This is a genomic window from Amycolatopsis plumensis (assembly GCF_042652605.1).
GTDB lineage: Bacteria > Actinomycetota > Actinomycetes > Mycobacteriales > Pseudonocardiaceae > Amycolatopsis > Amycolatopsis plumensis.
Window position 1 is genome coordinate 1,597,126 of sequence record NZ_JBHSJY010000001.1, and the last position, 900,619, is coordinate 2,497,744.

A 900,619-nucleotide genomic window follows, 5' to 3' on the forward strand; every position below is an offset into this window, starting at 1 on the left:
GTTCGACGAGCTGGACCTCGACGTCGGCGGCGCGGGCGGCGAGAAGCTGATCCCGGAGGACGCCCACGTCCGGCTCGCCTCGCACCAGGCGTTGAACGGCATCCGGATCCTGCGGCGGGGGTACAACTTCGTCGACGGTTCCGACGGCGTCGGGCACTTGGAGGCCGGGCTGTTCTTCCTGGCGTTCAACCGCGACACCCGCAAGCAGTACGTGCCGATGCAGCAGGCGCTGTCGTCGAAGGACGCGATGATGGAGTACGTCCAGCACACCGGTTCCGCGCACTTCGCGATCCCGCCGGGCGTGACCCGCGAGTCCAGCTGGGCGGACGCGCTGTTCTCCTGATTTGCCTAAAGCCTTTAGGTTGACCTAGCCTGACTTTAGGCAACCGGGAGAAGGCTGATGGTTCGGGCGGGATTGACGACGGAACGCGTGGTGCGGGCCGGTGCGGAGCTGGCCGACGAGGCCGGCTTCGACCACCTGACCCCGTCGGAGCTGGCGCGGCGGCTCGGCGTCCAGGTCGCCAGCCTGTATTCGCACGTCAAGAACGCCCACGACCTGCGGACGAAGGTCGCGCTGCTGGCGCTGGACGAGCTCGCCGACCGGGCCGCCGCCGCACTGGCGGGCCGGGCCGGGCGGGACGCGCTCGTCGCCTTCGCCGACGTCTACCGCGACTACGCCCGCGAGCACCCCGGCCGGTACGCCGCCGCGCAGCTGCGGCTCGACCCGGAGACCGCCGCCGCGAGCGCCGGTCCCCGGCACGCCGAGATGATGCGCGCGATCCTGCGCGGCTACGACCTGACCGGGCCGGACGAGACCCACGCCGTGCGGCTGCTGGGCAGCGTCTTCCACGGGTTCGTCAGCCTCGAAACCCAGGGCGGGTTCGACCACAGCTCGCCCGCCGCGCCCGAGAGCTGGGTGCGCATCCTCGCCGCTCTCGATTCCCTTCTGCGTGATTGGCCACGGTCGTGATCGACATCCCCCTGACCGCGGAGCTCGTCCGCGGCGCCCTCGAACTCGAACGCACCGAGCGCGGCCTGGTGCCCCACCGGCTCCCGGCTCGCGCGCGGGCGCAGAACAGCGACCCGCGGCTCGCCATGGCCGAGGCGCAGCCCGCGGGCGTCCGGCTGCGGTTCCGGACCCGGGCCGACGTCGTCGAGCTGGAGACGCTGCGGACCAAGCAGGTATACGCCGGCGCTCCGCCGCGGCCGGACGGCGTGTACGACCTGCTGGTCGACGGTGCGCTGACCGCACAGGCGAGCGTGTCCGGTGGCAACACCCTGGACGTCGACATGGTGACCGGGGCGTCCTCGCTCACCGCGGGTTCTCCCGGGGTCGTCCGGTTCGCGGGGCTCGGCGGGCAGCTCAAGGACGTCCAGATCTGGTTGCCGCACAACGAGCTCACCGAGCTCGTCGCCCTGCGCGCCGACGCGCCGGTCGAGGCGGTGCCCGCCGGCCGGGTGTGGCTGCACCACGGCAGCTCGATCAGCCAGGGCTCGAACGCGGCGAGCCCCGCGACGACGTGGCCCGCGCTCGCCGCCACCGCGGCCGGCGTCGACCTGGTGAACCTCGGCTTCAGCGGCCAAGCACTGCTCGACCCGTTCACCGCGCGGGCGCTGCGGGACACGCACGCCGACCTGATCAGCGTCAAGCTGGGGATCAACGTGGTCAACGCGGACCTGATGCGCCTGCGCGCGTTCGGGCCCGCGGTGCACGGGTTCCTCGACACGATCCGCGACGGGCACCCGGACACCCCGCTCGTGGTCGTCTCGCCGCTCTATTGCCCGATCCACGAGCAGACACCGGGGCCGGGCGACTTCGACCACGAGGCGCTGGCCCGCGGCGAAGTGCGGTTCGTCGCGACCGGCCTGCCGGGTCCGGGCAAGCTGACGCTGGAGGTCATCCGGGACGAGCTGGCCCGGATCACTGCCCAGCGGCAAGCGTCGGACCCGCACTTGAGTTACCTCGACGGCCGGTCGCTCTACGGCCCGGAGGACTTCGCGGAGCTGCCGTTGCCGGACGACCTCCACCCGAGCCCGGCGGCCCACCGCCGGATCGGGGCGAGGTTCGCCTCGCTGGTGCTTGACTTCAAGGGAGCTTGAAGTTGGAGGCTGCGGGCATGTTCACCGAAGCAGAGCTCGCCTACCTCACCGACTACCCGCTGGGCCGCCTGGCCACGCAGCAGCCGAACAGTACTCTCCAGGTCAACCCGGTCGGCTTCCGCTACAACCCGGACGAGAAGACCATCGACATCACCGGGCACAACCTGCGCAACAGCAAGAAGTTCCGCAACATCGCGACGCACGACCGCGTGGCGTTCGTCGTCGACGACGTGCGGTCGACGAACCCGTGGCGGGTGCGGTGCCTGGAGATCCGCGGGCGGGCCGAGGCCCTGGTGGGGGTGAACCTGCCGGACAACCACTTCGACGACGCGGTGATCCGCATCCACCCGGAGCGGATCCTGGCCTTCGGTGTCGAGGATTGGGACCGGGAGCCGCTGGAGCTGGAGACGAACATCCGCAACGTCTGAAGGCACGAGGGTGTGGGCCCGCAGCCGTTGCAGCTGCGGGCCTTCCCGTGCTCAGGCTGCGAAGGGCAGTGGTTCGTGGAGGTTGTTGCGCCGGGGTTTTCGGCGGCGGTCGATGAACTCTGGTGGGAGGAATTCCGGTAGGCCGTCGGCGGCGATGCGGACTTCCCATCCCGAGCGGTGCAGCAACCGGTGGTGGTGAGCGCACATCAGCACCAGATTGCTCAGGTCGGTGGGGCCGCCGTCGGCCCAGTGGCGGATGTGGTGACCCTGACAGTGCCGGGGTGGCCGATGGCAGCCCGGGAACGCGCAACCCCGGTCCCGCAGGAACAACGCCCGCCGCAACCCAGCGGAAATCAGGCGGCGCAGGCGGCCGAGGTTCAGAGGTTCGCTCTTCGCGCCGAGGACTGCGGGGATGATCATGGCGTCGCAGGCGTGTACCCGGGCTTCGGCGGCCGAGAGGGTGCCGGTGTCGCCGAGGGTGGCTGTGCCGACGCCGGTCTTCAGGTCGTCGAGGGAGACCGCGACCATGACGTGGGCTCGTTCCCCGGCCTGCATCGGCAGCTCCGGAGAATTCAACGCGAGATCGATCGCGTCGGAGAAGGCATCCCCGTAGCGCTGGGGCAGTGTGCGCAAGTCCGGGCCCTCATCACCGGTCCGGCGCTCGGCCAGAGCATCCAGCAGAGCGCTGGCGCGGGTGCCGGTCTCGTCATCGAACCTGCCGCTCAATTCCCAGACCCCGGATCTCTTGCGCCGCAGGAACAGTTCTCGGGTCGGCGCGGCGGGTTCGGTGTCGGTGGGTTCGGAACCGTCGGGGTTGAGGTGGGCGAGGATCCGGGCGCCGAGGGCGGCCACCTGCTTGTGCCCGGCTTCCTCGGCAAAAGCCAGCAGGTTGGCCTCGGCGCTTTCCCGGTGCTCACAGGGAACATCAGCGAGCACACCCGTGATCACATCGATCATCGGGTTGCTCAACTGCCCAGCGCGGGCAGCGGCTCCGGTGGCGGGTGCCAAAGCGGGGATGGGACTGCCATCAAGGTTGCGGCCCGGGTTCAGCAAACGGGCGCGCTTCACCAACCGTTCAGCAGCAGCCTTGGGGATATCGGCCAGATGTTCCAGCAATCGAGAGACAGAGCGATACCCGAACACCTCCATCACCCCACGCTGCTCAATCTCCACCAGCAACGCCCCAAGCCCCGCCTCGGCCGACCGCATACACGCGACAAACTCGCCGATACGGTCGGCAAAAGCCATCGCCTCGGAGGAACAGAAAGTCGCGTCGCTGGTCATACCTCCAAGCTACCGAGATTCGAACACATGTCATCACTCGATCAGGTAAGTCCACATGCGACTGTCCGGACTGCGGAACAGCCCTAACGGCGGCCGCCCCGGAAGGTGTAGGCCGCCGCTCCGGCCACGGCCAGGACCCCGGCCGTCCAGGTGGCCGCGGGGGTCTCCGGGGGTTGCAGCAGCCACGCCACGATTCGGTTCGCCGTGGTGTCTTCGTGCGGGACGAACGGGCTGATCGCGCACCACAACAGCGGCAGCGTCCAGCCGAACTGGCCGCCGCCGACCGTGGCCGCGAGGCCCGCCAAGCCCAGGAGGCCCGCCGCGTCGCGGGCGATGATCGACCACGCCACCGTTGACGTACCCAGCTCCTGGACCGCCAGCACCGCTCCCCCGGCCGCGAGGCCGATCAACGCCAGGTGGGCGAACCGGCGGATCGGCCAAGGCAGCGCCGCCGCCCGGTCGAGGTCGGGGTCCTGGCCGCTGAGGCCGATCGCCGCCACCGCGACGCCCGCGGTCAGCGTCAGCATGACCGGCAGCGTCGACCACGAGTCACGCGCCAGAAACCACAGGCCGGCCGTCGCCACCAGCAAAGCCGTGAACGCCGCCGGGACCTGGCGCGACCGCGCGTAGAGGGCCGCCCACCTCATCGCATGGCTCCCGGGACCAGCGCCTCCATCGGGTCGCTCCGGCAGGTGGAGAGCACCTCGCGCAGCGCGACGATCCGGGCGAGCTGGACCTCCGGCGGCAAGGCGCGGAACTTCGCCCACGCCTGCTCGACCGGGCCGTCTTGGACGACGACCCACCGCGCTCCGAACTCGGGTAACGGCTTCAGCTCACCGGTGAAGTACGCCGCGCCGATCATCCGGGCGCCCCAGTCGGTCAGGCTGCCGCGGTTCGGCGGGTCGCACGAGGGCAGCCCGGCGCCGGCCAGCACCGCGAGCTTCAGGTCGTCGGCACCCGCCCTGAGCAGGACGTCGTTGCGCTGGAAGTCCAGGTAGACGACACCGGGATCGCGGGGAACGGGTTCGGTGAACGAGTTCGGCGCGATCTGCTCCTCGACCCGGGTCGGTGCGCCGGGCACCTTCGCCAGCATCGCCAGCGCCTCGCGGCCCGGCCCGGCCAGCGCGGCCAGCCTGTCGTCGTGCGCCCGGCTGACGCAGATCGGCCCGTCGCAGATCTTCCGGGCGGCGACGCTGTCGGGGGCCAGGAGCCCGCCGGCGGACGCCGGGAAGACCGACACGGCGATCGCGGCCCCGGCCACCACCGGGAGCAGACCGAGGAGCCGCGCCCGCGCGGACTTCGCCGCCAGCAACAGGAATCCGGTGACGGCGAGGCCGGCGAACCACACCGCCTGCCCCAGGTCCACCGAAGCCGCCGTCGTCACCAGCGCACCCCGCGGCTGCCCCAGCGCCGGTCCCAGCAACCCGAACCGGCTGTAGGGCCCCAGGTTCCCCGCGAGCGACGTCCAGGCCGTGATCGAACCGGCGAGTGCCACCACGGCCAGCGCGGGCGCGGTCAGCGGGTGCGGCAGCAGCCGCCCGATTCCCAGGCCGAGCCAGGTGCCCGCCACCACGGCGAGCAGGCCGACGAGCACCACCGGCAGGAAGGCCGCGGAGACGAACCCGCCGTGACCGAGCACCTCGGCGAAGCCGACGCCGAACACGACCAGGTACCCGAGCGCGCTCAACGCGCCGACGGCACCGGCCAGGTTCGCGGCCCGGTGCCAGCCCGGGCGGGACGTCGTGGCCAGCAGCTCGACCATGCCGGACCGGCTGTCGCGCATGCCCTGGATGGCTCCCGCGCCGGTCGTGATCGGCCACCCGAACACCAGCAGGAACCGCAGCCACAGCGCGGTGGTCGTGGTTTGCCCGGTCCACGGTGCCGGCGCCTTCCACCACGGGCCGGACAGCAGGAACAGGAACCCGAGCAAGACCGCGACCAGCGCCAGCCCGGCCCAGGGCGCAATCGAGCGCCGCAGTTCGGTGCGCAGGATCATCACCACGCCCCCTTGCCCTGCTCGTGGTTGAGCAGCGCCGAATACCCGCGCTCGATCGGGCTGTCACCCGTGTGGTCGGGGGTGCCCGCGGCCGCCAGTTCGTCCGGCGTCCCCTGGAACACCAGCTTGCCCTCGGCGAACAGGACGACGTCGGAGCACGCCGTCGCCACGTCTTCGACGAGGTGCGTCGAGATCAGCACGCACGAGTCCCGGCCCACCTCCTGCACGAGCTCGCGGAACCGCACCCGCTGCGCCGGGTCGAGCCCGGCGGTCGGCTCGTCGAGCAGCAGGATGTCCGGGTCGTTGACGATCGCCTGCGCGATCCCGACCCGCCGCACCATGCCGCCCGACAGGGTCTTCATCCGGTCGTCCGCGCGGTCGGCGAGCCCCACCCGCTCGATCGCGCGCTGCACCGCACCCGGGATGTCCTCTTTGGACATCTCCTTGAGCCAGGCGATGTACTCGACGAACTCACGGACGGTGAACCGCTTGTAGAACCCGAAGTTCTGCGGCAGGTAGCCGATCCGCCGGCGCAGGCCGCGCTGCCCGGTGTGCCCCCCGACCGGCGCACCGAGCAACGACAACCTGCCCTCCGCCGGCCGGAGCACCGTCGCCAGCGCCCGGATCAGCGTCGTCTTGCCCGCGCCGTTGGGCCCAAGCAGGCCGTGCACCCCCTTGCCGAGCGACAGATCGAGGCCGTCCACGGCCAGTTTCCGCCGTCCCACCCGCACCTTCAGCCCCTCGGCCCGGATCTCCCAGGCGTAGGCCGTTGGCGCGACCTCGGCGGCTCCGACAGCACGCATGTTCTTCCTCCCTAGGTGCGCGCGCCGAGCCGGGTGAACGCGCCCTTGTGCAGGACCACGACCACCGTCGTCAACGCGAAGATCCCCGCCCACACCGGCAGCGCGCCAGTGGTGAGCGCAAACGCCTGGCCCCGCTCGACGAGTGTGGGCAGCACGACGACCGCCACCCACACCGCGATCAGCGCGTACGCCGCCCGGCTGACCCCGACCAGGCCGCCGAGCGCGAGCGTGCCGGTGGTGAAGGCCAGGCTCGGCAGCAGCCAGAGCGCCGGCGCGGTGCCGGTCAGCCACCCGGCGACCGCCAGCACCGGCAGGACGACGGCGAGCACCGCCACCGTCCGCCGGACGATCAGGTAGAGGCCGGCCCGCGGCGTCGCGGTGACGACCTCGTAGGCCGGATCGAGCCCCCGCGCCCACGACGCGGCGACCCCGAGCACCGGCAGCACCGGAGCGAAGAGCTGAACGGCCGCCACGTCGAGCACCGCGTGCCAGACGCCGTCGAGGAGGACGGCGACCAGCGTGACGGCCACGATCATCGCCAGCCACGGCGCCATCGCGGGCGTGACCCAGGTGTCGAGCCACCGGGCCCGGCGCCTGCGCCGCCGCGGGGTGGCCGGCGGGTGGAACGGGCCCGCCGGCAGCAGGACCTCGACCGAAAGCCGGTTCCACACCACGTCCACCACCGGCTGCACCGGCGCCACCTCGGCGAGCCGCGCCCGGCACACCGGGCACGCCTCGAGATGGGCTTCGAGGCCCCACAGCTGATCACCCGGGAGGTCTTCGCCCGCCACATAGGCGGCGATGAGCCGCTCCGGCGCGTGGTTCATGACAGTGCCTCCCGCAGTGCGATCCGCGCCCGGCGCGCGCGGGTCTTGACCGTGCCCTCCGGCAACCCCAGCAGGACGGCCGTTTCCCGAACGGTCAGGCCGTCGAGCACCATCGCCTGCAGCACCGCCCGCAGCTCCGGGGCGAGGTCGCGCAGCGCGGTGCCGACCTCGTCGCCGATCGTCGCCGCCAGCAGTTCGTCTTCGGCCGCGGCCACCGGGGCGGCGTCGAGGGCCACCTCCGGGGGCAGGTGGGCGTGGTGCGCGCGGCGCCGGAACGCGTCGACCAGCCGGCGCGCGGCGATCGTCCACACCCACCCGACCGCGCTGCCGCCGGCCGCGGTCCCCGCGAAGGACGCCGCCGCCCGCCAGACGGCCAGGAACGTCTCCTGCATGACCTCGGCGACGATCTGCTCGTCGGCGCACCGGCGGCGCAGGCGCACGGCGAGCCAGGGCGCCGTGCGGCGGTAGAACTCCTCGAACGCCGCGCGGTCGCCCTTGGCCGTGCGCCGGACGAGGTGTTCCTCGTCGGCGTTCTCCAATGCGCTCACACCAGGCAAGACGCCGAACGAGCCGAACCGGTTCTCACCCGAATGTGTGCTACGTCACATCGGACGCGGGGGCCAGAACTTCCGCCAGCCGTCGGCTTCCAGGGTCGTCGGCTCCAGCCCGGCGTCACGGGCGGCCTGCTCGGCGGCCTGGATGTCCTTCGCGAACTGCTTCGCCAACGCCCTCAGCTCGCCCTCGGCGTCGACGCCCGCCCGGCGCGCGGTGGCCGCGATGCGGAACAGCTGGGCGGCCGCCCCCGTGCCCTCGGGGAACAGGTCGAGCGGGATGCCGGCGCGCCCGGAGCGCTGCCCCAGCTTGCCCGCCAGCGCGACGGCGGGCTGGCCGAGCGCGACGCCGTCCACAATGGAGCGACGTTGCTTCTCGCGCTGCTTCAGCTCTTCCCACTTGAGGTTCTGGTGCTCGACGGTGTGCACTTCGTCGGCGTCGGCGAAGACGTGCGGGTGCCGGCCGACCAGCTTCGCGACGAGCGCCGCGGCGACCTCGTCGATGCCGAACGGGTCGTCCGCGTCCTCGGCCGCGACCCGCGCGTGGAAGAGCACCTGCAGCAGGACGTCGCCGAGCTCTTCGCGCAGCGCCTCGCGATCGCCTTCCTCGATGGCGTCGAGCAGCTCGTAGGTCTCCTCGACCAGGTACTGCCGCAGCGAATCGTGCGTCTGCACCGCGTCCCACGGGCAGCCGCCCGGCGAGCGCAGCCGGTCCATCACCTCGGCGGCCTCGACCAGCGGCGGCACCGGCGTCTCGATGACTTCCGCGCCGGTCGCGATGAGCAGCGACGCGGCGGGCTCGTCCCGGGAGCCGGCGAGCAGCACGACGTCCTTCAGCGAAGGCGCCTCGGTGACGGCCGGGACGCCGAACGCGGCCGGATCGACGTCCGTGGCCGCGTAGACGGCGGGTGACTCACGCAGGATCTTGAGCGCCGCACCGGGCAGCGTCGTCCCGCGGACGACTACGACGACACCCGTGCTCACTGCTTGGCGCTGCCGGACCCACCCGGGGGCAGCACGAGGCCCTCGACGGAATCCTGGTTCGGCACGACGTTCATGCCCACGACGTCCCAGACGCCGTACCGCTTGTTGACCCGGACGCCGAGCTTGTCGAACAGCGGCTGCAGCTGCCGCATGCCGATCGCGGTCTTGGTGGCGGCGTCGAGCTCCGGCACCTCCTCGGTGGCGACGGGCCGGTCGTCCGTGCGCTGCCGGACCACCGCGACGAGCCAGGTGCCCTGCAGCTGCTCGCGCGGGTCGGGGACGGCCGTGACGGTCCCGGCCGGCGAGCCGAAGATCGGCGTGGAGGCGAGGGCACCGGCCTGCGCGGCGGGCACCGCCTCGCCGAGGCCGGTGAGCGGCGGGATGCTGTCGACGTTGTTGCCCGCCGCCTTCGCCTGCTGCCGCGCCTGGGCCTCGTACTGGACGTCGGCGCCGATGCGCTGGGCCGCGGCCGCGGGGTTGGCCGCGAACTGCCGGGCGAGGTCGAGGGCCGCCTTCTTCGCTTCGGGTCCCTGGAGCGTCGAGCCGGTGTTCGGGTCGGGCAAGGTGCCGATGGTCGTGAAGTCGAAAGTGACCGCCAGGTTCGGGATCGCCTTCTCGGCCAGCGCCTGGGCGAGGTAGGTGTCGGTCAGCGACTCCCGGTGGTCACGCGAGCGGGCGACGACCTGGCTGACGGCCTGGGCCTCGTTGCTCGCGTCGGCGGGGACCGGACCGTTGAGGGGGTCTTTGGCCAGCTGGGCGTCGATCTGCCCGTAGTTGGGCTTGATGCCCTGCTTTTCGGCGGCCTGGAGAAGCAGCTCGTGGAGGACGAGCTGGGTGACGGCGGCCCGGCCGACCTCTTCGAGCTTGTGCTCACCGGCGAGCTTCTGCGCGTACGGCTGCTCGCGGACGGCCTTGTTGATCAGATCCTGCACCTGGTCGATGGAGACGGCGTGGTCACCGATGACGGCGGCGGCACCGACCTGGCTGGGGCCCGAGCCGCACCCGGCGAGGAGAAAAGCACCGGCAACGACCGCGACCAGCGCGCGAGGGCGCCCCATGATCCGCATCACAGGCCATACCCTCTCACACCATCGCCCCCGAAACGCAACACCCATGGGGTCCCGGCGGCGGTAATGTCGACTTATGGACCATTGGCTGACCATCGAAGTGTTCGACGGGGAGCAATCGGCTTCGCTGTGGCGCCTGGAACGAGGGGACGCACTCACCGAAGCGGCGCTGACGAACGGCGCTGAGCAGTGGGTTTGGCACGAGCACCGGTGGGGCGTGGTGCTGGAGATCGAGTTTTCGACGGAGGAGCGGCGCGACGCGTTCAGGGGGCTGCCGGTCGTGACGGCGGCACTGGACGCGGTGCCGGACCCGGCGCGCGGGCTGCTGGTGTACCCGGGGCGGGGCGGGGGTGCGGGGTCGCGGATGCCGCGGCACCCCCGGCCGCTGCCGATGGCGGGTGCCGGGGCGGTTCCGGTGCCGGTGGAGTCGGTGCGGATGGGGTTGGCGGAGCCTTTGCCGCCGATGTTCAGCGAAGTCGGGTAAGGAGTTCGCGCCAGGTTGCGGTGGAGGCGGTGAGGATGCCGCCTTCACGGTCTTTGGTGTCCCGGATCAGGACGGGCCGGTCGAGGGCAACCTCGACACAGTCGCCTTGGCTGCTGTAGGTGCTCTTGCGCCACTCAGCGAGCATCTGCTCCTCCGATGAGGTCGGCGATCAATTGCCTTGAGTTTGCCTCATCGAGGGCCCGGGCTTCCAGGCCCCGCAGCACATTCCGGTAAGCCTTGATCTCCTGCGGTTCCTCCAGGTAGAGCGAGGTCATCTCGCTTTCGATACAGACGACCGGCTGGTACGAGCCCGACTCCATCATCTGGAAATGCCCGGCCGATGCGGCATGTCCGCCAAGCCTCGCGGGGACGATCCGGATGGTTGTGTTCTGTTGAGCGGATACCCGCAAGACCTGCCTCAGCTGGCCGGTCATCACTTCGGCAGAGCCGACCGGGAGGAGCAGCACGAATTCGTGCAGGAAGAACCGGAACCGCACGTGCGGTCGAGCGAGGATCGCCTGTCGTGACAGCCGGGCAAAAATGTGCTCATCGAGCTTGTCGGGATCCGGCTGGTTGCCCATCTCGATCGCCAAGTTGCGGGCGTAGTCGCCCGTTTGCAGCAATCCCGGCACCACGTTCGCCTGGAAAACCGCGATGGCATCGGCATGTTCCTCGAGACCGATCAGGGTGCCGATGTTTTCGGAGCGTTCGAGCAGGCCGGGCTTGCGCATCTCGTCGCCCAGGGCCATGAGCTCGTGGTATTCCGCACCTCTGACCCCCAGCACCGTCAAGAGCCGGGCCAGGTTCACCGGGTCCGGGCGGGCTCGGCCGCGGGTCACCGCCGAGACCCACTGTGCGCTCATCTCCAGGCGCCGGGACATTTCCCGGACGCCCCAGCCCTTCTCCGCCATGCGCTGGAGCAGCCGGTCGCCGAGCTGCCGGGCCCGGATGTTCGGCTCGCGATATTCCGCCATGGGCCGAACGTAGAGCCGCCAACACCGGAAACCGAGGCGCCACAACGGAAAGTCCCCCGAAATGGCGCCGGTGTCCACCCTGCCTTACACGGCCGCCGGCTTCTTCGTCAGCTGGAGCAGCAGTTTCGTGCACCAGTCCAACAGCTCTTCGTCCCGCAATGTCGGGGCGCCGATCCGCCCGCCGGCCGGACCTTCCGTCGGCTTCGGGACCGAGACCGTGTTCGTCACCGCCTTGTACACCGCCTTCGGGTACAGGCGCTTCAAGCGCACCATCTGCGAGTCCAGCAGCGGCAGCGGCGCGAAGCGGATCGTGTTGCCCTGGACCGCCACCTCCGTCACGCCCGCCTCACGGCAGGTGTGCCGGAAGCGAGCCACCGCCAGCAGCCGGTTGACCGGCGCCGGCGGCTGGCCGTAGCGGTCGATGAGCTCTTCGCGGACCGCGTCCAAGCCCTCCGTGTCCGGCGCCGCCGCGATCTTGCGGTACGCCTCCAGGCGCAACCTTTCCCCTGGTACGTAGTCGTGCGGGATGTGGGCGTCGATCGGGAGGTCGACGCGGACTTCCGCCAGCTCCTCCTCTTCGGAAGTCTCCGCGCCCGCGTGCCGCCGGAACGCGTCGACCGCTTCGCCGACCAGCCGCACATACAGGTCGAAGCCGACGCCCGCGATGTGCCCGGACTGCTCCGCCCCGAGGATGTTGCCCGCGCCGCGGATCTCGAGGTCCTTCATCGCGACCGCCATGCCCGCGCCGAGCTCGGTGTTCTGGGCGATCGTGGCCAGCCTGTCGTGCGCCGTCTCCGTCAGCGGCACCTCCGGCGGGTACAGGAAGTACGCGTACCCGCGCTCGCGGCCACGCCCGACCCGGCCGCGCAGCTGGTGCAGCTGAGCCAGCCCCAGCAGGTCGCCGCGCTCGACCAGCAGCGTGTTGGCGTTCGAGATGTCGAGCCCGGTCTCGACGATCGTGGTGCAGACGAGCACGTCGTACTCGTTTTCCCAGAAGCCCTGGATGATCTTTTCGAGCTTTTCCTCGTTCATCTGGCCGTGCGCGGTGACGACCCGCGCCTCCGGCACCAGCTCGCGGATCCGCCGCGCCGCCTTTTCGATCGACGACACGCGGTTGTGGACGTAGAACACCTGGCCGTCGCGCAGCAGCTCACGCCGGATCGCCGCGCCGACCTGCTTGTCGTCGTACGCGCCGACGTACGTGAGGATCGGGTGGCGGTCTTCCGGCGGGGTCAGGATCGTCGACATCTCGCGGATGCCCGCCAGCGACATCTCCAGGGTGCGCGGGATCGGTGTCGCCGACATGGTGAGCACGTCGACGTGCGTGCGCAGCGCCTTGATGTGCTCCTTGTGCTCGACGCCGAAGCGCTGCTCCTCGTCGACGATCACGAGGCCGAGGTCCTTGTAGCGGATGCCCGTCTGCAGGAGCCGGTGCGTGCCGATGACGATGTCGACCTCGCCCGCGGCGAGCTGCTCCAGGATCGCGTCCGACTCCGCCTTGTTCGTGAAGCGGGACAGGCCCTTGATCGTCACCGGGAACGACCGCATGCGCTCGGTGAAGGTGTTCAAGTGCTGCTGGGCGAGCAGCGTGGTCGGCACCAGGACCGCGACCTGCTTGCCGTCCTGGACCGCCTTGAACGCGGCGCGGACCGCGATCTCCGTCTTGCCGTAGCCGACGTCACCGCAGATGACGCGGTCCATCGGGACGCCGCGTTCCATGTCCGCCTTGACCTCGTCGATCGCGGCCAGCTGGTCGTTCGTCTCCGTGAACGGGAAGGCGTCTTCCAGCTCGTGCTGCCACGGCGTGTCCGGGCCGAACGCGTGCCCGGGCGCGGCCTGGCGCGCCGCGTACAGCTGCACCAGCTCCGCGGCGATCTCCTTGACCGCCTTCTTGGCCTTGGCCTTGGTGTTCTTCCAGTCGGAGCCGCCGAGCTTGTTGAGCGTGGGCAGCTCGCCGCCGACGTACCGGGAGACCTCGTCGAGCTGGTCGGTGGGCACGAACAGCCGGTCACCCGGGTGGCCGCGCTTGGACGAGGCGTACTCCAGCAGGAGGTACTCGCGGGTGGCGCCGGCGACCGTCCGCTGGACCATCTCGACGAACCGGCCGATGCCGTGCTGGTCGTGCACCACGTAGTCGCCGGCCTTGAGGGCCAGGGGGTCGACCGCGTTGCGCCGCCGGGACGGCATCTTCGTGTTGAGGTCCTTTGTGGACGTTCCGGCGCCCGCGCCGCGGCCGGTGAGGTCCGCTTCGCTGAGCACGACCAGGGCGCGCTCCGGCGAAACGAACCCGTCGGTGAGGCCGCCGCAGGTGACCGTGACCATGCCGGGGGCCGGGGCGTCCTTCAGCCCGTCACCGGCCTGGGTCGCCGGGACCTCGGCGCTCGTGAGCTGCTCCACCGCGCGGGCCGCGGTGCCGTGGCCGGCGACGACGAGCACCGCCGTGCCGCCCGACGCGGTGTGCGCGCGCAGGTCCGCCGTCGCGCGCTCGATCTCCCCGCGGTAGGCGGGCGCGGCCTCGACCGAAACGCGGTAGACGTCCGGGTCTTCGCTGGTCAGCTGGGTGATCGTCCACCAGGCGCGCTTGGTGTCCTGCGCGTGGGAGGCGATCTCGTCGAGCCCGCGGTAGGCCGAGGCGCCGAGGTCGATCGGGGCCTGGCCGCCCGCCGCGGCTGTCGTCCAGGAGGCTTCGAGGAACTCCTGGCCGGTGCGGACCAGGTCGGCGGCCCGGGCGCGGATCTTCTCCGGGTCGGTGAGCAGCACGTGGGTGCCCACCGGCATCGCGTCGGTGAGCAGCTCCAGCTCGCCCTCGCAGAGGACCGGGATGAGCGCCTCCATGCCCTCGACCGGGATGCCGTCGGCGAGCTTGGCGAGCATTTCGGCCAGGTGCGCGTCGGCTTCGTACGTCTTCGCCAGCTCCGCGGCCTTCTCCTTGACCGGCTGGGTGAGCAGCAGCTCACGGCACGGCGGCGCGGTGACCCTCGGGATGTCGCCGGGCAGCGACCGCTGGTCGGAGACGGCGAAGGCGCGGATCTCGCTGACCTCGTCGCCCCAGAACTCCACCCGGACGGGGTGCTGGGCGGTGGGCCCGAACAGGTCGAGGATGCCGCCGCGGACGGCGAACTCGCCGCGCTTCTCGACCATGTCGACGCGGGTGTACGCCAGCTCGACCAGCCGTTCCAGGAGCTCCTCGAACGGGGTCTCCTCGCCGACGACCAGGTCGATCGGCTTCAGCGAGCCGAGGCCGGGTGCCATCGGCTGGATCAGGCTGCGGACGGTGGCGACGACCACGCGCAGGTCGTCTTCGCCGGTCTTCAGCCGGTGCAGCACCTCGAGGCGGCGGCCGACGGTGTCCGCGCGCGGGGAGAGGCGTTCGTGCGGGAGGGTCTCCCAGCTCGGGAAGTCGGCCACCTTGCCGCGGCCGAGCAGCGCGCCGAGGGACGCGGTCAGCTCGTCGGCCTCGCGACCGGTGGCGGTGACGGCGAGGACGGGCTTGCCCGCGCCTTCATCGGCGGCGAGGGCGGCCGCGACGAGCTGCCGGGCGGCGATCGGGCCCTGGAGCTCGAGCAGCGGCGCGCCGGCGCGCTCGACCACGCCGCGCAGGGCCGGGTCGGGAAGGATGGCGGTGAGGAGTCCGGACAGTGGAGCGTCGGTCACGGTCCCAGCCTACGTGCCACCCCCGACAACTTCCCGATCACCGCTGGTCGTGAGTGAGAAACAGGGTTAGAACACTGTTTCTCACTCACGAGAGCCGCGGCAGGCTCAGCTCCGGAGGATTCCCACCACCTCGGCCAGGCGGGGCAGCTGCTCGTCGAACACCTTCGGGTCGGTGCTCGCGATCCGCATCAGGAAGTGCTCCACGCCTTCGTACTCCCGCAGCTGCGCGGCCACTTCCGCGGCGCTGCCGGTCACCTGCATCTGGATCCCCTGGACGAACGCCGCCGGGCGCCCGTAGTTGCGCTGGCAGTACTCCTCCAGCAGCGCACGCCCGCGCACCGGATCGTCCTCCACCAGGACTGTCGCGAACAACGCCGGGGTGACCGGGCGCGACGCCGTCGAGCGGATGCGAGCCAGGCCGGAGCCGTAGTCCGCGGGATCCGGCGGGTACGGCAGCCAGCCGTCGTACAGCCGGCCGACCCGCTCCAGCGCGCCCGGCGTGTCCGCCGCCAGCCACACCGGCGGGCCACCCACCCGAGCCGGCGCCGGGAACACCGGCAAGGAGTCGTGGTGCAGCACCGAGCCGTGGAACGACGAAGCGCCGCTCCAGGCCGCGCGCCAGAGCGCCACGATGTCGTCCAGGCGGGCCCGGCGGCGCTCCCACGGGACGCCCGCGAACGCGAACTCCGGCTCGCTGCGCCCGGCGAACCCGGCCCCGACGGCCACGGTGAGCCGTCCTTCGCTCAGCAGGTCCAGCGACAGCAGCTGGTTGGCCGTCAGAATCGGGTTCCGCAGGGCTGGGAGCAGCGCGGCCGTGCCCAGGGTCACTCGCGAAGTCCGGGCGGCGAAGGCGGCCAGGACGGCGAGCGCGTCGAGTGGAGCCTTCGCGAGGGTGTCGCCGACCCAGACCGAGTCGAGGCCGAGTTCTTCCGCGGCGACGGCGGTGGCGACCAGCTCGGGCGCGGTCCGCCCGGCGTCGAGGATGGGCTGGTAGGTCGGGATGACCAGGCCGTAGTTCGTCATGGCCGAAGCGTCGCCGGAACGGGGTATGCCTTCAATTCCCCACGGGGAATGGACCGGCCGAGCAGGATGGAGGGGTGGACTTCGGAACGGCGCTCAAGGACTGGCGCACCCGGCGGCGGATCAGCCAGCTCGACCTCGCGCTGCGCGCGGGCACGACGCAGCGGCACGTGAGCTTCATGGAAAGCGGGCGTTCGGTGCCCGGCCGCGGCATGGTCCTGCGCGTCGCCGAGTCGCTCGAACTGCCCCTGCGCGAGCGCAACGGCCTGCTGCACGCCGCAGGCTACGCGCCGACGTACCCCGAAACCCGGCTCGACGACCCGGCGATCCGGCCGGTGCTCGACGGGCTGCGGCGGCTGCTCGACGGCCACCGGCCCTACCCCGCGATCGTCGTCGACCGCTACGGCGTGCTGGTCGCCGCCAACGACGCGTTCCGGCTGCTCACCGAGGGGGTCGCGGCGGAGCTCCTGCGCGAGCCGGTGGACACGCTGCGGCTCGCGCTGCACCCGCGCGGGATGGCCCCGCGCGTGCGCAACCTCGACGACTGGGCGCGGCACATCCTCGAACGCCTCCGCAACGACCTCGCCCGCACGCCCGACGACCGGCTGGCCGCCCAGCTCGCCGAGCTGGAGGGGTACCTACCCCCGCCGCCGTCGCCCGGCCCGGAGCACCTCGGGTTCGCGGTGCCGGTCCGGCTGGCCACCTCGCTCGGCGAACTCCGGCTGATCACCGCGATCACGACGTTCGCGACGGCGGCGGACGTCACCGTGTCGGAGCTGAAGCTGGAGACGTTCCTGCCCGCGGACGCCGAGACCGCGGAACGCCTCGTGAGTGGTAAGGCGGGTTAGAACCCGCCTTACCACTCACGACGAGGTGACCAGCGGCGCGAACGGGCGGTACGGCCAGGCAGCGGCCCGCGATCACCGCCCCGCTCGGCGAGGAAGCCCATCAGCAGCAGCGTCGACAAAGTCGGCAGCATGATTCCCGGCAGCAGCGCGGTTTCCGCCGTGATGATCAGGGCGCAGACGAGGTAGACGACGAGCGGGGGCGCGTCAAGCAGGGGCCGCAGCAGGCTGTCCACGCCAGGCCCTCCCCACCGTCACCGGCAGTGCCGCGCGGTAGACGAACGCGGGCGGCAGGTTGCCCCAGACGACCTGGGTGCGCTCCACGACCGCGAACCGGCTTCGCAGCGACGCGGCGAAGCGGCGGGCGGGTGGCGTCCAGGCCGCGTGGGCGTACGCGAAGGTCGTGAAGCGGCCGTTCGGGGCGAGTCCGGCGGTGACCGCGTCGAGGATGCGCTGCTGCCGTGCCGCGGTCATGGCCGTCCACGGCAGACCGGAGACGACGACGTCGACGTCGGCCAGTGCGAGGTGTTCCGCCGAGCCGGTGACGACGTCGACCTGCGGAAAGCGCTCCCGCAGCGCAGAGGCGAAACGCGGGTTGATCTCGACGGCCGTGAAGCGCGCTTCGGGACGAAGCAGCCCCAGGACCGCTTCGGTGAACACGCCGGTGCCCGGCCCGAGCTCGGCGACGCGGGCCGCGCGTTCCAGGCCCAGGCCCGCCGTCATCTCTTCGGCCAGCCGCGGCGAGCTCGGTGCGATCGCGCCGGTCAGCACGGGGTGGCGGAGGAATTCCCTGGTGATCGACATGGCCCCGACGCTAGGAACGGCGGGGGTGGCCGCGAATCGGCCGGCGCGGCCGGTCTCGTCCTCCCGCGGGAGGACCCGGACCGCCCGCGGGGATGACGCCACGAGCGCGGCCCCCGCGTTACGTTCGGGGCGTGGAACGACTCGTGAAGTGGGTGCGCCGGCACCGGTGGACGGTGGACCTGCCGCTGTACGGCGTGTTCCTCTTCCTCGCGCCCAACTGGGTCGGCCCCGGCCCGTACGTCGTCCGCGCGATCCCGATGCTGTTCCTGCTCCCGCTGCTGCTGCGCCGCCGGTTCCCGCGCACGGTCGCGGTGCTGATCATCGCCGGGGCTGCGGTGGTGTACTTCAACGACATCTGGGCCTACGACCGCGGCCGCACCGAACTGGCCATGGCGGTCGTGCTGTTCACCCTGGTCAAGCTGGGCCAACGGCGGTTCGCGGCGGTCATCGCGGTGGCGATCTTCGTGCTCGGCTGGCAGTGGGGCTTCCTCTACGGCAGCGACACCGACAACCCGACCGCCACGATCGTCGGCATCTGGCCACTGCACATCGCCGCGTGGGCGCTCGGGGAGTTCTTCCGTACCAAGGAACAGCTCACCGCCGAGGAGGAGAAACTCGGCGACGCCCAGACCCGCGCGGCCGTCGCGGAAGAACGCACGCGGATCGCGCGGGAGCTGCACGACGTCCTGGCGCACAGCATGAGCGTGATCGTGCTCAACGCCGAGGGCGCGAAGCTCGCCCGCCACCGCGACCCGGCGGCCGTCGACCGCACGCTCGACACGATCGTCCACACCGGCCGGGACGCGCTGGCCGAGCTGCGGCGGCTGCTCGAAGTCCTGCACGCCGGCCAGGCGGCCCGCAGTCCTCAGCCGACGCTCGCCGAACTGCGCGGGCTCGTCGAACAGTCCGGCCGGGACGTCACGCTCGACGTCACCGGCGACCCGGGCGTGCTGCCCGCGAGCGCCGCGCTGCAGGCGTACCGGATCGTCCAGGAGGCACTGACCAACATGATCAAGCACGCCCCGGCCGACGCGACCGGCCGCGTCGCCGTCGCCTTCGAGCCGCCCGAGGTCCGCATCGAGGTGACGAACACGGGCGGCCACGCACCGCCGGCACCGGCACTGCCGTCCTCGGGGCGGGGGCTGGCCGGGATGCGCCAGCGCGTCGAGATGTACCACGGCGAGCTGGCGACGGGCCCGCTTCCCGACGGCGGGTACCGGGTGGCCGCGAGCCTGGTGGTGGGCTCGTGACGACCCGAGTCCTGCTCTGCGACGACCAGCAGCTCGTCCGCGTCGGCCTGCGGATGATCGTCGAGAGCCAGGACGACCTGGTCGTCGTCGGCGAGGCGGCCAACGGCGAGGAGGCCGTCACCCTGGCCCGGGAGCTGCGGCCCGACCTGGTGCTGATGGACGTCCGGATGCCGGTGCTCGACGGCGTCGCCGCGACCGCGCGGATCTGCGCCGAACGGCCGGAGGTCCGCGTCCTGATCATCACCACCTTCGACCTCGACGAGTACGCGTATGCCGCGTTGCGGGGCGGGGCCAGCGGGTTCCTGGTGAAGGACGCCCCCTCGGAGGAGATGCTCGTCGCGATCCGCGGCGTGCTCCGGGGCGACTCGATGGTCTCGCCGTCGGTCACCCGGCGGCTGCTCGACCGGTACCTCGCCGACGACCGCGACCCGGTGGACGCCGCGAAGCTCGGGACGCTGACCGAACGCGAGAAGGACGTGCTGGGCCTCATCGCGCGCGGGCTGTCGAACGGCGAGATCGCCGCGAAGCTGTACATCGGCGAGACGACGGTGAAGACGCACGTCGGGCGGATCCTCGGCAAGCTGCGGCTGCGCGACCGGGTGCACGCGGTGGTCTTCGCCTACGAGTCGGGGCTGGTGCGGCCGGGCTCCTGATCATTCCCTATTAAACCCTTTGATAGGGTAGTTTAGAGTTGTTTGCATGACGATATATAAGTCCGCCGCGGGAGCTGCCCTCCTCCGCAAGCGGTACCTCGAAGCGCTCGCGGCCTGGCCGCTCCCCCATGACGACGTGCGCGTCCCGACGCCCGAAGGCGAGACGTTCGTCCGGGTCTCGGGTCCGGCCGAAGGCCCGGCACTGGTGCTGCTGCACGGCTCCGGCAGCAACTCCGCCGAGTGGGCGGCCCGGATCCCGGCACTGGCCGAGCGGTTCCGCGTGCACGCCGTCGACATCATCGGGGAACCGGGGCTGAGCGCCGAGACGCGGCCGCCGCTCGACAGCGACCGGTACACGCGGTGGCTGGAGGCCGTGCTGGACCACTTCGGCGTCGCTCGAGCCACCTTCCTGACGTCGTCGTTCGGCGGGTGGGTCGCACTCGACTTCGCGATCCGGCGCCCCGGCCGGGTCGCCGCGCTGGCGTTGCGGTGCCCGGTCGGGCTCGGCCCGATGAAGAAGGGGTTCGCCGTCAAAGCCGTCCTGCTGGCGCTGCTCGGCGAGAAGGGACGGCGGAAGGCCGTGGCCGGGGCGGTCGGCGAACCCGAGTCGTCGCCGATCGTGGCGCACCAGCTGGTGGTGTCCGCGAACTACCGGTACCGCACCGGGCCGTTCCCCGTCTTCGGCGACGCGGCCCTGGCCGGGCTGAGCATGCCGGTGTACGCCGTCGCCGGGGCCGACGACGCCATGGTCGACTCCGCGACGACGAAGCGCCGTCTCGAAGCGGTGGGCGCCGTCGTGGACCTGGTTCCCGGTACCGGGCACTTCATCCCCGGCCAGGTGGACCTGGACTTCCTCACGCGCGCGTCGAACGGCGATTTCACCGGTTGATGGCAGGATGAGCCCTATGCGGCGTTCGCTGGTCCTCATCGGTGTGGTGTCCCTGCTGGTCCTGGGCTGTTCGGGAGCGGCGAGCGAGCCGGTGCAGAGCGTCCCGCCCGCGGCCACGCCGGCCGCCGCGAGCGGGAAGTTCGACGTCGAGGTCGTGACCGCCGGGCTCGAGCACGGCTGGGACGTCGGGTTCCTGCCCGACGGCGGCATGCTCGTCCCGCAGCGGCCCGGCAAGCTCGCCCTGGTCCGGAACGGGCGGGCGGCCGAGGTGCGCGCCGACTTCTCCGAGGTCATGGCCAAGGGCGAAGGCGGCCTGCTCGGCCTGGCCGTCAGCCCGGACTTCGCCACCAGCCGCGAGTTCATCACCTGCCAGGACCACCAGGAAGACGGCAAGGCCGTCGACATCCGGCTGGTCACCTGGAAGCTGGCCGGTGACGGCGCGAGCGCGTCGAAGGTCAAGGACCTGCTCACCGGGCTGCCGGTGAACCCGAGCGGACGGCACTCCGGCTGCCGTCCGACCTTCGCCCCGGACGGCGCGCTGCTCGTCGGCACCGGCGACACCGCGCGCGCGTCGATCGCGCAGGACCGCCACTCCCTCGGCGGCAAGGTGCTGCGGCTGGACGCGAAGACCGGGAACCCGTTGCCGGACAACCCGTTCGCCGGCTCGAGCGACCCGCGGGAACGGCTGATCTACACCTACGGCCACCGCAACGTCCAGGGCGTGGCGATCCGGCCGGGCAGCGGCCAGGTGATCACGGCCGAGCACGGGCCGACGTTCGACGACGAGGTCAATCTGCTGAAGCCGGGCGCGAACTACGGCTGGGACCCGTCGAAGGGCGGCACCGAGTCGGACTACGACGAAAGCGTGCCGATGACCGACCTCCAGCGCTTCCCGGACGCGGTCAGTCCACTGTGGACCTCCGGCCGGACCACCGAGGCGATCAGCGGCGACGCCTTCCTGACCGGCGCGCAGTGGGGCGCGAACGACGGCGCACTGGTCGTGGTCGCGCTCAAGGGCCAGAAACTGCTGCTCTTCCACCTCGACCCGGCGGGCAAGGTCCTCGACGTCACGCTGCCCCCGGAGTTCGACGACAAGTTCGGCCGCCTGCGCGCGGTCCGCAGCGGCCCGGACGGCGCCCTGTACGTGACCACCTCGGACGGGACCGACGACAAGCTGCTGAAGGTCACGCCCGCCTGATCATGGGAAAAGCACGGCCATCGGGTGCCGTGGACACTTACGCCGGGCTCGCGGATCGCGGAACATGGTGCGTACCAAAAGTTTCGCGACGCGTGTTGGACGCGGTCCGAAGAGAGCGTTCCCGCGGCAGCACCGCGCCGGTCCCCGGGCGCCATCGCCGACCTGGCGACCCGGGGACCGGCATCCACCCCGGCCGGGGTCAGGCGCTATTTGCCCAGATGGGCGCCGCCGTTGACGTGCACGACCTGGCCGGTGACGTGCCCGGCGGCGGGGCTCGCCAAGAACGTCACCACGGCGGCGACGTCGTCCGGCGTTCCCGGGCGCTTGTTCATCGTGTTGCCGATCAGCCACTCGCGGCGCCGGTCGCTCAGTTGCCCGTGGAACAACTCGGTCTCCCCGATCAGCCCCGGCGCGACGACGTTCGCGGTGATCCCGCGCGGCCCGAGCTCCCTCGCCACGCTCACGGTCCACGCCTCGACCGCGGCCTTCGCGGCGCCGTAGGACCCGGCGCCGGTGTGCGCGGCGATCGAGCCGATGGTGACGATCCGCGCGCCCTCGGCGAGGCGGTCGCGCAGGGCATGCGTCACCAGCGCGGAACTGACCACATTGGACCGCAGGTTCCGCTCGAACGCGGCCGCGAAGCCGGCCAGCCCCGATTCGCCTTCGCCGCCGTCGAGGAAGTCCGTGTTGCCCCCGGCGTTGTTGACGAGGACGTCGACGCGATCCGGCAACTCTTCGAGTGCGGCCTCGACGGCGGCCGGATCGGCGGCGTCGAACACGACGGGCCGCGCGCCGATGAGCGTCGCGGCTTCGGTGAGCACCTCCTCGCGGCGCCCGGTGATCGTGACGCGCTCGCCGGCCTGGGCGAAGGCGGCCGCCACGGCGTAGCCGATGCCCGTTCCGCCGCCCGTCACCACGATTTCCCTGTTGTTCGCCATGAACCCGACCCTAGTGCCTAGGATCGGGGCATGAGCAAGATCGACCCGGCCACGTCCGCGCTCGTGCTGATCGACCTGCAGGACCGGATCGTGGCGCTGCCCACCACCCCGTACCGCGGCGAAGAAGTCGTCGCGAACGCGCTGCGGCTGCGGGAGGCGTTCCACGAGGCCGGTGCGCCGGTGGTGATCGTCAAGGTGTCACGGCCGGACAACCCGCCGGGCAGCGAGCTGGCCTTCGACGCCGGCGACGACAAGATCGTCACCAAGTACACCATCGGCGGCTTCGCGGGCACGGACCTCGACGAGTTCCTGCGCGGCGCGGGCGTGCGCACGGTCGTCTTCGGCGGCATCGCCACGGAGTTCGGCGTCGAGTCCACCCTGCGCGCGGCTTCGGACCACGGCTACGACACGGTGGCGGTGTCCGACGCGATGACAGCGCTTTCCGACCTCTCGCACGAAAACGCCATCACGAAGATCTTCCCGCGCCTGGGCACGGTCGTGACGACCGACGAGGCAGTGGCGGCGCTGGCGTGATCGACAAGATCGCCTGGATCCACGTGGTGGACGGCCGCGTCCTGGCGGCCCGCTCGCGCGGCAAGGACAAGTTCTACCTGCCCGGCGGCAAACGCGAGCCGGGCGAGACCGACGCCGAGACGCTGGTCCGGGAGATCCGCGAAGAGCTCGGCGTCGAGATCGTGGCCGGATCGATCACCCCGGCCGGCACGTTCGAAGGCCAGGCGCACGGGCACGCGGAGGGCACGGTCGTCCGCACGACGGCCTACTCGGCGGAGTATCGCGGAACCCCGCGGGCCTGCGCGGAGATCGAGGAGATCGCCTGGCTCACCTACGCGGACCGGCCGCGGGTTTCCCTGGTGGCGCAGCTGGTTTTCGACCACCTGCACGAGGCCGGGCAGCTGCCGTGATCGACAAGATCGCCTGGCTCCACGTCGTGGACGGCCGCATCCTCAGCACGCGTTCGCGGGGCAAGCAGGTCTACTACCTTCCCGGCGGCAAGCGCGAGTCCGGTGAAACCGACCGCGACACCCTGATCCGCGAAATCCGCGAAGAGCTCGACGTGGCGATCACGCCGGATTCCATCGCCGCGGCCGGGACGTTCGAAGCGCAGGCGGACGGCCACGCCGTGGCACGCTGGTGCGCATGACCTGCTACACGGCCGAATTCCGCGGCACACTCGGAGCGAGCAGCGAAATCGAAGAGGTCGCGTGGCTCGGCTACGCCGACCGCGGCCGGGTTTCCGCGGTGGACCAGCTCATCTTCGACCACCTGCACGAGGCCGGGCAGCTGCGGTGACGAGCGCTCACCGGCGCTGGACGAGCGGCGCGTCCCGCGAGAACGCCCGGAACCCGGCGCGGTAGTACAACTCCCGCGCCGGGGCGGACTCGCCCATGCAGGCGACCGTCGCGTGGCGGGCGCCCGCCGCGGCGGCCAGGCGCAGGCCGTGCAGCACCATCGCCCGGGCCAGCCCCTGGCGCCGGTGGCCCGGGTGCGTGCCGACCGGCTCGAACTCGACCGTCGCGTTCAGCTCGTCGAGCCACATGATCGCCGAGCACGCCATCGTGCCGTCCGGGGCTTCCACCAGCACGTGCAGATCGGCGCGGTAGCCCGGCGCCCGCCGGACACCGAGGTACGACGAAGCCGTGTACGACGTCGGCGCCCACGCGTCCACGTGCGCCTGCACCACGGCTTCCGGAGTGACCTCCGCGGCCGTGCGAAAGGAAAACCCGGCCGGCAGCGACGGCTCCTCGACCTCGGTCAGCTCGCGCTCGTTGAGTTGAGACCACGCATCAGGCGCGTCGGGTTCGTAGCCGTGCGCGGCCCAGCGCCGCAAGGCGTGCGCGTCGTCCGCCGCCGGCAACACGGAACGCTCGACGCCGGGCGCTGTCGCGGCGTACCAGGCGATCACCTCGTCGACGAGCTCCGCGTGCCCCGGAGCCACCTGGTAGGCCAGGTACGCGGTGGTGATGTCCTTGACCGAGCCGTCGTTGCGCCGGACCCGGCGCGGCAGCTCGGCCCGCCCCCACGCGACGAGCTCGCCGCCGGAGAACCACAGCCGGTGCTCGCCCTCGCCGCCGGTGCGGCCCCAGTTCCAGGCCAGTTCGCCGTACGACGCGTCGCTGTTGACCAGCCGCGGGTCGGTGGCGGTGATCCGCTGCGCGAGGCCCTGCATGAGCTCCAGGTCTTCGACGGACAACGCCATGGCTAAGCCAGCCGCAGCTTCGGCTTGTGCTCCAGGTGCGACAACCCGTTCCACGCCAGGTTGACCAGGTGCGCCGCGACCTCGTCGCGCTTCGGCTTGCGCGCGTCCAGCCACCACTGGCCGGTCAGCGCCACCATGCCCACCAGGGCCTGCGCGTACAGCGCGGCCAGCTTCTCGTCGTAGCCGCGGGCCGCGAACTGCTGGGCCAGGATGTGCTCGACCTGGCTCGCGATGTCGTTCAGCACGGTGGAAAACGTCCCCGTGGAGCTCGCCACCGGGGAATCGCGGACCAGGATGCGGAAGCCGTCGTGGGAGTCCTCGACGTAGGACAGCAGCGCCGTCGCCGCCTGCTCCAGCATTGCCCGCGGGTGGCCGCCGTGGAGCGTCGAGACCATCCGGTCGAGCAGCAGCTGCGTTTCGCGGTCGACGACCACCGCGTAGATGCCTTCTTTGCCGCCGAAGTGCTCGTACACCACCGGTTTCGACACGTTGGCGCGGTGCGCGATCTCCTCGATCGACGTACCGTCGAAGCCCTTCTCGGCGAACAGCGCCCGCGCCACGTTCAGCAGCTGCTGCCGCCGCTCGGTGCCGGTCATCCGGACGCGGGTCACCGGGGCGGCCGGACGGGCCCCGGTGACCTGCTGCTCACGCTTCGAACGTCGTCTCCCCGCCATCCGGGCAGCCTAGTTGACTAGCCCTTTTCGGTGGCGATTCGGGCCAGCCGCTGCGGCGTCGGCCAGCGCACGTCGTGCACCCAGCCGAACTTCTCGAAGATCCAGATCAGCCGCGCGGAGATGTCGATCTGGCCGCGCTTGACGCCGTGGCGGGCCGACGTCGGGTCGGCGTGGTGCAGGTTGTGCCACGACTCGCCGAAGGAGAAGATCGCCAGCGGCCAGAAGTTCGCGGACTTGTCGCGGGCGGCGAACGGGCGCTCGCCGATCATGTGGCAGATCGAGTTGACCGACCAGGTCACGTGGTGCAGCACGCAGATGCGGACCAGCCCGGCCCAGAAGAACGCGGTCACCGCGCCCCAGAGCGACCACGAGATGAGCCCGCCGAGGATCGCCGGCAGCACCAGGCTGACCAGTGCCCACAGCCAGAACAGGTCGTCGACCTTCTTGATCGCCGGGTCCTTCACCAGGTCCGGCGCGAAGCGCTCGGCGTTGGTCTGGTCGCGCTCGAACAGCCAGCCCATGTGCGCGTGCCAGAAGCCCTTGGCGATGGCCCACGGCGAGGTGCCGAACGCCCACGGCGAGTGCGGGTCGCCGTCGCGGTCGGAGAACGCGTGGTGGCGGCGGTGGTCGGCGACCCAGGTGATCACCGGGCCCTGCAGGGCGATGCTGCCCGCGATGGCCATGAACACGCGCAGCCACTGCTTGGCCTTGAACGAACCGTGCGTGAAGTAGCGGTGGTACGACACCGTGATGCCGAGCCCGCTGATCGCGTAGAACACCACGAAGATGCCGACGTCGACCCAGCTCAGTCCCCAGCCCCACGCGAACGGCACCGCGACCAGGAGGGCCACGAGCGGGGCGATCACACCGAAGTAGACCGACAGCTGCACGCCGATGCCGCGCTTGCCGTCGATGACGGGTTTGGGCCCTTTGGGCGCCGGTGGCTCCCCGGTGGGCTGGGAACGGTCGAGCGTGGCCGTCATACGCTTCACTTCTTCCTACACGGGCACACTTCTACCAAGGGCGCCCTAACCTACGATGCCGTAAGTTACGGTACAGGAGGTTCGGGCGGCTGGGGAGAGCCCGAACTCACACCTGTCCCGGGGAGTGGGTACCCGGCCCGCGGGTGTCAAACGCATCCCCCGCGCGGACGACACCCGATCGTCGCTATCCTGACCAGGATCGATCCGCCGTAGTGTAATCGGCAGCACTTCAGATTTTGGTTCTGACAGTTCAGGTTCGAATCCTGGCGGCGGAGCAGCAGAAGGATCGGGACCCCACGACACCGGGAGGTTGGCGCTGACCGAGGAGGCGACCGACCCGGTGACGGCCAGGCGGCCCGCGCTGGCCGAGATGTCCGACGCCTGGATCGTCGGGCGCGCGCGCGAGCTGAACGCCGCGGTCCAGCGGCACGACTACACCCAGCAGCTCGAGATCGTCGCGATGATGGACGAGCTGCTCGACGAGACCCAGCGGCGCGGCGAGCCCCTGCTCGTGGCCCAGCTGCTGCGCTCGTCGGCGCTGGCCCGGCTGGCCACGAAGGGCCTGGCCGCGGAGGCCGAACCCCGGCTCGACGAGATGCTCGCGCACACCCGGCGCCACGGCATCGCCTTGCTGCGCGCCGACGCGCACGCGCTGCGCGGGCGCCGGCTCGTGATCGCCGCGCAGGAGGACGCCGCGCTCACCGAGATCGCCCGGGCGCTGGCCATCCTCGACGACTCGACCATCCCGGACCGGCAGGTCGGGCTGCGCAACTGGAACCGGCTGCTCTCCTCGACGCTGATCGACTGCTGGCTGGTGCTCAACCAGCTCGGCGTCTACGAGGCCGCCGAGGAGGTCATCGGCCGGGCGGCTTCGGCGATCCGCGAGAGCGCGAGCCCGCACGACATCGCCCTCCAGCTGATCAACCGCATCAAGATGCTGCTCGGCTGGGGCCTGCGGCTGGAGCGCATCGACGAGTACGACGAGAGCGCCGAGAAGTTCCGCACCGCGGCGTCGATGGGGGCGGCGGCCGAAGGCCCGTTCGCCGAGTCGCTGTTCCCGCGCAAGGCGGACGTCGCGGCGATCGACCAGGTCGGCGTCCTGGCCGCGGCGCCGGCGCTGAACCAGCCGGGCGCCGAGCACATCGACCGGCTGGAGAAGCTCTACGTCGAGCGCGCGTTCGGGCACGACCGGGAGATCGTCGCGATCGCGCTGGCCCGCTGCCTGGACAAGGAGGGCCGTCGCGAAGAGGCCCTTACGGTCCTGCGCGAGACCCGCCAGTCCATCTCGGACGACACCTCGCAGCCGTCGATGCGGCTGAACATCGCCCGCGAGCTGGCCCGGCTCGACACGAGCCCGGACTACGCCTCCGGGGCCAGCGAATCGCTGATCGACTACGCGCGGCGCCTGGAGTCGGAGATGTGGAGCCTGCGCGAGTCGCAGATCGCCACGCTCAACGCCCGCCGCGAGCACGAACGCCTCTCCGCCGAGCACGGCGCGATCACCCAGCAGGCCCTGCAGGACCCGCTCACCGGCCTCCCGAACCGGCGCGCGCTCGACGAGAAGCTGCGCCAGCTCGCCTCGTCGGCGGACGCGCAGCCGCTGGCGGTCGCGCTGGTCGACCTCGACGGCTTCAAGGGCGTCAACGACAAGCAGTCGCACGCCGAAGGCGACAACGTCCTGCGTGTCGTGGCCAGCACCCTTCGTGACGCCCTGCGCGGCGACGACCTGGTGGCGCGCTACGGCGGCGACGAGTTCATCGTGCTGCTCCCGGGCACCCCGGCCTCCGCGGCGAAGATGGCGCTCGGGCGCGCCGTGAAGTCCGTCTCCAACCTGCCGCACCACCTTTCGCACGGCGTGACGCTGTCGATCGGGCTCGTGTCGTTGCGGCCGCAGGAACGCGGCGAGCAGGTCCTCGCCCGCGCGGACGCGGCGATGTACCAGGCCAAACGCGGCGGCGGCAACCAGGTGGCCTCGGCGAACTCGATGGCCGCGGACCCGGCCGCGGCGTGGGCGAGCGAAGCCCCTCCCACCGACCCCGCGTGGGACGCCGACGACCACAGTTAGGATCGGTGCCCGACAGAAGCCAACTTTTGGTAACCGTTGGGAGCGCCGTTGACCGGCCCGCTGAGCACGTTGATCCTCGCCGCGGGTGAGGGCACCCGCATGCGTTCCTCGACGCCGAAGGTGCTGCACCCGATCGCCGGGCGGCCCCTCGTCGAGCACGCCGTCCGGGCCGCCGCCGGGCTGAACCCCGAACACCTCGTCGTGGTCGTCGGGCACGGCCGCGAGCTGGTCGGCGCGCACCTCGAGCAGGTCGGCGCCGCACTCGGCCGCCCGGTCGGCACCGCGGTCCAGGACCAGCAGAACGGCACCGGCCACGCCGTGTCCTGCGCGCTCTCGACGCTGCCCGCCGACCTCACCGGCACCGTGCTCGTCAGCTACGGCGACGTCCCGCTGCTCGACACCGCCACCCTGGGCGCGCTGCTCGAGGAGCACACGGAGGCGAAGAACGCGGTCACCGTGCTCGCCTCGGTGGTCGCCGACCCGGCGGGCTACGGCCGGATCGTGCGCGACAGCGCGGGCAAGGTCACCGGGATCGTCGAGCACAAGGACGCCACCCCGGCGCAGGCGGAGATCACCGAGATCAACTCGGGCGTCTACGCCTTCGACGCGGCGGTGCTGCGCGACGGCCTTTCGCGCCTCTCCACCGACAACGCCCAGGGCGAGCTCTACCTCACCGACGTCCTGGGCATCGCGAACGGCGACGGCCTCCACGTCGGCGCCCTGGTCATCGACGACCCGTGGCTGACCGAGGGCGTCAACGACCGCGTGCAGCTGTCGGCGCTCGGCGCCGAGCTCAACCGCCGAATCGTGCAGCGCTGGCAGCGCGAGGGCGTCACGATCACCGACCCGGCCACGACCTGGATCGACGCCGGCGTGACCCTCTCCCGTGACGTCGTCATCGAGCCCGGCGTGCAGCTGAAGGGCACGACCTCGGTCGGCGAGGGCAGCACGGTCGGGCCGGACAGCACGCTGACGAACGTCACGATCGGCGCCGGCGCGAGCGTCGTGCGGGTCCACGGCTCGGACTCGGAGCTCGGCGACGGCGTCAACGTCGGCCCGTTCACCTACCTGCGGCCGGGCACGAAGCTGGGCGTCAAGGCGAAGCTGGGCGCGTTCGTCGAGACGAAGGCCGCGGACATCGGCGCCGGCACCAAGGTGCCCCACCTGACCTACGTGGGGGACGCCACGATCGGTGAGCACAGCAACATCGGGTGCTCCAGCGTGTTCGTGAACTACGACGGCGTGCACAAGCACCGGACCGTTATCGGGTCGTATGTCCGGTTGGGCGCGGACAACACCTTCGTCGCCCCGGTGAACATCGGTGACGGCGCTTACAGTGGGGCAGGTGCCGTAATCCGCGAAGACGTCCCGCCGGGCACACTCGCGGTGTCGGCGCCGCCGCAGCGCAACATCGAAGGCTGGGCGATCCGGCGCCGGCCGGGAACACCCGCGGCGGAGGCGGCCCAGGCCGCCCTCGACGCCGAGTCAGCAGCAGGAACCGACGGGGAGTCGCCAGCATGAGTCCGAAGCAAGGCACGCCGAAGAAGAACTTGATGCTCTTCTCCGGTGGGGCCCACCGGGAACTCGCCGAAGAGGTCGCCCAGCACCTCAACGTGACGATCACCCCGCAGACGGCGCACACGTTCGCCAACGGCGAGCTGTTCGTCCGGTTCGAGGAGTCCGTGCGCGGCACCGACGCCTTCGTCATCCAGGCGCACACCACGCCCATCAACGAGTACGTGATGGAGCAGCTGATCATGGTGGACGCGCTCAAGCGGGCGAGCGCGAAGCGGATCACCGTGGTGATGCCGTTCTACCCGTACGCGCGCCAGGACAAGAAGCACAAGGGCCGCGAGCCGATCTCGGCCCGGCTGATCGCGGACCTGTTCAAGACCGCGGGCGCCGACCGGATCATGACCGTCGACCTGCACACCGCGCAGATCCAGGGCTTCTTCGACGGCCCGGTCGATCACCTGATGGCGCAGACCGTGCTGGCCGACCACATCAAGGCCACCTACGGCAACGCGGACATCACGGTCGTGTCCCCGGACTCCGGCCGCGTGCGGCTGGCCGAGAAGTGGGCCGCCCAGCTCGGTGACCGGCCGATCGCGTTCATCCACAAGACGCGCGACCCGGACAAGCCCAACCAGGCGGTCGCCAACCGCGTGGTCGGCAAGGTCGAGGGCAAGCTCTGCGTCCTGATCGACGACATGATCGACACGGGCGGCACGATCGTGAAGGCGACGGAGGCCCTGATCGACGAGGGCGCCGCCGACGTCGTCATCGCGACGACCCACGGCATCCTGTCCGATCCGGCCACCCAGCGGCTCTCGTCGTGCAAGGCGCGCGAGGTCATCGTCACGAACTCGCTGCCGATCCCGGAGGAGAAGCGGTTCCCGGGGCTGACGGTCCTGTCGATCGCCCCGATGCTGGCGGAGGCCATCCAGCAGGTCTTCGAAGACGGCTCGGTCACGTCCCTCTTCGACGGCAACGCCTGACCCCTCGTGAGTGAGAAACAGTGTTAGAACACTGTTTCTCACTCACGACCGGCCGCGGCAGGGTTCAGTAGGCGACGGTGAAGCGGGCGCGGCGGTGCTTCGGCTGCTCGATCTCGTCGACGTAGGCGATCGCGAAGTCGTCGCCGCCGATGTGGGACTTGCCGTTCTCGTCCGTCAGCAGGACGTCCCCGCCGATGCGGAACTCGCCCGTGCGCTCGCCCGGCGTCCACGCGCCGAACTCGGCGGCGGGGCTGACGTAGAACCAGTCGAGGCTCTCCGGCTGCTCGCGCAGCAGGCCGAGGACCTCGGCGTGGCTGCCCGCCTCCTCCTTGTACTCGGCCGGGAACTCCGGGGTGTCGAACAGCCGCGGGCCGCCCTCGGCCACGTACAGGCTCGCCGCGCCGCCGACGAACGACAGCCGGACGCCGTTCTCGCTCGCGATCCGGGCCAGGGCCGGGACCGCGTCGATCAGCTTCTTGCCGTCGATCTCCCGCGCCGGGGTGGCGACCACGAAGACGTCCGCGTCCTTCGCCAAGCCCGCCACGAACTCCTCGTCGTGCAGCGAACCCTGCCGCTCGTCGACACCCTCGGGCGCCGAGCCCGCGTGCCGCGCGACCCCGACGACCTCGTGCCCGCGCCGCAGCGCCTCCGCGCCGATCCTGCCCCCGGCGTACCCGGTTCCCCCGAAAATGACCAGCTTGGCCATGGCTGTTTCTCCGTTCGTCTCGGCTGTCCGCAACCGAGACTAGGAACGGAAGATCACCTACTTCAACGGAAGCAACACACCCGGGGGTAGGTGTCCAGGTCAGCCGCCCAGGCCGGCGAACTCCGCGGCGATCTTGCCCTTGACGGCGTCGACGTCCAGCCCCGCGCGCACCTCCGCCGTCGCGGTCGGCTTGGAGAGCACCTGGTAGCTGGCCGTGCGGTTGGGCAGCTTGAACTTCACGTCGCAGGACAGCGAGATCGTCTTGTACGGCTCCGCGTCCGCGGCCGCCGTGCACGTCTGCGCGCCGAGCGACTCGGCGCTGACTTCGACCGAGAGGGTGATGTGGACGACGCTCTTCTCACCCGACGCCGGCGTGCCGACGACGCTGTTGGAGACGTCGACCGTCGTCGTGCAGGAGCCGACGAAGTCCTTGCAGTCGAGCTTGTCGTTGGTGACGACCGCGCTCGCCTGCACCAAGCCCTCGAACGGCTGCCCCAGGCCGGCGACGGCGGCGTCGAGGTCGGTGTGGAACGTCTTGACCGCGTCCCCGGCGAGCGGGATGACCCCGAATTCGGCGCCGTACTTCGGGCCGTTCTGCGGGTCGAGCAGGGCCGGGGCGAAGCTGACGACGCGGTTCGGCTTGGCCGCCGTGACGCGCAGGACGCTCGGCGCGGCGCCGAGCTGGTAGACCTCGGTGCCGTCCGGCAGCTTGGCCTTGACCGGCTCGCCCACCCGGTCGAGCCCGGCCAGCGCCTTGCGCAGGCCTTCGGCGAGCGCCGGCGGCGCGAACCGGGCCGCCGGGTCGAAGGGCAGCTCGGACCCGAGCGAGCGCACCCAGCTCGTGCCGAACTGCGTGCCCTCGTCGATCGCGTGCGCCTTCCAGTAGTCGGCGTCGGCCTGCAGGTAGAACTGGCTCGCGGCGGCCGTCACCCGGACGAAACGGCCTTCCAGCGGCAGCGCGCCGAAGGCGTAGCCGCCGCGGGTGATCCGGAACTGCTGCTCGCTGCCCTGCACCGTGGACTTCAGCGCGACCGCGGGCGCCTGGCCCAGCGCCGTGAGGGCGGCGTCGACCGCCGCGCGCTGCTCGGCGCGCCGGTCCGCCGTCGCCTGGTCGGCCGCGGAGACCCCGGCGGTCCCGGCGACCGCCACCTGGCAGCCGGCCAGCACCCCGCCCAGCAGCAGCACCGCCGCCACCCTGCTCCACCGAGCCCGCATTTCGCCCCCTGCTCTCCCGCTACCGAGCACACCTCGGCCGGCGTTGTCCCGCCACCGGATTTGTGTCGTCACGTACCGGGGTTCCAGGAGGGTTCTAGCCTGGGCCGGGCACCCGCCGCAACCCACCGTGATGAGGTTGGTTTACACTCTTGAGGTTGTCTCGGCGAGGCGGGGCCCTTCTGGGGTGCCCGGCGTGATCGACGCGGCGGCTCGAGTAGCCCCCGTCGTCGTGCACGCCCGGAAACTCGCCGCCGAAACTTCCTTGAACAGAACATATCGGCTTCTCCCCGCCGCAGCATGCTGTCTTGATTTGAAGGAGTGCAACACCGTGTCCGAGGTACGTCTGTCCGTCGAGCCGCGCACCGAGTTCGGCAAGGGCGCCGCGCGCCGCACGCGTCGCGCCGGCAAGATCCCCGCCGTCCTCTACGGCCACGGGTCGGACCCGCGGCACTTCGCGCTGCCGGCGATCGAGTTCGCCCGCGTCGTGCGCGAGAACGGCTCGAACGCCGTCATCACCCTGGACCTGGAGGGCTCCAGCGAGCTGGCCCTGACCAAGACCATCGTGGTGCACCCGCTGAAGAACTACATCGAGCACGTCGACCTGCTGGTCGTCAAGCGCGGCGAGAAGGTCACCGTCGACGTCCCCGTCGTCGTGAGCGGCACCCCCGGCCCGGGCGGCCTGGTCAACCAGGACGTCGACACCCTGCAGGTCGAGGTCGAGGCGCTGCACATCCCGGAGCAGGTCGAGGTCTCGATCGAGGGCCTCGAGGTCGGCACCCAGATCCTGGCCGGCCAGGTCCAGCTGCCGCAGGGCGCGACCCTGGTCACCGACCCGGAGTCGCTGGTCGTGTCGGTCAACGAGCCGCAGCGTGAAGAGGCCGACGACGAGGCCGAAGCTGGCGAAGAGTCGGCCGAAGCCGCCGAATAACATCGCTGTATGACCGAAGATCTGCCCGGGGCCGGCGAGCTTGTTCTGCTCGCCGGCCTCGGCAATCCTGGACCCCAGTACGCCGGAAACCGGCACAACGTCGGGTTCATGGTGCTGGACGAGCTCGCCGCCCGCGTCGGCGGCAAGTTCAAAGCCCACAAGACCGGCGGCGAAGTCCTCGAAGGCCGGCTGGCCGGCCGCCGGGTGGTGCTGGTGAAGCCGCGCTCGTACATGAACCTCTCCGGCGGTCCGGTGGTCGGCGCGGCGAAGTTCTACAAGGTGCCGCCGTCCGGCGTGGTCGTGGTGCACGACGAGCTCGACGTCGACTTCGGTGCGCTGAAGCTCAAGTTCGGCGGCGGCGACAACGGCCACAACGGGCTCCGCTCGATCACGAAGTCGCTGGGCAGCCGCGACTACTACCGGGTGCGGTTCGGCATCGGCCGCCCGCCCGGCCGTCAGGACCCGGCGGACTTCGTGCTCAAGGACTTTTCGACGGTCGAGCGCAAGGAACTCCCGCTGGAGGTGGACCGGTGCGCGGACGCCACCGAGGCGTTGCTCGGGACCGGCCTCGCGGCCGCGCAGAACTCCTTCCACGCGGGCTGACATGGGTGGCAAGGTGAAGCCATGACCCCCGACGAAGTCCGGGCGATCGCTTTCGGCAAACCCCGGTTCGGCCGTCGCGGCTACAACGAGGACGAGGTCGACGCGTTCCTCGACCTCATCGCCGAGGCGCTGGCCGGGCGGAACATCCTGACCCCGGACGACATCCACTACGTCGAGTTCACGATCATGCCGGTCGGCATGCGCAGCTACGACCAGGCCCAGGTCGACCTGTTCCTCGACGAGGCCGAGGCGGCGCTGGTGGAGCTGCGCAACCCGCGGCCGGAGGTCGTCGAGGAGCCGCAGCGGCCGCAGGGGACCCGGAAGTGGTTCGGGCGCGGTTGACCACGCTGTGAACCCCGCCACACAGCGCTGAGTAGCGCGAACTCACCCGAAGGCGGCGCGCCGCCGCCCGTGGGGGTGAGGTTCGGGTTCGCCCCTTTCGGGGCGCCTGTTCACGGGTTAGGACGGTGTGCGGGAGTTTTCGCCCGCGCCCAACCCCGGAATCGGAGAGTTCCATGTCGTTCACCGCCGAAGACCTCGCCGAGGTCACCTTCGGTAACGCCCCGATCGGCCGCCGTGGTTACGCGAAGCACGAGGTCGACGCGTTCGTCCGGCGGATCGCCAAGACGCTCGCCGACGAGGACGACCTGACCGCCGCCGAAGTGCACCACGTGATGTTCGCGAAGCCGCTGATCGGCAAGCGCGGCTACGACGAGCGCGAAGTCGACGAGTTCCTCGACGCGGTGGAGGACCAGCTCGCCGCCCGCACCGGCCAGGCCCCGGACCTGCCGGGCGCCCGCACGGCACCGGAAGCCACCACCGAGCGAGCCGCCCCGCCGACGATCCGGGCGGTCCGCGTCCAGCAGCGCTGACCCCCACGCCTTGAATGACTCATTCATGACCTCGGAGGTCATGAATGAGTCATTCAAGACATCAGGCGTCCGCGTTCTTCTTGATCCGGTCCGCGAACTGCTGGGCCGTGGCCGCGCGCTTCACCTTGCCGGACGGCGTCTTCGGGAGGCTCCCCGCCGGGAGCACCACCACCGCGTACGGCCGCATGTCGACCGCGTCGCGGACCCGCGCCGAGACCTGCTTCATCAGGTTCTTCTCGGCCTCGGCGTCACCCGCCAGCTTCGACTCCACGACCACCGCGAACCGCTCGCGGCGGCTGCCCGCGTCCAGCCGGACCGCCACCGCGTTGCCCGCGCGCACGCCCTCGACCGACGTCGCCGCGCGCTCGATGTCCGTCGGGTACAGGTTGCGGCCGCCCATGATGATGACGTCCTTGCGGCGGCCGCAGATGACGATCTGGCCGTCGACCAGGTACCCGAGGTCGCCGGTGTTGAGCCACCCGTCCTCGTCCTGCGTCGCGAGCGGGCCGTCCATGGTCAGGTAGCCGGGTGTCACGGCCTCGCCGCGCAGCCGGATCTCGCCGACCTGACGCTCGCCCACCGGCGAACCCGACTCGTCGACGATCTCCGCTTCCAGCCCGTCGAGGGGACGGCCGAGCAGCGCGAACGACCGGACGCTGTCGGTGCCGCGCCGCGGGTCGCCCTCGGGGACCGGCACCGCGCGGTTCTCCGCCTCCAGCGCGTCCGCTTCGACGACGTCGAGGGTGAGGCCGGTGAACAGCGGCGCGAACGAGACGGCGAGGGTCGCTTCGGCCATGCCGTAGGCCGGGAAGACGCACTCGGCGGGCATCTTGAACCGCGCGCCGGCGTCCACGAAGGTCTGGACGGCGGTCTCGTCGATGGGCTCGGCACCGTTCAGCGCGATGCGCAGCGTCGACAGGTCGTACGCGTCGTCTTCGTCGACGCGGGCCATCCGGCGCCCGACGATGGCGTACGCGAAGTTCGGCGCCGCGGTGGTGGTGCCGTGGTACTTGGTGATGAGCTCCGGCCAGATCAACGGGCCCGAGAGGAACTCGACCGGCGTGATCTTGATCAGCTCGACGCCGAAGGTCATCGGCACGGTCAGGAAGCCGACCATCCCCATGTCGTGGAAGGTCGGCAGCCAGGAGACCATCACGTCGACGTCGAAGTCGAACTCCGCGCGGTCGACCATGGCCTTGACGTTGGAGTAGAGGTTGCCGTAGGTGATCCGTACGGCCTTCGGATCGGCGGTCGAGCCGCTGGTGAGCTGCAGGAGCGCGGTGTCGCCCTCGTCGGTGGTCACGACGTCGGCGAGCGGCTCGGCGCCGGCGAGCTCGGTGATGAGCTTGAACCCGATGCCCTTCTGCTCCAGGACCGGCGCGAGCTGGTCGAACGGCTCGCCGAGCAGCACGAGGTCGGAGCCGATCATCCCGAGCACCCGCACGGTGTCCTCGGCCCATTCGGCGAGATCGGTGCGCGGGGTCGGCTGGTGCAGCATGGTGACGCTGCCACCGGCCAGCCACACGGCCTGCACGGTCGGCGCGATCAGCACCGGCGCCGCGGCCAGCACGCCGACGGCGGTTCCCGGCCGGAACCCCGAGGCGACGAGCCCACCGGCGATCCGCCGGGCTTCTTCGTGCACCTCGCTCCAGGTCCGCCGGACCGGCTCCTTCGGCTCCCCGGTGACCATCCCCCGCTGCTGACCCCGCCCCGTCGCGGTGGCGACGAGCGTGTCCACGAACCTGCTCATGGTGCAGACATTACTGGGAGCTGTGTCACTCCAGCAGTTCGGACGTCTCCAGCCAGCGGCCTTCGACGTCCTCGATCTCGCCCTGGACGCCCTTCAGCTCGGCGTTGAGCTCCATCAGCTTCGCCGGGTCCGTCGCCGCCGCCAGCAGGGAGGCGTGGAGCTTCTCCTCCTTCGCGTGCAGCTGGTCGAGCTTGCGCTCCAGCCGGCCCAGCTCCTTCTGCGCCGCGCGCAGGTCCGCCGCCGACTTCTTCGCCTCGGCCTTGGCCGCCGTCGGAGCGGCCGCGGCCGCCGGTTCCTTGGCGAGAGCGCGGCGGTTCAGGTACTCCTCGATGCCGCCCGGCAGGTGGGTGATGCGGCCGTCGCCGAAGAGCGCGACGATCGTGTCGCACACCCGCTCCACCAGGTAGCGGTCGTGGGACACCACGACCATCGTGCCCGGCCAGCCGTCGAGGAGGTCCTCCAGCTGCTGCAGCGTGTCGATGTCCAGGTCGTTCGTCGGCTCGTCGAGGAGCAGGACGTTCGGCTCGGCCATCAGCAGCCGGCACAGCTGCAGGCGCCGCCGCTCGCCGCCGGAGAGGTCCCCGACCGGCGTCCACTGGCGGGCCGCCGGAAAGCCGAGCTTCTCGCCCAGCTGCGACGCCGTCATCTCCTGCTTGCCGAACACCACGCGCCCGGCTACCTGCTCGATCGCCTGCAGCACGCGCAGGTCGCCGGGCAGGTCGTCGAGCTCCTGGCGCAGGTGTGCGAGCGCGACCGTCTTGCCCTCGATCCGGCGGCCGGTCGACGCCTCGACGTCGCCGCCGAGCAGCTTCAGCAGCGACGTCTTGCCCGAGCCGTTCACGCCGACCAGCCCGATCCGGTCGCCCGGCCCGATCCGCCAGGTGACGTGGTCGAGCAGCGTCCGCTCGCCCACCCGGTACGTCGTGTCCTCCAGCTCCAGCACGGTCTTCCCGAGCCGCCGCTTCGCGAACGCCTGCAGCTCGACGGAATCCCGCGGCGGCGGCACGTCGGCGATCAGCGCTTCGGCCGCTTCGACCCGGTAGCGCGGCTTCGACGAGCGGGCCTGCGGGCCGCGGCGCAGCCACGCCAGCTCCTTGCGGGCCAGGTTCTGCCGCTTCTCCTCGGCCGTCGCGGCCAGTCGCGCGCGCTCGGCACGCGCGAAGATCCAGTCGGCGTAACCACCTTCGTACTGCTCGACGCGGCCGTTCGCGACCTCCCACGTCAGCGTCGCGACCGTGTCGAGGAACCACCGGTCGTGCGTGACGACCACGACGGCGACCTTCCGGGCCAGCAGGTGGTCGGCGAGCCACCGGACACCTTCGACGTCCAGGTGGTTGGTCGGCTCGTCGAGCACGATGAGGTCGAGCTCGCCGGTCAGCGCGGCAGCGAGGGAGACCCGGCGCCGCTCGCCACCGGACAGGTTCGCCGTCGGCGTGTCCAGACCGATCGCCGTGATGCCCAGTCCGTCCACAATGGAGCGGACACGGGCGTCGGCGGCCCACTCGTGCTCGGCGCCGTAACGTTCGAGCACGACGTCGCCGACCGTGCTGCCGTCCGGGAGTTCCGTGCGCTGGGTGACCACGGCCATCCGCAGGTCGCGAACGTGACTCACCCGCCCGGAGTCCGGTTCGGACAGTCCGGAAAGGACTTCCAGCAGCGTGGTCTTGCCGCCCCCGTTGAGGCCGACGACGCCGATGCGCTGCCCGGCCGCGATGCCGAGGGAGACGCCGTCCAGCAGCGGCTTCACCCCGTAGGACTTGCTCACCGCCTCCAGGTTGACCAGGTTGGCCATCCGCTCAGCCGATCCTTTCCACGATCTTGAACCGGGTCGCCACGACCAGCGTCGTGTCGTCCACGGTGAATTCCGGATCTTCCATGGCCGCGCACATTTCCGCGCTCTGCCAGTAGTCCGTGTGGTCGGCGCGCCATTCGGCGACGCTGGTGAAGCCTTCGCCTTCGTCGAGCGCGTGCTGGAGGTCCACTTCGGACAACGGGATGACCCGCACCTCGGTGGTCTCGAGGACCGCGACTCCTTCACCCGCCGAGTCGATCATCAGCTCGCGCTCGCCGACGACGGGCAGTTCTTCGCCGTACTTCTCGTATTCGGCGACCAGGCCGGTGGTCGAGGTCTTCTCCCCGCGCAGGATCGCCGCGACCAGCTTGTCGCGCAGCGGCCCGGGAAACGCGAATTCGGCGTGCTTCATGCGTGCACCCGCGGCGGGGTCGGCCGGTTCGCGTCGTCGCCGCCGACCACGCGGGCGCCGGGGACCGGGCCGTGGGCCACGCGGACCGTCCGGCACACGCCGGCGCCGGACAGCTCGGCCGCGACCTCCACCGCCGACTGCGCGTCTTCGCAGAGGAACGCGCACGTCGGCCCGGAGCCGGACACCGTGCCCGCGAGCGCGCCCGCGTTGACGCCCGCCCGGAGCGTGCGGCGCAGGTCGGGCCGCAGCGAGACCGCCGCCGCCTGCAGGTCGTTGCCCAGCAGGAGGGCCAGCTGACGCGGGTCGCCGGAGGCCAGCGCCTCGACCACCGGCGTGTGCGAGCCGATCCGGGGCGGGTTGCCCGCCGCACGCAGGCGGTCCAGCTCACCGAACACCTTCGGCGTCGACAGTCCTTCGGCGGCGAAGGCCAGCACCCAGTGGAACGTGTGCCGCGAAAGGACCGGGACCAGCTGCTCACCGCGGCCGGTGCCCAGCGCGGTGCCGCCGTAGATCGCGAACGGGACGTCGCTGCCCAGACCGGCGGCGATTTCGGCCAGCTCGTCGCGGGTGACGTCGAGGTTCCACAGGCTCGCCAGCCCGACCAGCGTCGCCGCCGCGTCGGCGCTGCCGCCCGCCATGCCGCCGGCGACCGGGATGCCCTTGCGCAGCACCACCCGGACCTTCGGCTCGCCGGAGCGCCCGACGTGCGCGGCCAGCGCTTCGACGGCCCGCCAGGCCAGGTTTTCGGGGCCGGTCGGGACCGAGCCCTCGCCCTCGCCGTAGACCTCGATGCCGGGCTCTTCGGTGACCGCGACGGTCACCTCGTCGGTCAGCGACAGCGCCTGGAACACGGTGACCAGCTCGTGGTAACCGTCTTCGCGCAGGTCGTCGACCGAAAGGTGCAGGTTGACCTTGGCCGGGACCCGGACGGTGACTGGGGGCGGAACTACGGCGAGCACCCGACCAGCCTACGTGCCCCCGGAAACGCCCCGATGCGACCTGCGCATCGGGGCGTTCGGGGACAGCGATCAGGCAGCCGCGACACCCTGCGGGCCGCGCGCGGTGTGCGTGACGTGCCCGCCGCGCTCGGCGACCCACGCCAGCGCCGCGTCGGCCCGCTCGCCGCGGACGCCGAGGCGGAACCGGCCCACCGGGGTGTCGCCGATCCGGGTCAGGCCGCCGCCGATGGTGGCGAACTCGACGTCGAAGCGGCCCGCGGCCTCCGGGAGCAGCGCGCCCACCGACGCGAAGCCGACCAGCACGACGTCGGCCGAGCGGTCGTAGCGCGCCACCTGGGCGCGGGTGGTCTCGATGGCCGGCAGCAGGGCCTGCGCGGTGCGGCTGGCCGGGTTCGAGATCAGGTCGAGCACCGTGCCGCGCTCGACGACCGTGCCGTCCTCCAGCACCGCGACGTCGTCGCAGACCCGGCGGACCACGCCCGCGTCCGGCGTCGTGACGACGACCGTGGTGCCCAGCTCGGAGCGCGCCCGGTCGAGGACGGCGAGCACCGCCCCGGCCTCCTCCGGGTCGACGCCGGCGGTCGGGTCGTCGGCGAGCAGCACGGCCGGGGCCGCCGCCAGTGCCTTCGCGACCGCCACGCGGCGGAGCTGACCGGCGGACAGCTCGCCGGGACGCTGCGCGGCGCGCTGGGTCAGGCCGACGAGGTCGAGCAGCGAGCCGACCCGGCTGCGGCGCTGCGGGCCGTCGACGCCGAGCTGCTCGAGCGGGGAAGCGATGTTGCCGGCGATGGTGCGCTCGGCGATCAGCTCCGGCTTCGTCGAAACGACGCCGAGCTGACGGCGGATTTCGCGGAGGCGGCGGCCGTCGAGGGTGCCGGTGTTGAGGCCGTCGAGGCGGACGACACCGCGGTCGGGGCGCTCCTGCAGCGCGATGCACCGGGCGAGGACGGACTTGCCGGACCCGGCGGGACCGACCACGCCGAACAGCGAGCCGGCCTGGACGTCGACGCTCACGTCCCGCAGGGCGACGACCGAATTTCCGTTGGTGGCAAAGGTTTTGGACAGGTTTTCGACGGTGATCACGAAGGCTCCAGAAAACGGGGCGCACCCGCGCGGGGACGCCCGGCCGCAAGCGAAGTCCGTCCGGTTAGGACGGTGCATGAAGAAGAGGTGGACCGGCTACGACAAGCTCAGTGGGAGCGTCGACATGCGGTCACGGAGCGGCGGCCTTCGTCGACAACGCGACGCCTGGTCAGGAGCAGGGGGCGGGCTACCCTCTTCATCGAAAACGGCCTCCATCGGTCCTGGCGGTAGCACCTGCCCTGCGGAGGGTGGTTGCTGCGACTTCGGCGAGCCAGGTCTCTCAGTCGCTCGGGATGGACGTACTGAGTAAAACCGATCCCGAGGAGCGAACGCAAGCCCGTTGGCCCAGATCACACGAGTGGCGGTGTCCGGATGACGGGATTACGGGCGGCAAGGGCGTATTTTCACGCTTCCACAGTGGATCGCTAACGCGCGGCGGCGATCCGGGCGAAGTCGTGCACGTCCAGCTGCTCGCCGCGGGTCCGGGGGTCGATCCCGGCGGCCGTCAGGAGCTCGCCGGCGCGCTCGGCCGAGCCCGCCCAGCCCGCGAGCGCGGCCCGGAGCGTCTTCCTGCGTTGTGAGAAGGCGGCGTCCACCAGGCCGAAGAGGACGTCCCGGTCTTCGGACGCCGTCGAGCCGGCACGTTCGAAGGCGACGAGCGCGGAATCGACGTTCGGCACCGGCCAGAACACCGAGCGTGGCACGGCGGCGACCTTGCGTGCGGGGCCGTACCAGGCGAGCTTGACGCTCGGCACGCCGTAGATCCGGCTGCCGGGGGCGGCGGCCATCCGGTCGGCGACCTCGGTCTGCACCATGACGAGCCCGGTCTTCAGCGAGGGCACCTCGGCCAGCAGGTGCAGCACGACGGGCACGGCGACGTTGTAGGGCAGGTTGGCGACCAGAGCGGTCGGCTCGCCCAGTTCGTCCCGGGTGACGCGCAGGGCGTCGGCCCCGACGACGGTGAGGTTTCCCGCGGCTTCCGGGCCCCGTTCGGCGACGGTCCGGGGCAGCCGTCCGGCGAGCTTGGGATCGATCTCGACGGCGACGACCCGCGCCCCGGTGGCGAGCAGCCCGAGCGTCAGCGACCCGAGCCCGGGCCCGACCTCGAGGACGACGTCGTCCGGGGTGATCCCGGCGAGCTCCACGATCCGGCGGACGGTGTTGGGATCGTGCACGAAGTTCTGCCCGAGCTTCTTGGTCGGCCGCACGTCGAGTTCGGCCGCCAGGGCGCGGATTTCGGCAGGTCCCAGCAGTTCAACCACCGGAGGAGCCTACTTGAACCCGGAACTCGCGTGATCAGCGGCGGATCTCGCGTGATCGAGCGGGCATCTCGCGTGATTGGAGGGGCATCACCGGTGATTGGGCGGGCATCGGGGTGATGCCCGCGGGAACACGCGTGATGCCCCTTCGGACACGCGTGATGCCGCTTGGCGCACGCGAAACGACCCCCGTCCGGGGTGGACGGGGGCCGGTTCGGAACCTGCTGTCAGGCCTTCTTGCCGCAGACCGGCCAGGCGCTGTAGCTGCCGCCGCGGCCGGCCTTGACCTTCTCCGCGACCGCGATCTGCTGCTCGCGCGTGGCCTGGTTCGGCAGCGCGGCGTACTCGTCGCCGCCGTAGGCGTCCCACGTGCGCTTGTCGAACTGGAGGCCGCCGTAGTAGCCGTTGCCGGTGTTGATGGCCCAGTTGCCGCCCGACTCGCACTGCGCGATGCGGTCCCACGCGGAGCCGTCGCCGATCTCCGGGTTCGGGGCCTGCTTGGTGCCGACGTGGACGATCTTCGGCTTCGGCTGGGTCAGGACCTTCTCGGAGATGCTCTCCCGGCCGACCTCTTTGCCGTTCTTCTGCGTGACCTTGTAGGTCACTTCCTTCTCACCGGGCGTGCCGGGGTCCTCGACCTGCGTCTTGCCCTTGGCCAGGTCCGGGTCGTCGACGCGCTGCTCGGGCGGGTCGATGCTCTCCTTCTGGACGACCGTCGAGACGCCGGTGCGGCTGATGTGCACCTCGGCGCCGTCGGTCAGCTTGACGTCCAGGCCGCCTTCGGCCTGGTCCTCCGGGCCCAGGGTGAGCTTGTACTCGCCCAGGAACTCCTTCGTCGTGACCGCGGTCGTCTTCACCTGCTTCGGCGCGTTGCCGCCGTCGTACAGGGTGATGTTCTTCAGGGTCTTGATCTCGACGGTGGCGCCCTCCAGGGGCAGCTCGCCGCTCTTCGGCATCGACATCCACGTGCCGGGCTTGTCGAGCTCGGTCATGCCGAGCTGGCCCAGCGCGTCGCCGAGGTGGGTCGCGCGGACCCAGGAGGTGTGCTCCACGCCGTCGACGACCATCTTCAGCTGGCGGCCGCGCTCGAGCTTGATGACGCCGCCGTCGCCGACCTCCGCCTGCGGGGACGGGGAGAGCGAGTCGTGCGCACCGACGGACAGGCCGGCGTCCTCGAGCACCTCGCCGACGGTGTCGCCGAAGGAGTGCACGGTCTGCTGGTGGCCGTCGACGTCGACGGTGATGCTCTTGTTCATCGCCAGCGCGGCCGCGCCGCCGCCGGCGACGCTGATCATGACGCTGAGCACGGCACCCTTGAGGAACCGGCGCTTCCAGACCTTGGTGGTCTGGCGGAGGCCTTCGTCCAGAGCCGCACGACGCGCTTCGGGGGAAGCGGTGCGGTCCTCCTCGAGGCCGTCCGGGATGACGATCGGCGGCAGGTACGTCGTCTCGGCGTTGATGAGCCGGATCAGTTCGTCGACGTCGACGTCGATCTCGGCCATCATCGCGTCGGCATCGGGGCCGAGCGCGGCGAGGATGTCCTGCTGTGTGATGTTCGGGTCGTCGGAGAAGTCGAGCTGGCCGTATGCCGTGTCCTCGAAATGACTGCGTTCGAGGACGGCGGAGCGCGCTCCAGCCTGTCTGCTACCTGTCACCGGGGATCGTTCCCTTTCACGAGACGACGGTCGGGGGCGCCGTCTCTACGACTGGGCGTGACGATCGGCAACTGCTGAGCGCAGGTCCGACCGGCACGATCACGGGACAGTAACGGGTCCGGGCGGGTTGCGCAAACACCCCCCGGAGTGTCGTGATCTGGGTCACTCCATCAGGTGGGCGAGCCGGAAACCCTGTTGTCGCAATGCGTTCAACCCGATGTGACGCTGGGGAGTCGGTAGACCCGCTCGGCGGTGGTCCGGACCGCTTCGGCGACTTCGTGGACAGCTTCGCCCCTGAGCGCCGCGAGGTGACGGACGGTGTAAGCGGCGCCGAACGGCTCGTTCGGCCGCCCACGGAACGGGTGGGGGGTCAGAAACGGCGCGTCGGTCTCGACGAGGTACTGCCCCGCCGGGCACAGCCGCGCCGCCTCGTGGAGCTCCTTCGCGTTCTTGAACGTCACCGTGCCCGCGAAGGAAAGGACAAAGCCCGCGTCGACGCACTTGCGGGCCATTTCCGCGTCCCCGGAAAAACAATGGAAAATTACGGCATTCGGCGCACCCTCTTCGGCCAGGATGCGCAGCACGTCGTCGTGGGCCTCGCGGTCGTGGATCATCAGCGGCTTGCCGAGCCGCTTGGCGAGGTCGATGTGCCAGCGGAACGCCTCCTGCTGGGCGTCGTGCGGCGAGTAGTCCCAGTAGTAGTCGAGACCGGTCTCGCCGACGGCGACCACGCGCTCGTGCGCCGCCAGGTGCTCCACCTCGGCCCGCTCGGCCTCGCCGAACTCCTTGGTCCGGGTCGGGTGGATCGCCACGGCGGCCCAGACCCGGCGGTCCCAGGTCGCCGCCTCGGTGGCCCAGCGAGCGGAGGCGAGATCGTCCGCGACCGTGACGACGCGGGCGACGCCGGCGCGCTCGGCGCGGTCGACCATGGCCGTGACATCGGCCGCGGTGACCGCGCCGCACGCGTCGAGATGGGTGTGCGCGTCCACCACCGACACCGGGAGCCTGTCCGGGACAGGCGGCAGCTCGCGCTTCTGATCACCCATGCGTTCTTCTTACTCCTTGATGATCGGCGCCCACTCCGGACCGGTCTCGCCGAGCGCCGGGTCGAGCTTGGTGAACAGCGGCGACGGCTTCTGCAGCGGCTTGCCGACCTCGATCGGCGTCGACGCCCACTTGGCCTGCTCGGCCGCGTAGTCGCCGGTGAGGATCGGGTTGACCCGGCCGTCGATGTCGAGGTCGTCGACCTCCTTGAGCTCCGGCTGGGCGGCCCAGACACCGGTGCCGCCGAGGGCCTCGTGCACCTTCTGCGCCGAGTGCGGCAGGAACGGCGTCAGCAGCGTGTTGGCGTCCGAGACGACCTGCAGCGCGGTGTGCAGCACGGTGTCGCGCCGAGTCGGGTCGTCCTTGAGCTTCCACGGCTCCTGGTCGGAGATGTACTTGTTCGCCGCGGTGACGACCTTCATCGCCTCGGCCGCCGCCAGCTTGAACCGGGACCGGGCCAGGTGCGCGCCCGCGGTGTCGAACGCCTTGCGCGACAACGCCTTCAGCTCTTCGTCGGCCGCCGTCGGCGCCTCCGGGCGCGGGATGGCGCCGACATTCTTGTGCGCCATCGAGATGGACCGGTTGACCAGGTTGCCCCACTCGTTGGCCAGCTCGAAGTTCGTCCGGCGGACGAACTCGTCCCAGGTGAAGTCGGTGTCCTGGGTCTCCGGGCCGGCGACCGAGATGAAGTACCGCAGCGTGTCCGGGCCGAAGTCGCGCAGGAAGTCCTCGACGTAGATCACGCGCCCGCGCGAGGTCGAGAACTTCGAGCCGCTCATCGTGAGGAACTCGCTGGAGACGATTTCGTCCGGCAGGTGCAGGCGGCCGTACTTGCCCGGCTCGCCCCCCTTGTCGCCCTCGCCGTTGTGCCCGAACAGCAGCGCCGGCCAGATCTGGGCGTGGAAGGTGATGTTGTCCTTGCCCATGAAGTAGTAGGAGCGCGCGTCGGCGTTGTTCCACCACTCCTGCCAGGCGTCCGGGTTGCCGGAGCGCCGCGCCCACTCGACACTGGCCGAGAAGTACCCGATCACCGCGTCGAACCAGACGTAGAACCGCTTCAGCGGCTGGTCGCGCCAGCCGTCGAGCGGGATCTTGACGCCCCAGTCGAGGTCACGGGTGATCGGCCGCGGCCGCATGTCGTCGATCAGGTTCTTGGTGAAGTTGAGGACGTTCGGGCGCCAGTCGGTCTTGGTGCCCAGCCAGTCGCCGAGGGTCTTGGTGAACGCCGGCAGGTCGAGGAAGTAGTGCTCGGTCTCGACGAACTTCGGCGTCTCGCCGTTGATCCGCGACTTGGGGTTGATCAGCTCCGCGGCGTCGAGCTGGTTGCCGCAGTTGTCGCACTGATCGCCGCGCGCGCCGTCGTACCCGCAGATCGGGCAGGTGCCCTCGACGTAGCGGTCGGGCAGCGTGCGGCCGGTGGACGGGCTGATCGCGCCACGGGTCGTCTTCGGCACGACGTAGCCGTTGCGGTGCAGCGCCAGGAAGATCTGCTGCGTCACCTCGGCGTGGTTGCCGGTCGTGGTCCGGGTGAACAGGTCGTAGGACAGGCCGAGGCCCTGCAGGTCGGCGCCGATCTGGCGGGTGTACTTGTCCGCCGTCTCCTGCGGGGTCGAGTCCTCCTTGTCCGCCTGGACGGTGATCGGGGTGCCGTGTTCGTCGGTGCCGGACACCATGAGCACCCGGTTGCCGGCCATTCGCTGGTAGCGGGAGAAGACGTCGGACGGGACGCCGAATCCGGACACGTGGCCGATGTGGCGGGGGCCGTTGGCGTAGGGCCAGGCCACCGCGGTCAACACAGGGGTGCTCATACCTTATTAGCCTACGGAGGGCGTCACGCACGTTTTCGAGAGGGAGGCCCCGGTTGTCGGCGACACGGCTGCTCGCGCTCGGGGTGGTGCGGATGTTCGGCCGCGCCCACGGCTACCAGGTGCGGCGCGAGCTGCTGACCTGGCCGGCCGACGAGTGGGCCAACGTCCAGCCGGGGTCGATCTACCACGCGCTCAAGAAGATGACCGCCGAGGACCTGCTGGAGCAGGTCGACGTCGAGCCGGGCGAGGGCGGCCCGGACCGCGCCGCGTACCGGCTGACCGGCTGACCGGCTGACCGGCTGACCGGCGAGGGTGAGCAGGAGTACCAGGTGCTGCTCTCGAAGGCGCTGTCCGATCCCCGGGCGAGCCACTCGGACCTGTCGGCCGCGATCTCGCTGATGACCACCTGCCCCGGGCCCGGGTGATCAACCTGCTGCGGCAGCCAGGGCACCCAGCACCCGGTCCCGGGCGAACAGCGGCCGACGGCGGCTCAGCACCCACCCGGCGAAGGCCGCCCAGGCCAGGCCGACCGCGATCAGCCCGGCGAAGGCGGCCAACCGGGACGAGAACGCGTTCCCGTCGGCGCGCTGTCGGACCGGCTGATCGTCATCGACGGCGGCAGGATCGTCGCCGAGGGGACGCCGGACGCGCTGAAGGCGCGGGTCAACGGCGCTCTGTTCACGGGCAGTGTCGTGGTGCTGGTGATGGCGGCGTTGTCCCTCTGGTGGGGCACCCGGACCTTCCAGAAAGACAGTGCCTGACCAAAAGGCCTGATCAACACGGGCGCGTGCCGCTGCGGGGCCGCCTCCGGCGACGTATGGTGTGCTCTCCACCGACGTGCCGGGGGCGGACCGTGACAGAGCCGGAGAGTGAGCTCGGCATCTCGCTGTCACACCGCGAGCGCGTGTCCGACTGGCAAGCCGTGCGCGGCGCGCAGACCCGGTTCGTGTCGGTGACGATCAGCGAGAACGTCAACTGGAGCAACCCGGCCGCGGAGCGCAACCTCGCCGGCGCCCAGGAAGCCGGGCTGCACGCCGGTGGCCGCCACTACGCCCGGCCCGGTGCGGTGCACGACCAGGCGGAATTCTTCGTGCGGACGGCGAGCCGGCTCGGGGCGTTCGCCACCGGGTCGCTCGCCCCGGCGCTGGAGGTCGCGGCGCCGAGCGTCGACGACCGGTTCGTCAAGGCGTGGATCAAGCACGTCCGGCACGCGGCGCGCATCGAGCGGGTGCTGGTCTACGCCGACTACGACTGCTGGCAGCACCGCCTGCACCCGGACCGCTGGGCCGACAGCGAGGTCGTGCTGTGGCTCGTCCGGCACAACGGCATCCCCGGGCGCGCGGGCTGGTTCCACTCGCGGCTCGGGGTGCACCAGCACGCGTACGCCCCGGACGTGCCCGGCATCGCGGCGCCGGTGGAGCAGAACGCCGTCGTGTACCCGTTCACATTGGGTGATTTGCTGCTCTGACGTGTGGTGGTATGTCGCCATGCGCGTGACGAGCAAGCCACTCCGGACGGACTTGACGCCGTCGCGCGCGTTTTCGGCGCTGGCCCACCACAACGCTGCGCGGGGCCTGCCGCCGCCGGCGATGCTTTCGGGTGACTGGTTTTCCGCACGGGCCGTGATCGCGCCGTCCCTGGCCGTGTCCCCGTCCGCGCTGCCTTCCTTCCCGCCGGAGGCCGACGCCGGGCCCGGCGTGATCGGCGGGGGCTGGTTCGGCTACCTGTCCTACGACTCGGCGGACCCGTCGGGCCGGACCGGCGCGCTGCCCGCGTCCGCGTGGGGCTGGGCGGACCACGTGCTGCGCTGGTCCGCTTCGGGGACGTGCCACCTCGAGTCCCTCGACGGCGGTGGTCCCACGGTGGCCGAGATGGAGTCCCTGCTGGCTTCGGCCCCACCGCCGTCGTCCTGGACGGCCGGGCCGCTGCGGCGCCCGCTGCCGTCGGAGCACCGGGACGCGGTGAAGGCGTGCGTGCACGCGATCGAGGCCGGGGAGCTGTTCCAGGCCAACGTCTGCACGCGGTTCACCGGCACGTTTTCGGGGTCCTCCGCGGCGTTGTTCGCCGCGGGAGTGTCCACATTGTCTCCCCGGCGGGCGGCCTACCTGGCGGGGCCGTGGGGGTCGGTGGTCTCGTTCTCGCCGGAGCTGTTCCTCTGCCGCGACGGGCGTTCGGTGCGCTCGACCCCGATCAAGGGGACGCTGCCCCGCCGCGGACCTTCGGACGACGGGAACGCCCGGTTGCTGCGGCAGTCCGCAAAGGATGTCGCGGAGAACGTGATGATCACCGACCTGGTGCGCAACGACCTCGGCCGGGTCTGCGAGGTGGGGTCGGTGACGGTGCCGTCGCTGCTGCAGGTCCGCCCGGCGCCCGGGGTCTGGCACCTGGACTCGACGGTGACCGGAGTGCTACGGCCGTCGGTGTCGGACGCGGACCTGCTGGCCGCGACGTTCCCGCCCGGCTCGGTGACGGGCGCGCCGAAGATCCGCGCGCTGGACCTGATCGCCTCGCTGGAGCCGTGCGGGCGGGGCGTCTACACGGGAACCATCGGGCTGGTGTCACCGGTGGCCGGGCTCGAGCTGAACGTGGCGATCCGGACGTTCGAGATCGCCTCGGGCACGGTTTCGCTGGGGGTCGGCGGCGGGATCACGGCGGATTCGGACCCGGAGGCGGAGTGGCAGGAGTGCCTCCACAAGGCGGCACCCCTGGAACGCCTACTTGCCGGGGTCGAGCAGTAGCTTGCCGACGGTCTTGCGGGAGCGCAGGGCCTCGTGCGCGCCGCGGGCGTCCGACAGCGCGTACTCGCCGCCCGGGATCGCCTTGAGCCGGCCGGCCAGGACCAGGTCGAACAGCTCGGTGAGCGCGGTGCCGAAGACGTTGCCCGGCAGCCGGAAGACGTGCGGCAGCCACATGCCGCTGATCGTGGTGCTGTGGCCGAGGAGATTGCGCACCTCGACCGGCTTCGGGTTCTCGCGGCCCGCCATGCCGTGGAAGGCCAGCCGCCCGAACGGCGCGAGCGCCGCGATGCTCTGGTCGGTGGTCGTCCCGCCGACCATGTCGAGCACGACGTCGACGCGGCGGCCGTTGTTCGCCTCGATCAGCGCGGCGGTCATGTCCCCGGCGCGGGAGTCGATGGCGACGTCCGCACCGAGCTCGAGGGCGAGCTCGCGCTTCTCGTCGCTGCTGGCGGTGGCGATGACCCGGCCGGCGCCCCACGCCTTGGCGAGCTGCACGGCGACCGTTCCCACCCCGCCGGCGGCGGCGTGCACGACGACCGATTCCCCCGGCTCGAGGTGGGCGTTCTTGCGGAGCAGGACCCACGCGGTGGTGCCCTGGACCAGCATGGACAGCGCGGTGAGGTCGTCGATGCCGTCCGGGACGGGGAAGGTCGTGGCCTGGGGCGCGACGGCCTTCTCGGCGTACCCGCCACCGCCGTTGAGCAGGGCGACGACCCGCTCGCCGTTCGCGCGGCCGACCACCTCACCACCGGGCACGAGCGGCAGCTTGCTCGGCGCCAGGTAGGAGTTCTCGGCCTGGTGGGTGTCGGCGTAATTGACGCCGATGCGCTCGACGTCGACGAGCACCTCGCCGGGGCCGGCCACCGGGTCGGGCAGCTCGACGGGGGTGAGCACCTCGGGGCCGCCGAACTCGGTCACCTGCACTGCGCGCATGTCGCGTTCCCTCTCCGTCGTGGTTGTGAGACATTCTGGCATATGTCTCAGGAGTTCGAGGTGGCCCGTGAGTGGTTCCTGTCCGGCCGCCGGCTGGACATGGGCGAACTGGCGCAGGAGCTGGCGATCAGCCGGGCGACGCTGCACCGCCGCATCGGCAGCCGCGACCGGCTCCTCGGCGAGATCCTGTGGTCGCTTTCGGAGGTCACGATCGCCCGGCTGTGGCCGTCGTGCGTCGGCCGCGGCGCGGCCGGGGTGGCCGACTTCGTGAGCGGATATGTCCGGTTCGCGAACGACTCACCGCCGTTCCGCGACTTCCTGCGCCGCGAGCCGGAGCGCGCGCTGCGGCTGCTGACGACGCGCGCAAGCGTTTGCCAGCAGCGGACCATGGAGAAGCTGGCCACCCTGCTGGAGGACGAGGTGGCGGCCGGGCGGCTGGTGCCGCCGGTGCCGGTGCCGGACCTGGCCTACCTGCTGGTGCGGATCGGCGAGTCGTTCGTGTACACGGACGTGATCACCGGGGACGCGCCCGACGCCGGGAAGGCGCACGCGGCGGTGACCGCGTTGCTCACCTGACCCGCGCCGCCAGCACGGCGTCGTAGAGCTCCTTTTTGGACACCCCGGCCGCCTCGGCGACCTCCGCCGCCGCCGACTTCAGGCGCTCCCCGGCCGCCACCCGGGCCGAGACCTCGTCCACCAGGTCCGCCACCGAGACCGCCTTCGGCGCGGCGCCGGACAGCACCACGGTGATCTCGCCGCGCACCCCCTCCGCGGCCCACGCGGCCAGCTCCTCGAGCGTTCCCCGCTTGACCTCTTCGTACGTCTTGGTCAGCTCGCGGCACACCGCGGCCTGCCGGTCGGGGCCCAGGACCGCCACCGCGTCGGACAGCAGGGACGCCAGCCGGTGCGGGGACTCGAAGAACACCGCCGTCCGGGGCTCGTCGCGCAACGCCGTCAGCCACTTCGTCCGCTCGCCCGGCTTGCGCGGGGCGAACCCCTCGAAGCAGAACCGGTCACAGGGCAAACCGGACAACGCGAGCGCCGTCGTCACCGCGGACGGGCCGGGCAGGCACGTCACCGGCAGATCGTCGGCCACGCACGCCGCGACCAGGCGGAAGCCCGGGTCGGACACGCTCGGCATGCCGGCGTCGGTCACCAGGACCACCGACTCGCCCGCGTGCAGCGCCTCCAGCAGCTTGGGCAGGCGCGCCGCCTCGACGTCTTCGTAGAAGCTCACCACCCGGCCGCGCGGCGTCACCTCCAGCGCGGAAGCCAGCGATCGCAGCCGCCGCGTGTCCTCGGCCGCGATGACGTCGGCTTCCGCCAGCGCCGACGCCAGGCGCGGGGAGGCGTCGCGGACGTCGCCAAGCGGGGTGGCGGCGAGGATCAGACGGCCAGGAGGAACCGGGGAGCTCACCACGCCAGCCTAGGCTGATCAGCGGATCCGGACGACGGATGCCCTGCCTCGCCCGTAGGATCGCCCCGTGACCGCCGTGCTGACCCGTCCCGACGACGAAAGCGTCCGGCCGGACCCGGTCGAGGCGCTCCGGCCGCCCACCGACCGCGAGCTGACCCTGCTCGGCCGGGGCATGCCTGCCGACCGGCTGCGCGGCTGGGTCGTCACCCTGGTGCTGACCCTGATCGGCGGCATCGTCCGCCTGCAGAACCTCGGGGAGCCCACCGACAAGGGCAGCCCGGTCTTCGACGAGAAGCACTACGTGCCCCAGGCGTGGCAGATGCTGCGCAACGGCGGCTACGAGGACAACTACGGCTACGAGCTGGTCGTCCACCCGCCGCTGGCGAAGCAGCTGATCGCGATCGGCGAATGGCTGTTCGGCTACAACGGGTGGGGCTGGCGGATCATGCCGGCGCTGGCCGGCACCCTGCTGGTGCTGCTGGTCATCCGGGTCGCCCGCCGCCTGACGCGCTCCACGCTGCTCGGCGGCATCGCCGGCATCCTGGTGATCAGCGACGGCGTCCTGCACCTGCAGTCGCGGATGGGCATGCTCGACATCTTCATCGCGCTGTTCGTCTTCGCGGCGTTCGCCTGCCTGCTCGTCGACCGCGACCAGGTGCGCGAGCGGCTCGCGACGGCGGTCCGCGAAGGCTGGGTCAACGAGTCCGTCTGGGGCCCCAAGCTCGGGTTCCGCTGGTGGCGGTTCGCGACCGGGCTGATGATCGGGCTCACCTTCGGCGTCAAGTGGTCGGCGCTGTACTACATCGTCGCGTTCGGGCTGCTCTGTGTCGGTTTCGACGTCGCCGCCCGGCGCGCGGCCGGCGTCGAACGGCCCTGGCTGGGCACGATCCGCCGGGACGTGCTGCCCGCGCTGTGGGCGATCCTGGTCATCCCGTTCCTGATGTACTTCGCCGCGTACTGGGCCTGGTTCGCCAGCGAAACGGCCACCGACCGGCACTACACCGAGATCAAGGACATCGCGCCGGGCTTCTGGTCGTGGGTGCCGCCGGCGCTGCGCTCGCTCGGCGACTACACGGCGAACGTCCTGCACTTCCACGAAACGCTGGTCACGCCCAAGGACAACCCGCACCCGTGGGAGTCGAAGCCGTGGACGTGGCCGATGGGCCTGCGCCCGATGCTCTACAGCTACAACGGCGAGGTCACCGGCTGCGGCGAGGCCCGCTGCATCAGCGCGACGATGCTGATCGGCACGCCGGCGATGTGGTGGCTGGCGATCCCGGTGCTCGGCTGGGCGGCGTGGCGCTCGATCTTCCGCGCGGACTGGCGCTACGCGGCCGTGCTGGTCGGGTACCTGGGCGGGTACGTCTTCTGGTTCACAAACATCGACCGCCAGATGTACTTCTTCTACGCGACCCCGCTGGCGGCGTTCCTGGTGCTCGGGTTGACGCTGTGCCTGGGCCAGATCCTGGGCAGCGCGCGGCGGGGCTTCGAGAGACGCGGGACCGGCCTGCTCGTGGTGTCGTTGTACGTCGGGCTGGTGGTGGCGAACTTCGCCTGGCTGTGGCCGATCCTGAACGGCATCGCGATCACGAACGGCCAGTGGGAAGCCGAGCGCTGGCTGCCGTCCTGGCGGTAGGTCAGCCCGCGAAGTAGGCGCCCGGCGTGACCCCGACGGCCCGCCGGAACGCCGCCACGAACGCGCTCGCCGAGCTGTACCCGACGCGGTACGCCACCGTCTCCAGCGGTGTCCCCTGCGCCAGCAACGGCAGCGCCGCACGCAGCCGCGCCTGCGTGCGCCAGGTCCCGAACGGCATCCGGCACTCGCGGACGAAGATCCGGGCCAGGGTGCGTTCCGCGGCGCCGACGTCCCGGCCGAACTCGGCGAGGGTACGGGAGTCCGCCGGGTTCGCCAGCACCGCCCGCTCGACGTCGCGGGCCCGCGGGTCCTCGGGTGACGGCACCACGATCGGCACCACGTCCAGGGGTTCCAGCAGGTCGAAGGCCACGGCTTCGGCGCGCAGCCGGGCGTCGGGCGCGACGCCGTCGCCGGTCAGGTACTCGAGCAGCTCTCGCAGCAGCGGCCGCACGACGACCATCCGCGGCTCCGGCCAGGAGACCGGCGAGCGCGCCGGATCGGCGTAGATGCCCCGCAGCGCGGCCCGCCCGAGCGCGCCCGTGCGGTGCCGGACGCCGGCGGGCATCCAGAGGGCCCGCGTCGGCGGGAGGACCCAGCCCGCGTCGCCCGCCTTGACCGCGACCACGCCACGGGCCGACCAGACGAGCTGGTGCGCCGGGTGCTCGTGCGTGGGAAACCAGGTGCCCGCGGGCAGGTCGAACGCACCGAGGAGCATGGCTTGGCCGGTTGGCGACATCGGTTGGCAGCGTATCGGCTACCGGTCACCCGCGCCTCGAAATAGCGTCGTGCACATGCCGATGAACCTGATCCACCGCAAGATCTGCAGCTCGGAGAAGTGGGCCGCGACGGTCGAAGAGCGCCTGACACCCTGGCTGGCCCGGCGTGATCTCGGCGACGACGTCCTCGAAATCGGCCCCGGGTTCGGCGCGACGACGAAGGTCCTGCTCAAGGCGGTCCCGAAGCTGACGGTCCTGGAGATCGACCCGGCTTCGACGGCGCTCCTGCGGGAGAAGTTCGGCACTCGCGCGGACGTGGTCGAGGGCAGCGGCGCGGAGATGCCGTTCGAGAGCGGCCGCTTCTCGGCGGTGGTGTGCTTCACGATGCTGCACCACGTCCCGACGACGGCGCTGCAGGACGCGATCTTCGCCGAAGCGGCGCGGGTGCTGCGGCCGGGCGGGAAGTTCTGCGGCAGCGACGGCCAGCTCAACCTCAGGTTCCGCCTGTTGCACATCGGCGACACGATGAACGTCATCGACCCGGCGACCTTCCCCGCGCGGCTCGAGAAGGCCGGATTCGAGCAGGTCGACGTGCAGGTGGAGCCGAAGCAGCTGGTGATCTTCTCGGCGACCAAGCTCGTGAGTGGTAAGGCGGGTTAGAACCCGCCTTACCACTCACGAGGGGTCAGCGGCGGGGGAGCTGGCCGCCCGGCTGGCGCGGCACCACCCGCGTCACCGGGCCGTCGGGCGACTTGCCCGCCCGCGACAGCCAGCCCTCGACCTCGCGGCGCACCGCATTCAACGTCGGACGGCGACGCGGCTCCGGGTCCAGCGAGGCCGCCAGCAGCCGCGCGTGGGCGCTGCGCTGAGGCAGCCGCGACACCGGCTCCGCCCGGGCCGCGGCCATCAGCGCCGCCATCGGGGTCTCCCGGGTGCCGCGCGGGGGCTGGCCGGACAGCGCGTAGCTGATCGTCGCGGCCAGCTGCCACGCGTCCGACGCCGGGGAGGCCGGGGAGCCCATCGCCTGCTCCGGGGCGACGAAGTCCGGCGTGCCGATCATCATCCCGGTGGCCGTCATCTTCGAGTCGCCCTGGCTGCGGGCGATGCCGAAGTCGATCAGGTGGGCCAGGCCGCTCGGGTCCAGGACGATGTTCGACGGCTTGATGTCGCGGTGCAGCACGCCCTTCTCGTGCGCCGCCGCCAGCGCGCCCGCCATCGTCGCCCACAGGCGGCCCGCGGCGACGTCGTCGAGCGGGCCCTGGCCGTCGACCAGCTCGGCCAGCGGGCGTCCCTCGAGGTACTCCATCACCAGCGCCAGGCCGTCCGGCTCCTCGGCCAGGTCGTACACCTTCACACAGTTCGGGTGGCTGACCACGGCGAGCGCGCGGGCCTCGCGCTGCATGCGCTCGGCGGTGTCGCGGTCCGGCGCGTGCGCGATCTTCAGCGCGACCGTGCGGTTCAGCTGGGTGTCGACGGCCTGCCAGACCGTGCCGAACCCGCCCGCGCCGAGCTGCTTGACGCGGCGGTAGCGGCTGCCCCCGGCGTTGCGGGAGCCGGGCGGCGGCGGGATCGGGCCCGGCGCCGCGGCCAGCATGCCTCCCGGCGGGGACGGCGGCTCGGGCGCCGACGCCAGCGCCGTCTTCGGGTACGGGCGGTTGACCGGGGGCGGCGGAGGCGGCGGCGGGGTCGGGCGCGGCTGGACCTGCGACGGCGGCGGCCCCTGCGGCTCCGGACGGCGCGGCGGCGGCTCGTCCGACCGGTCCGACCGGTTGATCACCGACCACGGCGGCGGGCCGACCATCGCGACCGGGATCAGGCCCAGCACGCTGAGCGGCAGGAACCCGAGCCAGAAGTGCAGCGCGGTGTTCGCCTCCATGCCGACGCTGAACACGAGCATCGCGGCGAACGGGATCCAGAAGAACCGCGACGGCCACTTCGGGCCGCGGCGGAAGGCCGTGCGGCCCTGCAGCATCACGAAGAACAGCGAGCCGGCCCCGAGCACCGCGAAGGCGATCAGGTAGACGATGAACGGCATGGTCTTGCCGTTCTGCGAGGACAGCACGTCGAAGACGGTCTGGCCGCCGCCCAGGTACTCCTTCTGGTTGTCCACCCAGCAGCCACCGGCGTTGTTCAGCGAGCTGAGCTCGGTGGCGGACAACCCGGTCGTCTTGTTGCCGTACGCCGCCTGGAAGACGCCCGAAACGCCGATGGCCAGCAGCCACGGCAGCACCAGGGCGCTGACCACGCCGATCGCCCCGAAGACACCCAGGGTCGTGGCGTCGTAGCGGTTGCCGGTGCCCTTCCGGATGATCGACACGGCGACCGCGCCTGCCGGGGGAATCAGCGCGACGAGCGCGCCGGCCGCACTCGTGGCCCAGACCCAGTCGCCGGGGCAGAAGCCCGGGCCGAACAAGGAATGGGCTAGCGAGAGCAACGCGCTCGCGAGTCCGTTCACCGCCGGGCTCCCCTCACTGTCCGTGTTCACTTCGTGGCCGTCACGCGGCGTTTTCCCGCGGTCCAGCTTAGGACGCTCCCGGGCTCCCCGAGGTTGCCGGGTCTTTCCACGGGACGAATCCGGCACGGCCGGCCCTCCCGCGCCATGATGGGGACGGCGGAACGTCCGACGCGAAGGAGCGGAGCATGGGCGCGTACTCCGAAGCCTACCGGCGCAGCCTGGCCGAGCGGGACGCGTTCTGGCTGGCGGCGGCTCAGTCGATCAGCTGGACCAGAGCGCCGGAGCGGGCGCTGGACGACACGAACCCGCCCTTCTACCGGTGGTTCCCGGATGCCGAGCTGAACACCTCGTACAACGCCCTGGACCGGCACGTCGAGGCGGGCCGCGGCGGCCAGGCGGCGCTGATCTGGGACTCTCCCGTGACCGGACGGCAACGCACTTACACGTACGAGGAGCTGCGCGACACGGTCGCGCGCTTCGCCGGGGCGCTCAGCTCGCTGGGGGTCACGAAGGGTGACCGGGTGATCGTCTACCTCCCGATGGTGCCGGAGGCCGCGATCGCCATGCTGGCCTGCGCGCGGATCGGGGCGGTGCACTCGGTGGTCTTCGGCGGGTTCGCGCCGAAGGAGCTGGCCGCGCGGATCGAGGACGCGAAACCGAAGGTCGTCCTGGCCGCGTCCTGCGGCATCGAGCCGACGCGGGTGGTCGAGTACCAGCCGATCATCGAAGCCGCCCTGGGCATGACCGAGCACCAGCCCGACCACATCGTCATGCTGCAGCGCGAGCAGGCGCCGGCCACGGCGGGCCGCCACTTCGACTGGCGCGAGCTGGCGGCGGGCGCCGACCCGGCCGACCCCGTGCCGGTCGCGGCCACCGATCCGCTGTACATCCTCTACACGTCCGGGACGACCGGGAAGCCGAAGGGCGTCGTGCGCGACACCGGCGGCCACGCCGTCGCACTCGCCTATTCGATGGACGCCGTCTACGACGTCCACGCCGGCGACGTCTGGTGGACCGCGTCCGACGTCGGCTGGGTCGTCGGGCACTCCTACATCGTGTACGCGCCGCTGCTCGTCGGCGCGACCACGGTCATGTACGAGGGCAAGCCCGTCGGCACGCCCGACGCGGGCGCGTTCTGGCGGGTCATCGCCGAGCACGGCGTCCAAGCGCTGTTCACCGCGCCGACCGCGCTGCGGGCCGTCAAGAAGGTCGATCCGGACGCCCGTGAGCTGGAGAAGTACGAGCTGAAGCAGTTCCGGACGCTGTTCCTGGCCGGCGAGCGGCTCGACCCGGAGACCTACCACTGGGCACACGAGAAGCTCGGCGTCCCGGTCGTCGACCACTGGTGGCAGACCGAGACCGGCTGGCCGATCGCGGCGAACCCGCGCGGCCTGGAGCCGATGGAGGTCAAGGCCGGGTCCGCGACCAAGCCGGTTCCCGGCTGGGACGTCCGCGTCCTCGACCAGGCCGGCGAGGAACTGCCGGCCGGCCGCGAAGGCGCCATCACCGTCAAGCTGCCCCTGCCGCCGGGCTCGCTGCCGACGCTGTGGGGCGACGACGAGCGGTACCGCGAGGCCTACCTTTCGCGCTACGAAGGCCACTACCTGACCGGTGACTCCGGCTACTTCGACGAGGACGGCTACCTGTTCGTCATGGGCCGCACCGACGACGTCATCAACGTCGCCGGCCACCGGCTGTCCACCGGGTCGATGGAGGCCGTGCTGGCCTCGCACCCGGCGGTCGCCGAGTGCGCCGTGATCGGCGTCGCCGACCAGCTCAAGGGCCAGCTGCCGCGCGGGTTCGTGGTGCTGAAGGCGGGCTCGGACGTCCCCGCGGACCAGCTGCGCGACGAACTGGTGGCGATGGTGCGCCGGGACATCGGCCCGGTCGCCGCGTTCCGTGACGTGTCCATTGTGGACGCACTGCCGAAGACGCGGTCGGGGAAGATCCTCCGCAAGACGATGCGCGCGATCGCCGACGGCCGCGACGAGGCGGTGCCCTCCACGATCGAGGACCCGAGCGTCCTGGAGACCATCCGGGCCGCCCTTCGTTAAGAACTGTTCCAAATACTCCGGTTGGTCTGTACCTTTGCAGGGAGTCCCCCGACCGGAGGTGCTTCGATGCGCTTGTCCAGAGCCGTCCTGACCGCGGCCGTCGTGAGTCTCACGGCCGTCGGCCTCCCCGCTTCCGCCACGGCCGCCCCGGCCGCCCCCGAACGCAGCGTGACCGACGTCGTCCCGGCGCCCGTCTCGGCGAAGGCCGACCCGCACGGCGGATTCCGCCTCACGCCGCTCACCGTCATCACCGCCGACCGCGGCGCCGGCCAGGTCGCGAACTACCTGCGTGGCCTGCTCCGCCCGGCCACCGGCTATCCGCTGCCGGTCGTGCCGCGCACCGCAGGGCTGCCCGCGATCGCGCTGAAGCTGGGCCACGACCCGCGGCTCGGCACCGAGGGTTACGAGCTGAAGGTCGCCCGCGACGGCGTCACGCTGAAGGCCAACACCGCGGACGGGCTCTTCGAAGGCGTGCAGTCGCTGCGGCAGCTGCTGCCGTCGGCGATCGACGCCCCGCGCGTGCAGCACCGGACGTGGACCGTCGCCGGCGGCACGATCCTCGACTACCCGCGCTTCGCCGAGCGCGGCGCGATGCTCGACGTCGCCCGGCACTTCTTCCAGCCGGACCAGGTGAAGCGGTACATCGACCAGATCGCCCAGTACAAGGTCAACACGCTGCACCTGCACCTGGCCGACGACCAGGGCTGGCGGATCGAGATCAAGAGCTGGCCGAAGCTGGCGACGGTCGGCGGCAAGACGGCCGTCGACGGCGACCCGGGCGGCTACTACACGCAGGCGCAGTACCGGGACATCGTCGCGTACGCGGCTTCGCGGCACATCACGGTCATCCCGGAGATCGACATGCCCGGCCACACGAACGCGGCGCAGTCGACGTACGCGGAGCTGAACTGCGACGGGAAGGCCGTCCCGCCGCGCACGGACACCGACGTCGGCTACAGCTCGCTGTGCATCTCCTCGCCGATCACCTACCGGTTCGTCGAGGACGTCGTGCGCGAGCTGGCGGCCCTCACACCCGGGGAGTACCTGCACATCGGCGGCGACGAGGCCCACTCGACGCCGCCCGCGGACTACCTCACCTTCGAGCACAAGGTGCAGCCGATCGTCGCCAAGTACGGCAAGAAGGTCACCGGCTGGCACGAGATCGCCAAGTCCGTCCCGCCGGTGTCGGCGGTCCCGCAGTACTGGGACTTCGGCGGCGCCAACCCGGACGTCGCGGCGGCCGCGGCGCGCGGCAACAAGATCCTCATGTCGCCGGCGAACCACGCCTACCTCGACATGAAGTACAACCCGCAGACCCCGCTCGGCCAGGACTGGGCCGCGCTGATCGAGGTTCGCGACGGCTACGACTGGGATCCGGCGTCCCTGGTCGACGGCGTCGGCGAGAACCAGGTCGCGGGGGTCGAAGCGCCGCTGTGGACCGAGACGATCCGCACCAGCGACGACATCGAGTACATGGCGTTCCCGCGGCTGCCGGGGATCGCGGAGATCGGCTGGTCCCCGCGGAGCACCCACAACTGGGACGCTTACCGGCTCCGGCTCGCGAAGCAGGCGCCGCGCTGGGTGGCGCAGGGCATCGACTTCTACCGCTCCCCGCAGGTCGACTGGAAGTGAGCACCGGCTCGTGAGTGAGAAACAGTGTTAGAACACTGTTTCTCACTCACGAGCTCAGCCCAGGGTCTTGCTGAGGAAGTAGGCGGTTTCGCGATCGGGACCCGGCCGGGCGTGCGGAAACCGGAGTAGACGAGGGTGCTCGACCTTCGGATCGGACGTCAAGCCGAGGTTGTGCACGTCTGTTCATACAGCGGTGGCCAGCCGGAGAAGTCGCGCGGCCAGCGAAGCCACGGCTAGGCCGTACTGCTTCAGGTAGGCGTCCACACAGGACTTCTCCGCGGTGAACATGAAGGACAGCCGCGGCTGGAGGTCGAAGCGCAGGTCGTCGACCGGGCACGGCGGCGGCGTGATCCGGTACCGCGCGGTCGCTTTCTCGCAGCTCACCCGTTCTCGCTGCCGGGTCGGGCTTCTTGCCGCACCCGGGTGCGTTGCCCCTCAAGCCCGCGCGACGGCGTCCAGCCGCGCGCGAATCACCCTCCTCGCCAAGATATAGAAATCGGGGGTGCCGTGGAGGACGGCGTCCGCGTTGGCCGCGCGGCCCAGCGCGTGGAGTTCGAACGCCAGCGCCTCGGCGTCCGCGCCGACGTGCCCGAGCGCGACCGCCTCGTCCACCGTTTCCCGGAGGAAGGCGGCGAACGCACCGCTCGCCGCCGCCACCGCGTCGTGGACCCGGCCCGGGCGCGCGTCGAACTCCGCGCCGACGTTGAAGAAGAAGCAGCCGCCCGGGAAGATCCGCTGCTGGAAGTAGTCCAGCCACTTCTCGCAGACCGCACGCAGCCGCGGCAGCCCCGGTTCCACCGCCCGCGCCGGGGTCACGACGTGCGCGCGGAAGATCTCCAACGCGGCGTCGATCGTGGCGAGCTGGAGCTCTTCCTTCGAGCCGAACAGCGCGAACACCCCGCTCTTGCTCAGCTCCAATTCGGTGGCCAGCCGGCCGAGGGACAGCCCCTCGAGGCCGTCGACCGACGCGACGTCGACGGCCCGGCGCAGCACCAGGCGCCGGGTCGCGTCGCCGCGGGCGATCCGGCCGTCACCCGACACGCCGTGCCCGCCACCGGTCCACTGTGGACTGGACGCCGCCGCGGTAGGACGCCGAGAGCGCGGGCGTGGCCAGCACGCGGTCGGCGAGGTCCAGCGCCGCCTCGACCTTGTCCTCCGGCAGCTGCCCGTAGTTGGCGAAGGAGACCAGGTACACCTCGGTGATCGTCGGCCCGTCGGCGCGCTCGGCGAGCTCGATCCCGCCGGACGTCGGCACCGTGCCGGGCCGCAGGACGCGCAGGTACCAGCCGCAGCGCCCGCTGTCGATCATCAGCGGCGTGACGTCCTTGCGCCCGGTCTTCATGGCCAGCTTGAAGCACGGCTGCCGCGGCTGGGAGACCTGGACCAGCGCGTCACCCCAGGCCCAGACGTCCCCGATCCGGACGTCGTCCTCGGTGGCGCCGGACAGCGAAACGTTCTCGCCGAAGCCGCCCGGCTCGGCGTCGAGGCCGTCGGCGGCCCAGGCCGGGTAGTGCTCGGCCGGGTAGACGTAGACCGCTTTGTCGACCCCGCCGTGCACGGTGAGGTCGGCTTGGCGGTCGCCGTCGAGGTTCAGCTCGGTCAGGTTCAGCTCGGGCGCCGTGACCCGCGCCTTCGTGATCGCGCTCAGCACCGGCCGGTTCCGCCGGTGACCCAGGACGCTCGGTTCCCCCACAAACACGCCGTCGACGTTCATGGGCCGAAGGTAGCACGACCGTTCGTTTACTTTCCCGGTTCGAGGTCGGTGCAGCCCCGACCGGTCGCCAGGTCGAACGGCACGGACGCCTGGTCGTGGACGATCACCCAGTCGTCGCCGGTCCTCCGGAAGACGAACGTGGCCCGGACCCACATGCCGTCCGTCACCACCCCGTTCTTTAACGTCCCGCTGACCCGGCCGAAGCCGTGCCCGACGGCCAGGCCGGCGCCCACCGTGATCGCCAGGTCGCGCAGCTCGTAGTCCACTTTTTCGAAGGCGGTGAACACCTTCACCCAGTTCTTCAGCTTCGCGTCGACCCCGGCGTGCTGCAGCGGCGGCTCGACGTCGAAGGACACGACGTCCGGTGCGTAGACCCGGCGCAGCGCGTCGAGATCCTTGGCGCGCAACGCTTCGATGACGTCATCGAGCCGTCGCCTGATCGCGGCTTCCGCGTCCCCGCCCCGCAGCGGGGCCAGTGCGGTGCTCCAGGCGACGACGTGGTCGAGGAGGGTGTCGAGCGCGGTCAGCTGGTGGTCACCCGGCGCGAAGACGGTGTGGTCCGCGAACTCCGTCGCCAGCGGCAGGGTGACCTGCGGGGCCACGTCGGCCAGCTGCAACGCCCCGCAGACCAGCCGCAGCTGTTCGGCCGACCGGGCGCCGCCGACACCGCCGTACGAGACGAACCCGGCCGCTTTGCCGTTCCACTCCACGGAGACGTGGTCCAGGGCGTTCTTGAGCACGCCGGGCACGGAGTGGTTGTACTCCGGCGTGACGAAGACGAACCCGTCGCACGACGCCACGACGGCGGCGAAGGCCCGAGTGCGGTCGTCCCGGTACTGCCCCGAGAACCCCGGCGGCTCTTCGAGGTGGGGCAGCGGGTGGTCCCGCAGGTCGAGCACGGCGAACTCCACGTCACTCCGGCGTGCGGCGCGCTCGTGCACCCAGCGGACGACCTGGTCCCCCAGGCGGCCCGGACGGGTGCTGCCCAGCACGATCCCGATCTTGATCATCGTTCTCCCCTGTTCGGTCGGTGGTCCGACCGGTACGACGACGCAGCCCGCGAAAACGTCAGGCCCTGACGTTCCGGCAGGCTGCGTCGTCGGAGGAGTCATGACCACGCCATCGGACCCGGTCGTCGCCGAACGGCGGCACCTGGTCAACCTCGCCTACCGGCTGCTCGGCTCGCTGACCGAAGCCGAGGACGCCGTCCAGGAGACCTACGCCCGCTGGTACGCGCTGACACCGGCGCAGCGGGCCGCGATCTCCTCGCCCGGCGCCTGGCTGACGACGGTGGCCGGCCGCGTCTGCCTGGACGTCCTCGGCTCGGCGCGGGTGCGGCGCGAGCGGTACGTGGGCGAGTGGCTGCCCGAGCCGCTGCCCGACCAGCCCGACCCGGCCGACCGGATCACCCTGGACGAGTCGGTGAGCATGGCTTTCCTCGTCGCGCTCGAGGCGATGACCCCCGCGCAGCGCGTGGCCCTCGTCCTGCACGACGTCTTCGGGTACGCCTTCGCCGAGGTCGCCGAAATCACCGGCCGGACGCCGGCCGCGTGCCGGGAGCTGGCCTCCGCGGCCCGCCGCCGGATCCGGGCCGCGCGGCCGGCCGCCCCGGTGGCCCGGCAGGCCGGGCTGGTGCGGGACTTCAAGGAGGCCTGGGCCGCCGGCGACATCGGCGCACTGATCGGACTCCTGGATCCGGCGGCGACCTTGACCGCGGACGGCGGCGGCCGGGTCCGCGCCGCGATCGTCCCGGTCGAAGGCGGCGAGCTCGTCGCCCGGTACCTCGCCGAACTCGCTGTCTCCGGTGAGCTGACCTTCGAGGAACGCGCGGTCAACGGTCTCCCGGGGCTGGTGCTCCGCCGCGGCGACGAGCTCGCCGCCGTGTACGCGTTCGCCTTCGCGGACGACCGGATCACGCACGTCTGGGCCGTCCGGAACCCCGACAAGCTCGGAACCTGGCTCGGGTGAACCCGGCGCGATCAGGCGCTCGGGGCGGTCTCCCAAACCGACACGTGCTTGGTGCTTTCGGCGGTGAACTCCGAGCGATCCCAGTCGGCCCAGCGGTGTTTCAGGCTCATCCCGGCGATGCGCGCCATGAGGTCCAGCTCGGCCGGCCAGGCGTACCGGAAGGGAATCCGGCGGAACCGCCCCTGTCCGTCCGGTGACACGGTGACGTGGTTCGACGTGAACCGCTGCGTGACCACGTCGTACCGGTCGAACCCGACGTAGCCGCCGCCGTCGGCTCCGGGTGCCACCGTGAACGGGACGGTGTCCTGCCCGGGCGGGAGGCGGCGCAGGTCCGGCACGCCCACCTCGACGAGGAACAACCCGCCCGGGCGCAGGTGCGCGGCCGCGTTGCGGAAGACGTCGACCTGCCCGTCCTGCGTGGTCACGTTGCCGATCGTGTTGAACACCAGGTACACCAGGGAAAACCGGCCGGCCACCCGGGTCGTCGCCATGTCGCCGATCACCACTTCGACCGCGTCGCCGCCCGGCTTGCCCGCGATCCGCGCCGCCATCGCCCGGCTCAGCTCGATGCCGTGCACCGGCACCCCGCGCGCGGCCAGCGGCGCGGCGATCCGCCCCGTCCCGACCGCGAACTCGAGCACCGGCCCGTCGGCCAGGTCTTCGAGGACGTCCACCGCGCGTGTCACGACCTCGGGGGCGTTCTCACCGCCCGGGTTGTCGTAGCCCGCGGCCACGCTCTCGGGGAACCAGCCGTCCGCCGGGTCGTCTTCCGCCTTCGCCGAACCGATCACGGTCGCCGACGCTACGCCCGCGGCCGCGCGCGCCACACTCGATTTTCGCCGCGCCGACCCGATGTAGACACCGTCTACACAAGTTTGATAGACAGTGTCCATCAGGTGAACCGCGGGTTACGGAGATCGGGATGAGCTACCACCGTTTCGTCGTCGTCGGCGACAGCTGCGCCGAAGGCCTCGACGACCCGTACCCCGATCAGCGCTGCTACCGCGGCTGGGCCGACTTCGTCGCCGCGCGCCTGGCGGAGGACGAGCCCGGCTTCCGGTACGCCAACCTCGCCGTCCGCGGGCGCCGGCTCGACCAGATCGTGCCCGAGCAGGTCCCGGCCGCGGCCCGCCTCGAACCCGACCTGGTCGCGCTCTTCGGCGGCGGCAACGACGTCATGAGCCGCGGCTGGGACGCGCGCACGGTCGCCCGCCGCGTCGACGCCGCCATCCGGGCCTGCACCGAAATCTCGCCCGTCGTCGTCACGTTCACGCTCAGCGACGTCTCCCGCCGGATGCCGCTGGGCAGCCGGATGCGGCCGCGGATCATCGCGCTGAACGAGGCCATCCGCGAAGCGGCCGTCAGCTACGGGGCCCGGCTGATCGACCTGTGGCCGGACCAGGCCGTCACCGATTCGCGCTACTTCGGCGCCGACCGGCTGCACCTGTCCGCCCACGGCCACCGCCGGCTCGCCGCCTACGTCCTCGCCCGGCTCGGCGTCGGCCACGACCCGGCCTGGCTCGCGCCGCTGCCCGGCACCGCCGCCCCCGGCAGCCGGCGCGCCGACCTGCAGTGGCTGCTCCGGGAGGTCCTGCCGGTCGCGGTGACGCGCACACGCAACCGGCTGATCGGACGCCAGCCCGGTGACGGCTTCTTCCCGAAGCGCCCGGACCTGCTCCCGATGACCTTGGACGAGGCGTGGGCACCCGGCAACGCCTGATCGCGACGGCGTCGGAGCTGCTCGCGGACGAAGGCGTCGGCGCGGTCACCCTGCGCGGGATCGCCAAGGCGGCCGGGGTTTCGCACGGCGCGCCCTTGCGGCACTTCTCGGGCCGCGCCGAGCTGCTGTCCGCCGTCGCGACCCGCGGGTACGAAGACCTGCTCGCCCGCCGGGAGACGCTGCCGGAAACCTCCCCGCGGGAGCGGCTCACCGCGGCCTGCCACAGCTACCTCGATTTCGCGCTGACCAACCCGGCGATGTTCGAGCTGATGTTCCGCCGCGATCTGGTCGACCCGGACGACCCGGCCCTCTCGGCCGCGGCGAGCGCGGTGTTCGACACCTTCGCCGTGCTGGTGGCGGCGGTGCCGACGCGGGTCGCGCGGTCCGGCGCCGACCTGCGGCTGGTCGCCGCGTCGCTGTGGGCCGCCCTGCACGGCCTCGCCCAGCTGTGGCTGTGGGGCGGCCTGGCCGGGGCGAGTTTCGCGCCGTCACCCGAAGCGGCGCTGGCCGTCACGCTCGACGCGTACCTCGACACGCCGACCCGATCCCCGAGCCCGAACACCTGATCGAATACCCTCTGGGCATGACCGAGTCAGACCCGCAGCTCGAGCGCATCCGCAAGCTGCTGGCCAAGGCCGAAGACCCGGCGGTCACCGAGGCGGAAGCCGAGGCGTACAACCAGAAGGCCGCCGAACTCGTCGCGCGGTACGGCATCGACCAGGCGATGCTCGCCGCGTCCGGTGCGGGCACCGACGAGATCGGCACCCTGAAGATCCCGATGGACGACCCGTACAGCCGCGACAAGGCGAGCCTGCTGACGTCGGTCGCGTACCCGCTGCGGTGCCGGACCCTGCTGCACCGCCTCGGCCAGAAGGTCGAGAGCGTCACGGTGTTCGGGTTCCGGTCCGACCTCGGCCGGGTGGAACTGCTGTTCACCAGCCTGCTGCTGCAGGCGAGCACGCAGCTGAACCGGGTCCGGCCGGGCGGGTTCTTCCCCGGCGAATCCCTGGCCGCGTACCGGCGCACCTGGCTGCACGGCTTCGCCCGCGCGGTCCACGAACGGCTTTCCCGCGCCGAGCAGGAAGCCGTCCGCACGGCGGTGCCGGGCGAGCGGTCGGCGGAACTGGTGGTCCGCGACCGCGCGCAGCTGGTCCAGCACGCGTTCGACACCGAGTACGGCGACCTGCGCGCCGCCTCGCCCCGGCGGTTGTCCGGCAGCGGCTACCTCGACGGCCACGACGCCGGCACCAAGGCCAACCTCGACCCGGCCACCCTGACGCGGCGCCGCAAAGCCCTGCGCTGAGCCACCCGGTGACCGTTGTTCGCCGGCGACGCTCACCCGTTCGGGCTCGGTTGGCTGTGGACAAGGTCCGCCGTGCGCGCTCGGACCGCCCGGAATTGTCGGTGCCTGCCGGTAGCGTGGAAGACGGGGGGCGCCCCCAAGGCGGGCCCCGTCGAATCGCGCCCGCCGCACGTGCGGCGGCAACCCCCGAGATGACCTCCGGGATCACCCCCATGGCGCCGCGCGGCATCACCTGCTAACTTTTGTTTGCATGTGGTCGACCGGCGACGAGCTCCTGCGGCAGCTGGGCGCCCTCGGCAACCCACACCGGCTGCGGATCATCGCGGCCCTGCACGCCGAACGCACCTACGTCAGCAAGCTGGCCCGCGACCTGCGGATCAGCCGCGCGCTGCTGCAGGTCCACCTGCGCAAGCTCGAAGCCGCGGGCCTGGTCACCGCCAGCTCCGAGGTCGGCGAAGACGGCAAGACGCTGCGGGTCTACCAGGTCACGCCGTTCTCCGCCGTGCTGACGCCGGAGGCGATCGCGGCCGCCGTGCCGACGCTCACCACACCGGAATCCGTCCAGGGGGACGGCGAGGAGGGACGGACATGAACTGGCACCAGTGGCAGGAAATCATCGGCGTGACCGGGGTTTTCGCCCTGTTCTCGATCGCGATCGTGCAGCTGGCCTCGACCTGGCGCGCCAAGGCGAAGCTGGCGCGCGAACACGAATACCGCTCGCTGGCCGAGAAAGCCGTCCGGACGCAGGAAGAGACCGAGCGGCAGCTGCGGGACGTCCAGGACCGGCTGCGGTCCATCGAACGCGTGCTCAAGGAGGTCGACTGAGCCGATTGACCTGAGGCCCTGGGCCGCCGAGCGGCAACTCGGCGACCCAGGAAGAAGAAGCACCCACTCGCCCGAGGGCGAGCTCTCATCGGATCACTCCTTCAAGGCAAGGACCTTAGTTCATGCTGCCTGCAGGCACCCCGGCTCACCGGCGGAGACCGGTGGTCGAAACCGTCACGCACTGGTCGCTGCGGCACCGCGCCGCCGCGATCCTCGGCTGGCTGGCGCTCGTCGCGCTGGCGTGGGCCGTCGGCACGTTCGTCCCCGGCACCGACGCGCGGTCGAGCCCCGCCGGCGACGCCGGCACCGGCCAAGCCGTCCTCGACCGCCAGCCCACCCGCGAACCCTTCTTCGAAAACGTCCTCGTCCAGCCCCGGTCCCCCGCGGCCGAGGCCGACCTCGTGACCGCGTTGACGACGTCGGGCGCGGCCGCGGACCTCCGCTCCGAGGTCTCCGCCGACGGCCGGTCGGAACTGGTCACCTTCCGGATCACCGGCAGGGGCACCGAAATCCGGGCCAACCTGGCGACGGCGACCGCGGTCGTGGACAGCGTCGCCGCCCGGCACGCGGACGTCCGGCTGGCCCAGGCCGGCGACCTCAGCGTGTCCGGCGCGGTCGACAAGAGCATCAAGGAGGACATCGGGCGGTCGGAGGCCCGCTCACTGCCGATCACCGTGCTGATCCTGCTCGTCGTGTTCGGCTCGCTGGTCGCGGCGGCGGTCCCGGTGCTGCTGGCGGGGACCACGGTGCTCGCGACGTTCGGCTTTCTGTCCGCTGTGGACAACTGGATCCCGGTCAACAGCGCGACTTCGGCGATCACCTTGCTGATCGGGATGGCCGTCGGCGTCGACTACTCGCTGTTCTTCCTGCGCCGGGTCCGGGAGGAACGCGAACACGGCGTCGACGAGTCGATCCGCGTCGCGGCGCGGACGTCGGGGCACGTGATCGTCGTGTCGGGGCTGACCGTCGTGCTGTGCGTGACCGGCCTGCTGTTCACCGGCCTCGACAACCTCCAGGGCCTGACCGTCGGCACGATCCTCGTCGTCGGCCTGGCCGTGCTGGCCGCGGTGACCGTCCTGCCCGCGACGCTTTCCCTGCTCGGTGCCCGCATCGACCGCGGCCGGATCCCGTGGCCGGGGCGTCGGAAGACGCGCTCCCGGTTCTGGGCCGCCGTGACCGACGTCGTCACCCGGCGGCCCGCCGTCTGGAGCGGGCTCGCCACCGCCCTGCTCGTGCTGCTCACCTTGCCCGCGCTGGGCATGCGGCTGCAGGACCCGGCGCCGACCGAGAGCCTGCCGCGCAGCATCCCGGTGATCGACGCGGCCGTGCGCGTCCAGGACGCGTTTCCCGGCGTCACGATGCCGGCGCACGTCGTCCTCTGGAACACCCGCGGCGGCCCGGTCGACACGCCCGCGCTGCGCCGGGCGATCGACGAACTGACCGCGGAAGTGCCGCGACCGGCCGTGGTCGTCCCGGTGGACCAGGCGCTCGTCGTCCGGGTCCCACTCGGCGGCACCGGCAACGACGAAGCGGCGAGCCGCACGCTCACGACGTTGCGGGAAACCCTGCTGCCGCAAACGGTCGGGCGGATCGACGGGATCGGCTACGCGGTCGCGGGCCGGACCGCCGAAGCGCACGACTTCACCACGCAGGTGCTCGACCGGGCACCGTACGTCTTCGGGTTCATCCTGCTGCTCGCGTTCGTGCTGCTGCTCGTGGTCTTCCGGTCGGTGGCGGTGCCGGTCGTGTCGATCGTGCTCAACCTGCTGTCGGCCGGCGCGGCCTACGGCGTGCTCACCCTCGTGTTCCAGGACGGCTTTCTCGCGCCACTGCTCGGTTTCACGCCCTACGGCGGGGTGCTCGGCTGGCTGCCGATGTTCCTCTTCGTGCTGCTGTTCGGGCTCAGCACCGACTACCACGTGTTCATCCTCAGCCGGATCCGCGAGCGGCGGCTCTCCGGCGCCCCGGCGCGGCAGGCGATCGTCGAGGGCACGGCGAGCAGTTCCGGGGTGGTGACGAGCGCCGCGCTGATCATGACCGGGGTGTTCAGCGTCTTCCTCAGCCTGGCCGCGATCGAGTACAAGATGCTCGGCCTCGGCATGGCGTTCGCGATCCTGCTCGACGCGACGATCGTCCGCGGTGTGCTCCTGCCCGCCGCGCTCACCTTGTTCGGCGACCGGCTGTGGCGCGGTCAAGCTGTAGAAAGCCTTAAAGATCCGTCCAGAACTCTTCACTTGTCCTGACGAATCTTCTTCGGCACCGTTGCTCTCATGAACGGTGGACGGGGCGCCTCGGTGCGCATAGCGGTCTTGGCCCTGCTGTGGGGCTCGGGCTTCCTCTGGATCAAGCTGGCGCTGACCGGGCTGAGCCCCGTCCACCTCACCCTCGTCCGCTGCGCCCTCGGGGCGCTGACGCTGCTGGCCATGGCGTTCGCGGCCCGGCAGCGGCTGCCGCGGGACGGCCGGACCTGGGCGCGCCTGATCGTCGCCGCGTTCTTCTGCAACGCCTTGCCCTTCGCGCTGTTCGGCATCGGGGAACGGACCGTCGACTCCGGCGTCGCCGGTGTCATGAACGCCACCACCCCGCTGTGGTCGCTCCTGATCGGCGTCGCGCTCGGGACGGAACGGCGGCTCAACCCCGCGCGGCTGCTCGGGCTGGGCCTCGGCTTCGCCGGCATCGTGGTGATCTTCGCGCCGTGGCACCAGTCGGGACTGCTGAGCACCGGCGCGCTGGCCCTGCTCGGCGCCGGCCTCAGCTACGCGGTCGCGTTCGCTTACATGGCCCGGAAACTGCCGCCGGACGGCGCTCCGCTCGCCCTCTCGGCCGCGCAGCTGATGACCGCCACCGCGCTGACCGCGCTCGCGCTGCCGGTCTCGTCCACGGCACCGCACCTGACGCTCACCGCCGTCGTCGCCGTGACGATCCTGGGCGTCTTCGGGACCGGGATCACCTTCTACCTCAACTACCGGCTCATCGCGGACGAAGGCCCGACCGCCGCGGCGACGGTCGGCTACCTGCTGCCCGTGGTGTCGGTCGCGCTCGGGGCGCTGTTCCTCGGCGAACCGCTGACCCCGCGGGTGGTCGGCGGCATGGCGGTCGTGCTGGTCGCCGTCGGCCTGACGCGGTGGCAGCCTCAGGTGCCGGCGAACTGCCCGGCCAGCTCGGCCGGCGGCCTGGCCACGCCGAAGTAGTCGCCGGTCGCCAGCTCCGCACCGGCCGCGCGCCACCACTTCGCCTGGTCCTCGGTGTGGACCCCGTCGACGACGAGCGTCGCGCCGACCTGCCGGACCAGCGGCACCAGGGCGCTGAGGAACGTCGAGTCCGACCACGCCTGCCACTCCACGAGCCGCTGGTCGACACGCACGATGTCGACCGGCAGGTCCTCGATCGCCCGCAGGTCGTCGGGCCCCAGCCCGAACTCGTCGAGCATGACGCGCACGCCGAGGTCGGCCAGCGCGGTGACGTTCTCGATGACGCCGGTCACCGGGAGCGCCCCGGCCGGAACGCCGAGCATCAGCTGCCCGGGCGGCAGGCCGGTGTCCCGCAGCAGCCGCGTCACGCGGGTGCCGAGCGCGTCGTCCGACACCTGGTGCCCGGTCAGCCCGGCGAGCATCGGGAGGCCGAAGCCCGCGCGCTGCCGCCACCATTCGCCCTGGCGGCCGGCCGCGCGCACCAGCCAGTCGCCGAGCGGCAGGATGAGCCCGGTCGACTCGGCGAGCTCCACGCAACACTCGTGCGAAAGGGCCGTGTCGTCCGGCCGGTCCCAGTGCAGGCGGGCTTCGACGCCGGCGGCTTCGCCGTCCGCCAGCCGCGCCATCGGCCGGTACCGCACGCCGATCTCGCCGTGTTCCCAGGCGCCGGCCATGCCGACGGCCACCGCCTGCGTCCGCCGGTCGTGGGCGTCGGCCTCGCGGTCGAACATCTTCCACTGGCCGCGCCGCCGCTCCTTGGCGCGCCGCAGCGTCTGGTCCGCCTGGCGCAGCAGCTCGAGCGGATCGATGCCCTTCGCCGGCCGGTGCACCACGCCGGCGCTGGCCGACAGCGCGAGCCCGTGGCCGTCGACGAAGAACGGCTCGGCGAGCTCGTCGTTGATCGCGCGCACGATGGTGTCGATGTCGGGCGTGGATTCCGTGTTCTCGACCAGGATGCCGAACTCGTCGCTGTGGAACCGCGCGATCATGGCGTTCTCGCGGGCCATCACCGCCTTGAGCCGCTGCGCGAAGTGCACCAGCAGCTGCTCGCCGACCCGGCGGCCGAGGCTGTTGCAGACCATCCCGAAGGCGTCGAGGTCGACGTGGAACAGGGTGACACCGTACGCCGGGTCCGCGCGCCGCAGCGCCGTCTCGAGGTGGGTGCCGAAGTACTGGCGGTTCGGCAGGCCGGTGAGAACGTCGTGCAGCGCCTGGCGGCTCAGCTCCCCCTGCAGCAGCATCAGCTCGGTGCCGTCCTCGATCACGACGACGAAGTGGGAGGGCCGGTCTTCGGCGTCGCGCAGCAGCGAGGCGGTGAGCGAGATGCGGACGACATCGCCGTCTCGGCGCAGCAGCCGCTCCGACTGCCGGATCCGCTCCTTGCCGCCGTCCAGCAGGCCCGTCATCGCGTCGCGGAGGACCTCGACGGACTCGGGGTGGACGACGTCGTACAGCACCGAGCCGGCCAGCTCGCCCGCCGGGTGCCCCAGCATCTCGGCCAGCGCGGCGTTCGCCCGCACGATCCGGCCGTCGAGCGCGACGACGGCGATGCCGCTCGCCGACGACGTCACCACCTCTTCGAAACGGGCTTCGCTCTGCCGGAGGTTCCACTGGGCGTCCCGCACCGCTTTGAGCAGCGACAGGTGCATGATCTCCTGCTGGTCGAGGACGCTGCGCTCGTGCGCGAGCAGGAAGCCGCACGACAGCGCGCCCAGCGCCGCCACGATCCGGTCGGCGGCGCCGTCCACCGCCTGGAGCTCGGGCAGCGCGGGCAGGCCCTTCCCGAGCACGTCGAGCGTGCACCGCAGCCCGGGCTCGCCGACGTAGCCGAGCGCGACCAGCCGCGCCCCGATCCGCTCGGCGGGCGCCGGGTCCGGGGACCCGCTGCGCAGGGCGTCGCAAAGCGTGCCCAGCAGGCCGAGGAGCTCGACGTCGAGCTCCTCCCGGCTCAGCGACACGACGGTCACGCCGCTGAGCAGGTACGCCCATTTCCGGGCGAGCCGGGTCCGCCCGCGGTCGGCGCCGGGTGCGGCGGGCTGGTCCGGCTGGGGTTCGATCATCGGCATGGGAGACGTCCGCATCAGTTCTCGCGGCCGATTCCGGCGGAAAGCGCGGAAACCGCGACGCAGAAGCCGTGCGCCCGTACGGTGCCCGGTAGGGAGATATCGACACCCGGTGGATACCATTCCGGTGATCGTGTCACGGAGAACACCTTCTCAGTCTGATCGGACCGGAAAGAGCTTAGCGATTCCCCGCGGTTCGGCTACTGGGCCATCCGCGTGAGCCCACACCACCCGATCGGGCACTGTCCGGTTCGACCGGGCAGGCTTACCGTGAGCCGTCTCCTTGCGAAATCCGCACAATAGCGTAACCACGACGGCGCAACGAGGAGTACGCATGAGCGTCCCGGTCGCCCCGGGCCGGTGGCCATTTCTCGGGCACACTCCGGCACTCCTGCGGCAACGCTTCGCATTCACCGACACATTGCCCGGACACGGCGAGATCGTCAAACTTTATCTCGGCCCGGCACCCGTCTACTTCGTCGCGAGTCCGCGATTGGCGCACGAAGTGCTGGTCAACGAGGGGCCGAAGTTCCGCAAGGGCGCGATGTTCGACAAGTTTCGGCCGTTCGTCGGAAATGGCTTGGTGCTTTCGAACGGTGACTTCCACCTGCGGCAGCGCCGGCTGATGCAACCGGCGTTCCACCGCGACCGCCTGGCCGCGTACGCGGAGATCATGCGGCGCGCGGCGGCGGACCTGAGCGGCTCGTGGCGGGCCGGCGAGGTGCGCCCGATCGACGACGACATGCAAAGCCTCGCGGTGACGATCGTCGGCGAAGCGCTGTTTTCCACCGAGCTGGGAAAAGCGGCGATCGCCGAGGCCCGCCGGTCGATTTACGTGATCATCCAGCAGGGGATGATTCGCGCGTTGTCGCCCAAGTTCGTCGAAAAGCTCCCGGTGCCCGGCAACCGGCGCTTCGACGAGGCGATCGCCCGGATGCAGGGAATCGTCATGGAGGTGATCCGCGACTGGCGGCGCGAGGGCACCGACCGCGGCGACCTGCTTTCGACGTTGCTGCTGGCCGGCATGACCGACGAGCAGGCGCGCGACGAGGTGCTCACCCTGCTCACCGCCGGCATCGAGACGACGGCGCTGGCGCTGGCCTGGACGTTCCACGAGCTCGGCAGGCACCCGGACGTCGAGGCCCGGGTGCACGCCGAACTCGACGAGGTGCTGGGCGGCGACCCGGTCACGGTGGACACCCTGCCCCGGCTGACCTACGTCCGGCAGGTCGTCGACGAGGTGCTGCGGCAGTACCCGCTGTGGATGCTGATGCGCCGCACCCTCACCGAAGTCGACCTCGGCGGCGTCCGCCTGCCCGAGGGGGCAGAGGTGATCGTCAGCCCGCACGCGCTCCACCACGACCCCACGTCGTTCGCCGACCCGGACCGCTTCGACCCGGACCGCTGGGCCCCGGAACGGGCGGCCGCGATCCCGAAGGGCGCGTTCGTGCCGTTCGGCGCGGGCACCCGCCAGTGCATCGGCAACCGCTTCGCCCAGAACGAAATCGTCATCACGCTGGCCACGGTGGCCGCGCGCTGGCGGCTGGTCCCGGTGCCGGGCAAGCCGGTCCGCGTCAAGTTCACCTCCGCCGCGTACCCGGAGAGCCTGCCGATGACGGTGGTGCCCCGCTAGGACGTGGGCGGCGGTGGCGGGAGCACCGCCAGGTGAACTGGCGCAACGTGGTCGAACGCTGCTTCAACCGGCTCAAGCAGCTCCGTGACCTGGCATCGTTCCCCGGCTCCGATGACTTACAGGACAGCTCCTGGCCGCCGGGCCAGATCGTTGACAGTTCCGGGACAGTTGACGGCGATCCGCGCCGGTCCGCCCGCCCGCGTAATACAAACGGACCCCAGGCACGAGACCACCGGGAGTGCGCATGCGGGTCGTGGCGGTCATGAACTACAAGGGCGGCGTGGGAAAGACGACGCTGACGGCGAACCTCGGCGCGGTGGCCGCGAGCCGCGGCCTGCGGGTCCTGCTGCTCGATCTCGATCCGCAGACCAACCTGACGTTCTCGTTCTTCTCCATCGACGACTGGCACGAGCGGCTGGCGGACAAACGCACGATCAGACAGTGGTACGGCGCCGAAATGCCCGGCCGGGACGTCCCGCTGCCCGAGCTCGTCGTGTCGCCGGAACGGGTGAACAAGGTTCTCGACGGCACGGGCGGGCGGCTCGACCTGATCTCCTCCCACCTCGGCCTGATCGACATCGACCTCGAACTCGCCGCCCTGCTCGGCGGGACGACCACCCTCGACGGGTCGAAACGGCGGTTCCTGGACCTGCACGGCTGCCTGCGGCAGGCGCTGCGGGACAGCTTCTTCGCCGGCTACGACCTGGTTCTCATCGACTGCGCCCCGAACTTCGGCCTGGTCACGAAGACGGCGATCGTCGCGAGCGAGCAGATCCTCGTCCCGGCCAAGGCGGACTACCTGTCCACCCTGGGCTTGGACTACCTGGGCGGCAACTGCGCCGGCCTGGTGCAGCAGTTCAACGACTTCGTCCACCACAAGGGCGGCGACCGGGAACACGAGCCGATCGACCCCGGTTTCCTCGGCGTGGTGTTCACCATGGTGCAGATCTACTCCCAGCAGGTGACAGCCGCCCAGCAGGGCTACATCCAGGAAGTGCTGGTGAACTCCCAGGTTCCGGTGCTCAAGAGCTACGTTCGCAACAGCCCGCGCCATTTCGGGGACGCGGGCGAGAACGGCGTACCGGCCATGCTGCGCGCGACCGGCCGCGACGAAGTCGTTCGGGAGTTCGACGAACTCGCCGACGAGGTCCTCGGCGCCCTTTCGCTGTCCGGTGATCGCCGGTGACCGACCTGAAGAAGTTCGCCGCGTTGCAGGCGCGGGTGTACGAGTTCCTTTCCCAGCAGGACGAGGCGACGCTGGAAGCGATCCTCGGCGGAACGGCCCAGCTGGCGGTGGCCGGCGCGGCCCCGCCTCCCCGGGCGCCGGAGGACCTGTCGGTCCTGACGGTGAAAGAACTGCACACGCTGGCCAGGAACCGCCGCTTGCGCGGGTACAGCAAGCTCACCCGCGCCAAGCTCATCGAGCTGCTCACCGGCCGCGGCTCCGACGTACCCGCGGCCGAGCCGGCACCAGCCGAACCACGGCGGGTCCCCAGTCCGCCGCCGGCCGTCGCCAGACCCGACGTCGACGCGGCCGCCATCGCCACCCACCTGCGCGAAACCGAAACCGAAGAGGAAGGCGCGGCTTACCTGGACGCACACAACCTCGACCGGGAGAGCCTGCTCGCCGTCGCCACCGAACTGCAGCTCACGCGGGTCGAGCGGCTCAGCCGGGCGGAACTGAAGCGGCGGGTGCTCAAGCAGGCCATCGGGGCCCGGCGCAAGTTCGCCGGGCTGCGGAAGTGGTGACCGGCGACGGCCGGTCGATGCACCTGATCGACGGCCGCCGCGTCACGGTGCCGGACCTGCTGGAGGCCGGCCTGCTCAAAGCCGGGGCGAAGCTGGAGTTCAAGCGCAAGCGCATCGGCGCGACCTTCGACGCGACGGTCACCGGCACGGGCCGGATCCGGCTCGAACCCGACGGCGAGGAGTTCCGGTCGCCCTCGCGCGCGGCGATGGTGGCCGCCGGGATGCGCGCGGTCGACGGCTGGCGAGCCTGGGTGGTGGTGGCCGAGAAGCGGCTGCTGGATTCGGTGCGCCAGGAGTTCCTCGACCGGGCGATCTCGGCCGCCGACCGGGAGGCCGGGGACCAACGCGTCCACGAGCGCTTGCGGCAGGCCCGCACCCGCGCCGACCAGGGCGATCCCGAGCGCATCACGGTCCGCGAGCTGCTGAAGCTCTGGGGCGTGACCGACCGCGGCGACCAGGTCGGCCGGATCGAAGCGGGCCTGGCCAACCACGGGCTGGTCACGTCGCCCGGCTTCCGCGCGGTCACGCTCGACACCGTCGTCTCCCTGACGACACCGCCGGACGAGCCCGAGGGGCCGGCGATACCCGACGTCCTCCCGGCCACCGAAGACGACGAGGGCGGCGGCGACCTGGACGTCCGCCTGACGGTCGGCAACCTGACCCCTCTCGAAGGAGTGACGTTCGTCGGACCCAACGGCTCGCTCCACGAGGCGATCACCGAGATGCTCCTCAACGACTTCTCCCAGCTCGCCGTGCTGAGCGGCCCGCGCAACGTCCGCGGCGCGGTGACGTGGCGGTCGATCGCCCAGGCGATGCACCGGAAATCCGGCGCGGGAGTCGCCGACGCGCTCGTCCGCGCCGAGGTCGTCGCCTACGACCGCGACCTCTTCGACGTCCTGCCGACCCTGCAGCAGCGGGAGTTCGTGCTGGTGACGGACGAAAGCAAAGCGGTGAAGGGCATCGTCACGACCGCGGACGTGGCGCGGCGCTACGGCGAGATGGCCACCCCGTTCTTCCAGCTGGGCGAGCTGGACCAGACACTCCGCTGGATCCTGCGCGGCGCCCTGGACCTCTCGACCGTTCAGCCCCTGTGCGGCCGGGACGTACAGAGCTTCGACCAGCTGACCTTCGGCGACTACCAGCGCATCCTGGAGAACAAGGACGTCTGGGACCGGCTCGGCTGGCCACTCGACCGGGCGCGGTTCATCTCCCGCCTGGCGAAGATCCGGCACATCCGCAACAGCGTGATGCACTTCCACCCGGACCCGCTCTCCGAGGACGCCGTCGAGAAGCTGCGGAACTTCAACATCCTCCTGCACCGCTACCGCGACCCGACCTAGGACGCACCCGCCTCGATCACCGCGAGGTCGCTCAGATGGATGCGGCACCGTGTTCGACGGCCGTCAGGCCGCGTAAAGCGCCCCGACCGCGGCCAGCACCGACGTCGAATACGCCGGGTCGTAGACGTGCTGTCCGACGTTCACCGCGCCGTTGCCGCGGCTGAACGTCCACCCGCCCGTGGCTTCGAAACCGGGATCGGCCACGTGACAACCGGTCAGCGAAACGTCGTCGAAGCGCGCCACGACCTCGTAGTCGGCCACGGCCTTCGCCTCGTACAGCCGCAACGTCAAGGTCGCCGATCCGCCGGTCAGCCGGGGGGTCAGGTCGATCGGGGCCGAGGTGTACCAGTCCGTGCCCTCGGTGGCGACATCGCGCTGCCAGACCTGCGTTCCGCCGACCTGGGCCTGCTTGACGTGGTACCCGGCCGGGCTGCTGCCGGCCCGGTCGTCGCTGTGCCACAGCACCATCCGGCACGAAGCCGAGCCTTCGTCCAGCCGGACGGTCGTGCTCGCCGCGGCGAAGTCGCCCGCCTTCGTGGCCGTGTCCGGGTGCACCGTGAAGACGAGGCCGCCGTTGCCGGTGTGCGCGAACGATTTGTCCGACTTCTGCGGGCGGCCCGGCGTGAGCGGCAGTGCGTACTGGATGACCCCGGCGATCTTGCCCGCGGCCGTGTACTGCATTCCGACGGCGGTCACCGCCCGCACGTAAGCGACGTCCGGAGCGACCGTGGTGGCCGACAGGGTCGATGCGTACACCATCAGGATCAGCTTGCGGTTCTTCGCGGCCAGCCGGGTGATGAGCGTGTCCAGCTGGGTGCTCAGGCTGCCGGTCCACAGCGTGTTGCGGTGCGGGTCGTCCCGGAACGGCACGATCACGCTGTCGATGGTTCCGCCGTAGGTGTCCACGAACGAAGTTGTGACGGCGTCCGAATAGACCACCGGGTAGAACTCCAGGCCCGGCTGCACCGCGCGGCCGGCGTCGCGGATCTGCTTGGTGTAGGCCGCCGTGAAGAACGGCAGGTTGTGGTTGAAGTCGTCGATGGCCCAAGCCTTGAGCACCGGATAGCGCAGGGACAGCGCACCGATGGCCCTTGCCCAGGCGGTGTAGTCCTTCTTGTGGGGCAGGTACTCCGCGCAGCTCGTCCCGCCGGGGCACTCGGTCGGCGGCACGAGGTAGGTCCACACGGTCAGCCCGGCCGTCTGCGCCTCGGGGAGGAACGCCTCGAGCTCGTGCCAGTCGGTCTCGTTCTGGACGAGGAAGGCGTAGGTGTTGGCGTTCATCGCCCGCAGCCGGTCGATCGTGGCGGCGGCGTCGACGTGGCCGTCGGTCCGCACGGGGTTCGCGTAGCTCGCGCGCACTCCCGGCGCGGGTGCCGCGTCCGCCGTCGCCGGGAGCAGCACCGCGCACAGGGCGGCGATCAGGGTGAAGAGACCCGTTCTCAACATGCGCCGGATGATCCGGTGGAGGCGTACAGAGGACGTACAAACCACGGCTCAGCCGAGCCGCCGCCGCAGGGTGGCGAGCGCGGCATCGAGCTCGGCCGACGACTCCTCGAGCACGAAGTCCGCGTCCAGCATCAGCAGGTTGAGCGCCAGTGCCCCGGGCGACTCGCCCGTCGCGTGCACCCGGCAGCGTTCCTCGTCCACCCATTCGACGGGCACGGCCGAGGGCACCCTGGCGACGATCTCCGCGGCCGGTGCGTCGACCAGGACGACGGCGCGGTGGCGGGCGAAGACGGCGTCGATGCCGTGGACCACGTCGGCCGCGGAAGGCGCCTCGCGCGGGACGAACCTCGCCCCTTCCGGCCGTTTCACCGTCATCCGGTCGAGCCGGAAGTGCCGCCAGCCGTCGCGGGCGGGGTCGAAGGCGACGAGGTACCACCGCCGCCCCACCTGGACGACGCGGTGCGGCTCCACCTCGCGGCGAGCCTCCTGGTAGTCGAACCGGACGCGGCGGTGGTCCCGGCAGGCACCGACGAGGAAGATCAGCAGGTCGGGGTCGACGCCGCCGGGTTTCGGCACGGCCTCCGTGTACCGGCGCATCGCCGCGGCCCGCCCCCGCAGCCGCCGCGGCAGCACCTGCTCGAGCTTCACCAGGGCGGTCCCGGCGGCTTCACCGAGCTCGGTGGCCGTCCGCAACGCGAGGAGGACGGCCACGGCCTCGTCGTCGTCGAGCTGCAGCGGCGGCAGGGACGTCCCGGCCCGCAGCCGGTACCCGCCGGCCACCCCGGGGATCGCTTCGACGGGATAGCCGAGCTCACGCAGCTTCCCGACGTCGTAGCGCACGGTCCGGGGGCTGACCCCGAGCCGCTCGGCCAGGTCCGCGCCGGTCCACGACGGGCGGGTCTGCATCAGGGCCAGCAGCGCCAGCAGGCGGGACGACGGATTCGGCACGAGCCCATCCTGCCCGCAATCACGGCAAGGATCTTGCCGCAATACGCGCCACCCTCGACGGCATGACCACACCCAAGACCGTCCTCGTCACCGGCGCCACCGGCACCGTCGGCCGCCACCTCGTCCGCGAGCTGCTCGCGGGCGGGCACCGGGTGCGGGCGCTGACCCGCTCGCCCGGAACGGCCAACCTGCCCGCGGAGGTGGAGCTGGTCGCCGGCGACCTGGCCGCGCCGCCGGAAGGCCTGTTCGACGGTGTCGACAGCGTGTTCGTCTTCCCGGCCGCGGACGTGGCCAGCTTCGTCAAGGCAGGCGACGCGCACCTGGTGCTGCTCTCCTCGCTCGCCGCCGCCCTCGAACACGAGCGTGACCACGGGTCGGCCAGCCAGGTGCACCACTCCGCGATCGAAGACGCCGTCCGCGACAGCGGCGCGAGCTGGACGATCCTGCGACCCGGCACCTTTGCCGTCAACCTGCTGTCCTGGGCCCAGCCGATCCGCCACACCGGCGGGGTCCGCGGGCCGTACCCGACGTCCGCGCAGGCCCCGATCCACGAGACCGACATCGCCGCCGTCGCCGCCGTGGCGCTGACCGAACCCGGCCACGAGGGCAAGGTGTACGCCCTGACCGGCCCGCAGGCGCTGACCCGCGTCGAGCAGCTCGACGCGATCGGCGCGGCCATCGGCCGTGAGCTGCGCTTCACCGAGACCACGCCCGACGAGTTCCGCGCCGAAATGCGCTCCTACGGCGTCGGCGACGACATCGTCGCGATGCTCCTGGACTACTGGTCGGACACGGTCGAAACGCCCGACGTGGTGCGCCCGGCGGTGCGGGAGGTGACCGGCCGGCCCGCCCGCACCCTCGCGCAATGGGCGCGTGACCACGCGGCGGACTTCGCGTGGTCACCGCATCCTCGGGTCCTGCGACGGATCGGCGTACATCGGCGGGCACCCGCACTCGACCGCCTCCGGGCGCAGTTCGTAGTGCCACGGTTCGTTGCGGTAGATCTGGCACAGCCCGTACCGGGCCCCGTGTTCGGCGAGCCACTTGCGGGCCGCGGGCGGCCCGATGTCGACGGCCTGGCCGCGCACGTGCGCGGACTTGTCCGCCGTCGTCACCCAGCGGGCCGCGGCCGCTTCCGAGCCGTGCTTCGCGATCCCCTGACGCCGCAGCTGTTCCTGGTAGGCCCACGAGCGCCAGCCCCCGTTGACGACGAACGCCACCCCGTCGGCCGCGGCGTCCGCCGCGGCCCGGCGCAGGGCGTCGAGCAGGTCGGGATCGAGGTTGGCCACGGCGGGGGACTCGTCGTCGAAAACCGGCAGGCCGTCCGGCACGGCGCCGTGTCCCCGGCCGAGGGGCGTGCGTTGACTGGAGGTCATGCCGCCCGAGTCAAGGCGGCGCGGTGTTGCCGTCGCGTACGCGCTTTCCGATATGCGGCCGATAGGCGCCCGCTCGTAGCATCGGCGGAGTGCGTGTCTTGATCGTCGAGGACGAGCCCTATCTGGCCGACGCCATCCGCGACGGCCTCCGGCTGGAGGCCATCGCCGCGGACACCGCCGGCGACGGCGACACCGCGCTGGAACTGCTGAGCGTCAACACCTACGACATCGCCGTCCTCGACCGCGACATCCCCGGCCCGTCCGGGGACGAGATCGCCCGGCACATCGTCGCCTCCGGCAGCGGGATGCCGATCCTCATGCTCACCGCCGCCGACCGGCTCGACGACAAGGCCACCGGCTTCGGGCTCGGCGCGGACGACTACCTCACGAAGCCGTTCGAACTCCGGGAACTCGTGCTCCGGCTCCGTGCCCTCGACCGGCGGCGCGCGCACAACCGGCCGCCGGTGCACGAAATCGCCGGCCTGCGCCTGGACCCGTTCCGCCGTGAGGTCTACCGCGACGGCCGGTACGTGGCCCTGACCCGGAAGCAGTTCGCCGTGCTCGAGGTCCTCGTCGCGGCGGGCGGCGGCGTGATCAGCGCCGAGGAGCTGCTGGAACGGGCTTGGGACGAGAACGCGGACCCGTTCACCAACGCCGTGCGCATCACGGTTTCGGTGCTGCGCAAGCGGCTCGGCGAACCCGGGATCATCGAGACCGTGCCCGGTGTCGGCTACCGGATCGACACCGGGGAACCCCGCCGTGGATAGGGAACCCGGGCTGAGCGCCCGGCTCAAGCTGACCCTCAGCTACGCCGGGTTCGTCATGCTCGCGGGCCTGCTGCTGATGGGCGCCGTGCTGGCGTTCTACCTGTACTTCCTGCCCGACGGCTGGATCATCACCGAGGGCAACTTCTGGATCAACCGCTCGCGCTTGGTGCGCGCATTCGTCCCGTTCATGGTCGTCGTGATCGTCTTCCTGCTGGTCTTCGGGCTGCTGGGCGGCTGGGTCCTGGCCGGCCGGATGCTCGCCCCGCGGACGCGCATCACCGACGCCACGCGCGTCGCCGCGACCGGCTCGCTCTCCCACCGCATCCGCCTGCCGGGCCGCACCGACGAGTTCCGCGAACTCGCCGACGCCTTCGACACCATGCTCGCGCGGCTCGAAGCGCACGTCACCGAGCAGCGGAGGTTCGCCGCCAACGCGTCGCACGAGCTGCGCACCCCGCTGGCGATCACGCAGAGCCTCCTCGACGTCGCCCGCAACGACCCCGAGCGCACCACCGGCGAACTCGACGAACGCCTCCGCGTCGTCAACGCGCGCGCGATCGAACTCACCGAGGCCCTGCTGCTGCTCAGCCGCGCCGAGCAACGGGCGTTCAGCCGTGACCGCGTCGACCTGTCCCTGGTCGCGGAGGAAGCCGCCGAAACGCTCCTGCTCCTCGCCGAGAAGCGGGGAGTCACCATCGAGACGTCCGGCGAGGCCGCGGTCGCCCTCGGCTCACCGGCGCTCCTGCTGCAGCTGACGACGAACCTGGTGCACAACGCGATCGTCCACAACCTGCCCGAGGGAGGCGCGGTCCGGGTGACGACCGGCGTCGAGCCCGGCGCCGTGGTGCTCACCGTCGAGAACACCGGCGAACAGCTCGCGCCGTCCTTGGTCGCCACCCTCGCCGAGCCGTTCCAGCGCGGCACCGAGCGACTCCGCAGCGACCAGGCCGGGGTCGGTCTCGGCCTGGCCATCGTCAAGAGCATCACCCACGCCCACGACGGGACGCTCACCCTCGCCCCGCGGCAGGCGGGCGGCCTCCGCGTGACCGTCCGCCTGCCCGGTCACGCGATGGGGAAGTCGAAGTACGTGTCCGGGTAGGGTTCGTCCTTCAAGCCGTAGTGCCACCATTCGCGCTCGTACGCGGCGAACCCGCAATCCTCCATGATGGACCGGAGGTAGCGGCGGTTCCCCGCTTCGAGAGGCGAAATCCCCCGTGCGTCGTGGTGCGAGATGGGATCCATCAGGTCGTGGCCACCGCCCATGGCCGCGAGTTCGCCGGTGACCAGGTGGTAGAGGGTGAGATCGACGGTGCTTCCCCGGGTGTGCCCGGACTTGGCCGCGACGTACCCCTTGGCGAACATCGTGGCCCGGTCCATGTTCGGGTAGTGCCACAGCTTCGTCCGACCGTCCTCGGGCTCGTCCACCCAGCGCAGGAAGCGGTCCACGGCGCGTTGCGGCCGGTAGCCGTCCCACAGCAGCAGGCCGAAGCCGAGGGACGCGGCCTTCTCCTGCGCCTCCGCCAGTGCGGCGCACAAGGTCTTCGTGCCGACGATGCGGTTGGCGAGGTACCCGTCCACGGGCTTGCCGGTGAAGTTGTCCCAGGTGGCGTACTTGGCGTCCCAGCGGATGCCGGGCACCAGCTCGTCCACGAAGGCGAAGTCGTCGTTCACCGGGCCGTCCCGGCCACGATCCGGTCGATCAGCTCCGAGAGCGGCACGCCGGCGGCCGCCATCATCCGCGGGTAGCGGCTGTACGACGTCAGGCCGGGCAGGGTGTTGACCTCGTTGAGGACCACCGTGCCGTCGCCGGTGAGGAACATGTCCACCCGGGCCAGTCCCCCGCAGCCCAGCGCGCGGTAGATGGCCTTCGCCGTCTCCTGGACGCGTGCGCGGGTTTCGGCCGGGATGTCGGCGGGCACGATGAACGTCGAGTTCTCGGAGCCGCTTTCGGGCGATTCTTCCTGGTGGATCCGGAAGAAGCCGTGCGAGAGGGCGACCCGGTCCACCTCACCGGCGAACAGGTCCGCTCCGCTGCCCAGGATCGCGCAGCCGACTTCGCTCCCGGCGACGGCCTCCTCGATCAGCACCTTCGAGTCGTACTGCGCCGCGGTCGCGATAGCCGCGGCCAGCTCTTCTTCCTTGGTGACTTTGCTGACGCCGAACGACGAACCCGAACGGGCCGGTTTTACGAAGACGGGATAATCGAGCCCGTCGACGTCCTCGCCCGGCCGGACGGTCCGGAACTTCGGCGTGGCGATCCCCGCGCTCGCGACAACGACGTAAGCGAGCGATTTGTCCATGCACAGGGCGGAACTCTGGACGTCACAGCCGGCGTAGGGCAGGCCGGAAAGTTCGAGCAGGCCCTGGATCGCGCCGTCCTCGCCGAGCTTGCCGTGCAGCACGGGCAGCACCAGATCGAGCCCGATGGTCTCGTACTTCCCCTCGTCCAGGACGAGCAGGCCGGGAACACTCCGGTCCGGCGACAGGACGACCGTCTTTCCGTTCTCCCACCCGGCTTCCGGGCCGTCGCAGAGTTTCCAGGCGCCGTCCCTGGTGATCCCGATCCAGAACGGTTCGTACTTCCCCATGTCGAGGTGGCGCGCGACCTCCCCCGCGGATTTCACGGAAACGGGGTGCTCTTCGGAACAGCCCCCGAAGATGATGCCGAGCTTGAGCCTAGCCATGCCGTGTCCCTCTTTCGAATTCCAGGCAGTTGGTGATGGAGTTTTCGACGGTGTCGCGCAGCGCGCGATCCGTGTAGTAGGCGGTGTGCGGACTGACGAGCACGTTCGGCAGTTTCTGCAGCCGCACCAGCAGTTCGCTTTCGACGGGCCGCCCCCGCCAGTCGGCGTAGAAGACGCCTTCTTCTCCTTCGAGGACATCGAGTGCGGCCCCGCCCAGCCGGCCGGTTTCCAGCGCCTCGACCAGGGCTCCGGTATCGAGAAGCGGCCCTCGCCCGGTGTTGACGACGAACGCACCGGGCTTCATCAGCTCGAGCCGCCCCCGGTCCAGGAGGTGATGCGTTCCGGCGTCGAGTGGCGTGTGGAGGGTGACGATGTCGCTCGACCGCAGCAGTTCTTCGAGCGGCAGGTAGTCGACGTCCGCGTGCGGCCGGCTGTCGTACGCCACCACCCGGGAACCGAACCCGCGCAGCCGCCGGACGACCGCGGCGCCGATCCGTCCGGTCCCGATCACCCCGACGGTCAGATCGCGCAGTTCTTTTCCCCGCACGTCGTTCAACCGGTAGTCGTGCTCGTCGGCCCGCCGGATGACGGACTGGGCGTCCCGCGACAGCATCAACATGAGCATGAGCGTGTAGTCGGCCACGCTGTCCGGGGAATAGGCGACGTTCCCCACGGAAATGCCGACGCTGCGCGCGTAGCCGACATCGACGTGGTCGTAGCCGACGCTCCTCGTGGAGAGGTAGCGGACGCCGATCCGGCTGAGCGCCAGAAGAGTCCGGTCGTCGACCGGAGTCTTGTGGCCGACGCTGACACATCGGCAGCCGGCGGCGAGCCCGACGTTGGCCTCGCACAGGGCGGCGTCCGTAAGGGTCGGCGTCACCCCGAAGCGCGGCGCCATCTCCCGGAACAGCAGGGCCTCATCGGGTGCACACCCATAGATCGTCATCCCGAGTGCCGGTTCGCTCATGCCGACCAGTCAAGGGAAGACGGCGTTGCCGGAACGTATGCGCTTTTGGATACACCGAAGATAAGTTACCGTCTGGTAAGGAACACCGAGGGGGGATCATGGCCTGCCGCCGCTGGGCCGACGAGCAGGGTGCCGTCCACATGGAGACCCTCGACAACCCGCCCGGGCGTGGAATCGTCAGACGCTACTTGATTCTTCGGTCGAGCTCCGGGGCGGCGAAAAACGCCGAGGCCGTCTTCAGGACCTCATTTGCCCGCCGCAACTCACGCACCTCGCGTTCCAGCTCGGCGATCCGTGCCGCATCATTGCCGCGGTTGACGTCCCGGAACAACTGCAACCCGGTCGGTGAGTGGGGGCAGGCCACCGCCACTGTGCGAGAAACCCAGTCGATGCGCGGGTATAGCGTCAGGCCACCGCACTGCAGGAGATCGCTCGCTGCCCGGGCGGACTCGAAGAGGAACTCCGGCATCGGCCGCGGCCTTCGCGCAGCTCAACGGCCTCCTCCCGAGTCAGTCCGGGCCGGGTTCCGCCGGCGACAAACCCGGCGCGGGCCGTGGGGGGCCTGACCAAATTCAACTACTACTGTGGACTACGCTGCGGCGCGCGAGTAGTCGGCTCGCTTATACGCTAGGGTCACACCATCGAAGACCGGCAGCATGCTCAGGTCAACCCGGTCGTCATCGCAGAGTGCGGCGTTCAGCGCGCGGAGTGAGTCTGTCTCCTGGTCACTGATGTCGGGGCGCGCCACCTTGCCTGACCAGAGCACGTTGTCCAGCACAAGCAATCCGCCCGGCCGGAGTAATTCAAGGCATCGCTCGAAGTAGTCGGAATAGCTTTCCTTGTTGCAGTCGATGAACGCGAAGTCCACCGTGCCGGCGGCACCGTCGGCAAGCAGTGCGTCCAAGGTCTCGAGGGCGGGACGGATCTCCACCTGGATACGGTCGGCGACCCCGGCCCGTTCCCAGAACGGGCGGCCGATCTCGGGCCACTGCGCGTTGACGTCGCACGTGATGACGCGCCCGTGCGCGGGGACGGCGCGGGCCATGGCCAGCGTGCCATACCCGGTGAACGTCCCGACCTCGACGACGGTGGTGGCCCCCGTCAGCCGGACGAGGAAGCCGAGCAACTGCGCCTCCTCCGGTGGAGTCAACATGCCGTGCTCGAACGAGAGCCGCACGGTGGCCGCCCGCAGCTCACGCGCGATGTCGTCTTCGCGAAGGGAAACATCCCGCACATACTTCTGGATTCGATGGTCCAGTACCAAATTGCGGAGCACCCGGTTCCTCCTGATCTCGGCGATGGCGTGTTGCGAGTTCAGCTCGCGATGCCCAGTTCCAGTTGAGCGAGTTCACGGGGGGCGATGGTGGCCAGATAGATGTGCACTCCGGCATGCGTATGCAGGGTCGACATATCCCGCCAGATCCGCTCGAGCCGTTCGCCCGCACGTACGGCGCTGGTCCCGGCGGTGGGATACAGAATGTCGGACACCGTGTTCCACGTCATCCGTACGACCTCGCGGCTGATGATCGACATCCGGAGCTCCACCTCACGGGTGACATTCCCCCGCTCGGCTGTCTCATGCCATTGCCTCAGCACGTCCGTCATCGCCGCCCGTGCCGCCGCGATACGTCCAGCCGCTTCGCCGTAACGGAGCTGAAAATCCGGGTCTTCGGAACGCGGTCCGAACGGCGGATACGTGACCGGACGTTCCCGCGTCAACTCGGCGTAGACATCCAGCGCCGCGGTGGCCATGCCCACGGACAGCGCGCCGAGCTGGAAGGTGAACGGGGCCACCACGCTGCCGCCGTACAAGGTGTTGCGATGCAGCCGAAGCCCCGGCGTTCCCCCGACGACGGAGATCATTCCCATATGCGTACCAAGCAGCGCGTAGTGCGCCGGGATATGCGCCTTCTCGACTTTGACGCTGTGCGAGCCACTGCCTTTCAGGCCAAGCTGGGAACCCCAGTCGTCCAGCCGCCGCCACTGGTCCCTCGGCACGATGAACATCAACTGCTCGGGCGGTTCTCCTTCCGCTCCCGCGACGAAGGTCTGGCCGACGAAATGAGTGGCGTAGGGCGAGCCGGAGGCATAGCGGAACACGCCGTCCACGATCCAGCCGCCGTCTTCGGCGGGCTCGGCGAACCCGGCCGGCGCGATGACTCCCGGGCAGATGAAGTCACCGCCCGCGAATAGCTCATCCTGCGCTTGTTCGCCATAAACAGCAGCAATCAGATGGGCGTGGGACGCCCCAAAGGTGTACATCCACGCCGTCGACGCGCACCCCCGCGCGAGCCTCTCAACCACCTGCATGTGAGTGTCGATACCGAATTCGTAACCGCCGTATCGCCGTGGCACCATCAGCCGGTAGAAGCCGGATTTGCGCAGCAGTTCATGCGTGTCGAGCGCATAGAACCCGCGGGCCTCCGTCTCCTGCTGCCGGTCGACGAGCGTCTTGGCGATCCGTTCGGCGCGGGCCAATACTTCGTGCTCGGTCAGGCCCGGCTCTGGCGGAAGCGGATAGTCCTTCGCCGAGGTATCCATGGCGGCAGTCATGTGCTGACCCTCCTTCCATCGAAACATGATCACGTCAGCCAAGCAGGGCGCGGCCTGCCGCGCCGACGTCGGGGAACGAGGCGAGGTCCGGCACCTGCCAGCCGTTCAGGTCATATTCGGCAAGACAGCGGTCGACGAACGCACGATAGCCGTCGAGCTTGCCGTCGCCGAGTTGCCCACGAAGTAGTTCGGTCCTGGTGTTTTCGTGGTTACCGGTATAGTTGCGTTCGTAGAGTTCGTGCCTGCCGCCGAATTCGGTGCCGACCGCGTCCCAGAGCAGTTTCATCACCTTTACCCGCTCGACGGCGTCGACCCCGTTCGATCCGCGCAGGTACTTGTCAAGGTACGGCCGGATGTCATCGTTGTGGAAGTCCTGCGCGCTGGAGTTGAGGTAGATCAGTCCGCTCGCGACATCTTGCAACACGATCTCCCTGATCCTCGCGTAGCCGATCTGGGAGAACCAGCGGTAAGCCATGGCGTAGTCCGGGTTGGGCAGGACAGCACCACCCCGCCACGGCACCGGGTTCCGCGCTGCGGCGTCGGACAGCCCCCAGAACAGATTGCGCCAAGCGAGCACTTCCCCCAGTCGCGTCTGGACCCCGCGGAACTCGGAGACCCCGGTGATGTCCAGCGCCTTGGCCAGCAGACCGGCGATGAACTCCAGTTTCACCGCGAGCCGCGTGCAACCGTGAAACATGGCGCGCTCGTTGAACCCGGAAAACCCGGTGAACATGCCGACCTTGGCAGTATCCCCGTAGATGAACACGTTTTCCCACGGGATCAGCACCTTGTCCAGCACCAGCACGCTGTCGTTCTCGTCCAGCCGCGAGGACAGCGGGTAGTCGAACGGGCTGCCGGTCAGCGCGGCCGAGGCGGCGTACGACTGGCGGCAGATCAGTTTCTGGCCGGGGGCGTTCATCGGCACGGTGGCGACAATGGCGAACTTGCGGTCTTTGATGGGCAACCCGGTGTGGGCGATGAAGTTGTAATGCGTGAGCGCGGAGTTCGTCGCGACGACCTTCGCCCCGCTCACCACCAGACCGCTGTCGGTCTCCCGCTCGACGTGCACGAACACATCGGCGACCTCGTCCGGCGGCCGGTGCCGGTCCACCGGCGGATGTACGAAGGCGTGGTTCCAGTACAGGACCTTCTCCTGCGACTCCCGGTACCAGCGCTTCGCATTGTCGGCGAACGGGTTGTAGAAGTCGGCGTTCGCGCCGAGCGTGCCGAGGAACGACGCCTTGTAGTCCGGGCCACGGCCCATCCAGCCGTAGCTCAGCCGTGACCACGCGGCGATGGCCTGTTGGTCAGCGATCAGATCGGCCGCGCTGTGCGGCGTGGTGAAAAACCGGTGCGTGTAGCCGCCGGGGCCGCCGGCGTCGGTTTCGGTGGTCAGCACGTCCCGATGCTCCGGGTCGTGCAGTGCGTCGTAGAGCCGGGCCGTCATGCGCGCCGGGTTGCGGAACGCGGGATGTTCGGTGACGTCCTTGACTCGGTCGCCATAGAGGTAGATCTCGCGGCCGTCGCGGAGACTTTCGAGATATTCGGCGCCGGTCAGCGGCCGGGTCTGTTCGGTCATCGCGTTCTCTTTGTCTCTCAGGCCGCGGTGCTCTGCGTGGCGTCGACAAGTGCCGCGGGACCGGCGACCGTGGAGAGTCGCGCCGCATGGAGGGACTCGCCGCCGTCCCTGCCGACCCGAGCCAAGTCGCCCGTGCGGTACATCCGCTCGTCCGACCCGGCGAACGTCCGCTCGACCTGAGCGGAGAACAGGTCCCGAATGGAATCGGCTGACATCGCATCTCCTGTGCCTGATTGGTTCTGACGTGCGGCCTCGGTTCCGGCCGGACATGGCGGCGCGGTCCTGGCCGACACCACGGCTGGGCCCGCTTTGCTCGCGGTGACGCCACGTGACGCCACCGACCGCCACTTTCGTGGGAATGTCTCCTCAATCTCGATCGAGGTCGAGGAGACACCCGCTCCTAACTGTTGACCGGGCTCGTCTGCCTCGACACGACCCGCCAGTCGCCGTCCTTCTTGACGAGCACCCACAGCGAGCGGGCCAGCTCTTCCGGTTCGATGCCGTCTTGGCCCTTCTTGACGACACCTCCCTCGGTGACCGCGATCGCTACCGAGTCGGTCAGCAGGCGGACCTCCTTCGGCTCGTCGGTCAGCCGGGTTCCCTGGAAACCACCGGCGAAGGCGTCAGCCAGGTACGCGCGGATCTCCTCACGGCTGCTCAGCTGGGCATCGCCCACGAGCATGCTGCCGTTGTCGACGAACAGGTCGGCGATGGCGTCGGCGTCGTTCGCGTCCCACCCCGCCCGTACACGCAGCTGCGCGGTCACCACGGCACCCTCGACCCCGTTGGGGTAGGGGCCGTAGTGCGACGCCCACTTCTTCGCACCCTCCACGAGGGCTTCGGCGTTGCTGCTCATTGGATCGTCCTCCAAGCGAGTCTTGTGTCAGGTGTTTGCTGATCGCGGCGGATTACCAGCGCAGGGTCGCGCCGCCCCCACGCGGGCTGTTCTGGTAGGCGGCGAGCTGCCACTGGCCGTCCCGCTTCACGACGACCCAGCTCGACAGCACCGCCAGTTCCGGCGCGATCTCGGTCTCCCCGGGCGCGAGAATTCCGCCGTGCGTCCGGAACACGGCGACGTCGTCGGTGACGAACCGAAAATCGACCGGTCGTCCCGTTACGCCCGTTCCCTTGAACGGACCGGAATAAGCGGCCGCCATGAAAGCCTGGATCTCTTCGCGGCCGCGCTTGTAGACATCGCCGGGAAGCAGCATCACACCCTCTTCGGTGAACACCTTCGCGACGTCGGTCGCGTCGTTGCGCGACCACGCCTCGACCAGCCGCAGCGGCACGCCAAGGGCTTCCTTCTGCTTCTCGCCGGTGAACTCGCCGTAGTAGGCGTCCAGGGCGTCGCTGGTCGCCTCGGCCTCATGAATCGCGGTCATTGAACGTCCTCTCGAAATCAGGACAGGCACTTCCGGTAATGGCCTGTCGATTATGGTTGCCGGTCACGGGCCCGGCCGTCTCCTCGCTTGCCGATCCGCGTCCGCCCGCAGCTCCGCCAGGAACGGCGCGACCACCTCGCGAACGATCTTGCAGTCGCGTACCAGCGATCCCGGCATGCCTGCCGCGCACCATTGGGCCCCTAACGCGGCGGCCATCTCGGCGGAATCCGTGTCGGGGAACTCCGTCGCCGTGGGATCCGGCATCGGCCAGTACATGAAGGACCACGCGATGAAGTGGCCTCCGTCGAGCACGACCGTCCGTTCCGCGGGAAGGATTCCAGCGAGCTCCAAGCTCAGCGTGCGCGGGTCGATCCGTTCGGTCGCGCTCACGTCCGTGTACGGCTCCTGTGCCCACCCCACTCCGGCCAGCATCGGCTCCGCCACGTCGCGCCAGTCGGTGCGCACCAGTTCGGCCGCGTCGATCGCGTCGAGCAGCGCGGTCGCGGCGTCTGTGGCGTCGGCCTCGATCTCCAGGCCGGCCTGCCCGATCAGGTCCGCGGCCACCGGGGACGCGAAACCGCCGCACACGCCGATGGACCACCGGGAGTCGCCGAACAGGCCGTTCGTCAGCAGCCCGCCGACCCGCGCCGCGAGGTCCTGCAGCACCTTGGCCGCACCCGACCGCCACGCACCGAGCCCGGCGAGCACCAGCGGCCTGCGCGCCGTGGCGAGCCGGTGCAGGACGGCGTCCACTTCCGCCGGCTGGCGTGCGGGCCGGGCGGCCACGTAGTCGACGCCGTGCCGGATCAGGCCGGCGACGGCGAGGAAATTGCCCGCACCGACGACGCCGGACGCCTGCCGTACGCCGTCCCGGGCGAGCTCCCTCACCAGAACGGACACCAGGTCTGTCATGCCCCGCGTCCCCTCGTCGATGAACGGCCCATGTGGCACCACGTTCGCAGCACCCACGGAACCGGTGCATCTCCCTGGCTGCTTCCGGCAGGGCGATCGGCACGAGAAGCGCACGGTCGGAGACGCCCTGGTGAGAACCGTGCTGTGACGCTTGACCACATGAATGGGCCACCGACCGGCGACGAGTCGTCGAGAGCATCCGACCTGGTCGCCGACCAGCGGTCCATCGCGGTGAGCGTTCCCGAACGCCTCGGCGACCGCGTCTTCTCGATTGCTGTCCGCGACAACAGCGATTCTCGCACGATTCTGCGCGGCCACGGCCGGGGCACTATCAAAGAAGACGTTTCTCACGGTTACTGGGCATGCTGTCAACAGCGAGTCATCGCAAAGCGTCGCGCTCGAGGTTCCAGCTGCCACGAATCGTGCGTCGCCAACAGGCCGTGCGTTTCGAACGATATGGAAGGTAGTCCATGAGCAGCTTTGACGTTTCGCGCATTCTTGCGAACGCCAGGACGGTGGCCGTGTGTCGTGGCGGACGTGATGCGCGAACGGCGGGAATGTGGTGGTCCTGATGGGTGTCGAGCGGGTCGCGATCGTCGGTGTCGGTCTGTGCTATCCGGACGCCGACTCGCCGGGTGAGCTGTGGGAGAACGTGCTGGCGGGGCGCCGGGCTTTCCGGCGGTTGCCGGACGAACGGATGAACAGCCAGGACTACTATTCACCCGATCCCGAAGCCCCGGACCGGTTCTACTCGCAGCAGGCGGCCGTGCTGCGCGACTTCGAGTTCGACCGGCTGCGGTACAAGGTCGCGGGAAGCACGTACCGCTCCACCGACCTGACCCACTGGCTGGCGCTCGAGGTGGCGTCGAGGGCGCTGGCCGACGCCGGACTGCCCGGCGGCGAAGGACTGCCGAGGGAGTCGACCGGTGTCGTGCTGGGCAACAGCCTTACCGGCGAGTTCTCCAGGGCCAACCTCATGCGGCTGCGCTGGCCCTACGTCCGGCGGACCGTGGCCGCCGCGCTGGTCGAGAAGGGCTGGGGTGAGGACGAGACGGCGACGTTCCTCGGCGAGCTGGAGCAGCGGTACAAGGCGCCGTTCCCCGGGATCGACGAGGACACGCTCGCCGGTGGGCTCGCCAACACGATCGCGGGCCGGATCTGCAACCACTTCGACTTCAAGGGCGGCGGGTTCACCGTCGACGGCGCGTGCTCGTCGTCGCTGCTGTCCGTCGCGACGGCGGCGAACGCGCTGGCCGACGGTGAGCTGGACGTGGCGCTCGCCGGTGGCGTCGACCTTTCGATCGACCCGTTCGAGGTGATCGGCTTCGCCAAGACCGGCGCGCTGGCCACCGGCGAGATGAAGGTCTACGACCGGGGCTCGAACGGCTTCTGGCCTGGCGAGGGTTCCGGGATGCTGGTGCTGATGCGGGAGAGCGACGCGCTCGCCAGGGGCGCGCGGATCTACGCCTCGATCACCGGCTGGGGAATCTCCTCGGACGGCAAGGGCGGCATCACCCGGCCGGAAGTCGGCGGCCACCGGCTCGCGCTGGCGCGGGCCTACGGCCGCGCGGGCTACGGCGTGGAAACGGTGTCCTATTTCGAAGGACACGGCACCGGGACCGCGGTCGGCGACGCCACCGAGATCGAGGCCCTCTCGTCGGCCCGCCGGGACGCAGACGCGAGCGCCGAACCGGCCGCGCTCAGCACCATCAAGGGAAACCTCGGGCACACCAAGGCAGCGGCGGGGGTCGCCGGGTTGATCAAGGCGGCGCTCGCCGTATACCACCAGGTGATCCCACCGGCCACCGGCCACGTCGACCCGCACCCGCAGCTGCTGGCGGAGTCGGCGGCGATGTACGTGCCGCGCGAGGCGGGGCTGTGGCCCGCCGAGCGGCCGGTCCGGGCCGGGGTCTCCGCGATGGGCTTCGGCGGGATCAACTCGCATATCGCCGTCGAGCAGGCCCCCGGCGTGCCGCGGCGCGTGGAACTGGACGACACCACGAGGAACCTGGTCACTGGAAGGCAGGACGCGGAGCTGCTCCTGCTCGACGCGGGCGACCTCGCCGAGCTGCGCGAGCGGATCGAAAAGGTGGCGGGATTCGTCGGCAAGCTGGCGATGGCCGAGCTGACCGACCTGGCCGGGGCGCTGGCGGGCACGCTGACCGGCGGGGCCGCGCGGGCCGCGGTCGTGGCGAGCACGCCGGACGAGGCCGAGCGCAAGCTGACCCGCTTGCTCAGCACGCTCGAAGGAGGGGCGACCAGTGTTTTCGCCGCCGGTGAGGGCGTCTTCGCCGCGGCCAGGACAAGTGCCCCGCGCATCGCGTACCTGTTCCCCGGGCAGGGCTCTGGCCGGGGTGCCGCCGGCGCGCTGCGGCGCCGGTTCCTTTCGGCCGACGACATCTTCCGGATCGCGAACCTGCCCGAGGGCGGCGACCAGGTGGCGACCGAGGTGGCCCAGCCCCGCATCGTCACCGGCTCGCTCGCGGCGTTGCGGGTGCTCGGCGAGCTCGGTATCGAGGCGGCCATCGCGGCCGGGCACAGCCTCGGCGAGCTGAGCGCGCTGCACTGGGGCGGGGCGATGGACGAGGCGCAGGTGCTCCGGCTCGCCGCGATCCGCGGCAAGGTGATGGCCGGCGCCAGCCACGGCGGCGGGGCGATGGCCGGGCTGGCCACCGACCCGAACGGCGTGGAGCGCTTCGCCGACGGCGAAGACGTGGTGATCGCCGGGTACAACGCGCCGAGGCAGACCGTGATCTCCGGCCCCGCCGAGGCGGTGGAAAGGGTGTGCGCGAAGGCGCGGGCCGCCGACGTGACCGCGACGAGGATCAACGTCTCGCACGCGTTCCACTCGCCCGCCGTCGAACCGGCCGCCGAGGCGCTGACCGAGCAACTGGCCGGGTTCGGGTTCGACCGGCTCAGCGGGGCGGTGGTGTCCACCGTGACCGGTGAGGTGCTGCACGGCGCCGAGGACCTCGGCGAGCTGCTGCGCGACCAGGTCGTGCTGCCGGTGCGGTTCCGCGAGGCCGCGGCGAAGGCGGCCGAGGGCTGCGATCTCGTGGTCGAGGTCGGTCCCGGCCGGGTACTCGCCGGGCTGCTCGAGTCGATCGCGCCGGGTACCCCGGTGCTGTCGGTGGACACCGACAGCGGCTCGTTGTCGTCGTTGCTTTCCGTCGCGGGCGCGGCGTTCAGCCTCGGCGCGCCCGTGCGGACCGAGGCCCTGTTCGAGGGCAGGGCTGTGCGGCCGATCTCGCTCGAAGGCGATATGACCTTCCTGGCCAGCCCATGTGAGTCGGCTCCGGCGATCGACGCCGAGCTGGTGTCCGCCGAACCCGCCGAGCGGCCAAGGCAGGAAGCGGCCGAACCGGCCGGTGGCGGTGGCAGCACGCTGGATCTGCTGCGCAAGCTGGCCGCGGAGCGCGTCGAGCTGCCGCTGGAGACCGTCACCGCGGACAGCCACCCGCTGGACGACCTGCACCTGAGTTCCATCACGGTCGGCCAGCTGGTCAACGAGGTGACCAGGACGCTCGGCCGCCCGCCGCTGGAGGGCATGCCCAACTTCGCCACCGCGTGCCTCGGTGAGCTGGCCGAGATGATCGACGAGCTGGCCGAGACCGAGCAGGCCAAGGACCAGACGTCCGGGGCCGGCGAGGTGCCGGGCGTCGAGCCGTGGGTGCGCTCGTTCGCCGTGGACTACGTCGAGCGGCCGCGGCCGGGCGCCGATCTCGGCTCGGCGGGGGGCGCGACGCACGAGTGGACCGTGTTCGCCCCGGACGGCCACCCGCTGGCCGAACCGCTGCGAGCCGCGCTGGCCAGCGCGGGGGTCGGCGACGGCGTGCTGCTGTGCCTGCCCGCCGACTGCGGTGCCGACCACCTCGGCCTGTTCCTCGACGCGGGCAGGGCGGCGCTGGCCGCACCGACCGGTACCCGGTTCGTCGTGGTGCAGCGCGGGCTCGGGGCCGCCGGGCTGGCCAGGACGCTGCGGCTGGAGGACCCTTCGACGCGCACCACGATCGTTGACCTCGACGACATCGTGCCCTCGGGCGACGCGCTCGCCGACGCGGTGTCCACCGTGGTCGCCGAGGTGGCGGCCACGACGGACTTCGCCGAGGTGCGGTACACCGCCGACGGCAGGCGGACCGTGCCGATGCTGGAGGCGAGTCAGGCGAGGACGGTCGAACCCGGCACGTCGCCGCTCGGCGAGGGCGACGTACTGCTGGTCACCGGAGGCGGCAAGGGCATCACGGCCGAGTGCGCGCTGGCGATCGCGAAGGATTCCGGGGCGAAACTGGCCCTGCTCGGCAGGGCCGACCCGGCCGAGGACACCGAGCTGGCGGCCAACCTGTCCAGAATGGACGCGGCGGGTGTGCGGTACCGCTACGTGCGGGCCGACGTGACGTCGGCCGGGCAGGTGGGCGAGGCGGTCGAGCAGGTGCAGGCCAGCCTCGGCCAGGTCACCGCGGTGCTGCACGGGGCGGGGCGGAACGAACCCGCGGCCCTGTTCTCCCTCACCGAGCAGGGATTCCGTTCGACGGTGGCGCCCAAGGTGGACGGCCTGAAAGCGGTACTGTCCGCTGTGGACGCCGACCGGATCAAGCTGCTGGTGACCTTCGGCAGCATCATCGGCAGGGCGGGCCTGCGCGGAGAGGCGCACTACGCCACCGCCAACGACTGGATGTCCGAGCTGACCTTGCGGTTCGGCCAGGAACACCCAGGGGCCCGTGTGCTGGCGATGGAGTGGTCGGTGTGGTCCGGCGCCGGGATGGGCGAGAAGCTGGGCGTGGTCGAGGCGTTGCAGCGCGACGGCATCACCCCGATCTCCACCGAGAACGGCATCGACGTGCTGCGCCAGGTGCTCGCCGACCCAGAGGCGCCGCCGGTGCTCGTCGTCGGTGGCCGCACGGGCGGGCTGGCCACGCTGCCCATCGAGCGGCCCGAGCTGCCGCTGACCAGGTTCGTGGACAGGGCCGTCGTGCACTACCCCGGGATCGAGCTGATCACCGAGGCCGATCTCGCCGACGGCAGCGATCCCTATCTCGGCGACCACCTGCTCGACGGCGACCTGCTCTTCCCCGCGGTACTGGGCATGGAGGCGATGACCCAGGTGGCCGCGGCGGTGAGCGGGCGGACGGGCTCGCCGCGGCTGGACGGCGTCGAGTTCCTCCGGCCGATCGTGGTGCCCCGCACGGGCTCGACCACGATCAGGGTGGCCGCACTGGTCCGCGACCAGGACACGGTCGACGTCGTGATCCGCAGCGGGGACACCGGGTTCGGCGCGGACCACTTCCGGGCCAGGCTGCGGTACTCCGGCCCCGAGCCGGAACGGGGCGAGGTCACCGGGGCGCACGAGCTGTCGGCGGTTCCGGTGGACCCGGTGACCGAGCTCTACGGCAGCGTGCTGTTCCAGGGCAAGCGGTTCCAGCGGCTGCTGGCCTACCGCAGGGCGAGCGCGCGGCAGGCGGTGGCCGAGATCTCCACCAGGTCCGAGGCCGCGTGGTTCGCGCCGTTCCTTCCGCAGGAACGGATCCTGGCCGACCCGGGTACGCGGGACGCGATGATGCACGCGATCCAGTGCTGCGTCCCGGACGCGACGCTGCTGCCGCAGGGCATCGAGCGGCTGTACCTCGCCGACCGCGAGCGGCAGCAAGCCCTGGAGTACGTGGTGCTGGACGCGGTGGAGCGGTCGCAGGACGGCGACACCTACGTCTACGACCTCGACGTACGGGCCCCGGACGGCGAGCTGGTGGAGCGCTGGGAGGGGCTGACCCTGCGGGCGGTCCGCAAGCGGGACGGCGCTGGACCGTGGGTTCCGGCCGTGCTCGGATCCTATGTGGAGCGTGCGCTGGAGCGGGTGCTCGGTGGCCACCGGGCGGTGGTGGTCGAGCCCGACCCCGCCGACGGCGACGTCGGGACGACCGCGCAGCGCAGAGCACAGACCGAGCTGGCCGCGAGCAGGGCGGCGGGCAGGCCGGTGCGCCTGCGCTACCGCCCGGACGGCAAGCCGGAGGCGGACGGGTTCGAGGTCTCGGCCTCGCACACCGCGGGCCTGACGTTCGTGGTGGCCGGTTCCGGCAAGCTCACCTGCGACGCCGAGGCCGCCACCGAGCGCGGCGAACAGGACTGGGCCGGCCTGCTCGGCGCCGAGCTGCTCGCGGTGAGCGACCTGCTCGCCGCCGAGTCGGGCGAGCCGGTGACGGTGTCGCGCACGAGGGTGTGGACCGCGCTGGAGTGCGTCCGCAAGACCGGTGAGCTGACCCAGTCGCTGGCCGTGCACCGGGTGCACCAGGACGGCTGGGCCGTGCTGTCCGCCGGTGGGGCGAAGATCGCGACCTGGGCGACGATGGTGCACGACCGGCCCGCCCCGGTGGTGTTCGCGGTACTCGCGGGAGAGGAAGCCCGAGCATGACGGACTACTACGAGATCCGGCACACCGTCGGGTTCGAGGAGACCAACCTGGTCGGCAACGTCTACTACGTGAACTACCTGCGCTGGCAGGGACGTTGCCGGGAGATGTTCCTCAAGGAGAAGGCACCGACCGTGCTGGCGGAGGTTCGCGACGACCTGAAGCTGTTCACGCTGAAGGTCGAGTGTGAGTTCTTCGCCGAGATCACCGCGTTCCACGAGCTGTCCATCCGGATGCGGCTCGAGGAGCTGACTCAGACCCAGATCCAGTTCAGCTTCGACTACGTGCACCTGCACGAGGACGGCGAGATCCTGGTCGCCCGCGGCAGGCAGCGGATCGCGTGCATGCGCGGCCCGAACACGAACACCGTCCCGGCCAGGGTTCCCGAGGAGCTGCGTGCCGCGCTCGCTCCGTACTCGGCGAACGCGGCCATGCTGACCGCGGGAGGATGACTTGGCCGACAACGGCTCCGCAGGTGGCCATCGGCCGATAGCCAGGTTGCCGCGCCCGCCGACGCAACGGTTGTCGAGGCAGGCCGCGCAGCGCGAGGCGATGGCGCAGTTCGCCACCGGGGTCACCGTGCTCACCGCGGGCGGCCGGGACGGCCACGGGATGACGGCGAACGCGTTCACGTCGCTGTCGCTGGAGCCGCCGCTCGTGCTGTGCTGCGTGGCCAAGGCGGCGCGGATGCACGAGGTGATCATGTCCGCGCGGTCGTTCGCGGTTTCCGTGCTCGCCGGGGACCAGCAGGAGGTGGCGCGGCACTTCGCCGACTCGCGCCGGCCGCGCGGCCCGGCCCAGTTCGACGCCATCGAGTGGGTGCGCGGCCCGCGTACCGGTACCCCGCTGGTCGCCGGTGCCCTTGCCTGGCTGGAATGCGAGCTGGTCAAGGTGTACGGCGGGGGGCGACCACTCGATCTTCGTCGGCGAGGTGCTCGAAGCCACTCGCGGCGTGGGTGATTCGGCGCTGCTCTTTCACGGCGGCCGGTTCGAGCACACCGGCACCTTGCCAGCCCACGACAAAAAGGCCATCTCGTGACTACCAACCAGGCCGCGGTGCCCGTCCCGATCGAGCCGAGAACCCCCGAACCGGATGGCCGGCTCGGCCGGGGCATCGTGTGGAGCGACCTCGTCGCCGAAATGGAACGCGAGTGGGCGCGGCGAGGCCGCGAGAACCACGACGTCCGCGAGGACCGGAGGGCCGCCTGACGAGTTCGGACCCGGCGGAGCGAAATTCGGCATACCACTTCCATTCTATCGACAATCCAGCGACACACTATGTTGGGCGCGTATATTCCGATCGGCGGAACCGGTAAACCGATAATGCCGAAGGTGGGGGCGTTTGTCTTGACACGGAAGACTTTGGGACAGCTGGCCAATTTCTCGCTGTTGCCGGCGGACGACAACGACCTGATTGCAGAATCGAACGATACGGCCACGGAATTCGCCGATTCCGAGCGGTTGCTGCACGAATTGTTCCACCGCGCCGCGTTGCGGCACTCCGAAGAGCCGGCGGTCATCCACCCGGGCGGGCAGCTGACCTACCGGCAGCTCGGCGACCGGGTGAACAGGCTCGCCGCCCGGCTGCTCGCGACGGGTATGCGGCCCGGTGACGCCGTCGCGATCGTCATGGACAAGGGGTGGGAGCAGGTCGTCGCCGCGCTCGCGGTGCCCGCGGCGGGCGGGTTCTTCGTTCCGGTGGATCCGCGGGTGCCGCGGGATCGGTTGCACCACCTGCTCGACCACGCGGGCGCCGCCGTCGTGGTGACCCAGCCCTGTCTGGTCGAAGGCGTGGACTGGCCGGACGGCGCCGTCGTGCTGGACGTCCCGGACACCGACCCGGGCACGCGGGAGCCGGTAAGCACGCCGGACCGGGGCCCGAACGACCTCGCCTACGTGATCTACACCTCCGGTTCGACCGGTGCCCCCAAGGGCGTGATGATCAACCACCGCGGTGCGGTGAACACCTGCCTGGACATCAACGAGCGGTTCGGGGTCACCGCCGGGGACCGCGTGCTCGCCTTGTCGGCGCTGACTGACCCACCGGACCGGGGTGACCGTGTGGAACTCCGTGCCCGCACTGATGGAACTCGCGGTCGCTGCGGCGCGGCCAGGCGCATTGGCGAGCCTTCGCCTCGTCATGCTGAGCGGGGACTGGATCCGCGTCGGGCTCCCGGCCGACATCGCACGCGCCTGCCCGGACGCCAAGGTCATCAGCCTCGGTGGTGCCACGGAGGCGTCGATCTGGTCGATCCTCCACGAGATCGGCGACGTCGACCCCGCGTGGACGAGCATTCCTTACGGGCGGCCGACGGCGAACCAGACCTTCCACATCCTCGACAAGGCGATGTCCCCCTGTCCGATCGGTGTGCCCGGTGATCTCCACATCGGCGGCGTCGGCGTGGCGATGGGCTACTGGAATGCCCCGGAGCTGACCGCGGCGAGCTTTGTCGACCACCCGGAGACCGGCGCTCGGATCTACCGCACCGGTGACCTCGGGCGGTACTTGCCGGACGGGACGATCGAGTTCCTCGGCCGGGACGACTTCCAGGTGAAGATCCAGGGTTTCCGGATCGAGCTCGGCGAGGTCGAGGCCGCGCTGCGGCAGTGCACGGGTGTGGCGGACGCGGTCGCGGCGGCCGAGGTCGGCGACGGTGGTGCGCGGCTGGTGGCCTTCGTCCGGGGCGCCGACGGGCTGGATCCCGAGCAGCTGCGTGCGGATGTGGGGCGGACGCTGCCCGCGTACATGGTCCCGTCGAGTGTCGCCGTCGTCGGCAGCTGGCCGCTGACGGGGAACGGGAAGGTGGACCGGGCCGCCCTGGTGCGCGGGCACCTCCCGGTCGCGGAGGGCGGTGGGGAGCCGCGGGACGCACTCGACGAGCTGCTGGCCGAGCTGTGGGCCGACACGCTCGACCGGGACGCGGTCGGCACCCGCGACAGCTTCTTCACGCTCGGTGGCCAGTCACTGCTCGCCGCCCGGCTCGTGCTGGCCATCAACGCGGTTCTCGACCTCGAGGTGCCGGTCCGGGCGCTGTTCGAGGCGCCCACGGTCGTCGCCTTCCGGGACTGGCTCGAGGTCAAGCCGGAGGTCGACGCAGACGCGCTGCTCGGCACCGCGGAGGCGTTGCTCGCCGACGGGTACGAGATGGACGACGACGAGAGCACGGCTCGATGACCGCCTCGCCCAGGAGGCGTCCCGCCGCCGTGCGCGCGGCCCTGCGCAAGGCCGCCGCCGGGACCGGCGCCTACCCCGACGAGCAGCGTCTCGTGCCGTCCGCCGGCCAGGAACGGCTGTGGTTCCTCGACCAGCTCTCCCCTGGCAGCCCGGCCTACAACGTCCCGCTCGCGTTCCGGCTGAGCGGCCCGCTCGACGTCGCCGCAATGGGCCAGGCCCTCGCCGCGGTCGTCACGCGGCACGACTCACTCCGCTCGAACATCGTCGCCGCGGATGGCACACCGGTGCTCACGATCACCCCGGACCACCGGGTCATCATCGCCGTCGACGACATCGGCAGCGACGCCGCCAGTGAGCAAGCCTGGCTCGGCCGGCACATCCGGGCGCCGTTCGACCTGGGCCGCGACCCGCTCGTGCGTGCCCGGCTCGCCAGGTTCGGCGCGGATCACCACCTGCTGCTGGTGGTGATCCACCACGCCGTGTGCGACGGATGGTCCCAGCACGTCCTGGTTCGCGAACTGTCCACTGCGTACGGTCAGCTTGTCCGAAATGGACAGACTAACCTGCCGCCGGCGCCGGCACAGTACCCGGACTTCGCCGCGCGGCAGCGGGAGCGGCTCGCCGAGCGGAGCGCGGCCGAGCTGGCTCACTGGCGCGAGCACCTCGCGGGTGCGCCGGAGTCGCTCGAGCTGCCGACCGACTTCCCGCGCCCGTCCGCCGCCACCCTGCGCGGAGACGACCTGCCGGTCACCGTGTCTCCGGAGACCTCGCGCAAGCTGCGTGCCCTCGCCCGGGCCGAGGGCGCGACGCTGTTCCCGGTGCTGCTCGCCGCGTTCCAGACGCTGCTCGCCCGCTACACCGGCAGCCGCGACGTGGTCGCGGGCACGCCCATGGCGGGCCGGGTCCGAGGTGGCACCGAGGAGGTGATCGGGTTCTTCGTCAACACGGTGCCCTTGCGGGTCGACGTCGGCGACGCGTCGGTACGGGAGCTGGTGACCCGCTGCCGGGAAGCGACGCTCACCGCCTACGAACACCAGGAACTGCCACTCGAACTGCTCGCCGGCCGCGTGCGCGGCACCGGGCACGACACCCTCGTCCGCGCGCTCGTCCAGCTCGACGACGCACCACGCGTGCTCGCGGCGGGTGGCGCGGAGTGGACGCCGGTGGCGGTCACCAACGGCGCCGCCCGCTTCGACCTCGACTTCATGGCGGTCGACGGCGGGGAGCTGACCGGGCGGCTGCGCTACGCCCGTGACCTGTTCACCCGGGCGACCGCGGAGCGCATGGCGGGTCACCTCGGTCTGGTGCTCGCGGCGTTCGCCGAGGACCCCGACCAGCAGGCGCTGGATATTCCACTGTGGACGGACGAGGAGCGGGCGCTGGTCCGCGCCGCCAACGACACCTCGGTGCCGGCACTCGGCGCGTGCCTGCACGAGCTGGTCTCCGCGCAGGTGGCGAGAACTCCGGACCTGATCGCCGTCGCCGACGAGCACACCGAGCTGACCTTCCGCGAGCTCGACCGGCGGGCCAACCGGCTCGCTCACCGGTTGCGCGAGCTCGGTGCCGGACCGGACATCCTGGTCGGGGTCTGCCTCCCGCGATCGACAGAGCTCGTCGTGGCCCTGCTCGCGGTCCTCAAGGCAGGTGCGGGCTACCTGCCGCTCGAACCCGATCTCCCGCCGGCACGGCTCGGACGCATGGTCGCCGATGCGCGCCCGGTCGCGATCGTGACCGAGGCCGAAGCGACCCGCGCACTGCGGAGCACCGACCTGCCCCCGGTCGTCCTCCTCGACCGCGATGACCTCACGAACTTCCCGGACCGAGCACCCGGCACCGGCGTGACACCGGATGCCACCGCATACGTGATCTACACCTCCGGCTCGACCGGGTCGCCGAAGGGAGTCGCGATCCCGCACCGGGCCGTGGTCAACCACCACCTCTGGCTCGCCGACGAGCTGGGCCTCGACCGCGCCGACGTCGTCCTGCAGAAGACACCGTTCGGGTTCGACGTCTCCGTCTGGGAGCTGTTCCTGCCGCTGATGACGGGAGCGCGCATGGTGCTGGCCCGTCCCGGAGGCCACCGCGACCCGCGCTACCTCGCCGAGCTGATCGACCACGCGGGCGTGACCGCGGCACACTTCGTGCCGTCGATGCTGCGGACCTTCGTCGACGCCACCGGAGTCCCCGCCGGCACGAGCCTGCGCGTGATCATCTGCAGCGGTGAGGCACTACCCGGTGACCTGCGCGACCGGGTGCTCGCCGAGTTCGACGGCTCCCTGCTCACCCTGTACGGCCCGACCGAGACCACGATCCACAGTACCGGCGCCTGGGCGTCCACAACGGACCAAGGCGCGGTCGCGTCGATCGGCCGTCCGATGTGGAACACCACGGCGCACGTGCTCGATCCCGACGGTAGGGAAGCGGGGTTCGGGCTGCCGGGCGAGCTGTACCACGGCGGGACCGCGGTCGGCCGGGGTTACCTGAACAAGCCGGGGTTGACCGCGGAGCGATTCGTGCCCGATCCCACCGTGTTCGGAGGCCGGCGCTACGCGACCGGCGACGTGGTCCGCTGGCGGCCGGACGGCACGCTCGAGTTCCTCGGCCGCACCGACCACCAGGTCAAGGTCAACGGGCAGCGGATCGAACCGGCCGAGATCGCGGCCGCCCTCGCCGCGCACCCGGCGGTGGGCGAGGTCGCGGTGCGCCCGGTCGCCGACCGGGCGGGCACCACCACACTCGCCGCGTACCTCACCGTCGCCGGTCCGACGCCCGGACCGGCGGAGCTGCGTGCCCACCTCCGAGAACACCTGCCGGCAGGCTGGGTGCCGCAGCACTTCGTCGTGCTGGACGCACTGCCGCGCACAGCCAACGGCAAGCTCGACCGGGACGCGCTCCCCGCACCCGAACCGGCACCGGCGAGCAGCACGCCCCTCCGGACCGATGGCGAGCGTGCGCTGGCCGGAATCTGGGCCGAGGTGCTCGGCAGGGCGGACATCGGCGCCGACGCCCGCTTCTTCGACCTCGGCGGCCACTCACTCCAGTTGATCCAGATGGTGGTGCGGCTCGAGCGCGCGACCGGGGTGCGGGTTCCGGTGCAGACCGCGTTCGAGGCGGCCACGCTCGCCGACCTCGCCCAGTACGTCGAGGCACAGGCCGGTGGCGAGAGCACGCCGCCGGTCCGCGTGTCGCGTCGAAGCGGCACCGACGCGCTGTCATACGGTCAGGAACGGCTGTGGTTCCTCGACCGGCTGGTGCCCGGCTCCCCGGCCTACAACGTGCAGCTGGTGCTCGCGCTGCCCGAACTGCTGGACGTGCCCGCGCTGCGGGCGGCACTCACCGAGGTCGTGCGCCGCCACGAGATCCTCCGCACCGTCTACGACGACACCGGCAGTGGCCCGGCCGGCCGGTTGCTGCCCGCCGAGCCGGTGCCACTTCCGGAGGTGGACCTGACGGCGCACGCGGACCAGGACGGCGCGGTCCGTGCCGCGGCCGACACCCAGGCGCGGCTCCCGTTCGATCTCGCCACCGGACCGTTGCTGCGGGCCGAGTTGCTGCTGCGGGCCGGTCGGCCGGTGCTGGTGCTGACGATGCACCACATCGTCACCGACGGCTGGTCGCTCGGGCTGCTCGTCGACGAGTTGGCCGCGCTGTACCACGGGCGCACGCTCGCCGAGCCCGCGCTCCAGTACGCCGACTACGCCGCGTGGCAGCGGGACTGGATGGCGGGCGAGCGGCTGGACCGCGAGCTCGACCACTGGCGGTCCGTGCTGGACGGGGCACCCGCGATCCTCGACCTGCCGGGCACCGGCGTCCGGCCACCCATGCCGACCTACCGCGGCGGCATCCGGCGGTTCACGCTCGACGCCGGCCTCACCTCGGCGGTGCGTGCGGTGGCCACGGCGCACGGCGCGACGCCGTTCATGGTGCTGCTGACCGGGTTCACGCTGCTGCTCGCCCGGTTCGGCGGCACGGACGACCTCGTGGTCGGCACGCCGGTGGCCGGGCGTGCGACCTCGGAACTGGAGGACGTGCCCGGCTTCTTCGTCAACACCGTCGCGCTGCGCGCCGATCTGTCCAGCGCCACGACCTTCGCGAACGCGCTGACGGTCGTGCTGGACGCGGCAGTCGCCGCCTACGAGCACCAGGACGTGCCGTTCGAGAAGGTCGTCGAGGCGGCGGCGCCGCACCGGGACCTCGCCCACCAGCCGTTCCACCAGGTCATGTTCGAGCTGCACGCGCCCCGCCCGGCCGGCGAGACGTGGGCCGAGGTGTTGCCGGTCGGCGTATCCAACAACACGGTCAAGAACGACCTGACCCTGGTCGCCACCGACTCGGGCGACCGGTTCGACTGCGGGCTTCGGTTCGCCACCGACGTGTTCTCCGGTGCGGAGGCGGACATCCTTGTCGAGGGATGGCGCACCATCCTGGCCGCCATGGTCGCCGACCCGTCCGCACCGCACGCCGACGTGTCGCTGCTGACCGCGGCGGGACAGGCCCTGCTCGACCGCGCGGGCGACACCGCCACACCGGTCCCCGACACCGGAGTGGCCGCGCAGGTCGCCGCGCGGGCGACGCTGCACCCGGACGCGGACGCGGTGGTGTGCGGGGACGAGGTCGTGACGTACCGGGATCTGGACCGCCGGGCCGCCCGGCTGGCCGGCCGGCTCACGGCATTGGGCGCCGGACCCGAACGGCTCGTCGCGGTGCGGCTGCCGCGCGGCGTCGACCTCGTCGTCGCCCTCCTCGCCGTCTGGCGCACCGGAGCGGGCTTCGTCGCATTGGATCCGGAGCTGCCGCCGCGGCGGGCCGCGGACGTGCTCGCCGACGCACGGCCCGACCTCGAGCTCACCGAACTGCCCCCACTCGAGGACGGGCCCGAGCCGCCGCCGCGGCTCGTCCACCCGGACGGCCGGGCGTACGTCGTCTACACCTCCGGTACGACCGGCACCCCGAAGGGCATCTCCGGCACCCACCGCGGAGTCGCCAACTACCTGGCCGATCTGAGCCGGGCCGGTCTCGTCACCGCTGCCGACACGGTGACGGCGTTGACCACCGTGTCCTTCGACGCGTCGCTGCGCGACCTGCTGCTCCCGCTCGCCGTCGGCGCACGCGTCGTCCTCGTGCCGGGCGGTGCGGCCGATCTCGACGCGGTTGCCGGCGCCATCGCCGAGACGACGGTCGTGCCCGCCGTCGTGCCGTCGCTGCTGCGCATGCTCACCACACGCGGGAGGCAGTGGCCGGATCTGCGGACCGTGCTGGTCTCCGGTGAGCCGCTGCACCCCGAGGACGTGGCCGCGGTGACGGCCGTCGCGCCGAATGCGGTCGTCTACAACATGTACGGGCCCAGCGAAACGACCATGACCACCACCCGCCACCGCGTACGGCCCGGCGCGACCGACCGGATCCCGGTGGGCACGGCGATCGGCAACACTCGTGTCGAGGTGCTCGACGAACGGTTGCGCCCGGTGGGGATCGGCATGCCGGGCCGCGTCTTCATCGGTGGCGCGGGCCTTGCACGCGGCTACCACCGGCAGCCGGGGCGCACCGCCGAGCGGTTCGTCCCGCACCCCACCAGGGCCGGGGAACGGATGTACGACACCGGTGACCGCGCCAGGTACCTGCCTGACGGGACTCTGCAGTACCTCGGGCGCACCGACCACCAGCTCAAGGTCAACGGGGTGCGCATCGACCCGAGCGAGATCGAGGCAGCGCTGTGCGCGCACCCCGCGATCGCCGAGGCCGCGGTGCACGCACCCGGCGGCAGGCTGGTGGCGTGCGTGGTGCCGGCGGGCACTTTGCCCACGCCCCAGCGCATCCGCGCCGATCTGGCCGACCGGCTGCCCACCACCCACCTCCCGGCCGGTTTCGTCCCGCTCGACCGGCTCCCGCGCACCACGACCGGGAAGATCCGCCGCGATGCGCTGCCCGGACCCGCGGCGGAGGCGGTGACCGACCAGCACCCGCGCGACGGTGTCGAGGAGCTGATAGCCCGCGTTTGGTGCGACGTCCTCGACGTCCCGGAAGTCGGGGTGCACCAGGACTTCTTCACCCTCGGCGGACATTCGCTGCTCGCCGCGCGGACCGTCGCCGGGCTACGGGAGTCGCTGGGCGTAGTGCTGCCGCTGCGTGCGTTGTTCGAGAGCCCGACTGTCGCGGAGCTCGCGACGCGGGTCCGTGACGCGGAAGCCGACCCGCTGCCCGAGCTCGTGCCGGCTTCGGGCGAGCCGGTGCTGACCGCCGCGCAGCGTCGGTTGTGGTCCCTGGAACGGAGTTCCGGGCGGTATGCGTTCTACAACGTGCCGATTGTCCGGCGGCTGCGCGGCGAGCTCGACCACGACGCGCTGGCGACGGCCCTCACCGGGCTCGTCGCACGGCACGACGCGCTGCGGACGGTCTTCCCCGCGCACGGCCCGCAGCTCCGGCCGCCCGCGCCGGTGCCGCTCGAGGTGGTCGACGTGGCTCCCGCCGACCTGGCCGGTGCGGTCGCGGCGCGGGCCGGGCAGCCGTTCGACCTGGCGGCCGGGCCATTGCTGCGTGCGACGCTGCTGCGGCAGGGCCCGCGGGACCACGTCCTGTGCGTGGTCATCCATCACCTCGTCGCCGACGGGTGGTCGGTCGGCCTGGTTCTCCGCGACCTCACCGCGCTGTACCAGTCCACTGTGGAGCTTCCGTCGGTCGCGCGGTACGCGGACTTCGCCGCGTGGCAGCGGGCATATCTCACCCACGAGTTCGTCGCGGCCGAATTCGACCACTGGCGTCGCGAACTCGCCGGGGCCGGCGCGCTGTTCGAGCTGCCACCGGACTACCCGCGGCTCACCGGGCCCGGCCGGCCGGCCCGTGGCAGGGTGACCCGCACCCTCACCGCTGGGCAGAGCGCCCGGGTCCATGAGCTGTGCCGCCGGCTGCGGGCGACACCGTTCATGGTGCTCATGGCGGCGTTCCAGGCGGCGCTCGGCACCCGGTTCGGCCGGGACGACTTCACGGTCGCGGTGCCCATGGCCAATCGCGACCGCCCGGAGCTCGACGCGATGGTGGGGTACGTCGCGAACATGGTGGTGCTGCGGGCCGATCTGACCGGCCGGCCGGACTTCGCCACGCTGGTCGGCCGCACGCGGGGCCGGGTGCTCGACGCCCATTCCCACCGCCACCTGCCGTTGGAACTCCTGCTCGACGAGTTGGCGCCCGACAAGGCCGCGAGCCACGCGCCGCTCGCGCAGGCGCTGTTCAACATGCAGGACTTCCCGCACCGCGCCGTCGAGGTCGCCGGACTGGAGATCGAGCACACCGGCCTGAACGAGGTCTGGGCCCGCTACCCGATCACGCTGTTCGCGCACGACCGGCCGGGAGGTGTGTTCCTCGACCTGATCTACGACCAGGAGCTGTTCGACCCGGGCCGGGCTGGGTCACTCCTGGACACGATGGTGACAGCGACCGAGGCGGATGGCGATGACCTTGCTGCGTAACGGCCCGTTCGTGCGTCTGTGGACGGGACAGACGATCTCCGAGTTCGGCTATCACCTCTCGCTGGTGGCGTTGCCACTGGTCGCGGTGATCCAGCTCGACGCGACGGCCACCTAGATGGGGCTGTTCGTCGGCGTCGGCATGGCACCCATGGCGTTCGCATGGCCGTTCTTCGGGGTGCTCGCCGACCGGGTCGACCGCCGCCGGATGCTGGTCGCGACCTACACCGGCCGCGCGGTGCTGCTCGGTTCGCTGCCGGTCGCGGCGCTACTCGGCCTGCTCTCCATGCCGTGGCTGATAGTCGTGTACTTCCTGGTCAGCACGCTGCACGTGGCGTTCAGTGTGGTGTCGCCCTCGCTGCTGCCCGCGCTGGTGAGCGGGCGCGAGCTGGTGGACGCCAACAGCAAGCTGGAACTCACCCGTTCCGCCGCGATGATCGTCGGTCCGTCGATCGCCGGGTTCCTGGCGGAGTTGCTCGGCGCCGCCAACACCGTCGCCATCGACGCGGTCTGCTACCTGGCGGCAGCCGGGTTGATCGTCACCCTCACCGTGCCGAAGCGGGCGGGGGCGGCGGAAACGACCGCGGCGCCCCCGGCGGCCTCGGTCTGGCGGGACATCCGCGAAGGCCTGTCGACCGTGTTCGGCGACCGGCTGCTGCGCCCGATGGCGATCTCGTCCGGGATCATGAACGCCTTCTTCTACATCCGCACCCCGCTCCTCGCCCTGTTCGTGCTGGAGGACCTCGGTTTCTCGGCCGGGAGCCTTGGGCTGATCCTGGCCGCGGCCGGGCCGGGCGCGCTGGTCGGCTCGTTCGTCGTGCGCAGGGTCAACGGCCGAGTCGGCCTCGGCACCACGGTGACCTGGGCGGCGTTCGTCGCGGGCGGGCCGGTGCTGATCGTCCCACTGGTGCCGGACAACAGCTGGTGGAGCCTGGGGTTGCTGATCCTGTCGACCTTCACGGTGAGCGCGGGGGTGCAGACCTACAGCATCAGCCTGGTCAGCGCGCGGCAGATCATGACACCCGACCACCTGCTGGGGCGGGTGAACGCGACGTTCCGCTGGGTCGCCTGGGCGGCCACCCCGGTCACCGCGGTGGTGAGCGGGCTGCTCGCGGAGCTCTTCGGGCTGCGCGGGGCGATCGCGGTCGCGGGCGCCGGACTCCTGCTCCCCGCCCTGTTCCTGGCGTTCTCACCAGTCCGCGGCACCCGGATCGTCCCAGGCCTGGCGGGACAGCCGTCATGACGCTCGCCCACGACGACATGATGCCGCCGGCGGAGTACCTGGGCGTCCACCGCACGGCCATCGAGGAGGCGGCCCGGCGGGTGCGGTCCCGCATCCGGCACACGCCGCTGCGCGCGCTGCCCTGCGGGACCTTGCTCAAGCTCGAGTCGATGCAGGTGTCGGGGTCGTTCAAGATGCGCGGTGCGTACAACGCTCTGCTGCGGCTGCCCGGTCACCCCGCGGGTGTGGTCGCCGCCAGCTCTGGCAACCACGCCAAGGCGGTGGCCACCGCCGGGCGGGCGCTGGGCATCGCGGTGACGGTCGTGGCACCGGAGAACGTGCTGCCCACGAAGCTCGCTGCCGTCCGCGACCTCGGCGCCGAGGTGATCACCCACGGCGTCACCTTCGGCAACCGCGACGGGCTGGCCCGCGCGATCGCCGCCGAACGCGGCTGGCCGTTCGTGCACTCCTCCGACGACTGGGACGTCATCCATGGTCAGGCCACAGTCGCCGAGGAGATCATGGCCGCGGTCCGGGATCTCGCGACCGTCGTGGTGCCGGTCGGCGGTGGCGGCCTGCTCGGCGGTACCGCTCTCGCGGTCAAATCCCGCGCCCCGCACGTCGCGGTCATCGGGGTGGAGCCGGAACGGGCCGCGGACGCCGCGGCCAGCCTGCGCACCGGCAGGCTGCACCGGCTCCACGGCGAGGCCGACACCATCGCCGACGGGGCCCGGGTGGCGAGCCTCGGCGAACGGCCTTTCGAGGTCGTCGTCGGCAGGGGGCTGGTCGACGACATCGTCACCGTCTCCGAGGACAGCATCCGCACCGCGTGGCACGCCATGGCAGACGTGCCGGCCGAACCGACCGCGGCGCTGCCGCTCGCCGCGCTGCTCGACAGAGCGGTTCCCGCCGGCACCGGCACGGTGCTGGTCATCAGTGGCGGCAACGTCAAACGCCCCGCATCGGAGACGTGAGATGGACCTTCGCCCGACCCCGGATCTCATCGAGGAGCAGTGCCACCGCGCACCGGACGCGACGGCGGTGACGTTCGAAGGCACCCACCTCACCTTCGCCGAGCTCGATGACCGGGCCGCGCGGTTCGCGGCCCGGCTGCGCGAGCTCGGCGTCGGCGCGGAGACGGTGGTCGGCGTGTGCCTGCCGCGCGGCATCGACCTGATCGTCACGCTCGTCGCGATCTGGCAGGCGGGTGGGGCGTACGTGCCGCTCGACCCGGACTACCCGCGGGAGCGGCTGCGGTACATGGTCGCCGACGCCGCCCCGGCGGTGCTGGTCACCGACACCACCGACCGGGTGGGAGCGCTGCTCGACGACAACGAGCACCGGCCCGAGCTGGTGTGCCTCGACCGTGACCGCGGCACGGTCCTGGCCGGGGCCCGGATCGACCGGCGCGTCCGTACCGCGCCGGACAACCTCGCTTACGTCATCTACACGTCGGGCTCGACCGGGCGGCCGAAGGGCACGATGCTCGACCACCGGTCGGTGGCCAACTACCTTGCGTGGACCAGGGATCTGCTGCCGGTCGGCGCCGGCGATGCCGTGCTGCTGCGCACCGCGATCAGCTTCGACCCGTCCGTGTGGGAGCTGTTCCTCCCGTTGACCACCGGCGCCCGGCTCGTCGTGCCGAAGCAGGACGGGCACCGCGAGCCCGACTACCTGTCCGCGTTGATCGCCAGGGAACGAGTCACGGTCGCGCAGTTCGTGCCGTCGCTGCTGCACCTGTTCCTCGACGAGGCCGACCCGGCCTCGTGCGCGAGCCTGCGCTGGCTGGTGGCGGGCGGCGAGGCGCTGCCCGCCACCCTGGCCGACCGGGTGGCGGCGGCGCTCGACGTCGAGTTCTACAACTTCTACGGGCCGACCGAGACCACGATCTCCTCGACGTTCGCCCGGTGCCGGGGCGGCGAGTCACCCGTGCCGATCGGGGTCGCTGTGCCCGGCAACACGCTGCACGTGCTCGACGAGCACCTGCGCCCGGTCCCGCCCGGCACACCGGGTGAGCTGCACATCGGGGGCGTCGCGGTGTGCCGGGGCTACTTCCGCAGACCTGGCCTGACCGCCGACCGGTTCGTGCCCGATCCGACCGCGCCCGGCGGACGCCTGTACCGGACCGGTGACCTGGTCCGCGAGCGTCCGGACGGGCAGCTCGACTACCTCGGGAGGCTGGACAACCAGATCAAGGTCAACGGAGTCCGGGTCGAGGCGGGCGAGATCGAGGCGGTGCTCACCGGCCACCCGGGGGTCGCGGCCGCCGTGGTCCACCAGCGCGACGGACGGCTCGTCGCCTACGTGGTGCCCCGGCCCGGCACGCCGGGGCCGGGCGCGCGGGAGCTGCGCGAGCACCTCGCGGACTCGCTGCCCGCCATGGTCGTGCCGCGGTACTACGTGACGTTGCCGCGTTTTCCGCTCAACCCCGCGGGAAAGGTCGACCGAGCCGCGCTCCCCGCGCCCGGCCCGGAGCGGGCCGAGGACCACGTCGCGCCATCGAACGACCTCGAACGGCGGCTCGCCGAGATCTGGTCGGCGGTACTGGGTGCCGACGGGGTCGGCGTGACCGACCACTTCCTCGACGTCGGCGGGCACTCGCTCGCGGGGATCCGGATCGTCACCAGGATCGCGCGGCAGCTGGGCGTCCGGCTCACGCTCGCCGACCTGTTGCGTGCCGGCACGATCGCGGGTCTCGCCGACCTGATCTCCACCCGGGGGCGGGACGCGGCGGACGAACCGCGGCCGCTGCCGCGTGACGGACGGCCGCTGCCGCTGTCGTTCGCGCAGGAGCAGCTGTGGTTCGTCGAGCAGGTGGGAGACCAGGCAGGCACCTACAACGTAGCGCTGGCCCTGCACCTGTCCGGGCCCCTCGATGTCGACGTGCTGCGCGAGGCGGTCACCGGGTTGCTCACCCGCCACGAGACGCTGCGAACGACCTTCCACGCCGAGAACGGTGTGCCGTACGTCCAGGTGCACCCGCCCGGGGCGGTGAGGATGGCGGTCGAGGATGTCGCACCGGACGAGGTGGCCGCCGCGCTGGCCGAGGAGACCGCGCGGCCGTTCGACATGGCGACGTATCCGCTGGTGCGGGCCCGGGTCCTGCGGGTCGGCGCGGACGAGCACGTTCTGGTCGTCGTGGTGCACCACATCGTCGCCGACGGGATGTCGTTGGACGTGCTCGCTCGCGACCTCGGCTCGATCTACGCGGGTGCGGAACTGCCCGTGCCCGCCATGCAGTACGCCGACTTCGCCGCCTGGCAACGAGAGCGGCTCACCGGCGCTCGCCTCGACGCCGGGCTCTCGTACTGGAAGTCCGCTTTGGATGGTGCGGAGCTCGTGCTCGACCTGCCGAGTGACCTGGTGCGCCCGGCGGTGCAGGACTTCCGCGGCGGCCGGGCCTCGTTCACCGTCGACGGCATCTTGTGTGCCCGGCTGCGCGAGCTCGCCAGGGCCGGGCAGGCCACGCTGTTCATGGTGCTGCTGGCCGGCTACCAGGCACTGCTCGCCCGGTACACCGGCCGGGACGACGTGCTGGTCGGTTCCCCCGTCTCCGGGCGGGACCACGTCGACTTCGAGCCGCTGGCCGGGCTGTTCGTCAACACGGTCGTGTTTCGCACCTCGGTGTCCGGCGACCCGAGTTTCCGGCAGCTGCTCGATCGGGTGGCCGCGACCGCGCTCGGCGCCTACGCGCACCAGGACGTGCCGTTCGAGCGTCTCGTCGAGGCGCTGGCACCGGACCGCGACCTCACCCGGCATCCCATCGTGCAGGCGCAGTTCGTCGTGGAGAGCGATCCAGCGGCCGGCTTCGCCGTGCCCGACCTTGCCGCGCGCTCGGTGCCGATCCCGGTGGTCGGGGTCAAGTGTGACTTGCGGCTCGCGGTGACCGAGCACGCCGGCGGCCTGGCCGGGACGCTCGAGTTCGACAGAGACGTCGTCGACCAGGCCTGGGCGGAGACGTTCGTGGCGCACTGGCTGCGGCTGCTCGACCTCGTCGCCGCCGAACCGGACCGCCCGGTAACGCGCGTGCCGCTCACCCCGGCACCGGTCCCGCGACGGGTCACCCCCGCGGTGGCCGACCCGTGGGAGCCGGTGGCCCGGCAGATCGCTGCCCGGCCGGACCGGGTCGCGGTGCGTGCCGCCGGAACCGACGTCACGTACGCCGAGCTCGGCGCCCGCGTCGACCGCCTCGCCACCCGGCTCGTGGCGGCCGGTGCGGGACCGGAGACGCTCGTCGCCGTCCACCTCGGCCGGGACGCGGAGCTGGTCGTCGCCCTGATGGCGGTGTGGCGGGCCGGAGCGGGGTTCGTGCCGCTCGACCCGGAGCACCCGCCTGCTCGGCTGGCCGGAATCCTCGACGACACCCGCCCCGGCGTGTTGCTGACGAAGAAACCTCTGCCGGGGTTTCGCGGGTCCGGTGGTCCAGGCGGGCGACATGCCGGTCGACCGGATCGCGGAGCTCCCCCGGGCCGAGCCGGACAGCCTGGCCTACGTCGTGCACACCTCCGGCTCGACCGGGGCGGCCAAGGGGATCGCGGGCACGCGCCGCGGCGTGGCGAACTATTTCGCGGATATGCGGCGGCGCGAGTACGCGGGCCCTGATGACACCGTGGCGGCGATGACGACCGTCTCGTTCGACGCGAGCCTGCGCGACCTCGTGTTCCCGCTGACGGTCGGCGCGCGGATCGCGCTGCTGACCCACGGGGCGGCCGATCTGGACACGGCCGTCGACGTGCTCGCAGCCGAACCGGTGAGCGTGGTCGCGTCCGTCGTCCCGTCGGTCCTGCGGGTGCTCACCGGCCACCTCGTCCGGCGCAGGGTCACGCTGCCGGCGCTGCGCACCGTCCTGGTCAGCGGCGAGCCGCTGCACGCGGGTGACGTACTCGACCTCACCGTAGTCGCGCCCTCGGCGCGCGTGGTCAACATGTACGGCCCCAGCGAGACGACGATGACGACCACCGCACACGAGGTCCGGGCGCCCGCGGTGCACCGCCACGTGCCCGTCGGCCGGCCGATCGACGGCACGTGGGTCGAGTTGCTCGACGACGAGATCATCCCGGTGGGCACGGGCCTGCCCGGCCACGTCTACGTCGGTGGCGCCGGCCTGGCCCGCGGCTACCACGGCAACCCGGCGCTGACCGCGGACCGGTTCGTGCCCCACCCGACGCTGCCGGGGCAACGCCTCTACCGCACCGGCGACCGGGCCAGGTACCTGCCCGACGGCAACCTGCAATACCTCGGGCGGTCCGACGACCAGCTCAAGGTCAACGGCGTCCGCTTCGACCCGGCTGACGTGGAGGCGGCGCTGCGGGCGCACCCAACCGTCGGCCGGGCGGCCGTCGCGGTGCACGGGGTGCTGGTGGCGTACGTGGTCGCGGACCCCGCCGTGGCGGCGGTCGCGGAACCGGTCGTGCTGCGCGCGTTCCTCGCCGAGTCGCTGCCGCACGCGCTCGTGCCGTCGGCATACGTGCCGCTGACCGAGCTGCCCACGACACCGACGGGGAAGCTCGACCGGCGCGCGCTGCCGGCCCCACCGGAGCCCGCGATGGCAGGCGGGCGGCCGCCGGAAACGGAGGCGGAACGGGTCCTAGCGGCCGTCTGGGCGCAGGTGCTCGACGTGCCGGCACCGGCGGCGGACGCCAACTACTTCGCGCTCGGCGGCGACTCGATCCGCGCCATCCAGATCGTCGCGCGGGCGGCGAGCGCCGGGCTGCACCTGACCCCGCGGCAGTTCTTCGCCCACCAGACGATCGCCGAACTCGCCGCGGTCGCCACACCGGTCGAGGCACCGGTCGCCACACCGCCGGAGTGGGCCGCCCGGCGTGCGGCGATCCTGCGTCGCGACCCGGCCGCGGCGGACGCGTACCCGCTGGCACCGACCCAGGAAGGCATCCTCTTCCACGTACTCGCGGAACCGGGCAGCGGTCTGTACGTCAGCCAGACGGTGTGGCCGCAGGAGGGTCTCGACCCGGACACGTGCACCGCGGCGTGGGCGGAGCTGGCGCGCCGCCACCCGGTGCTGCGCACCCGTTTCCTGCTCGACGACCGGCAAGAACCGTGGCAGGTGGTGGACCGGCACGCCACATCGGCCGCCGACGTCGTCCTCGGCACCGCCTGGCCGCCGGACACCCACGGCAAACGGCTCGAGGAGCTGTTGATGGCCGACCGCATCCGGGGCTTCGACCTGTTCGAGGCGCCGCTGGTCCGGCTGACCATGGTCGACCTCGCAGACGGGGACTGGGTGGTCGCGTTGACCAGCCATCACCTCCTGCTGGACGGCTGGAGCCTCGTCGCGCTGGTCGACGAGTACCTCACCGTGTACGACGCGCTCCGCGCCGGCGCACCGCCACCGCACGACCCGGCGCCGTCCTGGTCGGCGCACATCGCGTGGCTCCGTGCGCAGGACCACGAGCGGGCCCGCCCGTTCTGGCAGCGGTACCTGGCGGGCTTCCGCGAGCCGACCCCACTGCCGTCGCACGCGTCCGGCGGGTCGGGGCACGCGCAGTGCGAGCGCCTGCTCGACCTCGGTGACCGGCTGACCGGGTTCACGAGGACACACCGGGTCACCGCGAACACGGTGCTGCAGGCGGCGTGGGGCCTGGTGTTGTCCCGGTACGCGGGCACCCCGGACGTCGTCTTCGGCGTGACGCGCAGCGGCCGGTCAACGGAACCGGACAACACCCGCATGCTCGGGATGTTCATCAACACGCTGCCGGTGCGGATCACCATCCCGGCGGACGGGGACCTGGCGACGTGGCTGCAGGACAACCAGCGCCACCAGGCGGAGCTGCCGTCGGACCACACACCGCTGGTGCGGGTGCACGGCTGGAGCGAGGTGCCGGGCAATGTGCCGCTGTTCGAGACCATCCTGGTGTTCGAGAACTATCCGGTGCGCGAGTCGGCCCGCGAACGACTCGCGCCGGCGGGCGCCACCGCGGTGTCCGCGAAGACGTGGACGAACTACCCGTTCACCCTGGTGGTCACACCGGGCGACCGGATGCGCCTCGAAGCCGTGTTCGACCGAGGGCGGTACGACGACCGCTTCGTGGCGCACGTGCTCGCCAACTTCGAAGCCGTGCTGGACAACATCATCACCGACACCGAGGAGCCGCAGTGACGTACCGGGTGGTCATCAACGACGAGGAGGAGCAGTACTCGATCTGGCCGACGGACCGCGAAGGCCCGCCCGGCTGGACCGCGACCGGGTTCACCGGCACGAAGGAGGAGTGCCTGTCCCACATCGACGAGGTATGGACCGACATGCGCCCGGCAAGCCTACGTCGCGCCATGTCTGCTTCGGACGGACCGACCACGGGACAACGTGTCTCGAAGCACCCGGGCTAGCTGGACAGCCGGGTGTAGTCGCGGATTTACCCAATGCTCGGGGCGCAGGAGGATGCGGACCATGCGTTCGGTGGCGGCGGGGGCGGTTTCGATGTGGTCGGGGCCATCGGGGCCGAGGTAGCGGCTGGCGAGGCCCAGCGTTGCTCGACGGCGACGGAGTCCTCGATCGCGATGATCGAGCCCCCGCTGAGGCGTGCTGCGGCTCAACCAGCTCGGTGTGCTCTCGCACCCAATTGGACGCTGAATTTGCAGCAACGATGACCGCTATCGGGGCAAGCTCAGCCCCGCTGGTGGCGTCCGCACTGCGACGCAGGTGGCGTATTGGCTGGCGTTGATGTCGGTCGCACTACGTCGCCGAGACACTGCCTACCCAGCGTTTCTCCTGATCGACAGTCCTCGCACGTCGCTCGACATGAGTCCCAGCAATCATGAAGAGGTGCAAACGAGGTGCTGCGAGGCGGCCCGCCATCGCCGTCACACTCCCGTCTTGGAGCGTGTCTCATGTGTCCGCTTTGCGGAGTTTCTTGGAGCAGGTGAGGGCGGCGGCGAGGGTGAGGAATGCCAGGAAGTGGCCGGCTTTGCGTTCGTAGCGGATGGTGAGTCGTCGGTATCCGGTGAGCCAGGAGATCGTCCGCTCGATCACCCAGCGGTGGCGGCCGAGCTCGCTGGTCTCGATGCCCGTGCGGGCGATCCGGACCCGGATGGCGGTCGACCGGGCTCGGCCCGGTCAGCGATCCCCCCTTTTCGCACGCACCGATGCCGCATCAACGATGACGCGGGACCACCCACCGGTCAACACGTACACGATCGCGGTGAACACCGCACGAGCCGGCAACGGCGCCGTCCCTGCCGACGAGCCCGGAACTCCGGAACCAACGGCTCCACCAGCACCCACAACTCGTCCGGCACCAACCGCATCGACAACCGATCAACCACGACCCAAGATCATAAAATCCACGTGAGACAGGGGCTAAGGGGTCAGTTCAGAATGAGTCGGCGTGTCGGCGTTGCTGGGAGCGCGGGGCTTTCCAGAATCTTGGTATGCGTGAGGAGGTTCTGACCGACCAGCTGTGGGAGCGGCTGGAGCCGCTCCTTCCGGTACACCCACGGCGGTTCCGCTATCCCGGCCGCAAACGGGCTGACGACCGGGCCGCCCTCGAAGGCATCCTGTACGTCATCCGCACCGGCATCGGCTGGAACCGCCTGCCCACGGCGCTGTTCGGCGCCTCCGGGGCCACCTGCTGGCGACGGCTGACCGAATGGCAGGAGGCCGACATCTGGCAGCAGCTGCACGAACGCCTGCTCGCCGAGCTACGTGCCGCCGGACTGCTGGACCTGTCCGCCGCGCTGGTCGACTCCACCCACCTGCGTGCCCTCAAAGGGGGGACCACACCGGCCCCAGCCCGGTCGACCGGCGCAAGCTTGGCTCCAAGCACCACCTGATCACCGACGCCCACGGCACTCCACTCGCGGTCACGCTCACCGGCGGCCACCGCAACGACGTCACCCAGCTGATCCCGCGGATCGACGCCATCCCGTCGATCCGCGGTGTGGTCGGCAAGCCCCGGCGCCGTCCTCGGCGGCTCTACGCCGACCGCGGCTACGACCACGACAAGTACCGCCGCCCGGTCCGCGCCCGCGGCATCACCCCGCATATCGCCCGCCGCGGCACCGAACACGGCTCCGGCCTCGGCACCATCCGCTGGCCCGTGGAACGCACCTTCGCCTGGTTCAAAAACTTCCGCCGGCTACGCATCCGCACCGAACGACGCGCCGACGTCCATCAAGCCATCCTCAGCCTGGCCTGCTCGATCATCTGCCTCCGCAAACTCATTCTGAACTGACCCCTAAGACACGCTCTTGTCGTCGAATGAGCTCGTCACCGCTCTCCAATCGGCTCGACCGAATTACGCGACGCACTTCGCAGAAGCACCACGCCGTCGGGGCCGGTCACCAAGTTCTTCAGTTCAGCACGGAATTGGCTTACCCACTGCGCGATACTGCTTCGGTCAACGAGCCCGTCCTTGTACGCGATGTTACCGATGAGCTCGCCCGTCGTGTCAATGGTGAGTGTCCACAATACGCCGTCCGGAATATCCGACGTGCGTGATTGTGAGCCGATCCGCCGCCGAATCTCGCTGTACTCCAGGTCCCCCACTCGGGTGCCGTCGAGCGGAAAGGGAAAGGGAAAGACTTGGAAGATGATCGGAACCTCATTGTCCACCGCCATCGGCCGCATGAACTCGGGTGCTTCACCCGGGATCGCCGGAATGTCGTGGACGTAGGCCTCCAGACAGGTGTTTCGAGTGAGCTGCAGCACGTCCCGATACTTGGCGCATGCCGTGACATCCAAGCGGATCGGTACGAAATTGAAGAATAGACCGACCGCCTCGTCGAAACGGCCATATTCACGGCCAGGCGTCAATGTCGGGGTGGCGATGTCCGTCGCCCCGGACAGCCGGTTGACCGCGATCGTGAAAGCGGCGAGGAGCACCATAAAGGAGGACCCACGCACTTCCCTGGCCAGCGCGGACACGCCGGCCATCAGCTCAGCGTCCACTTCGAAACGGTACATGGCTGTTGTCTGCGGCAAGCCCATCGATCGCGGCCGGTCCGCAGGCATGGTCACGGTTTCCCCACCTCGCAGCTTATCCTGCCAGTAACGACGCGACGAATTCTCGGCGGGACCGCCCAATCTCGCAAGCTGCCACGTCGTGAAGTCGCGATACTGCTGCGGCTCTGCGAGCTCATGGCCCCCGTGTCCGGTCCGGGTCGCATATCGGGCCGCGAGATCGCGAAAGATAACCTGCACGGACCACCCGTCCGCGGCCGCATGGTGCACGACGAGCACGAGCAGGGCGTCGTGGTCGTCGAACCGGTTGAGGACCGCGCGAAGTTTTGGTACCGAGGATGCGTCGAAGTCGGCCGTCTCCTCCTCGACAAGCAAGGCGTCGATTCGGCGTCCCCGCTCTTCCGGCTCGATCCCTGGAAGATCCCGAACGGTCAGTTCCGCGGGAGTCGGCTGATGGACGACCTGACACCGCGCTTCCGGATCACGGATGATCACAGAGCGCAACGCATCGTGGCGCACGACGATGTCATCGAGCGCGCGCTGCAATGCCTGCACGTCGACCTGTCCATGGATGCGCCACCCGTGGACGATATGGTGACGAGGACCAAACGGCCCCTCGGCGTCGCCCTGGTCGAGGGCACAGAGGAACTCTTGATTCGCTGACAGCGGCCACCGCTCGCCGGCTCCAGTCGAAGTGTCCATGGTCGTCATGGTTTCTTACCTTCTGGCCAGGTGTTTCGGGCCGGTCGTAGGGTTCGCGGCACCCAGGTGTGCCGGGTATGACTTTCAGGCCTCTACCGCTGATGGCCCAGGAGACCTCGCCGACGTGTCCTTACACAGCGATCAGCTCGCACATCTCAGTCGACCTCAACGCCGGCGGTGCGGCGCTGCTGATCGCGTTGTTGGGTCAACCACGACCAGCGACTGAGTGTGCGAAAGCGGAAACGTGTCATCCCTCATGCTGCGTCCTCGACTGCACCGTGGCTTTGCATGACCGCCTCATAGAGCGCCTTGATGTTTCCGCTCCCGAAGGTTGTCGCGCCAAGGCGTTCGATCAGCTCGACGAAGAAAGTATTGCGCGGGGTGACCGGCTTGGCGAAGATCTGGAACAGCTGCCCGTCATGGTCCTCATCAGCCAGAATGCCACGTACACGCAGATCTTCTATGGAATGCCTTTCCAGGTCAATCCGTTCATCCAAACGGTCGTAGTACTGTCCGGGCGTTGAAAGGAACTGAACACCAGCCGCCTGGACCTGGTCGAACGCCCGCACGATGTCCGGCACCCGGAGCGCCACATGCTGGATCCCCGCACCGGCGTGGTCACGCAGGAAGGTGTCTATCTGGCCTGGCGACTTGGCCAAGTCCGGCTCGATCAGAGTGAAGGTGACGGCGCCGGAGGTACTTTGCACAACCTTGGAATTCATGGATTGTTTGCCAACGAATATCTTCTCCTCGTACACGACGCGGAAGTCGAGTACCTCTTCGTAGAACGCCACGGTGGGATCGAGCTGCCCGCCGGGCAGGCAGACAGCGAAGTGGTCGATAGCAGCAGCGCCGATGTCACGCGCGGAAGGCGAACCGGCCGGGGGAAGCGGTCCGCTCGCGGCGCGCTGCACGAAGGTATGGGCGACATCCGCGAAGGCCAAGATGCTCGCCGTCACTACCCCGTCATCTTCGGTTGGCCCGTGTAGCGGTACAGCGCCGCGACTTACCGCCTCGTGGAACGCAGTCCGAGCGTCGGCCACGCCGAGCCCGATGTCGGCGACTCCGTCTCCGTGTCGGGAGACGTAGATGGCGGCCTGATGGTCAGGGACACGCGGCTCGGTGATCAGCAACCGGATGTCATCGCGCCCAACTCCGACGGTGCGGCTTCGGCCGTCTTCGATCCGCTGGAACTCCGAGAAGGCATAGCCTCGGGTCCACAGGTCCGCCGCTGATGCGGAATCCTCGACGAAGAACCGAACGTGGTCGACCCTCATGCCCGTGTAGACAGAGTTCTGCTCGAGCGCCATCACGCCGCACCCTGCTTGCAGCCAGCACCACGTGGGCGGAGGTCGGTCCAGTTCGTCGCGACGTAACGCAGACAGGACGTGCGATCTGTCGCAGCGAGGGCCACCCGCCAGCCCGCGGGCGGCACCACGAACTCGGGCCAGAGGGAGTGTTGACCGGCTTCGTTGACCAGCACGATGAACTGGCCGTCCTCGCGGTCGAACGGATTCGACATATCCGGAATCCTTCCTGTTAGCTCGCCCTGGCGACCTGGTCGCCGTGCATCGCGGTGATGTGCTGGTCAATGAGCGCGACGGTGGGGATATCGAAGATCTCCACTACGCTGAGCTTCACGCCCAGCTCAGCCTCGATGCGCAACACGAGTCGCGCCGCCTGGAGCGATTGACCGCCCAGATCGAAGAAGCTGTCGTCGAGGCCGACTTGGTCGACATTCAAGGTCTTGCCGAAGATGGCGCACAGCGTTTCCTGACGTGGGCTGAGCGGCGCACGATGTTGCTTGGCCCGGTCGAACTCCGGCTCCGGCAGAGCATCTCGATCCACCTTCCCGTTGGCGGTTACCGGTATCGCGTCGATGGCGGTGAACGCGGCGGGCACCATGTAATCGGGCAGCGCCCTGGCCAGGTGGGTGCGCAGCCCGCCGAAGTCGACGCCGCCCGCACAGGGGACGAAGTAGGCGGCCAACCGCTGATCCTCGTCGCTCGAGGTGCCGACGACCACCGCGTCCGCCACGGCCGGATGCGTTCGAAGTGCGGCCTCGACCTCTCCCAGCTCGACCCGGAAGCCACGGATCTTGATCTGCTGGTCAGCCCGCCCGAGGAACTCGAGCGAGCCGCCGGCGGTCTGCCGGACCAGATCACCGGTACGAAACATCCGCTCGCCTGGAGCACCGAACGGGTCCGCGACGAACCGCTCCGCAGTGAGATCAGGGCGTTCGACATACCCCCGCGCCAGGCACCCGCCCGCAACGTACAGTTCGCCGACTCCGCCTTCGGCTACTCGGTTCAAGCTCTCATCGAGCACGTAAAGTCGCTTGTCATCGAGAGCCTGACCGAGCGGGACGAAAGCACCGACCTGCGCGTCCTGCGTCAACGGCAGCTGGGTGGCGAACAGAGTGGTCTCAGTCTGTCCGTACATCACTCTGACCCGGATATCCGGATTTGCGGAAAGGATCCGACGTACCGCCTCTGGCGAGACGACGTCACCACCGGTCATGACTTCACGCACGGATGAAAGACAGGTGGGATCCTCCTCGGCAACGAGCCTGAAGAGCCCCGATGTCAAGTGAACCGCGGTCGCGTCGCCCCGCCTGAGATCGTCGCGCAGCGCGTCGATGTCGAACTCGCCCGGGTGTGCCAGGACAATTTGTCCACCGCGCAACAACGGTGCCCACAATTCAAACGTTGACATTCCGAATGCATACGGCGCGATCATGAGAATCCGACTGAACACTGGATCGTTCCAGGTCTGGTCTTCGATGAGCCCGATCACACTGCGGTGAGAAACTCCGACACCTTTAGGCGCGCCACCCGATCCCGAAGTGAAGAGAACGTAGGCAAGCTGGTCCTCAGCCACCGAAACCACCGGTTCGGACTCTTGCGTTTGTTCAGCGTCACTGGCCGTGATCACCTCGCCGAAGCTGGACAGCGTGGCCGCGGGCGTCGAACCGTCGGTGATCACCATCCGCACCTTGAGCTGGTCGCTGATCGACCGCAGTCGCTCCGTCGGCATCGTTGTGGCCAGGGGCACATACGTGGCGCCCGCCTTGATCACCGCGAGTGTCGCAACGACCAGGTCGAACGACCGGCCGGAACAGACCGCTACGGGCTCCTCTGCTTCCACTCCACGCTCGATCAGGAGGTTGGCCAAGCGATTGGCCCGGCGGTTCAGTTCATCGAAGGTCAGAAACCCGTCGGCTGACCGCACGGCAACCGCTTCGGGCCGCCGGCGAACCTGATTCAAAAAGGTCTCTGGCAGTGTAGAGGCCATATCGAAGCTCCCATCGGCATATTTCCCGGCGCGGCAGGACTGCCGGTCTGCACAAGTCCATGCCGCTCCGGCCTGCCCTACTCTGTGAGTCTTCCAGCCGCCGACGAAGGCTGCGTCTTCGATATTGCGACCAAGCCAACACATCCAGCGTGGTTTGAAGGGTGAATCCCGTCGCTGTTGACCGTGGAGACGCAGCGTGCAACGGAGCAAGGTCGAGTTGTTCGCGGCGATCCGGCGGGACTCGAGGATCGAGGGCTTGCCGGTTCCGAAGCCGCGGAAGAAGCAGCCGCCGCGTCGGTCTCGGCTGGATCCGTTCAAGTCGGCGGTTGACGCGATGTTGCGTGCGGATCTGGACGCTCCTCGCAAGCAGCGGCACACCGCGAGGCGGATCTTCGATCGGCTGGTCGCTGAGCACGAGATGTATGCGACGGTGCCGGACTACGTGGGCCGGCGCCGCGCCGAGGTCCGGCGCCCGTGACCCCAGACTCAAGATCCAGAAGTGGGGCCAACACTCACACGCACAATCACCCAGCGCCTATCCGTCGGATCGCGCAAAGCGCGACAAGTCTCCCCGGAAATGATCGCGCCCTGTCCTCCACGAGTGAACTTCGATTATCACAACGCTGTTCGCGGCACCACGTGGGTCGGGCGGGGCAAGCCGTCCGGCCTGCCCCGCCCATGTCGGTAAGCACTACCCTCAGGTACGTGCCGACTCGCCCTCACCCTTGGGCGAGCCGACCCCTGGCGGTGGCTCTGGCTTGAATTTCTCCATCAACAACGCGGTGCAATGCCGGCGGTCACGTCACTTTGCACTGATCGGACGGCCAGAGTGACCGGCAGCGCCAGTCCGAATGCGCCGCCGAGACACCCTTGCGTTTCAGTCGAATCGTTGCCTGAAAACTCCGATTCTCCCGCCCCGCAAGGGCTGCCAGACACCGATGTCTGCTCACTCCTGGGAGTCGAGATCCACAATCAGCGTTCCTGGGCGAGTTTCTCGAGCCACGGCACGAGTTGTGCGGGAGTCGGTGTCGACGCCCACTCCTCCTCCCGAAGTCGGAGCGCAGCATCGCGCACTTTGGGGTCCTCGACGACGCGACGCAGCATCGAGCGGATCTCGGAGATTGACTGCTTCTGGTGGTCGAGTCGGCTCCCCGCACCCCGGTCGGCCAGGTAGTTCGCTGTGAGGGTCGAGTAGCCTTGTTTGGGCGACGTTCGATCCCACTCGACGCCGTCGGGGGTCGCGCGGCCGAAGAACCGCGTCGGCTCGTCGGTGTCGCACACTATCTGCGGTACAGCATGGGCGATACCAGCTATGACGGTCCCGAAGCTCCCGTGGTTGACCAGCGCGGAGCAGGTCGGCAGCAGTTGTGACAAGGGGACGTAGTCCATGGCGCGAACGTTGTCCGGCAGCGTCTCGACCTGGTCGGAGAGCTGGTCCTTGTTGAGGGTTGCGATCACCTCAACGTCCAGCCCGTCCACCGCCTCGAGCAGCGCCGGGATCCGGCCCGTGCTGTCGCCCTTGTCGACGGCCCGGGCGGAGACCCCGAGACTGATCGCCACTCGCGGTCGCGTCGGTTCGGCCCGCAACCAGTGCTGGGACACGTTCCCGCCGCTGTAGGGCAGGTACCGGACGGGAACGGTGGGAGTCCGGGTGGGTAGCCGCATGCCCGCGGGGATCGGATCGAGCGTCGCCTGCCCCATCAGCAGCTCGTCGTCGACCGTCACGCCGTGGTGCTCGGCCAGCGGTTGCATCGCCTCCGCCAGCATGCTCGGCAGTCCCCTGCTCACGAACCGCTCGTGAGCCCACGCTGTGTAGTCGGGAGAGATGAGGGTACGGACATGGGCCGCTCCGCTCGCCTTGGCTGCGACCGCGCCGCAGGGGAACCACGGCTCCCACAGCACGAGATCCGGGCGCCAGTCTTTCGCGAAAGCGACGATCTCGTCGATGTCCTCGCGCGGCCGCGGCGGTTGGTAGTTCCGGATGGCGAGGATCGCGTAGTGGTAGAAGACGTCCCACATGTCACGCTCGACGCGCTCGTGCACGGACAACGCCCGCACGTATCGCTCGGTCTCCTCTGGGTTCGGGAGCACGTCGGCGAAGTCCGGGTCGTCGCAATCGTGTACCGCCAGCGGTGTCGGCGGCCCACAGGGTACAGCGACGATGCCGGACTCCGTTACGCGCTGCGCGAAGTCCGTGGATATGATGCCGGTGGGGGAGGGGAATCCGGACGGCGCCACCACCCGCACGTCGTGACCCGCGCTCTGCAACGCCCACGCGTAGGGTACGAGCGGCCAGAAGTGAGCGGGCGCCGGAAAGCACGTGATCATGACACGCATGGCTTCTCCATTCACATGGTTGTGCGGGCAGGGGACTCGTCGAGCAGGAAGTCGCCGATCGGGCCCTTCAGCTTCTCGGCGTCGATGACGTGCGGTCCTTCGGCGACGACGCCGCGCTGTGCCGAGGGGACACAGGCGACGACGGCGTCGGCCGCCTCACCGAAGAAGTTCGGTCGGAGCTCGCTCATTGTCGGGTGGTCCTGCGACGCGCTGCCGTTGAGCACGAGCGTGGGCACGCCGATCCGTGAGAATCGCTCGGCCGGTGGCTGATTGGTGGTCCCCATGCAGGCGGCGTCGTAAGGGAGCGTATGAGCCAGACTGATCAGGTGTGACCACTTCGCATGCTTCCTTGCTCGCCGCACCGACTCCTCCGGCGAACCCCAAGTGCGCATCGAGAGCTCGAATGCCTCGCCCCGCCGGCCCTCGTCGAGCAAGGCCCGTACGCGCTGTATGTACCGACGGTGCTGAACCTCCGCGTCCGCACCCATGTCGTAGGGCAAGTCGTAGACGACCAGCCTGTTCATCGCGACACCGGCCGCCGCTGCCTCCAACGCCAGCGCCCCACCTGAGCACGCCCCGAAGACATGGGTCGACCCGCCGGCTTCGTCGATCACCGCGGCCAGGTCCTCGATCTCGCGGCGAACGGCGTAGGGTGCGACGTCCCCGCTGTCGCCCCGGCCGCGCCGCGCGTAGTTGTAGACGGTGAACCGCGACGCGAGTTCGAGACCGAGCGGAGCGTTCTCGGTGCCGTCGTCCATCGCTCCACACACGAGCACCACGGCGGGACCACTGCCGAAGCGCTCGTACGCGATCCGCGTCCCGTCCAGGGAGCGCACTGTACCGAAGGTGCTCATGACGGCTCCCCCTCGCCTTGGCGCAAGGCCTGGGTTTCGGTGCTGGAACCCTTGACTCCGACGAAGATGCCCCGCCCGTTGATGCCTTCGGCGGAGTACGTTGCGGGGCAGCCGGCTTCATCGAAGGCCTGCAGGTACTCATCCCGGGTGAAGAGCATGAGTTCGTGGACCTGGGTGACCTCCCGGATCCCTTCGGCGCGGGCGATGAGGTACCGGGACTCGAGCCGCGAGTGACGACCTTGACTCGAGGTGTGCGATACCCGAGCGATTGCACTCCCCTCGATATGCCCCGAGTCGGCGGCGAGGTACCCGTCGAGGAAATTTTCGGGGAACCACCAGGGCTCGACGACGAGCACGCCGCCGGGAACCAAGTGGTCGGCCATCGCCTGGATCGCCGCACGGAGTTCCTCGCGGCTCTCGACGTACCCAATGGCATGGAACAGGCAGGTGACGGCGTCGAACCGGCGCGGCAGCCGGAAGTTGCGCATGTCGCCGCGGTGCACCCGGGACGGGAAGCGGTCCCATGCGCGCCGCAACATCGGCTCCGAGAGCTCGACCCCCTCGACGTCGCCCACCAGCTCTGCGAACGTCTCCAGGTGGGCTCCTGTCCCGCAGGCCACGTCGAGCAACGATCCGGCGTGCGGATACCGCTCGCGCACGAGTGCGACGACCGCCTCGGCCTCACGCACCCAGTCCTTGCCACGGGCCTGGTAGACCGTCTCGTAGATGTCGACGAAATCGGCTCCGTACGTCATCGGCTCGTCCGCGAGTGCTCGGTGTCTTCAGCGCCGTCGATGCCCTGCTCGTCCACGAGGTCGCGAATAGTGCCGCGGTCGTCGGCCGACGCATCCGTATCCGTGGGCGAGGCGGTGCCGGCATCGTCGGCCCCATCCTTGCCGTCCCCGTGGGCTGGGACGTGGCGCAGCGAGATGCCCGCGACGACTGCGAGAACGAGCGCGACTACACCCCCGAAGGCGGCGGCCACGTTGAGCCCATCGGTGAACGCCTCGGCCGCCCTACGCGCCAGCTCCTCGCCGGCCGGCCCTGGAGTACCTTGGGCCACCGACATCGCGCCGGCGACGCTCTCCCGTGCGGTCGATGCGGCGTCGACGTCGACGCCCGGAACAGGGTCACTGAAGGCGCTGCGGTAAATGGCCGCGGCGATGCTGCCTGTCAAGGCAATGCCGAGGGAGACACCGAAGTCGCCACTGGTCTCTGAGACAGCAGCCGCCGAGCCCGCCTTCTCCGGCGGAGCCGAAGTCATGATGAGCCCGGCTCCCAATGCGCCCGCCGGACCGGACCCCAGCGACGCCACCATGAACCCGGACATGAGCAGGGCCACGCCGCTCTCCGGGCCGACCTGGGTCACCGCGACGAGCCCGAGCACCGAGATGATCATGCCCGCAACGATCACTTTGCCCGGCGGGATGCGGCGCGTGAACGCCGGGGCCAGCATGGACCCGACCATGCCCGCGAACGTGGGGGCGATCAGCCACAAGCCCGTCGAGAGCGGGGAGTAACCGGCCACCGATTGGAGGTACAGCGCGACGAGGAAGGCGTACCCGGACATGATCCCCATCAGCAACATGAGGGTCGCTGCCGAGGCGAAGACCCGGTTGCGGAACAGCGAGACGTCGAGGAGCGGCTCGGCGAGACGACTCTGCCGCCGCACGAATATCACGCCCGCGAGTACCCCAACGACGAGGGCAACGACGGCGACGCCCGTGAGGCCGTTCTTGGCGATCTCCTTCACGCCGTAGACGAACGGGAGGATCGCGACGAGCGAGAGTGCGACGCTGAGCAGGTCAATGCGGCCGCGGATCTCGCCGCCCCGCGCCTCGGGCAGCAGGAAAGGAGCGGCCACCACCAGGAGGACCATCACAGGTACTGGGAGGAGGAGCGTCGAGCCCCACCAGAAGTGCTCGAGCAGGACGCCGCCGACGACCGGGCCGAGCGCGATACCGCCCATGAAGCAGCTCATATAGGCGCCGATGGCCATGGCATGGCGCCGCTTGTCAGTGAACAGGCTGTTGAGGAGCGCCAGCGTCGAAGGCATGAGAGTCGCTCCGGCGATGCCGAGTACACCACGCGCCGCGATCAGCACCTCGATGCTCGGCGAGTACGCGGCCACCGCCGACAACACGGCGAACGCGCTCGCCCCAATCAGAAGCAGGCGCCGACGTCCGATGCGATCACCGAGATTCCCCATGGTGATCAGGAGTGCGGCGACCACGAAACCGTAGAGGTCCAGAGCCCACAACTGCTCCGTCGAGTTTGCACCAAGATCTACCGACAGAGCCGGCACCGCCACGTACAGAATGCTGAGATCCATGGCCATCATCAGCGTCGGCAGCGCCAGGATGACGAGCCCGAATACCGCTCGTTTCCCGTGCTCGCTTGGGGTTACTTCGGCCACGAGTACTCCTCCGATAGTGTCGGACGTTGGTCGATTCGCATCGCGCCACGCCGAAAGGCCGTTCCCTCAAATATTTATTAAAAAGAGTAACACGGTCCATCGGACGGCGAAACGGAGAATTCCACGAACCGAACCTGGACCTATCCCACCGGTTTCGTGAGATTCTCATAGTCGGCGAGTGCACGGCAGCCTGGTCCCGGGCAACGGTGATCTGCATACTCATTATCCACAGACGAAAAGGACCAGCCACCGGCTGGGGACGTCGGAGTACAGGAGGCCTCGGTGATCAGAATCTTCCAGCCGACAGTGGGCGAGGACGAACTTGCCGCGCTCGCAGAGGTCTTCGACTCGGCCTGGTTGGGCAAGGGTCCTCGGGCGGATGCTTTCGAGCAGGCGTTCGCCGGGCACCTCGATGTCGACGCCGAACAAGTGACCTCGATCAGTTCGTGCACGGCAGGCCTGTTCATCGCTGCGAAGCTCGCCGACCTCGGACCGGACTGTGAGGCAGTGCTGCCGACCGTCAGCTACGTCGCCGCGGGCAATGCGGTGGCCGCGACCGGTGCGCGTCCTGTCTTCTGCGATGTCGACGAGCGGACTCTGAACCCGACCGTGGACGACGTCGAGGCAGCACTGACCCCGCGGACCCGGGCAGTGGTCCTCCTGCATTACGGAGGCTACCCGGGCGATGTCGTCGAGATCGCCCGTCTGTGCCGGGAGCGCGGCATCCTGCTCATCGAGGATTCGGCCTGCTCGGTCGCGTCGCGCGCAGGCGAGCAGGCGTGTGGAACCGTGGGCGATATCGGGCTGTGGAGCTTCGACAGCATGAAGATTCTGGTCACCGGCGACGGTGGCATGCTGTGGGCCCGCGACCCCGAGATGGTCGAGCGCGCCAGGAAGCTGGCGTACCTGGGGCTGGAACAGTTCAGCGGGCTGTCGCAAGCACCCCTGGTCGACTCGCGCTGGTGGGAGTTCGAGGTCTCGTCGTTCTCCGGCCGCTCGGTCATGAATGACATGCAGGCGGCGATGGGGCTGGTGCAGCTCCCCAAGGTGGAGGCATTCGTCAAGCGCCGCAGGGCGGTCGCCGAATTCTACGACCGCGAACTCGTCGACTTGACCGGTGTTCACACTCCCCCGCCGCTCCCCGCCGACCACCGGTCGTCCTATTACCTGTATTGGGTCCAGATGGAGACCGAGGTGCGCGACCGGGTGGCGAAAACGCTCCTCGACCGCGGCATCTACACCACCTTCCGCTACCCGGCACTGCACCGTGTCCGGGCTTACGGATCGACGGCGAGCCTGCCCCGCGGCGAGCGCGCTGTCGACCGGACGCTCTGCCTGCCCCTGCACCAGGCGCTGACCGACGCTGACGTAGAACGCATTGCCGCGGAGTTCCGCAATGCGGTGTCGTCGGCCTCCGCGAACTCGCGATAAGACGCCCCGCGACCGATAGCAGAAATGGAGTTGACGATGACGGTCCACGTATGGGGCTATCTCGACGAGTACCAGCAGGAGCGCGAGGAGATACTCGAGTGTGTCGACACGGTCTTCAGCTCCGGAAAGCTCATCCTCGGCAAGAGCGTGCACATGTTCGAGCAGGAGTTCGCCGATTACCATAGCGTCGCGCACTGCGTAGGCGTCGACAACGGCACGAACGCCATCAAGCTTGCGCTGGAGGCGTTGGGCATCGGTCCGGGAGACGAAGTCATCACCGTGTCCAATACCGCGGCTCCCACCGTTGTCGCAATCGTGTCGACAGGTGCGACACCGGTCTTCGTCGACGTCCGCGAGGACGACTTCCTGATGGACACGACCCTCATCAGTGCTGCGATCACGGCTCGGACCAAGGCGATCGTCCCGGTCCATCTCTACGGACAGTGCGTCGACATGGCCGCCGTGAGCGCGATCGCCCGTGAGCACGGACTGGCCGTGGTCGAGGACTGCGCCCAGGCCCACGGCGCCCGCCAGCATGGACATCTTGCCGGTACTTGGGGGGATGCCTCCAGCTTCTCGTTCTATCCGACCAAGGTCCTCGGTGCGTACGGCGACGGCGGTGCGGTGCTGACGCCGAACGAGGAGACCGACCGTGCACTGCGCCGCTTGCGCTTCTACGGCATGGAGTCCGACTACCACACCGTCGCGACGCCGGCGCACAACAGTCGGCTCGACGAAGTGCACGCCGAGATCTTGCGGAAGAAGCTCACCCGGCTGGATCGCTACATCGACCAACGACGCGCGGTCGCAGCGCGCTACGGGCGCGATCTCGGCGATACCGCACTGACGCTGCCGTCGACCGTGAAGGGAAACGAGCACGTCTATTACGTCTACGTAGTGAGGCACCCGGCACGCGATTCGATCATCGCGGCGATGCAGGAGCATGGTGTTCAGCTGAACGTCAGCTACCGGTGGCCGGTTCACCTGATGACGGGGTTCGCCCATCTCGGGTACCGAGAGGGCTCGCTACCGGTAACGGAGAAACTCGCGGGCGAGATCTTTTCCCTGCCGATGTTTGCTTCGCTGCGGCGCGACGATCAGGACCACACCGTCGAAGCCCTTCGTGACGTGCTGGGAAGAATCTGAGACGGCTCGACGAAAGGGAGTAGACACGTGGAGATCCGAGAACTGGCTGTCGAGGGTGCGCTCGAGTTCACGCCCTCGGCGTACCCCGACGAGCGGGGGCTCTTCGTGGCACCGTTCCAGGGACCCGCACTCGCCCAGGCGCGGGGCCAGGGCACGTTTCCCGTGCGACAGGCCAACCAGAGCCGGTCCCGGCGCGGGGCGCTCCGCGGGGTCCACTACACCCGAACGCCGCCCGGAGTCGCGAAGTATGTGAGCTGCGCCCACGGCAGCGCCCTGGACATCGTCGTCGATCTGCGCGTGGGCTCACCGACCTACGGACGGTGGGAGTGCGTCGAGATGAACCAGGAATCGTTCCGGTCGGTGTACTTCCCTGTGGGGGTCGGACACGCCTTCATCGCCCTCGAGGACGATACGGTGATGTCCTACATGCTGAATGGCAGCTACGTCGCCGAGAACGAACTCGCGGTCTCGGCGCTGGACCCTCGATTGGCGCTACCGATCCCGGACGGGCTGGAGATGATCCTCTCGCCCCGGGACCGGGACGCCATCTCGCTCGAGGACGCCGCCCGGCAGGGACTGTTGCCCGAGTACGCCCGGTGCGTCCAGCTCGACGCCGAGCTGCGGCGAGAGGGCGGCAGCGAGTATCTCAAGTCCGCCTGAGCATCAGCGCCTCACAGCGCGACCGCAGTTGGTACCCGAGTTCAAGACCAAGGGCGCGGGGAGGAGGCGTGCACCGTGCGGACCACGCTGCGCGCCTCCTCCCCGGGCACTGCCGACGCGGGCTGGTCCCGCTGCTGGATATGCTGGAGTTTCGCAGCAACAACACCGTGCACCGGCCGGTGATCGAGGCGTTGGCGCTGATCCGCCGGTACGCGACAGCGGGGAACCTGACCTACTACCCGCTCGGGGAGACGGTGCCGGAGCACCGCGGCACATCTGGTGACTGGTCAAGCCTGATCTATCGCACCGACACCCGAGGACGGGAACGGGTGGTTCGGATGGTGTACGAGGTTGCCACGTTCCAAGCGGCGCGGGAGCTGTTGCGGTGCAAAGAGATCTGGGTGGTCGGCGCTGAGGCGTGGCGCAACCCTGAACAGGATCTGCCGGCCGACTGCGCCCAGCGCGGGCGTCCGGGCCGATCACCTTGTCCAAGCACGAGGCGGCACCGGAGCCGGTGAGTCTGCGCCGGCTGAAGGCCGAGGTCGGCCGGAGATGGGGCACCGTCGCGCTGATCGACGTGGTGAAAGAGACGGTGCTTGCGCACCGGTTGCCTGGACCAGGTCAGCGCCGTCGCCGTCGGCGGCGCGCTGCCGGTCGACGTGCTCGGCGAGCGGCTGATGCCGGCGCTCTAGACCTACGGCACCAACACCGGCATCCGCGCGGTCGCCGCCGGCGGCGGGCATGCCCACAGCGAGGGAACAGCTGCGCACGTCCGGCGCCGCTACGTGACCCGCGAGGCCGCCGCTCAGGTCGCCGTCGCGATCGCGAACGCCACCTTCGCGTCGCGGCGGGAGTCGCTGTGGGGGCCTGGGTCGACCACGGTCGCCTCCGCCCCGACCGACTTCAGCTCCTGGGATCAGAACATCTTCACCGAGTGGCACTCCCGCTACGGAGGCCGCGGCACCCTGATCTACTGGCACGTGGAACGCGGCTCGATGGTGGTGCACTCCCAGCGCTGCGGGCGTCGGCCTCGGAGGTGCACGCGATGGTCGAGGGCGCGGTCCGGCACGGCAACACCATGAGCGTGGAGAGCAACTACGTCGACTCCCACGGCCAGTCCGAGATCGTCTTCGGCATCACCCGGCCGTTGGGTTTGGCCTGCTGCGCCGGATCAAGGCGACTAACAAGATTCGCCTCAACCGACCGGTCGCCGGGCAGCCGGAGGCCTACCCGCGGCTGGGACCGGCACTGACCCGTCCAATCCGGTGGCACCTGATCGGTCAGCAGCCCGCATCGGGTTCGGCGTGCTCACCGCGGTCAGTACCGGGATGCTCATATGCTAGAGCCTACAAGTGAGTGAACCGAGCGCAGGCAGCGCTTGCGCTGGCTGCCGAGGCGATTGAACTTGTCGAGCAGCGCGGAGCGAGTCCGAGCAGATTGAGCGGAGGTGGGCGCATGTCGGCGACGAAGCTCCTGGTGCTGGGTATCGTGCACCTTTCCGGCGGCGCGCATGGCTACCAGGTGCGGTCCGAACTGCAGAGCTGGCATGCGGAAACCTGGGCCAAGATCAAGCCCGGCTCGATCTATCACGCGCTGAAGAAGGCGGCGGCCGATGGCCTCCTCACCGAACACGCCGAGCCGGGCAACTCCGGGCCCGAGCGCGTTCTGTACCGCGCGACAGCTCGGGGACGTGACGAGATCGTCGAACTGGTCCGCGACGGCCTGCGGCGCACCCACGACCCGGACATGCTCAACGCGGCCATCGCCATGTTGCCCATGCTGACCAGGTCAGATGCCATCGCGCACGTGAGCGAGCGCGTCGCACGACTGGAAGCGGAGCTCGTAGTGCAGGCCGAGGGGTGGGAGAACCCGAACCCCGGCATTCCCGAGCACGTCCGCGAGCAGGCCGAACTGTGGGCGGGACACGCACGCACCGAGCTGGAGTGGGCGAAGAGCCTGAGCAAACGACTGTCCGAGGGCGCCTACACCATGGCCGATGACCCGGGCTCGTGGCGAACGGTCCCCGATCCCCTCGAGATGCACTTCTAATCAAACTTGACTAGACGCTCCTCCTCGTGGCACTCTGACCAAGTAATCAAACTTGACTAGGCTCGACCAACCCGTTCGCCAACAGAAGGAGGCAGTGCGATGAGCACCACAGTGCACACCAACGCTCCGGCGATCACCCGCAAGCTTGGCCGCGCAACCAACGTCGGTTTGTGGGTGCTGCAGACAGGCCTGGCCCTCCAGTTCGCCGGGGGCGGCATCATGAAGGTCACCGGCACACCCGTCATGGTTGAAATGTTCACCGAGATCGGAGCGGGTCAGTGGCTGCGCTACGTGGTCGGCGCCCTGGAGATCGCCGGCGCGGTCGGGCTGCTGATCCCGCTGCTCTCGAGCCTCGCCGCTCTCGGGCTGGCCGCCGTGGTGGTCGGCGCGGCCATCACCAACGTGTTCCTTCTGGAGGAGAGCCCGTGGCTGCCACTGGCCCTCCTGGTCGGGGCTGCGGTGATCGCCTGGGCTCGCAGATCCCGTACCTCAAGCCTGGTCGACATGCTCCGACGTTGACGGACACGCATCGAGAAGTGGAGCGGAGCCATGAACGAGAGGACACTCCGCGTGACGTCCGCCGACGGCACATTCAGCAGAGTGGGCGCGTGTCGGCGACCAAGCTCCTGGTACTCGGTATCGTGCACATCTCCGGCGGCGCGCACGGCTACCAGGTGCGGTCCGAACTGCAGAGCTGGCGCGCGGAAACCTGGGCCAAGATCAAGCCCGGCTCGATCTATCACGCACTGAAGAAAGCGGCGGCCGATGGCCTCCTCACCGAACACGCCGAGCCGGGCAACTCCGGCCCGGAACGCGTTCTCTACCGCGCGACAGCTCGAGGACGTGACGAGATCGTCGAACTGGTCCGCGACGGCCTGCGGCGCACCCACGACCCGGACATGCTCAACGCGGCCATCGCCATGTTGCCCATGCTGACCAGGTCAGATGCCATCGCGCACGTTGGCGAGCGCGTCGCGCGCCTGGAAGCGGAGCTCGTCGTGCGGGCCGAGTGGCAGGAGCACCCCCATCGGGACATCCCCGAGCACATCCCCGAGCACGTCCGCGAGCAGGCCGAACTGTGGGCGGGACACGCACGCACCGAACTGGAGTGGGCGAAGAGCCTCAGCAAACGACTGTCCGAGGGCGCCTACACCATGGCCGACGATCCGGGTTCGTGGCAAACGGTCCCCGATCCCCTCAAGATGCACCTCTAATCAAACTTGACTAGACGCTCCTCCCTGTGCCACTCTGACCAAGTAATCAAACTTGACTAGGCTCAACTAATCCGTCCGCACCACCGAGAGAAGGACTCGAACCCATGGGAAAACTCGCGATCGAGACGAGAGGGTTGAAGAAGAGCTTCGGCGAGACCCACGCGGTCGCCGGTGTCGACCTGTCCGTGAGCGCCGGGAGCGTGTTTGGCGTGCTCGGTCCGAACGGGGCGGGCAAAACCACCACGATCCGCATGCTGGCCACGCTCCTGCAGCCCGACGCCGGAGAGGCGCAGGTGCTCGGCTACGACGTCGTGCGTGACGCCCAGGCGGTGCGAAGCAGGGTGGGCCTCACCGGGCAGTACGCGTCGGTCGACGAGGACCTCACCGGGGCGGAGAACCTGTTGCTGCTCGCCAGGCTGCTCGGCTACTCACGTCACCGAGGCAAGGAGCGGGCGGCCGACCTGCTCGACGCGTTCGGCCTTGCCGAGGCGGCCGACCGGCAGGTGAAGAAGTACTCCGGCGGGATGCGTCGGCGCATCGACATCGCGGCGAGCCTGGTCGTCCCCCCCGAACTGATCTTCCTCGACGAGCCCACGACCGGGCTCGACCCGCGCAGCAGGAACCAGGTCTGGGAGATCGTCAGGGGCATGGTCGCCCAGGGCACCACCGTGTTGCTGACCACGCAGTACCTCGACGAGGCCGACCAGCTGGCCGACCGGATAGCGGTGATCGACCACGGGAAGGTGATCGCCGAGGGCTCGAGCGGCCAGCTCAAAGCATCGGTCGGCGCCGGCTCGCTGCACGTACGGCTACGTGCGCCCGAGCAGCGGGCCGACGCCGAACGGGTCCTCGCCGCCGCGCTCGACGAGCCGGTCGAGCTCTCCGCTGACCCGGCCGCGCTGTCCGCAAGGATCTCCGACCCCGAACGGGTCGCCCGTTCCCTGGCCGAACTGTCCCGCAGCGGCATCGACGTCACCGAGTTCGCGCTCGGTCAGCCGAGCCTGGACGAGGTGTTCCTCACCCTGACCGGACGCGCCGCCGAAAAGACTCCCGAGGAGGAAGCCGCATGACCACCATGACCACCACGTCCGCCGAGCAGGCGTCGGCGCCAGTCACCGAGGACGCGCTGCGCCGTGTGCTATTGGTCGGTGAGCGCCCGTCCCGACCCGGCCCGGTGCGCACCTCATTGACTTTCGGCTGGCGCGCTCTGCTGAAGATCAAGCACCTCCCGGAGCAGCTCGTCGACGTGACCATGTTCCCGATCATGTTCACGCTGATGTTCACTTACCTGTTCGGCGGCGCGCTCGCCGGGTCGACAGGGGACTACCTGCAGTTCCTGGTGCCGGGCATCCTGGTGCAGGCGAACGTCATGATCACCATGAACACTGGCATCACGCTGAACACCGACATCCAGAAGGGGGTGTTCGACAGGTTCAGGTCACTTCCGGTGTGGCGGCCATCCCCGCTGGTCGGCGCTCTGCTCGGCGATCTGGTGCGCTACTCGATCGGGTCGGCGGTCGTCATCGGGCTCGGATTGGCCCTGGGGTTCCGGCCGGAGGGTGGCGCCGGCGGCGTGGTGCTCTCGGTCGCGCTGCTGCTGGTGTTCTCGTTCTGCCTGTCGTGGCTGTGGACGATGCTCGGCCTGATCCTGAGCACGCCGAACTCGGTGGCGGGGGTCAGCATGATGGTGATGTTCCCGCTGACGTTCGTGAGCAACATCTTCGTGGACCCGAAGACGATGCCCGGGTGGATGCAGGCGGTCATCGACGTCAACCCGATCACCCACCTGGTGAACGTGGTACGCGGCCTGATGCACGGCTCGGTCCCGGCCGGGGAGATCGGCTGGGTGCTCGTCTCGTCCGTGCTTCTCGTCGCGGTCTTCGGCCCGCTCACCATGGCCCGCTACCGCAACAAGAAGTAGCTGCCGCTACCGCAAGCACTTGGTCGAAATCAACTCCGGCAACCCGGCCCACTCGGCCAACGCCATCACCGGTACCAGGCCCGGACACGACAAGGAGAGACGATGAGCGAGCTGACCACCACGCAGCCCGCTGGCACACCGACCTGGATCGATCTGGGCATCCCGGATCTCGACCGCGCGATGACCTTCTACGGCGCGTTGTTCGGTTGGGAGTTCGATGTGGGACCGGCGGAGTTCGGCCACTACACCCAGTGCTTGCTACGGGGCAGACCCGTCGCGGCCATCAGGCCGAACCCCGATCCCGACGCCACGGACTTCTGGTGGAACGTCTACTTCGCGACGGATGACTGCGACGCCGCGGCCGCCCGAGCGCGGGACGCGGGCGGCGCGATCATCACCGGCCCGATGGACGTGCTGGACCAGGGCCGGACGGCGATCATCAAGGACACCACCGGTGCGCAGTGTGGACTGTGGCAGGCCGATGCCCACATCGGCTGCGAGATCGTCAACGAGCCGAACACCCTGCTCCGCAACGACCTGGTCACCGCGGAATCCGGGCCCGCGCGCGACTTCTACGTCGCGGTCTTCGGCTACACGTTGGATGCCAACCCGGACATGCCTGAGCTCGACTTCACGTTCCTGCGCAGACCGGATGGCCACGAAATCGGCGGCATCGCCGGTGACCCAAAGGCCACGAAGTCCCGTTGGGGCACCTTGTTCCAGGTGGACGACGCCGATGCGGCGGTGCGGCGAGCGGTCGACGCGGGTGGGACATCGGCCGAGCCCTACGACATGATCTACGGGCGGGTCGCGAACATCACGGACCCGTTCGGCACGGAGTTCGATGTCGGTGCGGCGATGACGAGCTGAGCCGGCGGTCAGCTACTTTCTTGAAGCATCAAATTTCGAGAGGAATCGCAATGAACATTGCACTGTGGATCGTGGCCGGACTGCTCGCGCTAGCCTTCCTGGGTGCGGGAGTCAGCAAGCTCGTCACACCGAAGAAGAAGCTGTACGAGAAGGGCATGACATACGTAGAGGACTTCTCCGACGCCCAGATCAAGACCATCGGCACGCTCGAAATCCTTGGCGCGATCGGCCTCATTGCGCCCGCGTTCATCTCGGGGGCTACCTGGCTCGTCCCAACCGCCGCGACAGGCCTGCTCCTGACGATGATCGGCGCGATCGTCGTGCACATCCGGCGCAAGGAACAGTTCGTTTCGCCGCTCGTGCTCGGGTTGCTCGCGGCGTTCGTTGCTGTCGGCCGGTTCTGGATTGAGACCCTCTAGGAGGTCGTCACGCGGCAGCTCCGATCCGGAGCTGCCGCGTCAACTCAGGAATCATCTTCGGGGTGGCGTCGTCACCACGCGACAGATGCCGGCCCTAAACGGAATGTGCGCTCACAGCGTCGCGAAGACGCGGCCGGGGCGTCTTCCGCATTGCCGTATGCCTCGACCCAAGGCAAGTCACGTCGCACTCGAGAAGACGCCGGATCCGTCCAGCCGCCGAAATAATAGCGGCGCGTCCTCGCGCATGCAGCGTCTGGACACTGGCAGTTCACGTAGGCGAGAACGGAGAAGGATATGACCGGGGCAGGCGTGACCGTCATTACCGCGTGGATCATCGAACATCAATTCACTCCGCCCGGTGGTGAAGCTCGCCCGTCCGGAACCTACGACGGTGAAGAATACCTCCATCCGATTCTGGAAATGGCCCGCGAGTTCGAGCGGGCCCACCCGGAGTACGCGGTGCGCGTCGAGGGTCACGATCCCTGGACGATGGCGGAAGAAGTCGCGCGCGCCGCCGAGCGCGGGGAGGCACCGGACATCGCCGAGTACTACGCCACCGCGACCCAACTCGCCTACGACACCTACACGCCAGAAGGTAAGCCGGTGTTCACGTCCGTCGAGAGGGCTCTCGGCGGCCGCAAGGAAGTGCTGGGGGAGCGTGTGCTGATCGACGACATCGAACCGCTCGCACGGAACTTCTACAAGTATCAGGGCGACCAGTTCTCCGTGCCCATGACGGCCACCACTCCCCTGCTGTACTCGAACATGACGATCCTACGCAAGGCCGGGATCGACACTCCCCCCAGGACCTGGGATGAGCTCGTTACGGCGTGCGAGGCGGTCGCGCGGCTCGACGAAGCTCCGGCCTACGGGGCGGCCTGGCCCAACAACGGCTGGATCTTCCAGCAGGCACTGGCGCAGCAGGGCGGTCTCATCGCAAACAACGGCAACGGCAGGGAAGCCAGAGCTACCGTGGTCGACCTGGCCTCCAAGGAAATGATCTCGTGGGTCGAGTGGATGCGGGACTTGCATGCGGCCGGTCACTACGTCTACTCAGAGGGGGCCTTTTGGAGCGCGTTCGAGACATTCGCCCGGCAGGATGCGGTGTTCGCGGTGAGCTCATCGAAGCAGTCCGAGGAGTTCGTCCGTTCCGGCGAGGAGAACGGCTTCGAGGTGACCGCGAGCCCGATGCCGTTCAACTCGTCGGTGCCCTACGTGGGGAGCCTGGTGTCGGGGTACTCCCTGTTCCTGCGGGACGGTCTCGACGAAGCCAAGCGGGACGGCGCGCTCGCGTTCATCCAGCACCTGATCAAGCCGTCGAGCATCATTCGATGGCACCGGGCGCACGGATTCCTCCCCATCACCAACGAGGCTTACGACACGCTGGAGGGCGAGGGCTGGTTCGCAGCCAATCCACATCATCGAGCGGCCAGTGACCAGCTCCGCACGTCGGCGCAGTGCGCCGCGACGTCCGGTGCGTTGGTGGGTGACTTCGCGGGCATCCAGCACGCCATGACCAGGGCGATGAAGGACGTTTTGTTGTCAGGCGCGGACCCCGGTCCGAGGTTCGAGCAGGCGACCGAGGAGGCACAGCGTCTCCTGGATGAGCACAACGCCGCCTGCCTGCGGCCGGTCCCCTCGACCCCGGCGCGGCTCGAGGTGTACTGACGTGGAGGACCTGTCATGACGACGATCGAGGATGTCAGTGGATCGCCACTTCGGGCCCCGCCATCACATCGTGCACGGCTGGCACGTCCGCTGATCGTCCGCGACCCGACCAGCGCATGCGCCGTCTCAGGTGGTGCCTGAAGGCGCGAGACCTGCGCATGTCTCCTCGGACGACCGAGCCGACGGATGGTCGGTGCGATCATGCCGTCCCGCGATTGGACGCGGACCTGGCGGACAAGCTGGCCCGTATCCGTACCAGCCTGTCCGCACGCCACATCATCGCTTCGTGCGAAGATTCGTTGCGCCGGCTGCGGACCGATTGGATCGACGTGTTCCACATGCACAACCCGGATCCCGACCGTCACGTGGGACGAGATCAGGCAGGCGATGGAACCCTTCCTCGGCATCGTCGCCGAAACAGTGATGTGGATCGGAAGGTCATTCCCGCCACACACAGGCTTATGGCGTGGGAGTCGTCGCGCGGTCGCCGCTGATGGCGGCACCCCGACGTACCGCCGGGGGTCAGACGCCGAAGAACCGCTGGAGTATCGGCGCAACCGCCTTGGGGTCGGCGACGTGGCCCTCCAGCTGGATGACATCGCGCTCGGCCCGCGGCACGGCCGCAACGAGCGCGTCGGCGGCGTCGTCGAAGAACCCGGACGCCGGCCCGGCCATCGCGCCGTCGATCGTCTTCGCGGTCAGGACCAGCACCGGCTGCTTGATCGTGACGAGCCGGTCCTTCGGCGGCCCACCGTCGTGCAGGCAGGCGGCGTCGTAGGCCAGGATCGGGCGTTGGCGATCAGTCCCCGCCACGCGGCGAGCTGGACGCCTGAGCGATCATCTCCTCCGGCGTGCCCGCCAGCCGCATGAACAGCTCGAACGCCGCTTCCCGGCGATCCTCGGCAAGCAGCGCGCCCAGTTCCCTGCAGGTGCTGTGCCGCTCCTGCGCGCCGGGATAAACGTCGTAGAGAACCTCGAACGCGCCGACCTTGGTCACGGGCAGTCCCGCGGCCGCGGCCTCCAGGGCGAGCGCGCCGCAGGAGGAGACCCCGTACAGGGCACGCCGACCCGCCCGCGTCCTCGATCAGCGCGGCAATGTCCTCGAACTCGCGCTCGATCGCGTACGGCGCGGTGTCGCCGCTCTCGCCTCGACCGCGGCGGTCGTAGCTGTAAACGGTGAAGCGGTGGACAGTTCCGCAGCAAGCGGCGCGTTCTCACTGCTGTCCACCGCTCCACCACCGCCGGCCGGAATGACCGCGGGTCCGGTTCCGGTGCGGTCGATGTCGGCACTTATCGTCGTCATCGGTGGCTCTCCGTACATCGTCAAAATTGCTCACCTCGACGGCCGGAGCACTAGGAGCACTAGGAGCTTGTCTCATGTGGTGAGTTTGCGGAGTTCCTTGTGGCAGGTGAGGGCTGCGCCGAGGATGAGGAAGGCGAGGAAGTGCTCTGCTTCGCGTTCGTAGCGCAGGGTGAGGCGGCGGTATCCGGTGAGCCAGGCCATGGTGCGTTCGATGACCCAGCGGCGCTTGCCGAGTTTCTTGCTGGTCTCGATGCCTTTGCGGGCAATGCGGACCTTGATGCCGCGGTCGCGGACCCAGCGCCGCAGTCCTGGTTGGTCGTAGGCCTTATCGGCGTGCAGTTTGGCGGGCTTGCGCCGGCGTGGGCCGTGCCTGGACTTGATCGCCGGGATTGCCATGACGAGGGGTTTGAGGGCATGGATGTCGTGGGTGTTGGCTGCTGAGATGGCTACGACTAGCGGTAGCCCGGCGCGGTCGGACAGGACGTGGATTTTCGAGCCGGGCTTGCCTCGATCGACGGGGCTCCGACCGGTCAGAGATCCCGTTTTTTGGCCCGCACGCAGGCACCGTCCACGATCGCGCGGCTCCAGTCGATGAGGCCTTGACTGCCGAGTTCATCCAGCACCGCATGATGCAGCCGGCGCCAGAGCCCATCTTCGGTCCACTGGCTGAAGCGGCGGTGCGCGGTCTGGAACGGCACCCTGAACGACGGAGGCAGATCCCGCCACGCACAGCCGCTGGTCAGCACGTACACGATCGCCGTGAACACCGCACGAGCCTCCACCGGAGCCGTCCCGCCTCCTTGCGGACGCGGCCGGAACCCCGGAATCAACGGCTCAACCAGCGCCCACAACTCGTCCGGCACCAAGCGCAGCGACAACCGATCAACCACGAGCAAGATCGTGTCTCAGGAAGCATCGATCACCACGTAAGACACGCTCTAAGTCGGCCGGGACCCGATGACGAAACCGGAACCAGCCTGCCGCCGTGCTCGGCACGAACCGGCATGCAGGCCCGCCCGGCCGAGCGCCTCGGTGTACTCCGGCTACTCCGTGGACACCCGGTGCGGCGACAGCACCACGACGACCACGCCACCTACCGAACCCCTCGACGTGCTCGAACTCGCCGGCCAGCCGTCGCAGCAGCGTGCCGGTGCCGCACCCACCTGGAGCAGGCTCCGTGCCGCGGGGATCCTCGCGCGGACCGCGCCGGCCACGGCTTTCGCCGTGACCACCTCGTTCCCGGCTGCCCGTTCGGCCAAGCCCGGAGTAGCTTGGCGCACGGTCAGCGACCCCGGTCGGCGGCGGCCAGCACCTTCGCCTCCGGCGACTCCGCCGCTTCCGGGGCGGGGATGCCGCGGATCAGGTCGGCCGCCTTCTCCGCGACGACGATCGCCGTTGCGTTGGGAATCCCGCGGCCGACCTCCGGCATGACGGACACATCGACCACTCGCAGCCCATCGACGCCCCGCACGCGCAGGTCGGCGTCGACCACCGAGCCCATCGCACAGGTACTCGTCGGGTGGAAGATCGACTGCGTGTACTTCCTGGCGTAGGACTTCAGGTCCGCGTCCGATTCCGATTCCGGGTAACGGAACGCGCCCTCGTTGTAGAGCCGCATAGCCGGCCGCCTACCGATGTCCATCGCCATGCGCAGCCCGATCAGGGTGCGCTCCAGGTCCGAAGGATCGGCGTAGTAGTCGTGCACGATCCTGGGCTTGGCCGTGGGATCGGCGGACGCCAGTGCCACCCGGCCGCGGCTGCGCGGTGTGGCGACCGCGGGGCCGAACGAGATCGCGTGCGCGGTCGGCGGCGCGAGACCGCTGTCGGCCAGCATGCCCGGCGCCGCGAAGAACTGCAGATCGGGCGCGGGCAGGTCGCTGTCGGTGCGCACGAAGCCGCCCGCCTCGGGCCCGTTGGACGCGAGCGGCCCGCGGCCCTCGCGCTGGTACAGCTCGACATTGGCGGGCTCGCCGGCGGCCAGCAGGCTGATCGGCTGGGAATGCGTGAGGATGAGCGGCACCAGCGCGTGGTCCTGCAGGTTCGCGCCGACCTCCTCGTTGTCGGCGACCACCGGGATGCCGAGTTTCCGCAGCGTGTCGGCGGGGCCGACACCGGACAGCATGAGCAGCTGCGGGGAGTTGTACACGCCGCCGGAGAGCAGCACCTCGCGTTCGGCCCGCAGGACGATCTCGTCCTCCAGCCGGTACCCGACGACGCCGGTCGCCCGGCCGTCCTCGATGAGCACCCGGTGCACCTGGAGGTTGGTCTCGACGGTGAGGTTGGGCCGGTCGATCACCGGGTGCAGGAACGCCGCCGCCGTGCTGCAGCGACGTCCGTTGCGCTGGGTGACCTGGTAGAAGCCGAAACCGTCCTGCTCCGGGCCGTTGAAGTCGTCGTTGGCCGCGAACCCGGCCTCCGTCGCCGCCGCGATGAACGCCGCCGTGCTGGGGTTCTTGGACCGGTTCTCCGACACCGACAGCGGCCCGCCCGCGCCGTGGTAGGCCGACGCGCCACGCTCGTTGTCCTCGGACCGCTTGAAGTACGGCAGCAGGTCCGCGTAGGCCCAGCCCGGCTGGTTCCACGAGTCGTAGTCGTACGGGTTGCCCCGCGCGTAGGCCATCGCGTTCATCGAGCTGGTCCCGCCGAGCACCCGGCCACGGGGCAGGAACACCCGCCTGCGGTTCAGCTGGGCCTCGTCGTGCGTGTCGTAGTCCCAGTCGACCTGGGTCCGGAACAGCTTGGCGAACGCGGCGGGCACCTGGATGTTCGGATGGCTGTCCGTCGGGCCCGCCTCGACCAGGCAGACCCGGATGTCCGGGTCCTCCGTCAGCCGCGCCGCCAGGACGCAGCCTGCCGATCCCGCACCGACGATGATGTAGTCGAACATATCGCTCCTTGGCTGATCAGAAGAACTGCGTGTTCGGGGCGAGGCCGCACAGCACCCGGCCGTAGATCTCGTAAAGGATGTGCGGCGTGTTCAGGGCGTGCTGGGTGAGCGCGTGCAGATCGCGCCAGGTGCGCTGGATGGGCACGCTGGAGAAGATCGCCGAGCCGCCGCTGCCGACGTAGAGCGCGTCGACCGCCTCCAGCGCGCGCTTGCAGGTGGCGCCCATGGCGATCCGGGCCAGGGCCCGGTCCTCGGTGGACCACTCGCTGTGGTCGGCGACCTTCGCGTCGACGAGGTCGGCGACCCGGTAGGCGTGGAAGGCGGCCTCGTCGATCGCGACCCTGGCCTCCGCCACCTGCAGGTGCGTCATCGTGGCTTCGCGCTGGTCGGTGTAGTCGGTGTAGGTGATCTTGCGGCCGGGCATCCGGTCGGTGAAGCAGTCCCACGCCGCACGGGCCATGCCGACCACGTTGCCGACCGAACACGCGGAGGCCAGCGCGGCGAGCGGGGCGCGGTACATGTCGATGTCCGCGTTGAGGACCGAGGCGGACTGGTTGGTCAGCAGCGCCATCAGCGGCAGCGTGCGCTCCGCGGGGACGAACACGTCTTCGGCGACCGTGGTGACGCTGCCGGAGCCGCGCAGGCCGGTGGTGTTCCAGTCGTCCACGATTCCCAGGTCCGCCATCGGGATCAGGGCGACGATCGGCTCCATCTCGCCGCTCGCGTTCGGGGTCACCGCGATCGCGACCTGCCAGTGGCTGTGCAGCGCGCCGCTGATGAACCCCCACTGTCCATTGACGACATAGCCGCCCGGCGCCTTCGCGGCCATGGCGGTGGGGCTGAGCGTCCCGCAGACCCGGACGTTCTCGGTGGTGTAGACCTCGTCCTGGACGGCGTCGGGGAACATGCCCACCATCCACCCGGGGATCCACCACACCGACGCGATCCAGCCGACGGCGCCGTCACCGCGGCCCAGCTCGGCCGCGACGTCGACCACGGTGCGGGTGTCGCACTCGTAGCCGCCGTAGCGGGCCGGGATCCGCATCTTGAAGACGCCCGCCGCGGCGAGGGCCTCGATCGTCTCCTCGTGCAGGCGCCGGTTCTCGTCGGTCCACTGGGCGTGATCGCGGAGCAGTGGAACGAGTTTCGTCGCCCGATCGACGAGTTCGTCGTGGGTGGGGGGCTGGAGCGTCACCATGGCCTCCTCGGTGGCCTCGGCCTGGACAGGATCGAAGGGCGCCTTGCGTCAAGACATCGTTTCCCGGGGCGTTCCGGGATGGCGTCTCCCGCATTGCGAACGGCCGTCACAGCTCGCTGCGCATCGCCCACAGGTCGGGGAACAGCTGGTGGAACAAGGTCGAACGCAGGTACGAGATTCCCGGCGATCCGCCGGTGCCGGCCTTGTCGCCGATGATCGCCGCGACGAACTGCACGTGCTGGTAGCGCCACTGCTGGAAGCACTGGTCGACCTCGATGAGCGCGTCGCAGATCTGCGCTATCACGCCGTCTTCGAGGTAGGCCTTCCGGAGGGCCTGCTGCACGTCCTCGGACGGAGCAGGTGGCCTAGACACGTCGCGGTCCAGCAGGGAGTCCGGCATGGGATACCCGCGGTCGGCGAGGAAATGGGCGAGCGAGTCGAAGACGGTCGGCCGACGTAGAAGCTGCTCGAGCTCGGCGTGCTCACCAGCACCGACCCGGTAGTACTCGAACATCTGCGGATCTCGCCTGCCGAGCACGGCTTCGATACGCCTGAACTGTGTGGACTGCGCCCCGCTCCCGCCGCCGAGTGCGTGCCGGAAGCCGTTGAACTGGCGCGGCGTCAACGTCGCCATCACGTCGGCGTTGGCGACCACGGTACGAACCAGCGCCGCGGTGCGCTGCAGCGTGCGCAGGGCGGCGCCGTCGGCGCCGTCGGCCAGCTGGTCCTGGAACCTGGCGAGTTCGTGGAGGATCAGTTTGAACCAAAGTTCGTGGACCTGGTGCGTCACGAGAAAGAGCAGCTCGTCGGGCTCGCCCGTCCGCGTACGCTGGATCGACAGTAGTTCGTCGAGTGCCAGGTAGGCGTGATACTCCGATGTCTCTTCCACGATTCAAGGTTAGACACGCCGGAACGATCCGCGACAGCACGGCGAACAACGAGAGCAATAGTGAAGCAATCCGGTCCACCGAGGCGTGGAACTCAGGCAAACCGCAAGAAGATCCGCCACGGGCCGTGTGGGACGCTGGCCGCGCTACCCGGGCCGGTCGATGTCTTGGTGATGTGCCTGACCCGCGACTGGCTCCCCGAACCGTTGAAGGAAGCCGAGTTGGTCAGGGGTGCGACACTGCCCGGCGGCTTGTACGAACTCGAACCGCTTCGTTCGGTCTACATCGGCGACGCGATCGGTCTGACGGCCGCCGAGTCTGCGCGCACCAGTCCGATCAGGAATGTCCACAAAGATCTTTCGCGCTCGGTCATCACTTCGATCTGCCGTTCGGATTGGGCGACCCGCGACATCCGCTCGGCGCGGCCGCCGAGCGGATGATGCGACGACCACCGTGTGCGGCTCGGGTCACGCGACGCATTCGGGAAGACGACTTTGCCAAACGCCCGAGCGCACACTCTAAGCACCGGATCGACAGGCTCCGTGCCCAGGGAGGCGCACAGCGTGATCAATATCCTCCAGCCGACGTTGGGTGCGGACGAACTTGCCGCAGTCGGCGACGTTTTCGCCTCTTCGTGGGTCGACCGGGAGCGGATGACCTCGGTCGGCTCCTGTTCGGAAGGAGTCTTCGTGTCGATGCAACTCGCCGGCGCCGGTCCGCAGACCGATGTGGTGCTGCCGACCGAGCAGGAGGACCTTGACGCCTTCGCCTGCGCCGGCTCCCCCGCGTGGCACATCGCCGGCCCGCTGAGCAAGCGCGCGCTGTACGTCGGCGTGCGGGAGCGCATCGACGGTCGGGAGCGGTGATGGCGAGCCCGCTGGAGCAGGAGGGATCGGAGGCCGACATCGCCGCGGACCTCGCCGTGTCGGCGGCCACGACGCGTGGATTCCACCTGTCCACCGTCGAGTTCGACGACTGGCTGGCAGAACGCTTTGTGGCCCACGATTTCGAGGTCTCGCGTGTCCCGTTCGACGAACTCGATCACTGGACGTTCGCCGACGACAGTGGCAATCTGACCCACCGCAGCGGCCGGTTCTTCACGGTCGAAGGGTTGCGGGTGCGGGCGACGGACGGAGCGGTGCCGGAGTGGCACCAGCCGATCATCAACCAGCCGGAGATCGGCATCCTTGGCATCGTCGCCAAGAGGTTCGGCGGCGTCCTGCACTTCCTCATGCAGGCGAAAATGGAACCGGGGAACGTCAACCTCGTGCAACTGTCGCCGACGGTGCAGGCCACGAAGAGCAATTACCGCAGGGCGCACGGCGGCAACGAGGTGGCCTACCTGCACCACTTCATCGGCCCGCGACGCGGCAAGGTGATCGTCGACGTGCTTCAGTCCGAGCACGGTTCGTGGTTCTACCGCAAGCGCAATCGCAACATGGTTGTCGAGGTAGCTGACCACGTCGAGGTCGGACACGACTTCTGCTGGCTGACTCTCGGCCAGATCAACGAACTTCTGGCTCGCGACTACGTCGTCAACATGGACTCGCGGACGGTGCTGTCCTGCCTGCCGGCGAGTTCGGTGCCCGCGTGGTCGCGTGACGCCACCCTGCCCGGCGCGCACCGAAGCACGCACGCGTTGCTGAGGTGGCTCACCGAACGGCAGGTCGACAGCGAACTCGACGCACAACGGGTGCGCCTGACCGACCTCCCCGAGTGGAACCGTACCGACTGGGAAATCACGCGAGGTGACGGCAGGTTCTTCAGTGTCGTGGGGGTGTCGGTTCGCGCGGGTAGCCGCGAGGTGTCGAGCTGGCACCAACCGCTGATCGAGCAGCACGGTTACGGGATCGTGGCTTTCGTCGTCACGGAGTTCCGCAGCGTCCTGCACGTTCTGGTCCGCGCGACGATGGAGGCAGGCTTCCTCGGCGCCATCGAGCTCGGCCCCACCGTGCAATGCGTTCCCGCCAACTACGCTCCGGGCAACGCACCGTTTCTGTTGGACTACGTCATGGCAGCCGGCCCCGAGCGGATTCGCTACGCCGCTTCCCATTCGGAAGAAGGTGGCCGGTTCCGGAACGCGGCGAGCCAGTACATGATAATCGAGGCGGACGAGACGCTCCCCAAGCTACTGCCTGCCGACTACACTTGGGTCGCCGCGGGCCAGCTCGCCGAACTGCTGAGGCACAGCCATTACGTCAACGTTCAGGCCCGTAGCCTGGTGGCCTTCTTGAAGACGCTACCGTAAAGTGGTCGTCCGCCGGACCATGGCCGGCCTGTGGGACAAGACCACTTGTCGGCATCATCCATACGATGACGCCGGCGCTCGGTGCCCAGCTGAGAACTCGCCCGCGGGCCGATCGCGCAGGTGGCGCGGGAGTTGGGGGTCAACGAGGGCACGCTGGGCAACTGGTGTGCCCGGGATCGTCGTGCGCGTGAGGGTGGCGGTGGTAGCGCAACACCATCGAGCGGGCATTCGGCCACGTGAACCAATGGCACGGGGCCGCCACGCGCTACGATCATGATCTGCCGCACCGCTTCCCAGAATTAAGAGACACGCCTACTATCGTGCTTGCGAGTAGGAGACCGCCGAGGTAGGTCTGGGCGTACTTGTCACCTGCCAGGTCCCGTGGTCGCGCCAGGACTGTAGGACGATGCCGATCCTGGCCCGCCACCGCTCGTCCGCGTGTGCAGGGTCGACGTCCAGGACCTCGACCTCGCCAGCCGAACGCAGACGGAAGCTCCAAGCCCGGCAGGTTCGCCAGCCGTTCCTTCTCCGAGGACCGCCGCGCCGGGGAGATCAACCGCGTGGCCATCAGCAGCGCGAACAAATCCAGCGCGTCGTCGATCGCGGGCCGCCTCCAGGTTCCGGATACCGCGGCCACCAGCGCCATCCGCCGTGGTTCCGGTGCCCGCTCCAGCGCCGCAGCCTTGCTGGCCATCCCATAGCGCGCCAGCGTGGACAGGCGGTTCACCGGCACCCGCGACACATCCACTCTCCCCAGCCCGAACCCGGAGATCTCGTTGACCCGATCCAGCGCCCGCGCCATCGCCGTCCCGGTCGAGCGCGTCCGCGGCCGGCGCAGCCGCTCCGACTCCGGATGAGTCGGCTCCACTCGAAACGTGCCGTACGACTCCGTCTGCTCATCGGTCAGAAACTCCACCGGCACTTGGCACGTGAGTCGTCGCGGCAGCATGACCGGCCCGCCCGGGCGGCAGCACTCGCCCAGACGTCACTCACGTCGCGAGCAGCCATGCCCGACCCGCCTTGATCGCACTTCTACGGACCTGACCGGTATACGCATCCAATCCTGGACGGTCCGGGGCAGCGCGGCTGCTCGCCGCGTTACGCCTTGTCGGCCGCCATCGCTTCCTGCAGACTTCGCGGCCGCATGTCGGTCCAGTTCTCGTCGACATAGGCGAGGCTCTCGGCTCGCGCCGCCGGACCGAACTTGACCTGCCAGCCGGCCGGAACGTCGACGAACGTCGGCCACAGTGAGTGCTGGCCCTCGTCATTGACCAGTACGAAGAACTCACCGTTGTCGTCATCGAAGGGGTTCACAGTCATGAATCAGCTCCCGAGTTGAGGTTGGTCGACAGCCCGTTGACAATGCGACTGATCTCAGCCGCATTGTCGGGCCAGTACATTTCTTGGTGCGTGCACTCCAGGACGATCCGCTTTACCGGATCGGCCACGATCTGCCCGACGGCCCTGGCGAAGCATGCCGCGATCGCCTCCACGGTCGACCTGTCGAAGAGGTCGGTCGCGTATTCCACCTGGAACAGCAGCTCATGAGTTCACCGCGCCCTCCGCTCGTCAACGAAGGCAAGAAGTGCGTCCACACCCGACTTGAGAGCCTCTGGATCCACGCAGAAGGCGATCCGCACAAGGTTGTCCGCATGGGAATCGGTGTCCATCGCCACCAGAGCGCCTCGATCATCAAGCTGCGGACGTAATCCGAACCCCGAGCCGGGAACAACGGCCACACTATGTTCCGCGAGCAACTGCGCGGAGAAGGCCTCTGCTCCCAGACCGGTGCTACTGATATCCACCATCGCGTACCACCCGCCGGCTGGCAGTTCGCGGATCAGGCCAGCGTCTCGAAGTGCGGGCAACACGGTGTCTCTGTTCTGCTGTACCAACTTGCGGTTCGCCGCTGCAACATCGGGCATCTGCAGCGCCGCGATTCCGCCGTACTGCACCGGTGTCGGCGGAGCGATGATGCCAGCCTCCTGCACCACCCTCATCCCGGCGGCTGCCTCGTCCGTCGCCGGCACGACGTAGCCGAGCCGGTAGCCCGTCATCGCCAGGCTCTTGGAGAAGGTGAAGACGCTGTGCACAATCCGCTTCTCCACGGGCAGTTGGCGTTCACTTGCCGCCAGGGACAGATGGTCGCCCTCGTACACGAAGTGCTCGTATGCCTCGTCGCTGATCACGTGCCATCCACGATCGCGCGCGAGTGTGAGCAGACCCTCTATCCGGTCCGCGTCCAGTACCGCGCCGGTGGGATTGGCCGGCGAGTTCACCAGAAGGATCCGGCTGTTGGGTCCCGACCTCTCGGCGATCGATTCGAGGTCCGGGAAGTACCTGTCGTCGAGTGAGTAGAACACCGGGCGCAGCCCCGCGAGCAGGCTCTGCTGCACATGGATCGGCCAGTGCAGATCAGGAAGCAGGATCTCGGTCCCCGGTTCGGCCAGCGACAGCAACAGCGCCTGCAGTCCTTGACAGGAGCCCGGCGTAACGAAGATTCGCGAGATCGGCGCGTCGACGCCGTTCTCCCGTTTCAGCTTCGCAGCCAACGCGCGCCGCAGTTCCGGAAGACCTTCGACATCGGTGTACGACGTCCGGCCGGCCCGCTGAGCTTCCGCGATCGCCTCGGCGACCTCGGGAGGGGAGGTGAAGTACGGCTCTCCGACGTGAAGTCTGGTCACCGGTGACCCGGTGGCCAGCGCGCGGGCGTCGGCGGCACGAAAGATCTGGTGCAGCGACGACGACGGAATCGCTGTGGCAATAGGCGGATGGCTCATCGTTTCGGTCCCCAACTCATGGTCAGTTGCGCGGTCACTGTCAGGTCGAGACACTGCTGCCAGGCGGATGAAGTCGTGCGATCACGCACCACGGGTAGCTGCACCGATGATCCAGCCGGCGAAGTCCGGGTCGAGTAGGCGGGCCACTCCGTCGTCTTCGCGAACCGGCCCATAGGGGTACCGGTGAGCAGGTCGGCGTTGACCCGCTCGGCGATGCTCACGACACCGCCCGTCGCCGCAGACCATCGATCGCTACGTCGGCGAAGACGTCCTCGAGCAGGTCACCGACTGCTGAGAAGACGTGGAAGTGCCCACCCGGGCGACGACGTACGGAGAATGACCCATTGGTGACTTCGCCCCACTCGACCAGCTCGGACTCGTTCACGAGTGGATCGCCGATGCCGTGGTAACAGATCACCGGACAGTCGAGCGAGGGTGGGTTCACCGGCGGTTCGTAGAGCTCGTTGGCCCTGATGTCCGAGCGCAGAATCGGCAGCAGCACCCCACGCAAGTCGGCGTCGGCGGCAATCTCCGGGTCGACTCCACCGTAGCCGCAAACGATCGACCACAGTTCGTCGTCGTCATGGAGATGCGTTTCCCCTCCACCGGCCAGCCGCGGCGGGGGCGACGCCGAGATAACGAGTTGCACCGGGCGTACTCCGCTGCGCTGCAGTGCGAGCACGGTCTCGTAGGCCACCAAAGCGCCGAAACTGTGCCCGAACAACAGCAGCGGGGCGTGGGGCTCGAGAGTCAGGAGTTCCGCGCTCACGGACGACGCCATCCGCCGGACATCCTCCACGGCGGGTTCGGCGAACCTGTCGCCACGACCCGGGTACTGGGCCACCACCAGTTCGGCCTGGGCGGGCAGCTCGTTCGCGAAGCCGGCATAGCTCGCGGCCGCACCACCGGCGTGCGGAAAGCAGACGAGTCGGATCGCCGGCCGCGGGATGACGTTCGACCACCGTAGCCAACCTCGGTCCCCGGTAGGAGTCATGACCTCCACCTAACGCTCAAGCAGACATGCTCAATCAGAGCCTTGCACCTCTGCGGGTGGCCAGGCTTAAATCTTTCGGCTCTCAGTCACCGGTGAAGGAACTACGCAAGACATCCCGGACTCGACGAATCGCCTAGTCACGCTGGCAATTGCTGTCCGCACAAAGGTCCGGCTGAAGGAGACGCAGGTGGGTGCTGGCGAGTTTCTCGATCTCACGGATCCGGCAACGTTTGTTCGGCACGAGCCTCGTGACTACTGGCAGGAGATTCGGTCGCAGCATCCCATCTACTGGCACGACTCCCCCGGCGACCTGCCGGGATTCTGGGTAGTCACCAGGTTCAGCGACATACAGACGGCGTACCGCAACGCCAAATTCCTGAGCTCGGCGCGCGGTACCGTGCTCGACGTACTACTGCACGGCAACGACTCCGCAAGCGGCAAGATGCTCGCCGTCACCGATCGCCCCCGCCACCAGCAGTTGCGGAACCTGATGCTGCGGGCGTTCTCCCCCAAGGTCCTCGGACCGGTGGTCGAGCGGGTCGAGCAACGCACCCGGAGTTTGGTCGCCAGCGTGGTTGATGTGGGCACGTTCGACTTCGCCGCCGAGGTCGCCGAGCACATCCCGATGACGACGATCTGCGATCTCCTGTCAATCCCCGACGGCGACCGTGCCGAGCTGCTCAAGTGGAACAAGCTGGCCCTGTCCGCGGACAGCGAGGAGGTTGACGACCTCGACTCGCTGATCGCCCGCAACGACATCGTTTCCTACTTCATGGATCTCGCCAAGCATCGCCGGGAGAACCCAGGCGACGACGTCATCACCATGATCGCGAGCACGCAGGTCGACGGCGAGCTGCTCAGCGACGAGGAGGTCGCGCTGAACTGCTACAGCCTCATCCTGGGCGGCGATGAATCGTCCCGGATGTCAGCGATCGGAGGGGTCAAAGCGCTGGCCGAGAACCCTGGGCAGTGGGCCGCGCTGCGGGCCGGCGCCGCCTCCCTCGACGACGCGGTCGAGGAGGTGCTGCGCTGGGTCACGCCCGCTATGCACTTTGCCCGGACCGCGCTCATCGACCTGGAGATCGCCGGTCAGAAGATCCGGGCCGGGGACATCGTCACTTTGTGGAACACCTCGGCTAACGACGATGAGACAGTGTTCCCCGATCCGCGAACCTTCGACCTGGCACGCAAGTCCAGCAAGCACCTCACCTTCGGCCACGGGCCCCACTTCTGCGTCGGTGCGTTTCTGGGCCGGGCGGAACTGCGGGCCCTGTTGTCCTCGCTCGCGGGGTCGGTGCGTTCAATCGAGCTAGCTGGCAATCCGTCGCGGATCTACTCGAACTTCCTGTTCGGCTACAGTAGTTTGCCCGTCAACTTTCGGTGAGCGGACCGTCTCAGCCGTCGGTGAGACGGCCCTCTCCACCACTAGCGCCAACTCCGAGATACTGCCGGCCTCGAAGAGTGAGCGTATCGGGATCTTGGTGCCGAGGTCCTGTCGGATCCGGGCGGCCAGCTTCGTCGCCAGCACAGAGTGCCCACCGATCTCGAAGAAGTTCTGATCTGGGGTGACCACCGGCAGGCCCAGGAGCTCGGCGACGATCGCGCACAGAACATCGGCGTACGGCATACCCTCCTGCCAGCTGAGCTGTTCGGCAGGGGGCTTGACGAGGCGCGGTCGCAACGCCTTCCGGTCGATCTTTCCGTTGTGCGTCGTCGGAAGGTGGTCGAGCAGGGTGATTGTCGACGGCACCATGTGATCCGGCAACGTACGGCGGACATGGTGGCGCAGCTCCGGCTCGGTCACTTCTTCCCCCGGCGACGTCGTCACGTACGCGACCACACGGGCGTCTGCCAGTTCTCCTTCCACCGCAGCGACGGCGAGTTTGACCGCGGCGTGACCGGCCAAGGCTGCCTCGACCTCAGCAAGCTCGACCCGGAAGCCACGAACCTTCACCTGTGCATCGGCGCGACCCGAGAAAAGGATCTCTCCATCAGTCCGACGCGAGCCGCGGTCGCCGGAGCGGTACATCCGACTGCCGGGTGCTCCCTGCGGATCGGCAACAAAACGGGTGGCAGTGATGCTCGGACGGTTGAGATAACCGCGGGCTAGCCCGGGCCCGGCCAGGTACAGTTCCCCTTCGGCGCCGTCGGCAACTTCTTGCATACGCTCGTCGAGCACTTGGACGGTCTCGCCGAGCCAGGGCGTCCCGATGGTGATCTCGCCGACAGCCGGATCGACCGGTCCGCTGAGGGTGGAGCCGACAGTCACCTCGGTCGGACCGTAACCGTTGAAGAGCCGTCGACCGGGTGCCCACTTGCGGACCAAGGCCGGCGTACATGTATCGCCCGTCGACATCACCGTGCCGCCTAGCAGAACGCCATCGGCGTCAGTGGCACTCAAGGCCACCGGCGGCAAGGTCGCGTGGGTGATCCGGTGCCTTAGCAGGGTGTCCCGCAACGGGTCTCCCGGCAGGACGTCGTCTGAGGACACCATGACCAGCGCGGCTCCGGACAGAAGTGCAAGGGTGATGTCCCAAAATGCGGCGTCGAAGCTGATCGACGCCCACTGCAGCACCCGGTCACCAGGGCCCGGGCCGATCCGGTGCGCGTGAGTTGCGAGCATATCGCCCGTACCTGCATGAGTCACCGCCACGCCCTTCGGCGTACCGGTGGAGCCTGACGTGTAGATCACGTACATCAAATGGGATGTGTACAACGGAGACAGCCGCTCAGCGTCAGTCAGGTCGCCGGTCGCCTCACCTCGGATGTCCGCCTGCAGTTCAGGGTCGTCTATCACGTAGTCGGCCACCTCGTCACTCAGGCAGCGAATCCGGCTCGACCGGATCACCAGGACGGGGCCCGCGTCGTCGATAACGTGCGCCAGCCGATCATCAGGGTAGTTCGGGTCCAGCGGAAGATACGCGCCGCCGGCCTTCAGCACGGCCAGCAGCACGATGATCAAATCTTCCGAACGCGGTATGGCCACCGCCACCAAGGAATCCGGCCCGACTCCCAGGGCCACCAAGCGCCTGGCCAGCTGGTTCGCGTGGGTGTTCAGCTCGGCGTAACTCAAACAAGTGTCACCGAAGATGACCGCGGGCTGGTCGGGGAAGCGGGCAACAGTCGACTCGAACAACTCCGGAACCGTGGACAAGGTTCAACTCCTTGGATCAGCCGACTCTTGGAAGGGACACCGCCCCTGCTACGGACCCTAGAAGCCCAGGCCGATGACGACCATCGAACTGACAGAGACAGGACAGCGCCGGGCCACGTCAAAACCCCACGGGACTCCTGTCGCGTCTCTGTCAGCACGATTGCCTGACGGCGGCGGATGCCAGATGGTGAAGACCGGTGGCCTGTCGCACCGCTGATCCTCAATTCGATATCTAGTCTGATCGGGAGCCGAGATGCTCGAAGGCTGCGTTTCCTGGCCCGACGAACTCGCCGAGCAGTATCGCCGCCAGGGTTACTGGCAAGAGCGATCGCTGGGCGAGCTCCTGGAGGCGGCCTGCGCCGAACATGCCACCAAGGTGGCCCTCGTGTACGGCGAGCAGCGGCTCACGTACGCGGACCTCGCAGCCCGCTCCGACCTCGTAGCCCGGCAGTTCGTAGCTCGTGGGATTGGCCCGCTCGATCGGGTCGTCGTGCAGTTGCCGAACGTGCCGGAGTTCGCGACCGTGGTTTTCGCGTTGTTCCGGCTGGGTGCCATTCCGGTGCTGGCTCTGCCGGGGCATCGCAAGCACGAGCTCGTTCACCTGGCCTCGCAGTCCGGCGCCGTCGCACTGATCGTGATGAGCGAGTTCCGAGGCTTCGACTACCGGCAACTCGCCCAAGAGGTGCAGCAAGACGTCCCAGAGGTCGAGCATGTGCTGATTGCGAACGAGCTCGCCGACAGCGCGCCGGAGACGCGGTATCCGCAGGTCGATCCGTCCGAGCCGGCTTTCTTCCTGCTCTCCGGCGGGACGACTGGCCGGCCGAAACTGATCCCCCGCACGCACAACGACTACGCGTACAACATGCTGGCTGCCGCGGACGCGCTCCGGGTCGACACTACGTCGACGTACCTAGCCGTGAACCCGGTCGCCCACAACGCCGCGCTCGGTTGCCCTGGGCTGTTCGGAACGCTGCTCGTCGGTGGCAAGGTCTTACTCGCCCCGAATTCTCGGCTGGCGGAGCTGATCGGGCTCATCCGTGCGGAGCAGGTCACGCTCACGACGTTGGTACCGGGAACCGTGCGGCTTTGGATCGACTACGCGCAGCGGACGCCTGTCGACCTTTCCGGCGTCCACTTGCAGATCGGCAGTTCGAAGCTGACACCAGTGCAGGCCGAGGAAGCGCGCGAGTTCCTGCACTGCGACCTGAGTCAGTGGTTCGGTGTCGGCGAAGGGCTCCTCACCTACACTCGGCTTGACGACCCGGATGAGGTGAGGTTCAACACCGAGGGCCGTCCAATGGCTCCCGACGACGAAATCCGGGTTGTAGACGACGCCGGCCACGACGTACCGGACAACGTCGAAGGTGAGCTGCTGACGCGAGGTCCGTACACCATACGCGGCTACTACCGTGCCGAACAGGAGAACACCGACTCCTTCACGTCGGATGGGTTCTTCCGGACCGGGGACCTGGTGCGACGTAGGCCGGACGGCAACATCGTCGTCGTCGGCCGGCTCAAGGACGTGATCAACCGGGCTGGCGACAAGGTTCCGGTCGAGGACCTGGAGGAACAGCTCATGGCGCATCCCGGCGTCCGGGACGCGGCGGTCGTGGGGGTCGAGGACGCAGTACTGGGTGAGCGCACTTACGCATTCGTTGTGCTGCGGGACCAGAGCATCGAGCTCCAAGCCCTGAAGGTATTCCTGCGAGACCGCGGTCTCGCGACCTACAAGATCCCGGACAAGCTCGTGTCCGTCTCCGAACTGCCCCGCACGCCGGTAGGTAAGGCAGACAAGGTCGCACTGCGCGCCATGGCCGCCTTCACCCCGCCCGGCGCCGGCAGACAGGCGGCATGAGACCCCCGCGCCGGGCTCCGAGTTCGGCTCCCCCCTCGCCGCGCGAGCATGGGCGTCGTCCTCGCCGGGGTCAAGGCCAAGCCCTCCGGGTGGCCTCCGGCCAGCCTTGACCCCTCCTGCGGGCCTGCGCCCACCCCGACAAGTGGGCTCAATACCCTTCCTAGCCCCGGAGGTGCCGGTGTACAACCCCGACGCCGGATTCCCCGGAGTAGTCGTCGAACTTGGCTACACCGACGTACCGGCCGCCGTAGCCTGGCTCACCCGGGTCTTCGGCTTCCGCGAGGTACTCCGCCAAACTGTCGACGGCACTGTCTGCCACGCCGACCTACACACCGGTGCTGGCGTCGTCATGCTCGCCAAGGTCGGCGAGCGGCTCACCATCCCGCCCACCGGTGTGCCGGCCGTTGCTCAGCTGATCGTCTGGGTCGATGACGTCGACAAGCACTACGCCCACTCGCGCGCCGAGGGCGCCCAGACCCTCCACGAACCCCGCGACAAACCCTGGGGCCTACGGCAGTACCTCGCCCTCGACCACGAGAACCACCTGTGGGAGTTCACCGAGCACGTCCGTAACGTCCCCGCCACCGAGTGGGGAGCGACGACCTTCGCGTAATCGACACCGCCTCGCCACAACGGCAGCCGAAGGGATCACCTCGGCCTCGGTCTTCGGTCCGACGAGAAGCCGACACACCGCTCAACGACGACGAGCCAGCCGCCGTCGACGAGGGGCAGACCGCCCTCGACAGCCTGTTGGAACGGCTGATCGACGTTCCCACACCATCGGGGAGCACGCCACGCGACATCGGTGTCCCGGCGTCCGCGACCTTGCTGCCGATATTGGGACGCAGTGAAGCGGGACATCCGGCTCCGGCGGAACGCCTGAGAAGAATTCATCCCGTTACCGGCGGGCGATTCCCGCGCGGGGGCATTTCCCGACCGAGCAGGCCGCGATGAAGTGCCTGTACCTTGTCACCCGCAGCCTGGATCCGACCGGAACCGGCCGCGCCCGATGGACGATGCGCTGGAAGCCTGTGATCAACGCGTTCGCCATCACCTTCGGTGACCGCTGGCCGGGAGCCGAGACCTACTGATCAATGCCCCTCACCTGGCATGCAGCCGGATCAACTGGTCCGGCCGCCGTCGACCGGGAAGAGCACACCGGTGACCCACCCCGACGTGTCGTCATCGAGGAGCAGGGTGACCCACCGGGCGACCTCATCGGGTTCGCCGAACCTCTCCAACGGGGTCGACGCCAGCAAGTCCGCACGGAGGGTCTGGGTCTGTGGACCGGTGAGCCCCAGGTCGTCGTACATCGGCGTGTCGACCGGGCCGGGCAGGATCGCGTTCACCCGGACCTGTGGCGCCAGCTCCCGTGCCCACGACCGGGTCAGGCTGTTCACAGCGGCCTTCGTCGCGCCGTAGAGGGATCGGTTCGGCATCGCCAGAAGACCACCGACCGACGACACGTTCACCACCGCGCCACGATGCTTACGCAGCTCCGGTAAGCAGGCCCGCAGCACGTTCACCGGTCCACGGAGGTGCACCGCGAACATGTCGTCCAGATCGGACGGCGAAGAAAACTCGATCGGCGCGAAGCGCGCCAGGCCGGCATTGTTGACGACTCCGCTCACCGGACCGCACCGATCCGTCAGAGTCCGTACCGCGTGCTCGACCTCGGCTGCCGAACCGACGTCGGCGGGCAGCACTACCACGTCACCGGGCTCGTCGCTGAGGTCATCGCGCAGAGCCAGCAGTGGTTCCTTGCGCCGACCGATCGCGCCTACCCGCGCGCCTGCCCGGCACAACCTTGCACACGTCGCACGGCCGATCCCCGAACCGGCGCCGGTCACGACTACAGTTCTGCCGGACAAGCTCATCCGCATACGCTCCTCACTTGCAGTTTCCACGACGCTTCGCCCACAGCCGGCCGCATGCTGACGGCACCAGACGCTACACGTGCCCCACGACACCGACCACACCTACGAAATGTCTTTGAAAGATGCTAAGACCGTGTCTCATGTGGATTTTATGATCTTGTTTCCATGATCTTGGGTTGTGGCGTCAACTTCACCATGCGGTCCTGGAGGAGCCGGGCAGTCGTGGGTTGATCGACTGGTCCCGCGTCATCGTTGATGCGGCATCGGTGCGTGCGAAAAGGGGAGATCGCTGACCGGGCCGCGCTCAAGCCCCTGGTGAAGGCGATCCCCGCGATCCGATCCCGCCGAGGCCCACGTCTCTCGCCGCCGCCCTCACCTGCTACCAGAAACTCCGCAAATCGACCACATGAGACACGTTCTTAGATCGGTCTTTCAGGATTCTGTTAAGCAGTCGAAACGTTGCCAAGACAAATGTTAGCGTGTGACATCGTACTAGTTGGAGGTTATGACAATGACGACCATCTGGGGCGACTTGGACCAAGAGTACTCGCCCAGCTCGTGCATTACCGACATCGAGTACTACCTACGCGAGTACGCCACACGCAGCGCAGGCGCCCGAGCCACATACCGGCATCATACCGTGCACTATGGGTATTCCGATGTCGAGCAGCTTGACCTCTTTCCGCATTACGACGGCAACACACTGCTGGTCTACGTGCACGGCGGCAACTGGCAGCAGCTCAGCAAGAACGAGTCCAGCTTCGCCGCGCCTGCCGCCTTGCACGCTGGCGCGGCCTTCGCTGCCCTGGGCTACGGTCTCGCACCGAACTACGACCTCGACGCGATTGTGGCAATGGTGCGCCGTGGCCTGCTGTGGCTGGTGGACAACGCGGACAGCTATGGCATCGCGCCGGGCCGGATCCACCTCAGCGGCAGCTCAGCGGGTGCGCACCTGGTCGCCATGGCCCTCACCGACGGCTGGCTGCCCGACGGGCGGACACCAGCCGAAGTGTTCGGCTCAGCCACACTGCTCAGCGGCATCTACGACCTCGACCCAGTCCGGCACAGTTACGTCAACGATGCACTGAGCCTCACGGAGGAATCGGCTCGCCGCAACAGCCCCGTCCAGCACGCCCCAGTCACGGCGCCACCGATCACCGTCGCCCGTGGCGGACTCGAGACACCGGAGTACGCCCGTCAGCACGACAACTACGTCGCTGCCCTACGTGCGAACGGAATCGCCGTCGAGGAAATGGTCCTCGCGCACCGAAACCATTTCGACCTGCCGTTCGACCTCGCCAACCCGGACACACCTGTCGGCAGCACCTTGGTTCGACTGCTGACCAGCAACAGCTAGCATTGCGAGCGGTCGGCAGGCAGCCGACAGTGCTCCTCGGCGTTCTTCGGGTGATGAGCGGTGATCCAACGAGAAGTCCGCACCAGAGGCTTTGCTTCAGGAGCTCATAGCCTCCAGGATGTATCCTCGGCCCCACGCGGTGCGGATCGACAGATCGATCGACTGAAGTCTTCGGCGGAGCCGCATAATATGCAGGTCGAGCGAGTTCCTTGTAAGGGTCGTTACCTGCGTTGCCAAATAGTTCGTGAGCTCGTTGCGGTACACCACCTCACCGAAGCGTTCGACGAGCAGGGCCATGAGGTGGGCCTGAGTGGTCGAGATCGTGATCGAGTGACTTCCGAAACTTAGAGTTCCCGCTGAGTCGATCCTCGGCGCCCGGCGGCTGTCGAACCGGTTCTGCAAGGCATTGACCCTCGCGTCCAGGTCAACCCGAGATATCGGTTGGCGAGCCCAATCTTCAATCGGATCGTTGCTGACCGGCGGTACCGCGCCTCCTTCTACGACGAGTAATCGAGGTCTCCCCTCAAGCTGATAGCGGTTCCGCAGGTCCGCCTGCGCTGGCCACCTGACGAAGACTACGTCGGAGTTCCGACTCCCCATCACTAGTCCTCCAGTCCCAATCACTGATCGCTTGTAGAAATATTCATCCCCGAGCTCTGCGGCGCCGACGTCGACTGGAGCGGCTGAAGGCCCCCGCGATCCACCAGTTCGTAGACCGTTCCGACCCCATGTCGAACCGGTCCGCTTCATGGCCCGCCAGTCCCGCATCGACAGTCGCCGGATCACCCGCGGTGCCAAGGCCCCGCTCGACAGCGTCGGACAGTACGGCGGCGACGGTCGCGGCCGGGGTCGCCACGACGACGACATCGGCGGGCTTCCGCCCCCGGGGTGAGCGGAACGCCCGCGCCGCGACTCACCGCGGCGGCGAGCGCGTCGGCGTCGGGTCGGCCAGCCGGACGCGCACACCGCTGCGGGTCAGCGCGAGTCCGATCGACGTGCCGATCGTGCCTGCGCCGAGCACGGTCACAGTACGGAGGTCCACGAGAACGACGGTACGGCCGCCTATCGGAGGTCGTCCTCTCTTCGAGTGCACACTCCCCCGTCTCATCTTGGGGTGAACTCGTGGTTCTGCAAGCACCTGGGTCGGTGCCGCCACAGCATCAACACCCGGTCCGCCTCGGTCACCGCGACGGCAACCGAGGGCGGCACCCTGACCAGATGGTGCTCGCACGTGACCCGGTGGGAAGCTCCATCTCGGACAGTGCGAGATCGACCCACGGGCTGCGGTAGATCGCCCGATCGTTGCGCACGGTCCACGTACGCGCGTTCATAACGTCGCTTCCAGTGCGATGCTCGTCTCGTAGTCGGGAAGCAGGCCCCGGTCCAGCGCCTCGGCGAGGGAAGGCGCCGCCTGATCGCGTTCGGACACGGTGGGCGGATTCTCGATCGGCAGGCCCAGTTCCGTGTCCAGCGGCGACACGGCGAGCTCCTCCTCGATGACGTAGTCGCGACGCGAGCGGCTGTGCCCGGTCGTGTGCATCATCACCGGCTCCTGGCAGGTCACGACGAGCACTCCCTGGAGTCCCGGAACGTGGCGGGGCTGAACACGTGGGCATACCCGACCAGCAGCTCCCTCGTCTCCGTGTCGGCAGGCACGCTCCTCGCCCCGTTCGTGGTAGGTGACCGGCGGCTCACGGCAGGGCCGCTGCCGCAACGCGGCCTGCTGCTCGCCGAGGCTCAGGTCAGGACGCGGCCGGCGAAGTTCACATCGGCCGGCGAGGGGGCCAAGAACCCGCGGCGCGGGGCGCCGAACGTCGTCGCCGTCATCGCTCCCCTGGTCAGGCCGCAACCCGCAGCTCGGGACGGGCCAGATCGCAGCTCGTACCGTGTGGGAAGGTGTCGGAGGCCAGCGTGATCGCGATGGGCGGATCGGTCGGTTGCAGTTCGCGCAACCGCAGGTACACCCTGGTGACGCCACCCGGCGACACGGCGACCGGCTGCCGAACCGTGCCGAGGTAGATGCTCTCCGCGCCCCCGCCGTGCGCGCCCTCGGCGACCGCGAGCACGGTCCACCGCCCTGGCGGCACGTCCGAGATGGTCAGCCTGGTCGAGCCGACACCGGCCTGCGCGGCGTACGCCACGGGCCCGCACTGCGGGATGCGCTCGGCGAACAGGCCGACCAGCACGTTGGCCGGTGCGGCCTCGGCGGGCAGGTCGACCGTGGCGGACATCGACGCCGCGCCCTGCACGGGCAGCCAGTTCGCGCCGGGCAGTGCCTCGGCCGGGGGCACCCGGTGGAAGTCGGGGCTCACGGCGAGCAGCAACTCGCGTACCTCCGGGCTGCGGTACTGGGTGGGGGTCATCCCGACCGCCTTGGTGAACCGGCTGGTGAACGTGCCGACGCTGTTGTAGCCGACGCTGCACACGACGTCGGCCACGGTGAGATCGGTGGTCAGCAGCAGCCGCTTGGCCTCGAACAACCGAACGGCGGTCAGGTAACGACCCGGCGTCACGCCCGTCAGCTCCGCGAACACCCTGGAGAGATGAAAGGGGCTGACGAACACCTCAGCCGCTATCTGGCTGAGGGTGATGGGGTCGAAGTAACGATCGCGCATCGCCGAAATTGCTTGCTGGACAGCAAGTTGCATAGGTCTCTCCTCCGGTCCTCAAGAACGATCCGCAACCGCTGGATCCACTCGACTCCCCAATGGACTCCAGCTTTTCCGGCGCAGTCCGGAACCCTGGAGACAAAAATGTCCTACCTGCTGTGGTCCCTGCTCACTCGCTTCCGAGTCACCGCACGTCCCTGACCGGGCGGCTCGGCCCCAGTTCGCGTCGTGGTCTGCCCCGGGCCACGACCTACCGGAGCGCCGCGCGAGGTGCGGCGACGTTCCGGCTCGTCATTGCTTCCGACGTCTGTGTCGACGAATCGCGCCGTCAACCTCGTCTGGAGCTAGCATGACCCCACCTGTTCTCACGCACGTCAAAGAGGCGTCAAGGACCAGACAAGTCAGCGGTACCCAGCCGGTGGCACGGGCAGTGCGCACGCGGTTGGCCGCTGGGGGGGGCAGCCGCATCACCTGATTGTCGTAACGACAAGTTCCCCACCAGGTGGTTCGGCTGAGACAGAACGGATAGCAACCATTGATCAGAGTGTGGTCGCCGAAGTGGCTTCCGGCGACGACATCCTCTGCCGGACTGCCGCACGCTCATCCTGACCAGCCTCGGCAGGCCAGGCACCATCCGAAGAGCACTGATGAACCGGGTCGACGGCTTCATTCCTCACACGCCCCGGCCTTGGTCCAACCGGTCGGACCCAGCCGCAACCGGCGAGGGTTGCTCCACTGGTCGAATTCGTTTATCTGGAGATCGATGGAGTAGACATTGCTGGACTGTTCGGAGTAGTGTTTGCCGCCATCTTGCATACTTTGGTGGTTCGGGAAAGTCAGTGCTGTGCTGGAAATTCTGGTTTCGTGTCGCCGAAATCACCAGTGCACAATCCATGAATCGCATATGCGTTGACCATAGGTGCGGCGGGCCGGATTCAAATCGGTATTCGTGGCCGGTGCACTGCCGCGGCCACGATCGATCTGCCAGTGTTCAGGAATCGACCGTCGCTTGGATTGACATCGAACTGGGTGGACGTCAGCCAGCGACGGAAGTCACCGATGGGAGCCACGTATGTTGGATTCCGACCTGGCGTTATGGGACCGATCTGACAACGCCTCGGCCGGGTTCGCCGGCCAGCCCAACGGTGGGCCGCACTTCACCCTGCTCGGCCCCTTGGAGGTCCGCAAGGACGGCGAGGACCACGCGCCGACGGCACCGAAGGTGCTCCAGGTGCTGGCGATGCTGCTCATGCGTCCCGGCAAGGTCGTGCAGGGTGACCTCATCATCAAGGAGCTGTGGGCGCGCGACCCGCCCCGCGGCGGCCGGACCACCATGCAGACACACGTCTGGCAACTGCGCAGGTACATCGAAGCCAACGGATTCGCCAGCGACGGCGACCAGATCATCGTGACCAGGGCACCCGGCTATCTGCTGCGCGTCGACCCTGGCCAGGTCGACGTCGCCGTGTTCCAGTGGTTGGCCAGGGAGGGCAGGGCGCTGTTCGACCGGCAGCACTACGCCGAAGCCGCCACCGTCCTGCGCAAGGCACTGGACCTGTGGGGCGGGCCGCCGCTGGCCAACGTGATATGCGGCCCTGTGCTCTCGGTGTATGCGACCGACCTGGAGGAACAGCGACGAAACACGCAGCGCCTGTGCATCCATGCCGAGATCGAGGCGGGCATGTACCACGACCTGATTGGCGAGTTGCGGTCGCTGATCGCCGCCAGCCCCCTTGACGAGGGCCTCAACGGCCAACTGATGCGGGTGCTCAACCTCAGCGGCAGGCGGATCGAGGCGCTGGAGCTCTACCGGCAGTTCCGGGCAAGGCTGAGCGGCGAGCTCGGCCTCGAGCCGTGTAACGAGCTCCAGGAGCTGCACCACGTCCTTCTCTCGGACCAGTCGCACCGCTGAAGGGGCCACGCGAACAGACCAGCTTTCGCACGCAAACCACAACACCTACCCCGCCCACCGGCGTAGAAGGGACGCACATCATGACCGGTCGAACCTACGGGCAATTCTGTGGCCTCGCCCGCGCCCTCGAGCTCGTCGGCGAGCGATGGTCGCTGCTCGTCGTGCGAGACCTGTTGCTCGGCCCGAAGCGATACTCGGACCTGCGGCAGACCCTGCCGAAGCTGCCACCGAGCGTGCTTTCCGGCAGGCTCAACGAACTGGAAAAGGCAGGCGTGCTCCGGCGGCGCGTGCTGCCGCAACTGGACGCGGCCGTGGTCTACGAACTCACCGAGTACGGCCGCGAGCTGGAACCGGTGCTGTTGCAGCTGGGGCTGTGGGGCGCGAGGGCACTGCTCGACCCCGCGCCGGACGACCTGTTCACCATGGACTCCGCGATCCTTTCGCTGTACACGATGTTCCGGCCGGAGCACGCGGCGGGCGTCAACGTCAGCTTCGAGATCCGCTATGGCGACCTGATCGTGCACGCCTTCGTGGACGACGGCGCGCTCAAGGTCGCCGAGGGCGCCGTTCCCGGGGCCGACCTCGTCATCGAGGCGGTCGGCTCGATGATGCCGCTGCTGAGCGGCAGGCTGAGCCCGCTCGCGGCGATCGAGGCCGGGATCCTGCGGGCGAGCGGCGACCTCACCCTGCTGGACCGGTTCGTCGACCTCTTCCACATCCCGGCGCCCCCGGCCCCGGTGGAGGGCCTCGCCGTCCGCTGACCCTGGCCGCCTTCACTGTTCGGTCACCATCGGCGCGGCCAGGAACTGCTCCGGGTGGCGAACGCGTCGACCAGCGTGCGGGCGTGCGGGGCGGAGTTGCTTGCACAGCGGGTTGACGGCGGCGACCACGGCCTTGCCCCTGCTCGCGCTCAGCCGCCCGTGTTCGAGTAACCACGCCCGGTCCGCCTCGACGCCCGCCAGCACGTGCAGATCGCAGACGCGGCCGAGCAGGGTGCGGGCGGGATCGCCGCAGCGGTCGATGGCCGCGACGAAGGCCTCCAGCACCACCCTTTCGATATGCGCGCGGCCGAGTCGATCCGGACTCACCCGCGTTCCCGATCATCCGCAGCGCAGACGCGATGCTGCTGGTCGCCCGCCCGCATGACGACGAGCTCGCCCACGTCGCGCTCAACCTGCAGGCCGCCCAGCAGTGGTCGCGCCGCCCGAGCTTCGTCCTGGTCGGCGACGGCTACCCGACCGCGGAGGTCTCCCAGGCGCTGCGCATCCCGGTGATGGGTCGCGTGCCGCGCGACGACAAGGGCGCCGCGGTGCTGTGCGGTCAGGGCACCGGCCGACGTGGCCCGACAAGTCCCCGCTGGGGCGGGCCGCCGCCAGGATCGCGCTCAACCTCTGTTCACACGGCCACCAGCCGGCCACCAACGGCGCTGGTCCGAACCTGGTTGCTGCCCAGCACATGCCTGGTGGCCCAGAAGGCGCGCAACGGCGGCACACTCGGACGCGCGAAGCTCGGCTACCTTAACCACATCGACCACTCCGACGGCCGCGTGATCCGCACGGGTCATCGTCGATCCCGAACGGGCGCGCCACCCGGCCACACCCAGCTAAGAAGGTGTCCGAGAACAAGATTTCGCCAATGCTGCGAGATCGCTACTGCTCTTCTGTGGACGCTCCCAACGCGACGGCATCAAGCGGCGGATGATCATTCAACGGACCCTCAACTCCAAGAGCGCGGAGGGCACAACCAAAAGGACCACCCGCGATGCGGGTGGTCCTGGCTCGCCGTCAGGCGTCGCGGTCCTACTGCGACGGCCTTCATTCAGGCACTTGTTTTGGTAAGACTCCTAGGGTGGAGCTGAGGGGAATCGAACCCCTGACCTTCTCGATGCGAACGAGACGCGCTACCAACTGCGCTACAGCCCCTTGGTTGTGCTCGTAGAGCTTAGCAGTGCCCTACGAGCACCCCACGCCGGGGGGTCACTCCCCGACGGCACGCCGATAAGGCCCGGTCCCGGGCTCCTCGAGCTCCTCGAACGCCGGGTCTTCGTCGTCGAGATCCACGACGACCGCGCTGCGGCGGACGCGGGACGTCGGCGACGGGCGGCGCTCGACCACCTCGCGGCGGACCGGCTCGACGACCTCCACGGCCTCCGAGGCTTCCACGTGGTCCTCATCCGCCACCGAAGGAGGCGTGGACGGACGCCGGGGCGCGCGGGTGCTGTTGAAGCGGGCGAGGCGGCGCTGCCGGATCTCCTCCTCGATGCGCACCTGGCGGCGCAGGTACACGAGGTACCCGACGAGCACGACGTCGATCACGCCGTGGCCCCACCAGGCGAGCGGGACGACGAAACCGGCGACGAAGCCGGTGATCACCGCGATCGCGAGCAGGATGACGACGATGCGCTGCCGGAAGCTGTACTTGGCCCGGGCCGCGATCTCGGCGGCTTCGGGGTCGAAGCCGCCGCGGCCGGGCCGGTAGCCCGGCCGGTCGCGCTCGGCCCGAGAGGCGCGCGAGCCACGGGCCGGCTGCGGGAGCGGCGCGGGTTCGGGCTCCGGTTCGTCGAGGTCGTCGTCGAGTTCGAGGTCGGCCTCCAGCTCGGCGAGGTCGTCCTCGACCGAGGGCCGGGCCTTCCCGGGATCGTCGGACATGGCGAATTCCTCCCGGTCTTCGTTGCGTCCACTGCGCACGACCCTGGCCGCGAGCGCCGAGTCGGCCGTTCTCGCGACCTGCTGCCGCCTACGCGCGACCATGGGCACGAGTACGACGAGCCATGCCGCGGCGAGCGCGACGATGATCACGGAGCTGGGCATCTCCCGTCACCTCCCCCGATCCTTCCACCACGAATCACGTTAGTCACAGGAGTAACAGATCGGGCGGAGGCTCGCCGGGTTCGATCACGGAAAAGCCTCACCGGATTAGGTGAAACTCACGGCATGTGGTAACGCGGCTACCGACCCGGGTGGGTAATCACGTTCAGGCGTAGTCGGCGCGGCCCGCCGCGACCAGCCGCGACACCAGCCCGGACCCGGTCTCCTCGCGCGTGACGGCGTAGCAGTAGTGGTCCCGCCACCCGCCCGCGACGTCGAGGTAGCGCTCGAACAAGCCCTCGCGCCGGTAGCCCGCCTTGGTGAGAACCCGCAGGCTGGCGGCGTTTTCCGGCCGCACGGTGGCCTCCAGCCGGTGCAGCCCGGCCGGGCCGAAGGCGTGGTCGGTGACGAGCGCGACGGCCGCCGTCGCCACCCCGCCGCGGACCACCTCGGACGACACCCAGTAGCCGATCCAGGCCGACCGCAGCGACGCCCGGATGACGTTACCCACAGTGATCTGTCCGGCGAGACGACCGTCCAGGGTGATCGTGAACGGGAGACACTGACCACGGCGAGCGAGCGAACGCAGCGCCGCCCACTGCGACGGCCACGACCAGAAGGCGTTGCGTTCCGGCCACGGTCCCACTCCGGTGGGTTCCCACATTTCGAGGTGCGCGCGGTCCCGGAGCCGGATCCGGCTCCACTCGCCGGCGTCGCGCAGCCGGACCGGCCGGATCGCGACCTCGCCCGCGGGCACCCGCAGCGGGCCGAGCCGGGCCGGCCAGCCCGGGTGCCGGCTCTCGACCGGGTAGGACACGCCCGACACGGAGTTCATCAGGCCCGTTGCGCCAGGAAGGTGACTTGGACCTGTTCGCCCGCGGCGACCTCGGTCGCCTCTTCCGGCACGTTGATCAGGCAGTTCGCCTCGGCCAGCGACGCGAGCAGGTGCGCCCCGGACTGGCCGAGCGGCTGGACCAGGTACTCGCCGTTGGCCTCGTCGCGCAGCAGCTGGCCGCGCAGGAACCCGCGCCTGCCCTCGGTCGAGGTGATCGGCGACAGCAGCCGGGCGCCGACGATCCGCCGGTGCGGGTTGCGGGTCCCGCGCGCCGCCCGGATCAGCGGCCGCACCAGGACCTCGAACACCACCAGCGCGCTCATCGGGTTGCCCGGGATGAGGAACGTCGGCACCGAGTCGGGGCCGAGCCTGCCGAACCCCTGCACCGAACCGGGGTGCATCGCCACCCGCGTCATGTCGATCCGGCCGAGGTCGGACAGCGCGGCGTGGACCTCGTCGCCGGTGGCGCCCCCGGCGCCGCCCGCGACCACGACGATCTCCGACATGAGCAGCCGTCCCTCGACGACCTCCCGCAGCCGCTTCGGCTCGCTCGGCACGATGCCGACCCGGCTGACCTCGGCACCCGCGTCCCGGGCGGCGGCGGCCAGCGCGTAGGAGTTGACGTCGTAGACCTGCCCGACCGACGGCGTCCGGTCGATGTCGACCAGCTCGTCGCCGACCGACACGATCGACACTCGCGGCCGCGGGTAGACCAGGACCTTCGCCCGCCCGACCGCGGCCAGCAGGCCCACCTGGGCCGAACCGATCGTGTCGCCGCGGCGCACCGCGACGTCCCCGATCTGGACGTCCTCGCCCGCCCGCCGCACGTACCCCGCCGACGGCACCGAGCGGTGCACCGTGACCTTCGCCTGGTGCCCGTCGGTGTAGGCGAGCGGCACGACGGCGTCGGCCAGCGTCGGCAGCGGCGCACCCGTGTCGACCCGCACGGCCTGGCCGGGCTGGAGCCGCCGCGGCTGGCGCGAGCCCGCCGCGATCTCCCCGACGACCGGCAGCTGCACCGGCTCCTGCCCGGCGGTGCGCACGTCGACGCTGCGCACCGCGTACCCGTCGATCGCGGCCTGGTCGAAGCCGGGCAGCGCGTGCTCGGCGACCACCTCCTCGGCGCAGAGCAGCCCTTGGGCCTCGGAGATCGCCACCCGTACCGGCTGCGGCCGGACGGCGGCGTCCAAGGTCATCGAGATCTGCGCGTCGACCGAGCGCAGCTCGGCCTCGTCCCCGGCCACTTCGGGCCGCGCCGCGTCGAGGGATTCCGTCATGGGCGCTCTGTCCCGATCCGTTCCGTCAGCCACGCCCGTAAAGATGGACCGTACTCGGGCGTTTCAAGCGCGAAATCGACCGCGGCGCGCAGGAAACCACCCGGATTCCCCAGGTCGTGGCGTCCACCGCGGTGGACGACGACGTGGACGGGGTGTCCTTCGGAGATCAGCAGCGCGACGGCGTCGGTCAGCTGCAGCTCGCCGCCGCTGCCCGGGGTGATCCGCTTGAGCGCGTCGAAGATCGCCCGATCGAGCAGGTACCGCCCGGCCGCGGCGTAAGTCGACGGCGCGTCCTCCGGCTTCGGCTTCTCGACCATCCCGTGCACGCGCTTGACGTCGTCGTCCTCGGTGTCGGTGACGTCGAAGACGCCGTACGGCGAGATCTCGGCCTTCGGGATGTCGAACGCGCAGAGCACGCTGCCGCCGAACTCGGCCCGGACCGCGCTCATCTTCTCGAGCACGCCGGTGGGCAGCACCAAGTCGTCGGGCAGCAGCACGGCAACCGCCTCGTCGTCCGGGCGCAGGTTCGGTTCGGCCTGCGCGACGGCGTGGCCGAGGCCGAGGGCCTGCTCCTGGATGGCGGTCTCGACGGCGAGCAGGTCGTGCCCGCGGCGGACCTTCTCCAGCAGCGCAGTCTTGCCCTTGCTCTCGAGGTTCTCCTCGAGCTCGGGCTGCTTTTCGAAGTACCGGACCACGGCGTCCTTGCCCGGCGAGGTCACGATGACCAGGCGTTCCGCGCCGGCGGCGGCGGCCTCGGCGGCGACCAGCTCGATGCCCGGCGTGTCCACCACCGGGAGGAGCTCCTTGGGCACGGCCTTCGTCGCCGGGAGGAACCGTGTCCCCAGGCCGGCGGCAGGCACGATGGCGGTTCTGAACGTCTGAGTGGTTGCTGCGCCCGTCATGGGCGCAGAGCCTAACGTGAGGTCATGCGCGCGCCGGACAATGAGCACCTGAGCAAGACGGAGTGGCGTGACCGGCTGACCCGCGCCCGGGCGGGGCAGGCAGCCGAATCCCACGCGCAGGAGGCGTCGGCGCTGGTCAGTGCGGTGTCGAAGGTCACAGCGAGCACCGTGTGCGCGTACCTGCCGTTCGGCACCGAACCGGGGACCACGGCCTTCGTCGACGCGCTGGTGGCCGGCGGTGCGCGGGTGCTGCTGCCCGTCATCCGGTCGCGGACCGATCCGCTCGACTGGGCCGAGTACACCGGCGAGGCCGATCTGGTGCCCAGCCGCTTCCGCGGCATCCGCGAGCCGGGCGGGAAACGCCTGGGTACCGACGCCGTCGGGGCGGCGGAGCTGGTGCTGGTGCCCGCGCTGGCCGTGGACCGCCGGGGCGTCCGGCTCGGCCGCGGGGCCGGCCACTACGACCGTTCGCTGGTCTTCGCCGCTGCCGGCGCCGCGCTGCTGGCCGTCGTGCGGGACGAAGAGCTGGTCGAACGGCTGCCCGGGGAGCCGCACGACGTGCGCATGACCGGGGCCTTGACGCCGGGTCGTGGCGTGGTCGAGCTGCCGGTGTGAGCAACCAGGAATTGCTTTCCGGGAAGGTTTTCCCGCACAATCGGGTTAGCACTCAGGTCGGATGAGTGCCAGTCAAAGGAGCCGTCAGTGCCTACGTACCAGTACGCCTGCAAAGAATGCGACCACCGGTTCGAAGCCGTGCAGTCGTTCTCGGACCCCAGCCTGACCGTCTGCCCGCAGTGCTCCGGGGCGCTGCGCAAGGTCTTCAGCTCGGTCGGCGTCGTCTTCAAGGGGAGCGGGTTCTACCGCACGGATTCGCGCGACTCGAGCAAGTCGAGCACCGCGGCCACCCCGGCGAAGACCGAGACCAAGACGGAGTCGAAGTCCGACACGAGCTCGGCATCCTCCTCTTCGACCACGACGAAAACGGCCGCCGCGGCGTCCTGACCCGGGAGTTGTCCACAACACCCCGGTTGTCCACAGATGCCGGACGTGGCCCTTCCGGCGGCCCGTCCGGCTTCCCTAACGTCGATCCCGTGCGGCACACCGCCGCACCCGATCCGGCCGAGGGGGCCCCGTGGACATCCTGCCGAAGCTTCGCTCGCTTCACCTGACCCGGCTGCAGAGCCGGCGGACGCGGCTCATCCGCCGCTGGCTCGCCGTCGGCCTGCTGGTGCTGGGCGGGGTACTGCTCGCTCTTCCCGGCTCCGCGCGAGGCGCACCGACCGTCCTCGCGGCCCACGATCTCCCGTCCGGCGCGACGCTGCGCGCTGCCGACGTCCGGCTGGCCGACCTTCCCGGTGAAGCACGTCCGCCGGGTGCGCTGAGCACCCTCGACGCCGTTGACGGGCGCCTGCTGGCGGCCGCCGTCCGGGCCGGTGAGCCGCTGACCGACGTCCGGCTGGCCACGGCCCCCGCTCCGGGCGATCCCGGCACGGCGACCGTGCCGGTCCGCCTGGCCGACGTGGCGGTCGCCGAGCTGCTTCGGCCCGGGCAACGCGTCGACGTCGTCGCGTCGCCGGAGCCGGCCGCACCCGCGTCCGTGCTGGCCGCCGGGGCGACGGTCGTGACGATCGGGCACCAGGAGCCATCCACGCCCAAGGGGCCGCTGGTGCTGCTCCGGCTCCCCGAGGCGTCCGCGACGAGGGTGGCGGCGATTTCACTGGAGCGTCCGGTAACGGTTACTCTCCGCTAGCCCACGCCTGCCGAGACGAGCGTGGGCGTCCCCGGTTCCGGTTTCGTGAGGAGAGCAAGGTGCTCAAAGGTTTCAAGGACTTCCTGATGCGCGGCAACGTCGTCGACCTCGCCGTGGCGGTGGTCATCGGCTCGGCGTTCACGGCGATCGTCACGGCCTTCACCAACGGCCTGATCAAGCCCCTGATCAGCACGATCGGCGGCACGAACGCCGCGAACGGCCTCGGATACCAGATCTTCGACAACAACCGGGCCACGTTCCTGGACTTCGGCAGCGTGATCAACGCGGCGATCAACTTCGTGCTCGTCGCGGCGGTGGTCTACTTCGTGATCGTGTTGCCGGTCAAGAAGGTGCAGGAGCGCCGCAAGCGCGGCCAGGAGCCGGGCCCCGCGGAGCCGACGGACGTGGAGCTGCTGACCGAGATCCGCGACCTGCTGCGCGCCCAGCAGTCCCACCAGCGCGGCACCGACCGCGACTGACACCGGTCAGCGGTCGTGGTGCGGTGGCCGGTTCTCCCGGTACCAGTCGTCCGGGAGACCGGTGCGCCGCTCGGGATCACGCTCATCGGAGGTCGTCTCGGGCAGGACGTCCCCGAAGATCTCATCAACCCGCCGGCGCAGCTGCTCGCTGCTGGTCCGGGGATCACGTTCCTGGCCCGCCATACCCCCAGTCTCCCACGACCCGTTCTTTGACAACTCCAGAGTGAACCCCCCAAGGCGAGGGCGCCCGGCCGGTCACGCGACGAGGCACCTCGAACCGCCACCACGCCCATCAGGCTCCAGCGCGTCCGGGCGGTCGCCCGAAGAGGCCCACGAACCGCCATCACGCCTGTCTGGCTCCAGCGCCTCCGGCGGTCGCCCCAAGAGGCCCTCGAACCGCCACCATGCCCATCCGGTTCCACCGCGTCCGGCCGGTCGCCCGAAGAGGCCCACGAACCGCCATCACTCCCGTCTGGCTCCAGCGCCTCCGGCGGTCGCCCCAAGAGACCCTCGAACCGCCACCATGCCCATCCGGTTCCACCGCGTCCGGCCGGTCGCCCGAAGAGGCCCACGAACCGCCATCACTCCCGTCTGGCTCCAGCGCTTCCGGCGGTCGCCCCAAGAGACCCTCGAACCGCCACCATGCCCATCCGGTTCCAGTGCGCCCGGCCGATCCCTTGTGCAGGTCGCAGGCCAGGAACGGCCTCACACCCCGAGCCGAAATCCCCAGCCGCAGTCGCCCGGAGTCGAGCACACCCCAGCTTGGGAGCGACACCATTCACCCTCGGGCCTGTCGAACGAAGATCAAACCTGTTCAAGCCCGGCAGTCCGTCAACCTCGCCGCCCAGGACCCGCCGACCGCGACCCGGCCAGGTTGACCACGAGCGCGCTGCCCGAAACCCCGGCGCAATCGCCCGCACTCCGCCCAACCCGAGCGGCACACCTAGACGAGTAATGCGTAACTCGGTTAGTGGTCGTAGGCGGTCAGGGATCGGGTGATGGGTTGGCCGGTGGCGCGGTTGTGCCAGATGGCGGCGGGTGAGGGCCAGGAGGCGCTGGGCGATGCGGACTCCGACGCCTTCGATGGTGCGTCCGCCGTGCTGTTCGAGGTTGAGCTGGCGTTTGAGGGTGTCGTTGACCGACTCGATGAGCTGGCGGATGGATTTGAGCAGCGGCTCACCGGGGTGGGGCTGTCGGTTGCGGTAGGACGGCCGGATCAGCCGGACCCCACGCTCGTCGAGGAAGCAGTCGAGCTCGCGGGAAACGTAGCCCTTATCGGCGATGATCAACAGCCCCGGACAGTCGGTGAGCAGGGGGTTCGTGGTCGCAGATGGCCATGAGCACCTGCCGCTCGTCGACCTTCGGATCGGCCAGCGCCCAGGCGATCGGCAGCCCGGCCGGGGTGCAGACCAGGTGCAGCCGCAGGCCCCAGAACCAGCGGGAGTGGGAGCGGCAGAAACCGTACTTGGCCCAGCCAACCAGCTCCGAACGCTTGACCGTCGGCCGGGACCGGCCGCACTCCACCGGGGTGGAGTCAACGATCCAGGTGGCGTCGGTCCACAAGTCCGTGTCCGCCGCCAATCAGCGCATGACCTGCTTGACCAGCGGCAGCGCGGCGCGTAGGCGGCGGTTGTAGCCGGATTGGCCGGGCAGGTACCGGAACGCACCAGGCATCCGGGCGGGCAGGAACCGCAGCCAGCGGGCCTCGGAGGTGAACCCCAGCAACGCCTGGGCGACGGCCAGGGTGACCAGTTCGGCGTCGGTCAGCTTCGGCGGTCTCCCCACCCGACGCCTGCCCGCGAGATGGTCGTCGATCTTGACGTAGAGTGCGGTGAGAGGGGTGTTCAGGTCTGTCGTCACAAACGGATCTTGGACACCCTTCGTCCATCTCCAGTCACCACCCGGACATACGCATTACTCGTCTAGAGGTGGCACCATCGCCGCGCCATCGAGGGTGCCCCCAACGTGCTGCCGGAAGCCCCGGCGGCAGGCACCCGCACGTCACCTAACCCAGGCACACCTCAGGCCGGGAGCGACCTCATCCGCCACCCCCGGCCGTCAACCGAAGATCAAACCTCTTCGAGCCCCGAAAGCTCATCGATCACATGCGGAACAAGCGAGGTCAGCGTCGCCATCCCATCGCGCACCGCGGACCGCGACCCGGCCAGGTTGACCACGAGCGTGCTCCCCGACACCCCGGCGAGCCCGCGCGAAATCCCGGCGTCGACCGCGCCGGCGGCCAGCCCGGACGCCCGGATGGCCTCACTGATGCCCGGAATGGGTCGGTCGAGCACACCGGCGGTGGCGTCCGGCGTCCGGTCACGCGGCAGCACACCGGTGCCGCCGACGGTGATCACCAGGTCGGCGCCGCCGATCACGGCGGTGTTGAGCGCGTTGCGGATACCCGCGGTCTCGGCCTCGACGACCACCACACCGTCGACGATGAAGCCCGCTTCTTCGAGCAGCTCCGTGACCAGCGGGCCAGTGGTGTCCTCGTGCTCGCCGTGCGCCACGCGATCGTCCACGATGACCACGAGGGCCCGGCCCAGCCGTTGTGCACTCCGTTCCATGGCGCCCACCGTAGCCGCTCCCGGCGCCCGGGCGCCGGGAGGTGCCGGGTGAGTCCTGACGATTCGGTGACGTGACGGCGCAGGCTCCTGCGCGCCCCGGCGAAGATCCCTAGCGTGGCCGGGGTGCGCGTACTGGTCACCGGCGGAGCCGGGTTCATCGGGTCCCACATCGCCGACCTCCTGGCCGAAGACGGCGACGAGGTCGTGGTGCTGGACAACCTCCTCCCCACGGCCCACGGCTCCCGGACCCCACCGCCGTACACCGGCAGGCACCGGTTCCTGCGCGGTGACGTCACGGACACCGAGATCGTCGCGGAGGTGCTGGACGGCGTCGACGCGGTCTGCCACCAGGCGGCGGTGGTCGGCCACGGCATCGACCCGTCGGACGCACCGTCGTACGCCTTGCACAACGACTACGGCACGGCGGTGCTGCTGGCCGGGATGCACGCGGCCGGCGTGCGGAAGCTGGTCCTGGCCTCGTCGATGGTCGTCTACGGCGAAGGCCGCTACGCGTGCCCGGACCACGGCGTGGTGCCACCGTCGCCGCGCCGCGGGTCCGATGTGGACGCCGGCCGGTTCGAGCCGCGCTGCCCGTCGTGCGAAGCGGAGCTGAGCTGGCAGCTGGTGCCCGAGGACGCGCCGCTGAATCCCCGCAGCACGTACGCGGCGACGAAGCTGGCCCAGGAACACCTGGCCGGCGCCTGGGCCCGCCAGACGGGCGGCACGGTCTGGGCCATGCGCTACCACAACGTCTACGGCCCGCGAATGCCCCAGAACACGCCGTACGCCGGAGTGGCGTCGCTCTTCCGTTCGGCGCTGGCCCGCGGCGAGGCCCCCCGGGTCCTGGAAGACGGCCGCCAGCAGCGCGACTTCGTCCACGTCCACGACGTGGCCAGGGCCAACGTCCTGGCCCTCCGCACCGAAGCCCCGGCGGCCGAAATCACGCCGCTGAACATCTGTTCCGGCACGCCGCACACGGTGGGCGACCTGGCGGAGGAGCTGGCACGAGCCTGCAACGGCCCGGCCCCGAAGGTGATCGGCGGCGCCCGCCCGGCCGACGTCCGCCACGTCGTCGCGGATCCGGCCCGCGCCCGCAAGCTCCTCGGCTTCACCGCGGAAATCGGCTTCGCGAAGGGAATCGCCGACTTCGCCACGGCAGAGTTGCGCGCCCCGGTCACCCGGTGAACGCCTGAGCGACGGTCAGGCTGTCTTCGTAGACGTGGTAGCGCGTGATCACGCCATCGTCGACGGTGAGGTGCAGCGCGCAGCGGGCCGCGTAGGCCCGGCCGGTCGCCTTCACCGTCTGGCGGATGTCACCGAGGACCACGGCGTCGCGGCCGTCGACCAGGATCCTCGGCGCCACGCCACCCCGCTCGCCGTGGAAGGCGTTGAGCTCCCGGAAGTGGTCGGCGACGTCGGCGCGCGTCGACCGCGGCCGGATCCACGGCACCGCGGGATGACCCGCCTCGGGCCAGTCGAGCTGCCAGTCGACGACGTCTGCGAACAGCGCGGCGATCCGGTCCGGGTCTCCTTCGGCCAGGCGGCCGAGGAAGTCGGTCACGACGGCCCGGGTGCTCGCCGCCGCTCCGGTGAACTGGTAGTCGCGGCCGATCCGGCCGTCCCGGTCCAGCAGGAGGACCACGGTGCCGCTCCACACCGGAGCGCCGCCGGCCGCGGGCACCATGTGGGTGGTGAAGGTGACCGCGTCGTGGTGGGTCACGCCGTCTTCCGCCGCGGCGAAGACGAACGCTCCGGTCGCGACGAACTGCTCGTGCGCGCCGGTGATCCGGGCCTCGACGGCATCGTGCCCCCGGTGTTCGGCGGTCCCGGTGTACTGCACGCCGTCTTCGGCCCACAACTCGGTGACGACTCGGCGGCGGGCGGCGGGGTCGGGCTCGTTCCACACCGCCACATAGCGGTCGATCAGGGGTGAAGTCATGGCCGGGACGCTAGAGCCGGTTCCCTGCCACCTCCTGTCAGTGGATCCCGGCAGACTGGCGAACATGCGCGCGAGCCGCCTGGTGTCCCTGCTCCTCCTGCTGCAGTCCCGGGGCCGGGTCACCGCCCGGGAACTGGCGGAAGCGCTGGAGGTGTCGATCCGGACGGTCTACCGGGACATCGACTCGCTCGGCGCCGCGGGCGTGCCGGTGTACGGAGAGCCCGGGCACGAGGGCGGATACCGCCTGCTCGGCGGCTACCAGACCAGGCTGACCGGGCTCACCGCGGAGGAGGCCGAGGCGCTCTTCCTGACCGGCCTCCCGGCTGCGGCCGCCCAGCTCGGCCTGACTTCCGCAGCGGCCACCGCCCAGCGCAAGCTGCTGGCCGCGTTGCCCGCCGAGTTGCGGGGCCGCGCGGGCCGCGTCGCCGACCGGTTCCACCTCGACCTCCCGCCGTGGTACGTCGGCGCCGAGCGGACGCCCCACCTGGCACCGATCGCGGACGCCACCTGGAACCAGCAGGTCCTGCGGATCCGCTACCTGCGCTGGGCGGAGCCGCACGAGATCACCCGGACCGTGCAGCCGCACGGGCTGGTGCTGAAGGCCGGCAACTGGTACCTCGTCGCTCGCGGCGAGGACCGGTTCCGCACCTACCGGATCTCCCGGATCCTCGAGGTGGAGGTCCTCTCCCGGTCGTTCGACCGCGCCGACGGGTTCGACCTGGCGAGCCACTGGGACGACTACCTCGACCACTTCGACCGCCGTCGGCACCGGGACACCGCGGTGCTCCGGCTGTCCCGCCGCGGCCTCGACCGGCTGCAGTCCCTGCTGGAGCCGGCCGTCGTCGCGGCCGGCAAGACCACGGCGGGGCCGGATCGGACGGGCTGGACCGAGATCGAGATCCCCATCGAGTCGGTCGACGCCGCCGTGCCCGAGCTCCTCAAGTTCGGCGGTGACGTCGAGGTCGTCGCCCCGGAAGCGCTCCGAACGGAGATCATCCGGGCTCTGCGCGCGATGAACCGCGCCTACGGCGTCGAGGTCCGGAACTGACCGAGGCGGGCCACCTCGGCCTCGCCAAGCGAAACGGCAGCCTAAGGCATCGCGAGCGGCAGGCGCACCTCGAACCGGCACCCCGGCCCGTGGTTGTGCACTCCGATTCGCCCCCGGTGCGCCTCCACCAGCCCCTTGGCGATGGCCAGGCCGAGCCCACCCCCGCTGGTCGTCCCCCCGCGCTCCGGTGTCCGCGCCTGCGTCCCGCGGAACGCGACGTCGAACACCCGGTTGATCTCGTCGTCCGGGATGCCACCGCAGGAGTCGTCGACGGCGAGCAGGGCCTCGTCGCCGTCGACGCCGATCTGCACCGCGACCGTCCCGTCGGGCGGGGTGTGCCGGATCGCGTTGGACACCAGGTTCCGCACGATCCGGGCCAGTTCCGGGTCGCTGCCGGTCACCACCGGCCAGGTCGACGCGTTGGCGAGAACCCGGACCCGCTTCCGGTGGGCCACCGGCGCCTGAGCGGCGACAGCGTCGCTCACCACGTCCCGCAGCGGCACCGCGGACATCGTGAGCTCCAGGGCGCCCGCGGTGATCCGCGAGAGCTCGAACAGGTCGCCGACCATCGCGGACAGCCGCCGGGTTTCGCCGCTGATCCGCTGGGCGTAGTCGGCGACCTCGTCGCGTTCGGACACCACGCCGTCGGCCAGCGCTTCGGCCATCGCCTGGATCCCGGCCAGCGGGCTGCGCAAGTCGTGGCTGATCCAGGCGACCAGTTCGCGCCGCGACGCCTCGGCGGCGCGTTCCCGCTCGCGCGCCTCTCGCTCCCACACGCTGCGGCGCGCGATGGCCCGGCCGAGGACGATCGCCGCGGGCACGGTGACCAGCGCGACGAGCAGGCAGACCAGCAGCATCGTGGTCAGGGCCGGGGTGAACATGAACCCGCTGATGCCCAGGACGCCGACCAGCGTGGCGAGCACCGGGATCAGCACCAGCACCGTGAGCGTGGTGGCCAGCGAACCCCGGCGCAGGACGTACAACGCCACACCGCCGAGCGCCGCGACCGGCAGCGAGAACAGCAGCGCGAACGGCAGGATGTGCCAGAGATGCGTCAGCATCTCCTCGAAGGACTCGCCCGAGCCGATCACGGCTGCTCCCGGTCGTAGCGGTAGCCGACGCCCCACACGGTCGCCACCCGGGTCGGCTTGGCCGGGTCACGCTCGATCTTCTCGCGCAACCGTCGCACGTGGACGGTCACTGTGGACTGGTCGCCGAAGTCCCAGCTCCACACCTTCTCGAGCAGGTCCGCGCGCGAGTAGGCCACGCCGGGGTGGGCGAGGAAGAACGCGAGCAGATCGAACTCCCGGGTGGTGAGCGGCAGTTCGCGGCCGCCGAGGGTCGCAGTGCGCGCCTTCATCTGCAGGCGCAGGTCGCCGTCCACGAGCTCGGCGGCGGCCGGCTCGGGGCGGGGCATCCGGGCGCGGCGCAGCACCGACGCGACCCGGAGGGCCAGTTCCTTGGGGCTGAACGGTTTGGTCACGTAGTCGTCGGCGCCGAGCTGGAGCCCCGCGATGCGGTTCTCCTCCTCGCCGAGGGCGGTGAGCATGACGATCGGCACCTGGCTCACCTGGCGCAGCCGCCGGCACACCTCCAGGCCGTTGATCCCCGGCATCATGACGTCGAGCACGACCAGGTCCGGTTCGTGCGCGGCGAACTTCGCCAGGCCCTCGGCGCCGTCGCCGGCCATGTCGACGGTGAACCCGCCCACCTCGAGGTAGCGGCGGACGACGTCGCGGACCGTCTCGTCGTCGTCGACCACGAGCACCCGCCCGGCCTGATCGTGCATCACGTCTCCCTCACCAGCCCGTCAGCAGCAGGTGGTTGACCGCCAGCGCCGTCGCCGCCTGCGCGGCGAGCCACCACCGGCGTCCGGGCCGCGGCAGCAACGCCGTCAGCGGCAGCAACCACACCCCGAACGGTAGCCAGATCCGTTCGGTCTCGGCTTTCGACAGGCCCGAGACGTCGGCGAAGAGGATGGCGGCCAGTGCGGCGAGGCCGAGCAGGAGGACCGGATCGGTGAACAGAGCCCGGTGCGGGGACGCGAGACCCCGTCGGACGGCCGCCACAACCGCGGGGCCAAGGGCGACGGCCACCGCCGCCAGGTCCGCCCAGACCCAGTACGAGTAGGGCCGGACCAGCGCGACGCCCTGGTAGTAGCGCTCGACGACCAGGTGGTAGCCGTCGAGCCACCAGAAGCCCGCCCAGGCGAAGACGCCGACGACGGCCAGCGCCGCGGCGATCGCCAGTGCCGCGGCCCGCCATTGCTTGCCGAGGACGGCGACGGCCACCGCGAGCACGCCGAGCAGCACCAGGCCATACGACAGGAAGATCCCGAAGCCGAGCAGGACGCCGGCCGCGAGCCCGGCCGGAACGGCGTACCGGCGGCCGCGGGCGAACCCCGTCGCCGACAGCGCGAGCAGCGCGAGCCCGGTGGCGGTCACCCCGGCGAAGAGGCCGTCCGCCGAAACACCGATCCACACCGCGCCCGGGGTGAGGACGGCGAACGGCAGCACCGTGCGGGCCGCGTCGGCCCGGCCGAGCAGGGCGACCGTGGCCGGCACGGCCACCGTGACCAGGCTGCCCACGAGGACCACGGCCGTGGCCGCCCACGCGCCGCCGTGCAGGCCGATCCGGTCCAGCCAGACGAAGACGAGCGTCGCGCCCGGTGGGTGACCGGACACGTGCGTCGTCCACGAATGCGGCTGGAAATCGAGGATGCGGGAGGAGAACTCGCGCAGCATCCGCGGGATGTCGGTGATCCCCGGGACCTCGTGCAGGTACTCCTGGGGAATGGTGAGGTGCCCGGCGAACCCGCGCGACCAGCCGTCGACCATGGCCAGCGAGAAGATCCAGGCGAGCGAGGCGAGGTAGCCGGCGGCGAGCGCGCGCCGCCACGGCAGGCGGGCGGCGAGCACCGGGCCGTGCAGCACCACCGCGACCGCGACGAGCACGGCGAACACCGAACCCGGGCCCACGTGCGGCAGCCAGTCGGCGAACAACGGCGGCGAAGACACGAAGATGATCACGCCGGAGTGCGGCCGGTTGTAATAGAGGCCGACCGCGGTGGCCGTGGCGACGAGCACCACCACCGCGGCGACCGCGACCAGGTCGGCGCGGCGGCCGCGGACCGGGGCTTCGGGTTCGCGGGCAGGCGGCTCGGCGAGCCGGGCTGCCGGGTTCGGCTCGCTCATCGTCGCCCACCTTAGGGTCGGGGCGAACGGTCCGCGCCCTCGCAGCGGGAGCCGTAACGACGCGGTAAGAACTCGCCCGATGTCATGATTCGGTAAGCGCCGCAAGGGTTCTCCCGCACTCCGAGCGGACTTACGGTCGGCGCCGTGACTGACTTGGAAGTGGATGTCGTCCTCCCCTGCCTCGACGAAGCGGCGGCGCTGCCCGGTGTGCTGGCCGGACTGCCACCGGGCTACCGCGCGATCGTGGTCGACAACGGCTCGGCCGACGGCTCGCCGGAAGTGGCGGCCTCGCTCGGCGCGAAGGTCGTCCACGAACCGCGCCGCGGCTACGGCGCGGCCGTGCACGCGGGACTGGAAGCCGCGACCGCGGACGTCGTGTGCTTCGCCGACGCCGACGGGTCCCTGGACCTCGCGGACCTGCCGCGGCTGGTGACCGCGGTCGAAGGCGGCGCGGACCTGGCCGTCGGGCGCCGGGTGCCGACCGGTCCCGGCGTCTGGCCCTGGCACGCGCGAGCGGGCAACGCCGTGCTGGCGCAGTTGCTGCGCAGCCGCGGGTTGCCGGTGCGGGACATCGCGCCGCTGCGTGCCGCGGACCGGCGGGCCCTGCTCGGCCTGGGCGTCGCCGATCGGGCCTTCGGCTATCCCCTGGAGCTGCTGATCAAAGCCCAGCGCGCCGGGTGGCGGGTCAGCGAGTTCGACGTCCGGTACGGCGAGCGCGCCAAGGGCACGAAGTCGAAGGTGTCCGGGTCGGTGCGGGGGACGCTGCGCGCGGTCCGCGACTTCGGGCGGGTGCTGGCCCGATGAGCCGTCCGTTCGTCCTGCTGGTCGTGGCCAAGGCGCCGGTCCCGGGCTTCGCGAAGACCCGGCTCTGCCCGCCCGCGACCCCGGCCCAGGCGGCCGAGATCGCCGCGGCCTCCCTGCTCGACACGCTCGAGGCCGTCTGCGCGGTCCCCGGTGCCTTGCCCGTCGTCGCGATGACCGGTGACCTCGGCGCCGCCGCCCGGCCCGTCGAAATCGGCATGGCGCTCCGCCACGTCACCACGATCCCGCAGCGTGGCGCCGATTTCGGCGCCCGGCTGGCGAACGCCCACGCGGACGCCGCCGAGGTGCACGCCGGCCTGCCGGTCCTCCAGATCGGCATGGACACCCCGCAGGTCACGCCGGAGTCCCTCGCCGCGGCGGTCGCCCCGGTCCTGCACGGCGGCCACGACGCCGTGCTCGGGCCGGCCGCGGACGGCGGCTGGTGGGCGCTGGGCCTCGCCGAGCCGCGGCACGCGCAGGCCCTCGCGGACGTCCCGATGTCCCGCGAAGACACCGGTATCCGCACGCTGCGGGCACTCGTCGCCTGCGGGCTGCGCCCGGCCGGGGTGGCCCGACTGTCCGATGTGGACACCATGGCGGACGCCCGCGCGGTGGCCGCGGCGTGCCCGGACGGCCGGTTCGCCCGCGCCGTGCTGGCTGTCGGCGGACAGGCGGTGGCGTGATGACCGCCCCGGTGAGCACCGGCCACGAGTTCGACCACGGCCTGCTCGGCCACCGGTGCTGGCTCGAACTGGCGAACGGCGAGCGGATCGAACTGGCGGTGGAACGCTGGGCGGAACCGTCCGAAGGCGACGACGTCCTGCTCGACGCGTGTTCCGGTCCCACCGTCGACCTCGGGTGCGGACCCGGCAGGCTCACCGCGGCGCTGGCCGAGCGCGGGGTCGTCGCGCTGGGCGTGGACAGCTCGCGCACGGCCGTCGGGCTGACGCGGCGGCGCGGTGGGAATGCGTTGCAGCGCAACCTCTTCGACCGTCTGCCCGGCGAAGGACGGTGGCGGCACGCCCTGCTCGCGGACGGCAACATCGGCATCGGCGGCGACCCCGTCGCGCTGCTGCGGCGCACGGCTGCGCTGATCGCCCCCGACGGCGACGTCCTCGTCGAGCTGGAGCCCCCGGGCCGGGGCCTGCGGCACGAGCGCGTCCGGCTTCGGCCCGGCCACGCCGACGTCGCTTGGTTCACCTGGGCCTGGGTCGGGGTCGACGCGATCGCCGAAGTCGCCGTGCGCGCCGGGTTGCGCGTCGACTGGACCGCCCGCCGCGGGCACCGCTGGTTCGCGCGATTGGAGCGATCGTGAAACTGCCGATCCCCGCGGAAGAGCAGTTCCGGGCCCCGGCGCACCACGAGCGCGTGACGTCGAGGATCGGCCTGGCGCTCGCCGTCACCTTCACGACGTGCTTCGTGACCGGGCTGATCAGCCACCTGATCCAGCACCCGCCCGGGTGGTTCGCCTGGCCCAGCCGGCCGGTCGGGCTCTACCGCGTCACGCAGGGGCTGCACGTGATCTCGGGTGTGGCGTCGATCCCGCTGCTGCTGGCGAAACTGTGGAGCGTCTACCCGAAGCTGTTCGGCCGGCCGCTCGTCCGCTCGCTCCCGCACGCCCTGGAGCGGCTGTCGATTCTGGTGCTGTCCGGCGCGGCGTTCTTCGAACTGACGACCGGGCTGCTCAACGTCGCGCAGAACTACCCGTGGGGCTTCTACTTCCCGCAGGTGCACTACGCGGTCGCGTGGCTGGCGATCGGCTCGATCCTGGTGCACGTCGCGGTGAAGCTGCCGATCATCCGCCGCGCCCTGAGCCGGACCACCGTCGAAGAGCCGCCTGCCGAGGGGCTGTCCCGGCGGGGATTCCTCGTCACCACCGGGCTGGTGACCGGGGTCGCGGTCGTGGCCACCGCGGGCGCCACCGTCCCGTTCCTGCGCGGCGTCTCCGCCCTTGCCTGGAAGACCGGCAAGGGCACCCAGAACCTGCCGGTGAACCGCACGGCGGCGGCCGCGCGTGTCACGTGGTCGCCGGATTGGCGGCTCTCGGTGGTGACCTCGCACGGCACCACGAAGTTCTCGCTCGACGAGCTGCGCGCGCTGCCGCAAACGACGGCGGAGCTGCCGATCGCGTGCGTGGAGGGCTGGAGCCAGTCGGCCACCTGGCGCGGGGTTTCCCTGCCCACGCTGCTGAAAGCCGTCGGCGCGGCGCCCGGCACGGCGGTCCGGGTGTCCTCTTCGGAGCGTGGCGGGCTGTACGGCGTCAGCGTGCTGCCCGGCGAACACACGGCCGACGAACTGACGTTGCTGGCCCTGGAGCTGAACGGCGAGGTCCTCGCCCCCGACCACGGCTTCCCCTGCCGGATCATCGCCCCGAACCGCCCCGGCGTGCTGCAGACGAAGTGGGTCACGAAGCTGGAGGCGCTGTGAAGACCGCCCGGGTGCTCCTCGCGTTGCCGGGCCTCGCGGCGCTGGCCTGGGGTGTGGTGCTGTTCGCCGAGTACGCGCTGCCGCTGCGTCCGGACGTCTTCGGCACCGTCGGCTGGATCGTCGGCGGCCCGGTCCTCAACGACGCGGTCGTCGCCCCGCTGACGGCGCTGCTCGGAATCGCCTTGTCCCGGCTCCTCCCGCGCCGCTGGCGAACCCCGGTCATGGCCGGGACGGTCATCACGGCCACCCTCGCGATCCTGGCGTTCCCCCTGCTCTGGCGCCCGTACGGAACCCCGCCGATGCCCGGCCTCCACGACACGAACCCAACCCCCGCCCTGGCCCTCACGCTGGCGGTGGTCTGGCTCGCCGTGGTACTGACCGCCCTCACCCGCCGTGTCGTCCCGAGTGATGCCCCGCCAATCACGCGAGATGCCTCCCCCATCACGAGTGATGCCCCTCCAGACACGCGAGACACCCGCCCCACCACGCCACCCGACCCTCCAGGCACGCAGCCCGACCTTCCAGGCACGCAAGCCGACCCTCCAGGTACACCGGCCGACCGCCCCACCCCCTGACCCGGGCATAAATGCGGCCACGCGCGACCGGCATCGAGTGCCTGGTCGCGCGTGGCCTTGTGGGTCCGGCCCCGGAATCGGGGGTCGAGCCGAAGTTGGTCTCGGCCGCGCCAGGCGGCCGAGCGACTGGAGGAAGGGATCAGTTGGGCTGGACGGGCTGGCCGCCGAAGGTCACCTCGACCGTGCGGCCGTCGGCGAGCGTGAACGTCGCCTTCTCGTCCGGGGCCCGGGTGCGGACCGCCGCGACCAGCGTGTCGGCCGAGTCGATCGGGCGGTCGTCGATCTTGGTGACGACGTCGCCCGCCTTCAGGCCGGCCTTCTCCGCCGGGCTGCCGGGCTTGATCGCGCCGAGCTCGGCGCCGCCCTGCGGGGCGTCCTTGACCTCCGCGCCGATGTAGGTCTGCACCGCCTGGCCGGTCTTGATGATCGTGTCCGCGGTGCGGCGGGCCTGGTCGATCGGGATGGCGAAGCCGATGCCGACGTTGCCGCCTTCGGACGCGCCTTGGCCGCCGGACCCCGACTGCGGGCTGTAGATCGCGGAGTTGATGCCGATGACCTGGCCGGACATGTTGGCCAGCGGACCGCCCGAGTTGCCCGGGTTGATCGCCGCGTCGGTCTGGACGGCGTCCATCACCGTGGTCTGGTCGCCGCTGCTGCCGCCCGCGCGCACCGGCCGGTGCAGCGAGCTGACGATGCCCGAGGTGACCGTGCCGGCCAGCTCGAACGGCGAGCCGATGGCGACCACCGACTGGCCGACCCGCAGGTCGTCGGACCGGCCGAGCTCCACCGGGGTCAGGTTGCTGACGCCGTTGACCTTGACGACCGCGATGTCGGTCGTCGGGTCGCGGCCGACGACCTTGGCGGCGGCCTTCTTGCCGTCCTGGAACACCGCCTGGATCTGGCCGCCGTTCGCGGCGACCTCGACGACGTGGTTGTTCGTCAGGATGTAGCCGTCGGTGCTGATCACGAAGCCGGAGCCTTCGCCGGCCCCCTGCTGGCCGCTGACCTGCAGTTCGACCACGCTAGGCGACAGCTTCTGCGCGACGGCCTCGACCGAGCCCGCGGGCGCGTTGCCCGTCTGCTGGGCCGGCTTCGGCGCGTCGAGCGCGTTGCTGGCCGGGCCGGACGACCCGCCGGTGAAGTATCCGACCGTCCCGCCCGCGACGCCGCCGACCAGCAGCGCGACCAGCGCGACGCCGGCGAGCAGCTTCCCGCCGGACCGCTTCGGCTGCGGCGAGGTGGCCACCGGGTAGCCGCCCGTGGCGGGCTGACCGTACGGGTTCGGCGGCGGGTAGACGCTCTGCTGCGTCTGGCCGGAGGGCATCTGCGCACCCTGGGCCGACCACGGGTTCGCGCTCTGCCCGCCGTACGCCGGATCGGCCCCGGTCACCGCGTGGTAGGACGGCTCGGAGTACTGCGGCGCACCGCCGGACTCGGGCTGGGCCTGCTCACCGTACGAGTGCCCCGCCCAACCGCCCTGGGCCGGCTGCTGGCCGGTCTCGGGGTGCCGCGGCGCCGCGGGGTCGTGCGCGTTGGGGTCGTTCTCGGTCATGTCCTCACCTTGCGCGATGGTCCTGAGAGGTTCCTGAGCCGAACCTGTGCATCGGAGATGAGTATGGCCGGGATCAGCCCGCCGCGCGGAGCCGTTCGGCGATCTGCTCCGGCGTCGCGTCGTTGATCCACACCGCCATGCCCGACTCGGACCCCGCCAGGTACTTCAGCTTGTCCTTCGCGCGCAACACCGAGAACAGCTCCAGGTGGAGCCAGCCGAGCTCGCGGTCGCGGCGCACCGGTGCCTGGTGCCACGCGGCGATGTACGGCAGCGGCCGGTCGTACAGCGCGTCGCAGCGGCGCAGCACGTCGAGGTAGACGTCGGCGAAGTCGTCGCGCTCGGCGTCGGTCAGCGCGGGGATGTCCGGGACCTGCCGGTGCGGCACCACGTGCACCTCGACCGGCCAGCGCGCCGCCGGCGGCACGTAGGCCGTCCAGTGCTCACCGGAGGCGACCACGCGCGCGCCGGACTTCTGCTCGGCGGCCAGCACGTCGCCGAGCACCGGGCGCCCGTGTTCGGCCTGGTAGGCGCGGGCGACGTCGATCATCCGCGCGGTCTTCGGCGTGACGAACGGGTAGCCGTAGATCTGCCCGTGCGGGTGCGACAGCGTGACGCCGATTTCCTCGCCGCGGTTCTCGAACGGGAAGACCTGTTCGACACCGGGCACCGCGGACAACGCGGTCGTGCGGTCGGCCCAGGCGTCCACCACGGCCCGCACCTGCTTCGCGCTCAGCTGCGCGAAGGAGCCGTCGTGGTTGCTGGTGAAGCAGACGACCTCGCAGCGGCCGCGGCCGGGCCGCACCGGCACCAGCCCGTAGCCATCCACAGTGGACGGCTCACCGATGACGTCTTCGGCGAAGGACGGGAACCGGTTCTCGAAGACGACGACGTCGTAGTCGCTTTCCGGGATTTCGCTCGGTTTCCCGGGCTTGCTCGGGCACAGCGGGCACAGGTCGGCCGGCGGCTTGTAGGTCCGCGTCTGCCGGTGCGCGGCCATCGCGACCCACTCCCCGGTCAGCGGGTCCAGCCGGATCTCCGACGCGGCCGAAACCGGCGGCAGGTCGCGGGTGTCCTCGGCGACGCGGTCGGGCGCGCCGGGCTGGTCGAAGTAGATGATCTCCCGGCCGTCGGCCAGGTGTCGTACGGTGCGCTTCACGCTTCTCGGGCCTCGTCCGTCTCCGCCGTCTCGGCGATCATGAGTTCTCCCGCCCGTTCGGCGAGAATTTCCTTGGCCTCGTCGGAAATGCCGTCATCGGTGACGACGACGTCGGCCTCGTCGAGGTCGGCGATCGTGGAGATCCCGACGGTGCCCCACTTCGTGTGGTCGGCGAGCACGACCAGCTTGCGCCCGGCTTCGACCAGCGCGCGGTCGGTCTCGCTCTCGGTGAGGTTCGGCGTGGTGAACCCGGGCCCGTCGGCCATCCCGTGCACGCCGAGGAAGACGGCGTCCAGGTGCAGCGACCGCAGGCTGTGCACGGCGACCGGGCCGACCAGCGCGTCCGACGGCGTCCGCACCCCGCCGGTGAGCACGACCGTGCGATCCGGCTGGGTCGACCCGCGGAGCACGTCGGCGACCTGGATCGAGTTGGTCACGATGGTGAGGCCGGGGATGGCGTCGAGCGCCCGGGCGAGGGTCCACGTGGTGGTGCCGGCGGAGATGCCGATCGCGGTGCCGGGCCGGACCAGCGTGGCGGCGAGCTCGGCGATGGCTTCCTTCTGCGCCCGCTGGCGCACGGACTTGGCCTCGAAGCCGGGTTCGTCGGTGCTCTTGCCGATGACCGAAGTGGCGCCGCCGTACACCTTCTCGACGAGCCCCCGCCCGGCCAGGACGTCGAGGTCGCGGCGCACCGTCATGTCGGACACGCCCAGCCTGGTGACGAGGTCGCTCACGCGGACCGCACCGGTCCGGCGTGCCTCTTCCAGGATCACCGCCTGTCGCTGACGCGCCAGCACCGTTCACTCCGTCCGTCGGACCCCAACCACACAAAATCCTACACGATTCAACACGGGATTCGCGGGAGCAGCGTGGGTGAACTTCGAAACGACAGGTCAGGGCAGGCGTGCGGCAGCCGACTTGAACAACACCACCACGGGCGGCGCGAACAGGCAACAGCAGTTCGGTGCCGGCCTCAGCCGGGCGCCCCCGGCAACCGGATCGTCATCAACGCGCCGCCCTCGGGCGCCCGCGAGGCGTACACCGCCCCGCCGTGCCGCTCGGCCGCGTGCTTCACGATCGCCAGCCCCAGGCCCGAGCCGGGCAGCGTCCGCGCCTCCGACGAGCGGTAGAAGCGGTCGAACACCTTGGGCAGGTCCTCTTCGGCGATGCCTGGCCCGGCGTCGGCGACCTCGACCACGGCGGTGCCGTCGCCGAGCGGGTACAGCCGCACCCAGACCGTCGCATCGGGCGGCGAGAACTTCACCGCGTTGTCGAGCAGGTTCAGCACCGCGCGCTCAAGCGAGCTGTTGTCGCCGGTGAGCACCCACGGCTGCAGCGAGACGTCGAAGTTGATCTCGCCCGCGCGCCGCCGTGCCCGGTCGAGCGCGCGCTCGACGACCTCCAGCAGCTCGACGCGCTCGAAGCGCTCGCGCGGCTCGTCCTGGCGCGCGAGTTCGACCAGGTCGCCGATGAGCTGCGTCAGCTCGTCGAGCTGGCCGCTGATGTCGGCGACGATGTCGACGCGGTCTTCGTCCCGCAGCGGCGGCGCGCCCGGCTTGCTGGCGGCGAGAAGCAGCTCGAGGTTGGTCCGCAGCGAAGTCAACGGCGTCCGCAGCTCGTGGCCGGCGTCCGCGACCAGCTGACGCTGACGTTCCTGCGAGTCCGCGACCGTGCCGAGCATGGTGTTGAACGTCTGGGTGAGCCGCGCGAGCTCGTCGTCGCCGCTGACCGGGATGGGCCGCAGGTCGCCGGTCTTGGCGACGCGTTCGGCGGCCGACGTCAGCCGGTCGACCGGGCGCAGGCCGGCGCGCGCGACCGCGGTGCCCGCCGCGGCGGCGACCAGGATGCCGGCGCCGCCGATCAGGAAGAGCACCAGCGCGAGCTCGTTCAGCGTGCGCTTGGTCGGGCTCATCGACTGGGCCAGCACGATGGCCTCGCCGTGCCCGGTCGGCAGGGCGACCACGCGGCTGTCGGAGCGGAAGTCCGTGCGCAGCGATTCCGGCGAATCGCCGTTCGCGACGGCCAGCTCGTCCTGCCCGAACGGCGGCGGCGAACTCGACAGCGGGTAGGTCATCACGGCGTGCTGGACGTCGGGCGCCGCGGTGAGCTGCCCGATCTGCAGGTCGGCGCTGGCCAGGAAGGCGCCGGGGACCTGGCGCAGCTGGGTCTGCACCTGCGGCGAGTCGGCCGCCGCCTGCGCGCGGGCCATCAGGCTGTCGTCGAGCTGCTGGTACAGGTTGCTGCGCACGACCATGTACGCGCCGATCGACACCAGCGCGACGGCGCCGGCCACACAGGCGGCGGCCAGCAGCGTCACCCGGCCGCGCAGGGAGAACCGGCGGGCTCCCCAGCGCGTGCCGCGGGGATCGCCCGGTTCGGTCACGGCGGGGTTTCCCTCAGGACGTACCCCACTCCCCGCACCGTGTGGATCAGCCTCGGCTCCCCCTCCGCCTCCGTCTTGCGGCGCAGATAGCCGACGTAGACCTCCAACGCGTTGCCCGACGTCGGGAAGTCGTAACCCCATACTTCCTCCAGGATCCGGCCACGCGTGAGGACGTGCTTCGGGTAGGAAAGGAACAGTTCCAGCAGGGCGAATTCGGTCCGGGTCAGGCTGATCTCGCGGCCGCCGCGGCGGACCTCCCGCGTGCCGGGGTCGAGCGTCAGGTCCGCGAAGGCCAGCGCCTCCGAGGCCTGGCCGTTCTGCCCCTCCGGGATGGCGCGGCGCAGCAGCGCCCGCAGCCGGGCGAGCAGCTCCTCGAGCGCGAAGGGCTTCGGCAGGTAGTCGTCGGCGCCGGCGTCCAGCCCGGACACCCGATCGGAGACGGTGTCGCGCGCGGTCAGCACGAGGATCGGCAGGTCGTCGCCGGTGCTGCGCAGGCGGCGGGCGACCTCCAGGCCGTCCAGCCGGGGCATCATGACGTCGAGCACCATCGCGTCCGGCCGGTCGGCGATGATCGCCTCCAGCGCTTGCGCACCGTCACTGGCCAGCTGGACCTGGTAGCCGTTGAACTCCAGGGACCGCCGGAGCGACTCACGGACGGCGCGGTCGTCGTCCACCACAAGGATGCGCATGGCGCTAGTTTTACGCAGCGTGCTGAGACCCGCCTAAGAACACACGCAGAACTCACAAAGGATTTGTCACTCGGGACCGCGCGCGACCGGCGCGTTCCAGTGCCGCCAGAGCGCAACCACCCGGACGGAGACGACGACGGCGGCCGCGACGACGGTCACCGGACCGGCGGGCAGTCGCACAGCGTGACCGACGGCGACGAGCGCCGAGCCGGCCAGCGCGGCCACGGCGTAGATCTCCTTCCGCAGGACGAGCGGAATTTCCCGGAGCAGCAGATCCCGCACGGCCCCGCCGCCGATGCCGGTCGTCATCCCGATCAGACACGCGGCGTAGACGGTGGCGCCGGCGTTGAGCGCGATGGTCGTCCCGGCGGTGGCGAAGACGCCCAGCCCGAGCGCGTCGGCGAGGAGAACGCCGCGCCGCAGCCGCGCGACCTGCGGGTGGAAGGCGAAGACGACCAGCGCGGTCCCGGCGCAGACGGCGAGGTAGGGCCAGTTCCGCAGCGTCGTGGGCGGGTGGATGCCGAGCAGGACGTCCCGGATGACGCCGCCGCCAAGGGCGGTGGTGAGCCCGAGGACGACAACGCCGAAGACATCGAGCCGCGCCCGCACCGCGGCGAGCGCCCCGGACGCAGCGAAGGCGACGAGCCCGACGAACTCCAGCGCCGTGAGCAGCATTTACTGATCGAGAAGTCCACCGCGGTAGGCCAGCAGAGCGGCCTGCACCCGGTTGGCCGCCCCGATCTTCGAGAGCACGGCGGAGACGTACCCCTTGACGGTGGCTTCGGAGAGGTGCAGCCGCCCGCCGATCTCGGCGTTGGACAGGCCTTGGCCGATCAGGGCGACGACCTCGCGTTCGCGTTCGGACAGGGAAGCGAGCAGCTTCCGGGCGGGCTGAGCAGCACGTTGTTCGTCCCGGTGCGACTGAACCATCCGCGCGGCCACGCCGGGATCCAGCACGGCCCCACCTCGCGCCAGGTCACGCACGGCCCGCAGCAGCGCGGCCGGGTCGATGTCCTTGAGCAGGAAGCCGTTCGCGCCGAGCCGGAGCGCGAGGCTGACGTATTCGTCGATGTCGAAGGTGGTCAGCATGGCCACGGTGGGCGGGTCCGGGAGCGCGAGGATGGCCCGGAGCGCGCGAATGCCGTCGTCAGGGGCTCGCATCTTGATGTCGAGCAGAGCCACGTCGGGGTGGTACCGCCGGGCGACCTCCACCGCGGATCTGCCGTCGCTCGCCTCGCCCACGATCTCGATGTCCTGGGCCCCGGACATCATCGCGCGCAGTCCCGAGCGCACCAGTTCCTCGTCGTCGGCGAACATGAGCTTGATCAACGAAGCCCTCCGCAACAGCCGGTGGGAGCGGCTCCCCGCGTCCCGTTAACGAAGGTTACCTACTGTTGTTCAGCAGTTCGAAACCAGACACGACCAGGTGAGGCACTGGTCCGTCCAGGTCAGGTTCAGTAGAGCCCGCGCTGGGGTGTATCCGCCATGTGGGAGGCGAGTGAGAACCACTCACTCGGGTGACGACGAGAGTCGGGCCGCAGGTTCACCGACGGCGTTTCCCGCGCTTCCGCTTGCTCCCGCGAGATCGCGCCAGACCGCCGAGCGGGTGCGCACTGCGGACGGCCTGGACCTGCTCGAAGACCTCGGCCAGTTCGGCGAGCCCGGCACGGTCCGGATGTCCCGACGCGAGAATCGCCTTCGCCAGCCCGCCGCGTTCTTCGCCGGGGACCTCGGCCAGCGTCGCAGCCGTCGCTTCCGGCCCGGCTGTCTCGAGCATGACGAGGAACTGCTCCGACACCCCGAGCAGGGCCTCGCGTTCATCGAGGTTTTCGAGGGCGAGCTCGCCGCGTTCGACCAGCAACCGGGTCGCGACCGGACCCAGGCCCGGGTCGGCACGCAGGTCCTGCAGCAGCGCGTCGCCGTCCGGAAGCGAGCCGGCGAGAACGTCGAGCATGACGGACGTTCGTGTGCGGAACGGGCACTGCCGGGCAGCGTCCAGCAACAGGGGCAGCCCGGCCTCCCGGCCGCCGTGTGCGGCCAGCCAGCCGGAGATCTCCGCCGCGGCCGTTTCTTCGCTGTAGTGCTCCGTGACCACGCCGAGCAGGGCCGCGGGGGCAGCGTCGGCGAGCTCGCCGACCAAGGGCGCCACCCGGCCCTCTCGCAGCAGCTTCGCCCGGACGGCCCGCGTCGCCAGTGGGGTGAGGCCCACGAGCTCGAGTGACGGGGCGTCGAGCGCGGTCTTCAGGCGGGCTTGGACGTCCGGCGGGAGCTCGGGGTTCTCCGGGACCAGGTCCAAGGTGTACATCGGATCGGCAGGCCCCTCGGTCAGCTCGACCGCACCGAATTCGGCCAGCTTGGCGAGCAGCCTGCGGAACTCGGCCGCGAACCCGTCTCGCCAGAGCGACTCCGTCAACGGCTGCAGTTCGGTGCCGGTGAGTTCCGCGCAGGCGAGCCACGTGCTTTCCATCAGCCTGACGACGGGGATCGGCTCGGGCATGCCGTAGATCGTGTTGAGCACGTCCGGCAGGACGATGTCGAGGAGTTCGTCGAGCAAGATGGCGTAGCCGGGCGCCCAGCCCGACGGTTTGACCAGCAACCCCGGCTCGGGGATCGCGTCGAACGCCGCGGTCCACAACGCGAGCGCGTCGTTCAGCAGCGGCGCCGCTTTCGCCACGCGCACGAGCTTGCCCTTCACCACCCGCACGACCCGCGTGCGCTTGGCGAGTTCGAAGAGGATGGCGAGGTGGGGCAGATCGGCGCTGGTGCGGACGGGCCGGCCGTCCTCCTCGAGCTCGTCGCCGGTGTCCAGCAGCACCACCAGCTCACGGGCGTCGGCGAGCTTGAGGGTCCCGGTGCCGGTCAACGTCCGGCCGTCACCCACCCAGCCGGCGAAGTTCCGCAGCTTGACCACGAGCGAGGAGAGTTCCGCCGCCTCGACGAGGTCCGACTCCGGCGGCAGCGAGACGGGCAGCTGGGGAAGCCCTCGCCCGGCGGGTTCGTCGGCTCCCCGGGCAACGAGCGCGGCCAGCAGTTCCGGATCACCACCGTGCCGCCCCGCGCGCGCCTCGGCGAAGAACGCGTTCAGTGCGTGGTGGTCCGGGGGATCGACCCCGTGCCGGATGGCGGTCATGACCCAGGACTTGGCCACGCCGAAGTTGCGTTCATCGGCCATCGCGGCGGGGAAGTCAGCCGCCGCTTTCGTGACGGCCCCCTCGAGATCCGCCGGCGGATCACCCGCGGGATCGGCCAGCCCTGTCTCGTGCAGGTAGCGAAGGAACAGCGACAGCGTCTCGGGCACGAGAACGGCGTCGTCGGCGGTCGCGGACAGCGTTCGCGGCACGTACTTCAGCAGGAAGTCCTGAACGAGCCCGGCGGTCCAGCAGGCGAGCCGCCCGTCGACGGACGTGTGCCGGAACTGCAGCGCCAGCGCCACGGCGTTCGGGTCGATCTCCCGCCCCTGCGCGGCCGCCCAGTCGGCCAGGCGCCGAATCAGCAGGTCCTGCCCCGCCTCGAAGCCCTCGTAGTCATCCTCGTCGTAGTACGTACGCACTGCGGGTCCCGTCGTCTCGGTTGCCCGACACAGTAGCGACGCCGGTACTACGTTGGGTGACGCACCATCGCGGTCCCCCGGGCAGCAGTCCCGCGCTCCGGGGACGGCACACAGCTCGCGGCGACCGTCGGGTAGCCTTACTGAGGTAAGCCCTCGTAGCTCAGGGGATAGAGCACCGCTCTCCTAAAGCGGGTGTCGCAGGTTCGAATCCTGCCGAGGGCACCGCAAGGATGGGAACGGGAGAGATGTCGGACATGACATCCTCCCTTTTCTTGCTTTTATGGTTGCGCCGTTCGAGCCGCCTGTCTCGGTCGAACGGCAAGATGGACGCTTCGTGAGCAGCCTGGCGTGCTGCCGGGACGGTCGGCCCGAGCAGGGTGACCGTGCACTTGATCTGGTTCGTGCTCTTGTTGTAGCGGAGTTCGAGCCGGAGGGCTTCGAACAGCCGCCGGGCGACGTCCTCCGGTAGCTCCTCCACCCGGACCTCCCCCACCGGCAGGGCGTCAAGCAGGTCGGGGTTGGCCGTCTGCTGGTTCTCCTCTTCGACTTCGGCGAGCTGAGCTTCGAGCTGGACTTTGCGTTTGTGAAGGCCGTCTCGTTCCTCGTTGACTTCGTCGACGAGGTCCTTGGTCGGCCTGTCGAACAGAGCCAAGCTACGGACGAGGTTCTTGATCATGCGCGTGGTGTCGTCGATCTCGCGTTGCAAGGCGTCGATGCGCTGCTGACGTTCCTGCTTCGCGGCGGCACCGAGTTCTCGGGCGGTGTCGCCCAGCAGGCTACGACGGTAGCTTCCGAAGATGTGGGCCGAAAGGAACTCGTTGAGCTTGGCCACGATCGCGTCTTCGCGAATCCAGAAGCTGCCCGCGGCCGGATGTCCCTCCGGGACATAACCCTTCTTCGGCGCGCACACGTAGTAGGCGTGCCCACGACGGGTCTTGCCGTTCATCCGCCGGCCACAGCCGCCGCAGAACAGGTAGGTGCGCAACAGGTAGCTGCGTTTGGTCTGGGGATGCTTGACGTTGGTGTTGCTGGTGCTGCGGGACCCGAACCGGTGTCGGCTGATTTCCTGGGCCTGCAGCCAATCCTCCAACGTGACGAGAGCCTCGTGAACCGGCTGTGCGGACCAGACCCACTCCTCGACAGGATTGAACTGGTTGCCTCGGGACTTGCGGCCACGCACGTTCCACACCATGTGCCCGGTGTACTTCGGATTGGTGAGGACGTCGCGCACGTTCGAGGAAGTCCAGTGGCCGACGGCGCGCTTCGGGTCGACCGGAACCGGCGGCGGGTAGGTGGCGAGGTCGCGGTTCAGCCGGTCGGCGATCGCCTGATAGCCGAGACGCTCGGTGATCCGCCAGTGGTACGCCTTCCGAACCGCGGGCGCCTGCGCCGAGTCGACTTCGAGGAACGTCTTCTTGGCGCCCTTGGCCCGCTTGGCGGGGACCGGGTGCGGGACGTGCCGGGCGCGGTAGCCGTAGCAGGGCTTACCGATGTTGTAGCCGGCCTCGGTGTGCACCGCGTAGCCGTCCCACGACTTCTCCAGCATGTCGACGACGTAGAACTCGGACAGGGTCTGCTTTACGCGCCGCGTGAGCAGCTGGGTGGCCCGCTTGGGTTTGCGTCCGTCCACCAACCCGAGCTGGAACGGTTCGTCGGAGGCCAGCAGGCGCACCCCGGCCTGTTCCAAGCGGTGCTCGATGGTGGTGCCGTAGTACATGTGCCGGGCGGTGCGCTCGATCGACTCGCAGATGACGTAGTCGAACCGCCGATCCGGCCGCTGAGCTTCGGCGAGCAGGTCCTGGATTCCGCCGTCACGCGGGACCGGGATTTCGAACTGCTCGTGGGCGCGGCCGCTCCCGCGGGCGTCGAGGTCCATGCGCCCGGACTCGACGTCGTAGAAGTGCGCGACGATCAAGCCATCGTCGGGCAAGGCGCGCTGCGAGTTCCCCAGCTGACGCGGCAAGGACAGGGTTGGGTCCTGCATGTCCTTCGTGGACACGCGTCCGAGCCATGCGAATCGAAGGAACGTCGGTCGCGCCGCGACACCGGCCGATGCGCCGCGCGCCGCTTCGCTGTAGGCGCTTCGCGCGCGTCCTACGCTGCGCTGTCCGGCCCACGCGCGGACCTGTTCCGGGCCTGCCACTGCGTCACCTCCCAGAGCACCCGTGCCTGCTCGGCAGCCAGCCGCTGAGCCGCATTTCCTTCTACAGTCTTAATTTCCACCACCAGTTCCGGTGGCTCGTCAGGAGCCAGCCGTCCGGTGACGTCGTCCCGGCGGCCGTTCACTGCCGACTTCGACGATCTCGGCCAGCTGTACCAGCTGAAGCAGCTGCGCGACAAGGTGAACCTTCAGGCGCGCGCGAGCTGATCTCCCAGCGGGTCCGGCGGACGCCGTCGACCCCGTGCGAGTGGCGCGGGCGGGACGTCGTCGTCCATCCCGACCGTGGCCGAAGGTCCGCCACGGGAATCAATCCGGCAGCGCGCAGGCTCGCACCGCTCTCGCCCGCCTGCGTGTAGGTGACGAGACGCAAGTAGCCCATGGCTCGCGCCGCGCGCCAAGCCGCGCCGTAGAGCTTCGAGTTCGCGTTCGGCTCGCCGACGGTGCAGCTCCGCGTCACCTCGATCGTGACACCGTCGTCGAGACGCCTCGCGACCGGACGACCGGCGGTCGCCACGCCGACCAGTTCACCGCCGCGCGCGACGCCGATCGCGAACTTCATCCCGCGGGGCGGACGGTGGTGCCGGTGGTGAGCGTCGATGAATTCGCATGCCTGCCGGAAGGTCAGGGGAACGATTGTCAGGCGCACCGCAGCTCCTCCCCTGCCCCGTGCTGAGCGCGCCGGAACACGCGCTCGTCGACCAAGGGCTCGTGGACCATCGGCGCCGAGATCACCCAGTGCTCGACGGGAGCCGGACTACCCGCGACGGTGCGGGCCCAGACCTGGCGCCCCGTGTACTTGACGTTGGTGACGATCCGTCGGACGGCTTTCGCAGTCCACCGCCCAGAGAGCACCGGGTACTGGCGAAGGTCGGCGTTCAGGCGTGCCGCGACGGCGGCGAACGTCAGGCCGTCGTCGGCTCGCCACACGAAGATCTGCTTCACGACCGCGGCGGTCTGCCAGTCGGGGACCAGGACCGCCCGCAGCTTGTTGCGTCCGCTGGGATCGGTGACGCGGATACGCAGCGCGCGGTAGCCGTAGGGCGGAGGCCCGATCTGGTAGCCGGCGCGGACGATTTCGATCATCGCCTCGCGGGCGCGGCGTGTTGTTTCGGCGTGGTGCAAGGCGAGCGGGTCCCGGCCCTCCTCGGAGATGCCAGATCGTTTTGTCCACAGGTTTGCCCACAGCCTGGACCACCGCTGTGGACGGGGCTCGGCCACCGGTCTGCCAGTGCGTTCGCCAACGGAGAGGCGAGTCGTCATGCGGCTCGCCTCCATCCCGGGTGGACGGCGCCGTTGACGTCGAGCCGAGTCGGCCGCGGAACGCCGCTTGCCGCCGCGGCGGCAAGCTCGACGTCGTGGGCAAGTCCGAAGACGAGCACCTCGTGGTGCGCCGGGAGTGCGGTCGGCGCACCGGCGGCACGGGCTCGGGCAGCAGCCCGACGGGCAGGGAGTGAGGCGCGGGTGACCAGCCGACTGCCGCGCAGTCCGGCGGTCAGGGCCACGCACCGCTCGACCGGCGCCAGCCCGGCAGCGGTCGCAGCGGAGATGAGCGGGGTGGCCAGGTCGGCCAACGTGCTGTCCGGGCGCCGGCGCGGTCTTGCAACGATGACGAAGTGGCCGCTGGAACGCAGCAGCGATTCGCCGTAGAACATCGTCGCGGCGACGTCAGCGAGCGCGGACTCGACCGGGTCGCGGTCTGGACTGTTCGCTGACCCCGGCTCCGTTCGCAGGGCGGTCAGCACGAGTCCGACTCGCCCGATCAAGCCAGCGGCCCGGGCGGTTGCGAGGACCTTTGGACGGGCATCGAGCACCGAGCCGTCGCGCCACGCGCCCGCGGTTTTGGCGGCGGTGACGTTGGCGCGGGCAAGGGACCACCACCGGGTGCGGCCGGTCAAGCCGAACGCGTCCCGGCCGGCGCTCAGCGCCGCGTCAATACTGTCCCCGCACCGCAATCAGGATCGAGAACGAGGTCGCCGGGTCGGCTGTAGACGGCGATCGCGTGCGCGGCGACGGCGGGAGGAATCCGCTCCTCGTCGATCTCGGTACCGGGCACACACCCGGCGTCGCGCAGCTGCTCGAGCGGGTTCCGCTGCCCGGTTGGCCAGACCGAAAGAGGCAGCCCGTCGACCGACGATCCAAGTGATTTCAGCTGGTCATTCATCGGAGGTCTTCTCCCCCCGTCACGGCGGCCTCGGAGACCTGCTTGCGCGCGAAGATCAAGAGGTCGTCGTGCACGCGGGCGTGCCGCGCAGGCGGCACAGCGAGCTGCGCGGCCGGTACCGCGGCAGCGAGCGCCCCGTTACGAACCGGCGCGCGCAGCAGGGCGATGCGATCGAGATAACGCAGGCCGGCGTCCTGCGCGGCGCGCACGAGCGAGCCTGCGGGGTCGATGAGCCGACCCTCCACACGATCACCATGCGTGATCACGGCGAGTATGCCGGTCGGGTTGAGCGCGTCGGCCCAATCAGCCGGTCGGAACCAGTCGCCGGGCCGCGGTCCGGACGCGGTGATGATGAGGTCGTAGCGGTCCGGTCCGACGCCGGTCGCGGTCGTGTCCGGTCCGGGCCGATCGCGCGCAGGCGACGCAACGACCCCGACGCCGGTCGGACCGCCCGAGCGGGGTCCGAGTCCGGACTCGGCCCCGGCCAACGCGTCGCCGTGGTGTTCCCCGATCGGGTCCTGTGGCGCGACGGCGGTCTGGGTTTGGACGCGACGGCCGAGTCGGACCACTGTCCAGCTGGCTTCGTGCAGCCCGCCGTACGGACCAGGCCGGGACCGGTGTCGATCGCCGATCGGCGAGGACGAGGTGGAGGGCTCGAGGTAGGGCGCGGGCGTGAGCAGGAGCACCCGCTGGCCCGGCTGCGTGTAGGCGGTGACGATCTTCACGACCGCAGTCAGCAACCAGCTCGCGAGCAGCCCGGTGCCTCCGAGGAGCTCGTCTTGCGCGCACGTCCAGACGGTGCTCGGCCGGGCCGTTCGCGAACGGCGCACGGTGCGAAGACGCCGCGCTCGCCGACGCTGCGGAAGCAGGATCGGGACGGTCGGCGGGTCGGCGGGAGCGTGCTGCGGCGAGCCATCCTCTGGACGTTCGTTGTCGTATGCCGGGGTCATCCTGGATCTCCTCCGACGGAAGGGTGCTGCGTGTTCTGACACCCCTTAAGAGCTTGTCTCATGTGGTGAGTTTGCGGAGTTTCTTGTAGCAGATGAGGCTGGCTCCGAGGAGGAGGAAGGCGAGGAAGTGTTCGGCTTTGCGTTCGTAGCGCAACGTGAGGCGGCGGTATCCGGTGAGCCAGGCCACGGTTCGTTCGATCACCCAGCGGTGCCGGCCGAGTTTGTCCTTGGCTTCGATGCCTTTGCGGGCGATGCGGACCTTGATGCCGCGGTCGCGGACCCAGCGGCGCAGGCCGGGCTGGTCGTAGGCCTTGTCGGCGTGGAGCTTGGCCGGCTTGCGCCGGCGCGGGCCACGGCGTGATTTGATCGCCGGGATCGCCATCACCAGCGGTTTGAGCGCGGCCGAGTCGTGCGTGTTCGCGGCGGAGACCGCGACGGCCAGCGGCAGTCCGGCGCGGTCGGACAGGGCGTGAATCTTCGAACCGGGCTTGCCGCGATCCACCGGGCTCGGACCGGTCAAAGATCCCCCCTTTTGGCCCGCACGCAGGCACCGTCCACGATCGCCCGGCTCCAGTCGATGAGGCCCTGGCTGCCGAGCTCGTCCAGCAGCGCGTGATGCAAGCGCCGCCACAGCCCGGCTTTCGTCCACTGACTGAAGCGGCGGTGCGCGGTCTGAAACGGCACCCCGAACGACGGCGGCAGATCCCGCCACGCACAACCGCTGGTCAGCACGTACACGATCGCCGTGAACACCGCACGAGCATCCACCGGCGCCGTGCCACCACCCTGCGGACGCGGCGCGAACACCGGAATCAACGGCTCCACCAACGCCCACAGCTCATCCGGCACCAACCGCAACGACAACCGATCAACCACAGCAAAGATCATCGCTCACCAGCGACCGATCACCACGTAAGACACGCTCTAAGTGCCGACTTCGGCCGGAGAACGGTCAGCACGGTGCCGAGCAGGTCGACGTCGAACCGCCGTTCCGTGCCGGCGAGGTGCGGTTGCCCCGCCCGCAGCGCGGCCTGCGCGACGGCCAATGCGTGGCCACGCACGTCTCGGTCAGGATCATCGAAGATCCACGCGATCATCGGATGGAGGAGGTGCGTGATTTCAGTGCGGTGCCGGATGACCGACGACCACGTGTGCCGCGCGAAGTCATGAAAGGTGTCAGCGTCCAAGCTGAGCACCGATTCGCCGACGTTGTGTCCGCACGAATCTTTCTCCGGCAAAGCGGCCAGCGTGGCAACAACTGAAACCGGGATATCAAGCCGACCGGTTCCATAGATTCGGTGCCATGCGGACTCGACTGCCGCGGCAACCTTAGAGCGTGTCTTACGTGGTGATCGGTCGCTGGTGAGCGATGATCTTTGCTGTGGTTGATCGGTTGTCGTTGCGGTTGGTGCCGGATGAGCTGTGGGCGTTGGTGGAGCCGTTGATTCCGGTGTTCGCGCCGCGTCCGCAGGGTGGTGGCACGGCGCCGGTGGATGCTCGTGCGGTGTTCACGGCGATCGTGTACGTGCTGACCAGCGGTTGTGCGTGGCGGGATCTGCCGCCGTCGTTCGGGGTGCCGTTTCAGACCGCGCACCGCCGCTTCAGTCAGTGGACGAAAGCCGGGCTGTGGCGGCGCTTGCATCACGCGCTGCTGGACGAGCTCGGCAGCCAGGGCCTCATCGACTGGAGCCGGGCGATCGTGGACGGTGCCTGCGTGCGGGCCAAAAGGGGGGATCTTTGACCGGTCCGAGCCCGGTGGATCGCGGCAAGCCCGGTTCGAAGATTCACGCCCTGTCCGACCGCGCCGGACTGCCGCTGGCCGTCGCGGTCTCCGCCGCGAACACGCACGACTCGGCCGCGCTCAAACCGCTGGTGATGGCGATCCCGGCGATCAAATCACGCCGTGGCCCGCGCCGGCGCAAGCCGGCCAAGCTCCACGCCGACAAGGCCTACGACCAGCCCGGCCTGCGCCGCTGGGTCCGCGACCGCGGCATCAAGGTCCGCATCGCCCGCAAAGGCATCGAAGCCAAGGACAAACTCGGCCGGCACCGCTGGGTGATCGAACGAACCGTGGCCTGGCTCACCGGATACCGCCGCCTCACGTTGCGCTACGAACGCAAAGCCGAACACTTCCTCGCCTTCCTCCTCCTCGGAGCCAGCCTCATCTGCTACAAGAAACTCCGCAAACTCACCACATGAGACAAGCTCTTATGCACAAATTGCCCAGCATCGACAGAAGTGGAAATTGCACGACGAGATGAAGACACAGGAGTTCCCTCCAGTTATCAGAGGCACGGCACGGCGTCACACCGCAGGTACGAGCCGTGCGCTAGACTGCAGGCTCGCGCACCCTTCTGGGGTGTGCGGTGTTGGAGCCCGGCGGGTGGTTGCCGCGCCTCTCCGGAGGTGTTCACCCGCCGGGCGCTACTAACAAATTCGGAATCGGATTTCAGCGGTCCCAGTTGTGCCGCTCGAGATGCGTCACGTCGGTCTTTGCCGCCGCGGCGATAGCGTCGGGCCAGCGAAGCCCTTTTGCTTCGTAATGCTGCACCGCGTCGGCCAAGGCTTCGGCCCGCGGCGTGAGCCGCCAGCCGAGCAACCGGAACAGCGTGACCGCCCGGGTTTCCCGTGCGCAGGTCGCGGTGACGGCGTCCACGCGCAGGTCTGCGGCCACGTGACCGAACAGCGTCGCCGGGTATCCGTCGAGGAACAGCGGTGTGCCGGGCGGCGACCAGCCGGGCAACGGCGTCATCTCGGGTGGGTGCTGACGCCCGACGTGGCGGGCCACGGCCAGCAAGGCCATGTCGCCGAGCGCCTGGTCGTCCTCGGCGTTGTCGATCTGGTGCGCCAGGCTGGCTGCGGCTCGGATGGCGTCACCCCACGTCCAGGACGCTTCGAACTCCTCCGAGAGCCGCGCCAGGCGAGCTGCCTTCTTGGTGAGCCGGAATCCGAACCGCCGGATAGCCGGCTGAGGCTCCGGTGAAGTCGTCGAGGTATTCGGGGGTAGCCCCGAGGCCTTGCAGGACGTGGCCGTGCAAGCCGAGCGGGTCGTGGTCGTCGAAGGTGGATGCGGTTGACGTGCCGGCGGGCGGATGGGTTCGCCGTTGCGCCCCGGTGTGGTTGGTGACGTAGCGAAGGCGGCCGTAGAGCTCGGCGCAGCCCAGGATTGAAGGAGTCATAGCGCGTCCCGGCCATTCACGCGACCGCGGGAACGCCGTGCGCAGCAGCCAGATCCTCGAGAGTCGCCACGGGTGAAGCTGCCGCGTGGCCAAGCCGGTCCAGGATCCGATCGGCAACGCGGAGCACGCACTCTGCCGAAGTGCGTGCCGTCTCGCGATCGGCCGCCCAACCGGCGACGTAGGGCACGGAGTACGCCAGAGTGTCCATGCCGCAGACCGCGGCGACGATGCACGCCACCGACTCGGCCTCGACCTCCAGCACATGCCGTGGCGTGGTGGCCAGACGGGTTTCGTGGTCGCACAGGATGTGCGCCAGCTCGTGCGTCAGCGTCTTCGCGGCCTGCGCGGGTTCGACGTCGTCGCGCACGGTCACGCGTCGCTCGGAGAAGACGGTTCGGCCGAAGGCGCCGCCGCAGTCTCCACGCTCGACCGTGAAGCCGCATGCGCCGATATGGGCGGCGACCCCGTCCCAGAGGCCGCGTGGCGCGTCGCCGCACAGCGCGATCGGTTCCGGCGGGGACGGCTGCGCGGCCCGCGGATCCCCCTGCAGCTGGGAGACGTCGACGACCGGCACGAGCATGAATCCCGACAACGCGGGCGTCTTGTCCGGATCCGTCTCGGCGCCTTCGGTCGGTTTGGTGTTCTCGTCTTCGGTCGTCCTGCGGAAGCACGGCTTCCAGATTTTGATCTTGTGCGTGCCCTTGCGCATGAAGCCGTAGCCTTCGCGCTTCCACTCCGAGAGCGGCCGAACGTCGGTGGCTTCGGGGCACTGCTGCAGGATCATGATCAGGTTGTTGAGGCTGTAGCGGCGTAGCCACGCCCGGGAGGTGATCAGCTGCTGCCAGCCGTCGGCGGTCATCAGCTTGTCCACGCCCTCCAGCAGCTGGTCGCGGGCGGCCGCGAGGCGTTCGGCGCGTTCTTCGGGCGAAACCGTGCGTCGGGCCTTCGTTGCGGCCCGGGACGGTCGACGGGGTGTGCGCATCATGACGGATCCCTTCGGATGGGTTTGGTGCGGCGTTGGTGGTTCGGTGGTGTGCCGGGGTTGCCGTCCCGGAACACCACGGCTATGGGTGTTCTCGCTGTCCGCGAGCTGTCAGCCTTCGGCGCGCTCCCACTCGAAATTGGCGCCGATCGCGTACCGGCCGTCCGCCTCCCGGACGACTTGCGTCGGCACGTATCCGTCCTGGATCGCGGCGAGCGGGTCAAGGAGCATGATCGTGTTGTCCTCCCAGTACGCCACCGTGGCGCCCGGGTACTGCCGCCCACAGGCGTTGAGCCAGGCGACGACGACGATCGCGACGTCGGGGCGGAAGCGTGGGGTCCCGGCCCGGCTCCAGCCGGACACGGGGTCCACCTGGGCAGGGAAGGCGGGATCGCTGCCGGTGGCGTTGATCTTGACCAAGGCTTCGCCCACCTCGGGCGCGAGCCGGTAAGCACCGGCGAGCAACGCTTGCTCGGCGGCGACGTCGGCGGCTGGTGTGGTCAGTTCCTATTCCCACGCACCGGCGCCGATCGAGTAGCGGCCATCGGCGCCCGGTTCGATGCGTTCCGCGCGATCGGCCGCGGTTTCGGTGATGGCGACTGCCTCGCCGTCGAATGCGGCGGCGATGGCACCGTGGCAGTCGGTCAGCCAGGCGACCACGGCTTCGGCCGCCGCGCGGCTGAAGCGTGGCCGAGCGAACCCGTTCGAACGCTTGTTCTCGATCATGGCCGGGAAGACGGCGCCGGAGTCGGCCACGGTCACGTAGACCTCGCCCGACTGGGCGCCGTCGCCTTCTGGTGCGGTGCTCATCGGGCACCTCCGTAGACGCTCAGGCGGCGGGAGGAATCGAGTGCAGACGTCGAGTTGGCTCGTAGGTGCCGACGACGTGGGTTCCTTCGTGCAGCACCGTCAAGGCGGCGTGCGGCATCGGTTCTCCGGCGTACGGGGTGTGCATGACCAGCCGTCCGGCGAGGTCGCCTTTGGCGTCGTCCGGCACGCGCCGGATGGTGAAGGTGAAGGCGCCGCGCGGGTCACCGACCGAAATGGACACCGTGACCGAGTCCTCGGATTCGTCGGTGTGCACGGCCGCGCTGTTGCACCAGGACAGCGGGATCCGCTCGGGATTGTGCGGGCCCTCGCCGTAGTCCGGGTCGGTGTCGGCCGTCGGCTCGAAGTCGGCACACGTGGTGTCGCCGGACGTCGATTCGTAGCCGTCCGGCGTCTCGGCCAGTTCCTCTCCGCACGCTCGGCACCGATGCGTCGGAGCCGAGTCCGTGTCGAACTGCAGGGTGATCGATTCGGCGATGTCGTCGGACAGCCCGATCGGGGTTCCGTCCACGGAGAGCACAGCAAACATTGCAGCCTCACAAGGAAGTAGAGGTGAGCGCACGGCTCACGAAGACGCGGGACCGCCCGCGCAACGGCGAAAGATCAGAAGATGGAGAAGCCGACGCGACCGGTAGCGCATGCCGGGCACGCGACGGTGCGGGATTCGTCGTCGATCTCGGCGGCGTCGTCGAAGTCCCAGGCGTCGGCGTCGCAGTCGTCGGGCCGGAAGTGCCACGATCCCGACTCCGCCGACCAGCGCATCCCGCACGATCCGCACCCGGCAAGACAGGTTGACGCGCCGAATCCTTCGATTTCGAACAGGGAGCACAGCAAGTCGTCGCTGTCCCCCGAGATGCCGGCGACGCCGACCAGGTCCATCGTGAAGTCGCCCGTCTCGCCGACCAGGTACCACCCGGCCGGGACGGTGTAGGCGCGTTCGGTGATCTCCCACCGGTCGGCGTACGTGTGCCCGTACCGGATCGCTCGGCTGTTGGCTTCCCGGGAAAAGCGGTAGTCGACGCCGACCAGCGCGAAGGGCCGGACGACGTGCACGGCCGTCACTGTGCGCCCCTCGGACAGGTAGGTCTGGCCCGCGTCTTCCTGCAGCACGTCGCGCGTTTCGACGTACCCGGCCGCCTGCAGCTCACCCAACACGCCGGACACGGACCGGTCGGCGACGTCGGGATACTTGGGCGCGTCCGGCCGGAAGTCCGCAACTTCGACACGCGCGTACGGCTCAACGGCGTACACGCACTCCGCGTAAGTAGCCAACTTCAGCGCATCGTGGAGCCGTCGGCCCCAAGGGTGGTCGGAGCTGCCCACCAGGGCCCGAATGGTCTCCGCCGCGTCGACGGTAAGGGAAAATTGGGACACGCACGCCTCAAGCATGGTCATCACTGAGCCTTCAGTCAGATGAGCGGTGTTGGTTAGCGAACCGGAGAGTGTGGGGTTGCCGTCCCGTTCTCTCCTACAATCCATTTTAGGACTGAGTCACAGGAAATCAAGACCCCAACGGGTTATTTCCCGACAGTTATGCGCTCCTCACTGGCTCGTGGGATCAGGCCAAGAGGTCAATAGATGGAGGCAAACACGCAGGTCAGCGCCGCTGAAACGTAGACGAGCGAATACGCGAACAACAAAGAGCAAGACAAATAGAGTGCGAGAGGCGAAGACGAGGGAAAGGAGATTTTTCGAATGAATTCGATTACACGTCAACGAAGCTGTCGGCAGCGCGCCCATACCGACTGTTCACATGCCTGCCGGCATCCGAGTCGGGCGTCACATCGGTAGGCACCATAAGCGTGCCGACCTGGCGCTTCATATGCTGGCGGGGGCTACCGCTCTAACAGGCATCGCGAGAAGACCGTCGCAAGGACCTTGCGGAGGTAGCTCCCTCCGCCGGTCAACTAGCTGCTGTACTGCCGGTGGCATCGTTCCACCGCGCGCTGCCTCGATGCTGGAGAAAATCGGCAAGATTGAGAGTCTCGGCGCTCACCTGCTGGTCGATCTCGGCGAGCGTCGTGGTCAGGAGCGCGACGGTCCGCGGAATAGCCGCGTACTGGCCCAACCGTGCCTGCATACGAATGATATCGCGGTAGACGCCTTCGTCGTACTGGTCGAACTTGCGAGCTCGTTCGAGCAGAACCAGCGCGGTCTTCGGGGAAATGTCGCCGTCGGCGCGGACAAGCGCGCCGAGCGCGTCCAAGACGTCTCGGCGGACGGATTCCCGGAAGGGTTCGATCCATTGGGCGAGCAGATCCTCGGCGAGGTCGCCGCGGTACAGCTCCACCGCGTCGCGGAGGCCGGCACTGCCCTGCTCGTCCGGTGGGCGCTGCGCCTGCAGAACGCGCTGCAGCTGCCAAATGTCGACGTCGAGGAGTTCGTCGCTGAGCCGGTAGCGACCATCCTCGTTGAGGACGAGGTTGCCCGTCTGGCCGTCGGTGGCGTCGGCGAGCGCGCGGCGCAACGTCGAGAGGGTGTTGTGGAATGAGTTGTACGGCCGCGGCGGGCGGCTGTCGGGCCAGACGGCCTCGTTGAGCACCTCGCGCCGGACTCCCTGGGGATGCAGCGCGAGGAAGACGAGGACTTCACGCTGCTTCGGTGTGAAAGCACCGCCCAGCTCGCGATCACCTGCTTCATCCCGTACGGCGAGTTGGACTCGGCCCAGCACACGCAGGAACAGCCGGGGCTGCTTGGTACCGACCGGCGGTTCCTCGCGGGCCGCCGGCTGGTTGTCCTCAGCGTGCTGCTCCTCCTGCTCGAGCGAGCTGCTCGCCTCGACCTCCGTCGATCGCTGCTCGGGAACCGGTTCCCGAGCCTGTTCGGCGGCGCTCTCTGCAGCTCGGAGCACTTCGAGTAGCGAGGTGGCGTCGGCGGCCGGAACGTTGAACAGGCGCGTACCGGTAAGGACGTCGTCGATCCCGGGACTGGTCGCGCTGACGGTGCCGTCCTGGCGGACGAGCAGAGTCGCCCCGGGACGCCACTGGCCGAGGAGCACGCCGGCCAGGCCGAGCGTCGAGCCGTTGTCGAGGACGGCTTGCAGGCGACGATCAGCGTGGGATGCCGGGCTGGCGAGTAGTACGAGCGAAGGTACAGCGGGCCGAGCTCCGGCCTCCTCGATCGCGTGGCGAGTACGAGTCAGCAGGGCCGCCTCCATCTCGTCGAGCGCAGCATCGAGCGTCGCGACGACGTGAACGCTGGTCGGCAGGTCCTCAACGGCGATGCCGTCGAAAGCCAGACGCAAGTCGTCAACGGGCACGATCACGCCGACACCGTTGCCGGGCTGCTGCTCGGCGAGCAGGTGCAGGAGCAACGCGCGAGCGGCCGCGGTCGCTCCTGAGCCTGCGAGGCCAAGCCCGCGGGTGCTGGCGAGGTTCAGGGCCAGTTCGCGACGTTCTCGAACGTTGATCTTCGAGGGCACCTGGTCCAGCTCGCCGCTGAGTTCCGACTCCTCCGGTGATGCCAGGTCGACGAGCTCGGCAACTTCAACAGGCTGCAGGTCGCCGTCGTCGTGCGCGGCGCAGAGGGCGCGGACCACGGGGGCGATCGGGCGCTGGAGGTCAGCACGGTCGCCGCTTCCGATCCGATAGCGCCGCCGACGCCACATCCTGGTCGACCCCACGGCCGCGGCGATCGCTCCGGCGAGGCCGAGGCTGACGAACACGCCCGTCACCAGGTCCACGGCAGGCTCGGGACGGTCTTCGCGGTGCTCCCCCGCCGCGGTTGGTTCCGGAGCGGGCTGGGTGGGCGCCGTGGTCGTGGGAGGTGGTGGCTGTCGGGGCGGCACTGGCGGGTGCTCCTGGTTGGGCGCCGGGATGTACGCGGTGATCTTCCAGGCGGGCCGCACCAGGTTGGGGTTCGTCAGGGCACGTCCGTCGGGCTGCTCCACGCCGCGGTTCAGCTGGAAGAGCTCGGGCCAATGGCTGCCGCCACCAGGACCGTAGAGGCGCTCGGCGATGCGCCACAGGCTGTCGTGGACCCCGTCGCGTGGGAGCCGGACTTCCTCGGTGACCTGGACCATGCCGGCCGGAACCGGCGCGGCGGGATCGATCACCGCGCTGGTCGCCTGTGGTGCCGGACCTGGAGGCAGCAATGCGACGGCGGCGACCGGCCGGAGGCCGACGCTGGGCGCCGCGGTGCCCGCAAGCGGCGCCGAGTACGAGCTTCGGCTGCCGAGCAGGGTCAACACGATGGTCCCGACGAGGACCGCGGCGACCCCGCGCAGTGGGCCGGAACGGCGACTCGGCCACATCATTCCGCGCACCGCGTCGACGGAGCAGCGAAGGACGTCCAGAACGAAGAAGAACCAGACGATCCAGCACAGCACCGCCAAGGTGTTCAGCAGGAAGCGGACGCTCATCGGATTGAGCAGGGTCGCCTGGATCTCGTCCCAGGTCGGCAGCTGGTCCGGCAGCGGCCAGCCCACGAAGTGCACCAGCGCCCAGGGCAAGCCTGCCACGAGACCGATCAGGACGCCGGACGCGAGCAGTACGCGGATACACCGGAGTGCCGCGGCGAACACCCGCGTCCGGCGCGAGAGGGGCGGTTGGGAAGTCACGGCACCGGCACGGGAGCCCGTGTGGACGCATCGGCGGCCGACATCCGCGTCCCGGCGACCGTCGGCGGCGCGCTCGGACTGATTTTCGGGGTAGGCGCGCTCGCGGTCTGCCGCTTGCGCCTGGCTCGGGTCGTCTTGCGGCCGTCGCGCCACTGGGCGAGGTCGGCAGCCGGGACGTCGGTGAACTTGGCCAGCTCGTCGACGCCGATGACGTCACTCGCTCCGACGAGGACGTCCCCGAGCTTCTGGTCGATCTCGCTGAGCTTCTCGGCCACTTCAGTCCGCTGCTGAACGAGCTCGCCGACCCGCCGCGCGGCTTCGGTCCTCTTCGCGCTGCGGGCCGCGTCAGCTTCCTCGACGCGGCGTTCGATCTCTTCGGTAGTCGCCATTTTCGAGTCCTCTCATGGAAGTACGCCGGAGATTCCGCGCTGTGGTTCAGCTTGTCCGGCTCCGGTTACGGTGATCGAGGCGATGCTGACGAGCCCGAGCAGCTGGGTGGGCTGGTCGATGGTGACGGTTACGGCGACCTTGTTTCCGGTAACCGACACGCTGCCGGTGTGCCCCGCGGCGGCGAGGTAACTCCGGGCCGCGGCGCCCGCCCGCTGCGGGACCAGGCGCAGCGAGCCGTCGGCGCGGTACGCAGCCAGATCGATCTCCTGAGCGCCGGCCCGCGCGGCCTCCTGCGCCTCGCCGATCGCGCGGACCTTGGCGGCCAGTGCCAGCCCGCCATCGAGTACGAGGCCGGCGAAGAGGAGGGCCGCGAGCGCGATGGTGACGACGAAGGCGGTAACCCGGCCTTCTTCATCGTCGCGCAGCCGACGTAGCACTGCGATCGACCTCATGTCGTACCTCCAGAGGTGCCGCGCCAGAGGTCGACCGGCGAGGAGAAGGTGGACTCGAACGTCCGGCTGCCGGGCACACCGAGCGAGGTCAGGTCGCCGAGTCCGACGCTGCACGTCACGGTTACGGTCACCGTGGCCCCAGGTTTGAGCCCCTGGGTTTCGGCGGACACTGACAGCGACTGGCATGCGACCCCGGCCGAGCGCAAGGCCGCGCTGGCGGTGGCCTGGGCGTTGGCGGTGGCTTGCGATGGACTGCGGGCCAGAGTGGCGGCGCGGGCGGCCTGGTGGGCGACGTCGTTGACCCGCAGCTTGGTATCGGCCAGCCGACCGCAGAAGACGACGAACAGCAAGAGCAGGATCAGCACCGGGGTCAGGAGGGTGAGCTCGGCCGCGGCGGATCCCCGGTCGTCCCGCCGTAGCGCAAGGAGGCTGCGGGCCGCGGTCATGGTGTCACCGCCTCGGCTCCGCTCGGCGGGGTGAATTTCTCCACTGGCCCAACGGCTTCTGCGTGGACCGCGAGGGTTGTGAACGGGATCAGACTGGTCACGGTTCCTGTGACCGTCACGGATACTTGGGCAGCTCCACGCTGGACGTTCACCGAGGTCTGCCGCAACGGTCCGTTGCCCAGTTGCGTGAGGACTCGTTGTCCCTCGGTGTCACCCGTGGCTGAGCTGCCGCCGGAGATTCGTGCCGCGGACAGTGCCTGGGACGCAGCGGCTTGAGCAATGTGGACGGCATGCATGTACAGCGCGAATTGAGCGATGAGCAGAATCAGCAGCAACAGCAGCGGGGTCGCGATGACGAGCTCGGCCGTGCCGGCTCCGCGCTCATCCGTGCGAAGTCGGCGCAGTACGTTTCGAGGCATCATGTTCACCTGCCTAGAGGGTGATGCCGTTGGCCTTCTCGGTCACCTTTGCGACGATGACTGCGATCACGGCAATCGCCAGGAGGATCAAGGCAGCGGTCACCACGACGGCTTCGGTTGAGTAGCCGCCTTCGTCATGGCGGAGCCGTTCAAGCTCGACACGGACGCGGGCGATCAGAATCTGAACTTCGTTCAACATCAGCTTCTCCTTGGAGGTACGACGGTCTGAAGTGGACTCACAAGCCAGCCAGCACGCTGGTAAGAGCGGGATATCCGATGAAGACGAGGAAACCGATGAACAGCATCACCACGGGCAGGCTCATCCGTTCGGTGGCTGCTTGGGCATCGCCTTCGGCGTCGGTGAGTTCGCGAGTACGCAATGCCGCCGCCTTGGCCGCGAGGCTCGCGCGGACCCGGGCGCCTTCGGTACCCGCGAGGCTGACCGACGCGGCGAGCTCGGAGAGCTGGTGCACATCGAGCTCGCCACCAAGCTGACCGAGGGTGGCCCACGGCGTGGTACGGGTCAGCTTGGCGGTGACCAGCGCGCGACGAAGCTGCTGGAACGCCCAGCCCTTACCGATGCCCACCGCATCCGACAGCGCGCCGTCGACACCGGCGCCGCCGGCCAGCAGGACCCGGATGAGATTCAGGTAGGCCGACAACGCGTGCCGGAAAGTGGAACGGCGCCGCTCGGCTTCCTTTCGAACGCGGATGTCCGGAAGCAGGAATCCGCCGAGCCCGAAGAGGAGACCGGCGACCGCGGGAACTTGCCAGGAGAGGCCGACGTCGGCCACGACGAGCAGCACCTGCATCACGGTCGGCAGCAGCAACCCGGCCAGCGCCAGCGCGGCCTTCTCGGCCAGGTAGTGCTCGATTCCTTTACCGGTGACCGCGAGGTCGTTGCGCGGCTTGCCGTGGGGCAGCCCCAGGGCGGCCAGCGGCTTGACGAATGGGCGCCCGACACGCAGCGCCCAGCCGTCGGACTCGGCGGTGAGAATCGGCGGCGGCGCTGGCGCCGCGTGAAGCCGGTCGACCAGGGCCCGCAGCGCCGGCCGCGGCGGGAACACGTAAACCACGAGCGCCCACAAGCCGACGCCGAGCCCGGATCCCCATAGCAACGCCTCGATCATGATGACGCCCCCTTCCCGGTGAGCAGGTCATCGACGTCGGCGTCGTGCGGGCGGATCGTGCTCAGCTCGGTCAGGAACCTCTCGGGTTCGCGCTGGCGCACGATCCGCCCGAGCCAGGTGAAGGCGACCGTGAACAGCACGCCGACGAGCAGCAGCATGATCTGTCCGAACGCGGAGTCGTAGGGGGCGAGGTAGCCGCGGTTGAGCAGCACCAGCCCGACCGCGAAGACGAGCGTGGTGATCACGACGACCCGCACGCTGGTCCGGGTGCGGGCGCGCCCGGCTTCGACCCGCATGCGCATCGACGCCTGTTCATGGGCTTCTGCGGCGAGTTCGCCGAGCAGGTCGGCCAGTTGCCGGGCTTGGTGCTCGGCGGCCAGCACGAGTGCGGAGATCACCAGGTCGGCGGTCGGGTCGCGGAGCTGGTCGGCGAGGTGGCGCAGGGAGGGTGCGAGGCGTTCGCCGCCTTCCAGTCGGACGGCCAGTTCGGTGATCTCCTCGCGGATTGCCTCCGGGCCGGCAGCGGAGGTGGCGAGGATGGCCTGTTCCAGCCCCGCCGCGGCGACGAGGGTGTCGCGCAGCATCTCCGTCCACCCGGCGATCGCCTCGATGCGTTCGAGCTGGCGCTGGTGGTCGACGTTCGAGCCAAGGATCCGCGGCAGTCCGACCACCGCGACCACGGCCAGGATGCCGCCGACCACCCAGCTGGTGACCACGCCAACCGCCAGGCCGGCGAGCACGGCCACAACGAGTAAGCCGACCTGCTTGCGGTCGTGCCGTGCGGCCAGCCAGGTGCTCAGCCGCGACGACGTCACCACACGCGCGGGCCGACCGCGCAGACCGGCGACGATGAGCAGGGCCCCGACGGCGACACCGCCTCCGAGCACGCCCAGCAAGACGATGGTCATGGCGTCCACCAGCCTTCGCGCTGCTCGAAGAGGTCCGGGTCGTAGCCCGCTTCGACGAGCAGGTCGACGGTGTCGGTGCGCAGCGGCGCGCCGGGCACCGCGCGCAGATCCGCGCCGGGCCGCCAGACCTCGTTGCTGATGATCTGGGCGCCGTCGGCGCCGACGACTTCGCGGATCGAGGAGATGACCCGCTTGCTGGGGTCGTCTCGGGGCTTCTCCAGGTGAACCACGAAGTGCAGCGCGGCGGCGACCAGGAGGTTGGTGGCCTCCATCGGCAGCCGCTCCGGGCCTTGCACCGCGTAGGCGGCGAGCTTGGTGAACGCGCCCTGGCTGCTGGAGGAGTGCAGGGTGCCCATGCTGCCGTCGTTGCCCATGGACATCGCGTTGGTCAGCGGGATGACCTCGGGGCCGCGGACTTCCCCGACGATGACCCGGTCCGGGCTCATCCGCAGGGACTGCCACACCAGGTCCGACAGCGAGATCTCGCCCTGGCCCTCGATGTTCGCCTCGCGGGCCTGCAGCGCGACAACGTCCGGGTGGACGTCGGCGTCCTCGCCGAGGCCGAGCTCGAAGACGTCCTCGATCGTCACCAAGCGCTCCCACGGCGGGATCGCCGAGGCCAGGCCGCGCAGCATGGTCGTCTTGCCGATCGCCGTGCCGCCGGTGACGAGGATGTTCCGCTTCGCCTTCACGAGGGCTTTCAGGAAGCTCTCGAGGGCGAGGTCGATCGTCCCGTTCTTGCGCAGGTCGGCCAGGGTGACCTTGGTGAATCGGTGCCGGCGGATCGACACCGACGGCCGCGCGGTCACCGCCATGACAGCTGAGACGCGCCCGCCGCCGGGCAGCTGGAAGTTCACGATCGGGCTGCCGCGGTCGAACCTTCGCTCCTCCACACCGGAACGGGTCGCCAGGTCCCGGATGAGCTCGATCAGCTCAATGTCGGAACCGACCACCGGAGGCAAACGCTTGCGACCGCCGTCAGCGCGCTTGACGAAGACGCGGTCGCCGTTGATGTTGATGTTCTCGATGTCAGTGTCGGCGAGCAGCGGTTCCAGACCGGCCAGGCCGAAGATCTCGTCGAGGACCTGGCGGATCACGCGCTGCTCGACCTCGGGGGCCACGAGCATCCCGCCGGCCGCGGAGTTGCGTAGCTCGGCCTGTGCGTGCGCTTCGGCCGCGTCGGTCAGGATGGCCTCGGCCAGACGACGGCGTGCCGGTGCATCCATCGGCGGCCGGCCAGCGGACTCGTCGGCCCGGACGCGGTGGCTGAGCTGGCTGGACAGCTCGTCGCGCAGGTGCTGCCGCAGCCGTTCCACCGCCGCGGTCTCACCAGCAGGCCGGTGCGGAAGGTCTGTCGGCCCAGGCACGTGCGGGCGGCCGTTGACCGGCACGGCCAGGTCGGGGCGCGTCATGGCATCGCCCCGTTCCGGATGTGCGGGCCAACCCGCTGCGGAGGTACGCCTGGGACCGACTCGCCGACAACCGACAACCGCAGGTGCGGTGGTCGATTTCCGTCGGCGGTGGTGGGCTGGCGCCCGTGCAGATTCAGCGCGAGCGCTGCCGCGGCCCGACCAAGCGCGCACTTGCCCGCCCCGCGCCGGCTCGTGCCCTGGCCACTGAACATCGCCGCGCCCTTGGGGTCGGCAGGCACCCGGCCCATCACCGGGATCTGCAGCGTCTGCGAGACCTCCGCAGTCGAGTAGCCGTCGCCCACCAGGACGAGGCACGGTCGGCGTGACCACTGCTGGGCGGCCTGCAGCTTGAGCGCGACGTGCGCGAGCTCGTCGTCGTGCGGGCGGGAGAGCAGCATCATCGCGTCGGCGCCGCGGACGATCGGCAGCGCGGGAGAACCGGGATCGACCCGGCCGCAGTCGGCGATGACCACGGTGTCCGGCTGGTCGGCCGCGCGACGCAGCGGCGACGAGACTCCGGAGGCCAGCACCGCGAGCGCTGCACGAGCTTGTTCGGCGCCGACCGGGCCGGGCACGACCCGCAGGCCGCCTGGCAGAGGCTGTGCGTGCTGGACGAGCAGGTTCCGGTCGGCACCTCCGCGGCCTCGGGCCGCTGCAGCCAAGCTGACCAGGCCCGGCGTGTCGGGCAGCCGGAAGCGGGCCATCAGGTCGCCGCCGGACGGGTCGGCTTCGACGACGATCGGACTCTGCTGGGCCGGCCAGCAGGCCCCGAGTGCGGTCGCCAGGGTGGTGGCACCGGGCGAGCCTTTGAGTGAGCAGACGGCGATCAGCATCAGCGTCCTCCCCCGGCAATCGCGACGAGGCTGAGCTGGCCCGCCGGGGCAGAAGCCAACGCGCGAGCGTCCGATTCGGCCAGCTGCAAGGAGACCACGGTGATCTGCTCGGTCTCCCGGGCGGCAACGGCGGTCACCACCGCGGTCCATGACGATGTCTGGCCGAGCGGCGTTCCGACGGCTGGGCTTTGCCCCGGCGTAGCGAGGACCGCCACCGTGGTTCCGGGCGACAGGTCGGGCGGAAACTGTCCCGGCTTGAGCCCCACCGCCGCGACACCCCTGCCGGGCGCAGGAACCTGAGGAACGCCGAGGACCGAGCGGGTCACCAGCGAGCCGGCGGGCAGGCTGAAAGCCACCGGCTGCCCGACCACAGTGGACGCTGCGGACGCGGGCAGCACGTCCATTCCGGGGTCCGCCGCCATGCTGACCTGCTTGAGATCCTGCACCTCGAGAAGCTGGCCCACGGCAACGGCACGGGCCAGTGCGATAACGCTTTCCCGGTCGCCGAGCTGCATCCCGGCGAACACGCCTCCGGCCGAGCAAACGGCGACCAGCAGGACACCGAGCAGCAGGTAGGGCACGCTCCGGCGCCGGCCTCCGCCAGTCAGGCGTCCGGGCGTCTTGCCATCACGGCTCGCCCACGAGTTCAGCGACGCGGGTTTCGCGTCCGGGCTGGTTGAACTTGCGGTAGTGGTCACCACCGACCTCCTCAAGGCATGACGCCATCGCGACGCGTCGACTCAGGTGTTCGACGTGCCTTTTCTCAACGGGGTTGTGTTGTGCGTGCCGGGCCCTCAGCCGGTCGCGATTCCCTGGCTCTCCGCCACTCGGAACGCCGCCGAGGCCGAGGTCGTCATGTTCGGGAACGTGCCGCCCGTGCCTGCGCCCGACCACGTCACGGTCCAGTTCACCGTGGCGGTCACCGGGAACGCGTCCGAGCGCTGGCCGGCCGAGGACGTCTTGTACGTGTAGCCGCAGTCCGGCGACGCGCTCTTCGCGTCGCCGCCTCCGGGAAACGGCGAACCGGGGCCGGTGCAGGTCACCGAGCCACCTTCGCCCATCGACCAGGTCACCGAGGTCGGCTTGGCGACCGCGGTCACCGAAACGCCCGGCACCGACGCGGTCGCCGAGACGTCGCCCCAGCTGCTCCGGTCCAGCCACAGCCAGGTCGGCAGGGTGACCAGCTGGTCGCCGGCCGGATTCGCCTCGATCTTCGGCGCGGGCAGACGCAGCTGGTTCCGCGCCTGCGCGGCGAGCTCAGCGGGCGATGGCAGCGGCGCCGGACCTGGTTCACCGTCCGCGATCCAGACGGGTGGCCGGTACAGGGCGTCTCGGAAGCCGGCCCCGGTGCACTTGTAGACGTACCAGGCACCGGACGGCGGCTGCGCGCCCGCGAGTCGCCGATAGGCAGCGGGCACCGCCGTGGCCGGTCCAGTCCTCGGCGGGACATGGAACGCTGCCGGCTGAGCGCTCCCGGGCGGTGGTCCTTGGTATCCGCTGCGCTCGTAGCCGCATTGGGCCAGGTTGCCGCCGCCGATAATCGTGTCTCCGCCGGGATCCGAAGGTCCGCCGCCGGAGTTGTGGTGTCCCGGGCTTCCGGGCTTGTTCGGCTGGTTGCCGTGGTCGCCACCTTGCTGGCCGCCCTTGCCCGCTCCGAGTTCGCAGCCGGGATTCGGGTACTGGCTGCAGTCGGTGTAGCCCCATCCGCTTGCCAACGCCGGTAAGGCGATGAGGACCAAGGCGGACGCCGCAAAACCTGCTATCGCGATTCCACGCCCTAGCACGACCCGACTCCCTCCACTGCGAAGCGGGTAACCTTCCATGATCCGTCTGCCTGCTTCTTGACCTCCGCGGTGATCGACCGCCGCCCTCCTGGGGAGTCGTTGAACGGCGAACCATCCTTCTTGTACTTCAACCAGTGGGTGTCATCCCCACAGTCTGAAACCATTACCGTGGTCGGATTGTCCGGAGGCTCTTCCTTGCTGACCTTGGGACTCGTCGTAGGCTCACCCTTCGACACCACGCCGTTGAGGTGGTCGGTGTAGAGGCTCCGGTTGATCACCCCGAGCGCATCGCCGGTCGCGTACCTCACCACTTCGGGTGACTGCCAATCCGACGTCTCGCTGGCTTTCACCATGGCACGCCACATTCCGGTGTAGGCATCGATCGCTTGCTGCCGTGCGGGGGTTGGTTTGGGAGTGGACGAACTCGTACTGGGCGGGATCGACGCGGACGCCGGCGGCGATGAAGAACCGTCGCTCGAACACGCGCTGACCGTGAGCGCGGCGACGCCCAGCAAGATCGCGTGGGTTGACACCTTCGTCCATGATGGACGAACCGCACCTGACGGAGTCGACATCATTCCGCTACCCCTGTTCATCCTGACCGGCATCACGGCCGCCTTCGCGGTCGTGATCGGCGGTGCGCTCGTGGTCCGTACTCCCCGGCGACAGGTCGCGGCCCAGCTCGTGATCGCGGCCGCGCTCGTCGGCGCTCTCGCCTGGCGCGCTTCCGGCGTTGCTCAGTTCGCTGTTTCGGCGAGCGTGGTGGCGTTCGGTGTGCCCCTCGCCTTCGCCGACGCGCACCACCGTCGCCTGCCGAATCCGCTTGTTCTCGGACTCGCCGCTTCGGTCCTTGCCGCCGTCATCACCACCGCTGTCGTCGACCACAACGCCGGTTCGCTGGCTCGCGCCCTCGCCGGTGCGGCCGTGACCGCCGCGTTCTTCCTCGCCGTGTACTTCATGGCACCGGGCCAGCTCGGCGGCGGGGACGTGAAGCTGGCCGTTCCTCTCGGCTCGGCGCTCGCCTGGTTCGGCTGGCAAACGCTCGCCCTCGGTAGCCTGCTGCCCTGGCTGACCGCCGCGCTCGCGGTGGCGATCATGCGTCTCGGTCGTCGCCGGGCCGCAATCCCCATGGGACCGTTCCTGATCGCCGGGGCCCTGGCAGCCATGCTCCTCGCCAACGGGTAGCCGGTTGATCGGCTCAAGCGAACACGTCATCGCAACTCCCCCTGTAGGTCTCGGTGACCGGCCGTCCTTCTCGCCAGACACGGCCGGCCACCGTCCCCTTTGATTCCTCTTCCGTTCCCAGGCGCCGGAGCCCGGGGTGCCTTCCGGTTTAGCGGGCTGACCTCGGCTGAGTGCAAGGTAAGTCGACGGGTGAGTCTGGACTCAGTCGACGGATCTTCACTCGTTCGGACGAAGGTGTCCTGTCCAAAGGACGGCAAGATCTCGACCGGGGCAAGCCGGGCGGCACTTCGTGATAGGTCTGCTGGTGTGGATGACTGGGACGTGCCGTACCGGCAGAGCGTGTACGAGGTGCTTGCCCTGCTGCGGGGTGACTGGACCGTCGCCGTCCTCGCGACCCTCGCGCTCGGCGAGCTGGAGTTCACCAAGCTGCGGAACGAGGTGAACGAGGCCGAGGAGCGCTCCGGCTGGACGGCGCACTCGAAGCCGCTGACGGCTCGCACGCTGACCGACACCCTCCGGCGGCTCGAGCAGGACGGGCTGGTCGAACGACGCGCGGAAGGCAGCGCCTTCTCCAATGTCTGGTACAAGCTGTCACCCGACGGCCGCGCGCTTCTGCGCGCGTTGCGTCCGCTGGCCACCTGGTCGCAGCAGCGGCACGACCAAGCTCGTACGGACAGCCCTGGTCATCGCTAGGCGGTCGACTTGACGACTCGAACCTGATTGCGCCCGGCGTCTTTGGCCGCGAACAGCGCGTTGTCGGCGGAGATCAAGACCTCCTCCAGCGACCCGCCGGCCGCGGGGAAGGCCGCTGCACCGATCGACACGCTGACGTGGAAGCCGGGGCCGGAGTCCGGCTCGATGACGGTGCGTTCGACGTGTTCCCGGATGCGGTCCGCGATGGCGTGAATCGCGTCCGGCGAGCTGCCCGGCAGCAGGACGACGAATTCCTCGCCACCGAATCGCCCGCAGAGATCGTCGCTGCGGACTTCGCTGCGGATGGCGTTGCCGACCAGAACGAGCGCCTTGTCCCCGGTTAGGTGGCCGTGAACGTTGTTCACGTCGCGGAAGTGGTCGATGTCGATCATCAGGACACCGACGTCGAAGCCGTGCTGGCGAGCTCGGTCGATCTCCTTCGCGGCGATCGCATGCCAAGTCGCTGCGTTGAGCAGTCCGGTCTTCGAATCGGTGGTCGAGGCGTGCTCGAACTGGCGGATCAGGACGCTCCGGTGCAGCGCGTAGAGCGGCAGGAACAACACGATCACGAGCCACGGGCGCAGCGTCAGCAGGACCGCCGTCAGCGCGCCCATGCACAGCGTCGCCAGCTCGAGGATGTTCTCGTTGAGCGCGCCGAGCAGCCGCTTGAACAAAAGGCTTCGCCTGGCGAGCGCAATCGCCACCCCGACGATCGTCGAGTTCGCGGCGAAGTAGACCGCGATCACTGAGGCCAAGCCGACCGCGGTCCAGACGCCGGCTTCCTGGCCGGGCGGCACGACGTGCAGCTGCCGCGCAGCCCACCCGGCGATCTGGCAGGAGAGGATGACGTTAGCCGTGCTGAAGATGACGCGGTGCGCGTGGATGCCGGCGACGCCTCGCCAGCTGCGCAGCCACAGGTGCAGGTACAGCAGCACGGCGACGAGGGCTGCCAAGGCGGTCGGGAGGGTCAGCGCGGCGGCCAGGGTCCACACGGACGAGAAGTTGACGTGCGGGGTGTCCGAGAACCGCCGTCGCCGCCGCTCGACCCGTCGGGTCATCTCCGCGGCCAGGATGCCGAGCCCGACGATCAACCCGCAGGACACGACATCTCGCCATGTCATCGGGGCCCTCGCGTCGAAGACGATGGCCGCTACCGCGATAGCGTCGATGACCAGCAGAAACACCGCGGCGGGCCACGGTAGCAACCAGATAGCCCATCGTGACCAACCGGAGCGCTCAGCGACCCCCTCGTTCGGCATACTGATCTCGCTTCCGTTCCCAGGGGAGGACCCGAGGTCCTCGAGCTCCGGCTGCCGCACCTCGGCACCTCCCGCCGCCGGACGCTCCGGGAGGGGGTCACTATGCGTAACAAGGACTTCTGAGCGCGCTGAATCCACCGGTGCGGGCTCGTCCTCGGCAGTTCTCGCCTGCCGAGGTCGAGCCGCCCACCAGACGAACCCCGCCGCGACTGCGGAGAGTGACGCCACCGCGCCCGACGCGGCGACGACGAAGACGGGATTGACCCGCTCGGCGACCACGCCGGCGCCGAGGATCGCGATGCCCTGCGAGCTGTAGAGGCAGGTGCTCAGCCGTCCCATCGTGGTGCCGCGGCGCGCGTCCGGCACCAGCTCGACGACGACCGCCTGCAGCCGGATCAAGTAGATGGTGGACAGCGCACCCGAGACCGCCCAGAGGCCTGCGGCCCACCAAGCGCCGGGTAGCGCGAGGCAAGCCATCAGGGGCAGGCCGGACGCCGCTGCCGGCACGACGACCAGCTTCGCCGTGAGCGCGGTATCGGGCCGGAGCCGGCTGGCCAGCCAGCCGCCGAGCACGCTGCCGACGGGATCGGCCGCCATCAGGACGCCGACCCCGATCGACGTCAGGCCCGCCGCGTTCGCGTACGGCGCCGCTAAGCCTTCAGGTACGACAAGAAATCCGATCATCGCGGCCAGCATGTAGATGGCGACCATGCGCGGGTCGGTGGCCACCGAAGCTGACCGCGGCGTCGTCTTGGTCTCGGCTCGGCTGACGGGACGAGTTCGGACCACCGCGGCGACCACAACGGCGCTGACCAGGAACGTCGCGGCGTTCACCAGCAGCGCGCCGCTGGTGCTCAAGCTCGTCACGAGCAGGCCGCCGAGCCCGAAGCCGGCCACCTGGGCCGTTTGTGTGCTGATCTGCCGGAGGCCGAGACCGGCCTGGTACAGCCCGTTCGGAAGCACGTCCGGCAGAAGCGCGAGCTGAGCTGCCTTGAACGGCGCCGCAGCCATGGTCAGGGAGCCGATCAACGCCCACAGGATCCAGAGCGGCATCCCCGGCACGGCCATCGCCGCCGCCAGCACGGCACGCACGACGTCGGTCACGACGATCACCGTCCGGCGCGGACAGCGGTCCGCCAGACCGGAGAGCAAGAAGCCGCCCAGGATCGCCGGCACGAAGGTCAGGGCGTAGGTGAGCGCCGTCAGCGCCGCGGAGTCCGTGCGCGCGTAGACCAGCAGCGCGAGCGCCACCCGCGCAACCTGATCACCGAAGACCGACAAGGCTTCGGCGAGCCACAGCGCGCGGAACTCACGACATCGCAGCGCCGCCGCAAAACCGCGGGATCCGGTTTCGGTCATCGGCCCTCCCCACCGCCGTCGAAACTCGCCCGGCAGGCCCCCTACCTGGAAGAACCACGGTATGCCCGCTCCGTGTCCATGTGGACACAAGAAGCGACAGATCACCCAATCGCAGCACGGCCGTGACGGTCCGCTACTGACTTGATCGACTTCCGCCGATCAGAGCAGGCGGCTGTTGAATCCCGCCGCGACCAGGCGATCGAACGCGGCCGCCACGGCCGGCGGCACCGGCTGCTCGATGGCGAAGCCGCGTTCGGGGTAGACCATCACGCGCTGTAGGTCGCCGATCATCATGTCGACGACCTCGGCGGCGTCGCCGATCGTCTTGACGTACTCATCCAACGTCAGCGGTGCCGACGTGCAGGTCACCGCGACTTCAGGCCACAGGCGCCGGCAGGTCGCGAACGCCCGCCGCTCCATGTACGGCATCGAGATGAGGAGCACGGAGTCCGGTGTCCGCCCGGCCCCGATGAGCAGGTCGCGGGAGAGCGTGATGTTGGCGCCGGTGTTCGCGGCCTCAGGCTCGACCAGAATGGCGGCGTCCGGCACGCCCAGCTCCAGGGCGCGCTCGCGGAAGTGGACGGCTTCGCCGCGCGGGAAGATGGCGGCGGTGTCCCGGCTGGTCGCACCGGTGAAGACGACGGTCTTGAACATGCCGCGGTGATACAGCTCGGCCGCGTACTCGGCGACGCCGATGTCGTTGCATCCCAGTGCGATGGCGACGTCGCATGCATAAATCTCGTGGTGGACCTGGTGGAAGTCCCACACGAGCTCGGCGTCGTACCACTCCACATCGGTAAGTTGCCGCGTCACGGCGCGTTCGTACTCCCTCGGGTCGCGTGCGCGGGCTTACGCCTGGCGTTCGTACGCGCGGCGAATGCCCGAAATGGCCTGTAGCTGATGCATCATCCCGTACTGCGTCGAGGTTGCGGCGGCGCCCTCCAGCAGCTTGAGCCCGCTATCGGCCGTGGCGGGGTCGGACAGCAGGAGGTGGCCATGCGCGGTGTCGAGGCGAACGCGCTGCATGGGTGCGTCGCCGGGCCGGTGGTCGAGCGCCACCTGGAAGGCGACGCCGGCTTGGCTCAGGTCGCCATCACCACGGTGCGCCAGGGCCAGCTTCTGAAACGCCACCGACCAGTCCTGCGGCTCTTCGAGAGCCTCGAACTGCCGGATGGCGGGCTTGATGAAGGTGATGGCGTCCGCGTTCCGGCCCGCCTTGCTGAGCGCGGTCCCGACCCAGAGCTGGGCGCGGGTGCGGTCGCGGGCGTCGAGGCGGGTGTCCGTGGCCAGCTGCCGATACTGTTCGGCGGCAGGCTCATGGTTGCCGCTCATCTCATCGAGGACAGCCAGCTGGAGTTCGAGCTGCGCGACCCGCCGGTCGGAGCCGAGCTCGCGGAACACCGCCATGGCGCGGCCATAGCTCTGCCGAGCGGACATCGGTCCGGTGAGGACGCCTTGGTCCTGGCGCAGATCACCGAGAAGCCGTAGCGACCGGCCGTAGAGGTAGAGCCCGCGGCCATCGCCGCTGGGGACCAGCCGGCCGGTCCAGCGATCCAGCAGGAGCTTCGCCAGGTCGAACTCCTGGCGGCCGAGGCAGACGGCGACTCGGTCCAGGTCGTCGGTCCAAGTTTCGTAGTCAGCGCTCGGACGCGACACCACGGCAGCGCCTTCGGCCAGCAGCTCTTCGAGGCCGCGCGACGTGACGCCGAGCGCCCGTGCGAGTTTCGGCCGTTTGTAAGGCAACGGCTCCGACTTACCGCGTTCCCACTGCCCGACGGTAGTCGTGTCGAGGCCCAGTTCGATGGCCAGCGTCTCCTGGGTGTAGCCAGCTGCCTTACGGGCGCGGATGAGCCCGTGGCGCCGCGTTCCCATGATTCACTCCCTCGATCACCGCCTGAGGTCATCAGATTACCGCAGGTCAGAAGCTTGAACGCAAGATCTCCTACAGATTCGCCCCGGATGTACGCCCTGGTGATTCAGCTGGACGACCCGCGAAGGTCGATTTCGGCACCCCGGTGGCTGGTCGACCGCCTCGCCTCCCCTCCGAGGCTACGGGCGACCTTCCACGGCACAACCGCCTGTGAGTCCTGGCCGCCGGGGTGCCACCCAAGACCGGCATCAACCGAACCCATGACCACGAACAAGGACCGAATCATGATCTCGACTCGCAAGCCTGCCGTACTCGCCGTCAGCGTCGGACTGCGCGACGCCCGCGAGCGCCGGAAGATCGGACTCCGCGAGTTGGCACGCATGCTGGGAATCAGCGCCCAGAAATTGTCGAATGTGGAGCTGGGAAAGTACGATCCCGAGCCCACGCTGGTCGCCAGCATCCTCGGTTGCCTCCGGGTCTCCCGGAACGAGTTCACCCAGATCATGGATATCGCCAGGCAAGTCGGAATTCCGAACTTCGTCGACCAGTCCGCATCACCACTGATCGATCTCTTGTGGGAATATGAGCAGCTGTCGAGCCGCATCGTGGAGTGGGCGCCGTTCTACATCCCCGACCTCCTGGTGCCCACGCCGCCACCAACCGCGCCCGACGAGAAAACCGGTGTGCAGTCGGAGCGTCACGACCAAGAGTTGTTCCACCGCCAGTGCCGTCGGCGGACAATGGAGCAGGGCGGGCGCCGGTACTTTTTTCTAATCGGCGACCAGGCTTTGCGCATGGCCTACAACGAACCTGACGGCGCTGAGCAAATCGGACTGCTCTGCAAAGCAGAACGCTGCAAAGATATCACCATCCGAGTCATTCCGTCCGGCCCCAGCTCCGTCGCGGCATTCACCCTCTTCGAGGACGGTCCTGGGCCCATCGCGGTGGCGCTTAGGCACAGCCACTGCACCACGTACGGCACGGACAAGTCGGTGTTGAGCAAGTACCACGACAACGCGAATGCGCTGCTAGAGCGCGCCTTTGCCCCCTCAGCGACGATCGAAGCGTGGCTCGATTCCCTTCAGGCTCGGGCGTCGTGATGGTCGACGCCGTCATCTACGTCGACCCGCTGACGATCCAGCCGGTCCTCAACGGTAAGTGGCACCGGATGGATCTCACCGCGGTGCCACAGCGCGGCGAAACCGTCACTATGCTCTGCGGCGAATCCGGCGAGGTGGAGTTCAAACTCTCGGGTGAACGTCGGGACGAACGCATCCATCAGCAGTGCGAGCCCTGTGACGATGTCCTCCGGCAGCGGAGGGGAATACCCTCACGCCGCGACCGGATCGGCCATCGCTGAAGGCTTTTCAGATCCGGGCAGCGTCCTCCGGCCAGACGACCGCGACATCCAGCCCTCGATCCCTTGCCGCTTCGACAACGTCCGCCGTGCCGCCGTGGCCACCGGAGGGCCCGCCATCCCAAACCGCAATCATCCTGTCCACGATGGACAGGACGTGTTCGCTGGCGGCCATGTATGCGTCGCGGTCCGACTCGGTGAACGGCAGCGTGTGAACGCTCGCGTTCGCGACAAGGCTGTCGAACTCAGCCGCGTTGTTCGGCTTGACCTTGCGCTCGCGATAGTCCGCCGCCGGCAGCACGACTTCGAGCGTCCCGCCCAGCTCCAGAACGACCCGGGCGAAGACCTGGTCGGCGCCGCGGGCCAAACAGGTGACACCCACGAGGCCGTCGCGCTGTTCCTTCAGAATCTCGCGGAGCTCGCCGGCCACGAGCTCCGCGGTGGCGTCGGTCAGGTTGGAGTGGCCGGTGATTCCGATGCGCACCACGGAGTGTCCTCTTCCTAGACGGCAAGCTTCGCCGCGACGACCTCGCGGACGTCGCGCACGGCAGGAACCGTAGCGAACGCCCCGGCTTCCCGATGGAAGTCCCGCAGCTTGACCCCGACCCGGCCCGACGTCCACGGCGCAGCATCAGGCAGGGCCATGCCGATCAGCTCGGCAGCGCGTTCCGGCTCGCGGGTGATCAGATGGGCGCGAGCAAGCCCGACGAGGTCGAAGACGCGGTTGCGAACCCGATCGGGATCGCGCAAGGCGATCGCGCGGCCGATGTAGTCCTGGGCGTGGGCCGCGTGCCGGGCATCGTGCCGCGACAGGTCGCGGTAGCGGGCACCGATGACACCCATCAGCTCGGCTTCGTCCAAGCTCCGGACCGAGGGGGTCGCTGCGTCGCCGTCCCGAAACCCCTCGCTGAAGTAGTCCTCGGCGAGCCGGACGGACCGCCGGAACGCGAGCGCGTCACCGAGCTGAGCGTGCGCCCAGGCCTCACGGGTGGCCAGGACAGCTCGCAGCCGTGGGCTGGCTGTCCGGCGCGTGGCGTACTGGGCGAGCTGGACGACCTCCAGGCCGTCGGCCGGCTGATCGAGATCGAAGCACTGTCGGGCCAGCGAGGCGAGTGCGACCGCGGCAAGGGCGCCATCGCCGGCGACGTGGGCCAGCTGAGCCGCCAGCTTGAAGTAGCGCTGCGCCGCACCGTGCGCGGCCTCGTCCCAGGCCATCGTTGCGACGATGTCGGCGAGCTCAGCGCTGACACGGAAAGCGCGCCGCGTCTCCGCCGTGCCGGACGGAGCTGCCTTCAGGCGGCGAAGGTGGGAGTCGAGCTGCGCCACGGCGACCGAGCGGGCGACGGAGCCGCTGATAGAACGTCCGCGGCGCAAGAACCGGACGAACTCCTCTACCGAGCTCAGTTCCACCGCCCTGAAGGCGCTGGCACCCTGGCGAGGCTTTGCCACTGCTGCGACCGGCCAGAGAAACGGCGTCAACTCCGTAGCCAGCGCAGAACCGACCAGCACCACGGCAGTCGCCAGCAAACTCCGACGGGACGTCGGCACCAAGTCCTGCTCAGTTGTTATGACAGCCCCCTCAACGACGGCGTCGGCCTGCCACGCGCTGAACGACGACGGTACGGCCGGGCCGGAAGAACGTGTGGGGGTGGCGAAGCCGAGCGCGGCGTCGTCCGCCGCGCCCAAGACGTGTCGGAGAGCGGCTCGGTAGGCCGCGCTCGGCCACCGGACGACGCCACGCTCAAGCTTCGCGACGTAGTGCGCATCGAAGGGATACCGAGTGCGGGTCGTCTCCCACAACCAACGAGTCACCCCGTCGGCGACATCGGCCCGGGACGCGCGTTCACCAGGCACGCTCGGCGAAGGCAGTCGTTCCCGCGCTGCCCGCAAAAGACGATTCGGCTCCGGCACGTACCCTCCCCGGTCACGCCGAGTGTAGCCAGGCCTGCGCATTGAGTCACCGTGTGAGGCTGATCTGCCCCGGTCTGCCCCGCGCCTCCCCGCGACGCCCCTGAGCTTGGCCTCCCTCCGAGTAGCGGAGCCGCCGAAGCTGAGTTCGTCCAGCGCTCCGAATCCGAGGAGAACTCGATGTCGATCACCATCAGCACGCACCGGACCGGGCGGTCCCTCGTCTCCGCAGACCTCTTCCAACGCCTGACCAGCCGCATCATCACAACGGAACGTTTCGAGCGCGACCTCGCCGAACGCATCCTGGACCAGGCGTTGGCGTTCCTCGCCGCCTGCGGCTCCAACGTCGGCGCGCCGCTCGCCCCGAGCGAGCTCGTCGACATCGGCTGGCACACCTTCATCCTCGACACCCACGAGTACGCCGCCTTCTGCGACCGCGTCGCCGGCAGGTTCCTCCACCACGTACCCACCGACGGCGAGAATAGCGGGGAGTCACCCGCGACCGTCTTCGCCCGGACGACCACGGCAATGCGGCGGCTCGGCCTCCGCCTCGACGACGCGCTGTGGCCACGTACCGCGCTCGGCAGCTGCACAGGCTGTCACAATGGCTGCCACGAGGACCCGCCGCCGCCCGCGGCCTAGTACTACAGGGCTAAAAGTGGGCGTGTCGTTGGGCTCCGTGGGCCGGTGATGCGAGATCCTGTGGCATGCCTGTGTGTCTCGCGGATGATCCGATGGTCGATGCTGATGCGGTGTCGATGACGGACCTGGAAGAGTGGTCGGCCGAGTTCGACGAAGTTCTTGGCCGGCTCTCGTCGTTGTTTGTGCACCCGTCCTCGCGTCGGCATGCGGAGCAGTACGTCCGCGGTTTGCTCTCGCCGATCGCGCGTAAGAACGGGTGGACCATCGCCGAGTACGCCGGGGAGAAAGAGCCCAAGGCGATGCAGCGGTTCTTGAATCTCGCGACCTGGGATGCCGAGGATCTTCGTGACGTGGTGTGCGACTACGCGATGGAGCATCTGTCCGACCCGCGTGCTGTTCTGGTCGCCGATCCGACCGGTTTCGCGAAGAAAGGACGCAAGTCGGCCGGTGTTCAACGGCAGTATTCGGGAACGCTGGGACGGATCGACAACTGTCAGATCGGCACGTTTCTGGCGTACGTGACCAGCGGCCGGGAGCGTGTGCTGCTGGACCGTGAGTTGTATATTCCGGAAAAGTCGTGGTTCGGCGACCGGCAGCGGTGCGCCGAAGCGGGGATTCCGGAGGATCTGGAGTTTGCCACCAGGCCGCAGCAGGTCGCGGTGATGATCGACCGGGCTCGTGATCGTGGCGTGCCGTTCGCGTGGTTCGCCGCGGACGAGGAGTTCGGCCAGAACCCCGGACTGCGCACCCATCTGGAAAAGGCGGGGATCGCGTATGTGATGGCGATCCCGAAGACGACCGAGTTCACCGATATCGCCGGAGCGACCGCGAGCATCAGCGAGCGAGCCGGTCGGCTGGCGCCGCACGCCTGGCAGCGTCGCGCCTGCGGGATCGGCACCAAGGGTTTCCGGGTCTATGACTGGGCGCTGCTCGAGTCCGACGTCGCGGATCATCAGTATCTGATCCGCTGCTCGATCGACGACGGCGAGCTCGCCTTCTATCACTGCTACAACCCGCGCCGGGAAGGTTTCGGCGAGCTCGTGCGGGTCGCCGGAGCACGGTGGCCGATCGAAGAATGCTTCGAAGCCACCAAAGGCGGTGTCGGCCTGGACGACTACCAGGTCCGGCTTTACCACGCCTGGTATCGGCACGTCACCCTCGCGATGCTCGCGCACGTCTTTCTCACAGTCTGCGCCCATCAGCACGCAAACAAAAAAGGGAAGGCGAATCCCCGTCCGGTGAGCAAGGAACCGCAAGATCAACGATAGTCGAGGCGCCCTCAACGCGGCGACAACATAGGAGAATGATCCCGCTCACCATCGCCGAGATCGCACGCCTGTTCAACGTCATCGGCCAAGCGGCGGAAGCCATCCAGCACACACTGCACTGGTCCCGCTTCCGCCGCCAGCACCAAGCCGAGGCCCGCCGTCACCACTTCCGGCGACGCCTCAAGACCCAAGCTTTAGCCCTGTAGTACTAGAAGGACGGGACGCGATGCCGCGCAGCACCTGGGAAGCCTTGCCCGCCGCGGTGCAAACCGCGATCGAACGCGAAACCGGCCACGTACACAACGCCGCACTTCCCGACGCAGGCCGCAACTCCGACTTCTCCGCCACCCTGCACACCGAGACCGGCACCATCTTCTGCAAGGGCATCGCCAACGCAGACGGCAAGCGCGGCCGCATGCACCGCCACGAAGTCGCGGTCAATCCAGTCCTGCCGCACGCGGTCGCTCCTCGCCTGCTGTGGCACACCGAAGCCGACGGCTGGCTTCTGCTCGGCTTCGAGCACTCTCCCGGCCACCACGTCGACCTCTCCCCAGGCTCCGCCGACCTGGAACCGGTGCGGGATGCCGTCACGGTGATGACAGCCGGCCTGAGCACGGTGCCCGTCGACGCACCGCCCCTGACCGAGCAGTGGGCCAGGCTGGCTGCCTGGCGACGTCTCGCCAAGGACATTCCCGACGATCTCGATCCGTGGGCCCTAGACCACATCGACGAGCTGACGAGCTGGGAGACCACCGCGGTCGAGCACGTCACGGGCAGCACGCTTGCCCACACCGACCTGCACGCCCTGAACCTGCTCACCAACGACGGAAGAGTCCGCATCGTCGACTGGGCCTGGTCGCGAAACGCCAATGCGGCAGTCGATCCGGCCTTCCTCGTCACCCGCCTCATCGAGGCCGGCCACGATCCCGCGGCTGCGGAGACCTGGGCGGAGCAGCTCCCGCTCTGGCAGCAAACCCCGGCCGAAACCAAGACGGCTTTCGCAGTCGCGATCTGGGGCATCTGGGAGTACCTCGAACGTCATCAGCCGCTGGCTCACCGCGCCGCTCTCACCGCGGCGGCCCGATCATGGGCTCGTCACCGCCTCGATCTATGATCTCATCCGTGGCGGGTGATGACAAGGCAGGCCGTTGCGGCGCATGGCGATCCGGGCACGGAACGACTTGGCGACCGGGCCGTCCGGTAGCGGAGCCGTCCACCGGTACGAGGGTGCACGGGCCGTCGCGGCCGCCACGAGCGTGCGGCCGAAGCCGAGGCGCCGATAGTCGGCCGCGACGTGGACGTAGTCGAGAGTGGCCCCTCGGCAGCTCACGCACGGGCTGGCGGTCACCGCACCGACTTCGGTGCCGTCGAGATGGAGTTCGATCCGGCCTGCCCGCGTTCCCGCAACCGGTGCGTGAGCGACCAGGACGAGCCCGTCGCCAGGGGCTGCGCCGGGCTCGTACTGAACCGTGACGTCGAGGTGCGCCCACTCGGCGAGGCGCCGGGCTCCGGGATCGCAGCCGTCCTGTGCTCGGCAGACCTCGCAGAGGGTGCCGTGCAGCCGGTAGCGGTGGCTGTAGGGCTTGAGCTTGTCGTAGAGGTCCAGGTCGAGCCGGTGGCCGCGCAGGCAGGCGACGAGGTTGCCGGTCGCCGGCCGGATCGGAATCAGCCTCCCGAACTCGCCACGCGTACCCGACCGGACGGCCCCGCCGGTGTGGTCGATCATCCGGCGACCTCGCTGCGCCCCCGGCCGACGGACGCCTTCACGGCGATGGTGACTGCACCGCCGCGGCCCGGGAGTCCCAGCGCGACTGTGCGCGGGCGAGCCGCAGCACCGCGGCCGCGGCTGGTCGCGACGACGTCACGGAAGTCCAGATGGCCGAAGCCGTCGTCGGCGAGACCGCGCCACCGGCGGTTCGACACGCGCAGCTCGAGGTCGGCGCCGGGCCACGGCCCCGCAGCGAGCAGGACCGCGCCCCGGTTACGGACCCGTCCGGCCAGCCGGCGCGCGAGCTGCGGCTGCATGCCGCGCGCGATCGTCGGGCCGAGCACGACCAGATCGAACCCGTCGATCAGGGCCGACAGCACCGCGGCGACCTCGGCCCCGGGATCGGGGATGAGAGCGAGCCGATCGAGCTCGACGCCCAACTCCACGGCTGCCACCACGCCGATGTCCGGCATGCCGGTGATCGCCGCCCAAGATCCCTCGCGGGTGGCTTCGACGAACAACGCGAGAACCAGCGCGGTCGAGCCCGAGACCGACACCGCACTGCCGCGCCGCAACCCACCTGGCACCAGCTCGGCCAGCGCCGGCGCCAAGGGCAGAGAGCCGGTTGATGCCGACCGTCCAGGCTCGGCTCGCCTAGCTGAGCGGCCGTGCGGACGCCAGGGATCGCCGCGAGCCCTGCGACTGCCTTCGGTACCACCACCACGCACCTCCAGCACCACGAACACGCACCGGAGACGCCCGCGTGGGAAGCCACGAGCAAACCCGAATTCATCGAACACTTGTTCGGATACTGCGGGGTAGCGCAGACGCTGTCAAGTCGACACGGTCGAGTCACCCCTCCACGATCGGGCCTGTGACACAGAGCAAGCGAGCCAGCCCAGAGAGCGCAGGGTGCGCGCCCGGGTCTCGACACGCTCAGCGGCAGCCGGCAGTGACCCGATAAGCGGCAATTCTGATTCGCAGGCCGCGCAGATGGACCAAGTCGATGACGAAAGCCGAGGCAGGCCGATAGCCCGCGGCCGCCCCCTCGGCCCGGCAAGGCCCGCCCAGATAAACGATCTCGTCTTCCGCGTCATACCGCGGCTCCAACCAGACCGCAGCCTCCCCAGCCCCGACGTCCCGTCGACGCGCCCGGGCCAGCCAGTAGATCGGCTGCTTCATCAGCTCGCCCAGCACCTTTTCGAAAGCCGGGAGGTCGCCCACGGCCATCGCCAGCCCGTGACCGCTCCACACCCGCGGCGCCCAGTAGCCGCCGACGGAGGCGTGCGTGAAGCTCGCAGTGTCGCCGGACGCGGTCATCGTCCAGTCGGCCACCGTGATGGTGATGGACATGAGGGCTCCTTGCGGTCGCGGCCCCAGGTTCGACACACCGTAGTGGATCACGCCCATCCGGTGACACCGCTGATGGCACGTGGATGGTGCGCCACCCGGCGAGTACCCGCCACCGACCGAGGTCGGCGGCGGGTGCAGGTCGTCAGCCTAAGCGTTGTTCACTCGGTATTTACCCAAGGATCACCAATAGACACTGCTCGTGCGAGGCTGGAGGCATGATCGATCAACTGCCCGAAAGGCCGGTACCGCGATCTGTGGCCGAACTGGCCACAGATCCCGCGTGGACAGTCACCCGCACCGGGACGAGCGGTCACTGGCTCACCGCGGAGCGGGTTGTCGAGCAGAACGGGCGCCGCCGACTTGTCGGGCTCACGCCGATCTCGCCGGACACTGTTGCCGTCATGCTGTGGTCTGACGGCGAGGTCGTCGAGCACGTGCGCGGCAGCGAAGCCGAAGCCTGCACGACCGCACACCGCTGGGTCGCGAAGCTTCTGGCCGAACAGCTGTGAGCAGGGGCTGGCCGTGCCGGGCACAACCTTGACCTCGGCTCAATCAGATCTTGTAGAAGTCCGTGTAGTGGTTGGGCGAGAACCACACCACGCCGGTGGTCAGGTCGACGATGATCCGGTAGGCGTCCCGGGCCGCGCCGCACGTGCGCGGGTAGACGTCGAACTCGCGGAAAGAGTGGCCGGCCGGCAGTTCGCCTTCGCGGTTGGAGTAGGTGCCGCCCGCGTAGTTGCACTTGCCGCCGGGCCAGTCGTACCAGCCTCGGGTGCCGGGGTAGCCCTTGCTCTGCCAGGTCGTGTTGGCCGAGCGGGCATCCGTGCAGCGGGTCTGTGTGCAGGAGCTGTAGACGGTGGCGTCGGCGACCGTGGTGTTGACACCGAGCGTGGCCGCCACCGCGGTGACGGTCACGGCCAGCCGCTGCGCAGTCCGGGAAAGCAGAGAAGCGGGCACGGAACCTCCTCGTCACGTACGGGCACCGGAATGGTCGCTGCCACACTTCGCCGGGAGGCGACCGGGAACGGGCCGATCCGGTGAACTTCCGGCGACGGGACGTTGCTACATGCCGAAAACTCCGTCTGCCACGAGGTTCTGCCCGTTCCAGAGCCAGCGCGGTATTCCGGTGCATCACACGGGAGCGGGACCGCACAGCGGTTGCCAACCCGACTTGCCCACGATCGCCGCCACGATCAGACCTGGCAAGCTGATGGCTGGCACGTTGCCGGGACGGATTTCGGTATCGCCTCAACAGAATCGCCACTCACGTTCCGCGAGCTAATCCTCGACGCCTGGAATGTAGGTAACCCGCCGGTCAAGCATGCGCACCGGAAAGTCCTTCGTCGCAGTTCTCTCGTGGCTATCCATGTACCAAACCGGGCGGAATCCCCACGCGATTGCCACATCGCGCTTGAGGACCACCGCCCACGGCTCGTAAGGGCCTCGGCCAGTCACTCCAGTGCTGAACAACGCTGCCAGGCCGGCGCCGGATGCCTCGGACGCGCACACCACGGGACCCACTGTGCCGATGGTTTTGAAATCCTGAGTATAGCTGCAAGTCAATATCTTGGCCAGCCAACCCTCTGGGCTTACCGGGACATTAAGGGGCGGCGAGTAGACCCCGCGCGGCCGTCCGGTGAAGTGCACCAGATACGGAGGGAGGTCAGGGTGTTGGCCTACCCCGAACTGCTGAACCACGGGCGCCCACTCCTCACGTCGTCCGCGACCGGCGAGCGCATCCCCACCTGCGACATAGATCGCGTCGGGCCGGTCCGAAGGTTTCCACACCCACCATTACGATCCGGCCGCGCTCGACCAGGCCGGCAGCTAGCGAGTTCCTCAGCGACGTAACACTTGCGAGGGCTCCATCGTCTGTCCACACATGAGCGGATTGGCTTCTCCTGCCTCCGAGCAGCTCACGCTCGGCCCGGGAGAGGGTTTTCGGTTCGCCGTGGGGTCGGCGGACGGACCGAGGTCGACGGCGTGGAAAAGTCCTTTCGGCGAAGACGCGTTCCGACGTCTACCTGGTGTCGCTGCCGACGGCGCACACCATGAAGGTCAGCTTCTACGAGTCCGGGCAGTGGCAACACTCCTATCTGTCGAACGTCGCCATGCAGTACGTCGACACCAACGCCGACCGGCACGTCGACCATTGGGATCAACCGCCACCGTTCGTCGAGGGCATGCGCCGCGGATACTGCGTGAGCGTGCCGCACACCGAGTTGCGCTGCACAGCCGACGACGGCGACGCGCAGGTGCGGTGGATCCCCGACCCCGGCGCGGGTTTCTGGGTGCACATCCACGTCTTCTTCCAGGCTCCAGAGCTCACGGCCGCGGTGGCGTGGAACGAGAGCCTGCTCGTCGGCGAGTTGCGGCTGCACGACGGTGGCAAGGCAATCGTGGTTGCGGGTCAAGCCCGATCCGGCGCACGCAATCCTGCTGGCCCAGTACCGGGACATGGTCCTGCAGAACCTCCGGGAGCAGGGTTTCGCCGATCGGTTCCCCACCCCTGTGGCGTTGATGTACGGGTGCGACGACGTCGGGACCCGAACCGTGACCGAGCTGGCCCTCACCCCGCCGCCGGTCGGCTTCACCCCGATCTGCTCGGCGCGGTACCACGCGCTGGACGGCGTCGGCATCCAGTTCCGGCAGGCTCGCGAACCCTAGACGAGCCGGATCACGATGCCGGTGAGTCCGCTGAGGACGCTCGCCGCTCCGGCCCGGACGGCCGCCGCCGCGCGAGACGGAGTGAAGGATGCCGGGTCGTAGCCCGTGGACATGCCCAGCCCCTCGCCGCGGAACGAGGCCCCGGGCCAGTTGGCAGCGGTGACGTTCGCCGTCGGCTCGGCCAGCTCGGCGCCCAGCACGAGGAACTGGCGGTCGAGGTGGTTGGCCGTGACCAGGGCCAGCGGGTCCACCAGGTCCTTGCCGGCGGTGATGATCAGGTCCGGCGCCAGTTTCACGGCCTCGCCGATGCTCTCGGTGTACCGGCCGGGATCGGCGGCGGTGACGGTCTTGAGGCTGACGCCCTCCTGTCCGGCCCAGTCGGTCACCGCGGCCGCGAGCGTCCGGGTCGGCCGGTCGACGCCCGCGGTCAGCAGCACCACCCGGTAGCCCGGCGACGGCCGGACGCCGTCCCAGGAGCCGGGGCTCGGTGTGATCGTCGCTTCCGGGGTCGGCGACGACGTGGTGAACCCGGGCGCGAGCGCCCCGACCGCGCTGGGGGCCGGATGCGGCGCGGACCAGTCGTCGGCGGAGCCGCACCCGACCGCCAGGACGGCGATCGCGGCCAGGGTGCCGGCGATACGAGTGCGCAAGCTGATCGTCCTTTCGGGAAACAAGCCGGTCCCTTCCTACCCGACGAACGGCGTCGCACGGCGTCCGTCGCCATCCGGTCGCCCGGTATTCGCCTGAGGTCCGCGAACCGTTCGCCTTCCGCCAGCAGTCTGCGGGACGACCGGAAAGAGGAATCCATGCGCCGCCGTCTCGTCCGAAGCTTCGTCGTTGCCGTGTTCGCGGGGGTGGCCGTGCTGCTGGGCGCGTTCCCCGCGCAGGCGCACGGCTTTTCGTCGACCGTCTACGCCGACCTCACCTCGCCCGGACGAGGTCACGTCCGGGCCGCGCTGGGCCTCGAGTACGACCTGCTCGTCGTCTCGGCCGCCGACGCCGAGCACGACGACCCGCTGTTCCGGCAGGGCACCGCGGCGTTCGAGAACCGGGACACGGCGGCGCAGGGAGCCGCGCTCAGCGCCCACGCCGCCTCGATCGGCAAGTACGTCACCGAACGCTTCCGTGTCACCGCCGACGGCCAAGGCTGCACCCCGCGGCAAGACGGCGGCTTCACGATCGAGCAACGCGACGGCGTGCCGTACGCGCGGATGGTGCTGGACTTCCAGTGCCCGGACGCCGAGGCGCACGAGGTGACCGGCACGCTGTTCCCCGACTCCGAGCAGTACGTCCGCGACACCAAGACGATCGTCACCTACGCCCTCGACCTGACCTCCGGCAGTGCCGCGCTCGACGCCCACCAGCCGTCGGTCTCCACGCACCAGACCTGGACGGCCCGGTTCGGGGAGTTCTTCCGGCTCGGCGCGGAACACCTGCTCACCGGGCTCGACCACATCCTGTTCCTGCTCGCGCTCATCGCGGGCTCGCGCCGGCTGCGCGAGATCGTGCTCGCCGCGACGACGTTCACCCTCGCCCACTCGGTGACCTTCGTCCTCGCCGCGCTCGGCCTCGTGCACGTCCCGGCCGAGATCATCGAACCGCTGATCGCGCTGTCGATCGCGGTCGTCGCCGCCTGGCCACTGTGGCGGCTCTGGCGCCGTCCGGAGGCCGGTGAGCTCGCCGGGAACAGCCACTTCAGCCTGGACCGCACCGGCTGGATCCGCCTCGGCGTGGTGTTCTGCTTCGGTCTCGCCCACGGCCTCGGGTTCGCGTCGGCGCTGGGCATCGACGCCGCGTGGTCGTGGACGCTGCTGTGGTCGCTGCTCGTGTTCAACCTCGGCATCGAAGTCGTGCAGCTGGCGGTCATCGCGCTGGTCTTCCCCCTGCTCGCCCTTCTCCGGCGCCGCTCTCCGGCCGCGCCGCGCTGGACGACCGGCGCGATCGCGGCCGCCGTGTCCGTCGTCGGGCTGACCTGGTTCGTGCAGCGGGTGGCCGGCGGGTGAGTTCTTCCGGCGTACGCCACCGGCCGTCCCGCCGTCGTTCACCTGGCCCACATGAGCGCCGTCAACGCTCTCACCGCCTCATTTCCGATTCCCTGACCGAAACGGACAAAACTTGATGAAGTTCCTGAGAACGATCGCGGCGGGCGCCCTGGGCGTCGCCGTGGCGTTCGGCACCGGCCCGGTCACCGCGGCCGCCGCCGACACACCCGTGACCCTGTCCGGCATCGTGCTCGGCGTCGGCGCCAACGAGTCCCAGCGCGTCCTGAGCTGGTACTCCTCGGCCAACGCCACCGAGGTCGTGCAGGTCGCGCCGACCGACCGCGTCAAGCACGGCCAGTTCCCGAAGAACGCCCAGACCTTCCCGGCCACCGTCACCGCGAACAGCGTCAACGGCGGCTTCAACGCCCACGCCACCCTCGACGGCCTCCGCCAGCACACCGCCTACTCCTACCGGGTCGGCTCCGGCGGCAGCTGGTCGCCGGTCTACACCTTCAAGACCCAGGACTTCCGCGGCGACTTCGACTTCCTGTTCTTCGGCGACCCGCAGATCGGCTCCTCGGGCAACGCCGCCAAGGACGGTGCCGGCTGGGCCGACACCCTCAACGTCGCCCTCGGCGCCAACCCGAACGCCGAACTGCTCGTCTCCGGCGGCGACCAGGTCGAATCCGCGAACACCGAGACGCAGTGGGACGCCTTCCTGGCGCCCGACAAGCTGCGCCAGTACCCGTGGGCCGCCACCATCGGCAACCACGACGTCGGAGGCAAGGCCTACGAGCAGCACTTCTGGACGCCGAACACCGACCGCTCGTCGGCGTTCTACAACGGTGACCCGAACGTCCGCTCGGGCGGCGACTACTGGTACATGTACAAGGGCGTGCTGTTCATCGACCTCAACAGCAACGCCTATGCCACCGGCGCCGACGAGGCCCACATCGGCTACGTCACCGACGTCGTCAAGAAGGAAGGCCGTAAGGCGAAGTACACCGTACTGGTCTACCACCACTCGATCTACTCGCCGGCCGACCACGCCAACGACGCCGACAACCAGAAGCGCCGCCAGGACTTCCCGACCGCGTTCTCGAACCTCGGCGTCGACCTGGTCCTGCAGGGCCACGACCACAGCTACTCCCGCAGTTACGTGATCAAGAACGGCAAGAAGGCCAACCCGGCCGAGCAGCCCGGCGCCACCCAGGTCTCCCAGGGCCCCGGCGGGGTCATCTACGTGACGGCGAACTCCGCGTCCGGCTCGAAGTACTACGACCTGACCGACCCGGACCCCACCAAGGACCCCAACTACGGTCCCGACCCGCTGAACCCGGACAACCACTGGGCCAACTCGGTCGAGAACCAGGAGCACGTCCGCACCTACGTCAAGGTCGGGGTGCGCGACGACAAGCTCGTCGTCCAGAACCTCCGCAGTGGCACCTGCGCCGCGCCGAACGCGGCGGTCGAGCTGGGCAAGGTCTCCTGGTGCGGGCCGGACAGCGGGGCCACGCCGGCGCAGCCGGTCGGCTCCACCGTGGACAAGGTGGTCATCCACTCCTACCGCGGCCACGGCGGCGGCGGGTCGCCCGAGCCGGGCAAGCCGTGCTGGCTCGAGCAGCCGGCCACCGGCCCCGGGCGCACCATCACCGCGCTGAACTGATCCGCCTGCGGTCCGCGGGGTGGGCTCACCCGCCCCGCGGACCCTTCCCGACTTGGACTCCCCATGCACCCGATCGCCCGCGCCGTCGTGAGCCTGCTGGCCGCGGCCGCCTTCGCCGGAATCACCGCCGGACCCGCCGCCGCCCAAGACGAGGCACCGTGGACGGTCGCGACGGCGGCCAACGACCTCGGCACCGACCGCGACAACTACAGCTACACCGCCGCAGCGGGTGAACGCATCGACGACGGCCTCGTGATCACCAACCACGGCACGATCCCGCTCGAGCTGGCCGTCTACGGCGCGGACGCCTTCACCACCGGCGCCGGGCAGCTCGACCTGCTCGCCAAAGGAAAGCCGCCGACCGGCGTCGGCGCGTGGGTCCACCCGAACCGCGACCGCGTCGCCGTCCAACCCGGACAGACGACCGAAGTCCCGTTCACCGTCGCCATCCCGGTCGGCGCCCCGTCCGGTGACCACGTGGGCGGCATCCTGACCTCGATGACCCAGGGCGACGTCGAACGCCGCGTGGGCATCCGGATCCGGGTGCGCGTCGGCGGCGACCTGCGACCGAGCCTGTCGGTCGACACCGCGGACCTGGGCTACTCGGGAACCGCGAACCCGTTCGGAGCGGGTGACGCCACCCTGACCTACACGATCCACAACACCGGCAACGCCGTCCTCGCGGCACGACAGTCCGCATCCGTCACCGGGCCGTTCGGGAGCTGGGCCGTTCCGGCCGGCGCCGTTCCCGACTCGCCTCAGCTGCTGCCCGGTGAAACCTGGAAGGTCTCCGTACCGGTCCACGGGGTCACGCCCGCGGTGTATCTGGCCGCGACGGTCACATTGGTGCCCCTGCTCACCGACGCGGCGGGCTCGACGTCTCCCCTGCCCGCGGCCGACACCACGGTCCATACCTGGGCCGTCCCGTGGACGCTGGTGGTGCTTCTCGTCGCGCTCGTTGCCGTCGTCGTCGGCCTCTTACGTCGCCGGCGAACCAAGCAACGGGAAGACGAGCACCTGCCCGAGAGGGACGAGGTCGCGGTCTGACCGGCCCCAGGAACTACACGTCGAAGTGCGGACCCATGATCACCGTCCGCTCTCGTGGAAATGCGAGCACTCCGCGGCGTCGGCCGATCTTCACCTGGTACGGAACGTAACGGGTGTTCAGGCCTGATCGAGCCGGGGGAAGGTGACCTCGTGCAGGATCAGCAGCACCGCCGCGGCGATCGGGATCGCGACGAGCGCGCCGATCACCCCGAGCAGGACGCCGCCGAGCAGGACCGCGACCACGGTGACCAGCGCGGGGACCTTGACGACCTTCCCGATGATCCGCGGGACCAGCAGGTAGTCCTCGAGCAGCCGGTAGACGAGGAAGAACCCGACGGTGGCCAACGCGACCGGCCAGGACACCGTCAGCGCCACCAGGGAGACGGTGATGCCGGCGATGGCCGTGCCGAGCACCGGGATCAGGTCGAGGAAGGCGACGAGGATCGCCAGCAGCAGCGCGTACGGTACCCCGAAGATCAGCAGCCAGCCGTACGTCACCGACCCGGCGATCAGGGAGATCAGCGCGTTGCCCAGCACGTAGCCGCCGACCTTGGCGAAGATCTCGTCGCCGATCAGGATCACCCGCGGCCGGCGCGAGTGGGGCACCAGCCGGTAGAAGCCCCGGCGGATGCGCGGCAGGTCCGCCAGGAAGTAGATCGTCAGCACGATCACGATCAGCAGGTCCCCCAGCGTCCCGAGCACGGCCTTGCCGGCCGACAACGCGGTGTCGAGCACCCCCGACCCGCCGCTGAGCAGCTGCTGCAGGTGCTGCTGCAGGCCGAAGCGGTCGTTGAGCTGCCCCAGCGGGGAACTGTGGTCCTGCAGCGTCTGCAGGTAGCGGGGCGCTTGGTGCGCGAACGCCGTCGCCTGCTCGACGACCACCGGGATCGCCAGGGCGAGGAACCCGCCGACGACGACCAGCAGGCCGAGCAGCACGGCCAGCACCGCGGCCCACCGCGGGAGGCGGTGGGTCACCAGCCACGACACCGCGGGTTCCAGGCCGATCGCCAGGAACAGCGCCAGCCCGATCAGCACGAGGGTGTCCTGCGCGGTCACGATCGCCTGGGCGAGCACGTAGGCCACGCCCACCCCGGCGGCCCCGAGCAGGCCGACGAAGAACGGCGACTTCCGGTCGAGGCGGCGGCCGGGTTCGCCCAGCGGCTGGGCCGGGGTGCTCAGCTGCGCGGCCTCCGCCTCCGCCTCGGCCACCGAGCCTTCGTCCTCGGTGTGGGGCTGGGCCACCAGGTCGTGGTGCCCCTCGTGCGCGGCATCCCCGCGGTCGTCGGGCTCGTCACCGGAAGACGCTGCCATGGTCGAGTCCCTCCGTACCGCCGGATGCCAACGGGCGCGAGTTCCCCCGTTCCGGTGGTTTGAAGCGGGACCGTCAAGACATCTTTCGCGACACTCAACTCCTGCTGTTGCTGAACAGGCCGGTCAGCATCTGAGTCTCACTGTCCGCGGTGCCGTCGCCCTGAGCTGGAGTCGAGGTCAGCGCGGCCCGGTCGACTTTGCCGTTGGTGGTGAGCGGGAACTGGTCCATCGCGGTGAATCGTTCCGGGACGAGATAGGGCGGCAGCTTCGTCGCGAGGTACTTGCGGAGCGTGTTCACCGGCGCTTGGGCCGGGGTGACGTAGGCGACGAGACGGCGGGTGTCGTGGCTGGTGCCGGTCGCGATGACGACGGCCCCCGTGATGTCTTGATGAGCGTGCAGGGCGGCTTCGATCTCGCCGAGTTCGACGCGGTAGCCGTTGATCTTGACCTGGAAGTCTTCCCGGCCGAGGAATTCGAGGTTGCCGTCCGGGTGGTAGCGGCCGAGGTCGCCGGTGCGGTAGAGCCGCTGCCCGGTCTCCGGGTGTGTGATGAAGGAGCTGGTGGTCTTGGCGGGGTCGCGCCAGTAGCCCATCGCGACGCCGGTGCCACCGATGTAGAGCTCGCCCGGTACCCAGTCGGGGCGTCGGCGCAGCGCGGGGTCGAGGACTTCGAAGCTCTGGTTGGCCAGGGGTGTGCCGTACGGGATGCTCGACCAGTCCGGGTCGACCGTGCCGATCGGGAAGTAGTTCGACCAGATGGACGCCTCGGTGGCGCCGCCCATCCCGATCAGCGTGATGTCCGGCGTCGACAGCCGACGCACCCGGTCGGGCAGGGTGACCGGGATCCAGTCGCCGCTCATCAGGACCAGCCGCAGCGAATCCGGTATGCGCAGCCCGCGGCCGGCGCTGTACTCGACGAGCATCTCCATCAGCGCCGGCACGCTGTTCCACACCGTGACCCTGTGTTCGGCGAGCACGTCGGTCCATTCCCACGGCGAGCGTTCCGTGCCCGGCGCGGGGATGACGATAGCGCCACCAGCGGCCAGCAGTCCGAAGACGTCGTACACGGACAGATCGAATCCCAGCGAGGACAAGGCGAAGACCCGGTCTGAAGGGCCGACGTCGAAGCGCTGGTTGATGTCGAGGATGGTGTTGACGGCGCCGCGGTGGCTGATCATCACGCCTTTGGGGAGGCCGGTGGAACCGGAGGTATAGATGATATAGGCGAGGTCGGACGGGCTTCTTTCCCACCGGATGGGTGGTTCGTCACCGGACAGGAAGCTCTCGTCGATGTCGAGGTGCGGGACGGGCAGGTTCTCGGTGACGCCGGGCTGGGTGACCGCCAGGGTGATCTCGGCGTGCGCCAGCAGGTGGTTCAGCCGCTCGGCGGGCAGGTCCGGCGACATCGGCACGTAGGTGGCCCCGGCGGCCAGGATGCCGGTGACCGCGAGGACCTGTTCCCAGCCCTTGTGCATGATCACCGCGACCATCCGGTGCGGACGGACCTGGTGCGCGAGCTGAGCGGCGCCGGCCCGGAGCTCGCGGTAGGTGAGCGTACGACGGGCATCGATGACCGCGACGGCGTCCGGCGTGCGCGACGCCTGCTGCCAGAACGGCCGATGGAGCAGTACGTCGGGGAACGCCTGAGCCGTGGCGTTGATCCTCTGCCGGACGCGGTCCTGTTCTGGCGGCAGGCATGCCCGTGCCGGTCCGGTCCAGGCGTCCTGGTGCTCGGCCAGCGTTCGTAAGAACGTCTCGTGAGCTGCGGTCATGCTGTCGACCATGCCGTCGGGGAACAGGGCGTCGGCGGTGTCCCAGATCAGCTCGAACTCGTCGACGTGATGGGTCAGCCAGGTGCCCAGGGAGAACGACACGGACGCTTTCACCTGGTCGTGGAGGTCGTGGGCGCAGTCGAGGAAGGACCGCCGCGGGTCCATGTCGACGAGGACCGGTCCGCCCGGCGAGGCGGTGAACGCGATCTGCTGGTGAGACGACCAGTCGGCCACGGTACGGGCGAACGCCGCGGCCAGCACCGCTTCGATCGGCAAGCCGTGCTCGTTTGCGCGGTCGGCCAAGGCCCGGTGAAGGGGTTCGGGCAGCTGCCGGCGACGTCGGCACATCGCCGGGTTCCGGACCGCGGCCGGATCGGTGACGAACGGCAGTTTGGCCGTCATGAGACGGTGGCTTCCTTGTCGGCCAGGGCGGCGCGGATGTCGCCCAGGGATCGCATGGTGGCCATCTCGGGGTTGCTGAACCGGACCCCGAACGCGTTCTCGATCTGCACCAGCAGCGTGACGTGCCGCATGCTGGTCCACCCCAGCACGGTCTCCCGGTCGGACTCGTCGGTGAAACTCTCCGCCGGTTCCCCGAAAACCTCGGCGAACACTTCTTCCAACGTCATGACTGGACCCCTCAGAATTGGTAGTACAGGAACGGTGACGGGCCACCGGCGAACACCAGCGCCGCCGCCAAGGCACCTCCGGTGATCAGCGCCCAGCGCAGGTTCGGCCGCCAGGTCAAGGCGATGCGGGAGGGCTTGTCGGGTGCCGCGGCCATGGTGGGGAGCCCGACGTCGTACCGGCCGAGGATCTGCTGGGTGTTGCGTGGGAAGAACAGCGCGATCGCCAGCAGGGCGATGACCCACAGCAGCGCCGGGGTGACGGTGATGGTCTGGAACAGGCGGCTGGTGCCGTAGAACTGCCCGGTCGGGGCGCCGGCCGGGCCGAGCCCGAACATCGCACGCAGGATGGTGAACGCGGTGCCGGTGTCCGGCGCCCGGAAGAAGGTCAGCGACGACACGAACGTGATCATCATGAGCAGCCAGCCCAGCACACCGGGCATGCGCTGCCCGGCTTCCCGCCAGAGCAGGTTGATCGCCATCGCCCCGCCTTGGATGGCGCCCCAGATCACGAATCCCCAGCCGGCGCCGTGCCACAGCCCGACCAGCAGGAAGGTGACGATCACGGGGAGGCAGAGCACCAGCAGGACGCGGATCGCGGTGGAGTGGCCCTTGCGCATGCTGCGCCGCATCAGGTTGGCGGCCAGCGGGGTGTAGATGAAGTCGGTGAACCAGCGGGTCATGGTCATGTGCCAGCGTCGCCAGAAGTCGATGATGCTGGTGGCTTTCAGCGGCGAGTTGAAGTTCAGCGGCAGCCGGATCCCGAGCATGTGACCGATCCCGAGCGCCATGTCGGTGTAGCCGGAGAAGTCGAAGTACAGCTGCAGGGTGTAGGCCAGCATCCCGACCCAGGCGTTGCCGACTCCGATGGTGTCGTGGCCGGAGCTGTAGGCGAACAGCGTCGTGGCGTAGGGGGCGACGCTGTCGGCGAGCACGGCCTTCTTGAACAGGCCCATCGCGAACATGGTCGCCCCGACCGCGAGCCGGGTGCTGCCGGTGCGCTGCCGCACCGGTTCGTCCAGCTGCTCCATGATTTCACCCGGTCGCACGATCGGACCCGCGGTCACGTACGGGAAGAAGGTGCCGAAGAGCGCGTACCGCAGGAAGTTCGGCCGCTTGGTCTGCCCGACGTAGGCGTCGATCAGGAAGCCGAGCTGGATGAACGTGTAGAACGACAAGCCGATCGGATAGGCCGTTGTCAGGGCCGATAGGTGGGTGCCGAACAGTGCGTTGATGTTGTCGGCCAGGAATCCGGTGTACTTGTAGGCGCCCAGCAGCAGGAGGTTGCCGACCACGCCGACCGTGAGCGCGGTGCGGCGCGCGCGGCTGCCGGGTGGGCGGGTGGTCATCCACCACGCCACCAGGAAGTTGAGGACGACCGAACCCACAAGCACGATCAGGTATCCCGGTCCCTGCAGGCCGTAGAACACCAGCGAGGCGAGCACGAGCCAGACCAGAGCCGGGCGCTGGTCAGGCAGGACGCGGGTGAGCAGGTAGTAGCCGCCGATCACGATGGGCAGGAAGGCGAGCAGGAACACGTAGGAGTTGAAGGTCAGGATCACGACTTCACCCCGGTCACCAGGTCGGGCAGGTCGGCGAACACGTCCTGCAGGCATTTCCAGGTCGGGTGGATGTGGTCGACGAAGTTGTCCAGCGTGCAGTTCGGGAAGCCCGCCGGGTCGTAGTGGTTGTAGGCGATCGCACCGTGCCGGGCCTGCAACTCGGTGGCCACATCCTCCAGGCCGTGCAGAGTCTTGGCGAACGGATAGCTCTGGATTCGCTGCCAGTAGTCGGGCCGGTACGGCGACTGCGCCACGATCACCTTCACGCCTTTACCGTGCAGCCAGTCGATCAGCTTGCCCATCAGCTCGACCTCGCCCCGGTCGATTCCGGGCTGGGTCGGGCCCACGGTCAAGATCTCCTTGTCGACAGCCTTGTCCACGAACTTGCGGGTGAACTTGGCCTTGCTGTCCTGGGACCAGTGCAGGGAACCGTCGGCGGCGATGACGTCCAGGTGCTGGGTCTCCGATTCCGAGGTCAGCGTCGGGGCGGCCTTGGCCGCGCCGAGCTGCTGCCAGCGGGTGAACACGTCGGGGAAGTAGTACTGCCCGGACCACTGCTGTACCGGTGCCCGGTCCAAGTAGGACGCCGGGCTGACGCCCAGCCGCCCGGCCATCTCGGAGTAGTCGGACTCCCAGCCCTTCCAGTCGTAAGTGGTGCGCTGCGAGATTCCCTGCACCGAGACGAACCTCAGGCTGAACAGCATCGTCTTCGGCAGCTTGCCGGCCTTGTCCAGGATGTTCGTGAGCGCCAGCATGTCTTCGACCTGGTCGTTGCTGACGTAGGCGTTGTAGACCCGGTGGCCGCCGGGGATGATCTCCGAACGCGCCTCCTGCCACCGGCTGCCCCCGAAGATCACCACATCCGGTGCGGCCGGCATCCGCTGGATCTGCTCCTTGCGCAGCTTGCGCAGGTCGACGTTGGCGTCGTAGTTGGCGAGGTTCTTCCCGTCGGCCAAACCCTGTGCCACCTGGGCGATGGCGTCGTCGTCGTACACGTACGGGTTCGTCCGGGCATTGACGATGCCGACCGCCGCGAACGCCGCCGCGGCCAGCACCGCCACGACCACCAGGTAGACGGCATGGGTCCGGGTGACCGGGGGCGGGTGTTCCTCCCGGCCGGGCGGCGGCTCGGTCGTCGTGACCGTTGTGGACATGTAGTTCTTCCCCCTCGTCAGGCCATGGCCCGGGACAGCTGCCAGGCGGCGTCGAGGAAGCGGTCGACGTCGCGGCGGCGGTGGAACAGATGGGTGGAGACCCGCATCGCGTAGTGCGGGGCCGGCGCGCCGATCACCGGAACAATCGTGTTGCGGATGGTGATGTGGTGCTCGTCGTGCAGCCGCGCCACGAACGCGTCCGCCTTGACCTTGTCCAGCACGTCCGCGGGGCGGACGAACGGGTTGAACGCGGTCATGGCGCACAGCAGCCGGGGGTCGGACTTCGCGCTGTACAGCGCACCGATTCCCCAGCGTTCCGCGATGCCGGCCTTGAGCCGGTTGGCCAGGCCGACGGAGTAGTCCTGGATCTTCTGCCGGCCCAGCCGGTCCCAGAGGGCGCAGGCGGCGGCGAAACCGGTCAGCTGAGCGAGGCTCGGGTTGCCCACGTCCTGCAACAGCGCGGCGATGTCGTAGGACGCCGTGCTCGTGCCGGTCCGGGGTGGCAGGCCGGCATCGGGATAGTCCTGGGTGGAGCCGATCGACGGCCAGAACTCGGGCAGCGGATTGGGGTTGAACGCGGGGAGCACCTTGTTCCGCAGGTACAGCACGCCGGTGCGAGCTGGGCCGCACTGCCACTTGCCGCCCGAGCCTGCCAGGAAGTCGACACCGAGTTCCCGGTATCGGTAGGCGAACATGCCGGGCACGTGGGCACCGTCGCAGACGCTGATCAGCCCATGCCGTTGCGCGAGTTCGGCGAGCATGCGGATGGGCAGCATCGTCCCGGTGCGGAACACCGGCGCGGAGAACAGCAGGACTTTCGTACGCGGCGTGATGGCCGCCTCGAACAGCGCGACGTAGTCCTCGGCGCGCTGGTTGTCGCCGACCGGCAGCGCGACCCGCTTGGTGACGACGCCGCGGCGGTTGTGCAGGATCGCCAGGGGCGTGTTGACCGCGGGATGCTCGTGGTTGGTCGTCAGCACCTCGTCACCCGCGTTGAGCGCGAGGCCGTTCAGTACCGTGCCTACGCCTTCGGTGGTGTTGCCGGAGATCCACAGCTCGTCAGGATCGGCGCCGAACCCGGGCGCGATCTGACCGCGGAGGTCCGGGAAGGTGCCGTGGTAGTTGCTCAGCGCCTGCCGCGCCACCAGCTCCAGCTCGTCGGTCTCCGCTTTCAGCACCTCGCGTGGCGGAGACCCGACCGTGCCGACATTCATGAACAACGGGTCACGATCCAAGACGAACAAATGACGAAATGACTCACCGTCATCCTTCGACTCCGGTGCAGCCTGCGCAATTCCTGGCAGGCCGAGTCCCATTAAAGCGCCGGCAGCTCCGGCGCCGACCAGCAGTCGGCGACGATCCAAGCTCATCGGTTTCCTCCACGCATGACGATCAACGTTTGATGAGCACGGCATGCCTGATAACCCTTGCCTCGCAAGTCTTCGAGCAAGGATCGCAACCGTGGTTACCCCAGTCCTCCCGGCCGGAACGATAGCCCGGCGTAATGCCTGCTCACAAGGCTTCGGTCACCGGGTCTTTCCCACGGCGTGGATGAGGTTCGCGTGTCCCGATAACGCCGTGCCGCCCAATGGACCACGCCCGTGTCGGCCAAATGGTGTGGTTATGTTTTGCACATCACTCGTTACATCGATCAATAATGTGATCGTTGATTTTGAGCATTTCCGCTGGCCATCATCAGTGCGACTGCAGTCCCCGCAGCCATTCGGACCAGGGATCGCCATTCCCTCATCGGCTCAGGACGCCCCGGGCAGCCGGACGAGGCGGTGGGCGTGGTCGAACAGGGCGTGTTCGGCCAGACGGGCGCCGGCCAGGGCGGCGAGGGCGGTAGCGGCGAGAAGCATGTACATCACGACGATCTGGTAGCGGATCGCGGTGAGCGGGTCGACGCCGGCCAGGATCAGCCCGGTCATGGCGCCGGGCAAGCTGATGAGCCCGACAACCTTCGTCGAGTCGATCGCGGGCAGCAGTGCGGTGCGCAGCGCGGAACGCTGGTGCGGCAGGAACGCCTCGCGGGCGGACAACCCGAGGCAAAGCCGGGCCTCGATGGCCGGACGCGCCTGCTGAACGTCCTCCCGCAGCCGCCGAAGGGTGACCCCGGCGGCTTGCATCGAGCCGGAGACGATCATGCCGCCGATCGGGACCACGACGCGGGCTTCGGTGGAGATCACGCCGAGGACCAGCAGCGCGCCGAGGGTGATGACGCTGCCGACGGCGACTCCGGCAGTGGCTGCCGTACGGGCGCGGGGCCAGGCCCGCCCCGCGGTGGCCGGCAACCTGCCCCGCAATGAGGATCATGATGCTGACCCAGGCGAACGCGCCGGGCAGGCCGGCGTGGGCGAAGATCACCAGCAGCAGCGCGCCGACCGCCACCAACTGAACCCCGGCGCGCACGGACGCGATGATCAGCTCGCGGGTCAGGTGCAGCCGCTGCCGGTAGGCGACCGCCGCGGCGAGGGCGACGAGGACCAAGGAGGCGGCGACGCCACTCCAGCCCAGTCCGGCCAGTCCGGTCATCGCCCGGCCTCCAGGTATTCGAGCTCGTCGGGGCGTCCGTGGGCAACCAGGCGGCCGTGGTCCAGGACGAGCACGGAATCGGCGATGCTGCGCACCACGGCAAGGTCGTGACTGACGAGTACCACCGTCCTGCCCGCGGCGAGATGCGCGCGGGCCGCGTCGACGATCACGCCGCTGCTCACCCCGTCGAGCGCGGAGGTCGGCTCGTCGAGCAGCAACACGCCGGGCTCGACAGCCAACGCCCGCGCCAGGCAAACCCGCTGCGCCTCGCCGCCGGAGAGCTCGCTCGTGCGGCGCTGCGCGAACTCGGCAGGCAAACCGACCTGTTCCAGCAACTCCCGGACGGCGTCGTCACCGAGCTCGGGACGGCCGACGCGCAGCTCCTCGGCCACGAGCTCGGTGAGGAGAACAGGCTGTTGGACGATCAGGCCGACCCGGCGCCGCAGCGCAAGCACGTCGAGCTCGGTGAGCGGGACGTCGTCGAGCAGGATCCGGCCACTGCTGACGTCGTCCAGGCGGTTGAGCAGACGCAGGAGGGTGGACTTGCCGGCCCCGCTGGGACCGACCACCGCCGTGCACCGGCCCGCGGGCAGGCGAGCGCTGATCGTGTCAAGCAGCCGAGCCTCGCCGCGGGTCACGCTGACCTGGTCGAGGAGAAAGCCGCCACTGCCGGTCATCCGGACGCCGGGAGCGGTGCGGGCGCGGCCGGGAGGGCGAGGGTGATGGTGGTGCCGCCGGCCGGGTGGTTGGTGGCGGCGACCCGGCCGCCGTTGCGGCGGGCCAGGGCGGCGACGATGGCCAGGCCCAGACCGGTGCCACCGCTGGTGCGGGCGTCGTCGGCGCGGGTGAACCGGTCGAAGGCGTGCGGCAGGAAGCCTGGGTCGAAGCCCGGACCGTGGTCGCGGACCTCGACGGTCAATGCGCCGGTGGAGGTGGGCCGGACCGTGATCGTGATCGGCGGGCGGCCGTGCTGGACGGCGTTGTCGATCAGGTTGGCGACCGCGCGCACGAGATCGTCGGCGTCTGCGCGAACAGCCAGTTCCGGCGCGCACTCCAGGATCACCTCGTGCTCACCGAGGGCGGTGCGGTAGCGGGTAAGCAGCGCTTCCAGCGCCGGGCGCACCTCGGCGACCTCGGAGTGCCGGGCGTCGGCGTGGTCGGCGCGAGCCAGCAGCAGAAGGTCCTGGGCCAGACGGGACAGACGCCCGGTTTCTTCCAGTGCCGAACCGAGCGCTGCGGTCAGCTCTCGTTCGGTGCGCGGCCGCCGCAACGCGAGTTCCAGTTCGGTGGTCAGCAGGCTCAGCGGGGTCCGCAGCTCGTGGCTGGCGTCGGCGACGAACTGCCGCTCGCGCTGCAGGGCCGCGTGCAGCCGGTCGAGCAGATCGTTGAAGGTGGATCCCAGGCGCGAGATCTCGTCCCGGGTGGCGGGGACGGGCAACCGCCGGTCCGCCGCTTCGGCGGTGATCGTGGCGGCGCGCGCCCGCATCCGCTCCACCGGGCGCAACGCGGCGGCGGCCAGCAAGTAGGCCCCGAGCGCGGCGGCCAGCAGCACCAGCGGGAACCCGATCAGCAGTTCCTGGCGCAGATCCGCGACTGCGGCGTCCCGGTCGGAGAGGGTCACCGCGACCACCGCGATCCGGCCGCCGTCTCCGGCGGGGGCGGCGCCGATGCGCACCGGCCCGTCCAGCGTCCCGGCCGCGGCGTGATCCACCAGCAACCGACCTCCCCGGGCCGAAGCCAGCTCGGCTGAGGTCAGCAGCGACCGATCCGGGACTTCCGGGGAGGCGGCGACGAGGTGGCCGGCCGGGTCGAGCACCTGCTCGCCGGTGTCCCGGCTGACCCCGGACAGCACCGGCGTCGCCGTCGCGGCGATCGGTTGCAGGTCGCGCAGCCGGTAGGTCAGCGCCTCGGTGATCGAGGCGTCCAATGAAGACCGGGTGTGGGCCACGGTCGCGAACCCGACGCCGAGCAGCACCAGCGCCATCAGCACGGTGAACGCCGCGGTGAGCCGGATCCGGGCCGGCCAGCGCCACGGGTTCACGGCCGCGTACCGGCTCGGCCGCCGTCGGCGCGCAGCCGGTAACCGGCCCCGCGCACGGTCTCCAGCGACACCACCCCGAACGCCCGTCGATCTTCTCCCGCAGCGCGCGGATGTGGACCTCCACCACGTTGGAATGGGACTCATAGGCGAAGTCCCAGCAGTGCTCAAGCAGCAGTTCGCGAGTCAGCACCGCACCCGGCCGGCGCAGGAACATCTCCAGCAGCGCGTACTCCTTGGCCGTCAGCACGATCTCGGTCTCGCCGCGCCAGCACCGGCGGCTCGCCGGATCGGCCCGCAGATCCCCGGCGGTCGGCACCGTGGGACGCGCGAGGGGGCCGCGGCGGGTCAGGGCGCGCAGCCGGGCGAACAGCTCGTCGAGGTGGAACGGCTTGGCCAGGTAGTCGTCCGCGCCGCTGTCCAAGCCCCGGATCCGGTCACCGACGGCGGCGCGGGCGGTGAGCATCAGCACCGGCACCCACACCGCCTCGGCCCGCAATCGACGGCAGACCACGAAGCCCGTCAGCCGGGGCAGCATCACGTCCAGCACCACCGCGTCGTAGTCCCGGCTCACCGCGGCGCCGAACCCTTCGGCGCCGTCGGTCGCGACGTCGACGGCGTAGCCCTCCTCGGCCAGGCCACGGCGCAGCAGGCCGGCCATCTTCGGCTCGTCCTCGACGACCAGCACTCGCATCCGTCCTTCACCTCCGATCCGGCACCCGTCACGGGCACGGTCGCACGACTGGCGGGTGAACACCGCGGCGTCTTCATCGCGGCTTCATCTCCACCCACTACCCATAACCGTGCAACCACGGTTACACGCTAGTTGAGCAGGAGAGAGTCGTGAACCACAAGACGAAGATCGGGATCGGGGTCGCCGCGGGCGTCCTCGTGCTGTCCGGCGGGGCGATCGGCATCGCCTCCGCCGTCGGAGGCGACGGCGACGAGGTCACCGGCACGCCCGCCGACCAGGCCCGCGCCGCCGCAGTGCAGGCCGTACCCGGCGGGAAGGCCGGCGCGGTCGAGGCCGAAACCGACGAGGGCGCCGCGGCTTACGGCGTCACCGTCACCAAATCCGACGGCAGCGCGGTCGAGGTCCACCTCGACCAGGCCTTCCACGTCCTGGGCACGCAGGCCCCCGGCCAGGACCGCGACACCGACGGCGATGACGGCTGACCCCGCCCGGCAGCCCACCGCACACCCGAGGAGAGCAAGGACATGCGATTCACCCCCGCACGCGCGGCCGTGCCGCTGACCACGCTGCTGCTGGTCGTGCTCGCCGCCTGCGGCAGTCCCACGGCCGCCACCACGGCAGCCGCCCCCGGCGGCGACGCCGACAGTGCTGCCGGCCACGGGCACCACCAGCCGATCCCCACCACCGAGGCGGACTGGAAACCCGTCACCGACGCCCTGGCCCGGACCGGGAAGTTCGGCGACGGCAACACCGTCTACCGGATTCCGCTGCCCCGCGGCGATCTGCACATCACCTCCAACGGCGTCGCGATCAAACCCGGCTTGTCCCTCGGTGGCTACGCGGCTTTCGCCAAGTACCACGACGGCGTCATGCTCATGGGTGATCTGGTCGTCACCGAGGCCGAGCTGCCCAAGGTCACCGATGCCCTGCAGGCGCACGGGATCGAGCAGACCGCACTGCACAAGCACCTGCTCCAGCAGGACCCGCCGGTCTGGTGGACCCACATCCACGCCATGAGCGGCAACCCCGCCGCGCTCGCACAAGGCATCAAAGCCGCGTTGGACGCGACCTCGATCCCGCCGGCCGCCACACCGCCGGGGCAACAGCCACCGATCGACCTGGACACCGCCGGCATCGACAAGGCGTTGGGCCGCAAGGGAACCGCCGATGGCGGGATCTACAAGTTCACCATCGCCCGCGCCGAAACCATCACCGACGACGGGCACGTCCTGCCGCCCACGTTCGGTGTCACCACCGGCATCAACTTCCAGCCCGTCGGCGGCGGCCGGGCCGCGATCAACGGCGACTTCGTGATGACCGCCCCCGAGGTGCAGAAAGTCATCCAAGCCTTGCGCAAGGGCGGCATCGACCTGGTCGAGGTGCACAACCACAGCTTCACCGAGCAGCCCCGGCTGTTCTACATGCACTTCTGGGCCGTTGACGACGGCGTCACCCTCGCCAAGGCACTCCGCCCGGCGCTGGACGCCACCAACCTGCACCCCGCCGGCTGACCACGGTGGACGGTCGATCCCGTGCTACCCGACAGGCTCTTGCTCGAGAAGTGCGGGACGGCCGTCCGCGCCGGCCGGCACGGGGTAGAAGCTGTGGTGCGTGGCCGGGTCCACCGCGACCACGTGCGCGCCGTCGGCCAGGTGATCTGACCCGGCCACGCTCAACCGCCGGTCGCGCAGGTCCAGCACGGTCACCGGGCCGCTCTCCGCCGCGACGTACAGCCGATGCGCGGCCTGGTCGTAGGCCAGCACGTCCGGGTCGTCGCCGACCCGGTCGGTCCCGGTCACCTGCCCGAAGTTCAAGTCCACGGTCAGCAGGGTCGCGTTGCCGTCGCACGCCACGAACGCCAACCGGTCGGCCGGAGACAAAGCGAGACCGTGGTCATGGTCGCACCCCGGCAACGGCACCCGCCGCTCCACGGCGAGGCTCGCCGGGTCGATCACGGCGAGGTCGTTGCGCCCCTGGACATCCACCAGCATTCGGTCGCTCACCGGGTCGTAGGCGACGTTCCCGACCTCGCCACCGAGCGTCACGGTGCCGCGAACGGCCCCGGTGGCGGCGTCGATCACCGTCTCGGACCCGCCGGACTCGTTGGTCGTCCAGATCGCGCCGCGTCGCGGCTCGTAGGCCAGACCATCCGGGTACTCACCCGTCGGTGCCCGGCTGACCACCGCTCCGGTGTCCTCGTCCAGCGCGACCAGCTGGTTCGCCCCGGTCGCGGTCGCGAACACCCGGTGCAGCGCGGGAACCACCAGCACGCCATGAGCCTGAGCTACGTCCGTGATCGTGCGCACCACGCGGTGCGCACGCACGTCGACCTCGATGACCTCACCGGCGCCGAGGTGGGCAACGAAGAGCAGGCCGCGCTCGGGGTCGAGGCTCGCGTAGTCGAACCGCGAGGCATTCCCCGGCAGCGTCACCTCGCCGACCGACCGCAACGGCAGCCTACCCGTTGATGGCCGGCCGGTATCGCCGCGCGTGGTCACCAGCAGCGCCACAACCAGCGCCACCATGGCTGCACCCGCCGCCGCCAACAGCCAGCGCGACCGCGTGGACAGGCTCATCGACCCCGCCTTCCTGCCAGCTCGAAGCAACCGAGGTTACAGTGCGCAGGTGGCGTACGGATGTGCTGCTCGGAGGTGCTGCTCGTGAGGGGCAGACCGTCCGAGCCCGGTGAGTGGGTGCTGCTGTCCTACCGGATACCCCGGGAACCGTCGACTCCGCGGATCGCCGTCTGGCGCAAGCTCAAGCGTCTCGGCGTCGCCCAGCTCGGCGACGGCCTGGTCGCCCTCCCGGCCGACGCCCGCACCCGCGAGCACCTGGACTGGATCGCCGACGAGATCCTCGACGCCGGCGGCTCCGCCATGGTCTGGCTCGCCCACCCGGCCGCCGTCGGACCGGAACGCGAGGTCGTCCAGGCGATGGCCGAAGCCCGCACCGCGGAGTACACCGCGGTGCTCACCGAAGCCGAACAGGCCACGACAGCAGCCGAACCGGAACGGCTTCGGATCATGCGCAAGCTGCGCGCCGAACTCCGCCGCATCCACCGCCGCGACTACTTCCCACCGCCGCAACGCGCCGCGGCCGAGCGCGCCGTCGCCGCGCTGCACCCCGACCACGTCACCGAGGAGACCGCATGAAGTGGGCCACCCGCGCCGACATCCACATCGACCGCGCCGCCTGCGCCTGGCTGATCCGCCGCACCCTCGACGCGGACGCCGAATTCGTGTTCGTCACCGACCCCGCCGACGTGCCCGCCGATGCCACCCCGTTCGACATGCGCGGCGTCGAACTCGGCCACCACGGCGGCGACTGCAGCTTCGAAACCATCCTCCGCCGCCACGACCTCACCGACCCCATCCTGTGGCGCATCGCCGAAATCATCCACGAAGCCGACATCGACGACGAACGCTACGACGCCCCCGAAGCCCCCGGCCTCGACGTCATCCTCCGCGGCCTCTCCATGATCGGCGACGACGAACACACCCTCACCGTCACCAAGCCGATCTTCGATGGGCTCTACGAGTACTACCACCGCGCCGGACTCCTCGGCCGCGAACCCGCCTGACCGCGCTGCATCGCAGTGAACACGGTGGCGGCCACCAGCACGTACCCCGCCGTCGCGATCGCCACCACGGGGATCGGGCCGAGTCCCGCGCTCAACCTTCCCGCCACCGCGCTGCCGGCCGGGAACCCGAGCAACGAGATCGCCGCCCGGGCGCCCATGACGCTGCCGCGAACCGCGTCCGGCGTGAGGCGCTGCACCAGGGTGCGTTCGACCGCGAAGTACGGTGCCCAGCACGCACCCGCCACGGCGACCAGCACGACTGCCGGGACGAGTGCGCCGGCGATGGTCAGCAACGCGAACGGCACCGTGCCGGCCAGCACGACAGCCGGGATGCGCCATTTCGGCCGCAGCCGGGTCACGAGCGGCATGCCGAGGACCACGCCGGCCAGGCCGCCGGCGCCTGCTGCGCCCATCAACAGCCCGTAGCCGATCGGACCGGTGTGCAGGACCTCCCTGCTCAGCACCGGGTACAGGACCTCGGTCATCCCGCCGAGGAAGAGGAACCCGCACGTCGCCACCGAAGTCCAGAGCACGACCGGCAGCCGCAGGATGGCTCCGAACCCGGGACGCGTGCCGTCTGCGGGTGCCGGCTCGATGGTCGGCAACGTGAAACACAGCGCGCTCATCACGAAGAAGCTCGCCGCGTCGACGACGAGCGCGAGCGGAGCCGTGGCCACCGCGACGAGCCCGCCGGCCATCGGCGGGCCGAGCACTGCGGCTGCTTCCCAGTTGGTGGCGAGCGCTGTGTTCGCAGCGTCCAGTTCGGACTCCGAGACCAGGCGGGGTACGACAGCGCTCTCGGCGACCTCCGTCAGGGTCGAACTCACGGCAGCACAGGCCGAAAGGGCACAAAGGACCGCGACGCTGAGTCCGCCTAGCGACCACAGCACCGGAACGAGTCCGATGAGGACACCGCGGACTGCGTTGTCCCACCCGAGCAACAATCGCGGCGGCACTTGGTCGAGCAGGCGCCCGGCGACGGGCCCGGCCACGACCCGGGGCAGCCCCTGGCACAGCACGACCAGGCCCAGTTCCGCGGGACCCGCGATGTCCAGCACCAGCCAGGAGATCGCGACCACGGTGACGACGTCACCAGTGCGCGAGATCAGCATGCCGAGCCAGAACCGACGGAACGACGGATTCCCTTTCACCACAGCGAAAGCACGCACGCCGAACTCCCCCACAGTTGCCGGACGCCTTCCGGACAAAGCTTAGCAATCCGAACCCGGTTGATTAAAGCGCCGATTTTCGAGAATCGTCAGAGCGTTTTAATATGGCCGTCGCAGCCGCCTGGGAACTCGCGACCGCTCCGGGGCGTTCCCGGCATAACGGACCACCCCGAGCCGACGAGAGGATCATGGACCCGTCCCGAGATACCGGCCCCGCCGGTCACGCCCGTCCGACGCACGCACGACCGAGGGCGGTGAACCGGCGATGACGGTGCTCAACATCCTGCTCGGCGTGGCCGTCGTGCTCGCCCTCACCGCCGCGACCGGCTACTTCGTCGCCCAGGAATTCGCCTACATGGCCGTCGATCGGTCCCGGCTCCAGGCCGGCGCGGCGGCCGGGGACGCCGGCGCGAAACGAGCCCTCGACATCACCCGCCGCACCTCCTTCATGCTGTCCGGCGCCCAGCTCGGCATCACCGTCACCGGCCTGCTCGTCGGCTACGTCGCCGAGCCGCTCATCGGCGGCGGCATCGGGGATCTCCTGTCCGGGATCGGCCTGGCCCCGGCCATCGGCCTAGCCGTCGGCACGGTGATCGCACTGGGGTTCTCCACGATCGTGCAGATGGTGTTCGGCGAGCTGTTCCCGAAGAACCTCGCCATCGCCCGGCCCGAACCGCTGGCCCGCCGCCTCGCCCTGTCGACGCGGATCTACCTGCGCGCGCTGGGCTGGCTGATCACGCTGTTCGACAAGGCGTCCAACGTCCTGCTGCGGTGGCTGCGGATCGAGCCGGTGCACGACGTCGAACACGCCGCCACCGCCCGCGACCTCGAGCACATCGTCGCCGAATCGCGCGAGACCGGGCACCTTCCCGGCGAGCTGTCGACGCTGCTGGACCGTGCCCTCGACCTGCACGACCGGAACGCCGAGCACGCCATGATCCCGCGTCCCCGGGTCGCCACCGTGGCCGGCGACCTGCCGCTGAACGACGTCATCGCCAGGATGGCGACCGGGCACAGCCGCTACCCCGTCGTCGGTCAGGACGTCGACGACGTCCTCGGTGTGATCGACCTGCGGGATGTCCTGCGGCTCGACGAGCAGCAGCGGCAGGAGAAGACCGCGGCCGACCTCGCCAAGCCCGCCGTGCTCGTGCCCGCTTCGCTGCCGCTGCCGGTGGTGCTGTCGCAGTTGCGCGAGGCTGATGAGCAGCTGGCGTGCGTTGTCGACGAATACGGTGGCCTCGCTGGGGTGGTCACCGTCGAGGACATCGGGGAAGAACTGATCGGCGAGATCGGCGACGAGCACGACCTGGTCGTGGCCGAGGAACCGCACCCGTCGGCCGACGGCAGCTGGACCGTGCCGGGCGAGCTGCACATCGACGAGGTGGAGCGCCTGCTGGAGCTGGACCTGCCGCGCGGGGACTACGAGACGATCGCCGGGCTGGTCATCACCGGGCTCGGCCGGCTGCCCGACCGCGGCGACGCACTCACGGTGTCCATACCGGACGGTGACCGGCTGGTGGTGACGGTGACCGAGGTCGAGCGGCACGTGCCCGCCACCGTCCGGATCGTCCGCGAGGTCACCGCATGAGCGTCACGTCCGCTCTCGTCATCTCCCTCGGCATCGTCGGGCTCAGCGCGTTCTTCGTCGCCATCGAGTTCGCCCTCGTCGCAGCCCGCCGCTACCGGCTCGAAGAAGCCGAAGCCACCAGCGCGGCAGCGCGAGCCGCGGTCAAGAGCACCCGCGAGCTCTCTCTGCTGCTCGCCGGGTCCCAGCTCGGGATCACGCTGTGCACCCTCGCGCTGGGCGCGATCGCGAAGCCCACCGTCCACAACCTGTTGACGCCGCTGCTGCACGGCTGGGGCTTGCCGCTGGGCACCGCGGACGTGCTCGCGTTCGTCCTGGCGCTGGCCGTGGTGACGTTCGTGCATCTCGTCGTCGGCGAGATGGCGCCGAAGTCGTGGGCGATCGCGCACCCGGAACGTTCGGCGACCCTGCTCGCCCTGCCCATGCGCGGCTTCCTGTGGCTGACCCGGCCCGCGCTGGTTGTGCTCAACAACATGGCGAACTGGTGCCTGCGCAAGGTCGGCGTCGAACCGGTCGACGAGATGGCCACCGGCCGCACCCCCGAAGACCTCCGCCAGCTGGTGGACCACTCCGCCGAGGCCGGCGCCCTCGACCCCGGCCGCCAGGGCCACCTCGCGACGGCGCTCGAACTCCACACGCAGACCTTGCGCGAGGTGGCCCGGCCGATCGCCGAGGTCGTCGGTGTTCCGGCGGACGCCGACGTCGAGCGGGTCCAGGCAACGGCGCGCGACAGCGGGCACCTGCGCCTGGTCGTGTGGGACGGCACCGACGCCGTCGGCGTGGTCCACGTGCGCGACACCCTCGCCCGGCCCGCGAGCACGCCGGTGACCGAGGTCATCCGCCCGGCGCTGTTCCTCACCGCCGAAACCCCGGTCTACAGCGCGCTGAGCGCGATGCGGGAGAAGCGCGGCCACTTCGCCCTGGTCCGGGACGACGGCCGGGTGACCGGGCTGGTGACCATGCAGGACCTTCTCGAACGGGTGCTGCCAGGCGCGGGCAGGCCCAGGTGACCCGTAGCCTCGTTTTCATGAGGGGTGTCGTGTGGGCCGTGCTCTGCGTTGTCGGCATCACGAGCGGGGTGACGCCGGTCGCCGGCTGGCTGGGGTTGCTCCTGCTGGCCGCGGCCGCGGGTGGGACGAGCCGTCCGCTCCGGCGGAGGCCGCAGGAGCGGGAGAATGAACAGCTGATCCGGGTCTGAGGTCTACCGGGTGACTTTCCGCGAGCGCGGCCGGTGCGCCTGGGCGTGGTCGCCGGCTTGTCCTTCCGCGATGCCGCGGTCGACGTGGTCGGCGTGGTGCAGTGCCTGCGCGAGCAGGCCGCGGACGTGGTCGTCCGCGGCCGAGTAGTAGACGAAGGTGCCCTCACGGCGGCCCTTGACCAACCCGGCCAGCCTCAGTTTGGCCAGGTGCTGGCTGACCGCCGTCGGTGCCGCGCCGGCCAGCTCCGCCAGGCACGCCACCGACGACTCGCCCTGCAGCAGAGCCCACAGCACCTTGATGCGCGTCGGGTCCGCGAGCAGCCGGAAGGATTCGGCGGCGAGGTGGACCTGCTCTTCGGTGGGCATGTCGAAGTCCGGCAGCGCGTCGTGCATCCCGCCAGCCTACCTGCTTACCCGACTGTCTACGTACCTGCATGTGTACGCATATATGCTGCTAACGTAGGTAGTGGGGAATGTCGAAGGAAGCTGGAGTCACGCCATGGCGGAGCAGGCCCACGACCACCGTGGACACGGACACGCGCACGGCCACGGTCACGGTCACGGTCACGGCCACGGCCATGACGAGCACAGCAGGCTGAGCACGCTGTGGCACCAGCTGCGCCACCTGGTCACGCCCCACAGCCACGACAGCGCCGACCGGGTCGACACCGCTCTCGAGACGAGCAAGCGCGGCATCAGGGCGCTGACCTGGTCGTTCGCCGCGTTGTTCGTCACCGCGGTGGTCCAGCTGGCTCTGGTGCTGGTCACCGGGTCGGTCGCGTTGCTGGGCGACACAATCCACAACTTCGCCGACGCGCTCACCGCGCTCCCGCTCGGGATCGCGTTCCTGCTCGGCCGCCGGGCCGCCACCCGCCGCTACACCTACGGCCTCGGCCGTGCCGAGGACCTCGCCGGAGTGGCGGTCGTGCTGCTCATCGCGGCTTCCGCGGCGCTCGCCGGGTACGAAGCCGTGCTGCGGCTGATCAACCCGCAGCCGATCCAGCACCTGTGGGTGGTCGCGGCGGCCGGCGTGGTCGGCTTCGCCGGCAACGAACTGGTCGCGCGCTACCGGATCACGGTGGGCCGCCAGATCGGCTCGGCCGCGCTCGTGGCGGACGGTCTGCACGCCCGGACCGACGGGTTCACCTCGCTCGCCGTCGTTCTCGGCGCCATCGGCGTCGGGCTCGGTTTCCCGGCCGCGGACCCGATCATCGGCCTGGTCATCACCGTCGCAATCCTGTTCGTCCTTCGCGACGCGGCCAAGGAGGTCTTCCGGCACCTCATGGACGCCGTCGACCCGGCCACCGTCGACCTGGCCGAGCAAACCGCCCGGGCAATCCCCGGGCGTCCGCGACGTGACCGATCTGCGGATGCGCTGGATCGGGCACGCACTGCGCGCGGAGCTCGCGGTCCAGGTGGAGGGGGACCTAACTGTGACGCAGGCCCACCAGCTCACCGACGAGGTCGAAGACCGGCTGCTGCACGCGGTGCCGCGGCTCACCACCGCAGCTATCCATACCGAACCCGCCGCCGACTGACGGGTGAGACGGTCCGCCGGGCCGAACCCGGCAACGCCCGTCCCAGAACGTTTCGAACGGCGACGGCGGACCGCTGTCCCATTTCCCTTGCCAGGACCTCGATTTCCCAGCGCTCACAGGCTACCTGGCCGTTAGTGCTCTTAGAGCCTGTCTTGGATCTTGGTTAGGTGGTCCTGGCCCGCTGTTTCTGGCGGGTCAGGCGCCTGGTCATGATAGTGATCATGGAGAGGTTGATGAAGGCTGCGGAGTGCTCGGGCAGGCGTTCGTAGTCGCGGACGTTGCGGCGGGCTTGGGTGATCCAGGAAAAGGTGCGTTCGACCACCCAGCGCCGGGGCAGGATGACGAAGGTTTTCTGACCGACGATTTTCTTGACGATGTCGAGTGTCATCCGCAGGGTTTTCCTGGCCCAGTCGACGAGGTCGGCGCTGGTGTAGCCGCCGTCGGCCCACACCCATCGCACGCCGCGGTGGGCGGCGTGCAGCGCGGGCAGCAGCAACCGGGCGGCAGTGCGGTCTTGCAGGTTGGCCGCGGTGACCAGCACGACCAGCAGCAATCCTTGGGTGTCGGTGGCGATGTGGCGTTTGCGGCCGTCGATCTTCTTCCCGCCGTCATAACCCCGGCCGGCGCGGGCGACGGTCTCGGCGGCCTTGACCGACTGGGAGTCGATCACCGCCGCGCTCGGGGCGGGATTGCGTCCCGCTTTCACCCGGATCCTCTCCCGCAGCCGGTCCCGGATCCGCTCGAACACCCCGGCCTTGGACCAGCGGGTGAAGAACCCATGCACCGTCTGCCACGGCGGGAAGTCCGGCGGCAACGCCCGCCATTTGATGCCGTTGTCGGTGACATAACGCAAGGCGTCGACGATCGCGCGGCGGGGATGTTTCTCCGGACGGCCACCTGCCGCGGTCTCGCACGCGGGCGTGGGCAGCAGCGACTCCAGCAGCGCCCACTCGGCATCGCTGGTGTCGGAGGGGTAGCGACGCGGACGACAGCCCGCTGACGTGGCCTTACCGGCGGCAGGGTACAAAGAAGACCGGGCCTCTGCTGGTCGTGATCATGATGTGGTGTCAAGATCATTAGCAGAGGCCCGACCCATACCCACAGACGGCATCAAAAACAGGCTCTTAGCACCGGCTGAACAAGCGATACCGACTTTCGTAGTATGACCAGCGAATCAGATGAACAGGCGCTCCACTGAGCCGTCGCCCGGAGCGCTCGGCGGTCAGGCGCGCGGGCGGGTCTTGCGACCGGTCACCTTGTTGTAGATGACCAGCACAATGACCGCACCGATGATCGATCCGATCCACCCGGCCGGCTGGAAGCCACGGATGCCCACGGTGAGCAGACCGAACAGAAGACCGCCCACGACCGAGCCGACGACACCCAGCACGATCGTCCGCAGCAGGCCGATGTCGTCCTTGCCCGGCACCAGGGCTCGCGCGATGAAACCGGCGATCAGGCCGAACAAAATCCAACCCAGGATGGTCCAGAGCATAGCTTCCCCTTGTGGTCGATCGTGCGGACAGGCTTACGATACGGAGAACCGTGCGCGGACGCTGAATGGCAGTGATCAGTGAACGGCAACTCGATGCTCTCCCTGCTCAGCCTCCGTCACCGAGGCATCGTTCACCGCTCGACGGCCGGCCCGTTCGCGGGGAGGCCACCTGGGCGCCGGAGGTCGGGTTCGAGGTAGATGACGCGGGCGATCGGCACCGCTGCCCGGACACGACGTTCGGCGGCGTCGATGGCGTCAGCGACGTCCGCGCCGGTGGCCGCCGCAGGTACCGCGATCTTGGCGGCGACGAGCAGCTCCTCGGGCCCCAGGTGCATGGTCCGCAGGTGGATGACGGAATCCACCCCGTCGCCGGGCAGCGCGGTTTCAATCGCGGTGCGGTGTTCGCGGCTCGCGCTTTCGCCGATGAGCAAGGACTTCATCTCCACGGCGAGGACAGCGGCGATCGCGACGAGCAGCAGGCCGATCATCGCGGTCCCGGCGGCGTCCCAGCGACCCTCACCGGTGATCAGCGTCATCGAGACACCGAGCAGCGCGAACACGAGACCGAGCAGCGCGCCCATATCCTCGAGCAGGATGACCGGCAGTTCCGGGGCTTTCGCGGTGCGGATGAACCACGCCCAGGACCGTTGCCCGCGGAGCCGGCTGGACTCGCGCATGGCGGTGCGCAGCGCGTAGCCCTCCATGGTCATGGCGACCAGCAGGACCGCGATCGGGACCCACTGCCAGGTCTCGATCGGATGAGGATCGGCCCACTTGTGCCACGCCTCGTAGAGAGCGAACAGGCCACCGAGGGTGAACAGCACGATCGAGACGATGAACCCATACACGTAACGCTCGCGTCCGTAGCCGAACGGATGCTCCGGGGTCGCTGCCCGCTTCGCGCGTTTGCCGCCCAGCAGCAGCAACGCCTGATTGCTGGTGTCGGCCAGCGAATGCACGGACTCCGCAAGCATCGATGACGACGCGGTCAGCAGAAATGCAATGAACTTGGTCACGGCAATGCCCAGATTGGCGAGCAGCGCGGTGATAACCGCCCGGGTGCTTCCTTCAGTAGCCACCGGTGAACCCTAATGACGCCACGGCAGCGCCGCGCCGGCACGCCGCTCAGGTGCCGGCCTCCTGGTCCGCGCCCACGAGCCCGGCGACACGGTGCGACCAGCGGTGTCCAGGCCGTGAGAACTTTGGGTATTTTGTCCGGAACCATGCGCCCCACAGCTGCGTTGCCATGGACGTGGACGACGATCTTGACCTGCCCGCCGCTCCGGCCCTGCGGGTGATGATCGGCACCTATACCCGGCTTCTTCGGTGATGTGCCGCAGCCAGCGGCTCACCGGCCTTTCCGTGTCCACACGTGGCCACGTTCGGTAGTCAAGCAGTTACAACTCATAGGAGAAGAACCTCGGATGGTGTTCAAGAAGATGCTGCAGAAGATCGGCGTCGGCGGCGTCTCGGTCGACGCGGTGCTGACCGACCCGCGATGCCGGCCTGGTGCTTCTCTGATCGGGGAGGTACGGCTGGCCGGCGGTGAGGCCGATGCCGAGATCGAGCACATCGCGCTGTCGCTGGCCACTCAGGTCCACAACGGCCGGGGCGGCCGGTCGCAGACGGAGTTCCACCGGGTCGTCGTCGCGGGCGCGACCCGGTTGACCGCGAAGGAACAGCGCACCATCCCCTTCACCATCCCGCTCCCCTGGGAGGCGCCGGTGACCGAGGTGTCCGGACAGCGTCTGCCCGGCATGGAACTGGGGCTGCGGACCGAGGTGTCGATCGCCAAAGCGGTCGACAAGGGCGACCTGGACCCGGTGATCGTCGAACCGCTGCCCTCGCAGGATGCCGTGCTGGAGGGCTTCGGACAGCTCGGCTTCACCTTCAAGTCCGCCACGGTACAGCAGGGGCAGGCCTACGGCGTGCGGCAGGAACTGCCGTTCTTCCAGCAGCTCGACTTCTACTCCCCGAGCCAGTTCGCCGGCCGGGTCCAGGTGGTCACCCTGACGCTGGTCACCACTCCCGCCGACGTGACGGTGCTGCTGGACGCCGACCGGCACATAAGCGCGTTCGGCGCCGGCGGCCAGGGACGGTTCCAGGCCGGGCACGAGGAATCGACGGAACAGGACTGGGCCGCCCGCATCCACGACTGGCTCGCCCAGGTCGTGGAGACCCGGCAGGCCCAGATGGTGCACTCCGGCTATGGCCACCCGGGCTATGGCCAGCCCGGTTATGGGGACCACGGGTACGGGCAGCGTGAACGGCGCGGGCCCGGTATGGGGGCCGTGGTGGCCGGGGTCGCCGGCGGTGTCGTGGGCGGCATGCTGCTGGGCGAGATGCTCGATGGCGACGACGAAGACGGCGGGGACGAAGGCTGACCAGCCGGAACCACCGGACGGGGTGAGACCGGAACCTGGTCTCACCCGTCTGTCGTGCGGCGGGACGGCGCGAACATCGACAGCGCCGACCCCCGCACCCGCATCGTGTTCTCCGACGACAAAGGGATCGCGAGGCCGGGCGGAACCGCCGGCGACGCGGCGACGGTCGATCTCTGCCATGGTGGAGACGACGAGGATGGATGGGGAGGACGGATGCATCGCGCGGCATGGATCGCTCTCGGTGTGGTGGTGCTCGTGCTCGCCGGGTGCGGAACCGACGCGGGAGGGCCGGCCGCAACCCCGACGACGGCCCCGAGGGCCAGCGCGCCGGTCTCGACGCCCGCCGGAAACCAGAGTCAAGACCCTGCTCGGTTCGCCGCGCAGGTCCGGGCACGTGCCGCGGAAGCGGGAGTGTCGCCGAGGCTGCTGATGGCGATCCTCTACAACGAGTCGTACAAGCCGCACGACCCCGAGCTGGAGCGTGAATGGCAGAAACTCAAGCCGGACGCTGCTTTCGGGGTCGCGAACATGCATCGGGCCACGTTCGATCAGACCAAGCGAAGACGTGGGTTCACCGCCCGCTCGTGGCAGGAACTCCCGGATGACCCGGACCTGGCGATCCAGGCTGCGGCCTGGTATCTCCACGACCTCGCCGCCCAGCTCCCGGCGAAGCGGTCGAGCGACCTCGGCACCGAGGAACTGCTCGCCCTCGGCTACAACGCCGGCCCGGGCAACATGAAAGCGTTCGCCCGCGGCACCCGACCCGGAACCCAGGCACAGTCCTATCTGGACACCCTGCGCGGCAACTGGGCCAAGGCTGACGCGGCGCTGGGCCACCCGTGACTGCTCGATGGCCTCCCGCCCACGAGCTACTCGGCCACCGTGACAGGCCAGCAGGCCGGGTGATTGTGGGGCCCAGCCGCGCTCCGGAGAGCCTGAACGACGTCCACCGAGTGATCTCCCAGGCTCGTTCCGCGACCGGGCCAGCCGGGATGTTCAGCAAGCGCGGGAAGTTGGCGGTGCCAGCTGGGACACTCGTCCTACGGATTGTCGGGGCGGAGGATTCACCGTGGACTCAAGTGGTCACCGCGAACCCGATCTTGATCAGGCTTGGTATGTCACATCGGCTAAGCCGGGCTCAGGTCCGCCGGTGGGCGATCTGTTTCGTTGGCAACAAGAAGAGGCAAAGATTCCTCCCTGTGGCTCGAATGATCTCGCCGTGTCGGTCCGGTGGTCCCGGGCTCCGGGTGGTGGGTTGCGGGGAGAGATCGTCGCGGAGAACGTCAGCGGACACGCGTGCCGGTTGGGTAGGAAGCCGACACTGCAGCCATGGGGGCTGGACGGCCAGCCGTTGGGGGTGGACCAGTGGACGACGCTGGAGTTGCGCATGCCGCCCTTCGTGATCTTGGCGCCGGGCCGGCGGGCGTCGGCGCCGATCAGCTGGTCGGGTTGGGGCGGCCGAGCCGCCTCTGGACGAATCACGGTGTCCTGGGAGGGTGGCTCGGCGACGGTCGACGCTGACGGACCGGCGCAGCCCGACCTACCGGAACGAGGGGAAACGGGCAGCCTTTCGTCGAGCTGGTTCACCCTGCTCAGCTAGGTGCTCTGTGATCGGCGCACAGGTCAGAGACTTGGGCTTCGGCCAATTCGGCGGGCCGTGCCGTGCGTCCACCGAGCATCCGACCCGTCAGACCCGACGAAAGTCGTGTTCCGGCTTACGCCCGTGGGTTTCCTCGCCTCGGGCGGTTAGCCTCGATCTGCGGGCAAGGGACGGCCTGTGGGATTTACCGGATGCAGGGCGACGGTCCGGCGCCGTGCTGATGGGTCACATCGGCACCGGACCGTCGATCAGCCGGCCGGGTGCGACTGCGGGTCGGCGAACCAGCGGCTCTTGAACTCCTTCAGCGCGGCGATGTCGAGCCGGTCGCACGTCAGCGTCGTACGAGCGTTGATCGCTTTGATCTTCTCCTTCTGCTGCGGCATGACACCGCCGATGACGCGCTGGCCGTCCGGTCCGGTGACGAACGCGCGCAGCTCGGTGAGTTCCTGCGGGGTGATCGTCGGCTGGTAGTGGACGAGGACGAAGCCGTCGCCGAGGACGTGCCCGAAGTCCGTGGCCGGGAACGCTTCGGTGGGTTCGTAGAAGTCCCTGTCGGGATGCCCGCCTTCGCCGCCGGGGTAGGTTTCGGTGCGCGGCCGGACCAAGCAGCTGCCGATCGCATCGGCCGGGGCCGCGGTCACCGCGACGACGCTCAGCACGACCGCGGCCACCAGGCCGGCGGCGATGAGGCCGCCGTGCGCGGCCTTGTGAGCGCGCGACCAGGTGATCACCCGGGCGGCGAGCTTGCCGAGGACAATCATGACCGCGATCGCCAGCAGCTGCCCGATCTCGACGCCGACGTTGAACGCGATCACCCGGCCGAACAGACCGTCCTCCGGCAAGCCGAGGTCCTGCAGCCGGGTCGACAGGCCAAGGCCGTGCACAAGCCCGAAGGCGAACACGCCGAGGCCGAACCAGCGCCACTGGGTGGGCCGGCCGAACCAGCCGACCACGCCGACGAACACGAGGCTCAGCGCGATGACGATGTCCACGACCGTGGCGTCGACGCGCCAGCCCGCGAGCGTTCCGGCGATCAGAGTCGTGCTGTGGCCGAGCACGAACACCGAAATCAACTTCGCCGCACGGCGGAGTTCACCCGCGAGCAGCACGATGCCGGCGATGAACAGCAGGTGGTCCCAGCCCAGCAGCATGTGCTCGATGCCGACCGGGATGAACTCGAGGGTGCTCTTGTCGGCGGCGGATCCGGAGATCCCGTGCGCCGACGCGGCCGGGGCGAACACGACCGCGAAGACGAGCACAACGATCCCGGCGGCCAGCCGGGTCACAACACGCGAGGCGAACACGGTCACTCTCCGCTCGGCGTCGAGGGACCGCGGCGGCGGGCCAGGATCACCCCGGCGAGCACGGCGACGACCACGACGGCGATGAGAATCCAAACCCAGGCGGGCAGGCCGCCTCCGGAGTCGCTTTGCGCCTGCGGCGTCGGGGTGGCGCTCGTGGGCGGTGCGGTGCTGCTGGGTGCGGCAGCCGAGGAGGACGTCGTCGGGGCCGCGGTCGTGCTGGGCGCGACGGCGGCGGTGAGAGTGAAGTTCACGGTGCCTGAGACCGGGTCCCCATCCTCGGAGGTGACCTTGTAGGCGATGACGTACTTCCCGGCAGGCCCGGCAGGGGTGACCGGCACCGTGACGACGGCGTCGGTGACGGTCGGCGCGCCGGTTTCCCATTTGGTGCCGTCGGCGCCGGTCACGGTGATCGTGTCCGGCTTCACCGCCTCCCCGAAGGTCAACTCGATCTTCGACGGCGCGGTCGCCAGCGAAGCGCCTTCGGCCGGGTTGCTGCTCTTCAGCCCGGCGTGGGCGGAAGCCGGTGCCGCTGTGGCCAGCAGCGCCGTGACGGCGACCAGCATGGCCGCGGCGACGTGCCTGAACTTCATCCGATGGTCCCTTCGGGGTGGAACTGTCCGTGCAGTGCAGTAGTCGTCGGAAACGTACCTCTAGTTCCCGACGTGTTGTTCTATACCGTCCACGGCTTCGGTCGCATCTTCGAGGCGGTTGTGTTCACCGAGGTCAACGTAGGTGCGCGGCGGTAGAGCACCCACGGCAGCAGCACGGCGGTTGACCGGCGTGAACGAAACTCTGGATATCGGCATGGGTGAGCTGGTCGCGGGTGACCGAGCCGATCTTCTCGTCGAACTCGCCCGCCCACGTGAAGTCACCAGATCCAGCTTCACGCCAGTACCGGTTCCCGCGGCACCTTGAAGTTCTGGATCAGCATCAGCCCGCCACGCGGCACCGCCGAGACCTTCGCCACCATCGCCGGGGCACCCGGTAGGACTGGCTGTTGGCCAGGATCCGGTCCTGGATCCCGAGCGCTATGAAGCTCTCCACCTCGGCGACCGACGTGCCGTTCGGCAGCCCCACCCGGCTCGGTGCCAGGGCAAAACGTCTTGCCCGGGACCGCAGGCGTCGGGAGTGGTCGGCTGGTGCCCGAACTTCGTCCCCGCCTGGTCGTCCCCGGCGAGTGCTACCACGAGTCGTTCCTTGCCGCCCTGCGCGAGTACGACGAAGGGCCTGTAGGGAGCCGGGTGTCGACCACGCTCTGCTGACTTGCGCGTCGGACAACGACGCTTCGCGGCGCGTGATCGAGCGCAACGGCGGCGCGCTCACGGACACCAGCCCCGCCGGACGGCTGCGCTACTGATGTCCGACCGGGTAGCTACCCGGCGCAGTCAATACTCGTAGACGTCCGGCGGCGCTGGTACTTCCCGGACGGAACGGATCCGCAGCGCCGGGGTGTACCCGTTCGCCTTGGTCGCGGTGTTCGGGACCACGGTGCCGGTGACCGTGAGCCATTGGTCGTCGCGCCAGGCGGGCAGCCGGTCACCGGCGAGTTGCGCGTGGACGGGGAACGTGTCGGCCGCGCAGCAGCCCATGACGATCCTGGTCAGGTAGGGCTTCCTGCTGGCGCTGTGGACGACGAACCCGGTCAGCTCGACGACCCGGCCGTCCAGCGTGCCGGCGCTGTCCCAGCCCGCCCGGGTGACCACCTCGTCGAGCTTCAGCCGGACCGGGTCCCCGGGCGGCAGTGGCGCGAACGGCACCTTGGCGGTGCCGTCGGCGACCGGTCCCGCGACCGTCCGGGGGCCGCTGCGGTTCACCGCGTCCGCCCCCAACGCAGGCGGCGCGACCAAGAAGATCGCCAAGACCGGCAGGAGCAGCAGCCACGTGCTGCGCGTGCGGTGGTCGTGGTCCGTGGTTGCGCCGCGGCCCCTGATGTCCGTGACGATCGCCACGGCCGCCAGCACCACTGCGACAGCACCCGCGCCGATCAGCCACGGTGCCATGCCCGGCTTCACGTAGCGGAGGTAGGTGCCGTCGAACGTGATCTTGAGCAGGGCGCCGCCGACCAGGAGCAGCAGGATGTTCTGCGCTTCACGCCGCACGCAACGACCTCTCCGCCGGCGTCACCGTGTCGCCGTGGGCCAGCGGTCGTGTTCGCGGTCGATGACGTACTCGTGCCGATGCTGCCACAGGCCGTCGTCGACCTGGATGGCGTCGGTCAGGTGTGCCGGGTCGGTGGTGTCGTCGTGGGTGTGCTCGAGGACGTCGTGGTCGGCTCGCGGCCAGGCTCGGACGGCGACGACGGCGCCGAGGAGCCCGAGCCCGGCGAGCACGATCCACGTCGTGCTGAAGCCCGCCTCGGTGGCGAGCCAGCCGGCGATCGGGTACGCCAGCAGCCAGCACGCGTGCGATAGGGAGAACTGGGCGGCGAACACCGCCGGCCGGTCCGCTGAGGCACTCGAGCGCCGCAGCACCCGGCCCACCGGCGTCAGGACAAGGCCGGTGCCGAGCCCGACGGTGGCCCACACCGCCAGCGCGGCGAACCAGCTACCGCCGTCCACTGTGGACAGTCCGATGGCTCCGGCGATCCCGGCCAGCAGCACGGCCGCCCCGGTGAGCGTCACCGTGCGTTCGCGGACCCGGTCGAGCACGCGCGGGAGCAGCAGAGCGACCAGCATCGTGCCGACGCCGTTGGCCGCGAGCAGCAGCGCGACGTCCGCCTGGCCACGGCCGAGCGCGTCACGGACGTAGTTCACGGTGTTGACCATGACCACCGAACCGACCGCGGCGACCACGAGATTGAGGCCCATGACCCCACGCAGCCGCGGCGTCGCCGCGTAGATCCGCGCCCCGGCCAGGGTGCGGTCCCACACCCCGCCGCGGTGGCTGCGGACCGCGTCCGGGATCCGGGTCGTCAGCACCAGCGCAGCCGAAGTGAGGAAGCCCACCGAGGTGCCGGTGAACAGCCAGTGGAAGCTGACGAGGGTGAGCACCGCGGCCGCGAGGACGGGGCTCAGCAGGCTCTCCATCGTCGAGGCGAGCTGCGAGGCCGACAGCGCGCGGGTGTAGTCCCGTTCGTCGGGCAGGATGTCGGGCAGTACCGCCTGGAAGGTCGGGGTGAACGCGGCGGACGCCGACTGGAGCACGACGATCAGGGCGTAGATCTGCCAGACCTGGTCCACGAACGGCAACGCCAGCACGACCAGTGCCCGCACGAGATCCAGGCAGACCAGCATCACTCGGCGCGGCACGCGGTCGGCGTAGGCACCGGCAAGGGGGGCCACCGTCACGTAGGTGACCATTTTGATCGCCAACGCGGTCCCCAGCACCGCACCGGCGTCGGCCCCGGCGAGGTCGTAGGCCAGCAGGCCGAGCGCGACCGTGGTCAGCCCGGTGCCGAACAGCGCCACGAGCTGGGCGGTGAACAGGTGCCGGTAGTCCCGATGACGGAACAAGGACAAGACCACGCGAAACTCCTGACTGACGACGAGTACCCCTCCATGATAGGTGCACATGTACGCACACGACGAGTCTGGTGAGCAATGGGCTCAGCTTCCGCCCGCTGACCAGCTCGAAACCGCCGCCACCGCTCTTCGGATGCTGGCGGAACCGGGCCGGCTGCGGATGCTCTGGCTGCTCAGCGGCGACGAGTACGACGTCGCGTCCCTGGCCGCCGCCGTCGGGATCGCGCGACCGGCCGTGTCACAGCACCTGGCCAAGCTCCGGCTGGCCGGGCTGGTCAGCCTGCGCCGCGACGGCCGTCACACCTTCTACCGGGCCCGCGGCGGCCACGTCCGCCGCCTGCTGGCCGAGGTCATGAACGCCGCGGACCACCACATCCACGGCATCCCGGACCACGATTGAGCCCGTGGCTCACCAGGCCTTGGCGCCGCGCAGGAACAGCATGTGCTCGATGACGCCCACCTCGTCGGTCTGGGAGGCGACGATGCTGCGGGCCAGCGACCGCACCGCGGGGACGCCGGCCCGGTCGAGTGCGTACTGCGCCATCGGGAGACCACCTTGGTGGTGCCGGCGCATCAGCTGGAGGAAGTAGACGTCCATCTCGCGCCCGGACAGCGAACGCAGCCGCGCGAGCTCCTGCTCGGTCGCCATCCCGGGCATGGTCGCGACGCCGTCGAAGCCGGCGGCACCACGGTGGTTGTGGCCGTCGTCCGGCATCCAGGTCATGTACCGGCCCGCCGGTTGCGACGGCCGGTCCCACGCGGCCAGCCAGCCCTGCATCCGGCCGATTTGCTCGGTCTGTCCCCGCTCCACGTCGAAGGCGAGCTGCCGGACCGCCCCATCGGTGGTGCGGTCGCGTGCCCAGCTGCCCATCGTGACGGCTTGCCGGTGATGCACCGTCATGTCCTGCGCGAACCCGACCTCGATGCCGCCCGGCTCGGCCACCGCGTCCGGCGCGGACACCGAGGACTGCAGCAGCACCCCGATGGCGGCGCCGAGCAGCAGCACGACGACGACCGCAGCCGCCTTGACCGCGGCGGGAACTCGCCGAAAATCCATCACCGTGCTCCGTCCGGAAGTCCGCGTTGCACTCCTCGTGTTCGCGGCCGTGGCGCGTGACCGTACCGGAAGCGTGACTGCGAGCGGGAAACACACCAGGTGAAGCGCTGGTTGGTGGACAATGCGTACGCGTCCGGACACTGGACAGCCGGACACGCTTTGTGGTTACGCTGGATTCCGTGAAGCGTCCTGCACGCCGCCTGCCGGCCACGGTCCGCGTCGTCCGCGGCGTGGTGCTCGGCGGGGCGACCGCCGCGCTCGGGGTGTCCGCGCACGTGCTGGGTGGCGGCGAGCTTCCCGACACTGAGCTCACGTTCCTGGTCGCCGGCTTGGTCAGCTGGGCCGGCACGGCCTACGCCGATCGCCGTCGCGGCGCCGTCACCACGATCGCCGCCCTGGCACTGGGCCAGCTTCTGCTCCACATCGTGCTTGTCCTGCCACGGGGCCTGCTCGCCCCGCACACCGCCGACGACCTCGTCGGCGGCAACGCCGGACTGATGATTGGCGGCCACATCGGCGCGGTCCTGATCGTCGGGCTGCTGCTCGCGCACGCCGACGCCGCGGTCCTGGCAGTCTGCAACGTCGTCATCACCACGCTCCGCCGGGTACTGCTGCCCTCGCCGGTGCGAGCGCCACTGTGGGTCGCCGTGCCGAGCCCTCGGGCCTCGGACACCGCGACCGAGGTGCTCCTGCGGCGCACCCGGGCTCGTCGCGGCCCGCCGCTCGCGGTCTGAGCTCCCCGCCCACCCGCTCGCCTCGACGACAGCGAAGAGGTTCCTTGTCATGCCCGAAAATCTCACCCTGCACGCGGCCGTGCGAAGAGCCAAGAAGCTTGCGCGCGGCGCCGAGGACTTCACACAGCGCGCGCTCGCGACGATCGGCGCCAAACAGCCGGAGACGCGGATCTCCGCCGACGCCCAGGCCTACTGGCGTCAACCCTCCGGAGACCGGTGGCAGGGCAACTCCCACTGGAAGGACGCAGCGGTCTTCGACGGCGGAGACCTGTGGTCGCGCATCGGCGCCGAGCACCTGGACCTGTTCGACGCCGGAGCCCGCATGGCCGGATTCACCCGGCCGTGGAAGCGGGTTCTCGAATGGGGCTGCGGCGGCGGCGCGAACGCCGTGCACTTCGCGCCGCGCGCGGACGAGTTCATCGGAGTCGACATCTCGCCGGAGACCCTTCGGGAGTGCGAAAAGCAGGTTCGCGCCGCCTGCGACACGCCGTTTCGCGCGATCGAGATCGACGTCGCCGAGCCCGAGGCCGCGATCCCTCAGGTCGAAGGCCGGTGCGACGTCTTCGTGTCCTTCTACGTCTTCGAGCTGATCCCCTCGCCGGAGTACGGCGAGCGGCTGCTGCGGATCGCGAGCGAAGTTCTTGCCCCGGGCGGCCTGGCGCTGATCCAGATCAAGTACGACGCCGGCCACTGGCGGACCAAGCCACGGCGCCGCGCCTACCGCTCCGGGCTCGCCGAAATGACCACCTACCCCATCGACGAGTTCTGGCAGCTCGCCGAACGGTGCGGCCTCACCCCACGGGCGATCCACCTCGTCCCGAAGAACGAACTCGACGAACGTTACGCCTACTTCTTCCTCAGCAAGCCCGAGTGACGACGTGCGCTCGCGCTTGCGGCCCACCTTGGTAACGAAAAGATAACGGCCGAGTCGCGTTTTGAACCGTTCGTGACGGCTGTCCGTTTCAGCCTACGTCGGGACCAGCGACCGGATGTCCGGACCTCCGGTCGCTCCCCGGGTCCCGCGCGTCCGGACCGGACGTGTCGCTGGTTGCTGCCCGGGCCGCGCTCTACCTTGCTGCGCCTGGGAAAACCTAACGAGGTGAACAACTCCATGCCCCGAAACCCCGCCACGGGCCGCCATCGCATCACCCGTCGCACCAAAATCGCCACCCTCGGCATCGGCCTGGCTCTGGCCGCCGGCGCCCTCGTCGTGGCCACCACCACGGGTGGCACCGACACCGCCGGTGCGTCCGAAGTGGACAAGTCGTTCTTCATCGACATCACCAAGGTGCCTCGAGGCACGAACGTCAACCAAGCGCTGCAACGCCAAGGCGCTCGCGGAACCTTCACGGTGGACTGCGGCCGCAACGAGAACCAGCACTTCAACCCCGACAACTTCATCGCCCAGCCCGGCATCCGCAACGGCGCCGAGCACCTGCACGACTACGTCGGCAACCTCTCCACCAACGCCGACTCGAACAACAAGAGCCTCGCCAAGGCTGGCACCACCTGCAAGAACGGGGACAAGTCGGCCTACTTCTGGCCGGTCGTCCGCATCGACACCGAGGAGGACGAGGAGAACCCGCCTGCCACGGACGTTTCGGCCGATCGCGAGCAGGCCAAGCAGGACAAGGCGGCCGCGCAGGTCGACTGCCCGGACGTCGCCAGCAAGCTCGCCGACGTCCCCGACCAGGCGGCCAACGAGGTCGAGCGCAACCTCGACCTGCTCGACAACCAGGTCAAGGAAGCGAACACCCGGATCGCCGGCGGCGACCTGAAATCCGACCAGGACATCCAGAACGCCGTCGTCGGCCCGCTCAAGGACAAGCGGAAAGCGACCCTCGACCGCATCGCCATCGCCATCGGCCGGACCGGCGCGAAGCCGGCGGACCTCGGCGGCCTGGCGGCCTGCGCCCTGAAGAAGAACGGCCAGGGCGGGATTGACAACGGCGGTCAGAACAGCGGCGGCAAGCCCGCGGAACTGCCCGGCGTGAACGACAAGAACGAGATCGGCGACAACGAAGGCGAAATCCAGCGCGTCGAACGCGCCGACCTGACCTTCACCAGCGGCGGCGCCCGCAAGGTCGTGGCCATGCCGCAGTTCCTCCGGATCCTCTACGGCGACGCCAAGCAGAGCACCAACGGACCGGCCAACGCCCGGCCGAGCTGGACCTGCAGCGGCTTCGAGGACCGGCTCACCGACAAGTACCCGATCTGCCCCGAAGGCAGCAAGGTGAAGCGCATCCACGCCTTCCCGAACTGCTGGGACGGCAAGAACATCGACAGCGCCAACCACCGCACGCACATCGTGTTCTCCGACCAGCAGGGCCGGTGCCCGCAGGGCTTCAAGAACGTGCCGCAGCTGCGGATCACGCTGACCTACAACATCCCCCGGGACGTCCAGGTCAACGGACAATACAAAGTGGACGCCTTCGCCCAGGAGAAACACAACCCGCGCTCGGACCACGACGACTTCGCCAACGTCATGGGCCAGCGCCTGATGAACCAGGTCGTGAACTGCATCAACTTCGGCAAACGCTGCTCGCAGTAGTGCTCGTGTGCAGGCCTGCGGCTCCGGTCGCAGGCTTGCACACGACTGCCAGGCATTGGCCGAAGCTAGAGTGTCCACATGGAATCTGGCGCCAAGCGCAGCCGTCGTCGACCAGTCGCTCGGCTGGATGCCGAAACCGCGTCCGCCGTCGCCTCGACACTGCACGCGCTCGCCGCACCGGGCCGTCTGCTGATCCTCGCTCAATTGCGGCACGGGCCACTGACGGTGACCGTCCTGGCCCAGGCGGTCGGAAAGAGCCAGCCGTTCGTCTCCCAGCAACTCGGGATCCTCCGGACTGCTGGGCTGGTCACCAGCACCAGGCTTGGCCGCACCGTGAGCTACCGCCTCGCCGGTGAGCACGTGACCGAGCTCCTCGACGACGTCGCTTACCACAGCGGGCGCGTCCAAGCAGGCGCCACGTCGACATAGCAGCGGCGTAACGCTCCCCGGTCGTCGTCCGACCACAGCGGGAGGGGTCACCGCGCCCGGTCCCGACGAAAGTCGGAGGCGATTCACGACGAAAGTCGGTCGCGGCCGCGAGCGGATTTGTCCTGTTCGAGGCCGAACAGGGCGGCATAGCCGATTGATCCCCCGGGCCATTCGGCCGAATCCCTACCGGGACAAACGGTGTCGAATTGGTCACCGACGTCAGTAGGTGTCCGGGGACTGTATAAACAGGACACCCATGGGGCCCACCGTTCGCTGCGTCTCCAGGAGTGATCCATGCGTCGTTCACCCCGAAGAGTCCTCGCCATAGCCGGTTTCGCGGCTCTGGCCTTGACTGCCCCCACCCTTCCCGCTTCCGCACTTCCCGCCACCACGGCCGCAGTCCATCCGACCGCACGTGTCTGCGCCCAGGCGGCAAAGCCCGGCATGGCAACGTGTTTCGCCGAACGCCAGACCGACACCATGCGGGCGCAGCTCGCGCCGAACGCGCTGCCGAGCGGCTTCGGGCCCACCGGGCTGCGGTCGGCCTACAACTTGACCGCGAGCGGCAGCGCCTCGGCGACGGTGGCCATCGTGGACGCCTACGACGACCCCAACGCCGAAAGCGATCTCGCCTCCTACCGTTCGACCTACGGCCTGCCCGCCTGCACCACCGCGAACGGCTGCTTCAAGAAAGTCAACCAGAACGGGCAGACCAGTCCGCTCCCGACCGCCGACAGCGGCTGGGCCGGCGAGATCTCCCTCGACGTCGACATGGTCTCGGCGATCTGTCCGAACTGCCACATCCTGCTCGTCGAGGCGAGCCAGCCGAGCATGGCAGCCCTCGGCACCGCGGTGAACACCGCCGTCTCACTGGGCGCCAAGTACGTCTCCAACAGCTACGGCGGCGGTGAGGACGGCAGCGAGCCGTCCTACGACTCCAGCTACTTCCACCACCCCGGCGTCGCCATCACCGCGAGCACCGGCGACAGCGGCTACGGCATCAGCTACCCAGCCTCCTCCCAGTACGTCACCGCCGTCGGCGGCACGTCCCTGACCCAGGGTGGCGGCACCCGCGGTTGGACGGAGACCGCCTGGAGCGGTGCCGGCAGTGGCTGCTCCACGAGCGTGGCCAAGCCGTCGTTCCAGAACGTGACCACGGGGTGCAGCAAGCGCGCCAACGCCGACGTCTCCGCGGTCGCCAACCCGCAGACCGGCGTCGCCGTCTACCAGACCTACGGCGGCAGCGGCTGGGCCGTTTACGGCGGGACCAGCGCGTCCGCCCCGATCATCGCCTCGGTCTACGCCCTCGCCGGCACGCCCGGCGCGTCCGACACCCCCGCCGCGTACCCCTACTCCCACACGGGGAACCTCTACGACGTCACCTCCGGCAGCAACGGCAGCTGCTCTGTGACCGTGCAGTGCAAGGCGGGCGCGGGCTGGGACGGGCCGACCGGGCTGGGCACCCCGAACGGCACCGCGGCCTTCACCAGTGGGGGCAGCGAACCGGGCCCCGTGACCGCGAACAACCCCGGCAGCCAGACCGGCACCGTCGGGACCGCGGTGAGCCTGCAGCTGTCGGCATCCGGCGGTAGCGGTGGCTACACCTGGACGACCACCAGCCTGCCCGCCGGGCTGTCGATCAGCACCTCGGGCTTGATCTCCGGCACGCCGACCACCGCGGGAACGTACTCGGTGACCGCGACGGCCAAGGACTCGTCCGGCGCTACCGGCAGCACCACCTTCAGCTGGACGATCAACCCGACCGGCGGCGGTGGCTGCTCGGGCCAGAAGCTGGGCAACCCCGGCTTCGAAAGCGGAACCAGCCCCTGGACCGCGACCAGCGGCGTGATCAGCACGTCTTCGGGGGGTGAAGCGCCGCACGCCGGCACCTACCTCGCTTACCTGGACGGCTACGGCAGCACGCACACCGACACGCTTTCGCAGTCGGTGACCATCCCCGCCGGATGTCACGCCACGCTGACCTACTACCTGCACATCGACAGCGCCGAAACCACGACCACGACGCAGTACGACAAGCTGACGGTCAAGGCAGGCTCGACGACCTTGGCGACGTACTCCAACCTCAACAAGGCGGCCGGCTACCAGCTGCGCACGGTCGACGTCTCGGCGTTCGCCGGACAGACCGTGACACTGACCTTCACCGGCACCGAAGACTCGTCCCTGCAGACCTCCTTCTGCCTCGACGACACTGCACTGACCCTGAGCTGATCACCGTCCGGACCGGCCATCCCGAGCCCGTTCGGGATGGCCGGTCTCGACACAACCTTCAGCGGTTTCCTACTCCAGTTGGTAACCGGACGACTTCGCAGCGTCTATCCTTCGGGCCTAGCCGGCCACTTCAAGGAGGCACGATGAGGAACTCCCGCGCCGCTACCACGGTCGCCGCCGCGCTGCTGCTCGCGTCGGTGGGCCTGACGACCGGCACGAGCGCCCAGGCGAACACCCCGGCGTCCGGTCAAGGCCCGGTCGAGTACCGCGTCCACGACGCGCTGGCCAGAGCTCAGACGCTGGACGCCGTCGGCCTCGACATCGTCAAGCGCCAGGGCGACGACCTGTTCGTCGTCGGCGACGAGACCACCGGCGCCGAACTGTCCCAGCTCGGCTTCCGCACCGAGGTGAGCAAGCGGTACCCCGCGGCCACCTGGGCGTCCCCGCGCCTGGCACCCGGCGCGGCACCGCAGGACGAGACCTACGACGGCGGCTACCACACGGTCAACGCGCACTACGCGAACCTGACCGCCGCCGCTACCGCGCACCCCGACCTCGCCACCGTCGTCGACTACGGGCAGTCGTGGCTGAAGCAGCAGGGCCGCGGCGGCTACGACCTGAAGGCCATCTGCATCACGAAGAAGGTCAGCGGTGACTGCGCCCTGAACCCGAACTCGACCAAACCGCGATTCCTCCTGCAGGCGCAGATCCACGCGCGGGAGATCGCCACGGGCGAGCTCGCCTACAAGTACGTCAACTACCTCGTCAGCGGCTACGGCACCGACAGCACGGTGACGAACCTGTTGAACACCACCGAAATCTGGGTCGTCCCGATCGTCAACCCGGACGGCGTCAACATCGTCCAGCGGGGTGGCAACAACCCGGTGCTGCACCGGAAGAACGCCGACTTCACCAGTGCGGACCTCTCGCGCTGCGGCGATTCGGCGGGCAGCCAGCCGGGCGTCGACAACAACCGGAACTTCGGCTACCACTGGCAGAGCAACACCAGCAAGTGCGATCAGACGACGTCGACGTCCAACGGCTCCGCCGATTCGGAGCCGGAGAACAAGGCGCTGGAACAGCTCTGGAGCCAGCTCTTCGGTGACCACCGCGCGGACGGGGCGTCCGACAAGCCCGACGCGTCCGCGCGTGGCACGGCGCTGATGCTGCACAGCTACGCGGGCATCATCATCCTGCCGTGGGAGTACTCGAACACCGTCCACACGCCCAGCGACACCCAGTTCCGCGCGATGGGCAAGGCGATGTCGGCGTTCTCCGGCTACCCGTACGGTCAGGCCGGCGACCTCCTGTACAACGCTGCCGGCGGCTCGGACGACTACGCCTACGGCAAACTTGGTATCGCGTCGTTCACCATCGAACTCGAAGGTCCCGGCGCGTGCGACGGGTTCACGCCGAGTTACTCGTGCGTGAACAGCACTTTCTGGCCGTACATGGTCAAGACGTTCAACTACCTCGCGAGCAAGGCTCCCTCGCCGTACAACTGACGAAGCTTCCCGCTTGTCCGGACGGGTGCGGGCGATGGATTGGGCAGCAGCGGCTGATCATGGTCGTCCAGTTCGTCGCCTTCCTCGGCACGCACGCCCACCCCGGCGATCTCGACCCCGAGTGACCAGGGGCTCGGAGCCCTGCTGACCACCTGGCCGCGCCGGCCGGGCTTCCGCTCAGCCGAGGGCCTGCAAAAGCTGCTCGACGAGGCGCCGTTCGAGTGCGGGGTCTGCGGCGACCGCGCGGCGGAACGAGCGGGCGGCCACAAAGGACATCAACGACCACGCGAAGGCTTCCGCGTCGAGGCCCGCGTCCAGCTCGCCCGCCTCCTGCGCGCGGTGCAGCATGCTCGTGAAGCCCCGGGCCAGCCGCTGCACAGCGGCTGCGGCGGCTTCCCGGACGCGCGGGTCCGCGTCGGACGCCGTGCCCTCGGAGAAAAGGACGCCCAGCGACCCGGGGGCGTGCAGCGCGTCGAGGTGCTCAGGCGCCAGCAGGGCACGCAGGACTTCCACGACCGGCTGACCGTCGAACGACTTGAGGAGTTCCTCGGCAATGTCGGAAGCGCGCTCGATCACCGCAGCGAACAAGCTGGCCTTCGAGCCGAAGTTCTGGAACACCACCGGCTCGCTGACGCCGACCCGGGCGGCGATCTCGGACGCCTTGGCGCGCTGGTAGCCGTATTCGGCGAACACCGCGGTGGCGGCCGTCAAGATCGTCTCGCGGCGCTGCTCGGCGGTCAGGCGGGTACGGCCGGTCACCTCCTCATCGTAGTGGCCTTGCCCCGGTCGCTTAGTCGCGGCTAAGTTGTCGACGTAACTTAGTCGTCACTAAGTAGCGAGGTGTGGCATGAACCTGGGACGGATGTTGATGCACGGCGGGCAGCGGGCGGACGGCGCGCTGATCACCCGGCCGCGGTTGTACGAGACAGCGAGCCGGATCGCCTTCATCGGGCGCGAACGCCGGTACCGCGAGCTGATCCGGCTCGCCGGGGTGCGACCGGGGGACCGGGTGCTGGACGTCGGCTGCGGCAGCGGCTACCTCACCGGACTTGCGGCCGAGGCCGGCGCGGACGCGCTCGGCGTCGACGCCTCGGAGCCGATGATCGGCTACTGCCGCGGGACGGTGGGCTCGGCGTCGTGCCGGTTCGAGGTCGGCACCGCGCAGGCCCTGCCGGCCGGCGACGGCGAGTTCGACGTCGTGCTGACGAGCCTGGTGCTGCACCACCTGCCGGACGCCGATCAGCCCGCCGCGCTCGCCGAGATGCGTCGCGTGCTGCGCGACGGCGGCCGGTTGCTGCTCGCGGACTTCCGGCCGCCGCGGTCCCGCCTGGTGCGGCACCTGGTCGGGATGGCGAGTGGCCCACGGATGCTCGACGACCCGCATGCACGGCTCGCCCGGCTGGCAGAGGATGCCGGGTTCACCGTGACCGACCAGGGGCACCTGGGGTTCGTCGCCTACGTCTCAGCCGTGAAATGAGGCAGTTCGACTACGCAGCTGTGCCGGATTACCGTTGACCGCGCGGGTCGGCGCGGACCCTCCCCCTCGCCGCGCCGGCCCGCCCCGCTCAGCTTCGGTTGCGGGCCCGGAAGGCTGCGGTCTTCACGCGGTTCTGGCACGCCGTCGAACAGAACCGGCGGCTGCCGTTGTGCGAGGTGTCGACGTAGACGCGGTCGCACCGCACTGCCGTGCAGACGCCGAGCCGGTCTCGGGCTGCGCTGCCGAGGACGACGGCCAAAGCCGCGGCGCACGCTCCGGCCCATTCGCCGGCGACGCCGCCGTGGGTTCCGGCGTAGTGCAAGTGCCACCAGTCCTGACCGGGATGGCGGACCAGCCGCGGCTGCGTGCCGTGGTGTTCCATCAGCCGGTTGGCCCGCTCAGCCGCGGTGTCGTAATCCGCCTCGGCGGCCGAGGCGAAGACCGGAGCCAGCTTTTCGGCGGCACGGACCATCGCCTCGGCGTCCGTACTGGTGAACAGCGGCAGATCTTCAGTGCTTTCGCCCGCAGCGCGCAAAGCCGCGGTCGCAGCCCTGCGAAGGTCGTCGCCGACGGGCACGGTGAGGGCGCGGCCGCGTTCTTCACCGGGAGTCAGCGCGTTGACCAGGAGGACGGCTACACGCACCGGGCCGCTGTAGTGACTGTCGAATTCCACTTGACCAGTTACACCTCACACTGCCAACGTGACCGTCATTGATGATAGAAGACGGTGACAAGGAGGCGGCGATGCCGGTATCGAGTGAACGCGCGCGGACGTGGATCAGCCGGTGGGACCGTCAGCAGGAGACGTACGTCCCGCACCGCGAGGAACGCTTCACCGTGCTGCTCGACGCCCTCGAAGCAGCGTGCGGCCGTCCGGATCCGCTGGTGCTCGACCTCGGCTGCGGCCCGGGTTCCCTGGCGGTGCGGGTGCTCGACCGCGTCCCGGCGGCGACGATCGTCGCGGTCGACGCCGATCCGCTGCTGCTGGGTCTGGCGCGGGCCGCCCACGGCGACCGACCCGGTCTGCGCTTCGTCGAGGCGGATCTCGGCCGGCCCGGATGGGGCGCCGACCTGGCGCTCGACGGGCCCGTCGACGCCGCGGTCAGCACGACGGCCTTGCACTGGCTGCCCGAACCCCAGCTGCGTGTCGCATACCGCGAGCTGGCTGGATTGCTGCGCCCGGGCGGAATCCTCCTCAACGGCGACGACGTCAACGTTGAAGACGCGGCACCCGGACTTGCGGAACTCGAGCGGCAGCTGCTGCGGCGGGCGGCAGGGCCGCGTGGGGAAAGCCTCGACGACTGGCGGGAGTGGTGGGACGGGGTCACCGAGGACCCCACACTCGCTGAATTCGTCGCCCGGCGTGGCGACGGAGGCCGCCACCGCGGGGCCGAATCGGCGCGGCTGTCCACCCACGAACGTGCCCTGCGGGCAGCGGGGTTTGCCGAAGTGGGCACGCTCTGGCAGCACGGCGGCAACCGTCTGGTCTGCGCGATCAGCGAGGCGCGGGTGGTTTGAGCCGTTCCGCCGACGGGAAGTTCAGGAGAAAGTGCCGTCGACGCACGGAGGACGTGGCATGTCGCACCACCCCGACATGGACGAACTGACCGCCAAAGGTGAGGACGACAGCTTCGAGGCGCTCGCGTCTCGGCTCATCGACGAGTACGGGCCCGATCGCCGTGACGACGTCCGGGCCGCGATCGCGGCAGAACGCCGGCGGTTCGACGACGCCGACATCCGCAGCTTCCTGCCGGTTCTGGTCGAGCGCTCGGTCCGAGACCGCATCGAAGGCGGCTGACCGGGACCGGGTGGGCCTGCGGTCTTAGGACCGCCGGCCCACCCGGAGTGGTCATGCGAGCAGCGCTTCCGGCTGTTGACGCAGCGCCTGGCCTGGTTCATCAGGCGCTCCCCCATGACGTTGGCGAAGTCGTAGCCCGAGCGGGAGTTGTGCTTTTGCTGCGTCAATTAGTCCACTTTGTACTGTCCGTTGGCTGCACGTCTCGCGGGATGTTGTAGCTCAGCGTGATTCGCAGCTGCGGAACGTTCCGAGCTTCGCGGCGCGGGCCCTGCTCGTCGGAAGACACGACGTCGCCCTGCATCCGGCAAATCCCACGGGACGCAAGCTGGGACACTACTTTCGCCGGGTCGGCCGACGCGGCACGTCCCGGCGGTCATGCACACACGGCGCCGCCCGCCAATCGGCGGCTGCGGTCGAGCCTACGCAGCCCGGTCGCGCAGGCCACGCCGAGCATGATCAGCCCGAGCCACGGGATTTCCGGCCAGCCCGCGGCCCGGGCCAGGTCGAACACGGTGCCGGCGCCCAGGTTTCCCAGCAGAATTCCCACGCCCACGATCGTGTTGTAGAACCCGTAATGCGTAGCGACCAGCTGCTCACCGGACAGCCGCACGATGGTGTCCATCTCGAACGGAAAGACCGCGACCGTGCCGAGAGCCAGCAGCGCGGCGGAGGCGACGAGCGCAACTCCGGAACCGATAGTCCCGGTTCTCGCCGCGAGCAGCGGCGCGACAAACGCCAGAGCCATCAAGGAAAGCCCGGCGGCCAAGCAGGTCCCCGGCGACCAGCGGTCTTTCAGCAACGTCGTGATCTTGAGCTGTCCGGCGAGCGCGAGCCCACCGGAGACAAGGAACAGCAGGGCGATCAGCACATCACCCGCGGCCTCGGACCCGGCGATCCGCCGTGCCTCCATGGGCAACGCCAGGTAGATCTGGAAAGACAGGACGTACGAGCCGGTCATCACCAACGCGAAGACCACGAACGTCCGGTTCGCGACGATGGTCCGCCACTCGCCCAGGACAGAACGGCGCCGCGAACTCAAGTTCCCCGGCGTCGTCGACGCGGGGAGAGCGCGGATCTGCACCGCCGTCAGCACGGCGAAGACCGCTGCGGCCACCAGGCAAGTGAGCCGGAAGTCGACCGCCGTCAGCGCCAGCCCGATGAGGGGACCGGCGAGGATGCCGCCTTGGTAGAACACGTTGAACACGGCGAACGCCTCCAGCCGCCGCTCGCCCGCGTCGGCTGCGATGTAGGCGCGTACCGCCGGGTTGAACAAGGCGCCCGCGAACCCGGTCGCGGCGGAGGCGACGACGAGGGCCGGCAGTGAGTCGACGACGCCGAGCAGAGCGAAGCCCCCAGTCCGCAGCAAGCAGCCCGCGATAATCAGCGGCTTGTACCCGAGCCGGTCGGCCAGGGTCCCGCCGACGAGGAACATCCCCTGCTGGGAGAAGTTGCGGACCCCCAGGACCAGCCCGACCGCCCAGCCGGCCAGTCCGAGCGGACCCGACAGGTAGCTCGCGAGGTAGGGCATCAGCATGTAGAAGCCGAGATTGATGGTGAACTGGTTGATCATCAGCAACCGGCTCGGCCGGCCGAACGACCGGAACTGCCGCACCACCTGCATCACCACGAAGCCCCCGCGGCCGCACCCACGGACAGCGCCGGGGCAGGATCGACCACCTGCCGGCAGCGCGTCCAGCGATCGACCACCCGCTCATCAGGACCGGCGATGACGTCCGGCTCGACGGCCGGTGGCGCGTCGAGCAGGCCGTGGCGCCGACAGTAGTCGTCGTTGTAGACCGTGTCGAAGTACCGCTGCGGCCCGTCGGGGAACACCGCGGCGATCCGCACGTCCGGATCGCAAGTACGGGCCACCCAGCCGGCCACGAGCGCTACCGCGCCGACGCTCCAGCCACCCGTCGCGTGGTGTGTCGCGGCCAGCCGGCGGCAAGTCCACACTGCTTCGTGCGGAGCGACCCAGTGCACTTCATCGAAGGCGTCGTAATCGACGTTGCGCGGGTGGATGCTCGAGCCGAGCCCGCGCATCAGGCGGGTGCGCGCCGGCTGCCCGAAGATCGTCGAGCCGACCGTGTCCACGCCGATCAGGCGCAATCGCGGGAAATACCGCTGCAGGGCACGGAAGGTTCCCGCGGAGTGTCCGCCCGTCCCGACAGAGCAGACGAGAACGTCGATCCGGCCGAGCTGAGCGGCCAGTTCGTCGGCCAACCCGGCGTAGGCAGCCACGTTGTCGGGGTTGTTGTACTGATCTGGACACCACGCCCCAGACTGCTCGTCCAGCAGGCGCTGAACGCGGTCCCGGCGAGCTTGCTGCCACCCACCACTCGGATGCGGCTTGGTGACCCGCTCGACACGCGTGCCGTAGGCGGTGAGAAGACGCTCCACGATCGGCTCGATGCCCGGGTCGGTGACGAGGGTCACCGGATGGCCGTGGACCCCGCCGGCGAGGGCCAGACCGAGTCCCAGCGTGCCACTGGTCGATTCGACGATCGGCGCGCCGTCGGCGAGCTCACCGCGGTCCTTCGCCGCGGCGACCATGTGAAGAGCGGGCCGGTCCTTCATCCCGCCGGGGTTGAAACCTTCTAGCTTCGCCCAGAAACCGTGAGCGGAGCCGGACAGCGGATCGTCGATCCACAGCACCGGCGTGTTGCCGACGGCCGGCGCGAGCGAATGGCCGCATGGGGCTGTCGTGATCAACCGTGCGGGTGCGGGCAGCGTGCGTTGCCGGGGAAATACCGTCATCGTCCTTCGATCTCTCGTGAAAGGGGCATGAGCAGGCCAGAGCGCTGCCGAGGACAGGCCTCAGCAGCGGCTGTCGGGTTCCGCTCAGGTGCGCCAGACACTGAGATCGAGGAGCAGCTGTCTTCCGGAGACGCCGGACGGGCACAATTCGCCCTTGACCGGTGGCACGGCCGCCCGCGACGCCGCAGCGTTGAAGGCGGGCGTCAGGAGATCGGCGGAGGCGAGCCCGGCCGGCTCGCTGCGGGGCGGGGCGGGGATGTGCGCGGCGACCGGATGCGCCGGGTGTTCGTGTTCGTCGTCATGATCCGGGCACGAGCTCTCGTCCGGCGCATCGTCCATCGGAAGGATCGTCGCGTGCCCAGCCGCAGCGAAGCTCCCCACGCCGGCTTCGGGGTGCAGCACGGCGGCGACCAGCAGTCCGAGAATGATCAGGACAACGGTCGGCGAACGCCAAGTAGTCGCACGGGTACGCACAGTGGTAAACTACAGAAGTTGACCTTCGAATGCGACGAGGCCCGCGGGCTGGGTCCTTCGAAAGAGTGGACAGGACTATCCGCCCCGAGAGCAGCTCACCCTCGTCCGCCGCCACGCCGAGCAGGTCATCGTCTTCACTGCGCCATCGGATCGAGACCTCGGTACCCGTGCAGTCATGGACGATCAGTTGCACCGACCGGGGCGTTGACCCGTCGCACCACCGCCACGAGATTCCGTGACGTCACCGCGCCGACTCGAAGCTGGTTCCGCAGATTTTCCGCAGAGATGGGACGTCGGTAGCGTCGCCAGTGTTCAGCGTCCGCCCGGCGCGCCCGCTGGACGAGTTTCTTGGTCGAGGTCGGCGGCCCGCGGGCTACCGGTCCGGCCTGCATGTCGCACTGTGGACCGGTCGGACCCGGTGCGTCCGGCTCCAGGCTGCCTCCCGCCGGGTCTGCGGGCGAAGGTCCGGACGGCCGCACCGACCCCGGACCGGAACTCGCGGCACTCAGCGCCCACAGAAGGCCGGGACCCGTTTCGGCCCACCCGATCAGCGGGAGCGGACCGACCGTGTCGAACGCCGCCTTACCCCACTGACCAGCGCACACCGGATCGGCGACGTTCAACAGCAGCGTCACCGCACTCGCCGCCAGCAGCAGGTGCCGCGCCAGTTGACCAGCCCGTCGAAGCTCAGGACGACCTGTACGGCAACCTGGGCGCGCCCTGGGACGTGGAGCGGCTGCGCGCCCGCTTCCGGACGTTCGGCATCCGCCGTGGCCCAACGGTGAAACACCGCCAGGCCACGCACGGCTGGGAAAGCCTCACGCCGACCGAGACCGAGATCGCCGGCCTCGTGGTGGAGGGGCTGTCGAACCCGCAGATCGCGGCGCGGTTGTTCCTGTCCCCGCGCACGGTCGCCGCCGGATGCCGGCCTCACCTCTGGGTCCGGCCGACAAGCCGGACCCTTCGCGGCCAACGGCACGTCGCGACGCTGGAGGCCGGTGCTGGCAGGCCTCGACGCGGAAGCCTTCGCGTGGTCGCTGATGTCCTTCGTGGCCTCCCGCTCGTTCCGCCGCGCGATCGCCGCCGATCCCGCCCTCGAACGCCGCCTGGTCGAGCAGCACTCGCAGACCCTCAGCTGAGCGGAAGCCCCGCCAGCGCGGCCGCGGCACCGAGCCCCGCGCACACGGCGAGGACGCGCAGCATCGGCCAGCGCAGCGCGAAGACCAGGACGAAGGCGACCACGGTGAGCGCGGCGGCGACGGGCCGGAACTCCGTCAGCTCGGGCAGCGTCAGCGTGAGCGGGCCGACGTGGTGGATCCGGCTGGCCGAGAACAGCGTGTGCACGGCGAAGTAGAGCGCCAGGTTCGCGATCACACCGACCACCGCCGCGGTGATCCCGGTGAGCGCGGCGGAAATGGTGTGGTTGTGGCGAAGCCGTTCGACGTAGGGCGCGCCGAGCAGGATGAACAGGAAGCAGGGCACGAAGGTGACCCAGGTGGTCAGCAACGCGCCGAGCACGCCGGCCACCCACGGGTCGAGACCGCCGGGATGGGCGTACGCGCCGAGGAAGGCGACGAACTGGACGACCATGATCAGCGGTCCCGGAGTGGATTCCGCCAGCGCGAGGCGCGCGCACCATGTCCCCGGCCGAGAGCCAGCCGTAGGTCTCGACCGCGCGCTGAGCGACGAACGCCAGAACGGCGTAAGCGCCGCCGAAGGTGACCACCGCGGTGCCCGAGAAGAACAGCCCTTGCGCGGTGAGCGTGCTCCCGGCGCCGGTGAAGACCGCGACGGCAACGATCGGAGTAGCCCAGGCCAGCAGCCCCACACCGAGCACGGTCAGGCTGCGCCGTACCGACGGCGCCTCGTGGTGCAGCGCGTCATCGGCGATCAACGGCGCCGGCTCGTCACTTGTGACGGTGTTCTCGGTGACCACGGGTGTGAACCGCCCCAGTACCCAGCCGACGACCGCCGCGGCGGCGATGACGACCGGGAACGGAACCGCGAACAGCGCCAAGGCCACGAAGGCGGCGACGGCGATGACGAACAGCGCACGGCGGTGCAACGCGCGTTTTGCCAACCCGGACGACGGCCTGGACGACGATCGCGACCACGGCGGGCGCGAGCCCCGCGAAGATCGCGGCCCCCGTGGTGGTGTCGCCGAACGCCACGTAGACCGCCGACAAGACCAGCAGCGCGAACATGCCCGGCAAGACGAACAGGGTTCCGGCGATCACGCCGCCGCGGCGGCCGTTGAGCAGCCAACCCACGTAGATCGCCAGCTGCTGCGCTTCAGGGCCGGGCAGCAGCATGCAGAAGTTCAGCGCGTGCAGGAACCGCTGCTGCCCGATCCAACGCTTCTCCTCGACCAGGACCCGCTGCATCACCGCGATCTGCCCTGCCGGGCCGCCGAAGGTCTGCAGCGAGATCAGGAACCACGCCCAGGTCGCGGTGCGCAACGGGACCAGGTCCCGGCTGGGGGCCTCGGGCATCGACGATTCCCTCCTGTGGATCACACTGGCGCGCGTAATGTAACCGTGGTTGCGGTGACCAACGGAAGGGGTTCCAGATGCTGAACTGGTCGACCATCGCCTTCGGCGCCGCCCTGTCGGCGGTCCTCGCCGCCGTGGTGGTGGCCCTCCTGATCCGGCCACGCCAGCCGACGGCGATCATCACCGCCGGGATCGCAGCCGGGCTCGGGCCGGCGGCATGGAACGTGATCTTGAACGCCGTGCACGCGCCGGGCTTCTTCACCGACGCGCCGATCGCCGTCTTCCCCGTCAGCTGGCAGGACACCGGCAGCGGCGTGTTCGCCCTCGCGGTCGCCGCCCTCCTGCTCGGCCTCGGTCCTCAGGCTGCTGCCCCAGGCCGGCGGGTCGCCGCGACCGCACTGCTGGCCGCCCTCGCCGCCCTGGTCGTCGACATCTACCTCTACTGACCGGAACGAGCTGACCGACGGACCAGCCAATGAGTCCTGTTGTCCTTAGCTGATACCCCGAGGGCCGTCTACACGACCGACCACGGCGTGGCGCAGCCCCGGCTTTCCCCGCTGGTATTCCCTTCGCTCGCGGCAGACAAGAGGTCGGCTAGCTCCGCAGACTGAGATCCAACTTTGGTCGCGGGCTACTTTAGGCGACTTCGTCGTCGATGAGCCCGTAGGGAGGTTGGTCCACTCGTCGGGAGTACCGAACAACGATGTCGGGATCGGTGGAACTCGGAGGCGCGTTGTCAACGACGATGATCTGAGCGCCTTGACCCGCGCCTGCGAGCCACATGTGCAGGTGCTGGTAGAAGTCCGTAACGGCGATGCTATCGGCGAATTCGGCGTCGCGGTCGCCGCCCTGGCCGAGGTTCTTTTGCGGACTGTCGATCATGAGGAAACCCGGGTGGGCGCTGCCGGTCTCCCAGGCGATCTGGAAGATTGCCAGTATCCAGGCTAGAGAGATCAGGGTGCGCCCCCGGAGGAAGCGTTGGTATAGCTCATACCGCGCATGTGGGGGACGAGGCGGCCGTCGATGAACGCCTGGTCGAGCTTGGGGTAGCGCCAAGAGGTGAGGATGGCGACATAGCGCTCGCTGATGCGGTGAATGACGTCGTTGCGGTCCGGTTGCATGGCGGCTTCGTTCATCTCGGCCCGCAAGGCCTCGACGTTGGTTTCGAGGCGAGTAACTGTAGCTCCGCGTCGGTCGAGGCTGTCGAGCATCCTGATCGCGGTCTTCGCCCGGTCCAGGCTGGCCGCGGCGGCCTGCTGCTGGCGCATCAGATCGTCGCGCTGGCTGAGGTAGGGGCTCACCGCGGCGTTGGTCGCAGCGTCCACCTCGTGCGCGAGGCCGGCCTCGTCGTCGTTAGCTTGGCGGGCCTCGACACGCAGACGTCCGAGTTCTGATTCGAGATCTTCGACGAATGTAGTGATTTCCGCCAAGCGTGCCTTGGTGGCCCGCAGTTCGGTGGAGACGTCGAACTTCGCCTCGGTTTCGGTGCCTGCAGTGTCCGGTGCGGCGTTGTTCGCAGACGAGCCGTTGGTGGACGCGGTGGTGCCGGTCGATTTTGTTGCCGGCAAGGTGACTTCAGAGCTGCAGAGCATGCAGTGCCCGTCGGCGACGTGCGGGGCGTCCCGGAGCACGGTCAGGCACGCGGGACAGACCTTCACCTGCAGTGGATCGAACAACATGCGCGCCTCGGCGAGCATTGTCAGCTTGGTGATGTCGGCGGCGTACTGAGCGCGGAGAGGAACGAGGCGGCGTAACTGGGTCTCACGGTCGCGCACGAGCGCCGCGGCCTGCCGTGCCTGCCGAGACGCATCGCGGTGCCTTGCGCGCAGGTCCGCGGCAAAGGTGGATGCAGCGCGGATCTCGGTGTCCAGAGTTTCGAGCGCGCGCGTGGCCTGTTCGACCTTCTGCTCGGCATCCCCGCGGACGAGTTCGATCTCGATGCGCGTGCCGAATTCCTGCTCGTCGAGGAACGCCTGAGTGGTGGTGTACTCGGCGCGAGCCTTGGCCAGTCGGTTCTCCAGCTCTCTGATTCGGCGGCCAAGTTCGACTGCCTTGTCGTCGTGGACGCCGAACACGACATCGACCACTTGGCCGAGCTTGAGACGCTTCATAGGAGAGCTCTCGAACAGCAGGTGCTTGTCGTCGAGTCGCTCGTTGGGCATGTAGCTGAGCCACAGCAGGTCGCGGATGCTGAGCGGATCGGTTCCGGACTCCGCCTGGGTGGGCGCCTCGCGCAGCTCCACGCCTTCGAGACCGCAGTAAGACAGGAGGAAACTCGAGAGGCTGTCCGCAGCACCGGCAGGTTTGATCATCTTCTTGTCGAGGGGTGGGATCTCGACATCCCCCAGCTGTCCTGTCCTGACGAACGCGGCAGTGGAGGGCTCACCGACAGCCCGCTCAATGACGTGAGGTTGTCCGTTGAGCTGGACTTCCAGCAGCGCCGACCTGACCTTGCGGAGGATCTCCGGGTGCTGTGGGTGATCTTTTCCGCCAAGGCAGTAGGCCACGAACTCCAGAACCGAGGATTTGCCCGTGCTGAACGCCCCGGCGATGACAGATAGCGATCGCAGTTTTGTTTCGGCGTCCCGGAAGTCGACCTCGTAGTCGCGGTCGATGCCCTTGAGTCGGAGACGCACGACCCGGATGCCACGGGGAACGACGATCGGCTCGGAGGAGCCACTCGCGGTGGGCGAGTTGGATTGAACAGCCTTGACAGGGTCATTCTCGGTGCTCATATACGGCGTCCATCGTGGGGCGGAGGAACAGGTGCGTCGTCGAGGGGCAAGTCGGAGGCTGTCGGGCTTTCCTCCAACAGGTGGATGGCGTCGAGGAGGTCGAGCGCTTCTGGACGCGCGGAATCGCGTGCTGTCGTGGTCCAGGTCTGTACCGCATCGCGCAGACGGAAGTCGCTATAGCGGCGCAGCTTGGTGAGCAGAATCTCTGCAGACAGCCGATATGACCGTGCGTAGACGGCGCTGAACCTGCCAGCGAGTTCGACGCCTTCGGCAGTCGCGGCGTACAGCACGCTCTTGTCCACCGCCGGCTCTACCAAGCCATAGGCGACGAGCAAGGCCAGGTCGTGCTGGAGGCGCTCCCGCCGGGTGGTGAAGCGGTGCGCCGGGCTGGCGTAGCTCAATGCCCGGCCGTCGAAGCCCGCCATCAGCAGCCGTTTCCGGTCCCGGTCTTCCTCATCGGTTAGCACCAGCATCGGGTTGGCGACGAGGAAGTCGTAGTAACCCAACCGCTCGATCGACGCTCCAGGAAGATTCAAGTCACGTAGCGACGCAAGTAGCAGCACCAGCTGCGCCAGCCGGAAGACGACGTCGTCCTCCGGCACCACGACCGGCGGCCGGGTGTTTGAGCTCGTAGGGGCGTCGGTCGGGCTCGTCACGAAGATTCCGCTGCGGCCGCGATGTCGGGAGCCTCGCCTGATTGCCCAGTCTCGGCAGGATTTACGTGGTCCTCCGCGACCTTCCGCCAATGACGGACCCAACCAGCCCGTCGGTCGTCGACGACTCGGTGCATCAAGCCGGACGTGTGGACCGCACCTGCAGGAAGCCCAGCTCCCAGGGCTTCGTGCTGGGCCCTGATCTCACCCATCACCGACTTCTGCAGGCCCGGCAGGCGCGAGCCCTCATTGATCTGGCACGCGTCGTTGAAGTGGTCCTCCCACGGGCCGTGCACCGCCGCGTCGGCGTGGGACAGTGCGGCAATCTCCGAGGGGACTCCCTTGTCCACGATCTCTCTCGCCATCAACTCGGCGATGAAGAACTGGTGCTTGGACGCGGAGACCTCCACATGGCCTGCCTCACGGAGCTGACGCACGAACAACGCTGAATCCAGCCGGTCGGAGTCCTCATCGGCCAAGTTCACGACCTGGGCGACCGTGCGCGCCGACCGAGCGGGCTCGTAGTAGTGCCTGCGCACAGCCTCCGCGTCAGGTGAGAGCAGAAGGCCTCGAAGCTCGTTCTCGTCCCATAACTCAATCAACACCCCGTTCTGTTTCTCCATCCGCTTCTTCCAGCCCGCCCACCACTTCGATGTAGGCGCGTCCATGCTGGACGGTACGCAGAGGACCCACTGGTGCAGTACGAACTTCTCGCTGGCAGCGTTCTTCACCGCCGAGTTGAAGGACTCCCGGATCTGCGCTTGATGGGTACTGCCCGCAACCTCGGGCATGAAGTACTTCGACTGCCAAATCGTGATGTGACCGCCAAGGTCGCCGATGAACACATCGATGCCCCAGTCACCGGGGTTGGCGGCAACCATCGCTGCCACGCCGGGCCGGACGGCGCGGACCAGCTGACCGATCATCTGCTCAAAGTCTTCACGAGCGCCGTGGGTGTTCGCGCGAACTTCGTGCGCACGGAAATTGATAGGTGAACTGCCAGCAGCCACTCCCGGACGCGAGCTCGTCGCCGCAGCCGTACCCTGGGACAACCTGATCACCCCCCCATCGCTCAAAACCCCCACTGACCTGCTGTGTTGCCCATCGCAACATCGACTTACGAACACGGCACGTTACCGCCGATCGTGCTGTGTCGCCGGACCGTAATCGTCCTGTTCCCCGATTGACCTGCCCGGCGGTTGTCACACAGCGTGACTGCCAACCTTCCCAAAGCGTGCAGCTTCGCGCAGAGCATGAAGGCAGGCGACGACCTGGCCCAAGACGAACAAGCAGCATGCCGGCCTCAGTCGGCGGTCGCCGTTGATGTAAATGTTCTCGATGTCGGCCAGCGGCGGTTGCAGGCCGGGCAGGCCGAAGACCTGGGCGGATCAGCCGCTGCCCAGCCTCGGGCGGCACCAGCATTCCGCCGGCGGCGGAGTTCCGCAGCTCGGCCTGCGCGTGCGCGTTGGTCAAGATGACCTCGATCAGCCAGCGGCGCGCCGGGCGACCCATCGTCGAACGGCCGGCGGTCTCGCCGACGCAGCTGGGGCCAGTAGTCCGGAGCTGGTCGCCGGAGGTCACCCGCGTTAACGGCAAAGCCAGCTCACGGATCCCCAGTTGCTCCTGCCGGCGCATTCTCGAGCCGCACCGTCGCCACGAGGGTCCGCGACGTCCCCGCTCCGACCCGAAGCTGCTTCCGCAGAGTGTCCGCAGAGATGGGGCGTCGGTAGCGCCTCCAGTGTTCCACGTCCGCCCGACGCGCTCGCTTCACGAGTTCCTCATCAAGGTCGGCGCCCCCACGGGCCGCCGCGCCGACCTGCTTGTCGTGCTGCAGACCTGTCGGGGCAGGCACCCCCTGTTCGAGGCCGCCATCCACCGATTCTGCGGACAAAGCCTTTGGCGACTGAACCGAGCTTGGATCTGGCCTCGCCGCACTCAACGCACGAAGGAGGCCTGGACCTGCTTCAGCCCACCCGATCAGGAGAAGCGGGCCGACCGAGTCGAACGCAGCCTTACCCCACTGACCGGCACAAACCGGGTCCGCGACGTTCAGCAGAAGCGTCACCACGCTCGCCGCCATCAGCAGCCTGCGCGCTGGCCGCAGCACCTCATCAGATGCTCCGAAGAGCGCCAGGTGCCGCGTTCCGACGAGCAGACCCAGCACGGTCAGGTCGACAGCAGGTGCCACCAGCGGCGCCACGAACACCGGCACCTGCAGCTTCAACGCCAGGTTCAGCACGTTCCCGAAGCCGAACAGGAAGGTCAGCCCGATGACCAGCCCCATCGTGATCGTGACGAACCGGGCGACGGCCTGCGAGCTGGCGCTCACCGTCGACTCTCGCCCGAGGCAGGAAGCTCGAAACTCGCCTCGATCGTCAACGTGCCGACGTAAAACCCCTGGTCAGGCCCGTTCCCATCCTTCGGCAATCCTGCCGGGGGCACAACAGCAACGACACAGGCTCTACTTTCAAGGTACACGTCTGCGTCCTACGCCCGTACGACAAACCGGACGGGCCTCAGCAGTAGCTCACGAGCCGCGTCGAGGTCCGCCAGCCGGGTTGCCAGCGTTGCCATCGCCAGGCGATGCGGCAGCGCCTCAGAGAACTTCAGTCCGGCCAGCGCCCGCTCATCCACCTCGGGCAAGCAGATGCGGTCGAGCGCCCCCTTCATGCCCGCTTTCCAGGATTCGCGGGTCAAATCGCCCCTCAGCCGCACGGAGACGTCGTCGAACCGTTGCTTTTCATCGACTAGCCCGGACAAGGTCGCGGCCAGAGTGGCGTTTCCCGGAAGCCCGCCCACGTCCACCACCGCACATCGGTTCCCTCGCGGGTGACGACGGTACCCGCCGGATGAACGCCTCCATAGCGGTCATCCCTCAGGTCGGCCAAGACCCGCCGAGCCCGTTGAGTCAGTTCCACACCAGGGTCTGAGCCGAGAAGGACATCGCGGGCGGCTTGTGCCAAGGCGAAGCCGACACCGCCGACACCCGGCGTCAACCACCGCGCTCGGCCGCCCCCGTCAGCTGCCTCGACGAAACACCTGCGGCGCTTCCAGTCGATCCAGGTCACCTTCCAGCTCCGACCACCCAACAGCAGCAGCCGAGGACTATCCACCTTTTCGGTCAACAGTGCAGGATCGGTGCGCCCGATTTCTCGGCGGCCCTCCAGGACGGTGAACTGGGGTGGCGCGGTGAACACTGCTGTCATGTCCATGAAGTGCCGGTGCCCGAACTTACGCTCAGCCTCCGGACCGATGAACATCACCTGCCCGTCGCGTTCGATGAACCCTTCGTCGGGCAAATGACGAAGAATCGGCTCATTTCGCCGATCGAACGGCACCAGACTGTTCCACGCCTGCCCCCATTCGTCCCCGATCGCATGCTCCTGCAGACAGAGGGCGAGGATCTGCTGAGCAGCGATGTGCCGGGGTTCGGGTGGCGCGATTACGGGCTCGACGTAGCCTCGCTCCCACAACAGCAGTAACGCGGCGGACCACAGCAGCGAATCCTCGCGAATCGCCAAGAAGAGACAGTTGCGGTGGGTACCCGCGCGACGACCGCTTCGACCCAGCCGCTGCAGGAACGACGCAACCGACGGCGGGGCATTGACCTGGATGACTCGGTCGAGGTCGCCTACGTCGATTCCGAGTTCGAGCGTCGACGTCGACACGATGACGCAGTCGCGCGCTTCGGCAAACGCCTGCTCAGCCTGCCGTCTTTCGTCGACCGACAACGAGGCGTGAGACAAGAAAGTGGCGACACCACGAGCACGCAGGGCTGCGCCGATCTCTTCGACGAGCTGCCGCGAGTCGCAGAACACGAGACGCTTTTCCCCGCGATGCAATGCCGCGATCACGGTCGCCGCATTGTCCACCGAGCCGACGTAATCCAGTTCGATGTCCCCCGCTGACTTCCCCGCAATCACGACCTCGACCCCAGGAGCAACGACTATACCCGGACGGCTCCCACGACCGGAACCTTGCAACCATTCGAGCAACTCCGGCGGGTTGCCGACCGTCGCGGACAATCCGATCCGTTGGATCGGCTTCCCGGTGACCCGGCTCAGTCGTTCAAGGACAGCCAGCAGATGCCAACCGCGGTCGTCTCCGGCGAAGGCGTGCACCTCATCCACCACGATGGCGCGCACGCCGGCAAGGAACTGCGCGTGTTCCACATTGGCACTCACCAACATCGCTTCCAGCGATTCCGGCGTGGTCAGCAGGACATCAGGCGGGGCACGCAGGATCCGCTTCCGCGCAGGTCCGGTCACGTCACCGTGCCAAAGCGCGACTCGCCGCCCCAGCCAGGCGGCATATCCCTCCAGCCGGGGCAGCAGGTTGTTCAGCAAAGCCTTCAACGGACACACATACAGCACTGACAAGCCTGTCCAGCACTGTTCCTCCATCGCCGTCAAGACGGGGAAGAACGCCGCTTCGGTCTTGCCGCCCGCGGTGGGCGCAAGCAGCAAAGCATCCTTCCCATCGACGACCGGCTCGATGGCTTCCTGCTGGAGCGGCCGCAACGTCCGCCAGCCCAATGTGTTGACGACGTGGTGCACGAGTGCCGGGTGCAGCCGCGTCACCGAGCTCGTCACGGCAGATCCAGATCAATCTCACCCGCGCTGGTCGCCGCACCGCGCTCGCCGGCGGTCAGCTCGGCGGCAGTCACGGTCAGTTCATAGTGCTCACGCGGGTCGAAATCCGGATGCTCGTCCACCCGGTCGAGTACCTCGGCCACCAGCTTCCGCAGGAAGATCCGCGGGGCTACTCCGACCTTTCCTCCGAGTTCCCCGGTCAGCGCGCGGGCGAGCAGGTCGACGTAACCGTCGTCGACCACCGCCCCCACCCGATCCGGATGCCGCGCTCCGCCGACGTACAGGTCACGGACCTTGCGACCCAGCTCGCCCAGCCGGCCGAGGTCGAACCCGGGCAGCCGCAGCTGCACCGCGCGAGGCGAGTCGAACCGCGCGTCGGTGGTGAAGTCGGTCGACAGCCGCTGTGCCAGGGGAGGCAGCCGCTGAACGCCTTGCTGCCCGTCGAAGAAGGCCGGGGTTCCCGTCATGATGAGGAAGAGCCCGGGAAACCGGCCGGCGTCGATCTCGTCGAGAAGCTGGCGCAGCGCGTTGAGCCCTTTCTCCCGGACGTCACCGCGGACCCGTTGCAGGGTTTCGGTCTCGTCCAGCACGAGCAGGAGCCCCGGATGTCCGCAGTCCCGGAGCACAGCGAGCAATCCCTGGAGGAAGCCCAATGCCGCGAAATGATCAAGGTCGCCCCGGACACCCGCAACCCGCCGGGCGGATGCCGCGACCGACTTCTGGCCCCCGAGCCAGGCGACGATCGCCTCTGCTGTGGCGTTGTCACCGGCCTCGACCGCCTGCCGGTAACCCCGGAGCGCAGCCGCGAACGCGGGTGTCGTCCGAGCCACGTCGGCCAGCCGTTGCTCCAGAAGAGCGTCCACCGCGGAAGCCAGGCCCGTCTGATCCTCGGCCTCGACCTCACCGGCCTCGAGAACCTGCTCCTCCAGGGTGTACAGCCACGAGTCGACGACTGCGCGCAACGCGCTCGGCTGATGAGTTGCGGTGGTCAACCGCTCGCTGAGACGCCGATAGACGGTCTCCAGACGATGCAACGGGGTTTCGGTCTCCGAGATCTGGATTTCCGAGACGGCTAGGCCACGGCGCTTTGCCTGCTCGGCCAGCCAGCGGGCGAAGAACGTCTTGCCGGCCCCGTATTCGCCGCGCACCGCGTGGAAAGCCGCTCCCCCGCGAGCGACCGTCGCCAGGTCTTCGCCCATCGCCGCGTCGAACCGCTCGAGCCCCACCGCCAGCAGGTCAAGGCCGTTCTGCGGAACGGTTCCGCGCCGCAGAGCGTCGATCACCTCACGCCGCCGGACCTCGCTGACCGTGCTCACGGCTCTCGCACCCCGAACTGCACCCGCATGACCTCCAGCTCCAGTTTCACCCGGCGGCCGCCGTCCACTAGGGACAGCACCGGGTAGCCGTCGACGTTGAGCAACCGCTGCAGCGTCGTCGCGAAGAACTCGGGCCGGCGGGCCGCCCGGCCGGCCACCGCGGCGACCGCGCCGACCGTGAGCACGCCGTCGGCCTTCACCAGGGCATCGATCACATCGGCGACGACCTGGCCGTCCGGAGCCTTCGGGACGAACCCCCGTTGCGCGGCGTACGTCTCCGTGGCGACAACTTGGCCGCCGAGAGACACGGCCGGAGATTCCACGGTGAACAAGGGAACGGCCTCTTCGACGGGCTTGGCCTTCCGCGCCCGGCCTGGCTTCGGCGCCGGTTCGGCCGGGACCGGCCGCGCGTTCCACCACGCCGGCTCGACTTCCTCCCTCGGCAGAACGTGCCAGCCGGCCGGAAGGTGGTCCAGCGCGGGCAGGAGCACCAGAACGGGAACCGTCATCTCGGCCAGGGACGCGCCACCGTGGTAGCCCGCCTTGCTCGCGGTGTAGTGAATGTCCTCTCGCCAAGGCAGTACCAGGTCACCGTTGCCGAGCATCACCCTCGGACCGGTCACCGCGATTTCACCCACATCCGGTTTTCCGGTCCGCCATCGTGCCGACTCCACACCGGCCGCCGCTGTCTTGCCGTGACCGGGCCGGGCGAGCACGTGACCGTGATCGGAGACCAGTACCACCGGACGTCCGTAGCCCCGGGCCGCGTCGAGCAGTTCCGGCAGGAACGTGACGGCATCGACCGACCAACCCCGCCCGATCGCCCTCTTGGCCGTGATCCAGGGCGTCATCGATGGTATTGAGCACGACACCGACCACGGTCTCGCTCTCGGACAACGCGGCCACCAGCGGATCGGCCAGCCGGTGACCGGCTTCGCCACCGAGATCGCCCTTGTGGAAGAGCGTGGCCTTCGAGGGGCGCCGCCTCTTCCAGAAAGCGGCGAACCCGGCCTTTTCCCCAGCCTGATCGGCAACCTTCAGGTCGCCGGTGAGCAAACCACCACGACTCGCCCCGGTCACCGAGGGCAACCCCGCGGCCGCTGCGACGCGCCGGCCAGCCGCCGGGGTCGCTTCGGTCCACACGCGGCCGGTCAGCTGCTCACCCAGCTCAATGGCGATCGCGGCGGTCATTCCATCGACCACGACGACGAGCGGGGCGGCCTTCGCCGCCACCGGTGCCACGACCTCGGCCAGCACCTGCTCGACCAGCAGGCAGCCACCGCTTTCGACCGCGGTCGCGTGCCTGGCCCAGGGCACCAGGCGCTGTGCGAATTCCTCGTCCAGTGCGTCCCGGCGAGCGCGGACCTCCTCACAGAGTGCTCGATACGCCTGTCCGACGACCGGATCGCCCGCCGGGTCACCGGCCGCCAGAGTCGTCAGGGCTCGATCAACCCAGGCCCACGCCGTCATCTGTCCGTCAAGACCCGCCGGCACCGAATCGACCACGGTGGTGGGCGAGCCGCTCCAGCGGGCCAGCCGGACTGCCATCTCCGCAGCACGGACCTGCCGTACTTCGAGCCGGGCGAGTGCGTGATCACGAAGAGCCGACAGTGCCTGCTCGATGTCCACCGATCCGTGACGCGACGAGCCGGGCAATGCGGTGGCGAGCGTCCTCAGCAATCCGCTGAAGGTGGACGGCAGGAACCTGTTGCCCTCCAGAGCGCCGGTGAGGTGCGCCTCGGCGGCGATCCGATCCGCCCGGCGCAGCACCTCGAGCACCCGATGCCGGGCAGCGTCGCCGCTTCGGCTCGCGGCCTCGCTCACCCATCGTTCCAGGGTCCCGGCAACCGCCTCGGTGAAGGCTCTGAGTTCAGCACCCCGGGTGCCGCCCAGCAGGCTGCCGAACGCGAACGCGGTGTCCATCGACGCGCCGGGAGCGGTGACGGCCGAGCCGACGACGCCGAGCGGCATGGTGTCGGCCGCGCGCCCGTCCGCAGCCAGCCGCATGACCACCACCGCCACTTCGCCGACGGTGTCGGCCAGCCACTGGGTCAGCCCGTCCCGTTCAGCCTCCGGAAGCGCCATGAACCGGCTGGGCCCGGCCGGATCACGCGACCATTCGAGCAACGCGCCGGCGTCCAGCGCGCCCTCGGCCAGCGTCCGGCCGCCGAGCCGGGCGCCGATGAGCGCCCGGATCGCGCCGTCCCGCGTGAGTACCGAACCGTTCCGCGGCCAGCCCTCGGTCGGCTCGGCTTCCAGGAGGGCGTCGACCAACCAGACGTCCCGGCGGATGCGGGCGTCGACGGCCGTGGCGCCGAAGCGCTGGGCGACGATCTTCGCCCGGTCGACGGTGCGGGTGGAGCGTCCGATCGCGTACGCCCGCACGTCCCAGCCGAGCTGGTCGTCGGGCACGCTCGTAGTGACCACCAGCAGGTCGTCGCCGTGGGCCCGTTCGTGCTCCTGCCAGACCTCCACCAGGCCAAGCACCGAGTGCTGGTCGGCGACGTGCACACGATGTCGTTGTCCTCCGACGAGGACGGGAAACTCGGCCGCGGTGTCGACATAGCGCCCGTATACCAGCAGCAACCTGAGCTCGCCAGCGTACGGCAGCCAGTCCTGCACCATGGCTTCGACGATCCGGCGGTCGACCGTCGGCGGCGTGCTCATCCGGTGGTGTCCTCTCCGGCGCCGTCGTCGCCCACCACCGTCCAGGTCACGTCGAACTCGACGGCGGGGTGTTCCTTGGCGTAGGCCCGGATCCCACCGTCCAGCTCGGCGACCAGCCGCGCCAGTTCCTGTTCGACAGCGCTCGCGCGGATCCTCGTCCGGCCGCCGGTCCGCTCGCGTCGCGCGACGGTAGCCGCTTCTTCGCCACCCGGCTCACCCGCCGGCTCCACAATGGGATCCCGGGGAGCCGGCGTCGGAACGGCCGCCAGCCGGGCAGCCTCGTTGACCAGTGCTACCGCCCGGCGGCCGAGACCTTCCAGAACCGGAACGAGATCACGGGTGAACTGGTCGGCCGCGGCCGCCGCGGCCAGGTCGTCGACCAGGCTTTCGGCCTGGTTGCCAACCGGGTCGCCGCGCCCGGTGAACTTCCGCACGGAGTCGAGCAACGTCCATTCGACTCGCTCCAGTGCGGCGAGCACCGCCGGGGCGGAGCTGATCGCGGCGGCGAGCACCTCGTCACTCGTGCCGTAGCCGGCCGCGGTGAGCTCCTGCACCAGCCCGGTGGAGTCGCGCATCGCGGTGAGCCTGGCCAGCAGATCCGCCGCATCGCGCCCGGACGTGACTCGCGGTGCGTCCGGCCGGCCGTCGATCCCCAACGCGGCGGCGTGCCGCTCCAGCGCACGCCGAACGCCGGCCCCGGCACCTTCCAGCCCGGCTGCCTTCTCCCGCACCTCGTCGGCCAGCCGATTCACGTTCCGGGTGAAGAGCGTCTCCGGGACGTGCAGGCCGAACAGGGTGGCCGCGCGCCGACGGGCCGTCGCGAAGTCGTCGGCGCTGGGGAGTTCCTGGGCACGCAAGGCGTGTCCGGGGCCGATCTTGTCCAGTTCCGGAGGCTCGCGCAGCGGCGAACCGTGCAGCACCCAGGCCCGGTCGGCCAGGAGGGCGTAGGTGGCAATGACCAGGTTGCCGACCGCTTTGTCCCATCCGGTGTAGCCGAGGTCTTCGATCCAGGACCGGATTTCCTCGATCCGGTAGTCGCCGGTCGCTCCGTGCTGCCTGGCCGCTTGTTCGATCCGGCGGCGCCACTCGGTGGAAACGTTCAGCGGACCGTCGGACACTTCGCCCAGTTCGAGAGGGTGCACGATCCGCTTGACGAGCGCGAGCTGGGCCCGGTCGACGACGACCCGGCGCTGCCCGTCCTCCATCGCCCGGGTGATCCAGCCCAGCACAGTACGCAGATCGCCGAGGGTGATGGCTTTGCGGTTACCGCTGGGATCGAAGTCCGGATGCTTCGGATAAAGCGAATCGAACAGCCCATCGGCCAGTGCCAGTGCGTTGTACTCGAATCCGGCGCCGCCCGCCAAGCGCGGTTTGTGCCCGGCCTGCAAGGACAGCACGTGCCCGTCGTCGCCGACCTCCTTGCCCACGGTCGACTCTTCGGCCTGCGCGATGCCGTAGAGCTGACGCAGCGCGGCGGACAGCTGCGACTCCAGGTTGTCCCGCTGCGCCTGCAGCTGGTGCCGGACCTTGACCCGGTTCTCCTCGGACATCGTGCCCGCGTAGTCGGCCAGCCGGTCCCGTTCGAGCAGGTACTGGATCTTGAGCAGCCGGCCGAGCTGCGCCGACTTCTGCGGCGAAAAGAAGTGCGGCAACCAGACCAGGGTCGGCGCGTTGACCCCGTCCCGGCGCAACCTGTTCACCCGGGCCGCATCGCTGAGCGGGGTCTGATCGGCTTCGTCGAACGGGTAGTCCAGGATGATCCGCACCCGCCCGGGCACGGTCGAGCCGGGTCTTCAGTTCCTTGCACTTCAGGTCGGTGAGATGCAGCGGGTTGCGCAGGGTCCGCACCCGGTTGGCGGTGTCGTCGTGCACGCGCCACGTATCGCCGTTGCCGGCCACGCGGCCCGGATGCGCTTTCAGCTCGACCAGGTAGAGGCCACCGGGAACGGCGATCAGCAGATCGCACTCGTTGATCCGGTCGGACGTCCCGGTGAACGTGAACGTCGCCCACGCGCGGTAAGGCTCGGCCCGCGGCATCAGCCGCTTGATGTGATCGAGACCGTCCTGCTCCCAGGGGAACGGCGACGGCCGCTCCTGGAACCACCGCTGCACAGCCGGTGGCGGGCCCGGCTTGGGCGCCGGCTGTCGACCGCTCGGCAACGGTTACCCCTCCTCGTCTGATCACTGCCCTCCGAGGAGCGATCGTAGTGGCCAAGCCGCACTGTGACTTGCCGTGACAGCCGGTCGACCTGAGTGGAGTACGTGCACCCCAGCACATCACGCATAGTCGTCACAGCTCGCTGTCACGTTACGTGATTACGCAACATTGGCTCGGCCGCTGACGACCGGTTCCGCTGTGACGCTGTACCGGGACCAGAACGGAGCCCCGCGCGGTACGTCCGTCGCGCAGTGAGCCGCCGGGCCGGCCCTAGTCGAGGCCGAGGGCGGCGCGCAGGCGACGGGGGTTCATGGCACCGGGCTCGTCGATGTCGGGGAAGGAGCCGAGCAGGCGGATCAGGTCTCCCCGGCGGGTGGGATCCGCGGCCGCCTGGCGTGGGGTGTGGCCGGACAGGGCGGGGATGGACTCGTCGAGCCACTTCTGCTCGTAGTCGCGGATGAACCGCTCCAGGACGGCCTCGACCTCGGGGCCGGCGAGAGGCGCCGGCGGCTTCCCGGAGGAGGCCGTCACCTCGTGCGCGGGTTGGCGGGACTCGCTCACCACCGCGAGCGTCGGGTCGAGCGTGCGCAGGATGGCGAGCACGCGGTCGACGCGCGCTTCGCTGTTGGCGCTCACGCTCAGGTCGTGGCCGTCGAGACGGAGAGTGGCCCGGATAGGTTCCATACCGTCACCAGTGAGGTGCTCGTGCCAGGTGTCGCCGTCGCGCTCATACGTCTCGTCCAGTTCGGCGGCCAGCGCCGCCGGGTCGTCGGTCCGGAGGGTCACCTCGCAGAGCACCAGTGGTTCACCCTCGGTGTTCTGCAGCACGGGTGGCGCGAACCGCCTGCTCAAGAAGGAAATCAGGACTTCCGGATCGGGTGCGGAATCCAGCAGCGCGATGAGTTCGTCGCGATCCTTCAGCGCGACCGGTTCGATCCCGCCGAAGATCTGCTCGGTTTCGCCCACCGGCACGACCCGGGCACAGATCAGCATGCCTGTCTTGAGCTGACGGCTGCCCGTCCGCTCGCTGACCTGGTGGATGTCGCCCGTGCGGACGTCCCGGAGTGTGCAGCCCTCGCCGGGGCGGACCTGCTCGACCTCGAACACCGACCGCTCGACGAGCAGCCACTGTCCGGCCAGCAGCCGCTCGTCCTCGGGCAGCAACCCGCCCCGGGTGGCCACGAACTCGGCGAACGCGCCGCCCTCGAACAGGACCGCGTCCGCGGTCAGCGGGTCTTCCAGGGCCTCGATGAGGGCGAAGGGGTGGTCGGAAAACTCCGCTCGCGCCTGCGCGGCCGCCATCATCCCGATCCGCCACGGCCCGTCGGCCAGGAACAGGCCCGCCTTCCGGTACAGCCACGCGGCACGCTCGTCGAGCGTCTGGGATTCGCGGTTGAGATGGCATTTCTTGTACTTACGGCCGGACCCGCACCAGCACGGGTCGTTGCGGCCGACGTCGGTACGAGGCTTGGTCTCGAACCGCGTGAGGAGCTCGGCCAGTGCGTCGTCCGGCGGCGTGCCGGCCCGGCGCAGCAAGGCGAGGCCTCGCGCGGCGTCGCCGCGATCGCCCGCGAACCGGGCCAGTGCGTACAGCGCCGGCTCCCACTGCGGATCCATCGACTCCGCGGCCTCGTAAGCCGCCTCAGCCGCGATCACGTCACCCAGCCGCTCATAAGCCTTACCACGCAGCCACCGCAGGGCCGCCCGGGCCGGCCGCGGCGCCATCGGCTCGAGCGACTCGGCGAACAGCCCCAGCGCCGCCGCGGCCTGCGAGTCGGGCGGGATCTCCGCGAGGAGAGCCTCGGCGACCGGTACCTCGGCCAGCAGCGGGAGAGCCGCGCCGAATCCGCCGGTCACGACGTCGTGGACATTTTCCGCCTCCCCGATTGCGGCGAGCGCCTCGTCCCCGCCTTCCTCGTACGCTCCCGAAGCTGCCGCGTGCAGCGCGGCGATCCGCTCGTACTGCGCGAGGATCGACTGCACGGCGAACGCCGCTTCGTCGTCCAGGCGATGCCGCCGGGCGATCGCCGCACGGTAACGGCCCGCCCGCCACCGCGGGAAATCGAAATCCGCCGAAGCCAGCCATTCACCGTCGTGCTGGAGCCCGCAGGCGGCCAGTGCCTCGCGCAACGGCGGCAGCGGCTCGGCGAACAATGCCGGGTCGTTCGCGCACGCCGTCCACAGTGCCTCGGCCAGCTCGACCGGCGCTCCACCGGTGATCGAGAGCCCGCGGGACAGGGCGGCCAGCCGGTCCGAAGGAACCTCCTCGCGGGGAGCCGCCTCCAGGTGCAGCCCGTCTTCGGTGACCCGCACCGCGACGACGTCCCCCTCGGACAGCTCTCGTTCGCGGAGGCAACCGGGCGGGAGCAGCAGGGCACCGCCCTCGCCGATCTCCTCCGGCAGGAGGCTTCGCTCGGCCAGCGCCTCGACGTCGAGTTCCGGGAACACCGGGATGACCGGCGAACCGTCCGTCAGCCGCCGGTACCCGGCGCGCCGGACCAGCCACTCGACGAGCGTCAGGTCGGGCTCCAATTCGAGGAAGCCGCGCTCGGCCTCGGGCGCGGTCAGCCGGTGGGTGAACACCCGGCCGCCCAGGAGCGCCGGCACGGACGCCCACCGGTCGTCGGCGAGCGTCGTCAGCAGCCCGTCGCCTTCGTCGAGCGCGTCGATGAGGCCATCCTCCGGATCGTCGTCCAGCGGCACACCACGCTCACGCAGGACCGAGACGATCTGTTCCTCGGAAAGGGGTCCACGTTCGGCGAGGACGGCGGCGATCACGTCGACGAGGCGCTCATCCGCGGAGGAGGAAGTATCAGCCACGACCCGACACGGTACGACAGCACGACAAGCCTGCGGCGGGCGGTAGCCTGCCCACATGCTCGGCTTGGACAAGCTCGACCTCGACGCGATCGCGACGGCGTTGCAGGACCAGACCGACTACGACCATTTCCACCTGGTCGACCCGCTGACCGGCGAGATCGAGTTCTGGACCCGAGACGGCGGCATCGACGGCAACCACCCGGTCGACCTCGACGACCTGGACCTGATCGTGATCCACCCACTGCCGTCCTACGTCTGGTACCAGGACATGGCCGACTTCGCGGACGGCATCAGCGACGACCAAGCCGGCCGCCGGCTGGCGAGGGCCATCCGCGGCAGAGGCGCATTCCGCCGCTTCAAGGACGAATTGCACGAGGAGTACCCGGAGCTTCTCCCGGCTTGGCACGAGTTCAGCGACCTCCGGGCGCGGCGTCGCGCGGTGGAATGGCTTGCCGGCAACACGCTCGTCGAGCGAGTCACCGCCGATCGATTCGCTGCCGAGCACCCCGACCCCGACCTGCCCTGATCAGTGCGATGCCGACCCGCCACGATGATCAGAGGCCGGCTCGGTCGAAGCGTTCCATGAGGCTGGGCTTGCGAATATGTGCCCGCCGCAGGGCGTCGAGCCGGGCGTCGAAGACGTCGTCGAGGTTCTCCCGCTCGGCCAGCGCCCGCAGATCGGTGAGCAGTGTGACGGCGGCGTCGTAGTCGGCCGGTTTGCGGGTGGCGATCAGCGCGTCGACACGCGACCACGCGCCGTCTCCCTCTTCGGCAAGCCTGTCGAGCCGTCGCTCGCGGGTCAAAGCGTGTGCCCGTTCACGGTCGGCCTCTTCTGCGGCGCGCTGGCGGGACACGCGACGCTCGCGCTCGGCTCGCCGACGCGCCGCGGCGTCGAGCAGATCAGCCACAGTCCGACGGGCTGGGCCGGGGACCGCCGGAGCGGCGTCACCGCGGTGACGCCGCCGCAACTCCATCCGGACCCGCACCCCCTCCCCCAGCATGACCCGGGCAAGGAACCGGTCCTTCTCGATGGTCGGCGGGTCGGCCACCCAAGCCGCCAGGTCATCGCGACCGTCGGCAGTCTCCGCCAGCGGCGGAGAAGCCTCAGCCGCGATCGCAAGGAGGTCGCCGTCGAGGCGGAGGAAGTCCGCAAACGCTCGTTGCGCGGCACTGAGCGTGCCCAACCCGGGCGGAACCGGTGGCTCCGGATCGGCGTCGGCCTCGCGGTCGAAAACGTCCTCGTCGCGCTCCCAGGTGCCGTAGGCAGCCAGCCAGGCGAGGTAGAGCGGCCGGAGGTCACCGGCGGCGAGTTCGGCGCGGACTCCGACGATCCCCGACAGCAGGCTCTCGGGGTCGTAATCGAAGTCGAACTCGCCGGCGTGGTCCTCGCTCGTGAAGTCGAGCACGATGTACTCGCCCGTCACCCAGGCGCTCGCCCCGTCACCGACGCAATACTCCTCGACGACATCCGGATCGAGCAGATCGCCCGGCAGGCGGAACATCACGTGGTGGGTGCCCCAATTGGCAACGTACAGGTGCGCGTCGTAGAAGCGCTCCATCAACTGGTGCGGGTCACCCTTGAAGTTGCCCCAGTGGTACTCGTTCACGAAGCTCGTCGCGGTGATCCTCGCCCGGGTGGACAGCGACCGGACCTCGGCTTGTTCGCGGTCGTCCAGTGGGCGGTCGATCGCCAGGAACTCGTAGTACTGGTACTCGCTCACGGCTCATCCCGTTCGTCGGCTTCGGTGAACGGCTTCGCCCGGAAACTCGAGTCGTCGCCCAGGTGGAAGAACAGATGTCCCTCGATCGTGTTGTCGTCGGCCAGGACCGCCCAGCCGCGGCCGCTGACCTGATCGCCCTCGTCGGCACCCTCCCAGGTGAACTCGACACCGGGCAGCCCGTCCCGTTCGACCGTGCGGCAGTCCAGCCACCCTTCGACGGCGATGAAGCCCAGCCGTCCCGTCCCGTTACGGGCGAACTCGATGAAACCTGGCTCAACCAGGTCGATCGCGTCGCGGCCCCAGCCGCTCATCCTGACGATGCGCCACCGGCCGAGCAGCCGCGCCGGGGTTTCCGGACTGTGCGTGCCATGAGGCGGCAGAGTAACGACCGCGGCTACCATCGCCGACGAGCCCCCGCGCCCCCGGGAGCCGATGGATTTCGACGACCTTGACTTCCTGAGCCGCAACGCCCCGGCGTGGCGCCTGCTCGCCGACAATGCGCCACTGGTGCCCGAGTGTCCTTGAGGAAGGGTTCGCCGACGGCTTGCCGTGATAGCCGGTCGACCTGGGTGAAGTATGTCCCCGCCCCAGCACATCACGCATGGTCGTCACAGGCTGCTGTCACGTACGCAATTGCGCACGGTGGGCTCTCCGCCGCCATGCCGGAGGTCATCGAGGAGACTGGCGAGGATTCGCTCCTCGTGCACCGGCGCATTGACCGAACGGTAACCGTGGGCCAAGGCGGCAGCCGCGGCTTCGAGACCCGCTGTGACCATGTGATCACTATGGATTCCGCACTCGCGCAGATAAGTCCGGAGATCAAAACGCCACGACAACGCTCGCGGGGCCACGGACAGTACTTGGTCGGCGATGACGAATCCCGAGGGGTCAAAGTCGGCCCTCGCATGGATGACGCAACCGGCTCCGCTGAGACCGGCGAGCAGGTCGAGTGCGGCACCGGACGCAATCCCGTCCGTGCAGACCAAGGGTGGGCAACTCGGGCCGAGAGCGTCCGCGGCGGCCTCGGCGACGGTCGGGTTCTCGCAAACGAAGACGTCGCCGGCCGGCGCTGTCCAGCTGCCGGTCAGGGACCGGAGGGTCAGCCAGATCGGCTCGCCTGGAGCCGCTGCACACAGCTGAGCAGCCGCGGCATCGCCGGTCAGGGGGAGGTTCAAGACCAAAACGCGGGACGACACACCGTCGCAGACCACCCTGGCGGCTGCCCATGCTGCACGCCAAGCCCGGCCCGCTCGCTGCGGGCGCGGAAGCTCATGGACGATGGCCAGAAGCCGCGCTACCGCTCGCCCCAGCAACCGATCGGAGTCGAGGGCATGAGCATCATTGCGAACATCCGCAGCCAGCTGCGCGAGCCGGATCTTCCCCTCGATGCCTCGAAGGTGGGTCACGACCTCCGAGACTTCCTCGGCCAACGCCGCCAAAGCTCCTTCACCAGGACGTGGTAGACCCGTGTCCGCCAGCCACTGCTCCACCACCGGCGGTACCACACCTGCCGCGGTCAGGCTTCCCGCTGCGCGCTCCATCTCGGCGGCGATGACATTCCGGGCTCGGTCGCGGCGAGCCCGGTCCGGCTCGATCGGGCCACGCAGCGACTCCACGAGGCCGCGCACCGTGAGCCGATGTTCGGCGAGCTTCGCCGCGAGGTCCTGGAGCCGGACGGGCCTGTTCGACAGTTCCCAGCGCGTTCCCAGCAGCAAGGCAATGTCCCGGCGTTGCTCGGTGGTCAGCTTCAGCGTGGTGAGGGGTCCGACCTCGGTGCGCTGTTCACGCCGGATGCGCAGCTGGACGGCGTCGAGCACGGCCGCAGGGCCTGGCTTCCGCGCCCAGTCCGCGATTCCAGGCGGTATGACCATCAGTCGGTGTCCAAGTCCGCGAACAGGCCTTCGGCTGACAACAGCGATTCGTCGGCACGCGCGTCGGCCACCGGGAGGGCAACGGCGGTCCATTCACCGCCGCACCATAGGTAAGGAATCGCGTCGACGCCTGGCAGCCCCTTGTGCCGGGCCAGATCGTACACAGCGACTGCCGGTACCGACGGGTACTTGCACCACTCGTCGTGCGCGGTCAGCATCACGTCCAGATCGAAGTTCACCGTCAGGCCCATGAACGACGCCTTGATCTCTTCGTCCACGCCGGTCATCGCCTCGTCCAGCCAGACGCAGCGGGGCGCGAGTTCGCCAGCGGCGTTGTAAGCAACGACTGCGGCGGCGAAGAGTGGCTGGGAGAGCAGGACAACTTTCTCGCCGCCCGACTTGGCGCCGTGCTTGGCCGCGTCGAACGGGGCCCAGCGGCTGGTCGAGCCGGACCGATACTGGAGTGAAATCTTCAGCCAGCCGCGGTAGTCGAGCGCACTGGACAGCTGCTCCCTCCAGTCAGCGCCACCCTCTGCCAAGGCGTCCGCCCGAGCCGCGTCGATCTTGCGGGCAAGGAACGAACGTACTGTCTCCTGCCGGGCCGGTGAGAGCTGCTGATAGCCCTGCGTCAGCGCGTCGACGACGGTCCCCGCGTCCGGGTCGGCGGGGTCGGGTTCCCATTTCAGCTGCACGGTGTTGCCGTGGCGGGTGGGGTGACTGGTCAGCTGCTTGTTGATGCCGGTAAACGTCCGAGCCGTGTAGTCGAGCCTGTCCTTGAGGTGCTCGATGAACGCCGAGCCGAGCAGGGTCGTCAGGACCCGTTGCTGCTCCGAGTCGAACGCTGCCTCCTGCGCGCGAACCTGGTCGGCGAGCAGCTCCGCGGATTCCGACGGCGCCTGCCAGCCGGCGGCGCTGTCGGCGAGGACGGCGACCCGCTGGACAGCGCCGTCGCGGTCGGCTTCCAGGACCCGGGCGTCCCGGTCCGGCAAGAGGTCCTGCCGCAGCGTTTCCAGCTTGCTGTAGCACTGACGCCAGGCTCGGTCCTCGTCACCCGCGTCGGGGAGTTCGCGGCGGGCTGCGCGGGCCGAATCCCGGCCGGCTTCGACCGTCCTGCGCTCCGGTTCCCCCAGTCCGAGAGGCTGTGCCAACCCTGCGTCGAAGATCTCCCACCACGCCGACAGCGCGGTGTCTCGAAGTTGTTCCGCTGTTCGACGCCGTTCCTCGTGCTGGGTGAGGGTTTCCTCTGCTCGTGCGACCGCAGCCTCGGCCTGTACCCGCGCTTCGCTGAGGCGTTCGAGCTCCTGATCCACTTGCGTCAGCAGTTCGTCGAGCTTGGTGCGACGGTCCAGCTGGGCGCGGATGTCAGTGGTGAGCGCCGCTTCGGCGGTGCGCAGCCGAACTTCGGTCTGGCGTCGACGAGTACGCAGGACCTCAAGCTCGGCGTTGATCACTGAGCGGCGCTCTTCTGCCGAAGCCAGTTCCCGTTTCGCTCGCTCGAGGGTAGCTACCTGTAAGCCGAGCACCTCGACGCGACGAGCCAGTTCGCTTACCGCGTCCTGGTAGGTCTGTATGGCCGCTCCGTGGCGAGCCAGGTCGGTGATGGGGAAGGAGTGCTCGCCCGCGTAACCCGAAAAAGCCGCCCACGCAATGTCACGAGCTTCCTCGTTCTTCCGATGAATCTCCCGAACAGCAGTCACTTTGTGTTCCAGGTCGCCGGCACGCAGTTCTCGTTCACGCAGCCTCGTGACGGCATCCGTCACCGGCCGCTCCGGGGGAATCCTCACGACCTCATCGGCGATGCTTCTCAAGTCGTCGTCGAGCTGTTGCAACCGACCGTCGATTTCGATGATTGCGGAATCCAGCATTGCCAACCGTGCCCGCAGTCGCGCGATCTCGCGTTGCCGGGCATCCTCTCGCGCAGTTGCGCCGAGATAGGACGCGGGCCGGGTGACCTCGGCACGACCGGTCAACGCAGCGCTTTGCCAGGTTCCGTCCGCCGCCATCCAGGTGCCGGCAGTGTCCGCAGGTGCCGGCCGGGAGTCGTGCCAGCCGATGGCAGTCAGCACTGCTCGGATGGTGTGAGCCGAAACGCCCCCAGCCGGTGTCGGCTCGAGTACCGCGGTCAGGTTGGTGTCCGGCTTCACCTTTCCTTCCAGGATCAGCGTGTCTGCAGGCCCTCCGCCGGAGATCGCCGTCAGCCGGCCATCAGCGCTGAACCACGCGTCGAGAACGCCTGCCGCGGCAAGCGTCGCTTCCAGAAGGTCCAATTCCACCGCCCCGACCTCGTCGGTTGGCTGAACACACCGCCAGAACGGCGCACCCAAACCGTCGTCAGGTCCCGGCCGGTCACGCCGTCGCCAGAGATCTGGCGGCGCAGGCAAACGCTCGGCCCGGTTCAGTACACCTTCGAGGTCCGCCTCGACACTCACACGTTCTTCGACAAGACCATCGCGCTCGTGTTCGCGGGTGACACGTCGAGATCGCAGTGTGTCGCGAACTTCGCCGACGTGCTTGGCAATTGCGGTCGCCGGGGAAGATCGTCGCGTTTCCGAAGGGTCCACAATGGTCAGCTCGGCCGCCAGATCACACCAGTCCTCAACCGTCCGCTCGTCGGCTTTGACGAAGACAGCTCCTTCGTTCCACTCTCTGATCTCTCTGCGCAACGTGTCCACTGCCGTCGAGACGTCGTCACGTGCTGCTTCCCGCTGCTCCAAAGCTTCATCGAGGTCCGCCTGGCGATCCGACAGCGTCTCGGCGGACCGCTCCGCCGCCTGCTCGGCCTGGTCAAACGTCCCATGCAGGCTACTCAGCCGTTCGAAACGCTCCCGCCGTATCGAGAGTTCTGCTCGGAGAGCAGCGACGTCGCGGACAGGCAGATGCCGGGCTGCGGAGCCTTGCAGCCCAGCCGGTTGCGCCGAGCTCTGCACGCGCTCGGCCGCTCGCGCCGTTTCGGACTCGGATTGCTCGACATCGGCCGTGGCCTTGGCTGCTTCCCCGGCGGCTTCGGACAGTTCGCCCTCCGCCGCGCGAAACCTTTCTTCGCCACCCTTGTATTGCTCCTGGAGGCCGTCGAGTTGTTCCCTGAGCGACTCGGCGCGGCTCGCCGCACTCACGGCATCCTTGAATGCTTGGCTGTCCAGCAGTTCGCGCAGTTCGGTGCTGAGGTCCTGACGTCGCGTCCGCGTATCAGTCGACTCGCTGCGCAGCTTCTCGACTTTCCCGCGGGCTTGGGAAAGACCGTTCTCAGCGGTTCGGCGGTCCTTGGTGGTGTCGTCCAGCCGGGTGGTCGCCGAACTCAGTGCGTCAGCGCGACGGCGGACCACCGTGCGCGCCCACGGAGTCCAACCGCTCCGGACGAAGCCGGCCACCTTGACCGCGGCCGCGCGGGTCTCCTCCACCGCCTCCCGGAGTTTCTTGAGGTTGTCCCACCCGTCCGCCAGTTGCGTGATCTCCGTGCTCGCGAGCGGGGGCAGGGCCGCACGAAGGGTCTCGGCGAGGCTTGCCGGGTTGAGCCGCTCGCCGAGCTTCGGCCTGCGCAGCTGCTTGAGCAACTCGGTCAAGTTGTCGTAGGCATCGGAGCTCAGCCCGAACAACTCGGCGGCCAGCCTGGCCCGGTACCGGGTGGCGCTTTCGGGCACCGTGACCCCGGCAACCTTCTTGAGTTCTTTCTGGTCCAGTGGCCGATCAGCCACGCACAGGCGCAAATCTCGCCCCGGACGTAGGTGAGTGATCAGATGCCAGGTGGTCACCCCGGATGTTCCGCTCCCGCGACGAGCACTCACTCCGAGACCACACACGAAGAACTGCGGTGCTCCGTTGTCGTCGACCCTGCCGAACTCGACCCACGCGTAGCCCAGACCTGCATCCGACATCGGCCGCGGATCGTCGTCCTCGCCCGTGGGCAGCAGGTTGAAGCGCATCGTCCGGTGCTGGGAACCGAAGGGATCAAGCACGGACGGACCGATTTCGCCGCGCAGCAACATCAACGTTGTCAGCTCGAGCACCTTCGTCTTGCCTGCACCATTGCCACCACGAAGAACCAGGCGGCCATCGGCGAACCAGAATTCCGCCTGATCGTATTCCCACAGATTGATGATGCCTGCTCGCAGTGGCTGCCACCGGGAACGCGTCGGTTCAGGAAGCCCGCCTGCCACCGCGGCCGACAACCACCGCTCGCCGTCCGGTTGCTCCTGCGTCACCCCATTCCCTCCTCGTCCAGCCTCGCGTTCACGGCCACCACCCGAGGATCACGGTAACGTGCCGCTGCTGCGCTCAGGCGCCACCTGTCCGGGGTTCCCGTAGGCCGCATCAGATCCAGGGCGACGAGAGTGTCACGAGCAATGGACTCCACCGCATCGTCCGTCCGCAGCTCGTTGGTCATCGCCTTGGCGTGCCTCGCCCTGACCTCGGCGGCCGCCCTTCCCAGGTCGTCAGCTGTGACGACACTGCCTGCACCGTGTCCGCGAATGAGCTCGTCAAGCACCATGAGAGCAGCAAAATCCGCCGCCCGCAGCCTCGGGAACGGCAGATCGGTGTCCTGTTCCTCGGCGGCGATCAGCGCCATTCCCTCGGCTCGCTGCTCGACCGGCCACCCGGTCATTTCCGCGCACCACGCCAGCACCCGGTGACGCTGGCTCGTCAGATAGACCCGCTCGGCGTCCGTGAGATCCTCGTAGAGCACCACCGGTAGTTCGAGCAGCCGGCGCATCAGCCCGAACCGGGCCGATGACTCGTGGGGCGGTCCGCCATCGTGCCCTTCGGTCAGCGCGGCACGCAGAGAAACGGGGTCCACCATGCGCAGCAGCAGTTCGCGACGGACTTCATACGCACCGCCGATCGCGTCGCGGCGGTGTGCCCATCCTTCACGCTGCTCCTCGTCGTCACGGCCGGTCGGCCGCAACGCGCCCACGGACACCAGGAGCTGCACAGCCTTGGCGAAGAGCATGCGCTCGGCGAACCGATCGGGATCGTAGGGCGCAAGCGTGACGTCCTCGTGCGCAGCGAGCGCCCTCACCCGGTCGGAAAGATCCTGTGTAGTGGTGATGTCCTCCGCGTCCTCGGCTGCCGCGGCGCCGAGGACGGCCAGTACGAGCACCCTGCGGGCCGGCGGCCGAAACCGCCGTGGCGCAAGCACCCGGCCCTCGAGCGGCAGCCGGAATAGACGCGCCGCCGAATCCGTCACGACCAGCCGATAACCCAGCCGATGCGCGAACCACTCACCCAGCACCGCCCGGTGAATCCGCACCAGCGGCCACACTGCCGGATTGCTGAACCGGTCGAGGACCGGTGACCGGAGCAGGGCGGTGAAGGCTCGTTGCCTCTCCGCCGCGTCGCGGTTCATGCGGGTTCCATCCGGAAGTGCCAGTTGAGGGTGGCCATGCTGCCGCTGCCGGCCTGCAGCATCGTGGTGTCCGCCTCGCTCGACGGCCGACGCAAGGTGATCTGCCAGCGCCCGTCTCCGGTCACCGCCGTCTCCGAACGCGTGCGCCGCACCACACCGATGAACTCCAGCAAGAGGTCCAGTTCAGCATCGGTGAGTTCGCTCCATCCGGCCACGTCGGTTCCGGAGCGTTGCCGCAATCCAGCCTCTGCGCCGGCACGAGCGGCCTGGGCGGCCAGCCTCGCGCGCCTGGCCTCGGCCTTGCCCGTCGTATAGTCGGGGATTCTGGTCCGCCGGCCGACGGCAGCTCGCGCGCCCTGTTCCCGGAACCGGGCCGTGACTGGCGCGGGCGGAACCCGACTCCAGCTCAGCTCATGCTCATCGACGGAGTCCGGAGCAAGGAGCAGATGCCGCGCGGAGAAGGCCGTGGCGGCTGTGTCCCATAGCCGCCACGCGGCTTCGTCGTCTGGGGCGCGTTCGATCGCGACAGCCAGAGCCAGCAGTTCGGCGCGCCGGGTTACCGCTCCTCCGGTGTCCAGCAGGAGGTTCATGTTCCGCGCCCATGGTGCGACGAGGTCGCGCAACTGGCGCCGCAGTTTCCGAGCTTGGCCATCGGCGCCGCGGAACCAGGATCCGAGTGCCTCCCACGTGTGCTCCCAGCGCTGTGCTTGGGACAGCACGATTTCCTCGCTCACTTCCGTGTCCAGTGCGGCACGCGCACACCCGCGCCATACCTCCGGGGTGAGCAGCGGGTCGAGTTCGACCAGCAATTGTGCGATCCGCGGCGTGTGGACGTCGACCTGCTCTCCCCACATACCGATGTATGAGCTCAGCGTCTGCCAGAGCAGGTCCTGCTTCCCCGCATCCGGCCCGCCGGACAAGGCGTGCGCCAACGCGCGCTGCCAGCCGCGGGCCGCGGTGGCCATTGCCTGATGCATGGCACCGACCTGCTGGAACTCCGTGGCCGCAGTGGTGTAAACGGCTTGGCGGATCGCCTCAGCGAAAGCCGCCAGTCGTTCGTGAATGGCACGAGGTGCCAAAGTCAAGTCACCGGCGCCATCTTCGGCGTCGTCAGCCGACGACCAGAAAAGGTGGAGGGCGGCCGCTCGCGGTGTGAGCTGGTACCGGTCGCGCCGGCGCAGGAAGTCCTCACCGGATCGTGCGGGCTCCTGCCAGCGCGTCACCACCTGCCACTGGACGAGCCGGTCCATGCGCGCATCGAGGTGCAGGACCTCGGGAGCAAGCAAGCGGTCGACAGTCTCGCTCGATACCCGGGCAGCGAGGTGGTCTCGTACGCCTGTGGCGACCTCATCGTGGGACAACCCGGTCAACCTGGTGTCCTGCTCGGCCAGCAGAACCTCGACGATCACGCGATACTGAGCGGCGAACCGGGAGGTCAGGTAGGCCGGAACCAGCTCCTGTCCGGGCAGGAGGACCGACCAGAGTTCGGCGGATACCTCGGCCTCGGGCATCTCGTCGTCCACCACAGCGCCAGCGTACGGAGCTGGAGGACCAGATTGGGAAGCGCAGCGACACACCACCCGTTGTGGCGAAAACTTCTACCTGGTCCATCACTCGAGATGGCTACTAATCGTAATTATTCAATTACTATCAGGACAGAACTTAGCTGTTCGGCGTTCTCGCTTGACCGAACACCGAACACTTGAGATGGTCTTACCATGTCCGTCGACCGTCGCGGTGCCATCGATGCAGCGATCGCTGCGTTCACCGCTGCCGGCATCACGGCCAAGATCGCGGCGGAGAGCCCCGAAGCCGACTTGACGCTGGAAATAAACGGCGTGCCACTGGACATCGAGGTCGAAGTTGCCGCGACTGCGACACCCGACTCACTGGTGAACCAGCTTCGTCGACGTTCATGCGAGCGTTCGCACGTCTCCGCTCACCTGCTCGTCGCCGATCGGATAGTGGCAGCCGCGCGCGAGGTACTCCGAGAGCGGGGCTGGAGTTGGCTCGATCTACGAGGTCACCTGCATCTTTCCGGCCCAGGCGTACTTGTCGATACCACAGTTCCCGCGGCACAAGACGTCCCGCGCCCGGTCGATCTGTTCGCCGGTAAAGTCGCTCTCGAAGCCGCCTGCGCCCTGCTCCTAGCGCCTGGACGTCCAGGTTCCGTGCGCCAACTCGCGCGGGAACTCCACAGATCCCCCAGTTCTGTCTCCGCCGCGATGAACTCTCTGCGAGAAGCTCAGCTCATCGACTCCCGGGGACTGCCGGTGACCCCGGAACTGTTCTGGGAAACGGCGAGCGCCTGGCGACCAGCACAGACGACGGTGGCGCGAGTAGCGCTCCTTGACGACCCTACGATTGCAGGTGCGTTGCACCTTGGCAGGGATGAGCCGCCGACCGGCATCGGCTGGGCCTTGACGGACACGATGGCAGCTGCCGCCTACGGCGCTCCCGCCGGTGTCCGGGCCGGTTATCCGCCGGACTTCTACGTTCCCGACACGACGACGGCACACCGGGCCGAAACTCTCCTGGGCGTGCCGACGTCCGACGCCGCCCGTGGGGCAACCATCCGGATCGCGCCAGTGCCTCAGGTGTGTTCCCTGAGATTCTCGGCATCGCCAGATGGGCCTCCGTGGCCGCTGGCACATCCGCTGTTCGTGGCTCTCGATCTGGCCGCCGACCCCGGCCGCGGCCGGGAGATCCTCGAAGGGTGGAACCCACCTCAAGAGGTAACGCGTGTCTGGTGATCAACCCCGCAACGTGGAGCTCTTCGGTCCGGTCACGGCCTCCCTGGTTCAGGCGCTTCCGGAGATCGAGCGGCGGCTCGAGCAGAGGATCACCGTGGTCGGCGGCCTCGCTGTCCTATCGCGTCTTGGTTCGGCCGCGCATCGGGTGACCAGTGACGTCGACACGGTCAACCGGCGGCAGGGCGGTGAGCCGGGCCAGCTCGATGTCCTGCTCGCCACCGGGGCTACCGCCGTCGATGGAGCGGGCGCGATGGTTGCCACGCCGACCGGCGATGTTCGGGTGGATGTGCTCGAAGTCAGCGAGGAGCAGCTCGACGATCTCCCAGCGGATCCGACAGGCTCTACCTGCTCAGTCACGACTGGGCTCTGCGCTCGGCGACCCCGCTGCATATCCGTGCAGTCGGTGGCGGCACCACGAGCGAACACACGGTCCGGGTCGCCGAGCCGGGACCGCTCATCGCGACAAAGTTGCAGGCGCTACCGAACCGCGCCCGCGCCAAGGAAGCGACCGACCTGCTCGACATCGTCCGGCTCGCCCTCGACGAGGAGACCGGGCCGGTCGTCCGCGCGCAGCTGGCAGCAGCCGACGTCGTGCTGAAACGGGACGCAGCGCTGCACGTCGACCGGTGGTTCCGGGCGGCCGCCGAGCGGAGCTTGCGCCTCATCAGGACAACACCCAGTGGCTCCGACACCACGCCGGACACGGTCGCACTGGTCGGCGAACTGCTCCTCGCTTCGCTCGCGCACTGAGGGTACTCAGACGGCACCGGCGTTGAGCTGGCGCGGCATGCCGTGCGACATGCCGCGCCAGCTCGTCGTCCTACGCCGCGACAATGCTGAACGGCAGTTGCAACTGATCGGCCGGCTCACCTGCAGCCAAGTTCGCCGCAGCCGTCAACGCCACAGCGAGGCGACGGGCCTCGTCTTCGGTCAGGTGCCAGCCCTGATTGGTCTCTCCCTTGCCGAACCAGATTCGCGGGGCTGTCTCGCGGTCGCCCTGGTCAAGGCTCACGACCGCGTGCTCGGGCTGCCACCCCAACCCCGGGCCCATCTCCTGGGCATCCTCCAAGATCAAGGCCACCTGCTCCTCCCAGCTGGAGAAGTGACGACGATCCGGGCCGGCATCGCGATCGTCGTGTAGACCGTTGCATCACCGCGGGCACGGTTTCGCCAACCAGAACACCGGCCGCGAGCAGATTGCCGCATCCTCGCCGGAACAGGCGATCAGATCTGCCGCGCCGGACTGCCTCAAGTCAACTCGATGAAGCGGAACGCGTCCGCACCGGACGCAGGTATGCCCGCCACACTGCGCCGCATCGAGCGCCCTCAGATCAACCCCTGGCACGTTGCCCAACAGAGCGTTGTTCTCCATACCGTTCTCCTTCAACACAGAGGACGTAGACAAACGATCGAGCAATACGGCGAAGCGACACGCCATGCAGGTATCGCACAATCGAGTGATTCCTTTCATGATCACGCCACAGATTCCGTATTAGGGGGTGTCGACCTCCCCCGACAAGGAAGGCAACGCAATGCCTGACCATCAGCGGTCGCTCACCTCACTGGAGATCATCGAACGACGATTCAACGAGCTGACCGCGCAGCCGACAGCACTGTCACTAGACGGACGCGTCATCGGATTCGGCCTCCCCGACCGGCCGATCCCCCTCGACGAACTCCGGATCACCCTCCTCAAGCGCCAGACCAGCAACCACGTGAAGAACGCCGTCTGGAGCGAGGTCGTACGACGCGCACAGGAACAGGGCGACCCCTGGACCACCGCAGCACTCGGGTTGATGATGCCGGGCCTGAAGAAGGTCGCCGGCAGCATCGCCCGCAACTTCCGCGGCGACATCGCCGACTTCGACGCCGAGATCGTCGAAGGTTTTCTCCAGGCACTGAACTCGCTGGACCCCGACAAGCCGATGCTCTACTCGTCCCTGCGGTTCATGGCCCACCGCTACGGACTGGAGGCTCGCGGCAGGGAAGACCGCATCAACGGAATACGATCCACCTACGACGAAAGCACCTTCGTCAGGTACCGCGCCCGGACGACCGGACATCCGGACCTCGTCCTGGCACAAGCCGTGAAAGACGACACCTTGACCGAAGACGAAGCCAGCCTCATCGGACGAGTACGGCTCGACGGCGAGGGAGCCGCATCCGTCGCCCACGAACGCGGTGTCTCCTCCTACCAATTCCGGCAACAGCTGTCACGAGCCGAGCGGCGACTGACGGAGTCGCTCACTCGTCATTCCGCCGCTGCATGAACCCCTGGTGGTGTCGGTGGCCAAGTCTGGCCGCCGACACCACCAGCGACGAGGACCTCTCCGTTTCACTCCAGAAAGCCGATTCCATGGATCCTCAAATAGTTCGCGAACTCGACCGGCCGCGGTTCTACCGCGTCGGCGAGGCTGCAGCGATGCTGAACCTGTCAGCCATGACCCTCTACCGGGCAATTCACGCAGGCGAGTTCCCCGCCATCAGAGTCCGGAACCGCATCATCGTCCCGGCGCGCGCAATCGACGACATCGAGCAAGCCGCCGTGACCAGCAACAGCGTCGTCGACACGGCCAGCTTCACCACGCCGGCTCCACCCGCGAGACCTCAGGCGTGATCCACGCCGCCTCCGGGGGTGATCGACCTGCGCGCACCGCGTAGAGCCTGGAAGGCCGCGACACGCCCGGGCGGCGCGGCCGGGATCTCATGACCCATTTCGTGACCCGAAACGCTGCTGCCTGGCGATGCTCAGGAGGGCACCACAGAGAACCGTGAGGACAAAGTTGCAGGTAGAGGCCACAGTCAACGCTGTTGCCTGCTCTCCTAAAGCGGGTGTCGCAGGTTCGAATCCTGCCGGGGGCACCTGGTTTCTCGATCATGAAGTCCGGCCGGCGGTCGTATGCGCGGCCACCGAACAACGCGCGTTGTACGCACGCAAAAGCGTGGCCGGAGAACGGCCTTCCTCGAACTGGCGATCCCGGACCGGGCCACCTTCACGAACGATCCGCCCACCGGGCCCCGTACGCCAGCCCCGGCGCGAGGTGCTGGAACCGCAGGTGCAGCTCCCCCGACGGCCCCACCGCCTGGGGCCGTCCGCGGTAGCCCGGGTCCGACACGTCCCGCTGGAACGCGCCGTCCAAGGTCCGGACCTCCCGGGGTGCCCCGAAGCGGACGCGGAGGTCGAAGGCGTCGCACGGCTGCCGCGGCACGCAAACCAGGTACGGCCGGAGGGCCGACGCCGAGGGCAGCCTGAACAGGACCGCCACCTCCCACGTCTCGCCCCGGGCCAGCGGCCGGGGGAGCTCCACCTCGTATCCCCAACGGTCGCTCGCCTCCATGCCGCGGTCGGCCACCGTTCCGCCGTAGAGCACCGTCACCTCCAGGTCCTGCCGGGACGGGCCCGAGACCGCGAGGTCCAGCGCACGTAGTCCGTCCTGGTCCGCGACCACCCGGCGCTGCTCCAGCACCACTGGCTCGGGCCGGTCCAGCACCAGCGCCACACCCAGCGAAGCCGTGTGCCACCGGCTCGGCGAAGAGACCTCCTGGGACGTTCCCGTCGCCAGCTCCGCCAGGAGGTCGATCGCCTCGTCGACGCGACGGCGGACCGTACGCGGGTCGCGGTCGACGCGGCGGGCGGCCCATTGGATCCGCTCCTGGTACAGCGGCTGGCGTGCCTCCGAACAGATCGCGAAGGCCGCCAGCACCGTCACCCTGAGGTCCTCCGGAAGGTGCGCGGCCAGTTCCGCGAGTCGACCGGCCACCTTCTGGCGGATCGCCACCGTCCCGTCCGCCTCCGAAACCGAACAGGCCGATCGCAGGCCGGGGCCCACCCGGTCCTCGACCCTGCCCAGCAGGCCCCGTCCCTTGCGGAGGGCCTTCAGCTCCTGAACCAGCTCAGCGCGCCCCACGGTGCTCTCCTTCAGTGCGTTTCCATGGCCGGGCCCCCTTTCAGGACAGCGTGCGACCGGTCGGTGGACGGGAAGTGGACAGAACGTGCATCACCGAGGCGAACAGCGCCGTTCCCAGGCGGACGCCGTCGCGGGACAGGTAGGTGCGGAACGTGCCGATGGCGCCCAGTGCGTCCGCGTCGCCCACCCCGAAGGCCACCACTCGGGGCCGGCGCACCCAGCCCGGGTCCGTCAACGCGGCGAACGCCGGCGGCCAGGCCAGCGGGTCCGTCGGCTGGCCGTCGGACAGGAAGAACACCAGCGGGCGGTGGACGTGCAGGCGGTGACGTTCCAGTGCGAGCACGTCGTCGTCGATCACCGTGCGCAGGAACGTGAACGCCGGCCCGAAGTTCGTCCCGGTGCGCGGGCCCGGTACGGGCAGCTCGGCCAGCTCGTCCATGGGGAGCAGCCGCTGGACCACGTGCGGCCGCTCCCCGAACCCGACCACGCTGCACAGGACGCGGCCGGCCACCGACGCGTCCGCGTGGACGGCGCCGCGGAACTCCCGCAGGCCCGTGTTCAGCTCGTCCATGTGGTCGGCCATCGAAAGCGAGACGTCGCAGGCCACGTAGCACGGCAACACGTCGGACCCCATACCGGTTTCTCCTTCACCCCAGATCGACCGGCGGAGTGTGCCGACGGCGCGTATACCGAACGTGCAAGGAATGCGGATTCCCGAAACCCTTACGGCCGATTGCGCGATGTCAAAAGCAGACAGCAGGCTGAGGCCGGGGAGGCTTTTGTGGAGTTTCGGATGCTCGGCCCGCTGGAGGCGTGGCACGACGGCGCCCCGGTGCAGCTGGGTGACCAGCAGCAGCGGTTCGTCCTCGTCGTGCTGCTGCTGCGCGCGAACAAACCGGTGACGTCCACGCGCCTCGCTGAGATCATCTGGCCCGAAGGCGAGGCCAAGCCGACGCTGGTGCGCAGCTACATCAAGCGGCTGCGCGACGTCGTGCAGGAGGCCGGAGACGTGCGCATCGAGACGACGCCGACCGGCTACCTGCTGCGGGTCGGCGAGGACCAGCTGGACACCCTGCGCTTCGACCGGCTTCGCGCCGAAGCCACCGAAGTGCGCGCCGAAGACCCGCGCCGGGCGATCACGCTGCTGCGTACCGCCGTCGGTCTGTGGCGCGGAAAGTTCCTCGAGGACATCGACATCGACCGGGTCGGCGGTGCCGAGGTGATCTCGCCGGACGAGAGCTACCCCGACGCCGTCGGTGACCTGGCCGAACTCGAGCTCGAGTCCGGTGACCACCGCTCCGCGCGCGACCGGCTGCGGCCGCTCGTGCGGAGCGATCCGGCCAGCCAGAAACACGCCGCGCTCCTCATGCGTGCGCTGCTCGCCGGCGGCGACCAGGTCGGCGCGCTGCGGGTGTTCACCAGCACCCGCGACGCGCTCGCCGGACTGCGGATGGAGCCGGGCCCGGTACTGCGCAAGCTCGCCGCGCGGGCCGAACGCGGCGATCCGCCCAGCTCACTGCCGTCCCGGCCGGGTGGGTTCACCGGCCGCGCCGCGGAAATCGCCGCGCTCGAAGCCGCCGCCGCGGCCGGGCGCCGCGCGGTCTGGGTGAGCGGCGCGCCGGGTGTCGGCAAGTCCGGCCTGGCCATCGAGGTGGCGCACCGCCTGCGCGAGCGCTTCCCCGATGGCCAGCTCCTGGTCCGGCTCAACGGGTTCACCCCCGGCGTAGCCGAAACGACCGTCGGGGACGCGCTCACCGAGCTGCTCGTCGAACTCGGCGTGCCCGCCGAGCAGATCCCCGCCACCGTCGGCCGGAAGGCCCGGCTCTACCAGGACACGCTGTGGGGCACGCGCACTCTGGTCGTGCTGGACAACGCCGCGTCGCCGGAGCAGATCCGGCCGTTGCTGCCCGAGCCGGACAGCTGCCTGGCCGTCGTCACCAGCCGGCGGATGGGCGACGCGGACACCGGCGAGCCCGTCCGGCTTTCGCCGTTGCCGCCGGAAGACGCGGCCGAGCTGTTCCACGCCCTGACCGACCCGCCGCGGGTGCGGGGCCGGGCGGCCGAGGTGGCCGCGATCGTCAGGCGCTGCGGCTTCCTGCCGATGCCCATCCGCGTCGCGGCCGCGTTGTTCCGGCGACACGACCGGTGGCCGCTCTCCCACCTGTTGCGGCTGCTCGCAGAAAGCGGTCCCTGGGGCACGGACGACGGCATCGCCGCGGTCCGGGTGTCCTGCCGCCAGCTGGGCGAACCGCAGCGCGTCATGTTCGGGCTGCTCGGCAGCATGCCCGGGCCGGACATCGACGTCGCGGGCGGGGCCGCGCTCGCCGGCTGCACTCCCGCCGAAGCGCGGCTGCTGCTGAACGACCTGCATGAGGTCAGCCTCCTGGAGGAGGCCGCACCCGAGCGGTACCACATGCTCGACCCGCTGAAAGAGTTCGCCGCCGTCGATCCGCCGCCCGAGCAGGCGCTGGTGCGCTTGCTCGACTTCTACCTGGTGGCGCTGGCCGCCGCGGTCGCCGCCGCCTACCCCTTCGACCGCGCCCAACTGCCGGCGACCGACCGGTCCTGCCCGGTGACGCCGGTGTTCGCCGACGCCGGTGCCGGGCTGCGGTGGATCACCGCCGAACGTGACAACCTCGTCGCCGCGATCCACCACGCCGCCGCACACGGCCTGCCCGGGCACACGTGGCGGCTGGCCGTGCTGCTGTGGCGCTACTTCCACACGACGAACCAGTTCGAGGACTGGATCGCCACCCTGGAACTCGCCTGGGAGATCGTCTCCGCGGGCGAGGGCGACGACTACGGCGAGGCGCACGTCCTGCTGCGGCTGGCCACCGCGCACGACCGCCGGGGACAGCACGCCGAGGCGCTGGACTTCGCGGCGCAAGCGCTGCCGAAGTGGCAACGCCTCGGTGATCCGCGCGGCGAAGCGGCGACGTTGTGCGCGCTGGCCATCCCGACCATGGAACTGGGCAAGCACGACCAGGCTATGGCCCTCCTGACGGCCGCGCTCGCGAAGTACGAGCAGACCGAGGACCCGCGCGGGGAGGCCCACGCGTTGAGCATGCTCGGCTACCTCAACGAGCAGCACGGGAACTTCGCCGTGGCATTGGACCGGCATGAGTCCGCCGCGCGGATCCTGCGCGAGATCGGGCACGTCCAGGGCACTGCACACGTCCTCAACAATCTCGGTTCGGTGCAGGAAAAACTGGGTCTGCTCGCGGAAGCACTGGCCAGCTACACGGACGCCCACGCCTACGCCGCCGAAGTCGGCGACCACTGCGTCGAGGCCTACGCGCTGAACAACATCGGCAACGTGCACCGCCAGCGCGGGCGGTACGTCCAAGCCGAGCGCTACCACGACAAGGCCAAGGAGGTGGCGGCGAACGTGCCGGACGCCGACCTCCGCACCCAGCTCTACCTCGACCGCGGCGCCACCGCGCTGGCCCGCGGCGCCCGCCGGGATGCGCTCACCGCGTGCAAAGCGGCCCTGGACCTGGCCGACGGCCACGGTAACCGCACCTATCGGGCTCGCGCGCACCGCGGCGTCGCCGAGACGTTGCACGCCATGGGCGAGCACGAAGGCGCCATCGCGCACTGGGCCGCGGCCGAAGCCGAGTTCGCCGCGCTCGAACTACCGGAGGCCGGCGAGGTGCGCCGGGAACGGTCGGCGCTGGAGTGTGCCTGCTCGCCGTGACGGTCAGTGCCGGTGCAGCACGCGGTTCAGTTCGGGGTAGATCTCCCGGACGGCGTGCTTGCCGCGCCACCGGCTGAGGCACCGGGCCAGTTCCCGCAGGTCGGTGCGCACGGTCGCGGAGTCGACCTGCGCCACGTCGTCGATCGTCCCGGCCAGCGTCCGGCAGCTTTCGTCGATTTCGCCGTCCAGTGCATGCGCCAGGGACCGGCGGACGCCAAACCGCGCCCGGGTGCGGCGGTTGGTGAGGGGGATCCGGGCCAGCTCGTCGCCCAGCAGCGTCGCCGCTTCGCCGGCCTGGCCGAGGTCCGCCAGCGACCAGCCGCGGGCGAGGGCCAGCGGATCCGGCGCGGTCGAGCCGAGCACCGGGTAATCCCCCGTGTCCACAGTAGACGCATACAGCGGACCGGCGGCTCGGTCCATCGCCCGCTCGAAGGCGTCCCGGTCGCCGGCCAGCGCGTGGCCCTGCGCCTCCCGCCGAGCGGCCAGGCCGAACGTCCGCGAACCGGCTCTGCCGAGCCGCTGCGCCTGCCGGGCCAGGTCGATCGTCGCGATCGGATCCTGCCGGTAGAGGGCCAGCCCCGCTTCCCGGACGAACGCGTAGCTCGCGATCTCCCGGTCGCCGGCGGCGCGTGCCAGCTCCGAGGCGTGCCGCGTCCACGACAGCGCGTCGTGCTCCTGGCCGGCTTCCTGGCTCAGCCATCCGGTGTACTCGGCCATCCGCGCGGCGAGCAGCATCAGTCGTGATCGGATCGGCTCCGGGTTTTCCCTGGCCAGCGCGTGCACCGTGTGGGTGTGGGTGGCGAGCGGTTCGAGGACCACGGCGGGACTGGTCTGCATGCCGAGCGTGCGCAGCTGCTCGAACGACGCGCGCAGGCCGGTCACGACGTGCTCGTCCAGGACCGGCCGTGGCCCGCCGGCCAGCGCGATGCCGAGCACCGCTCCCGCACCGGTCAGCATCTGGCGGCGGTCCAGTGTGTTCGCGGCCTGGGAACGCGCCCGCGCCTCGTGCGCGGCTTCGACCAGCGCGCCACCGGCGTCCAGCACGCTGTCGCAGATCCGCGCCAGCATCGGGTTCGGCGGCTTCAGGTCGTTTTCGATCTTGCTGATGTAGCTCTTACTGTAGTTGACGCGCCTGGCCAGCTCACCCAAGGAGAATCCGGCGGCTGCCCGGCATTCCCGCAACAGCGCACCAAATGATTCGGGCATGCGGACCTCCATTCCGACTGGTATCGAGTACACCATTTACGGCGGGCCGCCGCAATTGCCCGGACGGCCGCGGCGGTGGCCGCGGCCGTCCGGGCACGCGTCACCCGTGCCAGGGGTTGCCGTCGGTGGTCGCCGGCGGCGGGGCCGTGCTGGTCGCCGCGGGCGTGCTGCCGCTGTCGCCGTCCGCGAGCGCCGCCGAGGAGCCGATCAGCGGGGCCGCCACGACGATGCAGAGGGCGAGCACCGGACCACCGATTTTGGCCAGCTTTTTGAACATGACGAATCCTCCTTGCGAAAAGTGATTGATCGGGCGATTCGACTTGATTCGGCGCCCTGCAATCAGGATTCGTCATGCGTGGTCCGGCGACAAGGAGTTGACCGTTTCCCGAAGCAGCGGTCAACGGTGCACACGCACGAAGGCCGCGTTCCCCCTCGGAACGCGGCCTTCGTGGTTCAGCGGCCGTTGCGGGCCCGGTCGAGCACTTCCTCGAGCCGCAACGGGCTGGGTGGGTGGTGGCTCAGGCACAGCGGCGCGCGCATGGCGCGGAACCCGAACGACTCACCGGTGACGTAGAACTGCCCGCGTTCCAGCCGCGAGATGTCCCCGACGGTGCTGCCCTTGGCCCTGGCCATGTCGTTCGCCGCGGCGATCTGTGCCGGGCTGTTCAGGCGGCCGAAGAACTGTGTTGTCGCGTTCCCGGTGATCTGGTTGTGCAGGCCCTTCGGTGCCTGGGTGGCCAGCAGCAGGCCGAGGCCGTACTTGCGGGCCTGCGAGGCGAGCATGATGGTGCTCTGGGTGCTGGCCGTCCAGCCACCCGACGGAGCGATCGTCTGGGCTTCGTCCATGACGAACAACCCGCCGAGCGGGCGATCGGCTGCCGGGTTGCGCTTGATCCAGGCGAACACCTCCAGCTGGAGCTGGCTGACGAACCCCTGCCGCTGCTCGTCGGACGGCAGCCCGACGAAGCTGATCACCGAGATCCGCGCCCGCTTCCCGGGCGACGGCGTGAGCAGCCCGGCAGGATCGGCGGGTTCCCCGGAGCCCCCGAGCAGCGGATCGTTGACCATCGCGGCCCGCAGCGTCTCGGCCAGATCGGCAGCGGTCTTGGTGCCGGTGGTGAGCTTGCTGACGCCCATCGGCAGCTCGGCGAGCATGTCGACGAACCCGGAGAGGCTGCGCGACTCCTTCCGCGCGTAGTGGGTGAGCGCCTCCCGCAGGACGGCCTGGCCCCTCACCGCGGCTTTGGCCCCGCCGCTCACTCGTGCGTGCGGAATCAGCCGCGCCACGGCGGCTTCGACCGCCGCGGCGAACTCGTCTTCGTCATCCCGGACGCCGGCGAAGTCGGGCAAGGGATGGAAGCTGAGCGGCCGCCCGGCAGCCCGGCCGGGTGTCCAGACGACAACCTCGGTCCCACCCAGGTAATCGGCGGCGGCGTCCGCGTCACCGGGCCGCCACCCTTCGGGCGGTTGCGGCCAGGGATCACCGAGCCGGGCGAGGTCGTTGTTGGGGTCCAGGACGATGGCGGAGACGCCCCGCAGCGCGCACTCTTCGACGATGCGGCGAAGGAGGACGGTTTTTCCGGTACCCGAGCCGGCGAAGATCACGGCGTGCTTGCGGAGGGACTCGAGCTCGATGCGGATCTCGCCGTCCACGCCGAGGGTGAACCCACTTGGACCGGCTTCCGGCTTGGTCTTCGGCGGCGGGCGGGTCTCCCGCTGGTTGCCGCCGCGGGGCTGTCCCGGGTCGGGGAGGATCTTCTTCAGCAAGCTCGTCTGGCTGGCCGGTTTGCGGGCGACCAGCCAGTTGAGGAGTTCGTAGCTCTGCTTGGTGAGCATCTGGCTGAGCGCCCAGAACGTCCGGAGGTCGTCCTTGCTGACCTCCACGCGTGGACTGCCCGCGCGAGCCAGATCTCCGACAACGCCCTTGGTCTTTCTACCGGTCCAGCCCTTGGCGCCGTGGTGAATCAGCACCAGGTGCCGGTTGCGTACTCCCTCGCGGATACCGGCCGCGTCGATCGCACCCTGCATCCGTCGCAGGACCCGGTTGCCGTGCTGAGGGGCGAAGGCCCGGAACAACCAGCGTTCCTTGACGTCGTCCTCCTCGTTCAACACCCGCAACAGGCCGGCGTGCAGATCACACGATCCGACGGGAGGCGGTTCGGTTTCCCACGACTTGTCGTCGTTGCCGAACTCGGTGATCCACGACCGCAGGGCGGCTTGGAGGAGAACGGGCATCGTGGTGTCTTCGTTGTGGTAGCTGAGGACGGCACTCACGTCGGCCTTCTTGCGCAGCTCGGCGAACCGGCGGTCGAATTCCGCATAGTAGTCGGGTTCCAGCCCGCTCGGCTCCGGAACTTCAACCGGTTCAACCGGTTCTTCGTCGAACGATGTCAGTTCACGCATCTCGCCGTACAGGCAGACTTCGGCGTGTTTCTGGACCCGCCGGAGGACCTGCCGGGGAGTGTAACCGCGCCACGCAGCATCGTCGAACGCCTCCGAGGCCACGGGCCACGTGGCGTGCGGCGGGGTGAAGCCGATGCCCTGGTAGACGACGCCGAGCCACTTCGCCACCAAGGCCCGACCGATCCCGGCGTCGACGATGACTCCAAGGACGGGAGTATCGGTGAACCGGTCTTCGAACGAGTCGGTTGCCGCCTTCTCCAGCAGCATCCACGTGTTGGGCAGACACGCCACGATCGACAGAGTTCGCCGGGTCGTCTCCCGCAGTTGCATCAGGCCGTCGGCGATGACTTTGAGTTCGCCGGCCGTTCTCGATGTCGGCTCGTCGGCAGCTTTGATGATCAAGGAGTCCAGCTGGTCGACCGCGGCCACGCTGGGCCCGGTCAGTGCCGCCACGCGGGAGATCTCCGTGACGAGTTCCCGTCTCGGTTTCGGTTCGCTGGGCAAGCCCCAAGCTTTGCGTGCCTTCTTCTTTTCTTCGTCGGCCGATCCGGACAGGTAGTCCTTCCCCGTCGCCATCTGTTCGGTGTCTAAAGCCGCGTAGAGCACAAGCGCGCGAAGGGTGTCTGCGCACTCGACGGCTACATGGGCATCGACACCGCGCATAGCTCCGATGAAGACGTTGATGTCTTCGGCCGTGAGTGGCGCGCGACCGAGAACCGCGGCCGCCACCGGCTCGGGCACGCCGGCCTCGTCGCACAACCGGTGCAGCAGCTTCGTCAGCTGCAGTTCGCCATCTTCGCCTTTGCGCCACAGCTCCCCACGCATGGCTCGCAGGACATCATCCCAGAACGCCGCTCCTGTGGTGAGGTCGATCAGGAAGAAGTAGCCGCCCTCGCTTTGCACGAACCGCCGGATCCGGCCGAGCAGGTGCGTCTTGCCGACTCCCTTCTGCCCCTGCAAGGTCAGCCCGATGGGGCTGGGTCCGGTGCTGTTCTTCGCATCCAGGATGCTCGCACGGATCTGGTCTTCGGTTCGCTTGTGCAGGCCCTCGACGTGGAACGGCGAAATACCCCAGACGTCGTCCGGCGTCTCCGCGGAGTTGAACCGGACCGCCGCGAGCGCCTGCTGCCGCTGGTCGTCGGTCATGATTCCTCGATCGCCACGAAGTGCTTGTCCTCCTTGCCGATCCGGATCGCCGCGGCGTGGTCCGCATCGGTGAGGCCGCTCCGGTCGGAGTCCGGGACGAGATGGGCGTACCCTGCCTTCATCATGCCGAGGAGGGTTTGGTCCACCTCATCCTTTGCAGCGCCGTTGAGCTTCGGGCGGAGCTGGGCGAGGCGCACCCACTTGCCCGAGATTTCCCGGTAAACTCGCCGGATCGCCTCCTCCAGGGTTTCCTTCCCGCCAATGATCTCGGTGAGCCTGATCTTGTTCTGCCTCGCGTAGAGACGCAACACCTCGAAACAGATCTTGACCAGAGGGTTGGAGCGCGGCGGGGTCTCGATATCGGCCAGTGCCCGTTCACACCAGTCCTCGCCTGCCTGGGTGATCTTGTGAATCAGCCTACGGCCTTCCTTACGGGTCTCGAGCAAACCGGCGGTGTTCAGTTTCGCCCGCCCTGCCGGACCGAGCTCGACGCCGTGTTCCTTCCTGAGTTCTGCGTTCGGCATCTCCCCTTCGTGCAGCATCAGGACGAGCAGTGCCGCCCGCTCCGGGCTCCCGTACTTCTCCGCCATGCCCCGCTCCTCACTTCGTCGATATGTTGATCCGCCGGCCGATCCGGTCGAGCAGCTTGCCGACACTGGGGTACAGACCCTCCGGCGCCGTGATGCGGTTGCCGTTCGCGCGAACCTGGTTCAGCTGGTCCAAGTCCACCGTCAGGTCTTTGAGCAACGCCATGTCACCGTCGTCCAGCGCCGCGGCCATGTCGTTGACCGTCTGCTCGATGAGCGCCCACCGGCCGGCATGAGCTACCTCGTCCGGTACCGCGCGCAGCGCGGCGGCCGTGTCCTCGAGGGTGGTGTGGTCCGAGTCCGTGTACGTGGGTGTCGCGTCCGTGATGATTTCGTGCAGCTGCCGCGCCACCTGGCCCGGCCGCAAGTCGCCGTCCAGTTGGAAGAGCCGGAGGTTGCGCAGGAATACCGGGAGCCGATCCGCATCGGTCCGGCCGGTGAGCACACAGAACAACTGTCGATCGCTGTCGGCGTCGAGAGCGTGCCGGAGGAACCGTTCCGCCTCCGTGGCTTGCCACCGGCTCACTTCGCCGTCCACGATGAGACACAGGTGCTTCGCCGGATCGCTGCTTTGCTCGAGGAACTCCGGGTCACCGGACTGCGATCGGTCCACGCGCAGACCCAGTGCTGACAGCTTTGCGATGAGCTCGCCGGCCGCTCGCGGTTGCGACCGGGGAACCGAGACCAGGAGATCCAGGCTGTACGACCGGCGCTGCGTCCGAGCAGCCGCTACGTATGCGTCCCGGTTGTCCGCGAGCAGGTCTGTACGGTCGAACTGCTGCGCGATGACCGCGGCCACCGTTTCCAGGGCGAACGAGATCTGGTCCGCCGAGGGAACGGGCTCCTGCAGTACCGGGAGCTGCTCGCCGAAACTCCAGTACGAGACGTACGGCACCGTGGTGTGCCGCAGCATCAGGTCCTGCGTCACGCTCTTGGCCAGCCAGTTCCGGAACAGCGGCGCGGTGACCTCGGCGCACCGCTGGTGCCACGCGTCGGCGCGCTGGTACTCGACCCGGTTGTCCAGCCGTGACAAAATCGGCAGGACCAGGTGCGGCGGGCGGTCGTAGGGCAACCGGTCGCGCGCGACGTTGGCACGCTGCGCGATGTTCACGGCACCTTCGACACTCTGCTGGTTGGCCGTGAAGAGGACGACCAGGCGATCCGGCAGCTGCGCCGTGCAGATGCCGCCGATGTCGGAGATACCCGTCCGGCTGTCGATCAGGACGAAGTCGTACTTCTCGGTCCATTCGGCCCGGCAGTACTCCAGGAATTCGGCGAATCCCTGGCGGTACAGATCTTCCCAGTCGATGTCCTGCACCCGGCGGGTGTAAGCGGCATCCGGCTTGCCCGCAGCCAGCAGCGCCACCTCGCCGTCGACGAAGTCGAGTCGGATCGCATGGCGTTTCGGCCGCTCGGCGCCCGCGAGGAAGTCGGCCACCAGGTCCACCACACCGCCCTGGGGCGTCTTCGGCAACAGTTCATCGAAATAGTGATGCAGGCCAGGCGCTTCGAGATCCCAATCGATCGCGAGCACGCGGTAGCCCCACCGGGCCAAGAGCAACGCGACGTTGGCGAGCGTGAAGCTGCGCCCGACACCGCCCTTGTAGGAGTAGAAGGTGACGACGGTCCCGGTCATGGGTCGAACCTCGGCAGCGGCGGCGGCGGTGACAGGACGGGATCAGGTCGCTTGGCGACCGGCCAGTCGGGCCGCCAGGGCGGGACCTGCCTCAACAGTTCGGCGAGATCCCGCGCACATTCTCTGACTTTTTGCTGGAAAGGATGCCAATCCCGGCTTTCCTGAAAGCCCCTGTCAGGGTTGTCAAGGCCCTTGAAGTCCCACCACGACCGAAGACGACCTTCGTTCTCGATTCTATGCGAGTCCGCGAAGCGAATGGGGTAGATCAGTCCCTGCGGACACTCGAAACTGGCGAGTCCGAGCGACTGCTCGCGCGCCTCCATACTCTCCCATTCGGCCATGCACCACCGAGATTCCCAATAGGGTGCCGACAGGACGGCAACCATGATCTTGGTGCGATGCAGTGCGCTTTCGAGCTGCGCAGGCCAGTGAACGCCACGTGGCATGTCCTTGTCGAGGAAGATCTTCGGCGCAGGTGCCATCTCGTCGACGAGGCACTCCACGAGCCGTGGATAAAAGTGGTTCAACAGCCAATTCCGCGCAGTTCCATGGCGACTGTAACTGATGAACAGATCGTACTTGTATCCCGACACGTCGACGATGATAAGCAGATCGGACCGCTCACCAACAGGACGAAAAAGTGGTCAGTTCCGGGAAACAGTCCAAAAAGAGGCTAAAAACTGGACACGTCACTCCCGCATCGGCACGCGGTTCGCCGCCGCCTTCTGAGGTTGAGCTGCGGCGACCGCCGCGCCGGTCAGGAGTACCGCTGCCGCGGCGGCCAGGGCGAATGGCGTCGATGTTGCCGACAAGGCACCGAGTACTGCCACGCCGAGTGCGGCGCCCGTTTGACGGGAGGCGTTCAGGGCGCCGCTCGCGATGCCCGCCAACTCCGGGGGTGCCGCGCCGATCACCGCGGCCAGCAGTGACGGGATGGCCAGCGAAACGCCGAAACCCAGCAGGACCAAGGCCACCACCGACACCGCTACCGGGGGCGAACACGCCTGGATCGCGGCTCCCAGCGCCATCAACAGAAAGCCGGATACCGCCGGGATGCGCGGGCCGATCCGGGCCACCAGGCGGCCCGTGAAGATCGGGTTGAACGCCGTCGGGATCATCAGCGGCAGGAAAGCCAAGCCCGTCGACGACGGCGGGTAGCCTCGGGTCTCCTGGAAGTACAGCGACAGCACGAACAGGACACCCGACAGCCCGAAGTTCACGATCGCGCCCGCCAGCAGCCCTCGCGACAGGAACTGCGGTGGAAGCATCGCGCCGGGGCGGCGTTGCGAAACCGCGAACACCGCGGCCGCTACTACGCACGGCAGCAGTGCCCAAAAAGCCTTCTCAACCAGTGCATACGTCAATGTCGACAAAGCGACCACCGCCGCCAGCTGGCCCACAACGTCGATGCAGCCAGGCCGGACCGGGGTCGACGGAGCCGAGCGCGACAGGGCCAGGGCGATCGCCGCCACCGGGATGTTGACCACGAAGATCGCTCGCCAGCCGAATGCCTCCGTCAGGACGCCGCCCAACAGCGGGCCCGCTACCAGGCCGGTTCCGCTCACCGCCGCCCACACGCCCATCGCCTTCGCTCGCGCCGACGGCACCGGGTAGGCCGCCGCGATCAGGGACAGCGACGATGGGACCAGCAAGGCACCCGCCACTCCCAGCAAAGCCCGGAGGGCGATCAACAAGGCCGTCGAAAAGGAGAGCGCCGATAAACCGGACAGGACCCCGAACGAGATCAAGCCCAGGGAGAACACGCGGCGGGCGCCGAAGCGGTCGGACCACGCTCCCGCCGTCAACAAGAACGCCGCGAACGTCAGCGTGTAGCCGTTCGAAATCCACTGCTGCGCCGGTAATGACGGCGAGAGGGCCGGGAGGGCGACCGTCACGATCGTCGTGTCCAGCATGACCAGGAAGTAGCCCAGCGATAGGCCGGTGAGGAGTCTTGCCACACCCAGATCCTCGACGCTCCGTGACACCGGCGGAAGCAGGCAGTTACGATGGCCGGTATCGGGAACGCCGATGGGGGATGCCATGGAACTGCGCCACCTGCGCACCTTCCGCGCCGTCGCGCGGACGCTCAACTTCACCCACGCCGCCGCCGAACTGCACTACGCTCAGTCCAGCGTCACCGAACAGATTCAGGCCCTGGAAGCCGAACTCGGGTCGAAATTGTTCGAACGCGGGCGGCGGCTGCGGCTCACCGGGGCCGGGGAACGGCTCGTCGGGTACGCGGACCAGGTGCTGGAACTCGTCGAGGAAGCCCGGGCCGCCGTTGACGAGGAACGCGGTGAGCCCGAAGGCGACTTGACCATCGGCGCCCTGGAAACCCTTTGCGCGCAGCGGATCCCCGCTCTCTTCGGCGAGTACCGGACGCGGTGGCCGCGGGTGCGGGTCACGCTCCGGGAGGGCAGCCGAGGCGAGCTCTACCAGGCCGTGCAACAGTCCGAAATGGATGTTTGCTTCACCTTCGGCGACGCGCCGGCCGATCCGGCTCTCTCGAGCGCGAAGCTGGGCAGCGAGCCGCTCGTCGTCATCGTTCCGCCGGGGCATCCGTTGTCCGGCAAAGAAGAACTCCGTCCCGGCGACCTCGACGGCGTCGGCTTCCTCGCGACGCCGCCGGGCTGCGGCTTCCGGGAGATGCTGGACCGGATCGACGGACCCGTCATCGAGGCGGAAGTCGGCAGCCTCGCCGCCCTCGCGCGGTGCGTGGCCGCCGGTCAGGGGTGCGGGCTCGTCCCCGCCCTCGTCGAGCACGCCGGCGCGGTGGCCGTTCCGCTGGCCGGGGCCACCACCGACGTCACCATGACATGGCGGCGGCGCGACGAACGCAAGCCGAGCGTCGCCGCGCTGCTCGCCACCGCCTACGCGTTGTCCAGCACCGACAGCAGCTCGTCCGGCAGCTCCAAGGTGAAGGCCGGGGCGATCGACTCGTAGTGCTCCCACGTGCGCGGGCCGATCAGCGGGATGACTCCCTTGCGCAGCAACCACGCCAGCGCCACCTGGTTGCCCGACGCTCCCAGCTCCGACGCCACCTTCGCGACCGCCGCCAGCCGCGCTTCCGAGTCCGGGCCCGCGTACGCCCGCCAGATCTGCGTGGATTCCCGGTAGGCCGCGTCGTCGTAGATCCCGCGCAGCAGCGAGGAATACGCCGCCAGGGAGATGTCCGGATGCTCGGCCAGCCAGTCCAGCAGCTCGCCCCCGGCCACCGACGGGACGTCCGCGCCGGCCGGGCGCAGGTACGAGTGCTGGACCTGGACCGCCACCGGAGACGCCCACCCGTTGGCCAGCGCCAGGGACCGGATGCGTTCCAGGCGCCACGTCCGCACGTTGCTCCAGCCGATGTACCGCACCTTGCCCGACCGCACCAACGCGTCCAAAGCGGACAGAGTCTCCTCCAGCGGCGTCGAGCGGTCGTCCACGTGCACGTAGTAGAGGTCGATGTGGTCGGTGCCCAGCCGGCGCAGGCTCGCTTCGGCCTCGCGCTCGATCACCGCGGCGCTCGCTCCTTCGTACGTGCGTTCCCGCGCCGCCCAGTCCGTCGTGCCGTCCGGCCGGGAAGCCGCGCGCGCCGCGGGGAGGTCGGTGATGCCCGCCGCCACCTTCGTGGCCAGGAACACCCGGTCGCGCCGGCCGCGCAGCAGCTTGCCCAGCATCGCTTCACTCTCGCCGCCGGTCGCGGATTCCCTCGTCCACCAGGCGTAGCAGTTCGCCGTGTCCAGGAAGTCGCCGCCGGCGTCGAGGTAGGCGTCCAGGATGCGCGCCGACGTCGGTTCGTCCGTCGACGTGCCCATCAGCATGCAGCCCAGCGATACCTGGCTCACGTCCTGGCCGGTCCGGCCCAGTTCCACCTTCTTCATGACCACGAATCTAAAAGAAGATCGGTCCGGTACTACGATCCAATACCGTGCCTGGATCACAGACCAATTGGGGCGTGCTGCTGGAGCTGTCCGGGCGCGGGCCGAAGCACGAACAGCTGGCCAGGGCCCTGCGCAAGGCGATCCGGGACGGCGTCCTGGCCGGCACCGTCCCGCCGAGCCGACGGCTCGCCGCCGACCTCGGGTGCTCGCGGTGGGTCGTCACGCAGGCCTACGCCCAGCTCGTCGCCGAGGGGTACCTGGCCGGGCGCACCGGGTCGGCCACCCGGGTCCGGCCGGTCGGTGACGCGGTGGCGGCGAAGGAACCGCCGCGCGCGTCGGCGCCGCGGTACGACCTCGCTCCAGGCCTGCCCGACCTGCGGAGCTTCCCCCGCCGGCCGTGGGCGGAAGCGGTCCGCGAGGTGCTCGCGAACACGCCGCACACCGACTTCGGGCTCCCCGAACCGGGCGGCCACCCCCGGCTGCGGCAAGTCCTGGGCGAGTACCTCCGGCGCGTCCGCGGCGCCGCGCCCGGCACCGTGCTGGTCTGCGGCGGCGTCACCGACGGCGTGACGGCCGTGTGCCGCGCCCTGGTCGAGCGCGGCAGCACCGGGCTCGCCGTCGAGGACCCCGGGTGGACGCGGTTGCGGCGGGCGGCCGAAGGCGCCGGGATGACCGTCCACCCGGTGCCGGTCGACGACGAAGGCCTCGACGTCGGCCGGATTCCGGCGGGTGTCCGCGCCGTGCTCGTCACGCCCGCGCACCAGTTCCCCACCGGCTCGGTCCTGTCGCCGCGGCGGCGCGCCGAGCTGCTGGCCTGGGCGCGGGACGTCGACGGCCTGATCCTGGAGGACGACTACGACGCCGAGTTCCGGTACGACCGGCGGCCCGTCGGCACCGTCCAGGGCACCGACCCGGGCCGGGTCGCGCTCTTCGGGTCGGTCAGCAAGACGCTCAGTCCCGCGCTCGGGCTCGGCTGGGCCGTCCTGCCTCCACAGTGGACAGTGCGGGCGCATCCGCCGCCCGTGCTGGACCAGCTCGCGCTGGCAGCCTTCATCACCAGCGGCGGCTACGACCGGTACCTGCGGGCCGCGCGGCTGCGCTATCGCGCCCGGCGCGACCAGCTCGTCGAGGCGCTCGGACCGGTGCGGCTCTCCGGGGTCGCGGCCGGGCTGCACCTCGTGCTCCACCTCGACCGGGATGCCGCGGCCGTCGCCCGGAAGGCAAGGGCGGTGGGCGTCAAGGTGGCCGACCTCGACGCCTACCGGACGACGCCGGGCGAACCCGCGCTGGTCCTCGGCTACGGCAACCTCGCCGACAGCGGCGTCGAAGCCGCCGCGGGGCTGCTCCGGCAAGCCATGACAACGGCTTGACCTGGTTGCCGCCTTCTCAAATGTTCGCGGATGTGAAAGGCTGCTGGACAGTCCGCTTCTGACAACGTTGTCACCTGGGAGGTGCGCGCCCCATGCGGTCGCCAAGCAGACAACTGATCGCCGCGGCGGCCATCGGGCTCGTGGCCGCCGCCACGACCCAGGCCACCGCGCACGCCGAGACCAGCGCCGATCCGGTGAGCCTGGTCAACCCGTTCGTCGGCACGCAGAACTTCGGGAACACCTTCCCCGGCGCCAGTGCGCCCTTCGGGATGGTGCAGGTCAGCCCGGACACCGGCGGCCAGGGCGGCTACGACTACCTGCAGAACGCGATCTACGGCTTCAGCCAGACGCACCTGTCCGGCGTCGGCTGCGGCGTGATGGGCGAGCTGCCGATCATGCCGACCACCGGGGCCGTGGACAACGTTGACAAGAACGCCTACCGGTCCGAGTACAGCCACGACGACGAGCACGCCGAACCGGGCTATTACCGCGTGGGCCTCAAGAAGTACGGGATCGACGCGGAATTGACGGCGACCGCGCGCACCGGCTGGCAGCGCTACACCTTCCCGTCGACCGGCCAGGCGAACGTCCTGTTCAACACCGGCCAGGCCAACCAGTCCGTCAAGGACTCCGAGATCCACGTCGTCGGCGACCGGACGCTCGAAGGGCGGGTCAAGGCCGGCGGGTTCTGCGCCGGGCACGACGAGCACACCGTCTACTTCACCGCCACCTTCGACCGGCCGTTCAGCTCGTTCGGCACCTGGCGTGGCTCGACGCGCACCGCCGGCAGCCGCGACGCCGCGGGCACCGGGAGCAACGGCGCCTGGGCAAGCTTCGACGCGACCACCGACCACGACGTCGTGCTCAAGGTCGGCCTGTCCTACACCGGCCTCGACGGCGCCCGGAAGAACCTCGCGGCCGAGACGTCGAACTACGACTTTGACGCCACCCGCGCGGCGCTGCACCAGCAGTGGGCCGACCGGCTCGGCGCGATCAAGATCGCCGGCGGCACGACCGAGCGGCAGACGGCGTTCTACACCGCGCTCTACCACGCGCAGCTGCACCCGAACCTCGCCGGCGACACCGACGGCGCGTACACCGGCTTCGACGGCAAGGTGCACACGGCGAGCGGCTACACGCCGTACCAGAACTTCTCGCTGTGGGACACCTACCGGCCGCAGAACCAGCTCCTCGAAATGCTGGAACCGCAGGTCGCGCGGGACGTCGCCCTGTCGGTCGTCGCCATCGGGCGCGACGGCGGGTGGCTGCCGCGCTGGGCGCTGGCCGAGAGCGAAACGAACATCATGACCGGCGACCCGGTGACCCCGTTCCTCGTCGAGGCCTGGTCGAAGGGCCTGCTCGCCGGGCACGAAGAAGAGGCGTACGCGCTGCTCAAGAAGAACGCGACGAGCACGCCGCCCGCCGATTCGCCGTACAACGGCCGCTCCGGCGTCAACTACTACAACGAGCGCGGGTACATCCCGAGCGGGCTGGAACTCGGCAAGGACTGCGCGGCCAAGGGCGGCGACAACGACTGCGAGCACCCGGCGTCGGCGACCATGGAGTACGCCGCCGCGGACGCCTCGCTCGCGCTGATGGCCCGCGGGCTCGGCCACGGCGCGGACGCGCGGATGTTCGCCGACCGCGGCCAGTGGTACCGCAACCTGTGGGACTCCTCGATCCAGCAGTTCCGCCCGCGCACCACCGAGGGCACGTTCGTCATGCCGTACAACCCGGTCGACGCCGGCCACCAGTTCCACGAAGGCGGCGCCTACCAGTACCAGTGGCTCGTGCCGCAGGACCCGGCCGGGCTCGTCTCGCTGATGGGCGGCCGGACGGCGACCGAAAAGCGCCTGGACTCCTTCTTCTCCTACGGCAACCTGCTTTCGGATCCGGCCGGGACGGCGCGGAAGGACTGGATCGCCAGCCCGTACGACTACTACGGCAAGGCGACCTACAACCCGAACAACGAGCCCGACCTGCTCGCGCCCTACATGTACAACTGGGTCGGCGCGCCGGCGAAGACCGCGACCGTCGTCCGCGCGGCGATGACGCTGTTCACCACCGGCCCCGACGGCATGACCGGCAACGACGACCTCGGCACCATGTCGGCCTGGTACGTCTTCTCCTCACTCGGCCTGTACCCGACGATGAGCGGCGCGAACTTCCTCGCGCTGTCGAGCCCGCAGTTCGAGTCGGCGACCGTCCGCATCGGACAGTACGGCTCGGCGCAGGGCGGCACGCTCACGGTGTCGGCGCCGGGCGCGAGCGACACCAACCGGTACATCCAGAGCGTGTCGCTCAACGGCCGGGACGTCCGGCAGACGTCCCTGGACTGGTCCGCGCTGGCCCACGGCGGGAAGCTCTCGCACAAGCTCGGCTCGCGGCCGTCTTCGTGGGGGACGTCGCCGTCCGCGGCGCCGCCGTCGGTGAACAACGCGCCGGGCGACCAGCGGCGGCACGTCGACGCTTCGCTGCGGCAGACGTCCGTGGTGATCCCGGCCGGAACGGCCCAGCAGGTGCACCTCGACCTGGACGTGGTGGCGCAGAACCCGGGCCTGCAGCCGGTGACGGTTTCGGTCACGTCGCCGTGGAAGGCCCGGTTCCAGCCGCTGCTCCTGCCCTGGTCCGGACGGCTGCCGGTGCAGCAGACGGTGCCGATCACGCTGAGCGTGCCGTCCGGCGCGGCCGTCGGGACGTACCCGGTGCAGGTGACGGTGTCCGGCTTGGGCGCGAACAAGGTGACGCGCTCGGCGACGATCGAGGTGCGGACGCCGGCGGCCTGCGTGTCGCCGGGCCCGCAGTGCGCGGTGGACCTGGGCCGCGACCTGAACCACGACGGCACGGCGACGGTGGCCGCGTCAGCGGAAGGCAACTTCGACGGCAGCGGCTGGAGCTACGACGCCGCGCTGCTCCCGGCGGCGGGCCCGGTGGTCTGGGACGGCGTCACGTACGCGGCGCCGGACGCTTTGGGGACTTCGCCCAACTTCGTGGAGGCCCGCGGGCAGTCGCTCCTGGTACCGGCGGGTCAGCACACGGCGCTCCGCCTGGTGGGGGCGTCGCACAACGGCCCGGTGTCGACGACGGTGACCGCGCACTACACGGACGGGACGAGCGCCGACCTGGCCTTGACGTTCGGGGACTGGGCCGGGTCCGGGAGCCCGGTGGTGCTGGAGATGCCGCACCGGATCAAGGCGGGCAGCGGGGTCGACGGGCCGCCGGTGCGGTTGTTCGGGATCTCGGCGGGGCTGGACGGCGGGAAGACCGTGCAGTCGGTGAGCCTGCCGAATGATCCGCGGGTGGAGATCTACGCGCTCACCCTGGCGTGACGGTTCGGTTCGCCGGGGACCTGCTTTCCGGCGAACCGTTCCACCAGGTCAGGGCGAGCGTCAGGCGACGATCCGCGGTTCCGAAGCCAGCCGCGACAGGACGTGCGTCAGCCGGCGGGCCGCCACGTCCCACTCCTCCAACGCGCTGCCCCTCCCCAGCGCCGCCGTGCGCAGGGAGCGGCGCAGCTCCGGGTCCGCGTACCAGCGGTGCAGGGCGTCCGCCAGCGCGTACGGGTCGTCCGGCTCCACCAGCAGGCCCGGCATCTCGCCGTCCGCGTCGACGCCGAGGGCGTCGTGCACGCCGCCGACCTCGGTGGCCAGGACCGGGATGCCCCTGGCCAGTGCCTGGGCCACGTACATGCCGGACGTCGCCGCGCGGGCCGGGATGACCAGGAGGTCCGCCGCGTTGTAGGCCGCGGCGAGGTCGACCGCGTCGCCCGCCAGCGTGATGCGGTTGCCGAGGCCGAGGCGCTCGATCGACCAGCCGAGCTCGCCGACGTACGCCGGGTCCGTCTCCAGGGAACCGGCGAAGACGCACGACAGGGCCAGGTGGTCGACCTCGCCGAGGGCCTGGACCAGCACGTCGTGACCGTTGCGGCGGGTCACGTCACCCACGCAGAGCAGCCGGGACACGCCGTCCGCGCCCGCCGCGAGCGGGGCCGCGTCGGTGCCGGGCTTGGCCACGTAGACGCGGCCCGGGTCCAGGTCGTGGCGGTCGATCAGCAGCCGGGCCAGCCACGGGCTGGTCGCGACGACCATGCCGGCCATCCGCAGCGTCTCGCGCTCGCACGCGTCCAGCTCCGCGGCGTGCGCGGGCGCGAGGCCCGGCTCGTCGGCCAGGGCCTGGTGCACCAGCACGGCCAGGCGCAGGCGCCGCGCGTGCGGGACGACGATCTCGGGCACGCCGGCGGCGATCATGCCGTCGAGCAGCACGACCGTCCGGTCCGGCAGCGCGGCGAGGGACCGCGCCAGTCTCCGTCTCGACGTCGCGTCCGGCTCCGGCCAGTCGCCGGCGATCGGCAGCTCCAGCACCGGCTGCCCGACGGCGGGCAGGTTCTGGCACATCCGCTTGTCGTAGGTGTCGCTGCCCGGCGGCGCGGCCGGGAGGATGAACACCATCGGGTCGGCGGGCCTCATCGCGCGCGCCGGGGCAGGGCGGTGGGTACGGGCACGGCTACCTCCAGCGTGGGTCGACGGCGGTGACGGCTCATACGTCACACGCACCCCAAGCCGGGTCGGTTCAGCTCTGCGCGTCGATCATCCAGATTCCGTTCACCTGGACGAGCGTGAACGTGTCGTTCTCGGGCTTGGCCCCGTCGTAGGTGACGTGCGCGGTGACCTGGTTGGTCCCGATCTCCTTGACGTTGGACGCGTCCACCTTCCGGTACTGGCTCCAGAAGGCCTTGTACCTCTCGTACGTCTGGTTACGCGACGCCTTGAACCTGTCCGTGAGCAGGTTCCACGCCGCCTGCGGATTGCTCGGGAGCAGTGCGTAGTAGTCGCTCAGTGCCTGGGCCGCCGTCTTCGTCGAGGACACCGTCGAGACCGTCGGTGAAGTCGCCGGTGCCGAGGTCGGCGGCGTCGGCGAAGGAGAAGACGACGGCGTCGGCGACGGCGACGGCGTCGGCTGGGTGGCCGTGGCCGTGGCCGAGGCGGACGGTGTCGGCGACGGCGGCGGGGCGGCGACGTTGTCCGCCGGCGGCTTCTGCCGCACGACCAGCAGGATCGCCACGACGACCGCCACGCACAGCAGCGCCGCGCCCGCCCCGACGGCGATCAGGCCCTTGCGCGCGCCCGGCGACACCGTAGTGACCTCGCCCGCGGGCACGGACACGGCGGCCGGCACGGTCGGGACGGCGGGCGGCTCGGTCTCCGGCACCGTCGCGGCGAGCACCGAGTCGCCGGGCTCGGCGTCCGGCAGCAGGGCCCGCAGCTCCTGCTCGACCTCGTCCATCGACGGGCGCTCGGCCGGCTCGGTGGCGAGCATCCGCAGCAGCAGCGGCGTCAGCCGGCCCGCCTTCTCCGGCGGCACGATCTCGCCGCTGGAGGCCTTGTAGAGCAAGGCGATCGGGTTGTCGGCCGTGCCGTACGGCGACTGGCCTTCGACGGCGGCGTACAGCGTGGCGCCGAGCGAGAAGACGTCGGCGGCGAAGTCCGCGTCCTCGCCGCGGGCCACTTCCGGCGCGAGGTACGCGGGCGTGCCGGCGATCTCGCCGGTGGCCGTCAGCTTGACGTCACCGATCGCGCGCGAGATGCCGAAGTCGGTGATCTTCGCCGTGCCGTCCTCGGAGACCAGGATGTTGGCCGGCTTCACGTCGCGGTGCACGACCCCGGCCCGGTGCGCGCCGGCCAGCGCCGAGCTGATCTGCACGCCGACGCGGATGGCGTCGTCGACCGTGCCCGGCTCCTCGCCGAGCACGAGGGCCAAGCTCTTCGACGGCAGGTACTCCATCACCAGCCACGGCCGGTCCTCCTCTTCGAGGACGGCGAACACGGTGATCGCGTGGGAATGCTGCAGCCGCGCGGCGATCCGCGCCTCGCGCATCGCGCGGTTCTTCGCCTCTTGGGTGCGTTGCTCGTCGTGGTCGTGCGGCAGCAGGAGTTCCTTGATCGCCACGGTGCGGTCGAGCTTTTCGTCCTGGGCCCGCCACACCGTGCCCATCGCGCCGCCGCCGATCGGCTCGAGCAGCCGGTACCGATCGCGGATCCGGCGACTTTCCACGAGCATCCACCATTCTCCGAAGTGGCCGACGAGATCCGGTCAGCATGCCAGCCTGGGCGGCCGACCGGTACCAACGTAACCGAAAACCTTGCGCGGACAGCGCAAACGAGCGCTGTGGCGCCGCCCACGGTGTACCCGGGAATCCTAACGAACAACCCCGTAGGCGCGATCAAGTGCGTCCACGATCTCCTTGCGCAGCCCGGCGCCGACGGCGATCGTCGCCGCGGAACCGACCGTGTGCTCGCTGCCGTCCCGGTCCACGACGGCGCCGCCGGCCTCGCGCACGAGCAGCACGCCGGCCATGGTGTCCCACGGGTTGTTGGACAGGATCAGTGCGGCGTCGAGCTTTCCGTCCGCCACCCAGGCGAGGTCGATGGCCGCGGTGCCGAGCATCCGGATCTTCTGCGCCCGCGCGCCGAGGTCCGACAGCAGCGTCAGCCGCGCGCGGTTCTTCTCCTCGGCGAGCTCGCCGATCGCGAAGTCCCCGACGGCGATCATCGCGTCGGACATTTCCGTCGCGGTCGAAGCGCCGACACGCTTTCCGTTCGCGAAGGCGCCTTCGCCGCGCGCGGCGGTGTACGTGACGCCGAGGTACGGCAGCGTGATCGCGGCGACCGTGCTGTGCTCGCCGTCCACCAGCGCCAGGGAAATCCCGCAGAGCGGAATTCCGCGGGCGAAGTTCGCCGTCCCGTCTATGGGGTCGAGCGCCCACCAGCGGCCACCGCCGTCGCCGCTGCGGCCCCGCTCCTCGCCGAGGATGCCGATCTCCGGCGTCTCGGCGGCGAGGAACGCCCGCAGCGCGTCCTCGACCGCGGTGTCGACGTCGGTCACCAGGTCGCGATCGCCCTTCGCGGAAACGGAAAAGCTCGGGCGCGACCTGACGATCTCCGTCGCCTTCGCGACGGCCTCGCGCGCGATGTCCAGTAGTGCGGCATGCTCGGTCATGACTCCAACCTAGTGAAGGGCCGCAGCGATGACCGATCTGTTCCCGCTCGCCACCACCGCCGACGAGCAGGAGCGGCGGGCGTCGGTCGCGGTGCTGCCGGTCGGCAGCTTCGAGCAGCACGGCGCGCACCTCCCCCTGGCCACCGACACGATCATCGCGGCGACCCTCGCCCGCGCGGTGGCCGACGCCCACCCCGTCCTGCACCTGCCGCCGATCACGATCTCCTGCTCGCACGAGCACGCGGGGTGGGCGGGCACGGTGAGCATCTCGGCGCGCACGCTGCACGCGGTGGTCACCGACGTCGCCGCGTCGCTGAAAGCGTCCGGGGTGGACCGGCTGGTGCTGGTCAACGGGCACGGCGGCAACTACGTACTGTCCAATGTGGTCCAGGAGGCGGCGGGCGCGATGGCGCTGTTCCCGGGGGTCGCCGACTGGCAGGCGGCGCACACGGCGGCCGGCCTGCGGACGTCACTGGACGACGACATGCACGCGGGCGAGCTGGAGACGTCGATCCTGCTGCACGCCCACCCGCACCTGGTCCGCCCGGGACACGAAACGGCCGACCACGTCACCGACCGGGAGCACCTGCTGACGCTGGGCCTGCGGGCGTACACGGAGTCGGGGGTGGTCGGCCGTCCTTCGCTGGCGACCGCGGCCAAGGGGCACGTCGTGCTGGACACGCTGGTCCAGCGCTTCGCCGGCGTCCTCGAGATGCTCACGTCCTCGTGAGTGAGAAACAGTGTTCTAACACTGTTTCTCACTCACGAGCCGGTGAAGGCCTGGTCCAGGTGCGGGAGCAGGTGGGCCATCCGCTCGGCCTTCGTGCGGAGGTAGCGCAGGTTCTCCGGGTTCGGCGGAACCAGTAGCGGGACCTGCTCGCTGATCCGGATTCCGTAGCGGGTGAGCTGTTCGACCTTCTTCGGGTTGTTGGACAGCAGCCGCACCGACCGGATGCCGAGGTCGGTCAGGATGCCCGCCGCGGCGTGGTAGTCGCGGGCGTCGACCGGCAGGCCCTGCGCCACGTTCGCGTCGACCGTGTCCAGGCCCTCGTCCTGCTGCAGCCGCATCGCCTCGAGCTTCGCGAGCAGGCCGATCCCGCGGCCCTCGTGGCCCTGGACGTAGACGAGCACGCCCGCGCCCTCCTCGACGATCCGGTCCAGCGCCGCCGCCAGCTGGTCGCCGCACTCGCAGTGCGTCGAGCCGAAGACGTCGCCGGTCAGGCACTCGCTGTGCACCCGGGTCAGGGCGCCGAGCGGGGAAATCTCGCCGAACACGAGCGCGACCTGCTCGGTGCCGGTGCGGTCGAGGTACCCGAACGCGCGGAACGTCCCGTGCCGGGTCGGCAACCGGGTCTCGACCACCCGCTCGACCACGGCCCGGCGCGGCAAATCCCCGGCGACCTCGCTTGCTGTCATGGCCTCCACCTCTCTATCCCGGCACTTCCACCTGGACGTGCCGGGCCGTTCGTGCGGCACTTTCACGTGAAAGTGCCGTCCGGCGCACCCCAGCGACACTCCGGACGAGCAGGACACCGGCGCCGGGCAGGCTCGCGACCAGCGTGAGCACGCCGTAGACGACGGCGACGGTGACACCTTGGGCGGCCCCCAGCCCGGCCGCGCCGAAGAGCAGGGCGCAGACGCCCTCGCGCGGGCCGAAGCCGCCGACGTTGAGCGGGAGGCCCATCGCGAGCAGCGCGAGGACCATCAGCGGCACGAGCTGCCCCACCGGCGCGCCGACCCCGGCGACGCGGGCGGCGACGACGAACAGCGCCAGGTGCCCGGCCAGCGTCGCCACCGACAGGAAACCCACGCTGGGCCAGGTCTCGCGGGTCAGCAGGCCGAGCCGGACGTCGGCAAGGGTGACGGCGAAGCCGCGGCGCCACTTCGACGGGCTGTGGATCCAGCGCCCGCCCAGCAGGCGGCCCACGATCAGCGCGGCGACGGCGGCGAGCACGACGACCACCCCGGCGACCACGACGACCTCGCGGAACGCGCCGGGCACCACCGACGGCGACGCGAGCACGACGGTGACCGCGGACGCGATCAGCACGACCTGGCCCGCGGTGCGTTCCAGGACGACGGCCCGCACGCCGCGCGGCACGTCCCCGCTGTCGCGGCCGTGCTGCACCGCGCGGTGGACGTCACCGAGGACGCCCGCGGGCAGCACGCCGTTGAGGAACAGCGCGCGGTAGTAGTCGCCGACCGCGCCGCCCAGCGAAAGCCGCAGGCCGAGCCGGGTGGCGACGATCTGCCAGCGGCCCGCGCTGAACACCGTCGTCGCGAAGCCGATGGCGAGGGCGGCCAGCACGCCGGGCGCGCTGATCCGCGCGAGACCGTCGAGGAAGGCGGCGCTGCCGAGCTGCCAGACGAGGACGGCGAGGATGCCGACCGCGCCGAGGATCCGCAGCCAGGCCAGTGCGCGCTTCACGCCGCCACCTCCCGGCTCGGCGGCAGGACCAGCAGGTCGCCGTGGTGGATCACCGCGTGCAGCTCGCCCGCCGCTGCCATCTCCAGCCGTCGCTGCAGGTAGACGTCGGCGACCGGGCGCAGCTCCGGCAGCTGTTCGACGGCCGCGCCGACCCAGCCCTCGAGCCACTGCCGCTGCAGTTCGGCCTGGTCCGGGCCGAGCCGCCAGGCACTGTCCGCGCGGACGACCACCTTGGCGCCGAGCCTGCCGAACGCGGCCGCGGCGACGTCGACGGCGTTCGGGCCGAGCAGCCGGCGGCCGTCTTCGGTGACCCGGCGCTGGTGGGCGTTGAACGCCGCCGCGACCGCGGGGTCGAGCGGATCGGCGGGCGAGAGCTCCACCTTGCCGGTGACCGACAGCATGAACAGCGCCGCACAGCCCGCTTCGACGACCGCCGTGGCCAGCGCCGTGACTTCGTCCCTGGTCAGCAGGTCGAGCAGGGCGGACGCGGTGACCAGCGACGTCCCGGCGAGGTCGGCGGCCCGCAGCGCGGTGACGTCCCGCTGCTCGGCGACGACGTCCACCGGGCTGCCGTCGAGCGCGGTGCCCGGCAGGCTTGCCTGCGCGTGGGCAAGCAGCTCCGTGTCGTGGTCGTGCAGGATCCAGTGCTGGGTGCCGGGCAGGCGCGCGGCCAGCCAGCGGCCGAGCGAGCCGGTACCGCAGCCGAGGTCCCGCACAGTGAAGTCCTGGGGCAGGTACGAACGCAGCGGGTCGAGCAGTTCGGTGGCGCGGGCCGCGGCGTCCGCGGGTTCGCGCAGGTAGAGCCAGTCCGGCGCGAACGCGGTCATGCCGCCGCCTCCTGCCGCAGCAGGATGTCGGCGATCCGGCGCGCGGTGTCGTCCCAGCCGGTCAGGGTCTCGCGGCGCAGCTTTGCCGACGCGCGCAGCCGCGCCCGCAGCGCCGGCTCGGTGAGCCAGCGGCGCAGGGCGGCACCGAGCGCTTCGACGTCGTCGCCGGGCACGAGCATGCCGGGCACCGAGCCGTCCGGCGCGACGCCGACCGTGCTGGGCAGCGCGTCGACGTCGGTGGTCAGGACCGGCACCCCGCGGGCGAGGGCCTCGGTGACGACCATGCCGAAGGTCTCGGCGCGCGAAGGCAGCACGAGCAGGTCGGCGGTGTGGTAGGTCGCCTCGAGCGCCGCGCCGGTGCGCGGGCCGGTGAGGGTGAAACGGGCGCCGAGCCGGTGCTCGCGCAGCCGCTCGACGTACTTGGTCTCGCGGCGGATCCCGCCGACGCATTCGCAGGTCCAGCGCAGGTCGGCGACGGTTTCGAGGGCCTGGGCGAGCACGCCCTGGCCCTTGCGCGGGGTCACGTTGGCCACGCAGACCAGCCGGGAGACGCCGTCGGTGCCGACGGCGAGCGGGGCCGGGTCGACGCCCGGCGGCACCGAGTGCACGCGGTGCGGGGCGAGGCCGTGGTGGTCGATCAGCCGGCGCGCGGCCCATTCGCTGGTCGCGACGACCGAGCCGACGGCCCGCAACGTCTCGCGCTCCAGCGCGTCGAGCTCGGCGGCGAGGGCGGGCGGCAGGCCGGTCTCGTCGGCCAGCGGCAGGTGCACCAGCACCGACACCGACAGGCGGCGCGCCTGCGGGACGACGACCTCGGGCACGCCGCAGGCGACCAGGCCGTCGAGCAGCACGGCCGAGCCGGTGGGCAGCGCGGAGAGGAGGTGGCCCAGGACCGCGCGCGCCTCGGTGTCCGGCCGCGGCCAGCTGCCGGAGACGGCGATCTCGTGCACGTCGAAGCCGGCGTCGGCGAGCCGGTCGCACATGCGGCGGTCGTAGGTGTTGCCGCCACTGGGGACGGACGAGTCGTCGATGTCCCCGGGGAGGACCACGTACAGGCTGTTCACAGTGCACGCTCGTAACTCGCCCAGGCGACGTGCGATTCGTGCAGCGAGACGGCGATCCCTTCGAGGCCGCGCGCGCCTTCGCCGAGGCGTCCGGCGTGGACGGCGTCGGCCAGGCGGTCCGCGATGACCTTCGCGAGGAACTCGGTCGAGGTGTTGATGCCCTTGAACTCCGGCTCGTCGTCGAGGTTGCGGTAGTTCAGGTCGCCCAGCACCGCCTTGAGCTCTTCCGTGGCCTTGCCGATGTCGACGACGATGTTGTCCTCGTCGAGCTCGGCGCGGCGGAAAGTCGCGTCCACCAGGAAGGTCGCGCCGTGCAGGCGTTGCGCGGGACCGAACACTTCCCCGCGGAAGCTGTGGGCGACCATCACGTGGTCACGGACGGTGATGCTGAACACCAAGACCTCCGATGCGTTCGGGTGGACGTGGTCACTGCGGCTGATACATGACACGGAGGCAGAGGGCGGAAAGTTCATTTGCCGCCAACCGGGGTAGCACGGAAGGAAGATCCTTAAACGCGCATTCGGCGCTGACCAGCGCTTCGAACGCCGGATCGGCCAGCAGATCCAGGGCGACGGCGAGGCGCTGGGCGTAGCTGCGATCGGGCCGCGCGACCGTCCCGACCTGGCTGCTGCGGATCACCAGGCGTCGCGAGTGGAAGTTCTCGCCGAGCGGGACGCTGACCGGGCGGTCGCCGTACCAGGACATCTCGACGACCTCCCCTTCCGGCGCGAGCAGCTCCAGGGCTTTGGCGAGCCCGGCCTCGGACGCGCTCGCGTGCACGACGAGGTCGCAGTCACCGAGCGCCTTCTCGGGGCTCGAGAACTCCACCCCGAGCGCGGCGGCGATGTCCGCTTTGGCCGGATCGACGTCGACGAGCTGCACGCGCGTGGCCGGGAAGCCGGTGAGGAGCTTCGCCACGCTGCAGCCGACCATCCCGGCGCCGATGACGGCGATCCGGTCACCGAGCCGCGGACGCGCGTCCCACACGGCGTTCACGGCGGTCTCGACCGTGCCGGCGAGGATCGCGCGGCCGGGCGGAACGGAATCCGGCACCGGCGTCACCGCGCTCGCCGGGACGACGTAGGCGGTCTGGTGCGGGTAGAGGCAGAAGACGGTCTTCCCGCGGAGGTGCGCCGGGCCCTGTTCGACGACGCCGACGTTGAGGTACCCGTACTTGACCGGGCCGGGGAATTCGCCCTCCTGGAAGGGGGCGCGCATGACGTCGTGCTGGCTGGCCGGCACCCCGCCGCGGAAGACGAGGGTTTCGGTGCCGCGGCTCACCCCGGAGTACAGCGTGCGGACGAGCACGTCGTCCGGTCCGGGCGCGGGCAGCCGCTCCTCGCGCAGCTCTCCCGAGCCGGGACTTTGAACCCAGAAAGCCTGTTCCACGTGTTTCTCCTCAGCGGGCGACCGGAGGCTGGTGTCGCCACCCTATGAGCAATTCGCGGAGTCGACGATGATCAAACAGGACCTTCTCCTGCGTGCGGTGGTTCCGGCGCCGGTGCTCGCCGCGGGGGTCTTCGCGGGCGGTTTCTCGCCGCTCGCCTGGGCGACCGGAGTCGTCTACGGCGTTGCGCTGGTGCTGCTCACCGAGTGGGGGCTGCGCCGCAGCGGCCGCGGCGCCTTCGGACCGGCGGACTGGATCACCTTCGCCCGCGCGGTCCTCGTCGGCTGCGCCGCGGCGCTGATCGCCGAGGGTGATTTTTCCCTCGGCTGGCTGGTCGGCCTGGTCGGCGTGGCGCTGCTTTTGGACGGTCTCGACGGCCAGGTGGCCCGCCGCACCGGGACGGCGTCTGAGTTCGGCGCGCGCTTCGACATGGAGGTCGACGCGTTCCTGATCCTGCTGCTGTGCATCCAGGTGTCCCGCACGCTGGGGCTGTGGGTGCTCGCGATCGGCCTGATGCGGTACGTCTTCGTCGCCGCCTCGTGGACCATGCCCTGGCTGACCGCGCCGCTGTACCCGAGCATGGCTCGCAAGACGGTGGCGGCCGTGCAGGGCGTGGTCCTCGTGGTCGCGGTCTCGGCTCTGCTGCCTTTTGCCCTGACGTTCGCGGCGGTCGCGCTGGCTTTGGCGTCGCTGACGTGGTCGTTCGGCCGGGACGTCGTCTGGCTGGCCCGCCACCGCGTCGAGCCGGCCCGGATCATCACGCTCACCCGCGTCACCCTGCGCCGCCCGCTCGGCTACGGCCACAACCAGGCTGCCTGACCCCCCGCTCGCCGCGCAGTGAATGACTCATTCCTTGCGTCCGACGCCAGGAATGAGTCATTCACTGCGTCAGGAGCCGGAGTCGCGGGCCGCGCGGGCCCGGCGCTTGCCCTCGTGCATCGCGACCACGCGGGCGATCGGGATCGTGTGTCCCTCCTCGACGAGGTCCGCGGGCAGCACGAAGGGCTCCGGCATCTCGTCGGTCCACGGGTCGCCGCCGTCCAGCAGGTCCGGGACCGTGTGCACGGTGAAGTCGGCCGGCTTGACGCCGTCGACGTCGGCCCAGCGGACCGGGAAGGACACCGGAACACCCGGGCGGTGGCGCGGGCTGTAGACCGAGATGACCGTGGCGCCGCCGGCCCGCGTCGAGTCCAGGAACACCTTGCCTTCGCGGCGTTCGACCACGAACTCCGTCGTGCCCAGCGCCGGGTCGATCCGCTCGGCCCGGGCCGCGACCGCGCGGGTCGCCGCCGCGATGTCCTCCATCGCCTGACCCGGCGCGAGCGGCACGAAAACGTGGACGCCCTTGGAACCGCTGGTCTTCACCGCGCCGTCGAGGCCGTCGTTGCGCAACGCCTCCCGCACCAGCTTCGCGGCCCCGACGGCCAGCGAAAATGGGGCGTCCGCGGGCGGGTCGAGGTCGAGGATCAGGTGCGTCGGCCCGCTCGCGGGCTCACCGCGGAACAGCGACGTGTGGTACTCGATCGCGCGCTGGTTGCCGAACCAGATCAGCGTGCGCAGGTCGTTGCAGAGGCCGTAGGTGACTTCCCGCCGCGAGCGATCGGCCCACAGCGCCCGGCGCGCCACCCACTCCGGCGTGTACTTCGGCAGGTTCTTCTGCATGAACGCGTCCTGGCCGCGCAGCACCCGCACCACGCTCAGCAGCCGGTCGTGCAGCTCGGGCAGCATCCGGTCCGACACCGCTTCGAGGTAGCCGATCAGCTCGCGCTTGGTGACCCCCGCGTCGGGGAAGACCTCCTGGTCGAGACTGCTCAGCTTGACGCCGTGCCTGATTTCGTCGCCGCTCATCCGCCCACCCTCGCGGTCCCCCGCGAGGCGGTCAACTCTCAAACGGGCGGACGTCCGGTCCGCAGCCGCCACCGCAGATCCCACAGGCAGGCGTTGAACGGGAACCGCCGCAGCGGCCCGGGCAGCACGCGGACGGCCCGGCCGAGCGCGGCGAGGAACGCGGCGAACCGGCGCTGGTCGGCGGCGGTCCACGGCAGCCGCATCTCGTCGCGGAAGCGCTGCGGGAGGAACCCGGTGGTCACGAACCGGTGGAACCGGCGGCCGGGCACCGCGAAGACCGGCGGCAGGAACTCGAGGTCGACGATCCGGGTCAGGTAGCGGCGGACGCTGTCGTCGATGCGCACCTCGGCCAGCCCGCCCGCCCAGTACGCCTCGAAGGCCGCGCGGTCGCCGGGCCACATCTCCGGACGCACCTGCAGCGTGGTGCCGAGGACAGCGGCCTCGGCGTAGAACCGCTCCGGCTCGCCGCCGGAGAAGGCGAGGCAGACGTCCTCGAAGCCCTTGTACAGGCAGGCCGCGACCCACAGCTGCAGGCCGGTGTCGAAGGCGTCGTAGGCGACCGGGCTCGACGCGGTCGAGTGCACCTGCGTATGGGCCCGGTTGACGGCCTTCCGGTAGGCCGCGCGCTCGGCGTCGGAGCCCATCGTCGCGACGGCCAGGTAGGTCAGCGTGGTCCGGGTCCGTTTCACCGGGTGGCGGAAGAGGTTGCCGCTGTCGACCCGGCTCTCCAGGACGCCGTGCCCGACCGGCGCGCGGGAGAGCTGCATGATCACGTTCGCGCTGCCGGCCAGCAGCCCGGCGCCGATGACGGCGTCGCGAAGGGCGGTCTCGGGCATCGGCGCACCTCCTGGACCTTCCAGGGAACGCCGCTGTTGACGATCCGTCAAGATCGGTGCGCCGCCCGGGCGAACGCGATCAGCGCCCGGGCCGCCGGGCTCAGCGGCCCCTCCGTCCGCCACGCCAGCGCCAGCATCCCCCGCAACCCGGGGCCGCGGAGCCCGACGACGTGCAGCTCCGCCTGGTGGTACCGGGCCAGGGATTCCGGCACGATCGCCACCCCGAGCCCGCGCGTGGCCAGCTGCACCAGGAAGTTCGGGTCGGCCGCCTCGAAGGCGATCCGCGGGGTCAGCCCCGCCCCCGCGAAGGCCGCGTCCAGCGCCGTGCGCAGGCCCGTGCCCTTCGGCAGGGCCATCAGCGGCAGGCCGTCGAGGTCGGGGATGCCGACCTCGTACCGCCCGGCCAGCGGACCGGAGGGAGCGGTGACGGCCAGGAACGGCTCCTCGAGCAGCACCTGCGTCGCGATACCGGCCGGCGGGGCCGTCGAGATGCCGACGACGGCGAGGTCGAGCCGTCCTTCACGCAGCGCCGTGAGCATGGTGTCGGAGTCGGCTTCCGAGAGCGTGATCGCGACGGCCGGGTACCGCTCGTGGAACCCGGCCAGCAGGTCGGGCAGCCCGACCGGCCCCACCGACGTCACCATGCCGATCGCCACCTGCCCGCGGACCAGCCCGGCGAGCTCCTCGACGGCTTCGCGCACCCCCTTAACCGCGGCGAGCGCGGCTCGGGCGTGCGGCAGGGCCGCGGCGCCGACGTCGGTGAGCCGGACCGTCCGGCCGGAGCGGTCCAGCAGCTCCTGCCCGAGCTCCCGCTCCAGGCGCTTGACCTGCGCACTCACCCCGGGCTGGGCGACGTGCAGCCGCTCGGCCGCGCGCGTGAAGCTGCCTTCCTCCGCGACGGCGACGAAGTACGCGAGCTGGTGCAGTTCCATAAGCATTGATTCTAGTCAGTAGACAAACCAGATCTTGGACTTCTGATCGGGTTCGTCCGAAGCTGGAGACAGCCAACGAAAGGACCCGAGATGAACCTCCTCCGCCCCGGTCAGGCCGGGTACGCCGACGAAATCACCGGCTTCCAGACGGCGGTGGCCACCGCGCCCGCGGCCGTCGTCGCCGCCGAGAGCGCCGAGGACGTGGTCGCCGCGGTGCGGTACGCGGCCGGGCACGGGCTGTCCGTCGCGGTCCAGGCCACCGGGCACGGCCTGACCGCCGGCACCGACGGCGTCCTGATCAGCACCCGGCGGATGACCGGCGTCGAGATCGACCCCGGCACCCGCACCGCCCGCGTCGAAGCGGGTGCCCGGTGGGAAGCGGTGATCGAAGCCGCCGGCGAGCACGGCCTGGCGCCGCTCAGCGGCTCGTCCCCCGACGTCGGTGTCGTCGGCTACACGCTCAGCGGCGGCTTCGGGCTGATGGCCCGCCGCTACGGCCGCGCCGCCGACCACGTCCGCGCCCTCGACGTCGTGACCGCCGACGGCGAGCTCCGGCGGGTCGAGCCGGGGTCGGACCTGTTCTGGGCGCTGCGCGGCGGCCGCGACGGCTTCGGTGTCGTGACGGCGATCGAGTTCGCCCTCCTGCCGGTCCGCGAGCTCTACGGCGGCAGCCTCACCTTCGACAGCGCCGACGTGCCCGCGGTGCTGCGCGTGTGGCGGACGTGGTCGGCGGCCGCGCCGGACACGCTGACGACGTCAGTGGCCATGATCCAGTACCCCGACCTGCCGATGGTGCCCGCGCCCGTGCGCGGCCGGCACGTCGCCCAGGTCCGGATCGCCTACCTCGGCGAGAACGGCGACGACGTCGTCGCGCCGCTGCGGGCCGCCGCCCCCGCGCTGGCCGACACGCTGCGGACGATACCGTTCACCGAATCCGGCTCGATCGCGGCCGAGCCGCGGCAGCCGCACGGCTACCACGGCACCAACGCGACCGTCTCCCAGCTGAACGACGCCATGCTCGACGCCGTCCTCGAGCACGCCGGCCCGGGCGCGGCCGCGCCGCCGGTGCTGATCATCGACCGGCTGGGCGGCGCGCTCGCCCGAAACCCGGAGACGCCGGGCGTGGGCTGGGACTCCTCGGCGGAGTACGTCGTCCGGGCGCTGTCGGTCGTGGACGGCGACGGCGTCGCGGACGTCCGGCGTGCGCACGCGAAACTGTTCGACGCGCTGGCGCCGTGGACGACCGGACGGCTGCTGCCGTTCGTCTACGGGGAGCACGCGCCGGAAGAGGTCGCGGAAAGCGTCTTCCCGGCCGCCGATCTGCGACGGCTCCGGGAGCTGAAGCGCCGGTACGACGCCGGGAACGTCTTCCGGGCCGGGTGAGGAGGGGACCCGGCCGGGAAACGGCCGCGCCCTATACTCGGCCGGCCTGATCACGCCGTTAGGGGAACCGTTTTGCGCACGATGAGCCACGAGGACTACCTCGGCATGCGGCGGTTCCCCGGGCTCGACGGCCTGCGCGCGCTCGCCGCGACGATGGTCATCTTCTTCCACTTCGGCGGGCCGAACTGGACGTGGCTGTCGGGCTGGGTCGGCGTCTACCTCTTCTTCGTGCTGTCCGGGTTCCTGATCACGACGCTGCTGCTGCGCGAGCAGGACCGGACCGGCCGGATTTCGCTGTCGAACTTCTACATCCGGCGCGTGTTCCGGATCCTGCCGCCGTACCTGGTGATCCTCGGCGGGATCGTCGCCTTCGTCATCCTGCGCGGCGAGTTCCATTCACGCGACTTCCCGCAGGCGCTGAAGTACTACCTGACGTTCTTGAACGAGTTCCTGCCGGCGGCCACACACGGCGCGGACAACTTCTTCAGCGGCTCGTGGACGCTCGGGATCGAGGAGAAGTTCTACCTGGTCTGGCCGTTCCTGCTGGTGGCGATCGGGATCGGCGCGGCGAAGCGCAAGTTCCTGCTGGTCGGCGTGGCGATGGTCGCGCTGCTGGCGCTGGTCCCGCTCACCACCGGCGGCTGGGTCCTGGAGTACTCGCAGACGGCGATCTACCGCTCGACGATCCACTACTTCATCCTGGCGGGCGGCTGCCTGCTGGCGATCCTGCTGCACTACCGCCGCGGGTACGCGCTGCTGAAGCCGTTGACGCACCTGCTGGCGGCGATCCCGATCGTCGCGGCGTTCGCGCTGCTGCACACGAACTTCGACGACCTGTGGCACGAGACCCGCAACAACCTCTGGCTGCTGGTCGCGTACGCGGCGCTGACGATGCTGCTGCTGATCGTGCTGGTGAGCCCGGGCCCGCTGCGCTCGCTGCTCGGCACGGCCCCGATGCGGTTCGTCGGCGAGCGGTCGTACTCGCTGTACCTGCTGCAGGGGCCGGTGCACTTCGTCGTCGTGCAGGCGGTGCCCGGGCTCGCCCCGCACCGGACGGTCTCGGCGCTGACGGTGTTCCTGGTCGGCCTGGCGATCGCGGACCTGATCCACCGATGGGTCGAGAAGCCGCTGATCGACGTCGGCAAGCGGGTCATCGCCCGCAAGGAGGCCCGGCGCGAGTCCCGGCAGGAAGTTGCCCCGCCCGCCAAGACGCGCGCCGAGCCCAAGCCCGCGCCGATCGGGTCTTAGCGCTCCAGGACCACGATCGGGATGACCCGGTCGGTCTTCTTCTCGTAGTCGGCGAAGCCCTCGGCGTGCGCGACCATGCCCGCGTAGAGGCGGTCACGCTCGGCGCGGTCGGCGATCACCGTGGCCGTGGCCTCGAACTTCTCGGTGCCGACCTCGACGGTGACCTTCGGGTTGGCGACGAGGTTGTGGTACCAGGCGGGGTTCTTCGGCGCGCCGCCCATGGACGCGGCGATGACGTAACGGTCGCCGTCGCGGGTGTAGACCAGCGGTGAGAGGCGCTCTTCGCCGCTCTTCGCGCCGATGGTGGTGAGCAAGAGCACGTTCTTGTCCGCGAACATGCCGCCGACCTTGCCGTCGTTGGCGCGGAACTCCGCCACGACCTGCTGGTTGAAGTCGTTCATCTCGGCTGGCGTGGTCATGGGATCCCCTGTTTCTGGCCGGTACGCTCGACCGGGCGCGAGGTAGGCTCGGACGAGCTGAAGCGTTTGCTTTGCAAGCAAAGCTACCGACGGGAAGTGCGTGGTGTCAACGGAGGCCGGACCGAGTGTCGAGGACGGCGTGCGGCAGCTGCTGCTGCTCATGCCCCGCCTGGTCGGCCGCGCGAAGCGCACCCCGGTGCCGGCGGAGCTGGACGGCTGCGCGCTGGCGCCCCGGCACCTCTCGCTGCTGTCGTACCTGCTCTTCGACGGGCCGATGACGGTCACCGAACTCGCCACCCGCCTCCAGGTGGCGCCGACGACGGCGAGCCTGATGGTCGGCGACCTCAGCCGTCAGGGCGTGCTGAACCGCGACGAGGACCCGGCCGACCGCCGCCGCACGATCGTCAGCATCGCCGAGGACAAGCGCCCGGCGGTCGACGCCTGGCTCGCCCGCGGTGCGAAGGCCTGGAGCGACGCCCTGACGCCGTTGACCCCCGCCGAGCGGCAGCTGGTGATCACCACGCTCGAAGCCTACGAACGCGGCACCTGCGACGGACCGGCCTGCTAGGCGTCGCCGCGCTTTTCCCGGGCCAGTTTGCGCTGGGCTTCCGCGCGTTCCCGGCACTTCCGGAGGAATTCCTCGTCGTCCTCCGGGCTCGTCGCCGCGAACCGGCCCGGCCGGTCGTACTCGGGGAACGCCGGCGCGTGGCGCTCGTACGGCCCGCGCGCCCGCGTCACCTGCTGCGGACGGCCCGCGACCAGCCAGATGATCGAGCCGACCAGCGGCACCACGAGCACGAGCAGCAGCCAGAGGCCCTTCGGCAGGTTGCGGCAGGACGATTCGTCCGTCGTGATCACGTCGACCAGGCAGAAGATCCACAACCCGAGCGTGACGATGCCGAGCAGGCCGTCGAAGTACAGCAATTTCCCGCCTTCCCCCACCGGATGAACGCGGTAAGTCTTAGCAGAAGGCCGAAACAGCTCAGCCGCGGGTCACCCGCAGCACCGCGGGCATCCGAAGATTCGGCGAGGAAACCCAAGCCGGTTCCCCTTCTGTCAGGCGGAAACCGCGCAACGCCTCGAGAACGCCGGCCGCGAGGGCGAGCGCGGGCCGCGACCCCGGGCACGCGCGCGGGCCGGCCCCGAACGGCGTCCCGGCGAGGGACACCGTCACGTCCTCGCCGCCGACCCGGCGGCGCGTCGCGAGCACCGGCTGCTCGGCGGGCTTTCCGGTCAGCGACGCCCGAAGCCCGTTGCCGATGAGACCCGCCGTGGCGTCGCAGGCCTGCACGAGCAGGCCGATCCGGGCCGCCGCGAGTTCGGTCGGGCCGCCGCAGACCGCGACCAGCCGCGTCAACGCCGCTTCCTCGGCCGCACCGGGCGATACGTGCGGGTGGTACGCCGCCGCGACTCCGGCGACGTCGGCCGAGACGTCCGGCAGGCCGAGCGCCTCGGCGAGCACCCCGACCGGCACCGGCCGCGCGACCACGGCCATCACGTCGACGACGTCGAGTTCGGCCACGATCCGGCGGGTCCGCTCGAAAGCGTTGCGCCGCAACGAATCCGCGTCGAGCGGCGCCAGGAGATCCACGGCGAGCGCCCGCCGCCGGACGTGGTCGGGGCCGTTGCTGAAGCGGGCCACGGACGCGCGCAGCCAGGCGATGCTGCCCGGCGGAACGTCGAGGGGCACGGGCGGAACCGGAGCGGAAAGCGAAGTCATACGGCGAAGTTAGCCGCGGAAAACGTCGGCGACGGCCGAAGCGTCAGAGCACCGAAGACGCCGGGAACCAGGCCGCCTGCGGGCCACCACACTGCGCCGGGCGCGGGACGTCGTGCTGGAACCACCACGCCTCGATGATCCGGCCGTCCGGCAGCCGGTACGTCGGCGGGCCGGCGACCCGGGCGAGCCCGGCCGCCTGCAGCGACCGCGCGCTGGCGATGTTGCCGACCTCCACGCCCGCGCGCACCCGCGCCAGGCCCAGGTGCTCGTGGGCCAGCGTCAGCCCGGCCGCGAAGAGCACCCGCCCGCACCCGCGCCCGCGGTAGTCCGGGGCCAGGTAGCCGCCGGTCTCCGGGCCGCCGTCCTCGCCGGTGTGCACGCTCACCAGCCCGGCGCAGCGACCGGCCTCGACGTCGATCATCACCAGGTCGACGGACTGCGGATCGGGTGACGCCCAGTCCGGCCCGGTGCCGGGCACGACCCGCAGCGCGTCCGCCCGCATCGGCTCGGCGACGATCGAGTCGGGCTGCCAGCCGAGCCACCGTTGCGCGGCCGGATCACTGCCGCCTGCCGCCGCGGCGGCGTACTCCCACGCGGTCGGCGTGCGGAAGAGGTAGCGCCCGGCGCGCAGCACGTGGCCCTGCCGGTCGCAGGTCCGCTTGGTCATCAGGCGCCCGCGGCGGGTGAGCCGGTCGAAGATCCCCTTGGTGGCTGGCAGCATCGCGGCGAAATCGTAGCGGAGCGATCCGGGCGGGAGTTGCTATCGTGGCGCGATGACGGCCGTACCCGAGGCAACCGAACTGGACGGCTCCGGCCGGTCCGCCCAGCCTCGCCAGCTCATCGTGACGGTGTACGGCCTGTACTCGCGCACGGAGGGCGGCTGGCTTTCGGTCGCCTCGCTGATCGACCTGCTGGCCGTCGTCGGCGTCGACGAGCCCGCGGTGCGCTCGTCGATCTCCCGGCTGAAGCGGCGCGGGATCCTCGAAGCGGTGCGCCGCGACGCGACGGCGGGCTACGAGCTGTCCGACGCCGCCCGGGACATCCTGCGCGAGGGCGACGAGCGGATCTTCCGGCGCGGGCGCGCGACCCCGGCCGACGGCTGGCTGCTCGCGGTGTTCTCGGTGCCCGAGACCGAACGGCACAAGCGCCACCTCCTGCGCACCCAGCTCGCGCGGATGGGCTTCGGCACCGCGGCTTCCGGCGTCTGGATCGCCCCGGCCCACCTACACGCGGCGACCGAGGAAGCGCTCACCCGGCTCGGCCTGGCCGGGTACGCCGACCTGTTCCGCGCCGACCACCTGGCCTTCGGCGATATCGCGGCGAAGGTCCGTGACTGGTGGGACCTCGACCGGCTGGACGAGCTGTACACGACGTTCCTCGACGAGCACGGCCCGGCGCTGCGCCGCAAGTCCGTGACCGGCGAGCAGGCCTTCGCCGACTACGTCCGGGTGCTGACCGGCTGGCGGCGGATGCCCTACCTCGACCCGGGCCTGCCCGCGGAGTTCCTGCCGGCGGGCTGGTCCGGGATCCGCGCGGCCGAGCTGTTCTTCGAGCTGCACGCGAAGCTGGAGACGCCGGCCCGCGCGTACGTCGCCAAGGCGATCAACCTCGGCTGAGCAGTCTGCCGCAGCAGGTCGTGAGTGGTAAGACGGGTTCTAACCCGCCTTACCACTCACGACCGCGAAGCCCTGGAGCTCGACCAGGGCCTCCTCGTCCCACAGCCGGGACACGCCGATGCCGGCCATCGCCGGGTACTCCGTGCCCGCGAGCCGCTTCCAGACCGCGCCGATCTCGCGCGCGTGGGCCCGGTAGTCCGCCATGTCGACGATGTAGATCGTCACGCTGCAGAGGTTCTCCGGCGAGCCGCCGGCCGCGCGCAGCGACGCCAGCAGGTTGCCGAGGGCGCGCTCGAACTGCTCGACGACACCGTCGCCGACGATCTTGTTCGACGCGTCCAGCGCGGTCTGCCCGGCGAGGAAGACGACCCGCCCCTCGGCCACCACCGCGTGCGAAAACCCGGACGGCTTGCCCAGCTCCGGCGGGTTGATGCGTTCCATGCCGGACACGGTACGCCATCTTTCGCGTTATTGACGGTCGTAGTCACCACGACATACCCTGGACGGCGTGCGAATCGCGGTCATCGGTGGCGGCCCGGCGGGTCTGTACTTCGCCGCGCTCGCGAAACAGCTCGGTCCCGGCCACGAAATCACCGTCTGGGAGCGCAACGCGCCCGACGACACCTTCGGCTTCGGCGTGGTGTTCTCCGACGAGACGCTCGGCGGCATCGAGCACGCCGACGCGGCCGTCCACGAGGCGATGAAGGCCGAATTCGCCCGCTGGGACGACATCGACGTCCACTACCGCGGCACGGTGACCACCTCGGGTGGCCACGGTTTCGCCGCGATGAGCCGCAAGCGCCTGCTCGGCATCCTGCAGAGCCGCTGCGGCGAACTCGGCGTCGGCCTGCACTTCCGCGAGGAAGCACCGGCCGATCTCGAGGGGTACGACCTGGTCGTCGCGGCCGACGGCGTCAACTCGGCGATGCGCGCGCGGTACGCCGAGACGTTCCGGCCGAGCGTCGAAACCCGCCGGTGCCGGTACATCTGGCTGGGCACGGATCTGGTGTTCGACGCCTTCAAGTTCTACGTCCTCGACACGCCGGCCGGGATCATGCAGATCCACGGCTACCCGTACGGCCGCGACGGCAGCACGTTCATCCTCGAAGTCCAGGAGGACGTCTGGCAGCGGACGTTCGGGCCGATCGCGGCGACCTCGCTGAAGCCCGGCGAGAGCGACGAGAAGTCGATCGCGCTGATCCGCGAGCTGTGCGCCGACGTCCTCGACGGCCACCAGGTCATGGCGAACAACTCGAAGTGGGTCTCGTTCGGCACGGTCCGCTGCGAGACGTGGGTGCACGAGAACGTCGTCCTCCTCGGCGACGCCGCGCACACCGCGCACTTCTCGATCGGCTCCGGCACGAAGCTGGCGATGGAGGACGCGCTCGCCTTGGCGGCGTGCCTGCACGAGAACGACGGCGTGCCGGAGGCGTTGAAGGCCTACGAGCTGGAACGGCGGCCGGTCGTCACGTCGACGCAGCGGGCCGCGCAGGCCAGCCTGGAGTGGTTCGAGAACATCGCGCAGTACGCCCACCAGGAGCCGCCGCAGTTCGCGTTCAACATCCTGACGCGCAGCCGCCGCGTCACCTACGACAACCTCCGCCTGCGCGACCCCGAGTTCGCGGCCGAGCTCGACCACTGGTACGCCCGGTCGCTCGGGACGACGTCACGGCCGCCGATGTTCCAGCCGTTCTCCCTCGGGGGCCTCGAACTGCCCAACCGGATCGTCGTGTCCCCGATGGACATGTACTCCGCGGAGGACGGCGTGCCCGGCGACTTCCACCTGGTGCACCTGGGCAGCAAGGCTTTGGGTGGCGCCGGGCTGGTCATGACCGAGATGGTCTGCGTCTCCCCCGAAGGCCGGATCACGCCGGGTTGCGGTGGGCTGTACACACCGGAACAAGAAGCGGCCTGGAAGCGGATCGTCGACTTCGTGCACGCGCAGACACCGGCCCGGATCGGCGTCCAGTTGGGACACTCCGGACGCAAGGGCTCGACGAAGCTCATGTGGGACGGCATCGACGAGCCGCTGCCGTCCGGCAACTGGGAGGTCTGCGCGCCCTCGGCACTGCCCTATTCGGACCGGAACCAAGTGCCGCGTGAACTGTCCACATCGGAACTTTCGGAGATCAGGGACCAGTTCGTCGCGTGCGCCCATGCGGCGGCCCGCGCCGGGTTCGACGTCCTCGAACTGCACTGCGCGCACGGCTACCTGCTCTCGTCGTTCCTCTCACCGCTGACCAACCGCCGCACGGACGACTACGGCGGCTCACTCGAAAACCGGCTGCGGTTCCCCCTCGAAGTCTTCGACGCCGTTCGCGCCGCCTGGCCTCCGGAGCGGCCGATGACGGTCCGGATCTCGGCGACCGACTGGTGCGAGGGCGGCATCGACGCCGACGACGCCGTCGAGATCGCGCGGGCGTTCGCCGCCCACGGCGCCGCGGGCATCGACGTCTCGACCGGCCAGGTCGTGAGCGAGGAGCGTCCGCAGTACGGCCGCAGCTACCAGACGCCGTACGCCGACCGGATCCGCAACGAGATCGGCGAGGAGTACGGCATCGCGGTGATCGCGGTCGGCGCGATCTCGTCCTACGACGACGTCAATTCGCTGATCCTGGCCGGCCGCGCGGACCTCTGCGCGCTGGGCCGCACCCACCTTTACGATCCACAGTGGACGCTGCACGCGGCGGCCGAACAAGGCTATCCGATGCCGTGGCCGAAGCCGTTCGCCGCGGGCAGCCGCAAGCCGCAGACGGGCCGCTCCGACGGGCCGGAGCCGCGGCTCGACCTCGTCCGGTCCGGCCCGGCCGGCACCGCCCATGCCCGCTGGCGACCGGGAGCCTCCTCATGACTTTCACGCTGAACCCCGAGCAGCAGGCGTTCGCCGCGGAGGTCCGGCGGCTGGCGGCCGAGCAGCTGCGCCCGCTCGCCGAGTCCGGTGTGGAGGGTGCGGTCAACCGCCCGCTGCTCAAGGCGATGGGTGCGCTCGGCCTGCTCGCGCGGCTGTTCCCCGGCGTCGCTTCCGGCACGCCGTCGAGGCAGGCGGCCGCGACGGACCTGTGCATCCTGCGGGAGAATCTCGCCACGGTGAGCACCGAAGCCGAGACGGCGCTGGCGTTGCAGGGCTTGGGAAGTTACCCGATCCTGCAGTCCGGGCAGGACGAACAGGTGGCACGCTGGCTGCCCGCGGTGGCGGCGGGCGACGCGGTGGCGGCGTTCGCGCTGACCGAGCCGGACGCGGGCTCGGACGCGGCGGCGCTGTCACTGGCCGCGGAGCCCGACGGCGACGGCTGGCGCCTCACCGGCGAAAAAATGTGGATCTCGAACGCCCCGGAAGCCGACTTCTACACGGTGTTCGCCCGGACGACGCCGGACGCGGGCTCGCGCGGGGTGAGCGCGTTCGTCGTCCCCGCCGACCGCCCGGGCCTGGGCGGCGAGCACCTCGACCTGGTGAGCCCGCACCCGATCGGCACGGTGACGTTCGACGGCGTCGCCGTCCGGCGGGAGGAACTGCTCGGCGAGGAGAACCGCGGCTTCGCCGTGGCGATGCGGACCCTCGACCTGTTCCGCCCGAGCGTCGGCGCGTTCGCCGTCGGCATGGCGCAGGCCGCGCTCGACGCCACTGTGGACCACACCGGGTCTCGCGAAGCCTTCGGCGGCCCGCTGATCAAGCAGCAGGCGGTGGCGCACACCCTCGCGGAGATGGCCACCCGCACGGAAGCGGCGCGGCTGCTGGTCTACGCGGCGGCGGGCGCGTACGACGCGGGCGAGCCGAACCTCGGCGGCCGGGCGGCGATGGCGAAGCTGTTCGCCACCGAAGCGGCGCAGTTCGTCGTCGACTCGGCGGTCCAGCTCCACGGTGCCCGCGCGCTGCGGCGCGGGCACCTGCTGGAGCACCTGTACCGCGAGGTCCGGGCGCCCCGCATCTACGAGGGCGCGTCGGAGATCCAGCGGACGATCATCGCGCGCTGGCTGGCTTCTTCGGCGTCCGGTCGAGCCACCACTGGCTGAGCAGCAGCAAGGTCACGACACTGAGCGATCCCGACAGGGTGGCCGCGTTGAGGATGAGCGTCTCCTTGTCCTCGATCCGCGGCATGAGCAGCAGGAACGAGACCGGCGACAGCGCCCGGGTCATCAGGGTGTTCATGCACATGGCGAAGCTGCGGATCATCCATTTCCGGTGATCGGCGAACCGCCGCTGCCGAACCGCCCGCCACCCGGCGACGGTGAAGCCGAGCCACAGCAGCGCGGCCACGACGTCGAGCACGGCGAGCACCGGCCCGAAGGGGCTCACGGCACCGATCGCCGCAGCCAGCAAGGCAGAGGGGATCGCACCGGCGAAGACGTAGACCCGCCCGATCCGGCGGTGGGCCACCGGGTGCGTCCTGCGCAGCCAGGGCCAGATCTGCAGGATGACGCCGACGATGGCGATCGTCCCGAACGCGATGTGCGCGACGAGCAGCCAGTAGTGCGCGGCGAACCCGGCGGGCGCGGGAACCCGTGACTGCGCCGGGTCGAGAGTGAGATAGGGCGGCACGGAGTAGGCGAGGAAGACGGCGACGACCAGGGCGAGCGGCACCACCCAAGGCCGTCGCCACCACCTCGGCGTCGCTGCGGCAGGTGCGGGTCTGACTTCCGTGCGAACGGTCATGGCTTCCCCCCGAGGTCGGCTTTTCATCCGACGCTAGGGAAAGCCCCCGGCAGGAGCCATGGGGTGAGCCACCGCCACCGTGGTGGGGCTCACCCCACCGCCGTTCAGCTGCCCCGCACCCGCCGGACGGTGTCGCGGTAGAAGTACCCGCTCTGCTTGATCGTCCGCGCTTGCGTCTCGTAGTCCACCCGGATCAGGCCGAACCTCTTCGCGTACCCGTACGCCCACTCGAAGTTGTCCAAAAGGGACCAGGCGAAGTACCCGCGTACGTCCACTCCGGCCTGACGCGCGGCCGCCACCGCCGCGATGTGCGAAGCCAAGTACGCCGTGCGGCCGTCGTCGCGGACGAAGCCCGACGAGTCCGGGTCGTCGTCGAACGCCGAGCCGTTCTCCGTGATGTACATCGGGAGGCCCGGGTAGTCGCGGCCCAGCCGGGTCAGCAGCTCCGTGAACTTGCCCGGCAGGATCTCCCAGCCCATCGCCGTCGTCGGCTCGCCGAACGGGACCACCCGGGACGCCGGGACGCCGTCCGAGTCCACAGCAGACCCGGATTCGTCCACTCCGGAGAACTGCTGGCCGAAGTAGTAGTTGACGCCGAGGAAGTCCAGCGGGGTGGAGATGACCGACAGGTCGCCGTCCTGGACCGGCAGCCGCACCCCGCGGGCGGCCAGGTCCTCGACCACGTCCGTCGGGTAGCGGCCGTGGACCAGCGGGTCCAGGTAGATCCGGACGCCGAGGCCGTCCGCCTGGCGGGCCGCGCGGACGTCCTCCGGGGAGTCCGTGGCCGGGTCGGCCGTGCACATGTTGAGCGTGATGCCGAACTGCGTGTCCGCCGGAGCCGCCTCGCGCATGCGCTGCACCGCCAGCCCGTGGCCGAGCAGCAGGTGGTGCACCGCGTGCATCCCCGCCGCGTAGTCACGGCGGCCCGGCGCCATCACGCCGTGGACGTACCCGTGCATGGCCGAGCACCACGGCTCGTTCAACGTCGTCCAGTGACGGACGCGGTCGGAAAGCCGGTCGAACACCAGCATCGCGTAGTCGGCGAACCGGTACGCCGTGTCGCGCGCCGGCCAGCCGCCCGCGTCCTCCAGCTCCTGCGGGAGGTCCCAGTGGTACAGCGTCAGCCACGGCGTGATCCCGCGGCTCAGCGTCTCGTCGACGAGCCGGTCGTAGAACCCGATGCCCGCCTCGTTGACGCCGCCGCGGCCGCGCGGCTGGACCCGGGGCCACGCCACCGAAAACCGGTAGGTGTCCGCCCCGAGCTCCGACACGAGCCCGATGTCGGACGGCATCCGGTGGTAGTGGTCGCATGCCACGTCACCGTTGTCGTTGTTGTCGATCGCCCAAGGCTCCCGGCAGAACGTGTCCCAAATGGACGGTGTCCGGCCGTCCTCGGAGACCGCGCCTTCGATCTGGTACGCGGCGGTCGCCACGCCCCAGCGGAAGTCCGGCGGCAGGGTGTCGATCAGCGCCTGCTGCTCGGCGGTCGCGGCGGTGGTCTCGGTCAAGGCGGCTCTCCTCCAGGGGTAGCGGGTACCGGCGTTCAGGAAGTGGCGACGGGATGCAGCCAGCACGCCACTTCGCGCGCCGGGTCACCGGGCGTTCCCAGCAGCGGCACCCGGTCGGGACACGGCTCGAAGGCCTGGGGGCACCGCGGGTGGAAGGCGCAGCCGGACGGCATCCCGCGCGTGTCCGGCGGCGAGCCGGGGATCCCGGCCAGCTCGCGCCGCGGTCCCCGCAGCGCGGGGAACGAGTTCAGCAGGCCGTGGCTGTACGGGTGCAGCGCGTCCCGGTAGAGGTCGGCCGCCGGTGCCTGCTCGACGATCCGGCCGCCGTACATGATCGCGATCCGGTCCGAGAACTCCACCAGCAGCGACAGGTCGTGCGTGATGAACAGGACCGAGAAGCCCAGCCGTTCGCGCAGTTCCACCAGCTGACCGAGGATCTGCCGCTGCATCACGACGTCGAGCGCGGTGGTCGGCTCGTCCATGATGACGATTCGCGGTTCCAGCGCGAGCGCCATCGCGATCATCACCCGCTGCCGCATTCCGCCCGACAGCTGGTGCGGGTAGGCCTCCAGCCGGTCGGCCGAGATGCCGACGAGCTTGAGCAGGTCCTTCGCACGGCCGATGCGGCCCGCTTTCGTGGTCCGCGGTTCGTGCGCCTTGATGACGTCGACGAGCTGCGTGACCACCTTGTGCACCGGGTTCAGCGAGTTCATCGCGCCCTGGAACACAATGGACGTCTCCGCCCACCGGAAGTCCCGCAGCTGCTTGTCGGTCAGGCGAAGGACGTCGTAGGGCTCGCCGTCGGCGGGGTGGTAGATCACCTCGCCGCCGCGGATCACGCCCGGCGGGGCGAGCAGCCGCGTCAGCCCGTAGGCCAAAGTGGACTTCCCGCTGCCGCTTTCCCCGGCCAGGCCGAGCACTTCGCCGCGGTGCAGCGTCAGGTGCACGTCCCGGACCGCGCGCACGGCCTCCTCGCCGACGCCGTAGTCGACGTCCAGGCCCTTGATCTCCAGCACCGGGTCCATCATGGCCGTTCCTCCCGCCCGAGCACGGGCGTGAAGCCCACCCGCATGCGATGCACCTTCCCGTCCGCACCGCGCACCCGCGCCTTGCCGCTGCCGCGCAGCCGCGGGCTGACGAACTCGTCGATGCCGAAGTTGAGCAGGGACAACGCCGTGCCGAGGATGGCGATCGCCAGCCCGGCCGGCACGAACCACCACCACGCGCCCTGCGCGAGGGCCTGCTGGCTCTGCGCCCAGAAGAGGATCGTGCCCCAGTTCCAGTCGGACAGCCCGGAGACGCCGACGAACGCGAGCGTGATCTCCGACATCACCGCGAAGATCACCGTGCCGACGAAGCTGGACGCGATCACCGCCGTCAGGTTCGGCATTATCTCGAAGAAGATGATCCGCCACGTCGATTCGCCGGTGGCCCGGGCCGCCTCGACGTACTCACGGCCTCTCAGCGACAACGTCTGCGCCCGGAGGACCCGCGCGCCCCACGCCCACGACGTGAACCCGATGATCACCGCGACCAGGATGTCGCCGCCGGTGGGCACCGCGCTGCCGATGATGATGATCAGCGGCAGCGCGGGGATCACCAGGAACACATTGGACAGTGCGGAGAGGCCTTCGCCCGGGGTGCCGCCGAGGTACCCGGACGTGACGCCGACGATCACCGCGAGGATCGTCGCCACGATCCCGGCGGCCAGCCCGACCAGCATGACGCTGCGCGTGCCGACCACGACCTGGCTGAAGATGTCCTGGCCGAGGTGGGTGGTGCCGAACCAGTGCCGTCCCGACGGCGGTTCCAGCAGGTCGCTGCTGCGTGCCGACGGGTCGTACGGCGCGATCCAGTCACCGATCACCGCGACGATCAGGAAGAAGCCTATGACGGCAACACCGGTCACGGTCTTGCCGCCGGTGAGGAACCGGAAGCGGCGCCGGCGCGCGACCGCTTCGAGCGGGAGGGCCTGGGCGGCCTTGACGTCCGCCGCGGGTACGGCCATGTCAGCCCTCCTTCCGGGTGCGCGGGTCGAGCGCCAGGTAGGCGACGTCGGCGAACAGGTTCGCCACCAGCACCGACAGCGTGATGATCAGGAAGATGCCCTGCATGAGCGGGTAGTCCTGCGAGCCGACGGCCTGGAACAGCTGGTAGCCGACACCCGGGTAGGAGAAGACGATCTCCACCAGCAGGGTGCCGCCGACGATGAACCCGAGGGCCAGCGCGAACCCGGACACGCTCGGCAGCAGCGCGTTGCGCGCGGCGTACCCGACCATCACCCGGCGTTCCGGCAGGCCCTTGGCGTGCGCGACGGTGACGTAGTCCTCCGACGCGACGGTGACCATCATGTTGCGCATGCCCAGGATCCAGCTGCCCATCGAGCTGATCAGGATGGTCAGCGCGGGCAGCAGGCTGTGCTGGACCGCGCTGCCGATGAACGCCGGGTCCCAGCCCGGGACGGTGCCCGGGTCGTAGCCGCCGGACGACGGGAAGAAGCTGCCCGGGCCGGCCAGCAGCGCCAGCGCGATCAGGCCGAGCCAGAAGTACGGGATCGACGAGAGGAACGTCGTCACCGGCAGCAGGCCGTCGACCCACGAGCCGCGCTTCCAGCCGGCGACCACGCCGAGCCCGGTGCCGACCGCGAAGCCGACGACCGTGGTGATGCCGACCAGGATGATCGTCCACGGCAGACTGTCGGTGAGCAGGTCGGACACCGGCGTCGGGAAGAACGTGAACGAGATCCCGAGGTCACCGCGGAAGAGCTGGCCCCAGTAGTCGAAGTACTGGGAGAGCACGCTTTCGTTCTTGTCCAGTCCGAACAGGACGTACAGCGACTGCATCGCTTCGGCGCTGATCATGCCCTGGTTCTTGGCGATCAGCGACTGCACCGGGTCGCCCGGGATCAGCCGCGGGATGAAGAAGTTGATGGTGACGGCGGCCCACGCGGTGAAGACGTAGAAGCCCAGCCGTTGCAGCAGGTACCTCATCGGGCGGCCCCGTCGTACAGCCAGCAGGCGGCCCAGTGGCCGGGCGCGTCGCCGACGTCGAAGCGCGGCGGCAGCTCGGTCTCGCACCGGGCCATCGCCACCGGGCAGCGCGGGTGGAACCGGCAGCCGGACGGCGGGTCGATCAGGCTCGGCGGTTCGCCGGACCCGCGCTCCGCCGACGTCTCCGAAGGGTCGCCACCGCCCGCGATCCGGTCCGGGTCGGGGGCGGATTCGATGAGCAGCCGGGTGTACGGGTGCGCCGGCCGCTGGGTGACGGTTTCGCTGTCGCCGCCTTCGACCATGCGGCCCGCGTACATCACCATCGTCTCGTCGGCGAAGTAGCGCGCGGACGCGATGTCGTGCGTGATGTACAGGATCGCCAGGTGCAGGCGTTCCTTGAGGTCGCGCAAGAGGTTGAGCACGCCGAGCCGGATGGAGACGTCCAACATGGACACCGGCTCGTCGGCCAGCAGCGCCTCCGGGTCGGCGCCGAGCGCCCGCGCGATCGCGACGCGCTGGCGCTGGCCGCCGGACAGCTCGTGCGGGAACTTGTCGACGTACCGCTCGGGCGGAGTCAGCTGGACGCGCGAGAGCAGCTCGTGCAGTGCCTTCTCGAGGTCTTCACCGGCCCGGCCGTGGATCTTCAGCGCCCGCGTGAGGTGGTAGCGCACGGTGTGCACCGGGTTCAGCGACGCGAACGGGTCCTGGAAGATCATCTGCACGCGGCGGGCGTAGGCGCGGAACGCCTTGCCGTGCTTGACGTTCACCGTCTCGCCGTGCAGCCGGATGTCGCCGCCGGTGCGCGGGTAGAGGCCCGCGAGCAGGCGGGCGACCGTCGACTTGCCGGAGCCGGACTCGCCGACCAGTGCGGTGACGCGGCCGCGGCGGAGCGTCAGGGTCACGTCGTCGACGGCCTGGATGCTGCGCCGGGGGCCGGTGAGGGCGGCCCGGCCCTTGCGGCGCACCGGGAAGTGCTTGGTGAGGCCCGTGGCTTCGAGGACCACGGGGAGGTCCCCCTCCGACCCGACGGCGACGGGGTCGGAGGGGGACTGCTCGGTCGTCACGGCTGAATCCGCCATCGTCAGGCCGCGGGCTTGAGGTGCAGGACGATGTCGAGGGCGTTGCGCAGCGTCGGCTGGGCCGGCGCGTACGGGTTGGCGTCGTCCGGCCAGCCGACCCAGTTCTTCGTGCTGTACTCGCCGCCGGAGTTGGCCGCCGACGTGGGGATCATCGGCTGCTGCTCGATCATGATCTTCTGCAGCGTCGCCATGGCGGCGGTGCGGGCGGCGTCGTCCTCGGCGTTCGCGTAGGTCTCGAGCGCCTTGGTCGCCTCGTCGTTCTTGTAGCGGCCGTAGTTGCCGTTGATGCCACCCTGGCCGGTCGGCTTGTAGCGGTTGCCGTCCATGACGTCGCGGTACATGTCGTACGGCGTCGACCCGTCGTTGGTCCAGTGCATCAGGCCCTCGAAGTCACCGGTGTCGACCGACTTCATCCAGGCGTCCTGGTTCATCTTCTCGACCGTGGCGGTGATGCCGATCTGCGCCAGGTTGTCCTTGATGATCTCCAGGTCGGTGACGTAGTCCGACCAGCCCGACGGGACGGTGAGCTTGATGGTGACCGGCTTGCCGCCCGGGTCGGTGAGCTTGTCGCCGCTGAACTGGTAACCCGCGCCCGTCAGCAGCGACTTCGCACCCGGGACGTCGACCTGGACCGTCTTGCCCTTGTACTCCGGCGCGATGAACGGATCGCCCGCCGGGGTCGGGATGCCGGTGACCTGGTCGTTCTTCGGGTAGAAGTAGCCGGCCTCGCCCTGGTTGAAGATGTCGTCGCGGTTGATCACCTTGTTGATCGCCTGGCGCAGCTTCGGGTCGTTCCAGGGCGCCTTCTCGGTGTTGAACCACAGGCCGTGGACGGCCAGCTGCGCGGGGAACCACAGCTTGTAGTGCTGCGGGTCCTTGTTGGTGTAGACGGCCTTGTAGTTCGGGATGAACACGAAGCTCCACTCGGAAGCCCCGTTGACCAGCGCGCTGACCTGCGCGTTGTTGTCGGTGTAGGAGGTGTAGCGGATCTCCTTGACCTTCGGCGCTTCCTGCCAGTAGCCGCTGTCGCGCCGCGTGACGATCATCGTCTGCGGGGTGGCCGACTTGAGCGTGTACGGGCCGGTGCCGATCGGGTTCTTCACCAGGTCGAGCGCCGGGTCCTTGACGTCCTTCCAAACGTGCTTCGGCACGACCAGGGTCTGCAGGATCTTGACCTGGTTGACGAACTGGGAGCCGTCGAAGGCCAGGGTGACCTGGTTGCCGGCCGCGGTGATGTCCTTGTACGGGACGGCGTCGACGTTCAGCGCCTTGTTGTCGCGCAGCAGCTGGAAGGTGTAGGCGACGTCCTCGGCGGTCATCGGCTGCCCGTCGGAGAACTTCACGCCGTCACGGACGGTCAGGACCAGCTTCTTGTAGTTGTCCGACCAGTCCCACTTGGTGGCCAGCCACGGCTTGCCCGGCTCCTGCGGCTTGACGCGGTTGAGCATGACGAGGGGCTCGTAGATCATCCACCGGTAGCCCATGTTCGACAGGGCGGACGTCTCCAGGAACGGGTTGTTGTTCTCCGCCTGCGGGCCGTCCGGCTTGCCGACGGTGAGCACGGCGTCCGGGTTGCTCTGGGCCGCGGTGGAGCTTCCGCCCGAGCAGGCCGTGAGGCCGGTCAGTGCGGTCATGGCTACGAGCGCTGCGACGATGGAGCGCTTGACTCGCATCGGTTCCTCCTGGTCATCGACGACTACGTGCTGTCGACTGGTTGCGAGGCCCCGACCGCCGGCGACCGAACGACGTCCCGAAGTCAACCCGGGTGACTCGGGTCACGTCAATAACACGGCGGTAACTTTTTGTATCTAAGTTTAAGTTTTGAAAGAATGGCGGTCTAGACCTATTTTCTGAATCATTCCTTGCTGCGTAAGGGATTCAGCCGATGCGTCCGCCGTTCGCGAGCAGCTGAGCAATCGGCAGGGTCGCGGCACCCAGCGCGACGGCCTCGGGCCCGAGCCGGCCCAGGACAACCTCGGTGCGCTCAGCCAGGTAGTCCAGGGCGTGCCGCTCGACGGCGTCCCGGACCGCCGGGAGGATCGCCTGCCCCATGATCGCCCCCGCCGAGCCGGAAAGCACCACCCGATCGGGGCTGAGCAGGTTGATCAGATTGGCGATGCCGATGCCCAGGTACTCGCCGGTCTCGGCGAGCACGTCGGCGGCGGGGCCGCCACCCTGGGCTTCGGCGACGATGTGCGCCAGCTCGACGTCGCTTTCGTCCCCGATGACCGGTTCCTTGCCGACGCGGTCGGCGTAGTGGCGGACGACCGCCTCGGTGCCGACGTAGGCCTCCAGGCAGCCGTGCGAGCCGCACCGGCAGGCCGCACCGGCCGCCTTGACGACGGTGTGGCCCCACTCGCTGGTCGTGATGCCGGGGTGCGACCGCCCGGCCGTGGCGACGGCGGCCCCGACACCGACCCCCAGCAGGGCGACGATGGCGCGTTCGGCGCCCCGGCCGGCCCCGCGCCAGGTCTCGGCTTGGCCCAGCGTCCGGGCGCGGTTGTCGAGGTGGAGGGGCGCCTGGATGTGGGGGTGGATCAGCTCGGCGAAGTCCACCCCTCGCCAGCCGAGGGTGGGCGCGTGCACGATCCCGCCGTCGCGGACCGCGCCCGGCACGCCGATGCCGACGCCGAACACCACGTCGGGATCGCCGCCTTCGAGCACTTCGGCGATGCCCGTGCGCACCAGGCCGGCCACTTCTTCCGGATCGAGCCGGGTGCCGACGAGCGGGTGGCGCACGGTGCCGAGGGTGCCGAGCGCGCAGTCGAAGAGGCCGACTTCGACGTGCGTCTCGCTGACGTCGACGCCCACGACGTGCCCGAAGTCCGGCCGCACGGCCAGCAGCGTCCGGGGCCGTCCGCCGTCCGATTCGACCGATCCGGCCTCCGCCACGACGCCGTCCGCGATGAGCTCGGAGACGACGTTGGTAACGGTGGCGGCGGACAGACCCGATTCAGCTACCAGTTCCAGTCTGCTGACGGGACCGCGGAGGTAGAGCGAGGAGAGCAGCGCCGCGCGGTTGTGCCGCCTGAGGTCACGGGTCGTCTGGCGCACCACCTGGGTCACCGGGAGGATTCTGCCAGATCGCGGCCCCGCCACCATGGGTTCGGGACTTAGTTCACCACTTAATACATAGCCACAACTTACGGCGATCAGGCATCCTGTCAGTGAGCCGGTAAGAAGTTAGATGGGTTGCCCATGGCGAGCAAGCGCACCACCGTCCGTGATCTGCGGCGGCACAACCGATCCCTGCTGCTGTCGAAACTGTACTTCGACGGCCCGCTGTCGAGGCACGAACTCAGCCAGCTCACCGGATTGAGTGCCGCCACGGTGAGCAACGTGACCGCCGAACTGGGCGAAGAACGCCTGATCACCGAAGCCGGCCAGGTCGAATCGGACGGCGGCCGTCCCCGGGTGCTGCTGCGGGTGGACCCGGCGTACGGGCACGTCGCCGGCGTCGACATCGGGGAAACGGGCGTCAAGGTCGAGCTGTTCGACCTGGCGATGAGCCGCCTGGCGACGGTCGAGCACCCCCTCCCGAAGGCCCCCGATCCGGCGACGGCGGTCGAGCAGGTGACGTCCGGGCTGCGGGAGGTGTTCGCGAGCGCGGGCATCGACGAATCGGGTGTGCTGGGCGTCGGCATCGGCGTCCCGGGCACGGTCGAGCAGGGCACGGAGGTGCTGGTCCACGCCCCGACGGTCGGCTGGGACGGCGTCCCGCTCGCTTCGCTGCTGCACGACGCCGGCGTCCGGTTGCCGCTGTTCATCGACAACGGCGCGAAGACGCAGGGCCAGGCGGAGATGTGGTTCGGCGCGGGCCGGGGGGCGCGCCACGCGGTGATCGCGCTGATCGGCTCGGGCGTGGGCGCGGCGGTGGTGACGGACGGAACGACGTACCGAGGCTCGACGAGCAGCGCGGGCGAGTGGGGCCACACGACGATCGCGTACGGCGGCCAGGAGTGCCGCTGCGGCGCGCGCGGGTGCCTGGAGGCGTACATCGGGGCGGGCGCGGTGCTGGCGCGGTACCGCCGGGCCCGCGGCAAGGACATCACGGGCGAGGACGAGCAGGCCCAGTTCTCGGCCCTGCTGTCGGCGGCACCGAAGTCGAAGACGGCAGCGCGCGTACTCGACGAGACGGCGGGCTACCTGGGCGCGGGCATCGCCAACTTGATCAACTTGTTCAACCCGGAGCGCATCGTGATCGGCGGCTGGGCGGGGCTGGCCCTGGGCGAGCAGCTGCTGCCGACCATCCGCGCGGCCGCGGCCGGGCACGCCCTGCGGCACCCGTTCAGCCAGACATCGATCCAGCTGGGCTCACTGGGCCTGGACGCGGTGGCCACCGGAGCGGCGACGCTCCCGGTGGCGGACCTGCTGGAGCAGGGAGCGACCTCGAGGCTGGCCAAGCCGGGAGCCCCGGACTCCGACGCGGCTTAGACCTGGTCCCAAAACTCGGCGTGTCGCCAGGTGAACCAACGGCCCGCCCCTCCCACCTGTGGGCCCGGCCGGCGGACCGCGAGGTCGGTCAGAGAGACTGGGGGCCAGTGCCCGCCCTCTCGACCTGGAGCCGTTGATGCCGCAAGGGACCGTCCGTTGGTTCGACGCCGAACGGGGTTTCGGCTTCCTCGCGCCCGAGGACGGCTCGCCGGACGTGTTCGTGCACGCCTCCGAGATCGTCGGGGACAGCGGCGCGAAAATGCTCCGCGAGGGTCAGGCCGTCGTGTTCGAGGTCGGCGAGAACGACCGCGGCCCCCAGGCGCTGCGCGTTCGCATCACGGCCGATGCGGCCACCGGCAGCGCCGTGGGCCTGCTCGGCACCATCAACTGGTACGAGCCGGGCAAGGGGTACGGCTTCGCGTCGCCGGACGGCGGCGGCGCCGACGTCTTCGTGCACAGCTCCGCCATCGTGACCGGCGGTGTGGTCACCGAGGGGCAGCGGGTGGCCTTCCTGATCGTCGAAGGCGAGCGCGGCCCGCAGGCCGGGCACGTGATCCCGCTGGGAGCCGGGGCCGGCTCACCCGCTGCGGCCGATATCGCGGACGGTGCCGACGGCACGGTGGCCTGGTACGACGAGGACAAGGGCTTCGGCTTCATCAACCCCGACTCCGGCGCCGGCGACGTCTTCGTTCACGCCCGGGCCCTGGCCGAGGGGCTGACGTGGCTCGCGGAGGGCGACCGCGTCGCCTACGAGGTGGCCAGTGGAGACAAGGGCCCGCAGGCCCGCGACGTGCACCTGGTCCGGGGCGCCGAGCCCCAGACGGCGCCGCGGCGGCCGGCCCCTGCCGCGGCCGCAGGGCCGGCGGCGCGGGACGTGCCCGTACGAGGCGGCGAGGGCGTCGTCGCGCGCTACGACGCCGACCGCGGCTTCGGCTTCATCACCCCGGACGCAGGCGGCGACGATCTCTTCGCCCACGCGTCCGTGATCATGGGGTCGGAGCCGCTGCAGAAGGGTGACCGGGTCCGGTACGCGGTGCGTCAGAGCGACCGGGGCCCGCAGGCCGACCGCGTCGAACGCCTCTGAAGAGGCGGCCCCACCGCCGGCTGATCACTTCCCGACGAGAGTGCCCCGCTGAGCGGGACCCAGCACAGGACCCGCAACCAGTCACCCACCACCCCTTAATTCGGGTTGAAAAAAATGACCCGCGCGAGTGTTGCCCGCCTTGTCTGGACCATGCATACTTTGTTGCCAGACACAACAAAGCGCCCGCCGGTGCTCGCCACGTCCGACCCGCCCAGGACCGCGAGCGCCGGCTGATCGGTCGCGCCTGCCGCCGCCCCGGCACGCGAGGCCACCTCCCCTCCCCGCGTTCCGTGCTGCGCGCGGAACGCCGTTCCCCACGGTGAAAGAGGAGACAACGATGTCCCCCTTCAAAAAGAACCGCTGGGCGGCACTGTTCGCCGCCTGCTCCCTGCTCCTGCTCGGGCAGCAAGCCCTCACGATGGCCCCGGCCGAAGCGGCCGCCACCTTCACCGACGACTTCAACGGCCCCGCGGGCGCCGGCGTCGACGGGTCGAAGTGGCAGCTCGAGACCGGCGACAACGTCAACAACCACGAGCGGCAGTACTACACCTCCGGCACCAACAACGCCCAGCTCGACGGCCAGGGCCACCTCGTCATCACCGCCAAGAAGGAAAACCCCGGCAACTACAACTGCTGGTACGGCCGCTGCGAGTACACCTCCGCCCGGCTCAACACCGCCGGCAAGTTCAGCCAGGCCTACGGCCACTTCGAAACGCGCATGAAACTCCCGCGGGGCCAGGGCATGTGGCCGGCCTTCTGGATGCTCGGCGGCGGGAACTGGCCCACCGACGGCGAAATCGACATCATGGAGAACGTCGGGTTCGAACCGAACACCGTGCACGGCACCATCCACGGCCCCGGCTACTCCGGCTCCGGCGGCATCGGCGCGGCCTACAACGGCCCGAACTTCTCCGACGACTTCCACACCTACGCCATCGACTGGGCCCCCAACCAGATCAAGTGGTACGTCGACGGCAACCTCTACCAGACGCGCACGCCGTCGGACCTCAACGGCAACCGCTGGGTCTACGACCACAACTTCTTCATCATCCTCAACCTCGCCGTCGGCGGGTACTGGCCCGGCGACCCCAACAGCAGCACGCAGTTCCCGCAGCAGCTGATCGTCGACTACGTCCACGTCACCAACACCTCGAGCAGCGGCGGCGGCCGGACCGGCACGATCACCGGCATCGGCGGCAAGTGCGTCGACGTCGCCGGCGCGAACACCGCCAACGGCACGCCGATCCAGATCACCGACTGCAACGGCAACGCCGCGCAGAACTGGACGATCGGCACCGACGGCACGATCCGCGCCCTCGGCAAGTGCATGGACGTCAGCGGCGCGGGCACCGCGGACGGAACAGCGGTGCAGCTCTACGACTGCAACGGCACCGCCGCGCAGAAGTGGGCCATCTCCGGCGCGAAGGACATCGTGAACCCCAACGCGAACAAGTGCCTCGACGCCACCGGCAACTCCAGCGCGAACGGCACCCGCCTGCAGATCTGGACCTGCACCGGCGCCGCGAACCAGAAGTGGACCACTCCCTGACCCCACCCCCTCGTGAGTGCGTAACAGTGTTCTAACACTGTTACGCACTCACGACCCCATAAGGAGAACCGAAGTGCGGCGAATTCTCGTCGCGCTAATGGGGTGTGCCCTGTTAGCGCTTTCCTTCCTGACGACCGGCTCCGCCCAGGCGGCCGTCGAAGCCGGTCCGTCCGCGAGCCAGCTGCTCGCCAAAACCCAGTCCTGCCAACAGATCTCTAACGGGAAGTATTCCTTCGACGAAGGCGGCGCGGCCACCGTGCCCGTCTGCCAGGCGAACGGCGCGGTGTTCTTCACGGCCGACATGGACATCGACTGCGACGGCGTCCGCACCACGCAGTGCAACGAGAACACCGACTGCTGCTTCTACCCCGACACCGCGTTCCACACCTCGACCGACCAGCCCCTCAACGCGGCCCAGCTCCCGTACATCGTCCTCCCCCAGCCGACGTCCACTTGGGACTACCGCAACTACGGCATCGACGGCGGTTCCGTGGTGGCGGTGATCTACAACAACCAGGTCACCTACGCCGTGGTCGGCGACACCGGGCCGACGAGCATCATCGGCGAGGCGTCCTACGCCACCGCCGTCAGCCTCGGCATCAACCCCGACCCGAAGAACGGCGGCACCGAAGGCCCGGTGACGTACATCGTGTTCCCGAACACGCACGTCAACCCGATCGAGAACCACGCCAACGCGGTCAGCCTCGGCGAGCAGGTCGCCACCCAGTTCGCCGGCGGCACCACGACGCCGCCCACGCAGAACGCCGGCGCGATCACCGGGATCGGCGGCAAGTGCGTCGACGTCGCCGGCGCGAACAACGCCAACGGCACCGCCGTCCAGCTCTACGACTGCAACGGCACCACCGCTCAACAGTGGACAGTGGGCAGCGACGGAACCGTGAAAGCCCTCGGCAAGTGCCTGGACGTCACGAGCGCGGGCACCGCGAACGGAACACCGACCCAGCTGTGGGACTGCAACGGATCCAACGCCCAGAAGTGGACGGCGAACGGATCGCAGAACCTCGTGAACACCGGCTCCGGCAAGTGCCTCGACGCCACCGGCAACTCCAGCGCCAACGGTACCCGGCTCCAGATCTGGACCTGCGGTTCCGGCGCCAACCAGAAGTGGACGCTCCCATGAGAAAACGCTCTCTCCTGGCGATGCTCGGGGTGACCGCCGTCGCCGCGGCCACCCTCGCCGCGCCCGCGCAGGCCGCGGGCGAAACCGTGAACATCTGGCTCACCACGACCAGCGACGCCGGCGGCCGCCAGGTCACCCGCGGCCTCCAGCAGCAGACGCCGGTGACGTTCGCCGCCGGCACCGGCAGCGGCGGCGTGACCATCAACGTCAACGAAAACACGACCTACCAGCAGTTCGAAGGCGGTGGAGCGTCCTTCACGGACACCGCGGCCTGGCTGATGAACTCCAGCGGGGCGCTGTCCCAGTCCACCCGAGACGACACCATGCGCAAGCTGTTCGACCCGAACAGCGGCATCGGGCTGAGCTTCATCCGCAACCCGCTCGGCGCGTCCGACCTGGCCCGCTACAGCTACACCTTCGACGACATGCCGGCCGGCCAGACCGACCCCAACCTGACGCACTTCTCGATCGCCCACGACCAGGCCGACGTGCTGCCGCTGACCAAGCAGGCCAAGCAGCTCAACCCGCAGGCCAAGGTGATGGCGTCGCCGTGGAGCGCGCCGCCGTGGATGAAGGACAACGACAGTTACCTGCTCGGCTGGGTCGAATCGCAGTACTACCCGGTCTACGCGCAGTACTTCGTCAAGTACCTCCAGGCCTACCGGGACGCGGGTGTCCCGATCGACTACGTCTCGATGCAGAACGAGCCGACGTGTTGCGCGAGCTACCCGTCGACCAACTGGAACGGCGCCGGGCTGGCGTACTTCGCGAAGAACAACCTGCTGCCCGCACTCCAGAACGCCGGTCTGTCCACGAAGGTCCTCGCGCTGGACTGGAACTGGGACACCTACGCGTCGTACGGCGCGCCCACCTTGGACGACGCGGCCATCCGCAACCACCCGAACTTCGGTGGTGTCGCCTGGCACGGCTACGGCGGGGACATCGCCCAGCAGACGACGACGCACAACCAGTACCCGAACGTCAACGCCTACTCGACCGAGCACTCCGGCGGCACCTGGATCTCGAACCAGCAGGCCGAAGACATGAACAACATCGTCGACTACACCCGGAACTGGTCGAAGAGTTTCGTCAAGTGGAGCCTCGGCGTCGACCAGAACATGGGCCCGCACAACGGCGGCTGCGGTACCTGCACCGGCCTGATCACCGTCCACAACGGAGACTCGCGCAGCGGGCAGGTCGACTACACCGTCGAGTACTACACGATGGGTCACCTGACGAAGTTCGTGAAGCCGGGCGCGTACCGGATCGACTCGAACGACAGCTCGGCCGTCCGCAACGTCGCCTGGAAGAACCCGGACGGCTCCAAGGCGCTGATCGCCTACAACTCCGGCACCGGCGCCCAGAACGTCCGGGTGAACTGGGGCAGCTCCTCGTTCACCTACAGCCTGCCCGGCCGCACGTCGGCGACGTTCACCTGGAACGGCACCCAGGGCACCGGCGGTGGCACCGGCAAGACCGGACCGATCACCGGCCTGGGCGGCAAGTGCATCGACGTCGCGGGCGCGAACAGCGCCAACGGCACCGCGGTCCAGCTCTACGACTGCAACGGCTCGGGCGCCCAGCAGTGGACCGTCGGCACGGACGGCACCATCCGCGCGCTCGGCAAGTGCCTCGACGTCACCGGGCAGTCCACGGCGGACGGTGCGCAGCTGCAGCTCTGGGACTGCGGCGGCACGGCGAACCAGAAGTGGGCGGCCACCGCGGCCAAGGACATCGTCGGCGCGGGCTCGAACAAGTGCGTCGACGCGACCGGCAACTCCAGCGCCAACGGCACCCGGCTGCAGATCTGGACCTGCACCGGCGCCGCCAACCAGAAGTGGAACGTACCTGCATGAAGAAACTCGCAGCATTCGGTGCGCTCGTAGCGGCCGCCTCGGCGCTGGTGCTCGCGCCGGGCGTCGCGCAGGCGGCGACCGGCCCGATCACCGGCCTCGCCGGCAAGTGCGTCGACGTCAACGCGGCGAGCACCGCGAACGGCACGGCGATCCAGCTCTACGACTGCAACGGCACGAACGCTCAACAGTGGACGGTCGGCAGCGACGGTTCCCTGCAGGCGCTGGGCAAGTGCCTCGACGTCACGAGCGCGGGCACGGCGAACGGCACGACGGTCCAGCTCTGGGACTGCAACGGCTCGGGCGCCCAGAAGTGGACGGCCAACGCGGCGAAGAACCTGGTCAACACCGGCTCCGGCAAATGCCTCGACGCCACCGGCAACTCCAGCGCCAACGGCACCCGGCTGCAGATCTGGACCTGCGCGAGCACGGCCAACCAGCAGTGGACGCTGCCCAGCGGCGGCGGCACCACCCCGCCGCCCGGGCCGGGCGCGATGGCCGTCGCCCCCTACCTCTACAACGGCTGGGGCGACCCGCCGAACCCGGCGACGATCATGAACGCCACCGGCGTCAAGTGGTTCACGCTGGCGTTCATCCTGTCCAACGGCTACTGCAACCCGCAGTGGGACGGCGGCCGGGCGCTCACCGGCGGCGTCGACCAGAGCACGATCACCACGATCCGGGCGAACGGCGGCGACGTCATCCCGTCGTTCGGCGGCTACTCCGGCAACAAGCTGGAGTCGTCGTGCGGCAGCGCCGGTGAGCTGGCGGCGGGCTACCAGAAGGTGATCAACGCCTACGGCCTCAAGGCGATCGACATCGACATCGAGGCCGACGCCTACAGCAACCCGACGGTGCAGCAGCGCACGGTCGACGCGCTGAAGACGGTCCGGGCGAACAATCCGGGCATCAAGATCTACGTCACCTTCGGCACCGGCCAGTCCGGACCGGACAACAGCCTGGTCAACCGCGCGGCGCAATCCGGGCTCACGGTCGACGGCTGGGTGATCATGCCGTTCGACTTCGGCGGCGCGGGCCAGAACATGGGCACGCTGACGCAGCGGGCGGCCGAGGGTCTGAAGAACGTGGTCAAGAGCGCGTACGGCTACGACGACGACACCGCCTACCGGCACATGGGCATCTCGTCGATGAACGGCATCACCGACAACAGCGAGACGGTCACGCTCAACGACTTCACGACCATCCTGGGCTACGCGAACACCCACCACCTCGCCCGGCTGACATTCTGGTCGGCGAACCGCGACCGCCCGTGCCCCGGCGGGTACCCGAACAACGACACCTGTTCCGGGGTTTCCCAGCAGGCGTGGGACTTCACGAGGATCTTCGCCCGCTACGCCGGCTGAGCGAAGGGCTGCCGGGCCGCGGCCCTGGGGAAGCGGCGACCCGGCAGCGTGGGGTCCCGCCTGCCGCTGGGGGTCTCCGGCGGCGGAACCGCCCCCGAGGTTATCGACCGGCGGTCGCGTCCGGCTCGTGCTCGGGCCGTCCGGACGCGAACCCTGCCCAAACGGCCCCCATGTGACATGGGGGCCGTTTCGGTCACTCCGCCGCGATGGCCGCGCGGGCCGCTTCGGCCCGGTCGGCGTACGCGGCGACCAGCTGCTCTTCGGCGTCGTCGAGGTACTTCAGCAGCAACTGCTCCGCGCCCGGCCCGTCGCCGGCCTCGATGCGGTCGAGGATTTCGTGGTTGCGCGGCAGGTAGCGCTCGTGGAAGCGCCGCGGCTCGGCCATGATGTGGAACACCAGCCGCAGCTCGGCGGTCAGCCTGCCGACCAGCTCGTTCACCCGCTCGCTGCCCGACAGCGCGGCCAGCTCCTGGTGGAACCAGACGTTCGCGGTGCCGAGGTCCTTCCAGTTGCCGGTGCGCGCGGCCTCGTCCCCGATCTCGACCTTCTCCTTGATCCGCGAGAAGGACGCCGGCTTGGCCTTCAGCCCGCGCACCGCGGCGCACTCGATGATCTTGCGCACCCGGTAGATGTCGACGACGTCCTCGACGCTCGGGATGCGGACGAAGACCCCGCGGTTGAGCTCGTGGGTCAGCAGCCGTTCGTGCGTGAGCAGCCGGAACGCTTCGCGGAGCGTGTTGCGGGAGACGCCGAGCGCGTTGCCGATGTCCTGCTCCGACAGCCGCCCGCCGGGCAGGAAGAAGCCCTCCGCGATGCGCTTGCGGAGGACGCCGGCGACCCGTTCGGCCGTGCTCTTGCGCGTGACCAGGCCGCGGTCGGCCTCCAGGCCCGGGACGACGCTGTCTTCGATGACCACGAGACCAAGGCTACCCGCCACTCGGGGGACGATCCAATGAGCATCTTGTGGAATTGTTCAACAATCCCTACCGTGTGAGGCACGCCACGATGAGAGACACTGGCCAGGAGGTGCCCATGACTGCCACAGCTACCGAGGCCCGGCCGTTCGACTGGTTCCGCACGCTCGGAAAACGCGGACGCCGCGCCTTCCTCGGCGCGTTCGGCGGGTACGGCCTGGACTCGTTCGACTACCAGACCCTGCCGCTCGGCCTGGCCGCGATCACCGCGTTCTTCGGCATCTCGAGCGGCGAGGCGGGGCTGCTCAGCACGACGACACTGGTCGTGTCGGCCATCGGCGGCGTCGGTGCCGGCATCCTCGCCGACCGCATCGGCCGCGTCCGGACGCTGCAGATCACCATCGCGATGTACACGATCTTCACCGTGCTCTGCGGCTTCGCGCCGAACTTCGAGACACTGCTGGTCTTCCGCGCGCTGCAGGGCCTGGGCTTCGGCGGCGAGTGGGCGGCGGGCGCGGCCCTGGTCGCGGAGTATTCGCAGGCCAAGTACCGCGGCCGGACCGTGGCGTTCGTGCAGAGCGCGTGGGCCGTCGGCTGGGGCCTCTCGGTCATCGTCTACACGATCGTCTTCAGCTTCGCGAGCGACGACGTGGCCTGGCGGATCATGTTCTGGACCGGCGTCATCCCGGCGCTGCTCGTGCTGTGGGTCCGCCGCAGCGTGCAGGACGCCCCGCGCGCGGAGGAGCGCCGCGTCGCCGAACGCACCCGCGGCTCGCTCGGCAAGATCTTCCGGGCCGACCTGCTGCGGACGACGTTCTTCGCCTCGCTGCTGGCCACCGGCGTCCAGGGCGGGTACTACGCGATCAACACCTGGCTGCCGTCCTACCTGAAGAAGACGCGCGACCTGACCGTGATCGGCACCGGCGGCTACCTCGTCTTCCTGATCACCGGCGCGTTCATCGGGTACGTCTGCGGCGGCTACCTGACCGACCTGCTGGGACGCAAGAAGACCTTCATGACGTTCGCGGTCCTGTCCGCCGTGCTGATCGTCGCGTACACGCAGATCCCCAAGGGCGCCAACGGGTTGATCCTGGTGCTGGGCTTCCCGCTCGGCTTCTCGATGTCCGCGATCTTCAGCGGGTTCGGCGCGTTCCTCGCCGAGCTGTACCCGACGGCGCTGCGCGGCACCGGGCAGGGCTTCACGTACAACTTCGGCCGCGCGGTCGGCGCGATCTTCCCGAGCATCGTCGGCTACCTCGGCGCGGGCGGCGCGATCGTCATCGGCGCGGTCGGCTACGGCATCGCCGTGCTCGCACTGCTCGGCCTCCCGGAGACCCGCGGTATCGAACTCGTCGATTGAGGGGGAACTCATGACGACCTTTGACGAACCGGCCACGTACACCCCGGCGCAGGCGCGGGCGGCGTTCCGCACCGGCACCGCCCACCCCACGACCGGCTGGGCCACCGGCTTCACCCAGACCAACCTGATCGCCGTGCCCGAGGACTGGGCCTACGACGTCCTGCTGTTCTGCACCCGCAACCCGCAGGCCTGCCCGGTGCTCGACGTCACCGACCCCGGCGACCCGGCCACCCGGCTCGCCGAGGGCGCGGACCTGCGCACCGACCTGCCGCGCTACCGGATCTGGCAGAACGGCGTCCTGGCCGGCGAGGTCTCGGACGCGACCGGCCTGTGGCGCAGCGACATGGTCGCCTTCTCCCTCGGCTGCAGCTTCACGTTCGAGACGGCACTGGCCGCCGAGGGCATCCCGCTGCGGCACGTCGACCAGGGCCGCAACGTCGCGATGTACGTGACGAACCGGTCGTGCGAACCGGCCGGGCGGCTGTTCGGCCCGATGGTGGTGTCGATGCGGCAGATCCCGGAAGACCAGGTCGACGCGGCCATCCGGATCACCCGCGCGATGCCCGCCGTGCACGGCGGCCCGGTGCACATCGGCGATCCGGGCGCGCTGGGCATCGAAGACCTGGCCCGGCCGGACTTCGGCGATCCGGTGGACGCCGAACCCGGTGACGTCCCGGTGTTCTGGGCCTGCGGGGTCACGCCGCAGGCGGCGCTGATGGCGTCCCGGCCCCCCTTTGCGATCACCCACGCACCGGGGTACATGTTCATCACCGATCGGTACGACAGCGAATACCGGGTGGGCTGAAATGGACCTGAACAGCGATCTCGGCGAGGGCTTCGGCGCCTGGAAGATGGGCGACGACGAAGCCATGCTCGACATCGTGACCAGCGCGAACGTCGCGTGCGGCTTCCACGCCGGCGACCCGTCGGTGATGCGGCGGGTGTGCGAGCTGGCGGCCGAGCGCGACGTCGCGATCGGGGCGCACGTCGGCTACCGCGACCTGGCGGGCTTCGGCAGGCGCGCGCTCGCCATCGCGCCGGACGACCTGGCGGACGAAGTGCTCTACCAGATCGGCGCGCTCGACGCGTTCGCCCGCGCGGCCGGCAGCCGCGTGACGTACGTGAAGCCGCACGGCGCGTTGTACAACACAGCGGCGGTGGACGCCGAGCAGGCGGCGGCCATCGTCGAGGGCCTGCGCCGCTACGACCCCGCGCTGGCGCTGCTCTGCCTGCCCGACTCGGAAATGCAGCGGGAGGCGGAGAAAGCCGGGGTCGTCGCGTACGCGGAGGCGTTCGCGGACCGGGCCTACACCGCGGACGGCAAGCTCGTGCCGCGGAAGCAGCCGGGCGCGATCATCCACGACGCCGACGTCGTCGCCGAGCGCGCGGTGGGCATGGCGACCGGCGGCGTCGTGGCGGAGAACGGCACCAAGCTCGAAGTGCGCCCGGACTCCCTGTGCGTGCACGGGGACACGCCGGGCGCGGTCGAGCTGGCCCGGCGGATCGAGGCGGCGCTGACCGGGGCGGGCATCCAGCTCGGCGCGTTCACCGGATGACCGTCCGGCTGCTGCCGTGCGGGCGGCGCGCGGTCCTGGTGGAAACCGGTGACGTGCTGGGGTACCAGACGGCGGTGTCCCGCCTCGGCTTGGCCGGCGTCGAGGAGCTGGTCCCGGCGGCGCGGACGCTGCTGGTCCGCTTCGACCCTTCGGTGACGAACGCGGAACGGCTGGGCGCCCTGCTGCGTCAGGTGTCCCCTGTGGACAGCGTGGCGGCCGAGGCGGGCGAGGTGGTGATCCCGGTGGTGTACGACGGTGAAGACCTGGCCGACGCCGCCGCGGAGGCGGGGCTGAGCGTGGCTTCGCTGATTTCGCGGCACACCGCGGGGACGTACGTCTCGGCGTTCTGCGGCTTCGCGCCGGGTTTCGCCTACCTGACCGGCTCGGACCCCGCCCTGCACGTGTCCCGGCGGTCGTCGCCGCGCACCCGCATCCCGGCGGGTTCGGTGGCAATCGCCGGCGAGTACAGCGCGGTCTACCCGAGCGCGTCGCCGGGTGGCTGGCGGTTGCTGGGCCGGACGGACGTGCCGGTGTGGGACGTCGAGCGCGACCCGCCGAACCTGCTGCCGCCGGGCACCCGGGTCCGGTTCACGGCGGTGCGGTCGTGAAGCTCGAAGTCGTCCGGCCCGGGTTCGCGACGACGGTGCAGGACCTCGGCCGCCCGGGGCACGCGGCCCTCGGCGTCGGGCGTTCCGGCGCGGCCGACCGCGGGTCGTTCCGGCTGGCCAACCGGCTCGTCGGGAACCCGGCCGGGGCCGCGGCCCTGGAGGTCACGCTCGGCGGGCTGGTGCTGCGCGCGTCGGCCGTGACGACGGTGGCGGTCACCGGCGCTCGTTGCCCGCTCTCGAAGGGCGGGCTCAACGGGCCGATCACGTTGTGGCCGGGCGAAGAACTGGCGTTGGGCACCGCGGAGTCGGGCCTGCGGTGCTACGTCGCGGTGCGCGGCGGGATCGACGTGCCGCCGGTGCTGGGTTCCCGCGCGACGGACACGCTCGGGAAGCTCGGTCCGCCCCCGGTGACGGCCGGGATGCTGCTGCCGATCGGCCCGGCGCCGGCCGTGTTCCCGGTGGTGGACCTGGCCCCCCGGGCGGCCCTTCCGGCGGAACCGGTGTTGCGCGTGACGCCGGGCCCGCGTCGCGACTGGTTCACCGCCCCGGACGAGCTGCTGTCCACTGTGTACACGGTGTCGCCGGACTCGGACCGCGTCGGCATCCGGCTGACCGGGCCGGCGCTGGCTCGCGCGCGCCACGACGAGCTGCCGTCGGAGGCGTGCGTGCCGGGGTCGCTGCAGGTGCCGCCGTCGGGCCGGCCGATCCTGTTCCACGCCGACCACCCGACGACGGGCGGGTACCCGGTGATCGCCGTCGTCGAGGAGGACGACCTCGACCTCGCGGCCCAGCTGCGCCCCGGCCAGACCGTCCGCTTCCGTCCCGCCTCGTGAGTGGTAAGGAGGGTTCTAACCCTCCTTACCACTCACGACCGGCCGCGGCAGACCAGCAGCCAGGCGACGTTGGTGACCGCGATCGCGAGCCACGCCGCCCAGGCCACGCGCGGGTCCAGCGCGGTGGTGACGACCCCCAGTGTCACCGTCACCACCACGGGCCACGCGCGCCGCGGCCGTCGCGGCCGCGCCTCCGCGAGCTCGGCGAGGTAGGCGTCCAGGGCCTCGGCGACCTGGTCGTCGATCCGGTCGCGCAACCGCGCGTCCAGCTCAGACATGCGCCGGCACCGGCCGCGGCGCGGCGACCGACAGGCACGCCAGCGCCAGCGGCACCTCCAAAGCGGCCATGAGCAGCGAAAACACCACGTCGTCGCCGGCCGTCACCACGTCGAACCAGGCGTCGGCCAGCAGCAGCGTCGCCGTGGCCGTCGCGACCAGCGGCGTCCGCGCGTCACCGCGGCCCAGCAGCCAGGCGGTCAGCAGCAGGCCGGCCGCCTCCGCCGCGTCGAAGCCCGTCCACGCCAGCCGCCAGTGCTGCGCCGCCACGACGTCCGGCAGCGTCGTCCCCAGTACCGCGATCCACGGCAGCAGCCCCAACCCCGCCGCCCACAACAGCTTCTTCATCGCAACCCCCGATCTGCGATCCACGGTAGCGATTGCAGAGATTCTTTGCAAACAATCTCTGTAGTACGCTCACGGCGTGGTCGAACGTCCCGAAAAGCGCGTCCTGACCGGCGCGGACCTGAAGGCCTTCTACAAGGCACTGGCCAATCCCGTGCGCCGGGACATCCTCAGTTACCTGGGCAAACACGGCGAAGCGAACTCGACGAGCGTCGCGAAGGCGCTCGGCGAGAGCACCGGGACGACCAGCTACCACCTCCGCAAGCTCGCCGACCTGGACCTGATCGAGGAGCTCGTGGACCGCGGCGACGGCCGCGAGCGCTGGTGGAAGTCGCGGGCGAAGGACATCTACACCCCGCCCGGCCTCGATCTGGCGCCGGACGAGCGCGAGGCGATGCTCAAGCTCGGCGCCCTCAAGATGGGTCACGACCTCAGCCTGGTCACGCGGGCCTACGCGGGCTACGACAGCTCCGCGGGCTGGAACCAGATCCACCGCGCCGGTCTGCACCTGACGAAGGAGCAGGTGACGTCCTTCGTCGAGGAGTACCAGGACCTGGTGTGGAAGTACGCCACCGAGCCGGGGCAGCATCCCGAAGGCTCGCGGGCCGTCTCCGTGCGGTTCATCGTGGTACCGGAGGAAGATTCCACAGAGGACTAGAAGCCGGACACCCGGAGCGTGATGTTCAGCCGGCCGTCGAGGCCCAGCGCCGGGTCCGCCGTGCCCGGCAGGGTCTTCGGCACGCCGTGGTAGGCGAGCCGGGACGGGCCGCCGAACACGAACACGTCGCCCGACCGCAGTTCGACGTCGGTGTACGGCCGGCCGCGGGTCTCGGTGTTGCCGAAGCGGAACACGCAGGCGTCACCGAGGCTGAACGACACCACCGGCTCCAGGCTGCGCTCGTCCTTGTCCTGGTGCAGCCCCATCTTCGCGGTGGCGTCGTAGAAGTTGACCAGCGCGATGTCCGGCTCGTAAGGCCGGGCCTCGCCGTACGCGGCCGCCAGCGCGCGGCGGCCGAGGTCGCCGAGCCAGTCCGGGAACGGCAGCACCGGTGTCCCTTCGCCGGTCGTGCGCGAGTAGCCGTACGGGTACCAGTGCCAGCCGAGGCAGACCGACTTCACCGACATCACGCCGCCGTTGGGCAGCCGGGTGTGGCGGTAGCCGGACCAGCCGCGGCAGGCCGCGATCAGCTCGCGCTGTTCGTCGAAGCCGAGCCAGTCGGGCAGGTGCACCGCCCCGGGCGCGAGTTCGGCGCGCGGGCGCGGAAGGAGAGCGTCCATCACTTCGATTGTGCCGCAGACTCCCGCCGCACACGTTCGGTGATCGGCGAGGGCACCACGTGGTGACTGCGGAACGTGACACCCGCGGTGGCGAACAGCCGCAGGAGCCGCCCCAATGGACCAGTGGGGCGGCCCTGCGGCCGCGTCCCCTCGCTTTGGGCCACCATGAGTCGACGTTCCCACACCTGAATGTTCCAAGCCAGCGTGGATCAGCTACGAACGGGTCTCTTGACCACGGCGACGCCGATCAGTCACGGAAAGTCACGACGGTGACGCCCGCCTGCGCCGGAACGGGGTCGTTCATCGCGGCCAGCGCGGCCGGGACGTCGTCGAGCCCGATGCGCCTGCCGATCAGCGCGGCGAGGTCGATGCCCGCCGTCTCGACGACGCGCAGCAGCTCCGGGTACTCGTGGGCCTGGAGCCCGTGGATGCCGACCAGTTCCAGTTCGCCGCCGATGACGCGGTGCATCGGGATGGGCGCGATGCCCTGCGCGGGCGGCATCAGCCCCGCCTGGACGTGCCGGCCGCGCTTGCGGAGGCTGCCGACCGACGCCGCGCAGGTCGACGGCGAGCCGAGGCAGTCGAGCGAGACGTGCGTGCCCCCGCCCGTCAGCTCGCGGACGTGTGCGGCGACGGCTTCGGGACCGTCGAACGCCGAGGAATCGACCGTGACCGCGGCACCCGACTTGGCAGCGAGCTGCAGCGCCGCCGCCGAGACGTCCACGGCGACGACTTTCGCGCCCGCGGCGACCGCCAGCAGCACCGCGGAGATCCCGACCCCGCCGCAGCCGTACACGGAGACCCACTGCCCCGCGGTGACGCGCCCCTGCCGCAGGACCGCGCGGAACGCCGTGCCGAACCGGCAGCCCAGCGCCGCGGCTTCGGCGGCGCCGAGCGAGTCCGGCAGCGCGACCAGGTTCGTCTCCGCGTGCTCGATGGCGACGCGCTCGGCGAACGACCCCCAGTGCGTGGCGCCGGGCTGGAACTCGCGGTCGCAGATCTGCTGGTCACCGCGGGCGCACTGGGCACACGAACCGCAGGCGCAGACGAACGGCACGGTGACGCGCGCGCCGAGCTCCCAGCCGCGGACGCCTTCGCCGAGCGCGACGACCCGGCCGGCGAGCTCGTGCCCGGCGACGTGCGGCAGCGTGACGGCGGCGTCGTGCCCCTGCCAGGTGTGCCAGTCACTGCGGCAGACGCCGGTGGCGTCGACCTCGATCACCGCACCGCCCGGCGCGGCCACCGGCTCCGGCACGTCCCGCACGACGGGCGGGACGCAGAACTCCTCCATGACGACAGCTCGCATGGCGCGAGCCTAACCGCCGCTCAATTGAGCGCGTGGAACCGCGTTCGCGCCCGCGGCGGCCCGAGGAGCCTGCTGAGCGAGCCGTCCGGCACGTTCAGGATGTCCTCGAGATTCCGCAGGGCTTCCAACGATTCCGGCCGCTCGGGCCGGCACCGTCCCGACTGCCAGTGGCTGAGGGTGGCCAGGCTGACCGTGGTTCCCCTGCCGCGCAAGCGATAGCGGATCCGCTCGAGGCCGAGGCCGCGGGCCCGGATCGCCGCCCGCAGGGCCACGTCGAACGGTCCGGCTGCCAGCAGCCGGCTCAGCTCCGCCTGTTCCCCCCGGTCGATGGTGCGTGTTCGCTGACCGGTCATCACAACGCTCCGAAGCACTCCCGTTTACAGAACATTGGAGCGTAGGCGCAGGTTCGCAAGATCGGAAGGGCCCTCACCCACCTGCCTTGCGCGCCTCGTCGGCGATCGCCGCGAACGGTTCGGCGTAGCCGGAGTTGATCGTGACGTAGGAAATCCCCCACCGTTCCCGCCACCGGAGAAGGGTTTCCGTCGCCGCGCCGGGATCCTCGGGCAGCACGGTCACGGCACCCCCGGCGGCGAGTTCGGGCACGTCGACCTTGGCGAAGCGCGCGACCGCGGGCGACGGCTCGGTCCCGACGGCCATCAGGTTCAGGCCGAGCTCGATCTCCGGCAGCCGCGGCCCGGCGAGCGCGCGGAACCGATCCACAATGGACTCCGCCTCGGCCTCGGTGGTCCGCGGCATCCAGGAGAACGTGACGGTGTCGGCTTCTTGCGCGGCGAGCGCCAGCATTTTCGGTCCACCGCCGGCCAGCATCAACCGCGGCCGGTCGGGACGGCGCTTGAGGTGCGCGATGGTGGCGGCCATCCGTGTGATGCGCTCACCCGGTGAGGGGAACTCCCGCCCGAGGCTCGTCGCGTGCTCGTCCGCCCCGGGCCGCCCGACGCCCAGCCCGACCTCGAACCGGCCGCGCGTCAGCTGGTGGAGCGTCTGCACCTGCCAGTCGAGCGCCTCGGCGTCGCGGAAGGGGTCGGCGAGGACGAAGGTGCCGACGGTGAGGTCCAGTGTCACCGCGGCGGCGGCCCCGAGCAGGACGAAGGGGTCGGCGGTGCCGACGGGATCGGTGGCGAGCAGGGTGTCGAAGCCGAGCTTCTCGACCCGCTCGGCTTGGGCGGTCCACGAAGTGAGGTCCGGTGCGTAACCGGCGACGATGCCGAAGCGGAAGGGTTTCATGCGGTCATGGTCGTGCGGAGGAGGGCGTCACCACATCCGCTTCACGACGTCACCCGCGCGTACGTCCCTGAGCGTCGTAACGACGAGACGGCAGCTCGCGACTCTCGATCATCACGGTAAGGGGGTACGAATGACCAAGCCCGCCATCCTCCTCGTGGTGGCCGCGATTGCCACCGCCGGGCTCGCAGCCTGCAGCAGCGAGCCACCCCCGGTGACCGGGACGGCCCCGGTCGCGGCTCCCGCCAGTGTGACGCCGCCGGTCTCGACGGCGGCCACGGCCGCCCCGGCTTACATCACGAAGAAGGTCGGTGAGCGGGCCGGAATTTCGAACACCGACGGCAGCACGGCGGTCGAATTCTGGGTCACCAAGATCTCCGTCGATCCCAAGTGCAGCCCTTACGCCTCGCGCCAAGCGGGGAAGCACACGGTCCTGCTCGACGTGACCGTGAAGACGTACATCGACCGAGACGCTGCCAGCGGCATCAGCGCCTTCTCCGTCCTGCCCGGCCTGATCAACCCGTTCGCGTTCTCGACGACCGGCGCTGACGGAGTCACGAACCAGGCGGAGACCGACATGTGCGCTGACCCGAAACAATTGCCGTCGGCATACGCACCCAATCGCACCTACACCGGTCAGGTCGCCATCTCGACCGCGGCGAAGAGCGGAACCCTGCAGCTCACGGACGGCTCAGGGCTGTTCGGTCCCGGCGCGCACGGCTGGGAGTGGTCGTACTGAGTGCGTCCCTCAGCGCAGGGTGACCGACAACGCCTGCGCGATCTCCTTGCCGATGGCGTGCGTGGCGGCATCCGGCGGCGACCCCACCTTTACCACCATCGGCCCCCCGAACGGCTGCCGCTCCACGACCTCGATGCGCTCGCCCAGGTTGATCGCGTGTTCGGTCAGATACCTCAGCAGCTCCGGGTCCGTGTCCCAGACCCGGACGATCTCGCCCACCGCTCCCGGCGGGAGGTCGTCCAGGATGCGGACCGGCAGCTCCTCCACGCTGCCGTCCGGCGCCGGGATCGGGTCGCCGTGCGGGTCGCGGACCGGGTTGCCCAGCTTCGCCGCGATGCGCTCGACCAGCCTGTCCGACACCGCGTGCTCCAGGGCGTCCGCCTCCGCGTGGACCTCGTCCCACGTGTAGCCGAGCTCGGACACCAGGTACGTCTCGATCAGCCGGTGCCGCCGGAGCACCGAGCGCGCCAGGAGCCTGCCGTCGGCCGTGAGCTCGATGCCGCGGTACGGCACGTGGGTGACCAGGCCCAGCTGGGACAGCTTCGTGACCATCCCCGACGCCGAGGACGGGCTGACCTCCAGCCGGCCGGCGAGCGACGCGTTGGTGACCGCCTCACCCCGCTCGACCAGGCCGTAGATCACCCGGACGTAGTCCTCGACCGACGAGGACCTCCGGACCGAACCATCTCCCATACCGCATACGATACGGGGCCGCGTACTTTCTCGTGAAAGTTCACGGCCGCCAGCGGTAGCGGATCCAGCCGGGCACCGGCTCCGCGCCGAGCTGGGCGTAGAACGCCTCGCCCTTTTCGTTGCCCTCCTGCATGTCCCACTCGACGCGGCCGGTCGTGCGGTTCCGCAGCTCGTCCAGCAGCTCGCCGCCGAGCCCGTGGCGGCGGTACGCGGGGCGGACGAACAGGTCGTCGAGCCAGATCCCCGGCCGCGCCTCCCAGGTGGAGAAGTTCCAGCTGCAGAAGGCGAAGCCGGCCACCGTGCCGGGCTCGCCGGGCGGGGTCGCGATGAGCACCCACGCCTTCGGGTCCGGCCCGAACAGGTGCCCGCTCATCTCGGCGCGGTCCAGCTTCAGGTCGTGGTTGTCCTCGTAGACGGCGTGCTCCTCGATGAGCGCGCAGATTTCCTCGATGTCTTCGAAGACGGCGTCGCGGACGGGCATCTCGCCTCCCGGTTTTGTCGGTGGTGGTCGTTACTGTCGGTCTTGGAGGTGGTCGATGTCACCAGAGGAGAGGTTCGAGGACCTGGTCGACGAGTTCACCGGACGTCCGGGCATCACGCCACCCGGCACGACCGGCGGGTTCGGGCGCACGGCGCTGCGCGCGCACGGCCGGATCTTCGCGATGTTCGTCCGCGGGCAGCTCGTGCTCAAGCTGCCTCGCCCGCGAGTCGACGAGCTCGTGGCGGGCGGGCACGGGGTGCGCTTCGACGCCAACAAGGGCACCCCGATGAAGGAATGGCTGGCGCTGGACACGGGGTCGCCACACCCCTGGGCCGCGCTGGCGGAAGAAGCACTCGAGTACGTGGGAAGGAAGTGAGTCATCACGCTTGATAACGCAGTTCGCCGCCGACGGCGGTGCCTTGCACGCTGAGTTCTCCGGAAGCGAGCGCGTCCACAGCGGACTCGTCCAGGGGCGAACCGGACAGCACGGCGAAGTCGGCAAGCTTCCCGGGTTCGAGCGTGCCCAGGTCACGCTCGGCGAAGGTCGCGTACGCCGAGCCGTACGTGTACGCGCGCAACGCCTGCTCCGGCGTCAGCACCTCTTCGGGAGCGAAGGGCGCGCCTGACGCCGTGCGCCGACGCACCATGTCGGCGAGCGCGAGCAGCGGTGCGCCGTTCACCACGGGCCGGTCGGAGGACGCGGGAAGCACGCAACCCGCGTCGAGGACGCTGCGCAGCCGGTAGCACCAGGGCACGCGGGCGTCACCGAGCGCGGCGCGCATGCCGTCACCGAGCTCGTTGACGAACCGGCCCTGCGGTGACGGGATGATGCCGAGCGAGGCGAGCCGCGTCAGCTCCGCTGGCTGGAGCACCGCGCAGTGCTCGATGCGGTGCCGGTGGTCCGTGCGCGGCGAAGCGGCCAACGCGGCTTCGTAGGCGTCGAGGACGACGGTGATCGCGCGGTCGCCGATCGCGTGCGTCGCGATCTGCCAGCCCGCCTCGTGGGCGCGGCGGATCGTCTCCGTGAGCGCGTCTTCGGGCACCTGGAAGTAGCCGCGGTTGTCCGGCTCGCCGTCGAAGGGCTCGTGCATCGCGCAGGTGCGCCCGACCAGGGAGCCGTCGGCGAACAACTTCATCGGGCCGACGCGCAGCCACTCGTCGCCGAGTCCGGTGCGCAGGCCGAGGTCGAGGCCGAAGCCGGCTTCGTCGGGCAGGTCGTGCAGCACGCTCGCGGCGACCATCACCGTGCTGCGCACGCGCAGCAGGCCGCGGTCGCGCGCGACCTGGTAGGCGGCCAGTTCCGCGGGCGTCTCGCCGACCAGGCCACCGCCGATCCCGGCCTCCTGGACGCTGGTGATGCCCTCGGCCAGGTACTGCTCGGACGCCCGCTCGAGCCCGCGCACGACCCGCTCGACCGGGGTCGGGTAGGTGAGCGGCCGCAGCAGCAGCTGCGCCTGCTCGCGCAGCAGCCCGGTCGGCGAGCCGTCGGCGTCGAGCACGACGTCGCCGCCCACCGGGACGTGCGCCAGGTCGAGCTGGTCGAGCACGGCCGAGTTGACCACGGTCATGTGCCCGGACGTGTGCTTGAGCCGCACGAGCATGCCCGGCGCGGCGCGGTCGAGGCCGCCGCGGTCCGGGTGCCCGCCCACGAGCTTGTTCTGGTCGTACCCGCTGCCGACCACCCAGCTCCCGGGCGGCAGCGTCGCGGCGCGCGCGGCGACGGCGTCGTAGACCTCCTCGACGCTGCGGCAGTCGCTGAGCGGCACGTCGTCGAGGCCCATGCCGAACCACGCCATGTGGTTGTGGGCGTCGTGGAAGCCGGGCACGACGAACCCGCCGGCGAGGTCGACCCGGGAGCGCGCCGAGAGCTCACGCGCCTCATCGCCCAGCGCGACCACCCGGCCGTGCAGGACGGCGAGCGCGCTGGTGACACCCGCGCCCGTCCACACCGTGGCGTTCTCGTAGACCGCATCGACTCGCACGAGGTCAGAGGCTATCGATCGATCGATCGAACGTCTAGCATCGCCCTCATGCCCACTGTGGAGTTCGCCGTCGAGGACGGCATCGCGCACATCCGGCTGAACCGGCCCGAGCGGCTGAACGCGGTCGCCGCCGTGCTGGTCGACGACTTCCTCGCCGCCCTGGACGAGGCCGCCCGCAGCGACGCCCGCGTCGTGGTCCTGTCCGGGAACGGGCGCGCCTTCTGCGCCGGCCACGACCTCAAGGAACCCACCCCCGCGGGTGACTCGCGGGCGCGGCTGGACCGGCTCCAGGACGTCACGCGGCGGCTGCGCGGCCTGCGTCAGCCGGTGATCGCGGCGGTGCACGGCTACGCGATCGGCGCCGGCGCGGAGTTCGCGCTCGGCTGCGACCTGATCCTGGCCGCCGAGGACGCCGTGTTCGCCTTCCCCGAGGTGTCGCTCGGCCTGAGCGTCACCGGCGCGGCGTCGCGGCTGCTCCCGTTGCTGGTCGGCCCGCTCAAGGCGAAGGAGCTCCTGCTGCTCGGCGAGCGCTTCGACGGCCGGAAGGCGGCCGAGCTGGGCATGGTCAACGCGGCCGTCCCGACCGAGCGGCTCCAGGCCGAAGCGCTGAGCTGGGCCAAGCGGATCGCCGAGCACCCGCCGGCCGCCGCGGCGATGGCGAAGCGCGTCCTCGACGCGAGCACCGACCTCGAGCCCGCCCTCGAACTCGAGGTCAGCCACGCCCTGATCACCGAGCACTCGGCCGCGGTCGCCGCGTCCACCGAAGCCTTCCGGAGCCGGGCGTGACCCCCCTGTCCGACATCGGGACGCTCGCGCAGCTCGTCACGCGGGCCGCCGCGCTGTGGCCGGACCGCACCGCCTGGATCTTCGACCACCTGGACCGGACGTTCACCTTCACCGAGGTCGACCGGGAAAGCTCCCGGATCGCCGCGGCGCTCGCGGAACGCGGGATCGGCCAGGGCGACCGCGTCGCCGTGATGCTGCGCAACCAGCCGGAGTTCCCGCTGATCTGGCTCGCACTGGCGAAGATCGGCGCGCAGCTCGTGCCGGTCAACACGAACTACCAGGAGTTCGACGGCGCCCACGTACTCCGCCACTCCGGCGCGAAGCTCGCCGTCGCCGCCCCCGAGTTCACCGCCCTCCTCGGCCGGATCGGCCTGACCGAGGTCATCACCCCGGACGAACTCCGCACCGACGCCGAACCGCCGGAATTCACCCCGGTGCCCGAGCTGCCGGTCAACATCCAGTACACCTCCGGGACCACCGGCGCGCCCAAGGGGTGCGTCCTGCCGAACCGCTACTGGACCACCCTCGCGGTGAGCCTGGCCACCGACTTCCCGGCCGTCGGCGAAGACGACGTCATCCTGACCGCGCAGCCGTTCCACTACATCGATCCACAGTGGAATGTCGCGTTGGGACTCGCGGGCGGGGCCACCCTCGTCGTGCTAGACCGGTTCCACCCGAGCACGTTCTGGGCGAAGGTCCGCGAACACGGCGTCACCTGGTTCTACTGCCTGGGCCTGATGCCGACGCTGCTGCTAAGGCAGGAGCCGTCCGAGGCCGACCGCGAGCACCGCGTCCGCGCGATCTGCGCGTCCGCCATCCCGCACGACCTGCACGCCGAGCTCGAAGCCCGGTGGGGCGTGCCGTGGTACGAGGCGTTCGGGATGACCGAGACCGGCGGCGACATCCGGATGACCGCGGCCGACCACGACGAGACCGTCGGCACCGGCTGCATCGGCCGGCCGAGCCGCGATCGCGAGGTGCTGATCGCCGGCGACGACGGGAAGCCGGTGCCGCGCGGGGAAACCGGGCAGCTGCTGATCCGCGGGATCGGGCTGATGCACGGCTACCACGACGATCCGGACGCGACGGCGAAAGCGTTCGAAAACGGCTGGTTCCACACCGGCGACCTGGCCCGGATGGACGCCGAGGGCCGCGTCTACTACGTCGGCCGGACCAAGGACATGATCCGCCGCAGCGGCGAAAACGTCTCCGCCGACGAGGTCGAGCGCGCGCTGCTGCTGCACCCGGCGGTCCGGCTGGCCGCCGTCGTCGCGGTGCCGGACGAGCTGCGCGGCGAGGAGATCAAAGCGTACGTCGTGTGCGACGGCGACCGGCCGGACCCCGCCGAGCTCGCCGCGTTCTGCGCCGGGAAACTGGCCTACTTCAAGGTTCCGCGGTTCTGGGCGTTCGCCGATTCGCTGCCGATGACGCCGTCGGAGCGGGTGGCCAAGGGCGAGCTGCGGAAGGTCGCCGACCCGCGGGCCGGGTCCTGGGACGCGAAGGCGGGAGCATGGCTGTGAGCAGCCGCGAGCGGGTGCGTGCGGCGGCGGTGAAGCTGTTCGCCACCAAGGGCTTCCACGGCACCGGCATCCGGGATCTGGCGCAGGAGGCGGAACTGTCCTCGGCCAGCCTGTACCACTACATGGGCACCAAAGAGGATCTGCTCGCCGAAATCATGCACACGGCGCTGAACCGGCTGCTCGACGCGGCCCGCGAAGCGACCGCGGGCGGCGGCGACCCGGTGCACCGGCTGCGCACGCTGGTCGCGCTGCACGTCCTCGCGCACGCCGTCGGACCGGCCGAAACCCGGGTGGTGGACAACGAAGTCGACGTCCTGTCCCCGGCCGCGCGCGAGCCGGTGGTGGCCCTGCGGGACGCCTACGAACGGCTGTGGGCGGCCGCGATCGACGAAGGGGTGGCGGCCGGGGTGTTCCGTGTGGAGCACCCGGCGGTGACCCGGCTCGCCCTGCTCGAGATGTGCAGCGGGGTCGCGAGGTGGTATTCCCCACGCGGCCCGCTGGCGCTGGACGAGCTCGCGGAGCACTACGCGGAACTGGCCTCCAGGGCGCTGGGCTGCACGTCCGCGCCCGGCGTCACCGACTTGCGACGGTGCCGGGAAATCGTCGCGAAAGAGTGGGGAGTGTCCGTTTAGCGGCGCTTTTACCTGTGTACGCCTTGCCCAGACGGCGCGGGTGGGGGACGCTCGAAGGGTGACTGAGGAAACGATCCAACTGGAACTGGACGACTCGGGTCTCGCGCCGGGCCTCCCGGCGCCGGAAAACCCCCGCGATCAGGTGCAGGATGTGCCCTATCGCCCCGTCGAGTTCCGTGATGACGATCTCCCCACCGCCTTGGAGCGGTGCTCGAAGTGGCTGCGGCAGGCGCAGGAGTGGCTGGGCGAGCCGCTCGACGTCCTGGCCATCCACCTCGACTACGACGACCGCCAGGGTTCGCCGTACTACGACGTGAAGCTCCTGTGCAACGAAGAGGACCTCGCGGGCGTCCCGATCGCCATCCGCAACAAGAAGTAAGCAAGCCGAAACGCCGTCAGGGCCGCCCTCCCGGGCGGCCTTGACGGTTTCTCGCGTTCTCAGCCCAGCGTCCCGCCGACCTTGACGTGCCCCTTGAGCAGGTTGCGCGCGATCGTCCGGCGCTGGATCTCGTCGGTGCCCTCGTAGATGCGCAGCAGCCGCAGCTCGCGGTACCACCGCTCGACCGGCAGCTCGCGCGTGTAGCCCATGCCGCCGTGGATCTGCAGGACGCGGTCGACGATTTCGTTGGCCTTCTGGCCGCCGTACAGCTTCGCCATCGACTGCGCGTGCCGCGAATCCACGCCCTGGTCGACCTGCCAGGCGGCGTGCAGCACCAGCCACCGCAGCGCCTCGAGCTCGACGCCGGAGTCGGCGATCATCCACTGGATGGCCTGCCGTTCGGCGATCTTCTGCCCGAACGTCTCGCGCGTGTTGGCGTGCTCGATGGCCATGGTGATCAGCCGCTCGCAGGAACCGATCGCGCGGGCGGGCAGCAGGTAGCGGCCCTGGCCGATCCACTGCATGGCCAGCTCGAAGCCGCGGCCCTCCTCGCCGAGGATCTGCGTCTCCGGGACGCGGACGTCCTGGAAGATCAGCGACGCCGGGCCCCACTCGCCCATGGTGTCGATGTACTCGGACTTCCAGCCGGCCTCGCGGTCGACGAGGAAGCAGGTGACGCCGCCGTTCGCGCCCTTCTCCGGGTCGGTGATGGCGAAGACCATGGTGAAGTCGGCCTCGTTGCCCCCGGTGATGAAGGTCTTCTCGCCGTTGATGATCCAGTCGCTGCCGTCCTTGCGGGCGGTGGTCCGGATGGCCTTGGCGTCCGACCCGGCGCCCGGCTCGGTGATCGCGAAGCACGACTTGCGCTCGCCCGAGATCGTCGGCAGCAGGTAGGCCTGCTTCTGCTCTTCGTTGGCGTGGAACAGGATGTTGTCGGCGGCGCCGCCGAAGCGGAACGGCACGAAGGTCCGGCCGAGCTCGGCCTCCAGCAGCGCGGCCATCACGGCGGACAGGCCCATGCCGCCGTACTCCTCGGGCGTCAGCACGCCCCAGAAGCCGGAGTCCTTCGCCTTGAGCTGGAGGTCCTTGAGCTCCTCGCCGGTCAGGCCGGGCTGGTGGGCGCGCTCGCGCCGGAGGACTTCCTGCTCGAGCGGGACCAGCTCCCGCTGGACGAACGTGCGGACCCAGTCGCGCACTTCCCGTTCTTCGGTGCTGAGTGAAAAGTCCATGTCCCGGGTGCTCCTCCGACTCTGGCTAAGCGCTTGCTTACCCGAGGGTACCTCGTGGGGCGGGGATAACCCCAGACCTCGGCCGGAATTCGTGACAACGGCTTCCGGGCCGGGAAGGATCGGAGGGGTGATGGAGATCGAGGTCCGCTGGTCGTCGCCGTTGCCCGCCGAGGAACGCTTCCTGCGCCTGCTCGACGACGTCGAACAGGGCCGGTTCGAGGCGTACCGGCAGGAGGCGGACAAGCGGCGGTTCCTCACCGGCCGGGTCCTGGCCAAGACGGTCGCGGCCGAGCGGCTCGGCCTGGCCGTCGAGGCGGTGCGGTTCGACGCGACCTGCGAAGACTGCGGCAAGCCGCACGGCAGGCCTCGCGTCCCGGGCGCGGACCTGACGCTGTCGATCTCCCATTCGGGCGAGCTGATCGGCATCGCGGCGACGCCGTCGGTCCCGGTGGGGCTGGACGTCGAGACGGCGACCCGCCGCGCGGACGACGGCCTGATCGACTACGCGCTGAGCCCGGTGGAGGCGGAGCACCTCGCGGGCCTGGGGCCGGAGAAGAAGGCCGCGGCGTTCTTCGTCTACTGGACCCGCAAGGAAGCGGTGATGAAGGCCACCGGCAAGGGCCTGCGCATCCCGCTGCAGAGCATCACGTTCTCCCGCTACGACGAGCCGGCCCGCCTGGCCGCATCAGGCGACCCGGCCTTGAACCCGGCCACGACGCGGCTGGTGGACCTGAAGGCCGCGGACGGCTACCGGGCGGCCATCGCGGTGCTGACCACCGAGGAGCTGTCGGTCACCGAGGAACACTGGACCCCCTGAGCCCGCTTTGGGCGGGTCAGACCGGGAGGTCGGCCAAGCCCATCGCGGCCAGCAGCGTCCGGAACTTCGCCGTCGTCTCGTCCAGCTCCGACTGCGGATCCGAAGCCGCCACGATCCCCCCGCCCGCGTACAACCGCATCGACGTCGAGGCGATCTCCGCGCACCGGATCGCCACCGCCCACTCGCCGTCACCCGCCGCGTCCACCCAGCCGACCGCGCCCGCGTAGTAGTCGCGGTCGAACGGCTCCAGCTCCTGGACCAGCTCGCGCGCACCCTCCGTCGAGGTGCCGCAGATCGCCGGGGTCGGGTGGAGGGCCGCCGCGAGGTCCAGGGCCGTGATGTCCGGGTCCGCCAGCTCGCCCGTGATCGGGGTGCGCAGGTGCCAGATCGCCGGGGTCGTGACCAGCTCCGGGCCGGCCGGGACGTCCAGAGTGCGGCAGAACGGCCGCAGCGCCTCGACCAGGTAGTCGATCACCACGGCGTGCTCGAGCTGGTCCTTGCGGGAGTTCCGCAGCGCCTCGCCGTTCGCGCGGTCGACGACCGGGTCGGCCGAACGCGGCATCGAGCCGGCGTGCGGCGAGGAGAAGACCGTCCGCCCGGTGCGGCGCAGCAGCAGCTCGGGGGTCGCCCCGACGAGCGACCGGCCGCCCGGCAGCTCGGCCGCGTACGTGAAGTGCCGGGGATTGCCGACGGCCAGGTTCCGCACGATGCTCTCGGCCGGCACCGGCGCGGCGAACTCGAGGTCCAGGGCACGCGCCAAGACGGCTTTGCGCAGGTCACGCGCGTCCAACGCGGCCACCGCGGCACGCACCGCCGACATGTGCAGCGCCGGCGACGGCACCGCACGCACCCGCACGGGCGTCGGCAGCGTCTCGCGCGGCAGGGAAGGCGCTCCCGACGAGCGGTGCACGGTCCGCGGCACGACGAGGTGACCTGGCACCTTCGTGTCGGGTCCGGTGTCGAACGGCAGGACGCCGACGGCCAGCGGGGCGCCCGTCTCGGCCAGGACGCCGGGGATCGCCGAGGCGAGCCGCCGGGGGTCCGTCTCGGTCACCGTCCGGATCGTGCCCTGCGCGAGGAGGGCGCGCGAAGCCGTCGTGAAGAGGAAGTCGCCACGCTGGTAGCGGGCGGCGAGGTCAGCCGGGGTCGCCGGATCAGGAGAACTCACAAGACCCAGCGTCCCAGGCGACGGGAGATCCGCGGGGGAAGTGTCGCCAGCGACACTCCCCCCGCGGTCAGCTCCTGGTGACGGGCCTACTTGAGCGCGTCGATGAGCGCCTCGCGCTGACGCTCGCCCAGGCCGGCCGCACGCCGGTCCGGGTCGATGCCGGCCTGCTCGAGCAGGGCGGCGACCTTCACCGCGCCGAGGCCGGGGACGGCCTTCAGCAGCTGGGTGACCTTCGTCTTCCCGATGGTCTTGTTCTCCTTGGCCTGCTTGAGCACCTTTTCGATGCTCTCCTTGCCGGACTTGATCGACGCGAGCAGCTCCGAACGCGCCTTGCGAGCCTCGGCGGCCTTGGCCAGGGCCTCGGCGCGCTGCTCCGGAGTCAACGTAGGCAGAGCCAACGTAGTGTCCTTTCCTCTCAGGTCTCCGCTTTCGCGGCCGACAGCTTTTGTGAGTGCTTGCTCCTGCAAGCGCTGCTCAGCCGTCTCTTGCCACGGGCCCAGTAAACGCCACCCGCTTCGTGGCCGTGCAACCGACACGCACTTATTACCCCCGGAGGTGATACCGGGCAACCCGCTCCGGCCTGCGGAAACGCTCCCAAGAAGTGGCCGGCGTGGCCTCTCTCACCCGGAAGTGGAGCCTCCGTTACCCGCTGTTCTCGTGCACATTTCCTTGCACATAAGGAAAAGCCGAAAAATTGATGATCTTGATCATCGTCCGGTCGTCGCCCGATCGCGCTACGACCGTGACCGAACGGAGCCGTTGTTGACCATGCTCGCTTCACCCGATCCGCATTAGAGTCGGCCCAACCCCAGCCCACCGGCGAACGACCCCCGGGAGCGACCATGTTGAGCACCATGCAGGACGGCCAGCTGTCGCTGGCGAACCTGCTCCGCCACGGCACGTCGGTGCACTCGGCGAGCGAAGTCATCACCTGGACCGGTTCAGAAGCCCGCCGCGAGAGCTACGGCGACCTCGGCAGGCACGCCGCCCGGCTCGCGAACGCCCTCCGGGGCCTCGGCGTGACAGGCGACCAGCGCGTCGGCACGTTCATGTGGAACAACGCCGAGCACATGGCCGCCTACCTGGCCGTTCCGGCCATGGGCGCCGTGCTGCACACGCTGAACATCCGGCTGTTCCCGGAGCAGCTCGTGTTCGTCGCCAACCACGCCGAGGACCACGTCGTCATCGTCGACGGCACCCTCGTCCCCCTCCTGGCCAAGCAGCTGCCGCAGTTCGAGACGGTCCGGCACGTCATCGTGGCCAACGGCGACGCCGCGTCCCTCGAAGCCCCCGACGGCGTCCAGGTCCACTCCTACGCCGAGCTGCTGGCCGCCCAGCCCGACACCTTCGACTGGCCGGACGTCGACGAGCGCTCGGCCGCCGCGATGTGTTACACCTCGGGCACGACCGGTGACCCCAAGGGCGTCGCCTATTCACACCGGTCGATCTGGCTGCACTCCATGCAGGTCTGCATGAGCGACAGCATGAACCTGGCGCAGAGCGACAAGGCCCTGGCCATCGTGCCGATGTTCCACGCGATGGCCTGGGGCCTGCCGTACGCGGCGCTGATGGTCGGCGCGTCGCTGCTGATGCCGGACCGGTTCCTCCAGCCGGCCCCGATTTCGGCGATGCTGGCCGCCGAGAAGCCGACGTTCGCCGGCGCGGTCCCGACCGTCTGGCAGGGCCTGCTCGCCCACCTCGAAGCCCACCCGCAGGACATCTCGCACCTGCGCGAGGTCGTCGTCGGCGGGTCGGCGGTGCCGCCGTCGCTGATGCACGCGTTCGAGGAGCGCCACCACGTCTCGATCCTGCACGCCTGGGGCATGACCGAGACGTCGCCGCTGGGCAGCGTCGCCCGCCCGCCGGCGTCGGCGACCGGCGACGACGTGTGGAAGTACCGCTATACGCAGGGCCGCTTCCCGGCGTCCGTGCGCGCCCGGCTGATCGACGACGACGGCACGGTGCTGCCCTGGGACAACGAGGCCGTCGGCGAGCTCGAGGTCCAGGGCCCGTGGATCGCCGGCTCGTACTACGGCGGTTCCGAGGTCGACCCGGACAAGTTCCACGACGGCTGGCTGCGCACCGGCGACGTCGGCAAGATCAGCGCCGACGGCTACCTGACGCTGACCGACCGCGCCAAGGACGTCATCAAGTCCGGTGGCGAGTGGATCTCCTCGGTCGACCTGGAGAACCAGGTGATGGGCCACCCGGCGGTGGCCGAGGCCGCGGTCGTCGGCATCCCGGACGAGAAGTGGGACGAGCGGCCGCTGGTCGCCGTCGTGCTCAAGGAGGGCCAGAGCGTCACGCCGGAGGAGCTGCGCGACTACCTGAGCGACAAGGTCGCGAAGTGGCAGCTGCCGGAGAACTGGACGTTCGTGGACGAAGTTCCCAAGACCAGTGTCGGCAAGTTCGACAAGAAGCGCATCCGCGCGTCCTACTCCGAGGGAAAGCTCGACATCGCCCAGCTCTAACGGGTAAATCTCCGGCGAGTCTGCACGCTTCGAAAGGTCGCCATGGGGGAACCTACCTCCTCCATGGTGACCTTCGGAGCTCGTCGGAGAGGTTCTGGGGATGCAGCGAAACAGGCGGAGTTTCCTCGCGCTCGCGGGGCTGGGCGCGCTGGCGACGGCGTGCGGGTCGAACACCGGGCGGCAGGGTGAGCCGCCGCCTTCCACGGCGTACTCGGCGGGACCGCCGCCGTCGAACGCCCCGAAGGTCCCGCTCCAGCAGTGGTACCACGCGTACGGCGAGGAAGGCGTCCAGGACGCCGTCAAGCGGTACGCCGCGAGCTACCCCGGCGCGGCCGTGACCGTGCAGTGGAACCCGGGCGACTACGACTCGAAGATCGTCACCGCGCTGCAGAACAGCAAGGTGCCCGACGTCTTCGAGGCGCAGGTCAAGATCGACTGGGTGCGGCAGAAGCAGGTTGTCCCGCTCGACGACGTCATCGGGCCGGTTAAGGGCGACTTCAGCCCGGCGGTGCTGGCCGCGCAGACCGTCGAGGGCCGGGTCTACGGCATTCCACAGGCCACCGACACACAGCTCCTGTTCTATCGCAAGAGCCTGCTGCAGGCCGCCGGTGTGCAGCCGCCGCAGACCGTCGACGAGCTCGTCGACGCGGCCGCGAAGCTGACGAAGGACGGCGTCAAGGGCCTCTTCGCGGGCAACGACGGCGGCGTCGGCGTGCTGACCGGCCCGCTGCTGTGGTCGGCGGGGCTCGACTACCTGAAGAACGGCAACCGCGAGGTCGGCTTCGACGACCCGCGCGCGGCCACCGCGCTGGCGAAGCTGCACACGCTGAACGCCAACGGTTCCCTGCTGCTCGGCGCGCCGGCGGACTGGTCGGACCCGGGCGCCTTCATCGACGGGCTGACCGCCATGCAGTGGACCGGGCTGTGGAACGTGCCGAAGATCCGCCAGGCGTTCGACGACGACTTCGGCGTGCTGCCCTTCCCGAAGCTGGACGGCAGCGGCGCGCCGTCGGTGCCGGTCGGCGCGTACGGCGCGATGGTGAACGCCAAGAGCGCGCACGTCGTCGAGGCCAAGGCGTTCGTGAAGTGGCTGTGGATCGACCAGACGCAGGACCAGCTGGAGTTCGCGACGAAGTTCGGCTTCCACGTGCCGGCCCGGCAGAGCCTGATCGGCCGCGCCGACAGCCTCAAGTCCGGCCCGGCCGCCGACGCGGCCCGGTTCGTCCAGGAGAACAGCCACCTCGTCGGCGGCCCGGTGTGGACCCAGCAGTCGAACACCGCGCTGTCCGACGCGGTCGCGAAGATCGCCAAGGAGGGCGCGGACCCCACGGCGCAGGTCAAGTCCGCGGTCGAGGTGGCGAAGGCCGAGCTGAAGCGCCTCTTCGGATGAAGAAGCGCGATGCGCGCGCGTTCTGGCTGTTCGTCGGACCGTTCCTGCTCGGGCTGGCGGTCTTCGCGTACCTGCCGATCGGCTGGAGCGCGTACCTTTCGTTCTTCGACGCGCGCAACACGGTGACGCCGACCGAATTCGTCGGGCTGGACAACTACGGGCACATGCTCACCGACGAGCCGTTCCTCTCGAGCCTGGGCACGTTCAGCGTGTTCGCGGTGTTCATCGTGCCGCTGACGTTCGTGTTGTCGCTGGCGCTGGCCCTGGGCGTCAACCGCCTGCGGGTCGCGCAGGCGTTCTTCCGGTCGGTGTTCTTCCTGCCGTTCGCGTGTTCGTACGTGGTGGCGTCGCTGATCTGGAAGACGTCGCTGTTCTCCGGTGTCCGGTACGGACTGGCGAACACGGTGCTCGGGTGGTTCGGCGCCGACCCGGTGGCCTGGACCGGGACGGTCGACCCGCCGCTGTACTGGATCGTGCTGGTGACCGCACGGCTGTGGCTGCAGCTGGGATTCTACATGATCCTGTTCATCGCGGCACTGCAACGGATCCCGGCCCAGCTGTACGAAGCGGCCTCGCTCGACGGCGCGAAACCGGGCTGGCAGCTGTTCCGGTACATCACCCTGCCGCAGCTGCGCGCGACGGCGGTGGCGGTGCTGCTGCTCAACCTGATCAACGCGTACCAGGCGTTCGACGAGTTCTACAACATCATGGGCGACGCACGCGGCTACCCGCCGTTCGCCCGGCCGCCGTTGGTGTACCTGTACTACACGTCACTGGGTTCGGGCGGCCAGGACCTCGGCCGGGGCAGCGCCGGCGCGGTGATCCTGGCGCTGATCATCGCACTGGTGACGGTGCTGCAGGGCCGGGTGCTGCGGTTCGGACGTGCTTCGTGAAGGCGTTCCTGCGGTGGGCTTGCCTGGTGGTGGCGGCGGTGTTGTTCCTGCTGCCGTTCTACCTGCTGCTGCGCAACGGGCTGGCGTCGCGAACGGACCTCACCTCTCCACAGTGGACGATCTTCCCGTCCACTGTGCACTGGGAGAACTTTTCGCGGCTGTTCTCGCTTTCCGACGTCCCGTTCGCCCGCAGCCTGCTGAACTCGGTGCTGGTCGCGACCCTGCAGACGACCGGCCTGCTGGTGCTCTGCTCGCTGGCGGGCTACGGCCTGGCGCGGATCCCCTACCGGCATTCCCGGATCGTGTTCTACGCGGTGCTGGCGACGCTGATGATCCCGACGTCGGTGACGTTCGTGCCGAGTTTCGTGGTCGTCTCGTCGCTGGGCTGGCTGTCGGACTTCCGCGGCCTGGTGATCCCCGGGCTGTTCAGCGCGTTCAGCGTCTTCCTGTTCCGGCAGTACTTCCTGGACTTCCCGCGCGAGCTGGAGGAGGCCGGACGGGTGGACGGCCTGTCGCGCTGGGGCGTGTTCTGGCGGATCGTGGTGCCGAACTCGAAGGGCTTCTTCGCGGCGATCGCGGTGATCACCGTGATCGGCAGTTGGAACGCGTTCCTGTGGCCGTTGATCATCGCCCAGTCGCCCGATTCGTGGACGGTCCAGGTGGCTTTGTCGGGCCTGCTGACCGCGCAGAACCCGCAGCTGAACCTACTGTTCCTGGCGGCGGCGGTGTCGATCCTGCCGATCGTGCTGCTGTTCGCGTTCCTGCAGCGGTACCTCGTGCGCGGAGTCGCGGAGTCCGGCCTGAAGGGCTGAATCGCCACCACAGCAAGGCGAACGTCAGCACCAGCGCCCCGCCGTCGGTGATCAGGGAGGGCAGCAGGCCCGGCCAGCCGTACAGGTCCAGCGTGGCCCGCCACACCGGCGGCGGGATCACGAACACGCCCGCCGCCTGGGTCGTGTTCACCGCCAGGACCAGCCAGAACACCCACCGGCGCCCGGTCAGGACGAGCAGCCCGAGCAGGTTCCCCACCAGGTAGACGTCCCCCACCAGGCGCAACCCGGTCAGGAAACCGTCGGACAGCGGCGCGCCCGCCAGGAAAGCCGCGCGCGCCACCAGGCCGGGACCGATCACCACGAAGTTCTGCACCGCCGTGCCGATCGCGAATACCAGCGAACAAATCGCCACCCACCACCGCATCCCCAGCCCCCTCTATCAGTGATAGAGACCAATCTATCACTGATAAAGTCCGCCGGGTGCCGCTCGATCGCCGCCGGATCACCCAAGCCGCCCTCGAACTGCTCGACGAGGCCGGGCTCGCCGAACTGAGCACCCGGCGGCTCGCCGCGCGGCTCGGCGTCAGCTCGCCGACCCTGTACTGGCACGTCAAGGACAAGGCCCAGCTGCTCGACCTGCTCGCCGAGGCCATCTGCGAAGACACGTTCGACATCGACGAGACGGCGGACTGGCGCGGGCAGCTCGAACAGGGACTGCACCAGTTCCGCGCGTTGCTGCTCAAGCACCGCGACGCCGCAACCCTGCTCCGCGAGCGCCTGCCCGGGCCGAACCGCCTGGCGCACATCGAGACGACGTGCCGGATCCTGCTCGACGCGGGCTTTACCCCCGAGGACACCGCGGGCATCGCCCGGCTGCTCACCGCGCACGTGCTCGCCTCCGCCGAGACGCCCGCACGGACCGATCCCGAGTTCCGGAACCGGCTGGCCGGCTTCCCCACCGTCGCGGCGCTCGGCCCGGCGTTCGCGCGCACCACCGCGGACGAGCTGTTCGCCCTCGGCACCGAAGTGATCCTCGACGGCCTCGCCGCCCGGCGGAAATGACCACGACCTTCGGCGGTACACCCCCCTCGATGCCCGTGACAGGCTAGCTCGAAATGTCACGTTCACCGGCCGGTCACCGACGTCCGGCACGGTGCTGGGCAACCGAGAAGACTGGGGAGCGAACCCATGGCCGAACTCACCCGGCGCACCTTCGCCACCGCGGGCGCCGCCGGTGTCGGGCTCCTGCTCTGCACGCCCACCGCCAACGCCCTCGACCGCGCCCTGCGACTGACGAGCGCCCGCTCGGTCACCACCGCCGGGACCACGCTCGAGCAGGTCGCCACGGGTGGCGCCACCAGCACCTACTCGCGCCTGTCCGCGGGTCCCGGCTGGCCGCTGGTCGTGCGGAGCGATCTCGCGACGCCGAAGAGCGGCCGCGACGACCGGCGCCGGGCGCTGTCCGCCTTCGTCCAGTTCACCGACCTGCACATCACCGACGCGGAGAGCCCCGCCCGCTTCGAGTACCTGCACCCCTACATCGGCTCCGCGCACCGGCCGCAGGAGGCGCTCGGCACCGTCGCGACCAGTGCCCTCGTCGAGCGCGTCAACAGCGTGCGGCAGGGCCCGTTCACCGGGCGGCCGTTCGACCTCATGGTCACCACCGGCGACAACACCGACAACCACGAGCTGATCGAGCTCGAGTGGTTCCTCAAGGTCCTCAACGGCGGCACCGTCACCCCGAACTCCGGCGACGCGAACGCCTACGAAGGCGTCCAGGCCTCGGGCAACGACGAGTACTGGAACCCCTCGATCCCCGGCGTGGGCGACAAGTACTCGGCGAAGGGTTTCCCGCAGCTGCCGGGCCTGCTCGAAGCGGGCATGAAGGCCTTCACCGCGCCCGGTCTCGACGTCCCGTGGTTCTGCACCTTCGGCAACCACGACGACAGCATCGTCGGCTCGCTGCCGGCGAACATCCCGGGCATCGACGCCTGGTACACCGGGAAGTACAAGGTGATCGGCAAGGACGAGACCACCTCGAAGAAGCTCGCCGACGCGATCAAGAGCGGCTCCGGCGTCCCGGTCGCGGAGCTGTTCGGCGGCAGCGGCACCATCCGCGAGGTGACGCCGGACGCGCGGCGCCGCCCGTTCAGCACCGGCGAGTTCGTCCGCGCCCACCTCGACGCGGCCAACACCGGCCCCGGCCCGGTCGGCCACGGCTTCACCAGCGCCAACGCCGAAGGCCAGAACGTCTACTACACGTTCCGGATCGCGCCCGGCATCACCGGGATCAGCCTCGACACGACCACCGACGCGGGGTTCGCCGATGGCTCGATCGGGCTCGCGCAGTACTCCTGGGTCGAGTCGACGCTCAAGCGCGGCAGTTCGACGTACTACGACTTCTTCGGCCGCAAGATCACCCACGCCGTCACCGACGAGCTGTTCCTGCTTTTCAGCCACCACACGAGCGGCTCGATGGGCAACCTGCTGCCGGACTCGCGCCACCTGCTCGACCCGCGGCTGGACGGCACCGCGTTCGTCGCGCTGCTCAACCGGTTCCCGAACGTGCTGGCCTGGGTCAACGGGCACACGCACCTCAACAAGATCACCCCGCGCGCGGGGAACACGCCGCAGCAGGGCTTCTGGGAGATCAACACGGCGTCGCACGTCGACTTCCCGCAGCACGCGCGGATCGTCGAGGTCGCCGACAACGCCGACGGCACGTTGTCGCTGTTCACGACGCTGATCGAGGCCGAAGCGCCGTACGCCGTGGACTACGACGCCCGGACGCCGCAAGCGCTTGCGTCGCTGTACCGCGAGCTGTCCTACAACGACATCCACGTCGACCTCGGCCGGGTCGGCGCGGCCGCGGACCACAACACGGAGCTGCTCCTGGTGAACCCGCTGTCCTGAGCCTGCCGCGGCTCTCGTGAGTGAGAAACAGTGTTCTAAGAGGCTGTTCCTGAACTGACCTCGGGTGGGCGTGTTGCCGCTGGCAGCAGAGGAACTCCTGGTAGATCGAGCGGTGCTGAAGCGCCGTTCTACCAGGAGTTCCGTTGTTATCGTGCCCTATCGCATCCGATGCTGCCCGCCCGGAGGGGCCGTGCTGCCGGTTGGCGCCGTTCCACCAGCACGCCGGCACCCGTCGTCATCGTCGGTATCCCTCCGACACCACCGACGCGCAGTGGACGATCATCGATCCGCTGCTCCCGGACCCGGCCTGGCTGACCGGCAGCGGCGGCCGCCCGGAGCGCCACTGCCGCCGCAGCATCGTCGACGCCATCTTTTACGTGGTGGACAACGGCATCAAGTGGCGGGCCCTGCCCGCGGACTTCCCGCCCTGGTCCACCGTCTACAACCACTTCCTCGCCTGGGAGAAAGCCGCCATCACCCAGGACGTACTCGACATCCTGCGCGACCGGGTCCGCATCGCCGAAGGCCGCCGCGCCGAACCCACCGCCGCCATCATCGACTCGGCCACAGTCAAAGCAGCCGAGACCGTCGGGCGCGCAAGCCGCGGCTACGACGGCGGTAAGAAGATCAACGGCCGGAAACGCCACATCGCCGTCGACACCCTCGGGCTGCTGCTGGGCGTGCTGGTCACCGCCGCCTCCGTCCAGGACCGCGTCGCCGCCCGCCCATTGCTGCACTGGCTCAAAACCACCAGCGGCCGCATCCAGCTCGTCTGGGCCGACGGCGGCTACCTGGGCACCCTGCTGGGCTGGGCCACCCACGTCCTGCACATCACCATCGAGATCGTCAAACGCAACGACGACACCACCGGCTTCGTCGTCCTACCCCGCCGGTGGGTCGTCGAGCGCACCCTCGCCTGGATCGTCCGCCACCGCCGCTGCGCACGCGACTACGAACGCCTACCCCAACACCACGAAGCCATGGTCCGCTGGAGCATCATCCGCATCACCAGCCGCCGCCTCACCCAACACACCTAAGCTCAGGAACAGCCTCTAACACTGTTTCTCACTCACGACCCGCGGGAGGTGCGGCACAGTGATGGCATGACCGATCTTGAGGGCACGCAGCTCTTCCACCGCTCCATGCCGTTTTCGGAACGCCTCGGCGTGGAGGTGCTGGAGCACGGGCGCGAGCTCGTCCGCAGCCGGCTGAAGTGGGACGAGAGCCTCTGCACGCTCGGCGGCGCGCTGCACGGGGGCGCGCTGATGGCGCTGGCCGACTCGACCGGCGCAGTGTGCGCGTTCCTCAACCTGTCCGAGGGCGGCCAGGGCACGACGACCGTCGAGTCGAAGACGAACTTCCTGCGTGCGGTGCGTTCGGGCTACGCCGTTGCGTCGTCCAGACCACTGCACGCGGGCCGCAAGTTCGTCGTGGTGGAAACCGAAATCCACGACGACGACGGCAAGCTGGTCGCGAAAGTGACACAGACCCAGGCGGTTCTGTAGGTACCTGTTTACATACCCGGCCGGACCGGCGAAAATCTCTGGCTACTGGGTGGGTCGAGCAGGGAGCCGCGATGCGCGTACGCAAGTTGTTCACCTTATTGTCAGTGGTCGTGTTGTCCGCGGTAACCGCACAAGCCGCCGAGGCCGGCCCCGTCCGGCCCCGCGACGACGAGGCGATCGACTACCACGAGTGGACCGGCGGCCGCTTCCACGAAGGCCACTTCGCCGGGGTGGCGCTGAACCGCGACGGCCTGCGCCTCACCCACCCGATCGGGACGGTCGAGCACACCGAGCCGGAACTGGGCACGACGAGGACCTACGAATACGGCCAGTGGACGTCGCCGGTGTACCGGCAGGGCTTCGGCGCGACGCAGCTGGTGGCGTCGTGGAACGCGAAGACGCCCGCGAAGACCTGGCTGCAGGTCGAGGCGCAGGGCCGGACGTCGGCCGGCGCCGAAACGGCGTGGTACGTGATGGGCCGCTGGGCCAGCGGCGACGCCGACATCCTGCGCACCAGCGTCGACGTCCAGGACGACGCGAACGCCATGGTCGACGTCGACACGCTGGTCACGAAGGCGGGCGTGACGCTGAAGGCGTACCAGCTGCGGGTGAGCCTCTACCGCGAAGCCGGCTCGGGCGCGACACCGTCGGTGAGCTTGCTGGGCGCGATTACTTCGGCCGTCCCGGACCGCTTCGAGGTCCAGCCGACGAAGCCGGGGCGTGCCACCGGGATCGAGCTGAAGGTGCCCGCGTACGCGCAGAACCTCCACAAGGGACAGTTCCCCCAGTACGGCGGGGGCGGCGAAGCCTGGTGCAGCCCGACGTCGACCGAGATGGTGGCCGAGTACTGGGGCAAGAAGCCGTCGGCGGCGGAGATGTCCTGGATCCCGGCGGACTACGTCGACCCCCAGGTGGCCTTCGCGGCGCGCTACACCTACGACCACGCCTACGACGGCACCGGCAACTGGCCGTTCAACACCGCGTACGCGGCTTCGCGCGGGCTGCGCGGCCACATCACGCGGCTGCACTCGCTGAACGAGCTGGAGAACTACATCGCCCGCGGCATCCCGGTGATCACATCGCAGTCGTTCCTGTCCTCGGAGCTCGACGGCGCCGGCTACGGCACGTCGGGGCACATCATGGTCGTCATCGGCTTCACCAAGGACGGCGACGTGATCGCGAACGACCCGGCGTCGAGCAGCAACGACCGGGTCCGCAACGTGTACAAGCGGGACCAGTTCGAGAAGATCTGGCAGCGGACGAAGCGCTACCGCGCGGACGGCACGGTGGCGAGCGGCCCAGGCGGCATCGCGTACATCATCACGCCGGCCTGACCGGTTCGGCGGGGCGCCGCGGCGGCGCCCCGCCGGGCTCACCACGTCTTGCCGGCCTGCTCCCGGATCGCGCGGTTGACGCGGTTGAAGAAGCCGGTGAGCGCGATGTGCGTGACGATCGCGGACAACTGCTTCTCGTCGAAGTGCTCGGCCGCGGCCGCCCAGATCTCGTCGGTCACGCCGGGCTGGCCGTCCTGGATCCGCGTGGCGGCTTCGGTCAGCTCGAGCGCCGCCCGCTCCGGCTCGGTGAAGAACGGCGTCTCGCGCCAGGCGACGACGCTGTGCAGCCGGTCATCGGTCTCGCCCTGGCGCTTGGCGTTCTGGACACCCGCGTAGGTGCAGGGCGCGCAGCCGTTGATCTGGCTGGCCCGCAGGTGGACCAGCTCGAGCAGCAGCGGGTCGACGCCCGCGGCGTGCACCGCTTTGTAGAGCTGCTGGACCGCGCCGGTCACGTCGGGGTCGCTCTGCGTCTTCAGCCGTGGTTCCATCGGTTCCTCCATCGGTTACCTGTGCCCCTCCGGGCCCGTCATGTCCACGACGGAGCAGAAGCGAGGAAGGTAACGACCATGACCGACAGGTTGGCGTCGACGTTCGAAGCGCAGCGCGACCGGCTGCGCGCGGTGGCCCACCGGATCCTGGGTTCCCACGCCGACGCCGAGGACGTGGTCCAGGAGGCGTGGCTGCGCCTCTCCCGCCAGGACGCGGCGACGATCGACAACCTCGAAGGCTGGCTGACGACGGTGGTCGGCCGGATCAGCCTGGACGTGCTGCGGTCGCGCCGAGCGCGTCCCGAGGGGGCGTACGAGGAGATCGTGGTGGAGGCCGACGACGACCCCTCGGCGGACGCGGAGCTGGCGGATTCGGTGGGCCTGGCGCTGCTGGTCGTGCTGGAGACGCTGGGCCCGAGCGAGCGGCTGGCGTTCGTGCTGCACGACCTGTTCGCGGTCCCGTTCGAAGAGATCGGCCGCATCCTGGGCAAGTCGACGGCGGCGGCCAAGATGCTGGCGAGCCGGGCCCGCCGCAAGGTCCGGACACCCGCACCGCCGACCGGACCTTCCCAGCGAGAGGTGGTCCAGGCCTTCCTGACGGCGGCCCGCGACGGCGACTTCGAGGAGCTGCTGCGGGTGCTCGACCCGGACGTCCGCTTGACGATCGACACGCCGGACGGAGTGGTGGTGGTCCTGGGCGCCACGAACGTGGCGGCGGGCGCCCGCTTCGGAGCGGCCAACGACGGCCGCCGCGTCCTGGTGGGCGGCCTGCCCGGTGTGGTGGCGTGGCGCGCGGACGGGACGCCGTTGTCGGTGGTGGCGTTCACCGTGGTCGACGACCGGATCGTGAGCATCGCGGCGGTGGCGGACCCGGTGAAGCTCGCGTCCATGGCCCTGCCGGAGCCGCCCGGAACCGTCGGTGGTGCCCGGTAAGCTGGAAACCGGGGGCCGGAGGCCAGCCCGCGGGCGATCGCAGCAGGCCCGGAAGGACGAGCCGCCACGATCACGAGGCCAGGTAGAACTCGCAAGCCCGCGCCAACACGGCCCCGACCGGCCGTGAGCCACCACCCCCGCACCCGCCCTCCTGCACACCGTCGCCCCGGCCACCGACCTCAATGCCCAAGACCCCGCCACCTGAACGACCACAGTTGCGTATAGCGCAACACGTTGCGCACAACGTCACTCATGCGGATGTCGCCATCTCCGCATGATCCGTGATTAGCTGCGGTCGACCAGCAGCGCAGCCGGAAGGTGGTTCGAATGCCGTACGAGGTCCAGGGGGTCGTTTCGCGGGCGAAGGGCGAGCCCGTCTCGCTGGAGACCGTCCTCGTGCCCGATCCCGGTCCCGGCGAAGCCGTCGTGAACGTCCAGGCCTGCGGGGTCTGCCACACCGACCTGCACTACCGCGAGGGCGGCATCAACGACGAGTTCCCGTTCCTGCTCGGCCACGAGGCCGCCGGGGTCGTCGAGGCCGTCGGCGAAGGCGTCACCGATCTCGAGCCGGGCGACTACGTCATCCTCAACTGGCGCGCGGTCTGCGGCACCTGCCGGGCCTGCAAGCGCGGCAAGCCGTGGTACTGCTTCTCCACCTTCAACGCCGCCCAGCCGATGACCCTCCAAGACGGCACGAAGCTCTCGCCCGCCCTCGGCATCGGCGCCTTCCTCGAGAAAACCCTTGTCCACAGCGGACAGTGCACGAAGGTCGACCGCGCCGCCGAGCCCGCGGTCGCCGGGCTGCTCGGGTGCGGGGTCATGGCCGGGCTCGGCGCGGCCATCAACACCGGCGCCGTCACGCGCGGCGACTCGGTCGCCGTCATCGGCTGCGGTGGCGTCGGCGACGCCGCCATCGCCGGTGCGAAACTCGCCGGGGCCACCACGATCGTCGCGGTCGACATGGACGACCGGAAGCTCACCTGGGCGAAGGACTTCGGCGCGACGCACACCGTCAACAGCAAGGGCCTCAGCGAAGCGCAGGTCATCGAAGCCCTGCAGGACGCCACCAGCAGGTTCGGCCCCGACGTCGTCATCGACGCCGTCGGCCGCCCCGAAACCTGGCGGCAGGCGTTCTACGGCCGTGACCTGGCCGGCACGGTCGTGCTGGTCGGCGTCCCGACGCCGGAAATGCGGCTGAACGATCTGCCGCTGATCGACTTCTTCTCGCGTGGCGGCTCGCTCAAGTCGTCCTGGTACGGCGACTGCCTGCCCAGCCGGGACTTCCCGATGCTCGTCGACCTCTACCTGCAGGGCCGGCTCCCACTCGACAAGTTCGTCACCGAGCGGATCGGCGTCGACGGCGTCGAGCAGGCCTTCGAGCGCATGCACCACGGCGACGTCCTGCGCAGCGTGGTGACGTTCTGACGCTCTTCACCGACGACGAGTACCCGGCCGAGCCCTACCCGGGCACCCGGCCGGGCCACTCGTTCGTGCACGTCGACGGCGTCGGGCACCCGCTCGACACCGCCCCCGACGGCTGGCGCGACCGGATGGCCGTGCTCGCCTACGGCTCGAACGCCAACCCGTCGAAGATCACCTGGCTGCGTGTCCGGCTCGGGCTCGAAGGCCCGGTCGTCGTGGCGCACGCGCGCTGCGCGGGACTCGCCGCCGTCTGGGCGGCCGGCTTCCGCGTGGTCGACGACCAGCGCCCGGCCACCCTCACCGCGCTCGACGGCGTCGAGGAGCACGCCATCTGGTTCGTGACGCCGGACCAGCTCGCGGTCCTGGACCGCTGCGAAGGCCGCGGCACGCGCTACCACCTGGCCCGGCTGACCGACCCCGACATCACCCTCGAAGACGGCACGTGCCTGACCGACGTCCACACGTACGTCGGCGCCGCGCCGATCCGCTACCCCCTGCTGGTCGACGGCGCGCCGGTGCGCACGGCCGACGTCCCGCAGGCCGAAGCGGCGCTGCTCGACGGCGTCGCGGCCGACGGGCACGGCGTGCCCTGTGAAGTCGTCACACCAGCTTTCCCGGGTTGAGGATCCCGGTCGGATCCACAGTGGACTTCGCGGCCCGCAGCACCTCGACGCCGAGCGAGCCGATTTCCGCGCTCAGGTAGGGCGCGTGGTCGACGCCGACGGCGTGGTGGTGCGAGATCGTGCCCAGCCCGGCGATCGCCTCGCAGGCCGCCGCCTTCGCACGCTGCCACTGGCCGACCGGGTCGGTTTCGTCGCGGGCCGTCAGCACCGTGAAGTACAGCGACGCGCCTGTTTCGTACGCGTGCGAAATGTGGCACATGACGATCGACCGGCCCAGCGAGGCCGTCAGCGCGGCGCGGACGTCGTCGCGCAGCTCGTCCACATTGGACCAGTAGGCGGCTGTCTCGAGCGTCTCGACGCAGACGCCCATGTCCAGCAACGTGTCGCGCTGCCGCGGACCGGCGAACCGGCCGTGCCGCCACGATTCACCGAGCGCCTTGCCGACGCGCACGGCACCGGAGGCCTTCAGCCGACGAGCCGTCTCACGGCGGCGCAGCGCCACGTCGTGCGCGGTGCCTTCCCAGCCCACGATAAGGAAACACGGCCGCCGCACGCCCCGCGCGGCGAGGTAGCGGCGCAGCGCCGCCGTCTTCAGGCCCGCGTTCAGCGCGAGGGACACCTCGGTCTCGTCCACATCGGACAGCCGGGTGACGTCGGCGAGCGCGTGGTGCTGCGCGAGGTCCCGCACCGCTTCGGCGCCGGCAGCCCAGCCGGGCAGCGCGTAGCCCTCGTACCGCCGGACCGGCGGCGCCGGACGCACCCGCAGCGCGACCTCGGTGATCACGCCGAGCGTGCCCTCGCTGCCGATCGCGAGCTGGCGCAGGTCCGGCCCCGCCGCGGACGCCGGGGCGACGCCGAGCTTCCACGGGCCGCGCGGGGTGGCCAGCCGGACGCCGGTCACCATGTCTTCGAACCGCCCGTACCCCGACGACGCCTGGCCGGCCGAGCGCGTTGCCGCGAAGCCGCCGATCGTGGCGCGCTCGAACGACTGCGGGACGTGCCCGAGCGTCAGGCCGTGCCCGGCGAGCAGCCGCTCGGCTTCGGGCCCGCGGACGCCGGCCTGCAGCACGGCGATGCGCGACTCGGCGTCCACCGACACCAGCGCGTCGAGCCGGACGAGGTCCAGCGCGATCACCGACGTCTTCTCCCCGCGCAGCGCCGCGACGCCGCCGACCACCGACGTCCCGCCACCGAAGGGCACGACTCCGACGTCGTGCTGGACGCAGGCGTCGAGGACCGCCTGGACCTCGTCGGGGTCCGCGGGCAGCACGACGGCGTCGGGCACCGGGAAGTCCGCCGAGGGCGAACGGCGCCGGAGGAGGTCGAGGTAGGACAGCCCGGTGGCCCGCGCCAGCCGCGCCGGGTCGTCGACCAGCACGTTCTCCGCGCCGACCACTTTCGCAAGCGCTTCCTCGGCCGGTTTCGCCAGCTTCGGTGACGGTATTTTTACCGGCATTTCGTCCGCGGGAGCGCCACCGGGGACCACGGGGCCGATACGCTGGTCGAGCCACCTCGCCGCGCGTGCGGGCAGCGGGGCGGCGCCGGCGGCTTCCTCGGTCCAGGACCGGCGGAGGCGGTGGTCAATGAGAGCGTTCACGACTACAGTGTGACACATGGACGTAAAACGTCACACCATGCAGGCGGCGGGTTCCTCCGCGCTCGCGGACACCCGCAACCGCCAGACGGCGACGCGAGTGGCCGATGACGTGCTGCTCGACGCCGCGCGCTCGTGCGTGCTGGCCGTCGGTGTGCGCCGCACCACACTCGCCGAAATCGCCCGCACCGCGCGCGTCAGCCGGATGACGGTCTACCGCCGTTTCCCCGACGTCCGCAGCGTGCTCTCCGCGCTGATGACCCGCGAGTTCAGCGGGTTGCTGCGCACCGCGAGCGAAGGCGGCGCCGACGCCGCGCACAGCCGCGACCGGCTCGTGCTCATCGCGGCGGCCGGCGTCCGGGCGCTGTCGACCGACCCGCTGTTCCGCACCCTGCTCGACGTCGACCCCGAGCTGGTCCTCCCGTACATCGTGGAGCGGCTGGGCGCGACGCAGAAGTTCGCCGAGCAGGCGCTGCACGGGCTCCTCGAAGCCGGCCACCAGGACGGCTCGATCCGGCGGGCGCCGGTCGCGGTGCAGTCGCGGTCAGTGCTGCTGGTGGTCCAGTCCTTCGCGTTCTCGCTGCGCCCGGCGACCGCGGACGTCGACGAGGCGGCCCTGATGGCGGAGTTCACCCACGTGCTCGACGCGGCTTTGCGGCCATGACGCCCGGCTCGCTCAACGCGCGGCGCCGCGAACGCGAGCTCGCGGAGCTGGCGTCGGGCGAGCGCGTGGACATCGTCGTGGTCGGCGGCGGCGTCACCGGCACGGGTATCGCACTGGACGCGGCTTCGCGAGGCCTGTCGGTGGCGCTCGTCGAGGCGCACGACCTGGCGTTCGGGACGTCGCGCTGGTCGTCGAAGCTGGTCCACGGCGGCCTGCGCTACCTGGCGCACGGGGAATTCGGCTTGGCGCACGAGAGCGCGGTGGAGCGCGGGATCATGATGACCCGCACGGCCCCGCACCTGACGCGGGCGATGCCGCAGCTGTTCCCGTTGTACCCCAGCACTTCCCGCGTCCAGGAGAAGGTGGTCGCGGCCGGTTTGCGCGCCGGGGACGCCCTGCGCCGGGCGGCGCGCACACCGTCGTCGGTGCTGCCGGGGCCGCGCTCGGTTCCCGCTTTGGAGGCCCTGGCGCTGGCACCCGGTCTTTCCGCTCACGGTCTGCGCGGCGCTTTGCTGGCCTACGACGGCGCTCTGGTCGACGACGCGCGCCTGGTGGTGACCCTCGCACGCACGGCGGCATCGTTCGGCGCCCGAATCCTCACGCGGCTGTCGGCTTCGTCGATTTCGGCGGACCGGGTCCAGGTGCGCGACGGCATTTCCGGTTCCACAGTGGACATCCACGCGCGGCAGGTGATCAACGCGACCGGGGTGTGGGCGGGAACGCTGACGGGCGCGGTCCGGCTGCGGCCGTCACTGGGTTCCCACCTGGTGCTGGCGCCGGGGACGGTGCCGATGGGGACGACGTCGGTGAACATCGGCGTGCCCGGCGAGACGAACCGGTTCGTCTTCCTGCTCCCCCAGCCGGACGGCCGCGTTTACTTGGGACTGACGGACGAGCCGGTATCGGGTCCCATTCCCGCCGTACCAGTGGTTCCGGAATCCGATGTGGACTTCTTGCTGTCGCTGGCTTCGTCGGTGCTCGCCCGGCCGCTGACCCGGGCCGACGTGGCCGGGTCGTACGCGGGGCTGCGGCCGCTGGTCGAGGGAACCGGCGGCCGGTCGGCGGACCTGTCCCGCAAGCACGCGGTGCTGGCGGGATCCGACGGACTGTTGACGGTGGTCGGAGGCAAGCTGACCACGTACCGGCGGATGGCCGAGGACGCGGTCGACGCGGCGGTCCGCTTGGCGGGCCTGACGGCTTCCCCGTGCCGCACGGCGAAGTTGCCTTTGCTGGGCGCGGCTGCCCGATCTCATTTGTCACTTGTGGACGCATCGCCGCGACTGGTGGCCCGGTACGGCACGGAGGCGCCCCGGGTGGCGGCGCTGGGCGAGCTGGACAAGGAGTTCGCGGCCCCGGTCGGACCGGGAACCGAGATCACGGCGGCCGAGGTGGTGTGGGCGGTCCGGAACGAGGGCGCACTGGACGTGGAGGACGTACTGGAGCGCCGCACGCGGCTGTCATTGATCCCGGCGGACGCAGAAGCCGCACGGGAGCGGGTGGCGGAGCTCGTCGACAAGTCGTTGGCGGGCTTGGCCTGAGTCCTGCAGCCGCGACGGCCGACGCTCCGCCTTTTCAGGTGCCTCACCGGCGCGAACGGGACGTTGACGCCCGAACCTGCACCCCACCCAGACCCCTCCCTGCACCCCGATACGAAGCCACAACACGGCCGGCAGTGCCGGGTCAAGGCACGCTTTCCCGCCTTGACGCGGTACTGCCGGCCGTAGTCACAATCGCGGCTTCGGGGTGGTGGACACCAACCCCCTCCCCCGCCCTCCCAAGGGGGGCGTCCCCAAGTCCAGCCTATCGCCCCCCACCCACAAAACACCCAAAAAGCACACCCGGCACCTCACCTGTCCACACCCCACCGCACTTGTGCACAACAGACTTGGTGTTCTCTTGGGTTGACGACTCGTTGGGTTTTTGCAACAGTACGTCCATGAGTCCGGTCAGACGCGGCAAAGAGCTGCCGATCTACAACCGGCTTCCCGTGCTTCGGGCCGAGCGCGGGATGACCAGGGCCGCGCTCGCCAGTGCCGTCGAAGTCAATCCGCAGACCATCGGCGCGCTCGAGCGGGGTGACCACTACCCGAGCCTGGATCTGGCGTTCCGGATCTGCGCGGTGTTCGACCTGCCCGTCGAGGCGGTCTTCAGCCGCGAGCCGTTCACGCCGCTTTCCACCCAGGTCTACCGCGAGGGGGGAGCATGACCGAGCAACCGGGCCGTCTCGCGGCCTACTGGGAACGCCAGCTCGACAAGCTGGAAGAAGCCGAACGGAAGCGGTCGCGGAAACTGCCGGGCTGGCGCACGCGGAAGCACCGGCGGGCACTGGTCGTCGTGCTGGTCGCGGCCGATCTCGCCCTCGTCGCGGGGGCCACCCAGTTCAAAGCCGACCCGGGCTGGATCTTCCCGGCCTTCTGGCTCACCGGCCTGTTCGCCGGCGGGTTCGCGTTCATCACGCTGCGCGTCCTGACCGGCCGGATGAGCGGCAGCTTTTCGCGCCTGCTGGACGAACGCGAGCGCGAGTGGCGCCACCGCGTCACCTACATCGGCTACCAGGCGCTCAGCTACCTGATGCTGATCGCGATGTTCTACGGCCGGATCGTCGCCGACACCGCGGCCGGCGGCGCGATGATGCTGTCCGCGCTGCTGGTCACCGGCACCACCATCCCGGCCATCGTGCTGGGCTGGTCGCTGCCGGACGACGATCCCGAAGATTTCGAGGAGGGGATGGGGAATGCCTGAGGGGACACTGGAGATCGACCGGATCTCGAAGCGCTACGGCGCCAAGGTCGCGCTGGACGGCGTCTCGTTCGACGTCCGCGCCGGCGAGCTGTTCGGCTTCGTCGGCAGCAACGGCGCCGGCAAGACCACCACCATGCGGATCGCGCTGGGCGTGCTGGCCGCCGACGGCGGCGAGGTGCGCTTCGACGGCAACCCGGTCACGCACGAGACGCGCACGCACATCGGCTACATGCCGGAAGAACGCGGGCTGTACCCGAAGATGAAGGTGCTCGACCAGCTCGTCTACCTGGCCGAGCTGCACGGACTGAGCGCGAACGAAGCCCACCGCAACGCCGAAACCTGGATCACCCGGCTCGGGCTGGCCGAGCGCCGCAAGGACGAGGTGCAGAAGCTGTCCCTCGGCAACCAGCAGCGCGTCCAGCTCGCCGCCGCGCTGGTGCACGACCCGGCCGTGCTGGTGCTCGACGAGCCGTTCTCCGGCCTCGACCCGCTCGCCGTCGACGTGATGAGCGGCGTCCTGCGGGAGAAGGCCGCCGCGGGGGTGCCGGTCGTGTTCTCCAGCCACCAGCTCGACCTCGTCGAGCGGCTGTGCGACCGGGTCGGGATCATCCGCGGTGGCCGCATGGTCGCCGTCGGCACCGTGGACGAGCTGACCGCAGGCGCGCGCAGCAAGCTCGTCGTGACCGCGCCGTCCACGAACAACGGCTGGGCCGCGGGCCTGCCCGGCGTGCGGGTGCTGGAGCAGCACGGCCCCACTACCGTGCTCGACCTCGAACCGGGCGCGGACGACCAGGCCGTGCTCGCCGCCGCGCTGGCGACCGGGCCGGTCACCGAGTTCAGCCGCCGTCGCCGTTCGCTCACCGAGCTGTTCCGCGACGCCGTGTCCGAGAAGGGGGAACCGCGATGAGGACGCTGAGTGGCCGCCGCGCTGTTTGGCTGGTGATGAAGCGCGAGCTGAACACGCGGCTGCGCACGCGGTCGTTCGTGGTCGGCACCGGCGTGCTGCTGGTGCTGCTGCTGGGGTACGTCTTCTTCCAGACGTCGCTGGCCAGTTCGTCGGACAAGAACACGGTCGGGCTGACCGGCCAGGCGATCGGGATCGCCCGTCAGCTGCAGACCGAAGCGGCGCTGTCCGGCCGCGAGATCAGCACGGTCGTCGTCACCGACCCGGCGGAAGGCCGGCAGAAGGTCGAAGACGGCGACCTCGACGCGCTCGTCTCCGGCAGCGCGGCGCAGCTGACCGCCACCTACAAGTCCTCTTTGGACGACCAGCTGCGCCGGGTGCTCGACCAGGTCGCCCAGCAGCAGGTGCTCGACGGCGTGCTGTCGTCCGCGCAGCTCGAGCCGGCCGAAGTGATGGCCCGGGTCGACGCCACCCACGTCCGGGACGACGCCCTTTCGCCGCAGCCGGCGGACCAGACGCAGCGGCTGGTCGTCGGGCTGGTCGTGGCGTTCCTGCTGTACATGAGCATCATCACCTACGGGATGATGGTCGCCCAAGGCGTGGTCGAGGAGAAATCGAGCCGGGTCGTGGAGATCCTGCTCGCCAGCGTGCGGCCGTGGCAGCTGCTGCTGGGCAAGGTGATCGGGCTCGGCCTGGTCGGCCTGACCCAGCTGGTCATCCTGGCGGTGGTCGGACTGGGTGCCGCGTCGGCCACCGGCGTGTTCACGCTGTCCGGCTTCGCGACCGGCGCGGTGCTGTGGGGCCTGCTCTGGTACCTGCTGGGTTTCCTGTTGTACGCCACCATCTACGGCGCGCTGGGCTCGCTGGTGTCCCGGCAGGAGGACACCCAGTCGGTGGTCGGGCCGCTCAACATCATCCTGGTCGTCGGGTTCATCGCCGGGTTCAACCTGCTGGTCCAGAACCCGGCGGGCTCGGCAACGAAGATCGTCTCGTTGATTCCGCTGCTGTCGCCGATCCTGATGCCGGCCCGGATCTCGACGGGCGCGGCGGCGGGCTGGGAGATCGGGCTGTCGCTCGCGCTGACCGTCGCGCTCGTCGCCGTGCTCACCTGGATCGGCGGGAAGATCTACGGCAACAGCGTGCTGCGGATCGGCAGCCGGATCAAGCTGAAGGAGGCCCTGCGTGGCTGAGGTGCGGGCGGCCGAGCCGGAGGACGTGGGTGCCATCCGCCGGTTCGGCGAGGCGCACGTCCGGGCCCACTACGCCCCGCTGATCGGCCCGGCCGCGGCGGACGCGCAGGTCCGCGACTGGTGGAACGAGACGCACATCGGCGCCGCCGTGGCCGCCGGGCTGGTGGTCGTTGCCGAGGCAGACGGGGAGCTCCTCGGCGTCGGCCAACGCGGCCGCAGCGGCGCCGATCACGTGGTGTACAAGCTCTACGTCCACCCCCGGCAGCGCGGCCACGGGCTCGGCCCCCGGCTGCTCGAAGCCCTGACCGCGCACCTGCCCGCCGACGCGGAGCGGCTGTACATCGAGCACTTCGCGGCCAACGAGCGGGCCGGCGCGTTCTACGAGCGCGAAGGCTTCGCCGTGGACCGGATCGAGCCGAGCGCAGGCGGCGATCCCGCGCTCGCAGTCGTCTGGCGCGCCAAACCGCTCGTGAGTGTTTAGGCGGGTTAGAGCCTGTTTTTGATGCCGTCTGTGGGTATGGGTCGGGCCTCTGCTAATGATCTTGACACCACATCATGATCACGACCAGCAGAGGCCCGGTCTTCTTTGTACCCTGCCGCCGGTAAGGCCACGTCAGCGGGCTGTCGTCCGCGTCGCTACCCCTCCGACACCAGCGATGCCGAGTGGGCGCTGCTGGAGTCGCTGCTGCCCACGCCCGCGTGCGAGACCGCGGCAGGTGGCCGTCCGGAGAAACATCCCCGCCGCGCGATCGTCGACGCCTTGCGTTATGTCACCGACAACGGCATCAAATGGCGGGCGTTGCCGCCGGACTTCCCGCCGTGGCAGACGGTGCATGGGTTCTTCACCCGCTGGTCCAAGGCCGGGGTGTTCGAGCGGATCCGGGACCGGCTGCGGGAGAGGATCCGGGTGAAAGCGGGACGCAATCCCGCCCCGAGCGCGGCGGTGATCGACTCCCAGTCGGTCAAGGCCGCCGAGACCGTCGCCCGCGCCGGCCGGGGTTATGACGGCGGGAAGAAGATCGACGGCCGCAAACGCCACATCGCCACCGACACCCAAGGATTGCTGCTGGTCGTGCTGGTCACCGCGGCCAACCTGCAAGACCGCACTGCCGCCCGGTTGCTGCTGCCCGCGCTGCACGCCGCCCACCGCGGCGTGCGATGGGTGTGGGCCGACGGCGGCTACACCAGCGCCGACCTCGTCGGCTGGGCCAGGAAAACCCTGCGGATGACACTCGACATCGTCAAGAAAATCGTCGGTCAGAAAACCTTCGTCATCCTGCCCCGGCGCTGGGTGGTCGAACGCACCTTTTCCTGGATCACCCAAGCCCGCCGCAACGTCCGCGACTACGAACGCCTGCCCGAGCACTCCGCAGCCTTCATCAACCTCTCCATGATCACTATCATGACCAGGCGCCTGACCCGCCAGAAACAGCGGGCCAGGACCACCTAACCAAGATCCAAGACAGGCTCTTAGAACCCGCCTTACCACTCACGAGGTGATCTTGCCGTACCGCTCCAGGGACACCTGGCGCTCGTGGGCGTGGTCGACCATGGGTTCCGGGTACTCCTCGGGGCGGTTCTTCGGCTGGTGCACCGCCTTGCCGGGCACCGAACGCAGCTCCGGCACGTACTTGCGCACGTAGTCCCCCCGCGGGTCGAACTTCTCCCCCTGGATCGTCGGGTTGAAGACGCGGAAGTAGGGCGCCGCGTCGGTGCCGCAGCCCGCCACCCACTGCCAGTTCAGCTGGTTCGACGCCAGGTCGCCGTCCACCAGGTGCTTCATGAAGTGGCGGGCGCCAAGCCACCACGGCAGGTGCAGGTCCTTGACCAGGAAGCTCGCGACGACCATCCGCACCCGGTTGTGCATCCAGCCCTCGGCCAGCAGCTGCCGCATTCCGGCGTCCACGATCGGGTAACCCGTCCGGCCTTCGCACCAGCGCGAAAAGGCCTCGCGGTCATTGTCGTACTTCATGCCGTCGAAGCGCTTGTCGTAGTTCTCGCGGGCCGTTTCCGGGCGGTGCCACAGGACGTCGGCGTAGAACTCCCGCCAGCAGATTTCGCTGCGCAGCGACTTCGCGCCGGTGCGATCGTCACCGGACAGGTCCGCCAGGATCGTCCGCGGGTGGATGCAGCCCCAGCGCAAATACGGGGAAAGCCGTGTGGTGCCTTCTCGGTCCGGGCGGTCGCGGTCCTCGTCGTAGGTCTCGATGCCGTCGGCGAGGAACGCGTGCCAGACGTCCAGCGCCGCCTGCTCGCCCGGCTCGGGCAGAGCCGCGGAAACCCGAGGCGGGCGCGGGATTTCCAGCGAATTCGGTGGCGCCATCCAGTCCACAAGGGACGATCCCGTGTCGGCGGGCGAGTGCCACCCGTGTGCGGTCCAGGCGCGGAAGAACGGCGTGAAGACGCGGTACGGGCTGCCGTCCGGCTTGGTGACGCGCCCGGGTGTCACCGCGTAGGGCGCGCCCGTCTCGACCCAGTCGATGTTGTGCTCCGCCAACGCTTCCGCCACCGCCGCGTCCCGGCGACGGCCGTAGGGACCGGTGTCCGCGCTGACGTGCACCGCGGCCGCGCCGATCTCGCGCGCCGCACGGACGACTTCGGTCGCCGGATCGCCGCGGACCAGCATCAGTCGGCCACCGAGCTGGTCGTTCAGCTTTCCGAGACAGCCGTACAGGAACGCCTCCCGCGGCGCGCCACCGGGCTTCAGCAGCGCCTCGTCGAGGACGTACAGCGCGAGCACGTGCTTGCTGTGCTTCGACGCCTCCAGCAGCGCGGCGTGGTCGCCGAGCCTCAGGTCACGGCGGAACCACAGGACGACCGGCGCTTCTCGAGTCACGACGGACAACGATAAACGCCCCGCCGTGCGGGTGCACGACGGGGCGTTTCCGGAAAACGGATCAGCGCTCGGACATCGGGACGTAGTCCCGCGTCGCGTGGCCGGTGTAGATCTGCCGCGGGCGGCCGATCTTGGTGGCCGGGTCGTTGATCATCTCGCGCCAGTGCGCGATCCAGCCCGGCAGGCGGCCGAGCGCGAACAGCACCGTGAAGAACTTCGTCGGGAAGCCCAGCGCCCGGTAGATCAGGCCGGTGTAGAAGTCCACGTTCGGGTACAGCTTGCGCTCGATGAAGTACTCGTCGGAGAGCGCGGTCTCCTCGAGCTTCTTGGCGATGTCGAGCAGCTGGTCGCCGCCCTTCAGCTTGCCGAGGATCTCGTCGGCGGTGTTCTTGATGATCTTCGCGCGCGGGTCGTAGTTCTTGTAGACCCGGTGCCCGAAGCCCATCAGCTTCACGCCCTTTTCCTTGTTCTTCACCCGCTCGACGAACTTGGCGACGTCGCCGCCGTCGTTCTTGATGCCCTCGAGCATGTCGAGCACCGCGGCGTTGGCGCCACCGTGCAGCGGACCGAACAGCGCGTTGATGCCGGCCGAGATCGAGGCGAACAGGTTCGCCTCGGAGGAGCCGACCAGGCGCACGGTCGAGGTCGAGCAGTTCTGCTCGTGGTCGGCGTGCAGGATGAACAGCAGGTCGAGCGCCTTGACGACGTCCGGGTCGACGTCGTACGGCTCGGCCGGGAAGCCGAACGTCATCCGGAGGAAGTTCTCGACCAGGCCGAGCGAGTTGTCCGGGTACAGCAGCGGCTGGCCCACGGACTTCTTGTACGCGTACGCGGCCAGGGTCGGCACCTTGGCGAGCAGCCGGATCGTGGACAGCTCGACGTTCGGCTCGTCGAACGGGTCGAGCGAATCCTGGTAGAAGGTCGACAGCGCCGAAACCGCGCTGGACAGGACCGGCATCGGGTGCGCGTCGCGCGGGAAGCCGCTGAAGAACGCCTTGAGGTCCTCGTGCAGCAGCGTGTGGCGCTGGATCTTCTCGGTGAAGTCGGCCAGCTGGGTCTCGGTCGGCAGCTCGCCGTAGATCAGCAGGTAGGAGACCTCGACGAAGGTCGACTTCTCGGCCAGCTGCTCGATGGGGTACCCGCGGTAGCGGAGGATGCCGGCGTCACCGTCGATGTAGGCGATGGCGGACGACGCGGCACCGGTGTTGACGAAACCGGGGTCGTAGGTGATGTACCCCGTCTGCGCCAGCAGCTTGCCCAGCTCGATCCCCGGCGCGCCCTCGACCGGGTGGACGATCTTGAACTCGTGCTCGCCACTCGGCAGGGTCAGCTTCGCGGTTTCTCCGCCGGACTGCCCCGCAGTCGTCGCGTCGGACATGCAAGTCCCTCTCACGTTGGGCACGGGCCGGCGGCGCCTGTACGTTCCACAGGTAGCCACGTGTTCACGCGAGGAAACACTGGCGCCTCGCTGCACACCGCCCCGCTGGGGTATGAAGAATGCCCCTCAACGTTAGTCGAGAAACCCGCCTTCGCGCAGCGGTGACGTTGCTCCTGGGGGCCCCTTTGGGACCAGGTTCACACGGTGGCCGCCATGTCGGCGGACGTGGGCGGCTCGGCGCCGCTGCGGGACACGGTGATCGACGCCGCTTTCGCCGCGAACCCCAGCGCCTCGCGCCACGCGCCGGCGTCCAGGGACGCCAGGTCGGTGGCCTCGCGGGTGTGCAGCCAGGCCAGCAGCGCGCCGTGCACGGTGTCCCCCGCGCCGATGGTGTCCACGACCGTCACTTTTCGCGACGGCACGTGGGCCAGCTCACCTGCGGCGGTGATCACCGAGAGCCCGTCGGCGCCCCGGGTGAGCACCACGGCGTCCACACCGGACTCGATCCACGTCTTCGCCGCGGCGACCGGATCGGCGCCTTCGGTCAGCCACGCGGCGTCGTCGTCGGAGATCTTGAGCAGCCGGACGTCCGGCAGCCAGGACGCGAACCGGGCCCGGTAGGCGGCCGGGTCGGTGATGAGCGCCTCGCGGATGTTGGGGTCGAGGACGGTCAGCACGCCGCGGGCCGCTTCGCGCCGCAACATCGCCTCGTACGCCGAGGCGCCGGGTTCGAGGACCATGCCCAGCGTCCCGAGTGAGAGCGCTGTCACATCGTCGGCCAGCGGACCCGGGTCCGTGACCAGCCGGTCGGCGGTGCCCTCGACGTAGAACGTGTAGCGCGCGGCGCCCTTCGCGTCGAGCGCCACGACGGCCAGCGTCGTCGGCTCGTCGCCACGCTGCAAGAGCGAGGTGTCGACGGCGGAGGCGTGCAGGCGCTCGATCATCGCGTCGCCGAAGCGGTCGGTGGACACGCGGGAGAAGAACGCCGCCGGCACGCCCAGGCGCCCGGCGGCCAGCGCGACGTTGTACGGGCCGCCGCCCAGCCGGGGCAGCAGCGCGCGCAGCCCACCGTCCACAGTGGAATCCAGGGGGTCGCCGGGAACCAGGTCGACCAGAGCTTCTCCGCCTACGACGATCACGCCGGGAGTTTAATGGAGTTCCGGCTGACAATTCCTGTCCGCTATTTGTTCAGCCCGCCCAGCAGGAGTTCGCCCAAAGCGGTGAACGCGTCGGCGTCGGACACGTCGGTCCGCTGGGCGAGCACGCCGGTCTGGATGCCCTCGATGATCAGCCCGGTCATCTCGGCCACCAGCCGCGCGTGGACGTCGCGGAACACCCCTTCGGCCACGCCGGCGTCGATGAACTGCCGGAGCCGTTTCGCGGCGAACCGGCTGTTGAGCTGGTAGGCCTCCCGGGCCGGACCGAACTCGGCGAGGTCCCGCATGAAGGCCGCGGACGCGCGGTTGAGGTGCTCGGCGACGCCGGCCAGGTACTCGCCGATGAGCTTGCGGGCGTCGTCGATCCCGGCGATGCGCTCCTCAATCCGCTCCGCGGCGCCCCGGAAGAACCGGGTGACGACCTTGACGGCGAGCTGCTCCTTGCTGGGCGCGAGCGCGTAGAGCGTCGACTTCGAGCAGCGCAGGCGGCCGGCGAGGTCGTCGAGGGTGAAGGCGGCGAAGCCCTCGGCCAGGAAGAGCGCCTCGAGATCGCCGAGCAGCGCCTGCTGGCGAGCGGTCGGGCGTCGTCGGGGTTCGGGGCGCATCGGCTCACTATCTCCTACGTCTTCCGGCCACCCCAGGTCAGTCGTACTGTACTCTAGACCGACCCACAGTACTGTTTTCAGTACCGCTTCTGGAGGACAACGATGCCCGCCGAACGCCTGCTGCCCTCGTCGGAAGCCGAGGAACTGGTCGCGCTGACCAGGGAGATCGCGCGCGACGAGCTCGCGCCCCGCGCGGCAGCGGCGGAGGAGGCCGAGCAGTTCCCCCGCGAGCAGTTCCGCCTGCTCGGCAAGTCCGGCCTGCTGGGCCTGCCGTACCCGGAACGCTGGGGCGGCGGCGACGTCCCGTACGAGGTCTACCTCCAGGTCCTCGAGGAGATCGCGGCGGCGTGGATGACGGTCGGCGTCGGTCTGTCGGTGCACACGATGTCCTGCTACGCGCTGGCGGAGTACGGCACCGACGAGCAGCGCGAGCAGTGGCTGCCGGACATGCTCGAAGGCTCGCTCTTGGGCGCGTACGCGCTGTCGGAGACGCAGGCGGGCTCGGACGCGGCCGCGCTTTCGACGCGCGCGCGTCTCGACGGCTCGGACTACGTCGTCAACGGCACCAAGGCGTGGATCACCCACGCGGGCGTCGCGGACTTCTACACGACGATGGTCCGCACGGGCGATTCCGAGATCTCGTGCCTCCTGGTCGACTCGTCGACGCCGGGGCTTTCGGCCGCACCGCGCGAGCGGAAGATGGGCCTGACCGGCTCCCCGACGGCCCAGATGATCTTCGACGGCGCACGCGTGCCCGCTTCGCGGCTCCTGGGCGACCCCGGGGCCGGGCTCCGCATCGCGCTGTCGTCGCTGAGCTCGGGCCGGCTCGGGATCGCGGCGTGCGCGGTGGGCCTGGCGCAGGCGGCGCTGGACGAAGCAGTGGCGTACGCGAAGGGCCGTTCGCAGTTCGGCCGCCCGATCATCGACTTCCAGGGCGTCGAGTTCCTGCTGGCGGACATGGCCGCGACGGTGGAGGCGTCCCGGGCGCTGTACCTGGACGCGGCCCGGCGGCGGGACCGCGGGATGCCGTTCAAGCGCCAGGCGTCCATCGCCAAGCTGGTGGCGACGGACGGCGCGATGAAGGTGACGACGGACGCCGTCCAGGTCCTCGGCGGCGCCGGGTACACGCGGGACTTCCCGGTGGAGCGGTACATGCGCGAGGCGAAGGTGCCGCAGATCTTCGAGGGGACGAACCAGATCCAGCGGGTCGTGATCGCGCGGGAGCTGAAGAACGCGTAACCCGATCCAGCGACCGGTGTCGCGCTTCGGGGACGGCTAGCGTTTTCCTATGCCTGGTCATCTGCTGACCATCGAGGAGTACGCCGCACTCGACGGCCCCGGCTTCACGGAGCTGGTGGAAGGCCGCCTGGTGACGTCCCCCGGTTCCGGCCGACGGCACGACGTGGCGGTGTGCCTGCTGGCCGCCCAGCTCGAGCGGCAGCTGCCGCGCGGGCTCGCGTTCGTCGTCCGCGCCGAACTGGACCTGTGCCTGGCCCCGGACGGTGCGCCCGGCTTCGCCCGCCGCCCGGACCTGATGGTCGTCGGCCGGGCGGCGCTCACCCGCGCCGTCGGCTTGGTGCGGGCCGACGAGGTGCTGGTCGTCGCCGAGGTCGTGGCACCGGATTCGAAGCGGACGGACTACGTCGTGAAGCACGACGAGTACGCGGATGCGGGCATCCCGCACTACTGGATCGTGGACCTCACCGGCCCGGTCTCGCTGGTGGCGTGCCACGCCGGCGGTTCCGGCTACCTGAACGCACCGGCGATCACGAAAACCTTCGCGACGGACATCCCGTTCCCGGTGCGGCTCGACCTCGACGCGCTGGCCCCGTGAGCGCACCGGATTCACCACGTCGAGGCAACGGTGTCACACGCTCGGTACAGATAGCGTTACTCATGGTTGCACCTGAGCCGTGAGACAATGCCGGGCGACGTGAGGAGCCGCTGTGATTGCACTTCCCAAGCCGGGCACTGCTCGACGGTGGGAGATCCCGGATCACCTGCTGACGATCGAGGAGTATGCGGCGCTCGGTGAAACCGACACAGGTTTCACCGAACTCGTGGAAGGCCGCGTCGTAATGTCCCCCAGCCCCAGCCGAAAGCACAACAAAGCCGCTTACTTGTTGGGCCGACAGCTGGAATCGCAGCTGCCCGCGGAACTCGACTTCACCCCGGATATCGACGTGGACCTGGGTCTGGCACCCCGGGGTGAACCGGGATTCTCGCGCCGTCCCGACCTGTTGATCACCTACCGCGAGGCGAGCGCTCGCGTGGATGAAGAAGGCGACATGTATCGCGCCGCTGAAGTGGTCGTGGTCGTCGAAATCGTGTCACCGGGCTCGAAGCGCACCGACTACCAGGTGAAGCACGACGAGTACGCCGACGCGGGCATCCCGCACTACTGGATCATCGACATGAGCGAACCCATCTCGCTGGTCGCCTGCCACCAAGCCGGCGAATTCGGCTACATGGACGCCGCCGCGGTCACCGGGACCTTCACCACCGATGTCCCGTTCCCCGTCAAGCTCGACCTGAACGCGCTCCTCGACTGATCGGGCAGCACGCCGGAACCGCCCGGTCACCGGCGTGCCGCCCGAAACTCAGCGGACCTCCCGGTAGCGGCGGTCCTTCGACACGCCTTCGCCCGTCGACTCGTCGAAGTGGTACACCTCGTCGCCACGGATGAAGACGCGGAGGGCGCGGTTCATCACGTCCAGGGGATCGCCCGACCACAGCACCACGTCGGCGTCCAGGCCCGGCTTCAGCGAACCGATCCGGCCGTCGAGGTTCAGCATCGACGCCGGGTTGATGGTCAGCGACCGCAGGGCCGTCGCCGGGTCGAGGCCGTCCTTCACCGCGAGTGCGGCTTGGTACACCAGGAAGTTGATCGGGATCACCGGGTGGTCCGTCGTGATCGCGATCTTCACGCCCGCGCGGGCCAGGATGCCCGCCGAGCGCAGCGTGCGGTTGCGCAGCTCGACCTTGGACTTCGTCGTGAACAGCGGGCCCAGGATCACCGGGACGTCCCGCTCGGCCAGCAGGTCCGCGATCAGGTGGCCCTCGGTGCCGTGGTTGATCACCAGCTTGTAGCCGAACTCGTCGGCCAGCCGGATCGCCGTCACGATGTCGTCCGCGCGGTGGACGTGCTGGTCCCAGTACAGCTCGCCGTCGAGGACCTTCGACAGCGTTTCCAGCGTCAGGTCCACCTCGTGCGGCTTGCCTTCGGACTCCGCGTGCGCCCGCTTCGCCTGGTAGTTGCGGGCCTTCGTGAACGCCTCGCGCAGGATCGCCGCGACGCCGAGACGCGTCGACGGCGTCTGCTTCTTGTCGCCGTACACGCGCTTCGGGTTTTCGCCGAGCGCGCTCTTCACGCTGACGTGCTCCGCGAACGTCATGTCCAGGATGCTGCGGCCCCACGTCTTGACGCCGATCGTCTGGCCGCCGATCGGGTTGCCGGACCCGGGCTTGATGACGACGCTCGTGACGCCGCCCGCCAGCGCGTCGTCGAAGCCCGGCTCATAGGGGTCGATGCCGTCGACGGCGCGGAAGCGGGCGCCGTTCGGGTCGGTCATCTCGTTGGTGTCGTTGCCGGCCCAGCCCTCGCCGTCCTCGTGGACGCCGAGGTGGGCGTGGGCGTCGATGAAGCCGGGCAGCACCCAGGTGCCGGCCGCGTCGACCAGTTCGGCGTCCTCCGGGATGTCGACGTCGGCCTCGGTGCCGACCGCGACGATCTTGCCGCCGTCGATCAGGACCGTGCCGCCCTCGATGGGATCACCGTCGATGGGGACGACATAGCCCCCGACAATTGCCTTCGCCATAGTTCGCCACGCTAACGAACTCACCCGGGCGCGTGCACGCGGGTGTAGGGCCAGCCGGCCAGACCGGCCTCCAGCAGCTTGAAGGCCTGCGCCGCCTCCGCGCCCACGGTGTCGGCGATCCGATCGTTGGTCTGCCCGGCGAGGGTGAGCGCCTGGATGCGCTGGAACAACACACGATGGACGGCCCCCAGCAACCCGGCGGCCGTCTCGACGGCGATATCGTCCGGCCGGGCCCGGGCGGCCTCGGCCAGCGCCTCGGCGAGGCGGTGTTCGCGCTGGTCGTGCAGGCCACGCAGGCACGTGGTCAGGGTCGGGCTGCCGGCGACCATGCGGGCGAACTCCGGCCCGGAAAAGCCCGCGACCGGATCCCTGCTCTCGACGGCGTCGACGAACGCGCGGCGCAACGCAGCCGCCGCCGACTCGCCCGGCCGGCGCGTCTTCACGGTGTGGGCCAGCGACGCGACGAACTCCTCCTGGTGGTCCAGGGCGAGGTCTTCCTTACGCGGGAAGTAGTTGGTGACGGTCTTCTTGGCGACGCGGGCGGCGTCGGCGATCTCGGCGATGGTCGTCTGCTCGAAGCCCTGAGTGATGAACAGCCGCGTCGCGTGGTCGGAGATGAGTTGCCGGGTCTCCTGCTTCTTCGCCTCGCGAAGTCCGGTGGTCTCGGTCATCATGAGGAAATCTTACCCTCGTAGCAAATTTATGTTGACACCCCCACTCGCCTCTGGCTAAACTTACGTCGATAGCAAGTTTACGACGCATCACCCGAGGAGATCCGTGCAGTTCACCGCCTCCACCGTGTCGCTGACCATCGACGACGTCACCGCGTCGCAGGAGTTCTTCACCACGCACCTCGGCTACACCGTGCAGCAGGCCGCCGAGGGCTTCGCGTCCCTGAGCCGCTCCGACGCCTTCGACGTCGTCCTGCTGGCCCGCGGCATCGAGGTGCTGCCGCCGGAGCAGCGTGATCAGCGCGCCGGCGGACTGATCCTCGCCTACACCGTGGCCGACGGTCTCGACGAGGAAGAAGCGCGGCTGCGGGCCGCGGGTGTGCCGATCACCATGCCGCTGCGCGAAGAACCTTGGGGCGAACGCCTGTTCCAGGTGACCGACCCCAACGGCGTGATCGTCCAGTTCGTCCAGTGGGCCGACCACAACTGAACACCCCCTCGGAAAGAAGGAGTTCCTTGTTGCGAAAGCCGACGTACCCCATCGCCACCACCCACGCCCGGAACGAGCGCTCCCTGCCGCACCGCAACGGCGTGAAAACGCAAGGACGGCAAGGAAAACCGGTTCTGCGGCAGCGCCGCACCGGCGCATGAGGAAAGCGGCCGGCCACCGGGGAAACCGGTGGCCGGCCTAGGAGGCCCGGGCCTTCTCCAGGTGCACCAGCTCGTGGTTGTTCTCGGGCGTCCGGTGCGTTTCCCGGTACCCGTGCTTGGCGTACAGGTGCAACGGCCCCACGCTCTTCGAGCCGGTGAACAGCCGGAACACCGTCACCTCCGCCGGCGCTGCCGACTCGGCGAACCGCAGGAGCGCCCCGCCCAGCCCGAGGCCCTGCCGATCCGGCGCCACGACCAGGCGCCCGATCACCGCGACCGGCCCGGTCACCGTCAGCCGCACCGACGCCACCAGGCGACCTGACTCGCGCACGCCCCAGGACAAGCCGGAGAGGGCCGCCCGCGTCTCCTCCAGTGTCTCCAGCAACGGCGGCAGGTCCAGATCGCCGTGCGCCCGCGCTTCGGTGACGTACGCGGCCCGCTGCAGCGTCAGGACTTCGCCCGCGTCGGCGACGCCCAGGCGAAGCGGCGTCACCGGACCCGGATGCCCCAGCTGCCCGACCACGACGCCGACGGCTCCAGCTCGATCAGGTCGGTGCCCGTGTTGAGCGCGTCGGCCGGGCAGGTCATCGGCTCGATCGCCACGGCGCGGCCGCGGCCGATCAGGTCGTCCGGGGTGAACACCTGCGCCCAGTGGAAGTCGGGGCCGGTCCAGACCAGCAGCTCCTGGCCGTCGTGGCTCAGGACGATGTGGTGCCGGCCGTCCTCGGCCGCCGCGAGGCCGCCGAACGCCGTGTCCAGGTTGACGCCCGCCAGCACGCGGCCGGCGCGGAAGTCGTACTCGGTGCCCTCGACGTCCTGCTCTTCGGCGTAGGGCATCTGCTCGTCGGGCAAGGACGGCCGGACGCGGCTCGCGGGCAGCGTCAGCGTCAGCTCGTCGGTCGGGACGTCGCCGATTCGGAAGTACGGGTGCGTGCCGACGCCGACGCCGATCGGCTGCTCGCCTTCGTTGCGGATCTCGTGGGTGACGGTCAGCTCGCGCGGCGCGAGGTCATAGGTCACCGTCGCGCGCAGCGGGACCGGCCAGCCGGGCTGCACCGCGACGTCGACGGCCAGGGTGACCGACGATTCGGCGTGCTCCAGCAGCTCCCACTCGAGGTGGCGGGTCAGGCCGTGGATGGCGTTGCCGCGGGCCTCCTCGGTGATCTCGAGCTGCTGGGTCTCCCCCTGGAACGTCCACTGGCCGCCCTTGGTCCGGTTCGGCCAGGGCAGCAGCACCTGCCCGGCGCCCAGCGGCGGCTTGGCGTCTTCGGGGAACTCTTCGACGTACGGCACGCCGCCGACTTCGAACGCGCGCAGGCCGGCACCGATTTCGGTGACGACGGCGCGGGCGTTGCCGCGGGTGATCTCGAACTGCTGACCGGTCGGGTTGCCCATGCGCAAACCTTACCGAGCCGCGAAGTCACTAGACCGGTCGTAATAGTTTGCGGTACGGTCGGGCCATGGTTCGCCGCACCGACACGCGGCAGCGGATGCTCGACACCGCCGCCGACCTGTTCCAGACGCAGGGCTACCACGCCACCGGCCTCACCCAGCTGACGACGGCCGGCGGCGCACCGAAGGGGTCGCTCTACTTCCACTTCCCCGGCGGCAAGGAACAACTCGCCGCCGAGGCCGTCCAGCTGTCCAGCGAGCGCACCGGCGCGCTCCTGGCCGCCATCCTCGACGACGCTCCCGATCCCGCGACCGGGGTCAACCGCGCGGTCGACGCGCTCGCGGGTTTCCTCACCGGATCGGACTTCCAGCGCGGCTGTCCACTCGCGACAGTGGCGTTGGACGCCGCCGGGGCGAGTGAACCCATCCGGGCCGCCTGCGCGGACGGCTACGCGTCCTGGCACGGCGTCCTCAGTGGATACTTCGCCACACAAGGCCTTTCCGCCGAGCGCGCCGACGAGCTCGCCACCGTCGTGCTCGCTTCGATCGAAGGCGGGCTGCTGCTGGCCCGCACCCGCCGCGACCTCGCGCCGCTGCGCGCCGTCGCCGCCCACCTGCACACCACCCTCGAACGGGAGTTCTCCTGATGCGTGTCCACCACCTGAACTGCGGAACCATGCGCCCCCTGGGCGGGAAGCTGGTCGACGGACGGCCGGGCCTGTTCCGGCGCGCCACCATGGTCTGCCACTGCCTGCTGGTGGAAACCGGCACCGGGCTCGTGCTCGTCGAAACCGGCATGGGCACGCCGGCCGCCGTCGATCGCAACGCCTGGCTCGGCGCCGGGTTCGTCCGCCAGTCCAACCCGGTCCCCGACCCGGCGCAGACGGCGATCGCCCAGATCCGCGCGCTCGGCTTCGACCCGGCGGACGTCCGCGACATCGTGCTGACCCACCTCGACCTCGACCACGCGGGCGGGCTCATCGACTTCCCGTGGGCCCGGGTGCACGTCTACGCCGAGGAGCTGCGCGCGTTCACCGACCCGCGCGCCGACGAACGTGGCCGGTACCGCCGGATCCAGTTCGCTCATGGTCCACAGTGGACGTCCTACGCGGACACCGGCGAGCCGTGGTTCGGTTTCGGCGCCGTCCGGCCGCTCGACGGCCTGCCGCCGGAGATCCTGCTGATCCCGCTCTCCGGGCACACGCGCGGCCACGCCGGGGTCGCCGTCGACACCGGCCACGGCTGGCTGCTGAACGCCGGTGACTCGTACTTCTTCCACGGCCAGGTCGCCGCCGAACCGAACTGCCCGCCGGGCCTGAAGTGGTTCGAGGGCCACATGGAGACAGTCAAGGGCGCCCGGCTGGACAATCACCGCCGCCTGCGCCAGCTTGTTCAGGAGCACGGCGACGAGGTGAGCGTCTTCGCCGCGCACGACGAGACCCAATTCCTCCGGCTGAGCACCAGGAGCAGCGTATGAAGGTCCACCACCTGAACTGCGGAACGATGCGCCCGGCGGGTGGCAAGCTGCTCGACGGCGAGCCCGGCCTGCTGCGGCGGGCGGAGCTGGTCGCCCACTGCCTGCTGATCGAGACCGGCGACAGCCTGGTGCTCGTCGACACCGGCTTCGGCAGCCAGGCCGTGGCCCGTCCCGGCGAGTGGCTCGGCCGCCCGTTCATGGCGATGGTCGGCGCCCGGGTCGAGGCGGCCGAGACGGCCGTCGCGCAGATCAGGGCGCTCGGCCTCGACCCGGCGGACGTCCGGCACATCGTGATGACCCACCTCGACGTCGACCACGCGGGCGGGCTGGCGGACTTCCCCAACGCCGTCGTCCACGTCCGATCCGAGGAGCACCGCGCGGTGACGTCCCCGGCGAACGCGGCGGAGAAGAACCGCTACCGGGCGGCGCAGTTCGCGCACCGTCCGTTGTGGAGCACCTACGACGAGACGGGCGAGCCGTGGTTCGGCTTCGAGGCGGTCCGCTCGCTCAAGGGCCTGCCCGAGGAGATCCTGCTCGTCCCGCTGACCGGCCACACGCGCGGCCACACCGGCGTCGCGGTCGACACGGGCAACGGCTGGCTCCTGCACGCCGGCGACGCGTACTTCTTCCACGGCCAGCTGGACCCGGTGGCCCCGCACTGCCCGCCGGGCCTGACGGCGTTCCAGAGCATCGTCCAGACGCTGCGCGGGCCCCGGCTGGAGAACCTGGCGCGGCTGCACGAGCTGGCGCGGACCCAACAGGACGAGGTAACGGTGTTCTCGGCGCACAGCCCGGTCGAGCTGGCCGCACTGCGCCGCTGAGTGTCAGGCTGCCGATGACAACCCGGCGATCCTGGCAACCGGCCGCGACAGTCACTGCACAGCGAGGGCCTGCTTGACCAGCGGGGCGAGCTGCTCCGGCGTCATCCGCGCCGGGCCGGTGTAGTTGACCAGCACCGGCGTGCCCGCCACCAGCTCGCCCGCGACGAGGGTCGCCGCCTTCTGGCCCTCGACGTAGTAGACGGCGCCGTCCGGGAAGCCCGGGACGTCCTGCGCGCCCGGCTTCGCCTTCTTGATCGCCGCGACCATCTCGGCGGGCTTGCCCTGCTTGCCCTCGTAGCGGGTCACCGCGAGCTTGCCCGCGGCTTTGCCGTCGTGCTGGTACTCGCAGTTGCGCGCTTTGCCGCCGTTGGCCGCGTTGTCCTGGGACGGGCCCGGCACCGCCTGGAGGTTGTCGAGGAACAGCGCCTTCGAGACCGCCTCCGCGGGCAGCAGCTTGCACGGGTCGAGCGACGCGGCGGCGGCGTTCGTGCTCGGCGCCGGCTTCGGGGCCGCGGACGACGAAGGGGCCTTCGACGGCTCGTCCCCGGAAGAGCAGGCGGTCAACGCAGCGAAAGCGACAAAAGCGACAACTAGGGTACGCATATCCGCACCCTACCTAGGTCGTGGGCGCCCGGTATCGCCAGAAGGCCGGGAGCAGGAACATCGACGCGCAGACGAGCACGATGACCAGCAGGCCACCGCCGGTCGCGGCGGCCGTGGTGCCGAAGGCGGCGGCACCCCAGCCGTGGGTGAGGTCGGCGATCCGCGGCCCGCCGGCGACCACGACCGTGAAGACGCCCTGGAGCCGGCCGCGCATCTCGTCGGTGGTCGCGACCTGCAGGATCGCCATCCGGTAGACGGCGCTGACCATGTCCGCGGCCCCGGCCAGCGCCATGAAGACGACGGCGAGCCAGAGCGAGTGCGCGAGCCCGAAGCCGGCCACCGCCGCGCCCCAGGCGCAGATCGACACGACCACGGCGACACCTTGGCGGTGGATGCGCGTCAGCCAGCCGGAGAAGAGCCCGATCAGCATCGCGCCGAGCGGCAGGGCGGCGTAGAGCCAGCCGAGGGCGGGGCCGCCGCCGGGCGGGTCGCCGAAGGTGCGTTCGGCCATCTCGGGGATCAGCGCGCGCGGCATGCCGAAGACCATCGCGATGATGTCGGCGACGAAGGAGGCCAGCAGGATCTTCTGCCCGGCGAGGTACTTGAAGCCGTCGAGGACGTCGCCGAGGCCCGCGCGGCGCGACGGCCCGTTGAGCGGCGGGATCGACGGCAGCCGCCAGACCGCGAAGAGCGTGATCGTGAGGGCGACGACGTCGATCAGGTAGAGCGTCGAGAGGCCGAGGACAGGGATCAGCGCGCCGGCCAGCAGCGGGCCGAAGACGGCGCCGAAGGTCGACATGGTGCTGTTGAGCGCGTTCGCCGACGGCAGCAGCTCGGCGGGCACGAGCCGGGCGACGACCGCGCCGCGGGTGGGCATGTTGATCGCGAAGAAGGCCTGGTTGACGGCGAGCAGGCCGAGCACGAGCCAGACGGAGCCGAAGTTCGCGAAGGCCTGCAGCCAGAGGAGGGCGGAGGTGATCGCGACGCCGACGTTGGTGACGAACAGCAGCTTCCGCCGATCGACGGCATCGGCGACGGCGCCACCCCAGAGCCCGAAGATCAGCAGCGGGACGAGGGCGACGAGCCCGGTGAGGCCCACGTAGGCGGAGGACCCGGTGAGGTCGAAGACCTGCTTGGGCACGGCGACGGCGGTGAGCTGGGTGCCGACGGCGGTGACCACAGTGGACAGCCAGAGCCGCCGGAAGGCCGGGATCTTGAGCGGCCGGGTGTCGACGATGATGCGGCCGAGGAGCTTGCGGATGCCCGAGCGGGGCGGCAGGGTCCCCGGTTCACCAGTCACGACACATCAGCTTAGCGGGGCTAACTATCCGGAGTCGCGTGATTTATGTCGCCGCAGGCCCGGGTTCCGGCAGAAGTGATACCGCCCTTGTCGAATGCCGGCCTGACCGAACGGCACGACCCGCACCCCGGCCAGACCTCTCCCCACCCCGATCCGAAGCCAGAACACGCCGTAGTCACAATTGCGCTTCGGGGTGGTGGGCGCCGAGCTGCTTGCCGCCCGAGGCGACCGGGCCGCGCTCAGCTCACTTGCACTTCGACCGAGCCGGTGGGCAGACGCACGGAAGCCGCAAGGCGCGCCGCTGGACACATCCCCACCACCGGAAACTCCCCCGCCGCTCCCAGGGGGGCGTCCCCAGGTCCAGTCTATCGGCGACCACCGCCAAAAACCCCGAAAAGCCGCCCCGCCGCGAAGGCTGTCCACACCCCTACCGACATGTGGACAGCCGGTGGAACCTACGGCGCCACTCGCTCGATGTGCCACCCGTCGTCGTTGCGCACATACCGAAGCCGGTCGTGCATCCGGTCTTCGCGACCCTGCCAGAACTCCACCAGGTCCGGCCGGATCCGCCAGCCGCCCCAGTGCGGGGGTGCCGGGATGTGCTCGACGTCGGCGAAGCGGCGCTCGATCCCGTGCAGCGCGTTGTCCAAGGCCCGGCGGCCGTCGACCACGCGGGACTGCGGCGAAGCCCACGCCCCCAGCTGCGAACCACGCGGCCGCTGGGCCCAGTACTCCGCCGTCTCCTTGACGCCGACCTTCTCGACCTCGCCGCGGACGTGGACCTGGCGGTGCAGCGCGTACCAGGGGAACGTCACCGACGCGTACCGGGTGGCCGTCAGGTCGTGGCTCTTCGACGACGTGTAGTTCGTGTAGAACACCACGCCGCGGTCGTCGAGGCCCTTGCACAGGACCGTGCGGGACGACGGGCGGCCTTCGGCGTCCGCCGTCGCGAGCACCATCGCGTTCGGCTCCGCGATGCCCGCCGCGACCGCCTGGTTCAGCCAGCCCTGCAGCTGATCGGTCCAGGTGGCGGCGAGCGCGGATTCGTCGAACGCGGCGCCGTCGTAGGCCACGCGCATTCCGGGAAGCCGTACCACGGCGTCTTCCACCTGGTCCTCGATCTCCGGCATTATCGCCAAACCTCCACGCCCGGTCGGGGCATCAGTCGACTTCGGCTCTAGGCACGTTAGGGCCTCGCGACCGGCAGCGGAACCCACCTAACGGTGACAACCGACACCCCTTTCCCGCCACCCAGCCGTAACCGCTGGACAACAAGCCGTAACCCCCGCGTTACCCGCCGGACCAGGATCGATACAGGGCGCACCTACCTTCGGCCCGTTCCCCACCACCCCCGGAGGCAGGCATGACCGAGACCCTGTCCAATGCCGAAAAGAGTGCCCCGCCGAAACGCCGCTACGCCCCGCTCGCGGCGAACGAGAACCGCGAGGACTACTCGCTGCGCTTCGCCGCTCATTCGTTCCGGAAATGGTCCCCGTTCGTGGTCGCGACGACGGCGCTGGGCGGCATCGCCTACCTCGCCGACTTCGCGATCGGCGCCAGCATCGTCCTCTCCTACGGCTTCACCTCCGGCGTCCTGGCGATCCTCGCCGCAGCCGTGGTCATCTTCGTGACCGGCGTGCCCATCGCGGCCGCCTGCGCGAAGTCCGGAGTGGACATGGACCTGCTGACCCGCGGCGCCGGTTTCGGCTACTTCGGGTCGACGCTGACGTCGCTCGTGTACGCGAGCTTCACCGTCATCTTCTTCTCGCTCGAAGGCTCGATCATGGGCCAGGCCTTCGAGCTCGCCCTCGGCATCCCGCTGCCCGTCGGTTATCTGCTCGCGACGCTCATCGTGCTGCCCTTCGCGCTCTACGGCATGGGCGCGGTGGCGAAGATGCAGACCTGGACGCAGCCGCTGTGGATCGCCGGCCTGGTGCTGCCGTTCGTCGTCGTGCTGGTGCGGGAGCCCGGCAAGTTCGCCGAGTTCACCCACTTCGGGGGTACCGAGGGCGCCGGCGCCGGGTTCTCCGCGATCGGGTTCGGCTTCGGCATGGGGGTCGCGCTGTCGCTGATCGGGCAGATCGGCGAGCAGGCCGACTACCTGCGGTTCATGCCCGAAAAGACCGCGGAGAACAAGCGGTCGTGGTGGGCCGCGGTGCTCGCGGCCGGCCCCGGGTGGGTGGTCCTCGGCGCCGCGAAGCAGATCGGCGGGGCGCTGCTGGCCTTCCTCGCGCTCGGCGTCGTCGGGAAGGCGCACGCGCTGGAGCCGATCGCGCCCTACCTCGAAGCGGTGAAGCCCGCCCTCGGGCCGGTGGCGCTGACGTTCGCCGCGCTGTTCGTCGTCGTCTCGCAGATCAAGATCAACACGACGAACGCCTACTCCGGCTCGCTGTCGTTCGCGAACTTCTTCTCCCGCGTGCTGCACAAGCACCCGGGACGGGTCTGGTACGTGCTGGTCAACTGCGGGATTGCGCTCGCGCTGATGGAGTTCGGCGCGTTCGGCTTCCTGAACAAGATCCTCGGCTTCTACTCGAACGTCGCCATCGCGTGGATCGGCGCCGTCTGCGCCGACCTGGTGATCGCCAAGCCACTGGGCCTGTCCCCGCGGTACATCGAGTTCAAGCGGGCCTACCTGCACAAGATCAACCCGGTCGGGTTCGGCTCGATGCTCGTCGCGTCGGCGGTGTCGATCGTGGCCTACTTCGGCGCGTTCGGGCCGTTCCTCGCGGCCTTCAGCCCGCTGCTCGCGCTGGTCATCGCGATCGTGCTCGTACCCACCCTGGCCGTCGCGACGAAGGGGAAGTACTACCTGGCGCGGGAGAACACCGTCGCCGGCCCGGACGCGGACCTGCGCGCGACGCACACCTGCTCGGCCTGCGGCGACCCGTACGAACTGCCGGACGTCGCCGACTGTGCGAAGCAGGACGGCCCGATCTGCTCGCTGTGCTGCACGCTCGACAACACCTGCCACGACGTGTGCCAGACGACCGGCCCGGTCGCGCTCGGCCTGCCGACGGTCCGGACGCCGTAGAGTCGTGAGGACCCTTTCCCGGCGTCCGCAGCCGGGAAAGGGCCCTCACGCGAGCCGGCCTCCCCCCGGTTCCCCCTCCCGGCTCGACTGTTCCACGCCGGAGGGCGCGCCGGGGTTGCCCGGGATTTCCATGATTTTTCCGGGCCGCATGATGGCGGCCAGCATCAGCGCCCGCAGCTCCGCGCCGACGTCCTCCACGGGCAGCGGCGGCTCGTGCGCCTGCCACTCCCGCAGCAGCCCGGTGGCCGCGCCGACCAGCGCGATCGCCGTCAGCCGGTAGTCGCGGTCGGGCGCGGCACCGTGCTCGGCGGCGCGCCGCGCTTCGGTCTCGATGAACGTCGCCCAGCGGTCGACCCACACCTGGTGCTGCTCCTCCAGCTCCGCGCTGACGCCGACGGCCTCGACGTAGTTGAGCCGCGGGAGCCGGGCGTCCACGGTGACCGTGTCGATGAAGACGTCGAGCAGCGTGGCGATGCGGGTGACGGCGTCGGCTTCGGCGACCTTGTCGAGCGCGGCGGTGACGTGCTGCAGCGCGAGGCTGTTGATCCGGTCGTGGAGGGTGCGCAGCACGTCCTCCTTGCCGGTGAACTCCTCGTAGAAGTTCCGCGTCGAGACGCCGGCGCGGGCGCACACCTCGGTGATCTTCGTCTGCCGGAAGCCGGTGCTGGTGAACAGCTCGAGACCGGCCGTGAGCAGCCGCTCGCGCCGATCCGCGCGACGTTGTTCGGGTGCGACGCCGCCGTACGTGCGAGCCAACGGTTGTCTCCTCCTTCTGAGGGATTGCCGGATCCTACCGGTCTGGCTAAATTGTGAAAACCTCGATTACCACTCCGCTTCGAGTACCCCCAAACCGGAGGCAACGATGCTTCGTCGGTTACTGGTCGCCGTCGCGCTCCTTTTCGTGACAGCCGCCCCCTCCGCGCACGCGGACCCGGGCGTCCTCTTGGAACAGCGGCCGACGACGGTGTTCGTCGGCCCGTTCCCGGCGCCCGTCAAAGCCTGGCACCTCCTGTACCGCTCGACGTCGGCGACCGGCGAACCGAACGCCGTCTCCGGCACGCTGCTGGTGCCGCCGACACCGTGGGTGCGCGGCGGTCCGCGCCCGCTGATCACGTACGCGGTCGGGACGCACGGCCTCGGCGACCAGTGCGCGCCTTCGAACCTCCTGGCCCACGGCATCGAGAACGAAAGCGCGTTGCTCGCGCAGGCGCTGACGCAGGGCTGGGCCGTCGTCGTCACCGACTACGAAGGACTCGGCACGCCGGGCACGCACACGTACGCGGTCGGGCAGTCCGAAGGCCGGGCGGTCCTCGACGCGGCGCGGGCCGCTTCCCAGGTGACCGGCGCGGGGCTGTCCCCGTCCGGGCCGGTGGGCGTGTTCGGCTACTCGCAGGGCGGCCAGGCCGCGGCCTGGGCGGCCGAGTTGCAAGCGACGTACGCGCCTTCGCTGAACGTGGTGGGGGTGGCGGCCGGCGGCGTCCCGGCGGACCTGAACGCGGTGTTCGCGTCCAACGACGGCGGCGCGGCGTTCGGCTTGGTCCTGGGCGCGGCGACGGGCTTCGCGGCGGCGTACCCGGACGTGCCGTTCGCGTCGATCCTGAACGACCGCGGCCGCGAAGCGGTGGCCCGGGTGTCGAAGGCGTGCACGGTGGAGCTGGGCGCGGCGGCGCCGTTCGCGCACCTGCAGGACTTCGTGACGGTGCCGGACCCGATCCACGACCCGCGCTGGCAGGCCCGCCTGACGGAGAATTACCTGGGCACGACGGCCCCGAAGCCGCCGGTGTACCTGTACCACGGGACGTTGGACGAGCTGATCCCGTTCAGCGTCGGAACGGCGTTGCGCGACCGCTGGCAGGCACTGGGCGCGAAGGTGACGTGGCAGGAGTTCCCGCTCCTGGAGCACATCGGCGGGGTCTCGATCGGCGGCCCGGTGGCGATGACCTGGCTGGGCACGAAGTTCTGAAGGCCAGGAATGACTCATTCCTGGCGTCGCGCGCAGTGAATGACTCATTCCTGGCGTCCGATGCCAGGAATGAGTCATTCACTGCATGCGGGCGAGACTGTCGGTGGCCCCCGGTAGCGTGGAAAACGGGGGCTGCTCAGAACGCCTCGGCCAGCCCCTTCATCGCCGTGACCGCGTCCGGGGCCAGCGAAGTCACCACCGTGCCGCCCGCAGCGAGGGGGCTGCGGGACCACCACTCGCCCGAGGCCGCCGGGAGCTCCGGGCCGCCGACCACCAGGTCCGTGGCCAGCACCCGGCGGCCCGCCAGCACCGCCAGGCTCCCGTCCAGGCCCGCATCCCCCACCGAAAGCGTCTGCCGCAGCACCGGCACCGAACCCCGCGTGACCGACAGCGAAGTCGAGAGCACACCCGGGCTCTCCCCGGCTCGGCCCAGCACCAGCACCTCCCGCGTGTGCAGGTAAGCATCCGAAGCCAGCGAAGCCCGGAAGACCGCGGTGTGCCGCGCCCGGGCGGTGACCACCGTCGGCTCCGGGAGGTACTCCAGCGACCCACCCGGTTCGACCACGACCTCCACTGTGGACAATGAACCTTCGCCGTGCAGGCCAGGCAGCGCCAGGGTCGCCGCCACCCCGGAGAGCCGGAGCGAAGCCCCGGGTCCGACGTGGATCGAAAGCGTGAGGTCGTCCCCGCCCAGCGGCGAAGTGGCCGAGTTCACCAGGTGCACCACCGCCGTCGAACCACGGCCCCGGCGCGGGAACAACGTCAGCGGCGCCATCGAACGCAGCTCCCGCAGCACCGTGCGCGAGCCGTCGAAGCACGCCGTCAGCCGCGCGTGGGCCTTCACAGCAGCGAGCGGACCCAGCCGGCGACCGCGGGCGCGTCCGGGGTGTCCACGAGGGACTGCGTGATCACCGGCAGCGAGCCCCGCATCCGGTGGGCATCCGACGTCATCACGTCCATGTCCGCACCGACCAAGTGGGCGATGTCGATCTTGTTGATCACCAGCAGGTCCGCCGTCGTGACGCCGGGGCCGCCCTTGCGCGGCACCTTGTCGCCGCCCGCGACGTCGACCACGAAGATCTGGCTGTCCGCCAGGCCGCGGCTGAACACCGCCGTCAGGTTGTCGCCGCCACTCTCGATGATCACCAGGTCGAGGCCAGGGAACTTCTCCTCCAGCCGCTCGACCGCGTCGAGGTTCGCGGTGATGTCGTCGCGGATCGCCGTGTGCGGGCAGGCACCCGTCTGCACCGCCTCGATCCGCTCCGGGTCCAGTACCCCCGCGCGACGCAGGAAGTCCGCGTCCTCGGTCGTGTAGATGTCGTTCGTGACGACGGCGAGGTTGATCTCGTCGCCCAGCGCGCGGCACAGCGCCGCGGTCAGCGCCGTCTTGCCGGAGCCGACGGGGCCGCCGATGCCGATCCGGTACGCGCGCCCGGCCGCCGGGGCCGCGTCGTAGTGGTCCGGCTCGCTGACCGTGGGGTCGAAGCTGATCGCGTGAAAGTGGCCGTGGCCTTCAGCTGGCAAAGAGACGCACCTCTTCCTGGTGGTGCCGGGCGTGGGCCTCGGCGAACAGATCCAACGCGGGCGACCCCGGCGACGGCAGGGAAGCCGGGTCGTCGCCCGCCACGGCGGCCGCTTCCGCACAAACGGAAGCGAGGTCCAGCCGCGCCACGACGGCGTTCACGGCAAAGGGGTCGAGCCCCAGCAGCCGGACCGCGGCACTCGCCGGGCCGCTCACCGACAAGTAGGCGGCTGCCATGGCGGCGTCGTGCGGTGCGCCGCCTGCGACCCCGACCAGCGCGCCCAGCACGATCGAATGGTGCGGCCGCGGAGTTTCGGCGAGCAGCGCGTCGAGCACCGGTGACGGCCACGCGATCCGCCCGGCCCGCGCGGTCCCGCGGCCCTGCGCCCGGGACGCCTCGCGCTGGGCGAGCGACGGCGTGCGCGCGTCCAGCTCACTGTCCAAAACCGACCAATTGCCTCCGGCGACGGCCGCGTGTGCGGAAGCAGCAGCGAAAACCGCCGCGAGGAATCCCGCCGTCCGCAACCGTCCAGAAAGGAACCCGGGGAGGTCGCGCACGGAATCCACCAGTTTCCGCGAGACGACTTCCTCCAGCCCGCCGCTGTGGACGTGACCACCGCCGGGAAACCGGGAGTCCGCGAGAATCAACGCCGAAAGGTCCATCAGAACAGGAAATACCTTTGCGCCATCGGCAGTTCCGTCACCGGCTGCGGCTCGATCAGCTCGCCGTCGACGTGCACCGCGAAGCTGTCCGGCTCGACGCGCACGTCCGGTGTCGCGTCGTTGAGCACCATGTCCGCTTTGGTCCGCGCGCGCATGTTCGACACGGCGACCAGCGGCCTCGTGATGCCGAACGTCTCGCGCAGGCCGCTGTCCAAAGCGGACGGCGCGACGAAGTGCAGGCTCAACGCGGCCCCGATGGCCGCACCGAACATCGGCCGCGCCATGACCGGCTGCGGCGTCGGGATGGACGCGTTCGCGTCGCCCATCGCCGCCCACGCCGGGAACCCGCCCTTCAGGACCACGTGCGGGCGGACGCCGAAGAACTTCGGCTCCCACAACACCAGGTCCGCGAGCTTGCCGACCTCGACCGAGCCGATTTCGGTCTCCATGCCGTGCGCAATGGCCGGGTTGATCGTGTATTTGGCGACATAGCGACGCGCGCGCAGGTTGTCGGCCGCGCCGTCGCCGGGCAGCGCGCCGCGGCGGCGTTTCATCACGTGCGCGGTCTGCCAGGTCCGGATGATCACCTCGCCGATCCGGCCCATCGCCTGGGAGTCCGAGCTCATCATCGAGATCGCGCCCATGTCGTGCAGGACGTCCTCGGCGGCGATCGTCGTCGGCCGGATGCGGCTCTCGGCGAAGGCGAGGTCCTCGGGCACCGACGGGTTGAGGTGGTGGCAGACCACCAGCATGTCGAGGTGTTCGTCGAGCGTGTTGGCGGTGTGCGGGCGGGTCGGGTTGGTCGACGACGGCAGCACGTTCGGCAGCGAGACGACCTGGATGATGTCCGGCGCGTGCCCGCCGCCTGCCCCTTCGGTGTGGTAGGCGTTGATCGAGCGGCCACCGATCGCGTCCACAGTGGATTCGAGGAATCCGGCTTCGTTCAGCGTGTCCGTGTGGATGGCCACCTGGACACCGGCTTCGTCGGCGACGGTCAGGCACGCGTCGATGGCGGCCGGCGTGGTGCCCCAGTCCTCGTGCAGCTTGAACCCGCCCGCACCGGCCGCGAGCTGCTCGCGCAGCGCCTCGGGCCGGACGGTGTTCCCCTTGCCCAGCAACAGGACGTTGACCGGGTAACCGTCCATGGCGGACAGCATCCGGCCGAGGTTCCACGCGCCGGGCGTGACGGTGGTGGCCTTCGTGCCCTCGTTGGGCCCGGTGCCGCCACCGACCAAAGTGGTCAGCCCGGCGGCCAGTGCCGTGTCGACGAGCTGCGGGCAGATGAAGTGGACGTGGCAGTCGATGCCGCCCGCCGTGAGGATCTTGCCGTTGCCGGACAGCACTTCGGTCGACGGCCCGATGACCAGGGCCGGGTCGACGCCGTCCATGGTGTCCGGGTTGCCCGCTTTGCCGATGCCGACGATCCGGCCGTCGCGCACGCCGACGTCGGCTTTGACGACACCCCAGTGGTCGAGGATCACCGCGCCGGTGATGATCAGGTCGGGCGCGCCCTCGGCGCGGGTCGCCGTGCCCTGGCCCATGGACTCGCGGATGACCTTGCCGCCGCCGAAGAGCACCTCGTCGCCGGAGCCGCCGGGACCCATCGAGCGGTCTTCGGTGACCTCGATCAGCAGGTCGGTGTCGGCGAGCCGGATGCGGTCGCCGGTGGTCGGGCCGAACAGCTCGGCGTAGCGCTCGCGGTCGATCTGCGGCATCAGAAGTCCCCCGCGAACTCGGACCGCAGGCCCGGGACGCGCCGCGCGCCGGCCAGCGGAACGAGATCGACTTCCCGTTCGACGCCGGGTTCGAACCGCACCGACGTCCCCGCCGGGACGTCGAGCCGGTGGCCGCGGGCGGCCTCGCGGTCGAACTCGAGGCCGGGGTTCACGGCCGCGAAGTGGTAGTGCGAGCCGACCTGCACCGGCCGGTCGCCGAGGTTCCGCACCAGTAGCCGGACGCGCGCGCGGCCCGGGTTCAGCTCCACCGGCTCCTCGCCGGGAATGATCTCACCAGGGCGCATCCAGCCGCTCCTCACACGATCGGGTCATGCACGGTGACGAGCTTGGTGCCGTCCGGGAAGGTGGCCTCGACCTGCACGGAGTCGACCATCTCGGGCACGCCGTCGAGCACCTGCGCCCGGGACAGCACGGTCCGGCCGCTGGCCACCAGCTCGCTGACCGTGCGGCCGTCGCGGGCGCCTTCGAGGACGTGGTCGGTGATGAGCGCGACCGCCTCGGGGTAGTTGAGCTTGACGCCGCGGTCCAGCCGCTTCCGCGCGACGTCGGCCGCCACGTGGATGAGCAGCTTGTCGCGCTCCTGCGGACTGAGGTGCATGCGCTAGGTCTATCACCCGAAACGCGGGAGCGCCGGGTTCGGAAACACAGGATTTACCTGGGCTTCGTCACACTGCGTGGTGAAAATTCTCCTGACCGGAGGGCTCGGTGACTGAATCGTTCTCGTAATCGTGACCGAAACCACCGCATCTTTCGATTGCCAGTGGCCGGTCAAGAGAGCAAGGTCTATCCATCCGTGCGATGTGGCGCGCATTCAGTGCGCTTCCTCCAACCGCGCGACCAGCAGCAACCAGCCGGGGAAAAGCGCACCGAAAGGTTCCGCGAAACAGTGACTACCTCCACGATCAGCAAGCCACAGCCGTCCGGCCAACCCGACGACGGCTTCCGACCGGGCCTGGAGGGCGTCGTCGCCTTCCACACCGAAATCGCCGAACCCGACCGGGACGGCGGTGCCCTGCGCTACCGCGGCGTCGACATCGAGGACCTCGCCGGCAAGGTGACCTTCGGCGACGTCTGGGGCCTCCTCGTGGACGGCCGGTTCGGTCACGGCCTCCCGCCCGCCGAGCCGTTCCCGCTGCCGGTGCACACGGGTGACGTCCGGGTGGACGTCCAGGCCGCGCTGGCCATGCTCGCCCCGATCTGGGGGTACCGCCCGCTGCTCGACATCACCGACGAAGAGGCCCGCGAGCAGCTGGCCCGCGCCTCGGTGATGGCGCTGTCCTACGTCGCCCAGTCGGCGCGCGGCATCGGCCAGCCGGCGGTCCCGCAGGCCCGCGTCGACGAGGCCCAGTCGATCACCGAGCGGTTCCTGATCCGCTGGCGCGGCGAGCCGGACCCGGCGCACGTCAAGGCCCTGGACGCCTACTGGGTGTCGGCCGCCGAGCATGGCCTCAACGCCTCGACCTTCACCGCCCGCGTCATCGCCTCGACCGGTGCGGACGTGGCGGCGGCCATGTCCGGCGCCATCGGCGCGATGTCGGGCCCGCTGCACGGCGGCGCCCCGGCGCGCGTGCTGCCGATGATCGAAGAGGTCGAGCGCACCGGCGACCCGGTCGGCCTGGTCAAGGGCATCCTCGACCGCAAGGAACGCCTGATGGGCTTCGGCCACCGCGTCTACCGGGCCGAGGACCCGCGGGCGCGCGTGCTGCGCCGGACCTGCCAGGAGCTCGGCGCGACCCGCTACGAGGCGGCCGCCGCGCTGGAGCAGGCCGCGCTGAAGGAGCTGCGCGAGCGGCGCCCGGATCACCCGATCGAGACCAACGTCGAGTTCTGGGCCGCGGTCATCCTGGACTTCGCGCAGGTGCCGCCGCACATGATGCCCGCGATGTTCAGCTCGGCCCGCACCGCCGGCTGGGCCGCGCACATCCTCGAGCAGAAGCGCACCGGACGCCTGGTGCGGCCGTCGGCCAAGTACGTCGGCCCGGCGCCGCGCAGCCCCGAGGACGTCGAGGGCTGGGAGCTCGTCACCAAGCACTGACGCTACGACCGAAGCGGCACTTTCATAGGGAAAGTGATCCGGAGGTAGCCCCTCCAGGTCACTTTCACGTGAAAGTGCCCGCTTGGTCGTGCTGAGCGGTCGTGGCGAGCATGGCCGTGAGCTGGTCGACCAGCCAGGTGTCCAGGGCCTGCCGCGGCACCGTGCGCTCCTGCAGCCAGCTCAGCAACGCGCCTTCGACGACGGCCGTCCAGCAACGCAGCGTGAGCGAAAGCAGCGGCGACGGGTCTGAGACGCCGAGGGCGTCCAGGATCAGGGCCACCGCGCGGTTGCGGACCTCGTCGATCGCCGCGTCGGTCTCGGACGTCGCGATCACCGAACCGCTGCGCAGCAGGGCGATATACCCCGCCCGGTAGTGGTCGGCGACGTCGATCAGGCCGCGGACGGCGGCGCGCAGCCGCACATCCGGCGGCCCTTCCTCGAGCCCGGCCAGGCCGTCGATCAGCCCGTCGGTGACCGTCCGCAGCGCCTCGACCTGCAGTTCACGCAGGCTGGAGAAGTACCGGTAGAACAGCGGCCGCGACACCTCGGCGCGCGCGACGATGTCGTCCACGGTGACCAGCTCGGGCGCCCGCGAGCCGAACAGGTCGAGCGCGGCGCGGATCAGGTCGTCGCGGCGGGCCTGCGGCGACATCCGCCGCGGCCGGCTCACGGCGTGAGGCCCTTTTCCGCGGCACGCAGGATTTCCCGCAGCACGGCCGCCGACGCGAGGGTGACGACCTGGCCGCCTTCGGCGCGCTCGGCGAGCATCAGCACGAACGCGCCCTCGCCGTGGCGGCCCGCGTCGTCGACGACGATGTCCGGGACGCCGTGCTCGGCGCGCACCCGCTCGGCGAAGCGGCGCACGGCCTCGCCGTCCGAAGAGTCCACTGTGTACTCGGCAACGCCGTGTTCTTCCAGCAGCTTCAGCGTCTCCGCGGCACCGGACGTGTCGGCGACGATGACGTCGGCGCCCTGCTCGGCGAAGGCGAGCGCGGTCGCCCTGCCGATCCCGCTGCTCGCCCCGGTGACCACGACGAGCCGGTGCTCGAACGGCCCGGCGTCCACCCGGGCGCGGCGCAGCGCGCGGCTTTCCACCCCGGTTTCGGCGTACTCGATCAGCTCTGCGGCCGCGGCCGCCACGACCTGCGGCTTCGACCGCGTCACCCAGTGCGTCCCGACGATCCGGCGGATCCGCAGGTCGGAGACCCAGCGGGTGACCTCGGTCTGCAGCGGCGTCGTGACGTAGGCGTCGCCGGTCGGGGCCAGCACCTGCACCGGGACGTCGGCGGGGCGCGGGGCGGGCCGCGAAAGGCGGGTGAACATGTTGGCGCGGTAGAGCTGGAGGCCGTGCAGGCCGTCGGACTTCTCCGGCGGCGCCGCGTCCGGCTCCATGCGCTGGATCTGCTTGCCCAGCAAACCCGTGCGCCACAGCAGGTCCGGGATGACCGGGACCTGGAACGCCAGGATGTACCACGAGTGCAGGAACTGGTTCAGCGCGTTCTTGAGCCGCTTCGGCGTCGGGCGGCGCAACTGGGCGCGGAACCACGCGCCGGCGTGGTCGAGGCTCGGGCCGGACAGCGACGTGTAGGAGGCGACCCGCCCGCGCAAGCCCTCGCCGGTGATGGCGTGCCACGTCTGGATCGAGCCCCAGTCGTGGGCGACCAGGTGCACCTGGCCGGCCGGCTGCACCGCCTCGACGACGGCCCGCAGGTCGTCGGCCAGCTGGTCCAGCCGGTAGGACGCGCGTCCCGACGGCTTGTCCGACCGTCCCGCCCCGCGGACGTCGTAGGTGACGACGCGGTGTTTCGCGGTCAGCCCGGCGGCCACCCCCGCCCACATCGAGCTGTTGTCCGGGTAGCCGTGCACGAGCACGACCGTGGGCCCGTCGCTCCGGCCGTCGATGGTCACGGAAAGGCGGACACCGTCGCTGGCGGTCACCCACTGGTGAGACATTCTGTCATGTTAGACAAGTTGTCAACAGTGCGTTCACCCGCGCGGCGGTTCCGCGGGCGCGGATCTTCGGATTTTTGCTTGTATGACAGCGTTTTCGTGGTTCCACGGGAAACCAAGCCCCGCTGTCCACCGATCGGTGGACAGCCGGATTCCACTGGCCGTTGGTCGGATTCGCCGCCGGGACCGGCCAGGCTCGGAGCATGACCACAGCAGTCAGCGTGCGCGGCCTGCGCAAGCAGTACCCCGGTCACCTCGCGGTGGCCGGGCTCGATCTGGAGATCGCCCAAGGCGAGGTCTTCGCCCTGCTCGGCCCGAACGGCGCCGGGAAGACCACGACCGTCGAGATCCTCGAGGGGCACCGGCAGCGGACGGACGGGGACGTCTCCGTGCTCGGCGAGGACCCCGGCAAGGCCGGACGCGCCTGGCGAGCCCGGCTTGGCATCGTCCTGCAGACGGCGACCGACGCCGCCGAGCTGAGCGTCGCCGAAACCGTCCGGCACTTCGCGAAGTACTACCCAGCGCCGCGCGATCCCGACGAGGTGATCGACAAGGTCGGGCTCACCGAGAAGGCCGGGGCGCGAGTCAAGGCGCTCTCCGGCGGGCAGCGGCGGCGCGTCGACGTCGCCCTCGGCATCATCGGCCGGCCCGAGCTGCTCTTCCTCGACGAGCCGACCACCGGCTTCGACCCCGAGGCGCGGCGGCAGTTCTGGACGCTGATCAGCGACCTGGCCGCCGAGGGCACCACCATCCTGCTGACCACGCACTACCTCGACGAAGCCGAAGCGCTCGCCGACCGGGTCGCGGTCATCGCGCGCGGGGAGATCGTCGCCCAGGACACGCCGCAGAACCTGGGCGGGCGGGCCGCGGCCGAGGCCACCGTGCGCTGGGTCGACGAACGCGGCGAGCACGTCGAGCGCACCGCGTACCCGACCAAGCTCGTCACCGAGCTCTCGGCTGGGGGTCGGGAGCTCGCCGGGCTGACGGTGACCCGGCCGAGCCTGGAGGACATCTACCTGGACCTGATCGGAGACAAGGCATGACCACCCTGACTTTGCCCGGCCCACTGTCGCTCGGCTTGGCCCGCGGCGGCACGGAACTCCGGCAGTTCTTCCGCCACAAGGAACAGGTGGTCTTCACCTCCTCCCTGCCCGCCGTGCTGATGGTCCTGCTCGGGTCCATCCTGGACGGTCCGACGGCGCTCGACGGCGTCACCTCCGGCCAGCTGCTGGCGGCCGGGATGATCGGCTCCGGCATCGTCTCGACGTCGTTCAACAGCATCGCGACCGGCGTCTCGGCCGACCGCGAAACCGGGGCCCTCAAGCGCCTGCGCGGCACGCCGATGCCGCCGGCGTCGTACTTCATCGGCAAGATGGTGCTGGTCGCGGTGTCGAGCCTGGCCCAGACGGTGCTGATGGCCGCGGTCGCCGTGCTGCTGTTCGGGCTGCGCCTGCCGTCCGATCCGGCGAAGTGGCTGACGCTGCTGTGGGTGTTCGCGCTCGGCATCGTCTCGTGCACGCTGCTCGGGATCGCGATCAGCTCGCTCGCGAACTCCACCAACGGCGCGGTCGCCATCGTGCAGATGCTGTACCTGGTGCTGCAGTTCATCTCCGGCGTGTTCGTCTCCCCGATCACGAACCTGCCGAAAGTTATGGTGGACATCGCGTCGTTCTTCCCGCTGAAGTGGATCTGCCAGGGGTTCCGGTCGGTCTTCCTGCCGGACGGCGCCGTGAGGATGGAGATGGCCGGGACATGGGAACTGCCGCGGGTGGCGCTGGTGCTGGGGATCTGGTGCGTGGCGGGGGCGGTGCTGGCGCGGCTGACGTTCCGGTGGACCGACGCGAAGTGAGGGACGCCTGGGACCGGTTCAACTGGCTCTGGGAAATCCTCTTCGCGGTGGCGTACCTGGCCACCACCACGCTGGTGCTCCTCGACGGCGCCGACCCGGTGTGGACGGCCGTCGCGGCCGGGGCGCTCACCGCGCTGGCGCTGAGCTACCTGCTGTGGGGCCGCCGGCTGGTCCGGGACGACGACTCGTCGATCCGGCAGCGGTGGGTGTTCGCCCTCCTGGTGCTGGTGCTGGTCGGGATCGCCATGTGGGCCGAGGGCACGTCCGGCTTCATCCTCTTCATGGCGTGCCCGCTGCTGTTCTCGACGCTCGAATTCCGGCCCGCGGCGGTCCTCACCACGGTGGCGATCCTGCTCAACCCCGCGGCGGCTGTCGTGAACGACGGGTTGACCGGGCCGACACTGCACATCATGCTGCCGATGACGGCGATCCTGGTCGTCTTCGGCGTGCTGTGCGGCAAGTTCATCGGGCACGTCATCGAGGAGAGCCGGGGCCGCGCGGACCTGATCGCGAAACTCGAGGCGAGCCAGGCGGAAGTCGCCCGGCTCTCCCGGGAGGCGGGCACCGCGGCGGAGCGCGAACGGCTGGCGCGGGAGATCCACGACACGCTCGCGCAGGGCTTCACCAGCATCGTCACCCTCGCACAGGCCATCGAGTCCGAATTGGACACCGACCCGGCGGCGGCGCGGCGGCACGCGGAGCTGGCCGCCCGCACCGCGCGCGAGAACCTGACGGAGGCCCGCGCGATGGTCGCCGCGCTGGCCCCGGCCGACCTCGCCGCCGGTTCGCTCGTGGACGCCGTCCGCAGGCAGGCCGACCGGCTGGCCGACGAGACGGGCGTGCCGGTCGAGTTCGAAGTGGACGGTTCATTGCCTGCGCTAGGCACGGCGAGCGAAGTGGTCCTGCTGCGGGGCGCGCAGGAAGCGCTGAACAACGTCCGGCGGCACGCGGCCGCGTCGGCGGTGTCGGTGCGGTTGTCCGCTGTGGACGGTGCGGTCCGGCTGTCGGTGCGTGACGACGGCGCCGGCTTCGACCCCGACCACGCCACGGGGTTCGGGTTGCGCGGGATGCGGTCCCGGGCCGAGCAGGTCGGTGGCAGACTGAGCGTCCGGAGTGGCCCCCGCGGCACCGAACTCACCCTGGAGGTGCCGGCTTGATCCGCGTCATGCTCGTCGACGACCACCCGGTCGTCCGCGAAGGCCTCCGCGGCATGCTCGAAGCGGAACCGGACCTGACGGTCGTCGGCGAAGCGGGTTCCGGCGACGAAGCCGTCGCGCTCGATCGGGTCGCCGCGCCCGACGTCGTGCTGATGGACCTGCGCATGCCCGGCCTCGACGGCGTCGGCGCGACCAAGCGGATCCTGCGCGAGCAGCCCGGCCGCCGGATCGTCGTGCTGACGACGTACGAGACGGACGCGGACATCCTGCGCGCGGTGGAGGCGGGCGCGTCGGGGTATCTGCTGAAGGACGCCTCGCGCGCGGAGCTGGCGAACGCGATCCGCGCGGCGGCCCGCGGGGAGACGGTGCTGGCGCCGTCGGTGGCCGGGAAGCTGGTCAACCGCGTCCGCAACCCGGAACCGCAGCCGCTGTCGGCCCGCGAGGTGGAGGTCCTCCGGCTGGTCGCCAAGGGCGGCACCAACGCGGACATCGGCCGCGCCCTGCACATCAGCGAAGCCACGGTGAAGACCCACCTGCTGCGGGTGTTCGGCAAGCTCGGCGTCTCGGACCGCACGGCCGCGGTCACGACAGCGATGGCCAGGAACCTCCTGAGCTGACCGTGATCCAGCGGGCATCACGCGTGACCCGAGGGGCATCACGCGTGATTCCACGGGCATCGCGGTGATGCCCCGTCAGTCACGCATGATGCCTGGCCAATCACGGGTGATGTCCCTCCGGACACGCGTGATGCCTCGTTTCGCACGGCCGGGACCTGCTCCGGCGGACCGCGCGCGGCAGAATGCCCCCATGCTTGCCTCGACCGAACTCGCCCTGCTCCGCCGGATCGCCCACGAGCAGGCGGCCTGCCGGGCTCCGTCGCTGGTCGCCGCCGTGGTGCGGGACGGCGGGATCGTCTGGTCCGGTGGCCGGGGACGCGTCGGCGGCGAAACCCCGACCACCGACACGCAGTACCGGCTGGGCTCGATCACCAAGACCCTCGTCGCCACCGCCGTCATGCGGTTGCGCGACGAAGGCCTGCTCGACCTCAACGACCCGCTCGAAAAGCACGTCCCGGGCACGCCGTTCGGCGCCGCCACCGTCGCCCAGCTGCTGTCCCACACCTCCGGCCTGACGTCCGAGTCGCCCGGCCTGTGGTGGGAGCGGACGCCGGGCGCCGACTGGGACGCGCTGGTCGGCAGCCTCGCCGAGGGGGCCACCAAGCACCGGCCGGGCGCGCGGTTCCACTACTCCAACGTCGGCTACGGCGTCCTCGGCGAACTCCTCGCCCGCCACCGCGGCAAGGGCTGGCTCTCCGTGCTCGACGAGGAGGTCCTCGGCCCGCTCGGGATGACCCGCACGACCCCGCACCCGGTCGGCGCGCACGCCGAGGGCTTCGCCGTGCACCCCTTCGCCGACGTCCTGCTGCCGGAACCGAGCCCGGACGCCGGCGCGATGGCCCCCGCCGGGCAGCTGTGGTCGACGGCGCAGGACCTCGGCCGCTGGACGGCGTTCCTCGGCGGCGAGACCGGCGGCGTGCTCGCGCCGGAGACCGTCGCCGAGATGCGGACCATGATCACCGTCGACGACACCGACGTCTGGACGACCGGGTTCGGGCTCGGCCTGATGCTCGTGCGCTATCAGGGCCGCCGGATCGCCGGCCACACCGGCTCGATGCCCGGGTTCCTCGCCGTGACGCTGGTCGACCCGGCCGCGCGGACCGGCGCGCTGGTGCTCACGAACTCGACGTCCGGCGTCGGCATCACCCAGCTCTGCCTCGACCTCATCACCATGACCGACGAGCTGGAGCCGCGGCTGCCCGAAGAGTGGCTGCCGTCCCCGGCCGACCCCGAGCTGCTCGCGCTGACCGGGCTCTGGCACTGGGGCCCGACGCCGTACCACCTGCGCATCCAGGGCGACGGGCTGCTGCTGCTCGCACCGGTCGAAGGCGCCGGGCGCAGCTCGCGCTTCCGCGCCACCGGCAAGGACACCTACGTCGGTCTCGACGCCTACTACGCCGGCGAGACGCTCGAAGTGGGCCGGAACGCCGACGGCGTCGCCACCCACCTCGACCTGGCGACGTTCGTCTTCACCCGCACTCCGTACGACCCGGCCGCGCCGGTGCCCGGCGGCGTCGAAGACTGGCGCTGACGGGAGAACGGGCCCCGCTCGCACCCCCAGGGTGGCGAGCGGGACCCTCAGTTCAGGGCGGCGGTGCCCGCCGAGTACGCGACGGCGGCGGCGAACCGGTTGGCGATGCGCTTGCCCTCGCCCCAGTCCCAGACGCCGAGCTTGAGCACGGTCATGATCGTGAGCGTCGAGCCGCCCGCGGACGGCGACACCGTCACGTTGACGTGCTGGCCCCAGCTCAGGATCGACATCCCGGTGCGGCAGGTCGCGAAGCCCCGCGGCCCGTCGTAGACCGGCTGCTGCCCGCCGATCGCCGCGACGCCGGCCGGAAGCGCGTTCCACAGCACTTCGGGCGGCACCGGGAAACTCTGTTGCACAGTTGTCACGGCGAGGACGCTACCGGCGGCCGGGGCGGGCGGGTAACCGTGTTTTTACCCCCACCGCGGCGGGCGCCGATGAGTCCGACGGCGTAGCTGTCGCCGTCCGGAAGGCCCACGACCAGTTCCTCCGACGGCCACTCCGCCGGCGGCGGCTCGGTCGCGCGAGGGGCCGTCGAGCCGGGGCGCGCCTCGCCGGTCGCCCACCGCGGCTGCGGGACGAAGACGAGCACCAGCGTCGCCGCGAACCCGAAGCACGGCGAACCAGGCGAAAAAGTACCGACGAGGCTTCATCGATTCCACATGTCGGACATCGCCCCACCTCTGTTACCTGCCGCATCCCGACCTGAGAGACTGGCCACATGACCGACGCTGAGTTGACCATCCCCGCCGACCTCAAGCCGGCCGACGGCCGCTTCGGCTGCGGCCCGTCGAAGGTCCGCGCCGAGCAGCTGAGTGCGCTGGCGGAGTCCGGCTCCACCTACCTCGGCACGTCGCACCGGCAGAAGCCGGTCAAGTCCCTCGTCGGGCGCGTGCGGGCGGGCCTGTCCGAGCTGTTCTCCCTGCCCGAGGGCTACGAGGTGATCCTCGGCAACGGCGGCACCACGGCGTTCTGGGACGCGGCCGCCTTCGGCCTGGTCCGCGAGCGCGCGCAGCACTTCACCTACGGCGAGTTCTCCTCGAAGTTCGCCACCGTGACGAAGGGCGCGCCGTTCCTGGCCGACCCGATCGTCGTCAAGGCCGAGCCGGGCAGCGCGCCGGACATCGCCTACGAAGCCGGCGCCGACCTGGTCGGCTGGGCGCACAACGAGACGTCCACCGGCGTGGCCGTGCCGGTCCGCCGCCCGGAGGGCAGCGAAGGCGCCCTGGTCGCGATCGACGCCACCTCCGGCGCCGGCGGCCTGCCGGTCAAGGCCGAGGACTTCGACGTCTACTACTTCGCGCCGCAGAAGTCGTTCGCCGCCGACGGCGGGCTCTGGATCGCGCTGGCCTCCCCGGCCGCGGTCGAGCGGATCGGCGAGATCGGCGGGAGCGACCGCTGGATCCCCGAGTTCCTGTCGCTGACCACCGCGCTGGACAACTCCCGCAAGGACCAGACGTACAACACCCCGGCCGTGGCCACGCTGTTCCTGCTCGCCGAGCAGATCGAGTGGATGAACGGCCAGGGCGGCCTCGCCTGGACGACTTCGCGCACGAAGGACTCGTCGTCGCGGCTGTACGAGTGGGCCGAGAAGACCAGCTACACGACGCCGTTCGTGAAGGACCCGGACCTGCGCTCGCAGGTCGTCGGCACGGTCGACTTCAGCGACGACGTCGACGCCGCCGCGGTCGCGAAGGTGCTGCGCGCCAACGGGATCGTCGACACCGAGCCGTACCGCAAGCTGGGCCGCAACCAGCTGCGCGTCGGCCTGTTCCCGGCGATCGACCCGGACGACGTCACCAAGCTGACGCAGGCCATCGAGTACGTGGTCGAGCGGCTCAGCTGACCTGAGGTTCCTTGGAGGGGACCTCCGCCGCTTCCGCGGTGGGGGTCCCCTTCTTCGTGGTCAGGCGGCGGGCGCCGAACGCGGCGAGGGCCAGCAGGACCAGGGCGAACAGCTCGTAGGACTCCGTCGCCAGCCACCAGCCCGGCGAGGGCGCCGGGCGCGGGGCGAACCACATCGGGCCGACGATGAACAGCGTCAGGCCGGCCACCACGACCGCGGCCGCCACCCACCGGATCGCCCGGTCGAAGCGCCACGCGTACCACCCGGCGAGGACGAGGACCGGCACGCACCACGTCCAGTGGTGGGTCCACGAGATCGGCGACACGAGCAGCCCGCCGAGCGCGCAGGCGGTGAGCCCGAGCACCGGCTCGGCGGCGCGCACGACGATCACCGCGACCAGGGCCATCACGGCCAGCGCGGCCAGCACCCAGACGAACTCCGGCAGGCCGGCGCGCACGGTCAGGCCGTGCAGCGACTGGTTGCCGACGTAGTCGACGCCGCCGATGCGGCCCGCGTCGAAGACGAGCTTCGTCCAGTAGGTGAAGGACGCCGACGGCCGGATCAGCCAGAGCAGCGCCCCGGCCACGATGAAGCCGCCGACCACCCGCGCGGCGGACCGGAAATCGCGGCGGACCAGGAAGTAGACGACGAAGACGGCCGGGGTCAGCTTGATCGCCGCGGCCACACCGATCAGCAGGCCCTTCGTCCGCTTCCGCTCGCCGGGCAGCAGGACGTCGAGCACCACCAGCACCATCAGCAGCGCGTTGATCTGGCCGAAGCCCAGCGTCGAGCGCACCGGCTCGAGCAGGGCGCCCGCGAGCTGCGCCCCGATGGCGACCAGCGCGGCCACCGCCCGGCCGCGGACCTTCGAGGCGTCGGCCAGCGAGCCGTTGAGCGTCGCGACGTAGAGGTACGCGACGACGCCGGTGGCGAGGATCGAGGCGATGCTGACCAGCTTCATCGTCACCGCGAACGGCAGCAGCGTGCCGGGCAGGAACACGGCCGCGGCGAACGGCGTGTAGGTGAACGGCAACAGGATCTGGTGCGTGGTCGGCACCCAGGCGTCGTACGGCGAGCCCTGCTCGGCCAGGGCCTTCGCGCCGCCCAGGTAGACCTCGAGGTCGAGGCCGTCGAAGCGTTTCAGCACGAGCACCAGGACGACGGCGGCGACCTCGAGGACGACCAGCGCTCCCGCGAGCTTCCGCCCGGACCACCCCGCCAGCGCCACGCGTCCCCCTCAGCCAGGTCTTCGACCGGCCGAGATTACCCGGCGTGGCCCCGGCACCCGCCGCTGACCTGGCGCTCAAGCGTCTTGAATGACTCATTCCTGGCGTCCGACGCCAGGAATGAGTCATTCACTGCACCCCGAACCGGCTCAGGCGAGCGCCCGCGTGGGAGCCAGGCGGGCCGCCCGCACCGCCGGGTAGGCCCCGGCGACCGCGCCGACCAGCGCCGCCACGCCGACCCCACCCACCAGCGCCCCGGCCGGCAGCACCGCGGGCCAGCCCTGGCTCAGCGCGTACCCCGCCGTCACCATGACGCCGACCAGCACGCCCGCGAGCCCGCCGAGCCCGGACAACAGCACCGACTCCGCCAGGAACTGCCCGCGGATCTGCCGTTTCGTCGCCCCCAGCGCCCGGCGCAGGCCGATCTCGCGCCGCCGTTCCAGCACCGAGATCACCATCGTGTTCGCCACGCCGACCCCGCCGACCAGCAGCGCCACCCCGCCGAGGCCGAGGAACAGCGCGCTGTAGGTCGTGTCCGTCAGCTTCTGCGCCGCCAGGGCGTCCGACGGGCGCCGGACCTGGACCTCGTTCGGCGCCTGCGGGTTCAGCGTCGCCGCCAGCACCGACCGCACCCCGTCCACTTGGGACTCCTCCGCCCGGACGTACACGGTGGACGGGTGGCCGTCGAACCCGAGCAGCCGCTTGGCGACGTCCCAGCCGACCAGCGCCGACCGCTCGATCTCCGGCGCCAGCGGCATCGGCGCGAGGATGCCCACCACGGTGAACCACTGCGTCCCGATCAGCACCTGCGGCGGCCGCGCGGGGTCGACGTGGTCGATGCCCAGCCGGGCCGCCGCCTGGGACCCGAGCACCGCCACCGGGTAGTCCTGGTTGCCGGTAGCCAGGAAGATCCCGGTCCGCACCTTGCCGCCCAGCACGGCGAGCAGATCCGGCCGTGCGGCGTACACGGCCAGCCCGGACGTGTCGTCCGGCGCGATCTTGTCGCTGCGGCGCACGCTCGCCGACGTCGTCCCGGTGCCCGCGGCCGCCTGCACCGGCCCGATCCGCTTGGCCATCGGGACGGCGTCGTCGGGCAGGGTCGCGTTGTCCCCGAACAGCGTCTGGCCCGGCCCGGCGGTGAGCAGGTTGGGGCCGAGCGCGGCCAGCCGGTCGTGCAGGGCCTGCGCGCCGGAGGCCGGGATCGCCAGCACCGCCACCATCGCCGCGACGCCGATCGCGATGCCCAGCGCGGACAGCACCGCCCGCACCGGCCGCGTACGCATGCCGTGGGCGCCCAGCGCGACGACGTCCGGGGGCTTCAGCCGGGCCGGCTCCGGCAATGTCACCAGGGTCATCGCGCCCCCACCAGACCGGTGTCGAGCCGCAGGTGCCCGTCGAGCAGCTCGATGCGGCGGGGCATGCCCGCGGCGATCTCGCGGTCGTGGGTGATCACGACGATCGTGGTGCCCTCCGCCGACAGCTCGCCGAGCAGCGCGAGCACGGACGCGCCGGTGCCGGTGTCGAGGTTGCCGGTCGGCTCGTCGGCCAGCAGGATCGCCGGGTCGTTGACGACCGCCCTCGCGATCGCGACGCGCTGGCGTTCGCCGCCCGACAGCTCGCCGGGCCGGTGCCACGCCCGGTGCCCGAGCTTGACCCGGTCGAGCGCCGCCAGCGCCCGCGCGCGCCGCCGTCGCCGCGGCACCCCGGCGTAGAGCAGGCCGGTGCACACGTTGTCCACCGCGCTCATCCCTTCGTCGAGGAAGAACTGCTGGAACACGAACCCGATCCAGCGCGACCGCAGGGCCGAGACCTTGCGGTCGGGCAGCGCGGCGACGTCGTGGCCGCGCAGCTCAACCCGCCCGGAGGACGGCCGGTCCAGCGTGCCCATCAGGTGCAGCAGGGTGGACTTGCCGGACCCGGACGGCCCGACGATCGCCACCATCTCGCCGTCGTCCAGCGAGAGCGAGACGCCGTCGAGCGCGGCGACCCCGCCGGGGTAGGTGCGCGTGACCTCGTGCACGCGCAGCACGGGTGTCACGACGTCGTCACCACCCGCATGCCCGCGGCCAGGCCGGTGCCGGAAACCTCGACCTTCCCGCCGCTGAACAGTCCGGTTTGCACGGCGATCAGCCGTCGCTGCCCGTTGTCGTCGACCTCGACCGCGTACCCGCCTTCGGCGAGCGCGAGCAGCGCGCCGACCGGGACCGCGAGCACGCCCTGGCGGACGTCCTTGGTGAAGCGGACGGTCGCCGGGGCCGAATCGAGGCTGCCGGCCACGGCCGGGTCGTCGAGCCGGACGGTCACGGTGATCTTGGGCTTGCCGTCGTCCTGGCCCGCCGCGTCCTTGCCCTCGACCGCGGTCCGCCCGACGTCGGTGATCGTGCCCTGCGTCGTCTTCCCGTTGATCGTCACGGACGCCTTCGCGTCCTGCTGGGCGAGGCTCTGCTTGGCCGCGTCGAGCTTCACCTGCACCGACCGGACGGTGCCGGTCGTCTTGAGCACCTCGCCCTGCGCCGGCGCGCCGGGCTTGGCCTGGACGGCCGAAACCCGCAGTTCGCCGGCCGCCAGCACGACGTCACCCTGGCCGAACGCGCCGGTCTGCTCCAGGCCGAGGGACTTCTGCCACTTCTTCAGCGCGGCCGCCGTCGCCGAGGTGAACTTCTTGTCCGGCGTGCCGAACCCGCCGAAGCCGCACGCCTTGAGGTTCTCTTCCAGCTGCTTGACGTCGGCGCCGTCGTCCGCGCCCTCGCGGAGGTCGCGGTAGAACGGCAGCGTGCCGTAGAACAGCGGCACCGGTTTCGCGTCCACTCCGTACACCGCCTGGCAGCGGGTCAGGGTGGCACCGGCGGCCGGCAGCGACGTGATCGTGCCGGGCTTGCGCCCCTGGACGACCGATTCGTCGCCGTAGCCGAGCGTGCCGTCGGCCTCTTCTTCCTCGCTCAGGTCGGTCTTGGCCACTTCGGCGGTCTCGACCGCGGGCGGCGCGGCCTCCTTGACCGGCGTCGCGCTCGACACCCGCGTCAGGATCACCACGGAGCTGGTGCCCAGCACCACGACCAGGACGGCCCCGGCGATGAACCAGCGCGTCCGGCCCCGGCGGCGCGGTTTCAGGTGCGTCACGTCGTTCACTTGCCCGCCTCGGAGTGGACGCTCATGCCGAGCCCGCAGGCCTTCGCGGCGTCCTCGAACTTCTTCGGGTCGTCGCCCGGCCCGCCGATCCGCATGGTGTTCTTGCCGCTCGGGTCGGGGTCGGGCATGTCGACGCCGTGCTCCCGCATGCACTTCGCCTGCTGCCGCATCTTGTCCAGTTCCTCGGGACTCGGCTGCTTCATCTCGCCGCCGTTGGGCATCAGGTGCTTGCACGCGTTCTGCGCGGCGTCGATCTTCCCCTTGTCGGCACCCTCGCCCTGAATCGCGATCGACATCCCCTTGCCGTCACCCGCGGGCTTCGGATCGGGCATGTCGACGCCGTGCTCGCGCATGCACTTGGCGAAGTCGCGCATCTTGTCTTCGTCGCTCTTGCCGCTGTTGTCGGCCGCTGCCGGGCCGCCCGTCTTCGACGGCGTCGAGATCGAGGCGACCTTCGACCCGTCGTCGGGCTTCGCCCCGCAGCCGCCGAGCAGCAGGGCCGTCCCCAGCGCCGCGACGGCGATCCGTGTCCGCATGGCTCGCTTCCTTTCGTCCGGTGGGGAACCAGGTCTACGGATCGGGTGGTTCGGGCGCGCTAAGCGACGTCGCTTATGCGGTCCTTATGGCCTCCCTGCGCAGACTGGGCCGGTGCGGGTGCTGGTGGTGGAGGACGAGCGGTTGCTGGCCGACTCGGTCGCGGAAGGGCTGCGGCGCTTCTCGATGGCCGTCGACGTCTGCTACGACGGCGAACAGGCCATGGAACGCGTCGGCGTGCACGGCTACGACGTCGTGGTGCTCGACCGCGACCTGCCGAAGGTGCACGGCGACGACGTCTGCGCGGCCGTGGTCCGTGCGGGCGGCGAGGCGCGGGTGCTGATGCTGACCGCGGCCGCCGACGTCACCGACCGGGTCGCCGGCCTCGGCCTCGGCGCCGACGACTACCTGACGAAGCCGTTCGCGTTCGCCGAGCTCGTCGCCCGGGTGCAGGCGCTGTCGCGGCGCGCGCGGCCGGCGTTGCCGCCGGTGCTGGAACGCGACGGCGTCGTGCTCGACCTGCCGCGGCACCAGGCCGCCCGCGACGGCCGGTTCCTGCTGCTCTCGCCGAAGGAGTTCGCCGTGCTGGAGGTGCTCATGCGGGCGGAGGGCACCGTGGTCAGTGCCGAAGACCTGCTGGAGAAGGCGTGGGACGAGCACGCGGACCCGTTCACCAACGCCGTGCGCGTCGCGGTGATGACGTTGCGGCGCAAGCTGGGTGACCCGCCGGTGATCGAGACCGTGCCGGGCGCCGGCTACCGGTTCGGCACGCCGTGACCGGGTTTTCCGTCCGGACCAAGCTGACGGCCTGGTACGGCGCGCTGTTCCTGCTGGCCGGGCTGGTCCTGGTCGTCATCAACTACCTGCTGGTGCAGAGCACGCTGCCGGACCCCACCCGGGCCGCGCTGACGACGGTCGGCTCCGCGGACGTCACCTTCGGCGTCGCGGCCCGCACGGCCCTCCCGTCCCCGGGCGCCGCGGTGCAGCTGCTCAGCGGCTCGCTCGACGAGTACCGCTCCTCCACGCTGTCGACGCTGGTGGTCGGCTCGGCGATCGCGCTGGTGGTCACGGCGGCGCTGGCGGTGTTGTTCGGCTGGCTGATGGCGGGTCGCGCGCTGCAGCCCCTGCACGACATCACCTCGGCCGCGCGACGGCTGGAGGCGGGCAAGCTCGACCGGCGGATCAACCTCGAAGGACCGCCGGACGAGCTGAAGGAGCTGGCGGACACGTTCGACGGCATGCTCGACCGGCTCGCGGAGTCGTTCGACAGCCAGAAGCGGTTCGTCGCGAACGCGTCCCACGAGCTCCGGACCCCGCTGGCGGTGCAACGGACGCTGATCGAGGTGGCGATGGCCGACCCCGACGTCCCGGCGGAGCTCAAGAAGCTCGGCACGCACCTGCTCCACACCAACGAACGCAGCGAGCGGATGATCGAGGGCCTGCTGGTGCTGGCCCGCAGCGACCGCGGGCTGCACGCCCGCACGCCGGTGCGCCTCGACGAGGTCGCCGCGGCGGTCGTCCGGGCCACCGCGGCCCAGGCCGAAGCGGCCGGGGTGGCGGTCGAGACGCGGCTGCGGCCGCGGACGGTGGCGGGCGACCCGGTGCTGCTGGAGCGGCTGGTGACGAACCTGGTGGTCAACGCGATCACGTACAACACCACGGGCGGCTGGGTGTACGTCGAGGTGCGCGGCGACCCGGCGCTGGAAGTGCGGAACTCGGGGCCGGTGGTGCCGCCGGAGGCGGTGCCGACGCTGTTCGAGCCGTTCCGGCGGCTGGGCGGGGCGGAGCGGACGGGCGACACGCGCAACGCGGGGCTGGGGTTGTCGATCGTCCGCTCGGTGGCCCAGGCCCACGGCGGCCGCGCCGAGGCCCAGCCGGGGCGGCGCGGCGGCCTGGCCGTGACGGTCCGGCTGGCGCCCGCTTGAGCCCCGCCCCGCCCCGGCGCAGTGAATGACTCATTCCTGGCGTCTGGCGTCAGGAATGAGTCATTCACTGCGGCCTGACCGCGCCGGGCCGTCCCCTTGATCCACTCGATCGTGACTTTGCGTGTCCGGCGTGTCACCCCTTTGCCGCTGACCGGCGTGAGCGACGATGCCTGTACACAAAATGAACAGTGGGGCAGTTCCGTGCGGACTCGGCGCGCCTCGCACGTCAAGCCGACGCGCCGTTCTAACGTGGGCACCCACAACGGTGAAGAAGATCGGGGAGGCGAGAACAATGCGGGCGCTGCGAGTGGTCGGACTGCACGAGGACGGGAAGTCCATCGTGCTCGAAGACCCGGCGAGCCGTACTCGTTTCCTGCTCCCGGCTGATGAGCGACTGCGCGCGGCGGCGCGGGGTGACATCACCCGCCTCGGCCAGATCGAAATCGAGTTGGAGAGCCAGATGCGGCCACGCGAGATCCAGCAGCGCATCCGGGCCGGCGAGTCCGTCGAGCAGGTCGCCGCGAGCGCCGGCGTCTCGACGCAGCGCGTCGAGCGCTACGCCTACCCGGTGCTGCTCGAGCGGTCCCGGACCGCCGAGCTGGCGCAGAGCGCCCACCCGGTCCGCGAGGACGGCCCCGACGTGCAGACGCTCGGCGAGGTCGTCGCGTACAGCTTCGGCGTCCGCGGCCACGACTACTCGCAGGCCACCTGGGACTCCTGGAAGGGCGACGACGGCCGCTGGGTCGTCGTGCTCCGCTGGAAGGCCGGCCGGTCGGACAACCGCGCGCACTGGGCGTTCTCGCCGGGTGCGCACGGCGGCACGGTGACGGCGCTGGACGAGAACGCCGAGGTCCTGCTCGACCCCAACGCCTACCGCGCCCCGCGCACGGTCCGCGCCCTCGAGCCGGCCCGGGAAACGTCGTTCCAGCCGACGCTGGATTCGGCGGAACCCGAGCGCGCCCAGCTGCCGTCGGCCGAGCCGGACCCGGACGACGACACCCGCGAGATCCCCCGCGTGCCGGCGGATCCGGACGAGGACGCGGCGGTGCCGGAGCCGCGGCCGAAGGCCAAGAAGAACCACCCCATCGTGCCGTCCTGGGAGGACGTGCTGCTCGGGGTCCGCTCGCAGCGCGGCTAGTCCACCAGCGCGGCGAGCGTCTTCGGCGCCACCAGCCGGTAGGCCTCGCGCACGATCCGGTCGACCTCGCCCCAGTCGACGTCGACGTCCAGGCGCACCCCCAGCCACCCGCGGTGCCCGACGTACGCCGGCCGGAAGAACCGCTCCGGCTCGGTGCGCACCAGTTCCTCCTGCGCACCCGGCGGCGCCGGGCACCAGAAGGCGAGCCTGCCGTCGCCGTGGTGGTCGTCGGCGAACATCACGAAGGTCTTCTTGCCGCGCACGAACCACGCCGGTGACCCGTGGCTCAGCCGTTCCGTCGCCTCCGGCAGGGCCAGGCACACTTTTCGCAAAGCGTCCAGCTGCTCCATCCCCTCAGGCTACGATGTCACGCTGAGGGAGGGATCGATCATGCAGGGTGACCAGCAGGCGTGGCTCGTCCGCTTCGCCGAGCTGAGGTACCGCGCGTTCGGTGGCGCCCCGGTGGTGGAGGTGGTGCCCGCGCAGTGGGGCCTCGATCCGGCGACCGTCCGGCAGGCCGCGCACTCCCGCCGCTACCGCGAAACCGCGCCGGAACGGGCGGGATCCCTGCGGTTCGAGTTCGCACCCGGGCTCTTCCCGCCGCCGTTCGACCGCGGGCCGGGCACGGACGCGGACCGCCGCCGGCTCGCGAAGCTGCTCCACGGACAGGAGCAGTTCTGGGCGAGTTCGCGGCGGCTGCGGCTCGGCCGCGACGATATCGGCAACGCCGCGGCGGCGGCCGGGATGACCGTGGTCGCCGAAGCCGCCGACGCGACCGACCGGCTCCTCCTGCTGCGGCGCACCGGGCTGCCCGACGAGGAATTGCGGCCCCGCACGGCCGGACGCCGGCTCGGCCTGGACACGGTCCAGAGCCTGGCCGCGGTTCTCGGCATCGCCGGAATCGCCGTGGGCACCTGGTTCGCGGCCGGCGCCGAGCAGAAGTGGCCGATCCTGCTGATCCCGGTCTTCCTGATCGCCGCGGTGTCGGCACCGTTCCTCGTCCGCGGGCTCGCCGGCCGGTCACCGCGGATGCCGTGGCTCGACGAGCCGTTCGACGGCAGACCCCAGGCGATCGTGCTGCCGCCGCCTTCGGTGTCCCCCGAACTGCTCGGCGAAGTCGCTTCGCTGTACGGCTATTTCTCCGCCGGTCCGTGCGACGTGACCCGCAACCACCTCGACCTGCTGTTCCGGAAGACTCGCCCCGGCCTGGTTTTCGGCACGCCGGCGCCCCGGGTCCCGCCGTCCTTCGAGGTCGCGCCGTCCTTCGAGGTCCAGCCGGGATCACCGGACCGGGAGCAGTGGCTGCGCAACCACCTCGACGGCCGTGCCGAGCTGTGGGTGAGCGTCCGCCACGCGAAGCTGACGCCGGCCCGGATCGCCGAGATCGCCGGCGGCGAAGGGCTGCACCCCGTCGCGGAGTTCGCCGACAGCACCGACCGGATCCTGCTGCTGCGCGGCCGTTCGCCGGTGCCGGCGCGGAAGTTCCGGATGTCGTTCGCCGGCTTCCTCGTCCCCGCCGTGTGGGCCGTGCTCTGCTTCGGCGGCGGCGCCGTCACGGCGTTGTTCACCGGCGAGCAGCGGATCTTCGCGATCGGCTTCGGCCTCACCGCCCTCGGCGTGCCGCCGCTGTTGTGGGTGCTCCGGATCTTTCCCCGCTCGGCACGCGTCGGCTGGCTGGCCGGCGAGTTCGACGGAAGCGCCAGCGTGACGTTCTTCTCCGGCCAGTTCGACGTCTCCGCCGAACTGGTCCGCCAGATCGCCGCGTTCCACGGCTATTTCTTCCGCAGCCAGACGGCAACTCAGGCGCAGGGCGCGCTCGTCACGTACGCCCGGCTGCCTCAGAACGCGATGACCAGCACGCCGATCCACGCGATCACGACCCCGCCGGCGGCGCCGTAGGCGGCCCAGCGCAGGATCGGGGTGCGGCGGATCAGCCACAGCGACGGCGTGATCCCGGCCGTCACGATCACCGAGGCGACCAGCGCGAGCCAGCCGCTGGTTTCGCGGGCCAGCGTCGAAGCCAGCGCCAGCATGGCCACCACGACCACGGCCGCGATGAACGCCGAGACGGTCAGCCCGGTCAGCCACGGCGTCGGCTCGCCCGGCGGGCCGGGCGGGCCGAGCACCGCGCGGACGAACCGGTGGCCGGGTTCGGCGGACGGTGGCGGCGGCTCGACGACCGTGTCCGCCCCGGTCACCGGATCCACGAACCGCACGGCCGTGCCCATCACCGATGCCAGCCGGCCGGCCAGCTGACGGCCGCGCTGCGAGACCACCGCGCCCGCCTCCGCCCCCGGATCGGCGGTGACCGCGGACGCCACGCGCGCCCACTCGTGCAGGGCCTGGGCCAGGTCGGCACCGATCGCGAGCTTGTGCGGGTCCACCTCGCGCGCGTGCTCCCCGCCCGGGCCGGCCAGCACGGCGCGCTCGCCGCGGATCCGCAGCTCCATGGTGCCCCTTCCCGCCTCGGAGAACAGAACTTTAGCCGCCCCGGGCCAGTTCGTAGAAGGCAACGGCGGCGGCCGTGGCGATGTTCAGTGAATCGACTCCGGCCGGCATGGGTATCCGGACGGCATGATCAGCCGCCGCGAGCGCCGTTTCGGTCAGCCCGGGACCTTCGGCTCCGAAGAGCAACGCCACCCGCCCCGGCGCGTGCTCGCGCAGCGCGGACAGCGGGATCGACCCCGGTCGCGGGGTGAACGCCGCGACGGCGAACCCGCGCGCCCGCAGGTCGTCGAGCCCGCCCGGCCAGTCCGTCAGGTGCCCGAACGGCACGCGCAGCACGTGCCCCATCGACACGCGCACGCTGCGCCGGTACAGCGGGTCCGAGCAACCCGGGCCGAGCAGCACGCCGCCGACGCCGAGCGCGGCGGCGTTGCGGAAGAGCGCGCCGAGGTTTTCGTGGTCGCCGACGCCTTCCAGCACGGCGATCGGACCGGTGCCGCCGACGACCTCGGGAACCGTCAGCGGCGCCGGCCGGTCGGCGACGGCGAGGATCCCGCGGTTGAGGTGGAATCCGACGACTTCGGCCATGATCTCCGCGGACGTGACGTACTGCGGCACCTCGAGCCCGGCCAGGTCTCCGGCCAGCTCGTCGAACCGCCGCCGCACCCCCAGCAGCGCCCGTACCGGGTAGCGGGACGCCAGCAGCCGGGACACCACGACAGTGCCTTCGGCGATGACGAGCCCGCGCCCGCCGGGCCGGTCGGGGCGACGGTCCGCAGTGGACAGGTCGCGGAAATCGTCGACGCGGGGATCGCCGGAGTGGTCGATGTGGATCACGCCCATCCGCCCAGTCTGTCATCCGCTTGCCGGGCGCCCGACTGGTCCGAACGTCCACCGCCCGGTGGTACGAACGGGGCCATTTTGCTTTCGGTTAACCGCCCGTGACGGAGAGCACCAGTTTGGCCGCTAGCCCGGCTGCATCGCCTGTGTAACGGTTGTCCGCCGGGGCCTGAAACACGTCCTAGTCCACGCCGACAGAAACAGGGATGGTCATGGGGATGGACCTCGAGGCTCAGTCGTTCAACACGCTGGACCGAGGGAGGTACCGCCGCAAGGTGCAGCGTTGTCTGGACACGCTGGCCCGGATGCTCACCGACGGCAGTTTCTCGTTCCCCCGCAAGAACATTGGCCTCGAAGTGGAGCTGAACCTCGTCGACCGCGAACTGCGCCCGTCGATGACGAACACCGCGGTGCTGGAGGCGCTCGACGACCCCTCGTTCACCACCGAGCTGGGCCAGCACAACATCGAGCTGAACGTCCCGCCGCGGCCGCTGGCCGGCGATTCCGCGCTCCAGCTCGAAGACGACCTCCGCGCGTACCTCGACACCGCGGCGACCAAGGCGCGCGACACCGGCTCGTCGCTGGCGATGATCGGCATCCTGCCGACGCTGAAGCACGAGCACTTCGACCAGAAGTGGCTCACCAACAAGACCCGGTACTCCACGCTGAACGACCAGATCTTCGCCGCGCGAGGCGAGCGCACGGTGCTCGCGATGGAAGGCTCGGCGCTGCCGGGTCAGCAGCCCGAGCGCCTGCGCAGCTACGCGGAGTCGATCCTGCCCGAAGCCGCGTGCACCAGCGTGCAGCTGCACCTGCAGGTCGCGCCCGAGGAGTTCGCCGCGCACTGGAACGCGGCGCAGTGCCTGGCCGGGCTGCAGATCGCGCTCGCGTCGAATTCGCCGTTCCTGCTCGGCAAGGCGCTCTGGCACGAGACGCGCATCCCGCTCTTCCTGCAGGCGACCGACACCCGGCCGGAGGAGCTGAAGAACCAGGGGGTGCGGCCGCGGGTGTGGTTCGGCGAGCGCTGGATCACGTCGATCTTCGACCTGTTCGAGGAGAACGTCCGCTACTTCCCCGGCCTGCTCCCGGAAACCGACGCCGAAGACCCGATCGAGGCGCTCGACGCGGGGCAGGCGCCGAAGCTCACCGAGCTGCGCATGCACAACGGGACGATCTGGCGCTGGAACCGCCCGGTGTACGACGTCGTCGACGGCCTGCCGCACCTGCGCGTGGAGAACCGCGTGCTGCCGGCCGGGCCGACGGTGGTCGACACGGTGGCGAACGCGGCCTTTTTCTACGGCGCCCAGCGCGCGCTGGCCGAGGCCGAGCGCCCGGTGTGGAGCCAGATGTCGTTCCAGGCGGCCGAGGAGAACCTTTACGCGGGCGCGCGGCGGGGCTTCGACGGGCAGCTGTACTGGCCGGGCATCGGCTGGATCCCGCCGGACGAGCTGGCGCTGCGCGTGCTGCTGCCACTGGCCCACGAGGGCCTGCGCGCCTCGGACGTCTCCGACGAGGCCCGGGAGCGCTACCTCGGGATCATCGAGCGCCGCTGCCTGGCGCGGCGGACGGGCGCGACCTGGCAGCGCGACTACGTCCTGCGCGCGCAGGAACGCGGGCTGGACCGCGAGGCGGCGCTGAGCCTGATGCTGGGGCGCTACCTGGAGCTGTCCGAGGCGGGCGAACCGGTGCACACGTGGCCGGTGGCCGATTGACCGAAGTGGCACTTTCCCTATGAAAGTGCCACACGCGTTAGCCTGTGCGAATGCCGAAGATTCTCGGTGAGTCGCTGGAGGCACACCGGCGCGAGGTGCGGGCCCGGGTCTTCGACGTCCTGCGCGCGCAGCTCTACGAACGCGGCTTCGACGCCATCACGCTCGCCGGCGTGGCGTCGGCGGCCGGGGTGGGCCGAACCGCGCTGTACAACCACTTCCCGGACAAGGAGAGCCTGCTCGTCGCGTTCGTCGAGGACGAAGCGGCCCGGTACGTCACGCGGCTCACCGAAGCCGTCGAGGCCCAGGCCGATCCGGTCGAGCAGCTGGCCACGTTCGTCCGGTTGCAGCTGCGCGTGCTGAGCGAGTACCACATGCCGCCGGGCACGGCGCTGGCGTCGGCACTGGCTCCGGCGGCGTACCGGCGGATCAGCGCGCACGCCGACCCGATCACCGACCGCCTGCGCGCCATCCTCGCCGGCGGGGTGGACCTGGGCCGCTGGCCGGCCGAGGACCCGGACGTGCTGATCCCGATGATCACCGCGGCGCTGGGCAACCGGACGCTGGTCGAAGGGCCCGCCGACCAGCTGGAAGACGTCGTCGAGGCGGCGGTGCGGTTCGTCCTGCGCGCGGTCGGCGCCGCGATTTAGGGTGGCCTAAGTCCGATTCATGCCCTACGATCTTTCTGACAGCGTGTCAGATCGATCGCCGGGAGGCCTGCCCATGTCGGTGACCACGGACGCCCGCCCGTTCTCGGCGACCTTGCGCGCGTCGACCCTCGAAGTCCACGAAAAGGCGAACTACTCGACGTACATGCGCGCCCTGCTCGGCGGCGAGCTGACGCAGGAGGGCTACACCCGGCTCGCGATCCAGTACTACTTCATCTACGGCGCCATCGAGGCGGCGAGCGATCGGATGGCGGGCGACCGCGTCGGCGGCGAGTTCGTCTTCGACGAGCTGCGGCGGCTGCCGAACCTGGAGCGCGACCTGGCCCACCTGGTCGGGCCGGACTGGCGTTCGACGATCACGCCGCTGGCCTCCACCCGCGCTTACGTCGCACGGATCGAGGAAGCGTCCGCGTGGGCCGGCGGGTACGTCGCCCACCACTACACGCGCTACCTGGGCGACATCGCCGGCGGCCAGGCGATCCGGCGGCTGCTGGAGAAGACGTACGACGTCGCCGAGGCGGGCACGCTCTTCTACCACTTCGACGGCATCGGCAGCGCGCCCCGCTTCCGGGATGCCTACCGGGCAAAGCTGGACAATGCGCCCTGGGACGAGGCCGAGCGCGCCCGCGTGATCGACGAGACAGTGGTGGCGTTCGAGTGCAACGTCGCCGTCTTCGACGAGCTGGCGTCGCGGCTGGACGAGTTCCGTGCCTGATCTCACAGGCCGTTGACCTCCAGTTAAGTCCAGGTTGCAGGCTCGGTTTCGGGCGGCGGACCCTCGGGTACGCCACCCACGAACCGGTCATCCCAGGCGGTGATCACGACATGCCCCCGCTCGCCGCGGAGGGGCGTGTGCTACTAGGTTCGGTACCGGAAACTTGTGTCGAAGACAGAAGGAGGGCCAATGGCCCGCTACGAGCTGCCCGATCTCGACTACGACTACGGCGCCCTCGCGCCGCACATCTCCGGTGAGATCAACGAGCTGCACCACAGCAAGCACCACGCGACCTACGTCAAGGGCGCGAACGACACGCTCGAGAAGCTCGAAGCCGCCCGCGAAGCGAACGACTTCGGCTCGATCGTCGGCCTGGAGACCACGCTGGCCTTCAACCTGGCCGGCCACGCCAACCACGTCGTGTGGTGGAAGATCCTGTCGCCGGAAGGCGGCGACAAGCCGACCGGCGAGCTGGCCGCGGCGATCGACGAGGCGTTCGGCTCCTTCGACAAGTTCAAGGCGCAGTTCACCGCCGTCTCGACCACGATCCAGGGCAACGGCTGGGGCGCGCTGTCCTGGGACCCGATCGGCAAGACGCTGATCACCCAGCAGCTGCGCGACCACCACAACAACCTGATCCTGCCGACCGTGCCGATCCTGCTGGTCGACGTCTGGGAGCACGCGTTCTACCTGGACTACAAGAACGTGAAGCCGGACTACGTCAAGGCCCTGTGGAACATCTTCAACTGGGCCGAGATCAGCAAGCGCTTCGACAACGCCGTCGCGGGCGGCAACGGCCTGCTGCTCGGCTGAGTTCGTTCTCGTCGAACGGGGCTCTCCCTTCCGGGAGGGCCCCGTTTTCGTCACCGGGTGAAAATGCCTTGACCTCGACCGCGGTCGAGGTGTTTGAGTGGTCGGCATGGACATCGACGCGTACCTGGCCCGCCTCGGCGTCGCCCGCCCGGCGGCGCCCGACCTCGCGACGCTGCGCCACCTGCAGGAACGCCACCTGGCCGCGGTGCCGTTCGAGAACCTGAGCAGCCACCTCGGCGAGCCGGTCGTGCTCGAGGAGGACGCGCTGTTCGCCAAGATCGTGGGCCGCCGCCGCGGCGGGTTCTGCTACGAGCTGAACGGCTTGTTCGCGGCCCTGTTGCGGTCACTGGGGTACGAAGCTTCACTGCACGCGGCCCAGGTGTTCCGCGCGGACGGCACCCTCGGCCCGCCTCTGGACCACGCGGCGATCGTCGTCTCCTCGGATTCCGGGGAGTGGCTGGTGGACGTCGGGTTCGGCCGGTTCTCCCGGCACCCGCTCCAGCTGTCCGCCGTGGACGCCCAGCGCGACCCGGACGGCGAGTTCCTGATCCTGGACGCCCCGCACGGCGACGTCGACGTCCTGCTGGACGGCAAGCCGCAGTACCGCCTCGAGCGCCGCCCGCGCCCGCTGGCCGACTTCATCCCGATGGCCTGGTGGCAGACGACGTCGCCGGAGTCGCACTTCACGCAGTCGCTGACCTGCTCCCGCCCGACGGCCCAGGGCCGCGTCACGCTGTCGGGCGCCAAGCTGATCGAGACGGTCGACGGCGTCCGCAACGAGGTCCTGCTGCCTTCACCCGAGGCGATCCGCCTGGCGTACCGCGTGTACTTCGGGATGACGATGACGCGCCTGCCGGTACCGCCGGGTGAGAGTCCCTTGACGGCCGGCGCGAGCCAGCCCGACACTGCCCTGACGTGAACGAAGCCCCGGCCTGGGGTTTTCCCAGGGCCGGGGCTCCGTCCGTTCCCGAACTGACTGCCGCTCCCACCACGAAGCGGACATGTATGAGGTTAGCCTAACCTCATCTCTGCGGGCAAGACTTCGGCTGCGGAGACTCCGATCTCACTCTTACGGGTGAGAGGTGTTCGGACTACATGACGTGATACCTCGAACACGAGCAGTCCACGCCCGACGGCACAATAGTCCGCGTGACCGCTCATGTGTTCGTCGACGAGAGCAAGCGTGGTGGCTACCTCGTCACCGCCGCGGCCGTGTTCCCCCACGACCTCGGCCGAGCCCGCCAGGCCGTTCGCAGCTTGGTCCTGCCCGGCCAGCGCCGATTGCACTTCACACACGAGAGTGACAACCGACGCAAGCAGATCCTCGACGTCATCGCCGAGCTGCACCCCGCGGTCACGATCTACGACGGCTCCGCACATCACCGCAGGCGTCAGCGAGAGGCTTGCCTCGACCTCCTGATCGCCGATCTGGCGACCACCGGCGCACGAATGCTCGTCCTCGAAACCGACGAATCCGTACTGGAACTCGACCGCCGGGCTCTTTACCGGGCGACCCGTCGGCACGGTTGCCCGGCTCTGGAATACCGCCACCACCGCGCGCACGAAGAGCCGTTGCTGGCCATTCCGGATGCCTTCGCCTGGTGCTGGCAAAGGGGTGGGCCGTGGAAGGCACGCGCCAAGGACTTCGTCGTGGCCGTCAACTTCGCTTGAGCCGAAAACGCGAAACCCGGCCCGCCCACCGTCCGGAAGGCTGCCGGGTCCACTTCGCCCGCCTACTGGCGGGTGCCAACTCACTATACCGCCCTCTCCCCGAGCAGCCAAGATCACCGCTCTCCGGTCAAACCTTGGCCCGCTTGAGCACCCGCAACCCCAGCCCCCGCCGCACCGGCCACGAAATCCCGCCCCGCCGGATCAGCACCACCGCGCACACCACCGCGGCCACGGCCGAAACCGCCCCGCCGATGTAGAACGGAGACCGCCCGCCGAACTCCTGGGCCATCCACCCGACCATCGGCCCGCCGATCGGGTTCCCCCCGATCAGCACGAGCACGTACAGGCCCATCACCCGGCCGCGCATCTCCGGGCTGACCGACGTCTGCACCAGCGCGTTCGCCGTGTTGAGGAAGGTCATGGTGGCGAAGCCGAGCGGGATCAGGCCGAGGCCGAACGTCAGGTACGTCGGCATGAACGCCGTGAGCAGCTCGAACACGCCCAGGAAGAAGGCCGAAACCAGCATCAGCCGGACCCGCGGGCGCCCCTTGGTGCCGCGGCGGGCGGACATCAGCGCGCCGGTGAAGGTGCCGACCGCGACCAGTGTCGAGAGGAGGCCGTAGCCGTCGGCGGCGGTGTGGAACACGTTCGCCGCGACGATCGGGAGGGAGCTGAAGTACGTGATGCCGAACGTGCTGACGAACAGCACCAGGACCATCACCGTCATCAGGTCCGACCGCCGCCGGACGTACCGCAGGCCCTCGGCCAGCTGCCCCTTCTCGCGCGGCACGGCCGCGACGCGGAACAGCTTGTCCGGGTTCATCAGGACCAGCCCGGTGATCACCGCGACCGTGCTCAGCGCGTTCGCGATGAACAGCCAGCCGGTGCCGATCCAGGTGATCGCGAACCCGGCGATCGCCGGGCCGACGATCCGGGCCATGTTGAAGATCGACGAGTTCAGCGCGACGGCGTTGGCGACCTGGTCGCGGCCCACCATCTCGGCCACGAACGACTGCCGCGTCGGCACTTCCAGCGCCGCCGTCACGCCGAGGGTGAAGCACAGGAAGTAGACGTGCCACAGCGCGGCGATCCCGCTCAGGTCGAGCACGCCGAGGATCGCCGCCTGCGTGCACGCCGCCCCCTGGATCCAGGTGAGCAGCCGCCGCTTGTCGACGCGGTCGGCGAGGACGCCCGCCCAGAGCGAGAGGAACAGCGTCGGCGTGAACTGCAGCGCGACCGCGACACCGAGCGCGATCGGGTTGTTGCCGCTGAGGGTGAACACCAGCCAGTCCTGGGCGATGCGCTGCATCCAGGTGCCGATGTTCGAGATGACCTGGCCGGTGAAGAACAGCCGGTAGTTGCGGACGCGCAGCGAGGCGAACATGCTGCCGCGCTTCGGGGCGGAAGGTGGTGACGCGGACGGCGGTGCGGCCGATTCCCGGGTAGCAGTGGTCTGGATCGAACGTTTGGTTTCGCTACCCGTGGCCGTCACCGTGGTTAGTTCCCCGCCATCCTGTCTATGATTTCGGCGGCTTTGGAGAGCACTTCACGCTCTTCGTCGCCGAGTTCCGCCAATTGCCGGTCCAGCCACGCCTCCCGCACGGAGATGGCCTTGCGAACGTAGGCCAGCCCGCTCTCGGACAACTCGACGATCGCTTGCCTGCCATCGGTCGGGTGCGGGCGCCGCTCGACGAACCCCAGCTCCTCGAGCGCGGCGATCACCCTCGTCATCGAAGGTGGCTGGACGCCTTCCTTCGCGGCGAGCTGCCCCGGGGTCAGCGCACCGCACTTGTGCAGGGTGGACAGCGCGGCGACCTGTGTCAGCGTGAGGTCGTCCCCGACGCGCTGTGCCCGCAGCCGGCGGTTGAGCCGGACCACCGCGAGACGCAGACGGCTCGCCAACGAGCGTTCGTGCGTGTCGCCGGACATATAGTTAGCATACCTTACGAATATCCGGCCGACCGGGTGATGTTGGTCATCGGCACCCCGGACAGCACGACGGCCCCGGTCCACCAGGGGCCGGGGCCGTCGCCGCGCGATCACCAGATGCAGTTGGGCACCGTGTCGGTTTCGCTGATGATGTGGTTGTCCGGCACGAATCCCCACCAGCCGGACGGCGAGTCGGCCTGGGTGTAGAGCCAGCGGTACGGGTGCGGCCCGCCGCCGTTGAACTGGTTTTCGGTCTTGCAGGCGTACCAGCTCGGCGTGCCGTACATGGTGCCGTAGCTGCCGCTGTAGCCGGCACTGCTGTAGACCTTCGTCGGCGACTCGTTCTCGCAGTAGAACGCCTCGTGCGGCCGCCCGGCCGGGTCCGTCTTGTAGAACCCGGCCGCCCAGCACGCGCCGGCCGGGGCGGCTTCGGCCACCGCGGGCACCGTGAAAGCGATCCCGGTCGCCGCGACCGCCGCGGTGAGCACCCGCTGAACCGAGCGGTTCCGGACCGAGAAGACAGCGCGACTGCGCATCAGTTCCCCTTGGACATCCAGCGAGGCCACCCCCGTAACCTCCATGATCGGGAGCGTAGCAAGATCGAATCGCCCCCACCGCGGACTTCGGCAACCTGGCCGCGGTTCACGCGTCCTCCCCGCAGAGAGAACTGGGGAGCGGGATGAACAAGAAGCTGGTGGGCTCGGCCGTGGTCGGCGCGGCGGCCCTCGCCGTCGTGGTGGCGCAGTTCGCGGGCGGCGGTGACGACGCCCCGGCGGCCGCACCGCCGCCGACGACGATGCCCACGGCCACCACGCTGCCGTACCAGGAGACCAAGCAGATCTACGACTTCCCGGCCGAGGACGGCCGCGGGACCGGTGGCTTCGACGTCGAGATCCCCGTCCCGACCGGCTGGGCCGTCACCGAAGACAAGGAGCGCGCGAGCTACCGCCACGGCGACCTCCTGCTCGAGACCGACCGGGTGGCGCTCGAGCAGGAGGATCCGGTGAGCGGCCTGCGCGCCGTGGCCAAGGCCGCCGGCCACGGCGGCTCGGTGGTCGGACACGCCCCGGTCGCCGACTACGACGCCGCGGAGTGGGACTACACCGACACCCGCGACGGGCGCCCGCGCCGGATCGCCGTGGTCGGCCTCGGCGTCGGCGACCGCCTCATCACCATCCGGTTCGAGGCGCCGCCCGCCGAGTTCGAGCGCAACCGGGGCGTCCTCGACGCGGCGCTGCGGGTCACCGGCGCCGGTTGATCACCGGAAGGCCGCCTGGATCGGCCCGACCGCGAAGTACGCCACGAAGGCCAGCGCGATCACCCACATCAGCGGGTGCACCTGGCGGGCCTTGCCGGTGGCCGCGCGGATGACGACGTAGCTGACGAACCCGGCGCCGATGCCGTTCGCGATCGAGTACGTGAACGGCATGACGACGATGGTCAGGAACGCCGGCAGCGCGATCGAGTAGTCGGTGAAGTCGATGTCGCGGACCTGCGACATGAGCATCGCGCCGACCACGACCAGCGCCGGGGCGGCCGCCTCGACCGGCACCACCTGGTACAGCGGCGTCAGGAACATCGCGGCGATGAACAGCACGCCGGTGACGACGTTCGCCAGGCCCGTCCGCGCGCCTTCGGCGATGCCCGAAGCCGACTCGACGAACACCGTGTTCGAGGTGGCCGAGCCGAACCCGCCGGCCGCGCCCGCGAGGCCCTCGACGAACAGCGCCTTGCCGACGTTGGGCAGCTGGCCGTCCTCCGGGAGCAGGTCGGCCTCCTTCGCGAGGCCGGTCATGGTGCCCATCGCGTCGAAGAAGTCGGCGAGGACCAGGGTGAACACCAGCAGGCAGACGGTGATGATCGGCAGCCGCGTCCAGGCGCCGAACGAGACGTCGCCGACGAGCGAGAGGTTCGGCAGGCCGAGCACCTGGTCCGGCAGCGCCGGGTAGCCGAGGTTCCAGCCCTTCGGGTTGGTGCCCTGCGACGGCCCGGCCTTGACGATCGCCTCGACGACGATGGCCAGCACGGTCGAGGTCAGCACGCCGATCAGGATCGCGCCCTTGACCTTGCGGACGACCAGGATGCCGGTGACCAGCAGGCCCACGACGAACACCGCGGTCGGCCAGGAGGCGATCGAGCCGTTGATGCCCAAGCCGACCGGGACGGTGGTGTGGGCGGCGTCCGGCAGCCGTCGCACGAACCCGGCGTCGACCAGGCCGATCAGGCAGATGAACACGCCGATGCCGACGGCGATCGCGGACTTCAGCGCGGCCGGCACGGCCCGGAACACCGCGGTGCGGAACCCGGTGAGCACGAGCAGCACGATGATCACGCCCTCGATGACCACCAGGCCCATCGCCTCGGGCCAGGTCATCTGCGGGGCGATGGTGACCGCGACCAGGCTGTTGATGCCCAGGCCGGTCGCGATGGCGAACGGGTAGTTCGCGATCAGGCCCATGAGGATGGTCATGACACCGGCGACCAGCGCCGTCACCGCCGCGACCTGCGGCACCGGGAGGATGCCGCCGAGGACGTCCTTGTGCGCGCCGGCGTCGTCGGCCGAGAAACTGCCGATGATCAGCGGGTTCAGCACCACGATGTAGGCCATCGTCACGAAGGTGACCAGGCCGCCGCGCAGCTCGCGCGGCACGGTCGACCCCCGCTCGGTGATCTTGAAGAACCGGTCCAGTGTGGACGTCCCGGTGCGGGTCGTCTCCTGCTCCGCCATTCGCCTGCCCATTCTCTCGCTGCTGCGGAGTACCCTGCACCTCGTGAGTGAACCGATCAATCCACCGGAGGTTACGGGCTCGTTGCGGCACACGCCGGAGCTGCCCAAGAAGCTGACCGACCTGACGCCGGTGGTGATCGTAGGCACCTCGATCTGGGCTGTCGCGCTGGTGGTGCTCTTCTTCACGACTTCGGGGCTGTGGGTGCAGACGGCGCTGTCCGGGCTCGCGCTCGGCTTCGTCGGCCTGGCGATCATCGCCTGGCAGCGCGCCGCCGCCCGCCGGGGTTCGAAGTCGGCCCAGCGGCTTTGAGCGTTACGCCAGCAGCGTCCGCGGCGACGGGTCGTCGAGCAGCGCCGTGATCAGGTGCCGGTCGGGCCAGCGCCCGGCCGCCCAGGCGAACGCCCGCGCCAGGCCTTCCGACGTGTCGGCCGCGTGCAGCCGGTCATCGGACCACCACTGGACGTCGTGCTCGGCCTCCTGGATGCGCACGGTGAGCGGATCGTGCACCAGGACACCCCCGTCCGGGAGCCGGATGCCGAGCTGGTCGGCGACGAGTTTCAGCGCGGGAAGCTCGGCCCAGGGCGCGTACTCGCCTTCGCTGACGACCCGGGCTTCCTCGGTGCTCGCGAGCGGCAGGTCGAGCAGGTCCGCGAGCCGCTCCGGATCCTCGGGAGCGGCCACGTACCGGTCGGGCTCGAGCGCTCCGGCCACCCACGGCACGTCCAGGACCAGCGCGTCGTCCACAACGGACCCATCGGCGGCCCGCACGGCGCGCGGCGCTGCCGGTTCCAGTCCCGACTCGACGACGGCGTCGTAGGCGCGCGCGGTCAGCCCGGGCGAGACCACGCGGTCCGGGTCGGCGAGCCGGTCGAGGAGGTCGCCGGCTTCGTCCACACTGGACAAGGTGAGGTTTTTCCGCACCCCGGCGATCGCAAGCAGGTCCTCGCTCAGGCCGACGTCGGGGACCTCGTCGAAGAGCCCGGCCAGATCGGCGTCCGGGAGCCGCCACTCGTTCGGCGCGGCGCCTTCGAGCACGGCGTACTGCGCGATCCACCAGCCCGCGTGGCCGCGCGGTGCGCGCAGGGCGTGCCACGTCTCGGGCCGCGCGGCGAGCAGCCTGATGGCCGCGGGCCAGGCGTCATCGCCGACGAGGTCGAGGTCGCGGATGGCGACCAGCGTCGACGGCGGCTCCGGCAGCGAGTCCCACCAGGCTTCTTCGTCGGGCAGGTCGTGGTCGGGCTCGTGCGGTTCGTCGTCGACGACTACGGCGAAGGAGTCGAGCACGCCGGCGGCTTCGAGCGTGCTTTGTGGCCAGTCCCCGGCGAAGTCCTCGTCGAGGACGTCCATCGCGCCGTCTTCCTCGAAGACCTCTTCGTCGAAGAGGTCGAGCAGCGGCGACGTCGGCAGGACGAGTTCGTCGGCCCGGCGCCAGGAATCGGTGCCGGGCAGGGCGAGCGCACCGGTCCAGCGCGGGGCGTCGTCGCCACAGTCGGCGATCAGCCGCAGCACGGCACCGGCGAGCGTCGTACCGTCCAAACCGGACCGGACGTCCTCGACACTGCGCTCGACGGCGTCCCGCAGCTGGTCGGCGTTGAGCAGCTCGCGCGCGTCGGCGTGCTTGGCGCCCAAGCGTTCCAGGAGCGGGTGCGACGCGGCGGGGTGCACCAGCCGCAGCCCCGGAATGTCCACATCGGACAGGAGATCGAGCAGCTCGGCCGAACCTTCGACGAGCAGGCAACCCCGAGCTCCCGGCAACGTCCGGCCATCGGACAGGGGAACGGGCAGGCCGTCGAGCCGTTCGGCGGCGAGCGCGTGCGACTCGACGGCGATCGCCAGGGCCGCGTAGAGGTCTCGCCACCAGCCGGGGTCCCGAGTGACGCCGGTAAGTGTCTCCAGCACCTCTTCGATGCCAATCACTTGCACGGCAACGACTTTGAGGAGTTGCGCGGGCCCTTCGATCAGCCCCGGTACGAGGTCCTTCAGGAGCACGGCCAGCCCGGGAACATCGACGTCGAGCACTCGCGCCTGCCGACCGGAAACCTCGTTGCCGTCCTTCGTGGACAGCCACGGTTCCACGCTGAGGGCCGCCAGGACCTCGTCACGAAGCTTGTTGTCCACAGTAGACTTGGGAAACCCGGGCGCGGGAACGAGCGCGAACCGGTGTTCGGGCGGAAGCAGCCTTACGAGTCCGACGTACTCCTTCGCCGCCGCCTCGAGTGCCTGCGCCAGCTCGGGTCCGGGCAGCGCACGGCGCCGCGACGGTTCGACCGGAACGGAGGCGAGCAGCCGGGCCGGCAGCGACAGCGCGTCGTCGGTGGGGGTGGGAGCGTGCAGAACGTCCTCGTCGAGCGGGAGGGGTGCGCCATCGACATCGACAGGGACGGCCCACACGACGTCACCGCGGTGAGTCAGCCAGCGCGTTTCCCGCTTCGGGCCCCGAATTTCGACGAAGTCGCCGTCGTCCTGCCGTGTCCAAACGCGACCGTCCACATCGAATTCACGCAGCCAGGGCAGGGCAAGCAGCAGATCAGCCACGTCCTGGGCGAGGTCGTCGAGGAGAGCACGCCCGTCGACGTCGTCCCGAAGCGGAAGCCGGACTTCGGTGTCGAAGCCGGGCGGCACATCGGCCGGGACGGGCCAGGGAAGCCGCAGGACGGGAACGTCTCCCGCGATCCCGGCGGCTTCCCGGGTGCGCTCGGCGGAGAAGGCGACCCCGCCGGTGCTCGAAACAACGCGAGGCTCATCGGAAACGGTCCGCACGGCGGCGAACCCGACCCCGAAGCGCCCGACGGTGTCACCGGTCTTGCCGGAAGCCCGCAGCGACGCGAGCGAGGCAACACCCCGCGCATCGAGCGGCGCGCCGGTGTTGGCGAACCGCAGTTCGGAGTCCACAAGAGACACTTTCACCCGCCCCGGCGAGCCCCCGGCCATGGCGGCATCGGCAGCGTTCTGCGCGAGTTCGACGAAGAGCCGATCCCGGTAGGCGCCGACCCGGAGGTCACGTTCGACGTTGGTGTCTTCGGTGAGCCGGGTGGGCGAGTCCCGCCAGGAGCGCAGGGTGGCCTCGCGGAGCCGCGCGGTCCCGAACGGATCGCCCGGCTCAGTGCTGTCGCCGATCACCGTTCGGAGGCGTCGTCGACCTGGGCTTGCGCTTCATCGGCGGGGAGAGCCTCGCTCACAGTCTCCCCGGTGAGGGCGGCTTGGGGCAGCTCACCTTCTTGAGGTTCGGCACCAGCTGACTCAGCCTCAGGCGCGGCGACAGCATCAGTCACCTCAGCCTGAGTCGGCTCAGCCTCGGCAGGCTCCGGCACAACCGCATCCTGCGCCTCAGCAGGGCCCGACTCCACCACTTCGTGCGGCTCGATCGCCTCGGTCTCGGAAGCCACGGTCGGTTCCGCGCCACCGGCCGGGACCGGCTCGGCAGCGAGATCGGCCACCTCCGCCGGGACGGGGTCCACCTCCGCAGCATCGGACTCCGCAGCCACCGGGATCTCGCCCGCCTCGGGCTCGGCCGTCGCTTCGGGCGAGTCCGGGGCGGCCCGCACCTCGGCCGCATCGGTCACCTCGGCCTGCGTCGGCTCGGCTTCCGCCGGCTCGGGCACCTCCGCCACGACCGGCTCGCCGGCCGATCCCGCCGGATCCGCCGCCTCCGAAGCCACCGGCACCGCCTGCTCCGGCTCCGCGGCCGCCGCCGATGCTGCCTCCGGTCCACCCTCCGCCGCAGCGGCTTCGGAAGCCACCGACTCAGGGGCTTCCGCTGCTTCACCCGGCTCAGCGACCTCGCGAGTCGCCACCGATGCCTCCGGCTCGGCCGCCGATGCTGTTTCCGGCGCGACCTCCGCCGCTGCCTCGGCTTCCGCCGCGACCGGCTGCCCCGCCTGCTCCGGGTCCGGGGCCGATGCTGCCTCCGGCTCGGCCGCCGCAACCGCCTCCGCCGCCGATCCTGCTTCCGGCGCGTCCGCCGCCGCCACCGGCTCGGCCTCCGCCGCAACCGGCTCCCCCGCCTGCTCGACCTCCGCGGCAGCTTCCGGCTCGGCGGCCGAAACCTCCGAAACCTCTGAAGCCTCCGAACCCACCGACTCCGCAGCCGCTTCCGGCTCGACCTCCGCCGGCGATACGTCCGACTCCGCGATCCCCGTCTCCGGCTCGGCCGCGGCCGTCTCCACGATCTCCGGGGCCGGCGTGAAGTCCAGCAACGAGTCGTCGTACACCAGCTCGGCCACCGGGACCGAGGAGGTCAGCTCGACCTCCACCTCCGAGTGCGCTCCGCACCCGTACTCCACGTCCACCACATGGCCGTCCGCCGGGGCGATGTCGTTGCTGCACACCCCGAACACGCCGCGCAGCGAGCCCGCCAGCGGCACGAAGAACCCGCACGTCCCGCACACGTCCGGCGCACTGCGGGCCATGTCCGAGCGGGGCCCGAACTCGCCCGCGTGCCAGCGGGCCGCCGCCTCCGTGCGGCCGAAGCGGGACAGCGTGTGGACCCGGCCCAGGCCGACCTCGCGGGCGACCTCCTCCACCGCCGGGTCGTCCGACTGGAGGTACGCCGGGGCCAGGCGGGGGTCGTCGTCCGCCGTGGGGAAGATGTCGCCGACTCCGAGGTCGCCCGCGCGCACGCGGCGCTCCCAGGGCACCCACGCCGGCGCGACCAGAGCCGACGGGCCCGGCACCAGCACGACCTCGCTGACCGTCACCGGCTCGTCTTCGCCCGCCGCCGCGACCGTGACCGACCAGCGCCAGCCTCCGTAGCCAGGGACCTGGGCCTCGAACAGGTGACTCGCCGTGACCGCGTCCTCGCGGGTGACCCCCACGTGTGCGCCGAGCTGCTCCTCGGGTGCGTCCTCCAGCACCGCAGCTCGCGCGAACTCCACCGCATCGGCGAGTTTGCGCTGCACGGAACCGTCGTCCAGGGTCAGCAGCAGAGTCATGCGGCCAATTGTGCCGCACGCATCCGCGGCGCCCGTGCCAGGCTGTTCAACGTGCGCACGCCGATCGTCACCGCCCTGCTGCTGGCCGCCGCGCTCGGCGGCTGCGCCGGCGCCCCGGAACAACCGGAACACCCCGCCGGCCCGGAACGGCTCACCGTCCAGGTCGTGGCGACCCTGCCGCACGACCCCGCCGCCTTCACCGAAGGCCTCGAATTCGCCGGTGACACGCTCTACGAGAGCACCGGGCTCGCCGGCCGGTCGATGCTCACCGCCGGCCCGGCGGGCGGCCCGCCCCGGGTCACGGCCACGCTGCCGTCGCCGCTGTTCGGCGAGGGCGTCACCGTCCTCGGGCCGAAGCTGTGGCAGCTCACCTGGCAGGACGGCTTCGCCATCGAACGCGACGCCGCCACCCTCGCCGAGCTGCGGCGCGTCCCGTTCCAGGGCGAAGGCTGGGGCCTGTGCCACCAGGACGGCGGCCGACTGGTGATGAGCAACGGCTCCGCGCGGCTGACGTTCCGGGATCCGGCGACCTTCGCCGTCACCGGTGGTGTCGACGTCGGCCGCGACCAGCTCAACGAGCTCGAATGCGTCGGCGGGGACGTCTACGCAAACGTTTGGCACACCGACACGATCCTGCGCGTCGAGGCCGCGACCGGACGCATCACCGGAACGATCGACGCAGGTCAGCTGCGTGCGAAGGTGAACGCGATCGGCACCGAGGACGTGCTCAACGGTATCGCCGCCGTCCCGGGCACCGGCGATTTCCTGCTCACCGGGAAGCAGTGGCCGGTCACGTTCCGCGTGAGGTTCGTCCCGGCTCCGGCCTGAAAGCACGGATGAGCAGGCGGAACCGGCCCCCGGTAAGGCAGGATTGACACGTGGCACTCTTCGGCTCCCGCTCCGACGGCTCCGGCTCGCAGCAGCGCGGCCGGAAGTCCAAGCGGCGCTGGACGCCGGAGCCGGGCGCCGCCCAGGCCAGGTCCTGGCGGGACGCCGCCGCGCCGCGCGCCGAGCACGGCAGCCCGCCGCCGCCCACCCGCGTCCAGCGCCAGAGCGCGCCGCCGCCGTCCCACGCCGAGCCGCCCACCCGCGTCCAGCGGCCCGCGCCGCCGCGCGCCGGGTTCCACGACGGCCGGGTGCCGAACGCCGACGAAGCACCCACCGCGGCCGCGCCGACGAACCACCGGCCGCCGCCCCCGCGCGGGGCCCGGCCGTACGACCCCCACCGCACCGAGCCGGTGCGGCGCGAGCCGCCGCCCGGCGGCTTCTACCAGGGCGAACGCCACCCCGGCAGCGGCGAGTACGAGCACTACGACACCGGCGGCTACGCGGGCGAACCGCGGCCGCCGGAGCAGCCGCCACCGCCGCCGCGGGAAGAGCCGCGGACGCCGGGCGGCACGCCGAAGCTGCCGAAGAAGATCACCGTCACGCGGGTGGCGGCGATGCGCAGCCGCCAGCTGACCGGCCAGGCCGTCGACGCCTTCCAGCGGGCGACGAAGGCCGACGGCGCCGAGAAGTCCGGTCTCACCTCGCTGACCTACGCGGTGATGCTGAACTACGCCAGCGACGCGGCCATGGCGATCGCACTGGCCAACACGCTTTTCTTCGCCGCGACCAGCGGCGAGAGCAAGGGCAAGGTGGCGCTCTACCTGCTCATCACGATCGCGCCGTTCGCGCTGGTCGCCCCGGTGATCGGGCCCGCGCTCGACAAGGTGCAGCGCGGCAGGCGGCTGGCGATGTGCGCGTCCTCGATCGGCCAGGGGCTGATGGCCGTCGTGATGGCGCTGCACTTCGACGACTGGCTGCTCTACCCGGCCGCGCTCGGGATGATGGTGCTCTCGAAGTCGTTCACCGTGCTCAAGGCCGCCGTGACGCCCCGGGTGCTGCCCTCGGAGATCACCCTCTCCAAGACGAACGCCCGGCTGACCACGTTCGGCCTGGTCGCCGCGGGTGTGTTCGGCGCGCTGGCCAGCGGTGTCAACGCGATCACCGGCTCGGCGGGTGCGCTGTGGTTCACGGCGCTGATCTGCGTCGCCGCGGCCGTGCAGTCGATGCGGATCCCGGCCTGGGTGGAGGCGACCGAGGGCGAGGTGCCGACGTCGCTTTCGGCCCACCCGAAGGAGAAGAAACGCCGGCAGCCGATGGGGCGCCACATCGTCGTCGCGCTGTGGGGCAACGGCTCGGTGCGGGTGCTCACCGGCTTCCTCATGATGTTCGCCGCGTTCGCGGTCAAGGCGCAGACCGAGGGCAGCGGGCAGACGCCGTTCATGCAGCTGCTGCTGCTCGGCGTGATCGGTGCCGCGGCGGGCGCCGGCGGTTTCCTCGGCAACGCGCTGGGCTCGCGGCTGCACTTCGGCAGCCCCGATCAGGTGATCGTCGGCTGCGTGGCGGGCTGCGTGCTGGCCGCGCTGGTTGCGACGATCCTGCCCGGCCTGGCCACCGCCGCGATCGTCGGCCTGATCGGCGCGACGGCCAGCGCGCTGGCCAAGATCAGCCTCGACGCCGTCATCCAGGAAGACCTGCCCGAGGAGTCGCGCGCGTCGGCGTTCGGCCGCTCGGAAACCGTGCTGCAGCTGGCCTGGTGCCTCGGCGGCGCGGTCGGCCTGCTGCTGCCGCCGACGTACTGGATCGGCTTCCTGGTGATCACGATCGTGCTGGCCGTCGGCCTGACCCAGACGTACCTGGTGCGCCGCGGCGGCTCGCTCGTGCCGGGCCTCGGCGGCGACCGGCCGCTGCGCCCCGAGCCGACCGGCAGCTTCCCGGCCCAGGGCCTGCCCCGGGACCCGAGGGCCCGCCGGTAGGCTCCGGCCATGCGACGTTCCCGGGTGGTGGCCCTGCTTGCGGCCGGTGGGTTCGCGGTGGCCGGCTGCTCGGCCCCCGGCCCGGCCGAGGTCACCTTCTACGCCGACGGCCACACGATCACCACGGCACCGGTGCTCTCGTGCGACTACTCCCGGCAGCTCGCGCAGCCGTGCAGCGCCAAGGGCGACACGCAGACGCTGAAGGTCCGCCCGGGCAAGCCGGTGCAGATCTCGGTGCCCGGCGAGGTCGCGGACGCGCCGTGGCAGATCGTCTACGAGTACGTCACCCCGCAGGGCGAGTACAAGCAGAGCGAGCCGATCCCGTTCACGTCGCTGGACCGCTACGCCTACACGGTCACGCCGCCGACGCCCGCCGACCGCATTTCCGCGGTGGACGTGCAGAAGTACACCGCCGTGCTCAACTCGAGCACCGGCGAGTCGGGCCTGCTGCCCAGCGACGTGTGGGGTCTCCGGCTGGAGGCCTAGGGGTCGATGTCCCGGGCGACCGCGCGCATGATTTCGGCGATCTGCTTGGTGTGCTTGCGGTCCGGGTAGCGGTTGCGCCGCAGGTCCGGCTGCACCTTCAGCTCGAGCAGCTTGATCATGTCCTCGATCAGGCCGTGCAGTTCCTCGGCCGGGCGACGGCGCGCTTCGGCGACGGACGGCGGCGGGTCGAGCAGCCGGACGGAGAGCGCCTGCGGCCCGCGGCGGCCGTCGGCGACGCCGAATTCGAGCCGCTGTCCGGCCTTCAGCCCCTCGACGCCCTGCGGCAGCGCGGCCTTGCGAATGTAGACGTCGGCGCCACCGTCCTGCGTGACGAACCCGAACCCCTTCTCCGCGTCGTACCACTTGACCTTGCCGGTCGGCACTTCCCTCACCAGTCCTTCTGCTGTCCGCTCATGACTAACGCGCCCGGGGGCGTACCCAGGGCGCGCTGGGTAAAGGGTATCTCGCCACCGGCCCTGGGGAGAAGTCGATACCGCCGGATACCCTCTTGCGTCATGAAGAGCACGACGAAGGAGGCGGGCGTGGCCGCTCCCGGCAAACCGTTCCTGATGCGCGTCGGCATCGGGCTTTTCGGCCTCGGCATGCTCGCCGTGCTGGCGGTGTTCATCATGTTCGCCGCCGGCCTGGAGAACCTGCCCATCTGGCTGTCGGTCGCCGCCGGGGTCATCACCCCGCTCGGCCTGCTGCTCGGCTTGATCGCCCTGGTGATCGAAGCGCGCGCCAAGAATTAGGGCACGGCCGCGAACGTCTTCTCGAACCAGTCCGGGAACTCCGTCAACGACTCGAACACCACCTCCGCTCCCTCGCTCAGCAGCAGCGTGCGATCACACGGCCCGGTGGTGACGCCGACCGCGATGGCGTTCGCCGCCAGCGCACCCCGGATGTCGCCGGCGTGATCTCCGACATACACCCGCGCATCGTGGGCCAGCAGCGCCTCGGCCTTCTGCGTCGACCACAGCTCGCCGATGACTTCGTCGACGTCGAGGCCGAGCGCGTCCACGTGCAGTTGTGCGTTGGGCCCGTACTTCCCGGTGACGACGAGCGTGCGGCCGCCCGCGGCGTGCACCGCGCGGAGCGACTCGACCGCGCCCGGCAGCGCCACCGTGCTCGGCACGACCATCTCCGGGTACAGCGCGCGGAACCGGTCGACGAGCCCGGGGATGCGCTCCTCCGGCGCCTCGAAGCCGCGCAGGATGTCGTCGAGCGGCGGCCCGAGGTTGGCCGCGAACGCGTCGCCGTCGAGCGGCAGGCCGGATTCGACGCCCAGCGCGTTCATCGCCGCGGCCATGCCCGGCCGGGCGTCGATCAGTGTCATGTCGAGGTCGAACCCCACGGTGATGCCCACGATCAACACGGTAACCCGCGGCACCGACAGTTTTACACGTCAACCGATCATGTACAGCGGCTTGACAGTGGCTCCATCTGTGTCAAGGTGAGGGTGTGACCAGCTTCACCGAACGGACGAAGGCGTCCCTGCGGGAGGCACTGCTCGACGCCGCCGCCGACCTGCTGCCGGACCGCGGTCACGCGGGCCTGCGGATGGCCGACGTCGCGGCGAAGGCCGGGGTGAGCAGGCAGACGGTCTACAACGAGTTCGGGAACAAGGCGGCGCTGACCCAGGCGGTGGCGCTGCGCACCGCGTCGGAGTTCCTCGACGGGATCCGGCAGCGGTTCGAAACGGCGGACGGGCTCCTGGCGGGCATCCACCACGCCGTCGTCTACACGATCGAGCACGCGCGGGAGAACCGCCTGGTCGCGGCGGCGCTCGGCACCGAAGCGGGCGAGGACCTGCTGCCGCTCCTCACGAGCCGGGGCGAGCCGATCCTCACCGCGGCCGCCGACCTCGCCGCGGAGCAGTACCAGGAGTTCGAACCGGGGCTTTCCGCCGAGGCCGCGGCGCTGCTCGCGGAGACCGTCGTCCGGCTTTCCCTGTCGCACCTGGTGCTTTCCACGCATTCGGCGACCGAAGCGGCCGACGCCGTCACCGCGATCATGGAACCCGCCATCCGCCAATTCGTCCATCATGGAGTGAAACGATGACCGAGCTCCGGAACGGTTTTTCCTCGCTGCGCAAGGGCGGCCTGAACTGGGACTCGTTCCCGCTGCGCCTGTTCGTCAAGGGCAACAAGAAGTTCTGGAACCCGGCGGACATCGACTTCAGCCGCGAGCGCGAAGGCTGGGACACGCTCAACGACGAGCAGAAGCGCAGCACGACATACCTGGTCGCCCAGTTCATCGCCGGCGAAGAGGCCGTCACCGAGGACATCCAGCCGTTCATGCGGGCGATGTCGGCGACCGGCCGGTTCGGCGACGAGATGTACCTGACGCAGTTCTGCTTCGAGGAAGCCAAGCACACGGAGGTGTTCCGGCGCTGGATGGACGCCGTCGGGCTGACCGAGGACCTCCACCCGTTCGTCGCCGAGAACCCGCACTACCGCAAGCTGTTCTACGAAGAGCTGCCGCAGTCGCTGCGCGCGCTGGAAGACGACCCCAGCCCGCTCAACCAGATCCGGGCGAGCGTCACCTACAACCACGTGATCGAGGGCAGCCTCGCGCTGACGGGGTACTACTCGTGGCAGCTGATCTGCACCCAGCACGACATCCTGCCGGGCATGCAGGAACTGGTCCGCCGCATCGGCGACGACGAGCGCCGCCACATGGCCTGGGGCACGTTCACCTGCCGTCGGCACGTCGCCGCGGACGACTCGCTGTGGGACGCGGTGCAGCAGCGGATGGGCGAGCTGCTTCCCCACGCGCTCAACATGATCCAGTGGGTGCAGGACCAGTTCGAGGAGCTCCCCTTCGACAACGACCCGCAGGAGATCGTCCAGTACGCGGCCGACCGGGCGCAGCGGCGGCTGGGCGCGATCGAGTCGGCGCGCGGGATGCCGGTGGAGCAGATCGACGTCGACTACTCGCCGGAGCAGCTCGAAGAGACCTTCGGCGAAGAGGACGCGAAGGCGATCGCGGAGGCCGCCGCGGCGGTGGGCTGACGAGCGTGCGGGGCACCTCGGCGAGAGGTGCCCCGCACCGCCGTTCACCAGTCCCAGGACAGGATGATCATCACGGGCCTCCTTTCGCGGAATCGCGAAGGACTCACGCCCGGACACCCCGGCCGGTTTAGGCGTGCTTCGTCGCGGCCGCGTTCTCCAGGCCGAGCAGGCTGATCGACTTCTCGCGCATCTCGACCTTGCGGACCTTGCCGGTCACCGTCATCGGGAACTCCTCGACGACGTGGACGTACCGCGGGATCTTGTAGTGCGCCAGCTTGCCGCTGCAGAACTCGCGCACCTTCTCCGCGGTCAGCGGCTCCGCGCCCTCCCGCATCCGGACCCAGGCCATCAGCTCCTCGCCGTACTTCTCGTCCGGGACGCCGATCACCTGCGCGTCGAGGATGTCCGGGTGCGTGTAGAGGAACTCCTCGATCTCGCGCGGGTACAGGTTTTCGCCGCCGCGGATGACCATGTCCTTGATGCGGCCGGTGATGTTGACGTAGCCGTCGCCGTCCATCACCGCCAGGTCGCCGGTGTGCATCCAGCGGGCCGCGTCGATCGCCTCGGCCGTCTTGTCGGGCTGTTCCCAGTACCCGAGCATCACCGAATACCCGCGCGTGCACAGCTCGCCCGGCTCGCCGCGCGGGACTGTCAGGCCGGTTTCGGGGTCGACGACCTTGACCTCCAGGTGCGGCCCGACGCGCCCCACCGTCGACACGCGGCGCTCGATCGAGTCGTCCGACCGGGTCTGCGTCGACACCGGGGACGTCTCGGTCATGCCGTAGCAGATGGACACCTCGCTCATCCCCATCCGGTCGATGACCTGCTTCATCACCTCGACCGGGCACGGCGAGCCGGCCATGATCCCGGTGCGCAGGCTCGAGAGGTCGAAGCTGTCGAAGTCCGGATGGTTGAGCTCGGCGATGAACATCGTCGGCACGCCGTAGAGCGACGTGCACCGCTCGGCCGCGACGGCTTCGAGGGTGGCTTTCGGGTCGAACGCGGGGGCCGGGATGACCATGCAGGCGCCGTGGCTGGTGCAGGCCAGGTTGCCCATCACCATGCCGAAGCAGTGGTAGAAGGGCACCGGGATGCACACCTTGTCCTGCTCGGTGTAGCCGCACAGCTCGCCGACGAAGTAGCCGTTGTTCAGGATGTTGTGGTGGGACAGCGTGGCGCCCTTGGGGAAGCCCGTGGTCCCGGAGGTGTACTGGATGTTGATCGGGTCGTCGGCCGACAGCCCGGCCTGCAGGTGCGCCAGCCGCGCCGGGTCACCTCCGCGGCCGGCGTCGATCAGCGCCTGCCACCCCTCGCTGCCGAGGATCACAACCTGTTCCAGCGCCGCGCACTTCTCGCGCACCTCGTCGGCCATCGCGGGGTAGTCGGACGTCTTGAACTTGTCCGACGCCACCAGCAGCCGGATCCCGGCCTGGTTGAGGACGTACTCCAGCTCGTGCGCGCGGTAGGCGGGGTTGATGTTGACCAGGATGGCGCCGATCTTCGCCGTCGCGTATTGGAGGAACGTCCACTCCGCCCGGTTCGGCGACCAGATCCCGACCCGGTCGCCCTTGCCGATGCCCCGCGCGACCAGGCCCAGCGCCAGCGCGGTCACCTCCGCGGCCAGCTCCCGGTAGGTCCACCGCCGGCCGGCGGCCCGGTCGACGAGGGCGTCGCGGTCCCCGAACGCGGCCACCGTCCGGTCGAAGTTGTCGCCGATGGTGTCCCCGAGCAGGGGGACCTCGGAGGTCCCCGAGGCGTAACTCGGCAGGGCGGGCGCGTCAGGCATGGTGCCTCCTGAAGTCGGCGGTGACTGCCGCCGAGTCTAGGAATCAGGTGGCGGGTCAGCCAGCACGGTGGCCGGAAGCTTCTGGGATGAGTCGGGTTCCTCCCCTGGATTCGTCAGCTGGACGTCTGACGGGTTCCGCTAGGCTCGAGACGTGCCGGAGGAATTCTCGCTGGGCTTGCCGGAGGTCATCGCCGCGATCCGCCGCACGGGCCTCCCGCAGCACTGGCACCCGTTCGAGATCCGCAGCCCGGGCCACACCCTGGAGGAACACGACCGCATCCTGGCTGCGGCGTGGGAGTCGATGCGGGCGCGCGGGCTGGCGGGGCCGGAGAAGCTGGACATCGAGGTGGAGCAGACGCTCCGGGCGTGGACCCAGCCGGAGGTGCTGATCATCGTCCGGGCGGCCGAGGTGGCGGACGGGCGCCAGGTGTTCTACCGAGCCACCATCGGCCACGGCCTCGGCGTGTTCTCGGAACTGGCGGGCGAGGAGATCCTCTTCGCCCAGACGCGGCCGGACCGGCTGGTCGACCTGGTGGTCGGCATGCTGCCGAGCTACCGGCCGGTGCCGCTGGCCGAGCTGGCGTTCGTCTCGCCGGGGACCCGTGAGGACACCGCCGCGGCGGCGGAATTCTCGTCGTGGCCACTGCACCGCTGCGGCACGTTCGAGCTGTCGGCCCGCGAGGGACAAGGTCCCCTTCACCCGATCGGCTCAGCCACCTTCATCGACAACGACGGCGGCCGGTTTCTCATGTTCAACGAGCCGCTACCGGGCCACGAGACCCGGCTGCGATTCACCCCTTCGGATGGTTCTCACCTGCGGAGCTGGCTCCACGAGCGTGGCCGGAACCACTGACACCTCCGGTTCGTCACTAGTACAGTGCAGAGGGACCACGCAGGGTGGTCCCAGGACGACGGGGAGGGCGTCATGGGCGGTTCACAATTCGACGCGCCGGGGTCGTTCACGCCACCACCTGCGGCCGGCGACGCCGGCACGAACTTCCTGTCGGGATTGCTCGAGGGGCCGGCGGACTCGGCAGCGGCGCAGCGGGTCAGTGAAGGCGGCCACCGCCTGAAGTCCCTCGCCGAAGGCGGCCAGTTCGCGGTGAACGAAGAGGGCTTCCAGGCGTACATGAAGGCCTGCGACTTCTTCCTCGACGGCTACAACCGGATGATCGTCGATGTTCGCGAGCTGGCAGCCCAGGCGAAGATGGGCGGCAGCGAATACGCCAAGGCCGTCGCCGCCTTCAACGTGAAGGTGGCCGACGGGGACGAGCAGTCCTTGATCCCCAATCTGCTCCGGATGCGTGACGGTGTTCAGCAAGCGCGCGAAGCGATGGTGATCGCACGCAAGAACTACCGCGAAACAGAGGATGCTCACACCATGACGTTCAGTCAGCTCAACAAGGGGCAGCAAGAGCGGTGACCGCCCGACGCGCCGCGGTCGTGGCAGCCGCCTTGGCCTTGACTCTGACCGCCTGCACGAGTCAGGTCGGCGGCCAGGCAACCCCCAGTTCGCAGGCACCTGGCTCGACTGCTCCCGGCACGAGCGGCGCGACCGCCGACCCGGGCAATCCGTTCTCGGGCGTCAGTTCCTGCTCAATCCTCGATCAGGCGCTCGCCGGTCAAGGATTCCCCAAGGCAGAACCACTGGTCGCCAACCCGAAAGAGGGATGCCGAGCCAGCAAGCCCACGTCCGGGAACACACCCGGCGTGGATGTGGGCCTGTCGTTGAACCCCGGACGGGGCTACAAGGAAAACGTCGGCAACCCCAGCCAGGCGAGTGAAGGGAACGTCAACGGACGCCCGGCGGTCATGGAACGCGAGCCGGAGAACTCGCCCGGGCAATGCGATGTGTGGATGGAAGTGAAACCCAACTCGCGCGCCTTCGTCCTGCTTGCCTCGGGCTCGGACACCGCCATGGCCTGCGACCTGGTCAAAGGCATCGCCGAAAAGGTCGAACCGCTACTGCCGAAGAACTGAGACGGAGTCCAGCCATGAGTCAGCCGCACCGGGCGCAGCATCGCCAGTCCGAGGGTGACTACTACGCGGCCACCGCGCAGAAGCTTCAGGGCAACTCCGATGCACAGCGGCTGACCGAGAAAGCTGCGTCGGACTACTCGGTCGCGCAAGGGAAACTCCTGCAGCAGGGGCAGACCCTGCGGGGCGATTCACCGGCTCCCGGCGAGAACTACGCGAACAGCCCGCACGAAGTCCTGTACGACATGGTCCACAAGGACCTGGACATCGAAGGCATCAACGATCGCAGCCGGGTGGCCAACGTCTACGGCAACTGGCTGGCTGACGCTTCGAACGAGTTCCGCAATGCAGCGAAGACGGCGGGTGGCTCCTGGCAGGGCCCCGCGGCCGAGCAGGCGAACTCCTTCTTCGAAAGCACCGCCGGCCACACCGAACAAACCGGCAGCGCGATGCAACTGGTCTCCAACCACTACTCGCAGCAGTCGGCGGCGGCGCACTACGCCAAGACCAACATGCCCGAGCCCACCGGCTTCGACCAGCAGGCCGAGATGGACAAGGCCCGGCAGCAGTACGAATCCGGCAACCTCATCGGCATGAACACGACGATGGTCGGCATCCAGGCCAAGCAGCAGCAGGCCGATGCCGCTCATCAGCAAGCCGTCCAGGTGCTCCAGAACCTCGACTCCACCTACCACGAGACCGCCAGCACCCAGCCCACCTACACCCCGCCACCCCAGCTCGGGCAAGGGGATTCCACCTCCGCCAGCGGCTTCCACGGCACCGGCAGCAGCAGCTTCACCGGCACCCCCGCCATCGGCGGCACCGGCCCGGCCACCGGGCCCGGTGGCACCTCCGGAACCTTCGTCCCCGGCGGGCCGGCCGCGACCGGAACGACCGGGCCAGGGCCGGCCCCGGGGCCCAACCCGCCCGGCACCGCCTACATCCCTCCGGGAACGACCAGCGGCACCGGCACCTTCAACAGCAACAGCAACTTCCGCGCCGCCCCCGCCGCCGGGACGTTCGGGCGGATGACGCCCGATGGGCTCGCCGTGCCCGGGACCACCGCCGGCGGTGGCTCACCGAACAGCGGGGACACCGTGCGCGGGAAGAGCACTGGGCGGGCCGGGACCGGGTTCGCCGGGGCGCGGGTGTCCGGCAGTGCCGGTACCGCTCCGAAAGAAAGCGAAGGCGCCAAGACCGGGAGCAAAACCGGCGAACGGCTCGAGCGTGGAGCGACCGCGGCCGCCGCGGCCAAGGGCAAAGGCGGCACCGGTGGCGCCGCCCCGGGCGCGGCCGGCAAGAAGAAGGACGAGGACAAAGAGCACAAGAACAAGTACGCCGTCGACGAAGAGGTCTTCGATCTCAAGCCGGAACGCGGGCCCGATGGCGAAAAGGTCGTGAAGCCGACCATCGGGGAGACCACCTAAGGGACCAACCCGAGGGAAACCGGAAAACCCACGGCTACATTGGTGGCATGCGCTTCTTCATCGTCGACGCCTTCACCGATCGCGCCTTCGCCGGGAACTCCGCCGGGGTCGTCCTGCTGGACGAGCCCGCCGACCCGGCCTGGATGCAGGCCGTCGCCGCCGAGATGAAGCACGCCGAGACCGCTTTCTTCGTCAGCGCAACGAAGTCGCTGCGGTGGTTCACCCCCGCCGTCGAGGTCGCCCTCTGCGGGCACGCCACCCTCGCCGTCACGCACGTGCTCGGCGGCGAACAGACCTACACCACCAAAAGCGGCGAACTGCGCGCGAAGGCCGAAGACGGCTGGGTCGAGATGGACTTTCCGTCCGACCCGCCGCACCCCACCGACGACGACCTGTCCGAAATCCTGCCCAACACAGAGATCCAGTACACCGGCCGAGGCGTCGAAAACCTCTTCGCCGTCGTCAAAGACGCCGAGACCGTACGCACCCTCGAACCGGACCTCGAGAAGCTCAAGCACACCTGGACCGGGCGGCTGCTGGTCACCGCGCGAGGCGACGAAACGGACTACGTGAGCCGCTTCTTCGCCCCCGGCGTCGGCATCGACGAAGACCCCGTCACCGGCTCCGCGCACTGCATCCTCTCGCCCTACTGGTCCGGACGACTGGGGAACACCGAACTCACCGGCGAACAGGCCTCCGCCCGCGGCGGTATCGTGAGAACCCGCCAGGACGGCGACCGCGTCCACCTCGCCGGCCAGGCCGTCACCATCCTGAGCGGGGAGCTGCACGTCTGATGCGCACGCTGCTGAACATCATCTGGCTCGTCCTGTGCGGCTTCTGGATGGCCGTCGGCTACCTGATCGCCGGCGTCATCTGCTGCATCCTCATCGTCACCATCCCGTTCGGGCTGGCGTCGTTCCGGATCGCGCACTACGCGCTCTGGCCGTTCGGGCGCACGGTCGTCGACCGGCGGGACGCGGGCGCCGCCTCGTGCGTCGGGAACGTCGTCTGGTTCGTCTTCGCCGGGTGGTGGCTGGCCATCGGGCACGTCGTCACCGGCATCGCCCTCTGCCTCACGATCGTCGGCATCCCGCTCGGCATCGCCAACTTCAAGCTGATCCCCGTGTCGCTGGTGCCGCTCGGCAAGGAGATCGTCGAGATCGCCTAGGACTCCGGCGCGAACGGCAGCTCGACCACCAGGCACGGCCCGCCGACGAACAGGCCGCCGTCGACGCCGAGGGCCTTGCCGCCCGCGTACAGGAACGGGCCCTCGATCTGCGTCGGGTGGATGCCCAGCTGGTCGGCGATGACGCTGTGCCCGTGCACGATCCGCGAGCCGCCGAGGACGTCCATCAGCTTCTGGGCGTTTTCCTCGCCGTCCGGGCCGCGGAAGGCGTAGCGCGTCGTCATGCGGCGCCAGACGTCCCACCACGCCTCGATGTCGCTGCCCTCGAGGATCTCGCGAGCCGCCTCGTTGATCTCGTCGATCGACGAGCCCCAGTCGAGGTACTCCAGCGTGTCCGAGTGCAGCAGCAGGTGGTCTGCGACGACGGCGGCCAGCGGGCGCGCGGTCAGCCACTCGATGTGCTCCGGGGTCAGCCGGTCCTGGTCCGACAGCAGGCCGCCGTTGATCTCCCAGCTGCGGGCGAAGCTGCGCGGGCCGAAGTCGGACGGCACCGGCTCGTCGCCGAAGTGGTACATCCCCAGCGCGAGGATCTCGTGGTTGCCCAGCAGCGTCTGGACCTGGCCGCCGGCCTCGGCCGCCTGCTCCTCGAGCCGCATGACCAGGTCGATCGCCCCGACGCCGTCCGGACCGCGGTCGACGAAATCACCGAGGAACCACAGCTGGTCCTCGCCGCCGGACCAGTTGTCCTCCTCGTCGACCAGGCCTTCGGATCTCAGCGCGTCGGCGAGTTCGTCACGGTGGCCGTGGACGTCGCCGACCACGTACGTCGACTTGCTCATCCGCTGACGATATGCCCTGTGGCCCGCCGCCCCACGCTCAGCCTTCGCCGAACGGGTCCAGGGTTCGCCCGATCAGGTCGGCGACCGAGTCGATCACCATCGTGGGCCGGTACGGATAGCGTTCGGCCGACTCCGGGGTGGATATGCCGGTGAGCACCAGGATGGTCTGCAGGCCGGCCTCGATGCCCGAGTGCACGTCGGTGTCCATCCGGTCGCCGATCATCAGCGTCGACTCCGAGTGCGCGCCGAGCCGCCGCAGCGCCGAGCGCATCATCAGCGGGTTCGGCTTGCCGACGTAGTACGGCGAGCGCCCGGTGGCCTTCTCGATCAGCGCCGCGACGGACCCGGTGGCCGGCATCGAGCCCTCCAGGCTGGGGCCGGTCGCGTCCGGGTTCGTCGCAATGAACTTCGCGCCGCCCTCGATCAGCCGGATGGCGCGCGTGATGGCGCTGAAGCTGTACGTGCGGGTCTCGCCCAGCACGACGTAGTCGGGGTCGCGCTCGGTCAGCACGTAGCCGACCTCGTGCAGCGCCGTGGTGAGGCCGGCCTCGCCGATGACGTACGCCGAGCCGTTCGGCCGCTGCGACGAGAGGAACTTCGCGGTCGCCAGCGCCGAGGTCCAGATCGACTCCTCGGGGATGTCGAGCCCGGTGCGCTCCAGCCGCGCCCGCAGGTCGCGCGGGGTGTAGATCGAGTTGTTCGTCAGCACCAGGAAGTCGATGCCGTTCGCCTTCAGCTCGGCGAGGAACTCGTCGGCCCCCGGGACGAGGTGCTCCTCCTTCACCAGGACGCCGTCCATGTCGGAGAGGTACGTCCAGCGGCGTTCGCTCATGGTGCGAAACCTATCACGCGCGCGAGACACCTGCGTGATACGCCGAAAAGGGCTACCATCGGAATTACCGGTAACGCGAGGGGAGTCGCGCGCCCGGTCACCGAGGGGGTTCGGGGGAATACTTTTCGACGTCGACGGCGTACGCGCCGCCGCGCAATTCTTCCTGCCCCCGCACCGAAGGGGGAGAACCATGACCGAAATCATCGAGCGCCCGGCGGCGGCCGGGCCGATCACCGCACCGAACTGGGGACTCACCAAGTTCCTGGACCCGTTGCGCGTTCCACCCGTGTTCCGGCCGCGCGGCCGGGAATTGATCACCATTCCCATGGTGACCCAACGGCAGCGGCTGCACTCGGAATTGCCCGAAAGTACGTTGTGGACGTACGCGGGACATTTCCCGGGTCCGACGATCGAAGTGCGCAGCGGCAAGCAGCTGCGGATTTCGTGGTCCAACGAAATCGAGGGCGAGTTCCCGCTCGTGGCCGTTCAGGGCCCACTGGCCGACGCGCCGGCCGGCCGGCCCGGCCGCGAACTGGACAGAACGGGCTACTCGATCATCGAGGGTGTCGCCGACCTGCCGGCGTGGACGGTCGTCCACCTCCACGGCGCGCGCACCAACGCGGGCAACGACGGCTGGGCGCACAACGCGGGCCTCGCGGGGACGTCCCAGCTGGCCGAGTACCAGAACCGCCAGCAGGCGATGCCGCTGTGGTACCACGACCACGCCATGGCGATCACCCGCTTCAACGTCCACACGGGCCTGGCCGGGATGTACCTGATCCGCGACGACGAGGAGGACGCGCTCGGCCTGCCGCACGGCGACCACGAGATCCCGCTGATCATCACCGACCGCAACCTGGACATCGACCCGGCGACCCAGTCGCTCACCGGGCAGCTGCTGTTCAAGGTCCCGGCCCTGCCGAACGGCACGCTGATCCCGTTCACCGGGCCGTTCAACCTGGTGAACGGCGTGATCTGGCCGCACCTGGACGTCGACGCCCGCTGGTACCGCTTCCGGCTGCTCAACGCGGCCAACTCGCGGTTCTACACGCTCAACCTGGTCGACGAGCACGACAAGCCGGTCAACGAGGCCGTGCGCCTGATCGGCACCGACGGCGGCCTGCTGCCCGCGCCTGCGGAACTGCCGGCGAACGGCCTCACGGTCGCGCCGGCCGAGCGGTTCGACGTGCTGATCGACTTCAGCCGCTTCAAGGGGCAGAAGCTCAGGCTGCGCAACGCCGACCCGCAGCTCGGCAGCGTCGAACCGGATCTCATGGAGTTCCGGGTGGACGGCCGGGCGAAGCACGACCCGTTCACGCTGCCGGAGAAGATCTCGACGTCCTACACGCGCCTGGTGCACGGCTCGACGCTGCCGGAGGACCACGACCACGTCTGGGTCGCGCTGCTGCTCAACGCCGAGGGCCACCCGGAGATGTGGGACCTCCAGGAGGTCGACGCGGACCCGGGCGGCCCGGGGATCATCCAGCTCCAGGACCCGAACGGCGGGCTGAAGACGTTCCGGATGACCGGACGGCTGTTCGACGACACCACCGGGATCTTCATCGACCACGACCGGTGGGCGGTGTGGAACCTGGTGCACGTGGCGAACGGCGGCCCCGCGCACCCGATCCACATCCACCTGACGGAGTTCCAGGCGCTGTTCCGGCGCAGCTTCACCACGACGTTCGACCAGGCCACGGAGCGCACGACGGCGCCGATCGCCGGCTTCACCGACATCCCGCTGGAGAAGTACGAGGAGGGCTGGAAGGACACGATCATCGTGCGGCCCGGCCAGTGGGTGAGCGTCGCCGGCCAGTTCGGTGGGGGAACCGGCGAGTTCATGTTCCACTGCCACATCCTCGACCACGAGGACGAGGGCATGATGCGGCCGTTCGTCGTGCACCCGCCCGAGGTGGCGAAGTTCCACGTCCACCCGGGCGGCGGCCACCACCACGACGCCACCTGACCCACCCCTCGTGAGTGGTAAGGCGGGTTCTAACCCGCCTTACCACTCACGAGGCCGCGGCCGGGTGGATGGCCACGGTCGCGGCCTTCACCGAAAGCGTCACCGCCGAGCCCGGCTCCAGCGCGAGCTCGGCGACGGCGGCCGGGGTGAGGTCGGCGGTGAGGCCGTGGGCCCAGCCGCCGCCCTCGGCCCGGAGCCGGATCACCGGCCCGTGCGGTTCCAGGGCCGCGACGACGCCGTCGGTCGTGTTGCGCGGGCTGCCGCGGTGCTCGCCCTCACGGGCGTAGACGGCGACGGCGTTCGGCGGGAACACCGCCACCGCGGGCTCCCCCGGCACCACGTCGGCGGCCGGGATCCCGCTCACCACCTCGCCCGACGCCGTCCGCAGCCCTTCGGCGACCGCGGTGCCGGCGACCAGGTTGAGCCCGGCGATCCGCGCGGTGAACGCCGTCCGCGGCGCCGAAAGCACCTCACGCGTCGGACCGCGTTCGACGACCCGGCCCTCGTTCAGCACCGCGACGTGGTCGGCGAGCGCGAGCGCGTCCAGCGGGTCGTGCGTGACGAGCACGGTCGTCGGCCCGGTCTTGAGCACCCGCCGCAGCAGGCCGCGGATGGCCGGGGCGGCGTCGACGTCGAGGGCGGCGAAGGGCTCGTCGAGCAGCAGCAGGTCCGGTTCGGCGGCCAGCGCCCTGGCGATCGCGACGCGCTGGGCCTGGCCACCCGACAGCTGCCCGGGCCGCCGGTCCGCGAGCGCGACGGCGTCCACTTCGGCCAGCCAGAGAAAGGCGCGCTCCCGCGCGGCCCGGCGGCCGGCGCCGGTCGAGCGCGGCGAGAAGGCGACGTTGTCCACTGCGGACAGGTGCGGGAAGAGCAGGGCGTCCTGGGAAAGCAGCCCGATCCCGCGGCGGTGCGGCGGCACGCCGGCCAGCGCGCGGCCGGCCACCGTGATCTCCGCCGACGCCGGGGTGATCAGCCCGGCGAGGCAGCCCAGCACGGTCGACTTGCCCGAGCCGTTCGGGCCGAGCAGCGCCAGCACGGTCCCGGTGGGCACGTCGAGGTCGACGTCGAGGGAGAACGAGCCGCGGACGGCGGCGATCCACGCGGTCAGGCTCACCGGAGGCCGCCTTCCCACGAGCGCGGCCGCGCGACCGCGATCACGATCACCGCCACCACGATGAGCAGCAGCGAGAGCGCGACGGCGCTGTCGATGTCCACTTCGGCCTGGGTGTAGACCTCGAGCGGCAGCGTGCGGGTGACGTCTTCGAGGCTGCCCGCGAACGTGATCGTGGCGCCGAACTCGCCGAGCGCGCGGGCGAAGCTGAGGACCACCCCGGAGCCGAGCGCGGGCAGCAGCAGCGGCAGCGTGACCCGGCGGAACACCGTCCACGGGCGCGCGCCGAGCGTCGCGGCGACCTGCTCGTAGCGGTCGCCGGAGCCGCGCAGCGCGCCTTCCAGGCTGACCACCAGGAACGGCATCGCGACGAACGTCTGCGCGATGACCACGGCGGTCGTGGTGAACGGGACGGACTCCCCGGTCAGCGCGGTGATCAGGGCGCCGAGGAAGCCCTTGCGGCCGAGCAGGTAGAGCAGCGCGAGGCCGCCGACGACCGGCGGCAGCACCAGGGGCAGCAGCACGATCGAGCGCAGCAGCCGGACCCCGCGGAAGCGGGCCCGCGCGAGCACGACGGCCAGCGGCACCCCGAGCAGCACGCAGGCCAGCGTCGACAGCGCCGCCGTGAGCAGCGACAGCCGCAGCGCGTGCCACGACGACGGCGTGGCGACCAGCGACGGCAGCCGCGTCAGGTCCGAGCGCACCAGCAGCCCGACGACCGGGAGGACGACGAGGGCCAGCGCGAGGGTGGCGGGGATGCCCAGGACCCACGGAACCCGCGAGCGGCCGGCCGGGACGGATCCCGGCCGGCCGCTCGAGGTGCGCTTACTTCGCAGGGCCGAACCCGGCCTTGCCCAGCTCGGTCTTGCCCTCGGCTCCGAGGACGAAGTCGTCGAACTCCTTGGCCAGCGCGCTCTGGCCGCCCTTGACCACGGCGATCGGGTAGCTGTTGATCGCCTGCGCCGCCTCGGGGAAGTCGACCTTGTCGACCTTGCCCGCGGCCGACGTCGTGTCCGTGACGTAGACGAGGCCCGCGTCAGCGTCACCGGAGGCGACCTTGTTCAGCACCTGCTTGACGTCCTGTTCCTCGCTCTTCGGCTTGAGCGTGACGCCGGTCGCCGTCTCGACCTTCTCGGTGGCCGCACCGCACGGCACCTGCGGCGCGCAGGTGATCACGGTCAGGCCGGGCTTGTTCAGGTCGGCGAAGGACTTGATGCCCTTGGGGTTGCCGGGGGCCACGGCGATGGCGAGCTTGTTGGTCGCGAAGACCGTCGGCTGGCCGTCGATGACGCCGCCCTGGACGGCCTTGTCCATGGTGGCCTGGTCGGCCGCCGCGAAGACGTCGGCCTTGGCGCCGTTGGTCAGCTGCTGGACCAGGCCGGACGAGCCCGCGAAGCTGAACTTCACGGTGGTGCCGGGGTGCTTGGTCTCGAACGCCTTGCCGAGCGCGGTGAACGACTCGGTGAGCGACGCGGCCGCGAACACGGTCAGCGTGCCGCCACCGCCGGCGTTCCCGGCCCCCTTGGGCGCGGGCGCGGTGACGGACGACCCGCCGGTCTGCGTGCTGGGCTCGTCCGAGCTGCTGCACGCGCCCGCGAACAGGGCGACCGCAGCCACGACGAGAGCGAGCTTCTTCATTTACTTCCCTCCGGTGTTTCCACCACAACAGTGGTCGCTTTGACCACCGCCACCGCGAGCACGCCAGGGCGCAGGCCCAGCTCGCGGACGGCTTCCGTACTCATCAGGGACACCACGCGGTGCGCCCCGCACTGCAGTTCCACCTGGGCCATCACCTTGTCGGTGATCACCTCGGTGACCAGCCCCACGAACCTATTGCGGGCGGACCGCCCGACCGCCGACGGGTCGTCGGGCGCGGTGGCCTGCGCCCGGGCGAACCCGGCGAGCTGGGCGCCGTCGACGACCTTGCGGCCGGCGGCGTCGTCGGTCGCGGTCAGCTGCCCCGCGCGCACCCACCTCCGGACGGTGTCGTCGCTGACGCCGAGCAGGCGCGCGGCCTCGGACAACCGAAATTGCGGCATGCCGCAGACGTTATCTCCGCAGTTGAGGAAAAGCTACGCGGGACGCGCATTCCCCATGACTTCGGCGCGCAGCTGTTCGAGGATGACGTTCTGATAACGCTCGATCACTTTTCGCTCGGCCGGGGAGAACTGCGCGAGCTGCTCGCGGAGGGCGTCGAACGCCGACTCGAAGAGCGGCGCGAAGCGGTCGGCCGCCCCCGGGACCACCTCGACGAGGACCTTGCGGCGATCTTCGGGATCGCGCACGCGCCGGACCAGGCCGACCTTCTCCAGCCGGTCGATGACCCCGGTGACCGCACCGGTGGACAGGCCGGTCAGCCCGGCGATCCGGCCGGCCGTGAGTGGACCGCCCGCCTGGATGACCAGGTCGAACGTCTTGTGGTCGGTGCCGGACAGGCCCATCCGCTCGGCGATCCTGGCGTGCCGCAGGACGGTGAACGTGCTGCCTTGGCGGCCCAATTCCGCGAAGCGGAGAAGTTCCTCTTCGGTGACCGGGTAAGTCTTTTCCGTCACGGACCCTCGTTGGTTCGGCTGCTGAACAACTCAGTGCACAAAGTATCCTAGAGAAGAGGTCAGCCCGCCGGTTCCGGAGCTACGCTGTGCGTAATGACGGCAGTGGATCTCGGGTTTCCTCGCGTCCCCGGTACACGAGGGTCATCTCGCGTGCCCAGGCCCGAGAACCCCCATCTCATCGACACCTTCGGCCGGGTGGCCACCGATCTGCGGGTTTCCCTGACGGATCGCTGCAACCTGCGCTGCACCTACTGCATGCCCGCGGAAGGCCTCGACTGGATGCCGGGCGATCAGGTGCTCACCGACGATGAGCTGGTCCGGCTCATGAGGATCGCCGTCGAGCTGCTCGGCGTCACCGACATCCGGCTCACCGGCGGGGAACCGCTGTTGCGGCCGGGCCTCGAGGACCTCGTCGCGCGGATCACGGCGCTGTCGCCGCGGCCGCGGTTGTCCATGACCACCAACGGAATCGGGCTGGCCAAGCGCGCGGCCGGGCTCGCGGCGGCCGGGCTGGACCGGATCAACGTCTCGCTCGACACCGTCGACCCCGAGCTGTTCGAGACGATCACCCGGCGCGACCGGCTTTCGCACGTGCTCGCGGGCCTCGCGGCGGCACGGGACGCCGGAATGTCGCCGGTGAAGGTCAACGCGGTGCTGATCCGGGGGCTCAACGAGACCGAAGCCGTGCCGCTGCTGAAGTTCTGCCTCGACGAGGGCTACCGCCTGCGGTTCATCGAGCAGATGCCGCTGGACGCCCAGCACGGCTGGAACCGCGGCGAGATGATCACCGCGGCCGAGATCCTTTCGCTGCTCGGCACGGCGTTCTCGCTGACGCCGGCCAGCGAGGCGCGCGGCGGCGCACCGGCCGAGCGCTGGCTGGTCGACGGCGGGCCCGGCGACGTCGGCGTGATCGCGTCGGTGACCAGGCCGTTCTGCTCGGCCTGCGAGCGGACGCGGCTGACCGCCGACGGCGCGGTGCGCTCCTGCCTGTTCAGCAACGACGAGACGGATCTGCGCTCCCTCGCGCGCGCGGGCGCGCGCGATGAAGAGATTGCGGACGCCTGGCGGGCGACGATGTGGGGCAAGCTCGCCGGGCACGAGATCAACGACGCCGGGTTCGCGCAGCCGATCCGGCCGATGAGCGCGATCGGCGGCTGACGTGGCGACGGTGACCATCGTGGTGCGGTACTTCGCGGCGGCGCGGGCGGCGGCGGGCACGGAAGAGGAGAAGGTGCAGCTGCCGGCCGGGGCGACGGTCGCTGACGCGGTGGCCGAGCTGCGCCGCCTGCACCCGGCCTCCCTGCCGCGGCTCCTGGACGCGGTCAGCTACCTGCTGGACGGCATCGCAGTCCGCGACCTGACCCGCCCGCTGCGGAACGGCGCCGAGCTCGACGTCCTTCCCCCCTTCGCCGGCGGCTGACCCGCTCGGACTCGTGATCGACGGGCCGACACGCGGTCCCACCTGGGCGAGCTTGAGCCGAAGCCGGCAATGGCGTGCTCCGTTCGGCGCAGCCCCGCGCACTTCACCTCCCCTGTAAAACGCCGACCGCTCGGGTACGGCGGCCGACCGCTCGGCGACCGTCTTCCGGGCCGTCGGCGTGGCGGGTCACCGATTCCGGGTGTTCGCGGGAAGCTGATCGCCACCGGCCACCACGCCTTCCGGTGACCTGTTTCACGTGGTCCGTCGCCCTCCGTCGGCACGGGTGGGCCCGGCTGGCCGCCGCCGTCGCTTCAACCGGGTCGCCAAACCGCTCTAACGGGTGGGACTGCTGTGACTCTTGGGGCAACTGGTGCAGGATTGTCAAGTCTGGCGCGGTACCCCCGGCACCCATAAGATGCGCGCTTCAATCGCGATCCGGACGGCGCGAATGGCCCATTCGCCCCGCGAAACACGTGATGCAAGCCTCACGATCCGTGTTTTATCTCGAGGAGGAAACGGGCAGATAACGGCCGCCTGACCTGCACAAACAGGCATATCGACGGGGGTTGCGTGTCGTTACTGTGACGTAGGTCACGCCCCGAATAATTTCCGATCACGGCCGTCGTTACGTACCGTCGCTTTTCGGTTGGCCCCGACCGACCGAAGCAAGACCGGGAATCCGTAGCGCCTAGCCCTGTCCGACGGATCCCCGGACCCATACCCCGAGCGAAAGCATTTCCGGACAGGGACGAGGGGACGAGGAAGACGCGTCGTGCGTCGGAGTCGTCTGCCGGCCTGGGATGGCCGGCGCCAGGACCCCGAATCCTGACCCTCACACCGGTTCGTAGGCGCTGGAAACCGAGAAGCATCCAAATGTCTTACCGAGGCAAGCACCGCAAGATGTCCGCTGCCACCCGCACCGTCGCTCGCGTCGCCATCGCGGGCATTGCGGTCGGCGCTCCCCTCGCGATCGCCGCGACCCCCGCGTCGGCGACCAACTGGGACGCCATCGCGCAGTGCGAGAGCAGCGGCAACTGGAACACCAACACCGGCAACGGCTACTACGGCGGCCTGCAGTTCTCGCAGAGCACCTGGAAGGCCTACGGCGGCACCGGCAGCGCGGCGAACGCGTCCCGCGAGCAGCAGATCGCCGTGGCCGAGCGCGTCCTGCAGGGTCAGGGCATCGGCGCGTGGCCGGTCTGTGGCAAGAAGGGCGGCGGCGGTTCGTCGGCCCCCAAGGCCACCGGCAACACCACCAAGAAGGTGACCCCGAAGAAGAGCACGGCCCCGGCCGCCCCCAAGAAGGCGGCGGCTCCGGCCCCGGCGGCCGCCCCCGCGGCGACCGGCGTGAGCAGCTCGAACCCGGCCGGTGACTACACCGTCGTGGCGGGCGACACCCTGTCCAAGATCGCCAAGCAGTTCAACGTCCAGGGCGGCTACCAGAAGCTGCAGGAGCTGAACGCGAAGTACATCCCGAATGCGGACCTGATCCTCGTCGGGCAGAAGATCGCCACCAAGTGACGATCTCGCAGTGATGCACGAGTCCGGCCTCGAGCCGTGACCTGAAAGGGCTCCCACCGCCGATCCCCCGGGCGGTGGGAGCCCTTCACGCGTTCCGGGCCTGGTGCTGGGCAGCCCGGAACTGTCGGTGCCCGCCGGTAGGCTGGCAATCGGGGGCCGCATTGGCCCCTCAGAGCGCTCCAGACCGTCCGCCTCAGCGAACCGGACAGATCTGCCCAAAGAGCCCGCCCCAGCGCCCCCAGCCCCCTCCGCGGTCAATCAAGAGCCCCTCACCGCACCCCGGATCCGCTCCGCCTCCGCCAGCTGCATCCGCTCTCCCTTCCGCAGCACCTCGATCACCACCTCCAGCTGCTCCGGCGCGTACTCCGCCAGCAGCGCCCGGCCCGCCCGCTCGATCGGCCCGTAGACCTCCTCCAGCAGCTCCGCCGCCTCCGGCGTCAGCTCCACCACCGCCCGGCGCCGGTCGTCCGCGTCCGTGCGGCGCGTCAGGTGACCCGCGTTCGTAAGCCGCTGGATCGCCGTCGTCGTCGCGGCCGGGCTCAGGTTCGCCTCCGTCGCCAGCTTCCCCGCCGTCAACGTCCCCGCCGCCGCGACCAGGCCGATGATGCGCAGGTCCGTGCGGTTCACGCCGAACGCCGCGGCCGCCGCCTCGTCGACCACGTCGTTCGCCGCGCCGAACGCCGCCGCCGCGTGGGATGCCTCGGTGACCAGTGATTGCTTCGACACTCGAAAGAGTCTACCTTGGCCGGTAAGTATTTCGATCGTCGAAAGGATTTCCCGTGCCGACCACCCGCCAGGCCCTGCCCCGCTGGCTCCGTCCCGCCAACCGCGTCGTCCGCCTCCTGACCCGCCTGGGGCTGCGGCTGGGCACCGTGCACGTCCTGACCGTCCCCGGCCGCCGTTCGGGCGCGCCACGGCCCACTCCGGTCTCGCCACTCACCGTCGACGGCGACCGGTACGTCATCGCGGGGCTGCCCGAGGGCGACTGGGCGCGCAACGTCCGCGCCGCGGGCCGGGGCGAGCTGGCCTACGGCCGCCGGAAGCAGGCCGTGACGCTGACCGAAGTCACCGATCCGGGCGTCCGCGAGCAGGTCATGCGCGCCTTCCCGCGCGAGGTGCCGCACGGCGTGCCCATGTTCGTCAAGCTCGGCCTGGTCACCGGCGCCGACCCGGACGAGTTCGCCGCGGCCGCCGGCCGGGTCGCGGCGTTCCGGATCACGGCGAGTTGACCCACTCGTCCGTGCCGTCGGTGAAGTGCTGGTGCTTCCACACCGGCAGCCGCGCCTTGACCTCGTCGACGAGCTCCGAACACGCCGAGAACGCCTGCCCGCGGTGCTCCGCCGCCACGGCGCAGGCCAGGGCGACGTCGCCGATCGTCAGCGCGCCCAGCCGGTGGCTCACGGCGACCGCGCGGACGCCGGCCCAGCGCGCCGACAGGTCCGCGACGACGTCCGCGATCACCTGGCCCGCGCTGGGGTGGCCTTCGTACGTCAGGTCCCGGACGCCCTTGCCGCCGTCGTGGTCGCGGACCACCCCCGCGAACGTCACCACCGCGCCCGCCGCGTCGTCCTCGACCAGGCGGGCGTGCTCCTCGACCGACAGCGGCTCCTCGGTCACCAGCGCCCGCGCGACGCGCACCTCGGAAGCCGGCGCCGCGGGCCGCGGGTGGTCGCCGCCGGCCAGCTGGTCGACGGCGTGCTCGAGGATGCCGTCCAGAACGCCCAGGCCGTCCTTGACGCCGCCGCTGGAGCCGGGGAGGTTCACGACCAGGGTCCGTCCCGCCACCCCCGCCACCCCGCGCGACAGCACCGCCGTCGGCACCTTCGGCAGGCCGGCCGCGCGGATCGCGTCCGCGACGCCCGGCAGCTCGTGGTCGAGGACCGCGCGGGTGACGTCCGGGGTGCGGTCGGTCGGCGAGATCCCGGTGCCGCCGGTGGTGAGGACCACGGCGACGCCGTCGGCCAGCGCGGCCCGCAGCGCGACGCCCACCGGGTCGCCGTCTTCGACGACGACCGGCGCCGGCACGTCGTACCCGCGGTCCGCCAGCCAGGCGGCGATCACCGGGCCGGTCTTGTCCTCGTAGACGCCCTTCGCGGCGCGGTTGGACGCCACGATCACGCGCGCGGTGCGCTTCACGGCCGCTCCCAGGTTCCGGTCTTGCCGCCGTCCTTGCGGAGCAGGCGGACCTCGTCCAGCGTCGCCGCCGGGTCGACGGCCTTGATCATGTCGTGCAGCGTCAGCCCGGCGACGGCCACCGCGGTCAGCGCCTCCATCTCGACGCCGGTGACGTCGGTGGTCTTCGCCGTCGCGCGGATGCCTACCTCGGCCTCGCCGAGCGTGAACTCGACCTTGACGCCGGACAGCGCGATCTGGTGGCACAGCGGGATCAGCTCGGGCACCCGCTTGGCGCCCATGATCCCGGCGATGCGCGCGGTGGCGAGGGCGTCGCCCTTGGGGAGGCCGTCGGTGGCCAGCAGCCGGAGCACCTCGGCGGTGGTCCGCACGGTGCCGGCGGCGAGCGCGGTGCGTGCGGTGGCGGTCTTGCCGGAGACGTCGACCATCCGGGCGGCGCCGGATTCGTCGACGTGGCTGAGTTCACTCACCAGCCGAGGCTACTTCCACCCTTCGGGGGACAGGGCGGCGGCCGCAGGGTTCAGAACTGCGGAATCTGATAATCTGATCCCATGATGGAACTGACCGCCTCGGAAGCGTCCCGGTCGTTCTCCGCCGTGCTCGACGAGGCGGAGAAGGGCGAAACGATCGTCGTCACCCGCAACGGCAGGCGGGTGGCGCTCATCGTGCCCGCACCCCTCGCGAACGGGGCCGCCGTTTGCGCGGTGTTCCACCGCTGGGCCGGAAAGCTCGATGTCGACGAGGGGTTCGAGGAGAACGTGGCGAAGGTCCGAGAGACGGCATCGGCAGAGCTGGACGGCGACCCGTGGCGCGACTGATCCTCGACACCGGCATCCTCATCGACGCCGCGCGGCAACGGCTGCCCGCGGGAGCGATCGGCGAGGACGACGACGTCGCCGTACCGGCCCTGGCGATCACCGAGTACGAGGTGGGCCTGCGGCTCGACCCCAACCCGGCCCGCCGCGCGGCGCACAGCGCGTTCCTGGCGGAGTTCCTGGCGGTGACGCCGGTGGTCGACTACACGACGGATGTCGTCGAGCACCACGCCGAGCTGCTGGCCCACCTCCAGAGGAGCGGGCAGGCCCGCGGCGCGCACGACCTGATCATCGCGGCCACGGCCCGGGCCACCGGCCGCACGCTGGTGACCACGGACGGGCGTGCCCGGTTCGAGGAGCTTCCGGAGGTGGAGGTGAGGCTGCTGGAACGGGTTCGGTGAGGGGTCAGCGCTCTCTTCCGGGGGGCGCCCGCCGTTGCGGTGGGGGTCGACTATCCGGGAAAGCCTGTGCGCCGCCGGAAGGGGATCGCCCAAGCCCGAGTGGCCGCCGCCGGGGTCGTCGCCGCCAGCCCCGCGTGGGCGGCGGAGCCCGCCGCCGGGCGCGCGCCAAGCCCCGTGGCTGCCCACCCACCGCCGGGCAGCCACCGCGGAAGCGCGTTCAGCGCTCCGCGAGCACAGCCTTCCGGACCGCCTCGGCAACCGCCGGCGCGACCGCGCTGTCGAACACGCTCGGCACGATGAACGAAGCGTTCAGCTTCCCGTTGTCCACCACGTCCGCGATCGCGTCGGCCGCGGCCAGCAGCATCGAGTCGTCGATGTTGTGCGCGTTCGCGTCCAGCAGGCCGCGGAACACGCCCGGGAACGCCAGGACGTTGTTGATCTGGTTCGGGAAGTCGCTGCGGCCCGTCGCCACGACCGCCGCGTGCTTCTGGGCTTCCAGCGGGTCGATCTCCGGGTCCGGGTTGGCCAGTGCGAAGACGACGGCGTCGGACTTCATCGTCGCCACCTGCTCGGCTCCGAACAGGTTGGGCGCCGAGACGCCGATGAACACGTCCGCGCCCGCCAGCGCCTCGTGCAGGGTGCCGCTCACCTGCTCCTTGTTCGTGTGCGAGGCGATCCACGTCAGGTTGTCGTCGAGGTTGCCGCGGGCCGAGTGCACGATGCCGTCGATGTCCGCCGCGACGATGTCGCCCGGGTTCTTCTGCAGCAGGAGACGGATGATCGCCGAGCCCGCCGCGCCGACGCCGCTGACCACGATCTTGCAGTCCTCGATGTTCTTGCCCACCACGCGCAGGGCGTTGCGCAGCGCCGCCACGACGACGATCGCGGTGCCGTGCTGGTCGTCGTGGAACACCGGGATGTCCAGCTGCTCGCGCAGGCGCTTCTCGATCTCGAAGCACCGTGGCGCGGCGATGTCTTCGAGGTTGATGCCCGCGTACACCGGGGCCAGCGCCTTGGCGATCAGGATGATCTCCTCGGTGTCCTGGGTGTCCAGGCACACCGGCCACGCGTCGACGTCGGCGAACTTCTTGAACAGCGCCGCCTTGCCCTCCATCACCGGCAGCGCCGCCGCCGGGCCGATGTTGCCGAGGCCGAGCACCGCCGAGCCGTCGGTGAGCACCGCCACCGTGTTGCGCTTGATGGTCAGCCGGCGCGCGTCCTCGGGGTTGGCGGCGATCGCCTGGCAGACGCGGGCGACGCCCGGGGTGTAGGCACGCGAGAGGTCGTCACGGTTGCGGAGCGCGACCTTGGGCGTGACCTCGATCTTGCCGCCGAGGTGGATCAGGAACGTCCGGTCCGAGACCTTGCGGACCTTGACACCCGGCAGCGAGTCGAGCGTCTGGGTGATGTCGTTCGCGTGGTTCTCCGACAGCGCGTTGGCGCTGATGTCGACCACGATCGAGTCGGAGTGGGACTCGACGACGTCGAACGCGGTCAGCACGCCACCGACGCGGCCGACGGCGGCGGTCAGGTCCCCGGCCGCGGTGACCGAGGCCGGGGCCTCCACCCGGACGGTGATCGAATATCCGGGACCGGGAACCGGCATGGCACTACCCCCGTGGTGGGAAAGGTCGGCTGGGACGGGAGGAAACCTACTCCCGTGACCGCCCTCACGAGGGCCCGATACCGGTACTGACCAGTAACTATGCGGTCAGCGGTTGATCTCGGTCTCGGGGTGCACGTAAGGCACCGTGTCGAGCGGGAAGGTGACGTCGCCGAACGGCGACAGCGCGCCCTGGCGGTCGGACGCGAGCTCGGTCACGGGGTGCTCGCCGGCCTCGCCCGGCCACGTCGGGTCGATGCCCTTGTGCTTCTTCTCACCCTTGGCCACAACGTCCTCCACAGCCGTTCTCGACAGTCAACGAACAGTCTGCCTGAGGCCCGGCGGCCCGGCGCAACCGCCCGGTACCCTGGTCTTCTATGCCCGCGACCTCTTTGGCGGACTGGCTGCGTGCGGAGTCCGACGACGCACTCGCCGAGCTGCTCCGCACGCGGCGCGACCTGTCGACGCCCCCGCCCTCCGACAGCACCGTGCTGGCCACCCGGGCCGGCACCCCCGGCTCGGTCGCGCGCGCCTGCGAAGACCTCGACACCTTCACCCTCGCCGTGCTCGAAGCGTGCCTGCTCGCCGGCGCGGATCGCGATCCGGTCCCGGTCGAAGAGGTCGCGAAGCTCGTCGGCACCGACGTCGCCGCGCCGCTGGCCCGGCTCCGCGCGCGGGTGCTGGTCTGGGGCCCGGACGACGCCCTGCGCGTGCCGCCCGCCGCCCGGGAGGCCCTCGGGCCGTTCCCGGCCGGGCTGGGCGAATCGAAGCCCTCACTGGCGGACGAGGATCTCGGCGCGCGGCTCGCCGAGCTGTCCGACGACGAACGCGGCGTGCTGACCGCCCTCGCCGCCGGGCCGCCGATCGGCCGCACCCGCGACGCCGGGCTCGACCTCCCGCTCGAGAAGGCCGGGACGCCGGTGCAGAAGCTGCTCGCCCGCGGCCTGCTGCTGCGGCGCGACGACCAGACCGTCGAGCTGCCGCGCGAGCTCGGCATCGCGGTGCGCGGCGGGGTGTTCGCGCCCGGCACGCTCAACGAGCCCGAGCTGCCGGTCCACCCGCACCAGCCGTCCACTTTGGACGAGGCGGCGGCCGGTGAGGCGATGGAGTTCCTGCGCCACACCGAAGCCCTGCTGCGCGCGTGGTCGGCGGCGCCGCCGCCGGTGCTCAAGTCCGGCGGCCTCGGCGTGCGGGAGCTGAAGAAGCTCGCCAAGGACCTGGAGATCGACGACACCCAGGCGATCCTGGTGGCCGAGCTGGCCGTGGGCGCCGGGCTCGTCGCGGACAGCGAGGCGAGCGTGCCCGAGTGGGTGCCGACGACGCTGACCGACTCGTGGCTCGCGTCGCCGACCGCCCAGCGGTGGATGACGCTCGCCCAGGCGTGGCTGGAGCTGCCGCGCCTGCCGGGGATGGCCGGCGGCCGCGACGCCAAGGACAAGCCGATCGCACCGCTGTCGGAAGACCTCCGCCGCCCGCTGGCGCCGGTCTCGCGGCGGCGGATCCTCACCGCGCTGGCCGACCTGCCCCCGGGCGCCGGTGTGAAGAGCGTCGACGAGCTCGTCGCGGTGCTGGCCTGGCGCGCGCCGCGCCGGGGTGGACGGCTCCGGGACGAGACCGTCCGCTGGACGATGGCCGAAGCGAGCGCGCTCGGGATCGTCGGGCTCGGCGGCGTCACGACGGCGACGCGGGCGCTGCTCGCCGAAGACCGGCCGGGCGCGGTCGAAGCCATCCTGGACGCGCTGCCCGCACCGGTGGACCGCGTGCTGCTGCAGGCCGACCTGACGGTGGTCGCGCCGGGTCCGCTGGAGCCGGAGCTGGCTGCGGAAATGTCCGCCGTCGCCGACGTCGAGTCGGCGGGGCACGCGACGGTCTACCGGATCACCGAGGCGTCGGTGCGGCGCGCGCTGGACACCGGCCGCACGGCCGACGAGCTGCACGCGCTGTTCAAGGCCAAGTCGGCGACCCCGGTGCCGCAGGGGCTGAGCTACCTGATCGACGACGTCGCCCGGCGGCACGGACGGCTGCGCGGCGGCGTCGCGGCGTCGTTCCTGCGGTGCGACGACGAAGCCCTGCTGGCCGAGGTGCTCGCCCACCCGGTCGCGGCGGAGCACGCGCTGCGGCTGATCGCGCCGACGGTCGTGATCAGCCCGGACCCGCTGCACGAGGTGCTGGCGGCCCTGCGTGGCGCCGGGTTCGCCCCGGCGGCGGAAGGCCCGGACGGCCGGGTGGTCGACATCCGCCCCGGCGGCCGCCGCCTGCCGGCGAAGGCACGCGCGGCCCGCCGCAGCCCGGGTGAGCAGGCGGTGCTGACGGAGGACCAGGCGGTCCGGATCGTCTCCAACCTCCGCGCGGGCGACGCGGCTTCGGCCCGCCGCCGGGGTTCCGCGGTGCGGGCACCGGTCGGCGGCGGCGCGGACACGTCGGCGACGCTGGAACTGCTCTCCCGGGCGACGCTGGAGCGCCGCGAGGTGTGGATCGGCTTCGTGGACTCCCGCGGGACGGCGAGCCAGCGCGTGGTCCGGCCGGTGCGCGTCGGCGGTGGGGTCCTCGAAGGCGAGAACAACGAGCGCTACTCGCTCCACCGGATCACGTCCGCCGCGATCGTGGAGGACTGACGCCGGATCCGGTGAATCCCCCGCCGGACCGTCCGGGCCGGTGGTAGGCCTGGATCATGAAGTGGGGAACGCGCGTGACGGCGCTGGCGGCCGCGGCGGTCGTGACCGGGACGGGCTTCGCCGCGGCGGCCCACTCGGCGTACACCGTCCGCGGGACAGCGCATATCGCGAAGCCGGACGCCGAGCTCGAGCTCGGGCCGGGCCGGTTCGACCTGGACAGCGGGCCGGGCACTTTCGCCGGCACGATCACGCTGCCGCCGGTCGAGGTCACCCGGTCGCTGCCCGGCGTCGGCAAGGTCAGCGGCACCATCACGCTCGGCCCCGGCCACGCCCAGGGCTCGCTGGCCGGCGGCTTCTCCGGCTCGGCGACCTGGCCGGTGGCGCTCTCCGATGTCCGCGTCAACGGCGTGTCGTACGACGTCGGCGACGAGTGCGGCACAGCCGAGCCGCTGAAGACCCAGTTGACGTCGGACGACTTCGCCGTCGGCCGGGGCGGGCGCCTCGAATCGACGTACGCGATCGGGGCCTTCGAGAACTGCCGCTCGGCCACGCCGCTGATCAACGCCGTCGTCCCGGGCCCGGGCAACACGCTGGTCCTCGACCTCACCCCGGCCGGTTAGAGCGCGCGCAGGCCCGCCAGGACGCGTTCCATGAACTCGCGGGACGACCGGTCGCCGAGGATCAGCTCGGTCTGGTGGATCAGCACCAGGCCGATGTCGGCCATGTCGCCGACCAGCACCTTCACCACGCCCAGGGGCAGCCGCAGGTGCGCGGCGATCTCCGCCACGGACCGGGTGTCCAGGCACAGGTCGCAGATCCGGCGGTGCTCGACCGAGCGGACCCCGCGGTAGCGGCGCCCGTCGTCGGACGTCGAGACCAGCGCCTCCAGCGCCAGGTTGTGGTCGGACCGCGTGCGCCCGCCCGTGCGGGTGTACGGGCGGACCCGCGAACCCGGCGAAGCGGCGGGCGCCGGGCTCGCCACCCGGGCCGGCTCGTTCCAGGCCGGGTCCTCCCACGGTTCCGGGTTCGGGATCCAGCGCGTCTCCGGGTCCGGCGGCGGCGTCCAAGCGGCGGGTGGCGGCGGGGCCCACGCGGGCGGGGGTGCCGCCTGCCGTGACACCGGCGGAGCCACCGGGTGCGGCCGCGAGGCGGGGACCGGTGGCCGCGGTGCGGGCGGGCGAGGGGCGGGCGGGCGCTGGTGGCTCGGCGGAGCAGGGGGACGTGCGCCGCGCGGCGGGGTCCACGCGGGCTCCAGCGGCGGGGGTTCCGGCTCGAACCGGTCCCCGTCCTGCCATTCCGGCTCGACGGGGTCGTAACCGTCGTCGGCCACGACGGGCGAGTGGGTGCCCTCGAAGCCCAACGGGTCCGGGAGGGGGTGCTCCGCCGCGCGGCGGCCTCGGTAGCCACCGAACGCGGGGCGCGGGGGCTCCTCGTCGGAGAAGCCCGGATGGCCGCCCGGGTAGCCCGCGGGCTCGGCGCGGTCGTAGTCATCGGCGGCGTACTCCGGCGAGCGCCCGGCCTGGTAACCGCCGGGCTCACGGCGATCGTGGTCATCGGCGGCGTACTCCGCCGACCGCTCGCCCTGGTAGCCCGCGGGCTCACGCCGGTCAAAGTCATCGCCCGCGTACTCCGGCGACCGCCCGGCCTGGTAGCCCCCGGGTTCGCGCCGATCGGCGGCGTGCTCCCGCGACCGCCTGCCCGGGAGAGCCCCGGGCTCCGGCACGCGCCTGGCCCGGCGACCCGTGGGCTCCTCGCCGAACTCCGGAGCGGACTCCGGAGCGGCGTGATCGTCCTCGTCGTCGGCCGAGGAGCCCCACTCGCGGGTGTCCTCGTCGGTGTAGCCCTGCGCGTCCGGCTGCGGGCGCGACGGCTTGCGCTTGGGCATGATCATCGACAACGTCGACATGTCGAACTTGCTGGGCGAATCGAAGCCCTCGCGCTCGGTGCCGCGGTGCAGGGCGTCCCAGCCGCTGGAGTCCGGATCGTCGAATCCCGAAATCCTCATCTCGCCCTACCCACGCACGCCGCCTTGCAGCTGGGCGCGCAGCTCGGGGGTGATCTGCTGGCCGACCCGCTCGACGAGCAGGGTCATCTCGTACGCGACCGTGCCGATGTCGCACGTCGGCGCGGCCAGCACGGCCAGCGACGAACCGTCCGAAACGGACATCAGGAACAAGTAGCCGCGCTCCATCTCCACCACGGTCTGGTTGACGCCGCCCGCTTCGAAACAGCGCGCGGCCCCCGCCGTCAGGCTGATCAGCCCGGACGCGACCGCCGACAGCTGTTCGGCGCGTTCCTGGGGCAGCCCTTCCGACGGCGCCAGCAGCAACCCGTCCGCGGACACCAGAACGGCGTGCGCGGCACCGGGTACCCGGCGGACGAAGTCCGTGATGAGCCAGCCGAACGAACCCTGGCCGGAAGCCGTCACTCCTGCTCCTCCTTGCTCGTGCGGCGTCGCCCGCCGCACCCCGGAGCGCCCGGCACGGCCGGTCGGCGACGCCACGGTAAAGCGTATTCGCACCGCCGGTGGTGTCGAGTCCGCCACCGGCCGGCCGCAGCGCACCCTACGTGCGGGCCCGGTGAAGTTCCGCGGCAACCCGGCTCGCCTCCCCCATCCGGGGGACGTCGCACGGCTCGCACCCGTAGGGTATCGGCGCAGGTCAAGCCGGGTCACGGCGCTCCACGGACACCACGCCCAGGGACCGGACAGGCCGCTGCTCCTCCGGACGGTGACCGCACTCCCCGAACTGGGTGAAGCACGCGGAGTTCACTCCAACGGCCGCATCCGGATCGGGGGGTCATGGGCTATCCCGCGCGCAACGCCGAATCGTGCGCGATCGCGTGCTGCACGACCGAGATCAGCACCTGCTTCGCGGACTCACGCTCGCGCGCGTCGCACGCCATGATCGGGACCGACGGCGCGATGGTGAGCGCGTGCCGGACGTCCTCGATCTGGTGGTGCAGCAGCCGGTCGAAGCAGTTGATGGCCACGACGTAGGGCAGCTTCCGGTTCTCGAAGAAGTCGATCGACGGGAACGCGTCGGCCAGCCGCCGCGTGTCGACCAGCACGACCGCGCCGATGGCGCCGACCGCGAGGTCGTCCCACATGAACCAGAACCGGTGCTGACCCGGCGTGCCGAACACGTACAGCACCAGGTCCGAGTCCAGCGAGATGCGCCCGAAGTCCATCGCCACGGTGGTGGTGGTCTTGTTGGGCGTGGCCGAGGTGTCGTCGTGCCCGACGCTGGCCTCGGTCATCATGGCCTCGGTGGTCAGCGGGTCGATCTCGGAGATCGCCCCGACCAGCGTTGTCTTCCCCGAACCGAACCCGCCGGCGACCACGATCTTGGCCGACGAGGTCGGACCCGTCACCTGCGGCGCGTTCGCGTCGGAGTCAAATTCTCCGAAGCCCACTGAGCACCCTTTCCATGAACTCGATACTCGGGCGGTCGCCCACGGTCGGGCTGCTGGAGTGCACCAGCACCAGCCCGAGGCCCGCCACGTCACCAATCAACACCCGCACCACGCCGAGAGGCAGGCGCAGCAGCGCCGCCACCTCGGCCACCGACCTGGTGTCGAGGCACAGGTCGCAGATCGACCGGTGCTCGGGCACCCGGACCCGGTCGAGCATCCGGCCCTGTTCGCTGGTCGAGATCAACGCCTCGATGGCCAGGTCGAGCGTCGCCTTCGTCCGGCCGCGGGTCCGGAAGTACGGCCGGACCAGGCCGGACGTCTCCATCTCCGTCGGCGGCGACTCGTCGACGTACTCCTGGCTGGCCTGCCGCGGCAGCGCCGCGGCGAACTCGCCGGAGTCCGGCCCCGAGCCGAAGTCACGCTCGGTCGTGTACGCCGCGAAGTCGCGCGCGTCGTACAGCGGCCCGCTCGAGCCGCCGAACAGCTCCGCGCCCGGACCGCCGAGGAGGCGGTCGCGGTACTCGGTGCCGCCGGCGATCGGCCGGATCGGTTCCTGCCCGGCGTTGCTATCGGTCAGCCAGTTCGGCGGCTCCCGCACGGGGTCGCTGTCGGAGGCCTGTACCCGGCGCGCCCGCCACTCGCGGTCGACGCGGTCCCGGAACGACTGCCAGTCCTCGCGGTTTTCGTCCGATGGGTCGGACCACCCGCCGGAGAAGTCGTCACCGAGCCGGCCATCACCCCTCAAGCGCCCGTCGTCCACGGCTCTCTCCTCGGTTCCCAGGTCCTCAGCGGCGGACGGCCGCACCCTGCAGTTGGGCCCGCATCTCCGGAGTCAGCTGCTGGCCGACCCGCTCCACCAGCAGGGTCATCTCGTAGACGACCAAGCCGATGTCACTCTCCGGCGATCCCAGCACCGCCAGGCACGAACCGTCGGAAACCGACATGAGGAAGAGGAAACCGTTGGCCATCTCGACCACGGTCTGCGCCACCGTGCCGCCCTCGAACACCTTGGCCGCGCCGCGCGCGAGGCTGGTCAGCCCCGACGCCACCGCGGCCAGCTGGTCCGCCCGGTCCTTCGGCAGGCCTCGCGAGGCCGCCAGGAGCAGGCCGTCGGCCGACACCACGACCGCGTGGGCCGCGCCGGGCACCCGGTGCACGAAATCCGTGATCAGCCAAGCGAAGCTGCCGGCATTGTTCGCCTTGGCATGCGCCTGGCCGTTCGGCTGCGCGGAGCCACCCGGCTGCATTGCACCCGCCCGTGTCACTTTCACTCCTCACTGCTGTCTGTGGTGTTGCCACGCCCCGGAACCCCGCTGCCTTCCAGCCTGTTTTCGGCCGGGAGTTCCTTCAAGGCGTGCCGTCCCGAGGTGTAACCCCGCTGGAAGCTTGCCATCCGGCTCCGCGCCGCGGACGCCGAGCGGGTGATCGCACCCGTTCCGGGCATACCCGCGGTGTTGTCCGCGAAGCTGTTCTGCGGCGGCGCGTCGACCGAAGGGCTGCTGATCGACCCCGGCACCAGGTAGGCGTTCGGGACGCGCTTGGGCAGCCCGGCCGGGGTGATCTCCTCGTTCTTGGACTCCAGCAGCGACTGCGCCGCCTGCCAGCCGTCGTCGGACGCGCTGTGCCAGCCGTCGTCGGCGGGCAGCAGCGGGTGCCGGGTCGCGGCGGTCGGCTGCAGCTCGTCCCGGGCCGGCTCGGGCACGGCGGGCGGCTGCTCGTCGGCACCGGTGAGCGGCGGCAGGTTGGGGTCTTCGCCCTCGCTCTGCGGCGGCACCGGGTCGGCGGCCGAGTCGTCACCCTCACTGAACCAGCGTGACAGCACCGACTGGTAGATCGGCAACCGCCGGGTGGGTACATCGTCTTCGAGCGCCGACGAACCGACCTCGGTGCTCACGGGCGGGGGCGCCGGGGGCGGCTCCTCCGGCGGCACGAACTTCGGCTCGCGCTTCGGCAGCACCAGCGGCGCGAACTGCGTGTCGGCGGCCCGCGAGCTCGCCCCGTCGCCGTTCGACGAGGGCGTCAGCGGCGCCAGGTCCTCGGCCGTCGGCCAGGCCGGCGTCTCCGGCTTGGGCAGCTCCGGCGACAGGAACGGGCCTGCCGCACGGCCGCCGCTGACCAGGTCGTCCAGGCTGATCGGCTGGTCGAGCGGCACGAGGCCGCCCTGGTTCGCGATCGGCTCGTGGGCAGGCGGCGGTGCGGCCGGGGTCGGCTTCGACGGCGGCGGGGGCGTCTGCGCGAACGACTGCGTCTGGTCGAAGTCCGAGCGCGCGGCCGGGATCGGCGGGATGCTCGGCATCGACATCGACGTCTCGGACCGGTTCGCCGGCGGCGGGGTCTGCCGCTGCATGCCCGGGCGGAGCTGGGTGAGCAGCTCGGCCGGGACGACGACCCGGGCGATCACGCCACCCTCGATGTCCTCGTTCTCGCGCAGCCGGACCTCGATGCCGTGGCGCTTGGCCAGCCGCGAAACCACGTACAGGCCCATTCGCCGGGTCACCGACACGTCCAGGTCCGGCGGGTCGGCCAGGCGCGCGTTGACCTCGGCCAGCCGCTCCTCGCTCATGCCGACACCGTGGTCGGTGACCTGGATGGCGAGCGCCTTCCGGCGGGTCACCACGGCCCGCACGATGACCTTCGTCTCCGGCTCGGAGAAGTAGGTCGCGTTGTCGAGCAGCTCGGCGAGGACGTGCACGAGGTCGTGGATCGCCAGGCCCTGGACCGCGACGTCGGGCACGATGCCGACCTCGATCCGGGCGTACTGCTCGATCTCGGACACCGCCGCGCCGATGACGTCGGCGGCGGGCACCGGCTTGGGCACGGACTTGGCCAGGCCGGCGCCGGAGAGCACCAGCAGGGACTCACCGTTGCGCCGCAGCCGCGTCGCGAGGTGGTCGAGCTCGAACAGGCTGGCCAAGTGGTCCGGGTCCTGCTCGTCGGCTTCCAGCCGGTCGATGACGCCGAGCTGGCGTTCGACCAGCCGCTGCGACCGGCGGGAGAGGTTCACGAAGATGCCGTTGACGTTCTCGCGCAGGAGGGCCTGCTCGGCGGCCATCTTGACGGCCTGTTCGTGGACGATGTCGAACGACCGCGCGACCTCGCCGATCTCGTCGCGGGAGGTGACGGGCACCGGCTGGACGGCCTTCTTGGAGGCGCCCACCGGGTCCGGGTCGTCCAGGATCGCCTGCACGGTTTCCGGCAGCCGCGTGTAGGCGACGTCCAGCGCGCTCTTCCGCAGCACCCGCAGCGGGCGCAGCATCAGGCGGGCGACGACGAGCATCAGCGCGACGGCGAGGGCCAGCGCGGCGAGCACCACGGCACCGCCGATCCACGCCGAGTTGACCGCCTGCGTGGCCAGGTCGTCGGCGCGGGTCTTGAGCTGGGCCAGCAGGTTCGACTCGACCGCGTGCAGCTTGTCGGCCGACACGGTGCTGTCCTTGCCCAGCGCGGTGGTGTCGATGTTCGGCGGGTCGCCCAGCTGGGCGAAGGAGAACGCCGACGTCTGGATCCGGCGGCGGTCGTCGACCTCCGGGCCGGAGTAGGTGTCGTTGTAGAGCTGGCGCTGGTCGTCGTCGGCGTTCGCGAGGAAGGCCGCGACCGAGGCGTCCGCGCTGGAGGCCGACGCGCGCGTCTGGTCCAGGAGGTCGCCGGGGAAGCTGCCGCGGAACGCGGCGATCTGCAGCTCGGCGTCGGAGCGGGTGGTGAACTCCTTGGCCTCGCTGATCGACTGCGTGCTCGTGCCGAGGCGCAGCACGTCCCGGTCGGTGACCGCGGTGGTCACCTCGCGGCCGAGTTCGATGAGCGAGTCGATGACACCCGAGTAGGCGGTGAGCACCGTGATGTCGGGCAGGCTGTTCTGGGTGTTGAACGCCGCCCGCAGCGGGCGCAGGGCGTCGAGGCGCTGGAGACCGCGGGTGTAGCGGTCGTTGGTCGCCTGGTCGTCGTAGTCGAGGGTCTGCTTCGCGGCGCGCAGGTCCTGGACCTCGCGGTCGACCTTGGCGATCTGCGAGTCGAGCCCGGTCTGCAGCAGCTGGTTCTGCGAGGCGATCCGCGCGACGGCCAGCGAGCGTTCGTTCTGCAGCTCGTGCACCACTGTGGTGACCTTGACGGCGAACGCCACCTGGTCGGCGGTGCGCTGGAACTCGGCCGCCTCGCGGGCGTCGTCGATCACGCGCACCGCGCCCAGCGCGAGCGCGGTCAGCGTCGGGATGATCAGGACCGCGGCCAGCTTGGACCGCAGCCGCCAGTCGCGCATGCCGGAGAACAGCCCGGCCTTCCGGCCCGGATCCGCTCCGGGCGACTGCGCGGGGGCCCCTCCCACCCCCGCGGCGTCTTCGTTCGGCACCGCCGCTCCACCATCATCGTTCGTGCTCGGGAAACCCTGGTCGGTCCAGCGCCCGCCAGGGCGCATCGCGTTCTCCTCAGCCACTCGTCTGCACGCTCCCGGCGTTCCGGCGCTCCGGCCCATCGGAAGGAGCCCAGCGCAAGACGCTACCCGTACGGGTGAAAAGATCGTCTCCAGTGTCGCCACTGGGAGTTCCTGAACCCCGTCCGGACGGACGGAATCGGTTCAGCTCGAGCATCACGGTCGGGTCCCTGCGCTGGTCCTGCATCGGTCTGTTGGTCGCCTAACCCACCGGCGCGGCGGTTGTGCCCGGCCAGGCAGTGGTCTTTGCGGGGAAGATTCTCTCAGGAAAAGCACAGTGTGTGCTGGTACACCGAAGTGGGACTTCTTGATCGGCCATCCAGGCACTCTCTCTCACTACATCGGAGGTTGATACCTCCCCGCAGGTGCAGAGGGTAGCGAACGGCCGGGGAAGATGTAACCCTCCCGACAGGACCCGCTCAATCTTGCACAGCGTTCGCTCAGTCGACGCACAGCAGTCATCGCCGATTCAAGAACTTCACCCTACGCTGGGTGAACGGCTACGGCGAGTGGAGCAGTGGGTCTAGACCAGAGGCCGAAAGAGTGACGTGCGCCACTCGGTCAGGTAGTCATTCCACCCATTGTGAGCAAGCTGTCACGTTCTCTACAGTGGCCCGCGTGACTCCCGAGAATGAGTCACGCACTTCCACTGAAATCGGTTCCCCAACCGTCACTTTCTTCAAGGAGCAGGCCTTGCTTGGAAACGCCATGAGCAGTGGCCGGGTTCGCACTCGCCGCGCCGCGCTCGGGCTCGCCCTCACGGTCGCAGCCGCCACGGCCCTCACCGGCTGCAGTGCGCTCGGCTCGGACGACTCGAACGCCTCGTCGAACGGGGGCGGCCTGGAGAAGTCGAAGATCAAGGTCTCGATCATGCCGACCACGGACCTCGGCCCGTTCTGGCTGGCCCAGGACGGCGGCTACTTCAAGGCCGAAGGTCTCGAGGTCGAGCAGATCGTCGCCAAGAGCGGCCAGGAGTCGATGCAGAAAGCGATCTCCGGCGAGGCCGACATCGCCCTCTCGACCTACACGCCGTTCTTCGTCGCCAAGAGCAAGGGCGCCGCGGACGTCACCCTGGTCGCCGACGGCACGTCGGTGAACGCGAAGAGCAACGCGATCGTCACGGTGCCGAACTCGTCGGTGAAGACGGTCAACGACCTGAAGGACAAGCGGATCGCGATCACGGCGATGAACACCGCGTCCGACATCCTCACCAAGTCCGTCATGAAGGACCACGGCGTCGACTTCAGCGGGGTCAAGTGGACCCTCATCCCGCTGCCGAACATGGCGGCGGCGCTGAAGGACAACCAGGTCGACGCGGCCTACATGCCAGAGCCGATGCTCACGCAGGCGGCGAAGACCGTCGGTGCGACGCCGGTCATCGACATCAACACCGGCGCCAGCCAGGACTTCCCGCTGACCGGTTACGGCTCGGCGACCAAGTGGGTGCAGGCGAACCCGAAGACCCTCGCGGCCTTCCAGCGGGCGATGAAGAAGGCCACCAGCGACGCGATCAACGACCGCTCGAAGGTCGAACCGCTGCTGGTCAAGTACGCGAAGATCGACGAAGACACGGCCAAGCTGCTCACCCTGCCCGGCTACGGCTCCGTCCTGGACGCCCGGCGCCTGCAGCGGGTGCCCGACCTGCTGCTGCAGATGGGCGTCATCACCAGCAAGGTCGACGCGGCGCCGATGATCGCCCCGCAGGCGACCAACTGAGAACCTTCCTGACGTGAAGAAACTGCTCCGCGGCCTGGCCGGCCTGGTCGGCTTCCTCCTGCTCTGGGAGGTCGTCGTCCAGGTCGGCCTGGTCAGTAAAACGTTCACCCCGCCGCCGAGCGTCGTCCTGGTCACCGTCTGGGACCTGCTGGGCGACCCCGAGTTCGTCCGGGACGTCGTCGCGACGATGCTGGCCTGGCTGATCGCCATCGCCGTCGCGATCGCCATCGGTGTACCCGCCGGGCTGCTGCTGGGCAGCGTCCCGGCGTTGCGGACGGCCACCGCCGCGATCGTGGAGTTCCTCCGGCCGATCCCGATCACCGCCCTGGTTCCCCTGGTGCTGCTGGTGATCGGCTCCGGCCCCGACGCGAAGATCATGCTCGCCGTCTACGCCTCGCTGTGGCCGATCATGTTCAACACGATCTACGGCATGGGCGAGATCGACCCGGTGCTGATGGAGACCGCCCGCGCGTGCGGGACCAGCCGGTTCCGCATCCTGTCGTCGGTGGCGCTGCCGCAGACCGCGCCGTTCGTCTTCACCGGCGTCCGGCTGTCGGCGACCATCGCCCTGATCGCCGTCGTGAGCGTCGAGTTCCTGGCCGGTTCCCAGCTTGGCCTCGGCAGCTTCATCATCGTCGCCAGCACCGGTTCGGTCCGGTTCGACCTGGTCCTGGCCGGCACCGTGGTCGCCGGGACACTGGGCTACCTGATCAACGAGGGGCTCGAACAGCTCGGCAAGCGGCTGTTCCGGTGGAGCACCGTCGACCGGGAGGCGATCGCGTGACGGCGGCAACCCTTTCCGGCCGGGTGGGCAGGCGCGCCGCGCGCGGTGCCGCCACGGTCCTGCGCAACTGGCTGCTGTTCGCGATCTTCGTGGTCGGATGGGAGTTCGCCGCCCGGGCCGGCGGCAGCAAGTTCTTCCCGCCGCCGACGGAGATCGCGGTCACCGCGGCGAAGCTGTGGTTCACCGGGCCCGCGTCGCACCTGTTCCTCACCGACGCCGTCTTCGACAACGTGTTCCCCAGCCTCGCCCGGACACTCGGCGGCTGGGCGCTGGCCGCGGTCGTCGGCATCGTCCTCGGCGTGCTGCTCGGCCGGTCCGCGACGGCGATGGACTACGTCGGCCCGCTGTTCGCGTTCTTCCGCTCGATCCCGCCGCCGACGCTGATCCCGGTGTTCGCGGTGCTGTTCGGGCTGAGCTCGGGCATGCAGGTCGGGTCGATCATCTTCGGCGTGGTGTGGCCGGTGCTGCTCAACGCGGTCGACGGCGTCCGCTCGGTCGACCAGGTGAAGGTGGAGACGGCGCGGTCGTTCCGCACGCCCAAGGCGTACTGGATCGGCATGGTCGTGCTGCCGGCGGCGGCCCCGAAGATCTTCGCCGGGCTGCGGGTCAGCCTGTCGATCTCGCTGCTGCTGATGGTCGTCTCCGAGCTCGTCGGCGCGTACAACGGCATCGGCCGGTCGCTGCTGAACGCCCAGCAGGACTTCGAATTCCCGACCATGTGGTCGTGGCTGGTGCTGCTCGGCATCCTCGGCTACGTCTTCAACACGATTTTCCTGGCCGCGGAGCGGCGGGTGCTGGCCTGGCAGCCGACCCGCCTCGGCCGCGACTGACGCTTCGAAAGGCCTCTCCCATGTCCACCATGCTCGAAGTGTCCGGCCTCAGCCACACCTACGGCACCGGCGCGAAAGCGCACACCGCGGTGAACAACCTTTCGTTCACCGTCGAAGCCGGGCAGCTGGCCAGCATCGTCGGCCCGTCGGGGTGCGGGAAGTCGACGCTGCTGCGCTGCATCGCCGGGCTGACGCGGGCGACCGACGGCACGGTCAGCCTGCACGGCGACCGCGTCTCCGGCGTCCCGGACGACCTCGCCGTCGTGTTCCAGGACTACAGCCGGTCGCTGTTCCCCTGGCTTTCGGTGCAGAAGAACGTCGAATTCCCGTTGCGGTGGCGGCCGATCTCCCGCGCGGAACGCCGGGCGCGGGCGGCCGAAGCGCTCGAGCAGGTCGGCCTGTCCGGCGTCGGCGGGAAGTACCCGTGGCAGCTGTCCGGCGGCATGCAGCAGCGGGTGTCGATCGCCCGCGCGCTGGCCAGCCGCCCGGCGCTGCTGCTGATGGACGAGCCGTTCGCGTCCGTCGACGCCCAGACGCGCTTCGAGCTCGAGGACCTGACCCGGCGCGTGCAGCGGGAGCAGGGCAGCACGATCCTGGTCGTCACCCACGACATCGACGAGAGCGTGTACCTCTCCGACCGCGTCCTGGTGCTGTCCAAGTCACCGGCGTCGATCGTGGCGGACCTGCCGGTGGGCCTGCCCGCGGCGCGCGACCAGATCACGACCCGTGAGTCGGCGGAGTTCGTGACCCTGCGCGGCGAAGTGGCGCGGCTCCTGCACGGCGGGACGCCGGTGGAGGCCGCCACGGCCGCGTCCGACGCCGCGGAGTGGGAGCTGGCCGAGCGGGCTTCGGACGTCACCGAAACCAAAACCCGCAGCTAGCTTTCGTGCCTTGCCGCGGCTTGTCGTGAGTGGTAAGGCGGGTTAGAACCCGCCTTACCACTCACGAGGCGTCAGTACAGGGACTTGGACGACGAGGCCACGCGGACGTGGACCAGCGTCGGGCGCGGGTCGGACAGGGCTGCCGTGAGGCCGGGGACCAGGTCGGCGGGCTCGGTGATCGTCACGCCGTGGCAGCCCATGCTTTCCGCCAGCGCCGCGAAGCCGATGCCGCCCAGTTCGGTGCCCGGGAGCTTGGCGCCGCCGATCGCGTCACCGAGGATGCGGACCGCCGCGTACTCGGAGTTGTCCAGGATCACGAACGTCGCGGGCAGTTCTTCGCGCGCCGCCGTCCAGAGCGCCTGGATGCCGTACATGCTCGAGCCGTCGCCGATCACGCCGACGACCTTGCGGTCCGGCCGGCCCAGCGCCGCGCCGACCACGCCGGGGACGCCGTAGCCCAGCGTGCCGCTGGCCATCGTCAGGAAGCCGGTGTCGGTGGCCGTGATCGGCAGGTGGTCGTGCAGGATCCCGCGGTGGCTCGGCGCCTCTTCGAGGACCAAAGCGTTGTCCGGCAACAGATCCGCCAATGTCGAGTAGACGAACTCGGCGGTCAGCGCGTCACCGGCCGGCTTCGCGGGACGCTGCCGCGGAGCGGGCGCGGGGCGGCCGCTGCGCTCGACGACGTTGAGCAGCGCGCGGATGCCCAGCTTCGGCGTGGCGCGGATGCCGGTGCCTTCGAAGGCCCGCGCGAGCACCTGTTCGTCGTCGCTGAGGATGAACAGCGGCGGCAGCGGAGCTTCCCCGCGCCCGCGGTCGACGTGGTAGGTGAAGGCGGGCGCCCCGAGCACGACGACGAGGTCGTACGGCGCCAGCGTGTCGGCGACGGCCCCGCGTTCGGGGTCGAGGAACCCTTGGAACAGCGGGTGGTCTTCGGGGAACGAGCACCGGAAGGACATCGGCGCGACCCACACGGCGGCGTTGAGCCGTTCGGCGAGGGCGACGGTTTCGACGACGGCCCCGTCCTGGTCGACCGCGCCCCCGACGACGATCGCGGGTCGCTCGGCGGCTTCCAGGGCGGCGTTGAGCTCGTCGACGGCCTCGGGATCGGGCGCGAAGCCACGGATCCGCGGGCGCGAGACGATGGGCCGTTCGGTGGCGGCGGACCAGTCATCGGCGGGAACGGACACGAAAACCGGCCCGGACGGCGCCTGCGTCGCGACGTGGTAAGCCCGCGCCAGCGCAGCCGGGACGTCCTCGGCGGAGGCGGGCTCGATCGACCACTTCACGTACGGCTTGGGAAATTCCGGCGCTTCCATGGCCCCGAGGAACGGCTCGTGCGGCATGAGCGACCGGATCTGCTGCCCCGCGACGACGATCATCGGCGTCCGGTTGCGGTAGGCGTTGAAGAGGCTGCCGAGGCCGTGCCCGACGCCGCCGGCGGAGTGCAGGTTGACGAGCACGGCCTGCCGGGTGGCCTGAGCGTAGGCATCGGCCATCGCCACGACGGCGGATTCCTGCAGCCCCAGGACGTAGTCGAAGTCGTCGGGCCAGTCGGTGAGGAACGGCACCTCGGTGGTGCCGGGGTTGCCGAACACCGTGGTGAGGCCGAGTTCGCGGAGGAGTTCGCGGGTGGCGTCCAGCACCGTGCGCTTGATCATGCGGACAGGTTAACGCTTAGCCTTGCGAAGGAAAGCCCCCCAAGCGGCCGAACTGACGGTCAGGGTGCCCCCCGAACGGTCCTTGGTGTCGCGGATCTGTGACACCGGCCCGAGCCGCACCTCCACGCAGTTGGTCTCGTCGGTGTAGCTCGACTTCCGCCACTCGCGCATCTCACTCCAGTTCGGTGATCACCCCCTGGATGAGCGCGAGGGATTCCTGCTCGCTCAGCGCCAGGACCGACATGGCTTCCACCGCCGAGCGGTAGGCGGCCACGTGGTCCCCATCGTAGACATGGGCGCTCCCGCGGATGTGCTCGATGTGCACCACGGACGGCAGGTCGGCGAAGTCGAAGATCACGAAGTGCCCGTACAGCCCCGGGTGATACCCCGCGCCGACCGGCACCACCCGGATGGTGACGTTGCGCGGCTGCGCCGCGCGCAACAACCACCGGAACTGCTCGGCCAGCACCGCGGGCTCGGCAATGCGCTGGCGGAACGCTTCTTCGCCGAGGAAGAGCTTGAGCACCAACGGATTGCGCCGGGTGAGCACCTCCCGCCGCCGCAACCGGATCGCGATCTGCTGTTCGATCACCCCCGGCGGAAGCCGGTTGGCGGCCAGAATCGCCTCGGCGTAGCCGGGCGTCTGCAGGAGGCCGGGCACCACGAACGGTTCCCAGTTCACCATCTCCGTGGCCGAGCGCTCGTACTCGGCGTAGGTCGATACCGCGGGCGAGATGCCGGGCACCGTCCGCTCCAGCCAATTGGGCTCCCGGGCGTTCCTCGCCAGCTCGAGCAACCTCTTCCGCTCCACCGGTTCCACCCGCAGCGCCCCGAGCAGCAGCGCCACCTGCTCGATCTTCGGCACCCTGGTCCCGCTCTCCCAATGCGAAAGATCCTGCGCCACCATCCCCACCAGCCGCGCGAGTTCGCGCACGCCCAGCTTCCGCGCCTCCCTCGCCGTCCGGAGGCCGAAGCCCAGCGCGCGGGACCTCGGTGTCGCTACCAGTGTTGCCATGCACACATTGTGTCATCGGCCACCGACAAAACCGGGAAACCGGGGCCGTCGCAAACCCGCGACAGGCCCCGGCTCCCGACCCGCTCAGCCGATCAGGCCGGACAGGCCCGCCGCTTTGAAGGAACCCCAGCCCGTCACCTGGTCGTAGCCCGTCCCGGCGCTGAACCCGGTCGTCCCGTGGAGGGTGTTGTTGCCCGACGTCACGTCGTGGAAACCCGTCCCGTACGAAGACCCGTTGCCGATCGAGTAGAACTTCGGGTTCAGGTTGCCCAGGCTGCCGCCGTGCACCTGGTTCTGCAGGGCCGCGAAGGCCGCCCACAGCGGGGCCGCGCCCGACGTGCCGCCGACCGTTCCCCAGCTGCCCGCGCTGTAGATGTAGTAGCCCGACGTCGGCGAGGCGTCCGCCGACACGTCCGGCACCTTGCGGTACGTCGTGCTCTGCGAGGACTGCCACGACGGCGCCGTGAACACCGTCGAGATGCCGCCGCCGGTCGAGCCGCCGCTGTTGCCGTCGTTCCAGACGACTTCACTGCTGTAGCCGTTGGACGACGTCACGCTCAGCTTCGTGCCGCCGACGCCCGACACGTTCGGGCTCGACGCCGGGAAGTCCACACCCCGCACCGCCGAACCCGTCTGGCGGTAGCAGTCGGTCGTGCCGTCGTCGCCCGCTGCCGCGAAGTACGAAATGCCCTCCGCGGTACCCGTGGCGATCGCGCTGCTCACGCTCTTCGCCGCGCTCGACCCTTCGGCGGATTCGCAGGCACCCCAGGAGATCGAGACGACGCTGACCTTCGCGTCGGACGCGATCTTCTGGTACATCGCCAGTTCGCCCGCGCTCGAGTTCGGCGCCTCGTAGACGTAGTCGTTGGCCGCGGCGGCCAGCGCGTGCACGACCTCGATGTCGAGCTCGACCTCGATCTGGCCGTCGCCCGGGGAGGAGTCGTAGTTCGCGCCGCTGACACCGACCGTCGTCACCGAGCCCGCGGAGAGGCCGTACGTGCTGTCGTATCTGGTGATGTTCGATTTCTGGTAGCCGTCGAACTCGACGAACCCGACGTTCACGCCGCTGCCGGTCGCCGACAGGCCACTGCTGCCGTACGCGGTCTTGAGCACCGGCGGGGTGACGGATTTGACGACGTTGGGCTGGGCGAGCGGCTTCGACGCATGCGTCCGCACCGCGTGGTCGTCGAGGCCGACGACACCACCCACGACGTCCGAGACACTCGCCGGCACGGCCGGGAGGGTGTCGTTGGCGAAGAAGTCCCGCCCGGACGCCTGGTCGTGGTAGGTCCCGATCCGGGTCCGGAAGGCCGACTCGAGCTGCGCCGCCGAGCCGGTGAACGTGACGGCCTGCCGGTTGCCGGAAACCTCGATCCCGGTCAGCCCAGCTTTCCCGAGAAATGAGACGGCCTTGTCGACGTCCGCCTGGCTCGGACCGAACCTGGCATTGAACTGCGCCGGGGTCAGGAACCGGTGGTATTGCGGGGACGCCGGATTCTAGACGTCGGAGAGAAATTTTTCGAGCGCCTGCTGGTTGTGCAGTTTCAGGGAGAGCGCGGCGGTGATCGGGCGGTCGGCCGCGACGTCGCCGGTGCGGGCGCTGTTGATCAGCGGCGCGGCGTTGTCGACCAGCGTGACCAGGGGTTCCGACGCCGCGGCGGCCGGGACGGCCACGGCGAGGCCGAGCAACGCAGCCAGCGGCACAGCGGCCGCGACGAGCTTGCGCAAGCGCATGGGGAATTTCCTCTCGGCGGTGGGGACCGGGCCTGCGCGGAATGTTTGCCGCAGGTTGCCGAGAAGCATAAGAAGCCGTGATCACGCCGAGGAACCTACTTTTGTCTGGGCTTCGGCGAATCCCATTTTCATTTTCCGGCAGGTTTACCTTCCCATGAGAAACCGATTATTGTCCGGAATGCCCGACCATTTCGACGCGTTCGATGATCACCCGCGCGTCCGCGTTGCCGGAGAACCGCCGGGCGGCACCCGCGAGCGAGTGCAGCCGCTGCCGCACCCGCGGCGACCGCAGCGCGCCGGCCAGCTCGACCGCCTCCTCGCCGACCGTGGCGGCGACGTCGAGGTCGCCGTCCAGGGCGTGCACGGTGGCCAGCCAGATCAGGGTCAGCGAGCGGCTGCGCGTCATGCCACGGGGGTAGCCCCCGATCGCCTCGACGAGCGCCGGGATGCCGTCGCGGCCGTGGCGGGTGTCGACCACCTGCGCCAGTTCACCGTGCACGGTTCCGACCATCGCGGCCATGTCCGTGGCTCCGAAGAACGCCGCCCACGGCGACGGTTCACGCCCCTCGGCCTCCGCGAACTCCTGCCGGGCGCGGCGCAGGTAGGTCAGCGCGCCGGTGACGTCGGCCTTCTTGGCGTGCGCCCACGCCTGGTTGGCCGACAGGATCGCCTGGGCCAGCTTGGAATGCGCCGACACCGCCGCCTCCCGGCCCCGCGCGAACTCCAGCAGCGCGGCGTCGACCGCGCCGTAGTGCAGGTGCAGCCGCCCGACGCGGTAGCGGATGTTGGCCTGGAGGTCGTCGTTGCCCGCTTCGATGGCCAGTTCCAGCGCCCGCGCGAAGGCTTCCAGCGCGGCACCCGGGCGGTCCTGGTCGAAATTGGTCCAGCCGGCCAGGTTGTACAGGTCGGCGACGGCGGTGTAGAGCCTCGCCCGGACGACGGTCTTCGCCTCGCCGTCCAGCAGGGCCACGGCCGCGGGCAGCCGCGATTCCACGGCTGCCCGGCACGACCCGCCGCCGTACCGGTAGTCCAGCACCCTGAGCTCGGCGATGCTGTCCTCGAGCTGCCGCACGTCGGCGAGGCCCACGCGCGTACCGCTCCGTTCGTCCCGCCCGTCACTGCCGGTCATGGCAGCCCTCCGTCCGTAGAGAGCTGCCGATCGGGCAGCTCCGCTCATTCCCCGCCGGGCCAGGCCGGAGCCCGCTCCTTCGAGGGACTGGCACCGGGCAGCACCCCGGTGGCGGTCAGCACCACGCCCGTGGCGGTTTCCGCGATCTTGACGACGGCCAGCAGCCCGGTCAGGGCGAGGGAGCCGCCGAGCCCCAGTTTCGCGAAATCGTCTTCGACGGTTTCGGTTCCGCGTTGGCGCGGTATCGCGCCGGTCACGATTCGGCCTTCCGTCCGGCCACGGCCGCACCCGGACGGCATCCGCGGGGAATCAAGCGACCCCAGGTGGCGGAAATCCACCTGATGGTCGAGGTCCTGGTTTCCTGCTGTCCACGCAACGAGTTCTCGAACTGAATACGCGCGCACACGGCGCCGCCTCCCGCACTGCAGATCGATTCCTGAAGATCGGCCGGATCGCGAAATGCGGGACCACCGTAGCCAGTGGATCGCCGGAAAATCAGCCACCAACCAGGTCAAAGCTGGAATTGCTCGTGCAGCCGCACGCGCAGGCCCGAACCCGGCACTGCACACGGCGGATGCAATTTCACGTGCCGGAACACGAATGGCGCAAGCACGCGAAAACATCGGCGGAAATCGTTCTACCCCGCCGATTCTCCGTGAAATTCGGACAACCGATCAGGATTTGACGAGATCGACCCAGGTGCGCACGGTTCCGGCGTCCACCGGCGCCTGCCAGCCGCCGGGCCGCACGGCGCTCCCGACGTGGAACCCGCGCACCCCGCCCGCGCGCAGGAGGTGCACCTGCTGCGCGCGCAGGCCGCCGCCGACAAGCAGTTCCGGACCGCCGTCGCGCTGCGCGAGCCGCTGCAGCACCGAAAGGCCGCTGGCCACGCCGTTCGGGTGACCGGCCGCGAGCACGGTGTCACAGCCGAGGGAAGCCAGCTGGTCGTAGGCGCGCAACGGATCGCGCGTGCGGTCGATGGCGCGGTGGAACGTCCACGGCAGGCCGTCGATCTCCTTGATCAGCGCCTCGCAGGCGTCGAGGTCGATTTCGCTGTCCACGGTGAGGAACCCGAAGACGAACTCCCGCGCGCCCGCGTCGATCAGCCGGGCGGTGTCGGCGCGCAGCCCTTCCAGGTCGCCGACGGCGAAGGAACCGTTGTCCCGCACCATGACCCGCACCGGGAGGTCGGTCGCCGACAGCACGTCACGCAGGGTTTCGAGCGAGGGCGTCAGGCCGTCCTGCGCCATATCCGCAACCAGTTCGAGGCGGTCGGCCCCGCCCGCCTGCGCGCCTTCGGCGTCCGCCGCGTCCAGCGCGATCACTTCCAGCAGGGGCGTCTTCGAGCTCATGCCTCATCCGTTTCACTGGTTCCGGGTGTCGTCTCCCCTCGCGTGCCGCCCTCGCCGGAAGCCGCCTTGAAGGCTTGTCATCCGCTCGCGTACCGCTTCCGGGGAAAGAGAGAGTATCGGCCGCTGTTCCGGCACCGCTCCCGGGCTGGCCGCGGAATCCAGCGGCTGCAGGAACGGCCAGGTGTCCTCCGCGCCGTCCTCCTGCTCCAGTTCGGCCGGGGTGGGCCATGCGTACGCGGGCTCGATCGCGGCGGGAGGCGCGACCGGCGTCAGCCGCGGTTCGGTGTCTTCGTCGTCCGGGCCTGCCCCGCCGCTTTCACGCGAAAGTGGCGCCTCGACGGGAGGGGCACTTTCACGTGGAAGTGCCCCTGGGATAGGGGCGGGTGGCGGCGGGGGCGGCGGCGGCGCGGCGAGCGCGTGCCGCGGCTGGGGATCGACCGGCCGGGGCGCCTCGGCGACCGGACGCGGCTCCGCGGGCTTGCGCGGCTGTTCGGGCGCGGCGGAAGCGTCGAACCACCGGGACAGGACGTCGCGGTAGGCGGGCATCCGCTCGGTGGGGGCGTCGAGGTCCAGGTGGGCCTCTTCGTCCACGGTCGGCCACTCCGGCGCCTGCTCGCGGGCGACCACCGGGGCCCGGCGCGGCGGGCCGGCCTCGATCGACGGCGGCGTCAGCTCTTCCGGCTCCGGCTCCGGCTCGGGTTCCGGCGGCGCGAGCGGGGCCAGCGGGGCCAGCAGCTCCGGTTCCGGGGCGGCGGCCGGCTCGGCGGGCGGAGGCGGCGCCGGCATCGGCGGCAGCTCGACGATCAGGGCCGCGGGCACCAGCACGGTCGCGACCAGCCCGGATTCCTCGCCGGCGCTCAGGCTGACGTCGATGTGGTGGCGCGTGGCCAGCGTGGCGACGACGAACAGGCCCATCCGCCGCGACACCTCGACGTCGACGTCCGGCGGGTGCGCGAGGCGGGAGTTGGTGCGGTCGATCTCCGCCTGCGGCATGCCGGCGCCGTGGTCGATGATCTCGATCTGCCAGTCGCCGTCGTGGGTTTCGGCGCTCGCGACGGTGACCATCTCGTCGCCGGAGTAGCGGGTCGCGTTCTCCAGCAGCTCGGAGACGACGTGCACGAGGTCGTTGACGGCCTCGCCGCGGACCGCGACCTGCGGGGCCGGGCCGAGCTCGATCCGCTGGTAGTGCTCGACCTCCGAAAGCGCGGCGCCGATGATCTCGTCGGCCGGCACCGGTCCGGCGTCCTCACGTGCGGAGTCCTGGCCGGAGAGCACCAGCAGGTTTTCGCTGTTGCGCCGCATCCGGGTGGCGAGGTGGTCGAGTTCGAACAGCCCCGCGAGGGTGTCCGGGTCCTGCTCGTCGGCCTCCATCCGGTCGAGCACCGTCAGCTGCCGCTCGACGAGGTCCTGGCTGCGCTGCGAGAGGTTGACGAACATCGCGTTGACGTTCTCGCGCAGCATGGCCTGTTCGCCGGCGAGCCGGACGGCCTCGCCGTGCACCGCGTCGAACGCGCGCGCCACCTGGCCGAGCTCTTCGCGGGTGAACACCGGCACGGGCGCGACGGCGAGCCGGTTCCGCAGGTTCTCGGGCGCGGGTTCGGGGTCGGTGAGCAGGTTCTGCACGGCTGCGGGCAGCCGGTGTTCGGCCACTTCGAGGGCCGTCCGGCGCAGGATCCGCAAGGGCCGCAACAACGACCGCGCGATGACCACCGACAGCACGCCCGCGACGAGCAGGACGCCGAGGACCACGCCGCCGTCCCACAGCGCGGCCGTGCGCGCCTGCGCCGCCAGGGTGTCGGTGCGTTCCTGCAACTGGACCAGCAGGGCCTGCTGCACCTGATGGGCGAGGTTCACCGTGTGCGTGGCCGAGGTGTCCCACTGGTTCGGGTCGAGGCCCGAGAGGTTCTGGCCGTTTTCGGTGCGGGTGAGCGCGGATTCGACCATGTCGTTGCCGATGTCGACGACCAGGCCGATCACCGTGTCGTCGAACATCCGCTGCTGGTCGGGGGTGGCGAAGGTGCGGTAGTCGCTGCGCGCGGCGGCCAGTTCGGCTTCCGCGCCGAGCAGCGCGCGCGTGCGGTCGCGGTTGAGGGAGCCCGCCGCGAGCGCCTCGGCCATCACCGCCCGCTTGACCGACATCTGGTCCTTGATCCGGGCGAGTGCGTTGCCCGCCAGCCGCATCCGCGCGAGCTCCGGGTCGGAGACGTCGGCGGCGGCGGAGTCGCTGATGTCGAGCAGGCCGGAGATCAGCTCGCTGTAGGAGCGCAGCACGGCGTCGGCGGGGAACGCCGAATGTTCCGCGGAGAACCGGAGGCCGCCGAGCACGCGCAGCCGGTCGTCGGTCTGCTGCAGGCTTTCCGCGGCCTTCGCGTCGAGCCGCGGCTTGCTTTCCGCGAGCGTCCGCTCGAACGTGCCGATGCCCTTGTCGACGCGGGTGCGCTGGGCGGTGAGGTCCGCGGTGTCGCCCTGCCGGTTCTGGGCGACGAACCGGACGGTGAGGTCGCGCTCGCGCTGCAGCTCGTGCAAGGCTTCGGCGACGGTGCTGTCGACGCGGCCGCGGGTCGCGAACTCGGCCAGCTGCCGGGCGTCACGCAGGTCGGAACTGATTCGCAGGCCGACCAGCGCGATCACGGCCAGCGCCGGGATGAGGAGGACGGCGAAGAGCTTCGTGCCGAGGCGCCAGTTCCGCAACCGCCAGCGGCCGCCCGCCGGACGCGGATCCGCCGCGTCGCCGCCCTTGCGGGGACGCTTGTCGCGACGGGTCACCTGGTTTCCTTTTCCGCCGCGGGCGGGAACCCGCGGATCGAACGACACTCGAACCTACTGAACGGTAGCCCGCCCCATGAAGATCCGAAAGCCGCGCTGGCACGATACGGCCCTGCCCGCGATCGTATGGGGCGCGGACCATACGATCCAGCACGAGAACCAGATTCTCGCGGTAGGTGAAGGTTCATGATCAGACGCGGACGGCTGATTCCGCTGGTAGCGGCGCTCCTGGCGACCGCGGGGTGCACCGTGTTCTCGTCCGGCACCCCCGCGCCCCCGCCGCCGCTCGAGCGAACCACCCTGCGCGTCGGTGTGGGCAACGCCATCGACACGGCCCCGCTGCGGATCGCCGTGGCGGCCGGGAAGTTCGGCTCCGCCGGGCTGACCGTGCAGCTCGTCGAACTCGGCGCCGACGACGGGCTCGCGAAACTGGCCGCCGGCGACCTCGACGTCACGTTCGCCTCCGACATCGCGATCTTCCGCGCCGCGGCCGGCGGGACGGCGTTGCAGCTGCAGGGCGAGGCCTACACGTCCGGCCCCAACACGATGGCCCTGGTGACGCTGCCGGACTCGGACTACACCGTGCCGACGGGCAAGCGGTCGCCCAAGATCGCGGTGAACATGCTCGACGACGTCGGTGCGCTCGTCGCGCGTTCAGTGCTGGTCACCGCGGGTGTCGACCAGTCGAAGATCAAGTTCACGGCCATCCCGTTCGACCGGATGCCGCAGGCGCTGCAGGCGGGCGACGCCGACGCCGCGCTGATGATCGAGCCGTACATCACCCGCGCCGAGAAGGACCTCGGCGCGCACATCCTGGCCGACGGCGCCCGCGGTTCGACGCTCGACTTCCCGCTGTCGGGCTACGCGGCGGCGAAACCGTTCGCGCAGGCCAACCCGCGGACGCTCCGGGCGTTCTGCGCCGCGCTGGGTGCGGCCCAGCAGAGCGCGACAGACCCGGCGATCGTGCGTGACGCGCTGCCGAAGTTCTCCGACATCGACACGACGACGGCCGCGCTGATCTCGCTCGGCTCGTACCCGGCGTCGCTCAACGGCATCCGGCTGCAGCGCGTCGCCGACCTGATGCACAACTCGGGCCTGCTGGCGAACCGCCTCGACGTGCAGGGCCTGCTCCCCGACACCGGCTACTAGCCGCTATGACGTAGGTCACCCAGCGGCTAGATGTTCTCGCCCGTCTTGATCAGGCACACCGTGCGGGACGGCGGGCCGGCGTAGCTGAGCACCTTGTCGGCGCCTTCGCACTTGTCCTCGCGGTCGAAGCCGGACAGGATCTCGACGCGCTCCTGCGCCGCCGGGTCGGTGCAGGACACCTTGCCGATCGTGCTCTCGTCGTCGACGTCACGCAGGCAGTCGCCGGCCTTGACGTTCAGGGCCAGGCAGAGCGTCTGGCCGGCGCCGGAGCCGAGCCGGAACCGCACGTAGTCGCCGGACGCGCACGCGATGGCCCCGTGGTAGGTGTTCTCGACCTTGTACGTCGCGTTGTTCGCGCTGCAGCCGACGCGGTGGTAGGCGAGCTTGCCGGCCCCCTCGCGCGTCAGGTACAGGCAGTCGCCGTCCGACGGCGGGCCGCTGCGGCCGGCCCAGTAGACGCCCAGCGCACCCAGCGCGCCCAGGCCCAGCGCGGCGACGACGCACGCGACCAGCGTGATCCGCACCTTCGTGGTGAACCAGTGCGGGATCTGCTGCTGCCCCGGAACCGGCGGCATCGGCGCGGGCTGCGGGTAGCCCGGCGACCGGAACGGGTTGTCCTCGAACGGCGGTGTGGTCAACGTGCCCTCCAGTGATCCCCTCGGCACCTCGTCCCACCGGCGGACCCGCGAACGGAGCGGACCGGAGCGAGGCACGTATAACAGTAGTTGTGACTGATGGCCCGCTGATCGTCCAGTCCGACAAGACCGTGCTCCTGGAGGTCGACCACCCCCAGGCCGATGACGCGCGGATCGCGATCGCGCCGTTCGCCGAGCTCGAACGGGCGCCGGAGCACGTCCACACGTACCGGATCACGCCGCTGGCCTTGTGGAACGCGCGTGCCGCGGGCCACGACGCCGAGCAGGTCGTGGACGCGCTGACGACGTACTCGCGCTTCCCGGTGCCGCAGCCGCTGCTGATCGACGTCGTCGACGTCATGGGCCGGTTCGGGCGGCTGCAGATCGCCAACCACCCGGCGCACGGGCTGGTGATGTCGACCACCGACCGCGCGGTGCTGGCCGAGGTCGTCCGGAACAAGAAGATCAGCCCGATGCTGGGCGCGAAGATCGACGAGGACACCGTCGTCGTCCACCCGTCCGAGCGCGGGCGGCTGAAGCAGGCGCTGCTGAAGGTCGGCTGGCCGGCCGAGGACCTCGCCGGGTACGTCGACGGCGAGGCGCACCCGATCGCGCTGGAAGAAGACGACTGGCAGCTGCGCGACTACCAGCGCCAGGCGGCGGAGGCATTTTGGGCGGGCGGCTCGGGCGTCGTCGTGCTGCCCTGCGGGGCGGGCAAGACGATGGTCGGCGCGGCGGCGATGGCCAAGGCCGCGGCGACCACGCTGATCCTGGTGACGAACACGGTCGCCGGGCGCCAGTGGAAGCGCGAGCTGATCGCGCGGACGTCGCTGACCGAGGAGGAGATCGGCGAGTACTCCGGGGAGAAGAAGGAGATCCGGCCGGTCACCATCGCCACGTACCAGGTGATCACCCGCAAGACCAAGGGCGAGTACAAGCACCTGGAGCTGTTCGACTCCCGCGACTGGGGCCTGGTCGTCTACGACGAGGTCCACCTGCTGCCGGCACCGGTGTTCCGGATGACGGCCGACCTGCAGTCCCGGCGGCGCCTCGGCCTGACCGCGACGCTGGTGCGCGAGGACGGCCGCGAGGGCGACGTCTTCTCGCTGATCGGCCCGAAGCGCTACGACGTGCCGTGGCGCGACATCGAGGCGCAGGGCTGGATCGCCCCGGCGGAGTGCACCGAGGTCCGCGTGACGCTGACCGACGCCGAGCGCCTCGAGTACGCCACCGCCGAGGCCGACGAGCGGTACAAGCTGGCGGCGACGGCGTTGACGAAGACCCCGGTGATCAAGTCGATCGTGGCCAAGCACGCGGGCGAGCCGACGCTGGTCATCGGCGCCTACCTCGACCAGCTGGAGATGCTCGGCGACGAGCTCGACGCCCCGGTGATCCAGGGCGCGACCCGCAACAAGGAGCGCGAGGAGCTGTTCGACAAGTTCCGGCGGGGCGAGATCCGGACGCTCGTGGTGTCGAAGGTCGCCAACTTCTCGATCGACCTGCCGGAAGCGTCGGTGGCGATCCAGATCTCGGGGACGTTCGGCTCGCGGCAGGAGGAGGCCCAGCGCCTCGGACGGCTGCTGCGCCCGAAGGGCGACGGGCGGCAGGCGCACTTCTACTCGATCGTCTCCCGCGACACCGTGGACACGGAGTACGCGGCGCACCGGCAGCGGTTCTTGGCCGAGCAGGGGTACGCCTACCACATCGTGGACGCGGACGACCTGCTCCGGCCGCTCTGAGCCGGGGTCAGCCGACGTCGGCGAAGTACTTCCTGACGTCGTAATTCGCGATGAGCCGGGCCAGGCCGACCGGCGTCTGCCCGGAGATGTTGGCCCGGTGCGGATCGGCGCCGTGCCGCCGGAGCAGCTCGATGAGGTCACCACGGCCCCGGTAGGCGAACACGGCGGCGAAGAGGGGCGAGTTCCCGTACTCGTTGACCGCGTCGACGCGGGCGCCGGCCTCGAGCAGCACCGTGGCGACCTCGACGTTTCCCTCCTGGGCGGCCAGGTGCAACGGCGTGTGGCCCTGCTGGTCGGCCAAGTCGGGGTCGTGCCCCGCGGCGAGCAGGGCCCGCGCCTGCGCGCCGTCGCCGTCCAGCGCGCAGTAGTGCAGCTCGGATCGCCCGTACCGATCGACCACGTCCGCCCCTCTCGGTGTGCCCCGGTCGCCAAGGTAACGCAGCACGGCCGCCACTCCTTCGGCGCAGCGGCGTGTCTCAGCAACATCTTGCGTCACATGCGCCCCAGAAACGCCCTGACCTGCAAGTTTGCCGATTCACTCGAACGGATGAGCGGCCAAAACGCTGGAAATTGTCGGGCCCTCGAACTACTGTTCGACATGCAGCAACCGAACACAAGTTCGAGGGGACGTCCATGACGATCGCACCGCTCCGCCCCGGTACGCCCGCACCGCCGGTCCAGACCCTGCCACCGGGGTCGTGGCACGGCCGGTTGTGGGTGTCCGACCTGCCGCTGACCCGGCCCGAGCGCTACCTCGGCTGCGTGGCCGAGTTCGAGCGGTCCGGCCTCTGGCCGGTGCTGATCCCCCACGACCAGCGCTTCGCGGCGAACGGCGAGGACTGGATCGACGACCGCGGCCGGCTCGCCCCGGCGGGCCACCGAGTGGCAACGGCCGACCCGGCGGCAGCCCTGTCCCGCTGGTGGGACGGCTCCTGCTGCGACGGCGCCTGCCTGAGGCCGTTCGGCGCCCGGTTCCCGGGGCTGGCCAAGCGCAGCCCCCGCCGGTCCGACCCGTTGGCCGAAGCGGGCAACACGGGCTCGATCCTGGCCACCCGCGAGCCCCACCGCCTCGGCTTGGTCCAGACCGAGCGGCCGGCCGACATCCCGGCCCTGCTCGGCTGGACGGGGATGATCAAGTGCACCGACCAGGTGGCCGAGCTGTCGGCGGTGCTGCGGAGCTGGGAGGACAGGTTCGGAGCCACGCTGGTGGTCCTGGGCTTCGACGCGATCGAGCTATCGGTGGCGGCACCGCCGCGGAACCAGGCACGCGCCCTGACGGTGGCGGCGGAGCATCGGGCGTTCAGTTTGCCCACGTTTGCGGGGCAGCCAGGGAATCTGCGGGAGTACGCATCGGGGTTGGTGCAGTCGCGGCATTGGCGGTTTTCCTGGGCGTGAGGAGGGGCCGGGAGCGAGCGGACAGGGGCCGGGGCAGGCCGCCCGCGGCCAGGACCAGCAGGCGGGGACCGGCGGCCAAAACAGCGCAGCGAAGCGAAGCCACCGCCCCGGCCACCCAAAGAGCTGGGTGGTCATCCCGTCGCCTGAGGCCGTCAAATCACTTTGAGCCGGGCCCGCAACCACAAGACCAACGCAAGAGAACAGCGCAACCTTGCGGGCCCGGCTCAAAGTGATAGGCCTCGATCAGGCGACGGGGTGGCCACCCAGCGACCCACCCGAAACGCGAGACAACAGCGCGAAGGAGGGGTCATCCCAGAGCCTGCCCGTCCGGCGAGGATAGTCTTCCCCAAACCGGCTGACCAAGAACCCGGGACACCTGTCCCAACCCCCAGCCCACCCGTCCCACCACCCCCGCGTTTGGCCCTCCCGGAGAGCGGGAATCACCTCTCCCGGAAAGGCGGTGAGAGCGATCGCCGAGATCCGGATCGGGACCTCAGGGTGGCGCTATCCCCCGTGGCGCGGGGTGTTCTACCCACCCAAGCTCGCGCAACGGCGCGAACTCGAGTACCTCTCGCGCCGGATGAACGCCGTCGAAATCAACGGCTCCTTCTACTCCCTGCAGCGTCCGGAACGCTACCGGGCCTGGTTCGACGAAACCCCCGACGACTTCCTGTTCGCCGTCAAGGGTGGGCGCTTCATCACGCACATGAAGCAGCTTCGGGACGTCGAGACCGCGCTCGCGAACTTCTACGCCTCCGGTGTCCTTGCCCTCGGTGCGAAACTCGGCCCCTTCCTCTGGCAGCTTCCGCCACGACTGTCCTTCGACCCCGATCGGCTCGCGAACTTCTTCGCCTTACTCCCGCGCACTACGACCGACGCTGCCCAGCTGGCGACGAAGCACGACGACAAGCTGAAAGGCACGCCGTACCTCGAAGCGGAAACGAAACGGCCGCTGCAGCACGCCCTCGAAGTCCGGCACCCCAGCTTCGCCGAGCCCGCCGCCAAAAAGCTCCTCGAAGAACACGGCATCGCCCTCGTGGTCGCCGACACCGCCGGCAAGTGGCCGTTCCTCGAAGATCAGACCGCCGATTTCGCCTACGTCCGGCTGCACGGCGACGAAGAGCTCTACGTCAGCGGCTACTCCGACAAAGCCCTGCGCACCTGGGCCGAAAAGATCCGTCGGTGGCACGACGGCGGGCGGCGGGACGTGCACGTCTACTTCGACAACGACGTCAAGGTCGAGGCTCCCCGGAACGCCGAATGCCTCGCCGACCTGCTCGGTGTTGCCCCGATCACCAGACAGTGAGTGGACAGTGAGCGCCGTCGGCTTGAGTGGGCGTGCGGGCCGGACCGGCTCGCGTGCTGCCGCTGGGGGTCGGCACGTGCGCCGGTCCGGTTCCGAGAACAGCGCCGCTCACACGCCCACCACGACCAGCGCCGCCAGCTTGGCGCGGACGTCGTCCGCGTCCGGGTGACCCAGTTCCGTCAGCAAGCGCACCGAGCGGAGCCAGCACTCGCGGGCCTGCGCCGCGTCGCCGTGGCGCAGGTAAACCTGGCCCAGCTGGGCCAGGACGTCTGCCGCCTCGTACTGCTCGTCCATGGCGAAGAACATCTCCACCGAGTCGCGGATGCACGCGATGCCCTCCTCGAACCGGCCGAGGCCGATCAGGGCGAGGCCGCGCGTGTGCTGCGTGAACCGCGTGTCCACCGGACGGCCGTCCGGGCCCAGGATCGCCAGCGCCGCGTCGGCCAGGCGCAGCGCCTGCTCGTGGTCGCCCATCGACGTGCAGATGTCGCCCAGCGCCCGCAGCACGCTCGCCTCGAAGTGCCCCAGTCCCAGCTCGCGGACGATCGCCAGTGCCTGCGCGCCGTGCTCGTACGCCCAGGCGCAGTCCTCGAGGTTGTGCGCCGCCATCGCCAGGTTGTACTGCGCCCGCGCCTCGCCCTCGCGCGCCCCGAGCTCGCGCTGGATCGCGAGCACCTGCTCCAGGTACCGCCGGGATTCGGCGTACTGCCGGGCGACGCCGTTGACGACGCCGAGCCCGCTCAGGATTCCCGCCTCGCCCGGCCGGTGACCGCTCGCCCGGGCGGCTTCGAGCGCCACCGCGAACACCGAGCGCCAGTCGTCGAGCCGCGAACGCGTCACGAAATAGCTCTGCAGCAGCCAGGCGAGCTTCCAGCAGACGTCGTCGCGGCCGCGGCGCCGCGCCAGGTGCACCGCGGCGATGAGGTTGGCGCACTCCTCGCCGAACCAGTCCAGCGCCTCGTGGTACGAACCGAACGTCAGCCCGCCCTCGAGGTCGTCGAGCTCCAGCAGCCGGTAGTAGCGCTCCGGCCGCATCAGCCGTGACGCGTTCAGCGCCGACGCCAGGTACCAGCCCAGCAACCGGTCCAAAGCGGCGTCGCCCTCCGAAGCCGAATCGACCTGCGAAGCGGCGTACGCGCGGATGAGGTCGTGGAACTGGTAGCGGCCCGGACGCGGCTGGGCGAGCAGGTGCGCGGCGGCCAGGGTTTCGAGCATCGGCCGGGTTGCGGCGACGTCCAGCCCGGCGACCGCCGCCGCGGCCGGCGCGGTGAAGTCCACGCCGGTGAGCAGCCCGAGCAGCCGCAGCAACCGGGCCGTCGACGGCTGCAGTGCCTGGTAGGAGTAGGAAAACACCGACCGGATGTTGGTGCCTTCGCCGTCGGCGAGGTCGAACGAACCGAGCACGTCGCTGTCGAGGGAGCCGACGAACTCGTCGAGCGCCAGGTCGGGGAACTGCGCCGCGCGCACGGCGAGGATCCGGATCGCCAGCGGCAGCCCGCCGCAGTAGCGCACGAACCGCTCGGCCGCCGCCGGATCGCGGGCGACCCGGTCGAACCCGATCGTCGCCGCCAGCAGCGCGACGGCGTCTTCGTCGCCGAGCTCCTCCAGCGCGATCCGGTGCGCGCCGTGCGTCGCGACCAGTGCCCGCAGCTGCCAGCGGCTGGTGATCACGACCAGGCAGCCGGGCCCGGGCAGCAGCGGGCTCACCTGCTCGGTGCGGTTGGCGTTGTCGAGCAGGATCAGCAGCCGCCGCCCGGCCGTGTGCGTCCGCCAGCTCGCCGCGCGGCCGTCGAGGTCGCCGGGGATCGCCTCGCACGGCACTCCGAGCGCGGTGAGCATCGTCTCCAACGCCGCCGACGGCTCGACCGGCTCGCCGGGGCCGTAGCCGCGCAGGTTGATGTAGACCTGCCCGCCGGGGAACCGGTCCGCGATCTCGTGCGCGAAGTGCACCGCCAGCGTCGTCTTGCCGATGCCGCCCATGCCTTCGATGGACGCGATCGGCGTCGACGTGCCGGCGCCGGCCGCCTCCGGCAGCAGCGCGTGCAACGCCTTGAGGTCGCACTCGCGCCCGGAGAACGTCCGCAGGTCGGCGGGCAGCTGGCGGGGCACCTGCGGTTCGACGCCGAGCCGGTAGAGCGCGGGAGCGGTGTCATGATCGGCGCCGGTGAGGATCGCCTGGCGGGTGCGCTGCAGTGACGGCCCGGGGTCGAGCCCGAGCTCGTCGGCCAGCACGCCGCTGATCCGGCGGTACACCTCCAGCGCCTCGGCTTGGCGGCCCGACCGGTACAGCGCGGTCATCAGCTGCTCGTGCAGCCGCTCCCGCAACGGGTTTTCCCTGGTCAGGCGGGTGAGTTCGGGGACAACCGTGCCGTACTCGCCGACTTCGAGCAGCGCGTCCGCCCACTGCTCGCGCACGCGCAGCCGTTCCTCGGCCAGCTGGCCGGCTTCGTCGCGGTGCAGCGCGTCGGACTCGACGTTCAGCAGCGCCGGGCCGCGCCACTGCCCGAGCGCTTCGGCGAAGTGCGCGGCCGCCCGGCGGCTCTCGCCGCGGTCCATCGCCGCTTTGCCGCGGACGGCCAGCGCGCGGAACCGGGTCAGGTCGAGCAGGTCGTCGTCGAGCTCGATCAGGTAGCCGCCGCTCTCGGTACGGATCGCGACCTGATCGCCGAGCGCCCGACGCAGGCGCAGCACGTACGTCTGGAGCGCGCCCTTGGAGCGGCGGCGGTCGTCGTTCCAAAGCCAGCGGCCGAGCTCGTCGACCGGGACGACCCGGTTCGCGCGCAGCAGAAGGCCGGCCAGCACGATCAGCGGCCGGCTGCCCCCGAGTCGTACCGGGCGCCCGTCGGCCGTGACCTCGGCCGGACCCAGCACGCGGAAATCGAGGACCACGGAGTCATTCTGTCCGGAAACCCGCAGTTCGGCACCTGTTTGCGCGGTCCGGCACAGTGGCATGATCGGCCTCGATGAAGGTCTACGCGATTCCCCTGCGCACCCGGTTCCGCGGCATCACCGTCCGTGAGGGGGTGCTGCTGCCCGGCCCGGCGGGCTGGGGCGAGTTCTGCCCGTTCGCCGACTACTCCGACGCCGAGAGCGTGCCGTGGCTGCAGTCGGCGCTGGAGGCGGCCGAAGCCGGCTGGCCCGCGCCGGTCCGCGACCGCGTCGAGGTGAACACGACGGTCCCGGTGGTCGAGCCCGCGAAAGCGCACGAACTGGTCCGCGCCTCCGGCTGCCGGACGGCGAAGGTGAAGGTCGCGGATCCGCGTGTCTCGCTCGCGGACGACTGCGCGCGGGTCGAGGCGGTCCGCGACGCGCTCGGCCCCGGCGGCGCGATCCGCGTCGACGCGAACATGGCGTGGGACGTCGACACGGCGGTGCGGGCGATCGCGGACCTCGACAAGGCGGCGGGCGGTCTGGAGTACGCGGAGCAGCCGTGCCCGTCGATCGAGGACCTGGCCGCGGTGCGGCGCCGGGTCGACGTCCGGATCGCCGCCGACGAGTCGATCCGCCGCGCGGAGGACCCGCTGAAGGTCGCGGTCGCCGGGGCGGCGGACATCGCGGTCCTGAAGGTCGCCCCCCTCGGGGGTGTGCGACGGGCGTTGGAGGTCGCCGAAGCGTGCGGGCTGCCGTGCGTGGTGTCGTCGGCGGTGGAGACGAGCGTGGGCCTGGCGGCGGGCCTGGCACTGGCCGGCGCGCTGCCGTCGCTGGAATTCGCTTGTGGACTCGGGACGCTTTCGTTGCTGGAAGGGGACGTCTGCACGGCATCATTGTCCCCTGTGGACGGATTCCTCCCGGTTCCACGCACCGCTCCAGAGCCCACGACGGCCTACCCGGCGTCGCCCGAGGTCGCGGCGGCTTGGGAAGACCGGCTGAGCCGGGTCCGCGCGCTGAGCTGAGCGCGGACCCGACGTCAAGCCCGCCAGGCGGAGTCGTAGGCGTGCACCAGCCACTGGTTCGCCCAGTCGCGGTCGGGCTCTTCGGGCAGCGGTGAGGCACCGCGCGACAGCCGATCGAGCCGATCTTCCAGCTCGGCCGCGGCGGCGACGGCTTCGTCCTGGGTGTGCTTCCCGCGACGCAGATCACGCAGCCAGCTCAGCCACGGCTCGGCGATCGGCAGCGTCATCCGGCCGGTCTCGAGCAGCTCGACGCCTTGAACCCCGAGGCGAACCATGTGCATGGCGTACTTCGTGTCGAAGCCGTACTTCTCGATCAGCTCGGGCCGGTTGACCCGCAGCTCCCCTTCGAGCATCCGCTTGCGCTGCGTCCGCAGGTACCCGGCGAACCGCGGGCCGGCCTGCCGCGAGACGACCCGGTCGGCGTTGGCGCGCAGCTCGTGGCCGAGCTCGGTGATCCGCACGATTTCCGCGTCCGGCACGAAGAGCGGCAGCAGGATGGTGGGATTTCCGGTCAGGGCCAGGCGCATCCACTTGCGCAGCGAGTAGACGATGAGGTCGAGGTCGCCGGGGCCGGACCGCACGCCTTCGGGCTGGGTGCGGAAAACGTACTGCTCGAACCGCCGCAGCCCGGTGACGTACTCGGCGGGTTCGACGCACAGCCCCATTTCGTCGCGGTCATCCTGACCGTCGACGGCGGTACCGTGCAGGCCGGACCCGACCTGGCAGCGCAGGATGGTGCCCTGCTCGGCGATCGCGGCGAACTCGGGGTTGTCGTGCTTCATGGTCGGTAGTTGTACCGGGACGCCTCGCCGGTGAGCACTCGGTTTTCCGTGCGGGTGAGGTGTTGGCACAGGACGTACCGCCGCCCCGGACCAAGACATGTCCGCCGCTCCAGCGGCCGACCTCGCCGGAAACTCCTCCGCCGCTCGGCGGTTCCAGGGGTGGTTGCAGCGGCGGGCACCGGGGCGTCCCCGAGGGCAAGTTCAGGGTCGGGGTCCGGGCCGTTCCCGATGTGGGCAGGTCGCCGCGGAAGACACCATTGAGCCATGACGAACAGCGTGTACACCCCGGAAACCAAGCAGCTCCGCCGCAGCCGGAGCGACAAGATGCTCACCGGTGTCTGCGGTGGGTGGGCCACCTACCTCGGCGTCGATGCCACCGTCCTGCGGCTCGGGCTGGTCGCCGCCGTGTTTCTTTCGGTCGGGATTGCCATTCCGGTCTACGTCGCCGCCGCGATTCTGACGCCTGAAGAGGACTCCTGAACCCGGGCGGGCTCCGGCTCGCAGGGGGAGCCGGGGCCCGCCGGAGGCCGGGGTGCACTGAAGACGCTCGCGCCGGGGGGCGCGGGTCGGGGGACATATCGAACGGCCCGGACGCCAGGGGACGTCCGGGCCGTTCGGTCGTGGCCGTTGGGCCGAGTGGCCCAAAACCACGGCGCGAATCCCGTTCGAGGGGTTAGGGTTCGCGCTCGTGGATCACGGAAACACCGCACCCAAGGTCGTCGTCGGGATCTTGGGCGGGTTGTACCTGATCGCCGGGCTGGGGCTGACCGCCTTCGCTGCCTACGCCGTGCTGGCTTCGGGGGACGCCGGTGGCGTCAAGGCCGCCAAGTTGGTGCTCTACACCGCCGCGGGGCTGGCGATCTGGGTTCTGCTCACCGGGATCGGCGCCATCGTCGTCGGGATGGAAGCTGACGACAAGAGCACCGCCTGGCTCGGGGGCCTCGGCGTGCTCGCGCTCGGCGTTGTCATCGTCGGCGCCTACGCCGTCTGGTTCTTCACCAAACCATAGGAAAAGCCCGGCCCGCCGAAGCGGACCGGGCTTTCCCGGCTGAGCGGTGGATCAGAAGTCCATGCCACCCATGCCACCGGACGGGTCGGCCGGAGCGGCAGCAGCCTTCTCCGGCTTGTCCGCCACGACAGCCTCGGTGGTCAGGAACAGCGCCGCGATGGACGCGGCGTTCTGCAGCGCGGAGCGGGTGACCTTCGTCGGGTCCGGCACGCCGGCGGCGAGCAGGTCCTCGTAGACACCCGTGGCGGCGTTGAGGCCGTGACCCTGCGGCAGGCCCTTGACCTTCTCCACCACGACGCCGCCCTCGAGGCCGGCGTTGATCGCGATCTGCTTGAGCGGGGCCTCGACGGCCACCTTGACGATGTTGGCACCAGTGGCCTCGTCGCCCTCGAGCTTCAGGCCCGCGAACGCGGCTTCGGCGGCCTGGATCAGGGCCACGCCACCACCGGCGACGATGCCCTCTTCCACGGCGGCCTTCGCGTTGCGCACCGCGTCCTCGATGCGGTGCTTGCGTTCCTTGAGCTCGACCTCGGTCGCGGCGCCGGCCTTGATGACGGCCACGCCGCCGGCCAGCTTCGCGAGCCGCTCCTGCAGCTTCTCGCGGTCGTAGTCCGAGTCCGAGTTGTCGATCTCGGCGCGGATCTGGTTGACGCGACCCTGGATCTGGTCGGCGTCGCCCGCACCCTCGACGATGGTCGTCTCGTCCTTGGTGATGACGGCCTTGCGCGCCTTGCCCAGCAGGGACAGGTCCGCGTTCTCCAGCTTGAGGCCGACGTCCTCGGAGATGACCTGGCCACCGGTCAGGATCGCGATGTCCTGCAGGATCGCCTTGCGGCGGTCACCGAAGCCCGGGGCCTTGACGGCGACGGACTTGAAGGTGCCGCGCATCTTGTTGACGATCAGGGTGGCCAGCGCCTCGCCCTCGACGTCCTCGGCGATGATCAGCAGCGGCTTGCCGGACTGGATGACCTTCTCCAGCAGCGGCAGCACGTCCTTGACGGTGGAGATCTTGGAGCCGAAGAGGAGGATGTACGGGTCCTCGAGCTCGGCTTCCTGACGCTCCGGGTCGGTCACGAAGTAACCGGAGATGTAGCCCTTGTCGAAGCGCATGCCCTCGGTGAGCTCGAGCTCGAGGCCGAAGGTGTTGCTCTCCTCGACGGTGACGACGCCTTCCTTGCCGACCTTGTCCAGCGCCTCGGCGATCAGCTCGCCGATGGTGCGGTCAGCGGCCGAGATCGAGGCGGTAGCAGCGATCTGCTCCTTGGTCTCGATCTGGACGGCGGCCTTGTGCAGCTGCTCGGTGACGGCCTCGACGGCCGCCTCGATGCCCCGCTTCAGCGAGATGGGGTCGGCGCCGGCGGCGACGTTGCGCAGCCCCTCGCGGACGAGGGCCTGGGCGAGCACGGTGGCGGTGGTGGTGCCGTCACCCGCGACGTCGTCGGTCTTCTTGGCGACCTCCTTGACGAGCTCGGCCCCGATCTTCTCCCACGGGTCCTCGAGCTCGATCTCCTTGGCGATGGAGACACCGTCGTTGGTGATGGTCGGCGCGCCCCACTTCTTTTCGAGCACGACGTTCCGGCCCCGCGGGCCGAGGGTCACCTTGACGGCTTCGGCGAGGGTGTTCAAGCCGCGCTCGAGACCGCGGCGGGCGTCCTCGTCGAACGCGATCAGTTTGGCCATTGCGGTGTGGTCCTCCGGTATAGGGCGCAGCCGCCGCGCTGTCGTCAGCGGCGGCAGCAGGACTCTTTCCTCGGCCAGGCTCGGTGCCCGCGACGGACGACTGCACCCGGGTGGGGGTCAGCCTCACCGTCCCGACCTTTGGCACTCGACGGCGTCGAGTGCCAAGTTCGTGTTTAGCACTCTCGGGGGGAGAGTGCAAGAAGCCCAGCTCAGCGTCGCACGATCTCGCGAAGTCCCCGTGCAGTGAATGACTCATTCCTGGCATCGGATGCCAGGAATGAGTCATTCACTGCATCCGGGCCGACGTCAGGAACTCGGCTTGATGCTGATCGACGTCGGCGGCGCGTTGAGCGACGAGGTCGGGTTGGTCTGCGAGTCACCCGGGCCGACCGGGATGTTCGGCGCCGGGGTCTGGCTGCCGCCACCGCTGCCGCCGTCACTGAACAGGAAGATCGCGCCGACGACCAGGCCGGCCACGACCACCAGACCGAGGACGAGGAAGAGCCACTTCTTGCCACCGCTGCTCTTCGGCTGATGGAACGCGCCCGCGCCGCCCGCGGGCATGGGCGGGCGCAGCCGCATCGGGTCGCCCGGGGGCGGCCCGTAGCCCTGCGGCGGCCTGCCCTGCTGCTGCGGGTAGCCGTATCCCGGCGGCGGGCCCTGGGGTGGCATGCCCTGCGGAGGTCCCTGCTGGGGGTAGCCGTAACTCTGGGGTGGCATGCCCTGCGGCGGCGGGCCTTGCGGGCCCTGCGGTCCGGGCCCCTGGCCGTAGCCGGGCTGCTGCTGTCCTCCGTACGGGTGCACGGGGGCCCCCTCTCCCTGCGGTGCGCTGTTCTGGTGCGGCCCCTGTTGTACCTGACCAGGACGCTGCGGCGCGGGGATTCCGCCCGAATGGGACCCGGGCGGGCCCGGCGGGGTGTCCGACGTCGCCAGCGGGCCGAGCGCGCGGCGCGCGGCCGCGACCATCTCGACGCAGCTGGGATAGCGGTCGGCGGGGTTCTTCGCCATGCCGCGGCGAATCACCTCGTCGATCGACGGCGGCAGCGCGACCGCGCGGGAGATCGACGGCGGCTCGCCGTTGAGGTGCCCCTTGATCACCGTCGGGACGTCGCCCTTGAACGGCGGGCTGCCGGTGAGGCAGGCGTAGAGGACGCACGTCAGCGCGTACTGGTCGGTGCGCCCGTCCAGCGGCTCCCCGCGCAGGTGCTCGGGAGCCGCGTACGTGGGCGAGCCGAGGAAGTCGCCGCCGCGCGTCCGGTGCCCGGTCGCGCCGCGCCGGGTCAGCCCGAAGTCGGCGACGTACACGTGCTCGCGCGAGGTCTCCTTCTTCGTCACCAGCACGTTCGCCGGCTTGACGTCGAGGTGGACCAAACCACGGTTGTGCAGCGTGTCGAGCGCGTCCGCGACCTGGTCGAGCATCGTCAGGGCGCGCGCGGGCGCGATCGGTCCCCCCGAGATCAACCCGGCGAGATCGCCGCCGTCGACCATCCGCATGGCGATGTAGAGCATGCCGTCGAGCTCGCCGAAGTCGTACAGCGGCACGACATTGGCGTGGTCGATCGCGGAGGTGTTGCGCGCCTCGTCGACGAACCGCTCGCGGAACTCGGCGTCGGCCCCGAGGTGGTCACCGATGACCTTCAGGGCCACCTTGCGGCCGAGCCGCACGTCCGTGGCCTTGTAGGTCACGCTCATGCCGCCCTTGCCGAGCACCCCGTCGATGCGGTAGTTGCCCAGCCGGCGACCGGTGAGGTCCCCCGACACATCGCCTGTCACGCCCGCAGCCTAACGCCCCTGGTTCGGCGCCTGCCGGGGGTTCACCGATCAGCTGACCGGCCTGCTATGAAACTTTTCGGACGTCGGCTGCCTGGCTACGACCGTCGCGGCCGGACTGCACTTCGAACTCGACGCGGTCGCCTTCGTCCAGAGTGCGGAATCCTTCGGACTGGATGGCCGAATAGTGGACGAACACGTCCGGCCCCTCCGTGGATTCGATGAACCCGTAGCCCTTTTCCGAGTTGAACCATTTGACGGTGCCGACAGCCACGGCGCCCTCCCTCAGCACAAAGGATCCGCTGGCCCGAGCGGATGCCAGCGGCGGAGTGCCAATCACGCTACCGGAATTATTCCCCTCGGCAATGGGCAATTCGTCCGAAGATCACGAACCCGAAAGGCGTCTGTTCCGCGCGTGCACGAGCACCGTCCCGGGACCCGCGAAGTCGAGCGCGAGACCTTCGCCGGTGCGCAGGGACTGCGGCCCGCCCGGATCGAGGGCCCGCAGCCGGCACTGGATCGTGTCGGGGTAGGCCAGCAGGTAGTCCGGCCGGACCGTGACCAGCTCCCCCTTGCCGAGCTCGAACGCGTCCACCGGGCCCGGCGCGGCCAGCACGAGCGGCCCGGTTCCGCTGTAGTGCTCGAGAAACCCCGAATCGGCGCCGAAGAGCTGCTGCAGCGGCACCCAGCCGGGGTCGTGCCGGACCGTCGACGGCCGCACCAGCACCGCGTCGCGGTGCACCGACCAGCCCGTGCCGCCACCCACCTCGAGCGGGTAGACGTCGCCGGGGCGCAGCGGCGCGAAGTCGATCCAGCCGCCGTCGGACGGCGCGGTGTAGACGACCGTCGTGCTCTTGCCCGCGCGGACGCCACCGCGGCCCGCCGGCGTCTCGATGACGCCGAACCGGCTGGCGAGCAGGGTTTCCGGCGCGGCGCGCACGGCCTCCCCCGGGTCCAGCAGGACGCGGGCGACGCCGAAAACGGGCGTGTGCCGGGTCTGGACGCGCATCAGCGTGACGGGACGTGGGAGACGATCCAGCTGATCAGCGCGGACGGGTTGCGCGTCTGCGTCATGATCTGGCCGGGGCCGACGAAGTCGAACACGAGCCCTTCGCCGCTCTTCATCGACTGGATGATGCCCTGCGCGACCTTCCGGATCTGGTACTGCACGGTGTCGGCGTAGGCGACGACGTGCCCGGTGTCGATGGTCACCATCTCGCCCTGCTGCAGCGTGATGGTCTCGACCGCGCCGTAGCAACTGACGAGCAACTGGCCCTGGCCGGTGGCGTGGGTCAGGAAGCCGCCCTCGCCGCCCATCAGGTTCTTCATCCCGCCCCACTTGGTTTCGGTCTGCACGCCGTGCGACGACGCGAGCCAGCAGCCGCGGGTGACGGCCCAGCCGGTGCGGCCGTCGAGGGTGAGCACCTGGATGTCGCCGGGCAGGTTGGCGGCGACGTCGACCCAGCCGCCGTTCGGCGGCGCGGTGAAGGTGGAGATGAAGAAGGACTCGCCGGAGAGGAACGCGCGGCCGAGGCCCTTCATGATCCCGCCCTGCGCCTGCGACTGCACCTGCACGCCGTAGCTGGTGGCCATCATCGCGCCGGACTCGACCTGGCACGGCTCGCCGGGCGCCAGCATCAGCCGGGCGACGGCGAACGAAGGCTGTTGACGGATTCCGACCTGCATGCGTGCTCCCCTGTGGCGTGCGCTTGTCGGGGCAGAGTCTTGCATGCGCCCGGAACACGGGGAGGATGGTCCGGTGATCTCCGTCGACGACTACCGCGACCGCGTCGCCGCGCTCCTCGGCACGGCCCCCGCGACCACGCTGCCCCTCGCCGCCGCGGCCGGCCTCGTCCTGGCCGAGGACGTGCGCGCCGGCGTCTCGCTGCCGCCCTTCGACAACTCCGCGATGGACGGCTACGCGGTCCGCGCGGCCGACGTCCCCGCGGCTCCGGTGACGCTGCCGGTCGCCGACGACATCCCGGCGGGCCGGGTCGACGTCCGGCCCCTCGAACCGGGCACCGCGCAGCGGATCATGACCGGCGCGCCGCTGCCGCCGGGCGCGGACGCCGTCGTGATGGTCGAGGAGACCGACGGTGGCACGGAAACGGTGACGTTCTCGGCGCCCGCCCGCGAAGGCGCGCACATCCGGCACACCGGCGAGGACGTCGTCGCCGACGAGGTCGCCCTGCACGCGGGCACCGTGCTGAACCACTCGCAACTGGGCCTGGCGGCCGCGGTCGGCCTCGCCGAGGTGCGGGTGCACCGGCCGCTGCGGGTGCTGGTGGCCTCGACCGGCACCGAGCTGATCGACGCGCCGGCCCCGCTGCGGCACGGCCAGATCTACGAGTCCAACAGCGTGATGCTCGCCGCGGCGATCCGCGGCCTCGGCTGCGAGGTCGAGGTGGTCCGCAGCGTCGTCGACGACGTCGACGAGTTCCGGAAGGTCATCGAGCCGAAGCTGGCGGGCACCGACCTGCTGGTCACCTCCGGTGGCGTCAGCGCCGGCGCGTACGAAGTGGTGAAGGACGCGCTGACCGGGCAGGGCGTCGAGTTCGCGAAGATCGCGATGCAGCCGGGCGGGCCGCAGGGCAGCGGGCGCTGGCACGGCGTTCCCGTGGTGGCGCTGCCCGGCAACCCGGTCAGCGTGCTGGTGTCGTTCGAGGCGTTCCTGCGCCCGGCGATCCTGACGGCGCTGGGCCACACCGACGTCTCGCGGCGGCGGGTGCGGGCCCGGCTGACCGAGGCGATGAGCTCGCCGTCCGGGCGCCGCCAGTACCGCCGGGGCGTGTTCACCCCCTCCGACCGGGAGGTCACCGGGATCGTCGGACCGCGCGGCGGGCCGGGCTCGCACCTGCTGGCCGCGTTCACCCAGGCCAACTGCCTGATCGTGCTCCCGGAGGACGTCACGTCGGCAGCGGTTGGGGACGAAGTGGACGTCCTGCTCCTCTGACCGGGAAGTCCCGCAGCTTCCGGTACGGCGCCAGCAGCGGCAGCGCGAGGACCGAAAACCCCGCAGCCACCCACAGCGTCTCGCGGATACCGATCGTCTCGCCCAGCACGCCGCCGAGGACACCGGCCAACGGGATCGACCCGTAGTTGACGATCGACATGCTCGAGTTGACCCGGCTGAACAGTCCGGGCGGGCAGTACTGCTGCCGGAACGTCGTGACCAGCACGTTGCCGGCGACGACACCGGCGCAGACGCCGAACTCGGCGAGCACGAACAGCGTGAGCCCCCAGCCCGGTCCGCTGAGCGGCCCGAGCAGCAGCATCGGCGCCGCGACGATCTCGCACAGCAGCCACGCGCGGGCGGGCCCGAAGCGCGCGGCGAGCCGTCCGGCCATGGCCGCGCCGAGCACCCCGCCGGCCGCGGCCACCGCCAGGACCAGGCCGACCAGGCCGGGTGCGCTGCCGAGCGTGCGGGACAGAAACACGATTTGGATGGCCTGGTAGCCGGCGAGCGCGAGGTTCGAGACGGCACCGAAGACCATGAGCGAGCGCAGGTAGCGGTCTCCCATGACGAACCGCAGCCCTTCGGCGATCTGGCTGCGCAGTGGCGAGCGCTCGGCGGGGACGACGGTTTCGCGCACCCGGATCGCCCGCACGCACAGCACGGAGACGCCGAAGCTGACCGCGTCCGCCAGGATGCCGCTGACCGGCCCGAACGCCTGGGCCAGCAGCCCGGCCAGGCCCGGCCCGGCGACCTGGGTCGCGGACTCGCTGCCTTGCAGCTTCGCGTTGGCTTCGAGCAGTTCGCCGTCGCCGACGAGCACGGGGAGGTACGCGCGGTAGGCAAGGGTGAAGAACACCTTCGCGAAGCCGCCGAGCAGGGCGGCGGCCAGCAGGTAGGGCATGGTGAGCGCGCCGAAGGCGGCCACGACCGGGACGCTGCCGAACACCGCCATCGACACCGTGTTGCAGACGAGCATCACCGGCCGCTTCGCCAGCCGGTCGACCCACGCGCCGGCGGGCAGCCCGATGAGCAGCCACGGCAACCAGGACACCGCCGTCAGCAGTGCGACCTGGAAGGTGCTGGCCTGCAGCGTGACCACCGCGACCAGCGGCAGCGCCGTGGTCGCCACCATGCTGCCGAGCATGCTCGTGGTCTCGCCGGTCCAGAGCAGCCGGAAGTCCCTGTTCCCCCAGAGCCCCTTCACGGCTTGCCCAGCGACGCTCGCGCGGCGAAGAAGACCGGGCGGCGCTCGACGCCGTCACCGGGTTCGGTCCGGTTCTCGAACTCGCTGATCAGCAGGAAGACCCGTTCGTTCAGCTCGTCGAGTTCTTCCTTCGACAGCCGGACCCAGGTGTCGATGCTGAACGGCGCACTGCGCCACTCCTCGGGGTAGGTCTCGCGGCTGGCGATCCACTCGCGGGCGACCGCCGTCTGGTGGTCGAGCACGAGGACCTCGGCGGCTTCGGCGACCGGGTCGCCGGGGAAGTCGGCCGCGGCCCACCGCAGCGTCTTCGCGCTGCGCTTCCACCAGCGTTCTCGCTGGTCACGAGCCAGCTCCGGGGCTTCCTCGACCAGCTTCGCGGCGGCCAGCACCTTCATGTGGTGGCTGACGTTGCCGACCGCCTGGCCGGTCTTCGCGGCGAGCACCGACGCCGTCGCCGGGCCGTCGAGGTGGAGCAGTTCCAGGAGCCGGCGCCGCAGCTGGTGAGACATGGCGGCCAGCACCTTCGAATCCCGGATCTCCCGGATGTCCTCGGTCATAACGCACAAGAGTAGTTGTACAAGAACTATTGTGCAATGGTGCTTGTACAACTGCTCGCGTAAACTCCGGCCATGGGTTTCGTCGCATGGGTGATCTTCGGCGCGATCGTCGGCTGGGTCGCGAACCTGGTCGTCGGCGGGCGCGCGCGGCAGCGCCAGGGTTGCCTGGTCAGCGTGCTCGTCGGGGTCGTCGGCGCGGCTCTGGGCGGAGTGGTCTACCGGCTCGCGACCGGCCAGGCGAAGACGTTCGACTTCGACTTCCCCAGCTTCGGCGTGGCCATCCTCGGCGCGGTGGTGCTGCTGGCGATCCTGCGGCTCGCGAGCGGTCTGGCCCGGCGTCCGAGTGACCGTTGGTAACTTTTGCCGGACGAACCGTGATCGACGGGCCGCCGGACGCTAGACTGCTTCGTCACGCGCATCTCCCGGCGGCCGGGTGCGTGCGCCGTCGGGGGGCGGATGCACCCGGCCCCGGTTCTTCGCCTTCATCGCCTCGATGACGACGTCCACCGCCCGCATCGGATCGACCAGCGACGGCGCCGGCACGTCGTCGATCTCCCGGCGCCACGCGCCCAGGAGCTCGCGAAGCCGGGCTTCGGCGGGATCGCGGCGGTCGGTCATCGGTCCTCACAGGTCAGGCGGGGCAGCGCCCCGAACGGCGGCAACTACTGAGAGTCATCGCCAAAATCGACCTTCCGTTACGACGGGGCGATCATTCCCACCCACCGCGGTGACCCCCTCCCGGAGGAGTCCGGCAGGGGCGCGCGGACACCCTCACCTGGGGCAGCGGTAGCGTGGGGGCGCCCGTACGCGGCCGCCGGACCCCGGCGCCGATCCGTTCTTCCGACACGAAACCAGGGGACCCGACCATGAGCGGCACCCGGCCGGATTCCGCCGGCAACCCCGTCGCCCACGCCCTCCAGCTCGCCCGCGAGACGCTGCCGCCGATGCACCCCGCCGGTCGCCCGTTCGTGGCGGGCGGCGTCGCCGCGACCCTGCTCGCGCGCCGGTTCTCCAAGCGCCTCGGGCTCGTCGGCGCCCTGGCGACCGTGGCGACGGCCGCGTTCTTCCGCGAGCCGAAGCGGGTCCCGCCGCCGCGTGACGGCGTCGCGCTCGCCTCGGCCGACGGTCTCGTGTCGCTGATCGAAGAAGCCGTCCCGCCCGCCGAGCTCGGCCTGCCCGCCGAGCCGCGGATGCGCGTTTCGGTGTTCCTCTCGGTGTTCGACGTGCACGTCCAGCGCGTGCCGGCGAACGGCGTGATCGAGCGGGTCGCCTACCGGCCCGGCAAGTTCCTGTCCGCGGACCTGGACAAGGCCAGCGACGACAACGAGCGCAACTCCGTGCTGATGCGCACCGAAGACGGCCACGAGCTCGTCGTCGTGCAGATCGCCGGCCTGGTCGCGCGCCGCATCCTCTGCGAGATCCGCGAGGGTGACAAGGTCGACGCCGCGTCGACGTACGGCATCATCCGGTTCGGCTCGCGGGTCGACCTCTACCTGCCGCCGGGCTCGACGGTGCTGGTCAGCAAGGGCCAGCGGACGGTCGGCGGCGAGACGGTCATCGCCGAACTCCCCGCGCTCCCGAAGGGCTGATCGATGGTCCGCGTGACCACCCCGGGCGTCCGGCTGCTGCCGAACGCCATCACCGTGCTGGCGCTGTGCGCCGGGCTGTCGGCCGTGCAGTTCGCGCTGACCAAGAACTACGCGATGGCGATCGCTTCGATCGGCATCGCGGCGGTGCTCGACAGCCTGGACGGCCGGATCGCGCGGCTCCTGGACGCGACGTCGAAGATGGGCGCGGAGCTGGACTCGCTGTCCGACGGCATCTCGTTCGGCGTCGCGCCGGCGCTGGTGATCTACGTCTGGCAGACGGGCGCGGACCGGATCGGCTGGGTGGCGTCGCTGATCTTCGCCGTCTGCATGATCCTGCGGCTGGCCCGGTTCAACACGCTGCTCGACGACACCGAGCAGCCGCCGTACGCGAGCGAGTTCTTCGTCGGCGTCCCGGCACCCGCGGGCGGCCTGCTGGGGATGCTGCCACTGGTGGCGTACCTGCAGTGGGGCGAGGGGTGGTGGTCGTCGCAGTACGTCGTGTGGGCGTGGACGGTCGCCATCGCGGCGCTGCTGATCAGCCGCATCCCGACGCTGTCGCTGAAGACGGTCAAGGCGCCGCCCAGGGCGATCGCGCCGCTGCTGCTGGGCGTGGCGCTGCTGGCCGCGGCGATCATCCAGTTCCCGCTGGTCGCGCTGCTCGCGGCGATGGTGCTGTACCTGGCGCACATCCCGTACTCGATCCACCGGCACCGCTGGCTGGCGGCGCACCCGGAGGCCTGGACGGTCCCGCCGAGCGAGCGCCGCGCGATCCGCCGCGCCCGTTCCTCGCGCCGCCTCGGCCTGCGCCGGCCGCTGCGCCGCCGCGTCGCCGGTGCGGCGATACGCGCGGTGCGTCTCCCCCGCGAAACGACCCGAGTCCCGCGCGCCTCGGAAAACGGCCAGCGTCGCCGCACCTGGCGCCAGATCGGCCTCCGCCGCAAGTAAGCACACCGTGTCGTCCCTCCAATCACGCGTGTCGACCTTCCAATCACGCGAGTTACACCTCCAATCACGCGAGAACCGAGCTTGATCACGCGAACTCCGTGATCGGAGCGTCGACACGCGTGATTGAAGGGTCGACTCGCGTGATTGGAGGGTCGACACGAGGGCTCGCCGGGGCGTCGGCTCGCTAGGGTGAACGGCGTGAGCCACCCCCAGATCACGCTGACCGTCCGGCACACTCCGTCGGCGCTGGACACGCGCCGCGGTGTCGTCCGGCTGCATCCCGAAGTCCTCGACGCGCTGGGCCTGCGGGCCTGGGACGCCGTCCACCTCACCGGGGCGCGGGTCAGCGCCGCGCTCGCCGCGCCCGCCGACGAGACCGGGGTGCCCGGGGTGGTGCTCACCGACGACGTCACCATGTCGAACCTGGGTGTCACCGAGGGCTCCGAGGTCGTCGTCGCGCCGGCCGACGTCGCGGCGGCCAGGACCGTGACCGTCGCCGGGTCGCGGCTGGCCAGCGTCTCGGTCAGCCCGCACATGCTGCGGCTCGCGCTGATCGGCAAGGTGCTGACCGTCGGGGACGCCGTTTCGCTGCTGCCGCAGGACCTCGCGCCGTCGCCGGGGTCGGACCCGGCCGGCCTGCGCGGCCAGCTGTCGCGGGCGATCGGCGCGACCTGGACGAACGAGCTGCTCACCGTCACCGCCACCGAGCCGGCCGGCACCGTGGCGGTCGGACCGTCCACAGTGGTCACCTGGCGGGACGGCGCGCGGCCGGGCACCGCCGAACCCGCCGCGCCGCGGACGGCGACCGCGCTGGTCCGCTCCTCCGCCGTCACCGCGGCCGAGGAGTGGATCGACGCCGAGGTCGTCGAGGACGAGGTCGTCACCGAAGAAGAGCCGGCCGTCCCGCTGGCCGACCTGATCGGCGCCGAGGCCGCCGCGCGCAAGCTCGCCGAGTGGTTCGACCTCGCCTTCCACCGGCCCGAGCTGCTGGCCCGGCTGGGCGCGCCCGCCCACCTCGGCGTCCTGCTGTCCGGCCCCGAAGGCGTCGGCAAGGCGACGCTCGTGCGGTCGGTGGCCCACGACGCCGGCATCAAGATCATCCCGCTGGCCGCGCCGAACCTCGCCGTGCTGGACCCGAACGTCGCCGTGGCGCGCCTGCGCGACGCCGTCCGCACCGCCGAAGGCCCCTCGGTCCTCCTGCTCACCGACGTCGACGCGCTGCTGCCGGCGACGACTCCGCCGCCGGTCGCCACGGTCGTGCTGGAGGAACTGAGGACCGCCCTCAAACGCGAGCGCTTCGCCGTCGTCGCGACGACGGCCCGTGCCGAATCGGCCGACCCGCGGCTGCGGGCCGCCGACCTGCTGGACCGCGAGCTCGGCTTGGCCCTCCCGGACGCGAAAACCCGCCGTGAGCTGCTGAACGTCCTGCTCCGCGACGTCCCGCTCGACGCGGGTATCGACTGCGGCGTCCTCGCCGAGCGGACGCCCGGCTTCGTCGCCGCGGACCTGATCGCCCTGCGCCGGGACGCGGCGTTGCGGGCGGCGCTGCGGCAGCGCGACACCGACGAGCCGCGCATCTCGCAGCAGGACCTGCTGGACGCGCTGGCCACCGTCCGCCCGGTCTCGATGTCCACTTCGGACAACCTGGCCACCGGCGGGCTGACCCTGGACGACGTCGGGAACATGGTCGACGTCAAGCAGTCGCTCACCGAAGCCGTGCTCTGGCCGCTGCGGTACCCGGACTCCTTCGCCCGGCTCGGCGTCGAACCGCCGCGCGGGGTGCTGCTGTACGGGCCGCCCGGCGGCGGCAAGACGTTCCTCGTGCGGGCCCTGGCCGGCACCGGGGCGCTGAACGTCTTCGCGGTCAAGGGCGCCGAGCTGATGGACAAGTGGGTCGGCGAGTCCGAGCGCGCGGTGCGCGAGCTGTTCCGCCGGGCCGCCGAGGCCGCGCCCGCGCTGATCTTCCTGGACGAGATCGACGCGCTGGCCCCGCGCCGCGGCCAGTCGTCCGACTCCGGCGTCGCCGACCGGGTGGTCGCCGCCCTGCTCACCGAGCTCGACGGCGTGGAGCCGATGCGCGAAGTCGTCGTCCTGGGCGCGACGAACCGGCCGGAGCTGGTCGACCCGGCGCTGCTGCGGCCCGGACGGCTCGAGCGCCGCGTCTACGTGCCGCCGCCGGACGCCGAAGCCCGCGCGGCGATCCTCGCCGCCAGCTCGAAGAACACGCCGCTGGCCGAGGACGTCGACCTCGCCGCGGTGGCGTCCACTCTGGACGGTTATTCGGCGGCCGACTGCGCGGCGCTGATCCGCGAAGCGGCGTTGACGGCGATGCGCGAGTCGCTGGAAGCCCGCGAAGTCACCGCGGCGCACCTCGAGACGGCCCGGAAGACGGTCCGGCCGAGCCTCGACCCGGCCCAGCTCGCCGCCCTGGAGGCGTACGCGAAGACCCAGACCGGTGATTAGCGGGGCATCACGCGTGCTTGAAGGGGCATCACGCGTGATCAGAGGGGCATGACACGTGATTGGGCGGGCATCAGCGCGATGCCCGCCCAATCACGCGTGATGCCTGCTCGATCACGCGAGAAGCCCGTCAGCTGCCCTTGTGGGCGCCCTGGTATTCCTTGGTCACTATGACGATCACGCCGGGGCTCGCGCTCTGGATGCCCTCGAAGCGGGGCTCGGCCTTGATGCCGAACTCCTGGGCGAGCTGCTTGGCCGCCGCTTCCTCGTCGGTGCCCGGGCGGTAGAACGCCGTCGTCGTCGGGATGATGCCCTGGGAGTAGTTGCCGACCTCGTTGACGTTCCAGCCGGAACCGCGGAAGTCCTCCGCCGCGCGGTCCGCCAAGCCCTTGATCGTCGAGTTGTTGAACACCCGGACGGTCACCCACTTGTTGGACGCCTGCTGGTCGCCGCCCGGCTGGCCGGGCTGACCAGGCTGGCCGGGCTGACCGGGGCCGGCCGACGTCGGCTGGCCGGGCGCCGGCGAGCTCGGCGACGGCGGCGTGGGCGACGAAGGACTCGCCGAGCTCGACGTCGACGCCGGAGAAGAAGCCGACGACGACGCCGACGGCGAGGTCGACGACGTGCCCGGCTGCGTCGGCGTGCCGCTCGGCCCGGCCTCGTTCGACCCGTCACCCCCGCCGAGCGCGGTGATCCCGCCGATGACGGCGGCGATGATGGCCACGCCGATCAACGCGACACCCGCGGCCTTCATCGGCCGGGACATTCCCGAAAAGACACTCATTTCAGCTCGATCCCCAGTCGCCGGGCGCCTCGCTTGCGCTGGCGGGCGGCACGCGTCTTGCGCAGCCGCTTCACCAGCATCGGGTCGGCTTCGATCGCCTCCGGCTTCTCCAGCAGCTTGTTGAGCAGCTGGTAGTAGCGCGTCGCAGACAAGTCGAAGCGTTCGCGGATGGCGTTCTCCTTCGCCCCGGCGTGCCGCCACCACTGGCGCTCGAAGGCGAGGATCTCCACCTCGCGTTCGGTCAGGCCGGGCACGGGCTTCGGCGGCGACGGCTGCGGCTCAGCCATCGACTCCGCGGCGTCCATCCGAGTCCCTCTCAATCGGGCGTCATGGCGAATCAGACCTAGCTCTTCCGCGGGCGCCATTCAACCACGGAAGCCACCGCCGACGTGGGCATCGACGTCGGCGCGTCACGGTCTGATGCAGGTCTACCAGAGGGGTCCGACTAAACTGGCTCGCCGTGACCATCCACCCCATCGTTATCGCCGGCGAACCCGTGCTGCACCAGCCGACTCGCGAGATCACCGAGTTCGACGAGAAGCTGCGCACGCTGGTGGACGACATGTTCGAGACGATGTACGCCGCCGAGGGCGTCGGCCTGGCGGCCAACCAGATCGGCCTCGATCTGCGGGTGTTCGTCTACGACTGCCCGGACGACGAAGGCGTGCGGCACAAGGGCGTCGTCGTCAACCCGAAGCTCGAGACGTCGGAGATCCCGGAGACCATGCCGGACCCGGACGACGACTGGGAGGGCTGCCTCTCGGCGCCCGGCGAGTCGTACCCGACGGGCCGGGCGAAGTGGGCGAAGGTGACCGGCGCCGACATCGAGGGCAACCCGATCGAGGTGGAGGGCACCGGCTACTTCGCGCGCTGCCTGCAGCACGAGACCGATCACCTGGACGGGTACATCTACCTCGACCGCCTGGTCGGCCGCCACGCGCGCGCGGCGAAGAAGATGCTGAAGCACAACAAGTGGGGCGTCCCGGGCAACTCGTGGCTGCCGCCGAAGACCCCCGAGGACGACGGCGCCGTCATCTAACCCCCTCGTGAGTGAGAAACAGTGTTAGAACACTGTTTCTCACTCACGAGCGGTGCGGCAGGGCTGGGTCAGCAGCCGAGGAAGTGGCAGCGGACCACCTGCGGCGTCTCCAGCACCGAGCCCGCCTTGACGTCCTGCGCGAGCCGGACGTACTGGGCGTGCGTCCAGGCCAGCGGGGTCGCCGACGTGTTCGGCGTGCCGGCCGGGAAGCCGGTCTGCCCGGACGGCGGGTTCTCGTCCCAGACCTGCTCCGGCATGGTCTCCGCCGAGCTGCTCACCCGGCCGAGGTCACGCAGCCGCCGCGCGGCCGACGCACTGTCGCCGAGCGCCAGTTCGTACTCGCCGCGCTCGCCGGCGAGCAGCGGCCAGAGCCGGCCGAACGTGGTGCGGCTCTCCGCCGGGAACGTGTAGTCCCACGGCGAGCCGTCGGCCTGCTCGCCGTAGCCGTCCTTCGTGTAGCGGTGCCAGAACTGCCCGGTCGGCGTGGTGAAGGCGATGTCCTTGTCGGTCACCCGGACGCTGTTGCGGATCACCGGGTCGTCGGCGCGGTAGACGCCGAGCCGGACCAGGTCGAGGAAGCCCGCGTCGGTGACCGCGCGCTGGTCCATCGTCACGCTCGAGTTGCCGAGGTTGTACGTCGTCCCGTTGTTCGCGTTCGCGTCCTTCGTGAGCCGGACGAAGTACGGGTCCTTCGACAGCGGCCCGTTCGTGGTGATCGTCTGCTTCGGCAGATCGGCCTTCATCTTGTCGGCCGCGGCGAGGTACCGGGCCGCGTCGGCGGAGGCGCCGTTGTGCGAAGCGATGTCGGCCGCGCAGACGAGCCCGGCGATCACCGAGGCGATGGTCGACGGGGACCAGCCGTCCTGCTCCTCCCAGCGCTCCTGCTGGGTGTACGGCGACGCCTGCCCGTTCGGACCCCGGTAGCCGAGGATGAAGTCGGCGGCCTTGCGGACGCCGGGCCACAGGTCGGTCCGGCCGAGCTGCTGGGCCAGCACGATCGGGAACGCGGTCTCGTCGAGCTGGATCGACGTCCAGTACGGCACGCCGTCGACCCGGCTGTTCTGCGGCATGTGCCCGTCGGCCTGCTGCTGCGTGCCGAACATGTAGGACACCGCGCGGTTGGCCGCGGCCGTGTCGCCGCCGGCGGCCAGGCCGGTCGCGATCTGGTAGAGGTCCCGCGGCCAGACCAGGTGGTAGGTACCGGACGGCGACCACTCCGGGTCGTTGTTCCCGAACCGCCACGGCATGCTCGGCGACGCGATGAACGCGCCCGGGTGGTGCTTGTCCTCGCTCGCGGCGAGCGTCAGCATCGACGCCTTGTAGAGGTCGCGCTCGGCGTCGGTCTTCAGCGACGACGGCGGCTTGCCGACCCCGCGCAGGTACTGCTGCCAGCCGCGGTCGTAGGCCCGCGTGATGTCGCGGACGCCGCGTCGCTGCGACGCCTGGGCGCTGCGAAGCGCGTCGGCGGCCTTCGCGCCCATGCCGAGGGCGAGGGTGACGTGCCGGCTGTGGAGACCGTCGGCGCTCGTCCGGCCGGTCAGCACGACGTTGCCCTTGGTCGCGGTGTCGTAGGTGGCGAGCTTGAAGGTCTTCGCGAGCTGGGTGTTGCCGTCGGATGCGCCCGCGTAGCCGACGCTCGTCTGTGTGAACGCGGGCTTCGCGGCGAGAGCGGCCGCGTTCGCCGCGTCCTGCGCGGTGACGGCGTCACGTGCGCGTGCGGCGGAGTCGTCCGAACCGTCGTTGGTCAGGTCGGGGTCGGCGACCGCGTAGAGCTGGTAGGGCCGCCCGGTCAGCGACTGGAAGTCGACGTCGACCAGCACGGTCGTGGCGGCCGGGTCGGTGACGTAGGTCTTGCGGAGGCGCCAGCGGTGCTGGTCGTCGGTGATCGTCTGCTCGTAGGTCAGGCTGTCGTCGTCGGTCCGCCGCACCTGCTGCGACTTCGCCGAGTAGTCCGTGACGGCGAAGCTGCGGCCGTCGGTGACGACGAAGTTCAGCGAGCGGACGCTGGGCGTCGACAGGTCGGGGTAGTAGACCTCGGACATCTGGCCGCCCTGAAGGGTGAACCAGACGTTGCTCGACCGGTCGTGGGCCGTGCCGAACCCGGTCTTGTTCGCGGGCAGCCAGCTCGGATGGGCTCCGGGTGCGCCGGGAGCCGGCCCCTGGGCCGCCGCGGTCGCCGGGATCAAGCCGGTGACCAGCAGCCCGGCGAGGGCGCTGAAAATGAGTTTTCGCATGTCAACCCCACAGAAGATCGCTTTCTGCACCGTTACAGAAGCGACTTGGCAGTCTGCCGCCGATCCCTCACCGGCGCATGGTCCGATCCGGTGAACCACTGACCGTCACTGGTCCGGTGAACCGGTTCACGGACAGCGAACGGACTTTCCGCCGGACTGCGCGCAGACTTGTATTACCTGCAACGGTGTAATCGAGGTGCGCATGGACGACGCGATGGACGCCTACTCGCGCGCGGTCAGCACGGTCGCCAGGACCGTCACCCCCCACGTCGCCGGGGTGCAGCTCGCGCGCGGCAGCGGCTCGGCCGTCGTCTTCGCCGACGGCGGTTTGCTGCTCACCAACGCCCACGTCGTCAGCGACCACCGGCGCGGGGTCGCCACCTTCGCCGACGGCAGCGAAGTGCCCTTCGACGTCGTCGGGGCCGATCCGCTGTCCGACCTCGCCGTGGTGCGTACGCGCGGCGAGACGCCGCCGGCCGCCGTGCTCGGGGACGCCGATCGGCTCGTCGTCGGGCAGCTCGTCGTCGCCGTCGGGAACCCGCTCGGGTTCTCCGGGACCGTCACCGCCGGGGTCGTCAGCGCGCTCGGGCGGGCCCTGCCGGTGCGGCAGGGGCGCACCACCCGCGTCATCGAGGACGTCATCCAGACCGACGCCGCGCTCAACCCCGGCAACTCCGGCGGAGCGCTCGCCGACTCCGCCGGCCGGGTCGTCGGCGTCAACACCGCCGTCGCCGGGGTCGGGCTCGGGCTCGCCGTGCCGATCAACGCGACCACCCGGCGGATCGTCGACACGCTCGTCGTCGAGGGCCGGGTGCGGCGCGCGTACCTCGGCGTCGTCGGCGTGCCCGCGCCGCTGCCGGACGACGTCGCCGAGCGCACCGGGCAGAACGCCGGGCTGCGGGTGCGCGAAGTCGTCTCCGGCGGGCCCGCCGACCGGGCGGGTCTCAAGGCGGGCGATCTCGTGCTCACCGTCGCCCGCACCCGGGTGTCGGACGCTCAGGGCATCCAGCGGCAGCTCTTCGCGGAGGTGATCGGCACCGCACTGCCGATCACCGTGCTGCGCAACGGCGCCATGGTCGACGTCTACGCCACCCCGGCAGAGTTGGCCGGGTGACTTGAGTATCGCGCCCCGGCGTGGCATGGTCGGTGGCACAACACCAACGCGGGAGCTCGCGCCATGGCGGGCTGAGAGGGTGACTGGGGTTCTCCCGGTGTCACCGACCGCATGAACCTGACCGGGTAATGCCGGCGTAGGGAGTGAAAGTCGTTGACGACTTTGGAGAACAAGCACGTCTCCGTCACCACCGGTCCGATTACCGGCTCGCGCAAGGTGTACCACCAGACCGAATCCGGGCTGCGGGTTCCCGCGCGCCGGATCGACCTGTCGAACGGCGAACACTTCGACGTTTACGACACTTCGGGCCCGTACACCGATCCCGACGCGTCGATCGACGTCCACAGTGGACTGCACCGGCTGCGGGCGGGCTGGGCCGACGGGCGTGAGCACAACACCCAGCTCGGGTGGGCCAAACAGGGCGTCATCACCCGCGAGATGGAGTACATCGCCGCGCGCGAACGGGTTTCGCCGGAGTTCGTGCGCGACGAGGTGGCCCGCGGCCGCGCGGTGATCCCGGTCAACCGCAAGCACCCCGAGTCCGAGCCGATGATCATCGGCAAGAACTTCCTGGTGAAGATCAACGCCAACATGGGGAACTCGGCCGTGTGGTCGTCGGTCGAGGAAGAGGTCGACAAGATGGTGTGGGCGACCCGCTGGGGCGCCGACACGATCATGGACCTGTCCACCGGCAAGCGGATCCACGAGACGCGGGAGTGGATCATCCGCAACTCGCCGGTCCCGGTCGGCACCGTGCCGATCTACCAGGCGCTGGAAAAGGTCAACGGGGAGCCGGAAAAGCTGTCGTGGGAGGTGTACCGCGACACCATCATCGAGCAGTGCGAGCAGGGTGTCGACTACGTCACCGTGCACGCCGGCGTGCTCCTGCGCTACATCCCGCTGACCGCGCGGCGGGTCACCGGGATCGTCAGCCGCGGCGGGTCGATCATGGCCGCGTGGTGCCTGGCCCACCACCAAGAGTCCTTTTTGTACACGCACTTCGAGGAACTCTGCGAGATCCTCCGCCAGTACGACGTCACGTTCTCCCTCGGCGACGGCCTGCGTCCCGGGTCCATCGCGGACGCCAACGACCGCGCCCAGTTCGCCGAGCTCGAGACGTTGGGCGAGCTGACGCACATCGCGCGCTCGCACGACGTCCAGGTGATGATCGAGGGCCCCGGCCACGTGCCGATGCACAAGATCAAGGAGAACGTGGAGCTCGAGGAAAAGCTCTGCGGCGAAGCGCCGTTCTACACGCTCGGCCCGCTCGCGACGGACATCGCACCGGCGTACGACCACATCACCTCGGCCATCGGCGCGGCGCAGATCGGCTGGTACGGCACGGCGATGCTGTGCTACGTGACGCCGAAGGAGCACCTCGGCCTGCCCAATCGCGACGACGTCAAGACCGGCGTGATCACGTACAAGATCGCCGCGCACGCCGCGGACTTGGCCAAGGGGCACAAGTACGCCCAGGAGTGGGACGACGAACTGTCCAAGGCCCGCTTCGAGTTCCGCTGGAACGACCAGTTCAACCTGTCGCTGGACCCGGACACCGCGCGCTCGTTCCACGACGAAACGCTGCCCGCCGAGCCGGCCAAGACCGCGCACTTCTGCTCGATGTGCGGCCCGAAGTTCTGCTCGATGCGGATCACGCAGGACGTCCGCAAGTACGCGGAGGAGCACGGGCTGTCCACTGTGGAGGCCATCGAAGCCGGCATGGCTTCGAAGTCGGCGGAGTTCACCGAGTCCGGCGGCCAGGTGTACCTGCCGGTGGTCCAGCCGTGACACCGAAGACCGCCCTCACCATCGCCGGATCGGACTCCGGCGGTGGTGCGGGCATCCAGGCCGACCTGCGGACGTTCTTCGCCAACGGGGTGCACGGCCTGGTCGCGCTGACGGCGGTCACCGTGCAGAACTCCCTCGGCGTGCAGGGTTTCACCGAGATCCCCGCCGACGTCGTCACCGCGCAGATCAAAGCGGTGGCGTCGGACATGGGGGTCAACGCGGCCAAGACGGGGATGCTGGCCACGGCGGAGATCATCCGCTCGGTGGCGAAGACCCTGGACGAGGTGGAGGTCGGCCCGTTCGTGGTCGACCCGGTGGCGGCCTCGATGACCGGTGACCCCCTGCTGCGCGAAGACGCGCTGGAGGCGATCCGCATGGAGCTGTTCCCGCGCGCGACGCTGATCACGCCGAATCTCGACGAAGTCCGGTTGCTGACCGGGGTTTCGGTGGTGGACGCGGCTTCCCAGCGCGCCGCGGCCGAGGCCCTGCTGGAGTTCGGCTCCCGGTGGGTCCTGGTGAAGGGCGGCCACATGACGGGCACCGCGGACTGCGTGGACCTGCTGTCGGACGGCCGCGAGTACATCACGCTCAGCGGTCCCCGGTACGAGACGGAGAACACCCACGGCGGCGGCGACACCCTGGCGTCGGCGATCACGGCGTCGCTGGCGAAGGGCGCTTCGGTGCCGGACGCGGTGGCGGCCGGGAAGAAGTTCATCGAGCGCTGCGTGGCGGAGGCCTACCCGCTGGGTGCCGGAGTCGGCCCGGTCTCCCCGTTCTGGGTGCTCGGCCCTCGTGAGTGAGAAACAGGGTTAGAACACTGTTTCTCACTCACGACCAGGTGCGGTAGAGCGGCTAACGGACTGGTTGGAGTTCGCGGCCGTCGTACTGCTCGCGGGCCGAGCGGATGCGGCCGAAGTTGGCCTGCGACCAGTTGCTCAGCGCGATCAGGTGCGCGCCGGCCTCGGCGCCCATCTCCGTCAGCGCGTACTCCACCGTCGGCGGGGTGGTCGGGTAGACCGTGCGCGTCACGAAGCCGTCGCGCTCCAGCTGGCGCAGGTTCTGCGTCAGCATCTTCTGGCTGATGCCGTCGACCGCCCGGCGCAGCTCGCCGAAGCGGTGCGGGCCGCGAGCCAGCGCGCCCAGGACCAGGGCCGTCCACTTGTTGGCCAGCAGGTCCAGCACGTCCCGGCACGGGCAGTTGCGCAGGTACACATCCCAGGGTCCGCCCTGGTCACAGGTGGTTTCCATTAGGTACCTACTGTACCAACTAGTGCCTTCTGGCGAAAAGTGACCGAGGATCCGAAGATGGAGGCGACCCCGAAGCAGAAGGAGTGAAGCAATGCGCATCGTGACCCAGCAGGCCCTCGGCGGGCCGGAGGTGCTCCGCGTCACCGAGGCACCGCGCCCCGAACCCGGGCCGACGGAGGTCCTGGTGCGGGTGCGGGCCGCCGGGATCAACCCGGTCGACTGGAAGGTACGGCGCGGCGGCGGGTTCCTCGGCGAGCCGCCGTTCACCGTGGGCTGGGACGTCGCCGGCGTCGTCGAGCAGGCCGGTTTCGGCGCGACCGGCGTCCAGGAGGGCGACGAAGTCCTCGGCATGCCGTGGTTCCCGCGGCCGGCCAACGCCTACGCCGAGTACGTCACCGCGCCCTCGCGCCACTTCGTGCGCAAGCCGGCCGGGCTGTCGTTCGCCGAGGCCGCCGCGCTGCCCCTCGCCGGGCTGACCGCGTGGCAGGGCCTGGTCGACGTCGCGGACGTCCACGAGGGACAACGCGTGTTCGTCGACGCCGCCGCGGGCGGGGTCGGCCACCTCGCCGTGCAGATCGCCAAGGCCCGCGGCGCGCACGTCATCGGCACGGCCAGCGCGGGCAAGCACGAGTTCCTGCGCGAGCTCGGCGTGGACGAGCCGATCGACTACCACGAGGCCGAAGCCACCGCGTCCGATGTGGACGTCTACTTCGGACTCGTCGGCGAGGAGAGCGACCTGCGCTGGCTGCCCGCGATCAAGGAGGGCGGCCTGCTGATCGGCGTGCCCAGCGGGGTCGGCGACCGGGTCGAGAAAGCCGCCGCGGCCAGGAACGCGCGCACGAGGCGGATCCTCGTCGAACCCGACCGCGGCGGGCTGACCGGCCTCGTCGAACTGATCGAAGCCGGTCAGCTGAAGGTCCGCGTCGAGCAGGCCTTCCCGCTGGAGGACGTCGCCAAGGCGCACGAGCTGGGCGAGTCCGGGCGCGTGTCCGGCAAGCTCGTGCTGACCGTCTAACCGCGGGCGAGCACCTGGGGCAGCACCGTCGTGAGCCCGGTCCAGTCCGCGGTGACCACCGACGCGTGCTGCTTCGCCAGGTCGGCGACGCGCTGGTTGGCCTGGTCGACCGTCGGGTTGTGGCCGTCGATGGCCGGCGCGACGTTCTGCGCGTCGGTCATCACGAGGTAGTAGTGACTGGCGTCGTACCACCACGGCCCGGTCTGCGTCACCCACGCGCTCGCGTCGCCGTCGAACACCACGAACCACGGCTTGAGGTCGGCGGTGTACCTGTCCCGCGGGTCACCGCCGGCCGCGCCGTGCACGGTGGGGAAGATGTTCGCGTCGCCGAGTTTGCCCGCGCTCTTGAGGCCGACGAGGTAGCGCGCGTACTCGACGTCGGTCTTGAGCGTGTCGGTCGGGTTCTGCTCCTCGACCGTGCCCGGGATGATCTCGGTGATCACCCGCCCCCGCAAGGCGTCCACGGACGGCCAGTTGTCCGCTTTGGCGGCGTCGTCGAGCGTCGCGTAGCCGCCGAGCAGCTCGGCCGGGCGGAAGGCGACGCTGCCGAGGTGCGCCCGGAACGTGGCGTCCAGCTCGTCCGGGCCCATGCCGGTGTTGTCCGAGAAGCCCGTCTTCATCTCGAGCTTGAGCGTGATCGGCGTGTGGCCCGGGTGGGCGGCCAGCCAGATCCGGATGTCGTCGAGGCAGTACTCCAGGTTCTTGTTCTTGCCCCCGCTGTACAACTGCGACGCCGAGGTGGCCGCGACGCAGTTGTTCTGGTTCCCCAACGGGTTCGAGTGGCTGACCTTCCATTCGTGGGTGAAGAAGTCCGGCCAGACGTCCAGCTCGATCAGCGACGACCCGGCGTCGAGCGCCCTGGCCAGGTAGTCGTAAGCCGCGGGGTCGTACGTGTTGTGCACGCCGACCGTCGTGACGTGGGAGAGCTTCGGGCTGTCCGCGTGCGCTGCCGTCGCCCCCGAGAGCGCGAGTGCCGCCGTGAGGAATGCCACCGAGAAGAGCTTCATCCAGGCTCCTTCGAACGTGAGTAACGTTCACAATGTCCCACCGTGGTTGACTGTTGATGAAGCAAAAGAGGCTGATTGGCCTAGACCAGAAGTCGGGAAAACCATGATTCCTACGGCGTTGACCATCGCCGGGTCGGATTCCGGCGGTGCCGCCGGGCTGCAGGCGGACCTGCGGACGTTCCTGACCTGCGGCGTGCACGGCCTGGTCGCGGTCACCGCCGTCACCGTGCAGAACACCCTCGGCGTGCACGACCGCGCCGACCTGCCACCGCACATCGTGGCCGGGCAGATCGAGGCAGTCGCGGCGGACATGGGCGTCGGCGCGGCGAAGACCGGCATGCTGGCCTCGGCCGAGATCATCCACGCCGTCGCCGCGGCCTGTGACCACGCCGAAATCGGGCGGGACGCGAAGATCCCGTTCGTCGTGGACCCGGTGGCGGCGTCGATGCACGGCCACCCGCTGTTCGACGAAGCCGGGCTCGTGGCACTGCGCGACGAGCTGCTCCCGCGCGCCACGGTACTGACCCCGAACCTCGACGAGGTCCGGCTGCTCACCGGAATGACCGTGACCGACCGCGAGGGCATGCACACCGCGGCCGTGGTGCTGCACCGGATGGGCCCGCGGTACGTCCTGGTCAAAAGCGGTCACCTGCAGACCGACCCCGAATGCGTGGACCTGCTCTTCGACGGGTCGACGTTCGTGGAGCTGCCGGGGCGGCGCTACCCGACACCGCACACGCACGGCGCGGGCGACACGATGGCGTCGGCGCTGACGGCGGGCCTGGCCAAGGGGATGTCCGTGGTCGAGGCCGCGCGGTACGGCAAGTGGTTCGTCTCGCACGCGGTCGAGCACGCGTACCCGATGGGCGCGAAGGTCGGCCCGGTGTCGGCTTTCTGGCGGCTGGCGCCCGAGGAGCACTGAGCGACCACCCGGCTACCATTCCTGCGTTTACTTTTCCCGGTGAGCTGACGATGAAGCTGCGCGAAGAGCTGACCAGGATCCAGGAGGGCACCCGCCCCGACCCGGGCCATTGGATGGTCCAGCTCGGCTGAGCGTCTTGAATGACTCATTCCTGGCGTCCGACGCCAGGAATGAGTCATTCACTGCATCCGGGGCCGCTTCCGTCCCCGCGCGGCGGCTTCTTCCGCGACAACTGGAACGTCTTCGACCTGCTGGTGGTCGGCATCGCGGTGATCCCGGCGACCGGCCCGTTCGCCGTGCTGCGGTCGCTGCGCGTGCTCCGCGTCCTGCGGCTGATCTCCGTCGTGGCCGGGGTGATGGCGACCAAGCTGTTCGGCACCATCGACCCCGGTGACTTCGGCGACCTCGGCACGTCGCTGTTCACCCTGTTCCAGGTGATGACCGGCGAGGCGTGGCCGGACATCGCGAAGACCATCATGGAACAGGCGCCGCTGGCGTGGATCTTCTTCGTCGTCTACATCCTGGTGTCCAGTTTCGCGGTGCTGAACCTCTTCATCGCCGTCGTGGTCAGCGGCATGGAGGACGAGCTGCGTCAGGACATCCGCGAGGAAGAGGCGAAGCAGGCCGAAGCGCAGGCGGCCGCGAACCAGGAAATCCTCGACGAGCTTCGCGCCCTGCGCGCGGAGCTGGCCGAACTGCGGCAGGAGAAAGCGGCCTAATCGTCCGCGATCAGGGCTTCGAGCGCCGGGATCGCCGCCGTCAGGGCTTCGCGGTGCTCGGGCGAGAGCCGGTCGAGACGGCGGTTGAGCTCCTGGACCCGCGTCGACCGGACGCCGGAGACGAGCCGCTCGCCCTCCTCGGTCGCCTTCGCCAGCCACGCCCGGCGGTCGACCGGGTCGGACTCGCGGCTGACGTACCCCGCCTCGACCAGGGACGCGATGATCCGCGACATCGTCGCCGCGGCCACGCCCTCCTTGGCCGCGAGGTCACCGAGCCGGAGCTGGCCCGCGTGCACCAGCGTGGCCAGCGCCGAGATGGCACCGTGGCCCGGCCCGGGTACGCCGGCCTGGCGCAGGGACCGCGACAGCCTGCCGACGGCGAGGTACAACCTGCCCGAGGTGTCCTGAACCGATGTGGTCACGGCTGGCTCCTTCTGCGCTGCCCGGCCGCGGATGCGCCGGAAAGTGCCGTCCACCTTACGGGTTCGAGGTCACGCTCCGCGTTAAGCCGCCGTGGTTCACCGTGGTGGACTCGACGCCTGCGCCCAGAAGCGTTGCGGCACCCGCCCGGCCCCTCGGGCCAGGTGACCGGCGACAACCGCGGAACGCATCGCCGACGCCATCCGCTCGGGATCCGCCGCCCGGGTGACGGCGGTGGACAGCAGGACGGCGTCGCAGCCGAGCTCCATCGCCAGCGTCGCATCGGACGCCGTGCCGATTCCGGCGTCCAGGATCACCGGAACACCCGCCCGCGAAACGATCAGCTCGATGTTGTGCGGATTCCGGATGCCGAGACCGGTGCCGATCGGCGCGCCCAGCGGCATCACCGCCGCGCAGCCGGCCTCCTCCAGGCGCAGCGCGAGCACCGGGTCGTCGTTCGTGTAGGCGAACACGGTGAACCCGTCGGCGGCCAGCCGTTCGGCGGCGTCGAGGGTCTCGATCGGGTCCGGGAGCAGCGTCCGGTCGTCGGCGTGCACCTCGAGCTTGATCAGGTCGGTTTCCAGCGCCTCGCGGGCGAGCTGCGCGGTGAGCACGGCTTCGGCCGCCGTCCGGCAGCCCGCGGTGTTCGGCAGCAGCTCGATGCCGAGCCTCTTCAGGAGTTCGAGGACACCCGAGCCGCCTTCGGCGTCGGCGCGGCGCATGGCGACCGTGGTCAGCTCGGTGCCGGACGCGACCAGCGCGCGTTCCAGCACGGCGAGGTTGGCCGCGCCGCCGGTGCCGATGATCAGCCGGGACGTCAGCTTGGTCGTGCCGATGACCAGTGGTTCTTCGTCCATTTCAGCCTCCCTGGACCGCGGTGAGCACGTCGAGGACCGCCCCCTTGGGCACGGCGGTGGTGGCCCAGTCGGCGCGGCGGACGACGACCCCGTCGACCGCGACGGCGATGCCGGGCCGCTGCCCGCCGGCCGCGTCGAGGACGTCGGCGACGGTGGCGCCGTCCGGGAACGCCGTCCACTCGCCGTTGAGCTTGATCTCCATCACACGTGCTCCTTCTGGTGCAGGCGGGTGGGGGACGCGGCTTCGGTGCCTTCCGGCGGCGCGTCCCCCTCGAGCCAAGCGACCACGGCGTCCGCGGTCACCGGGGCCATCAGCAGGCCGTTGCGGTGGTGCCCGGTCGCGGCGAAGACACCGTCGTCCAGGACACCGAGGTACGGCAGCGCGTCCCGGCTGCCGGCCCGCAGGCCGGCGGCGGTCTCGGTCAGCTCGTACTCGGTGATCGCGGGAAAGACGCGTTCGGCGCCTTCGAGCAGCTCGCGCACGCCGCGGGCGGTGACGGCCTGGTCGAACCCGGCCTCGTACTGGGTGGCGCCGAGGACGAGCTCCGAGTCGCCACGCGGGACGAGGTAGATCGGGCGGCCTTCGACGACGGCCCGGACGGTGTGCGCAGGCGGCGGCAGGCAGCCGCGGCGGGGTTTGAGCCGCAGGATTTCGCCCTTGAGCGGGCGCACGGCGTCGGCGAGCCGGGGGTGCAGCTGCCCGGTCCAGGCGCCCGCGGCGAGTACGACGGCTTCGGCGTCCGGGAGTTCTTCGACGCGCTCGTGCCGGAACCGGACGTGGTGGTGCACACAGGCGGCGTACAGCGCTTGCAGGAGTTTCCGGTTGTCCACGGCCAGGTCGCCGGGGACGTGGAGTCCACTTCGGACGGACCCGAGGCCGGGTTCGAGGCGCTTGGCCTCCCGGCCGGTGAGCCGCTCGGCCGCGCGGCCGAGGTCGCCGAGGTGGCGGGCGAGGATGTCGAGGTGCCCGGCGTCGGCACTGTCGAAGGCGACGACGAGCGTGCCGTGCCCGGCCAGACCGGGGTCAAAGCCCTCTTTCCGCAGGTCACGAGCGAAATCCGGCCAGCGTCTCAGCGACTCTTCGCCGAGGCGGAGGACGTCCTCCTCGCCCGGCCAGGCCTCGGTGACCGGGGCGAGCATGCCGCCGGCCAGCCAGGACGCGCCGCCGCGCGCGGGTTCGGGGTCGTACAGGGTGACTTCCCGACCGGTGCGCGCGGCACGCCACGCGGCGGACAGGCCGATCACGCCGCCGCCCACCACTGCCAGGTTCGTCATGGAATCACGCTCCCTGCGCCGGCATGACCCGGATCAGGTTCCACGGTCGGAGCGGCAGCTCCCTCTCAGCCCGTGCCTCGGGCTCCCGTGCGGACACCCTCACCCTAACGCGCGATGTACGGTCGCCGCTATGCCCGCCCTCTCCGGTGACAAGATCCGCGCCCGCCTCGACGCGGCGCGCCTGTACCTCTGCACGGACGCCCGCACTTCCCGCGGCGACCTGGCTGCCTTCGCCGACGCGGCCCTCGCGGGCGGCGTCGACATCATCCAGCTGCGCGACAAGACCGGCGCACTGGAGGCGGCCGGCGAGATCGCCGCGCTGGAGGTGCTGGCGGAGGCGTGCGCCCGGCACGGAGCGCTGCTGTCGGTGAACGACCGCGCCGACGTGGCGCTGGCGGTCGGCGCCGACGTGCTGCACCTGGGCCAGGACGACATCCCGGTGCCGCTGGCCCGCCGCGTCCTGGGTGACGACGTGGTGATCGGCCGGTCGACGCACTCGCTCGACCAGGCCCTCGCGGCGGCCGCGGAGCCCGGCGTGGACTACTTCTGCACGGGCCCCTGCTGGCCGACGCCGACCAAGCCGGGCCGGCCGGCACCGGGCCTGGACCTGGTCCGCGACACGGCGGCCTGGGCGCCGGAGCGGCCGTGGTTCGCCATCGGCGGCATCGACGGCGACCGGCTGCCTTCGGTGCTCGAGGCGGGCGCGTCGCGGATCGTGGTGGTCCGGGCGATCACCGAGGCCGAGGACCCCGAGGCCGCGGCCCGCGCACTGCGGGCCGCGCTGCCCTGAGTCACGGGGTCGGCGTCGTCGCCGCGCCCTTGCTGGTCGGCGGGGTCGCCGTGGTGGCCGGAGCCGAGGTCGACGGCTGCTCGGTCGCCGTGCTCGGGGTGGTCGTCGGGGTCTGGGACGACGTCGTCGGCGGGGTCGAGGTGTCCGTCGGGGTCGTGGTCGTCTCCGTCGGGGACACCTGCGTGTCGTCCGTGCTGGGCGCCGGGGTCGTCACCGGGGTCTTGTCCTGGTGGCCGGAGCCGCCGCCGAACAGCTTGCCGACGCTCGCTCCCGTGCCGCCCGCGACCTTGCCGCCCGTCGCCGCATCCACGCCGATCATCGACAGGATCGCCACCGCGAACGCCGCCACGCTCGTGCCGATGATCAACGGCCAGCGCAGCTTCCGCAGCCGCGCGGACAGCCGCGACGGCTCTTCCTCCGGCGGTTTCAGCTGGACCGTCGGCTGGTCGGTGAGGTCGGCCGCCGCCGGCCCGCGCCGCCGGATCCCCGACGTCGCCAGCTGGCGCGCCTTGAGCGCCGCCTCGCGGGTGCGCTGCAGCGAGCGCAGGTACAGCTCGCTGCCGACCGTCGACACCACACTCGCCACGCCGGCGCCCACCACCGTGCCCGCCACGCCCAGTGTCGAGCCGAGCAGCGCCGCGGTCACCGCCGCCAGCGCCGCCGCCAGCACCTGCGCGATCCGCAGGCCCGGCTTCTCTTCCTTCTCCTCCGAAGCCGCTACTTTCTCCTCGCTCATGATCCCGATCTAGGTAGTCAGTGTTCTCCCCTGTCCAACGTCTAAGGCGCGTGAGGCACTCCCCTCGTTGCCACGGCGTGAGGAGGACCACTCTGTCTGTCCATAATAGACACTCCGTTTCGAACGTTTTCTTGACATACTCGGCACATGGAACTGGTGACGATCTCTGACGTCGAGGCCGCCGCGAAGCGTGTCGAAGATGTCGCCGTGCGCACGCCCCTGTTGCTCCAGACCTGGGATCCCCGCGGAACCCTGTGGCTCAAACCCGAAAACCTGCAACCGGTCGGGGCGTTCAAGGTGCGCGGCGCGTTCAACGCCATCGCCACCCTCGACGACGCGGCCCGCGCCCGCGGCGTCATCGCCTACTCGAGCGGCAACCACGCGCAGGCCGTCGCGTACGCCGCGCAGCGGTACGGCGTGCCCGCGGTGATCGTCGTGCCGGACGTCGCGCCGCGGATCAAGGTCGAGGCCACCCGCTCGTACGGCGCCGAGGTCATCGAGGTACCCATCGGCGAACACGAGGGCAAAGCGCGTGAACTGGCCGTCGAACGCGGGCTGACCCTCGTCCCGCCGTTCGACCACGCGGCCATCATCGCCGGGCAGGGCACCGCCGGCCTGGAGATCGCCGAGGACCTGCCGGACGTCGAGGTGGTGCTCGTGCCGATCAGCGGTGGCGGGCTGGCGGCCGGGGTCGGCACGGCGATCAAGGCCCGCTGCCCGCGGGCGCGCGTGATCGGCGTCGAGCCCGCGCTGGCCGCGGACGTCGCCGACAGCCTCCGGCGGGACGAGCTGGTCCGGTGGCCGCAGGCCGACCGCGCCCGCACGATCGCCGACGGCCTCCGCTCGCAACCGTCGGAACTGACGTTCGCCCATTTGCGCGAGGTCGTGGACGGGATGGTGACGGTGTCCGAGGACGAGATCCGCGAGGCGGTCCGCGTCCTCGCCCGCAAGGCCCGGCTGGTCGCCGAGCCCAGCGGCGCGGTCACGACGGCGGCGTACCTCTTCCACGGCGACGAGCTCCCGGCCGGCAAGACGGTCGCGCTCGTCTCGGGCGGCAACGCCGACCCGGCGATGTTCGCCGAAATCCTGGCGGGCTGAACCCCGATGCAGTGAATGACTCATTCCTGGCGTCCGACGCCAGGAATGAGTCATTCACTGCGGTCGGCCGGGGCTAGGAGCCGGCGACGGGGGCCCGGCCGCCGCGGATGTGCGTCGGCGGGCCCTCCACGCCGCAGTGGTAGCACTCGCCCAGGTGGGGGCACTCGTCGTCCGGCTCGACCTCCGAAGACGACGAAGACGAAGCCGGCGGCGCGAGGACGCCGTTGTGGATGCCCAGCGCGATCAGCCCGCCCGCGATCGCCAGGGCCGCGCAGATGACCAGCGCCGTCCGCCAGCCCGCCGTCAGCGCGACCGGGTCCGCGTACGCCTCGCCGGTCAGCCCGGCCGCCGCCGGCAGCACCGCCACCGCCAGCAGGCCGCCGGAGCGGGCGATGGCGTTGTTGACGCCCGACGCCACCCCGGCGTAGCGGTCCGGGGCCGCGGCGAGCACCGTCGCGGTCACCGGGGCGACCACCGTCGCCAGGCCGAGCCCGAACACGACCACCGCGGGGAGCACCGCGCCGAGGTAGGACGCGCCGGGCGCGATGCGCAGCATCAGCAGCATCCCGACGCCGACGATGATCGGGCCGACCACCAGCTGCGTGCGCGGGCCGATGCGCTGCGCGAGCGCGCCGGACCGGCCCGAGAGCAGCAGCATGATCACCGTCAGCGGCAGCCCGGCCAGCCCGGACGCGGTCGGCGAGTAGCCGAGCGAGACCTGCAGCTGCATGACCAGCAGCATCATCACGCCGCCGAGCGCGGCGTAGACGACGAACGTCAACGCGTTCGAGAGGGTGAACGTGCGGTCGCCGAACAGCGACGGCGGCACGAGCGGCTCGTGCGAGCGGTGCTGGACGACGACGAACGCGGCCAGCCCCGCGATCCCCAGCAGGCCCGCACCCAGCACGAGCGGGTCGCCGATGCCGCGGGCGGGCGCCTCCACCAGCGCGCCGGTGATCCCGGCGAGGCCGAGGGCGCCGAGGGCGGCGGCGCCGAAGTCCGGGTGGCCGGTGGCGTCCGGGTCACGGGATTCGGGGACGAACCTCCGCGCCATCAGCACCACCGCGACCGCGATCGGCACGTTGATGAGGAACGCCAGCCGCCACGACCAGACCTGCACGAGGAAGCCGCCGAGCAGCGGCCCGGCGGCGGCCGCGATGCCGCCGAGGCCGGACCAGGCGCCGATCGCGCGGGCGCGGGCGTCGTGCGCGAAGGAGGCCTGCAGGATCGCGAGCGAACCGGGCGTCAGGAGGGCGCCGCCGATGCCCTGCAGGATCCGCGTCGCGACGAGCATCTCGGTGGACGTCGCCGCGGCGCACAGCCCGGACGCGACGCCGAACCAGACCACGCCGACGAGGTACATCCGGCGCCTGCCGTACCGGTCGCCGAGGGAACCGGCGACGAGGATGAGCGCGGCGAGGGCCAGCATGTAGCCGTCGAGGATCCACTGGAGCCCCGCGACGGACGCGTCGAGTTCGGCGCCGATGCGGGGCAGGGCGACGTTGACGATCGTGCCGTCGAGCATCGCCATGCCCGAGCCGAGGATCGTGGTGGCCAGCAGGCCGCGGGCGGCACCGGTGCCCCAGCGGATCCCGGTGTCTTCGGTGGCAGTCACCCGGTCACTTCACCGCGACCGCAGCACCCCGTCAACCCGGCTGGTCGTGAGTGGCAAGGAGGGTTCTAACCCGCCTTACCACTCACGAGGGTTTAGGGCAGCAGGGTCGTCACGAACTTGTAGCGGTCGCCGCGGTAGACCGAGCGGGCGAACTCGACCGGCTTGCCGTCCGTGGCGAACGAGTGCCGGGTCAGCATCAGCACCGGCATGCCGACGTCCGCTCCGAGCATCTCCGCTTCCTGCGGACCCGCCAGTGACGTCTCGATCGTTTCTTCCGCGCGTTCGAGTTCGACGCCGTAGTGCTCGCGTAGAACGGCGTACAACGAACCGCCGGCCGAGACGTGCTTGCGCAGCCCGCGGAAGCGGCCGAGCGGCAGGTGCGTGGTCTCGAGCGCCATCGGCTGCGAGTCCGCCAGCCGAAGTCGTCGAAGGCGGAGGATTTTCGCGCCGGTCCGGATGCCGAGCAGCTTCGCGAGGTCGCCCTCGACCGGCATTTCCTCGACTTCCAACAATTTCGACGACGGCTTCAGGCCCTGCTTGCGCATGTCCTCGGTGTAGGAGGACAGCTGGAGCCGCTGGGCGAGCTTCGGTTCGGCCGCGAAGGTGCCTTTGCCCTGCACGCGGTGCAGGCGCCCCTCGGCGGTCAGGTCGGCCAGGGCCTGGCGCACGGTGGTGCGGGAGACCGTGAACTCCCCGGCGAGCGCGCGTTCGGTCGGGATCGGCGACCCGGGCGGCAGCACGTCCAGGAGGTCGAGGAGGTGCTGTTTCAGCGCCCAGTACTTGGGCTCGCGCTGCCCGCGCATCCCGGCGACGGCGCCCGCCTCGCCCGTGGTGGTGGTCTCCAACATGCCCGGCTCCCTATGTCTTCCCTCATCGCACGCCACGTCCCCGTAAGAAACGTACCCTTTTCCCCAAACGCGCCGCCCCTATAACATTGGTCTAGACCTGACCGACGCCGCCTGAGTCCGGTACATAATGCCGGAGGTGGAGAGGAAAATGATGACCGAAGAACGGCCCGGCGCGCACATGGCCGCGGAGATCGCCCAGCAGCCGGAGGTCCTGGCCGGACTGGTGGCGCGTCAGGCGGAAATCGCCGAAGTGGCGGAAAAGATCTCACAACACCCTCCGCGGTTCGCGTTGCTCGCCGCGCGTGGATCGAGCGACCACGCAGCGTTGTACGCGAAGTACCTGATCGAGGTACTCCTCGGCCTTCCGGCCGGCCTGGTTTCCCCGTCCACGGCGACCCTGTACGGCGCCCGGCCCGATCTGCGGGACGTGCTGTTCGTCACGGTCAGCCAGAGCGGCGGCTCGCCTGACCTGATCGAGGTCACCGAAACGGCGCGGCGCCAGGGCGCGCTGACGGTTTCGGTCACCAACACGCCGGACTCGCCGCTGCGGGCGGCGTCGGAGCTCGGCGTCGACATCGGCGCGGGCGTCGAGAAGGCCGTCGCGGCCACCAAGACGTACTCCGCGACGCTGATGGCGCTGTACCTGCTGATCGACGCGGTGCGCGGCGGCAAGGCGGCCGACGCCGAGAAGATCGGCGAGCTGGCGCAGCAGACCCTCGACGGCGCCGCCGAGGGCGTGCAGCGCGCGGTCGACCGGTACCGCTTCGTGGACCGCGTCCTCACCACCGGCCGCGGCTACTCCTACGCCAGCGCGCTCGAGGGGTCGCTCAAGCTCGCCGAGACCAGCTACCTCGCCGCCCGCGCGTACAGCGGCGCGGACCTGCTGCACGGCCCGGTCGCGGCGGTGGACGGCGAGACCGCGGTGCTCGCGGTGACCAGCGCCGGGCACGGCGGCCGCGCGATGCACGAGGTCCTCGAGGCCGTCGGCAAGCGCGGCGCGGACGTCCTCGCGGTCGGTTCGGCCGCCGCCGAGGTGCCCGCGGCGCTGCGCATCGACGTCGCCCCGACGGTCGAAGAGCTGGCGCCGATCCTGGAGATCCTGCCGATCCAGCGGATCGCGCTCGGCCTGTCGCTGGCCCGCGGCGGCGACCCGGACAGCCCGCGTGGCCTGCTGAAGGTGACCAAGACGAGGTGAGCTTCGCGATCGGCGTCGACGCCGGCGGGACGTCGACCAGGGCCGCGCTGGTCGACGCCGCGGGCGCGGTGCTGGGCACCGGGCGTGGCGAGGGAGCCAACCCGAACGCGCACGCGCCCGAGGTCGCCGCGGGCCGGATCGCCGGCGCGATCACCGCGGCGCTCGGCGCGCACGACCCCGGCGCCGTCCGCGCGTGCGTCGTCGGCATGGCCGGGGTCAGCAAGCTGAGTGACCCGGGCGTGGCGGCGGTCTTCGAGGCGGCCTGGACGCGAATCGGTCTCACGTGTGCCGTCCGGACGGTCGCCGACGCCGAAGTCGCGTACGCGTCGGCGACGCCGGCCCCGGACGGGACGGTCGTCGTCGCCGGCACCGGCTCGATCGTGGGCCGGATCCGGAACCGGCGGCTCTCCGGCACGACCGGTGGCTACGGCTGGCTGCTCGGCGACGAGGGGTCGGCGTTCTGGCTCGGCCGCGAGGCCGTCCGCTCCACTTTGGAGGCACTGGGGCGCGGGCGGCCGCTCGACGGGCTCCCGTCGGCGGTGCTCGCCGCCGCGCTCGGACCGTCCGCAGTGGACGTCCGCGACGACGGCGGGCGGCTGGCCGCGTCCCGGGCGTTGATCACGGCGGCGAACGCGGAGGCCCCGGTCCGGCTCGCCCGGTTCGCCCCGCTGGTGAGCGCGGCGCACGACGCGGGTGAGCCGGCGGCCCGGGAGATCGTCGCCCGCGCAGCCGGGCACCTGGCCGAGAACGCCCTCGCGGCGCGCGAGCCCGGCGAGTCGACTCCGGTCGTGCTCGTCGGCTCCGTGCTCACCGGAGCGAGCCCGGTCGGCGAGCTCGTGCGCCGCCGTCTGGCCGGTCTCGAGGTGCTGACCAGCTCCGATGGGGTGCTGGGGGCCGCGTGGCTGGCGGCCGTGGACGCCTTCGGCGAGGGGACGCCGCGACCCCGGGCGCAAGGATATTGAGCAAAACTCGGCGCAAAGCCGCGAAAACGTCGACTGAACCCGGGTAGTCCGGGTAACGTAGGGAGTGGCCCCCGGACCCTCCCCCCTCGCCGGGGGCCGCCTTATGCCCCGGGTACGTCGTCCGAGCGGGTTTCCGGCGCCAGGCGCAGGCCGGGGTGTTCCGGCGGCAACGCCCGGTAGAGCACCCAGCCACTGGCAGCGACGGTCAGCGCGACGAGCGGCCACGACAGCACCGTGCGGGCCACGCCGAGGGCGATCACCTGGCCGGCCCACCACAGCAGGCCGTAGACGACCACGCGCAGCGTGTACTGGAGCACCCACACCCAGCTGGCCCGGGAGTAGGCCTTGAGCAGCACGGCGTCGCGCCGCCAGCGCGTCTTCTGGCCCAGCAGCAGGCCGACGACGACGCCGAGCAGCGGCCAGCGCACCACGATGCTGGCCGCCCACAGCAGCGCACTGGCCACATTGGACATCAGCTGCAGCAGGAAGAAGTCCTGGGCGCGGCCGGTGTGCAGGGCGATCAGCGCGGCCGCGACGACGGCGGCCAGGCTGACGACGAGCGCGCGGACCTTGCCACCCCCGGCGATCCGGACGATCCCGACCACGACGGCGACCGCGACGGCGGCACCGGCACCCCAGGCCACGGACTGACCGGCGGCCAGCCAGCCGACGACGAAGCCGACGGGCGGGATGCTGGCGTCGAGGGCGCCCCGGCGGCCACCGAGGATCTGCGCGAGCGATTCACGGGGTTCTCCGGACACGTGTCCAGCCTGCCGGATCGGGTCCGGGACGCCCCGGTCAGGGAGATTTTCGCCACACCGGGTGCCGGATTTGCCTCCGAGTGTGCGGTTTCACGGCATGCCGGAGGTGAAGACCACGTAATAGAGAGGCGCAGAAGGCCGACAAGATAAGACACTGTTACCGCAGGCTGAACGCCCGGGGGTGGAGCGGGTTTGCGGCCGATGGTTAGTTGAGGTGTACAACTACATGTCGGGGTGTGTCGGTCGCAGGATGGGAAGGGGACCCAACGTGTACGGATTCGACAGCTACGTAGCCCTCGGTGACAGCTTCACCGAGGGGCTCAACGACGGCCTGCCGGACGGTTCCTTCCGGGGGTGGGCCGACCGGCTCGCGGAGGTGCTGGCCGCCGGCCGCAGCGACTTCCGCTACGCCAACCTGGCGCTGCGGGGCAAGATGCTCGACGAGATCCTGGACGAGCAGCTGCCGATCGCGTTGGAGCTGAAGCCCGATTTGGTGACGCTGTGTGCCGGCGGCAACGACATCATCGTGCCGGGCGCGGACGTCGACGCGGTCACCGAGCGCCTGGAGGAGGGCGTCGCGAAGCTGCGCGAGGCGGGTATCCCGGTGCTGATGTTCAACGGCCCGGACACGAAGGTCCTGTCGGTGATGTCGGTGCTGCGCGGCAAGGTGGCGATCTACAACACGAACCTGTGGGCGATCGCGGAGCGCCACGGAGCCCGCATGGTCGACCTGTGGACGATGGCGCCCCTGCACGACCGCCGAGCCTGGAGCGACGACCGGCTGCACTTCTCCCCGGACGCCCACCGGCGCATCGCACTGAAGGCGGCGGAGGTGCTGGGGATCCCGGTGGAGGCGGACTGGCGCGAGCCGTTGCCCCTGGAGGACACGCCGAACCGCTGGATCGACTCGCGGCGCTCGGACCTGACGTGGACGAAGGTGCACCTGCTGCCGTGGATCCGGCGGCAGCTGCGAGGCGAGTCGATGGGCGACGGGCTGTCGCCGAAGCGGCCGCAGCTGGCGCCGCTGCTGCCGTTGGAGGTGCTCGAGGGGCCGGAGGCTGCGCCGCACCAGCAGGCGAGCTGAAGTCTTCGGGAGGGGCCGGCAGCGCGACCGAAGGGCGGCGGCAGCGTCCTGAATGACCCATTCCTGACTTCCGACGCAGTGAATGAGTCATTCACGGCAGGACCGGCCCACCACGACACTCGCCCGGGACGGGTTTCCCGGCTGGGCCGCGCTCCGGCAGGTTCCGCAGAGCTGCAGTGAGCCCCTTGCCAGGGAGCTCACCGGCGTGAACGGAACGCCGGCACCCCACCCAGACCTCCCCGCCACCCCGATCCGAAGCCAGAACACGGCCGGTGGTGCCGGGTCAAGGCACGCTTTCCCGCCTTGACCCGGTACCACCGGCCGTAGTCACAATCCGGCTTCGGGGTGGTGGGCACCGAGCTGCCCGCGCGGAGGCGGGCCTCGGATCAGCTGCACCTCCGAAGGTGCAACTGGTGACGCGGTGCGGGTTTCCCGCGGCGCCCGATGGCTTGATCGGTGTGGCAGTGGTCGGCCGGGGGAACGTGTGCCGCCGAGGCGGGATGGAGGCCTGCGGGCGGCGGCCGGTGCGCCCATCACACCTTCCGGCTTCCGGCTTCCGGCTCGCGGCTCGCGGCTCGCGGCTCGCGGCTCGCGGCTCGCGGCTCGCGGCTCGCGGCTCCCGGCTCCCGGCTCCCGGCTCCCGGCTCCCGGCTCCCGGCTCCCGGCTCCCGGCTCCCGGCTCCCGGCTCCCGGCTCCCGGCTCCCGGCTCCCGGCTCCCGGCTCCCGAATGATCCTCTTCCCCCCTGGACCTGGCCGCCGAACACCCCCGGACCTGGCCCACCCTCCCAGGGGGAGCCACCCGCTTCCAGCGTACCGCCCACCTCCGACAGAACGTGCCCAACCGAACACGATCTCCCGAGTTGTCCACATGTCGACTTACCTGGGGACAACTTGTGGAACACCACCCGGATTCAGGTCGCCAACCCGCGGCACCCGGCTTACAGTCCCCTTATGCGTCGGCGCTGGATCCTCGTGGTCCCGGTTGCGGTGCTGGTCACAGCGCTGCTCGCGGGTATCGCCACCTGGACTCGGTCCGGGAGCATGGAGCGGGACCTGACCGCGCGGGCGCAGGCCGCGCTCTTCCAGGCCGGCCTGCCCACCGGGGATGTCCGGTTCGACGGACGGGACGCCACCCTCAGCGGGTTCCCGCCCGCGCAAGCGCTCCAAGCCCTCGAAATCGTGCAGCACGTCGAGGGCGTCCGGGCCGCGAAGGTCAACGGTGACGTCATCCCCGTGGCTCCGAGCAGCACCACCGCGACCACGGCACCGACGACGACCACCACCACGAGCCCGCCCCCGACCACCAGCACCACCGCTCCGCCGCCCACCGACAAGGCCGGCGTGCAGGCCGAGATCGACCGGATGCTCACCGAGACACCCATCGCCTTCGAGCCCGACACGGCCAAGCTCACGCCCGACGGCGAACAGGCCGCGCGCAGCATCGCGGTCGCCCTCGCCAAGGCGCCCGCCGGGTTCCGATACCGCGTCACCGGGCACGTCGCGCGGGGGCCCGGCGGGGAGAGCGCCGCCCTCAAACTCTCGCGGGACCGCGCCCGGGCCGTCGCGCGGATCCTGACCGCCAACGGGCTGACGGCCAACCGCGTGACCTACCGGGGGCTGGGCGACACCCGGCCCGCCACCGGTGGCGAAGAAGACCGGCGTGTCGAGATCACGGTCGTTTGAGGGGTGATGAGCTGATGTTCTGGCTGTTCGGGCAGATCTGGCTGTGGCTGATCGTCGCCTTCGCCCTGGGTGCGCTCACCTCGTGGCTCGTGGCGCGCGCCGTCCAGCGCCCCCAGCCCGAGACCGCGCCCGAAGCGCTCGAAGAACCCGAGGAGGAACCGCGGTACGAGCCGCCGCCCCCGCTGTCGACCGAGCAGACGCAGTTCATCCCCGCCGCCTGGGCGCAGCACGCGGCCGATCGGCGGCCCGAGGTGCACGACGACGAAGAAGAACCGGATCCCGTCGGGCACCGCGAAGGGCACCTGCCGCTGCCGCCGCAGCGCGGGGCGGAGGCCGAGCAGTGGCCGACCGAAGACGAGCCCGCCTGGCCGCAGGCCGAAGAGGCCCCGCAGTGGCCGCAGCAGCCTGGGCGCGGTGGCTGACACCCATCCTGGTAAGTTCGGCTACGCACTGTGAGCGAGGGCTGAGGAGGGGTGTGTGGCGCTCCCCCATTGGACGTCGCAGCAGGTCCTGCCGCCGGGCCGGCACGCGGGGGATCTCGCCGACGTCTACGAACGCCTGGTGTTCGACGCCCCGCACCAGAACGACCGCGAGATCCTGTTCAGCGCGCTCAACAGCTACCTCGGCGTCGCCCGGCGGATCATCCCGTCCGGCCGCGCCTGGATCGGCGGCGAGCTCATCACCCGGACCGTCCACCCGCCGCGCAGCCTCGACGTCGTCCTCATCCCGGACGAGTGGGGCGCGCTCAAGCGGCTCGACGACGCCGGCCGGTCGGCGCTCTACGGCCTGCTCACGCTGCGCGGCGTGATCGTCGGGCAGCCGGCGATGTACCTCGACCAGGTGCAGCCGGTCGGCGGCATGCTGGACGGCTTCCTCTGCCGTCCCGGCGACGAAGACGTGTGGGCCGAGGTCTGGGCCGAAGGCGGCAGGGGCTACCCGGAGATGATCTGGTGAGGAACGAGTTCCGGCGCATCGCCGACGAGATCCCCGGCGGCACGTGGCTCGACGACCTGGCCCGCGCCTCGGCGATGGCGGCCAACGCCAAGTTCGAGCGGACGTCCCGCTCGCCGCTGCTGCACGTCTCGGTGATCGGCGAGCAGACCATCGACGCCTACACGTTCTCCGACATCAGCCGCGCCCTGCAGGACGCGACGGCGAAGATCGGGCACATCATCCGGAACCCCTCCGGCGAGGTCACCCAGGTCCAACAGACCGACCGGGACAAGGCGCCGCTGATCCAGCGCGGCCAGGCGGGCAACGCGATCTTCTTCGGCTTCCCGGAGCCGCTGGCCGACGACGCCCTGATCGTCGACGGCATCGAGACGCTGTCCGAGCGCGCGGTCAAGGAGCTGTGCGACTTTCTGCCGGCGAACGGCTCGGACGACGGCGCGCTCGACGCCGTGCTGCTCCAGCGCGACACGGTCCGCAACGCCGTCAGCGACATCGTCAACGCGGTCGCGAAGAACGCCGGCATCGGGATGGCGCTGACCCCGACCGCGGGCGAGCAGGTCACCCGCAGCATGACCACCGAGCAGGCCCGGATCCTGCAGGGCAGCCTCCGCGAGTCCCGCGAGGAGGTCGGCTACGAGACGGTGCGCGGGCGGCTCGACGGCGTCCGCACCCGGCGCCGGATCTTCTACCTCGACCGCGAGTCGGGCGGCACGATCCAGGGCGCGGTGGCGCCGGACCTGCTCGACCAGATCAAGGAGAACCTCGACCGCCCGGTGACCGCCCGGTTGCGCGTCGTGCGCACGACGACGATCGACGGCCGTCGCGGACGGCCCGTCTTCGAACTCCTCGAAATCACCCCCGAAGTAAGCCTTTTCGACTGAAAAGTCCGTTGTGCGACTTTCGTCGTGAACAGTGGTACCGACGGTCGTCGTGGGCCGAACGGCCACGAAAACAGTGGGAACTCCGATATTCTTCGCATTGATCATCGGGCCACGTCATGCCCGCCATGTCAGGAAATATCGATACCCGCACGTAAATGGTGGGACAATGACTTTTTCCGGAATGTAACAATTTCGCCCGGGGCCACACTTATGGGTTAACGTCGTCGCACTCCCACCCGAAGGGGTTCGCATGATGACCGACCCGCAGTACCCGCCGGCCACCGCGCGCCACGGCAGACCCGCGCCGCCGGTGACGGCCACGGAGCGTCGTCAAGCCAATGCGAAGCCCGCGCGGAACATCCTGGCCGTCGTCGGCCTGCTGCTCGGCGTGGCCGCGCTGGTCGTCACCTTCGTGCCGGACATCGAGTGGGTCGCGTGGCCGCTGGGCGGGATCGGGCTGATCCTGGCCGTCACCGGGCTGGTCCAGGTCAAGAAGGGCACCGTGGGCGATCGCGGGGTGGCCGTCACCGCCACCGTCGTCACCGCCGCCGCGCTGCTCACCACGGGCGGGATGCTGCTGTACTCGACCTTCCTCGGCGGCGGCGAGTCCGGGCTCCACCTGCCCGCGGTGGCCACCGACAAGCACGCCGTGACGTTCCAGGTGACCTCGGCGGGCGGCGCGACCGTGCGCTACGGCAGCCTCAACGACCAGCGCACCGAAAACGCGCCAGCCAGCACCGACGCGTGGCAGGGGCAGGCGTCCTACAACAATGGCTCCTACCTGTTGACGCTCACCGCGGACACCCGCAATGCGACGGTCAGCAACGAAATCCGCTGCGCCATTCTGGTCGACGGCAAGAAGGTCGCGGAAAACAGCGGGACGACGATCGCGCTCTGCACCGCGAACGTCGGCTGAGCGGGGATGCGCCTGGCGACCGGCCGGCCTACCCCCACGTCGGCCGGCCGGGCCGCCACGAGCCGCTCCTGGCGGCTCCGGGCCCTGCGGGGGGATTTCCCGCGCGGGACCTGGCACCGGCGTCTCCGCCTGCCCCTCCCCTAGGGCTCAGCCGGCACCGCCGAACCTACGCGGACACCGCCCGCGCCCACTAAGAATCCACTAAGGATTCAGCACGGGGGCGGGGTCGTGACCCATTCGCAACGAAATTCCCGCTGCCCGAAAGGGCCGGAAAGACTTCACTGCAGATCGGCGAGTTCGGAGCGCACCTCACCGACGAGCTTCGGGTGCACGCGCTCGTAAATGCGCACCGACAACGCCAGTTGTTCGCGCGCGCCGTCGATGTCGCCGCGGGCCCGCAGCACCCGGCCCAGCGTCAGCCGCAGCGTCCCTTCCCGCGCGACGAACTCGCGGCTGATCGCCAGGTCGATCGCTTCCCAGACGTACCGCTCGGCGGCCTCGTGGTCCCCGGCCCGCAGGCTGAGCTCGGCCAGCTTGCCCAGGGAGGCGACGACCTGGTCGTCGTCACCGAGTTCGCGGTCGATCCGCAGGCCGGCGCGCTGGTGGGCGATCGCGGCGGGCAGCCGGCCCGCCCGCTTCTCCGCCTGCGCGCAGCTGCTGAGCGCCTGGCCGCGCAGGGTGACGTCGGGGGCGTTCGCGATGGCCTCGGCCAGCCGCTCGATGGCCGCTTCGTGTTCGCCGAGCCGGCTCAGCGCGCGGCCGAGGTGCAGGTCCACCGACGTGCGCAGCCGCTCGTCGCCCGAGGCGGCGGAGAGCTCCGCCGCCCGTTCGGCGTCGGCGAGCCCGAAGCCCGGCAATTCGAAGGTGAGCGCGATCTCGCACCGCGCGAGCCGCAGCCAGCACTGCCCCGCGACGTCGCCCGCGGCTTCGGCGGCGGCGACGCCGAGGTCGGCCATCCGCATCCACTCGTCCAGCAGCGGGCAGGCGACGCGGTAGGTGTGCGCCAGCCGGGCCAGCCGCCAGGCGTCGCCGTGGCGCCCGGCCGCGTACGCGGCGTCGAGGACGGCCAGGAGGTTCGGCCACTCGGCCGCGAACCAGTCGTGCGCCTCGGCGAAGCCGGACAGCGGCGGTATCGCGTCGTCGGCGAGGACGTGGGAGAAGTCGAGCGGGTCGGCGACCCGGCCGAGCCGTCGCCGCGCCCGGTCGGCCACCGCCTGGTAGTAGCGGACCGTCGAGCCGAGCACTTCGTCGCGGTCCTTGTCGCTCAGTTCCTGCTCCGCGAGCTCCCGCAGGTACAGCGAGACGAGGTCGTGCGGCACGAAGACGTCGCGCTCGGTCTCGGCGATGAGGTTGTGCGCGGCCAGCGCGCGCAGCCGCCGCCGGGCCTCGGCCACCGGGATCTGCGCGACCGCGGCCACCACGTGCGGCCCGGCCATCACCCCGGGCACCGCGCCCAGCTGCAGGAACGTCTCGGCGACTTCGCCGGGCAGCCCGCGGAAGGAGACGTCGAACGCCGCGCGGACGCTGTCGTCGGCGCCGTCGACCTGGAGCCCCGCGAGTCGGGTGCGTTCGTTGCCGAGTTCGTCGACGAGCTCCTCCGCCGTTCGCTGGGCACCGGCCGAAAGCCGCGCGCCCGCGATCCGCAGCGCCAGCGGGAGGTAGCCGCAGAGCCGCGCGAGGGCGTGATTGAGGCTCGCCGGGCCGGCGAGCTCCTCGATCAGCGCGACGGCGTCGTCGGGCGCGAGGGTGCCGAGCACGCGCTGCTTGGCCGCGTTCGACACGGCGAGCCCGTCGAGGCGTGAGCGGCTGGTCACCACCGTCATCGTGCGCGCGCTCGGCGGCAGCAGCGGGCGCACCTGCTCGGCGGTGCGGGCGTCGTCGAGCAGGACCAGCATCCGCCGTCCGGCGATCAGCGAGCGGTAGAGCGCGACGCGCTCGTGCAGCAGCTCCGGGACCTTCGCGGTTTCGACGCCGAGGCCGAGCAGGAACTGGGTGAGCAGTTCGGCCGGTTCCAGCGGCGGGTGGTGCGGGTCGAAGCCGCGCAGCGACGCGAACAGCACGCCGTCCGGGAACCGCGAAGCAACGCGGTGCGCCCACCACACGACGAGCGTGCTCTTGCCGACCCCGGCGGTGCCGCTGACCACGGCGATCGTCGTCTGCCCGGCCTCGGCCCGGGTGACCAGGCCGTCGAGCCAGGCCAGCTCTTCGGCGCGCCCGGCCAGGTTCGGCACCGCCGCGGGCAGCTGCGAAATCGCCGAACCGCCGCTTTCCCGGGCAAGGAGCGGCCCCTGGTGGGCACCTTCGCGAGAAAGCGGCGGGAGGTCGTCGTTGAGAACCCGCTCGTGCAGCCAGCGCAGTTCGGCGCCGGGCTCGACGCCGAGGGTCCGCAGCGTCGCGCGGGAGACCGTCCGGTACAGCTCGAGCGCGTCCCCGCGGCGGCCCGCGTGGTAGAGCGCCCGCATCAGCTGCCCGGCGGCCCGCTCGGCCAGCGGATCGGCCCGGACGATCGGGCTGAGCTCGACGATCAGCTCCGCGTGCCGGCCGAGTTCGAGGTCGGCGTCGACGCGGGCGCCGTGCACGGCCTTGCGGAGGTCCTCCAGCTCGGGGGCCCGCAGCGAGTCCGGCACCCCGCCCAGCGCCGGGCCCTGCCAGAGCGCCAGCGCTTCGGCCAGCAGCGCGGCGGCGACCTCCGGGCCGGCCACCGACGCGCGGTCCAGCAGCGTGCGCGCCCGGTGGACGTCGATCCGGTCGGGCTCGACGTCCAGCCGGTAGCCCGGCGGGGTGGTGAGGATGCGCGGGCCGTCGAGGTCGCGCAGGATCCGCCGCAGGTGGGAGACGTTGCCGTGGACGATGGTCCGCGCGGTCGCCGGCGGGTCGTGGCCCCACAGGGCGTCGATGATCTCGTCGAGCCCGACGACCTTGCCGGGCTTGAGCGCCAGCAGCGCGAGCAGGCCGCGAACCCCGGGGCCGCCGATCGGGACAGGGTCGTCGCCGTGGAAGAGCTGAACGGGCCCGAGCAGCTGGAGCCGGGTCTGGGCCATGCTCGCGCCCACCTCCCCGGGTCCACGGTGTCCCCCGGCGTCGCCCCCGCCGGAAAAATCAACCTACCGTGGTGGCCGATCGGCGAATACCGCCCCACCGGGCCGGGACCAGGACTTTTCGCGACGCTGCGGATTCCGCAGCCGGGATCGGCCGGGCCTGCGATTGACGCCGGACATGACAGGACCCCGTACCACCGGTCCCGATCCGGTGGTACGGGGTCACTGGCAAAACCTCGGCCGGGCCGCCAGGGGGCCGGTCCGCCCGTCCGCCACCGAGGGCAACCGGGCAGGTGAGCTCACCCCGAGCGAAGACCCGCCGCCGGCCGTCCACGAAGACGTGTTGCACGGGCCACACACCCGCGCGGTGGCGTCACGGTAACAGGCCGCACCGAGTCAGTCACCGGTGGGTCGGGGTGATGCCGCGCCGCGGCGCCATGAATGACCCATTCCTGACCTCCGACGCCAGGAATGAGTCATTCACTGCGTTGCCGGCGGCGGGGGCTCAGCGCGTGATCGGCGTCGAGTCCCGGCCCGCGATGAAGGCAGGCCGCGGCGCGCCGGCCGCGAACGGCTCCTGCAGGGCGTTCTCCACGCTGTTGAACACCAGGAAGATGTTCGAGCGCGGGTACGGGGTGATGTTGTTCCCCGAGCCGTGCATGATGTTCGAGTCGAACCACAGCGCCGAGCCCGCCTGGCCGGTGAACTGGTCGATGCCGTGCTCGGCCGCCATCTTCGTGATGTCGTCCTCGCTGGGCACGCCGACCCGCTGGTCCTTGAGCGAGCTCTTGTAGTTGTCGTCCGGCGTCTCGCCGGCGCACTGGACGAACGTCCGGTGCGAGCCCGGCATGATCATCAGGCCGCCGTTGAACGGGTGGTTGTCGGTCAGCGCGATGGAGCAGCTGACCGCGCGCGGGGCCGGCATGCCGTCCTCCGCGTGCCAGGTCTCGAAGTCCGAGTGCCAGTAGAACCCGGTGCCCTTGAAACCCGGCATGTAGTTGACCCGGCTCTGGTGGATGTACACCTCGGAGCCGAGCAGCTGGCGCGCCCGGTCCAGCACGCGCGGGTCGCGCACCAGTTCGGCGATCAGGCCCGAAATCTCGTGGACGTCGAAGATCGACCGGACCTCACCGGTCTTCGCCTCGGTGATCACGCGCTCGTCGCGGGCCAGCTCCCGGTCGGAGGACAGCCGCACCAGCTCCTGCCAGTACGTCTGGACCTCCCCGACGGAGAGCAGGTCCTCGACCACCGTGTAACCGCGTGCCTCGTGGTTCGCCAGCGTGGCGGCGTCGATCGGGCCGTCGGCTTCGGTGCCCCACACCGTGGGGTGCACGCGCGGCAGGTGGGCCGGCGTACCGGTGATCCGGGTCGGGTAAGCGTCGTCGACCCGGGTGTCCGTCAGCGTCACGGGCTTCGCCTCCTGTTTCGTCGCCCTTACGATTCCTCGGTGATGAGCGGATACACGCCGTTTTCGTCGTGCACTTCGCGGCCGGTCACCGGCGGGTTGAACACGCACACGCACTTGATCTCGGTCTTCGGCCGGACCTGGTGCTTGTCGTGGTCGTTGAGCAGGTAGAGCGTGCCGGGCTTGAGCTCGTACACCTTACCGGTGGCCAGGTCCTCGATCTCGCCTTCGCCGGAGGTGATGAACACCGCCTCGATGTGGTTGGCGTACCAGAAGTCGTTGACCGTCCCCGCGTACAGCGTGGTCTCGTGCACCGAGAAGCCGACGCCCTCCTTGGCGAGGATGATCCGCTTGCTGCGCCAGTTCTCGGTCTTGATGTCGGCGTCGGTGTCGGTGATCTCGTCGAGCGTGCGGACGAGCACGGGCGATCTCCTTTACTTGGTGAGGACGGCCTTGATGGACTCGTCGATGATCGACAGGCCCTGCGTCAGCTCGTCGTCGGTCAGGGTGAGCGGCGGCAGCAGCTTCATGACTTCGCCGTCGGGGCCCGAGGTTTCCATCAGCAGGCCGCGCGCGAACGCTTCCGCGCAGACGCGGCCGGCGAGGTCCCCGTTGGCGAACTCGAGCCCGCGCGCGAGGCCACGGCCCTTGGCGGTCAGGTTCGCTTCCGGGTAGGCCTCGACGATGCCGGAGAAGGCGGTCGCGATGCGCTCGCCCTTGGCCTTGGTCGACTTCTCGAGCGCGTCGTCGCTCCAGTAGACGTCGATCGCTTCCTTGGCGGTGACGAACGCCGGGCTGATCCCGCGGAAGGTGCCGTTGTGCTCGCCCGGCTCCCAGACGTCGAGCTCCGGCTTGATGAGCGTCAGCGCCATCGGGATGCCGTAGCCGCTGATGGACTTCGACAGGCAGACGATGTCCGGCGTGATCCCGGCGTCCTCGAAGGAGAAGAACGGGCCGGTGCGGCCGCAGCCCATCTGGACGTCGTCGAGGATCAGCAGGATGTTGTGGCGCTTGCAGAGGTCGTCGAGGCCCTTCAGCCACTCCAGGCGCGCGGCGTTGATGCCGCCCTCGCCCTGGACGCCTTCGACGATCACCGCGGCCGGCTCGTTGAGCCCGCTGCCGGAGTCCTCCAGGAGCTTCTCGAAGTAGAGGAAGTCCGGCATCGCGCCGTCGAAGTACTGGTCGTACGGCATCGGGGTGGCGTGCACCAGCGGGACACCCGCGGCGCCGCGCTTCATCGAGTTGCCGGTGACCGACAGCGCGCCCAGCGTCATGCCGTGGAAGGCGTTGGTGAAGTTGATGACCGACTCGCGCCCGGTCACCTTGCGCGCCAGCTTCAGCGCGGCCTCGACGGCGTTCGCGCCGCCCGGGCCGGGGAACACGACCTTGTAGTTCAGGCTGCGCGGGTCGAGGACCTTGTCGCGGAAGGTCTGCAGGAAGTCGCGCTTGGCCACGGTGAACATGTCCAGGGCGTGGGTGACGCCGTCGCGCTGGATGTAGTCGATCAGGGCCTGCTTCAGCTGCGGGTTGTTGTGCCCGTAGTTCAGCGCGCCGGCGCCGGCGAAGAAGTCCAGGTAGGGCTTTCCGCTCTCGTCGTAGAGGTGGCTGCCCTGCGCGCGGTCGAACACGACCGGCCAGCCGCGGCTGTAGCTGCGTACTTCGGATTCGAGCTCTTCGAAGATGCTCATTTCTTTCTTTCTCTCCTAATCGCCCGGATTCGTCGGCAGGTTCAGCGGACCGATGCGGTAAAGCTCTTCCGGCAGGTGCCCGGCTTCGGGGAAATCCTCGCCGCCGAACAGCACACTGGTTTCCATGGCGGCGTTCCACCGCTTCGCGAACGATGAGAACAGCCGGATGGACGCCTCGTTGTCCGGGGTGATCGTGGTCTCGAGGTAACGCACCCCCTCGCCGACCAAGCGCGTGTACAGCGTGTCGAGCAGGGCCCCGGCCAGGCCCTTTCCGCGCTGGGAGGCATCGACCGCGACTTGCCAGACCAGCGCCGAGTCCGGCGCGTCCGGCCTGCGGTAGGCGATGACGAAACCGACCGCCTCGCCGTCCTCACGCGCGACCACCGAAGACTCGGCGAAATCGCGGCACCACAGCATGTATGCGTACGGCGAGTTGAGATCCAGCTTGGCGGAATCGCGCGCGATTCGCCACAGCTGCGCGCCGTCCGCCTTGGTCGGGGATTCGATCAAGTGCGTTACGGACATACTCAGGAAACGTAACAGAGAATTTTCCGCCTGCCAGCGACGCAGCTCACGACCCCCGCGATGACCTGCGGCGACGCGATGTACCCGGTGAGCAGTCACACAAACATGTTTGACGTGGCCGGTTGCGGGGCACACGCGCGCTCGGGGCGCGAACCGTGGCCCGTGACCTACCCGCACGATGAACCTTCGCGCCCGTGATCGCAAGGCGACGGGCCGAAAACGCTCAGCGCGAACTCGGTTCCGGGGTGCGCTCGGCCGTGCGCTTCCGGGACGACTTCCCGGCCACCCGGAGCACGACCGCCTTCGCCTCCCGGTTCCGCGTCCGGCGGTGGCCGAGGCGGCGCAGGAGAGCGCTCACCGGCGTCACGACGGCGGGCAGGATCACCAGCCCCGAGAACACCAGCCACCACACCGCGCCCTCGCCACGGCGCCAGCCGGCCACGACGTCACCGAGCCAGCCGAAGAAGGGCCGGGCGAGCGGGGGCAGGAACGCGGCCAGCAGCAGCGCCGCCACGACCAGCGCCCCCAGCGCGATGACCAGCCCCCGCACCTTGTGGCCCGTCGTGAGCAGCGCCGTCGCCAGGTAGACCACCGCACCCGCGAGGACCGGGAGGCCGACCCACTGCAGCACCGCGCCGCCGTTGGTGCCGATCACCAGCCCGGCCAGCAGCGCCAGCGCTCCGGCCACGAGCGAACCCGCGGTGCCGAGCCGGGACGCGCCCTGCGAGACCCTCGCCGTGCTCCTGGCGACCGTCCGCAGCATGCCCGCGACGGTCTGCGGCCAGCCGCCGGGCAGCCGGAACGCGACCGTCCCGGCGTTGATCGTGGCGGCGCCGAGCGCGACGAGCGTCCGGGTCAGCCGCGCGGTGCCCTGCTCTCCGGCGAGCTTCTCCGTCGACACGCGGCAGGCCTGGAACCGGGCCTGCGCGGCGCCGACGTCGACCCGGGGCAGGTCCTCGGCCAGCGCTTTCCCGATGCCGGAGCGGTCGTCGGCGTCGTAGCGAGGCGAGCGTGACGACCGGGAGCTCCTCCGCGGCGATTTCGGCCTGTCGCGTCCGGGCCAGCACCATGGCGGTCACCGGCATGCTGATCGGCCGGTGGGCGTCCGGTACGTCCACCGGCTCGAGATCGGCGTCGAGGCCGAGGAACGCCAGCTCCGCCGTCAGCTGGTCGCGCAACTGCCCGATTTCGGCCGGGGTGCACCCGTCGCGCTCGTCCGGCTTGCGCCAGCGCGGCCTGAGCGCGGCGACGAGTTCGTCGCGGAACCGCCCGGGTCCGACGACGTCCCGCAGCGTCTCGAGCCGGACCGGGTCGAGCAGGCACTGGACCAGCCAGCCGGCGCCGTCGACGCGACCCCACATCCAGTCGTTGGCCCGCCAGGACGCCTTGTAGAACGCGCCGAAGTAGCTCGCCTGCATCCCGGTCAGCTTGTCCCACGACCGGCGCCGCGTCATGTCCAGCAGCGTCCGCGAATCGGCGCTGACCTGCACGAGGTCGACCCGCTGGTCGACCGAGGGCGCCTGCGCCAGCAGCCCGCGCGTGGCCACGTGCAGGGTGAGCAGCCGCGCCTGGACGACGTCGTCGCCGCCCGCGTCGGGGCCGAGGGCCAGCCAGTTCAGCAGGGTCATCACTGTGGCGGACTTCTCGGGCGCGGCCTCGGCCAGCGCCCGCAACGTCGGCGCCGCCGCCCGCAGGCCTGCGACGACCTTCGGCCACGCCTCGGCGACGGCGGCCGAGCGGCCCAGCCCGGCCCACTCCTCGGCGAGCTCGCGGATCCACCCCTCGAGGGTGCTGCTCGCGCCGGGCGCGGCGTGCGCGGCCACCCACTGCGCCAGCCGCACGCCGCGGCCGGCGGTCCGGCGGGCCGCGTGCAGCTGGGCGCGCGCGTCGTTGAGCGTCGCCGCGCGGGCGGCGTCCGGCCGGAGCCGGAACCCGGCGTTGACCAGCTGGAGGCCGGTCGCGACGGCGTCGTCGAGCGCGGTCGTGCGGTAGCCGACCAGGTCCGGCACGGCCACGCCGGCCGCGGGCGGTCCGGTGGGGACGCCGCTGCTCAACCCGGCCACGGCGATCGCCCGCAGCTGCCGCGACATCCCGGACGCCCAGTCGCGGTCCGGGGTGTCGGCCTCGGACAACGCGTACCGCCGGGCGGCGACCCGCACCAGCTCGGCGGCGTCCTCGGCGGTTCGCCGTTCGAGGTAGGCGGCCGCGATCCGGGCGTCGACCAGGCATTCGGGGCCGCCCCGCAGGCCGAGCGCGGCCAGCGAGACGCGGGTGTCCCGGGCCCGCAGCACGGCGTCGTTGTGGCGGGTGAGGTCGTCCAGCTCGGCGCTGATCGACTGGCTCATCACGGTGTTGACGACCTTGGCCATGGCGTTCGACAGCAGCGGCGGGTTCGCCGCATCGCACTCGACGGCGTCGGTGCCGCCTTCCCCGGTCGGCACGACGTAGAGCAGCAGCCGCCGGACGTCGGCGTGCGACGGGCGCTCGAAGATCTCGCGCAGCGCGGGCCGCAGGGGCTTGTTGAGCAGTACCCCGCCGTCGGTGAGCCAATGCGAGCGGGTCAGCTCGGTGTAGGGCGTCATGTCGGGGTGCAGCCGGTCGGTGCCGCCGGTGCCGATCGGCATCCGCGACAGCTCGAACGCGCCGGGGAAGGACGCGGTGGAGCGGGCCGCCAGCGCGAGCGGCCCCTCCACCCCGATGGTCCACAGTGGACCACAGAACCGGAAGAGCATCCGGTGTTCGGTGTCCCGCACCAGGTTCCCGAGCGCGTCGTCGAACCGGGTGGTCTCGCCGTCGATCATGGTGCCGGTGAGCAGCACGGTGATGTCGGGATCCTCCTTCGGCGGGGCACCTTCGGAGGTGATCTGCCGCAGCGCTTTCTCGACGTCACCGAGGAGAACGCGGTCCCCGTCGAGCACCGACCGCGGCTGGGCTTCCTTGGCGTCCCGGATCAGGTTCTCGAGCGAGCCGGTGGTGATCCAGGTGTCCCGGAGCACCTGCGGAGTCGACTTGAAGGCCTCGGCCAGGCCGAGGCAGGCGGCGTTGATCCCGCCGGCACTGGTCCCGGTGAGGACGTCGATCGAGACGCTCGCGCGGAGGAGGTCGAGCAGGGTCCGGTAGAGGCCGGGAGTGGTTTCCCGGCGTGACTCCCGCAGCAGCTGCGACGTCTCGGTGGCGACCCCGCCCATCCAGATGGCCAGGCTGGCGCCGCCGACCATGGTCATCGCGAGCCGGATTTCCTGCTGCCACGGTTCCGCGGACTCGGCCATGGGACTTCTCCCGTCTTCCCGACGCAGAGTAGAGGCGAAGGGTGACTCCGGAGATACGTCCCTGGTACGGCCGTTCGGGTGGAGTTGTTCACCCGCTCAGCCGCCGACGGTGACGACCACCTTGCCGAACTGGCCGTTCGCCTCGAGGTACCGGTGTGCTCCGGCGATGTCCGCGAGGTCGAAGCGGCGGTCCACGCGCGGCCGGAACGTGCCCGCCCGCACGCCGGCGCGGACGAAGTGTTCCGCGCGGACCAGCCGAGCCGGGTCCAGCGTGAGGTCGAACGCGTTGAACAACCGCATGGTCGGCACGAACCACAGCGGGAACGGTGTTTCCTTCGTGTCGAGCGCGCCGTAGACGACGAGCGCCCCGCCCTTGGCGGTGGCCGCGGCCAGCTTGCGGACGCCCTCGCCGGCGACGGCGTCGAAGACGAACTCCGCGCCCCCGCCGCCGGTGATTTCGAGCGTGCGCTCGGCGATGTCCTCCTCGTCGGTGACGATCACGTGCGCGGCCCCGGCGTCGAGGAGGCGCTGCCTCTTGGCCGCGGTCCGCGTGGCAGCGATCGGGATGGCTCCGAGGTGGTTGGCGACGTCGATCGTCGCCAGCCCGACGCTGCTGGAAGCCGCCGTGATCAGCACGAAGTCGCCGGGCCGTACGTGCCCTTCGTCGACGAGTGCGCCGTACGCGGTGAGGAACGGCCCCCACAACGCGACGGTTTCGACGGCGTCGAGCCCTTCCGGGCGCCGGAGGACGGCGGACGCCGGGACGATCGCGCCCTCGCCGTAAACGCCGTAGTCCCGCATCGAGAAGCCCGCCACCGTGCTGACGGCTTCGCCGATCTCGAACCCGGTGACGCCCTCGCCGAGCGCTTCGACGACTCCGGACGCGGAGTAGCCGAGCTTGGCGGGGAACTCACCGGCGCGTTCGAAGTAGCTGCCGGAGCGGAACATCGCCTCGGCCCGGTTGAGCCCGATCGCCTCGACCCGCAGCCGCAGCTCGCCGGGGCCCGGCTCGCCGAGGTCGACGTCCACCAGTTCCAGCACTTCCGGTCCGCCTTCGGCCGCGAACCGCACTGTCTTCGTCATTCGTGCTTCCTTTCCGGTGCTTGCCGGAATCGATCGTGGACCAGTGGCGTTTCCGCAGGAAGACGGCACTTTCCTGATACGACGGCACATGCCTGTTACGAATGAGGTCACGACGGTGGACAACGGCGAAATTCCTTCCGCGGAGACGTGCTCCCTGCGCGAGGTCCTGGACCTGGTGGGCGACAAGTGGGCGATCCGGGTCCTGGTCCAGCTGGGTGCGGGCCCCCGCCGGTTCAGCGAACTGGAACGGGCGCTCACCGGCGTGTCCCGGCGGATGCTGTCGCTGACCCTGCGCGGTCTGGAGCGGAACGGGCTGGTGACGCGGATGGTCTACCCCGAGGTCCCACCCCGGGTCGAGTACACGATGACACCGCACGCGGCCGAGCTGGACGAGCCGCTGCACGCGTTGTCGGCGTGGGCGGCGAAGCACCGGGCGAAGGTCGCCGAGGCGCGGCGAGCGTACGACTTCGCCTAAGCCGCCAGGTGCTCCAAGAGCAGCACCTGCGCCTCACCGACCATGAAGCCCAGCACCGCGCCCGTCGCGATCAGAATCCACTCGTCCTGCTCGAAAGCCGGCCGCAGCAACCGCTCGAACTCCTTCGGTGACAGCTGCTTCATCTTGGACACGAGCACGTTCCGGATGTCCATCGCGTCCGTCGCGTAGTCCTCGATGTACCGCATCGTCTCCGGCAGGCGCGCCATGATCTGCGACGCGATCGTCAGCTTCATGTCCTGGTACTTGCGGCTGCCGACGGCGAACACCAGCAGCGGCCTCGCGACGCTGCCCAGCTCCCGGTCGAGCTGCCGCTGGATCAGGGCCAGCACCCGGTCCGCCAGCGGCCCGTGCAGGATCGCCTCGATGACGTTGTGTGGGGTGATGATCTCCTTCGCGATCAACGACCCGTACGCCTCCGCGACCTCCGCGCGCCGCTTCAGGAACAGGCCCTGCCACTGCACTCCGAAGTACCGGCGGGGCTCGATCGGGTAAAAGATCATCCGCAGCGCCAGCCAGTCGGTGAACCAGCCGGTGAACAGGCCGAACAACGGCATGATCGGCGGGAACTTGAACAGCACCCACGCCACCATCTGCACGACACCGATCGCGCCGCCGAACACCAGGCCCGACCGGGCGATGAACTTGAACTCCCGCGCGCCCGCTTCCTGGAAGATGCGGTTCAGCAGCCGCTTGTCCTTGACCAGGCTGGTGACCACCATGCCCTTGAGGTCGAACACGCTGTCCACATCGGACTTGATCAGGTCGAGCACCGCCGCGACCATCCGCGGCGACTCGTGCTGGACGCGCTCGATCACCAGCCGCTGCACCCGGACCGGCAGGGACTCCCACAGTCCCGGCTGGTAGTGCCCGGCCACCTCGCGGACGATGTCCTCGACACCGGCCAGCAGCGGCTTCTCGATCTCCTTCGCGATCCGCCCGGCGTCCAGCCGCGCGACGACCTCGGCCGGCTTGATCAGCTGCTCGGTCATCGTGTCGCAGGCGATGCTCGCCATCCGGGCGGCACGCTTCGGCACGATGCCCTGCCAGCCCAGGAACGGCTTGACGCCGATGAACTCCACCGGCTGGAACATCATCCGGATCGCGACGAGCTTCGTGCCGTAGCCGATCAGCGCCGCGACGACCGGGATCGAGACGTAGAGGGGCCAGTGCCGGGCGAAGTCGGCGACGATGCCGCCGAAGAAGGCCCCCATCCCGCTAACCCAGGCTCGGGTCGCAGGCCTGCCAGAACTGCGCGCCGAGGCGCGAGACGTGGATCGTGCGCCGGACGAACTTCGCGCGCCGGACGTGCTTCTCGGCCTCGCGCACCGTCTCGTCGGTCAGCAGGATCTCGTACTGCGTCTCCAGCGAAGGCACCTCTTCGTCGAGGTCGACCAGGCCGAGCCCGATCAGCCGGGTGACGTAGCCGGGCACCTGGTCGGGCAGCGACACCCCGGCCGCCTTGCCGACCGTCGAGGCGTTGCGCAGCACGACCCGGCCGTTGCCGCCGAGGCCGGTGCGTTCGACGACGTCGACGGCGGGGAACGGTGAGCCGTCGGACAGCGCGGACAGGATCCGCGCCTCGTCGGGCGTCAGCTGGCGCAGGATGATCGCGTAGAAGTACTCGCGGGCGCGTTCGCGGCCGAAGCCGACGGAGTGGTTGAGCAGCTCGGCCATCGCCGCGCGCAGCGGCTCGGCGCGGTTGTCGCGCACCGGCACGAGGGTGACGGCGGCTTCGACCTTGCCGGGCACCGCCGGGCGGTTCATCGCCGACGCCGCGGTGAGCGCCGCGTGGTACGGGTCGTCGACCTCGTCGAGCCGTCGGCGCAGCTCGGTCAGCAGCTGGCGCTCCACCTGCCGGACGCCGCGCTCGGCGGTCTCGACGCCGGGCAGCTTGCGGCCGATGGCGAAGCCGGTGCGCGCGGCCCAGCCCGCCAGCTGACCGGCGCGGCGGGCCAGGTCGGCCACGTCGTCGGCGGCACCCCGGCCGTTCGGTCGCTCTGCGTTCACCGGCGGACTCCCCTCTGCTTACGCGGCTGATGCTACCTGCGGGTAGGCCGAATGGAGGTGTGACTTGCGTGTTGGATGGGCGCATGAGTCCGACGCGCTGGGGCCCGCCGATCGACGTCCTCCCGTACTTCTCGAAGGAAGAACAGGCACTGCTGACGCTGCTCGGCGCGCTCACCGAAGAGGACTGGACGCGGCCGACGATGTGCGCCGGCTGGACGGTCAAGGACGTCGCCGCCCACCTGCTGGGTGACAAGGTCGGGCGGCTGTCCCGCGGCCGCGACGGCCACGCGTCCGAAGGCCCCCGGCCGGGTGAGGCGTTCCCGCGGTTCATCGACCGGATCAACGAGGAGTGGGTCGTCGCGTGCCGCCGGCTCTCGACGGACGTCCTGCTCACGATGCTGTACGAGTTCATGGGCCAGACGACCGAGTACTGGGCGCAGCTGGACCTCGACGTCCCCGGCATCCCGGTGAGCTGGGCCGGTGACGAGCCCGCCCCGCGCTGGCTGGACGCCGCCCGCGACTATTCGGAGTTCTGGGTCCACCACGTGCAGATCCGCGAGGCCCTGGAGCACACGCCGCTGGAGGCGGAGTACGCCGAGCCGATCGCCGACACGTTCGTCCGGGCGCTGCCCTACACCTTGCGTGACGTCGACGCCCGCGTCGGCAAGCAGGTCGGCTACACGGTCACCGGCCAGGGCAAGTGGTACGCCCGCCGCGAGCGTGACGGCTGGGTGCTGGACCGCGGCGCGCCGCCGTCGCGCACCCCGCTGGCCACCGTGACGACGGACCTGGACACGTTCTGGCGGCTCTGCACGCGCAACGCGGCGGACCTCGGCCGGGTGCGGACCACCGGGGACGAAAACGTTTGCGCGCAGGTCCTGACGATGACCTCGATCATCGTCTGAGGGCACTTTCCCTATGAAAGTGCCGCTTCAGCGGCGGCGGGCCTGCTTCCGCAGCTGCAGGATCCGGGCCCCGCCGATCAGCGCGACCAGCGCCGCGCCGCCGATCGCCGAGAACAGCATGGCGATGGCCAGCGGCAGGCTGCCTTCGGCGCCGAAGAAGTGCACGGTCACCGAGTCCAGGTTCTGCAGGATGAAGATCAGCAGCACGATCAGCACGACCAGGCCGGCGATGACCGCGACCCAGGTGCCGCTGATCCGCGTCGGCCGCGCCCTCTTGGCCGTGGCGGGCCTGCCGGGTGCCGGGCGGACCGGCGTGACCTCCTCGGCGCCGGGCCGGACGTCACCGGCCCGCAGTTCGGCGGGTTCCAGGGCGCCCTCGGGCACCTCGGGGCCACCCGGCTCGTGGTGGCCGCTTCCGGGTAGGCCGGGACCGGTGGGGCGGTCGGCCGCGCCCCCGCGCGCGTGCGTCATGTGCCCAGTGTCCGTCCGCTGCGCGGGGAGCGCCGTCTCAAACCCCCTAACGGGCGAAACCGTCGACCTCGCGCAGGACGCGCAGCGTGTTCCGCCCGGCCAGTTTCGCGCAGTCGTCCTCACTCCACCCGCGCTCGAGCAGTGCGGCGAACAACACCGGGTACTTGGACGTGTCCTCCAGCCCCTCCGGCAGCGAGCCGACGCCGTCGTAGTCGCCGCCGAGGCCGATGTGGTCGATGCCGGCGACCTCGCGGGCGTGCTCGACGTGCGCGACGACGTCCTCGACCGTGGCGAGCGGCTTCGGCGGGCCGTCCCACTGCTTGACGAACTCGCCGCGCTGGCTCAGGTTGCGGTACTCGAGCCCGGCTTCGGCCATCGCGGCCTCGAGCCGTTCGTTCCAGGCGGCCACCTTCGGCGAGACGAACGCGGGCACGAAGGTGATCATCGCGACGCCGCCGTTGCCGGGCAGCTTCGCCAGGACGTCGTCGGGGATGTTGCGGGGGTGGTCGTTCACCGCGGTGCAGGAGGAGTGGCTGAAGATCACCGGCACCGAGCTGACCTCGATCGCCGCCCGCATCGTCGACGGCGCGACGTGCGAGAGGTCGACCATCATCCCGATCTTGTTCATCTCGCGCACGATGTCGCGGCCGAACTCGGTGAGCCCGCCGTGGGCCGGCTCGTCGGTGCCGGAGTCGGCCCAGGTGGTGTTGAAGTTGTGCGTCAGCGTCATGTAGCGGACGCCGAGGCGCCGCAAGATCCGCAGCACACCGATCGATTCGGCGATGCTGTGCCCGCCCTCGGCCCCGAGCAGCGACGCGATCCGGCCGTCGGCGAAGGCGGCCTCGGCCTCGTCCGCGGTGGTGACCAGCCGCAGCCGGTCGGGGTAGCGCTCGACCAGCTGGTGGACGACCTCCACCTGTTCCAGAACGGCGGTCACGGCACTGTGGCCCTCGAACTCGCAGGGCACGTACACCGACCAGAACTGCAGGCCGAGCTTGCCGTCGGCGAGCTTCGGGAAGTCGGTGTGCAGGGCGGGCTGCCGCACGGTCAGGTCGAGGGACGCGGCCGCCTCCACCGGGTTCGGGCCACCGTGCTGCCGCAGCTCCCACGGCAGGTCGTTGTGCCCGTCGGCGAGGATGACGGCGTCCAGCAGTTTGGTAGCACGCTGTAGTGCCTCGTTGGTCATCGCCCGATCGTAGGGACGACGGGTACACGGTTCGTACAAACGGGCTGACATCTTCTCCGGAAGAAATAATCCGGCGAGGTGTGGCGGTAAACTCCAGCCCGTGGACACCGACGACGACGAGATCGTCACCTGGTGGGGCCTGGTCATCGAGGGTTACCTGGCCACCCAGGACAGGCTGATGGGCGAGATCGCCGACCGCTTCGGGCTCGCGCCCGCGTCGTTCGACATCCTGCTGCGGCTCGTCCGCTCGCCGGACCATCGGATGCCGATGACCCGCCTGGCCACCGAGGCGGCGCTGTCCAGCGGCGGCTTCACCAAGGTGGCGGACCGCCTGGTGGCGGCCGACCTGATCTGCCGGATCCCCAGCCCCGACGACCGGCGCGTCACGTTCGCTTCGCTGACCGAGCACGGCCTGGACGTGGCGAACAAGGCCCGCGCGGCGGCGGCGGACATCCTGCGCCGCATCGTGCTGACACCGCTGGGCGACGACGCTCCAGCACTGGCGGAAGCGATGCGGACACTGCGCGCGTTCAACGCCGACCGTTGAAAAGTCGAGGTCACGTCCGGTGCCCGGCACGGCGCACCATGAAAGCCATGCTGACCGAATCGACCATCACGACCATGCTTCCGGTGACCGACAGTGAACGCGCCGGCCACTTCTACGCGGACTCCCTGGGCCTGAAGCAGACGGGGCGCGGCGAGGACGGCACCCTCTACTTCGCGGCGGCCGGCGGCGCCATCGGCCTCCGCCCGATGCCGGAGGGCTCGCAGAGCGAGAACACGGCACTGAGCTTCGAGGTCGGCGACCTGCCCGGCGAAGTCAAAGCCCTCGAAGACCGCGGCGTGCGGTTCCAGGACTTCGAGATGGAGGGCCTTCGCACGGTGGACCACATCGCGCAGCTGGGCAACGAGCGCGCGGCCTGGTTCACCGATTCCGAGGGCAACGTGCTCTGCCTGCACGAGGTCATGGGCTGACCTTCTGGGGGCGCGGGGGGTGCCGCCCGGGTCTACCGGCACCCCCGCGTGCGCAGCCACTCCTTCGCCGCGGCATCGGCATCGGCAGCCGGCTGGTCGGGCGGGATCGGGGTGTTGCCGTAGACCCGCCCCGCCCGGTCCGCGTCTCGGGCCGTGGTGAGCAGCAACGTGACCCCGCCGCCGAGGTCGACGGCCACGTTGGCGGTCGCGAACCCCGCCGTCGGAGCGCCGAACGAGCGCGAGACCCCGCGCAGCGCCACCAGTGTCGCTTCCCCGGAACTGGCTGTGTCGCCGGAAGTCAGCACCGCGACCGGCCGGCGCGGCAGCCGCACGGGGTTGGGCCGGAGGGACATGGACCGGCCGTCCAGCCACATCTGCCCGTCGTGGATTTCCCACACCGTCCGGGTGCCGTCCGGGGTGACGAACGACCCGACCGGGCCGTCGCCGAGGAGCGGGGCGAGCACCGTGAGCATCGGGAACATCGCCCCTCCGGTGTTCGCCCGCAGGTCGACGATCCAACCGCAGACCGGCGGGACTCCGCTCAAAGCGGCGAACCCGGTTTCGACGTAGCGGCGGTTCACGGCTTCGTCCGCGGCCACGCCGGGGATGCGCAGGGCCGCGACACCTCCTTCGGTCCGCACCGAGGGAACCTCCGTCGTCGAAGCCACCTCCTGCCCCGGGTGCACCAGCATCGTGTGCGGGTCGTCCAGCTGGCTGATGACGTACTGCAGTGCCGTCAACGTCCCGACGTCGGCTCGCGCGCCCCGCGCGAGGTAGGCCGCCCGCGCTTCGACGCGGGGCCAGTCGACTCGGGCGGCGTCGATGGACTGCGCCCGGATCAGCGCGATCGTCCGGCTCAGGAACTCGGCCGGGGTGTGCGGCCGTACTCCAGCGGCACCACCCGCGAAGAACAGCACGAGCGCGGCAACCACGAGCGAAAGCCGGCCCCCATACGGGCCAGGTTACGCCAGTGACGGCATCAGCTTGATCGCGTTTCCCGACAAGACCCCGCTCAGCACGTCCTCGGGCAGCCCCAGCCCGGCCAGCGTCCGGACGTTCGCGGCCACCGAAGGCACGCCCGGCCAGTCCGTCCCGAACACGAACTTCCCCGCCAGCCGCGTCAGGTCGAAGCGCTGGTAGTACTCCGGGAGCTTCTTCGGCGGCAGCCCGGCGAGGTCGAGCCACACGTTCTCGCGCGCCAGCGCCAGGAACGCCGCCACGTCGTACCACCACCCACGACCGCCGTGGGCGAAGACGAACTGCAGGGCCGGGAAGTCCTCGACCACGTCGGACAGCAGCTCCGGGTTGCCGAAACTGGTGCGGGAGCCGGGAAAGCTCGACGTTCCCGAGTGGAGGATCACCGGCACCCCGCGTTCGAGGCACAGCTGGTAAACCGGGTACAGCTCCTTGTCCGCCGGCGAGAACGCGCCGTGCACCGGGTGGATCTTCAGCGCCACCGCGCCCAGGTCGAGCTGCCGCGCCACCTCGGCCGCGGCCGGGTGGTGCACGTACGGGTTCACGTTCGCCACCAGCCGGAACCGCTCCGGGTTGAACGCCACCAGCGGCAGGTTGTCCTCGATCGGCTGAATCCCGGTCGCGCGCGGGCTGTACTCGCAGAACAACAGCACGCGGTCGACGCCTTCGGACTCCATCAGTTCGTCCATTGCGGACGGGACGACCTCCCCGGAATCGGAGTACACCGAACGCCACGGGTACGCCCCGGCGAAGTCGTGCGCCCACTGCAGCCACGCCGGCTTCAGCGTCGGCAGCCGCGGCGTGTGGACGTGGGCGTCGACCACGAAGTGCCCGTCGATCACGGGCTCGGTACCGTGCGCAGCGAATCGCGGACCAGCTCGCGGATCACGTTGCGGCGGATCTTGCCGGTCGCCGTCTTCGGCAGCTCCGGCAGTTCGACCACCCCGCGCGGGCGCTTGAACGCCGCCAGGCCCTCGCGGCAGAACTCGATCAGCTCGGCCGGGTCGACCGCGAACCCGGGGGCGGGCACCACGCACGCGACGGGCTTGTCGAGGCCGTCGGCGTCCGGCGCGGCGACCACGGCGACCTCGGCCACCGCCGGGTGCTGCCGCAGCCGTTCCTCCACTTCGGACGGTGACACCCAGATCCCGCCCGACTTCAGCATGTCCCCGAACCGGCCCAGGCAGCTGTAGGTGCCGTCTTCGTTTCGGACGTAGCTGTCGCCGGTCCGCAGCCACTCGCCCTGGAAGACGAGCTTCGTCGCGTCGTACCGCGCCCAGTAGCCGGTCGCCGTCGACGGCCCGGCCACGAACAGCTCGCCCGGCTTCCCGGCGGCGTCGATGACGGCCCCGGTCTCGTCGCGCAGCTGCACGGAATACCCGGGCACCGGGACGCCGGTGCTGCCCGGCCGCACCAAACCCGGCTGGTTCGACAGGAAGATGTGCAGCGCCTCGGTGGACCCGATGCCGTCGAGGATCTCCAGCCCGAAGCGGGCGCGGAACCGTTCGAACAGGGACGCGGGCAGCGGCTCGCCCGCCGAAACCGCGTACCGCACCGAAGAAAACGAGTCGTCCGGGACATCGCTGGCGAGCAGCGCCGCGTAGAACGTCGGGACCGCGAAGAACAGCGTCGGCTTCTCCTCGCGAGCGCGTGAAGCGAACAACACAGGTGTCGGCCGCGAAGGCTCGAGCAGCGTCGTACCGCCCGCACCCAGCGGGAAGAAGCACGAGTTCCCGAGCCCGTAGGCGAAGAACAGCTTCGGCACGGACAGGAACCGGTCCTCGCTCGTCGTCGCCAGCACGCCACGGGCGTAGGTCTCGCAGACCGCGCGGATGCTCGCGTGCCGGTGCATCGCGCCCTTCGGCTGCCCGGTCGTCCCCGACGTGTACAGCCACAACGCGGGCGAGTCCGCCCACGTCCGTCCACTTGGGACCGGTCCGGACAGCGACGGCCAGTCGTGCGTCCGGACGCCGAACCCGGCCGGGTCGCAGCGGTCGAGCACGACGTCGGTGACCTCGGGGGCGAGCGTCAACGCCGTCAGCGCCTGGCCGGCGAACTCCCCGGACACGCACAGCACGCGCGCCCGCGAGTCGGCCAGCACCTGGCCCAGCTCGGGCCCGGTGACCATGGTCGAGACGGGGACGGCGACCGCGCCGGCCAGCATCGCGCCGAGGATGCCGGTGAGCAGCTCGACGTCGTCGACCATGCAGAACATGACCCGCTCCTCGGGCCGCACCCCGAGTTCGAGCAGGCCGCCGGCGACGCGCCGGGACTCCGACGCGAGCTGGGCGTAGGTGAGCGAGCGGCGGGGCGACACGACCGCGGTCGCGTCCGGGTGCCCGGCCGAGAGCAGGTACTCCGCGGCATTGAACCCTGTCGCCACCAGGCCTCCTACGTGAGGTACACGTACTCGTAGTCGATGGGCTTGCCGTTGATGCCCTGCCGCGGCGGCGCGACCCAGCTCGCGATCTTCCCCCGCTCGTACACCGGGCGCATCAGCGAACGCACGAACGTGAGGTCTTCGGTCGTGGGCAGCCACTTGCGCTTGCCTGCCTCCCAGGTCGCCTCGTCGACGATGGTGCCGTCGGGAGTGACGTGGTGGCCGGAGTTTATGCCCACTTCGCGGTTGAAGCCAGGGTGCGGCAACCGGAACGTGAAGTCGACGCCGGCGTCGGAGAGGATCTTGTTCCAGCGCTTCACGCCGGTCTGGCAGTCGGCCACGTACTCGCTGCGCAGGTCGAGGTTCAGCAACAGGATCGCCTGCAGCTCCTCGGTGGTCCAGGTGCCGTCGGCGTTCGGCCGCTCCAGCGTGCGGGCGTCCTCGGTGAGCTTGTGGTCGTCCTTGCGGCGGGTCTCCTGCCAGCGGCCCTTGAGCCCGGCGGTGTAGTAGTTCGCCGCGTTCGTCGACGTCTCGCTGCCGAACAGGTCCAGGGACACCGTGTAGTGGAAGTTGATGTACTTCTGGATGATGTCCAGCGGGATGCCGCCGAGCGGGCCGATGTCGTACGTGTCGTGCTCGCGGATCAGCTCGGCGCTGCGGGTCACCACGCGGTCGACTCCGGTGGTGCCGACCATCATGTGGTGCGCCTCTTCCTTCAGCATGAACTCGCACGTGCGCGAGAGCGGGTCGAAGGAAGACTCCTTGAGCGTGCCGAGCTGGTACTTCCCGTCGCGGTCGGTGAAGTAGGTGAACATGTAGAACGCCAGCCAGTCGGCGGTTTCCTCGTTGAAGGCGCCGAGGATGCGGGGCGCGTCGGGACTACCCGAGTTGCGCAGCAGCAGCCCTTCGGCCTCGTCGCGGCCTTCGCGGCCGAAGTAGGCGTGCAGCAGGTACACCATCGCCCACAGGTGCCGGCCTTCTTCGACGTTGACCTGGAACAGGTTCCGCAGGTCGTACAGGCTCGGCGCGGTCAGGCCGAGGAGTTTCTGCTGCTCGACCGACGCCGGTTCGGTGTCGCCCTGGATGACGATCAGCCGCTGCAGGTCGGCGCGGTACTCGCCGGGCACCTGCTGCCACACCGGCTCGCCCTTGTGCTCCCCGAAGGCGATCCGGCGGTCCGGGTCGCGCTCGGCGAGGAAAATGCCCCAGCGGTAGTCCGGGACGTTGACGTGGTCGAAGTGCGCCCAGCCCTCCCGCCCTACGCTGACCGCGGTGCGCAGGTAGACGCCCTGGGTCTCCAGCGTCGGCCCCATCTCGCCCCACCAGTGCATGAACTTCGGCTGCCAGCCCTCCAAGGCGCGCTGCAATCGCCGGTCCTCGGAGAGGTTGACGTTGTTGGGGATCTTGGCGTCGTAGTCGATCTTCTCGGGCATCTGCGCTAGACCCGCTTCCTGTCGAAGACGGCCTTCTGTCCCGTACCGTAGCGGCGCAGCGCGCCTTCCGGCCCGGATGCGTTCGGCCGGGTGAAAATCCAGTTCTGCCAAGCCGCCAGCCGGCCGAAGATCTTGGTCTCGATGGTCTCGGGACCGACGAACCGGTGGTTGGCCTCCATCCCGGTGAGCGCGTCGGGGCTCAGCGAGGCACGGCCTTCGAGGGCGATGCGGATCTCGTCCTCCCAGTCGAGGTCGTCCGGGGCGTCGGTGACCAGGCCGAGTTCGAGGGCTTCGGCCGGGGTCAGCGCCCGGTTCTTCTCGCGGGCGAGCCAGGCGAGGTGGTCGTCGTCGCCGTAGAAGCGCGCCTGGAGGCGGGTGAGGCCGTTGCCCATCGGGAACGCACCGAAGTTGGCGTCGGTCAGCTCGATGGAGGCGCGTTCCTCGGAGTCTTCGTCGTCGATCGGCGGGCCGTCCAGGATGTACTGGCGGTCCGCGGCCAGGGCGATTTCCAGCAGCGCGCCGGTGAAGCAGCTGCCCGGTTCGATGAGGGCGATCAGGCTGCGGCTGGTGACGTCGAGGCGCTTGAGCGTGCGCTTGAAGTAGTGCGCGATCTCGTTCGCGAGCCAGTCCTTCTGGCCCAGCACGGCCTCTTCGTGCGCCCGCACCTTCGCCGGGTCGCCCTGGGTCCGGAGGATCCACGTCCCGGCTTCGACCTCGTTGGTGCGCAGCCGCAGGATGGCGTCGTCGAGCTCGCGGGTCATGGCGAGGAACCAGCCTCCCGCGCCCTCTTCATGCAGGTCACCGGGGTCGTTCTCGGGACCCTTGATGGTGATCGTGACCTGGTTCTTCTCGATCACCGTGTCGACATAGCGATGTTCCAACGGGGTCAGCTCGATCCCGTAGTCCGCTTGCTTCTCGGACCTCCGCGCGAGTTCCCGCGCCTTCTCCAGGACCTTCTCGCGGAAGTCCTGGCGGGGCACCAGCTCGTCGACCAGGCGCCAGTCGACCGCCGTCTTGCCCTTGACGCCGTCCGGGCGCGTGGCGAAGACGTCGGCGAGGTCACGGCGCACCCGCCGCTTGTCGACGAGCCGCGTGAGGCCGCCGGTGCCGGGCAGCACGCCGAGCAGCGGGACCTCCGGCAGCGCGACGGTCGAGGAGTTGTCGTCGATCAGGAAGATCTTTTCGCAGGCCAGCGCGATCTCATAGCCGCCGCCGGCGCAGGTGCCGTTCACCGCGGCCACGTACGTTTGGCCGGAGTGCTCGGTGGCGTCCTCCATGCCGTTGCGGGTCTCGTTGGTGAACTTGCAGAAGTTGACCTTCCAGTGGTGCTCCGACGCGGCGAGCATGCGGATGTTCGCGCCGGCGCAGAACACCTTGTCCTTGGCGCTGGTCACGATGACCACACGGACCTCGGGGTGCTCGAACCGCAGCCGCTGCGTGGCGTCGTACAGCTCGATGTCGACGCCGAGGTCGTAGGAGTTGAGCTTGAGCTCGTACCCCGGGACCAGCCCGCCCTGCTCGTCGACGTCCAGCTCGAGCCAGGCCACCTCCCCGTCGACCCGCAGGCGCCAGTGGCGGTACTCGTCCGGACGGCGGTCGAAGGCAACCGGTGTGGTGGTGGTCACCTCTCGATTGTCTACATGAGCCAAACGAGCGTCAATGTTGTGTAGAAACTTGATCTCGCGTGGTCACCCGGTTGAGCGTGGTCCAGGCCCAGGTGAGGAACACCCACAGGGCGAGTCCGGCCGCGGCGTCGGTGAAGATCGTCGCGAACCAGAACGCCGGGATCTGCGGGACGCCGGTCAGGAAGTGGCCGAGCGTGATCATCCCGGCCAGCGAGTAGACCAAGAGGAACGCCAGCGCCCGGTGGTAGCGGCCTTGCGTGTACGCGCGGTAGCCGAACCAGCCGAACGCCGTGAGCAGCACCCAGGCGACGGCGACGGTGATGCCGCCGGCGAGCGGCGTGATGCCCGGCAGCTGCGGGTAGTCCGCGTACCGGAGGGCGTTGTGCGCGTAGTGGGTCGCCGTGCTGAGCAGCGAAAAGCCGAGAATCACCCGAAGCGTCGTCAACCCCATCGCAGCCCCCATTTGATAGATCGCTCTAGCGACAACGAGGCTACCGCGCGGAACTTTCATAGGGAAAGTGCCATCGTCACTTTCCCTATGAAAGTTGTCCTCACGCCAGGTCGATGCGGTGCTGCGTCACCGGGTAGCCCGCCTTGGCGAAGGCCTTGGCCATCGGGACGTTGCCGACGTCGGTGCCCGCGACGATCCGGTCCGCGCCGTAGCCGACGAGGTCGTGCGTCGCCTCGACCAGGAGGTCGTACGCGTAGCCCCGGCCTCGGTGCTCCGGCACCACGGCGACGTAGCCGATCACCGGGTCGTAGACGTTGCGGGTGGGCAGGACGAGCCCGACGAGCTCGCCTTCGGGCGTGTACGCCAGCCGCCACCAGTCCCGCGGACCCGGCATCCACTTCATGATGTCGAGGTCCTCCCGCGCGGCCGCGTCGAGGCCCTGCTCTTCGACGGTCTTCCGCACGTGCGCGTCGAGGCTGCCGACGTGCACCCGCTTGAAGACCTCGAGGACGACGTCGTCGTCCGGCTCCGGCCGGAACTCGAGCCGGCCGGGCTTCTCCGGCAGGCCGTTGTCCGGCGTCCAGCGGAAGCGGTAGCGCTCGACGAGCTTGCGGAAGCCCGCCCGCTCGGCCGCTTCGACCCGGCCGTTCACTTCGGCCGCCACGTCCGGGTCGTCCTGCCACGCGGGTGGCGTGTGCAACGCGTACTCGGCGCGCAGCGGCGCCGTCTTCAGCAGGTGGACGGCCGCGTCGAAGTCGGTGAAGTCGAACCAGTCCAGCGCGACCGGGGTTTCGTCGCCGGGCTTGGCCCACCAGGCCGCCCGGGCCACGACGACGCCTTCGCGCAGCGCGACCCACGTCCACTCGGGCCGGTACTCGCCCTTCTTCGCCATCTCCGCGAAGTCGTCGCCGAGCAGCTTGCGGCCGACGAGACCGCGGTCGGGCAGGGAGGTGAACAGTGCTTCTTCGCCCGCTTCGAGCGGGCGCACGACCAGTTCGGTCATGGAAATCCTTCCGGGAGTACGCGCTCCCGGTCAGACAGCCGGCACCCTCGCTGCGAGGTGGGAGCGCGTGATCGGTTGCGTGATCATCGGTCCCACCTCCTTTCGCCGGTCAAGGTGCCTTCCCGGGACATTAGGGGATGCGCCCGCGGTGATCAACGGATTTTCTGCAGCACCACGCGCGTGCTCAGCCGCGGTTCGGCGTAGGAGTGCGATGCCTCCAGGACGTACTCGCCCGCGATGTGCCGCCAGCCCTCGTTCCAGACCTCGGCCGACCTCGAGGCGATGGCGATGTCGGCCTCCACCGGCTCGCCGGGCCCGGCTTCCACGCTCGCGAACCCGGCCAGCCAGCGGTGCGGCCGGTCGCCGCGTTCGGTCGGAACGAGGTAGAGCTGGACGACCTCGCGGCCCTTGCGCTTTCCGGTGTTGCGTACGCGGACTCGGACGCGCGCGCCGCCTTCCTCGTCCGGGTAGGCGTCGATTTCTTCGTACTCCCAGGTCGTGTAGCCCTGGCCGTGGCCGAACCAGTACGCGGGTTGCCGGTCGGTGCGCGCCCAAGCGCCGTAACCGATGTACACGCCTTCGCGGTACTCGAGCGCGCCGTCTTCCGGCGTCACGTCGGTGACCGGCGCGTCTTCGAGCTTCGCCGGCCAGGTCGTGGGCAGGCGGCCGCCGGGCTCTTCACGGCCGAAGAGGACGTCAGCGAGCGCGTCGCCGCCGGCCTGGCCGGGGAACCAGGTGAGCAGCACCGCGGCGACGTCGTCACGCCACGGCATCTCCACCGGGGAGCCGGCGTTGACCACCACGACGGTGTTCCGGTTCGCTTCGGCGACCCGCGCGACGAGCTCGTCCTGGCGGCCGGGCAGGGCGAGGGAAGTCCGGTCGAAGCCTTCGCTCTCGACCTCGGCGGTCGTGCCGACCACGACCACGGCGACCTCCGACTTCGCCGCGAGGGCCACGGCTTCTTCGAGGCTCGCGTCCGGGTCGAGGACCGGCCCGCGGTGGCCGAGCGCGAAGGTGACCCAGGCGAAGGTGCCCCTGGCGAACTCCGCCATCTCCGAGGGGATCCAGTAGGTCAGGCTGACGTCGACCGGCTCGCCCGCGGTCAGCTCGACCTCCCGCCGCTGCTCGTGGACCTGCATGATGGAGGTGAAGATGTCGCCGCCTTCCGGCAGGTTCACGCCGTCGAAGACGGTGTGGCCGGCGACGGTGAGGCGGAGGTCGCCGGGACCGGTGATGCCGAAGGTGTGCGTGCCGCTCTGCTCCGGGAGGAACGTGCCGGCGATCTCGACCGAGGCGAGCGTGCCGATGTCGAGCCCGGCCGGCAGTTCGCCGATCCAGTCGATCCTGGCCGTGCGCAAGGGAAACTGCGCGAGCTCGGTGCCGTCGGCGGCGCGGGCGGTCGCGCGGAGCCGGAAATTGGCTGTGACATTTGGGGCTTCGCCCCAGGTCGGGGCCTTCGCCACCCGAGGCCCCCAAAAAATGTCGGTGGCGGTCGGTAACGTCGTGCGCGGATCGGCACCGGGTGCGTAAACGAGCTCGGTGCCCGGCGGAACGGCCGCTTCGAGGCCGTCGAGAGGGGAGACGACGTGGTCGGGAAACACGGTGGCACTGCCACCACCGAGGATCTTCGGGTCCGCGGCGAGCGCGCCGATGAGCGCGATGCTCTGCGGCTCCCGCAGGGGCAGCACGCCGGTTTCGTTGCGGAGCAACACGAAAGACCGGTGCGCGACCTCGCGCGCGATCGCTTCTCCATCCACATCGGAGGCTTCCGGCACGGGGCCGCCGCCGAGCGCGCCGGTCCGGTGGGCGAGCAGGAGCACGCGGCGCGCCATGGCGTCGACGACGCCTTCGTCGACTTCGCCACCGCGGACGGCTTCGGCGAGCCGGGCGCCGAACACCGTGCGCGGGCCGGGCATGGCCACGTCGAGGCCGCCGTTGGCGGAGGCGACGGTGTCGCGCGCGGCCAGCCAGTCGGAAACGACGAAGCCGTCGAAGCCCCATTCGCCGCGCAGCACGCCGTTGACCAGTTCGGCGTGCTGGGTCATCGTGACGCCGTTGACGCTGTTGTAGGCGGCCATGATCCCCCACGGCTTCGCGCGCCGGACGATGAGCTCGAAGGGCGCGAGGTAGAGCTCGCGCAGGGCGCGCTCGCCGACCCGCACGTCGACGGTGAAGCGTTCGGTCTCGAAGTCGTTGGCGACGAAGTGCTTGACCGTGACGGCGACCCCGCCGTCCTGCACGCCGGTGACGTAGCCGGCGCCGATCATCCCGGTGAGGAGGGGGTCTTCGGAGTAGCACTCGAAGTGCCGGCCGCCCAGCGGCGAGCGGTGGAGGTTGACCGTCGGGGCGAGCAGCACGTGCACGCCCTTGCGCCGGGCCTCCTGCGCGAGCAGGCGGCCGGTCTCGACCGCCAGGCGCGGGTCCCAGCTCGCGGCGAGCGCCGTCGGGCTGGGCAGGGTCACCGAGGGGTCGTCCGGGCTCCAGCGCGTCCCGCGGACGCCGACCGGGCCGTCGGAGAGCACCAGCGACGCGAGCCCGATCCGCGGCAGCGCGGGAAGGGACCAGACGTCCTGGCCGGCGAGCAGGCTCGCTTTGGCGTCCAGGTCGAGTTCGGCCAGCAGCGCGTCGACGTCGAAGCTCATGCGCATCCTCCGCGATCGGTCCTGCCGTCACCCTACCTGGCAGTGAGTAGTGAACGTTATGTTTTCGTGACGCTCACTGCCGTAGGCTCGGGATCATGACCCGGGCCAGGGGCGCCGACCGCCGAGCCAGCATCGTCCGAGCGGCGTTCGAGGTGATCGCCGAGCGCGGCTACCGCGGCACGTCGCTGGCCGCGGTGGCCGAACGCGTGGGCCTGACGCAGCAGGGGCTGATGCACTACTTCCCCACCAAGGAAGACCTGCTGGCGGCGGTGCTGGAGACCCGCGACGAGTGGGACCTGCTGCACTTCGGGCACGCCACGGCGGCCGATCCGTCCGCGATGACGGTGAACCAGCTGGCGGACCTGGTCGACTACAACGCCACCCGCCCGGGCATCGTCCAGACGTACACGGTGCTTTCGGCGGACAGCGTCACGGAGGACCACCCGGCCCGGAAGTACTTCCAGGACCGCTACGCCCGGGTCCGGGCCGGCATGACCCGGATGCTCGAGCGCCACCGCGACGAGCTGCCCCCGGGAACGACGCCGGAACAGCTGGCACCCTTGGCCATCGCGATCCTGGACGGCCTCCAGCTGCAGTGGCTCCTGGACCCCGACGAGGTCGACATGTCGGCCGGGTTCCGCACGTTCCTGACCCTGCTGGGGGTGAAGCCGGACTGAATCAGCCCATCCCCACGCTCTGCCGTTCCACCTCGATGAGCCCCACCACCCGCTCTTGCTCCCGCGAGTACGGGCCGCCGATGTACTTCGTCGCGATTCGGTCCACGATCTCCCAGGCGGCGTCGCCCTCGATCCACTCGGCCACCCGGCCGCGGATGATCACCGGCTCGAACGGGTTGTCCAGCGGCGTCAGGGAAAGCGCCACACGCGGGTCGCGGCGCAGGTTGCGGGCCTTGCGCGAGTCCGGGCCGGTCAGGATGGCGATGCGGTCACCCTCCGGGTCGACCCAGACCGGGACGGCGTGGGGCGCGCCGTCCGGCAGAACGGTGGCGAGGTGGCCGAGGACGGCGGTGGCGAGGATGCGGCGGACGTCGGCGTCGAGCATGGTCGGCTCCTTGCGGGGGTAGGGGTTCAGGCGACGGAGTAGTGGAGGTGGGTGACACCGGGCGTGGCCACGGCCTCGACCAGGTTCAGCCGCACGTGCGAGGGCAGTTCCCGGAAGAACGACCGGCCACCGCCGAGCAGCACCGGGACCTGGTGGAGCACGATTTCATCCACCAGGCCGGCCTGCAACGCCGAAGCGAGGACGCCACCGCCCATGAGGCCGACGTCCTTGCCGCCGGCCGCCTCGCGGGCCGCCGCGATCGCGTCTTCGACGGTGCCGCACAACGTCTGCCGGTCGGTCAGCTCCGGCGCGGGCCGGTGGCTGACCAGGAACATCGGGGCGTCCGGGTGCGGGCTGCCGCCGCCGAAGTGTTCCGAGTCCTCGTAGGTGGTGCGGCCCGCCACTATCGCGCCCACCCGGCCGGCGAGCGAATCGAAGACGCGGGCGCTCGGTTCGCTGAGCCGGAAGAAGTCGAAGACCCGGCTGCGGGTGTCCCCGTCGGAGTACCAGTCGAAGAGCGTCCCGCCGTCGCCGAGTCCCTGACCCGGGCGAGCGCCACGGCCGGTGATGTAGCCGTCGACCGAGACGGCGTGGGCGCTGAAGACCTTGCTCATCGTGGCATTCCCTTCTGGGTTCCCTCAGGAGACTCCAGAACCGTAGCAGCTTGAGTTCCTTGAGGGAACCCCGAGTGCTAACCTGGCTCCATGCAGCGCACGAACTTCAGCGAACTGGCCCCGTGCTCGATCGCGCGCACGCTCGACGTCATCGGCGAACCCTGGTCACCGCTGATCCTGCGGGACGTGTGGGTCGGCCTCAGCCGGTTCGAGCAGCTCCAGGCGGACCTCGGCATCTCGCGCAAGGTGCTCACCGAGCGGCTGAACCACCTGGTCGGCTCCGGCGTACTCGAGCGACGCCCGTACGACCGGCGGCCACGTTACGAGTACGTCCTGACCGAGAAGGGCACCGAGCTGGTCGACATGCTGATGGCGATGACCCGCTGGGGCGACAAGTGGCTGGCGGGCGAAGCCGGCCCGCCGGTGCTCTACCGCCACCACGCGTGCGGCGAAATCAGCAGCGTCGACCTGCGCTGCGCCCACTGCGGCGAGCCGATGCACGCCAACGACGTCGAAGTGCTGGCCGGTCCCGGCGCGGCCCGCTGACCGCCGTTCACCGGAGGCGCGGCTGCGCCACCACCCCGCGCAGCCGCTGCAGGGTGCGCAGTGTCGTCTCCAGATCCTCCTGCGGCACCTGCGCCGCCACGTCTTCGGCCCACGCGACCTGCGCCTCCCCCAGCTGCCGCAGCGCCGCGCGCGCCCGGCGCGTCAACGACAACACCGGCGCCCGCGCATCGGCGGGGTTCGGCAAGCGGTCCAGCATTCCGTTGCGCAGCAAGCGGTTCACCGTCTCCTGCACGCTCTGCCGGCGCAACCCGCGGCGGCGCGCCACCTCGGCGGCGGTGGCCGGGCCGTCCTCGAGGAAGCCGAGAACCTGCCACTGCGCCGCGGTGAGCCCGACCGGCTCGGTCAGCGCGTCGCCCGCGGCGAGGAATTCGCCGTTGCAGGCGAAGACGGCGTCGATCACGCGGGTGAACGTTTCGGCTCGAGGCGACCGCATGCGTGCTAGTCTCGCATATCGACAGGTACCTGTCGAAATGGAGACGACCATGGACATGCCCCGCCTCGGCCCCGCGCACGAAGCGCTGAAGGCGTTCGTCGGCGAGTGGACCGGCACCGAAGAACTCGCCGCCTCGCCGTGGGCGCCGGCCGCGACCGCGTCCGCCGACTGCGAATATCGTCTGGCGCTCAACGGTTTCGCGGTCGTCCAGCACTATCGGCAGCGCCGCGAGGACGGGTCGGAGTTCCTCGGCCACAACGTCTTCACCGCCGATCCGGCCACCGGCGAGACGCTCTGGTACGGCTTCGACAGCTACGGTTTCCCGCCCGAGTCCCCCGCCCGCGGCGGGTGGACCGGCGCGACGCTGACCCTGGAGAAGCAGACCGCGCGCGGCGTGGCCCGGCATCGGTTCACCCCGGAAGGCGGGACGCTGACGCACGAGATCGACGTCCGGATGGGTGAAAGCCCGGCGTATAGCCCGTTTTTGCGGGCGCGGTACACCCGGAAGGGCCAGTAGCGGGCCAGAAACTGTCGGACCCCCGGAGTACAGATGAGGGCGTGACCGGAATCGCCGACCCGCCCCCGCTGATCGGGGTGGAGAACGTCAAGATGCCCGAGTGGGCCCGCGTCGACGAGCGCGTGGCCGCGGCGGGCTTCGGCCAGGCCGTGCGCGCGCTGCCCACCGCGATCTCGGTCGTGCTGCGGCTGGCGTGGCGGACGTCGCCGCGGCTGACCGTGCTGGCCGCCGTCGTGCACGTCGTTTCGGGCTGCGTCACGGCGTTCGGGCTGCTCGCCACGGCGAACGTCTTCACCGCACTGCTCCAACAGGGCCCGACGCCGGAGCGGGTGCTGCAGTCGTTGCCGGCGATCGCGGTGGTCACCGGGTCGTACGCGGCGCGCGCGGTGCTGGATGCGGCTGTCGCCGCCGTCGAGGGTGCGCTGCGGCCGCGGGTCACCGCGGCGGCGGACGACGCGGTGACGGCCGCGGTCGTGCGCGTCGGGCTGATCGCGTTCGAGGACGCGGACTTCCGGGAGCTCGCCCGGCAGGGCGCGCGGTTCGGGGTGCGGGCCATCGAGACGAGCCTGCGGCGGTTGGCCGACCTGACGTCGTCGGCGATCTCGCTGGCGGCGGCGATGATCACGGCCGGGCTGCTCAACCCGTGGCTGGCCCCGGTGCTGCTGCTCGCCGCGGCGGCCGACGGCTGGGCCGCCGCGCGCGTCGCGAAGCTGAACTACCGGCACTTCATCGACACCGTCGGGCGCAACATCCGCAAGTCGGTCGTCGAAGAGGTCGCCACGTGGCGCTCGATGGCCCTCGAACGGCACGCGCTGACGCTGCAGGAGCCGCTGCTCGGCGAGTACCGGCGCATCTCGCGCAGTCTCTCGCGCGAGGAAGTCCGGCTGGCGCACCGGAGCAACCTGGTGCGCACCACCGGGCGGGCGGCGGCCGGTCTCGGCACGGCCGTCGCGTACCTCGTGCTCGGCTGGCTGCTCTACACCGGCGCGATGGAGCTGGCTTTGGCCGGCACGGCGGTGCTGGCGATGCGCACGGCGTCCACGGCGCTGTCCAACACCATGCGCGCGGTCAACTCGCTGTACGAGGACTCGTTCTACATCGGGTTCTACAACCAGCTGCTCGCGGAGTCCCGGAAGCGGCAACCGCCGCCGGCTTCGGTGGCCGCGCCCGCCGACCCGGCCGAGATCCGGCTGGACGGCGTCACGTTCACCTACCCGGGCCGCGACAGCCCGGCCCTGCGGGACATCTCGGTGACGATCCGGCGCGGCGAGGTGGTCGCGCTGGTCGGCGAGAACGGCTCGGGCAAGACCACCCTCGGCAAGCTGCTGACGGGGCTCTACCCGCCGGACGAGGGCACGGTCCACTGGGACGACGTCGACCTCGCGCGCGCCGACCCGGCATCGGTGCACGCGAACATCGCGGTGATCGCCCAGGAACCGGCAGAGTGGCCGATGACGGCGGCGAACAACATAACGGTAGGCCGCCTCGGCCGTCCGGACCCGGAAAAGCAGGCGTGGCGCGAAGCGGTCGACTACTCGGGCGCGGACGAGGTGATCGCCTCCCTGCCCGCCGGCGAAGACACGGTCCTGTCGAAGAAGTTCGACGAAGGCCACGACCTGTCGGGCGGCCAGTGGCAGCGCATGGGCATCGCCCGCGGCATCTACCGCGACGCCTCGGTCCTGGTCGCCGACGAACCGACGGCGGCGCTCGACGCCCGCGCCGAAGCCCGCGTGTTCGCCGGGCTCCAGCACGCAAGCCGCTCGGGCCGCGGCCGCCGCACCACGGTCCTGGTCACCCACCGGCTGGCCAACATCCGCTCCGCGGACAGGATCCTGGTGCTGGAGAAGGGAAGGCTGATCGAGCAGGGAACCCACGACGACCTCATCCGAGCGGGCGGCGTCTACCACGAGCTGTACGAGATCCAGGCCCGCGCCTACCGCCCCACCTGATCCCACCCCGCCCCGGGGGCAGGGCCGCGGGCGGGGCCGCGGGCGGGGCCGCGGGGGCGGGGAAGGTTGCCCACCTAAAGGGTCAGTTCGCGTACTCAGTCGGTCGGTTCGCGTACCCGCACGGTCGGCCGCCGTACCCAGCCGGTCGAGTTGCGTACCCAGAGGGTCGGCTGGGTGTCCGGTCGGTCGGCTGGCCACCGACCCTCCAGGCACGCGAACCGACCCTCCAGGTACGTAGGCCGACCCTCCGGGTACGCGAGTTCGCGGCCCGGTATGCCCCACCGCAGCGATTGGCGGCGGAACCCGCGTGACCGGAGGCCGAACTCGCGTGATCAGGGGCGGAACTCGCGTGACTGGAGGCGGAACTCGCGTGATCGGGGAGGGATCTCGCGTGACTGGAGGGGCATCTTGCGTGACGGGAGGGGCATCTCGCGTGATCGGGGAGGCATCTCGCGTGACTGGAGGGGCATCTCGCGTGATTGAGGGGGCAACGCGTGGGTTAGGTGGTGAGAGTGACGGAGCCTAGGTGGGAGAAGTGGGCGGCTACGCGGGAGCCGGGGCGGAGGGGGACCGCGTCCGTCATTCCGCCCGTCAGGACCAGCCAGCCCGCCTCCAACGCCAAGCCCCGCGCGGCCAGGGCGTTGGCCGCCAAGGCGAGAGCCTCCGCCGGGTGGCCCTGGACCGCCGCGCCCGTGGCCGTGTCGACGATCTGGCCGTCGACCTCCAGCAACGCCGCCTCCAAGGAGAGGTCCAACGTCGAAGGCGGCACCCCCACCGGGCCCACGCTGAAGCACGCCGACGAGCCGTTGTCCGCCACCGCGTCCGGGAGGGTGAACCGGTAGTCCGCGTACCGGCTGTCGATCACCTCGATGCCGCCGTACACGCGGTCGACGGCGGCCAGGGCCGTCGCCGCCGTGACGCCCGGGCCCGCCAAGCGGCGGCCCAGCACGAACACCAGTTCCGGCTCCGCCCGCGGGTGGATCAGCGACGGCACCGGCACCCCCGCCGGCAGCACCATCGCGTCCGTCAGCCAGGCCAGCAACGGCGTGTCGATGCCCATCCGCTGCTGCTTGGCCCGGGACGTCAGCCCCAGCTTCACCCCGACCAGCGTCTCCCCACGCGCCCGCCGCTGCCGCAGCGCCTCGTCCTGGATCGCGTACGCCGTGTCGACGTCCAGGTCCGGCCACTCCTCCGAGAGCGGCGCGCGCTCCGAGACCGTCCCCAGCAGCGCAGCGGCCGCCTCGCGCACGTTCACGATTCCTCCGAAAAGACCGCGGTGACACTGCCGACGCCGGCGATCGTGGTGACGATCGTGTCCCCCGGCGACACCGGGATCGCCCGGGTCATCGACCCCGGCAGCACGACGTGCCCGGGCTCCAGGGTGACGCCAAGCGGCCCCACCGTGTTCGCCAGCCAGACCAGCGAATTCAACGGCGAGCCGAGCACCGCGCCGCCTGCGCCCGTCGCCGCCACCGAACCGTTCCGGTACAGCACGCAGCCCGCCAGCCGGAGATCCACCGAGCCCAGCGCGGTCGGCCTGCTCCCCAGCACCACCCCGCCCGACGACGCGTTGTCCGCGATCGTGTCGAACAGCGAGATCTTCCAGTCCCGGATGCGGGAGTCGACGATCTCCAGCGACGGCAGCACGAACTCGACCGCCCGGACCGCGTCGGCGACCGTCACGCCGGGGCCGCGCAGGGCCGAGCCGAGCACGAACGCGATCTCCGGCTCGATCCGCGGCTGCAGGAACGCCGACGTCGGGATCGGCTGGTGCTCCAGGTGGAACATGCTGCCGGTGAGGTGCCCGTAGTCGGGCTGGTCGACGCCCATCTGCCGCTGCATCGCCGCCGACGCGAGGCCGACCTTGTGCCCGCGGACGGCGTCGCCGCCCTCGACCCAGTGCCGCACCTGCTCCTGCTGGATCCGGTACGCGTCCTCGACACCGGCGTCCGGATACGTCTTGATCAGCGGCTCGATCGGCTCGCGCGCGGCATAAGCCCGCGCCAGCGCCGAAGCGGCCTCCTGCACCTCGCTGACGTCCACCGGAAGGACTCTGCCGTGCCCCCCGACCGTGCACAAGCCACGATGTTCCACCCAGCGGAACTCTCGCCAGACAACCTCTTGCGCGCGAGACAAATGGGGCGTAGCGTCGGGGACACACCAGGAAGGGACGTGAGGGACATGGCACCGACCCCCGCCGAGGTCACCAAGCTCGCCGAAGCCCGCGACGCGCTGCGCGAGCGCCACCTGCGCCCGGCCGCCGAACGCCCGCCGACGAACGGCCGCGGCATCCACCACACCGCGCTGATCTCCAGCGACGTCGAGCGGACCATCGAGTTCTACCAGGACATCCTCGGCTTCCCGCTCACCGAACTCATCGAAAACCGCGACTACCCCGGCTCCAGCCACTTCTTCTTCGACGTCGGCAACGGCAACGCGGTCGCCTTCTTCGACCTGCCGGGCCTCGACCTGGGCCCGTACGCGGAAGTCCTCGGTGGACTGCACCACCTGGCGCTGTCCGTCACGCCCGAGCGGTGGAACGCCATCAAGGACAAGCTCGACGAAGCCGGCGTCCAGTACCTGCTGGAGAGCAAGACGTCCATCTACCTGTCCGACCCGGACGGTGCCCGCGTCGAGCTGATCTCCGACCCGCTCGGCGAGATGTACGGCGAGAAGATCGGCTGAAAGCGTGGTCCGGGCGTCGCGCGCCAATTAGCCTGTGCGCGACGTCTGGAGGTCCGATGTCCGACTGGTCGCTCTCCCGTGCGAAGGCGCGGCTCGATCACCGCGAGCTGCTCGACGAACTCACCGCGCGCACCCGGTTCGAGGTGCGGCTGCACCTGAACGAGCCGGCGACGAACGGCGCGTACGACGAGCTCACGAGCATCTTCGCGATCGGGCACGGCGAGTGCGCCGCCCTGCTCAAGCACCACCGGCTGTTGCCGTGGTGGGAGCGCGCGCTGCTGTTCCGGTACGCGCGGCGCCTGCACGGCAAGGCGATCATGCGCAGTGTCGGCGCGGTGCCCGCCGAGGTGGCGCCGCAGGCGGCCCGCGGGTTCGGCGCCGAGATCGCCGAACTCGCGCCCGGCTCCGGGGACACCGGCGCGAAGTACGACCTGCAGGGCCGCGGCCTGCTGACCGTGTTCCGGATCGCCGTCGGCGCCAAGGGCGCGATCTGGCCCGACCGCCACGAGGTCACGACGACGTCCGCCCGCAACATCCTGACCTGCGCCGCGACCTTCGCCCGGCGGAAGCCGTGGCACGTGCTCTGGCCGGTCTACCGGGTGCGCGGCCTGCGGCTCTGGAAGCTTTGACGCCCGCCGCGCGTTCCACCGGTATGACCCCAGAGGAGATCCTCGCCGGCGCGAACACGATCGCCGTCGTCGGGCTGAGCCGCGATCCGGCCAAGGCCGCGCACGGTGTCCCGGCCGTTCTGCAGGCCCACGGCTTCCGCATCATCCCGGTGCACCCGAGCGCGACCGAGCTGCTCGGCGAAAAGGTGTACCGGTCGCTGAAGGACATCCCGGAGCCGGTGGACCTCGTCGACGTCTTCCGGCCGTCGCCCGAAGCGCCGGGCATCGCCCGCGAGGCCGTCGAGATCGGCGCCAAGGCACTGTGGCTGCAGCAGGGCATCCTCTCCGCCGAAGCACGCCGCATCGCCGAAGAGGGCGGCCTCGCCTACGTCGAGAACCGCTGCACCGCCGTCGTCCGCGCGACCGCCTCGATCTCTAAACGCTAGCCGGTCGCTCCGAAGTGGACGATCCGGTGGTTGCCCGGCTCGGCCACCCAGACGCCGCCGGCGCCGTCGTCGGCCATGTCCCTCGGTGAGCCGATCGGCTCGGCCGTGTCGGACAGCGCGGCGCCCGTGCGGGTGCAGAACCGGGCCACGCGCCCGGTGTCGTCGACCAGCAGCCGCCCGGCGTGGTCGAGCGCGACCGCGCGCGGCCTGACCAGGCCGCCGAACTCGCGCACGAACCCGCCCCACCACGAGAACTGCACCACGCGGCGGTTTCCGGTGTCGGCGACGTAGACGTGCCCCGCCGTGTCGACCGCCACCCCTTCCGGCGCCTTGAGCCGTCCGGACAGGACGCGCACGAGCGCGCCGTCGTGGGTGAAGGCCTGGACCCGGTCGTTGCCGGTGTCGGCCACCCACACACGGCCGCGCAGGTCGACGGCGATCCCGGACGGCCCCCGGAACTGCCCCGGGCCGGTGCCGGGCCCACCGAACGCACGCGGGAGCGCGGCGACTTCACTGCTGGTCACCGCACCAGGATCACCGGCCGCGAGCCACGGCGGCCAGGGCCGGGACGAGTGTTCAGCGACTGTTCCGCCCCCGCTCACCAGCTCCAGCGGGAGCACGTCCGCCGGTCGAGGAAGCTGTACGCGGGCAGCGGCCCGAGCCAGTCGGCCTGCACGCCGTCGTCGCGGGCGAGCCCGGCGACGGTGTCCCGGACGACGAGCAGGTCGCCCAGCCCGACCAGGAACGCCCACCGCTCGTCGGCGCTCTCGCCCGCTGGCAGCGCCACGGAGTCGCGGGCCCGTTCGGCGACCCGCGAGAGCAGGACGTCCGAGCGGGCCGCCCGCCACGCCGACCCGGGTTCGGTGAACCGCAGGCAGACGTGCACTTCGGCCAGGCCGTCGAGCCGGTCCAGGTCGGCCCGGTAGGTGTCCGCGGCCGGGGCGAGCACCTCGCCGCGGACGGTGTCCTCGTCCTCGGCCACGGTGCCGAACCGGACCGGCAGCACGGGACCGCCCTCGACCAGCGCGGACACCACCGCCAGGTGGGCGGCCGGGTCGGGCTCGGGATCGCCGACGACCATCGCGAGGTCCTGCCAGCAGACCGTGCGCGGTGCCCGCGGGTGCCCGGCCCGGACGACGCCGTAGAGCTGCAGCGTCACGGCTGTTCGACGGGGACGGCGGGCTCCACCGGGACGGCGACGGCCGGGGTCGGCGGCGGGGGCGGGATCAGCCCGACGGTCTGGTCGAGCCCGATGGATACCTGCCCGGGGTTGGGCTGCTGCGCCTGCGCGTTCACCCGCTGCATCGCTTCGAGGTAGCGGATGTAGGTGTCGACGCTGGCGATCACGACCCTCGCCTCGATCGACAGCAGCTCGATCCCGATCAGCGACACCTTCACCGTGGCGTCGATGACGAGTCCCTTGTCCAGCAGGACGTTGAGGGTGTCGGTGAGGGTGCCGCCGGCCTGTCCCGGTCTGGTCACTTCGCTCCTTCGGTCGCGGGGATTCCGTCGAGGGCCGCGCGGATCTCGGCGAACCGGAGCTCCAGCGCGATGAGGGCCTGGCCGAGCGCTTCGACCTGGTCCGGGGTGAGGGTGCCGGCGTCGAGCCGCCGCAGCGCCTGGCGCTCCAGCACTTCCTTGAGGACGTCGAGCACGGTGACGACCAGGTGCCCGAGCCCGCGGCCGGCGTCGGCGGCGATCCGCTGGGTCATCGGTGCGTCCCGTCGAGCCCGAGCAGCAGCAGCCGCAGGTCGAGCCGCACGAGGTCGATGCCGGCGAGGGAGATGATGACGTCGCCGGTCACGACGGCCCCGCGGTGCACGACCCGGTCGAGCAGATCGACGACGGCCTCGGCGGCGTGGGTGCCGGACGGGGTGAAGACCTCGGCGAGCAGGTCCGCGCGGTCCGGCGCACCGGCGCCCACGAGCAGGTCGCCGATCGCTTGCGTGCCCGCGTCAGCCATGCGCCGTCGCTCCGAGCTCGAGGTCGGTGAACGAGTACGGCGGCCACGGCCCCGATGTCTCCACCGTCGCCCCCGCCGCGCTCAGCTCGCGGGCGAACCACGCCAGCTCCGCGTGGAACTCCGCCTCGCGGCCGGTTTCCACCAGGTACGCCGTGTTCATCAGCACCCCGTGCGGCCGCGCGCGCTCCACGCTGTCCGCCGCCTGGCGCCGCAACGCCTCCTGGAGCCGTCCCGCCGCGCCGGCCACGTCCTCGCGGGCGCGCTGGATCGCCTTCAGCCGTTCGCGCCGCCGGACCAGGTACTGCGTTCCGGTCAGGCCCGTCGCGTCCGGCCGGGTGGTCGCCGCCGGCTCGGTGTGCCGCACCCGCACACCCCACTCGCGGTGGCCCGCCACCTCGTCGAGGCAGTCGCGCGCCTGGTCGTAACCCGCTTCGAGGAGGCGGCGGGCCGCGTCCTCGCCGTCGAGGACCGTCCCGAACCGCAGCGGCAGCACCGGCTCGCTGCGGAACACCGCGCGCACCACGGCGTCGTGCTCGCGGGCCAGCTCGGCGAGCGTGCCGTCGACCGGGTCGAGCGTGTCGATGCGGTCGAAGCGCGCCGGCGCCACCTCGGACACGACCACGCCGAGGTCGCGGTAGCCGATCAGCCGCGGCACCGGGCCGATGTCCAAGGTGGACGGGCGGTTGCGGGTGATCGCGTACGCGCACAGCCAGTTTCCGGTGCTCACCGGGGTTCTTCCCTCCCGCCCGGCAGCCGGGCCTCCAGTTCGGCGACGCGCGCCGCCAGATCGGACGTGCCCAGTTCCGCTCGCGCGGCATTCGGGGCGAAGAACGGATCGTTCGTCCACCAGTCCATGCCCATTTCACGGGCGGTCTGCGCGGACGCGATGAACAGCCGGATCCGCAGGGTCAGCAATTCGACGTCGACCACACTGACGCCGATGTCACCGGCGATGACGACGCCCTTGTCGAGCACGCGTTCCAGAATGTCCGCCAACGAATCGGACGAAGCGGCCAATCTGTCGACCTTCCTTTCAGGAATCAGTGGCGCCGCGTGTGAACCGGCGCAGCCGTTCACACGCGGCGAGTTCGCCGTCGGCGTCGATGTCCACCCGGTAGGTGGCCATCACGCTGGTGGAGTCCGGAATCCGGGCGAGCTCGACGACGTCGACGAGCACGGACCAGCCGCCGTCGCCGCGGGTCAGGATTCCGGTTACGGCATGCGGAGTGAGCCCGGTCACCATGCCGAACTGGTCCTTCGCGGCCCGAATGGCGTCGGCGGCACGGAGCCGGGAAACGGATTTCCCGGCGCCTTCGGGGGCATTTTTGTTTTGAGCATGGAGCGGCAGTGGCGATTCCGGCATCGCTTTCCTCGTCGCAGGCAGGGTGCCCACCGTAGCAACACCGAGGATCGCGTGCATCGTCGTCGCGGAACGGTATTTTTCACCGGTTCGCGGCAACGATTGGGCGATCCGCGGCAACCGGCGGAGGCAAACGGCGCAACGAGCGGACGCCCACCGGCACCAATTTCCAGAAAACGCGCGATTGATTACGATCGAGTAACGTCTACCAGCCGGTAGCCGACCCCGCGGACCGTCTCGATCGTGTGGGTGCCGAACGGCGCGTCGATCTTGCGCCGGAGGTAGCCGATGTAGACCTCGACGACGTTTTCGTCGCCGTCGTAGTGCGCGTCCCAGACGTGGCTCAGGATCTCGTTCTTCGACAGCGCCGTGCCCGCCCGGCGCAGCAGGAACTCCAGCAGCCCGAACTCCCGCGCGGTGAGCTCGATCCGCTTTTGTCCTCTGTGGACGGTACGGGCGGAGGGGTCGAGCCGCAGGTCACCCGCCTCCAGCACGGCCGGGCGGGCGGGGGCGCCGCGGCGCAGCAACGCGCGCAGCCGGGCGATGAGCACGACGAAGGAGAACGGCTTGGACAGGTAGTCGTCGGCGCCGAGGTCGAACGCGTCGGCTTCGTCGTACTCGCCGTCCTTGGCCGTCAGCATCAGCACCGGCGTCCAGTTCTCGGCCGCCCGCAGGCGTTTGAGCACCTCGTAACCGGACAGCTCGGGCAGCATGATGTCGAGCACCACGACGTCGTAGGAGTGCTCGGTCGCCCGCCACAGGCCTTCGCGGCCGGTGTGCGCGACGTCGGCGGTGAAGCCCTCGGCCACCAGCCCCCGCCGCAGCGTCTCCGCGAACTCGCGCTCGTCCTCCACGATCAGCAGGCGCACTACTCCTCCTTCGGCAGTTCGATCACCGGCAGTTCGATCACGAACCGCGCGCCCGGCTCGCTCGACTCGGCGTAGCGCGCCCGGCCGCCGTGGCGCGCCGCGATGCCGGCCACGATGGGCAGGCCCAGCCCGGTTCCGCCGTGCCCGCGCTGGCGCGACGCGTCGAGCCGGACGAACCGCTCGAAGATCCGCTCCCGGTCTGCGGCCTCGACGCCGGGGCCGTCGTCGCTCACCTCGACGACGGCCAGGTCGCCGCGCGCCGCGCTGCTGACCCGGATGCGCGAGCGCGCGTGCCCGCGCGCGTTGTCGACCAGGTTGCGCACGGCCCGCCGCAGCTGGGCCTCGCTGCCGTGCACCTTCGCCGGCCCGGCCCGGACCTCGACGTCCACCGTGCTCTCGCCGCGCAGCCGCTCGGCCTCGGCGCGGACGATGTCGTCGAGGTCGACCTCGGTGCGCTGCGGCCGGTCGGTCGCGTCGTCGGTGCGGGCCAGCATGAGCAGGTCGTCGACGAGTTCCCGCAGCCGCGCGGTTTCCCGGGCGATCACCGGCACCAGGTCGCCGGTGCTCTCCGGGTGCCGCCCGGAGACGTCGAGAGCAGTGCTTATCGTCGAGAGCGGTGATCTCAGTTCGTGGCTGGCGTCGGCGACGAACCGGCGTTGCGCGGCCTGGGCCGACGCGAGCCGGGACAGCATTTCGTTGAGCGTCACGGCCAGGCGGTGCACCTCGTCACCACCCGGCGGCAGCGGCACGCGCGCGGCCAGGTCGCGCGTCGAGATCTCCGCGACGGTCCGGCGCATCCGCTCGACCGGCCGCAGCGCCGAGCCGACCGCGCGGTACACCGCGAGCCCGGCGATCGCCAGCAGCGGCACGGCGATCAGACCCAACAAAAGCGTCAGCCGCGTCGACGCCTCCGTCACCGGTTCCAGCGAGCGCGCGGAAATCACGGTGAACGGCCCCCCGGGCCCGGCCACCTCCTGCGACACGACGCGGTAGTCGTCGTTGTCGCCGTTGAGCCCGAGCGGCAGCGTTTCGACGATCTCGTGCCCGACGACCGGGCGGGCCGCGGTCAGCGGCGGGTGCCCGACGATCGCCGGGTCGCTCGCGATCGGCGTCCGGCGCGCGTCGAGCACCTGCGTGACGGCCTCGGTGTCGCCGGTGCTGGCGACGTCGCTCGCGCTCAGGTCGCGCGCGCCCTCGCGGACGAGCTGGATGGCGACCTGCCGCCCGGTGCTGCGGGCACTCTCGGTGACGCTGCGGTCGAGCGACTCCTCCAGGAGCACCACCACGACCACCCCCGCGACGGCGATGGCCAGCGCGAGCGCGAAGACGGCCACCGCGGTGGTGCGCATCCGGACGCCGGTCGCGGCGATCACCTTGCCCAGTTTCACCAACGCAGCGTAGCCACGAACGAGGCTCGCGCGCGGGCCGACCAGCGACGGGACGCTCGCCGCCACCGGGTCACGCGCCCCGGCGGCGGCGCGGGACGGCGAGCCGCTCCTCGCGCAGGCGCTCGACTTCGGCCAGGTCCAGCGGGCCGAGCGGGTGCCCGACCGTCCAGGCCAGCAGCAGGTCGGCCAGCGCGGGGTTGCGGGCGAGCGCCGGGCCGTGCAGGTAGGTGCCGACGACCCGGTCGGTCACCGCGCCCTCGGTGCCGTCGCCGTTGCCGGTACCGCGCACGACCCGCCCGAGCGGCTCACTGCCGGTGCCGAGCTTGCTGACACCGAGGTGGTTTTCGAACCCGGTCAGCGCCTCCCCGGCCAGCAGCCGGGACGGCGTCGCGACCAGCTCGGCGACCGCGCGCTGTTCGCCGGGTTCGGTGGTGACGTCGAGCAGGCCGAGGCCGTCGTGGTCGACGCCGTCGAGGCCGCGGAACCGGGTGCCGAGCACCTGCAGGCCGGCGCACACGCCGAACACGACCGCGCCGGCCGCGACCGCCCGCCGCAGGCCCGGGTACTTGCGCAGGTGCGCGGCGGCCAGCACCTGGGCACCGTCCTCGCCGCCGCCGAGCAGGTAGAGATCCAAAGTGGACGGTACCGGATCGCCGAGCCCGACGGGGACCACCTCGGCGTCGAACCCGCGCCACTGCAACCGCTTCCCGAGCACCTGGGCGTTGCCGGTGTCGCCGTACGTACCCAGCACCTCCGGCAGCAACAGTCCGATATGGATGGTCGAGTCAGCCACCGGGCAACCTGCCCACCAGGTCGCGGAACGCGGTGTAGTTGGCGACCAGCTCGACGGCGCCCGGCGGCAGCGCGTCGATCGCGGCGACCGGGTCCGGCTCGGCCCAGTGCGCGACTTCGGCGTAGCAGAGCCGGACGGACAGGTCGGCGCCGCGCTCGCCGGTGACGACCACCTGGCGTCCGCGCAACCGTTCGAAGTGGACGTCCCACAGCCAGGACAGGTCCCGGCCGTCGGCCTCCTGGGCGTTGACCGCGACCACGACCGGGGTGTCCTCGTCCAGCACGCGCAGCGTTTCCACCCAGCCGGCCGGGTTCTTCGCCAGCATCAGCCGCACGGAGTGCCGCGACCGGCGGATCGTCCGGTAGCGGCCGCCGATGTCGGTGATGGTCCGCAGCCGCGCCGCCGCGGTGTGCGGCGGCACGCCGAGCCGGTGCGCCGCGGCGAGCGCGAGCGCGGCGTTCGCGCGGTTGACCTCGCCGGGCAGCCGCAGGTCGAGGTCGACCTCGCGGCCGCCGGGCGTCCGGACGAGTTCGCCGTCGAGCGTCCAGGACGGTTCCGGCCGGGCGAGGCCGCACTCGCAGCTCCAGTGCCGTTCGTGGGTTTCGACGCGGCCTTCGCAGCGCGGGCACGCCGTCGAGTCGCCGGTCCAGCGGCGGCCCGTGCTCACCCACACGAGCTTCGCGGCCGGGCTCGCCGCGGACGTCACCAGCACGTCGTCGCAGTTCGCGACGACCACCGTGCCGGGCAGCGCCGCGATGGCGGCCCGCAGGTCGCGTTCGGTGGCGCGGACCTCGCCGACCCGGTCCAGCTGGTCGCGGCTGAGGTTGAGCAGGACCAGGACGGCGGGCCGGACCTGGTCGGCCACCCACGGCACGTAGGTCTCGTCGACCTCGAGCACCGCGTAGGGCGCGTCCGGGCGGGCGGTCAGCGCGGCGAGGACGCCGTCGGGCATGTTCGCGCCGTCGCTGTTGGCGGCCACCTCGGCCAGTGTTTCCAGGGCGCGGGTGAGCATCAGCGACGTCGTGGTCTTGCCGTTGGTGCCGGTGACGAGCACGACGGTGCGTTCACGGCCGAGGCGGCGCAGGGCGGCCGGGTCGAGGGCCAGCGTGACCCGGCCGCCGATCATGCCGCCGCGGCCGAGCCCGGAGCTGCGCGACAGCCAGGCGGTCAGCCGCCCGGCGGCCACGGACGCGCGGGCGCGGAGGGGACTTCGGACGGACATCGCCCGGATGGTGCCCGCCGGGCGCTGTGAGTTTCCTGAGTCCGTGGCGTGGGTCTCTACAGAGTGACGACGACCTTGCCGTGGACGTGGCCCGTGGCCTGCAGCTCGACGGCGTCGCGGATCCGTTCGACCGGGAAGACCGCGGCGATGGGCACGGTGAGCCGTCCGGCGGCGACGGCCTCGGCGATGCGGGCCAGTGCCCCCGGCTCGGCGTCGGCGCCACCGGTGGCGCGCACCCCGCCCGGCGGGTGGGGGCCGGCGGCGATCGTGGCGATCCGCTCGGGCGGGACACCGAGGGCCAGCGCCGCCTCGGCGGTCTCGGTGCCGAAGAGGTCGACCGCCGCCGTGACGTTCCGGACCCGGTCGGCCAGGCCGGGTCCGTAGGCGACCGGTTCGGCGCCGAGCTTGCGCAGGAACGGGAAGGTGGCCTCGGCGGCGGTGCCGATCACGGTGGCGCCGGCCAGTTTCGCGAGCTGGACGGCGAAGATGCCCACGCCACCGGCGGCCCCGCCGATCAGGACGGTGTCCCCGGCCCGCAGGCCGACCGCAGCCAGCGCGGCGGCCGCGGACGAGCCGGCGACGGGGAGCGTGCTCGCCACCTCGTCGGAGACGCCGTCCGGAGTGGGAAAGAGCTGGTCATCGGCTCGGGCGACGACGAAGTCGGCGACAGCGCGACCCAGCGCGCCGCCGTGAACACGGTCGCCGACGGCATGCTTCGCGCCCGGCCCGGCTTCGTCGACCACGCCGGCGAAGTCGTACCCGAAGCCGGCTGGGAGCGTGACGCCGAACCGCGCGGCGGCCTCGGCGCTTCCGGCGAGGCGCCAGTCCATCGGGTTCAGTCCGGCGGCGGTGACGCGCACCCGCACTTCCCCGGGGCCGGCGTGCGGTTCGGGGACTTCGCGCAACTCGAGCACTTCGGGGCCACCGAACTTCTCGTAGACGACGGCTCGGCTCATGGGGACCTCCTGTGATGAGACTTGGTCCCATCACCATACACGGTTTGACGGGACCAAGTACCGTGTCGGCATGGCCCGCTGGGAACCGAACGCGCCGGAGAGACTGAGCCGAGCCGCCCTCGAACTGTTCGAGGAGCGGGGGTACGAGAACACGACGGTGATCGACATCGCCGCACGGGCCGGGCTCACGAAGAGCACGTTCTTCCGGCACTTCCAGGACAAGCGGGAGGTGCTCTTCGGGGGGAGCACACTGGCCGGCCTGCTCGCCGACGCGATCGCCGACGCGATCGCCGACGCGCCCGAGACGGCGTCGCCGCTGGAGGCGGTGGCTTGCGCGATGGATGCGGTCGGCCGCGCAGTGTTCACGGCGGAGAGACGGGAGTTCAGCGCTCGTCGGCGGGCGGTGATCGCTGCGCATCCGGAATTGCGGGAGCGGGAAGCGCTGAAGGGGGTGGCGCTGATCGAAGCGGTGACGGGTGCGCTTCGGGCGCGCGGTGTGCCGGAGTTGAGTGCGTGCGTTGCCGCGGAGCTGGGGGCGCTGGCGATGAAGATCGGGTATGAGCGGTGGATCGAGGTGGGGGGCGAGTTCGGGGGGACTGCGCGGCGGACACTGGAGGAGGTTCGGGCGGCGGTTGAGCGGTAGGCAGCCCCGGTGCTCTCGGTGAAGCCGGGCCACGCCCTGCCTTGCGCTCCCACTGAAGCCAGGCCGCTCGCCTGCCTGCGCTCCCACCGAAGCCAGGCCGCTCCCGCCGGCGCTTCCCTTAAGGCCCGGCCGCTCCCCCCGCCTGCGCGCTCGCTAAAGCCAGCCGACTCGCCTGCCTGCGCTCCCCCTGAAGCCCGGCCGCCCGCCCGCCTGCGCGCTCACTGAAGCCAGGCTGCTCGCCCGGCCTTCGTTGCCCAGCCCCGGCCGGGTGCCGCGGCGCGTTCAAGCGTCATGAATGACTCATTCCTGACCTCCGACGCCAGGAATGAGTCATTCACTGCACCGGCGACGGGCCCGTCCCGCTCGGCCGCGCCCGGCCGCCCGGGGCCATCCCGGGGCGCGCGCCCGCAGGCCACCCCGCGGGGGCGCCCCCCGGTTCCAGCGTATCGGCGCGGGCCGACAACAACGGCGAAAGAACACCGCCCACAGCCGATCTGTCCACATTGCTTTCCGCCTGTTGACAGCTCGCGCTTTCCGCCCGCGGAACCCCCACCCGATGCATTCGCGGATATGAACGACCCACCCGTCGAACCTGTCGAACGGCCCTCATCGAGGCCGCGCAACCGCCATAGGTAGGAAACTTAACCATCGGATGTTGAACCAATTAGCATCGTCAACTACTCGCATTGTTGCGAGTTATTCCAAGATCTACCGGAGATTCATCGGAGGTGTTACCGTCCAACCCCAGCCAGCGGAAAGGCGTGCCGCTGAGCGGGAAATCGTCCAACGGAGGGCAGCGTGGGACCGGAGCGCGGGCTTGAACAAAGCGGAACTCTCGAACGCGGGCTCGCGGTGCTGGAGCACGTGGGCCGGCACCAGGAGATTTCCACCAATGCGATCGCGCGGCAACTGGGGCTTTCCCGCAGCGCCGCCTACCGCATCGTCGGCACCCTGAAGAACCTCGAGTACCTCGAGGCCGACCAGGTCACCGGGCGGGTGCGGCTGGGGACCCGGCTCGTCGAGCTCGGGGCGCGGGCGATGGCCGCGACCGATCTGCACCGGTGCGCTCCCCGGTACCTCGCCTCGCTCGCCGAACGGTCCGGGGAGACCACCTACCTCGCCGTCCCCGACAACGACACCATGGTCTACGTCGCCACCGAACGCAGTGCCAGTGCCGTCACCCTGGCCTGCCGGCTCGGCACCCGGCGGCCGCAGCACGCGACGTCGCTCGGGAAGGCCTGGCTCGCCGCGCTGCCCGAGGCGGACCGGCTCGAACGCGTGCGCCGGATGAAGCTGGACTCCCTCACCCTCAAGACCATCATCGACCCGCACCGGCTGCTCGACGAACTCGCGAAGACCAGCCGCCGCGGCTGGGCGGTCGACGAGGTCGAGAACGAGCCGGACGTCGGCTGCGTCGCCGCCGCCGTGCGGGACCACTCCGGACGGCCGATCGCCGCCATCAGCATCGCCGGGCCCGCCCCGCGCGTGCTGCGCCGCCTCGACGAGCTCGGTGCCTCCGTCGCCGGGACCGCCGCCGCCCTGTCCCTGCGGCTCGGGTACGTCCGGAGCCGGCCGGCCTGAGCTCGGGAGGAGCCGACGTGACCTGGGTCCAGGACTACCAGCCGGCGGGCGGGCTGTGGGTTTCCGCGCTGCTCGCCGCGCTCCCGATCATCGTGCTGCTGGTTTCGCTCGGGGTGATCCGCTTCTCCGCGCACCTTTCCGCGGCGCTCGCGCTGGTCACCGCGCTCGGCGTCGCCCTGCTGCTGTACCGGATGCCGGCCGCGCTGGCGTTCGACTCCGCGGCGATGGGCGTCGTGTTCGGCGTGTGGTCGGTCGCGTGGATTGCCTTCCACGCCGTGTACTTCCACAACGTCACCGTCGCCACCGGCCGGTTCGACGCCATCAAACGCGTTCTCGCCGGGTTCAGCGAGGACCGGCGGCTGCAGGCGCTGCTCATCGCGTTCGGCTTCGGCGCGCTGCTCGAAGGCGTCGCGGGCGGCGGGTCGCCGATCGCGATCACCGCGGCGATGATGGCCGCGCTCGGGTTCCCTCCGGTGAAGGCCGTCGTGCTGGCGCTGCTGGCGAACACCGCGCCGGTCGCGTTCGGCGGCCTCGGCAACCCGCTGATTGTGCTCGGCAGGCTGACCGCGCCGATCATGCACCTCAAGCAGGACCAGGCGACCGAACTGTTCTCGGCGGCGGTCGGCCGTCAGGTTCCCGTGCTGGCCCTGATCATCCCGGCGTTCCTCGTCGTCGTCCTGGCCGGCTGGAAGCGCATGCTCGAGGTGTGGCCGGCGGTGCTGACCGCCGGGCTCGCCTTCGCGGCCATGCAGTTCGCCGCGTCCAACTACATCAGCGCCAGCTTGGTCGACGTCCTCGCGGCGCTCACCGCGATGGCCGCGCTGTGGATCCTGACCCGGTTCTGGCAGCCCGCGGCGGTGTGGCGTTTCGACGGCGAGGAAGCCGTCCCGGCCAAGAGCCTCGGCGCCGCGCAGGCCGAGCGCGGCGCGCTGTACGCGTGGATGCCCTACGTCATCCTGATCCTGGCGATCTTCCTGTCGCGGATCGGCACGATCTTCAAGAACCTTCCCACCTGGCTCGACCTGACGAAGCTGCTGCACAAGGCCGACTGGGTCTTCGCCTGGCCGGGGCTGCACAACCACGTCGTCCAGCACCCGCCGATCACCGCGAAGAACGCGCCCTACGCAGCCACGCTGACCGTCGACTTCCTGTTCTCGCCGGGCACGATCGCGCTGATCGCGGCGGTGATCGCCGGGCTCGCGATGGGCGGGCGGCCGAGCCTGCTGCTGACGACGTACGCCAAGACACTGCACCAGATGCGCTGGGCGCTGGCAACGATCTTCATGATCTTGGCGATCGCGTTCGTGATGAACTACTCCGGCGCGACGCAGACGCTGGGCCTGGCCCTGGCGACGACCGGCGCGGTCTTCCCCCTGTTCTCGGCCTACATCGGCTGGCTCGGCGTGTTCCTGACCGGCTCGGACGCGTCGACGAACAGCCTGTTCGGCCCGATGCAGGTGATCTCGGCGCAGCAACTGAACCTCAACCCGATCCTGGCCGGCGCGACGAACACCTCGGGCGGCGTGATGGGCAAGATGATCTCGCCGCAGAACCTGTCGATCGGCGCGACGGCGATCGGCCAGAGCGGCAAGGAGGGCTCACTGCTGCGGCAGACGTTCCTGTGGTCGCTGCTGCTCACCGCGGTGGTCGGCGTGATTTCGCTCCTCCAGGCGACGATCCTGACGGCGCTGATCCCGTCGCCCTAGGCTGGGCGGCATGAGTGAGGCACTGGCGTCCTTCGGCTACGAGCTGGGGATCCTCAAGCGGGTCCGCCGGTCGGGCTGGTGGCACGCGGGCGTCCGCGACCCCGAGTCGGTCGGCGAGCACAGCCTGCGCGCGGCCCAGCTGGCGGCGCTGCTCGCGGCGGAGGAAGGCGCGTCCCCGGAGCGGGCGGCCTTCCTCGCGCTGTGGCACGACACGCAGGAGACCCGCACGGGCGACCTGCCGCTGACGGCGGGGGACTACCTCCGCAAGCCGGAACCGCGGCAGATCACCGCCGACCAGACGGCCGCGCTCCCCGAGCGGTCCCGGGACCTGGTGCGGTCGGCGGTGGACGAGTACGAGACCCGCGAGTCGCCGGAAGCGTTGTGCGCCAAGGACGCCGACAAGCTGGAGATGCTGCTGCAGGCCCTGGAGTACCGGGACGTCGGCGTCCGGCCGGTCGACGAGTGGATCGAGTCGGCGCGGAAGGGGCTGAAGACGGAGACCGCGCGGAAGGTCGCCGAGGCGGCGATGACGTTGTCGCCGCTCGCCTGGCGGGGACGCTAACCGGCGACCGCCTTCGCGCGGTTCAGGAGCAGCTCCCGTTCACGCGAATTCTCCGTCATCTCCGCCGCCCGGCGGAACTCCTGCTCGGCCTCCTCGAGCCGGCCGAGCTTCTGCAGCAGGTCGCCGCGGACGCTGGGCAGCAGGTGGTAGTCCTTCAACGCCGGTTCGGCGGCGACCGCGTCGACCACGGCCAGGCCCGCCGACGGCCCGTACGCCATCGCCACCGCGACCCCGCGGTTCAGCTCGATCACCGGGGACGGCTGGAGTTTGCCGAGGCCTTCGTAGAGCGCCGCGATCCGGGCCCAGTCCGTCTCCCCGGCCGTCCGGGCCCGGGCGTGGCACGCCGCGATCGCCGCCTGGGCGGAGTACGGGCCGTACGCGCCCTCGGCGATCTGCTCGGACAACGCCAGCGCCGCGAGGCCGTGCTGGATGAGGAAGCGGTCCCAGCGGGTGCGGTCCTGGTCCAGCAGCAGCACCGGTTCCCCGTTCGGGCCGGTGCGGGCCTTCGCGCGGGACGCCTGGAGCTCCATCAGCGCGACCAGGCCGTGGACCTCCGACTCGCCCGGCATCAGCCCGGCGAGCACGCGGCCGAGCCGCATCGCCTCTTCGCAGAGCGCCGGCCGCATCCAGTCGTCGCCGCGGGTGGCCGAATACCCCTCGTTGAAGACGAGGTAGATGACCTCGAGCACGGACGACAGCCGCGCGACGCGCTCGTCGCCCTCGGGTACCTCGAAGGGCACCTTCGCCGCGGCGAGCGCCTTCTTCGCCCGGACGATCCGCTGGGCGATCGTCGATTCGCGGACCAGGAACGCGCGGGCGATCTCGTCGGTGGTCAGGCCGCCGAGCATGCGCAGCGTCAACGCGACCCGCGCCTGCGTGTTCAGCACCGGGTGACAGGCGACGAACAGCAGGCGGAGGACGTCGTCCTCGATGTGGTCGTCGAGCGCCGCGTCGAAGTCGGGCAGGACGCCTTCGCCGAGCCGCTGGTCGCGGCCGACTTCCTCGAGCTTCTCCGAGTACCGCTCGTTGCGGCGGAACTGGTCGACCGCGCGGCGCTTGGCGATGGTCATCAGCCACGCGCCGGGATTGCGGGGGACGCCGGCGTCCGGCCACTGCTCCAGCGCCGCGACCAGCGCGTCCTGGGCCAGTTCCTCGGCGAGACCGACATCGCCGCGAGCCATCCGGGCCAGGCCCGCGATGAGCCGCGGCGACTCGATCCGCCAGACCGTTTCGACCGTTCTCCGGGCGTCCGCAACCGTCACCCGGCCATCAGACAGGGTGATCTTCCGCGGTGCAAGCCGCTACTCGCTGATCGGGCGAATCTCCAGCACGCCGGTCCGCGCCTCGGTGCCGGGCGCCTGTTTCATCAGCGCCACGATCTCTTCGAGCGAGTCGCCCTTCAGCACCCAGAACCCGGCGATCAGCTCCTTGGTCTCCGCGAACGGCCCGTCGACGACCTTCGGCTCGGCCTCGCCCTGGAAGAGGATGCGCGCGCCTTCCGCGCTAGAGGTCAGGCCCTCGACGTACTCGACCCGGCCTTCCCGGTACAGCCGGTCGTTGAACTGCGCCATCTCCGCCAGTTCCCGGGCGGTGGGCTGGAATTCCGGCGCGTCGGTCTCGGCCTCGGCCTTGACCATCACCAGGAAACGCATCACGCGTTCCCGGCGCTCTGCGCGCGCATCCGGCCCTCGAGCGCCTCGACCTCGGGCGTCATGTTCTCGAAGTCGGCCGCCTCGGCGACGCGCCGGATCTCGACCTCGCCGGCCTGGCCGTCGGGGTTGGGCATCCGCTTGATCCACTCGATGCACTCTTCGCGGTCGCGGCACTGCAGGATCCAGAAGCCGCCGACGAGCTCCTTGGTCTCGGCGAACGGACCGTCGACGACCTTGGGCTCCTCGGTGCCGGAGAAGACCACCCGCGCGCCCTGCGAGCTCGGCGTGAGCCCTTCGCCGGCGAGCAGGATGCCGGCCTTGACCATTTCCTCGTTGAACTTCGCCATCTCGGCCAGCAGTTCGGCGCTGGGGCCCTGACCGGCCTCGGATTCCTCGTTCGACTTGACGATGACCATGAACCGCATCGCGGTCTCCCTTCGTTCGCTTTGCCTACGCGTCGAACGGCCGGGCGCCGGATCGACCGCGCCGGGCAAAAACTTTTCGCGCGGGGAAAGTAGCAGCTCAGGGCCGGGTCGGGTGGGACGATCCGGACCGGGTCCACTCGCCGAGGCGGTCGATCTCGGCCAGGCACGCCCGGACCGCTTCGGCGGCGTCGTACGTGTCGGGTTCCTCCCACCGTCCCTTCGTGAAGACGGTGACCCGGCCGCCGCCGGCCGCCCGCACCCACAGGCCGGGCACCCGGCGCTCGTCCGCGGCCGGCTGGAACGACATCATCATCACCGAAGTGACCGGGTACATCCGCCGCAACCTCGGCTCCCGCATCGCCGCCTCGACGAATTCGCCGAGGCGGAGCCCGTCGTGGGTGCGGAGGAACTGCCACGCGAGCTCGGTCCGGTCGCCGCTCTCGAACGCGTCCGCGATGTCGGCGAAGTCCGCGAACGGCCACGCGGCCGCCAGCTCCCGCGCGGTCGCGCCGCCGAGCCAGGCCGCGGCAACCCCGGTGACCTCCGCCAGGTCGGTGGTGAACAGCCGGCTCAGGTATCGCCCGCGCAGGAGGTGACGCACGCGGAACAGCCGCTCGTCCACCAGCGGCAGGACCTCCACAACGCGGTCGCCCTTGCCGACCCTGGCCAGGAAGCCGCCGAAGGCTCCTCGAGCTTCCGGCATTTCGATGTCGCACCCGGGACACGCGGCGCGCAGCACGGCCTCGAGGCCACCGGCGTCGACGAGGTCCTGGTACGGCGATTCCCCCATGCGTTGCTCCTATGTCAAGCCGCTGTGGGGAGTGTGGCTGTGTGGGGTGTGGTGTCGGTTCGTAGGAGGTTGAACACGACACGGGCGAGGCGTCGTTTGAGGGCGCGGAGTGCTTCCATGGTGGTGTCTCCGTTGCTGCGGCGGCGTTGGTAGTAGGTGCGGCCGGGGCCGGGTAGCCGGATCTGGGTGACGGCGATGCGGTGCAAGGCGGTGTTGAGCTGGCGGTTGCCGCCGCGGGCGAGGCGGTGGCGGGTGGTGTTGCCCGAGCTGGCGGGGATGGGAGCGACTCCGGCGTGCATGGCGTAGCAGGCTTCGGAGCGGAACCGAGTGATGTTCGCGGTCTCGGCGACGATTTTCGCCGCGGTCAGGGCGCCGCAGCCGGGCAGGGCGAGCAGCTGCGGCGCCTGCTGGGTCATGCGGGTCGCCAGTTCACGTTCGAGCGCGTTGATGCGGAGGGTGAGGTCGCGGATGTCGGTGACCAGTTCGGCGGCGATGCGCACCACCATCGATGCCGGCTGCTGGGCCAGCCATGCGGTGAGCCGGTCCAGTTCGCAGCGCCGATCCAGGCTGCGTGCGGCGGGGTCGAGTTCGGGGTCGAGTTCGTGCAGGTGCCAGCGCAGCCGGTTCTGCATCCGGGTGCGGGTGGCGACCATGTCCTCACGGTGGTCGACCAGGAGCTTGACCTCCCGCGAGGCCTCATCGTGGACAGCAGTCGGCAGGTCCGGCTCCCGCAGCGCGGCCCGGGCGATGGCCAGCGCGTCGATCGGGTCGGACTTGCCGCGGGTCCTGGCCGCAGACCGCGCGCCGGCCATCAGCTTGGGCGGAACCCGGATCACGGTCTGCCCGGCCGCCAGCAGCGCTCGCTCCAGCCGGGTCGAGACGTGCCGGCAGTCCTCCACCGCGAAACGCAGTTGCTCGGATGGCCACTGGCGCAATGTCCAGCGCAGCAGCTGCCGGTGGCCGGCATCCGTCGCCCGGACCGTCTGTTCGCCCAGTTTGCGGCCGACCTCGTCCACCACGACCGCGGTGTGGGTGTTCTTGTGGACATCGATACCCAGCACCACCACCATGGGGATGGTCTCCTTCCAGCTCGAAAGGGACGGCTGGGCCGGCCGGCGGACACACCTCAGTGGGGGGCGCTGCCACGCTCCTATCAAGTCACGCCGGTCGGCCCCGGCTCACCGGTGACCGGCACAACGCATGATCGCCAACCCACACAGGCGGCAGGCAAGCTACGAGCCAAATCACCAGCAGCCAGGATCCCAACCACCGCAACAGCGGCAACATCACCCTGACACTGACGCCAAGGTACCCGCGTAGCCCGGCTAATCTGCCCGTCGTGGCGGTACTCCCCGACGACCTCTCCTCCGCGCTCGACGACGAGCTGGCCCGGCACCCCGTGGCCCGGCTGACCCAGTCCGTCGACCGGCTCAGCACGCGCTACCGCCAAGGTGACGCCGCGACTTCGCCGATCCTCAGCTCCGAAGCCGACGTCGCCGCGTACGCGGGCTACCGCATGCCCGCGACCTACGCCGCCGTGCACGCTGTGCTCGCCGAAGCCGCTTCACGCGCTCCCGGCTTCGAGCCGCGTACCCAGATCGACGTCGGCGGGGGCACCGGTGCCGCCGTGTGGGCGGCCGCGGCCGTCTGGCCTTCGCTGGCCCAGTGCACCGTGATCGAGCAGGTGGCCGGGGCCATCGGGCTCGGCAAGCGGCTCGCCGCGGGTGCCGGGCTCCCGGCGGTCCGGGACGCGGAATGGCGGCGCGGCTTCGTCGACCCGGCCGCGCCGGCGCCGGAGGCGGACCTCGTCACGCTGTCCTACGTGCTCGGCGAGCTGCCGGACGCCACGCGCGCCGACGTCGTGCGCTGGCTGGCCGCCAAGTCGGGCGCGGTCGCGCTGATCGAGCCGGGCACGCCCGCGGGCTACGAGCGGATCCGCGCCGCCCGCGCGCAGCTGATCGAGCTCGGCCTGCACGTCGTCGCGCCGTGTCCGCACGACGCCGCGTGCCCGATCGTGCCCGGTCAGGACTGGTGTCACTTCGCCGCGCGGCTGCCGCGCTCGGGGCTGCACCGGAAGCTGAAGGCCGGCACGCTCGGGTTCGAGGACGAAAAGTTCGCCTACGTCGTCGCGTCGCGGGCCGCGCCCGAGCGGCCGGACGCGCGGATCATCCGGCACCCGAAGAAGCACAAGGGCTGGGTGGCGCTCGACCTGTGCACGGCTTCCGAAGGCCTGAAGCCCGCGGTCGCCGTCTCGAAGAAGCAGGGCCCGCGCTACCGCGCCGCCCGGGACGCCGAGTGGGGCGACGGCTGGCCTTCCGCCTGATCGGGTGGCAGGGTGGCGGCCCATGGGGAGCGTCATCGCGGAGATCAGCATGTCGGCGGACGGCATCGCCGGGGTCCGGCTGTTCGACGCCGAGGCCGGACGGCACGCGGAGCTCGAGCGCACCGCCGTGCACGAGACGCCGAACGCGACCCACCTGACGTTCCGCGTGCGGAACTAGGGCATCCGGACCGCCGATCCGAACGCTGCCTCGGCCAGGACGGCGACCTGCTGCACCACTGGATATTCGAGGCCGCGGACGCCGATGCCTCCCGACCGCGTTCACGTCCGTCACCCGACGGCTTGCGAAAGCACGCTGCGCCAGGCGAAGAACCGCGGCGGGGCGACCGGCACGTCGTCCCACTGCCGTTCGGCGCCGGAGCGTCCGGCTAGGGCATCCGGACCGTCCGCAGGAACGCCGGCAGCAGCCACGGCCGCGGGCCGCCGATCCGGACGCCGCCGGTCAGGAGCGCGCGGGTCCGGGAAATGCGGCCGAACATCATCGGGACCAGGACCGCCGGGTCGAAGCGCAGCCGGACGTCCGCCGTTCCGTCCGGTTCCTCGTAGCGCAGCCGGCCGTGCTGGAGGGCCAGGACCGCCGGGGTCGTGTGCGCCGACCGGAACTCCACCGCGATGCGGCGGGGTGACGGCGTCGCGTCGTCGAGGAGCCGGCCCAGGTCGTTGCGGACCATGCCGAACAGGAACAGCTCGAGGAACAGCGCCTCCAGCCGCGCGGGGACGGGCCACGGCCGCCCGATGGCGCGCGCGATGTCGAGGCCGTGGATCAGCATCTCGTTGACCAGGTGCGCGAGCACGCCCGCGACCGGCACGCGGGAGCCGCCCAGCCACCACACCGGCTTCTCCGGGTCGAGGTCCGCGCTGACCAGCAGCAGCTCGGCGATGTCCGCGCGCAGCCGCGCGGCCAGCCGGACCGGGTCGCGCTCCGGGTGCAGCCGCAGCCCGAGCGCGTTCATCCCGGCGATCGTGTCGACGCTCACCGCGTCGATCGGCTCTTCCAGGTCCGGCAGCGGCAGCGGGCCGCCGTCGCCGCGGATCATCGCCGGGTACATCAGCGCGATCATCCCGACGTGCGACGCCGCTTCGGCGATCGACCACTCGCCGAGCGCTCGCGCGTGCGGGTCGCCCACGCCGGTCAGCAGGTCCGCGAACCGTCCGCCGACCTCGGGCAAAGCCGCGCGCACCCGGTGCCACTGTTCGACCGTCACGGCTTCCGACGTTAACCCGCGGCCGCACCGCCCCGGGTCTTCGAAGGTGCGGTTATCTTCTGGGCATGGCCCGGATCCTGCCCCGGTCGACCCGGTGGCGGGTCGCCCTGTTCGCCGCCCTCGCGTCGGCGCTCGTGCTCGGCCTCGGGTCGTACTGGTTCGTGCGGTCGCTGCGCAGCGGGCTGGACCTCGCCGCGGTCCGGGTCGCGAACGAGAAGGTCGCCGCCGTCGCGGGGCTGCTGGAGGCCGGGGTCACGCCGGTCGACGTGGCCCGGCAGCTCGACTACGGCGGCTACCAGATCAGTCTCGGCAAGGGGAAGGACAGCGGCTGCCCGGAGCGGCTCGACCAGACCGGGACGCTCGTCGGGAAGGCGATGGTCTACGGGCCCGGCTGCGTGGTGGGGACGCCGTTCCCGATCGACGGCGGCGTCGAGTCGGTCACCGGGACCAAAGGCGGGAAGTACTTCGTCCAGGCGCAGACCGCGCTCGACCCGATCGGCCTCGAGACGGTGACCAGCGCGGAGGAGATCCTCTGGGGTGCGGTACCCGCGGCTTCGCTGCTCATCGGGGCCGTGGCCTGGTTCGCCGTGCGGCGGTCGCTGCGCGCGGTCGGGGCCATCCGGGCCGAGGTCGACGGGATCCGCGCGCGGGACCTCGGCCGCCGGGTGCCGGTGCCCGACTCCGGTGACGAGATCACCGAGCTCGCCGTCACGATGAACGCGATGCTGGGGCGGCTCGATCAGTCCGTGCGGCGGCAGAGCCAGTTCACCGCGGACGCCTCGCACGAGCTGCGCACGCCGCTGGCGTCGATGCGCACCCAGCTCGAGGTCCAGCTCGCCCACCCCGACCGGCTCGACTGGCGCCGCAGCTTCGAGAACGCCGTGCTGGACGTCTCGCGGATGGAAGACCTCACCGGGGACCTGCTGCTGCTCAGCAAGCTGGACGCCGACCAGCCGGCCGGCACCGCCCGCGTCGCGCTCGCCGACCTCGTCACCGGCCACGTCGCCGCGCGGCTCCCCCGCGACGGCGTCGAAGTGCGCACCGAAATCCACGCCGGACCGGTGGTCCGCGGGCACGCGGGACGCCTGGACCGCGTGCTGCGCAACCTCGTCGACAACGCCGAGCGGCACGCCGAAACCCGCGTGACGATCACGCTCACCGCGGCCGACGGCCACGGCGTGCTGACCGTCCGGGACGACGGCCCCGGCATCCCGGACGAACACCGCGAGCGCGTCTTCGACCGGTTCGTCCGCCTCGACGACGACCGCACGCGCGAAGCCGACGGCGGCTCGGGGCTGGGGCTGGCGATCGCCGCCGAGATCGCGCGGACGCACGGCGGCACGCTGCGGGTCACCGAAAGCACGGCCGGCGCGTGCCTGGAGCTGCGCTTACCGCTTGCCTGAAGAGTTCTTCAGGCTGCTTAAGCTCCGGTTCAGCGTGGCCGCACGAGCATCCCGCCATGCTGATCGACTTCGCGCCCGCTCCGGCGCGCACGCGCGAAAGCCGCGCGGTCCCCTACGTCGTCGCCGCGGTCGCCTTCACCGGGTACGCCGCCTGGTCGCTGCAGCGGCTGCGGACGTTCGACGCGAGCGGGTTCGACCTGGGGATCTTCGAACAGGCGGTGCGGTCCTACGCGCACGGCCAGTGGCCGGTGTCGGACCTGCTCGGCGCGGGCTTCCCGACGCTCGGCGACCACTTCCACCCGATCCTCGCCCTGCTGGCGCCGTTCTACTTGCTGTGGCCGTCGCCGGGGTGCCTGCTGGTCGCGCAGGCGTGCCTGTTCGCGCTGTCCGCAGTGCCGGTGACGCGGTGTGCGATCGGGCTGCTCGGCACCCGCCGGGGTGCGCTCGTGGGCGCCGGGTACGTGCTGTCGTGGGGGCTGCTGTCGGCGGTGAACTTCGACTTCCACGAGGTCTGCTTCGCCGTCCCGATGCTGGCGTTCACCGCCGAGCACCTCCTGCACGGCCGGTGGCGGGCGGCGGTCTGGTGCGCGCTGCCGCTGGTGCTGGTCAAGGAGGACCTGCCGCTGACGCTCGCCGCCGTCGGCGTGGTGCTGGTGCTCAACCGGCAGCGGCGGCTCGGCTGGACGGTGATCGTCTTCGGCGTCGTCACGTCCGCGTTGCTGTTCCTGGTCGTCTTGCCGGCGCTGAACCCGGGTGGCGGCTACGCGCACGGCAGCGGCTTCGACCCGTTCGGCGGGGCGATCGTCAAGGTTTCGATGCTGCTGGTTCTGCTGGCGCCGACGGCGTTCGCGGCCCTGCGCTCGCCGATCCTGCTGCTGGCGGTGCCGACGCTGCTGTGGCGGCTGGTCTCGGCGAACGACCGCTACTGGGGCATGGGCTACCACTACAGCGCGGTGCTGATGCCGATCGTGGTCATCGCGGGTGTGCACGGCGCCCGCCGGTTCGCCGGGCTCCGGCGGTACCTGCCGGTGTGCGCGGTGGTCGTCGGGCTGGGTTCGTTCGGCCTCCAGGCGGCGCACCTGACCGACGGCGTCTGGACGCCGGCGCAGCGGGCCGGGATCGACGCGGTCCTGGCGCGGATCCCCGACGGCGCGACGGTGCTGGCGTCCAACCGGCTGGCCCCGCACCTGACGTCCCGCTGCACGGTGCTGTTCTTCGACGGCGTGACCGGGCAGCGGCCGGAGTGGGTGGTCGTCGCGCAGCCGGAACAGTCCTGGCCGACGACGCTCGCGACGAAGGCCGCGGCGCTGGCGGACCTGGAGAAGACGGGGTACCTGCGCGTCGACGGGACGGACTCCGTCGTGCTGCTCCACCGTGAGTAGGGAACTCGCAGCGGTAACCGGCCAGTCGGGGGGCGTGCCGGCCGGTTACCGCCGCACCGAGGAAGAGGGAACCCTCCGCCAGGAATGACGCGCGGGTCTCGGCTTCACTCGATCGAGTGACACCAGGCCCCGTCTCAAGCACCCCGCGGCGGCCTTCGTCGCACCTCACATACCGATCGCCGCGATCCTGGGGCTAACTGTCACAACGGTGAGGCAGTAAAAATGCCACAGCGTTGTGACAAAAACCCATAGGGAGGCAGGAGTGCCCCACCGGGACCGCTTGGAGCTGGTCAGCTGCGGCCGAAGCAGACGAACGGCATCAGCGGTTCCGCCTGCGCCGCGTCCGCGAGCGCCCGCGCCGGTGGCGTCCCCACCGACAGCGCCTTGTGGAACGCCAGCATCACGCCGCCCGCCGTGCGGTCGTCCACCCTCGCCACGCTCGAGACCACCGTGCGGCTGCCGCCGTAGAGCAGCGCCGCCGTGAAGCCGAGGACCTCGTCGCCCGCGCGGACCACCGCCTGGCCGACGTCGCACGAGGACAGCACCACCTGCTCCGGTGCCGTCGCCAGCTGCTGGACGTCGTAGGCCATCAGCGGCCCGTCGGCCAGGTTGAGCCGGGAGAACAGCACGTTCTCCTGCTCGTGGTGGCCGTGCGCGGCGAAGTGGGCCAGGCGGCAGCCGTCGAACGCCTTGAGCGTGGCCGCGACCGTCGCGTCCGGGCCGGTCAGGACCTCGGCGTCGGGGTACAGCGGTGCCAGCCGGGCGACCTCGGCTTCGGCGTGGTTCAGGTCGGAGCCCGCGACGAGCAGCGGCGCGCCGGTCGCGCGGCCGGAGCGGCGGCCCGCGTCGAACCAGGCCGAGGACGACGGCGTGACCGTCACCGGACGGCCGTGCAATGTCGGCAGCAGCCCCCACGGGATCGCCGAAAGCGCGCCGGTCGGCACGACGACGACGTCGAGGTCGCCGAGCCGGGACGCCAGCGGCGCCAGCAGGATCGCGTCGAGCGCGGTGACCTGCGTCCGCACCGACCGGCGGATGACCCGGTCCAGCTGCGGCGGCAGCTGCCGCCCGCACAACGCGTCGAGGTCGCTGTGCAGCCGCGCGACCGGCTCCGCGACGGCCGCCGCCGGGCCGAGCTCGACCAGCGCCACCCGGTGGTGCGCGATCACCTGCGCGCACAACGCGCCGCGGTCGGCGAGGAAGCAGACCATCGCGCTGCCGGTCGCCGCCAGCTCGTCACCGATCTCGCGCAGCTTGGCCTCGGCGTGGTCGGCGTCCACGCCCTCGGCTTGCCAGCCCTTGGCGCGGATCTCGCGTTCCAGCGCGGCACACCGCTTCACGGCCTGGGCGTCCGGTTTCCCGGCCAGCTCGCCCGCGCGGATCTGCATCGAGAGGAACCGCAGCTCGGCGACGGCATCGGCGGTCTCCGGGTGGGACGGCGGGCGCACCGGCCGGAACCGGAACGCCTGGGCGCGCGAGCGCTCGAGCCAGCGGAAGACGACGCCCGGGGAGCGCTGCGCGAGCGCGGCGGAGAGGCCCGCGTCGGCGAGGGCCTTGCCCAGCGACGTCGTGCCGGTCTGCAGGTCGACGCTGCCGAACCGGCTGCGGTGCCGCTGCAGCTGGGCCAGCCCGGCCCGCGCGTTCGCGAAGGTGACGCGCCGGTGGCCGGTCGCGGCCCCGAGCTCGGCCAGCGCGAGCCGCCGCACCAGGCGGTTCTCCAGCGGCGCGGTCCGGCGGTCGCGCGGGGCGATCCCGGCGCGGGCGCCGTCGAGGTCGCCGAGCGCGATCCGTGCCCGGGCCGCCAGCAGGCCGGCGATTTCGGCGTCGTTGCGCAGGCCCAACGCGGTGAGCCGGTCCGCCAGCGCGGTCGCCTCCCCGCTGACGCGGGCGATCCGCCGCCCGGCCGCGAAGTCCGCGCGCAGCACGGTCAGCTGCGCCACCGCCGCCCAGGTTTCGTTGCCACGACGGCGAAACCGGCGTTCGGCCCGCCCGGCCCAGCTCCGCGCGGCCACCGGATCACCGCCGGCCAGCGCGGCCAGTGCCCTGGTCAGCTCGGCCTCGGCGTGTTCCTGGTTCATCCGCAGCCGCGGGAACTGCTCGAGCGCCGCGTCGAGTTCGGCGGCGGCTTCGTGGGGCAGCCCGGCGGCCAGCAGCGCCCGCGCCTTGTCGACGGCCAGCACCGGCAGCATGCCGACGCTCTGGTCGGCGTAGAACCCGCTCGCCGCGTCGAAGTCGCGCAGGGCGCCCGGGATGTCGCCGGTGAGCACCCGCGCCTGGCCGCGGCCGTGCGCGGCCTTGGCGAAGATCCGGGCCAGGCCGTCTTCCCCGGGATGGGCGGCGCCGACCTGCTCGCACTGGTCGAGGTCGGCGAGCGCGAGCCGGACGCGGCCGGCGTACTGGTGCAGCATCGCGCGGTTGAGCAGCGTCCTGGCGAGCACGACGTGTTCGCCGGCCTGCCGCAGCAGCGGGATGGCCTCGTCGAAGCACGTCAGGGCCTCGTCCATCCGGCCGATCAGGATGAGCACGAGACCGCGTTGCTGGCGCAGGATCCCGCGCCCGGCGTCCGACACGAGTGCGTCGGCCTCGTCGAGCAGGGCGAGGCCGCGGGTGCTGTTGCCGAGCGCGGTCTCGACGGCCGCGTAGGTGCCGAGCACGCGCGTGGCGAGGTCGGGCCAGGCGGGCCACCCGTCCGGTGGGCGCGCGGCGGGCAGGCCGAGCAGCCGCGCGGCGCTGCGGATGAGGCGTCCCCCGACCACCGGCTGGCCGTTGTTGGTCGCCGCGACCGCGCGCCGGTGCAGGTCGCGGACCCGGTCTTCGACCCTCGGCGACGCGACCACGGGCTGCCCTTTCGGCCGGGGAAGGACGCCCCGGATCGTACCTCCGGGTCGGCGGTATCAGGCAGTTCTTGCAGACTGCAGCACCATGGCGAACGAATTCCCCGCGCCGACGGTCGTCGACGCCCTGCCCCGCCGGTTCCGCGGGGTCATCGTGGAACTGCTCGCCGAACGCGCCCCGGACCTGCTGGCCGCGCTGGGAAAGCAGGAGAAGCCGACGCTCGCCCAGCAGGAAGCCGTGCTCGAAGTGCTGGTCGACGCCTTCGTCGACCACCTCGGCCCGTGGGACGAACCCACTCCGCGAGGCGCGCTCATCGACGACGCCCTCGGCGCGTTCCTCGAGCAGTGGCCCGCGGAAGACCTCACCGACGGCTGACCCCGGCCCGGCACGCCTGCAGTGAATGACTCATTCCTGGCATTGGACGCAAGGAATGAGTCATTCACTGCGGGTGGTCCCGACGTGTCAGAGTTCGATCGCCGGGGTGCTCACCGTCCTCGACCGGCCCACCGTGCGCACCAGCACCTGGACCATCCCGTGCGGCACGCCGCTCACCGCGAACCGGCCGTCCGCGTCCGACGTCGTCGTCAGCGTGCCGGAGCTCGCGCGGACCTCGATCGGGTGCTCGGCCGGCGGGGTGAGCCAGCCGTCCAGGCGGATCGTTCCCCCGGGCTCGGCGCTCACGTTCACCATGATCGTCAGGCTTTCGCTGTCGAACGTGATGAGCCTGCCCTGCTCGGCCGCACTGCGCGCACCCGCGAAGGCCTCCTGCTCCCGGATGCGCATCACCTCCAGGTCGACGTCCTCCAGCCGGATCGCGAACCGGATCTGGTCCACCAGCGTGGCGGGCATCGGATCGGCGTCTTCCCACAGCTCGCGCACGCCGGCCAGCAGCCGGAAGTCGAGCTCGTCCAAGGGCTCGTCGGCGCCTGGTGGTTCGACGGTGGTCACAGCCAATCTCCTTCGCCGTTGGCGAGTAGCTGCTCGCGCAGGCGCGCGAGGCAGCGTCCCCTGGTCGGGCCGATACTCCCCCTCGGCATGCCCAGCCGGGCGCCGACTTCGGCGTAGTCCGGCCGGTGCACGAACGCCACGATCCGCAGCAGGCTGCGGCAGCGTTCGGGCAGGTTGTCCACCGCGCGCCACAAGCGCACGCGCTGGTCTTCGCGCAGCACCCCCTCCTCGGGTGCCGGGGAGGCTTCGGCCAGCCGCTCCGGGAGTTCCGGCAGCGGCCGCTCGAGCTGGCGCTTTTCCCCCGTGCGCCAGGCCTCCCGTTTCGTGACGGTGATCAGCCAGCCGGTCAGCGCGACCGGCGAGCGGATCTCGCTGAACGAACCGAGCAGCCGCAGCCACGTCGTCTGCACGACGTCGGCCGCGTGCTCGGTGTCCAGTCCCTGGTCGCGCGCGACCTGCCAGAGCAGGGGCGTGAGCAGGGAAACCAGCTCGTCCAGCGCCGCGCGGTCGCCCTCCCGCGCGGCGTCGAACAGGGTCGCCACGCGGGCGTGGTCGGTCTTGGCCACGTTCACAGCGAGCCCAGCGCGGTCCAGGCGCGTTTGACGACGGTTTCGCGGTCGACCGTGGCGAGGTCCCCGGACTGCAGCAGGGCCTTGGCGAGCTCGGCGGCGGCCAGTGGCGCGGCGAACGACGTCCCGTCCCAGACCGCGAAGCCGGCGCTGTAGTCGTCGGGGTCGAAGGAATTGCGGCCGAAGCCCGGCACCTCGTGGTCGGCGGCCGCGGTGCCGCGGACGTCGGTCGGGTAGGTGCTGACGACGCCGGCCCCGGTCGCCCAGGCACGCACCCATGGGCCTTCGTTGGAGAACAGCGCCTTGCTCGCGGTGACGTCGGGGTTGAGCGCCCCGACGCTGATCACCTGCGGACCGCTGCCGCCCCCGAGCGGCTGGTCGGCGAAGGCCGCCGGGTAGAACCGGCGGGTGGTGGCGTCGTTGCCCGCGGCCGCGACGACGAGCACGCCGAGGCCCAGCAGCTCCGCGATGGCCGCGCCGAACTGGCCGGTGTAGGCGACGTCCGCCGGGTTTTCCTCGTAGTAGCCCAGTGACAGCGAGACGATGTCGACCATGTCCTCGGGCCGGTTGTCCGCCTGCGCGGCCCGGACGCGGTCGGCGAGCAGGTGCAGGGCGAGCAGCACGTCGGCTTCGTACGCGACGCCGTCGCTGTGCACCACGCGGATGGCGAGGGTGTCGGCCTCGGGGCAGGCCTGCCGGACGATGCCGGCGATGAACAGGCCGTGCCCGGTGTCGGTGTCGACGTCGCCGATCAGCGGCTGGCCGGTCGTCGGCGCGTCCCAGTGGTCGTCGAGCAGCTGGGTGGGCAGCGTCGTCCCGGAGGCGAGCTCGGCCTGCAGGATCGCCGCCTGGATGTCCGGCGCGACGGCGAGCCCGGAGCCGGCGGGTGGCGGTCCGGAGCGGTCGGGCAGGCCGAACCACGGGTGCGGGCCGATGCCGGTGTCCAGCACGGCGATCACCGGACGCCGCTGCTCCGGCCGCTCGCTGCGGTAGGGCGGGGCCGCGGCCAGCGTCACCGGGATCCGGTTGGCGCCGCGGGTGCGCCCGTAGGAGCTGCCCGCGCCGAACCCGCTGGTCTCCCACGGCGTGCCGCCGAGGCCGCTGGTCTCCCACGGCACCCCGCCGAACACCGGCGTCGTGAACAGCAGGTGCTCCGGGGAAATCCGCGCGACCAGGTCCGGGTCGAGCTCGGGCCGCTCGCCCGACGCCGCCGACCGCAGCAGCTGCAGCGCTTTCCAGCAGTCGACGACCACCGGGTCGGCGTCTTCGCGGACGCGCAGCAGAGCGCGGACGGGCAGTTCGTCGAGCTGCCGGGCGCGCGCGGTCTCCTTGGTGTCGCGGTCGCCTGCCGGTTCGGCGTACAGGCCGATCCGGGCCAGGACGCCGTTGATCGCGCCCAGGGTCTGCTGGTCGCGCAGGTACCGCTGAGGGGCGAGGAACACGCCCGGCCGGTACACGGTGGTGCGCGGGGCCGGCTGCCCGGCCGCGACGACGGCCGTCGCCGGGTCGAGCACGCGGGCTCCGTGCCGGTCCAGCAACTGCCTCGGCGGGGCCGGGAGCTCGTTGAGCGTGCTCGCGTCCTCCGCCGCTGCTTCCGCGGTCTCGTCCCGCACGAACCTGACGACCATCGGGTCCACCCTCCTGCTGCCTCTGCCCCCGCCACTGATCACCAACGGCACCCGGGAAAGACCCGCGGGCCGCCCTTGGGATACGACACCGACGTCACGAATGCATAACGGCGACGGCAAACGGGTGACGACGTATCTGGCGCCCCGGCCTCACCCACTTGGCCCTCCGGAAGTCACGGATCCATCGGGGAGATCACCATGGTTGTGCTCCGGTCGAGCACGCACGAAGCGGCCTTCACCCCGGAACCGGCGACCGGCGGCGGCTCCTTCACGGTGTCGCTCGACCTGCCTCCCGGTCCCGGCGGCAGCGCGCCCGCGCTCGCGCTGCGCTACGCGACCGGCGCGCCGAACGGCCCGTTCGGCGGCGGGTTCACCCTCCCGCTGCCGCACGTCGGGTCGGCGGGCGATCACGCGCCCTCCGGTGCGGCGGGCCGGCTCGTCCGCCGCGGCGACGGCTTCCTGCTCACCACGCCCGCCGGCCTGCGGCACTTCCTCGGCCCCGGCGACGGCGCCACCTGGTACCTCGACCGGACCGAGGACGCCTTCGGCGTCACCACGACGTTCGGCTGGGCGCACCACAGCGGCCAGGCCTACCTCACGCGCGTCTCCTACGGCCCGTACGAAGTGGAATTCGGCTACGAGCCGCGGCCGGACGTGCTGCGCCGGGGCCGCGACGGCACCCTCGTCACGACCGCCCTGCGGTGCGCGCGGATCGACCTGCGGGTGCCCACCTCGGCGCGGCCGCTCGTGCGGCGGTGGACCCTCGGCTACGACGCCGACGACGTCACCGGCGCCTCCCTGCTGACGTCGGTGGCGCTCACCGGTTTCGACACCCACGGCGCCGAAACCGCCGCTCCGGTGGTGCGGCTGGCCTACGCCGCCGTGGACGCCCCGCCGCCGCGGCGGGTCCAGCTGACCGCGCGGGCGCGCTCCGGCGGCGGGGTGTCCGTGCTCGACGCCGTGCCGTACCACTCCTTCGAAGACCCGCCCCGCACCGGACGGCTGTGCGAAGTCGACAACGGGCTGGGGCTGCGGACCGCGATCGAGTACGCGACCGTCGCCTCGGTGCCGGTGGTCCGGCGGGTCTCGCTGCGCGAATCGGCCACCGGCCACGTGGGCGTCACGGAGTTCGAGTACCACGACAGCCTGGCGCCCGGCTTCGGCCGCGTGGTGCAGGACGACCTCGGCGACGAGTACGCGCCCACCCTGCGGACCGTGCGCTGGTTCGGCGCTCAGGGACATCTGGCCAAGGAGGAGGTTTACGGCCTCGACGGCTCACCGGCGGCGGACCGGCCGTACCGCCGCGTCGAGCACCTCCGCCGTCCACAGTGGACCCGGGCGGTGACGACGGTGTTCGAACGCCGGGAGACGCCGGTTTCGGTCACCACGAAGGAGACGGCGTTCGACTCGGCCGGGAACCCGACCCGGGAGGTGGAGACGACCGAACGGCCCGGGCGCGAGCCGGTCGTGCGCGAAACCCGGACCAGCTACGCCACCGATCCCGAACACCGGTTCACCGCGCTCCCGGCGCGGGTCCGCGAGCTGGACGGCACCGGGAAAGTGCTGTCCGACAGGATCTTCCGGTACGACGAAGAGCCCGATGGCCGCGCCGGTTCGCACGGTTTCCGCACCGCGCAGGAGGAGCTCGTGCTCGCCGACGCCCTCGTCGCCGACGTCTACGGCTCGTCACCGCCGGACCTGCGGTACCACGGCTACCACCGCCGTCCCGGCGAAGAAGGCTGGTGGGTCACGACGTTCCACGGGCGGCTCGGCACCGTCGCCGGGCTGCGCACCACGACCACCGACGCGCTCGGCCACACCCGCGAGGTCCGGTACTCCGCCGACCACTGCTTCCCCGAGGTGGCCACGGACCCGCTGGGGAACGTGACGATCACCCGCCACGACGTCCGCACGGCGCGGGTGTGCGAGGTGACCGACCCGGCGGGCGCGGTGACCACGCTGACCCACGACCCGCTGGGCCGTCCGGAAACGGTCGTGCGGCCGGGCGATTCGGCCGATCTGCCGACCGTGCGGTACCGCTACGACGGCACCCGCGTCACCACCGAGCAGCGGGCGGTGTCCGGCGAGGCGGAGGTGCTGGTGAGCGCCGAGCTGCGCGACGGCGCCGGGCGGCTGCTGGAGCGGCGGCACGCGGAACTGCTCGGCGACGTCGTCGACGAGCACCACGAGTACTGCGCGCGGGGCCTGGTGTGCCGCACCAGGCGGGCGTTCCGGGACGGCGACCCGCTGCCGCCGCCCGAGGAATTCCGGTACGACGCACTGGGCCGCCCGCTGCCGGTCCGCGAAGACCACGACCCCGAAGGCGGCGTGCGCGACCTGCTCGGACGGGAACTGCGCGCGGAGGACGGCGTCGTGCACGTCCGGGACGCGGCGGGGGACGTCGTCGAGTCGCGGACCCCGGGCGGGCACACGGTGTTCCGGGTCCGCGACGCCGTCGGCCGGGTGGTCGCGGTGCTGGTCGACGACCCGCGCGGCACGCCGGTCACCACGTTCACCCACCACGACGGCGGGCTGCCGGTCCCGCTCGGCGCGGGGCCGCACAGCTGCGGGCGCCTGGTGCGCGTCGCCGACGAATGCGGGGTGACCCAGTTCGGTTACGACGCACTGGGGCGGCCGGCGGAGAAGCGCTGGCGCCCGGCGCACGTCGCCGTCGAGTACCGGCTCGACGTGACCCGCCGCGCCGACGGGCGGATCTCGGCGGTGACCTACCCCGACGCCGGCGACGGGCGGCTGACCGTGCACCACCAGTACGACGAGGTCGGCAGGCTGGTGAGCGTGCCGGGGTTCGTCGACGCCGTCGACTTCGACGTGCGCGGCCACCGCACCGCGGCGCACTACGCGAACGGCGTCAGCGAGCACTTCACCGACGGGCGGCACGTGCTCACCGGACCGGGCGGGCTGCTGCGCGACATCGAGCCCGGTCCGTCCCCGGAACCGCCGTCCGGCAGCGAAATCCGGGATGCGTTCGGCCGGCTGCGCGGGGTGCACGGCAACGACGGCGTCAACGCGCTCTACAGCTACGACCACACCGGCCGCCGCGTCCGCACCCTGATCACCAACGGCGCGCACATCCACGAAGTCCTGACCCCGGACGACCACTACGCCATCGAGGACGGCGAGCTGGTGGTCGTGGTGGCGGGCGCGGTGCGGCAGTACGCGGACGGCAGGCGCCGGTACCTGCACTTCGACGACACCGGCGAGATCGCCCTGACCACCGACGAGCACGGCACGCTCGTGAGTGTTCAGACGGGTTAGAACCCGCTTTACCACTCACGACGGGTCAGTCGAGGACGGCGAGGTCCAGCCGGCTGAGGCGGTCCGGGTCGGCCAAGATGTCGATCTCGACGATCCGGCCGCCCGCCACGGTGAAGCCCAGCACCGAGGACGGCCGGCCGTCGCGGGTGGCCACCACGCCCGCCGCGCCGTTGACCAGCGCGCGGTGCACGACGCCGCCGCCGGCGTTGAGGCGGGAGAACGTCAGTGCCTGGTTCGCCACCGCCGCCGCGCCGCGGACTTCGGTCGAGCCGCCCCGGGCCGCGCCGTGGTCGGCCCGCAGCACGACGTCGGAGTCCAGGACCGAGACGAGCGCGTCGAAGTCACCGCCGCGGGCGGCCGCCAGGAAGGCGTCGACGACTTCGCGCTGGCGGGCCAGATCCGGGTCCGGGGCGACCGGGGCACCCTGCACCCGCCGCCGGGCGCGGCTCGCGAGCTGCCGGGTCGCCGCCTCGGACCGGCCGACGATCGAGGCGATCTCCTCGAACGGCAGCGCGAACATGTCCCGCAGCACGAACGCGAGCCGTTCGGCCGGGGTGAGCGTGTCGAGCACGACCAGCAGCGCGAGGCCGACCGAGTCCGCCATCAGCGCCTCGTGCTCGGGGCCGTCGTCCTCGCGGCTGACGATCGGGTCCGGCACCAGCGCTTCCCACGGCTCCTCGCGCCGGGCCTTCCGGGAGCGCAGCATGTCGAGGCAGACCCGTCCGACGACGGTGGTGAGCCACCCGGCCAGGTTCTCGACGGCCGCCGTGTCGCTGCGGCTGAGCTTCAGCCACGTTTCCTGGACCGCGTCCTCGGCCTCGGTCAGCGAACCCAGCATCCGGTAGGCGACCGAGCGCAGGTGCTCGCGGTGGGTTTCGAAGCTGCGGGCCAGGAGCTCCTCGTTCACGGGTCCGTCCTTTCGCGGTGCGATCACCACCCTGACGAACACGGGCCCGGGTTTGTGACAGATCAGACGACTGTGTGCCGATGAGCGGCATCTTCGCTTGACGTACGATATATCAGGAACCAATCATCGGATCTCTCCGGACGAGGAGGTCCCTTGAGAATCCGACTGCTTGCCTGCCTCGCCGCCGCCGTCGCGCTGGTGGCGAGCCTGGTCAGTCCCGCGAACGCCGAGCTCTACCACCCGCGTCAGGACTGGCTGCGGGCCTCGACGGCCGGGCTGTTCCTGCACTGGGGCATGTTCACCGCGCCGCGGCACACCGACTGCGCCGCCTGGGAGCGCGACGTCACCGACGGCGGCTGGACACCGGGCTACTGGATCGACGAAGCCAAGAAACTGGGCGCGTCCTACGTCGTCCTCACCACCTTCCACAGCCGGCTGGGCTACGCGCGGCCGTGGCCGTCGAAGATCCCCGGCAGCTGCTCGACGCAGCGCGACTTCCTCGGCGAGCTGATCGCCGCGGGCCAGGCCAAGGGCGTGCGGGTCATGCTCTACCTGACCGACGATCCCCAGTGGCACAACGAAACCGGCCACGAATCGCTCGACTCGGCCGCCTACTCCGCCTACAAGGGCCACCAAGTCGACTTGACGACCCGGCCCGGCTTCGGCGAGTTCTCCTACGACCTGTTCGACGAGGTCATGGACCGGTACGCGGACCTCGCCGGGTTCTGGATCGACAACGACAACGAGTACTGGGAGCAGCACGGGCTCTACGAACACATCCGCGAGAAGCGGCCGTCCTGGTTGCTGAGCAACAACAACGAGGACACGCCGATCATGGACACGGTCAGCAACGAGCAGAAGACCGGCATGACCCCGTCCTACGACTACCCGCAGGCGATTTACACGCCGCTGCCGCGGCTGACCGAGGCGGACTACAAACTGCCGACCAACGGCGACTGGTGGTACAGCGGCGGCGACCAGGCCGTCGACTTCCGGCTCTCCACCGGCCGCTACATCACGAACGCGGGCTCGTCGATCAAGTCGCTGATGGCCGAAACCGCCATGCTCAACGGCAGGTTCCCGCCGCAGCAGGAGGCGTTCAACAACTTCATGGCGTCCTGGACGCAGCCGATCAAGGAGTCGCTGACCGGCACCGAGGGCGGCGGCTACCTGTACGGCGGGATGCAGCCCGGGTTCTGGAACGACGGCGCCCACGGCGTCATCACCATCAAGGGCAAGACACAGTACGTGCACGTCGTCACGCGGCCGTCGACGAACCTGGTCCGCCTGCGCGACAACGGCTACCGCGTCACCGGCGTGTCCGACCTGCGCACCGAGAAACCGATGCGGTTCGCGCAGTCCGGCGGCTATCTGTCCATTCTGGACATCCAGGACTGGGACACCTACGACACGGTGTTCAAAGTGGACACCGCCGGACAGCAGTACTTCTACGACAAGAGCACGATCAAGGCGACCGCGTCTTCCAACGCGGCTTCGGCGGCGAACCTCGTCGACGGCAGCTACCTGAACTTCTGGGACGCGGGCGGCCGGCTCCCGGTGTCCGTGACGCTCGACCTGGGCCGCAAGCGGTCGACGGCCTACCTCGCGGTGCACGAGCGCGAGTCGTCGCCGACGTACGCGCGGGAATCCTTCGGCCGCGCCGAGGACTCCGCCCGGATCAAGGACTACCGCGTCCACGCCAGCGACGACGGCAAGGCCTGGCGCACGGTCCGCACCGGCGCCCTGCCCAGCAGCCGCGGCGTCCAGTTCATCGACGTCGGCGAGGTGCACGCGCGGTACCTGCGGCTCGAGGTGCTGAACACGTGGTCGGGGCCGCAGGCCAAGCCGTTCTACCGGCAGCTCGCGCTCGACGAGATCGACGTCGCCTACGGCTACCCCGACCCGCGCGGCGAGGTGCCGCTGGAAGCGGAGTCGTGGCGCAACGGCTTCGAAGGCAAGGCGACGCCGGTGTGGTGCGAGGCCTGCTCGGGCACCAACGCGGTGACCGGCCTCGACCGCGGGGCGGTCGTCTTCCGGAACGTCCAGGCCACCGGCCCGTCCCGGCTGCACCTGGACACCACCGGGCCGGGCACCCTCCAAGTGAGCGTCAACGGCGCGGCGCCGATCCCGGTCGCCGCACCGGCGGCGATCCCGGTGCCGCTCAACGCCGGCGCGAACACGATCAAGGTGTCCGGAACGACGGACCTGGACCGGATCGCGGTGGCGCCGATGCCGCCCGAGTCGTCCACGCCGAAGACGACGTTGACCGTGCAACCCGCAGGCATCCAATGGGTTTCGCCCGGTCAGCAGTCGATCCGGATCGATGCGTCGCTGCGGCTGGACGTCGACGACCCGATCGACCAGGTGTCGCTGGCCCCGGTGGTCCCGCCGGGCTGGACGGTCACGGGCGGTCCGGCGACGACGTCCACGCTGGGGCTCGGCCAGGTCCTGAGCGGCTCGTGGACGGTGACCGCCCCGGCGGCCCAGGACGTGAGCATCCCGGTGACGGCGTCGTTCCGGACGCTCGGGCGCGCGAAGTCCGTCAGCAAGCCGGTGCTGGTGAAGCAGCGGCCCGCGGACCGGGTGTTCATGCGGGAGGCGGAGGACTCGGCGAACGACATCGGCGACGCCGGCGTCACCGGTTGCTCGCCGTGCTCGGGCGGGCAGAAGGTGCGCAACATCGGGCCGGGCGCGGCGGTGACGTTCCCCGGCGTGACGGTGCCCGCGGCGGGTCAGTACACGCTGTACCTGGACTTCACCGTCAACGGCGACCGGTCGTACTTCGTGTCGGTGAACGGCGGCGCGCCGGTGGAGGTCAAGGTCAGCGGCGTCGGGAACAACACGCCGTACACCACTTCGGTCCCGGTGCCGCTGACCGCGGGCGCCAATACGATCCGGATCGGCAACGACCGCGGCGGGGCCCCGGATCTGGACCGGATTTCACTGGGTTAGCTCCCGCATGACCCGGGCCGCGTCGAGGTCGACGGCGTGGCCCGGGTCCCCGCCCGCGGCACTCCACGCGACGGTCACCCACAGTTCGGCGTAGTCGCCGCGGTCGACCCGGGGCAGCCGCCAGGTGAGCCGGCCGCCGGTCCGCTCGACGGCGTCCCCGCCGACCAGCCGCGACCAGTACGGGGGCACGTGCTGCCCGGCCCGCGAGCACCGCCGCAGCCGGTCGGCGCTGGGGCCGCCGACGCTCACCACGGCGTCGGCGGTCTCGGCCGTGAAGGCGCTTTCCCAGGTGCGGTCCTCGCGCGGCGCGCCGATCAGCTCGGCTTCGACGACGAACTCGCCGACGTCCTCGCGCGCCAGCACCCGGAAGATGGTGACTTCGCGGGTGGTCCCGGGCGGTCCGGACGCGGTGCGCCCGCTCAGCACGTCGAGCCGCGCGGAGTCGGACCGCCACCGGCACAGCCGCGCACCGGAGTCGAGGTCCCAGGTGAGCTCCGGTCTCGCGGGCACGTCCCAGCCCCCGACGCGGGCGGCGAACCGCACGGCGCCGAGCGGGGTGACGACGTCGAGCGCGCGCGGGGCGGTCCGCGCCAGGACTGCGGTGTCCAGCATGCCGACATCCTTACCCTCCGCGCTGACCGGCGAAAATGCGCTGCGCAAACGTCACTCGACCGGGGAGGATCGGCGGCGTGGAAGAGGTACCCCCGGCATCACCGAACCGCCCGGTTCGGCGACCTGGCACGTCGGCGACCTCGACGACCCGCAGCTGGACGCGCTGTCCCAAATCGTCCACAAGGGACTCCGCGAGTCCGTCGAGCCGGGCGAGGAGCTGTACTGGCTCGACTGGCAGCACGTCGGCTACCGCTTCGACCCGGCGCGGGTCGACGGCGCCGGACCGCGCCGGCCCGGCGCCGTCCTCCCGGACGGCGACTACCACCTCTACCTGACCCGGATCGGCGCGGAGCTGACCGCGGCGCTCGGCGAGCCGGTCCGGCGAACGCCCGGGTAGGCATATTGGTCCAGACAAGTGTTACTGAAACGTGACCAAGGGACCGCTGAACGGGAGCTACTTTGTTGTGACTCGCAACAAATGGCGCGTGGATCCCCAACGGCGGAGGTGTCACGGCGTGAACCGGACCTTGGACAAGTTACGACGACGCGGCCCGGGCCTCGCGCTCGTCGCCTCGGCAGTGCTCATGGCGGCCGGGCTCAGCGCCCCGGCCGCGCTGGCGGCGGACGACTACGCCCAGAACGTCACGCAGCCCAGCGCCAGTCAGGTGCAGATCAACTTCACCCCGACGACCCCCGCGCTGTACGTGGACGTCCACTACACCGGCGTCCCCGGCGTCGGCCAGCAGAACGTCCGGATGACCAACGGCTCCGGCACCTGGCGGACCACCGTCAACGGCCTGAGCAGCGGAAACGTCCTCGACTACTGGTTCACCTACGAAAAGAACGGCCCGCAGTACGACACCCCGCACTTCAGCTACACCGTCGGCGGCGACGGCACGACGACGGTCGCCGCGCCGACGTTCAGCCCGCCCGGCGGCACCTACTCGAGCGCGCAGACGGTGACGATCAGCAGCGCCACCGCGGGCGCGACCATCCGGTACACGGTGGACGGCTCGACCCCCACCGCGTCCTCGACGCTCTACAGTGGACCGATCAGCGTCCCGAACTCCCGCACGGTCAACGCGATCGCGCTCAAGTCCGGGTCGACGACGTCCCCGGTGTCGAGCGCGACCTACACGATCGGCACCCAGGCCGGCTGCCCGACGCAGTCCGACACCCCGAACTTCGGGCCGAACGTCCGGATCTTCGACCCGGGCATGTCCGCGGCCACGATCCAGGCGCAGCTGGACACCGACTTCAACAACCAGAAGGACACGCTGACCGCCCAGATGGCAGACCGGCGCGTCGCGCACCTCTTCAAGCCGGGCACCTACAACAACGTGCACGACAACGTCGGCTTCTACACCTCGGTGGCCGGCCTCGGCCAGAACCCGGGCGACGTCCTGATCAACGGTGACGTCACCGTCGACGCCTTCAACGCCTCCGACAACGGCGTCGCGCTGCAGAACTTCTGGCGCTCGGCGGAGAACATGGCGGTCAACCCCTCCGGCGGCAACGAGCGCTGGGCGGTCGCGCAGGCCGCGCCGTTCCGCCGGATGGACGTCCGCGGCGGGCTGCAGCTGTACCCGGCGAGCTACGGCTTCGCCAGCGGCGGCTACATCGCCGACACCAAGGTGGCCGGGCAGGCCGCGTCGGTCTCGCAGCAGCAGTGGTACACGCGCGACTCGCAGCTCGGCAGCTGGAACGGCGGCGTCTGGAACATGGTCTTCTCCGGCACCAGCGGCGCGCCGGCGACCACGTTCCCGAACCCGCCCGAGACGACCCTGGCCACGACCCCGGTCTCCCGCGACGTGCCCTACCTCTACGTCGACGGCACCGGCAAGTACCGCGTGTTCCTGCCGTCGCTGCGCACCAACGCGTCCGGCCCCAGCTGGGCGAACGGCAGCACCCCGGGCACGTCGGCGCCGATGAGCCAGTTCTACGTCGTCAAGTCGGGCGACACGGCCGCGTCGATCAACAACGCCCTTTCCGCGGGCTGCAACCTGTTCTTCACGCCGGGTGTCTACCACCTCAACCAGACGCTCAACGTGACCCGCGCGAACACGACGATCCTCGGCATCGGCTACCCGACCCTGGTGCCCGACAACGGCGTCAACGCGATGCAGGTGTCCGATGTGGACGGCGTCCGGCTCAAGGGCCTGCTCTTCGACGCGGGCACGACGAACTCGCAGGCGCTGCTCACGGTCGGCCAGTCCGGCTCGTCGGCGTCGCACGCGGCGAACCCGACGACGATCCAGGACGTGTTCTTCCGGATCGGCGGCGCGATCGCCGGCAAGGCGACCAACAGCCTGATCGTCAACAGCGCCAACACGATCATCGACCACATCTGGGCGTGGCGCGCCGACCACGGCAACGCGGGCACCTACGGCTGGAACACGAACACGGCCGACACCGGGCTCGTGGTGAACGGCGCGAACGTGCTGGCCACCGGCCTGTTCGTCGAGCACTACCAGAAGTACCAGGTGATCTGGAACGGCCAGGGCGGCCGGACGATCTTCTTCCAGAACGAGATGCCCTACGACGTGCCCGACCAGGCGTCGTGGAACGCACCCTCGGGTGTCGCCGGGTATGCGGCGTACAAGGTCGGGGCGAACGTGACGTCCCATGAGGCCTGGGGGCTCGGCAGCTACTGCTTCTTCGACACGAACCCGGCGGTGTCCAGTTACCACGCGTTCGAGGTGCCGAACACCAGCGGCGTCCGGTTCCACAGCCTGCTGACGGTGTCGCTCAACTACCGCGGCACGATCACGCACGTCATCAACGACACCGGCGGCACCACGCCTTCGGGCACGGTGCCGGTCAACGTGGTCAGCTACCCGTAAGGGTGAACAGCGGCCCCCGCACCGGACCCGACCCGGTGCGGGGGCTCGCTGCTCTTCAGGCGACGTGCAGGATCGCGTCAGCGTTCTCGAGCAGTTCCCGGGTGAGCGGTGCGTACCGGTAATCGGCGTCTTCCCGGGTGTGGCCGGTCGGGGTTTCGGCGGTCAGCTGCCAGGTAGTGGTGTCGCGCTGCAGCCGGCCTTCGTAGGTGTCGGGCGCCGGTTCGCCGAGGCCGAGGGCTTCGCTGCGGCCGAGGCTGCCGGCGATGAAGGCGTACCGGTCGCCGAGCCGCGACGCGACGATCGCCCCCGCACCGGAGCCGAGGTGGGCGTTGTGCGCGAACACCAGGGTCCGGCCGGGCTGTGAGCTGTGGATGTCCAGGAGGTTCCGCGCCATGATCACCGCCCGGGCGCCCGCGAGCCGGGCGATCCTCGTGTCCCGGTCGCCGGGCAGCGCGGACGCCGCGTGGTAGCGCAGCAAGTCGAGCCCGGCGGCGGCGTGGATGCGCGCGGTGCGAGCGGCCGGCTCGATCCGGGCGTCGAGGGCCGTGAGCAGGTCGTCCGCGATGACCCGCAGCTCACGGGCCTCGGGCGTCGCGCCAGGCGACGCGGCCGGGTCGAGGATCGCCTCGGAGCGGCTCCACCGTTCGTCGTCGCCGGTCAGGGCCGCGATGTCGACGTCGAGGCCCAGGTAGTCGCGGGCGTGCTCGAGGTAGCCGCGTGGGCTGGGCGCGCTGAACGTCTCCGTCGGGGCGTCGAAGCCGTGGAAGGTCAGTGGTTCGGCGGCGGACTCGTTGTACTCACGCAGCCATTCGAGCAGCTGCCGGTTGGCGGGCATCTCGCCGAAGTCGTGCGAGAACCTGCCGTCGAGCGCGGCGACGCGGTCGGTCTCCAGCGCGATCGCCCGGAAGCCGTGCTCGGCGAGTCGGGCGAACAGCTCGTTGCGGATGCGCGCGAAGGCCGGCTCGAAGTGGGTGGGCTCGCCCAGCCCGAGCAGTTCGGCGGTGAAGTCCGTGATGTCCATGTGGTTGAATCGTATCCTTGAAGACTCGGTTGAGACCTGCGGACCTCGCCCGTGAGCACGGCATCTCCACGCAGGCGGTCCGCAACTACGAACAGGACGGCTTCCTCCCGCCGGCCGCCCGCACCCCGAGCGGCTACCGGATCTACACGGAAAGACACGCCACAGCACTGCGGGCGTTCCTCGCCCTGGTCCCGGCCTACGGGCACGCGACGGCGGGCGGGATCATGCACGCGGTCAACGAAGACGACCTCGGCCGCGCGCTGACGCTCGTCGACCGCGGCCACGAGCAGCTGCTCCGGGACCGCGAAACCCTCAACACGGTTCGGAAGGCGATCGGGCCGCTGACGGCCGGGCCGGCCGGCGAACCGGCCGCGACCGGCTGGTCGATCGGCGAGCTCGCCCACCACCTCGGCGTCACCGCGGCGACCGTGCGGGCGTGGGAACGCGCGGGCATCCTGGTGCCGGCGCGCAACCGGGCGACCGGCCACCGGGTCTTCCAGCCGTCCGACATCCGCGACGCCGAACTGGCCCACCTGCTCCGCCGCGGCGGCTACCCGCTCGCCCACATCGCCACGGTGGTCGCGCAGGTCCGCACCGCGGGCGGCACCGAGTCACTGGCCGAGGCGCTCGAAACCTGGCAGGACCGGCTGACCGCCCGCGGCCTGGCGATGCTCGACGCGGCCGGCCGCCTGAGCGAGTACCTACGGGCGTGAACCCGGGTGCAGCCGGTCGTACTCGTGCGCGGCCGTGCGCTGGGTGCGCACCGGCAGCACCTTTTCCCCGGCTTCGTCGTCGACTTCGTTGAGCCCGAGCTGCACGGCGAGCCGGATCTGCTCGCGGTTGTCGCGGACGACGGCGGAGAAGAAGTCGTCGATCCGCGGGTCGAGGAGGACCTCCAGGAGCACGCGGAACGAAGTGTCGACGCAGGCGCGCACGATCTCGTCGTGGAACGGCAGCCGCTTGAGCTTTCCGAGCTGCGGGTCCGCGGCGATCTTTTCGGCGATGATCGAGCGCAGCTCGTCCTTGTGCGCCCCGAGCGACTTGGCCAGGTTCTCCGGGTAGTTGCCGGTTTCCAGTACCTTGACGACCTCGTCGAGCACCGCGATGGTCACCGGTTTCTTGATCGCCTTCACGATCGGCTCGGAGAGCTTGTCGACGAGCCGGTAGGTGAACTGCTCGCCGACGGCCCGGTCCGCGGCCCGCCCGATCCGCACCAGCAACAGCACGACGCCGACGAACTTGTGCGCGGTCATCGCCGGGTGCGCGACCGGGATCATGGCGAACAGCTCGTACCAGTTGCGCACGAGGAACTTCCTGGCCCACCGCCGCTTCCGCCACCGCCACAGGAACTCGAGCAGGAAGATCCCGCAGATCCCGCAGTCGACGGCGAAGAGGACGAGCCCGACGTCCCGCGCCGGCGGGCTGAGCACCATGAACCCCAGCAACCCGACCGACCCGGCGGCGAGCACGAGCATGATCCAGTCGTCGGCGCGCACGTTCCCGGGCAGCACCCCGCTGTTGAGCTCGGGTTCACTGGTGACCATGCCCGATGATGGCACGGACACCGCTGATCAGCGGTCCGGACGTGCCGCCGAGAGGCTTTCGGAGGCTTCGGGCCGGACGCGAAGTGTCGTGTTTTTGTCGTGTCGCACCCCTGCCGGATACGGCATCGTGGACGGTGGCGGTCACGGCGAGGGGGAGCACGGAGTGGACAGCCGGCTGCTCGCTGTTCGCTCCGGCTCGGGAGGAGGCGGTGGCCGGTGGCTCAAGAAGCGGGCTACCGGCCCACGCCGTAGCACCGCGCGGGCCGCGGATCCGGCCCGGCCGGGTTTCCCCGGGGAAAGCCGTTCCCGGCAACGGGAAACGGGTGTCGCCGCCCGGTTCCGGCGCGCACCATCGAAGCAGACCGAATCTCGCGGAGGTCCGCGAGGTCAAGCGAATCCCGTTCACCGGGGAATTCCGAGGAGCCTGCCATGATGGTCGTCTGTTCCCTTGCCACCCTTGTCCGGGCGACGCTGTTCGTCGTCGTGCTCGCTCTGGTTGCCGGGTTGGCTCTTGCCGCGCCGTCCGGTCCGCCCGGCTCCGGGGCCGCCACCACCGCCACCTCGGAGGCCGTCACGCACTAAGGACGGTCACGGTCCCAGGTGCTCGATCAGCCTGGCCAGCTGGTCGGCGTACCGCCGGGCGAAGTCGGGCGAGTCGGCCTCTGCGCCGGTCAGGCCGGCCACCACGTGCGGCAGTGTCACCGGGGCCATGGCCGCCGCCATCAGGAGGACCGTCAGGCACTCCGGGTCGGCCCAGTCCGGGAGGCGGCCCTCGGCCTTCAGCGCCTTGATCTGCTCCACCGTCCCCGCCAGGCGCTGCGCGCGGGGGGCGTGGTCCGGGTCGGTTTCCGGGCTCTCGTACTCCAGCCCCGACCACGCCAGCAGCCGGACGCCGTCGCGGTTGGCGAGGGCTTCCAGGGCCATTCGGCGCACCTGTTCGGACAGCGGGAGGTCCGGGGCCATCAGCTCGCTCTGGCGCTGCCCCCACTCGTCCGACATCGCGCGGTACAGGCCTTCTTTGCCGTCGAAGTAGTACGAGATCAGCTGCTGGTTCACCCCGGCCCGCGCCGCGATCGCCGCGATGCGCGCGCCGGCGTAGCCCTTCGCCGCGAACTCCGCGCCCGCCGCCTCCAAGATCAGCCGGCGGGTGCGCTCCGGATCGCGTTGGCGCTCCTGGGGCTTCGGCGAACGGCGGGGCTTCGACGCGGTCACGCGGCGACTATACGTCAACCAACCACTTGACTCTGCCGAACAGAAGGGTGAACCGCCGTCAGGGCCAGCGCGACCACGAGCACACCGGCGCCGACCGCGAGCGCGCCCGCCGTCGCGGCGGCGGATCCGCTGTCGAGCCGGGCGAAGAAAACCGTGCCGCACAAGGCGATCCCGGTCGCCGTCCCGAGCTGCACGGTGGTGTTCACGACGCCGGACGCCGCGCCGGCCTGCTCCGGCCGGATGCCGGCCATCGAGGCGGCGAACAGCGCGTTCAGCACCGCACCCATGCCGAGCCCGACGGCGACCACGGGCAGCAGCAGGGCCCATCCGCTCAACGCGGAGTCCAAGGAGGACACCAGCACCGCGATCAGCACCAGCCCGGCCAGCAGCACCGCGACGGCGCCGGCGGTGAACACCCGCCCGAGCTTCGGGGCCAGGCGCATGGCCAGGACGTTGCCCGCGACGATGCCGAGCGTCGACGGCGCGAACGTCAACGCCGCTTCCCACGGCGAGAAGCCGAGCCCCAGCTGCAGGTGCAGGGTCAGGACGAAGAACACGCCGACCCCGGTGTCGACGCAGAGCAGGACGGCCTGGCTGCCGGCGATCTGCCGCAGCAGGTCCGGCGGCAGCAACGGCTCTCCGCCGCGGCGGAACAGGCGCCGCTGGTGCCACGCGAACACGCCGGACAGCGGGAGAGCGGCGGCCAGCAGCACGATGGACCACACCGGCCAGCCCAGCTCGCGCCCCTGCACCAGCGGGTAGAACACCGCGAACAGCGCGGCGGTCAGCAACGCCAGCCCGGCCGGGTCCATCCGGTGCCGGGCGAACCCCGGCCGGCCAGGCATGGTGACCAAGGCACCGGCCAGCGCGAGCACGCCGATGGGCAGGTTCACCAGGAAGATCGCCCGCCAGCCGGTGCCGAACAGGTCGGCCGCGGTCAGCGCGCCGCCCAGCAGCGGCCCGGCGAGCCCGCCGACCGGGAACGCGGCCGCGTACCAGGTCATCGCCTTCGGCCGCTCCCGCTCGTCGAACTCCGCGTGGACGAAGGACAGCACCTGCGGCACCATCAGCCCGGATCCGACGCCCTGCACCACCCGCGCGGCGATCAGGACGCCGACGTGCCCGGCGAGCCCGGCGGCGAGCGAGGCGGCCGTGAACACGAACATGCCCGCCACGAACAACTTCCTCGTGCCGTGGCGGTCGCCCAGCCGTCCGCCGGTGATCAGCGTGAGCGCGAAGCCCAGCGCGTACCCCGCCGAAATCCACTGCAGCGCGGACTCGCCGGTGCCGAGCTCCCGCCGGATCGTCGGCAGAGCCACCGCGACGATCTGGTTGTCGATCATGTCCACCAGCACCGCGAGCACCGCGACCGCCAGTGCCCACCACCTGAGCGCGTGCTTTTCCACGACGGACCTCTCCTCCCCGCGGCGACCGTGACGCAGCCATGGTCAACCAACCGGACGACTCTGTCAACTAGACGTTTGATTGAGTCCGGCGGACGGTGGAGAGGTGCGGGCTCAGCCTTCGAGCACCTCCCGGAGTTTCTCGGCGAAGGCCACCGGCTGGCCGGCGTAACCGAACTCGCCGCCCAGGAACCCGCCGTGGTGACTCGGGAACACGGTCGCTTCCTGCCCGAGCAGCTCGGCCGTGCCGATCGCGGCACGCCCGGTGAACACCTGCCGGCTTTCCTCACCGACGGCGACGACGATGCGCGTCGGCGCCGCGGTGAGCGCTTCGACGTCGAGCCGGTAGCCGGTCACCCCGACGGAACGTTCGCTCAGCACCGGGTCGTCACGACGGCCGTCGTCCTCGGCAGGCAGCCCGAACTGGGCCGGGTCGGCCGGCGGGAGCGCGAAGTAGGCGTCGGTGAACTCGCCCTCCCACGCCCCCAGCGCCATGAACGCCGCCATGCCGGCGCCGGAGCCCTTGGCCTGATAGACCTCCCGCATCAGCCGGCCGGCCCGCTCCGCCGCGGCGGCGTCCGGAAGCGAACCGTTGAGCGGCGGCTCGTGGGCGACGAACGTGCGGACGGCCTCCGGGTGCGCCGTGACCAGCGCGAACCCGGCGACCGCACCCCCGCTGCTCCCGAACACGTCGACGGGACCGGCCCCGAGCGCCCGGATGACGGCGTGGACGTCCTCGGCCTGCACGGCGGGCACGTGGTCGACCCGCCCGTCCTTGCGGACGCTGCGCCCGAGCCCGCGCGGGTCGTAGGTGACGACGGTGCGGTCGGCGAAGTGCGACGCCAGGGTGCCGAACCCCTCGGCGGTCATCGGCTGCCCGATCATCAGCAGCGGTGGCCGCGGGCTTTCGGCGGGCGCCGGGCCGTGGACGTCGTAGACGATGTCGGCCTCGGGTGTTTCCAGTGTGTGCGTGGTGGCCATGGGTTCCTCCCCGTCAGGTTTCCCGCGGAGGGTAGACCGGGGCACCGACAGTTTCCGCGGCTTCGACCGCGGCGGAAGAGCCCCCGGCAGGAGTCGAACCTGCGACCTGCGGCTCCGGAAGCCGCTGCTCCGTCCACTGAGCTACGGGGGCGCACCCGCGTCGCCCGCACTGTTGCGGCCGAGACGAGCGCAGGGAAAAACGGCACCGGCGGAAGGAGTCGAACCCTCGGGCCGCGGTTTTGGGGACCGCGCCGCTTCCGAAGCACGCCGATAAGGGAAATGCGAACACACGAAAAAAGAAAGCCGCCCGATCGGTTTCCCGAGGGGCGGCTCCCGTGGCCATGACGAGGACTACGTCAGGTTCGGGAGCCGGGAAGGCGCCGCCAGCGCAGGTGAGCGGCCTCCGACGCACGCACGGCTACGGCGGCGTGCCGTACCTCTCGCGTCACCATGTGCGCCATGACCCATCCCGTGGTTTGTTTCGTGTGGCCCCACTATCACGCACAGAACCGCGATAGGTCAACGCGTTTACGGGAATGGATTCCCGCCGCGCGCCCGCGGGGCGAAGAGAGCCGGCAAGGGGGCTCGAACCCCTGACCTTCTGTTTACAAGACAGATGCTCTACCAGCTGAGCTATACCGGCCTGGCGCCAGGACGCCGGACACAGTGTACCGAGCCGCCTCCCATGATCCGTTCGGGAGGCAAGATCAGCAGGTCCAGGCCACTATGGAGCGACGTGGTGGACGCCACTCCATGATCCGTGCAACGGTCGGCGGGTAGCCGTCGATGGTCATCGGGGAACGAGCGAGGAGGTGGATGGATCATGAAGATCAACGAGCGCACCAACGGGGGCCGGGCGACCAGATGGCCCCTCCTCGAACCCCCCGCGCAACGCCCCATGGTCCACCGCCCCAACCTGCTCAAGCGGCGGCCGTGGCACGTCCTCGAAGCGCCGACCGGCGAGTTCCCCGCCGTCGACGCCGACGAGGCCATGGGGCCGCAGCTGCCCGACGAAGCCACCGTCAACTTCGTCCTCGACCTGAGCCTGCGCATCGGCGAGGTCCAGATGGCCAGCGGCGCCGGCGCGTCGGACGTCACCGCGACGATCATCGCCATCGCCGGGGCGCTCGGGCTGCCGCACTGCGAGGTCGACGTCATCTTCACGTCGATCACCGTGACCTGCCACCGCGGCACCGACCTGACGCCGATCACCGCGCTGCGCGTCGTCCGGAGCCGGAGCCTCGACTACACGCGGCTGACCGAGACCGAAAAACTCGTCCGCAAGATCGTCCGCGGGCACATGGGTGCCGAGCAGGCGCAGACCGAGCTGGAGCGGATCACCTCCGCGCCGCACCCGTACCCGCGCTGGGTCGCGACGCTGTCCTGGGGCGGCGTCGCCGCGTTCGTCACCATCCTGCTCGGCGGCGGGTTCGACATCGCGCTCGTCGCGTTCGTCATCAGCGGTGTCATCGACCGGGTCGGCCGGGTGGTGAACCGCTACGGGCTGCCGTTCTTCTTCCAGCAGGTGGTCGGTGGCCTGGTCGCGACGCTCTCGGCCATGGTCATCGTCAGCAGCAACGTGCTGACCACCGACAAGCCGACGCTGGTCGTCGCGGCCGCGGTCACCGTGCTGCTGTCCGGCCTGTCCACCGTCTCGGCCGTGCAGGACGCCATCACCGGCTACAACGTCACCGCCGCCGGGCGCACCATGGAGACCGCGCTGATGTCGGCGGGGCTGATCGCCGGGGTGGTGCTCGCCCTGCGGATCGCCGTCATGCTCGGGCTGCCGCGCACCCCGCTGCCCGAGGTGACCGGGTCGACGCCGCAGCAGCTGCCGCTCGTCGTGCTCGGCGGGGCCGGCGCCTCCGCCTGCTTCGCCCTCGCGAGCTACTCGAAGATGCGCGCGATGCTGGTCGCGGCGGCCGCGGGCGGCATCGGCGCCGCCGTCTACGGCTCGCTGATGCTGGCCAAGCTGGACGGCGTCAGCTCGTCCGCGGTGGCCGCGACCCTGGTCGGGTTCTGCGGTGGCGTGCTCGCGCGGCGGCTCGGCGTTACTCCACTGGTGGTCGCCGTGTCCGGGATCACTCCGCTGCTTCCCGGCCTGTCGACCTACCGTGGTCTGTACCAAATCGGGGTCGAGCCGAGCGGCAACATCTCGACGCTCATGACGGCCGTCGCAATCGGGCTTGCGCTGGCAGCGGGCGTGGTACTCGGGGAATGGCTCGCCCAGCCGGTCCGGACCGGCCTGGGCAGGCTGGAGCGCCGGTTCGCCGGACCACGCATGGCCGGTCCGCTCGAACCGACGGAACGGAGCTTGGAGTAATACCGCGGTCACCGAATGTTCATCGCTCACGCGATAGGGTTTCACTCTGGGGCCGCGACCCAGAACGCGAGGAGCAGGCGACGTGAGTGACCAGAAGGAGAACTCGAACCAGGCCGATTTCGTCGTGGTGGCGAACCGGCTACCGGTGGACCTGGAACGCACGGCCGAGGGCGAACGCCGCTGGACGGCCAGCCCGGGCGGGCTGGTGTCGGCGCTGGAGCCGTTCCTGCGGTCACGGAAGGGCGCCTGGGTGGGCTGGCCGGGCATACCCGACGTCGACGTCGAGGAATTCGACGACGACGGCCTCGTGCTGCACCCGGTTTCGTTGAGCGCCGACGAAGTGCGCGACTACTACGAAGGTTTCTCCAACGCGACGCTCTGGCCGCTCTACCACGACGTCGTCGAGCGCCCGGTGTTCGACCGCGCGTGGTGGAACAGCTACGTCAAGGTGAACCGCCGGTTCGCGCAGGCCAGCGCCGAGGTCGCCGCCAAGGGCGCGACCGTGTGGATCCAGGACTACCAGCTCCAGCTGGTGCCGGCCATGCTGCGGGAGCTGAGACCAGACCTGCGCATCGGCTTCTTCCTGCACATCCCGTTCCCGCCGGTCGAGCTGTTCATGCAGATGCCGTGGCGGGCCGCGATCATCCGCGGCCTCACCGGCGCGGACCTGGTCGGCTTCCACCGCCCCGGCGGTGCCCAGAACTTCCTCTGGCTGTGCCGCCAGCTGATCGGCCTCGAGTCGACGCGCGGCGCGGTCGGCGTCCGGTCGCGGCCGGGCACCATGCAGGTCGGCGACCGGACCGTGCGGGTCGGCGCCTTCCCCATCTCCATCGACGCCGCGGGCCTCGACAGTCTCGCCCGCACCAAGGGCGTCCAGGAGCGGGCGGCCCAGCTGCGGCGCGACCTCGGCAACCCCAAGACGGTGCTGCTCGGCGTCGACCGGCTCGACTACACCAAGGGCATCGACCTGCGGCTGCAGGCGCTGCACGAGCTGCTGCACGAGGGCAGGCTGCAGCCGGACGACGTCACGTTCGTCCAGCTCGCCACCCCGAGCCGCGAGCGCGTCGAGCACTACCAGCGGATGCGCGGCGAGATCGAGCAGATGGTCGGCCGGATCAACGGCGAGTTCTCCCGCGTCGGCCACCCGGTCGTGCACTATTTGCACCAGTCCGTGGACCGCACCGAGCTGGCCGGTTTCTTCTCCGCTGCCGATGTCATGGTGGTGACGCCGCTGCGCGACGGCATGAACCTCGTGTGCAAGGAGTACGTCGCCGCGCGGCACGATCTGGGCGGTGCGCTGGTGCTTTCCGAGTTCGCGGGTGCCGCCGCGGAGCTCTCTAGCGCATTCCTCGTCAACCCGCACGACCTGGACGGGGTGAAGGACGCACTAGTGGCTGCCATTACGCTCGACCCGGCCGAGGGCCGTCGCCGGATGCGCGCCATGCGTCGCCAGGTCCTCACCCATGACGTCGACCGTTGGGCGCGCTCGTTCCTGCAAGCGTTGGGTGCCGAAGGGGTCGACTGACACAGTCCTGACCCATGCACGAGCTCCTGAGGAGGAGTGTTGACTGCCGAGGCCCTGCCCGCCGAGCTGCGGCGTGCGATCGTCCAGATCGCCCGCACGCCGCGCCTGCTGGTCGCTTGCGACTACGACGGCACGCTGGCACCCATCACCCTCAACCCCGACGAGGCACGCCCGCTGCCCGAGTCCGTCGGGGCCCTCAGATCGCTCGCCGGTCTGCACGAGACCACCACGGCGGTCATCTCCGGCCGTGCGCTGCGCGACCTGGCCACGCTCTCGCGGCTGCCGGCCGAGGTGAACCTCGTCGGCAGCCACGGCTCGGAGTTCGACATCGGCTTCATCCACGCCCTCGACGAGAAGGCGCGGGAGCTGCACCGGCGGCTGGAGACCGAGCTCGAACAACTCGTGCTGGACGTCCCGGGCGTGTCGCTGGAGGTCAAGCCGGCGAGCATCGCGGTGCACGTCCGCCGCGCCGAGCACGAGGCAGGCCGCCGCGTGCTCGCGGCCGTCCACTCGGGACCGTCGACGTGGGAGGGCGTCTCGACCACCGACGGCAAGGAGGTGGTCGAGCTGGCGGTCGTCCAAACGGACAAAGGCCGCGCACTGGACATCCTGCGCCACCAGGTGGGCGCCACGGCGGCGATCTTCCTGGGCGACGACGTCACCGACGAGAAGGCCTTCGCCCGGCTGTCCGGCCCCGACCTGGGCATCAAGGTCGGCGACGGCGAGACGCTCGCCGGGTTCCGCGTGCCCGACACCGTCGACGTCGCCCTGGTGCTCGGCTTCCTCCTCGAGGAACGCCGGAACTGGCTGTACGGCGAGTCGGCCCCGCCGATCGAGCGCCTGTCGATGCTGGCCAACGAGCGCTCGGTCGCGCTGCTGACGCCGGACGCGAAGCTGACCTGGCTCTGCCACCCCGGGCCGGACGCGCCCGCGGTGTTCGCCGACCTGCTCGGCGGCGAAGGCGCCGGCCACTTCTCGATCAAGCCGCACCGCAACGGCCTCCCGCTCGGCCAGCGCTACCTGCCGAACACGATGACGGTCGAGACGCGCTGGTCGCGCCTGCTCGTCACCGACTACCTCGAGCCGGAGAGCGCCCCGCACCGGACGGACCTCGTCCGCGTCGTCTCGGGCGAGGCGGCCGCGAGCGTCACGTTCGCGCCGCGGCCCGAGTTCGGCGGCGTGCCGGTGAAGCTGGAGGTCACCGAGGGCGGCGTGCGGGTGCTCGGCACGTCAGAGCCGTTCGTGCTGTACTCGCCGGGCGTCGAGTGGACCATCACCTCCGACGGCCTGCACGACACGGCGTCCGCGCTGGTGCAGCCGACGCCGACCCAGCCGGTCGTGCTGGAGCTGCGCTGCGGCACCACCGACCTCGGCCCGCACGAACTGTCCGAAGTGGAGCGCCGCGACCGCGCCGGCCGCTACTGGAGCGAGTGGACGTCGAAGCTGCAGCTGCCCAAGGTGCAGACCGACCTGGTGCTGCGCTCGGCGCTGACCCTGCGCGGCCTGGTCAACACCGACACCGGCGGGGTGCTGGCGGCGGCGACGTCGTCGCTGCCGGAGGAAATCGGCGGCGTCCGCAACTGGGACTACCGCTACTGCTGGATCCGCGACGCGGCGATGACCGTGCGGGAGCTGGTGCACCTGGGCTCGATCGAGGAGGCCGAGGGCTACCTGCGCTGGCTGCACGGCGTGCTCGCCACGCTGGCCGGCCCGGAGCGGCTGCACCCGCTGTACACCCTCGCCGGCAGCGTCATCGGCGCCGAAGCGGTCATCGAGTCGCTGCCCGGTTACGCCGGTTCGCGCCCGGTCCGGGTCGGCAACCTGGCGAACCACCAGGTCCAGCTGGACGTGTTCGGCCCGGTCGTCGAGCTCGTGCAGACCCTGGCCGCGGCGCGCCACGAGCTGCGCGACGAGGACTGGCAGATGGTCCGCGCGATGGCGGAAGCCGTGACGCGGCGCTGGAACGAGCCGGACCACGGGATCTGGGAGGAGCGGCACGTGCCGCGCCACCGGGTCTACTCGCGGGTCATGTGCTGGGTGACCATCGACCGCGCGATCAAGCTGGGCGAGCAGTACGGCCGCGAGATCCCGGGCAACTGGCACGGCCTGCGCGAGGAGATCAAGGACGACGTCCTCACGCACGGCTGGAACGACGAGGTCCAGGCGTTCACCACGGCCTACGACGGCACGGACCTCGACGCGGCCTCGCTGTTCGTCGGGCTCACCGGCCTGATCGACCCGGCCGACGACCGCTTCCAGCAGACGGTGACCGCGATCGAGGCGGAGCTGCGCAGTGGGTCCACTGTGTACCGTTACCGCCGCGACGACGGCCTCCCGGGCGGCGAGGGCGGCTTCCACATCTGCGCGGCGTGGCTGATCGAGGCGTACCTGCTCACCGGGCGGCGCACCGAGGCGCAGGAGCTGTTCGACCAGATCGTCGCGGCGGCCGGCCCGACCGGCCTGCTGCCGGAGCAGTACGACCCGATCGCGGAACGCTCGCTCGGCAACCACCCGCAGGCCTATTCGCACATCGGGCTCATCCGGTGCGCCAACTTGCTGGCGGCCAGTTAGCCCTTTCGGTCCGAAAGTCCGTGAAGGCCACGTTGAGGGACGGTTAGTCCCTTACTGTGGCCTTCACGGCTTTCGGAGGTGAGACGGGTGCAGGGGACCTTCGGCCAGGTCGAGTTCGTGCCGTTGCCCCCGCGGTTCGCCGACCGGGTGCGCTGGGGCTCGGTGGTCGTCGGCTGCTCGATGATCGCCGGGATGGTGCTGCTGTTCGGGCTGACGACGTACCTGCAGGGCATCGTGCACGGGCACGCCTTCCCGGACACGCTGCTCGGCAAGGCCGCCGCGGTGCTGCCGCCGCTGGGCGTGCTGGCGATCGCGGTGCTGGTGCTGACCTGCCGCCGCTGCCTCCGCGGCGACTACCTGGTGGTGGCGAGCGCACAGGCGACCCGGAGCGCGCTGCTGTTCACGTACCTGTTGACGCTGGTGCTGATCCTCGGGTCGTTCGCGGTGCCGATCGTGTTCCGGGTGTGGCGTGACACCCCGGAGCTGCAGGCGCCCGACCTGCTGACGACGTTCTCGACGCTCGCCTTCGCCACCATGGGTTTCCTGGCGGGGATCTTCTACGTGCGGCCGTCGGTGGAGACGCTCAGGAAGTACAGCGACCACCCGATCTGGTAGGTCCTTTTTAGACAGTTCACCCCTCCCCGAACGTCTTGAATGACTCATTCATGACGTCGGAGGTCATGAATGGGTCATTCAAGACGTCCCAGACCGACCCGGCCAGCGTGCAGAATTTTCTTTGCATAGTTTTCTCTGCACGGCTACAGTGAAGCCATGACCAGCGCTCCACCACCGGAAGAGCTCGACCCGGACGCCCTCAAAGCCGTCACGCACCCCCTGCGCCGCCGGATCCTCGGCGTGCTCTCCGCGGGCCCGGCCACGGCCACGAAGCTCGCCCAGGCCCTGGGCGAGAACACCGGCGCGACCAGCTACCACCTGCGTGAGCTGGCCCGCTTCGGGTTCGTCGAGGACGTCCCGGAGCTCGCGCGGGGCAAGGAACGGTGGTGGCGGACGCGGCGGCGGGACATCCGCTGGCCGCGCCGCAGCGAGCAGAGCGCCGAATCCCGGGTGCTGTTCGACGACATGCAGCGGCAGGGGTTCGAGGAAGACCTCGAGAAGCTCAACCGGTTCGCGGAAAAGCGCGAAGAGCTGCCCGGCGATTGGCCGGACGCGCTGCTCTACGCCCGCGGCGGCACGTGGCTCACCACGGAGGAGCTCAAGCAGTTCTGGGACGACTACATGGAGCTGTTCCGCCGGTACTGGCGAAGCGAGGACGACCGGTCACCGGAAGCGCGGCGCGTGCTCGTGCGCTGGCTCGCGTTTCCGGATCCAGGGGAATGACATGACACCAAGGGGATTTCCATGCGAAGAGGGGTTCTGCTGGCCGGGGCGATCCTGGCGGTCACGGCGCTGGCGCCACCGGCGTCGGCCGCGCAGGTGACCAACGACGAGGTGACGTTCACCAACGGCGGGGTGACCTTGCACGGCACCGTCGTCGCCCCGCCCGGGGGCACGAAACTGCCGGGTCTGGTGATGGTCCACGGCTCGGGGGCGCACAGCCGGGACGACTACCGCGAGCAGGCGGAAGCCTTTGCGCGGCAAGGCATTGCCACACTCATCTACGACAAGCGCACAGACGGCTATTCACAGTTCGAACGGTCGTACTCGACCCTCGCGGACGACGCGCTGGCCGCGGTTTCCGTGCTGCGCAAGCGGTCCGACGTCGATCCGGCCCGGGTCGGTGTCTGGGGGCTGAGCGAGGGCGGCTGGGTGGCGCCGCTGGCGGCTTCACGTTCGTCGGACGTCGCGTTCGTCGTGACGCTGGGCGCGAACGGCATCGAGCCGTCGCGGCAGCAGGCGTGGGCGGTCGAGAACCAGCTGCGGCAGCTGGGAATGACCGGTTCGATGGTGCGGATGGCGTCCTCGACGATGATGCGCCAGCTCGTCGGTGGCGGGATCTTCCCGGAGGCGCACTACGACCCGGTGCCCGTGCTGAAGAGCCTGCGGCAGCCGGTACTCGGGTTGTGGGGCGCGAAGGACATCCTGACCCCGCCGGGCGAAGCGGTCCGGATCTTCCGGGATTCGGTGGCCCACCACACTTTGCGGGTCTTCCCGGACGCGCAGCACCAGCTGCGCCGGACCACGGACGGCTTCGACAAGCTGCCCGGGTACGCGCCCGGCTACCTCGAACTGGTGGGCAGCTGGGTGAACAACCCGCCCAGCACGTCGACCGCCGACACCCCGCCGGCGCAGGACCGGCCGAGCACCGCCGTCACGCCGCTCGCCTGGTACGAGCCGACGTGGCTGCAGCTCGCCGTGCTGGTGTTCCTGCTGGTGGCGTTCGCCTGGTACCCGCTGTTCCGGCGCGGCGCCGGGGCGCGGCCGGCCCGCTGGCTGACCGCGACCGGGCTGCTCACCGTGCTCGGTTTCCTGGTCGTCGACGTCCTGCTCCAGCTGTCCATGGGCAAGGGGCTGGGCCCGGTCGTCGCCGGCCGTCCGCTGCCGTGGCTGGCGCTGCAGCTGCTCGCGCTGGGCACGGTGGCCGCCACCATCGGCACGGCGGTGGCGTGGTGGCGCCACCGCGGTCTCCGGCTCGGCGTCCTCCTCGCCGGCGGCGTGGTGTTCGTGCCGTGGGCGGTCTACTGGGGACTGCTGGGCGTCTGAGCCGTCTGCTCTCAGCGAATCCGCCGGGCCGGGCGGAGCTCCCGTGCTTGGGTGTCGGGATGGAGATCCTGGTGCTGGGCGGAACGGCGTGGGTGGCTCGTGAGCTGGCGCGGCAGGCGCTCGGACGCGGCCACCGGGTGACCTGCCTCGCGCGGGGCGAGAGCGGGGAAGTCGCCGCCGGAGCGACCCTGGTCGCCGCCGACCGGCGCGATCCCGCGGCCTACGATCCCCTGCTGGACCGGGTGTGGGACGCGGTCGTCGAGGTGTCGTGGCAGCCGGGGTTCGTCCGCGGCGCGCTCGACGCGCTGGGTGGCAAGGCCGGGCACTGGGTGTACGTCTCGTCCGGCAACGCCTACGCCTCCCACGCCACGCCGGGCGCGGACGAGTCCGCGCCCCTGCTTCCCCCGACCGACCGGAGCGAGGTCGGCCGCGAGCTGTACGGCGAGGCGAAGGTCGCCTGCGAGCAGGCGTCGGCGGCCGCGGTGGGCGACCGCCTGCTCGTCGCCCGGGCCGGCCTCATCGGCGGTCCGGGCGACCACACCGGGCGCTCCGGCTACTGGGTCGCCCGCGCCGCCCGCGATCCGCGGGGGCCGATGCTGGTCCCCGGCACGCCGTCGGTGCCCACCCAGGTGGTCGACGTGCGGGACCTGACGTCCTGGCTGCTCGACTGCGCGGAGGCGGGGACCACCGGCACGTACAACGCGGTCGGCCCGGTCGTCCCGTTCGGGGAGTGGATCGAGCTCTCCCGCGCCGCCGGCGGGCACACCGGCCCGGTGGTCACCGCCGAACCGGCGTGGCTGCTGGCGAACGGGGTGAAGGAGTACATGGGGCCCGAATCGCTGGCGATGTGGCTGGTCGAGCCGGGCTGGGAGGGGTGGTCGGCCCGCGACGGCTCCGCGGCCCGCGCCGCGGGGCTGCGCCACCGGCCCCGGACCGAGCTGCTGGCCGACACCCTGAGCTGGGAACGCGAGCAGGGGCTGGACCGGGAACGACGGGCGGGTCTGAGCGCGCGACGCGAGCGCGAGCTGCTCGACGCCCTGGCCTGACAGCGCCGGCGGTGGGTTCGCCCGTGAACGCGGACGAGGCCTGCGGGCAACTGGGCATGCAGGTGATCCACGAGGGCTCGGACCTCTGGCGCCGGAGGTAGGTTCGCCCGTGAACGCAGACGAAGCCTGCGGGCAACTGGGGGCATGCAGGTGATCCACGAGGGTTCGGAGCTCTGGGGGCACGACCGCCCCGACCTGAGCGGACCCGAGCCCGGGCCGGCGTTCGGGCGGCTCTTCGACGCCCACGCCGCGCAGCTGCGGCGGTACCTGGCCCGCCGGGTCGGGGCCGAACCGGCGAACGACCTCGTCGCCGAGACCTTCCTCGTCGCGTTGCGGCGGCGGGAGACCTACCGGCCCGAGCTGGGCACCGCCCGGTCGTGGCTCTACGGCATCGCCACCAACCTGCTGCGCCACCACGTGCGGTCCGAACTGCGCGGGCTGCAGGCCACCGCGCGGCTCGCCCGGACCGGCGAAGCCAGCCACGCCGGCCACGACGGCCGGGTCGCCGAGCAGGTCGACGCCCAGGTGCGGGCCGCACAGCTGGCCGGTGCGCTGGCCCGGCTCAGCCCGGCCGATCGCGACACGCTGCTGCTCGTGTCCTGGGCCGGGCTCGAGCCGGCCGAGGTCGCCGAGGCCCTCGGTGTCCCGCCGGGTACCGTCCGGTCCCGGTTGCACCGGATCAGACGCTGGCTCAGGACGAACGCCCCGGCCCAAGAGGAGGTGCAGGACCTTGCGTGAAGACAACGTCCGGAAGATCTGGTCCGAAGCCGAACTCAACGCGGCGCTCGCGGACCTGAACAGCGACGTCGGCGAAGACGACGGGCTCGCCTTCGCCCGCACGTCCCTGCTCGCCGCGGCCGGCGGCGAAGAGGCTCCGCCCGCCGAGCCGCGCCGGACCGGGGCGTGGCGGTGGCTGGCCGTGGCCGCGGCCGTCGTCACCCTGGTCGGCGGGCTCGGCGTCGCCACCGCGGTGTGGACGCCGGACCCGGCACCGGAGATGTCCCGGCCCGCCGCGTCCACCGATCCCGACCGCCCGCTCGCGCCCGGCGAGTTCCACTACACCGAAATCCGCGACTGGACGACGCAGGCAGGCCCCGGGTTCGCGGACAAGGTCCAGCGGCGGATCGAACTCTGGATCCCGGCCGATCCCACCGGCGTGTGGCACCGGCGCACGACGCTGACGGCCGCCGGGCACTGGGCGGACGGCCGGACCGGCGAACCACTCCCCGGCCCCGTCGACGAGTACGGCCTGGGCGGCGTGTTCCCCGGCCACCCCGACTTCGCCGGGATGTACAAGCCGGGCTGGGTCACGCCGCTGGTGAACTGGCTGAGCCCGGACGCGGCGTTCGTCGCCTCGCTCGTGCCCGACCGGGATCAGCTGGGCCGACGGCTGCGGTTCGACACGGTCGAGACCAGTGATCCCGGCGGGGGCCTCGCCCACCGGCCCGGTCAGTCGCTCGCGATGGCCCGGAGCGCGCTGGGAACCGGCCTGCTCCGGCCGGACGTCCGGTTCGCGCTGCTCGACGCGCTCGCCGGAATTCCGGACATCGTCGTCACCCCGCACTCGGCGACCCCGGACGGCCGGACGGCGACCGTCTACTTCGCCCCGGACATCGGACAGCGGCTGTACGTCGACCCGGCGACCGCGCGGCTGCTGGCCGCGGACAGCTCGCCCACCCCGGTCGCCACCAGCCGGATCCAGCTGCCGAAGAGCTCGACTCCGGTCACGCCGAGCTCCGTGGTCGTGCCGAACACCACGACGACCCAGCTCCGCCCCACCCCGGACCGCCACAACGTCCCGGACGTGCAGTACTCCTACGCCATCACGCAGACCTCGGGGTGATCAGCGCGCGTGCCCGGCGGCGTTCAGCGCGTCCGCGACGTTCGCCACTTCGAGGACCCGGATCCCGGCGGGCGGCTTGCCCGAGTCCGGCGGGACCAGCGCGTGCGTGAACCCGAGCCGGGCCGCCTCCGCCAGGCGGCGGCCCACGCTCGGCACCCGCCGGATCTCCCCGGCCAGCCCGACCTCGCCGACCGACACGAGCCGGGGCGACAGCGCGACGTCTTCGAAGCTCGACGTCAGGGCCAGCACCAGCGCCAGGTCGATGCCCGGCTCGGTGATCTTCATGCCGCCGACGGTGGCCGCGTAGACGTCCTTGTCGCCGAGCTTCAGCCCGCCGCGCTTCTCCAGCACGGCCAGGACCATCGCCACCCGGGCGGAGTCGAGGCCGCTGACCGCGCGCCGCGGCTGCGGGGCCGCCGTCGCCGACACCAGGGCCTGCACCTCGCCCAGCAGCGGCCGCTTGCCCTCCAGCGAGACCGTGATCGCCGTGCCGGACACCGGCTCGGCCGTACGGCTCATGAACAGCCCCGACGGGTCCGGCACCCCGACGATGCCTTCTTCCTGCAGCTCGAAGCAGCCGATCTCGTCGGCCGCGCCGAACCGGTTCTTGATGCCGCGGACCATCCGCAACGTCGAGTGCTTGTCGCCCTCGAACTGCAGCACCACGTCCACCAGGTGCTCCAGCACGCGCGGGCCGGCCACCGAGCCGTCCTTCGTGACGTGCCCCACCAGCACCACCGGCAGCCCGCGTTCCTTGGCCAGCGCGACCAGCCCGGACGTCACCGCGCGGACCTGCGTCACGCCGCCGGGTGAGCCGTCGACCTGTGGCGACGCCATGGTCTGCACCGAGTCGACGATCAGCACGCCGGGCTTGACGTCGTCGACGTGGCCCAGGATGGCCGAAAGGTCGCTCTCGGCGGCCAGGAACATCCGGTCGTGGACGTTGCCCGTTCGCTCGGCGCGCAACCGGACCTGGCCCGCGGACTCCTCGCCGGTGACGTAGAGGGACCGGTCGACCGTCTTCGCCCACTGGTAGGCGACCTCGAGCAGCAGGGTCGACTTGCCGACACCCGGTTCACCCGCGAGCAGCACCACCGCGCCCGGCACCAGGCCGCCGCCGAGCACCCGGTCGAGCTCCGGGACCCCGGTGCGTCGGGCGCGCGCCGCTTCGACGTCGACCTCGCCGATCGGCCGCGCGGGCGCACTCGGCGCCCCGGCCGCGACGCGCTGGATGGCCGGCTTGACCGGCGCCCCGCGCTCCTCGAACGAGCCCCATTCCTGGCACTCCGGACACCGGCCCAGCCACTTGGCCGCTTCGTACCCGCAGCTCCCGCAGCGGTAGGTGGTCCCCTTCTTCACCCCGCGAGGCTATCGGCGACCACCGACAAAACCGGGGACCTACTCCTTGGCGTGCGCCGGCGCCGCGACCGGCAGCTCGACCGTGACCGGTCCGGCGTTCCGGAAGACGAAGGTGACCTTGATGACCTGACCCGGCCACAGCGGCTGCTTCAGCGCGGCCAGCGTCACGGTGGCCTGGCCGACCTTCTCCGGCGCGGTCGGCGTCGCGGCGGGGCCGGACGACGGGACCTCGGAGGTGGCCGTGGCGGTGAGGTTGTTGCCCGGGCTGTTGGTGGCCGAGCTGCTGCCGGGCGGGGTGGCGCTGGACGTCGGAGCGCTCGACGACGACGGCGCGCCCGAGGTCGTGGACTGCACCTCGTTCGTGGACTCGACGGCGTCGTCGGGGCCGATCACCAGGGAGTGCCCGGCGACGATGGTCTTCGAGCCGGCGATGGTCGCCTGGCCGCCGCCTTCGGTGGTCACCGAAACGAGGGAGTCGTCCTGGGCGTCGCGGTTCACGATCGTCAGGGTCAGCGCCGGGGTCGCGCCGGCCGCGTAGCCCGGGCCCGACGTCGGGTACTGGACCGCGGCGTTGCGCAGGTCGATGTTCTTGACCTGGGCGTGCGTCCCGTTGACCGCGGCCTGCTGCGTCGAGGTCTGGGTGATCTGGCCGGCCCCGCACCCGGCGAGCACGAGCGCGGCACCGAGCGCCAGCACGCCCGCGCCGAGCACGCGACGATTCTGCAGCCTCACGTCGCAGTCCTTCCCTTTTCACGGCCTCGTCGCCCCGAAGACTAGCCGGGGTCGATCTCCGCCGCGGAACGGGTGTGCGTTGCCGGGGCCCGGCGACCAAGATCAACCGTCCACAAAGGATTTCCCGGCCTGTGACGAAACGCTTCCCCGCTACCTGCGTGAGCACGGGGGTCCGACGTTTGTCAACCCCCGCCCAAGCCGCTGACCTGCGAGGACGAGTCCGGCCCGCTAGGTGGGCACTGGCGGCCCGTGCTAGGATGGAGTCAGCGAAAGGGGCAGAGGACACATGGTTTTCAAGGTCGGAGAGACCGTCGTCTACCCGCACCACGGTGCCGCACTCATCGAAGCCATCGAGACCCGCGTGATCAAGGGCGAGGAAAAGAAGTACCTCGTCCTCAAGGTCGCGCAAGGGGATCTCACGGTTCGCGTGCCCGCAGACAACGCCGAAATCGTCGGCGTCCGCGATGTCGTCGGGCAAGAAGGACTGGACAAGGTCTTCGACGTTCTGCGTGCTCCGCACACCGAAGAGCCCACCAACTGGTCTCGTCGGTACAAGGCCAACCTCGAGAAGCTCGCCTCCGGCGATGTGAACAAGGTGGCCGAAGTGGTGCGCGACCTCTGGCGGCGAGAGAAGGACCGCGGACTTTCAGCCGGTGAGAAGCGCATGCTGGCGAAGGCGCGGCAAATTCTGGTCAGCGAGCTCGCGCTCGCGGAGGGCACCGACGAGGACAAGGCTGAGGTCCTCCTCGACGAAGTTCTGGAAACCGCGACGGTCTGAGCCCGGGGCCTTCCCACTCGACGGGCGGGTGGGTGCCTCTACGATCGCGTACCGATGAACGTCGTCGCGATCGTGACCGTCGCACATCATGCCTCCGACGGAGAGTCCGCTCTCACGCCGGTCCATGGTGAGGCGCTACTCACGCACACCGTGCGGGGGCTGCTCGGCGTACCGGAGATCGATCTGGTGCTCGTGGCGGCCCCCCAGCGGTGTGCGTCGTCGTTTTCCGAGGCGATCGGTGGCCTCGGGTGCCGGGTCGTCCCCGGCTCGCTCCGGCAGGCCTTCGCCGTCGTCGAGCCCGAACTTCCCCGTGACTCAGTTGTACTCCTCCACGACGCGCTGCGGGCCTTTATTCCTGCGCAAACAGTGCGTGACGTCATCAACGCCGTCCGTGACGGCGCTCCGGTGGTGGTCCCGGTGCTGCCGATGGCCGACACGGTGAAGGTGACCGACGCGGCGTCGCTCATCGTCGGCACGGAGGACCGGACGCGGCTGCGCACCCTCCAGACGCCCGTGGGCTACGCGTTCGAGGCCTTCCGGCCGGACCTCGCCCCCGCCGGCGCGGCCACGGTCGACGGCCACCCGGACGCGATGCGCGTCACCACCGAGTTCGAACTGTCCCTGGCCGAGGCGATCGCGGCGGCACCGAAGAACGAGGAGACGCTGTGAGGGTCGGCAACGGGGTGGACGTCCACCCGATCGAACCGGGCCGCGAGTGCTGGATGGCGGGGCTCCTCTGGCCGGACGCGGACGGCTGCGCGGGCCACTCGGACGGCGACGTCGCCGCCCACGCCCTGTGCGACGCCCTCCTCTCGGCCGCCGGCCTCGGCGACCTGGGCGCGGTGTTCGGCACCGGCGACCCCCGGATGGACGGCGCGCACGGCACGGACATGCTGGTGGAGGTCCGCGGCCTGCTCGAAGCGGCGGGCTGGCGGGTGGGGAACGCCACGGTCCAGGTCGTGGGCAACTCACCGCGCATCGGGAAGCGGCGCGACGAGGCGCAGAAGGTGCTGTCGGAGGCGGTGGGCGGCCCGGTGAGCGTGTCGGGGACCACGTCGGACGGCCTGGGCCTGACTGGCCGGGGTGAGGGCATCGCGGCCTTCGCGACAGCCCTGCTGTTCCCCCGGACGCAGTGAATGACTCATTCACTGCGTCGGACGCCAGGAATGAGTCATTCACTACATCGGTAGGCGCGGAATAGGCCCCCACCCGCACCGGTTCGGCGTGATATGTCCCTCACTCTCTCGGACGACGTCCGCGCGCTGATCGACGGCAAGAACTTCGCCACGGTCGCCACCCTCGACCCCGATGGCGGCCCGCAGACCTCCGTCGTCTGGATCGGCCTCGACGACGGCGATCTCGTCTTCAGCGCGACCGAGGACCGCCGCAAGGTCCGCAACCTGCGGCGCGACCCCCGGGTCAGCGTCTCGATCACCGACGCGGAGAACCCCTACCGGCACACGCAGCTGCGCGGCACGGTGACGATCACCCCCGACCCGGGCAAGACTCTCCCCAAGACGCTCAGCCACAAGTACCTCGCCCAGGACCCGCCGCCCGAGGGCGCGGACGTCCAGAGGGTGGTCGTGCGCCTGAAAATCGACAAGATCGCCGGCAACGTGAAATAGGGTCCGATCATGGGTGTGACTTTCAACGAGGCCACCAAGGCCCTCTTCGACGGCAAGAACTTCCCGGTGGTCGCCACCATCAACGCCGACGGCTCGGTGCAGACGTCCGTCGTCTGGGCCAAGCGGGACGGCGACGACGTCCTCTTCGCCACCGTCCGCGGGCGGCTCAAGGAGCGGAACCTGCGGCGCGACCCGCGGGTCTCGCTGTCCGTCTTCGACCTCGAGGACCCGCTCAAGTACGTCGAGGTCCGCGGCCGCGCCGAGATCACCGAGGAAGGCGGCCGGGAGCTCATCAACGAGCTCTCGCACAAGTACGACGGCAAGGACTTCCGCACCGAACCGCCGGAGGTCGTCCGCGTGGTCGTGCGGGTCGTCCCGGACAAGGTCACCGGCTACGCCGCGTGACGTGACGCCGGTCGCGGGCGCCGCTTGCGCGCCCGCGGCCTCGCTAGGCTGGGCGACATGACGATCAGGGCGGTGTTGTTCGACTTCTCCGGCACGCTGTTCCGCCTCGAGCAGGACGAGTCCTGGCTCAGCGAACTGACCGGCCACGACGGCGATCCGCTCGACGTCGAGGCCCAAGCCGAGCTGATGCGCCGGATGACCGCCCCGGTGGGGCAGGTCGTCGACCTGGACGCCGAGCACCAGCACGCCTGGCACCACCGCGACCGCGACCCGCAGCTGCACCGGAAGGTGTACCTCGAGGTGCTCAAGAAATCCGGCGTTCCGCACGCCGACCAGGCGAAGGCGCTGTACGACCGGCTCATCGACCCCAGCCAGTGGACGCCGTACCCGGACACCGAAGCCGCGCTGAAGGCCGCCGCCGAACGCGGGCTGAAGGTCGGCGTGCTGAGCAACATCGCCTTCGACATCCGGCCCGCCTTCGCCGCCCGCGGGTGGGACGCCTACGTCACCGAGTTCGTGCTGTCCTTCGAGGTCGGCGCGGTCAAGCCGGAGCTGGAGATCTTCCGCAAGGCCGTCGAGGCCCTCGGCGTCCCGGCCACCGAGACGCTGATGGTCGGCGACAGCGAGGAGGCCGACGGCGGCGCCCGCGCCCTGGGCTGCGAGTTCGCGCTGGTCGACCCGCTGCCGACGGCCGAACGGCCGGATGCCCTGCTCACGGCGTTGCGCGGCTTCGGCGTGGCTTGAGGGCCAGAGACATCGCTCACGCCCGACCCCGTACCCTTCGAGGGTGACCCTTCACCTTTTCGACACGGCGACCCGGAGCGTGCGGGAGTTCCACCCCGTCCGTAGCGGAACGGCGTCGATCTACGTGTGTGGGGCCACCGTGCAGGGCGTTCCGCACATCGGGCACGTCCGCGGCGTCCTGAACTACGACGTCCTGCGCCGCTGGCTCGTCCACAGTGGACTGGACGTGCTGCTGGTCCGCAACGTCACGGACATCGACGACAAGATCCTGACCAAGGCCGCCGAAAACGAGCGGCCGTGGTGGGAGTGGGGCGCGACGCACGAGCGCGCCTTCGAAACCGCGTACGACCAGCTGGGCTGCCTGCCGCCGTCGATCAACCCGCGCGCGACCGGGCACGTCACCCAGATGGTCGAGCTGATGGAACGCCTCATCGAGGGCGGCCACGGCTACGTCGCGGACGGCGACGTCTACTTCTCGGTGAAGTCGTTCGACGACTACGGCAAGCTCTCCGGCCAGGTGCTGGAGGACGTCCAGCAGGGCGAGACGCCGACCCGCGGCAAGCGCGACCCGCGCGACTTCACCATGTGGAAGAGCGCGAAGCCGGGCGAGCCGTCGTGGCCGACGCCGTGGGGTGAGGGCCGGCCGGGCTGGCACCTGGAGTGCTCGGCGATGGCGACGGCGTACCTCGGCGCGGAGTTCGACATCCACGGCGGCGGCATCGACCTGGTCTTCCCGCACCACGAGAACGAGCGCGCCCAGTCCAACGCGGCGGGCGACCCGTTCGCGCGGTTCTGGCTGCACAACGCGTGGGTGACCATGTCGGGCGAGAAGATGTCGAAGTCGCTCGGCAATACCGTGTCGATCCCGGCGATGCTGGAGCGCTACCGGGCCCCCGAGCTGCGGTACTACCTGGTCCAGCCGCACTACCGGTCGACCGTCGAGTACTCCGACGCCGCGGTCTCCGAGGCCGCGCAGGGCTACCGGCGGATCGAGACGTTCCTGCGCCGCGCCGCCCAGTCGGGCGAGGTGACGATCGGCACGATCCCCGAGGCGTTCGCGAACGCGCTCGACGACGACCTCGCCACCCCGCAGGCGTTCGCCGTGGTCCACACCACGGTGCGGGACGGTAACGCCGCCCTCGACGCGGGCGACACCACCAAGGCACTCGAATTCGCCGCGGCCGTCCGCGCGATGACCGACGTGCTCGGCCTCGACCCGCTGTCCGCGCGCTGGTCCGAGGCGGGCGGTTCCGAAACGCCCACCAAAGAAGCGCTGTCCCGGATCGTCGAGGGGCTGCTGGCCGAGCGCCAGCAGGCCCGGGCCGAGAAGGACTTCGCCCGCGCGGACGCCGCCCGTGACCGCCTCCAGCAGGCGGGCATCGTGGTGGAGGACACCCCCAACGGTCCTCAGTGGACTGTGAAGTCCGACTGATCTCGTTACCAAGCAAGGAACTTTCACCATGGCAGGCAATTCGCGGCGCCAGGGCGCGATCCGCAAGGCGGGCACCAAGAAGGGTGCCGTCGTCGGCTCGGGCGGTCAGCGCCGGAAGGCCCTCGAAGGCAAGGGCCCGACCCCGAAGGCGGAGGACCGCCCCGGGCACAAGGCCTACCGCCAGGCGAACGCCCAGACCAAGCGCGACCAGGCCCGGCAGAAGAAGGCCGACAAGCCGGAGCTGATCGCCGGGCGCAACCCGGTGGTCGAGGCGCTGCGCGCCGGCGTCCCGGCGACGGCGCTGTACGTCGCGCTGAACATCGAGATCGACGACCGCGTCAACGACGCCGTCCGGCTGGCCGGCGACAAGGGCATCTCGATCCTGGAGATCCCGCGCGAAGAGCTGGACCGCAAGACCAACCGGGCCGTGCACCAGGGCCTCGGCCTGCAGGTCCCGCCGTTCGAGTACGCCCACCCGGACGACCTGATGGCGGTGGCGCGCAACTCGGGCGAGGTCCCGCTGTTCGTCGCGCTCGACGGCGTCACCGACCCCCGCAACCTGGGTGCGGTGATCCGGTCGGCGGCCGCGTTCGGCGCGCACGGCGTGCTGCTGCCCGAGCGGCGCAGCGCGGGCATGACGGCGGTGGCGTGGCGCACGAGCGCGGGCACGGCGGCGAAGCTGCCGATCGCGGTGGCGACGAACCTGACGCGGCAGCTCAAGGCGTGGGCGAACGACGGCCTGATGCTGGTCGGCCTGGACGCCGACGGTTCGGTGGACATCGACGAGCTCGAGCTGGCGGCCGACCCGCTGGTCATCGTGCTGGGCTCGGAGGGCCGCGGCCTGTCCCGCCTGGTGCGCGAAACGTGCGACGCCACGGTGTCCATCCCGATGGCGGCGGGCGTCGAGTCGTTGAACGCCTCGGTGGCGGCCGGGGTGCTGCTCGCGGAGGTGGCGCGGCGCCGCCGTGCCGCCGGTCGCGTCTGACCCCTACCGCCCCGGTCGTGAGTGGTAAGACGGGTTAGAACCCAATGCCGCTTAGCTTAAGTTGATGTTGTGCTGGTCGGTGTGGTGCTTCTGGCGGTGTCGGTTGGCTGGTTAGTGTCGCTGCCGTGAGCGGGATTGGTGGCGGGTGGGCGGACTCGATGTCGGTGGGGGTGCTGGCCACGGCGGTGCCACGGGACGCGGTGGACACTGCGATCGCGGTGACCCGCCGGGGCGCGAAGCGCTCCGGCGGGAAACTGCCCCCGCACGTGATGGTGTACTACGCGATGGCGCTGTCGTTGTTCGCCGACGACGATTACGAAGAGGTCATGACCCGCCTCGCCGGCACGCTGGCCTCGTGGGGATGCTGGGATCCGGGCTGGGACATTCCCACCACAGGCGGGATCACCCAGGCCCGCCAGCGGCTGGGCGCCGAGCCGCTGGCGGAGGTGTTCGACACGGTCGCGGTCCCGGTAGCCGATGAGCTGACCCAGGGCGCGTTTCTGGGGCCATGGCGGCTGATGAGCATCGACGGATTCGAGTGGGACGCCCCCGACACCGACGCCAACGTCGCCGAGTTCGGGTATTCCGGCGGCACCGGCGAGAAAGCATCCGCGTTTGCAAAGGTTCGGGTACTGACCATCGCCGAGTGCGCCTCCCACGCAGTCGTGGCCACCCGGATCGGCGGGCGCGGGACCGGCGGGAAGCGCCAGGGCGAACAGACCCTGGCCCGCCGGCTCTGGCCCGCACTGGCCGAGGACTGGCTGCTGATCGCCGATTCCGGTTTCTACAGCTACCAGGACTGGAGCAAGGCGGCCGCCACCGGCGCGGCCCTGCTCTGGCGGCTGCCCGCCACGGTGAAGACCCCGAAGCTGATGGATCTGGACGACGGATCCTACCTGTCGGTACTGATCAACAAGACCGTGCGCAGCACCACCCGCCGCGCCGAGATCCTGCAGACCGCCCGCGACGGCGGTGACCTCGACCCCGCCGAGGCGACCGTGGTGCGCGTGATCGAGTACACCGTGCCCGACCGCGGACCCGACCCGGACGAGGTGATCCGCGTGATCACCACCATCGGCGATCCCGCCGACGCCCCGGCCGAGATACTCGCCCAGGCCTACCACCAGCGCTGGGAGCACGAGACCGGCAACGACCAGCTCAAAACCCACCTCCGCGGCCCCGGCCGGGTCCTGCGATCGAAAAGCCCGGACATGATCCGCCAGGAAATCTACGGCTACCTGCTCACCCACTACGCCATCAGCACACTGATCTGCCGAGCCGCCACCGAAGCCGACATCGACCCCGACCGGGTCAAATTCCTGCGCACCGTCCGCCTCGTTCGCCGCCAGACCACCTCCGGCCCGGCGGCCTTTTCCCCCTAACCAGCAGACCAGAACACTCACCACCGCCATCACCACCCGCCGTCACCTCAACCCGCAACGCCGGCACAGAACCTACCCACGCGTGGTCAAACGAGCCCGCCACACCGCATACCGGATTAAGAAACCCACCGACACCGGCACCCACCACAACGGACCCGCCACCATCACCCTCACCACCGCCGCATGATCAACACAAGCTAAGTGGCATTGGGTTAGAACCCGCTTTACCACTCACGACCCGAGCCGCAGCAGACCACCCAGTCGGGTTAAGGTCACCGTCGGATAAACCGAGGGGACCCGATGTCGTTCGTTTCGCCGCTCTTCCTGTGGTACTTCATGCCGGCGGTGCTCGTCGCCGTGCTGGTGTGCCCGCGGATCTGGCGAAACGGCATCATCGCGGTGGCGAGCCTGCTGTTCTACACGATCGGCGCCGGCGCGTTCGTGTTCCTGCTGCTCGGCTGCATGGTCGTCAACTTCCTGGCCGGCCCGCTGCTGGCCCCGAGCCCCTGGGACGTCCACGGCCTCCGCCGGCGCAGGATCCTCATCGCGGTGGTCTCGCTCGACGTCGCGGTGCTGCTGATCTGGAAGTACGCGGGGTTCGCGACGCAGCAGATCGCGGCGGTGGCGCACTGGTTCGGCGGCAGCGTGCCGGTGGCGAGCCTGGTGGTGCCGATCGGCATCTCGTTCTACACGTTCCACCACATCTCGTACGTGGTGGACATCTACCGCGGCGAGCGCCAGGCCCTGCGCAACCCGGTGTCGTTCGCGGCGTACATCGCGATGTTCCCGCAGCTGGTGGCGGGCCCGATCGTGCGGTACCGCGAGATCGCCGACCAGCTTCCCCAGCTCCGGTCCCACCGCCTGGACGACATCGCGGCGGGCTTTCCCCGGTTCGCGCTCGGCCTGTGCAAGAAGACGATCATCGCGGATTCGCTGGGCCCCCTGGTCGACGCGTGTTTCAAGGTCCCGCCGGACCAGATGACGTTCTCGACGGCCTGGCTGGGCGCGATCGGCTACACCCTCCAGCTGTTCTTCGACTTCTCGGGTTATTCGGACATGGCCATCGGCCTGGGCCGCATGCTGGGCTTCCGGCTGCCGGAGAACTTCGCCAGGCCGTATTCGTCGGTGACGATCACGGAGTTCTGGCGCCGCTGGCACATGAGCCTGAGCCGCTGGTTCCGCGACTACGTCTACATCCCCCTCGGCGGCAACCGCCAAGGCGCGGCCAAGACGTACCGCAACCTGTGCATCGTGTTCGTGTTGACGGGCTTCTGGCACGGAGCCCAGTGGACGTTCCTGGTGTGGGGCTGCTACCACGGGGCACTCCTGGTGATCGAGCGCCGCTTCGGCCTGGACCTGGACCCGTCGACCCCGTGGAAGCGGTACCTGCGCCGGGCGCTCACCATGCTCCTGGTGGTGATCGGCTGGGTGTTCTTCAGGTCGTCGGACCTCGGCCACGCGCTCTCGATGATCGGCCACATGCTGCTCCCCGACTTCGACGGCTTGGGCGCGGGCGCGCAGCAGGCGTTCACGAACCAGCGCCTGGTTCTGCTGCTGGCGGCCCTCGCGGTGTTCGTCTTGCCGGCCCACCCGGTGACGGGCCCGCTGGTGGAGTCGTCCAGGAGCCGTCCGGCCACGGCCTTGCGCATCGGGGTGATGACGGTGGGCCTGCTGTACGCGGCCATCCTGATCGCCACGGGAACGTTCAGCCCGTTCCTGTACTACCAGTTCTGAGGACGCGACGTCGTGCCATGGCATCCGCCGCCGGGAGACGCGGACCCGGACCACCGTTTCGACCCCTACCGCGAACGGGCGGGCCGCCTCTTCACCGACGGCGGCGAAGCCGGTTTCGTGTTCGTACGCCTGACCACAGCAGCCGCCCAGCTCGGCGGTGCCCTGTGGTGGCGCCGGTGGTCGATCCCGTTCGAGATGGTCCAGGAGTACTACTCACTGACAGACGGCCGGTTCACGGACATCGTGACCAACGCCGACGACCTCGCGGACGAACTGCTCGACTGGAGCGCAGGCCGGCTGGGCGTCGGCAACGAGGTATACCGGGTCGAATGGCTCGGCGACGAGGAGTCGAAGCTCGTCCGCGACGAGGTCTTCGGCCTGGAACCATGATCAGCACAACGAGGAGCGCCCGATGACCGACCTCTCCACCGCCCCGGGCGTGATCCCGTACGTGGACCAACACGAAGGCCCCCGCCGTCTCCTGACCATCGAAATCCCCCACCTCGGACACACCGTGCGCGCCTACGCTCCGATCGCCGGCATCGATGGCCGCCGGTACGTCGTCTCGTGGGGTGCCGTCTCCTTCGAAATCCCCGCCGACCGGAACGTGCACGTCAGCGTTCACCTGCACACCAACAGCGGGCACGACCACACGATCACGCCGTTCGCCTCGGCCGTGCTGTCGCCGCACCCCGCGCCGTTGCGGCTGGTCGCCCAGTTCGTGCCGAGCCACGGCCCCCAAGGGGCGCTCATCCCCGTCGGCTGACGTCAGTGTGCCGAACCAGCTCACCCGAACGGCCCAACCATGACACCCTGACCCGGTGCTGACCACGCGGTACCTCTTCCTCACCCGCCACGCGGAGGCGGACCGGAGCGGAAGACTCACCGAAGCCGGCCGGCGCCAAGCCGTTCTCCTCGGCAGACGCCTCCGGGACGTCCCCGTGACGGTCATCCACCACGGCCCCCTTCCCCGGGCCACCCAAACCGCGCACCTCATCGCCGACCAGCTCCCGGGCGTCCCCCTCCACGCCGACGAAGCGGCCGGCGACTTCGTCCCCTACGCACCGAGGCGCGAAGAACTCCCGGAAACCTCCGGCGACCTCCTCCTGGCTTTCGCCCGCCAGTTCCCACCCGCCGACGAAGAACTCGCCGCCGAAGCCGAACGGCGGTTCAGCGGGCCGGTTCCGGGTCACGAGCCGCGGTACGAAGTCCTCGTCACGCACAACTTCCTCGTCGGCTGGCTCATCCGCGCCTCCCAGGACGCCCCGCCGTGGCGGTGGCTCACCTTCACCCACGCCAACGCCGGCCTGACGGTGATCCAGTACTCCCCGGGCCGTCCCGCGGCTCTCCTGACCTACAACGACCTCAGTCACCTCCCCGCCGAACTGCGCTGGACCGGCTTCCCACCCGATTTCTACGTTCCGTAATCGCCCAACACGAGAAGTGACCACCCCGGAAAACCGCTCTCGCCCGAATGGCCGCACCTGTCAGGATGCGTGGATGAATCCCGCGCCGACGCCCACGTCCGATCGGCTGAGCGACTATCTCGCCGCCGACGCCGTCATCGATCACGAGCACCCGTCGATCCGGGCGCAGGCCGACGCGCTGCGCCCCGCCGGCGACGATCCCGTCGAAGCCGCGAAAACCGCCTTCCTGTTCGTGCGGGACGAGGTCGAACACGTCATCGACGCCGCCGACCCGCGCGTCACCTGGCGGGCGTCGGACGTGCTGCGCGAACGCGTCGGGATCTGCCACGCCAAGGCCCACCTGCTCACTGCTTTGCTGCGGGCACAAGGGATTCCGGCCGGGTTCTGCTACCAGGAACTCTCCGCCCTGCACGGGCTGAATGCCGTGTACCTGCACGGCCGGTGGTCGAGACTCGACGCCCGCGGCAACCGCACGGGGGCCGGCGGCGAGTTTTCGCTCGACGTGGAAAAACTGGCCTGGCCGGTCGAGCCCGAGCGCGGCGAGCGCGACCACCCGGAGATCCACCCGGCGCCCGCGCCGGTCGTGGTGGATTTCCTGATGACGGCCGAACCGGGCCCCGGCTGGTACGAAAAGGGCCTGCCGCGCACGCTTTGATCATGGTTTTCCGGCATTTTCGGAAAACCGGCCCACCTGGTAAATTATTGCCGAGAGTGACGTCTGTCCGTCAGCCCTGTCCCCCGAACTTCTTATTTCGCACACCCTCCGAGGCGCGTAAAGTGACTCCCCGCGCTCGAACAGACACTTTACGCATACGTCCGTTCGGGTGGCTCGAGGGAGGTGAAGCACGTGGCCGCGGCTGGCGGACGCCTCCGCCGTACCCCACTGCAAGAGATCTTCTGGACCAGGACGAGCCTGCTCCTCACGGTGCTCGTCGTGGTCGCCGGCCTGAGCCTGTGGATCGCCGGCCTGATGGACCCCGGCACCGGGAAGAACCTGGTGACGTCGCTGGGCACCGGCACCCTGATCTCCGCGATCGTCGGGTTCGGCCAGACCCTGATCACCGCCAGCGCCTCGCAGAAGGCGCTCGTGACGCCGGTGATCGAGGAAAGCCGGCGCGCGCTGGAGGACCTGAGCGCCGAATACCGCGCGCTGAACAAGGAGTTCTTCCCCACCGACGTGTTCGAGGCGACGACCGATCCCGACCCCGCGTTCAACCGCGCGCTGATGGCCGACCTCGACGCGACCCGGCAGTACTTCTTCCGCGGGTTCTCCGGTCGGCACGCGGCCGCGCGCCTGCTGCTTTCCCGCACCGAACGGGAACTGCGGGCCGTCATCGCCGATCCGCGCGACGCGAACTCGATCAGCGGGCGCGCCCGGTACCTGCTGCGCCGTGAGGCGGCCGACGTCGACTACGAACGGATCCAGACCCGCCTCGACGAAGAAATCAAGATCGGGCTCGTCGGCCTCTTCCTGGCGCGCAGCCGGTGCGCGTCGGTCGACATCACCGTGGTCGCCGACCCGCCGCTGGACCGGCTGGAAATGTTCGACGACAGCGTGTGGGTGTCGCTCTACAGCGACGTCCGCGGCGCCACGAAGCTGTACCCGCGGTCCCTGCGATTCACCGAAGGTTCCTTCCTCTACAACATGGAACGCGCCGAATTCGTGCGCGTCTCGCAGTCCCGGACCGGCCGCCACTTCCGCATCACGTCCGCGACGACGCGGACGGATTTCCTGGCGCTGTTCGAGAAGATCACCGGATCCCCGTTGTCCGAGGAGCAGTTCCGCGAGCTGGAGGGCAAGTTCCACGCCTTCCGCGCGGAGTTCTCCGCAGTCGCCGAGCTAGGGAGCTGACCTTGCTCACCCGCCTGTCCCCCCTTTCCGAACTGGCCACCCGCCTGCGCACGGCCAGGTTCCCGCTCGCCTCGGAGTGGCGCGTGGTCGACGGCTGGTTCCGGCCGTGGGCCGCCCAGCCCGGGCTGCGGGACGAGCTGCGCACGCAGCTGCGCGCGCTGTCCGCCCCGCAGGCCACGAAGATCCTGCGCTCGTCGCGGGAAACGACCACCCATTTCGCCTGGTGCCTGCTCGATTCGCCGTCCGACCCGTTTTCCTTCTGGCTGCACGAATACAAGGCGCAGGAGGACTGGCGGGAGGGGTACGCGGATTCCGTGCACAACCACAGGTACCACTTCTGCACCACGCTCCTCCGTGGTGACTACCTGCACGAAAGGTACGAGACGACGATCGACGCCGGCACCGGGCTGATCGCGTCCGCGCGGTTGCGCCGCCGGACGCGGTGCGCGGCCGGCGCGTGCGCCACCATGCTGGCCGACGAATTCCACCGGATCCCCGAAGCGGCCGCCGGAACGATGACTTTCCTCGTGAAATCACGGCCGGTGAGCAGTTTCAGCTTGTCTTTCGACCCGAGCAGCGGAATCGGTCATCGTCACGTTCCGGTAGAGGTCCGATTGGGGGAATTGGCCGACCGCATCTAGCTACACACCGGCGTCAGCGGCGCTTACCATTACTCCACCCGTCTGAACACCACGGCCGGGATGGGAGAGGTGTATGCGCACGCAGGAAAGCACGATCGACCACGTGATCGTCGGTGCCGTCGAAAAACGGGTCCACCGGCTCTGCCGCCAGTACGCGGACCGCCTGCCGTTCCACGGCTGGCACCACGTGAACTTCGTCCGCGCGAAGGCGGCCGGGTTCGCCCGGCACAACGGCGCCGACGTCGCGGTGGTGGAAGTGGCCGCGCTGGTGCACGACGTCAACTACCTGGTGCTCCGGAACTCGCCGGCCGCGGCGGGCCGGAGCCTGCGGCGGGAAATCCTCGCCGAATGCGGTGTCCCCGCGCGGATCGCGCGGTGGATCGACGAGATCGTCGACGAAGCGGAAATGGCCACCCGCGGCCGCGACATTTCCCTGGAAGCGCAGGCGCTGAGCGACGCGGACACGTTGTTCAAGGCGCTGCCGGTGACGCCGGTGGTGCTGGCGCACCGGTACCTGCGCGAGAACGGGCTGAGCCTGCGCGAGCTGGCGCACAAGATCGTCGGCGAGCAGTGCGACGTCCACGACGAGGGCTACTACTTCTACAACCCGGAGGCGGCGGCCACGTATTCGCGCTGGGCGACGGCGAACCTGCAGCTGTGGCAGTGCATCAAGGAGGCGGTCGACGACCCGACGGTGGCCGAGCTGCTGGACGCGGTGCACGCGGTCGACGCACTGGCGTCCTAGCCCTGCCCGTAGCCCCGCAGCCGTTCGACGACGTTGGCGACTTCGGGCGGCGGCAGCAGGCTGGGCCGGCCGGCGCTCTGGGCGAGCAGCCACACGCGGCAGGCCCATTCCAGTTGCTGGGCGCGGTGGTAGGCGGCCTCGAGGCCGTCTCCGTAGGTGAGCGTGCCGTGGTTGGCCATCAGGCAGCCACGGCGGCCTTCGAGCGCCTCCAGCACGGCGGCAGCGAGCTCCGGCGTGCCATAGGTGGCGTAGCGGGCGACGCGCACCGAGGGACCGACGGTGGCGATGATGTAGTGGATGGGAGGAACTTCGCGCACGAGCGTGGAGACGGCGGTGGCGTGCGGCGAGTGCGTGTGCACGACAGCGGTCACGGGCTCCCCGTCCGGGTCACGAACGTCCCAGTACACGGACAGGTGCATCGGAAGTTCGCTCGTCGGCTTGAGCGAACCATCGACAACCTGCCCACCGAGATCGACGACGGCGATGTCACCGGGGGTGAGGCTCGAGTAGGCCACCCCGGTGGGCGTGACGGCGACGAGGTCCCCGGCCCGCAGCGAGACGTTCCCGGAGGTACCGACGACCAGGCCGTCACCGACCATCCGGCGCGCATAGGCGCACACGGCGGCCCGCTCGGTCTCGAGGATCATGCACAGTCCCGTCTCGTGGGTGATCAGCAACTGAGCTGAACACTGCCAGCCACCCTCAGGCTTCGGCCACCTCCCCGGGCGGGGGATTTATTCGCTTTGCCGGGCCGGGCCGCTTGGGCGCCGGGAGCGGTTGAGCGGTTACCCGCCGGGCCAGGTCGGGCCGGGCCGGGCCGGGCCGGGCCGACTTGGGTCGGGCGGGGTTGGACCGGGTCAGGTCGGGCCGGGCTTGCGCATCGGCAGAGGATCACGGGGCCGCAGGCCGCGGTCCGCCCGCCGCAGGCCGCCCGGCCGCAGGCCGCGGTCCGCCCGCCGCAGGCCGCCCGGCCGCAGGCCGCGGTCCGCCCGGCCGCAGGCCGCAGGCCGCCCGAAACCGGCACGCCGCACGAGACCGGCACCCCACCCAGACCTCCCCGCCACCCCGATCCGAAGCCAAAACACGGACGGTGGTGCCGTGTCAAGGCACGCTTTCCCGCCTTGACACGGCACCACCGTCCGTAGTCACAATCCGGCTTCGGGGTGGTGGGACTCCCAAACGAACAACAACCCAAGCCGACGTGGATAACTAGGCCTTCGCCGGAGCAGCGGGTGCAGCCGGGGCTTTCCCCGCAGGAGCAGGAGTCGGCTTCCGGTCGCCGTTTGCCGGGGCCCCCTTCCCCGCCGGAGCCGGAGCCGGAGCCGAACCAGCCGAAGCCGAAGCCGGAGCCGTGTCCTCCGAAGGCGCCAGCAACCTCATGGCTTCCTTCACCGCCACATCCGTCGCCGCGATCCGCTCCGCGATCTTCGCGCGCAGATCCAGAGCCAGCTTCCGGTTCTCGTCCGCCTCAGCCTGCGACTTCTGCGCCGAAGCCAGCGCCGCTTCCGTCTCCTGCTTCCTCCGCGCGAACTCCTCCTCGAAGGCCTTCTTCCGCGCCGCCAGCTCCTCCGCCGCGACGCGGTCCGCCTCCTCGCGCAGCGAAGCCGCCGCCGCCTCGGCGGCCGCGTCCGCTTCCTTGCGGGCTCGCTCGGCCGCCGCGGCCTGCTCGACCCTCTTCGCCCCGGCCGCCGCGTTCAGCTTCTCGATCTCGGCCTTCGCCTCCGACAGCAGGCGGGCGCGCTCCTCCTCCGCGTCCTTCGCCAGCTTGTCGGCCGTGCGGCGGGTCTCGTGCGCGTACTTGTCCGCCTGGTCGCGGGTCGAGGCCGCGTCCGCCTCGGCCGCCGCGCGCAGGTCCGCGATCTCCTCCTCGGCGAGCTGCATCATCATCCGGACGCGCTCGGCCATCGCGCCCGCGCCGGACGGGCTCGAGCTCATCCTGGCCAGGGCGGCCTTCGTCTCGGCCAGCTCCTTCTGCGCGTAGGCGAGCGCCTTCGTCAGATCAGCGGACGTCGCGACGGCGTCGTCGCGGTTGCGGGACGTCTCGCGAAGCTCCTTGGTCAGCTCGGCGAGACGCTCGTCGACCTGGCGCTGGTTGTAGCCGCGGACACCCACGGCGAACTGGGCGGTCTTCGGGGCGGACTGGGGCTTCTCAGGCGCGACCATCGGGCCACCTTAATGAGCAAGGGTCCTTCGATGCGTACCGCCAAACGGATGCATCACGGATATGGGAACCCCCGGTGACGCATGGCATCCTGGGGCCCGACCGCGGAGGCCATTGTGGACATACTCGCCGACATCGGCGCGCACTGGCACGTCTACGCCACCATGCCGCTCATCGCCGCCCTGATCGGCTACCTCACCAAGCGCGTCGCCATCGAGATGATGTTCCGGCCCCTGGAGTTCGTCGGCGTCAAGCCGTTCGGCCGGCAGGGCGTCATCCCGGCGAACGCGCGGCACGATCGACGCGCAGGCCAGCATCGCCAAGCCGCTGGTCGCGCTGACCATGGGCGGACGGCAGTACCAGGAGATGAAGCGCGCGGCAGCCGCCAAAGCGATCGAATTCCTCCCCGAAACGGTGAAACACGTCGAGAGCTACGCCACCGGCGCGCTCGACGTCCGGAACACGATCGTCACGAAGATGCAGCAGCTGACCCCGCTCGAGTTCGAAGGCATCCTGCGGCCGGCCTTCAAGCAGGACGAGTGGAAGCTGATCGCCGTCGGCGCGGTCATCGGTGGCCTGGTGGGTGAACTGCAGGTGCTCGCCCTGCTCGGGTAGCCGGTACGGTTTCGCTCTCGGGACCGGGAGGGAGGCCGGAATGGACGCTGTCCTGCACGACCTCGCCCTGCACTGGCCGCTGTACGCGGCGATGCCGTTCGTCGCCGCGCTGATCGGGTACGTCACCAAGCGCGTCGCCATCGAGATGATGTTCCGGCCCCTCGACTTCGTCGGGATCCCGCCGCTGCTCGGCTGGCAGGGCGTCGTCCCGAAGCACGGCGGCCGGATGGCCGCGGTCGCCACCGAGCTGCTCACGGCGAACCTGCTCGACGTGCGCGAAGTCCTCGAGCGGATCGACCCGGTGATCATCACCAGCGAGCTGGAACAGCCGCTGCTGCGCGCGGTCGGCCACATCGCGCGCGAGGTGCTGGCCGAGCACCACCCGCGGCTGTGGGAGGTCATGCCGACCCTGGCCCAGGAAATGCTGGTCAAGCAGGTCCAGGCGTCGGCGCCGCGGCTGGTGCGCGACTTCCTCGACGACGTCCGAGAGCACCTCGACGAAGTGCTCGACGTCCAGCACATGACGGTCCAGCAGCTGACCCGCGACAAGAAGCTGCTGGTCCGGCTGATCCGCGAAACGTCCCGCCCGGAGATGGCGTTCATCGCGCGGATGGGCGTCTACTTCGGCTTCGGGCTGGGGCTCGTGCAGACGATCGTGTGGGCGCTCACGCGCGAACCGTGGGTGCTGCCGGTTTTCGGCGGGGTCATCGGGCTGTGCACGGACTGGCTGGCCATCAAGCTGATCTTCGTCCCGCGCGAGCCGGTGCGCGTGGGCCGGGTGATCTTCCAGGGCAAGTTCCAGCGCCGCCGGGCCGAGGTGGCGCGGCAGTACGGCGAGCTGATCGCGACCGAGGTCCTGACCGTCCGGAACCTGCTGGACGCGATCCTGCGCGGCCCCCGCGCCGACCGGCTGGCGGCACGGGTGGAGCACCTGGTGTCGGAAACGGTCGACGCGCAGCTGCCCCTGGCCTGGACGGTCGGCGGCACGCGCCTGCGCGAGATGAAGCACGCGGCCACCCGGAAGGCCCTCGACCAGCTGCCGGAAACGGCCCGGTACGCCGAGGGGTACCTCACCGAGGCGATGGACGTGGCGAAGGTGATCGAGCAGCGGATGCTGGCCCTGACCCCGCTGGAGTTCGAGGGCCTGCTGCGGCCGGCGTTCCGGCAGGACGAGTGGAAGCTGATCGCCGTCGGCGGGGTGATCGGATTCGTGGTCGGCGAGCTGCAGGTCCTGCTCATGCTCGGCTAAAGGGCACTTTCACGTGAAAGTGCCCCTTCAGGCGGCGGCGACCAGGTCCGGGGCGGGGTCCACCGAGCGGACCCGGGTCCGGCGGTCGCGCTGCCAGGCGAGCACCCGGCAGACCACGTAGATCAGGAACGAAATCGCGGTCACGAACGCGCTCACCGGCAACCCCGGCGCCAGGGACAGGACGATCCCGCCGATCGCCGACACCTCGGCGAAGACCACCGACAGCACCGTCGCCTTCCACGGTGACGCCGTCACGCGCGCCGCCGCGGCGGCCGGGGTCACCATCAGGGCCACCACCAGCAGGGAGCCGACCACCTTCACGCTCAGCGCCGTCGAGACGCCCACCAGCAGCGCGAACACCACCGTCAGCGTCTTCACCGGGACGCCGCGGGCCACGGCCACGTTCCGGTCCACCGAGGCGAACAGCAACGGCCGGTAGACCAGCGCCAGCACCGCCAGCACCACCACCGACGACACCACGAACAACGTCAGGTTCGTCGAGTCGATCGTGATGATCTGGCCGGTCAGGATCCCGAACTTGTTCCCCTGCCGTCCTTTGTAGAGCGCCAGGAACAGCACGCCCAGCCCGAGCCCGAAGGACAGGATCACGCCGATCACCGAGTCGCGGTCGGCGTCGCGGGCGCCCAGGATGCCCAGCAGCAGCGCCGCCACCACCGCCCCGATCAGTGCCCCGTACTCGACGCCGATGCCCAGCAACAACGCCGCCGCGCCGCCGGTGAAGGCCAGCTCCGACGTCCCGTGCACCGCAAAAGACATCCGCCGCATCACGATCAGCGGGCCCAGCACCCCCGCCACCAGGCCGAGGATCGCCGCCGCGAGCAACGCCGTTTGCACGCCGTCGAGCTCGGTGATCAGCTGCCAGGTCTTGCCGAAGTCGAACAGATCCAAGACTCAGCCCACTTGCTCTTCGACGTCGTGTTCGTGGTGGTGCGGCTCGGCCTCGCACAACGCGCTCTGCGCGCCCGCGATGTGGATCTGGCCGCCGACCTTGAGCACCTCGACGCGGGTGCCGTACAGCTCCGACAGCGTGGCCGTGGTCATGACCTCGTCCGGCTTGCCGATCCGGAACTGGCCGTTGACCAGGTAGAGCACGCGGTCGACGAACGGCAGCACCGGGTTGATCTCGTGGGTCACGAACAGCACCGCCGTGCCGGCCGAGCGCCGCCGGAAGTCGATCAGCTCGCTGATCGCGCGCTGGTGCGCGAGGTCGAGCGACAGCAGCGGCTCGTCGCAGAGCAGCACCTCGGGGTCGCCGACCAGGGCCTGCGCCACCCGCAGCCGCTGCTGCTCGCCGCCGGACAGCCGGCCGACCGGCTGTTTCGCGTACCGCGTCGCCCCGACGTGGGCGATCGCCGACGTGACGAGACGACGTCGTGCCGCGATGCCCGGGAACCCGAAACCCCAGCGGTGCCCGTCGAGGCCCAGCCCGACCAGGTCGACGCCGCGCAGCGTCAGCGACTCGTCGATCGCGCGCTGCTGCGGGATGTACCCGATCTTGCGGTTCGCGCCGCCCGGGCGGCCGCCCGCGATCTCGACCGTGCCCGCCGAGAGGTCCTGCATGCCCAGCAGCGCCTTGAGGAAGCTGCTCTTGCCGGAACCGTTCGGGCCGAGCACGGCGACGAACTCGCCCGGCTCGACGACGAGGTCCAGCCCGGACCAGAGGGTGCGCGAGCCGAACGCGAGCCCCGCCCCACGGACCCGGACCGCGGGGCGCACGTCGTCGGAGATGGGTGGCATGGCTACTTCAACGCCCCAGCCAGCTCGTCGACTTCCCCGGTCATCCAGCCAATGTAGTCCGTCACACCCGCGGGGAGCGTTTCGGTCACGCCGACCACGCCGATCCCGGCTTCCTTCGCCTGCTTGACGACGTCCTGGGTCAGCGGCGTCACCGTCTGCTCGTTGTTCACCAGTGCCTTGACCTGCTTGGTGGCGATGAGCTGCTTGTAGGCGCTGACGGCGTCGGCCGGGACGTCGGTGTCGTTCTCCACCGCGTCCGAGAACGCCTTGGGCGTCGCGTCGGTGATCTTCGCGCTCGCGAGCAGGTAGTGCGCGACCGGCTCGGTGACGACGACCTTCGTACCCGGGTGGGTGTTTCCCAGCTCTTCGAGCCGCTTCTCGAGCGCGTCGACCTTCGCCTTGAACGCGGTCGCGTTGTCGGCGAACTGCTGCTTGGCCGCCGGCTTGAGCTCGCCCAGCTGCGCGGCGAGCTGGTCGGCGACCTTGTCGACCCCCGGCAGGTCGTACCAGACGTGCTCGTTCTCGTCGCCGGTCGCGGCGATGTCGTAGGCGACCAGCTTCTTCGAGTTCCCCGCCTGCTCGGTGAGCTTGCCGAAGAACTCGTCGTACCCGCCGCCGTTGGAGAGCAGCAGCTGCGCGCCCTTCGCCGCGAGGGCGTCGTCCGCCGTCGTCTCGTACGAGTGCGGGTCGGCCGACGGGTCGTGGATGATGGACTTGACCTCGACGTTCTCGCCCCCGACGGCACTGGCGACGCTGCCCCAGACGTCGGTCGAGGCGACGACCTTCACCTTGCCGTCGCCGCCCGCCTGCGCGCCGCCGCCGTCGGAGGACGTCCCGCCGGAGCACGCGGCCAAGGCGAACACGGACAGGGCCGAAGCGGCCGCGAGGACGCTCCTGGTGCGGGAACTCATCGGAAGACTCCTGACACAGACGCTAATGGAAACCGTTGTCAGATTCACCTTACCCCATCCGGATGACTTTCTGGCCAGTCGCTCCCGGTTTGGTGTATGCGTCTTCGTGCATGCGGATCGAGACATCGACCACGCGGGGTGTCTCTTCATGAATTCGATCTGAACCGTTACGGTTTGCTGATGGGACGTCCTATTCGCACCCGGAGGCAGGCGACACTGGCGTCGCTCGCGGCGGAGCTCGGTGTGTCCAGGACCACGGTGTCCAACGCCTACAACCGGCCGGACCAGCTGTCCCCGGAACTGCGCCGCCGCGTCCTCGAGACCGCGCGACGCCTCGGCTACCCCGGCCCCGACCCGGTCGCCCGCTCCCTGCGCACGCGCAAGGCGGGCGCGGTCGGGCTGCTGCTCACCGAGAACCTCTCCTACGCCTTCCGCGACCCCGCCGCCGTCGGCGTGCTCGAAGGACTGGCGCTGGCCTGCGAAGACGCCGGCGTCGGCCTGCACCTGGTGCCCGCCAGCCCCGGCCGCGAGGACGTCGCCGCGGTGCACCGCGCAGGCGTCGACGGGTTCGTCGTCTACTCCGTCCCGGACGACGACCCGCACCTGGCCGCGGTGCTCGAGCGGCCGGTGCCGACGGTGATCATCGACCAGCCGAGCCTCGAGGGCATCGACCGCGTCGGCCCGGACGACGCCGCCGCCGTCGGCAAGATCGCCGAACACCTGGTGACGCTGGGACACCGGCAGGTCGGCGTGATCTGCATGCGGCTGGCCCGCGAGCGCAACGACGACTTCGTCTCCGCGACGCGGCAGAGCGGCGCGCACTTCCACGTCCAGCGCACCCGGCTGGAGGCGCTGGCCGTCGCGTTCTCGGCGGCCGGCGTCGACTGGGCGGGCGTCCCGGTGGTCGAGCGCTTCGACCACACGGTGGACGACGGCGCGTCCGCGGCCCGCCAGCTGCTGGACGCATACCCGCAGATCACGGCGGTGATCTGCACTTCGGACATCCTCGCGCTCGGCGCCATGGCCGAGGCCGAGCGCCGCGGGCTGCGGGTGCCGCAGGACCTGACCGTGACCGGCTTCGACGGCATCGCCGAAGCCGAGCGGATCGGGCTCACCACGGTCCACCAGCCGGTCCTGGAGAAGGGCAAGACGGCCGGACGGCTGCTGCTCAGCTCGGGCGAGCGGAGCGCGCCCAAGACGATCACCCTGCCGACCGAGCTGCGGGTCGGGCGGACGTCGGGCCCGCCGAGGACCGTCGACGAGCCGTGGTTCGGCGGCTGAGCTGGTGACATTGCTCTTAACGCATTGCTCAGCTGGGTAGTCACCCGGTCAAATGGAGTGGTACGCCCGCGCCGCGGGGCCACTGGCCGGAAGGTGACCGATGACCTCGATCGACGTATTGCTCAAGCGCAACCAGGAACTCGGCGAGGTGACGCCGGGTGACCGGTCGTCCCCGAAGCCCTCGCTGCAGGTGGCCGTCCTGACCTGCATGGACGCCCGGATCCGCGTGTTCGAGCTGTTCGGTCTGCTGCAAGGCGAGTCGCACGTCCTCCGCAACGCGGGCGGCGTGGTGACCGACGACATGATCCGCTCGCTGGCTCTTTCCCAGCGCAAGCTCGGCACCCGCGAGGTGCTGATCGTGCAGCACACCGAGTGCGGCCTTTCGATGGTCACCGAAGACGACTTCAAGGACGAGCTCGAGGAAGCCACCGGCCTGCGTCCCACCTGGGCGGTCGAGGCGTTCCGCAACGTCGAGAACAGCGTCCGGACGTCGGTGGAGCGCGTCCGGCGGAGCGCGTACCTGCCGCACACGGACAACGTCCGCGGGTTCGTCTACGACGTGAAGACCGGGAAGCTCACCGAGGTCAAGTAGCGCCCGCTAACATTCGGATGGTGTAATCATCCGGATGGGGGCGGCATGCGCATTCTCTTCGCCGGGCTGGCGTCGGCCGGCCACACGTTCCCGATGGTCCCGCTCGCGGCCGCGGCGCGGGACATCGGGCACGAGGTGCACTTCGCCGCCGGTGAGCACGTCCACGAGTCGCTGCGAGGCCTGAACCCGTTCCGGCCCGCGGACTCGTTCTACGAGATCTACGCCGAAGACCTCGAGCCGGACCTGAAGCGGCTGCGCCCGGACCTGGTCGTGCACGGGTGGGGCGTCCCCGAGGTGGCCGTGGCCGCCCGGCGCGCCGGGATCCCATCGCTCTGGCACGGGTTCGGCCGGATGTTCCCCGCCGGGATCGGGCTCACGCGTCCGGACGGCGGCGTGCACCTGGACATCTGCCCGCCGTCGCTGCAGGACGCGGACTTCCTCGCCACCGAGCGCATCCCGGTGCGGCCCGTGCCGTTCGCCGAGCCGGGCGACTTCCGGGGCCCGCTGATCTACCTGACCCTCGGTACCGCCTTCGGCACCCTGGAAGTGCTCGAGACGGCGATCGAAGGCCTGGCCACGCTCGGCACGCACGTCGTGGTGGCCACCGGCGGGGTGCCCCTCGGGCCGCAACCGGCCCACGTGACGGCCCGGGCCTGGGTACCGCAGGCCGCGGCGATCTCGCGGGCGGAGCTGGTCGTGCACCACGGCGGCAGCGGCACCACCCTCGGCGCGCTCGCCGCCGGCGTGCCGCAGCTCGTCCTGCCCCAGGGCGCCGACCAGTTCGCCAACGCCGAGGCCCTGCTGGCCGCGGGAGCCGCGGTTCGGCTCCTACCCGGTGAGCTGACCGCCGACGCCGTCGCCGAACAGGCGCGGAAGGCGTCCTCCTGCCGCGACGCGGCCCGCGCGATCGCCGCGGAGATCGCCGCCATGCCGTCGCCGGACGAGGTCGCCCGCGAGCTGCCGAAGTACGCGAAGTAGCCTCCCGGCGTGGCTGTGGACGCTGACGTACTGCTCGACTGGTTCTCCGCGCACGGCCGGGATCTCCCGTGGCGCGAGCCCACCTGCTCGGCCTGGGGCGTCCTGGTCAGCGAAATCATGCTCCAGCAGACCCCCGTGGTCCGGGTGCAGCCGATCTGGCACGAGTGGATGGCGCGCTGGCCGGTCCCTTCGGCACTGGCCGCGTCTTCGCAGGGCGAGGTCGTGCGGGCCTGGGGCAAGCTCGGCTACCCGCGCCGGGCGCTGCGGCTCCATGAAGCCGCCGGAGTGATCGCGCGCGAGCACGGCGACGTCGTTCCGTCCGATGTGGACACTCTGCTCGCGCTGCCCGGGATCGGCGCCTACACCGCGCGGGCCGTCGCCGCGTTCGCCTACGGGCGGCGGGCGCCGGTCGTCGACACGAACGTGCGGCGGGTCGTCGCGCGGGCGGTGCACGGGGCCGGGGACGCCGGGCCGGCGTCCAACACCCGGGACATGAACGACGTCGAAGCCCTGCTGCCGGCCGAAGACGCGCCCGCGGCGAAGTTTTCCGCGGCGATCATGGAGCTGGGCGCGCTGATCTGCACCGCGCGGGCCCCCAAGTGCGCGGACTGCCCGATCTACGACGCGTGCGCGTGGCAGCACGCCGGGCGGCCGGAGTACACCGGGCCGGCCAAGCCGGTGCAGCGGTACGCGGGCACCGACCGGTACGTCCGCGGGCGGCTGCTGGACGTGCTGCGCGGCAGCGAGGGGCCGGTCGAGAAGACCCGCCTGGACCAGGTGTGGCACGACGGCGGCCAGCGCGACCGCTGCCTGGATTCCCTGCTCGTCGACGGCCTGCTGGAGCAGACCCGCGACGGCCTGTTCGCCCTGCCGGGTGAACACTAACGCGCTACAACCAAAGTTGGTCAATAGTTGTCATTGACGCGCTGCGGAGTTACCGTTTTCCGCATGGTCACTGTTGACCGCCGGACCCTGCTGAAGGCGGGGGTGACCGCGACCGCGGCCGGCGCACTGGGGATGACGACCACGGGAACGGCCGGCGCGGCCGTTCCGGAACCGGCGATCCACCCGACGTCCGACTGGGGCGCCCGGCCCGCCGCCGGCACCATCGTGGTGGAGAACCACAAGCCGACCTACATCGTCGTGCACCACGCGGTCGACCCGCCGATGAACGACGACTTCTCGCTGGCGCGCGCCTACTACGTCTCGCGGTACATCCAGAACCTGCACATGGACAAGAACGGCTGGATCGACAGCGGCCAGCAGTTCACGAACAGCCGCGGCGGGTTCATCACCGAAGGACGGCACCGCAGCCTGGAAATCCTGCGCGGCGGCACGCAGCACGTGCAGGGCGCGAACGTCGGCAACCACAACAGCGAGGTCATCGGCATCGAGAACGAGGGCCTCTACAGCACGGTGGACGTGCCGCCGGCGCTGTGGAACTCGCTGGTTTCGCTGGTCGCCTACATCGCGAGCCAGTACGGCATCGCGCCGGAGTTCATCAAGGGCCACCGCGACTTCAACTCGACCGAGTGCCCCGGCCAGGTGCTCTACAACCGGCTGCCGGAACTGCGGACGGCCGTCGGCCGCGTCCTCGGCGTCCCGGTGGCGCGGGCCGAGGCCCAGTGGCCGCTGCTCAAGCCGGGCGACACGGGCCGTCAGGTGCAACTGGCGCAGCAGTTCCTGCGCGCGTCCGGGTTCGGCGTCCCCACCGACGGCGTCTTCGGGCAGTCCACAAAGGACGCCGTGGCCGCTTTGTCCGTTCAGGCCGGGTTGCCGCGCCACACGTGCACCGCCACCAAGGTGACCGACGAAACGGGCTTCCTCGGCGCGGACATCTGGCCGCTGATCGTCCCCGCGGACCGCTCGGCGGCGGCCTGGCGAGCGGACCTCGCCCGGGCCTGAAGGGTCGACACGCGTGATCAGGAAGCCGACACGCGTGATCTGAGGGTCGACACGGCGATACAACGGCGTGCGGCGTGTCGTCCCTCTGATCACGCGTGTCGACCCGGCAATCACGCGTGTCGACCGGTTCAGCGGTTCAGGACCTGGCTGAGGAAGGCCTCCACGGCACCCCGGTAGATCTCCGGGGCCTCGTCGTGGGGCAGGTGGGCCGAGCCCGGGACCACCAGGTGGCGGGCGCCGGGCACCCGCGAGGCGACTTCCGCCTGCTGGCCGGGTGGCATCGCGGTGTGCTCGCCCTCGACCAGCAGCAGCGGGCAGCGGATCGCCTCGACGACGTCCCAGTAGTCCCGGCGCCCCCACTCCGCGGCGATGACGTACAGGTCCTCCAGGTCGGCGACCAGGTGGAACCCGTCGGAACGCTCCTCGACGCAGTCCGCGAAGTAGTCTCCCGCGTCGCCGAAGAACCCGCGGACGTGGTCGAGCGAGGAGAACGGCACCGGCCAGCTCTCGAAGTACCCGCGCCAGGTCTCGACGGTCCGGCCGCGCTGGTCCGGCGCGAAGTCCTCCGACACGACCGCGCGCACCAGCTCCGGGTGCCGCGCGGCCGTCGCCCAGGCGTGCAGGCCACCCATCGAGTGCCCGATCAGGACCGCCGGACCCGCGTCGAGCGTCCGCAGCGCTTCGGCGATGTCGTCGGCGAAGCGCTCGGTCGTCCATGGGCCGACGCGCGGGGCGTTGCCGTGGCCGCGCGCGTCGAGGCCGTACACCGCGCCGTAGGGCCGGAGCCACTCCGCGACCCGCCACCACGTCCGCGCCCGGCCCATCAGACCGTGGAGCAGAACGATCGGCACACCGCTGCCGCCGAAACAGAGCACGCGGCCACCTAACCACAAAACCCCTGGTGCAGAACGTGACCAACCGCTCGCAAAGCATCACCTATGGTGGTGGACATGCGCCGCCGACTCACCGCACTGGCTGTCTGCGCCGCGGCGGTCCTCGCCGTGGCGTGCGGCGGCGACACCGTGACGGCGGCACCTCCGCCGCCGCCCATGCACCCCGTACCGGGGGCGTCCGGCGCCGGCGATCCCTACTACCCCGACGACGGCAACGGCGGGTACGACACGCTCGGCTACCAGGTCGACGTCAAGTACGACCCGCCGAGCGGGCACCTCGACGGCGACACGACGGTGACCGCGAAGGCCACCCAGGACCTGAGCCGGTTCGACCTCGACCTGCGCGGGCTGGACGTGCACAGCGTCGAGGTCGACGGCAAACCGGCGAAGTTCAGTCGTGAGAAGGCCTTCGAGCTGGTCATCACCCCGCCCGCGCCGATCCGGGCCGGGACGGCGTTCCGCACGCGGGTCCGCTACGGCGGCGCCCCGGCCAAGACCCCGCGCGAGGGCGGCAGCGAGAACGGCTGGAAGCACTCGGCCGACGGCGGCGCGTACATGGTCGGAGAGCCGCACTCGGCGGCGTTCTGGTACCCGGCGAACGAGACCCCGCGCGACAAGGCGACCTTCACGCTCACCGCGCACGTCCCGGCCGGCTGGACGGTGCTCTCCAACGGCCGCGAGGGCCCGCCGGGCACCTGGACCGAGCCCAACCCGGTGGCGACCTACCTGACGACGATCGCGATCGGCAAGTTCGATGTCGACAAGTCGACCCTGAAGGACGGCACCCCGGTGGTCTCGGCGTACGCGCCGGGCGCCGAAGCCCGCCGGGCGATCGGCGACCGCCTGCCGGAGGTGCTCGGGTTCCTGAGCAGCAAGTTCGGCCCGTACCCGCAGTCGGCGGCGGGCGGGATCTTCCTGAACGAGGAAGTCCCGTTCTCGCTCGAGACGCAGACCCGGCCGACGTACGCGAAGTGGGCCGACCTGCCGACGCTGGTGCACGAGAACGCCCACCAGTGGTTCGGCGACTCGGTCTCGGTCAAGAGCTGGTCCGACATCTGCCTCAACGAGTGCTTCGCGTCGTACTCGCAGTGGCTGTGGGCCGAGCGCGAGGGCCAGAACCTGGACGACCGCTACCGCGCGGCCATCGAGATCACCCACGGCAGCACGGACTTCTGGGCGCAGAAGCTGGTCGACATGGGCCAGGGCCACGAGTTCGAAGGCGTCTACAACAAGGGCATCCTGGCGCTGCACGCTCTCCGCCGCGAAATCGGCGACCCGGCGTTCGGCAAGCTGCTGCGCGAGTGGCCGTCCCGCTACCGCCACGGCAACGCGACCTGGCCGGACTTCGAGGCGATGGCCACGCGGATCAGCGGCAAGGACCTGCGGGCGTTCTTCGACACCTGGTTCCGCGGCACGAAGCTCCCCGCGGACGCCGACCTCTTCCCCGGCTCACTGCGCAGCTGAACTGCCCAGCAGCGACCGCGTCAGCGCGTTGCGGGCGTCCTGCATGTCCCGCAGCGCCGTCGTCAGCTCCTCGTCGCCGACGACGACGTCCTCGTCCGGGCGCGCGGCCAGCGCTTGCAGCGACGCTCGCCGCAGCAGCTCCTTCGCGAACGACGCCGTCATCCCCGCTGTCGCCTCGACCACCGGGCCGAGGTCCGCCGTCAGCTCCAGGCCGCGCGCGTACAGCCGCAACAGCGCTTCGCGGCCGGCCGCGTCCGGAAGCGGGATCTCGACGGCGAGGTCGACGCGGCCCGGCCGGTCGGCGAGGGCCTTCTCCAGCTCGCTCGCCCGGTTGGTGGTGAGCAGGAACGTCACGTCGGCGTCGCCGCCCACGCCGTCCATCGCGTCGAGCAGGGTGAACAGCAGCGGCTGGACCATCGGCCCGTAACTGCGGTCCTGCGCGATCAGGTCGACGTCCTCGAGCACGACCACGCTCGGCTGCAGGCGTCGCGCCAGCTCGGCCGCCTTGCCCACGAACTTCATCGCCGCGCCGGTCAGGATGAGCACCGTGGTGCCCGGCAGGCGGCCCATCAGGTAGCGGACCGTGTGCGTCTTGCCGGTGCCGGGCGCGCCGTGCAGCAGCAGCCCGCGCTTGAGGTGCTGGCCCGCGGCCAGCAGCCGCTCGCCGTGTTCGGCGATGCCGACCGCGTGCCGCTCGATCGCCTCGAGCACGCCCTCCGGCAGCACGACCTCGTCGCCGGTCAGCTTCGGCCGCGGGAGGAACGTGAGCAGCTCGTTGCCGCGGTGCTCGCTGGTGCCGAAGGCCAGCACCTGCCCGCGCAGGACGTCGTGCTCGGCCATCAGCCGCTCGACGCGGTCGCGCACTTCCGTGGCCGTCGCCCGCGAGGTCGCGAGGACCTCCAGCCGGCACTGCTCCATCCCCCACTGCGGGTTCGGGCCGCGGATGGCCAGCAGCACCGGTTCCCCGCCGGGGCCGTGCGTCCCGACCAGCCCCAGCTGGACGGCCTCGGTGGCGTCTTCCGGCCCGGTCGCCGTGGTCGTGTAGTCCACCGAACCGAGCTCGTACATGCCCTGCTTGCGCGCGACCGCGAGCATCCCGATCAGGTCTTCGTGCGTGCGCTGGCCGCCCGCGACGCCGAACCAGTCGACGGCCGTGCCGTGCTCGGCGAGGTAGGCGTCGACCCCGCGCTGGAGGTTGGCGTGCTCCCACATCGGCCAGTTGCGGGTCACCACCACCACTTCCGGCAGCGGCGCACCCAGGTGGCCGGTCACCCGCTCGATCAGTTCGCTGCCCTCGCCGCTCGCGACCTCGTCCGCGGTGGCGCGGACGATCCGGGCGAGGTCGGCGGCGAGAGCGCGCTCGGTACTCCCCATGCCCTCAACAGTGGCACGGGTCACACCCCGCCGACAACTAGGGTGGAAGCCATGAGTGTCGTGAAGATCAACGCGATCGAGGTCCCCGAGGGCGCCGGCCCCGAGCTGGAGAAGCGGTTCGCCGCACGCATGCACTCGGTCGACGAGCAGCCCGGCTTCCTCGGCTTCGAGCTGCTGCGGCCGGTTTCCGGCGAGACGCGCTACTTCGTGTACACGAAGTGGGAGACCGAGGAGCACTACCAGGCGTGGGCGAAGGGCGGCCCCGCCGCGGCCGCGCACTCGGGCGAGCGGGCCAAGCCGGTGTCCACCGGCGCGAACCTGCTGGAGTTCGAGGTCGTCCTCGGTTCGCAGCCAGGTGCGTGAAGCCGCGGAGCTCCTGGACGGCGCCGGCGCCCTGCTGATCTGCGCCGGCGCCGGCATGGGCGTCGACTCCGGGCTGCCGGACTTCCGCGGCGGCGAAGGGTTCTGGCGCGCGTACCCGCCGTATGCCCGGCTCGGGCTGCGGTTCGAGGAGCTCGCCGACCCGCGGCACTTCGCCGAAGACCCCGAGCTGGCCTGGGGCTTCTACGGGCACCGGCTTGCGCTGTACCGCGAGACGGTGCCGCACGACGGCTTCCGGCTGCTGCTCTCGCTGGGCGCACGCGTGCCCGGCGGTGTCCGCGTGTTCACGTCCAATGTGGACGGCCAGTTCCAAAAGGCGGGCTTCGAGTTCGTGGCCGAGGCGCACGGCTCGATCCACCATCTGCAGTGCCTGGCCGGGTGCACGTCCACGATCTGGTCCGCCGACGACGTCACGGTGCCGATCGATCCGGAAACCATGCGGGCGGTGCCACCGCTGCCCTCGTGCCCCCGCTGCGGCGGCCTGGCCCGCCCCAACATCCTGATGTTCGGCGACCACTCCTGGGTCCCGGACCGCAGCCAGGCCCAGCTCGACGAGCTGACGGCGTGGCGCCGGACCACCCGGGACCTGGTGGTGGTGGAACTGGGCGCGGGCCAGGCGGTCCCGACGGTCCGCCGCTACGCCGAACTGGCCAGCGCGGCGACCGGCGCGTTGATCCGCATCAACCCGCGGGAACCCGAGATCCGCCACGGCCGCGGGGTGTCGATCGCGGGCGGCGCGCTGGAAACGCTCACCGCGCTGGCCGCAGCCAGAGATCGCGGTTTCCGGCGATGAGCACCCGGCCGTCGGCCAGGGTCGCGGCCACCCGCACCGGGGACTCCCCGCAGCCCAGCTCGCCACGCTGCCAGCCCGGGCCCTCGCGCACCACCACGGCCGAACAGTAACGCCAGTTCCGCCCTTCCTGCAGCGGCTCGGTGGTTTGCTCGGCCAGCACGGGGTTGCCCCGCGCGTCCAATGTGGCCGCCACGACCGCGCCGGGGCCGGGAACGTCCACTGTGGACCACGCGCCCGGTTTGCCGGTGCGCACGAACGGCTTGCGCGTGTGGCCGTCCGAAGTCTCCCCGTACAGCAGCCACTGCCCGCCGACGGGCAGGATCCCGTACACCAGCGTCTGGTCCGACGGCGTCGCGAGCTGCGACACCGTCCAGCTCCCGCCGCCGTCGTGGGACGCCCACAGCTGCAGCCGCGGGTTCGAGAAGCCGGCCGCGAGCAGCTCCGGCCCGGCCGCCGCGACCGACCAGGGCGCGTCCGCCCCGTCGCCGCCCTCGACGACCGGCATGACCACCGTGCGTTCCGTCTTGCCGTCGTCGTCCGACACCCACGCCACCGGCCGGGTCGTCTGCCCGTCGAGGAACGCCGTGCCGACGGCCACGAGGTTGCCGCCCGACCGGGCCAGCGCCCGCGGGTCACGCTGCCCGCGCAGCTCGCCGAGCTCGGTGATCGTGCCGTCGGCGTCCCGGCGGGCGAACTTCGCGTTGGCGCCGATCACCGAGCCGTCCGGTCCGGGGACGGCGGCCACGGCCGGGAGCCCGCCACCGCGCCAGCCGTTGCCCGCGGCTTCCGGACCGAGTCCACCACTGCCCGGCGACGGGCTGAGCTTCAGCTCCGTGCAGCCCGCGTCGCCGGTCCAGTTCGCGTTGACATCGCGGTACCCGTTCGCGAAGTTGCCGAGGCCGAGCACGCAGCCGTTCACCGGGACCAGCGCCTTCAGCCCGACGTTCGTCGGGACCCAGTCGCTGTCGGACGGGAACTGCACCGCGCCGGCGTGCACCTCGAAGCCCAGGGCGCTCTTCGGGCCGTCCGACGCGGAGGCGGCGGGCTGCCCGCAGGCAGCGACGAGCAGGACCAGGCTCAGCGGCACGAGTCTTCGCATGCCGGTCAGCCTGCCAGCAATCCGGTCACGGCAAGCGGACTTCGGCGAACACCGCCCGGTGATCACTGCCCGGGACGTCGAAGACGCGGTAGTCCAGCACCGCCGCGCGGTTGTCCACCGCCACGTGGTCGATCGTCACCACCGGCAGCGAAGACGGCCACGTCGGGGCCAGGCCTTCGCCGCGTTCCTCCGCCGCGTCGCGGTAGCCCCTGGCCAGCACCGTGCGGTAGGCCGCGTGGTCGAGCGTCGCGTTGAAGTCGCCGGCCAGGATGCGCAGGCCGTGCTCGCCCGCCGGCTGCGAAAGGTCCTTGATCTCGCGTTCCCACTGCTGCGTGTCGACGTCCGGGGAGATCGGGTGGACGGCGACGATCTCGGCCACCACGCCGTCGCCGAGGTCGGCCTCCGCGCCCGGCTGCTTGGCCGCCGAGTCACCGGTCAGGTTGACCTCCTTCAGCGGGAAGCGCGACGCGATCCCCGAGCCGAACGCACCGGGCGCCGGGTGCAGCACCCGGTACGGCAGCGCCTCGAACAGCCCGGCCGCGGTCAGCCGGTCGACCGCGGACGGCGTCATCTCGACCAGGTTCAGCACGTCGATCCGCTGCTGGCGCACCAGGTCGACGACGGCCTGCGCGTCCGCCCGGCCGTAAAGCAGGTTCGAGGAGAGCACGCGCAGGGTCTTGCCGTGCACCTCGCGCTGTTCGCTCGCCGACGTCCGCGGGAGGACGAGGACGGCCAGCGCGAGGGCGAGCACCAGCGCGACCCCGCCGGTCCACCACCGCCGCGACACCAGCGCGGCGACGCCCACGAGCACGCCGGCCGCCGCCGCGTACGGCGTCAACGAGAGTGCCACCAGCGTGTACCAGCCGCCGCCGTAGCCGACCAGCCGCAGGGCCGCCAGCATCGCCAACGGCACCACCGGCACCACCAGCAGGCCGGTGACCAGCCGGTTCTTCCGCCGCGACCGCGTCCGTTCCGCTACCACCATGCTGCCGAGTATGCCCAGGCCGGCACCGGACGGCCCGGGCTGCGACAACTCCTCCACAAGATCTCCACCAGCGGCTGCCAGCCGCTGACAGCGCGCTGTGCGCGGGCTGCCAGCGCGACCGTCCACAGTCGGTACCAACGCGACAGCGAAGGAGGACGCCCATGTCGCACGCGATCCAGGCCGAGGGCCTGGTCAAACACTACGGGGACACGAAGGCGCTGGACGGGGTCGACCTCGAGGTCCCGTTCGGCCAGGTCGTCGGCGTGCTCGGCCCGAACGGGGCGGGCAAGACGACCGCCGTCCGGATCCTGGCGACGCTGATCAGACCGGACGCCGGCCGGGCCACGGTCGGCGGCTACGACGTGGTCGACGACCCGGTCCGGGTCCGCAGCCTGATCGGGCTGACCGGGCAGTACGCCTCGGTCGACGAGGACCTGAACGGCATCGAGAACCTCGTCCTGATCGGCCGGCTGTACGGCTACTCCCGGGCCCACGCCAAGACCCGCGCGGCCGAGCTGATCGAGCGGTTCGAGCTGACCAAGGCGGCCAAGCGGCCGATCCGGACCTACTCCGGCGGCATGCGGCGGCGGCTCGACCTGGCCGCCAGCCTGGTCGGCCGGCCCGAGGTGCTCTACCTCGACGAGCCGACCACCGGGCTCGACCCGCACGCCCGCAACGAGGTCTGGGACGTCGTCCGCGGCCTCGTCGCCGAGGGCGCCACCGTGCTGCTGACCACGCAGTACCTGGAGGAGGCCGACCAGCTGGCCGACAAGATCACCGTGTTCGACCACGGCCGGGTCGTCGCCGACGGCCGCGCCGACGAGCTGAAGCGCCGCGTCGGCGGGCAGACGCTGCAGGTCCGGCCGACGCAGCTCGCCGACATGGACGCCGTCAACCGGATCCTCGGCGACCTCACCGGCGCCCGGCCGACCCGCGACGACGCGAGCGGCCTGCTCACCGCGCCGGTCAACGACCCGGTGCTGCTGTCCACCCTGGTCCGCAAGCTGGACGAGGCCGGGATCACCGCCGACGAGCTGGCGCTGCGGCTGCCCAGCCTCGACGAGGTGTTCCTCGCCCTGACCGGGCACACCGCCGAACTGCCCGCCGACGACAAGACCCTCGAAGGGAGCCTGGCATGACGACGCTGGCCCTCGACCGCCCGGCCCCGCCGCGGCACATCAGCCCCGGCAAGGGTGTCCAGCACGCGCTTTCGCTGGCCTGGCGCGGCATCCTGAAGATCCGCAAGAACCCCGAGCAGCTCGCCGACGTCACCCTGATGCCGATCGTCTTCCTGGTGATCTTCGTCTACCTGTTCGGCGGCGCGCTGTCCGGCTCGACCGACGCCTACCTGCAGATGGTCGTGCCGGGCATCATCGTGATGAACATCCTGCAGGCGTGCCTGACGGTCGGCGTGCAGCTCAACACCGACGTCACCAAGGGCGTGTTCGATCGGTTCCGCAGCATGCCGATCGCCCGCTCGGCGCCGCTGATCGGCGCGGTGCTCGCCGACGTCGTGCGGTACGTCGTCTGCCTGGCCGTGCTGATGATCGTGGCGACGATCATGGGCTACCGGATCGCGACCAGTCCCGGCGAGTTCGCCGTGGCGATCCTGCTCGCGCTGGCGTTCGGGCTGAGCTTCTGCTGGGGCTCGGTGTTCGTCGGCATGCTGATGAAGACGCCGGGCTCGGCGCAGGCGCTGATGTTCGTCTTCATCATGCCGCTGACCTTCGGCAGCAACGTGTTCGTGCAGACGAACACCATGCCGGGCTGGCTGCGGGCCTGGGCGGACATCAGCCCGGTCAGCCTGATGGCCAACGCGTTGCGCGGCCTGATGAACGGCGGCCCGGTCGCCGGTCCGCTGGCCGGGGCGCTGGCCTGGATGGCCGGTGCCGTGGTCGTGTTCTTCCCGCTGGCCACCTGGGCCTACCGCCGGCGGGTCTGAAAGGCGCACACACGGGGGTGAGTAGCGCCAGGGTCGTGAGTGAGAAACAGTGTTCTAACACTGTTTCTCACTCACGACCGATTTCGTCGAGGAGCCAGGCGATGGCGTCCTTCTTGGACATCGTCCGGCCCTGCTCGTAGCGGGTGTCGTAGTCGGGGAGCGCCGCGCGGAGGTCGGCGATGAGGGCCCGGACCTCGGGGCTGCCGAGGTCCAGCCGCCCGCGGACGACGGCGGACGCGGCGAGCGCCCGAGCCGCGGCCTCGGGACGGCCCTGCCGCTCGCGGATCATCGCCAGCAGCTCCACCGCCCCGGCCATGTCCGGCATGTCGCCGCGCCGGCTCGTCGCCCGGATCGCGATCGCCGCGTGCGGCTCGGCCTCGTCCGCGCGGCCCTGCGCCAGCAGGATCCGCGCTTCGAACGCGTGGATGAACTCGTCGCCGATGCCGCCGGGGAACCAATCGTCGCCGCCCATCGCGGCGACGCGGTCGAGCAGCGCCCGCGCTTCGGCCAGCCGGCCCGTGCGCAGCAGCAGTTCGAGCCTGCCGAACATCAGGATGGCCCGGTGCTGCAGGTTCGTGATGCCTTCGCCGTACCGTTCCGCGGCTTCCTGGTCGCGCCAGGCCCCTTCGAAGTCCCCGGTGCGCGCCCGCTCGACGGCCAGCCGCCACCAGTGCTGCACGGCGTCCTCGTGCGACCGCAGCTCCATCGAGAGCGCGAGGCCCTCCTGGTAGATCTCGATGGCCTTGGCGCTTTCGCCGCTCTGGGAGAGCGCGTAGGCCTTGAAGCTGAGCGTCATGGCGATGCCCCAGCGGTCGCCGACCTCCGCGAACCCGGCGTGGGCCAGGTCGCGCGCCCGGTCCGCGCCCTCGATGTCGCCGTCGTCGTCGAGCAGGAAGCTGTCCACCCAGTACCCGCCGGCGCGGGTCCACGGGTCGGGGTGCTGTTCGGCCCGGCGCACCTCGCGCACGGCGACCTCGCGATCGCCGCCGAGGAAGGCCAGCATCGGCAGGGCCACCGCGAGGCCGGGGTAGCGGTCGACCGCGCCGGTGCGCACGCAGTCGTCGACCAGCCGCAGGATCCCGGCCCGGTCCGAGCGCACCGGGACCTCGTCCATGAGGTGCACGAGCACCCGGTAGGAGGCCCTGACCTCGGCGGGCAGCCGGTCGCCGAACTCGAGCGTGTCGTGGATCAGGCTGCCCGCCCGGCCGCCCTGGCCGAGAATGGTGAAGTACCAGATCATCCCATCCAGCAGGGCGACCGCGTTGTCCACATCGGACATCTCGATCGAGCCGCGCAGGGCCGCGATCAGGTTCGCGCTCTCGACCTCGAACGCGTCGATCGCCTCCAGCTGCGCGCCGGTGCGCAGCGTCGGCTCCAGCCGCTGGGCGAATTCGGCGTAGTAAGACGCCATCGCCCGGCGCGTCCGGTCGTGCTCGCCCGACTCCACCAGCCGCTCGGTGGCGTACGCGCGCAGCGTCTCGAGCATCCGGTAGCGCGGCTCGCCGTTCCCGGCGTCGACTGTGTCCACTATGGACTTCTCGACCAGGCTGCCGAGCACGTACGGCACGTCGGCGGCGGGCAGCAGCCCGTCGGCGCACACGGCTTCGATCGGCGCCAGTTCCGCCCCGCCGGCGAACACCGCGAGCCGCCGGGCCAGCACCAACTCGGGTTCGGCGAGCAGTTCCCAGCTCCACTCGACGACCGCGCGCAGCGTCCGCTGCCTCGGCAGCGCCGTCCGGCTGCCCGAGGTGAGCAGCCGGAACCGGTCGCCGAGGCGGCCGGCGATCTGGGCCACGGTCATCGACCGCAGCCGCGCCGCGGCCAGCTCCAAGGCGAGGGGCATCCCGTCGAGCCGTCGGCAGATCTCTCCGACCTGGTCCACAGTGGACTCGTCGAGCACGAAGTCGGGACGGACCGCCGCGGCCCGGTCGAGGAACAGCCGCGTCGAGTCGAGCTCGGCGGCCTCTTCGGGCGCGGCGCGTTCCGCGGGCACCGGCAGCGGGCCGAGCGGGCAGAGCGCCTCCCCGGTGATGGCCAGCGGCTCGCGGCTGGTGGCCAGGATCCGCAGCCGCGGCGCCCGGTGCAGCAGTTCGTCGGCCAGCCCCGCGGCGGCGTCGACGACGTGCTCGCAATTGTCCAGCACCAGCAGGGCTTCCTCGCCGCCGAGCACCTCGACGGCCTGCGCGACCGGATCCGGCGGCCGCCGGTGGACCTCGGTCTCGGTGCGGATCTCGCGGACCTCCAGCGCGCCCAGCAGCGCACCGGCGACGTCGTCGGGGTCGCGGACGCCGGCCAGCGCGGCGAACCAGACCCGGCCCCGCTGGTGCGCGGGGTGCCGCGACGCCGCCTCGGTGGCCAGCCGGGTCTTGCCCGCCCCGCCCGGCCCGGTCAGGGTGACCAGCCGGGCGCCGCCGAGGAGTTCGGCCAGCAGCTTGAGCTCGTCGTCGCGGCCGACGAAGGTGGTCAGCCGGGTCGGCAGCCGGTCTGCCACGGGTGACGGCGGCGCGAACTCGCCCCGCAGCGCGGCGACGTGGATCTGCTGCAGCTCGGCGGAGGGGTCGACGCCGAGCTGGTCGGCCAGGGTGCGGCGGATCCCGGCGTAGACGGCCAGGGCTTCCGGCTGCCGTCCGGCCGCGCACAGCGCGCGGATCCGCAGCCCGGCGAGCCGTTCGCGCAGCGGGTCGGCGTCGGCCGCCGCGGCCAGGTCGGCCAGCACGCCGGCGTGCTCACCCAGCCGGATCAGGGCTTCGAAGCGATCCTCGGCCGCCTCGGCGCGCAGCTCGGTGAGCCGCCGCGCGGGCGCGAGCGCGAAGGGCGCGTCGAGGACGTCGGCGAGGGCAGCGCCCTGCCACAGCGCGAGGGCCTCGGTGAGCAGGTCGGCGGCGCGGGCGTCACGGCAGGCGGCCAGCTCGCGACGCCCCTCGGCGGCGAGCCGTTCGAACCGCTCGGCGTCGACGTCGCCGGGGTCGATGGCGAGCCGGTAGCCACCCGGCCCGGACTCCACGGGCACCGGCAGGGCTTTCCGCAGCCGCGAGACCAGCGACTGCAGGGCATTGGCCGCGTCGGCCGGCGGTTCGCCACCCCAGAGCCCGTCGACGAGCGCGTCGGCCGGAACCGCGCGCCCGGCGTCCAGCGCCAGCCGGGCCAGGAGCGTGCGAAGGCGGGCCCCGCCGATGTCGATCGGCGTGCCGTCGTCTTCCACTGCCCGCAGCGGGCCCAGCAGCGCAACGCGCATGCGTCCAGCTTTCCAGACGCCGGCCTGGGCTGTGTTCGGCGGCGCCCAGCCTGGAGGCCGAGCACCGTTCGCGGTCGGCGGCTCAGCGCCAAGGCGGGCCTGCCCCGGTGGCGAGCCATGGGAGGCCCGCCGCCGGGGCGGGCCGACGGAAGTGCTGATTATCCGGATAAATACGACGCGCTCTCCCGGTTCACCCGTTCGTGGCGATACGTTGCGGACGATGCCCATCCGCACACGGACAGGAGCGTTCATGAGGGGACAAAAACCGGCTGTGGTGGCGGCCGCCGTGGTCGCCGGTCTCTGCCTCGGCACCGGGGTCGCCGCGGCCGGCGACGGCTGGGGTGCGAAGCCGGGCAGCGACGGCGCCGGCGACAGCTACTACCCGCAGGACGGCAACGGCGGCTACGACGTCGCCGACTACAACCTCAAGGTCGGCTACGACCCGGCGACCCGCCAGCTCACCGGCGACCAGGACATCGCCGCGCGGGCGACGCAGTCGCTCAGCTCGTTCGACCTGGACTTCAAGGGCCTGACGGTCGACTCGGTGAAGGTCGACGGCCGCGACGCGGCGTTCACCCGGACCGGGGACCACGAGCTCGTCATCACGCCGTCGCGGGCGCTGTGGCGCGGCCAGCGCTTCCACGTCAAGATCGCCTACCACGGCGTGCCCGCCCCGATCAGCGACCCGGCGCTCGGCAACAACGGCTGGCAGTTCGCCCGTGCGGGCGGCGCGTTCGTCGCCGGTGAGCCGCGGTCGGCCACGACCTGGTACCCGGTCAACGACACCCCGCTCGACAAGGCCACCTTCCACCTGGCGATCACCGTGCCCGACGAGTGGGGCGTGATCGCCAACGGCCGCGAGCGCGGCACGCACAAAGCGCCCGGCGGCACCACGCACGTCTGGGCCGAAGAGACGCCGATCGTGCCGTACATGACGACGGTCGCGATCGACAAGTGGACCTTCGACCGCCAGAAGCGCAAGGACGGCACCCCGATCGTCAGCGCGTTCGCCCCGGGCACCCCGGACTCGACCAAGCAGGCCGAGGCGCGGCTGCCGGAGATCCTCGACTTCCTCGAGTCGAAGTTCGGCAAGTACCCGATCGACGCGGCGGGCGGCATCTTCCTCAACGAGGAGATCGGCTTCTCGCTCGAGACGATGAGCCGGCCGATCTACTCCGCGGGCTGGGCGGGCACGGTGCCGACGATCGTCCACGAGAACGCCCACCAGTGGTACGGCGACTCGGTGGCGGTCTCCCACTGGCGCGACGTCTGCCTCAACGAGTGCTTCGCCTCCTACGCCACCTGGCTGTGGGACGAGGCGAAGGAGGGCGTCGACCTGAACAAGCAGTACGCCGACGACGTCAAGAAGGCGCCGGCGCGGCTCTGGAACGGCAAGCTCTACGACATGGGCCAGGGCAACGAGTTCACGTACGTGTACTCGAAGGGCCCGATGATGCTGCACGCGCTGCGCAACTACATCGGCGAGCAGCCCTTCTCCTGGGTCCTGAAGACCTGGCCGTCGCTGCACCGCGACGGGAACGCGAGCATGCAGGAGTTCCAGCGGTTCACCGAGTTCGCCGCGCACCGGAGCCTCCAGGGCTTCTTCGACGCGTGGGTGTACGGCACCGGCAAGCCGGCTGACCAGTACCTCTACCCGGGTGGGCTGAAGCCCGCCGCCTGATCGCGCTCCTCGTCGAGGCCACCCCGCGGACGTAGGGTGGCCTCGACGCTTTCGCTTCGGGAGGGGACATGGCCAGGGTGCTGATGACGGGGTTCGCGCCGTTCGGCGGCGAGCCGGTCAACCCGTCGTGGCAAGCGGTTTCGCTGGTGGCCGCGCGCCGGGACGACGTCACGGCGGTCGAGCTGCCCTGCGAGTTCGCGGCGTCGCTCCCCGCGCTGCGGCGGGCTCTGGAAGCGCACCGGCCGTCGCTCGTGGTGTGCGCCGGCCAGGCCGGCGGCCGCGCCGAGGTGACCCCGGAGCGGGTGGCGATCAACCTGATCGACGCCCGCATCCCCGACAACGCGGGCGCCCAGCCGGTCGACACCCCGGTGGTCCCGGACGGCCCGGCGGCCTACTTCACGACGTTGCCGGTGAAGGCCTGCGTGGCCGCGATCCGCGCGGCGGGCGTCCCGGCGTCGGTGTCCCACACCGCCGGGACGTACGTCTGCAACCAGGTGTTCTACGGGCTGATGCACCTGCTGGCGACGGACTTCCCGGGCGTGCGCGGCGGGTTCGTGCACGTCCCGTTCAGCCCGGAGCAGGTCGCGGCGGCGGGCAAGGCCGACGCGTCACTGGGCGTGGACCGGGTCGCCGACGCGCTGGAAGCGTTGGCGGACACGGCCTTGCGGGTGACGGAGGACCTGCGGGTCAGCGCGGGCGCGGAGCATTGACCCGCGACCGGGACCGCCGGGCGAGGCCCGGCGCGGTGCTGACCGTCGGCGTGACCGCCCTGCTGACCGGCGCGGGGATCGGCTTGTTCGCGCACACGGTGACCACCTACCTGGAGCAGTCCTGCGCGGCCGAGACCGCGAAGTACCCCGAAAGCATGTGCGGGCTGGGCGTCATCTTCTGGGGCCCGGCGGTCGCCGTCGTCACGGCGCTGTTCGCCGGTTTCGTGATGTGGCCGGTGCTGGCCATCGCCGGCATCGAGCCGAGACGCCGGGTCCTGGTCGGCGCGTTCCTGCTGCCGGTCGTGCTCGTCGAGCCGTTCGGCGCCGCCGCGTCGGCCCACGCGCCGCCGGTGCTGGTCACCGCGCTCGCGTTCGGGGTCGTCCAGGCGTGGATCGCGTTCGCCGGCGGGTCGCGGCTGACCCACCGCTGACGGCCGCGGCTCCCCGGTCCGGCCAGGCCCTCGTGATCTGAGGCACACCGTCGGCAAACCAGCCTGTCCCATGATCGAACGGTGTTTACATGTCCGGAACGCGCAGCCCGACCAAGAGGTGAGTGATGATCGGATTCGAGACCGACCTGCAGGACCTGCGGGACTCGGCCCGAGCCCTCCAAGGAGCGGCCGACGCCGCGGAAGCCGCGTCGAACGGCCTGCGCGGCACCGACGTTCCCGTCAAGGCGGACGGCGGCGGTCTCTTCGGCGGCCTCGGCGCGATGTTCCCGGCCGACAACGCCTTCGGGCGCACGCTCGGCATGCCGGCCGTCGCCGCGGCCTACAACGACCACCTGGCGAAGATCCAGAGCCTGGTCGCGCAGCTGCACCAGACCACCGCGGACACCAGTCACGCGCTGATGCGGGTCGCGGAGCTGTACGAAAAGGCCGACGCCGACTCGAAGCAGCACGTCAACCGCGCGGCCGCGGGTCTGGAGGGGAACTGACGTGGACGGCTACTTCGACACCGGGCTCGACGCCCAGCCGATGTCCAGTGGTGACAATCGCCGCGCCGAGCTGCTGGACGGCGTCTCCGAGGATCTGAAGGACGGCGCGAACGACGCCCTCGACGCGCTGGAAATCCTGCGGATGACCGACTGGATCTTCGGCATGGGCCCCGGCGACGACGGCTTCGAGAAGATGCAGGACGACGTCGCCGCCTTCTACCGCGAGTTCTCCGACGCCGACATCGACCACGACTCGGCCGAGGGCCTGCAGAGCCTGATCATGCGGCACGACGCCGTCTGGAAGGCGCTGCAGCGCGACTCGGGCCCGAAGCTCGACGACGCCCGGCAATTCCTCGACGTCTGGCGCGGCTCGGCGGCCAACGCCGTCAAGGCCTACCTCAACGACCTCGCGGACGCCTTCACCGAGGTGGAAACCAAGATCACCATCCTGGAGAGCGACATCGTCGCCGCGCGCGAGGCCATCGCGTCGGCCCGGCAGGACCTCAGCAACCTCGGCTCCACGTTCAAGAAGACCGCGGAGGACTACCAGAAGTCGCAGGAGCGCAAGCGCGAAGCGGCCGCGTCGAAGGTGCTGGCGGCGACGTTCGCGGGCGCGGTCACTGGGCTGCTCACCGTGGCCACCGCCGGTGCGGGCGCCGCGGCCGGCGCGACGATCTTCACCATGGCCAACGGCGCGATCATCGCCGGGAACGCCGCCGGCGGCGCGATCACCGCGGTGGTGGCGAACCAGGCGGAGATCACCGGCGACAACGGGTTCGACCTGTACCAGAGCTTCGTGGACAGCGCGGGCAAGATCCGCGACGGCGCCGTCGACGCGGCGCAGACGCTGGCGAACCGCATCGGCGACGAAGCCGTCGACCTGCCGAAGATCCCGGACGCGCCGGACGTCAGCCCGGGCTCGAGCTTCGACCCGGACAACTTCGAAACCGACCGCACGTCGCGGCAGACCGAGAAGAACGTCCGCGACGCGAACGTCGACATCGCCTCCGACGGCCAGGTGTCCAGCGGTGCCACCCACGCCGGGAGGCTGGATGGCTGACGGGCCGGACCGCGACGCCCTCCTGGCCGAACTGTCCGCGCTGTCGGCGACGGCGACGTCCGCCGACGGCGCGGTTTCCCTGTCGGTCAACACCGACGGCGTGCTGACCCGGCTGCGGCTCACCGACGCCGTCTCGGGGATGTCGCCGTCCGAAATCGCGGATGCGGTCCTGCGCACGTACGTCGAAGCGCAGCGCGAGTCGGCGAAGCGGACGGGGCAGCTGCTGGCGCCGCTGGGCAGCGGCGGCTACCTGATGGACCGGCTGCGCTGGCGGGTGCAGTTCGAGCCGGAACCGGTGCCGGTGGCCGCACCCGCGGTTCCGGCCGCCGAGCCCGACGGGAAGGTGCTGAAGGACCGGTCGACGGACACCCCGGCCGAGGCACCACCGCCCGGGCCGGTCGCGGACGACGACTGGTACGGCCGGGGCATGCGGCTCGACCGGGCCTGGTGAAGTCAGGCCGGCTTGACCTCGCGGGTGAATCCCGCGAGCAGCTCCTCGAGGCGGCGGGGTTCTTCCGTGAGGTAGATCGCGGCCACCCGGCGCTCGTGCACGCCGAAGAGCACGAGCGACGACTTCTTGTCGGCCCTGGCCAGATACTCGCCGTGCAGCCCGCCGCCGTCCCAGGTGCCGCGGCCGACGGCGCTGCCGGCGGGCGTCAGCTTCGTGTTCGCCTCGACGTATTCGGTGGTCAAGCCCTGGAAGTAGCGGACGCTGCCGCCCGTGAAGTCGCAGACGACCGAGAGCTGGGCGCCCAGCAGTTGGGCGAAGTGGTCGTTTTCCTTGCAGGTGCCCCGGTCCGCGACGGCCCCGGCCAGCAAGCGCAGGCACGGGGTGAACCCGGCCCGGTCGCGCTCGGTCGTCTGCGTGCAGTCCGCCGCGGCCCGCGCGGCCTGGTCGCGGATGACGAACACGACGACGGTGGCCACGACCGCGGCGACCAGGAGCACGGCGAGCGCGAGGAACCAGGGCTTGCGCTTCCGGCGCGGTTCCGGCGGGGGCGGTGGGGACTGCGGCGGCCGGGCTTGCTGCCACGGTTGCGGCCGCGGCGGCGTCACCGGCGGGCGGACGGGCGCGAAGGCGGGCACGGTGAGGTCGCCGGCGGTGCCGAGCGGAACGTGGTGGAGCCCGAACGCGACGGCCGTCTCGGGCTGGTCCTGAGTGGTCGGGGCGACGCCGAGCTGCCGCCCGAGCAGGCCGGCCAGCAGCGGCATCCGGCTCGGCCCGCCGACGAGGTAGACCCCGCCGAGCTGCGCCGGGGTGAGGCCGGCGCGGCGGATGGTGGCGGCGAGCAGTTCGGCGCTGCGCAGCAGGCTGGGTCGCACGAGCGCCTCGAGCTCGTCTCGGCTGACCAGGACGTCGCCGAAGGGCTCGGGCATCGGCACGTGGGTCTGCACGTGCCGCGAGAGGCTTTCCTTGGCGTCGCGGACGTCCTGCAGCAGCGCCCGCCGCGCCCGCCGGTCGGCGGTGGTCTGCGGCCGCAGGAGGCGTTGCCACTGCGCGGGATCCGCGTGCGAGACGGACCGTCCGATGTGGACGAGCAGGGCCTGGTCGATGTCGAGGCTGCCGAGATCGGGCAGGCCGTCCTCGGCGAGCACGGCGAAGCCCTGCCGCGTCACCCCGACGACGGCGCAGTCGAAGGTGCCGGCCCCGAGGTCGTAGACCCCGATGGGCCCACCGGCCCGCCGCCCGAGACTGGCGTAGTGCGCCGCGGCGGCGACCGGTTCGGGGATCAGCCGGACATCGGCGAGCCGCGCTTTCGCGGCGGCGTCCCGCAGGACGTCCTGCCGGTCGGCGGCCCAGCCGGCGGGGTGCGAGATCCTGGTTTGCGCGGGCGGGTGCCCGAGCTGCCGTTCGGCCTCCTCACCCATCCTGCGCAGGACGGCGGCGAAGGCGTCTCCGACGTGGACATCGGCATCGCCGAGCCGGATGGCGCCTTCGTCGATCCGGCGTTTCGGGTTGGGTTCGAACCGGCTGGGATCGAGGCGCGCCCGCCGTTCGGCATCCTGCCCGACGACGAGCAGGCCGTCATCGTTGACGTAGACGGCGGAGGACATGGTGACCGACCCGTCGACCTCGATGGCCCGGGGTCCGCGGCCGAAGGCCGAGAGGACACCGACGGTGCTGGAAGTCCCGAAGTCGATCGAGAGCACGTCCACGCGGATTCCCCTCCCAAGGTCCGCGGGCATCGTCTCACGCGCCGGAGGCACCGCTCCGCTCAGGCGCGGGCGTCGGTGTGCTCCCCCTGAGCGGCCGAAACGGTGACGTCGTGACCCTCGAAGTCGGCGACCACCCGCATCCGGCCGCCGAGGGCCGTGATGTAGCGGCGAAGGGTGTCCAGCGCCATCTGTCCCGGGTCACCCTGTTCGAGCTGGCTGATCCGCGGCTGGCTGACCCCCATGCGCCGCGCGAGCTCGGTCTGGCTGACACCGGCGTCCTCCCGGAGCTGAGCAAGGCGGAAACCGAGCACATAAGCCTCGGTCGCCTCCCGCGCAGCGACGCGCGCGGCATCGACGTCGCGACCGGCCGCACGGTCGATGGCGAGCTTCTCGGCTTTGACTTCCTTCCAAGACCGGCTCATCACTCAGCCCTCCTCTCCGGCTCGCAGGTGGTCCCGGAACCGCCGCTCCCGGCCGCGTCCTCGGCCACCGGAGCAATACAGCGCACCGGATCGAAAGCGACAGGATCCTGATCTCAATGCTCCGGTGGGCGAAGCACACCGGAAAGCCGAAGGGCGGCTCCCCCCCTCCGGGGGAACCGCCCTTCTGGCGTACTACTTCAGCCGATCACTCGCCTTCGGCTTCGCCCTGCTCTTCGTGGCCCGCGCCGATGCTGACCGGCGGGGCGTCCGGGATGGACGACGGGCGACGCTCGCCGCGGAAGGTGAACCGCGCCTGGTCGTCCTTGTCCTCCGGGTTGCCGCTCCAGCCCTCGACGTCGACCAGGATGATCTGACCCGGCTCGACCTCGCCGAACAGGATCTTCTCCGACAGCTGGTCCTCGATCTCGCGCTGGATCGTGCGGCGCAGCGGCCGCGCGCCCAGCACCGGGTCGAAGCCGCGCTTGGCCAGCAGCGACTTGGCCTTGGCCGTGAGCTCCAGCTCCATGTCCTTGGCCTTGAGCTGCGTCTCCACGCGCCCGATCATCAGGTCGACCATCTGGATGATCTGTTCCTGCGTCAGCTGGTGGAACACGATGATGTCATCGATCCGGTTCAGGAACTCCGGGCGGAAATGCTTCTTCATTTCCTCGTTGACCTTCTGCTTCATCTTCTCGTACCGGGTGCCGGTGTCGTTGGACCCGGCGAACCCGAGCGAGACGGACTTCGAGATGTCCGACGTGCCCAGGTTGGACGTGAAGATGAGGACCGTGTTCTTGAAGTCGACCGTGCGGCCCTGACCGTCGGTCAGGCGGCCGTCTTCCAGCACCTGCAGGAGCGTGTTGTAGATCTCCTGGTGCGCCTTCTCGATCTCGTCGAACAGGACCACCGAGAACGGCTTGCGACGCACCTTCTCCGTCAGCTGGCCGCCCTCTTCGTAGCCGACGTAGCCCGGAGGGGCACCGAAGAGCCGCGAAGCGGTGTAGCGGTCGTGGAACTCACCCATGTCGATCTGGATGAGCGCGTCGTCCTCGCCGAACAGGAACGAGGCCAGCGCCTTCGACAGCTCGGTCTTACCGACACCGGACGGGCCGGCGAAGATGAACGAGCCCGACGGGCGCTTCGGGTCCTTCAGACCGGCACGCGTACGGCGGATCGCCTGCGAGACGGCCTTGACCGCGTCCTCCTGGCCGATGATGCGCTTGTGGAGCTCTTCCTCCATGCGCAGCAGCCGGGTGGTCTCCTCCTCGGTCAGCTTGAACACCGGGATGCCGGTCCAGTTGGCCAGCACCTCCGCGATCTGCTCGTCGTCGACCTCGGCGACGACGTCGAGGTCGCCGTCCTTCCACTGCTTCTCCCGCTCGCCCTTCTGGCCGAGGAGGGTCTTCTCCTCGTCACGCAGGCGGGCGGCCCGCTCGAAGTCCTGCGCGTCGATCGCGGACTCCTTGTCGCGGCGGACGTTCGCGATCTTCTCGTCGAACTCGCGCAGGTCCGGCGGCGCGGTCATCCGGCGGATGCGCATCCGGGCGCCGGCCTCGTCGATCAGGTCGATCGCCTTGTCCGGGAGGAACCGGTCGTTGATGTACCGGTCCGCCAGGGTCGCGGCGGCGACCAGCGCCGAGTCGGTGATCGAGACGCGGTGGTGCGCCTCGTACCGGTCGCGCAGGCCCTTGAGGATCTCGATCGTGTGCTCCAGCGACGGCTCGCCGACCTGGATCGGCTGGAACCGGCGCTCGAGGGCGGCGTCCTTCTCGATGTACTTGCGGTACTCCTCGAGCGTGGTCGCGCCGATCGTCTGCAGCTCACCGCGGGCGAGCATCGGCTTCAGGATCGAAGCCGCGTCGATCGCGCCCTCGGCGGCACCCGCCCCGACCAGCGTGTGCAGCTCGTCGATGAACAGGATGATGTCGCCGCGGGTCTTGATCTCCTTGAGCACCTTCTTCAGGCGCTCTTCGAAGTCACCGCGGTAGCGGGAGCCGGCGACCAGGGAGCCCAGGTCCAGCGTGTAGAGCTGCTTGTCCTTGAGCGTCTCGGGCACCTCGCCCTTGACGATGCTCTGCGCGAGGCCCTCGACGACGGCGGTCTTGCCGACGCCCGGCTCGCCGATGAGCACCGGGTTGTTCTTGGTCCGGCGGGACAGCACCTGCATGACCCGCTCGATCTCCTTGCCGCGCCCGATGACCGGGTCGAGCTTGCCCTCGCGGGCGAGCACGGTCATGTTGCGGCCGAACTGGTCGAGGACCAGCGACGACGACGGGGTGCCCTCACCACGGCCGCCGGAACCGGTTTCGGTGGACTCCTTGCCCTGGTAGCCCGAGAGCAGCTGGAGCACCTGCTGGCGGACGCGGTTCAGGTCCGCACCCAGCTTGACCAGCACCTGCGCGGCGACGCCCTCGCCCTCGCGGATCAGGCCCAGCAGGATGTGCTCGGTACCGATGTAGTTGTGGCCGAGCTGCAGCGCTTCGCGCAGCGACAGCTCCAGCACCTTCTTCGCCCGCGGCGTGAACGGGATGTGCCCGCTCGGCGCCTGCTGGCCCTGGCCGATGATCTCCTCGACCTGCTGGCGCACGCCCTCCAGGGCGATGCCCAGCGACTCCAGCGCCTTGGCGGCGACACCCTCACCCTCGTGGATCAGACCCAGGAGGATGTGCTCGGTGCCGATGTAGTTGTGGTTGAGCATCCTGGCCTCTTCTTGAGCCAGGACGACCACCCGCCTCGCGCGGTCGGTGAACCTCTCAAACATGTGCACTCCCTCGACTGCTGCGCCGGCGGCCCGTTTCCATCGCGTGCTTTCACCGCGATGGATTCAGCACCGTGAGACCACTCTAGTAGCCAAGCGGTCGCGCTGGCTTACCACTACGGCTTCTCGCGGTCGTTTCCGCACCCGGACGTGGCATCTCCCGGGTGCTCCCATCATCAGGTTGCCCTGCACCTTTACGTCAAGCCCAACGTGCGAGCGGCCACCTGGATTCCGCCATCCGCGCGGTGTCCGCTCACCGCGAACAGTCCGCAAGCTGGGAGTGCCGGATCACGTCGCCACCCGATTGGCGCAGCCACGGCGGGCCTGTAAGGTTAGGCACGCCTAATCCCCTACGGCGCTTCGAGGAGGGCCGCGGTTGAACCAGCAGCGGTCCTTCCGTGACGCACGCGAGGTCGGCGATGGCCTCGCGTCGTCGTTGCGGCGGGTTTCCGGCCTGCAGGAACGCAGCGAGCTGCGCAGTGACGTCCCGGCGGGCTGGATCCGCTGTTCGGAGCTGCTGCAGACGCCCTCGTACTTCGGCGAGTGGCGCGGCCTCCTGGGCGACTGGCTGCTGCGCGAGCACTCGGCGGCACCGGCCCCGACAACGGCGAGCTGGGTCCTGACGTGGTACCTGCACGTCCCGGCGTACGTCGGCGCGCTGTTGTGGCACCACGAGCGTCGCGTGCCGTCGCTGAAGCCGGCGGAGCTGGCGTTCCGTCTGTCGGACGACCGTCCCCATCCGGACGGCATGGCGGTGCTGGGTGACGCGTTCCACTGCCTCCCGACCGACCCGGGCTCGGCCCGCCCGGAGGCCACGGTGGTCCGCGACGAGCGCGCACTGGCGGCGGTCCTGCGGGCCCGCTACCTGGCCCACGCGGCCCAGTTCGTCCGGGCGTACGCGCCGATCAGCAGACTGGGCCGCCGAACCCTCTGGGCGGCGGCGACGGACGCGCTGGAGAACTCGCTGTGGTGGGCGGGCCGCCAGGGCGGCACACCGGAGGCCGAGGGGGCGGGGGTCGCGGACGCGGCTTTGGTGCTCGACGAGCGGTATCCCCCGCTGACGTCGGCATCGACGCTGAGGTTGACCGAGAGCCGCGAGTGGACTCGGCGGCGTGAGAGCTGCTGTTTTTCGTACCTGCTGCCGTCGTCGGCTGAGTGTGATGGGTGTCCGCGGACCTGTTCGCGGTAGGCGGCGGGGTCCAGCCGCTCCCCGGCGGCGAGTCGGTCGCGGTGTTCCTGCCGGCCTGGCTGGCGGCTTGGTGCCCACCACCCCGAAGCCGCGATTGTGACTACGGCCGGTAGCACCGCGTCAAGGCGGGAAAGCGTGCCTTGACCCGGCGCCACCGGCCGTGTTCTGGCTTCGTATCGGGGTGCAGGGAGGGGTCTGGGTGGGGTGCGGGTGGGGCGTCAACGTCCCGTCCACGCCGGTGAAGCACTTTTGAAGGCCCCGCTCGTAACCAGACAAACCCCACCCGATCCCTGGGGGCTGACCCCGGTCCAGTCTATCGGGCGGCTCTGACAAAACCGGACAATCGCCGCCCAGGAGCCGGTGCTGTCCACAGCCCGCTCGACTTGTGGGCAACTCCAGCCCGGGGGCCGCGCGGACGGCCGGACGGACCCGGGCTGGACCGGTCGGCCGGACGGACCCGGGCCGGAACCGGACTGGACCCGGGCTGGACCGGCCTGACCGGCCCGACCGACCAAGAGGCCTGACCGGCCGAGACCGCCTCCGGACGTCATGAATGACTCATTCCTGGCGTCCGACGCCAGGAATGAGTCATTCAAGGCACCACCACCCGCGAGCCCCCCAAAACCTCAACCCACCGGCGGACTCCACCCCGGATCCCGCCCAGCCGCCCCCAGCGCCCGCTCCAACGCCGACCCATCCCCCGAAACCGCCACCTCCGGCCCATAAACCCCCATCGACCGCGCCTGGTCGCCCATCGCCACCGCGGACTCGTACACCGCCGTCGCCGCCTCCGGGGCGAACGCGCACGGCTGGCCGCTCGCCCGGGCCAGGTCCCAGCCGTGCAGCACGAACTCGCCCAGCACCATCGCGCCCACCACCGCCGACGGCAGCGAAGCCGAGCCCAGGGACGTCGTCCCCGTCCACGCGGCAGGCGGCTCGAACACCGAAACCAGCGTCTCCGTCTGCATCGACAGGTCCGCGAGCCAGTCGTCCGTCACCAGCGCCGCCTCCGCCTCGCCGCCGGCCGGCGCGGGGGGCGCCGCGCGCCGTCCCGCGGCGATCAGCCACGGGCCCCAGTACAGCAGGTGGTTGAGCAGGCCGCTGACGTCGTAGCCCGCACACGGCGTCGGCGCGCTCAGGTCGGGGACCGCGGCCGCGATCCGGAGGAATTCGGCCGCGGCCGGGCGCAACAGCGAAGCAGTCATGGCGGTGATCGAACTCGCCGGCGACGGAGGTGTCTTGGACGAACGCGACAGCTACCGTGAACCCGTGACGCACCGGATTCCGCGCGGCATCGTCGCCGAGGCCACCGCGCGCACGATGTTCACGCTGACCAGGCACCCGCCGGCCCCGGAGCTCGCCGAATTCGTCGAATACCACTGGATCCTGCGGTGGGACCTGCGCGGCAAACCGCCGTACGAGCAGCGGGTGCTGCCGAACCTGTCGGTCCACGTCACGTTCTTCCCCGGCGCCTCCGGTGTCCACGGCCCGGCCCGCGACGTCTTTTCGCACCGCCTGACCGGCCGCGTCCAGGGCTTGGGCGTGCGATTCCGGCCAGGCACCTTCCGCGCGTTCCTCGGCGGCCCCGTGCGTGACATCGCCGACCGGGCCGTCCCACTCACCCGCGTTTTCGGACCGGCCGCGGCGGTGGCCGCCGAATCGGTGCGCACGGCCGAGGATGACGCGCAAATGGTCCGTGCGATCGACAACTTGCTGATCGCAAATCCGGTACGGCTGTCACCCGCCGCCCGTGCGGCGGCGATGGCCGTGGAATCAATCGCGCGGGATCCGGGAATTACCCGGGTGGCGCAACTCTGCGCGGATACTGGACTAACCACCCGGTCCATCCAGCGTGTGTTCGCCGAACACGTCGGCTGCCCGCCCAAGTGGGCGATCCGGATATACCGTCTCAATGACGCAGCGCAGCGGCTCGTCACAGAAGGACAACCGGATTACGCCGGTCTGGCGGTTCGACTGGGCTATAGCGACCAGTCGCACTTCATCCGCGATTTCCGGAGGGTGACCGGCCAGTCGCCTGCCGAGTACGCCCGAACCGCCCGCGCCGCCGAACGGGAACCGGACAGCGATCGGACATGAAGAAAGCCGCCGGGCGAATATTCGCCCGGCGGCTTCTCGAAACCCCGCGTCCACGAGATTTGCCACGCCACCTCCGACCCGGAGGAAAACTGCTGGTCAGCGACCCGAACTCGGCCCGGACGGCGGTGGCGTGAACAATCTTCAGTTCTTCTTGTGGTAGGCCTCGACGACCTCGGAGGGGATGCGGCCGCGGTCGGAAACCGCGTAACCGTTCTTGCGCGCCCACGACCGGATGGCCTGGTTCTGCTCGCGGTCGACAGCGGCCGGACGAGCCGAACCCTTACCGGCGACGGGGCGAACCGAAGCGCGCTTGCGGCCGCCGGCCCGGCGCGCGTGCTCGACATACTGAGCGAGCGCGTCCCGCAGCTCCTCGGCGTTTTCCGAGGACAGATCGATCTGGTAGCTGACGCCGTCCAAACCGAACTCGACGGTCTCTTCCGCCTCACTGCCGTCGAGGTCGTCGACCAGCGAGACGAGCACCTTCTGTGCCATCCGATTCCTCCTGCGGGGGCTTACTCAATGATCTGGTACGGGGCAAGCCCCGAGACAGAAGACTTTGTCCAGAACATTAGTACCCGCTTCTGCACAGCAACGCAAATCTCTTTGCCATAACCAGTCGCTATCCTCACACGGCCGGGTTATTCGGGTCGCACCAGCGGGAAGAGGATCGTCTCCCGGATACCGAGACCGGTCAGCGCCATCAGGAGCCGGTCGATCCCCATTCCGACACCACCGCTCGGCGGCATTCCGTACTCCAGGGCCCGCAGGAAATCCTCGTCGAGCCGCATGGCTTCGCTATCGCCCTGCGCGGCCAGCAGCGACTGTTCGGTGAGGCGTTCCCGTTCGACGACTGGATCGACCAGCTCCGAGTATCCGGTGGCGAGTTCGAATCCGCGCACGTAGAGGTCCCACTTCTCGGCCACCCCGGGCCGGGAGCGGTGCTGCCGCGTCAATGGCGACGTCTCCAGCGGAAAATCACGGACAAACGTCGGTGCGTGCAGGTGATCTCCGACGAGGTGTTCCCACAGTTCCTCGACGAGCTTGCCGTGCCCGAGCTTCGGATCCACTTCCAGGCCCCTGGCCTGCGCGAATCCGAGCAGTTTGGCGGCCGGCGTCTCCGGCGTCACCTCTTCGCCGAGGGAATCGGACAGCGACTCGTACATTCCGAGCGTGGTCCATTCGCCGGACAGGTCGTACTCCGAACCGTCGGGCAGGGTGACGACCTGGGTGTCCAGGACCGTCTGCGCGGCCTCCTGGATCAGCTCCCGGGTCATCACGGCGTTCGTGTCGTACGTGGCGTACGCCTCGTAGTACTCGAGCATCGCGAACTCCGGCGAGTGCGAGGAGTCGCTGCCCTCGTTGCGGAAGTTGCGGTTGATCTCGAAGACCTTCTCGATGCCGCCGACGACGCAGCGCTTGAGGTAGAGCTCCGGCGCGATCCGCAGGAACAGCTCCATGTCGAACGCGTTGGAGTGCGTGACGAACGGGCGGGCCGCGGCGCCGCCGTGCAGCGTCTGCAGCATCGGCGTCTCGACCTCGGTGAACCCGCGGCGGTGGAACGACTCCCGCAGCGACCGGACCACGCCGGCGCGCGTGCGCACGACGTCCCGCGCGCGCGGGCGCATGATGAGGTCGACGTAGCGCTGGCGGATCCGGGTCTCCTCGGCCAGCTCCTTGTGCGCGGTCGGCAGCGGGCGCAGCGCCTTCGACGTGATGCGCCACGCGTCGGCCATCACCGAAAGCTCGCCGCGCTTGGACGTGATGACCTCACCCTGCACGAACACGTGGTCACCGAGGTCGACGTCGGACTTCCACGCCGCCAGCGCGTCCTCGCCGACCTTCGCCAGGCTGATCATCGCCTGCAGTTCGGAGTCGCCATCGCGCAGGCTGGCAAAGCACAATTTGCCCGTATTGCGCAGGAACATCACCCGGCCGGTGATGCCGACCTGCTCACCCGTGGCGGTGTCGGCGGGCAGCCCGGAATGCGCGGCCCGCACTTCGGCGAGCGAGTGGGTCCGCGGTACCTCGACCGGGTAAGGATCGATACCCTCCGCGAGGATCCGGTCGCGCTTCTCCCGGCGCACCCGCATCTGCTCGGGCAGTTCGTCTTCGGCGGGCTCGCTGGTGGAAGCGGGGTTTTCGGTCATGGCCCATAGGGTACGAACCCGGCTGACCGCTACGCCAACCGGATTACCTTTACCTTTCCGCCATTAACCTGGACCGCGTGAGTGATCCCACACGAGCTCAGCGTGCCTCTTCCTTCGGCCGCCGCGCCGCGGAGTACGCCCAGCACCGGCCCGATTACCCGCGGGAAGCGATCGAGTGGGGACTTTCCGGGGCGAGCGGAACTCCGCGGCGGGTCCTCGACCTCGGTGCCGGAACCGGCAAACTCACCGTCGGCCTGGCCGCGCTCGGACTCGACGTCACCGCGGTCGAACCCGATCCGGAAATGCGCGCGGAACTGGAACGGGTGGTGCCGTCGGTGCCGGCACTGGCGGGCGAGGCCGAACGGATCCCGCTGCCCGGCGGCAGTGTCGACGCGGTTTTCGTCGGACAGGCGTTCCATTGGTTCGACGCACCCGTGGCGCTCACGGAGATCGGCCGCGTGCTGCGCCCGGACGGCGTGTGCGTGCCGATGTGGAACTACGAAGACGAATCGGTGCCGTGGGTCGCCGAGTTCACCGCGCTGGCCCGCGACGGCGCCCGCCGCCCCGCGAGCGTCGAAGACCTGCGCGAAGTCACCCACCCGGAGTTCGAGCCGTTCGAAATCGCCCGGTTCCGCCACGCGCAACGGCGCACGGCGGACAGCCTGCTGGAAACGATGGCGACGTATTCGAAGGTCATCGTGGCGGCCCCGGAGGAGTCGGCGGCCCTCCTGGGCCGGCTCCGGCAGTTCCTCTCGGAGAACCCGGACACGGCGAACGGCGAATTCGCCCTGCCGCTGATCACCACGGCCCTCCGCACGCGGCGGCGGTGAGCGGGTTTCCGGCGTGCTAGCGTCGGAAGTGACCTCGCCCGGAGGTCCCGGACGAGCGCGTCGTACCCGGTCAGGACAAGACGGCGCAGTGCCTGAAAACACTGCGAAGGGTCCGATCATGTCCTGGTTCGTCCTCGTCCTGTCCGGAGTGCTGGAAACCGTCTGGGCGGCCGCGCTCGGCGCGTCGAAGGGCTTCTCCCGGCCGATCCCGATCGTGACGTTCGTGGTCGCGCTGGTGCTGAGCATGAGCGGGCTGGCGTACGCACTGCGCAGCATCCCGCTCGGCACGGGTTACGCGGTGTGGGTCGGCATCGGCACGCTCGGCACGGCGGCGTACGGGATCTTCGCCCTCGGCGACGCGGTGACGGCGACCCGGATCACCTGCCTGGCCCTGATCGTCGCGGGCGTCGTCGGGCTGAAGCTGCTGCCTTGACCTCGATCAAGGTCGAGGTTCGATACTGCGGGGATGCGCAGCAAATCACTGGGGCGGGCCCTGATCTCGCTGACCTCGCTGGTGACCGCGGTGGGCCCGTACAAGGCCGACTGGAACGAAACGCACGTGCACAACCCGGCTTGGCCACCGCACGCGAAGTTCCACAACGGCCAGACGATGAGCCTGGGCCTCGCGCTGGGGGCGACGAGCCTCTGGCAGCTCTGGCGCCGGCCGACCCGGGCCGGCCTCGACGCGGGGGCCGTGCTGGCGTCGCTGTACTGGGTGACGCAGATTTCGTCGCTGGCCTACCCGGGGTCGCGCGCGGTGGATCCGCCGGGGACCGAGCGGTTCCCGCAGGCGAAGATCGCCTTCCCGGCGCTGGCGGTGACGGCGGTGGGGTACGTGCTGGAGCGCCGCCGGCTGGCCCGCGGCTGACGCCGATGCAGTGAATGACTCATTCCTGGCGTCCGACGCAAGGAATGAGTCATTCACTGCACGCCGGACGCGGGGGTCAGGGCCGGATGTTGCGCTCGTACGCCAGCCGCAGGCCGAGCAGCGTCAGCTCCGGGACGTGGTCGGTGATCGTCTCCGACTCGTCCAGCACCAGCGGGGCCAGGCCGCCGGTGGCCAGCACCGCCACCGGCTCCTTCCCGCCCGGCGAAAGCTCGCGGACGATCCGGCGCACCAGCCCGTCAACCTGGCCCGCGAAGCCGTACAGGATGCCGGACTGCAGGCACTCCACCGTGTTCTTGCCGATCACCGACCGCGGCGGGACCAGCTCGACCTTCCGCAGCGCCGCCGCGCGCAACGCCAGCGCGTTCACCGAGATCTCGATCCCCGGGGCGAACGCGCCACCCAGGAACTCGCCGCGGGCGGAGATCGCGTCCACGTTGGTCGACGTGCCGAAATCGACCACCACGCACGCCGTGCTGTGGAGGTGGTGCGCGGCCAGCGTGTTCACCAGCCGGTCCGCGCCCACCTCCTTCGGGTTGTCCACCAGCAGCGCCACGCCCGTGCGCACGCCCGGCTCGACCACGATCTTCGGGATCCGGGCGTAGTACCGGCCGAGCATCACGCGCAGCTCGCGCAGCACGGCGGGCACCGTCGACAACGCGCTGATCCCGGTCACCGCGTCCGCGTGCGGGCCGAGCAGCCCGCGGACCGTCAACGCCAGCTCGTCGGCCGTCATGCGCGCGTCCGTGCGCATGCGCCAGTCGCCAACGAGCTCGTCACCGGACCACAGGCCCAGCACGATGTTCGTGTTGCCGACGTCGACGGTGAGCAGCAAGCGGGTCAGCTTTCCGCGTGCAGCAACGCGTCGAGCCGGCGGGCGTCCGCCGTCTCGGCGACCGGGAAGACCGCCGTCTCCTCGTCCGGCGGCAGCGTCACCGTGCCGGACAGCAGCCCGGAGCCCTCCGGCGCGTGGCCGGGATCGGTGTGCCGGTGGACGATCCGGTTGTCCGCGTCGACGAACACCACGCGCGGCTGGTACGTCGCCGCTTCGGCGTCGTCCATCTGGCCGTACGAGATGAGGATGACCAGGTCACCCGGGTGCACCAGGTGCGCCGCGGCGCCGTTGATGCCGAGCACCCCGCTGCCGCGTTCCCCCTTGATGACGTAGGTCTCCAGCCGCGCCCCGTTGGTGACGTCCACAATGGACACCTGTTCCCCCGGCAGCAGGTCCGCCGCCTCCATCAGGTCCTCGTCCACCGTCACCGAACCGACGTAGTGCAGGTCGGCCTGGGTCACGGTGACGCGGTGGATCTTCGACTTGAGCATCGTGCGGTACATCGTGGACTCCTTATTCCCCTGCGTCCAGCCGCTCCGGGTGCTCGACGGCCTGGCCGAGCAGCACCGGAACGTTGTCGATCAGCCGGGTACTCCCCACCCGGGCCGCGATCAACAAGCGTGCTTCACCATCGACGGGCGCGGGCCCGAGATCGGTTCCCCGCAACTCCAGGTAATCCACCTCGACCGCGGGCCGCGCGGCGAGGGTCTTCCACGCGGTCTCGAGGACCGCCTCCGCACCGTCCCGGCCGACGAACGCCCCCGCGGTGAGGGCGGCCGACAGGACGATGGCGTCTTCGCGCTGTTCAGGCGTCAGGTAGACGTTGCGCGACGACAACGCGAGCCCGTCGCGCTCCCGCACGGTCGGCACGCCGATGACGCGCGTGTCGATGTTCAGGTCGCGCACCATCCGCTTGATCAGCACCAGCTGCTGGTAGTCCTTTTCGCCGAAGAAGGCGTAGTCCGGACGGAGCAGGTTGAACAGCTTCGCCACGACGGTGAGCACGCCGGCGAAGTGGCCGGGCCGGGCGGCGCCTTCGAGCTCCTCGCCGTGCGGGCCCGGGTGCACGGTCACCACGGCGCCCTCGGCGTAGAGGGCGTCCGCGCTGGGCGTGAACGCGATCTCGATGCCGTCCTCGCGCAGGATGTCGAGGTCGGCCTCCAGCGGCCGCGGGTACGCCTCGAAGTCCTCGCCCGCGCCGAACTGCAGCGGGTTGACGAAGATCGAGGTGGCCACGACGGTGTTCGGCAGCCGCTTCGCGCGGCGGATCAGCTCGCGGTGCCCGGCGTGCAGCGCGCCCATGGTCGGCACGAGCGCCAGCTTGCGGCCGACGCCGTGCAGCGCCCGGCTGACCTGGCTCACCTGCTCGGGCGACGCGAACGCGTTCAGGGTGCCGCGGCTGAATTTCGGTGTGGTCACTGGTCTTGGTGCCCTTCGGCGGGATCGTCGAGGAGTTCGGTGAGGTCTTTGGCGGCCGCGGTGTCCAGCAGCCCGGCAGCCGTCGAACGCGCCACCGTGCGCCTGGCCAGCGCGCGGTAGGCCGGCGCCACCTCCGGCGCCCGGTCCGCCAGCACTTCGAGGTGCTTGCGGACGGTGCCGGCGTCGCCACGCGCGACCGGGCCGGTGAGGGCGCGGTCGCCGTGTCGCAGCACATTATCCAATGCCGCCGAAAGCAGCGGCGCCACCAGGCGTTCGGACTGCTCGATTCCGGCCTGGCGCAACAGGTCCGCGCAGTCGGCGACCAGCGCCATCAGGTGGTTTGCGCCGTGGGCCAACGCAGCGTGGTAGAGCGCTCGCGCGGAGTCGGGGATCCGCACCGGCTCGGCACCCATCTCGACGGTCAGCGCTTCGCCGACGTTCCACGCCGCTTCGTCGCCCTCGGCCGCCGTGACGCCGATGCTGCACGCCGCCAGCCGTTCGAGGTCCTCCGCGCGGCCGGTGAACGTCATGACCGGGTGCAGGGCGAGCGGCAGGGCCCCGGCTTCGGCCGCGGGGGCCAGGACGTCGATGCCGTGGGCGCCGGAGGTGTGCACGACGATCTGGCCGGACCGCAGCGACTCGGTGGCGACGAGCCCGCGGACCATCCCGGCGAGCGCGTCGTCGGGCAGGGCGAGCAGCACGAGGTCCGCCCGGCGGACGGTCTCGTCGGGCGGCAGGAGGGGCACGTCGGGGAGGAGGCGTTCGGCACGGGCCAGCGACGAAGCGGACAGGCCCGACGCGGCGACCACGGTGTGCCCCGCCCGGGCCAGCGCGGCGCCGAGCACGCTGCCCACCCGGCCGGCGGAAACGACGCCGACCGCGAGGCGGGCGGGCCTCATCATGGCGTGCGCCTGTGGACGCTCATGGTTGGCAGACTCCCTCTGCTCTCGTTCCAGTCCCACGCTCCGGGTACCGGACGACGGCGCGAGACTAACTCGGGCGAGCAGCCGGGGTTGAGCCCGGGTGACCAGCTTCACCCGGAACGGTTCACCCGCGGGCGGCCTCGTCGGCGAGGCGCGTCGCCTCCGCGCGGGCGGCCTTCAGGGTGCGCAGCAGCTCCTGCTGGCGCTGCCGGTCGGCGTCGCTGGTGAGCTGGTGCCGGTCCAGGAAGGCGAGCTCCGTCACGCTCGCCTGGTAGACGGCGACGGCGCGGGCAGCGCGTTTTCCGGACTGCCGTTTCGCCTGGCGGCGCCAGGCGCGGCGGCCGGGAAGGCTGGCCAGCAGCTCGACCTCCGACGGCGCGATCCACCGCGCGGCGGCCATGTGCGGCAGCGCGGCGGCGATGATCCGCTGCTCCCGTTTCCGCTGCAGGACGACCAGGTAGACCACGCCGACGAAGAGCGGAAGCATGATCAGGAAGTAGACGGTGAGGAACTTCGACCCGCCGAGCAGCGCGGCGCTGTTCCACAGCGCGTGCAGGCAGACGGCGGCGAGGTACCCGGCGATCGGCGCGACGATCTTGAGGGCCTTGGTGGTCGTCCGCGCGGCGATGCCGATCCCGATTCCGGTGAGCACGGCGAACAGCGGGTGGGTGAAGGGAGCGAGCACGCCGCGGAGGAAGAACGCGGTGATGACACCCTGGCTGTGCCCGTCCCCGAAGCCGTAGTCGGCGAACGCGCGCCCGAAGTAGTAGATGTTCTCGGTGAAGGCGAACCCGGCGGCGCTGAACCCGGCGTAGACGACCCCGTCGACGACGCCGTCGAACTCGCTGGACCGCCGCCACAGGATGAGCACGACGAAGAGGGCCTTGGCGGCCTCCTCGACCACGGGGGCCGAGACGAGCGCGGCGACGGTGTTGCCGCTGCCCTGGCCGAGCAGCTCGTCCCCGACGGCCTCGGCGGTGGTGTTGATGAGCAGCGCGGTGATGGTCGCGATGCAGGCGCCCCAGGCGAAGGCGAGCAGGAGGAACTTGGCGGGTTCGGGTTCCCACCGGTCGACCCAGAGGAACCCGGCCACGACGCCGGCCACGGGCACGAGCGCGGCGAGCACGCCGATGGTGACGGCGAGGGGGCCGACCCGCGCGGTCGCCAGGCCGAAGAGGAACAGGCCGCACAGGGCCACCACGATCAGCCCGAGCACCGGCAGCAGCACGGTGACCCGGCGAGGCCGCCGTCCGCGATCCAGTCCCGTCGCGGGCGAGAGGGTTCCGCTCACAGCGGGTCACCCTACGCAGGCCGGTCCGGAGGAGGAACGCCACCTGGGCCACTGGGCGGTGGGTGCGCGGCGCCGGTCGCCACCGGATTGCGTCCCAAGGCGCCCTTCGGCGCACGCCGCCGGATGCGCCCCAAGGTGGCCTTCGGTGCGTCAGACGCACCCAAGGCGGCCTTCGGTGCGTCACACGCAACCAAGGCCGCCTTGGGCCGCTTGGGTCGGGGAGCGGGGTCAGTCCTCCGCGCGGCGGCGGCGGCGAGGCGTCGAACCCGTGCCGCCGTTCGCCGCCAGGAGCTCGCTCACCGAACGGCCCGCCGCGTGGGATCCGCTGCCCGGGGCGGGCTCGGGTGCTGCTCGGCGGCCGTTGCGGGAACCGTTGTGGCCGTTCTGCTGCTGCTCGACCTCCGCCGGGTCCACCGGGGCCATGCCGCGGCGGGACATCGAGGCGCGCTCCGCCACCATGCCCTCCCAGGCCGGGGGCTCGCCGTCCGGACGGCGGCGGCGGCCTCCGCCCGGGGGCTCCGGCGCCGCGGGCACCGCCGGCAGGTGCTGCGAGTCCTCCGGCTTGCGGCGGCGGCCGCCCGAGCGGCCCTGGAAGTTGCGGACCGACTCCGGCAGCGTCGGGTTCGCCATCGGCGTCTCGGCCTTGGCGGCCTCCGCCGGCGCGCGGTGCGAACCACCGTGGCGGGACGGCGGCTCCTCCAGGATCGGCGACATGTCGGCCCGCGAGAACTGCTCCAGCCGCGACGGGCGGCGGGTGTCGGCGGCCGGCACCGGCGTGGTCGGCGGCACCACCGGCGGCAAGTCCGTGCGCGACGGCTGCCGCGGCGACGGGCTGTTGCTCGGCACCGGCGTCGTCGGCGGGACGACCGGCGGGAGGTCCGTGCGGGAGGCCGCGGCGTCCCGCGGCGACGGCGGCTTCACCTCGGGCGGCTTCGGCCGGTTGGGCCGCTGGCGCTCGGCGAAGTCGTCGCGGTTCTGGAAGGCCGCGCTGAGGTCCTTGACCGGCCGGATGTCCGAACGCGACATCTCGGACGGCTTCGGCGGCGGCACGCTCGCCGCCGGACGGCCCGGCGGCCGCGGCGGCTCGGGCGCCTTGCGGGGCGGCTCGGGACGGGCGCCGTTCGGCTGGCCGCCGACGCGCGGAATGTCCGGCCGCGACATCTCCACCCGCGGGATGTCGGGCCGCGACATCTCCACGCGCGGAATGTCCGGGCGCGACATCTCGACCCGGGGAATGTCGGGCCGCGACATCTCCACACGCGGGATATCCGAACGCGACATCTCCACCCGGGGAATGTCCGCACGCGACGCGTCGCCCCGAGGAACGTTCGGCCGCGGCGCCTCGACGCGCGGCATCTCCGGGCGCGGTGCGTCGGCCCGCGGCACGTTCGGCCGCGGCGCCTCCACCCGCGGAATGTCCGGGCGCGACATCTCCACCCGCGGAATATCGGGCCGCGACATCTCCACCCGCGGAATGTCCGGGCGCGACATCTCGACTCGCGGAATATCGGGGCGGGACATCTCCACCCGCGGGATCTCCGGCCGCGGCGCCTCGACCGGCCGGATGTCCGACTTCGACATCTCGGCCCGGCGGGCGGGCGGCGGCTCGGGGCGGCGGATCTCCGTCTTCGGCTCCGGCGGCTGGGGACGGCGGATCTCGGTCTTCGGCTCCGGCGCCTGCGGACGCCGGATCTCGGTCTTGGGATCGGGCCGCGGCACGTCCCGGCGCGTCGGCTCGGCCGCGGCCTCCGGACGGCGCTCGGGCTGCTTCGCGACTTCGTCCGGCTTCGGCAGCCGCATCGGCTGGGACTCGGCCTGGCGGCGCGCGGCCTCGGCCCGCAGCTCGGCGGCCTTCAGCTCGCGCTGCGCGGCGTTCAGCGCCGGGTCGACCGGCGGCACCGGCGGACGGCGCTCGCTCAGCGGCTTCGGCCGGGCCATCTGCTGGGTGCTCTGCACCGAGACGTTCGCCGGCGTCTTCGGGACCGGCTTGCCGCCGAAGCCCTTGCCCTTGCCGCCGAGACCCTTGCCGTTCGCGGGCTTGCCGTTCGACGCCTTGCGGCGGCGCTCGTCGAGAACGCGGTCGATCAGCTCGGTCGGCCGCTCGCCGCCTTCCACCACCGGCTTCTTCCCGGCCATCAGCTGGGCGGGCTTCTTCTTCGGGGCGGCGTCGGGGATCATCCGGTTCTCGTCGGACAGCTTGCGCATCCGGGTCGCCTGCGCGGTCAGCGCGACGCGCTCGAGCAGCACCTCGCCGCCGAACAGCGACTGGAGGCTGTCGCGCAGCGCGGACACCTCGGCCCGCAGCGCCTCCAGCTCCTCGCGGCCCTTGGAGTCGGCTGCGCTGCGGTTCTCCGCCTCCATCTCCAGCTCGTACTCGCGCCGGGCCGCGATCTCGCGTTCCAGCTCCAGTTCGTACACAGCCTGCGCCTCGGCGACCGCTTCCTCGCTCTGTGCCGCGCTCTTGCGGTACTTCACGGCGAGGAATGCGCCGATCAGGGCGGCCCAGAGGGCCGCGACGATCCCGAGCCGGAGGTAGCGGAGATCGTCGCTGAGCACCAGTGCGAGGGTGGCTCCGATGGCGAGGACAAAGCCGACAACGAGCCACGGCCTGCCCAAGAGGCGGCCGCGCGAGTCGTCACCCACGCCGGTCATGACTGACACCGTACCTGCTCGTAATCCGAACGAGACCTACTCGGTCCAGCGAGCGGTGCGATTCCAGCGCTAACCGGTCGTCCCGCGGGTGCGCTCCCGATCGTGGTCGCGCGGGGTCCGGCAGCAGTGTTCGAGCCACAAAGCCGCAGCTACCAGGGCCGCGGCGGACACGACGCCGACCGCCGCGGCGCGCGTGTCGAGCACCGCGGCGACGAGTTCGTCACGTCGGGGAAAAAGATAGGCGAGCGCCGCGAGCCAGGCGCCCGCCATGAACGCTCCGGCGAGTGACGAAGCTTTCGCGAGAGCCACCGATCGGGCTACCCCGATCGCGCCGACGACCCGGCCGTTCTTGATCCGCGAGCGGATCGAGAAGGCCAGCACGACCTCGATCACGGCCAGCACGGCGAAGGTGACCCCGGCGAGCAGGGGCAGCTGCGGCAGCGAGCCGTAGGCCGTCTGGAAGAGCAGGTAGCCGAGGCCCAGGCCGAGCAGCCCGGCGACCACCAGGTCACGGGGCCGGGTGAAGTGCATGCCCCAACCGTACCGTGGAAGAGTTGACTCTCCACCGACTGGAGAGTTCATCATGCGTTTTGTGGGCACCACCGCGACCTTCACCATCGGCGAGCTGTCCCGGCGGACCGGCCTGCCGGTCAAGACCATCCGCTTCTACTCGGACGAAGGCCTGCTGCCGCCGACCGAGCGGACGGACGCCGGCTACCGGCTCTACGACGCGGCGGCGATGGCCCGCCTGGAACTGGTCCGCACGCTGCGGGAGCTGGGTCTCGGCCTCGCCGACGTCTCGGCCGCGCTGAGCCAGTCGACGACCGTCGGCGAGCTGGCGATCCGGCACGTCGAGGCGCTCGACGAGCAGATCCGGCGGCTGCGGCTGCGCCGGGCGGTGCTGCGCGCGGTGGCCAAGCGCAATTCCGAACTGGAGGAAGTGAACCTGATGAACCGTCTCGCGTCGATGTCCGACGAGGAGCGCAAGCGGCTGGTCGACGAGTTCTGGGACGAAATGGTCGCCGGGCTCGACATCGACCAGGAATTCTACCGCCGGATGCGCGCCGGGAAGCCGGAGCTGCCCGACGACCCGACGCCCGAGCAGCTCGAGGCCTGGATCGAGTTCGCCGAGCTGGTCCAGGACCCGGACTTCCGGGCCTTGATCCGCCGCATGAGCGAAACCCAGGCGAAGCAGATCGAGGACGGCGAGTTCCAGCAGCCGGCGGAGGCCTGGCAGCAGAACTGGCCGGTCTGGGTGTCCCGGGCGGAAGCGGCGGTGACGGCCGGCGAATCGCCGACGTCGGAGACGGGGCAAACGCTTGCGGCCGACCTGGCGGCGGCGTCGGCCCGTGACGATCAGGACCCCGCTTCGCCGGAGTTCCGCGCCGAGCTGGCCGACCGCTTCGAGATGAGCGGCGACCCGCGGGCCGAGCGCTATTGGCAGCTGCTGGCGACGATCAACGGCTGGCCTCCGGTGCCGACGGCCCAGTCGGCGGTGCGGTTCATGATCGACGCCCTGCGCGGCTGAGCGCACGGGATCGACAGCTCGGCGACGGGCCGGTGGTGATCGGTAACGGTCACCACCGGTTCACCGATGAGCACCCTTTCCGCCCCCTCCCCGCTGGGGGACCCCCGGTTTCAACGTTACTCGCGAGCACCGACAATTCCGGGCCGCACGGCCGAGTTGTCCACCGGTTATCCACAACGGCCGGGGGTTGTCCACAACTCCCCACGCCGGCTCGGCTTCAGCGCAGCGCGAGGTCCGTGCGGCGGACCGTGGCCACCTCGTCCGCCGGGCGGGCGGCGAGCAGGTCCGCGATCGGGCCGTGGCCCGGCAGGACCGCGGCCGGCTCGATCTCCACCCACGGCACCAGCACGCTCGCGCGGTCCGGCGTTCCCGGGTGCGGCAGTAGCAGCTCGGGATCCTCCGACGTCACGCCGTCGACCGTGACCACGTCGACGTCCAGGGTGCGCGGGCCCCAGCGCAGCTCGCGCACCCGGCCCGCCGCCTGCTCGGCCGCCTGGCCCGTGCGCAGCCACGCCCAGTGGTCGCGCGCCGGGTCGTCGACCACGCAGACCGCGTTGAGGAAGTCCGGCTGGTCCTCCACGCCCCAGGCCTTCGTCTCGTACACGCTCGACACCACGACCAGCGCGGGCCGGACGGCGTCGAGCGCCAGCTGGAGGAAGCCCAGCCGGTCGCCCAGGTTGGACCCGAGCGAAAGCACCGCCCGGCTCACCGGTCGCGCCGGACCGTGACCGCCACGTCGTCGAACGTCAGCGGGATCGGGGCCGACGGCTTGTGCACCGTCACCTCGACCGCGCTCAGCCGCTCGTCGCGCATGACTTCGTCGGCGATCTTGCCCGCGACGCTCTCGATGAGGTCGTACGGCTCGCCCGCGACGATCCCCGCCGCCAGCTCGGCCAGCTCGCCGTAGTGCAGGGTCTTCGTCAGGTCGTCCGACGCAGCGGCCGGCCCGAGGTCCAGCCACACCGTGATGTCGACGACGAACTCCTGGCCGTCGCGCTTTTCGTGCTCGAACACGCCGTGGCGCCCGAACACGCGCAAGCCGGTCAGCGTGATCCGGTCAGCCATCCGTCCTCCAAGCAGCGGCCACCGCGACCGCGTCCAGCGAAGCTCCGACCTCGTGGACGCGCACACCCCACGCCCCGGCCGCCGCGGCGAGCGCGGAGACGGCGGCGGTGGCGTCCTCCCGGCCGTCCGGCGGGCGCGGTGTGCCGTCCTTTTCGGACAGCAGACGGCCGAGGAACCGCTTGCGGGAAGCGCCGACGAGCACCGGGAAACCCAGCGAGAGCAACGAGTCCAGCCCGCGCAGCAACGCCCAGTCGTGCTCGGCGTTCTTGGCGAAACCCAGGCCGGGATCCAGCACGATCGCGCTTTCCGCGACCCCCGCGGCGAGCGCTTCGTCCACCCGGGACAGCAGCTCGGCCCGCACATCGGCGACGACGTCCTGGTAGGACGCCAGCGCCTGCATGTCCTTGCTGTGCCCGCGCCAGTGCATCAGCACCCACGGCACCCCGGCCTCGGCGGCGACGCGCGCCATGTCCGGATCGGCCAGGCCGCCGGAGACGTCGTTGATCACCTTCGCGCCGGCCTCGAGCGCGGCGACGGCGACGGCGGCCCGCGTGGTGTCGACCGACAGCGCCACCCCTTCGGCGGCCAGTGTCTTGATCACCGGCAGGACGCGCTGCAGTTCCGTCTCGGCGTCCACCCGGGACGCCCCCGGCCGCGTCGACTCGCCGCCGACGTCGATCAGGTCGGCCCCGCGCGCCCACATCGCACGCGCGTGCTCCAGGGCCTGGTCGAGCCCGAGGTAGCGGCCACCGTCCGAAAAGGAATCGGGCGTCACGTTCAGCACGCCCATGACCACGCACCGGCCGGGCGCGGGAAGCCCTGCACTCACCGGCGGGCCCTGATGAGATCGAGCGCCTCCGCCCGCGAAGTGGCGGAATCCTTGAACTGCCCCCGCACGGCCGACGTGGTGGTGCGCGCACCCGGCTTGCGGATGCCGCGCATGGCCATGCAGAGGTGCTCGGCCTCGATCACCACGATCACGCCGCGCGGCTCGAGCTTCCGCACGATCGCGTCGGCCACCTGCGACGTCAGGCGTTCCTGGACCTGCGGGCGCTTGGCGTAGAGGTCGACGACGCGGGCAAGCTTCGACAGCCCGGTGACCTTCCCCGCGGCGTTCGGGATGTACCCGACGTGCGCGACGCCGTGGAACGGGACCAGGTGGTGCTCGCAGCTGCTGTACATCGGGATGTCCGTGACCAGCACCAGCTCTTCGTGTGCCTCGTCGAACGTCCGGTCCAGCACCGCGTCCGGTTCCGTGTACAGGCCCGCGAACATCTCGCGGTACGCGCGGGCGACCCGGGCGGGGGTGTCCTTCAGGCCATCCCGCTCCGGGTCTTCACCGCAGGCCAGCAAGAGCTCCCGGATCGCCTTCTCCGCCCGGTCCTGGTCGAAGACCGGGCGGTCGGCGTCACTGGGGCTTTTCTGGTCCATCCACGTCACGACGCTCCCCCTCGCTCTGCTGGTTGCCGGCTTGGTCGGCGAACCAGCCGTGCTCACGAGGGCGTTCTTCACCGCCGGGCCGCCACGACTGGCCCGGCTGACCGCCCGGCGAGGTCGCGGGCGTCCAGCCCGGAGGAGCACCGTAGTTCGGCGGGCCGCTCTGGCCTGCCGGACCGCCCGGCTGCTGGCCGCCGTAGGCCTGCGGCCAGTGCGCCGTGCCGTTCGGGCCACCGTTCGGGCCGCCGTAAGGACGGCCGCCGTTCGGGTAGGCGCCCGGCTGCGGCGGGGCGTACGGGTTGGCGTTCGGGTCGACCGGCGACGGCGACGGGTACGGCGGACCGCCCGGCAGGTCGCCCGCGCCCTGGGCGGTGCCGACCGGGGTCGGCTCCGGCTTCAGGACCGGCTTCTCCTTCTCCGGCGGCGGCCACGGCTCGCCGCGCTCCATCGCCAGCTCGCCCGGGGTCTTGATCGGCGGCTTGTCCGACGGCGTCCGCTCACCGAACTCGTTGAACACGGTGATGTGCGGGCGCTTCTCGACCGTCGCGAAGATCCGCTCCAGGTCCTTGCGGGTCAGCGTCTCCTTCTCCAGGATTTCGATGACCAGCTCGTCGAGCACGTCGCGATAGGTGTTCAGCACGTGCCACGCCTCGGTGTGCGCGGTCTCGATGAGCTTGCGCACCTCCTCGTCGATCTCGTGCGCCACTTCCAGCGAGTAGTCCGCCTGACGGCCCGCCGACCGGCCGAGGAACGGGTCGCCCTGCTCCTGGCCGTACTTGACCGCGCCCAGGCGGGCGCTCATGCCGTACTCGGTGACCATCGCGCGGGCGATCTTCGTCGCCTGCTCGATGTCCGAGGACGCGCCGGTGGTGGGCTCGTGGAAGACGAGCTCTTCCGCCGTGCGGCCACCCATCGCGAAGACCAGCCGCCCGATCATCTCGGAGCGGGTCATCAGGTCCTTGTCGTCCTCGGGAACGAGCAGCGCGTGCCCGCCCGTGCGGCCGCGCGGCAGGATCGTCAGCTTGTAGACCGGTTCGATGTCCGGCATCGCCCACGCGGCGAGCGCGTGGCCGCCCTCGTGGTAGGCCGTGATCTTCTTCTCCTTCTCGGAGATGATCCGGCTCTTGCGGGCCGGGCCGCCGACGACGCGGTCGACCGACTCCTCCAGCGCCGCGTCGGTGATCACGTGCCCGTTCTGGCGGGCGGTGAGCAGCGCGGCCTCGTTGAGCACGTTCGCCAGGTCGGCGCCGGACATGCCGACGGTCCGCTTGGCCAGGCTGGTGAGGTCGGTGCCCTGGGCGATCGGCTTGCCCTTGGCGTGCACCTCGAGGATCGCCTTGCGGCCGCGCAGGTCCGGCGCGGACACCGGGATCTGCCGGTCGAACCGGCCGGGGCGCAGCAGCGCCGGGTCGAGGATGTCAGGCCGGTTGGTGGCCGCAATCAGGATGATGCCGCCGCGGGCGTCGAAGCCGTCCATCTCGACGAGCAGCTGGTTCAGCGTCTGCTCGCGCTCGTCGTGCCCGCCGCCGAGGCCGGCGCCGCGCTGGCGGCCGACCGCGTCGATCTCGTCGACGAAGATGATGCAGGGCGCGTTCTGCTTGGCCTGTTCGAACAGGTCACGGACCCGCGAGGCACCGACACCGACGAACATCTCGACGAAGTCCGAGCCCGAGATCGTGTAGAACGGCACGCCCGCCTCGCCGGCGACGGCCCGCGCGAGCAGCGTCTTGCCGGTACCCGGCGGCCCGTAGAGCAGCACGCCCTTCGGGATCTTCGCGCCGAGCGCCTGGTAGCGCGCCGGGTTCTGCAGGAAGTCCTTGATCTCGTACAGCTCTTCGACGGCCTCGTCGGCCCCCGCGACGTCCCCGAAGGTCGTCTTGGGCATGTCCTTGTTCAGCTGCTTGGCCTTGGACTTGCCGAAGTTGAGGACGCGGTTGCCGCCGCCCTGTGCGTTGTTCATCATCCACATCAGCAGGCCCAGCACGAGGGCGAGCGGGATGGCGAAGATGAGGATCTGCGTCAGCACGCCCTGCTGGGTCACCTTGGTGGTGAACTTGATCGGCTGGCCGCCCGCCTTCGCCGCGATCAACGAGTCGTAGATCGGGCGGGTGGCGTCCGCCGGGTACTGCGAAATGATCTGGGTGACCTGCTGGCCGTCGACGTCGACGGGCTTGGCCAGCAGCAGCTTGAGCTGCTGCTCCTTGTCCTCGAGGCTGGCTTCCTTGACGTTGTTCGAGGTGATCTGGGAGTTCGCCACCGAGATGGGTGCCTGGGTGTACCCACGATCACTGTCGAAGATCGTGTTGTACGCGAACAACGCCAGCAACCCCGCGACGATCCACAGCAGTGGGTTCCTGAGCACGCTCTTCCGGTTCATACGACTCGGCCCTGGTGGCCTCGACCCTCCCTGGTTGGGCGGCTCCTGTGATACCCGCCATCACGATCTTGACAACCCGTGGTGCCTGGACACCTGCCCATCAGGGTACCGTCCGCTGCCGCGTTCATCCCCTGTGAGCCTCTCGCAGGTCAACGGGCGATACCGCGCTGGGGTTCCCGGCCGGTGTCCACTCGTCAACGCTAGCGCGTGCCGTCGGACACACTGCTCACCATCTCGCCCAGCCGGGTGCGCAGTGTCGCGGCGTCCGCGGGGGCCACGGTGACCCACTCGCGCCCGTCCGTCCCGGCCCTGGAGAGGCTCAGGTAGCGGCCGGTCGCGGTGTCGAACCAGGCCAGCACGCGGGACCGTTGCTTGGCTCCGACCTGCGAACGGCTGTTCGCGGCGAGCTGGCCACCGCGCTGCCGGGGCTGCCCGGAGATGCGGCCGTAGGCCTCGCGCGGGTCGGCCGTCACGCGTTCGCTCAACGGGGTCCGGCGGCCCCGGCCCCGGCGGCTGTCTTCTTCCTCACCCGCCGACGGCAGCGACACCGGCACCCGGATCGGCGCGGTCTGCAGGGCCTCGTCGAGCGGGAGTGTGACCGACGCCTCGCTGCCGCGCGGCCCCGCGGGCAGCATTCCGACGACGGCGGAGACCAGGCCGTCCGGCGGGACGTCCCGCAGCCAGATCCCGTCGGCGTCCTGGACCGCGAGCACGCCCTTGGTCTCGTCGGCCGCCGCGAGGACGCCGACCGTCGGGGCCTGGAACTGCGGGATGTGCAGGGCGTCGATGGTCAGCGGGGCGAAGGCCAGCAGGTGCAGGGCGTCCTCGATCGGCGGCGCGAGCCTGCCGCGCGGCTCGCGGATGCCGCGCGCCTTCAGCTCGACGTCGACGCGGTGACGCAGCGACACGCGCTCGTCCTCGGTCGCGCCGTGCGACCGGACGCGCAACGGGTACGGCAGCTCCCCGACCCGCGCCGACTCCCACAGGAAGTCGAACGCCAGTGGCGAGAAGAACTCTTGCATCATCACTCTCCCGGATCGGACTCTTGCTCAGCGTAGCCCGCACCCCCGACAAAACCGGATCGTTCCGGTGCCGGGCCGGGCACGCCCGGAGAACCCGGGTTCAGACCGAGCTGGTCGCCGCGGCTCCGGCGAGCATCTCACCGAGGCGGTGGCGCAGCGTGGCCGCGTCGGCGGGAGCGATGGTGATCCAGTCCCGGCCGTCGCGGCCCCGGGTGGCCTGGGTGAAGTAGCGGCCGGTCGCGGTGTCGAACCAGGCCAGCACCGGCGTGCGCGTGCGGGCGCCGAGCCGGCTGCGGGAGTTGGCGCCGATCTGGCCGCCGCGCAGCCGCGGCTGGGCGGTCAGCCGGGCCAGCGCCTTGCGGTCCTCGTCGGCCGACGCGCGCTCGTCGCCGTTGCCGCCACGCTGCCGGAAGTCGCCGGTCAGCTCGTCCCGCGGCACCGTGATCGACTTCTCGCTACCGCGCGGGGCACCCGGCAGCAGCGAGACGATCGCACTGGGGAGCCCGTCGGGCGGGCACGGCTGCAGGTGCAGGCCGCGGGTGTCCTGCACGGCCAGCAGGCCCTGGCCGCCCAGCACGCCGGCGACCGCGAGCAGCGGCTGGGCGTCCGGGGCGATCAGCTGGACGGCGTCCAGGCTCAGTTCGGGGGCCGCCAGCACGCCGAAGTAGTCCTCGACGTGCGGCTCGGGCCGGCCGCGGCCGTCGGCGAGGCCACGCGCGGTGAGTCCTTCGAGGGTGCGGCGGCGCAGCATCGCCCGCTCGTCGACGGTCGCGCCGTGCGAACGGATGCGCAGCGGGTACGGCAGCTCGCCCAGTCCGGCCGACTCCCACAGGAAGTCCACCTCGACCGGGGTGAGCAGCTCAGCGTTCGGCATCGAGCCACCCCCAGGAGAAACCGGGCCGGGCGCACGCCGGTGCGCCCGGCCCGAAAAGGATCAGCGGTCTTCGTCGTCGGACCACGCGCCGATGACCGGCGGCGGGGTCGCCTGGTTCGCGCCGAAGGCCTCGTCCGGGTCCGCCTCGATGAGGAAGGACGCGTGCGTGTGCTCCTCGTCCTGCTGCCCCTGGGCGCCCTGCGGGGCCATGCCGCCCATGCCCGGGTTCATCGGCGGCGGCGTCTGCCCGCCGATGGTGCCCGCGGACGAGACGACACCCTGCTGCGGCGCCTGGGCCGACGCGGCGCTCTGGCCCTGGCCCTCGGCCGACGCCAGCGACGTTTCGTTTTCGGACTTCGCGCCGGACTTGCTGCCCGCGCCCAGCGCCCGCGACGCCAGCGCGCCGAGGCCGCCGGCCACGCCGCCGATGCCCAGGCCCATGCCGATCTTGCCGAGCGGGTTGCCGCCACCGGGCTGCCCGCCGCCCGGGGCGACGTGGCCCGCGCCGGTGCCGGCACCCGCGCCGGTGACCGAGCCGCCGGCGCCGTCGCTGCCGAGCGTGGCCGCGTCCGGGCCGAAGCCCGCGCCCGCCACCCCGCCGTGGACCCCGTTCGGGCCGCCGATCCCGGCGTGCTGCGCGCCGAACGCGGCGCCGTGGCCGCCGAAGCCCGCGGCGCCGGAAGCGAAGATCGCGTCGCCCGCGCCGGGCAGCGCGTCGACCGAGCCCGTGCTGCCGACGCTGTTCACCGCGCTGAACGACACGGAGTTGTGCGACGCGGTCGGCTTCATGCCGAGCGACTCCGGGCCGAAGCTCGGGGTCGAGTTGTCGACCTCCTTCATCGCCTGGGTGTAGGCGTTGAAGAACGCGACCTGCTGCGCCTTGACGTCGTCGGCCGCGTCGGACTGCTCCTTCTGGTCGGCGACCAGAGCCGCCGGGCCGCCCGCCAGCGCCGCCGCCATCGCCTGCTGCGGGTCGTACTTCTTGGGCGGCGGCATCTTCTTGACCTGCTCGGCCGCCGCGCACTGCTTGGCGAGGCGGTCGGACATCGTGTGCGCGGCGTCGGAAGCCTGCGAACCGGAGTTGGCGATGGCCACCAGCGCACCCTGCGCGCCGGCGGCACCCTTGCCGACCCACGCGTTGCCCAGCTCGGCGATCGCGTTGTACAGGTGCTCGGACGCCTGCTTCAGCTCGGCGCCGTGGTGCGCCCAGGTCTGCCCGGCCGCGGTCGCCGTCTCCGGGAAGTTGTTTTCGGTTGCGCCTCGGTACAGCTGGTCGCTTTCCTGCGCGTTCCAGTTCGGCGGGTTGGCGATCGCCCGGTCGCTGCCCATGTCGAAGCCGCCGGCGCTGCCGCGGGCGCTGTCGACGATGTTCTGCGAAGCCGAGTTGTCGCCGAGCGGGACCAGCGAGCCCGGGTCGGTCGCCGCCGGCTGGTCACTGTGGTTCGGAGCCATGACTACGAGTTCCCCTCTGGACTCAGGCGTTACGGAACGGGTCGGCCGCGGCCTGGTCGATCTCGTGGTAGCGGGCCATCGCCGTGACGATGCCCTCTTCGGCGGCGGAGTACTGCTCGAGCAGGTTCTGCAGCGCGGCGGCGTAGGAGTCGCCCCCGCCGTCCGCGCGCTGCACGAACTTCTCGGCGATCGCTTGGCCGACCGGGTTGTCGCCCAGCTTCGGCGGCTGGGCGAGCGCGCCCGCGCCCGCGAGCAGGGTCTCGACCGCGTCCTTGCCGGTGCGGATCTTGTTCAGCACGGCCTGCGCGGCGTCCGGGTCGATCCCGACCTGACCCGCCGCGGCCGCGGCCTTGAAGGCGTTCGCATCGGCAGCGCTGCTGTTCGCCATCTGCACTCTCTCCCGTTCCCCCGACCCGGTCACCGCGGGCACGATTGGTCTTCGCATAGGTTAACGCACGTGATCAGAGCCTATGACGCATTCCGCGAAGCCGGGGTTCCGCGAATCCGGTAGTTGCGGTGAACGGTCGGTGAACCCCGGCCGGTGCACTACGCGGTGTAGACCTTCGGGTCCAGGGTGCCGATGTAGGGCAGGTCCCGGTACCGCTCGGCGTAGTCCAGGCCGTAGCCGACGACGAACTCGTTGGGGATGTCGAAGCCGATGTACTTCACCGGCACGTCCACCTTCACCGCTTCCGGCTTGCGCAGCAGCGAAACGACCTCGAGCGACGCGGGGTTGCGGCTGGCGAGGTTCTTCAGCAGCCACGACAGCGTCAGGCCGGAGTCGACGATGTCCTCGACGATCAGGACGTCCCGGCCCGCGATGTCGCGGTCGAGGTCCTTGAGGATCCGGACGACGCCGGACGACGAGGTCGCCGACCCGTAGGAGGACACGGCCATGAATTCCAGCTGCGTCGGCAGCGGCAGCGCGCGGGCGAAGTCGGTCATGAACATGACCGCGCCCTTCAGGACGCCCACCAGCAGGAGTTCGCCCTGCCCGTTGGCCGGATAGTCGGCGGCGATCTGCTCCGACAGCTCCGTGATCTTGTCCTTGATCTGCTGCTCGGTGACGAGCACGGAGGCGATTTCGCCCTCGTACACGGGTCATTCTCCTCGGGTGGTGGGTTGGGAGGTGACGCTGAGCCTGCCACGGCACCGGCTCGCCTCCAAGTTGCCGGGCAACCACACACCGCCCTGTCCACGCCACCGGGCGACCAGCCCGTCGACCGCGCGCAGGTGCGCGTCGGTGAGCTCGCGCACACCCGATTGCAGCAACCACCTGCGGAGAACCCGCCGCCGCAGTGCCGCGGGCTCGGCCTCGAGCACCCCCACATCCAGCCCGTCGGAGCCGCCCGCGCGGGTGAAGATCATGTCCGCCATTGTGTCCAGCGCCTCATTGTCCTCACGCAGTTGCGCCGCCGTGCGGGCGAGCGCGGCGGCGACTCCGCCGCTGAGGACGTCCTCCAGCAACGGCAGGACTTCGGTGCGCAGCCGGACGCGGGTGAACCGCGGCTCGGCGTTGTGCGGGTCCTCCCACGGCTCGACGCCGAGTTCGGCGCACGCGGCCCGGGTGGTGGCGCGCGGGACGGCGAGCAGCGGCCGTCCCCACGGCGGGTCGTGCGGCCGCATCCCGGCGACGCTGCGCGGGCCGGAGCCGCGGCCGAGCCCGAGCAGGACCGTTTCGGCCTGGTCGTCGAGGGTGTGGCCGAGCAGCACCAGATCGTGCCCGGCCAGCGTCCGGTAGCGGGCCTTGCGGGCGGCGGCTTCCGGGCCGCCCGGGCCGGTGACGTCGGCCCGGCGCACCTCGGCTTCGTCGACGCCCAGCGCCTTCGCCGCCGCGGCGGCGTCACGGGCGATCTTCGCCGAGCCCTCCTGGAGCCCATGGTCGACGACCAGCGCGCGGACGGCGTGCCCGCGGCGGTGCCCGACGTGCGCGGCGGCTTCGGCCAGCGCGAGCGAGTCGGCGCCGCCGGAGACCGCGACGCACAGCTCGGGCGGCGCGTCGAGACCCTCCAGGAAGGCGCGGACAGCCCGGCGGACGGCCGCGACCGCCGGCCCGGTCATCCGTGCAGGCGCCGGACCCACGCCGCCGGATCGGCGATCTCGGCGCGCGACGGCAGGGTGTTCGGCGACCGCCAGACAGCGTTGAAGCCGTCCATCCCGACGGCGTCCACGACGTGCTTGGTGAACTTCGCGCCTTCTTCGTACTGACGGATCTTCGCGTCGACGCCGAGCAGCGCGCGCAGCAGCCGGTCGAACACGCCGCCACCCTTGCGCCGGGCGGTGAACCGCGCGCGGATCTGATCGACGCTGGGCACGACCTGCGGCCCGACGGCGTCCATCACGTAGTCGGCGTGCCCCTCCAGGAGCGTCGAGAGGGCCAGCAGCCGGTCGAACACCGCGCGTTCCTTCGGCGACTGGAGCAGCTCGGCCAGGTTCAGCTTCGGGCCCTGCTTGATCGCCTCCGGCAGCCGCCCGAACAGGTCCGACAGGCTGTCCGTGCCGCCGCCCGCGAGGCCGGAGACGAGCCGCTCGACCTCGTCGGCGAAGTAGTCGCGCAGCCACCGGACCGCGGTGAACTGGAGCCGGTGGGTGCACTCGTGCAGGCAGACCCAGAGCCGGAAGTCGTGGCCCGGCACGTCCATCGCCTGCTCCGCGGCGACGACGTTCGGCGCGACCAGCAGCAGCCGGCCTTCCTTGTCCGGCCCGCCGAAGGGGTCGTACTGGCCGAGCACGCGGCTGGCGAGGAACGCGAGCACCAGCCCGGTCTGCACGCCGGCGCCGCCGGCCAGGATCGGCCCCAGCGGGCCGCCCTGCTGCGGCAGCGCCCGCCCGGTCAGTGCGTCCAGCCCGGCCGCGGCCGACCGGACCCAGCCGGGGCGGTCGACGACGTCGCCGGGCAGCAGCGGCAGGTCGAGCCCCAGGTTCGTCAGCTGCCGCACGTGCCCCTCGGCCTCGACGGTCAGCTCGCGCAGGTCGGTGACGGCCTCGTCGGCGCGTTCCCGCGGCACCTGCGGGCCGCCGCGCACCAGCAACGCGCCGGTCTGCGCGGCGATCGCCCAGTCGACCATGGGCCGGGTCTGCGTTTCCTGACTCACCCTTCCGACGCTACCTGGCCCAGGTCGGTTTCCGGCCACGATCTTCGTACGGTTCTACGAGCACCCGCACTTGCGCAGGCTGGTGGCGAGGGCATCGATCGCGTCCCGGCCCGGCTGCTGGTCGGAGCCGTTGGACATGAACGCGAACACCAGCACCCGCCCGTCCTGGTCCAGCACCAGCCCGGCGAGGGTGTTGACGCCGGTCAGCGTGCCCGTCTTCGCCCGCACCCAGCCGCGGCCGGCCTGCGACGCCGGCGTCTCGAACCGCTTGTCCGCGAGCGTGCCCGAGCCGCCGGCCACCGGGAGGCCGGCCAGCATCGGGCGCAGCTTGGCCGTGTTCGGGTTCTTGCCCTCCGGCGCCGCCGCGGCCGCCATCAGCTCGGTCAGCAGCTTGGCCGGGATCTTGTTCTCCGTCGAGATGCCGCTGCCGTCGGACAGCTTGACGCCCGCGGTGTCGAAACCGTGGTCCTTCAGCACCTTGATGGTCGCCGCGGCACCGCCCGCGAAGGTCGCCTCCTGGCCGGTCGCCAGCGCGACCTGCCGGGCGAGGGCCTCGGCGAGGACGTCGTCGGACAGCTCCATCGTGTCCGAGACCAGCTCGGTCAGCGGGGCCGACTTGACCTCGGCGAGGACCTTCGCGTCCTTCGGCGCGGTCGCCTGGCCGCCCGCCGACGCGCTGAGCTTCGACGCGATCGTGCCCGCCAGCGCGCTGCCCGCGTTGGCCACCCGCTGGGAGTTGTTGTTCTTCGGGTCCGTGCGTCCCGCGTCGGCCATCACCGAGCCGATCTGCGTGGCGAACGTCGACGGCGCGTCACCCGCGGCCCAGCCCGGCGCGGTCGTCGCGCCCTTGAACAGGCTGAGGTCGACCTGCACCTTCTTGACGCTCGGGTTGGCCTTCTTCACCTGCGCGACGAGGTCGTCGACGTGCGCGGCACCGGGGTAGAGCGGCGACTCCGTGCCCAGCGGCAGCGCGGTCAGGGTGACGTCGCCGCCGCCGACCAGGATCACCGTGCCCGGGTCGGCGCCCTGGACGATCTTCGTCGACAGCCGGGTGTTCGGGTCCATCGCCAGCAGCGCGGCCGCCGAGGTCAGCACCTTCGTCGTCGACGCGGGGGTCACCGCGGTCGACGCGCTGTGGTCCCAGAGGGTCGTGCCGGTCACCGGGTCGACGACGCTGCCGTTGAGCTGCCCCAGCGCGCTGTTGCCCGCGGCGGCGGCCAGCGCGGACTTGACGCCGTTCGCCGTCGGACCCTGGCCCGACGTGCTGGGCCCCTGCAGCTGGCGCGTGGCCGCGACCGGCTCCGGGCTGTCGCCCTTCGGCGCGTTCGGCGCCCACGGCAGGCCGAGCCGGTTCGACACCTTCGGCATCGCGGCCGCGACCCCGCCACCGGCCAGCAGCAGCACGACGACCGCGACGATGGCGATGATCTTGCCCTTGCGGCGCTTCTTCTTCGGCGGTTCCGCGGCGGCCGCGGGCTCGGCCGGGGGCGACGGCGGCTCCGCGGGCGGCTCGTTGCGCTGCTGGGGCTGCTGCTGGAAGACGCCGGGGAACGGGGTGGGCCGCTCGATCCCGACGGTCGCCTCGGCGTCGAACCGCTGCCCGTCCGGTTCGATCCGCTGCGGCCGGGCCAGCGACCCGGCGGACGCCGACGGCACCACCCCGCGCGGCGGCTCCGGCGGCAACGCGGGACGCCGGTCGCCGGGCTCGGCCGGCCGGTCACCGGTGCGGTCCTCGCGCAGCTCGATGCGCTGGCTCCAGGGCTGCTGCGGGGCTTCTGCTTCTTCGCGGCCCGGCTTTTCCTGGCGCTGCGCGGCCGAGCGGCTCAGCTGCTCTTCACGGCGCTGCTGCTCCTCGCGCCAGTGCTGCAGCTCTTCACGCCACTGCTGCTGCGGCTCCTCCGGCTTGGGCTCCTCCCGGGGCGGGACGTGGCGCTCGATCGGCACCACCGGCACCGGCCCGGACGGCTTCACCTCGATGTACTGGGTGCTCTCCGCGGCCTTCGGAGCGGGCTGCTCGACGTACTGCGTGCTTTCGCCGTCCGAAGCCGGCGCGGTGGGCTCGAGCTCGGACTCCTCGACCCGGATGTATTGGGTGCTCTGCTCCGCGGGCTTGGCCGCCGACGGCGGCTCGGCCGCCTTCGGCTGCTCGGCGGGCGGCTGCGGGGGCGGCGCCTGCCTCGGCTCGCGGCTGCCGAGGCGGTCGGCGAGGTCCTGCTTGGCCGGGGCCGGCGGGGGCGGCGACTCCTCCGCGGGGGCGTTGAGGCCGGGGATCGGCTCGGGCGGGACGTTCGGCGCGAACCACGATCCCTTCGGCGCCTCGGTGCCTGTGACCTTGGGCACGCCGGGGTCGTCCCGCGGAGCCGACGGCGGGTCCGGCAGCGCCATCGGAGTGGTCTCCCGCGCGCCGGACGACGAGCGGTCTTCGTCCGACGAAGGCCACATCGGCTGGTCGTTTTCCGGCACCCACCACTCCTTCTCACCTGCCCCGGGAGGGGCCAAGCTCACATGCCGCGTGGCCGACATCGATGCGACCCCGCCCCACGGCGTAGTCCACACTAGGAGACGTCAAAACAGTCATGAAGGTTGCCGCCCACGACGTGCGGGGCCCGGATCTCAAAGAAGCAGCGAGGACGGCGTGGAGTTCGACGTCACGATCGAAATCCCCAAAGGGGAGCGCAACAAGTACGAGGTCGACCACAAGACCGGCCGCATCAAGCTGGACCGGACCCTGTTCACGGCCACGCAGTACCCGGCCGACTACGGGTTCATCGACGACACCCTCGGCCAGGACGGCGACCCGCTCGACGTGCTCGTCCTCGTCCAGGAGCCGACGTTCCCGGGCTGCCTGATCCGCTGCCGCGCGATCGGCATGTTCCGGATGACCGACGAGAAGGGCCCGGACGACAAGGTCCTCGCGGTCCCGACCAACGACCCGCGCCTGGAGCACCTGCGGGACATCCATCACCTGAACGAGTTCCACAAGCTGGAGATCCAGCACTTCTTCGAGGTCTACAAGGACCTCGAGCCCGGTAAGAGCGTCGAAGGCTCGTCCTGGGTCGGCCGCACCGAGGCCGAAGCCGAGATCAAGCGTTCGCTCGAGCGCGAGACCGACCGCCTGGCCAAGGAAGAGGCCAACGGGACCGGTCACTGAGACCGCATGTGAAAAGGCCCCCTCGGGAGTTTCCGAGGGGGCCTTTTCCCGTGGTCAGTGCGCCAGGGCGAGCGCCGGGGCGTCGGCCTCGGCTTCGGCGCGCTGCTCCATCGCCGACTTGTCCGAGAGCGGCTTCTCCTTGAGGAACCACACCAGGACGAAGCCGACGGTCAGCACGATCCCGCCGACCAGGAACACCGTGCTCATCGACTCGGCGAAGCCCTGCAGGATCGGCCGGGCCAGCGTCGGGTCGAGCGTCGACAGGAACGACGTGTCGTTGACGTCGAGGCCGCCCTGCATCTGCTTCGCGAACTCCGGGTGCTGCGCCAGCGCCGTCGTGTAGGCCGGCGTGGTCATCGCCGAGCGGATGGCGTTCGCGATCCGGTCGCCGACCGTGCCGAACAGGATGGACAGGAACACCGCGGTGCCCGCCGTGCCGCCGATCTGCCGGAAGAACGTCGCCGCCGAGGTGGCGACGCCGATGTCCTGCGGGCGGACGTCGTTGGTCGCGGCCAGCACCAGCGTCTGCATCGAGGCGCCGAGGCCGAGGCCGATCACGAAGGCGATCACCATGACCAGGGCCAGCGAGGTGTCGACGGTGATCGTCGACAGCGCGAACAGCGCCGCCGCCATCAGGCCGATCCCGGCCACCGCGAACATCTTGTACCGCCCGGTCCGCGAGATCACCGCGCCGCTGCCCATGCTGGCGATCATGATGCCGAGCGTCAGCGGGAGCATCTGCAGGCCGGCCTGGGTCGGCGTCGCGCCCTTGACGATCTGCAGGTAGAGCGGCAGCGACATCATCGCGCCGAACATCCCGGCACCCTGCACGACGGTGACGATCGTCGACATCCGGAACACCGGCCGGTTGAACAGGCGCAGCGGCAGCAGGGCGGCGTCGCCCATCCGGCGTTCGATCCACACGAAGGCGGTCACGCCCAGCGCGCCGACGACGTACATGGCGATCGAGGCGGCGGAGCCCCAGCCCCACTCGCGACCCTGCTCGGCGACGATCAGCAGCGGCACCAGTCCGGTGGCCAGCGCCACGGCACCCCAGTAGTCGACCTTCTGGTCCACGCGGGTGTGCGGCAGGTTCAGCACCTTGGTGACGACGGCCAGCGCGGCGAGCGCGATCGGGACGTTGACCAGGAAGACCCAGCGCCAGCCGGTGATGCCGGCGAAGGTGTCGATGCCGGCGAAGAACCCGCCGACGACCGGGCCGGCGACGCTCGAGATGCCGAAGACGGCCATGAAGTAGCCCTGGTACTTGCTGCGCTCCCGCGGCGCGGTGATGTCGGTGATGATCGCCAGCGCGAGGGACATCAGGCCGCCGGCGCCGAGGCCCTGGAAGGCGCGGAAGGCGGCGAGCTCGTACATCGACGTCGCCATGCCGCTGGCCAGCGAGCCGACCAGGAACAGCGAGATCGCCGTCAGGTACATGGGCTTGCGGCCGTAGAGGTCGGACAGCTTGCCGTACAGCGGCGTCGAGAGCGTGGCGGTGATGAGGTAGGCGGTGGTGGCCCAGGCCTGCAGGGACAGGCCGTGGAGCTCGTCGGCGATGGTGCGCATCGAGCTCGACACGATGGTCTGGTCGAGCGCGGCGAGGAACATGCCGAGCATCAGCCCGGACAGCACGGTCAGGATCTGGCGGTGAGTCAGTTTGCCGTTCGTAGCGGCTGCTCCTTCCGCCGTGGTGGTGTCGCTCATGGTGGTCTCCCTCGGAAGTCTCCGGCGTAGTTGCTTGTACCCCTCAACTACTTGCTTGAGCCAAGTATTCCCCGAGGAGCTTGTATCGTGCAATCAAATATTGTGTGACCCCGGTCTCGCGGCCCGCTTGACGGCCTTCCCGACCACGGTGACCTCGGCGGACGGCACATCGAGGCTGGTCACGAAGGCGTAGAGGTCCTCCAGGTCGCGGCACCAGACGGCGGCCATCAGGTTCGTCACGCCGGTCGTGGCCAGGGTGCCGTGGACCATCGGGTGCCGGGCGAGGGCGCGGCCGACCTCGTCGAGCCGTCCCGGCGGCACGGTCATCCAGACGTTCGCGTCGATCTCGAGACCCAGCGCGCGGGCGTCGACGTTCGCGTAGGTCCGGATCCGCCCGGCCGCGGCGAGCCGGTCGAGCCGGCGGCGGACGGTCGACTCCGGGGCTTCGGCCGCCAGCTCGCCGGGACCGAGCCGGGCGTCGGCGGACAGTCGCGCGAGCAGCCGCCGGTCGAGTTCGTCGAGCGTGACGTCCTCGCCGGGAGGCGGCGGGCTCAGTGCCGCGGCTTCGGCGCCGGTGAGCAAACCGGTGCGCCACTGCGCCGCGTCGGAGAAGACGTGCAGGATCGAGTGCGCGCGCAGCTCGGTGACCGCGGACGTCGAGGGCAACGCGTCGTGCACCAGCCGCCCGCCGAGCCCGCCGAGCGCGACGGCGCTGATCTCCTCCCCGCCGGCCAGGATGTCGACGAAGAGGACGTCATCGCGCTTGGCCAGGGCGTCGGCGATCACCGGCGTCCGGCCACGAAGCACCTTCACGCGCAGGAGCATCGCGCCCCGCAGGCCGTGCCGGGGATCGGGAACGCAGACGACACTCAGCCGCCCGTCGGCCCGCAGGCGCGCGATCACGCGGGTGACCGTCCTCGGCGAGAGGCCGAGGACTTCGGCGATCCGGCCGGGCCCGGCCCGGCCGTCGACCTGCAGAGCCGAGACCACCCGCTGTTCGATCTCGGTCAGAAGTTGCACTGCACAGTCCGCTTCCGCTCACTTCGCCAAGCTTGAGTTCCCACTTCGGCCGATCAGCTTAATCCTGTGCGCATGCTGAAATCCGTGATCGACATCGTGGAAACCCTGGCCGCCCGCGTCCGCGCGCCGGAACGGCCACCCGCCTCCCTCGGAGAGCTCGGCGAGATCTTCTCGGCCATCGACGACCCCTTGGCCGCGGAGCTCCGGACCGCGCTGACCGAGCTGCGACCCGCGGCCTGGGCAGGCGAGTTCGGCGACCTCCCCGCGGGGGAGGTCTGGGTCGTCGATGCCCTCGACGGCGCCGTCCAGCTCCTCCAAGGCCTGCCGCAGTACTGCCTCACCGTCACCTTGGTGCGCGACGGCGAACCCGTACTCGCCGTGCTGCACTCGCCATGGCTGAAGGAGACCTACGCGGTGCAGAAAGGCCGAGGCGCCACCCGGAACGGAACGCCGATCGAGCCGTCGCGGAAGACGTCGCTCGAAGCAGCCGTCGCCGCGACCAGCCAGCCGCCGTTCGTCACGAAGCAGCCGGGTGTCGCCGAAGCGGCCGGCAGCTCACTGACCGCCGTGCTCGGACAGGTCGCCGCCGTGCGGAACCTCGGGCCGACCTCCTGGCAGGTCGCCGATGTCGCCGCCGGGCGGCTCGACTTCTTCTGGCAGTACGGCACCGACGCCACCAACCTCGCCGGCGCCGCCCTGGTCGCCCGTGAAGCCGGCGCGGTCGTCACCACCGCCGACGGCGCCCCGTGGACGCCGTCGGCCAGCAGTTTTCTCGCCGCCGCACCGGCGCTGCACGCGCTGGTGCTGGACGCGCTGAATCAGGCGGAGTAGCCGGGGATCGGGAAGGGGGCCAGGAACTCGCGGATCTCCGCGGCGATCGTGTCCAGCGCGGCCTCGTCGGAGGCCGCCGCCGCGGTGATCGTGCGGTCGATCCACGCCGCCACCTCGACCTGGTGCTCGGGACGGAGGCCGCGGGTGGTGATCGCGGACGTGCCGAGCCGGATGCCGGACGGGTCGAACGGCTTGCGCGGGTCGAACGGCACCGTGTTGTAGTTCAGCTCGATGCCCGCGCGGTCGAGGGCCTGCGCGGCCGGCTTGCCCGCGACGCCCTTGTTCGTCAGGTCGATCAGCAGCAGGTGGTTGTCGGTGCCGCCGGAGACGAGGTCGTAGCCGCAGGCGAGCAGCGCGTCGGCCAGCGCGCGGGCGTTCGCGACGATCCGGTGCGCGTACTCGCTGAACGACGGCTGCTGCGCCTCCCCGAGCGCGACGGCGATCGCGGCGGTCGTGTGGTTGTGCGGGCCACCCTGCAGCCCGGGGAACACCGCCTTGTCGACGGCCTTCGCGTGGTCGGCGTCGGACAGGATCATCGCGCCGCGCGGGCCGCGCAGGGTCTTGTGCGTGGTCGTCGTGATCACCTGCGCGTGCCCGACCGGCGACGGGTGTGCGCCGCCCGCGACCAGGCCGGCGATGTGCGCGATGTCGGCGACGAGGACCGCGTCCACCTCGGCGGCGATCTCGGCGAACGCCGGGAAGTCGATCGTGCGCGGGATGGCCGTGCCGCCGGCGAAGATCAGCTTCGGCCGGTGCCGGCGCGCGAGGTCGCGCACCTGGTCGAGGTCGACGCGGCCGGTCTCCTTGGCGACGCCGTAGCGCACCGGGTTGAACCACTTGCCGGTCGCCGAGACGCTCCAGCCGTGCGTGAGGTGGCCGCCGTCGGGCAGCGCCATGCCGAGCACGGTGTCGCCCGGCTGCGCGAAAGCCAGGTACACGGCCAGGTTCGCCGGAGACCCGGAGTACGGCTGGACGTTGGCGTGGTCGGCGCCGAACACGGCCTTCGCCCGCTCGATGGCGAGCTGCTCGACCTGGTCGATGAACTGCTGGCCCTCGTAGTACCGCTTGCCCGCGTAGCCCTCGGAGTACTTGTTGGTGAGCACGGTGCCGGTGGCTTCGAGCACGGCCTGCGAGACGTAGTTCTCCGACGCGATCAGGCGGATCTTGTCGTGCTGCCGCTTGGCTTCTTCCTCGACGAGCCCGGCGATCGCGGGGTCCGCGGTGGCGAGCGCGTTCAGTGCTGGCTGGTGTGTCATGGCGTACTCCGGCTCTGGAGTGGCCTTCACCCAGGCGCGCGGTGCCGGCCTCGTCGTCGCTTCCCGGTGGTGCTCCACCTCTGATGGCGCCAGTCGCTGCTGCGCGGTGAAGCCTAGTCCACTCCGCTCGAGGCACGGCGGTGTTCGGCGCACCACTTGCGGGTGCACCCGGACGTGCGGTCGCAGAACGGCCGCGCGCACGTGGCGCAGCGCTTCACCCGCCGCCAGCCGCCGACGGTCACCAGTTCCGCCAGCCCCGCCGCCCCCGCGGCCAGCTCACCAGTCTCGGCGGACGGTGTCACGTAGACGATCCGCCACGCCGTGCCGGTGTCGACGAGCCGCGGCCGCGCCCCCGCCCCGGCCAGCACGGCGTTGAGGCGGTGCGCGGCCGCGTGTTCGTCGGGCAGCCGTGCGACGATCCCGCACAGCTGCGGATTTCCCTTGCGCAGCAACCGTTCCGCGACCCCGAGCTCAGGGTCGAGCGCGTGGAACGGCGGCACGACCGCGTGCTTGCGCACCTCAGTCGACGACCACGACGCCCATGGACCGGGCCGTGCCCGCGATCGTGCGCATCGCCGCCTCGACGTCGGCGGTGTTGAGGTCCGGCAGCTTGCGCTCGGCGATCTCGCGCAGCTGCTGCGTCGTCAGCTTGCCCGCGACCTCGTGCCCGGGCCGCGCGGAACCCTTGTCGCCCAGCGCCTTCTTGATGAGGAACGACGTCGGGGGCGTCTTGAGCCGGAGCGCGAACGAGCGATCCTCGAACACCGAGACGACCACCGGCACGATGTCGCCGCGCTGGGCCGCCGTCGCCGCGTCGTAGGCCTTCTTGATCTCGACGAGGTTGACCCCGGTCTGGCCCAGCATCTTGCCGAGGTCGACGACCGGGGCGTTGCCCGCGGTGAGTTCCAGGGTGACCTGGTGGGTGAGTTTCTTCTTCGGAGCCATGCCCCGAAGCTAGAGTCTCCAGTTACTGGAGGGTCAAACCGGTTTCGTGCCGGCCCGGTGCCGCCGCGCCAGCTCCTGGTAGATCGCCGCGTTGTGCTCGACCCACATCCGCGCCGAGTCGGTCAGCGGGACGAACTTCTTCGCCGGGCTGCCCATCGCGATCACCTCTTCCGGCACCTCGGTCGCCGGCGTGACCGTGGCCCCGGCCGCGACCAGCGCCCGCGCGCCGATCTTGGCCTTGTCGAGCACGGTCGAGCCGTTGCCGATCAGCGCCTGCTGCCCGATCGTGCAGTCGTGCACCAGGCACTGGTGGCCCACGGTGACGTTCTTGCCGACCTCGCAGACGCCGTCGTTGACGTGGATCACCGAGTTGTCCTGGATGTTGGCGCCCTCGCGGATGACGATCCGGCCGAAGTCGGCCCGGATCACCGCGCCGAACCAGATCGAGGCGTCCTTCTCGACGACGACGTCGCCGATGAGGGTGGCGGTGGGCGCGATCCAGGCGTCCGGGTGGACCTGCGGGCTGAGCCCTTCGAACGAGAACAGAGGCATGCCCGCACCCTAGACCGCACAGGCCCCCTTCCCCGGTCCAGCGGGGAAGGGGGCCGTTCGCGCGCCGCGGCGGAGCTGCTGGGGGTCAGCCCGTGATCGCGGCGTTGATCAGGATGTCGACGGCCTGGTCGTTGCGGGTGGTCTGCGGGACGATCTGGGTGTCCCGCGGGTAGAAGCCGGGGCTGCTGCTCTTCGGGTACATCTCGAAGGTGAAGCTCCAGATCTTGTGCGTCGCCCACATCCAGTCGTTGACGCTGCCGTCGGTGATGTAGAGGTCGCTGGACTGCTCCGGCGTGTAGCCGTTGGTCGCGGCCATCTGCTTGCCGAGCGTCTGGAACTTCTGCGCCTCGGCCGCGGTCAGGCCCGGCGCGGTGTCGGCGTAGGTGTAGCCGAACGGCCAGAGCACCAGCTCGGAGTAGGTGTGGAAGTCGATGTGCGTCTTGATCTGCTGGACGCCGCCGACCACGCGCGAGTTGACCCAGTTCGAGACGGCCCGGGTCTCGGGCGCGGAGAAGGCCGCCGTGCCGCGGTAGGTCTCGCTCGACGTCGAGCCCGACGAGCCGCCGCAGCAGCCCCACTTGTAACCCCAGTTGCGGTTGGTGTCGGTGCCGGGGCCCTGGCGGTTCTTGCGCCAGCTGTGGAACGTGCCACCGGAGATGTCGTACTCGGAGCCGTCCGGGTTGACGCTGGGGATCACCCAGATCTCGGTGCTGTCGACCAGCCGCTTGATCGCGCTGTTGGTGGCGTATCCGCTGGTCAGCCGGTCGACGATGTGCAGGCACATCTCGGTGGTCAGGTGCTCGCGCGCGTGCTGGTTGCAGGTGAAGAGGACTTCCGGCTCGTTCTCGTCGGTGGCGGCGTTGTCGCTGATCTTGATCAGGGAAAGCGCCCGGCCTTCGTACGACGTGCCGGCGCTGCCGAGCTTCGTGAGCGACGGATAGTTCGCGACCGCCTTCTGCAGCTCGGTCTGCGTTTCCGCGTAGGTGTGGTAGCCGGTGTAGCCGGCCGGGAAGTCCGCGGCGGCGGCCGCGCCCGGCGACCGGTCGACCTTGCCGAGCGCCTTCACGCCGAAGCCCTGGGCGCGCAGCTGGGCCGCTTCGCCGGGGTTGGCGATGACGGTGGTCGTCGCGCCTTCGGCGTCGAGGATGTCCGCGCCGGTCCGCGCGATCTCCGTCCGCTGCTGGGCGGTGACGGCGCCGGTCACCTCGTACACCTGGGGGCTGTCGGGCTGGGCGGCACCGGCCTGGCCGCCGCTGGTGAGGACCAAGAGGACGGCCGCGGCCGCTGCCATGCACGTTCGTGTGCGCATCACGTCTCCTGCTCTCGGGGGTTCCTCGACCTTGGCCGGAGCCGGGCGGAGGGCACAATCCGGAGCAGTACGGATCTATTGGCGGTTTCTACCCGTAGTTCGCGAAGCAGAGCGCCTCGATGTCGGCACGGAGCGTGGCGAACGGCCGCGGGCGCACCCGCTGCTGGACGACCGTGCCCAGCAGGTACGACAGCAGCGCCCGGGCCCGCGCCCGCGGGTCGTCCACGTCGAGCGGGGCGAGGAGCTCGGCGAGCAGTTCGGTGAGCGAGGTGAGCATGACGTCGATGGCCTGCGGGTGCTGCGCGCGCCCGGCGGCGATCCAGTACTCGAACCAGAGGAAGGCGGCGTTCGGGTTCGCCGCGAAGACGCTCAGGTACTCCTCAAGGACGGCGAAGAGCCGCTCGCGGGGTTCGTCGTGCTTCGCGGCGACCTCGCGCAGGCCCGCGGCGAAGGCGGTGATGTGCGCGGCCATCGCCCGGTCGATGAGGACGTCGATGTCGGCGAAGTAGTAGTGGATCGCGCTCTTGGTGAGCGGGCCGGCGTCGGCGATGGCCCGGACGGTGCACCCGGCGAGCCCGTCGCGGGCGAGGACGACCCGGGCGGCCTCGACGATCTGTTCCTGCTTGGCCAGCTGGTTCGGCGAGAGCCGCTCGCTGCGGCCGGGGACTGCGCTCACGGTGATTCTCGTTACCTTCTTCCTGGACGCCCGACCCGAAATCCTATGGGCAGGCGTCCTGTCGGCGGCTTTCGGGTGAAAACCGGATTGGCCACCCCGCTCCGCGCAGCGGACAATGCCCGGCATGGTGATCTCAGGGGACAAGGGGCTCAGCCCGGCTGCGCGCAGCCAGCTGGAGAAGGAAATCGCGAACTTGCGCGCGCAGCGGGAAGCCCTCGCGCCGCAACCCGGCGAGCAGGAACGCACCGGGGACGCGGCGGACCAGGCGGACGTGATCGACCGGGCGGAGGCCGCGGCCCGCCTGGACCGCCAGATCGCCGACCTGGCGGCCAAGATGGAGCACGGCGGCTACGGCAACAGCCAGCTCCCGGACGGCACGGTGGTCTCCCTCCGCTTCCCCGACGGAGACAAGGAGACGTTCCAGGTGGTGACGGTCCCGGGCGAGGACGCGGACGCGATCACCTCGGACAGCCCCCTGGGCCTGGCCCTGGTCGGCGCCAAGGCGGGCGACGAGATCACCTACCGGACTCCGCGCGGCGACGCCAAGGCCACGGTGGTGAAGCTGACGCCGCCGAAGTAACCAAGTCCCCCGCCAAGGGCCTCCAGCCACAAGCTGGGGGCCCTTCGGACGGGTGGTGCACATCTCTTGGAGAAACTCCAGGAGTACCTCAAGTTAAGCTCGATGCATGGCGGTCGATGAGCTAGCGGCTTCGTTGCTGTACCAGGTGACGGCCCTGGCCGGAGAGGTCGCCGGCCGGATGAACGACGGCCTGGAGCGGCTGGAGCTCACCGGGCCGACGGCGAACCTGCTGTGGACCCTCGACCCGGATGCCGAGCCGCAGCCGCTGCGCAAGCTGGCCACTCTCATGCGCTGCGACCCCTCCAACATCAGCCTGCTCAGCGCCCAGCTGGAGGAACGCGGGCTCGCCGAGCGGCGCCCGCACCCACGGGACGGCCGCGTCCGGACGCTGGTGCTGACCGCCGAGGGCCGGAAGGTGCGCGAGCGGCTTCTCGCCGTCGTCGCCAGGCGCTCCCCCTTCGCACACCTCGCTGACGAGGAACAGTTGTTGCTGCAGTCCCTGCTCGCCAAGGCGCTCACCGAAACTCGTTGAGCACTTCCTTGAGATTCTCATGTATATTTCGAGCATGACGACTACGGCAAGACGGGTGCGGCTGACCTCCACGGGAGGTCCCGAGGTGCTCCGGGTGGAGGCCGTGCCGGTGCCGGAACCAGGCCCCGGCCAGATCCTGATCACCACCGAGGCCGCGGGAGTGGCGTTCCACGACATCTCGACCCGCCGGGGTCTCACCCCGGGCGCCCTCCCGCAGGTCCAGGGGTTCGATGTCGTCGGCCACGTCGCACGGGTCGGCGCCGGCGTCGCGGAATTCACCGTCGGCCAGCGCGTCGGCGCTCTGATCGGCGCCGGCGGGTACGCGACGCACGTGCTGGCGCCGGCGCCGCGGACCGCCCCGCTGCCCGAGGGACTTCCCGCCGAACAACTCGACGCGCTGATGCTCAACTACCTCACGGCCTGGCAGATGTTCCACCGAGTGGCCAGGCCGTCGCCCGGCGAGGCCGTGCTGGTGCTGGGAGCAGCCGGAGGAGTGGGGTCGGCGTTGTCCCAGATCGCCAGAGCGGCAGGGGTCGAGGTCTACGGCACGTCAAGCCCAGGAAGACGCGGCCGCGTCGAGGCAGGCGGCGCCACCTGGGTCGCTGACCAGGCCGCGGTACCCGCACCGGTGGCGGCCGTGTTCGACCCGGTGGGCGGCCCTTCGCTGGCAAGCTCCCGGCGCGTCACGAAACCGTCGGGCGTGGTGGTGTCGTACGGCTTCAGCTTCGCCACGGGAGCCGGCTACTCCAAGGCCGGCGCCATGGCGCGCACCGTCGGCGCCCTCCTGCGCGCCAAGCTCACGCCGGGTCCTCGCGTGGTCGTGCACACCGTGGCACGCGCGGTGGATAAGGATCCGGCCGGCTTCCGAGCGGACATCGCGGCCCTGGTCGAGCAACTGACCGCCGGCGCCATCGAGCCCGAGGTCGTCACCCTGCCACTGGAACAGGCCGCAGAAGCCCACCGCCGCCTGGAGAACCGCGAGGTCGAAGGCAAATTGGTCCTCATTCCCTGACGACACCCGCTTTGCCACCCACCAGACGAGTCAGGCCCCACCCGAGGTGTCTCGGATGGGGCCTGACCTGCGGAGCCGCCTAGGGGAATCGAACCCCTGACCTATTCATTACGAGAACTCCATATAGCGGATAACCCGCCTTCTACCAGGGACTTCTCTCTTCACCTCACGGACCGGATGAGCCCCCAGTTACCCCGGAGCACCCCAGTTCGGTCCAGGATCGGGTCCACGAAATATTCTGGAACCGCCCCGGCGTGTCGCGCCGCCGGGCGTGTCGCGATGCTTACGGACCGTGACAGGTTGCGACAACGCATAGAGCCGGCGCTGGGTCGGCCCACCCTCCCTCTCGCAGCTGATCCGACCTCTGACTCCGTGCTTCCGGATGGTCGGGGCTTACGCAATACGGATTCCCGAATCCATTGGCGGGCGCACCTCACCTGGTCGGTACGATCCGCACGTTCCCACAGACGGAAGGACTACCCATGGCTGACTCGTCGGACCTCGGCGTCGAGCGGACCCTTGTCCTGCTCAAGCCTGACGCCCTCGTTCGCGGACTGGCGGGCCGCATCCTTACGCGCTTCGAAGACGCTGCACTCAAGGTCGTCGGCGTGAAGATGAAGCACATGGACGCCGAATTCACGCGCAAGCACTACTTCGACCTGGAAGAGCGCGCCGGATCCGAAATCTACAACTGCACTGCTGAATTCATGCAGTCCGGCCCGGTCATCGCGCTCGCCCTTGAAGGCGTCGACGCGGTCGCCAAGGTCCGGAAGATCATCGGCGGCACTTTCCCGAGCGATGCCGCGCCTGGCACAGTGCGAGGCGACTACGCCCACCAGACCAAGGCGTCGTCCGAGGTAAGCGGCAAGGCCGTGATGAACCTCGTGCACGCGTCGGGCAACTCCGAAGAGGCCAAGTACGAGGTCGAGCTTTGGTTCGACGCCTCCGAGCAGTTCGAGTACGAGACTCTGGCCGAGAAGCTCGCCTACTGACGATGGGTGCCATCATGGCGCACGAGACGGAAGGTCGCGCATCGCTCACTGAACTTCGCGCGGCATTCGAAGCTGAGTCCAGGACCGACAAACGGGCGGCGGCGGAAACCGCCTACGCCTTGGCGTTCCGATACCGCAATGAGGATGTCGACGGCACACGCCGATTCGATACTGCTGGCGAATGGGCGAGGCGGGCAATTGCCCTCCTGGATGGCCTGCCGTCGGACTCACTCACTGACGTCGCCAGTTCTCGTACATCAGTCGGCGGAATTCCGATTCCCGCCCTACTGCACGCGGATGTAGTACGCGAACGTCTCGGGGACGTCCTTTACTGAATTCGTCGGGCAACCCGCTTGCCAAGAACCCGCTAGCGGGTTGCCCAACACACAACGCGGCGTATTCACTAACCACAGAATCGAAGGGTCGAACCGTCATTACTGACAATCCCGACGAGCCCGTCGCCTCTCGCGAATCGCCCTGTCATGTCCATCTAGTTCTTCCTTGAGATCGCCAAGCTTTTCTTGCACGCCCCACGCGGCCCGAGCTGCAACAGTTTCGACAAGCCCGTTTCGATCGACGAACAGACCCGCAAGATCCTGCACAACATGGGCAACGCTCGCGGCTTGCAGCACCGGAGCCCACTTAGCGACCAATTCCATAACGGCAGGGAACGAATCGACCTTCAGATAGGGCGAACCACTCTGGAATCCCCAAACGTTAAGTAGGTACTCTGTGCCGCCGTCGCCAACTGACCGCTGCCAAACCATGATCGCGAAGCCGATGTCATCGCTCGACCCCAGATCGAGCAACGACTCCCAGCCCAACGACTCAAGAGTCGCATCGTCGCTCGGAGCACCATCCCAGACATCGTAGGGCTCCCACGAGTCCCCAGACGCTTGCAAGTCCTTACCGCTCATTGACGTATTATCTCCTTATTGCAGCAGCGCACTTGAGCGAGAAGCGACCATCCCAACTTTAGCTCGACAAGTTGTCGTTGAGATATTCTTGCACAGGGCCGTAGAACGGGTACGGAACATAGTCCGTCAGGGCCTTCCCGTCCGACCAGGCAAACTCCGCAAGCTCGTCATCGTCGACTACGGCTGCCGTACCGCCTACCACCTGACAGGCCACGTAGATCATTGTTCGGCCAGTATTGGGATGGACACGCTCACCGAGTACCGACACGTCCTTGACCTCAAGACCGGTTTCCTCGCGCGTCTCACGGACCGCGGCTTCGTTTGCCGACTCACCCTCTTCGATCTCGCCGCCCGGGAACTGCCATGACAAGCTGCCTTCCTTCACACGACGCCGCACGAGAAGAACCCGCCCATCGTGCACGGTGATGGCAGACGCGATCGACTTTTTCTTGTCGGCTTCCATAGCTTCGGTCATTCCGACACCTCCAAGGCTTCCAATATGGGCGGAAAGATACGATCCGCCGGGATGAATTTTGTCAGTTTGGTCTTTTCAGTCCAGACCACGTTAACATTCTCCAGTACGTCCATGTTCTGCGCCTCCCCGGTCAGGTACTCGCACAGCACGTACTCCGCGTGGACGTGCGTAATCGGGTGAAGGCGGCTGCCAAGCTTGCGCACAACTGCGCAGTGGACGCCCGTCTCGGCAAGCGTCTCCTTGATCGCAACGTTCTCCGGTGCCTGGCCTGGTTTCACCATGCCGGCAGGGAACTGCCACAAGATGCCGGAGCCATCTTCGTCGCGTCGGCACACGATGAGGACTCGCGCGTCGTCAACCACAACTGCAATCGCGACCCGGAGGGCTTGAACCGGCCCGCCGCCCGTCTCCGGCGTGGCCGGGGTGTCCTCCGGTTCGACGAGCCGCCGAAACCGCGCCTTCGCCGCGTCCGACGCGCCCTCAAAGGCCGCATCTAGCAGCTCCTGCATCGCCGATCTTGGCGTGACGTCTGGACTGGCGTGCCAGGAGGCCACTGTCCGCACGGCCACCTTGAGGTGCTTCGCAAACCCCTCGTTGGTCATGCGAAGAGCCGCCTGCAAGGCGCACGCCGTACGGCCGGTCCATTCGTTCACGAATTCCACGGACGCCCCCGAAATCCCGCAAGTGCACTGCCGATGCACCGCTTATGCGTCGGAACTGCACCGTCATGCATCGGAAATGCGCTGGCAATGCATCGATTGCGACAGCGATTCGGCGAAAACTGTGATGCATGAAAGCAATCCACCAGAACCCCCTAGCGACGACGCGGTTCCCGGTCGTTCGAGACGCGATCGAGCATCGTTTCCACGCTCGCGCTGATCTCGTCGAGACGCTCGTTTACCGCGCTCATCTCGCGAAGCCGGTCGGTAATTTCGCGCAGCTGGTGCTCGATAACCGCAAGGCGCCCCGGGATGTCGTCGTCTCCCCTCGTTATCGGCTCGCCCGGCTCCGGAGGCCGGCGGCCCGCGAGCACCGCCGACAGGTGCCCCGGGTGCAGGTCAAGCGCAAGCGACAGCGCCTCAAGCGTGCGATCGCTCCGGCGCCTGTACGCCGTGTTGTGCTGGATTTCGCGAACCGTGGCCTTGGAGACCTGCGAGCGCGCAATGAGCTCGCGCTGACTGAGACCGAGCTCGGCCATGCGCTGATTGATCGCTCTTGCGACTGCCGCCCAGTCTTCCGACACGTATCCCTCCGCGCTCCGCCTTAACGGCGAGACTAGCGCGGCTCGCGATTCCGCGACCCACTCTCCGCGCCCGCGCGGACACATTCGGATCTTTTTCGCTTTCGCGGGATCAAATCATCCCGCATACGAGGATTAAATAAGTCTTTCGAGCAAAGGGTCTACTCATGGATACCAATGAGAACGTCGGACCGACGTTCTACACGGTCGGGGAAGTGGCGCGCATGTTGCGCGTCAACCCGGTGACGCTGTACCGCGCCATCCGGGACGACGCTTTCCCCGCCGTCCGCATCCGCACTCGCTACGTCGTGCCCGCCGCTGCCCTCAACGATCTGATCGCAGAGGTCACCGCGTCGGGAGGCTGCATCGATCTCGCCGAACTGATCGCCAAGCGCCGGATGGAGCGAGAGGCCAGTCGGCTGACCGGGGGTGCGTCGTGGTGAACCGAGACGACTACGAGGAGATTGCCGACCGGCTCGACCGGTACGCCACCGTTCCGACCGAGGTCCTGGCCGAGGTCGTGACCCGGGACGGTCTGTGCTTCTGGGCGTTCGACCGCTCGGAGATGCCGGAACTGACCGGAGAGGACACGCCGGACCGGGAGTTGGCGGCCGCCATGTGCGCCGGGTGTCCCGTGATCGACGAGTGCCTTGAACTCGAACTGAGGTCGGCCGGTGCCGACACGGTCGGAGTCTGGGGCGCGCTCGCCGACACGGACCGCCGGGCCGTTCACCGGATCTGGCAGATCCGCCGCGAGGGAGGCGAGCAGCGATGACGATCAACCTTACGCCTGCTCAGATCCTCGCCGGGGTCGGCGTCCTGTTCGCCTTGTTCGTGGTCTGGCGGTTCGGCGCGCGCAAGGCGCGCCGCGCCGCCGAGACGGCCCGCGCGTCGGCGCGGGTGGTGTCGCTTGCAGGACGCGTCCTGTTCACGGGCGCCGCGTTCGCCGGGGTCCAGTGGCTGGTGATCACGCACCCGGGCAATCCAACACTGCTGCTCGTGGTGCTCGGCGTGCCCGACCTCATCGCGGCTCACGTACTCACCCGAGCCTTGACGGTCACGTCGCTCGATGCGACCAGGAACAAGGGTGGTGGCCGGCGATGAACGAGCTGCTGAACCGAGTCGACGGGTTGGAAGGGGTGGCCGCCTCCGGGCGGCCACCCGCCCCGACCAGGGCACAGCGACTCGCCCGTGACGCGGCCGACGCGGCGGAGGTTCGCCGGTGGCAGGATCACCCCGACGTGATCGCCCTGCGGGTCGAGCGCGTTCGATCCCAGGTGGACCGGCTGTGCTGGGCTGGGATCGTGCTCGGGTTGGCATTCACGATGGCCAACGTGCAGTGGTTCGCCGCTGCGGGTTCGGTCCCGTGGTCGCTGCCGTGGCTCGCCGCGTGGTTGCTCGACCCCACAGTGTCGCTGGTCCTGCTGGCGATCCTGCGGGCCGAGCAGGTGACCGCGCGGTACCAGGTCCACACGGGCCGGTGGGTTCGCGCGGCGAAGTGGCTCGCACTCGGCGCCACCTACGTCATGAACACGTGGGCGTCGTTCGCGGCCGGTTCGCTGGCCGGGGTGGTTCTGCACTCGGTGCCGCCCCTGATCGTGTTCGCCGCCGCCGAGGCGATCACGGATCTCCGGGACAAGCTCACCGAGGCCGTGCGCGTGGCGTTCACGAACGCCACCGAGCGGGCCGAGCCGCACGAAGACGTTCACGAGTCGAAACCGAGCAAGCCGCGAGCAGCCCGCCGTGCTACGTCAGTGCGGCGCAAGTTGTTCGCCGACTACCTCGACGAGGCGAAGCGAGCGTGGACGCCTGACGTCGTGGTCACGCCCGCATGGATTCGCCAGGTCACCGGCTGCTCGCGGGGGCTGTCGCCCCGCTTGGCCGCCGCGCTCGCGGACGAATTCGGCAACACGCCGGACACGGCTCCGCACGGAGAGGAGGACCAGTCATGAACGCCGCCGACAACAACCCTGTGAACGCGGGCACGCTGCCGGCGCGCGTTGGTTCAGGAGACGTCGAGCATGTTGGACCAGTCCTGGACGGCGAGCTGATCGACGACACGTTGCCGCAGCCGCGTCGCCAGGCCACGCGCCGCCGGTTCGCGCGATGGTGGCAGCACTCGCCCCGGGTGCCGTCATGGCTCAAGAGCAAGCCGCAGGCGGTCCAGGCCGCCAAGGACGCCGTGGCATGGTTGCTGAAGTCGCCGTTCCGATTCCTCGGCGCCGTGGTTCGCGGATTCGTGGTCGGTGCGCGGTGGTGGCGTCGGTGGGTCAGAGTCCTCGACTACCGGACGGCCGCCGAGGAGTCTGACAAGCTCGCCGACAAGTTCACCGAGATCCGTGAACTCACCCTCTTCCGCTGGAAGGTCACGGGCGCGGTACTCGCCGCCCTCGCCGTGGCAGTCGCAGTGGTGGATCTCGTGTACGGTGGCGATCCACTTTGGTTCGCCGGGGCCGCCGCCTCGGTGGCACTGGCGATCCTGGGCCGCCGCAAGGACGGCAGCCCGGGGCGTTCGCCGGCGCTCGCCGGGCCGCGCACCCTGCGGTGGACGATGGACCCGCAGATCCTCGTGGACGCGTTCCGGGACGCGAAGCTGATCGGCAAGGACGAATCCCTGCGGCTGGTCGAGCGAGCGACCAGGGTTGGCGAAGGGTGGGCGATCACCGTCGATCTCCCAGCTACTCGCAAGGCTGCCGACGTCGTCAAGAACCGGGACGCGCTCGCCTCAGCGCTGGCGGTCGATGAGGTGCAGCTCATCGTGGAGCGCGTGCGTGGCAGCGGCGGCCATGCCGGGCGAGTGTCGATGTGGGTGGCCGACGAGGACCCGTACAGCGCGCCGCCGTTACCGACACCACTGCTCGGCGTGACGCGGTGGGATGCTTGGCGTCCGGTCCCGTTCGGACGGGACGCGCGGGACCGGCGGATTGACCTGCCGCTGGTATGGACGTCGCTTCTCGTCGGTGCGATTCCGCGGCAGGGCAAGACGTTCGCGGCACGGCTCGCGGCGGCCGGGCTCATCCTGGACGCGTGGGTGCGGCTGTACGTCGCGGACTTCAAGGCGGGTAAGGATTGGGACGCGGCCGGCCAGGTGGCGCACCGGTTCATGTCCGGCGACGAGTCCGAACACGTCCTGGCCCTGGTCGACTGGCTCGTCGAGCTGGTGGCCGAGGTGCAGGGCCGGTTCCGGCGGATGCGGGAGCTGGACGACCTGACGTGCCCGGAGTCGAAGGTCACGCCGGAGATGTCGCGGGACACCACGCTGAACATGCCGATTACGGCGATCTTCATCGATGAGGTGCAGGTGCCTTTGGAGGACCGGACGCCTGTTGTGGTGCAAGGAAAGAAGGTGACGGCGGGCGAGTACGTCGGCGAGCTGCTGACCTGGCTTGCGAAGAAGGGACCGGCGGCCGGGATCGTGCTGGTCCTCGCCACGCAGCGGCCGGACTCCAAGACCATCCCGTCCGGACTGCGGGCTGTGCTCGGGTCGCGGTTCGCCCTCCGGGTGATGGACTGGCGCGACTCCAACATCGTGTTGGGCGAGCAGATGAACACACGAGGGTTCGACTCCTCACGGCTGCTGCCTTCACACAAGGGCGTGGGCATCCTGCGCCCGGACGGCGACACGGCGGCCGGGGCCGACGTGCTTGCCATGACGGTCCGGACCTACTACATGCCGAACGAAGACTGGCAGACCATCTGTCAGCAAGGCCGGGCAATCCGGGAGGCAGCCGGGACGCTCACCGGGCACGCAGCCGGGCAGGACACTATGCCTGCGGTCGATCACGCGGCCGTCGCGCGCACCATCGGCGCGGGCAGCGGCAGTACGCCGACGACGCCGGAACCGGCCGAGCCGGTTGAGTTGCCCGAACCGCTCGCGTCCGTCGTCGACTACCTCGGCGACGACCTCGACAAGGGCGGCCGGGAGTTCGTCCCCACGGCCGAACTGGTCGACGCGCTCAACGTCGAGCCAACCGCGTTCGGGCGGCAGATGGGCGACTACGGGTGTCGCTCGGAGCGCTACCGCGTGCCGGGCGAGAACGGGAGGACACGGCAGATCCGCGGCTACTTCACGGCCGACATCCGGACTGCCGTCGAAGCGGTCGCCAAGAGCCCAATTGAGGCAGATCGGCTCGACGAAGACGACCCGTAACTCGTCACAACCCGTCTCACGTACCCGTCACGCCGTCACGGGCGGCGTGACGGGTACAAACCCTCGTTTACCAGGGGATACGTCGCCTGCGACGGGTGAGACGGGTTCGACAAACCCCGTCTCACCCGTCCCAAATCGGCCGGCTGAGGCAAGATCCGAGACGCGTCCGGCAGGGCATCACACATCTTCGTTGCCCACCGCGATCAGCTCCGCCACCTTGAACACCACCGCTTGCAGGGCTTCGAGATGCCTGACCAGCCGATCGCAACCGTCGAGGGTGAGCCGGATCTCCGTGCACCGTCCGTGAGCACACTGCGTCTGGACGTAGCCCGCCATGTGGAGCTTCGTGAGTTGTTGCGACAGTTCGACGTCGGTCAGTCCAAGCGCGTCACGGACGGACCCGAACCCGCACCAACGCATGTCGACGAGCACGGCCACGATGAACAGCCGGGCGGGCGCGTACAGCTGAGGATCAAGGCCCTGGCTGTACCTTGCGACAGTGCCGGAGCACTGGTCATCCCACATCGCGACGATAACTCCTCTTTCTTTCTGCGAACGGATCGTGCGTCTCAGGAGGTAGCCGCCGGAGACCCCTGACTACGCACGCCGGTCAGTCAGCGGCCCTCCGGATTCGTAAGGGCGTCGATCACCGCGGTCGGATCAAGCACGACGGCGGCTCGGTGCAGATCGGCCGCCAGCCATGCACAGTGCACGGCATAGGTGTGCACCTCAATCGCGACCGCGGACGCGCTGGTAGGAGTGACAGTCAACAGATCCACGGTGTCCGCCAGGTCGCGTAGCTGCTGGGCCGTCCGGGTGGCGATCGTCGCCGGGTCAGGCGGCGGTGCGGAGGTAAGCAGACGGGAGCGGACCAGCAGCCGCGCGGCGGCCTTCACCAGCTCGTCTGCTGCATCGCGGTAGACGTCGCCGTCATCTGCGGACATCACGTTTCACCACCTCGAACAGGTTGCCAAGTCTCAAGTGCGGAGCGCTTTGATCCGGCGCTAGCGCCACCGGTCCGGGAGCGGACGCGGGGTGCCGAAGCGAGGCCAGTAGGCATTCACGACGCGGTGCGCTGCCGCCCAGTCTTCGTCGGTCAACGGCTCGCCGATCTCACGTTGCTGCGACAGCTGCTCAAAGTCCCGGTCAAGCGTCGCGTCGGGAGTGGTCTCCTCCGCCACGTTGTCACTCATCGGTGGTCGCCGCCGTCCTGTCCTCCGGCTCTGGCGAGCCACCGGGCAGCTCCGGCGCCGGGGTCGGCGTCCGGCGCAAACACGACTCGCAGGGCATCCCCTGCGGACGGTCGAGCAGTTCAAGCTCCCCCGGGCCGAACGACGCGGCGCAGAATGCCGTCAGCCTCTCCGGCACCGTGTTCCCGGCCGGGACTTCGAACACGTGCACCACCCGGCGCGACTCGCCGACCGTGCCCGGCAGCGGACGCCCGAACAGCAACCGGACCGTCACCGCTCACCCCTCACCCCATGGCGCCCGGCGGGAACGGGCGCCATCGGGGCGCTACCCGCTCCCGCCGGAACTGGAGTCCGGCCGTTCTCCGTCCGTATCGATCGTGACCGCTGGTGCGGGATCGGCGCGGGAGCAGCCAGCAACTGGGGCTTTTCAACGAGACGGCGCCAAAACGTTGACCTGCGGTGGTTGGTCCGCCGGACGGGCTCCTGCACCTGCGACTTTGACAGCGCGCGCAAGAACGCGTGGCATTCGGCGCAGGGCGTGCCGGGCGGCACGAGTAGTGACGCGACATCTACGACGTGACCGCACACCGCTCCATAGAGGCCATGCCGTGCCTGCATTCCGGCTAGGAACTGCTCGTCCGTGACCGCGTGATCGCGGCCGTCGGACATGGCGCGATACCAACCGAGGTACAACCCGGCGACCTTCCCCGGCCGTTCGTAGCTCACCCGTGCACCTTCCCTGAACAAGGTCGAAATTGACCTTCATGACAGAATGAAATAAGTCTCAGGTCGGCACGGCTGGAGAACCAGGACTCGGGCACGACTTGAAAGCGCCATACGCACGACTCAAGGCGGACAGGGAGTAGGACGATGCGAGAAGCGGACAGGGACGAGTCGGCACCCCGCACGCTGCTCGAACAGCTGATCTGGGAGCGTCGTCAGACCTTCGAGGAGTTCGCCGAGTTCGCCGAGGAGTTCGCGAGGGAGCACGACGAGCCGGGTACGCTGAGTGTCCGTCACCTTCAGCGTCTCGTGGCCGGCTCCCACCCAGACGGAAAGCCGCTCGGCCCGGTCCGACCTGCGACCGCGCGGCTCCTCGAACGGATCTTCGGATTCAGCATCGACGAGCTTCTCGCTCCACTCGATCGACCGACCGGAATGACGTTTCAGCCGCTGCGCGTCGCCGTGGCCGTGGTTCTTCGAGGCCCCGATGTCCTGATCGTCTGCCGTCGCGCGGACGACGCGAACGGCATCTCCTGGCAGTTTCCGGCCGGAGTGGTCAAGCCCGGCGCAAGTCCGGCTGTCATCGCGGTGCGCGAGACGCTCGCCGAAACCGACGTCCACTGCGTTGTGACGCGCAAGCTCGGCACTCGGCTGCACCCGACGACCGGCGTCCTGTGCGAGTACGTTCTGTGCGACTACGTGGCCGGCGAGGCCCGCAACGTCGACGTCGTCGAGAACGTCGCGGCAATCTGGGTCGACCGGGCCGACCTGACCCGGTTCGTTCCTGCCGCACAGATCTACGGACCAGTTCTGCGCGCACTCGACGCGGTCGACACACCTTAGCGACCGAGTCACCGATCAACACCCGCTTGCCGAGGTCGCGTCCAACCACGCTCATCAATCCGCCGACGATATGATCCGAGGGCACGACAACCGCAATTTTCGATTCCCGAAATGACGAATTCCGCGACCAACGGTTAGCGTTCTACCAACTGTGCTTGATAGCAGTTGCCGAGTCACTCATATGGCGGATGACCTGTAAGTTTGCCGACTGCTAGCGTCGGGCCTGGCCCGCCATAAGGCCTTCACGTAGCCGAACTTGACTGGCGAATTTCGTTAAGTGGCGAATTGGCCAAACTTCGAAATTCGCCTTCACGCCGAGTCAAGGCTGGGCTATGGCCATCTCAAAGAGGGGAACTACATGCTTTCCACCTGTCGAAGACTTGCTGTTCTCGTCCTCGCGGCTGGCATGGGACTCGCTACTGTCGCTGGCGTGGCCGATGCTGCCGTCGGCCGAAACAGCGGCGCACGCGCGGACGTTCACCTGTATTCCAGCCCTGCAGCGCCGCATGCGGCCGCGTGCGGAAGTCCCATCGCGCAGCGGACGGGCAGTTGGTTCTGCCTGGACGCCGGGGCCACCCTGCGTGCGTTGGATGGGCGATTCGATCCGCCTCCGGTGCGCGACAAGTACTGCTCACAGGGCTGCTGGGCGGTGACGAGCGACTTCGCCGGCTACTACGAGGTGTCAGGCGCGTTCGGATACGGCGATCAGCAGCTCGGAACCGTCACCATGGCGTCGGAGTACACCGTGTCGGGCAGCAATGTGACCTCGAAACCGGTGTCGTTCTACGCGAGCACGGCCACGACCGGCGTGGTGTTCGAAGGGGACCTGATCGACGCGTGCGGCGGCCAGACCGGCAGCCCGGTCGACGGCAAGTACTCGTTCCTCGACGTCGGAGACGTCCCCGCCTACACCTCGCGGTTCTGGGACCCCAACGGCTACAACAGCTACTGGGGCGGCGGCGCCTGCAAGTCGCAGGTGACGCAGTGGTCCTGGAACGTGCCGGACGGCCCTTCCGGGCATTGGTACGTCTACGCGAAGAGCCCGGTCCTTTACAGCCTCAACGGCGACCCGCTCTACCGATTCCACACCGCCCACCCCGTCGATCTTCCGACCGACCCCGGCAGCGGCGGTTTCCACCAGTCCTGAGCCTCGGCGGCCCTCCGTGGCCGGGCGTACCCTGACTGCTATGTCCGATCAGCAGGAGCCGTTCCGGCCGCGTCGTGACTACCTCCCGCCATCCCAGCGGCCTTTGCCGCCAGGATGGCGGGAGCAACGTCAGGCCGAGGATGCTGCCGCGCGCCCGGCGGCAGGCGAGGGCTGCGTCAAGATCTTCACTCCGGGCACGGCGCGGAAGTGGCTGTCCGTGCGCGCGAAGGACGCGAACGCGCCGCACGCTGACAACCACGAGACCGAGACGTTCCGTGAGGCCGTGACCTGGGCGTTCGAGCAAGCGCCTGAGGTGTATCTGTCGGAACCTGCTACCGGCGAACTCACCAAGCTTTCGCCCACCACCCTTGCACCCTGACCAACTTTCGGTGCCGCCTTGACGTCTCGCACGCGCTTACCTCCTGCGGCGATCGTCCAGGCCGACGACCTTCGCCGGTTCGGCAGCGGCTGCCGGATCAACTACCACAGCCCGCTTGCCCCGGCTCACGCTCACCAGCCCAGCGACCCTGAGTTGCGCTATGGCGCGCTGAGCCGTCCCGAACGACACCGCGTACCGCTTCGCCAGGTCGGCGACCGTAGGGAGCTGCTGACCTGGCGCAAGCACGCCGGACACGATCGCTCCCTGAAGATCCTTCGCGATTCCCTTGTAAGGGCTCTCGTCCTCGGGAGCAGCAACCGGCGTGACCGGCGCGAGCTTGCCCTCCGCGCTGAGCGCGACGGGCAGATCAGGCAGCCGTCCGGCGAGGGTGCCGGATGCGCGGTCGTCCGCCTCGGCCACCCACGCGCTGTAGACCCGCAGCGTGGTCGTGCCGCCGCCACCGTGGCCGAGACGACCGGCGACGGTTCGAATGTCGGTTCCAGCGGCAATCAGCTCGGTTGCCGAGTAGTGGCGGAGCTGGTGAATGTTCATATCCCAGCCGAGACGCGCGCACATCCGGGCGTACCGCTGGCTCACCGAGTCAGGCTTGAGCCAAGTACTGCCGTCCGGCTTGAGCGAGAAGATCCGCGCCGCAGCCGGCATGGCCTTCAGCCCGGCGCGCTCCGCGCAGTGCTCGCGATACGAACGCAGCAGGGCCACCGTGCGCTCATCGAGCGAGATGCGGCGCTGCTGGTGCGTCTTGGTCTCCTTCTCCCACGTCTTCGCGCCCGACTGGGCGATGCTGCTCCGAATGGTCAGAACACGTGACGAGAAGTCGAGCCGATCCCACGCGAGCGCGCACAGCTCGCCCCGACGCGCGCCTGTGATGAACGCGAGCCAAACGAGCATTCCCCAGTCGAGATCTCGCCATGCCTCGGTAGCGATCCGCGCGGCCTGCTCCACACTCGGCGGTTGCGGATTCGACTGAGCGCCCGGAAGTGACTCGGTCAGCTCGAACGGGTTGACGCCGACCCAACCCCAACGTTTCGCGCGCTTGCCCGCACCGGACAGTACGGCCTGAATCTTGCGGAGAGAGCCGACGCCGAGTCCCTTGCACTCGTGCGGTCGACATTTCTTCGTGCACTGATGTTCACCCTGTTTGCGGTGCTCGACGAACTTGCGCCCGCCACAATGCGCCCGACATGTGCGCAGTACCGCGTAAAACGAGTCGAGGATGTTCCCGTCGATCTTGCTCAGTGGCTGGTCGCCGAGTAGCGGACGAATGTGGTTCCGGGTGACCGACTCGTATCCCTCCATCGTCTTCGGCTCGACCTTGAGCAACTCGAAGTGCTTGTCCAAGAGTTGATTGAGCGTCGCGCGCGTCTTCGGAGCCCGACGCTCGTCGAGCTGGTTGAGGAGCTTCGTCCGGACCTTCTCGGCCTGGTCCCAGTCCGAGCGCCCATCCGGCAGGGCGGAAACTACCTCGGTCAGGTGATGTTCCTTCTTGGTTACCGGATCGATACCTGCCTTGATCCTCACCCGCAGTGACCCGCTGGGCAAGGTCTCGATCATGCCGCGAGGGCGCCTCTTGGGCTTGGATGAGGTGGCCATGGACCATATCGTACGCGTCTTCGGTCCACAAATGGGTCCATGCGGAGGCCCCGAACCTGTCCGGGGCCTCCGCTGACCTGCGAGCCGCCTAGGGGAATCGAACCCCTGACCTATTCATTACGAGTGAATCGCTCTGGCCGACTGAGCTAAGGCGGCGTGTCTCCGGCTGTTCGCCGGCGACGACAGCAAGTGTAGCGGAGGCTTGGCGCGTCACTTTCCCGGGGGACCGTCGTTAAGGCCCTATGACGCCGGTCTCGGGTGCCGGCCGATCCACTTGGAGGCTCTGGCACATGCGGCGAAGACTGCCACGTTCGGCGGCCCTGCCCGCGGCTGCGGCGTTGCTCCTGCTCAGCGCGGCACCGGCGACGGCCGACTCGACCTATCCGACTACGCCGATTCCGCAGCCGGCGCATCCGGGGCAGGCGCCCATCTCCGCGCCGATCGGGCCGCAGCCGCTGGGGAAGGCCGTCGGGGATGCCGGGACCGCTCTGGGGATCATCCGGCTGCTGCCCAACGCCGTGCCGACGAACACGATCCTCCCCGGGTTCGGGCAGACGCTGCCGAAGCAGTCCGCGCTCGAGGCCGGGATGGGCCTGTCGAGCGCGTCGGCGAACTCGGATGCCTACCTGAGCTACGAGAAGGCGATCGCGCAGGCGTCGCCGTTCGGGTTGTCGGTGGGCGGGAACGCGCCGCAGACGCCCGGCAGTGTCGTGCAGACGGCGTTGCCGGACAACCCGCAGCCGATCAGCGGGGGGCTCAACGCGCCGCCGAATCCGCTGCTCAACGTGGGCCTGCTGAACGGGAGCGCGCACGCGCGGTGGAGTGACACGCTCGGTCCGTGCGTCGACACGATCGCCGACGCGAGCACGTCGGTGGCCAGCCTGTCGCTGCTGAACGTCGTGCCGTCGATGCCGAACCTCGGGCTGGACGCGCTGAAGCCGAAGCTCGACCCGAACACGCTGGCCAGCGGGTTCGACCTGACCAAGGGCCTGCAGAGCCTCGGCGGCCTGCTGCAGGGCGGCGGCCAGACCGCCGCGGACGGCACCGGCTCGCTGCTGAGCCTGCCGAACACGCTGTCGTCGCGCTCGCAGGTGAAGCTGGTCGACATTCCGGGGTCGAAGAACAAGGCCGTGCAGTCGACGTCGACGCTGCAGGCCGCGGACATCGAGATCCTCAAGGGCACGCCGCTGGCGTTGAGCATCAAGGTCGTCAGCCAGCCGACGCTCAAGGTGACCTCGACCGGCGACGCGAAGACGTCCAAGGTCGAGTACACCGCTCCGGTGCTGAGCATCGAGGCGGGCGGCAAGGTGCTGTACACGCTCGACGCGGCGCACCCGACCAAGGACGTCCCCATCGGGCTGCCGCTGAAGCCGCTGAGCGACCAGTTCGGCAACCTCAAGGACCTGCCGGTGGTCGGCGGCCTGCTGGCCACGGCCGCGGGGCCGCTGCAGCAGGTCGGCGACACGACGGGCAAGGTCCTCGACCTCGGGGTGCTGCGGCTGAGCATTGCCGGGCTGGACCAGAAGTCGGCGAACATGACCACGCCGTTCGAGGGCTTCCAGCTGGGCGCGTCGGCGCGGATGTTCGACCTGCAGCTGCTGCCGACGACCAAGCTCAAGAGCCTGCTGCCGGACGACCAGGCGAAGAACCTGCCGTCGTCGCTGGCCCAGCTTTCGCTCGGCGAGCAGGTCGCCCGCGCGTACGCGCCGACCGGCGGCGTGATCTGCGGGACCGCGACGACCCCGCCGCCCGCGGGCGGCGAGGCGCCGAAGGGGCCGGTGAAGAACCTGGCTTACACCGGTGGCGCGTACGACACGGTGCCGCTGTTCTGGACGGGCACCGCGATGCTGCTGCTCGGCGTGGTCATGGTGGCCGCGATGCCGGGCGGACGGCGGCGTCCGCTGGCCGTGGCCGTCGAGGAGAAGCCCTTCAAGCCCTCGCCGCGTCCGCGCGAGTGATTCGAGGGGTGTGAAGGAACCCGCCAGGTGCGCCTGGCGGGTTCCTTTGCGTTGAGCGGCTCAGCCTTGGCGGAGCGTCGTGACCATCGCCTCGACGGCGATGCGCGGCTTCACGTTCAGCTCGATCGCCTCGCGGCATTCCAGCACCGCTTCGAGGCGCCGCAGCGTCGACTCCGGCGTCCACGACGACGCCGCTTCACGGATCTGGTCGATGTGGTCCGGGTGGTTGAGGGTCGCGCCGGAGCGGGTCCCCATCACCAGGACGTCGCGGTAGAAGCCGACCAGGTCGACCAGCGCCAGGTCGAGCGTGTCGCGCTGGGTACGGGTCGCGCGGGACTTCTGCTTCTTCTCCAGCTGCTTGACCGCGGCTTCGGCCGCTCGCTTGGCTCCGGCGACGCCCTTGCCGACGCCGTCGCCGCCCATCGCGGTCCGCAGCTCGTTGCGTTCGTCCTCGTCGCGGGACTTGCTCGCCTCGCCCGCGTCGGCCTCGGCCGCGCTGATCAGCTGGTCGGCGCAGGTGAAGACGTCGCCCATGCGGCGCAGGCCGAGCGGGATGCGCAGCACGGTGGCGCGGCGCTGCCGCGCGGCCTCGTCGGTGGCCAGCCGGCGCGCGCGGCCGACGTGGCCGCCGCACACGGAAGCGGCCCACTGCGCGCGTTCGGCGTCGACGCCGTCGCGGCGCATCAGCACGTCCGCGATCGCCTCCGGTGGCGGCGTCCGGAGCGTCACCAGGCGGCAGCGCGAGCGAATCGTCACCGAGACGTCTTCGGGGTGGTCCGACGGCGCGCAGAGCAGGAACACCGTGCGGTCCGGCGGCTCCTCGACGGCCTTCAGCAGGGCGTTCGAGGCGCCTTCGGTGAGCCTGTCCGCGTCTTCGATGATGACGACCTGCCAGTTGCCGGTCGTCGGGCGCCGCGCGGCGGCCTGCACCAGCGCGCGCATCTCGGCGACGGAGATCGACAGGCCTTCCGGGACCACGAGCCGGACGTCGGCGTGCGTGCCCGCCATCGTCGTGTGGCAGCCGGGACAGGCGTCGCAGCCGGTGCCGGTGCTGCACTGCAGGGCCGCGGCGAACGTCCGCGCGGCCACCGAGCGGCCGGAGCCGGGCGGGCCGGTGAGCAGCCAGGCGTGCGTCATCGCGCCGGGCGGCGCGGGCTCGCCGGCGACGATCTTCGCGGCGGCCGCAGCGGCCGCGCTCAGCGTCTCGACTGCGGGCTCTTGACCGACCAGCTGGTTCCAGACGCCGATGCGTTCGGTCGTCGTCACTTCGCCTCCACGCGAGGCTCTTCCGGGGTCTCGACGGGCAGGGTTTCCAGCGGGAGCGTCACGGGCTTCTCCGTCGTCGGGGCCAGCGCGGCCAGCCGTCCGACGAACACGGCGCGCAGCGCGGTGCGGATGCGCTCGGCGACCTCGGCGTCCGTGCCGTCGGCGTCGATCACGACGTACCGGTCCGGGTCCGCCGCGGCCATCTCGGTGAGCAGGTGCTGGACGCGCCACTGGTCGTTCATCGCGGTCGACTTGTCGCGCGGTGCCCCGTTCGGAGCGGCGTCCAGCAGGATCGTCAGGTCCGGGCGCAGGCGGCCGGTCGCCCAGTCGGCGAGGCCCTCGAGCTCGTCGCTGTCGAGCCCCGCGACGGCGGACAGGTGCGCCAGCGGCGAGTCGACGAACCGCTCCATCACGACCACCGAACCGGCGTCCAGCGCCGGCTGGACGTGCCGCTCGACGATGTCCGCCCGCACCGCGGCGGCGGCCAGCGCCTGGGCCCGCGCCCCGGTGAGCGAGGCGCCGGAGACGAGCGCGGCGAGCCTGTGGTCGTCGAGCGCGGGATCCGCGGCGACGACGACCGGCCGGGTGCCGCCGCGCATCCAGTCGGCGAGGTTGACGGCCTGGATGGCGGTGTTGATCGCGGTGGTGCCCTCGACGGCGATGAGGTAGCCGTTGACGCGCCGCGGCGTGCGGCGCAGCGCGTTGCGCAGGTCGGCGAGAATCGGCTCGGTGCGCTTGTCGTCCATCTGCCGGTACGCGAATAGGCCCGCGACCAGCGCGATCGCGGCGCCGCCGAGCATCACCGGGCGCGTGCCGTCGATGGTGAGCGGGTTGCCCCAGACGGTGATCGTGTGCCGGTGCACCGCGCCGACGATCAGCGGCACGGTGACCGTGGTGCCGAACAGCACCAGCTTCATCATCAGCTGGTAGATCGCGTTGATCCGGCCGCGGATGGCGTCCTCGACCCGCGAGCCGATGATCGTCACGCCGGTGAGGAACGCGGTGCCGGCGCAGATGCCGACCAGCACCACGGCGATCAGCGAGATGGTCAGGTGCGGGGACAGCGCCACGAACCCGAGCGAGATCGCGGCGGCGACGATCGAGAGGCCGAACAGCCGGTCGTGCGGGAGCCGGCGGGCGAGCTTGGGCGCGAAGACCATGCCGGTGGCGAGGCCGAGGAAGACGGCGAGGACGAGCAGGCTGAACGCGGAGTCGCCGGCCAGCAGGCTCGAGGAGTACGGCTTGGCCGAGCCGATCACGGCGCCACCGGCGACGAACGCACCGAACGCGCCCACCAGTAGCCCGCGCACGAGCGGCGTGCTGCGGATGAACCGGAAGCCGTCGGCGATCATCGCGCCGACGCCGAGCTTCTCTTCGTCGGCCTGCTTGACCTTCTGCTCCGGCGTCGCGTGGACGTTGCGCAGGGAGAGTTCGGGGATCCGCGTGGCGATGAGGATGGCGCTGGCCAGGTAGAGCAGGCCGGTGATGATGACGACCAGCTTCGCGATGTTGAGGCTCGGATCGCCGGGGAACAGGTGGAACGTCGTGTTGACGCCGGTGATGACGGCGTTCGCGCCGGCCGCGGTGATGACGGCGAGGCCGTAGGTCATCACCATGCCGAGCTGGTTGGCCGTCTCGACCTGGTCCGGGCGGCGGAGCAGGTTCGGGACCGCCGCCTCTTTCGAGGGGATCCACATGCTCGACGCGCAGCCGACGAGGAAGTTGCCGGCCAGCAGCCACCAGGGCGCGCTGACGATCGCGATGGACAGCAGGAACCCGCACCGCAGCAGGTCGGCGACGACCATGACCTTGCGGCGGTCGAACCGGTCCGCGAGCAGCCCGCCGACCGGGGCGAACAGCAGCCCCGGGGCCAGGCCGGTCAGGACGACGCCGACGAAGGCGAAGTTCTGCGCGAAGTAGTTGTCGGTCAGCTTCGTGGCCAGGCCGGTGAGGGCCAGGATGTTCAGCCAGTCGGCCACGCTGCACAGGTACGTGACGCCCCAGAGGCGCCGGAAAGGTTTGATCGCCAGTACCCGCCGGACCCGGTTGATCGTGGACGCCTCGGCGCCCGACGACGCACCCGGGCCGGCCCCGGGTACCGATCGCACGCCCTCGCTGATACGCCCACCCCACTAGTCACCGCGGTGCCGGGAGGGACCCGACCGTGAAGCCAGGGTAGCCCGATCGGCGTCTGGTGCGGGGGACGGCCCCGTGGTGCGGGGCAGGCGACGGCGCTAGTCGAAGAGCCCCGTCACGCTGCTGACCAGGCTCGACACCATCTCGACGGCGACGAACCCGAACACGATCAGCAGGACGACGGCCAGCATGACCCCCGCCGCACTCGACGACGGCCGGTTGAACGCCGGCATCGACATCGGCGGCATCTTCGGCAGCCTGCGCCGCTTGACGGGCACGAGCTCGACGTCCTCGCCGGCGTCTTCGGCCAGCGGATCCTGCCGGACGGGCCGCATGATCTGCGGTGGCCGGGTGGGCCAGGTGCGCCGCCGGTTCCGCTGCCGCGGGAGCAGGCCGAGCGGCTGGCCCTGGTTCAGGGTGCCGGCCGGCGGGACGGCCTCGGGGGCCTTCGCTTTCTCCTCGCGGAGCGTTTCCTCGACCATCCGGCGCACGGCTTCTTCGTCGGGCTTGACCGGCCCGGCCACGGGGATGGCGATGGGCTCCTGGCCATTCGGAACCGCGGTGCGTGGCTCGGGCGACGCGGTGACCAGCCCGGAGACCGGATCCGCGAACATCTCGCCGGGTGCTTCGGACAGAGTGCCGTCGCGCTGAGTGAGCTCGGGGGCATTGAAGAAGGGAGCCTCACCGTTCGCGCTCATGGTGACCACCTCACTACTGAATGTCCTCGCCTTTCCAGGGTAGCGGCGCTGGCGGATAACGCATCCGCCCAATGGCTCTGTCTCCAGTGGATGGTCCGTCACGGAGCGCAAGCCCGCACCCGAACCTCCTGCAGTGTCCAGTCAGACGGTCACTGGGTCGACCGCCGTTGGTGACAGATGGTAGTGAGTCCGGTCACATCAAGGTCGGGAGTGGGGTGGCCAGGGGCTGGCCTTGGGGTGGCCAGTTTGGGGTGGGCTCGGGCACGGATGGGGTGGGTTGGGGTTGGGGGCGGGCGCGGTTCTGGCGGCGCGGTTCTGGCGGCACGGTTCGCGTTGCGCGGCCGCGGGTCGCTGTGCTCGATGGGACCCGGGCATCCGGCGGCTCGGGCAGGGCAAGGCAACCCGCCGGTGCGATCCGAGGCTGCCGGGCGGGAACGCCCGCCGCGGGCGCCGGGCTCCCGCTCCGGGCTCCGGGCTCCGGGCTCCGGGCTCCGGGCTCAGGGCTCCGGGCTCCGGGCTCCGGGCTCCGGGCTCCGGGCTCCGGGCTCCGGGCTCCGGGCTCCGGGCTCAGGGCTCCGGGCTCCGGGCTCCGGGCTCCGGGCTCCGGGCTCCGGGCTCCGGGCTCCGGGCTCCGGGCTCCGGGCTCCGGGCTCCGGGCTCCGGGCTCCGGGCTCCGGGCTCCGGGCTCCGGGCTCCGGGCTCCGGGCCGATCGTCCTCGTTCTCCTCCCCTGCCCCCGCCCCCCGCCTCCCCTTCTGGCCTATCGCCAGCGCTTTTGGATCAAGGCATCTCCTGTCCGAGGTCGATCATCTTGCGGCACCAGTCGTGGAGCATGCCGCGGCTGAAGGGGCTCAGGACCAGCTGGCGGCGGCCCTCGCCGCGGTCGAGTGCCGCCAAGGCGAAGCGGCCCAGGTCCGTGTCGACCAGGACGAAGCCGTGGTCCGGGAACTCTGCGCACAGGCCTCCGAAGGCCAGCATGTCGAGGACCGCCGTGCCGGACCTGGGGCGGGCCAGGAGCTCGCGCATTGCTCCGACGTCGTCGTCCTGGCCGTCGTGGACCAGGCCGTCGTCGTCGACCGAGACCCAGATCGCCCTTGCCGAGGCGCCGAAGGGGACCTCCGGCAGCTCGGCCACCAGCATCTCCGGCAGCTCCTCGAAGTCGGCCAGGTGGATCGCCGTGCGGCCGGGGAGGGAGCCCATCATGAACGCCCGCTCTCCGTCGGCGTAGCAGCGGATGTCCGCCGTCTCCGGGCCTTCGTCGAACACGCCGCACAGTGCGGCGCGGACCGAACCGCGCAGCATCAGCGAGACCACCTCGAAGCCGATCTCGTTCAGCTCGCCGTTTTCGCCGAACGGGGTGCCGTCGATCCAGGCGGCCCACGCCACGTGCCGCTCGACCTCGGCCACCAGGTCCGCCGGGTCGTCGGACACCGGGCCGTGGACCAGGATGTCGTGGTCGCTGACGTCCGGGTTGTACAGCCTGTCGACCGGCTCGCGGTCCGGCATCGCCGCCAGCACCGGGCCCGCGGCCAGCTCGAGCAGCTCGCGGGCCGCCGTGCGCTCAGCCATGCCGCCGCCTCTCGCCTGAACCGAGGCGGGTCTCGGCACCCGAGCCAGCCGAACCAGCCGGCCGGCTCGAGCCAGCCGGGACTCCCGCGCCCGCCGGACCGCTCGGGCCAGCCGAGCCGCGCGAGCCACCCGAGCTGGCCGGACCGCCTGCGCCAGCCGAGCCACCCGAGCTGGCTGGGGCACCCGCGCCCGCCGGACCGCCCGCGCCACCCGAGCGGCCTCGACCGACCGAGCCAGCCGGACCAGCCGAAACACCCGCTCCCGCCGGACCGCCCGGGCCAGCCGAGCCACCCGGGCGACCTGGACCGACCGAGCCAACCGGATCGGCCGAACCGGCCGGGACGGTGTCGGCTGACGGACGCGGCTCTGGGACGCCGCTGTTCAGCTCGGCGGCCGCGAGGATCGCCTCGCGCACCGTCAGGTCCTTCGAGGCCGCCGCGACCACCCTGTCCACTCCCTCCCCAGCCGTCTTGTGCACCGCAGCTTGCTCAGGCATGGCTCTGCACCGCCTCGACGATCCACTGCTCGGCCGTGCTGCGGGAGGCCGGGCCCCAGGTGACCGTCCAGCTGCCGTTCCGGGCCACGGCGGCGCTGAACTGGTACCGGCCGAGGTCGTTGTCGACCAGCCCGAACGCGCCGTGCGGGTACTCGGCCAGGATCGCGTTGCGCACCGCGAGGTCGACCAGCACCGTGCCCAGGCGCGGCCGGGCCGCGCACTCCCGGATCAGCTCGACCGCCCGCTCGCACCGGCGCGGGATCAGCCCGCGCTCGTCGGTCTCGATGCACAGGTGCTCGCCCGGCCCCGGTGGCCGGTCGGGCAGCCCGTCGAACACCCAGCCCGGCAGCTCGCTGAGGAAGCCCGACCGCAGCCGCGCGCGGTTGCCCAGCTTGTGCAGGACCGTGGTGTAGTCCTCGTCGCCGAAGAACCGGACCTCCCACGGCTTCGCCCGGGCCGGGAAGACCCCGGTGACCACGCCGCGGATGAAGCCGCCGCGCAGGGCGCGGTACAGCCCGACGGCCTCCGCGGTGACCTCGCCACCCGGCGCGAGGCCGATCGCGGCCATCCCGGCGACGAACCGCGTGTACTGCTCCACCTCGTCCGCGAGGCTCGACGCGGGCGAGGGCCGGCGGCCCGGCAGCGGGCCGGTGTCCGCCAGCACCGGCGGGATCTCGAACTCGGGGTCGTAGAACTCCATCACCGAGGGCCGCTCCGGCACCTCGGCCGACAGCGGGGCGATGACCTCGTCGATGACGTCGAAGACGGCGACTGCGTTGCTCACCCTTCGATTGAACACCCTGGCACCGACAATTTCTCGCACAGGTGTTCGAGAGGGTTACCTCGTGCGCCGAGCGGTCAGCCATGGTCCGGCACCCGCCCTTCGACGAACTCCGCGAGCCGCTCCACGGTGCCGGGCAGCCACCAGAGCCGGCGGTGGCCGCCCCGCGGTCTGCTCAGGGCCGCCAGGTGCCGTCCGCGGTCGTCGTCGACGAAGGCCAGCATCTCCCAGCGCGACGGGGAGCCGTCACGGGCGATGTCGAACTGGACGGTTCCGCGCCGGGTCCGCCGCAGGTCGTCCATCAGGTCCAGGACGAGACACTCCTGCTCCGGCTCGAGCACGCCGCGCTCGTCGGCGTCGAGGTACAGCCCCTCGCCCGGCACCGGCGGCAGCGGGGGCAGGCGCGTCAACGCCAGCCGAAGCAGCTCCGCGACGCCGCCAGGCGAGGGCCCGGACAGGCTCAAGCCGTCGCCGGCGACGCCGAACTCGGTCCGGTCGTCGTAGAACGCCGAGGTCCACGGCTCGTCGGACATCGCGACGGCCACGCCGCAGACGCCGCCGGTGCCGATGAAGCCGGTCAACGACTCCATCATGTCCATGGCGGTGGAACTGCCGGCGGCCGCCGCCCGGACCGGCTTCAGGATCTTCGTGGTCAATGCGTGCACAGTGCGTGGTGTTGTGGTCACGCGTCCATGAAACCCGGCGCCACCGACAATTTCCCGAACATGCGTTCGAGGTGTCACCTGAAGGTGTGACGCCGAAGGCCTCCCCACCAGTCGGCGGGGAGGCCTTCGAAACGCGGTCTTACTTGGCCTTCGTGGCCGTCGAGCTGCGCTTGGCCGCGGTCGTCTTCGCGGCGGCGGCCTTCTTGGTCGTGCCTGCCTTGACCGTCTTCGCCGTCGTCGACGCCGGCTTGCGCGCCGGTGCCTTCCGCTTCGGCGCCGGCCCCTTGGCCCGCTTCTCCGCCAGCAGCTCGGCCGCCCGCTCCGCGGTCAGCGACTCGATTTCGTCGCCCTTCCGCAGCGTCGCGTTGTACTCGCCGTCGGTCACGTACGGGCCGAACCGGCCGTCCTTGACCACCATCGGCTTGCCCGACACCGGGTCGTCGCCGAGCTCCTTGAGCGGCGGCTTAGCCGTGGCGGACCGCCCACGCTGCTTCGGCTCCGAGTAGATCTTCAGCGCCTCTTCGAGGGTGATCGAGAAAAGCTGGTCCTCGGTCGAGAGCGACCGCGAGTCCGTGCCCTTCTTCAGGTACGGCCCGTAGCGCCCGTTCTGCGCGGTGATCTCGTCACCGGACTCCGGGTCCTTGCCGACCACCCGCGGCAGCGAGAGCAGCTTCAGCGCGTCGTCCAGCGTGATGGTCTCGATGTCCATCGACTTGAACAGCGAGCCCGTCCGCGGCTTCGGCGCCTTCGCCTTCAGCGCCTTCTTCTGCGCGGCCGTGGCGTCCTCGGGGATCTCGATCTCCGGCAGCACCTCGGTCACGTACGGCCCGAAGCGGCCTTCCTTCGCGACGATCTCGTGCCCGCTCACCGGGTCGGTGCCCAGCGTGCGGCCCTCCTGCGGGGTCGCGAACAGCTTCTCCGCGATCTCCTGCGTGAGCTCGTCCGGCGGCAGGTCCTCCGGCAGGTTCGCGCGCTGGGAATTCCCGTCGACCTCGCGCTCCAGGTACGGCCCGTAGCGGCCGACGCGGACCACGACGGTGTGCCCGTTCTCGTCGCTGAACAGCGGGATCGAGTTGATCTCGCGCGCGTCGATGTCCTCGACGCTGCCCTCGACCAGCTTCTTCAGCCCGCCGAGGCGGCCGATCGAGCCGTCGACACCCATGTCGCCGCCGAAGTAGAACTTCGACAGCCACTGCGCGCGCTGCTCGTCACCGGCCGCGATGCGGTCGAGCTCGTCCTCCATGCCGGCGGTGAAGTCGTAGTCGACCAGCCGCTCGAAGTGCCGTTCCATCAGGCCGATCACGGCGAACGCAACCCACGACGGGACGAGCGCGGAGCCCTTCTTCCAGACGTACCCGCGGTCCTGGATGGTCTTGATGATCGACGCGTACGTCGACGGGCGGCCGATGCCCAGCTCTTCCAGCTTGCTGACCAGGCTCGGCTCCGAGTACCGCGCCGGCGGCGACGTCGTGTGGCCGTCCGGGTTCAGCTCGGAAGCGGTGAGCGCCTGGTCCTTCTCCAGCACCGGCAGGCGGCTCTGCTTGTCGTCGGCCTCGCCACCGGTCTCGGTGTCGACGGCTTCGACGTACGCCTTCAGGAAGCCCGCGAAGGTGATCGTGCGGCCCGAAGCGGCGAAGGTGCACTCCTCGCCCGAAGACGCGTTGCCGACGATCCGCACGGACATCGTGGTGCCCTTGGCGTCCGCCATCTGCGAGGCGATCGTGCGCTGCCAGATCATCTCGTAGAGCCGGAACTCGTCGGTGTCCAGCTCGCCCGCGACCTGGCCGGGCGTGCGGAAGACCTCGCCCGACGGCCGGATCGCCTCGTGGGCCTCCTGCGCGTTCTTCACCTTGCGCGTGTACTGGCGCGGCGTCGGCGAGACGTACTCCTTGCCGTACAGCTGCGTGGCCTGGCTGCGCGCGGCCGAGATCGCCGACTCCGACAGCGTCGTGGAGTCGGTACGCATATAAGTGATGTAGCCGTTCTCGTACAGCTTCTGCGCGATCCGCATGGTGCGCTCGGAGGTGAACCGCATCTTGCGGCCCGCCTCCTGCTGCAGCGTCGACGTCATGAAGGGCGCGTACGGCTTGCGCGTGTACGGCTTCTCCTCGACGCTCGCGACCTTGAAGTCACGCTGCTTCAGCGCGTCGGCCAGGCGCCGCGCGTCAGCCTCGGCCAGCACGCGGATCTCGGTGTTCGACGCCTTGAGCTGCCCGTCCGAACCGAAGTCGCGGCCGGTGGCCAGGCGCGCGCCGTCGACGGCGACCAGGCGCGCCGGGAAGTTCCGCGGCGAGGCCTCTTCACCGGCGTCCATGGTCGCCGAGATGTCCCAGTAGGACGCCGAGGTGAAGCGCATCCGCTCGCGTTCGCGCTCGACCACGATCCGGGTCGCCACCGACTGCACGCGGCCCGCCGAAAGTTTCGGCATGACCTTCTTCCACAGCACCGGCGAGACCTCGTAGCCGTAGAGGCGGTCGAGGATGCGGCGGGTCTCCTGGGCGTCGACGAGGTCGGCGTCGAGCTCACGGGTCGAGTCGGCGGCCGCGCGGATGGCCTGCTCGGTGACCTCGTGGAAGACCATCCGGCGGACCGGGACCTTGGGCTTGAGCGTCTCGAGGAGATGCCACGCGATGGCCTCGCCCTCGCGGTCGGGGTCCGTGGCGAGGTAGAGCTCGTCGACGTCCTTCAGCAGGCCCTTGAGCTCGGTGACCTTGGACTTCTTGTCCGGGGTGACCACGTAGAGGGCTTTGAAGCCGTTGTCGACGTCGACGCCGAGGCGCGCCCAGGACTCGCCCTTGTACTGGGCGGGCACGTCGGCGGCACCACGCGGCAGGTCGCGGATGTGCCCGACGGAGGATTCGACGACATAACCGCCGCCCAGGTAGGGGGCGATCTTGCGGGCCTTCGTCGGCGACTCGACGATGACCAGCCGCCGGTGCCCGGCGCCGTTGCCCGCCGCGGCTCCGTTCTTCTTGGTCCGTGCTCCTGCCACGCTGTCCTGCTCTCCGCTCATCTCGTCCCGCCGCCGCGGGACTGCACCACGTCCCTGCCGGGGCCCGTGTCTCGACCTGCCAGTGTGCACGCTGTTCCCGGCCGGACGGCGCGGAGGTGGCCCAACACGCCGCCGGTCCTGTGCCCAGCGCATCGCCGCTGACCTCGACGATGTTTCCCCAAGGTACCTGCCACGTGATTTCGGCCACGTCTCGCGCAGCCTAGCGCGTGACCGTCCGGATACCCTCCGTTCGACGGTGGTGGGCGCGGGGATGTCACCGCTTCACTGGTTTCCCCGTCCATCCGAAAGGACCCGCCATGACCCGACGCCTGCTCGGCGCCCTGTTCACCGCCGCGACCGCCACAGTATTGCTGGGGGCCACTCCGGCGAACGCGGCCGCCGCGAACTTCGCCGGCACCGTGGCCCTGTCCAACTGCTCGGGCTCGGTGGTCAAGCCGGCCGCGACACCCGACACCGCGCCCGCGCTCGTCATGTCCAACGGGCACTGCCTCGAAACCGGTTTCCCCGCGCCGGGCCAGGTGATCACCAACCGCGCCTCCAGCCGGACGTTCACGCTGCTCACCGCCAGCGGCAGCAACAAGGCCACACTCCGGGCCCAGAAGATCGTCTACGGCACGATGACCGACACCGACGTTTCGCTCTACCAGCTCACCACCACCTACGCGCAGATCAAGGCGAGCTACGGGATCTCGCCGTTGGAACTGTCGAACGCCCACCCGTCGGCCGGTGCCGCGATCGACGTGGTTTCCGGTTACTGGAAGCGCATCTACTCCTGCAACATCGACGGGTTCGTCTACCGGTTGAAGGAGGGCAGCTGGACCTGGAAGGACTCGATCCGCTACACGTCCGCCTGCCAGACCATCGGCGGCACCTCCGGTTCGCCGATCATTTCCGGCGGCAAGGTCGTCGGCGTGAACAACACCGGCAACGAGGACGGCGAGCGCTGCACGGACAACAACCCGTGCGAGGTCGACCAGGCCGGCAACGTCACCGTGCACTACAAGACGAACTACGGCCAGGAGACCTACGGCATTCCCGCGTGCCTGACCCCGGCCAACGAAATCGCGCTCACGCAGGCCGGCTGCGCGCTGCCCAGGCCCTGACGCACCCGCCGCACCCGGTCAGGCCGTGCTCGTCGCGGCCTCCGGGTGCGGTTGCGGTTCCGCGCCGGGCCACGCCGCTTCGGCACCCGGCGGCGGCTCCCCGATCAGCTCCAGCAGTGCCTCCAACCGGCGTTTTCCGGTGACCTTGACGGCCGGGACCTCGGCCTTCGGACCGGTCAGCTTCGCCGCGACACCCAACGGCGTCAGCGCTTCGACCAGCCGCTCGTGCATGCCCGGCGCGAGCGGATCGACGCCCAGCAGGTAACCCTGCGTGCCGGGGCGGCCGCCGGCCAGCGCCCACATCCGCAGCATCGCGCCGCTCAGCCGGAAGCCCTCCGGCACGGCCTTGCCCGAGTCGTCCTCGACCGGGCCCGCGCAGCCCGCGCGCAGCCACCGCACCGCCAGCGGCAGCAGGTCGACCCGGAACGACGTGCGCACCTGCGGACGGCCGCAGTCGGCCTTCGACACCTGGGCGTCCGCACCGCGGCAGCGGAACTCGCGCGCCAGGATGTGCGCCCGCCACGGCTCCTCGACGACCACCGACAGCCGGGCGGCGGTGCGCCCGAAGCCGGTGATCTGGCCGTGGCAGCACAACAGGCCGGCCAGGTCGCCCAGGCCCGGGCCGCTGGCCTCGGCGGAGAAGAGCGAGATCGTCCGATCCACCGCGCCATACTAGAACACAAGTTCGATTCACGGCAGGTCTCGCGGGGATCTTCAGCCGGCAGGCTGATCCAGCCGGCGGCAGGCCGGAGCACGCTGTTCCGCCGCCGCCAAGGCCGGGACGTCCTTGAGGCCCTTCAGGTAGTCGAGCGCGTCGATGCGGTCGAGCGTCGCCCTGGCCTGGCCGAGGGCGTCCTTCGTCGCCGCCGCGTTCCCGCGGGCCGCCTCGATGCGCCGGCGCGCGTTCTCGGCCTCCGCCCGGATCCCGGCGAACTGCGCGATGACGTCCTTGCGGCCGGTGTCGGCCGAGGGCGACGGCGGCGCGCCGAGCGCGTTCAGCCCGGCCAGGCTTTCGTCGAGCCCGCCGACCACTGAAGAAAGGAGGTCACTGGAGGTCCGGGACGCCTTCTGCGGCGTGCTGGGATCGACGGCGGGGAGCGCCGCGAGCGCACGGACCAGGTGCGTCACCGCGTCGCAGTAACCGGCCGCCCAGCTCACCGCGGGATCGGCCGGGGGAACGACGGTCGACGCCGGCAGGTCGCGGTCGCGCGGCGGGGTCTGCTCGGCGACCGGCTGCCCGCACCCGGTGAGACCGATGGCGATCGTCGTGATGAGAGCGGCGAAAACGGTCGACCGCTGCCGCACTCGCGTACCTCCTGCCCGACGGCGTCCCGGCAAGCCCGACGGTACCGACTCGGTGGTGCTTCGCAAGTCGCCGGGCCTTTCTGGGACGGCCTGCCCGGGCACGCCCCGGGCCCGGCACGCGTTGTCGCGCACCGGGCCCGGGGTCACCTGGAACTCAGGCCTTGATTTCGGCCGGGGTGTCGGAAATGACCGTCCCCCGCCGCTTCGAGACCACGATCGCCGCCACGATCACCGCGACCGCGACGAGCGAGATGATGATGCGGACGGCCGCGTTCTCGTCGGGACCGATCGAGAACTGCACGACGGCCGGCGCGATCAGCACGGAGACCAGGTTCATGACCTTGATCAGCGGGTTGATCGCCGGGCCGGCGGTGTCCTTGAACGGGTCGCCCACGGTGTCACCGATGATGGTGGCCTCGTGTCCCGGCGAGCCCTTGCCGCCGTGGTTGCCGTCTTCGACCAGCTTCTTCGCGTTGTCCCACGCGCCACCGGAGTTGGCGAGGAAGATCGCCATCAGGGTGCCGCAGGCGATCGCGCCGGCCAGGTAGCCGGCGAGCGCGCCGGTGCCGAGGCCGAAACCGACCGCGATCGGGGCGAAGACCGCCAGCAGACCCGGCGTCGTCAGCTCGCGCAGCGAGTCGCGCGTGACGATGTCGACGACCTTGCCGTACTCGGGGCGGGTGGTGCCCTCCATGATCCCCGGGATGTCGCGGAACTGGCGGCGCACCTCGAAGACGACCGCGCCGGCGGCACGCGAAACCGCGTTCACCGCGAGACCGGAGAAGAGGAACACCACGGCCGCACCGATGATCACGCCGACGAGCGTGTTCGGGCTGACGACCTCGTTGATGAACGACTTGGCCGCGTCGAGACCGGTGACCACTCCGGTGCCCATGCCGGACAGCGCCTTGGTGATCGCGTCCGAGTAGGAACCGAACAGCGCCGTCGCCGCGAGGACCGCGGTGGCGATCGCGATGCCCTTGGTGATGGCCTTGGTGGTGTTGCCGACCGCGTCGAGCTCGGTCAGGATCTGCGCCGCCTTCTCGTCGACGTCACCGGACATCTCGGCGATGCCCTGCGCGTTGTCCGAGACCGGGCCGAAGGTGTCCATCGCGACGATGACGCCGACCGTGGTCAGCAGGCCGGTGCCGGCCAGCGCCACGGCGAACAGCGCGACGCCGCCGCCCAGCAGGTAGGCGCCGAACACGGCGGCGCCGATCACAAGGGCGGTGTACACAGCGGACTCGAAACCGACCGAGATACCGGACAGGATGACCGTCGCCGGGCCCGTCTCCGACGTCTTGCCGACGTCCTTGACCGGCTTGTACTCGGTGCCGGTGTAGTACCCGGTCAGCTTCAGGATGATCGCCGCGAGCACGATGCCGATGATCACCGCGACGGTCGCGATGACCGCCGGGTTGCCCGAGTTCTTGGCGAAGTCCCCGCCGAAGTCGGAGAAGCTGCTCGGCAGGTAGACGAACGCCGCGATCGCCGACAGCACCGCGGAAATCACCGCGGAGATGTAGAAGGAGCGGTTGATCGTGACCAGACCGCCCTCGCCGGCGCGCGCCTTGGTGATGTAGACGCCGATGACGGCGGTGATCACGCCGATGGCCGGCACGATCAGCGGGAAAAGCAGGCCGTGCACGCCGAAGGCGGTGCTGCCCAGGATCAGCGCGGCGACCAGCATGACGGCGTAGGACTCGAAGAGGTCCGCGGCCATGCCGGCGCAGTCACCGACGTTGTCGCCCACGTTGTCCGCGATGGTCGCGGCGTTGCGGGGGTCGTCCTCCGGGATGCCCTGCTCGACCTTGCCGACCAGGTCCGCGCCGACGTCGGCGGCCTTGGTGAAGATACCGCCGCCGACACGCATGAACATCGCGATCAGGGCGGCGCCGAAGCCGAAGCCCTCGAGCACCTTGGGCGCCTGGCCGGTGTAGACCAGCACGACGAGCGCGGCGCCGAACAGGCCGAGGCCGACGGTGATCATGCCGACCACGCCACCGGTGCGGAACGCGACGCGCATCGCCTTCTCGCGGCCGCCTTCCTCCCGTGACGCGGCCGCGACGCGCAGGTTCGCCTGCGTCGCCAGCCACATGCCGAGGTAGCCGATCGCGAACGAGAAACCCGCGCCGACCAGGAAGAAGATCGAACGGCCGATCTTCTCCTTCCAGTCGTCCGCGGGAAGGATGAAGAGCAGGAGGAACACGACCACGCCGAAGATGGCGAGGGTGTTCCGCTGCCGCTTGAGGTACGCGGCCGCACCTTCCTGCACCGCCTTGGCGATGTCCTGCATCTTGGCGGTGCCCTGGCCTGCGGCCAGCACCTCCTTGAGCAAGACGTAGCCGATGACGAGTGCGGCAAGCGCGACCACGGCGACTACACCGACAATCGTGTAGTCACCTCCGGAGAACGGAAGGTTTCCGCCCTCCGCGAGGAACTGCCGTGACATTCGTCCTCCAGGAGACGTCGCGTGCGCCAGCGTCGACGGCAAGCCGAGGGGTTCGACACGGCCGGCGCTGGCATGGACCCTGTATCGAGCGACACGCTAGCCGCGCAGCAATGCACGTCTCACATGACGCTCACCACAGAGGGTGTGGATTGCGGGAGTGTATTGGTATCGCAACCAGCGTCTTCACGCCGTCCCGGGGACGGTACATTCCGTTACCTTGTGAGCCTCCTCACTTGATCGATCACCCTTTCGCCGATCCGTTGGCGCAGCTGGGGACGGGCGGAACTGTCGGACCCCTGTGCCAAGCTCGGCGGGTGGACGAATCACGTGGGCAGCGGCTGCTGAGGCGGGTGACCGCCGGCATCCCCGCGCGGGAGCACCCGGTCACGCACGTCGCGGACCTGCCGGGCCGCGCCGCGCGCTACGCAGAGTGGCCGTCATGGGCGGATCCGGCGGTTGTCGCTGCGCTGCGTGACTGCGGTGTCTCCGCTCCCTGGGCGCACCAGACGGAGGCCGCGTCGCACGCGTACGAGGGCCGGCACGTCGTGATTTCGACCGGGACGGCCTCGGGCAAGTCGCTCGCCTACCAGCTGCCGGTGCTGTCGCGGCTGGCCGCGGGCGAGAAGGCGAAAGCGTCAGTTCGGGGGGGCCGGGTGGCGGAGCCCCCGGCCCGGGGCGCAGCCCCGGCTGTCACAGCGCTGTACCTGTCGCCGACGAAGGCGCTGGGGGCGGACCAGCTGCGTTCGGTGTCCTCTTTGGACGTGCCGGGGGTGCGGGCGGCGTCGTTCGACGGGGACACGCCGATGGCCGAGCGCGACTGGGTCCGCGCCCACGCGAACTGGGTGTTCACCAACCCGGACATGCTGCACCGCGGGATCCTCTCGGCGCACGGCCGGTGGGCCACGTTCTTCCGGCGGCTCAGCTGCGTGGTCGTCGACGAGTGCCACAGCTATCGCGGCGTCTTCGGCTCGCATGTCGCGCTGCTGCTTCGCCGCCTTCGGCGGGTGGCGGAGCACTACGGCGCTTCGCCGGTCTTCGTGCTTGCTTCGGCGACGACGGCTTCGCCCGCTTCGTTCGCTTCGCGATTGACGGGGGTGTCGTGTGTCGCCGTGACGGAAGACGCGTCGCCGCGGGGGGCCCGGACGGTCGCGTTGTGGGAGCCGCCGCTGCTGGACGAGCTGACCGGGGAGAACGGCGCGCCGGTCCGGCGTTCGGCCGGGGCGGAGACGTCGCGGATCCTCGCCGACCTGGTGCTGGAGGGCGCGCGGTCGCTGGCCTTCATCCGGTCGCGGCGGGGTGCGGAGCTGGCGGCGCTGGGCGCGCGGCGGATTCTGTCCGAAGTGGACCCTTCGTTGGTGGAGACCGTTGCGGCGTATAGGTCCGGCTACCTGCCGGAGGAGCGTCGCGCGTTGGAGGGGGCGCTGTTGTCGGGTCGGCTGCTGGGGGTCGCGACGACGAACGCCCTGGAGCTCGGTGTCGACATCGCGGGCCTGGACGCGGTGGTGCTGGCGGGCTACCCGGGCACGCTCGCGTCGTTCTGGCAGCAGGCCGGCCGGGCGGGCCGGTCCGGCGATTCGGCGCTGGTGGTGTTCGTCGCGCGGGACGACCCGCTCGACACCTACCTGGTGCACCACCCCGCGGCGCTGCTTTCCCGGCCGGTGGAGACGGCGGTGCTCGACCCGGCGAACCCGTACGTGCTGGCGCCGCAGCTCGCGTGCGCCCTGGCCGAGTTGCCGTTGACGCTGCCCGAGCTGGAGGTGTTCGGCGGCGCGGCGGCCCAGGAGGTGCTGGCCGAGCTGGCGGAGCAGAAGCTGGTGCGGCGCCGGTCGAGTGGCTGGTACTGGACTTCGCGGGACCGGCCGCACGCCGAAGTGGGCATTCGCGGCACGGGCGGGGAGCAGATCGCGGTGGTCGAGTCGGATTCCGGCCGGATGCTCGGCACGGTCGACCCGGGTTCGGCCTGCTTCGCCGTGCACCCCGGCGCGGTTTATCTGCACCAGGGGGCGTCGTACGTCGTCGACGAGCTGGATCTGGAAACCGGGCTGGCGCTGGTGCACGCGGAAAACCCGGACTGGACGACGACCCCGCGCGAAGTCGTGGACATCTCGGTGCTGAGCACCCAGGAGAAGCAGGACTACGGCGGGGTGAGCGTCTGCCTCGGCGAGGTGGCCGTGACGTCGCAGGTGGTCGGCTACCTGCGACGGCGGCCGTCCGGGGAGGTCATCGACCACACGCCGCTCGACCTGCCGGAGCAGAGCCTGCGTACGCGGGCGGTCTGGTACACGGTCTCTGCGGAGCTGCTCGGTTCCGATGGCTCGGATGGTTCCGATGGCGAGGTGGGGACCGGGGGCCATCGGGTGGGGACCGAATCTGCGGGGCCGGTGGGGACCGGGGAGGAGACCCAGGCGGACGGTCGGGGGCCCGTTCGCGAGGGTGGCAGGACACCGGGGGGTGCCGGATTGGTTCCGGCACGGGTCCCCGGTGCCCTGCATGCCGCCGAGCACGCGGCGATCGGCCTGCTACCGCTGTTCGCTACGTGCGACCGGTGGGACATCGGCGGGGTGAGTACCGCGTGGCACGAAGACACCGGGGAGGCGACGGTGTTCGTGCATGACGGGCATCCCGGGGTGCGGGATTTGCCGAACGCGGTTATGCCGCGATTGTCCCGTGGCTGGCCGCAACGCGGGAGGCGATCGTCTCCTGCGAGTGCCCGACGGGGTGCCCGTCCTGCGTCCAGTCGCCGAAGTGCGGGAACGGCAACGAGCCGCTGGACAAGGCGGGGGCAGTGGCTGTGCTGGGAACCGTGCTCGGGGCGTTGCGTCAACACGGCACCTAGAACGGCCACTTGGTGGTTCATGGAGTTGTGTCCTGCTCCGCCTCGGCCGGGCTCGGACCGGCCGGTGGCGGTGGTTCGGGTGCTTCAGGCCGCAGTGGTGTGGACCAGCTGCGCGGCGTCGGCGCCGGCGAGCGCGCGGACGAGCACGTCGTGCACCTCGGTGGCGTCCGGCAGCTGCCAGCCGCAGACCTCGGGCTTGACGCGCCAGTGCACGACACCGTGCTGGAACGGCGACGGCGGCAGCGGGATGTAGCTGCCCTTGCCGTGCCACTGGATCCCGGCGCGCGAGGCCAGCTCGGCCGGCACGCGGTCGGCGACGGTGGTGAGGAAGAGCCAGCGGCCGTTCGGCAGCGCGATGATGGGCGCGGGGTGGCCGAGGGCGCGGAGGAGGCGGCAGGCGCGCTTGCCGAGTTCGTCGTCGACCTCGATGGCGTCGAGCACGGTGCCGGTGGCGACGAGCAGGCTGTGGGTGCGGTCGGAGAACCAGGTGGCGACCTCGTGGGCGTGGGTGCCGAGTTGCTCGCGCCAGCCGTCAATGGCCGGAACCGGACGGCGCCAGGTGAGGTCGTCGCCGTCGGTGAGCGGAGCGGGGTCGACGCCCGGGAGCACCGGCCAGCCGCGCCAAGCGAGGCCGATCGCCTCCGCCCGCAGTTCGATGCGGAAGGCACCGCGCCAGCTGTCCGGCCAATTCGCGTCCAACATTGTCTTTCCTGCCTTAGGTTCCGGTTCTCCGCGACCCGCTAAACCCTGCCGTGGTGTCGCACATCTCACTTAACGGCAAGTTGCACATTGCTCGGAACCCCCACGCGACAACCGGTGGTTACGAGGCGATGAACGCCCAGTGATCCGTACGGCCCGACCGAACCCCGGGCGCGGATGGACGGCGAACGGCGACCGCACACCGGACCGTTCGTCGTGGGAAACCGCAGGATCCGCAGCGTTCCGACCGCCTGTCCGAGGGGGCGAGCGCACCGGTTCGGCCCAGGTGAGCAGCCGATTCGACCGCTCGCCGTGCACTGACGACCGCTGCCCGTGACAATCAGCCGCTCATCGCCCGGCCGCGCGGATCAGCCGGTCACCGCCCCATACCGACCGGTCGGCGTCCGCCGGGCGCGACAGGTGATGGGCTGAGGCGCACCCTGCGACGGCGGTGGGTGGCGTTGTGTCGCAAGTCCGCGACAGGGTTCGCGGCTGCGGACAGGCTGGATCCGCCCGGCCCGACCAGCGCTTCAGGTTTCGATGCCGCGGGAGCGGGGCGCGCTGTCGCAAACGCGCGACAGTGTCGCGAGGTGCGGACAAGGCCGGGATCCGCCACGAGCACCGCCGAGAGGCGGCTATCGCACCGTACTCCGGCCGCGGGTGGTGTCGCCCTGTCGCCACCACGCGACACCGTCGGGTCCTGCGGACAGACCGGGGGCCCGCCACCGAGGCAGGACCCGGACCGGCATGTCCGCTCCAGCCACCGCGGTGGCGCGCTGTCGCAACCGCGCGACAGTGTCGCGAGCTGCGGACAACGCCGGGATCCGCCACGAGCGCAGCCGAGAGGCGGCTATCGCACCGCACTCTGGCCGCCGGTGGTGGCGGCCTGCCGCCACCGCGCGACACCGTCGCGTGCCGCGGACAGATCGGGGGCCGCCACCGAGGCAGCACCCGCACCGGCACGTCCGCTCCAGCCGCCGGGGGTGGCGCGCTGTCGCAAACGCGCGACACCGTCGGGTGCTGCGGATAAGGCGGTCGGCCGCCACGGCCGCCGTCAGGAGGGGGCGTCTCCGTTCCAGCGGCCGCGGGCAGTGATGCAGTGTCGCGAACGTGCGACACCGAGCAGCGCGGTTCGCTCGGAGGCGGGCGCGATGGTTCACCCGCCGCCTTCGAGTGGGCGGATGGGTGTGCCGCCGAGGCCACTCGGCGACAGGGCCGTGGGTGGGTGGGATGGCTCGTCCGCCGGTCCGGCGCGGGCGTGGGCGGATGGGCTCGGCAAGCCGGCGAGGGCTGGGCCGGGCGCCTCCACTTCGACCAGTGCGTCGAGCTGCTGCCAGCGGCAGGTGCGGAGCCGCACTCCCATGCGGTCGGCTACCCACCTGGCGAGTTCGCATGCCCGGGCCGGGCCTTCGCTCGCGTGGGAGGCTGCGGCCAGCGCACTCAGGTCGGCCGCCGACTCGGCCTGGTGGCGGGCCATCACCGTTGCTCCCAGCCACAGCGCGAACGTGGCCACGGCCGCCAGGGCCGCCACCGCCATTGCCGTCCAGATCGTGGCCGCTCCCCTGTCCGAGGCGCGCGTTTCAGCCTGGGGCATGCGTCACCTCCGCGCCCGGCTCGGCCACTGCGTAGGCCGTTGCGCCGAGGTGGATGGTCGGGAGGAGGCCGGCCGCCGGGTGGGCCGTTACCTTGGCCGTGATCCTGTCGCCGATTTGCTCGAACGTCAGGTTCGCGCCCGGCGGGGCTATCTCGTGGGCCGCGGCCGCCGCCTCCTGCGGCTGGCCTCGGGCCAGCAGCCGCGCTGCTTCGCGGGCCGCGTCGGTGCAGCGCAACTGGCTCGTCAGCAGCGTGAGGCCCGCGAGCAGCAGGACCGTCACCACCGCCAGGCCGGCCAGGCCGAGCGCTGCCTCGACCGTCACCGAGCCTTCGTCCTTGTGTCTCATGACGGCACCGACAAGGCCTTCATGATCAGGTTGGTCAGCCACGAGACGACCGAGTCGCCGGTGAGCAAGGAGTAGAGGACAGCCGCGAAGGCCGCGACGGCGACCGTGACGATCGCGTACTCGACCGTCGTGGAGCCGTCGTCCGAGCGGAGCCGGCGGCGGAACGCGCGCATGGGGTTTCCCTTCGATGGGGGGTTCGTGGTCAGAAGAGCGGGCCGAGCCGCCCGGCGAGGCCGAGGACGACCGGGAGCACGCCCAGGCAGAAGAAGGCCGGCAAGAAACACAGTCCGACCGGCAGGGCGAGCGCCACCCCGGCCCGCTCGGCGCGCTCCTCGGCTTCGGTGGCCAGCTCGTCGCGCAGACGTCCGGCGAGGTCGCCGGCCGCCGTGGCGAACGCCGCGCCGGAACGGGACGTCCGGATCGCCGCGGCGGCCAGTTCGCCGAAACCCGGGACAGCCCGCACCGGCGCCCAGGCCTCGTCCGGCCGGGAGCCGAGAGCGAGCAGCCCGGCCGTCGAGGTCAGCGCCGTCCTCGCTGCTGCGGGCGCCACGCCGGCCACGGCCCCCAGCGCCGAGGGCACCGGCAGCCCTGCGCGCAGGCAGGCGGCGAGGAGGTCGAGCGTTCCCGCCAGCCGCAGCTTGGCGGCGATGTCCCCGGCCGGTGGTCGCGGGCGGCGGGTGCGGCGGATCGCCCACCACCCGGTCGCGGTCACGATCGTGCCCGCCACCACCCCGGCGATCCCGCCGACCAGCACCGCCGTCGAGATACCGCCCACCGCCGCCGCGATGTGGGGTACCGCGCGGTGCCCCCTGCGGACGGGCTTCGGGCCGGTCAGCTGGATGAAGCGCCGCGCGATGGCTTCGTCCGGCCAGCTCAGCAGGGCCCCGGCGAAGAGCACGAGCGCGATCGCGGTCACCGGATCCGCACCTGTCCGGTCAAGGCGCGGCACCAGGCCGTGCCCGCCCAGAGCAGGACGCACCCGGCGACCAGCAGCACTTGGCCCGGTGTGCTGCCGGTCAGTACCGACAGCGGCGCCGCACCCATGGCTTGCCCGAGCAGCACGCAGAGGACGGGCAGCCCGGTGAGCACCGCCGCGCTCGCCCGCGGCCCGGCCAGCTTGGCACGCATGCGGCGGCCGAACGCCAGACCGGCTTCGGCGTCGCGGCGGGCTGCGTCGAGGACGTCGGCCGTCGGGAGGCCGTGGCGCTGGCCCAGCGTCCAGGCCGCGGCCAGTTGGGGCAGGGCCGGGGCGCGCAACTCGGTGTCGAGCCGGGCCGCCGTCGCCAGGGCGCGGAGGTCGTCGGCCACCGCCGGGACTACGTCCGCGGCGGCTTCGGCGGCCGTGACCGGATGGGCACCGGAGCGGAGCTCGGCCACCATCGTCCGCAGCGCGGTCGCGGTGTGTGCGGCCATCGTCAGGTCCGCGGTGGCTCGGCGGTGGGCTCGCCACTCCTGGCTCCACGCCAGTGTCAGCACGCCGGCGGCGATCGCGCCGCCGGTTCCCGCGAGCAGTCCGGCGATGGCGGCCGGGAGCAGCCAGCGGACGACGCGCCACACCTCGGGGACCCGGACGGTGGCCGGTGGCTCGATCGCGACCTGGAGCCGGTTCGGAGGCGCCGGCCAGCACGCCAGCGCCGCACCCACGCACAACGGGAGCCACGGGGTGATCATCGCCGCCTCCTTCGCTGACGCGGAAAAGCGTTCAACAGCAGGGAAATCCGCACCAAGAGGAGGCTCAGCACGCGATCGCCCCCGACGTTGCGAACAGGTGCCGGTCGACCGTCCACCGGCCCGCGCGCCACACCGGCACGACCCGGGCCCGGCCGTGTTCCGCGCGGAGCACGCCGACTTCGGCGAGGCGACGGCGGCCGCCGGCTTCGCGCCGCATGTGCAGCACCACGCGGATCGCGGCGACCAGCTGGCTGTGCACGGCATCGCGGCCGAGCCCGCCGAGCGCGGCCAGTGCTTCGATGCGGGCGGGCACCTCGGCCGGGGAGTTGGCGTGGACGGTGCAGGCGCCGCCGTCGTGGCCGGTGTTGAGCGCGGTGAGCAGTGCGCCGACCTCGGCGCCGCGGACCTCGCCGACCACCAGCCGGTCGGGACGCATGCGCAGCGCCTGGCGCACGAGCTCGGGCAGGCCGACCGCGCCCGCACCCTCCACATTGGGCGGTCTGGCGACGAGGCCGACGAACTGCGGGTGCGCGGGCTGCAGCTCGCCGGCGTCCTCGACGCTGACGATCCGTTCGCCCGGGTCGACGGCGCCCAGCAGCGCGGCCAGGAGCGTGGTCTTGCCCGCGCCCGTGCCGCCGGTGACGAGGAACGCCATCCGCTTCGAGACGACGGTGCGGAGGAGGTTGGCACCGGCCTCGTCGAACGCGCCGAGTTTACCGAGCGTGGTGAGGTCGTGCGTCGCCGGGCGCAGGACGCGGAGGGACAGGCAGGTGCCGCCGGCCGCGATCGGCGGGAGGACGGCGTGCACGCGGATGCGGCCGTGGGGGCCCGCGGCGGGGAGCCAGCCGTCGACGTAGGGCTGGGCGTCGTCGAGGCGGCGCCCGGCTGCGAGGGCGAGGCGCTGAGCCAGGCGGCGGACGGATTCTTCGTCCTTGAACCGGATGCCGGTGCGAGTGAGGCCTTGCGGGCCGTCCGTCCAGACCTCATGCGGGCCGGTGACGAGCACGTCGGTGGTGGCGGGGTCGTCGAGAAGTGGAGCCAGCGGGCCGGCGCCGACGAACTCGTCGCGGGCTTGGCGGGCGGCGTCGAGCACGGCCTCGTGGCCGAGGGCGCCGCCTGCTTCGGCGCGGACTGCGGTCGCGACGGCGACCGGGTCGGCCTGGCGGCGGTCGCCGGCCAGGCGGTTGCGGACGCGGTCCACGAAGTCGGTGGTCATGAGTTCGCCCGTCTTGCTCGGTGGGTGGGTTTCCGGGTGGCCGGTCGCGGATCGCGGGATGCGGTGACTCGGGTGCCTGGAGGGGAATGCGGTGGCGCGAGGTCGCGAGGTGCGGCCGGTGGGCTGCCGCGAAGTGCGGTCACGCGAGTGCCTTGCGACGGACAGCGGCCCGGCGTTGGCGGGGGCTGCGCCGTCAGAGCGGATGCCGCGGGTGTCTTCGGCTGGGTGGGCAGCAGCCTCGAGATCGTTGCCGGGGACCGGGTCAGGAGGCTCAACACCGTGGGCAGCAGCAGGTCCGACACTCTGGTCGGGGCGCCGCTCGCGCGGAGTTCGGCGGCCGTGGGAGTCATTGGGCGGCCGCCTCTGCCTCGCTGCGGGCTATCGAAAGGATCTTGCCCGCCGCCGCGGCGAGGGGGCCTCTTCGTTTCGCCGGGAACTCGGCGCGTTCCAGTGCTTGCCAGACGCCGCGCTCCGGGGGCATGGAGGCCAGCACGGGCGGGCCGATGAGGGCGGCCCCACCCGCGGCCGGGTCCCCCGAGTGTCCACAGAGGACTAGACCGATGCGGGCCGTCAGTTCCTGTAGCCGGCACAGCACCTTCTTCGCCGCCAGGCATGCTCGGTACTCCAGCGGCACCAGCAGCACCACCAGGTCGGCCCGCAACACCGCCTCCTCGGACGCCTCACCGAGGGCGCGCGGGAGGTCGCACACCACCGTGCGGCCCGTGCGGCGACCGGAGGACAGGATCGCCGACAACGACCCGGGATCGGGGCCTGCGCCTTCGGGCCCGGACGCGAGCACCGGGAGACTGCCGCCGCGGTGCCTTCGCTGCGGGAGGTCGGCGACCAGTGACGACACCGATGCCCGGCCGCTCAGCCGCACGGCCGGCCAGCGTGCTCCGGCCGTCTTTTCCAAGCCGAGCAACACGTCCAGGCCGCCACTGAGCGGATCGCAGTCGAGCAGCAGGGCGCCGCCCGGTTCGCAGTCGGCCGCCAGCGCCAGCGTCGCCGCGAACACGGACGCGCCCGCACCGCCCCGGCCGCCGACCACGCCGAGCACCAGACCGGGTTGCTCCGCCGGTGTCTCGACGACGTCGGCGAACGCTCCGGCGAGCTCGGACTCCTCTTCGGGCAACGAGATCACGCGGTCGAAGCCGCCGCGGTACGCGTGCTCCCACGCCGCCTGTCCTGGGCCGCCCTTGCAGACCAGGACGATCCCGCGGCGGCGGGGCAGCACCGGTGAGTGCCGCACGGTTTCTTCGTCGAGGACCACCAGTGGCGCGCGGGCCCAGTGCCCGCTCGCCGCCGTCAGGTCCGGGGCGCGGTCGAGTTCGCAGCCCGCGACCGCGGCCACGCGCAGCACCTCGTCGAGCACGGTTTCGTCCGCGGCGATCACCAGCGGTCGTTCCCCCGTCATGCGTTCCTCCCCCGTCGTCGGTGCGGGCCGTGGGTGGCCCGGGTTCCACCGTCGCGGGCGGGGACGGGGTGGCACAACGGGTCGGACGGCCGGCTGTGGACAACCGGGGTGTTGTGGACAACTGCCGCCCGCGGACCCGCTCGCGGATCGGTTCCGCCGGTGGGCTGTGGCAGGATCCCGGCCGCGCGTCACGCATCTGCGGCCGAAATCAGCACGAATATCCGCACGCCAAGATTCGTGTCCGTCGCGAACCCCCGATTCGTGACGCACCGGAAAATGGCCGAAGGTTAACGGAAGGCAAGAAATCCGCGCCCGCCGCGAGAAGGCATGAATCCGGCCACGGTAAAGACAACCGGAAAGGCAAACGGAAGGTAAGAGGGCGGCCCCCGCCAGGGGGGAGGGACGGGGGCCGCCGTGGGTTCAGCCCCGGGGGGTCGGACTGAACCGGCCCGGTTGGACACCGGGCTCCCTCACTGTAACTCCGCCCGGCGCCGGTTCGCGCACCGGATCAGGCACACAGTTCGGTAACGGCACAGCGCGCCCGAAGTGCCTGCCTGTCATGGATTTTCCGCCCGGCGCGACGCGCGCGTGGTGGATCAACGGGACGCGCGGCGATCAAGCTCCTATCCTGGGCGGGTGGCCGAACCGAGCAGCGCGCCGTCGCGCATCCGGAAGCCGGGCCCGGAGCACGCGGTGGCCGCGTTCTTCGACCTGGACAAGACGATCATTGCTTCGTCGAGCGCGCTGGCGTTCAGCAAGCCGCTCCTCAAAGAAGGATTGATCAACCGTCGCGCCGCGTTGCGAAGCGCATACGCGCAGCTGGTGTTCTCGCTCGCGGGCGCCGACGAGAACAAAACCGAGCGGCTGCGCGCCGAAGTTTCCGCGTTGTGCGCCGGCTGGGACGTCGCCCAGGTTTCGGCGATCGTCCGCGAGACCCTGCACGACGTCGTCGACCCGCTCGTGTACGCCGAGGCGGCCGAGCTGATCGCGCGGCACCGCGAGGACGGGCACGACGTGATCGTGTTGTCGGCGACCGGAGAAGAGGTCGTCGCGCCGGTGGCGGAGATGCTCGGGGCGACCCGGAGCGTTGCCACACGGATGCAGATCGTCGACGGCCGCTACTCCGGCGAAGTCGACTTCTACTGCTATGGCGCCAACAAGGCCGTGGCCGCGAAGCAGCTCGCCGCGACCCACGGCTACGACCTCGCCGAGTGCTTCGCCTACACCGACTCGAGCACCGACATCCCACTGCTCGAGGTCGTCGGGCATCCGCACGCGGTCAACCCGGACAAGCTCCTGCGGCGCGAGGCTCTCGAGCGCGGCTGGCCGATCCTGGCCTTCGACCGGCCGATGTCGCTGCGCACCCGGATGCCGACCCGCTCGGCCGGGATGGTGGCGCTCGGCGTCGGCGCGGTGGCCGCCGGGGCGACCTGGTACGGCCTCAACCGTCGCCGTCGGTCCCGCTGACCGGACAGCCGCCACCCACACGGCCGTACGGCCTCCACTTTGCCAGGCCCAGCCCCGAATTGTCCGTCGCGGAGGGTGCCGGTGTCACCCGATCCAGCCTCTGTACCGGTGCACCCGTCCGCGCACTTGAAGTGACCGGGCTCACGGCGTAGAAAGTAGGTGCGGACGTTCGGTCGGCCAGGGAACAGGTAGAAGAGAAGCCTGTTCCACCCCGGCAAACCTCCGTGCGCGGACTCCGGGTACCCACGCGCAGCGCGCCGCGGGAGGCTCGTCGTCTAGGGACTGCGTAGTGGGACGCCACACGCCGAGTCCATGTAGGTACGACCAGAGTTGCACGCTTGGTCGCCCGAGAAGTTCGCGCTTGCAGGCGGCGCCCGTGGCTTCGGCCACGGGCGCCGCCTCGTCTATCTGGGGGTAGGCACCGGGCATCTCCTGTGATCGGCCGGGCATCACGCGTGATTGGAGGGGCATCTCGCGTGATTGGAGGGGCATCACGCGTGATTGAAGGCAGGACTCGCGTGATTGAAGACGGGACTCGGCGTCCGTTCGGAGCCGGGTGCATCTTGCGAACGGAGAATTTCCTACCGATCCGGGTACGACTGGGCCGTTCGTGCGGTCGGTCGATGGACAGCGCCGGATTCGGTGAGTAGCTTCCCGATATTGGCGCCTCCGAGTGGACTTCTGACGTCCCGACCGGCGCCCGCTACTTCTGGGAGGCTGGTCGTGACGACCCGAAATCGGAGGTTCCATGCGCTCGCCCTGCCCGTCGCGGGGGTGCTCGCCTTCACTGGTGTGGGTGTCGCGACCGCGGCGAGCGCACCGCGGGTGAGCGCCGAAGCGCAGGCCGAGGCCGCCGCCACGCAGGCGCTGCGGGGGCTGACGCTCGAGCAGAAGGTCGGGCAGCTCTTCGTGACCTGGGTGAACGGCAAGACCGCCGACGAGGTCAACCCGAAGAACCAGGCCGACTTCGGCGTCGACACCCCGGCGCAGGTCGTCGCGAAGTACCACCTCGGCGGGGTCATCTACTTCGACAACGCCACGCGCGACAACTTCGACAACCCCGTGCAGGTCGCGAAGCTGTCCAACGGCCTCCAGAAGGCCGCCATCACCAGCGGGGCGCACATCCCGCTGCAGATCGCCGCCGACCAGGAGGGCGGCACCGTCACGCGGATGGGCGCGCCGGCCACCGAGTTCCCGAACGCTATGGCCATCTCCGCCGGGCGGGACACGGACCGCGCGACGCAGGCCGCGACCATCCTCGGCCGGGAGCTGCGCGCCGTCGGGATCAACCAGGACTTCGCGCCCGATTCCGACGTCAACTCCAACCCCGTCAACCCGGTCATCGGGGTCCGGTCGTTCTCCGGCCAGCCGGGCCTGGCCAGCGACTTCGTCACCGCCGAGCTGAAGGGCTTCGAGAAGTCCGTCGCGGCGACGGCCAAGCACTTCCCCGGGCACGGCGCCGCGCCGACCGACAGCCACACCGGGCTGCCGCGGATCGACAGCACCGAGGCGTACTGGCGCACCAACGACGTGCCGCCATTCAAGGCCGCGATCGCGGCCGGCGTCGACTCGATCATGAGCGCGCACATCCAGTTCCCGAGCCTCGACCCGTCGCTCGAACCCGCGACGCTGTCGAAGCCGATCATCACCGACCGCCTGCGCACCGAACTGGGCTACAACGGCGTCGTGATCACCGATTCCCTCGAGATGGAGGGCGTGCGCAAGCTGCACAGCGACGCCGAGATCCCGGTGCTCGCGCTCAAGGCGGGCGTCGACCAGCTGCTCATGCCCGTGCACCTCGAGTTCGCCATCAACTCGGTCCTCGCCGCGGTCAGGTCCGGTGACATCCCGATGCGGCGGATCGACCAGAGCGTGCTGCGCGTGCTGAAGCTGAAGTTCAAGCGCGGCATCCTGTTCTCGCCGTTCGTGAACCCGGACATGGTCATGAAGACCGTCGGCGTCCCGGCCAGCCTCAAGACCGCCCAGGACATCGCCGACCGCGGCATCACGGCCATCGCGAACGACGCCGGTCTCCTGCCCCTCAAGCAGAAGCCCGCGACGGCGCTCGTCACCGGGTGGGGCGTCTCGACGACGGCGAACCTCGCCCAGAAGCTGACCGCGCACGGCACGGCCGCGACGGCCCTCCAGACCGGCCAGACCCCGACGGACGCCCAGGTCGCGCAGGCCGTCGCCCAGGCGCAGAACGCCGACCTCGTCGTCGTCCTGACCAACAACATCGCCACCTACCCCCTGCAGACCAAGCTGCTCGACGCGCTGCAGGCCACCGGGAAGCCGGTCGTCGCGGTCGCCGCGCAGATCCCGTACGACGCCGGGTACCCGAGCGCCGTGCGGACGTGGCTGGCCACCTACGGCTACATCGGGCCGACCCTCGAAGCCCTGGCCAAGGTGATCCTCGGCGAGACGAAGCCGGTCGGGAAGCTGCCGGTCGACATCCCGGCGGGGGCCGACGTGCACACCGTGAAGTACCCCTTCGGCCACGGGCTGACGTGGTGAACCTCAACCGGCGGCACTTCCTCGGCGCGAGCGCGCTCGCCGTCCCGATGCTGGCGGGCGGCTCGGCCGTCGCCGGAGCGCAGCCGGAAGCAGCACACCCGAACCGCGTCCTGACCGGCGCCGAGCAGCTGGCCGCGCAGGGCTGGGGACCGCTGAAGGGCCGCAAGCTCGGGGTGCTCTCCAACCCGACCGGCGTGCTGCTGAACGGCGACCACATCGTCGACTCGATGGTCGCGGCCGGCGTGAAACCGGTGGCGGCCTTCGGCCCCGAACACGGCTTCCGCGGCAGCGCGCAGGCCGGTGGTTCCGAAGGCGACTACACCGACCCTCGCACCGGCATACCGGTCTATGACGCGTACGGCGTCGACGCGACGAAGCTCGCTTCGCTGTTCACCAAGGCCGGCGTCGACACGGTGGTGTTCGACATCGCCGACGTCGGCGCCCGGTTCTACACCTACATCTGGTCGCTCTACACCGCGATGGTGGCCGCGGCGCAGGTCGGCGCCACCCTCGTCGTGCTGGACCGGCCGAACCCGCTCGGCGGCCGGGCGGCCGGGCCGGTGCTCGACCCCAAGTTCGCCTCCGGCATCGGCCGGCAGCCGATCGCCCAGCAGCACGGCATGACCGTCGGCGAGCTCGCCCGCTTCTTCGCGGGAGAGTTCCTGCCGGGCGAGAAGGTGAAGCTCGACGTCGTCCAAGTCCGCGGCTGGCGGCGTGACACGCTCTTCGCGCAGACCGGGCTGAACTGGGTGCTGCCGAGCCCGAACATGCCGACGCCGGACACCGCGCTCGTCTACCCGGGCACCGGGATGTTCGAAGGCACGGTGTTCTCCGAGGGCCGCGGCACCACCCGGCCGTTCGAGATCATCGGCGCGCCCGGGCTCGACTGGCGCTGGCGCGAGAAGCTCGAAGACGAGCAGCTGCCCGGAGCGAAGTTCCGTGAGACGTACTTCGTCCCCACGTTCAGCAAGTTCGTCAACCAGACGTGCGGGGGCGTGCAACTGAGCGTCGAGGACCCGCGGGCCTTCGACGCCATCCGGACGGCCGTCGCCATGCTCGTGACGGCGAAGGCCGTGCACCCGGACGTGTTCGCGTGGCGCCCCGACAACTACATCGACAAGCTGTCCGGGTCCGACCGGCTCCGGACCATGGTCGACGCCGGCGCGGGCGTCAACGAGGTCACCGGCGCCTGGCGGGCCGAGCTGGCCGAATTCGACCAGAGACGCCGCCACTACCTGCTCTACCGCTGAGGGGGAGACTCGTGCGTGCTAGGAAGGTGCTCGTCGCGGCCACCGGAGTACTGGTCGCACTGACCACACTGACCTCGGGAGCCGGCGCCATCACCAGCCACGACCCGGTGGCCGGCCGCTTCGACCGGCCGCAGCAGGGGTTCGCCCCGCCGTGGACGGCGCTGCGCGACGGACGGCCCCAGGACGTCAACCTGGACCCGGCGCCGATCAAGGCGGCCGAGGACTTCCTGGCGAGCTGGACGAGGCCGGACTCCTCCGGGCACCCGCACTTCTCCGGGGCGGTCGGCCTGCTCGCGCACGACGGCGTGGTCGTCGACCGGTACGCGGTCGGCGGCGCGCTGCGGTACGCCGACGCCCAGGGCACCGAACTGCCGCTCGCCCAGCAGGTCCCCATGAAGAACGACACGATCTTCGACATGGCTTCGATCTCGAAGCTGTTCACCTCGATCGCCGTCCTGCAGCTGGCCGAACGCGGGCAGTTCACCATCGACACCCCGGTCAGCCGCTTCTTCCCGGAGTTCGCCACCGGCGACAAGGCCGCCATCACCGTCAAGATGCTGCTCACGCACACCTCCGGCTTCGACGCCGACCCGATCCCGTCGCTCTGGGCGGGCTACCCCGACATCCCGTCGCGCCGGCAGGCCGTGCTCGACAGCCCGCTGAAGAACAAGCCGGGGACGACGTACCTCTACTCCGACATCAACCTGCTGACGCTCGGCTTCATCGTCGAGAAGCTGACCGGGCAGTCACTGGACAAGGTCGTCCACGACCGGATCACCGCGCCGCTCGGCATGATCGACACCGGGTACAACCCGCCCGCGGCGAAGCTGAACCGGATCGCCGCGACGGAGTTCGAGGCGAACCCGCCGCGCGGGATGGTGCGCGGCAGCGTGCACGACGAGAACGCCTGGTCGCTCGGCGGCGTCGCCGGGCACGCGGGCGTGTTCAGCACCGCGGGCGACATGGCTGTCCTCGCCCAGGCGATCCTCAACGGCGGCAGCTACCACGGGCACCGGATCCTGCGGCCGGAGACCGTCCGGCAGATGCTGACGAACTACAACCAGCAGTTCCCGGACGACTCGCACGGCCTCGGCTTCGAGCTCGACCAGCCCTGGTACATGGGTGCGCTGGCGTCGCCGGTCACCGCCGGGCACACCGGGTACACCGGAACGACGCTGGTCATCGACCCGGAGTCCCGCTCGTTCGCGATCCTGCTGACCAACCGGGTGCACCCGTCCCGGAACTGGGGCTCGATCAACACCGCCCGCCAGGTCTGGGCGACGTCGCTGGCCAGGGCCATGGCGGTGCGGCCGGTCGCCGGGAAGGACGCCTGGGCGAGCACGCTGGGTAACGCCAGCGTTGCTACGCTCAGTACTCGCGCCTTTACTACGCACAGCGATCAAGCGCGGGTGTCGTTCGCCGCTTTCGTGGACACCGAGGGCAGCGGTGATCCACTTCAGCTGCAGGCCAGTACCGACGGCGTGAACTGGCAACCGATCGCCCTCTCGGTGTCCGGACCGGGGGCACCCTCCGGAACCGTGACGTCGCTCTCCGGACACGGGCACCGTGCCTGGTGGCGGGCGGTCGGCACGCTGCCGCAAGGCGCGTCGGTGAGCCTCCGCTGGCGTTACAGCACCGACCCGAGTTACACGGGACGGGGCGTTTCGGTCGACGGTGTGAAAGTCACCGAGAGCGGCCGATCACTCCTCGACGGTGAACGAGACCCCGCTGTTTTCATTGCAGAGGGTTGGCAGTTGACCTGTCGGTGACCGGCCGGTCGCCGAATGTCCACCGCAAGCCGGATTTTACCGTCCGCTTGCCGCTTGCACCGCGACACTAAGTTGCCAAGTCGTTAGCTTGACCTCGTTAACAAGGTCGACCTGGTTGGCGACTTTCTGGTCAGTGATTAATCGCAAATCCAGATCCGCAGACACGGACGGGTTGCGATCCGACCGAAGGGTGTGGGTAGCCTTGTCGCAGATGCCAACGGTTAGTAACTTTCCGACGGTGAGTGATACCGAATCCGTAGTCGGCACGGCACCGTCCGAGCCCGTATCGGTCCAGACGGCCGTGCGGGACGCGGACTCCAGCCCGCTGGTGCGGATCCGGTCCCTGCTCCCCGGCCTGGCCCGCGCCGAGCAGCGCGTGGCGAAGGTGGTGCTGGAAGACCCCGCGTCCGTCGCGCGGCGCAGCATCACCGAGGTGGCCCTGGCCGCCAACACGAGCGAGACCACGGTGACGCGGTTCTGCAAGGCCGTCGGCGTCGGCGGGTACCCGCAGCTGCGCATCGCGCTGGCCGCGGACACCGCGCGCACCGAGGCCCGCACCACCCGCAACCTCGGCGGCGAGATCGGCCCGGAGGACGACCTGGCCGCGGTGATCGGCAAGGTCAGCTTCGCCGACGCCCGCGCGGTCGAGGAGACCGCCGACCAGCTCGAGGTCGCCACCCTCGAGCGGGTGATCGAGGTCGTCGCGAACGCCGGCCGCGTGGACGTCTACGGCGTGGGCGCCAGCGCGTTCGTCGCCGCCGACCTGCAGCAGAAGCTGCACCGCATCGGCCGCGTGTGCTTCGCGTGGTCCGACACGCACATCATGCTCACCTCGGCCGCGGTGCTGAGCCCCGGTGACGTCGCGATCGGCGTCTCGCACACCGGCGCGACCACCGACACCGTCGAGGCGCTGCGCGTGGCGCGCGAGCACGGCGCGGTCACCATCGCCGTGACGAACTTCCCGCGTTCCCCGATCACCGAGGTCGCCGATCACGTTTTGACGACCGCGGCCCGGGAAACCACGTTCCGTTCGGGAGCGACGGCGAGCCGGATCGCCCAGCTCACCGTCATCGACTGCCTGTTCATCGGGGTCGCGCAGCGGCACATGGACGCGTCGGTCAGCGCGCTGGACGCGACCAGGGACGCAGTCGGATCGCACCGCTTGGGGGTCAGGCCGGACGGTCGTCGCCGTCCGCGGGAAACCGGCAAGTAATGACCGGAGAAAATGTGAGGCGCATGATGACCGTCCCCGTGCAGGCGGTGCACGTCGATTCGCCGACCGAGACCCGCAATCCCCGCACCAAGGACATCGACCTGATGTCCACCGCGGGGATCCTGGGCGCGATCAACGCCGAGGACCGCACGGTCCCCGGTGCCGTGGCCGCGGTGCTGCCCCAGGTGGCGCGCGCGGTGGACCACGCGGTGGACGCCCTACGGTCCGGGGGCCGGGTGCACTACGTCGGCGCGGGCACGTCCGGGCGGCTGGCCACCCTGGACGCGGCCGAGCTGGTGCCGACGTTCAACGTGCCGGGCGACTGGTTCATCGCGCACCACGCCGGCGGCGAGCGCGCGCTGCGCCACGCCGTCGAAAACGCGGAGGACGACTCGGCGGCGGGCGCCGCCGAGATGGCCGCGATGGTGCAGCCGGGTGACTTCGTGCTGGGGCTGACGGCGTCGGGCAGGACGCCGTACGTGCTGGGTGCGCTGGCCGCGGCGTCGCGCCAGGGCGCCCGGACCGGCCTGGTCTCGGGCAACGCCAAGGCCGCGAAGCCGGCCGGGGTGGACGTGCTCATCGCCGTCGACACCGGCCCGGAGGCGATCGCCGGTTCGACGCGGATGAAGGCGGGCACGGCGCAGAAGATGATCCTGACGTCGTTCTCCACCGCGACGATGATCAAGCTGGGCCGGACCTACTCCAACCTGATGGTCAGCATGCGGGCGACGAACGCGAAGCTGCGCGGCCGGACCATCCGGATCCTGCAGGAAGCCACCGGCATGACGATGGCGGACTGCTCGGACGCGCTCACCGAGGCCGGGGGCGACCTCAAGGTGGCGCTGGTGCACCTGCTGTCCGGCGAGGACGTCAAGAGCGCCGCGAAGGCGTTGCACACGTCCGGCGGGCACGTGCGCAAGGCGCTGGACACTCTCAGGGTGCGAGCCAGCTAGATCTTCATCTGTTCACCTGTCTAACCTCTCAGATGAGAGGGAAGGCCGGTGGGCGATGGCGGGCACGGACGAGGACTCGCGACGCGGCCTGTCGCGTCGCGAGTGGGTGTCGATCGGCGGGATGGCGGGGTTCGTCCTGCTGCTGAACGTCGTGGGCTGGGGCGTGCTCACGGCGTTCGTCGCGCCGCACCACTACGCGCTGGGCACGTCCGGCGTGTTCGGGATCGGGCTGGGGGTCACGGCGTTCACGCTGGGCATGCGGCACGCTTTCGACGCCGACCACATCGCCGCGATCGACAACACGACCCGCAAGCTGATGGGCGACGGCCAGCGGCCGCTGTCGGTGGGGTTCTGGTTCTCCCTCGGGCACTCCACGATCGTCTTCGTGCTCTGCCTGCTGCTGTCACTGGGCGTCCGCGCGCTGGCCGGGCAGGTCGAGGACGACTCGTCGGCGCTGCACCAGGCCACCGGCGTGATCGGGACGACGGTGTCCGGGGTGTTCCTGTACGTGATCGCGATCCTCAACCTGGTGGTGCTGGCCGGGATCCTGCGGGTTTTCCGGCAGATGCGCCGGGGTGAGTTCGACGAGGCCGCGCTGGAGCGGCAGCTGGACAACCGCGGCCTCATGAACCGGCTGCTGCGCGGGGCGACGAAGGCCGTGCGCAAGCCGTGGCACATCTACCCGGTCGGGCTGCTGTTCGGGCTGGGCTTCGACACCGCGACCGAGATCGGGCTGCTCGTGCTGGCCGCGGGCGCGGCGACGTTCGCGCTGCCCTGGTACGCGATCCTCGTGCTGCCGATCCTGTTCGCGGCCGGGATGACCCTGTTCGACACCGTGGACGGCTGCTTCATGAACTTCGCCTACGGCTGGGCGTTCGCGAAGCCGGTGCGCAAGATCTTCTACAACCTCACGGTGACCGCGCTGTCGGTCGCGGTGGCGCTGCTCATCGGGACGATCGAGCTGGTGTCGATCCTCGCCGAGAAGCTGGCCATCACGAGCGGGCCGCTGGCCGCGATCGCTTCGGTGGACCTGGACTACGTCGGCTTCGGGATCGTCGGACTGTTCGTGCTGACCTGGGTCGTCGCGCTGGCGGTGTGGCGGTTCGGGCGGATCGAAGAGAAGTGGTCGGCGAAGCTGACGGGCTAAGAAGCCGCGTCCGAGATGCTTTTCGCTTCGCGCGCGCCCGCCTCGAACGCTTCGCAGCAGAAGAGCAGCCACGCGCGTACGCCCTCCGGCGTCCCGCTCGCGAATCCCTCCGCCGCCTCGAGGTAACGCGGGACCCGGCGGAAGAACGCCACCTCGGGCACGCTCAACGACTTCGGGTCGAGGCCGGTCGCGACCATCGTCAGGCGGGCGGCCGCGCGGGCGACCACGCCGTCCGCGCTGCCGAACGGCTTGAGCGCCAGCAGTTCCCCGTGGACCACCGCCGTCAGGACCGGGCCCGGGACCGACGTCGCTCCGGTCACCAGCTGGGCCAGCAGCTCCAGCCGGCCGCCGCCGGACTGCGGGCGGCCCAGCGCGTCGAGGTCGTCGACGAGGTCCGCCGCGGCCAGGACGTGCAGGCGCGCCAGCGCCTGCAGCGGTGCGCGACGCCACGTCGGCAGCAGTGACTCCAGCGTCTCCGCGACGCGCAGCGCGCCGGCCAGGACCGGGTCGTCGACCGCGCCGTCGAGAGGGAGTTCCGGGTTGGCGCCCTCGATGCCGGCGGACGCGCGGGCGGCGCGCACGGACGCCTCGGCCGCCGTCGCCGCGCCGCCGCGGAGGTTCGCGGGGAGGCGGTGGACCGCAAAGACCGCGTCCTGCGCCGACTTCGCGGCCGCCGCGACGCCTTCGAGGTCGAGGAGGGGCTTCAAGGGGTCGCTCATGCGTCGAGCACCTGTCCTTCGCGGGTGACCACGGGCGGCAGCACCGACCACGGGAAGTTGATCCAGCGGTCGGTGTGCCGCCAGACGTACTCGCACTTCACCGTCGAGTGCGGCTTCTCGTAGACGACGGCCGAGCGGACCTCGGCGACGTGCTCGAGGCAGAAGTCGCGGACCAGCTTGAGCGTGGCGCCGGTGTCGGCGACGTCGTCGGCGATCAGCACCTTCTTGCTCGTCAGGTCGACGACGTTGGGCACCGGCGGCAGCATCACCGGCAGGTCGAGGCGCTGGTCGACGCCGGTGTAGAACTCGACGTTCATCACGTGCAGGTTCTTCACGTCGAGCGCGTAGCCGAGGGCACCGGCGACGAACAGGCCGCCGCGGGCGATGGAGAGGATGAGGTCCGGCGCGAAGCCGTCTTCGGCGATGGTGTGAGCCAGTTCACGGCTCGCCGTGCCGAACAGCTCCCAGCTCAGCTCTTCCCGCTCTTCGGCCATCGAGCCCGCCCTTCCCGTCGTGGTTCGCCGAGCATAGGCAACGCGGAAGTGGACTCCTGAAATGATCAGAAATTGGCTCTCCTGAGCAGCCACTGGCCGAACTACCGTGAGCGCGTGAGCGATTGGACCACGCAACCGACCCTCTCCGGCGAGCACGTCCGCCTGGAGCCGCTGTCCCCCGAGCACGCCAAGGGCCTGCTGGAGGCCGGCGCCGACCCGGGCATCTGGGCGTGGCTGAGCATCCGGCAGCCGGGGGATCTTCCCGCCGCCGAGCGGATGGTCGAGCAGGCGCTCGCCGATCCCGACCGCCGCCCTTTCGTGCAGATCGACCCGGCCTCCGGCCGCGTCGCCGGGACGACGTCGTACTACCAGGTCGTCGAGAAGCACCGGATCCTGTCGATCGGGCACACGTGGATCGGCGCGGACTGGCAGCGCACCGGGCTCAACACCGAGTCGAAGCTGCTGCTGCTCACGCACGCGTTCGAAACCCTTGGCGCGCAACGGGTCGCGTGGGAGACCGACATCCGGAACCTCCGCTCGCAACGCGCCATCGAACGGCTTGGCGCGCTTCGCGAAGGCGTCCTGCGCGCACACCGGATCCGGCCGGACGGGTCGTCGCGCGACACCGTCCTCTACTCGATGCTCGCGCCGGAATGGCCCGCTGCCAAGGCCCGGCTGAACGAACGCTTAGTCAGCGGGGCTCGCCGGGCACGGTGAACCGGCCCGGCCACGTGGGTGCAACCTTTTACAAGGCGGACTAACGTCGCTAGCGTGCCGCTAGCCGTCGTTTCGGCGCACTACAGGAGGCCTTGCAACCATGACCGAGCAGTCCCCCGCCCTGGACAACCTGCTCACCGAGAGCCGCACCTTCCCGCCCAGTGACGAATTCGCTGGCCAGGCCAACGCGAAGGCCGATCTCTACGCCGAAGCGGACGCCGACCGCGAAGCGTTCTGGGCCAAGCAGGCCGAGCGGCTCACGTGGGACACGAAGTGGACCACGGTACTGGACTGGACCAATGCGCCCTTCGCGAAGTGGTTCGTCGGCGGCAAGCTGAACGTCGCCTACAACTGCGTCGACCGGCACGTCGAGTCCGGCCACGGCGACCAGGTCGCGATCCACTGGGTCGGCGAGCCGGGTGACACCCGGGACATCACCTACGCCGAGCTGAAGACCGAGGTTTCCAAGGCCGCCAACGCACTCGCGTCGCTGGGCGTCACCGCCGGGGACGTCGTGGCGATCCAGCTGCAGATGGTCCCCGAGGCCATCTTCGCGATGCTCGCGTGCGCGCGGATCGGCGCGCTGCACAACGTCGTCTTCGGCGGCTTCTCCCCGACGGCGCTGCGAGCGCGTGTCGACGACGCCGCCGCGAAGGTCGTGATCACCTCCGACGGCCAGTTCCGCCGCGGCAAGGCCGCGCCGATGAAGGCCAATGTCGACGAAGCGCTCGAAGGCGCCGAGACCGTCGAGAAGGTCGTCGTCGTAAAGCGCACGGGCGACCAGCTCGAGGGTGACGTCCCGTGGACCGACGGCCGCGACCTGTGGTGGCACGAGCTCGTCGACGGACAGTCCGAAGAGCACACTCCCGAGGCGTTCGACAGCGAGCACCCGCTGTTCATCCTCTACACGTCCGGGACGACCGGGAAGCCGAAGGGCATTCTCCACACGTCGGGCGGCTACCTGACGCAGACCGCGTACACGCACCACAACGTCTTCGACCACAAGGCCGGCGAAGACGTCTACTGGTGCACCGCGGACATCGGCTGGATCACCGGCCACAGCTACATCGTCTACGGCCCGCTCGCCAACCGCGTCACGCAGGTCGTCTACGAAGGCACGCCGAACACCCCGCACGAGGGCCGGCACTGGGAGATCATCCAGAAGTACAAGGTCTCCCTCTACTACACCGCGCCGACGCTGATCCGCACGTTCATGAAGTGGGGCGCGGAGATCCCGGAGAAGTACGACCTGTCGTCGCTGCGGGTGCTGGGTTCGGTCGGCGAGCCGATCAACCCCGAGGCGTGGATCTGGTACCGCGAGAACATCGGCGCGGGCCGGACCCCGATCGTCGACACGTGGTGGCAGACCGAGACCGGCGCGATCATGATCTCGCCGCTGCCGGGCGTCACCTCGACCAAGCCGGGCTCGGCGCAGAAGGCGCTGCCGGGCATCTCCGCGAAGGTCGTCGACGACACCGGCGTCGAGGTCGGGCCCGGCGGTGGCGGGTACCTGGTGCTCGACAAGCCGTGGCCGTCGATGCTGCGCGGGGTCTGGGGCGACGAGGAGCGCTTCAAGGACACGTACTGGTCGCGGTTCAAGGACCAGGGCTTCTACTTCGCCGGCGACGGCGCGAAGTACGACAACGACGGTGACGTCTGGCTGCTCGGCCGCGTCGACGACGTGATGAACGTGTCCGGCCACCGCATCTCGACGACCGAGGTCGAGTCGGCGCTGGTCTCGCACCCGACGGTGGCCGAGGCCGCGGTCGTCGGCGCGACCGACCCGACGACCGGCCAGGGCATCGTCGCGTTCGTCATCCTGCGCGGCAACGCCGTCGACGGCGGCGAGGAGGCCATCCAGGCGCTGCGCAACCACGTCGCGAAGGAGATCGGGCCGATCGCGAAGCCGCGGCAGATCATGGTCGTGCCGGAGCTGCCGAAGACGCGCTCGGGCAAGATCATGCGCCGTCTCCTGCGCGACGTCGCGGAGAACCGGCAGGTCGGCGACGTCACCACGCTGGCCGACTCGACGGTGATGGACCTGATCTCGTCGGGCCTGAAGACGGGCAAGTCGGAGGAGTGAGCTAGCGTTCTCCTCGTCAGAGCCCTTCCGGCTTCGCGCCGGGAGGGCTCTGTCATGACACCCCCGAGTGGCACTAGTCGAACGCATGTTCTACGCTGTGCCGCGAACCACACCCACTTCCCGGGCAAGGAGACGACACGACGATGACCGTGGATGTCCTGACGCACGACGAGGAAACGGCTTCGGCTCCGGTTTCCGCTCCGGTTCCGGCTTCGGAGGTTTCCGCCGACGAGGCGGCCGTCACCGAGTCCGCGTCCCCGGCCTCTTCGGAGGGCGACGCTTCGCCCGCCGAGGAAGAGGCCCCGAAGCCGAAGCGCGGCCGCCCGAAGGGCGCGGCGACGGCGTCGACGGCGAAGAAGACCCGCACGGTCGAGCTGACCCTCACGGTCACCGGCACCGCCGACGGCGAGTGGCAGGCCGAGCTGAAGAACGGCTCGAAGTGGGTCGCCAAGGGCCTCGAGATCCCCGCCGCGGCGGTTTCGCGCGCGGCGAAGGAGCTGCACAGCGACCTCTCCGGCCCGATCGACGAGGTGATCAACCAGGCCCGCGAGGCGCAGGCCGCGAAGGTCGCCGCGCTGGAGGCCGAGCTCGAGAAGGCCAAGCAGGCCCTGGCTGAGCTGGACGCCTGAGCTTCACTCCGGGAGACGCCCGGTCCGCTGCTCGCGGGCCGGGCGTTTCCGCTTTCACGGCTTCAGGCGTGCTTCGAAGTCCGCCAGCCAGGCCCGGAAGTCGAGCGGGCCGTACAAGTACTTGCCCGGCGCAACAGGCATGTCCGCGCCCCACAGGTTCTGGATCGCGTCGAAGACCAGGTCGTCCTCGACTTCGCAGTCCGATCCGACCCACTGGCCGGCCCAGTCGGAGGCTTCGACGGCGGTGAGTCTTCCGGCAGCGAGGCCGCTCAGCACGTGCCGCACCTGTTCACGGGTCGGTTCCGCTGTTTCGCCGAGCTCCAAAGTGCATCGCCCTCCGCCGGCCCCGAAGAAAGCTGCCCCCACCCTGTCCCGGCAGGGCTCCGGCAAAGTCGTTTGTGCTGTTCATGGGGTGATTCCGAAGAGTGTGAGTGGTCGGGTGGGGGTGCGGGCGATGTGGCGGAGGGCTGTGGCGATGCTGTTGTGGCCTTGTGTGCGGAGGGCGCTGATGGCGAGGTTGCGCAGGGAGGCCATGGCGCGGGGTCCGGTGCCGGTGCGGACGCGGGAGGCGTCTTCGCGGTAGGTGGTGTCGCGGACCCAGTGCAGCCGGTTCTCGATGTGCCAGTGTCGGCGTAGGTGGGTGGCGATGGCGGCTGGGCTGGTGTCTGAGGGCAGGCTGGTGATGCCGTAACCGGTGTGGGTTTCGCGTGTTCCGGTGGTGCGGTCGGTGCGGTATCGGGTGACCTGGAAGACCTGTGTGCTGGCGGGGAAGCCGAGGTCGTCGGGGGCGGGCAGGGTCTCGATGGTGCGTTGTTCGAGGCGTCCGTGTCCGATTCCGGTGCTGGTGTGGTGGGTGGCCTGTGGCCAGGGCATTGTGGTGAGCCTGGTGTGGAGGCGGTGCTGGTTGGCTTTGACGGTGAACACGTAGTCCGCGTCGCGGCGGGTGAGGTAGCGGGCCAGGCCGCGGGTGGTGTGCAGGGCGTCGGCGGTGACCACGACACCGGCGAGGTCGATGCCCTCGAGCAGGGGTTGCATCCAGCTGATTTCGCTCGTTCCCCTGGTCACGTTCTGCTGGGCCAGCACGATCCCGTCCTCATGGGTCGGCGCGGAGAGCAGGTGCACGCCCGCTCCGCCGGTGCGGGCGAAGGTGCCGCGCAGGGATTTGCCGTCCACCGCGATCGCAGTTGGACCATCTGTTGTGGCGTTGATCCAGCAGCTGATCGCGGTGTCGAGGTCGTCGCCGTTGATGCCGGAGAGCACCCGCCGCACGGTGGCTTCGTCCGGGGCGATGTGCCGGTCGCGGCGGGGGTCGAACCGGGCGCCGAGGCGGGCCAGCACGCGCTGGGGTGCGTCGGCGGCCCATTCCCCGATCGCGGTGAACGACTGGGCCCCGGCAGCGACTGCGGCCGCGGCCAGCGCCAGAACCGATCCCAGCGAATGCCGCACCCCCCGCCGCTTCCGCGGATCAGGCACCAGGGCCAGGTAATCACGCAGATCAGCTGCTCGATCGAGGTCGGCGCAGGCCAGTCGGGTCAGCACGGCAGGGATGGGAGAAGATGCAACAGCAGGCACGGCTCTCTCACAGATCATGGGCTTCGACAACCACATGATCACCACCGAGAGCCGTGCCTGCCTGCACCAACACGACTTTGCCGGAACCCTGCCCTGTCCCGGGGGGACGTCCCAGTTCCAGTCTATCGGCCACCACCTGCGAAAACAGGCCGTTCGCCGATCTGTGGACAACTCGCGCCAGATGACAAGCCAGAGCCGGACCTGTGGATGGACGGTTGCGGCTCGGCCGGAAATCAGCTAGCAAACCGACTCCGACCCGTGGCTCAAGCGATCGACTCGCGTACCCGGGAAGTCGGCTCGGCGCACCCCCAAGGGTCGGCCTGCGTACCTGGAGAGTCGGCTTGCGTACCTGCAGGGTCGGCTTGCGTACCTTGAGGGGCAGGCGATCGGGGGCCGGGCGGGCAGGGGTGACTTGAACTCGACCCACATCGCGTCCGTCAGGGCCTCGACGTGGTGCGTGACCCCGCGTGGGTGCACCACCGAATCACCCGGCTCCAGGACGGCCTCCACCCCCTCGACCGCTCCGCGCAGCCGACCCGACAACACGTAGACGATCGAGTCGTGGTCGTGCGCGTGCGGCGGTGACGCCACTCCCGCCGGGTAGTGGATCAAGTAGGCCAGTCCGCTCGCTGCCTGCTCCAGCAGCCGGAACCGGCCTTCGCCGCCGAGTAGCGGCAAGCCCTCCACCGTCACCAGTGGCTGCCACACCTGCTCTTCCATGCCGTCCATCATGACCCAGCCCGGCTGAGAGTCCACACAGGACCAGTTAGGTAAGGCAGTCGTTATTTAGGTCCACCTGACCGAAAACCCTGCTCTCGCCACCATTCCGCTTCCGTGTTTCACTGGTCCGGTGACCGATACGGCCGTTGAACACGCCCACGAACCGCACCAGGGACTGGGCGGGAAGCTGAACTGGCTGCGGGCCGGGGTGCTCGGGGCGAACGACGGCATCGTGTCCGTCGCCGGCATCGTCGTCGGCGTGGCCGGGGCGACCACGGAAAGCACCACGATCCTCACCGCCGGAATCGCCGGGCTCGTCGCCGGCGCCTTTTCCATGGCCGGCGGGGAATACGTTTCCGTGAGCACCCAGCGCGACACCGAACAGGCCTTGCTCCGGCTCGAAAAACAGGAGCTCAAGACGATGCCGGAGGCCGAGGAGCGCGAGCTCGCCGAGATCTACGAGGGCAAGGGCCTCTCCCCGGAACTGGCGAGCCAGGTCGCCCGCGAACTGACCGAAAAGGACGCCCTGCAGGCGCACGCGGAAGCCGAGCTCGGCATCGACCCCGGCAACCTCACCAGCCCATGGCAGGCCGCGTGGGCGTCGCTGCTCGCGTTCTCCGTCGGCGCGCTGCTGCCGATCCTGTCCATCGCCTGGGCCGGCGTCTCCCTGCGGGTGTGGGCGTGCGCCGCCGCGGTCGTCGTCGGCCTCACGCTGACCGGGTGGATCAGCGCGAGGCTCGGCGACGCAAACGTGGTGCGCGCGATCGTCCGCAACGTCGGTGTCGGCGCGCTCACCATGGTCGTGACCTACTTCGTCGGCGTGATCTTCGGGGTCACCGTGGGCTAGTGAACGCCCTTCATCAGCTTGCGGATGAAGGGAATGCCCAGGAACAGCAGCACGCCGACGGCGACGGCGATCCCGCCGACCGTGCCGAAGTACGGCGCCTCGTCGTCGACCGAGTAGTACTCGGAGAGCTTGCCCGACATCGCCGTGCCGAACGACACCGACAGGAAGTTCAGCGCCACCATCTGCGTCGGGAACGCCGCCGGGGCGAGCTTGGTCGACAGCGACAGCCCGACCGGCGAGAGGCACAGCTCGGCCATCGTGAAGACGAACAGGATGCCGATCAGCGCGAGCAGCGGGCTGGCGTTCTCGCCGCTGCCCGCCATCGGCAGGAACAGCAGGAACGCCACGCCCATCAGCACGGTGCCGATGACGAACTTCATCGGCGTCGACGGCTGGCGCTCGCCGAGCTTCGTCCACAACGCCGCCAGCAGCGGCGCGAACACGATGATGAACACCGGGTTGATCGAGTTGACCCAGGCGACCGGCATCTCCCAGCCGAACAGGTTCCGGTCCAGCCGCTGGTCGGAGTAGACCTCGACGACGGTGAACTGCTGCTGGTACAGCGAGAAGAACACCGCGCTGGCGATCCACATCGGGATGAACGAGAAGACCCGGCTGCGCTCGTCCCCGGTGATCTTGCGGCTGGCCAGGATGATCACGAAGTAGACCACCGAGATGGTCCCGACCACCCAGACGACGACGTCGGCGAGGTTGCCCGGGTTGACGACCCCGGTCAGCAGCAGGACGACGACGACGGCGACCAGCACGAGCGCGACGCCGACGGCGAGCAGCCGCCGGGACGCGGGCAGCGGATCCGGCACCGCCTTCGCGCGCTCGCCGAGGTTCTTGCGGCCGAGAGTGTACTGGACCAGGCCGAGGGCCATCCCGATCGCGGCCAGGCCGAAGCCGAGGTGGAAGCCGACGTCCTTCTGCGCCCACCCGGTCAGCAGCGGGCCGACGAACGCACCGAGGTTGACGCCCATGTAGAAGATCGTGAAACCGGCGTCGCGCCGCTCGTCGCCCTCGGCGTAGAGGGTGCCGACGATCGCCGTCGCGTTCGCCTTGAGCCCGCCGCTGCCGACCGCGACGCAGGCGAGGCCGACGCCCACGCCGACGAGACCCGGCAGCACCGCGAGGCTGATGTGGCCGATCATGATCAGTACCGCGCTGTAGAACAACGTGCGTTCGGAACCCAGCAGCCGGTCGGCGACCCAGGCGCCGACGACGGCGAACAGGTACACGAGCCCGCCGTACGCGCCGACGATGCCGAGCGCGTCTTCCTGCGGCAGGCCGAGACCGCCCTCCGCGGCCGTCCGGTAGAGGTAGAGCGCGAGGATGCCGAGCATCCCGTAGAAGGAGAAGCGCTCCCACATCTCGATGCCGAAGAGGTTCGCCAGTCCTCGTGGGTGCCCGAAGAACCTCGTGTCCTGCTGGACCTCGGTTGAGGTGCTCACAACTCGTCTTCCTTTGTCTAGGGACTTCGTTGTCGATTCGCATGCTATGAGCCCACCGGGTTACCCACCACCGATACCCCATGTGGCAGCGGTCATGACAATGCGTGACAAAGGACTGGTAAAATCGAGTGAAGGTGCGCCGGGAAGTCTGGTCGGCAACAGTGATCAGCAACCCCTGGAGCCGCCCCGATGACCCGCCCGTTCAGCGAATTCGCCCGCTACCTGCGCACCGAGACGACCGGTGGGCTGATCCTGCTCGGCGCGACGGCGGTCGCGCTGCTCTGGGCCAACTCGCCGCTGCGGGACAGCTACCACGCCCTGCGCGACTTCCGGCTCGGCCCGGAGTTCCTGCACCTGAACCTGACGCTCGGCGACTGGGCCAAGGACGGCCTGCTCGCTCTGTTCTTCTTCGTCGCCGGGCTGGAGCTCAAGCGCGAGCTCGTCATCGGTGAGCTCTCCCGGTTCAAGCAGGCGATCCTGCCGGTCGTCGCCGCGATCGGCGGCATGGTCGTCCCCGCGCTCGTCGCACTGGCCGTCGGCTGGGGGACGCCGGGGATCGAGCGCGCCTGGGCGATCCCGGTCGCCACGGACATCGCGTTCGCGCTCGGCGTGCTCGCGCTGACCGCGTCGAACCTGCCCTCGAGCGCGCGGGTGTTCCTGCTTTCCCTGGCCGTGGTGGACGACCTCGGCGCGATCATCGTCATCGCCGTGCTGTTCACGACGGGTTTCGACCTGGTCGCGGTGGCCGTCGCCGTCGTAGCGCTCGCGCTGTACGCGTTCCTGCAGCACCGTCGCGTCCGGACGCCGTGGCTGTACGTCCCCTTGGCGCTGATCACCTGGGTCGCCGTGCACTCGGCGGGCATCCACGCGACGATCGCCGGTGTCGCGCTGGGCCTGCTCACCCGCGTCCGCGCCGACGAGGGCGAGGCGGAAGCACCCGCGCTGCGGCTCGAGCACCGGCTCCAGCCGTGGTCGGCGGCGGTCGCCGTGCCGGTGTTCGCGCTGTTCGCGGCCGGGATCTCGGTCAATGCCGACGCGCTCGGCGCGGTGTTCACGACGGCGTTGCCGCTCGCGGTGCTCGCCGGGCTGCTCGGCGGCAAGGTCGTCGGCATCTTCGGGGCCAGCCTGCTCGCCGTGAAGTTCCGGCTGGCGGAGAAGCCGCGCGGAATGGGGTGGCGGGACCTGGCCGCGTTGTCCGTGCTGGGCGGGGTCGGGTTCACGGTGAGCCTGCTGATCGCGGAGCTGGCGCTGCCGGGTGACGCGAGCGAGCTGGCGAAGGCGGCGGTGCTGATCGCGTCGGCGGTGGCGTCCCTGCTGGCGGCGGCGTTGCTACTCCGTCGTAGCAAGGTCCACGCGCAAATGTCCGACACACTGTGAGTCCGCCGCGCCCGCATCAGGGACACATGGCACGATGACCCGGTGAGCAGCCCCAAGCACGAGCGCACCGGTCCCGACGGCGTGGGGGCCGTGCCTTACCTCCCGCTGTCCTCCGCCTCCGACGTCCCCGGCGACCAGTCGATCGGCCGCCTGGTCGGCGACGCGACGCAGCACATCTCCACCCTGGTCAGGGCCGAGATGGAGCTGGCGAAGTCCGAGCTGGTCGGCGAGGTGAAGAAGGGGCTCAAGGGGGCCGTCTTCTTCCTGATCGCCCTGACGGTCTTCCTGTACAGCACCTTCTTCCTGTTCTTCTTCGCGGCCGAGGGGCTGGCCGAGTGGGTGCGGTACCGCTGGATCGCGTTCGGCATCGTGTTCGTCCTGATGCTGCTCGTCGCGGGCGCGGCCGGGTTCCTCGGCTACCGCAAGGTGAAGAAGTTCAAGGCCCCGGAGCGGACCATCGCCAGCGTCAAGGAGACCGCCGCCGCGCTCAAGCCGCAGCGGGCGCCCGAAGCCGGCGTGGCCACGCGCGACTGAGTGCGTTGCACGCGTCCCCCGACCCGTCGATCGTCCGGCTCGACGGCCCGTGGGTCCACCGCGACGTCTCCGCGAACGGCATCCGGCTGCACGTCGCCGAGTGCGGCGACGGGCCGGTCGTGGTGCTGCTGCACGGGTTCGCCGAGTTCTGGTGGACCTGGCACCACCAGCTGACGGCACTGGCCGGCGCCGGGTTCCGCGCGGTGGCCGTCGACCTGCGCGGCTACGGCGACTCGGACAAGCCGCCCCGCGGCTACGACGCCTGGACGCTCGCCGGTGACGTCGGCGGGCTGATCAAATCACTCGGGGCGCGCCGCGCCCACCTCGTCGGGCACGCCTGGGGCGGCATGCTCGCCTGGACGGTCGCGGCGCTGCACCCGCGGCTGGTGTCCTCGGTGACGGCGATCGGTGCCGCCCACCCGCTCGCCCTGCGTTCGGGCGCGGCCCGCCCGTGGCGCGGCCAGGGCCGTGCGGCCGGGCACCTCTTCCGCTTCCAGGTGCCGATGGCACCGGAGAAGTGGCTGGTGAAGGACGACGCCCAGGCCGTCGCGGACCTCTTCGAAAGCTGGGCCGGCCGCCGCTGGCGGTCCAGCGCGGACTTCACCGGCAGCGTCGAGGCGTTCCGGCAGGCGATGCTCGTGCCCGGCGTCGCGCACAGCGCGCTCGAGTACTACCGGTGGGCGTTCCGCGCCCAGTTCCGCGGCGAAGGCCGCCGGTTCACCGACGCCGTCGGCACCCGGATCGCGGCACCGACGTTGCAACTGCACGGCGCCGACGACACCTGCATCCTCCCGGAAACGGCGGCGTCGTCGACGCGCTGGGCGGGCCCGCACGCCGAGCCGGAGATCTGGCCGGACGTCGGGCACTTCCCCCACCTCGAGGTGCCGGACCGCACGTCGGAGGCCCTGGTGGGCTTCCTCAAGCGAGACTGATGGCGTTCTTCGCCCGCTCCACCGACTCTTCCGAGGCCGGCCCTTCGGCGTTCTCGGTGGCCAGCGCCTGGTTGAGCGCGGCGAAAGGCCGCATCCGCCGTTCGTAGGCCGCGAAGGCCTCCTCGCGGGTGCCCCGGCCGAGTTCCTGCGCGAGGACGTACGCGCCGACCAGCGCGAGGCTCGTCCCCTGGCCGGACAGCGCCGAGGCGCAGTAGCCGGCGTCGCCGACCAGCACGACCCGGCCCGCCGACCAGCGGTCCAGGTGGATCTGGGCCATGGCGTCGAAGTAGAAGACGTCCGCGGCGGCCATCGCCTCCAGCAGCTTCGGCACCTCCCAGCCGACCCCGGCGAGCCGCTCGGCGATCAGCCGTTTCTGCTCCGGGACGGCCAGCCGCGGCAGCGGTTCCGAGCCGAAGCCGAGGGTCACGCGGAGCTCGGTGTTCTCCCGGACGGGGTAGACCACCCCGCCGGTGTGCTCGTGCCGGAACCAGACCTGCCAGTCCTCGAGCCCCAGGAAGTTGGCCGTCGGGAAAATCGCCAGGTACTGCCCGAGGTGCCGGGTGAAGTCCTCCTCGGGTCCGAAGGCCAGCCGTCGCACGACGGAATGCAGTCCGTCCGCGCCGACGACCAGGTTGAACGTCCGGGAGCCGCCGCGCTCCAACTCGACGCGCATCCCGTGCGCCTCCTCGGTGAGCGCGGTGATCGTGTCGCCGAAGACGTACTCGACGCCGGGCGCCTCCAGCAGCATCGCGACGACGTCGTCGCGCAGGATCTCGAAGTCGGCGGCGTCCAGCCGTCCGCTGCTGTAGGTGAACTCCTCGGACCGGAACAGCTCGTGGCCGGCTCCGTCCACCACGGACATCCCGCCCATCCGCGTCCGCAGCGCGCGCATCCGGTCGCCGAGGCCCAGCTCGTCGACGACGTCGAGCGCGGCGCCGCGCACGTCGATCGCCTGGCCGCCGGTGCGCGGGCCGGGCGCCCGCTCCACCACGGTCACCGCCCAGCCCGCACGGGCCAGGAGCCGGGCCAGCGTGCCGCCGGCGACACCGGCGCCGGAGATCAGAACGTTCCGCATGGTTCCTCCAGAGTTGTACGCTTGTCTGCGTCACTGTGGAGAACAGCCAGTTCGCAGGCCATTTCTGTACTAGTACAGATGGCTGTCTGTACTAGGTCAGGAGACCGCCGTGAAGTACGTGGCCATCGCGGACGAACTGCGTGAGCGGATCGCGCGCGGCGAGCTCCCGCCCGGCGCGCGGGTGCCCTCCACGCGGCGGCTCGCGGCCGAGCACGGCGTCGCACTGGCGACCGCGGCGAAGGCCCTGGAACGGCTGAGCCAGGAAGGCCTCGTCCGCGCCGAGCCGCGATCCGGCACCGTCGTCGCCGACCGGGACCGACGCGGCGGCCAGCGGGGGCTGACCCGCGAGCAGCTCGTGCGGACCGCCATCGCCATCGCCGACACCGAGGGCCTCGGCGCGCTGTCCATGCGCGGGGTCGCGGCCCGCCTCGGGGTGGCGGCGATGGCGCCGTACCGGTACGTGCGGGGCAAGGACGAGCTGGTGCTGCTGATGGCCGACGCCGCGTTCGGCGAGCGCGGCTATCCGGCGAAGCCGTCCGGTGACTGGCGTGAACGGCTGACGCTCGGCGGCCGGACGCTCTGGGCGCTCTTCCGGCGGCACCCGTGGCTGGCCCAGCTGGGGCCGATCACGCGGCCGCTGCCGCTGCGCAACCTCGCCGTGCACGGCGAGTGGGCCCTGTCCGCGCTGGCCGAGCTGGACGTCGACGCGGCCACGCTGTGCAACCTGCACGTGCTGTTCTTCGGCCACATCCAGGGCATGGCGGTCCACCTCGAGCGCGAGCAGAGCGCGCTGGCGTCGTCCGGGCTGACCGACGACGACTGGATGGACCACCAGGCCCCCGCGGTCGCCGCGATGACGACCGGGCACCCGACGTTCGCCAGGATGCTCGCCGACCTCACCGAGACCGGCTACGACCTGGTGCTGGACGACATCTTCGAGCTGGGCATGCGAGCCCTGCTCGACGGCCTGGCGCTGCGGTTCCGCGGTCACCCGGGCGTCGTGAGTGGTAAGGCGGGTTAGAACCCGCCTTACCACTCACGACGAGCCGCGGCAGACTGCTCAGGCCGCGCAGGAGCCGGTGGACACGTTCGTCGTCTGCGACGGCGCCGCGTCGACCTCGGCGCGCACCTGCTCGGCCGTCAGCGTGAAGCCGGTCTCCGGGTCCTCCACCGCCGCGCCGAAGACGACGCCGATGACCTTGCCGTCCGGGGTCACCATCGGGCCGCCGGAGTTGCCGCTGCGGATCTCGGCGCGGACCGTGAAGACGTCCCGCTGCACGGTGTTCGCCTCGTAGATGTCCGGGCCGCGGAGGTTGATCCGGCCGCGCACGCGCGCCGGCGTCGCCCGGTACGGGCCGTCGAGCGGGTAGCCGAGCACGACCGCGCTGTCGCCCGCCGACGCCGTCTCCGGCGCGAATTGGAGCGGCTCGGCCCTCAGGCGCGGGACCGCGAGCACCGCGATGTCGACCTCCGGGTCGAAGTAGACGACGCGGGCCGGGTAGTCGCCCTGGGTCGTCTCGATGCCGACGGTGTCGGTACCGGCCACGACGTGCGCGTTCGTCATCACGCGCTGCGGCGCGATCACGAACCCGCTGCCTTCGAGCGACCGCGAGCACGAACTCGCGCTGCCGCGGATCTTGACCACGCTGCCGTGCAGCTGCTGGACGATCCCGCTGCGCTGGAGCGCGGGGTCCGGCGGCGAGGTGTCCGCCGTCGGCGCCTTCTGGAACGGGTCCACGATGGACGGGAAGCCGGACGCGTCGAGCAGCTTGCGCAGCTGGCTCGGGAAGCCCTGGGCGGCCTCCGGCATGGCCTCGTTGACCTTGCCGAGCACCACCGAGTTGTTGATCGCCTTGGCCAGCCCCGGCGCGCCCGACACGGCGGTCAGCGGCGTCGCGATCAGCCACGCCACCACGAAAACGACCAGGGCCTGCACGACCGCGCCGAGTGTCTTGTCGATGCCGGAGAGCCGGACCGGGTTGATCTTCTGCCGCAGCCGCCGTCCGACGTAGACACCGATCGCCTCGCCGAAGGCGACCAGGAAGACCACGGTCGCCACCGCGAAGGCGACCTTCCAGACGGGGTCGTCGAAGAACGCCACCACGACCGGCGCGAGCTTGATCCCGGCGACCGCGCCGAGCACGACGCCGACGAGCGACGGCAGCGCGATGATCACGCCCTGGTAGGCGCCGGACACCGCCGCCAGCACGGCCAGCAGCAGCACCACGACATCGACCCAGTTCACCGCGTCACTCCCCGCCCGCTACCCGCGCTTTGTACGCGGCCAGTGCTTCGTCGAGGTCCCGGACGTCGCCCGAGTCCCAGTCACGCTCCCAGCCTCCCAGGCTCAGCAGCACCGACAGCAACCCCGCGGTGAAGCCCCAGACGAACAGGCCGCCGACCTCGAAGGCCGGCCCCTTCCAGGGCGCGCCCTTCTTCTGCACGGTGAACCGGTTGGCCGGGTCGACCAGGTCGGCGATGGCGACGCGCGCGACCGACGCCGTCTCGCCCGGGTCGACCGCGTGCACCGGCGAGGGTTCGGCCCAGTGCGCCAGCACCGGCGTCACGGCGAAGCCGGACACCGGGACGAACAGTTCCGGCAGCACCGCGACCGGCCGGACGCCGGAGGGGACCACGCCGGTCTCTTCTTCGGCCTCGCGCAGCGCGGTGCCGATCGGGCCGCCGTCGCCCTCTTCGGCGCCGCCGCCGGGGAAGGCGACCTGGCCGGCGTGCGAGCCCAGCGTGTCGGCGCGGCGCTGCAGCAGGATGTCCGGCTCGCCGTCGGCTTCGCGTTCACCGAAGAGGATGAGCACGGCGGCCGGGCGGGTGTAGGCGTTTTCGGGCGGGCTGAACCGGGTGAACGTCTTCGAATCGACCTCGGCGCTCACCTTGACCAGCGGCCGGAGCCACTCGGGAACCGACTCGGGTTCGACCAGTGGTCCGATCACGATGCCCCCTCGACTGCCGCGCGCACCTGGTCAGTGTTCACGAACGAGCGAGGATTCGCGATGAACCGCACCTCGCCGGACGCGGTGACCAAGTAGGACGCCGGGAGCGAGGAAGGCACCTTCAGCGCGGCCCGGACCGGCCCGGTCCGCCCGTCGCCGTCGAACACCGACGGCAGGTGCACCCCCAGCTTCGCCAGCAGGTCCAGGCCGTCCTCCGCCGGGCTCTGCACCTGGACGCCGAGGACGCGCACGGCACCCGGCTCCTTCGCGTACTCCTGGAGCACCGGCAGCTCGGTCCGGCACGGCTCGCACCACGACGCCCACACGTTGACCAGCGCCGGAGCCCCGGCGAGGGCCTGGCCGACGTCGACGCGCACACCATCGCCGAGGCAGTCCGCCGTGACGCCTTCGAGCTGCTTCACCGGCTGCCCGGCAGCCGGCGCCGGGCACGGCTGGAGCGCCGCCGCGGACCGGGCCGGCGCGAGGTCCCCCGACGGCTTCGCGGCGGTGTCGTCACCCCCGCGGGGCAGCAGCGCGACGATCAGCGCCACCGCCAGCACGGCGGCGGCCAGCGCGAACTTGGTGACTCTCGTCACCGAGGCGCAGCCATGGCCAGGATGTGGTCCTTTTCGACGCCTTTGACGAGCTTCGCGGCTTCGTCGAAGCCGGTCGGGCCGGTGCCGTACGACGGGCAGTCCTTGGCCAGCGGGCAGGCGCCGCAGGCCGGCTTCTTCGCGTGGCAGACCCGGCGGCCGTGGAAGATCACCCGGTGCGAGAGCATCGTCCACTCCTTGCGGGGGATCAGCTCGCCGACCGCGTGCTCGACCTTGACCGGGTCCTCCTCCGCCGTCCAGCCCCAGCGCCGGACCAGCCGGCCGAAGTGGGTGTCGACGGTGATGCCCGGGACGTCGAAGGCGTTGCCGAGGACGACGTTGGCCGTCTTGCGGCCGACGCCGGGCAGCGTGACCAGGTCCTCGAGCTTGTTCGGGACCTCGCCGCCGAAGCGCTCGACCAGCGCCGCGCCGAGGCCCATGACCGAGTTCGCCTTAGCCCGGTAGAAGCCGGTGCTCCGGAGGTATTCCTCCAGCTCGGTGCGGTCGGCACCCGCGTAGTCGGCGGCGGTCCGGTAGCGCTTGAACAGCGCGGGCGTGACGAGGTTCACCCGGACGTCGGTGGTCTGCGCGGACAGCACGACCGCGACCAGCAGTTCCAGCGGCGTGGTGAAGTCGAGCTCGCAGTGGGCGTCGGGATACACGTCGTCGAGGCAACGCTTCATCCGCCTGGCGCGTCTCACCAGAGCTAACCGGCTTTCACCAGCGCCCTCACGGGGGGCGTTCGTGGTGGCAGGTGGCACCCCGATAGCCTACGGGCGCCGTCGGACGAGCCGGTGACTGCACCGGTGGACGACCGACACGCCAGAGCACCACCTCGGCGCGTTTTCCGGCCGCCATGAGCGAGGATCTGGAGTAGATGCTTTCCATCGAGTGTTTCGGGGTCCGGTCATGACTGTCTGGTTCGTCATCCTGGTCCCCCTGGTGATCATGTTCTTCGCGCTCGGGATGGAGCGCGTCGAGAGCAGGCTGAAGCACGTCGCGGTGCAGGAGAACGAGGTCGAAGAGTTCCTCGAGCAGGCGCAGCCCAACGAGGTCAGGGCGCTCTACGGGCACGGCATCGGCCGTGCGCTGGAGCTGTTCCGGCTGCGTAGGCTGGGCGGACGGGCAGCCAGGCTACGCGCGCGTCGCGTGCGGAGTTAGGCTCCACGTTCGAACGAGATCGTTCCCGCCACGTGCGAGTCCGGCGGGCGATCTCGGGAGTACGCCCTAGACTGACGCGCAAGTGATCGGCGTCACGCTCTTCCAGCCAAGGGGGAGCGTGATCGTTTCTCGACGAGGAGGCACCCGAGGTGGACGAAACCCTGGCCCGTGCGGGCATTTTCCAGGGTGTGGAGCCGGCAGCGGCGGAGGCGCTGGCCCAGACCTTGGAATCCGTGGAGTTCCCCCGCGGCCATGTCATCTTCAACGAGGGTGAACCCGGCGACAAGCTCTACATCATCCAGTCCGGCAAGGTGAAGATCGGCCGCAAGTCCCCGGACGGCCGCGAGAACCTGCTGGGCATCTTCGGCCCGTCGGACATGTTCGGCGAGCTGTCCATCTTCGACCCCGGTCCCCGGACGTCGAGCGCGACCACGGTCACCGAGGTCCGCGCGGTCACCATGGACCGCCCGGCCCTGCGCCAGTGGATCTCGACCCGCCCGGAGATCGCCGAGCAGCTGCTGCGCGTGGTCGCGCGCCGCCTGCGCCGGACGAACAACATGGTCGCCGAGCTGATCTTCACCGACGTCCCGGGCCGCGTGGCGCGGGCGCTGCTGCAGCTCGCGCAGCGGTTCGGCAGCCAGGAGGCGGGCCTGCTGCGGGTCACCCACGACCTGACGCAGGAAGAGATCGCCCAGTACGTCGGCGCCTCGCGCGAGACCGTCAACAAGGCGCTCGCCGACTTCGCCCACCGCGGCTGGCTGCGGCTCGAGGGCAAGAGCGTGCTGATCCTGGACCCGGAGCGGCTCGCCCGGCGCGCTCGCTGAGTCTTCTCACGTCGAAGGCCCCTCGGTTCGCCGAGGGGCCTTCTGCATTGACAGCAACGACTGCGCAGACAACAAAGAGCCGGGCGCCACCCCCGACGTGGCGCACCGGCTCTTCGTTGTCTGCGCGGACCATCCCCCGACGATCCGCGCTCCCCGCCCTCCGGGCCAGGCCCCGACCCGTGTGCCGGAGGGAGCTGGGTTTTTCTGTGCTGTCGTTCAACCATCACGGCCCATACCCACGAATTCAAGGCCATTCACTCTCAAGGACGCCGTCTGGGCCGTTTCGTTGCAGGAGTCCACGGAGAATATCGCCGACGTTACCGGATTGAGACCTGATGCCCGGGTTCCAAGATCCACTGCGCCTCCGGCGGTGACGAAGGCGACCGGTAAATAACTGGTACTGACGTACCAGTCTGCGGCATACTCGTACGCGTGTCCCAGTCTGTCTCGAACCACGAAAGCCGCACGTCCCTCGCCGACTACCGCACCGCGCTGACGACCAGGGCGGCCCGGCGGCCCGCCGTCGCGTCCGTGCTCGCCCGCCTGCCGATCGCCATGATCGGCATCTCGGCGCTGCTCTACGTCCAGCGCGAGACGGGTTCCTTCGCCGTCGCCGGGCTCGTCTCGGCCGGTTCACTCGTCGGGGTGTCGGTGGGTGCGGTGGTGCAGGGCAGGCTGATCGACCGGTTCGGGCCGACGCGGCCGCTGCTCACCGTCTCGCTCCTGCTGGCGCTGTCGATGAGCGCGCTGGTCGCGGCCATCGAGACGCACGCCGCGACCGCCGTGCTGGTGGCGCTGGGCGCGCTCACCGGGCTGACCGAGCCGATGGTCGGGTCGGCGTCGCGGGCGCTGTGGGGGCGGCTGCTCCCGCCGGGCGGCCCGCGCAACGCCGCCTTCTCGTACGAGGCGATCAGCATGGAGGTCTTCTTCATCCTCGGCCCCGGCGTGGCCGGGCTGCTGGTCATGGCGCCGTGGGCGGGCACCGGCCTGGTGCTCGGGGTCGCGCTGCAGTTCACCGGCGCGGTCCTGTTCGCACTGAGCCCGGCTGTGCGGGCGTGGGGCCCCTCTGCGGAGTCGCACGGGTCGCTGCTGGGCGCGCTGGCGAGCCCGGGCATGCGCACGCTGGCCGTCGCCGCGCTGGGCTTCGGCGTGGTGATCGGGTTCGTCGAGGTCGCCGTGCCGGCGGCGGCCACCGAGGCGGGCCAGGCGTCCGTGGGTGGCCTGCTGCTGTCGGCGTGGTCGCTGAGCTCGGTGGCGTTCGGCGTCGCCTACAGCCTGCGGCCGTGGCCCCGGCAGCTGGGCCTGCGGCTGCCGGTGCTGCTCGGCGGGTTCGGTGCGCTGGTCGCACTGCTGGCTTGGCCGTCCTCGCTGTGGGGCCTGGCGCTGATGATGCTGCTGGCGGGCGCGTTGATCACGCCGCAGTCGACGGCCCACTCGACGACGATCGAGGTGGTCGCGCCGTCCGGGACCGCGGCGGAGGCGTTCGGCTGGGTGCTCACGGCGGTGACGCTGGGGCTGGCGGCCGGCCAGTCGATCAGCGGGTACGTCGTCGAGCACGCTGGCCCGGGCGTGGCCTTCCTGGCGGCGAGCGTCGCCGGGCTGGCGCTCGCGTTCGTGGTCTGGCTGCTGCGCGGCACGGTCCGTTCGGGCGCGCCGCAACCGGTGTCTGCGCTGGTCAACGCGTAGCCCGGCGGTTTTTGTCGGTGCCGGCCGCTAGCTTGTGGTCAGTGTCAGGGTGATGTTGCCGCTGTTGCGGTGGTTGGGATCCTGGCTGCTGGTGATTTGGCTCGTAGCTTGCCTGCCGCCTGTGTGGGTTGGCGATCATGCGTTGTGCCGGTCACCGGTGAGCCGGGGCCGACCGGCGTGACTTGATAGGAGCGTGGCAGCGCCCCCCACTGAGGTGTGTCCGCCGGCCGGCCCAGCCGTCCCTTTCGAGCTGGAAGGAGACCATCCCCATGGTGGTGGTGCTGGGTATCGATGTCCACAAGAACACCCACACCGCGGTCGTGGTGGACGAGGTCGGCCGCAAACTGGGCGAACAGACGGTCCGGGCGACGGATGCCGGCCACCGGCAGCTGCTGCGCTGGACATTGCGCCAGTGGCCATCCGAGCAACTGCGTTTCGCGGTGGAGGACTGCCGGCACGTCTCGACCCGGCTGGAGCGAGCGCTGCTGGCGGCCGGGCAGACCGTGATCCGGGTTCCGCCCAAGCTGATGGCCGGCGCGCGGTCTGCGGCCAGGACCCGCGGCAAGTCCGACCCGATCGACGCGCTGGCCATCGCCCGGGCCGCGCTGCGGGAGCCGGACCTGCCGACTGCTGTCCACGATGAGGCCTCGCGGGAGGTCAAGCTCCTGGTCGACCACCGTGAGGACATGGTCGCCACCCGCACCCGGATGCAGAACCGGCTGCGCTGGCACCTGCACGAACTCGACCCCGAACTCGACCCCGCCGCACGCAGCCTGGATCGGCGCTGCGAACTGGACCGGCTCACCGCATGGCTGGCCCAGCAGCCGGCATCGATGGTGGTGCGCATCGCCGCCGAACTGGTCACCGACATCCGCGACCTCACCCTCCGCATCAACGCGCTCGAACGTGAACTGGCGACCCGCATGACCCAGCAGGCGCCGCAGCTGCTCGCCCTGCCCGGCTGCGGCGCCCTGACCGCGGCGAAAATCGTCGCCGAGACCGCGAACATCACTCGGTTCCGCTCCGAAGCCTGCTACGCCATGCACGCCGGAGTCGCTCCCATCCCCGCCAGCTCGGGCAACACCACCCGCCACCGCCTCGCCCGCGGCGGCAACCGCCAGCTCAACACCGCCTTGCACCGCATCGCCGTCACCCAGATCCGGCTACCCGGCCCCGGCCGCACCTACTACCAACGCCGCCGCAGCAACGGAGACACCACCATGGAAGCACTCCGCGCCCTCAAACGACGCCTCGCCCGTGTCGTGTTCAACCTCCTACGAACCGACACCACACCCCACACAGCCACACTCCCCACAGCGGCTTGACATAGGAGCAACGCATGGACGTCACCGCGCCTGCCCACCGCCTCTCGGCGGCCGTCTCCGCCGCAGCACGCCTGCTGCCGGCCCGCGCCGGCCTGCGGCTGGAGGCGGCCGCATCGGGGCTGACGGTCGCCGGCGCCGCTCCGGACCTGGCCGTCCGGTTCGGCTGCCCGGCGACTACCCACACCGACGGCGCGGTCGTGGTCCCGGCCGCCCCGCTGGTGGAGACGCTGAAGGTGCTCGACGCGGACCTGGTGCGGCTGGTGGTCGAGGGCACGCGCCTGGCGTTGCGGCTGGACAACGCCCGGTTCGCGCTGCCCCTGCTGCCGGTTTCCGAGGGTGTCCAGGGGCCGCCCGCACAGGTGTCCTCAGTGGACGGAGCAGCGTTCGCCTCGGCGCTGCGGATCGTCGCGGGCACGGCGGCGAAGGACGACCCGCTCCCGCTGTTCACCGGCGTCCGGCTGCAGTCCTCAGGCGAGCGGCTGACGTTGACGGCGTCCGACCGCTACCGGATGGCGGTGGCCCGGGTGCCCCTGCTGTCGCCGGGCGAGCTGGACGTCCTGGTCCCGGCGGCCCTCTTGTCGGAGGCGGCCCGGCAGTCCCGGGGCCGGGTGGGCCTGCACGTCGGCCCGGGGCGGTTCGGGGTGAACTGGCCGGAAGGCCTGGTCGCGACGGCAGTGCTCGACGCGGGCTTCCTGTCGGAGGATTCGATCCCCTCAGGCGCGGTGGACACAACGGTGACGCTGCCGGCGGACGCCCTGGCGGCGGCGGTCCGTCGCGTGGGGGTGTACGCGGAGGACAGGCGGGTGCTGACGCTGGAGGTGGGCGACACCCAGGTCCGCCTGGCGAGCGCGAGGCAGGACACGGGCGAGGCGGAGGAAGTCCTGAAGGCGGAGGTCAGCGGCGGGCGGACGTCCCCGTCGTTCCAGGCCCGGTACCTGCTCGACGCACTGGCGGCGTTCGGGAGCGAGCGGGTGGTGCTGTCAATCCAGCCGGGGATGCGGGCGTGCATTCTGCGGGCTGCGGAGGCCGGGGAGGTGGAGCTGACGTACTACCTGATGCCGATGCTCAGCCGATGAGTTCGGTCAGGTCCCGGAGTACGACGTCGGCCGCCGGGCCGGCGGTGAACTGGCCGACGGTCAGCACGGCGCTGCCGAAGCGCTCCTCATAGGCCTGTCGGAGGTGCGGTGACGAGCGGCCGAGCGCCCACTCGACCGGCGAGGTGCTGGTGCGCAGGAAGTCGATGGGCCGGGAGCCGAGCACGTACAGCTCGGCGCGGCGATCACCGCGTTCGAGGACCAGTCCGACCAGGTCGGCGACGAGCAGGCGCTTGCGCATCGCGTCGCGGCCCTTCCACTGGGCCGCCTTGAACTCGGCCACGCGGCGGTCCGTCTCGAGGTCGAACTGACGGCTGCCGTCGTTGCCTGAGGCCAGCGACGGGCGCCGGACGATGCGTTCGCCCGGTTCGAGGATCTTCGGCAGCGCCCGGACGATCATCGCCGCGTGGATGAGGTCGTTGACGCGGCCGGCGTGCGCCCGCACCAGCAGCGCGCCCTTGAGCAGGTTGTCGGTGAGGCCTTCGGGTGCCACTCGTTCCTCGACGGTTTCGCCGTCGGCGCCCTCCAGGAGATCTTCCAGGCGGCTCACCCGGTGGGAGAGGTCTTCCCGGCCGAAGAACTCGTGCAGGTCGATGAAGGACTTGATCGCCCGCCCGAGGTCGCTCTCCGGTGCCGGCCGTTCGGGTTCGGCCGGAGCCTCCGGCTCGTGGGGCAGCGCGCTCGTCGCGAAGCCGAGCCGCCGGAGCTGGCGGATCGCGTAGTGCGAGATGAAGTCGGTCCGCGGAACCCCTAGCGCGCGCTCGAAGATCTGCCTCGGCGGCCACCGCTGCTCGCCGATCGACACCCAGTGCGTGCGGATCGGCTCCGGCCCGCCCCGCGCGGCCGCGCTCAATACCTGGGCTCGGCTCAGCCGGTGCTGCTCGCCGTTGAGTACGAAGTCGATCGCGCGCTCGTCGTCCACAGGCAGTGAGTCGCCCGCGTGGCCTCGCTTGCTACACCCGCTCCGGACGAGCGGAGCACCTCAGGCGATGGCGGACCGTCGAGTCCGAGCGGCCAGCCGCCGCCGAAAGTGTCGACATGTCAGCACCGCCGTCGCCCGGTCGGCGGGTGAGGTGAGACCGGGCTGCGCGAGGTGTGGGCCGACCTCAGCCCGCCGAGGCTGCCTTGACCGCCGCTTCGACCTCGGCGAACGACGGGTTCACCATCGCCTTCGAGCCCACGATCACCGTCGGGACCGTCTCGTTGCCGTTCGCGACCTCGCGGACTCGTGCGGCCGCCGCCGGGTCCTCCCAGATGTTGATCGCGCGGACGTTGAAGCCGCTCTTCGACAACGGCCTCTCGAGCGCGGCGCAGAAGCCGCAGCCCGGACGCCAGTAGAACTCGACCTCGACGTTGCTCATCCGTTCTCCTCCGACCGCAAGTAGTCCAGCTGCGCCTGCACGCTCCACTCGGCGGGCGCCCACAATGCCCGGTCGACGTCGGCGTACACGACCTCGACGACCTGGCGCGGGGTGGCGTCCGGCCCGAGTGTCTTCAGAGCCGAACGCACCTGGTCGAGCCGCTGTTCCCGGTGGGAAAGGTACTCGCGGGCGGTCGCGGGCAGGTCGGGGAGCTCCGGACCGTGCCCGGGCAGCCCGGCCGTGCCGGCCGGCAGCTCGATCAGCTTGCGCAGCGACCGCAGGTAGTCGCCGAGGTCGTGCAGCACCGTCGTGCCGCGGCCGAGGATGGTGTCGCCGGTCAGCACCTGGCCGTCGAGCACCAGGGACACCGAGTCGTCGGTGTGCCCGGGCGTGTGCAGCACCCGGAGCGAAAGGCCGCCCGCCGCGATCTCCTCGCCGTCCACAAAGGACGAAGCATCGAGGCACAGCGTCGGGTCGAACGCCCGCACCGGCGCGCCGACGCGCTCGGCGAACCACGGCGCGCCCTCCGCGTGGTCGGGGTGGTGGTGCGTGAGCAGGACCAGCTCGACCGGACCGACCGCGGCCAGCAGCTCGAGGTGCTCGAGGTCGCGGTAGCCCGGGTCGACGACCACCGCCGGGCTCGACGGCGTCGCCCGCAGCACCCAGCTGTTGGTGCCCTCGAGCGTCATCGACGACGGGTTGTTCTCCAGCAGCACCGACGCCGTCTCGGAGACCTGGCGCAGCACGCCGTAGGCGGGGGCGTTCATCGCGGCTCCAGGACGACTCGGACGTGGCCGTTCTCCCGCACCAGCGTCGGCGCGATCCGGACGATCTCGCGCGGCGCGTTCAGCACGTCGTCGGCCGTCGCGAACTCCGCCAGCTCGCTCAGCGTCAGCCACGTCGGCGGCATCAGCATCCGGCGGCCCTCGCGCGCGTCGGCGATGGCGTCTTCAGGACGCTGCCAGCCGGAGCTCGACGCCTCCGACGTCGCCCCGTCAGCCTCCTGACCTTCGGGCAGCTTCGCGACGTAGAAGCGGGTGTCGTAGCGCCGCGGCTCCTGCTCCGGCGTGATCCAGTGCGCCCACGGGCGCAGCAGGTCGGCCCGCAGCGTCAGGCCCGCACCGGCGAGGAACCCGGCCAGCGAGACCTCCCGCGTCTCCAGGGCCTGGCGGGCCGCCGCGTACGGCGTGACGTCGGTGAGCACGTCCGCCGCGCTGCCCGCGAGCAGCACGCCGGACTCCTCGAACGTCTCACGCACGGCCGCGCAGGTCAGCGCCCGCGCGAGGGCTTCGTCGCAGCTGAACCGCGAGGCCCACCACGACGGCTCGGGCCCGGCCCACGCCACCGACGTGTCGGCGTCACGCCGGTCGACCCCGCCGCCGGGGAACACGGTCATCCCGCCCGCGAACGGCATGCCCTTGACCCGGTGCTGGAGGAAGACCTCGACACCGTCGGCGCCGTCCCGGACCAAGATCACCGTGGCCGCGTCCTTCGGCGTCGCCGGCGGGCCGTCGGCGTTGGCGCGGGTGGCCACCCCCGCGCCGACCGGGATGTCGAAGACAAACTCCGTTGGCTGCTCCACCCGGGCAACATACCTCCGCCACCCGACGTCCCGTCGCGCAGTTGTGGCACTCCAGACACAGCAAAAGCGGCACTTTCATAGGGAAAGTGCCGCTTTGTGCCGCAAACCTCAGGGGGCGGTCCAGCCGCGCTGGTCGCCACCGGAGCGGGACGCGCCGTTGAGCCGCATCTTCGCCGCCTCGGCCCGCTCGCGCTCGGCCAGCTCGGCGTGCAGCTCGCGCAGCAGCGCCCGGTCGCGCTCGCTCAGGCTCGGGTCGTCCAGGTCCAGCGCGGGCAGCTCGACGACCTCGTGCATCGACGGCTTGCCCGCGGCGATCTCGCGGCCCTTCTCCGGGTCCTCGGCCAGCGCCTGCCGCAGCTGCGCCACCTCGGCCGGGGTCAGGTCGGCGGTGCGCTCCGCCCGCGTCTCCGACCGCGCCTTGCGGGGCGGCTCGGCGGCGGGCGGCGAGACGATCGGCACCACCGGGGCGACCGGCTCGGGCGGCGCCGTCGTGGTGCTGCTCGACCGCATGCTGTGCCGGCTGCCCGACTCGGCGACCGGCTCCGGCGTCACCGGGGCCGGCGGCTTCACCGGCTCCGACCGGTACGACGACGAGCTCGACGTCGTGCTCCCGGTCACCCAGGCCGGCGACGCGGCGGCCGACGCGGCCTGGTGGTACTCGGAGTGCGCGACACCCGGCCCGCTGACCTCGACGACCGAGTGGATCCCGGCCCGGCGCAGTGCCGTGTCGACGCGGAACGCGACGGCCGGCGGGTTGCCCTCCGGCCCCAGCTCGACGAGCACCACGCGCTGCGGCAGCGCGCCCGGCACGCTGCCGGCCGGGGTGTTGCGCCACACCGCGTGCACCGAGCGGACGTCCGGCAGCACCTGCAGGGTCCGGTCGAGCGCCTCGGCGATGCCGAACTCCGGGGCGTTGTCGCCGCTGAACCGGTGCGTGTTGACCGGCTCGGTCTCGTCGACCAGCAGATCGTTCGCCAGCGTCGCGTCCGAGCGGCTCATCTCGAGTACCAGCGCCAGTTCGCGCTGCTCGGCGGAGCTGACCGGGATCCGGCCCGCGATGAGCGTGCCGGTGGTCAGCTCGACCGCCTCGTCGATGTGGGCCCGGGCGATCAGCTCACGCGCTTCGGTGAGCGCGCTGTCGTCGATCCGGCCCGCCAGGGCCAGCAACAGGTTGTGCAGGCGCAGGGGCACCGAGAACCCGTCCATGGGCGGGCCGTCGTGGACCTCCACCATTGCCTTGCTCCCTCCCAGCTCGCTGGCGGGCGAGCGTTATGCGGCTACGAGCCGGGACCCCGCCACGGCGCCCACGCAGACCAGCTCTGAGTCGGCCAGCGCGGCCCGGTGGTACCCCGGCAGGTCGAAGCGCGGCGGGATGACCTCGACGCTGGGCTCTTCGTCGCCCAGGACCCGCAGCACCCGCTGCAGTTCGCCGGTCAACCTCGGCAGCCCCGCCTGCGCGGTGATCAGCAGGACGCGCTTGGCGGTGCCCTGCCCGACCACACCGACGTGTCGCCAGCTCTGCCGCACTTCCCCCACGTCCGGGCGTCCTCGCAACGTTGCGTGGATCAACACGGACACGGAGTCGACCGAGTTAACCCATTCGGGCGCACTCGACGTGAATGTGTACCGGTTCTCGGAGACGTCGTCTACCCCCAGCGTCGAACTGACCTGGTGCCAGTCGGCGCCGTGCGGGATGAGACCGGCCACGAGCAGCCGGTACTCCGTTTGGTCGAGGTCGATCCTGTGCTTAAGCAAAGACCTCGGCAGGGTCCGCGCGAGGGTGCCCATGGCGCCCTCGCCGAGCCAGTCGCGGAACCGCCACAGCAGCTGGTCGGGCAGCCGCCCGGCCAGCCGGATCAGCAGCTCGTGGGTGGACTGCTCGATGTCCGGGTCCATCACTGCACCTCCACGATCAGTTCGACCTCCACCGGCGAGCCGATGGGCAGCTCCGCGACGCCGACGGCCGAGCGGGCGTGGATGCCCGCGTCGCCGAAGACCTCACCGAGCAGTTCGGACGCGCCGTTGACGACCGCAGGCTGGCCGGTGAAGCCCTCCGCGGAAGCCACGAAGCCGACAACCTTGACGATCCGCGCGACGTTGTCAATGCCGACCAGGGCGTGCACGGCCGCGAGCGCGTTGAGCGCGGAGGTGCGGGCGTGGCCCTTCGCCTCTTCGGGGCTGATCTCCGCGCCGACCTTGCCGGTCGCGGCGAGCACACCGTCGACGAAAGGCAGCTGGCCGGAGGTGTAGACGTGCTTGCCGCTCTGGACGGCGGGCACGTACGCGGCCAGCGGGGCCGCGACGCCGGGGAGCTCGATGCCGAGCTCCTTCAGCCGTTCGCTCCAGGTCACCGGGTCAGCCCTTCGGACGCTTCAGGTACGCGACGTGCTGCTCGCCGCTCGGGTTCGGCAGCACGGTGACCAGCTCCCAGCCGTCCTCGCCCCACTGGTCGAGGATCTGCTTCGTGGCGTGGATCAGCAGAGGGACGGTGGCGTACTCCCACTTGGTGGCGCTCATGAACCGGGAGCGTAGCCAAGCGGGCAAGAGCGGCGGGGACGGCCGCCGGAAAACGGGCCGCGACGCGCCGAGGTGTGTCCCATCTCACCCTCAGCGCGGCCCGGTCGGGCGTCGCTAGCGTGGGTTCATGGAAACGTGGCGGGTGATCGCGACGGCGCTGCTCGCGGCGGCCGGGCTGCCGCTGGTGCTCGTCGTGATGGCGAAGGTGCGCGACCGGACGCAGAGCTCCGGCAACGTCGCGCTCGGCGGGGTCGTCACCCTCACCTTCCTGGTCGTGGTGGGCGTGCTCACCCTGACCGTGCTGCCCGGGGCCGTGAGCTGGGCGTTCGTCGCCGTCGTGGCGGCTGCGGTCAGCGTCATGCTGCTGGCCGGTTGAGCGCTGAATTAGGGTGAAGAAGTGACCGCTTCCCACGCCGGCTGGACCGACGAGCTTGCCCGCGCCCGGCTGCACTTCGTCACCGGCAAGGGCGGGACCGGGAAGACGACCCTCGCCGCCGCGCTCGGGCTCGCGCTGGCCCGCGAAGGCCGCCGGGTGCTGCTCATCGAGGTCGAAGGCCGTCAGGGCATCGCCCAGCTCTTCGACACCGAGCCGCTGCCCTACGCCGAGCAGCGCATCGCCGCCGTCCCGGGCGGCGGGGAGCTGCGCGCACTGCACATCGACGTCGAAGCCGCGCTGCTCGAATACTTCGAAATGTTCTACAACCTCGGCTTCGCCGGCCGGACGCTGCGGCGGATGGGCGCGATCGAGTTCGCCACCACCCTGGCCCCCGGCCTGCGGGACGTCCTGCTCACCGGGAAGATCAAGGAGTGCGTCGGCCGGACCGAGTCCGACGGGCGGCACACCTACGACGCCGTCGTCGTCGACTCGCCGCCGACCGGCCGGGTCGTCAAGTTCCTCGACGTCACCAAGGCGCTGACCGACCTCGCGAAGACCGGCCCGATCCGCGGCCAGGCCGACGGCGTCGTCCGCCTGCTGCACTCCGGCCAGACCGCCGTGCACCTGGCCACGCTGCTGGAAGAGATGCCGGTGCGCGAGACCGTCGAGGCCGTGGCCGAGCTGGACGGCGCCGACCTGCGCCCGGGCGCGGTGCTGGTCAACCGGGTCCGGCCGGAGCGGCTGCCCGCCCGCTCGATCACCGCGGCCGCGGACGGGCGCGTCGACGCCTCGCGCGTGCGCACCGGGCTCGCTTCGGCCGGGCTGAAACTGCCGGAAGACACGTTGGACGCGCTCGTGGAAGAAACTGTCGAACACGCCGTGCGGGTCGCCGCCGAGCAGCGGGCCCGCGAGCAGCTCGCCGAGGCCGACCTGCCCACCCTTGAGCTGCCGGACGTGACCGACGGCATCGACGTCGCCGCCCTCTACGAACTGGCGGAAGCCCTGACCGACCAGGGGGTGCGGTTGTGACCACGATCGACATCGACGCCCTGCTCGACGCCCCGGAGAGCCGCGTGATCGTCTGCTGCGGCTCCGGCGGCGTCGGCAAGACGACCACGGCCGCGGCGCTGGCCCTGCGCGCGGCCGAGCGCGGCCGCCAGACCGTGGTGCTGACCATCGACCCCGCCCGGCGGCTGGCCCAGGCGCTCGGCCTGCGCGAACTCGGCAACCACCCGAAGCAGGTGCAGGTCGAGGGGTTCGAGCCCAAGGGCGAGCTCTGGGCGATGATGCTCGACATGCGCCGCACCTTCGACGACATGGTGCGCGTGCACGCCGGGCCGGAACGCGCCGAGCAGCTGCTCCAGAACCCCTTCTACCAGACGATTTCCACGTCGTTTTCCGGTACGCAGGAGTACATGGCGATGGAGAAGCTGGGCCAGCTCGCCGCCACCGGCGAGTGGGACCTGATCATCGTCGACACCCCGCCGAGCCGGTCCGCGCTGGACTTCCTCGACGCGCCGACCCGGCTGTCGAGCGCGCTGGACGGCCGGATGATCCGGCTGCTCACCGCGCCGGCGAAGGCCGGCGGCTGGGGCCTGCGCAAGGTGGTCAACGCCGGGTTCTCGATGTTCGCCAAGGCCGTGTCGACGATCATCGGCGGCCAGCTGCTGACCGACGCGTCGGCGTTCATGCAGGCCTTCGACAGCATGTTCGGCGGCTTCCGCGAGCGCGCCCGCAAGACGGCGGAGCTGCTGCGCTCGTCCGGGACGTCGTTCCTGGTCGTGGCCGCGCCGGAGCCGGACGCGCTGCGCGAGGCGTCCTACTTCGTGGAGCGGCTGTCGGCCGAGTCGATGCCGCTGGCCGGGCTGATCGCGAACCGGACGCACCCGGTGCTCGCGAAGCTGTCCGGCTCGGAGGCGCTGGCCGCGGCCGAGTCGCTGCAGGAGGGCGACACGAACGCCCCGCTGGCCGAGGCCGTGCTGCGGCTGCACGCCGACCGCGTCGAACTGGCGGCGCGCGAGGAGCGGCTGCTGGCCCGGTTCACCAGGGCGCACCCGGAGGTGGCACTGGCGAAGGTGCCGGCACTGGCCGGCGACGTGCACGACCTCGACGGCCTGCGCGACATCGGCGTGAAGCTCGCCGGCTGACCCCGCCGCATGCAGTGAATGACTCATTCCTGGCGTCGGATGCCAGGAATGAGTCATTCACTGCGTTTGTGCGGCAGGACGCTCAGCCGACGGAGACGCGTTCCTCCGCGTCCCGCTTGGCGGCTTCGAGCAGCTCCGCCCAGCTCACCACGTCGGGGCGGCGGCGCAGCAGCGCCCGCCGCTCCCGTTCGGTCATGCCTCCCCACACGCCGAAGTTGATCCGGCCGTCGAGTGCTTCGGCGAGGCATTCCGTCCGGACCGGGCAGCCCATGCAGACCGCCTTGGCCCGGTTCTGCTCCGCACCCCGGACGAACAGGCCGTCCGGATCGGCGTCCCGGCAGGACGCGTTGATTCGCCAGCTCGACTGGTTGGTTTCCATACCCCCAGCTCCCTACCCTGGTGATCGACGCACCAGCGGGGAAAGGCACTGCGCGCCCTGCCCCCGCGAGCGTGTCTCCCTCAGCTCACGTCGGTTACCCGGGCACCTCCCCGGTGCCGGTGCCGCCGAACGGAGCAGGCGAGCTCCCACTCGCGTTGATCCATCCGACGGCTTTTCTTCGTGAGACGTTGACGGACTGTAGGGGCCCTCGGTTCCCCCCGTCGAGACCCAGAATGCCTTCCGTTACCAGATGTCACCGAAGGGGGGCTGTTTTGTCACTGAATCCACACCTGTGGAGACACGGCGTCACCGGCGCCTGAGCCGTTCCGGGTAGCCTGGCCCTCGTGCGAAAAGCGGATGGTTTGTTCAAGCTCATCGGCCTCTGTCTGCTCGCGGGGGTGCTCGTCGCCGGCATGCTCTTTCCCGTCGTGGGGGCTGCCGGCGTCATGTCGAACCAGGCCAGCGAGACGGTGGAGAAGCTCCTCCGACCTCGCGGACATCCCACCGCCCCTGGTGACGACGGTCACCGACAACACCGGCAAGCCGATCGCGACGCTGTACAACCAGTACCGGCTGCCGATCAACGAGAACCAGGTCAACGAGGCCATGAAGTGGGCGCTGGTCTCGGTCGAGGACAAGCGGTTCTACGAGCACCACGGCGTCGACTGGCAGGGCACGCTGCGCGCGGCCGTCAGCAACAGCACCGGCGCCGACACCCAGGGCGCCTCGACGCTGACCCAGCAGTACGTGAAGAACTACCTGATCAACGTGGTCTACCGGACCGACCAGGTCGGCCAGAAGAAGGCCCAGGAGCAGTCGATCGCCCGCAAGCTCAAGGAAGCGCGGATCGCGATCCAGCTCGAGACGAAGCTGACCAAGCAGCAGATCCTGGCCGGTTACCTCAACATCGTCGAGTTCTCCCGGCAGATCTTCGGGATCGGCGCGGCGGCGCACGCGTACTTCGACACGACCCCGGAGAAGCTCTCACCGTGCCGCAGGCCGCGCTGCTGGCCGGCCTGGTGAACAACCCGATCAACAACGACCCGTGGAACCACCCGGACAAGGCCACCGCGCGCCGCAACCTGGTGCTCGACCGGATGGTCGACAACAAGAAGCTGGCCAAGGCCGACGCGGACCGCTTCAAGGCCGAGCCGCTGGGCGTGGTCCCGGACTCCCCGAAGAAGCCGCCGGCCAACTGCATCGGCGCGGGCCCGGAGGCCGGCTTCTTCTGCCAGTACGTCGAGGACTACCTCCTCAAGGCCGGCGGGATGACCAAGGACCAGCTCTACACCGGCGGCTACACGATCAAGAGCACGCTGGACGAGCGCGCCAACCACGAGGCGAAGGTCTCGGCGGAGGCGCAGGTCAAGAAGACGCAGCAGTACGTGGCGAACACGTTGTCGCTGGTCAAACCGGGCAAGGACCGGCACGAAGTGGTCGCCTTGGCGGCGAACCGGGACTACGGCCAAAACCAGGACGAGGGCCAGACGACCTACGCGCTGCCCGCGGGTGTCTACAACACCGGTGTGCCGGGTCGACGTACAAGATCTTCACCAGTGCGGCCGTGCTCGACAAGGGGCTGGCGGGCATCTACTCGCCGGTGGACCTGCCGGAGACCTACACCTCGCGCGTCTTCACGACCGAGAAGGGCGGTTGCAGCACCACGCCGACGGGCAAGCCCCGCACCTACTGGTACTGCGTCGGCAACGCGGCCGACTACAGCAAGACCGCCGCGAACGCCACGCTCCAGACCGCACTGGCGACGTCCCCGAACACCACGTTCGTGGAACTCGAGGACCGGCTCGGCAGCACCGGTCCGGCCATCGACATGGCCAAGCGGCTCGGCATGCGCGAGACGATGGCCAGCAACATCGGGGGCGGGCCGGTCGACCCGAAGGCGGAGCGGGAGGAGAAGCGCCTGAGCCAGGCCGAGTTCTACGGCCCGCGAGGCAACAGCCCCGGCTTGGGTGCGTTCACCCTCGGCTTCAGCCCGTTGAGCGGCCTGGAGCTGGGCAACGTCGCGGCGACCATCCTCTCCGGCGGCGTCTGGTGCCCGCCGACGCCGATCGCCGGGGTGACCGACCGCAACGGGAACCCGGTGCCGGTCAAAGAAGCCCCGTGCGAGCAGGCGGTGCCCGAGGGCCTGGCGAACACCCTCGCCGTCGGGATGAGCAAGGACGACCAGCCGGGCGGCACGTCGTTCCAGGCGGCCAGCGCGGTCGGCTGGGACCGTCCGATGATCGGCAAGACGGGCACGACCCAGGGCAACGTCTCGGCCACGTTCGTCGGCGGCACGCCCCAGCTGGCGGGCGCGGCGATGACGTTCAAGTTCGGCGGCGGCCAGGGCGGTATCTGCGACGCGGGTCCGGGCAACGTCCGCGTCTGCCTGGGCGGCGGCAACATCTTCGGCGGCAAGGCACCGGCCCGGACCTGGTTCGGCGCGATGAAGAACATCATGGACGCCAGCCAGCCGAGGATGGAGCTTCCCGCTCCGGACCCGAAGTACACGGGCGGCGGCCCGCTAGCCAACTGCCCTCCAGCACCGGCGCGGCCCTCGTGAGTGGTAAGGCGGGTTAGAACCCGCCTTACCACTCACGAGGGGCTACGGGGTCAACTGCTTCCCATGTCCACCAGGATCAGCGAGTTCCACACGCGTAGAGCTTGTCGAGATCGTCGTTCGTGGTGACCTTCGTGGACAGCAGGATGCCCGCCACCAGGTTCTTCTTCTCCGTCCACACCAGCTGGGCCGGGTCGCCCAGGAAGCAGGTCAGGTACTCGCCCGGGACCGGGTTGGGCACCTCCGCCCGGTAGTACGTGCCCAGATCTTGGGGTACTTGTTGGGGCGGCACGCACCTGGGCGTCGTTGCGGGTGAGGCCTGCGTCTTCACGATGTCCTGGAAGAACGCGTCCATCGCCGCGGCATCGGCGAAGCGGAGGAACCGCGCGCCGGTCGGTTCCGGGAACCAGACGTTGCCGATCTTGACGTCGCCGGCGGCCGAGGCGCCGCACTCGACCGCCGCGGCCGTCCCGCGGGGGCCGCCACGTCGGTGCACGTCCGGTAGATCGGCGGCAAGGCGGCGTGCAGCTTCTCGTCGCGCGGCGGCTTCGATTCCGTCCAAAGTGGACGGTCGCTCGTCCGAAGTGGCCCGGTGACCGCGGCGTCGACGGAGTGCGTGGGAGATTCGCTGGGGCTGGGCGGGTTCGTCGGCCCGGCCCCCCGCGGTCTGGGGGTCGTTCTGTCCCGCGTCACGACGTAGGTGACCACCAGCGCGCCACACCACGACGATCCCCGCCAGCGCGGCGGACAGCGCGATCCACGGTTCCGCTGCGACTTCGGCGGTACGGCGCGGCCGGGCAGACTTGCCGACGGCCCGGTGAACCGGCGGGCGGGGGGCGGCGCGCGGGGTGGAAGCCGGTCGGCGGGCGGTCGGGGGGCCGAGCGGGATCGGCCCGGACCGGGTGGGTGGCGGCGGCACCGGGCCCGGCAGCGTCTTCTGCCACGTCGGCATCGGCGGCGCCGTCGGGGCGGTCACGGCCGCGCGGACGGCGTCGGCGAACGCTCCCGCCGTCGGGTACCGGTCCGCGGGGTCCTTCGCCATTCCGCGCGTCACCACGGCGTCCAGCGCCGGCGGGAGGCCCGGCCGCGCGCGGGAGAGTACCGGCGGTGGCGCGGTCAGGTGCGCGCCCATCTGCGCGGCCGCGCCCTCGGCCGGGAACGGGCGGTGGCCGGTGAGGCACTCGAAGAACACGCACGCCAGCGCGTAGACGTCGACGAGCCCGGTGATCGGGGCGTCGCCGAAGCGTTCCGGCGCCATGTAGTCGAGGGTGCCGATCACGTTGCCGGTGCCGGTGATCGACGTCCCTTCGGCGGTCATCGACCGCGCGATGCCGAAGTCCACCAGGTACACGAAGTCCGCGCTCGTGACGAGCACGTTCGACGGCTTGACGTCGCGGTGCACCAGGCCGTCGGCGTGGGCGGCGTCGAGCGCCCCGGCGACCTGGGCCACGATCCCGGCGGCTCGCGCGGGGTCGAGCGGCCCGTCCTGGAGCAGCTCCTTCAGGTCACGGCCTTCGACGAGCCGCATGTCGAGGTAGAGGCGGCCGTCGATCTCGCCGTAGGCGTGGATCGGGATCACGTGCGGCTCCCGCAGCCGCGCGACGATCTGCGACTCGCGGCGGAACCGCGCGCGGAAGGCCTCGTCGGTGACGAACGGCTCGGACAACAGCTTCAGCGCGACGACGCGGTCGTGCGCGGTGTCGTACGCGCGGTGGACCTCGCCCATGCCGCCGCGGCCCAGCACGCCTTCAAGCCGGTACGGCCCGAACTGCTCCATCGTTCTCCCCAAGCCCCCCGCTTGAACACCCTTCTCCGGCCGACGCAAATGCTAAGCGGCAGGTTCCCCGAAACGGCGGTGAAGTCATCCAACTGTTGAGCACGTATCCTGGAGGTTGTGAGCACGCTCAGTAACACACGCACGTCGGGGGCGACCGCCGCGCGCCTCGCCGCGGGGACGGTGGCGCTCGGCGTCGCCACCCTCGGTTACGCCGTCGGCATCGAACGGCGCCGCTGGACCCTCCGCACCGCCGAACTGCCCGTTCTGGCCCCCGGGTCGCGGCCGTTCACCATCCTGCACGTCTCCGACCTGCACATGCTGCCCGGCCACCACAGCAAGCAGCGCTGGGTCGCCGCGCTCGACGAGCTGAACCCGGACCTCGTCGTCAACACCGGCGACAACCTCTCGCACCGGACGGCCGTCCCCGGCCGTGCTGCGCGCGCTGGGCCCGCTGCTCGACCGGCCCGGCGTGTTCGTCTTCGGCAGCAACGACTACTACGCGCCCAAGCCGAAGAACCCGGCCCGCTACCTGATGCCGCGGGGCAAGAAGAAGCGCATCCACGGCGTCCAGCTGCCGTGGCGCGACCTGCGCGCGGCGTTCGTCGAGCACGGCTGGACCGACCTGACGCACGTGCGCCGCACCATCGACGTCGGCGGGCAGCCGGTGTTCGCGGCCGGCGTCGACGACCCGCACCTGCGCCGCGACCGCTACACCGACATCGCGGGCCCGGCCGACAGCGGCGCGGCCGTCCGCCTCGGCGTGACGCACTCGCCGGAGCCGCGCGTGCTGGACACATTCGCCACGGACGGTTACGACCTGGTCCTCGCGGGCCACACCCACGGCGGCCAGCTCCGGCTCCCGGGCTACGGCGCCATCGTCACGAACTGTGACCTGGATCGCAGCCGGGCGCGCGGGGCCTCACGGTGGGGGGCGCACATGTGGCTGCACGTCTCGGCCGGCTTGGGGACGTCGCCGTGGGCGCCGGCGCGGTTCGCCTGCCCGCCGGAGGCGAGCCTGTTGACGCTGGTCCCGCGCGGATCGGGGTCCAACGAACCCCATAAGTCGGCCCCCCGTAAAGCCCGAGACAGCGTCCGCTAGACTTCTCCACGACCCGTTAAGCAGTACCTCGGGGTGTGGCGCAGCTTGGTAGCGTGCCTCGTTCGGGTCGAGGAGGTCGTGGGTTCAAATCCCGCCACCCCGACGAGAGCGCCGAGAGGGCCGGTGTGTTGGCGGAAAGCGCCAACCACGCTGGCCCTCTCGGTGTTTTTTGGGGTCGAACCCCAAACCCCGCCAGGGGGCTTCGCCGCCCTGGACCCCCTGCGCTACCGCGTGTCGCGCTCAGGGCCGGGTCGCCGTCACTTCGACCCAGCACTGGCTGAAGTCCCCGTCACCGCCGCGCGTCCACACCCAGGCCGAACGGGCCGCGCTCGCCAGCTGGTCGCGGTCGCGGGCGTACGCCGGGTCCGCGATCGCCGCGTCCAGTCTCGACTCCACGTACTTCGCCAGGTCGCGGTAGCTCATGTCTTCGCGGTACTTCGCCCGCGACGCCACCTCCGTGAAGCCCGCCCGGACGCACTCCTCCGCGATGTGCCGCCCCGCGAACGGGTCGCCACCCGCGCGGCGGCGCAAGAGGTAGTGACCTCTCAGCGCCGCGTCGACGTTCGCCGTCTTCGGGCGCAGGCGAGCCTTGCTCCAGTCCGATGTGGACAGCGCCAGCTTCCCGCCCGGACGGAGCACCCGGCGCAGTTCCGCCAGCGCGTCGGCCGGAGAAGCCAGGTGCTCGAACAGCGCGTGCGAGAACGCCACGTCCACGCTGCCGGAAGCGAACGGCAGGTCGTACGCCGACCCGACGACGAAGTCCACTGTGGACCTTCCGGCGCGCCGGGCCGCCTCGCGGGCGAGGACCACCTGGCCCGCGTCGCGGTCGACACCCGCCACCCGGGCCTCCGCGGCCAGGCCCAGGGTGATCGAGCCGGGGCCGCAGCCGAGGTCGACCACCCACATGCCCGGCCGGAACAGGGGCTGGGCGAACACCGCGCGCTCCGCCGCCGTGCGCGCGGACATCATCGACACCGCGTCTGCACCGTAGCCCGGCGCGTAACCCTCCAGCACCCCGCACACAGTACGGCCAGAAGGTGGCAGGATCGAGGGGTGAGCACGCAGTCAGCCAACCAATATCCGCCCGCGGTGGTCCCGGACCGGCTGTTCGACGACGCCGAAGCCGAAGCCCGCTGGCGCGCCCGCTTCCACGCCCCGCGCATCTCCGTTCCCGAGTGGGCCCGCGACGCCCCAGAAGCCAACGTCTACGTCTCCAACGCCAGCGGCGTCTGGGAGGTTTACGCCTGGAACCGCGCGACGGACGAGCACCGCCGCGTCACCGACCGGCCCAACGGCACCCTGCACGCGACGCCGTCCCCCGACGGCCAGTGGATCTGGTGGTTCGACGACACCGACGGCGACGAGTTCGGCTCCTGGGTGCGCGAGCCGTTCGCCGCGACCGAGGGCAGCAAGCCGGAGAAGGCCGTCCCGGACGTCCACGACGGCTACCCGGCCGGCCTCGAGATCGGCACGCGGCTGGTCGCGGTCGGCGTCTCGACCGACGACGGCAGCGAGCTGTTCGCCCGGATCGGCGGCGAGACGCGCCGCTTCTACAGCCACCCGGACGACGCCGGCATCGCGTCCCTGTCCCGCGACGAGAGCCTGATCGCGATCTCGCACTCCGAGCACGGCGACTCGCGACACCCGGCGCTGCGGGTGCTCGCGACGGACGGGTTCGAGACGGTCGCCGAGAAGTGGGACGGCGAGGGCAAGGGCCTCTCCGCCCTCGAATTCTCCCCGCTGCCGGGCGACCAACGGCTGCTGGTGCTGCACGAGCGCCGAGGCCGCGAGGAGCTGCTCGTCTGGGACGTCCGGGCCGGCACCGAGACCGAACTCGAGCTGGACCTGCCCGGCGAGGTCGTCGCCGGCTGGTACCCGGACGCGCGTGCCCTGCTCGTCGTCCACTTCCACGAAGGCCGCAGTTCGTTGTACCGCTACGACCTCGAGACGGCTGAGTTGTCCTCTGTGGACACCCCGGCCGGCCGGATCGGCGGGGCGGGCGTCCGTCCGGACGGCACGGTCGAGTACTCGTGGTCCAGCGCCGCCGAGCCGGCCGCGGTGCGGGCGCGGGCCACCGACGGCACCGACTCGATCCTCCTGGAGCCGCCGGGCGAGCGGGCGCCGGGGTCGGAGCCGGTGACCGACGCGTTCGTCGAAGGCGTCGGCGGCCGGATCCACGCGCTCGTCTCGCGGCCCTCGGACGCGCCGGAAGGCCCGCTGCCCACGGTGTTCTCCCTGCACGGCGGCCCGCACGCGGCGGACGAGGACCGCTTCTCCGCTTATCGGGCGACCTGGCTCGACGCCGGGTTCGCCGTGGTCGAGGTCAACTACCGCGGCTCGACCGGCTACGGCTCGGCCTGGCGCGACGCCATCGAGGGCCGCCCCGGCCTGACCGAGCTGGAAGACGTCGCCTCGGTGCACGACTGGGCCGTCCAAACCGGACTCAGCGACCCGCGCGAAGTGCGTCGTGAACGGCGCTTCCTGGGGCGGCTACCTGTCCCTGCTGGCGCTCGGCACTCAGCCGTCGCGGTGGGCGGCGGGCGTCGCCGGGGTGCCGGTGGCCGACTACGTCGCCGCGTACGAGGACGAGATGGAGCAGCTGCGCTCGTTCGACCGCGCGCTCTTCGGCGGCTCGCCGGAGGACGTGCCCGCGGTGTACCGGGAGTGCTCGCCGATCACCTACGTCGACGCCGTGACGGCGCCGGTGCTCGTGCTGGCCGGCGACAACGACCCGCGCTGCCCGATCCGCCAGATCGAGAACTATCTCGACCGCCTCGGCGGCCGCGACCTGCACCACGAGTTCTACCGCTACGACGCGGGCCACGGCTCCCTGGTGATCGCCGAGACGATCAAGCAGACCGCGATCGAGGTCCACTTCGCGCTGCGGGCCCTCGGCCTGCGCTGACCCGGAGAGGGCACTTTCACATGAAAGTGCCCTCTCAGCGGTCCGAGTAGAGGACGCCGCCGGACGCCCAGTGGTCGGCGCCGATCTCGACCAGCGTCACCTGGACGCCTTCGGGCTTGCCGCCACAGGTGCGGACGAAGGCGTCGGTCAGCTCGCGGACCAGAGCGCTCTTCTGGGCCGGCGTCCGGCCGGGGAACATGGCAACGCTGATCATCGGCATGGCGGCTCCTGCAGGTAGGTGACGCCCGGAAGCTAGCACCACGCCGGGATGGCGGCCGCGTACTGGGGTACCAGCCGCGCCCCCAGCGAGGCCTTCATCTCGGCCATCTTCTTGCCGAACACCACGGACGTGCGCCCGCACCCGATCGCCCAGCGCACCGCTTCGCCGTAGAAGTGGAAGTACAGGTTCGGCCGGCCGCCGTCCTCCGGCCGGAGCGCACCCCAGTGCCGGGCGATCGGCTGCTCCGGGTGGTCGAACAACGTCGCCAGGGCGATCAGCCTGCCGGTCCGCGTGTCCCGGTACTCGATCACCCCGACGTCGGGCTGGCGCAGCAGCGCCGTCAGGTAGCCGGTGAAGTGCGGGAGCGGCACGATCGGCACGTCGTGGTGCTTGCGCTCGTTCACCCGGAGCACCTCCGCGACGGCGACCGGGTCGGCGTCCTTCCCCGGCACGAACCGCACCTCGACCGACGGGTCGGCGTCGAAGGTGCGGAAGATCTTGCGCAGGTTCTGCTTCCGCTTCCGGGCCAGGGAGTTCATCCAGTCGTCGCGGGAGCCGAACTCCCCGACGTCGAGCACGGCGACGTCCTCGGTCCGCCGCACCAGCCGGAACCGCCCGGAGACGGCGTCCTCCCCCGCCGCCCCGACCTGCCGCAGCAGCAGCCCGCCGAACCCGGGCCCGAGCTCGGCCCGCATCGCCGGGACGTACGTCTCGAGCAGCCGCCGCACGCCGCCGTCGGCGTCGTCGCCGTCGAACCACCAGCCGGGTTGCGAACTCGCGCCCGGCCCCCGGACGTCGAGACCGCCCAGCCGGCCCCGGCCGGCCCCCGCGAAGCGGTACCGCCGGGTGCGGGCGGTGACCCACGCGGCGCTGACCACCCCGCACGGCCGGTCCCCGTCCCGGAACACCGTGATGGGCTGCGGGGTCCGCGCCGCCCAGGCCTGCGTGGCCAGCACCTCCCAGCTCCAGTCGGCCCGGAGCCCGGCCCGCTCGCGCAACGCCGTCCAGTACCCGGGTTCCGGGTCGTGGCGCGGGTCGAGGACGTCGATCATCGGCCCAGCACCGGCCGGGGCACGGCCACCGAGAACAGGCTTCGCGTGCCGAAGCCCAGCGCGGACTTCTCGGGCAGCATGGCCCGGCCCGCGGTCAGCTCCGGCCTGCGCGCGGCGATCATGTGGGCTACGCACTTCGCGTAACAGTCGACATAGAGACCCTTCCGGCCCCCGGCCGCGCTCGGCAGCGCGGCCCAGTGGTGCACCGCGCAGCCGCTCTCCTGGTCGATCATCGTGTTGAAGCCGAGCAGCCGGCCGTCGCCGTCGCGGTAGGTGCGGGTCAGCACGTCCGGCCGCCGGACGAGCGCGTCGAGGTACCCGGACGCGATCGGGCTGCGGGTGTCCAGGTGCAGCCCGCCGACGCGCGAGCGCTGCCCGCCCGCCCACGCGCGTTCGTCCTGCCGGGCGCGGTGGGCGTTGAGCAGCACCGCCAGCTCGTGCGGGTCGAGGTCGGTCCGCCCGAACGCCGCTTCGGTGGCGACGTCGGCGTGCAGGTACCGCCGGACCTCGCGGCTCAGCGACGCCTCCCACTCGGCCGGCGTGGCGTAGGTGTTGCGCAGCACGGCGGCCGGATCGATCTCGCGGCTGATCCGGCCGCGGCCCGTCAGCGCCGGCACCAGCTCCGGGTTCATCGCCCGGTAGACCACCCCGAGCAGGCCGGCACCGACGTACTGCCGCAGCGCCCGTTCGAACTCGCGGATCGCCTCGCGCCGGGAAGGCGCGCCGACGTCGTCGTCGAAGACGCACGCGGGATAGCCGCTCAGCAGCGGGAGGTAGACCTCGGCCCAGCGCAGCGGGAACCGGCCGCCGGACACCGGCGCGAACTCCCGCGCGCCCCAGCCGCGGCACACCATCACCGACAGCGCGCCGACGACCCGGGTGCCCCGCCGGACGACCGCGAGCACCGGCGGGTTCTTCGCCAGCCAGGCCTCGCGGCGCAGCAGCTCGTAGTCCCACACCGGCGGCAGGCAGCGGCTGCGGAAGGCGGCCCAGCCGTCGGGTGGCGGGTCGGTCCGCGGGTCGTGGACGGCCACGGCTGTCGTCGTCGAAGCGAGCACGGTCATCGGCCGAGCACCGGCCTCGGTGCCGCGGCCGCGTAGAGCTTGCGCGGCAGGAACCCCAGCTCCTGCTTGAGCTCGTTCATCCCGCGGCCCGCCGACAGCTCCTTCGCCCCGCGCTGCGTCATGAACCGCACCGCGCGGACGTAGGAATCGAAGTACAGCCCCGATCCCCGGCCGCGCTCGTCCAGCGGCAGCGCCGCCCAGTGCTGCAGGCACGGGCTGTCCGGGTGGTCGAGCAGGGTATTCACCGCGAGCAGCCGGCCGCTGGGGTCGGCGTAGGTGAGGGTGTGCACGTCCGGCCGCCGGATGAACCGGTGCAGGAAGCCCGCCGACGGGACCGTGCGCGTGTCCAGCGGAAGCTTCCCGTAGCGCTCTCGGTGCGCCTTGACCAGGGCGGCGACCTCGGCGCCGTCGACGTCGTCGCGGCCGGGTCCCCCGCGGACGACCAGCTCCGGGTCTTCGGCGATCCGGCGGCGCCGCCGTCGCAGGCTCGAGCGCCGGGCGCCGGGGAGCGTCTTGAGCCAGTCCTCTTCGGACTGGAACCGGTTCTCCAGCACGGCCGTCGACTGCGCGGGCCGGACCAGGCGGCCGAGGCCCGCGGTGTGCCCCGCGAACTCCTCGTCGATCGCGCGGTACAGGACGCCGAGCAGGCCGGGCCCGAGGTGACGCCGCAGCGCCCGTTCGAACTCGCGGAGTAGCGTGGCCCGGTCGCCTGCCGGGAAGCCCGGCGCGAACACGATGCCCGGGTAGCCGCTCAGCCACGGCAGGAACACCTCGGCCCAGATCGGCCGCAGCGATCGCCGTCCCGGCGCGGGCGCGAACCGCGGAGCCAGCCGCGGGTGGCAGACCAGCACGGACAGCCCGGCCACGATCTCGCCGCCGTCCCGCGCGACGGCGATCCGCTGCGGGTTGCGCGCGCCCCACGCTTCGAGGCCCAACAGCTCGTAGTCCCACACCGGGTGCAGCCGCGCGGTCCGGAAGAACTCCGGCCAGCCCGCGGGGGCCGGGTCCACGCGGGGATCGTGGAACTCGAACCTCATGTCAGGACGACCGGGGTGCCGTGGCGCGGGCAGGGAGCGATTTCACCGCGCACCCCGCCGGCCGGGAGGACGTCCACGAACCGCGGGGAATCCTGGCGCAGCAAGGTGAAGGCGAGCCCGCCGGCGGTGGGCCGCGCGTACACGTGCGGCCAGTCGAGGTGCCACCGGCCGCAGTTCCCGAGTGCGCCGAGGTACCCGAGCACCGGGTCGTGCAGCACGCCGTAGGGGCCGCTGTCCAGCGAGTCCAGTTCGCGGTGCGGCACGGCCTCGAGCCGGTGGGCGTCGGGGACCGCGGCGGTGACCGCGGTGATGGCCTTGTCTTCGCCGACCACGAGCACGCGGTGCCCCCGGTGCAGCACGGCCGTCAGCTCGCGAAGCACCGCGACGCCCGGCCCGTCCGGGTCCGCGACGCAGCCGCGCACCCCCTTCGGCAGGTCGGACGGCGGCCGCAAGTCGTCCGGCCCGAGCAGGACGACCAGGCTCCCGGGCCCGGGAGCCCGGGCCGTCCGCAGCACCCGGCCGAGCCCCCGCGCGGGGTCGGGCCGTGGTGCGCCGCCGGCGAGCGGCACGAGGTCGACGAGTTTGTGCACAGCTTCCGCGAGGGGTGCCGCGCCGCCGTTCGTCCCGGTGCGACCGGGCACGACGACCGGGTCCTCCCGGCCGTCGAGCGCCCAGCGCTCGCGGTAGAACGGCACCGTGGCGAACGCCGACCGCACCGCCCTGACGTAGGCAGCACGCCAGACGACCCCCGCCCCCAGATTCCACATGGCCGAGAAGTCTGCGTCATCCGCCGGGCCAGCGGAAGCACTTCGCCTGCAGGAAGCCCGAATGCCGGATGGCTCACGACTTTAGTCTGCGTCTGATCGGACTAATTCATCCGGATTCCCTCCTGATCGACGATCCGCATGCTTATAACTCGGCGATGCCGTAAAACGGCATGCTGTCCAACCGGATCCAACTGGGGGATTCATGTTCAGCATTTGCACTGTCGGTGAGCGCGCGGACACAAATCCGGCAACTCGCCGTTGGCGCCGCAGATGACCACGACTTTTCCCGACCCGGTCGACTGTGGACTCACCGTGGTCGTGCCGTGCTTCAACGAAGTTGAAAATATCGAGCCGTCCTATCGGGAAATAACCAACGAACTGGGCCACTATTCGCTAGAACTTATTTTCGTCGATGACGGAAGCACCGATGGTACGCTCGCCGGTATCCGCGCGCTCGCGGCCGCGGACCCGCGCGTGCGGTACCTGTCTTTTACCCGCAATTTCGGTTTCGAAGCCGCTTTCTCGGCCGGTTACCGGTACGCGTCCCGGCCGTGGGTCCTGCACGTCGACGCCGATCAGCAGTTCCCCGCCGCCGAGGCGGAGAAGCTCATCGAAGCGGCCCGCCAGGGCAACGACGCGGTCTTCGGGGTCCGCACCAACCGCCAGGACCCGCTGCTGCGCCGCTGGGGCACCGCCGCGTTCCACTTCCTCGGCCGCCGCGTGCTGCGCATCGAGATCCCGCCGGGGGCGACCGCGTTCCGGCTGGTCCGCACCGAACTGGCCCGCCGGATCGTCGACCTGCGGCTCGGCACGCCGTACTTCCTGGCCACGGTTCCCCGGCTGACCAGCCGGTACACCTGCGTCCAGGTGGCGCACCGGGCCCGGGAACGCGGCGAATCGAAGGTCGGTTTCGGCTTCCTGGCTTCGCACGCCATCGAGCTGTTCGTCGGGTTCACCCGGAGGCTGACGACGGCGGCGTCCGCGACCGCCCTGTCCGCGGGCGGGCTCGGGGTACTGGCCGCCGCGGCGGCGGCCTTCGGGCTGCTCGGCGCGAGCGCCACGGCCGCGTTGCTGTTCGCGCTGCTCAGCGTGCTGCTGGTCGTCCTGTCGCTGACCGTGCGCTACCTCGTCGTGGTCGGGGCGGGACAGCCGCGGCCCCGGCAGTTCTACGTCCGGGAAGCGAACTTCGCCGTCGAGGCGGACGACCGGCTCTTCACTTCGGAGGACCCGGCGGGTCCCCGGCTCATCGATGTGCAACTGGGGAAAGGCGTTTCAGCGTGACGAGTTCGAAGAACGGCCCGGCGAGAACCCTGGTGATCCTGGGGGGCGCGGACGGTTCGGTCAGCACCTACGAGCGAGCGCGGGAACTGGGGTTCCGCACGCTCTGCGTCGACGTCCGGCCCGGCGCACCGGCCGTGGCGTACGCCGACGAGTTCCTGCAGGTCAGCGTGCGCGCACCGGAGCAGATCGCGGCCGCGCTCGACGGCCGCGACGACCTCGCCGGCGTGCTGTGCCCGGCCAGCGACGTCGGCCTGCCCGCACTGGCCTGGCTGACCCGGCACTGGGGCATGCCGGATCCGCTGCCGGTGGCCGCGGTCGAGGCCTCGACCGACAAAGCCGTGTTCCGCGCCCTCTGCGACCACCTCGGCCTGCCGGGCTACCGCAGCGTCAGCGGCCGCCCCGGGCCGGAGCTGGTCCACGCGGCCCAGCAGCTGCGGTTCCCCGCCCTGGTCAAGCCGGTCGACTCCTCCGGCAGCCGGGGCGTGGTCTCCTGCCCCGGTCCGGGCCGGCTGACCAGTGCGTTCGCCGAGTCGCTCGCGTTCTCGCCGTCCGGGCGGCTGGTCGTCGAGGAGCACCTCGACGGCACCCACTTCACGATCGAGGCGCTGGTCGTCGACGGCCGGGTCGTCTTCCACGCCGTCACCGAACGGACCCTCACGCCGCCGCCGTTCTTCGTGACGTCGTCGCACCTGCTGCCCGCCGCGCTGCCGGCGGACGCCGAGCTGCGGCTGATCGAGGCCCTCGACCTGATCTGCACCGAGCTCGGCTACCGGAGCGGGCCGCTCACGCTGGACGCCGTGCTCGGCCGCGACGGGCAGCTGTACCTCGTCGAGATGGGGGCCCGCATGGGCGGGAACGGGCTCGCGGAAGCGATCGCGCAGTGCCACGGCGCCGACCTGATCGCCGCCGGGATCGCCACCGCGACCGGCGGCGAGGTGCGGCTGGACCTGCACGAACCGAAGCCCACCCTGGTGCACGTCCTCGCGTCCGACCGCGGCGGCCACCTGTCCAGAGTGGACGGTGTCGAGGACGTGCGCGCGCTGCCCGGGCTGGTCGGGCTCCACCTGTTCGCCGACGAGGGTTCCTTCGTACGGCCGTACGACCAGGCGGGCCACAAGCTGGGGTACGCCGTGCTCACCGCCGACTCGGTGCCCGAGCTGCTCGCCGCGGAGAACGCGGTGCGCGGCACGCTGAAGTTCCTGCTCCACGAGCAGGACATGGCGGTACCCCTGCCGTGACGGGCCCCTCCTCGGCCACCACCGCGCCGGCCGTGGCGCCGCCGCGGCCGGCGGTGGTGCTGCGGCTGCTCGCCGGCCGGGGCGCGTTCCGGTTGTCGGTCCAGCTGATGGGCCTGGTCCTGATTACCGCGTGGGGTGCCCGCGACTACGGGCGGTTCGCGAACGCGCTCGGCCTGATGACCTGGCTCAACTTCGTCCCGGGCGCGGCGGAGAAGGCCGCGCTCAAGGCCCTCCCCCGGCTGCGGCTGACCCGGGACGCGGTCGCCGCGCTCGCGGTCCGGGTCGCCGCGGTGCCGGTGCTGGTGGTGCTGGCCGCCATGGCCGTCTCGCTCGTGGTGGCCCCGCGCTCGGACGCGGCGCTGTACCTGACCGTGGCGGCCTGGTCGATCTCCGGCGGCCTGCTGGTGACCGTGTCCGGCCTGCACCGCCTGCGCGACAAGTCCGCATTGGACGCCTTGGCGTTCACCGCAGGCTCGGTCGTCGTCGGCGTGGTGACCTGCGTGACGTGGGTGGTGCGGTGGCCACCCGGGATGCACCTGGCCCTGCTGCTCGGCGGGCTGCTGGTGATCCTCGGCGCGTCGGTCGCGCTGCTGCCGCGGCCGTGGCTGGGCGGCGGCGGGCTGCCGGGGCACCGGCTCCTGCCGGCGTTCGGGCGCAGCACGGTCCTGCTCGGCCTGACCGAGGTGCTCGACGTGCTCGCGACGTCGACGGTGTTCGGCGTGTTCGCGCTGTCCGGGCGGACCACCGAAAGCGGCCCGTTCTACCTGGCGCTGCTCGTATCGAGCGCGTTCTGCTCGCTGGTGTTCTACCAGCTGAAACTGCACCAGCCGACGGCGTCGTGGCGGATGCGCGGCACCGGCGCGGCGGCCGGCCGGGCCCGGGCCGCCGAACTGCTGAAGCTGGTCGAGCGCGGCGGGATCGCGTTCGCCGTGCTGCTGGCCGCCGGGCTCGCGGTGCCGTCGACGCGGGCGTTGCTCACCGACGAAGACAGCTACGTCGTGCTCGGGGTGCTCGTGCTCGTCGAGACGGCGTTGTACGCGACCGGGATCTACGCGAGCTTCCTCGTCGAGAACACCAACAGCAAGGTGCTGACGCTGACGTCGGGCGCCGCCGTCGTCTCACTGGTCGCGACCGCCGCCGCCGCGGCCCTGCTCGTCCCGCCGCTCGGGCCGGTGGGCGGGTTCGCCGCGCTCGTCTTCGCGCTCGCGGTCAAGGCGGCCGTCCTGCGCCGTCTGATCCGCCGTCACTGATGTCTGCACACTGGGAGGAAGTCATGTACGTACTGGGCATCAGCAGGGTCCACGACTCGGCCGCGGCCCTCGTGCGCGACGGCGAGATCATCGCCTTCGCCGAAGAGGAACGCTTCACGCGCGTCAAGCACGACGGCGGCTTCCCCGCCGAGGCCATCAAGTTCTGCCTGGAGCAGGGCGGGATCACCCTCGCCGACGTCGACCACGTCGCCTACTACTGGCAGCGCTGGAAGGAAGGGATCCACGCGGCCAAGGTGTTCGCCCGGTACTTCCCGGGCACGCTGGAGGTCTTCCGCAACACCAACGGCGACGAGGGTGGCCGGTCCGCGGGGATGGTGGACACGTTCAAGACCGGCGGCGGCTCGGGCAGCGACGACTACCACGTCGGCGGCGCGGTCCTGGCGCACATCAAGCGCTCCTACACGCTGGAGAAGGACGTCAAGGAAGCCGTCGGCTGGACCGGTCCGACGAAGTTCAAGACGCACCTGGTCGACCACCACCGCGCGCACGCGGCCAGCGGCTACTTCATCTCGCCGTGGGAGGAGTCGGCCGTGCTCACCTTCGACGGCATCGGCAGCGACGGCACGGCCACCTACCTCGCGCACGGCCGCGGCGACCGGATCGTCGACCTGCGGCGGATCAAGTTCCCGCACTCCCTCGGCGCGATGTACGCCGGCGTCACCGGCTACCTCGGCTTCTACCCGACCCGTGACGAGGGCAAGATCATGGGGCTCGCGCCGCTGGGCGAGGACACCTACGTCGACGCCTTCAAGCAGCTGATCCACCTCAACGACGACGGCGGGTTCGAGCTGGACCTCAGCTGGTTCGGGCACCACCGGACCGGCAAGCACGTGATGGCGAAGAAGTTCACCGACACCTTCGGCCCGGCCCGGCCGAAGACCCGCGTCACGGCGGAGAACCCGGTGCCGCAGCACTACTGCGACATCGCCTACGCCCTGCAGGTGACGCTGGAGGAAGCCGGCCTGCACCTGGCCCGGTGGCTCCAGCGCGAGACCGGGTCGAAGCGGCTGTGCGTCGCCGGCGGTGTCGCGCTGAACAGCGTCATGAACGGCCGGATCCTGCTGGAGACGCCGTTCGAGGACTTCTTCGCCCAGCCCGCGGCGGCCGACGACGGCTGCGCGCTCGGCGCCGCGCTCGAGGTCTCGGTCGGCAAGTACCACCGGCCGCGCCCGCGCGAGGGCTACACCTACACCGGTCCCGAGTACACCGAGGCCGAGATGGAAGTGGCGTTGCAGGACGCCGGGGTCGAGTACACGCGCGTCGACGACATCGCCGCGCACACCGCCGCGAAGGTGGCCGACGGCCGCATCGTCGGCTGGGTGCAGGGCCGGATGGAGTGCGGGCCGCGGGCGCTGGGCAACCGCTCCCTCGTCGCCGACCCGCGCGACCCCGAGTCGAAGACGCGGATGAACGAAAAGGTCAAGCACCGCGAGGCGTTCCGCCCGTTCGCGCCCTCGTGCCTGGCCGAGCGCGCGGGCGAGTACTTCGTCAGCGACTACCCGTCGCCGGTGATGCTGCTCGTGTTCGACGTCCTGCCGGACAAGCGCGCCGAGGTCCCGGCGATCACCCACGTCGACGGGACCGCGCGGGTGCAGACCGTCAGCCGGGAGGACAATCCGCTGTACTACCGGATGATCAGCGAGTTCGAGAAGCTGACCGGGGTGCCGATGGTGGTCAACACCTCGTTCAACGACAACAACGAGCCGATCGTGGCGAGCCCGCAGGACGCCATCGCCTGCTACCTGAAGACCGACGTCGACGCGCTGGCCCTCGGCCCGTTCTGGGTGGAGAAGCCGCGGCTGGAGGAAGAGTGACCGTCCTGGATGCACCCGGTTTGGTCGCCGCGCTGTACCGGCGGCGGCAGTGGCTGTGGCTGGTGGCCGCCGTTCCCGCGGTGGTCACCACGCTGCTGATCATGGTGGTGCTGCCGCCGGACCAGACGCTGGACAACGTCGGCGACTGGGCGTTCAAGCTGTGCCCGTTCGTCTTCGCGGTGCTGACCGTGGCGCTGTTCCCGCGCGGGCGGTTCGGGCCGGCCCTGATCGTGTTCGCGGTGTTCGTCTACATGTCCTATTTGGACACGGAACTGGTCATGCGGGTCCAGCAGTTCGCCAGGGAAGCGCCCACGAACGACGACGCGTTCCAGCCGGTGTACCAGTTCGAGCTGTTCGTGACGACGTTCATCGTGCTGTTCGCGCTGCTGGCCTACCGCCTCGGCGGCGGCCGGACGGCGAACGTGCTCAAGGTCGGCGTCGCGTCGATCCTGGTGGTCATCTCGGGTGTGAACGACCTGACGTTCTGGGCGCTCAACGACGTCTGGTCGGCGGGGACGAAGCCGACCGAGCTGAAGTGGGCGTCGCACATGATCGTGTTCCTCGGCGGGCCGCCGAGCGTGCCGGCCGCGGTCGCGTTCATGGCCGTGCACCTGGTGCTGGCCGCGATCGTGGTCGCGCTGCCGGTGGGGCGGTGGGTGACGGTCAGAGTCCGCGGTTCACGGCCTGCAGCTTCGTGACGGCGGCCGCGTCGCCCTCGAAGCCGAGCTTCACGGCGTCGCGGCCGAACACGAACAACAGCAGGTCGACCGGGTCGCCGACCACGGTGACCGGGTCGGGCCCGGTCTTGACCGCCGCCTCGCGGCCGTCTTTCGTGCGGAGGGTGACGCCGACCGGCGCCTTGCGCAGGTTCAGCTTGGCGGCCTGCTTCGCCGACTTCCAGGCGGCGGCGTCCCGGGTGGGGTCCGCGGGCCGCGGTTCCCAGCCGGGCTGCGCCCGCCGGACGTCCTCGTGGTGCACGAGGAACTCGGCGGTGTTCGTGAGCTCGTCGAGCGGGCCGATCGCGGTGGGCCAGAACTTCGCCGGGCCGCTGCGGACCTGGCCCACGAGCTCGCCCCAGGGCTTGGCGGCGTAGCGGTCCTGCACCTTTCGGGTGTACCCGGCGAGCGCGGGCACGAGGATGCCGGGCGCGGCGTCCGGCCGGTGCTCCCGCACGACGAGGTGCGCGGCGAGGTCTCGCGTGGTCCAGCCCTCGCACAACGTCGGCGCATCCGGCCCGAGGTCTTCGAAGAGCGCGCTCAGCGCCCGGCGTTCGTCAGCAGCGACACCCATGGCCTCGACGTTACCCGCCGGTAGCCGCCCTGGCGATGTGGAGGTGAGCTAGTGGTGGAACGCCGTCGCCTGGGCCGGGTCCTTCGGGCGGCCGCCGAGCTGCTCCAGCTCCGGCAGCACCCGGGCCAGGTCCGCCAGCAGCAGGTCGGCCAGGTCGTGCGTGAAGCCGTTGCGGACCACGATGCGCAGCACCGCCAGGTCCGTCCGGTTCTCCGGGAACGTGTACGCCGGCACCAGCCAGCCCCGCTCGCGCAGCCGGCGGGACACGTCGAAGACGTCGAACCCGGCATCCGGAACAGTCGTGAACGCGAACACCGGCAGCTGGTCACCTCGGGTCAGCAGCGAGAACGGCCCCAGCCCGGCGATCCCGGACGACAGGTGCGTGGCGACGTCCCGCGAAGCCTGCTGCACCGCCGCGAACCCGGAGCGCCCGAGCCGCACGAAGGTGTAGTACTGGACCGCGACCTCGGCGCCCGGGCGGGAGAAGTTCAGCGCGAACGTCGGCATGTCGCCGCCCAGGTAATTGACGTTGAACACCAGCTCGGACGGCAATGCGGCCTTGTCGCGCCAGAGCACCCAGCCGACACCCGGGTACACCAGCCCGTACTTGTGGCCCGACGTGTTGATCGACGCCACGCGCGGCAGGCGGAAGTCCCACTCCAGGTCCGGGTCGAGGAAGGGGGCGATCATCGCGCCCGAAGCGCCGTCGACGTGCACCGGGATGTTCCAGCCGGTCCGCTGCTCCAGCGCGTCCAGGGCTTCCGTGATCTCCGCGACCGGCTCGTAGCTGCCGTCGAACGTCGAGCCGAGAATCGCCACCACGCCGATCGTGTTCTCGTCGCAACGGGCCACCGCCTCCTCGGCGGTGAGGTGGTAGCGGTCGCCCTCCATCGGGACAAGGCGCGGCTCGACTTCCCAGTACTCGCAGAACTTCTCCCAGCACACCTGGACGTTCGCGCCCATCACCAGGTTGGGCCGGCCGCCGCGGCCGTGGCGGTTCCAGCGCCGCTTCAGCGCCATCCCGGCGAGCATGCACGCTTCGGACGACCCCGTCGTCGAGCAGCCCATGACGTCCGCGGGATCGGGTGCGTGCCAGAGGTCGGCGAGGATGTTCACGCAGCGCCGCTCGAGCTCGGCCGTCTGCGGGTACTCGTCCTTGTCGATCATGTTCTTGTCGACGCACTCGGCCATCAGCTCGCGCGCCTGCGGTTCCATCCACGTCGTGACGAACGTGGCCAGGTTGAGCCGCGCGTTGCCGTCCAGCATCAGCTCGTCGCGCACGAGCTGCAGCGCGGTGTCCGGCGGCAGCGAGTCTTCGCGCAGCTTGTCGTGCGGCATGACGAAACCCGCGGCGAGAGCGGGGTTCGCCCCGGCGTACAGCGGATTCGTCCCGGCCGCGCGGTTCGGGCGCTCGGCGTTCCCCTGATGCAAGACCATGCCACCGAACGTACTGGCCACGCGCACGCGAAAGGGGCCGCTCCGTCCGGAACGGCCCCTTTGGTGGGAAAATCAGGCCTGCTGGGCCTGCCACATCCAGTGCGCCTCTTCCAGCGCCCGGGTGATCTCGATCAGCAGGTCCTGCGTGACGAGGTCGCTCTTGTCGGTCTCGTCGATGCGCACGCGCAGCCGCTCGATGAGGGCGGCCAGGATGTCGACGATCGCGGCGACCGTGGACTCCACCGACTGCCAGTTGTCCGGGTACTCGGGCACGCCCGAGCTCTCGACGACGGTCTTGGCCTTGCCGTTCGGCGAGATGCCGATGGCGTTGGCGCGCTCGGCGACCTCGTCGACGTACTGGCGCGCGGTGTTCACGAGCTCGTCGAGCTGCAGGTGCGCACTGCGGAAGTTCGACCCGACGACGTTCCAGTGCGCCTGCTTGGCGATGAGGGACAGGTCGACCAGATCGACCAGCGTCGCCTGCAGGGCGTTGCCGGTGATCTCCTTGTCGGCCTCGGAAAGCGGGCTCTTGATCGGAGACTTGCTCATCTGGTGGTGATCCTTCCTCGTACTGGTTCGGACCGGGGGTGGCGGGTCAGACGGTGGCGGAGAGCGCGACCTCGATGTTGCCGCGGGTCGCGTTGGAGTACGGGCACACCTGGTGCGCCTGCTCGACCAGCTGGTCGGCCTGGGCCTGGTCGAGACCCGGCAGCGAGACGTTCAGCGCGACGCCGAGGCCGAACCCGACCTCCTGCTTGAGCACGCTGACCTCGGCGGTCACCGTCGAGTCGGTCAGCTGCACCTTCGCCTGGCGGGCGACCAGCTGCAGAGCGCTGTGGAAGCAGGCCGAGTAACCGGCGGCGAAGAGCTGCTCGGGGTTGGTCTTGTCCCCACCGGGCCCGCCCATCTCCTTCGGGACGGCCAGCGACTCGTCGATGACGCCGTCGGAGGACGTCACTTCGCCGTTGCGGCCGTCGCCGCGCGCCGTCGCCACCGCGGTGTAAAGCGCCTGACCCATGCTCAGCCTGCCTTCTGTCGCGGACGCCCCACAGCGAGCGTCTCACTGGGCACAACATCCCGCACCCGCGGAACGGTGCCCCCACATGGCAGGCATCACGTCTGATTACGTACCCGGCGCCCCCAGGGCGAAACGTCTGTGCCCGAATCGGGGCTCCGCCCCGAGCCGGGGGCTCCGCCACCCGGAACCCCCGAAACCCTCATGTGGCGCGCGTCACCGCGAATTCGGCGACCTGCCGCCCGATCAGGCGAAGGGTGCGGACGCTCTTCTCGTCGGAGGCGTCGCCGGCCTCGTCGAACTTGGTCTCGGCGGAGTTGATCGAGCCGCCCAGCGGGGTGGCCCAGCCGCGCAGGGCGTGCGTGATGGTGCGGAGCTGTTCGAGCGTGGTCACCGCGGCCTGCCAGCCGTAGGCGACGGCGGCGAGGCCGACCGCGCGGCCGTCGAGGTACGGGCGGGTGTCCCCGCGCAGGTCCTCGACGTAGTCCAGGGCGTTCTTGACCAGGCCGGACAGCGCGCCGTGGTAGCCCGGCGAGACGACGATGAGCCCGTCCGCCTCCCGGATGGCCTCCACCAGCCGGGTGGCGCGCTCGTCGCGCTCGGGGACACCGGCGTCGTAGAAGGGCAGCACGAGTTCGGGACCGGTGAGCAGCCGGGTCCGGACGCCCACCTCGGCGGCGCCGTCGAGCGCGATCTGCAACGCGCGTTCGGACTGGGAGCCCTCACGCAGAGAGCCGCCGATCCCGAGCACGTTGATCGTCCTGGCTGAAGTCACGTTTTCAGGCTAACGCCTCTACTTAACTGGAGGACCAGACTCTGGGACCGAGGTGCCGGTCACAGCTGGACCAGCTACCTACTGACAAGTAACCTCCCGTGCAGCCCCGAAGCTGATGGAGGAACCATGGCGATCCCGCTCCCGGTCCGCGCCCAAGCCGCCGCTTCGCAGCTCGCGTTCTGGCTGCCCACGCCGGTGCGGCGGGCGGTCGCGGGCCGGCCCGTCCGCATCGACGGCCAGGACCTCGCGCTCGACGCCCAGCTCCTCCTCCGGCTCCAGAAGATCGCCCGGGCCGAGCTGGTGCAGGGCTCGGTCGAGCGGTCGCGGGCCCTGCTCGACACCGGCAGGCACCTGGTCAGCGGCAAGCCGATCGAGCCGGTCTCGGTGCGGGAGATCGCCGTGCCAACCCCGGATGGCGACCTACCGGCGACGCTCTACACGCCGGTCGGGCTGCCCGAGAAGTCGCCGCTGCTGGTGTTCTTCCACGGCGGCGGCTGGGTGATCGGCACCCGGTCGAGCCACGACAACGCCGCCCGGTTCCTGGCCAAGCACGCCGGGGTGCGGGTGCTGTCGATCGAGTACCGGCTGGCCCCGGAGTTCCCGTTCCCGGCGGCGACGGAGGACGCGCTGGCGGCGTTCGAGTACGCGGTGGCGAAGGCGGGCGACCTCGGCGCCGACCCGGACCGCATCGCGGTGGGCGGCGACAGCGCGGGCGGCAACCTCGCGGCGGTGACGGCCCAGCAGGCGGTGCGCCGCGGCGGCCCGGTGCCGGCCTTCCAGCTGCTGATCTACCCGGCGACGGACTTCGCGCGGCGCTACCGCTCGCAGGACCTGTTCGCCGAGAACCTGTTCCTGACCGACGTGCACATGAAGTGGTTCGAAGGCCACTACGTGCCCGAAGGCACCGACCTGACCGACCCGCGACTCTCGCCGCTGCACGCGGAGCACCTGAGCGGGCTGCCGCCGGCGCTGGTCGTCACGGCGGGGTTCGATCCGCTGCGCGACGAAGGCGAGGCGTACGCGGAGAAACTGCGTGAGGCGGGGGTCCCGGTGGCGTTGCGGCGGCACGAGGACCTGATCCACGGGTTCATCAACTTCACCGGCGTCGGCACCCGCTTCCGCGAAGCGCTGGCGGAGACGGCGGGCGCCCTCCGGCAGGGCTTGCACTGACCCGGGCCCGGCTGCAGTGAATGACTCATTCCTGGCGTCCGACGCCAGGAATGAGTCATTCACTGCAACGTCGCCGGCCGGAACGACCCGGAGCCCGGCGCGGAGAAATGTCCGCGGCCGGGCCCTGGTCCCCCGGTTTCCCGCGGTGGCTACGAACCCGGTACCGGTATCGGCAGCGGCGGCACCGGCAGGGACCCGAGCAGGCCGCCCAGGATGCCGGTCAGGGCACCCAGCAGGGCCTTCAGGAGGTCGCTGACCATCTTCAGCGGACCGGGCAGGTCCGGGATCGGCGGCAGCGGCAACGGCGGCATCTGCCGCGCCTTCGCCGCCGGGTCGCCCAGCAGCCGGGTGGACTCGTCGGCGCGGCCCTTGGCGAGGCCGGCCAGCTGCCCGGTCTCGGTCTGGACCGTGTAGCGCTTGCCCGCCGCGATGTCCGCGAGCACCGGGCTCAGCTGACCCAGGTCGGTCCGCGTGGCACCGACGTCACCCGCGTACGCCACCTTGGTGAGGTCGTCACGCATCTGGAGCACCTGCGCGGCGAGGGCCTGGGTACCGGAGGAACCCTTGCCCCCTTCCGGGCTCGCCGACGCGATCCCCGCCGTCGCCACCGCCAGCAGACTGCCGGCGGCCACCAGGGCGATGGTTCGCCCGAACTCGAATTTCATTCCTTACCTCCTGGCGTCGAGACCTGACGAGGTAAATCGATACTCCCCGTGTCGGAGACAGGCCACCCGATCACCGGTTCGGAATGTTTAACACCCTTACGTGCCGGATTTGAATGCCCTGAACTGGCCCGCATCGGATTAACCGCGAAACCTCGAACATCACCCCGAAGATCATCATGACCGAATCCGAGGATCACTGCTGGTAGTCGCTGTCCACTGTAGAGCGCTTCGGCAACCCACCCGAGTGTAAACCGTGATCATTTAGCTTCATCACTCCGTCGGAGCGCGCGTCTCCACTGCTCCAGATGGGGGCGTTCCCCACGCTCACACCGCCACCCACACGGTTTCCCGCGAGAGGGCCGGGGAAATGCGAAATCAATTCCGGAATTCGCCGCTGCTCACAGCGGCATCCCCGCCTCCAGGTGGGCGACGGCGCGGTCGACGATCACCAGCGTGTCGGCCTCCGGGTCCGCCGCCGCGCCGAGGAACGCGGCCAGGACCACGCCGACCACCGCGCCGGCCCAGTTGCGGACCTCGAAGTCGTCCGCGGCCCGGCCGGTGCGCCGCGCGGCCAGGCCGGCCAGCACGTCGATGCCCTCGGCGAACTTGTCCATCACCGCGCTGCGCAGCTCCGGCTCGCGGAACACGAGCCGCTGCCGCCGTCGTTCCCGCTCCCACTCCCCGGCGGGCAGCTGCTCGCGGATGAAGTTCATCGTCGCCCGCAGCGCGCCGATCGGGCTCAGCTCGGGCGGCTGCGCGACCGCGGCCTCGACGAGCAGCGGGTCGAACGGGTCGTAAAGCACCGTCGCCTCCTTCGTCGGGAAGTACCGGAAGAAGGTGCTGGGGGAGATCTCCGCCGCGGCCGCGATCTGGTCGACCGTCGTGGCGCTGTAGCCCTGCTCGTCGAACAGCCGCAACGCGTGCCGCTGGATCGCGGCCCGCGTCTTGGCCTTCTTGCGCTCGCGCAGTCCTACGGGCTCGGTGGGCTCAGCCGGCGACGACGTCATGCTCCGATTCTCGCGGCCGCCCGTCCGCCGCCGTCCGGCCGGGCAGGAACACCAGCGCAAGCAGCGCCCCGGCGACGCCGAGACCGGCGCACACCCACAGCGTCGCGGCCATGCCGTCGGTGAACGCGGCCCGCGCGGACGCGGCCAGCTCGGGCCGGCGCAGCTGCCCGGCCACGGCGACCGCACCGGAGGCGCTGCCGCGGACCACGTCGGCGACCGGTGCCGGCAGGCCACCGACGTCGACGCCGTCGCGGTAGGCGCTGTTGAGCACCGTGCCCAGCACCGCGACCCCGATGGTGCCGCCGACCTGGCGCAGCACCTGGATCAACGCCGAACCGGCGCCGGAGCGGCCTTCGGTGAGCGCGCCCATCGCCATCGTCATCAGCGGCGGCAGCGTGGCCCCGGTGGCCAAGCCGATCACGAGCTCCCAGCCCACGGTGGCGCCGTAGCCACCCGACGGCGACGTCGTCGAACCCCACCCCAGCCCGGCCGCGAGCAGGCCGAACCCGCCCGCGACGACCGCGCGCACGCCGACCGCGGCGACCAGCCGTTCGGCGACCTTCGCCGACACCAGCATCCCGCCGATCAGCGGCAGCAGCCGGACGCCGGTCTGCAGCGCGTCGGCCCCCTGCACCGCCTGGAACAGCTGCGGCAGCACGAACAGCAGGCCCATCAGCGCGAAGGACGCGACCGTGGCCAGCACCGCGCCCCAGACGAACCGCGGCTCGCGGAACAGCGCGAGGTCGGTGAGGGGCGCGGCCACCCGCGTCTGCGCCCAGCAGAACACCGCCACCAGCGCGGCACCCAGCCCGATCAGCCCGTACGTCACCGGATCGGCCCAGCCGTGCTCACCGGCGTGGACGAAGCCGTAGGTGAGCGAGACCAGCCCCGCGGCTGAGAGCGCGATGCCCGTGAAGTCGATCCGGCCGCGACCGGAGCCGGGGGTGAGCGGCAGGAGGAACAGCACCGCGACCACACCGACCGCCGTCAGCGGGACGTTGATGAGGAACACCGAGCCCCACGCGAAGTGGTCGAGCAGCCAGCCGCCGAGCAGCGGCCCGAGCGGAATGCCGGCGAACATCGCCATCACCCAGGTCGTCAGGGCCTTCGCCCGCTCCTCCGGCGGGAACAGGATGTTCAGCAGCGAGAGCGAGAGCGGGATGAGGAACGCGGCGCCGACGCCGAGCCCGGCGCGGGCGGCGATCAGCTCGCCCGGGGAACCGGCGTAGGCGCACCACAGCGAAGCCAGCCCGAACGCCGTGAGTGCGCCGAGCAGCAGCTTCTTCGGCCCGAACCGGTCGCCGAGCAGGCCGGCGGGCAGCAGCAGCGCGGCCAGGGCCAGCGTGTAGGCGTTGCCGAACCACTGCAGCTGCGTGGTCGTCGCGCCGAGGTCGACGGCCAGCGTCGGCACGGCGACGTTGAGCACGGTCAAGTCGAGCCCGATGGTCAGCAGGCTGACCGCGAGCGCGCCGAGCGCCCACCACCTGCGTGGATGCGCTTGAGTCATAGCTACCCCCACTTGATAGTGACTACCAAGTGATAGTAACTCTCATAATTTTCCGGCGCCAGGGGTGGCCGCGCGGAAATAAGTTGCACGCGCGTACCACCTTGGGTTCTCATCGAGGACGTGCCGCTGCAGCCCTATCGCCGGGTGCTCTCCGTGCCCCGCGTTCCCTCGACGATGGCCCTGATGTTCCTGGCGCGCCTCCCGATGACCATGAACGGCGTGCTGCTGACGCTGTACATCGTCACCGGGCTCGGCCGCGGCTACGGTGCCGCCGGGCTGGTCGGCGGCGGGGTCACGCTCGGGATGGCGCTCGGCGCGCCGCTGGTCGGCCGCTGCTTCGACCGGTACGGGCTGCGCCCGGTCGTCGCGGTCTGCGGGATCGGCACCACGGTGTTCTGGATCCTCGCGCCCCACCTGCCCTTCGAGGCGCTGGCCGTGGTCGCGGTGCCGGCGGGGATGCTTTCGGTGCCGGCGGGCTCACTGGCCCGGCAGGTGCTGGCCACGCTCGTGCCGCTCGAGCAGCGCCGCGCGGCCTACTCGCTCGACACGATTTCGATCGAAGCGACGTTCATGATCGGCCCGGCGGCCGGCATCGCGGCCATCACGGCTTTTTCCCCGACGTGGACACTGAGCGCGCTCGGCGTGCTGTTCGGCGGCACGGCGTTCCTGATCTGGCTGGTGAACCCGCCGATCCGCGAGGGGGCGGGCGCCGCGGAGGAGTTCGGCCCGCGGCCGCCGCTGCGGAGCTGGCTCACCGGTCCGCTGGTGGGGACGCTGCTGATCGCGGGGGGTGCCTTGTTCGTGCTCGTCGGCACCGAGCTGGCGACGCTGGCGGCCCTGCGGGCGAACGGCGATCTCGGCGTGACCGGGCTGGTCATCGCGGTGATGTGCGCGGCGTCGATCCTCGGCGGCATCCTGCACGGCGCGGCGAAGCGGACGCTGCCGCAGGGCGTGCTGATGCTGCTGCTCGCGCTGCTGGTGGTGCCGGTCGGCCTGGCGGACCACCCGTGGTGGCTGCTGATGCTGGCGCTGATCCCGACCAACCTGCTGTGCGCGCCGACGCTGGCGGCCACGACCGAGACGGTCAGCAGGCTCGCCCCGGCGCAGGTCCGCGGCGAGGCGATGGGCCTGCAGGACTCGTTCACCCGGCTCGGCCTGGCCGTGGGCGGCCCGGTGGTCGGCTTCGCGATCGACCACTCGAGCCCGGAGTGGGGTTTCGCGGCGGCCGGCCTCGGCGGCCTGGTGATCGCCTCGGCCGGCCTGCTCCGCCGCCGGACCCCGGCACCCGCCCCGGAACCGGAGCTGGCCGAAACCCTGCCGCGGCCCTCGTGAGTGGTAAGGCGGGTTAGAACCCAATGCCGCTTAGCTTAAGTTGATGTTGTGCTGGTCGGTGTGGTGCTTCTGGCGGTGTCGGTTGGCTGGTTAGTGTCGCTGCCGTGAGCGGGATTGGTGGCGGGTGGGCGGACTCGATGTCGGTGGGGGTGCTGGCCACGGCGGTGCCACGGGACGCGGTGGACACTGCGATCGCGGTGACCCGCCGGGGCGCGAAGCGCTCCGGCGGGAAACTGCCCCCGCACGTGATGGTGTACTACGCGATGGCGCTGTCGTTGTTCGCCGACGACGATTACGAAGAGGTCATGACCCGCCTCGCCGGCACGCTGGCCTCGTGGGGATGCTGGGATCCGGGCTGGGACATTCCCACCACAGGCGGGATCACCCAGGCCCGCCAGCGGCTGGGCGCCGAGCCGCTGGCGGAGGTGTTCGACACGGTCGCGGTCCCGGTAGCCGATGAGCTGACCCAGGGCGCGTTTCTGGGGCCATGGCGGCTGATGAGCATCGACGGATTCGAGTGGGACGCCCCCGACACCGACGCCAACGTCGCCGAGTTCGGGTATTCCGGCGGCACCGGCGAGAAAGCATCCGCGTTTGCAAAGGTTCGGGTACTGACCATCGCCGAGTGCGCCTCCCACGCAGTCGTGGCCACCCGGATCGGCGGGCGCGGGACCGGCGGGAAGCGCCAGGGCGAACAGACCCTGGCCCGCCGGCTCTGGCCCGCACTGGCCGAGGACTGGCTGCTGATCGCCGATTCCGGTTTCTACAGCTACCAGGACTGGAGCAAGGCGGCCGCCACCGGCGCGGCCCTGCTCTGGCGGCTGCCCGCCACGGTGAAGACCCCGAAGCTGATGGATCTGGACGACGGATCCTACCTGTCGGTACTGATCAACAAGACCGTGCGCAGCACCACCCGCCGCGCCGAGATCCTGCAGACCGCCCGCGACGGCGGTGACCTCGACCCCGCCGAGGCGACCGTGGTGCGCGTGATCGAGTACACCGTGCCCGACCGCGGACCCGACCCGGACGAGGTGATCCGCGTGATCACCACCATCGGCGATCCCGCCGACGCCCCGGCCGAGATACTCGCCCAGGCCTACCACCAGCGCTGGGAGCACGAGACCGGCAACGACCAGCTCAAAACCCACCTCCGCGGCCCCGGCCGGGTCCTGCGATCGAAAAGCCCGGACATGATCCGCCAGGAAATCTACGGCTACCTGCTCACCCACTACGCCATCAGCACACTGATCTGCCGAGCCGCCACCGAAGCCGACATCGACCCCGACCGGGTCAAATTCCTGCGCACCGTCCGCCTCGTTCGCCGCCAGACCACCTCCGGCCCGGCGGCCTTTTCCCCCTAACCAGCAGACCAGAACACTCACCACCGCCATCACCACCCGCCGTCACCTCAACCCGCAACGCCGGCACAGAACCTACCCACGCGTGGTCAAACGAGCCCGCCACACCGCATACCGGATTAAGAAACCCACCGACACCGGCACCCACCACAACGGACCCGCCACCATCACCCTCACCACCGCCGCATGATCAACACAAGCTAAGTGGCATTGGGTTAGAACCCGCCTTACCACTCACGAGGGGAGGCCTCGCTAACCGCAGGCGGCGCGGAGCGCGTCGAGCTTCGTGAGGTTGCGCTGCACCCACTGGGCGACGACGCCGGCGTCCTCGATGTGTTCCTTCTGCACCTGGACGTACGAGTCGGCCATGCCGAGCAGCGCGTTCTTGACGTCCTGGTCCTGGACGTTCCCCGCGAGCTCGCGCAGCCGTCGCTCCTTGTCCTCGGCGCGCGCCTGGAGCCGGGCCGGGTCGACCAGCGGGTTCAGGTCGGCGAGCCCGAGTGCCTCGGTGCACGCCGCGACCTTGTCCGCCGTCCAGCCCCCCTGGTCGACCGCGTTGCCGACCTCGCTGCACCCGCTCAGCAGCAGTGCGGCCGAAGCCAGCAGCGCGGCCGTGATCCCACCCCTCGTCATGGCGCCAAGGTACCGTCAGCCCTTGACGCAGACCACCTGCTTGAGGTGCGCGACCACCTCGACGAGGTCCGTCTGCGCGCGGATCACCGTTTCGATGTCCTTGTACGCCGCCGGGATCTCGTCGACCACGCCGGAGTCCTTGCGGCACTCGACGCCGGCCGTCTGCGCCGCCAGGTCGTCGGCGGTGAAGAGCTTCTTCGCCTTATTGCGCGACATCCGCCGCCCGGCGCCGTGCGAAGCCGACTGGAACGACGAGTCGTTGCCCAGCCCGCGGACGATGTACGAACCGGTCCCCATGCTGCCCGGGATGATCCCGAGGTCACCCGATCCGGCGCGGATCGCGCCCTTCCGGGTGACGAGCAGCTCGACGCCGTCGTAGGTCTCCTCGGCGACGTAGTTGTGGTGGCACGAAATCGCGTCGTCGAAGGTGACCTGCGGGAGCTCGTCGCGCACCGCCTGCTTCACCAGCGCGACCATGGTGGCGCGGTTGCGCGCCGCGTAGTCCTGCGCCCAGAACAGGTCACGCCGGTAGGCCTGCATCTCCGGCGTGCCGGCGACGAACACCGCGAGGTCGGGATCGGGCAGGTCGGCGTTGTGCGGCAGCTTGCGCGCGACGGCCATGTGCCGCTCGGCCAGCTCCTTGCCGATGTTGCGCGAACCCGAGTGCAGCATCAGCCAGACCCGGCCCTCGTCGGCGCCACCCTGCTCGAGGCAGACCTCGATGAAGTGGTTCCCGCCGCCGAGGCTCCCGATCTGCCGCGCGGCCCGGTCGTGCAGCTCCTGGACGCCGCTGTGCAGGTCGCCGAACTGCTTCCAGAACGCGTCCCAGCCGCCGACGCCGTGCACCTTCGCCGGGTTCACGGGCGTCTTGTGCAGCCCGAAGCCGACGGGCACGGCCGACTCGATGCGCCGGCGCAGCTTGCCGAGGTCGTCGGGCAGATCCTTCGCCGTGAGCGACGTCCGGACAGCGCTCATCCCGCACCCGATGTCGACCCCGACGGCGGCGGGCGAGACGGCGTCACGCATGGCGATGACGCTGCCGACGGTGGCGCCCTTGCCGTAGTGGACGTCGGGCATCACGGCGACACCGTGCACGCCGGATTGCGGGACGTACATGTCCCCTTCGTGCCCCTTCCCGCCACTGAACAAGGCGGGGGAAGGGAGAACATTGTGACCTCACTCGCGAGGCTGGAGAAGTCGCTTCGGGTCCGCCTGTACCTGCGGATCTCCGACCTGACGGACACGTCGACGTCGATCGCCCGGCAAGAGAAGGCAGGCCACACCAAGGCGGACGCGCTCGGAGCGACCGAAGTAGTCGTGTCGAAAGACGAAGACAAGTCGGGGTACGACCCGAACGTGTCGCGCCCCGGGTTCGATGAAGCCTTGGAGGACATGCGCACAGGTCGCGCCGACGTCCTGATCGTCTACAAGGTCGACCGGGCCACCCGTCAAGGCATCGCGGCAGCCTCCGAGATCATCAAGATCGTGTACTCCACCGGGTGCCGCTTCATCTCGATCACCGACGGAATCGACTCGGTCAACGAGGGCTGGGAAATTCAGCTTGTGATCGCTGCACAGCAAGCGCACAAAGAATCGAAGAACACTTCGATTCGCGTTGCCGACCTGCGAGCGTTTGAGCGCGACGCGGGGCGCTGGATGGGGTCTCGCCCGACCGGTCACCGGATCACGCCGGAGCGAAAGCTGACACCGCACCCTTGCGAAGCCCCGATGCTACGCAAGGCGTGCGCTCAACTCCTGAAAGGCAAGACCGGAACGGAAGTTATCCAGTGGCTCAACCGTCAGGGCTACGACGCACCGATGTGGGCCAACCGCAAGGAACGCATCCTAACCCTGGAGGCAAAGGGAGAACCACTAAAGGCGCAGAAGCTGCGAGAAAAACCGCTCAAGTCCGTAAATTCATGGAAATGGAACACGCTTCGACAAATTATTTTGTCTCCCACAATCGTCGGACTCATGCCTCACGACGGTCAGATCTATCGGCACAGCGAGACGGGCGAGCCGATCCGCGTGGGCGAAGAAATCCTGAAGCTTGAGGATTGGGTACGACTGTGCGAGATGTTTGGCCCCGATCCTGAGCACAAGAAACGCCGAGCGGCTACACCTTCGAATAAGTCACATGAAACCAGCAGGGTGGCTACCTGGTTGCTGAAAGACTATGTCGCCTGCGGTGAATGCGACTCGCGGATCATCTTCGACACAGTACGCGCCCACGGCAGCCTGCGCCCGCGCTACCGATGCCAGACGGGACAAAACACGTTCGGCGGCAAGTGCCCGGATGCACTATGCAGGGTCCCGCACTGGAACAAATGGTTGTAGACGCGATGTTCACGCGGCTCGCCGCTTTGGATTACGAGTCACCCGCCGTCATGGCAATCGCCGAACGCTGGGCAGATCGAAAACACCCCGATAGAGTGGCACGTCGAGCCAGGCTACTCAGCGCAATCGCGGACGAAGAGAATTTCCTCGACCGTCTTGAGGAAGAGAAGCTCAACGGACTTTTCCAGGGTTCACGGGGCGAACAGCGATTCAAACGGCGTTACGAGGGCAGCACTGCGCGGCTCGCACAACTGGAAAGCGAGCTTGCCGCGATACCCGAAAAATCAGCCCTCGATGTCGGCTTCATCAACGTCCTGGACGAACTTGAAGCCGGATGGGAATCGAGTGATCTTGCGGCCAAGCGCGAGCTTCTGGGACTACTGGTCGAGCGCGTCTGGATCGGCAAGGCACCCGGCCGGGGACGCAGGCCCACCCTGGACCGCCTGACGTTTTGGTGGGTCGGGGAGCCCGAGCCGCATCACCCCCGTCAGCCGAAGAGCATCACCGAGGCCGCTGCTGTCGCCCAGCGGAAGAATGCCGCTTAGACACGGGCAGCGGCGCGACCAGGTCGAGTGTCGAAGTGTCGAAATGCGGTCGTTTCTACCTCTTATATAGGCTTCTTCTATAAGGGTTCTACAACAGGGCTCATATCGACACTTCGACACTGCCCGGCGTGGCGTGCACCACACCAGCCCGGTTTGCCCTGGTCGCGTGTCACCCCACCGCCACTGAACTAGGTAGAGCACCACAACAGGCCCGGGGGCACGTCATGCTGCGACGTGCGTGCATGACATGCCCCGGGGTAGCTGTCCCTGGTGCCGCTCACTGCGAACGCTGCGGGGGCGGGCACCGCAGTGCCGCTGGTGACCGCGTCCGGCAAGCAGTGCGACGAGCGATCAACCGCACAGGTAGGGCAAGGTGCCACGCCTGCGGCCATACGTTCCCCTCTCGGGCCGTGCAGGTTGACCACATCCGACCACTGCGTGACGGCGGACGCGACGAGCCCGGCAACGTGCAGGTGCTCTGCACCGCGTGCCACAGGGACAAGACCGAAGACGAGAACACGCGCCGGATCTTCAGGCCGCAGAGCTAGGACAGGCAGGCCCAACCCACTTTCATCCTGCGATCCTTCACGCTCTTTTCCTGAAAATTTCCGATGCGCGCTCGACGGGGAAGGTGGGGCGAAAGTTCAGCGCCACGGCGCGGCAAGGACACCCCGGCCCCTTTTTGAACACGCCCTGAGTGCGTTTCCTTTTTTTCGACCCCGTTTGCGCACGTCAAAGGCGCGCGATCTCTATTTCCACAGGTCACTAAACGGCCCTTAACGCTCACAAGAGAGACAGAAGTCGGATTCATGCCATGGTAAACGCAATGGAAGACGGGTGATCGTGCATTGATTGCCGACGTTTCGCTCGTTCATGCCGACGGAGCCGTCTGTCTGATTGGGGCCGATCCCGCGCTACCTGCACTGCGCCGGACTTACGTCGATGTGGTGGCGACAGTAGGCGGAGACATTGGGAAGCCGCTCGCGAGACTGGACGGGGAAACGCTCGCAGTTCTCGAAGACCGGTTCGCATTCGAAATTCCCAACACCGACGCCGGCCGCGACCTTGTCGAATTAGTAGAACGCCGGATCGTGCCACGCGGATACGTCGTGTTCATTCCTGGACCCGCGCGCCGAGTTATGCCCACTACTTCCAGATTTCCGTCGCGTGCACTCGCGCGGATTCTGCACGCCAGGGAGACGCCGTTGCCTGCTGCCACCCAATCTCGCGCCGCGATATTCGGCATTCCTCTTTCTACACTTCTCGCCTCCCGCTCGAACGAAGGCGGCGAGGAACTGACCGCACGGTCGCTAGCTACCACTCCGGCCGCTGAAGCCGATCTGAGTATGAGTCGGCCGCTGACCTACCGCGACTACCGCTCGCGTGTGCTCGCAGCCGTCACCCTCGCGCCGTTCGACCGGGGCACCCATGTGCGCGTCCCGGTCATTGCGCCCGCCGCCGACCACGACGCCGCCGCGTATGTGCCTGCCGCTGGCCGGTTCCCACTGGCCGATATCGATCTCGACGCACTCACGACGCAGCGTCGTGCGGAGAAGATCGGCATTCAGCGCCGATTCCCTGAAGACGTGCGCCAGGACTTCGGTCCGACCGTGGCGGCTGCGTTCGAGCGTGCCTGTCTCAACGACGTCGGCCGCACCACCGATGCCGCTCTGCTGCACGGCCTTACCGGCACCCCAGAGCCCTTCAACGGGCTTATCGCGCAAGGAACCACCACCGAAGTTGCCGGACTGCCTGCGCTCACCTACCGCGAGATCTCGGCCGCCATGGCCCGGATCGAAGCCCACGGCGAGGCAACCGCAGTGCTGGTGTCCGGCGACGTGCGCCACCACCTGCGCGACACCCTCACCCGAGACCAGCGCGACCAGCTCCCCCCCGATCGTCCACGTCCACGGCGCGCAGCCTGGGAGCGCTGTCATCCTGGACGGGGCCATGGTCGGGATCGGGGTGCGGACACAGCCGACGATCCGGCTGGCCGAGAACGTCCCGGGCGACTTCGAAGCCGACCTGGTCCGCATCGCCGTGTCCGCCCGCGTCACCGACGCCGTGATCGCCGACAAGACCGCCGTGCAGACACTGCGGGTGACCGCGTGAGGTGGCCACACCGATACTGGGACTGGGGTGCCGTCACCCCTCCTCAACTCGTCATCGCTGACACTCGCCAGCCTGCACGCAGGCGACGCGGGCTCGCGTCCGAAGACCTTATCGAAGCCCGATGCGAGCGTTGCGCCGCGTTCTGGACCGTCGATCGCCATCGCGACACCGTGGCGCTGTGTGCGACGTGTGAGGCATTCGTAATTCCCGTCGTATGGCCTGGCGACGACATGGGAGCCACCGACGAAGACGCCTTCGCGTGGCGCGACAAGATCCATGAATTTTACCGCGATGTTCGTCGCCACACCTTGCGAGCCACGCCTATTCTGCTACTCCACCGAGATCGCCCCGGTACTACAGGCACTGTGCGCATTGCCAAGTAGCTAATTGCCTCCCGCCATTCAGGCGGGAGGCAATTATTTATTATCCAAATTTGCTTTCTACGAAGAAGGGGAAGAAGAAGAAGAAGAAGCGATAGTCGAGCACAGGCGCCTCATTTCTCGATGATCTGATGCCGAAACCGCCAAGCGCGATCCAAAATGCAAGCGCCTGGCGACGCCATTGGCTCCTTCGAAAGGAGACGCTTCACTGTCTCCTCATTGAAAGGCAGTCCGTCCGTTACCTTGGAGGAATCCACAGCGGCCACCAAAGCACCTTCAGGGTTTACTTCGACAGCATTTCCAAAAAGCGCGTCAAAGATTTCCCCGTCAAACACGACAACCGTTAGAATAGTCGCCGTTAGCGTTAGCGCATCTAGGCCCATTCCAAGGCAATAAGCCGAGATGTTACCGTCTTCCAGCCCTTCCGAAAGCTGCACATAAAACGACCACGAATCGTAGTCGAGCGGCTCCGCCTGGGAACCGTCTCGTTCAGGCTCACCCAAAACCTCTTCGGAGTACTCCCGCACAACGTTTTTCCAAAGGTCAAAGTCGTTCCGTCGATCGAAAGAAGCAATAGTTGACGGCTGAAATTCTCCCGCCGGAATAAGGCCGTAAATTCCCCCCGCAGTTGCGACTTTCTGCGGATCGCGCCAATGAAGCAAGAACGTCGGAGCATCGGACCCCGCACCACGCCGAATGGTGAGAGTTTCAATAGCAGGCATAAGCGCCCTGCGCTCAAGATCGAACGGATTGCCGACGAGCCCACGCAGAGGCAGGTCAGCCCAATTGACCCTCCCTTTGGCCGCCCGCCAGGATGCCGAAATTGCCATTTCATGCGCGATCGCTTCTGACACATCGAGTTTATCAAAGTATGTACCCAGCCCGAAATTCATGGTCGGCGCAGACCCACTCAGATCACAATCAAGCATTCGATAACTGGACCGGTTCTCAAACAGCGCAGGCGGATCCAAGTACTTGATAGCCGTCGTGTATCTGCCAAATCGCCGACCGGGACCACTCAAGGGCAGTAAGGGATGCGCCTCCGGCTCTGCGCCCGTCACCGCAAGCGGAGCCACTGAATCCGACCAATTCAATGATATTTCAGATAGATCAATGGGCTCAGCGGGAATCCACTTCTTTAGCGCAAGAAGGGGCGAGTCACCGATTCTCGCGTCTGCGCTGTATAGGCTCTTCGCGGCCTGCGCAAGCCCGCCTCGGTTCTTATTTAGGTAGCGCCGAGCCCGCCGCCACGAGTTCTGACTTTCGACCACCGGGTCTACTTGCCCAACCAGAGCAGATTTACTTGGCGGCTTCACTGGCTCCAGAATGGTTCTGGCAATTCCAAGCTCTTCAGGATCAATATCCAGCTGAGTTGCGATTCTCAAAATCAACTCGATATCGAAAATTTTTCGCTTCTGATTCTCGATTTTTGACAGATAAGATTGGTCAATACTGAGCATCTGCGCCAAGTCCGCCTGAGTCAGGCTTCGCGCTTTCCGAAACGACTTGAGAGCTTCGGCTATCAACGACGTGTCCAGTTCAAACTCCGCCGCGACTCTTGAGGACAACCATGGACGGTCATTCTGCATCAAAGTCGTCCCTTCTGGTGAAGCTCGCTTCGTCCTGGGGCCTGCCGCGCTCGGGGTGTACCCCCTCTGAGCGGTCATTATGCCTGGTTGTCATTTTTCTCGCTCGCATGTGCCTGAGAGGCCTTGGACCTGGCATGGACACCTGCGCGATGGTTGATCGGAACCGGAGGGAGGCGACCAATGTCAGGGCGGCAACAGCACTGGACATGGGTAGTGTCCGGTTCGTCCAGCATCGAGCACGCGATGACGGTGGACATGTTCGCCGAACATATCCGCGCAGGCGGCGGGTTCCATGCCATTTGTGGAGCAACGTATACCGCCGATTCAATGTGCGTCACTGGTCGGATCTGCACTACGCGCCGAATCCTGGTCCAGCAGGTATCCAACCTAGGTAATTGCGGCGAAAACAGCGTCCGTAGCCGGCATCGGGCTGAGAATTGCGCCCTCTTCGGGCCGAACTACCTTGGACCCATTCTAGCCAGGCTAATCGACGCGCGACTTCGAGACCGACACAACTCGTCGGCACGGGGTGCATGATGAATCTTCCCAACGGATTCATCTATCTGGAACTAAGCTCTATTCACCCGGTGATCAATGGTCAATGGCACCGCATCCAACTGAACGCCGTACCGGCTCCGGGAGTAACTCTCACTATGCTCTGTGGCCGTCAAGCCATCGCTTCCTACGAGTCGCGAACGAGCAGAAACCAGCACGGCATATCGACCCAATGCGCTAGATGCGATTTCGAGTTTCGCCGATACATGGGGTGGGCAATCCCACCCGGCCATCCCGGTGCCCCGCGACGATTGAGACGTCCACCGAGGAAGTAGCGGGCAGAAGTTCGCCCCAGAGTCGCTACGCCACTCAGCGACGACAAACGATGACTAGTATCCAGGTCGACACCACAGATATATCCACAAATTTCCGTTGAAAAACTAATCCCTAGGAGGGGACATGACCATCGCCGTCGAAGATCGGACCGGACAGGGCCTCGTCAATGAGGAAATGTTTCAGCGACTGGTCCGCAAGATCACCAAAGAGCAGGACGTGTCGACCGAACGAGCAACCCGAATCATGGATCAGGCGCTGGCATTCTTGGCCACCTGCGCCAAGTCGCGCGAGCCGCTTTCTCCGAGCGAGGCCGTCGACATCGGCTGGCACACATTCATTCTCTACACCCGCGAATACGCCGATTTCTGCGAGCGCATCGCAGGCCACTTCATTCACCACGAGCCAACCGATACAGGACGAATTTCGACGAACCGCACCGCGGTCGAATCGATCAGCGTGACCATGAATGCCATCCGGGAGGCAGGATTCTCGGTCGACCTCCCGCTCTGGACCGCGTCCGCCGACTGCAACCAGTGCACGGACGGGTGCACTCATTCCGGCGGCGACACGGGATGTCACCACCACTTGATCGGCGCTGCTACGGTCTCGGCGTGATGACACGCTTCAAGTGGCACGAACTTCCCGACGTGGTTCGTGAATCGGTCCAAAGCCATCTGGGACCGGTTACCGTCGTGCGACACGTCGAACAGGGTCAGAACTGCAATCTGGCCCTCGTTCTTCGTAGCGAGGAACGCGACGTCTTCCTGAAAGGCGTCCGGGGAGTCAGCCCGCAAATGCGGTGGCTCCGCAACGAGGTAGAGGCCGGGCCTCTCGCTCCAGGCGTAGCACCGGCCGCCTGCTTCAGCGAAGACGTGGACGCTGACGCTCTGTGGTTCGTGGCAGGTTTCGAGTACCTCAACGGTCGTCCGGCCGACCTGTCACCGGAGTCGGATGATCTCAACGTCGTGCGTTCGGTGTTGGCGAAGTTGAACAGCCTGTCCGGCGGTAGCACTCAGCCCCTGACGATCCGGTGGGCGAAGACGGACTGGTGGCAGAAGTTCGCGGTAGAAGCTCCGGAAAGGGCAGACGGGCTCGACATCGACGAGCTGACCGCCGCGTGCCGTCACACACCGGAGCTGGTCGGCGGAGACGCCCTGCTTCACACCGATCTTCACGAACACCAGTTCATGATCGACGGCGATTCGGTACGCGTGATCGACTGGGGCCGACCGGCCTCAGGTGCGCCGTGGGTCGATACGGCCTTCATGGTCGTGCGCCTCATCGCGGCAGGCTTCGAACCGCGTGAGGCCGAGGTGTGGGGAGCGTCCGTGCCACGCTGGTCGACTGGCACGGAACATGCCGTCACGGCGTTCGCCTGCTACGTGGCGGGGCTGTGGGCGTACCGAGCCGTCACCACGCCGTTCCCGGGGGCAACACGGCTGAGCGACGCAGCAACGGCTTACGCCCACTTCCGCCTGGCGCGCTAGCACGGATCGTCACGCGGGGGCATCGTCGCACGCGCGCGGTGCCCCCGCTCCGCCCCGAAAGTGCTGGTCAGGAGCACTTCAGGCCATCGGGCGAGAAGTAGTGTACGTTCAGCAACCGGGCACCCACGGCAGGTTCGCGACGTTCTGCAGCTGCCGCATGGCCTGCTCTTCGACCGACGCGGGATCCGCCCACATCCGGATCGGGACGCGGGCCCCTTCGACAGCGGTGTACATGTTTCCTCCCCTTGACCTGATTACGAGGCTTAGGATCCCTCTCGAGAGCGAATCGGACAAGGCGATTTTCCGATCGTCCACTGTGGAGGGCGCGGCACCGGCAACTCCCCCGCCCTTCCCTGGGGGGCGTCCCCTTGGCCAGTCTATCGGCGGCTACCGACGAAAAGCCGTTTTCCGACGCTCAGACCCCGAGCTGTCCACAACCGGCGGCCGCTGTGGACAACCTGGCGGATACACCGGCCTGACCTTCTGAAGAACCGGGTGCTCTGCGGCCGCCGCCACCACCGCCACGACCGAACGGCAGTGGCTGTGGGACTGGCTCGCCGAGCGGGAAGCGGATGCCGATGCCACCGTCGTGCAGGCGCAGACGTTCGTCGCCCTGGCCTGGCAGCGGCGGGGCGCCGCGCGCGCCCGGCACACCAGTCGCCAGCAGTTCGGGCCCTTCCTCCAGTTGCTGGAATACGCCCACGACACCGCCTGGAAGGCAGCCGAACTCGCCGGAGCGGATCCGACGCCGTGGGCGACCCTCGTCACCGTCTGCAAGGGGCTCGAAGTCCGGTACCAGCAGTTCGACGGGATCTGGTCGGGTCTGCTCGTCCGCGCGCCCGCGCACCGTCCCGGCCACAACCGCGCCCTGCAGTACTGGTGCCCGAAGTGGCACGGCACCGAAGAACGCCTGCTCGACTTCGCGTCCGGCGCCGCGGCCATCGCGCCGTCGCTGACGCCCCTGCCCCTGCAGGCGGCCTTCGAAATGGCCATGGAGGGCACGCCGATCTGGCGCAGCAGGTACGTCCAGGAGGCCCTCGACACGGCCCTGCCCTGGTTGGACGGCGAAGGCGCCGAACACCCCGCCACCCGGGAAGACCGCGGCTACGCGATCTACGCACTGCACCACAACGGGCGCCACGACGAGGCCGTCGCCCAGTTCCGGCAGCTCGGCGGGCACGCCGACGGCTACGTCTGGAACTTCACGACCGACGTCACGCGGTCCGCGGATCCCGTCAAGCAGTTCGCCGCCCTGCGGTCCCAGGCCTGCCGGAAAGCGGGCCGGGACGCGTGAAGGCCCCTCGCCGGGCTCGGCGAGGGGCCTTCGGAACGTCGTCAGAGCTGCTGGGCCACCAGCTCCGCGATCTGCACGGCGTTGAGGGCCGCACCCTTGCGCAGGTTGTCGTTCGAGATGAACAGCGCCAGCCCGCGCCCGCCCTCGACACCCTGGTCCACGCGGATCCGGCCGACGTAGCTCGGGTCGTTGCCCGCCGCCTGCAGCGGAGTCGGGATCTCCGACAGCTCGACACCCGGCGCCTGCGCCAGCAGGTCCGTCGCGCGCTCGACGGACAACGGCTGCGAGAACTCCGCGTTCACCGAGATCGAATGCCCCGAGAACACCGGCACGCGCACGCAGGTGCACGAGACGCCGAGACCCGGGATGCTCAGGATCTTGCGGCTCTCGTTGCGGAACTTCTTCTCCTCGTCCGTCTCCAGCTCGCCGTCGTCCACAATGGACCCAGCCATCGGGAGGACGTTGAACGCGATCGGGCGGACGTACTTCTCCGGCTTGGGGAACTCGATCGCCGCGCCGTCGTGGGTCAGCAGGGACGCGTGCTCCGCGGCGGCGCGCACCTGGCCCGCCAGCTCGTCGACGCCGGCCAGGCCGCTGCCGGACACCGCCTGGTACGTCGACGCCACCAGCCGGACCAGGCCGGCCTCGTCGTGCAGCGGCTTCAGCACCGGCATCGCCGCCATGGTGGTGCAGTTGGGGTTCGCGATGATCCCCTTGCGCGCCTCCTTGATCGCCTGCGGGTTCACCTCGCTGACGACCAGCGGCACGTCCGGGTCCATCCGGAACGCCGAAGAGTTGTCGATCACCGTGACCCCGGCCGCCGCGAACCGCGGGGCCTGCGCCTTCGACGTCGACCCGCCCGCGGAGAACAGCGCGATGTCCAAACCGGACACGTCCGCCGTCGAGGCGTCCTCGACCGTGATTTCCGTGTCACGCCAGGGAAGCTTCGACCCCGCCGAGCGCGCCGAAGCGAAGTAGCGCAACTCGGCGACCGGGAACTCCCGCTCCGCCAGCAGCTCGCGCATCACCGCACCGACCTGGCCGGTCGCGCCGACCAC

The 900,619-nt window shown here is 70.4% G+C and carries 892 protein-coding genes, 8 tRNA genes, 34 pseudogenes and 4 riboswitches (2 of these 938 running past the window's edge); of the genes and pseudogenes, 419 read left to right on the forward strand and 515 right to left on the reverse strand.

Going from position 1 to position 900,619, the window contains the following annotated elements; genetic code table 11:
• The 4 genes in view from efeB to ACFPLC_RS07205 are tightly spaced (at most 57 nt apart) and all read left to right on the forward strand, a layout consistent with a single transcriptional unit that may run on beyond the window.
• Positions 1-343, forward strand: partial view of an iron uptake transporter deferrochelatase/peroxidase subunit gene (gene efeB / locus ACFPLC_RS07190; protein ID WP_378195509.1) — the 3' portion only. Its footprint begins 917 nt before the window's first position; 343 of the gene's 1,260 nt are visible here — the last part of the coding sequence; its start codon lies off the left edge, out of view; it ends in the stop codon at positions 341-343.
• Positions 344-400: 57 nt separating this feature from the next.
• Positions 401-970 carry a TetR/AcrR family transcriptional regulator gene (locus ACFPLC_RS07195; protein ID WP_378195512.1) on the forward strand — a complete coding sequence of 190 codons (570 nt, stop codon included), beginning with the start codon at positions 401-403 and terminating at the stop codon, positions 968-970.
• On the forward strand, positions 967-2,100 hold the full coding sequence (locus ACFPLC_RS07200) for a GDSL-type esterase/lipase family protein (protein WP_378195515.1): 1,134 nt from the start codon (positions 967-969) through the stop codon (positions 2,098-2,100). The genes ACFPLC_RS07195 and ACFPLC_RS07200 overlap by 4 nt, the downstream gene beginning before the upstream one ends.
• Positions 2,101-2,117: 17 nt before the next feature.
• Positions 2,118-2,528 carry a PPOX class F420-dependent oxidoreductase gene (locus ACFPLC_RS07205; protein WP_378195518.1) on the forward strand — a complete coding sequence of 137 codons (411 nt, stop codon included), beginning with the start codon at positions 2,118-2,120 and terminating at the stop codon, positions 2,526-2,528.
• A gap of 51 nt (positions 2,529-2,579) precedes the next feature.
• Here ACFPLC_RS07205 and ACFPLC_RS07210 read toward each other — a convergent pair whose 3' ends face one another.
• The 8 genes from ACFPLC_RS07210 to ACFPLC_RS07245 form a co-directional block, all read right to left on the reverse strand.
• Positions 2,580-3,812 carry an HNH endonuclease signature motif containing protein gene (locus tag ACFPLC_RS07210; RefSeq protein ID WP_378195521.1) on the reverse strand — a complete coding sequence of 411 codons (1,233 nt, stop codon included), beginning with the start codon at positions 3,810-3,812 and terminating at the stop codon, positions 2,580-2,582.
• An 83-nt stretch (positions 3,813-3,895) separates the two neighbouring features.
• Positions 3,896-4,459 carry a hypothetical protein gene (locus tag ACFPLC_RS07215; RefSeq protein ID WP_378195524.1) on the reverse strand — a complete coding sequence of 188 codons (564 nt, stop codon included), beginning with the start codon at positions 4,457-4,459 and terminating at the stop codon, positions 3,896-3,898.
• Positions 4,456-5,808: a hypothetical protein gene (locus tag ACFPLC_RS07220; protein WP_378195525.1), complete on the reverse strand. Its 1,353-nt coding sequence runs from the start codon at positions 5,806-5,808 to the stop codon at positions 4,456-4,458. The genes ACFPLC_RS07215 and ACFPLC_RS07220 overlap by 4 nt, the downstream gene beginning before the upstream one ends.
• Positions 5,808-6,611, reverse strand: coding sequence for an ABC transporter ATP-binding protein (locus tag ACFPLC_RS07225; protein WP_378195528.1), 804 nt, complete (start codon positions 6,609-6,611; stop codon positions 5,808-5,810). Before ACFPLC_RS07225 ends, ACFPLC_RS07220 begins: the two co-directional genes overlap by 1 nt.
• 11 nt (positions 6,612-6,622) lie before the next feature.
• Entirely contained in the window at positions 6,623-7,438 is an 816-nt protein-coding gene (locus ACFPLC_RS07230) for a zf-HC2 domain-containing protein (protein WP_378195531.1), read from the reverse strand.
• On the reverse strand, positions 7,435-7,986 hold the full coding sequence (locus tag ACFPLC_RS07235; RefSeq protein WP_378195534.1) for an RNA polymerase sigma factor: 552 nt from the start codon (positions 7,984-7,986) through the stop codon (positions 7,435-7,437). Before ACFPLC_RS07235 ends, ACFPLC_RS07230 begins: the two co-directional genes overlap by 4 nt.
• Before the next feature lie 54 nt (positions 7,987-8,040).
• On the reverse strand, positions 8,041-8,973 hold the full coding sequence (locus ACFPLC_RS07240; RefSeq protein ID WP_378195537.1) for a nucleoside triphosphate pyrophosphohydrolase: 933 nt from the start codon (positions 8,971-8,973) through the stop codon (positions 8,041-8,043).
• On the reverse strand, positions 8,970-10,031 hold the full coding sequence (locus tag ACFPLC_RS07245; RefSeq protein ID WP_378195541.1) for a SurA N-terminal domain-containing protein: 1,062 nt from the start codon (positions 10,029-10,031) through the stop codon (positions 8,970-8,972). The genes ACFPLC_RS07240 and ACFPLC_RS07245 overlap by 4 nt, the downstream gene beginning before the upstream one ends.
• Before the next feature lie 85 nt (positions 10,032-10,116).
• Between ACFPLC_RS07245 and ACFPLC_RS07250 the strand changes: the two genes are divergently transcribed.
• Positions 10,117-10,524, forward strand: coding sequence for a hypothetical protein (locus tag ACFPLC_RS07250; RefSeq protein ID WP_191307230.1), 408 nt, complete (start codon positions 10,117-10,119; stop codon positions 10,522-10,524).
• Here ACFPLC_RS07250 and ACFPLC_RS07255 read toward each other — a convergent pair.
• The 4 genes from ACFPLC_RS07255 to ACFPLC_RS07270 all read right to left on the reverse strand — a co-directional run bounded on the left by ACFPLC_RS07255 (position 10,508) and on the right by ACFPLC_RS07270 (position 16,175).
• The gene (locus ACFPLC_RS07255; RefSeq protein WP_378195544.1) at positions 10,508-10,669 is read right to left on the reverse strand and encodes a DUF397 domain-containing protein; all 162 of its coding nucleotides are present in this window, start codon (positions 10,667-10,669) and stop codon (positions 10,508-10,510) included. The genes ACFPLC_RS07250 and ACFPLC_RS07255 overlap by 17 nt on opposite strands.
• The gene (locus ACFPLC_RS07260) at positions 10,659-11,498 is read right to left on the reverse strand and encodes a helix-turn-helix domain-containing protein (protein WP_378195547.1); all 840 of its coding nucleotides are present in this window, start codon (positions 11,496-11,498) and stop codon (positions 10,659-10,661) included. The genes ACFPLC_RS07255 and ACFPLC_RS07260 overlap by 11 nt, the downstream gene beginning before the upstream one ends.
• 84 nt (positions 11,499-11,582) lie before the next feature.
• Positions 11,583-15,137: a transcription-repair coupling factor gene (gene mfd / locus ACFPLC_RS07265; RefSeq protein ID WP_378195982.1), complete on the reverse strand. Its 3,555-nt coding sequence runs from the start codon at positions 15,135-15,137 to the stop codon at positions 11,583-11,585.
• 120 nt (positions 15,138-15,257) lie between these two features.
• Positions 15,258-16,175, reverse strand: coding sequence for an LLM class flavin-dependent oxidoreductase (locus tag ACFPLC_RS07270; protein ID WP_378195549.1), 918 nt, complete (start codon positions 16,173-16,175; stop codon positions 15,258-15,260).
• Positions 16,176-16,249: 74 nt separating this feature from the next.
• Here ACFPLC_RS07270 and ACFPLC_RS07275 point away from each other — a divergent pair, with 74 nt between their 5' ends.
• Positions 16,250-17,020: an MmyB family transcriptional regulator gene (locus tag ACFPLC_RS07275; protein WP_378195552.1), complete on the forward strand. Its 771-nt coding sequence runs from the start codon at positions 16,250-16,252 to the stop codon at positions 17,018-17,020.
• Between the two features lie 77 nt (positions 17,021-17,097).
• Here ACFPLC_RS07275 and ACFPLC_RS07280 read toward each other — a convergent pair.
• Positions 17,098-17,253, reverse strand: a pseudogene (locus ACFPLC_RS07280) (DedA family protein); the annotation flags it as partial.
• Positions 17,225-17,821, reverse strand: coding sequence for a class I SAM-dependent methyltransferase (locus tag ACFPLC_RS07285; RefSeq protein WP_378195555.1), 597 nt, complete (start codon positions 17,819-17,821; stop codon positions 17,225-17,227). The pseudogene ACFPLC_RS07280 and the gene ACFPLC_RS07285, both read right to left, overlap by 29 nt.
• Before the next feature lie 131 nt (positions 17,822-17,952).
• On the opposite strand from ACFPLC_RS07285, the gene ACFPLC_RS07290 reads away from it, so the two are divergent.
• From ACFPLC_RS07290 to ACFPLC_RS07305, 4 genes are read left to right on the forward strand one after another with little or no spacing between them, the layout of a single operon-like run.
• The gene (locus ACFPLC_RS07290; RefSeq protein ID WP_378195558.1) at positions 17,953-19,071 is read left to right on the forward strand and encodes a sensor histidine kinase; all 1,119 of its coding nucleotides are present in this window, start codon (positions 17,953-17,955) and stop codon (positions 19,069-19,071) included.
• Positions 19,068-19,724: a response regulator gene (locus ACFPLC_RS07295; protein WP_191307218.1), complete on the forward strand. Its 657-nt coding sequence runs from the start codon at positions 19,068-19,070 to the stop codon at positions 19,722-19,724. The genes ACFPLC_RS07290 and ACFPLC_RS07295 overlap by 4 nt, the downstream gene beginning before the upstream one ends.
• A 46-nt stretch (positions 19,725-19,770) precedes the next feature.
• On the forward strand, positions 19,771-20,613 hold the full coding sequence (locus ACFPLC_RS07300; protein WP_378195562.1) for an alpha/beta fold hydrolase: 843 nt from the start codon (positions 19,771-19,773) through the stop codon (positions 20,611-20,613).
• Between the two features lie 16 nt (positions 20,614-20,629).
• Complete coding sequence (locus ACFPLC_RS07305; protein WP_378195565.1) at positions 20,630-21,811, forward strand: PQQ-dependent sugar dehydrogenase; 1,182 nt, start codon at positions 20,630-20,632, stop codon at positions 21,809-21,811.
• Positions 21,812-22,017: 206 nt separating this feature from the next.
• Here the strand turns inward: ACFPLC_RS07305 and ACFPLC_RS07310 are convergent, their stop codons facing one another.
• Complete coding sequence (locus ACFPLC_RS07310) at positions 22,018-22,749, reverse strand: SDR family NAD(P)-dependent oxidoreductase (protein ID WP_378195568.1); 732 nt, start codon at positions 22,747-22,749, stop codon at positions 22,018-22,020.
• A 30-nt stretch (positions 22,750-22,779) separates the two neighbouring features.
• Between ACFPLC_RS07310 and ACFPLC_RS07315 the strand changes: the two genes are divergently transcribed.
• The 3 genes and pseudogenes from ACFPLC_RS07315 (at position 22,780) to ACFPLC_RS07325 (ending at position 24,060) form a co-directional block, all read left to right on the forward strand.
• Positions 22,780-23,283, forward strand: a complete 504-nt coding sequence (locus tag ACFPLC_RS07315; protein WP_378195570.1) for an isochorismatase family protein — start codon at positions 22,780-22,782, stop codon at positions 23,281-23,283.
• Entirely contained in the window at positions 23,280-23,672 is a 393-nt protein-coding gene (locus tag ACFPLC_RS07320; protein ID WP_378195573.1) for an NUDIX hydrolase, read from the forward strand. The genes ACFPLC_RS07315 and ACFPLC_RS07320 overlap by 4 nt, the downstream gene beginning before the upstream one ends.
• Positions 23,669-24,060, forward strand: a pseudogene (locus ACFPLC_RS07325) (NUDIX hydrolase). Before ACFPLC_RS07320 ends, ACFPLC_RS07325 begins: the two are co-directional and overlap by 4 nt.
• 7 nt (positions 24,061-24,067) lie before the next feature.
• Here ACFPLC_RS07325 and ACFPLC_RS07330 read toward each other — a convergent pair.
• The 3 genes from ACFPLC_RS07330 to ACFPLC_RS07340 all read right to left on the reverse strand — a co-directional run bounded on the left by ACFPLC_RS07330 (position 24,068) and on the right by ACFPLC_RS07340 (position 26,624).
• A complete protein-coding gene (locus ACFPLC_RS07330) occupies positions 24,068-24,967 on the reverse strand; it encodes a GNAT family N-acetyltransferase (protein WP_378195576.1) in 900 nt (299 codons plus the stop codon).
• A 2-nt stretch (positions 24,968-24,969) separates the two neighbouring features.
• Positions 24,970-25,563, reverse strand: coding sequence for a TetR family transcriptional regulator (locus ACFPLC_RS07335; protein WP_378195984.1), 594 nt, complete (start codon positions 25,561-25,563; stop codon positions 24,970-24,972).
• 95 nt (positions 25,564-25,658) lie between these two features.
• Positions 25,659-26,624, reverse strand: a complete 966-nt coding sequence (locus ACFPLC_RS07340) for an acyl-CoA desaturase (RefSeq protein WP_378195579.1) — start codon at positions 26,622-26,624, stop codon at positions 25,659-25,661.
• Positions 26,625-26,827: 203 nt separating this feature from the next.
• Here ACFPLC_RS07340 and ACFPLC_RS07345 point away from each other — a divergent pair.
• The 4 genes from ACFPLC_RS07345 to ACFPLC_RS07360 all read left to right on the forward strand — a co-directional run bounded on the left by ACFPLC_RS07345 (position 26,828) and on the right by ACFPLC_RS07360 (position 31,187).
• Positions 26,828-26,899: transfer RNA gene (locus tag ACFPLC_RS07345), tRNA-Gln, on the forward strand.
• Positions 26,900-26,934: 35 nt separating this feature from the next.
• Positions 26,935-28,689, forward strand: coding sequence for a GGDEF domain-containing protein (locus ACFPLC_RS07350; protein WP_378195582.1), 1,755 nt, complete (start codon positions 26,935-26,937; stop codon positions 28,687-28,689).
• 48 nt (positions 28,690-28,737) lie between these two features.
• A complete protein-coding gene (gene glmU, locus ACFPLC_RS07355; RefSeq protein ID WP_378195585.1) occupies positions 28,738-30,210 on the forward strand; it encodes a bifunctional UDP-N-acetylglucosamine diphosphorylase/glucosamine-1-phosphate N-acetyltransferase GlmU in 1,473 nt (490 codons plus the stop codon).
• Positions 30,207-31,187, forward strand: coding sequence for a ribose-phosphate diphosphokinase (locus ACFPLC_RS07360; protein WP_191307195.1), 981 nt, complete (start codon positions 30,207-30,209; stop codon positions 31,185-31,187). Before glmU ends, ACFPLC_RS07360 begins: the two co-directional genes overlap by 4 nt.
• Positions 31,188-31,251: 64 nt before the next feature.
• Here the strand turns inward: ACFPLC_RS07360 and ACFPLC_RS07365 are convergent, their stop codons facing one another.
• Positions 31,252-31,893 carry an NAD(P)-dependent oxidoreductase gene (locus ACFPLC_RS07365; protein ID WP_378195588.1) on the reverse strand — a complete coding sequence of 214 codons (642 nt, stop codon included), beginning with the start codon at positions 31,891-31,893 and terminating at the stop codon, positions 31,252-31,254.
• Positions 31,894-31,992: 99 nt separating this feature from the next.
• Positions 31,993-33,087, reverse strand: coding sequence for a hypothetical protein (locus tag ACFPLC_RS07370; RefSeq protein WP_378195986.1), 1,095 nt, complete (start codon positions 33,085-33,087; stop codon positions 31,993-31,995).
• Positions 33,088-33,436: 349 nt separating this feature from the next.
• On the opposite strand from ACFPLC_RS07370, the gene ACFPLC_RS07375 reads away from it, so the two are divergent.
• From ACFPLC_RS07375 to ACFPLC_RS07390, 4 genes are all read left to right on the forward strand, one after another.
• On the forward strand, positions 33,437-34,036 hold the full coding sequence (locus tag ACFPLC_RS07375) for a 50S ribosomal protein L25/general stress protein Ctc (RefSeq protein ID WP_378195591.1): 600 nt from the start codon (positions 33,437-33,439) through the stop codon (positions 34,034-34,036).
• 9 nt (positions 34,037-34,045) lie between these two features.
• Entirely contained in the window at positions 34,046-34,639 is a 594-nt protein-coding gene (gene pth, locus ACFPLC_RS07380; RefSeq protein ID WP_378195594.1) for an aminoacyl-tRNA hydrolase, read from the forward strand.
• Between the two features lie 21 nt (positions 34,640-34,660).
• Positions 34,661-34,981 (forward strand): DivIVA domain-containing protein, encoded by a 321-nt coding sequence (locus ACFPLC_RS07385; protein WP_191307187.1) that lies wholly within the window; start codon positions 34,661-34,663, stop codon positions 34,979-34,981.
• Positions 34,982-35,154: 173 nt separating this feature from the next.
• Positions 35,155-35,511, forward strand: coding sequence for a DivIVA domain-containing protein (locus tag ACFPLC_RS07390; protein WP_378195597.1), 357 nt, complete (start codon positions 35,155-35,157; stop codon positions 35,509-35,511).
• Positions 35,512-35,572: 61 nt separating this feature from the next.
• Here ACFPLC_RS07390 and ACFPLC_RS07395 read toward each other — a convergent pair whose 3' ends face one another.
• From ACFPLC_RS07395 to metG, 9 genes are all read right to left on the reverse strand, one after another.
• Positions 35,573-37,261, reverse strand: a complete 1,689-nt coding sequence (locus ACFPLC_RS07395) for a fatty acyl-AMP ligase (protein WP_378195600.1) — start codon at positions 37,259-37,261, stop codon at positions 35,573-35,575.
• 25 nt (positions 37,262-37,286) lie between these two features.
• Entirely contained in the window at positions 37,287-39,053 is a 1,767-nt protein-coding gene (locus ACFPLC_RS07400; protein WP_378195603.1) for an ABC-F family ATP-binding cassette domain-containing protein, read from the reverse strand.
• A gap of 4 nt (positions 39,054-39,057) precedes the next feature.
• Positions 39,058-39,465 carry an ASCH domain-containing protein gene (locus ACFPLC_RS07405; RefSeq protein WP_378195606.1) on the reverse strand — a complete coding sequence of 136 codons (408 nt, stop codon included), beginning with the start codon at positions 39,463-39,465 and terminating at the stop codon, positions 39,058-39,060.
• Complete coding sequence (locus tag ACFPLC_RS07410; RefSeq protein WP_378195609.1) at positions 39,462-40,424, reverse strand: 4-(cytidine 5'-diphospho)-2-C-methyl-D-erythritol kinase; 963 nt, start codon at positions 40,422-40,424, stop codon at positions 39,462-39,464. The genes ACFPLC_RS07405 and ACFPLC_RS07410 overlap by 4 nt, the downstream gene beginning before the upstream one ends.
• A 69-nt stretch (positions 40,425-40,493) precedes the next feature.
• Positions 40,494-41,507 (reverse strand): methionine ABC transporter ATP-binding protein, encoded by a 1,014-nt coding sequence (locus ACFPLC_RS07415; RefSeq protein WP_378195612.1) that lies wholly within the window; start codon positions 41,505-41,507, stop codon positions 40,494-40,496.
• Positions 41,508-41,716: 209 nt separating this feature from the next.
• A riboswitch (SAM riboswitch) is annotated at positions 41,717-41,807 on the reverse strand.
• 125 nt (positions 41,808-41,932) lie between these two features.
• Positions 41,933-42,769: a 16S rRNA (adenine(1518)-N(6)/adenine(1519)-N(6))-dimethyltransferase RsmA gene (rsmA, locus tag ACFPLC_RS07420; RefSeq protein ID WP_378195615.1), complete on the reverse strand. Its 837-nt coding sequence runs from the start codon at positions 42,767-42,769 to the stop codon at positions 41,933-41,935.
• A gap of 224 nt (positions 42,770-42,993) precedes the next feature.
• Positions 42,994-44,421, reverse strand: a complete 1,428-nt coding sequence (locus ACFPLC_RS07425) for a transglycosylase family protein (RefSeq protein ID WP_378195618.1) — start codon at positions 44,419-44,421, stop codon at positions 42,994-42,996.
• 209 nt (positions 44,422-44,630) lie between these two features.
• Complete coding sequence (locus ACFPLC_RS07430) at positions 44,631-45,467, reverse strand: TatD family hydrolase (RefSeq protein WP_378195621.1); 837 nt, start codon at positions 45,465-45,467, stop codon at positions 44,631-44,633.
• A 9-nt stretch (positions 45,468-45,476) separates the two neighbouring features.
• Positions 45,477-47,273 carry a methionine--tRNA ligase gene (gene metG / locus ACFPLC_RS07435; protein WP_378195623.1) on the reverse strand — a complete coding sequence of 599 codons (1,797 nt, stop codon included), beginning with the start codon at positions 47,271-47,273 and terminating at the stop codon, positions 45,477-45,479.
• Between the two features lie 53 nt (positions 47,274-47,326).
• Here metG and ACFPLC_RS07440 point away from each other — a divergent pair.
• Positions 47,327-47,715: pseudogene (locus ACFPLC_RS07440) on the forward strand (PadR family transcriptional regulator); the annotation flags it as partial.
• On the opposite strand, the gene ACFPLC_RS07445 reads toward ACFPLC_RS07440, so the two are convergent.
• Entirely contained in the window at positions 47,699-47,830 is a 132-nt protein-coding gene (locus ACFPLC_RS07445) for a hypothetical protein (protein WP_378196013.1), read from the reverse strand. The pseudogene ACFPLC_RS07440 and the gene ACFPLC_RS07445 sit on opposite strands and share 17 nt — an antisense overlap.
• On the reverse strand, positions 47,809-48,006 hold the full coding sequence (locus ACFPLC_RS47555) for a hypothetical protein (protein WP_465251647.1): 198 nt from the start codon (positions 48,004-48,006) through the stop codon (positions 47,809-47,811). The genes ACFPLC_RS07445 and ACFPLC_RS47555 overlap by 22 nt, the downstream gene beginning before the upstream one ends.
• A 120-nt stretch (positions 48,007-48,126) precedes the next feature.
• On the opposite strand from ACFPLC_RS47555, the gene ACFPLC_RS07455 reads away from it, so the two are divergent.
• Positions 48,127-48,741, forward strand: a complete 615-nt coding sequence (locus ACFPLC_RS07455) for a glycoside hydrolase family 25 protein (protein ID WP_378195988.1) — start codon at positions 48,127-48,129, stop codon at positions 48,739-48,741.
• Between the two features lie 19 nt (positions 48,742-48,760).
• Positions 48,761-50,011, forward strand: a complete 1,251-nt coding sequence (locus ACFPLC_RS07460) for an aminodeoxychorismate synthase component I (protein WP_378195626.1) — start codon at positions 48,761-48,763, stop codon at positions 50,009-50,011.
• Here ACFPLC_RS07460 and ACFPLC_RS07465 read toward each other — a convergent pair.
• Positions 49,988-50,944, reverse strand: coding sequence for a quinone oxidoreductase family protein (locus ACFPLC_RS07465; RefSeq protein WP_378195629.1), 957 nt, complete (start codon positions 50,942-50,944; stop codon positions 49,988-49,990). The genes ACFPLC_RS07460 and ACFPLC_RS07465 overlap by 24 nt on opposite strands.
• A gap of 42 nt (positions 50,945-50,986) precedes the next feature.
• Here ACFPLC_RS07465 and ACFPLC_RS07470 point away from each other — a divergent pair, with 42 nt between their 5' ends.
• Positions 50,987-51,520 carry a QsdR family transcriptional regulator gene (locus ACFPLC_RS07470; RefSeq protein ID WP_378195631.1) on the forward strand — a complete coding sequence of 178 codons (534 nt, stop codon included), beginning with the start codon at positions 50,987-50,989 and terminating at the stop codon, positions 51,518-51,520.
• Here ACFPLC_RS07470 and rsmI read toward each other — a convergent pair.
• Entirely contained in the window at positions 51,513-52,361 is an 849-nt protein-coding gene (gene rsmI, locus ACFPLC_RS07475) for a 16S rRNA (cytidine(1402)-2'-O)-methyltransferase (RefSeq protein ID WP_378195634.1), read from the reverse strand. The two genes, ACFPLC_RS07470 and rsmI, sit on opposite strands and share 8 nt — an antisense overlap.
• Before the next feature lie 67 nt (positions 52,362-52,428).
• Here rsmI and ACFPLC_RS07480 point away from each other — a divergent pair, with 67 nt between their 5' ends.
• Positions 52,429-53,997 carry a dolichyl-phosphate-mannose--protein mannosyltransferase gene (locus ACFPLC_RS07480; RefSeq protein ID WP_378195637.1) on the forward strand — a complete coding sequence of 523 codons (1,569 nt, stop codon included), beginning with the start codon at positions 52,429-52,431 and terminating at the stop codon, positions 53,995-53,997.
• Between the two features lies 1 nt (position 53,998).
• On the opposite strand, the gene ACFPLC_RS07485 is transcribed toward ACFPLC_RS07480, so the two are convergent.
• On the reverse strand, positions 53,999-54,712 hold the full coding sequence (locus ACFPLC_RS07485; protein WP_378195991.1) for an AraC family transcriptional regulator: 714 nt from the start codon (positions 54,710-54,712) through the stop codon (positions 53,999-54,001).
• A gap of 76 nt (positions 54,713-54,788) precedes the next feature.
• On the opposite strand from ACFPLC_RS07485, the gene ACFPLC_RS07490 reads away from it, so the two are divergent.
• Positions 54,789-55,373, forward strand: a complete 585-nt coding sequence (locus tag ACFPLC_RS07490; protein WP_378195640.1) for a class I SAM-dependent methyltransferase — start codon at positions 54,789-54,791, stop codon at positions 55,371-55,373.
• A 25-nt stretch (positions 55,374-55,398) separates the two neighbouring features.
• Here ACFPLC_RS07490 and ACFPLC_RS07495 read toward each other — a convergent pair whose 3' ends face one another.
• The gene (locus ACFPLC_RS07495) at positions 55,399-57,168 is read right to left on the reverse strand and encodes a serine/threonine-protein kinase (RefSeq protein WP_378195643.1); all 1,770 of its coding nucleotides are present in this window, start codon (positions 57,166-57,168) and stop codon (positions 55,399-55,401) included.
• A gap of 185 nt (positions 57,169-57,353) precedes the next feature.
• Between ACFPLC_RS07495 and ACFPLC_RS07500 the strand changes: the two genes are divergently transcribed.
• Together ACFPLC_RS07500 and ACFPLC_RS07505 are read left to right on the forward strand one after the other, a co-directional pair.
• Entirely contained in the window at positions 57,354-59,222 is a 1,869-nt protein-coding gene (locus tag ACFPLC_RS07500; protein ID WP_378195645.1) for a propionyl-CoA synthetase, read from the forward strand.
• Positions 59,223-59,288: 66 nt separating this feature from the next.
• On the forward strand, positions 59,289-60,854 hold the full coding sequence (locus tag ACFPLC_RS07505; protein WP_378195647.1) for a beta-N-acetylhexosaminidase: 1,566 nt from the start codon (positions 59,289-59,291) through the stop codon (positions 60,852-60,854).
• A 183-nt stretch (positions 60,855-61,037) separates the two neighbouring features.
• On the opposite strand, the gene ACFPLC_RS07510 is transcribed toward ACFPLC_RS07505, so the two are convergent.
• From ACFPLC_RS07510 to ACFPLC_RS07525, 4 genes are read right to left on the reverse strand one after another with little or no spacing between them, the layout of a single operon-like run.
• Entirely contained in the window at positions 61,038-61,238 is a 201-nt protein-coding gene (locus ACFPLC_RS07510) for a hypothetical protein (RefSeq protein ID WP_378195650.1), read from the reverse strand.
• A 51-nt stretch (positions 61,239-61,289) separates the two neighbouring features.
• Positions 61,290-61,895, reverse strand: coding sequence for a TetR/AcrR family transcriptional regulator (locus ACFPLC_RS07515; protein WP_378195652.1), 606 nt, complete (start codon positions 61,893-61,895; stop codon positions 61,290-61,292).
• Positions 61,885-62,568, reverse strand: a complete 684-nt coding sequence (locus tag ACFPLC_RS07520) for an MOSC domain-containing protein (protein ID WP_378195655.1) — start codon at positions 62,566-62,568, stop codon at positions 61,885-61,887. Before ACFPLC_RS07520 ends, ACFPLC_RS07515 begins: the two co-directional genes overlap by 11 nt.
• A 26-nt stretch (positions 62,569-62,594) precedes the next feature.
• The gene (locus tag ACFPLC_RS07525; protein WP_378195658.1) at positions 62,595-63,578 is read right to left on the reverse strand and encodes an NAD(P)H-dependent oxidoreductase; all 984 of its coding nucleotides are present in this window, start codon (positions 63,576-63,578) and stop codon (positions 62,595-62,597) included.
• Between the two features lie 100 nt (positions 63,579-63,678).
• Between ACFPLC_RS07525 and sigJ (ACFPLC_RS07530) the strand changes: the two genes are divergently transcribed.
• On the forward strand, positions 63,679-64,536 hold the full coding sequence (gene sigJ / locus ACFPLC_RS07530) for an RNA polymerase sigma factor SigJ (protein WP_378235735.1): 858 nt from the start codon (positions 63,679-63,681) through the stop codon (positions 64,534-64,536).
• Between the two features lie 11 nt (positions 64,537-64,547).
• Here the strand turns inward: sigJ (ACFPLC_RS07530) and ACFPLC_RS07535 are convergent, their stop codons facing one another.
• Positions 64,548-65,429, reverse strand: a complete 882-nt coding sequence (locus ACFPLC_RS07535; protein ID WP_378235736.1) for a methyltransferase domain-containing protein — start codon at positions 65,427-65,429, stop codon at positions 64,548-64,550.
• Between the two features lie 29 nt (positions 65,430-65,458).
• Between ACFPLC_RS07535 and ACFPLC_RS07540 the strand changes: the two genes are divergently transcribed.
• The 7 genes from ACFPLC_RS07540 to ACFPLC_RS07570 all read left to right on the forward strand — a co-directional run bounded on the left by ACFPLC_RS07540 (position 65,459) and on the right by ACFPLC_RS07570 (position 71,575).
• Complete coding sequence (locus ACFPLC_RS07540; protein ID WP_378195667.1) at positions 65,459-66,256, forward strand: SGNH/GDSL hydrolase family protein; 798 nt, start codon at positions 65,459-65,461, stop codon at positions 66,254-66,256.
• Positions 66,235-66,822 (forward strand): TetR/AcrR family transcriptional regulator, encoded by a 588-nt coding sequence (locus ACFPLC_RS07545; RefSeq protein WP_378195670.1) that lies wholly within the window; start codon positions 66,235-66,237, stop codon positions 66,820-66,822. Before ACFPLC_RS07540 ends, ACFPLC_RS07545 begins: the two co-directional genes overlap by 22 nt.
• A gap of 17 nt (positions 66,823-66,839) precedes the next feature.
• Positions 66,840-67,559: a DUF2786 domain-containing protein gene (locus tag ACFPLC_RS07550; protein WP_378195673.1), complete on the forward strand. Its 720-nt coding sequence runs from the start codon at positions 66,840-66,842 to the stop codon at positions 67,557-67,559.
• Between the two features lie 250 nt (positions 67,560-67,809).
• The gene (locus ACFPLC_RS07555) at positions 67,810-68,151 is read left to right on the forward strand and encodes an ArsR/SmtB family transcription factor (RefSeq protein ID WP_378195676.1); all 342 of its coding nucleotides are present in this window, start codon (positions 67,810-67,812) and stop codon (positions 68,149-68,151) included.
• The gene (locus ACFPLC_RS07560; protein WP_378195680.1) at positions 68,148-68,384 is read left to right on the forward strand and encodes a hypothetical protein; all 237 of its coding nucleotides are present in this window, start codon (positions 68,148-68,150) and stop codon (positions 68,382-68,384) included. Before ACFPLC_RS07555 ends, ACFPLC_RS07560 begins: the two co-directional genes overlap by 4 nt.
• Before the next feature lie 122 nt (positions 68,385-68,506).
• The gene (locus ACFPLC_RS07565; protein ID WP_378235737.1) at positions 68,507-70,627 is read left to right on the forward strand and encodes an MMPL family transporter; all 2,121 of its coding nucleotides are present in this window, start codon (positions 68,507-68,509) and stop codon (positions 70,625-70,627) included.
• A 27-nt stretch (positions 70,628-70,654) separates the two neighbouring features.
• Positions 70,655-71,575, forward strand: coding sequence for a DMT family transporter (locus ACFPLC_RS07570; protein ID WP_378195685.1), 921 nt, complete (start codon positions 70,655-70,657; stop codon positions 71,573-71,575).
• Here ACFPLC_RS07570 and ACFPLC_RS07575 read toward each other — a convergent pair.
• Positions 71,518-73,656, reverse strand: a complete 2,139-nt coding sequence (locus tag ACFPLC_RS07575; protein ID WP_378235738.1) for a putative bifunctional diguanylate cyclase/phosphodiesterase — start codon at positions 73,654-73,656, stop codon at positions 71,518-71,520. The genes ACFPLC_RS07570 and ACFPLC_RS07575 overlap by 58 nt on opposite strands.
• A gap of 316 nt (positions 73,657-73,972) precedes the next feature.
• On the opposite strand from ACFPLC_RS07575, the gene ACFPLC_RS07580 reads away from it, so the two are divergent.
• The 4 genes from ACFPLC_RS07580 to ACFPLC_RS07595 all read left to right on the forward strand — a co-directional run bounded on the left by ACFPLC_RS07580 (position 73,973) and on the right by ACFPLC_RS07595 (position 78,360).
• Positions 73,973-75,271: a cytochrome P450 gene (locus ACFPLC_RS07580; protein ID WP_378195691.1), complete on the forward strand. Its 1,299-nt coding sequence runs from the start codon at positions 73,973-73,975 to the stop codon at positions 75,269-75,271.
• A 244-nt stretch (positions 75,272-75,515) separates the two neighbouring features.
• Entirely contained in the window at positions 75,516-76,457 is a 942-nt protein-coding gene (locus ACFPLC_RS07585; RefSeq protein WP_378195694.1) for a ParA family protein, read from the forward strand.
• Positions 76,454-77,020 (forward strand): hypothetical protein, encoded by a 567-nt coding sequence (locus ACFPLC_RS07590; protein ID WP_378195697.1) that lies wholly within the window; start codon positions 76,454-76,456, stop codon positions 77,018-77,020. Before ACFPLC_RS07585 ends, ACFPLC_RS07590 begins: the two co-directional genes overlap by 4 nt.
• A complete protein-coding gene (locus ACFPLC_RS07595) occupies positions 77,014-78,360 on the forward strand; it encodes a restriction system modified-DNA reader domain-containing protein (protein WP_378195700.1) in 1,347 nt (448 codons plus the stop codon). Before ACFPLC_RS07590 ends, ACFPLC_RS07595 begins: the two co-directional genes overlap by 7 nt.
• A gap of 63 nt (positions 78,361-78,423) precedes the next feature.
• On the opposite strand, the gene ACFPLC_RS07600 is transcribed toward ACFPLC_RS07595, so the two are convergent.
• Positions 78,424-79,806 carry a hypothetical protein gene (locus ACFPLC_RS07600; RefSeq protein WP_378195702.1) on the reverse strand — a complete coding sequence of 461 codons (1,383 nt, stop codon included), beginning with the start codon at positions 79,804-79,806 and terminating at the stop codon, positions 78,424-78,426.
• Between the two features lie 48 nt (positions 79,807-79,854).
• Positions 79,855-80,754, reverse strand: coding sequence for a helix-turn-helix transcriptional regulator (locus ACFPLC_RS07605; protein WP_378195705.1), 900 nt, complete (start codon positions 80,752-80,754; stop codon positions 79,855-79,857).
• A gap of 62 nt (positions 80,755-80,816) precedes the next feature.
• On the opposite strand from ACFPLC_RS07605, the pseudogene ACFPLC_RS07610 reads away from it, so the two are divergent.
• Positions 80,817-81,470 (forward strand): annotated as a pseudogene (locus tag ACFPLC_RS07610) (SDR family oxidoreductase); the annotation flags it as partial.
• A gap of 183 nt (positions 81,471-81,653) precedes the next feature.
• On the opposite strand, the gene ACFPLC_RS07615 reads toward ACFPLC_RS07610, so the two are convergent.
• Positions 81,654-82,130, reverse strand: coding sequence for a D-alanyl-D-alanine carboxypeptidase family protein (locus ACFPLC_RS07615; RefSeq protein WP_378236265.1), 477 nt, complete (start codon positions 82,128-82,130; stop codon positions 81,654-81,656).
• Between the two features lie 89 nt (positions 82,131-82,219).
• Here ACFPLC_RS07615 and ACFPLC_RS07620 point away from each other — a divergent pair, with 89 nt between their 5' ends.
• Positions 82,220-82,897, forward strand: coding sequence for a response regulator transcription factor (locus ACFPLC_RS07620; RefSeq protein ID WP_378195707.1), 678 nt, complete (start codon positions 82,220-82,222; stop codon positions 82,895-82,897).
• 10 nt (positions 82,898-82,907) lie between these two features.
• The gene (locus tag ACFPLC_RS07625; protein ID WP_446681640.1) at positions 82,908-83,996 is read left to right on the forward strand and encodes a sensor histidine kinase; all 1,089 of its coding nucleotides are present in this window, start codon (positions 82,908-82,910) and stop codon (positions 83,994-83,996) included.
• On the opposite strand, the gene vanX is transcribed toward ACFPLC_RS07625, so the two are convergent.
• From vanX to ACFPLC_RS07680, 11 genes are all read right to left on the reverse strand, one after another.
• Complete coding sequence (vanX, locus tag ACFPLC_RS07630) at positions 83,960-84,568, reverse strand: D-Ala-D-Ala dipeptidase VanX (protein ID WP_378195713.1); 609 nt, start codon at positions 84,566-84,568, stop codon at positions 83,960-83,962. The genes ACFPLC_RS07625 and vanX overlap by 37 nt on opposite strands.
• Complete coding sequence (gene vanA / locus ACFPLC_RS07635) at positions 84,565-85,581, reverse strand: D-alanine--(R)-lactate ligase (protein WP_378195716.1); 1,017 nt, start codon at positions 85,579-85,581, stop codon at positions 84,565-84,567. The genes vanX and vanA overlap by 4 nt, the downstream gene beginning before the upstream one ends.
• Positions 85,574-86,548 carry a D-isomer specific 2-hydroxyacid dehydrogenase family protein gene (locus ACFPLC_RS07640; protein WP_378195718.1) on the reverse strand — a complete coding sequence of 325 codons (975 nt, stop codon included), beginning with the start codon at positions 86,546-86,548 and terminating at the stop codon, positions 85,574-85,576. The genes vanA and ACFPLC_RS07640 overlap by 8 nt, the downstream gene beginning before the upstream one ends.
• Positions 86,549-86,732: 184 nt before the next feature.
• The gene (locus ACFPLC_RS07645; RefSeq protein WP_378196015.1) at positions 86,733-87,017 is read right to left on the reverse strand and encodes a hypothetical protein; all 285 of its coding nucleotides are present in this window, start codon (positions 87,015-87,017) and stop codon (positions 86,733-86,735) included.
• 120 nt (positions 87,018-87,137) lie between these two features.
• Positions 87,138-87,824 (reverse strand): O-methyltransferase, encoded by a 687-nt coding sequence (locus tag ACFPLC_RS07650; protein WP_378195721.1) that lies wholly within the window; start codon positions 87,822-87,824, stop codon positions 87,138-87,140.
• Between the two features lie 38 nt (positions 87,825-87,862).
• Positions 87,863-89,101 (reverse strand): acyl-CoA dehydrogenase family protein, encoded by a 1,239-nt coding sequence (locus ACFPLC_RS07655; protein WP_378195722.1) that lies wholly within the window; start codon positions 89,099-89,101, stop codon positions 87,863-87,865.
• 34 nt (positions 89,102-89,135) lie between these two features.
• A complete protein-coding gene (locus tag ACFPLC_RS07660; RefSeq protein ID WP_378195725.1) occupies positions 89,136-90,680 on the reverse strand; it encodes a 4-hydroxyphenylacetate 3-hydroxylase family protein in 1,545 nt (514 codons plus the stop codon).
• A gap of 17 nt (positions 90,681-90,697) precedes the next feature.
• Entirely contained in the window at positions 90,698-90,895 is a 198-nt protein-coding gene (locus tag ACFPLC_RS07665) for a hypothetical protein (RefSeq protein ID WP_191307080.1), read from the reverse strand.
• A 185-nt stretch (positions 90,896-91,080) separates the two neighbouring features.
• Positions 91,081-91,536 carry an SgcJ/EcaC family oxidoreductase gene (locus tag ACFPLC_RS07670; RefSeq protein WP_191307078.1) on the reverse strand — a complete coding sequence of 152 codons (456 nt, stop codon included), beginning with the start codon at positions 91,534-91,536 and terminating at the stop codon, positions 91,081-91,083.
• A gap of 52 nt (positions 91,537-91,588) precedes the next feature.
• Positions 91,589-92,062 carry an SgcJ/EcaC family oxidoreductase gene (locus ACFPLC_RS07675; protein WP_191307076.1) on the reverse strand — a complete coding sequence of 158 codons (474 nt, stop codon included), beginning with the start codon at positions 92,060-92,062 and terminating at the stop codon, positions 91,589-91,591.
• A 63-nt stretch (positions 92,063-92,125) separates the two neighbouring features.
• On the reverse strand, positions 92,126-92,974 hold the full coding sequence (locus ACFPLC_RS07680) for a hypothetical protein (RefSeq protein WP_378195730.1): 849 nt from the start codon (positions 92,972-92,974) through the stop codon (positions 92,126-92,128).
• A 571-nt stretch (positions 92,975-93,545) separates the two neighbouring features.
• Here ACFPLC_RS07680 and ACFPLC_RS07685 point away from each other — a divergent pair.
• From ACFPLC_RS07685 to ACFPLC_RS07745, 13 genes and pseudogenes are all read left to right on the forward strand, one after another.
• Positions 93,546-99,377, forward strand: a complete 5,832-nt coding sequence (locus ACFPLC_RS07685) for a type I polyketide synthase (protein ID WP_378195733.1) — start codon at positions 93,546-93,548, stop codon at positions 99,375-99,377.
• The gene (locus ACFPLC_RS07690) at positions 99,374-99,826 is read left to right on the forward strand and encodes an acyl-CoA thioesterase (RefSeq protein WP_191307072.1); all 453 of its coding nucleotides are present in this window, start codon (positions 99,374-99,376) and stop codon (positions 99,824-99,826) included. The genes ACFPLC_RS07685 and ACFPLC_RS07690 overlap by 4 nt, the downstream gene beginning before the upstream one ends.
• Positions 99,827-99,926: 100 nt before the next feature.
• Positions 99,927-100,413, forward strand: a pseudogene (locus ACFPLC_RS07695) (flavin reductase family protein).
• Complete coding sequence (locus tag ACFPLC_RS07700) at positions 100,410-100,583, forward strand: DUF6222 family protein (RefSeq protein ID WP_378195736.1); 174 nt, start codon at positions 100,410-100,412, stop codon at positions 100,581-100,583. The pseudogene ACFPLC_RS07695 and the gene ACFPLC_RS07700 overlap by 4 nt, the downstream one beginning before the upstream one ends.
• Positions 100,584-100,697: 114 nt before the next feature.
• Positions 100,698-101,342, forward strand: a pseudogene (locus ACFPLC_RS07705) (AMP-binding protein); the annotation flags it as partial.
• Positions 101,343-101,457: 115 nt separating this feature from the next.
• Positions 101,458-102,549, forward strand: coding sequence for a non-ribosomal peptide synthetase (locus ACFPLC_RS07710; RefSeq protein ID WP_378195996.1), 1,092 nt, complete (start codon positions 101,458-101,460; stop codon positions 102,547-102,549).
• Positions 102,546-110,012, forward strand: coding sequence for an amino acid adenylation domain-containing protein (locus ACFPLC_RS07715; RefSeq protein ID WP_378195739.1), 7,467 nt, complete (start codon positions 102,546-102,548; stop codon positions 110,010-110,012). Before ACFPLC_RS07710 ends, ACFPLC_RS07715 begins: the two co-directional genes overlap by 4 nt.
• Entirely contained in the window at positions 109,996-110,127 is a 132-nt protein-coding gene (locus ACFPLC_RS07720) for a hypothetical protein (RefSeq protein ID WP_378195741.1), read from the forward strand. The genes ACFPLC_RS07715 and ACFPLC_RS07720 overlap by 17 nt, the downstream gene beginning before the upstream one ends.
• Complete coding sequence (locus tag ACFPLC_RS07725) at positions 110,128-111,252, forward strand: MFS transporter (RefSeq protein WP_378195744.1); 1,125 nt, start codon at positions 110,128-110,130, stop codon at positions 111,250-111,252.
• Positions 111,249-112,205 (forward strand): threonine ammonia-lyase, encoded by a 957-nt coding sequence (locus ACFPLC_RS07730; protein ID WP_378195747.1) that lies wholly within the window; start codon positions 111,249-111,251, stop codon positions 112,203-112,205. Before ACFPLC_RS07725 ends, ACFPLC_RS07730 begins: the two co-directional genes overlap by 4 nt.
• A gap of 1 nt (position 112,206) precedes the next feature.
• Complete coding sequence (locus ACFPLC_RS07735) at positions 112,207-115,833, forward strand: amino acid adenylation domain-containing protein (protein WP_378235739.1); 3,627 nt, start codon at positions 112,207-112,209, stop codon at positions 115,831-115,833.
• A complete protein-coding gene (locus ACFPLC_RS07740) occupies positions 115,727-118,348 on the forward strand; it encodes a condensation domain-containing protein (RefSeq protein ID WP_378195999.1) in 2,622 nt (873 codons plus the stop codon). Before ACFPLC_RS07735 ends, ACFPLC_RS07740 begins: the two co-directional genes overlap by 107 nt.
• The gene (locus tag ACFPLC_RS07745; protein WP_378195752.1) at positions 118,345-118,575 is read left to right on the forward strand and encodes an MbtH family protein; all 231 of its coding nucleotides are present in this window, start codon (positions 118,345-118,347) and stop codon (positions 118,573-118,575) included. The genes ACFPLC_RS07740 and ACFPLC_RS07745 overlap by 4 nt, the downstream gene beginning before the upstream one ends.
• A 499-nt stretch (positions 118,576-119,074) precedes the next feature.
• Here the strand turns inward: ACFPLC_RS07745 and ACFPLC_RS07750 are convergent.
• Positions 119,075-119,278: pseudogene (locus ACFPLC_RS07750) on the reverse strand (transposase); the annotation flags it as partial.
• Between the two features lie 338 nt (positions 119,279-119,616).
• Here ACFPLC_RS07750 and ACFPLC_RS07755 point away from each other — a divergent pair.
• Positions 119,617-120,419, forward strand: a protein-coding gene (locus ACFPLC_RS07755; protein ID WP_378195755.1) for an IS5 family transposase whose coding sequence is annotated in 2 segments (ribosomal slippage) — positions 119,617-119,953 and positions 119,953-120,419 — 804 coding nt in all. Because the reading frame shifts where the segments join, the coding sequence is not laid out codon by codon here.
• Between the two features lie 35 nt (positions 120,420-120,454).
• Here ACFPLC_RS07755 and ACFPLC_RS07760 read toward each other — a convergent pair.
• From ACFPLC_RS07760 to ACFPLC_RS07775, 4 genes are all read right to left on the reverse strand, one after another.
• Positions 120,455-121,858, reverse strand: a complete 1,404-nt coding sequence (locus ACFPLC_RS07760; protein WP_378195758.1) for a condensation domain-containing protein — start codon at positions 121,856-121,858, stop codon at positions 120,455-120,457.
• 245 nt (positions 121,859-122,103) lie between these two features.
• Positions 122,104-123,159 carry a 4-hydroxyphenylpyruvate dioxygenase gene (hppD, locus tag ACFPLC_RS07765; protein WP_378195761.1) on the reverse strand — a complete coding sequence of 352 codons (1,056 nt, stop codon included), beginning with the start codon at positions 123,157-123,159 and terminating at the stop codon, positions 122,104-122,106.
• Positions 123,159-123,371 carry an MbtH family protein gene (locus ACFPLC_RS07770; RefSeq protein WP_378195764.1) on the reverse strand — a complete coding sequence of 71 codons (213 nt, stop codon included), beginning with the start codon at positions 123,369-123,371 and terminating at the stop codon, positions 123,159-123,161. Before ACFPLC_RS07770 ends, hppD begins: the two co-directional genes overlap by 1 nt.
• A 17-nt stretch (positions 123,372-123,388) precedes the next feature.
• Positions 123,389-125,143, reverse strand: a complete 1,755-nt coding sequence (locus ACFPLC_RS07775; protein ID WP_378195767.1) for an amino acid adenylation domain-containing protein — start codon at positions 125,141-125,143, stop codon at positions 123,389-123,391.
• 196 nt (positions 125,144-125,339) lie between these two features.
• On the opposite strand from ACFPLC_RS07775, the gene ACFPLC_RS07780 reads away from it, so the two are divergent.
• Positions 125,340-125,621, forward strand: coding sequence for a hypothetical protein (locus ACFPLC_RS07780; protein ID WP_378235741.1), 282 nt, complete (start codon positions 125,340-125,342; stop codon positions 125,619-125,621).
• Between the two features lie 494 nt (positions 125,622-126,115).
• Here ACFPLC_RS07780 and ACFPLC_RS07785 read toward each other — a convergent pair whose 3' ends face one another.
• Genes ACFPLC_RS07785 through ACFPLC_RS07800 form a run of 4 tightly spaced genes read right to left on the reverse strand, consistent with a single transcriptional unit; the run spans position 126,116 to position 130,750 of the window.
• Complete coding sequence (locus ACFPLC_RS07785) at positions 126,116-127,480, reverse strand: nucleotide disphospho-sugar-binding domain-containing protein (protein WP_378195773.1); 1,365 nt, start codon at positions 127,478-127,480, stop codon at positions 126,116-126,118.
• A gap of 11 nt (positions 127,481-127,491) precedes the next feature.
• Entirely contained in the window at positions 127,492-128,334 is an 843-nt protein-coding gene (locus tag ACFPLC_RS07790; protein ID WP_378195776.1) for an alpha/beta fold hydrolase, read from the reverse strand.
• Complete coding sequence (locus ACFPLC_RS07795) at positions 128,331-129,089, reverse strand: class I SAM-dependent methyltransferase (protein ID WP_378195779.1); 759 nt, start codon at positions 129,087-129,089, stop codon at positions 128,331-128,333. The genes ACFPLC_RS07790 and ACFPLC_RS07795 overlap by 4 nt, the downstream gene beginning before the upstream one ends.
• Positions 129,086-130,750, reverse strand: coding sequence for an MFS transporter (locus ACFPLC_RS07800; RefSeq protein ID WP_378195782.1), 1,665 nt, complete (start codon positions 130,748-130,750; stop codon positions 129,086-129,088). Before ACFPLC_RS07800 ends, ACFPLC_RS07795 begins: the two co-directional genes overlap by 4 nt.
• Before the next feature lie 282 nt (positions 130,751-131,032).
• On the opposite strand from ACFPLC_RS07800, the gene ACFPLC_RS07805 reads away from it, so the two are divergent.
• The 15 genes from ACFPLC_RS07805 to ACFPLC_RS07875 all read left to right on the forward strand — a co-directional run bounded on the left by ACFPLC_RS07805 (position 131,033) and on the right by ACFPLC_RS07875 (position 142,622).
• A complete protein-coding gene (locus ACFPLC_RS07805) occupies positions 131,033-132,181 on the forward strand; it encodes a DegT/DnrJ/EryC1/StrS family aminotransferase (protein ID WP_378195785.1) in 1,149 nt (382 codons plus the stop codon).
• Between the two features lie 36 nt (positions 132,182-132,217).
• Positions 132,218-133,327: a DegT/DnrJ/EryC1/StrS family aminotransferase gene (locus ACFPLC_RS07810; RefSeq protein ID WP_378195788.1), complete on the forward strand. Its 1,110-nt coding sequence runs from the start codon at positions 132,218-132,220 to the stop codon at positions 133,325-133,327.
• A gap of 27 nt (positions 133,328-133,354) precedes the next feature.
• On the forward strand, positions 133,355-133,987 hold the full coding sequence (locus tag ACFPLC_RS07815) for a dTDP-4-dehydrorhamnose 3,5-epimerase family protein (protein ID WP_378195791.1): 633 nt from the start codon (positions 133,355-133,357) through the stop codon (positions 133,985-133,987).
• Between the two features lie 68 nt (positions 133,988-134,055).
• On the forward strand, positions 134,056-134,505 hold the full coding sequence (locus ACFPLC_RS07820) for a hypothetical protein (protein ID WP_378195793.1): 450 nt from the start codon (positions 134,056-134,058) through the stop codon (positions 134,503-134,505).
• A gap of 195 nt (positions 134,506-134,700) precedes the next feature.
• A complete protein-coding gene (locus tag ACFPLC_RS07825; protein ID WP_378196001.1) occupies positions 134,701-135,069 on the forward strand; it encodes a Tn3 family transposase in 369 nt (122 codons plus the stop codon).
• Positions 135,033-135,239, forward strand: coding sequence for a Tn3 family transposase (locus tag ACFPLC_RS07830; RefSeq protein WP_378235742.1), 207 nt, complete (start codon positions 135,033-135,035; stop codon positions 135,237-135,239). The genes ACFPLC_RS07825 and ACFPLC_RS07830 overlap by 37 nt, the downstream gene beginning before the upstream one ends.
• A 185-nt stretch (positions 135,240-135,424) precedes the next feature.
• Entirely contained in the window at positions 135,425-136,036 is a 612-nt protein-coding gene (locus ACFPLC_RS07835) for a PadR family transcriptional regulator (RefSeq protein WP_378235743.1), read from the forward strand.
• A gap of 174 nt (positions 136,037-136,210) precedes the next feature.
• The gene (locus ACFPLC_RS07840) at positions 136,211-136,555 is read left to right on the forward strand and encodes a DoxX family protein (RefSeq protein ID WP_378235745.1); all 345 of its coding nucleotides are present in this window, start codon (positions 136,211-136,213) and stop codon (positions 136,553-136,555) included.
• A gap of 89 nt (positions 136,556-136,644) precedes the next feature.
• The gene (locus ACFPLC_RS07845) at positions 136,645-137,250 is read left to right on the forward strand and encodes a PadR family transcriptional regulator (protein WP_378195802.1); all 606 of its coding nucleotides are present in this window, start codon (positions 136,645-136,647) and stop codon (positions 137,248-137,250) included.
• A 104-nt stretch (positions 137,251-137,354) separates the two neighbouring features.
• The gene (locus ACFPLC_RS07850) at positions 137,355-138,320 is read left to right on the forward strand and encodes an ATP-binding cassette domain-containing protein (protein ID WP_378195805.1); all 966 of its coding nucleotides are present in this window, start codon (positions 137,355-137,357) and stop codon (positions 138,318-138,320) included.
• 5 nt (positions 138,321-138,325) lie between these two features.
• Positions 138,326-139,171, forward strand: a complete 846-nt coding sequence (locus tag ACFPLC_RS07855; protein ID WP_378196007.1) for an ABC transporter permease — start codon at positions 138,326-138,328, stop codon at positions 139,169-139,171.
• A 102-nt stretch (positions 139,172-139,273) separates the two neighbouring features.
• On the forward strand, positions 139,274-140,041 hold the full coding sequence (locus tag ACFPLC_RS07860) for a VOC family protein (protein WP_378195808.1): 768 nt from the start codon (positions 139,274-139,276) through the stop codon (positions 140,039-140,041).
• A gap of 50 nt (positions 140,042-140,091) precedes the next feature.
• Complete coding sequence (locus ACFPLC_RS07865; protein ID WP_378195811.1) at positions 140,092-140,460, forward strand: DoxX family protein; 369 nt, start codon at positions 140,092-140,094, stop codon at positions 140,458-140,460.
• A gap of 294 nt (positions 140,461-140,754) precedes the next feature.
• Positions 140,755-142,128 carry an extracellular solute-binding protein gene (locus ACFPLC_RS07870; RefSeq protein WP_378195814.1) on the forward strand — a complete coding sequence of 458 codons (1,374 nt, stop codon included), beginning with the start codon at positions 140,755-140,757 and terminating at the stop codon, positions 142,126-142,128.
• A 215-nt stretch (positions 142,129-142,343) separates the two neighbouring features.
• Positions 142,344-142,622: an aldo/keto reductase gene (locus ACFPLC_RS07875; RefSeq protein WP_378235747.1), complete on the forward strand. Its 279-nt coding sequence runs from the start codon at positions 142,344-142,346 to the stop codon at positions 142,620-142,622.
• 28 nt (positions 142,623-142,650) lie between these two features.
• Here ACFPLC_RS07875 and ACFPLC_RS07880 read toward each other — a convergent pair whose 3' ends face one another.
• The 8 genes from ACFPLC_RS07880 to ACFPLC_RS07915 all read right to left on the reverse strand — a co-directional run bounded on the left by ACFPLC_RS07880 (position 142,651) and on the right by ACFPLC_RS07915 (position 148,405).
• Complete coding sequence (locus tag ACFPLC_RS07880; protein ID WP_378195820.1) at positions 142,651-142,941, reverse strand: hypothetical protein; 291 nt, start codon at positions 142,939-142,941, stop codon at positions 142,651-142,653.
• Positions 142,928-143,125, reverse strand: coding sequence for a hypothetical protein (locus ACFPLC_RS07885; protein ID WP_378195823.1), 198 nt, complete (start codon positions 143,123-143,125; stop codon positions 142,928-142,930). Before ACFPLC_RS07885 ends, ACFPLC_RS07880 begins: the two co-directional genes overlap by 14 nt.
• Positions 143,126-143,212: 87 nt before the next feature.
• A complete protein-coding gene (locus ACFPLC_RS07890; protein WP_378235748.1) occupies positions 143,213-143,431 on the reverse strand; it encodes a hypothetical protein in 219 nt (72 codons plus the stop codon).
• A 72-nt stretch (positions 143,432-143,503) separates the two neighbouring features.
• A protein-coding gene (locus ACFPLC_RS07895) for an IS5 family transposase (protein WP_378235749.1) occupies positions 143,504-144,321 on the reverse strand; the annotation gives its coding sequence in 2 pieces (ribosomal slippage) (positions 143,504-143,973 and positions 143,973-144,321; 819 coding nt in all).
• A 153-nt stretch (positions 144,322-144,474) separates the two neighbouring features.
• Entirely contained in the window at positions 144,475-144,690 is a 216-nt protein-coding gene (locus tag ACFPLC_RS07900) for a hypothetical protein (protein ID WP_378235750.1), read from the reverse strand.
• 23 nt (positions 144,691-144,713) lie between these two features.
• On the reverse strand, positions 144,714-146,318 hold the full coding sequence (locus ACFPLC_RS07905; protein ID WP_378195829.1) for a GMC family oxidoreductase: 1,605 nt from the start codon (positions 146,316-146,318) through the stop codon (positions 144,714-144,716).
• A 16-nt stretch (positions 146,319-146,334) separates the two neighbouring features.
• A complete protein-coding gene (locus ACFPLC_RS07910) occupies positions 146,335-147,516 on the reverse strand; it encodes an acyl-CoA dehydrogenase family protein (protein ID WP_191307021.1) in 1,182 nt (393 codons plus the stop codon).
• A 106-nt stretch (positions 147,517-147,622) separates the two neighbouring features.
• Positions 147,623-148,405, reverse strand: a complete 783-nt coding sequence (locus ACFPLC_RS07915) for a tryptophan 2,3-dioxygenase (protein WP_378195833.1) — start codon at positions 148,403-148,405, stop codon at positions 147,623-147,625.
• Between the two features lie 60 nt (positions 148,406-148,465).
• Here ACFPLC_RS07915 and ACFPLC_RS07920 point away from each other — a divergent pair, with 60 nt between their 5' ends.
• The 4 genes from ACFPLC_RS07920 (at position 148,466) to ACFPLC_RS07935 (ending at position 150,891) form a co-directional block, all read left to right on the forward strand.
• Positions 148,466-148,843, forward strand: a complete 378-nt coding sequence (locus tag ACFPLC_RS07920) for a hypothetical protein (protein ID WP_378195836.1) — start codon at positions 148,466-148,468, stop codon at positions 148,841-148,843.
• 123 nt (positions 148,844-148,966) lie between these two features.
• The gene (locus tag ACFPLC_RS07925) at positions 148,967-149,269 is read left to right on the forward strand and encodes a hypothetical protein (protein WP_378235751.1); all 303 of its coding nucleotides are present in this window, start codon (positions 148,967-148,969) and stop codon (positions 149,267-149,269) included.
• On the forward strand, positions 149,269-150,651 hold the full coding sequence (locus ACFPLC_RS07930) for an NDP-hexose 2,3-dehydratase family protein (protein WP_378195842.1): 1,383 nt from the start codon (positions 149,269-149,271) through the stop codon (positions 150,649-150,651). Before ACFPLC_RS07925 ends, ACFPLC_RS07930 begins: the two co-directional genes overlap by 1 nt.
• A 120-nt stretch (positions 150,652-150,771) precedes the next feature.
• Positions 150,772-150,891: a hypothetical protein gene (locus ACFPLC_RS07935; RefSeq protein ID WP_378195845.1), complete on the forward strand. Its 120-nt coding sequence runs from the start codon at positions 150,772-150,774 to the stop codon at positions 150,889-150,891.
• A gap of 126 nt (positions 150,892-151,017) precedes the next feature.
• Here the strand turns inward: ACFPLC_RS07935 and ACFPLC_RS07940 are convergent.
• The 6 genes and pseudogenes from ACFPLC_RS07940 to ACFPLC_RS07965 all read right to left on the reverse strand — a co-directional run.
• Positions 151,018-151,143 (reverse strand): annotated as a pseudogene (locus ACFPLC_RS07940) (ABC transporter ATP-binding protein); the annotation flags it as partial.
• Positions 151,144-151,749: 606 nt separating this feature from the next.
• Positions 151,750-151,971, reverse strand: a complete 222-nt coding sequence (locus tag ACFPLC_RS07945) for an MbtH family protein (RefSeq protein WP_378195847.1) — start codon at positions 151,969-151,971, stop codon at positions 151,750-151,752.
• Entirely contained in the window at positions 151,968-152,180 is a 213-nt protein-coding gene (locus ACFPLC_RS07950) for a hypothetical protein (RefSeq protein ID WP_378195850.1), read from the reverse strand. The genes ACFPLC_RS07945 and ACFPLC_RS07950 overlap by 4 nt, the downstream gene beginning before the upstream one ends.
• Before the next feature lie 21 nt (positions 152,181-152,201).
• Entirely contained in the window at positions 152,202-153,431 is a 1,230-nt protein-coding gene (locus ACFPLC_RS07955; RefSeq protein WP_378195853.1) for a pyridoxal phosphate-dependent aminotransferase, read from the reverse strand.
• Positions 153,428-153,652 carry a hypothetical protein gene (locus ACFPLC_RS07960; RefSeq protein ID WP_378195856.1) on the reverse strand — a complete coding sequence of 75 codons (225 nt, stop codon included), beginning with the start codon at positions 153,650-153,652 and terminating at the stop codon, positions 153,428-153,430. The genes ACFPLC_RS07955 and ACFPLC_RS07960 overlap by 4 nt, the downstream gene beginning before the upstream one ends.
• A complete protein-coding gene (locus ACFPLC_RS07965) occupies positions 153,649-154,425 on the reverse strand; it encodes a thioesterase II family protein (protein ID WP_378195858.1) in 777 nt (258 codons plus the stop codon). The genes ACFPLC_RS07960 and ACFPLC_RS07965 overlap by 4 nt, the downstream gene beginning before the upstream one ends.
• A gap of 187 nt (positions 154,426-154,612) precedes the next feature.
• Here ACFPLC_RS07965 and ACFPLC_RS07970 point away from each other — a divergent pair, with 187 nt between their 5' ends.
• On the forward strand, positions 154,613-155,809 hold the full coding sequence (locus tag ACFPLC_RS07970; RefSeq protein WP_378195861.1) for a cytochrome P450: 1,197 nt from the start codon (positions 154,613-154,615) through the stop codon (positions 155,807-155,809).
• Here the strand turns inward: ACFPLC_RS07970 and ACFPLC_RS07975 are convergent.
• Positions 155,735-157,579 carry a non-ribosomal peptide synthetase gene (locus ACFPLC_RS07975; protein WP_378195864.1) on the reverse strand — a complete coding sequence of 615 codons (1,845 nt, stop codon included), beginning with the start codon at positions 157,577-157,579 and terminating at the stop codon, positions 155,735-155,737. The two genes, ACFPLC_RS07970 and ACFPLC_RS07975, sit on opposite strands and share 75 nt — an antisense overlap.
• A gap of 253 nt (positions 157,580-157,832) precedes the next feature.
• Here ACFPLC_RS07975 and ACFPLC_RS07980 point away from each other — a divergent pair, with 253 nt between their 5' ends.
• The 3 genes and pseudogenes from ACFPLC_RS07980 to ACFPLC_RS07990 form a co-directional block, all read left to right on the forward strand.
• Positions 157,833-159,434, forward strand: coding sequence for a (2,3-dihydroxybenzoyl)adenylate synthase (locus ACFPLC_RS07980; RefSeq protein WP_378195867.1), 1,602 nt, complete (start codon positions 157,833-157,835; stop codon positions 159,432-159,434).
• A 178-nt stretch (positions 159,435-159,612) separates the two neighbouring features.
• The gene (locus tag ACFPLC_RS07985) at positions 159,613-160,047 is read left to right on the forward strand and encodes a VOC family protein (protein WP_378195870.1); all 435 of its coding nucleotides are present in this window, start codon (positions 159,613-159,615) and stop codon (positions 160,045-160,047) included.
• A gap of 268 nt (positions 160,048-160,315) precedes the next feature.
• A pseudogene (locus tag ACFPLC_RS07990) lies at positions 160,316-160,525 on the forward strand (IS256 family transposase); the annotation flags it as partial.
• A gap of 30 nt (positions 160,526-160,555) precedes the next feature.
• Here ACFPLC_RS07990 and ACFPLC_RS07995 read toward each other — a convergent pair.
• On the reverse strand, positions 160,556-161,311 hold the full coding sequence (locus tag ACFPLC_RS07995) for an SDR family NAD(P)-dependent oxidoreductase (RefSeq protein ID WP_378195873.1): 756 nt from the start codon (positions 161,309-161,311) through the stop codon (positions 160,556-160,558).
• Between the two features lie 167 nt (positions 161,312-161,478).
• Between ACFPLC_RS07995 and ACFPLC_RS08000 the strand changes: the two are divergent.
• Positions 161,479-161,680 (forward strand): annotated as a pseudogene (locus ACFPLC_RS08000) (IS5/IS1182 family transposase); the annotation flags it as partial.
• Positions 161,681-161,822: 142 nt separating this feature from the next.
• The gene (locus ACFPLC_RS08005) at positions 161,823-162,668 is read left to right on the forward strand and encodes an alpha/beta hydrolase (RefSeq protein ID WP_378195875.1); all 846 of its coding nucleotides are present in this window, start codon (positions 161,823-161,825) and stop codon (positions 162,666-162,668) included.
• Between the two features lie 96 nt (positions 162,669-162,764).
• Here the strand turns inward: ACFPLC_RS08005 and ACFPLC_RS08010 are convergent, their stop codons facing one another.
• Complete coding sequence (locus tag ACFPLC_RS08010) at positions 162,765-163,436, reverse strand: helix-turn-helix domain-containing protein (protein ID WP_378236266.1); 672 nt, start codon at positions 163,434-163,436, stop codon at positions 162,765-162,767.
• Here ACFPLC_RS08010 and ACFPLC_RS08015 point away from each other — a divergent pair.
• Positions 163,417-163,560, forward strand: a complete 144-nt coding sequence (locus tag ACFPLC_RS08015; RefSeq protein WP_378236307.1) for a hypothetical protein — start codon at positions 163,417-163,419, stop codon at positions 163,558-163,560. The two genes, ACFPLC_RS08010 and ACFPLC_RS08015, sit on opposite strands and share 20 nt — an antisense overlap.
• Before the next feature lie 21 nt (positions 163,561-163,581).
• Here ACFPLC_RS08015 and ACFPLC_RS08020 read toward each other — a convergent pair whose 3' ends face one another.
• The 3 genes from ACFPLC_RS08020 to ACFPLC_RS08030 all read right to left on the reverse strand — a co-directional run bounded on the left by ACFPLC_RS08020 (position 163,582) and on the right by ACFPLC_RS08030 (position 165,316).
• The gene (locus ACFPLC_RS08020) at positions 163,582-163,710 is read right to left on the reverse strand and encodes a 3-hydroxyacyl-CoA dehydrogenase NAD-binding domain-containing protein (protein ID WP_378195881.1); all 129 of its coding nucleotides are present in this window, start codon (positions 163,708-163,710) and stop codon (positions 163,582-163,584) included.
• A 285-nt stretch (positions 163,711-163,995) separates the two neighbouring features.
• The gene (locus ACFPLC_RS08025) at positions 163,996-164,232 is read right to left on the reverse strand and encodes a hypothetical protein (RefSeq protein ID WP_378195884.1); all 237 of its coding nucleotides are present in this window, start codon (positions 164,230-164,232) and stop codon (positions 163,996-163,998) included.
• A 274-nt stretch (positions 164,233-164,506) separates the two neighbouring features.
• Positions 164,507-165,316 (reverse strand): helix-turn-helix transcriptional regulator, encoded by an 810-nt coding sequence (locus ACFPLC_RS08030; RefSeq protein WP_378195887.1) that lies wholly within the window; start codon positions 165,314-165,316, stop codon positions 164,507-164,509.
• A gap of 542 nt (positions 165,317-165,858) precedes the next feature.
• On the opposite strand from ACFPLC_RS08030, the pseudogene ACFPLC_RS08035 reads away from it, so the two are divergent.
• The 3 genes and pseudogenes from ACFPLC_RS08035 to ACFPLC_RS08045 all read left to right on the forward strand — a co-directional run.
• Positions 165,859-165,948, forward strand: a pseudogene (locus tag ACFPLC_RS08035) (DNA-binding response regulator); the annotation flags it as partial.
• 401 nt (positions 165,949-166,349) lie between these two features.
• On the forward strand, positions 166,350-167,189 hold the full coding sequence (locus tag ACFPLC_RS08040) for an AfsR/SARP family transcriptional regulator (protein ID WP_378195890.1): 840 nt from the start codon (positions 166,350-166,352) through the stop codon (positions 167,187-167,189).
• An 80-nt stretch (positions 167,190-167,269) separates the two neighbouring features.
• Entirely contained in the window at positions 167,270-167,950 is a 681-nt protein-coding gene (locus ACFPLC_RS08045; protein ID WP_378195893.1) for a winged helix-turn-helix transcriptional regulator, read from the forward strand.
• A 12-nt stretch (positions 167,951-167,962) separates the two neighbouring features.
• On the opposite strand, the pseudogene ACFPLC_RS08050 reads toward ACFPLC_RS08045, so the two are convergent.
• The 6 genes and pseudogenes from ACFPLC_RS08050 to ACFPLC_RS08075 all read right to left on the reverse strand — a co-directional run.
• A pseudogene (locus ACFPLC_RS08050) lies at positions 167,963-168,265 on the reverse strand (acyl-CoA dehydrogenase); the annotation flags it as partial.
• A 773-nt stretch (positions 168,266-169,038) separates the two neighbouring features.
• Positions 169,039-169,111: transfer RNA gene (locus tag ACFPLC_RS08055), tRNA-Ala, on the reverse strand.
• 54 nt (positions 169,112-169,165) lie between these two features.
• A complete protein-coding gene (gene sepX / locus ACFPLC_RS08060; protein ID WP_378195896.1) occupies positions 169,166-169,999 on the reverse strand; it encodes a divisome protein SepX/GlpR in 834 nt (277 codons plus the stop codon).
• Between the two features lie 163 nt (positions 170,000-170,162).
• A complete protein-coding gene (locus ACFPLC_RS08065) occupies positions 170,163-170,831 on the reverse strand; it encodes a GNAT family N-acetyltransferase (RefSeq protein ID WP_378195899.1) in 669 nt (222 codons plus the stop codon).
• Positions 170,831-172,108: a molybdotransferase-like divisome protein Glp gene (gene glp / locus ACFPLC_RS08070; protein WP_378195902.1), complete on the reverse strand. Its 1,278-nt coding sequence runs from the start codon at positions 172,106-172,108 to the stop codon at positions 170,831-170,833. Before glp ends, ACFPLC_RS08065 begins: the two co-directional genes overlap by 1 nt.
• The gene (locus ACFPLC_RS08075; protein ID WP_378195905.1) at positions 172,105-173,010 is read right to left on the reverse strand and encodes a UTP--glucose-1-phosphate uridylyltransferase; all 906 of its coding nucleotides are present in this window, start codon (positions 173,008-173,010) and stop codon (positions 172,105-172,107) included. Before ACFPLC_RS08075 ends, glp begins: the two co-directional genes overlap by 4 nt.
• Before the next feature lie 24 nt (positions 173,011-173,034).
• Between ACFPLC_RS08075 and ACFPLC_RS08080 the strand changes: the two genes are divergently transcribed.
• From ACFPLC_RS08080 to mscL, 4 genes are all read left to right on the forward strand, one after another.
• The gene (locus ACFPLC_RS08080; RefSeq protein ID WP_378195908.1) at positions 173,035-173,625 is read left to right on the forward strand and encodes a 5-formyltetrahydrofolate cyclo-ligase; all 591 of its coding nucleotides are present in this window, start codon (positions 173,035-173,037) and stop codon (positions 173,623-173,625) included.
• 87 nt (positions 173,626-173,712) lie between these two features.
• The gene (locus tag ACFPLC_RS08085) at positions 173,713-174,012 is read left to right on the forward strand and encodes an FmdB family zinc ribbon protein (protein ID WP_191306993.1); all 300 of its coding nucleotides are present in this window, start codon (positions 173,713-173,715) and stop codon (positions 174,010-174,012) included.
• A gap of 130 nt (positions 174,013-174,142) precedes the next feature.
• Entirely contained in the window at positions 174,143-174,760 is a 618-nt protein-coding gene (locus ACFPLC_RS08090) for an SAF domain-containing protein (protein WP_378195912.1), read from the forward strand.
• A 59-nt stretch (positions 174,761-174,819) separates the two neighbouring features.
• Complete coding sequence (gene mscL / locus ACFPLC_RS08095; RefSeq protein WP_378195914.1) at positions 174,820-175,239, forward strand: large-conductance mechanosensitive channel protein MscL; 420 nt, start codon at positions 174,820-174,822, stop codon at positions 175,237-175,239.
• Positions 175,240-175,245: 6 nt separating this feature from the next.
• Here the strand turns inward: mscL and ACFPLC_RS08100 are convergent, their stop codons facing one another.
• From ACFPLC_RS08100 to ACFPLC_RS08110, 3 genes and pseudogenes are all read right to left on the reverse strand, one after another.
• A complete protein-coding gene (locus tag ACFPLC_RS08100; RefSeq protein WP_191306990.1) occupies positions 175,246-175,422 on the reverse strand; it encodes a hypothetical protein in 177 nt (58 codons plus the stop codon).
• Positions 175,423-176,206: 784 nt separating this feature from the next.
• A pseudogene (locus tag ACFPLC_RS08105) lies at positions 176,207-177,099 on the reverse strand (IS982 family transposase).
• Between the two features lie 209 nt (positions 177,100-177,308).
• Positions 177,309-177,809, reverse strand: a complete 501-nt coding sequence (locus ACFPLC_RS08110) for a MogA/MoaB family molybdenum cofactor biosynthesis protein (protein ID WP_013230045.1) — start codon at positions 177,807-177,809, stop codon at positions 177,309-177,311.
• A gap of 123 nt (positions 177,810-177,932) precedes the next feature.
• Between ACFPLC_RS08110 and ACFPLC_RS08115 the strand changes: the two genes are divergently transcribed.
• Positions 177,933-178,994, forward strand: coding sequence for an NAD-dependent epimerase/dehydratase family protein (locus ACFPLC_RS08115; protein WP_378195919.1), 1,062 nt, complete (start codon positions 177,933-177,935; stop codon positions 178,992-178,994).
• On the opposite strand, the gene ACFPLC_RS08120 is transcribed toward ACFPLC_RS08115, so the two are convergent.
• A complete protein-coding gene (locus tag ACFPLC_RS08120) occupies positions 178,984-179,748 on the reverse strand; it encodes a nuclear transport factor 2 family protein (RefSeq protein ID WP_378195921.1) in 765 nt (254 codons plus the stop codon). The two genes, ACFPLC_RS08115 and ACFPLC_RS08120, sit on opposite strands and share 11 nt — an antisense overlap.
• Between ACFPLC_RS08120 and ACFPLC_RS08125 the strand changes: the two genes are divergently transcribed.
• Positions 179,747-180,796, forward strand: coding sequence for a helix-turn-helix transcriptional regulator (locus tag ACFPLC_RS08125; protein WP_465251638.1), 1,050 nt, complete (start codon positions 179,747-179,749; stop codon positions 180,794-180,796). The two genes, ACFPLC_RS08120 and ACFPLC_RS08125, sit on opposite strands and share 2 nt — an antisense overlap.
• Positions 180,797-180,837: 41 nt before the next feature.
• On the opposite strand, the gene ACFPLC_RS08130 is transcribed toward ACFPLC_RS08125, so the two are convergent.
• Genes ACFPLC_RS08130 through ACFPLC_RS08140 form a run of 3 tightly spaced genes read right to left on the reverse strand, consistent with a single transcriptional unit; the run spans position 180,838 to position 183,990 of the window.
• Complete coding sequence (locus ACFPLC_RS08130) at positions 180,838-181,887, reverse strand: sensor histidine kinase (protein ID WP_378195926.1); 1,050 nt, start codon at positions 181,885-181,887, stop codon at positions 180,838-180,840.
• Positions 181,884-182,585: a response regulator transcription factor gene (locus ACFPLC_RS08135; RefSeq protein WP_191306985.1), complete on the reverse strand. Its 702-nt coding sequence runs from the start codon at positions 182,583-182,585 to the stop codon at positions 181,884-181,886. Before ACFPLC_RS08135 ends, ACFPLC_RS08130 begins: the two co-directional genes overlap by 4 nt.
• A 10-nt stretch (positions 182,586-182,595) precedes the next feature.
• Positions 182,596-183,990 (reverse strand): hypothetical protein, encoded by a 1,395-nt coding sequence (locus tag ACFPLC_RS08140; RefSeq protein WP_378195930.1) that lies wholly within the window; start codon positions 183,988-183,990, stop codon positions 182,596-182,598.
• Between the two features lie 159 nt (positions 183,991-184,149).
• Between ACFPLC_RS08140 and ACFPLC_RS08145 the strand changes: the two genes are divergently transcribed.
• Genes ACFPLC_RS08145 through ACFPLC_RS08165 form a run of 5 tightly spaced genes read left to right on the forward strand, consistent with a single transcriptional unit; the run spans position 184,150 to position 187,793 of the window.
• Positions 184,150-184,794 carry a glycosyltransferase family 2 protein gene (locus ACFPLC_RS08145; RefSeq protein WP_378196010.1) on the forward strand — a complete coding sequence of 215 codons (645 nt, stop codon included), beginning with the start codon at positions 184,150-184,152 and terminating at the stop codon, positions 184,792-184,794.
• Positions 184,791-185,474: a TIGR04282 family arsenosugar biosynthesis glycosyltransferase gene (locus ACFPLC_RS08150; protein ID WP_378195933.1), complete on the forward strand. Its 684-nt coding sequence runs from the start codon at positions 184,791-184,793 to the stop codon at positions 185,472-185,474. The genes ACFPLC_RS08145 and ACFPLC_RS08150 overlap by 4 nt, the downstream gene beginning before the upstream one ends.
• Positions 185,474-186,106 (forward strand): class I SAM-dependent methyltransferase, encoded by a 633-nt coding sequence (locus ACFPLC_RS08155; protein WP_378195936.1) that lies wholly within the window; start codon positions 185,474-185,476, stop codon positions 186,104-186,106. The genes ACFPLC_RS08150 and ACFPLC_RS08155 overlap by 1 nt, the downstream gene beginning before the upstream one ends.
• On the forward strand, positions 186,103-187,218 hold the full coding sequence (locus ACFPLC_RS08160; RefSeq protein ID WP_378195939.1) for a molybdopterin-dependent oxidoreductase: 1,116 nt from the start codon (positions 186,103-186,105) through the stop codon (positions 187,216-187,218). The genes ACFPLC_RS08155 and ACFPLC_RS08160 overlap by 4 nt, the downstream gene beginning before the upstream one ends.
• On the forward strand, positions 187,215-187,793 hold the full coding sequence (locus ACFPLC_RS08165; RefSeq protein WP_378195942.1) for a hypothetical protein: 579 nt from the start codon (positions 187,215-187,217) through the stop codon (positions 187,791-187,793). Before ACFPLC_RS08160 ends, ACFPLC_RS08165 begins: the two co-directional genes overlap by 4 nt.
• A 139-nt stretch (positions 187,794-187,932) precedes the next feature.
• Here the strand turns inward: ACFPLC_RS08165 and ACFPLC_RS08170 are convergent, their stop codons facing one another.
• The 8 genes from ACFPLC_RS08170 to ACFPLC_RS08205 form a co-directional block, all read right to left on the reverse strand.
• Positions 187,933-189,345, reverse strand: a complete 1,413-nt coding sequence (locus ACFPLC_RS08170; protein ID WP_378195945.1) for a S1C family serine protease — start codon at positions 189,343-189,345, stop codon at positions 187,933-187,935.
• A 73-nt stretch (positions 189,346-189,418) separates the two neighbouring features.
• A complete protein-coding gene (gene galT, locus ACFPLC_RS08175; RefSeq protein WP_378195948.1) occupies positions 189,419-190,501 on the reverse strand; it encodes a galactose-1-phosphate uridylyltransferase in 1,083 nt (360 codons plus the stop codon).
• Positions 190,498-191,298, reverse strand: a complete 801-nt coding sequence (locus ACFPLC_RS08180; RefSeq protein WP_378195951.1) for a DeoR/GlpR family DNA-binding transcription regulator — start codon at positions 191,296-191,298, stop codon at positions 190,498-190,500. Before ACFPLC_RS08180 ends, galT begins: the two co-directional genes overlap by 4 nt.
• A 176-nt stretch (positions 191,299-191,474) precedes the next feature.
• Positions 191,475-192,884: a sensor histidine kinase gene (locus ACFPLC_RS08185; protein WP_378195954.1), complete on the reverse strand. Its 1,410-nt coding sequence runs from the start codon at positions 192,882-192,884 to the stop codon at positions 191,475-191,477.
• Positions 192,881-193,573, reverse strand: a complete 693-nt coding sequence (locus tag ACFPLC_RS08190) for a response regulator transcription factor (protein WP_013230061.1) — start codon at positions 193,571-193,573, stop codon at positions 192,881-192,883. The genes ACFPLC_RS08185 and ACFPLC_RS08190 overlap by 4 nt, the downstream gene beginning before the upstream one ends.
• Positions 193,574-193,639: 66 nt before the next feature.
• Entirely contained in the window at positions 193,640-194,248 is a 609-nt protein-coding gene (locus tag ACFPLC_RS08195) for a trimeric intracellular cation channel family protein (protein WP_378195957.1), read from the reverse strand.
• Positions 194,249-194,902, reverse strand: a complete 654-nt coding sequence (locus ACFPLC_RS08200; protein ID WP_003087851.1) for a response regulator — start codon at positions 194,900-194,902, stop codon at positions 194,249-194,251.
• 214 nt (positions 194,903-195,116) lie between these two features.
• Entirely contained in the window at positions 195,117-197,123 is a 2,007-nt protein-coding gene (locus ACFPLC_RS08205) for a hypothetical protein (RefSeq protein ID WP_378195962.1), read from the reverse strand.
• A gap of 149 nt (positions 197,124-197,272) precedes the next feature.
• Here ACFPLC_RS08205 and ACFPLC_RS08210 point away from each other — a divergent pair.
• Positions 197,273-197,345 (forward strand) — tRNA-Arg (locus tag ACFPLC_RS08210).
• A gap of 712 nt (positions 197,346-198,057) precedes the next feature.
• Here ACFPLC_RS08210 and ACFPLC_RS08215 read toward each other — a convergent pair.
• The 8 genes and pseudogenes from ACFPLC_RS08215 to ACFPLC_RS08250 all read right to left on the reverse strand — a co-directional run.
• Positions 198,058-199,107 (reverse strand): annotated as a pseudogene (locus ACFPLC_RS08215) (recombinase family protein); the annotation flags it as partial.
• Positions 199,108-199,405: 298 nt separating this feature from the next.
• Positions 199,406-199,930 carry an XF1762 family protein gene (locus tag ACFPLC_RS08220; RefSeq protein ID WP_378195965.1) on the reverse strand — a complete coding sequence of 175 codons (525 nt, stop codon included), beginning with the start codon at positions 199,928-199,930 and terminating at the stop codon, positions 199,406-199,408.
• Positions 199,921-200,544 carry a recombinase family protein gene (locus ACFPLC_RS08225; protein ID WP_378195968.1) on the reverse strand — a complete coding sequence of 208 codons (624 nt, stop codon included), beginning with the start codon at positions 200,542-200,544 and terminating at the stop codon, positions 199,921-199,923. The genes ACFPLC_RS08220 and ACFPLC_RS08225 overlap by 10 nt, the downstream gene beginning before the upstream one ends.
• Positions 200,541-201,026, reverse strand: a complete 486-nt coding sequence (locus ACFPLC_RS08230; RefSeq protein ID WP_378235752.1) for a hypothetical protein — start codon at positions 201,024-201,026, stop codon at positions 200,541-200,543. The genes ACFPLC_RS08225 and ACFPLC_RS08230 overlap by 4 nt, the downstream gene beginning before the upstream one ends.
• Positions 201,027-201,202: 176 nt before the next feature.
• On the reverse strand, positions 201,203-201,445 hold the full coding sequence (locus ACFPLC_RS08235) for a class I SAM-dependent methyltransferase (protein WP_378195974.1): 243 nt from the start codon (positions 201,443-201,445) through the stop codon (positions 201,203-201,205).
• Positions 201,442-202,275 carry a hypothetical protein gene (locus ACFPLC_RS08240; protein ID WP_378235753.1) on the reverse strand — a complete coding sequence of 278 codons (834 nt, stop codon included), beginning with the start codon at positions 202,273-202,275 and terminating at the stop codon, positions 201,442-201,444. Before ACFPLC_RS08240 ends, ACFPLC_RS08235 begins: the two co-directional genes overlap by 4 nt.
• Before the next feature lie 178 nt (positions 202,276-202,453).
• Positions 202,454-203,283 (reverse strand): IS5 family transposase gene (locus tag ACFPLC_RS08245; protein WP_378235683.1). Its coding sequence is split into 2 segments (ribosomal slippage): positions 202,454-202,929 and positions 202,929-203,283, totalling 831 coding nucleotides; the frame shifts between segments, so codons are not numbered across the junction.
• A gap of 17 nt (positions 203,284-203,300) precedes the next feature.
• Positions 203,301-203,492 carry a hypothetical protein gene (locus ACFPLC_RS08250; RefSeq protein ID WP_378235754.1) on the reverse strand — a complete coding sequence of 64 codons (192 nt, stop codon included), beginning with the start codon at positions 203,490-203,492 and terminating at the stop codon, positions 203,301-203,303.
• A 272-nt stretch (positions 203,493-203,764) separates the two neighbouring features.
• On the opposite strand from ACFPLC_RS08250, the gene ACFPLC_RS08255 reads away from it, so the two are divergent.
• Positions 203,765-204,594, forward strand: a protein-coding gene (locus ACFPLC_RS08255; RefSeq protein WP_378235683.1) for an IS5 family transposase whose coding sequence is annotated in 2 segments (ribosomal slippage) — positions 203,765-204,119 and positions 204,119-204,594 — 831 coding nt in all. Because the reading frame shifts where the segments join, the coding sequence is not laid out codon by codon here.
• A 250-nt stretch (positions 204,595-204,844) separates the two neighbouring features.
• Here ACFPLC_RS08255 and ACFPLC_RS08260 read toward each other — a convergent pair.
• From ACFPLC_RS08260 to ACFPLC_RS08355, 20 genes are all read right to left on the reverse strand, one after another.
• Positions 204,845-205,198, reverse strand: a complete 354-nt coding sequence (locus ACFPLC_RS08260) for a hypothetical protein (protein ID WP_378205585.1) — start codon at positions 205,196-205,198, stop codon at positions 204,845-204,847.
• A gap of 70 nt (positions 205,199-205,268) precedes the next feature.
• Positions 205,269-205,574, reverse strand: a complete 306-nt coding sequence (locus ACFPLC_RS08265; protein WP_378235755.1) for a hypothetical protein — start codon at positions 205,572-205,574, stop codon at positions 205,269-205,271.
• Between the two features lie 16 nt (positions 205,575-205,590).
• The gene (locus ACFPLC_RS08270) at positions 205,591-206,559 is read right to left on the reverse strand and encodes a hypothetical protein (protein ID WP_378205582.1); all 969 of its coding nucleotides are present in this window, start codon (positions 206,557-206,559) and stop codon (positions 205,591-205,593) included.
• A gap of 108 nt (positions 206,560-206,667) precedes the next feature.
• Positions 206,668-207,021: a hypothetical protein gene (locus ACFPLC_RS08275; protein WP_378205579.1), complete on the reverse strand. Its 354-nt coding sequence runs from the start codon at positions 207,019-207,021 to the stop codon at positions 206,668-206,670.
• A 42-nt stretch (positions 207,022-207,063) separates the two neighbouring features.
• Positions 207,064-207,366, reverse strand: coding sequence for a hypothetical protein (locus ACFPLC_RS08280; RefSeq protein ID WP_378205576.1), 303 nt, complete (start codon positions 207,364-207,366; stop codon positions 207,064-207,066).
• A gap of 19 nt (positions 207,367-207,385) precedes the next feature.
• On the reverse strand, positions 207,386-207,895 hold the full coding sequence (locus ACFPLC_RS08285) for a hypothetical protein (protein ID WP_378205573.1): 510 nt from the start codon (positions 207,893-207,895) through the stop codon (positions 207,386-207,388).
• 92 nt (positions 207,896-207,987) lie between these two features.
• Positions 207,988-208,779 (reverse strand): hypothetical protein, encoded by a 792-nt coding sequence (locus ACFPLC_RS08290; protein ID WP_378235756.1) that lies wholly within the window; start codon positions 208,777-208,779, stop codon positions 207,988-207,990.
• A 508-nt stretch (positions 208,780-209,287) separates the two neighbouring features.
• Entirely contained in the window at positions 209,288-211,906 is a 2,619-nt protein-coding gene (locus ACFPLC_RS08295) for a hypothetical protein (protein ID WP_378205567.1), read from the reverse strand.
• Positions 211,907-211,938: 32 nt separating this feature from the next.
• On the reverse strand, positions 211,939-212,331 hold the full coding sequence (locus ACFPLC_RS08300; protein ID WP_378205564.1) for a hypothetical protein: 393 nt from the start codon (positions 212,329-212,331) through the stop codon (positions 211,939-211,941).
• 12 nt (positions 212,332-212,343) lie between these two features.
• Complete coding sequence (locus ACFPLC_RS08305; protein WP_378235757.1) at positions 212,344-212,898, reverse strand: hypothetical protein; 555 nt, start codon at positions 212,896-212,898, stop codon at positions 212,344-212,346.
• The gene (locus ACFPLC_RS08310; RefSeq protein WP_378205558.1) at positions 212,781-213,230 is read right to left on the reverse strand and encodes a TadE/TadG family type IV pilus assembly protein; all 450 of its coding nucleotides are present in this window, start codon (positions 213,228-213,230) and stop codon (positions 212,781-212,783) included. The genes ACFPLC_RS08305 and ACFPLC_RS08310 overlap by 118 nt, the downstream gene beginning before the upstream one ends.
• Positions 213,227-213,652, reverse strand: coding sequence for a TadE/TadG family type IV pilus assembly protein (locus tag ACFPLC_RS08315; protein ID WP_378205588.1), 426 nt, complete (start codon positions 213,650-213,652; stop codon positions 213,227-213,229). The genes ACFPLC_RS08310 and ACFPLC_RS08315 overlap by 4 nt, the downstream gene beginning before the upstream one ends.
• A gap of 10 nt (positions 213,653-213,662) precedes the next feature.
• Positions 213,663-213,848 (reverse strand): hypothetical protein, encoded by a 186-nt coding sequence (locus ACFPLC_RS08320; protein ID WP_378205555.1) that lies wholly within the window; start codon positions 213,846-213,848, stop codon positions 213,663-213,665.
• A 37-nt stretch (positions 213,849-213,885) separates the two neighbouring features.
• Positions 213,886-214,767 carry a type II secretion system F family protein gene (locus tag ACFPLC_RS08325; protein ID WP_378235758.1) on the reverse strand — a complete coding sequence of 294 codons (882 nt, stop codon included), beginning with the start codon at positions 214,765-214,767 and terminating at the stop codon, positions 213,886-213,888.
• A gap of 8 nt (positions 214,768-214,775) precedes the next feature.
• Entirely contained in the window at positions 214,776-215,687 is a 912-nt protein-coding gene (locus ACFPLC_RS08330; RefSeq protein ID WP_378205550.1) for a type II secretion system F family protein, read from the reverse strand.
• Positions 215,684-217,099, reverse strand: coding sequence for a CpaF family protein (locus ACFPLC_RS08335; protein WP_378205547.1), 1,416 nt, complete (start codon positions 217,097-217,099; stop codon positions 215,684-215,686). Before ACFPLC_RS08335 ends, ACFPLC_RS08330 begins: the two co-directional genes overlap by 4 nt.
• Entirely contained in the window at positions 217,096-217,932 is an 837-nt protein-coding gene (locus tag ACFPLC_RS08340) for a chromosome partitioning protein (protein WP_378205544.1), read from the reverse strand. The genes ACFPLC_RS08335 and ACFPLC_RS08340 overlap by 4 nt, the downstream gene beginning before the upstream one ends.
• Positions 217,932-218,630: a hypothetical protein gene (locus ACFPLC_RS08345; protein WP_378205541.1), complete on the reverse strand. Its 699-nt coding sequence runs from the start codon at positions 218,628-218,630 to the stop codon at positions 217,932-217,934. The genes ACFPLC_RS08340 and ACFPLC_RS08345 overlap by 1 nt, the downstream gene beginning before the upstream one ends.
• A 96-nt stretch (positions 218,631-218,726) precedes the next feature.
• Entirely contained in the window at positions 218,727-219,716 is a 990-nt protein-coding gene (locus ACFPLC_RS08350; RefSeq protein ID WP_378235759.1) for a hypothetical protein, read from the reverse strand.
• Positions 219,710-220,069, reverse strand: a complete 360-nt coding sequence (locus ACFPLC_RS08355; protein ID WP_378205536.1) for a hypothetical protein — start codon at positions 220,067-220,069, stop codon at positions 219,710-219,712. The genes ACFPLC_RS08350 and ACFPLC_RS08355 overlap by 7 nt, the downstream gene beginning before the upstream one ends.
• Before the next feature lie 61 nt (positions 220,070-220,130).
• Between ACFPLC_RS08355 and ACFPLC_RS08360 the strand changes: the two genes are divergently transcribed.
• The gene (locus ACFPLC_RS08360; RefSeq protein WP_378205533.1) at positions 220,131-220,901 is read left to right on the forward strand and encodes a prepilin peptidase; all 771 of its coding nucleotides are present in this window, start codon (positions 220,131-220,133) and stop codon (positions 220,899-220,901) included.
• Positions 220,902-221,207: 306 nt separating this feature from the next.
• The gene (locus ACFPLC_RS08365) at positions 221,208-221,594 is read left to right on the forward strand and encodes a winged helix-turn-helix transcriptional regulator (RefSeq protein ID WP_378205530.1); all 387 of its coding nucleotides are present in this window, start codon (positions 221,208-221,210) and stop codon (positions 221,592-221,594) included.
• Here ACFPLC_RS08365 and ACFPLC_RS08370 read toward each other — a convergent pair.
• From ACFPLC_RS08370 to ACFPLC_RS08380, 3 genes are all read right to left on the reverse strand, one after another.
• A complete protein-coding gene (locus ACFPLC_RS08370; protein WP_378205528.1) occupies positions 221,591-224,212 on the reverse strand; it encodes an MFS transporter in 2,622 nt (873 codons plus the stop codon). The genes ACFPLC_RS08365 and ACFPLC_RS08370 overlap by 4 nt on opposite strands.
• A gap of 159 nt (positions 224,213-224,371) precedes the next feature.
• Positions 224,372-225,025 carry a YdcF family protein gene (locus tag ACFPLC_RS08375; RefSeq protein ID WP_378205525.1) on the reverse strand — a complete coding sequence of 218 codons (654 nt, stop codon included), beginning with the start codon at positions 225,023-225,025 and terminating at the stop codon, positions 224,372-224,374.
• Positions 225,026-225,061: 36 nt separating this feature from the next.
• The gene (locus tag ACFPLC_RS08380) at positions 225,062-226,084 is read right to left on the reverse strand and encodes a helix-turn-helix domain-containing protein (RefSeq protein ID WP_378205522.1); all 1,023 of its coding nucleotides are present in this window, start codon (positions 226,082-226,084) and stop codon (positions 225,062-225,064) included.
• Between the two features lie 258 nt (positions 226,085-226,342).
• Here ACFPLC_RS08380 and ACFPLC_RS08385 point away from each other — a divergent pair, with 258 nt between their 5' ends.
• Positions 226,343-227,182: a Scr1 family TA system antitoxin-like transcriptional regulator gene (locus ACFPLC_RS08385; protein WP_378205519.1), complete on the forward strand. Its 840-nt coding sequence runs from the start codon at positions 226,343-226,345 to the stop codon at positions 227,180-227,182.
• Positions 227,179-227,442 (forward strand): hypothetical protein, encoded by a 264-nt coding sequence (locus ACFPLC_RS08390; protein WP_378205516.1) that lies wholly within the window; start codon positions 227,179-227,181, stop codon positions 227,440-227,442. Before ACFPLC_RS08385 ends, ACFPLC_RS08390 begins: the two co-directional genes overlap by 4 nt.
• A 7-nt stretch (positions 227,443-227,449) precedes the next feature.
• On the opposite strand, the gene ACFPLC_RS08395 is transcribed toward ACFPLC_RS08390, so the two are convergent.
• Positions 227,450-227,926, reverse strand: a complete 477-nt coding sequence (locus tag ACFPLC_RS08395) for a hypothetical protein (protein WP_378205513.1) — start codon at positions 227,924-227,926, stop codon at positions 227,450-227,452.
• A gap of 14 nt (positions 227,927-227,940) precedes the next feature.
• A complete protein-coding gene (locus ACFPLC_RS08400) occupies positions 227,941-228,849 on the reverse strand; it encodes a hypothetical protein (RefSeq protein ID WP_378235760.1) in 909 nt (302 codons plus the stop codon).
• 678 nt (positions 228,850-229,527) lie between these two features.
• On the opposite strand from ACFPLC_RS08400, the gene ACFPLC_RS08405 reads away from it, so the two are divergent.
• The 4 genes from ACFPLC_RS08405 to ACFPLC_RS08420 all read left to right on the forward strand — a co-directional run bounded on the left by ACFPLC_RS08405 (position 229,528) and on the right by ACFPLC_RS08420 (position 232,371).
• Positions 229,528-229,989: a glycine-rich domain-containing protein gene (locus ACFPLC_RS08405; protein WP_378205507.1), complete on the forward strand. Its 462-nt coding sequence runs from the start codon at positions 229,528-229,530 to the stop codon at positions 229,987-229,989.
• A gap of 92 nt (positions 229,990-230,081) precedes the next feature.
• Positions 230,082-231,257, forward strand: coding sequence for an IS701 family transposase (locus ACFPLC_RS08410; protein WP_378205504.1), 1,176 nt, complete (start codon positions 230,082-230,084; stop codon positions 231,255-231,257).
• A 35-nt stretch (positions 231,258-231,292) separates the two neighbouring features.
• A complete protein-coding gene (locus ACFPLC_RS08415; protein WP_378205502.1) occupies positions 231,293-231,463 on the forward strand; it encodes a hypothetical protein in 171 nt (56 codons plus the stop codon).
• A 20-nt stretch (positions 231,464-231,483) separates the two neighbouring features.
• Positions 231,484-232,371 (forward strand): phosphotransferase family protein, encoded by an 888-nt coding sequence (locus ACFPLC_RS08420; RefSeq protein WP_378205499.1) that lies wholly within the window; start codon positions 231,484-231,486, stop codon positions 232,369-232,371.
• Here the strand turns inward: ACFPLC_RS08420 and ACFPLC_RS08425 are convergent.
• The 3 genes from ACFPLC_RS08425 to ACFPLC_RS08435 form a co-directional block, all read right to left on the reverse strand.
• Positions 232,366-232,983, reverse strand: a complete 618-nt coding sequence (locus ACFPLC_RS08425) for a GNAT family N-acetyltransferase (protein WP_378205497.1) — start codon at positions 232,981-232,983, stop codon at positions 232,366-232,368. The genes ACFPLC_RS08420 and ACFPLC_RS08425 overlap by 6 nt on opposite strands.
• Positions 232,980-233,576, reverse strand: a complete 597-nt coding sequence (locus ACFPLC_RS08430) for a hypothetical protein (RefSeq protein WP_378205496.1) — start codon at positions 233,574-233,576, stop codon at positions 232,980-232,982. The genes ACFPLC_RS08425 and ACFPLC_RS08430 overlap by 4 nt, the downstream gene beginning before the upstream one ends.
• Positions 233,577-233,901: 325 nt before the next feature.
• On the reverse strand, positions 233,902-234,318 hold the full coding sequence (locus ACFPLC_RS08435; RefSeq protein ID WP_378205494.1) for a hypothetical protein: 417 nt from the start codon (positions 234,316-234,318) through the stop codon (positions 233,902-233,904).
• 215 nt (positions 234,319-234,533) lie between these two features.
• Here ACFPLC_RS08435 and ACFPLC_RS08440 point away from each other — a divergent pair, with 215 nt between their 5' ends.
• Complete coding sequence (locus ACFPLC_RS08440; RefSeq protein WP_378205491.1) at positions 234,534-234,827, forward strand: hypothetical protein; 294 nt, start codon at positions 234,534-234,536, stop codon at positions 234,825-234,827.
• Positions 234,828-234,870: 43 nt separating this feature from the next.
• On the opposite strand, the gene ACFPLC_RS08445 is transcribed toward ACFPLC_RS08440, so the two are convergent.
• A complete protein-coding gene (locus ACFPLC_RS08445; protein ID WP_378205488.1) occupies positions 234,871-235,275 on the reverse strand; it encodes a ribonuclease domain-containing protein in 405 nt (134 codons plus the stop codon).
• 1,201 nt (positions 235,276-236,476) lie between these two features.
• Entirely contained in the window at positions 236,477-236,710 is a 234-nt protein-coding gene (locus ACFPLC_RS08450; RefSeq protein WP_378235761.1) for a hypothetical protein, read from the reverse strand.
• Between ACFPLC_RS08450 and ACFPLC_RS08455 the strand changes: the two genes are divergently transcribed.
• The gene (locus ACFPLC_RS08455; protein ID WP_378205487.1) at positions 236,704-236,985 is read left to right on the forward strand and encodes a hypothetical protein; all 282 of its coding nucleotides are present in this window, start codon (positions 236,704-236,706) and stop codon (positions 236,983-236,985) included. The genes ACFPLC_RS08450 and ACFPLC_RS08455 overlap by 7 nt on opposite strands.
• Here the strand turns inward: ACFPLC_RS08455 and ACFPLC_RS08460 are convergent.
• Entirely contained in the window at positions 236,982-237,635 is a 654-nt protein-coding gene (locus tag ACFPLC_RS08460; RefSeq protein WP_378205485.1) for a type 1 periplasmic-binding domain-containing protein, read from the reverse strand. The two genes, ACFPLC_RS08455 and ACFPLC_RS08460, sit on opposite strands and share 4 nt — an antisense overlap.
• A 156-nt stretch (positions 237,636-237,791) precedes the next feature.
• Here ACFPLC_RS08460 and ACFPLC_RS08465 point away from each other — a divergent pair, with 156 nt between their 5' ends.
• The 3 genes from ACFPLC_RS08465 (at position 237,792) to ACFPLC_RS08475 (ending at position 241,680) form a co-directional block, all read left to right on the forward strand.
• The gene (locus ACFPLC_RS08465) at positions 237,792-238,988 is read left to right on the forward strand and encodes a HupE/UreJ family protein (protein ID WP_378205482.1); all 1,197 of its coding nucleotides are present in this window, start codon (positions 237,792-237,794) and stop codon (positions 238,986-238,988) included.
• Positions 238,989-239,103: 115 nt separating this feature from the next.
• Positions 239,104-240,633, forward strand: coding sequence for a purple acid phosphatase family protein (locus ACFPLC_RS08470; protein ID WP_378205479.1), 1,530 nt, complete (start codon positions 239,104-239,106; stop codon positions 240,631-240,633).
• Positions 240,634-240,696: 63 nt separating this feature from the next.
• The gene (locus tag ACFPLC_RS08475; RefSeq protein WP_378205477.1) at positions 240,697-241,680 is read left to right on the forward strand and encodes a DUF916 domain-containing protein; all 984 of its coding nucleotides are present in this window, start codon (positions 240,697-240,699) and stop codon (positions 241,678-241,680) included.
• 117 nt (positions 241,681-241,797) lie between these two features.
• Here the strand turns inward: ACFPLC_RS08475 and ACFPLC_RS08480 are convergent, their stop codons facing one another.
• The 12 genes and pseudogenes from ACFPLC_RS08480 to ACFPLC_RS08535 all read right to left on the reverse strand — a co-directional run bounded on the left by ACFPLC_RS08480 (position 241,798) and on the right by ACFPLC_RS08535 (position 253,371).
• Positions 241,798-242,991 (reverse strand): AI-2E family transporter, encoded by a 1,194-nt coding sequence (locus tag ACFPLC_RS08480; RefSeq protein WP_378205474.1) that lies wholly within the window; start codon positions 242,989-242,991, stop codon positions 241,798-241,800.
• Between the two features lie 94 nt (positions 242,992-243,085).
• The gene (locus tag ACFPLC_RS08485) at positions 243,086-245,164 is read right to left on the reverse strand and encodes an amino acid adenylation domain-containing protein (RefSeq protein WP_378205472.1); all 2,079 of its coding nucleotides are present in this window, start codon (positions 245,162-245,164) and stop codon (positions 243,086-243,088) included.
• Entirely contained in the window at positions 245,161-245,391 is a 231-nt protein-coding gene (locus ACFPLC_RS08490) for an acyl carrier protein (protein ID WP_378205469.1), read from the reverse strand. The genes ACFPLC_RS08485 and ACFPLC_RS08490 overlap by 4 nt, the downstream gene beginning before the upstream one ends.
• Before the next feature lie 11 nt (positions 245,392-245,402).
• Positions 245,403-246,950: an MBOAT family O-acyltransferase gene (locus tag ACFPLC_RS08495; RefSeq protein ID WP_378205467.1), complete on the reverse strand. Its 1,548-nt coding sequence runs from the start codon at positions 246,948-246,950 to the stop codon at positions 245,403-245,405.
• Positions 246,947-248,104 carry a hypothetical protein gene (locus ACFPLC_RS08500; RefSeq protein WP_378205464.1) on the reverse strand — a complete coding sequence of 386 codons (1,158 nt, stop codon included), beginning with the start codon at positions 248,102-248,104 and terminating at the stop codon, positions 246,947-246,949. Before ACFPLC_RS08500 ends, ACFPLC_RS08495 begins: the two co-directional genes overlap by 4 nt.
• 17 nt (positions 248,105-248,121) lie before the next feature.
• On the reverse strand, positions 248,122-249,318 hold the full coding sequence (locus tag ACFPLC_RS08505) for an aminotransferase class V-fold PLP-dependent enzyme (RefSeq protein WP_378236267.1): 1,197 nt from the start codon (positions 249,316-249,318) through the stop codon (positions 248,122-248,124).
• Between the two features lie 81 nt (positions 249,319-249,399).
• A pseudogene (locus ACFPLC_RS08510) lies at positions 249,400-249,519 on the reverse strand (twin-arginine translocation signal domain-containing protein); the annotation flags it as partial.
• A gap of 339 nt (positions 249,520-249,858) precedes the next feature.
• Entirely contained in the window at positions 249,859-250,410 is a 552-nt protein-coding gene (locus tag ACFPLC_RS08515) for an ABC transporter permease (protein WP_378205459.1), read from the reverse strand.
• A 34-nt stretch (positions 250,411-250,444) separates the two neighbouring features.
• Positions 250,445-250,639: pseudogene (locus tag ACFPLC_RS08520) on the reverse strand (ABC transporter permease); the annotation flags it as partial.
• Positions 250,636-251,316 (reverse strand): ABC transporter ATP-binding protein, encoded by a 681-nt coding sequence (locus ACFPLC_RS08525; protein ID WP_378205457.1) that lies wholly within the window; start codon positions 251,314-251,316, stop codon positions 250,636-250,638. The gene ACFPLC_RS08525 and the pseudogene ACFPLC_RS08520, both read right to left, overlap by 4 nt.
• Positions 251,313-252,680 carry a sensor histidine kinase gene (locus tag ACFPLC_RS08530; RefSeq protein WP_378205455.1) on the reverse strand — a complete coding sequence of 456 codons (1,368 nt, stop codon included), beginning with the start codon at positions 252,678-252,680 and terminating at the stop codon, positions 251,313-251,315. The genes ACFPLC_RS08525 and ACFPLC_RS08530 overlap by 4 nt, the downstream gene beginning before the upstream one ends.
• Positions 252,677-253,371: pseudogene (locus tag ACFPLC_RS08535) on the reverse strand (response regulator transcription factor). The gene ACFPLC_RS08530 and the pseudogene ACFPLC_RS08535 overlap by 4 nt, the downstream one beginning before the upstream one ends.
• A gap of 149 nt (positions 253,372-253,520) precedes the next feature.
• Between ACFPLC_RS08535 and ACFPLC_RS08540 the strand changes: the two are divergent.
• Together ACFPLC_RS08540 and ACFPLC_RS08545 are read left to right on the forward strand one after the other, a co-directional pair.
• A complete protein-coding gene (locus ACFPLC_RS08540; RefSeq protein WP_378205451.1) occupies positions 253,521-253,853 on the forward strand; it encodes a PepSY domain-containing protein in 333 nt (110 codons plus the stop codon).
• A gap of 42 nt (positions 253,854-253,895) precedes the next feature.
• Positions 253,896-254,882, forward strand: a complete 987-nt coding sequence (locus tag ACFPLC_RS08545) for a DUF1259 domain-containing protein (protein WP_378205448.1) — start codon at positions 253,896-253,898, stop codon at positions 254,880-254,882.
• Positions 254,883-254,906: 24 nt separating this feature from the next.
• On the opposite strand, the gene ACFPLC_RS08550 is transcribed toward ACFPLC_RS08545, so the two are convergent.
• The gene (locus tag ACFPLC_RS08550) at positions 254,907-255,947 is read right to left on the reverse strand and encodes a YncE family protein (protein WP_378205446.1); all 1,041 of its coding nucleotides are present in this window, start codon (positions 255,945-255,947) and stop codon (positions 254,907-254,909) included.
• An 84-nt stretch (positions 255,948-256,031) separates the two neighbouring features.
• Between ACFPLC_RS08550 and ACFPLC_RS08555 the strand changes: the two genes are divergently transcribed.
• Both ACFPLC_RS08555 and ACFPLC_RS08560 read left to right on the forward strand, forming a co-directional pair.
• Complete coding sequence (locus ACFPLC_RS08555; RefSeq protein WP_378205443.1) at positions 256,032-256,523, forward strand: Chromate resistance protein ChrB; 492 nt, start codon at positions 256,032-256,034, stop codon at positions 256,521-256,523.
• Positions 256,520-256,951: a chromate resistance protein ChrB domain-containing protein gene (locus ACFPLC_RS08560; protein WP_378205440.1), complete on the forward strand. Its 432-nt coding sequence runs from the start codon at positions 256,520-256,522 to the stop codon at positions 256,949-256,951. Before ACFPLC_RS08555 ends, ACFPLC_RS08560 begins: the two co-directional genes overlap by 4 nt.
• Here ACFPLC_RS08560 and ACFPLC_RS08565 read toward each other — a convergent pair.
• Positions 256,912-258,120, reverse strand: a complete 1,209-nt coding sequence (locus ACFPLC_RS08565; RefSeq protein WP_378205438.1) for an MFS transporter — start codon at positions 258,118-258,120, stop codon at positions 256,912-256,914. The genes ACFPLC_RS08560 and ACFPLC_RS08565 overlap by 40 nt on opposite strands.
• Positions 258,121-258,385: 265 nt before the next feature.
• On the opposite strand from ACFPLC_RS08565, the gene ACFPLC_RS08570 reads away from it, so the two are divergent.
• From ACFPLC_RS08570 to ACFPLC_RS08580, 3 genes are read left to right on the forward strand one after another with little or no spacing between them, the layout of a single operon-like run.
• Positions 258,386-259,708 (forward strand): hemolysin family protein, encoded by a 1,323-nt coding sequence (locus tag ACFPLC_RS08570; protein WP_378205435.1) that lies wholly within the window; start codon positions 258,386-258,388, stop codon positions 259,706-259,708.
• Positions 259,705-260,715 carry a hemolysin family protein gene (locus tag ACFPLC_RS08575; protein WP_378205433.1) on the forward strand — a complete coding sequence of 337 codons (1,011 nt, stop codon included), beginning with the start codon at positions 259,705-259,707 and terminating at the stop codon, positions 260,713-260,715. Before ACFPLC_RS08570 ends, ACFPLC_RS08575 begins: the two co-directional genes overlap by 4 nt.
• A 17-nt stretch (positions 260,716-260,732) precedes the next feature.
• Positions 260,733-260,903, forward strand: coding sequence for a hypothetical protein (locus tag ACFPLC_RS08580; protein WP_378205430.1), 171 nt, complete (start codon positions 260,733-260,735; stop codon positions 260,901-260,903).
• A gap of 3 nt (positions 260,904-260,906) precedes the next feature.
• Here the strand turns inward: ACFPLC_RS08580 and ACFPLC_RS08585 are convergent, their stop codons facing one another.
• Positions 260,907-261,296 (reverse strand): ArsR/SmtB family transcription factor, encoded by a 390-nt coding sequence (locus ACFPLC_RS08585; protein ID WP_378205427.1) that lies wholly within the window; start codon positions 261,294-261,296, stop codon positions 260,907-260,909.
• Between the two features lie 106 nt (positions 261,297-261,402).
• Between ACFPLC_RS08585 and ACFPLC_RS08590 the strand changes: the two are divergent.
• A pseudogene (locus ACFPLC_RS08590) lies at positions 261,403-262,441 on the forward strand (cation diffusion facilitator family transporter).
• A gap of 163 nt (positions 262,442-262,604) precedes the next feature.
• Here the strand turns inward: ACFPLC_RS08590 and ACFPLC_RS08595 are convergent.
• From ACFPLC_RS08595 to ACFPLC_RS08605, 3 genes are all read right to left on the reverse strand, one after another.
• Positions 262,605-263,468, reverse strand: a complete 864-nt coding sequence (locus ACFPLC_RS08595; protein ID WP_378235762.1) for an IS5 family transposase — start codon at positions 263,466-263,468, stop codon at positions 262,605-262,607.
• 195 nt (positions 263,469-263,663) lie between these two features.
• Positions 263,664-263,936 carry a GlsB/YeaQ/YmgE family stress response membrane protein gene (locus tag ACFPLC_RS08600; RefSeq protein ID WP_378208159.1) on the reverse strand — a complete coding sequence of 91 codons (273 nt, stop codon included), beginning with the start codon at positions 263,934-263,936 and terminating at the stop codon, positions 263,664-263,666.
• Between the two features lie 131 nt (positions 263,937-264,067).
• The gene (locus ACFPLC_RS08605; RefSeq protein ID WP_378208162.1) at positions 264,068-265,015 is read right to left on the reverse strand and encodes a cation diffusion facilitator family transporter; all 948 of its coding nucleotides are present in this window, start codon (positions 265,013-265,015) and stop codon (positions 264,068-264,070) included.
• A 345-nt stretch (positions 265,016-265,360) separates the two neighbouring features.
• Between ACFPLC_RS08605 and ACFPLC_RS08610 the strand changes: the two genes are divergently transcribed.
• From ACFPLC_RS08610 to ACFPLC_RS08620, 3 genes are all read left to right on the forward strand, one after another.
• Positions 265,361-266,320 carry a sporulation protein gene (locus ACFPLC_RS08610; RefSeq protein ID WP_378208165.1) on the forward strand — a complete coding sequence of 320 codons (960 nt, stop codon included), beginning with the start codon at positions 265,361-265,363 and terminating at the stop codon, positions 266,318-266,320.
• 213 nt (positions 266,321-266,533) lie between these two features.
• Positions 266,534-267,163 (forward strand): transglycosylase SLT domain-containing protein, encoded by a 630-nt coding sequence (locus ACFPLC_RS08615; protein ID WP_378235763.1) that lies wholly within the window; start codon positions 266,534-266,536, stop codon positions 267,161-267,163.
• A 307-nt stretch (positions 267,164-267,470) separates the two neighbouring features.
• A complete protein-coding gene (locus tag ACFPLC_RS08620) occupies positions 267,471-267,920 on the forward strand; it encodes a DUF4232 domain-containing protein (protein WP_378208170.1) in 450 nt (149 codons plus the stop codon).
• A 248-nt stretch (positions 267,921-268,168) separates the two neighbouring features.
• On the opposite strand, the gene ACFPLC_RS08625 is transcribed toward ACFPLC_RS08620, so the two are convergent.
• The 3 genes from ACFPLC_RS08625 to ACFPLC_RS08635 all read right to left on the reverse strand — a co-directional run bounded on the left by ACFPLC_RS08625 (position 268,169) and on the right by ACFPLC_RS08635 (position 270,301).
• The gene (locus ACFPLC_RS08625) at positions 268,169-269,224 is read right to left on the reverse strand and encodes a HupE/UreJ family protein (protein WP_378208173.1); all 1,056 of its coding nucleotides are present in this window, start codon (positions 269,222-269,224) and stop codon (positions 268,169-268,171) included.
• Between the two features lie 2 nt (positions 269,225-269,226).
• Complete coding sequence (locus ACFPLC_RS08630) at positions 269,227-269,814, reverse strand: copper resistance CopC family protein (RefSeq protein WP_378208176.1); 588 nt, start codon at positions 269,812-269,814, stop codon at positions 269,227-269,229.
• Between the two features lie 340 nt (positions 269,815-270,154).
• Positions 270,155-270,301 carry a hypothetical protein gene (locus ACFPLC_RS08635; protein ID WP_378235764.1) on the reverse strand — a complete coding sequence of 49 codons (147 nt, stop codon included), beginning with the start codon at positions 270,299-270,301 and terminating at the stop codon, positions 270,155-270,157.
• Positions 270,302-270,363: 62 nt separating this feature from the next.
• Between ACFPLC_RS08635 and ACFPLC_RS08640 the strand changes: the two genes are divergently transcribed.
• A complete protein-coding gene (locus ACFPLC_RS08640; protein WP_378208178.1) occupies positions 270,364-270,486 on the forward strand; it encodes a hypothetical protein in 123 nt (40 codons plus the stop codon).
• Positions 270,487-270,609: 123 nt separating this feature from the next.
• On the opposite strand, the gene ACFPLC_RS08645 is transcribed toward ACFPLC_RS08640, so the two are convergent.
• The gene (locus tag ACFPLC_RS08645) at positions 270,610-271,323 is read right to left on the reverse strand and encodes a TIGR03943 family putative permease subunit (protein ID WP_378235765.1); all 714 of its coding nucleotides are present in this window, start codon (positions 271,321-271,323) and stop codon (positions 270,610-270,612) included.
• A 21-nt stretch (positions 271,324-271,344) separates the two neighbouring features.
• On the reverse strand, positions 271,345-272,682 hold the full coding sequence (locus ACFPLC_RS08650; RefSeq protein WP_378236268.1) for an MFS transporter: 1,338 nt from the start codon (positions 272,680-272,682) through the stop codon (positions 271,345-271,347).
• 52 nt (positions 272,683-272,734) lie between these two features.
• Here ACFPLC_RS08650 and ACFPLC_RS08655 point away from each other — a divergent pair, with 52 nt between their 5' ends.
• On the forward strand, positions 272,735-273,085 hold the full coding sequence (locus ACFPLC_RS08655) for an ArsR/SmtB family transcription factor (RefSeq protein WP_378208235.1): 351 nt from the start codon (positions 272,735-272,737) through the stop codon (positions 273,083-273,085).
• 9 nt (positions 273,086-273,094) lie between these two features.
• Here the strand turns inward: ACFPLC_RS08655 and ACFPLC_RS08660 are convergent, their stop codons facing one another.
• Positions 273,095-273,742 (reverse strand): DUF305 domain-containing protein, encoded by a 648-nt coding sequence (locus ACFPLC_RS08660; protein ID WP_378208232.1) that lies wholly within the window; start codon positions 273,740-273,742, stop codon positions 273,095-273,097.
• A 179-nt stretch (positions 273,743-273,921) separates the two neighbouring features.
• Between ACFPLC_RS08660 and ACFPLC_RS08665 the strand changes: the two genes are divergently transcribed.
• From ACFPLC_RS08665 to ACFPLC_RS08690, 6 genes are all read left to right on the forward strand, one after another.
• Positions 273,922-274,476: a hypothetical protein gene (locus ACFPLC_RS08665; protein WP_378208229.1), complete on the forward strand. Its 555-nt coding sequence runs from the start codon at positions 273,922-273,924 to the stop codon at positions 274,474-274,476.
• Between the two features lie 49 nt (positions 274,477-274,525).
• Positions 274,526-275,350: a class I SAM-dependent methyltransferase gene (locus ACFPLC_RS08670; RefSeq protein ID WP_378208226.1), complete on the forward strand. Its 825-nt coding sequence runs from the start codon at positions 274,526-274,528 to the stop codon at positions 275,348-275,350.
• 237 nt (positions 275,351-275,587) lie between these two features.
• A complete protein-coding gene (locus tag ACFPLC_RS08675) occupies positions 275,588-277,027 on the forward strand; it encodes a DUF1996 domain-containing protein (RefSeq protein WP_378199873.1) in 1,440 nt (479 codons plus the stop codon).
• Between the two features lie 78 nt (positions 277,028-277,105).
• Positions 277,106-277,456 carry an ArsR/SmtB family transcription factor gene (locus ACFPLC_RS08680; protein WP_378199870.1) on the forward strand — a complete coding sequence of 117 codons (351 nt, stop codon included), beginning with the start codon at positions 277,106-277,108 and terminating at the stop codon, positions 277,454-277,456.
• A gap of 444 nt (positions 277,457-277,900) precedes the next feature.
• The gene (locus ACFPLC_RS08685; RefSeq protein ID WP_378199867.1) at positions 277,901-279,685 is read left to right on the forward strand and encodes a putative Ig domain-containing protein; all 1,785 of its coding nucleotides are present in this window, start codon (positions 277,901-277,903) and stop codon (positions 279,683-279,685) included.
• Between the two features lie 143 nt (positions 279,686-279,828).
• Positions 279,829-281,190, forward strand: a complete 1,362-nt coding sequence (locus tag ACFPLC_RS08690) for a M14 family zinc carboxypeptidase (RefSeq protein ID WP_378199864.1) — start codon at positions 279,829-279,831, stop codon at positions 281,188-281,190.
• Between the two features lie 177 nt (positions 281,191-281,367).
• On the opposite strand, the gene ACFPLC_RS08695 is transcribed toward ACFPLC_RS08690, so the two are convergent.
• The gene (locus ACFPLC_RS08695) at positions 281,368-281,949 is read right to left on the reverse strand and encodes a TetR/AcrR family transcriptional regulator (RefSeq protein ID WP_378199861.1); all 582 of its coding nucleotides are present in this window, start codon (positions 281,947-281,949) and stop codon (positions 281,368-281,370) included.
• An 88-nt stretch (positions 281,950-282,037) separates the two neighbouring features.
• On the opposite strand from ACFPLC_RS08695, the gene ACFPLC_RS08700 reads away from it, so the two are divergent.
• Complete coding sequence (locus tag ACFPLC_RS08700; RefSeq protein WP_378199858.1) at positions 282,038-282,667, forward strand: class I SAM-dependent methyltransferase; 630 nt, start codon at positions 282,038-282,040, stop codon at positions 282,665-282,667.
• An 88-nt stretch (positions 282,668-282,755) separates the two neighbouring features.
• On the opposite strand, the gene ACFPLC_RS08705 is transcribed toward ACFPLC_RS08700, so the two are convergent.
• The gene (locus tag ACFPLC_RS08705; RefSeq protein ID WP_378199855.1) at positions 282,756-283,340 is read right to left on the reverse strand and encodes a CGNR zinc finger domain-containing protein; all 585 of its coding nucleotides are present in this window, start codon (positions 283,338-283,340) and stop codon (positions 282,756-282,758) included.
• A gap of 71 nt (positions 283,341-283,411) precedes the next feature.
• Here ACFPLC_RS08705 and ACFPLC_RS08710 point away from each other — a divergent pair, with 71 nt between their 5' ends.
• Complete coding sequence (locus tag ACFPLC_RS08710; RefSeq protein ID WP_378199852.1) at positions 283,412-284,185, forward strand: class I SAM-dependent methyltransferase; 774 nt, start codon at positions 283,412-283,414, stop codon at positions 284,183-284,185.
• A gap of 58 nt (positions 284,186-284,243) precedes the next feature.
• The gene (locus tag ACFPLC_RS08715; protein ID WP_378235766.1) at positions 284,244-284,465 is read left to right on the forward strand and encodes a three-helix bundle dimerization domain-containing protein; all 222 of its coding nucleotides are present in this window, start codon (positions 284,244-284,246) and stop codon (positions 284,463-284,465) included.
• Positions 284,466-284,838: 373 nt separating this feature from the next.
• On the opposite strand, the gene ACFPLC_RS08720 is transcribed toward ACFPLC_RS08715, so the two are convergent.
• The 4 genes from ACFPLC_RS08720 to ACFPLC_RS08735 all read right to left on the reverse strand — a co-directional run bounded on the left by ACFPLC_RS08720 (position 284,839) and on the right by ACFPLC_RS08735 (position 288,486).
• A complete protein-coding gene (locus tag ACFPLC_RS08720; protein WP_378199893.1) occupies positions 284,839-286,086 on the reverse strand; it encodes an MFS transporter in 1,248 nt (415 codons plus the stop codon).
• Positions 286,086-287,222: a PLP-dependent cysteine synthase family protein gene (locus ACFPLC_RS08725; RefSeq protein ID WP_378199846.1), complete on the reverse strand. Its 1,137-nt coding sequence runs from the start codon at positions 287,220-287,222 to the stop codon at positions 286,086-286,088. The genes ACFPLC_RS08720 and ACFPLC_RS08725 overlap by 1 nt, the downstream gene beginning before the upstream one ends.
• Positions 287,223-287,306: 84 nt before the next feature.
• Positions 287,307-287,561, reverse strand: a complete 255-nt coding sequence (locus tag ACFPLC_RS08730; RefSeq protein WP_378235767.1) for a hypothetical protein — start codon at positions 287,559-287,561, stop codon at positions 287,307-287,309.
• 766 nt (positions 287,562-288,327) lie between these two features.
• Positions 288,328-288,486 carry a hypothetical protein gene (locus ACFPLC_RS08735; protein ID WP_378236308.1) on the reverse strand — a complete coding sequence of 53 codons (159 nt, stop codon included), beginning with the start codon at positions 288,484-288,486 and terminating at the stop codon, positions 288,328-288,330.
• Here ACFPLC_RS08735 and ACFPLC_RS08740 point away from each other — a divergent pair.
• Together ACFPLC_RS08740 and ACFPLC_RS08745 are read left to right on the forward strand one after the other, a co-directional pair.
• Positions 288,478-288,600 (forward strand): annotated as a pseudogene (locus tag ACFPLC_RS08740) (LuxR C-terminal-related transcriptional regulator); the annotation flags it as partial. The gene ACFPLC_RS08735 and the pseudogene ACFPLC_RS08740 sit on opposite strands and share 9 nt — an antisense overlap.
• Before the next feature lie 94 nt (positions 288,601-288,694).
• The gene (locus ACFPLC_RS08745; protein ID WP_378199898.1) at positions 288,695-288,835 is read left to right on the forward strand and encodes a hypothetical protein; all 141 of its coding nucleotides are present in this window, start codon (positions 288,695-288,697) and stop codon (positions 288,833-288,835) included.
• Here the strand turns inward: ACFPLC_RS08745 and ACFPLC_RS08750 are convergent.
• Together ACFPLC_RS08750 and ACFPLC_RS08755 are read right to left on the reverse strand one after the other, a co-directional pair.
• Entirely contained in the window at positions 288,828-289,526 is a 699-nt protein-coding gene (locus ACFPLC_RS08750; protein WP_378235768.1) for a chromate transporter, read from the reverse strand. The genes ACFPLC_RS08745 and ACFPLC_RS08750 overlap by 8 nt on opposite strands.
• Positions 289,527-289,603: 77 nt before the next feature.
• Positions 289,604-290,188 carry a chromate transporter gene (locus ACFPLC_RS08755; RefSeq protein ID WP_378199840.1) on the reverse strand — a complete coding sequence of 195 codons (585 nt, stop codon included), beginning with the start codon at positions 290,186-290,188 and terminating at the stop codon, positions 289,604-289,606.
• Between the two features lie 77 nt (positions 290,189-290,265).
• On the opposite strand from ACFPLC_RS08755, the gene ACFPLC_RS08760 reads away from it, so the two are divergent.
• Entirely contained in the window at positions 290,266-290,634 is a 369-nt protein-coding gene (locus ACFPLC_RS08760) for a hypothetical protein (protein WP_378199837.1), read from the forward strand.
• 190 nt (positions 290,635-290,824) lie between these two features.
• On the opposite strand, the gene ACFPLC_RS08765 is transcribed toward ACFPLC_RS08760, so the two are convergent.
• The 12 genes and pseudogenes from ACFPLC_RS08765 to ACFPLC_RS08820 all read right to left on the reverse strand — a co-directional run bounded on the left by ACFPLC_RS08765 (position 290,825) and on the right by ACFPLC_RS08820 (position 307,129).
• On the reverse strand, positions 290,825-291,070 hold the full coding sequence (locus tag ACFPLC_RS08765; RefSeq protein WP_378235769.1) for a hypothetical protein: 246 nt from the start codon (positions 291,068-291,070) through the stop codon (positions 290,825-290,827).
• Between the two features lie 71 nt (positions 291,071-291,141).
• The gene (locus ACFPLC_RS08770; RefSeq protein ID WP_378235771.1) at positions 291,142-292,923 is read right to left on the reverse strand and encodes a hypothetical protein; all 1,782 of its coding nucleotides are present in this window, start codon (positions 292,921-292,923) and stop codon (positions 291,142-291,144) included.
• Positions 292,920-293,579 (reverse strand): ABC-three component system middle component 2, encoded by a 660-nt coding sequence (locus ACFPLC_RS08775; RefSeq protein ID WP_378199831.1) that lies wholly within the window; start codon positions 293,577-293,579, stop codon positions 292,920-292,922. Before ACFPLC_RS08775 ends, ACFPLC_RS08770 begins: the two co-directional genes overlap by 4 nt.
• Positions 293,576-294,586 carry a hypothetical protein gene (locus ACFPLC_RS08780; protein WP_378199829.1) on the reverse strand — a complete coding sequence of 337 codons (1,011 nt, stop codon included), beginning with the start codon at positions 294,584-294,586 and terminating at the stop codon, positions 293,576-293,578. Before ACFPLC_RS08780 ends, ACFPLC_RS08775 begins: the two co-directional genes overlap by 4 nt.
• A 593-nt stretch (positions 294,587-295,179) precedes the next feature.
• Positions 295,180-295,905, reverse strand: a complete 726-nt coding sequence (locus ACFPLC_RS08785; RefSeq protein WP_378199827.1) for a hypothetical protein — start codon at positions 295,903-295,905, stop codon at positions 295,180-295,182.
• A 158-nt stretch (positions 295,906-296,063) separates the two neighbouring features.
• Positions 296,064-298,168 (reverse strand): annotated as a pseudogene (locus ACFPLC_RS08790) (DEAD/DEAH box helicase).
• On the reverse strand, positions 298,165-299,484 hold the full coding sequence (gene brxD / locus ACFPLC_RS08795; RefSeq protein ID WP_378199821.1) for a BREX system ATP-binding protein BrxD: 1,320 nt from the start codon (positions 299,482-299,484) through the stop codon (positions 298,165-298,167). The pseudogene ACFPLC_RS08790 and the gene brxD overlap by 4 nt, the downstream one beginning before the upstream one ends.
• Entirely contained in the window at positions 299,481-300,335 is an 855-nt protein-coding gene (gene pglZ, locus ACFPLC_RS08800) for a BREX-2 system phosphatase PglZ (protein WP_378199818.1), read from the reverse strand. Before pglZ (ACFPLC_RS08800) ends, brxD begins: the two co-directional genes overlap by 4 nt.
• A 25-nt stretch (positions 300,336-300,360) precedes the next feature.
• Positions 300,361-302,151 (reverse strand): annotated as a pseudogene (gene pglZ, locus ACFPLC_RS08805) (BREX-2 system phosphatase PglZ); the annotation flags it as partial.
• Positions 302,148-303,917, reverse strand: a complete 1,770-nt coding sequence (locus tag ACFPLC_RS08810) for a hypothetical protein (protein ID WP_378199896.1) — start codon at positions 303,915-303,917, stop codon at positions 302,148-302,150. The pseudogene pglZ (ACFPLC_RS08805) and the gene ACFPLC_RS08810, both read right to left, overlap by 4 nt.
• Before the next feature lie 67 nt (positions 303,918-303,984).
• A pseudogene (locus ACFPLC_RS08815) lies at positions 303,985-304,188 on the reverse strand (NERD domain-containing protein); the annotation flags it as partial.
• Between the two features lie 391 nt (positions 304,189-304,579).
• Positions 304,580-307,129, reverse strand: a complete 2,550-nt coding sequence (locus tag ACFPLC_RS08820; RefSeq protein ID WP_378199815.1) for an SEC-C metal-binding domain-containing protein — start codon at positions 307,127-307,129, stop codon at positions 304,580-304,582.
• Between the two features lie 55 nt (positions 307,130-307,184).
• Between ACFPLC_RS08820 and ACFPLC_RS08825 the strand changes: the two genes are divergently transcribed.
• Complete coding sequence (locus ACFPLC_RS08825; RefSeq protein WP_378199812.1) at positions 307,185-307,655, forward strand: UPF0158 family protein; 471 nt, start codon at positions 307,185-307,187, stop codon at positions 307,653-307,655.
• Positions 307,656-307,683: 28 nt separating this feature from the next.
• Here ACFPLC_RS08825 and ACFPLC_RS08830 read toward each other — a convergent pair whose 3' ends face one another.
• The 6 genes from ACFPLC_RS08830 to ACFPLC_RS08855 all read right to left on the reverse strand — a co-directional run bounded on the left by ACFPLC_RS08830 (position 307,684) and on the right by ACFPLC_RS08855 (position 317,588).
• A complete protein-coding gene (locus tag ACFPLC_RS08830; RefSeq protein ID WP_378199806.1) occupies positions 307,684-308,850 on the reverse strand; it encodes a hypothetical protein in 1,167 nt (388 codons plus the stop codon).
• On the reverse strand, positions 308,847-309,251 hold the full coding sequence (locus ACFPLC_RS08835; protein WP_378235772.1) for a hypothetical protein: 405 nt from the start codon (positions 309,249-309,251) through the stop codon (positions 308,847-308,849). The genes ACFPLC_RS08830 and ACFPLC_RS08835 overlap by 4 nt, the downstream gene beginning before the upstream one ends.
• A gap of 207 nt (positions 309,252-309,458) precedes the next feature.
• Complete coding sequence (locus tag ACFPLC_RS08840; RefSeq protein WP_378199800.1) at positions 309,459-310,667, reverse strand: DUF2399 domain-containing protein; 1,209 nt, start codon at positions 310,665-310,667, stop codon at positions 309,459-309,461.
• A 53-nt stretch (positions 310,668-310,720) separates the two neighbouring features.
• Positions 310,721-314,920 (reverse strand): TIGR02680 family protein, encoded by a 4,200-nt coding sequence (locus ACFPLC_RS08845; protein WP_378199797.1) that lies wholly within the window; start codon positions 314,918-314,920, stop codon positions 310,721-310,723.
• The gene (locus ACFPLC_RS08850; RefSeq protein WP_378199794.1) at positions 314,917-316,062 is read right to left on the reverse strand and encodes a DUF2398 family protein; all 1,146 of its coding nucleotides are present in this window, start codon (positions 316,060-316,062) and stop codon (positions 314,917-314,919) included. The genes ACFPLC_RS08845 and ACFPLC_RS08850 overlap by 4 nt, the downstream gene beginning before the upstream one ends.
• A complete protein-coding gene (locus ACFPLC_RS08855) occupies positions 316,059-317,588 on the reverse strand; it encodes a DUF2397 domain-containing protein (protein WP_378199791.1) in 1,530 nt (509 codons plus the stop codon). The genes ACFPLC_RS08850 and ACFPLC_RS08855 overlap by 4 nt, the downstream gene beginning before the upstream one ends.
• Positions 317,589-317,780: 192 nt before the next feature.
• On the opposite strand from ACFPLC_RS08855, the gene ACFPLC_RS08860 reads away from it, so the two are divergent.
• Positions 317,781-318,815 carry a helix-turn-helix domain-containing protein gene (locus ACFPLC_RS08860; protein WP_378199788.1) on the forward strand — a complete coding sequence of 345 codons (1,035 nt, stop codon included), beginning with the start codon at positions 317,781-317,783 and terminating at the stop codon, positions 318,813-318,815.
• A gap of 48 nt (positions 318,816-318,863) precedes the next feature.
• On the opposite strand, the gene ACFPLC_RS08865 is transcribed toward ACFPLC_RS08860, so the two are convergent.
• Positions 318,864-319,034 (reverse strand): hypothetical protein, encoded by a 171-nt coding sequence (locus tag ACFPLC_RS08865; protein WP_378235773.1) that lies wholly within the window; start codon positions 319,032-319,034, stop codon positions 318,864-318,866.
• Positions 319,035-319,283: 249 nt separating this feature from the next.
• Here ACFPLC_RS08865 and ACFPLC_RS08870 point away from each other — a divergent pair, with 249 nt between their 5' ends.
• Entirely contained in the window at positions 319,284-319,565 is a 282-nt protein-coding gene (locus tag ACFPLC_RS08870; RefSeq protein WP_378199786.1) for a hypothetical protein, read from the forward strand.
• Between the two features lie 70 nt (positions 319,566-319,635).
• Here ACFPLC_RS08870 and ACFPLC_RS08875 read toward each other — a convergent pair.
• Positions 319,636-319,953 (reverse strand): annotated as a pseudogene (locus ACFPLC_RS08875) (hypothetical protein); the annotation flags it as partial.
• A gap of 394 nt (positions 319,954-320,347) precedes the next feature.
• Between ACFPLC_RS08875 and ACFPLC_RS08880 the strand changes: the two are divergent.
• Both ACFPLC_RS08880 and ACFPLC_RS08885 read left to right on the forward strand, forming a co-directional pair.
• Positions 320,348-321,085 carry a sigma-70 RNA polymerase sigma factor region 4 domain-containing protein gene (locus ACFPLC_RS08880; RefSeq protein WP_378235774.1) on the forward strand — a complete coding sequence of 246 codons (738 nt, stop codon included), beginning with the start codon at positions 320,348-320,350 and terminating at the stop codon, positions 321,083-321,085.
• Between the two features lie 86 nt (positions 321,086-321,171).
• Positions 321,172-321,432 (forward strand): helix-turn-helix domain-containing protein, encoded by a 261-nt coding sequence (locus tag ACFPLC_RS08885; RefSeq protein WP_378235775.1) that lies wholly within the window; start codon positions 321,172-321,174, stop codon positions 321,430-321,432.
• Between the two features lie 376 nt (positions 321,433-321,808).
• On the opposite strand, the gene ACFPLC_RS08890 is transcribed toward ACFPLC_RS08885, so the two are convergent.
• Together ACFPLC_RS08890 and ACFPLC_RS08895 are read right to left on the reverse strand one after the other, a co-directional pair.
• On the reverse strand, positions 321,809-322,723 hold the full coding sequence (locus ACFPLC_RS08890; protein WP_378199777.1) for a hypothetical protein: 915 nt from the start codon (positions 322,721-322,723) through the stop codon (positions 321,809-321,811).
• Between the two features lie 40 nt (positions 322,724-322,763).
• Positions 322,764-323,357, reverse strand: a complete 594-nt coding sequence (locus ACFPLC_RS08895; protein WP_378199774.1) for a vWA domain-containing protein — start codon at positions 323,355-323,357, stop codon at positions 322,764-322,766.
• 147 nt (positions 323,358-323,504) lie between these two features.
• Here ACFPLC_RS08895 and ACFPLC_RS08900 point away from each other — a divergent pair, with 147 nt between their 5' ends.
• On the forward strand, positions 323,505-326,420 hold the full coding sequence (locus ACFPLC_RS08900; RefSeq protein WP_378235776.1) for an AfsR/SARP family transcriptional regulator: 2,916 nt from the start codon (positions 323,505-323,507) through the stop codon (positions 326,418-326,420).
• Positions 326,421-326,423: 3 nt separating this feature from the next.
• Here the strand turns inward: ACFPLC_RS08900 and ACFPLC_RS08905 are convergent, their stop codons facing one another.
• From ACFPLC_RS08905 to ACFPLC_RS08935, 7 genes are all read right to left on the reverse strand, one after another.
• Positions 326,424-327,626 (reverse strand): helix-turn-helix domain-containing protein, encoded by a 1,203-nt coding sequence (locus tag ACFPLC_RS08905; protein ID WP_378199769.1) that lies wholly within the window; start codon positions 327,624-327,626, stop codon positions 326,424-326,426.
• A 100-nt stretch (positions 327,627-327,726) separates the two neighbouring features.
• Positions 327,727-327,903, reverse strand: coding sequence for a hypothetical protein (locus ACFPLC_RS08910; RefSeq protein WP_378199767.1), 177 nt, complete (start codon positions 327,901-327,903; stop codon positions 327,727-327,729).
• Positions 327,904-328,079: 176 nt separating this feature from the next.
• The gene (locus ACFPLC_RS08915) at positions 328,080-331,175 is read right to left on the reverse strand and encodes a helicase HerA domain-containing protein (protein ID WP_378199764.1); all 3,096 of its coding nucleotides are present in this window, start codon (positions 331,173-331,175) and stop codon (positions 328,080-328,082) included.
• Positions 331,172-331,765, reverse strand: a complete 594-nt coding sequence (locus ACFPLC_RS08920; protein ID WP_378199761.1) for a hypothetical protein — start codon at positions 331,763-331,765, stop codon at positions 331,172-331,174. The genes ACFPLC_RS08915 and ACFPLC_RS08920 overlap by 4 nt, the downstream gene beginning before the upstream one ends.
• A gap of 10 nt (positions 331,766-331,775) precedes the next feature.
• A complete protein-coding gene (locus tag ACFPLC_RS08925) occupies positions 331,776-333,398 on the reverse strand; it encodes a CATRA system-associated protein (protein ID WP_378199758.1) in 1,623 nt (540 codons plus the stop codon).
• Positions 333,395-333,991: a TIR domain-containing protein gene (locus ACFPLC_RS08930; protein ID WP_378199755.1), complete on the reverse strand. Its 597-nt coding sequence runs from the start codon at positions 333,989-333,991 to the stop codon at positions 333,395-333,397. The genes ACFPLC_RS08925 and ACFPLC_RS08930 overlap by 4 nt, the downstream gene beginning before the upstream one ends.
• 96 nt (positions 333,992-334,087) lie before the next feature.
• Positions 334,088-335,356: an MFS transporter gene (locus ACFPLC_RS08935; protein WP_378235777.1), complete on the reverse strand. Its 1,269-nt coding sequence runs from the start codon at positions 335,354-335,356 to the stop codon at positions 334,088-334,090.
• A gap of 82 nt (positions 335,357-335,438) precedes the next feature.
• On the opposite strand from ACFPLC_RS08935, the gene ACFPLC_RS08940 reads away from it, so the two are divergent.
• Entirely contained in the window at positions 335,439-336,341 is a 903-nt protein-coding gene (locus ACFPLC_RS08940) for a LysR family transcriptional regulator (protein WP_191306946.1), read from the forward strand.
• Here ACFPLC_RS08940 and ACFPLC_RS08945 read toward each other — a convergent pair.
• Complete coding sequence (locus tag ACFPLC_RS08945) at positions 336,269-337,264, reverse strand: aldo/keto reductase (RefSeq protein WP_378199748.1); 996 nt, start codon at positions 337,262-337,264, stop codon at positions 336,269-336,271. The genes ACFPLC_RS08940 and ACFPLC_RS08945 overlap by 73 nt on opposite strands.
• A gap of 47 nt (positions 337,265-337,311) precedes the next feature.
• On the opposite strand from ACFPLC_RS08945, the gene pdxR reads away from it, so the two are divergent.
• Complete coding sequence (gene pdxR, locus ACFPLC_RS08950; RefSeq protein ID WP_378199746.1) at positions 337,312-338,634, forward strand: MocR-like pyridoxine biosynthesis transcription factor PdxR; 1,323 nt, start codon at positions 337,312-337,314, stop codon at positions 338,632-338,634.
• 92 nt (positions 338,635-338,726) lie between these two features.
• Positions 338,727-341,963, forward strand: coding sequence for a GH92 family glycosyl hydrolase (locus ACFPLC_RS08955; protein WP_378199743.1), 3,237 nt, complete (start codon positions 338,727-338,729; stop codon positions 341,961-341,963).
• A gap of 60 nt (positions 341,964-342,023) precedes the next feature.
• On the opposite strand, the gene ACFPLC_RS08960 is transcribed toward ACFPLC_RS08955, so the two are convergent.
• From ACFPLC_RS08960 to ACFPLC_RS08970, 3 genes are all read right to left on the reverse strand, one after another.
• Complete coding sequence (locus ACFPLC_RS08960) at positions 342,024-343,082, reverse strand: glycosyltransferase family 4 protein (protein WP_191307301.1); 1,059 nt, start codon at positions 343,080-343,082, stop codon at positions 342,024-342,026.
• 121 nt (positions 343,083-343,203) lie between these two features.
• Positions 343,204-344,691, reverse strand: coding sequence for a serine/threonine-protein kinase (locus tag ACFPLC_RS08965; RefSeq protein WP_378199740.1), 1,488 nt, complete (start codon positions 344,689-344,691; stop codon positions 343,204-343,206).
• Between the two features lie 138 nt (positions 344,692-344,829).
• Positions 344,830-345,630, reverse strand: coding sequence for an inositol monophosphatase family protein (locus tag ACFPLC_RS08970; RefSeq protein ID WP_378199737.1), 801 nt, complete (start codon positions 345,628-345,630; stop codon positions 344,830-344,832).
• A 28-nt stretch (positions 345,631-345,658) separates the two neighbouring features.
• Between ACFPLC_RS08970 and ACFPLC_RS08975 the strand changes: the two genes are divergently transcribed.
• On the forward strand, positions 345,659-346,360 hold the full coding sequence (locus tag ACFPLC_RS08975) for a creatininase family protein (protein ID WP_378199734.1): 702 nt from the start codon (positions 345,659-345,661) through the stop codon (positions 346,358-346,360).
• Positions 346,361-346,392: 32 nt separating this feature from the next.
• Here ACFPLC_RS08975 and ribA read toward each other — a convergent pair whose 3' ends face one another.
• Genes ribA through ACFPLC_RS09005 form a run of 6 tightly spaced genes read right to left on the reverse strand, consistent with a single transcriptional unit; the run spans position 346,393 to position 351,338 of the window.
• Positions 346,393-347,046 carry a GTP cyclohydrolase II gene (ribA, locus tag ACFPLC_RS08980; RefSeq protein WP_378199731.1) on the reverse strand — a complete coding sequence of 218 codons (654 nt, stop codon included), beginning with the start codon at positions 347,044-347,046 and terminating at the stop codon, positions 346,393-346,395.
• A 13-nt stretch (positions 347,047-347,059) separates the two neighbouring features.
• Positions 347,060-348,058: a lysylphosphatidylglycerol synthase transmembrane domain-containing protein gene (locus ACFPLC_RS08985; RefSeq protein ID WP_378199728.1), complete on the reverse strand. Its 999-nt coding sequence runs from the start codon at positions 348,056-348,058 to the stop codon at positions 347,060-347,062.
• Positions 348,055-348,885 (reverse strand): methyltransferase domain-containing protein, encoded by an 831-nt coding sequence (locus tag ACFPLC_RS08990; protein ID WP_378199725.1) that lies wholly within the window; start codon positions 348,883-348,885, stop codon positions 348,055-348,057. The genes ACFPLC_RS08985 and ACFPLC_RS08990 overlap by 4 nt, the downstream gene beginning before the upstream one ends.
• Positions 348,882-349,949 carry a glycosyltransferase family 4 protein gene (locus tag ACFPLC_RS08995; RefSeq protein WP_378199722.1) on the reverse strand — a complete coding sequence of 356 codons (1,068 nt, stop codon included), beginning with the start codon at positions 349,947-349,949 and terminating at the stop codon, positions 348,882-348,884. Before ACFPLC_RS08995 ends, ACFPLC_RS08990 begins: the two co-directional genes overlap by 4 nt.
• Entirely contained in the window at positions 349,946-350,344 is a 399-nt protein-coding gene (locus ACFPLC_RS09000) for a 6-pyruvoyl trahydropterin synthase family protein (RefSeq protein ID WP_378199719.1), read from the reverse strand. The genes ACFPLC_RS08995 and ACFPLC_RS09000 overlap by 4 nt, the downstream gene beginning before the upstream one ends.
• A gap of 31 nt (positions 350,345-350,375) precedes the next feature.
• Positions 350,376-351,338 (reverse strand): zinc-dependent alcohol dehydrogenase, encoded by a 963-nt coding sequence (locus ACFPLC_RS09005; protein ID WP_378199716.1) that lies wholly within the window; start codon positions 351,336-351,338, stop codon positions 350,376-350,378.
• Positions 351,339-351,405: 67 nt separating this feature from the next.
• On the opposite strand from ACFPLC_RS09005, the gene ACFPLC_RS09010 reads away from it, so the two are divergent.
• Positions 351,406-352,155, forward strand: coding sequence for a CDP-alcohol phosphatidyltransferase family protein (locus tag ACFPLC_RS09010; RefSeq protein WP_378199713.1), 750 nt, complete (start codon positions 351,406-351,408; stop codon positions 352,153-352,155).
• A gap of 69 nt (positions 352,156-352,224) precedes the next feature.
• Here the strand turns inward: ACFPLC_RS09010 and ACFPLC_RS09015 are convergent, their stop codons facing one another.
• From ACFPLC_RS09015 to ACFPLC_RS09025, 3 genes are read right to left on the reverse strand one after another with little or no spacing between them, the layout of a single operon-like run.
• Entirely contained in the window at positions 352,225-353,184 is a 960-nt protein-coding gene (locus tag ACFPLC_RS09015; RefSeq protein ID WP_378199710.1) for a DNA polymerase domain-containing protein, read from the reverse strand.
• 38 nt (positions 353,185-353,222) lie between these two features.
• Complete coding sequence (locus tag ACFPLC_RS09020; RefSeq protein WP_378199707.1) at positions 353,223-354,020, reverse strand: oxygenase MpaB family protein; 798 nt, start codon at positions 354,018-354,020, stop codon at positions 353,223-353,225.
• Between the two features lie 47 nt (positions 354,021-354,067).
• Positions 354,068-354,952: a LysR family transcriptional regulator gene (locus ACFPLC_RS09025; protein WP_378199704.1), complete on the reverse strand. Its 885-nt coding sequence runs from the start codon at positions 354,950-354,952 to the stop codon at positions 354,068-354,070.
• Between the two features lie 90 nt (positions 354,953-355,042).
• Between ACFPLC_RS09025 and ACFPLC_RS09030 the strand changes: the two genes are divergently transcribed.
• Both ACFPLC_RS09030 and ACFPLC_RS09035 read left to right on the forward strand, forming a co-directional pair.
• Positions 355,043-356,335, forward strand: a complete 1,293-nt coding sequence (locus ACFPLC_RS09030) for an FAD-binding oxidoreductase (protein ID WP_378199702.1) — start codon at positions 355,043-355,045, stop codon at positions 356,333-356,335.
• An 81-nt stretch (positions 356,336-356,416) separates the two neighbouring features.
• Positions 356,417-357,583, forward strand: coding sequence for an acyltransferase family protein (locus ACFPLC_RS09035; RefSeq protein WP_378199699.1), 1,167 nt, complete (start codon positions 356,417-356,419; stop codon positions 357,581-357,583).
• Here the strand turns inward: ACFPLC_RS09035 and ACFPLC_RS09040 are convergent.
• Entirely contained in the window at positions 357,580-358,002 is a 423-nt protein-coding gene (locus ACFPLC_RS09040) for a nitroreductase family deazaflavin-dependent oxidoreductase (RefSeq protein ID WP_191306927.1), read from the reverse strand. The two genes, ACFPLC_RS09035 and ACFPLC_RS09040, sit on opposite strands and share 4 nt — an antisense overlap.
• Before the next feature lie 103 nt (positions 358,003-358,105).
• Here ACFPLC_RS09040 and ACFPLC_RS09045 point away from each other — a divergent pair, with 103 nt between their 5' ends.
• Positions 358,106-358,570 carry a MarR family winged helix-turn-helix transcriptional regulator gene (locus ACFPLC_RS09045; RefSeq protein ID WP_191306926.1) on the forward strand — a complete coding sequence of 155 codons (465 nt, stop codon included), beginning with the start codon at positions 358,106-358,108 and terminating at the stop codon, positions 358,568-358,570.
• Here the strand turns inward: ACFPLC_RS09045 and ACFPLC_RS09050 are convergent.
• From ACFPLC_RS09050 to ACFPLC_RS09060, 3 genes are all read right to left on the reverse strand, one after another.
• The gene (locus ACFPLC_RS09050; protein WP_043789246.1) at positions 358,567-358,926 is read right to left on the reverse strand and encodes a PLDc N-terminal domain-containing protein; all 360 of its coding nucleotides are present in this window, start codon (positions 358,924-358,926) and stop codon (positions 358,567-358,569) included. The genes ACFPLC_RS09045 and ACFPLC_RS09050 overlap by 4 nt on opposite strands.
• A gap of 58 nt (positions 358,927-358,984) precedes the next feature.
• On the reverse strand, positions 358,985-359,644 hold the full coding sequence (locus ACFPLC_RS09055) for a hypothetical protein (RefSeq protein WP_378199886.1): 660 nt from the start codon (positions 359,642-359,644) through the stop codon (positions 358,985-358,987).
• A gap of 121 nt (positions 359,645-359,765) precedes the next feature.
• The gene (locus ACFPLC_RS09060; RefSeq protein WP_378199694.1) at positions 359,766-360,443 is read right to left on the reverse strand and encodes a GNAT family N-acetyltransferase; all 678 of its coding nucleotides are present in this window, start codon (positions 360,441-360,443) and stop codon (positions 359,766-359,768) included.
• Positions 360,444-360,495: 52 nt separating this feature from the next.
• On the opposite strand from ACFPLC_RS09060, the gene ACFPLC_RS09065 reads away from it, so the two are divergent.
• Positions 360,496-361,338, forward strand: coding sequence for a PaaX family transcriptional regulator (locus ACFPLC_RS09065; RefSeq protein WP_378199692.1), 843 nt, complete (start codon positions 360,496-360,498; stop codon positions 361,336-361,338).
• A 39-nt stretch (positions 361,339-361,377) separates the two neighbouring features.
• On the opposite strand, the gene ACFPLC_RS09070 is transcribed toward ACFPLC_RS09065, so the two are convergent.
• Complete coding sequence (locus ACFPLC_RS09070) at positions 361,378-361,779, reverse strand: RidA family protein (protein ID WP_378199689.1); 402 nt, start codon at positions 361,777-361,779, stop codon at positions 361,378-361,380.
• A 67-nt stretch (positions 361,780-361,846) separates the two neighbouring features.
• Here ACFPLC_RS09070 and ACFPLC_RS09075 point away from each other — a divergent pair, with 67 nt between their 5' ends.
• Positions 361,847-364,189 carry a bifunctional salicylyl-CoA 5-hydroxylase/oxidoreductase gene (locus ACFPLC_RS09075; protein WP_378199686.1) on the forward strand — a complete coding sequence of 781 codons (2,343 nt, stop codon included), beginning with the start codon at positions 361,847-361,849 and terminating at the stop codon, positions 364,187-364,189.
• Positions 364,186-365,349: an acyl-CoA dehydrogenase family protein gene (locus ACFPLC_RS09080; RefSeq protein ID WP_378199683.1), complete on the forward strand. Its 1,164-nt coding sequence runs from the start codon at positions 364,186-364,188 to the stop codon at positions 365,347-365,349. The genes ACFPLC_RS09075 and ACFPLC_RS09080 overlap by 4 nt, the downstream gene beginning before the upstream one ends.
• Here the strand turns inward: ACFPLC_RS09080 and ACFPLC_RS09085 are convergent.
• The 8 genes from ACFPLC_RS09085 to ACFPLC_RS09120 all read right to left on the reverse strand — a co-directional run bounded on the left by ACFPLC_RS09085 (position 365,297) and on the right by ACFPLC_RS09120 (position 374,632).
• Positions 365,297-365,920, reverse strand: coding sequence for a DUF2306 domain-containing protein (locus ACFPLC_RS09085; RefSeq protein WP_378199680.1), 624 nt, complete (start codon positions 365,918-365,920; stop codon positions 365,297-365,299). The genes ACFPLC_RS09080 and ACFPLC_RS09085 overlap by 53 nt on opposite strands.
• A 173-nt stretch (positions 365,921-366,093) precedes the next feature.
• Positions 366,094-367,497 (reverse strand): GH1 family beta-glucosidase, encoded by a 1,404-nt coding sequence (locus ACFPLC_RS09090; protein WP_378199677.1) that lies wholly within the window; start codon positions 367,495-367,497, stop codon positions 366,094-366,096.
• A 35-nt stretch (positions 367,498-367,532) separates the two neighbouring features.
• Positions 367,533-368,525: an ABC transporter ATP-binding protein gene (locus tag ACFPLC_RS09095; protein WP_378199674.1), complete on the reverse strand. Its 993-nt coding sequence runs from the start codon at positions 368,523-368,525 to the stop codon at positions 367,533-367,535.
• Positions 368,522-369,505 carry an ABC transporter permease gene (locus ACFPLC_RS09100; protein ID WP_378199671.1) on the reverse strand — a complete coding sequence of 328 codons (984 nt, stop codon included), beginning with the start codon at positions 369,503-369,505 and terminating at the stop codon, positions 368,522-368,524. Before ACFPLC_RS09100 ends, ACFPLC_RS09095 begins: the two co-directional genes overlap by 4 nt.
• A 1-nt stretch (position 369,506) precedes the next feature.
• Complete coding sequence (locus tag ACFPLC_RS09105; protein WP_378199668.1) at positions 369,507-370,487, reverse strand: ABC transporter permease; 981 nt, start codon at positions 370,485-370,487, stop codon at positions 369,507-369,509.
• A complete protein-coding gene (locus ACFPLC_RS09110) occupies positions 370,484-371,551 on the reverse strand; it encodes an ABC transporter ATP-binding protein (protein WP_378199665.1) in 1,068 nt (355 codons plus the stop codon). Before ACFPLC_RS09110 ends, ACFPLC_RS09105 begins: the two co-directional genes overlap by 4 nt.
• A gap of 17 nt (positions 371,552-371,568) precedes the next feature.
• Entirely contained in the window at positions 371,569-373,239 is a 1,671-nt protein-coding gene (locus tag ACFPLC_RS09115; protein ID WP_378199662.1) for an ABC transporter substrate-binding protein, read from the reverse strand.
• A gap of 205 nt (positions 373,240-373,444) precedes the next feature.
• Positions 373,445-374,632, reverse strand: a complete 1,188-nt coding sequence (locus ACFPLC_RS09120; protein WP_378199659.1) for an ROK family transcriptional regulator — start codon at positions 374,630-374,632, stop codon at positions 373,445-373,447.
• 132 nt (positions 374,633-374,764) lie between these two features.
• Here ACFPLC_RS09120 and ACFPLC_RS09125 point away from each other — a divergent pair, with 132 nt between their 5' ends.
• The 6 genes from ACFPLC_RS09125 to ACFPLC_RS09155 all read left to right on the forward strand — a co-directional run bounded on the left by ACFPLC_RS09125 (position 374,765) and on the right by ACFPLC_RS09155 (position 382,991).
• On the forward strand, positions 374,765-376,000 hold the full coding sequence (locus tag ACFPLC_RS09125; RefSeq protein WP_378199656.1) for an ROK family transcriptional regulator: 1,236 nt from the start codon (positions 374,765-374,767) through the stop codon (positions 375,998-376,000).
• A 136-nt stretch (positions 376,001-376,136) separates the two neighbouring features.
• The gene (locus ACFPLC_RS09135) at positions 376,137-377,084 is read left to right on the forward strand and encodes a cold-shock protein (RefSeq protein WP_446681647.1); all 948 of its coding nucleotides are present in this window, start codon (positions 376,137-376,139) and stop codon (positions 377,082-377,084) included.
• A 337-nt stretch (positions 377,085-377,421) separates the two neighbouring features.
• Entirely contained in the window at positions 377,422-378,633 is a 1,212-nt protein-coding gene (locus ACFPLC_RS09140; RefSeq protein WP_378199653.1) for a family 16 glycosylhydrolase, read from the forward strand.
• A gap of 73 nt (positions 378,634-378,706) precedes the next feature.
• Entirely contained in the window at positions 378,707-379,774 is a 1,068-nt protein-coding gene (locus ACFPLC_RS09145; RefSeq protein WP_378199650.1) for a ricin-type beta-trefoil lectin domain protein, read from the forward strand.
• The gene (locus ACFPLC_RS09150; RefSeq protein WP_378199647.1) at positions 379,771-381,630 is read left to right on the forward strand and encodes a ricin-type beta-trefoil lectin domain protein; all 1,860 of its coding nucleotides are present in this window, start codon (positions 379,771-379,773) and stop codon (positions 381,628-381,630) included. The genes ACFPLC_RS09145 and ACFPLC_RS09150 overlap by 4 nt, the downstream gene beginning before the upstream one ends.
• Entirely contained in the window at positions 381,627-382,991 is a 1,365-nt protein-coding gene (locus ACFPLC_RS09155; RefSeq protein WP_378199644.1) for a ricin-type beta-trefoil lectin domain protein, read from the forward strand. The genes ACFPLC_RS09150 and ACFPLC_RS09155 overlap by 4 nt, the downstream gene beginning before the upstream one ends.
• Before the next feature lie 193 nt (positions 382,992-383,184).
• Here ACFPLC_RS09155 and ACFPLC_RS09160 read toward each other — a convergent pair whose 3' ends face one another.
• Positions 383,185-383,907, reverse strand: coding sequence for a GntR family transcriptional regulator (locus ACFPLC_RS09160; RefSeq protein WP_378199641.1), 723 nt, complete (start codon positions 383,905-383,907; stop codon positions 383,185-383,187).
• Between the two features lie 116 nt (positions 383,908-384,023).
• On the opposite strand from ACFPLC_RS09160, the gene ACFPLC_RS09165 reads away from it, so the two are divergent.
• From ACFPLC_RS09165 to ACFPLC_RS09185, 5 genes are read left to right on the forward strand one after another with little or no spacing between them, the layout of a single operon-like run.
• Positions 384,024-385,265, forward strand: coding sequence for an MFS transporter (locus ACFPLC_RS09165; protein WP_378199638.1), 1,242 nt, complete (start codon positions 384,024-384,026; stop codon positions 385,263-385,265).
• 10 nt (positions 385,266-385,275) lie between these two features.
• Positions 385,276-386,070, forward strand: coding sequence for a putative hydro-lyase (locus ACFPLC_RS09170; RefSeq protein ID WP_378199635.1), 795 nt, complete (start codon positions 385,276-385,278; stop codon positions 386,068-386,070).
• A 1-nt stretch (position 386,071) separates the two neighbouring features.
• Positions 386,072-386,821 (forward strand): LamB/YcsF family protein, encoded by a 750-nt coding sequence (locus tag ACFPLC_RS09175; RefSeq protein WP_378199633.1) that lies wholly within the window; start codon positions 386,072-386,074, stop codon positions 386,819-386,821.
• Positions 386,818-387,429 (forward strand): 5-oxoprolinase subunit B family protein, encoded by a 612-nt coding sequence (locus ACFPLC_RS09180; RefSeq protein WP_378199630.1) that lies wholly within the window; start codon positions 386,818-386,820, stop codon positions 387,427-387,429. Before ACFPLC_RS09175 ends, ACFPLC_RS09180 begins: the two co-directional genes overlap by 4 nt.
• Positions 387,426-388,262 (forward strand): 5-oxoprolinase subunit C family protein, encoded by an 837-nt coding sequence (locus ACFPLC_RS09185; RefSeq protein ID WP_378199627.1) that lies wholly within the window; start codon positions 387,426-387,428, stop codon positions 388,260-388,262. The genes ACFPLC_RS09180 and ACFPLC_RS09185 overlap by 4 nt, the downstream gene beginning before the upstream one ends.
• Positions 388,263-388,294: 32 nt before the next feature.
• Here the strand turns inward: ACFPLC_RS09185 and ACFPLC_RS09190 are convergent, their stop codons facing one another.
• Together ACFPLC_RS09190 and ACFPLC_RS09195 are read right to left on the reverse strand one after the other, a co-directional pair.
• The gene (locus ACFPLC_RS09190) at positions 388,295-388,540 is read right to left on the reverse strand and encodes a hypothetical protein (RefSeq protein WP_378199624.1); all 246 of its coding nucleotides are present in this window, start codon (positions 388,538-388,540) and stop codon (positions 388,295-388,297) included.
• Positions 388,533-388,886 carry a hypothetical protein gene (locus tag ACFPLC_RS09195; protein ID WP_378199621.1) on the reverse strand — a complete coding sequence of 118 codons (354 nt, stop codon included), beginning with the start codon at positions 388,884-388,886 and terminating at the stop codon, positions 388,533-388,535. Before ACFPLC_RS09195 ends, ACFPLC_RS09190 begins: the two co-directional genes overlap by 8 nt.
• Positions 388,887-388,962: 76 nt before the next feature.
• Between ACFPLC_RS09195 and ACFPLC_RS09200 the strand changes: the two genes are divergently transcribed.
• Positions 388,963-389,541, forward strand: coding sequence for an ArsR/SmtB family transcription factor (locus ACFPLC_RS09200; RefSeq protein WP_378199619.1), 579 nt, complete (start codon positions 388,963-388,965; stop codon positions 389,539-389,541).
• Here the strand turns inward: ACFPLC_RS09200 and ACFPLC_RS09205 are convergent.
• The 5 genes from ACFPLC_RS09205 to ACFPLC_RS09225 form a co-directional block, all read right to left on the reverse strand.
• Positions 389,538-390,161, reverse strand: coding sequence for an alpha-ketoglutarate-dependent dioxygenase AlkB family protein (locus ACFPLC_RS09205; protein ID WP_378199616.1), 624 nt, complete (start codon positions 390,159-390,161; stop codon positions 389,538-389,540). The genes ACFPLC_RS09200 and ACFPLC_RS09205 overlap by 4 nt on opposite strands.
• Positions 390,161-390,328, reverse strand: coding sequence for a hypothetical protein (locus ACFPLC_RS09210; protein ID WP_378235778.1), 168 nt, complete (start codon positions 390,326-390,328; stop codon positions 390,161-390,163). Before ACFPLC_RS09210 ends, ACFPLC_RS09205 begins: the two co-directional genes overlap by 1 nt.
• Before the next feature lie 80 nt (positions 390,329-390,408).
• Complete coding sequence (locus ACFPLC_RS09215; RefSeq protein WP_378199613.1) at positions 390,409-391,467, reverse strand: zinc-binding dehydrogenase; 1,059 nt, start codon at positions 391,465-391,467, stop codon at positions 390,409-390,411.
• Positions 391,468-391,487: 20 nt separating this feature from the next.
• On the reverse strand, positions 391,488-391,820 hold the full coding sequence (locus ACFPLC_RS09220; protein WP_199199691.1) for a transcriptional regulator: 333 nt from the start codon (positions 391,818-391,820) through the stop codon (positions 391,488-391,490).
• 73 nt (positions 391,821-391,893) lie between these two features.
• Positions 391,894-392,712, reverse strand: a complete 819-nt coding sequence (locus ACFPLC_RS09225) for an LLM class flavin-dependent oxidoreductase (protein ID WP_378199610.1) — start codon at positions 392,710-392,712, stop codon at positions 391,894-391,896.
• Positions 392,713-392,842: 130 nt separating this feature from the next.
• Here ACFPLC_RS09225 and ACFPLC_RS09230 point away from each other — a divergent pair, with 130 nt between their 5' ends.
• Complete coding sequence (locus ACFPLC_RS09230) at positions 392,843-393,448, forward strand: hypothetical protein (RefSeq protein WP_378199607.1); 606 nt, start codon at positions 392,843-392,845, stop codon at positions 393,446-393,448.
• Positions 393,449-393,457: 9 nt separating this feature from the next.
• On the opposite strand, the gene ACFPLC_RS09235 is transcribed toward ACFPLC_RS09230, so the two are convergent.
• Positions 393,458-394,141, reverse strand: coding sequence for a metal-dependent transcriptional regulator (locus tag ACFPLC_RS09235; protein ID WP_013230121.1), 684 nt, complete (start codon positions 394,139-394,141; stop codon positions 393,458-393,460).
• A gap of 40 nt (positions 394,142-394,181) precedes the next feature.
• Complete coding sequence (locus ACFPLC_RS09240) at positions 394,182-394,622, reverse strand: GNAT family N-acetyltransferase (RefSeq protein ID WP_091318320.1); 441 nt, start codon at positions 394,620-394,622, stop codon at positions 394,182-394,184.
• Between the two features lie 55 nt (positions 394,623-394,677).
• Here ACFPLC_RS09240 and ACFPLC_RS09245 point away from each other — a divergent pair, with 55 nt between their 5' ends.
• The gene (locus ACFPLC_RS09245) at positions 394,678-394,998 is read left to right on the forward strand and encodes a hypothetical protein (protein WP_378199603.1); all 321 of its coding nucleotides are present in this window, start codon (positions 394,678-394,680) and stop codon (positions 394,996-394,998) included.
• A 4-nt stretch (positions 394,999-395,002) separates the two neighbouring features.
• Here the strand turns inward: ACFPLC_RS09245 and ACFPLC_RS09250 are convergent, their stop codons facing one another.
• Positions 395,003-396,604, reverse strand: coding sequence for an amidohydrolase (locus ACFPLC_RS09250; RefSeq protein WP_378199600.1), 1,602 nt, complete (start codon positions 396,602-396,604; stop codon positions 395,003-395,005).
• A gap of 48 nt (positions 396,605-396,652) precedes the next feature.
• Between ACFPLC_RS09250 and ACFPLC_RS09255 the strand changes: the two genes are divergently transcribed.
• From ACFPLC_RS09255 to ACFPLC_RS09270, 4 genes are read left to right on the forward strand one after another with little or no spacing between them, the layout of a single operon-like run.
• Entirely contained in the window at positions 396,653-397,390 is a 738-nt protein-coding gene (locus ACFPLC_RS09255; protein ID WP_378199597.1) for an enoyl-CoA hydratase/isomerase family protein, read from the forward strand.
• On the forward strand, positions 397,387-398,910 hold the full coding sequence (locus tag ACFPLC_RS09260; RefSeq protein ID WP_378199594.1) for an ATP-dependent acyl-CoA ligase: 1,524 nt from the start codon (positions 397,387-397,389) through the stop codon (positions 398,908-398,910). The genes ACFPLC_RS09255 and ACFPLC_RS09260 overlap by 4 nt, the downstream gene beginning before the upstream one ends.
• Positions 398,901-399,542: a TetR/AcrR family transcriptional regulator gene (locus ACFPLC_RS09265; protein WP_242545469.1), complete on the forward strand. Its 642-nt coding sequence runs from the start codon at positions 398,901-398,903 to the stop codon at positions 399,540-399,542. The genes ACFPLC_RS09260 and ACFPLC_RS09265 overlap by 10 nt, the downstream gene beginning before the upstream one ends.
• A gap of 58 nt (positions 399,543-399,600) precedes the next feature.
• Positions 399,601-399,921: a hypothetical protein gene (locus tag ACFPLC_RS09270; RefSeq protein ID WP_191306893.1), complete on the forward strand. Its 321-nt coding sequence runs from the start codon at positions 399,601-399,603 to the stop codon at positions 399,919-399,921.
• 59 nt (positions 399,922-399,980) lie between these two features.
• Here the strand turns inward: ACFPLC_RS09270 and ACFPLC_RS09275 are convergent, their stop codons facing one another.
• The gene (locus tag ACFPLC_RS09275) at positions 399,981-401,150 is read right to left on the reverse strand and encodes an acyl-CoA dehydrogenase family protein (RefSeq protein WP_378199591.1); all 1,170 of its coding nucleotides are present in this window, start codon (positions 401,148-401,150) and stop codon (positions 399,981-399,983) included.
• A 130-nt stretch (positions 401,151-401,280) separates the two neighbouring features.
• Between ACFPLC_RS09275 and ACFPLC_RS09280 the strand changes: the two genes are divergently transcribed.
• The gene (locus ACFPLC_RS09280; protein WP_378199588.1) at positions 401,281-401,967 is read left to right on the forward strand and encodes a 4'-phosphopantetheinyl transferase family protein; all 687 of its coding nucleotides are present in this window, start codon (positions 401,281-401,283) and stop codon (positions 401,965-401,967) included.
• Positions 401,968-401,983: 16 nt separating this feature from the next.
• Here the strand turns inward: ACFPLC_RS09280 and ACFPLC_RS09285 are convergent, their stop codons facing one another.
• Positions 401,984-403,135 carry an isochorismate synthase gene (locus tag ACFPLC_RS09285; RefSeq protein ID WP_378199585.1) on the reverse strand — a complete coding sequence of 384 codons (1,152 nt, stop codon included), beginning with the start codon at positions 403,133-403,135 and terminating at the stop codon, positions 401,984-401,986.
• 86 nt (positions 403,136-403,221) lie between these two features.
• Positions 403,222-403,533, reverse strand: coding sequence for an integration host factor, actinobacterial type (gene mihF / locus ACFPLC_RS09290; protein WP_051767699.1), 312 nt, complete (start codon positions 403,531-403,533; stop codon positions 403,222-403,224).
• A 444-nt stretch (positions 403,534-403,977) separates the two neighbouring features.
• On the opposite strand from mihF, the gene ACFPLC_RS09295 reads away from it, so the two are divergent.
• From ACFPLC_RS09295 to ACFPLC_RS09340, 10 genes are all read left to right on the forward strand, one after another.
• Positions 403,978-405,606 carry a long-chain fatty acid--CoA ligase gene (locus ACFPLC_RS09295; protein ID WP_378199580.1) on the forward strand — a complete coding sequence of 543 codons (1,629 nt, stop codon included), beginning with the start codon at positions 403,978-403,980 and terminating at the stop codon, positions 405,604-405,606.
• Positions 405,607-405,706: 100 nt separating this feature from the next.
• Complete coding sequence (locus tag ACFPLC_RS09300) at positions 405,707-406,996, forward strand: ABC transporter substrate-binding protein (protein WP_378199577.1); 1,290 nt, start codon at positions 405,707-405,709, stop codon at positions 406,994-406,996.
• Positions 406,993-407,889, forward strand: coding sequence for a carbohydrate ABC transporter permease (locus tag ACFPLC_RS09305; RefSeq protein ID WP_378199574.1), 897 nt, complete (start codon positions 406,993-406,995; stop codon positions 407,887-407,889). The genes ACFPLC_RS09300 and ACFPLC_RS09305 overlap by 4 nt, the downstream gene beginning before the upstream one ends.
• A gap of 29 nt (positions 407,890-407,918) precedes the next feature.
• Positions 407,919-408,701 (forward strand): carbohydrate ABC transporter permease, encoded by a 783-nt coding sequence (locus tag ACFPLC_RS09310; RefSeq protein WP_378199879.1) that lies wholly within the window; start codon positions 407,919-407,921, stop codon positions 408,699-408,701.
• 92 nt (positions 408,702-408,793) lie between these two features.
• The gene (locus ACFPLC_RS09315) at positions 408,794-408,925 is read left to right on the forward strand and encodes a hypothetical protein (protein ID WP_378235779.1); all 132 of its coding nucleotides are present in this window, start codon (positions 408,794-408,796) and stop codon (positions 408,923-408,925) included.
• Positions 408,926-409,142: 217 nt separating this feature from the next.
• Positions 409,143-409,724, forward strand: coding sequence for a TetR/AcrR family transcriptional regulator C-terminal domain-containing protein (locus ACFPLC_RS09320; RefSeq protein ID WP_378199571.1), 582 nt, complete (start codon positions 409,143-409,145; stop codon positions 409,722-409,724).
• A gap of 126 nt (positions 409,725-409,850) precedes the next feature.
• Positions 409,851-411,575 carry a TIGR03767 family metallophosphoesterase gene (locus tag ACFPLC_RS09325; protein WP_378199569.1) on the forward strand — a complete coding sequence of 575 codons (1,725 nt, stop codon included), beginning with the start codon at positions 409,851-409,853 and terminating at the stop codon, positions 411,573-411,575.
• 200 nt (positions 411,576-411,775) lie between these two features.
• Entirely contained in the window at positions 411,776-412,612 is an 837-nt protein-coding gene (locus ACFPLC_RS09330) for an IS5 family transposase (RefSeq protein ID WP_378199566.1), read from the forward strand.
• Positions 412,613-412,678: 66 nt separating this feature from the next.
• Positions 412,679-413,080, forward strand: a complete 402-nt coding sequence (locus tag ACFPLC_RS09335; RefSeq protein WP_378199563.1) for a PaaI family thioesterase — start codon at positions 412,679-412,681, stop codon at positions 413,078-413,080.
• A gap of 71 nt (positions 413,081-413,151) precedes the next feature.
• A complete protein-coding gene (locus tag ACFPLC_RS09340) occupies positions 413,152-414,414 on the forward strand; it encodes a peptidase C39 family protein (RefSeq protein ID WP_378199560.1) in 1,263 nt (420 codons plus the stop codon).
• Between the two features lie 38 nt (positions 414,415-414,452).
• On the opposite strand, the gene ACFPLC_RS09345 is transcribed toward ACFPLC_RS09340, so the two are convergent.
• Entirely contained in the window at positions 414,453-414,902 is a 450-nt protein-coding gene (locus ACFPLC_RS09345) for a carboxymuconolactone decarboxylase family protein (protein ID WP_378199557.1), read from the reverse strand.
• A 78-nt stretch (positions 414,903-414,980) separates the two neighbouring features.
• On the opposite strand from ACFPLC_RS09345, the gene ACFPLC_RS09350 reads away from it, so the two are divergent.
• The 3 genes from ACFPLC_RS09350 (at position 414,981) to ACFPLC_RS09360 (ending at position 417,880) form a co-directional block, all read left to right on the forward strand.
• Positions 414,981-415,835 (forward strand): sigma-70 family RNA polymerase sigma factor, encoded by an 855-nt coding sequence (locus ACFPLC_RS09350; protein ID WP_378199554.1) that lies wholly within the window; start codon positions 414,981-414,983, stop codon positions 415,833-415,835.
• A gap of 327 nt (positions 415,836-416,162) precedes the next feature.
• Entirely contained in the window at positions 416,163-417,260 is a 1,098-nt protein-coding gene (locus ACFPLC_RS09355) for an S-(hydroxymethyl)mycothiol dehydrogenase (RefSeq protein ID WP_378199551.1), read from the forward strand.
• A 65-nt stretch (positions 417,261-417,325) separates the two neighbouring features.
• The gene (locus ACFPLC_RS09360; protein WP_378199548.1) at positions 417,326-417,880 is read left to right on the forward strand and encodes a gamma-glutamylcyclotransferase family protein; all 555 of its coding nucleotides are present in this window, start codon (positions 417,326-417,328) and stop codon (positions 417,878-417,880) included.
• Here the strand turns inward: ACFPLC_RS09360 and ACFPLC_RS09365 are convergent.
• Positions 417,858-419,477, reverse strand: coding sequence for an FAD-binding oxidoreductase (locus ACFPLC_RS09365; RefSeq protein WP_378199545.1), 1,620 nt, complete (start codon positions 419,475-419,477; stop codon positions 417,858-417,860). The two genes, ACFPLC_RS09360 and ACFPLC_RS09365, sit on opposite strands and share 23 nt — an antisense overlap.
• A gap of 97 nt (positions 419,478-419,574) precedes the next feature.
• On the opposite strand from ACFPLC_RS09365, the gene ACFPLC_RS09370 reads away from it, so the two are divergent.
• From ACFPLC_RS09370 to ACFPLC_RS09405, 8 genes are all read left to right on the forward strand, one after another.
• The gene (locus ACFPLC_RS09370) at positions 419,575-420,138 is read left to right on the forward strand and encodes a TetR/AcrR family transcriptional regulator (protein ID WP_378199876.1); all 564 of its coding nucleotides are present in this window, start codon (positions 419,575-419,577) and stop codon (positions 420,136-420,138) included.
• Complete coding sequence (locus tag ACFPLC_RS09375) at positions 420,135-421,676, forward strand: glycerol-3-phosphate dehydrogenase/oxidase (protein ID WP_378199542.1); 1,542 nt, start codon at positions 420,135-420,137, stop codon at positions 421,674-421,676. Before ACFPLC_RS09370 ends, ACFPLC_RS09375 begins: the two co-directional genes overlap by 4 nt.
• A 398-nt stretch (positions 421,677-422,074) precedes the next feature.
• The gene (locus ACFPLC_RS09380; RefSeq protein WP_043776467.1) at positions 422,075-422,344 is read left to right on the forward strand and encodes a helix-turn-helix transcriptional regulator; all 270 of its coding nucleotides are present in this window, start codon (positions 422,075-422,077) and stop codon (positions 422,342-422,344) included.
• Entirely contained in the window at positions 422,341-422,880 is a 540-nt protein-coding gene (locus ACFPLC_RS09385) for a hypothetical protein (protein ID WP_378208268.1), read from the forward strand. Before ACFPLC_RS09380 ends, ACFPLC_RS09385 begins: the two co-directional genes overlap by 4 nt.
• Positions 422,873-423,787, forward strand: coding sequence for an ABC transporter ATP-binding protein (locus ACFPLC_RS09390; protein ID WP_378208271.1), 915 nt, complete (start codon positions 422,873-422,875; stop codon positions 423,785-423,787). The genes ACFPLC_RS09385 and ACFPLC_RS09390 overlap by 8 nt, the downstream gene beginning before the upstream one ends.
• Entirely contained in the window at positions 423,784-424,974 is a 1,191-nt protein-coding gene (locus ACFPLC_RS09395) for an ABC transporter permease (protein WP_191306874.1), read from the forward strand. Before ACFPLC_RS09390 ends, ACFPLC_RS09395 begins: the two co-directional genes overlap by 4 nt.
• Positions 424,967-425,455 (forward strand): GNAT family N-acetyltransferase, encoded by a 489-nt coding sequence (locus ACFPLC_RS09400; RefSeq protein ID WP_378208274.1) that lies wholly within the window; start codon positions 424,967-424,969, stop codon positions 425,453-425,455. The genes ACFPLC_RS09395 and ACFPLC_RS09400 overlap by 8 nt, the downstream gene beginning before the upstream one ends.
• Before the next feature lie 105 nt (positions 425,456-425,560).
• Entirely contained in the window at positions 425,561-426,424 is an 864-nt protein-coding gene (locus tag ACFPLC_RS09405) for an IS5 family transposase (RefSeq protein WP_378235780.1), read from the forward strand.
• Positions 426,425-426,463: 39 nt separating this feature from the next.
• Here the strand turns inward: ACFPLC_RS09405 and ACFPLC_RS09410 are convergent, their stop codons facing one another.
• From ACFPLC_RS09410 to ACFPLC_RS09425, 4 genes are all read right to left on the reverse strand, one after another.
• On the reverse strand, positions 426,464-427,810 hold the full coding sequence (locus tag ACFPLC_RS09410; protein ID WP_378193750.1) for a cryptochrome/photolyase family protein: 1,347 nt from the start codon (positions 427,808-427,810) through the stop codon (positions 426,464-426,466).
• A gap of 61 nt (positions 427,811-427,871) precedes the next feature.
• A complete protein-coding gene (locus ACFPLC_RS09415; RefSeq protein ID WP_378193753.1) occupies positions 427,872-429,188 on the reverse strand; it encodes a citrate synthase in 1,317 nt (438 codons plus the stop codon).
• A 197-nt stretch (positions 429,189-429,385) separates the two neighbouring features.
• Entirely contained in the window at positions 429,386-430,327 is a 942-nt protein-coding gene (locus ACFPLC_RS09420) for a carbohydrate kinase family protein (protein ID WP_378193756.1), read from the reverse strand.
• 41 nt (positions 430,328-430,368) lie between these two features.
• A complete protein-coding gene (locus tag ACFPLC_RS09425; protein ID WP_378193759.1) occupies positions 430,369-430,950 on the reverse strand; it encodes a TetR/AcrR family transcriptional regulator in 582 nt (193 codons plus the stop codon).
• Positions 430,951-431,052: 102 nt separating this feature from the next.
• On the opposite strand from ACFPLC_RS09425, the gene ACFPLC_RS09430 reads away from it, so the two are divergent.
• From ACFPLC_RS09430 to ACFPLC_RS09440, 3 genes are all read left to right on the forward strand, one after another.
• Positions 431,053-432,189: an acyl-CoA dehydrogenase family protein gene (locus tag ACFPLC_RS09430; RefSeq protein WP_378193762.1), complete on the forward strand. Its 1,137-nt coding sequence runs from the start codon at positions 431,053-431,055 to the stop codon at positions 432,187-432,189.
• 49 nt (positions 432,190-432,238) lie between these two features.
• The gene (locus ACFPLC_RS09435; protein WP_378193764.1) at positions 432,239-432,784 is read left to right on the forward strand and encodes a Uma2 family endonuclease; all 546 of its coding nucleotides are present in this window, start codon (positions 432,239-432,241) and stop codon (positions 432,782-432,784) included.
• Positions 432,785-432,896: 112 nt separating this feature from the next.
• Positions 432,897-433,502 carry a Uma2 family endonuclease gene (locus ACFPLC_RS09440; protein WP_378193767.1) on the forward strand — a complete coding sequence of 202 codons (606 nt, stop codon included), beginning with the start codon at positions 432,897-432,899 and terminating at the stop codon, positions 433,500-433,502.
• 48 nt (positions 433,503-433,550) lie between these two features.
• On the opposite strand, the gene ACFPLC_RS09445 is transcribed toward ACFPLC_RS09440, so the two are convergent.
• Positions 433,551-434,768, reverse strand: a complete 1,218-nt coding sequence (locus ACFPLC_RS09445; RefSeq protein WP_191306866.1) for an amidohydrolase — start codon at positions 434,766-434,768, stop codon at positions 433,551-433,553.
• Positions 434,769-434,788: 20 nt separating this feature from the next.
• Positions 434,789-435,442 (reverse strand): TetR/AcrR family transcriptional regulator, encoded by a 654-nt coding sequence (locus ACFPLC_RS09450; protein WP_378193770.1) that lies wholly within the window; start codon positions 435,440-435,442, stop codon positions 434,789-434,791.
• 103 nt (positions 435,443-435,545) lie between these two features.
• Here ACFPLC_RS09450 and ACFPLC_RS09455 point away from each other — a divergent pair, with 103 nt between their 5' ends.
• Both ACFPLC_RS09455 and ACFPLC_RS09460 read left to right on the forward strand, forming a co-directional pair.
• Complete coding sequence (locus tag ACFPLC_RS09455; RefSeq protein WP_378193773.1) at positions 435,546-435,929, forward strand: VOC family protein; 384 nt, start codon at positions 435,546-435,548, stop codon at positions 435,927-435,929.
• A gap of 29 nt (positions 435,930-435,958) precedes the next feature.
• Positions 435,959-436,090, forward strand: coding sequence for a hypothetical protein (locus ACFPLC_RS09460; protein ID WP_378235781.1), 132 nt, complete (start codon positions 435,959-435,961; stop codon positions 436,088-436,090).
• Between the two features lie 37 nt (positions 436,091-436,127).
• Here ACFPLC_RS09460 and ACFPLC_RS09465 read toward each other — a convergent pair whose 3' ends face one another.
• Both ACFPLC_RS09465 and ACFPLC_RS09470 read right to left on the reverse strand, forming a co-directional pair.
• Positions 436,128-436,613: a GNAT family N-acetyltransferase gene (locus ACFPLC_RS09465; RefSeq protein WP_378193776.1), complete on the reverse strand. Its 486-nt coding sequence runs from the start codon at positions 436,611-436,613 to the stop codon at positions 436,128-436,130.
• A complete protein-coding gene (locus ACFPLC_RS09470; protein WP_378193779.1) occupies positions 436,580-437,485 on the reverse strand; it encodes an aldose 1-epimerase family protein in 906 nt (301 codons plus the stop codon). The genes ACFPLC_RS09465 and ACFPLC_RS09470 overlap by 34 nt, the downstream gene beginning before the upstream one ends.
• Before the next feature lie 65 nt (positions 437,486-437,550).
• Between ACFPLC_RS09470 and ACFPLC_RS09475 the strand changes: the two genes are divergently transcribed.
• From ACFPLC_RS09475 to ACFPLC_RS09485, 3 genes are read left to right on the forward strand one after another with little or no spacing between them, the layout of a single operon-like run.
• Positions 437,551-438,129 (forward strand): TetR/AcrR family transcriptional regulator, encoded by a 579-nt coding sequence (locus ACFPLC_RS09475; RefSeq protein WP_378193781.1) that lies wholly within the window; start codon positions 437,551-437,553, stop codon positions 438,127-438,129.
• On the forward strand, positions 438,129-438,959 hold the full coding sequence (locus ACFPLC_RS09480; protein ID WP_378193784.1) for an MBL fold metallo-hydrolase: 831 nt from the start codon (positions 438,129-438,131) through the stop codon (positions 438,957-438,959). The genes ACFPLC_RS09475 and ACFPLC_RS09480 overlap by 1 nt, the downstream gene beginning before the upstream one ends.
• A complete protein-coding gene (locus tag ACFPLC_RS09485; RefSeq protein ID WP_378193787.1) occupies positions 438,956-439,780 on the forward strand; it encodes an MBL fold metallo-hydrolase in 825 nt (274 codons plus the stop codon). The genes ACFPLC_RS09480 and ACFPLC_RS09485 overlap by 4 nt, the downstream gene beginning before the upstream one ends.
• 51 nt (positions 439,781-439,831) lie before the next feature.
• Here ACFPLC_RS09485 and ACFPLC_RS09490 read toward each other — a convergent pair whose 3' ends face one another.
• From ACFPLC_RS09490 to pdxH, 3 genes are all read right to left on the reverse strand, one after another.
• On the reverse strand, positions 439,832-440,383 hold the full coding sequence (locus tag ACFPLC_RS09490) for a DUF3558 family protein (RefSeq protein WP_378193790.1): 552 nt from the start codon (positions 440,381-440,383) through the stop codon (positions 439,832-439,834).
• A gap of 13 nt (positions 440,384-440,396) precedes the next feature.
• Entirely contained in the window at positions 440,397-441,662 is a 1,266-nt protein-coding gene (locus ACFPLC_RS09495) for an MFS transporter (RefSeq protein ID WP_378194332.1), read from the reverse strand.
• A gap of 476 nt (positions 441,663-442,138) precedes the next feature.
• Complete coding sequence (pdxH, locus tag ACFPLC_RS09500; protein ID WP_191306855.1) at positions 442,139-442,816, reverse strand: pyridoxamine 5'-phosphate oxidase; 678 nt, start codon at positions 442,814-442,816, stop codon at positions 442,139-442,141.
• A gap of 230 nt (positions 442,817-443,046) precedes the next feature.
• On the opposite strand from pdxH, the gene ACFPLC_RS09505 reads away from it, so the two are divergent.
• A complete protein-coding gene (locus ACFPLC_RS09505) occupies positions 443,047-444,714 on the forward strand; it encodes a purine-cytosine permease family protein (RefSeq protein WP_378193792.1) in 1,668 nt (555 codons plus the stop codon).
• Between the two features lie 45 nt (positions 444,715-444,759).
• Here ACFPLC_RS09505 and ACFPLC_RS09510 read toward each other — a convergent pair whose 3' ends face one another.
• Positions 444,760-445,470, reverse strand: coding sequence for a TetR/AcrR family transcriptional regulator (locus ACFPLC_RS09510; RefSeq protein ID WP_378193794.1), 711 nt, complete (start codon positions 445,468-445,470; stop codon positions 444,760-444,762).
• A gap of 106 nt (positions 445,471-445,576) precedes the next feature.
• On the opposite strand from ACFPLC_RS09510, the gene ACFPLC_RS09515 reads away from it, so the two are divergent.
• On the forward strand, positions 445,577-446,677 hold the full coding sequence (locus ACFPLC_RS09515) for a lipase family protein (protein WP_378193797.1): 1,101 nt from the start codon (positions 445,577-445,579) through the stop codon (positions 446,675-446,677).
• A 136-nt stretch (positions 446,678-446,813) separates the two neighbouring features.
• Here ACFPLC_RS09515 and ACFPLC_RS09520 read toward each other — a convergent pair whose 3' ends face one another.
• From ACFPLC_RS09520 to ACFPLC_RS09545, 6 genes are read right to left on the reverse strand one after another with little or no spacing between them, the layout of a single operon-like run.
• Positions 446,814-447,521 (reverse strand): urease accessory protein UreD, encoded by a 708-nt coding sequence (locus tag ACFPLC_RS09520; RefSeq protein ID WP_378193800.1) that lies wholly within the window; start codon positions 447,519-447,521, stop codon positions 446,814-446,816.
• Entirely contained in the window at positions 447,518-448,201 is a 684-nt protein-coding gene (ureG, locus tag ACFPLC_RS09525; protein ID WP_378193802.1) for an urease accessory protein UreG, read from the reverse strand. The genes ACFPLC_RS09520 and ureG overlap by 4 nt, the downstream gene beginning before the upstream one ends.
• The gene (locus ACFPLC_RS09530; RefSeq protein WP_378193805.1) at positions 448,191-448,862 is read right to left on the reverse strand and encodes an urease accessory protein UreF; all 672 of its coding nucleotides are present in this window, start codon (positions 448,860-448,862) and stop codon (positions 448,191-448,193) included. The genes ureG and ACFPLC_RS09530 overlap by 11 nt, the downstream gene beginning before the upstream one ends.
• Positions 448,862-450,577, reverse strand: coding sequence for an urease subunit alpha (locus ACFPLC_RS09535; protein WP_378193808.1), 1,716 nt, complete (start codon positions 450,575-450,577; stop codon positions 448,862-448,864). Before ACFPLC_RS09535 ends, ACFPLC_RS09530 begins: the two co-directional genes overlap by 1 nt.
• The gene (locus ACFPLC_RS09540) at positions 450,577-450,882 is read right to left on the reverse strand and encodes an urease subunit beta (RefSeq protein WP_378193812.1); all 306 of its coding nucleotides are present in this window, start codon (positions 450,880-450,882) and stop codon (positions 450,577-450,579) included. Before ACFPLC_RS09540 ends, ACFPLC_RS09535 begins: the two co-directional genes overlap by 1 nt.
• An 11-nt stretch (positions 450,883-450,893) precedes the next feature.
• Entirely contained in the window at positions 450,894-451,196 is a 303-nt protein-coding gene (locus ACFPLC_RS09545) for an urease subunit gamma (protein ID WP_191306846.1), read from the reverse strand.
• A gap of 288 nt (positions 451,197-451,484) precedes the next feature.
• Between ACFPLC_RS09545 and ACFPLC_RS09550 the strand changes: the two genes are divergently transcribed.
• Positions 451,485-452,633, forward strand: a complete 1,149-nt coding sequence (locus ACFPLC_RS09550; protein ID WP_378193816.1) for a citrate synthase 2 — start codon at positions 451,485-451,487, stop codon at positions 452,631-452,633.
• 64 nt (positions 452,634-452,697) lie between these two features.
• On the opposite strand, the gene ACFPLC_RS09555 is transcribed toward ACFPLC_RS09550, so the two are convergent.
• Entirely contained in the window at positions 452,698-453,285 is a 588-nt protein-coding gene (locus ACFPLC_RS09555; RefSeq protein ID WP_378194335.1) for a TetR/AcrR family transcriptional regulator, read from the reverse strand.
• Positions 453,286-453,299: 14 nt separating this feature from the next.
• The gene (locus ACFPLC_RS09560; RefSeq protein ID WP_378193819.1) at positions 453,300-454,586 is read right to left on the reverse strand and encodes an SDR family oxidoreductase; all 1,287 of its coding nucleotides are present in this window, start codon (positions 454,584-454,586) and stop codon (positions 453,300-453,302) included.
• 200 nt (positions 454,587-454,786) lie between these two features.
• Here ACFPLC_RS09560 and ACFPLC_RS09565 point away from each other — a divergent pair, with 200 nt between their 5' ends.
• The 5 genes from ACFPLC_RS09565 (at position 454,787) to ACFPLC_RS09585 (ending at position 459,737) form a co-directional block, all read left to right on the forward strand.
• Positions 454,787-455,626, forward strand: a complete 840-nt coding sequence (locus ACFPLC_RS09565; RefSeq protein WP_378193822.1) for an ABC transporter ATP-binding protein — start codon at positions 454,787-454,789, stop codon at positions 455,624-455,626.
• The gene (locus ACFPLC_RS09570; protein WP_378193825.1) at positions 455,623-456,432 is read left to right on the forward strand and encodes an ABC transporter permease; all 810 of its coding nucleotides are present in this window, start codon (positions 455,623-455,625) and stop codon (positions 456,430-456,432) included. Before ACFPLC_RS09565 ends, ACFPLC_RS09570 begins: the two co-directional genes overlap by 4 nt.
• Positions 456,429-457,589: a sensor histidine kinase gene (locus tag ACFPLC_RS09575; protein WP_378193828.1), complete on the forward strand. Its 1,161-nt coding sequence runs from the start codon at positions 456,429-456,431 to the stop codon at positions 457,587-457,589. The genes ACFPLC_RS09570 and ACFPLC_RS09575 overlap by 4 nt, the downstream gene beginning before the upstream one ends.
• Positions 457,586-458,206, forward strand: coding sequence for a response regulator (locus ACFPLC_RS09580; protein ID WP_378193831.1), 621 nt, complete (start codon positions 457,586-457,588; stop codon positions 458,204-458,206). Before ACFPLC_RS09575 ends, ACFPLC_RS09580 begins: the two co-directional genes overlap by 4 nt.
• A gap of 190 nt (positions 458,207-458,396) precedes the next feature.
• Positions 458,397-459,737, forward strand: coding sequence for a serine hydrolase domain-containing protein (locus ACFPLC_RS09585; protein ID WP_378193834.1), 1,341 nt, complete (start codon positions 458,397-458,399; stop codon positions 459,735-459,737).
• Between the two features lie 47 nt (positions 459,738-459,784).
• Here ACFPLC_RS09585 and ACFPLC_RS09590 read toward each other — a convergent pair whose 3' ends face one another.
• Together ACFPLC_RS09590 and ACFPLC_RS09595 are read right to left on the reverse strand one after the other, a co-directional pair.
• Complete coding sequence (locus ACFPLC_RS09590; RefSeq protein ID WP_378193837.1) at positions 459,785-460,102, reverse strand: hypothetical protein; 318 nt, start codon at positions 460,100-460,102, stop codon at positions 459,785-459,787.
• Complete coding sequence (locus tag ACFPLC_RS09595; RefSeq protein ID WP_378235782.1) at positions 460,099-460,326, reverse strand: hypothetical protein; 228 nt, start codon at positions 460,324-460,326, stop codon at positions 460,099-460,101. The genes ACFPLC_RS09590 and ACFPLC_RS09595 overlap by 4 nt, the downstream gene beginning before the upstream one ends.
• Positions 460,327-460,455: 129 nt before the next feature.
• On the opposite strand from ACFPLC_RS09595, the gene serC reads away from it, so the two are divergent.
• A complete protein-coding gene (serC, locus tag ACFPLC_RS09600) occupies positions 460,456-461,580 on the forward strand; it encodes a phosphoserine transaminase (protein ID WP_191306840.1) in 1,125 nt (374 codons plus the stop codon).
• Here serC and ACFPLC_RS09605 read toward each other — a convergent pair.
• The 5 genes from ACFPLC_RS09605 to ACFPLC_RS09625 form a co-directional block, all read right to left on the reverse strand.
• Entirely contained in the window at positions 461,573-462,808 is a 1,236-nt protein-coding gene (locus tag ACFPLC_RS09605; protein WP_378193841.1) for a glycosyltransferase 87 family protein, read from the reverse strand. The two genes, serC and ACFPLC_RS09605, sit on opposite strands and share 8 nt — an antisense overlap.
• A gap of 147 nt (positions 462,809-462,955) precedes the next feature.
• On the reverse strand, positions 462,956-464,161 hold the full coding sequence (locus ACFPLC_RS09610; protein ID WP_378193845.1) for an ABC transporter permease: 1,206 nt from the start codon (positions 464,159-464,161) through the stop codon (positions 462,956-462,958).
• Positions 464,158-464,844 carry an ABC transporter ATP-binding protein gene (locus ACFPLC_RS09615; RefSeq protein ID WP_378193848.1) on the reverse strand — a complete coding sequence of 229 codons (687 nt, stop codon included), beginning with the start codon at positions 464,842-464,844 and terminating at the stop codon, positions 464,158-464,160. Before ACFPLC_RS09615 ends, ACFPLC_RS09610 begins: the two co-directional genes overlap by 4 nt.
• Positions 464,841-465,935, reverse strand: coding sequence for a peptidoglycan-binding protein (locus tag ACFPLC_RS09620; RefSeq protein ID WP_378193851.1), 1,095 nt, complete (start codon positions 465,933-465,935; stop codon positions 464,841-464,843). The genes ACFPLC_RS09615 and ACFPLC_RS09620 overlap by 4 nt, the downstream gene beginning before the upstream one ends.
• A complete protein-coding gene (locus ACFPLC_RS09625) occupies positions 465,932-466,471 on the reverse strand; it encodes a hypothetical protein (protein WP_378193854.1) in 540 nt (179 codons plus the stop codon). Before ACFPLC_RS09625 ends, ACFPLC_RS09620 begins: the two co-directional genes overlap by 4 nt.
• A 112-nt stretch (positions 466,472-466,583) precedes the next feature.
• On the opposite strand from ACFPLC_RS09625, the gene ACFPLC_RS09630 reads away from it, so the two are divergent.
• The 3 genes from ACFPLC_RS09630 to sepH all read left to right on the forward strand — a co-directional run bounded on the left by ACFPLC_RS09630 (position 466,584) and on the right by sepH (position 469,532).
• Entirely contained in the window at positions 466,584-467,246 is a 663-nt protein-coding gene (locus ACFPLC_RS09630) for a response regulator transcription factor (RefSeq protein ID WP_013230194.1), read from the forward strand.
• Complete coding sequence (locus ACFPLC_RS09635) at positions 467,243-468,394, forward strand: ATP-binding protein (protein ID WP_378193859.1); 1,152 nt, start codon at positions 467,243-467,245, stop codon at positions 468,392-468,394. The genes ACFPLC_RS09630 and ACFPLC_RS09635 overlap by 4 nt, the downstream gene beginning before the upstream one ends.
• A 292-nt stretch (positions 468,395-468,686) precedes the next feature.
• Positions 468,687-469,532 carry a septation protein SepH gene (gene sepH / locus ACFPLC_RS09640; protein ID WP_378193862.1) on the forward strand — a complete coding sequence of 282 codons (846 nt, stop codon included), beginning with the start codon at positions 468,687-468,689 and terminating at the stop codon, positions 469,530-469,532.
• Here sepH and ACFPLC_RS09645 read toward each other — a convergent pair.
• A complete protein-coding gene (locus tag ACFPLC_RS09645; protein WP_378193865.1) occupies positions 469,529-469,882 on the reverse strand; it encodes an MmcQ/YjbR family DNA-binding protein in 354 nt (117 codons plus the stop codon). The genes sepH and ACFPLC_RS09645 overlap by 4 nt on opposite strands.
• A 40-nt stretch (positions 469,883-469,922) precedes the next feature.
• Here ACFPLC_RS09645 and ACFPLC_RS09650 point away from each other — a divergent pair, with 40 nt between their 5' ends.
• A complete protein-coding gene (locus ACFPLC_RS09650) occupies positions 469,923-471,431 on the forward strand; it encodes a hypothetical protein (RefSeq protein ID WP_378193868.1) in 1,509 nt (502 codons plus the stop codon).
• On the opposite strand, the gene ACFPLC_RS09655 is transcribed toward ACFPLC_RS09650, so the two are convergent.
• Positions 471,371-471,982 (reverse strand): DUF2537 domain-containing protein, encoded by a 612-nt coding sequence (locus ACFPLC_RS09655; protein WP_378193871.1) that lies wholly within the window; start codon positions 471,980-471,982, stop codon positions 471,371-471,373. The two genes, ACFPLC_RS09650 and ACFPLC_RS09655, sit on opposite strands and share 61 nt — an antisense overlap.
• Positions 471,983-472,013: 31 nt before the next feature.
• On the reverse strand, positions 472,014-472,820 hold the full coding sequence (locus ACFPLC_RS09660; protein ID WP_378193874.1) for a TrmH family RNA methyltransferase: 807 nt from the start codon (positions 472,818-472,820) through the stop codon (positions 472,014-472,016).
• A 209-nt stretch (positions 472,821-473,029) separates the two neighbouring features.
• Here ACFPLC_RS09660 and ACFPLC_RS09665 point away from each other — a divergent pair, with 209 nt between their 5' ends.
• The 6 genes from ACFPLC_RS09665 (at position 473,030) to ACFPLC_RS09690 (ending at position 478,393) form a co-directional block, all read left to right on the forward strand.
• Positions 473,030-474,529 (forward strand): glutamate-cysteine ligase family protein, encoded by a 1,500-nt coding sequence (locus ACFPLC_RS09665; RefSeq protein WP_378193877.1) that lies wholly within the window; start codon positions 473,030-473,032, stop codon positions 474,527-474,529.
• Positions 474,530-474,579: 50 nt separating this feature from the next.
• Positions 474,580-475,176 (forward strand): TetR/AcrR family transcriptional regulator, encoded by a 597-nt coding sequence (locus tag ACFPLC_RS09670; RefSeq protein WP_378193880.1) that lies wholly within the window; start codon positions 474,580-474,582, stop codon positions 475,174-475,176.
• Positions 475,177-475,249: 73 nt separating this feature from the next.
• The gene (locus tag ACFPLC_RS09675) at positions 475,250-475,909 is read left to right on the forward strand and encodes a biliverdin-producing heme oxygenase (protein ID WP_378193883.1); all 660 of its coding nucleotides are present in this window, start codon (positions 475,250-475,252) and stop codon (positions 475,907-475,909) included.
• 189 nt (positions 475,910-476,098) lie between these two features.
• The gene (locus ACFPLC_RS09680) at positions 476,099-476,722 is read left to right on the forward strand and encodes a superoxide dismutase (protein WP_072476063.1); all 624 of its coding nucleotides are present in this window, start codon (positions 476,099-476,101) and stop codon (positions 476,720-476,722) included.
• 106 nt (positions 476,723-476,828) lie between these two features.
• Complete coding sequence (locus ACFPLC_RS09685; protein ID WP_378193887.1) at positions 476,829-477,641, forward strand: arylamine N-acetyltransferase family protein; 813 nt, start codon at positions 476,829-476,831, stop codon at positions 477,639-477,641.
• 230 nt (positions 477,642-477,871) lie between these two features.
• On the forward strand, positions 477,872-478,393 hold the full coding sequence (locus ACFPLC_RS09690; protein WP_378193890.1) for a hypothetical protein: 522 nt from the start codon (positions 477,872-477,874) through the stop codon (positions 478,391-478,393).
• A gap of 127 nt (positions 478,394-478,520) precedes the next feature.
• On the opposite strand, the gene ACFPLC_RS09695 is transcribed toward ACFPLC_RS09690, so the two are convergent.
• The 3 genes from ACFPLC_RS09695 to ACFPLC_RS09705 all read right to left on the reverse strand — a co-directional run bounded on the left by ACFPLC_RS09695 (position 478,521) and on the right by ACFPLC_RS09705 (position 480,858).
• Positions 478,521-479,777, reverse strand: coding sequence for an MFS transporter (locus tag ACFPLC_RS09695; RefSeq protein ID WP_378193893.1), 1,257 nt, complete (start codon positions 479,775-479,777; stop codon positions 478,521-478,523).
• A 113-nt stretch (positions 479,778-479,890) separates the two neighbouring features.
• On the reverse strand, positions 479,891-480,322 hold the full coding sequence (locus ACFPLC_RS09700) for a MarR family winged helix-turn-helix transcriptional regulator (protein WP_191306825.1): 432 nt from the start codon (positions 480,320-480,322) through the stop codon (positions 479,891-479,893).
• 110 nt (positions 480,323-480,432) lie between these two features.
• Positions 480,433-480,858: a hypothetical protein gene (locus ACFPLC_RS09705; protein WP_378193896.1), complete on the reverse strand. Its 426-nt coding sequence runs from the start codon at positions 480,856-480,858 to the stop codon at positions 480,433-480,435.
• Between the two features lie 143 nt (positions 480,859-481,001).
• Between ACFPLC_RS09705 and ACFPLC_RS09710 the strand changes: the two genes are divergently transcribed.
• Entirely contained in the window at positions 481,002-481,580 is a 579-nt protein-coding gene (locus ACFPLC_RS09710) for a hypothetical protein (RefSeq protein ID WP_378235783.1), read from the forward strand.
• On the opposite strand, the gene ACFPLC_RS09715 is transcribed toward ACFPLC_RS09710, so the two are convergent.
• Positions 481,581-483,050: an NCS2 family permease gene (locus ACFPLC_RS09715; RefSeq protein WP_378194338.1), complete on the reverse strand. Its 1,470-nt coding sequence runs from the start codon at positions 483,048-483,050 to the stop codon at positions 481,581-481,583.
• 82 nt (positions 483,051-483,132) lie between these two features.
• Between ACFPLC_RS09715 and ACFPLC_RS09720 the strand changes: the two genes are divergently transcribed.
• Positions 483,133-483,360 (forward strand): DUF2530 domain-containing protein, encoded by a 228-nt coding sequence (locus ACFPLC_RS09720; RefSeq protein ID WP_378194341.1) that lies wholly within the window; start codon positions 483,133-483,135, stop codon positions 483,358-483,360.
• A 3-nt stretch (positions 483,361-483,363) separates the two neighbouring features.
• On the opposite strand, the gene ACFPLC_RS09725 is transcribed toward ACFPLC_RS09720, so the two are convergent.
• Both ACFPLC_RS09725 and ACFPLC_RS09730 read right to left on the reverse strand, forming a co-directional pair.
• Positions 483,364-486,171: a sacsin N-terminal ATP-binding-like domain-containing protein gene (locus ACFPLC_RS09725; protein WP_378193902.1), complete on the reverse strand. Its 2,808-nt coding sequence runs from the start codon at positions 486,169-486,171 to the stop codon at positions 483,364-483,366.
• Entirely contained in the window at positions 486,168-487,982 is a 1,815-nt protein-coding gene (locus ACFPLC_RS09730) for a DUF3027 domain-containing protein (RefSeq protein ID WP_378193905.1), read from the reverse strand. The genes ACFPLC_RS09725 and ACFPLC_RS09730 overlap by 4 nt, the downstream gene beginning before the upstream one ends.
• A gap of 51 nt (positions 487,983-488,033) precedes the next feature.
• Here ACFPLC_RS09730 and ACFPLC_RS09735 point away from each other — a divergent pair, with 51 nt between their 5' ends.
• Genes ACFPLC_RS09735 through ACFPLC_RS09745 form a run of 3 tightly spaced genes read left to right on the forward strand, consistent with a single transcriptional unit; the run spans position 488,034 to position 491,269 of the window.
• Positions 488,034-488,810, forward strand: coding sequence for a glutaminyl-peptide cyclotransferase (locus tag ACFPLC_RS09735; RefSeq protein ID WP_378193909.1), 777 nt, complete (start codon positions 488,034-488,036; stop codon positions 488,808-488,810).
• 50 nt (positions 488,811-488,860) lie between these two features.
• A complete protein-coding gene (locus ACFPLC_RS09740) occupies positions 488,861-490,783 on the forward strand; it encodes an MFS transporter (RefSeq protein ID WP_378193912.1) in 1,923 nt (640 codons plus the stop codon).
• Positions 490,784-490,792: 9 nt separating this feature from the next.
• A complete protein-coding gene (locus ACFPLC_RS09745) occupies positions 490,793-491,269 on the forward strand; it encodes a DUF2771 family protein (protein ID WP_378193915.1) in 477 nt (158 codons plus the stop codon).
• Here ACFPLC_RS09745 and ACFPLC_RS09750 read toward each other — a convergent pair.
• A complete protein-coding gene (locus ACFPLC_RS09750; RefSeq protein WP_013230216.1) occupies positions 491,266-491,652 on the reverse strand; it encodes a cold-shock protein in 387 nt (128 codons plus the stop codon). The genes ACFPLC_RS09745 and ACFPLC_RS09750 overlap by 4 nt on opposite strands.
• A gap of 132 nt (positions 491,653-491,784) precedes the next feature.
• On the opposite strand from ACFPLC_RS09750, the gene ACFPLC_RS09755 reads away from it, so the two are divergent.
• Complete coding sequence (locus ACFPLC_RS09755) at positions 491,785-492,021, forward strand: hypothetical protein (protein WP_176174588.1); 237 nt, start codon at positions 491,785-491,787, stop codon at positions 492,019-492,021.
• On the opposite strand, the pseudogene ACFPLC_RS09760 reads toward ACFPLC_RS09755, so the two are convergent.
• Positions 492,021-492,635 (reverse strand): annotated as a pseudogene (locus tag ACFPLC_RS09760) (HAD family hydrolase); the annotation flags it as partial. The gene ACFPLC_RS09755 and the pseudogene ACFPLC_RS09760 sit on opposite strands and share 1 nt — an antisense overlap.
• Positions 492,636-492,730: 95 nt before the next feature.
• On the opposite strand from ACFPLC_RS09760, the gene ACFPLC_RS09765 reads away from it, so the two are divergent.
• The gene (locus tag ACFPLC_RS09765) at positions 492,731-493,330 is read left to right on the forward strand and encodes a TetR/AcrR family transcriptional regulator (protein WP_378193922.1); all 600 of its coding nucleotides are present in this window, start codon (positions 492,731-492,733) and stop codon (positions 493,328-493,330) included.
• Positions 493,327-494,283 carry a R2-like ligand-binding oxidase gene (locus tag ACFPLC_RS09770; protein ID WP_378193925.1) on the forward strand — a complete coding sequence of 319 codons (957 nt, stop codon included), beginning with the start codon at positions 493,327-493,329 and terminating at the stop codon, positions 494,281-494,283. The genes ACFPLC_RS09765 and ACFPLC_RS09770 overlap by 4 nt, the downstream gene beginning before the upstream one ends.
• A gap of 127 nt (positions 494,284-494,410) precedes the next feature.
• Here the strand turns inward: ACFPLC_RS09770 and ACFPLC_RS09775 are convergent, their stop codons facing one another.
• Positions 494,411-496,069 (reverse strand): AMP-binding protein, encoded by a 1,659-nt coding sequence (locus ACFPLC_RS09775; protein ID WP_378193928.1) that lies wholly within the window; start codon positions 496,067-496,069, stop codon positions 494,411-494,413.
• A gap of 151 nt (positions 496,070-496,220) precedes the next feature.
• Between ACFPLC_RS09775 and ACFPLC_RS09780 the strand changes: the two genes are divergently transcribed.
• The 6 genes from ACFPLC_RS09780 (at position 496,221) to ACFPLC_RS09805 (ending at position 500,641) form a co-directional block, all read left to right on the forward strand.
• Positions 496,221-496,922 (forward strand): ESX secretion-associated protein EspG, encoded by a 702-nt coding sequence (locus tag ACFPLC_RS09780; protein ID WP_378193931.1) that lies wholly within the window; start codon positions 496,221-496,223, stop codon positions 496,920-496,922.
• Positions 496,923-496,994: 72 nt separating this feature from the next.
• Positions 496,995-497,492, forward strand: a complete 498-nt coding sequence (locus tag ACFPLC_RS09785) for a hypothetical protein (protein WP_378193934.1) — start codon at positions 496,995-496,997, stop codon at positions 497,490-497,492.
• Positions 497,489-498,049: a DUF3558 family protein gene (locus tag ACFPLC_RS09790; protein ID WP_378193937.1), complete on the forward strand. Its 561-nt coding sequence runs from the start codon at positions 497,489-497,491 to the stop codon at positions 498,047-498,049. Before ACFPLC_RS09785 ends, ACFPLC_RS09790 begins: the two co-directional genes overlap by 4 nt.
• A gap of 14 nt (positions 498,050-498,063) precedes the next feature.
• A complete protein-coding gene (locus ACFPLC_RS09795; protein WP_378193940.1) occupies positions 498,064-499,473 on the forward strand; it encodes a hypothetical protein in 1,410 nt (469 codons plus the stop codon).
• A gap of 47 nt (positions 499,474-499,520) precedes the next feature.
• Entirely contained in the window at positions 499,521-500,267 is a 747-nt protein-coding gene (locus ACFPLC_RS09800) for a PhzF family phenazine biosynthesis protein (RefSeq protein WP_378193943.1), read from the forward strand.
• Positions 500,267-500,641: a YccF domain-containing protein gene (locus tag ACFPLC_RS09805; RefSeq protein ID WP_378193946.1), complete on the forward strand. Its 375-nt coding sequence runs from the start codon at positions 500,267-500,269 to the stop codon at positions 500,639-500,641. Before ACFPLC_RS09800 ends, ACFPLC_RS09805 begins: the two co-directional genes overlap by 1 nt.
• Here ACFPLC_RS09805 and ACFPLC_RS09810 read toward each other — a convergent pair.
• Complete coding sequence (locus ACFPLC_RS09810; RefSeq protein WP_378193949.1) at positions 500,638-501,438, reverse strand: metallophosphoesterase family protein; 801 nt, start codon at positions 501,436-501,438, stop codon at positions 500,638-500,640. The genes ACFPLC_RS09805 and ACFPLC_RS09810 overlap by 4 nt on opposite strands.
• Positions 501,439-501,475: 37 nt before the next feature.
• The gene (locus tag ACFPLC_RS09815) at positions 501,476-502,270 is read right to left on the reverse strand and encodes an HAD-IIA family hydrolase (protein WP_043776367.1); all 795 of its coding nucleotides are present in this window, start codon (positions 502,268-502,270) and stop codon (positions 501,476-501,478) included.
• A gap of 190 nt (positions 502,271-502,460) precedes the next feature.
• Between ACFPLC_RS09815 and ACFPLC_RS09820 the strand changes: the two genes are divergently transcribed.
• On the forward strand, positions 502,461-504,236 hold the full coding sequence (locus ACFPLC_RS09820; RefSeq protein WP_378193954.1) for a multicopper oxidase family protein: 1,776 nt from the start codon (positions 502,461-502,463) through the stop codon (positions 504,234-504,236).
• Positions 504,237-504,282: 46 nt separating this feature from the next.
• On the opposite strand, the gene ACFPLC_RS09825 is transcribed toward ACFPLC_RS09820, so the two are convergent.
• The 5 genes from ACFPLC_RS09825 to ACFPLC_RS09845 form a co-directional block, all read right to left on the reverse strand.
• Positions 504,283-505,350 carry a sulfate/molybdate ABC transporter ATP-binding protein gene (locus tag ACFPLC_RS09825; protein WP_378193957.1) on the reverse strand — a complete coding sequence of 356 codons (1,068 nt, stop codon included), beginning with the start codon at positions 505,348-505,350 and terminating at the stop codon, positions 504,283-504,285.
• Entirely contained in the window at positions 505,347-506,111 is a 765-nt protein-coding gene (locus ACFPLC_RS09830) for an ABC transporter permease (protein WP_378194345.1), read from the reverse strand. Before ACFPLC_RS09830 ends, ACFPLC_RS09825 begins: the two co-directional genes overlap by 4 nt.
• Before the next feature lie 61 nt (positions 506,112-506,172).
• A complete protein-coding gene (modA, locus tag ACFPLC_RS09835; RefSeq protein WP_378193960.1) occupies positions 506,173-506,985 on the reverse strand; it encodes a molybdate ABC transporter substrate-binding protein in 813 nt (270 codons plus the stop codon).
• Positions 506,982-507,386 (reverse strand): TOBE domain-containing protein, encoded by a 405-nt coding sequence (locus ACFPLC_RS09840; protein WP_378193963.1) that lies wholly within the window; start codon positions 507,384-507,386, stop codon positions 506,982-506,984. The genes modA and ACFPLC_RS09840 overlap by 4 nt, the downstream gene beginning before the upstream one ends.
• 33 nt (positions 507,387-507,419) lie before the next feature.
• The gene (locus ACFPLC_RS09845) at positions 507,420-507,899 is read right to left on the reverse strand and encodes a MarR family winged helix-turn-helix transcriptional regulator (protein WP_378193966.1); all 480 of its coding nucleotides are present in this window, start codon (positions 507,897-507,899) and stop codon (positions 507,420-507,422) included.
• 150 nt (positions 507,900-508,049) lie between these two features.
• Here ACFPLC_RS09845 and moaA point away from each other — a divergent pair, with 150 nt between their 5' ends.
• The 3 genes from moaA (at position 508,050) to ACFPLC_RS09860 (ending at position 510,840) form a co-directional block, all read left to right on the forward strand.
• On the forward strand, positions 508,050-509,057 hold the full coding sequence (gene moaA, locus ACFPLC_RS09850; protein WP_378193968.1) for a GTP 3',8-cyclase MoaA: 1,008 nt from the start codon (positions 508,050-508,052) through the stop codon (positions 509,055-509,057).
• 10 nt (positions 509,058-509,067) lie between these two features.
• Positions 509,068-509,319: a MoaD/ThiS family protein gene (locus ACFPLC_RS09855; RefSeq protein WP_191315896.1), complete on the forward strand. Its 252-nt coding sequence runs from the start codon at positions 509,068-509,070 to the stop codon at positions 509,317-509,319.
• A gap of 873 nt (positions 509,320-510,192) precedes the next feature.
• Positions 510,193-510,840 carry a transglycosylase family protein gene (locus ACFPLC_RS09860; protein ID WP_378193972.1) on the forward strand — a complete coding sequence of 216 codons (648 nt, stop codon included), beginning with the start codon at positions 510,193-510,195 and terminating at the stop codon, positions 510,838-510,840.
• A gap of 258 nt (positions 510,841-511,098) precedes the next feature.
• Here ACFPLC_RS09860 and ACFPLC_RS09865 read toward each other — a convergent pair whose 3' ends face one another.
• Positions 511,099-511,566 carry a MarR family winged helix-turn-helix transcriptional regulator gene (locus ACFPLC_RS09865; RefSeq protein WP_378193975.1) on the reverse strand — a complete coding sequence of 156 codons (468 nt, stop codon included), beginning with the start codon at positions 511,564-511,566 and terminating at the stop codon, positions 511,099-511,101.
• Between the two features lie 53 nt (positions 511,567-511,619).
• On the opposite strand from ACFPLC_RS09865, the gene ACFPLC_RS09870 reads away from it, so the two are divergent.
• The gene (locus tag ACFPLC_RS09870) at positions 511,620-512,069 is read left to right on the forward strand and encodes a nitroreductase/quinone reductase family protein (protein ID WP_378193979.1); all 450 of its coding nucleotides are present in this window, start codon (positions 511,620-511,622) and stop codon (positions 512,067-512,069) included.
• On the opposite strand, the gene ACFPLC_RS09875 is transcribed toward ACFPLC_RS09870, so the two are convergent.
• Together ACFPLC_RS09875 and moaC are read right to left on the reverse strand one after the other, a co-directional pair.
• Positions 512,056-512,976, reverse strand: coding sequence for a molybdenum cofactor biosynthesis protein MoaE (locus ACFPLC_RS09875; protein ID WP_378193982.1), 921 nt, complete (start codon positions 512,974-512,976; stop codon positions 512,056-512,058). The two genes, ACFPLC_RS09870 and ACFPLC_RS09875, sit on opposite strands and share 14 nt — an antisense overlap.
• On the reverse strand, positions 512,973-513,443 hold the full coding sequence (gene moaC / locus ACFPLC_RS09880; RefSeq protein ID WP_378193985.1) for a cyclic pyranopterin monophosphate synthase MoaC: 471 nt from the start codon (positions 513,441-513,443) through the stop codon (positions 512,973-512,975). Before moaC ends, ACFPLC_RS09875 begins: the two co-directional genes overlap by 4 nt.
• Before the next feature lie 81 nt (positions 513,444-513,524).
• On the opposite strand from moaC, the gene ACFPLC_RS09885 reads away from it, so the two are divergent.
• Together ACFPLC_RS09885 and ACFPLC_RS09890 are read left to right on the forward strand one after the other, a co-directional pair.
• Positions 513,525-513,791 carry a type II toxin-antitoxin system Phd/YefM family antitoxin gene (locus tag ACFPLC_RS09885; RefSeq protein WP_378193988.1) on the forward strand — a complete coding sequence of 89 codons (267 nt, stop codon included), beginning with the start codon at positions 513,525-513,527 and terminating at the stop codon, positions 513,789-513,791.
• Entirely contained in the window at positions 513,779-514,189 is a 411-nt protein-coding gene (locus tag ACFPLC_RS09890; protein ID WP_378193991.1) for a PIN domain-containing protein, read from the forward strand. Before ACFPLC_RS09885 ends, ACFPLC_RS09890 begins: the two co-directional genes overlap by 13 nt.
• A 217-nt stretch (positions 514,190-514,406) precedes the next feature.
• Here ACFPLC_RS09890 and ACFPLC_RS09895 read toward each other — a convergent pair whose 3' ends face one another.
• The gene (locus tag ACFPLC_RS09895) at positions 514,407-515,795 is read right to left on the reverse strand and encodes an NAD-dependent malic enzyme (protein WP_191315890.1); all 1,389 of its coding nucleotides are present in this window, start codon (positions 515,793-515,795) and stop codon (positions 514,407-514,409) included.
• Positions 515,796-515,900: 105 nt separating this feature from the next.
• A complete protein-coding gene (locus ACFPLC_RS09900; protein ID WP_191315889.1) occupies positions 515,901-516,080 on the reverse strand; it encodes a hypothetical protein in 180 nt (59 codons plus the stop codon).
• An 89-nt stretch (positions 516,081-516,169) separates the two neighbouring features.
• Here ACFPLC_RS09900 and ACFPLC_RS09905 point away from each other — a divergent pair, with 89 nt between their 5' ends.
• Entirely contained in the window at positions 516,170-518,407 is a 2,238-nt protein-coding gene (locus tag ACFPLC_RS09905) for a helicase-associated domain-containing protein (protein WP_378193995.1), read from the forward strand.
• A gap of 56 nt (positions 518,408-518,463) precedes the next feature.
• A complete protein-coding gene (locus ACFPLC_RS09910; RefSeq protein WP_378193998.1) occupies positions 518,464-519,027 on the forward strand; it encodes a hypothetical protein in 564 nt (187 codons plus the stop codon).
• Here the strand turns inward: ACFPLC_RS09910 and ACFPLC_RS09915 are convergent.
• The 6 genes from ACFPLC_RS09915 to ACFPLC_RS09940 form a co-directional block, all read right to left on the reverse strand.
• Positions 519,024-520,412, reverse strand: a complete 1,389-nt coding sequence (locus tag ACFPLC_RS09915) for a DUF742 domain-containing protein (protein ID WP_378194001.1) — start codon at positions 520,410-520,412, stop codon at positions 519,024-519,026. The two genes, ACFPLC_RS09910 and ACFPLC_RS09915, sit on opposite strands and share 4 nt — an antisense overlap.
• 6 nt (positions 520,413-520,418) lie before the next feature.
• Positions 520,419-520,835 (reverse strand): roadblock/LC7 domain-containing protein, encoded by a 417-nt coding sequence (locus ACFPLC_RS09920; RefSeq protein WP_043776340.1) that lies wholly within the window; start codon positions 520,833-520,835, stop codon positions 520,419-520,421.
• Between the two features lie 377 nt (positions 520,836-521,212).
• Complete coding sequence (locus tag ACFPLC_RS09925; protein ID WP_043776338.1) at positions 521,213-521,821, reverse strand: GTP-binding protein; 609 nt, start codon at positions 521,819-521,821, stop codon at positions 521,213-521,215.
• A complete protein-coding gene (locus ACFPLC_RS09930; RefSeq protein WP_378194006.1) occupies positions 521,802-522,581 on the reverse strand; it encodes a DUF742 domain-containing protein in 780 nt (259 codons plus the stop codon). The genes ACFPLC_RS09925 and ACFPLC_RS09930 overlap by 20 nt, the downstream gene beginning before the upstream one ends.
• Before the next feature lie 25 nt (positions 522,582-522,606).
• Positions 522,607-523,068: a roadblock/LC7 domain-containing protein gene (locus tag ACFPLC_RS09935; protein ID WP_003085376.1), complete on the reverse strand. Its 462-nt coding sequence runs from the start codon at positions 523,066-523,068 to the stop codon at positions 522,607-522,609.
• A gap of 20 nt (positions 523,069-523,088) precedes the next feature.
• The gene (locus tag ACFPLC_RS09940; RefSeq protein WP_378194009.1) at positions 523,089-526,229 is read right to left on the reverse strand and encodes a sensor histidine kinase; all 3,141 of its coding nucleotides are present in this window, start codon (positions 526,227-526,229) and stop codon (positions 523,089-523,091) included.
• Positions 526,230-526,952: 723 nt separating this feature from the next.
• On the opposite strand from ACFPLC_RS09940, the gene ACFPLC_RS09945 reads away from it, so the two are divergent.
• Genes ACFPLC_RS09945 through ACFPLC_RS09960 form a run of 4 tightly spaced genes read left to right on the forward strand, consistent with a single transcriptional unit; the run spans position 526,953 to position 530,455 of the window.
• A complete protein-coding gene (locus ACFPLC_RS09945) occupies positions 526,953-527,960 on the forward strand; it encodes an ABC transporter substrate-binding protein (RefSeq protein WP_191311695.1) in 1,008 nt (335 codons plus the stop codon).
• Between the two features lie 13 nt (positions 527,961-527,973).
• Positions 527,974-528,744, forward strand: coding sequence for an ABC transporter permease (locus tag ACFPLC_RS09950; protein WP_378194013.1), 771 nt, complete (start codon positions 527,974-527,976; stop codon positions 528,742-528,744).
• Positions 528,741-529,574: an ABC transporter permease gene (locus tag ACFPLC_RS09955; protein WP_378194016.1), complete on the forward strand. Its 834-nt coding sequence runs from the start codon at positions 528,741-528,743 to the stop codon at positions 529,572-529,574. The genes ACFPLC_RS09950 and ACFPLC_RS09955 overlap by 4 nt, the downstream gene beginning before the upstream one ends.
• Positions 529,575-529,594: 20 nt before the next feature.
• Complete coding sequence (locus ACFPLC_RS09960; RefSeq protein WP_378194019.1) at positions 529,595-530,455, forward strand: ABC transporter ATP-binding protein; 861 nt, start codon at positions 529,595-529,597, stop codon at positions 530,453-530,455.
• Between the two features lie 71 nt (positions 530,456-530,526).
• Here ACFPLC_RS09960 and mdlC read toward each other — a convergent pair whose 3' ends face one another.
• From mdlC to ACFPLC_RS10010, 9 genes and pseudogenes are all read right to left on the reverse strand, one after another.
• Positions 530,527-532,113: a benzoylformate decarboxylase gene (gene mdlC, locus ACFPLC_RS09965; RefSeq protein WP_378194022.1), complete on the reverse strand. Its 1,587-nt coding sequence runs from the start codon at positions 532,111-532,113 to the stop codon at positions 530,527-530,529.
• A gap of 9 nt (positions 532,114-532,122) precedes the next feature.
• Positions 532,123-532,284 (reverse strand): DUF397 domain-containing protein, encoded by a 162-nt coding sequence (locus tag ACFPLC_RS09970; protein ID WP_191311708.1) that lies wholly within the window; start codon positions 532,282-532,284, stop codon positions 532,123-532,125.
• A 1-nt stretch (position 532,285) separates the two neighbouring features.
• Complete coding sequence (locus ACFPLC_RS09975) at positions 532,286-533,128, reverse strand: helix-turn-helix domain-containing protein (RefSeq protein WP_378194025.1); 843 nt, start codon at positions 533,126-533,128, stop codon at positions 532,286-532,288.
• Positions 533,129-533,212: 84 nt separating this feature from the next.
• A pseudogene (locus tag ACFPLC_RS09980) lies at positions 533,213-534,613 on the reverse strand (S53 family peptidase); the annotation flags it as partial.
• A 12-nt stretch (positions 534,614-534,625) separates the two neighbouring features.
• Positions 534,626-534,862: a hypothetical protein gene (locus tag ACFPLC_RS09990; RefSeq protein ID WP_378194028.1), complete on the reverse strand. Its 237-nt coding sequence runs from the start codon at positions 534,860-534,862 to the stop codon at positions 534,626-534,628.
• Between the two features lie 166 nt (positions 534,863-535,028).
• The gene (locus ACFPLC_RS09995) at positions 535,029-535,991 is read right to left on the reverse strand and encodes a tetratricopeptide repeat protein (protein WP_378194031.1); all 963 of its coding nucleotides are present in this window, start codon (positions 535,989-535,991) and stop codon (positions 535,029-535,031) included.
• Between the two features lie 44 nt (positions 535,992-536,035).
• Entirely contained in the window at positions 536,036-536,248 is a 213-nt protein-coding gene (locus tag ACFPLC_RS10000) for a hypothetical protein (RefSeq protein WP_378194034.1), read from the reverse strand.
• 417 nt (positions 536,249-536,665) lie between these two features.
• The gene (locus tag ACFPLC_RS10005) at positions 536,666-537,343 is read right to left on the reverse strand and encodes a copper homeostasis protein CutC (protein ID WP_378194037.1); all 678 of its coding nucleotides are present in this window, start codon (positions 537,341-537,343) and stop codon (positions 536,666-536,668) included.
• A 12-nt stretch (positions 537,344-537,355) separates the two neighbouring features.
• Positions 537,356-540,109: a sensor histidine kinase gene (locus tag ACFPLC_RS10010; protein ID WP_378194040.1), complete on the reverse strand. Its 2,754-nt coding sequence runs from the start codon at positions 540,107-540,109 to the stop codon at positions 537,356-537,358.
• 186 nt (positions 540,110-540,295) lie between these two features.
• On the opposite strand from ACFPLC_RS10010, the gene ACFPLC_RS10015 reads away from it, so the two are divergent.
• Positions 540,296-541,258 (forward strand): ABC transporter substrate-binding protein, encoded by a 963-nt coding sequence (locus ACFPLC_RS10015; protein WP_378194042.1) that lies wholly within the window; start codon positions 540,296-540,298, stop codon positions 541,256-541,258.
• A 26-nt stretch (positions 541,259-541,284) separates the two neighbouring features.
• On the opposite strand, the gene ACFPLC_RS10020 is transcribed toward ACFPLC_RS10015, so the two are convergent.
• Positions 541,285-541,971, reverse strand: a complete 687-nt coding sequence (locus tag ACFPLC_RS10020) for an LppU/SCO3897 family protein (protein WP_378235784.1) — start codon at positions 541,969-541,971, stop codon at positions 541,285-541,287.
• Between the two features lie 14 nt (positions 541,972-541,985).
• Between ACFPLC_RS10020 and ACFPLC_RS10025 the strand changes: the two genes are divergently transcribed.
• Positions 541,986-543,632, forward strand: a complete 1,647-nt coding sequence (locus ACFPLC_RS10025; protein ID WP_378194048.1) for a DNA repair helicase XPB — start codon at positions 541,986-541,988, stop codon at positions 543,630-543,632.
• Between the two features lie 7 nt (positions 543,633-543,639).
• Here the strand turns inward: ACFPLC_RS10025 and ACFPLC_RS10030 are convergent, their stop codons facing one another.
• The gene (locus ACFPLC_RS10030; protein ID WP_378235785.1) at positions 543,640-544,077 is read right to left on the reverse strand and encodes an ankyrin repeat domain-containing protein; all 438 of its coding nucleotides are present in this window, start codon (positions 544,075-544,077) and stop codon (positions 543,640-543,642) included.
• A 188-nt stretch (positions 544,078-544,265) separates the two neighbouring features.
• Between ACFPLC_RS10030 and ACFPLC_RS10035 the strand changes: the two genes are divergently transcribed.
• Together ACFPLC_RS10035 and ACFPLC_RS10040 are read left to right on the forward strand one after the other, a co-directional pair.
• Positions 544,266-545,027 carry a DUF4253 domain-containing protein gene (locus tag ACFPLC_RS10035; protein ID WP_378194055.1) on the forward strand — a complete coding sequence of 254 codons (762 nt, stop codon included), beginning with the start codon at positions 544,266-544,268 and terminating at the stop codon, positions 545,025-545,027.
• A 460-nt stretch (positions 545,028-545,487) separates the two neighbouring features.
• Positions 545,488-546,333 carry a DUF72 domain-containing protein gene (locus ACFPLC_RS10040; protein ID WP_378194058.1) on the forward strand — a complete coding sequence of 282 codons (846 nt, stop codon included), beginning with the start codon at positions 545,488-545,490 and terminating at the stop codon, positions 546,331-546,333.
• 108 nt (positions 546,334-546,441) lie between these two features.
• Here ACFPLC_RS10040 and ACFPLC_RS10045 read toward each other — a convergent pair whose 3' ends face one another.
• On the reverse strand, positions 546,442-549,222 hold the full coding sequence (locus tag ACFPLC_RS10045; protein WP_378194061.1) for an AfsR/SARP family transcriptional regulator: 2,781 nt from the start codon (positions 549,220-549,222) through the stop codon (positions 546,442-546,444).
• Positions 549,223-549,296: 74 nt separating this feature from the next.
• Here ACFPLC_RS10045 and ACFPLC_RS10050 point away from each other — a divergent pair, with 74 nt between their 5' ends.
• Positions 549,297-550,226 (forward strand): o-succinylbenzoate synthase, encoded by a 930-nt coding sequence (locus tag ACFPLC_RS10050; protein ID WP_378194064.1) that lies wholly within the window; start codon positions 549,297-549,299, stop codon positions 550,224-550,226.
• 14 nt (positions 550,227-550,240) lie between these two features.
• Here ACFPLC_RS10050 and ACFPLC_RS10055 read toward each other — a convergent pair whose 3' ends face one another.
• Positions 550,241-551,008 carry a nucleotidyltransferase domain-containing protein gene (locus ACFPLC_RS10055; RefSeq protein ID WP_378194067.1) on the reverse strand — a complete coding sequence of 256 codons (768 nt, stop codon included), beginning with the start codon at positions 551,006-551,008 and terminating at the stop codon, positions 550,241-550,243.
• On the reverse strand, positions 551,005-551,187 hold the full coding sequence (locus ACFPLC_RS10060) for a hypothetical protein (protein ID WP_378235786.1): 183 nt from the start codon (positions 551,185-551,187) through the stop codon (positions 551,005-551,007). Before ACFPLC_RS10060 ends, ACFPLC_RS10055 begins: the two co-directional genes overlap by 4 nt.
• A gap of 85 nt (positions 551,188-551,272) precedes the next feature.
• Between ACFPLC_RS10060 and ACFPLC_RS10065 the strand changes: the two genes are divergently transcribed.
• Positions 551,273-551,488, forward strand: coding sequence for a PspC domain-containing protein (locus ACFPLC_RS10065; RefSeq protein WP_378194070.1), 216 nt, complete (start codon positions 551,273-551,275; stop codon positions 551,486-551,488).
• Positions 551,489-551,696: 208 nt separating this feature from the next.
• A complete protein-coding gene (locus ACFPLC_RS10070) occupies positions 551,697-552,017 on the forward strand; it encodes a hypothetical protein (protein ID WP_378194073.1) in 321 nt (106 codons plus the stop codon).
• A 51-nt stretch (positions 552,018-552,068) separates the two neighbouring features.
• Here the strand turns inward: ACFPLC_RS10070 and groL are convergent, their stop codons facing one another.
• The 5 genes from groL to ACFPLC_RS10095 all read right to left on the reverse strand — a co-directional run bounded on the left by groL (position 552,069) and on the right by ACFPLC_RS10095 (position 557,153).
• A complete protein-coding gene (groL, locus tag ACFPLC_RS10075; RefSeq protein WP_361103164.1) occupies positions 552,069-553,697 on the reverse strand; it encodes a chaperonin GroEL in 1,629 nt (542 codons plus the stop codon).
• A 306-nt stretch (positions 553,698-554,003) separates the two neighbouring features.
• The gene (locus ACFPLC_RS10080) at positions 554,004-555,470 is read right to left on the reverse strand and encodes a serine/threonine-protein kinase (protein ID WP_378194077.1); all 1,467 of its coding nucleotides are present in this window, start codon (positions 555,468-555,470) and stop codon (positions 554,004-554,006) included.
• A gap of 64 nt (positions 555,471-555,534) precedes the next feature.
• Positions 555,535-555,741, reverse strand: a complete 207-nt coding sequence (locus ACFPLC_RS10085) for a cold-shock protein (RefSeq protein ID WP_003085446.1) — start codon at positions 555,739-555,741, stop codon at positions 555,535-555,537.
• A gap of 111 nt (positions 555,742-555,852) precedes the next feature.
• On the reverse strand, positions 555,853-556,476 hold the full coding sequence (locus ACFPLC_RS10090) for an AIM24 family protein (protein WP_378194081.1): 624 nt from the start codon (positions 556,474-556,476) through the stop codon (positions 555,853-555,855).
• Entirely contained in the window at positions 556,476-557,153 is a 678-nt protein-coding gene (locus tag ACFPLC_RS10095; protein WP_043776299.1) for a TIGR00266 family protein, read from the reverse strand. Before ACFPLC_RS10095 ends, ACFPLC_RS10090 begins: the two co-directional genes overlap by 1 nt.
• A gap of 73 nt (positions 557,154-557,226) precedes the next feature.
• Here ACFPLC_RS10095 and moeA point away from each other — a divergent pair, with 73 nt between their 5' ends.
• Entirely contained in the window at positions 557,227-558,420 is a 1,194-nt protein-coding gene (moeA, locus tag ACFPLC_RS10100) for a molybdopterin molybdotransferase MoeA (protein ID WP_378194085.1), read from the forward strand.
• Here the strand turns inward: moeA and ACFPLC_RS10105 are convergent.
• On the reverse strand, positions 558,374-559,627 hold the full coding sequence (locus ACFPLC_RS10105; protein WP_378194088.1) for an MFS transporter: 1,254 nt from the start codon (positions 559,625-559,627) through the stop codon (positions 558,374-558,376). The genes moeA and ACFPLC_RS10105 overlap by 47 nt on opposite strands.
• Complete coding sequence (locus ACFPLC_RS10110) at positions 559,624-560,184, reverse strand: ArsR/SmtB family transcription factor (RefSeq protein WP_378194091.1); 561 nt, start codon at positions 560,182-560,184, stop codon at positions 559,624-559,626. Before ACFPLC_RS10110 ends, ACFPLC_RS10105 begins: the two co-directional genes overlap by 4 nt.
• Positions 560,185-560,256: 72 nt before the next feature.
• Here ACFPLC_RS10110 and ACFPLC_RS10115 point away from each other — a divergent pair, with 72 nt between their 5' ends.
• Positions 560,257-560,541, forward strand: coding sequence for a GlsB/YeaQ/YmgE family stress response membrane protein (locus tag ACFPLC_RS10115; protein WP_378194094.1), 285 nt, complete (start codon positions 560,257-560,259; stop codon positions 560,539-560,541).
• A gap of 39 nt (positions 560,542-560,580) precedes the next feature.
• On the opposite strand, the gene ACFPLC_RS10120 is transcribed toward ACFPLC_RS10115, so the two are convergent.
• Entirely contained in the window at positions 560,581-560,802 is a 222-nt protein-coding gene (locus tag ACFPLC_RS10120; RefSeq protein WP_378194097.1) for a hypothetical protein, read from the reverse strand.
• Positions 560,803-561,050: 248 nt separating this feature from the next.
• On the opposite strand from ACFPLC_RS10120, the gene ACFPLC_RS10125 reads away from it, so the two are divergent.
• The 3 genes from ACFPLC_RS10125 (at position 561,051) to ACFPLC_RS10135 (ending at position 565,181) form a co-directional block, all read left to right on the forward strand.
• Positions 561,051-561,773 (forward strand): phosphatidylserine decarboxylase, encoded by a 723-nt coding sequence (locus tag ACFPLC_RS10125; RefSeq protein ID WP_378194100.1) that lies wholly within the window; start codon positions 561,051-561,053, stop codon positions 561,771-561,773.
• A gap of 3 nt (positions 561,774-561,776) precedes the next feature.
• Entirely contained in the window at positions 561,777-562,718 is a 942-nt protein-coding gene (pssA, locus tag ACFPLC_RS10130; RefSeq protein WP_378194103.1) for a CDP-diacylglycerol--serine O-phosphatidyltransferase, read from the forward strand.
• Positions 562,719-562,916: 198 nt separating this feature from the next.
• The gene (locus ACFPLC_RS10135) at positions 562,917-565,181 is read left to right on the forward strand and encodes an AAA family ATPase (protein ID WP_378194106.1); all 2,265 of its coding nucleotides are present in this window, start codon (positions 562,917-562,919) and stop codon (positions 565,179-565,181) included.
• 127 nt (positions 565,182-565,308) lie between these two features.
• Here ACFPLC_RS10135 and ACFPLC_RS10140 read toward each other — a convergent pair whose 3' ends face one another.
• Both ACFPLC_RS10140 and ACFPLC_RS10145 read right to left on the reverse strand, forming a co-directional pair.
• Entirely contained in the window at positions 565,309-565,932 is a 624-nt protein-coding gene (locus tag ACFPLC_RS10140; protein ID WP_378236269.1) for a LytR C-terminal domain-containing protein, read from the reverse strand.
• A gap of 26 nt (positions 565,933-565,958) precedes the next feature.
• Positions 565,959-566,267, reverse strand: a complete 309-nt coding sequence (locus tag ACFPLC_RS10145; RefSeq protein ID WP_003101701.1) for a DUF3263 domain-containing protein — start codon at positions 566,265-566,267, stop codon at positions 565,959-565,961.
• A gap of 155 nt (positions 566,268-566,422) precedes the next feature.
• On the opposite strand from ACFPLC_RS10145, the gene ACFPLC_RS10150 reads away from it, so the two are divergent.
• Positions 566,423-567,001 (forward strand): peptide deformylase, encoded by a 579-nt coding sequence (locus tag ACFPLC_RS10150; protein ID WP_378194114.1) that lies wholly within the window; start codon positions 566,423-566,425, stop codon positions 566,999-567,001.
• A gap of 68 nt (positions 567,002-567,069) precedes the next feature.
• On the opposite strand, the gene ACFPLC_RS10155 is transcribed toward ACFPLC_RS10150, so the two are convergent.
• Positions 567,070-569,235: a glycoside hydrolase family 15 protein gene (locus ACFPLC_RS10155; protein ID WP_378194117.1), complete on the reverse strand. Its 2,166-nt coding sequence runs from the start codon at positions 569,233-569,235 to the stop codon at positions 567,070-567,072.
• Positions 569,236-569,437: 202 nt separating this feature from the next.
• On the opposite strand from ACFPLC_RS10155, the gene ACFPLC_RS10160 reads away from it, so the two are divergent.
• The 3 genes from ACFPLC_RS10160 (at position 569,438) to thiD (ACFPLC_RS10170) (ending at position 572,937) form a co-directional block, all read left to right on the forward strand.
• Entirely contained in the window at positions 569,438-570,349 is a 912-nt protein-coding gene (locus ACFPLC_RS10160; protein WP_378194120.1) for a S1C family serine protease, read from the forward strand.
• A 38-nt stretch (positions 570,350-570,387) separates the two neighbouring features.
• A riboswitch (TPP riboswitch) is annotated at positions 570,388-570,509 on the forward strand.
• Positions 570,503-572,137: a phosphomethylpyrimidine synthase ThiC gene (gene thiC / locus ACFPLC_RS10165; RefSeq protein WP_378194123.1), complete on the forward strand. Its 1,635-nt coding sequence runs from the start codon at positions 570,503-570,505 to the stop codon at positions 572,135-572,137. Its footprint overlaps the riboswitch before it by 7 nt.
• A complete protein-coding gene (gene thiD / locus ACFPLC_RS10170) occupies positions 572,134-572,937 on the forward strand; it encodes a bifunctional hydroxymethylpyrimidine kinase/phosphomethylpyrimidine kinase (protein ID WP_378194126.1) in 804 nt (267 codons plus the stop codon). Before thiC ends, thiD (ACFPLC_RS10170) begins: the two co-directional genes overlap by 4 nt.
• A 52-nt stretch (positions 572,938-572,989) precedes the next feature.
• Here the strand turns inward: thiD (ACFPLC_RS10170) and ACFPLC_RS10175 are convergent, their stop codons facing one another.
• Positions 572,990-573,385 (reverse strand): winged helix-turn-helix transcriptional regulator, encoded by a 396-nt coding sequence (locus ACFPLC_RS10175; RefSeq protein ID WP_191311802.1) that lies wholly within the window; start codon positions 573,383-573,385, stop codon positions 572,990-572,992.
• A gap of 91 nt (positions 573,386-573,476) precedes the next feature.
• On the opposite strand from ACFPLC_RS10175, the gene ACFPLC_RS10180 reads away from it, so the two are divergent.
• A complete protein-coding gene (locus ACFPLC_RS10180) occupies positions 573,477-574,400 on the forward strand; it encodes an NADP-dependent oxidoreductase (protein WP_378194130.1) in 924 nt (307 codons plus the stop codon).
• On the opposite strand, the gene ACFPLC_RS10185 is transcribed toward ACFPLC_RS10180, so the two are convergent.
• Positions 574,397-575,407 (reverse strand): phosphatidylinositol-specific phospholipase C domain-containing protein, encoded by a 1,011-nt coding sequence (locus ACFPLC_RS10185; RefSeq protein WP_378194133.1) that lies wholly within the window; start codon positions 575,405-575,407, stop codon positions 574,397-574,399. The genes ACFPLC_RS10180 and ACFPLC_RS10185 overlap by 4 nt on opposite strands.
• 103 nt (positions 575,408-575,510) lie before the next feature.
• On the opposite strand from ACFPLC_RS10185, the gene thiD (ACFPLC_RS10190) reads away from it, so the two are divergent.
• Complete coding sequence (thiD, locus tag ACFPLC_RS10190; protein ID WP_378194136.1) at positions 575,511-576,329, forward strand: bifunctional hydroxymethylpyrimidine kinase/phosphomethylpyrimidine kinase; 819 nt, start codon at positions 575,511-575,513, stop codon at positions 576,327-576,329.
• A gap of 170 nt (positions 576,330-576,499) precedes the next feature.
• On the forward strand, positions 576,500-577,048 hold the full coding sequence (locus tag ACFPLC_RS10195) for an ion transporter (RefSeq protein WP_378194139.1): 549 nt from the start codon (positions 576,500-576,502) through the stop codon (positions 577,046-577,048).
• Here ACFPLC_RS10195 and ACFPLC_RS10200 read toward each other — a convergent pair.
• The 4 genes from ACFPLC_RS10200 to thiO form a co-directional block, all read right to left on the reverse strand.
• A complete protein-coding gene (locus tag ACFPLC_RS10200; RefSeq protein ID WP_103351229.1) occupies positions 577,045-577,470 on the reverse strand; it encodes a MarR family winged helix-turn-helix transcriptional regulator in 426 nt (141 codons plus the stop codon). The two genes, ACFPLC_RS10195 and ACFPLC_RS10200, sit on opposite strands and share 4 nt — an antisense overlap.
• 96 nt (positions 577,471-577,566) lie before the next feature.
• Positions 577,567-578,325: a thiazole synthase gene (gene thiG / locus ACFPLC_RS10205; RefSeq protein WP_378194143.1), complete on the reverse strand. Its 759-nt coding sequence runs from the start codon at positions 578,323-578,325 to the stop codon at positions 577,567-577,569.
• A 1-nt stretch (position 578,326) separates the two neighbouring features.
• Positions 578,327-578,527: a sulfur carrier protein ThiS gene (gene thiS / locus ACFPLC_RS10210; protein WP_378194146.1), complete on the reverse strand. Its 201-nt coding sequence runs from the start codon at positions 578,525-578,527 to the stop codon at positions 578,327-578,329.
• Positions 578,527-579,600, reverse strand: coding sequence for a glycine oxidase ThiO (gene thiO, locus ACFPLC_RS10215; RefSeq protein WP_378194149.1), 1,074 nt, complete (start codon positions 579,598-579,600; stop codon positions 578,527-578,529). Before thiO ends, thiS begins: the two co-directional genes overlap by 1 nt.
• Positions 579,594-579,699: riboswitch (TPP riboswitch) on the reverse strand. (Overlaps the previous gene by 7 nt.)
• A 31-nt stretch (positions 579,700-579,730) precedes the next feature.
• Between thiO and thiE the strand changes: the two genes are divergently transcribed.
• Positions 579,731-580,390: a thiamine phosphate synthase gene (thiE, locus tag ACFPLC_RS10220; RefSeq protein WP_191311822.1), complete on the forward strand. Its 660-nt coding sequence runs from the start codon at positions 579,731-579,733 to the stop codon at positions 580,388-580,390.
• A 1-nt stretch (position 580,391) separates the two neighbouring features.
• On the opposite strand, the gene ACFPLC_RS10225 is transcribed toward thiE, so the two are convergent.
• Positions 580,392-581,126 (reverse strand): hypothetical protein, encoded by a 735-nt coding sequence (locus ACFPLC_RS10225; RefSeq protein ID WP_378194153.1) that lies wholly within the window; start codon positions 581,124-581,126, stop codon positions 580,392-580,394.
• Positions 581,127-581,273: 147 nt separating this feature from the next.
• On the opposite strand from ACFPLC_RS10225, the gene ACFPLC_RS10230 reads away from it, so the two are divergent.
• The gene (locus tag ACFPLC_RS10230; RefSeq protein WP_378194156.1) at positions 581,274-582,224 is read left to right on the forward strand and encodes a threonine ammonia-lyase; all 951 of its coding nucleotides are present in this window, start codon (positions 581,274-581,276) and stop codon (positions 582,222-582,224) included.
• Positions 582,225-582,297: 73 nt separating this feature from the next.
• On the opposite strand, the gene ACFPLC_RS10235 is transcribed toward ACFPLC_RS10230, so the two are convergent.
• Positions 582,298-583,839: an MFS transporter gene (locus ACFPLC_RS10235; protein ID WP_378194159.1), complete on the reverse strand. Its 1,542-nt coding sequence runs from the start codon at positions 583,837-583,839 to the stop codon at positions 582,298-582,300.
• 92 nt (positions 583,840-583,931) lie between these two features.
• Positions 583,932-584,687, reverse strand: a complete 756-nt coding sequence (locus ACFPLC_RS10240) for a GntR family transcriptional regulator (protein WP_086846871.1) — start codon at positions 584,685-584,687, stop codon at positions 583,932-583,934.
• Between the two features lie 148 nt (positions 584,688-584,835).
• Here ACFPLC_RS10240 and ACFPLC_RS10245 point away from each other — a divergent pair, with 148 nt between their 5' ends.
• Positions 584,836-585,882 (forward strand): SIS domain-containing protein, encoded by a 1,047-nt coding sequence (locus ACFPLC_RS10245; RefSeq protein WP_191311830.1) that lies wholly within the window; start codon positions 584,836-584,838, stop codon positions 585,880-585,882.
• Positions 585,879-586,844, forward strand: a complete 966-nt coding sequence (locus tag ACFPLC_RS10250; RefSeq protein WP_378194162.1) for an N-acetylglucosamine kinase — start codon at positions 585,879-585,881, stop codon at positions 586,842-586,844. Before ACFPLC_RS10245 ends, ACFPLC_RS10250 begins: the two co-directional genes overlap by 4 nt.
• Before the next feature lie 101 nt (positions 586,845-586,945).
• On the opposite strand, the gene ACFPLC_RS10255 is transcribed toward ACFPLC_RS10250, so the two are convergent.
• A complete protein-coding gene (locus ACFPLC_RS10255; RefSeq protein WP_378194165.1) occupies positions 586,946-587,605 on the reverse strand; it encodes a DUF3159 domain-containing protein in 660 nt (219 codons plus the stop codon).
• 268 nt (positions 587,606-587,873) lie between these two features.
• On the opposite strand from ACFPLC_RS10255, the gene ACFPLC_RS10260 reads away from it, so the two are divergent.
• The 7 genes from ACFPLC_RS10260 (at position 587,874) to ACFPLC_RS10290 (ending at position 593,121) form a co-directional block, all read left to right on the forward strand.
• Positions 587,874-588,689 carry an SGNH/GDSL hydrolase family protein gene (locus tag ACFPLC_RS10260; RefSeq protein ID WP_378194168.1) on the forward strand — a complete coding sequence of 272 codons (816 nt, stop codon included), beginning with the start codon at positions 587,874-587,876 and terminating at the stop codon, positions 588,687-588,689.
• 456 nt (positions 588,690-589,145) lie between these two features.
• A complete protein-coding gene (locus tag ACFPLC_RS10265; protein ID WP_378235787.1) occupies positions 589,146-589,421 on the forward strand; it encodes a hypothetical protein in 276 nt (91 codons plus the stop codon).
• Positions 589,422-589,641: 220 nt separating this feature from the next.
• Positions 589,642-590,373 carry an OmpA family protein gene (locus ACFPLC_RS10270; protein ID WP_378194172.1) on the forward strand — a complete coding sequence of 244 codons (732 nt, stop codon included), beginning with the start codon at positions 589,642-589,644 and terminating at the stop codon, positions 590,371-590,373.
• Positions 590,374-590,387: 14 nt separating this feature from the next.
• On the forward strand, positions 590,388-590,795 hold the full coding sequence (locus ACFPLC_RS10275; protein WP_378194175.1) for a hypothetical protein: 408 nt from the start codon (positions 590,388-590,390) through the stop codon (positions 590,793-590,795).
• Positions 590,796-590,850: 55 nt separating this feature from the next.
• Positions 590,851-591,327: a DUF6932 family protein gene (locus ACFPLC_RS10280; protein WP_378194178.1), complete on the forward strand. Its 477-nt coding sequence runs from the start codon at positions 590,851-590,853 to the stop codon at positions 591,325-591,327.
• A complete protein-coding gene (locus ACFPLC_RS10285) occupies positions 591,324-592,205 on the forward strand; it encodes a hypothetical protein (RefSeq protein WP_086852001.1) in 882 nt (293 codons plus the stop codon). The genes ACFPLC_RS10280 and ACFPLC_RS10285 overlap by 4 nt, the downstream gene beginning before the upstream one ends.
• 250 nt (positions 592,206-592,455) lie before the next feature.
• A complete protein-coding gene (locus ACFPLC_RS10290; protein ID WP_378194181.1) occupies positions 592,456-593,121 on the forward strand; it encodes a DUF4190 domain-containing protein in 666 nt (221 codons plus the stop codon).
• Positions 593,122-593,399: 278 nt separating this feature from the next.
• On the opposite strand, the gene ACFPLC_RS10295 is transcribed toward ACFPLC_RS10290, so the two are convergent.
• Positions 593,400-596,162 (reverse strand): AfsR/SARP family transcriptional regulator, encoded by a 2,763-nt coding sequence (locus tag ACFPLC_RS10295; protein WP_378194184.1) that lies wholly within the window; start codon positions 596,160-596,162, stop codon positions 593,400-593,402.
• Positions 596,163-596,337: 175 nt separating this feature from the next.
• Here ACFPLC_RS10295 and ACFPLC_RS10300 point away from each other — a divergent pair, with 175 nt between their 5' ends.
• Complete coding sequence (locus tag ACFPLC_RS10300; protein ID WP_378235788.1) at positions 596,338-596,541, forward strand: hypothetical protein; 204 nt, start codon at positions 596,338-596,340, stop codon at positions 596,539-596,541.
• Positions 596,542-596,664: 123 nt separating this feature from the next.
• Here ACFPLC_RS10300 and thpD read toward each other — a convergent pair whose 3' ends face one another.
• The 6 genes and pseudogenes from thpD to ACFPLC_RS10330 all read right to left on the reverse strand — a co-directional run bounded on the left by thpD (position 596,665) and on the right by ACFPLC_RS10330 (position 604,129).
• Positions 596,665-597,567 carry an ectoine hydroxylase gene (gene thpD, locus ACFPLC_RS10305; protein ID WP_378194187.1) on the reverse strand — a complete coding sequence of 301 codons (903 nt, stop codon included), beginning with the start codon at positions 597,565-597,567 and terminating at the stop codon, positions 596,665-596,667.
• A 26-nt stretch (positions 597,568-597,593) separates the two neighbouring features.
• Entirely contained in the window at positions 597,594-597,986 is a 393-nt protein-coding gene (locus tag ACFPLC_RS10310) for an ectoine synthase (protein WP_091318623.1), read from the reverse strand.
• A gap of 12 nt (positions 597,987-597,998) precedes the next feature.
• A complete protein-coding gene (gene ectB, locus ACFPLC_RS10315) occupies positions 597,999-599,252 on the reverse strand; it encodes a diaminobutyrate--2-oxoglutarate transaminase (RefSeq protein ID WP_378194191.1) in 1,254 nt (417 codons plus the stop codon).
• 15 nt (positions 599,253-599,267) lie between these two features.
• On the reverse strand, positions 599,268-599,777 hold the full coding sequence (gene ectA / locus ACFPLC_RS10320) for a diaminobutyrate acetyltransferase (RefSeq protein WP_378194194.1): 510 nt from the start codon (positions 599,775-599,777) through the stop codon (positions 599,268-599,270).
• A 223-nt stretch (positions 599,778-600,000) separates the two neighbouring features.
• Positions 600,001-603,046: pseudogene (locus ACFPLC_RS10325) on the reverse strand (patatin-like protein).
• 96 nt (positions 603,047-603,142) lie between these two features.
• Positions 603,143-604,129, reverse strand: a complete 987-nt coding sequence (locus ACFPLC_RS10330; RefSeq protein WP_378194197.1) for a zinc-dependent alcohol dehydrogenase family protein — start codon at positions 604,127-604,129, stop codon at positions 603,143-603,145.
• 115 nt (positions 604,130-604,244) lie between these two features.
• Here ACFPLC_RS10330 and ACFPLC_RS10335 point away from each other — a divergent pair, with 115 nt between their 5' ends.
• Positions 604,245-604,604 carry a winged helix-turn-helix transcriptional regulator gene (locus ACFPLC_RS10335; RefSeq protein ID WP_378194351.1) on the forward strand — a complete coding sequence of 120 codons (360 nt, stop codon included), beginning with the start codon at positions 604,245-604,247 and terminating at the stop codon, positions 604,602-604,604.
• On the opposite strand, the gene ACFPLC_RS10340 is transcribed toward ACFPLC_RS10335, so the two are convergent.
• Positions 604,601-605,836 (reverse strand): DUF445 domain-containing protein, encoded by a 1,236-nt coding sequence (locus tag ACFPLC_RS10340; RefSeq protein ID WP_378194200.1) that lies wholly within the window; start codon positions 605,834-605,836, stop codon positions 604,601-604,603. The two genes, ACFPLC_RS10335 and ACFPLC_RS10340, sit on opposite strands and share 4 nt — an antisense overlap.
• 4 nt (positions 605,837-605,840) lie before the next feature.
• Positions 605,841-606,632, reverse strand: coding sequence for an Abi-alpha family protein (locus tag ACFPLC_RS10345; protein ID WP_378194203.1), 792 nt, complete (start codon positions 606,630-606,632; stop codon positions 605,841-605,843).
• 83 nt (positions 606,633-606,715) lie between these two features.
• Between ACFPLC_RS10345 and ACFPLC_RS10350 the strand changes: the two genes are divergently transcribed.
• Positions 606,716-607,537, forward strand: coding sequence for a maleylpyruvate isomerase family mycothiol-dependent enzyme (locus ACFPLC_RS10350; RefSeq protein WP_378194206.1), 822 nt, complete (start codon positions 606,716-606,718; stop codon positions 607,535-607,537).
• 27 nt (positions 607,538-607,564) lie between these two features.
• Here the strand turns inward: ACFPLC_RS10350 and ACFPLC_RS10355 are convergent, their stop codons facing one another.
• Together ACFPLC_RS10355 and ACFPLC_RS10360 are read right to left on the reverse strand one after the other, a co-directional pair.
• Positions 607,565-608,008: a LapA family protein gene (locus tag ACFPLC_RS10355; RefSeq protein WP_378194209.1), complete on the reverse strand. Its 444-nt coding sequence runs from the start codon at positions 608,006-608,008 to the stop codon at positions 607,565-607,567.
• Positions 608,009-608,054: 46 nt separating this feature from the next.
• Positions 608,055-609,194, reverse strand: coding sequence for a dipeptidase (locus ACFPLC_RS10360; protein ID WP_378194212.1), 1,140 nt, complete (start codon positions 609,192-609,194; stop codon positions 608,055-608,057).
• Between the two features lie 100 nt (positions 609,195-609,294).
• Between ACFPLC_RS10360 and ACFPLC_RS10365 the strand changes: the two genes are divergently transcribed.
• Both ACFPLC_RS10365 and ACFPLC_RS10370 read left to right on the forward strand, forming a co-directional pair.
• Positions 609,295-609,741, forward strand: coding sequence for a MarR family winged helix-turn-helix transcriptional regulator (locus ACFPLC_RS10365; protein WP_378194214.1), 447 nt, complete (start codon positions 609,295-609,297; stop codon positions 609,739-609,741).
• Between the two features lie 47 nt (positions 609,742-609,788).
• The gene (locus tag ACFPLC_RS10370) at positions 609,789-610,169 is read left to right on the forward strand and encodes a VOC family protein (protein ID WP_378194217.1); all 381 of its coding nucleotides are present in this window, start codon (positions 609,789-609,791) and stop codon (positions 610,167-610,169) included.
• Between the two features lie 32 nt (positions 610,170-610,201).
• On the opposite strand, the gene ACFPLC_RS10375 is transcribed toward ACFPLC_RS10370, so the two are convergent.
• From ACFPLC_RS10375 to ACFPLC_RS10410, 8 genes are all read right to left on the reverse strand, one after another.
• Positions 610,202-611,101: a S41 family peptidase gene (locus ACFPLC_RS10375; RefSeq protein WP_378194220.1), complete on the reverse strand. Its 900-nt coding sequence runs from the start codon at positions 611,099-611,101 to the stop codon at positions 610,202-610,204.
• A 30-nt stretch (positions 611,102-611,131) separates the two neighbouring features.
• Positions 611,132-611,986: an amidohydrolase family protein gene (locus tag ACFPLC_RS10380; protein ID WP_378194223.1), complete on the reverse strand. Its 855-nt coding sequence runs from the start codon at positions 611,984-611,986 to the stop codon at positions 611,132-611,134.
• The gene (locus ACFPLC_RS10385) at positions 611,983-613,527 is read right to left on the reverse strand and encodes a benzoate-CoA ligase family protein (protein WP_378194226.1); all 1,545 of its coding nucleotides are present in this window, start codon (positions 613,525-613,527) and stop codon (positions 611,983-611,985) included. Before ACFPLC_RS10385 ends, ACFPLC_RS10380 begins: the two co-directional genes overlap by 4 nt.
• Positions 613,528-613,535: 8 nt before the next feature.
• Positions 613,536-614,957 (reverse strand): benzoyl-CoA 2,3-epoxidase subunit BoxB, encoded by a 1,422-nt coding sequence (gene boxB / locus ACFPLC_RS10390; protein ID WP_378194229.1) that lies wholly within the window; start codon positions 614,955-614,957, stop codon positions 613,536-613,538.
• 5 nt (positions 614,958-614,962) lie between these two features.
• A complete protein-coding gene (boxC, locus tag ACFPLC_RS10395; RefSeq protein ID WP_378194232.1) occupies positions 614,963-616,582 on the reverse strand; it encodes a 2,3-epoxybenzoyl-CoA dihydrolase in 1,620 nt (539 codons plus the stop codon).
• 31 nt (positions 616,583-616,613) lie between these two features.
• Positions 616,614-617,033: a hypothetical protein gene (locus ACFPLC_RS10400; RefSeq protein WP_378194235.1), complete on the reverse strand. Its 420-nt coding sequence runs from the start codon at positions 617,031-617,033 to the stop codon at positions 616,614-616,616.
• A gap of 100 nt (positions 617,034-617,133) precedes the next feature.
• Complete coding sequence (locus tag ACFPLC_RS10405) at positions 617,134-618,036, reverse strand: GNAT family N-acetyltransferase (protein WP_378194238.1); 903 nt, start codon at positions 618,034-618,036, stop codon at positions 617,134-617,136.
• A gap of 152 nt (positions 618,037-618,188) precedes the next feature.
• Entirely contained in the window at positions 618,189-620,678 is a 2,490-nt protein-coding gene (locus tag ACFPLC_RS10410; RefSeq protein ID WP_378194241.1) for a glycoside hydrolase family 3 protein, read from the reverse strand.
• Positions 620,679-620,773: 95 nt separating this feature from the next.
• On the opposite strand from ACFPLC_RS10410, the gene ACFPLC_RS10415 reads away from it, so the two are divergent.
• Positions 620,774-621,355 carry a TetR/AcrR family transcriptional regulator gene (locus tag ACFPLC_RS10415; protein ID WP_378194244.1) on the forward strand — a complete coding sequence of 194 codons (582 nt, stop codon included), beginning with the start codon at positions 620,774-620,776 and terminating at the stop codon, positions 621,353-621,355.
• 1 nt (position 621,356) lies between these two features.
• On the opposite strand, the gene ACFPLC_RS10420 is transcribed toward ACFPLC_RS10415, so the two are convergent.
• Both ACFPLC_RS10420 and ACFPLC_RS10425 read right to left on the reverse strand, forming a co-directional pair.
• Positions 621,357-621,740 carry a PPOX class F420-dependent oxidoreductase gene (locus ACFPLC_RS10420; protein ID WP_378194247.1) on the reverse strand — a complete coding sequence of 128 codons (384 nt, stop codon included), beginning with the start codon at positions 621,738-621,740 and terminating at the stop codon, positions 621,357-621,359.
• 26 nt (positions 621,741-621,766) lie between these two features.
• Positions 621,767-622,354, reverse strand: a complete 588-nt coding sequence (locus ACFPLC_RS10425) for a dihydrofolate reductase family protein (RefSeq protein WP_378194250.1) — start codon at positions 622,352-622,354, stop codon at positions 621,767-621,769.
• Positions 622,355-622,444: 90 nt separating this feature from the next.
• Between ACFPLC_RS10425 and ACFPLC_RS10430 the strand changes: the two genes are divergently transcribed.
• Positions 622,445-622,900, forward strand: coding sequence for a winged helix-turn-helix transcriptional regulator (locus ACFPLC_RS10430; protein ID WP_378194253.1), 456 nt, complete (start codon positions 622,445-622,447; stop codon positions 622,898-622,900).
• A 7-nt stretch (positions 622,901-622,907) separates the two neighbouring features.
• Here the strand turns inward: ACFPLC_RS10430 and ACFPLC_RS10435 are convergent, their stop codons facing one another.
• On the reverse strand, positions 622,908-623,354 hold the full coding sequence (locus tag ACFPLC_RS10435; protein ID WP_378194256.1) for a MarR family winged helix-turn-helix transcriptional regulator: 447 nt from the start codon (positions 623,352-623,354) through the stop codon (positions 622,908-622,910).
• 49 nt (positions 623,355-623,403) lie between these two features.
• On the opposite strand from ACFPLC_RS10435, the gene ACFPLC_RS10440 reads away from it, so the two are divergent.
• Entirely contained in the window at positions 623,404-623,871 is a 468-nt protein-coding gene (locus ACFPLC_RS10440; RefSeq protein ID WP_378194259.1) for a DUF1579 family protein, read from the forward strand.
• Positions 623,872-623,912: 41 nt separating this feature from the next.
• Positions 623,913-625,820, forward strand: coding sequence for an ABC transporter ATP-binding protein (locus ACFPLC_RS10445; RefSeq protein WP_378194262.1), 1,908 nt, complete (start codon positions 623,913-623,915; stop codon positions 625,818-625,820).
• Between the two features lie 499 nt (positions 625,821-626,319).
• Here ACFPLC_RS10445 and ACFPLC_RS10450 read toward each other — a convergent pair whose 3' ends face one another.
• Together ACFPLC_RS10450 and ACFPLC_RS10455 are read right to left on the reverse strand one after the other, a co-directional pair.
• A complete protein-coding gene (locus ACFPLC_RS10450; RefSeq protein WP_378194265.1) occupies positions 626,320-627,075 on the reverse strand; it encodes a 2-keto-4-pentenoate hydratase in 756 nt (251 codons plus the stop codon).
• Complete coding sequence (locus ACFPLC_RS10455) at positions 627,072-627,863, reverse strand: 2-keto-4-pentenoate hydratase (protein ID WP_378194268.1); 792 nt, start codon at positions 627,861-627,863, stop codon at positions 627,072-627,074. The genes ACFPLC_RS10450 and ACFPLC_RS10455 overlap by 4 nt, the downstream gene beginning before the upstream one ends.
• A gap of 138 nt (positions 627,864-628,001) precedes the next feature.
• On the opposite strand from ACFPLC_RS10455, the gene ACFPLC_RS10460 reads away from it, so the two are divergent.
• From ACFPLC_RS10460 to ACFPLC_RS10470, 3 genes are read left to right on the forward strand one after another with little or no spacing between them, the layout of a single operon-like run.
• Positions 628,002-628,505, forward strand: a complete 504-nt coding sequence (locus ACFPLC_RS10460) for a VOC family protein (protein WP_378194270.1) — start codon at positions 628,002-628,004, stop codon at positions 628,503-628,505.
• Positions 628,506-628,561: 56 nt separating this feature from the next.
• Complete coding sequence (locus ACFPLC_RS10465; RefSeq protein WP_378194273.1) at positions 628,562-629,134, forward strand: hypothetical protein; 573 nt, start codon at positions 628,562-628,564, stop codon at positions 629,132-629,134.
• 23 nt (positions 629,135-629,157) lie between these two features.
• Positions 629,158-629,559, forward strand: a complete 402-nt coding sequence (locus tag ACFPLC_RS10470; protein WP_378194276.1) for a CoA-binding protein — start codon at positions 629,158-629,160, stop codon at positions 629,557-629,559.
• Here the strand turns inward: ACFPLC_RS10470 and ACFPLC_RS10475 are convergent.
• From ACFPLC_RS10475 to ACFPLC_RS10535, 13 genes are all read right to left on the reverse strand, one after another.
• The gene (locus ACFPLC_RS10475; protein WP_191311909.1) at positions 629,556-630,083 is read right to left on the reverse strand and encodes an NHL repeat-containing protein; all 528 of its coding nucleotides are present in this window, start codon (positions 630,081-630,083) and stop codon (positions 629,556-629,558) included. The genes ACFPLC_RS10470 and ACFPLC_RS10475 overlap by 4 nt on opposite strands.
• Positions 630,084-630,157: 74 nt before the next feature.
• Positions 630,158-630,718 carry a GvpL/GvpF family gas vesicle protein gene (locus ACFPLC_RS10480; RefSeq protein ID WP_378194280.1) on the reverse strand — a complete coding sequence of 187 codons (561 nt, stop codon included), beginning with the start codon at positions 630,716-630,718 and terminating at the stop codon, positions 630,158-630,160.
• Entirely contained in the window at positions 630,715-631,041 is a 327-nt protein-coding gene (gene gvpJ / locus ACFPLC_RS10485) for a gas vesicle protein GvpJ (RefSeq protein WP_378194283.1), read from the reverse strand. Before gvpJ (ACFPLC_RS10485) ends, ACFPLC_RS10480 begins: the two co-directional genes overlap by 4 nt.
• The gene (locus ACFPLC_RS10490) at positions 631,038-631,271 is read right to left on the reverse strand and encodes a gas vesicle protein K (protein WP_191311915.1); all 234 of its coding nucleotides are present in this window, start codon (positions 631,269-631,271) and stop codon (positions 631,038-631,040) included. The genes gvpJ (ACFPLC_RS10485) and ACFPLC_RS10490 overlap by 4 nt, the downstream gene beginning before the upstream one ends.
• Positions 631,268-631,522, reverse strand: coding sequence for a gas vesicle protein GvpJ (gene gvpJ / locus ACFPLC_RS10495; protein WP_378194287.1), 255 nt, complete (start codon positions 631,520-631,522; stop codon positions 631,268-631,270). Before gvpJ (ACFPLC_RS10495) ends, ACFPLC_RS10490 begins: the two co-directional genes overlap by 4 nt.
• On the reverse strand, positions 631,515-632,249 hold the full coding sequence (locus tag ACFPLC_RS10500) for a GvpL/GvpF family gas vesicle protein (protein WP_378194290.1): 735 nt from the start codon (positions 632,247-632,249) through the stop codon (positions 631,515-631,517). The genes gvpJ (ACFPLC_RS10495) and ACFPLC_RS10500 overlap by 8 nt, the downstream gene beginning before the upstream one ends.
• Positions 632,246-632,518 carry a gas vesicle protein gene (locus ACFPLC_RS10505; RefSeq protein ID WP_378235789.1) on the reverse strand — a complete coding sequence of 91 codons (273 nt, stop codon included), beginning with the start codon at positions 632,516-632,518 and terminating at the stop codon, positions 632,246-632,248. Before ACFPLC_RS10505 ends, ACFPLC_RS10500 begins: the two co-directional genes overlap by 4 nt.
• Positions 632,519-632,555: 37 nt before the next feature.
• Entirely contained in the window at positions 632,556-632,885 is a 330-nt protein-coding gene (locus ACFPLC_RS10510) for a gas vesicle protein GvpO (protein ID WP_378235790.1), read from the reverse strand.
• A 185-nt stretch (positions 632,886-633,070) separates the two neighbouring features.
• Positions 633,071-633,751, reverse strand: coding sequence for a response regulator transcription factor (locus ACFPLC_RS10515; RefSeq protein ID WP_191311921.1), 681 nt, complete (start codon positions 633,749-633,751; stop codon positions 633,071-633,073).
• Entirely contained in the window at positions 633,751-635,205 is a 1,455-nt protein-coding gene (locus tag ACFPLC_RS10520; protein ID WP_378235791.1) for a sensor histidine kinase, read from the reverse strand. The genes ACFPLC_RS10515 and ACFPLC_RS10520 overlap by 1 nt, the downstream gene beginning before the upstream one ends.
• A gap of 4 nt (positions 635,206-635,209) precedes the next feature.
• A complete protein-coding gene (locus tag ACFPLC_RS10525; RefSeq protein WP_378194302.1) occupies positions 635,210-635,932 on the reverse strand; it encodes a type 1 glutamine amidotransferase in 723 nt (240 codons plus the stop codon).
• Positions 635,925-637,154: a MurT ligase domain-containing protein gene (locus tag ACFPLC_RS10530; RefSeq protein WP_378194305.1), complete on the reverse strand. Its 1,230-nt coding sequence runs from the start codon at positions 637,152-637,154 to the stop codon at positions 635,925-635,927. Before ACFPLC_RS10530 ends, ACFPLC_RS10525 begins: the two co-directional genes overlap by 8 nt.
• 56 nt (positions 637,155-637,210) lie before the next feature.
• Positions 637,211-638,110, reverse strand: coding sequence for an NADP-dependent oxidoreductase (locus tag ACFPLC_RS10535; RefSeq protein ID WP_378235792.1), 900 nt, complete (start codon positions 638,108-638,110; stop codon positions 637,211-637,213).
• Positions 638,111-638,180: 70 nt separating this feature from the next.
• On the opposite strand from ACFPLC_RS10535, the gene ACFPLC_RS10540 reads away from it, so the two are divergent.
• The 4 genes from ACFPLC_RS10540 to ACFPLC_RS10555 all read left to right on the forward strand — a co-directional run bounded on the left by ACFPLC_RS10540 (position 638,181) and on the right by ACFPLC_RS10555 (position 642,602).
• Positions 638,181-638,753: a TetR/AcrR family transcriptional regulator gene (locus tag ACFPLC_RS10540; protein WP_378194311.1), complete on the forward strand. Its 573-nt coding sequence runs from the start codon at positions 638,181-638,183 to the stop codon at positions 638,751-638,753.
• 798 nt (positions 638,754-639,551) lie between these two features.
• The gene (locus ACFPLC_RS10545; RefSeq protein WP_191311931.1) at positions 639,552-640,334 is read left to right on the forward strand and encodes an IclR family transcriptional regulator; all 783 of its coding nucleotides are present in this window, start codon (positions 639,552-639,554) and stop codon (positions 640,332-640,334) included.
• A 17-nt stretch (positions 640,335-640,351) separates the two neighbouring features.
• Positions 640,352-642,040: an L-lactate permease gene (locus ACFPLC_RS10550; RefSeq protein ID WP_378194314.1), complete on the forward strand. Its 1,689-nt coding sequence runs from the start codon at positions 640,352-640,354 to the stop codon at positions 642,038-642,040.
• A gap of 10 nt (positions 642,041-642,050) precedes the next feature.
• On the forward strand, positions 642,051-642,602 hold the full coding sequence (locus ACFPLC_RS10555) for an HD domain-containing protein (RefSeq protein WP_378194317.1): 552 nt from the start codon (positions 642,051-642,053) through the stop codon (positions 642,600-642,602).
• Here the strand turns inward: ACFPLC_RS10555 and ACFPLC_RS10560 are convergent.
• The 5 genes from ACFPLC_RS10560 to ACFPLC_RS10580 all read right to left on the reverse strand — a co-directional run bounded on the left by ACFPLC_RS10560 (position 642,599) and on the right by ACFPLC_RS10580 (position 646,539).
• Positions 642,599-643,864, reverse strand: coding sequence for an RNA polymerase sigma factor (locus tag ACFPLC_RS10560; RefSeq protein ID WP_378194320.1), 1,266 nt, complete (start codon positions 643,862-643,864; stop codon positions 642,599-642,601). The genes ACFPLC_RS10555 and ACFPLC_RS10560 overlap by 4 nt on opposite strands.
• Positions 643,865-643,903: 39 nt before the next feature.
• The gene (locus ACFPLC_RS10565) at positions 643,904-644,254 is read right to left on the reverse strand and encodes a YciI family protein (RefSeq protein WP_378194323.1); all 351 of its coding nucleotides are present in this window, start codon (positions 644,252-644,254) and stop codon (positions 643,904-643,906) included.
• Positions 644,254-644,679, reverse strand: a complete 426-nt coding sequence (locus ACFPLC_RS10570; protein ID WP_378194326.1) for a YciI family protein — start codon at positions 644,677-644,679, stop codon at positions 644,254-644,256. The genes ACFPLC_RS10565 and ACFPLC_RS10570 overlap by 1 nt, the downstream gene beginning before the upstream one ends.
• Before the next feature lie 97 nt (positions 644,680-644,776).
• Entirely contained in the window at positions 644,777-645,469 is a 693-nt protein-coding gene (locus ACFPLC_RS10575; RefSeq protein WP_378194329.1) for a DUF6193 family natural product biosynthesis protein, read from the reverse strand.
• A 14-nt stretch (positions 645,470-645,483) separates the two neighbouring features.
• A complete protein-coding gene (locus ACFPLC_RS10580; protein ID WP_378208299.1) occupies positions 645,484-646,539 on the reverse strand; it encodes an IS110 family RNA-guided transposase in 1,056 nt (351 codons plus the stop codon).
• 269 nt (positions 646,540-646,808) lie between these two features.
• Between ACFPLC_RS10580 and ACFPLC_RS10585 the strand changes: the two genes are divergently transcribed.
• Together ACFPLC_RS10585 and ACFPLC_RS10590 are read left to right on the forward strand one after the other, a co-directional pair.
• Complete coding sequence (locus ACFPLC_RS10585; RefSeq protein WP_378206266.1) at positions 646,809-647,792, forward strand: small ribosomal subunit Rsm22 family protein; 984 nt, start codon at positions 646,809-646,811, stop codon at positions 647,790-647,792.
• A 22-nt stretch (positions 647,793-647,814) separates the two neighbouring features.
• Positions 647,815-647,970 carry a hypothetical protein gene (locus ACFPLC_RS10590; RefSeq protein WP_378206269.1) on the forward strand — a complete coding sequence of 52 codons (156 nt, stop codon included), beginning with the start codon at positions 647,815-647,817 and terminating at the stop codon, positions 647,968-647,970.
• Between the two features lie 208 nt (positions 647,971-648,178).
• Here ACFPLC_RS10590 and ACFPLC_RS10595 read toward each other — a convergent pair whose 3' ends face one another.
• Complete coding sequence (locus ACFPLC_RS10595) at positions 648,179-649,015, reverse strand: maleylpyruvate isomerase N-terminal domain-containing protein (RefSeq protein ID WP_378206272.1); 837 nt, start codon at positions 649,013-649,015, stop codon at positions 648,179-648,181.
• 65 nt (positions 649,016-649,080) lie between these two features.
• On the opposite strand from ACFPLC_RS10595, the gene ACFPLC_RS10600 reads away from it, so the two are divergent.
• On the forward strand, positions 649,081-650,418 hold the full coding sequence (locus tag ACFPLC_RS10600) for a sensor histidine kinase (RefSeq protein ID WP_378206275.1): 1,338 nt from the start codon (positions 649,081-649,083) through the stop codon (positions 650,416-650,418).
• 56 nt (positions 650,419-650,474) lie between these two features.
• Positions 650,475-651,800: a DUF2079 domain-containing protein gene (locus ACFPLC_RS10605; RefSeq protein WP_378206278.1), complete on the forward strand. Its 1,326-nt coding sequence runs from the start codon at positions 650,475-650,477 to the stop codon at positions 651,798-651,800.
• 290 nt (positions 651,801-652,090) lie between these two features.
• On the opposite strand, the gene ACFPLC_RS10610 is transcribed toward ACFPLC_RS10605, so the two are convergent.
• Positions 652,091-654,637 (reverse strand): CHAT domain-containing protein, encoded by a 2,547-nt coding sequence (locus ACFPLC_RS10610; RefSeq protein ID WP_378206281.1) that lies wholly within the window; start codon positions 654,635-654,637, stop codon positions 652,091-652,093.
• Positions 654,638-654,722: 85 nt separating this feature from the next.
• Between ACFPLC_RS10610 and ACFPLC_RS10615 the strand changes: the two genes are divergently transcribed.
• Entirely contained in the window at positions 654,723-655,010 is a 288-nt protein-coding gene (locus ACFPLC_RS10615; protein ID WP_378206284.1) for a hypothetical protein, read from the forward strand.
• Between the two features lie 87 nt (positions 655,011-655,097).
• Here ACFPLC_RS10615 and ACFPLC_RS10620 read toward each other — a convergent pair whose 3' ends face one another.
• From ACFPLC_RS10620 to ACFPLC_RS10630, 3 genes are read right to left on the reverse strand one after another with little or no spacing between them, the layout of a single operon-like run.
• Complete coding sequence (locus tag ACFPLC_RS10620; protein ID WP_378206286.1) at positions 655,098-655,583, reverse strand: hypothetical protein; 486 nt, start codon at positions 655,581-655,583, stop codon at positions 655,098-655,100.
• On the reverse strand, positions 655,580-656,155 hold the full coding sequence (locus ACFPLC_RS10625; RefSeq protein WP_378206289.1) for an RNA polymerase sigma factor: 576 nt from the start codon (positions 656,153-656,155) through the stop codon (positions 655,580-655,582). Before ACFPLC_RS10625 ends, ACFPLC_RS10620 begins: the two co-directional genes overlap by 4 nt.
• Positions 656,152-657,780, reverse strand: coding sequence for a S8 family serine peptidase (locus tag ACFPLC_RS10630; protein WP_378206292.1), 1,629 nt, complete (start codon positions 657,778-657,780; stop codon positions 656,152-656,154). Before ACFPLC_RS10630 ends, ACFPLC_RS10625 begins: the two co-directional genes overlap by 4 nt.
• A gap of 198 nt (positions 657,781-657,978) precedes the next feature.
• Between ACFPLC_RS10630 and ACFPLC_RS10635 the strand changes: the two genes are divergently transcribed.
• Positions 657,979-661,056 (forward strand): SpvB/TcaC N-terminal domain-containing protein, encoded by a 3,078-nt coding sequence (locus ACFPLC_RS10635; protein WP_378206295.1) that lies wholly within the window; start codon positions 657,979-657,981, stop codon positions 661,054-661,056.
• A 25-nt stretch (positions 661,057-661,081) separates the two neighbouring features.
• Here the strand turns inward: ACFPLC_RS10635 and sigJ (ACFPLC_RS10640) are convergent, their stop codons facing one another.
• Positions 661,082-661,963 carry an RNA polymerase sigma factor SigJ gene (sigJ, locus tag ACFPLC_RS10640; RefSeq protein ID WP_378206298.1) on the reverse strand — a complete coding sequence of 294 codons (882 nt, stop codon included), beginning with the start codon at positions 661,961-661,963 and terminating at the stop codon, positions 661,082-661,084.
• A gap of 153 nt (positions 661,964-662,116) precedes the next feature.
• On the opposite strand from sigJ (ACFPLC_RS10640), the gene ACFPLC_RS10645 reads away from it, so the two are divergent.
• Complete coding sequence (locus tag ACFPLC_RS10645; RefSeq protein WP_378206301.1) at positions 662,117-664,915, forward strand: alpha-L-fucosidase; 2,799 nt, start codon at positions 662,117-662,119, stop codon at positions 664,913-664,915.
• Here the strand turns inward: ACFPLC_RS10645 and ACFPLC_RS10650 are convergent.
• Complete coding sequence (locus tag ACFPLC_RS10650) at positions 664,904-665,527, reverse strand: hypothetical protein (RefSeq protein WP_378206304.1); 624 nt, start codon at positions 665,525-665,527, stop codon at positions 664,904-664,906. The genes ACFPLC_RS10645 and ACFPLC_RS10650 overlap by 12 nt on opposite strands.
• Here ACFPLC_RS10650 and ACFPLC_RS10655 point away from each other — a divergent pair.
• Positions 665,526-665,924, forward strand: a complete 399-nt coding sequence (locus ACFPLC_RS10655; RefSeq protein WP_378206306.1) for a DUF2716 domain-containing protein — start codon at positions 665,526-665,528, stop codon at positions 665,922-665,924. The genes ACFPLC_RS10650 and ACFPLC_RS10655 overlap by 2 nt on opposite strands.
• Positions 665,925-666,042: 118 nt before the next feature.
• On the forward strand, positions 666,043-668,370 hold the full coding sequence (locus ACFPLC_RS10660) for a chitobiase/beta-hexosaminidase C-terminal domain-containing protein (protein WP_378206309.1): 2,328 nt from the start codon (positions 666,043-666,045) through the stop codon (positions 668,368-668,370).
• Between the two features lie 55 nt (positions 668,371-668,425).
• On the opposite strand, the gene ACFPLC_RS10665 is transcribed toward ACFPLC_RS10660, so the two are convergent.
• Positions 668,426-669,391: an erythromycin esterase family protein gene (locus tag ACFPLC_RS10665; RefSeq protein WP_378206312.1), complete on the reverse strand. Its 966-nt coding sequence runs from the start codon at positions 669,389-669,391 to the stop codon at positions 668,426-668,428.
• Positions 669,392-669,408: 17 nt separating this feature from the next.
• Here ACFPLC_RS10665 and ACFPLC_RS10670 point away from each other — a divergent pair, with 17 nt between their 5' ends.
• The gene (locus tag ACFPLC_RS10670; protein WP_378235793.1) at positions 669,409-670,104 is read left to right on the forward strand and encodes a TioE family transcriptional regulator; all 696 of its coding nucleotides are present in this window, start codon (positions 669,409-669,411) and stop codon (positions 670,102-670,104) included.
• Here ACFPLC_RS10670 and ACFPLC_RS10675 read toward each other — a convergent pair.
• The gene (locus ACFPLC_RS10675) at positions 670,093-670,935 is read right to left on the reverse strand and encodes an ion transporter (protein ID WP_378206318.1); all 843 of its coding nucleotides are present in this window, start codon (positions 670,933-670,935) and stop codon (positions 670,093-670,095) included. The two genes, ACFPLC_RS10670 and ACFPLC_RS10675, sit on opposite strands and share 12 nt — an antisense overlap.
• A 429-nt stretch (positions 670,936-671,364) precedes the next feature.
• Between ACFPLC_RS10675 and ACFPLC_RS10680 the strand changes: the two genes are divergently transcribed.
• Positions 671,365-671,517 carry a hypothetical protein gene (locus ACFPLC_RS10680; RefSeq protein WP_378206321.1) on the forward strand — a complete coding sequence of 51 codons (153 nt, stop codon included), beginning with the start codon at positions 671,365-671,367 and terminating at the stop codon, positions 671,515-671,517.
• A 6-nt stretch (positions 671,518-671,523) separates the two neighbouring features.
• Here the strand turns inward: ACFPLC_RS10680 and ACFPLC_RS10685 are convergent, their stop codons facing one another.
• The 6 genes from ACFPLC_RS10685 to ACFPLC_RS10710 all read right to left on the reverse strand — a co-directional run bounded on the left by ACFPLC_RS10685 (position 671,524) and on the right by ACFPLC_RS10710 (position 675,174).
• Positions 671,524-672,147: a TetR/AcrR family transcriptional regulator gene (locus tag ACFPLC_RS10685; protein WP_378206324.1), complete on the reverse strand. Its 624-nt coding sequence runs from the start codon at positions 672,145-672,147 to the stop codon at positions 671,524-671,526.
• Between the two features lie 14 nt (positions 672,148-672,161).
• A complete protein-coding gene (locus ACFPLC_RS10690) occupies positions 672,162-673,553 on the reverse strand; it encodes an MFS transporter (RefSeq protein WP_378206327.1) in 1,392 nt (463 codons plus the stop codon).
• Positions 673,554-673,664: 111 nt separating this feature from the next.
• Complete coding sequence (locus ACFPLC_RS10695; protein WP_378206330.1) at positions 673,665-674,531, reverse strand: alpha/beta fold hydrolase; 867 nt, start codon at positions 674,529-674,531, stop codon at positions 673,665-673,667.
• A gap of 78 nt (positions 674,532-674,609) precedes the next feature.
• Positions 674,610-674,682: transfer RNA gene (locus ACFPLC_RS10700), tRNA-Arg, on the reverse strand.
• Between the two features lie 52 nt (positions 674,683-674,734).
• Positions 674,735-674,803, reverse strand: a tRNA-Trp gene (locus ACFPLC_RS10705).
• Between the two features lie 298 nt (positions 674,804-675,101).
• Positions 675,102-675,174: transfer RNA gene (locus ACFPLC_RS10710), tRNA-Thr, on the reverse strand.
• A gap of 180 nt (positions 675,175-675,354) precedes the next feature.
• Between ACFPLC_RS10710 and ACFPLC_RS10715 the strand changes: the two genes are divergently transcribed.
• The 9 genes from ACFPLC_RS10715 (at position 675,355) to ACFPLC_RS10755 (ending at position 686,500) form a co-directional block, all read left to right on the forward strand.
• On the forward strand, positions 675,355-676,854 hold the full coding sequence (locus tag ACFPLC_RS10715) for a threonine/serine exporter family protein (protein WP_378206333.1): 1,500 nt from the start codon (positions 675,355-675,357) through the stop codon (positions 676,852-676,854).
• Positions 676,855-676,936: 82 nt separating this feature from the next.
• A complete protein-coding gene (locus ACFPLC_RS10720) occupies positions 676,937-678,379 on the forward strand; it encodes an alpha,alpha-trehalose-phosphate synthase (UDP-forming) (protein WP_378206336.1) in 1,443 nt (480 codons plus the stop codon).
• A 39-nt stretch (positions 678,380-678,418) separates the two neighbouring features.
• Positions 678,419-680,950, forward strand: a complete 2,532-nt coding sequence (otsB, locus tag ACFPLC_RS10725) for a trehalose-phosphatase (protein WP_378206339.1) — start codon at positions 678,419-678,421, stop codon at positions 680,948-680,950.
• Positions 680,951-681,037: 87 nt separating this feature from the next.
• Positions 681,038-681,565, forward strand: a complete 528-nt coding sequence (locus ACFPLC_RS10730) for a hypothetical protein (RefSeq protein ID WP_378206342.1) — start codon at positions 681,038-681,040, stop codon at positions 681,563-681,565.
• 156 nt (positions 681,566-681,721) lie between these two features.
• On the forward strand, positions 681,722-682,288 hold the full coding sequence (locus ACFPLC_RS10735) for an ArsR/SmtB family transcription factor (protein ID WP_378206344.1): 567 nt from the start codon (positions 681,722-681,724) through the stop codon (positions 682,286-682,288).
• Positions 682,289-682,309: 21 nt separating this feature from the next.
• Positions 682,310-683,611, forward strand: a complete 1,302-nt coding sequence (locus ACFPLC_RS10740) for an alpha/beta hydrolase family protein (RefSeq protein WP_378206347.1) — start codon at positions 682,310-682,312, stop codon at positions 683,609-683,611.
• A gap of 59 nt (positions 683,612-683,670) precedes the next feature.
• The gene (locus ACFPLC_RS10745) at positions 683,671-684,657 is read left to right on the forward strand and encodes an NAD-dependent epimerase/dehydratase family protein (RefSeq protein ID WP_378206349.1); all 987 of its coding nucleotides are present in this window, start codon (positions 683,671-683,673) and stop codon (positions 684,655-684,657) included.
• A 144-nt stretch (positions 684,658-684,801) separates the two neighbouring features.
• Positions 684,802-685,395 carry an RNA polymerase sigma factor gene (locus ACFPLC_RS10750; RefSeq protein WP_378206352.1) on the forward strand — a complete coding sequence of 198 codons (594 nt, stop codon included), beginning with the start codon at positions 684,802-684,804 and terminating at the stop codon, positions 685,393-685,395.
• A complete protein-coding gene (locus ACFPLC_RS10755) occupies positions 685,388-686,500 on the forward strand; it encodes a hypothetical protein (protein WP_378206355.1) in 1,113 nt (370 codons plus the stop codon). The genes ACFPLC_RS10750 and ACFPLC_RS10755 overlap by 8 nt, the downstream gene beginning before the upstream one ends.
• Here ACFPLC_RS10755 and radA read toward each other — a convergent pair whose 3' ends face one another.
• Positions 686,501-687,859, reverse strand: coding sequence for a DNA repair protein RadA (gene radA, locus ACFPLC_RS10760; protein ID WP_191315539.1), 1,359 nt, complete (start codon positions 687,857-687,859; stop codon positions 686,501-686,503).
• A 39-nt stretch (positions 687,860-687,898) separates the two neighbouring features.
• A complete protein-coding gene (locus tag ACFPLC_RS10765; protein ID WP_378206358.1) occupies positions 687,899-688,591 on the reverse strand; it encodes a copper chaperone PCu(A)C in 693 nt (230 codons plus the stop codon).
• 286 nt (positions 688,592-688,877) lie between these two features.
• Between ACFPLC_RS10765 and ACFPLC_RS10770 the strand changes: the two genes are divergently transcribed.
• From ACFPLC_RS10770 to ACFPLC_RS10850, 17 genes are all read left to right on the forward strand, one after another.
• Positions 688,878-689,369 (forward strand): CarD family transcriptional regulator, encoded by a 492-nt coding sequence (locus ACFPLC_RS10770; RefSeq protein ID WP_004559016.1) that lies wholly within the window; start codon positions 688,878-688,880, stop codon positions 689,367-689,369.
• A 54-nt stretch (positions 689,370-689,423) separates the two neighbouring features.
• The gene (locus ACFPLC_RS10775) at positions 689,424-690,038 is read left to right on the forward strand and encodes an IspD/TarI family cytidylyltransferase (protein WP_378206362.1); all 615 of its coding nucleotides are present in this window, start codon (positions 689,424-689,426) and stop codon (positions 690,036-690,038) included.
• A complete protein-coding gene (ispF, locus tag ACFPLC_RS10780; protein ID WP_378206365.1) occupies positions 690,035-690,505 on the forward strand; it encodes a 2-C-methyl-D-erythritol 2,4-cyclodiphosphate synthase in 471 nt (156 codons plus the stop codon). Before ACFPLC_RS10775 ends, ispF begins: the two co-directional genes overlap by 4 nt.
• Positions 690,506-690,598: 93 nt before the next feature.
• Positions 690,599-690,994, forward strand: a complete 396-nt coding sequence (locus ACFPLC_RS10785; RefSeq protein ID WP_378206368.1) for a PPOX class F420-dependent oxidoreductase — start codon at positions 690,599-690,601, stop codon at positions 690,992-690,994.
• A 9-nt stretch (positions 690,995-691,003) separates the two neighbouring features.
• The gene (locus ACFPLC_RS10790) at positions 691,004-691,399 is read left to right on the forward strand and encodes a PPOX class F420-dependent oxidoreductase (RefSeq protein ID WP_191315534.1); all 396 of its coding nucleotides are present in this window, start codon (positions 691,004-691,006) and stop codon (positions 691,397-691,399) included.
• Between the two features lie 57 nt (positions 691,400-691,456).
• Complete coding sequence (locus tag ACFPLC_RS10795; RefSeq protein WP_378206371.1) at positions 691,457-692,143, forward strand: HAD family hydrolase; 687 nt, start codon at positions 691,457-691,459, stop codon at positions 692,141-692,143.
• Positions 692,144-692,186: 43 nt separating this feature from the next.
• Positions 692,187-693,575: a cysteine--tRNA ligase gene (gene cysS / locus ACFPLC_RS10800; RefSeq protein WP_378206374.1), complete on the forward strand. Its 1,389-nt coding sequence runs from the start codon at positions 692,187-692,189 to the stop codon at positions 693,573-693,575.
• Positions 693,576-693,603: 28 nt separating this feature from the next.
• Positions 693,604-694,560: a 23S rRNA (guanosine(2251)-2'-O)-methyltransferase RlmB gene (rlmB, locus tag ACFPLC_RS10805; RefSeq protein WP_191315531.1), complete on the forward strand. Its 957-nt coding sequence runs from the start codon at positions 693,604-693,606 to the stop codon at positions 694,558-694,560.
• Between the two features lie 125 nt (positions 694,561-694,685).
• Complete coding sequence (locus ACFPLC_RS10810) at positions 694,686-695,942, forward strand: IS4 family transposase (RefSeq protein WP_378235794.1); 1,257 nt, start codon at positions 694,686-694,688, stop codon at positions 695,940-695,942.
• Between the two features lie 300 nt (positions 695,943-696,242).
• The gene (locus tag ACFPLC_RS10815) at positions 696,243-697,676 is read left to right on the forward strand and encodes an MBOAT family O-acyltransferase (RefSeq protein ID WP_378200193.1); all 1,434 of its coding nucleotides are present in this window, start codon (positions 696,243-696,245) and stop codon (positions 697,674-697,676) included.
• 12 nt (positions 697,677-697,688) lie between these two features.
• Positions 697,689-698,066 carry a hypothetical protein gene (locus ACFPLC_RS10820; RefSeq protein WP_378200196.1) on the forward strand — a complete coding sequence of 126 codons (378 nt, stop codon included), beginning with the start codon at positions 697,689-697,691 and terminating at the stop codon, positions 698,064-698,066.
• Positions 698,067-698,088: 22 nt separating this feature from the next.
• Positions 698,089-698,442: a hypothetical protein gene (locus ACFPLC_RS10825; protein ID WP_378200199.1), complete on the forward strand. Its 354-nt coding sequence runs from the start codon at positions 698,089-698,091 to the stop codon at positions 698,440-698,442.
• A gap of 55 nt (positions 698,443-698,497) precedes the next feature.
• Positions 698,498-699,103, forward strand: a complete 606-nt coding sequence (locus ACFPLC_RS10830; RefSeq protein WP_378200202.1) for a histidine phosphatase family protein — start codon at positions 698,498-698,500, stop codon at positions 699,101-699,103.
• 73 nt (positions 699,104-699,176) lie between these two features.
• Complete coding sequence (locus ACFPLC_RS10835) at positions 699,177-699,758, forward strand: transglutaminase-like domain-containing protein (protein ID WP_378200532.1); 582 nt, start codon at positions 699,177-699,179, stop codon at positions 699,756-699,758.
• A 183-nt stretch (positions 699,759-699,941) separates the two neighbouring features.
• Positions 699,942-700,955, forward strand: coding sequence for a hypothetical protein (locus ACFPLC_RS10840; protein WP_191315525.1), 1,014 nt, complete (start codon positions 699,942-699,944; stop codon positions 700,953-700,955).
• Positions 700,956-700,957: 2 nt separating this feature from the next.
• Complete coding sequence (locus ACFPLC_RS10845; protein ID WP_191315524.1) at positions 700,958-701,596, forward strand: hypothetical protein; 639 nt, start codon at positions 700,958-700,960, stop codon at positions 701,594-701,596.
• Positions 701,597-701,669: 73 nt separating this feature from the next.
• Positions 701,670-702,341 (forward strand): HD domain-containing protein, encoded by a 672-nt coding sequence (locus ACFPLC_RS10850; RefSeq protein ID WP_378200206.1) that lies wholly within the window; start codon positions 701,670-701,672, stop codon positions 702,339-702,341.
• Here the strand turns inward: ACFPLC_RS10850 and ACFPLC_RS10855 are convergent.
• The 4 genes from ACFPLC_RS10855 to ACFPLC_RS10870 form a co-directional block, all read right to left on the reverse strand.
• On the reverse strand, positions 702,338-702,988 hold the full coding sequence (locus ACFPLC_RS10855) for a class II aldolase/adducin family protein (RefSeq protein WP_378200209.1): 651 nt from the start codon (positions 702,986-702,988) through the stop codon (positions 702,338-702,340). The genes ACFPLC_RS10850 and ACFPLC_RS10855 overlap by 4 nt on opposite strands.
• Before the next feature lie 210 nt (positions 702,989-703,198).
• Entirely contained in the window at positions 703,199-703,372 is a 174-nt protein-coding gene (locus ACFPLC_RS10860) for a hypothetical protein (RefSeq protein ID WP_378200212.1), read from the reverse strand.
• 178 nt (positions 703,373-703,550) lie between these two features.
• Positions 703,551-704,504, reverse strand: a complete 954-nt coding sequence (locus ACFPLC_RS10865) for a coiled-coil domain-containing protein (protein WP_378200215.1) — start codon at positions 704,502-704,504, stop codon at positions 703,551-703,553.
• 9 nt (positions 704,505-704,513) lie between these two features.
• Positions 704,514-704,846, reverse strand: a complete 333-nt coding sequence (locus ACFPLC_RS10870) for a hypothetical protein (RefSeq protein ID WP_378200218.1) — start codon at positions 704,844-704,846, stop codon at positions 704,514-704,516.
• Between ACFPLC_RS10870 and ACFPLC_RS10875 the strand changes: the two are divergent.
• A pseudogene (locus ACFPLC_RS10875) lies at positions 704,791-705,117 on the forward strand (DUF445 domain-containing protein); the annotation flags it as partial. The gene ACFPLC_RS10870 and the pseudogene ACFPLC_RS10875 sit on opposite strands and share 56 nt — an antisense overlap.
• Positions 705,118-705,157: 40 nt before the next feature.
• On the forward strand, positions 705,158-706,366 hold the full coding sequence (locus tag ACFPLC_RS10880) for a DUF445 domain-containing protein (RefSeq protein ID WP_378200221.1): 1,209 nt from the start codon (positions 705,158-705,160) through the stop codon (positions 706,364-706,366).
• Positions 706,367-706,393: 27 nt separating this feature from the next.
• On the opposite strand, the gene ACFPLC_RS10885 is transcribed toward ACFPLC_RS10880, so the two are convergent.
• From ACFPLC_RS10885 to ACFPLC_RS10895, 3 genes are read right to left on the reverse strand one after another with little or no spacing between them, the layout of a single operon-like run.
• Positions 706,394-707,275 (reverse strand): metal ABC transporter permease, encoded by an 882-nt coding sequence (locus ACFPLC_RS10885; protein WP_378200224.1) that lies wholly within the window; start codon positions 707,273-707,275, stop codon positions 706,394-706,396.
• A 3-nt stretch (positions 707,276-707,278) separates the two neighbouring features.
• Positions 707,279-708,124, reverse strand: coding sequence for a metal ABC transporter ATP-binding protein (locus tag ACFPLC_RS10890; RefSeq protein WP_378200227.1), 846 nt, complete (start codon positions 708,122-708,124; stop codon positions 707,279-707,281).
• Between the two features lie 2 nt (positions 708,125-708,126).
• Positions 708,127-709,035: a metal ABC transporter solute-binding protein, Zn/Mn family gene (locus ACFPLC_RS10895; protein WP_378200230.1), complete on the reverse strand. Its 909-nt coding sequence runs from the start codon at positions 709,033-709,035 to the stop codon at positions 708,127-708,129.
• A 180-nt stretch (positions 709,036-709,215) separates the two neighbouring features.
• Here ACFPLC_RS10895 and ACFPLC_RS10900 point away from each other — a divergent pair, with 180 nt between their 5' ends.
• The 5 genes from ACFPLC_RS10900 to ACFPLC_RS10920 all read left to right on the forward strand — a co-directional run bounded on the left by ACFPLC_RS10900 (position 709,216) and on the right by ACFPLC_RS10920 (position 713,791).
• Positions 709,216-710,316, forward strand: coding sequence for a LacI family DNA-binding transcriptional regulator (locus ACFPLC_RS10900; protein WP_191315516.1), 1,101 nt, complete (start codon positions 709,216-709,218; stop codon positions 710,314-710,316).
• A gap of 100 nt (positions 710,317-710,416) precedes the next feature.
• The gene (locus tag ACFPLC_RS10905; protein ID WP_378200233.1) at positions 710,417-710,908 is read left to right on the forward strand and encodes a beta-class carbonic anhydrase; all 492 of its coding nucleotides are present in this window, start codon (positions 710,417-710,419) and stop codon (positions 710,906-710,908) included.
• Positions 710,909-710,953: 45 nt separating this feature from the next.
• A complete protein-coding gene (locus tag ACFPLC_RS10910) occupies positions 710,954-711,886 on the forward strand; it encodes a glycosyltransferase (protein ID WP_378200236.1) in 933 nt (310 codons plus the stop codon).
• A gap of 9 nt (positions 711,887-711,895) precedes the next feature.
• Positions 711,896-712,771 (forward strand): HhH-GPD family protein, encoded by an 876-nt coding sequence (locus ACFPLC_RS10915; RefSeq protein ID WP_378200238.1) that lies wholly within the window; start codon positions 711,896-711,898, stop codon positions 712,769-712,771.
• A gap of 63 nt (positions 712,772-712,834) precedes the next feature.
• Positions 712,835-713,791: a peptidoglycan recognition protein family protein gene (locus tag ACFPLC_RS10920; protein WP_378200241.1), complete on the forward strand. Its 957-nt coding sequence runs from the start codon at positions 712,835-712,837 to the stop codon at positions 713,789-713,791.
• 128 nt (positions 713,792-713,919) lie between these two features.
• On the opposite strand, the gene ACFPLC_RS10925 is transcribed toward ACFPLC_RS10920, so the two are convergent.
• The gene (locus ACFPLC_RS10925) at positions 713,920-714,666 is read right to left on the reverse strand and encodes an alpha/beta fold hydrolase (RefSeq protein ID WP_378200244.1); all 747 of its coding nucleotides are present in this window, start codon (positions 714,664-714,666) and stop codon (positions 713,920-713,922) included.
• Between the two features lie 75 nt (positions 714,667-714,741).
• Here ACFPLC_RS10925 and ACFPLC_RS10930 point away from each other — a divergent pair, with 75 nt between their 5' ends.
• Positions 714,742-716,148 (forward strand): M1 family metallopeptidase, encoded by a 1,407-nt coding sequence (locus tag ACFPLC_RS10930; protein ID WP_378200247.1) that lies wholly within the window; start codon positions 714,742-714,744, stop codon positions 716,146-716,148.
• Here the strand turns inward: ACFPLC_RS10930 and ACFPLC_RS10935 are convergent.
• Positions 716,134-717,522 (reverse strand): AAA family ATPase, encoded by a 1,389-nt coding sequence (locus ACFPLC_RS10935; RefSeq protein WP_378200251.1) that lies wholly within the window; start codon positions 717,520-717,522, stop codon positions 716,134-716,136. The genes ACFPLC_RS10930 and ACFPLC_RS10935 overlap by 15 nt on opposite strands.
• 51 nt (positions 717,523-717,573) lie before the next feature.
• Here ACFPLC_RS10935 and ACFPLC_RS10940 point away from each other — a divergent pair, with 51 nt between their 5' ends.
• Both ACFPLC_RS10940 and ACFPLC_RS10945 read left to right on the forward strand, forming a co-directional pair.
• On the forward strand, positions 717,574-717,885 hold the full coding sequence (locus tag ACFPLC_RS10940; RefSeq protein WP_103351085.1) for an antibiotic biosynthesis monooxygenase family protein: 312 nt from the start codon (positions 717,574-717,576) through the stop codon (positions 717,883-717,885).
• Positions 717,878-718,696, forward strand: coding sequence for an SIR2 family NAD-dependent protein deacylase (locus ACFPLC_RS10945; protein ID WP_378200255.1), 819 nt, complete (start codon positions 717,878-717,880; stop codon positions 718,694-718,696). Before ACFPLC_RS10940 ends, ACFPLC_RS10945 begins: the two co-directional genes overlap by 8 nt.
• Here ACFPLC_RS10945 and ACFPLC_RS10950 read toward each other — a convergent pair.
• Together ACFPLC_RS10950 and ACFPLC_RS10955 are read right to left on the reverse strand one after the other, a co-directional pair.
• Complete coding sequence (locus ACFPLC_RS10950; RefSeq protein WP_378200258.1) at positions 718,653-719,795, reverse strand: hypothetical protein; 1,143 nt, start codon at positions 719,793-719,795, stop codon at positions 718,653-718,655. The genes ACFPLC_RS10945 and ACFPLC_RS10950 overlap by 44 nt on opposite strands.
• A 25-nt stretch (positions 719,796-719,820) precedes the next feature.
• Positions 719,821-720,837, reverse strand: a complete 1,017-nt coding sequence (locus ACFPLC_RS10955; protein WP_378200261.1) for an endonuclease/exonuclease/phosphatase family protein — start codon at positions 720,835-720,837, stop codon at positions 719,821-719,823.
• A gap of 104 nt (positions 720,838-720,941) precedes the next feature.
• Between ACFPLC_RS10955 and ACFPLC_RS10960 the strand changes: the two genes are divergently transcribed.
• Together ACFPLC_RS10960 and ACFPLC_RS10965 are read left to right on the forward strand one after the other, a co-directional pair.
• A complete protein-coding gene (locus ACFPLC_RS10960; protein WP_378200264.1) occupies positions 720,942-721,919 on the forward strand; it encodes an ATP-binding cassette domain-containing protein in 978 nt (325 codons plus the stop codon).
• Positions 721,916-722,722 (forward strand): ABC transporter permease, encoded by an 807-nt coding sequence (locus ACFPLC_RS10965; protein ID WP_378200267.1) that lies wholly within the window; start codon positions 721,916-721,918, stop codon positions 722,720-722,722. The genes ACFPLC_RS10960 and ACFPLC_RS10965 overlap by 4 nt, the downstream gene beginning before the upstream one ends.
• Positions 722,723-722,789: 67 nt before the next feature.
• Here the strand turns inward: ACFPLC_RS10965 and ACFPLC_RS10970 are convergent, their stop codons facing one another.
• Entirely contained in the window at positions 722,790-725,957 is a 3,168-nt protein-coding gene (locus ACFPLC_RS10970) for an AfsR/SARP family transcriptional regulator (protein WP_378235795.1), read from the reverse strand.
• Positions 725,958-726,207: 250 nt separating this feature from the next.
• Here ACFPLC_RS10970 and ACFPLC_RS10975 point away from each other — a divergent pair, with 250 nt between their 5' ends.
• From ACFPLC_RS10975 to ACFPLC_RS11000, 6 genes are all read left to right on the forward strand, one after another.
• Entirely contained in the window at positions 726,208-727,638 is a 1,431-nt protein-coding gene (locus ACFPLC_RS10975; RefSeq protein WP_378200273.1) for a M1 family metallopeptidase, read from the forward strand.
• 68 nt (positions 727,639-727,706) lie between these two features.
• Complete coding sequence (gene pcp, locus ACFPLC_RS10980; protein WP_378200276.1) at positions 727,707-728,348, forward strand: pyroglutamyl-peptidase I; 642 nt, start codon at positions 727,707-727,709, stop codon at positions 728,346-728,348.
• Positions 728,345-728,779: a hypothetical protein gene (locus ACFPLC_RS10985; RefSeq protein WP_378200279.1), complete on the forward strand. Its 435-nt coding sequence runs from the start codon at positions 728,345-728,347 to the stop codon at positions 728,777-728,779. The genes pcp and ACFPLC_RS10985 overlap by 4 nt, the downstream gene beginning before the upstream one ends.
• Before the next feature lie 125 nt (positions 728,780-728,904).
• Positions 728,905-729,285: a hypothetical protein gene (locus ACFPLC_RS10990; protein ID WP_378200282.1), complete on the forward strand. Its 381-nt coding sequence runs from the start codon at positions 728,905-728,907 to the stop codon at positions 729,283-729,285.
• Position 729,286: 1 nt separating this feature from the next.
• Positions 729,287-730,345: a hypothetical protein gene (locus ACFPLC_RS10995; protein WP_378200285.1), complete on the forward strand. Its 1,059-nt coding sequence runs from the start codon at positions 729,287-729,289 to the stop codon at positions 730,343-730,345.
• Entirely contained in the window at positions 730,338-730,796 is a 459-nt protein-coding gene (locus tag ACFPLC_RS11000; protein WP_378200288.1) for a YbaB/EbfC family nucleoid-associated protein, read from the forward strand. The genes ACFPLC_RS10995 and ACFPLC_RS11000 overlap by 8 nt, the downstream gene beginning before the upstream one ends.
• Positions 730,797-730,798: 2 nt before the next feature.
• On the opposite strand, the gene ACFPLC_RS11005 is transcribed toward ACFPLC_RS11000, so the two are convergent.
• The 3 genes from ACFPLC_RS11005 to ACFPLC_RS11015 all read right to left on the reverse strand — a co-directional run bounded on the left by ACFPLC_RS11005 (position 730,799) and on the right by ACFPLC_RS11015 (position 735,685).
• The gene (locus ACFPLC_RS11005; RefSeq protein ID WP_378200291.1) at positions 730,799-732,502 is read right to left on the reverse strand and encodes an Hsp70 family protein; all 1,704 of its coding nucleotides are present in this window, start codon (positions 732,500-732,502) and stop codon (positions 730,799-730,801) included.
• A 59-nt stretch (positions 732,503-732,561) separates the two neighbouring features.
• Positions 732,562-732,924, reverse strand: a complete 363-nt coding sequence (locus ACFPLC_RS11010; protein WP_378200535.1) for a helix-turn-helix domain-containing protein — start codon at positions 732,922-732,924, stop codon at positions 732,562-732,564.
• A 205-nt stretch (positions 732,925-733,129) separates the two neighbouring features.
• Positions 733,130-735,685: an ATP-dependent Clp protease ATP-binding subunit gene (locus tag ACFPLC_RS11015; protein WP_364465175.1), complete on the reverse strand. Its 2,556-nt coding sequence runs from the start codon at positions 735,683-735,685 to the stop codon at positions 733,130-733,132.
• 373 nt (positions 735,686-736,058) lie between these two features.
• Here ACFPLC_RS11015 and ACFPLC_RS11020 point away from each other — a divergent pair, with 373 nt between their 5' ends.
• From ACFPLC_RS11020 to ACFPLC_RS11030, 3 genes are all read left to right on the forward strand, one after another.
• Positions 736,059-736,871 carry a (2Fe-2S)-binding protein gene (locus tag ACFPLC_RS11020; protein ID WP_378200294.1) on the forward strand — a complete coding sequence of 271 codons (813 nt, stop codon included), beginning with the start codon at positions 736,059-736,061 and terminating at the stop codon, positions 736,869-736,871.
• Complete coding sequence (locus tag ACFPLC_RS11025) at positions 736,847-736,984, forward strand: hypothetical protein (RefSeq protein WP_378235796.1); 138 nt, start codon at positions 736,847-736,849, stop codon at positions 736,982-736,984. The genes ACFPLC_RS11020 and ACFPLC_RS11025 overlap by 25 nt, the downstream gene beginning before the upstream one ends.
• 270 nt (positions 736,985-737,254) lie before the next feature.
• Positions 737,255-737,395, forward strand: coding sequence for a hypothetical protein (locus tag ACFPLC_RS11030; RefSeq protein WP_378235797.1), 141 nt, complete (start codon positions 737,255-737,257; stop codon positions 737,393-737,395).
• A 102-nt stretch (positions 737,396-737,497) separates the two neighbouring features.
• Here the strand turns inward: ACFPLC_RS11030 and ACFPLC_RS11035 are convergent, their stop codons facing one another.
• Positions 737,498-738,076, reverse strand: a complete 579-nt coding sequence (locus ACFPLC_RS11035; protein WP_378200297.1) for a TIGR03086 family metal-binding protein — start codon at positions 738,074-738,076, stop codon at positions 737,498-737,500.
• A 34-nt stretch (positions 738,077-738,110) separates the two neighbouring features.
• On the opposite strand from ACFPLC_RS11035, the gene ACFPLC_RS11040 reads away from it, so the two are divergent.
• Positions 738,111-738,968, forward strand: coding sequence for a DUF6597 domain-containing transcriptional factor (locus ACFPLC_RS11040; RefSeq protein WP_378200538.1), 858 nt, complete (start codon positions 738,111-738,113; stop codon positions 738,966-738,968).
• Positions 738,965-739,102 carry a hypothetical protein gene (locus ACFPLC_RS11045; protein ID WP_378235798.1) on the forward strand — a complete coding sequence of 46 codons (138 nt, stop codon included), beginning with the start codon at positions 738,965-738,967 and terminating at the stop codon, positions 739,100-739,102. The genes ACFPLC_RS11040 and ACFPLC_RS11045 overlap by 4 nt, the downstream gene beginning before the upstream one ends.
• A 7-nt stretch (positions 739,103-739,109) precedes the next feature.
• Here the strand turns inward: ACFPLC_RS11045 and ACFPLC_RS11050 are convergent, their stop codons facing one another.
• Together ACFPLC_RS11050 and lysS are read right to left on the reverse strand one after the other, a co-directional pair.
• Positions 739,110-739,460, reverse strand: coding sequence for a histone-like nucleoid-structuring protein Lsr2 (locus ACFPLC_RS11050; RefSeq protein WP_020641935.1), 351 nt, complete (start codon positions 739,458-739,460; stop codon positions 739,110-739,112).
• Positions 739,461-739,606: 146 nt separating this feature from the next.
• Positions 739,607-741,115: a lysine--tRNA ligase gene (gene lysS / locus ACFPLC_RS11055; protein ID WP_378200301.1), complete on the reverse strand. Its 1,509-nt coding sequence runs from the start codon at positions 741,113-741,115 to the stop codon at positions 739,607-739,609.
• A gap of 77 nt (positions 741,116-741,192) precedes the next feature.
• Here lysS and ACFPLC_RS11060 point away from each other — a divergent pair, with 77 nt between their 5' ends.
• From ACFPLC_RS11060 to ACFPLC_RS11070, 3 genes are all read left to right on the forward strand, one after another.
• The gene (locus ACFPLC_RS11060; protein ID WP_378200303.1) at positions 741,193-741,945 is read left to right on the forward strand and encodes a class I SAM-dependent methyltransferase; all 753 of its coding nucleotides are present in this window, start codon (positions 741,193-741,195) and stop codon (positions 741,943-741,945) included.
• A 26-nt stretch (positions 741,946-741,971) separates the two neighbouring features.
• A riboswitch (guanidine-III (ykkC-III) riboswitch) is annotated at positions 741,972-742,035 on the forward strand.
• Positions 742,036-742,063: 28 nt separating this feature from the next.
• Positions 742,064-742,378, forward strand: a complete 315-nt coding sequence (locus ACFPLC_RS11065) for a DMT family transporter (RefSeq protein WP_378200306.1) — start codon at positions 742,064-742,066, stop codon at positions 742,376-742,378.
• Positions 742,379-742,411: 33 nt separating this feature from the next.
• Positions 742,412-742,813, forward strand: coding sequence for a DUF6640 family protein (locus ACFPLC_RS11070; RefSeq protein WP_378200309.1), 402 nt, complete (start codon positions 742,412-742,414; stop codon positions 742,811-742,813).
• A 76-nt stretch (positions 742,814-742,889) separates the two neighbouring features.
• Here the strand turns inward: ACFPLC_RS11070 and ACFPLC_RS11075 are convergent, their stop codons facing one another.
• From ACFPLC_RS11075 to ACFPLC_RS11105, 7 genes are all read right to left on the reverse strand, one after another.
• Entirely contained in the window at positions 742,890-743,666 is a 777-nt protein-coding gene (locus ACFPLC_RS11075) for a type III pantothenate kinase (RefSeq protein WP_378200312.1), read from the reverse strand.
• Positions 743,667-743,671: 5 nt separating this feature from the next.
• Positions 743,672-744,169 (reverse strand): aspartate 1-decarboxylase, encoded by a 498-nt coding sequence (panD, locus tag ACFPLC_RS11080; protein ID WP_086853279.1) that lies wholly within the window; start codon positions 744,167-744,169, stop codon positions 743,672-743,674.
• A 10-nt stretch (positions 744,170-744,179) separates the two neighbouring features.
• Positions 744,180-745,085, reverse strand: coding sequence for a pantoate--beta-alanine ligase (panC, locus tag ACFPLC_RS11085; protein WP_378200315.1), 906 nt, complete (start codon positions 745,083-745,085; stop codon positions 744,180-744,182).
• Positions 745,082-746,041 carry a Rossmann-like and DUF2520 domain-containing protein gene (locus ACFPLC_RS11090; RefSeq protein WP_378200541.1) on the reverse strand — a complete coding sequence of 320 codons (960 nt, stop codon included), beginning with the start codon at positions 746,039-746,041 and terminating at the stop codon, positions 745,082-745,084. Before ACFPLC_RS11090 ends, panC begins: the two co-directional genes overlap by 4 nt.
• Positions 746,042-746,132: 91 nt before the next feature.
• Entirely contained in the window at positions 746,133-747,236 is a 1,104-nt protein-coding gene (locus ACFPLC_RS11095) for a PrsW family intramembrane metalloprotease (protein WP_378200544.1), read from the reverse strand.
• Between the two features lie 291 nt (positions 747,237-747,527).
• Entirely contained in the window at positions 747,528-749,951 is a 2,424-nt protein-coding gene (locus ACFPLC_RS11100) for a DUF6779 domain-containing protein (RefSeq protein WP_378200318.1), read from the reverse strand.
• A 69-nt stretch (positions 749,952-750,020) separates the two neighbouring features.
• Complete coding sequence (locus ACFPLC_RS11105) at positions 750,021-750,482, reverse strand: DUF3180 domain-containing protein (protein WP_378200321.1); 462 nt, start codon at positions 750,480-750,482, stop codon at positions 750,021-750,023.
• Positions 750,483-750,543: 61 nt separating this feature from the next.
• Between ACFPLC_RS11105 and ACFPLC_RS11110 the strand changes: the two genes are divergently transcribed.
• Positions 750,544-751,479 (forward strand): helix-turn-helix domain-containing protein, encoded by a 936-nt coding sequence (locus ACFPLC_RS11110; RefSeq protein WP_378200324.1) that lies wholly within the window; start codon positions 750,544-750,546, stop codon positions 751,477-751,479.
• 217 nt (positions 751,480-751,696) lie between these two features.
• Here ACFPLC_RS11110 and folK read toward each other — a convergent pair whose 3' ends face one another.
• The 13 genes from folK to dacB form a co-directional block, all read right to left on the reverse strand.
• Complete coding sequence (gene folK / locus ACFPLC_RS11115) at positions 751,697-752,188, reverse strand: 2-amino-4-hydroxy-6-hydroxymethyldihydropteridine diphosphokinase (RefSeq protein WP_378200327.1); 492 nt, start codon at positions 752,186-752,188, stop codon at positions 751,697-751,699.
• Positions 752,185-752,544, reverse strand: a complete 360-nt coding sequence (gene folB / locus ACFPLC_RS11120) for a dihydroneopterin aldolase (RefSeq protein ID WP_378200330.1) — start codon at positions 752,542-752,544, stop codon at positions 752,185-752,187. Before folB ends, folK begins: the two co-directional genes overlap by 4 nt.
• Positions 752,537-753,334: a dihydropteroate synthase gene (gene folP / locus ACFPLC_RS11125; protein ID WP_378200333.1), complete on the reverse strand. Its 798-nt coding sequence runs from the start codon at positions 753,332-753,334 to the stop codon at positions 752,537-752,539. The genes folB and folP overlap by 8 nt, the downstream gene beginning before the upstream one ends.
• A 35-nt stretch (positions 753,335-753,369) precedes the next feature.
• Positions 753,370-753,975, reverse strand: coding sequence for a GTP cyclohydrolase I FolE (gene folE / locus ACFPLC_RS11130; protein WP_378200336.1), 606 nt, complete (start codon positions 753,973-753,975; stop codon positions 753,370-753,372).
• On the reverse strand, positions 753,953-756,358 hold the full coding sequence (gene ftsH, locus ACFPLC_RS11135; RefSeq protein WP_378200339.1) for an ATP-dependent zinc metalloprotease FtsH: 2,406 nt from the start codon (positions 756,356-756,358) through the stop codon (positions 753,953-753,955). The genes folE and ftsH overlap by 23 nt, the downstream gene beginning before the upstream one ends.
• Before the next feature lie 200 nt (positions 756,359-756,558).
• Positions 756,559-757,383, reverse strand: a complete 825-nt coding sequence (locus ACFPLC_RS11140) for an ESX secretion-associated protein EspG (protein ID WP_378200342.1) — start codon at positions 757,381-757,383, stop codon at positions 756,559-756,561.
• A gap of 97 nt (positions 757,384-757,480) precedes the next feature.
• Entirely contained in the window at positions 757,481-758,254 is a 774-nt protein-coding gene (locus tag ACFPLC_RS11145) for an ESX secretion-associated protein EspG (protein WP_378200345.1), read from the reverse strand.
• 60 nt (positions 758,255-758,314) lie between these two features.
• Positions 758,315-759,706, reverse strand: coding sequence for a hypothetical protein (locus ACFPLC_RS11150; RefSeq protein ID WP_378200348.1), 1,392 nt, complete (start codon positions 759,704-759,706; stop codon positions 758,315-758,317).
• A gap of 22 nt (positions 759,707-759,728) precedes the next feature.
• The gene (locus ACFPLC_RS11155) at positions 759,729-760,094 is read right to left on the reverse strand and encodes a hypothetical protein (RefSeq protein WP_378200351.1); all 366 of its coding nucleotides are present in this window, start codon (positions 760,092-760,094) and stop codon (positions 759,729-759,731) included.
• Positions 760,095-760,252: 158 nt separating this feature from the next.
• On the reverse strand, positions 760,253-760,804 hold the full coding sequence (hpt, locus tag ACFPLC_RS11160) for a hypoxanthine phosphoribosyltransferase (protein ID WP_191312585.1): 552 nt from the start codon (positions 760,802-760,804) through the stop codon (positions 760,253-760,255).
• A gap of 3 nt (positions 760,805-760,807) precedes the next feature.
• Positions 760,808-761,767: a tRNA lysidine(34) synthetase TilS gene (gene tilS, locus ACFPLC_RS11165; RefSeq protein WP_378200354.1), complete on the reverse strand. Its 960-nt coding sequence runs from the start codon at positions 761,765-761,767 to the stop codon at positions 760,808-760,810.
• Positions 761,764-762,774, reverse strand: coding sequence for a zinc-dependent metalloprotease (locus ACFPLC_RS11170; RefSeq protein WP_378200547.1), 1,011 nt, complete (start codon positions 762,772-762,774; stop codon positions 761,764-761,766). Before ACFPLC_RS11170 ends, tilS begins: the two co-directional genes overlap by 4 nt.
• Before the next feature lie 81 nt (positions 762,775-762,855).
• Entirely contained in the window at positions 762,856-765,264 is a 2,409-nt protein-coding gene (dacB, locus tag ACFPLC_RS11175; RefSeq protein WP_378200357.1) for a D-alanyl-D-alanine carboxypeptidase/D-alanyl-D-alanine endopeptidase, read from the reverse strand.
• A 172-nt stretch (positions 765,265-765,436) separates the two neighbouring features.
• On the opposite strand from dacB, the gene ACFPLC_RS11180 reads away from it, so the two are divergent.
• Complete coding sequence (locus tag ACFPLC_RS11180) at positions 765,437-765,952, forward strand: inorganic diphosphatase (RefSeq protein ID WP_378200359.1); 516 nt, start codon at positions 765,437-765,439, stop codon at positions 765,950-765,952.
• A gap of 54 nt (positions 765,953-766,006) precedes the next feature.
• Here ACFPLC_RS11180 and ACFPLC_RS11185 read toward each other — a convergent pair whose 3' ends face one another.
• Positions 766,007-767,659, reverse strand: a complete 1,653-nt coding sequence (locus ACFPLC_RS11185; protein WP_378200362.1) for an MDR family MFS transporter — start codon at positions 767,657-767,659, stop codon at positions 766,007-766,009.
• 93 nt (positions 767,660-767,752) lie between these two features.
• Positions 767,753-768,679 (reverse strand): Lrp/AsnC family transcriptional regulator, encoded by a 927-nt coding sequence (locus ACFPLC_RS11190; protein ID WP_378200365.1) that lies wholly within the window; start codon positions 768,677-768,679, stop codon positions 767,753-767,755.
• 72 nt (positions 768,680-768,751) lie between these two features.
• Here ACFPLC_RS11190 and ACFPLC_RS11195 point away from each other — a divergent pair, with 72 nt between their 5' ends.
• Complete coding sequence (locus ACFPLC_RS11195) at positions 768,752-769,510, forward strand: inositol monophosphatase family protein (RefSeq protein ID WP_378200367.1); 759 nt, start codon at positions 768,752-768,754, stop codon at positions 769,508-769,510.
• On the opposite strand, the gene ACFPLC_RS11200 is transcribed toward ACFPLC_RS11195, so the two are convergent.
• The 6 genes from ACFPLC_RS11200 to ACFPLC_RS11225 all read right to left on the reverse strand — a co-directional run bounded on the left by ACFPLC_RS11200 (position 769,498) and on the right by ACFPLC_RS11225 (position 774,248).
• Entirely contained in the window at positions 769,498-770,766 is a 1,269-nt protein-coding gene (locus tag ACFPLC_RS11200; RefSeq protein ID WP_378200370.1) for a serine hydroxymethyltransferase, read from the reverse strand. The two genes, ACFPLC_RS11195 and ACFPLC_RS11200, sit on opposite strands and share 13 nt — an antisense overlap.
• 113 nt (positions 770,767-770,879) lie before the next feature.
• Complete coding sequence (locus ACFPLC_RS11205; RefSeq protein ID WP_378200373.1) at positions 770,880-771,284, reverse strand: hypothetical protein; 405 nt, start codon at positions 771,282-771,284, stop codon at positions 770,880-770,882.
• A 1-nt stretch (position 771,285) separates the two neighbouring features.
• Positions 771,286-771,711, reverse strand: a complete 426-nt coding sequence (gene rplK, locus ACFPLC_RS11210; RefSeq protein ID WP_378200376.1) for a 50S ribosomal protein L11 — start codon at positions 771,709-771,711, stop codon at positions 771,286-771,288.
• A gap of 33 nt (positions 771,712-771,744) precedes the next feature.
• Positions 771,745-772,263 carry a gamma carbonic anhydrase family protein gene (locus tag ACFPLC_RS11215; protein ID WP_378200378.1) on the reverse strand — a complete coding sequence of 173 codons (519 nt, stop codon included), beginning with the start codon at positions 772,261-772,263 and terminating at the stop codon, positions 771,745-771,747.
• Positions 772,264-772,348: 85 nt separating this feature from the next.
• On the reverse strand, positions 772,349-773,554 hold the full coding sequence (locus ACFPLC_RS11220; RefSeq protein WP_378200550.1) for a M14 family metallopeptidase: 1,206 nt from the start codon (positions 773,552-773,554) through the stop codon (positions 772,349-772,351).
• 106 nt (positions 773,555-773,660) lie between these two features.
• Complete coding sequence (locus ACFPLC_RS11225; RefSeq protein WP_013230483.1) at positions 773,661-774,248, reverse strand: TetR/AcrR family transcriptional regulator; 588 nt, start codon at positions 774,246-774,248, stop codon at positions 773,661-773,663.
• Between the two features lie 124 nt (positions 774,249-774,372).
• Here ACFPLC_RS11225 and ACFPLC_RS11230 point away from each other — a divergent pair, with 124 nt between their 5' ends.
• The 4 genes from ACFPLC_RS11230 to ACFPLC_RS11245 all read left to right on the forward strand — a co-directional run bounded on the left by ACFPLC_RS11230 (position 774,373) and on the right by ACFPLC_RS11245 (position 777,364).
• Positions 774,373-774,828 (forward strand): GreA/GreB family elongation factor, encoded by a 456-nt coding sequence (locus tag ACFPLC_RS11230; RefSeq protein WP_378200382.1) that lies wholly within the window; start codon positions 774,373-774,375, stop codon positions 774,826-774,828.
• A gap of 106 nt (positions 774,829-774,934) precedes the next feature.
• Positions 774,935-775,360 (forward strand): MarR family winged helix-turn-helix transcriptional regulator, encoded by a 426-nt coding sequence (locus ACFPLC_RS11235; RefSeq protein ID WP_378200385.1) that lies wholly within the window; start codon positions 774,935-774,937, stop codon positions 775,358-775,360.
• Positions 775,361-775,394: 34 nt separating this feature from the next.
• Positions 775,395-776,372: a zinc-binding dehydrogenase gene (locus tag ACFPLC_RS11240; protein WP_378200388.1), complete on the forward strand. Its 978-nt coding sequence runs from the start codon at positions 775,395-775,397 to the stop codon at positions 776,370-776,372.
• A gap of 482 nt (positions 776,373-776,854) precedes the next feature.
• Positions 776,855-777,364 (forward strand): nucleoside-diphosphate kinase, encoded by a 510-nt coding sequence (locus ACFPLC_RS11245; protein ID WP_378200391.1) that lies wholly within the window; start codon positions 776,855-776,857, stop codon positions 777,362-777,364.
• A 434-nt stretch (positions 777,365-777,798) separates the two neighbouring features.
• On the opposite strand, the gene ACFPLC_RS11250 is transcribed toward ACFPLC_RS11245, so the two are convergent.
• From ACFPLC_RS11250 to ACFPLC_RS11265, 4 genes are all read right to left on the reverse strand, one after another.
• On the reverse strand, positions 777,799-778,281 hold the full coding sequence (locus ACFPLC_RS11250; protein ID WP_378200393.1) for a hypothetical protein: 483 nt from the start codon (positions 778,279-778,281) through the stop codon (positions 777,799-777,801).
• Between the two features lie 58 nt (positions 778,282-778,339).
• On the reverse strand, positions 778,340-778,756 hold the full coding sequence (locus ACFPLC_RS11255; RefSeq protein ID WP_378200397.1) for an NUDIX hydrolase: 417 nt from the start codon (positions 778,754-778,756) through the stop codon (positions 778,340-778,342).
• The gene (locus tag ACFPLC_RS11260) at positions 778,753-779,418 is read right to left on the reverse strand and encodes an NUDIX hydrolase (protein WP_378200400.1); all 666 of its coding nucleotides are present in this window, start codon (positions 779,416-779,418) and stop codon (positions 778,753-778,755) included. Before ACFPLC_RS11260 ends, ACFPLC_RS11255 begins: the two co-directional genes overlap by 4 nt.
• 152 nt (positions 779,419-779,570) lie before the next feature.
• Positions 779,571-779,954, reverse strand: a complete 384-nt coding sequence (locus ACFPLC_RS11265; protein ID WP_378235799.1) for a helix-turn-helix domain-containing protein — start codon at positions 779,952-779,954, stop codon at positions 779,571-779,573.
• Between the two features lie 209 nt (positions 779,955-780,163).
• Between ACFPLC_RS11265 and ACFPLC_RS11270 the strand changes: the two genes are divergently transcribed.
• From ACFPLC_RS11270 to ACFPLC_RS11290, 5 genes are read left to right on the forward strand one after another with little or no spacing between them, the layout of a single operon-like run.
• Complete coding sequence (locus tag ACFPLC_RS11270; RefSeq protein ID WP_378200406.1) at positions 780,164-780,439, forward strand: helix-turn-helix domain-containing protein; 276 nt, start codon at positions 780,164-780,166, stop codon at positions 780,437-780,439.
• Entirely contained in the window at positions 780,436-780,771 is a 336-nt protein-coding gene (locus tag ACFPLC_RS11275) for a WhiB family transcriptional regulator (RefSeq protein WP_378200409.1), read from the forward strand. The genes ACFPLC_RS11270 and ACFPLC_RS11275 overlap by 4 nt, the downstream gene beginning before the upstream one ends.
• Positions 780,768-781,100, forward strand: coding sequence for a hypothetical protein (locus tag ACFPLC_RS11280; RefSeq protein WP_378200412.1), 333 nt, complete (start codon positions 780,768-780,770; stop codon positions 781,098-781,100). Before ACFPLC_RS11275 ends, ACFPLC_RS11280 begins: the two co-directional genes overlap by 4 nt.
• Complete coding sequence (locus ACFPLC_RS11285; protein ID WP_378200415.1) at positions 781,097-781,948, forward strand: hypothetical protein; 852 nt, start codon at positions 781,097-781,099, stop codon at positions 781,946-781,948. Before ACFPLC_RS11280 ends, ACFPLC_RS11285 begins: the two co-directional genes overlap by 4 nt.
• Complete coding sequence (locus ACFPLC_RS11290) at positions 781,945-784,146, forward strand: cell division protein FtsK (protein ID WP_378200418.1); 2,202 nt, start codon at positions 781,945-781,947, stop codon at positions 784,144-784,146. The genes ACFPLC_RS11285 and ACFPLC_RS11290 overlap by 4 nt, the downstream gene beginning before the upstream one ends.
• A gap of 177 nt (positions 784,147-784,323) precedes the next feature.
• Here ACFPLC_RS11290 and ACFPLC_RS11295 read toward each other — a convergent pair whose 3' ends face one another.
• The 4 genes from ACFPLC_RS11295 to ACFPLC_RS11310 all read right to left on the reverse strand — a co-directional run bounded on the left by ACFPLC_RS11295 (position 784,324) and on the right by ACFPLC_RS11310 (position 785,610).
• Positions 784,324-784,671 carry a transcriptional regulator gene (locus ACFPLC_RS11295; protein WP_378200421.1) on the reverse strand — a complete coding sequence of 116 codons (348 nt, stop codon included), beginning with the start codon at positions 784,669-784,671 and terminating at the stop codon, positions 784,324-784,326.
• A gap of 89 nt (positions 784,672-784,760) precedes the next feature.
• On the reverse strand, positions 784,761-785,090 hold the full coding sequence (locus ACFPLC_RS11300) for a hypothetical protein (RefSeq protein WP_378200423.1): 330 nt from the start codon (positions 785,088-785,090) through the stop codon (positions 784,761-784,763).
• 60 nt (positions 785,091-785,150) lie between these two features.
• Positions 785,151-785,327, reverse strand: coding sequence for a hypothetical protein (locus tag ACFPLC_RS11305; RefSeq protein ID WP_378235800.1), 177 nt, complete (start codon positions 785,325-785,327; stop codon positions 785,151-785,153).
• Between the two features lie 4 nt (positions 785,328-785,331).
• On the reverse strand, positions 785,332-785,610 hold the full coding sequence (locus tag ACFPLC_RS11310) for a hypothetical protein (RefSeq protein ID WP_378200429.1): 279 nt from the start codon (positions 785,608-785,610) through the stop codon (positions 785,332-785,334).
• A gap of 596 nt (positions 785,611-786,206) precedes the next feature.
• Between ACFPLC_RS11310 and ACFPLC_RS11315 the strand changes: the two genes are divergently transcribed.
• The 3 genes from ACFPLC_RS11315 (at position 786,207) to ACFPLC_RS11325 (ending at position 788,428) form a co-directional block, all read left to right on the forward strand.
• Complete coding sequence (locus ACFPLC_RS11315; protein WP_378200432.1) at positions 786,207-786,902, forward strand: NUDIX hydrolase; 696 nt, start codon at positions 786,207-786,209, stop codon at positions 786,900-786,902.
• Between the two features lie 586 nt (positions 786,903-787,488).
• Positions 787,489-788,049 carry a hypothetical protein gene (locus ACFPLC_RS11320; protein ID WP_378235801.1) on the forward strand — a complete coding sequence of 187 codons (561 nt, stop codon included), beginning with the start codon at positions 787,489-787,491 and terminating at the stop codon, positions 788,047-788,049.
• Positions 788,050-788,089: 40 nt separating this feature from the next.
• A complete protein-coding gene (locus ACFPLC_RS11325) occupies positions 788,090-788,428 on the forward strand; it encodes a hypothetical protein (protein WP_378200437.1) in 339 nt (112 codons plus the stop codon).
• A gap of 36 nt (positions 788,429-788,464) precedes the next feature.
• On the opposite strand, the gene ACFPLC_RS11330 is transcribed toward ACFPLC_RS11325, so the two are convergent.
• Positions 788,465-790,039 carry a tyrosine-type recombinase/integrase gene (locus tag ACFPLC_RS11330; protein ID WP_378235802.1) on the reverse strand — a complete coding sequence of 525 codons (1,575 nt, stop codon included), beginning with the start codon at positions 790,037-790,039 and terminating at the stop codon, positions 788,465-788,467.
• 82 nt (positions 790,040-790,121) lie between these two features.
• Positions 790,122-790,195: transfer RNA gene (locus tag ACFPLC_RS11335), tRNA-Thr, on the reverse strand.
• A gap of 134 nt (positions 790,196-790,329) precedes the next feature.
• Between ACFPLC_RS11335 and ACFPLC_RS11340 the strand changes: the two genes are divergently transcribed.
• The gene (locus tag ACFPLC_RS11340) at positions 790,330-791,997 is read left to right on the forward strand and encodes a hypothetical protein (RefSeq protein ID WP_378200443.1); all 1,668 of its coding nucleotides are present in this window, start codon (positions 790,330-790,332) and stop codon (positions 791,995-791,997) included.
• A gap of 60 nt (positions 791,998-792,057) precedes the next feature.
• Here the strand turns inward: ACFPLC_RS11340 and ACFPLC_RS11345 are convergent, their stop codons facing one another.
• The 8 genes from ACFPLC_RS11345 to topA all read right to left on the reverse strand — a co-directional run bounded on the left by ACFPLC_RS11345 (position 792,058) and on the right by topA (position 802,620).
• On the reverse strand, positions 792,058-793,263 hold the full coding sequence (locus ACFPLC_RS11345) for a DNA polymerase III subunit delta' (RefSeq protein ID WP_378200446.1): 1,206 nt from the start codon (positions 793,261-793,263) through the stop codon (positions 792,058-792,060).
• Positions 793,260-795,371, reverse strand: a complete 2,112-nt coding sequence (locus ACFPLC_RS11350; RefSeq protein ID WP_378200449.1) for a bifunctional MFS transporter/dTMP kinase — start codon at positions 795,369-795,371, stop codon at positions 793,260-793,262. The genes ACFPLC_RS11345 and ACFPLC_RS11350 overlap by 4 nt, the downstream gene beginning before the upstream one ends.
• Before the next feature lie 126 nt (positions 795,372-795,497).
• Complete coding sequence (locus ACFPLC_RS11355; protein WP_378200452.1) at positions 795,498-796,097, reverse strand: hypothetical protein; 600 nt, start codon at positions 796,095-796,097, stop codon at positions 795,498-795,500.
• A gap of 779 nt (positions 796,098-796,876) precedes the next feature.
• Entirely contained in the window at positions 796,877-797,665 is a 789-nt protein-coding gene (locus ACFPLC_RS11360; RefSeq protein ID WP_378200455.1) for a hypothetical protein, read from the reverse strand.
• The gene (locus ACFPLC_RS11365; protein ID WP_378235803.1) at positions 797,658-798,161 is read right to left on the reverse strand and encodes a hypothetical protein; all 504 of its coding nucleotides are present in this window, start codon (positions 798,159-798,161) and stop codon (positions 797,658-797,660) included. Before ACFPLC_RS11365 ends, ACFPLC_RS11360 begins: the two co-directional genes overlap by 8 nt.
• Positions 798,154-798,945, reverse strand: a complete 792-nt coding sequence (locus ACFPLC_RS11370; protein WP_378200458.1) for an ESX secretion-associated protein EspG — start codon at positions 798,943-798,945, stop codon at positions 798,154-798,156. The genes ACFPLC_RS11365 and ACFPLC_RS11370 overlap by 8 nt, the downstream gene beginning before the upstream one ends.
• Before the next feature lie 74 nt (positions 798,946-799,019).
• Entirely contained in the window at positions 799,020-799,628 is a 609-nt protein-coding gene (locus ACFPLC_RS11375; protein ID WP_378235804.1) for a hypothetical protein, read from the reverse strand.
• A gap of 118 nt (positions 799,629-799,746) precedes the next feature.
• Positions 799,747-802,620 carry a type I DNA topoisomerase gene (gene topA, locus ACFPLC_RS11380; protein WP_378200462.1) on the reverse strand — a complete coding sequence of 958 codons (2,874 nt, stop codon included), beginning with the start codon at positions 802,618-802,620 and terminating at the stop codon, positions 799,747-799,749.
• Positions 802,621-802,916: 296 nt separating this feature from the next.
• On the opposite strand from topA, the gene ACFPLC_RS11385 reads away from it, so the two are divergent.
• Positions 802,917-803,723 carry a S1 family peptidase gene (locus ACFPLC_RS11385; RefSeq protein WP_378200465.1) on the forward strand — a complete coding sequence of 269 codons (807 nt, stop codon included), beginning with the start codon at positions 802,917-802,919 and terminating at the stop codon, positions 803,721-803,723.
• Between the two features lie 18 nt (positions 803,724-803,741).
• Here ACFPLC_RS11385 and ACFPLC_RS11390 read toward each other — a convergent pair whose 3' ends face one another.
• The 3 genes from ACFPLC_RS11390 to ACFPLC_RS11400 all read right to left on the reverse strand — a co-directional run bounded on the left by ACFPLC_RS11390 (position 803,742) and on the right by ACFPLC_RS11400 (position 807,480).
• The gene (locus ACFPLC_RS11390; protein ID WP_378200468.1) at positions 803,742-804,386 is read right to left on the reverse strand and encodes a hypothetical protein; all 645 of its coding nucleotides are present in this window, start codon (positions 804,384-804,386) and stop codon (positions 803,742-803,744) included.
• A gap of 51 nt (positions 804,387-804,437) precedes the next feature.
• Positions 804,438-805,028, reverse strand: coding sequence for a hypothetical protein (locus ACFPLC_RS11395; protein ID WP_378200471.1), 591 nt, complete (start codon positions 805,026-805,028; stop codon positions 804,438-804,440).
• Between the two features lie 154 nt (positions 805,029-805,182).
• The gene (locus ACFPLC_RS11400; RefSeq protein WP_378200474.1) at positions 805,183-807,480 is read right to left on the reverse strand and encodes a sodium-translocating pyrophosphatase; all 2,298 of its coding nucleotides are present in this window, start codon (positions 807,478-807,480) and stop codon (positions 805,183-805,185) included.
• 350 nt (positions 807,481-807,830) lie between these two features.
• Between ACFPLC_RS11400 and ACFPLC_RS11405 the strand changes: the two are divergent.
• Positions 807,831-810,316: pseudogene (locus tag ACFPLC_RS11405) on the forward strand (DEAD/DEAH box helicase).
• Positions 810,317-810,400: 84 nt separating this feature from the next.
• Here ACFPLC_RS11405 and ACFPLC_RS11410 read toward each other — a convergent pair.
• From ACFPLC_RS11410 to ssd, 9 genes are all read right to left on the reverse strand, one after another.
• Positions 810,401-811,018 (reverse strand): bifunctional DNA primase/polymerase, encoded by a 618-nt coding sequence (locus ACFPLC_RS11410; protein ID WP_378200477.1) that lies wholly within the window; start codon positions 811,016-811,018, stop codon positions 810,401-810,403.
• An 847-nt stretch (positions 811,019-811,865) separates the two neighbouring features.
• Complete coding sequence (locus ACFPLC_RS11415; RefSeq protein ID WP_378235805.1) at positions 811,866-812,015, reverse strand: hypothetical protein; 150 nt, start codon at positions 812,013-812,015, stop codon at positions 811,866-811,868.
• Between the two features lie 156 nt (positions 812,016-812,171).
• Positions 812,172-812,609 (reverse strand): Rv3654c family TadE-like protein, encoded by a 438-nt coding sequence (locus ACFPLC_RS11420; protein ID WP_378200480.1) that lies wholly within the window; start codon positions 812,607-812,609, stop codon positions 812,172-812,174.
• Positions 812,596-812,955 (reverse strand): TadE family type IV pilus minor pilin, encoded by a 360-nt coding sequence (locus ACFPLC_RS11425; RefSeq protein WP_378200483.1) that lies wholly within the window; start codon positions 812,953-812,955, stop codon positions 812,596-812,598. The genes ACFPLC_RS11420 and ACFPLC_RS11425 overlap by 14 nt, the downstream gene beginning before the upstream one ends.
• A complete protein-coding gene (locus ACFPLC_RS11430) occupies positions 812,952-813,128 on the reverse strand; it encodes a DUF4244 domain-containing protein (protein ID WP_378200486.1) in 177 nt (58 codons plus the stop codon). Before ACFPLC_RS11430 ends, ACFPLC_RS11425 begins: the two co-directional genes overlap by 4 nt.
• A gap of 29 nt (positions 813,129-813,157) precedes the next feature.
• Positions 813,158-813,871 (reverse strand): type II secretion system F family protein, encoded by a 714-nt coding sequence (locus tag ACFPLC_RS11435; protein WP_378200489.1) that lies wholly within the window; start codon positions 813,869-813,871, stop codon positions 813,158-813,160.
• Positions 813,868-814,626, reverse strand: coding sequence for a type II secretion system F family protein (locus tag ACFPLC_RS11440; protein WP_378200492.1), 759 nt, complete (start codon positions 814,624-814,626; stop codon positions 813,868-813,870). The genes ACFPLC_RS11435 and ACFPLC_RS11440 overlap by 4 nt, the downstream gene beginning before the upstream one ends.
• Before the next feature lie 64 nt (positions 814,627-814,690).
• Positions 814,691-815,842, reverse strand: coding sequence for a TadA family conjugal transfer-associated ATPase (locus tag ACFPLC_RS11445; protein WP_378200495.1), 1,152 nt, complete (start codon positions 815,840-815,842; stop codon positions 814,691-814,693).
• A 346-nt stretch (positions 815,843-816,188) separates the two neighbouring features.
• The gene (gene ssd / locus ACFPLC_RS11450; protein ID WP_378200497.1) at positions 816,189-817,256 is read right to left on the reverse strand and encodes a septum site-determining protein Ssd; all 1,068 of its coding nucleotides are present in this window, start codon (positions 817,254-817,256) and stop codon (positions 816,189-816,191) included.
• Between the two features lie 636 nt (positions 817,257-817,892).
• Here ssd and ACFPLC_RS11455 point away from each other — a divergent pair.
• From ACFPLC_RS11455 to nicT, 7 genes are all read left to right on the forward strand, one after another.
• The gene (locus ACFPLC_RS11455; RefSeq protein WP_378200500.1) at positions 817,893-818,723 is read left to right on the forward strand and encodes an HAD family hydrolase; all 831 of its coding nucleotides are present in this window, start codon (positions 817,893-817,895) and stop codon (positions 818,721-818,723) included.
• A 774-nt stretch (positions 818,724-819,497) separates the two neighbouring features.
• Positions 819,498-821,237, forward strand: coding sequence for a glycoside hydrolase family 3 protein (locus ACFPLC_RS11460; protein WP_378200559.1), 1,740 nt, complete (start codon positions 819,498-819,500; stop codon positions 821,235-821,237).
• Positions 821,234-822,487 carry an exo-beta-N-acetylmuramidase NamZ family protein gene (locus ACFPLC_RS11465; RefSeq protein ID WP_378200503.1) on the forward strand — a complete coding sequence of 418 codons (1,254 nt, stop codon included), beginning with the start codon at positions 821,234-821,236 and terminating at the stop codon, positions 822,485-822,487. Before ACFPLC_RS11460 ends, ACFPLC_RS11465 begins: the two co-directional genes overlap by 4 nt.
• An 11-nt stretch (positions 822,488-822,498) precedes the next feature.
• Positions 822,499-824,256 carry a serine hydrolase gene (locus ACFPLC_RS11470; protein ID WP_378200506.1) on the forward strand — a complete coding sequence of 586 codons (1,758 nt, stop codon included), beginning with the start codon at positions 822,499-822,501 and terminating at the stop codon, positions 824,254-824,256.
• 238 nt (positions 824,257-824,494) lie between these two features.
• Positions 824,495-825,469, forward strand: coding sequence for a MurR/RpiR family transcriptional regulator (locus tag ACFPLC_RS11475; protein ID WP_446681648.1), 975 nt, complete (start codon positions 824,495-824,497; stop codon positions 825,467-825,469).
• A gap of 23 nt (positions 825,470-825,492) precedes the next feature.
• Positions 825,493-826,422, forward strand: a complete 930-nt coding sequence (locus ACFPLC_RS11480) for an N-acetylmuramic acid 6-phosphate etherase (RefSeq protein WP_378200512.1) — start codon at positions 825,493-825,495, stop codon at positions 826,420-826,422.
• 55 nt (positions 826,423-826,477) lie between these two features.
• On the forward strand, positions 826,478-827,569 hold the full coding sequence (gene nicT / locus ACFPLC_RS11485; RefSeq protein WP_378200514.1) for a Nickel transporter NicT: 1,092 nt from the start codon (positions 826,478-826,480) through the stop codon (positions 827,567-827,569).
• On the opposite strand, the gene ACFPLC_RS11490 is transcribed toward nicT, so the two are convergent.
• Positions 827,566-828,288, reverse strand: coding sequence for a Fic family protein (locus tag ACFPLC_RS11490; RefSeq protein ID WP_378200517.1), 723 nt, complete (start codon positions 828,286-828,288; stop codon positions 827,566-827,568). The two genes, nicT and ACFPLC_RS11490, sit on opposite strands and share 4 nt — an antisense overlap.
• A complete protein-coding gene (locus tag ACFPLC_RS11495) occupies positions 828,285-828,782 on the reverse strand; it encodes a phosphoribosyltransferase (RefSeq protein ID WP_191312649.1) in 498 nt (165 codons plus the stop codon). The genes ACFPLC_RS11490 and ACFPLC_RS11495 overlap by 4 nt, the downstream gene beginning before the upstream one ends.
• A gap of 114 nt (positions 828,783-828,896) precedes the next feature.
• On the opposite strand from ACFPLC_RS11495, the gene ACFPLC_RS11500 reads away from it, so the two are divergent.
• The 3 genes from ACFPLC_RS11500 to ACFPLC_RS11510 all read left to right on the forward strand — a co-directional run bounded on the left by ACFPLC_RS11500 (position 828,897) and on the right by ACFPLC_RS11510 (position 832,211).
• On the forward strand, positions 828,897-829,499 hold the full coding sequence (locus ACFPLC_RS11500) for a GNAT family N-acetyltransferase (RefSeq protein WP_378200520.1): 603 nt from the start codon (positions 828,897-828,899) through the stop codon (positions 829,497-829,499).
• A 100-nt stretch (positions 829,500-829,599) separates the two neighbouring features.
• The gene (gene acs, locus ACFPLC_RS11505; protein WP_378200523.1) at positions 829,600-831,582 is read left to right on the forward strand and encodes an acetate--CoA ligase; all 1,983 of its coding nucleotides are present in this window, start codon (positions 829,600-829,602) and stop codon (positions 831,580-831,582) included.
• 143 nt (positions 831,583-831,725) lie between these two features.
• Complete coding sequence (locus tag ACFPLC_RS11510; protein WP_378200526.1) at positions 831,726-832,211, forward strand: DUF6319 family protein; 486 nt, start codon at positions 831,726-831,728, stop codon at positions 832,209-832,211.
• Between the two features lie 54 nt (positions 832,212-832,265).
• Here ACFPLC_RS11510 and ACFPLC_RS11515 read toward each other — a convergent pair whose 3' ends face one another.
• From ACFPLC_RS11515 to ACFPLC_RS11525, 3 genes and pseudogenes are all read right to left on the reverse strand, one after another.
• Complete coding sequence (locus ACFPLC_RS11515) at positions 832,266-832,487, reverse strand: hypothetical protein (protein ID WP_378200529.1); 222 nt, start codon at positions 832,485-832,487, stop codon at positions 832,266-832,268.
• A 129-nt stretch (positions 832,488-832,616) separates the two neighbouring features.
• Positions 832,617-833,750 carry an ISAs1 family transposase gene (locus ACFPLC_RS11520; RefSeq protein ID WP_378235806.1) on the reverse strand — a complete coding sequence of 378 codons (1,134 nt, stop codon included), beginning with the start codon at positions 833,748-833,750 and terminating at the stop codon, positions 832,617-832,619.
• 414 nt (positions 833,751-834,164) lie between these two features.
• Positions 834,165-834,515 (reverse strand): annotated as a pseudogene (locus tag ACFPLC_RS11525) (cupin domain-containing protein); the annotation flags it as partial.
• A 118-nt stretch (positions 834,516-834,633) separates the two neighbouring features.
• On the opposite strand from ACFPLC_RS11525, the gene ACFPLC_RS11530 reads away from it, so the two are divergent.
• The gene (locus ACFPLC_RS11530; protein ID WP_378208124.1) at positions 834,634-835,350 is read left to right on the forward strand and encodes a VIT1/CCC1 transporter family protein; all 717 of its coding nucleotides are present in this window, start codon (positions 834,634-834,636) and stop codon (positions 835,348-835,350) included.
• On the opposite strand, the gene ACFPLC_RS11535 is transcribed toward ACFPLC_RS11530, so the two are convergent.
• Positions 835,347-836,804, reverse strand: coding sequence for a peptide MFS transporter (locus ACFPLC_RS11535; RefSeq protein ID WP_378208127.1), 1,458 nt, complete (start codon positions 836,802-836,804; stop codon positions 835,347-835,349). The genes ACFPLC_RS11530 and ACFPLC_RS11535 overlap by 4 nt on opposite strands.
• Before the next feature lie 189 nt (positions 836,805-836,993).
• Here ACFPLC_RS11535 and nhaA point away from each other — a divergent pair, with 189 nt between their 5' ends.
• Genes nhaA through ACFPLC_RS11550 form a run of 3 tightly spaced genes read left to right on the forward strand, consistent with a single transcriptional unit; the run spans position 836,994 to position 839,647 of the window.
• On the forward strand, positions 836,994-838,181 hold the full coding sequence (gene nhaA, locus ACFPLC_RS11540) for a Na+/H+ antiporter NhaA (protein ID WP_378208130.1): 1,188 nt from the start codon (positions 836,994-836,996) through the stop codon (positions 838,179-838,181).
• Positions 838,182-838,223: 42 nt separating this feature from the next.
• Positions 838,224-838,715 (forward strand): phage holin family protein, encoded by a 492-nt coding sequence (locus ACFPLC_RS11545; RefSeq protein WP_191312663.1) that lies wholly within the window; start codon positions 838,224-838,226, stop codon positions 838,713-838,715.
• 5 nt (positions 838,716-838,720) lie between these two features.
• The gene (locus ACFPLC_RS11550) at positions 838,721-839,647 is read left to right on the forward strand and encodes an alpha/beta fold hydrolase (RefSeq protein WP_378208133.1); all 927 of its coding nucleotides are present in this window, start codon (positions 838,721-838,723) and stop codon (positions 839,645-839,647) included.
• Here the strand turns inward: ACFPLC_RS11550 and ACFPLC_RS11555 are convergent.
• Entirely contained in the window at positions 839,634-840,722 is a 1,089-nt protein-coding gene (locus tag ACFPLC_RS11555) for an FAD-dependent monooxygenase (RefSeq protein WP_378208136.1), read from the reverse strand. The genes ACFPLC_RS11550 and ACFPLC_RS11555 overlap by 14 nt on opposite strands.
• Before the next feature lie 109 nt (positions 840,723-840,831).
• Between ACFPLC_RS11555 and ACFPLC_RS11560 the strand changes: the two genes are divergently transcribed.
• Positions 840,832-841,743: a GntR family transcriptional regulator gene (locus tag ACFPLC_RS11560; RefSeq protein ID WP_378208138.1), complete on the forward strand. Its 912-nt coding sequence runs from the start codon at positions 840,832-840,834 to the stop codon at positions 841,741-841,743.
• A 39-nt stretch (positions 841,744-841,782) separates the two neighbouring features.
• On the opposite strand, the gene ACFPLC_RS11565 is transcribed toward ACFPLC_RS11560, so the two are convergent.
• The 4 genes from ACFPLC_RS11565 to nth are packed head-to-tail and all read right to left on the reverse strand — an operon-like array spanning position 841,783 to position 844,946.
• Entirely contained in the window at positions 841,783-842,967 is a 1,185-nt protein-coding gene (locus ACFPLC_RS11565) for a MarP family serine protease (RefSeq protein ID WP_378208194.1), read from the reverse strand.
• A gap of 4 nt (positions 842,968-842,971) precedes the next feature.
• Entirely contained in the window at positions 842,972-843,670 is a 699-nt protein-coding gene (locus tag ACFPLC_RS11570) for an NUDIX hydrolase (RefSeq protein ID WP_378208191.1), read from the reverse strand.
• A complete protein-coding gene (locus tag ACFPLC_RS11575) occupies positions 843,667-844,266 on the reverse strand; it encodes a TlpA family protein disulfide reductase (protein WP_378208189.1) in 600 nt (199 codons plus the stop codon). The genes ACFPLC_RS11570 and ACFPLC_RS11575 overlap by 4 nt, the downstream gene beginning before the upstream one ends.
• Positions 844,263-844,946 (reverse strand): endonuclease III, encoded by a 684-nt coding sequence (gene nth, locus ACFPLC_RS11580; protein WP_378208186.1) that lies wholly within the window; start codon positions 844,944-844,946, stop codon positions 844,263-844,265. Before nth ends, ACFPLC_RS11575 begins: the two co-directional genes overlap by 4 nt.
• 226 nt (positions 844,947-845,172) lie before the next feature.
• On the opposite strand from nth, the gene ACFPLC_RS11585 reads away from it, so the two are divergent.
• The 5 genes from ACFPLC_RS11585 (at position 845,173) to ACFPLC_RS11605 (ending at position 850,335) form a co-directional block, all read left to right on the forward strand.
• Positions 845,173-845,424 (forward strand): hypothetical protein, encoded by a 252-nt coding sequence (locus tag ACFPLC_RS11585; RefSeq protein WP_003081722.1) that lies wholly within the window; start codon positions 845,173-845,175, stop codon positions 845,422-845,424.
• 149 nt (positions 845,425-845,573) lie between these two features.
• Positions 845,574-846,248 carry a Crp/Fnr family transcriptional regulator gene (locus ACFPLC_RS11590; protein ID WP_003081747.1) on the forward strand — a complete coding sequence of 225 codons (675 nt, stop codon included), beginning with the start codon at positions 845,574-845,576 and terminating at the stop codon, positions 846,246-846,248.
• 432 nt (positions 846,249-846,680) lie between these two features.
• Positions 846,681-847,934 carry an MFS transporter gene (locus ACFPLC_RS11595; protein ID WP_378208181.1) on the forward strand — a complete coding sequence of 418 codons (1,254 nt, stop codon included), beginning with the start codon at positions 846,681-846,683 and terminating at the stop codon, positions 847,932-847,934.
• A gap of 269 nt (positions 847,935-848,203) precedes the next feature.
• A complete protein-coding gene (locus tag ACFPLC_RS11600) occupies positions 848,204-849,259 on the forward strand; it encodes an IS110 family RNA-guided transposase (protein ID WP_378208299.1) in 1,056 nt (351 codons plus the stop codon).
• Between the two features lie 14 nt (positions 849,260-849,273).
• Complete coding sequence (locus ACFPLC_RS11605; RefSeq protein WP_378208068.1) at positions 849,274-850,335, forward strand: DNA polymerase III subunit beta; 1,062 nt, start codon at positions 849,274-849,276, stop codon at positions 850,333-850,335.
• Here the strand turns inward: ACFPLC_RS11605 and ACFPLC_RS11610 are convergent.
• The 8 genes from ACFPLC_RS11610 to ACFPLC_RS11645 all read right to left on the reverse strand — a co-directional run bounded on the left by ACFPLC_RS11610 (position 850,325) and on the right by ACFPLC_RS11645 (position 855,813).
• The gene (locus ACFPLC_RS11610) at positions 850,325-851,275 is read right to left on the reverse strand and encodes a hypothetical protein (protein ID WP_378208071.1); all 951 of its coding nucleotides are present in this window, start codon (positions 851,273-851,275) and stop codon (positions 850,325-850,327) included. The genes ACFPLC_RS11605 and ACFPLC_RS11610 overlap by 11 nt on opposite strands.
• Positions 851,276-851,459: 184 nt before the next feature.
• Positions 851,460-851,714 carry a glutaredoxin domain-containing protein gene (locus ACFPLC_RS11615; protein WP_191312688.1) on the reverse strand — a complete coding sequence of 85 codons (255 nt, stop codon included), beginning with the start codon at positions 851,712-851,714 and terminating at the stop codon, positions 851,460-851,462.
• On the reverse strand, positions 851,711-852,481 hold the full coding sequence (locus ACFPLC_RS11620; RefSeq protein ID WP_378208074.1) for an MBL fold metallo-hydrolase: 771 nt from the start codon (positions 852,479-852,481) through the stop codon (positions 851,711-851,713). The genes ACFPLC_RS11615 and ACFPLC_RS11620 overlap by 4 nt, the downstream gene beginning before the upstream one ends.
• Positions 852,478-853,296: an NUDIX hydrolase gene (locus tag ACFPLC_RS11625; RefSeq protein ID WP_378208076.1), complete on the reverse strand. Its 819-nt coding sequence runs from the start codon at positions 853,294-853,296 to the stop codon at positions 852,478-852,480. Before ACFPLC_RS11625 ends, ACFPLC_RS11620 begins: the two co-directional genes overlap by 4 nt.
• A 108-nt stretch (positions 853,297-853,404) precedes the next feature.
• Complete coding sequence (locus ACFPLC_RS11630; RefSeq protein WP_378208079.1) at positions 853,405-854,529, reverse strand: hypothetical protein; 1,125 nt, start codon at positions 854,527-854,529, stop codon at positions 853,405-853,407.
• 36 nt (positions 854,530-854,565) lie between these two features.
• Positions 854,566-855,192 carry a hypothetical protein gene (locus tag ACFPLC_RS11635; protein ID WP_191312695.1) on the reverse strand — a complete coding sequence of 209 codons (627 nt, stop codon included), beginning with the start codon at positions 855,190-855,192 and terminating at the stop codon, positions 854,566-854,568.
• Positions 855,192-855,647: a RidA family protein gene (locus ACFPLC_RS11640; protein ID WP_103340129.1), complete on the reverse strand. Its 456-nt coding sequence runs from the start codon at positions 855,645-855,647 to the stop codon at positions 855,192-855,194. Before ACFPLC_RS11640 ends, ACFPLC_RS11635 begins: the two co-directional genes overlap by 1 nt.
• A gap of 4 nt (positions 855,648-855,651) precedes the next feature.
• Positions 855,652-855,813 carry a DUF4177 domain-containing protein gene (locus ACFPLC_RS11645; protein WP_003068074.1) on the reverse strand — a complete coding sequence of 54 codons (162 nt, stop codon included), beginning with the start codon at positions 855,811-855,813 and terminating at the stop codon, positions 855,652-855,654.
• 127 nt (positions 855,814-855,940) lie between these two features.
• Here ACFPLC_RS11645 and ACFPLC_RS11650 point away from each other — a divergent pair, with 127 nt between their 5' ends.
• From ACFPLC_RS11650 to bagB, 3 genes are read left to right on the forward strand one after another with little or no spacing between them, the layout of a single operon-like run.
• A complete protein-coding gene (locus tag ACFPLC_RS11650) occupies positions 855,941-856,189 on the forward strand; it encodes a hypothetical protein (RefSeq protein WP_378208084.1) in 249 nt (82 codons plus the stop codon).
• Between the two features lie 21 nt (positions 856,190-856,210).
• Positions 856,211-857,218 carry an ATPase BagA gene (gene bagA, locus ACFPLC_RS11655; protein WP_378208087.1) on the forward strand — a complete coding sequence of 336 codons (1,008 nt, stop codon included), beginning with the start codon at positions 856,211-856,213 and terminating at the stop codon, positions 857,216-857,218.
• Positions 857,215-858,336: an ATPase BagB gene (bagB, locus tag ACFPLC_RS11660; protein WP_378208090.1), complete on the forward strand. Its 1,122-nt coding sequence runs from the start codon at positions 857,215-857,217 to the stop codon at positions 858,334-858,336. The genes bagA and bagB overlap by 4 nt, the downstream gene beginning before the upstream one ends.
• An 82-nt stretch (positions 858,337-858,418) precedes the next feature.
• Here the strand turns inward: bagB and ACFPLC_RS11665 are convergent, their stop codons facing one another.
• On the reverse strand, positions 858,419-858,715 hold the full coding sequence (locus ACFPLC_RS11665) for a WhiB family transcriptional regulator (RefSeq protein ID WP_103340124.1): 297 nt from the start codon (positions 858,713-858,715) through the stop codon (positions 858,419-858,421).
• Between the two features lie 344 nt (positions 858,716-859,059).
• Between ACFPLC_RS11665 and ACFPLC_RS11670 the strand changes: the two are divergent.
• A pseudogene (locus ACFPLC_RS11670) lies at positions 859,060-861,275 on the forward strand (transglycosylase domain-containing protein).
• A 76-nt stretch (positions 861,276-861,351) separates the two neighbouring features.
• Here ACFPLC_RS11670 and ACFPLC_RS11675 read toward each other — a convergent pair.
• Positions 861,352-863,049: a protein kinase domain-containing protein gene (locus tag ACFPLC_RS11675; protein WP_378235807.1), complete on the reverse strand. Its 1,698-nt coding sequence runs from the start codon at positions 863,047-863,049 to the stop codon at positions 861,352-861,354.
• Positions 863,050-863,166: 117 nt separating this feature from the next.
• On the opposite strand from ACFPLC_RS11675, the pseudogene ACFPLC_RS11680 reads away from it, so the two are divergent.
• A pseudogene (locus tag ACFPLC_RS11680) lies at positions 863,167-864,148 on the forward strand (metallophosphoesterase).
• 29 nt (positions 864,149-864,177) lie between these two features.
• Positions 864,178-864,251, forward strand: a tRNA-Pro gene (locus tag ACFPLC_RS11685).
• Between the two features lie 137 nt (positions 864,252-864,388).
• Here ACFPLC_RS11685 and ACFPLC_RS11690 read toward each other — a convergent pair.
• Positions 864,389-865,162: a methyltransferase domain-containing protein gene (locus tag ACFPLC_RS11690; protein ID WP_378203130.1), complete on the reverse strand. Its 774-nt coding sequence runs from the start codon at positions 865,160-865,162 to the stop codon at positions 864,389-864,391.
• Positions 865,163-865,201: 39 nt separating this feature from the next.
• Between ACFPLC_RS11690 and ACFPLC_RS11695 the strand changes: the two are divergent.
• A pseudogene (locus ACFPLC_RS11695) lies at positions 865,202-867,053 on the forward strand (S9 family peptidase).
• Positions 867,054-867,087: 34 nt separating this feature from the next.
• On the opposite strand, the gene ACFPLC_RS11700 reads toward ACFPLC_RS11695, so the two are convergent.
• The 5 genes from ACFPLC_RS11700 to ACFPLC_RS11720 are packed head-to-tail and all read right to left on the reverse strand — an operon-like array spanning position 867,088 to position 871,142.
• Positions 867,088-867,273, reverse strand: coding sequence for a tautomerase family protein (locus tag ACFPLC_RS11700; RefSeq protein WP_191312711.1), 186 nt, complete (start codon positions 867,271-867,273; stop codon positions 867,088-867,090).
• Positions 867,274-867,305: 32 nt separating this feature from the next.
• A complete protein-coding gene (locus ACFPLC_RS11705) occupies positions 867,306-868,325 on the reverse strand; it encodes a GNAT family N-acetyltransferase (protein ID WP_378203137.1) in 1,020 nt (339 codons plus the stop codon).
• Positions 868,322-869,389: a hypothetical protein gene (locus ACFPLC_RS11710; RefSeq protein WP_378203140.1), complete on the reverse strand. Its 1,068-nt coding sequence runs from the start codon at positions 869,387-869,389 to the stop codon at positions 868,322-868,324. Before ACFPLC_RS11710 ends, ACFPLC_RS11705 begins: the two co-directional genes overlap by 4 nt.
• Complete coding sequence (locus tag ACFPLC_RS11715) at positions 869,386-870,426, reverse strand: GNAT family N-acetyltransferase (RefSeq protein ID WP_378203143.1); 1,041 nt, start codon at positions 870,424-870,426, stop codon at positions 869,386-869,388. The genes ACFPLC_RS11710 and ACFPLC_RS11715 overlap by 4 nt, the downstream gene beginning before the upstream one ends.
• Positions 870,423-871,142, reverse strand: a complete 720-nt coding sequence (locus ACFPLC_RS11720; RefSeq protein ID WP_378203187.1) for a hypothetical protein — start codon at positions 871,140-871,142, stop codon at positions 870,423-870,425. The genes ACFPLC_RS11715 and ACFPLC_RS11720 overlap by 4 nt, the downstream gene beginning before the upstream one ends.
• 321 nt (positions 871,143-871,463) lie before the next feature.
• On the opposite strand from ACFPLC_RS11720, the gene ACFPLC_RS11725 reads away from it, so the two are divergent.
• From ACFPLC_RS11725 to ACFPLC_RS11745, 5 genes are read left to right on the forward strand one after another with little or no spacing between them, the layout of a single operon-like run.
• Positions 871,464-872,474: a glycosyltransferase family 2 protein gene (locus ACFPLC_RS11725; protein ID WP_378203146.1), complete on the forward strand. Its 1,011-nt coding sequence runs from the start codon at positions 871,464-871,466 to the stop codon at positions 872,472-872,474.
• A complete protein-coding gene (locus ACFPLC_RS11730; RefSeq protein ID WP_191312718.1) occupies positions 872,471-873,712 on the forward strand; it encodes an ATP-grasp domain-containing protein in 1,242 nt (413 codons plus the stop codon). The genes ACFPLC_RS11725 and ACFPLC_RS11730 overlap by 4 nt, the downstream gene beginning before the upstream one ends.
• Complete coding sequence (locus tag ACFPLC_RS11735) at positions 873,709-874,962, forward strand: hypothetical protein (protein ID WP_378203149.1); 1,254 nt, start codon at positions 873,709-873,711, stop codon at positions 874,960-874,962. Before ACFPLC_RS11730 ends, ACFPLC_RS11735 begins: the two co-directional genes overlap by 4 nt.
• 23 nt (positions 874,963-874,985) lie before the next feature.
• Positions 874,986-876,797 (forward strand): carbamoyltransferase family protein, encoded by a 1,812-nt coding sequence (locus tag ACFPLC_RS11740; protein ID WP_378203152.1) that lies wholly within the window; start codon positions 874,986-874,988, stop codon positions 876,795-876,797.
• Complete coding sequence (locus ACFPLC_RS11745; RefSeq protein WP_378203155.1) at positions 876,794-877,495, forward strand: hypothetical protein; 702 nt, start codon at positions 876,794-876,796, stop codon at positions 877,493-877,495. Before ACFPLC_RS11740 ends, ACFPLC_RS11745 begins: the two co-directional genes overlap by 4 nt.
• Here ACFPLC_RS11745 and ACFPLC_RS11750 read toward each other — a convergent pair.
• The 5 genes from ACFPLC_RS11750 to ACFPLC_RS11770 form a co-directional block, all read right to left on the reverse strand.
• A complete protein-coding gene (locus ACFPLC_RS11750) occupies positions 877,461-878,087 on the reverse strand; it encodes a TIGR03085 family metal-binding protein (protein WP_378203158.1) in 627 nt (208 codons plus the stop codon). The two genes, ACFPLC_RS11745 and ACFPLC_RS11750, sit on opposite strands and share 35 nt — an antisense overlap.
• Before the next feature lie 48 nt (positions 878,088-878,135).
• Positions 878,136-879,524, reverse strand: a complete 1,389-nt coding sequence (locus ACFPLC_RS11755; RefSeq protein ID WP_378203161.1) for a glutamate decarboxylase — start codon at positions 879,522-879,524, stop codon at positions 878,136-878,138.
• Positions 879,525-879,596: 72 nt separating this feature from the next.
• On the reverse strand, positions 879,597-880,073 hold the full coding sequence (locus tag ACFPLC_RS11760) for a Dps family protein (protein WP_378203164.1): 477 nt from the start codon (positions 880,071-880,073) through the stop codon (positions 879,597-879,599).
• Between the two features lie 46 nt (positions 880,074-880,119).
• Positions 880,120-880,542, reverse strand: coding sequence for an organic hydroperoxide resistance protein (locus tag ACFPLC_RS11765; protein ID WP_378203167.1), 423 nt, complete (start codon positions 880,540-880,542; stop codon positions 880,120-880,122).
• Between the two features lie 199 nt (positions 880,543-880,741).
• Complete coding sequence (locus ACFPLC_RS11770) at positions 880,742-881,290, reverse strand: NADPH-dependent FMN reductase (RefSeq protein ID WP_378203190.1); 549 nt, start codon at positions 881,288-881,290, stop codon at positions 880,742-880,744.
• Between the two features lie 150 nt (positions 881,291-881,440).
• Between ACFPLC_RS11770 and ACFPLC_RS11775 the strand changes: the two genes are divergently transcribed.
• Entirely contained in the window at positions 881,441-882,484 is a 1,044-nt protein-coding gene (locus tag ACFPLC_RS11775) for an alpha/beta hydrolase (protein ID WP_378203170.1), read from the forward strand.
• Between the two features lie 149 nt (positions 882,485-882,633).
• Here ACFPLC_RS11775 and ACFPLC_RS11780 read toward each other — a convergent pair whose 3' ends face one another.
• From ACFPLC_RS11780 to ACFPLC_RS11790, 3 genes are all read right to left on the reverse strand, one after another.
• Positions 882,634-883,149 carry a hypothetical protein gene (locus ACFPLC_RS11780; RefSeq protein ID WP_378203172.1) on the reverse strand — a complete coding sequence of 172 codons (516 nt, stop codon included), beginning with the start codon at positions 883,147-883,149 and terminating at the stop codon, positions 882,634-882,636.
• A gap of 398 nt (positions 883,150-883,547) precedes the next feature.
• Complete coding sequence (locus ACFPLC_RS11785; RefSeq protein ID WP_378203175.1) at positions 883,548-884,156, reverse strand: acyl-CoA-like ligand-binding transcription factor; 609 nt, start codon at positions 884,154-884,156, stop codon at positions 883,548-883,550.
• Positions 884,137-885,663: a DHA2 family efflux MFS transporter permease subunit gene (locus ACFPLC_RS11790; RefSeq protein ID WP_378203178.1), complete on the reverse strand. Its 1,527-nt coding sequence runs from the start codon at positions 885,661-885,663 to the stop codon at positions 884,137-884,139. The genes ACFPLC_RS11785 and ACFPLC_RS11790 overlap by 20 nt, the downstream gene beginning before the upstream one ends.
• Positions 885,664-885,846: 183 nt before the next feature.
• On the opposite strand from ACFPLC_RS11790, the gene ACFPLC_RS11795 reads away from it, so the two are divergent.
• Together ACFPLC_RS11795 and ACFPLC_RS11800 are read left to right on the forward strand one after the other, a co-directional pair.
• Complete coding sequence (locus ACFPLC_RS11795) at positions 885,847-886,995, forward strand: MFS transporter (RefSeq protein ID WP_378203193.1); 1,149 nt, start codon at positions 885,847-885,849, stop codon at positions 886,993-886,995.
• Positions 886,996-887,099: 104 nt separating this feature from the next.
• Positions 887,100-888,356, forward strand: coding sequence for an IS4 family transposase (locus tag ACFPLC_RS11800; protein WP_378235794.1), 1,257 nt, complete (start codon positions 887,100-887,102; stop codon positions 888,354-888,356).
• Positions 888,357-888,605: 249 nt separating this feature from the next.
• Here ACFPLC_RS11800 and ACFPLC_RS11805 read toward each other — a convergent pair whose 3' ends face one another.
• Together ACFPLC_RS11805 and ACFPLC_RS11810 are read right to left on the reverse strand one after the other, a co-directional pair.
• Entirely contained in the window at positions 888,606-888,986 is a 381-nt protein-coding gene (locus ACFPLC_RS11805) for a hypothetical protein (protein ID WP_378207988.1), read from the reverse strand.
• A gap of 15 nt (positions 888,987-889,001) precedes the next feature.
• A pseudogene (locus tag ACFPLC_RS11810) lies at positions 889,002-890,081 on the reverse strand (RtcB family protein); the annotation flags it as partial.
• Positions 890,082-890,156: 75 nt separating this feature from the next.
• On the opposite strand from ACFPLC_RS11810, the gene ACFPLC_RS11815 reads away from it, so the two are divergent.
• From ACFPLC_RS11815 to ACFPLC_RS11825, 3 genes are all read left to right on the forward strand, one after another.
• Positions 890,157-891,323 (forward strand): recombinase family protein, encoded by a 1,167-nt coding sequence (locus ACFPLC_RS11815; protein ID WP_378235808.1) that lies wholly within the window; start codon positions 890,157-890,159, stop codon positions 891,321-891,323.
• 5 nt (positions 891,324-891,328) lie between these two features.
• A complete protein-coding gene (locus ACFPLC_RS11820; RefSeq protein ID WP_378235809.1) occupies positions 891,329-891,868 on the forward strand; it encodes a hypothetical protein in 540 nt (179 codons plus the stop codon).
• A gap of 242 nt (positions 891,869-892,110) precedes the next feature.
• A complete protein-coding gene (locus ACFPLC_RS11825; RefSeq protein WP_378236270.1) occupies positions 892,111-892,416 on the forward strand; it encodes an HNH endonuclease in 306 nt (101 codons plus the stop codon).
• 762 nt (positions 892,417-893,178) lie between these two features.
• On the opposite strand, the gene ACFPLC_RS11830 is transcribed toward ACFPLC_RS11825, so the two are convergent.
• Entirely contained in the window at positions 893,179-893,718 is a 540-nt protein-coding gene (locus ACFPLC_RS11830) for a hypothetical protein (protein ID WP_378207977.1), read from the reverse strand.
• 100 nt (positions 893,719-893,818) lie between these two features.
• On the opposite strand from ACFPLC_RS11830, the gene ACFPLC_RS11835 reads away from it, so the two are divergent.
• Positions 893,819-893,980 (forward strand): hypothetical protein, encoded by a 162-nt coding sequence (locus ACFPLC_RS11835; protein ID WP_378207974.1) that lies wholly within the window; start codon positions 893,819-893,821, stop codon positions 893,978-893,980.
• A 493-nt stretch (positions 893,981-894,473) separates the two neighbouring features.
• On the opposite strand, the gene ACFPLC_RS11840 is transcribed toward ACFPLC_RS11835, so the two are convergent.
• Positions 894,474-895,949, reverse strand: coding sequence for a helix-turn-helix domain-containing protein (locus tag ACFPLC_RS11840; RefSeq protein WP_378207972.1), 1,476 nt, complete (start codon positions 895,947-895,949; stop codon positions 894,474-894,476).
• A 954-nt stretch (positions 895,950-896,903) separates the two neighbouring features.
• Between ACFPLC_RS11840 and ACFPLC_RS11845 the strand changes: the two genes are divergently transcribed.
• Both ACFPLC_RS11845 and ACFPLC_RS11850 read left to right on the forward strand, forming a co-directional pair.
• Positions 896,904-897,395, forward strand: a complete 492-nt coding sequence (locus ACFPLC_RS11845; RefSeq protein ID WP_378207969.1) for a glycine-rich domain-containing protein — start codon at positions 896,904-896,906, stop codon at positions 897,393-897,395.
• Entirely contained in the window at positions 897,395-898,267 is an 873-nt protein-coding gene (locus ACFPLC_RS11850) for a phosphotransferase (protein WP_378207991.1), read from the forward strand. Before ACFPLC_RS11845 ends, ACFPLC_RS11850 begins: the two co-directional genes overlap by 1 nt.
• Positions 898,268-898,381: 114 nt before the next feature.
• Here the strand turns inward: ACFPLC_RS11850 and ACFPLC_RS11855 are convergent.
• Positions 898,382-898,501 (reverse strand): annotated as a pseudogene (locus ACFPLC_RS11855) (RtcB family protein); the annotation flags it as partial.
• Between the two features lie 355 nt (positions 898,502-898,856).
• Between ACFPLC_RS11855 and ACFPLC_RS11860 the strand changes: the two are divergent.
• Positions 898,857-899,561, forward strand: a complete 705-nt coding sequence (locus ACFPLC_RS11860; protein ID WP_378207966.1) for a hypothetical protein — start codon at positions 898,857-898,859, stop codon at positions 899,559-899,561.
• Positions 899,562-899,602: 41 nt separating this feature from the next.
• On the opposite strand, the gene ACFPLC_RS11865 is transcribed toward ACFPLC_RS11860, so the two are convergent.
• A protein-coding gene (locus ACFPLC_RS11865) for an aspartate-semialdehyde dehydrogenase (protein WP_378207963.1) crosses the window boundary here: on the reverse strand, positions 899,603-900,619 show its 3' portion. 24 nt of this gene lie beyond the right edge of the window; the window shows 1,017 of its 1,041 coding nt (coding positions 25-1,041); its start codon lies off the right edge, out of view — the gene reads right to left on this strand; the stop codon is at positions 899,603-899,605.

Coding starts and splice junctions, on each gene's coding strand:
- ACFPLC_RS07195 (WP_378195512.1), top strand. CDS start 401: ATGGTTCGGGCGGGATTGACGACGGAACGCGTGGTGCGGGCCGGTGCG.
- ACFPLC_RS07205 (WP_378195518.1), top strand. CDS start 2,118: ATGTTCACCGAAGCAGAGCTCGCCTACCTCACCGACTACCCGCTGGGC.
- ACFPLC_RS07210 (WP_378195521.1), bottom strand. CDS start 3,812: ATGACCAGCGACGCGACTTTCTGTTCCTCCGAGGCGATGGCTTTTGCC.
- ACFPLC_RS07215 (WP_378195524.1), bottom strand. CDS start 4,459: ATGAGGTGGGCGGCCCTCTACGCGCGGTCGCGCCAGGTCCCGGCGGCG.
- ACFPLC_RS07220 (WP_378195525.1), bottom strand. CDS start 5,808: ATGATCCTGCGCACCGAACTGCGGCGCTCGATTGCGCCCTGGGCCGGG.
- ACFPLC_RS07225 (WP_378195528.1), bottom strand. CDS start 6,611: ATGCGTGCTGTCGGAGCCGCCGAGGTCGCGCCAACGGCCTACGCCTGG.
- ACFPLC_RS07230 (WP_378195531.1), bottom strand. CDS start 7,438: ATGAACCACGCGCCGGAGCGGCTCATCGCCGCCTATGTGGCGGGCGAA.
- ACFPLC_RS07245 (WP_378195541.1), bottom strand. CDS start 10,031: ATGGGGCGCCCTCGCGCGCTGGTCGCGGTCGTTGCCGGTGCTTTTCTC.
- ACFPLC_RS07250 (WP_191307230.1), top strand. CDS start 10,117: ATGGACCATTGGCTGACCATCGAAGTGTTCGACGGGGAGCAATCGGCT.
- ACFPLC_RS07255 (WP_378195544.1), bottom strand. CDS start 10,669: ATGCTCGCTGAGTGGCGCAAGAGCACCTACAGCAGCCAAGGCGACTGT.
- ACFPLC_RS07260 (WP_378195547.1), bottom strand. CDS start 11,498: ATGGCGGAATATCGCGAGCCGAACATCCGGGCCCGGCAGCTCGGCGAC.
- ACFPLC_RS07270 (WP_378195549.1), bottom strand. CDS start 16,175: ATGACGAACTACGGCCTGGTCATCCCGACCTACCAGCCCATCCTCGAC.
- ACFPLC_RS07285 (WP_378195555.1), bottom strand. CDS start 17,821: ATGTCGATCACCAGGGAATTCCTCCGCCACCCCGTGCTGACCGGCGCG.
- ACFPLC_RS07300 (WP_378195562.1), top strand. CDS start 19,771: ATGACGATATATAAGTCCGCCGCGGGAGCTGCCCTCCTCCGCAAGCGG.
- ACFPLC_RS07305 (WP_378195565.1), top strand. CDS start 20,630: ATGCGGCGTTCGCTGGTCCTCATCGGTGTGGTGTCCCTGCTGGTCCTG.
- ACFPLC_RS07310 (WP_378195568.1), bottom strand. CDS start 22,749: ATGGCGAACAACAGGGAAATCGTGGTGACGGGCGGCGGAACGGGCATC.
- ACFPLC_RS07315 (WP_378195570.1), top strand. CDS start 22,780: ATGAGCAAGATCGACCCGGCCACGTCCGCGCTCGTGCTGATCGACCTG.
- ACFPLC_RS07330 (WP_378195576.1), bottom strand. CDS start 24,967: ATGGCGTTGTCCGTCGAAGACCTGGAGCTCATGCAGGGCCTCGCGCAG.
- ACFPLC_RS07335 (WP_378195984.1), bottom strand. CDS start 25,563: ATGACCGGCACCGAGCGGCGGCAGCAGCTGCTGAACGTGGCGCGGGCG.
- ACFPLC_RS07340 (WP_378195579.1), bottom strand. CDS start 26,624: ATGACGGCCACGCTCGACCGTTCCCAGCCCACCGGGGAGCCACCGGCG.
- ACFPLC_RS07360 (WP_191307195.1), top strand. CDS start 30,207: ATGAGTCCGAAGCAAGGCACGCCGAAGAAGAACTTGATGCTCTTCTCC.
- ACFPLC_RS07365 (WP_378195588.1), bottom strand. CDS start 31,893: ATGGCCAAGCTGGTCATTTTCGGGGGAACCGGGTACGCCGGGGGCAGG.
- pth (WP_378195594.1), top strand. CDS start 34,046: ATGACCGAAGATCTGCCCGGGGCCGGCGAGCTTGTTCTGCTCGCCGGC.
- ACFPLC_RS07385 (WP_191307187.1), top strand. CDS start 34,661: ATGACCCCCGACGAAGTCCGGGCGATCGCTTTCGGCAAACCCCGGTTC.
- ACFPLC_RS07390 (WP_378195597.1), top strand. CDS start 35,155: ATGTCGTTCACCGCCGAAGACCTCGCCGAGGTCACCTTCGGTAACGCC.
- ACFPLC_RS07395 (WP_378195600.1), bottom strand. CDS start 37,261: ATGAGCAGGTTCGTGGACACGCTCGTCGCCACCGCGACGGGGCGGGGT.
- ACFPLC_RS07400 (WP_378195603.1), bottom strand. CDS start 39,053: ATGGCCAACCTGGTCAACCTGGAGGCGGTGAGCAAGTCCTACGGGGTG.
- ACFPLC_RS07405 (WP_378195606.1), bottom strand. CDS start 39,465: ATGAAGCACGCCGAATTCGCGTTTCCCGGGCCGCTGCGCGACAAGCTG.
- ACFPLC_RS07430 (WP_378195621.1), bottom strand. CDS start 45,467: ATGGGTGATCAGAAGCGCGAGCTGCCGCCTGTCCCGGACAGGCTCCCG.
- metG (WP_378195623.1), bottom strand. CDS start 47,273: ATGAGCACCCCTGTGTTGACCGCGGTGGCCTGGCCCTACGCCAACGGC.
- ACFPLC_RS07460 (WP_378195626.1), top strand. CDS start 48,761: ATGCGCGTGACGAGCAAGCCACTCCGGACGGACTTGACGCCGTCGCGC.
- ACFPLC_RS07465 (WP_378195629.1), bottom strand. CDS start 50,944: ATGCGCGCAGTGCAGGTGACCGAGTTCGGCGGCCCCGAGGTGCTCACC.
- ACFPLC_RS07470 (WP_378195631.1), top strand. CDS start 50,987: ATGTCTCAGGAGTTCGAGGTGGCCCGTGAGTGGTTCCTGTCCGGCCGC.
- ACFPLC_RS07485 (WP_378195991.1), bottom strand. CDS start 54,712: ATGCTCCTCGGTGCGTTCGACCTGCCCGCGGGCACCTGGTTTCCCACG.
- ACFPLC_RS07490 (WP_378195640.1), top strand. CDS start 54,789: ATGCCGATGAACCTGATCCACCGCAAGATCTGCAGCTCGGAGAAGTGG.
- ACFPLC_RS07500 (WP_378195645.1), top strand. CDS start 57,354: ATGGGCGCGTACTCCGAAGCCTACCGGCGCAGCCTGGCCGAGCGGGAC.
- ACFPLC_RS07505 (WP_378195647.1), top strand. CDS start 59,289: ATGCGCTTGTCCAGAGCCGTCCTGACCGCGGCCGTCGTGAGTCTCACG.
- ACFPLC_RS07520 (WP_378195655.1), bottom strand. CDS start 62,568: ATGAACGTCGACGGCGTGTTTGTGGGGGAACCGAGCGTCCTGGGTCAC.
- ACFPLC_RS07525 (WP_378195658.1), bottom strand. CDS start 63,578: ATGATCAAGATCGGGATCGTGCTGGGCAGCACCCGTCCGGGCCGCCTG.
- sigJ (WP_378235735.1), top strand. CDS start 63,679: ATGACCACGCCATCGGACCCGGTCGTCGCCGAACGGCGGCACCTGGTC.
- ACFPLC_RS07535 (WP_378235736.1), bottom strand. CDS start 65,429: ATGGACACTGTCTATCAAACTTGTGTAGACGGTGTCTACATCGGGTCG.
- ACFPLC_RS07540 (WP_378195667.1), top strand. CDS start 65,459: ATGAGCTACCACCGTTTCGTCGTCGTCGGCGACAGCTGCGCCGAAGGC.
- ACFPLC_RS07550 (WP_378195673.1), top strand. CDS start 66,840: ATGACCGAGTCAGACCCGCAGCTCGAGCGCATCCGCAAGCTGCTGGCC.
- ACFPLC_RS07555 (WP_378195676.1), top strand. CDS start 67,810: ATGTGGTCGACCGGCGACGAGCTCCTGCGGCAGCTGGGCGCCCTCGGC.
- ACFPLC_RS07560 (WP_378195680.1), top strand. CDS start 68,148: ATGAACTGGCACCAGTGGCAGGAAATCATCGGCGTGACCGGGGTTTTC.
- ACFPLC_RS07565 (WP_378235737.1), top strand. CDS start 68,507: ATGCTGCCTGCAGGCACCCCGGCTCACCGGCGGAGACCGGTGGTCGAA.
- ACFPLC_RS07570 (WP_378195685.1), top strand. CDS start 70,655: ATGAACGGTGGACGGGGCGCCTCGGTGCGCATAGCGGTCTTGGCCCTG.
- ACFPLC_RS07575 (WP_378235738.1), bottom strand. CDS start 73,656: ATGCGGACGTCTCCCATGCCGATGATCGAACCCCAGCCGGACCAGCCC.
- ACFPLC_RS07580 (WP_378195691.1), top strand. CDS start 73,973: ATGAGCGTCCCGGTCGCCCCGGGCCGGTGGCCATTTCTCGGGCACACT.
- ACFPLC_RS07585 (WP_378195694.1), top strand. CDS start 75,516: ATGCGGGTCGTGGCGGTCATGAACTACAAGGGCGGCGTGGGAAAGACG.
- ACFPLC_RS07600 (WP_378195702.1), bottom strand. CDS start 79,806: ATGTTGAGAACGGGTCTCTTCACCCTGATCGCCGCCCTGTGCGCGGTG.
- ACFPLC_RS07615 (WP_378236265.1), bottom strand. CDS start 82,130: ATGACCTCCAGTCAACGCACGCCCCTCGGCCGGGGACACGGCGCCGTG.
- vanA (WP_378195716.1), bottom strand. CDS start 85,581: ATGGCTAGGCTCAAGCTCGGCATCATCTTCGGGGGCTGTTCCGAAGAG.
- ACFPLC_RS07640 (WP_378195718.1), bottom strand. CDS start 86,548: ATGAGCGAACCGGCACTCGGGATGACGATCTATGGGTGTGCACCCGAT.
- ACFPLC_RS07645 (WP_378196015.1), bottom strand. CDS start 87,017: ATGCCGGAGTTCCTCTTCGAGTCCGCCCGGGCAGCGAGCGATCTCCTG.
- ACFPLC_RS07655 (WP_378195722.1), bottom strand. CDS start 89,101: ATGACTGCCGCCATGGATACCTCGGCGAAGGACTATCCGCTTCCGCCA.
- ACFPLC_RS07660 (WP_378195725.1), bottom strand. CDS start 90,680: ATGACCGAACAGACCCGGCCGCTGACCGGCGCCGAATATCTCGAAAGT.
- ACFPLC_RS07665 (WP_191307080.1), bottom strand. CDS start 90,895: ATGTCAGCCGATTCCATTCGGGACCTGTTCTCCGCTCAGGTCGAGCGG.
- ACFPLC_RS07670 (WP_191307078.1), bottom strand. CDS start 91,536: ATGAGCAGCAACGCCGAAGCCCTCGTGGAGGGTGCGAAGAAGTGGGCG.
- ACFPLC_RS07675 (WP_191307076.1), bottom strand. CDS start 92,062: ATGACCGCGATTCATGAGGCCGAGGCGACCAGCGACGCCCTGGACGCC.
- ACFPLC_RS07680 (WP_378195730.1), bottom strand. CDS start 92,974: ATGACAGACCTGGTGTCCGTTCTGGTGAGGGAGCTCGCCCGGGACGGC.
- ACFPLC_RS07685 (WP_378195733.1), top strand. CDS start 93,546: ATGGGTGTCGAGCGGGTCGCGATCGTCGGTGTCGGTCTGTGCTATCCG.
- ACFPLC_RS07690 (WP_191307072.1), top strand. CDS start 99,374: ATGACGGACTACTACGAGATCCGGCACACCGTCGGGTTCGAGGAGACC.
- ACFPLC_RS07710 (WP_378195996.1), top strand. CDS start 101,458: ATGGAACTCGCGGTCGCTGCGGCGCGGCCAGGCGCATTGGCGAGCCTT.
- ACFPLC_RS07715 (WP_378195739.1), top strand. CDS start 102,546: ATGACCGCCTCGCCCAGGAGGCGTCCCGCCGCCGTGCGCGCGGCCCTG.
- ACFPLC_RS07720 (WP_378195741.1), top strand. CDS start 109,996: ATGACCTTGCTGCGTAACGGCCCGTTCGTGCGTCTGTGGACGGGACAG.
- ACFPLC_RS07725 (WP_378195744.1), top strand. CDS start 110,128: ATGGGGCTGTTCGTCGGCGTCGGCATGGCACCCATGGCGTTCGCATGG.
- ACFPLC_RS07730 (WP_378195747.1), top strand. CDS start 111,249: ATGACGCTCGCCCACGACGACATGATGCCGCCGGCGGAGTACCTGGGC.
- ACFPLC_RS07735 (WP_378235739.1), top strand. CDS start 112,207: ATGGACCTTCGCCCGACCCCGGATCTCATCGAGGAGCAGTGCCACCGC.
- ACFPLC_RS07760 (WP_378195758.1), bottom strand. CDS start 121,858: ATGACGACCATGGACACTTCGACTGGAGCCGGCGAGCGGTGGCCGCTG.
- hppD (WP_378195761.1), bottom strand. CDS start 123,159: ATGGCGCTCGAGCAGAACTCTGTCTACACGGGCATGAGGGTCGACCAC.
- ACFPLC_RS07770 (WP_378195764.1), bottom strand. CDS start 123,371: ATGTCGAATCCGTTCGACCGCGAGGACGGCCAGTTCATCGTGCTGGTC.
- ACFPLC_RS07775 (WP_378195767.1), bottom strand. CDS start 125,143: ATGGCCTCTACACTGCCAGAGACCTTTTTGAATCAGGTTCGCCGGCGG.
- ACFPLC_RS07785 (WP_378195773.1), bottom strand. CDS start 127,480: ATGCGTGTCATGATCACGTGCTTTCCGGCGCCCGCTCACTTCTGGCCG.
- ACFPLC_RS07790 (WP_378195776.1), bottom strand. CDS start 128,334: ATGAGCACCTTCGGTACAGTGCGCTCCCTGGACGGGACGCGGATCGCG.
- ACFPLC_RS07795 (WP_378195779.1), bottom strand. CDS start 129,089: ATGACGTACGGAGCCGATTTCGTCGACATCTACGAGACGGTCTACCAG.
- ACFPLC_RS07810 (WP_378195788.1), top strand. CDS start 132,218: ATGACGGTCCACGTATGGGGCTATCTCGACGAGTACCAGCAGGAGCGC.
- ACFPLC_RS07830 (WP_378235742.1), top strand. CDS start 135,033: ATGGTCGAGGGCGCGGTCCGGCACGGCAACACCATGAGCGTGGAGAGC.
- ACFPLC_RS07850 (WP_378195805.1), top strand. CDS start 137,355: ATGGGAAAACTCGCGATCGAGACGAGAGGGTTGAAGAAGAGCTTCGGC.
- ACFPLC_RS07855 (WP_378196007.1), top strand. CDS start 138,326: ATGACCACCACGTCCGCCGAGCAGGCGTCGGCGCCAGTCACCGAGGAC.
- ACFPLC_RS07860 (WP_378195808.1), top strand. CDS start 139,274: ATGAGCGAGCTGACCACCACGCAGCCCGCTGGCACACCGACCTGGATC.
- ACFPLC_RS07865 (WP_378195811.1), top strand. CDS start 140,092: ATGAACATTGCACTGTGGATCGTGGCCGGACTGCTCGCGCTAGCCTTC.
- ACFPLC_RS07870 (WP_378195814.1), top strand. CDS start 140,755: ATGACCGGGGCAGGCGTGACCGTCATTACCGCGTGGATCATCGAACAT.
- ACFPLC_RS07890 (WP_378235748.1), bottom strand. CDS start 143,431: ATGACGACGATAAGTGCCGACATCGACCGCACCGGAACCGGACCCGCG.
- ACFPLC_RS07905 (WP_378195829.1), bottom strand. CDS start 146,318: ATGTTCGACTACATCATCGTCGGTGCGGGATCGGCAGGCTGCGTCCTG.
- ACFPLC_RS07910 (WP_191307021.1), bottom strand. CDS start 147,516: ATGGTGACGCTCCAGCCCCCCACCCACGACGAACTCGTCGATCGGGCG.
- ACFPLC_RS07930 (WP_378195842.1), top strand. CDS start 149,269: ATGGCGAGCCCGCTGGAGCAGGAGGGATCGGAGGCCGACATCGCCGCG.
- ACFPLC_RS07945 (WP_378195847.1), bottom strand. CDS start 151,971: ATGACTGTGAACCCCTTCGATGACGACAACGGTGAGTTCTTCGTACTG.
- ACFPLC_RS07955 (WP_378195853.1), bottom strand. CDS start 153,431: ATGAGCCATCCGCCTATTGCCACAGCGATTCCGTCGTCGTCGCTGCAC.
- ACFPLC_RS07965 (WP_378195858.1), bottom strand. CDS start 154,425: ATGACTCCTACCGGGGACCGAGGTTGGCTACGGTGGTCGAACGTCATC.
- ACFPLC_RS07980 (WP_378195867.1), top strand. CDS start 157,833: ATGCTCGAAGGCTGCGTTTCCTGGCCCGACGAACTCGCCGAGCAGTAT.
- ACFPLC_RS07995 (WP_378195873.1), bottom strand. CDS start 161,311: ATGAGCTTGTCCGGCAGAACTGTAGTCGTGACCGGCGCCGGTTCGGGG.
- ACFPLC_RS08005 (WP_378195875.1), top strand. CDS start 161,823: ATGACGACCATCTGGGGCGACTTGGACCAAGAGTACTCGCCCAGCTCG.
- ACFPLC_RS08015 (WP_378236307.1), top strand. CDS start 163,417: ATGGCCCGCCAGTCCCGCATCGACAGTCGCCGGATCACCCGCGGTGCC.
- ACFPLC_RS08010 (WP_378236266.1), bottom strand. CDS start 163,436: ATGCGGGACTGGCGGGCCATGAAGCGGACCGGTTCGACATGGGGTCGG.
- ACFPLC_RS08030 (WP_378195887.1), bottom strand. CDS start 165,316: ATGCAACTTGCTGTCCAGCAAGCAATTTCGGCGATGCGCGATCGTTAC.
- ACFPLC_RS08040 (WP_378195890.1), top strand. CDS start 166,350: ATGTTGGATTCCGACCTGGCGTTATGGGACCGATCTGACAACGCCTCG.
- ACFPLC_RS08045 (WP_378195893.1), top strand. CDS start 167,270: ATGACCGGTCGAACCTACGGGCAATTCTGTGGCCTCGCCCGCGCCCTC.
- sepX (WP_378195896.1), bottom strand. CDS start 169,999: ATGCCCAGCTCCGTGATCATCGTCGCGCTCGCCGCGGCATGGCTCGTC.
- ACFPLC_RS08065 (WP_378195899.1), bottom strand. CDS start 170,831: ATGAACTCCGTGTCGGGCGTGTCCTACCCGGTCGAGAGCCGGCACCCG.
- glp (WP_378195902.1), bottom strand. CDS start 172,108: ATGACGGAATCCCTCGACGCGGCGCGGCCCGAAGTGGCCGGGGACGAG.
- ACFPLC_RS08075 (WP_378195905.1), bottom strand. CDS start 173,010: ATGACGGGCGCAGCAACCACTCAGACGTTCAGAACCGCCATCGTGCCT.
- ACFPLC_RS08080 (WP_378195908.1), top strand. CDS start 173,035: ATGCGCGCGCCGGACAATGAGCACCTGAGCAAGACGGAGTGGCGTGAC.
- ACFPLC_RS08100 (WP_191306990.1), bottom strand. CDS start 175,422: ATGGCGGGCCAGGAACGTGATCCCCGGACCAGCAGCGAGCAGCTGCGC.
- ACFPLC_RS08110 (WP_013230045.1), bottom strand. CDS start 177,809: ATGGAACGGAGTGCACAACGGCTGGGCCGGGCCCTCGTGGTCATCGTG.
- ACFPLC_RS08125 (WP_465251638.1), top strand. CDS start 179,747: ATGGCCGGGACGCTAGAGCCGGTTCCCTGCCACCTCCTGTCAGTGGAT.
- ACFPLC_RS08120 (WP_378195921.1), bottom strand. CDS start 179,748: ATGACTTCACCCCTGATCGACCGCTATGTGGCGGTGTGGAACGAGCCC.
- ACFPLC_RS08135 (WP_191306985.1), bottom strand. CDS start 182,585: ATGCACGATCAGGCCGGGCGGGTGCTCGTGGTCGACGACGACGAGACG.
- ACFPLC_RS08140 (WP_378195930.1), bottom strand. CDS start 183,990: ATGAGCGAGCCGAACCCGGCAGCCCGGCTCGCCGAGCCGCCTGCCCGC.
- ACFPLC_RS08150 (WP_378195933.1), top strand. CDS start 184,791: ATGAGCCGTCCGTTCGTCCTGCTGGTCGTGGCCAAGGCGCCGGTCCCG.
- ACFPLC_RS08155 (WP_378195936.1), top strand. CDS start 185,474: ATGACCGCCCCGGTGAGCACCGGCCACGAGTTCGACCACGGCCTGCTC.
- ACFPLC_RS08170 (WP_378195945.1), bottom strand. CDS start 189,345: ATGACCGAGAACGACCCCAACGCGCACGACCCCGCGGCGCCGCGGCAC.
- ACFPLC_RS08190 (WP_013230061.1), bottom strand. CDS start 193,573: ATGCGCATCCTTGTGGTGGACGACGACCGCGCCGTCCGTGAGTCGCTC.
- ACFPLC_RS08195 (WP_378195957.1), bottom strand. CDS start 194,248: ATGCTGCTCACGGCGCTGGAGTTCGTCGGGCTCGTCGCCTTCGCTGCG.
- ACFPLC_RS08225 (WP_378195968.1), bottom strand. CDS start 200,544: ATGACGACTCGCCTCTCCGTTGGCGAACGCACTGGCAGACCGGTGGCC.
- ACFPLC_RS08235 (WP_378195974.1), bottom strand. CDS start 201,445: ATGAATGACCAGCTGAAATCACTTGGATCGTCGGTCGACGGGCTGCCT.
- ACFPLC_RS08250 (WP_378235754.1), bottom strand. CDS start 203,492: ATGATCGCGTGGATCTTCGATGATCCTGACCGAGACGTGCGTGGCCAC.
- ACFPLC_RS08260 (WP_378205585.1), bottom strand. CDS start 205,198: ATGGCCTTGCTGGCCGTGGCCCGCCACGTCGGGCGTCAGCACCCACCC.
- ACFPLC_RS08265 (WP_378235755.1), bottom strand. CDS start 205,574: ATGACTCCTTCAATCCTGGGCTGCGCCGAGCTCTACGGCCGCCTTCGC.
- ACFPLC_RS08270 (WP_378205582.1), bottom strand. CDS start 206,559: ATGATGCGCACACCCCGTCGACCGTCCCGGGCCGCAACGAAGGCCCGA.
- ACFPLC_RS08280 (WP_378205576.1), bottom strand. CDS start 207,366: ATGAGCACCGCACCAGAAGGCGACGGCGCCCAGTCGGGCGAGGTCTAC.
- ACFPLC_RS08290 (WP_378235756.1), bottom strand. CDS start 208,779: ATGACCATGCTTGAGGCGTGCGTGTCCCAATTTTCCCTTACCGTCGAC.
- ACFPLC_RS08300 (WP_378205564.1), bottom strand. CDS start 212,331: ATGGCGACTACCGAAGAGATCGAACGCCGCGTCGAGGAAGCTGACGCG.
- ACFPLC_RS08310 (WP_378205558.1), bottom strand. CDS start 213,230: ATGACCGCGGCCCGCAGCCTCCTTGCGCTACGGCGGGACGACCGGGGA.
- ACFPLC_RS08315 (WP_378205588.1), bottom strand. CDS start 213,652: ATGATGCCTCGAAACGTACTGCGCCGACTTCGCACGGATGAGCGCGGA.
- ACFPLC_RS08320 (WP_378205555.1), bottom strand. CDS start 213,848: ATGTTGAACGAAGTTCAGATTCTGATCGCCCGCGTCCGTGTCGAGCTT.
- ACFPLC_RS08330 (WP_378205550.1), bottom strand. CDS start 215,687: ATGACCATCGTCTTGCTGGGCGTGCTCGGAGGCGGTGTCGCCGTCGGG.
- ACFPLC_RS08335 (WP_378205547.1), bottom strand. CDS start 217,099: ATGACGCGCCCCGACCTGGCCGTGCCGGTCAACGGCCGCCCGCACGTG.
- ACFPLC_RS08340 (WP_378205544.1), bottom strand. CDS start 217,932: ATGCTGATCGCCGTCTGCTCACTCAAAGGCTCGCCCGGTGCCACCACC.
- ACFPLC_RS08355 (WP_378205536.1), bottom strand. CDS start 220,069: ATGGTGAAAGCCAGCGAGACGTCGGATTGGCAGTCACCCGAAGTGGTG.
- ACFPLC_RS08370 (WP_378205528.1), bottom strand. CDS start 224,212: ATGACCGAAACCGGATCCCGCGGTTTTGCGGCGGCGCTGCGATGTCGT.
- ACFPLC_RS08380 (WP_378205522.1), bottom strand. CDS start 226,084: ATGGGAACGCGGCGCCACGGGCTCATCCGCGCCCGTAAGGCAGCTGGC.
- ACFPLC_RS08385 (WP_378205519.1), top strand. CDS start 226,343: ATGACCACGAACAAGGACCGAATCATGATCTCGACTCGCAAGCCTGCC.
- ACFPLC_RS08405 (WP_378205507.1), top strand. CDS start 229,528: ATGTCGATCACCATCAGCACGCACCGGACCGGGCGGTCCCTCGTCTCC.
- ACFPLC_RS08410 (WP_378205504.1), top strand. CDS start 230,082: ATGGTCGATGCTGATGCGGTGTCGATGACGGACCTGGAAGAGTGGTCG.
- ACFPLC_RS08415 (WP_378205502.1), top strand. CDS start 231,293: ATGATCCCGCTCACCATCGCCGAGATCGCACGCCTGTTCAACGTCATC.
- ACFPLC_RS08420 (WP_378205499.1), top strand. CDS start 231,484: ATGCCGCGCAGCACCTGGGAAGCCTTGCCCGCCGCGGTGCAAACCGCG.
- ACFPLC_RS08425 (WP_378205497.1), bottom strand. CDS start 232,983: ATGATCGACCACACCGGCGGGGCCGTCCGGTCGGGTACGCGTGGCGAG.
- ACFPLC_RS08435 (WP_378205494.1), bottom strand. CDS start 234,318: ATGTCCATCACCATCACGGTGGCCGACTGGACGATGACCGCGTCCGGC.
- ACFPLC_RS08440 (WP_378205491.1), top strand. CDS start 234,534: ATGATCGATCAACTGCCCGAAAGGCCGGTACCGCGATCTGTGGCCGAA.
- ACFPLC_RS08465 (WP_378205482.1), top strand. CDS start 237,792: ATGCGCCGCCGTCTCGTCCGAAGCTTCGTCGTTGCCGTGTTCGCGGGG.
- ACFPLC_RS08470 (WP_378205479.1), top strand. CDS start 239,104: ATGAAGTTCCTGAGAACGATCGCGGCGGGCGCCCTGGGCGTCGCCGTG.
- ACFPLC_RS08475 (WP_378205477.1), top strand. CDS start 240,697: ATGCACCCGATCGCCCGCGCCGTCGTGAGCCTGCTGGCCGCGGCCGCC.
- ACFPLC_RS08480 (WP_378205474.1), bottom strand. CDS start 242,991: ATGGCAGCGTCTTCCGGTGACGAGCCCGACGACCGCGGGGATGCCGCG.
- ACFPLC_RS08485 (WP_378205472.1), bottom strand. CDS start 245,164: ATGACGGCCAAACTGCCGTTCGTCACCGATCCGGCCGCGGTCCGGAAC.
- ACFPLC_RS08490 (WP_378205469.1), bottom strand. CDS start 245,391: ATGACGTTGGAAGAAGTGTTCGCCGAGGTTTTCGGGGAACCGGCGGAG.
- ACFPLC_RS08500 (WP_378205464.1), bottom strand. CDS start 248,104: ATGTCCACAACGGTCACGACGACCGAGCCGCCGCCCGGCCGGGAGGAA.
- ACFPLC_RS08505 (WP_378236267.1), bottom strand. CDS start 249,318: ATGAATGTCGGCACGGTCGGGTCTCCGCCACGCGAGGTGCTGAAAGCG.
- ACFPLC_RS08525 (WP_378205457.1), bottom strand. CDS start 251,316: ATGACCGGCAGTGGCGGCTTTCTCCTCGACCAGGTCAGCGTGACCCGC.
- ACFPLC_RS08545 (WP_378205448.1), top strand. CDS start 253,896: ATGCGATTCACCCCCGCACGCGCGGCCGTGCCGCTGACCACGCTGCTG.
- ACFPLC_RS08550 (WP_378205446.1), bottom strand. CDS start 255,947: ATGAGCCTGTCCACGCGGTCGCGCTGGCTGTTGGCGGCGGCGGGTGCA.
- ACFPLC_RS08560 (WP_378205440.1), top strand. CDS start 256,520: ATGAAGTGGGCCACCCGCGCCGACATCCACATCGACCGCGCCGCCTGC.
- ACFPLC_RS08570 (WP_378205435.1), top strand. CDS start 258,386: ATGACGGTGCTCAACATCCTGCTCGGCGTGGCCGTCGTGCTCGCCCTC.
- ACFPLC_RS08575 (WP_378205433.1), top strand. CDS start 259,705: ATGAGCGTCACGTCCGCTCTCGTCATCTCCCTCGGCATCGTCGGGCTC.
- ACFPLC_RS08580 (WP_378205430.1), top strand. CDS start 260,733: ATGAGGGGTGTCGTGTGGGCCGTGCTCTGCGTTGTCGGCATCACGAGC.
- ACFPLC_RS08585 (WP_378205427.1), bottom strand. CDS start 261,296: ATGCACGACGCGCTGCCGGACTTCGACATGCCCACCGAAGAGCAGGTC.
- ACFPLC_RS08600 (WP_378208159.1), bottom strand. CDS start 263,936: ATGCTCTGGACCATCCTGGGTTGGATTTTGTTCGGCCTGATCGCCGGT.
- ACFPLC_RS08610 (WP_378208165.1), top strand. CDS start 265,361: ATGGTGTTCAAGAAGATGCTGCAGAAGATCGGCGTCGGCGGCGTCTCG.
- ACFPLC_RS08615 (WP_378235763.1), top strand. CDS start 266,534: ATGCATCGCGCGGCATGGATCGCTCTCGGTGTGGTGGTGCTCGTGCTC.
- ACFPLC_RS08630 (WP_378208176.1), bottom strand. CDS start 269,814: ATGAAGTTCAGGCACGTCGCCGCGGCCATGCTGGTCGCCGTCACGGCG.
- ACFPLC_RS08655 (WP_378208235.1), top strand. CDS start 272,735: ATGTACGCACACGACGAGTCTGGTGAGCAATGGGCTCAGCTTCCGCCC.
- ACFPLC_RS08660 (WP_378208232.1), bottom strand. CDS start 273,742: ATGGATTTTCGGCGAGTTCCCGCCGCGGTCAAGGCGGCTGCGGTCGTC.
- ACFPLC_RS08670 (WP_378208226.1), top strand. CDS start 274,526: ATGCCCGAAAATCTCACCCTGCACGCGGCCGTGCGAAGAGCCAAGAAG.
- ACFPLC_RS08675 (WP_378199873.1), top strand. CDS start 275,588: ATGCCCCGAAACCCCGCCACGGGCCGCCATCGCATCACCCGTCGCACC.
- ACFPLC_RS08680 (WP_378199870.1), top strand. CDS start 277,106: ATGGAATCTGGCGCCAAGCGCAGCCGTCGTCGACCAGTCGCTCGGCTG.
- ACFPLC_RS08685 (WP_378199867.1), top strand. CDS start 277,901: ATGGCAACGTGTTTCGCCGAACGCCAGACCGACACCATGCGGGCGCAG.
- ACFPLC_RS08690 (WP_378199864.1), top strand. CDS start 279,829: ATGAGGAACTCCCGCGCCGCTACCACGGTCGCCGCCGCGCTGCTGCTC.
- ACFPLC_RS08700 (WP_378199858.1), top strand. CDS start 282,038: ATGAACCTGGGACGGATGTTGATGCACGGCGGGCAGCGGGCGGACGGC.
- ACFPLC_RS08710 (WP_378199852.1), top strand. CDS start 283,412: ATGCCGGTATCGAGTGAACGCGCGCGGACGTGGATCAGCCGGTGGGAC.
- ACFPLC_RS08715 (WP_378235766.1), top strand. CDS start 284,244: ATGTCGCACCACCCCGACATGGACGAACTGACCGCCAAAGGTGAGGAC.
- ACFPLC_RS08720 (WP_378199893.1), bottom strand. CDS start 286,086: ATGCAGGTGGTGCGGCAGTTCCGGTCGTTCGGCCGGCCGAGCCGGTTG.
- ACFPLC_RS08725 (WP_378199846.1), bottom strand. CDS start 287,222: ATGACGGTATTTCCCCGGCAACGCACGCTGCCCGCACCCGCACGGTTG.
- ACFPLC_RS08730 (WP_378235767.1), bottom strand. CDS start 287,561: ATGGACGATGCGCCGGACGAGAGCTCGTGCCCGGATCATGACGACGAA.
- ACFPLC_RS08755 (WP_378199840.1), bottom strand. CDS start 290,188: ATGCCCGAGGCCCCCAGCCGGGACCTGGTCCCGTTGCGCACCGCGACC.
- ACFPLC_RS08760 (WP_378199837.1), top strand. CDS start 290,266: ATGCTGAACTGGTCGACCATCGCCTTCGGCGCCGCCCTGTCGGCGGTC.
- ACFPLC_RS08765 (WP_378235769.1), bottom strand. CDS start 291,070: ATGATCGACAGTCCGCAAAAGAACCTCGGCCAGGGCGGCGACCGCGAC.
- ACFPLC_RS08770 (WP_378235771.1), bottom strand. CDS start 292,923: ATGAGCACCGAGAATGACCCTGTCAAGGCTGTTCAATCCAACTCGCCC.
- pglZ (WP_378199818.1), bottom strand. CDS start 300,335: ATGACGCCCTGGATCACGGCCAAGAGGGCGATCGGGCGGGGTTGGTCG.
- ACFPLC_RS08825 (WP_378199812.1), top strand. CDS start 307,185: ATGCTCGGCTTGGACAAGCTCGACCTCGACGCGATCGCGACGGCGTTG.
- ACFPLC_RS08835 (WP_378235772.1), bottom strand. CDS start 309,251: ATGGTAGCCGCGGTCGTTACTCTGCCGCCTCATGGCACGCACAGTCCG.
- ACFPLC_RS08850 (WP_378199794.1), bottom strand. CDS start 316,062: ATGAACCGCGACGCGGCGGAGAGGCAACGAGCCTTCACCGCCCTGCTC.
- ACFPLC_RS08860 (WP_378199788.1), top strand. CDS start 317,781: ATGTCCGTCGACCGTCGCGGTGCCATCGATGCAGCGATCGCTGCGTTC.
- ACFPLC_RS08880 (WP_378235774.1), top strand. CDS start 320,348: ATGCCTGACCATCAGCGGTCGCTCACCTCACTGGAGATCATCGAACGA.
- ACFPLC_RS08885 (WP_378235775.1), top strand. CDS start 321,172: ATGGATCCTCAAATAGTTCGCGAACTCGACCGGCCGCGGTTCTACCGC.
- ACFPLC_RS08895 (WP_378199774.1), bottom strand. CDS start 323,357: ATGGGGTCCGACGTGTTGCCGTGCTACGTGGCCTGCGACGTCTCGCTT.
- ACFPLC_RS08905 (WP_378199769.1), bottom strand. CDS start 327,626: ATGCCCGAATCATTTGGTGCGCTGTTGCGGGAATGCCGGGCAGCCGCC.
- ACFPLC_RS08910 (WP_378199767.1), bottom strand. CDS start 327,903: ATGTTCAAAAAGCTGGCCAAAATCGGTGGTCCGGTGCTCGCCCTCTGC.
- ACFPLC_RS08915 (WP_378199764.1), bottom strand. CDS start 331,175: ATGACCGACGACCAGCGGCAGCAGGCGCTCGCGGCGGTCCGGTTCAAC.
- ACFPLC_RS08920 (WP_378199761.1), bottom strand. CDS start 331,765: ATGGCGGAGAAGTACGGGAGCCCGGAGCGGGCGGCACTGCTCGTCCTG.
- ACFPLC_RS08925 (WP_378199758.1), bottom strand. CDS start 333,398: ATGACCGGGACCGTCGTCACCTTCTACTCCTACAAGGGCGGTGTCGGG.
- ACFPLC_RS08940 (WP_191306946.1), top strand. CDS start 335,439: ATGGAACTGCGCCACCTGCGCACCTTCCGCGCCGTCGCGCGGACGCTC.
- ACFPLC_RS08945 (WP_378199748.1), bottom strand. CDS start 337,264: ATGAAGAAGGTGGAACTGGGCCGGACCGGCCAGGACGTGAGCCAGGTA.
- ACFPLC_RS08955 (WP_378199743.1), top strand. CDS start 338,727: ATGCGGTCGCCAAGCAGACAACTGATCGCCGCGGCGGCCATCGGGCTC.
- ACFPLC_RS08960 (WP_191307301.1), bottom strand. CDS start 343,082: ATGGTGTTCATCCTCCCGGCCGCGCCGCCGGGCAGCGACACCTACGAC.
- ACFPLC_RS08965 (WP_378199740.1), bottom strand. CDS start 344,691: ATGCTCGTGGAAAGTCGCCGGATCCGCGATCGGTACCGGCTGCTCGAG.
- ACFPLC_RS08970 (WP_378199737.1), bottom strand. CDS start 345,630: ATGACCGAGCATGCCGCACTACTGGACATCGCGCGCGAGGCCGTCGCG.
- ACFPLC_RS08975 (WP_378199734.1), top strand. CDS start 345,659: ATGACCGATCTGTTCCCGCTCGCCACCACCGCCGACGAGCAGGAGCGG.
- ribA (WP_378199731.1), bottom strand. CDS start 347,046: ATGACAGCAAGCGAGGTCGCCGGGGATTTGCCGCGCCGGGCCGTGGTC.
- ACFPLC_RS08990 (WP_378199725.1), bottom strand. CDS start 348,885: ATGACCGCGTTCGCGCCGGACTGGCTCTACCTGCGCGAACCCGCGGAC.
- ACFPLC_RS09010 (WP_378199713.1), top strand. CDS start 351,406: ATGATCAAACAGGACCTTCTCCTGCGTGCGGTGGTTCCGGCGCCGGTG.
- ACFPLC_RS09015 (WP_378199710.1), bottom strand. CDS start 353,184: ATGAGCGGCGACGAAATCAGGCACGGCGTCAAGCTGAGCAGTCTCGAC.
- ACFPLC_RS09020 (WP_378199707.1), bottom strand. CDS start 354,020: ATGCCCGAGACCGCCCTTCGCGACGCCGTCATCGGCGCCGGGCTGCTG.
- ACFPLC_RS09025 (WP_378199704.1), bottom strand. CDS start 354,952: ATGGAACTGCACCAGCTCGCGTACTTCGTCGCCGTCGCGGAGGAAGGC.
- ACFPLC_RS09030 (WP_378199702.1), top strand. CDS start 355,043: ATGAACCTCCTCCGCCCCGGTCAGGCCGGGTACGCCGACGAAATCACC.
- ACFPLC_RS09035 (WP_378199699.1), top strand. CDS start 356,417: ATGAGCCACGAGGACTACCTCGGCATGCGGCGGTTCCCCGGGCTCGAC.
- ACFPLC_RS09040 (WP_191306927.1), bottom strand. CDS start 358,002: ATGACCACGCCAGCCGAGATGAACGACTTCAACCAGCAGGTCGTGGCG.
- ACFPLC_RS09060 (WP_378199694.1), bottom strand. CDS start 360,443: ATGCTGCCAGCCACCAAGGGGATCTTCGACCGGCTCACCCGCCGCGGG.
- ACFPLC_RS09065 (WP_378199692.1), top strand. CDS start 360,496: ATGACGGCCGTACCCGAGGCAACCGAACTGGACGGCTCCGGCCGGTCC.
- ACFPLC_RS09070 (WP_378199689.1), bottom strand. CDS start 361,779: ATGGAACGCATCAACCCGCCGGAGCTGGGCAAGCCGTCCGGGTTTTCG.
- ACFPLC_RS09080 (WP_378199683.1), top strand. CDS start 364,186: ATGACTTTCACGCTGAACCCCGAGCAGCAGGCGTTCGCCGCGGAGGTC.
- ACFPLC_RS09095 (WP_378199674.1), bottom strand. CDS start 368,525: ATGATGGACCCGGTGCTGGAGATCAAGGGCCTGGACGTCGACTACGGC.
- ACFPLC_RS09100 (WP_378199671.1), bottom strand. CDS start 369,505: ATGGCCGTACCCGCGGCGGACGTCAAGGCCGCCCAGGCCCTCCCGCTC.
- ACFPLC_RS09105 (WP_378199668.1), bottom strand. CDS start 370,487: ATGAGGTACCTGCTGCAACGGCTGGGCTTCTACGTCTTCACCGCGTGG.
- ACFPLC_RS09115 (WP_378199662.1), bottom strand. CDS start 373,239: ATGCGAGTCAAGCGCTCCATCGTCGCAGCGCTCGTAGCCATGACCGCA.
- ACFPLC_RS09125 (WP_378199656.1), top strand. CDS start 374,765: ATGGCGAGCAAGCGCACCACCGTCCGTGATCTGCGGCGGCACAACCGA.
- ACFPLC_RS09135 (WP_446681647.1), top strand. CDS start 376,137: ATGCCGCAAGGGACCGTCCGTTGGTTCGACGCCGAACGGGGTTTCGGC.
- ACFPLC_RS09140 (WP_378199653.1), top strand. CDS start 377,422: ATGTCCCCCTTCAAAAAGAACCGCTGGGCGGCACTGTTCGCCGCCTGC.
- ACFPLC_RS09150 (WP_378199647.1), top strand. CDS start 379,771: ATGAGAAAACGCTCTCTCCTGGCGATGCTCGGGGTGACCGCCGTCGCC.
- ACFPLC_RS09155 (WP_378199644.1), top strand. CDS start 381,627: ATGAAGAAACTCGCAGCATTCGGTGCGCTCGTAGCGGCCGCCTCGGCG.
- ACFPLC_RS09165 (WP_378199638.1), top strand. CDS start 384,024: ATGACTGCCACAGCTACCGAGGCCCGGCCGTTCGACTGGTTCCGCACG.
- ACFPLC_RS09170 (WP_378199635.1), top strand. CDS start 385,276: ATGACGACCTTTGACGAACCGGCCACGTACACCCCGGCGCAGGCGCGG.
- ACFPLC_RS09175 (WP_378199633.1), top strand. CDS start 386,072: ATGGACCTGAACAGCGATCTCGGCGAGGGCTTCGGCGCCTGGAAGATG.
- ACFPLC_RS09180 (WP_378199630.1), top strand. CDS start 386,818: ATGACCGTCCGGCTGCTGCCGTGCGGGCGGCGCGCGGTCCTGGTGGAA.
- ACFPLC_RS09190 (WP_378199624.1), bottom strand. CDS start 388,540: ATGTCTGAGCTGGACGCGCGGTTGCGCGACCGGATCGACGACCAGGTC.
- ACFPLC_RS09195 (WP_378199621.1), bottom strand. CDS start 388,886: ATGAAGAAGCTGTTGTGGGCGGCGGGGTTGGGGCTGCTGCCGTGGATC.
- ACFPLC_RS09205 (WP_378199616.1), bottom strand. CDS start 390,161: ATGGACGCTCTCCTTCCGCGCCCGCGCGCCGAACTCGCGCCCGGGGCG.
- ACFPLC_RS09210 (WP_378235778.1), bottom strand. CDS start 390,328: ATGGTGGCCCAAAGCGAGGGGACGCGGCCGCAGGGCCGCCCCACTGGT.
- ACFPLC_RS09215 (WP_378199613.1), bottom strand. CDS start 391,467: ATGCGAGCTGTCGTCATGGAGGAGTTCTGCGTCCCGCCCGTCGTGCGG.
- ACFPLC_RS09220 (WP_199199691.1), bottom strand. CDS start 391,820: ATGACCGGTCAGCGAACACGCACCATCGACCGGGGGGAACAGGCGGAG.
- ACFPLC_RS09225 (WP_378199610.1), bottom strand. CDS start 392,712: ATGAAACCCTTCCGCTTCGGCATCGTCGCCGGTTACGCACCGGACCTC.
- ACFPLC_RS09230 (WP_378199607.1), top strand. CDS start 392,843: ATGACCAAGCCCGCCATCCTCCTCGTGGTGGCCGCGATTGCCACCGCC.
- ACFPLC_RS09235 (WP_013230121.1), bottom strand. CDS start 394,141: ATGGGAGATGGTTCGGTCCGGAGGTCCTCGTCGGTCGAGGACTACGTC.
- ACFPLC_RS09240 (WP_091318320.1), bottom strand. CDS start 394,622: ATGCCCGTCCGCGACGCCGTCTTCGAAGACATCGAGGAAATCTGCGCG.
- ACFPLC_RS09245 (WP_378199603.1), top strand. CDS start 394,678: ATGTCACCAGAGGAGAGGTTCGAGGACCTGGTCGACGAGTTCACCGGA.
- ACFPLC_RS09255 (WP_378199597.1), top strand. CDS start 396,653: ATGCCCACTGTGGAGTTCGCCGTCGAGGACGGCATCGCGCACATCCGG.
- ACFPLC_RS09265 (WP_242545469.1), top strand. CDS start 398,901: ATGGCTGTGAGCAGCCGCGAGCGGGTGCGTGCGGCGGCGGTGAAGCTG.
- ACFPLC_RS09275 (WP_378199591.1), bottom strand. CDS start 401,150: ATGGACTTTTCACTCAGCACCGAAGAACGGGAAGTGCGCGACTGGGTC.
- ACFPLC_RS09280 (WP_378199588.1), top strand. CDS start 401,281: ATGGAGATCGAGGTCCGCTGGTCGTCGCCGTTGCCCGCCGAGGAACGC.
- ACFPLC_RS09295 (WP_378199580.1), top strand. CDS start 403,978: ATGTTGAGCACCATGCAGGACGGCCAGCTGTCGCTGGCGAACCTGCTC.
- ACFPLC_RS09300 (WP_378199577.1), top strand. CDS start 405,707: ATGCAGCGAAACAGGCGGAGTTTCCTCGCGCTCGCGGGGCTGGGCGCG.
- ACFPLC_RS09305 (WP_378199574.1), top strand. CDS start 406,993: ATGAAGAAGCGCGATGCGCGCGCGTTCTGGCTGTTCGTCGGACCGTTC.
- ACFPLC_RS09325 (WP_378199569.1), top strand. CDS start 409,851: ATGGCCGAACTCACCCGGCGCACCTTCGCCACCGCGGGCGCCGCCGGT.
- ACFPLC_RS09335 (WP_378199563.1), top strand. CDS start 412,679: ATGACCGATCTTGAGGGCACGCAGCTCTTCCACCGCTCCATGCCGTTT.
- ACFPLC_RS09340 (WP_378199560.1), top strand. CDS start 413,152: ATGCGCGTACGCAAGTTGTTCACCTTATTGTCAGTGGTCGTGTTGTCC.
- ACFPLC_RS09345 (WP_378199557.1), bottom strand. CDS start 414,902: ATGGAACCACGGCTGAAGACGCAGAGCGACCCCGACGTGACCGGCGCG.
- ACFPLC_RS09350 (WP_378199554.1), top strand. CDS start 414,981: ATGACCGACAGGTTGGCGTCGACGTTCGAAGCGCAGCGCGACCGGCTG.
- ACFPLC_RS09355 (WP_378199551.1), top strand. CDS start 416,163: ATGCCGTACGAGGTCCAGGGGGTCGTTTCGCGGGCGAAGGGCGAGCCC.
- ACFPLC_RS09375 (WP_378199542.1), top strand. CDS start 420,135: ATGACGCCCGGCTCGCTCAACGCGCGGCGCCGCGAACGCGAGCTCGCG.
- ACFPLC_RS09380 (WP_043776467.1), top strand. CDS start 422,075: ATGAGTCCGGTCAGACGCGGCAAAGAGCTGCCGATCTACAACCGGCTT.
- ACFPLC_RS09385 (WP_378208268.1), top strand. CDS start 422,341: ATGACCGAGCAACCGGGCCGTCTCGCGGCCTACTGGGAACGCCAGCTC.
- ACFPLC_RS09390 (WP_378208271.1), top strand. CDS start 422,873: ATGCCTGAGGGGACACTGGAGATCGACCGGATCTCGAAGCGCTACGGC.
- ACFPLC_RS09395 (WP_191306874.1), top strand. CDS start 423,784: ATGAGGACGCTGAGTGGCCGCCGCGCTGTTTGGCTGGTGATGAAGCGC.
- ACFPLC_RS09415 (WP_378193753.1), bottom strand. CDS start 429,188: ATGTCCGACGCGACGACTGCGGGGCAGTCCGGCGGAGAAACCGCGAAG.
- ACFPLC_RS09425 (WP_378193759.1), bottom strand. CDS start 430,950: ATGCGCCCCGAACCCCGACGACGCCCGACCGCTCGCCAGCAGGCGCTG.
- ACFPLC_RS09430 (WP_378193762.1), top strand. CDS start 431,053: ATGCCCGCCGAACGCCTGCTGCCCTCGTCGGAAGCCGAGGAACTGGTC.
- ACFPLC_RS09435 (WP_378193764.1), top strand. CDS start 432,239: ATGCCTGGTCATCTGCTGACCATCGAGGAGTACGCCGCACTCGACGGC.
- ACFPLC_RS09445 (WP_191306866.1), bottom strand. CDS start 434,768: ATGGCGAAGGCAATTGTCGGGGGCTATGTCGTCCCCATCGACGGTGAT.
- ACFPLC_RS09450 (WP_378193770.1), bottom strand. CDS start 435,442: ATGATGACCGAGACCACCGGACTTCGCGAGGCGAAGAAGCAGGAGACC.
- ACFPLC_RS09470 (WP_378193779.1), bottom strand. CDS start 437,485: ATGGGCAACCCGACCGGTCAGCAGTTCGAGATCACCCGCGGCAACGCC.
- ACFPLC_RS09475 (WP_378193781.1), top strand. CDS start 437,551: ATGGTTCGCCGCACCGACACGCGGCAGCGGATGCTCGACACCGCCGCC.
- ACFPLC_RS09480 (WP_378193784.1), top strand. CDS start 438,129: ATGCGTGTCCACCACCTGAACTGCGGAACCATGCGCCCCCTGGGCGGG.
- ACFPLC_RS09485 (WP_378193787.1), top strand. CDS start 438,956: ATGAAGGTCCACCACCTGAACTGCGGAACGATGCGCCCGGCGGGTGGC.
- ACFPLC_RS09490 (WP_378193790.1), bottom strand. CDS start 440,383: ATGCGTACCCTAGTTGTCGCTTTTGTCGCTTTCGCTGCGTTGACCGCC.
- ACFPLC_RS09505 (WP_378193792.1), top strand. CDS start 443,047: ATGACCGAGACCCTGTCCAATGCCGAAAAGAGTGCCCCGCCGAAACGC.
- ACFPLC_RS09515 (WP_378193797.1), top strand. CDS start 445,577: ATGCTTCGTCGGTTACTGGTCGCCGTCGCGCTCCTTTTCGTGACAGCC.
- ACFPLC_RS09530 (WP_378193805.1), bottom strand. CDS start 448,862: ATGGACCTTTCGGCGTTGATTCTCGCGGACTCCCGGTTTCCCGGCGGT.
- ACFPLC_RS09535 (WP_378193808.1), bottom strand. CDS start 450,577: ATGCCGCAGATCGACCGCGAGCGCTACGCCGAGCTGTTCGGCCCGACC.
- ACFPLC_RS09540 (WP_378193812.1), bottom strand. CDS start 450,882: ATGCGCCCTGGTGAGATCATTCCCGGCGAGGAGCCGGTGGAGCTGAAC.
- ACFPLC_RS09545 (WP_191306846.1), bottom strand. CDS start 451,196: ATGCACCTCAGTCCGCAGGAGCGCGACAAGCTGCTCATCCACGTGGCG.
- ACFPLC_RS09555 (WP_378194335.1), bottom strand. CDS start 453,285: ATGTCGCCGCAGGCCCGCCGCGACGACCTGATCCGCGCCGCGCTCGAC.
- ACFPLC_RS09560 (WP_378193819.1), bottom strand. CDS start 454,586: ATGTCTCACCAGTGGGTGACCGCCAGCGACGGTGTCCGCCTTTCCGTG.
- ACFPLC_RS09565 (WP_378193822.1), top strand. CDS start 454,787: ATGACCACAGCAGTCAGCGTGCGCGGCCTGCGCAAGCAGTACCCCGGT.
- ACFPLC_RS09570 (WP_378193825.1), top strand. CDS start 455,623: ATGACCACCCTGACTTTGCCCGGCCCACTGTCGCTCGGCTTGGCCCGC.
- ACFPLC_RS09585 (WP_378193834.1), top strand. CDS start 458,397: ATGCTTGCCTCGACCGAACTCGCCCTGCTCCGCCGGATCGCCCACGAG.
- serC (WP_191306840.1), top strand. CDS start 460,456: ATGACCGACGCTGAGTTGACCATCCCCGCCGACCTCAAGCCGGCCGAC.
- ACFPLC_RS09610 (WP_378193845.1), bottom strand. CDS start 464,161: ATGACCCTGGTGACATTGCCGGAGCCGGCCCGGCTGAAGCCCCCGGAC.
- ACFPLC_RS09625 (WP_378193854.1), bottom strand. CDS start 466,471: ATGCGGACACGGATCGCCGTCGCGGCGCTGGGGACGGCCCTGCTGCTC.
- sepH (WP_378193862.1), top strand. CDS start 468,687: ATGCGGGCGCTGCGAGTGGTCGGACTGCACGAGGACGGGAAGTCCATC.
- ACFPLC_RS09645 (WP_378193865.1), bottom strand. CDS start 469,882: ATGGAGCAGCTGGACGCTTTGCGAAAAGTGTGCCTGGCCCTGCCGGAG.
- ACFPLC_RS09650 (WP_378193868.1), top strand. CDS start 469,923: ATGCAGGGTGACCAGCAGGCGTGGCTCGTCCGCTTCGCCGAGCTGAGG.
- ACFPLC_RS09655 (WP_378193871.1), bottom strand. CDS start 471,982: ATGGAGCTGCGGATCCGCGGCGAGCGCGCCGTGCTGGCCGGCCCGGGC.
- ACFPLC_RS09660 (WP_378193874.1), bottom strand. CDS start 472,820: ATGGGCGTGATCCACATCGACCACTCCGGCGATCCCCGCGTCGACGAT.
- ACFPLC_RS09665 (WP_378193877.1), top strand. CDS start 473,030: ATGGGGATGGACCTCGAGGCTCAGTCGTTCAACACGCTGGACCGAGGG.
- ACFPLC_RS09670 (WP_378193880.1), top strand. CDS start 474,580: ATGCCGAAGATTCTCGGTGAGTCGCTGGAGGCACACCGGCGCGAGGTG.
- ACFPLC_RS09675 (WP_378193883.1), top strand. CDS start 475,250: ATGTCGGTGACCACGGACGCCCGCCCGTTCTCGGCGACCTTGCGCGCG.
- ACFPLC_RS09680 (WP_072476063.1), top strand. CDS start 476,099: ATGGCCCGCTACGAGCTGCCCGATCTCGACTACGACTACGGCGCCCTC.
- ACFPLC_RS09685 (WP_378193887.1), top strand. CDS start 476,829: ATGGACATCGACGCGTACCTGGCCCGCCTCGGCGTCGCCCGCCCGGCG.
- ACFPLC_RS09695 (WP_378193893.1), bottom strand. CDS start 479,777: ATGTTCGCCTCGCTGCGCGTCCGCAACTACCGGCTGTTCTTCACCGGC.
- ACFPLC_RS09700 (WP_191306825.1), bottom strand. CDS start 480,322: ATGTCCGGCGACACGCACGAACGCTCGTTGGCGAGCCGTCTGCGTCTC.
- ACFPLC_RS09705 (WP_378193896.1), bottom strand. CDS start 480,858: ATGCGCAGTCGCGCTGTCTTCTCGGTCCGGAACCGCTCGGTTCAGCGG.
- ACFPLC_RS09710 (WP_378235783.1), top strand. CDS start 481,002: ATGAACAAGAAGCTGGTGGGCTCGGCCGTGGTCGGCGCGGCGGCCCTC.
- ACFPLC_RS09715 (WP_378194338.1), bottom strand. CDS start 483,050: ATGGCGGAGCAGGAGACGACCCGCACCGGGACGTCCACACTGGACCGG.
- ACFPLC_RS09730 (WP_378193905.1), bottom strand. CDS start 487,982: ATGACTCTGCTGCTGACCCTGGACGACGGTTCCGTGCAGCGCAAACTC.
- ACFPLC_RS09745 (WP_378193915.1), top strand. CDS start 490,793: ATGCGACGTTCCCGGGTGGTGGCCCTGCTTGCGGCCGGTGGGTTCGCG.
- ACFPLC_RS09755 (WP_176174588.1), top strand. CDS start 491,785: ATGAAGAGCACGACGAAGGAGGCGGGCGTGGCCGCTCCCGGCAAACCG.
- ACFPLC_RS09770 (WP_378193925.1), top strand. CDS start 493,327: ATGACCGAGCTCCGGAACGGTTTTTCCTCGCTGCGCAAGGGCGGCCTG.
- ACFPLC_RS09775 (WP_378193928.1), bottom strand. CDS start 496,069: ATGCCTGACGCGCCCGCCCTGCCGAGTTACGCCTCGGGGACCTCCGAG.
- ACFPLC_RS09785 (WP_378193934.1), top strand. CDS start 496,995: ATGGGCGGTTCACAATTCGACGCGCCGGGGTCGTTCACGCCACCACCT.
- ACFPLC_RS09795 (WP_378193940.1), top strand. CDS start 498,064: ATGAGTCAGCCGCACCGGGCGCAGCATCGCCAGTCCGAGGGTGACTAC.
- ACFPLC_RS09800 (WP_378193943.1), top strand. CDS start 499,521: ATGCGCTTCTTCATCGTCGACGCCTTCACCGATCGCGCCTTCGCCGGG.
- ACFPLC_RS09805 (WP_378193946.1), top strand. CDS start 500,267: ATGCGCACGCTGCTGAACATCATCTGGCTCGTCCTGTGCGGCTTCTGG.
- ACFPLC_RS09810 (WP_378193949.1), bottom strand. CDS start 501,438: ATGAGCAAGTCGACGTACGTGGTCGGCGACGTCCACGGCCACCGTGAC.
- ACFPLC_RS09815 (WP_043776367.1), bottom strand. CDS start 502,270: ATGAGCGAACGCCGCTGGACGTACCTCTCCGACATGGACGGCGTCCTG.
- ACFPLC_RS09820 (WP_378193954.1), top strand. CDS start 502,461: ATGACCGAAATCATCGAGCGCCCGGCGGCGGCCGGGCCGATCACCGCA.
- modA (WP_378193960.1), bottom strand. CDS start 506,985: ATGAAGAAGCTCGCTCTCGTCGTGGCTGCGGTCGCCCTGTTCGCGGGC.
- ACFPLC_RS09840 (WP_378193963.1), bottom strand. CDS start 507,386: ATGCCGCAATTTCGGTTGTCCGAGGCCGCGCGCCTGCTCGGCGTCAGC.
- ACFPLC_RS09860 (WP_378193972.1), top strand. CDS start 510,193: ATGTCTTACCGAGGCAAGCACCGCAAGATGTCCGCTGCCACCCGCACC.
- ACFPLC_RS09885 (WP_378193988.1), top strand. CDS start 513,525: ATGATGGAACTGACCGCCTCGGAAGCGTCCCGGTCGTTCTCCGCCGTG.
- ACFPLC_RS09895 (WP_191315890.1), bottom strand. CDS start 515,795: ATGCCGGTTCCCGGTCCCGGATATTCGATCACCGTCCGGGTGGAGGCC.
- ACFPLC_RS09905 (WP_378193995.1), top strand. CDS start 516,170: ATGCCCGCGACCTCTTTGGCGGACTGGCTGCGTGCGGAGTCCGACGAC.
- ACFPLC_RS09910 (WP_378193998.1), top strand. CDS start 518,464: ATGAAGTGGGGAACGCGCGTGACGGCGCTGGCGGCCGCGGCGGTCGTG.
- ACFPLC_RS09915 (WP_378194001.1), bottom strand. CDS start 520,412: ATGAGGATTTCGGGATTCGACGATCCGGACTCCAGCGGCTGGGACGCC.
- ACFPLC_RS09935 (WP_003085376.1), bottom strand. CDS start 523,068: ATGCAGCCGGGTGGCTCCGCGCAGCCGAACGGCCAGGCGCATGCCAAG.
- ACFPLC_RS09940 (WP_378194009.1), bottom strand. CDS start 526,229: ATGCGCCCTGGCGGGCGCTGGACCGACCAGGGTTTCCCGAGCACGAAC.
- ACFPLC_RS09945 (WP_191311695.1), top strand. CDS start 526,953: ATGAGCAGTGGCCGGGTTCGCACTCGCCGCGCCGCGCTCGGGCTCGCC.
- ACFPLC_RS09960 (WP_378194019.1), top strand. CDS start 529,595: ATGTCCACCATGCTCGAAGTGTCCGGCCTCAGCCACACCTACGGCACC.
- mdlC (WP_378194022.1), bottom strand. CDS start 532,113: ATGATCAAGCGCACGGTGCTGGACGCCACCCGCGAACTCCTCCGCGAA.
- ACFPLC_RS09970 (WP_191311708.1), bottom strand. CDS start 532,284: ATGCGCGAGTGGCGGAAGTCGAGCTACACCGACGAGACCAACTGCGTG.
- ACFPLC_RS09975 (WP_378194025.1), bottom strand. CDS start 533,128: ATGGCAACACTGGTAGCGACACCGAGGTCCCGCGCGCTGGGCTTCGGC.
- ACFPLC_RS09990 (WP_378194028.1), bottom strand. CDS start 534,862: ATGCGCTTGCGCAAGCTCGTCGCGGCCGCTGTGCCGCTGGCTGCGTTG.
- ACFPLC_RS09995 (WP_378194031.1), bottom strand. CDS start 535,991: ATGACCGGCAGTGACGGGCGGGACGAACGGAGCGGTACGCGCGTGGGC.
- ACFPLC_RS10005 (WP_378194037.1), bottom strand. CDS start 537,343: ATGAGCTCGAAGACGCCCCTGCTGGAAGTGATCGCGCTGGACGCGGCG.
- ACFPLC_RS10015 (WP_378194042.1), top strand. CDS start 540,296: ATGATCAGACGCGGACGGCTGATTCCGCTGGTAGCGGCGCTCCTGGCG.
- ACFPLC_RS10035 (WP_378194055.1), top strand. CDS start 544,266: ATGACGATCGCACCGCTCCGCCCCGGTACGCCCGCACCGCCGGTCCAG.
- ACFPLC_RS10050 (WP_378194064.1), top strand. CDS start 549,297: ATGAAGGTCTACGCGATTCCCCTGCGCACCCGGTTCCGCGGCATCACC.
- ACFPLC_RS10055 (WP_378194067.1), bottom strand. CDS start 551,008: ATGAAGCACGACAACCCCGAGTTCGCCGCGATCGCCGAGCAGGGCACC.
- ACFPLC_RS10065 (WP_378194070.1), top strand. CDS start 551,273: ATGACGAACAGCGTGTACACCCCGGAAACCAAGCAGCTCCGCCGCAGC.
- groL (WP_361103164.1), bottom strand. CDS start 553,697: ATGGCCAAACTGATCGCGTTCGACGAGGACGCCCGCCGCGGTCTCGAG.
- ACFPLC_RS10090 (WP_378194081.1), bottom strand. CDS start 556,476: ATGCGCGTCCAGACCCGGCACACGCCCGTTTTCGGCGTCGCCCGCGTC.
- ACFPLC_RS10095 (WP_043776299.1), bottom strand. CDS start 557,153: ATGCAGGTCGGAATCCGTCAACAGCCTTCGTTCGCCGTCGCCCGGCTG.
- ACFPLC_RS10110 (WP_378194091.1), bottom strand. CDS start 560,184: ATGACCGAGGACATCCGGGAGATCCGGGATTCGAAGGTGCTGGCCGCC.
- ACFPLC_RS10115 (WP_378194094.1), top strand. CDS start 560,257: ATGGGTTTCGTCGCATGGGTGATCTTCGGCGCGATCGTCGGCTGGGTC.
- ACFPLC_RS10120 (WP_378194097.1), bottom strand. CDS start 560,802: ATGACCGACCGCCGCGATCCCGCCGAAGCCCGGCTTCGCGAGCTCCTG.
- ACFPLC_RS10125 (WP_378194100.1), top strand. CDS start 561,051: ATGAGCGGCACCCGGCCGGATTCCGCCGGCAACCCCGTCGCCCACGCC.
- pssA (WP_378194103.1), top strand. CDS start 561,777: ATGGTCCGCGTGACCACCCCGGGCGTCCGGCTGCTGCCGAACGCCATC.
- ACFPLC_RS10140 (WP_378236269.1), bottom strand. CDS start 565,932: ATGAAGGCCGCGGGTGTCGCGTTGATCGGCGTGGCCATCATCGCCGCC.
- ACFPLC_RS10145 (WP_003101701.1), bottom strand. CDS start 566,267: ATGGACGCCGCGGAGTCGATGGCTGAGCCGCAGCCGTCGCCGCCGAAG.
- ACFPLC_RS10155 (WP_378194117.1), bottom strand. CDS start 569,235: ATGCGAAAACTCATTTTCAGCGCCCTCGCCGGGCTGCTGGTCACCGGC.
- ACFPLC_RS10160 (WP_378194120.1), top strand. CDS start 569,438: ATGGACGACGCGATGGACGCCTACTCGCGCGCGGTCAGCACGGTCGCC.
- ACFPLC_RS10175 (WP_191311802.1), bottom strand. CDS start 573,385: ATGGAAACCACCTGTGACCAGGGCGGACCCTGGGATGTGTACCTGCGC.
- ACFPLC_RS10180 (WP_378194130.1), top strand. CDS start 573,477: ATGCGCATCGTGACCCAGCAGGCCCTCGGCGGGCCGGAGGTGCTCCGC.
- ACFPLC_RS10185 (WP_378194133.1), bottom strand. CDS start 575,407: ATGAAGCTCTTCTCGGTGGCATTCCTCACGGCGGCACTCGCGCTCTCG.
- thiD (WP_378194136.1), top strand. CDS start 575,511: ATGATTCCTACGGCGTTGACCATCGCCGGGTCGGATTCCGGCGGTGCC.
- ACFPLC_RS10195 (WP_378194139.1), top strand. CDS start 576,500: ATGAGTCATTCACTGCATCCGGGGCCGCTTCCGTCCCCGCGCGGCGGC.
- thiG (WP_378194143.1), bottom strand. CDS start 578,325: ATGGACGAAGAACCACTGGTCATCGGCACGACCAAGCTGACGTCCCGG.
- thiS (WP_378194146.1), bottom strand. CDS start 578,527: ATGGAGATCAAGCTCAACGGCGAGTGGACGGCGTTCCCGGACGGCGCC.
- thiO (WP_378194149.1), bottom strand. CDS start 579,600: ATGACGAACCTGGCAGTGGTGGGCGGCGGCGTGATCGGCCTGTCCGCC.
- thiE (WP_191311822.1), top strand. CDS start 579,731: ATGCCCGCCCTCTCCGGTGACAAGATCCGCGCCCGCCTCGACGCGGCG.
- ACFPLC_RS10225 (WP_378194153.1), bottom strand. CDS start 581,126: ATGAGCGAGGAGAAAGTAGCGGCTTCGGAGGAGAAGGAAGAGAAGCCG.
- ACFPLC_RS10230 (WP_378194156.1), top strand. CDS start 581,274: ATGGAACTGGTGACGATCTCTGACGTCGAGGCCGCCGCGAAGCGTGTC.
- ACFPLC_RS10240 (WP_086846871.1), bottom strand. CDS start 584,687: ATGTTGGAGACCACCACCACGGGCGAGGCGGGCGCCGTCGCCGGGATG.
- ACFPLC_RS10245 (WP_191311830.1), top strand. CDS start 584,836: ATGATGACCGAAGAACGGCCCGGCGCGCACATGGCCGCGGAGATCGCC.
- ACFPLC_RS10270 (WP_378194172.1), top strand. CDS start 589,642: ATGCGTCGGCGCTGGATCCTCGTGGTCCCGGTTGCGGTGCTGGTCACA.
- ACFPLC_RS10275 (WP_378194175.1), top strand. CDS start 590,388: ATGTTCTGGCTGTTCGGGCAGATCTGGCTGTGGCTGATCGTCGCCTTC.
- ACFPLC_RS10290 (WP_378194181.1), top strand. CDS start 592,456: ATGATGACCGACCCGCAGTACCCGCCGGCCACCGCGCGCCACGGCAGA.
- ACFPLC_RS10295 (WP_378194184.1), bottom strand. CDS start 596,162: ATGGCCCAGACCCGGCTCCAGCTGCTCGGGCCCGTTCAGCTCTTCCAC.
- ACFPLC_RS10300 (WP_378235788.1), top strand. CDS start 596,338: ATGACAGGACCCCGTACCACCGGTCCCGATCCGGTGGTACGGGGTCAC.
- ectB (WP_378194191.1), bottom strand. CDS start 599,252: ATGAGCATCTTCGAAGAGCTCGAATCCGAAGTACGCAGCTACAGCCGC.
- ectA (WP_378194194.1), bottom strand. CDS start 599,777: ATGTCCGTAACGCACTTGATCGAATCCCCGACCAAGGCGGACGGCGCG.
- ACFPLC_RS10330 (WP_378194197.1), bottom strand. CDS start 604,129: ATGACGAAGACAGTGCGGTTCGCGGCCGAAGGCGGACCGGAAGTGCTG.
- ACFPLC_RS10340 (WP_378194200.1), bottom strand. CDS start 605,836: ATGGGGGCCTTCTTCGGCGGCATCGTCGCCGACTTCGCCCGGCACTGG.
- ACFPLC_RS10350 (WP_378194206.1), top strand. CDS start 606,716: ATGAGTCCGACGCGCTGGGGCCCGCCGATCGACGTCCTCCCGTACTTC.
- ACFPLC_RS10355 (WP_378194209.1), bottom strand. CDS start 608,008: ATGACGCACGCGCGCGGGGGCGCGGCCGACCGCCCCACCGGTCCCGGC.
- ACFPLC_RS10360 (WP_378194212.1), bottom strand. CDS start 609,194: ATGACCAACGAGGCACTACAGCGTGCTACCAAACTGCTGGACGCCGTC.
- ACFPLC_RS10370 (WP_378194217.1), top strand. CDS start 609,789: ATGCTGACCGAATCGACCATCACGACCATGCTTCCGGTGACCGACAGT.
- boxB (WP_378194229.1), bottom strand. CDS start 614,957: ATGCCCGAGAAGATCGACTACGACGCCAAGATCCCCAACAACGTCAAC.
- ACFPLC_RS10400 (WP_378194235.1), bottom strand. CDS start 617,033: ATGGGGTTGACGACGCTTCGGGTGATTCTCGGCTTTTCGCTGCTCAGC.
- ACFPLC_RS10405 (WP_378194238.1), bottom strand. CDS start 618,036: ATGACCGAACTGGTCGTGCGCCCGCTCGAAGCGGGCGAAGAAGCACTG.
- ACFPLC_RS10410 (WP_378194241.1), bottom strand. CDS start 620,678: ATGAGCTTCGACGTCGACGCGCTGCTGGCCGAACTCGACCTGGACGCC.
- ACFPLC_RS10415 (WP_378194244.1), top strand. CDS start 620,774: ATGACCCGGGCCAGGGGCGCCGACCGCCGAGCCAGCATCGTCCGAGCG.
- ACFPLC_RS10420 (WP_378194247.1), bottom strand. CDS start 621,740: ATGCTCGACGCCGACGTCCGCCGCATCCTCGCCACCGCCGTCCTCGGC.
- ACFPLC_RS10425 (WP_378194250.1), bottom strand. CDS start 622,354: ATGAGCAAGGTCTTCAGCGCCCACGCCGTCTCGGTCGACGGCTACATC.
- ACFPLC_RS10430 (WP_378194253.1), top strand. CDS start 622,445: ATGCAGCGCACGAACTTCAGCGAACTGGCCCCGTGCTCGATCGCGCGC.
- ACFPLC_RS10435 (WP_378194256.1), bottom strand. CDS start 623,354: ATGCGGTCGCCTCGAGCCGAAACGTTCACCCGCGTGATCGACGCCGTC.
- ACFPLC_RS10440 (WP_378194259.1), top strand. CDS start 623,404: ATGGACATGCCCCGCCTCGGCCCCGCGCACGAAGCGCTGAAGGCGTTC.
- ACFPLC_RS10460 (WP_378194270.1), top strand. CDS start 628,002: ATGGCACCGACCCCCGCCGAGGTCACCAAGCTCGCCGAAGCCCGCGAC.
- ACFPLC_RS10465 (WP_378194273.1), top strand. CDS start 628,562: ATGTCCGACTGGTCGCTCTCCCGTGCGAAGGCGCGGCTCGATCACCGC.
- ACFPLC_RS10470 (WP_378194276.1), top strand. CDS start 629,158: ATGACCCCAGAGGAGATCCTCGCCGGCGCGAACACGATCGCCGTCGTC.
- ACFPLC_RS10490 (WP_191311915.1), bottom strand. CDS start 631,271: ATGACCCAGCGGATCGCCGCCGACGCCGGCCGCGGGCTCGGGCACCTG.
- gvpJ (WP_378194287.1), bottom strand. CDS start 631,522: ATGGCTGACGCGGGCACGCAAGCGATCGGCGACCTGCTCGTGGGCGCC.
- ACFPLC_RS10510 (WP_378235790.1), bottom strand. CDS start 632,885: ATGCCGGAATCGCCACTGCCGCTCCATGCTCAAAACAAAAATGCCCCC.
- ACFPLC_RS10530 (WP_378194305.1), bottom strand. CDS start 637,154: ATGTCCGTCCGAAGTCCCCTCCGCGCCCGCGCGTCCGTGGCCGCCGGG.
- ACFPLC_RS10535 (WP_378235792.1), bottom strand. CDS start 638,110: ATGAGCCGAGCCGTCGTCTACGAGAAGTTCGGTGGCCCCGAAGTGCTC.
- ACFPLC_RS10540 (WP_378194311.1), top strand. CDS start 638,181: ATGGCCCGCTGGGAACCGAACGCGCCGGAGAGACTGAGCCGAGCCGCC.
- ACFPLC_RS10555 (WP_378194317.1), top strand. CDS start 642,051: ATGAGTGAGGCACTGGCGTCCTTCGGCTACGAGCTGGGGATCCTCAAG.
- ACFPLC_RS10565 (WP_378194323.1), bottom strand. CDS start 644,254: ATGCGTTTCCTGGTGATGGTCAAGGCCGAGGCCGAGACCGACGCGCCG.
- ACFPLC_RS10570 (WP_378194326.1), bottom strand. CDS start 644,679: ATGCGGTTCATGGTCATCGTCAAGTCGAACGAGGAATCCGAGGCCGGT.
- ACFPLC_RS10575 (WP_378194329.1), bottom strand. CDS start 645,469: ATGGGGGAATCGCCGTACCAGGACCTCGTCGACGCCGGTGGCCTCGAG.
- ACFPLC_RS10580 (WP_378208299.1), bottom strand. CDS start 646,539: ATGGTGGTGGTGCTGGGTATCGATGTCCACAAGAACACCCACACCGCG.
- ACFPLC_RS10590 (WP_378206269.1), top strand. CDS start 647,815: ATGGGGAGCGTCATCGCGGAGATCAGCATGTCGGCGGACGGCATCGCC.
- ACFPLC_RS10600 (WP_378206275.1), top strand. CDS start 649,081: ATGGCCCGGATCCTGCCCCGGTCGACCCGGTGGCGGGTCGCCCTGTTC.
- ACFPLC_RS10605 (WP_378206278.1), top strand. CDS start 650,475: ATGCTGATCGACTTCGCGCCCGCTCCGGCGCGCACGCGCGAAAGCCGC.
- ACFPLC_RS10615 (WP_378206284.1), top strand. CDS start 654,723: ATGGCGAACGAATTCCCCGCGCCGACGGTCGTCGACGCCCTGCCCCGC.
- ACFPLC_RS10630 (WP_378206292.1), bottom strand. CDS start 657,780: ATGGTCGTCAGGTTCGTGCGGGACGAGACCGCGGAAGCAGCGGCGGAG.
- ACFPLC_RS10635 (WP_378206295.1), top strand. CDS start 657,979: ATGGTTGTGCTCCGGTCGAGCACGCACGAAGCGGCCTTCACCCCGGAA.
- ACFPLC_RS10655 (WP_378206306.1), top strand. CDS start 665,526: ATGCCGACATCCTTACCCTCCGCGCTGACCGGCGAAAATGCGCTGCGC.
- ACFPLC_RS10650 (WP_378206304.1), bottom strand. CDS start 665,527: ATGCTGGACACCGCAGTCCTGGCGCGGACCGCCCCGCGCGCGCTCGAC.
- ACFPLC_RS10665 (WP_378206312.1), bottom strand. CDS start 669,391: ATGGACATCACGGACTTCACCGCCGAACTGCTCGGGCTGGGCGAGCCC.
- ACFPLC_RS10675 (WP_378206318.1), bottom strand. CDS start 670,935: ATGGTCACCAGTGAACCCGAGCTCAACAGCGGGGTGCTGCCCGGGAAC.
- ACFPLC_RS10680 (WP_378206321.1), top strand. CDS start 671,365: ATGATGGTCGTCTGTTCCCTTGCCACCCTTGTCCGGGCGACGCTGTTC.
- ACFPLC_RS10695 (WP_378206330.1), bottom strand. CDS start 674,531: ATGGCCACCACGCACACACTGGAAACACCCGAGGCCGACATCGTCTAC.
- ACFPLC_RS10715 (WP_378206333.1), top strand. CDS start 675,355: ATGAAGATCAACGAGCGCACCAACGGGGGCCGGGCGACCAGATGGCCC.
- ACFPLC_RS10735 (WP_378206344.1), top strand. CDS start 681,722: ATGACCAGCGCTCCACCACCGGAAGAGCTCGACCCGGACGCCCTCAAA.
- ACFPLC_RS10740 (WP_378206347.1), top strand. CDS start 682,310: ATGCGAAGAGGGGTTCTGCTGGCCGGGGCGATCCTGGCGGTCACGGCG.
- ACFPLC_RS10745 (WP_378206349.1), top strand. CDS start 683,671: ATGGAGATCCTGGTGCTGGGCGGAACGGCGTGGGTGGCTCGTGAGCTG.
- ACFPLC_RS10750 (WP_378206352.1), top strand. CDS start 684,802: ATGCAGGTGATCCACGAGGGTTCGGAGCTCTGGGGGCACGACCGCCCC.
- ACFPLC_RS10770 (WP_004559016.1), top strand. CDS start 688,878: ATGGTTTTCAAGGTCGGAGAGACCGTCGTCTACCCGCACCACGGTGCC.
- ACFPLC_RS10775 (WP_378206362.1), top strand. CDS start 689,424: ATGAACGTCGTCGCGATCGTGACCGTCGCACATCATGCCTCCGACGGA.
- ACFPLC_RS10785 (WP_378206368.1), top strand. CDS start 690,599: ATGTCCCTCACTCTCTCGGACGACGTCCGCGCGCTGATCGACGGCAAG.
- ACFPLC_RS10790 (WP_191315534.1), top strand. CDS start 691,004: ATGGGTGTGACTTTCAACGAGGCCACCAAGGCCCTCTTCGACGGCAAG.
- ACFPLC_RS10795 (WP_378206371.1), top strand. CDS start 691,457: ATGACGATCAGGGCGGTGTTGTTCGACTTCTCCGGCACGCTGTTCCGC.
- rlmB (WP_191315531.1), top strand. CDS start 693,604: ATGGCAGGCAATTCGCGGCGCCAGGGCGCGATCCGCAAGGCGGGCACC.
- ACFPLC_RS10815 (WP_378200193.1), top strand. CDS start 696,243: ATGTCGTTCGTTTCGCCGCTCTTCCTGTGGTACTTCATGCCGGCGGTG.
- ACFPLC_RS10825 (WP_378200199.1), top strand. CDS start 698,089: ATGACCGACCTCTCCACCGCCCCGGGCGTGATCCCGTACGTGGACCAA.
- ACFPLC_RS10835 (WP_378200532.1), top strand. CDS start 699,177: ATGAATCCCGCGCCGACGCCCACGTCCGATCGGCTGAGCGACTATCTC.
- ACFPLC_RS10850 (WP_378200206.1), top strand. CDS start 701,670: ATGCGCACGCAGGAAAGCACGATCGACCACGTGATCGTCGGTGCCGTC.
- ACFPLC_RS10855 (WP_378200209.1), bottom strand. CDS start 702,988: ATGATCCTCGAGACCGAGCGGGCCGCCGTGTGCGCCTATGCGCGCCGG.
- ACFPLC_RS10865 (WP_378200215.1), bottom strand. CDS start 704,504: ATGGTCGCGCCTGAGAAGCCCCAGTCCGCCCCGAAGACCGCCCAGTTC.
- ACFPLC_RS10870 (WP_378200218.1), bottom strand. CDS start 704,846: ATGGTCAGCGCGACCAGCGGCTTGGCGATGCTGGCCTGCGCGTCGATC.
- ACFPLC_RS10880 (WP_378200221.1), top strand. CDS start 705,158: ATGGACGCTGTCCTGCACGACCTCGCCCTGCACTGGCCGCTGTACGCG.
- ACFPLC_RS10890 (WP_378200227.1), bottom strand. CDS start 708,124: ATGCCACCCATCTCCGACGACGTGCGCCCCGCGGTCCGGGTCCGTGGG.
- ACFPLC_RS10895 (WP_378200230.1), bottom strand. CDS start 709,035: ATGAGTTCCCGCACCAGGAGCGTCCTCGCGGCCGCTTCGGCCCTGTCC.
- ACFPLC_RS10900 (WP_191315516.1), top strand. CDS start 709,216: ATGGGACGTCCTATTCGCACCCGGAGGCAGGCGACACTGGCGTCGCTC.
- ACFPLC_RS10905 (WP_378200233.1), top strand. CDS start 710,417: ATGACCTCGATCGACGTATTGCTCAAGCGCAACCAGGAACTCGGCGAG.
- ACFPLC_RS10910 (WP_378200236.1), top strand. CDS start 710,954: ATGCGCATTCTCTTCGCCGGGCTGGCGTCGGCCGGCCACACGTTCCCG.
- ACFPLC_RS10920 (WP_378200241.1), top strand. CDS start 712,835: ATGGTCACTGTTGACCGCCGGACCCTGCTGAAGGCGGGGGTGACCGCG.
- ACFPLC_RS10930 (WP_378200247.1), top strand. CDS start 714,742: ATGCGCCGCCGACTCACCGCACTGGCTGTCTGCGCCGCGGCGGTCCTC.
- ACFPLC_RS10935 (WP_378200251.1), bottom strand. CDS start 717,522: ATGGGGAGTACCGAGCGCGCTCTCGCCGCCGACCTCGCCCGGATCGTC.
- ACFPLC_RS10940 (WP_103351085.1), top strand. CDS start 717,574: ATGAGTGTCGTGAAGATCAACGCGATCGAGGTCCCCGAGGGCGCCGGC.
- ACFPLC_RS10950 (WP_378200258.1), bottom strand. CDS start 719,795: ATGCGAAGACTCGTGCCGCTGAGCCTGGTCCTGCTCGTCGCTGCCTGC.
- ACFPLC_RS10960 (WP_378200264.1), top strand. CDS start 720,942: ATGTCGCACGCGATCCAGGCCGAGGGCCTGGTCAAACACTACGGGGAC.
- ACFPLC_RS10965 (WP_378200267.1), top strand. CDS start 721,916: ATGACGACGCTGGCCCTCGACCGCCCGGCCCCGCCGCGGCACATCAGC.
- ACFPLC_RS10970 (WP_378235795.1), bottom strand. CDS start 725,957: ATGCGCGTTGCGCTGCTGGGCCCGCTGCGGGCAGTGGAAGACGACGGC.
- ACFPLC_RS10975 (WP_378200273.1), top strand. CDS start 726,208: ATGAGGGGACAAAAACCGGCTGTGGTGGCGGCCGCCGTGGTCGCCGGT.
- pcp (WP_378200276.1), top strand. CDS start 727,707: ATGGCCAGGGTGCTGATGACGGGGTTCGCGCCGTTCGGCGGCGAGCCG.
- ACFPLC_RS10990 (WP_378200282.1), top strand. CDS start 728,905: ATGATCGGATTCGAGACCGACCTGCAGGACCTGCGGGACTCGGCCCGA.
- ACFPLC_RS11000 (WP_378200288.1), top strand. CDS start 730,338: ATGGCTGACGGGCCGGACCGCGACGCCCTCCTGGCCGAACTGTCCGCG.
- ACFPLC_RS11010 (WP_378200535.1), bottom strand. CDS start 732,924: ATGAGCCGGTCTTGGAAGGAAGTCAAAGCCGAGAAGCTCGCCATCGAC.
- ACFPLC_RS11015 (WP_364465175.1), bottom strand. CDS start 735,685: ATGTTTGAGAGGTTCACCGACCGCGCGAGGCGGGTGGTCGTCCTGGCT.
- ACFPLC_RS11035 (WP_378200297.1), bottom strand. CDS start 738,076: ATGACTGCTTCGCTGTTGCGCCCGGCCGCGGCCGAATTCCTCCGGATC.
- ACFPLC_RS11045 (WP_378235798.1), top strand. CDS start 738,965: ATGAAGAAAGCCGCCGGGCGAATATTCGCCCGGCGGCTTCTCGAAACC.
- ACFPLC_RS11050 (WP_020641935.1), bottom strand. CDS start 739,460: ATGGCACAGAAGGTGCTCGTCTCGCTGGTCGACGACCTCGACGGCAGT.
- lysS (WP_378200301.1), bottom strand. CDS start 741,115: ATGACCGAAAACCCCGCTTCCACCAGCGAGCCCGCCGAAGACGAACTG.
- ACFPLC_RS11065 (WP_378200306.1), top strand. CDS start 742,064: ATGTCCTGGTTCGTCCTCGTCCTGTCCGGAGTGCTGGAAACCGTCTGG.
- ACFPLC_RS11070 (WP_378200309.1), top strand. CDS start 742,412: ATGCGCAGCAAATCACTGGGGCGGGCCCTGATCTCGCTGACCTCGCTG.
- panD (WP_086853279.1), bottom strand. CDS start 744,169: ATGTACCGCACGATGCTCAAGTCGAAGATCCACCGCGTCACCGTGACC.
- ACFPLC_RS11100 (WP_378200318.1), bottom strand. CDS start 749,951: ATGACCGGCGTGGGTGACGACTCGCGCGGCCGCCTCTTGGGCAGGCCG.
- ACFPLC_RS11105 (WP_378200321.1), bottom strand. CDS start 750,482: ATGCACTTCACCCGGCCCCGTGACCTGGTGGTCGCCGGGCTGCTCGGC.
- folB (WP_378200330.1), bottom strand. CDS start 752,544: ATGGCTGACCGGATCACGCTGACCGGCTTGCGCGTGTTCGGGCGCCAC.
- folP (WP_378200333.1), bottom strand. CDS start 753,334: ATGGGCGTGCTGAACGTGACGCCCGATTCCTTTTCGGACGGTGGCCGC.
- folE (WP_378200336.1), bottom strand. CDS start 753,975: ATGGACCAGAAAAGCCCCAGTGACGCCGACCGCCCGGTCTTCGACCAG.
- ftsH (WP_378200339.1), bottom strand. CDS start 756,358: ATGAACCGGAAGAGCGTGCTCAGGAACCCACTGCTGTGGATCGTCGCG.
- ACFPLC_RS11140 (WP_378200342.1), bottom strand. CDS start 757,383: ATGATGCAAGAGTTCTTCTCGCCACTGGCGTTCGACTTCCTGTGGGAG.
- ACFPLC_RS11145 (WP_378200345.1), bottom strand. CDS start 758,254: ATGCCGAACGCTGAGCTGCTCACCCCGGTCGAGGTGGACTTCCTGTGG.
- ACFPLC_RS11150 (WP_378200348.1), bottom strand. CDS start 759,706: ATGGCTCCGAACCACAGTGACCAGCCGGCGGCGACCGACCCGGGCTCG.
- ACFPLC_RS11155 (WP_378200351.1), bottom strand. CDS start 760,094: ATGGCGAACAGCAGCGCTGCCGATGCGAACGCCTTCAAGGCCGCGGCC.
- tilS (WP_378200354.1), bottom strand. CDS start 761,767: ATGACCGGGCCGGCGGTCGCGGCCGTCCGCCGGGCTGTCCGCGCCTTC.
- ACFPLC_RS11170 (WP_378200547.1), bottom strand. CDS start 762,774: ATGGTCGACTGGGCGATCGCCGCGCAGACCGGCGCGTTGCTGGTGCGC.
- ACFPLC_RS11185 (WP_378200362.1), bottom strand. CDS start 767,659: ATGAGCGACACCACCACGGCGGAAGGAGCAGCCGCTACGAACGGCAAA.
- ACFPLC_RS11195 (WP_378200367.1), top strand. CDS start 768,752: ATGCTGAAATCCGTGATCGACATCGTGGAAACCCTGGCCGCCCGCGTC.
- ACFPLC_RS11200 (WP_378200370.1), bottom strand. CDS start 770,766: ATGACACACCAGCCAGCACTGAACGCGCTCGCCACCGCGGACCCCGCG.
- rplK (WP_378200376.1), bottom strand. CDS start 771,711: ATGGCTCCGAAGAAGAAACTCACCCACCAGGTCACCCTGGAACTCACC.
- ACFPLC_RS11215 (WP_378200378.1), bottom strand. CDS start 772,263: ATGCCTCTGTTCTCGTTCGAAGGGCTCAGCCCGCAGGTCCACCCGGAC.
- ACFPLC_RS11220 (WP_378200550.1), bottom strand. CDS start 773,554: ATGGCAGCGGCCGCGGCCGTCCTCTTGGTCCTCACCAGCGGCGGCCAG.
- ACFPLC_RS11230 (WP_378200382.1), top strand. CDS start 774,373: ATGGTGATCTCAGGGGACAAGGGGCTCAGCCCGGCTGCGCGCAGCCAG.
- ACFPLC_RS11235 (WP_378200385.1), top strand. CDS start 774,935: ATGGCGGTCGATGAGCTAGCGGCTTCGTTGCTGTACCAGGTGACGGCC.
- ACFPLC_RS11240 (WP_378200388.1), top strand. CDS start 775,395: ATGACGACTACGGCAAGACGGGTGCGGCTGACCTCCACGGGAGGTCCC.
- ACFPLC_RS11245 (WP_378200391.1), top strand. CDS start 776,855: ATGGCTGACTCGTCGGACCTCGGCGTCGAGCGGACCCTTGTCCTGCTC.
- ACFPLC_RS11250 (WP_378200393.1), bottom strand. CDS start 778,281: ATGAGCGGTAAGGACTTGCAAGCGTCTGGGGACTCGTGGGAGCCCTAC.
- ACFPLC_RS11255 (WP_378200397.1), bottom strand. CDS start 778,756: ATGACCGAAGCTATGGAAGCCGACAAGAAAAAGTCGATCGCGTCTGCC.
- ACFPLC_RS11265 (WP_378235799.1), bottom strand. CDS start 779,954: ATGGCCGAGCTCGGTCTCAGTCAGCGCGAGCTCATTGCGCGCTCGCAG.
- ACFPLC_RS11270 (WP_378200406.1), top strand. CDS start 780,164: ATGGATACCAATGAGAACGTCGGACCGACGTTCTACACGGTCGGGGAA.
- ACFPLC_RS11280 (WP_378200412.1), top strand. CDS start 780,768: ATGACGATCAACCTTACGCCTGCTCAGATCCTCGCCGGGGTCGGCGTC.
- ACFPLC_RS11285 (WP_378200415.1), top strand. CDS start 781,097: ATGAACGAGCTGCTGAACCGAGTCGACGGGTTGGAAGGGGTGGCCGCC.
- ACFPLC_RS11290 (WP_378200418.1), top strand. CDS start 781,945: ATGAACGCCGCCGACAACAACCCTGTGAACGCGGGCACGCTGCCGGCG.
- ACFPLC_RS11295 (WP_378200421.1), bottom strand. CDS start 784,671: ATGTGGGATGACCAGTGCTCCGGCACTGTCGCAAGGTACAGCCAGGGC.
- ACFPLC_RS11300 (WP_378200423.1), bottom strand. CDS start 785,090: ATGTCCGCAGATGACGGCGACGTCTACCGCGATGCAGCAGACGAGCTG.
- ACFPLC_RS11315 (WP_378200432.1), top strand. CDS start 786,207: ATGCGAGAAGCGGACAGGGACGAGTCGGCACCCCGCACGCTGCTCGAA.
- ACFPLC_RS11325 (WP_378200437.1), top strand. CDS start 788,090: ATGTCCGATCAGCAGGAGCCGTTCCGGCCGCGTCGTGACTACCTCCCG.
- ACFPLC_RS11330 (WP_378235802.1), bottom strand. CDS start 790,039: ATGGCCACCTCATCCAAGCCCAAGAGGCGCCCTCGCGGCATGATCGAG.
- ACFPLC_RS11340 (WP_378200443.1), top strand. CDS start 790,330: ATGCGGCGAAGACTGCCACGTTCGGCGGCCCTGCCCGCGGCTGCGGCG.
- ACFPLC_RS11355 (WP_378200452.1), bottom strand. CDS start 796,097: ATGAGCGCGAACGGTGAGGCTCCCTTCTTCAATGCCCCCGAGCTCACT.
- ACFPLC_RS11360 (WP_378200455.1), bottom strand. CDS start 797,665: ATGGCTGAGCGCACGGCGGCCCGCGAGCTGCTCGAGCTGGCCGCGGGC.
- ACFPLC_RS11365 (WP_378235803.1), bottom strand. CDS start 798,161: ATGCCTGAGCAAGCTGCGGTGCACAAGACGGCTGGGGAGGGAGTGGAC.
- topA (WP_378200462.1), bottom strand. CDS start 802,620: ATGAGCGGAGAGCAGGACAGCGTGGCAGGAGCACGGACCAAGAAGAAC.
- ACFPLC_RS11385 (WP_378200465.1), top strand. CDS start 802,917: ATGACCCGACGCCTGCTCGGCGCCCTGTTCACCGCCGCGACCGCCACA.
- ACFPLC_RS11400 (WP_378200474.1), bottom strand. CDS start 807,480: ATGTCACGGCAGTTCCTCGCGGAGGGCGGAAACCTTCCGTTCTCCGGA.
- ACFPLC_RS11410 (WP_378200477.1), bottom strand. CDS start 811,018: ATGTTGGACGCGAATTGGCCGGACAGCTGGCGCGGTGCCTTCCGCATC.
- ACFPLC_RS11420 (WP_378200480.1), bottom strand. CDS start 812,609: ATGCCCCAGGCTGAAACGCGCGCCTCGGACAGGGGAGCGGCCACGATC.
- ACFPLC_RS11425 (WP_378200483.1), bottom strand. CDS start 812,955: ATGAGACACAAGGACGAAGGCTCGGTGACGGTCGAGGCAGCGCTCGGC.
- ACFPLC_RS11430 (WP_378200486.1), bottom strand. CDS start 813,128: ATGCGCGCGTTCCGCCGCCGGCTCCGCTCGGACGACGGCTCCACGACG.
- ACFPLC_RS11440 (WP_378200492.1), bottom strand. CDS start 814,626: ATGATCACCCCGTGGCTCCCGTTGTGCGTGGGTGCGGCGCTGGCGTGC.
- ACFPLC_RS11445 (WP_378200495.1), bottom strand. CDS start 815,842: ATGACCACCGACTTCGTGGACCGCGTCCGCAACCGCCTGGCCGGCGAC.
- ssd (WP_378200497.1), bottom strand. CDS start 817,256: ATGACGGGGGAACGACCGCTGGTGATCGCCGCGGACGAAACCGTGCTC.
- ACFPLC_RS11480 (WP_378200512.1), top strand. CDS start 825,493: ATGATGACCGTCCCCGTGCAGGCGGTGCACGTCGATTCGCCGACCGAG.
- nicT (WP_378200514.1), top strand. CDS start 826,478: ATGGCGGGCACGGACGAGGACTCGCGACGCGGCCTGTCGCGTCGCGAG.
- ACFPLC_RS11490 (WP_378200517.1), bottom strand. CDS start 828,288: ATGAGCGACCCCTTGAAGCCCCTCCTCGACCTCGAAGGCGTCGCGGCG.
- ACFPLC_RS11495 (WP_191312649.1), bottom strand. CDS start 828,782: ATGGCCGAAGAGCGGGAAGAGCTGAGCTGGGAGCTGTTCGGCACGGCG.
- acs (WP_378200523.1), top strand. CDS start 829,600: ATGACCGAGCAGTCCCCCGCCCTGGACAACCTGCTCACCGAGAGCCGC.
- ACFPLC_RS11510 (WP_378200526.1), top strand. CDS start 831,726: ATGACCGTGGATGTCCTGACGCACGACGAGGAAACGGCTTCGGCTCCG.
- nhaA (WP_378208130.1), top strand. CDS start 836,994: ATGACCCGCCCGTTCAGCGAATTCGCCCGCTACCTGCGCACCGAGACG.
- ACFPLC_RS11555 (WP_378208136.1), bottom strand. CDS start 840,722: ATGCGGAACGTTCTGATCTCCGGCGCCGGTGTCGCCGGCGGCACGCTG.
- nth (WP_378208186.1), bottom strand. CDS start 844,946: ATGAAGCGTTGCCTCGACGACGTGTATCCCGACGCCCACTGCGAGCTC.
- ACFPLC_RS11585 (WP_003081722.1), top strand. CDS start 845,173: ATGACTGTCTGGTTCGTCATCCTGGTCCCCCTGGTGATCATGTTCTTC.
- ACFPLC_RS11600 (WP_378208299.1), top strand. CDS start 848,204: ATGGTGGTGGTGCTGGGTATCGATGTCCACAAGAACACCCACACCGCG.
- ACFPLC_RS11605 (WP_378208068.1), top strand. CDS start 849,274: ATGGACGTCACCGCGCCTGCCCACCGCCTCTCGGCGGCCGTCTCCGCC.
- ACFPLC_RS11615 (WP_191312688.1), bottom strand. CDS start 851,714: ATGAGCAACGTCGAGGTCGAGTTCTACTGGCGTCCGGGCTGCGGCTTC.
- ACFPLC_RS11620 (WP_378208074.1), bottom strand. CDS start 852,481: ATGAACGCCCCCGCCTACGGCGTGCTGCGCCAGGTCTCCGAGACGGCG.
- ACFPLC_RS11630 (WP_378208079.1), bottom strand. CDS start 854,529: ATGGTGGAGGTCCACGACGGCCCGCCCATGGACGGGTTCTCGGTGCCC.
- ACFPLC_RS11635 (WP_191312695.1), bottom strand. CDS start 855,192: ATGGACCCGGACATCGAGCAGTCCACCCACGAGCTGCTGATCCGGCTG.
- ACFPLC_RS11645 (WP_003068074.1), bottom strand. CDS start 855,813: ATGAGCGCCACCAAGTGGGAGTACGCCACCGTCCCTCTGCTGATCCAC.
- ACFPLC_RS11650 (WP_378208084.1), top strand. CDS start 855,941: ATGGAAACGTGGCGGGTGATCGCGACGGCGCTGCTCGCGGCGGCCGGG.
- ACFPLC_RS11665 (WP_103340124.1), bottom strand. CDS start 858,715: ATGGAAACCAACCAGTCGAGCTGGCGAATCAACGCGTCCTGCCGGGAC.
- ACFPLC_RS11675 (WP_378235807.1), bottom strand. CDS start 863,049: ATGGAGCAGTTCGGGCCGTACCGGCTTGAAGGCGTGCTGGGCCGCGGC.
- ACFPLC_RS11700 (WP_191312711.1), bottom strand. CDS start 867,273: ATGCCGATGATCAGCGTTGCCATGTTCCCCGGCCGGACGCCGGCCCAG.
- ACFPLC_RS11705 (WP_378203137.1), bottom strand. CDS start 868,325: ATGATCGACGTCCTCGACCCGCGCCACGACCCGGAACCCGGGTACTGG.
- ACFPLC_RS11710 (WP_378203140.1), bottom strand. CDS start 869,389: ATGACCGTGCTCGCTTCGACGACGACAGCCGTGGCCGTCCACGACCCG.
- ACFPLC_RS11715 (WP_378203143.1), bottom strand. CDS start 870,426: ATGAGGTTCGAGTTCCACGATCCCCGCGTGGACCCGGCCCCCGCGGGC.
- ACFPLC_RS11725 (WP_378203146.1), top strand. CDS start 871,464: ATGACCACGACTTTTCCCGACCCGGTCGACTGTGGACTCACCGTGGTC.
- ACFPLC_RS11740 (WP_378203152.1), top strand. CDS start 874,986: ATGTACGTACTGGGCATCAGCAGGGTCCACGACTCGGCCGCGGCCCTC.
- ACFPLC_RS11750 (WP_378203158.1), bottom strand. CDS start 878,087: ATGGGTGTCGCTGCTGACGAACGCCGGGCGCTGAGCGCGCTCTTCGAA.
- ACFPLC_RS11755 (WP_378203161.1), bottom strand. CDS start 879,524: ATGGTCTTGCATCAGGGGAACGCCGAGCGCCCGAACCGCGCGGCCGGG.
- ACFPLC_RS11760 (WP_378203164.1), bottom strand. CDS start 880,073: ATGAGCAAGTCTCCGATCAAGAGCCCGCTTTCCGAGGCCGACAAGGAG.
- ACFPLC_RS11765 (WP_378203167.1), bottom strand. CDS start 880,542: ATGGGTCAGGCGCTTTACACCGCGGTGGCGACGGCGCGCGGCGACGGC.
- ACFPLC_RS11775 (WP_378203170.1), top strand. CDS start 881,441: ATGGCGATCCCGCTCCCGGTCCGCGCCCAAGCCGCCGCTTCGCAGCTC.
- ACFPLC_RS11780 (WP_378203172.1), bottom strand. CDS start 883,149: ATGAAATTCGAGTTCGGGCGAACCATCGCCCTGGTGGCCGCCGGCAGT.
- ACFPLC_RS11785 (WP_378203175.1), bottom strand. CDS start 884,156: ATGACGTCGTCGCCGGCTGAGCCCACCGAGCCCGTAGGACTGCGCGAG.
- ACFPLC_RS11790 (WP_378203178.1), bottom strand. CDS start 885,663: ATGACTCAAGCGCATCCACGCAGGTGGTGGGCGCTCGGCGCGCTCGCG.
- ACFPLC_RS11795 (WP_378203193.1), top strand. CDS start 885,847: ATGTTCCTGGCGCGCCTCCCGATGACCATGAACGGCGTGCTGCTGACG.
- ACFPLC_RS11805 (WP_378207988.1), bottom strand. CDS start 888,986: ATGACGAGGGGTGGGATCACGGCCGCGCTGCTGGCTTCGGCCGCACTG.
- ACFPLC_RS11820 (WP_378235809.1), top strand. CDS start 891,329: ATGTTCACGCGGCTCGCCGCTTTGGATTACGAGTCACCCGCCGTCATG.
- ACFPLC_RS11825 (WP_378236270.1), top strand. CDS start 892,111: ATGACATGCCCCGGGGTAGCTGTCCCTGGTGCCGCTCACTGCGAACGC.
- ACFPLC_RS11835 (WP_378207974.1), top strand. CDS start 893,819: ATGGTCGGGATCGGGGTGCGGACACAGCCGACGATCCGGCTGGCCGAG.
- ACFPLC_RS11840 (WP_378207972.1), bottom strand. CDS start 895,949: ATGCAGAATGACCGTCCATGGTTGTCCTCAAGAGTCGCGGCGGAGTTT.
- ACFPLC_RS11845 (WP_378207969.1), top strand. CDS start 896,904: ATGACCATCGCCGTCGAAGATCGGACCGGACAGGGCCTCGTCAATGAG.
- ACFPLC_RS11850 (WP_378207991.1), top strand. CDS start 897,395: ATGACACGCTTCAAGTGGCACGAACTTCCCGACGTGGTTCGTGAATCG.